Here is a 922746-nt window from a genome sequence, read left to right as displayed (position 1 = left end):
AGACAAAAACCAAATCATCACTTCTGTTGAAAAACACAAAGAAGAATTAATTAAAATTAGCGATTCTATTTGGGCATTGGCAGAAACTGCTTTTGACGAAAGTGAATCTTCACGAATTTTAGCTGATTATGCTGAAAAAAATGGGCTAAAAGTTACAAGAGGCGTTGCAGATATCCCAACCGCTTTTACAGCTACTTACGGATCAGGAAGTCCCGTAATCAGTATCTTGGGAGAGTTTGATGCCTTGCCGGGAATTTCTCAAAAGGCATCACCCGTAAAAGAACCCTATGAAGAAGGTGCGGCTGGGCATGGTTGTGGTCACAACATGTTTGGTACCGCAAGTTTGGGTTCGGCAATTGCTATCAAAGAATTAATGGAAGCCGGAAAAATAAAAGGAACGGTTAAATTTTTAGGCACACCTGCGGAAGAAAAGTATTTTGCAAAAGTTTGGATGGTAAAGGCCGGACTTTGGGATGATGTAGATGTCAATGTAAGCTGGCACCCATCTGCTCAAATAGAGGCAGACGTACAGAGCGGACTTTCGTTAATAGATTTTATCGTAGAATTTTACGGTCAAACAGCTCACGCTTCTGCCGATCCATGGAATGGAAGAAGTGCCTCTGATGCCCTGGAGCTTTATACCACCGGGATAAACTATTATAGAGAACATATTTTACCAACTTCTAGAATACATTATCATATACAAGATGGAGGTCAAGTGGTTAACGTAGTCCCAGACTATGCCAAGCTTTGGGTACGTGTTAGAGATCCTAAAAGATCAAAAATGCTACCCACTTATGAACGTGTAAAAGAAATGGCGGAAGGCGCCGCGATAATGGCCAATGTAGATTATAAGATTTCTTTGGTATCGGGTATTTACGAAACATTGGTAAACCGGTCTGGGGGAGAAATTATGCAATCCAATTTGGAATTATTAGGTCCTATTACCTACACTGAAGAAGAAACTGCCTTTGGTAAGGCAATACAAAAAGCAACAGGTAAACCAGAGGTAGGAATAGACGGATCGGTACATCCATTAAAGGAAACGGAAAAGAATCCAGGTGGTGGATCTACAGATGTTGGTGATGTAAGTTGGAACGTACCAAATATAAATTTAGGGGTATCAGTAGCTCCTACCGGCACACCGTGGCATTCCTGGGCCGTAGTGGCTTGCGGCGGCATGTCTATTGGTCATAAAGGAATGATACATGCATCTAAAGCAATGGCAATGACTATGCTAGACCTCTTTCAAAATCCTAAATTGGTGAATAAAGTAAAAGAAGAATACAAAACACGTAAAGGTGATGAAGTTTATGAACCTATGATAGATGGTCCGCCACCATTAAACGGTCAATAATTCTAAAGAAAAAGAAGCTATCTTAACAGATAGCTTCTTTCATTTTTAAGTAACTTGAACCAAACTTAAACAACAAAAAAATGAAAAAAATAACCATACTACTATTCACTATATGTAGTACAGTTGTGTCTGCCCAATCGTTTGATTTTGATTATGACCATTATTCTGTAATTGTTAAGGATTTGGACAAGGTGGGAGATTTTTACAAAAACGTTTTAAACCTCAAAGAAATACCACATCCATCAGCACCAAGCGGATTTAAGTGGTTTGTTATACAAGGTAACTCTCAGCTACATTTAATAGGAAAAGATAGTGTTGCCATGCAGCACAGCAAAAGTGTACACCTATGTTTGGCCACCCAAAAATTAGATGAATTAATAGCCTCTTTAGAAAAAAAACAAATTACGTATTATGACTGGCCAGGGGCAGAGAATTCAGTAACCTTAAGAGCGGATGGTGTTAGGCAGATTTATTTAAAAGACCCAGAGAACAATTGGGTAGAAATCAACAATGCGGTTCACTGATTGTTTAACTGACAACTAAAACAAATATGGAAATTAAAAACATTTTTAAACTAGGCTTTCCATGGCAAACACAAGATCCCTTCTTATTTTGTGTTTATCATTTAGACCATTATCCAAAAGGCAATGGAGAGTTAGGACCAGATGATTCATTAGAAGAAAGAACTTTAGGGAATGATTTTGAGATAAAGGATGGGTATAGAATGTATCATGGTTCAACGGTGCCAGGTTTTCCTGCTCATCCACATCGTGGATTTGAAACGATTACCATTGTTAATAAAGGATTTTGTGATCATTCAGATTCACTTGGTGCCGCTGGGCGTTTTGGTGAAGGTGATGTACAATGGATGACGGCCGGCAGAGGTGTTCAGCATTCAGAAATGTTTCCCTTGGTACACACTCAAAAAGAAAATCCTTTAGAGTTATTTCAAATCTGGCTGAACTTACCTGCTAAAAGTAAATTTGTAGACCCACACTTTAAAATGTTATGGCACGAAGAAATTCCTGTTGTTAAATTAGAAAACGCCAGCGTAAAAGTTATTGCCGGGCAATTTAAAGCAAACAATGCACCAGATCCAGCACCTGACTCTTGGGCAAATGATCCAGAGAATGATGTTGCCATTTGGAATATTACAGTTGAATTAAATGGGACCCTTACATTGCCAAAAGCAAAAATAGGTACACAAAGGACAATTTATTTTTATGATGGCAACACCATAAATCTTGCAGGAGAATCCATAGAGCCGAATCATGGCGTAAATGTTGATGCCACTAAAGAAATTAAGATAGAAGCCATTGGTGCAGATGCCCATTTACTTATACTACAAGGTAAACCTATTGAAGAACCTGTTGCTAAATACGGTCCGTTTGTAATGAATACCGATGAAGAATTACAAAATGCGATGAATGAATTTAGAACCACACAATTTGGAGGATGGCCATGGAGATACCCTGACCATACCCATGAAGTTAATCGTGGTAGATTCGCTCAATATCCTGATGGGACAATTATAGAAAAATAGTATAAAAACTAAAAAACTCCATAATAGACAAGCATCTACTATGGAGTTTTATTTATTTTATAATTAAAGTATTACACTCTAACAATTTTAGCACCAATAGCGCGTAGTCTTTCATCTATATTTTCATAACCACGATCTATCTGTTCAATATTATGAATGGTAGACGTTCCTTTAGCAGATAATGCTGCAATTAATAAAGAAACACCTGCTCTAATATCTGGCGAGGTCATTGTGGTCGCCTTCAATGTAGATTGAAAATCATGACCAATAACAGTAGCTCTATGTGGATCACAAAGAATAACCTTTGCTCCCATATCCAATAACTTATCTACAAAGAACAAACGGCTTTCAAACATCTTTTGATGAATCAATACCTCTCCCCTAGATTGTGTGGCAACTACCAAAATAATACTCAATAAATCTGGAGTTAATCCCGGCCAAGGCGCATCTGCAATGGTTAAAATAGATCCATCTATATAATTTTGAATTTCGTAGCCATCTTTATGCTCAGGAATGTAAATATCATCTCCTTTTCTTTCTAAGGTGATACCTAATTTACCAAATACCGTAGGAATTTGTCCTAAATCGTCCCAACTTACATCTTTAATGGTCAATTCACTTTTAGTCATTGCCGCCAAACCGATCCAACTACCAATTTCGATCATATCGGGCAACATACGGTGATCTGTACCTCCTAATTTTTCAACTCCATCAATAACCAATAGATTAGAACCAACACCTGTAATTTTAGCGCCCATTCTATTTAGCATTTTACAAAGTTGCTGTAAATAAGGCTCACATGCTGCATTGTAAATAGTTGTTTGACCTTCTGCCAAGACAGCTGCCATTACAATATTCGCAGTTCCAGTTACAGAAGCTTCATCTAACAACATATAGGTACCCTTCAGATTATCAGCTTCAACACCATAAAAGTATTCCTCCTTGTTGTAGCGAAATTTTGCACCAAGCTTAATAAAGCCTTCAAAATGGGTATCTAACCGTCTACGTCCAATTTTATCACCACCTGGTTTTGGTATGTATCCTTTTCCAAAACGTGCCAGTAATGGACCTACCAACATAATAGATCCTCTTAAACCTCTACCATCTTGCTTGAACTGATCAGATTGTAAATATTCTAAATTAACATCGTCTGCCTTAAATGTATAGGAGCCTTTGCCTTTCTTCTGAATTTTTACACCTAGATCTTCTAAAAGTGCAATGAGTTTATTTACATCTACAATATCCGGTATATTGTTGATCGTTACTTTTTCATCTGTAAGTAGTACAGCGCAAAGTATTTGAAGTGCTTCGTTCTTTGCACCTTGAGGTGTTATTTCACCAGATAACTGATGCCCTCCTTCAATTTTGAATGTCCCCATCTAGAGAAGTGGAAATTAATAGCGTTTTTTACCGCGGTTATTATTTCTTTGATTTTTTTTATTTGAACTGGACCTAGGGTTTTTGGCTACTCTATTCTTCAAAAACTGACCACTATCGGTTAAGCTTTCACCTGTTGAAGCCAAGTCTATACGACCATCACTCAACTCAAATAAATGCTTAAATATAGCTTTATCGTCAACAACGTCTTTGTTCCAATTTAAATAGCATTTTTTCATATGGTTGGCAATTGCATACTCTAAACCAGAGCGTTTATCACCTTTCTCCCACTCTACAGCTACATCTATCATTCGTTTTATGTTGTTGCCATAAAACCTGTATTTTGGAAAATTCTGTGGATACTCTAATGCATCAGGTCTTTGTTTCAACACCTCTTTTGAAGTAATTGGAAAAGGTGAGTCCACATCCAACTTAAAATCAGACATGATAAAAAGTTGATCCCAAAGTTTATGTTGAAAATCTGGCACATCACGTAAATGTGGTTGCAGATTTCCCATTACACTTATAATTGCCTGGGCTACTTTATTTCTTTCTTCGCGATCTTCAATGGACACTGCATGATCTACCATTTTTTGAAAATGACGACCGTATTCAGGTATGATCAAATGAGGACGCTCCGTATTGTATTCTAGGTTTTCTACTAATTGCAAATTGAAAATTTTAGCTTAATGTGATTGAGAAGTGTTCTAATAACGATGCCAAATTAATAAAATTATAGATGAAATGCTATTTTATAAGGAGATTACCCCTCCTATTTTACCAACTTCTTTATATTTTTCTATAACCTGATCAGGTCCGTTTAAATTAACGGTAATAGAAACACTGGTATATTTTCCATTTTTGGATTTCTTTAAGTTGATGACAGCTCCCATATTATCAAAAATTGCTTCGATCTGGTCTATTTTACCTGTAGCGGTTTCAACAATGAACTTGTAAAGATAATTAGACGGCCATTTAGAAGTTTCTGTAAGCTGCTCTCTTAATTTTTTATAAAATTCCTCTGGATTCTTTTCGTCCATAACTCATATTTTAAGCAAAGATAAGTCTAATACACCAGTTTTTTAATACTAGCGGTTTATGTACTTTTGCGTTTATAATATAAGAGTTTGAAAAGCAAAAGAATTGTTGTCACTGGAGGACCGGGGACTGGAAAAACTGTATTGATATCATCCCTGGAAAATAATGGATACCATTGTTTTCATGAAGTTATAAGGACCATGACTTTAGATGCATTGGGCGATGTTTCATTAGAAGATCAATTGGTCAACCCTATTGATTTTGTTAAAGATGCCAAGAGTTTTAACGATGAGTTGATCAATGCTCGACTAAAGCATTTTGAGAACGGTAACAACATAAATAAGGAACACGTATTCTACGATCGTGGATTACCTGACGTTATTGCATATATGAACTATTTTGGGCAATCTCCTGAGCCACGTTATGCCGATTTATGTTCAAAAAACAGGTATGACGAAGTGTTAATACTACCACCATGGAAAGAAATCTATATACAGGATAATGAAAGAATGGAAAATTTTGAGCAAGCTTGTGGTATTCATGAACAATTGGAAAACACGTATATACAATTAGGGTACAAACCTGTTGAAGTTCCTTTTGGAACCATTGAAAATAGATTGCAATTTGTAATAGACCACATAAACGGCGCTAGTGAATAATACCCCAAAAGAAATCTTATCCAAATACTGGGGTTTTGATAGTTTTAGGGGCTCTCAAGAAGAAATCATCAATGCCATAATCAATGGTCAAGATGTACTAGGTCTACTGCCCACTGGTGGTGGAAAATCTATTTGTTTTCAGGTTCCTGCGTTATCAAAAGAAGGCATTTGCATTGTAATATCGCCGCTTATCGCTTTAATTGAAAACCAAGTAAACAATCTTCAATCATTAGGCATTAAAGCCATTGGTCTAAAAGGCGGACTTAAATTCAACGAGATCGATAAGCTATTGGATAATTGCATTTATGGTAATTACAAATTCCTATATCTATCACCGGAACGCCTACAACAAGAATTAGTACAAGAGCGTATAAAAAGCATGAACGTTTCTATGTATGTTATTGATGAAGCTCACTGTATATCACAATGGGGACATGATTTTAGACCCGCCTATTTAAGTTGCTCCATTTTAAGGGAATTACACCCTACTCCTCCAATGGTAGCTTTGACCGCAACGGCTACAAAAAGAGTAAGTGAAGATATTATCAGTTCATTAGAACTTACTTACCCTTTAGTCATAAAGGATTCATTTTTTAGAAAAAATATTGGGCTAGAAGTTCAGTTTACCGAAGATAAAAGAGGGTTTTTAAAACAATACTGCCAAAAAGTACGGCATAGTGCCATAATTTACGTTAGAAGTAGAAGAATGGCAGAAGAATTGTCTAAGTTCTTGGTGAACAACAACCTTAGTGCTACTTTTTACCATGGCGGTGTAGATCAGGTAAAAAAAACAGAACGATTGAATTTTTGGCTTAAGAACAAGTACAAAATTATGGTCGCCACCAATGCCTTTGGTATGGGCATAGACAAACCAGACGTAGAATTGGTTATACATTATCAAATTCCCGATAGTTTAGAAAATTACTTTCAAGAGGCTGGTAGAGCCGGTAGAAATGGGGAATTTTCAAAAGCAATAATTCTGACCAATACAACCGATAAAGTTCTGGTAAAAAGGCAGTTTATTGAAATTCTACCTAGTGTTGCCCAGGTGAAGTTGATCTATAAAAAACTAAATACTTTCTTTCAAATTGGATTTGGCGAATTCACCGAAGCAAAATTTCATCTTAATTTCAATAAATTCTGTAGCATATATAAGCTCAATACCTTTGTTACTTATAATACCTTACAGTTATTGGACAGAAATTCGGTTATTTCACTTTCTGAAAATTTTTCAAAAAAAATTACCATTAAATTTATAACGGACAAGGACACCCTTTATCGATATATAGATAAGAACAACAAACTGGGTGATTTTATAAAAATTGTACTTCGAACCTATGGTGGGTTATTTGAGTTTGACACACATATTAACACCTATGTATTATCCAAAAAAACAGCTCTACCAGAAAAAATGATCCATCAAAATTTTGAACAATTGGCAAAAGATGAGATTATAGATTACACAAGCGCATCTAGCGATTTAGAATTGTTTTTCTTGGTACCAAGAGATGATGACAGGACTATAAATGTATTTGCAAAAAATATTGAAGAACAAAACCAACTTAAAATAGCAAAAGTTGATGCAATGCTTACTTACATTGAAAATGATACTATGTGTAGAAGCATACAGCTCTTACATTATTTTGGAGAACAACTAGAACAACCCTGCGGAATATGTGATGTTTGCGTTAGTCAGTCAACAGGAAACACACCTATTGTTCACGCCAAAATAAAAATCATCCAAATATTAAAAGAGAAAAATGCAGGTTCACGAGAATTACAAAATAAACTCAATACCTCTCAAGAGATAACCATTGCTGCAATACAGGAGCTCTTGGAGGATAATTATATTACATTAAACAACATTAACGAATACCAACTATTATAATATGGAAGCATTGAGAATTGTATTTATGGGAACACCGGACTTTGCCGTAGGCATTTTAGATAAACTGGTTAAAAATGAATATAATATTGTTGGCGTCATTACAGCACCGGACAGACCTGCGGGCAGAGGAAGAAAACTTAATCAATCTGCAGTTAAAAAATATGCTGTTGAAAATAATCTTAAAGTACTTCAACCTACTAATCTAAAAGACGAAGACTTTTTAAATACTCTAAAATCGCTAAATGCCAATTTACAAATTGTTGTTGCTTTTAGAATGTTGCCCAAAGTAGTTTGGAGTATGCCCGAATATGGCACATTTAACTTACATGCTTCACTATTGCCACAATACCGTGGTGCAGCCCCTATCAATTGGGCAATTATTAATGGAGAGACAAAAACAGGGGTTACCACATTTTTTATTGACGAAAAAATTGACACCGGTGAAATAATTATGCAAGACGAGGCAGTGATTGAAGAAACCGATAATGCCGAAGATTTACATGATAGGTTAATGCATTTAGGAGCAAACACCGTACTAAAAACCGTAGAACAAATTGAATCTGGGAATTTTACTACCCATGCGCAGCCTAATTTACCAAGTTTAAAAGATGCACATAAAATACATAGGGAAACTTGTGAAATAAACTGGAGCAATTCTGCCGTTACCATATATAATTTCATCAGAGGTTTAAGTCCATACCCAGCTGCCTGGACCACACTTACCAATGGTGACCAAAATATCATCACAAAAATATATAAAGTAGAAACCGAAACCGAAAAACATGACCTTGCAGTGGGAACGCTAGTTTTTAATAAGAAAGAGATAAAAGTAGCCGTTAAAGAGGGATATATAAATCTACTAGAAATACAGTTACAGGGTAAGAAAAGAATGCAAGTAAAAGACCTGTTGAACGGCCTTAATTTGGAAGAAAATGCAAAAATGGGCTGAAGCCCCGTTATTATTGGGCTGAAAGAAACGTAGAAAAAAACCTACTTTATCAACAAACACGCTGAGTTATCAACAAAATAAGGGATTTCCGCCCGTTTTACTTGCGTTGCCCAGAAATCCATATAAATTTGTTAGTAGGTATAAATTATTTAATCACAATTAATTATCACATTATGAACAAAACAGAATTGATCGATGCAATGGCAGCTGACGCTGGCATCACAAAAGCTGCGGCAAAAAAGTCATTGGAATCTTTCTTGGGAAATGTTGAAAATTCTCTTAAAAAAGGAGATAGAGTTTCTTTAGTAGGTTTCGGTTCTTGGTCCGTATCTAAAAGAAATGCAAGAGAAGGTAGAAATCCATCAACTGGAAAAACTATCCAAATCGCTGCTAAAAATGTAGTTAAGTTTAAAGCAGGTGCTGATTTAGGTAAAGCTGTAAACTAATTTTACACTGATAAATTTATGAAAAGCGCCTTTAAGGGCGCTTTTTTTATTTCTATGTTTTTGATTTTTAAGAGGATTTGTCTTACTTTAGAAATATAATCATATCAAATTTATGATAGCTTTAAAACCAACCAAGGGAAAATTACTAGTGGCCGAACCATCGTTAACTGGAGATGTTTCGTTTAACCGGTCTGTAGTTTTATTAGCAGAACACAGTACTGAGGGCTCTGTTGGCTTTATTTTAAATAAGCCATTAGAGTACCAAATCAATGAATTGGTTACTGAAATAGAATTACCTTTTCAAGTATATAATGGCGGTCCCGTAGAGCAAGACAACCTCTATTTTATACACAAGGTTCCGCATTTAATTGACAACAGTGTTGAGATTTCTGATGGTATATATTGGGGAGGAGATTTTGAAACCACTGTAGAATTGATCAATAAGGAAATTATATCAGAAGATGATATTCGTTTCTTTTTAGGATACTCAGGCTGGTCATCTTTACAACTAGACGAAGAGCTTACCTCAAAATCGTGGATAGTTGTAGAAAATGAACATGAAAGCAGAATCATTCAAAGGGCCGCAAAAGCCATTTGGAAAGAAAATATGATTCAATTAGGTGGTAATTATCTTTTATGGTCAAATGCTCCAGAGAACCCCAGTTTAAATTAACTCCCGGGACTCAAAGACAATCTTGCCGCAGCATTTAGTTTACCCAATAAACTTTTAGAAACGGTATTAACAAAATCCTTCTTTCTGTATTTGGTTATAGGAATAATTCCGTCAATTGCATTGACTATGAAAAGTTCATCTGCTTTTTGTAGCTCAAAAGGAGAAACACTGTCTTCCACAAACTCAAACTCTTTTAAATTAGAAATCACTTCCACCAATTTTTTTCTAAGAATACCATTGGTACAACCATCTGTAATGGGCGGAGTTTTAACCTGACTACCTTTTACAACAAAAATATTGCCATTTATAGCCTCTATAACCTGCTTTCTCTCATTAAGCAACAGACAATCCTGATAATCATTTTCGCGTGCGTAAATCGCAGCTACAACACTTAAAATTTTATTGTTGGTATCTAAGTTAGATAGCATCGTAGAATTTTTATAAAAGTCTTTAAAAAGTTCTACTTCATAAATGCTATTGTTCAATACAAAAAAAGGGTTCTCTAACGTACTGCTGTTAATAAAATAAGAAATACTATTATCAGAATCAAAATAATCTTCTTGACTATTTCTAAAAACGTTGAATTTAACCCGCTTTGCTTTTTTAAGGTCACTTTCAGAGAATATCTTAAGAATTTCAGCTTCCATGAACTCCATAGTAAAGTTCATTGGAATTTCCATTCTCAATATTCTCATGGACGACATTAGGCGTAAATAATGATCTTCTAGATAAATTATTTCACCGTTCACCACCCTTAACTCTTCAAAAACGGCATCACCCAGCTGCACTCCCCTGTTCTTTTCATTTAGAAAAGATGAATTATCCTCTAGTAGTCCGCCATTAAAATTGAACATAAAAAAGCCTTAAAAAATTAAGGCTCAAAGATACTGTAAATAAGAATATTTTTAAGCTGAACCCAATACCTGTTTTAAATCAGATACTTGATTGGTCCAAAGCATTTTAGACTCGTCTATCTCATCTTCTTCGGCAAAGTCGGTTATAAACAATGAAACATCTTTTGTTATTTCATCAACTATTATCTTCATTTCAAAAAAGCTATCATCGTCTGCTTCTTCCCAAGCAAAACGTACAAACTCATCTGTTTTTCTTTTTAACAGTTTAGCCTCTTCTTCTGCCCCGTCCCAAATGAAGGTAAATTTTTCACCTCTAGAATTAACATTATCCGCAAACCATTCAGACAGTCCTGAAGGCGTTGCTAAGTACTGATATAACATTTGTGGTGAAGACTGAATTACAAACTCTATTTCAAATTTTATTTTATCGCTCATTGTCATGCTACTTTATGCCGAGCAATATATATATTTCTAAATGATAAAAAAATAAATGATCAGTATAATTTTTTTCATGAAGTTTTGTTGAAGAACAAATAAATTACCACTATATTTGCAGCCGTTTAAAAATAATATGGCGAGGTAGCTCAGTTGGTTAGAGCGTCGGATTCATAACCCGGAGGTCGGGGGATCGTGCCCCCCTCTCGCTACAGTAGGTAAAGACCAACAAAATCAACGGTTTAGCAAATGCTAAACCGTTTTTTATTGGACAAATTCTATGTTATAATGCTATCAAACTTCTAAATTATTGCTTTCGCAAAGTTGAAGTTATTATGAAGTTGTCCTTTAAATTCAGTTATATAGCTTTGAGAAACTAGCATAAAGCTATTTACTCAACAAATAAATTAAATTACCTATTGCCACCACTCCTGTTAAACACCCCAAAATAAAGTCCATCTTAGATGCTATAAAATCTAATTTATTTTCAATTCTTTTTGCTACTATAGCATACAAGGTATACAGGGTAAAAGAGCCAATGGTTGAACCAATTGAAAAATAAAAGGCATTTAGGTAACTGTATTCAAAATAGTCAAACCCTATTAATAGCGATATAAACGTAAAATAAAAAGGAATTGCCATCATGTTCAATAAGGACATGAATATTCCGTAGAAATAAGATTTTGATTTCTGTATTACTTTATCCTTTGCTTTTTCTTTTGACGTATAATAGATTCTAAAAAAATTTATGGATAAAAGAAAAAGAATTCCTGTTCCAATTTGCTGAATTAAGTTTATATATTCAGAATTTTTCATTAAAACATTAGCTAAATAAGCACCTACATTTGCCTGAAAGAACAAGACGGTTGCGTAACCTGCAATGATATAAAATGTAGCTTTTGTACCATTTCTTAAACTATATTTTACCACTGTCAAGTTTAAAAAACTAGGAGTAATACTACCCAATGAAGCAATGCAAAAACCCATTAATACACAAATAAGAACATTCATAATTTTATATTGTTCAGCAAATAACTGTAATAACTTATATTAACGTTAATACGTTTCCGCTTATTTGTAACTCTTAATGCTGAAGACCCAACTAATTTTTAAAGTTTATGAATTACATCGACTAATTTTTATTCAAGTCCGAATACAATTAAGAATCGGTTATGAACGCCGCAACTACCCAATGAACATAAATAATACTTAAAATACAAGCTTATTTGGCTTGCACAAAGAACTACCCACAGTCATTAACTCTCCCCATTGAGTGGTATATCTAGGGCTTCGATGTTCTTTTATTAGTGCCCATTCCTTAGTTCGGTTTCCAACTGTGGCGACTTTAATTTTATTTTTCCCAAACTTACTATTAAGGTTATCTATAACCTTAGTAATACATTCACTTTCACTCTTATGAGGGTTGGCAAACAAGTTGGTCTGTACTTCATTTTGGTGTACCAATTGGGTCAAATTAACACCTACTTTCTTATACCGGTAACCATTTTTATAAATTTGACGCAAACCTTTTAACGCTTCCTTTGTCAGTTTAAGCGTACTATCAGTTGGTGTATCAAGATTCATATAGATTTTATTTCTGTACTGTTTATCTATGGAACTATGTTGATTGGTCTGTAGGGAAACTTCTATTTGAGATGCTAAACTTTTTTGTTGTCTGAGCAAGTCTGCCACTTCGGCTACATAATAGCTACAGGCTTCTTCTATGAGCGAATAGTCGGTCAATTTATAACCAAAGGATTTTGCTGTGCCAATGCCTTTTTTAGCAGAGGCCTCTGTTTCTAATTCCAAACAGGGTATATTGTTCAATTCTCTCCATAAACGCTCTCCTATAACCGTCATTTCCTTTCTTACCCAAGCCACGGGCATATTGGCAAAATCTAGAGCAGTATGAATACCATTGTTTTGAAGACGAATAGTATGTTTTTTACCAATTCCCCAAATGTCTTTTACTTGAAGATTGCGTAAAAGATGCTGCCTCTTTTTTTCACTATCCACTACATAGACATTATGGTTCAATGGTATTTTCTTGGCATATTTATTCGCCAATTTAGATAGTGACTTTGTCTTAGCAATACCTACCCCCACAGGTATTCCAGTATTTTTATGTACTGTATTTTTAATGTTGTGTGCTATTACATTATAATCATCGATTTTTAGACAGCCCAAGTCTACAAAACTTTCATCAATGCTGTATTCTTCTACTCTTGGGGAAAATGTCATTAAGGTATCCATCACCCTTCTAGACATATCACTATACAATGTGTAATTCGATGAAAAATAAGTTACATTATTTTCATCCAATAATTTTCTGATCTTGAAAATAGGTTGAAACATTGGAATATCTGTCAATGCCTTTGCCTCTTTATTAGCTGCAATAATACATCCGTCATTGTTGCTCAGCACCACTACTGGTTTATTTGTCAAATCTGGTCTAAAGACTTGTTCGCAAGATGCATAAAAGCTGTTACAGTCCACCAATGCGATCATAAAGTAGATTTAATTATATATGTTATTGTACCCCATATATTTAATTCAGATAATGAAGTTTCATCAATTTTTATAATTTTAAAACTATCTTCTACAGTAGCTAATACCAATTGATTTCTTTTTGGGGTAATGGATTTATCTACAATCAAAACATCATTTGTATTTATACCTACCTCATTATGTTCATCATCCACTACCCTGATAAAAAAAGTAGCCGAAGAATTGGTTACCAAAACTTCGTTCAGGTCTATTCTAGGCTCTGCATAATGTGTTGCCGGACTAGAGAAACCTGTTTGTGTTGGTCTTTTAACACGATGGCTATTTTCAGATTTTTTGATTAAAATATTTCCCAAGTTATTCATACCCTAATTGTTACGTCATTTATTTTTTAATTCCCTCACCCAATCATCATACGGTAAGTTCCAGAAACCCAATACCGGCATGATCTTAAATGTTACTTGCGATGGATACCGGTAGTATAAATAAATATCATTGGTATCCGTTTCATATTCCACGTAGAAACCCTGCATAGAAATAGGTTTTTGCGCTATTAGTCCAGAATCCCTTAATGCACACTCATAGCGCTCTTTTCCTATTTCCTTAAGAAGAGCTTTTATACACTTAATATTATAATTTCTGAATACGGTTATGGACATTGTCCAAATTTCAGGATATATTCCAAATAATATATTGTAACTTTGAAAAAATTATCAACAAAAAAGTTGAAAACAAAAAAAACCACCTCGAGGCGAGGTGGTCAACCAAATCCAAATTCTAAACTCTTTACACAAATAAAGAGCATCAAAAACTTAATACGTGTGTAAAATTAAAAATTGTAAATAATGGATATGAAGAAATTATTAACGCAATAAAACTTATATAGCTTCCAATCCCTTTTAGGTCAAACAAAATATAGTTAGAGTTATCATGCACTTTAGCTATTTCCTAAATTAAATTTTGGTAAATGAAAATTACCGGACAAACACCAATTAACCCTAATTAAAAATTATGAGATCAATTTGGAACGGTTCAATAAGCTTTGGTCTAGTATCTATCCCTATAAAATTATTTTCAGGCTCTGAAGATAGAAAGTTGGATCTAGATATGTTAGATAGTCATGACGGTGCAAGAATACGCTACAAACGTGTAAATGAAGAAACTGGGAAAGAAGTGGAATGGAAAGATATAGTAAAAGGCTATAAAAAAGATGACGAGTACATTGTTCTAGAAAAGGAAGATTTTGAAAACGCGAACATTAAAAAGAGCAAGACCATTGATATAGAGCAATTTATCATGGAAGATGAAGTGTCAGATGTTCTTTTTAAAAAACCCTATTTCATTAAACCCCAAAAAGGTGGTGAAAAGTCATATTCATTATTACGAGATGCATTAAAGAAAACCGAAAAATTAGGTGTAGCTACTTTTGTAATGCGCCAAAAAGAACATTTATCATTAATAGGTGTTTATAAAGATGCTTTGGTATTGCATGTAATACGATTTCAAGATGAGATTCGAAGCACTGAAGAATTAGAACTTCCAAAGACTAAAATTGCTAAGAAAGAAATGGATATGGCAATGTCTTTAATTGAGCAGTATACCGAAAAGTTCGATTTTGAAAAGTTCAAGGATATTTATAACGAGCAACTTTTAAAAATTATAAACTCCAAAGCTTCCGGTAAAATTTCAAAACCCGAAAAATTCGAATCTAAACCTACTCCCGCAAAAGACCTAATGGCACAACTGAAAGCGAGTTTGGAAAAACGAGAAAAAAAAGCATCTTAAACCGTGAGCTTAAAACAGTATTATGATAAGCGGAATTTTGAGAAAACCCCCGAGCCTAAAGGGGAATTACAGCCTGTTTCCAACAACCAAAGATTTGTAATTCAGCGCCATGCGGCAAGTAGATTACATTATGACCTTAGGTTAGAAATCAACGGAACACTCAAAAGTTGGGCAATACCTAAAGGACCTTCAATGAATCCGACAGATAAACGCTTGGCTGTGCGTACTGAAGATCATCCACTAGAATACCTGACTTTTCACGGCACAATACCAAAGGGAAATTACGGTGCAGGCCATATGATTATTTGGGATACGGGAACTTTTGAGGTGGATACCAAGGAAACGGATAAAGAACTATCCGAACAACTGGCAATAGGCAATATCAAATTGAATTTTTACGGGAGTAAAATTAGAGGACGTTTTGCATTAGTTCGTACCACTTCAAAAAACGATACCGAACAATGGTTACTGCTTAAAAAGAAAGATGAATATGCCATTACCACTTTTTATGATGCTGAAACATTGGTTCCTATTTCTACAACACGAAAAAAGAAATTTACCACACAACTTAAACCGGGATCCATATTACAGCCCATGCTGGCATCTTCCACTAAAGATATATTCAATGACCCAAATTATATTTTTGAACTTAAATGGGATGGCTATAGGGTTATAGCACACATTACAAAAGGTAGGGTACTCTTACAGTCAAGGAATGGTATCAACTATAACATCAAATTTTCCAAACTTCATGATGAATTAGCCACTATTGAACACGATGTTATTTTAGATGGTGAAGTAGTTCTGGTGGATAGCAATGGCGTATCGCAATTTGGTGAACTTCAAAATTACCCTGACAGTACGGGAGAATTACGGTATTATGTTTTTGACATGCTTTACCTGAACGGTCATAGCATGCTGGACCTAAAATTGATAGAGCGAAAAAGTCTTATCAATGATGTTATAGGTGATTTGACTATAACGCAATACTGTGACCATATTGAAGGTATGGGTACCGCACTTTTTGAAAAAGCTATTGAAGCGGGTATGGAAGGTGTAATGGCCAAAGAGCAAAATTCCAATTACGCTGTTGGATCCAGAACAGAAAAATGGTTAAAAGTCAAGGGCGTTCAAAGTACAGATGCTATCATCTGTGGTTTTACCGAATCCGCTAATAGTCCAGAATTGATCGGCTCTTTAATTCTTGGTCAATATCAACAGGACAAATTAAAATATATCGGCAATTGTGGTACAGGCTTTACCGATAAAAGCCGTAAAGAATTACAATTACTTCTTTCTAAATATGAGGTGAACGAAAATGTGTTTGAAAATAAAATAACATTAAAAGGTAGAATACCACACTGGACACAACCTATATTGGAATGTGAGATTATATTCTCTGAACTCACAAAGAACGGATTGTTAAGAAATCCTGTTTTAAAACGTATTAAAAGTGAAATTACTAAAATACCAATTGAACCAAAAAATACCGAGGTGAGCATTAAAAAATCAACATCCTCAAAAGAGTTTATTACTATTGACGGATTAAAAGTGCCCATTAGTAATCTAGATAAAATATATTGGCCAGAATCAAAAATTACCAAGTTCAACCTGATTGATTATTATTTGAATATATCTGATTACCTACTACCCCATTTGATCGATCGTCCCCAAAATTTACATCGTCATCCAAATGGTATACATCAAGAAAGTTTTTATCAGAAGGATAATGATTACTTGCCCGATTGGTTTGAGACGGTATTAGTATACTCCAAATCTTCTGAACGCGAAATAAATTACCTAATGTGCCAAAATACCGCGTCATTAATTTATATGGCCAATTTAGGGTGCATTGAAATTAATCCGTGGAGTTCTAGAAAATTGAGCTTGGACAAGCCCGATTACGGCATTATTGATTTAGATCCACCAAAGAATATGGCATTTAAAAAAGTGGTTGAAGTAGCAAAAGAGTTCCATAAAATATTAAGAAATCTAAATATTGAAAGTTTTTGCAAGCTATCTGGATCTAAAGGCATTCATATTTACCTACCCATGTCTACCAAATACAGTTATGAGGAAGTCCGAAATTTTATTAAACTTTTATGTCTATTGGTGGAAGAAAGACTACCAGAATTGACCACTTTAGAACGTAGTATAAACAAACGAAAAGGTAGGATATATTTAGACTATTTACAGAACCGTAGAGGTCACACCATTGCATCGGTCCACTCGGTAAGACCAATTGTGGAAGCACCAATTTCTGCCCCATTACATTGGCAAGAATTAAATAATAAATTAACCCCTAGACATTTTAAAATGAAAGATTATATAACAAGAATTAAAGAGCAAGGCGACTTGTTCAAAAAAATTTCAGAGGTTAATTTTGACATGAATAACGCACTTATGCAAATAGATAAATAATTTAATGTAACTTCAATAAACTTCTGTGTATATTTCAATACTTTATAGCTTTTGTAAAACTACCAGCAACCCAATATAATGATCGAAAATTTCAATCAAACAATTAAAGATGTACAGTCTATTAAAATACTACCTACTATTCTAGATGTCATAGTACAATCTACAGGATTAGGTTTTGCAGTGGTTGCCAAAGTCACTTCAAAAAAATGGGTTACGTGTGCAGTTAAAGACAATTTGGAATTTGGTCTAGTACCCGGTGATGAACTTGATATTAAAACAACATTTTGCCGAGATGTTAGACATACCAATACGTTGGTGGTCATAGACCATGTTAATGAAGATGAAAAATTCTGCAATAATCCAATACCGATCCAGTATGGATTTCAAAGTTATATTTCAGTACCTATCCTTTTGCAGAATGGAACGTTTTTCGGTACACTTTGTGCTTTAGACCCCGCACCGAACAAGCTTAACAATTCTAAGGTTATTGGTATGTTCACCGCTTACGCTGAACTTATATCATTTCATTTAGATGCTATAGAAAAATTACGTCTAAAGGATTTAGAAATTCAAAAGAAAGATTTTCTATTGGAATCTTTTGATTTTGTATCTAGCCATGACCTTCAAGAGCCGTTGAGGAAAATACAGATGTTTTCCAGTGTAATACTCGAAAAAAACTGTGAGACGTTAAATTCGGAGACTATAAAATATTTGAACAGTATAAAGAACGAATCCCAGCGCATGCGTAATATTCTGAATGACCTATTGGTGTTTTCAGAATTCAAGAAATCTTCGCAGGAATTTGTACCTGTTGATTTAAATGTAATTGTTGAAAATGTTCAAAAAAGATTATCAAAAGATTTTTCTGAGTGTAATGGGGAAATCGTAATCGGTGATTTACCTAAAGTACCCATAATGCCCGATCAAATTGAACAGCTTTTTTACAATTTGATGATCAATGCAATCACCTTTAAATCTAACGATTGTAATTTAGAATTATCCATTACCAGTAAAATTGAACATGGTAGTAATTTAGCATATAAAAAATTAGATATTGGTACCAAGTACTGTAAATTAGTATTTACCGATAATGGTATAGGTTTCGATCCTAGATACAATGAGAAAATATTTGGTATGTTTAATCGTCTCGATTCAGAAAAGCAAAGTCATTCTACAGGAATTGGATTAACAATTGCCAGAAGAATTACTGAAAACCATAAGGGATTCATCATAGCCAATGGCGAATTAAATAAGGGAGCTACATTTACCGTTTATTTACCCATGACACAATAGATAACTTTTATAACTTAGTAAATATTAATCTATTTGTATTAATTTTGTAATATAAATCAACCTCCCTTTCATTTATTTAAAATTCCACTATCCATGGTAAAAGCCAATGGTTTAGAAGCGGAATAGAAAATGTAATAAGACTCTTTCGTCCTATTCAAAAGTTTGTAGTACACTACTAAATGCATTTAAAAGAAGAATTAAACAAACAACAATTAAAGGCCGTTGAATTTACGGGCAAACATTTGCTAGTACTTGCAGGTGCAGGTACAGGAAAAACACGAACTATTATAGCCAGGGCAGCATATTTGATCGAGAATGGAGCTAATCCATCAAAAATTCAGATATTGACTTTTACAAAAAAAGCTGCCAATGAAATTGTGGAGCGTGTTAAAGCTAGTTTACCACAATCTAACGGGCGGTCTTTGAGCGGTGCCACTTTTCACAGTTGGTGCAACCAATTGATTATAAAATACCCTAATTTATTTGGTGCCGCCAATTTTACGGTCATAGACCCAGACGACCAGTTAGGGTTAATGAAAATGGTCTCTGGCAGCCACAGTGATGTTTATAGCAAGCTGCGAATTAAACCCCAGCAATTACTGGATGTCTATTCTTATGCTAGAAACACAAAAAAGAATCTAACAGAATCTATACGAACATTAATATATAAAGGCAAAGAAGATAAGGATACAGATTACGAGATAACGGCCATGAAACCTAATGTAGAAATTTTACTCAGGGCTTATCAAAAGAAAAAAATGGATCAACGTTATTTAGATTATGATGATCTGTTGCTCGTTGTCTCCACACAGCTAAAATCCAATCCCGAAGCTAGGAAGTTTTTATCCCAAGACCTTGACTATCTACTTATTGATGAAATGCAAGATACCAACCCATTGCAATGGGAGCTACTTTCTCCCTTTATCGATATCTGCAGTTTATTTTGTGTAGGTGATGATGCACAATCTATCTATTCATTTAGAGGTGCAGATTTCAGAAATGTGCATCAATTTAAAGAACGGGTAAAAGATTCTGAAGTATATAAGCTTGAAAAAAATTACCGCTCCACGCAAGAGATACTTGATATCTCAAATTGGCTGTTAGAAAAATCGCCCATTGACTATAAAAAGAAGCTGCAATCGGTTAGAGGAAACGGCGAAATACCCATACTGCTTAATGTTAATGATGAGTGGCAAGAGGCAAATTGGGTAGCCGATGAAATATTAAAAAATTATACCGATGAAGACCGTCGTTTTTCCGATCATCTTATTTTATCACGTTCCCAGTATTATACCAAAACCTTACAAGCGGTTTTTATAAGAAGAAAAATTCCATATGTAACGTACGGAGGGCGTAAATTTTTACAAGCTGCACACATTAAAGATTTGGTTTCACTATTAAGAATAGTCAATAACCCATACGATGAAATTGCATGGGTAAGATTCCTGACTTTCTGGGAAGGAATTGGTGAAGTAAGAGCTTCAAGAATAATGGCGGTCATATTGGCTGATGAAGGTAAAACTGATATCCCTACTCTATTACAAAGTGCTATTCCCGGTAAAGACGGAATCAAAATTGCCGACCTCTATAATGCAGTACAAAAAGAGAAGGGCAAGGTTGGCAAGATGGTAGATATCGCTTATGAAGCTATGTCGTTGGGCTTGGCATTTAGGTATCGTAAAGATTGGATAGAAAAGCGCAAAAGTGATTTCCCTGTGCTTAAACTTTTGGCAGATAGCTATGCCAGCTTAGGTGAATTTATAGGTGAAGGTCTGTTGGATAACGCAGAAAAAATGAACGGCTCACCGGTGCTAAGTGAATCTCAATTGGAAACCGCAGAAGAAAAAGACCATGTAATCATCTCTACAATTCACTCTGCCAAAGGGTTAGAGGCAGATGTGTGTATAGTGTTGAATGTATCGCCCAAGGCATTTCCTTCCTCATGGTCGTTAGATGATGTTGATGCCATTGAAGAAGACCGTAGAGTATTGTATGTTGCTTTGACAAGAGCTAAAAACAGGTTGATAATCACAAGAAATACCGCCTCAATTTCAGCAATTCATGGTAAAGCCATTCCCACTAATATGGGGCAACAGACCAATGCTGCCGAAACTTATTTCTTAACGGCCGTACCAGATACCTTGGTAAAGCAAGAAACTATTGGTCATGATTTTAGACCAGTTAAAGATGCCCCCGAACCTAATAATATTGACCTTTCTTCAGGAATGGATTTTAGCTAGTGATCAGAATGCAGGACAGAAAATTTGCTATTGTAACCATGACCACTTTTGGTTATAAGCCTAACCCATTAAGAATAGTTCAACTATCTATAAGCAAACTTAGAAGTGAATATTACGAGACTATTTTCACTACTAATATTAACCCCGAAGAGCGAATACCTAATTACATTCAAGAAAGAACTGGGTTGACCGATAGTATTCTTTTAAAAGCACCTACTTTTTCAGATGTTGCCAATACGATCTTACAAGAACTTGAAAATCACATTTTGGTTGGTCATAACGCATCGTTTCTTCATTATGCGTTACAATCAGAATTCAAATATTTAGAGTACTCCTTTAAAATTCCGCAACTATGTACCATTCGGTTGGCTAAGAAATTAATGCCGAATATGACCAGTTATGAATTGCCTTATTTAAGTAGTGTATTAAATATTCCATTTACACCTTTCAATGATTTGGAAGAATATAGCAATGCGGTAGATATCTTATTGCAAAGATTGATACAACTTGATGATGAGGATGTAATTTCCAAATTTTTAGCACCTAAGGTAGAAAAAGAGCATTTTGCTCCGAAGAATATTCAATATCAAAAATTGAACACGCTGCCAAATGTACCGGGCGTTTATAGATTTCAAAATCAAAGTGGAGAAACCCTATATGTTGGTAAAGCAAAAGATATAAAGAAAAGAGTCTTGAGTCATTTCTATAATTCAAGTGAGAAAGAAATTGCATTATGCGATGCTACTTTTCATATAGATTTTGAAACAACCGGAAGTGAGCTCATTGCCTTATTACGAGAAGCAGATTTAATTGATAAAATAGACCCACCGTATAATTACATACAAAAGAAAAATTATATCACTTATCACATCATACCTCAAAAAAATAAAAAAGGCATACTACAACTAAAAATTGAACGAAGACCTTTTGCGCACTCGCCTACCGAAATATTTTTAAGAAGAGGCGATGCCATTAAACGCTTGATCCAACTGACAGAAAAATTTAAGTTATGCCCGCTACAAACCGGGTTGAAAACAAAATTAGGTAGATGTACGCACGGTGAATATAATGAATGTGATGGTGTCTGTACCGGTGAAGAAGAAATTGGCAGCTACAATCATAAAGTGGAAAATGCCCTGGACTATCTAAATAATGAAAATGATAATTATATAATTTTTGAAAAAGGACGCACCAAAGCAGAGCGTAGTTTTATCTTAATTCTACATGGTGTTTACCAAGGTTACGGATTTATTGATAATTCACAATCATTTTCTAGCATAGAGGATTTTAAAGATATGCTTGATTCTAAAAAGCATTCTTACCATACTGCCAAAATTATCTCTAGCTATAGGCAACGTAATCCATGGAAAATTAAGCCTTTGTTCACAGTACAGGAATAAATAGTTAATCATATTAACATATAATATGTTAAAGTTGGTAATAGTATTTTTTGCATCAAAATCATAAGCGAATACAGCAAACTAAATAGTTCTAAGCCTATAATTTTAAGTATAATTAAAACTTAAAAATATGGAAACGAAAAATAGAACCTTAGTAAATAGATTAGAAGAAATTTTAGAAAAGAACCGTGATGCCCAAAAAGGATACGCTAAAGCAGCTGAAAATGCAAAGGATCATAATTTAAAGGCATACTTTCAGAACAAATCTGGAGAGCGAGGCACATTTAATCAAATTTTACATAAAGAGCTAGTGGCTAGTTATGATGAAATCGACAACGATGGTAGCTTTACCGGTACCTTGCATAGAGCTTGGATGGATGTAAAAGCATTTTTTTCTGGAGATAATGACGAATCTATGCTAGAAGAGGCAATCAGAGGAGACAAAGCTGCTGTAGAGGAATATGAAGAAGTATTGAATGATAGTCAATTACCTGCTAACGTTGCACTGGTAATTAGAGAACAATTGGTAAAAATTAGAACCGATTTAAACAAAGTAAAATCAATGGAAGATTTAATTAATTAGGTTTTTCTTTATGTCTAAAAGGGCAATGGTATCATCCGGTTCTATTGCCTTTTTTTTTATTTATAGCTATTTTATGAAGTCTTGTTTTCAGTGGTAATCTGACTTTTAGCTGTGTTAATTTCTTCTTCAGAAGGTTCAGGAAGTTTTTGCTCAGCTGATAATTGTGGCTCAAAACTAAATTTGGTGTAAAAAGGAAAATGATCAGAGCCAATATCCGTACCTAAACTAATGTCTTTCACTCTAAAATCTGCCGATGAAAATATATGATCTAAAGGCCAGCGCATAATATAACTCTTGGCATTAAAGGTATTGAACAACCCCCTACCCTTTCTAGAATCCAGCAAACCACTTACTTTCTGGAATAATTCCGTGGTCTCGGACCATGCCACATCATTAAAATCACCCATTACAATTACAGGATACTTGGATTTTTTACTAAGTAGGGCAATTTTCATCATTTCTGCATCTCGATCTACAGATGATGGGTTATGCTGTGGAGTTGGCGGTGCCGGGTGAATAGCAAAAATTTGTATGGTATCCTTTGATGGTAATACCAATTTTGTATGAATGGAAGGTATGGTATCTTCAACCATATATTTTACACTAGGTTCAAAAAGTTCATATTTAGAAAACAATACCATGCCATACGTATTGTCTAAAGGCACTTCTACCTGGTATTCATATTGGTTTTGAAAACTCTCTTGAATTTTATTTAACCATTTATGATCTATTTCAGTGAATAATAAAATATCCGCTTTTTTATTTTTGGCATCTTCAAGAAGTAAATTTTTCCTCTCATTCTCTTGCAACACATTTGCAGCATAGATAGAGAGGAATACCTTGGCATTTTCACTTGCCTCTTCAATTTCATATTTAGCCAATGGTGTATATATGTAAATCTTTCTAAGTTGAACCCCAATACAGATCAAAAGAATTAGAACAAAAATTTGATCAACTCTACTTTTTAATTCAAACCTAAAAAAGTAAGTCAAAAAAGCTAAAACAGTAAGCACTGTTAGTTGTAGGTGTGGAAAATCGAATATTCTAATTACCCAACTGTTTAGAGGAATATAAGGAAAAATGGTTAGGACGATGGCAAGAAGTCCGAAAGCTCGAAGAAATAGTTTAAATTTTGACATCTTTAGTTGGTAATCAATATTGTTGGTTTTTGGCTATTTATGGATAAGTTACGCCAATTAACCACGTGATATTGATACAATCAGATTAATTTTTAAAACATTATAATACTTTATAAATGAAATCAACAATAGCATTAGCTAATAGATTTAGAGAAATAATCCTCCATGGAACTTGGGTAGCAAATACTAATTATAAAGACCAATTAGAAAATTTGGATTGGAAAATTGCTGTATCGAAAATTGATTCTCTCAATACTATTGCACTATTAGCTCAACACGTACATTACTTCGTTAACGGAATCAAAAATGTATTTAACGGTGGAAATCTTGAAATAAGAGACAAACATAGTTTTGATTTTCCTGAAATAAGATCACAAAGTGAATGGAAGTACTTCTTAAGCAAATTCTGGGAAGATTCAGAACATCTAGCAAAATTAATAGCGCAATTACCTGAAGAAAAATTAAATCAAGAATTTGTGGATGTCAAATACGGAACCTATAAAAGAAATATTGATGGATTAATTGAACATAGTTACTATCATCTTGGACAAATTGTTTTGATAAAGAAAATAATAGTAGAAAAGCAAGGCATACAAATAAACTCTAAACCTAGAGAATAGAATACTTACACTACAAAGAACTACTAATTATATAGGTACGGCATAACTGTGTTTTATAACACCAATGACAAAAGTACTATGTGCACTTCCAATATTCTTTACCGACCCTAACTCGTTAATCACAAAAGATTGATAGTGTTTCATATCCTCTACCATGATTTTTAATAAAAAATCATAGTCGCCCGAGATATTGTAACACTCTACCACTTCTTTAAGGGAAACAATATCTTTTACAAACTTATTTCCTATTTCTTTAGTGTGCTCCTTTAAGGTGATGTTACAGAATACAGTTAGTTGCTTACCAACTTTTTCAGCATTTACAATAGCTGTATACTTTTCAATTAGACCTTCCTTTTCAAATCTTCTAATCCTTTCATAAACAGGTGTAGGAGATAAATTTACTCGTGCTGCAATTTCCTTAGTTGTCAATTTAGCATTGTTCTGAAGTATTCTGAGCAACTTCAAATCAATGATATCCAGATTTTCTAAAGAATAATTATCTGTTTTTTTCATTTTCACAATCTTCAAAAGATAAAATTGCTACAATAATACAACAAAAAGATAAATCATCTAACTTTTATCATTTACTAAATTAATTCATCTTTTAATTTCAATTTTGTAAGACATAAAAACTAAAAATTATCTTTAGATGAAATCGGTCGTATTAAAAAATTCTGAGGTCAACAAAAAGAAAGCAATTGAACACTCGCATAAAACCATTAATAATGATGTTGTATTCCAAATAAAGCGTACTTATTTCAACGAAAATTATATTCCGTCCAATAGTACTCGTACAACAACCAACTTTGCCAACTTGGCAAGAGGAGAAAATCGTCAAAAGAACTTACGTAGCACTATTCAAATGATCAACAATCGTTTCAATAGCTTAGCAAAATGGGATAACCCCAATTATGATAGATATTCCCTTGATTTAGAAATTATCTCGGTAGATATAGATATTGTTGCAAGTGGAAAAACATTTCCATCAATAGAAGTATTGAGAACATATATTAACGACCACAAAACAGGTAAACGCATTGAAGGTATTGTTGGGAATAATTTTTCTTCTTATGTGCGAGATTATGATTTTAGCATTTTACTCTCTGAACATAATAAGGGCAAAAACAACAATGGCATTCCAGATAATTTTGGTGAATTACACGGCAATATATTTAAGTGCTTTGTAAACTCTGAAACCTATATAAAACACTTTTCAAAACCTCCTGTAATATGCTTAAGTGTATCAAGCAACAAAACATATCATCGTACTGGAAATCATCACCCCATATTAGGTTTTGAATACGAAGGCAATAAGTCTTCCTTAACCGAAGAATATTTTGATAAAATGGGATTAAAGGTTCGTTATTTTATTCCACCTAACAGCGTTGCTCCATTGGCTTTTTACTTCTTTGGCGACCTATTATCCGATTATACGAACCTTGAATTAATTAGTACTATAAGTACAATGGAAACCTTTCAAAAGATCTATAGGCCTGAAATTTATAACGCAAATGCTGTTGCAGGACTTTACTATAATCCGAGTTTACATAATCAAGACCATTCTTTAACAAATATTGCATATGACAGAGAAGAGCGAACTAGGTTAGGAATAGCGCAAGGTAAATTTGCCGAAGAGCATTTTATAAAGCCTTATAAAAACTTTCTAGAACAATGGTCTGCTAACTTCACTATTTAATTATTTTATTATGAAAAATGTATTACCGACATCCACTGTTGGAAGTTTACCCAAACCTGCTTGGCTTGCGCCACCCGAAAAACTTTGGTCACCATGGAAACTAGAGGGTGATGAACTCATTGAAGGGAAACAAGATGCTTTACGCGTTTCTCTACATGAACAACAACTGGCAGGGATTGACATTATCAGTGATGGTGAGCAAACTCGTCAACATTTTGTAACTACTTTTATTGAGCATTTAAGTGGTGTAGATTTTAAAAATCGTAAAACCGTAAAAATTCGTAACCGTTATGATGCAAGTGTTCCTGTTGTTTTAGATGAAGTTACACGTCAAAAAGCAGTTTTTGTTGATGATGCCAAATTTCTACGTAAACAGACCCATAAACGTATAAAATGGGCTTTACCGGGACCAATGACAATGGTAGACACCTTGTACGATGACCATTACAAAAGTAGAGAAAAATTGGCTTGGGAATTTGCGAAAGCACTCAACCAAGAAGCAAAAGAACTTCAAGATACAGGGGTAGATATTATACAGTTTGATGAACCAGCATTCAATGTTTTCTTTGATGATGTAAATGATTGGGGAATGGCAACATTAGAAAGGGCTATTGAAGGTTTAAATTGCGAAACCGCAATACATATTTGCTACGGTTACGGAATAAAAGCGAACAATGATTGGAAAAAGACATTGGGTTCAGAGTGGCGACAATACGAAGAAATTTTCCCGAAAATTCAAAAGTCCAATATTGATATGGTTTCCTTGGAATGCCATAACTCACACGTACCTTTTCATCTAATGGAACTAATTCATGGTAAAAAAATAATGGTAGGTGCCATTGATGTGGCAACCAATACTATTGAAACATCAGAGGAAGTAGCTGATACACTGCGCAAAGCTCTTGAATTTGTGGCTATAGAAAACCTTTATCCTAGCACAAACTGTGGTATGGCACCGCTTTCTAGAAACGTAGCACTAGGTAAGTTAAGTGCTTTAAGTGCGGGAGCTGAAATTATACGCAATGAAGTTGGCTTTTAATTGGAAAATAGTATTCATTTATCGCTTAATTTTACCTTTTAAAAGTCAAAATAGATACCTAAAAACTAATTGACTCATTACAAATTACTTATGGATATATTCATTCTTTATTATTTAGCTGCTGGTGCTTTTGCCGGGCTTTTAGCTGGCTTGTTTGGTATTGGCGGAGGTATGATAATTGTACCCGCTTTAATATACATTTTTAAAGCACAAGGCGTTCCTAGTGCTGCACTTACGCATGTAGGTATAGGTACATCTCTTGCCACTATAATTGTTACATCAATTAGTTCACTCCGCGCACACAATAGTAAAGGTGCCGTAAATTGGAATGTATGGAAACGCATGGCGCCAGGATTGGTAATTGGCTCCTTGACCGGCGCTGCAGTTGCCTCCGTTATTCATGGCGACTCCCTTCAGGTAATTATTGGTGTAGGTGCTTTTTTAGTAGGGTTAAAAATGTTGTTCATGAAAAATAAATCATTACAAGAAAACGACTTTAGCAAATTGCCCTCACCTATTGGGCAAACCGGCTTAGGTGGTTTCATAGGTGCTATTTCTGCTATTTTTGGTATTGGCGGTGGGTCATTAACCGTTCCCATATTAAGCTATTATGGTTTAAAAATTCAGCATGCGGTTGGTACATCTGCCGCATGTGGCTTACCTATTGCTTGTGCTGGAGCAATAGGATTTCTAGTTTTTGGTCAATTTATTGACCCCAATGTAAAACAAGATTTACCAAATGGCGTATTAGGGTTTGTACACATGTATGCGTTTATATGTGTGAGTTTTGCTAGCTTTTTCACCGCACGAATAGGCGCAAAACTTGCGCACAAATTACCTGGGGCAACACTGAAAAAAGCATTCGCCGTTTTATTGTTAATTGTTGGGGTTAAACTAATTCTAAATTCTGATGTAATTTAATTCCCATGGGGAACCCCTTTTCTTAGCATATTTAGTCGTAACAGTTATCTCAAGAAAATATTTCAACATACCAATAACAGAAAATTCGATTTATTTGTAATAGAGAAATACATTATCAATGACCATACTGGACCAAACATAATTTTAAAAACAACACTCGGTAGCGATAAAATATAAACTTAAGAATTAATTGATTTTAACTGTAGCGTTCATATTGCTTAGTACACTCACCACACTTTTAATGGCTAAAAAACTTGTCTTTGGGTTATTTGGGCTTGGTTTATTCTCGGTACGCGTATAAATTTTGCCAAAACCACCTTCACAAGTAATCTCATGCATATTACTACTAGCATTGGGATCGGCAACAATCTCAATCATTAAGTTTTCACATTTAGATGCAAAATATAAACTAGCCGCGACATTAATATTTTTAGGAAATTCTTTTACCGCCTCACTTACCTTACCCTTCCAAATAGTTTGGCTAGTTTGTATTGATGCTAAATCAATATTTGAGTTTTCAAAAAATGGTGCCCCTTCTAAACTTTTAGGATGTTTTGTTGTCCTTAAAGCTATTGAAGTAATTTCATCATTTACAGCTTTAATAGCATCAAGACCAGCAATGGCACCAACAGGTAAAATAACCTCGCATTTTTTCAATTGTGACAAAGCCATTTTATTTTCATAAAGTCCGCCTGTACTAATGACAATTAACTTCTTGCCCGTCTCATCTATTTCTGGAAATTTCAATAACTGAGTAACCACATCTTTTGTAGCACATTCAATAATAATATCAACATCGTTAATTAAATCTGCTGTAATTTCCTTTTTAAATTGAACAGGATGCTCTTTAAAACCGCAGGTTTCTTTTGCAATCTCTTTACGTGCAACTATATATTTTAATTCGAAACTAGAATTTGCACAGATCCAATCTGCCAGATATTTACCTATGTTTCCAAAACCTATTAGGGCTATTTTCATATGCTTGATTTAATTGTAAAATGTATTATTCAGTTATCTAAAAACCTTTTTAAACGTCTTTATATAACGACTATAGTGATAAATCCCAAACCATTGGCAAAACAATATAGACCACTACAGTTAGTATAAGTATGGATATAATATTTAACCAAAAACCTTTTTTAACCATATCCTGCATTTCAAGATAACCAGAACCAAAAACTACAGCGTTGGGCGGTGTAGCCACAGGTAACATAAATGCACACGATGCTGCCAAGGTTGCTGCTATCATTAAGTAATAAGGATGCACCCCTAAAACCGGCGCTAAGGATACCAGAACGGGCAAAAGAATTGCGGTGGTTGCTATGTTAGAAGTTATCTCTGTCATGAAATTTACTATTGAAATCAAGATCATTAATAACAAAAAGAATGGTAAAACTTGCAATGCAGATAACTTACTCCCAATCCAAAGTGCCAATCCGCTCGTATCAAAGCCCAAAGCCAATGTTAATCCACCGCCAAATAGTAATAATATTCCCCAAGGTAGTTTAACGGCATCTTGCCAATCCATTAGTCTTTTACCTTTCTCACGAGTGGGTAAAAGAAATAGAATTACCACTGTCATCATTGCTATTATCGTATCGTCCATCTTAGGTATAAAGCGTTGCAACAAAAATGAACGAGCAATCCACGCAAAAGCGGTCACGGCAAATACCACTAATACAGATTTCTCTTCATAACCCATTTTTCCCAAAGCTTTTAATCGCGCTGAAATTTCAGAACGCCCCCCAGGGAAATCTTTTTGTTTAAAAGTAAAAGCAAATCTGGTTAAGTAATACCAGCATAAGAAAAGTAGAATAATTGCGATAGGAAAACCTAACACAAACCATTCTGAAAATGTAATTTCCTTACCAAAGGTAGTTTGCACAACTCCCGCCAATACCAAATTTGTAGGTGTACCGATCAATGTAGCAATACCACCAATAGATGCACTATAGGCAATAGCTAGCATCAGTGCTTTACCAAAGATTTTATTCTCATCTTTTTCAGTATCTGGGTTATCATTTAATTGATATACAATTGCCATGGCAATTGGTAAAATGATTACCGCTGCCGCGGTGTTAGAAATCCACATGGACAGAAATGCCGTTGCTAGCATAAAACCAAGTATGATATTGATAACGTTGGTACCAATAAGGTTGATAATGGTCAGTGCAATTCTCCTATGAAGGTTCCATTTTTCAATGGCTATGGCTAAAATAAATCCGCCCATATACAAGAAGATATATTTATGACCATAAGAAGTTGCCGTCTCGGTTAAACTTAAACCACCTGTTAACGGGAAAAGTATTAAGGGTAATAATGCAGTTACATAAATAGGGATTGCTTCAGTTACCCACCATATAGCTACCCAAGCCACAGAGGCTAAAACAGCATTTGCCTCTTTTGATAAATCCTCTGGATGAAATAAAAATAAAATTAAAAAGAAAACTAATGGTCCTAAAACACGACCGATATTCTGCTTAGAAAATTGCATATTAATTTTTTAAAATATAGTTCACACCTGCATCTGAATGAATCTTTGTAGTATTAAATACAGCGATATCCACATCTTCCGGAAAAATCATTAAAGGAAATTCAGTACACCCTAAAACCACTCCGTCGGCACCTTGCTCTTTGGCATTTTTAATGACTTCCATAACGTAATCCTTTGAAGATGGCACAATGTTGCCATACGTAAGTTCTTCAATTATTATTCTATGTAACTCGTCTATCACCTTTTGATTTTCAGGCACCAATACCTCTATACCATTATCTTCAATTCTTTTAGTAATAAAGGTTTCTTCCATACTATATTTTGTACCTAAGAACAGTACTTTTTTCACCTCCCTTTTATGAATCTCTTTAGCGGTAGCATCGGCTATATGAATAATTGGGAAATCAAGTTTCTGCTGAACCAAATCATATACCTTATGTGGTGTATTGGCACAAAAAAGTACAGATGTTGCTCCACCTCTATGTAAGCTATTAGCAGCATTAACGAGCATATGAGCAATGGAGTCCCATTTGTTTTCTATTTGAAAACGATGAACCTCAGCCTGATTAAGTGTGTAAACAAACAATGGTGGATTGGTATTATTGCCATAATGATCATTCACCGACTGATTGATCATGCTATAATACTCTATTGTAGAATGCCAAGAAGTACCACCAATTAATCCTAATGTATTCATCTTAGTAGCTACCTTTTCTTTCATATCCGTTTTTATTACAACTTCTTTGTTTGCCTCTTTACACGACGTAAATAGTAATAGCAGTAAGCAGCAATATTGATATATTCTTTTATTCATGTATTTTAATTTTATCTCCAATTGATGCTTTTATAATTAATTACCTTTTCCAAGTAATGCTATCCACTGGTCTTTATAACCCAAATTTCGCACTCCGTTAGAGTGTGCCCGCTTACCCTTAGGTACATCCAGATCAAAACCATAAATATGATCTTCTGGTATATTCATGGCTTTATAGGTTTTTTCTATAGTCTCCGCCATAGGTTCTTTTTTATGAAACGTTCCATAATAGCGGTCTACAGGAGTAACACTGGCAGTAGAATACCAATTTGCAATTTCATTTTTAGCGGAATAATCCCACCCACCAGAAAAATCGATTACTCTAGCTACCAAATGTGTTTTTGCAATAAATACAGACATACCTCCACCTTGAGATTGACCTGCCAAAGCTATTTCGCTCCATTTAGGCGAACCATTTTCTAAAAAACGGTTCCAATTACCCTGCTTATCATTTTCCGACAAATACATTAAAAGCTTGGTCAGCCTATTGACAATGGCATCGTAAGATGCATCTTCAATGAGGGGAAATTCCGTGTTACCGTACACTCTCCAATTTCTAAAATCTGCTGCGCAGTTTGCATTTGCTTCTAGATTCTCACCTTTACAAATCCTTGCAATGGCTGGGGTATTTATATATGACATATTAATTACAGCATACCCTTGTTCAATAGCAGTAGCGAATAAATTCTTAGGTCCTTTTAACGCAATACCATTGGTGCCTGGAATAAAAAGTAACAATTTACCCTGTTCATTAGAAGGATTATAAGCTATAAAATGAGGGGTATCGGCTTTTGTTATTCTACTATCAGTTTCAGAGGGTTTAATTTTCAAAACCACTTGCGGCTTTGGAAAAAGAATACTGTCTTGAGCATTAGCATACACAAAACATAATAGCGTTAAAACGGGTAATAAGATTTTTATCATAATTGTATGCTTTTATATAGTACTTATTGTGTTAACTCATTCCATTTATCAATAAAACCCCTACATGCAGCCACCATTCTCGAAATACGCTCTCCCCCTCTTTCTACCGTAGCTTGCTTAGGGTTTAATTCTCCCCAAACTCCGGTTTCGGTCATTTCTATAGTAGATGTTTTTTTACCTGTTTCTTCTGCTTTCAATGCTTCGGATAGAAATAACAACTTTGCAGTAGGTTCCTCTTTTATCACTTCTGGAAGCATTTTCTCTAAGTGTTTTGGTAGTTTCATTCCTGGATCGGTCGCTCTTTCTATTTCTACTAAACTGGGCATTAAATACAAACTATCACATGTTTCACTAACACCCGCATGCCTATCTAAAGAAGTGGTATTTTTAGTATTATCTGGTTTAAGAAAAGGAGATACAGCTACACTAAAATCAACCGCAACAGCTGCCGTTTTTTGATTAATTTGATCTACGAGAAAAGTGGTGATGGCTCTATTACCACCATGTGAGTTCATAAATATAAATCTTTTAAAGCCGTTTTGCACCAAACTTTCAACCGTTTCCATATGCACTCTGACAATGGTCTCTGCACTTAAAGAAATTGTACCCGGAAAAGCCATATGGTATGGAGACTGACCAGCCATTAATACAGGCGCAACCAATACCTCTCGCTCTTGGGCAATAAGCTTACAAAGTTCAACACCGTTTATAAAATCTGTACCAATAGGCAAATGGCTAGAATGTTGCTCTAAAGCACCAATAGGTATAATAACCATATCTGATCGCTCCAAAAAGCTTTCTACCTCTGGCACCGTCATATGTGGTAAGTAATTTTTAATCTTAGCCTCTTTCCATAACGGATTGGTTTGTGCTGCTGCCATTATATAGTTTTATTAATGCTTATCGATTATTAATTTTTAAAATATATTTCTATTGAATAGTAATGGTCTCTAAATGAACCGGCACTATAACTTTAGTTGCTGGCGAAACTGCTTTTACTTCATCAATAAATGGCATTACCTTTTTCTGAATTGGGTCTTCTTGCGAAGAACCGTATGGTACCCTAAAATTATCCCAATGTGCAGGAATTATGGTTTTTGGATATCCGGTTAGCTCTAACAGCCTTTCTGTATATTTATATATTTCCAATCGAGACAGATTAATACCAGGTATCAATACATCAGGCTTTAATCCTGCTACTTCTCTCTCTATAAAATTCATTGAACCCGAGGTAAGTATTTTGTGAGCATCTATTCGTAACAAAAACATAAGAGAACCACCTTCTATAAATTCCTCAACCGTTAAAGGTATTTTTAGTTCCTCTGGGTCCGAATATACTTTTGAATCAAAATAACGCTTATCTCCTAATGCCGAATGAATAGAAGGTATTACCCTAACTGAAAAATTATCGAATTGATAGTCTTCACCACCTTTAACCGTAATCAATTGTTTTTCTGGGATACCATATGCCTTTAAAATAGTAGCCGTAGTTTCGGTACCAATAACCACTGCACCAGTCTTTTTAGCGATATAAGGCACATCTGCTAAGTGATCCGTATGTGAATGATGCACTAAAATATAATCTGCCTTGGTAATAATTTTATTTATGGCTACAGTATCGGATTCGTAAACATCACCACCGCTATAAATTTTACGATTATCACCTTCTGCATAAAAACGAGGATTACCTTTTAGTTTAAGCCTAGATATATAAGGGTCTACCAAAATAGTGAGACTATCATTTGAAATTTCCCACCCTGCAACGCCAAGATATTTTAAATTAAGTTCTTGCCCACAAACAAAATGTACACCTGAACACAAGCAGAAAAACAATAAAACTATTACTTTTCGTGAATTAGAAGTATTCTTCATATGGTTCTATAAGTTCTTGTTATTAATCTCTGGTAGATTTAAAATCTGCCGCAATCCATAACGGTTCACTTTCATAGTAATTACCATTGGTTAGTACAGATGAAACAGTTCTAATATTATCTATATTCTCTAGAGGATTTTCATCAAGAATAGCTATATCTGCTTGTTTACCCACTTCTATGCTTCCGGTAACATCATCATATCCCATTGCTTTTGCAGGAATAATCGTTGCCATTTTTATTGCATCTAAAGGAGTTAGCTTACCATACTTCACATAAGATTCCATTTCAAGAAATAATCCGAATCCTGGAGCAAAATTGTCTGTTCCTGCAACCACAGGAATACCGGCTTTGTAGAATTTACCAATCACCTCTGCAGATTTAATGATATTCTGCTTTAGTTTTTTAGCACGCTCTTCACCAGCCCCAGCTCTAAATCTTTTACTCTCGAAAAGTTCGTAAGCCATTCTACCCGCATCTGGTTCTATAGTTTCCATTACCTGTCCTTTTGGTAAGGTACGTACCACACCTAGCCCAAGAGTAACATCTAGAACGGTCCCATGCTTTAAATAAAATGCAATAGCTTCATTAACCATTTCATCTGTCACCTCATTATCCACCATAAAAAATGGACCTAAATCAGATACTTTTTTATCTGTGAATAAAGCTGCTAAAATTCTATTGTAGTGACTAAGCATATCCATACCACTTTCAACAGCTACACGAGCATCATCAACCAAGGCAGGTACATGCCCCGTTACTGTCATCCCAACTTTATGTGCCTCTTCTGCCAATACTTTTAAAATTTCCGGCTCTATGGATGTGTAAATTTTAATTTGCTCATATCCATTATCATGGTATAACTTAACCACCTCTTTTGCCTCTTCAGCTGAGCGTGCCCTAATTATTCCGTTACCTTTAATACCAGGTCCATCTGTCATTCCGGCTAAAAGTATATCTGGACCTGTAGCCCCATCTTTTGCAATAGCATCTCTAAAAGCAGTGGCAAACTCCAACTCATTACCATTGTCGCGTATGGTAGTAACCCCACCAGCTAAATATGCCGGTGCCCATTGCACTTGATTAGAATGTGCATGCATATCCCACATACCAGGTATTAGGGTTTTACCGGACACATCTATTACCTTGGCATTTTCAGGAATAGTAATTTCGGGGGAACTACCTATTTGCTTTATTTTTCCATTTTCAATGATTATAGTCATGTTTTTCTGTACATCATCTTGCACACCATCAACTACATTACCCCCAACTAAAGCCGTAATTTCTGATTGCTCTCCTTTTAGTGCTGTAGTGTAATCTGTAAGTTGAGCCATTTGCTCTTCAACATTGCCTTTAATAAAAAGTGATTTGGCTTCTTCGTAGCCTTCTTTAATCAACTCTCTAATCTGGGTATTAGCCTTTACTACCGCTACCAAGTTTTTAGACTTATCTAACCAAATAGTTCTTCCGCCCCAGTTGATACCTTCAACAACATAGCGATCCAAGGCTACATCTTCACCTTTAATTTTCACGATATCCTCTCCTTTATGGGTAAGTGATACTTCTCCCCTAGGCAAGGTTGGCATAGAGGAAGCATTATGCTGTTTGAAATAATAATGATATAGCATCATTTCAATTCCTGCCGGTATGTTACTGTTCACTAAAAAGAATGCATCTTTTTTATCACTAACAACAACATCAAAATGTTTTTCCCAAACCGATACTTTGTCTCCCTGTATCTCCATTTTAATGATATTGGTGGTATCATTATTAGAAATACGACGACTGAAATACGATATAGGCTCTAAATCTGTAGTCAAAAATAGCTTAGACTCTACTCCACTAATTCTCCCCCTTTCATTCTCCCCTTGTATAGAGGTAACCGTAATGGTGTCTTTAGTAGATGTTATGGAGTAAGACTCTTTCCCTATTTGTGATTGTCTTCGATATACCAAAAACACACCTTCATCATTAAAATTTTGCCATTCTGAAGTTTCTGAAGAGCATGCGGACAAGAGTACTAGAAAAGTACACTTTAAAAGATTTTTCAAATTCATATCATTATGCTGGTTACTATATTTAATGTTTGTTCAAGATCGTTATTTAAGGAAATTTTGGAGTAAACCTATTGAAGTAATATCGGTTGATTTCGTCTGAGTTACTTTCAATGATGTCCAGTTTACCATCTCCATTGAGGTCAAAAACCGTAATATCATAGGTATTAAAATTCTCTTTTGCCAATTGTACGCGCTCCCAATTGTTACCGTCACCAGAGTTTATAAATACAGCATTAGGCTTTTGAACATTAGCTATGATAATATCCATATCGCCATCATTATCTAAATCACCTAAAGAAATGGCGTAGGACTTATCAAGACTGGAATCAAATTCCATTTTACGCTGATAGCTTTGTTTTTTATCCCCGAAATAAATAACATTTGGCTCACCAATATTTGCCGTAACAATATCTAAAAACCCATCTTTATCAATATCTGAAATTGCTACGGAACGTGTAATATCCTTACCTGTTCCGTAAGGAACTTTCTTGGTGAACTTTAGATTACCTTCATTTAAATACACCATATTTGGTTGGTCATCTCTATTCGCCAAAATCAAATCAAGATTACCATCACCGTTCATATCAGCAACTTCCACATCTATGGTAGAATCTTCCTTATTTCCAAAACCGATAGATTTAGAAAAAGTTCCATCACCGTTATTAAGGCAAATTTCATTTTCTTTTCCCCTATTGGTAATTAAAATGTCATTATCTCCGTCTTGATCAATATCGGCTACCACTATATTTCTAGTTGGTGCATATGCTACACCAAAACTAGATGCTCTTTCAAAGTTTCCCTTTCCATCATTAATGAAGATGTAGTTAGGTGCCATATCATTACCAACGGCAATATCTAAATCACCATCGCCATCAAAATCGGCAAGTTCAGTAGAATAGGTAGTTTCACTTTCAAAGCCAAGTTCTTTTGAAACTGTAAATACACCTCTTCCGTTATTTACAAATACCCTGTTTTGTCCTGGCCAGTGACGCCCGTTAGCCACCAAAATATCGGCATCGCCATCGTTATCTATATCACCAACACCTACAGAGGCCGTTCTTTCTTTATGTGTACCCAATATTAGTCTACCACTAGTAAAAAACTCAATTGATTGGGCATTGACCGTGGTTATTAAAAAAGAAAAGATTATTATAAGTTTAATTTTCATTGTTATCTATTTAAAGTGTTTAATACCCATTTTGTTGTAAAGCTCATCCGCATAAAAAATAGTACCTCCTTTTATGGTCCACTCTACCCTTCTAACATCACTAATATTTTCCACCGGATTACCATCAATAAGAATTAGGTCTGCATTTTTACCAACCTCTATGGAACCCAAATAATCTGACGTACCCGTAATTTTTGCCGAATTAATGGTCGCCATTTTTAATACTTCTGCTGCAGGTATACCCGCTGATTCATACAATTCTAATTCTCTATGGTATAAGAAGCCTGGTAAACCATCCGTACCCGGTACTATTGAAATACCTTTCTGGTACATATCATTTAATGCATTTAGCATATTCATGTAACTATCCTTAAACAAAGCTGCTTTATCACCTTCTTTTGGAAGTCCTCCACTATAAAAAGCCCGTTGCTCAATCAGTGGTAATCTCTTCATGATTTTACTATACGTTGGGCTAGGCACTCCCTTATTGGAAATAAACATATTTTCAAAAAGAGATATCGTAGGATCAATAACAATATCCTTGGATTTTAATAAGGACACAAAATCCAGATACTCCTTAGATTTTAAATCCACATCCGCCCCATGGTTAGCTACCATAGTAAACCTTAAAGGAGTACGAGTATCAATAGTATCTGACATGAAATTTAAGAACAACATATTCATATGCTGAATTTCATTATACCCTTGCTCTATTGCTTGAGTTGCCGTCATATACGCCGGTATATGTCCACTTACACGCATATTTAGTTCATGTGCTTTGGCTGCCAAAGGTTTAACCCATTCTGGTCTAATAGAACTATATAACTTAATTTGATCATAATCTAAATCTTTATACGATTGAATTTCTGCCAAACCTTCCTCCAAGTTATCAACTACGTTTCTTTGATTTGCAAAGGGTCCGGAACCGTCTATAATTCCACAAAAGATGACAATATTGGGACCTATAATTTCATTGTTATCAAACTGGGCACTTAACTGCTTTAATTGCTTATTATTAGCCATATCCCTAACAGAGGTTATACCACCTGCCAAGTGTAGCAGTCCCCTAAATTTGGTATTATGGGTATGCATATCAAACATACCAGGTAAAAGTGTTTTACCCGTACCATCTATTACCTGCGCAGTTCCATTCAAAACTTTTCCTTTGGATGGCTTTATGGATTTAATTTTTTTGCCTTCAATAAATACATCTTGATTGTTTACAATGGTACCTTCAGGTGTAAAGACATTTACATTTTTGATAATTACCTTATCTATATTATTGGAAAGCTCTTTTGCAATTTTGAAAAGATATTCATCTTCATATGTACTCTGCAAGCTTTGTAATTCTTTTCTAAACGCTTTAAAATCTTCCCTAACGATATGCAGATTACCAGAAATACTAGCGATCATTTCATTATCCTTCATCCAGAGATATCTAGGAATCATTTCTAGCCCTTTGATCATTAATAGGTTTAATGAAGTACTATCTGAAAGCGTTATTGAATACTGATCTACCAACTCTACTTCCCCTTCTGGATAAAGGGCAACTTTACTATTCTCAGATGTAGTTAAAAGCTGGGCAATAATTTCATACACCGCAGGTGACCCATCATGTCTAAAGTAAAGTGCCTTACCATTAAAATCGGCTTTATCTTCACTCATAGGATTTTTCCAAGAAGCAGAACCGTCAACACCACTAAAATTTTCAGAAATGGAATCTTTTAAATAGTTAACACCGGTAATAGATTCCGAAATGATGTAGTTGTCGCTATTCAGTTTTATCTCCTCAGTAACCTCTGGTCCACGTCCTCTATCCGTATAGGTATAAAAATATTTAAAGCTATTATCTGCCGTTTCCCATTTCTTATATTTACCGGCAAGTTTTTCACGAAACACAACATCGTAATTCGTTTTTTCACCACTTTCATTTTCTAATTTTGGAGCGTCTGAACAACTCACAAAACCTAAACATAATAGCGCAAAATATAATTGGTTTTTCATACTCTTGGTTAGAATTTATTATCTCTAATTTTATGGACAATTATTGATTATGGTTTTAAGGTCTCTTTGTAGAGTCTTAACCAGTTTAGCCCTAGTATTTTTTCGATATCTCCTGTGCTATACCCTCTTTTATCTAAAACTTTGGCTACTTCCAAATACCTACTTGTTTTGTCAAGTTCAGGTATCCATGGTGGCCATTGAACTTTGTAAGATGGTTTAAAACGGGTTAATCTTGGTACATACCAATTTTCTCTTGTTGCGCCATTGGCTTCTAGACCTTCTATAGGATAATCAATTGCCAAACCAACATGGTCAATACCACCAATTTTAACTGCGTGGTCAATATGGTCAACATATGTTTCTAAGGTAGTATCCGTACCAAGGTTTGGACCAATCATGTACCCCAAACAAATAATACCCATTACACCTCCCTTGTCTGCCATGGCCTTAATCTGTTCATCTCTCTTGGCTCTTGGATGGTTTTTGTGCAAAGCCTCGCACATGGAATGGTTTATGGATACCGGTGCTTTACTATGGGCTATACCTTCATTGGTAGTCTGTTCTCCACAATGGGATAAATCTACAATAATACCCAACTCGTTCATGCGGTCTACGACCTCTACCCCAAAATCCGATAGGCCACAATTGGTACGTTCAGTACTACCATCACCTAAATAATTTCGCTGATTATAGGTTAATTGCATCCAACGCATACCAGCATCATACAACGTATCTAAATTTTTAATGGATCTGCCAAGCATTGTTGCATTCTGAAAACCCAACATAACGGCAACCTTATCTTCCTTTTTGGCTTTATAATAATCCTCTACACTGGTAGCCAAAATAAGTTTATCAGAATTATTTTTTATAATATTTTGCCATTTGGTCAGGTTTTCCATTCCCCGGTTAAAATCACCGGATACTACAGAAGCATTAAAACCCGTATAACCAGTTTTTGCAAGAGCCTTAAACGACTCTTCATTCCAATTTCTGACAATGACCAATCCGTCATTTACAATAGCCTTTTTATATAATTTTTCAACTCCCTTTTCCCCTATGTTGTATAATAACTGCTTATTAAATTCTGAATTTGGATCGGTATCTATAGATTCTAAAATAGTATTTAACGAATAAGCAGCTTGACCAGGAAAGAATGCTCCTAACGAAAGTAATTTCGATAGATTTCTACGTTGTGTGTTCATATGTTTTTCGAGGTTTAAAGAAAAGAAATCCTATATTTTTAAGATAATAGAGTACACATTGAGAGAACCAATGCAGCCTCTCAATGTGTTTAATAACTAATAAATCAGTCCTAAATATTAATACCCAGGATTCTGTTCTATATTAGGGTTAACATCTGTTTCATCCTGTGGTATAGGCATAATAACCGTATCAGCACCATAAGGAATAGTACAAGTCTGAGCAGTACAGTTGGTTCTAACAATATCCATTTGATTACGCATTAGATCCCACAAACGTTGTCCTTCAAAGGCTAATTCTAATCTTCTTTCTAAAAATATTGCATCCTTAAGGGCATCACCAGTATCTGCATTATCTGGCTCATCCGCTATTGCACGTTGGCGTACCATATCTAAATCATCTTGTGCTCCTGCTATATCCGTACCAATTTCAGCTCTAGCCTCGGCACGTATTAAATACATTTCAGCAAGTCTTACAACTTTCACATTGTCAAACCCATTGATATCCGCATACTTTATCATTCTATATGGCGCAAATTCCCCGGTCAATAAAGGATCAACCTCAAACGTGCTCAAACGTGCATCATTCTCCGGATAAAGATCAACGACATCATTAGAAGGTAGATAATCTCCAAAACCCGCCTGTAGATAAAGACCTGCAATACCGTTGCCACCAACATTATCCGTTTCGGTCATTGATATTTCAAAGATTGACTCGGCACTATTATCCGTAGTCCATAAATCATAATAGTTATCGTTAGAAATTAAACTGTAATCTCCAGAATCTATAACACTACTAGCCATAGCTTCTGCATTGTTCCAGTCTTCTTTAAATAGATAAACCTTTGCCAATAAAGCTCTTGTTGCATTTGGGGATAACGTATTTGAATTGCCACTTCGGGAACTATCGCTCATTAAAGAGATTCCTGTTGTCATATCAGAAATAATTTGTTCGTACACTTCTGCTACAGTACTTCTAGCTGGTTCATTGTCCAAATCAAAATTTAATACGATGGGTACACCTAAATGGCTAGCATCTGACGTATAATTATATTGTTGGGCAAACATGCGTACCAAATCAAAATATATTAAACCTCTTAATGCATAAGCCTCTCCAACAATGTGATTTTGCTCATCTAAAACAGCATCGGCCAAAATTGTTTCAGAATTTATAATGGCATTTGCTGCATTAATACCTTCATAGGCACTACCCCATAAGGCCAATGCCTGACCATCTGATACTCTTTGAATATGCTCGGCATAATCTACAATTCTATTGGCCTGACTATTTTGCTTAACGTCATCTGCCAAAACATCCGGTATCATAATCATGTAGCGCCCGTAGTATTCCGCTCCGGAAAGTTTATTATATATACCTGTAATAGACGATTCATAACCATCAAGGTCCAAAAGGGCTTCAGTATCCGAAACAGATTGTTGCGGAGTCAATTCTAAAAATGAGTCTGAACATGAGAATACTAGTCCAGTCATTATCGTTAATATGAATATTTTATATGTTTTCATGTGTGTCATCATTTAAAGTTGAATATCTAAACCAATGGAAATAGTTTTTACTGCAGGTGTTTGACCTGTGTAACTACCATTAATACCTTGTTCTGGATCAATGTAAAGGATATCCTCTTTTACAAAAGTTAGGATATTTGTTCCCCTAGCATACAATCTCATTGAATTCAAGCCTAATAGCGAAGTAATATCTTCGTTAAAATTATAGGCAACCGTTAAATCCCTTAAACGAATATAACTACCGTCATACAACCATCTAGTTTGGTTAGCTTCATTACTACCGTTACGACCACCCCAAACAAACTGAGGTACTAAAGCATCTGTTGAACCAGGCTGCCATCTATTATCATAAATAAAATCTGCCGTACTTCTTGGTGTAAGCCTACCGTCACCTAATGTACCTCTTGCCCTGGAATCAAAAATATAGTTACCGTAAGAATAGATAAAGTTGGCACTAAGACTAAAGTCTTTATAGGAAACCATGGTATTGAATCCACCGAAAAACTCAGGAGTAGCGGATTTGTCATCCAAAAAACGCTCTGCTTCACTAATGTCATTGGTTATGGTAGTTTTTGATGCATCTGTATACCATTGCGGATCACCATTTTCTTGATTTACACCTGCCCAACTATACAAATAGAAAGATTGAAAATCCTCACCTTCTTGTCTTCTATAAGCACCATCTGTAAAATCATCTGTTAGTTCGGTAATTTCATTCTTTAAAAAGGTGGTATTAAAACCAACATTCCAATTAAAATCATCATTACTAATGATATCTGCATTCATTGAAATTTCAAAACCTGTGTTTTTCATTTCACCAAAGTTTTGGGTCAATGAAGAAAAACCAGAAGTTAAAGTGATCGGTACATTTAGAATAAGGTCTGAAGAAGTACGCTCAAAATACTCAACCGTACCACTAATTTTAGAAAATAGTCCAAAATCTACACCAACATTAAAATTCTGTTGACTTTCCCAAGTAAGATCAGGATTTGCAATTTGACTTGGACTACCACCAGGATTACCATCATAATCTTGACCATAAACATATAGTCCTTGCGATGGAAAATCTCCAATAGCAGCATTACCCGTAACACCCCAAGAACTTCTTACTTTTAATAAATTAAGAAAAGAAACATCTTCTAAAAAAGCTTCGTTACTAGCAACCCAACTACCACCAAAAGAATAAAAAGTACCCCATCTATTATCTGCACCAAATCTAGAAGAACCATCTCGTCTTAAACTCGCAGAAAGAAAATATTTACCGTCGTAGTTATAGTTTGCTCTAGAAAAAGCAGAAACAAAAGTGTATTCAGATTTTGAACCACTAATAGCAAATTCTGCCGATGCACTATTTAAAGTTCTTAAACTTTGGTTAGGAAATTGAGTTCCAGATGCACTAGAAGATTCACTAACAGTTTCCTGCGCTTCAAAACCACCTAAAACATTGAAGTTATGGTCATTGCCTAAGTTAAAATTATAATCTGCAGTCTGTGTACCCACAAAGGTTCTAAGAGAAGTATTTGCTTCATAACCAATACCACCGGAGTTTCTACCGCCGCCATATCTTGGATTTTGGTATTGAGATTCGGTCAATGTCAGTAAATCGAAATTTAACTGCGAACGCAACGTCAAATTCTTAACCGGTTTAATAGAAACCGCAAAATTATCTATTACCCTAAATTGCTTATTTTCCCATAAATCATCTCCACTTAGAGCACCAACCGGGTTGGCACCTCCTAAAGGAAAATAATCCGCATGCTCTCCATTAAATCTACCTTCCTCATCATAGATTGGAATTAATGGTGATAACTCTAACGAGTTTTTAAAAGGGTTATTAAAAGAACCACCATCAAAAAAAGTATTCGTAGTACTGTTAGATACAGAAATATTATTTGAAACCGTTAAGTAATCGGTTGCCTTAAACTCTATATTACTACGGGCACTTAATCTATTAAAGCCAGATCCAATAATATAGTTTTCTTGATCATAGTAAGCTCCAGAGAAAAAGTATTTTAAATTTTCTGTTCCCCCGCTAGCACTAAGATCATAACTTTGGGTAATTCCTGTTCTAGTTATGGCATCTAACCAATTGGTATCTGTAGGCTCACCGGTTGAAGGATCTATTAATTGTTGAAAAGTAGCATCAAATCTTGCTTGCGCTTCTTCAGGTGTGTCACCTAAATTTACATAGCCTTCAAGAAAAAGTTCCGTGTACTCTGCAGCATTCAATGGCTTTAATATATTATTGTAAGCCTGTGAGTTAAAACCTGTTAGTGTTTTTAAGGTGATTTTTGCTTTACCGGAACTACCGGATTTTGTGGTAATCAAAATAACACCATTGGCACCTCTAGAACCATATATTGCCGTGGAGGCAGCATCCTTTAAAACCGAAATGGATGCAATATCATTTGGATTGATCGATGCCATAACGTTGGTACTACTACCACCGTTATCAATAGTACCAATACTACCATTTTGCACTGGGATTCCGTCAATAACATATAACGGTTCACTTGATGCTGATATAGAACCTATACCTCTAATACGTACTTGGGTATTTCCTCCTGGAGCACCATCTACCGCACTAGCTTGCAAACCTGCTGTACTACCTCTTAATGTTTGTTCAAAAGTTGAAACAGGTACTTGCTCTAACTCTTCGCTTCTAACAACACCTACAGAACCCGTAATAGATTCTTTAGTGGACGTACCATATGCTACAACCACTACTTCATCTAAAGAAGCTACATCTTCATGGAGTACCACATTCACTACAGATCTGTTATCGATAGCTACTTCTTTGGTCAGCATACCTATATAGGAGAAAACCAGTGCAGTACCATCTGTAACATCAATGGCATAGTTACCATCAAAATCAGATTGAGTTCCAACCGTAGTACCTTTAATTAATACATTTACACCTGGTAATGGTTGGCCCGTAGCATCCGTAACATTTCCTGTTATTGTAGTTTGAACGACAGCATCAAATTCTAAAGAATTTTTTGGGGAGCTAGGGGGCATTTTTTTGACAATAACTTGATTGCCAATAATCTTATAAGTTAAATCGGTATTGGAAAAAGCTTTGTCCAAAACAATTTTCATGGGGGCATCTTTCAATTTTACCGATATTTTCTTATCAGTTTTGATTACATTATCCTTGTAAAAAAAGACATAATCACTAGTATTCTGTATTTTTTCGAAAAATGCTTCCACAGATATATTGTTAACGTCTACCTGTATTTTGTTTTGTGCAAATACTGAGTTAGCGTAAACTGATGAAAGTCCTATTCCGATAAATAGTAGAAATATTCTCATAATCGTTAGAATTCCGACTGGTATGATATTTTTCATATTTTTGTGTTGGTTATTTAATGTTGCTGCAAAACAGCAATATTGAAATTAATTGCCGGAAGATGCGGGAACATCTTCTGGCTTTTTTAATAATTGCTACTTCAAAAAAAATAATATGTTTTCAGTTCATTGGCGTTAGGTGTTACTTGATTAATATTTTATTTTCTGTTTTAACGTATTCCATATTGGTACTTTCCTTAATACTATGTATTACGGAATTGATGTCTTCATTTAAATCTAGGTAACCAGAAAAAGTCTCTTTGGCCAGGTTTTCGTTTTCTATGACAATATCAATGTTGTAATATCGAGAAATACGTTTCATAATATATTGAAGGTCATTATTCTTGAATATTAGTACACCTTCCTTCCAAGAAAAATAATTATCAACATTTACCTTCTCAGAAACAATACTTTTATTCTCTTTATCAAAACTTGCCTTTGTACCAGGAGTAATCTTCATTTTATCTGAATGTGAAGAATCATTCTTTATATTCTTAAAGCTTATTTGAACACTACCACTTTTAAGAATAGTATTGGTTTCGGTTTCATCTGGATAATTGGTGACACCAAATACAGTTCCTAAGACCTCTACTACTTGGTGGTCAGAAATTACATGAAAAGGTTTGCTTTTATCATGGGTTACCTCAAAGATTGCTTCACCCTCAATGTAAACTTCTCTTTTACCACCATTAAAAGCTATTGGATACACCAATTTAGAACCTGAATTAAGCCATACTTTAGTTCCATCGGAAAGTGTTAGATTAGAACGCTTACCGTAAGGCACCCAAAGGGTATTGAATACAGATTTTTTGTTTTTGGTCGCTTTTTGATTCACTACCTCATTTGCACCAATAGTTACATTCTCTCCAGAATCAGAATAGTTGATTGATGCTACATCCTCTTTAATTTTTAAACTATTGCCTTCACCCAACGTAAGTACCACTTCACCTTCTTTATGATTTTCATTTTCAGAAGAGGTAGAGTTTACAAAATCGGTAATGGAGCTTGATGTATTAGAAGTGTTGTAAAAATAAAATGTAAGACCTATGCAACCTGCCAAACACGCAGCTGCCAAGCCAGAAAACCAAAAATTTCTTTTTCTAGTTTTCTTTTTATGTATTGTATTGAAAATCCTATTTTTCAAAGCTGAAGTCTCTTCTTCAGTCATAGATGAAAAATTGATATTTTTAGGATTTATTTTTTCCATAGTTAGGTATTGATTTTATGATTTAGGTTTAAATAAACCTTATCAACGTACTCGTAAACAATAAGTAAGAAATTGTATTTATATAGACAGTTTTCTAAAGAAAATTATTAGAATAATTTACCTTAAGGCTTTCAAGGCCCTATAGACTATAGTTCTGGCTGTCTGTACGGAAACTTCCATAATTTCAGAAATTTCTTCGTAGCTCTTATCTTGATTGAACCTTAAGAACAAACCTTTTCGTTGTTTCTTTGTTAACGATTCTAGCGCATTTGCCAAAATCATTCGTTTTTCGGTCAACCTTTCCGTTCGTATAATATCCTCTTCACAAGAATTTGTATAGTTTCTTGTATCTTGATGTAAAGAATATTGATATTCTTCTGATATCGAAATTGTTTTAGTAGCGTATTTTCTATTTATTTTTCGCTTCAAACTTTTAAACAAATAATACTTTACATTATCTGTCATTGTTAAGTTTTCCCTGTATTTAAATAAATCTACAAATAGGTCATGAATACAATCCATAACGTATGTTCTGTCTTTGGTACAATTTATACCGTAACTAAAGAGACAGTCTACATATATATTATATAAATCGCCTAGGGCAGATTCATCTCCATCAATTAATTTTTTCCAGATTACCGTTTCGGTATTCTTAACTACAAAAACTTTTTGATTGCTCATTTTCGGTATTTTTTCTGACGCTGCGTTAACCCCAAAATCTGAGTTTACAGCCATACCATGTTCATTATGTTTTTGCATCATTAAAAGAATTTAATGGAATTATCAACGATTCCTTTCTATTCTAAGCAATCAATTTAGGTTTTATAGACATTATTGAGAAATAAATAATGATTTAAGGCATTTTGGTAATAATATAGCATTCATAATTTGGTATTCATGATCTAGATACCACCAAATTTCCATTTTGATAGATCTAATTTAACAGTTTATTTACCTACACTGAGAGAATTCTTAAGTTTTTTCGGTAATTTTAAGCATAGAGACTACCTATTTAAGACAATTTAAAGAGTCAAATGTTCCGATTACAACACAACTGACTAACATATTATATATATAGTAGTAAACTGTAATGAACATGCTAATTTTTACAGTTTAACAGGACCAACAATTATCTTACAATATCTGGTTATCTGTCAATCACTGAAAAAATCTTTACAAAAAGAATTTCAGCCCAATACTGTTACAAGTTTAATTGATATTGTTACTATAACTTGACTTGTTAGTATAACTTTAAACAAAATAGGGCTCTAAGCTTCTTAATACAATATACTATGAAAGATTACAATGTTTTTAGCCCTTTAGCCTATGCCGACGATGATGAAGATGACAGAATGTTCTTTGCTGAGGCAATGCAAGAAATTTTCCCTGATATTAATATGAAACTTTTTCATAATGGTGAAGTTTTAATTACATACATACTATCTACCATAACTGCTGGTATTGTTCCAAAGCTTATCTTTCTAGATTTAAACATGCCCATTATGAATGGCTTTGAGTGCCTTTCTATATTAAAAAACAACACTTTTTTAAGTAAGATTCCTGTAGTTATATACTCCACATCATCATCTGAGACAGACCGTAAAAAAATATTGGAAATGGGTGCGGTTCGTTTTATAACAAAAGAAATTTCCTTTAAAAAAATGCTTGTTCAACTTAAAACAACCATGGATGATCTTTATCACAAAGAACTAAATCCTAAGGTTATTTAGGAAGATCTCAATTACAATTCTACAGATGTAAATATTTCAGTTGTACCGGGCTGCTTATGATAATATTACAAATTCACCATTCTCAACTTCATTCTTATTTGAGCCTTTTACCCTTTGTAAAGATTTAAGTAACAATTTTTTCAATTCTTTAAAAGACGAAGATTTTTTTAAAAATAGATTTGCCCCATCTTCTTTTAATTGATTTACCTCACGTTCCCTATAAATTCCTGAATAGGCAATTACATAAATATCCTTGAACTTTTTAAAGTTTCTTATATCCATCAGACATTCAAATCCGTCCATGATAGGCATATACAAATCAAGAAAAATTACGTGCGGTAAGTTGTCATCAGAGAAAAGCTTATCCATAAGATCAACACCGTTATTAAACTGAGTTACCGCTGTAGTCAATGGTAAATCATCTAATGCCTCTATAAAAAAACTGCGATCCTCTAAATCGTCATCTGCTATATAAATATTCAATGCGGTCATTTTTCAACTTAATATCAATATCTCCTCCAAAATTATAAGGAAATCCTTTAAAAAAGAATACTAATACCATAGAATAGTAACTCAAAAAAAATTAAATACGTCTATCGACCCAACGGTGTCGTTCGTATAAAAAAATAAAATCTTAAAATAAATTTGTGTAGTAAAATACTTACAATTAGATTTGTTCGTTATCAATTAACTAAGTTCCCATTAAGTTGATTCAATACTGATTATGATGGCTACAAACGACCGAACCGAACTCTTAATGTTACTTCAACAATTTCAGACCGACTATTACACGAAAGGTAATGCGCTTAAGGTCCATATTCTTTTACAACAGTTTGTTTCAAAAATTAATTTTGATAATTACTTCCTATTCATGGAATTTGAAAAAAGGCATCAGCAATTAAAACAAATAGAGCTAATATCTGATCTTGACAACTACGCAGAACTGTTTGCAGAGAATTTATTGAAATTGATTTTATTACTGAAAAATTGTAAAACCGAAGAATTATAAGTTGAACCACAAAATGATGGAAAAGCTATTTGATCATATTTTGAACCATGTTCTTAGATAATGGCTTTTCATAATACCCCTCAATAAATTGGTGTTGCTTGGCTTTCTCCCGATCCTTGGAGTTCGTAAAAGCAGACATGATAAATACCTTAATCTTATTTATTTTGGCATTGTAATTTTGCAATTGATCAATGAATTCCCATCCGTCCATTTCAGGCATTACCAAATCCAACAGAATATAATCTGGTATAGGCTTGTCTTCATTTTTTAATTTGGTCAATAATTCCAGGGCTTCAATAGCACTTTCACAAACATAGATTTGAGTATCTGTGCTACACTGCTCTACAGCATACCTCGCCGTAAACTGAGAAACCAAATCATCATCAATTACCAAAAACACTGAGCTCATGCTATTGTTTTATTAAATATCCCTGTTCAACTTACCTATGTAAATATACGTCGGTAAAATTAGCCTTATTTAAAATAAACGTTTAAATACGTTATTCCAAGATTAATTCATTTGTTATCAAAAAAATCCAATAACCAAAAATGTATAGAAAAGGTCTCTAAATTATAGAGACCTTTTCTTAACTGTATGTCAATTACACTAACCATTAACACATAGAACATACAGTTGTTCTTTTGTACTAAACGTGACCAGCAAGTTACCTTAGAATCACATTAAAGCTTATTCCTTTTAAAGAAATGTTTAGCTATTTTACGTTTTTGAATTTAGCGAACATTATTAGAAATAACAATGAATCTATCGTATATTTAAAATAAGTAAAACCTAAATAAACATATTAATGCGTTTAAAATCTTCCCATTATTTCTATATAGTATTGATAACCTTTACACTATTGTTTTCATTTACTTCTTGTAAAACTGAAACAAAAAAATCAGTAGTTGCTGAAAATGAAAAAACACTATACCCAGATGATGTGATCCCTTTTATGAAAGAATGGAAAATTCTATGTGGTGACGGCAAAAGTTTCGATGATTTAACCAATGTTGAGCACAAAGATTTTTTTTATGTAGAAAACGAAAACAATACAAATTGGGTAGTATATAAGGCACCTAATTCTGGTGTAACCTCTAGAACATCAAGCAACACTAGAACAGAACTGGGTCAAAAAGAAGAATGGAAACCAGATACCGGTGGCAAACTAACCGGTACTTTAAAAGTAAAGCATGTTTCTACTTCTGGAGATGCCCGGGTAGCTGCTTCTTATTCCGTAGTTGTTGGCCAAATTCATGGTACGGAGGGTCATGAAAACGAACCTTTAAAAATTTTCTACAAAAAATTTCCGGGTCATAAAAAAGGTTCCGTTTTTTGGAATTATGAAATAAATACCGAAGGAGATAACGGTAAACGTTGGGATTATTCCACCGCAGTTTGGGGCTATGATATGTCGGTTGTCGGAGAAACCCCTACCACTTACCCCCAAGAGCCGGAAGATGGCATTGAATTAAACGAAGAATTTAGTTATGAAATCAATGTCTACAAAGGCATAATGTACCTTACGTTTAAAAGCGACGGACATGAAACCAAAACGTTTACCAAAAGCCTAATACAGACAGACTTTGCAGAATCAACTGATATTCCAGAACAAATATTGACTTTATATGCGGCAATAGGGCGTGATGGTGTAGAAAAAGTACATGCATATGCTGGCGAATTGCAAAATTTTAAGCAAGGAGCTTACAACCAGACCAACGGTAAAGATCCTGAAGAAAATATTGTTTGGCATACCGGATCAGAGACCTATAACGGAGATAATAAAAAACAATACGAAAACGGCTGTTATACAGAGGTTTGGTTTAAAGACGCTACGGTTGGTGCCGGCACTCCACCGCAACATTAAAAATTTCTCATTGTAGGTTACACAAGGTTAATGGCAGACAAACAATTCTATAAAAATCTTCGTCTTTTTAAAGGTACACTCATTGAACTTTTGGGAGATGACACCTATTTTGTAGATGTGCCAAAATCATGGCACGTTGTCGTTGTAGATATTTTAAACTCTACCAGTGCAGTGAACGCGGGCAATCACCATCAGGTAAATTTAACCGCTACCGGAGCTATTATTTCTGTACTCAATGCCATAAGAATGGTAAAACGAAGCAATGAAATCCCCTATTTTTTTGGTGGCGATGGCGCTACATTCATAGTACCTTCATCATTGCTTAACAAAATAATTCATGTTCTTGAAAATTACCGCATACATATTAAAAGAAAAATTGAACTAGTTCTACGGGTTGGTGAAATTCCTGTTAGTAATTTAATAGAATCAGAGGTTCAATTAAAAATTGCCAAACATCGGTTAACTGATAAGCTATCTATTCCTATCGTTTTAGGGGACGGATTAAAAGTAGCGGAAAGCATGATAAAATCTTCTTTTAAGGAAGAAGAAACCACAGCATTTGATGAAACACTCTTAAATTTAGAAGGAATGGAATGCCGTTGGGACCAGATACTACCGGCCCAACAACAAACTAAAGTGGTATGCTTACTATTAGATGCCTCCTTAGAAAAAGATCAACGTAATGTGTACAAAAAAGTACTTGCCCAAATGGATGAAGAATTTGGGAAATTTGAAAATAGGCAGCCTATAAAAAGTAACAATCTTAAATTAGACCCAAACCCTACCAAGGTGTGGGAAGAAATGAAAATTAGATTGACTTCCACCAGCTGGATGTATTTTTTTAAAAGTTGGTTAAAATCAAATTTTGGCAGAATTTACCTAAATCTTACAAGTAGTGGAAAACAATATTTAAGTCAAATAGAACAACTGTCTCACACCTTTATGCTAGATGGCATGATCAATACTGTTTTTACTGCAGAACAGAAAAATATAAATCGTTTCATTGCCTTTTTAGATGAAATGGAAAGGGATAAAAAATTGATTTACGGTATTCACGTTACCCATGCATCGGTTATGTCTTGTTATGTACTTGATCGTAGAACCACACACTCTCACTTTGTAGATGGCACAGAGGGCGGTTATACATCTGCGGCCAAAATGTTCAAAATAAAAAAGAAGGGCCTATCTAATTAGATGTCATGTGAGCATCACCCTTAATTTTATCTTCAAATTTTATCCCGTCAATTAAAGTAATATTAGAGCAACACATAAATGACAGGTGTCATTACCTTGTTCTTACATTAATGAACACATAAAATTATAGCGATGATAACAGAAGATAAGAGTAAAGATAAATCACGTTCTACAGGCGGATTACAGAATGACGTTCCACAACATCAAAATATTGCTGACCATAAAAATGAAAATAAAAAGGTTGGCAAACCTGTGAATAATGGCGGCGTAGCTACTGCAAAGTATGATTTACATATAGAAAAGCAATGGTTGGCGGTAAAAGATGAATATTTGGCAAATTTCCCTGAAACAGAAGATTTAGATGCTAATGGCGAGCAAGATAGTTTTGAAGCCCTAATAGCTAAAATTGCCAAACGGAGACAAAAATCCACAGAAGATATCCACGCTGAAATAATGAACTGGCCAACAAAAAAATAAAGATGAAGAATATCATATACTTTATAATTGCAGCCTTGATCATAGGTTGGGTTTTAGGCTTTGTAGTATTTAAAATTCTAGGAGCACTTATACACTTACTACTTGTTCTTGCCATTGTACTTTTAATTTATAATTGGCTAAGCAATAAAAAAAGCACTTAGAATATCTCCCTAAGTTTAAAATGATCGGCACAGATTATCTATAAGTTTTTAAAGCGGTTAGTAAATGCACCACTTCTTATTATTAGTTTTGCATTTTAAAATTGCAGCATGATTTCAGTAGATAATTTAGCAGTAGAATTCAGTGGCACTACCCTATTTAGCGATGTATCATTCGTTATTAACCCAACCGATAAAATTGCCCTTATGGGTAAAAACGGAGCCGGAAAATCAACAATGATGAAAATAGTTGCCGGTGAACAAAAGGGCACAAGAGGCAATGTACGCGTACCTAAAGATACCGTTATTGCTTATTTACCGCAACATCTGCTTACCGAGGACAACTGCACGGTATTTGAAGAAGCTGCCAAGGCGTTTAAGCATGTTTTTGATATGCGGGATGAGATGGAGAGGCTTAATAAAGAATTGGAAACAAGAACAGATTATGAAAGTGATGCCTATATGGGTATCATTGAGAAAGTCTCCGATATTGGTGAAAAATATTATGCGCTTGAAGATGTAAATTATGATGCCGAAGTAGAAAAAGCACTCAAAGGATTAGGTTTCAGACAAGAAGATTTCACAAGACAAACCAATGAGTTCAGTGGTGGATGGCGCATGCGTATAGAACTGGCAAAAATACTATTGCAAAAACCAGATTTAATTTTGCTTGATGAGCCTACGAACCACATAGATATTGAATCTGTGATTTGGTTAGAAGATTTCTTATTGAACAAGGCCAATGCCGTAATGGTCATTTCACATGACCGGGCATTTATAGATAACATTACCAATCGTACCATTGAGGTTACCATGGGGCGTATTTATGATTATAAGGCAAACTACTCCCATTACCTACAATTACGTGAAGATCGTAGGGCACATCAGATCAAGGCATACCAAGAACAACAAAAATTCATTGCGGACAATATGGCGTTCATAGAACGCTTTAAAGGAACTTTCTCAAAAACCAATCAAGTAAGTTCAAGAGAGCGCATGCTAGAAAAACTGGAGATCATTGAAATAGATGAAATAGATACATCTTCGTTAAAGCTTTGTTTCCCTCCTACCCCACGTTCGGGAGATTATCCTGTTACGGTTACAGATGTTTCAAAAGCATATGATGATCATGTCGTATTTAAAAATGCAAACATGTCTATCTCCAGAGGAGAAAAAGTTTCCTTTGTAGGTAGAAACGGTGAAGGTAAATCTACCATGATCAAAGCTATTCTTAATGAAATACCTGTAGAAGGTACTTGCCAACTTGGGCATAATGTTAAGGTAGGATATTTTGCCCAAAACCAAGCTTCATTATTAGATCCAGACCTTACTATTTTTCAAACGGTAGATGAAGTCGCTTTTGGTGATATTCGTAACCAAATCAAGAATATTTTAGGCAGATTTATGTTCAGTGGCGATGATATCGACAAAAAAGTAAGCATGCTTTCCGGTGGGGAAAAAACAAGGTTGGCAATGGTGAAGTTACTGTTAGAGCCTGTAAATCTTTTAATATTAGATGAGCCAACCAATCATTTAGATCTAAAATCAAAAGATGTTTTAAAAGAAGCTCTTTCTACTTATGATGGTACACTTATTCTGGTTTCTCATGATAGGGATTTTTTACAAGGATTATCTCAAAAAGTATTTGAGTTTAAAGAACAACGTGTAATTGAACATTTTGAAACCATTGATGCTTTCTTGGAGAGAAATAGAATAAAAAGTATTGCAGAAATTAACTTGATGAAGTAATCATCTTTTTCTCTTTTTTATTTTTCCTAAATTACCGATATGATAGATATATGTGCAATTGTGTACATATACAATTGTTAGCCACAACTTAATAAATGTCCGAAAAATTATCAAAATACAAGTTTAAAAAATTAGCAACTGAGGCATTTAAAAATGGATTGAGATTACACTTTGATTCTATATTATTATTCAATAACGAATCATTTCCGTCCGCATTTCAGCTCTCAGTACTGGCACTTGAAGAGTTTTCGAAATCTAATTGGGTGGAACATTATTTTTGGTCTTCAATTACTAATGATGGATTCCCAGATGAGGAATTTGAACAGGAATGGCTAAAGTTACTTTACTTTCATCCCCGTAAACAAAAGGCATTTTTTGGTTGGAGAATGGATTTAGATTATTCTCCAAAATTTGTAAAATTCGTTCGAGATAAAAAACTAGAATCAAAAAAACAGCAAGCAACATACGTGGGACTTGAAAAGCAAAAATCTAAAATCGATGTAAAGAGTAGAATAAGTATTCCCTCAAGAATTAAAGAATTAGATGCTAAACAAATGATAGCGTTGCTAAATGACTACTTATCAGAAATATGTAGCAAGAAAATGATTCAGGAACACTATTTTGATTTGGAAGCGAAAGATGAACTCATTACACTAGAACTTCAACAACGACTAAAGGAATGGAAATACAAATCTGGTTTACGTTCTAAAAGATGGGTTACTGAACATATAAACAGGAATAAAAAAAGCTGTGGCTAACACAACCTATAAACAATACGGGCTTAGGTTTTAAATGCTAAGATCTGTGTAAATTTATAATGTCGCGAAATCTTTGGGATTTCGCTTTGGACAAGAAAAAAATAAAGCAAAACCAAAAGATTGCGCTATGTGCGTGGCGCAAAGTAAACGCTAGTTTGCTCCCGTACTGTTCATAGCTAAACCGTTGGCAAACATTTAATGAAACGATTAGCAAAAATTATTGGAATCCTTATATTCGCATATTTTTTTCTATCATATGTGCTACCAAACTTTATTGGAATTCCTTTAGCTGCTTGGGATTCTCATAAAGCTTGGAAGGATTATGAAAAAGAGCATAAAGAGGTTTTAAAACCTATTAATTATGAGGCAATTGGTGTTTATGAATTCAAAACTGAAAACGAAGAAGAAAACCATTTCATTTTCATAGATACTGTGGAAACCAAAATAGTTGGGTTTTATTTTGGGACTGAAGATAGCGGTGTACATGGGATTTCTCATTATGGAAATCCGCTCGCAAATTTTAAACTAACGGACACCAAAATAGAGTTCGAAATCGAAAAAAGGGAATTGTTTGAGACAACAAGAAATAAAACTTATAAGGCAAACGAGAAACCAAAAAAAGAATTCGCAACGGGAGTTTCAAAGAGTGTGTTATATTACTCTGGAGAATTAACTGAGTTTGGATTTAAATTAAATTGTCAATCAGAATTTAATAATTGTTGGTCTGATGAATTGGATTTCAAAAAGATATATGACCTGTGAATAATAACGATTTGCCAACAACACCTATAAACAATACGGGCTTCGGGCTTAATCGAAAGGTTTGCGTATTTTTATGAAGACCGCAAAATCTTATGGATTTTGCTCTGGACAAGAAAAAATAAATCAAAACAATAAGATTTCGCTATGTGCGTGGCGGTAAGCAAACGCTAGTTTGCTCCCGTACTGTTCATAGCTAAACCGTTAGCAACAAGCTGAATGAACACTGATACAAACAAAATATCATCATTTTTTGAAACTGAATATCCATTAAATAAAAACGGATTAAAAGAGTTGTTGGATTTATTTAGCATTAAGAAAATAAAAAGGAATACAAAAATCCTGACAGCAGATAAAGAAGAAAAGCAATTACGCTTCCTAAATAAAGGTATTGTTAGAGAGTTTTATTCATCTAAAGACAAAGAAACAAACATAAACTTTTACACCGAACCACAGTTTATCACAGATTTATCATCATTTATTTACGATTTAAACACTAAAAAACACCAAGAAGCCTTAACTGATGTAGAATTGTTGAGTATTGATAAAAATTCTTTCAGACAAATTTTAAATAAATATGAATGCGGAAAATCATTTATTGATTTATCATTTCAAAAACTATTAAAACAAAAAGAGCTTTTTGAATACAATAGAGTAACCAAATCATCCGAAGAGTTATACAACGAGTTACTTATTTATAAACCAAATTGGTTGTTAACTATTCCACAATATCATATTGCTTCCTTTCTCAATATTACACCTGAAACATTGAGTAGAATTCGCAAACGAATTTCTTGATTCAAATCAATGTAATTGAATAATTGTCACTCTAATTTTGTCTTTTAGAAAGCTAAAATTATGAAGATATCACACATTAGAAATGCCACAATGGTTATCGAAACCAACGACAAGGTCATTTTAGTAGACCCAATGTTAGGTGCTAAAGGAACAGCAGGACCAACATTTACATTATTTAGGTATAAACCAAGACGAAATCCAATTCTCGATTTACCTACTAATGCAATGGATATTGTAAATAAAACCACGCATTGTTTAATCACGCATTTGCATCCAGACCATTTAGATAAAGACGCAGAAACGTTTTTAAAATCAAATAACATTCCGGTAACCTGTAGTGTAAAAGACGAAAAAATACTTCGCAAACGTGGTTTAAATGTTACACAGGTTATCAACTATTGGGAAACTTCCAACTTTTTGGGAGGAACAATCGAAGGTATTCCGGCAGTTCACGGTTACGGATTTATAGCCAAACCAATGGGTAATGTAATGGGATTTTATATACAATTGCCAAATGAGAAATCTATCTATTTAAGTGCTGACACGATTTACACAGACGATGTTAACAGAGTATTATCGGAATACAAACCAGATATTAGTGTGGTAGCGAGTGGACGTGCCCAATTAGACCTTTTTCAACCGTTATTGATGAGAATGGAAGACATCGTGAAATTCATAAAAAATTCGCCTAATAAAGTAATTGCAAACCATTTAGAAGCAGTGAACCATTGTCCTATTACAAGAAAAGAATTAGCCTCAGAATTAACAAGTAAAGGACTAATTGAAAAAACCTTAATTCCTGAAGACGGACAAGTTATGGAATTTGAATAAATGCCAGTTGCTAACAAAGAACTGACATAAAAAACAAACAAATTCTTCTTTAATCCGAGACAATATTATTTCAGGCTCATAGATTCAATAACTTGATTCTTTGAGCTTTTTTTATTAGATATATCTTCTATTTATCTAGGCAATGTAGAAACGTAAGTTTCATCATACGGCCTACCGGATTTTACGATAGCAAAAGACTGCTTTAATAGTTTGTTGGCAACTGCTATCAATGCCAATTTCTTGCTCTTTCCCCTGTTCACGATCCGCTCATATACTTCTTTGCATGGCTTGTTATGTTTACAGGCATTGAAAGAACATAGAAACAGTAGATTACGAAGCTTTCTATTGCCGACCTTACTTATTCTCGCACGACCTCTTACACTGCTCCCCGATTCCCGTATCGTGGGGGTTATACCTACATAGCTACAAAGCTGTGCGGCATTTTTGAACTTGTTGAAACCGTCAGTGACAACAATTAAGAACAATGCAGTCTTTTGACCTATACCGGGTATTGACATCAATAAAGTCAATTGCTCCTGTTGGTCCTCTTTTACCAATGACAGAATCTTTGATTCGATAGCGGCTACCTCTTTATTGAGCAGTTTCTTATTACGTATCAAGGAACGATAAACAAACTTTGAAGGTATGCCCAGAACTGCTTCTCCGTGTATCTTGTTCTTGGTCGCGGTACGTTGTTTTAAATAGATATCCAATAACCGGAACAACTGTAAGCATTCGCTCTGGATGTCCGTCAAGGCATTGCAAATAGGTACCTCGTTGACCTGTGCATATTCACATATAGCCTTGGCATCGCTCTTGTCCGTTTTTACTTTAGCCAGTTTCATTTGAATGAAACGTTTTACGGATAATGGGTTTACTACTGAAACTATTACTTCATTTTTGTAAAGAAACTGGGCAAGTCTATAATGATAATAACCGGTAGCTTCCATAACGACCAATGAACATTTGGGCAGTTCCTTAAGGAATTTCTTAAATCCGGTTTCATCGTTCTTATACTGGTCGTGACCTTTGTTACTACCATGTACATCAAAGACATCTTTACTGATGTCGACTCCAAAAGTTTCTTTATATTTATTCATAAGATATGTTTTATGAAAGAACCGGCTACTTCTGCTCACAACAACTTGAAAACGAGATCTAAGGTCTCACACCTGCCTGCCGGCAGGCAGGAAACTGAACGTGATCTAAGTAGTAAAAGAGAGAGGATTATCAATGTTGCCGAAGTCTAAAGCTTCACCGTGTATAGTAACCTTAATTCTCTCTTTTGTTCTTTCTAGTTATATTAACAATTTACTGAGAATCAAACTTAAGCAGTATATAAAAAATTGCTGGTTTAGGTCAAATTTAAAGGTCGTTGCTTGTTCTGTTAAGTCTGATTTTCCTTCGGAAAATCCTCGCATACAAAACCGTAACTTTCCATATAAATAAACGTTGTGCTCAATATAAAAACACCATTAAGTGATAAAAAAAGAGTTTGAAAAATTACTTAAGAAGTATGATAAAAAAATTGTAGTAGACAAAATTATTGATGGTAGGTACCAAACCTTAAATAATGATGGAACATCATTACATCGACATATTTTTTATCAGATTGTCTGGATTGAAAACGGTTCTGGAGTTCATATAATAGAGAATAGAAAGTACACTTTTACAAGCGGAACTATTTTTCTTTTAGCACCTTATTACTTACACAAAATAACATATAATAAAGATGTTCAAGGTTTTGTTGTTAGTTTTTGCGATAGTTTTTTAGACCGTTTTCAGAATAAATCTACTCTACTGTTTCACAACATTGATCAAGCCTATATCAAAATACCGAGTGAAGAAATTAAAATACTTAATAATGAATTTAATCTTTTAAATCATTATTTTAATAAGAACCAAAATAGTACTGTTACTATCTTACAGGATTATTTACATATACTACTCATTAAAATAAAGGGATTTAAAAACTTTACAGAAATAGAAGATTTAGATAGTGATGTAAAAATATTAGAACAATTTGTACAATTGGTAAGAACACAATACAAAGAACAAAAACAAATGGCTTACTATATTAGACAATTAGCTACTTCTCAAAAAAAGTTGAATCAAATACTCAAAAAAAACACAGGGCTAACATCAGCAAAATTTCTAGAAATCTACATATTAAATGAAGCCGCAAGAATGTTACGTTACAGTGACTTGAGTGTTAAAGAAATTGTCGGAGAACTCGGTTACTCTGAAAGCTCTTATTTTATAAAAGCTTTTAAAAAACATTTTGAAAAAACACCTATAACGTATAGAGAATTTTCTAGATTAAATTTAAATTCCAAATAATACCATACTAATCCTAAATAGTCCTATTAGTTTACAAAGAGAAAATAGAAGTTTGTGCATTCTAATAAATGTTAAGTAAATTTCTATGAATAAATCTATCATCTATATTATAGCCTGCGTATTTCTATGGGCATTGATTCCTGTAGTATCTAAGTTAGGACAAAATGGATTAGATAACCATCAATTTCTTTTTTGGTCAAGCCTATCTTCTTTACTGTTTTTTTTAGGTATTGGCCTTTTTAAAAAAAACCTTCAAAAACTACGTGATATTTCAAAAATCAAATGGTTCCAAGCTGTTTGTTTAGGTTTTTTAGGCACCTATTTATATTATGTATTATTATATTTTGGCTATGCTAATGCACCAGGAATGGAGGTGTTAATTGTACAATATTCTTGGCCAATTTTAATTGTTTTACTATCCCTCATTCTATTGAAAGAAAAACTAACAATATCTAAAACAACATCTATTCTCTTGGGATTTATCGGTGTTTTCTTAGTTCTTACAAAAGGAAATTTTGAACAATTAAAATTTGAAAATATAAATATCGACTTAATAGTGTTTACTGGAGCATTTGTTTTTGCATTGTTTTCTGTGTTAAGTAAAAAAATAAAAATGGATGATATGCTATTATTAACAATTTACTTTTTAACAGCAAGTTTCGCTTCTTTTATATCAATGAACTTTTACTCTGAATTCAAGATACCCAATTTAAATACAGTAATACCGATTCTAATTAATGGATTTTTAGTAAATGGTCTTTCATATATATTTTGGATTAAAGCTCTTAAAATTGGAGAAGCGTCTTTTGTTGCACCATTTGTTTTTTTAACACCTGTTTTATCATCAATTTTTTTAATAATCTTTTTTAACGAGCCATTTTACATAGCATACTTAATTGGTATGTCTTGTGTTATACTTGGTGGTTTACTGAATTTAAAAAAGAAAAATACTGTGGGTAACAACGGTAACCGTTGCTCAAGCCAATAATTAGAAATAATCACTATCGATACAAGCCTCTTTAAGGGGCTTTTTTAATGCCATGTCAGAATCTAAACCTAAATTTTGGGTGCGCCGGAGAAAGGCTTTTCAAGTAATGGACCATTATTTTTACGAATAATGGCAGGGCAAGCTTTCCCAACCCACTTTTCGGGTGTTTATTCTCGAATTTCAGCTACTCCTGCCTGCCGGCAGGCAGGTTTTGAGGTTGTAGGCGATCGCCGAGAGGTGCATCACCTTGTTTGCCTGTGCGAATCCGATAGTGCTATCTAATTTCAGTACGCAACTATTCAAAAAAATTACATCTATATAGAAAACTACAAATGAGAAAAGTCTACTTATTAGTAATACTTTTTACAATAATTTTCCAAAGTTGTAATAACGACAATTGTGGAGAATGTTTTACTCCACCTCAAAGTTTCAGTTTTGAAATTGTTGACAAAATAAGCGGAGAAAATTTATTCACAAATGGGACATTTAACTCCAATGAAATTACAATAACCGACAACTTGAATAATGATGAACCTATAGATTTTTCCTTTATTTCGGAAAATGACATCAACATTATTCATATTAGTTCAATTGGGTGGGAAACAGAAACAGTGAATTTAGAAATTCATATAGCCAATAATCACATTTTTGACTTTTATGTAGATACCGAAAGAAAAAAAGAAGACTGTTGTTCTTATACGGATTACAATGAAATCATGGTCCTCAATTCCGAATTTGAATTGAATACTGAAACAGGAACTTATGTTATTTTTATGGAATAAACACTTTTAATCAACTAAGCATTTTCAGTACCCTCATATTTCAACTCATTAAATACAAAACATTATATCTAAAGAACTAAAGCTACCTCTACATTCTTATTTAGCATCAAATTCAAAATAGTATTGCATCACATTAAGTGCCTACCGTTACCTGAAAAAGGATAATCTAATACAATAAAAGATAATTAAACCTTCTTTGTATTTTAGTACTCTTAGTAAGGTCAAATTCCACAAATACGTTTATGAATATATTTACTTATCACCTGGTTGAAATATCATTTTCATATGCAGTGAAAAGTTTGTTTGTAAACCCTCTAGACAAAGAAACACCCGGTCTTGTACATGCTGAGTATATGACAGCAATGAAATTAGGTGCCCCTATCTTTTCCCCATCAAGATTTTTAACAAGACAGATGGCAGTATTTGCACAATGGGAAAATGAAAAAGCACTTGATGACTATTTACAAAAAGAGAAATTTGGTGCCCAACTAAACAATGGTTGGCATGTACGACTGGCATTTATGCGACAATGGGGAAAAACCAGCAAATTCAAAATACCGGAACATAAGGCAACATTAGAATTAGCTTCCTCACCAGTAGTTGCCGTGACCATAGCACGAATGAAACCATGGGCAATTCCTAGGTTCTTACGTTGGGGCAGACCAGTTGAAAAATTGGTCCGTGATCACAACGGCACCCTATTATCAATGGCATCATTTAAATTTCCCAATACCATTTCAACTTTCTCTATCTGGAAAACAGAAAAAGAAATGACCAATATGGTCCACGGTCATAGTAAAATGGCTCAACCCAAAAGACATGCAAATGCCATGAAAGAAAGAGAGAGAAAAAGTTTTCATTTTGAGTTTGTAACTTTAAGGTTTAAGCCCATTTCAGAATTTGGTTCATGGCAGGAAAAAGACACCTATATTCCATACTTTGAAATGCATACAACTTGATGGAAATAGCATCATTAAAACAAAATTTTCAAGATTGGATAACGCAGCAATGGGTTATACTTTTTGGTAAAAAAATAATTCGCAAAGACTATGAATGGTTAGTTGGTCCGTTTGGAAACACAAAAGGTATTGGTCAAAAATTCATTCAGCAATTAGCTGTTAGGGAGCAATTGGAAATAGAATCAAACCAAATTAACAAGGGACTTATACAATCTATTAACCAACTAGGGCTTACATCACAAGAACAGGAGCGTTTATCTAAAAAAGTAATAGATTTTTATGAAAATACGAGTAACTACGATTTTGACCTTACCGTAAAATGGAATCCTTTTTTCAAAGCTTTTGGTTTCTTGCTAAAAATATTGTTCAGCAATAGAATTGAACAATTAAATCTTCCCATGAAAAACAATACAGATGCCAAAAATTTAAAAAGTGACATTATCCACTTAGTAGACAAAAAAAGCAAAGAATTAAAAAGAACAGTTTGGCTAAGAACATTTGCAAAAAGCAATCAAGTAGTATATTCCGGGGTATACGAAACTTGTATAATACCAAATGGAAAAAGCTGTATTAAGGCGATGTTTCCATTACCAAACGGAAATGCAACCGTTATTCTAGAGCCCAGTGTAGGCAGTAACGGTGAATTAGTTTTACAATCGCTGGGAAAAAGAATTGGAGAAAGTGGATTTTATTTTTTACTGGAAGATACCACTGGTAGTTTATGGACCAAGCATATAAAATCATTTAAAGATAAACTTGTTGTGCATGATGAAAATGATAAAATAAAAGCAGTACAAACTATGACTTTATGGAGCTTTAGAGTATTGACTTTTATCTATCACATTGAACTCAAAAGTTGTTGATCTTTTCTTATAAATTAGGTTTTTGATATTTGTAAAATAATCTTTGAGGGTATCTATTTTTTTAGTGCCTACAATTAGTCTTTATATCATTTACACAGGCTATATTGTCAGCTTACATACAAAAATGCGTTGAGTATGAACATAGAACTTTTAAACACTACTATTCAATTAGAAAATGATAGAGTGCTTTTACTCCCATTTAAAAACAAGAGGAACAAAGAATTAAAAAACATAATTTTTGATACAGATATTTGGACTTATATGGGTATGACCATGAATAACGAGCTCGAATTTGAAAATTATATAAAAAATACTCTGAACGACCAAGATATGGGCGTATGCTACCCGTTTCTTATTATAGACAAACGAACAGATCAAGTAGCCGGAAGTACCAGATATGGCTATCTTAATACAACAAGTCAAAAATGTGAAATTGGATGGACTTGGTATGGTACTCAATTTCAAGGCACAGGACTTAACCATGCTTGCAAATATGAATTACTAAAATTCGGATTTGAAAATATCGGATTTAGAAGAATACAATTCAGTGCTGATGAAGACAACCTAAGATCGCAAAGAGCCATTGAAAAGTTAGGAGCAAAAAAAGAAGGTCTATTTAGAAATAATTACATAGCACCCAATGGCAACAGTAGAAATGATGTGTATTACAGCATTATAAAAGAGGACTGGAATATAACAAAAGCTGAAAATTTTCCTGATTTTTAGAGACCCAACAAACCTTTGATCAATATTTAAAATATAACATATGGGATTATTCAATTTATTTAAGAAGAATAATAGTAAACAACAGTTTAATCAACTTGCAATGAATAAAAAGGTAGATGTACAAAAAATCAAGAAATACATAAACGTACCTAAATCTATTGAAGCTCGTATGTTAGAAATAGATTCAATTGTGCTTAACAATGAAAAAGATGCTGAAACTAAGACCAATGAACTTTTAAACATATATGAATCTCTTACCGATGATCAAAAAAAAACCAGGGCGGGTAGATATATTATTGCACATATAGCAGAAGTATATTTTGCGGCAAGTATGATAGACGAGGCTTTTGAAAATTTCAATTTTGTAATGCAATTTAAGGATACTATTGGCAACCCCTTTTTACATCTTAGATTAGGTCAATTAAACTACCTGACCAAAAATACCGACAAAATGAACGACGAACTAAGCAGGGCTTTAATAATGGGCGGAGAATCTATTTTTAAAGATGAAGACCCCAAACTCATTAAAATGGTAAAAAGTGTATTAGAAGAACCTGCAGACTGCTCTTGGGCCGAATATGAAGGGCAAGATTTCACTGCTACCCAGTAAGACCTAACATTATACTTTTTGTGCTACATAAGCACACAAAAGGTAAAGGCATTTTAAAAAACGGACACCTAATTTCTTAGAAATGAAAAAGCCTGTTGTTTTTTGAATTCATTACAACACTCCAAAAACGTTAAATACAAAAGCCCCAATTTTAAAGTTGGGGCTTTTGTACTGTAGTGTATAGCTAGTTTACTTTCCTCCGTCTAATTTATCTTGCAGAGTTTTTAATTTATCCCAGTCACCAGAAGCTGCCAATTTAGCTTGCTTTGGCCATGTACCTGGTTTGTGCATAGTGTAACGAGGTCCAGCAGCTTTTAAAATTTCCTCTAAAGATTTTACTGATGCCTTACTAAGCGCACTGAAAGTACCATAACCGTTATCGGTCAATATTGATGCAATTTTAGGGCCAATACCTTCAATTTTCTTAAGATCATCTTTTTTGGCCTTGGTCGTTGTTTTCTTTGCTACAGGCTTTTTGGCAACCGTTTTTTTAGCTACTGGCTTTTTAGCGGCAACTTTCTTTACAGTTTTCTTTTTTTCCGGTAAAGCACTTAAATCAACCACACTGTTATCTATTCCAAAATATGGAGAAGGCACATATGCATCTGCAGCATGGTCATTGAACCATCCCTTATCATCACTCAAATACCTAAATTCATATTTTTTACCATTTTCTAGTTTTACACTCTTCTCATAGCTACTACCTTTCTTCTCCATTTGAAAAGAACTATCGTTTGTCTGCCAATTATTAAAATCGCCCAATAGTATTACGTTAGACGTACTTGGTGCTTCATTTTCCGCTATGGTAAAGGTGACTAATGTATATTTTCCTTTTACTTGTTTTTTCAGTGCCATTTTTTATAGTATTTTATTCTATTATAAAAGTAACATAGAAAATACTCATTTTCAAAAGTTTAGGTTAAGAAATTGTTGATTTAATGTATTCGGTTAAAAAGACACCTTAAAATTGTCAAACTAATAAAATCTCTTACTCCAGATTTTTCTTCTGTAATTTAACATCACTTCATGTCAACAAATTTTTTTTGTAAAAAGCATGACAGAATTCTAGCTTAATAAGCGATACACTTTTTCATTAGACGTTCTTCCTGTAAGCATATAGTCTCCTATATAATCCAACCGGTCTACGCCATTGTTCAAAAGTGAAAAGAACGAATTCGAGAAAAGAATATCTTCATTGATTTCTTTGCATAATTGACACAATCTAGCCCCCGTATTTAAAACGGTGCCATGAAAAGCAATATCCCTTTTATAGTCTCCAACTTCAGCAATGGCTACCGTACCATAACATACACCAAATTTAAACTTAGACACCAACCCAAACTCATTTTCAAATTCTTGTGCCGTTGCATCTAAATTATCTTGAAAATCTTTAAATAGGTCCAAGCATTGTTGTGCAGCAATACTGTTAGATTTTTGCCAAGTAAGCACCGCCTCATCCCCAACATATTGGTACACCTCAGCATCATAATTTTCAATATGATGGGTTAACTTGCTAAAGCATTCTTGTATGAGTCTGCTATATTTAAGGTGCCCAATTTCTTCAGCTATTGTCGTAGATTGATTAAGGTCTAAAAACATAAAAATGCGCTGAGCTTCTTTCGGTTTAAAATAAGTACCCATGATAATATCATAAAGATTTGTAGAACCAAATTTTCTAGAAACCTGTGCATATAAACTGAAATGAAAACTAACTACAAAAAAATATATGATATAGAATAAATTTAGTGAAGACCCTAAATAGGCATAATGTGCATTGACCGCTTCATTTGAACTTGGTGGCATCAATTCAAAAATTATATATGTACCTACAAAATGTATAAAATACATCACCACAAATTGTAAAATGGCTTTTATGAATACCACTTTAGCAAACGGATAATCCCTAAGTATTTTACGTAACAAAAAAACATCGCTTGCGCTAATTACTAAAGAATAAACCAGCACAAATGGTAAAATTGAGGTAAACGTATATTCTAAATAAGCAAGCCAATCTTCACTTTGAAAAATTTTTATATTCAGCACTATGTCAAACACCATTATAGCAATCAGCCACATTACCGCCAGGGTCAACATTCTAAATATCTGTTTCATTTTCATACGGACCTGATATTCTTTAGTGATGCTGGCAATCTAAAAATTACTGAAATATAAAGTTTAGGCTATAGCTTGCGGTTATTGCTTTAAACTCTCTAAACTTGGAACTACCAATTGATCCGTTCTGTACAGATAAGTGATTTCTTTATTTTCATAATTTGTATAGGCGTCTATCAATGTAGATTGGGCATTCTGCGCCATGGCCTGTGCATCTAATAAATCGGTTAAATTACTTAAGCCGTTATCATAATTATCTCTGTGCACTTTCAAATTTTCTTCTGCCAGTTGCTTGTTTTCCAATGCATATTGAATTTGCTCGTGTGCATTCAACAAATCATACCAACTTTGGGTAATAGCCACTTTTAATTGGTCTATACTATCCATTCGGTTGTTCTGGGCTATTTCTTCTTGTATTCTTTCTTGCTTAAGGCTTTGTTTACCGCCACCCCACCAATCTGAAATAGGGATACTTAAAGAACCAAAGGCAAAGCCGGTAAACTGACTATCAAAATCTTCATCAAAAGCACCAAATTCAACGGCACTCACTCCTACCGCTAAAGAAGGTAACATATCTGCTTTTGCCATTTTAGTCTGCAGGCTACTTGCCGTTATAGATTTTTCAAGCAGTTCATAATTACTGTTACCAGTAAGATCCATATCTGGCTCGGTATACATAAAATCAGGAACCATCGTTTGATCAAAATCTGCAGCAGCTTTCATGTTGGGTGAATAAGCCACGCCTACATAAAGAGAAAAATCCAGCAATGCCAGTTTGCGCATATTCTCCAATCTACTTTTATTTAAAAGCAATTCGCTACGGTTGACCTTTACCTGTAACAATTGGTTTTTTGCAATAAGACCCGCTTCCAATAGATCCTGCTGTTGTTTTAAGAGTTCATCTAGATAAATTTCATTGGTCTCTATCACTTTTTGTTGCTCTTGTATTTGTACCAATTGCCAAAACTTATTTTCGGTTACCAACAAAACGCTATCTACCGCTTGTTCCGCCCTAATTTGAGAAGTCTCAAGTTGTATATCTGCCAATGCATTGGAGTTTCTAATTTTTCCGCCGGCATAAATTAATTCGGTTGCCGTTGCACTGGCATTATATAAGTTATCTATACCATTGGGAAGAAAACCGTCTATAGGACCAATGAGATCATTGGGCGCATATAGCCCAAGTGCACTAGCCTCTACATTAGGAAAATAGTTTGCCACCATTTCACGTTTAAAGGCTTCTGACTTCTCTATGGTCAGCAAACCGTTCTTAATGGCATTACTATGCTTTAAAGCAGCTTCTTTACTTTCTTCCAATGAAATTTGTTGGGCAAAAACATTCCCAAATATAGCTACGGAACAAAATATCGTTAAAAAGTTACGTGATTTACCAACCTTGAATAAATAGGTATTTATATGTTTCATTACTTAAATTCTACTATTAAACATTAGTGTTGACCACTTCTTCCGTGGTAGTCTCATTATCCTCTTTTCTAAAGAACAACCAGTACAACACAGGAAGAACAAATAAAGTAAGTACCATGGAGAACATGAGTCCGAATGCAATTACGGTACCCAACGGTCCCCATAAGCTAGAGCGACTAACGATCATAGGTATTACCCCTACAGCTGCTGCGGAAGATGTCAAGAAAATAGGGCGCATACGTCTTTCCGCTGCTAGAATAGCCGCTTTTTTAACTCTATAGCCATGTTCATGCCTTAACTCATCAGCATAATCAATTAATATAATTCCGTTTCTTACTACAATACCGCAAAGCGCTAAAAGACCAAGGAATGAGGTAAATCCAAAAGGATACTGCATCAATATCAATCCTAAAGCCGCACCAAAAATGCTCAATGGCATGGTGATAAAACTTAAAAGTGCGTGCATAAAGTTTTTAAAGTGCCATAGCAGTATCAAGAAAATCAATACCACACTAAGCATAAGGGAAAGTCCCATTGGTTTATTGTTCTCTATTTGCAGCTCATACTCACCACCATACTCTATTCTGATGTCCTCGGGAAAGGTGATCTCATCAATATGAGGTATCATTTCTGCGAGTACCTCATTGGCAACCGCATCTTTGGTAATGTCTACACTAACGGTAAGGCAACGGTTTCCATTTCTATTGGTAATTTGTTCTTGAGACCATTTCGGAGTAATCTCAGCTACTTGTCGTAAAGGAACCTTTGCTTGTTTTTGTGCAGAAATTATGGATAGCTGACGCAGATCCGATATATTTTGGCGATGCTGATTCTCACTTTTAATCTTCACATCAATAGTATACTCCTCATCCCAAACCTCTGTAGCTTTTAAACCTGTAGTGGTCACTGCAACGGCATTGGCAATATCCCTGTTGTTTAGACCTAGCCTTGCAGCTTCATTCTGCTTAACATCCATTTTAACAGCTTCTTTCATACTGCCAAAGTCAGTTCTGCTCCAAAGTGTTTTTGGTGTATTACGTGCAATATTGATTATGGTATCGCCATACTTTTTAAGCTGATCAACATCAGTACCATACAACCTTACCTCTATAGGCGCATTGGTACCTGCCATATCCAATTGCTTCATTCTTAAATATGCATTTGGATACATATCCGCATATTTTTCATCATACTCGTTCAAAACCTCAACCGTAGCATCGTCAGATATGGTGGTTACCAAAATTTGCGCATAGTTTTTTGCTGGCAGGTTTGGTGCATACAGCGTATGGAAACGAGGAGAACTTTGACCAATAAAACTGGTGTAAAATGCTACACGTTCATCGGCTTTTAATACTTTCTCCAATCCGTTTACCACCCTGGTAGTTTCATCTAGACTACTCCCTGGGTTTAAATTGATCTCTATTGAGAATTGATTACGTTCCACTTTTGGAAATAACTGCTGGCTAATGCCTCCAAAAAGCAATACACCAACCACTACTGCCGAAATACCTAAACCAATGGTCAATTTATAACGCTCCATGGCTTTATTGACCGCATTGTCAAAAAAGGATTGCAGTCTGTCCAACATAGATTTTTTATCATCTTGTCCTTTTTCTTGAGGGTTATCATGTAATCCCTTTTTTATGAAAAGTGAATTAATGAAAGGCACCAATAAAATAGATATGATTAAGGATAATGCAAGCGCAATAATTATAACGTACGGAAATGCACTAATAAAATCTGATGCCACACCTTCCATGAAGAACAACAACGGATAAAATGTTGCCGAGATAGCCAATGTTGCGGTAAATACAGATGGAAAAAGTTCTTTGGCGCTACTAACGGCAGCTTCAGGTATTGTCATACCCTCATCAAGTTTCTCTACATAGTTATCTATAATGACAATAGGATCATCTACCACAATACCCAGCACCACAATAAGCGCCGCTAACGTTACCGTATTCAGTTCTATTCCCATAAAATACATTATGGCAAGTGTTGCAGAAATGGTAATAGGTATGGTTGCTGCCGCCACCGATGCCACCCTAAACGGAAGCAATATTAGGGTAACGATGATTACACCGATCAAGGCATAACCAAACTCTTTCATAAAGTGGCTTATAGAATGATCGACCACTTCTGGCTGATTCGCAATTTTTGTAATGGTAATATCACTTGGCAATTCACTGATCACCTTTTCTAATCGCTCATCAATTTCTTCACCGAATTGAACAATGTTGCCTTTCTTCGCCATTTCTAAAGTAATGATCATACCCTTAGAGCCGCTAATGGTCAAATAAGAATCTGGGTCATCATATTCACGAACAACACGGGCAACATCTCGTACACGTATGATATTTCCGTTTTCTTCCGTTTTTATGGATTGATTGGCAATATCGGCTTCGGTCTTCAATGAAGTTTCAAGATAGATAGGTCTTTCCCTTTCCGAATTTTCCAAGGTACCCGCACTAACCACGGCACCTTGATTTTGTAAACTGTTGGAAATACTGCTAGGCGTTATACCATAACTAGCCAATTTATCTTGATCCACATACACGGCAATTTGCTCTGTAAGTCCGCCCGAATGCGAAATTTTCGCCATGTTATCTATCTGTCGTAACTCATCTTCTATATCCTCAACATGGCGTTGCAGATCTTTGTACGGTCTAGAATCTGACTGTACACCAAGAATTAAGGCAGCCGTACTACCAAAATCACTGTTTACCATAACACCCTGAACTTCTCTTGGAAGCTCAAGCTGTTGAAAAATCAATACCTCTGACTTTAATTTATTCCAAAACTGTTCAGTAGCATTATGGTCAATTTTGTCCGATATCTCTACATAGATGTACATTAGGCCATCTTTGGAATACGAATAGGTTTTAGTCTTATCAACCTCATTGTACCCAAATAAAAACTCTTCTACTTTTGAGGTCAGTTCTTGCTCTACCTTTTCAGAAGAGGCACCCGGATACGACCCAATGATAAGACCTTGTCTTATGGTAAAGTCGGGGAATTCGTTTCTAGGCATGTTAAATAGCCCATAAGCACCCATGAGCACCAAGCATAACGCAAGTACTATAGGAAATGTAGAATGTTTAAAGGCCCAATCTATGGCTCCGCTTTTTTTCTTCATCTTAAAAACTACTTAGCGTCATTAACAATTTCTACCGGTGTACTCTGTGTTAGTTTGTGATAACCAGATATAATAAGATGATCTCCTTTGGCTAGTCCCTTTTTAACCACTATACCACTATCATACAATTCGCCAGTTTCTATATATTTTCTTTCTGCAATACCATTATCTACTATATATAAATACTGTTTTCCATCTTCTGTAACCGCAATACTTTCTGAAGGAATTACGATAACCTCTTTCACATTTTTATCCTGGTCTACCCTATCCTGTAAACGCACATTACAGGTCATACCAGGTTTTATCTGCTTATCAGGATTGTTCAATTTTACATACGCCGTATACACTGGTGAACCTTGATTGGATCGTATGGAAACTTCATCAACAATTCCTATAACTGATTTGTCCAATGTTGGGAGATTTACATTTGCAGAATCACCTTTTGTTATGGAATTGATTTCTCCATCAGGTATTGGAAATACAGCTTTTACAGCGTTGATATTCACGATTTCCACTACCGGTTGACCAGGTTGCGCCAAATCACCAACATCCATCATTTTGTCACTAACATACCCGTCCATTGGAGCATATAGTTTTGCATGTCGCACATTTTCATAGGTCATTTTTGCTGCTGCCTGTGCCTGCTCATATTGTGATCTAGCTTCTAACATTCTTATCTCTGCAATACTTCCTTTTTGGAAAACATTATTGATACGCTCGTAATTTTCTTTTGCCAAACGCACCTGGGCAAGTTGTTGTTCATATTGGCTAGAGTAAATAGTAGCATCAATTTGCGCGATCAATTGGTTCTTCTTTACAAAGTCGCCAATAGATACAGGAACATGCAATACATTACCAGATACTTGAAAGCTAGATTTAATAGCTACATCTGCTTCTATTGTACCATTATAAGCTACTTTACTTTGAGAATTATTGGCATTGAGACCAACGTTCATAACCTCTACCTTAATGGTTTTATTTACCTTGGGTTTTTCTTCGTTACCACAGCTTATAGTTAATAGCACCAAAAAAACAATTGAAAGACTTTTTGGTAGATACCACAGGTATTTATTCTTCATACCAAATTCAGATTTACGCATCATATTAGAATTATCTATTTAGAGGCGCAAAGTTAACGTAGCATCTAATCGTAAAAATGGTAATTAAACACCCAATTATGGTATTATTAGAACATTACACCATAAAAAAGTACTATTTAGCTCATAAAATGGTAGTTTTAAAAAAATAAATACCATTTTTTATGGAAGATATACCACAAATTGGAATACCGGAACTGTACGCTGATTACGGAAATCAAAAGAGCAGCACGCAGCCGAAATTTATTTTATTGAAGCCTGAAAATATGCCCGAATACATAAAAAGTGGCAATCCGTTTAGAAACGTTAACTACGGCATCTCATTTTTTGTAGAAAGCAATAGTGAGCTAAATATTGATTTCAATAGTTATAAACCCAAAAAAAACACGGTCTATTTTGGTAGCCCAGGGCAAGTTTTCGCTATTAACGGTGAGTTTACAGAAGGTATTGGTGTACTCTTTCAGGCAGATTTTATATTAAGACATGGGGCACAACAATGGTTACAATCCTTACCCATTTTCAACAGATTTTTAAGTGAGCCCTTTATTGAATTATCAGAAGAAGATTTACTGATGTTTCAACGGCTTATAAATGAAATGGACACAGAATATGTGAATGATGACTTTTTAAAATACGAAATGCTTGAAGCCCAACTCACCCAAGTCCTCGTAAAACTATCAAGACTTTACAGAGCTTCAAAAGAAAACAAAGTAACTGTTGACACCCAGCATATGATGGCTTTAGAGTCTTTAATAAACAAACAGTTTAAAAATAATAGAAGTGTGGTAGATTATGCCGCTCAATTATATATGACACCGCAAAACCTTAACCGCATTACCAAAAAGGCTATGGGCAAGAGCGTAAGTGAACTAATCAATGAAAAGTTGATTATAGAAATAAAAAGATATCTAGTATATACCGATATGAGTAGCGAAGAAATTGCCCATTTCTTTAATTTTTATGACAATTCATACTTTACAAAAACATTTAAAAAAGCTGTAGGCGAAACCCCTAAAGCCTTTAGAAAGAAGCAAAAAGAATTATTTTTCCCTACGAAATAGGCTCTAATTTATATTTATAGCCTTCACATAACACAAATTTAACGATCAATTATCTTTGTTGTTCTACATTATATCGTAATATTGCAATGAAACAATTATTTAAAGAATGGGTTTAGCAAAAACTGAAATGTTTACTGATGAGCAGAACAAGATATCCTTGTTCGCTAAAGCATTTGGTCACCCTGCTCGCGTAGCCATTTTACAACATCTATTTAAAATAGATACTTGTATCTGTGGAGATTTGGTCAATGAAATAGGTTTGGCACAACCTACTATTTCACAGCATTTAAAAGAACTTAAAAATTTAGGTTTAATTAAAGGCAATGTAGAAGGCACCAGTGTTTGCTATTGTATTGACAAAGAAAATTGGGCGAGCATGAAAGATATTATGACACACTTTCTAGATCAAGATATTTCTAACAATAATTGTTGTTAAAAAAATTTCAATCCTTTTATCGCATTATTGCGATGTACTAATATAAATACAAAAATTTAAAACATAGCATTATGAAACTATCAGAAGTTAAAAAGCACTTAGCAGCACTTGACACTATTGCCTTTCAATTACCGAATGGCGAATTGGTACCAAATCACTTTCATGTTACCGAGGTAGGTAAAATAACCAAAAACTTTATTGATTGTGGCGGCACGGTCCGTAATGAAGAAGTGGTCAACTTTCAACTATGGAATGCAGATGATTATGACCACAGATTACACCCAGAGAAATTAATACACATTATTGAACTGTCTGAAAAGATACTTGGAATAGAAGATTTGGAAATAGAAGTTGAGTACCAAGGCAATACCATTGAGAAATTCGGATTAGATTTTGACGGTACCAATTTTATACTAACATCTAAGCAAACGGACTGTTTGGCAAAAGACAACTGTGGCATACCGGTAGAGAAACCAAAATTAAATCTTTCAGAAATCAATAACGAACCTTGTTGTTCACCAGACGGAAACTGCTGTTAACCATTAAAAATACACCATAACATGATCACTAAAGAAACAACTATGTTACCAGAAATAGCGCAATTGATCAGCTCTTTGAATACTGATTCAATTACAGAAGAACGCAAAGAAGTTTTACAGCCGCTAATAGATTTTATTCAACAGAAAACAACAGCTAATTCAGCTATTAGAATAAACTTTATCTGCACCCACAATTCAAGAAGAAGTCACCTTTCTCAAGTATGGGCACAGACGATGGCAACATATTTCAATATCAAAAATGTGAATTGCTATTCTGGCGGAACAGAGGCTACCGCTTTATTTCCAATGGTTGCGGAGACTTTAAAGAATCAAGGATTTCAGATTCAAAAACTTTCAGAAACCAGCAATCCGGTTTATGCCATTAAATTTTCTGAGAACGAGCATCCGGTCATAGGATTTTCAAAATCATATGAAGATCCGTTTAATCCCACATCTGAATTTGCAGCGGTGATGACATGCTCCCAAGCAGATGGCGGTTGCCCATTTATTGCTGGTGCAGAAAAAAGGGTTCCTATTACTTTTGAAGACCCAAAGGCTTTTGACAACGCACCGCAACAAGCTGAAAAATACGCCGAAAGAAGTATTCAAATTGCAACGGAATTGTTTTACATATTCTCACAAATCAATAAATAGAAATGGCATCTAAAAAATTAAGTTTTCTAGATAAAAATTTAACTTGGTGGATATTTGCCGCAATGGCTTTAGGCGTAGGGATCGGTTATTTTTTTCCAAGCTTTCCAGATATCATAAACACCTTCAACAGTGGCACAACCAATATTCCTATTGCCATAGGTCTCATATTAATGATGTATCCGCCATTGGCGAAAGTGAACTATGCGTTGTTACCAAAGGTATTTAGAAACACTAAAATTCTGTCTATTTCCTTAATCCTAAATTGGATCATTGGTCCTGTGTTAATGTTCATCTTGGCAATTACCTTTTTATCAGATTATCCAGAATATATGGTAGGTCTTATACTCATTGGTTTGGCTCGTTGTATTGCCATGGTATTGGTTTGGAACGATCTTGCCGATGGTAGCAGTGAATATGGCGCAGGTTTAGTAGCATTGAACAGTATATTCCAAGTATTTGCCTATAGCTTTTATGCTTGGATATTTATCACCGTGCTTCCTCCCTACTTCGGTTTTGAGGGTGCCATAGTAGATATATCAATTGGCACCATAGCAGAAAGTGTAGCCATTTATTTAGGGTTACCATTTTTAATGGGCATATTAAGTAGATTGATTTTGGTGAAATTAAAAGGCGAAGAATGGTACACCACCAAATTTATTCCCGCCATATCACCTATGACGTTGATAGCGCTATTATTCACCATTGTTATCATGTTCTCTTTAAAAGGTGAACTGATTGTAGAAATACCAATGGATGTGCTGATAATTGCAGTACCGTTACTTATCTATTTTACATTAATGTTTATCATAGGTTTCTTTTTCACTAAGGCAACCGGAGCGGAATATGATAAAACAGCCTCAGTGGCCTTCACGGCAGCCGGAAACAATTTTGAATTGGCCATTGCAGTTGCTATTGCCGTATTCGGTCTAAATTCCGGTCAAGCATTTGCTGGAGTTATTGGTCCTTTGGTTGAGGTACCTGCATTGATTTTTTTAGTAAAGGTTTCCTTTTGGTTGAAGAAAAAATACTTTTCAAAAACTACATCTCAAACGGTATAGAGTTATGGGTTAATATGCTATTCTGTGGCGTAAATAAATAGAATACATAATCCGTTAATTAGGGTCTAAGCATTAAGCTTAGACCCTAATTTTTTATATTCAATGCTCGTTTTTGGACTAATTGGGAAAATGTGTTCAATATTTGGTAAATAGTGTACGGATATGGTATTGTATCTGCTTAATTTTGAACCCAAAATTAAGCGAAGGTCATATTTAAAATAATAAGCATCCCTAAATCACAAAGTGCGAATACGTATATTCACTTTTTAAACGCTTTACGTGACTGAAGCGGTACACAAACCAAGTGCATCAAATAATAGTAAATGTTCAAGAAAATTTTAAAAAAAATAATGATAGCAATAGTATCTATTATAGGAGTTTTAGTGGTGATCTATTTATTATTCACCAATTATTACCCAAGCTTTGGCGGAGATGTTTCAAAAGAGCAACAAAAAACCTATCAACTATCCAGTAACTATAAAGATGGTAAATTCAGAAATAGTAATGATGTACCAAAAGAAATGAGTTTAAGTGAAACCTTAAGCCTGGTATACACATTTTTTACCACAAAAGTACCTAATGGAAGACCTACAAAAGATATTATTCCCCAACATCTAAAAAAGGTAAATGTTTCAAATTACAAAGGTGATACCAGATTGATCTGGTTTGGTCATTCTTCCTTTTTATTACAGATAAATGGGAAAAACATCCTCATAGACCCAATGTTCGGCAAAGTACCTGCACCTCACCCGCTATTGGGCAGCAGCCGTTTCAATAAAGAATTTCCCATAGAAATTGATCAGCTGCCTTTCATAGATGCCGTAATATATTCGCATGATCATTATGATCATTTAGATTATGAATCGGTTTTAAAGATCAAAGATAAAACCAAACACTTCTATACACCACTTGGAGTTGGTGTTCATTTGAGTGCTTGGAACATACCAAAAGAGAAAATTACAGAAATGGACTGGTGGCAAGAAACGGCACTGGAAGACATAAGATTAGTATGTACACCGGCACAGCATTTTTCTGGCAGAAAAATGAATAACGGTCAAAGTACATTATGGAGCTCTTGGGTGATTACTACAGCTACAGATAATATATTTTTTAGTGGTGACAGTGGGTATGCAAGCCATTTTAAAGAAATTGGAGATACATATGGTCCGTTTGATCTGGCTTTAATGGAGTGCGGCCAGTACAATGAAAAATGGTCAGATATACATATGATGCCTGAAGAAACAGCTATGGCAGGCGTAGATATTAAAGCTAAAAATGTAATGCCCATACACTGGGCCGGTTTTAAATTGGCCTTACATGAATGGACAGATCCCATTGTACGAGTGAAGGCTAAGGCAAAAGAATTGAACCTAAATATAATTTCACCGGAAATTGGACAAGAAATCATAGTAAAAGATACCGTAAACAATTATACAGATTGGTGGAAAAACTATGAATAGACCTCCCATTTTATATTATTAACAGCATTTACAGTTAACAATTAGTTAAATCAGGTTTAAAAACATTCTATACCGTACTTTTTATTCAAACTTTACAAAATGAAACAGGCATTAAAATCTGAACTTTCCAAACAACTGATTCTTAACGAAGCCTTTAAGTTGTTTTACGAAGAAGGTTTTAAAACGACAAGCATTGATAAAATAATGAAGGCAACTACGATGACCAAAGGAGCCTTCTATCACCATTATGCAAATAAAAAAGAATTAGGCATTGAAGTAATTACCCAAAAATTACAGCGTAGAGTTCAAAAAAGAATGGTATATCCTCTATACCAAAACGGTAATGCATATGCTATTTTAGAAGATACTTTTTTAAACAGCCTTAAGTCTTTCTCCATGTATGAGAAGAAACATGGTTGCCCCACAAATAATCTCATCAATGAAATTGGGGATTATGAAAATGTATATCAAAAAGCACTAAAAAATATTATAGAGGAATGGAAAAGGGCACTCGTAGAATTAATTGATAGAGGAAAGTCTGAAAATACCATCAAAAAGGATATTTCAAGTGCTGCGGCCGCTATTTATTTAATAAGCGCCTTTGAAGGTATTCGTGGAATTCGAAAACTTTATGATGATGATGAAGTAATCAACGAATATCTAAATGGGCTATCTATGTACCTAAATCAAATAAAGCAATAATTTTTTTACCTAAAAACATACCACATAGAATGTTTTTATAATTATATATATCATGAAAAACAACAGAAGAGACTTTATTAAGAAATCGACCATTTTAGGAGCGGCAGGTGCAACAATACCTGCCATAGGCTTTGCTAATAAAAAAGAACCAAAGACCCATAGACCAAAAGTACTTTTTTTTGATGTCAACGAAACTTTGTTGGATTTAACTGCCATGAAAGATAGCGTAGCCAAAGCCCTTAACGGCAGAAACGACCTGTTACCGCTATGGTTTACAACCATGTTACAGTACTCTTTGGTTTCCACGGTTGCCAATCAATACAATGATTTTGCCATTATTGGCGCCGCCGCCTTACAAATGGTTGCGGCAAACAATGGTATTAAACTTAGTCATGAAGAAGCAAAAAAATCAATTGTGGATCCTATCCGTTCGCTACCCGCACACCCTGAAGTTTCTTCTTCATTGCAGCGCTTAAAAGATGCCGGCTATACTTTAGTTTCATTCACAAATTCATCCAATAAAGGTGTTGAAACACAATTTAAAAATGCAGGACTCACCAAGTATTTTGATCAACGTTTAAGCATTGAGGGTATGGGCAAGTTTAAACCACATGTAGATGCATATAATTGGGCTGCCAGAAAAATGAACATCAAACCAGAAGAGTGTTTATTGGTAGCTGCCCATGGCTGGGATATTTCTGGAGCATTATGGGCTGGCTGGAGAGGAGCGTTCATTAGTAGACCAGGTGCGCAACTGTATCCACTTTCCCCTACCCCAGAAATAAATGAACAAAACTTGAAACTGGTTGCCGATAGACTTATCAGCCTACCATAAGCTTAAATCATTTATCTAGTTACATTTAAATAATCAAAAACAAATTATAAGAAACTATACCTATCATCATGAATTATAAAATTTCAAGCCTAATTTTTCTTAGCATACTAACTTTCTCTTGTAAAAACGATAAAAAAGTACAGCATGAGGAAACTGTTACGTCTACCTATAAAAACAAAGGACATGAACTTGTTTCTAAAATGATTGAAAAAGTAGGTAATTACAAAACTTTAAGAAATAAGAAGGATGTAGTTTACACATATACCTACCAAACGCCCGATGGCAAAACCGATATAACAACCGAAAAATACATTTTTGACGGTGAATTATCTTATGGAAAATATGAAAAACACCAGAGAACCTTAAGTAATTTTGATGGTCCCATTGAACAAGGATACAACGGACAGGAATATTGGCTAAAGCATAATGGAAATATCATAGAAGATTCTGTAGCCCTAAAAAGAGTCGCTTTCAATAGACCTACTAATTTCTATTGGTTTACCATGTTTCAAAAATTATTAGATCCCGGGGTAACTTATGAATATTTAGGGGAGAAAGCTGTGGATGATAAAAACTATGACATCGTTAAGGTATCGTTCGACTCTGGTAACTCCAAACCGACCGACATCTATCAATTGTATATCAACAAGAATACAATGCTAGCAGACCAATTCTTATTTACCGTTGCGGATTTTGGAGCTATGGAAACTCCTAACTTAATGGTATTGGAATATGAAAAAGTAGACGACATGCTTATTCCGACCAAACGTCAATATAAAAAATCTACATGGAATGCAGATGTTACGGATGCTCCTTGGATCAAGGTAAATTGGAGTAATATTAAGTTTGACAATGGTTTAAAACCTATTGATTTTCAGAAATAGCACTGTGTTTTTGGCATTTTATTAAATATTTGCACCTATTTGTTATATAACTGTATTACAAAACTGTTAAAAAATATGGGGGTTTGCATATAATTTAAATACATTGCACCCCTGTTCAAACAGATGTAAGCATACGAACTCTTGGAACAGTATGCTACATAAATTGTATTACAAACTTAACTACCAACTCAGCTAATGCCAACTACTCAAGATTATTCCGCATTAAAAAAATTAAACGAAGAGCAATTACCCGTTGCAAAACATAAATTACACGATTGGACTCATTTTGCCGGTCTATATGCCGCCGAGCACGTAGCCGCAACTGAATTTGTTATTGGAGCTACTTTCGTAGCCCTTGGGGCAAAAACAATGGATATTATCTTAGGGCTTCTGATCGGTAATATATTAGCGGTCTTAAGCTGGACGTTCATAACCTCTCCTATCGCCGTAGACACAAGATTAAGCTTATATACCTACCTGAATAAGATTGCGGGGGACTCTATGACCAAGCTTTACAATTGGGCCAATGTCATTATTTTCTCCGTTATATCCGCAGCAATGATTACCGTATCTGCCACTGCGGTACGTTTTGCTTTTGACATTCCGGCACAACTTAATTGGTACCCCACCAATATGTGGTTTGTGGTCATTGTTTTTTGTGTTGGTTTGGTGGTTGTATCCATTGCTTTATATGGTTTTAACGCGGTATCGGAATTTTCTGGAATATGTGCACCATGGTTATTTGTTATGTTTACCAGCGGTGCTATGGTTTTACTACCTGCATTGTCCCTTGATGTTTTAGGAACTACGTTACCAAGTGGATGGAATGAATTGATATCACTGGGCGATAAATCCATATGGACCGGAATCAACAGTGCAGGGGAACCTGGCATTGGATTATTGGAAGTTATTGGCTTTGCATGGGCCGCCAATACCATTACCCACTTTGGTTTAATTGATATGGCGTTATTACGATTTGCTAAAAAGAAATCATACGGGCTTGCAACCAGTACGGGTATGATGTTCGGTCATTTCGTTGCATGGATCGCAGCTGGTATTATGGGTGCCGGTGCAGCTGTGATCATAGGTAAAACTATCGTTGAATTAGATCCAGGAGATGTAGCCTTCTATGCTTTGGGATGGTCTGGATTTGTCATTGTTATCGTTGCCGGGTGGACCACGGCTATAACCAACTTATATAGAGCGGGGTTGGCTGCACAAGCCATATTCCACAGACACTCTCGTAAAAAAACAACCATTATCGTTGGTCTTATTACCATTGCCATTGCTTTTTTTCCTTTTGTGTTTTCTCAAATTCTGCCCTTACTTACATATGCTGGTCTATTGGTTGTACCTGTAGGAGCAATAGTATTTGCCGAACACCAAATTTTCCCAAGAATAGGGTACACCCGTTATTGGTCGGCCTACCGTAATTTAACCTTTAGCACACCCGCCATTGTATCTTGGGGGTTAGGTTTGGTTTTTGGTTTTGGGCTAAATGCGTTTAACGTAATGTCTTTCTTCTATTTATTTATACCTACATGGATTTTCACTATAATCATTTACACCGTTCTTGCCGGTAAATTTGGTGCAAAAAATAAATATCCGGAAGAAAAAGAAAAAGAGAGGTTAAGAAATGAAAAAATCATTTCCTACCAAGAAGAAAAAAGTTTAACCGAAACTAAACCCGTGAAGGACACCACGCTACTCACAAAAATCTTAAAGGTGGTATCGCTCATTGCTTTGATCATAACCTTAATTTTGGCGGGCATTGTATTGTTTAGCAGTACAAACGAAAATATTTACATTGAAAATAGAGAAACCTTTTACTATTATGCGTTTATATGCACGGTAGTTTACTTTGTTACTGCCTATGCGGCATTATTACGCGGAAAATCTAAAAATATTAGCTAAAAAATGACAAAAGAAACGATGTTGAACTCGAAAAATTTAGCAGAAATAAGCAGACAATTACCCACACCATCTTATAAAAGCGATACAGTTAAAGCAGGAATTGTACATGTTGGCGTAGGTGGGTTCCACAGAGCACACCAAGCATATTACAACCATCTATTACAAGAAAAAGAAAATGCTTCTGAATGGGGTATTTGTGGTATAGGCTTACGAAAAGGTGATCAAAAAATACATGATGTATTGCAACAGCAAGACGGTATGTACACCTTAATAATCAAACATCCGGATGGAAAAATTGATTCTGAAGTTATTGGTGCTATCATAGATTTTAAATTGGGATTTGATACTCCCAATGTCGTGATTGACCAAATGGCGCATCCTGACACAAAAATAGTATCATTGACCATCACGGAAGGTGGGTATAATTTTAATCCGGCTACAGGTGAATTCGATTTTGAGAATAAAGATGTGCAACATGAATTAGCGAACCCAGAAGAGCCAAAAACCATTTATGGATTTTTGACCGCTGCCATTAGAAAAAGAAAGGAGAACGGTTTACCGGCCTTTACCGTAATGTCATGTGACAATATTCAACACAACGGAGACGTTGCCAAAGAAATGTTGCTAACTTTTGCCAACAAACAAGATGAGGAGTTAGCTTCATATATTGAAAAAGAGGTAAGCTTTCCTAACAGCATGGTTGATCGCATTACCCCGGTAACCACACAGGCCGACATTGACTATTTAGAACAAACTTATAACCTAAAAGATGAGTGGCCCGTAACTTGTGAGCCTTTTATACAATGGGTCATTGAAGATAACTTTTCTAACGGAAGACCTGCGTTTGAAAAAGTAGGTGTACAATTTGTACCAGATGTAAAACCGTACGAAAAAATGAAACTGCGCCTTTTAAACGCTGGGCATTCCGTGCTAGGCATTTTAGGCGCATTGCATGGTCACCCAACCATTAACGCCTGTATGGAAGATGATCTTTTTGTCACCTATTTAAGAGCTTTTATGGATAAGGAAGCAACACCCGTATTAGATAAGCTAGAAGGTATTGATCTTACAACATATAAGGACAGTCTACAAGAACGTTTTGCCAACCCAAACATAAAGGATAGTGTTAGTAGAATTTGCTCAGAGAGTTCGGCAAAACTTCCTAAATTTTTAATCGCCACCATTCAAGATAATCTGGCTAAGGGTGGCAGTATTAAATATGCAACTTTAGTGATAGCTGCATGGTGTTATTATAGTGATAAGGGCGTAAATAAAAATGGTGAATCCATAGAAATTATAGATGCCATGCAAGACCAACTGCACCAAGCCGCCAGTAAAACCAATGAAGACCCACTTGCCTTTATAAAACAAGAATCTTTATTTGGCAATTTGGCAGAGAATACGATATTCTCCAGTTTGTACAGTGAAATGGTGCAGAAAATATACACAGACCCAGATATAAAAAAATTAATGAAATAGCATTAGTTGAGTAACAATTTGATCTTGGCCAAAAGTATAAGCTCAGATTTATTGTTACCTGAAAATGAATTTGCAATAGCCTTGGCCGTTTTTTGGGTCAAGGCTTTTATCTCATCTGAAAAAGCATGTGGATGCTCCTTGTAAAATTCCACAAATTCTCCAAAACATTCCTTACTCCCTTTTAAAGTTTCCATAAGAACATCAAATACAATTTCAATTTGGTTAGCGGCGTCCGTACCATACCGATCCGTAAAATCATCTACGTACAACCAATCTTCTTTCACCAGCCCCTTAACTTTATCCCATTCATTACTATGTACGCTACCATCGCACATAGCCACGGCATAAAAAAGCTTTCCTAAGCTCTCATAAAGACCGTTCATTGTTTTCGCAGTATTTTCCATTTTATAATTTTTCTATGAATTTACCATGAAAATACAGTTCAGAACCCACTTTATATATGATAAAAATCAGTCGTAATCTATATATTTGATACTATGCAAGATTTTCAAAAGAACAGTGATATCTTCAATTTGCTTTCAGAAGGAGTTTCAGAAGGTATTATTGTTGTTGATGCCCAACAAAATGTAGTGGCCACCAATACGTCTACAGAACAAATGTTTGGGTATCTAAAGGGGGAATTATTAGGAAAACCGTTGGATATCTTAATACCCAAAAGATATCTTGCCAACCATAGTAAACATGTAAACAAGTTTATTGCCAATAGTGATAAACGACAAATGGGACACGGTAGAAATCTCTACGGCATTACTAAAAGTGGCAAAGAATTTCCGGTAGAGGCCGGCTTAAATCCGTTTGAATTTTACGGATCTACTTATGTTATGGCATTGGTGATCGATATTACCGAAAGAAAGAACAAAGAAGAAGAACTAAGTCATTGGGCACGAATTTTTGACGAATCCCTTAACGAAATTTTTGTGTTTGACGCAGAAACCTTCAAGTTTTTGAATGTCAATAAAGAAGCACAAAGAAACATTGGTTATTCCATAACGGAAATGTATGAAATGACCCCGGTAGATATTAAACCGAAACTAAATGAAAAAAACTTTAAAAAGTTGATTTCCCCATTACTTACTAATGAAACTCCTAAAGTAAAATTTGAAACGGTACATGGTAGAAAAGATGGTTCTACCTACCCGGTAGAAGTTCATTTACAGTTGTCCGAATTAGGAAAGAAGAAAGTTTTTGTAGCATTTATATTAGACATAACCGAAAGAAAAAATTACACCGAAAATCTAGAGAAAAAAGTTGAGGAACGCACGCAGCAATTGACGGAAGCTTTAGCCGTAGAAAAAGAACTCAACGAATTAAAGACCAGATTTTTATCATTGGTATCGCACGAATTTAAAACGCCTTTAAGCAGTATACTCACCTCTATCACCTTGCTAGGAAAATATACTCAGACCGATCAGCAACCAAAGAGGGACAAACATGTGGCAACCATTAAAAGTAAAGTAAAATATTTAGACACCATACTAACAGATTTTTTATCTGTAGAGCGTTTAGAGTCCGGCAAAGTCAATTACAAAGTAGAAGAATTTCCATTAAGCAAAATTGTAAACGAAGTAGTATACAATAGTAATATGCTTTTAAAATCTGGTCAACAAATTCATTACCCAGAAAATATTGACGAGCTAAACATCAATTTTGATGAAAAAACACTGGAGTTGGCCTTATCTAATTTAATACATAACGCCATAAAGTACTCTCCTGAAGATACTACCATTACCATTAAAGTGGCTTTTAACGATACTAACATAATCATTAGTGTAATTGACCAAGGCATTGGCATTCCCCAAGAAGAACAGAAGCATATTTTCAATCGCTATTTTAGAGCAGAAAACGCATTACTAACCCAGGGTACCGGTATTGGTCTGAATATCGCAAAACAACATATCGAAAACTTGAGAGGAAGTCTAGAATTCACCAGTGAAATAGGTGTAGGATCTACGTTTACACTTAGTATACCTAATTTAAAAACCAGCTAGCATTATGAAACAAATTCTATTGATCGAAGATGACAAGGCCTTACGTGAAAACACGGAAGAACTTTTAGAATTAGCTGGTTATAGCGTAAAAACCGCACCCAACGGAAAAATAGGTGTTAATGCAGCCATTGAAGATGTGCCGGACATTATTATTTGCGACATTATGATGCCAGAATTAGATGGCTATGGAGTGCTACAACAATTATCTAAGAACGAAAAAACAAAACAAATTCCGTTTATCTTTTTATCGGCTAAAACTGAGCATAAAGAAATACGGAAAGGAATGGATCTAGGTGCAGATGATTACCTAACCAAGCCTTTTGATGAAGAAGATCTTATCAGCGCCATTGAAAGTAGACTTGCAAAAGCAGAATTGATTAAACGTATGCAAGATGAAAGCACCAAAGAACATGGTGTCACAGAAAATGAAATACATACGGTTCATGAACTCAAAAACTTCTTTGACGACAATGGTGAGGTTTCCAGTCTTAAAGCAGGGGAATCAATTTATGATGAGGGTGCCAGATCAAACAAGATTTATCTCATCTTAAAAGGTCTTGTAAAGTGCCATAGTATGGATACTGACGGTAAAGAGTTGATTACCTCATTGTCTAAGGCAGATGACTTCTTAGGTTTCACCTCTTTTTTAAATAACGTACCGTACCAGGAGACTGCCACGGCTTTAGAAACGGTAGAACTTGCAGGGATTTCTAAAGATAACCTCAAAACAATACTGAATGAGAACAAGAACATCTCTATGGAATTAATGGAGCTGTTATCTGAAAACATTTCGATGATCCAAGCCCAATTATTACAAATGGCCTATAGCTCCGTTCGAAGAAAAACGGCGCAGACCTTACTCCAATTTGCCGAGTTAATGAATACCAAACCCAATGAACCCATACGAATTTCCAGGAATGATTTGGCAAGTGTTGCCGGTATAGCTACAGAAAGTTTAATACGGACACTATCTGGTTTTAAAAAAGAAGGACTCATTGTTATTGAAGGTAGAAACATTCAAATTATAGAGTTAAAGGCCTTACAATATGTAAATTAATTCAAATCTGATAAATATCATTTACCAGCATTTAATATGGGATTACTTTTGACGAGTAAGCCTTATGAATGAAACACATATTAATTCCTACTGATTTCTCGGCAAATTCTTGGAATGCGCTAAAATATGCCGCATGCCTGTATGGCTATGACCAATGCACCTTTTATGTACTATATGTTGAAGAATTAAGTGACAAATCTGTCAATAAAAATAGTATAGGTACATCATTAGCCATAAATAAAAAACCGAATCTCTTTTTTGATCAATTAGCACAATTAAAGTCTAACTTTTTACATCAGTTTATCACTTTAAGAGATTATGGCAACTTTACCGACATCATTAAAAAAACCGTGGACGAAAAAAAAATAGACCTTATTATTATGGGTGCAAAAGGCACTTCAAATTATGAACACACTATTTTTGGCCGCAATACAGTAAATGTAATTACAAAAGTACCATGCAATGTATTAGTGGTATCAGACAAAGTTTCTATCAAAAAACCAAGCAAAATTGGGTTTCCAACAGATTATAACATTTTCTACACCTACCCCATTCTTAAATCTTTGACCGAAGTTTTACAAATATCAAATGCGACCTTAGAAGTGGTTCATGTTACCCAAACAAAAACAAACTTCTCAAACACCCAAATTGCCAACAAAGCTTACTTGCATGATTATTTAAAGGAAATGTTTACAGGTTTTCATTGCTTCAAAGAAATTCAAGGATTGAACATTAAAGAAACCATTACCACCTATCTGACTGACAATAGTGTTGAAATGCTTACCATGGCAGCAAAAAATATAAATCTGTTTCAGCAATTATTTTTCAATCCTTCCAAATCACAATTAAACCATCAATCATCAGTACCCTTGCTCGTTCTTCATGAATAAATAACATCATATACGTATTGCATTAAAAATTAAAGAGATTATAGCATTTCAAACTAAAAGGTAACGTATGTAATTCGCACTCAAAATCGTACTTTTGCAACTTTGCTGTGAATACATGATTAATTTTGAAGAAAACATAGAGGTCAAGGGCGCACGCGTTCATAACCTTAAAAATATAGATGTTACCATACCTAGAGATAAATTGGTCGTTATTACCGGTCTTTCTGGTAGTGGCAAATCATCATTGGCATTCGATACCATTTATGCAGAAGGACAAAGACGATATATTGAAACGTTTTCTGCCTATGCAAGACAATTTTTGGGAGGTTTAGAACGTCCAGATGTTGATAAGATAGATGGCTTGTCTCCCGTAATTGCCATAGAACAAAAAACCACTTCAAAATCTCCAAGATCTACCGTTGGTACTATTACCGAAATTTATGATTTCTTAAGGCTACTTTACGCCCGTGCTGCAGATGCACATAGTTACAATACTGGTGAAAAGATGGTAAGCTATAGCGATGAGCAAATTAAAAACTTGATCATTGAATCTTATCTAGACAAGAAAATCAACATTCTTGCACCGGTAATTAAATCAAGAAAAGGACATTACCGTGAACTTTTTGAGCAGATAGCCAAACAAGGTTTTTTAAAGGTAAGAGTTGACGGTGAAATAAAGGATATTGTAAAGGGCATGAAAGTGGACCGTTACAAAACCCATGATATAGAGATCGTTATAGACAGGTTAAAGGTTGCAGAAAGTGAGGACTTTCATAAACGATTATCAGAAAGTATCAATACGGCCATGTATAGTGGCGACAACGTCTTAATGGTGCTTGAAGAAGGCACTGATATACCTAGGTATTTCAGTAGGGATTTAATGTGCCCCACCACAGGTATCTCCTATCCTACTCCTGAGCCCAATACATTTTCTTTTAACTCTCCTAAGGGTATGTGCCCCAATTGTAAAGGATTAGGCCATGTGTATGAAGTGAATGAAAAGAAAATATTCCCTAATAAAAAATTATCCATTAAAGGTGGTGGTATTGCTCCTTTGGGAGATTACAAAAAGTCATGGGCCTTTAAACAAATAGAAACTATTGCCGAACGTTATAGTTTTAAAATTACGGACCCAATAGACACTATCCCTGCTGAAGCTATTGAAATTCTATTGAACGGAGGCAAAGAAAGTTTTGATATAGATTCAAAAACCTTAGGTGTTAAACGCACCTATAAGATAGATTATGAAGGTATATCAAACTTTATAAAAAATCAGTTCGAGGAAGCTGCTTCTACTTCAATTAAAAGATGGGCAAAAGAGTATATGGACAAAATTACATGTCCTACATGTACAGGTTTTCGTCTAAAAAAGGAATCACTTTATTTTAAAATTGAAGAGAAGAATATTGCGGAATTGGCAAATTTTGACATTGTTGAACTTGCATCGTTTTTTAAAGGGTTAGACAAAAAACTTAGTGGTAACCAGCTAAAAATAGCGGAGGAAATCATTAAGGAAATTACCACGAGAATACAGTTTTTATTAGATGTAGGTTTAGATTACCTTTCATTGAACAGAAGTTCAAAATCGCTCTCAGGTGGTGAAGCACAACGTATTAGATTGGCCACACAGATAGGTTCACAATTGGTAGGCGTACTCTATATTCTTGATGAGCCTAGTATTGGGCTACACCAACGAGATAACGAAAGATTGATAAAATCGCTGGAATCTTTAAGGGATATAGGAAATTCTGTCATAGTAGTGGAACATGACCGTGATATGATCGAGCGTGCAGACCATGTCATTGACATAGGTCCAAAAGCGGGTAAGAACGGTGGTGAAATTATTTCTCAAGGAACACCGGAAGAGTTAAAACACGTACATACCTTGACCGCGGATTACATGACAGGAGTTAAGGAGATTGAAGTTCCTAAAAAAAGAAGAGAAGGCAACGGTAATGAGATTGTGTTATCTGGCTGCACAGGTAACAACTTAAAGAACATTACGGTAAAATTTCCACTGGGGAAAATGATTGGGGTAACAGGTGTTTCAGGTAGTGGAAAATCTACCTTGATCAATGAGACGCTATATCCTATCATGAACGCACATTACTTTAATGGCGTTAAAAAACCTATGCCCTATAAAAAGATAACCGGTCTAGAGCATATAGATAAAGTAATTGACATTAACCAATCTCCCATTGGTAGAACACCAAGATCAAACCCTGCAACATACACTGGTGTGTTCAGTGAAATAAGATCTTTGTTCGCAAAAACCACCGAAGCATCTATAAGGGGTTATAAACCAGGCAGATTCAGTTTCAATGTAAAAGGCGGTAGATGTGAAACCTGTCAAGGTGGAGGTCTAAGGGTCATAGAAATGAATTTCTTGCCCGATGTTTATGTGGAATGTGAAACCTGCAACGGCAAAAGATTCAATAGGGAAACCTTGGAAATACGCTATAAAGGCAAATCTATATCAGACGTTCTGGAAATGACCATTAATGAAGCCGTATCATTTTTTGAACTTATTCCAAAAATACATCGTAAGTTAAAGACCATCCAAGATGTAGGATTGGGATATATATCGTTAGGGCAACAATCCACCACCCTATCCGGTGGAGAAGCACAACGTATAAAATTGGCTACCGAACTTTCTAAAAGAGATACCGGTAATACCTTCTATATTTTAGATGAACCAACAACCGGACTTCATTTTGAAGATATAAGGGTTTTGATGGAAGTTTTGAATAAATTAGCCAATAAAGGAAATACTGTGTTAGTTATTGAACATAATATGGACGTAATTAAAATGGTAGACCACATTATTGATATTGGTTACGAAGGTGGTCGCTCAGGAGGGCAATTGGTTGCCAAAGGTACTCCAGAGCAAGTAGCTAAAAACAAGAAAAGCTATACGGCTAAATTTTTAAAGAGAGAATTAAAATAATAAATAGATAAAAAATTATCTAAAAGAATATATAAACGAATGAGATCAGAAAAACATCACAAAGGCTGGAATGAAATAAAAACCAATGACTCTTGGGCCATTTTTAAGATAATGGGAGAGTTTGTAAATGGTTTTGAGCGTATGAGCAAGATTGGCCCATGTGTATCTATTTTTGGTTCTGCCAGAACCAAAGAAGAAGACCCTTACTACAAATTGGCGGTTTCTATCGCAAAAAGTATAGCACAAGCTGGCTATGGTGTAATTACCGGTGGTGGCCCAGGTATTATGGAAGCGGGTAACAGAGGTGCAAATCTTGCCGGTGGAACTTCTGTGGGTCTGAACATAGACCTTCCTTTTGAACAGCATGACAATCCGTATATTGACAATGATAAAAGCTTGGATTTTGATTACTTCTTCGTAAGGAAAGTAATGTTCGTAAAATACTCTCAAGGTTTTGTGGTAATGCCAGGTGGCTTTGGAACTTTAGATGAGCTTTTTGAAGCAATAACGTTAATTCAAACGCATAAAATTGGTAAGTTCCCGATCATATTGGTTGGCAGTGAATTCTGGACAGGTCTTATGGACTGGGTAAAAGGCACCATGTTGAAGATGGGCAATATAAGTCCGGAAGATTTAAACCTTATCAAAATAGTAGATACAGAAGAAGAAGTAGTTGAAATAATCGATTCCTTTTACAAAGGGCACAGCATGAGTCCTAATTTTTAATCTAAGCCTTGGTACGTAACTTTCAATCCTTTTTCCTTTACTGTATTATTCTCTTAGTAACCAACATTACTATTGGTTATGCTCAGTATAACACTAACCTTACAGTTAGTTTAAACGAGTATACCAAAGAATTGGATATTAAGCAAGAATTCACCTATTTCAATAAATCTAACTATAATTTAGGTGTTATCTATTTCAACGATTGGGCAAATGCCTATTCAGATAAAAACACAGCATTAGCAAAGAGGTTTGCCCAAGAATTTAAAAAATCGCTTCATTTGGCAAAAGCAGATGAACGCGGTAAAACTACAATTACAAGTGTAGTCGACGAAACCTATAATGGACTTGAATGGAGCCGTACGGAAGGTAAAGATATAGTAAAGGTTACCTTAAAAGATATTCTACCACCGGGCGAGTCTACTAAAATCCACATCACTTATAAAGTGAAGTTACCGCCAAATAAATACACTCCTTATGGTTATGATAATAAGGGAGATTACTATCTAAAAGATTGGTATCTAACACCTGCAGTTTATGATGGCAAATGGCACCTTTACTCAAATAAGAACATTGAGGATTTATATATGGACGTGACCAATACGGTCATAAATTTTAAATATCCAGACAGTCTTTTTTTAGCTTCAAACTTTGATATAACATCAGAATCCTCTTTTCCAAATGGTCAATTTGCCCAATTAAAAGGTAATTTGCAACGTGGTGGTGAAATCATTCTAAACCCACAAAAAAACTTTATAACACACAGAACGCCATACATGACGTTCCTAACAGATTTTAGAGCGCCAAGATACAGTCCAATAGGTCAAGGGCTATCCATTAACAAGGTTGCCAATTTTATACATAACAATCTTGGTGACTACCCTCATGAAAAGATATTGGTTAGCGAGCTGGATTATAACAAAAATCCGCTTTACGGTATAAACCAACTCCCCTCTTTCATTAGACCGTATGAAGAACAATTTCAATTTGAAATGAAATTCTTGAAAACGGCCATCAATAGTATTTTAAAAGAGACTATGTTCTTAAACCCACGTAAAGAACAGTGGTTGAACAGCGCCATAGCCAACTATTTAATGATTGCCTTTGTAGAGCAATATTACCCAGACCAAAAGCTCATGGGCAAACTTTCTAAAATATGGGGCTTTAGAAGTTTTGAACTGGCCAAAATGGATTTTAACGACCAATATTCTTTTCTTTATAATTTAACTGCTCGTAAAAATTTAGATCAAGCATTAGAAACCTCTAATGATTCTTTAATAAAATTCAATCAAAAAATTGCCAATAAATACAAGGCAGGTCTAGGATTAGCATATTTAGCGGATTATATAGGCAAAGAACATGTTGATGAAAGTATAAAAACCTTCTTCAAGTATTTTAAGTTAAATAACGTAAAAGTTCATGATTTTGAATCTATTTTAAAACGATCAACCGACGTTGATATCAATTGGTTTTTTAATGACTATGTTTCTACAGATCGTAAGATAGATTTCAAGATCAAGAAAGTAAAAAAGGAAGCAGACTCCCTACATATTACCCTTAAGAACAAGGAAGGAACCAACGTGCCTATTTCTGTTTTTGGTTTAAAGAAAGATTCCGTAGTATCAGAATATTGGTTTAAAGATATAGAATTAGAAGAAACCTTTAGTATACCCAATAATCAAGAAGATAGACTTGTTCTTAATTATGACCAAAAGATTCCTGAGTTTAACCAGCGAGATAATTGGAAATCACTTAAAGGCTTTTTATCAAGCAACAAAAAGCTAAAGTTTACCTTTTTTAAAGATGCCGAGAATCCATATTACAACCAGGTATTCTATGTTCCCATATTAAATTTTAACGTGTATGATGGCTGGGTACCGGGTATGCGACTTTATAACAAAACCTTGCTTGAGAGACCCTTTGTCTATGACTTTGCCCCGTCTTATTCCTTTAGGGAAAAAGCTTTTGTAGGCTATGGAAAATTCAACTACAGAAAGTACTTAAGTAAAAGTGGATTATATGTAGCAAACTACGGTATTGGTGCATCTACCTCCCATTTCAATGAAAATTCCAGATACACATCTATAACTCCGTCTTTAAGTTTTGGATTTAGACCAGCTGATCTCTTATCGAACAAAAGAGAGTTTCTTTCATTTAGGTATGTAAATATTTTAAGGGACTTTGACCCTTCTTTACAGAATTTGGCCAACGATCCAGAAAACCCAGATTATAGTGTATTTAATGCTAGATACATCAATAGGGACAATGGAATACTGGATTACAAATCATGGTTTTTAGATTTTCAGCTAGCAGGAAATTTCAGTAAACTTTCATTTGAATATGAATACCGAAAATTATTTGAGAATAACAGACAGTTAAATCTTAGATTTTTTGCCGGTAAATTTTTAAGTAATAAAACCCAAACGGACTTTTTCAGTTTTGCCTTAGATCGCCCAACAGATTATTTGTTTGATTACGGATATTTAGGAAGATCAGAGGACTCAGGTATTTATAGTCAGCAAATTATTATCGCAGAAGGCGGGTTTAAATCTTTCTTAGATCAACGATACCGTTTTTCAAATGATTGGATGGCAACCATGAACGGAAGCTTTAATCTTTGGAAATGGATTGAGCTTTATGGTGATGCCGGTTTAGTAAAAAACAGGGATTTTGACGGTAAATTCGTTTATGATTCTGGTGTCAGATTAAATTTGGTTACCGACTACTTTGAACTTTACCTACCAGTATACTCCAACAACGGATGGGAAGTGTCTCAACCAAATTATGGTGAAAAAATAAGATTCATCATTACCGTAAGTCCAAAAACCTTAACAGGGCTTTTCACAAGAAAATGGTTTTAAACTAAGAATTTCTAATACGGTCCGTAGAATTTTTACAATAAATTAAGATATTTTTAAAAAAATATCAAATTTGTTGAAAAATATGGAATAAATTAACTGGTAAGAGCGTTGCTAGAAAGTACTTGATTCGGTAATTTTGTATAAACACGTTTAATACATGGATGTTTCTTCTAAAACCAGTAATGATATTTCTTTCGAAGATTTCAAAGAACAAATTATCAATGACTATGAAATTGCTTTTCTAAGCAGAACCTGTAGTTTATTGGGAAGAAAGGAAGTGCTTACCGGTAAAGCCAAATTCGGGATTTTTGGTGACGGTAAAGAACTTCCACAACTTGCCATGGCCAGATCTTTTAAAAACGGAGATTTTAGAAGTGGTTATTATAGAGATCAAACGTTTATGATGGCGTTGGGTCTTTTACATCCCAAGGAGTTTTTTCACGCCCTTTATGCCACTACCGATATAGAAAAAGAACCTATGAGCGCGGGAAGGCAGATGGGCGGACACTTTCTTACCCACAGCTTAAATGCCGATGGTAGTTGGAAAGATTTGACCAAACAAAAAAACAGTAGTGCAGATATCTCTTGTACCGCTGGACAAATGCCACGTCTATTAGGTTTGGCACAAGCATCAAAAGTTTATAGAAATCAAAAGGGACTAGATAGTGCAAAATTCTCCGTTAATGGAAATGAAATAGCTTGGGGTACCATAGGTAATGCAAGTACCAGCGAAGGCATGTTCTTTGAAACTATAAATGCTGCAGGTGTATTACAAGTACCAATGGTCATAAGTATATGGGATGATGAATACGGTATATCCGTACCTGCAAAGTTTCATACTACTAAAGAAGATATATCTGAAATACTCTCAGGATTTCAAAGAACAGAGGACAATAGCGGTTATGAAATTTTAAAAGTTAATGGCTGGGACTATACCGCCCTTATGCATGCTTATGAAAATGCTGCTGATATTGCCAGACAAGAGCACGTACCTGTTTTAATTCACGTAAAAGAATTAACACAACCTCAGGGACACTCTACCTCTGGATCCCATGAACGTTACAAAGACAATGAGCGATTAGAATGGGAACGTGACCATGATTGCAACAAACGCTTTAAAGAATGGATTTTAGAGTCTGGTATTGCCACAACAGAAGAACTGGCAACTATTGAAAAAAGAATTAAGCGTACTGTTCGTGAAGCAAAAAAAGAAGCTTGGGACGAGTATTTAAAAACCCTGCTTTCCAATAAAACAATATTGGTCAATTTAATTGATAAAGTTGCTGCTACAAGTCCGAACAAAAACTTCTTGAATAAATTAAAGAACGATTTAATTGCCACTGAAGAACCTGTTCGTAAAGACTTAGCCATTACCGCAAGAAAATCCCTGCGTTATTTAATTGGTGAGAATACACCCGAAAAGCAGGATTTAATTAATTGGACTACCAATTTCTTGGCAGAAGCTCAAGAAAAGTATAGTTCTCACCTTTACAGTGAAAATGATAGTAAAGCAAGTAACATTACCGCAATAAACCCAAGTTACAATGATGATTCAGAGTTAGTTGACGGCAGGGTAATTTTACGTGACAATTTTGACAAATTATTTGAAAAATACCCAAATACACTAATCTTTGGTGAAGATACTGGAGCAATTGGAGATGTAAACCAGGGGCTAGAAGGAATGCAGCAAAAGTATGGCAAAATACGTGTTGCAGATACCGGTATACGTGAAACCACCATTATTGGGCAAGGAATAGGAATGGCCCTTAGAGGACTAAGACCCATTGCAGAAATACAGTATTTAGATTATATATTTTATGCACTGGCAACGCTTACAGATGATTTGGCTTCATTACTTTACAGAACTGCCGGAAAACAAAAAGCACCGCTAATTATAAGAACAAGAGGTCACCGATTAGAGGGGATATGGCATTCTGGATCAGAAATGGGCGGATTGATTCATTTGTTACGAGGCATGTATATTTTAGCGCCTAGAAACATGACACAAGCTGCCGGTTTTTACAATACCCTTTTAAAAAGTGATGAGCCTGCCTTAGTCATTGAAAGTCTTAACGGCTATAGGCTAAAAGAAAAGAAACCAAAGAACTTAGGGGAATTCTGTACCCCGATCGGTAAGGTTGAAACCTTAAAGGAAGGAAAAGACATTACACTGGTATCGTACGGCTCCACATTACGAATTGTTGAAAAAGCAGCAAAAGAATTAATAGAGGTTGGTATTGATGCAGAAGTTATAGATGCACAGACCTTATTACCTTTTGATATTGAAATGGAGGTTTTAGAAAGTGTTAAAAAGACGAATAGACTTTTGGTCATAGATGAAGATGTTCCTGGAGGATGCTCTGCTTACTTGCTAAATGAAATTATAGAAAGACAAGGTGCATTTAAATACTTGGACAGTGCACCACAAACTTTAAGTGCAAAAGCTCATAGACCTGCATATGGTTCAGATGGGGATTATTTCTCCAAACCCAATAGAGAAGATATTTTCGAAAAGGTGTATAGCATTATGCATGAAGTCCACCCAGACGATTATCCTAAATTGAGATAAAATTGATACAATCATAAAATAAAATAGTCCCATTTTAAATGGGACTATTTATATTTTATGTGTTCAACTTTAATTTTTAATCTCAGGCTTCACCTCCTTTATAGCTGGTTTTTTAGGGTTACCATCAGCATCTATTTCAATAATGGCATCAAAACCCAATTCATCTAATTTGTCCGCAATTTTTGCCCTATCGCCTACCATAAACCAATTTACAGCTTCTGGTTTAACCACTTTTTTACTCACATCTCTCACTTCTTGCAATGAAAGGTTACGTACATTGGCATCATATTTTTGATAATAATCATCTGGCAAACCATAATTGACCAAATTTGTTATAGACTGGTTTACAGAGCTATTAGTCTCCCATTGACCGGGCAGACTTAAAATTTGATTGGTCTTCACTTTTTCCAATTCTTCCTTTGTTACCGGTCGTGTAGAAATAAACTCAGCTATCTCTTTTCGCAATTCTGTAACGGATTCAGCAGATTTATCCGTTTGCACAGGTGCGTACATTATAAACGGTCTTTCAGCTTTAGCACCCATAACAAAACCACTAGCTCCATAAGCCCAATGTTTATCTTCCCTTAAATTCATATTAATTCTAGATGTGAAATCACCACCCAGAATACTGACCATCTGCTCTAATGCAATTTGAGAGACATCTCCGTATTTTTCAGTTAAATGTCCTGCCAAAATCACTGATTGCTCAGACTCTGGCCTATCCATTAAATAAAGTGTATTTTTCGAATTTACTTTTGGTGTGGTAAACGTAATATTAGGTACATCTGCCTTTTTCCATTTTCCTAAAGACTTTTCTAACTTCGATATTAAATCTTTCATTTCTATATCACCGGTAACTACCAGAGTTGCATTGTTAGGTCTTATCCAAGTAGCATAAAACTTTTGCACATCATCTTTGGAGAGCTTAGAAACAGTCTCCGTATAACCTGTTCCTGTGTATGGATTACTATAAGGATGACCTTCACCATATAAATACTTGTTCATTACCCTGAGTGCCATGGAAATGGGTTGAGATTTCTCTTGCTGTATTCTGTTTAATTGTTCATCCTTTAAACGTTCAAATTCCTTTTCTGGGAAAGCAGGATTCAAAACAACATCGGCAAATAAATCAATACTAGCATCTAAACTTGGTTTCAGAGTATTGAGATAAATATTAGAATTATCTTGACTGGAGTACGTGTAAAGACTTGCCCCTAATAATTGAAGTTTCTCGTTTATTTCTAAAGAATTTAAATCTTTAGTTCCTTCATCCAATAAATCCATAGCCAAAGCAGCAGTACCCGGACTTGAAAGATAATCGGTTTTATATCCTGCATTAAACATTAAATTCATGACAACGGTAGGTACACCGGTTCTTTTTGCAAGTACTATATTAAGACCGTTAGATAATTTATCTCTTTGTAAGGCTGGAAATTGAGAACTTTTAGCTTCTCCTACTTCTGGCAATTTGTTGCGATCTACAGTACTTTTAGTAATGGTATATTCCGGAAATGGTTTACAAAGTAGAATATGTTTACCCCTAGTAAGCCATTTTTTCGCTGTCTTCTGAATATCCAGTACGGTAGCATTTTCAACATATTGCAACACGGTTTTATAATAAGCTGCATCATCAAAATAAGTTTGGTTAGATGCTAGAATATCTGATACTCCACCAAAGCCGCCAATACGCTCCAAACCTTTTATAAAACTTGAAAAATAAGCCGCTTTTACCCTTTTAAGTTCACTTTCGGTAGGTCCTTCTTCAATTAATTTGGCCAACTCTTCTTCCATAATCTGTTGAACCCTATCAATATCCCCCTCTGGTTTTACATTTGCCCAAGTGATAAATTCACTTGCAATTTCATTTGAAGCTTGAAAAGAAACCACAGAACTAGCAACTTGCTCATCATATACTAATCTTTTGTACAATCTAGAGTTTTTACCACTTGTTAATATAGAAGAGATTAGATCAAAATGAATGTCTTCTTTATTGCCAAATTCAGGCGTATTCCAACTAAATAAAATTCTAGCTTCTGGCACTCTGTCTTCATAAACTTGAAAGGTGTCTGAACTTTTTAAAGGTATATTCACTTCTTGTCTAGCTATTGTTGGTCCAGAAGGTATATCGCCAAAATAATTCAACACTTTATTATACACCTCTTGAGGATTAATATCTCCTGCAACAGCTACTACGGCATTAGCCGCACCGTAATAGGACTTGAACCACTCTTGTACATCTTCAAGCGAAGCTGCATTTAAATCTTCCATTTCACCAATAACGGTCCATGAATACGGATGCCCTTTTGGGTACATCGCCTTGGTTAAAAGATCCCATTGCTTACCATAGGGTTGATTTTCTCCTTGTCTTTTTTCATTTTGAACAACACCACGTTGTTCATCTAACCTTTCTTGGTCAATTGCCCCTAAAAGGTGACCCATTCTATCAGACTCTAAAAACAGTACTTGATCTAAGGCCGCAACCGGTACATTTTGAAAGTAGTTGGTACGGTCAGTATTTGTTGTTCCATTTAGATCGGTACCTCCTATTCTCTCCAAAGCTTGGAAATAATCATCGTTATAATTCTCACTACCGTTAAACATTAAATGCTCAAATAAATGTGCAAAACCACTTTTACCTGGTTTCTCGTTCTTAGAACCTACATGATACCATACGTTCACTGCAGCAATTGGTGCCTTATGGTCTTCATGCACCAACAAGGTTAAACCATTAGGTAATATGAACCTTTCGTATTTTAGATCAATTTGATCAGATTTAAATTCAAAATCTTGTGCGTGCTGTTTTGTTAAACAAAACAAACACAGCATAATAAATAAGATTGTTTTTTTCATGATGAATACTTTTTTAATGATTTAAGTAAATATAATCTTTAAAAAAGTATGGAACAATTGTATTATTAGGTACGAAAAAACTTATAAAAAAATTGAATTATTCTTAGACGTAAACTTCCTAGGGATTAAGCCCATCTATTTTAACAAAAATTTATAACTATCTAATCTATTGATAATAAAGGTCAGCCTGCCTATTACTGGGCAAAACACATTCTGTAAATACATACTTACACCATGCCTATAAACAAAAAACAAAAAAAAATGATACTTTTAAAGGAAATAATTCCGACTAATGAAAAACACCTTATTAAAAGATATTGGTTTAGCTTTTTTTAGAATTGCTGTTTCTGCAATGATGCTAACTCATGGACTTCCTAAATTCCAAAAATTAATTTCAGGAGATTTTCAATTTGCAGACCCATTTGGTATAGGAGCTACGCCTTCATTATTTTTAGCCGTTATTGGTGAATTTGTTTGTCCTATTTTGATCATTATCGGTTTTAAAACACGATTAGCGGCAATTCCACCAGCCATTACTATGGCGGTAGCAGCTTTTGTTGCTCACGGTGCAGATGATTTCAGTACAAAAGAAAAGGCTGTTTTCTATCTGGTTGCGTTTATTACCATTTCTTTATTGGGACCAGGAAAATTTGGTATCGATAAAAGATAGATGCTAAACTATTTTATAAAGAAGTTCTTTTAGCAGATCAGCCTCTTTCATTGGGCTTGCCCCTACACCTTTACCCTTAAGATCCATTTCCCGTAGACTGGAAATAATAGCACTTACTTTTTTCATAGGGTAATTTCTAGCTGCCGTCTGTATTTCCTTTACAAAATATGGATTAATACGCAATGTACTGGCTACATTCTTAGGAGAGTGATCACTTAGTCCATGATATTGTAACAGTTGGGTGAAAAATGAATGCAATAAGGTTATTGTCAATATAAACGGGTTATCCTTAGGATTTTGAGCAAAGTAATTAATGATTTTAGTAGCTTTTACTATATCCCTATCACCAATAGCCCGTTTTAATTCAAAATTATTATAATCCTTACTTATGCCTATATGTTCTTCAATATGCTGAGGATTAATTTCTGTCTCCTTAGGAAGAACCAGTTTTAGTTTTTCTAATTCTTTACTGATCTTCCCTAAATCCGTACCCAGATATTCTATCAATAATAATGAAGCTTTATGGGAAATGGTATAGCCATGCCCTAAAAGATGCTTTCTAAGCCAGTCACTCACTTGATTTTCGTATAACTTTTTACTCTCAAAGATTACACCGTTCTTTTTAATGATCTTGTGTAACTTTTTACGCTTATCAAGCTTTTTATATTTATAGCAAATAACAAGGACGGTTGTTTGCTGCGGATTTTCCGCATAGGCACATAGATCCTCTATAGTTCTAGAAAGGTGTTGGGCTTCTTTTACTATTACCACTTGTCTTTCTGCCATCATTGGATAGCGCTTGGCGTTACCAACAATATCGTCTATAGAAACATCTTTTCCATAAAGTACCATTTGGTTAAAGCCTTTCTCTTCTTCCGTCAACACTTTAGCGCCAATAAAATCTGATATTTTATCAATAAAATACGCCTCTTCGCCATATAAGAAGTAAATAGGACTTATTTGTCCTTTCTTGATCGCATTGACTATTTGTACAGCTTCATCCATTCAGAAAAATTCATCAACTTTGTATAATGCAGCCACTAAATTTTCCCAGCTACACTTTCAGGGTCAAAAATAGCGAAAATAGACCCTTAATATTTGACGAAATACGTAAAAAATTTATAGTACTTACTCCAGAAGAATGGGTAAGGCAGCATGTGGTAAAATTCTTGATACAAGAAAAAAATTATCCGATCAGTCATATCAACGTTGAAAAGCAGATTACCTTGAACGGGTTAAAAAAAAGATATGATATAGTAGTATTTAAGCCAGATGGAAAATTAGATATACTAGTAGAGTGTAAAGCACCGGAAATTACCATTTCCCAAAATACATTTGATCAGATTGCACAATACAATTTTAAACTCAACGCCAACTACCTAATGGTCACTAACGGACTCGCACATTATTACTGTCAAATGGACTTTGTTGCGGAAAAATATCAATTCATGCAGGAAATTCCTGATTTTAGCCGTTAATTTGCGATCGTTTTGAAGATAGCCGTAGTCATATTAAACTGGAATGGTGAAGTGCTTTTAGAGAGGTACCTACCTTCTGTTATCTCATATTCTCAAGGAGCGGATATATATGTTGCCGATAATGCTTCTACAGATGGTTCGGTAGCATTTATCACTGAAAATTACCCAACGGTAAAAATCATTCAAAATGCCGTTAACGGAGGGTTTACAAAAGGGTATAATGATGCACTTGTTCATGTAGATGCCGATATTTTCTGCTTGTTAAACTCAGATGTAGAAGTATCGCCCAACTGGTTAATACCTATTAAGGAAACTTTCAATAATGTGCCAGACGCTGCCATTATACAACCAAAAATACTGGACCTTCTTAATAAAGACCACTTTGAATATGCAGGTGCGGCCGGTGGTTTTATAGACCAATTAGGATATCCTTTTTGTAGGGGTAGGCTTTTTCAAACTTTAGAAAAAGACAAGGGGCAGTATAATGATGTTAGAGAAATTTTTTGGGCAACCGGAGCCTGCATGTTCATTAAGAAATCTGTTTTTCATGAACTCAATGGTTTTGATGAAGATTACTTTGCCCACCAGGAAGAAGTAGATCTCTGTTGGAGAGCAAAAAACCATGGGTATAAAATATTATATGTAGGTACATCGCATATATTTCATTTAGGAGGTTCTACCTTAAGTAACATGAATCCGAAAAAGACGTATTTAAATTTCAGAAATACACTATTCTCCATTACAAAGAACTTGCCAAGACGAAAAGCCTTTATTATTATCTTCTTAAGATTACTGTTAGATGGTATTGCAGCAATACGATTTCTTTTTCAGTTAAGATTCAAACACTTTTTCGCTATTTTTAGGGCGCATTTAAGCTTTTACAGACAATTTAGAAAAATGTATAAAAAACGGGAAAAAACTCAATTCCTGAGAAAATACTATGTTACGAAGTCCATTGTATGGTCTTACTTCGTACATAGAATAAGTAATTTTAACATTTTAGTAAAAGATTAACTAACAACACATATAAGTGACTTTGTAATTATATAATTTTGGAGTCGCTTAGATGCGAAATTGAGTAAATAACTAAATTATTATAATAGAATCAAATTATGAAAAAAGTATTATTAGGATGTCTTGGAGTAACGCTTTTACTTTCTTCTTGTGTATCATCGAAGAAGTATGCCGATCTTGAAGCAAAACACAAAAATGCGCAAGATTTATTAAACTCTGCAACTGTAAAGTTAAATGACTGTTTAGAAGAGAAAGCAACAGCTTCATCTAGACTTCAAACTTTAGAAGATCAAAATGCGTTTTTAAAGGCAAACAACCAAGAGTTGATCAACAATATGGGCAACCTAACAACTTTGACTACCAAAGGTGCTGAGAACTTAGAGAAGTCTTTAGAAAGCTTACAAGAAAAAGATTTAACTATTCGTAAGTTAAATGACGCTATTACCCGTAGAGATTCTGTAAACCTTTCATTGGTACAGAGCTTAAAAGGTGTATTAGGAAACATGGATGACGAGGATATCGAAATCAGCGTAGAAAAAGGTGTTGTTTTCGTATCTATATCAGACAAGCTTTTATTTAGCAGCGGTAGCTATAATGTTACAAGTAGAGCTAAAGAAGTTTTAGGTAAAGTAGCTAAAGTTGTAAACAACAAGCCTGATTTTGAATTTATGGTAGAAGGTCATACAGACAACGTTCCTTACAGAGGTAACGGTTCTCTATTGGATAACTGGGATTTAAGTGTTAAACGTGCTACAGCTGTTGTTCGTATTTTACAGAACGATTTCAATGTAGACCCTAAGCGTATGACTGCCGCTGGTAGATCAGAATATGTACCGGTATCTACAACTGAAAAATCTAAAAACAGAAGAACCCGTATCGTAGTTCTTCCAAAAATTGATCAGTTCTACAGCATGATCGAAGAAGGTATGAAAGATCCTGCAATCAACAAATAATAATTGATTGTAACATATAAAATTAAAGCGGCTCAATTGAGCCGCTTTTTTTATATTTGAAATAGTGGAATAAGAATCTAACTTAAATAATATCTAAACTCCCCTTACCTTCTCTTATTACCTCTGGATAACCGGTAGAAACATCTATTATAGTAGAACCTACATTACCCCCATAACCACCATCAATTACGACATCAACAAGATTATCCCATTTTTCATAGATCAATTCAGGATCGGTCGTATACTCCAAAACATCATCATCATCTCTTATAGATGTAGAAACAATAGGATTGCCGAGTTCTTCTACCAAAGCTTTGACAATACTATTATCAGGAACACGAATACCAACGGTTTTCTTTTTTTTAAATTCTTTAGGTAGATTGTTATTACCAGGAAGAATAAAGGTATAAGGACCCGGCAATGCCCTTTTCAAAATTTTAAATGTTGCGGTATCTATTTGTCTAACGTAATCTGACAGGTTACTCAGATCTGTACAAATAAATGACCAATTTGCTTTTGCCAGTTTAATACCCTTTATACGTGCTATCTTCTCCAAAGCTTTGGTATTGGTAATATCACAACCTAAACCGTATACGGTATCTGTGGGGTAAATGACCAAACCACCTTTACGTAATACATCCACCACCTTTTTTATCTCCTTGGGGTTAGGATTCTCTTCGTATATTCTGATGAACTCTGCCATAGCTTTAGGTTTTAAACCATATTGATATTAAATATACCAAAACTATCCGATCACTTCTAACTTTGCGAAACGAAGCAGTAGTTTCTTAATATCACCTTTATCGAACATTATCTCTGCCTTTCTATCGTTTCCGGCACCTTCAATCTTCACCACTTTACCTCGCCCGAAACGAGTATGATTGATTAGAGAACCTTCTTGTAAATCAGGGTCTATCTTATTGGTATTACCTACCGGTTCTGATAATTGCGGTTTAATTTTACGCAGCTTTTTAAGTTGACCAGAATTTGGTTGACTTATAGATGGCGGAGTTCCCCTAACCGGTTTTTGTTGTCGTAACTTACTTTTATCTACTTCACCGAAAATATCTGCATTAATCAATGATTTATAACGATAGCCACCATCTACGGGAGTAAGGTTCTCAACATATTTTTCATCTATTTCTTCCAAAAACCTACTAGGTTCGGCATCGATCAACTTACCCCAACGATATCTATTTTGCGTATATGTAAGATATGCCTGTTTCTCTGCCCTGGTCAAAGCAACATAGAACAATCTTCTTTCTTCTTCTAATTCGCTTCTGGTATTCATACTCATTCCTGAAGGAAAAAGATCTTCTTCCATACCAACAATGTATACGTAAGGGAATTCCAATCCTTTTGCCAAGTGAATGGTCATTAAGGCAACCCTATCGTCATCACCAGTATCATTGTCCAAATCAGTAGCCAAAGCTACATCCTCTAAAAACTCACTAATACTACCGGTAGCTTCATCAATTTCCTGTTGCCCTTCAACAAAATCCTTAATACCGTTTAAAAGTTCTTCAATGTTCTCCATTTTACCAATACCCTCTGGAGTTCCATCCTTTTTAAACTCCAAAAGAATACCTGTTTTCTTGGCAACATGTTCAGACAATGCAAAAGCATCGGTAGTTTCGTTCATTGCCTGAAAACTTTTGATCATGGTTACAAAGTCCTGTAGCTTTCGTTTGGTACCAGAATTAATTTTTAAATCAATTCTATCAATATTCTCCATGACCTCAAAAATGGAACGATTGTAATGATTGGCGGCTACCACCAATTTATCCAATGTTGTACCACCAATACCCCTTGCTGGAAAATTGATTACTCTTTTTAAAGCTTCTTCATCTTTTGGGTTGATGACCAAACGTAAATATGACAAAACATCCTTGATCTCTTTACGTTGGTAGAATGACAGTCCGCCATAAATACGATATGGAATATCTCTTTTACGCAAGGCATCTTCAATTGCCCTAGATTGGGAGTTTGTTCTATATAATACACAAAATTGACCATTTGTCATTTGTTGCTGCATTCTATGTTCCCAAATAGAATTTGCTACAAATCTACCTTCTTCAGCATCGGTGGTACTTCTATGAATTTTAATTGAAGGTCCATCATCATTATCTGTCCAAACCACTTTCTCAATTTGATTTTGGTTTTTTCCGATGATGGAATTGGCCGCATTTACGATATTTCTGGTAGAACGGTAATTCTGCTCTAGGCGATACATACCTACATTATCATAATCTTTTTGAAAGTTCAGAATGTTGCTGATGTTCGCACCTCTAAAAGAATATATACTTTGTGCATCATCTCCTACCACACATATATTCTGAAAACGATCTGCCAATGCTTTTACGATCAAGTACTGTGAATGGTTGGTATCCTGATACTCATCTACCAAAATATATCTAAATCTATTCTGATATTTCATCAACACATCTGGGTAACGTGTCAAGAGTTCATTGGTTCGTAATAAGAGATCATCAAAATCCATTGCCCCGGCCTTAAAGCAACGGTCAACATAATTCTCATAAATATCTCCAGTTCTTGGCTTTTTGGCCATAGCATCTTGTTCAACAAGATCTGGGTCATTTCGGTAGGCCTTAACCGTGATCAAACTATTTTTAAATGATGAAATTCTATTTTGAATCTGCTTATACTTGTAGATATCCTTATCAAGTCCCATTTCCTTGATGATAGAGGCAATTAGCCTTTGGGAATCTTGTGTGTCATAAATTGTAAAGTTGGCTGGGTAACCCAACTTGTCTCCATCTATACGCAATAACTTTGCAAAAACCGAGTGAAAGGTACCCATCCATAAGTTTTTAGCTTCACTGGCACCAACAATATGCGCAATACGTTCTTTCATCTCACGTGCCGCTTTATTGGTAAAGGTCAACGCCAAAATGTTAAAGGAATCTACACCTTGCGCCATTAGATACGCAATTCTATACGTTAATACTCGTGTTTTTCCAGACCCTGCCCCGGCAATTACCATTAAAGGTCCGTCTTTGTGCAAAACAGGAGCTTTTTGGGCATCGTTCAATTCATCTATAAATGAGCTCAAATTTACTTTTTTTTTAGAGCCGTGAATTTAGCTATTATTGAGGGATAGTAAAAGTGAAGTCCGCTAGTTTTATAAACAAATACGGGTATTTTTTTGAAATTGATAATAAATACAAAATCACTATCATAATCTTAGTATTATGTATGTTTGATCAATATATTTGTTGAACGACTACTTTAACTAACTTTAAATATACATTATGAGAAAATTATGGTTAATGGCCATTGTACTTTTCGGGGTTTCCGTACAAGCACAAGGTCCCAATCTTGAAAAGGATTACAAAGCTATTGAAAGCAAAGTAATTGATTGGAGAAGAGAAATTCACCAAAATCCTGAATTGGGAAACCGTGAGTTTAAGACTGCCGAAAAAATAGCCAAACATTTAAAATCACTTGGCATAGAAGTACAAACAGGAGTAGCACATACCGGTGTTGTAGGTCTACTGAAAGGAGATTTACCAGGGAAAGTAGTGGCACTAAGAGCTGACATTGATGCCTTGCCTGTTACAGAAAGAAATGATTTGCCATACAAATCGAACGTTACTACAGAATTTATGGGTGAAAAAGTAGGCGTAATGCATGCTTGTGGTCATGATACACATACGGCAATTCTAATGGGTGTTGCCGAAGTTATGTCCAAAAACAAAGATAAGATCAAAGGAACCGTAAAGTTCATTTTTCAACCTGCAGAAGAAGGTCCGCCACAGGGTGAAGAAGGTGGTGCACTTTTAATGGTTAAAGAAGGCGTAATGGACAGTCCTAAAGTTGATGCCATTTTTGGACTTCACATCAATTCTCAAACACCTGTGGGTACCATACGCTACAAATCTGGTGGTACTATGGCCGCGGCACAGCAATTTGTGATCAATGTAAAAGGTAAACAATCCCACGGATCGCAGCCATGGTCAGGAATAGACCCTATTTTAATTAGTGCAAAAATTATTGATGGTCTACAGACAATAATCAGTAGAGAGACAGAACTAACCAATGAAGCCGCTGTTATTACCGTAGGTAAAATAAAGAGTGGCGTACGTTTTAATATTATACCAGAATCTGCAGAAATGATCGGTACTATTAGAACGTTGGACTATGACATGAAAGACAAGCTTAACAAGCGTATGGTAGAAATGGTGAGCGATATTGCCAAAGCCTACGGTGGTGAAGCTACTTGTGTAATTACAGATGCTACCGATATTACGTATAACAACCCAGAATTAGTAGAACAAATGCTACCGACCATGAAAAGGGTTGCAGGTGAAAACAATGTTCTTTTTCAAAAAGCGGTAACCGGAGCAGAAGATTTTTCTTATTTTCAACGTGAGGCTCCAGGCTTTTTCTTTTTCTTAGGAGGAATGACACCGGGTACGACAGAATCTTACCCACATCATACGCCAGACTTTCTAATTGATGATAGTGGCTTACTTTTAGGGGTTAGAACACTAACCGAAATGAGTTTGGATTACCTAAATAGTGATCAAACGCCTCGTTTAGATATTAAACCAAAAGGATAATTTTGATGAACGATTTTTTTAATTCAATTCCAAGTCCACCATGGTGGACTTGGATTTTTTTGTTTCTTCTAATAGTTGCTATCTATGATATTTTTATTCAAAAAAAGCACACTATTAAACATAACTTTCCTATAGTAGGGCATTTACGCTATTGGTTAGAAAGTATAGGTCCTGAAATGAGACAATATTTTGTGGCCAACAATAGAGAAGAACTTCCTTTTAATAGAATTGAAAGAGGATGGATCTATGCATCGGCAAAAAAAGAGAATAATTATGAGGGCTTTGGTTCTGACCGTGACCTTTACGCTCATCAGCACATTTTCGTAAAAAATAGAATGATGGGCTTTGTGGTTCCTGAAGGACATCCAAATGCCATTGACCCTTACTTTTTACCATGTGCAAAAGTTATGGGACAACATAATAATCGTAGAAAACCCTTTAGGCCCAGTAGTATTGTAAACGTATCGGCTATGAGTTTTGGCTCTTTATCTGCCGCAGCGGTCGAGGCCATGAATAAAGGCGTAAAAAAGGCGGGAGCATATCACAACACAGGTGAAGGTGGTTTGTCACCATACCACAAACATGGCGGGGACATTGTATTCCATTTTGGTACCGGATATTTTGGCGTAAGAACTCCAGATGGTAATTTCTCTATGGAGAAAATGAAAAATCTGGTTGAAGACAATCCGTGTATTAAAGCCATAGAGATAAAACTGTCACAAGGCGCAAAACCAGGAAAAGGTGGAGTATTACCTGGTGCAAAAATTACTCCTGAACTCGCAGAAATCAGAGGTGTTGAAGTGGGCAAAGATGTCTTATCACCCGCAACACACAAGGCATTTTCCAATGTAACAGAGCTTCTGGCCCTAATTGAAGATATTGCAAATGAAACTGGTTTACCTGTAGGTATCAAAGGAGCAATAGGAAAATTGGATCAATGGGAAGAGTTGGCAGATTTAATGCTGGAGACCGGAAAAGGTCCTGACTTTATTACCGTAGACGGTGGTGAAGGTGGTACAGGTGCCGCTCCCCCATCATTTGCAGACCATGTTTCATTACCATGGGTGTACGGCTTTTCTAGTTTATACCGTGTTTTCTTGAACAGAAACCTAACCGATAGAATCGTATTTATAGGTTCAGGAAAATTAGGATTTCCGGCAAAAGCGGCAATGGCATTTGCAATGGGTGTAGACTGTATTAATGTAGCAAGAGAGGCTATGATGAGCATTGGCTGCATACAAGCACAAGCTTGCCATAACAATACTTGCCCAACCGGTATTGCAACACAAAGTAAATGGTTACAGAAGGGAATAAACATTCCTTTAAAATCTGATCGTTTGGCACAATATTTTAGCACTTTCAGAAAAGAATTTTTAGAAATTACCCATACTGCCGGCTATGAACACCCAAGTCAGTTTACTATGGATGATGTACAGGTAAATGTAGATGATAACGACCTTAACAGAAGCTTGGCTTCTACATATGGTTACAATAAAGCCAAAGTACCTTTTACCTGTGTGCAAGATTTAAAAGACTGTTCGTATCTTGGCGGCAAAAATTAGATTAACCTATTCAATGCATATTACTATGAAACGATTTTTTATATGTTCAGCTATATTCTTATTGGGATTAAGTACAATTCAAGCTCAGAAAAAAAGTGAATTGATAGAACAAAATCAAGATTTAAAATTTAAGTTGGATTCCATTTCAAAAATGGTAAGTACCTCTCAACGCAATGAGAAATTGGCAAATCAACGCTCAGACGAATACCAGTCTCAAGTTACAGAACTGCAAGATGCCAATGCCACCTTAATGAAGAACCTCAATAGTTTTGCTGCATTATCTAGCCAAAATTCTGAGAATATCAACAAAACCTTAGCAACATTAGAACGTAAGGAAAAACAATTAAAAGGAATAACCGATGCTGTTGCAAGTAATGACTCTACCGCTGTTGTTATATTGACGAATGCAAAGCAAGTCTTAGGGGAAAACGCTAAAGTTGGTGTTACAGATGGCTCTGTGATCATTTCAGAAAAATTAGATTTTTTCTTTGCCGATGGTGTAGGCTTAAATCCATCTAGCGAATCTAAAGGCTGGCTTGAAAATGTAGCTAAGGTTGTCAATGCAAACCCAAAAAGCACCATAACGGTAGCAAGCTTAAATATTACCGGTGAAATGAACATAGCGCTACAACAAGCAGCAGCTATCGCTAGTATATTGATCAAAGATTTTGGTGTTAATGGAGAGCGAGTTATTGCCGTTGGCCAAGATGGAGGGCTAAGAGAATCTTTACAAATTAAGTTTCAACCAGATTATAAAGCTTTTTATGATATGGCCAAGGGAGACGTTAAAAATTAAAATACTTGTATTTCATCGATGAAGTACTATACTAATTGAAAAATTTGGACGTTCTTGTTTCGTAAATAATAACTGATTAAAAAATGAACTCCGACCAAATTTTTCAACTTTTCGCTTATTTAATACCATCAGTAGTAACTGGTGCAATTGCTTTCTATTTCTTTAGAATGCACACCAATAATGAAGAAGGAAGACGACGTTTTCTATTGCACAAAGACTCTCAAAAAGATACATTACCCGTACGTTTACAGGCTTATGAAAGAATGGCCTTATTTTTAGAACGTATTGCCATACCAAGTTTGGTTGTTCGTGTTTCTCCACAATCCGATGATAAAAATGCTTATGAAAACTTATTGATCAAAAGCATAGAAACCGAATTTGACCACAACCTTTCTCAGCAAATATATATGACAGATGAATGTTGGAATGTCATCAAAGCGGCTAAGAGCGCAACAATTCAAATGATCAGAAAAGCTGCGATGAGCAATACTGAGACAGCAGATAAATTACGAGAAGACATCTTAAACGAAACCATGGATAAAACTTCCCCATCTGCCACTGCCCTATCCTTTGTTAAAAAGGAGATTGGTGACTTATGGTAATCTTTTGAAAATGAGGAATGTTTTAAAATATTGTTTGATAACAACATTTCTCGCCTTATCCATAATTCACTTTTATTGGAGTGCAGGTGGGTCAATTGGCTATTACAGCTCATTACCAGCTGATGAAAACGGAAATATTTTACTTGCCCCAACTACAGTAGATTGTATTCTTGTGGGAGTATTTTTGCTCTTGTTCGCAATTGTTTATACGCAAAACCCAAGCAATTTAAACTTTAAAGTTTTCAAGTACTTCTTCAAATTTGGGCAATGGATAATTCCTATCATTTTTTTAATAAGAGCTATAGGAGAATTTAAATATGTTGGTTTTTTCAAAGAAGTAACCACAACTGAATTTGCTCAAATGGACACTTTGCTTTTTTCTCCTTTATGCTTGGGTATTGGCTGTGTTGGAATATTTCTTGCATTAAAAAACCCAAAAACTATAGATAAATAACCAATCTTTATTCGTGTTCGTTTGGCTCTATTGGGTTTGTCTCTTCATTTTTATTTTTGGCATACAAGTATCCTCTTTTCCACCAAAGTGTCATTTTTGCCTTATCAAAAATTAAAGAATTAGTCGTTAATATCGTGGGTGTATAAAACAGGTTTATAATGGCATTCTTTTGATTGGCGACCAATTTTCCAATTCTTATATTCTGATTTTCAATACGGTCAAGAATAAAACTCATCATCGTAGTAATCAACTCAAACGGATTTCGAGAAGCTACCCTGTTCATATAATTTACTTCTGTATGTAAAACAACAACATCTACTTCAGTAGCACCTCTTTTTATTGCTTCCTCAATAGGCACAATACTACCTAGACCACCATCTGCATATTCACAATAATTTTTGCGCACCAAACTCATAAAGGGAGTGTAGTTTGCAGAAATCCATACCCAGTCACAATAATCTTCATAAGTGCAATCTTTAATTGACTTATACTCCACTTGATTTAATGAGAGGTTAGAAACTGTTATAACTACATCAGAATCTCCATTTTTTAAAGTTTCAAATTCCTCAATGGTTAAACTATTTTCAATGAGCTTTCTAAGATTTTCACTCTCGCCAAAGGTCTTTTTACCGGTTAGAAAATTTCGTAAAACATTCCAATGGTTAATTGAAATTTCTTCATTACCACGAATGTTCTTCACTAGAAAAGGGCAGTTGTTAAAAATACTCTTTTGATTCACATTAGAATAGATTTCCTTAATCTTATCTAGCTTACCTAATGCCAGGTGAGAGATTAGAAGACTGCCAGTAGAAGTACCTACGAAAATATCATATTTTCTACCCTCTTCTTGAATAAGGTATTGGGCAACACCACCTGCAAAGGCACCTTTACTACCACCACCAGAAATAACCAATGCTTTCATTATTATTTTAATTTCGTTTTAAGATAACGCAAATCTGCTGAATTTAGTTGATTTGCAACCTTTTCAATTTCCTTTTTCTGTTCGTCGTTTTCCCATAACTTATCTAACAATAGCCTGGCATAATTTCTAAATTGCCAAGAATGATGATTGGTAGCTTTAATTAAATTAACCAAGGCTTCATCATTTAGAGCATTAATTTCGGACAGATATTGAAAAGCCGTTTGTCGTACTTCCGGATTGTATATAGCGCTTGTATATCCCACAAGTTCTCGGTGAAAGTATACCTTCTCCGTAGGTTTATATTCGGGTGTAAACAATGCCAATGTCAACCAAAGTTGCCGAAAGCTTTTATTGGGCAAACCAACAACATCCTTTGTTTCTTCTAAATACATAACCCTATCCTGCTCAAAACTAGACCACAAATTATATAACATTATTTCGTTGGTTACGTAACTATCATCTAATAATAGCGCTTCTGCATCCTCTTTAAGAGACTCATGTATTTTTCCCATTTTCTCAGCACCAAATTGCTTAACTTTTACATTGTCACTGGTAATCAAAACTGGTAATTCCAATGTAGAAAAGTCATTTCTTAAGCTTAGTACGGCCAGTTTTAATTGCAATGAAAACTTAGGATTTGCTAAAATTTCAGAAGGCGTAAACTCTTTTGAATTACCTGAAATTAAATCATAATATTTTTTATGGGTAGCACTATTTCTTATAAGGTACTCTTTTGCTTCTTCCATCAAAAATAAATTACCTTCTAACCAATTCCTCCGGAAACTGTCTAAATCTTGATTACATACTTCTTCCATTTCATTAATAAAATCAGTAACAGTCACATTTTTGAACTTATATTTTTCTAAGTAAGCTTTAATTCCTGTTTTAAATGCGGAGTCCCCAATTTCTTCTCTCAAAATAGCTAAAGCCCAAGCACCTTTTTCATAAAAGGTAAGACTACTAGCCTTAGGGTTCAATAAACTCTGCCCCTCTCCTTTTTCAGAAATATCACTTAACGTTTTAGCTGTATCAAATAGCTTCCAATAGAAATAATCGTCACCAAAAATTTCCTTTTCGGCCAAATAGGCATAATAGGTAGCAAAACCTTCATGTAACCAGTGGTGTTCACTATTCTTTTCCGTTACCAAATTACCAAACCATTGGTGCGCTAATTCATGCGCATTGATGTTTATATAATTTCTATCTATAAACGAAGTGGAATCAATAACATATGCATCAGAGAAAAAAGTAGCGCTCGTATTTTCCATGCCTGCATATAAAAAATCATGAACAGGAACCTGTTTATAATCTTGCCACGGATAAGGAACCCCAATTTCATTTTCTAAAAAATTAAATATCTCTTTAGTGTTCCTGTAAGTAGGTTCCACTTTTAGACTATCATTTGGGTAGTAATAGTTTTCGATAGTTATTCCACTTTCAGATGTTAATACCTGCTTTTGATATATACCTATAGCGAATGCCAACAAATAACTGCTCATAGGTTTTTTCATATCAAATAACCAAATAGCATCTTCCTCATCATTATCAGTTTTTAGAAGTAGTTTACCATTTGCAATTACTTGATATTTTTTATCGGCTTCAATGGTAAGATCAAATTCTACCTTTTCTTCCATGTCATCAAAACTAGGAAGCCAATGACTGGTATACTTTCCTTGGCCTTGCGTCCATATTTGTTCATTACCTTCTAATTCATCATCCCAACCAATAAAATAAACCGTTTGTTTAGGCTTGGCTATATACTGGATCATCAGTTTATGTGATTCACCCGCTTTGAATTTTTGTGTAATGGAAATTGTCTTTTCTGTGGCAGTGAAGTCTATCTTTTCCCCATCAAGTTCTACTTTTGAAAAATCCATATTCTTTGCGTCAAAAAATACCGAATCAACATTTTGTAACACATGAAAACGATAGATCACTCCGCCTTTAATCTTTTTCTCTTTAGGTAAAAAACCTAAGTAAACCTTGGCTTTAATAAAATCTATTTTATCTTGATGTTGCCCAAAAGCATAGAGGGATAAGAATAAAAAAAGGGTGAAAATTAATTTCTTCATACAGCATAACAAACAAATAACATTTCAAATTTAATGTTTTGGGGAGCACTTCCCTAACCTTTACCTGAATTGAATGTGATGCTAAACAACACTTATTTCGCCAGTTACCATTAGATCCATATTTACAAGAGCAGTAATGACATTTTCACCTTTGGGGATTAAGGGGCTTATCCCTATTTTAGTACCATGAACGCAAACTTCTTGCAAACTCCCGTAGTATACTTAAAAGGTGTTGGTCCCAATAGGGCCGAAACCTTAAAGTCAGAATTAGGAGTAAGCACCTACCAAGATTTGCTGAACCTTTTTCCTAACCGCTACATTGATAAAACCCAATATTATAAAATTGGTCAATTGCAACGTAGCAATGCCGATGTGCAGATTATTGGAAAAATCATCAATATTAAAACCGTTGAACAAAAAAGAGGTACACGGTTGGTAGCTCGTTTTAAAGATGACACAGGAGAAATAGAATTAGTCTGGTTTAGAGGTCAAAAATGGATTCGTGAAAATCTAAAATTAAACGTACCGTACTTGATATTCGGTAAATGCAATTGGTTTAATGGTACTTTCTCTATGCCCCACCCAGAAATGGAGCCATTAAAAGAGCACGAGCAAGGCACAAAAGTGTACATGCAACCCGTGTACCCATCTACGGAGAAATTAGGTAATAAAGGCATAACCAACAAGGTAATAAGCAAATTGATTCAGCAACTTTTCATGGAAATCAACGGAAAGTTCACCGAAAGCCTTTCAGACAAATTACTGTATGAGTTAAAGCTATTGGACAAAAGTGAGGCAATGTTCAATATACATTTTCCAAAAAACCAAGAATTGCTTGCAAAAGCCCAGTGGCGATTAAAATTTGAAGAGCTCTTTTATATACAATTGCAACTGATAGGAAAAAATGTATCTCGGAAGAAAAAGATAAAAGGATTTCCATTTCTTGAAGTCGGTGAATATTTTAAAGACTTCTACAACAACAAACTACCCTTTGAATTAACGGGAGCACAAAAAAGGGTTATAAAAGAAATACGGGCAGACCTTGGCAGTAATGCACAAATGAATAGATTGCTGCAGGGTGATGTAGGATCGGGAAAAACCATAGTTGCGGTAATGACCATGTTGTTGGCTATTGACAACGGATTTCAAGCCTGTTTAATGGCACCTACGGAAATTCTGGCCAACCAACATTTTCAAGGCATATCAGAGTTACTGGCAGGTACTGAAATTACCTGCGCGTTACTTACGGGCTCAGTAAAAAAATCAGCTAGAAAGCCTTTACATGAACAATTGGAAAATGGGGAATTGAATATACTTATAGGTACCCATGCCCTTTTAGAGGACAAGGTTAAATACAAGAATTTAGGAATGGCCATTATCGATGAGCAGCATCGGTTTGGCGTAGCGCAACGTTCTAAATTATGGCATAAAAATGAATTTCCGCCCCATATATTGGTCATGACAGCAACACCCATACCAAGAACATTGGCCATGAGCCTGTATGGTGATCTGGATATTTCTGTAATAGATGAATTACCACCTGGTAGAAAACCCATTAAAACAGTGCATCGCTATGACGGTAACAGATTAAAGGTATTTCGTTTTATACGAGATGAAATTGAAAAAGGACGCCAGGTTTATGTGGTATACCCATTAATACAGGAATCTGAAGCCATGGATTACAAAGATCTTATGGATGGCTATGAAAGTATTGTGCGCGATTTTCCACAACCAAAATATCAGATTTCCATAGTTCATGGACAAATGAAACCGGCGGACAAAGATTTTGAAATGGAGCGCTTTGTAAAGGGAGAAACACAAATAATGGTAGCAACTACAGTTATTGAAGTTGGGGTCAACGTGCCTAATGCATCGGTTATGATCATTGAAAGCGCAGAACGGTTTGGCTTATCGCAACTACACCAATTACGTGGTCGTGTTGGCCGTGGCGCCGATCAAAGTTTTTGTATTTTAATGACCGGCCATAAGCTATCTAACGACTCCAAAACCAGACTAGAAACTATGGTGGCCACAAATGACGGCTTTGAAATTGCAGAAGTAGATCTAAAACTCCGAGGACCGGGTGACATTATGGGTACCCAGCAAAGTGGTCTGTTAAATCTAAAAATTGCAGATATAGTTAAAGATAATGACATCTTAAAATCGGCTCGCTACTATGCCCTACAATTACTAAAAGAAGACCCATCTTTAAGCAAGCCAGAAAATCTAATTATTAGACATATGTATGCACAGCTGGTAAAACACAAGAATATCTGGACTTATATTAGTTAGTGTTATTTTTAACAACTTTCCCGTTGAACATCGTAATTTAGAAGGGTGTTAATTTCGAAAAAACCCTTGGTTTTAATAGATTTGTGAACTTAGATTATATAGAATATGAGCGCAACAAAAACATTATTTGACAAAGTGTGGGATTCCCACGTAGTACATAAAATACAAGATGGTCCAGATGTACTGTTCATTGACAGACACATGGTACATGAGGTAACCAGTCCTGTTGCTTTCCTTGGTATTAAGAATAGAAATATTCCTGTAATGCATCCGGAGAAAACTTTTGCAACGGCTGACCATAACACGCCTACAATAAACCAACATTTGCCGGTTGCCGATCCACTTTCTGCGAACCAATTAAAAATGTTAGAGGAAAATGCTAATGAATATGGTATTTCTTATTGGGGATTAGGTCACGCAAAAAATGGTATTGTACACGTTGTTGGTCCTGAATACGGTATTACACAACCTGGTGCTACTATAGTATGTGGAGATTCACACACCTCTACACATGGTGCATTTGGTGCTATTGCCTTTGGTATCGGAACATCTGAAGTTGAAATGGTATTGGCTACGCAATGTATTATGCAGCCTAAACCAAAGAGAATGCGTATCAATATCAACGGGAAAATGAGTAAAGGTGTTACTCCTAAAGATGTTGCCTTATTCATTATCTCTCAATTAACTACTTCTGGTGCTACTGGATACTTTGTAGAATATGCAGGTGAAATTTTCAGGGACATGAGTATGGAAGGTCGTATGACCGTGTGTAACCTGAGTATTGAAATGGGTGCCCGTGGTGGTATGATCGCGCCAGATGAAAAAACGTTTGAATATATAAAAGGTCGTGAGTTTACACCAAAAGGTGCCGACTGGGATAAGGCTATGGCTTATTGGGAAACATTGTATACCGATGAAGATGCCATTTTCGATAAAGAATTGACTTTTGACGGTTCGTTAATAGAACCAATGATTACCTACGGTACCAACCCGGGTATGGGAATGGGAATATCAAATGATATACCTATGGCAAATGCCGTTCAAGGTGGTGCATCTACATATCAGAAATCATTGAAATATATGGATTTCAATGAAGGTGAAAGTATGATGGGCAAGCCTATTGACTTTGTTTTCCTTGGAAGTTGCACCAATGGTCGTATAGAAGATTTCCGTGCTTTTGCATCAATAGTAAAAGGAAAGAAAAAAGCCGATAATGTAACCGCATGGTTGGTTCCTGGGTCTCACAAAGTAGAAACTGCCATTAAAGAAGAAGGCATATTGGATATTTTAACCGAAGCCGGTTTTGAACTGCGTGAGCCTGGTTGTTCTGCTTGTTTAGCAATGAACGATGATAAGATACCTGCTGGTAAACTGGCCGTAAGTACATCTAACAGAAACTTTGAAGGAAGACAAGGTCCTGGATCAAGAACTTTGTTGGCTAGTCCTTTAGTTGCTGCTGCGGCTGCCGTAACCGGTAAAGTAACAGACCCAAGGGAATTAATGGCAGAGTTAGTATAACAATTTTGTCCTTAACTATTAGCCTAAGGCTTTTAGTGAAAAAACAATGATAATAATACAGGCCAATGGTCAATAACCAGAGGCAAAAAGCTATAAAAAATGGCATACGATAAATTCAATATATTGACATCAACGGCAGTACCGTTGCCAATTGAAAATGTAGATACCGATCAAATAATACCGGCTAGATTCTTAAAAGCAACAGAGCGTGTAGGTTTCGGTGATAATCTTTTTAGAGACTGGAGATACAATCAGGACAATACCCTGAAAGAAGATTTTGTTTTAAACCAAGATAAATTCAGTGGAAAAATTTTAGTAGGTGGAAAAAACTTTGGTTCTGGCTCATCCCGTGAGCACGCTGCATGGGCAGTTTATGATTACGGATTTAGATGTGTAGTTTCTAGTTTCTTTGCAGATATTTTCAGAAACAACTGTTTAAACATCGGTGTTTTACCCGTACAGGTAAGTGCAGAGTTTTTACAGAAAATTTTTGATGTCGTGGAGGCAGACCCTTCTGCAGAATTGGAAATTAATCTTCCTGAACAAAAAATAACATTGTTGGCTACGGGTGAAAGTGAATCTTTTGACATCAATGATTACAAGAAAAACAATATGTTGAACGGTTTTGATGATATTGATTACTTATTGAACATCAAAAAGGATATTGAGACATTTGCGGAAAACACTCCGTTATAAACTCAATTTTCAAAGTACCAACATCATTTACGTTAACTAACCATTTGCCGTTTCCTAATATAAGATGAAACGGCAATTAGATCACATGAAAAAAAGAAAGTTAGAAATAATGGATACCACCCTTAGGGATGGTGAACAGACCTCAGGCGTATCCTTTTCTGCATCGGAAAAATTGACCTTGGCGAAACTACTTTTAGAAGAGCTAAAAGTAGACCGTATTGAAGTAGCTTCGGCACGAGTTTCCGATGGTGAGCTTGAAGCTGTTCAAAAAATTACCGAATGGGCCGCTGAAAATGGTTTTTTAGAACGTGTAGAGGTTCTAACTTTTGTGGACGGTGGGGTTTCTTTGGATTGGATGAAAACTTCTGGTGCCGTTTCACAAAATTTGTTGACCAAGGGCTCTCTTAACCATTTAAAATATCAGTTAAAGAAAACTCCGGAGCAACACTTCAATGAAATAGCAGCTATTTTTGAACAAGCCACAGAAAGAGGCATTATCAATAATATTTACTTAGAGGATTGGAGTAATGGAATGCGAAATTCAAAAGAGTATGTTTTTGAATTTTTAGAATTCCTTTCAACACAAAATGTAAAAAGGATTTTATTACCAGATACATTAGGTATTCTTACACACACAGAAACCTATGCCTATTTAACTGAAATCATTCAAAAATTTCCGAATTTACATTTTGATTTTCATGGACATAACGATTACGATTTAGGTGTTGCCAATATTATGGAAGCCGTAAAAGCCGGTTGTCATGGTCTTCACCTAACCGTAAACGGTATGGGAGAACGCGCTGGTAATGCTCCAATGGCAAGTGCCATTGCGGTAATCAATGACTTTTTACCAGAAGTGGAAATTAATGTAAATGAAACCTCTTTATATAAAGTAAGTAAACTGGTATCTGCTTTTACGGGTTTTACCATACCAGCGAACAAACCTATAGTAGGCGATAATGTATTTACCCAAACCGCTGGTATTCATGCAGATGGAGACAGTAAAAACAATCTCTACTTCAGTGACTTAATGCCAGAACGTTTTGGTAGAAAGCGCAAATATGCATTAGGAAAAATGTCTGGCAAAGCCAACATACAGAAAAACCTGCAGGAGCTTGGATTAACCCTAAATAATGAAGAATTAAAAAAGGTTACTGCCAGAATTATAGAACTAGGAGACAAGAAAGAACGCGTAACCAAAGATGACCTCCCTTTTATAATATCCGATGTTCTAGATACTGCAGATTATAAGCAAAAGGTTTTTATAAAATCTTACGTACTTACACACGCCAAGGGATTAATGCCTTCTACTACCCTATCTGTTGAAATCGATGGAAAAGTAATTGAAGCGCATGCTCAAGGAGACGGACAATATGATGCTTTTATGAATGCCCTTAAAAAGGTGTACATTGCCAAAAAAATTGCCTTACCTAAACTAACGGATTATGCGGTAAGAATTCCTCCTGGTAGTACTTCTGATGCATTATGCGAAACAGTAATTACTTGGGAATTGAACGGAAAAGAATTCACATCAAGAGGATTGGATTCAGACCAAACGGTTAGTGCCATTAAAGCTACCGAGAAAATGTTGAATATAATATAGCGCAAAGCGCTTGACGCTGATCGTTAAGCGCTAAATGCCAAAAATGAGAGATTATAAAAAATATACAGTTTGGGAATTAGGTCATGAAATTACTTTAGAAACGTATAAATTGACCAAGAACTTCCCAAACGATGAAAATTTTGGATTAACAAGTCAAATGAGAAGAGCTTCTTCATCCATACCAGCAAATATAGCTGAAGGGTGCGGAAGGGAATCTGATGCTGAATTCAAAAGATTTTTAATTATAGCACAAAGCTCGGCAAGTGAATTAGAGTATTTTATAATATTAGCAAAAAACCTTGACTATATTATGAATAAAGAGTTTTTAAGCATTCATGATAAAGTAAATAAAGTGAGAAGAAGTTTAAATAGTTTAATTAATAAGATATAATTATAAATAGCCTAAACTATATACGATTAAAGTATAACGTTTAGCGTACAGCGAAAAGCGAAAAAGCGATTAAACCATGAAATTAAATATTGCCTTATTGGCCGGTGATGGTATCGGTCCTGAAGTTATTGATCAAGCAGTAAAGGTATGTGATGCCATTGCTAAAAAATATGAGCACCATATCACTTGGCAGCCAGCGCTTACCGGTGCGGCAGCAATTGATGCCGTTGGGGAACCTTACCCAGACGAAACACATGAAATTTGTGCAAATGCAGATGCTGTTTTATTCGGTGCCATAGGTCATCCCCGTTTTGACAATGACCCGTCAGCAAAAGTTCGTCCAGAACAGGGATTGTTGAAAATGAGACAAAAATTAGGCTTATTTGCTAACGTTAGACCAACATTTACATTTCCTTCATTGATAGACAAATCTCCTTTAAAAAGAGATCGTATAGAAGGAACGGATTTAATTATTCTAAGAGAATTAACAGGAGGAGTTTATTTTGGGGAACGTGGTAGAAAAGATGATGGAAATACCGCATTTGACACCATGACCTACCAACGTTTTGAAATAGAAAGATTAGCTAAAAAAGGCTTTGAATTTGCTATGAAACGTTCTAAAAAATTATGTTGTGTAGATAAGGCCAACGTATTGGAATCATCTAGACTTTGGAGAGAGACCGTACAGGCCATGGAAAAAGATTATCCGGAAGTAGAGGTTACATATGAGTTTATAGATGCCGTAGCAATGCGTTTAATTCAGTGGCCAAAAGGATATGATGTAATCATTACAGCAAACCTATTTGGTGATATTCTAACAGACGAAGCATCCGTAATTGCAGGATCTATGGGACTAATGCCTTCTTCATCTGTTGGTAGTGATGTTTCTTTATACGAGCCTATACATGGTTCTTATCCGCAAGCGGCAGGTAAGGACATTGCAAACCCTTTAGCAACTGTACTTTCTGCAGCAATGCTTTTTGAAGATTTAGATTTAACTGAAGAAGCTGAAGAAATTAGACGAGTAGTTAATAAGTCATTGGCCGAAGGTTATGTTACAGAGGATTTAGCCGAAGGTGGCAAAAGCTATAAAACCAGTGAAGTTGGAGATTGGTTGGCTAACAATATCTAGACCAATTTTTTAACTAAAAAGTCCCTTTAATCACTGATTAAAGGGACTTTTTTTATTTAAATTCTATTTCAATTTTAAATACTAGTTGCAACAGCAATATCCTTATCATAAATACTTTTAACTATTGCCCGTAAATCCGGGATTACGGTTTTTACCAATTTTGATGGTCCGTTGATCAATACACAGATTCCTAAATCAGATTCAGGAAAAAGTGCAATTTCATTTCTATAGTTGTTCACACTCCCGCCATGATGCCAAATGGTTTCTTCTGCCCCACTTTCATTCTCTTTTAAAGTATGAATTCTCCAACCAAAACCGTACGATGATTTTAGATGACCAGGCCACTTTTGATAATATTTACGATGACCTTTTAACTCTATAAATGGTTTAAAAGCCGGTGCCATTTCATCTTTTGACATCACTTCTGGATTATGTCCCAATAAAAATCGCATCCACTTGGCCATATCCAATGAATTCGCGTTTATACCACCTGCAGCAATTGCGTTGTAATAATTGTCCCTAGGCAATACCTGTTTCCACCCATTACGCCTCTTAATATGAGGCAATGCAATATTATCTGTATTCATTAAAGACTCATGATCCATAGAAACCGAACTCATACCAAGAGGTTCAAAAAATCTATCGGTCAATAAGGTCTTTATATCTTTTCCTGTGGCTTTCAACATTACTTCCTGTGAAACAGAAAACATGGCATTCTGATAGCTGTATTGTATACCAGGTTCACTGATAGGATCCACATTATTGAATTTTTCACTTATAGAGGACATAGATAACCCAGCCTCAACCAAATCTGTATAACTATGATATGGCGTACCAGAGGTATGCGAAAGAAGATGTGAAAGTTTTATACGCTCTGTATTCTGTTGACTACCAAAATGAAAATTGGGCAAATAACTTGAAACCTTATCTTCTAAACGAAGCTTACCATCACTCTCCAAACGTGCAGCCAATATACCGGTAAATCCCTTAGATATTGATCCTAGTCTAAACAATGTTTCTGCATTTACCGACTCTTTACCATTATAACTTCTTTTTCCGTATCCATTAGAAAGAATTACAGAATCGCCATTTACAATACTTACACCTGCTCCTACAATATCGCCAGATTTTATAGCCTTATCAAAATATTCCGATAATGCTTTGTTTAAAGCTTTCTGCCGTATATTATACAGTTTGATTTCCCTTTTCTCCGCAAGCGTTTTAACAGGATTAGGATTTGCAATAATTGCCTCTGAATGTTCAGGCTTAAAAGATGAAGCCGTTAGAACAAAAAGTAAGAGAACCATAATTATGGTTCCAAAGAATAGTTTGGTACGTGACACAGCATTGTAGGTTTAGACTCTTATAACGTGTTAAAATGTATAAAATTACCGATGAACTGCACAAAACGAAAAATTTAACATCAAAAGGTATTGATTACAAGCATTCTGATAGAACCATAAACCAAACAGAAGAATAAAAAAAGCAACCTTGAACAAGGTTGCTTTTTACTTTTTTATTACAATAATTAATTAACAGCCCATAGCCATTTTTCTATATTTACTTTCCTTTCTTTTTCTTACGATTAAAATACCTACAGCTATTGCAACACCAGAAAAAGCAAGTATAGCACCCACTAAGCTAGAATATACAATACCGTACCCAAAGGCAATTGGTAAGCCAGCCAAATACGCTCCAGATGCATTACCCATATTAAAAGCACTTTGGTTCATAGAAGAACCTAGCATTTCTGAACCCTTAGAGGTATTTATGATAGCCATTTGAATAGGCGTTGCCACAGTAAATGATATTGCTCCAATAACAAAAGTAAGTACCATTAACAGATAAGGGTTGGTCGCTATCATCATATTCAATAACAAAATACCACACATTACCGATAGACTAATTATAACCGCTTTTAGAGGAGAAAACCACTCTGCCATTTTAGCCCCTAAAAAATTTCCTGCAACCATGCCCAAACCGGCCAACATCATAGCGTAACCAACAAAATGATTTGGCAGACCTGCTACTTCCGTAATTAAAGGAGCAACATAACTGTACCATGCAAAAAATCCGCCTGTACCTATCGTGGTCAGCGCAATCAATGCCCATAGTTCGCTATTTTTTAAACCTTGGGACACCGTAACCTTTTCTTCCCGCTCATCAACCTTAATTTGCGGCATCCATAAATAAATACTGCCAAGTGCCAATAAACCAACAAGACCCACTAGGTAAAAAGAAACACTCCAACTAAATTGCTGACCTAAATACGTACCAATTGGCACTCCTATTAAATTGGCTACGGTTAAGCCAGAGAACATAATAGAAATAGCCTGAGCACCTTTTCCTTTTTTAGCAAGCTTAGTGGCCACTACCGCACCAATACCAAAAAAGGCACCATGTGGTATTCCAGATAAAAATCTTAAAAATAACAAACTGGTATACCCAGTTGCCAAACCAGACAGGGTGTTAAAAACCGTAAACCAAATCATTAACAAGAACAACATTTTTTTAGGACTAAGCTTAGACCCAAAACCTGTCAACAACGGCGCGCCCACCACTACCCCTAAAGCATAAGCTGCAATAAAATGCCCTGCCTGTGGAATTGTTATTCCTAAAGAACCAGATACTTCCGTTAAAATTCCCATGATAACGAACTCGGTAAGCCCTATTCCAAAACCTCCTATAGCTAAAGCAAATAATGCTTTTTTATTTGTTTTTAATTTTTCCATAATTCAAACTTTAAATCTTTCTGCATCAATCTATATAACACAAGCAATTAAAAAGGCAAAGTTAGAACGCATATGTCGGTTTCAACTCAAATTAATTACCATATTTCTGTGAAAAATTAACCCCACGTAATTCCTCACAATTATAAATTCACCCAATTCAGTACAGAAAATCTACAATTGAGAAAACCATTTTGTTCAAACCATTACGAACAATTCATATTTGTGGCATCAATCAAAAAATGCAATCAATAATGAAGACGCTACTAATTGCTTTACTTACACTACTCTGCGTGAATACATACGCACAATCAACCATTTCCGGTAAGATAATTGACCAACAAGGCTTACCAATTATTGGGGCAAATGTATATTTAAAAGGAACGTATGATGGTACTGCAACCAATGATCAAGGGGTATTTTCCTTTGAAACCGATGCTACCGGAATACATACTTTAATTGCATCATCCATTTCATTTGAAACCTATTCAAAATCAGACGAAATCACCCATTTTCAAAATATCACCATCAAATTAAGAGACGATGTAAACACATTGGATGCCGTTACCGTTAACGCCGGTACATTTAATGCAGGCGACAATGCAAAGGTTACCGCTTTAAAACCACTTGATATTGTAACCACAGCAGGAGCCTTAGGAGACTTTGTAGGCGCATTACAGACATTACCCGGTACTTCTAATGTTGCCGAGGATGGCAGATTATTCGTTAGAGGTGGCGATGCAGAGGAAACTCGAATATTCGTTGATGGTATGCGTGTGTTTACTCCGTATTCTCCTTCGGCAAACAACATACCGTCAAGGGGCCGGTTATCTCCTTTCTTATTTAAAGGAATTACCTTCTCAACGGGAGGTTATTCTGCAGAATACGGTCAAGCACTATCAAGTGTTTTATTATTGAACAGTGTAAACGAACCACAAGAAGAAAAAACGGATATTTCCATAATGACGGTTGGCCTAGGACTTGGAAATACCCAAATATGGGATAAAAGTTCACTGAGCGTCAATGCCAATTATATAAATCTTGCACCGTATCAGGAATTATATCCAGATAACAATGAATGGCATAAACCTGTAGCATCTTTTGGAGGCGAAGCAGTATACAGATATAAATTCAATAATGACGGACTTCTAAAAGTATATGGTGCCTACAGCGCTGTTGACTTTGACTTAACACAAGAAGACATCAATGAAGTTAATGGTGTTAGATTTGGGTTAAACAATAACAACCTTTATCTAAATACTTCTTATCAAGATTTTATGGAAAAGGATTGGAGTATTTCAACAGGAATAAGCTTTGCTAGCGATCAAACGAAATTAAAGTTAGACACAGCAGATATTACGGACACCGAAAATTCTGCCCATTTTAAATTAGCACTGAAGAAATACTTTTCCAGTAGATACAAATTAAACTTTGGTGCTGAATATTTTATAACCGACTTCAAAGAAGATTACAGTGCGAATACTATTGAAAATGAAAACAAATTTAACAACAACCTTTTAGGCGGCTTTGCCGAGGCAGATATTTTCTTCTCAAAAAATCTAGCAACAAAAGTGGGTCTTAGAGGTGAATATTCACAATTATTACAAGAATTTAATCTATCTCCAAGACTCTCTCTAGCCTATAAAGCTGGGCAAAATGCACAATTTTCTCTGGCATACGGAGAGTTCTTTCAAAACCCTAGAAATGAGTACCTAAAGTTTAATACCGATTTTACGGCTGAAAAAACCACACATTATATTGCCAACTATCAATTTGTAAAAAACAAACAGATTTTTAGAGCCGAAGCATATTACAAAGACTATAATAATTTAGTCAAATACAATACAGCTTTTACACTGCCCACTTCTACCTTCAATAATACTGGCGATGGTTTTGCAAAAGGATTGGACATTTTCTGGAGAGACAACAAAACATTAAAAAATACAGAATATTGGATGTCTTATTCTTATTTAGATACAAAAAGAAATTATCAAAATTACCCAACCAAAGCTACACCAGATTTTGCTAGCAAGCATAATGCATCATTAGTGGTAAAACGATGGGTTGAAGATTGGAAAAGTCAGATCGGATTCAGCTACAACTATGCATCAGGTCGTAGTTATACAGACCCAAACACAGGCCGTTTTTTAACGGAACAAGCCAAAAGTTTCAACTCACTAAACTTCAACTACGCCTATTTGATAAGTCCGCAGAAAATAGTGTACTTATCCGTTAGTAATGTACTGGGCACAAAAAACATAAATGGTTACCAATATGCGGATCAGCCAAATACTGATGGTATATTCGACCGAAGAACAATTACACCCGCCGCAGACCGCTTCTTTTTCATTGGTTTCTTCTGGACAATCAGTAAAAATAAAAATGACAACCAGCTAGACAACCTTTAATACTTACAACTCAATACCCATAACCTACAACTGGGTCATCTATTTTATTAATAACATTTAAATAGAAAGATATTTGAAAACAATAAATAACATATAAAAAATTATACCATGAGAACCTTACTACTAGTCATCACCTTTATTTTCACAATGAACATTACCGCACAAACGTTATACGAAAAAGGTATGAACAAAGCTTTTGCTTTATGGGACCAACAAAAGAATACCGAAGCATCTCAACTTTTTGAAAGAATTTCAGCTGCAGAAACCGATAATTGGTTACCACCATATTATGTAGGTTTAATTGAAATTGTAAGCAGTTTTGGATTAAAAGATGAAACAGAATTGAATGCAAAACTTACTAGGGCTAAAGAATTTTTAGATGCAGCATCGGCAGTTTCAGAAAACAATCCAGAAATCATGATATCCTATGCGCTCTTAAATACAGCATATATAGCTTTTGACGGTGCTAAGTATGGTATGACCTTGTCTGGAGAGAATGCAGCTATTTATCAAAAAGCTTTAAGTATTGCACCAAACAATCCAAGAGTGGTCTTAAGCAAAACCGAGTGGGACATGGGCGCAGCTAGGTTCTTTGGCAAATCAACAGTTCCATTTTGTAAAGATATTGAACGTGCCATCACATTATTTGAAGCAGAAAAACAAACCATACCTTACTACCCATATTCTGGTTTAGAAAGAGCAAAAGCCATTTCCACAGAATGCAAAAAAGAAACCTCTCCTAAAAATTAGGAGAGGTTTTCCTTAAAATAAATCAATTAAGGCAACTTATAAGATATAGTCTGTACTCACAAAATTGGACAGTTTAGCCTCTAATAAATTTTCAATAATATCGGTATTTAATTCGTTATCCTTAAATGCAACGAATGTTCTTATTGAAAATGAGCGTAAGGCATCATGCACACTTAAAGTTGCCTGGGCAGAGTCTTTTCTTCCGGTAAACGGATAAACATCTGGTCCCCTTTGGCAAGAGCTGTTCAAATTAACACGACATACCAAGTTCACCAAAGTATCTATCAGCGGTGAAAGCGCATACACATCTTTACCGAACAAGCTTACTTGTTGACCATAATTACTTTCTGCCATGTCATCTAAAGGTTCTTCAATATCCGTAAAAGGTACGATAGGAATAATAGGACCAAATTGCTCTTCTTGATATACACGCATTTCTTTGGTCACAGGATATAGCACCGCTGGCCAAATGTAATTATCAAAATGTTGACCGCCTTTTTTATTAATGATCTTAGCACCTTTAGAAAGCGCATCATCAATAAGTCCTTGTATGTAAGCTGCTTTATCAGGTTCAGGCAAGGGAGTAAGTTTGACACCATCTTCCCAAGGATTTCCGAATTTTAGCTCGTCTACTTTCTTTGCAAAGTTTTTATTGAAATCGGCCCTGATATCTTCATGAACATAAACCACTTTTAAAGCGGTACAACGCTGCCCATTAAATGACAATGTTCCGGCCAAACATTCATTAATGGTTAGGTCCAAATCAGCGTCAGGTAATATAATAGCAGGATTTTTTGCTTCTAACCCAAGAACTAATCGTAATCTATTGCTTTTTGGATGCTGATCTTGTAAAGCATTGGCAGATTTACTATTACCAATTAATGCTAACACATCTACCTTACCGGTTTGCATAATGGGCGCGGCAACCGTTCTACCACGACCGAACAATACATTTACTACCCCTTTAGGAAAGCTTGTTTGAAAAGCCTCTAAAAGTGGTGTAATCAACAGAACACCGTGTTTAGCAGGTTTAAAAATGGTGGTATTGCCCATTATAATTGCAGGAATAAGTAATGCAAATGTTTCGTTCAATGGATAGTTATAAGGTCCCAAACATAAAACAACCCCTAAAGGTCCTCTCTTAATATGGGCATACACGCCATCATGCTTTGTAAACTTTGCTGCGTCTCTATCTAACTGCTTATAATCTTCAATGGTATCTTCAATATACTCTACCGTTCTATCAAACTCTTTTTGAGAGTCCGGCAATGACTTTCCAATTTCCCACATTAAAAGTTTTACTACCTCTTGTCTTTTCGTTTTCATCTTTGAAACGAAAACCTCCATACATTCAATACGATCTTTTACATGCATGGTGGGCCAAACCCCTTGACCTTTGTCATACGCCTTTAAAGCTCCGTCTAAAGCTTCGAGCGCTTCCGCCTCTTGTAGGTCTGGAATACTGCCTAATAATGTTGGCTTATATTCTTTAGTTGAAGAGATTGTAGAGTATACATTTGTGGTATCTCCTTTCCATTCTTTTAGTTCTCCGTTGACCAAATATTGTTTTTGATCTATAGTTGATGTAATTTGAAATTCTTCTGGAATTTTAATATCGCTCATCTCTTTTTATATATTGTACTATGATTGATAAATGTATTATAGAACGGCACTCCAAAACTACAGAAAACCGAATCTAACATATTAAAAGTAGTTTAAACCAAATACTCAAACAAATCCGGTTTATCATTTATATAATCGCCATAGAAATTGTTATTTTTCATACGCTCGATCAATGGTTGTAAATCATCTGGGTGCTTTAATTCTATACCTACGACTGCCGGTGCATTCTCCCTGCTGGATTTTTTAGAGTATTCAAAATGGGTAATATCATCGGTTTCCCCTAAAATATCTACCACAAATTCTTTTAAAGCTCCCGGTCTTTGAGGAAATCTAATAATAAAATAATGCTTCAATTTGGCATATAATAAAGCTCTCTCCTTAATCTCCGCAGTTCTCGTAATATCATTATTACTGCCCCCTATAATGCAAACCACATTCTTGCCTACTATTTCTTCTTTGTATTTTTCCAATGCGGCAATAGATAATGCCCCCGCAGGTTCTACTACAATAGCGTCTCTATTATACAGATCCAAAATAGTCTGACAAACTTTACCTTCATCAACCGTAATCATATCATCCAAATAATAATTACAGATAGGAAATGTGAGGTCACCAACCCTTTTAACAGCAGCCCCATCAATAAATTTATCAATATTATCTACGGTAATCACTGCACCAGAATCGATTGCCGATTTCATAGAAGGAGCACCTTTGGGTTCTACCCCAATAATTTTGGTATTAGGAGATAGTTGACTAAATACACTAATAAGACCAGATGCCAATCCACCACCACCTATACATACGAACAGGTAATCAATTGGCTTTTTTGCCTGCTCTATAAGTTCTAAACCAACAGTAGCCTGACCTTCAATAATCTTAGGGTCATCAAATGGATGGACAAATATTTTACCGGTTTGATCACCATGTATTTTAGCTGCCAAGGATGAATCGTCAAACGTATCACCTTGCAACACTACTTCTACCCAATCACCACCAAAAAGCTTGGTTTGTTCCACTTTTTGTTTGGGTGTAACCGATGGCATGTAAATGGTACCCTTGATTTTTAAATGACAACAAGCAAAAGCTACACCTTGGGCATGATTTCCAGCACTGGCACATATAACCCCTTTACCCCTTTCTTCCTCTGTTAAAGAACTAATTTTATTAAAAGCTCCTCTAATTTTATACGACCTTACCCTTTGTAGATCTTCTCTTTTTAAACGAATTTGACAATTAAACTCTTTGGACAATCTAATACTGTCTGTTAACGGCGTAATTTCTGAAATTTCTGAAATAATCTGTGCCGCTTGCAAAACATCTTCTAAAACTGGAAAATACTCCGGTTTGTTCCCTTTCATATCTTTTTCTTCGCTATTAATAATTTATCATTAATGCATAAAACCGAAATTGTCCGCTTAAGTAATGCCCATTAATTCTGCAAGAGCAAAAGTGCTTGCAGATTTGAACATACCCAACCGGACAATCAGTAAGATTACCTTAAGTTATTGATACCTAAACTATAGGCTTCATTGCTGTCATAGACTCACGCAAACGTGCTCCTACTATTTCTACCGGATGCTCACGCAATGCTTTGTTCACTGCAATCAATTGGGCGTTATCTACATCATTATCTATATCCGAAGAGAAATTTTTACCGATAACATCAGTTTCAATATTCTTCATAAAATCAGTCAACAATGGCTTACAAGCATGATCGAACAAGTAACAACCATATTCCGCAGTATCTGAAATTACACGATTCATCTCGAACAATTTCTTACGTGCAATAGTATTTGCAATTAATGGCGTTTCATGTAAAGACTCATAATAAGCAGACTCAGCAATAATACCAGACTCTGTCATTGCCTCAAAAGCCAGCTCTACACCTGCTCTTACCATGGCAACCATTAATACACCGTTATCATAAAATTCTTGTTCTGTAATCTCTTGACTACCTGCAGGAGTTTTTTCAAAAGCAGTTTCACCAGTTGCAGCTCTCCAAGTCAATAAATTCTTATCATCATTTGCCCAGTCTTCCATCATAGTTTTAGAGAAATGACCGGTCATAATATCATCCATATGTTTTTGGAACAATGGCCGCATAATATCCTTCAACTCTTCTGAAAGTTCAAAAGCCTTAATCTTAGCAGGATTTGAAAGACGGTCCATCATATGCGTAATACCGCCGTATTTCATACCTTCGGTAATAGTTTCCCAACCGTATTGTATCAATTTAGATGCATAACCGGCATCAATACCTTTCTCAACCATTTTATCAAAACAAAGTATAGAACCAGTTTGTAGCAGACCACAAAGAATAGTTTGCTCACCCATTAAATCTGATTTTACCTCAGCAACAAAAGAAGACTCCAGAACACCGGCTCTATGTCCACCAGTACCCGCAGCATATGCTTTTGCCTGTGCCAAACCTTTACCTTCCGGATCATTTTCCGGGTGAACCGCAATTAATGTTGGAACACCAAATCCTCTTTTATACTCCTCTCTAACTTCAGAACCAGGACTTTTTGGCGCTACCATGATTACGGTTAGATCTTTACGAACTTGAGTACCTTCTTCCACGATATTGAAACCATGAGAATAAGAAAGGGTAGCTCCTTTTTTCATTAATGGCATAACCGCACCTACTACAGCTGTATGCTGCTTATCTGGCGTAAGGTTTATAACGACGTCAGCAGTAGGAATCAATTCTTCATATGTACCTACCGTAAAACCGTTCTCAGTTGCATTGATAAAAGATTGTCTTTTCTCTTTTATTGCAGCATCACGTAGTGTATAAGCAATATCCAAACCAGAATCTCTCATGTTCAACCCTTGGTTAAGCCCCTGAGCACCACAACCTACGATAACAATTTTTTTGCCTTTTAAAGCATTTACACCATCAGCGAACTCAGACGATTCCATGAAGCGACATTTTCCAAGTTGCGTTAACTGATCTCTTAATGATAGCGTATTAAAATAATTGGCCATTTTATATTTACTTTATTTGATTTATGTTATAATTCTTTTATTTAAACTCTTTTAGCAAAGCGGAAATCTTCATTTCATCTTTTGTCACTGAAATACGCCCAGAGCGTACAAATTGCATAATGCCATATGGTTTTAGTTGGTCATGCATTTGATCAATTTCATTTCTTCTCCCGCTTTTTGCAATGACAAAGAAATCTCTTGAAACCGTGACAATCTGTGCATTATTATCCTTTATAATATTTTGAATTTGACGCTCGTCAAACAACAGTCCCGATGCTATTTTAAACAATGCAGACTCCTGATAAATAGTCTCGTCATCCGTATGATAATACGCCTTAATAACTTCGATTTGTTTTTCGATTTGTCCAACAATATTGTGTACCCATTTTTCTGTTGTATGTGCTACAATTGTAAATTTAGAAACATCGTCAATTTCCGATTTAGAAACATTTAAGCTCTCAATATTAATATGTCTCTTTAAGAATATACCCGATATTCTATTTAACAACCCAACGTTATTCTCTGAGTATACTGAGATTGTAAACCATTTATTTTCCATAAGCTTTCATTACCTACTCCTTAAAAAGGATTTTATGGTATTGTTATTATTAATCTTTACTAATTTTTTACAGCCATTATTACACCTGTTGACCAATTTAATTTGGTCAATGTCAAGTCTTCGCGTTTCTCCAAATACGCAACCAATGACTTTACATTCTCCTCATGCCCTTCTGGCCAGTTAGGTTGTTTGGTCATATCATCCACGATATAAAACCCGCCAACCTTGACTAAATCCAGAACCTCATCTATCTCACTATACTTTCCTGGCCAGGCATCGGCAAAAATTAAATCGAATTTTTCACCGGTGTAACCTTTTATCCACTCTGTCCCATTTTCACAAATAAGTTCAACTCTCTGGTCATCACCAAAGTAATTTTCGGCAATGGCTGTCAACTGTTGATCATTATCTATGGAAATCAAAAAAGAATCAGTATCCATACCGTCAATCATCCAAGAAAGGCTTAACCCAATACCAGTTCCAATTTCTAAAAATCTACCATTAGGTTTTGAAGCAATCAAGGTCTTAAGAAAACTTCCTATATATAGATCAGAAGGCATTGTAAATCCAATTTCTTCAGATTTACGTACAATAGAGCTATGTACTTTTGGAATATCAAGTATGATGCTATCGTTCATGAGGTTATTGATTGTTCTAATTTACTTTAAACGCACTTCAGACACAGAAGCTCCAGAAGGAATCATTGGAAAAACATTATCCTCTTGCTCTACCTTTACCTCTAAAAAGTATGGTTTATCCGAAGCCATCATTTCCTGTATCGTAGATTTTAAATCTTTACGTTCAGATATGCGCTTTGCCTCAATACTATATCCTTCGGCTATTTTAACGAAATCCGGATTTACCATTACGGTAGATGCATATCTCTTATCAAAAAATAACTCTTGCCATTGACGTACCATACCTAAATGCTCATTATTAAGCACTACAATCTTAACTGGAAGGTTATGCTGAAATATAACACCTAATTCTTGAATGGTCATTTGATAACCACCATCACCAATAATAGCTACTACTTCCCTATCCATAGCACCCATTTTAGCTCCAATTGCAGCCGGTAAAGCAAAGCCCATGGTACCTAATCCGCCAGAAGTAATATTACTTTTAGACTGTGAAAACTTAGCATATCTACACGCAATCATTTGATGCTGACCTACGTCTGATACTATCACCGCCTTATTATTTGAAGCTAAATTAATTTCCTCAATAACTTCACCCATAGTCAACCCTTCTTTGGTAGGATGAATGTCATTTTTTATAATGGTATCGAATTCAATTTTGTATTTCTCCTTAAACATATTATGCCAAGCCTTATGCTTATTTTCATTAAGCAATGGCAAAATCAAGCCTAAAGTCTCTTTTGAGTTACCCAGCACTGCAACATCTGCATGTACATTTTTATTTACCTCTGCAGGATCAATTTCAAAGTGAATAACTTTTGCTTGTTTGGCGTAATCTTCTAATCTACCCGTTACACGATCGTCAAAACGCATACCAATGGCAATTAACAAATCGCACTCATTGGTCAGTAAATTAGGTCCATAATTACCATGCATACCAACCATACCCACATTTAATGGATGTGCAGTATCTAATGCAGAGGCACCCATAATGGTCCAAGCGGCAGGAATCCCTGTTTTCTCAACCAAGGTTTTCAACTCGTTTTCCGCTTTACCAAGAATAACACCTTGCCCCCATACTATAAATGGTTTTTTAGCATTGTTTATTAATTCTGCCGCTGCCTCAATTGCACTCATTTCTGGCTTAGGCACTGGCTTATAACTTCTTACTCCAACACATTTCTCATAGGAGAAGTCCAGCTCATCTATTTGAGCATTTTTTGTAATATCTACTAAAACCGGACCGGGTCTGCCAGATTTGGCAATATAAAAAGCCTTAGCCATAACTTCTGGAATTTCAGAAGCTTCGGTCACTTGATAATTCCATTTAGTCACAGGGGTAGAAATACCTATAATATCAGTTTCTTGAAAAGCATCGGTACCCAATAAATGTCTTGTTACCTGACCAGTGATACATACCATTGGAGTAGAATCTATCTGCGCATCTGCAAGACCGGTAACCAAATTGGTTGCTCCAGGACCAGAGGTGGCAATAGCAACACCTACTTTACCGGAAACACGAGCATAACCTTGAGCGGCGTGTGTAGCACCTTGCTCATGTCTTGTTAAAATATGATCGAGCTTATCTTGAAATTTATATAACTCATCATAGACGGGCATAATAGCCCCACCAGGGTAACCATACATTGTTTCAACACCTTCTGCTAATAAACAATGGATTATTGCCTCTGCCCCAGAAACTCTAATGGTATTCTTGGAACCTGTACCTTTTTTCTTCTCTTTTACTGTTTCCATAATTAATAATCAAATTCAAGTATGCGCATTACAGCCACAATTACCCGATATTACGTACTTACTAGAACTCATTAAATTCTAGCCAATATTTTTTTAAAACTCATCGGTTACACAACCTTGTGCAGCAGAGGATACGGAACGAGCATATTTGTACAATACTCCTTTTTTAAACTTTAAAGCTGGCTCTACCCATGCTTCTTTACGCTTTGCCAATTCCTCAGCTGACACTTCTACATTAATAGAATTTGTTTCTGCGTCTATCGTAATTGTATCCCCATCCTTAACTAAGGCAATAGTACCACCTTCTTGTGCTTCTGGCGAAATATGCCCTACTACAAAACCGTGTGTACCTCCTGAGAAACGACCGTCTGTAATTAAGGCCACATCTTTACCTAAGCCTGCACCCATAATGGCTGCTGTAGGTTTTAGCATTTCAGGCATTCCTGGACCTCCTTTAGGACCTTCATATCTAATGACGACAACATTCCCTTTTTCCACTTTACCTCCGCGTATCGCATCATTGGCATCATACTCACTATTAAATACTTTTGCAGTTCCTTTAAACAACAAACCTTCTTTTCCTGTAATTTTTGCTACAGAACCATTCTCTGCCAAATTACCATATAACATTCTTAAATGCCCTGTTGCCTTAATTGGTTTATCTAAAGGCATAATAACATCCTGACCTTCTTCCAAATCTGGAACACTTTCTAAATTTTCCGCTAAAGTCTTTCCTGTTACCGTTAAACAATCTCCATGTAAAAGACCATTTTTTAATAAGTACTTTAATACAGCTGGTATACCACCTATTCTATGAACATCTTCCATTAAATATTTACCACTAGGTTTTAAATCTGCAATAAATGGTGTAGTATCACTAATATGCTGAAAATCTTTTAGCGTAAAATCTATGTCTGCAGCTCTTGCAATAGCCAAGAAATGTAATACGGCATTGGTAGAACCTCCCATAATGGTTACTAGACGTATAGCATTCTCCAAAGACTTACGGGTAACAATATCCAGAGGTTTAATATCTTTTTCAATAAGAATTCGCATTTGTTTTCCTGCCGCAATACACTCTTCTTCTTTATTGTTGCTGATTGCAGGGTTAGAAGAATTATATGGCATAGACATTCCTAGCGCTTCTATAGCGGAAGCCATTGTATTTGCCGTATACATACCACCACAAGCACCAGCTCCCGGTATGGATTTTTTAATGATGGATTTATAATTTTTCTCGTCCATGGTACCAGCTACTTTCTCTCCCCATGCCTCGAACGCAGAAACAATATCCAACTTTCTATCCTCATGACATCCAGATGCTATTGTACCCCCATACACTAAAATTGCAGGACGGTTTAAACGTAACATTGCCATTAATGCACCTGGCATGTTCTTATCACAACCTACAACCGTTACCAATGCATCATAAGACATGCCTTGTACAACGGTTTCCATAGAATCTGCAATAATATCCCTTGACGGTAATGAAAAACGCATTCCTGGTGTACCCATAGAAATACCATCACTAACACCAATAGTATTAAAAATTAAACCTACAGTTTCTTTAGAGTTAACTCCCTCTTTAACCAACTTTGCCAAATCATTTAAGTGCATATTACAAGGGTTACCTTCATAACCTGTACTTGCAATACCAACTAATGGCTTATTAAAATCCTCATCTTTAAAACCTATTGCATATAGCATTGCTTGTGCTGCTGGTTGTGTTGGATCTTGAGTAACGTTTTTACTGTATTTATTTAATTCCATAATATAAATCTCGTATGCTTATCTTGATTTTCTAATACCGTTAAACCAAAGATAAAAGTTTATAAAAATTTCAGTTTTTAACAATAATGGTCAATACAAATTCATTTTAACAAAAAACTACCTAAACAATTTATAATCAAGTATTTAAACAATGATTATATATCATATTCAATACTTTAAAACTGTTCCATATTCATAGTAAACCACAAAAAAAACCTGCATCAAATAAATCTGATACAGGTTTTCTAAAATTATGAAAAGCTATATCATCCCTGTTTAGGAATGACGATGACTACTTCAAAAATTGATTTCAATAAATTCATATTACAATAGTAATAAAAAATACTTCAATAGATACCCGCTTAACAAAAAAGGGGTGAAAAGTATTAAATTAAACTAATTTAATACTAATACGATCTCCACCTTTCTTTTGTGCCAATATACAAATAGACCTATCCGTTAACTGAATAACTCTAGGATAACCACCCGTTGTTTGACCATCTTTCATTAACACGATCAATTTACCCGCAGGAGTTAACTGAACCGTACCAGGTAATGTAGCAGAAGTTAACATGGATATAGCATGTGGAGTAATTGTTTCTGTTAACTGATAAGCCATTCTATTGTTCTCATGGGCCACTGTAAAGGTTTTAGAAAAAATTTCTTCCAATTGTCTATCGTTTAAAATATCAAACTCGGGTCCTTTAGTGACTTCTAAAACATCAACATCCAAAAAGCAATCAACTTTTATCTCTGATATTTTTGGCTCAAACAACTGTTGGGCATTAAAAGGAACGATGTCATTATCTATTAATCTAGCGAACTTTGTAAGGGGCTTATAAAACGATCTACTACCTAAAACTTCTTTAACAGAAAAACCTTCCTTTACTCCCAAATAAGACCTAAAGCCTTTTTCCAGTTTTCCAAAGGATAGAATATCCCCTACAGCTATCTGGTAAACTTTATAATTTTTTATGGGCAAATTATTAAGAGTGGCGGACATTTCTGCACCACCGATAGCCATATAGGTATCTTCTTCAAAAATAAGGGTTGGTCCTGTCATCGTAATTTCCAACACTGCTGCAGATGCTTTATTCTCCAATAAAGAATTTATCTTAAACACAGACATATCATCCATTACACCAGACACTGGCACACCCTTGTCCCTTAAGCCAAATCTACCTGAGTCTTGTATGGTAGTATAAAAACCCGCTTTTAAAACTTTAAGCATCCAATTTAATTTTTTCAGGTTTATAAATACCTACCTCTACTTCTATTTTATGAAGCTCATGTTCTGCCTTGGATATCTCAAAAAACTCAACTTTATCCCCAACACTCACAAAACATGGGTTATCTTTTGATGCATCAAAAATTGGCACTGGACAATTACCAATAATATTCCACCCACCTGGTGATTCTTGCGGATAAATGCCAGCTTGTTTACCTGCAACTCCAACTGCTCCTTTAATTACTTTTGGTCTTGGTATAGCCTTTCGCGGTAGCTCAAGCTCACTATTTATTCCTCCCAAATACATGAAGCCAGGCAAAAACCCAATACCGTATACCGTATAAGTACTACCAGTATGCAAGTCTATTATTTCACGTTTGGTTTTATTTAATTGCCCTGCAACGTCTTCCAAGTCTAAACCAAACTCAAGATCGTAGGTTACAGGCAGTCTCCATAAAAATCTATCCGGTTTAACAGATTCCTTCAAATTAGCGTACCAATTTTGTATATCCACAGACATTTTTTCAAAGTCTATTTCCTTCTTTCTATTCAATATCAAAAGTGAATTGTAAGCCGGCACCAATTCCCAGTCCATCTCCTTTAAAGCCTCACTATTAAGAAATGTTTGAAATTGTAGTATTTTTTCAAGTATGAGCTCACTAACTTCATTTGGCCATTCAATTAATAAAGAATGTGTACCAAAAGGTTTTATATCTATTTTAGGGGAATTCACGGCTTTACTTATAGATTATGTTCTGACAAATACTCTGTAATATACGTTAAAATTTGTAATGCAGAAGGTGTGTCACCATGAATACAAAAGGTATCTGCATACATAGGCAAACTTTTACCTGAAACAGTTTTCACCTTCTTATTTTTGTGCATATATAGAATATGAGCCAGTACTTCTTCCCCATTATTCAACAGGGCGTTTTTTTCTTTCCTCGTTACTAGGCTCAAATCATCATTATAATTTCTATCAGCAAAGGCTTCTACTAAAATCCTAAACCCATTTTTTTCAGCCAACCTTTGAATGACACTATAATAAGGAACATACAAAAATGTTGAGTTCCTAAAACCTGCAATAGACTCTAAAAAAATTTCAGCTAAGGTTTCATTTTTAGCTATATCATTATATAAAGCTCCGTGTGGTTTTATGTGATGTAAATCAACACCAGCCTGTTCCCGGGCGTTATTGAATACCTCCATTTGAGATCTGATACTTGCAATTAAATCTTCCTTTGAAATTTGCAATGAAACACGACCAAAATTCTTTCTATCCGGATATGAAGGATGCGCACCTACCTTAACGTTATATGATTTAGATAAATCTAGACACTTTTTAATGGTATCTATAGAACCCGCATGAGCTCCACAAGATATATTGCAAGAACTAATAAGGGGAAACAATTCACTTTCATTACCTACACCCTCACCAACATCACAATTAATATCTATGGTATTGTTCATATTACATTATACCTATTACCGTTAAAATACTTTTTGCACCCAATACAACAGAAAGAAGAATAATAAGTAAGCCAAACACATTTTGCGACCAGGTGTTTTTATATTTCCCCATTACACCAACTCTGTTCACAACCCACAGCAAAAACACTGCAATGATGGGTAATAAAAGTCCGTTCGTAATTTGTGCAAATTTTATAATCTCAATAGGTTTAATTCCAAAAGAAAGAAAGAAAACTCCAAGGAATAAAATCACCATCCAAATCATCCGAAATTTAAAATCCTTAAGACCAGCGTTCCACCTAAAGCAACTATTAGCAACATATGCGGCAGCCAAAGGTGCGGTTATTGATGAAGTAATACCTGCAGCAAACATACCAATACCTAAAAAATACAAAGCAGCAGAACCGTATAAAGGATCAAGTGCTTTAGCCATACCCATAATGTTATTAACCTCTAAAGAATTAATGGCCGCGGCAGATATTATAATACTAATTGAAACAAGACCGCCCAATATAATAGAAACCATAGTATCTCTTTTAGCTAAATTGAGATCATCTTTTGATTTCCATTTTTCACTGACCAGTGCTGCATGTAAAAAAAGATTATAAGGTACAACAGTAGTACCGACCAATGCAATGATGGTAAGAATACCGTTTTTAGGAACCGAAGGCACTAATAAGCCTTTTAACAGCTCCCACATATTGGGCTTAGTCAAAATTGCGGTCATTACAAATGATAAACTCATGATCAATACCAGCACTATAAATACTTTTTCCAGGGCTTTATAACTACCTAAGAACAATAGTACAAAAGCCAATCCACCAAGAACAAAAGGGTATAAACTACTATAGCTAGTACCAAACAAGGCTTCCATTCCTAAAGTTGCACCACCAATATTACCCGCTTCATATGAAGCATTACCTATAATAATTGCAGAAAATATTAAGGCAATGACACTATTTCTAATAATTGGATTATGGAGTTCTTGCCTAATGACATCTGCCAAACCTTTTTGGGTTACAATACCTAAGCGGGCAGACATTTCTTGCAAAATAAAGGTTGCTATTATTGATAACAGCATAGCCCACAGCAAATTAAAACCAAAATCTACCCCTGCCAAGGTACAAGCCGTAACTGTACCAGGACCAATAAAAGCAGCCGCTACCAGAACCCCTGGACCTAATTTTTTAAACATATGTCAATTTTTCATTCTTGTAAATATAATTGGTAAAATTGACTTTGCTCACCATACTTAAAATCATTTTCACCACAATTTTAACATTTTAAAATACCGTTAATCTAAAAAATTGCAGTTCGTCTAAAACTTGGGCGCCTTTCATCGAGTTTACATAATAATCCTAAAATAACAGGGTTATAGCTATCCCCAAACCTTAAACTTAACCTATTAATGATTTGCTTAGAATGTAAAAAAGAACTTGGTTACTTAGATCATAAAAATGCCATGGAGAGCGCAGGTGTAGAGCTTTGCTCAAAGCACCATGAACGTATTAAGTTACTAATCAACAAACACAATACACCTTTAGAGGCCATACAACTTTATTATGCTTTAAAAGAAGCTGGTGTAAACTCTATGTTAGAATGGTGGGACGGTAAAAAATCTATAGATATAGCCATCTCACGTGTAAAACTAAATATTGAAATTGATTCTGAATATGATAAGCTGACCGAGCATGAAGCTATAAACAATTTAGAAGAAGCAATGCACTCCTTTAAAAATGGATTTACAACCATTAGAATTCCCCATATTGTTGTAAGGTATTATCTAAGTGAGACCGTAAACAATATCATTGGAATAATGGAAGGTCTAAAAGCCAACATCAAAGTGATCAATTAAAAAAACGGAATATGGAAAATTCTAAAAAAGCATATAAAAATCCGATCAGGGCGGCAATAGCCTCCCTATTGATCGGTATGGTAATGCGCATAATTCACTGGCCCTTTTCAAAAGGAATTATATTTATTTCCTTTGCTGCCATTCTGATACTTTACGCCCTTCGCTTTTTTAAAAAGGAAGAAAAAAAGTCAGTGGATCTAATTAAAATGGCCTTAGTTCTTTTTTGGACAACAAACGGTCTTTTAACGATTTTAGATTTTACCCATACCCTATTTTTTCAAATTGGCACAGCTTTTACATTTATTGCTTGGTTCGCCATGGAGGGCACGTCGTATTTTATGTCAAAAGAAGGTGACGCAAAAAATAGCATAACAGAAATCATTTGGAATTTTGTAATGGTTATTGGCGTGTTAACCCTTATATGCGGTGGTCTTATGCACTTACTAAACTGGGAATACTCGATACCAACGCTGACCTTAGGTCTTACCATTGTAACAAGTTATATCCTTAGGGATATTTTTACTGCACCAAAAAAGAACAAGGACGACATAAATAATGAAGAGCTATACTCTTAGCTAAAAATTTTATCATTTACAATTTTACCCCAACCAACCCTCTCTGTCGAGTGAACGGTATTGAATGGCCTCTGAAATATGATTTCCGTTCAATGCCTGCTCACCGGCTAAGTCGGCTATAGTCCTTGCCACCTTTAAAATCCTATCATACGCTCTTGCCGATAAGTTTAACCTTTCCATGGCATTTTTCAATAATGCCTTAGATTTATCATCAAGTTTACAATATTCACGAATTTGTTTGGTATTCATTTGAGCATTGTAATGTACATTCTCCAGCTCATTAAAACGCTTTGTTTGAATTTCGCGAGCCACTGTAACTCGTTTTCTGATATCTACACTACTTTCCCCTTTTCGTTCTTCGGATAGTTTTTCAAATGGTACCGGAGTTACCTCAATATGAATATCTATACGATCTAATAACGGTCCCGATATTTTACTTAAATACCGCTGCATTTCTGCAGGTGAAGAAGTTACCGGAGCATCTGGATCATTAAAATACCCACCCGGACTTGGGTTCATACTTGCCACCAACATAAAACTACTTGGGTAGGTAACCGTAAAGCGTGCACGTGAAATAGTTACTTCCCTATCTTCTAAAGGTTGGCGCATTACCTCTAGCACACCTCTCTTAAATTCTGGTAATTCATCTAAGAATAAAACCCCGTTATGAGATAGTGAAATTTCTCCCGGTTGCGGGTAAGCTCCGCCTCCTACCAGTGCTACATCAGATATAGTTTATAATGTGGCATTAATTTATTTTAAGATGAAGGATTTTTTATAGCTAATTACTTAGGAATAAAAACAAACTCTTAATAAAAAAATAGCTTTATGATTCTGACAAACATTTTACCGTATTCATAAACTGTTTACTCTGATAAGATGAAAAATCTTTTTCAACGTAACTTTTTGAAGTCCAAACCCTCATAGTTTCAATTTCTTTTGAAGCAAGTTCTTTCATTTGTTTATTCTTTCCAAATATACCTCCAAAATATAAAGTCATTTTAGCTTCACAATTGAATTTTCCATTATTATAAAGTTCGAGTCTAGAGCCATCTCTAAAAAGAATATTTACTTTATTATCATCATCCATGCAATTACCTGCACCAACCGCCTGTATTACTACAATAGTGGAATTAGCACCATTCAAAGCATATATCCCCAACCCATTTTTACCTCCGTCATTGGAAATTATAAGTGTCTCAGTTGCGGCAGTCGATGACTTTCCTGTCATTTTATCTACAGTTGTTTCTATTATATCTGAGCATTCTAAACTATAGTCAGATGCATCAACATCTTCTTCAGTTTTATATTCCCAAGTACCATCATCATTTAAAATAACAACTTTCCCATTATCCGTTGTTGCATTAACCTGCGAAAAGGAAAATTCAGAAAGAAAAAAACATAGCATTATTGTAGAATAATATTTTAACATTTGTATAAAATTTAAATAATAATAAATTAAAAAACTCTTAAAGTGCTTTCTTTATACAAAAGAAAATAATTGGTTTTAAATAGTTTTACGGTAAACCGTAATGGCTGAAATTTATTTCAGATTTGTATTATAAAATATAACCTGGTATTAATTATCTACCATTTTAACTTCTACATATTTTTTTTTATTAATTAATGCTATAATCAAAATATAGTTCTATTATATTTTTAAATAATCAGTCTTCAAAATAAATATAGTCTTCAAAATACTCTCTTAAGTTATTGTCACAAACGTAGATATAAGTACCTTTTATTCCTCGATACATCAGAGTCTTATAAATATTAATAATAAAGTCTTTTAAAATTTCTATGTCCTTTACACCAACCATACCTTTTGAATCAAAGTATTGACTTTTATCTATTTCAATTTCCTGAGTTTCTTTGTTAAATTTTATTTCATTTCCAAATATTATACCTGCATAATTCAAGTCATAACCTTGAGTGGTGTGAATACAACCTATCTCGGTTAAGTCCGTAGTGCTATTAATCCAATCATGAGCTACCCGGTTCCAAGTCAAACTTATTCCATCAATAATAGCATCCGGTTTGTTTGAATTTTTAGAAACCCATTTCCAGCTATATCCTGCCATCATTCGACATAAACCAAACTTCTCCTCTCTTTGCTCCAAATGACCTATCATCATAGGAAGAGACCTGAAAATTTTTAAATCGTAATTTTTACTTTCAAATTTTTTATCGCCTTTAGAAAGTTTTGTATTCAATAAGTCGTCAATGAAGTCCATATAATCTACTCCTCCCTTAGACCTTAGTTGAGACGTTAATTTGATTTTTTCTGTTTCATTTAATTTCTTGATACTTAAGAAAACATCTTTATGAATATCGCTAGGTCTTATGGATTGTGCTTGATCATAAAATAGTAATTGATGTTTACTACTTTTAAGTATCCAATCTAATTCCGTTCCTTCATTTCCAAGCCCTAACGCTTTGTTGTTTGCATCGTGACTTCTATAATTTGTAATACCAAAACGTCTTTTAAGTCTATGAGCTTCATCTACAATTAAAACATCATAATCTTTTTTCAATACATCGGAAGGCCCTAAAACCATTGAAGATTTCAGACCCTTAACATTTTTAAAAACTTCCTTTATCGTTTTTCTTAACGAAACCATTGGTACAACTAGACCTATTGAAAGGTTTTCCTTTTGATTTTGTATTTCTTGAACTAATTGCAACTCCTGCAACGATTCTCCTTCCAAATCTTCATAATCTTCAATATCAAATTTCGTTAACAATAATTTAATTAGATAAACCGCTAATATAGTTTTGCCCGTGCCCGCTGAGCCTTCAACAAAAACTGTACTATTATCTTTATTCAAGAGAATTTTCAAATAGAGTCTGACTGCATTGTGTTGGTCTAAGGTTAAGGCCTTGTAAGGAGAGTATTTGAACAAATCAGAATTATCAATATCTAAAATATTCTTAGTAACTACTCTTTGAAGTTTTAAATTCTCCCATATATTTTCAAATACTTTGTGATACTGATTTTTTTGATAATAATTATGATCTGCAATACCTGCATTACCATTTAACAAAACAAACATTCCATCAGCAACCATATATTTAATTAGATTAGATTCAATATCTAATGCCGCTGATTTATTGAAGTTTTGACTTGATATTATATAAACATATTTAAGCCGTTTCTTTTCAGGGTGAGATAAATGGCTCAACATTCTACTTAAAGCACTTGTAGACTCTCCTACGTATGCAATAGAACGTTTTAAATCGTAAAGTATATAAACTATTGGATAAGAATTTTTAACATGATAATCATCTTCAATTCTTTCTATATAAAGTTTATCAAAAAGATAATTAGCAACTCTAAAATCAGAAGGAGAAATATTACCCATAAATTATAAGGCATTATATTTTTTAGCTGTCCCCTTTGCTTTTGAAACCGGATATTTTTCAGAATTTTTTAGCAATTTTTTATTAACGATGTCTGAAATATCTAAATCATGTTTTTCAGCTAACAAAAGTCCATAAGAGAATATATCTGCTAATTCCTCTTCTAATTTTTCTTTGTCAAATTCCTCATCACCTTTCCATAAAAACAATTCTAGTAGTTCACTGGCCTCAATTGAGATTGCCAAAGCCAAATCTTTAGAGTTATGGAATTGTTTCCACTCTCTTTCATTTCTAAATTCAATTAGCTTATTGATAGTTTCTTTTAATTTATCCATATCAGTATAATTCTTTCCTTTTTAACCCCATTTTTCTCTTAATAGATACCTCATGGGTATTAAATAAATCATAAGTATTTATAACCCCTTCCTCGTAAGCTTTATATTTCTCATAATGAAAATATTTATTATAAATTCCTGACTTAAGAGAAATCTCTATTATTTGGGTATTCTCATAAAAATCATGTCTGATTTTATCAACATAAAACCAATCAGTACCTACTTTTGCTTTTAGAAAGTTTATCGTAATATTCTCCCCTACCCTTGGAATATAACAAAGTTCATTACATTTAAAATATCCTTTGTCACCTTCAAAATAACTTAAATCGAAATATACATCCAATTTACTAAAGCTTAAACTATTTTTTATTTCTTCTCCAAAAAATTCATTGTACAAATCGATTATTAATTTACGTAAACTATGGCTTTTGTAATTTAAAATTTGTTCCATAGATTTTAATGAAGGTAAAGGTTCATTTGAGTCCAAAAACGTACTGGTCATCATATATGATATAATATCTTTATACTTTGGCTCATCACCCAGTAGTCTATTGAGTTGACTTTTGATAAACAATAAATCTAAAAAGGCTCTTTTAACTGAAACTGTTGTACTCATAAGATTAATAATTTACATATGTTATTGTTATACTTAAACTTAAATATTTAATTGCTTTTAAAATTATGGAAAGACTAAAAACATTCATTGAACAAAAAATGAGTATGTCACATATTTATCAGCCAGTAATGATAAAAGTTTTACTTAAAAATGGAGGAATAGCAAATAAAAATTTAATTGCAAAGAACATTTTAAGCTATGATTTTTCACAAGTTGAATACTACGAAGGCATAACCAATAATATGGTAGGTAGAGTACTTCGTAAGAATGAAGTAGTACTAAAGCATAAAAATGTTTTTGAACTTAAAGATTATTCATCTCTAGGAAACAAAGAAATCTCAGAATTAATAACACTTTGTGATCAGAAAATTGAAAATTACATAGCCAAAAGAGGTACTAAAATTTGGGAACACAGAAGGAGAAATAGAAAACCTGTTAAAGGTTCAATAAGATACTTAGTTCTCAAAAGAGCAGATGGAAGATGTGAATTGTGTGGTATTTCTAAGGATGAAAAAGCTTTAGAAGTTGATCATATCACACCAAAGAATAAGAATGGTAAAGACATAATTGACAATTATCAAGCTTTATGTTATACCTGCAATTCAAATAAGAGAGATACTGATGATACTGATTTTAGAAATTTGGGAGTAAAGTATGATTTGCGTGAAACAAACTGTATTTTTTGCAATTATAAAAGAGAAACAATATTGGAAAATGAATTAGCTATTGCATTTTATGATAAATACCCCGTCACTTTAAAACATATTCTCATTATTCCAAAACGACATTGTGAAAATTATTTTAGTTTGTCTCAACCGGAAATAAATGCCATAAACAGATTGACACACGAATTAAAATCCAAACTAATCACAGAAGATAAAACTATTACTGGATTTAATATAGGCTTTAATGTGGGAGAAGATGCTGGTCAAACTGTATTCCATTGCCACATGCACCTCATTCCAAGAAGAAAAAGCGATGTCACCAATCCAAAAGGTGGAATTAGAAATATTATTCCAAATAAAGGCAAATATTAAAATACCAAAAGTGGTAAAATGTCTTCCCGTTCAATAAGTAAGTCATACAATTTATTTAATACAGTTTAATTGCCCTAACTCAAGTTGTAATATATACTTTAGGTAACACATATTTTAAAAGAGATGTTTCTATTTTAAAATTTAAATAACAATTGATTGAATCTCAAAGCCATTCATTAGACTGTATTTCTACAAAGGAAATTATTAAATGTCAAAGCATTTAATTCATCTTCGTTTATAAAAATTAATAACTGTCACTACTAATTCAATACCTCCTCAATAGCTTTGTAATCATGTAAAAAAGGTACTAAACCAAATGTATCTAATACAAAAAGTTAGGAAAGACCTGACTATTACAAACAAGAAATCCAAGGCTGTAACCTCGGATCTCTAAATATTTAGATTATAAATTTCCGTGGATGGTTTTAATAATCTTTTTACAAAGGTATGTAAATATTTAAAGATCAAATTGGTTGCTTCCTAAAGATTTCATAATTGAAATTTTATGAGTAGTATTTTGCAAGAGGTTAAAAGCCTTAGAACAGAAAATGAGATTTTGTTAAAAAAGCAGAATCAAGCTATTGAATTAACGGTAGCTTTAAGGGAAAGAATCGAATCTCTTTTAAATCCTCCTATTCCGGAACACGTGAACATCAAAACAGCATGTATGCTTTTAGGGCGCTCCCATGCAGTTGTATATGGTTATATTAAAGATGCCGGAATACAACCCTCTCAAACTTTAGGGCGTTCAAAATCTTATCGTTATAGCGATATACAAGATATTGCGAATCGTCTAGGAATAAGACTTCAAAAATTATCAGCTTAATGAGCGAACTACTGAAAATTGTTGAAGACATTAAGAATGAATTCAACATAGCTCCAAAAGTTCAATTTTGGAGGGTTAAAAGAAATGCTAAAAAACCCAATCTATATGTAGTTTTACCGGATACACTTGGCTTCATAGCATACTTAAAATCTTTAGGCGTTTGCTTTGAATTTACTAGTAATGAACTAGTTATACAACACAATGGGATTGTCAATAAAATCGAAATAAGCGATTTAAAAAGAATTGTTCAAAAGGATATTCAGAATTTACCCGATGTAAACGAAGAGGGTATTACAAAAGACGAAATCCTTTCAATGGTTATGACTAATGAAGCTAGGTTATTTAAAGTTAAGGGATTATTAGAATTCTTGCCTCTAAGACAATTTGAGTGGATTAAATCGAATGAATCTACTGGATATTTCTTTTATCTAAACGGTGTCGTATGCGTTGAAGCTAGTAAAATTGAAGTAGTGCCTTACAATACTATTAAGGGTCACGTATGGGAATCTCAAATTATAAAAAGAAATTTTGAGTTAACAGAGCCTAAAGGCTCGGATTGGGCGGATTTTCTTTTTAAGGCATCTGGCGAAACGAATGAGCTTATAGCAAATCTAAATGCTTCATTAGGGTACATGTTACATTCTTTCAAGGATTCGGCAAACGCTTACTTGGTTTTATTTGGTGAAGCAGTAGCGGATAGTAATTTAGGCGGTGGGGCCGGAAAAGGTCTTACCGGGGCAGGAATTTCAAAAATTGCAAATACTGCTTTTAAGGATATGCGCCAATATTCAAGTTCAGATGCCTTTAAATGGAGCATGGTGAACCAAGAAACAGCTGTATTTATACTATCCGATCTTAAACAGAATTTCGATCATCAGATATTATATAATTTAATTACAGAGGGTTTTGAAGTCAATAAGAAAAATGAACCTGTCTCTATTTATCCCTTTACTGATTCTCCTAAATTATTAGCATCTACAAATTATTCCTTGGATAGTGATTCAGGACATGGTGGCCGTAGAGTAAGACTTGTAGAATTTTCCCAACATTGGAACCAAAATAATACTCCCGATAAATACTATGGAAAATTATTTTTCGATCAATGGGATGAAAAAGAATGGAAACAATTCGATAGTTATATGCTCCTTTGTGTAGCCCAATATTTAAAAAATGGATTCCCAAAAATAAAAGAAAGTTCCACTAGCAAAAGGAAAAGAATTATGAACAAACCGGGAATGTATGATTTGGTAGAATGGGTTAATAATTATAATTCTTCTGAATTTAAATCCTTTGCCAATATTTATTTGGATTACTCCACTAGTAAACATGTAACAGGAAAACCAATAGGTAAAAACGTGTGGTTAGCTAGATTGGAAGATGCTATTAGCATTTTAAAGGAAAAACAATATGAAGTAGCGGAAAACGGATCAGTTAAAAGTATAAAAATATGGTAAGCTTCCTACCCTACTCTCCAAATTCCAAAGTTAGATGCCCACAATGCGGGAAACCTAAAAGGTTAACTCTTTTTATCAATTTAAATACTGGCGAAATTTATCCTCCAGAATTTGGAGTTTGTGACCGAATACAAGCGTGCGGGTATAACAAGAGGCCGGATAAAAAGTCCCAATTAGAGCAAGTTAAACTGATACCCAAACCGCCAAAACCCATTGATTATTTGGATATAGTCGAAGTTGAGAAGAGGATGAGTAACAACGCAAAAAATCATTTTTTTGAATTCTTAAAGAACTTAATCGGGAAAGAAGGAATGGCAAAAGTAAGAGAGCAATATAAATTAGGCACATCATTAATTCATCCTGGTTTTGTAACATTTCCACAAATCGATACAGAAGGTCGGTTAAGGCAAATACAAGAAGTTCTTTATAATCCGAAAACAGGTGAACGAAATAAAAAAAAAGGCTCTCAAAGATGGGGATTTGAAAAATGGAAGTATCCTAATTTAAACTTAGAAATGACTTATTTTGGCTCTCACTTAATAACAGGTAATGATAAGCCGATAGCGATTGTAGAATCGGCTAAGACTGCTATAATAGCCTCTCATTTTATACCCTCTTACAATTGGGTTGCGTCTATTAGTTTAGGTATGTTAAGCAATGAAAGATGTAAATCGTTAAAAGGTCGTAATGTAGTTTTATTTCCTGATTTAGGAGCGGAGCCTATATGGAAAAAGAAAGCTAAATATATTAAAGGAATGACTTCAATTAAAGTCAGCGATTACCTTAATAAAAATTCAAAGAAATATAATCTAAATAATGGCGATGATCTCGCTGATTTGATATTAAAACAATGAAGTTAAAAAGAGAAATATTACCACATTTAATAATTGTAGAACGTAACAATTTAATCATTGAAAACAAAAATGGACTAATCCTCAAAAAAGCTAAAATTAAAAGGATAACACAAAAAAAACTAGCTCAATTAGCATTTGGATGGGATGGAATTGTAAGGAATGATAAAGGAAGAATTTCGAAGGTTTATTTATACGAATTAGACAAGGATACAGATTCTTCTACATATTTATCCCGCCTTAAGTTATTAGGGAATATTAATATAAACCAGCTATAAGAAACATCTTTGAATGGTTTTTATTAATACAATCTTAAAAACTAAGCGTATCAGTTAATTAAAAGTAAGGTCGTCACGATTTATTCGTAGACTATCTTTTAATAAACATTAATGTTATGGATAAATAATCCATAACATTAATGTTCCAATAAATTTATAAGCCTTTACCCTAAATGGATAGATTTACCGACCTATTTATTATATACTATCATTCTCGTAAACGGCTATTAGCATCTCCGCCTCGTAAATTCTACTTTTTAATTTATCATTTTCCTTTTTAAAGTTAGATTTAAGGCTATCTATTTTATTGTTAACTTCCTTTATCTCTTTTTGTGTTACTCCTATAGAATTTCTAGAAATAGCGTAGGCCGAGAAGCATAAACTTAAGGCAGATATGGTAATTGGAACCCACCAATAAAGAGTCTTTTTGTCAGATGCCTTTTTTACCTTCTGTTCTATTAATAAATCTCTTTCTTTTTGGTCGTAAATAGCTGTAAACCCACCAACTTCTATGAAAGATTTAGTTAAATTGGTTATATAATAAATTTTCCCCGAATCATTCTCATCAAATTGAAAGCCTTGTCTTATTTTGAAATATTTATGATGATGTATAAACATATCTTGAGCAACAATACGGAATTGTTCGAAATTATTAAAAGGGTTATCAAGTGCTTTATATACTTTCTCCGCCTTAGAATTGTCATTCTCTAACAAGTATTCTAATATCCTATCTTTTAATTGTACTGATTCTAATTCATTCATATTATAAAAGTAAAGAATACATTCATAATAAAACTAGCTATATTTGAAACTATGAAAACTACTCATAAATTAAAGAAGTATATAGCTAATTTGGAAACAGCATTAGCTACTATTGAAACAGTTGAAAAAGAAGTAAAGACTGCACTCAGGGCTAATTACAAAAATAAGGTTTTAGGTAAAAAAGAATTTAGAGTTAAGACCAGATATTCATTTAACCAACTTTCCATGATGCTTTATTTCAAAGTGGATGGTAAAGCTGTAATTAAAAATGCATTCGTATTTTACTCCCCTACAATTGTTGAGGACGCTATTGCGACAATTGATAAACAATTAAATCAGTAACCCTTTAACCTTTTGGACCGTCGATAAACTAACCCCGGCTAACTTAACCGTATTCCTTAAAGATTGACCTTTCTTTAAATGTTTAACTACTTCCGGATATTTACATAATACCTCATCCCTACTTTCCTTAGTGCCCCTTGCACGGCCTTTGTAATTTCCTTTTGCCTTTGCTATAGCTATGCCCTCCCTTTGGCGTTCTAACATTGTTTCCCGTTCCATTTCGGCAATATTACCCATTACACTTACTATTAAATTAAAGGCCGGGTTAACCTTTCCCTTTATCATAGATTCGATTCCTAAATTATCTACCTTAAGAGTAACTCCGGCATCCGTAAAAGCTTTAAGCGTGGTTAATATATCCAAAAGATTACGCCCCAATCTATCTATAGCGTGAACAATTACTAAATCAATTTCCGTAGCCGCTATTGCCTCAAATAATTCTTTACCCTTAGTTCTTTGGTTAAAGGGAATGGAGCCGCTACAAACATCGATATAGATTTTCTCGTTAGGATGTTCGTTTATTAATTGTCTCTCTTTGTTTTGATCTGGTGTACTGATTCTAACATATCTTGCTTTTTTGCTATCCATAAAGTAAATATAGATATTGTGTTGTTTTTAGGGTGGGTATTATCAGTATATTCGTTAAAGCGTAAATCTAACAAATCAAATACATAAAATTGTATTGCAATTAGACCATACTTTAATATCAGCATAATTTTTTTATGTAATGAATAATAAATCATCTACAGAACTGTAGCTATTGAAGTTAATTATGTATTTTAAAATTTATAAATGAAAAGATGAAATATGTTTGCGTTTAAAAAATTAGTTTTCTTAATAATTTGTTTATTTTTTCTTCTAAATAGTTTAGGGCAAACTAACAAAAACCACGTAAGGGTTAAAGCATATTATAAATCTGATGGCACGTACGTTCCCTCTCATTATAGAACGGCACCTAATTCTTCAAACAGGGATAATTTTTCGACATTAGGTAATACCAACCCTTATACTGGTAAAAAAGGTCATATCCCTCCCGATTCAAAACCACTATATAAATCAAACTATAATACAAAAAGGACTAGTTCATTTTACAATTCAAATCCAAACTATTCAGATAAAAAGAGAAAGGAAAACAACATAAGCTACACTACCAATACATCCTATAGCAACAATGTTAAAGGTACACTCGTTTTCAATTCAGATGGTAAGGTCAGGAGCACGGACAGCCCTTTTTCGCAAGTCATTGGATATATGAACAAAGGTGACAAACTGAACTTTGTTTCAAATAAAGGAGGCTATTACCAGGTCGATTACAAAGGAAGAACAGGTTATGTCAGTGAGGTCTATACGAAGGTTTACAGCTATCAATATAGCAATAACAATAGTACTTCGAAATCTTATGTACAAAAGAGAAAGGAAAACAACATGAGCTACACTACCAATACATCCTATAGCAAAAATGTTAAAGGTACACTCGTTTTCAATTCAGATGGTAAGGTCAGGAGCACGGACAGCCCTTTTTCGCAAGTCATTGGATATATGAACAAAGGTGACAAACTGAACTTTGTTTCAAATAAAGGAGGCTATTACCAGGTCGATTACAAAGGAAGAACAGGTTATGTCAGTGAGGTCTATACAAAGGTTTATAGCTATCAATATAGCAATAACAATAGTACTTCGAAATCTTATGTACAAAAGAGAAAGGAAAACAACATGAGCTACACTACCAATACATCCTATAGCAACAATGTTAAAGGTACACTTGTGTTCAATTCAGATGGTAAGGTCAGGAGCACGGACAGCCCTTTTTCGCAAGTCATTGGATATATGAACAAAGGTGACAAACTGAACTTTGTTTCAAATAAAGGAGGCTATTACCAGGTCGATTACAAAGGAAGAACAGGTTATGTCAGTGAGGTCTATACAAAGGTTTATAGCTATCAATATAGCAATAACAATAGTACTTCGAAATCTTATGTACAAAAGAGAAAGGAAAACAACATGAGCTACACTACCAATACATCCTATAGCAACAATGTTAAAGGTACACTTGTGTTCAATTCAGATGGTAAGGTCAGGAGCACGGACAGCCCTTTTTCGCAAGTCATTGGATATATGAACAAAGGTGACAAACTGAACTTTGTTTCAAATAAAGGAGGCTATTACCAGGTCGATTACAAAGGAAGAACAGGTTATGTCAGTGAGGTCTATACAAAGGTTTATAGCTATCAATATAGCAATAACAATAGTACTTCGAAATCTTATGTACAAAAGAGAAAGGAAAATAAATCTAAAGAAAGGCTAACCAATAACACATCAATTGAAGTTATACAAAACCGTCCAATGATTGGCGTTATCACTATGCGAACAAAAGCTTTAATTAGAATGAAACCAAATCTTGACTCTGATTTAATAGGTAGTTTAAGTAAAAATTCACAGATTGGTTATTCAGAAATTTTGCCCAACGGATATTACAAAGTCTATTTTAACAATAAAGTTGGCTATATACATAAAATACATATAGATTTAGAAAAATCAAAAAAATAAACTCAAATTGAGCCATTTTTTTTTAATCTGAACTTTCATCTTAATATATTAAGACAATGAGTTTTCAATAAAAAGGGTGGTATAATTTTTTGTGTAGATTATTATATTTTCTGCAGAAAATATAAATTATACTACTTGAATTTACATTTTACCACTTCAAATGAAGATTAATAGAATGCCTACCAATTAATACTTTAGGGGGAGGGGTTTGCTAACCGAGGCCATTCACCAAGGTCAACTCTCAAATTAATCCAAAATGAGTTGAATTCATTATAAGTGATTTTACCGTTAAACCCCTAGAAAGAAGAAATCCAATCAAAAGAAAATGACTTATTTAAAAAAAACCAAAAATTTATCAGATTTAATTTGTTAACCCCTATTATATTTACTTATATTTTTTTATTATTTATTTAGTATTAAATAGAAAAAGCCAGACAAGTAATTTAAAAAAGAACTAAACCATTGATTTTATTGGAATTATATCGACTTCACTTTAAAAACCAGTAAATTTAAAATTAGCCTAACTCCGCTATAATAACATAACAATTAAGCGATTACATTAATATTTACTTCTTTTCACTTTAAAACGAATTTCCGTACCAAATACCTTCTATTTCGGAAAAGCCTAAATTTTCCAACTGATTAGCGTTTTCAGCTATTCTACCTTTTCTATTTGTTATAAATTGCTCTGTATTTATTGGAATATTAAAACGAACTTCAATAATATGTTCCCCTAATTCCTCCCAATAGCTTATTATTATCCGCCTAATATATTTATGAATTAATTCCCGTTTAGCATTAAATGGAATATTATCTCTTATAGAATCTATATCTGTTCTGATATCCTCTGTTATTTTAACTCCTTTGGATAAAAATTGCAACTCATTTTTAAGTTTATTTAATTCTACCTCTTTATCCCCTTTTCGTTGTCTAATTCTTTTTAACTCAGGTTCTATATCAGCTTCTAAAATTTCATCCATTAAAGCCAGTCTAATAGCTTTTTTCCTTTGTTCTGCTAACGATTCTAATTCCTTTTGGATTTTAATACTTTTCTCTTCTAACTTATTTATATTGTTTTGGCTATCATTAATTTCTAAAGAGCTTTTTACAAGTTCTAAAAGCCTATCCCCTTTAAGAAACCGATTAAATATAAAGTCTTCCAAATAATCTATATTAATACCTCGACTTTTGCAATTCTCAGTAGGAATACGTTTACTACTGCAGATATAAGCATTATCTTTTAGGTTTATCCTTTTTCTACCGTACATGTTACGCCCACACTTGCCACATTCCAAAATCCCCTTCAATAAATAAAGATGGTTAACTTTTTTTCCGCTATGTTTTTTATTCTTTGGGAGATTATCATTTACCAGGTGCCAATAGTCTGCATCAAATATTGCCGGACAATCATAATATTCTTTACCCCATTTTCTTTTACCCTTATAAATGGGATTCTTTAGCATATCCTGAACTTGTTTATCACTCCAAATGATATCCTTTTTATCCTTAACTGTTTTTTTACCAGTATATCTATTGGTAGTGGTGAGTGTACCTCCCATAGTACTATATTTGGTAGGCACACCTGAATCGTTTAACCAATTCTTAATAGTTGAACTACCTATGCCCGCTAAAGATTTAGAATAAATCTCCTTAACTATTTTAGCTTCTTCATGGTTGATTACCAAATACCCCCCTTCATCTTTCATATATCCAAAAGGCATTACTTTAGCGTGAGCCTTACCCTCTTTAGCGTTCCTTTTTAAAACAGATTTTATTTTTCGAGCTGTTATACGGGCATAATATTGATTTATAATACTAAGAAAATCCCCCATCATCTCCCCCTCGTCTGATTCAGTATCAACTAATCCGTTATCTGTATATAATAGAACATTATTTTCCTTTAAAAGTCTTTTAAAAATAAAACGGGTTTCAGGAGAACGCTCCAATCGAGATTGATCATAGGCATATACATGTGAAATCTTTCCATCTGCTATATCATCCAACATAGAGGCAAAAGCAGGACGGTCTTTAATATCCTTTGTTCCACTTATCCCTTCATCAATATAAACTTCATATGAAAGATTTAAGGATTTGGCTAATTCGACACCTAATAACTTTTGATCATTAATAGAACGATCTTTACCCTCTATTTTCTCTTGGCTAATTCTACAATATATCGCTAACATATTGCTAAAATAGCTTTTTAAAGCACAATAAATTATAATACTAAATTAAAGGTGCTACGATTTTTTAGAAGAAAAATTTAGGTAATTTGAGCAATTTTGAAAAAAGAGTTTTTAAGTCTCACAGAACTAAACGTAATCTAATCAGTAAAAAAAGAGAGGATTATCAATTTTGTTGAAGTCTGAAGTTTCACAGTATTTAGTTAAATTAATTCTCTATTTAGTTTATTATGCTAATAGCAACAATTTACTAAGAATAAAATTTAATAAGCTTATAAACCACAACTAATAATTAGTTCGTTAAATTACCGTGTTTAATCAAAAGGCTAGTTATACTTTTTACAAATCACATTTAATAATTTCAAATAGTTTAAGTACAGCATTGGATAGTTTTCGAAGATATATTTAATAAAAAAGATAAATTGAAAATTTGTTACAAAGTTACTAACGTAAATTTTATAGATAAAGCGTGTTAATTTAGATTATGAGGATATTTGAATTTAGTAAATTAGAAAATTGCGACTTAATTATTGATGCTATCTATGAAGGTGGAAATAAAGGAAATGTTGGAGATGATCCCATTAATAAAATATTACCAGTAGGTAATCAAGGTGGATTCAGATATGCAGGAAGTCTTAATTCACTAAAATATATAATTTTATATACATCTGGTGAGAATATTGATTGGCCTGACACAATAGATACCGAAACTGGGATATTTCAATATTACGGTGACAATAAAAAACCTGGTCACGAATTACACGATACAAAGAAAAATGGAAATACTATTCTAAAAAATTTATTTGAATCACTTCACTCTAATGAATCACCGAGGGCAAAAATTCCTCCAATTTTTATATTTAAAAAACACCCAACACAAAATAGTAACAGATCTGTTCAATTTAAAGGCCTATGCGTTCCAGGTACAACTAATAAAAATCAGCTAGAAGATTTAGTTGCTATTTGGAAAACCACAAATGGCCTAAGATTTCAAAATTATTCAGCGTTCTTCACTATTCTTAATATTGCCAAAATTTCTAGAAAATGGTTAGATAATCTTGACAAAAGATTTATTGATACAGAAGTAGAGCCATTGATCTTTAATCAATGGAAAAAGAATGGCCGATATTCTCCATTGACTTCTCAAAAAACAGTAAGTATTAGAACAATAAACGAACAACTTCCCGATAACAAAATTGAATGGAAATTATTAGAGGCTATTTTCGAATATTTTTCTAGTGAGCCAATTCTATTCGAGTATTTAGCTGCAGAAATATACAGGATGACCGATTCCAAAATTATAATTGATGAAGTTACCAGAGGAACAATTGACGGAGGACGTGATGCTATCGGAAGAATAAAACTAGGACTAAATGATGACCCAATTTTCGCTGAGTTCGCTATTGAAGCTAAATGCTATAATCCAGGGGTTTTAAATAAGAAAATAAATACTGTTGGGGTTAAGGAAGTCTCAAGAATTATTTCTAGAATCCGTAATAGACAATTTGGTATTTTAGTTACTACATCCGCAATTGCTAAACAAGCTTATGATGAAGTAAGAACAGATGGCCATCCTATAATATTTATAAGTGGAAAAGATATTGTTAAAATTCTCTTAGAAAAAGGAATTAACACCATTCCTATTTTGAAAGAATACTTGAATGAAAATTTTAAAAAGCAAAGTGAGTGAGTAATAGACTTTGGAAAGCTATAGTGTTTTAAATGTTTTCTATATCAAATAAGCTTATAGAATTAATTTAAGACACATATCTAATTAATAATCAAATATATAAGATTAATTATGTTAGACTAATTTAAAATAGCCACATTATACACAATATCATCAGATATAGTATGATGTGGGCTCCTGAACGGTCTTTGGCTCATAAGCCCCATATTCTTGATCTTACCTACCACGCTATGAATTTTGGTAGTTTCCAATGCTTCGTGTAAGGTCATTGGTGGCAGAATAGAAGGTAAGCGTTTTGCTAACATGGTTTTACCTGCACCAGGTGGTCCTATCAATATAATGTTGTGCCCACCAGCAGCTGCAATTTCCATACACCTTTTAATACTTTCTTGCCCCTTAACATCAGAAAAGTCGAACTCAGGAAAATCTAAGCTTTTATAAAACTCTTCTCTAGTATCTATTATAGTCTGCTCAAGCGAAATGCCTTGATCAAAAAATTCCAAAACTTGTTTAATATTATCTACCCCATAGACTTTTAAATCTCCAACTATTGCAGCCTCTTTTGCATTTTCCGTTGGCAGAATAAAACCAGCAAATCCTTCTTCCTGTGCTTTTATTGCAATTGGCAATGCTCCTTTAATAGGCTGAAGGCTACCATCTAGGGACAGTTCCCCCATGATGATATACTTTTCTATGTCCTCAGATTTTATTTGACTAGAGGCTGCCAAAATTCCTATGGCCAAGGTAAGATCATATGCCGAACCTTCTTTTCTAAGATCGGCCGGAGCCATATTTATTGTGATTTTTTTACCTGGTATTTTATAACCATTATTTTGTAGTGCCGCTGCAATTCTATAGTTACTTTCTTTGATGGCATTATCCGGAAGCCCTACTAAATGATATCCTATACCTTTATTTATATTTACTTCTACGGTAATCGTTGTGGCCTCAACACCAAATACGGCACTCCCATAAACTTTTGTAAGCATTTTTAATCCTTTGGCTTAAATGTAAGGATTTCTTTGCTTTTTTTAATTTCCTCTTCATTCATCATCATTTTACGAAACTCACCATTAACATACATTTCTGCCTGATCCCTATAATGTTTGCTTAATGGATTACCAGATTGCCCTGTTGGTAAAATACTTATACTATTCTCCACATCTGAAAAATCTATTACCCTTCTTGTTGAGGGTCCTGATGTCGTCTTATAAAAACCAGTATCATCATAAGCAAAGGCCAAGTTATTTATTACCTCCCTAGAACCATGTATTGGAAAAGGTCCCACATTGAAAAAAGATCGTAAAGCCGCTATTTGACCAATTGGATGCCCGTGTTCAATGGAATGTACACGTTCCCACCGCCATTGATTTACGTTATTACCAAAATCTTTTTCCAAAGAAGCAATTGCCTCCATAAAAGATAGATTCACAATATCTTTCATGTTCTCAGATACGTTGGTAGTGTTTACATTATCCCACCACACAGAATTTTCATCTTTGGATAAAGGAGCAATCAGCCTTTTCATAAAATGAGTGCTTAAAAATTGATTGAACAACTCCTCATCCAATTCATCTTCAAAAGTATTCTCCAATAAGTAGTAGATCCATCTATTATAAACAGTAGCCTCTATGGATGATAAATTATAATCTCCGGACCACATCTTTAAACTATCAATAGCCTTTAATCCGTTTTCGCTTAACAATGATACATCTAAATATTTAGCCAAATTAGAAACTATATCTGGTTCTACAGATGATATCACATCAGTTATCATCTCACTGGCTGCAGATATATCCCAATCGTCTTTAGGCTCCAATAAACTTACAATTCTCTTACCTCTATTCTCTGGTAAATAATAACCAGGATACAACATACCGGCAATAGAATCTGGTTGGTTATTGGCGGAATACACAAAATTACTTGGCGGATTTATAGCCTGCGGATTCTTATTAAAGTCTAACAATTCTTTTTCTAATGATAGCCCTTTATTCACTTCATAAATAAGTTTGGTGTTTACAGAGTCGGGTATCTTATAAAGTTGGGCCGTGGCAAACCATGCTACATTACCCTCATTATCTCCGTACATAATATTTAAACCAGGCGCATGTATTTTTGGAAGCGATTTTTTAAATTCCGCTAAGTTATTTGAATGACTTAAACCATATAAGGCATCTATAACCTTATTCTCCATTTCTGTGTAGACCCATAACATTGCAATTGGTCTATCTCCTTGAACTTGATCGGCAATTCCGTTTAAGATCGGACCATGATCTGATCTTTTATAAGAAAACTGAACATCATCAGCGTCTTTAACATGAATTGTTTTGTGTACAATTTCATAATCTACATAGCCATTCTTAGAGAGATACTGATTCTCATTCGCTGGATTATTCTGCTCATAATAAAAATCAACATCATCATTTTCAAACATGGTAAGTCCGTAGGCCAATTTTCTATTATGTCCCAATAATGGAAATGGTATACCTGCAATATGATATCCATATTTGGAATAAGTAGGTGTTTCCACATGAGCTTCAAACCAAACGGATGGTTGAGAAAAACCAATGTGCGGATCATTGGCAAAAATTACCTTTCCGTTCTTTGTTTTTTCAGGTGCAATTACCCAACTATTACTTCCCTCGAACAAAGGAATATTCAATACACTTAGGGCTTTAATAACAGCGGCAGTAAGATTATTTTGGATAGTATCTTTGGGTGCAGGGTTATAGTTCTTTATCCATTCGGTATCCACGGTTGAACCTACATGCAGATCTTTTAAGTATTGAGGACCCAAATTGGCATTTATAGAAGTTAATAATGGATCTGTTTTGTGCGCCATTGCAAAACTAAAGGCCATGTAACCAATAGTATTATAGATATCCTCTAAAACAAATTCTCTCTTATCTATACCGGTTAAATAGAACTCTACCGGTGTTGGACCTTCATTTATAAATTGATTGATACCGTCCAAATAGGCTTTAGCTAAAATAACACCTTCGTCATTTACATCTATCTTGGATGCCGTTATCTTAGAAGCATCGGCAATTCCTAATGATAAAAAAAACTTATCTGTACCAATAAGGTCTTTACCAAACACCTCAGAGAGTCCGCCACTCGCAATTCTTCTTAACAGTTCCATTTGCCAAAGACGATCTTGGGCATGAACATAACCTAAAGTTCTAAATGCGTCTTTTTCGTTTTCACCGTAAATATGAGGAATTCCATAATCATCATAATAAACATTTACAACTTCTTGAAGACCAACTAATTTCTTTTCACCGGAATAGTCTGGTTTTAGAATGTATGCAAATATTCCGATAATAATTATCAGAAGGGTAACAAGTACCAACAGGAGTGCTCCTATTTTTTTTAATGTTCTCATAGTTTCTTTGGGGGATTATCTCTCCCAATTTAAAACTATTTTTTACATAAAACGTCTCAGAACTCTGCTTTTTATTGACAATTAGTCAACATCTTACAAAAACGATACACTATTTATTATTCCTTAATCCTTCTAACAACCAATTTTTATAGGTTGGAATATCAGAATTTTGAATAGAAGTGTTGAGCACTTCTAAATCAGGAGAAAGCAGCACATAAAATGGTTGGGAAATTGAACCAAAATTCACATCTTGAAAGGTACCCCATTTCTGGGCAATGTTGTTAATTTCCTTTACTCTACCACTCTCAAATTGAAAATTGAACTGTTCATTTTCAGGTAGCTCTTCCCTATCATCCGTATATAAAGAAATTAAAATATAATTATCTTTTATGATCGGAAAAACTTCGGAATCGCTCCAAACATTCTCCTCCATTTTTCGGCAATTTACACATGCCCATCCCGTAAAATCCAAAAGAATTGGTTTATCAACCTTTTTGGCATATGCCAACCCTTCATCAAAATCCTTAAAACAATCTATACCTAAAGGGCAATCGCTTTCTTGCTCAAAAATGCTATAAAATTCAGGAGGAGGAAAACCGCTCAACAACTTAAGGTTAGTAATTTTAGTTACGCCTAGTATCATATAAAGCGTAAATGCAGCACTTACAAAGGCAGTTACTTTTCTTCCTAGTGACAACTTTTTAACCGGGCTATCGTGCGGAAATTTATACATACCAAATAAGTAGAGTGTCATTGCGATACCTAATATGATCCAAATGCCCAAAAATATCTCACGCTTTAGAATACCCCAATGCCCAACTAAATCTGCATTAGACAAGAATTTAAGGGCAAGTCCTATTTCTAGAAACCCTAATACTACTTTTACGGTGGTCATCCATCCACCAGATTTAGGTAATGAATTTAACCATGCAGGGAACAAAGCAAAAAGAGCAAAAGGTAATGCCAGTGACGCACCAAAACCTGTCATACCCGCGGTAAGGTTAGAAGCTACTTCACCTTCCGCTAAAGTAGTACCGCCCAGTAAGCCACCCAAAATAGGACCTGTACAGGAGAACGAAACAATAGCCAAGGTCACTGCCATGAAAAAGATACCTAAAACACCACCGACCTTAGAAGATGCAGCGTCCATTTTATTGGCCCAAGAGCTAGGTAATGTCAATTCATAATACCCAAAAAATGAAAAGGCAAAAAATATAAAAATCAAAAAGAACAGCAAGTTCAACCATACATTGGTGGCTATGGAATTTAAAATTTGAGAATCTACAGAATCAAATAAGTGAAAAGGTAGACTCAATAGAAAATAAATAAGCACTATGAAGAATCCATAGAGCAAAGCATTAATTATCCCTTTCGATTTTTTTTGAGAGTGTTTGGTGAAAAAAGATACGGTCAACGGAATCATTGGAAATACACACGGGGTCAATAAGGCTATTAATCCCCCAAGAAAACCAAGTCCGAATATGACCCAGATATTTGTACCTGTAGCAATGGTGTCTTGACCCTGCGTTAACAGTTCTCTATTTTTAAGGTCTAACCGCAGCTTTTGGCCTAAAGCTAAACTTCTATCATCAACAGTGTTTATAATTTCAGCTGCAGAACCATCTAAAGTAAACATGAACTTTTTGTCCATAGGAATGCAAACTTCTTTACAAACCTGAAAAAAGAGATCTACATCTATCTGATTGATTTCAGGGTCCAATATTTTAATTCTTTGTGTAAAAGTGGCCTCATCTTTAAAATAGGTTTCTTCTACTTCAAAAATTTCACTGTATTCCTTTATTGTTTCGCTTTCCAAGGTACCATCTATCAATTCATAAATTGTACCGTTGCCATTATAGGTGAATTCACTTGGCAAAGAACCAAATTCTGACGTAAACTGAGAGTACATGTGCCATCCGTCAAGAATTTTAGCCTGCATTACCAGTTCATATTCCGTATCCGAAATCTTATTGATTTGCTGTTCCCAAACTACGGGTTCATCTTCGGTTTGCGCAATAACCTGTAATGGCATTACAGCTATAAAAAATAGGAATGCAAAAAATCTAATCATTTAATATCTATTTTTAAAATCTCTTGGGTGGTATCTACAACCCTAAAACGGTGGTCTGCACGCATGCCTACAACCCAAACAATTTGCTCACCTGAACATAACAGCCAAGTTTCTTCTTTAGACAAAACATCAACTTTCTCGTCTTTAAAATACTTGGACAACTTCTTTTTTCGATTTAAACCTATCGGATAAAAATAGTCGCCACTTTTCCATTTTCTTACGGTCAGCGGATACTTTAAAGCACTTTTTTGAACGTATATTTCATTCTTTGTATTATCATAACGTTCAGAAACCTTTGTAAATTTCAAGTTGATCGGAAGATTCAAAGGTACTTTATCCTCAGGAATTAAGAACTCATCAACTACGGATTTAGCATCGCTTTTTGAGGTCAATAATAATACATTTCGATTCTTAACAAGGATATGGGTGTTAGATTGGAGTTGTTTACCGGATAAACCGTTTAACAAACCTTCTAGATTGTCCATTTCTTTAAATCCATATGAACTGAACAATGCATACAAATAAGTAGGCAATGGCTGTAAGTCCCTAAGCTTATCAATTTCTATTTCTACCTTACCATCTTTACTTACAAATAAAGCTTTCTTCAACTTTAGTAGATAAGCGGAGGCTATTGTTTCCGTTTGGTATAAATATTGAAGGGTATTTTTAAAATTTTCGGAAAAAGTAGGATGAAGTTCATTCAACTTAGGAATAACCTCTAATCTTATTTTATTACGTAAATACTTAATGTCCGCATTACTGGCATCTTCACGCCAATTTAAATTTTCGGCTTTCGCAAAGTTTTCCAACTCTTCTCGAGTATAAGGCAACAATGGTCTTCTTAAGTAATTAATTTTCGCTGGTATACCCGTTAAACCATCAATACCTGTGCCTCTAGATAAATTGATCAAAAAAGTCTCAATATTATCATTTGCATGATGTGCCGTTAAAACATACTTGCCTGCATCTTGTTCCAGCAATTGATTAAACCATGCATATCGCAATTCACGCGCCGCCATTTGAACCGAAACCTTGTGTTGGTTCACATAGCCCAAAGTATCAAAATGGGTGACATGCACCGGTTTATTTAAGTTATTTGCTAAACTTCTAACAAAGGTTTCATCTTCATCACTGGCATTTCCGCGTAATTGAAAATTACAGTGTGCAATTGAAAATTGTAACTGTACCCTATAACATAATTCTACCAGTATGGTACTGTCAAGACCTCCACTACATGCAATTATGAAGTGATTTTCCAACAATTCCGGAAAAGAAATTTCTATATGTTCCTTGAACGTTTTTAGCACGCCATAAAGGTAAAGAAGTCCCACAATTTAACAGGACAGACTAAGAATAATTTAACTTGAACATGCAATTCTTTAATTAGGAAATAGCCTTTACAAAAGTGCTTACTTTTTCAGCGTGTACTTTTGCCAATTCATCATCTGTAATTCCTTTTTGCTCATCAAAATTCTCGTTAAATCTTGGCAATGAAAAAGATGTAACCACAGTACCTTGAAATCTAGTTATCATTTTTTCCGCAACCTCTAAGGCTCCAATAGCACCACGACCACCATTTGAAGTGGCCATTAACAATATCTTCTTATCCGCTAAGAACTTTACATCTAACCTAGATAACCAATCCATAACATTTTTAAAATAAGCAGAAGGGTAACTATTGTGCTCACTTACAGCAATGATCAAGCCTTTGGCATTACTTATTTCATTCTTAAACTCCACCAAAGAGTTAGAGTAACCATCTTCTTTTTCCGCATCTTGACTATACATAGGAAAAGGGTATTTAGACATTTCTCTTAACCTAACCTCTGTATCACCAATTAACGTGGAAGTATATTTTGCCAATTTATAATTAATGGAAACTGAAGAATTGCTTCCTGCAAATGTTAAAACGTAACTCATAATGCTATTTTATTGTGTATTTGCGAATTTAATTTAATAAAGCCTAACCTTAAATTATTTTATCTAATTTTACCGCTTTAAACATCCAAACTTACTGTTTTATAAGTATATAGGATATAATTGTTATAATGAGCAACTCTAAGTCAAGATTGTTTTTTTTAGACGCTATAAGAGCGTGGGCCATCTTAATGATGTTACAAGGTCATTTTATTGATGGTTTGCTTGATAATGCATTCAGAGACAACTCAAATATGCTCTTTGCCACTTGGAAATACTTTAGAGGAATTACCGCTCCGGTTTTCTTTACCGTTTCTGGTTTTATTTTTACTTTTTTACTGATAAGATCACCACAGACGGGTTGGAGAAACCCTCGCGTAAAAAAAGGAATTAAACGTGGTCTTGAACTTTTGGTCATCGCCTATCTTTTAAGAATGAATATTTTTGGTCTCTTTAAAGGCGAAATCTATGATTCTTTTTATTTAGTTGATGTACTGCACTGTATTGGGCTTTCTTTATTATTCATCATAGGTTTTTACATCTTGACATTTGCTAGGCAGAAATGGATTTTCCCAACAATATTGGCAACCACTACCCTATTATTATTTGCCTTTGAACCTTATTACAAAAACCTAAGTTTTAATTTTTTACCGCAAGCCATGGCTAATTATTTCACAAAGACCAACGGCTCTGTGTTCACTATTATTCCCTGGTTAGGCTATGCAACCATAGGTAGTTTTCTGTCAGTGCTATTTTCTAAATTTCAAAACAATAAAAATGTTTATAATTTCATAGTACCAACATATGTAGCCATTGGGTTAATCTTAATATTTTTTTCTTCCGATTTCTTTCTTTATTTGCATGAAGTTACCGGAGTACAGCTATTTCAATCCATTTTCAATAACAATTACCTATTTATTCGCTTAGGTGATGTATTATTAGTCTTTTCCATATTTATACTGCTAAGAAAGTTTTTGTTGAACTCAACTTGGCTAAAAATCGGTCAAAGCACGCTATCAATATATATTATACATTTCATTATTCTATATGGTAGTTTTACAGGCGTTGGCTTATATAGGTTTTTTCACCACTCACTGAATCCATACTTTGTCGTACCGGGAGCCATATTGTTTATGATTGCAAGTACATTTTTTGCACTACAGTATGAAAATCATAAAATAGAAATTAAATCTAGCATATCTAGCTTTTTGTCAACTACTAGAATTTACTTGGAACAAATAGCAATTTTACTGTTTGAAGCTTTGAGAACCATAACGGAAAAAGTACTACGATTACTGGGGTTGATAAAAAATTAAAACCATCCTAACAAATGGTTTAGAAGTTATAATATTGATAAAGGCAGCCCAAGGGCTGCCTTTATTATTTAAAATAGAATCTATTAATTATACATGAAGCGCACGATCATCGGTTGCGGCCAATGCTGCTTCTTTCACTGCTTCAGCATATGTTGGATGAGCATGGCTCATTCTAGAAATATCTTCTGCGGAAGCTCTAAATTCCATTGCAGTTACCGCTTCGGCAATTAAATCTGCAACACGAGCACCTACCATATGAACCCCTAAGACTTCATCGGTCTTTTTATCGGCAAGGACCTTTACAAATCCGTCAGTATCCATACTTGCCCTTGCACGGCCCAAAGCGCGCATTGGAAATTGACCAACTTTATAGTCAACACCAGCTTCCTTTAGCTCTTCTTCAGTTTTACCAACTGCAGCCACCTCTGGCCAAGTATACACAACCCCAGGAATTAAGTTATAATCAATATGAGGTTTTTGACCTGCTAATTGCTCAGCAACCAAAGTACCTTCTTCTTCCGCTTTATGAGCTAACATAGCTCCTTTGATGACATCACCAATAGCGTAGATATTATCTACGTTAGTTTTCAAGTGCTCATCAACAATGACTTTACCTCTTTCATCAAGTTGAACACCTGCAGCATCAACATTTAATCCGTCAGTATAAGGCTTTCTACCTACAGCAACCAAACAGTAGTCACCTTCAAAAACAACCTCTTGACCTTTTTTATCATCGGCCTTTACAATAACCTGATCTCCTTTTCTTTCAACCGATTTTACTTTGTGAGATAAGGCAAACTTCACTTTTTGCTTTTTAAGCACCTTGGTCAGTTCTTTTGAAAGTGCACCATCCATACCAGGAATAATACGATCCATAAACTCGACCACCGTAACATCAGCTCCTAGTCTTTTATACACCTGACCTAATTCCAAGCCTATAACACCACCACCAATAACAATCATATGTTTTGGTACTTCCTTTAGTTCTAGAGCTTCTGTAGATGTGATGATACGTTCTTTATCCAATGTAATGAACGGTAAGGCAGATGGTTTGGAACCTGTGGCTATAATAATATTCTTAGCTTCGATCTCTTCGGTTTTTCCATCGTTCTTTTTGATGTAAATATGAGTAGCATCTTTAAAACTACCTACACCTTCATAAACGGTAATTTTATTTTTGTCCATCAAAAACTCTATACCCTTTGTAGTTTGATCAACCACACCTTGCTTACGAGCGATCATTTTTTCCAAGTTCACTTTAACTTCACCAGGAATCTCAATACCATGCTCATCAAAATGCTTAATGGCATCTTCATAATGATGCGAAGAATCTAACATCGCCTTAGAAGGAATACAGCCAACATTTAAACATGTTCCGCCCAAGGTGGAATATTTTTCAATTATTGCAGTTTTCATTCCTAGTTGCGCACAACGTATTGCTGCGACATATCCTCCAGGTCCTGAGCCTATAATGGCTACATCATATTGATCCATAAAATTTTAATTTTCTAATGTCTTACAAAATTAATACTATTTTTACTTTTAAAGCGGTATAGCGGTAGAATGCTTTACCTCTTTTATAGTAAATGAGCTTTGAGTACTTCCAATATGATTCATAGTCGTTAATTTATTGACCATAAAATGTCTGTAAGCCTCCATATCTTTAACATGAATTTTCAACAGATAATCATAATCACCACTTAAATGGTGACATTCTACCACCTCTTGCAAACGCATGACCTGTGCTTCAAATTGTGCAATATTATCCTTAACATGCTGCACTAACTTCACGTGACAAAATACCGTAAAGTTCCTATTTACAATAGCTTTGTCAACTAACGCCACGTAACTTCTTATTGCCCCTTCCCGTTCCAATCTTTTTATACGTTCATAAATGGCAGTGGTGGAAAGCCCTAATTTTAAGGCATACTCTTTAGTTGTCTTCTTACTATCTTCCTGTAGTAATTCCAATAGCTTGTTATCAATTTGGTCAAGTTTCATAATGAATATAATTCTGTCTGGATGTTACAAATTAAACAATAATAGAATAAAAATCTAATTTTACATAAATAATAACATCAAATTCTAAAAAATTACATCTCTGTTGACAAATTTACACTTAAATGGTAGTTTTACAGAAAACAACAACCCATGAGTCACAAAAGCAGCAATGATTTACAAGATCTACAATACTTTGGAGAATACGGTGGCGTAAATCCGTCCATATCAGATTCATCTACATATACTTTCATATCGGCAAAGACGATGTTCGATACTTTTGAAGGAAACACAGAAGGCTGCTATCTATATAGTAGGCATTCCTCCCCTTCAAACTTATATTTGGGTGAAGCCCTTGCAGCTTTAGAAGGTACAGAAAGCGCCAATGTTACCGCCAGTGGCATGGGGGCTATTACAGCTGTAATTCTACAAATATGTAGTGCGGGCGACCACATAATAAGTAGTAGAACAATTTACGGTGGCACATATGCTTTCATGAAAAACTTTCTAGTAAAGTTTGGGATAGAAACTAGCTTTTTAGACATTACAGATTTAGATGCTGTGGAAAATGCTATTAGACCAAATACTAAATTGATCTACTGTGAGAGCGTAAGCAACCCGCTTTTAGAAGTAGCGGACATTTCGGCTTTGTCACGTATAGCAAAGAAGAACAAACTACAATTAGCTGTTGACAATACCTTCTCGCCTTTAACCATTACCCCGGCAAAATTGGGTGCAGATATCGTCATACACAGTTTAACCAAATTTATAAATGGTACTAGCGATTGTGTTGCAGGGGTCGTTTGCGGCACCACCGAATTTTGTTTAGGACTTAAAGATGTAAATAATGGTGCGGGTATGTTATTAGGTAGTACATTAGATAGTTTAAGAGCTTCTTCAATTCTAAAAAATATGCGTACACTGCATATACGCATGAAAAAACACAGTGAAAATGCCCAGTTCTTGGCTGAAAATTTTGAAAGGGACGGACTTAGAATAGTCTATCCAGGACTCTCATCTCACCCAGGTCATTTGATTATGGAAGATCAAATGAATCCGGAATATGGTTACGGTGGCTTAATTACAATGGACGTTGGCAATTTAGAATATGCCAATGCATTGATGGAATTAATGCAAGAAAGAAAATTGGGTTACTTAGCCGTAAGTTTAGGTTTCTATAAAACCTTGTTCAGTGCCCCAGGTAGCTCAACGTCTTCTGAAATTCCTATGGAAGAACAACAAGAAATGGGATTGGGCAATGGCCTAATTAGATTTTCCATTGGACTTGACGATGACATAGAACGAACCTATGAATTAATGAAAAAGTGCCTCTTGGATCTTAATATTCTGGATATCAAAAGCATAAAAGTCTAAACTCTATTTTGCATGTTGGGTTTGCACATCCGTAACAGAAATCGTAATATTACGAAATAACCAAACTTCATTTTAATGATTGACCAAAACACTAATGAACATAGGGAAAATGAGCATATTGTTGACAATAAAGAATTAAGCATTTTTGCTGCTTTAGTTCCTGTAATTGCCCTAGTTGCCATGTTGGCTTACAATGTTTATGTGTTTGGTGATGATGCGCTCAGCGGATCAAATCAGTTTATTTTATTGCTTGGTGGCGCAGTGGCCGCAATAGTTGGTTTTCTGAACAAGGTATCTTACAAGCAAATGATTGCCGAGGTTGAAGAGAACATAAAATCTACCACGGGAGCGTTACTAATACTTTTAATGGTAGGTGCTCTAGCAGGTACTTGGCTGGTTAGTGGCATAATTCCGGCCATGATCTACTACGGACTTCAAATACTTAATCCTACCATATTTTTAGCGGCTTGTGTGATTATTTGTGCCATTATATCCGTAGCAACAGGTAGTAGCTGGACCACTTCTGCAACCGTAGGTATTGCCTTAATAGGTATTGGTGAAGCACTGGGTATTTCTTTGGGAATGACCGCAGGAGCAGTTTTATCCGGAGCATATTTTGGCGATAAATTATCTCCCCTGAGCGACACCACAAATTTAGCACCAGCAATGGCAGGTGGAGAATTGTTCTCTCATATAAAGTATATGCTATGGACTACGGTACCAACTATTTCCGTTACGCTAATTGTGTTTTTAATTATTGGGTTTAGCCTTAATACAAGTGGAGAAGCTGATGTAGACGCCATTTTAGCATCTATAGATTCCTCCTTTAATATCAACGGATGGTTATTTTTAGTACCCATTGCAGTTATTGCGCTAATAGTTAAAAAAACACCTCCATTGGCGGCATTACTTATAGGTACTTTATTAGCGGCTATTTTTGCATTGATCTTTCAACCGAATATTGTTGCCGGCATCACAGGAGCATCAGAACTAAATTTTGAATCGGGTTATCAGGGAATCTTAAAAGCCATTACGGTAAGTACTGATATACCCACCGATAATAAAGCCTTAAGCGATTTATTCTCATCAAAAGGTATGACCGGTATGCTAGGCACCATTTGGCTTATCATCTGTGCTATGTTTTTTGGTGGCATTATGGATGGTATTGGAGCTTTGGCAAGAATTACAAAATCATTGTTGAGCATGGCTAAATCTACTTTTGGGCTATTCTTTAGCACTGGAATTAGCTGTATTGTTTTAAACGGTACTGCTTCCGATCAATATTTAGCAATTGTAGTACCGGGCAAGATGTTCTCAAAAGCATTCAAGGACAAAGGCTTGGCTCCTGAAAATTTGAGCAGAACTCTTGAAGATACTGGTACGGTTACATCTGTTTTAATTCCGTATAACACCTGTGGTGCTTACCATAGTGGTGTTTTGGGTGTTGGTGTGGCAGAGTACTTTGTTTATGCCATTTTTAACTGGTTAAGCCCAATTATGACCTTCATCTTTGCAGGCTTTAACATTAAAATAAAAAAATTGGCCACGGGCAAAGCCTAAAATTAAAATTCATCACTTTTTAGCATAATAAGCTAACAATTGTCAATGTGATAAATTAAGGGGCTTAATTTTACGTCTTCGACACTAAAAACACCTGTATTGCTTCGCTATTCAAAATAGTTATTCTACTATTGAAAAATCTAATTTAGAAAGACACTTTACCCTCTTACAAGTCTTAATTTTGCTTTATAATTAATTATAAAACGAAAACATATTATGGCATTTGTAGGAAAGAAATTCCCAAATATTAGTGTTAACGCAATGAACGACATGGGCGATACTTTTAAACTTAATGTTTTAGAAGAAGCTCAAAAGAATAATAAAAAAGTAGTTCTATTCTGGTATCCAAAAGATTTCACTTTTGTTTGCCCAACGGAATTACACGCATTCCAAGCTGCCATTGGTGAGTTCGAAAAAAGAAACACACTTGTAATAGGTGCATCTTGTGATACTCCAGAAGTACACTTTGCTTGGTTGAGCACAGACAAGGATAACGGTGGTATTGAAGGTGTAACATATCCAATTTTAGCGGATAGTAACCGTAACCTATCTAGCGTTTTAGGAATATTGGATATCCAAAACGAAGTTTACGACGAAGAAACTGAAACCGTTCAGGTTGAAGGTGACAATGTTACTTACAGAGCAACATATATCATTGATGAAGAAGGTGTTGTACAACACGAAAGTATCAACAATATGCCTTTAGGTAGAAATGTTGGTGAGTATTTACGTTTGGTAGATGCTTTAACCCATGTACAGGAAAAAGGTGAAGTTTGCCCTGCAAACTGGGAAGAAGGTAAAGAGGCAATGTCTGCAAATAGAGACGGTGTTGCTAGCTACCTTTCTGCTCATGCAAACTAAATAGAATGTTTAATGAACATGAAGTATTTCACTTCATGTTCATTTTATTAACCATTAAAAAGCTTTAGTTATGTTATTAGAATTAGAACAGGATAATTTACAGGAAATCATTGAGAACAACCCTAACGTTGTTGTTCAATACTCTGCCACGTGGTGCGGTAACTGTAGAATTATGAAGCCTAAATTTAAAAAAGAAGCTTCACAGAACGAAAATATTACTTTTGTATTGGCAGATGCCGAAAAGTTTCCAGAATCAAGAAAATTAGCTGACGTAAGCAACTTACCAACTTTTGCTTCATTTGAGTCAGGTAAATTAAAAAACCAGGTTCAGACCAATAAGTATGACCTATTAAAAGAACTGATCGGTGAGATTACCCATAATTAAATTATTGACGGAGTTCATTGAGGAGAAGGATAGTGACTATGTCCTAGAGACCATTGAAACTCTAGAAGCACTTACTGAGTTGCCTTCGCTAAAAGATGAAGAACTTGATGTCATTGGAGAACTTATTTCAAATATGTACGGTGCCATTGAAGTTTCCAATAGTATAGAGGCCGGCACTCCAAAAAAAGATGCTATGAATCAGTTTATGAAACGGGTCTTAGGCTCCATAGACCAATAATAGCTTTTAAATTTATAAAGTCCCTTCAAAATTGAAGGGACTTTTTTTTGTCCTATTCCCGCTTGTTTCATCTTTATATTTTATAATTTCACATTCTCAATCATAAAAAGATAAAAGTTATGGCTTCGGTTACATTAAAAGGAAATGAAATACACACTATAGGAACTTTACCAAATAATGGCAGCAAAGCTCCGGAATTTGAATTAACTAAAAACGACTTATCTACCGTAAAACTTTCTGACTATGAAGGTTCAAGGGTAGTTCTAAATATTTTCCCTAGTGTTGACACAGGTACTTGTGCACAATCCGTTCGCCAGTTCAACCAAGAAGCTGCAGAGTTGGATAACACCATAGTACTATGTATTTCTAAGGACTTACCATTTGCTCAGGCAAGATTTTGCGGTGCAGAAGGTATTGAAAATGTTGAAATGCTTTCAGATTTTAAAGATGGTAATTTTGGAAAAGGTTACAACGTAGCATTTTCAGACGGGCCTTTAGCTCCTTTATTATCAAGAGCCGTAGTGGTTGTTGACGAAAAAGGTAATGTTATTTATACTGAGCAGGTAGCTGAAACTACTGAAGAGCCAAATTACAAAGCGGCATTAGAGGCGTTGATGAACTAATAACAAAAATCTCATGCCAAAAGAATCCTTTTTGGTCAATCGTATTAAAAGTGTTGGTTTCGCCTTTAAAGGTGCCATACTTTTAATACGAACCGAAGCAAGTATTAAAATTCAGGTATTCATTGCTATAGTTATGACAGCCGCTGGTTTTTATTTCGACATTTCAAGTACGGAATGGATACTTCAAATATTTGCAATAGCCATTGTTTTAGGTATTGAAGGCATGAATACAGCCGTAGAAAAAATTGCTGACTACATTCAACCAGAATTTGATGTAAAAATCGGATTCATAAAAGATATATCTGCGGGTGCCGTAATGTTAGTTTCTATAGCATCAGCCATTATTGGTCTTATTATATACGTACCAAAGATTCTTTAGGCAAGTCTATAGTTCACCATAGCTCAACGTAAATTTGTAATTTAGCACCAGAATTAAGTTTTAATGGCAAAAAAGGCATCTAAATCAAAGCCAAAACCTACTAAAAAACGATCACCGTTTAAGTTATCCAAACAGAATAAAATCATTTTGGGTAGTTTGCTCATGCTATTTAGCATTGCGCTGTTTTTCTCTTTTATATCGTTTTACTTTAACTGGCAAGATGACCAAAGCCTATTGTCCGAGTTTAAGGACAGGAATGAACTTGCAAAAAATCTACTGAATAAATTTGGCGCTAGTATCAGTCATTTTTTCATGTATAAAGGATTTGGAGTTGCTTCACTTATATTCCCTTTTTTAATATGTATTAGTGGAATCTACCTATTCCTCGGTCTACCATCTAAGGCGCTCATTAAGAAATGGATTTGGGGTTTACTTTTTGTCATCTGGATTTCAATTGCCCTTGGATTCTTTGCAACTACAAGTCCATTATTAGGTGGTTTAGTCGGTTTTGAAATGAACGACTTCCTGCAAGATTATACAGGTAAAATTGGTGTTTTATTATTATTGGTCTTTGGTCTTATTTTTATTCTCGTTCGTTTGTTTGAAGTTACTCCTGAAGGAATTTCAGCTTTCTTTAAATCAAGAAAAGAAGCCATAACTACAGAGTTTAAAGCAAACAAAGAACGTAAGGCAAACAAAAAGAAATCTTTAGAAGAGGAAGAAGAATTGCTAACTACCTCTCTTGAAGAAGAAGCTCCAGTGGTTGTTGACACCTATACTCATAAAACTGAAATTCCCCATTTAGAAAAAGAGGAAGATAATTTAAGTGATTTTGAAATAACTGCACCAGAACCTGAGGAAACTTTGGCTATGGAAGTTGAGCAAGTTATTGAAGAGCCAGAAGAAATAGATGTACTGGCCAATAAGTTAGTAGACGATTTTGGTGAGTTTGACCCTACTCTTGAATTAGGAAATTATAAATTTCCACACATTGATCTTTTAGACCAACATGGTACAACTGGGGGTATTACCATAAATCAGGAAGAATTAGAGGAGAACAAGAATAGAATTGTTGAAACTCTCAAAAATTATAAAATTGGTATTGCCCAAATTAAGGCAACCATTGGCCCTACGGTAACCTTATATGAAATTGTACCGGAAGCTGGTGTAAGAATCAGTAAAATCAAGAATCTAGAAGATGATATAGCATTATCATTGGCTGCACTCGGTATACGTATAATTGCCCCTATTCCGGGTAAAGGCACCATTGGTATTGAGGTTCCTAATAAAAATTCTACCATAGTCTCCATGCGATCGGTAATTGCATCAAGCAAATTTCAAAAAGCCGAAATGGAACTGCCTATTGCTTTTGGTAAAACCATTAGTAACGAAACCTTTGTGGTAGATTTAGCAAAAATGCCACACTTACTAATGGCAGGTGCTACAGGTCAAGGTAAATCTGTTGGATTAAATGCGGTTTTAACCTCGTTATTGTATAAACGGCATCCTGCAGAGGTTAAATTTATTCTAGTAGACCCTAAAAAAGTAGAGCTTACCCTTTACAATAAAATTGAACGTCATTTCTTGGCCAAACTTCCAGATTCGGAAGAAGCTATTATTACTGACAATACCAAAGTAATTCATACCCTGAACTCGCTTTGTATTGAAATGGACAATAGGTATGAGTTACTGAAATTGGCCATGGTTCGTAACTTAAAAGAGTATAACACCAAGTTTAAGGCCAGAAAACTTAACCCTAATGATGGACATAAGTTCTTGCCTTATATCGTATTGGTTATTGATGAGTTTGCAGATTTAATTATGACCGCAGGTAAAGAGGTTGAAACACCGGTAGCCAGATTAGCACAATTGGCTAGGGCTATTGGTATACATTTGATCATTGCAACACAAAGACCATCGGTTAACGTTATAACAGGTATTATCAAAGCCAATTTCCCGGCCAGGTTAGCCTTTAGGGTAACTTCAAAAATAGATTCAAGAACCATTTTAGATACAGCAGGTGCCGATCAATTAATTGGTAGAGGTGACATGTTGTTTACACAAGGTAATGATGTCACACGTATTCAATGTGCTTTTGTAGACACGCCGGAAGTGGCTAAAATAGTAGAGTTTATTGGTAGTCAACGAGCCTACCCCGATGCGCATGAGCTTCCCGAATATGTGGGTGAAGATTCTGGCACGAGTCTTGATAATAACGTGTCGGAAAGGGATTCTAAGTTCCGTGAAGCTGCTGAAGTTATTGTTATTGCCCAGCAGGGATCTGCCTCTTTAATTCAAAGAAAATTAAAACTTGGCTATAATAGAGCAGGTAGAATCATTGATCAATTAGAAGCAGCTGGAATTGTAGGTCCGTTTGAAGGCAGCAAGGCAAGACAAGTTTATGTGTCTGATATGGTGGCCCTTCAACAAATATTGGATAACGAATAACATTAAAAAAAGAGATGAAAAAAATTATTATTGTATTAACGGTTATATTATCTACGGCATTTGCAAATGCGCAAAATTCCGATAAGGCAAAAGCTTTATTAGATGAAGTATATAACAAAGTACAGGGTTACGACAACATTTTTGTTGACTTTAAATTCGATTTAAAGAATGCAGAAGCAGGTATTAATCAAGAAACAAGAGGCGACGTTACACTTGCCGGCAATAAATACATGTTCAATTACCTTGGATCACAACAGATTTTTGATGGTAATAAAGTGTATACTATTGTTCCTGAAAACGAAGAAGTAACCATAGAAGATAAATCTGACGATGAAAATGCCATGACACCTTCTAAAATGTTGACATTCTACAAGGAAGGACATAACTATGCATGGGACATTTTACAGAATATACAAGGTAGAAAAATTCAATATGTTAAGTTAACACCTATTGACTCTGACACCGAGATCAAATCTAGATTGTTGGGTATTGATATGGGCACTAAGCATATCTACAAATTAATTGAGACAGGTAAAAACGGTACCAAGACTACGATCACTGTTAATTCTTTTAAAACAGATCAAGATTTGTCCAAAACCTTATTTACTTTTGACGAAGCCAAGTATAAAGATGAAGGCTATTTCATTATAAGAAATTAGAACTATTGAGAATACTAGACCGATATATCCTATCAAGGTTCGTCTTTAATTTTGTCAGTTCGTTTGTAATATTGATGTTCATCTTCATATTTCAAACGATTTGGCTTTTTATTGATGATTTAGCCGGTAAAGGTCTAGACATTGTTATTATAGGTAAGTTTCTATTTTACCTAATGCCTGATCTTACAGAAAAGGTTCTACCATTAACAGTACTGTTATCATCTATATTAACCTTTGGTTCTATTGCCGAAAATTATGAGTTCGCTGCCATGAAAGCCTCAGGTATTTCACTGCAACGGTCCATGTTAAGCTTAATTATTTTTGTCACCGTTTTAGGCGGGGTAACCTTTTTCTTTGCCAATAATGTGATTCCTCTTTCGCAACGAAAAATATACAATCTACGTAGAAACATAGCTAAGGTAAAACCAGCCGCAGTTGTAGCAGAAGGTGTTTTTAGTGATTTTGAAGGTATGAATATTAAGGTTGATGAAAAATACGGTGAAAATGACCGGTTTTTAAAGAACGTCATTATTCATACAAAATCTGCAAATAACGTCAACACCAGAGTTATTAAGTCTAAAACCGGCGAATTGATCAGTAGCGAAGACTCTGATATTATTCAGCTAGTATTAAAAGACGGGCATCTATATGAAGACGTACAGACTAAGAGCAGTGAAAATAAAATGAAATTCCCTTTTGCTCAAGCAGATTTTGATACGTACACTATGAATATTGAAATTCCTGAGATCAATAACGATGACCTTGAGGAAGAAAGAGATATTAGTACCGATAAAATGAAGAATATATCCCGACTAAAAAAGGATATCGATTCTTTACGAGGAGATAATTTTAGAATTGTACGCGCGTTTTCTAAAAATATTGAAGGAAGAACAGGAATGTTTACACCTTTAATGCCCAAAAACAAAGATTCTACCAAATCTGACATGGTTAGAAGAAAAGACTCCATTATAGAAAACAAAGCATTACAGGCAAAACAAAATACAGCCTTTCAAGATTCTATAACGGATAACTTTTTAGTCCTATTTCCAGATTGGCAACAAATACAGATTTTAAGCAGCGCTAAAAACGCTACTAGCAGTATTTTAGGTACCGTAAGTGGAAAGAAAGAAGAATTACAGAAGCGGTATAAAATTTACAACATGCATATACTTTCCTTACATAATAAATATGCATTGGCTTTTTCATGTATCATATTGTTCTTTGTAGGTGCCCCATTAGGCGCTATTATAAGAAAGGGTGGCTTAGGGTTACCAATGGTCATCGCCATTGTACTTTTCCTTATTTATTATTTCATTGGTGTATTCGCCGGAAATTACGCAAAAGAAGGAAACATTCATCCAATGTTGGGGGCGTGGTTATCAACACTTATAATGCTTCCGTTGGGAGTGTATTTGACCAAAAGAGCTACCGAAGATAAGGGAATGATGGATTTTGGTTTCATAGCCGATTTCTTCAAAAAATTATTTAAGAAAAAAGATAAAGCTGAAGCTTAAAAATGAAAGATTTGAGTGATATTAAATTGAATAGTATTGAAGAAGCGATTGCAGACATACGCGCCGGTAAAGTAATTATCGTTGTAGATGATGAAAATCGTGAAAATGAAGGAGATTTTTTAGCTGCAGCCGAATTGGCCACACCAGAAACGGTTAATTTTATGGCTACACATGGTAGAGGTCTAATCTGTGCACCACTTACCGAAGGTCGCTGCAAAGACTTAGGTCTACACATGATGGTAAGTACCAATACCGACCCTTTAGAAACGGCGTTTACCGTCTCCGTAGATTTAAGAGGTAAAGGAGTTACAACGGGCATATCTGCCGGTGACCGTTCAAAAACGGTTATAGCTTTGACTGAGAGCGATACCAAACCGCATGATTTAGCAAGACCAGGGCATATATTTCCATTGGTTGCCAAAGAAGGTGGTGTATTAAGAAGAACAGGACATACAGAAGCCGCTATAGACTTTGCAAGATTGGCCGGATTAAAACCTGCCGGAATTATCGTTGAGATAATGAATGAAGATGGTACTATGGCACGATTGCCAGAACTGGTAAATGTTGCCAAAAAATTCGACTTAAAAATTGTTTCCATAGAAGACCTTGTTGCTTACCGAATGGAACATGACAGTCTGATCAATAAAGAAACCGATTTCAATATCACAACCCGTTTTGGTGAGTTTAGATTAAGGGCATATAAGCAAACCACCAACAATCATGTTCATATTGCACTAACAAAGGGCACATGGTCATCTGACGATAAGATTTTGACGAGAATAAACTCTACGTTGATCAATAATGATATTCTGGGAACCTTAACCCATAATCCAGATGAGCAGCTAGAACAGATGTTTCAAAAAATTAATGATGAAGGCAAAGGCGCCATAGTATTCATTAATCAAGATTCAGAATCAATGAACCTACTTTCAAGGTTAAAAGAGCTAAAAGAATTACAAAAACAAGGTGTTCAAAAAGCTCCAAAAATTGAAATGGACAATAGAGACTTTGGTATTGGAGCCCAAATACTTCATGATTTAGGTATTCATAAAATGAGATTAATGACCAATAGCACCCAAGCTAAACGTGTAGGCATTGTAGGTTACGGATTGGAAATTGTAGAGTATGTATCTTATTAAGATATAATTAGGTTAATCAAACTTTGCCAATACTTGTTTCATTGTTGCCGCACGTTCAGCCACCTGTTCGCCGGTCCAGCTTAGTTTAATGAGACATGATATCGTTCTACCTACCCAAGTATCGGATTTTGAAAAATCAGAATTTGAGTAGTCAGGCAACTGGTTAACAACCTCTTGAGGTAATTTACCTAAAGATCTTTTATAAGTTAAATGCTCCCATTTTTTATAGTAATGCCAATTATTATCAAACCAATAAAAACAAGCATCTACACCAGCTTCACCTAATGCCGTGTGTGCTTTTTTTGCCAATTCCGCAGTTGGTAGAAAGAACGATATAAACGAATAATTTTCTATGCCCCCAACCGGTACTCTTCTAAACTCAATATTTGGCAGAACACTAAGTTCTTCCCTTATTCTTGCATAATGTTTTTCCTGTATGGCCAAGAAATCATCTAAGCGTTCTATTTGAGCGCACCCTACGGCCGCGTTCAATTCAGAAATTCTATAATTATAACCTAAAAAAGGATGTGCTTCAGTACCTCTATTATTTCCTACATGATCGTGACCATGATCTGAGTAATGATCTGCATTGGTTTTATATGTTACATTATTGGTGATAACGGCCCCTCCTTCACCACAGGTAATCGTTTTTACATAATCAAAAGAAAAACAACCCAAATCACCATAACTACCCAAGGGCTTTCCGTCAAAGCTACCTCCTATTGCCTGGCAAGCATCTTCTAACAACAGTAAATCATGTTTATCACCAATAGCTTTTAATGCCTTTAAATCTGCCATAGAACCACACATATGTACCGGCATCACCACCTTTGTTTTCTCGGTTATTGCATTCTCAACGGCAACCGGGTCTAAGGTCAAGGTATCATCCACATCAACTAAAATAGGTACGGCCCCAATAGCCAAAATAGACTCAAAACTAGCCACAAATGTAAAAGTTGGCATAATTACCTCATCTCCCGCTCCAACACCTGCACTAGCCAAGGCAACCGTTAATGCGGCGGTACCACTACTTACCAACTGTGCATAACCTGCATTCATTCGTTTTGTCAGTGCAGCTTCCAGTTCCAAAGCCTTCCAGTGGTTGTTACGCATACCGTCAAAACCATAACGCATTAATACCCCTGAATCCAAAACATCTTGAACTTGACTTTTTTCCTTTTCCCCAAACAACTCAAAACCTGGCATGCTATCTATTTTTTATTGTACTACAAATCTTATTTAAATTATCATCAAAAGCAAAGTTTAGCTTACATCATCTTTAAAAAAATGACCATTGAAAACTATAAAAAGGAAATATTATTTAGTTGCTCCCCTTAAATCCTTTATATCCAAAGGAAACCATTTGCTGAAACCCTTCATCGATTGTCTTTACCGGTAGTTTACAGGTGTTATTTTGACATACATATATAAACGTATCCTCATCAATAAAGCGATCCTTAAACAACGAAATTTCACTTTCTACCTTACTGCCCACCAATATAGTATTGGCAATATAGGTCTTGCTCATTTGCGATAACAATTGTTCAGCATTCTCACCAACTATTACAATTTCATAAAAAGGATATGCTTGCTGCAAAAGCAAAGAGCCCCAGGCACCATAACTAACGGCATGGTTCTCAAAATCTGAAGTTACCAATGCACCCATGGCTTCTGCCTTTTTCAAATAGTCGGTGTTATACTCCAAATGACCAATTTTTAGAAAGTTCTGAGCCATTATGGCATTGGCAGAAGGCACAACACCATCTGAAGTATTAATGATACTAGGAACCAAGTCATTAGCTATATTATAGTAATATAATACCGAATTGCTTTTGTATTTCTGTTCTGCATTTTGCATCAGCTCCTTTGAAAGATCCAAATACTTGGTTTCCATTGTCACTTCAAATAAAGAGAATGCACTCTTTGCTAGAGACGCGAAATCCTCTAAAAACACTTCTCGCTGCTTACTATCTTTCGTATAAGAATGTACCAATTGCCCATTGGTATAATTATTAGCTGTGAGATAATTAAAAACGGAAATAGCCTCGTTTAAATAATTATCATCGCCAAATGCCTTATAAGCTTCTAAATAACCATCAATTAAAAGAGCATTCCATGAGGTCAATATTTTATAATCCTTTTTTGGCTTTGTTCTTTTCTGTCTTGCTTGATTTAGAAGTTTCTTCCATTTTCCAAGTTTTTCATTCAGTTGTTCTTCATTTAATGTATTAGTCTGTAAAAATTCACTTTTTGAAATTTTATTGTTCAATACAAAATTCCCATCTTCCCAAACTTCACCATCTACAATTCCATAATATTGGGCAAAGAGCTCAAAATCATTTTGAAGCAAATCTTGCAATTCATCTTTCTTCCAGATATAATACAAGCCCTCTTCCCCATCGGTATCTGCATCCATAGCGCTAAAGTAGCCACCTTGCTCGTTTCTCATTTCGATATGTAAAAATTTAAAGGTCTCCTCTACTGCCACTTTAAATTCTTCATTACCTGTAAGTTTATACGCCTTAGATAACAGGTTGATTAATTGTGCATTATCATATAACATTTTCTCAAAATGAGGAACTTTCCATATATGATCGGTACTGTATCTAAAAAATCCACCATCCACATGGTCATAAATCCCACCATGTACTACACTGTTCAATGTCTTAAGCACATGATTTTTAGCATTTTCATCTTGTTCTAGCACGGCATAATCTAACAACATTATTAAGTTAGTAGGCAATATAAATTTTTGCTCCCCTTGGTTTCCTCCCCACTCATTATCCCATAAACTAGACCAGCTAGATATACCGTTTTCAATTTTGTTTGGCGATATAGCATTAGCTATTTGATTTGCAGGTTGATCATACACCTCCTGAACACCTTCTGAAAGCATAGTGGCATATTCTTGCATTTTCTCTGGGTTCTTTTCATATTCGGTACTGAATTTTAGAAGAATATTTTTCCAATTCTCCTTTTCATGGTATGTACCCAAAAAAACAGGGCTCCCATTGGGCATAATAATGGCATTCATTGGCCACCCACCAGTACCATTGACCAATTGAAGGGCCGTTTGGTATACCATATCCAAATCTGGCCGTTCTTCACGATCTACCTTAATACTCACAAATTTCTCATTCATTAATTTGGCGACCTCCAAGTCTTCAAAAGACTCCTCCTCCATAACATGACACCAATGACAAGTAGAGTACCCCACGCTTAAGACTACGAGTTTATTTTCATCTGCCGCTTTTTTAAAAGCTTCAGATGACCATGGTTTCCAATTTACAGGATTATGAGCATGTTGCAATAAATAAGGACTGGTCTCCTTTATTAGTTCATTGGTGAATTGGTGATTTTCACTCTCCGTAGTTAAATCCGTGTTTTTATTTTGATTTTTACAAGAACTTAAAACTAGAATACCAACAAAAACAGAAAGTAAGCTATATATCTTCATAAATTTCCAATAATAGTTTCAAAGATATATTTAATTTTTGCCAATTACAGAACAGATAATTTAGTTCATACATTAACATATTAAGGTAATACTTTAATCACAATTTATAAGTTGAAACTCAACTAGCATATAAGGTAAGTGATAGACATTATTATTTTAATCATGCCTATTTAATTATGCATTAATTTTACCTATTAAAATATAAGAAACTGAAACCTTTTAGGTTATAGTAGTAATCTTAATATGGCAAGGAAACATGTTCAATAAAAAGTACACGGTTTTAGGTGAGACAATAGCAAAAGGTAAAGGCGCCCAGTTAAATCTAGATATCGCCAAACTACACACAAGAACAAAGATCGAGGTTCCCGTAATAGTACAGCGCGGAAAAAAAGATGGTCCTACCCTATTGATTACAGGTGGTATTCACGGCAATGAGATCAATGGCGTTGAAATCGTAAGGCAAATAGTCTCCAAAAAATTTAACCGACCAGATTGTGGTATGGTCATATGTATACCGGTAGTCAACATCTTCGGGTTTTTAAACCAGACAAGGCAATTTCCAGATGGTAGGGATCTGAACAGGGTATTTCCCGGCAGCTTAAGAGGGTCTTTAGCCAGTAGGTTTGCATACCATTTGGTAAAAGATATAGCACCTGTTATAGACTATTGTATAGACTACCATACGGGTGGTGATAGCCGTTTTAATGCACCCCAGATTAGAATAGATAGAGATGATGTAGACGGCCTTGCATTGGCAAGAGTATTTGGAGCTGAATTTATAGTGAAGTCCGCCGGAAGGGAAAAATCCTTTCGTGAGACACTGCATCAATTAGACAAAAAAGTGTTGTTGTATGAAGGTGGTAAATCGCTTCAAATAGACAGTGAAATAACGGATACGGGCGTTGTAGGTGCCTTACGGATGATGCATCACTTAGGACTTCGAAATTTTGAAAAAGAATTGGCAGCATATGCACTTAAAGAATCCATACCAAAATTGGTGCATGCCTCTAAATGGATCAGGGCAAAACATTCTGGCATGTTTCACCCAAGTATAAAGGTGGGCGAATCAGTACAAAAAGGAGATGAAATAGGAAGCATATCCGGACCGTTCGGTTACTTTGAGAAAAAAATAAAAGCGAAAGAAACAGGCTATATTATTTGTATAAACGAGTCTCCAATAGTGAACCAAGGTGATGCCATTTTTCACATTGCGCATGATGTAGAATAAATTAAGAAACCCTAAACACATCACCCAAAAAGTTAAAGATCACCTGCAACTAAAAACAGTTATTAAACTGATACTAGGATCATTATGTAACCAGCAAAAAAGTGTATTATTTTATTTTTAGGCGCATCTAAAACTTAACTCAACACCACTTTTCTCTTGTTCAACATATTGCTAAAGCGCATTTCATATGAAGACAAAGCTCCAAAAAATGCAATCACTGCTCATTTAATCATTACTTCTCATATTCTCAACACTTTACGCCAAAAAATACCCCCAATATTTGGAAGTAAATAACATAATTTAAAGTTAAAGATCTCATGAAGTTGAAATACACCAATACATTGATTACATTAGTGTTACGGGTATTTCAAAATCATAATTTGCATGACCGAGATAGAAAAAACATTACAAAATAAAAGTGTCAGACCTACCGCCATGCGCATACTTATCTATAAGTATATGGCCAGCAAAAATACCGCTGTTGCTTTAACAGATATTGAGAATGCTTTTGATAAAGCGGAGCGTACTACACTCTACCGTACTTTAAAAACTTTTGAAGAAAAAGGACTGGTACATCAAATTGATGATGGCACTAATATCTCAAAATTTGCGCTTTGCGAACCCGGGTGTAATTGTGAAATTGATCAAGATCTTCACCTACATTTTCACTGTGGCAATTGTGACAAAACCGTTTGTTTGACCGAACATAAAATTCCCCATATAAATCTGCCCCAAGGATACGTAGCCGAAGATGCCAATTTGGTCATTAAGGGCGTATGCGATTCTTGCAGCCAGCACTAAATGCACTTCTGTTGCACTGATGTTTTGTCCACCTTTGCGGTGTTATGAAAAAGAACCCAATAAAAGAGACTGCAACTAAAGCCCCTCAAAGTTCATGCGGACATTGTTGCAGTAACGAACATACAACAGAAAGCACTGGCAAAGTTTCAAATTTCAACCTATACCTGCCTGCCATCATCAGTTTTTTGATGTTACTTATTGGTATTGCCATTGACTATTTCAACATATTACCATTTTTCAACAACTATATACGCCTAGCGTGGTACATTATAGCATATATACCCGTTGGTTTCCCCGTCATTAAAGAAGGCTGGAAAAGCATTAAAAACGGAAACTTTTTTACCGAATTCTTTTTAATGGGAATTGCAACTATTGGTGCGTTTGCCATAGGCGAATATCCTGAAGGTGTTGCGGTAATGGTCTTTTATGCAGTTGGTGAACTCTTTCAAGGTGCCGCCGTAAAACGTGCAAAAGGCAATATTAAAGCTTTACTTGATCTACGACCGGATCACGCCTTGGTTTTCCGTAATCATAGCTATATTTCAGTAGCACCGGAGCTAGTGGAAATTGGAGAAAAAATACAAGTTAGAGCTGGAGAAAAAGTACCATTGGACGGACAGTTAATTTCTGATAAAGGAACATTCAATACTGCGGCACTTACCGGTGAAAGCAAACCAAGGTCCCTAAAAAAGGGAGCTCCTATCTATGCAGGAAGCATCAATACATCTGGCGTTATAGAAATTACCACTACCAAAACATACAAAGACAGCTCTATTGCCCGTATTTTAGACATGGTACAAAATGCAACGGAGAGAAAATCAAAGACAGAACTGTTCATTAGAAAATTTGCAAAAGTTTACACCCCCATAGTAACATACCTTGCCATTGCACTGACCTTTCTACCCTACTTTTTTGTAGAAAACTATGTGTTTCAAGATTGGCTATACAGAGCTTTGATATTCCTTGTTATATCTTGCCCATGTGCTTTGGTAATTTCTATTCCCCTAGGATATTTTGGCGGACTGGGCGCAGCTTCCAGGAACGGAATTTTGTTTAAGGGAGCTTCATTTCTAGACACCATGACCAAAGTGAACACGGTAGCTTTGGACAAAACAGGCACATTGACCAAAGGGGTTTTCAAAATAAAGGATCTTGTTAAAGATCAGATCTTTACCGAAAGCGAATTCATGAACTACTTGATCGCCATAGAATCTCAATCTACACATCCTATTGCGAAGGCAATTTTAGAATATGAATTAAATACACAACCCTATAAAGCAACAGAAGTAACCGAAATTGCAGGCAAGGGTTTAAAAGGGTTGGTCAAATCCAAAACTGTGCTTGTGGGCAACAAGGCCCTTATGAACGACCACCACATTAGCATACCAAAAGAAACGGAAACTGTTGTTGAATCTATAGTTATGATGGCAATAGACGGAAAATTTGCCGGCTACGTAACTATAGCCGATGAAATAAAAGAGGATGCCTTACTGGCTATTGCGAATATGCGTAAGGCGGGTATTCAAAAAACTATCATGTTATCCGGTGATAAAGATTCCATAACCCAAAAAGTAGCACAAGAACTAGGGTTGGATTGGGCAAAGGGCGGACTGCTACCCGAAGATAAATTGGCGGAAGTGGAGAAATTAAAAAATGAAGCAGGGACCAAGGTGGCATTTGTGGGTGACGGAATCAATGATGCTCCTGTACTGGCCATTAGTGACGTAGGTATTGCCATGGGCGGATTAGGAAGTGATGTTGCCATTGAAACTGCTGATGTTATTATACAGAACGATCAGCCTACAAAAATTGCCACAGCAATTAAAATAGGGAAATCTACCCGCAAAATCGTATGGCAGAATATTGCCTTGGCCTTTGGAATAAAAATTATTGTTCTTGCTATGGGTGCAGGTGGCATGGCTACCATGTGGGAAGCCGTTTTTGCCGATGTTGGTGTTGCCCTACTAGCTATTTTGAATGCAGTGCGTTTGCAAAAGATGCAATGGAATTAATTTTCACTACGAAATAAAAATATATTGAGTAATCTGTATAACAGTAGCCAGTATATTTAACATCAGTAACAATCCGTTTTCAACTGATCGCTTTGCTCAAAGGCTTCAAATGTAATTTGTTGGTTTCCTTCAAGAATTTTTTCAATTACATCAAGTACATCATGCTGCATTGCCAAAGATCCGCAGAGCATTATGGTACCTTTTTCATTTATGGTCTGCAAGACCAATTCCCTTTGCTCAAGAACGGCATCTTGAATATACTGTCTTTGTCCTTCTCTAGAATATGTAGCAAACAGGTTAAAATTCTTTAAGCCTGACCGACTTTTTTGTAATATATCATCATAAAGCGATTGCGAAGCCCTTGTACGCCCTCCCCAGAACAGTGTGGTATTCTGAGCTGTATCTTCAGAGATCATTCCTAAGAACGGAGCTATTCCGGTACCATTTGAGATGAAAATTGAATTTTTAGCATTTTTAGGTAAATGAAAATGCGGATTCACGTCTATAGCAGCTTTAAAAAATTGACCCGTTACCAACCCATATAGAAAATTAGAGCCTCTGCCCAACTCATGTTTTTTTATACTTAATAAAATATAATCATCCACCCTAGCGATGGAATACTGACGAACCATCTCATCATTATTAGGGAAAATTGCCAGTAAATCCCCAGATGTAAAATCAATTTTAGATGCTGGTCGTAATCGCAATAAAAAAGTATCGTCTACATTTAAATCCGTTCGCTCCACAACCTCAAAGTCCACTTTTTTATATTTCTTCTTATGGATCAACGGTCTCTCTACGGGAATAGTAAAACCAACTTTATTGGAGAATTGAATCAACCAAAGTTCAAAAGATTCAAAATCTGCCTGATTAATTTTAAACAGCGGCAATTGTCTTTCAAAATTATCATCTGCATAGATTTGCTGATCCACATCTATGGCATATTTACAGTAATCAGGATAATCCAAAGACCCAAATCCCACTACAAAATATGCTATAGTATTTGGCTGCACTACCGTTGAAAAGATCGCAGGGAATTTACGGGCATTGGTAGGCGGCTCACCTTCTCCATAGGTAGATGTAAACACAATGATATTTTTAGCTTTCGCATAGGCGCTATATTTGTTAAGCTCCGTTAAATAGACCTTCTTCCCTACTTGTGTTAATCCGTTATAAAATCGCTGTGCAAAATCGAACGCCGTACCACTTTCAGAACCTACTAAAATCACATACTCGCATTCATCCTTATCGGGCATTTGCGAAACTCCTTTAGCTTTCTTTCTCCGTTTTAAAGTCATCACGAAACCTGAGTACATAAAAAACAAAATAGACGCACTGGCCAATAACAGGATAACGGACCATATTACATTACCCTCACCGGTATGCAATACCAAACTTAATCTTGATGCTAAGGTCACAAACGGATAATCTCCTTTACTAACAATCTCGCCTGTTAGCTGATGTACCTCAACTTCCTTATCCTGTAAAGCAATGAGATAGTATTCTTCCGGGTCATCTGAAAAAGGAAATTCTACCTGGCGTATTTCTGCCAAGGTAGTTTCTTTAAAAAAGGGAATATCTACAATGTTTTCGTATTTCTGAGCTGAATTACTTACCGATACCTCAACCTGATCAAACGTTGTTTTCGGCAATAAATTAAATTTTTCCGCAGATAAATACACCCCGGTAAAAGCAAGAATTATGATGGGTATAAAAAACCATCTGCTCAATACTACGTGGTACTTTAGCTCAAAGTAATCTTTCTGGACTTTTGTAAATAATTTTAAAAATCCGCCTTGGCGCTTAGCCAATAAAACCAATCCGGTAACAGCAATAATCAATAATAGTAATGAAATTAGACCAACAAAGAACCTACCTATACTCTTTAAAAAAAGGGAACGGTGTACATTAGTTGCAAATGTATATACATAGGGCCGCTCCTCTACTTCACCAAGCTGTTCTCCAGTAAATGGATCTATATACACATCCAAGGTTTCCATCTCCATGGTCAATACGGAAGCTTTTACAAAGCCAGATGATTCCACTTCTAAACCCAACACCTCATCATATGAATCTTTAAGAGCAGTAATGGTCGTTGCCAACGGAACTTGATCTAAATCCGCCACGGCATAACCTTTGGTTTGGTGCGAAATAGGCTCTACGGCAAGTATAATACCCGTAATAGTAGCCACCACCAAAAATAGAGATGAAATTAAGGCAAGTGTAAGATGACTATACCGCCAAATAGAAATGGTCATAAGTAGGAAGGTAGTTTTATAACAGTATCTAATTTAAAAAATTCCAGAATGGCGGTTTAGCGCCAATCTGGAAATGTGATTGTAAAAAAAGCAAACAAGTAAAAAAATAAATGAACGCAGTCAACATGTTTTTATGAGCAAATAACATTATTGTACTTGACTGCGCCCAAAATATGATTCATCTTTTATAAGGTCATTTATTGCGGCAACATACGTACATACCTAATAAAACCTTTACCTTCAACTTTTGTCTTTAAATTTTCGGTCGTTAAAGGAAATTGAATATCATCTGCATAATACCCTTGGTCTTCTACAGAAGTTTCAAAACGAAGGTTGTAACCCTGATCAATTTTATCATTAGGTATCTGTAACACGTTCAAGGCGCGCTCTCCACCGCTAATAGTTTCTCCAGAAATGGCATCTATATTTGGACGGTGTTTTCCGTAAAATTTCCACCATTCGGTAATTTCACTATACCACTCACTATCTTTGCCCTGCACATATAAAGTTTCTACATACTCATTATCGGCATCCACGATAGACACTATTAAGTACGCACCCTCACCTGTATAATTGGTCAACTGAATAAGGCACTTTACGGCAGTTTTGTCCACTACGGTAAAAGCGGATAATAATGATCCTACCAAAACTACGGCCGGTATAAATTTTAAAAATCTTTTCATTTTAATACTATTGGTTCTTTATTTCATTGATAAGCTAAGCGACACCTAACTTATTGCTTTAAAAAGTTTAACGATGTATTGCCTTTTTGCAACATTTCATTTTCACTAGCCAGGTCATAAACCGTTTCTTCAAAATCTGTTTTGCTATTGGCATCCGCACCTTTGGCGATCAAAAACTTTAACAATTTATCGTTTTCCGCTTTCATGGCCGCAACGTGCAAAGCAGTCATACCCTCATCGTTTTTGGCATTTACATCGATATTGAAATCTGCTATCTTTTTCATGAGCTGCAAATCGTTCTTTTTGGCTGCAACGTGGTATAAGGTATTACCCTCACCTTGTACGGTATTGAATTTTAACCCTTTTGCTTTCAACAAAGCCAGTTTAGCATCAAAAGCCTTCGCATTTCTTTTACTGTAAGAATCCGTAAGAAAATAAGCCGCAGTATTACCGGTAGCATCTTTAGCATTGATATCCGCACCTTTTTCAATTAAAAATGCAACTACATCAGCTTTGTTATCATGAGCGGCTAGCATTAAAGCTGTTTCACCATCGTTATTGGCCGTATTGATATCCTTAACATCTTTGGCCAATAATTGAACAACGGCCAAATCATTTCTAGCGGCAGCATTCAAGAAAGGAGTGTTTCCTTCTTCATCCGCTTGATTTACATCTGCACCAGCCTCTAAGAACAGATTAAAAATAGCAGCATCTTTATTACCAAAAGCTAAACGGTGCATTGGGGTACTACCATTTTTTTCAACAATATTAGGTTCCAATCCTAGACCTTTTAAATACGTATAGACCGGTAGACCATTGCTAAATCCGCGACCTCCTTGAGATGCGAACATAAAGGCATTACCACCATTATTGTTCAATGTTTTGTAATCTACCCCTTTGCTTATCAATAATTTCAAGAAATCTATATTCCCCTTTTTGGTAGCGTAGTTAAAAATACCGTTGCCGTCATCATCCTTACTATCAAGAGCCAAACCCTTGTTTAAAAAGAAATTCAGCTCCTCTTCAGATTTCAATGATGGTGCCGCCAATAATAGCACATTGGCACCATGCTCATTTTGCTCCTCTTTAAGGTTCACCCCTTTTGCTTCAAAAGCCTCATATATTTTAGGATTTGTTAGTCCCGCATTGGCTCCAAAGGCAAGTGGTGTATACCTGTGACTATCCAATGCAGTTACAGAAGCACCGTTATCCAATAGATATTGAACCAATTCGGCATCACCGGCATACGTTGCCCAGTGTAAATAAATACGGCTATCATGGGTTTTCTTATCCACTTCATTACCCTTTAGGGACAATAAATATTTAACCACCTCAGTATCTGCCTTGCTGGTTATGGCCAGTGTAGTAGCATCAAAAGAATTGCTGTCCTTTGCTATTGGATCGCTACCCTCTGCTATTTTTTGCTTTACAGTGGCAATACTTGGGCTACTCTTCCAAAATGTACGATCTAAAAGTTCATTCTTTTGCTGGGCAATACCCGTAAAGCTTATGAACAAAAATGCGGTCAGTGTTAATTGTTTTATGGTTTTCATGTCCTTATTGTTTAACGAATGATTCTATTACTTCTTCTATTTCATCTTTTTGATCATATTCATCATCAAAAAGGTATTTGTACAAAACTTTATTATCTACTTTTTCCTCTAAAGAAAGGTCTATGTTCCTACCATAAACATCATCCCATTTTGTACGTACCAAAGCCCATTTATCTTCATTGGATTTCCACCAGGCTGCGGCAGCGGCACATCTACTATCATCAACCTTTACATAAGTGTTATACCCTTTTTCCTGAGCTAATATGACATCTTCTTTGCCGGGTTCACGTATAACCTTTGTATTATCTTGATCGTGCAACCAACCGTAATCCGTAACCTCATGGCGATTTCCACGAACGGTTAAATTATAGTCGCTTCTTGTAGTGTACTCACGTCTTGGTAACGGGGCATCTGAAGTATTTTCCCAAAAGCTTTTACCATCCACATGCACCCATGTAGATGAGCCTTCATACCTAGGGCTATCATCTACTTGATATACTTTTTGGGTCCATTGCCCTTTTACCTTATCTGATGGCAATTTTTTGAATGTCCATGTATTATCGGTATTATAAGAATATAGGTCTGTATTTTGATACAGCCAATCTTGCCTCCAATGCTTTACAATATGCGGGTCTGCAGGGTTACCTACCTGCAACAGGTGCTGAATGGATATTTTATCATCTTCATCCGTCACCAGTTCTGCCCACTCTAAGCCCTTATCCACTTTTGTTTTAGAAGGCTTATACAAAGAATCCGTACTATGGTTAAATGTTTCGGCAAAGTTGAAGGTTACTTCAAAACAACCGCACATACTTTTTATAGCTTCACGGTCATCGTTCTTTTTCGCCTTTTGGGCAATTGTACTAGCAGATACTACTAATGCCATTATGGTAGGTAATACTGTTTTCATTTTACAAGTGTATTATTTTTTGATGTTCGTTGACAAAAATAACTATTTTAATTTATTCTAAATAAGAATTGTTTATATATTTACATCCTTATCAAGAATAAGTCTAAATAAATATAATGCGATTTCGACTAGCGACCTTACTACTACTTTTAGGTACACATATTATAGTAGCGCAAAGCCAAGTGCCCAGCGTTACAGATTCTATTTTATCACAAGAATTAGATGAAGTCATAGTGACCGCCACAAGAACTGCCCGTCAATTATCATCGCTTCCCCTACCCGTTACCTTGGTAGGTAAAAAACAGATTATAAAATCCGGTACCGTTCGCCTTAATGAAATACTGAACGAACAAACAGGCATTATAACGGTTACCGATGAAAGTGGATTTCAAGGGGTACAAATACAAGGCATTGCATCGGACTATATTCTTATCCTTATAGATGGAGTTCCATTGGTGGGGCGTAGTGCCGGAAATTTCGATTTAAGCAGACTTACCGTAGGTAATATTAAACAGATTGAAGTAGTTAAAGGTCCGTCAAGCAGCTTATATGGATCTGAGGCATTGGGCGGTGTCATCAATATCATCACCGAAAAACCAGAAAAGCAGGATTTTAGCGGAAATGCATCCTACCGCATCGGTAGCTTTTCCCAACAAGATATGAACCTTGACCTTAAGCAGGGTTTTAAAAAATTTCGGTATGGATTTTTCGCCAATCGTTTCTCATCCAACGGTTATGACCTAAATGAAGATGTGGAGGGCCAAACCGTTAACCCGTATACCAACTACACCCTAAACGGTAGGTTGTATTATGATATCAACGATAAACTTTCTCTCTTTACCTCTGGACGATTCTACGATCAGGTACAAGATGCCGGATTTACCGTGGATAGCATTCAATATGAGGGTGATACCAAAGAACGTGAATGGAACGCACATGCCAGACTGGACCACAAATGGACCCCGGCGCTCAACATGGCTTATGAACTGTACTATACCAATTACGTTGCTACCGAATTATTGGCAGACCCTATTTCTACCGATGTTTTGAGCGATAGTGATTTTGATCAAAAATTACTGAGGCCAGAGGTACGTGGTAGCTATACCTTTAATATTGAAAACGAAAACAGAACCGGGTTCCAAAACGGGACTTTAACCGCAGGAGCGGGATTACAGTTAGATGAGCTGGACAGGACTTATTTTGAAGAAAAAGTGAATTTCACTTCTCAATACCTTTATGCCCAGTATGATTTTGACCCTTTGGAAAAACTGAATGTTATTGCCGGAGCGCGCTTTGACAATCACTCTGAATACAACAACCAATTTAGTCCCAAGTTGGCATTACGCTACCAATTAAATCCAAATCTGGCTATTAAGGGATCTGTGGGTTATGGTTTTAAAGCGCCCGATTTTAGACAGTTGTATTTTGACTTCACCAATTCCGCGGTGGGCTATACCGTACTAGGTTATAATGTAGCCTTAGATAAATTACAAGAATTAGAAGAACAAGACCAAATCTTAGATGTGGTGGTCACAGAAGACGAATTGAGCCAACCGTTGGAAGCAGAAAGTTCTATTGGCTACAACTTAGGCCTAACCCTAAAACATGGTGTTGGCAATACAGAAGTAAATTTCTTTAGAAACGATTTTAAAAACCTAATAGATACCAGAATCATTGCCCGCAAGACCAATGGACAAAACGTGTTCAGTTATATGAATTTTGATGAAATATACACTACGGGTTTTGAAATCAACTCCGCCTACAAACTCACGGATAATTTAAATATAAGTGCCGGATACCAATTACTTTATGCCTTTGATAAACAGAGAAGACAAGACGTAAAAAACGATCAAGTATTTGTACGCGATGCCAATACCGGGCAATCTGTTGCCCTGACCACCTCTGATTATTTTGGCTTGGTCAACCGTTCTAGGCACAATGCCAATTTTAAATTCTACTATGATATACCCTCTGCCAAAACCCATGTAAACTTGCGAGTACTCTACCGTAGTAAGTATGCACAATATGACACCAATGGCAACGGACTCATAGATAATTTCGATACCAGTTTTATAGATGGTTTTGTTACCCTAAATGCCGCGGTAAGCAAAATATTCTATACAGATTTTACACTTCAGGTTGGCGCAAACAACCTATTGGATTATACGGATAACAATATCCCGACAATGCCGGGCATACAAGCATTCATTAAATTAAATTATCAATTCTAACCCACCTGGCAACAGGTTTTAATTACAATTACCATGACAAAGAACATTTTAGCAGTAGCATTTTTAGCAATGGCATTCACCTCTTGCAGCAGCGATGATGACAGCACACCTACGGATCCGGTACAGACGGAGACCGTTAGCAATTTATATGCACCACAAACCGGAGGCCAAGGAGCACCTGTTGGTGGTGAGTTCACCAAATTTGATTTTGAGACCGGTGTCATTACTACCAGTGATACTGCATGGGACATTGCCTTTAGGGGCACCACGATCGCCGTTAATGGCGGTACCTTGACCGGCACTGAAGATGAACCGGAAAGAAACGGTAATGTTGGCGTAGCCGAAGTAACCGGCACCTTGGCAAGTGTAACCACAGCAGAAGGACTTACTTTTGAGCAAGATGCAGATGCTTCTTTTGCCATTGCAACAGGTAGTGATAATGGTTGGTACAACTACGCAGGAGACCCAACACATTTAATTACACCTATACCAGGTAAAGTATTTGTATTTAGAACTACCGAAGGTAATTTTGCCAAAGTAGAGTTTATAAGTTATTATGAAGATGCGCCATCTGAACCAAATGCTTTTGAAGATGCTACACCGTACTATACCTTTAATTATGTTTACAACCCTAACGAAGGCGATACTTCTTTAGAATAGTCTTATTTTTAGAGCATAATAGTCAGTAACATATGGGCAACTTTGGGGTTGCCCTTTTTTGTTTTCATTAAACCAATAATTACTGGTTCATATAATCTTGCCATTGTACAATAACATACTTTGTTACACCATTTTTAGTCGCTTTTAAAAACCCAAAATCATAACAAAAAAGGTAAACATCATTTTTTTGATTCTTCCAGTAGTGGGTAAAAAATTTGGGATTAAAACCTTCCTCTAAAAGAACACTCTTTCTAATAGTTGTAAATCCAGACTTATTATAGCGTTTTAGTATTTTTCTGTTTCTCTTCAGTTGTTTATCCACCGAAAAATAAAAGGTATTCTCTTTCTGACTTTTTTCATATTGATGTATGGACTTACATTTAACTGAGCAGAAAATTTTATCCGTTCTACCTATCACTTCATTATTACATTCTGGACAAACTCTTTTCATGCTTATAACTTAATCGAATATTATACGAATAATATACGCATAAAAGTTGATTAATTGATTTATTTAGTATTACACTTGACATGATGAACACACCAAAATCCATTACGTTACATCATCTAATGATCAAAAATCAGAAGATGATCGGCATACAATTTACTCAGGACAAACTTTTACAGAATCTGATCAAGGGGCTTCCCGAACCTAGGTGGAGCACTAAGTACCACATGGTCTATATTCTAAATACAACGAAAAACCTTGGTATTATTTTCAATACTTTTAAAGGAGTCGTATGGATCAACTATAACAAATTTTTAAGTAATAGACCTGTCAACACCCATAATGAAGTAGTAGATGTATAATGGTTCAGGGAAAGGAAACTACCTGAAGGCTATAGGGTTTGTCCAGAGGAATACCTGTTAAAACTTGAGCTTAAAAGATATGCCAACAGCACCGTAAAAACGTATGTCAACTTTTTTGAAATGTTCATTAATCATTTTAAAGATAGAGATATTACAACCTTGAACGAAAGTGACGTGAGGTCATATCTACAGAGGTTAATACATAGAAACCTATCCAACTCCTATTTAAATCAGACCATAAATGCCATAAAATTCTATTATGAGACCGTTCTTGGCATGCCCAACCGTTTTTACGACATTGAAAGACCAAGGAAGGAACATAAGCTACCTACCGTAATTTCAAAAGAGGAGGTCATTGCCATGCTGAATTGTACAACAAACCTAAAGCATAAATGCATTTTAGCCTTGCTCTACAGTGCCGGTTTACGTAGAAGTGAACTTTTAAACCTTAGGGTCAAGGATATAGATAGTAAACGAATGCTGGTTTCTATAAAAGGCGCCAAAGGCAATAAAGACCGGGTAAGTCTATTGTCCGAAACAGTTCTACAAGATTTACGGCTCTATTTTAAAGAATGGCATCCTAAAGATTTTTTGTTTGAAGGCCGTAAAGGCGGTAACTACAGTGCAGCAAGTGTAATACAGATTGTAAAGCAAGCTGCCCATAAAGCAGGAATTTTACAAAATGTTACTCCACATACCCTTAGGCATAGTTTTGCAACACATTTGTTAGAATCTAACGTAGACCTTAGACAAATACAAGTATTATTAGGTCATGGTTCTAGTAAGACAACAGAAATATACACCCATGTAGCCACTAATACTTTTAAGACAATAAAAAATCCATTAGATTAGTATGCACAAAGTAGATATATGTGCAATTGTGCACATATACAATTGTTGTGCTTCATTATCAGAAACCGCTAACCAATGATAAAATTCTTTAGAAAAATTAGACAAAAACTACTTTCTGAAAACAAATTCGGAAAATACCTGACTTACGCCATTGGAGAAATAGTTCTGGTTGTTATTGGAATTTTAATTGCGCTACAGATTAACAATTGGAATGAGGAACACAAAGCAAATCTAAAAGAATTAACCATTTTAAAAAGCCTCGAAAAGGAATTTAATTCTAACAAGGCACAATTAAATAGTAAAATTGAACATAGAAATACCATTATTAAAAATTGCAGGCGATTATTAGACTTTTATAATAAGCCAGAATTAGTAGAGCGAGATAGTATTATGTACTATTTAAGTAGTATTGTGCCAACTACTTTTGACCCAGTACAAAATGACTTTGTAAACTCTGGAACTCTTGAAATTCTAAAAAACGAAGAGCTTAAGCAATTATTAATTAATTGGAGTACAGATGTTATTCAACTTCAAGAAGTTGAGCAGATGTTTCTGAGATATGCAGAGCAAGACATAATTTCCTATACCACTGAATTAGGCTTAAGACGGGATTTACAATACTATTTTTGGAATCATGCAAATAGAAGTATGTTGGAGTCAAATAAAGTATCTAATCTGGTATCAAAAAAGACCATACTAAAAACTCTTACAAAAGACGATTTGATGGCCAACTCAAGATTGGAAGGTTCTATTGCACAATCACTTGTTTACAACATGTTTAATAATCAAGAATCTGAAACTTTAATGAAAAGGATAGATACTATTATTCAAATTTTGAATTCTGAAATTGAAAAATAACGAAAGCACAACAATGGCTATAAGTAATTGCTTGTCCTCGCCTACTTCTGAAAATCCTCTCGGATTTTCAGTTTGGTGTGTACTTGCAAAAGTTAGTGCTAACCCACGCAACTACTCATAGCCGAGACCGTTGTACATCATACCCAAGCAACGTTCTGAACAAAAGAAATTTCAAAATGAATCACCAAATTTTTGAACCGCAAGAGAATTTAAAAGAATGGGTTAAATGTTATTGGACATTAGAAATTCCTAAAGAAAAAACACCAAAAAAAAATACCATCGTACCAGATGGCTGTATTAAAATGATTTTTCATTATGGAGATAAATACAAAAACTATAATGATAAAGGTGAAAGTGAATTTGTACCAAGATGCTTAGTGGTTGGGCAATTAACTAAACCTTTTTTGGTAGAGCCAACAGGTAAAACTGCAACTTTCTTTGTTTGCTTTCACCCTAATGGTTATTTACCGTTTGCAACAATTCCGATAAAAGAAATGGAAAACAAAGTAATTTCTTTCGAAAAGTTATTTGGTAAGAAAGGACTAGAAATAGGACAGAAAATACTAAAAGCAAATTCAACTTCTGAAAGAATAGACCTTATTGAAACCTTTCTATTTAAAAAATTGGCGAATGCTAAAACCATTGACGAAATAGTAAAATCGACAGTTGAAACAATTTTAACAGCCAATGGGCAATTCTCGGTAAATAAATTATCAGAGGAAAATAATATTAATCGAAGACAATTAACTCGTAAATTTTCATCAACAATAGGCTTAAGCCCTAAACAACTTTCCAAAACTATAAGAATTCAAAATACATTAAAAACATTATTAACAGAAGAAGTTAAAAGCCTAACCGATTTAGCTTACGAGAACGAATACTTTGACCAAGCCCATTTTATAAAAGACTTTAAAGAGTTTACAGGACTTACACCTAAAGAATTTTATGGAAATGATTTAAAGATGTCTTTAATTTTTGATAGCAAAGAGTAGGCTTGTCCCATTTTTACAATTTTATATTTTAAAGTCATAGCATATTTGCATTGCAATAACGCAACAAAATATAAAAGAAAATAAAATGAAAAACGTAAATCCTGTAAACTGGTTCGACATTAATGTATCTAACCTAGAAAACGCTAAAGAATTCTATGAAGCTGTGTTTAATATAAAACTTGTTGATTTCCCAATTGAATTTGGTAAACAATCTGGTTTTCCTTTTGACCCAAAAGGGTTGAATATTACTGGTGCATTGGTAGAAAAGGAAGACTTTGTTCCTAATAGTAATAATACAGTTATCTACTTTGAATCTGAAGATTGTACAACAGAAGAAAATTTAGTAGAAAAAGCAGGAGGAAAAATTATAAGACCAAAAATGTCAATTGGAGAATTTGGTTTTGTATCAATTCTTATGGATAGAGATGGAAATACGATTGGACTTCACTCAAGAAAATAATTTATTGAAACAAAGTACGAATGTACAACAATGTATCCTATGAAAAGCCCTAGTCCAGTTCTCTAAAGTTAATATTTTATTTTTTATTGGTCCATAATGTTGATTTTGGGGTGTTGGATTGTTGGCAACCCTTTCCAGCATAATGCTTGGTTGTCAATACTTCAACACCATATATAACTTGCTCCGCATCCTATATGTGGTCCGTGCTTTGGGCATGGCCACCGGCATCTGTATGATCATAAGTTATAATAAGCCCGGTCACTTGCTAACCGATGTGGTTCCCGCCAGCGGCGGGACCACCTACATTGTTCTGTGATCCGGACTTTTCTACTTCTATTGTGAGCTCGGTTATCCTGTTGTTTTACTTTCTCTATATTCTATTCCAATACCCCTATCTCATAAGGGGTCTCCGTCTTTATCACCGCCAATGTCCTGCTCAGTAGTTTCCTGGCCACCTTTACGATGACACTCTTCACATTTTTTCCGTGATGCTTGCGGTAATAGCCCTGCATCACGGGATCCGTTCGAATGGCCTGCCAAGAGGCCTCGATGAAATAACTGCGTATCAACCGGTGGGCACGCATGCTCACCCCCGTATGTCGGATGGTATCGCCACTTTGGTAAATGCCCGGTGCCACACCTACATATCCGGCCAAATGTTTGATATTACCGAAACGGCGCAGGTCGCCCAATTCGCTCAAAATACCACTGGCCACTATGGGACCTATACCGGGAATGCTCCGTAAAAGCATTTAATCTTTCTTAAAGTGGATCTTGGTATACCGGCGCAATAAGGTGGAAACTTCCCGGAACTCCCGGTCGATGAACCGAAAACTGCGCATACGGCTACGCAGGACCTCATTGCCCGTATCGTACCCGAAATCCAGTTCATCGAGCCAATCCCTGAACTTATGGCTCCAATGGTCGTTATCGAATTCTTGGGGTATCCTTATACCGTAATACAGCAACTGCATCTTGATATAGCTCTTGATCTGGCGCATATCCTTGACCAGATCGTTCCTGCGACGGAAAAGGCTCCGCAGTTGCTCCCTGCACTTGTCCGGCACACAAATACCGCTCAACCTGCCGTCCTTGAGCTCCCGTGCTATGAGTTGGGCATCGATCCTATCCGTCTTGGTATGGCGCTCCTTGCCCCGCCTGAATATATCGGCCGGATTGACCACCAAGCTGCGCCAGCCATAACCTACAAAGCACCGGTGTGCACGGTATCCGCAACAGCCCGCCTCATAAGCGGTGGACACTTCATAACCTGTGTAATGCTTGGCTACATATTCATAGAGCAGTTCGGCATCGGGCAGCATGCTAAAAGTCTTTCCGGATGACAGATCCGTCGCACAGTGTACCTTCCAACTGCGTTTGTGTATGTCGATACCAATGAATAACTTAGGTGTAGCAGTAATTTGAGTGTTCATATCTTTGATTTTTAGTTCATCTTAAAGATACTCGACTTACTGCTTTTACATAGATGCTAACCGCAATTACGGCGGATTCGACTACGTCCGAATCCACTCGGAATTGCTAAAGTCTGTGCCAAACCGAAAAACATTAACTTTAATCCCGTAACTGACGGTTATACGAGACCGTTATAAACTATATTTCAATCCGCAAGTCGGTTTTTCTTTGCTCAAGTTTGCGCTTTATCAATAATCAAAAAAGCTATCAATTTTTAAAAACTAAACTGGAATCGTTGTGTTTATCGTGGTACGCTTTTTTTGCGGTTTATTTGCTCAGGTAATATCTGAGGTGTAACACTGAAAACTGCAAAACCAGTTTTTGTTTTCAGGAATATTTCCATGCCGCACAGCCGCAGTTTGTTTGCAAAATTAGGCTTGTATTGTCTGACTTGATTTTGGCTTTTTTTGCAATGGTTTGTCGTTTGGAGCACCTCCACGACAATCAGCTCGAGCAAAAAATACAGTTTATAACAATATGTATAATTCATGCCGACGTGAGTCCGTGTCTAATCCACAAAAAATTGTCTATTTGCATGTCGCAGTTAGTGTTTTGATTTGTTGCTTTTTACTATTTTAGCAACAAACAAAAACTAACTACTTGTACCAGCCCGAAATTCAGAGAATTTCGCAGCGGTACAAATTATACACGAAACGTTACAATGCATTAAGCTCAAAACCTCGTTTCTGAATTTTTTGCTAAGAATATAATTTCTCTTTTAAATGGAAAATTGAACTAATGACATCTAATCAACCAATAGAACCTAAACAAAGAATTGAAATTCTAGACATCCTAAGAGGTTTCGCTTTACTTGGAATCATTTTCATGAACATGGGATTTTTTAGCGGATACGTTTTTATGCCCTTTGATGACCTTGAGCAAATAACTAATTTTCAGTTAGATGAAAAATTATATTCGATTCTAAATATCGTAGTAGCAGGAAAGTTTTACACCCTTTTCTCCATTCTTTTTGCTGTTGGGTTCTATATTCAATATGAAAAGAACAAAGAAGATTCTCTTAATTTTTTAAAAACATATCGAAGAAGACTATTTCTTCTGTTATTGATAGGGTTATTGCACAGTTTAATTTGGTTTGGAGACATTTTACTTGCCTATTCTATATTTGGTTTTATCCTCATTTTATTCCGGAATGTCAAGTCTAAAAACCTTATTCTGTGGTCGTTATTTTTCCTTCTATTTCCACTTTTAATCGATTTATCTCTCTTGCCATTTTCTGAGGCTTTGAGTTCTGCTAGTCCAGAAAAAACGACTGCCATTGCACATGTTCAATATCCAGATATGACCGTTGAAGCAGTTATAAGTACATTCCAGAATGGTTCAATTGCAGACATATTCTTTTTAAATATTCATAATCTTGTCTGGAAATACTTAGGTTATATTCCATCAGGGGGGTATTTTAAATTCCTTGGAATTTTTCTTCTTGGTTACTATTTCGCTTCAATTGAATTTTTTACAAAAAAATCAAAATCAACCTTATTGTTGATAACCAGTTTAATAGTAGGTCTTTTGGCTACTTTTTCAGCTAAAACAATTGGTGGAAGTGCGTTTATGTTCCCATCAACTCCATTAAATATCCTTTATAAACTCTTGGTATTAGCCGGCCAGATATTTATGTGCATTTTCTATATAACTTCGATATTTAAAATTGTTCAAACTTCAATAGGTAGAAGAGCATTTAAATATTTAATCCCTGTGGGGAGAATGGCTCTGAGCAATTACTTGTTTCAGACCATAATCATGATTATTATATTTTACAATTTTGGATTTAATTTAATTGGTAAAATCGGTTTATTACATACATCAGGTATTGCGATTCTTGTTTTAGTATCGCAAATTATTTTTAGCCATATCTGGTTAAAATATTTCAAATTTGGTCCCTTAGAATGGATTTGGCGTAGCCTGACTTATAGAAAGTGGATAAATATCCGTTATCCAAATAACTAATCAGACAAATGATGGAATTAACGCATGGTAACATTGTGTATAATGTTCATTGCGAGCAAAAGCTCGCAACGCCATATACACGAGACCGTTAGTGGTAATTTAAGAAAAAAAATAGACCGTTACTTAGAAATAGACTTTCGCAAACAAGTCCTAATACCTAATAAGACTATTCTAAAAATGACTACATTTCTTTAATTAAACAAGCACTAAGATGTAATTGTTGTTTTTTTACTGTTTTTGTTCCCATAAACATTTCATAGTTCAATTTCCCATCATCAAAATTCCATTCTCTTTTAGAAGTTTGCATCCTTTCATCATTAATAATTAATCTTGATTCGAATAAAAGCTGATAAGAATCTTTTGATATCTTAATTTCATTCAAATTCATACACTCCATTCTACCATTTTCATGTACATTGTTCATAAAAAGTTGTTCCTCATTTTCGAATGAAATAAACCCAGATTCCCAATGAGAGCTTCTTCTTTTTTGTGATGAACTTGGTTTAAGCCAAGTTCTTTGTTCATAATGAATAACAGCCCTTTCCTCATCCTTTTTAAACACTAAATGCTCTATAAACTCAAAATTTTTAATTGTTGGAAATATTCCTGAACCTTCACCTTTCCAAGTACCAACAATACTGTTAGCAAACGACTCAAAACTAAATTCGTACATATCTAACTTTTATAAATTGTTGTTGCAGCACTTTGCGCTGAAGGAAAAATAGTCATATCGGCAATTTGAACATGTTTCGGTAAATCAATACAATAAAAAATAGATTTTGCTATATCTTCGGCAACTAAGGGTTGGTAATTTTTATAAACAGCATCCGCACTTTTTTTATCTCCTTTAAAACGGGTTAATGAAAATTCTGTATTCACCGCTCCTGGAGCTATATTTGTAACCTTTATCCCAAATGGAACAAGTTCTAAACGCATGCTATTACTAATTGATTCTACAGCAGCTTTGGAAGCACAATAAACCATTCCGTTCTGATATGCTTGTTTTCCTGCAATCGAACTCATATTAATTATTTGACCTTTATTATTTGAAATCATATACGGAATTATCAATTTTGAAATATAGAGTAGTCCTTTTACATTGGAATCAATTGTTTTTTCTAAATCAGTAATTTCACTATTAATAAAGCTACACAAACCATGAGCTCCACCTGCATTATTTACTAAGATGTCTACATTCTTAAAGTATTCTGGTAAGCTATCGATGTTATCTTTTGTTTCTTCAAAATTTTGAACATCAAAACATAAGACATGTACTTTTACATGCTCGCTAAGTGTCGATGCTAATTCTTCTAATTTTTCTCTTCTTCGACCACAAATAATTAAGTCTATATTATTCTTTGCAAAAATATTGGCAGTCGCCCTACCAATACCTGATGATGCACCTGTTATAAAAGCTATTCTATTCATCTGTCTTAAAGTTTAAATTAAGTGCCAAAATTCTAACTTTTAAATAGAAAAAAACAGATTCAGATTTTTATATTTACACCATATCAGATTTCCTGTTATGAATAATTTTAAGTTTGAAAAAATAGCGCAATCCATTGAAGAAAAAATTCATCATGGAATATTTGAAGTTGGTCATAAATTACCCTCTGTAAGAGCAGCCTGTAATGAATTTGCGGTGAGTCCGTCTACTGTATTCAAAGCCTACTACGAACTTGAAGCTAAAGGTTTAATAGAAGCCAGAAATAAATCGGGTTACTATGTAAGTTTAAGTGCAACGCAATTAAAAAAAGTAAAACACTTAAATGATAAAGTCACTAGCACTAAAAATTCAGCTACAAAGGCAAAAAATGTAGATGAAATGATAGAGGAAATGGAACGCTCAAAATTAGGTGATATTGAGGTCGATTTTAGCTCCGCAACTCCCTCAGTAGAAATGCTACCCATAAAGAAATTATATAAATCGCTACAGACTTCTATTTTACACGAAAAGTATAATTTAATTCCATATGAAAATCCCATTGGTTCTATTGAATTGCGTAAGCAAATAATATTGCAAACCATTAGAGGAAGTAAAGTCAACCCAGTTGATGATGTAGTAATTACGGCTGGTTGTTTAGAAGCGATTGGAATATGTATAAATATTTTAACTGAAAACGGAGATAATATTCTAATAGCAGACTCTAGTTATTATAATATCATTTCATTATTAAAAAACAAGAATGTTAATATACATACATATGACTTTAACCAATCATTGAATTTTGACAGTAAAGCTTTTGAACAGGTATTAATTGAGAAGAAAATTTCTTTATGTTTAATCACTTCTAATTTCCACAACCCTACCGGGGCAACCTTAGATACTTCTGCCAAACAAAAAATTGTATCTATAGCATCAAAAAAGAACATTAATATTATAGAAGATGATGTATATGGCGATTTATATTTTGAAAATAATAAGCCAACTACTTTAAAACAGTTTGATACAGAAGGTATTGTCTATTATTGTTCTTCCTTTTCAAAAACTTTAGCTCCCGGATTTAGAATTGGGTATTGTATAACTGGACGTAAATCACAAGAATTTGCTAAGCAAAAACGCCTATTATCTTTAAGCACAAATAGTATTACACAAGCGGCTTTAGTAGATTTTATGAAAACAGGTCGTTTTGACTTGAATTTAAAAAATCTTAGAAAACAGCTGCATTTGAATATGTTAAAATATGGAAATGCAATTTTAAATTACTTCCCTTCTGAAATTAATATTGAAATTCCGAAGGGTGGATATGTTTTTTGGATAGAATTTTCAGCGTCTTTTGATGGTTACGAATTTTATAGAAAAGTGTTGAAAGAAAAAATTCTAATTACCCCAGGCGAAATTTTTTCAGCAAATGGATATTATAAAAATTTTATTAGAATAAGCTATTCTAAGCCATATAATGAAAAAATAGATGGTGCACTAAAACAAATTGGCAACTTAGCGCGAAAGCATATGGTAACAAAAAAAAACTACCACTAACAATGGTAACCGTTGCACAAGCCTATAATTAGAAACAATTACTATCGATATAAGTCTCTTTAAGGGGCTTTTTTTATGCTAAGCTAGAAGTTGAACGTGAATTTTCCGTGCGCCGGAGAAAGGCTTTTCACGTAACGGACCATGATTTTTACGAATAATGGCAGGGCAAGCTTTCCTGCCCCACTTTTCGGGTGTTTGTTCTCGAATTTCAGGTACTTTTTGAGGTTGTAGGCAATCGCCGAGAGGTGCATCATCTTGTTCGCCTGTGCGAGCCCGATGGTATTCATCTTCCTCAGTCCCATGAACTGGGTCAAGGTTCCAAAAACGGGCTCTACCGTGCTCTGCCGCTTGCCCTTCATATACCGCCCCAGTGGGCTCTCCACCCGGGCGATGTTACGCAAATACTCCGCACGGTAATAGGTAACGCCGAACTTCTTCTCCTGTGCGCTTTTGCCCAGACAGCTACTGCGTATCGGGCACCCGGTGCAGATATGCTTTCTTGCCCGGTATTCCTTCTTTCTTGTTCCCGTGCGATAATCCCTGAACTCCTTGGTGAACGGTATCGTTTTCCCTTGGGGACAGCGGTAGCTGTCCGTCCCCTGGTCATAAACGAAACCATCGGGACCTCCCTTGAACGTTCCGTGGGCGGGTATGAAGCTTTTCAGCCCCCTGCTTTCCAAAAAGGCATAGTTCTCGCCACTGCTATAGCCCGTATCGGCCACGCAGTTCTCAAAAACGAAGCCCTGCTGCCATAGGCGCCGCTGTAGGCGCTTTACGATATCCTGTAACTGCTGGTTGTCCTTGCCATCGGCATGGTACGCCCTGATATCGGTAATTACATGATGGGCGGTATCCACGCTCAACTGACTGAGGTAGTTCAGCTTTCTTGCCTTGCCCGGCTTTACGCTTATTCTGGCATCGGGGTCGGTAGGACTGTAATGGGTCTTGTTGCTCGTATACTTTGCCCCCTTGTTACCTGCGCCCGGTCGTTGATCCTGGTCCTTCGCCCATTTTTTGTTCCTGCCCTTTATCGCATCGAGTTCCTTCTTGTTGGCGGTCACACTTCGCTGACCCTTGTCGGACCTGTCGCACTTGCTCTTGCGGTGTGGCACTTCCTTGTCCATGGCGCTGATAGCACGTACCTTCCGTAAATGCTCGTCAAGTTCCTCTTCGGGCACCTTCAGCTCCAATGTATCCATACTCGCATTAGCCTTTACCGGGGCAGAATCTATTGCTTGAGTATGACCGGAAACCATCCCTTTTTCTACACACATACTCAAGACATTGGTGAATACTTCCTCGAATACCGATTCAGGAAAAAGTTGACGGGTACGGCTTATGGTACTGTGCCCGGGAAGTTCCTCGTCAATGTCATAGCCTACGAAAAAAAGAATATCCAGGCGCATGGAACAATGGGCGATAAGCCTTCGGTCGCTGATGATGTTCTCCAGGTAGCCCACCAAACAGAGCTTGAAGAAGACCAAGGGGTCAGTACTTTTTTGACCGCTTTCACCGTAATATCCTTTGGTCAGCTTATAGAGAAAATCCAAGTCCAGAACCTCTTTTAAACGCCTGTAGAAATTGTTCTTCGGTATGCGCTCGCTCAATTGGAAACGGGCGAACAGTTTTTCCTGGTAATCCTTTTTTCCCTGCATCCCTAAAGTTAACACAACAACGTTAAGATCACGTTGGCCCTATATGGTTTTTTCGTTAACTTGTGCAACAGGCACACCGTATAAAATTAATTGCTGGTTTTAGCCAATTTACGAAAGTCCTCGCGGACTCTCTATCTGTGTTTTATTTGGTAACTTTAGTACTTAATCAACGCAACTAATCTTATACAATCACGTTGGCGGTAATATAAAAAACAAAGCAAACAAACAATGAAGAACATACTTAATTTAGTCATAATTACACTATTAATCTTTAGCTGTAAAGAAAACAAATCGAAACCCAATGAACTAGCAAGTAGTTCGGAAACCACAGAATATAGCGGAACAGCAAGTGTTACGCAAGGTATAGCCACCACAATAGCTGAAGATATATATTCTTGTGAACGTGGAAGAAAGACTGATGTAGGAGAGATTACTTCGACCGATGGTAAAAAATGGATTGTGCCAGCTCAAACAAATTATACAAATAATGACTTCCCGTTTGCGGGAAACTTATTTAATTCCTGCGAAGGAAAGAATTATGCAACAACAAAAGAGGCTTTAGCAAGTTTTGACAATTCCAAATTAATCGAAATTGACGAAGATGGCGAGATTTTTACAGCCTATATTTTTGCTGACAACTATTTTGAAATGTATGTAAATGGCATTCCCGTTGGAAAAGATAAAGTACCCTTTACAGAGTTTAATTCTAGTATTGTAAAGTTTAAAGTTCAAAAACCATATACCATCGCTATGAAGTTGGTAGATTGGGAAGAACATTTGGGTGTTGGTTGCGAAGAAAATAGAGGCAAATCCTTTCACAATGGAGATGGTGGAATGGTTGCCGTAATTAAAGATGCACAAAACAATATTATTGCTAAAACTGATGAAAGTTGGAAAGCACAGACTTTTTACACAGCGCCAATTAAGGACTTAAGTTGTGTATCAGAAGAGGGGAATTATAGATACTCTAAAAATTGTGACACCAATGGAGGTCAAGATGGGAGTTCTTTTTATGCTTTGCATTGGGAATTGCCAAACGAGTGGATGAATGCTGATTTTGATGATTCCAATTGGCCTAATGCAACCACTTACACAAACAAAGCCATTGGTGTAGATAATAAACCTTCGTACACCAACTTCACTTCTATTTTTGATGATTCTGATAATGATGCCGAATTTATATGGTCAACTAATGTTGTATTAGATAATGAAGTTTTAGTACGATACACTATAAAATAAAGGCTATGAACAAGATACTATTTATACTATCAATTCTGTTTTTTTCCTCTCAAGCTTCAGCTCACGAAGGCGGGCACGGTGCTCCTACAAAAGTTTGGCATTTTACAAATAGTGAAATGAACCTAAAAGCTGAATTTATTGAAAAAATTGATGAAAGAGTGTATCTAATGAATGATGCACACAAAATGGTAGCCTTTAATATTTCAGATTTTACGAGTCAAGAACAACAATATATTTTAAATAAAGCAAATTGGATTATTGACAAAAACACTTCACAAAAAGAGTATCAATTATTTTCAATAAACTATTCTAAAATTTTAATTTATTTCGGTATTGCCTTGTTACTATTTTCATTCTTCAAGTTTAGGAAAAAGAATACCTCTAAAATTTTAGCTTTTAGTTTAATTGGACTTTTCTTTGTTATAGTGGGTTGTAAAACAAATGTTTCATCAGATAGAATTAAAATGGCAAAAAATAACATTTCATATTTAGAATCTATTTTTGGCGTTTTTGACAAAGTAACTACACGGTACGATAACAAATATTTCTACATAGAATCAGACGGAATACCTGAACACGAAATGATGACAGGCATAACCAATTGGCAACAACAAGTTCCTATTAATCACGATTATTCGGGTAGTAATGCTTGGGCAATTCCCTTGCAACCTGAATTGGCTGAAAATCCACTATCGACAAAAGACAATTTTATGAAAGGTGCTATTGCTATTTCTGTGAATGGAATACCTATTTTTAATCCTTTAAATAATCGAGGCGAAGATGCAAATGCCATTGGTGAATTAGACAAATGGGGAGGACATTGTGGAAGAGCAGATGATTATCATTATCACTTACCTCCTACACATTTACAATCTAAAGTAGGAAATGGTAAACCAATAGCCTATGCTTTAGATGGTTTTCCAGTTTACGGAGAAACCAAAGAGCAGTTAGATGAAAGTCTTGGACGTTTTACTTCAGACAGCACTTATCAATACCACGCAGTTAAAGAATACCCGTATTTAATTGCCTCTATGAAAGGTAAAGTTGAAATTAACCCAAGAACTCAAGCACCCGAAAATGAGATAATGCCACAAGCAAAAACAAAAGGAGTTCGACCAGATTTAAGACCTTTGCGTGGTGCTGAAATTATTGACTTTATGAACCCTGAACTCAACCAATACAGTTTAAAATACAAAGTTGAATCATCAATTTATATTATAAATTATGGTTGGGATAACAATGGAAAATATAACTACGAATTTATAAACCCGGACGGAACAACAACAAATTTGACATACAAAAGAGAATAAATACTACCGCCAACAATGGTAACCGTTGCACAAGCCTATAATTAGAAATAATTACTATCGATATAAGCCTCTTTAAGGGGCTTTTTTTTATGCCATGTCAGAAGATGAACCTAAATTTTAGATGCACTAGAAAGGCTTTTCAAGTAATGGACCATGATTTTTACGAATAATGGCAGGGCAAGCTTTCCCGCCCCACTTTTCGGGCGTTTGTTCTCGAATTTCAGGTACTCCTGCCTGCCGGCAGGCAGGTTTTGAGGTTGTAGGCGATCGCGGATAAGTGCATCACCTTGTTCGCCTGTTCAATACCAATAGTATTTATTTTTCGCCTTCCCATGAACTGGGTCAAGGTTCCGAAAACAGGTTCTACCGTGCTTTGCCGTTTGCCCTTCATATACCTGCCCTGTTTGCTAGTTACCCGTTCGATATTTCGTTCATACTCCGCTCTATAGTAGGTTACACTAAACTTCTTCTCTTGTGCACTTTTGCCTAAGCAACTACTGCGTATTGGGCAATCAACACAAACATGCTTTCTTGCGCGATACTCTTTCTTCTTGGTCTTGGTGCGGTAATCTAAAAACACTTTGGTAAATGGTATCACCTTGCCTTGTGGACAGACATAATGATCTGCTGTTTCATTGTAAATGAAGTCCGTTGGCCCGCCTTTGTAAGTGCCATGCGGAGGTATGAAACTCTTTAGCCCTCGGTTTTCTAGAAAAGCATAGTTCTCCCCACTACTATACCCTGTATCGGCTACACAGTTTTCAAACAATAAACCTTGTTGCCATAAACGTTTTCGCAACCGCTTTACAATATCTTGAAGCTGTTGATTGTCTTTTCCGTCTGCATGATAGGCTTTGATATCTGTTATCACATGATGGGCGGTATCCACGCTCAACTGACTGAGGTAGTTCAGCTTTCTTGCCTTGCCCGGCTTTACGCTTATCCTGGCATCGGGGTCGGTAGGACTGTAATGGGTCTTGTTGCTCGTATACTTTGCCCCCTTGTTTCCGGCACCGGGTCTTTGGTCCTGGTCCTTCGCCCATTTTTTGTTCCTGCCCTTTATCGCATCGAGTTCCTTCTTGTTGGCGGTCACACTTCGCTGACCCTTGTCGGACCTGTCGCCCTTGCTCTTGCGGTGTGGCACTTCTTTGTCCATTGTGCTTATAGCACGTACTTTTTTCAAATGCTCTTCCAAATCTTCTTCGGGCACCTTCAGCTCCAATGTGTCCATGCTCGCGTTCGCTTTCACGGGCGCACTGTCGATCGCCTGGGTATGACCGGCGACCATCCCCTTCTCAACACACATGGCAAGGACATTGGTGAACACTTCCTCGAATACCGACTCGGGAAAAAGTTGACGGGTACGGCTTATGGTACTGTGCCAGGGAAGTTCCTCGTCAACCTGCCTGCCGGCAGGCAGGTGTCATAGCCTACGAAAAAAAGAATATCCAGGCGCATCGAACAATGGGCGATAAGCCTTCGGTTGCTGATGATGTTCTCCAGGTAGCCCACCAAACAGAGCTTGAAGAAGACCACGGGGTCAATACTTTTTTGACCGCTTTCACCGTAATATCCTTTGGTCGGCTTATAGAGAAAATACAGGTCCAGAACCTCTTTTAAACGCCTGTAGAAATTGTTCTTCGGTATGCGCTCGCTCAATTGGAAACGGGCGAACAGTTTTTCCTGGTAATCCTTTTTTCCCTGCATAACTAAAGTTAACGACCCAACGTTAAGATCACGTTGGCCCTATATGGTTTTTTCGTTAACTTGTGCAACAGGCACAATGTATAACCACAATTACGGCGGATTCGACTACGTCCGAATCCACTCGGAATTGCTAAAGCCTGTGCTAAACTGAAAATTAACGCATATTAACCCGTAACTGACAGTTATACGATACCGTTGTAGCACATATGCGAACAGTAACTTTATTCATATTTTTAGAATATCCAAATGATAGTATTGACAAGGATTGGGTTTTTCCAGACACAGAAGATGGTATTAAAAATGCATTGAATAAAGGAGCAAAAATCTTTTGGCTGAATACGGTGCTCTATAACCATCATAACATAGAAAAATTTTATAACGAAGATCTTTATATTGTAGGGCAAACACCATCCTTAGTAGATACTTTTGATGATAAAATGTATACCAATTATATTTTAGCTACCAACAATATACCTATCCCTAAAAATCAACTCATTACCAATGAACATTACAATAACCTTTCATTGGACTTAAAATTTCCTTTGGTATTAAAACCGATAAGAGGAAGAGGAAGTCAAGGTGTAACGAAAATTAACAACCACAAAAATCTTTTAGATAGGTTACCTGCTATGTTTTCAAACAATAACTATGGCACCGCTGTTTACATTGAAGAATTTTTAATTGGAAAGGAAATAACAATTACCGCAATGCCTAAAGGGAATTACATGGTAAATGGCAAAGAATTGTTTTATGATAGACCATGGTGTTTACCTGCAGTAGAAAGATATAATCATGATAATGGTATTGCCCCTTATAATGGAACAGTAGCTGTTATGGAAAACAGTAAAGTACTAAGTGATGCAGAGTTACAGAGTAATGAAATTCTAGAAGTTTATGAACATTGCGTTAAATCTGCAAAGATAATAGATATTAAAGCTCCCATTAGAATAGATTGCAGATCTAACAGTACAGGAAAATATTATTTATTTGACCTTAATATGAAACCGAATATGACCGGACCCTCAAGGTCCCACAGAAATAATCAAGACAGTTTAACGTTACTATCTGGAAGAAAAATAGGATGGAATTATATTGATCTTTTGAGCAACATCCTGAACCAAAAATGGAACTCGGTATCCATAGACAAGTAAACAACAAGCATTTTAAAATGAAAAGTCACAAATACGAAATAAAAGTTGAGTGGACAGGTAACGAGGGAAACGGAACTTTAAACTATACCTCTTACAACCGTAATCACGAAATTAAATCCGTTGGTAAATATGATGCAATTCATGGGTCTTCTGATCCATCATTTTTGGGCGACAAATCAAAATATAACCCAGAAGATCTTTTTCTGTCTTCCATAACAGCATGTCATATGCTATGGTATTTACATTTATGTTCCGTACATAAAATAATAGTAACTGAATATGAAGATAATGCTACGGGAACAATGGCGGAAGATAATAACGGTAGCGGAAGGTTTACAGAAGTTACCCTTAACCCTACCGTTAGAATTTCGGATAAAAACAGAATTCAAGAAGCTAAAGAATTACATGAAGAAGCTAATAAAATGTGTTTTATTGCCAATTCTTGCAACTTTAAAATTAAACATAAACCTAATATTATTTCAGATTAAGACTCATAGAAAAATGTATGTACACCGTATTATACATTTATAAAAAATATGTTATAAAACTAGATATAAGGCTATTACACCAGAACACTACTACCCCATCATACCAATTTACAATACCACCTTTCCTTTTCGTATCCTATGTTTTCAACAGAAAATCAAAAATCTTAATTTTATATTAAATATTTTACCAATCGTTCGGTAATTAAAATATAATATTACATTTGTACCATGAGACCACAAAAGGTATTGGACATAGAAATATTAACAGGGTTAACAAAAGTCTTTAGATCAAGAGGCTATGAAGGTGCTAGCTTAAAGGAATTATCAGAAGCTACCGGTCTCAAAAAAGCTAGTTTATATCATAGGTTTCCTAACGGCAAGCAAGAGATGGCAGATGCTGTATTGCAACACTTAGAAGATTGGGTTACCAACAATGTCTTTAATACACTATTGGACACCAACCTTGATCCATCTACTAGATTAAAAGAAGGCTTATCCGCAATTAGAACTTTATATGATGGTGGTAAAAACATCTGCATTTTTCGTGCACTTTCTATGCAAGCCGGCATTGAACTATTTGAAGAGCAGATCAACCAAGGAATGACCGCATACCTTTCTGCCTTTAAAGAAATAGGCATTGCCTTAAAATTAACTCCAGAAGCAGCAGAAGAAAAGGCCTTACAAGTATTGATAGAAATACAAGGAAGCTTAATTGTAACCAAGGGCTTAGGAGATATCAGCATTTTTGACAAAACCCTACAGAACATTGAACACCAGTATCTAAACCCATAAAAAATTTAACACTATATTTTACCGAATGTTCGGTAATTAATTCTTGAACTATGAAAAAATACCCATTACCCCCTTTTACAGAAGAAACAGCAAAACAAAAAGTACAATTGGCAGAGGATGCCTGGAACAGCAAAGACCCTATAAAGGTTTCCATGGCTTATACCGTTGACACCGAGTGGCGCAATAGAAGCCAGTTCATTAATGGTAGAAATGAAGTGCAACAATTTTTAGAAAACAAATGGACCAATGAACAAAACTACAAGCTAAAAAAAGAGCTATGGAGCTATCATGGTAACCGAATAGCCGTAAGATTTGAATATGAATATCAAAATCAAGAAGGACAATGGTATCGTGCTTACGGTAATGAAAACTGGGAATTTGACGAAAATGGATTAATGCAAAAAAGATATGCAAGTATTAATGATTTAACAATTAAAGAAAACGAAAGAACATTATAAATGAGAACAATTAACCTTATATGCATCTTGGCATTGACCATAACAACATCATGTCAACAACAAAACACCACACAAAAAAACAAAGAATCTTTAATCATAAAAAATACAAAAACAATGAACACAATACAGTATAAAAAAGAAAATATAAAGGGCGTAAACATTGCCTATAGAGAGGCTGGTGACCCAAGTAACCCCACTATTGTATTATTACATGGTTTTCCTTCTTCATCGCACCAATATAGAAAAGTCTTATATCAACTTTCTAATGAGTTTCATTTAATAGCACCGGATTATCCTGGTTTTGGAAACAGTGATTTTCCTTCTCAGAATGATTATCAATATACATTTGACCATATAGCTGAAACAATCAATTCTTTTTTAGAATCTAAAGCTATAGATAAATATGCTATTATGATTCAAGACTATGGTGCCCCAATTGGATTTAGAATAGCAACCGCACATCCGGATAGAATAACTGCAATAGTCAATCAAAACGGAAATGCCTACGAAGAAGGTCTAGGACAAGCCTGGAAAACTACTAAGGAATTTTGGTCCAATAGAAACAAGGAAACCGAAAAGGCCTTATTACCATCTTTTTCATTGGAAGGGTTAGAATGGCAGTACACGCACGGCACTAGAAACCCAGAAAACGTGAATCCGGACACCTGGCATTTAGATTTCTTAAGACTGTCTAGACCAAATGCACATGCCGTAAACCTAGATCTATTTTATGATTATCAAAATAATGTAAAACTATACCCTAAATGGCAACAGTATTTACGCGATAACCAACCTCCACTATTGATCGTATGGGGTAAAAATGATGCTTTCTTTCCTGAAAGTGGTGCCCAAGCCTTTAAAAAAGATGTAAAAAATATAGACTACAACATTTATGATACCGGACACTTTGCACTGGAAGAAGACGGCAATGACATCATGGAGAAAATGAGGTCATTCTTAAATAAAAACGTACGATAAATAATATCGGTTTACAAAACAAAGCGGCTATGGGTTATACCCTAGCCGCTTTTGTTTTTAGTATATCTTAACGAAATGTATTTTTCTTTAAAAATTAAGCCATTAAATTAACCTACAATATTATGGGTCAAGAAAGAAAACATCCCCTTAAGTTATTAACTTAACCTTACAAAAGTCATTTGCATTTAGCTTGCATCTTTCTTAAATCAATAGTAACCTTTAAATAAAACAACATGAAAATTTTAATAATAGGAGGAAACGGAACTATTGGTAAAACCGTAGTTTCTCACTTTAAAAATGATAATGAAGTTATTATTGCTGGCCGTACAACCGGTGATGTCACAGTAGATATTGCAGACAGCAGCTCCATTTCATCAATGTTTAAAAAAACAGGAAAATTAGACGCCATCATCTGTATTGCTGGAGAGGCAAAATGGGACAATTTCAACAACCTAACGGAAGAAGATTATTATATAGGTTTAAGAAGCAAACTAATGGGGCAAGTAAATTTGGTTCGCTTAGGACAACATTATTTAAACAAAAAAGGCTCCATCACATTAACTACCGGTATTTTAGCCGATGATCCGGTAGTAAAAACCACTAGTGCAGCTATGGTAAACGGTGGTATTCATAGCTTTGTACAAGCGGTTGCCCTTGAAATGGAAAATGAGATCAGAGTAAATGTGGTATCGTCTGGTATGGTAGAAAATGCCTATGAGAAGTATAAAGACTATTTTCCGGGGCACAACCCCATTCCTATGCCTAAAGTAGTAAATGGTTATGTACGTAGTGTAAAAGGAAGAGGAAACGGAGAAGTTATACGTTTGTATGATTAATAATGACTTCTTAAAACAAATTATCAACTGTTTTTCTATTTTTAATTGTGAAGAATAAAATTGATTTTATCCAAAAGTGGGAATACCCACAAGTTGTAGAGGTTTGGGAAGCTTCCGTCAGAGCTACACATCATTTTTTAAATGAAGAGGATATCCAGTATTTTAAACCTTTGATCTTAAACACCTATTTAGATGCCGTAAACCTTCGTGCCTATAGAAACCATGAAAAGGAAATCATTGCTTTTCTAGGTGTTGACCAAAGTAATCTTGAAATGTTGTTCGTACATCCAGATTATAGTGGCCAAGGTATTGGGGCATTGTTATTACAATATGCCATTAAAGACTTGAAAATAGACAAAGTAGATGTAAATGAACAGAATGAACAAGCTGTAGGTTTTTACGAACATTATCAATTTAAAACACAAAGCAGGTCAGAGTTAGATGCTACAGGAAAACCCTACCCTATTTTACATATGCAGTTAGAAAAATTTGGCACATAATTTAAAAGCTTTTGACGTTCAGAAGGTTAATAAAATAACTAACTTTAGAAAAGAACTTTCTTTAGTATCAGAAAGAACAAAAACCTTTAAATCATGAACAAACTTCTAGCTACAGTACTACTTGGCGGTCTTGTAATATCTTGTAATACTTCAAATAAAAACAAAGGGACTTCAATTGACAATTCAACCGAGACTACCAAAGAAATTGCGGATAAAAAATCAAATTTAAAATCCATTGAAAGCGATCAAGATTTAATTGCTACGGCATTAATGGCGGCACCAAAAGATAGTAGGGAAAATACTAAAGTTATCGGTTACAATATGGCAGGTGAATTTGTAACGCTAAAGGAAGGTGACAGCGAGTATATTGTACTTGCGGACGACCCAAAGAAAGACGGTTTCAATGCCGCGTGTTATCATAAAGACCTAGAACCTTTTATGGCATGGGGAAGAACCTTACGTAACGAAGGCAGATCATCAGACGAAATTTTTGCTATACGCGAAGCAGAAGTAAAATCTGGTAAAATAAAAATAACTCCCGGTTCTACTTTGCATATTTATTACGGTCCAAATACAACCTTTGACCCTGAAACATCACAAGTTGAAGGTGCTAAACTACGTTACGTTATATACACCCCTTTTGCCACATCTGAATCGATCGGTTTACCGGAGACACCCTCAGCTCCAAATCACCCTTGGATCATGGACCCTGGCACTCACAGGGCACATATTATGATTTCTCCATTAGAAAATAAAGTAGAATAATACCATTGCACGTCTACTAACGTTTAAGTGATATGACCAAACGAATACTAAGTTACCTTGGTTGGCTTGTTGTTGCTATACTTTTAGGATTATTCCATATGCGCATAGTTTTAGGACCGGCACCAGAATCAGACCATACTAAATTCTCGTTGTCAAGTATGGTATATGAATGGGCATTGGTACAGGTTGGCACAATCATTGGTTGTGTTATTGCCGTAATATTTATTTTGCTCGATGTTGTATTTCTAAACAACAAACTTAAAGGTAATAGTAATTCGGTACTTTTTAAATTTCTGATTATTTCTATAATTGCTGTTATTGTTGGGGTTACCCATTATGTCTTAGAAGAAGTTGTCAATGTTATTTAGATAAGCAGAGGTATAGATATTACTACAAACTATATCTTAGCAATATGAATACAATTGATATTAGGACAGTAGATGTTGTTCAATATTTGCAGCCCTTACGGGAAGGAGGCTCTATGCCGGCCATCGTAAAAGCAAATGATGATTTTTTATATGTACTGAAGTTTAGAGGGTCTGGCCAAGGAAAAAAATCGCTCATTGCAGAATTTATTGGTGGAGAATTGGCACGTGCCATAGGTTTAAAAGTACCTGAACTGGTATTTATGAATTTAGAGGACTCCTTTAGACAAACAGAGCCGGATGAAGAAATTCAAGATTTATTAAAGTTTAGTGTTGGGTTAAATCTTGGATTGCATTTTTTATCCGGCGCCATTACTTTTGATCCATTAATTTCTAAGGCAGATGCATTAACAGCATCTAAGGTAGTAGTATTGGATAGCTTGATCAGCAATATAGATCGAACGGCAAAAAATGCAAATCTCTTATTTTGGCACAATGAGTTATGGGTCATAGACAATGGTGCCAGTTTCTATTTTCATCATAATTGGGAAACCTGGGAAAATCATTTATCAAGAACCTTCCCGTTCATAAAAGATCATGTACTATTACAACAGGCCACTGCCCTCTCTGAAGCAGCAGCAGAAATTAAAAAGTACATTACCTTAGAAAAAGTAGCTGAAATAGTTTTAAATATACCAGAAGATTGGCTATCAAGCGAGTCTGACGTTTTGAATGCGGATGAAAAAAGAGCTGCCTATATACAATTTATAAACACTAAACTATCAATGATAGATGTATTAGTAAAAGAAGCCGAAGATGCAAGATAGACATACATTTAAGTTTGCTATAGTTAGAATAGTGCCGAAGGTAGAAAGAGAAGAGTTCTTTAATGTTGGGGTGATTTTATTCTGTAAACGAACAAAATTTCTTGATATTAAATATCATATCGACGAAAAAAAATTAAAAGCTTTTTCTCCAGAAATAGAATACGAGATATTAAACGAATATTTAAAGGCATGGAAGCTGATATGTGAAGGTAAAGAAGCAGGCGGACCAATAGGTAAATTAGACCTACCAGATCGATTTGGATGGTTAACAGCTTGCAGAAGCACCGTTATACAAAGCTCCACCACGCGATCAGGACTAAGTATAGATCCTGAAAAAGAACTTGAAGATATTTTTAATACCTATGTTCTTTAAGCAATCTGTTTATCTTATAACATCAAAGTGCCAACCTAAATTAATGCCTGATCTATTTGAAAACAATAGCTATAGCAAACAACAAAAATAAATATCAAGTTTTAAAAGTAAGTTTATTACATTAAACGGACTTACATATCTTAAAAAAGGAAATCAAAATTATTACGCTATGGAATCATCTAAACTTAAAACTATTATTCAAGGAATTCCAAAAGCGGAACTCCATCTACATTTAGAAGGTAGTTTTGAGCCAGAGTTGATGTTCGAGATTGCAAAGAGAAACAACATCGATTTACCTTACGATTCCATTGAGTCTGTAAAAGAAGCATACAGATTCAATAACTTACAAGAGTTTTTAGATATTTATTATGCCGGTGCACAAGTATTGTTGCATGAGCAAGATTTCTTTGATCTTACATGGGCATATTTAACCAAAATTCACAGTGAAAATGTAAAACATGCAGAAGTATTTTTTGACCCCCAGACCCATACAGAACGTGGTGTAGCCTTTGATGTGGTCATCAATGGAATTCATCGAGCCTTAGAAAAGGGAAAAAACGAGCTTAATATTTCTTATAAACTTATAATGAGCTATTTGCGTCATTTAAGTGAAGATGCTGCCTTTAACACGCTAGAATCTTCTATTCCTTTTAAAGAAACTATAGATGGTGTTGGTTTAGATTCTTCGGAAATGGGAAATCCGCCAAGTAAGTTTAAAAAAGTGTTTAAAGCATCTGCAGAACATGGATACAAACTCGTGGCACATGCAGGTGAAGAAGGTCCTGCAGAATACATTTGGGAAGCTTTGGATATTTTAAAGGTTGAGCGCATTGACCATGGTAATCGTTGTCTAACGGACGAAGCTTTGATAAAAAGATTGGTGAATGATAAAATTGCGTTGACCCTATGCCCTACCAGTAACGTTGCCTTAAAAGTAATTCAGAAGATGGATGAGCATCCAGTTGCCAAAATGTTGGACAAGGGGATTCTTGCGACCATCCACTCAGATGATCCTGCGTATTTTGGTGGATATATGAACGAGAACTACTACCAGACCGCAAAAGCGCTAAATTTGAGTTTGGCACAAATAGAACAATTGGCCATTAATGCATTTGAAGCCAGTTGGCTAAATAAGACATCTAAAGAAGGACATATTACCGAGGTAAAAGAGTATTTTAAATCTCTTTAATCTGCAAGGGGAATAAATATTTCAAAAACAGCACCGTTACCAAGAGAGCTCTCTACCCTTATCTGTCCGTTATGGGTAGTTACGATTCTCTTTACAATTGCCAGACCAATACCGGTACCTTGATATTCTTCATCACTATGTAAGCGTTGAAAGATTTCAAAGACCTTATTTTCATATTTTTGATCGAACCCAATACCATTATCAGATATTAAAATACGAGAATATTGTCGGTCTTCGTTTAAATTAAGTTCCGGGTAATCCGTTCCGTTAACCACCGAGCCATGTACTTTTATAGTTGGTTTGATTTCATTTTTTGAAAACTTTATGGCATTGGTAAACAAATTAAAAAGCAATTGTTTAAACTGTACAGGTCTCACTGTAATTGGACAGTCTTTTTGAACTCTGAGTAAAGTTTTATGTTCTTTTAATTCTTCACTCAAAATATCCTTTACATCTAAAACCAGATTTTTTAATGAAACAGTGGTCAAGCTATTATCAATAGATTCCGTTGCTCCATATGCCATTAAATCTTGAATTAGATTACGCATACGACCGGCGGACAAGTCTATTCTTTCTAATTTATGCTTTCCCGCTTCCGATAAATTGTTGAATTCGGTATCACTGATCTGAGAAATGAACATTTGAATTTTGCGCAACGGTTCTTGAAGGTCATGGCTACAAATATGATTAAATGACTCTAGATCATTGATCATCAACTCAAGCTTAATCGTTTTTATTTCAAGTTGATTGGTTCGTTGAAACACCTTACGCTCTAGTTTTTTAGAGAATTTTTTCAGCTTTTTATGCGCACGTTCCAATTCTAACTTGTTCTTTCTAAGTTCCAACAAATTAATAACCTGCTCAGATAAAATGTTCAGAGATTCTTTTTGGCTTTGCGTAAGTTTTCTAGGTTTATTATCAATAACACATAAAGTACCTAGAGGTAATCCGTTAGCATTTTTTAATGGAATACCTGCATAGAAAACAATATTCGGATCACCTGTAACCAAAGGATTATTTTGAAAACGGCTATCTTCTCTTGCATCTTCCGTAGTAAATATTGGTTCATCACTAGTTATAGCATGAGCACAAAATGCATCTTCAATTGGTGTTTCAGAGGTTTCTAAACCATAGTGAGATTTAAACCATTGCCGCTTATCATCAAGCAAAGTGATCAAAGATATTGGGGTCTGACAAATTTCTGCTGCAAGTTGGGTTAGGTTATCATAATCTTTTTCAGGCAAGGTATCTAAAATTGAATATGAATCAAGAAAAGCTAATCTTTCTTTTTCCTTAGGATGGATCTTGGCTTTCGTCATTGTTTTTATAAGAGCGGTAGGTTTAAACGCAACAAATATAAGGAGCGCTTTATTCAATAACCTAAATATAATATAATCTTATGGAAATTGTCCTTTGCTAAAAACCCCGCAAAGATTAAATCATCATGGTTTAAACTTTAGACATAAAAACTCCGAATACATATCAAGAATAAGAATTCACAATGCAAAAAAACTAGCTATCTAAAATGAAAAAGCCCAACAATTGATATTGTTGGGCTTTCATTATGCGGAGAAAGAGGGATTCGAACCCCCGGAGGTGTGACCCTCAACAGTTTTCAAGACTGCCGCATTCGACCACTCTGCCATTTCTCCTGAGTGCCTCATCAGGTATTCCCTGAATGCGGGTGCAAATATATAAAGGTTTTCTTTTCTAATAAAGCCTTTTCTAATTTATTTTTCATCTAAATACTATTAGCTCTTTTTAAAAAAATGAAAAGGTTGAATTTCAGTTATTTATTACCTTGCCACAATGCATGAACCACTAGTAAGTATTTTAATTCCCTTTAAAAATGTTGCCGAATATTTTGAAGAATGTCTAGAATCTATTCAAAAACAGACGTATACCAATTATGAAGTAGTTGCCGTTAATGACAACTCTAATGACTTAAGTGTAACAATAGCCAAATCATTTGCAGCTAAAGACACTAGGTTTAAAATACTGGACAATGATGAAGCCGGAATTATAACGGCCCTAAGAAAAGCTTATCTACACAGTAAGGGTGATTATATTTCTAGGATGGATGCCGATGACTACATGGATAAAGACCGTATTAAGATTATGGCGGAATCACTGGCTACTCATGGAAAAGAAACTCTTGCTATAGGAAAAGTGAAATATTTTTCAAAAAAAGGAGTAAAAAACGGTTATGACCGTTATGAAAAGTGGTTGAACAAGCTAACCGCAACGGGCTATAATTTTAAGGAAATATACAAGGAATGTGTAATTCCCTCCCCTTGTTGGATGGTACATAGGTCTGACTTTGACGCATGCGGTGCATTTAAACCTAATAGATACCCGGAAGATTATGACTTGGCATTTCGTTTTTATGAAAAGGGCTTAAAATGTTTACCCTGCACCATTACCCTACACTATTGGCGAGATTATGACATTAGAACATCACGTACAAGCGAACATTATGCGCAAAACTACTTTTTAGATATAAAACTACATTACTTCTTAAAGCTGGAATTAAAAGCAAACGACAACCTTGTAGTTTGGGGCGCGGGAAAAAAAGGAAAAACAATTGCCAATTTACTGGTTAAAAAAAATATACCTTTTCATTGGGTTTGTGATAACGAAAAGAAAATAGGTAAGGACATTTATGGTGTACGCCTTGTTCATTTCTCTACGTTACGTAAAATATCTCACACTAAAACCATAATTACCGTAGCCAATGAAGAAGACCAACTGAACATTACCTCTTTTTTTAATGAGTTGAATAAAAAAACAGCAGTAGATTATTTCTTTTTCTGTTAAGCGACCTTCATAAAAATAATAGTGGCAAACTAACAAACTTCTAAATTCAAAATAATTATCTTTGCATTAATCAAAAACAGGAATGCAATTTAAATATCCAGAACTTCTTTGGGGTCTTTTACTACTACTCATTCCTATATTAATTCACCTTTTTCAATTACGAAGATTTAAGAAAACACCCTTTACAAATGTAAAGTTCTTAAAACAAGTTGTCTCTGAATCTAGAAAAAGCAGCACCCTAAAAAAATGGTTGTTGCTCATAACCAGAATGATGATTCTTGCTGCCTTGGTATTGGCTTTTGCTCAACCATTCTTTGCAAACGATACGGCATTACAAGAAAAGGAAATTGTGTTCTACTTGGATGATTCTTTTAGTATGAACGCCCAAATTGAAAACGGAAATCTTTTTCAAAATACCATTCAAGATTTCATTAAATACGCACCAACGGATACACGCTTTACCTTGTTTACTAACAAAGAGGTGTTCAAAGATGTAGAGATAAGTGAAATACAGAATGAGCTATTGAATATTAATGTTTCTTCAGAACAATTAAAAATCGATGAAATCATATTAAGGGGAAATACCTTTTTTAGTAAGAACACCGGAACCCAAAAAAACTTAGTTCTTATATCTGATTTTCAACAAAGATTGGGTACCATCTCTAAGACCGACCCTATTGATAATCTTCATATTAAATACATAAAACCATATAGTAGCTTCATAGCAAATACCTCTTTAGATTCTATTTTCATAAGTAACAGAACCAATGAGAACATTGAGCTAACAGCCTATTTATCAACAAATACAGAAGAAGAATCAATACCAGTGTCATTATTTGACAATGACAAACTTATTGCTAAAACAGCAGCAAAGTTCAATGGATCTAAAAAGACCGAAGTTAGTTTTACATTGAATGCGAAAGAGGCTATTCTTGGTAAGATCACCATTTCAGATAATGGATTATCCTATGATAATGAATTTTACTTTAATATCGATAAAAACCCAAAGATCAAAGTACTGGCCATTGGCAATTCTCCTTCAGGGTTCTTAGAACGTATTTTTACAGATGATGAGTTTGTATTTACCAACAGTACACTAGATCAATTAAATTACAGCAGTATTGAAAACCAAGATTTAGTAGTTCTAAATGAAATAGAGAACCTACCTAGCTCACTTGTAACAGCATTGAGAACCTTAACTAAAAACGGTGGTAGCTTTACACTTATACCCGCTGTAAAAGGCAACAACAATTCATACAACGACCTATCTTCGGCACATTATGCCACCCAATACGGCAATTCATCTGCCCAGGAATTATCCATATCGGAAATAAAAACGGGACATCCCTTATTTCAAAACGTCTTTGATAAAAAGGTGTCCAATTTTCAATATCCAAAAATTAATGAACACTTTAAAATAAGTACCAAAGGTCCTGTTGCAATAGCGCTTCAAAACAAAGCCCCTTATTTGGTAGGTGATTCTAATGCTTATTTCTTCTCTGCAGCATTAAATGCCAACAACTCAAACTTCATAAATTCCCCGTTAATAGTTCCGTCTTTTTACAATATGGGAGTAAACAGTTTAAAAATTCCACCGTTGTATGCCAATCTTGGTACTGATATTTCTGTAGAAATACCACTAAACTTGCAACAAGACGATATTATTAAAGTTAGTAGTTCCGTAAATGAGTTTATTCCTCAACAACGTATACTGCCTAATAAAGTTCGCATCAATTTTACCGAAAATCCGAAAAATGCCGGTATTTATAAAATTGTTCATAACGATAGTATTCTTAGACATATCAGTTTTAATGAAAATAGAAAAGAAAGTGAGTTGTTGTATTCACCATTACCGGAAAACAACAGCAGTACATCCATTTCCAATTTCTTTTTAGAAAGTCAAAAAAACAATGCCATAAGCGAGTTTTGGAAATGGTTTGCTATTTTAGCATTGGTATTTGTTATAATAGAAACCTTACTTCAAAGATTTTTAAAATAAGCTAATAACGAACCCTCTGTAGCCCTATGAACATACTTTTAAAATCAGTAACGATAGTAAATGGGAGTACAAATCATCTTCATTTAAAAAAACGCGATATCCTGATTAAAAATGGTATAATAGACGCCATTGAAAGCAAGATAGAGCCTAGTGGCAAAACAAAGGTTATTGATATAAAGAACCTACATGTTTCCATCGGCTGGTTTGATAGTGGTGTAAATTTTGGCGAGCCAGGTTACGAGGAAAGAGAGACCATAGAAAACGGATTATTGACAGCTGCAAAAAGTGGATTTACAGATGTAGTTTTAAATACCAGCAGCCATCCAACTCCAGATTCGGCATCGGATATCGTATACCTTAAAAATGCGTCCAAAAATCAGCTAACCAATCTATATCCGCTAGGGAATCTTACCGTAAAAGGAGAAGGAGAAGTTCTTGCCGAAATTTATGACATGAAAAACGCTGGGGCGCTTGGCTTTTATGATTACAAAGCTCCAATGGGCAATGCCAACCTTTTAAAGATAGCCCTGCAATATGCTCAAAATTTTGAAGGTATGGTATTCTCTTTTCCCTTGGATAAAAGCATCTCTGGAAAAGGAATTGTCAATGAAGGCATTACCAGCACCAAATTAGGCTTAAAAGGCATACCTACATTAGCCGAAGAATTACAAATTGCAAGAGATCTTTTTGTTCTTGAATATACTGGAGGCAAATTGTTTATTCCAACTGTATCCTCTGCAAACTCTGTAAAATTAATTGCCGACGCAAAAAAGAAAGGGCTTCAAGTGTTCTGCAGTGTTGCTGTGCATAATCTAACGATTATAGACAGTGAACTTGAAAATTTTGACACACAGTTTAAGGTCATGCCACCTCTACGCACTTCTGCTGACATTAAAGCATTACAAAAAGCAGTTAAAAACGGAACTATTGATTTGATAACAACAGACCATACACCCCTGAACATTGAACTTAAACATGTAGAATTTGACAATGCCGATTTTGGAACCATTGGTTTAGAAAGTGCATTTGGTACGCTCAATGATATATTTGGTGTAGAAGAAACCATAGCAATACTTACCAAAGGGCGTTCTATATTTGGGTTGGATGAACCTGAAATTGAAACCGGTAAAGCTGCCAATTTAACCTTATTCACAACCGAAGATACTTTTGAATTCTCTGATGAGCATATTTACAGCTCTAGTAAAAATGCTATAGCTTTAGGTAAGACCTTGAAAGGAAAAGTCATTGGAAGCATTTCTAATAATCAAATCATTTTAAATAAGTAATGGAGAAATCTACCGATGTACCTGGAAAAAATATAGCAGTAATAGCATACTTAACCATAATTGGAGCAATAATCGCTTTATTTATGAACAATGAACCAAAACATACGTTTGCCAGAGTACATACACGCCAAGCTTTTGGGCTACACTTAATGTTCCACGGATTTGCTATTTTCTCAAGCCTTTGGTTTAACCAATATGCATTATATGGTTTATACCTTTGTTACATTGTGTTATGGGTATACGGCTTTATTGGCGCCCTTAGCAACAAAGAACAAATTGTGCCTATTGTAGGTCCTTATTTTCAAAAGTGGTTCACCTTTATCCAATAATAAAATGACAACAGCTCCCCTATCCTTAGAACATATTATAAAACCTTCTTCATTGACCGACAAAAAACCTCCGGTACTATTTATGCTGCATGGCTATGGTAGTAATGAAGATGACCTTTTTTCATTTGCCTCTGAACTGCCACAGGAATTATGTATTATCTCGGTACGTGCCCCATATATTTTACAACCTTATGGATATGCATGGTATGCCATAAATTTTGATAACGAAAAAGGAAAATGGAGCGATGATGATCAAGCCATAGCATCTCGTGACAAAATAAAAAATTTCATTGACGAAGCTTGCAACACTTATGGCTTGGATGAAAAAAATGTAAACTTATTAGGCTTTAGTCAAGGTACCATTCTAAGTTATGCCGTTGCCCTATCATACCCTGAAAAAGTAAAGAATATTATTGCTCTTAGTGGGTACATTAATGAAAATATATTGGTTGAAACTTATAAAGAAAACAATTTCGACCATTTAAATTTCTATTCTTCACATGGTGATATGGATCAGGTAATCCCTATTGATTGGGCTAGAAAAGCACCGGTAATATTGGAAAAACTGAACATAAAACATGTTTTTGAAGAATTCCCTGCCGGACATGGCGTTGCTCCGCAGAACTTCTATTCTTTAAAAAAATGGATTTCAACTAAGATTTAATTACTACGGGTATAAAGCAAGTGATCAACTAGTGTAAAGTCTACACCAAGATCATCTTTTAACTCATATCTGATTAAAAGTTCTCCCCAGTATTTTCCATCTGAAAAATCGGTTAAAATCCATTTATGGTTAAGAACTTTTATTTTATTGATCTTAAAATCGTTCTGCATACCTTCATACGGAACTAATGGATTATCACCTTTTTGCGCATTGGTTTCCAGTAGTTTATCAGCAATATAACCTGCAGGGTTTTCTAAATCCAAGTGATCAAAATAAGCCAAGGCATCATCATTGTTTTCCAATGAAAAATACTGCATATCCAAAACCTTTAAAGATGATGTTTGTACTGAATCTTTTAAAACTTCAACTTGTTTTTCCAACTTAGAGATTTTCTCAGACCCTGCTTTCACTATGTTATTACTACTGACAAATAAATACAGACATATTAGTGATACAAATAAAAACAGGTAAAGAAATATTTTATTCTTCATAATTAAATGGTGATTGTTAAATTATCGTAAGCCAAATGTACGTTACTCGGTAATGATTTTTCTATTTCATCATGAAAACCAAGTAAGTGGCTTATGTGTGTTAAATATGCTTTTTCCGGTTGAATCAAATCAATAAAGGCAAGTGCTTCTTCAAGGTTAAAATGAGAAATATGCGGCTCAATACGTAGCGCGTTTACCACCACTACCTTAGAACCTTTAATCTTTTCCAATTCTTCTGGGGCTATGGTCTTAACATCTGTCAAATAGGTAAAGTCGCCCACTCGGTAGCCAAATACCTGCACCTTGTTATGCATAACATTAATAGGAGTTACTAATGTATCCCCAATTGAGAATGGCTCATTATTTTTAACCAAATTAATATCTACCGTTGGCGCACCAGGATATTTGTTTTTCTCTTCAAAAATATAATCAAAACGCTTTTTTAATGAGGCCACTACCCTGCTATGAGCAAACAAAGGAATATTACCTTGCCTAAAGAAATATGGGCGAATATCATCTAATCCAGCCGTATGATCAGAGTGCTCATGGGTATACAAAATACCATCTAGACGATTAACATGCTGCCTTAACATTTGTTGCCTAAAATCTGGACCGCAATCAATTACATAGTTAAACTCTTTCCATGAAAGTAAGACAGAAACCCTTAATCTTTTATCCTTCTCATTACTACTTAAACAAACAGGATGTGTACTACCAATAATTGGAATACCCTGAGAAGTCCCTGTTCCTAAAAAAGTAACACTTAATTTATTGGTCATGTGCTACAAATTTAATTCCTTTTTAATAAAATTAATGATGGAAATTAAAGAGATTAACATAATTGAGAGGCAATAAAAACAATTACCAAAACTTCTTCCAATTTTTTGGAGCTATTGCCCTTTGTAACAACCATTCTTTATAACTTTGTTAAAAGTTAAACAGCTAACAAAATGGCATCGGTATTAAAAAGAGATAGTGTCTTTGAAAATATTCCTTCTATAAAGGCAAAAACCTTAAGAATAAATTTAAATCCGGATATCTACGGAACTTTTGCAGAAATTGGCGCCGGGCAAGAAACCGCCCGTCATTTCTTTAGATCCGGTGGTGCATCTGGTACCATTGCAAAGGCAATGAGCGCCTATGATAAAGATTTTAGTGATGCTATTTACGGTGTAGAATCTGACGGACGCTATGTAACCCAAGCAAGGTTAAAGACCATGCTAGATTACGAAATGCAGTTAATGGAAGAGCGAATTAGTAGGGAAAACCACCCTGACCGATTATTTTTCTCCTATGCGAATACAGTAGCGACCATTGATTTTTCTAAGCGATATAAAGGTCATGGCTGGGTTGGGATCAGATACCAATTAGACCCTAAGCAAAAAGAATTTGACGAAATTATATTACATATTCGTTTTAAGCAGAACGAAGCAAGACTACAACAAGAAACCCTAGGAATTCTTGGTGTAAACTTAATATATGGTGCTTTTTACAAGTATCATAAACCAAAGAAAATGTTGAAATATTTATATGACCATATAGATAAGGATACATTGGAAATAGACATGATCAACTTCTCCGGTCCAAATTTCAAAGAAGTGGATAACCGTTTAATGAGTTTGCAACTTATTAAAAATGACATGACAGATGCTGTAATGTTCGGTCCTGACGGTAACAACCTTTTACCTGCGGCCGTGCTTTACAAAAAGAACATATTGGCTTTACGTGGTAGTTTTAGACCCGTAACCAAGGTTAATTTGGATATGTTCGAGAAGTCTTATGATATTTTTATACGAGATAAAGGTGTAGACCAAAATAACACTATTGTCATTTTTGAAATAACACTTTCCAACTTAAAAGCTTCTGGTGAAATTGATGAACAAGATTTCATGGACAGGGCAGAATTACTATGTTCACTTGGTCATTCGGTAATGATTTCCAAATTCCAGGAGTATTATAAATTGGTAGAATACTTTAACAATTATACCAAAAACAGAATTGGTCTTACAATGGGTGTAAATAACCTTGTAGACATATTCGATGAAAAGTACTATCGCCATTTAAGTGGTGGCATACTTGAAGCTTTTGGTAAACTATTCTTTAAAGATTTACAGGTATACCTATACCCAATGAAAAACCCAGATACCGGGCAGATCATGACAAGTAACAATGTTAAGGTTCACCCTCGTATGAAAGAATTGTACAAATTCTTTAAATATAATGGTAAGGTTATGGATATTATTGATTATGAACCAGACGTTATGCATATTTTCTCTAGAGATGTGCTTAAAAAGTTGATGAACAATGAAGATGGCTGGGAAGAAATGTTGCCAGAAGGTATTGCCGAAATTATAAAGCAAAAACAATTATTTACTAGAAAAACCGAAGATCAAGAAGCTGAATAAGTTTCCTATCTTCAATTCCAAAAAATAAAAAATGCCCACAATAGTGGGCATTTTTAGTATTCTAAATGTCTTAAATTAATCTAATAACTGAGCTGCGTGGTCCTTGGTCTTTACCTTATCTATCACTTTAGTGACTATCCCCTCTTCATCAATTATAAAGGTTTTTCTATGAATACCATCATATTCGCGACCCATAAATTTCTTTAAACCCCACACGCCAAAAGCATTGATTACCGTATGGTCCTCATCTGCCAATAACGGAAAAGGAAATTCATATTTGTTTCTAAAATTTGTTTGTCTTTTTTCAGAATCGGCACTTACTCCTAAAAGTTCATAACCTTGTGATTGTAATTCCGCATAATTATCGCGTAAATTGCAAGCCTCTGCGGTACAACCAGGTGTACTTGCTTTTGGATAGAAAAATACTATTAGTTTTTTTCCTTTATAATCTGATAAATTCACAGTATTGCCATCTTGATCTTTAGCAGAAAATGATGGTACTTTATCACCAACTTTTAACGTATTCATCTATGATATTTTTTAAATTTGTGTTTAAATATTCTCAATCAAAATTAAACATTTAATGACGAAAGCCGAAAAAATAGCTTTTACAATTGATACTTTACAAGAGTTATATCCAGAAATTCCTGTTCCCTTAGATCATAAAGATCCTTATACTTTATTAATTGCAGTATTAATGTCTGCCCAAAGTACAGACGTTAGGGTAAATAAAATAACCCCCTTACTTTTTGCAAAAGCGGACAACCCTTATGATATGATTAAACTGAGCATAGATGAAATTAGGGAAATTATTAAACCCGTTGGTTTATCGCCAATGAAAGCAAATGGTATTTACGGATTATCAAAAATTTTAATAGAAAAACATAATGGTGAGGTTCCCCAAAATCTTGAAGATTTAGAAGAATTACCTGCTGTTGGCCATAAAACAGCGAGTGTAGTGATCTCACAAGCATTTGGAATTCCTGCTTTCCCGGTTGACACGCATATTCACAGGCTACTTTATAGGTGGGGGTTCACCAATGGTAAAAATGTGGTACAAACCGAAAAAGATGCCAAGAGGCTATTTCCAAAAGAAATTTGGAACGATCTTCACTTACAGATAATTTGGTATGGTAGAGAATATTCACCCGCTAGAGGCTGGGATCTTGAAAAAGACATAATCACCAAGACCATTGGTAGAAAAACGGTTTTAAATGATTATTATAAAAATAAAAAAACCCGCTAACTGCGGGTTTTTTTTTATTAGTTCAAAAATGTTTCGAATTCTAAATCTTCGTATTCAAATTCAAAGAGCGCTTGTGAATAGCTCAACAAGAAATTGATTGTTTTAGGACATACTTTATTAAATCCTGTCTGTTCTTGGTAATCTGAGTAAATTTTTTCCATACTTCCTACGTTGTTACAATAAAATAACGCAGCAAATTTGGAAATATTGTTTATTTAATTTTTACCCTCTATTAATTCGTAAGAACTATATTGTTTTTTTCAATGATTTTTCTAAGGTTAATAAGAGCATAACGCATTCTACCTAAAGCTGTATTTATACTTACACCTGTATTTTCTGAGATTTCTTTAAAGCTCATATCCTTATAGATACGCATTAACAATACCTCTTTTTGATCATCTGGCAATTCTTCTACCAATTGTCTAAGATCAGTATCTATTTGATTTTTAATTAGTTGTTTTTCAGCATTTAACTTATCATCTCCAATTACAGAGAAAATATTAAAGTCATCGCTGCCTTCAAACATTGGCATTCTTTTGTTTCTTCTAAAGTGGTCAATGATCAAGTTATGTGAAATTCTCATTACCCAAGGTAAAAATTTACCTTCTTCACTATACTTACCTCTTTTTAAAGTTTTAATCACTTTAATAAAAGTATCTTGAAAAATATCTTCTGTAATATCCCTATCTAAAACCTTAGAATAGATAAAACTAGTAATACGCTGATTGTGTCTGTTAATTAAAATTTCAAGGGCACCTTCGTTTCCGTTGATATAATCCTTAACTAATTCTGAGTCTTCAATTTGTAGTTTCATACGAGTTACTTTCTTTAATTGGTTAAGATTGGGAAAATCTTTTTAGTTAATTGGTTTGTTTTTTATTTCTGATATAAAACTAGAGAAAAGGGGGGCTGTAGGAAAAAGTATGTTGTCAAACCGCGTTTTTTTGATGTGAAACATCGAAAAAGTATATTTCCATACAATAAATAGTATTTAGTATAGTTCGGCGGGCAAATTGTAAGAATTCCAAAATCTCACTGAAAGCCCTTAAGTATTGCTAATACAATAGAATACATATATATAAGAAGAGGTAATATATTATTTGTCCTACAAGAATAAATACTACAACAAACAAAACTTGATAGTAAAAAAGTAGTAGAAATGAAAAAACCCTTAAGCTTAGCTTAAGGGTTTATATATGATGTAAGATTGTTCTTAGTTCAAATTAGTTTCGAACTGCAATCCTTTTGCCTTAGTTACATTTAAAGATTTAGAATAAGACAGCAAAAACTGAATAGTTTCTGGTTTAGCTTTTACTACTTTAGTGTTATTCTGGTTCTTAGTGTATAATTTTTCCATGCTATTTGTTGTTTAGGTTCATCTAAAGAACGACACATGGATGAAGATAGTAGATCCACTCGACCTAAGACCAATTAATTCGTTAAAACTATATTATTGGTCTCAACAAGCTTTCTAAGGTTTATTAAAGCATAGCGCATTCTTCCTAACGCAGTGTTAATACTCACACCCGTATTATCGGAAATTTCTTTAAAGCTCATATCTTTATATATACGCATCTCTAAAACTTCTTGTTGATCCTCCGGTAGCTCTTTTATCATTCTCAATAGATCAATATCTATTTGCTCTTTTATCAATTGCTTTTCCGCATTCAATTTGTCGTCCCCTAATAATGAAAAGATATTATAACTTTCCTTGCTATTATACATTGGCATTCTGTTATGCTTTCTAAAATGATCTATAACAAGGTTATGAGCTATACGCATTACCCATGGTAAAAATTTACCCTCTTCGTTATAGGCACCTCTTTTTAAGGTTCGTATAACCTTCATAAAGGTATCTTGAAAAATATCTTCGGTAAGTTCACGGTCACCTACTTTAGAATAGATAAATCCTGTTAACCTAGAGTTATGACGATTGATTAAAGCTTCAATAGCTTTTTCGTCTCCTTGAATATATTGCTTTACTAATTGGGAATCTTCAACTTGTACTACCATAACGTTACTTGTAGGGTTAAAATGCAGTCCCAAATTCAAAATGAATAAGGGTCTAATGGTTAAATTCTAACTTAAAAAGTAATGTTGCGTTATAGGCGTGTTGAATTAAAATTAGATTCCAAAGATATAAAAAAATAAATACTCTTATAAAAATGTGAAAATTTCTTACTGCATTTTTAGATAAACGGCATTTTTTAGTTCAGAAAAAAGGCAAAGCGTATCTTTGTATTCTTAGAAATTTGTATGCCTACACTTACCGAAATAAATCCGAAAGAAAACATTATAATCAAGGGTGCTAAATTGCACAACCTAAAAGATATTGATGTTGTTATACCTAGAAATAAACTTGTGGTCATTACAGGACTTTCAGGTTCTGGAAAGTCTAGTTTAGCTTTTGACACCTTGTACGCAGAAGGTCAAAGACGCTATGTAGAAAGCTTATCATCCTATGCCCGACAGTTTTTGGGCAAATTGGATAAACCTAAGGTAGATTACATTAAAGGTATAGCCCCAGCTATTGCAATTGAGCAAAAAGTGAATTCTACCAACCCTAGATCAACCGTTGGTACAACCACTGAAATTTATGACTACATAAAACTTTTGTTTGCGCGTATTGGTAAGACCTACTCCCCTGTTTCTGGTAACGAAGTAAAAAAACATACTGTTACAGATGTTGTTAACCATGTAAAAGCTTACACCGAAGGTACCAAGCTCTTACTTTTAGCACCTATTACCATTCGTGAAGATAGAGATGCCATAAAATCATTGGAATTATTTTCAAAACAAGGTTACGCACGTATTAAATATAATAACAGTGTAATGCGAATAGATCAAGCTCCCAAGGATATTGGCAAAAAGTTTGATCTTGTAATTGACAGAATCATTACCAAAGACGACGAAGATTTTTACAATAGATTGGCAAATGCCGTAGATACTGCCTTTTTTGAAGGTAAGGGCGAATGTATGATCGAGGAACTGGCAGATGGCAAACAAACACTTTTCAGTAATAAGTTTGAATTAGATGGTATTACATTTCTTGAACCGAATGTTCATCTCTTTAGCTTTAATAATCCCTACGGTGCTTGTCCAAAGTGCGAAGGGTACGGAGATGTTATCGGTATAGATGAAGATCTGGTTGTACCAAATACGGCATTATCGATTTACGAAAATGCGATTTTCCCATGGAGAGGAGATAGCATGAGTTTTTATAGAGATCAGTTGGTCAACTCAGCATATAAATTTGATTTTCCAATTCATAAACCTTGGTTTGAACTTACTGAAGAGCAAAAACAATTGATTTGGGATGGTAATGCACATTTTATAGGACTACATAAGTTCTTTGGGATGTTAGAAGAGAAAAGCTATAAAATACAGAACAGGGTAATGCTCTCAAGATATAGAGGTAAAACCAAATGTAATGTTTGTAATGGCAAAAGGTTACGTCCAGAGACAGATTATGTGAAAGTTGGCGGAGCTTCCATTTCTTCATTGGTAGGGTTATCTATAGAAAAACTGATTCTTTTCTTTAACGACCTTAAATTAAATGAAAGTGACGCAACCATTGCAGCAAGACTTTTAGTTGAAATAAACACACGGTTAGGATTTTTGGATAAGGTGGGTTTAAATTACCTAACCATTAACAGAAAATCCAATACATTATCTGGTGGAGAAAGTCAGCGTATAAATCTAGCAACCTCTTTAGGTAGTAGTTTGGTAGGTTCTATGTATATTTTAGATGAGCCAAGTATTGGACTACACCCAAGAGATACTGAAAATTTGATAGAGGTTTTACTATCGTTACGTAATCTGGGCAATACCGTTATAGTGGTTGAACATGACGAAGATATCATGAAGGCCGCAGATGTGGTTATTGATATAGGTCCAGAAGCCGGTACACATGGCGGCGAAGTAGTGGCTCAAGGTACACTTAAGGAAATACTTAAGTCAAAATCGCTCACGGCCCAGTATCTAAATGGTAAAATGGAGATTAAAGTTCCCAAAGAACGTAGAACTTCAAAAAACCATATTACTATAAACGGTGTTCGTGAAAACAACCTTAAAAACATTAATGTTACTTTTCCTTTAGATATGTTAACCGTAGTAACAGGTGTATCCGGTAGTGGAAAAAGTACTTTGGTCAAAAAACTGTTATATCCTATAGTACTTAAAGAAACTGGGGGGTATGGAGAAAAAGCAGGTCAGCATACTTCTGTGGAGGGCAAGTACAAACATATTAAACATGTAGAATTTGTAGATCAAAATCCTATCGGGAGATCTTCACGCTCTAATCCTGTAACTTACATAAAGGCATATGATGATATTAGAAGTTTGTTCGCTGGCCAAAAACTGAGCAAGATCAGAAATTACCAAGCAAAGCATTTTTCATTCAATGTCGATGGCGGTAGATGTGAAAAATGTAAAGGTGAAGGTGAAATCACCGTAGAAATGCAGTTTATGGCAGATGTTCATTTAGAATGTGAAACCTGTGGTGGTAAACGATTTAAAAAAGAAGTACTTGAGGTCACTTTCAATAATGCGAATATAGACGATGTACTTAATATGACCATTGATGATGCTATCCAGTTTTTTGAAATTGGAGAGCAAACCAAAATAGTCACTAAACTAAAACCTTTACAAGATGTTGGTTTGGGGTATGTAACATTGGGGCAATCTTCATCTACCCTTTCCGGTGGAGAGGCACAACGTATTAAATTAGCTTCTTTTTTGATTAAAGGTAGTACCAAAGAAAAAGCGCTCTTCATTTTTGATGAGCCAACTACGGGATTACATTTTCATGATATTCAAAAACTATTGAAATCATTTAACGCACTTATTAAGAAAGGACATTCTATAGTAGTCATAGAACATAATATTGATTTAATTAAATGTGCAGACTACATTATAGATCTTGGTCCAGGTGGTGGTGAAAATGGTGGGCAATTATTAGCCGAAGGTACTCCAGAAGAGGTTGTAAAAAGCAAAAAATCGTACACGGCGAACTACCTAAAAGAGAAAATAAATTAAATTTACTCCAAAAATAAAGTATTCAAATATATTTTAAACCATTGATTACCAATACTATAATCAATGGTTTTGATTTTTGGCACGCTGTTTGTAATGTACTAAGGGAATGTAAATAATTACATTTAGAACAACTGCTCCAAGGGGCAGATTTAAACCTTATATTATGAAGAACTTAGTACTCCTTTTTACAGCGATGATTTTTAGCACCACAGGTGTTTTCGCTTCAGGTATTAGCGAAGATAAGGTTGCAAACAGCAATACTTATAGATATGACAACTCATTTATTTTTATAGAAAACGGAATTACATTTTCTGTTTACCCAGATGGTGAATTTGATTTTTATATTGAAAACCAGGTAACAGGAAGTAGAAACGGAGTAACGTTCAATTCAGGTTACGATTATAGTCCATTTGCTCAATATGATGATTATGGTGCTGTAATTCAAGTAGAAAATGTGCCTATTTATTATGACTATTATGGTCGTGTTAATCAAATTGGTGATGTTAATATCAATTACAGAAACAACAGAGTACGTAGTATAGGTGGTATGTATGTATACTATAACAACCGTGGTTTTTATGATTACCATACCGGTTATATCAATATTTACAACAGAAACTATGTGTACCGTCCTTTCCATAGATGGTTCGTTAGACCAGCAGTAGGATTTAGTTTGGTATTCAATAGTCCGTACAGAAGATATTACACACCAATAAGATATTCTTACTACAGACCTTATAGAAATAATTTCAGAAGGGCTTATGTAAATATTGGTAAGCAGTATAGATATAATAAAGTAAGAAATAACAGAACTAAAATTTATAGAAACGATAAGCGTGTAGCAGTAAGAAATAATACATACAGAAGTAACAGATCAGTGGCTAAAAGAGACAATGGATTGAGAACCGGTAGATCGGTTGCCGCTAGCAATACTTCAAGAAACAATAGAAACTCCACGGTCAATAGATCTACTACTGTTAGACGTAGTAATAACAATAGTGGTAGAACTACACAAAGTAGAACGGTTACTAGAAGTTCTAATAACGGAACAGTTAAAAGAAGTACTACAGTAAATCGTAGTACGCCAAATAGAACGGTTACAAAAAGAGAAGTTACACGTACACCAAAAAGTACTACGGTAAAAAGAAGTTCTACAACGTACAAGAAACCCGTTAGCAGAAGTTCAAATACTAGAACAGCTACAAATACTAGAACACAGCGTAGCACTGTTACAAGAAAAGCGACCAAGAGTCCTTCTAGAAGTACCGTAAGTAGAAATTCTAGTTCAAGATCTGTAAGTAAAGCTCCTTCTAGAAGCTCAAGCTCTAGAACAAGTTCTGCAACTAGAAGTAGTAGAAGAAATTAAAATAAGTTTTTAGGTTGGTTAGTTGTAAAGCGCCGTAATGAATTCATTCATTGCGGCGCTTTTTTAATGCAAAAATCCCTCCTCAGGAAATAGTTTTCTAAACTTTTTAGGTAAACTAGTAACTATCTTCATTTTCTCTTGGGTAAAAGGATGAATAAATTCTAAGGTGCCGGCATGTAAGTACAGACCTTTACCCTTTAATTGCAACCCTTCAAGAAAATAAGTAGCATCGCCCAAAATGGGGTTTCCAATAGAAAGTAAATGTTTTCTAAGTTGATGCCTTCGCCCCGATCTCGGATTTAGCTTTACCAGATTTAAAAATGAAAAACGTTCAGACTTCAGTGATTTTACTACCTTAAAACTAGAACTAGCAGGTTTATCATCTATAGCATCATCAATAACCCCAGCTGGTATTTGTGAACCAATGGTTACGGCATAGTACGTTTTAGTAATTTTTTTATGTTCAAATAATTTGTTGAGTGCGGTAATTGCACTACTAGTTTTCCCAACAAGAAGCAATCCAGTAGTTGCATAATCTAAACGATGAACCGGTTTTGGACCTACGGCATCAAACAATGTACTTGGAGAAAGATTTTGAGCTAGTGCATTAGCCACGGTTTTAAATCCGTTACCACTAACCAATATACCTGCAGGCTTATTAATTACCGCCAAATACTCATCCTCGTAAATAACATTTAAATTAAGAACCAATCTAGTGTTGTTGTCTTTCTCTGCGGCGTGATATATTATAGTTTCCCCACCTTTAATAAAAGTTGCCGTACTGCCCACTACCCCATCTACCGTAATCAGATTTTTTTTAAGTGCTTTCTTTAAAGCGGATTTGGTAGAAATCTGTTGAAATTTCCCTACTCCGTATTCCTGCAACCTAATTGGGTCAGTTAGTTCTTGAACAATATGCGTCTGCTTCAAAATCATCTTAAGCCCAAAGTTAACTCTGTTTGATCAGTTATCCGTTTAAATACATTAGAACTACTAAAATACTTAAGTGAGTTAACCTTCCTACTTATATAAGTTTAATTTTCACCCAGTTAACAATCCATCATCAAAAACCGAAATGAAAAAAATCAACCATAAGATTCTTAGACAACTTATCATATTGTCGCTGATCATTTTTTTAGGCGGATTGATTATCAAATATATGCTTCCGTATATTTCTGGAGTTTTAGGAGCCCTTACGCTTTATGTAGTGCTTAGAAAATGGATGCTCAAATTAATCAATAAAGGGATAAAAAGAATGTGGGCAGCTATGCTACTCATTTTAGTATCCTTTATTGGAATCTTCGTTCCGCTGACCGCAGCAGGGTTTATGTTAAGCTCTGAACTAAGTAATTTGGCAGACAAATCTGAACAAGTTACCAAGGCGTTTAAAGATCAACTTTTTCAAGTAGAGAAATATGTAGAGTATGACATTTCATCTACTATTGACCCCAAACAAGCATCTGGCTGGTTAACGGACAATATGCAAGGTTTTGCCAGTGGCACTTTCAATGTGTTTATTTCATTGGGTATATTGCTATTTCTATTGTATTACATGTTAAAGAGTCCAAAACAATTAAAAGAGTCTCTTTTAGAATATATTCCCCTCAGTAATAAAAATTTAATGACCTTGGGAAAGGAGATTGATAGTGTGGTACGCTCCAATGCTATTGCCATACCGCTGGTTGCATTAGCTCAAGGAATTATCGCTCTTATCGGGTTCTATATTTTTGGTGTAGACAACCCCTTATTTTGGTTTGTAATAGTAACTATTGGATCCATGATTCCTTTTATAGGAACATTTATAGGAATATTTCCAGTGTTTGTACTGAGCCTTGCCAGCGGCGAAGACTTTCAGGCCTGGGGAATTTTGCTTTATGGTATTTTGGTAGTAGGTATGACCGATAATATTATTCGGCTTTTCGTTTTAAAACAATTAGATAGTACTCACCCGTTAATTACCTTAATTGGTGTATTAATTGGTATACCTCTTTTTGGTTTTGTAGGACTTATTTTTGGTCCATTAATTATAAACTTATTCTTGATTATTGTAAAAATATACAAACAACAATACGGTATTCAAAAATCGAGCAAACAAAACGAAAATAAGATGTAATTAAAACTTTAAATATTTATTCAAGAATGCATACACATCCTCCGATATTTTAAATCGATATAGAGCACCTACATAAAGCGCTATCATTAAAATACCTTTCAACGCAATATTGACTAGCGGATGAAAAGAAAATGAAAATGTTGAAAAAATCACAGCTATAATAATCAGTAAAAGCAACACTTTAATTGTCTCATGTGTAAAAGGTTGCATTTGAAACTTTGCTTTTACGTAGCCCAATTTTAATGAATTATAAATAAAAAAGGCACTAAAACTAGCTATTGCAGCACCGTTAATACCGTAGTTCGGAATCAACCAGAGATTAAAAATAATAGCCAAAACCGCTAACAATACGCCAAAAAACAAAATAGACCGGTAGTAATCTGAATTAAAAAGTATGGCATTGTTGTTCCCTAAAAGCGCATCATACACCTTTGCCAAACCAACCCAAAATACGATCATAAAACCGCCAGCATATTTATTCGGCAATAATTCATAAAGCTCATTAAGATTCAATAAAATCAATAAAAAAAGTATGCCGGAGACTATAAACAGTGTTAACGAGCTTTTTTGGTATAATTGCGTAAGAGCCGGTATATCCCTACTATTTAGATAATTTGCCGTTAACGGATATGTAATTTGATGCATTGCTTTTGAGGGCACCGCAATGGTTGATGCAATAAAACCAGCTACAGCATAAAAAGCCACATTTTCAAGCTCCAAAAAATTATTCAACATAACCTTATCTACCTCCATCAATACAATAGCAGTAGAACCTCCTAAAATTATTAAAGCACTATATTTTACAATATTTCTCCAATTGTTCGGAAAATGAAAATCTAATTTAGGAGAACGTAAGCTGTAAGAATACAATTTCATTATTAATGTTCTCGCAATATAGAAGCCTACCAAAGCATTAATAAAAAATGATATATCTATCAACTTAAAATACAATAGCAGTAGTAATACGGTTTGCCCTACCCTACAAAAAATCTCTTTCATGAAATTGCCGAACATCGATTTCATTTGAATTCGCGCCCATGCATAAAAGACTTCAAAGTATGACATTGCCATACCTACCAAAAAAATATGCCACACATACTCCCTAACCACATCATTTTGTCTAGAAAGCAAATTTCCTATCATATCATTAGCGGCATAGCTAGCCACTGCCACCGGTATAATCAAGAACAAAGGCAAAATCAGCATTAAAGTCAAAAATGAATCTTGATTCTTTTGATCCTTAAAACTTGAATAAAATTTGACTAAACTATTGGGAACACCAAATGCTAAAATGGGCATTAAAACTGAAGACACGGACAAAATAACCTGTATTAAACCGTAATTACTTGGTTGCATAAAATTGGTGTACAAAAACAAGGTATTGGCAGCTCCTATCGCAAAACCTATGTAGGTAACAATTGTATTATTTAAAGATTGTTTTAGTACGATACCCATTAGATGTATTCAGCCAATTTTCTGGTGAGCTCCCTTCTGCTAAATTGCTCAATATTGTCCGCAATAATATTTAATTGCCCCTTCTGATAATTTTCAAACCATCTTAAAATTACATTTTTCAGTTCAATATCATCAGAATGTTCAAATATATAGCCCGTTTTAGTTTCTTCAACAATACTTTCTACGTCCCAATTCTTAGGTCCAATTCCTAAAATTGGTCGCTTGGCCGCCATATATTCAAACAGTTTACCCGGTATAATTCCAATGGTTTCCTGAGAATCTATTTCTACCAGTAATAATACTTGAGATTTTCGTTGATATACCAAAGCTTCTTGGTGAGAAACATATCCAATAACTTCAATAAAGTCCTGTAACCCTACTTCTTTTATAGTTGATAGTATTTCATCACTGACAACACCTATAAACTGTAGTCTTAATGCCTCTTTAAATGCAGGAAATTCATCTACCATTTGTGCCAAAACCGACCAAAATTTCACGGGATTTCTACCGCTTAATAATGACCCTATATGTGAAATGGTAAATTTTGAATCTAACCCTTCATCAGTCAGCAACTCGCCATCAAATCCATTGGTAATAACCTTTATTGGTTTACCTGTAATGTTTTTAAATTCCTTTTTTGTAGTACTGCTCGTAACTATAATTTTGTCTGCCGTATGAAGAACTTTAGCTTCTAATAGTTTATGTTTCTTTTCTGCCGATTTGGTTAATTTCAATTTCTTATGATAGCCAATAGTTGTCCACGGATCGCGAAAGTCCGCTACCCAATGTACAGGTTTCCCTTGTTTTAAATAATAGCCAATTAAATGCACACTGTGTGGAGGACCAGTAGTTATTATAGTCTCAATACCCTCTTTAGCCAACACATCTCTTAGGAAGTTTACAGATGGTTTTATCCAAAACTTTCTTGCATCGGGTATAAAAAGGTTTCCGCGAACCCACAAAAGAACCTTCTCTATAAAAGATTGGTTTTTCGTCTGTATGATTCCAGAGCTAATACGCTTCGTTTTTTTACTTGAAAAGAGTGAAGCAATGCGATAAGGCTCTTTAATTTTATGCTTATAGATTTTTATATCAGTGGGTACATCTTGAGAAAAAGTATCATCTAACATGGGGTAATGAGGATTCTCAGGAATATATAGTACCGGCTCAATACCAAAATCTCTAAGGTATTTCACAAACTTTAGCCAACGTTGCACTCCTGGTCCGCCAGCAGGTGGCCAATAGTACGTAATGACCAGCACTTTTCTCATTATGATTCCTCTTCTTTTTTAGACCTCCAAAAAGAAAAACCTAAACCACCTACAATTACCAGTCCCAATAAAATAGTACTTGCCAAAGTAATTTTACTACCCGTAGCTACAACCTCTGGTTCAAATCTGAACTCTATTTTATGCTCCCCAGAAGGTACAGAAAGTGCTCTTAATACATAATCAACTTTGAAATAATCACTTTGTTTTCCGTCTATATAAGCATTCCAACCATTTTTGTAATACATTTCAGAAAAAACAGCTACACCTTCATTGCTGTTTTTAGAATTATATATTAGGTGATTGGGTTCATAATCTATTAACTCAATAGATGCCGTAGAATCCACTTGATATTCCATTGGCTTAACATTTACAAATGAAGTAGCGTTAAATACGGCTATATTTTTAGTATCTAAACTATCAAGTGCCATTATTTCCTCATTGGCATTATTGACCGCATTCAGTTTAGAAATAAACCAAGCATTACCGTTGGCATTAGGGTTTTCAATTGGAAAGGTATTTCCTTCTTGATCTTGCCTTATAACATACTTAATGTTCATCATATTCAAGACAGACAGATTACCGTTATAGACGTGGAAATTAAACAAATCTTGCATACCGGCCGGTTTTGCGGCATGATACCCCGTTATACTTTGATGAAAATAAGCCGTTTTAGCAGAGTCAAATCCGTCGGTTTGATCAAATACGCGAAAAACATTATCATCTTTAGCAATAATTTTATCGGCAGTAGTTTCTTGAAATGGCTCAAGCATTTTACGCTTAGACACAAAATTGTCATTGTTCACATAACGTAAATCAACCCCAACCAAATCTACCACCACTAAAACACCAACAGCGATAATCAAGAAATTCATTTTCAATTTCTCTTTCAAATACAACCAGATCAATATAGCGGTTGCCAAAGCAAACCCTAAAGAACGCAATAGATCACTTGTATAAACACTTTTACGATCTAAACGAAGCATTTCCGGAAGCTCCTCTAACCCTGTCATTCTCAAATTATCATCGGCAGCACCCACAAATTGAAAAGCTCCTTTAAATAAAAATAACACAACCCCAAGCCCTAGGATTGTAGCTGTAGCTAAGGTCAAAGATTTGATCTTATCGGCATGTGGCACCTTATCCTTAAATAGCTTTTTCAATGCCAATATTGCCAAAACAGGTACGCATAGCTCTAATATAACTTGAATGGAAGACACCGCCCTAAACTTATCGTATAGCGGAAAGTAATCTATCATAAAATCTGTCAATACACTAAAATTCTTTCCCCATGAAAGTATTAATGACAACAATGAGCCAAACAGTAGCCACCATTTATGCTTGCCTTTTACCAAAAACAACCCTAAAACAAATAGAAAGAATATCACCGCACCTAAATAAGCCGGTCCTGAAGTACCTGGTTGTTCTCCCCAATACAGTGGTAGACCACTAACAAAATCCAAGGCACTGGATCTAGCCAAACCTTTATCAATTAGGTAATTGTACGATTTTGAATTCTCACCTAAGTTTTCTTGACTTGCGCCACCAAAAAGTCTAGGAACAAATAAATTCAACGATTCAGCAATACCGTAACTCCAGTTAGTAATATAAGCTTTGCTTAATCCGCCAGTGTCTTCTTTAGGTGAACCATCTGGGTTGATCGTTAATTCACTTTTACCTCGCGTACTCCAATCAGCATATTCTTTAGTAGCCATTAACCCTGTAGCATTGGCAGCAATACCTAAAGTTACGGCTATCAACAATATACCTACCGATGTAAAAAATTGCTTCAATTTTTTATCCTTAATGGCATATATCAAATAGACCACACCCAAAACCAATACAAGTAACATAAAGTAATAGGTCATTTGGTAGTGGTTGGCCGTAATTTCCAAAGCCATGGCCAAAGCGGTTAAAACAAAGCCCCACAGATATTTTTTTCTAAAAACCAATACAATACCACCTAAAAGCATAGGTAGATATGCCATGGCATGAGCCTTAGCATTATGTCCGGCACCTAAAATTATTATTAAATAGGTAGAGAAACCAAAGGCAAGTGCACCAATTACAGCTAACTTAAAATCCACTTTTAAACAACACAGTAGAATATAAAAACCTATGAAATATAGAAATAGATAATCTGCCGGTCTTGGTAAAAACCGAATTAAACGGTCTAATTTTTTAATGTAATTATGTGGGTAATTTGCTCCTAATTGGTACGTTGGCATGCCCCCAAAAGCGCTATTGGTCCAATACGGTTCTTGATCTGTAGCTTTTCTAAAATCGTTCTGCTCTTTGGCCATACCGGTATATTGAGCAATATCATGCTGGTACATAACCTTACCCTGCAGAACCGGACTAAAATAAGCCAAGGCGGCGATGATGAAAAATACGACAACAAAAAAATTGATGAAAAAGAATTTTAAGCCTTGCTTCATTTGCTAAAAGTAGTGTTTAAGCAAAGATAACTAGTCTAGCTCTTCAAAATCAATGTATTCACCTACTTTTTCTGAATCCTTCTTTTTTCTAGTGGTTTTTTTATTGATAATTACACTCTCATCTTCTTGTTCATTAAATGGACGTTGATTATCAAAAGCTTGTCTGAAATGAGATTCAGTTTTCTTTGCTGCGTAATTCAAAATTTTTGGCGCAAATAACCTTGCTAATATTTTTAGAAGGTAATAGACCAAAAGAATAATTAATATAGTTTTTAAAAAAGCCATTTATTACTGCTTATATATATCAAAAATACAATTATCACGTTGTATATGTAGAATCATATTATTAAAATATATATAAAATCGTGTTCATGAATAGTCTTTTTGCCTACTCTAAATCATATCAATACGTATTCGCTTTATTATTTCTAATACCGTTAATAGGTATTTCTCAATATACAGATGTAATAAATTCTAATAGACCTGGAGTTTCTGTGAGCGCTTACGCGGTTGGCAAAAATGTGGTACAGGCAGAAATGGGATTATTCTATGAACAAAGAGACCACACCATTCTAAATACAGAATCGAATATTTGGGGAACCGATGTTTCATTACGATATGGTTTGTTATTCGAAAGATTAGAACTTAATTACGAAGGTACTTTTCAAGATCAAAAGATAACATTTTTGAATTTTGACCTAGAGGGCAAGCGAAGAGATTTTTCTAGAAATAGATTAGGTTTAAAATACTTGATCTATGACCCATTTAAAAATCCTGAAGCCAACAAACCCAACCTTTATAGCTGGAGAGCCAATCATAAATTTCAATTTAAGAATTTACTGCCCGCAGTTTCTTTATACGGTGGAGCAAATTTTGTTTTAGGCGATAATCCTTTTTATATAGGTGAACCAACCATTTCTTATCGTGGTATGATAGCTACCCAAAGTCGCTTGACTCCAAGGTTCGTATTAATTACCAACACCGCATATGACCGTATAAGCACAGATGACCCTGAGCTCAGCTATACCATATCATTATCCCATGCATTTAGAAACCCAAAATGGAGTGTTTTTGTAGAACACCAAGGCATTGATAGCGATCGGTACTCAGATTTATTGATACGTGGAGGTATTGCCCATTTATTAAAAGAAAACCTGCAGTTCGATTTTAATATGGGAGCTAGTCTAAAAAATACACCTACACGTATATTTTTTGGAATTGGTGGTTCTTACAGAATGGATTTCCATAAAGACAGCTTAAAACCAATTGAAGATCAAGAAGCGGATCAAAATGGTGGTGCCATTGACAAAAAAGCCATGAAAAAGAAAAAGATAAAGAAGGATAAGAAAAATAAAGGTAGCGGTGCAGAAGACGTAAACCTTGGGCCTTCTAAAAAACAGCTCAAAAAACTTAAGAAAGCGGAAAAGAAGAAAAAGAAAGAAAGTAGCGAGATCGACTTTTAACACTACATTCTACTCTTCAATATTTCATTACGTACCCCTTTATAATGTAGATTAATATCACTAATATTGGCACTTCTAAAGAAGTCCAATGATTACGATACATGAAGCCAAATCAAAGCAAGATTTAAAACGTTTTGTAACCTTTCCTTTTTCGTTATACAAAAACAACAAATATTGGGTACCCCCCATTATAAATGACGAACTTGAAAGTTTTGATAAAGAAAAAAATCCTGTTTTTAAAGATGCAGAGGCATGGTTCTTCCTTGCAATGGACGGTGATAGAATAGTTGGTCGTGTAGCCGCTATTGTCAATCACCTAGAAGTTGACCAACAAAATGTAAAAAAAATGCGTTTTGGTTGGTTCGATTTTATAGATGATCAAAATGTATCTAAAGCACTTTTAGACAAGGTAGCAGAAATTGGTAATCAGCACCAATTGGAATTTATGGAAGGTCCTGTAGGTTTTTCAAACTTAGATAAAGTTGGAGTACTTATAGAAGGGTTTGATCATATTGGCACCATGATAACTTGGTATAACCATCCTTATTACAAAGACCATTATGAGAGTCTTGGCTTTATAAAGGAAAAGGAATACATGGAAAATAAATTTCCTGCAGGTAATGCAGATCCAGCACTCTTTACCAAATTGAACGACCTAGTTAAAAGAAGGTACGGTCTTAAAGAGGTTAATTTCACAAAGACTAAAGAGATTATGCCCTTAGCAGATGAAATGTTTGATCTATTTAATGAAACCTATGCCAACCTTTCTTCTTTTGTTCCCATAACAGAAATACAAAAGGCTTATTTCAAAAAGAAATATATAAGCTTTATTAACCCAGAGTACATAAAATTCATTAAAGATAAAGAGGATAAACTCATCGCCTTTGCCATTGTAATGCCATCATTTTCAGAAGCACTGCAGAAAGCTAAAGGTAAGTTGTTTCCGTTTGGATTATACCACTTGTTGAAGGCCAAGAAAAACAGTAAGGATGTTATTTTCTATTTAATAGGAATACGACCAGAATACCAAAACAAAGGAGTTACTGCAGTAATTTTCAACGAGTACTACAAAACATTCAAAGAAAAAGGCATTGACATGTGCTACCGCACTCCAGAATTAGAGGAGAACATTGCAATAAAGCAAATGTGGAAACATTTTGACCCGGTAATCTATAAACGAAGAAGAACGTATAGAAAATCACTTTCTTAAAACAAGAAAAAGGTCCGAAATCAAATTTGATTTCGGACCTTTTTATATACGACTGTTGTAGATTATTCTCCCATTGCTGCGGCAACTGCAGCAGATAATCTTTTATATGTACCATTCTGCAAGCGCTCTCTTATAGAAGAGAAAGCTTCCAATGTTTCTTCAACATCTTGTAAGGTGTGGGTAGCGGTAGGTATTAAACGTAAAAGTATAAGACCTTTAGGTATTACCGGATACACAACAATAGAACAGAAAATACCATGATTTTCACGTAAATCCTTCACTAAAGCCATTGCCTCTGGAATACTTCCATTTAGATAAACAGGAGTAACACAACTAGTAGTTGTACCTATATCAAACCCTTTTTCTTTTAACCCGTTTTGTAACGCATTCACGTTTTCCCAAAGTTTAGCTTTCAGCTCTGGCTGGGTACGCAACATTTCTAAACGTTTTAGTGCTCCTTTCACATAAACCATTGGTAATGATTTAGCGAACATTTGCGAACGTAGGTTATATTTTAAATAATCAATAATTTCTTGATCGGCAGCAACAAATGCACCAATACTTGCCATTGACTTTGCAAAAGTGGCAAGATAAACATCAATACCGTCTTGTACACCTTGTTCTTGACCTGCACCTGCACCGGTTTCACCTAAAGTACCAAAGCCATGTGCATCATCTACCAATAACCTAAACTTGAATTTTTCTTTTAAGGCTACGATTTCTTTTAAGATACCTTGCTCACCACGCATACCAAAAACGCCTTCAGATATAACCAAGATACCTCCACCGGTTTGTTCGGCCAATTTGGTTGCACGTTCTAAATTCTTTTCTAGACTCTCCGCATTATTGTGAACAAAGGTAAAACGCTTACCCATGTGTAAACGTACACCGTCAATTATACAAGCATGACAATCAACGTCATAAACTACAATATCATCTTTTGTAACAAGGGCGTCTATTACAGACATAAAACCTTGATACCCGAAATTCAGCAAGTAAGAAGCTTCCTTTTGAACGAAAGCAGCACATTCTTGCTCCAATTGCTCATGAAACTCTGTATGACCACTCATCATTCTTGCACCCATTGGGTATGCAGAACCATATTCAGCTGCAGCCTCACCATCAACCTTCTTAATCTCCGGAAGATTCGCTAAGCCTAAATAATCATTGATACTCCAGGTAATAACATCTTTACCTTGAAATTTCATTCTATTAGAAATAGGACCTTCCAATTTAGGGAAAACAAAGTATCCCTCTGCTTGTGAAGCCCATTTACCTAAAGGGCCTTTATTAGCTAAAATTCTATCAAATAAGTCTTTCATTGTTTAATTTGGATCTGTCTGCAAAAGTAAAAAATTTTGATAAAGATTCATAAATTATTTACTACGCAAAAAAGTGGGCTATAAACCCACTTTTTTATAAAATTATATCTATTTATTTTTACTTAACGTATTGTATTTCTTGCGTCTCCTCTACAGTATTCGTATTCAAGAAACCTTGATCCTCCATCCACTGATCACTATAAATTTTGCTCATGTATCTAGAACCATGATCAGGAAATATACAAACAACATTACTATTCTTGTCAAATGTATTTAATTCGTCCAATTGCTTAATGGCCTGCATTACCGCCCCACTGGTATACCCAACAAAAATCCCTTCTGTTCTTGATATCTCTCTAGCAGTGTGTGCACTTTCCGCATCCGTAACCTTTACAAACTCATCAATAGTACTAAAATCAGTAGCACCAGGAATTAAATTTTTACCTAGACCTTCTATTCTATAAGGATAGATTTCATTGGTATCCAATTCTCCTGTTTCATGATACTTTTTTAATACCGATCCATAAGCATCAACACCAATAACTTTAATATTGGGGTTTTGCTCTTTTAAAAAACGAGCCGTTCCTGATATTGTACCACCTGTACCACTACATGCGATCAAGTGCGTAATTTGCCCACCTGTTTGCTCCCAGATCTCTGGACCTGTAGATTTATAATGGGCTTCCATATTCAGTTGATTGAAATACTGGTTGATGTATATAGAACCTTTTGTTTCTTTATGCAACCTTTTAGCAACTTCATAATATGACCTTGGATCATCTGCACTTACATGTGCGGGACAAACATATACCTTGGCACCCATAGAGCGCAACATATCTATTTTGTCCGGTGATGACTTGGAACTAACCGCCAGTATACAATCATATCCTTTAATGATACTTGCCATTGCAATACTAAAGCCAGTGTTTCCCGAAGTTGTTTCTATTACAGTACTACCTTCGGTTAGAATACCTGCCTTTTCAGCCTGCTCTATAATATGAATCGCAATTCTATCTTTAGAAGAGTGACCCGGATTAAAAGCTTCTACCTTAGCGTAAAAGTTACCGGTAAGATTTTCTGCAATTCTATTTAACTTAACTAAAGGTGTATTACCTACTAGTTCTAAAATATTGTTGTAAGCCCTGATCTCATTTTTCATAAGGGGGATATCAATGTTTAGTTATTTTATAAAAAGAAATTTCTTGAAATTTCTGACGCAAAGCTACCATTTTTTTTCCACTATGTGATTTTTCCTTCCAAATCAAGAAGAAATGCATATTCTTTGGCAACTTCTCTTAACGACTCAAATCTACCAGAAGCACCACCATGACCAGCATCCATATTAGTATTTAACAGAAGTTGATTATCATCTTTCTTCAACTCTCTTAACTTGGCAACCCATTTGGCCGGCTCAAAATACTGCACTTGAGAATCATGCAGACCAGTAGTGACCAACATGTTAGGATACTTTTGAGCCACCACGTTATCATAAGGCGAATAAGATTTCATATAATGATAAAATACCTTTTCATTTGGGTTACCCCATTCATCATACTCACCTGTGGTTAGCGGAATAGAATCATCTAACATTGTTGTTACCACATCAACAAACGGTACAGCAGCAATAACACCATTATAAATGTCAGGTTGCATATTTATAATTGCCCCCATTAATAAACCACCGGCAGAACCGCCCATTGCATATAAATGCTTTGCACTGGTCATTTTTTGTTCGATTAAAAATTTTGAACAATCAATAAAATCAGTAAAAGTGTTTTTCTTCTGCAATAATTTACCGGTCTCATACCATCTTCTACCAAGGTACTCCCCACCCCTAATATGAGCTATTACAAATACAAAACCACGATCTAACAAACTTAACCTTACCGTAGAAAAGTAAGGATCAATTGTTGAACCATAAGAACCGTATGCATATTGTAAAATTGGTGTATCCTCATTTAAAACAGTATCCTTTCTATGAACAACGGACATAGGTATTTTCTCCCCATCTCTAGCCGTTGCCCATAAACGAACTTCTCTATAATTTTCTTTTTCAAAAGTTCCTCCTAAAACGGATTGCTCCTTTTTCACCTCCTTTTCCTTAGTTCGCATGTTAAAATCCATCACAGAACTAGGTGTAGACATGGAATTATAAGAATACCTGAGTATTTCGGTATCAAAATCAGGATTGTTACCTACATATGCCGTGTATGTTTCACTTTCAAATGGTAAATAATACTCATTTGTACCATCCCACCTAACAATTCTAATTTTGTTCAGTCCGTTTTCACGCTCAGAGAGTACATAGTATTCTTTAAAAATATCTACGTCTTCTAAAAGAACCTCTGCTCGATGAGGAATAAACTCTTGCCAATGTTCTGAATACGTTTGGTTTTCAGAAGTACGCATTAATTTAAAATTCTCGGCCATATCTTTATTGGTAAGTATGTAAAAGCTATCCTCATAATGAAAAATAGTATACTCCAAACCTCTTTCCCTGGGTGAAAACACTTTAAAATCACCATCAGGAGTATCTGTAGAGAGAATTTGAAATTCAGACGTTAAGGTACTAAAAGAACCTATAACCAAATATTTCTTCGACTTGGTTCGGTATATGAATGTACTGAACGTATCATCTTGCTCATGAAAAACCAAAACATCTTCGGAGGCAGGAGTGCCTAGCTTATGCTTATAAATTTTATCCGATCTAAGTGTTACCGGGTCTTTTCGGGTATAAAACAAAGTTTCATTGTCATTTGCCCATACACCACCACCTGTTGTATTTTCAATTTTATCTTCTAAAACCTCACCAGTTTCCAAGTTTTTGACCTGTAAGGTATATTGTCTTCTAGACACCGTATCTACACCAAACGCAGCCAATTTATTATTAGGACTGATAGCAATACCTCCAAGATTAAAGTAATCATGTCCCTTGGCCATTTCATTACCGTTGAACATAATTTCTTCATTGGCACTTAAATCGTTCTTAAATCTTGAGTACAATGGATATTCACCACCTATTATGTAGCGAGTACTGTACCAATAATCATTTAATTTATAGGGAACAGAAGAATCATCTTCCTTAATTCTACCTTTCATTTCTTGAAACAACTGTTCTTGAAAATCTTTGGTATGCGCAGTTACAGCATCATAATATGCATTCTCAGCTTCTAGATAAGTAATAACCTCTTTGTTTTCCTTATCATTTAACCAATAATAATTATCTACCCTTACATCATCATGAATAATTAATTCTTTAGGAACTTTTTGCGCCTGCGGCGGATGTTTAATATTCATACCTACTACATTATAAAATAAGACGGCAAAAATAAGACTAATTCGTAGACCCCCGTTTTATTATACGCAAAAACTGAAATGCACCTATTTTTAGTATTTTTGACATCTAAAATTAAAAACACAAACTATGTTCGGAGATATGATGGGTATGATGGGAAAACTCAAAGAAACCCAAAAAAAAGTTGAAGAGACCAAAAAAAGATTGAATACGGTTACCCTTGAAGAAAAGTCAAGTGATGGCTTGGTTTCGGTGACCATAACCGCAAATAGAGAAGTTAAGTCCATAGTAATAGATGACAGTCTTTTACAGGACAAAGAGCAATTAGAAGATTATTTGATACTAACATTGAACAAGGCCATACAAAACGCTACTAACGTAAATGAAACTGAATTAGCTGCTGTTGCTAAAGACGGTATGCCCAATATTCCTGGTATGGATTCGTTATTTAAGTAATATTGGCAGGTTATTTGCAATTGACATTAAAAAATATAAATTCATGAAGTATCTTTTTTTATTATTAATGATTCCGTTTTTGGCCACCGCCCAAATGGATATTAAAAAAGCAAATGATTCTAAATGGCTTACTAATTATGATACGGCTATTTCAAAAGCCAAAAAGCAGAAAAAAAATGTACTCGTTTATTTCACAGGTAGCGATTGGTGTCCTCCATGCAAAATGTTGAAAACCGATTTGTTCGACACCGTTGAGTTTCAAGAACTGTCAAGCAACTATATACTACTCTATATTGATGTTCCAAGAAATAAGGATTTGTTAACTGAAAAACAATTGGCGCACAACAAAGAGCTACTAACAAAACTCAACAAAAAGAAGGTATTTCCATTATTTAAAGTAATAGATTACAAAGGAAAAGAATTAGACGCTCTTTCTGGTTATAGCATGAACGGCGTAGTTGATTCTCATCTTAAACTTTTAGAAAAAAATAAGTAAGATAAATTTTATTTCATAAAAAATGGCTCATGTAAATACATGAGCCATTTTTGTTATACATCAATTCCAAGCAATAACATTTAAAACAATTAACCTATTTCAATATGAAAGATGTATACCCTAAATAGATATATACCATTAAACTTCATAATTACCATGCTATTGGCAAGTCTAGGGAGACAACCAAACCTCAACTACAATAATTACTTACTTCTAACTTACAAACAGCTTAGCACCTTTTGAAACAATTAGGTTACTATTATAACCTAAGTTAAAAGCATAAAAAAGGGCTTACTAGTGTAAGCCCTTTTCAATCAAAAAAAACAACCTTTTCATTAATTGTTGATCAATCTAAATTGAGTTCTTCTGTTCACTGCATGCTCTCTAGCCGTACAAGAAACGCCATCACTACATCTGTTCAACAATCTTGTTTCACCGTAACCGTTAGCTACTAAAAGACTTGAATTAACACCTTTAGTAATTAAATAATCAGCTACTGCTTTCGCTCTTCTTTCAGATAAGTCTTGGTTAGACACTGAACTACCTTGTGAATCTGTATGAGAAGCTAATTCAACCTTAACACCAGGGTTTTGAGCTAATACTGGTAATAATCTATTATCGATAATACTTTTTGCCGCAGAAGTCAATGTAGCACTACCAGAATCCCAGTTAATTGGTAAAGCTTGGTACTCAACTAAAGCACACTCCACTTCTTTCCAAGTAGTTAAACCACCTTTTTCCTTTAATACCTCTTTGGTAATCGTTGTAGTTTTAGCCGGAATAATCTCTTCTACTGTGTAAGCATCTTTATCCAATACCGTTTTAGTAATTTCTTTATAAACTGCAGGAATAATTTTTTCAACCACGGTAGCAGGTGAGATCAAAACTTCTTTTGTGTAAGATCCATTTTTAGAACCTAATGGAGAACTCGTTGTAGAGGCATCATTAGCCAATACCTGCGTAGAAACTGTTTCAAATTGTGCAGGGTATCCTTTGTAACACCAGTATCTACAATCATCTGGATTACCAGATTCACAATCAGGTGCCGCTACGCCCAACTCCCACTGTGCATATGCAGGCTTGATCTCTATAGTTTGTGTACTGGGAGAAAAAGAAGCAGGGATCACCTGTAAAGAATTTCCACCTCCTTTAGATACATAGGTTACCGTTTCTGTTCCCCACTTAGCAGGAACAACAGTAAGCACTTTTTCTTCTTCTCTCACCAATACACGTTCTGTTATTGTTTTAAATGTAGCAGGAATCGTTTTTAAAATTTTGTACGAAGGGTTGGTTGTAACCGTAGTCGTTTCATTTACATACACATCTGGTGTTGTACAACGTACATAGCATTTACCTGGTTCTGGATTTGACGGCAAGTCTTGTGCCATTGCAAACGAAGCAGAAAATGCCACTGCTAGAAATAATACTTTTTTCATTTTGATAGTGTTTAAAATTAATAATTGGTTATTTATAATTATTTATTTGAGGTTTCCTGTAAACTGGTTTTAACCTAGTGTCGAATGCTATTTTAAAACCTGTGAGTTTAACGCCTCAATAATTAAGACACACTATTATTTAAAAAGTCACTGAAAAGCAGAGAAAATATTATTTATCTTTAAGGATATGATTAAAATTGTTAAAGATAAAGACGGCCTATATCAATTTGTTTTGAAGTCTGGCAACGGGCAAGTATTATTAAAGAGCATACCCTTTAATAGTGAAAATGAAACAGATAGCACCATAAAAGACATTAAGGCACTGAAAAAATCTAACGGAAAATTCTTTGAAAGAAGAACTAATACGGATGGCAGATTTTTAGTTGAATTAAAAAATTCTACAGGTAAAATTGTTGGTAGTAGCGGACTTTACACTTCAGAAGCCGGTATGGAAAATGGTATATTGAATATTACAAACAGTTTAGAGTAACATATTAAAAAGACGCTAGCTGCTTAAGCAATTCTTCATGCATATCATTAGTATAGTCCAAATGGGTAACCATTCTCAATTTCCCCTGCCCCATACCAATTATTAAAATATTCTTTTCTTTTAATTTATGAACAAATTGATCGCTTGTCATAAATGACTCATCAATTTCAAAAATGACAATATTGGTTTCAATAGGCTCTACCTTTTTTATAAAAGATTTTGCGGCTAATGCCGCTCCTATTTCCTTTGCCTTTTTATGATCTTCTGCCAATCTCTCTATATGATTGTCCAAAGCATAAATAGCCGCTGCCGCCAAAAACCCCGATTGTCTCATGCCACCACCAAATATTTTACGAATACGGATCGCCTTGTTCATTTGTTCTTGAGTACCCAATAGCAAAGACCCTACAGGGCAACCTAGCCCTTTACTCAAACAGACGCTTATGGTATCAAAAAGCTCTCCGTACTGCAACGGAGTCTCTTCCATTTCAACCAAAGCGTTCCATAATCTTGCTCCATCTAAATGATACTTTAAACCATTATTAGCACAAACCTTTTTAATTGCCTGCAGTTCACTAAAATTCCAACAAGTACCCCCACCTTTATTTGCTGTATTTTCTATGGATACCAATGTGGTTAACGGGCTATGGTAAAAATCCGGTGGATTTATTGCCACTGCCACTTGTTCCGCTGTCATTGTACCCCTATCACCATCTACCAGTCTGCAAGACACCCCACTATTAAAACTAACACCACCACCTTCATAATTATAAATGTGGGCATACTTGTCACAGATCAATTGCTCACCAGGCTGCGTATGTAATTTTATAGCGGTCTGGTTGGTCATGGTACCACTAGGAAAAAACAGTGCTGACTCCATTCCAAAAAGTTTTGCCACCTTTTCCTCTAAGGCATTTACGGTAGGATCCTCTTTAAAAACATCATCACCCACCTCAGCGGTCATCATAGCATCTAACATTCCGGGTGTAGGCTTGGTTACCGTATCACTGATAAGATTAATAAGCATAATAAAGTTCTAACGATTTAATTAGTGAAAACAGCTCATTCCAATTGGCGAACCATCAGGAATCTTTGGCGAAGGTATCATTTTGAATTGTTCCAGGTGCTCTCTGTATGATTTTATTCTCTTAACCATTTCCGCACTAATTGCATTAGCCCCAGAATCTTTCATTAACTGCATATTCAGTTCATTTATTTTTTGGGACGCTATGGCATTTACCTGTGGATGCACATTAGTGTGCCCTGCCAAATTCATGATATGATACAATACTCTAAAATTGATTATCGTTTGCGCTTCGTTCAAATATGCATCTTTCTGCTTTTTGTTAATGGTTGAAGCTATCAATTCATCTAAAACATCAGCCAAACCAACATTATCCGTTTCTATTGCTTTTTGCTGAATAAGTCTTGATGCTTTTTCCGGATGCAATAAGAATTTCAAAGTCATATCCGAAGCTGTTTCCACTGCCGACAGGGCATCAAAAGAAACACCGGTTTTACCTTTTATAGACTCCCTTGTTCTAGGGGTTCCAAATGACCTAGGAGGAAACAAACTCAATTTCTCTTTTGGTATAGCTATTTCTGCAGCATCCAAAGTCCGCAACACACTCTTTAATGCCTCTTGTTGCATAGACTTATCCGCAACGGCAACTACCTCTTGTCCATCACCTTTTACCGCATAATTATATTCTAAACCACCAATGACTTTTGCCACACCTTCCGTTTGGTACCTATGAAAGAAATATAGCGGTACAAAAACATCTTCCAATACAGAGTAAGGTGTACCTTCTTGAATATTATCTACAGAAAAGTTATTAATGGCTACTTTACGAATACTCAGCATTTCGTCCAATTCTTTGCTGATACTGGTGCCGTTATCCCACAAATGAGCCAAGACATGGGCGCTACCTTGTGGTCTAGCATCTTGATCCGTTATATAACGTAGCCCATCTGCTTTGGCCTTATCCAAAATATTGTTCAAGCCAATTTTTTCTTCCCCTTCAGGAAAGTTCTGATAAGAGTATGCTACGGTAACTTTATCCCATGCTCCAATACCTGTTTCATAAGCACTTGAAAAATCAACTTTTCCATTGTTCAAAGTAAACTGCGGATGAGGATAGTCCATCACGGAAGCCTTGCCCGTAGTACTGGCGGCATAATTATGGGCAAAACCTAAAGTATGCCCAATTTCATGTGCAGATAATTGTCTTATTCTTGCTATGGCCATTTCTAACATTGGCTCATAATTATCATCTCTTTCGGCAAATGGTTTGTTCATTAAAGCCTGGGCGATCAAATAATCTTGTCTTATTCTTAGACTTCCTAAACTAACATGCCCTTTCATAATTTCACCTGTTCTTGGATCTGTTATACTACTACCATAGCTCCAACCTCTGGTAGAACGATGAACCCATTGAATAACGTTGTAACGAACATCTAAAGGATCCGCATCATCTGGCAACATTTTTATTTGAAAGGCTTCTTTATAGCCTATATCTTCAAAAGCTTGGTTCCACCAACGGCCACCTTCCAATAAAGCGGATCTTACAGGTTCCGGTGTTCCATTATCCAAATAATAAATAATAGGCTCTACGGCCTCACTAACCTCTGCAGTAGAATCTTTTTTCTCTAAACGATGCCTTCTTATAAACTGCTTTAGAATATTTTGCTCCACAGGTGTCGCATAATCATAATAGTTAAATGGAGAAGAACCTGATCTTGGATCAAAAGCTCGTTTTTTATACTTATCATCTGGCAATTCAATAAAAGAATGATGCTCAGCAACGGTCACTAAATTCGCATTGGGAGCTACACTTCTAATGTAACCACCTTTCGCCTCGCCCTTAAAAGTCATTAAAACATCAAACTCTATATTCTTGGGAAAAGCCTTAGTTCTTTCCAAGGCAAAGGCACTTTTAGATTTATCCAGACTATAAGAACCCTGCTCGGTTCTTTTCAGTCTTGAAGAGACGCCATGTGCATCTTGCATTAAAAAATCGGTGATATCTATTATATAGGTACCGTTTTTATCTTCAACAATAGGAAAGCCGAACAGAACAGATTTGGCAAACGCTTGTTCAACAGATTTTCGTTCCAATTCATTATCCGTTATGGCCCTATACTTTAAATTTGGCTGAACCAACAGTAATTTATTGCCCGCCTTTTTAAAATATACTACTTGCTCGTCTCCCAGTTGGCCTCTGTCCAAGCCAATGTCATTACTTCCTATTCCACTACTTAAAGAGTATACATAAAGAAATTCCTTATCCAACCGATCTACTTCCAAAAAGATTTTATCATTGGCCTCATCATAGTAGAAATTATAGAACCCCTCATATTTATCAAAATTCTTCTTTTGATCGCTAAACTGTGCGGTTATTGCAGTAATGGATAACAATAGTAATCCAACCAAAAGTACATAGTGCTTTCTCATTCTCTAATAGTTTTCACTAAAAGTAGAGAAAAACCAACGAATGAAAAACAGGAATGCCCAACTATATTATAAATATCATACTTGTTAAAAAAGCTACCTAATAATTACAGAATAAGGAAAAATACTACCAATTATTGTAAATATTACACCTAATAATCGCTTTTTATCATGTACCTTTTAACAAAACTAATTCTATGGAGAACATTGAAAATCAAATTTTTTCTTCTTATCAAAGAAACCCAGATTTATATGATGAAATTCATGATAAGAAAGGAAAGGTAAAAGAGGTTTATCAAAAGTTATTCAACCTCTATGGTGAACATTCTATTAAAGATTACGTTACGCTAAACAATAAAGCGAAGTCTTCATTTTTTAATCAAGGTATTACTTTTCAAGTATACGGGGAAAACAACGTGCAAGAGAAGATTTTTCCCTTTGATTTATTTCCACGAATTATTGATCCCGTAGACTGGGATATTATTGAACGTGGCTCCATACAAAGAAGTAAGGCTTTGAACTTATTCCTGTGGGATATTTATCATGATAAAAAAATATTAAAAGATAAGGTTGTACCCATAGAACTCATTACATCTTCAGCCAACTACTTAGATCAAATGAACGGTGTAAATCCGCCAGGAGGAATCTATAATCACATTTCTGGCACAGATGTCATTAAACATAAGGACGGTAAATATTATGTACTTGAAGATAATATTAGATGTCCGTCTGGGGTAAGTTATGTAATCTGCAACAGAACAGCACTTAAAAAGGCGTTGTTTGGTGTATTCAATCATTACCAGACACACACGGTGACCAATTATGCAGAAAACCTTTTAGAACTACTAGAATCCGTAAAACCTAAGGGCGTGGACATACCCAATGTAGTAGTCATTACACCTGGTATGTACAACTCTGCATTTTATGAGCATTCTTACCTAGCCAAGACCATGGGCGTGGAACTTGTAGAAGGTCGTGATCTATTTGTAGAAAACGATTTTGTTTACATGAAAACCATAAAGGGTCCAGAAAAGGTTGATGTTATTTACAGACGAATAGATGACCAGTTCATAGATCCTTTGGAGTTTAATCCAGATTCCGTTCTTGGCGTACCCGGTTTATTTGCCGCATATAAAAAAGGAAATGTTACGTTGGCCAATGCCCCCGGCACTGGTGTAGCTGATGATAAAGCCGTATACACCTATATGCCGGAAATTATAAAATATTACCTTGACGAAGAACCTATCTTAAACAATGTACACACCTATCATTGCAGCAGGCCCGATGAATTAAAATATGTATTGGAACATATTCATGAACTAGTTATTAAACCTGTTGATGAAGCCGGTGGCTACGGTATTTCTATAGGAAACAAGCTAAGTAAAGAAGAAATTGAAAAGGTAAAGGCAGAGGTAAAGGCCAGCCCAAGAAAATATGTAGCCCAACCTATTATGTCATTGTCCGTTCACCCTACCTATATAGACGATACCGAATCTTTTGAACAACGCCATGTTGATTTAAGAACGTTTACCGTTCTCGGAAAAGACAAAGAATTTGTTCTCAAGGGCGGGTTAACACGCGTAGCACTTAAGAGGGGAAATCTAATTGTAAACTCTTCTCAAGGAGGCGGATCAAAAGACACCTGGGTATTAAAAAAATAAAAAATCTATATGTTAGCAAGAGTTGCCAATAATCTATTTTGGATGGGACGTTATATTGAACGTTCTGAACACGTAGCAAGATATTTAAATGTAAATTATTTCTCTTCTTTAGATGCTCCAAATCTAAAATCTCAAGATCGTCAATTTGTTTTACGTTCTATGTTATTTATGGTCGGAGATCCCGAAGAGGATTCAGAAAAATTTTTAAAAGAAGAAGATGTACTCTACAAAATTGGTCTAGACCCCACTTATAGCTCATCGATCATAAACAATATTAAGTTTGCAAGGGAGAACGCAAATAGCGCACGGGATTTAATTTCAACCGAGCTTTACGAAGCGATTAATAAATTCTATCATTTTGTCGTCAACTACCCTAAAGAAGTTTTTGTTAAAAATGGTCTACATGATTTCACTACACAGGTAGCTGAAATGACAGATATACTTCGTGGAAAAATACGCGGTACACTTTTACATGATGCCACTTATGCCATAATATCAATGGGCATAAACATTGAAAGGGCTACACAAATTACTAGAATGATCAATTCTAAATACAATGATGCATTACTTTCTCAAGGCGGTGAAAATGAAAAGTTCAGTAAAAGTTTTGAATGGACCACGTTATTAAAATGTGCCGAATCTTATGATATGATGCGTAGGTTCTACAAAAAAACCCCTACAAGCATAACTACATTAGAGTTCTTAATTCTTAACCCTAATTGCCCAAGATCGGTAATGAATTCTTTGAACCAGGTAAACCAACATGTAAAAATTTTAAACCCCGAAAAACGGTATAACAAAAATTCCACGGCTTTTTTAATCGGCAGGGTAAGATCTGAATATGAATTTAAATATATTGAGGAAATAGATCAAGACATAAAATCTTTCATTGAAAATATTTTAGAAAGTCTTGTTGATATCAGTGACAAGGTAGATGAGGAATTTTTTAATTATTAGCCCATTTAAATAAGGTATCTTTGCGCTCTTATGCCAAGAGATATTGAGATTACATATAGGGCTAAAAATATTTATGACGATTGGGTACATAATGCATATTGGCAGTTTCTAATTATACCGGTAGAGAACGATAGCCAATATAATATAGACATAGAATTCAACAATTCATTATTTGCCATTACCGAAAATTCCATTAACGGTTATGGCTTTAAAACCCTAAGAATACATCCGAAGAAAAAATTCAAGAAGGTAACTTTTGAAGCAAAATTCAAACTGATCAAAGAAGATATTGACCCTTTTGATTTTAACATCAACCCTAACGTTTCAGCAGCACATGCCGAGTTACAAAAACTTGATTTTAGAATTAATTACGAACGCTTTTTAAAAGCGACTACATTTACAAACCTAAGTTTTGCACAAGAGCAACTATACACCTTTGATTCAGCTATTTCCATATTTAAAAATCTAGAAAACCTAAATCATTGGGTATATAATTTCATTGAATTTTCAACAGGAGTAACAGATGTAAGTACAATGTTAAATGACGTTGTAATTAATAAAAAAGGCGTTTGCCAAGATTTTGCACATCTTTTCTGTGCCTTGGCAAGAATTAATGGCATACCAACAAGGTACGTCTCCGGATACCTAGACCAAACCCATGGTTTTAAAGGAGATTCACAAATGCATGCCTGGGTAGAATGCTATATACCAGGAATAGGCTGGAAAGGTTTTGACCCTACCAATAATATTTTAGCGGATATGAACCACATAAAAGTCTGCCACGGTAAAGATTATAATGATTGTGCTCCATTAAAAGGTATTATTTATTCTTTGGGTACAAATAAGACCACACACTCGGTCACATTGCAAAGCCAGCAATAGTTAATCTAAAAATATCTTTAAACATTACTCAAAAGAGTATTATTTTTACTCAAAATTAGAATTGTATGAACATAAGTACAGACCACTACAAAGGTCTTATAGATCGCCTTGGTGCGTTAAGGAGGTATCTTTGACATTGATGCCAAATTAATTGAAATAGAAAACGAGCAAGAAAAAACCTTGGCTCCTGACTTTTGGGACAATCCGCAAGAGGCACAGGCACATATGAAATTCATTCAGTCTAAAAAACAATGGGTAGATGATTATGATGCCGCCCAGCTATTGGTTGCAGATTTAGAAGTATTGATTGAGTTTCAGCAAGAAGGCGAAGTCTCTGAAGCCGAAGTTGAAAAGCAATATGAGAAAGCAGTGAACACCATTGAAAAAATGGAGTTCAAGAATATGCTCTCAGAAGAGGGTGATGAATTACCAGCGGTACTGCAGATTACGGCAGGCGCAGGTGGTACCGAAAGTTGCGACTGGGCTGCTATGCTCATGCGTATGTATATGATGTGGGCCGAAAAGAACGGTTACAAAATCAAAGAACTCAATTACCAAGATGGTGATGTTGCCGGCATTAAAACCGTAACCTTAGAAATTGACGGTGAATTTGCTTTTGGTTGGTTAAAAGGAGAAAATGGAGTTCATCGTCTTGTACGTATATCACCTTTTGATAGTAATGCCAAAAGACATACCTCATTTGTTTCCGTATATGTATATCCGTTAGTAGATGACAGTATAGAAGTAGATGTCAATCCTGCAGATATTACGATAACCACTGCAAGATCCAGTGGTGCTGGCGGGCAAAATGTAAACAAGGTTGAAACTAAAGTCCAATTGACCCACCACCCTACAGGAATTCAAATATCTTGTTCAGACAGTAGAAGCCAGCATGATAATAGGGCTACGGCGATGAAAATGCTGAAATCTCAACTTTATGAAATTGAGCTACGTAAAAAAATGGAGGCTCGCCAAGAGATTGAATCCTCTAAAATGAAAATTGAATGGGGCTCTCAAATTAGAAACTACGTAATGCATCCGTACAAATTGGTTAAGGATGTAAGAACCGGAGAAGAAACGGGTAATGTAGACAATGTCATGGATGGTGACATTGACCAGTTTTTGAAAGCCTTTCTAATGATGATGGGACAAAAAGAAGAAGAATAAATTTTTAATCCCTATTTATTATATTTAATAGATAGGGTTTTAACAAAAAGTTAAAAGTAATATGATTAAAATATATCACAATTCTAGATGCAGCAAATCTAGAGAAGGTTTAAAAGTTGTAGAAGAGTCTGGCAAGAAATTTGAAGTGGTAAAATATCTAGAAGATATACCAACAAAAGATGAACTTAGAAATATTATTAGTTGTTTGGACATTAAACCAATTAACTTAATACGTAAGTCAGAAGCCGTTTGGAAAGAGAAATTCAAACATTTATCACTAAACGATGAAGAGTTGATCGATGCCATGATCACGCATCCAAAATTAATAGAAAGACCAATTGTAATTAATGGAAATAGCGCGGTTATTGGTAGACCGGCTTCAAACATTAACTCTTTGTTGAAATAGAATTTATTATAATTGTTAAGTATATTATCTTAACAAACAATTAACCATTTTCGGTTAAACCATAGTATAACTTTATAATCTAAAGACATGAAAAAAGTATTAAAGCATAGTGGACTAAATGTAATGACATTGTTGGTTGCCTTATTTGGCACTACAGCAATTTACGCACAATATGGTTATGGGTCGCAATACGGTTATGGATCTAGAGGAGGTTATGGTTATGGAAGTCAAAGAAGTTCTATTCCCCAAGCACAAACTCCGGCCGAAGAGCCCAAACCAAAAACTGCCGAAGAACTGGTAGATGGTGAAATGCCCAGAATTACAGAGGCATTGGAACTAAATGAATTTGAACAGGCCGTATTAAGCTCTGTACTTAAAAAATATGTACAAGAGCGTATAGAGGCTCAAATATTAAAACTTCCGCCAGAAAAAATGGCCGAAGTATATGAAAACATAACTAAAAGGCAAGATGAGGAATTAAAAGCCGGTCTGCCATTAGAAAAGTATGAAGCTTTTGTTGCATTACAAAAAGATGGTGTTTCAAAAACTTTGAAGAAGAATAAAAAGAAGAAAAAAGAAAAACGAAAGAAATCAAAAAACTGACTTAATGAGACAACTTTACCCTTTACTCCTACTCTTAACATTATCATTTAATTATATATACAGTCAAAGACCCGGAGGAGAACGGGAAAGAGGTCCAATTATCATTAGCGGTAAAGTCGTAGACAAAGACGATAATCTTCCTTTAGAATATGCTACACTAGTACTACAAAGTGTAAACAACCCTGATAAAATTACAGGTGGCATTACAGATATTGATGGTAACTTTCAGGTTGAAACCACACCAGGCAAGTACAATATTTCCATAGAATACATTTCATACAAAACTTACAAATTACCAAATCAAACATTGACAGAATCCACAGACTTGGGTACGGTTAAACTTGCTTTAGATGTAGCTCAACTAGAAGCCGTTGAAGTCGTTGGCGAAAAAACTACCGTAGAGGTACGTTTAGACAAAAAGATCTATAATATTGGTAAGGATTTAACCAATAGTGGCGCAACTATTACCGACGCCTTGAATAATGTACCCTCTGTTGATGTAGATGTTGAAGGTGCCATAAGTTTAAGGGGTAATGAGAATGTTAGAATTCTTATTAATGGCAAACCGTCAGCATTAGCGGGCTTTGGATCTACAGATGCTCTTACACAACTTCCTGCAGATGCCATTGAAAAGGTTGAGGTGATTACTAGTCCGTCTGCAAGATATGACGCAGAAGGTACCGCAGGTATTTTGAACATTGTTCTTAAAAAGGAAAAAACACTGGGCTTTAACGGTTCTGTAAACACTACGATCGGTTACCCAGTAAATAGTGGTATATCCGTTAATGCCAATTTACGTACGGACAAATTTAATTTGTTCAACACAACAGGGTATAACTATAGAGATGCCCCAGGAAATGCATTTTATGATAACACCTATACTTCTGGATCTTATGATAGGATTATAGAGGACAGGGACTATTTTAGACTTAGAAAAGGATTCAACACTAATTTGGGACTTGAGTATTTTATTACAGAGGAATCTTCAATTACAGGAAGTGTATTTTATAGAACCTCTAAAAGTGAAGATGAAACTGAAAATACCAACCAAAGGTTTATTAATAGCCCACTAGATAGTGAAACCTTTAGAACTGAAGATGAAGGTGAAGATGATGAGAACTATCAATTTTCTTTGAATTATATTAATAATCTTGATGATGATGGACAAAAACTAACGGTAGACGCTCAATACTCTAACGGCGTAGAAGATAAGACCAATATCATACAAGAAAACAATACGTTGCCTAATGATGATTTAATAGTCTTGGAAAATGTCTTTGAAAAAGAAACCCAAAATGAATATTTAGTACAAGCAGATTATGTATTACCTATGGGCGATGCACAATTTGAAGCTGGGTATAGAGGAACTTTTGAAAAAACAGAAACGGATTATAGATTAGACTCTTTAAACCAAACCAACGGTCTGTTCGATATCAACCAAGACCTGACCAACTTATTTGCCTATACTGAAAATGTAAATGCCGTATATACCCAATATGGTAACAAATACGGTAAATTTTCTTTTCTTTTAGGATTACGTTTAGAGAACACCCAGTTAAAAGGAGAATTGACCTCTTTATATGACTCTTCTGAGTTAGAGGAACAATTAGGAGTAGATGTTGATGCAAATTTCGATAAAAACTATTTAGGCCTTTTTCCAACTGTGAACGTCATTTACGAACTGGGTGAAAATGAAAACATTTCATTAGGTTATAATAGAAGGATTAATAGACCAAGAGGAAGGTACGTAAACCCTTTTCCTTCAAGATCTAGTAGGACAAATATTTTTCAAGGAAACCCGGATCTTGATCCTGCGTTCTCCAATGCTTTTGATGTTGGTTACTTAAAGAGATGGGATAAGCTAACCCTTACCTCATCTGTGTATTACCAACGAGAAACAGATTCATTTGAACGTATACAAGAAGAAACTGGTGAAACCACCACAGATGGAATTGAAATAATTAGATCAATTCCTATTAACCTATCTACAAATGATAGAATAGGTGTTGAAGCCGGTATGCTATATAGTCCTGCAAAATGGTTACGTTTAAATTCCAGTTTCAACTTCTTTCAATTTAAGACAGATGGCGCGTTCAACGGTATAGATTATGGTACCACAAATACCAGCTGGTTTGCCAGATTTAGCTCTAAAGTATCTTTACCTGCAAAAATTGACTGGCAGACCAATGCGTTTTATAGAGGCCCATCATCAACCGCCCAAACGGAAAATGGAGGTATATTCTCTTTAAATTTAGCATTCAGTAAAGATATTTTAAAAGACAATGGAACAATTTCCCTGAACGTTAGCGATCTATTAAATTCCAGAAAAAGAACTTCTTATACAGAAACGGAATTCTTTACGTCTGACAGTGAGTTCCAATGGAGACAACGCCAGATAACCATGGGCTTTGTATACCGCTTTAATCAACCAAAAGAAAGAAATAAAAATGGCAGAGGAAATAATAATGATGAAGGTGACGAAGAAATTGAAGGGTAAGCAGTTACCCATAAATGGTATAAAAAAAGGAAGCCAATTGGCTTCCTTTTTTATTTAATAATATCTTTTATGCTTCTCGCGCAGCTTTTTTCTTGTCGCGTCTTTCTTTCAATAACTCTATAATGTTACCACCTAACCAGTAAGGCACAACAAATAATAACAAAAACATCATTAGCCAAAAACCTATTGTCAAGATGGTCAAAAAAGCTAAAAATCCTAAATATTGGTCAAAATCAAACATATCTTCTTGCTTATATATGACAAAGATACCATAAACCAATTATTTTTTGCAAACGTTCTGCAAAATTAATTTCACATTTCCCTTTAATCTTGTCGTAAGAAAAATAAATGTAAACCTTATTTTTGATGCTGTATATAAAAGTTTATTTAAGATTCATATAAAATATAAGATTATGGAGTTCAGAATCGAAAAAGATACCATGGGCAATGTTGAAGTACCCAAAGACAAATACTGGGGTGCACAAACAGAACGCTCGCGTAATAATTTTAAAATAGGACCATCGGCATCTATGCCGTTGGACATAGTATACGGATTTGCTTATTTAAAAAAATCCGCCGCATATGCCAATTGTGAGCTTGGTGTCTTAGCTGCCGAAAAAAGAGATTTGATCGCCCAGGTATGCGATGAAATTTTAGAAGGAAAGCACGATGACCAATTTCCATTGGTTATTTGGCAAACTGGTTCTGGTACGCAAAGTAATATGAACGTTAATGAAGTAGTTGCCAATAGAGCCCATGAAATTGCCGGTAAAGTAATTGGTGAGGGAGAAAAAACCATTCAACCCAATGACGATGTCAACAAATCTCAATCTTCTAACGATACTTTCCCTACCGGTATGCATATTGCCGCTTACAAAAAGATTGTAGAAGTGACCATTCCTGGTGTAACTCAGTTAAGAGATACATTACATAAAAAATCAAAAGAATTTAAAGATGTGGTTAAAATAGGTCGCACCCATTTAATGGATGCCACTCCCCTAACCTTAGGTCAAGAATTTTCCGGTTATGTTTCTCAATTGGACCATGGTTTAAAAGCATTGAACAACACCTTAGCACATTTAAGTGAATTGGCACTTGGTGGTACTGCTGTTGGAACTGGCTTAAACACACCGGAAGGCTATGATGTGCTTGTAGCAAAATATATTGCAGACTTCACAGGATTGCCTTTTATAACCGCTGAAAATAAGTTTGAGGCGCTAGCTGCACATGATGCCATTGTTGAAAGCCACGGAGCTTTAAAACAGTTGGCAGTGTCATTGAACAAAATAGCAAATGATATTAGAATGATGGCATCTGGACCTCGTTCTGGTATTGGTGAAATTATTATTCCTGCCAATGAACCAGGTAGTTCAATAATGCCAGGTAAAGTGAACCCTACTCAATGTGAAGCAATGACAATGGTTTGCGCACAAGTTATGGGTAATGATGTTGCTGTAAGCGTTGGTGGTACTCAGGGACATTATGAATTGAATGTCTTTAAACCAATGATGGCAGCAAACATTCTACAGTCTGCACAACTAATTGGCGACGCCTGTGTAAGTTTTGAAGAGCATTGTGCTGCCGGTATTGAGCCAAATCACGGTGTAATCAAAGAATTGTTGAATAACTCTTTAATGTTGGTCACTGCCTTAAATACCAAAATTGGGTATTACAAAGCTGCAGAGATTGCAAACACCGCACATAAGAACGGCACTACATTAAAAGAAGAAGCTGTTAATTTAGGTTACGTTTCTGCTGAAGATTATGACGAATGGGTAAAACCTGAAAATATGGTGGGTAGTTTAAAAGACTAAAAACTAAACCAATAAACAAAAAAAGGCGACCAAATTGGTCGCCTTTTGTATTATATAATTATAGGAAAAATTACTTCAACATGAACTTAGAAGTTCCTAATAATTTCAACTGATCGTCATATACATTTACCATGTAATTTCCATCTTTAAAATCACCAGCTGGCTTACTAATGTAATCACATACATCTAAAGATTTGTTTTCATAGTAAAATCCTGTTTGCTTACTATAAGTAATTGATGCTCCGTTATCGTTGGTCATTGAGTTACCACCTCCAAGAACATTACCTTGTGGATCTAAAACTTCTAAGAAGAACTCTCTATCACCAGCTTGAGCAATTACGTTATCCGCTACGGTAAAACAAATTTTAAACTTGTCAGTAGCTCTGGCACGTTGAGTAGAAACTAATTTTCCACTGTTACGCTCCTTAACTGCATCAACATTAAATTTAGATAAATTCAATGCAGACCCTTTTTCAACTACTTGAGCCAAATTTGTGTTTTGCACTACTAAAGAATCGTTGAAAACTGTTTGTTTTTCCAACTCAACATAAGTACTATCACGCTGCATAGCGATCATACTATTAGAACGAGTTAAAGAATCAACTTGCTTTAACAACTGCTCTCTCTCCGCTTTAAGAACACTAACTTGTCTTCTGTATCTAGATAAAGAACTAATATCCGCTTTCATAGTTTTTACCGAGTCTATGTATTTAGCAATATTATCTCTTGCGCTAACCAATTCTTCGTTAGTAGCATTACTTTCCAAAATAGCTTTATCATATTCTGATTTTAAGCTATTTAAATCTTCAACCACCAATTCTTTCTCTTTAGAAAGAACAACCTCTGTCTTCTTTTTATCTTGATAAAGACTTACTGTATAAATGATAGTTGCTAAAAGCACAACACCTAAAAGAGCGGTCAAAACTTTTAAACCATTGTTGTTTTTTGTTTCAGTCATAATTTTAAATTTAATAAAGTGTCTGTTTGTTCAGTTTATATACGTGTTAATTCAAATTTTAGATTCTTTAGCATAAAATTAAATTATATTACGTGGTAAATACCATAAAATATAGTATAATTTAGAAGTAACCTTTAGACCAATACATAGACCATGCTTACCATTGTGCCATTTGAGACTAAATATACTCAAATCTTTAAAGACTTGAATATAGAGTGGATTACCGAATATTTTAGGGTTGAAGAAAAAAGACAGAGAACTATTAGAAAACAGCCAAGCCGCTATCATTGACAAAGGTGGCTTTATTTTTATTGGGCTCTGGCATAATGAACCTGTGGGGTGTTTTGCATTAATAAGAAAAAACAAGGAAAGATATGAATTAGGAAAAATGGCAGTTAGCAAATCTTATCACGGCTTACAAATTGGTCAAAAATTATTATTACATGCCATTGATTTCGCAAAGAATAAAAACTGGAATACACTTGAACTATATTCAAGCACCAAGCTTGACGCCGCCTTGCATATTTATATAAAATACGGATTTACAGAAACGCCGTTGGAAGATAATTTAGACTACCTTAGGTCTGACATTAAAATGGAATTAAAACTAAAACAATATAACAATGAACATCAATAAACTCTTTTTATTATTATGTATAGGAGCCATTTCTTTCTCATGTAAAGAAGTAAAGAAATCAGATTCCGAAGTCACAGAAGCGGAAGCGGAAATGTCGACTTCAATGAAAAATGAGGCTAAAAACACCGAAATCAACATAACACCCATAGAACACGCAACGGCAGTTTTAGAATGGAACAATGAAGTAATCTATATTGACCCCACAGGTGGTGCCGCAGCTTTTGAAGGACAAAAGAATGCTACATTAATTTTAATTACCGATATACATGGTGATCATTTAAATATAGAGACCTTAAAAGAATTAGAAACAACCAATGCTACCTTTGTAGTACCGCAAGCCGTTGCAGAAGAATTGCCCGAAGAATATGCAGAACAGCTTGTAATTTTGGACAACGGGAGCAGTAAAGAATTAAACGGTATTACCATTGAAGCCATACCCATGTATAATTTAAGAAGTGAAGCGCTTAAATTTCACAATAAAGGTCGTGGCAACGGCTATGTTTTAACTATTGGCGATCAACGTATTTATTTTTCCGGAGATACAGAGGATATCCCAGAAATGCGTTCTTTAAAGAATATAGACAAAGCTTTTGTTAGTATGAATTTACCTTATACCATGACCGTTGAAAGTGCTGCCGAAGCAGTGTTAGATTTTAAACCAAAACAAGTTTATCCTTATCATTACAGGGGCAATCCAGATGTTAGCGATGTTACCAAGTTCAAACAATTGGTAGATGCAGGCAACCAAGATATTGAAGTGGTACAATTAGACTGGTACCCTAATGACAAATATTAATACTTTAGTTGTTAGTATAAAATTAAAAAGCCCGCAATTGCGGGCTTTTTCTTTATAACCAAAATTTTATCTGATTAGTTTTTTATACTTAATTCGTTTCGGCATAAGATCTCCGCCTAACCTCTTCTTCTTGTTTTCTTCATAATCGGAGAACGAACCTTCAAAGAAATACACTTGAGAATCGCCTTCAAAAGCCAATATGTGTGTACAGATACGATCTAAGAACCATCTATCGTGCGAGATGACTACGGCACAACCTGCAAAATTCTCCAAACCTTCTTCTAAAGCACGTAATGTATTTACATCCAAGTCATTGGTAGGCTCATCCAATAAAAGCACGTTACCTTCCTCTTTCAAGGTCATTGCCAAATGTAAACGGTTACGCTCACCGCCGGACAACATACTCACTTTTTTATTCTGTTCACTACCCGAGAAGTTGAATCTACTTAAGTAAGCCCTAGAATTGACCTGCTTACCACCCATCATCACCAACTCTTGCTCATCACTGAAGTTTTGCCAAATGGTTTTTTCAGGATCTATATTGGAATGACTCTGATCTACATAGGCTACTTTAGCAGTTTCACCGGTTTCAAATTCACCTTTATCCGGTGTCTCCTCACCCATGATCATTCTAAAAATAGTGGTCTTACCAGCACCGTTTGGTCCAATAATACCAACAATACCCGCTTGTGGCAATTTAAAATTAAGGTCTTCGTAAAGCAACTTATCCTCGTATGCCTTACTTACACCTTTAGCTTCAATAACATTGGTACCCAAACGTGGTCCGTTAGGAATATAGATTTCCAGTTTTTCATCAAGTTGTTTTTGATCTTGACTCATCAACTTATCGTAGTTCTTTAAACGTGCTTTCTGTTTGGTCTGTCTACCCTTTGCTCCTTGACGAACCCATTCCAGCTCTCGCTCCAATGTTTTCTGTCTTTTAGAAGCTGTTTTACTTTCTTGTGCCATTCGTTTTGACTTTTGATCTAACCAAGAAGAGTAGTTCCCTTTCCAAGGTATACCTTCACCTCTATCCAATTCAAGAATCCAACCGGCAACATTATCCAAGAAATATCTATCGTGCGTTACGGCAATTACAGTTCCCTTATAAGATGCCAAATGATGCTCTAACCAATGTACAGATTCTGCATCTAAGTGGTTGGTAGGCTCATCTAATAATAAGATTTCCGGCTCTTGTAGCAACAACCTACATAAGGCAACCCTTCTTCTCTCACCACCCGAAAGCACGGAAATTTTCTTTTCAGGATCTGGGGTACGTAAAGCATCCATAGCAATTTCCAATTTGGTATCTAGTTCCCAAGCATTGGCTGCATCTATCTTATCTTGCAATACAGCCTGCTGATCCATCAACTTCTGCATTTTGTCCGCATCTTCATACACTTCCGGCAGACCGAACATATCGTTTATCTTATTGTATTCATCAAGAATGGCTACCGTTTCGGCAACGCCCTCTTTTACAATTTCCAAAACGGTTTTATTTTCATCCAATTCTGGCTCTTGTTCCAAGTAACCAACTTTATATCCTGGAGAAAAGACTACATCACCTTGAAAATTTTTATCTACACCTGCTATTATTTTTAACAAAGTAGATTTACCAGAACCGTTTAGACCTAAAATACCGATTTTGGCACCGTAGAAAAAACTTAGGTATATGTTCTTTAAAACTGGGGTGTTAGCATTCTTATAGGTTTTCGTAACTCCTGACATGGAGAAGATTACCTTCTTATCGTCTGACATAAAATTATAGTGTTTAGTGAAAAAATTATCATCCAGTAGAAGAAATCCCTACTAGTTAAAAACATTGATTATACTCTACCTTTAAGGGCATTGAACACCCAAGCAATGGCAAAAAACCCTATACCCACAGATGCAAAACCCCAACCAGCGACATCATCGTATCGAAAGGCTCCTAATGCAATTAGCGCAAGCCCTACGAAGATCATAATAAAAGTAGCCCAAGTGAGCACAGTATTCTTGTTCATTTTTGAATCAATTAAAATTTAAGCGAACATCAAATATCGTAAATTTTAAGACATTTATCCAATATTACCCCTGCTATTATTCAAACGGAAACACAATTCCTGTTTTTTCACGAACCGTATCTATAATTGTTATAAGATCCAAACTGTTTTGATGACTCCAAAGTGCACTTTCTTTCTTACCAGAATTTAAACAATCATGCACTTCTTCTATCTCATGAACATAGCCTTTACCCCTCTTACCTAGTTCATTACTTACTACTTCCCCATCTTTTTCCAACGTAAATCCAGTAGTTTCATGCCATCTTGGATGAATAAAAATTGTTCCTTTACTTCCTGCTATTTCAGATTTCTTTTCAGAGTTAGAGTTGAGTCCGCTATACAAAATGGCTTGTGCGTTGTCATAATTAAGAATCATACTACATTGCACCTCTACCCCAGTTTTATAAAAATTGGCGGTTGCCTTAATATCCTTTGGCATCCCCAACAGTAAATAAGCTAAAAATATAGGATAGATCCCTATATCTAATAGAGAACCTCCTGCAAGAGCAGGATTTAATAGCCTACCGTTTTCATCCCTATCCAGAGCATAAAACGCAAAATCCGAATGTAAATAACCTATATCTCCTATAGTCCCATTATCTAAAAGTTCCTTTACTTTTTTAATGGTCGGATTAAAACGTGACCATAATGCTTCCATAAGAAAAACATTATTCTCTTTAGCAGCAGCTACCATTGCCTGAACTTCCGAAGCATTGACGCCCAATGGTTTTTCACAAAGTACAGCGTTACCGGCTTTCATGGCGGCAATGCTCAAATCTGCATGTGAAGTGTGCGGTGTTGCCAAATAAATAATATCTACCGTATTACTATGAAACAACTCTTCATAACTACCAAAAGCATTGGGAGCTCCATACTCTTTGGCAAATGTCTGTGCCTTCTCCAAGCTTCTAGATGCTACCGAAACCAATTGACCGCCATCTACCAAAGCTAAATCTTTAGAAAAACTATGTGCTATGTTACCTGCCCCTACAATACCCCACTTTATCATACTTTTTATTTTTGTTGCATGTACACCAAAATTAACTTCTTATCTTTATGCGAAGAAAATAAATATACAGAATGGATTTAAAATTCAATCAAAACGAAGATAGGAATAAGTTGTTATTATCTGACCTTAGAAGAAAGCTGAACGAGGTTTATTTAGGCGGAGGAAAAGCAAAAATTGCAAAGCAGCACGATCAAGGTAAAATGACCGCCAGAGAACGTATTGATTATCTATTTGATCCAAAAACCGAACAGATTGAAGTTGGAGCCTTTGTTGGCGAAGGCATGTATAAAGAACATGGTGGCTGCCCTTCTGGCGGTGTTGTCATAAAAATTGGATATGTAAAAGGAAAGCAATGTATAGTAGTTGCCAATGATGCAACGGTAAAGGCTGGCGCATGGTTTCCTATTACCGCCAAAAAGAATTTAAGAGCACAGGAAATTGCTATTGAAAACAGACTACCTATTATTTACTTAGTAGACAGTGCCGGCGTGTATTTACCATTACAAGATGAAATTTTCCCGGATAAAGAGCACTTTGGGCGCATATTTAGAAACAATGCGGTTATGAGCAGTATGGGCATAACCCAAATTTCTGCCGTTATGGGCAGTTGTGTTGCCGGTGGCGCTTACTTACCTATTATGAGCGATGAAGCCTTAATAGTAGATAAGACCGCCAGTATTTTCTTGGCAGGAAGCTATTTGGTAAAAGCTGCTATAGGTGAAAGCATAGATAATGAAACATTGGGTGGAGCAACCACTCATTGCGAGATTAGCGGGGTAACCGATTATAAAGCGAAAGATGATGCAGCTGCTTTGGACACCATAAAGAATATTATGGATAAGATCGGTGATTTCCCAAAAGCGGGATACAACCGAAAGAAAAGTATAAAACCAAAAGAAAATCCTGATGACATCTATGGTATACTACCTAGCTCAAGAGCGGAACAGTATGACATGATGGAAATTATTAAGCGATTGGTGGACGACTCGGAATTTGAAGAATACAAAGCCGGATACGGACAAACCATACTTACCGGATATGCACGAATAGACGGATGGGCAGTTGGTATTGTTGCCAACCAAAGAAAAGTTGTAAAGACCAAAAAAGGAGAAATGCAGTTTGGCGGAGTCATTTATTCCGATTCTGCAGATAAAGCAACACGATTTATAGCCAACTGCAACCAAAAGAAAATTCCGTTAGTCTTCTTGCAAGATGTAACCGGATTTATGGTTGGTAGCAAAAGTGAGCATGGTGGTATTATTAAAGATGGCGCCAAAATGGTAAATGCGGTAAGCAACTCGGTGGTTCCAAAATTTACCATTGTCATAGGCAATAGCTATGGAGCCGGAAACTATGCCATGTGCGGTAAAGCTTATGATCCTAGGTTAATTGTTGCTTGGCCAAGCGCAGAATTAGCCGTAATGAGCGGAAACTCTGCTGCAAAAGTTCTTTTACAAATTGAGAAGGCTTCATTGAAAAAGAAAGGTGAAACTATTACAGAAGAAAAGGAAACTGAGCTATTCGATAAAATCAAGGAGCGTTACGACAATCAGGTTTCTCCTTACTATGCAGCTTCAAGGTTATGGACAGATGCGATCATTGACCCAAAGGACACGCGTAAATGGATTTCAATGGGTATAGAAGCCGCTGATCATGCACCTATTGAGAAACCTTTTAATATGGGAGTGTTGCAGGTGTAATTACCTGAAAAATCGTTAGTATCAACGAATAAAACTATTTACATTCAAAAAGCCCACAATACATTATAAATGTATTGTGGGCTTTTTATAATAACTATGTCTATTTTTCTTTTTTTTTTGAAAAATTAACGGACTTAATTTGCAACTATACTTACCGCATTTGATACTGTAAACAATTGCTGATTTACATTACGTAGACCTAGTTTAAAGACCTTTGTTTCTTTTCGTTGCGATGCACTACCATAGTTATAATATATAGTAGCTTTCAAATATGTAGGCGTCAAACTTTTGTTACCTAAATAGGTAGCGTTAACCAACCAATTACCACGAAGCGTATCATCTATTAAATATTCTTCACTGGAGAAACCTGAGCGCTTTTCAATTTGAATACGTTCAGCATCTGCAGCTAAAGAATGCTCACTATTATAGTATCGCTTTTCTGGGTTTACAAATTGTAACACAAATTCAGCCTCACTATCGCTCCATTCAAAAACCAAACGTGTTCCTTTAAAATCATCATCAAGTTTAATTTCTTTTACCTTATTTGTTGAAACTAAATCAGCCCCTTTTAGAGAAATCAAATTATTTAAATCACGATCCATAATAACTTTCACTGGCTCTTCTTTTTCCAATAGCTCTTCTGCTAACAAGTAATCATAACGTAAGTACATAGCGGCAGCTTTTTGATTTAAACCTAATTCTTTATAACTATTTGCCAAGTCTAAATATGATTGTGCATAATCTGCTCTAAGTGTATACAAATCTTCATAAAGTTTGTTTGCCTCTTTAAACTTTCCTTCCGCTTGATAGATATATGCCAACGATTTTAATGCGATAGGGTTACCACTTAAAATATTGTCATTCTCTTCGATTATCTTATTTGCAAATTCTTTATTTTTCCATTTGTTTGAAAAATAATCATAAGCATCAAGTACATAGTAGAATGAACTACTGTATTTTTTTATTTGATTTTCGTAAATAACCTTTGCATCTTCTTCGGTTTTCGCATTTAAAAGTTCATTAATGTACGAAGGCTTATCTTCTTTAAAATTAACTGTACTTAATGCTGAATTATCATATTTATTATTTCTAAGCTTAGCTTGATCATAAGGCTTTCCATCAATATTACCAGCATATAATAATGTTTTTGTGTTAATTACTATGACACCGCCAGCACCTATTGACCCGTATCTAGTAGTCATTGCCAAATTATTTAAAACAGCCAATCTAGCAATTGAAGCTGGTGCAATCCATGTAGGAGCATTAGTTAAAATCTGACCATCAACATCATAAACTGCTGGAGATGCCTGACTTATAGAATTGAAACCTCTAATATATATTCCCCCTCCACGCTGACAATCACCAAAAACCCTTACGCTAGCAAACTTATTACGCACAACATCTAGAATACAAATCCCTACATCATTGATTTCGTCCTCTTGCAAAAACCTGATTTTCCCAGGGGCGGTCTCACTATCCAAAATACCAAATGCTGTTTTAATTAAATTTGGTTTATACTTATACTCCTCTTCTAATTCGCTCTGTGATTTTCTATTACTATTACGCACGGTAACCTCATCTAATTGCTCAATTTTCTGAGTCATTTCAATATTTAAGATTCGTGTAACATCTTCAACCATTATCTGAACATCACTTAAACCGGGATATGTATATTTAATTACATCCCTAGGTTCCGCAGATATTTGATATAATCCATTGGCGTCTGTTGTAGTAGAAATATCAGAATCTATTATAGAAATCTGAACATTTGCCAAAGGAGCATCCGTTTGGGTAACCTTACCTTTAATTGTTTTGCTTTGTGCTTGCACATTGCAAGCAAAAGACATTAATACTAAAAGGAGTAAAACATTTTTCATAGAATAAAGTTTTATATGGTTATACCATAATTTTATATCAAAAATTAAACCATACTAAAATATGTAGGAATATAATTACTAATTATGTATGAATTTAACAATATTACTGAATTTATTAAAAATTAAAACAAATTTTAATCACTTGTCCTTCAAAACATTACATCTTTAATAAACTTTAATTTAAATTATCTGCTCCTAAAGTTGGTAAGTAAAATAGATTTTGATTCACATTTTTTAACGACAACCTATAAATCCTAATAGTACTTTCTTCATTATCTGTACCGTAGCCAGAGAAAGCAGTCACTTTTAAATAAGTGGGCAAACCGCTTTTATTCCCCTTATAATTTATATTTATAATCCATTCTCCTTGAATATCGCTTTCAAGAAAGAACTCTTTACTTGATGAATTTTCTTGCTTCCCAAAATATTCATTCTGATTGATTAGCGATGTACTAGAAACAAAATAGCGATTTTCAGGATTTACGAATTGAAGGTCAAACTCAGCCTCATCATCGTTCCATTCAAAAAGAAGACGGGTATCTGTACCCTCGCGCTTAGCCGCCATTTCTTTTAAATCTTCTGAACTTATGGTATAATCGGTTTTATGCTGTAAAAAGTGATTGAACTCAGTTGTAATAATTGGATGTAATCCTATTGTATCTGCCACTAGAAAAGAATCGTTAAATAATTTGGTGTACCTACTATAAAGATTAGCTGCCTTTTGTACCTCATTTACCTCAACATAGCTATTCGCCATATCCCGATACGATTGCGAGTAATTAGGTCTTTTTACAAAAACGCTGGTATATAGTTCGTTTGCTTTTTCAAATTTACCTTCTCGCTGATAAGCATATGCCAAAGCTTTCATTTCATTGATGTTATCAACAAATAGGGATTGATGGTTAGCGATTATATCATTATTGAATTTTTCTTGCTCCCAGTTGGCAGTAAAATAAATATAGGCGTCAAGAAAAAACGAAGCAGAACTACTATAAATTTTCTCATTTTCTTCATATACTCTTTTAGCAGTTTCAAATGTATTACAAGCTAAAAAAGCTTTAAGATAGCTTGGCAGATTTTTATTAGCTTGTTGTTTATCAATAGCATCAAATTCATAAATATTATTCCGAATTTTAGCTAGGTCACTAGCTCTATTATTCTTGGTAGCATAATTAGCATGTTTTGTACTTATTGCAATTACACCGCCCGCGGCTACCTGCCCATATCTTCCAACGCCAGCAAGACCAGGTATTACCGCTATGCGCTCAATAACATTTAAATCTAAAAAATACGGAACATCTTCATAAATTACTCCGTCAATTTCGAATATTGCAGGTCTAATATTATTAATTGACCCTTTACCTCCTCTTATAAACACAGCAACTTTGGTAAAAGAACATCCAAAACAAGTATTTCCATTGGTTACATTACCAATGCGAACTCCAGCTATTTTACCATCTAAAGCTGCTAGAATATTTGGCGCCGATAAGTTCAAACTCTTACCATCTACAATAGTTATTGCATGACCAATTGTTTTTTTATCAAGAGTTCCATAAGCACTCTTAGCAAATTCATCATTCGTTAAATATTCAGAGAACATTTCTGCCTCGGTTTTCTTTAAACGCGCTCTTTCAGTAACGGTAACACCTTCTAATTCTTCAACCATCACATTCATGGTGACGTTGATATTATGTATGGTCTCCAATACGGTACGTTCCACTTTTTCGAAACCCAAATAATCAAAACTAATGACATCTCCTATTTGTGCCATAATGGTATACCTACCATACGCGTCTGTTTGTGTATGCTTTAATGACTCCGCTATTTGAACAGTAGCATTTTCCACGGGCTTACCATTATTAAAAACAAAACCCGTAATTGATCTATGAGTTTGGACAGGGTTGATATTTATTTGAGGAGTGTTGAACGAATTTTGAAGGGTTTTATGTCTAGCGTATTCTGATATTTGAGAAATGTCATCCTCACTCAAAGTAGAAGTATTTACATAAAAAGTCATTGCATCTCCCCTGAATGTTTTCCATTGTCCTTGGCTCACATATCTTCTGTATGATGTACTTGGTCTATAATCCGCGGCCAAAACCAAACCTACACGCTTACCATATACTTCCAATAATTCTAGACCAATACTAAAATCTTCATCTACAATAAGGTTGTACGGCTTTAAATCTACGGTTACCATTCCAGGAGATTTGCCTATCATTTTGGTAACGTTCTTTTTCAATAATTTATCTTCAGGATAAATGGTGCCGCCTTTATATACATTAATGCGCACCAATACACTATCAGAATAATTTTCGTTTAGATAAAAGTGAAAATCTTTTAAGAAGTGCTTCTTTTTATCCACACTTATCCTTGTCACCAATTCAGCACCCAAGGAACCATCGCCTTTCCAATACCCAAACTTATTTTTACTAGGATAGGAAAAGCCTACAACATCATCTTTTTTACCTTTCAGATATTTAGCGGATACGATTGCCTCATTTAATTGCATTGCCTGGGGCTTCATAACAACTTTTTGAAACAACAAATTATTAAAATTTACCTCTGAAATTTTAAGCTGGATAGTTTTATAACCTACAGAAGAAAATTGTAGCACATCTGTATTAGAAAAATTAGCCTTATTAATCTCTAGATAAAATTTACCATCAAAATTACTTACGGTACCTACACCTTTATTTACAATTCCAATATTTACAAAAGGAAGCGTCTCTTTCGTATCAGCATCTACTACTGTTCCTTTAAATTGATGTTGCCCAAAAAGTCCTATACTTAGCGTACACAAAAACAATAAAAGACAATACTTTATATGAAGTTTAGTAATCCATTTCATTAAGCGAGTTATTCAATAACCGTCAGGTCACTCTTAAATATATGAATAACAAGCTTTTAAACCTAACACAATAAATAGAAAATAAGATTTTTAATACATCAACAATATTTTATCTTACAAATTAAGATTAATTGCCCTGATGATCTTTCACTCGTGGTATCAACAATAATTCCGTTTGTCTACCATTTACATATCTAAATCCATCTTCACCGTAAAAACCTGCTTCTTCAAGCATGATTCTGACATCTCTATTCCATTCCGGTATGTTGATGGTCGTGTTTAATTCAATAGCATAAACAGTATTTGGATTAAGTCCATAATTTTCTCCATCGTCACGCATAACACCACCTTGAGCATCCCACATTCCAATAGTTGTTCCGGCAGAATGACCATAAGTACCTAACGGATGCGTGTAAATAGAAGGTCTTAATCCTACAGCTTTAGCCTCGTCCAGCGATTTTTTAAGAATTTCATTTCCAGATCTTCCTTTAATCATATTACCGGTTAGAAAGTCTTGCAATTTATTCCCTTCCTTTAGTCCGTTTACTAAAAATTCTGGGGCAGCAGTTTCTTCTGGCTTTAGTACATACGCTAATTCTTGACAATCAGTATTTAAACGCAAATACGTAATACCGAAATCGCAATGGACCAAGTCCCCTGGTAATATCACTGTATCTTCTGGTCTACCAGAGAAAGAGTACAGGTGACTTACCAATTCCTCTTTACTTCGCTGTACATCTATGGTTGGGTGAAACCAGGTTTCTAAACCTAAATCTGTCACTTTTTGGCGCATCCACCATTCAACCTCAGAAGTCGTGGTAATTCCCGGAGTTATTACTTTCTCTGAGAATGCTTCGGCTATGATATCATGTGTAATATCTACCAATTGATCATAAATAACCATTTCACGCTCCGTTCTAGTTTCAATCCAGCGTACGGCTAGTTGCTCTGCAGATGTTACTTTTGAAGTATACTTTTTAGGCAGATTTGCCATGAATTCCTCATAATCTGTCTTTACCAAACCATCGGCAATATTATGGTCTGTAGAATAATTAAGTCCGATTTTTTTTGGATTTCTTTCTGATATTAACTGCATTAACCTCTTCCATTGATTAGGCTCCTTTTCCTTATCCCAAGCGGAAACAATATTCTTACCAACATTATAACGAGCAACGGCTAATTTTTCAATAGTGTTCTTTTCTTTATCTCTATAAAACAAAAGAATAGTTCTTCTACGGGCATTTAACCATGTAGCAGGCAACATGGTTTTAATAACTGGATCTTCATTGTATTCCCTTGAAATTACCACCCACATGTCTAAGTCAGCAGCATCCATAAGTTTTGGAAGTAAGTTGTTAAAACGGTCGTCTAGAATTTCATCTATAACAATGGCTCTTTCTTTTTCATTGAGGATTTGTTGGGCGTTCAATAAAAAGCCCTGAATAAAAATGAATACGGTAATTAGTTGCTTGATCATTAGATAGTGGTTTTTCTAATGATGAAAATAGCGGAATATATTAAGGCTTCAAAATTTGTTCAACAGTTTTAGAACGTTGAATTTTTCCACTATCGGTTCTTTGAAATTCTTTAGCTATCAAAATCGATTTAGGTTTCTCGAATTTTTTGAATTCCCCTATACCGTCAATAATTTTCCGAATGTCATTTACTTCTGCATCTTCAACCACTAAAACCACTTTTTGTCCCAATTCATCATCTGCAACACCGGCAACAAAAAACGAAGTATCTATATAGTTTGATATTACTTTTTCAATATGTTCTGGATGTAACTTTACTCCTCCAGAATTAATGACATTATCCAACCTACCCAACCATTTAAATTGAGTTTTTGAAAGTAACTCAACCATATCATTGGTCACCACGGTTTCGTCTGAAATTTTTGGTGCGTTAATTTTCAAACAACCTCTATCATCTGTGGAAAGTTCTACATTTGGTAAAACCGTAAAAGAAGCATCTTTAACTTCTTTATTGTTCAATGGTTTTATAGCGATATGAGTAACGGTTTCCGTCATACCATAGGTTTCATAACTGCTATTATCAACACCCTTTAATTTTTCTCTAATTGAATTAGAAATGGGTGCGCCACCAATTATTAATTTATGTACTTGATGTAGTTTAGATAAAGAGTTACCCACCTGCAAAGGTACCATGGCCCCAAAATCAAAAGAATCCGTAACACCTTCCAATGGGTATGAACTTGGAGGCAAAAAATGAATATTCAAGCCTAAAACCATAGCCCTGACAAACATCATTTTACCTGCAATGTATGAAGCGGGCAAACAGAGTAAAGCTGTGGATCTAGGCTTCAGGTTAAAATAGCTACCTGTTGCCAAGGCGCTATTTACCATATATTCTTTTTGAAGTGCAATTGTCTTTGGTTTTCCCGTAGAACCAGAGGTTTTTACCAATATTATTTCGGAGTCATCAATCCAATTCAAAAGAAATGCCCCGATTTGTTTTTCATAGTCCTCTCCTTCCTTTAATAGACTATAACTAACCTCTGTTAAATCATCAAAAGAAATTGCCCTACCATGAATTGAAAAATTAGGGTGTATAAATGGTTTATACATTTCTTAATTATCGAGCTTTAAAAATTCTTCTTCAGTTAACACCTTACCTGTTAATTTTTCTTTCCAATTAGTCCATCCGTACTTTTTTGAAAAAACCAATAAAAGAATGGGAAAAACTACAAATACAGGAACCAGCATATCCCAACCAAGCACAGGTTCTGAAATATCCCTATAGACAGAATCCACACTAAATGCGGTCCAATCTGCAGTTACTAAAAGTGCTGCAGTTAAATTGTTTGCGGCATGAAAACCAAGAGCAAGTTCCAAACCTTCATCCATAAGTGTAATTATACCTAAAAAGAGTCCGGTTCCTATATAAAAAATCAAGATACCGTAACCCAATTTATCCACTTCCGGGTTCAATATGTGCAATAATCCAAACAGCAAAGAGGTAAAGAAAAGCGGAAACCATCTATTCTTAGTAAGTACGCCCAGACCTTGCATCATGTACCCTCTCATTAAATACTCTTCCATACTTGTCTGTAACGGAATCATTGCAATAGCTATAACGGCTAAGATCAAAAAAGGTTCTAATTGAAAGTTATATTCATAATCTTCAGGCGCAAAATAAATATCTATACCGATAAAAAGCACAGATATTGAAGCCCATAAAAAGAAAGAAAAAGCCATTCTTTTCCAGTCAACATTAGTTCTTGAAGTGGTCAATGCGGTAAGCGATTGTTGATGCAAAAATTTAACCACTAGAAAAACTGCAATAAGTCCGAAAACAAAGGTTAAGAGCATGTAGAACAAAAATGTATTGGAGCCCAATACCTGGGACATCTTTCCTATACTATTACTCATCATTGCAGAAATACCACCTTCTTCCAGTGCCAAAGCAGCCAATAACGGAAAGGAGCCTAAAAACTGCCACACCACAATAATTATCAATATTCCTACTAAATATCTCCAATTATCAATTAAACCTTTATACGCCTGTTCTATATACATATTTCATCAATTAAATTCGTATTCCAGTTTTTAGATTTATTATAAAACAAACCACCATTCCTTACCTCTAAAGGACTATTAACATTATTAGTAAACAAAGCTCCGGTGCCTAAACCTTGTGGCATATTATTACCTAAAGTTGCAGTCCATTGAGCAATTGCGTTTAAACCTATATTACTTTCTAACGCACTAGTTACCCACCAACCAATATTGTTTCTTTCAGCAATTGTAATCCATTCATTACTACCTGCAAAACCTCCAACTAAACTTGGTTTCAAAATAATATATTGTGGTTGTATAGTTTGTAGCAATGTTACCTTTTTTGTTACATCAACAACCCCAATTAATTCTTCGTCAAGAGCTATAGGCAATGGTGTTTTAGCACAAAGATCTTTCATTTCATTCCATTGTCCCTGTCTAATAGGTTGCTCAATGGAATGTAAATCAAGTTTTGACAATACTTCTAATTTCGCCAACGCCTCTTCTGCAGAAAATGCACCGTTGGCATCTACTCGCAATTCAATTTCATCTTTAGAGTAACGCTCCCTAATAGATGTAAGCAATGCAATTTCCGTATCAAAATCAATGGCACCAATCTTCATTTTAATGCATGAAAAACCATCTTTTAGCTTATTCTCTATTTGCTGATGCATAAACTCTTTATCGCCCATCCAAACTAGACCATTAATGGAAATTGGTTCTTGGTCCCCTAAAAAAGTGGAACCAAAAAGATGAAAAGGATCGTTTGATCGCAGTGACAGAAATGCCTGTTCAACCCCAAATTGAATACTTGGAAAATTAGATAATCGCTTAAGCAATTCCGCTTCACCTAAATTGATATTACTTACAACCCAATTACATTTATCTTCATAACCAGGCACATCATCATAGCTAAGGCCCCTAAACAATCCGCACTCACCTACTCCCTTTTTACCATCTTGCTCCAAGAATAGAAACCATGTTTCCTTGGTTTTTAGAATTCCTCTGGAGGTCCCGCTCGGATTTTTAAAATTTAGGATATACTTTTTAAAAATTGCTTTCATATAATCCTTCAAATTTAGCTATATTTTCACTTTAATACCGACGGATTTAAAAGAATGGAAGAAAAGGTAATTTGGATAACGGGAGCATCATCAGGAATTGGTGAAGCGCTAACATATCAATTGAACGCGTTGGGCGAAAAAATAATAGCTTCGGCTAGAAGGGAAAGTGTATTGACTCAAGTTAAAAATAATTGCAAGAATCCGGACAATGTTGAAATACTCCCATTAGATCTAACCAATTTTTCATCACTTGAAGAAATTACCGATACTGCATTTTCGCTATTTGGAAAAATTGATGTTTTAATCAACAATGGAGGATTAAGTCAACGTTCTTTGATTGTTGAAACCAAATTTGAAGTTTATCAACAAATGATAGACGTCAATTATCTGGGTACTATAAAATTAACCAAACATGCCTTACCCTATTTCATAAAACAAAAAGGAGGTCATTACGTAACCATCACCAGCTTAATGGGTAAGTTTTCATCGCCTTACCGTTCTGGATATTGTGGTGCAAAACATGCATTACACGGCTTCTTTGATGCCTTGCGAATGGAGCATGAGAAAGACAATATTGATGTATCTATCATCTGCCCTGGCTTTATACAGACCAACGTTGCCAAAAATGCTTTGACCGCTAATGGTACCGCACTACAAAAAGAAGACAATGCAACTCTTAACGGCATGCCCGTAGAAAAATGTGCTAAGGAAATTATTAGCGCTATTAAAAAGAAACGCTTTGAAACCTATATTGGTGGAAAAGAAAAATTTGGCATTTACTTAAAACGCTTTTTCCCTAAACTATTACACCGTGTAGTAATGAAAAGTAAGGTGAGGTAATTTATTTAAAATTAAACCAAAACCGAACTCCTTCATTGGTTTTATCTGTATTCAATGAAGTCTGCAGCTGATTTGCCAATCTGTTCATTAAACGAATACCCATTGAGGAATTTGCTCTTTCATCCGTATCTTCCGGTAAGCCAATACCATTGTCAGTATACTCAAAGAAACCTTCTTGACCCGCAATTTTTCTTAAATGAATGTAAATTTTACCATTACTATCATCATGGGGAAATGCATATTTAAACGAGTTAGATACCAATTCGTTTAAAATAAGTCCAAAAGGTATAGCTCTATCAATATCCAGCTCAACACCTTCGGCATCTATGGTAATATTAATATTATGACCTCCTTTTTTATATACGGATTGAATACTATTGATCAAACTCTCAATATACCCTTGCATTTCGATTACCGATAAATCATCGTTCTGATATAATTTTTGATGTATAAGCGCCATAGCCTTTACCCTACTCTTACCTTCTTCCAATGCAGCAATTGCAGCTTTACTTCTAGTATTTTTGGTTTGTAAACTCAGTAAACTAGAAACCATCTGTAGATTATTCTTTACTCTATGGTGTATTTCTTTCAACAGAGAATCTTTTTCTACCAAAGAGTTTTCGATAATAAATTTTTGCTCGGCAATAAGACGTTGATTCTTAATACTCTTTAAGTAAGCATATACCAGACCGGCAAAGCCAATAAGCGTAAATATCAAGGAAACAAAAACCAAGCTAATTTTATCATCCCTAGCCTTAATATCTTTTCTAGATGCTTCTAATTGAGCTTTTTGTTGCTCCATAGTTTTTTTGGAGTTATCCAAATCTTGCTCAATTACCGATGTCAGTTGCTGATTTTTAATATTAGAAGCAAGAGCATCTATAGAGTCTCTAATTCTAATATTTTTCTTTAAATAAACCGTTGAGTTTTGATAATCACCGGTTTTAAAATAATAATCCGCATATATTCTGTTCCGCTTTAAAATATTATCCAATTTAATTGGGTTCATTTCATCGCTTAAGTAATCTGTTGCCTTAGCATAATCATCTAATTTTAAATAACACTCTGCCAACGCCAAGGTATTTTCAATAATATCAGATGAAAACTTACTCTTATTATATTTTCTAATAACTTCCCTACTCTCTTCTAAAAACGGAATTGCTTTTTCATATTCACCCAGTTGTACATGACATTTACCAATATTGCCAATAATGATTCCGTTTAAAATTCTGCCATCGGCATTTTCCTTATCAGAATGTTGATTGGTAACATCACTTAAAAAAACCTTGATCAAACCTTCTGCTTTTTTAAAGTAGCTAAGCGCCGTAGGGGTAGATTTATCTTGTCTTAAATAATTACCAATTGTATTATTGTAAATGGCAAGTCCGTAGTAGTCATCATCTTTAAGCTCTTTCTTTTCTTCGGTCATGTAATCTCGCATAGCTTTTCTATACTGACCAAGACTAGCGTAAATATCATAAAAGGCAACATTATCGGTTAAACCCAATTCACGCTTTACCCTTCTGATTTCTATTTGCTTATCATAAAGTTCTAGCTTAGCATAATTATTATCTAAGATATCTAAAATGATGTGTTTGGAATCTAGATCTAAATTACTTAAGTCATCGTATAGAGGTCTAGCAATAGCCAAACTCTTCTCATAGTTGCCCAAATCGTAATATATCTGAGACTCAATAAGTTGGTAATTCCTAATGGAAATAGAATCTTTAGTTTTCTCAGAACTGTTCAAATACACTTTTACGGTATCTAACCAATCATATGGTGAATTCTGATTGTAACGATTTGGAGTATTAAAAAAGAAGAAAGAACGTAATTCTCCGTTCTCTAAATCTTGAAACTGCTTGTAGTAATCTTCATTTTGAGTCGTTACACCATCTTGCGCCGCTAAAGTGCACATAAATACACTAAGAACTATAGTGCATACAAATCTCAAAATAAAAGGTTTTTTCATATCTCAATAAAAGTCGAATCAAACTTAATGCTAATAGCTGACCCTACTAAATTTTTGTTGTGAGCCGTTATTAAATTATCATTAAATAACAACGAGCCCAAAAAGCGTGTTCTACGTACTTTTTATTAAATCATTAAAAATTGCGCTTTATACTGGCTGCCTTAGACCAATATGGCTAAAACAATAGGCAATTATCAATAAATCAAAATTATGAATTAGCCATAGGACCGTGCATTAATTGTTGTGTAACCTCAAATATTTGTTGTGAAATGCAAACAAGTGGTTCAGCCATGTATTTTACCGATGAAAAATAACACTTAAACGATGAAAAAATACCTTTCATCTAAAATTGGAGCAAAAAAAACACCTTTAAAAAAAGGTGTTTTTTTTATATCTACTTATATCAAGAATTCATTGCCGAAATAATAAATTCTTTAAAGTCTTTAGAAATTGGAATCAATGTATTATTGATCATTATATCCTTTGAATTAATAGCATCAATATGATCTACATTTACAATGTATGATTTGTGTGCCCTATAAAATTTATTCTGGGGAAGCTTCTCTAAATAATCTTTTAATGGTGATCGTACCAAGAATTTTTTATCCACGGTATTCACTTCTAAATATACATTATCCGCCTTTATAAACTGAATATCACCAAATTGAATTCTGTAATATAAATGTTGTTTTTTAACAAATATAGAATCCTTCAAAATTGAATTTGACATGGCAACATCTTCAGTATTTCCACTGTTAGCCGTTCCATTACTGGCATTTTGTTTGCCATAAATAAAGTTAGACAAGGCAATTTCTATAGATGTATAAAGATCTTGTTGCTCAAATGGCTTTACCAAATAACCGTTAGGCTTAACCGTCTTGGCATTCTCAACCGTTGCACGATCAGAGTTAGAGGTTACAAAAATGAAAGGAATGTCATAATTCTCCCTAATATGTTTACCTAAGTCTATACCTGTTTTATCAGAGGCTAAAATAATGTCAATAAGAACTAAGTCAACCTGCTGGGTTTTTAACACCTCAACTGCTTGCTCGTAAACGATTACATTATCAACTATTTCATATCCTATTTCCTCTAACATAGATTGCATATCATCAGCGATGATTACATTATCCTCAACAATTAGAATTTTTATGGGTTGTTCCAAGACTTAAAATGGTTTGTGGGTTATACTCAAAATTACAAAAAATAATAATAACTAATAAAAAACAATACCGCTATAAAAAACGTACTTAAAGCTAATTTTTTAAGCTCAGGATCTAGTTCTGCAGCCTTTTCTGTGAGAGCTACTTTTCTTAAATGAACCAGTATTGGTAGGTAGCCTACAAGACTTACATAACGTAACTGTGAGGCATTTGTTGTAAAGAGAAAATAAAACAAACACAAAAAGGATACGACCAGAATGGTATAATGATATTTTTTTGCCTTTGACAATCCCATTTTTACAGCCAAAGTATTCTTACCAACGGCAGTATCTGATTTAATGTCTCGCATGTTGTTAAGATTAAGAACCCCAACACTTAAAAGTCCTATTGCAATTGCCGGTAATACAGCGATCAAATCAATAAATTTCAAGTACAAAAACATGGACCCCAAAACACTTACCAATCCGAAAAATATAAAGACAAAAACATCTCCCAAACCTTGATAACCATAGGCTGATTTACCTACAGTATATTTAATTGCGGCCCAAATGGCCAAAGCACCTAAAACCAAAAATAAGACAGGATAAAGAACATCTTTAGTTCCAAACGATGTGAATATCAATGAAATGATTAAAACTGCATTAATTACAATGCTGATATAGATACCTCTTTTTAATTCTGTAGCAGTAAGCAAACCACTTTGCAAGGCGCGTTTAGGTCCTATTCTATCATCACCATCAGTGCCTTTGACACCATCGCCATAGTCATTGGCAAAGTTAGAGGTCACTTGTAGGCCTATAGTTGTACATAAGGCCAATATGAAAATAGTTACATTGGTGGCACCATAATAAGCAGCCAATGCCGTACCTACAAAAATACCTGATATTGATAAGGGAAGCGTTCTAAGCCTTGCAGCGTTGAGCCAAGCTTTAACTTTAGTCACTAAAATGGATCTTCTATTTGAATTCTTTTACCGTCTTGGTAAGAGGCTACGAAAGCATCGTTGAAGCCAAGATCAACCAATTGTTTTCTGAATGACTGGGCTTCTTCTAAAGTTTCAAAGTTTCCTAAGGAATAAGAGTAAAAAGGATTTGTCTTTACAAAAAGTGTATTGGTCAATGCCTCAGAAGCCAATGTTACATTGTTATCCACAAATGATTTTACCTGAACCGAATATATCTTTTCTTTCTGTAAAAACTCTTTTGCCAAGTAAAATTCCTTTACTAAACTAAGCTCTTCATTCTGTTCTTTTAGGTTCTCCAAGCGCGTTCTATATGCATCAACACTATCAATTGATGTCAAAACCAAATCTTTATTACTGTTCCTGTTAAATCCTCCAGAACTAGAAATACCAGCGGTAAAAGATGTGAAAGCCAAACCACCTATTAAGAAAAGACCTGTAATACCAGCAAAAATGTTTCGCTGAATCTTACTCTTTTTTAATTCTTTATTCTTAAACTTTATTTGATCCAATAAACGCTCATTGATAATTTGAGCTTTATCTACATCTTTATGTAATTCTAGTAAATCACTTTCTTCTATAAAAGGCATATACAGGGTGAATTTTGCGCTTAAAACTTAAATGTAAGTTAAAATTTGTTAATAACTTTTCATTTACCACAAAAATAAAATTAATTGTAAGTTATCACAATAAACCTGACCATTATTTAAGTTATTTCGTTGAAAATCAAATACCTAAGATTTTTCTTACAATTAACACCCTAATCATCTGATAATGTAATGCCGTCAGATTCTATTTTTATTTTTCTGTCTTTATAAAGCGTACCTAGACCTTTCTTAAAAGTCTTCTTGCTCATTTGAAAGACATCCCTAATTTCTTCTGGTGCAGATTTATCATGTAATCCTAAAAATCCACCGTTTTCAACTAAGACTTCGTATATTTTTTTTGCCGCAGGTTCTAATACTTTTGCTCCAAGTGGTTGAAGTGAAATATCCAACTTATTATCTTTCCTGATCGTTTTTACACAACCAGGTATTACATCACCGATATTAATTGGCTTAAAGACTTCATTAAAATATACCAAACCTTTATGCCTTTCATTTACGATCACTTCCCACCCTAAGTCTGTTTGCCTTGTAACTACTAGGTCTACCTGCTCCCATTCTTTTAAATCTACGGTGTCATTACTAAGAAATTTATCAAGCTTATTAGACGCTACCAATCTACCTGAACGCTCATCTAAATAACAATGAACAACATACCATTGCCCTTCTTTCATTTTAACACGCTGCTCCCTAAAAGGTACCAACAGGTGTTTTTCCAGTCCCCACTCCATAAAAGCACCAAACTCATTAACTTCAGCAACTTGCAACAATCTAAATTCACCGAGCATAATATCCGGTTCTAAAGTTGTTCCAACTGGTCTTTCATCATAATCCAAATAACAGAACACTTTTATCTTCTGCCCTATTTCATACCCAGTAGGCACATACTTATTTGGCAACAAAACATCATTGCCCTCTTCATCGCCCAAAAAAAGCCCTACACTGGTGTCTCTTAAAATCTCAAGGTTGTTAATACGTCCTAATTCTATCATGCTGCAAAATTACATTTTAAATATTTAAATACCGGAGCAAAAAAAAGACCGTTATCAAAAGATAACGGTCTTTATATTATTTGCCATCTGACTATTTATCGTAAACAGATGCTTTATTGAAATGCTGACAAAGCTTATAATAGATAACCGCTCTATGTTTATTTCTGTTAGAAGAACCGTACTTCTCCATAACTGTAGCAATAGCGTCATCTAATTTAGAATCATCTGCAAGACCTAATTTTTTGATCAAATAGTTGTTCTTAACAGTATCCAATTCTTTTTGGTCACTACCAGATACTTTAGAAGCATCAATATTGTAAATAGATGGTCCTAAACCAACAGTTACTTTTTTAAGCAAGTCCATATCTGCATCCTCACCAAATTTATCTTTGATGTCCGCAGCATACTTTTCTATTAAATCGTCTCTTTTGCTCATGTTAAATGTGTTATAATTAATGGTTAATACCCTACTAAGATATGAAACGAAAATAATCAATCAAAATTTTATCGTTTATTAATGTAGGTGTAGTAATTTCCAGTAACATCGGACGAACGGTTTCTTTGTAAAAGTCCTTTAATTCATCTTCAAGTTCTATAGAAGATTTAGCCGTTCTATAATCAAAACCAAACATGTTGCACAGATGCTCAGCGGAAAGAGAATGACGTGTTTCAAAATAGGTTTCATATACACTGGAATCATCTTTACCAGGGAGAATCCTAAAAATGCCACCTCCACCATTATTAATTACTATAATTCTAAAATTGTTCTTTATATAATTGTTCCAAAGTGCATTACTATCATAGAAAAAACTTAAATCACCCGTAACCAATAAAGTGGGGCTACCATATGCCCAAGACGCACCAACGGCAGTAGATGTACTACCATCAATACCACTAGTACCTCTATTACAAAATACCTTTAATGAAGGGTTCAAATCAAACAACTGGGTATACCTAATAGTAGAGCTGTTTGCCAATTGCAACATGTAATTATCTGGCACGGAACCCAACAACTGTCCAAAAGCTGAAAAATCAGAAAAAGGAATCTTTTTAAGATACGCCTCTCTTTTTAACATGTAGCCTTGTTTCACCTTATTCCAACTCAAAAAATAATCGCTATCCGTTTTAATGGGTTGTGCATACATCTCATCAAAAAAACGGTTAACAGAAATTTTCAAATGCTCTTTCAGGCAAAAAAATGTATTATTCGCTGTTTGTCCACCAATATGCCAATGATGATCTGGTTTATGTTTTCTTAAGAAAGCCTTTACTTTTTTAGAGACAATTAATCCTCCAAATGTGATCAATACGTCAGGTCTTAATTTTTTGAACAACTCATCACTATCCAATTGCATTTCAATAGGTGCAATTAAAGAATCTATACTATTAAAAAAATGTGGATGATGAATGTTAGAAGTAGTTTCAGTCAATACCAAAACACTAGGGTCATTCGCTAAAAAATCTAAAATTTCACTTTCTACCTCATTGGGAGAGTTTACCCCTACCAAAACCATTTTTTTAGAAGATGCATTCCAAATTTCCCTATGAGGTTCTAAATTTGGTACATCTACGATTTCATTAGCATCAACATTTAATAGAGGTGAAACAGTTGGTTCTAAAACTGTATTATACAAGGGCTCTTCAAAGGGTGCGTTTATATGTACCGGACTATTAGATTTCAACGAAATATCAAAAGCAAGATTAAGTTGCTGGTCATTAAAGGTTTGAACATCGTGCTGAATATCTTCCATTTTACCATCCTCAAACCAATCTGGTCTGTACTGCAATACTGTTGAGGAAGCGTGACTTACATCTTGTTTTAAATTTGCCGAATAACCAATATGGTTTTTAAAAACATCGCGCTGATCAATAGTTTGTCCATCACCAATACCTAATTTATAAACTGGCCGATCTGCAGAAATTACAATTAACGGAATGTTACTGTAGTATGCTTCGGCAATTGCAGGGTAATAATTTAAAAGGGCACTACCAGAGGTACAAAGTACCACTACAGGTTCATTTAACTGTTGTGCCATACCTAAGGCAAAAAATGCGGCAGATCGCTCATCAACAATACTAAAGCACTTAAAAAAAGGATTCTCTGCAAAAGCAATTGTTAATGGCGCATTTCTTGAACCAGGTGAAATTACAATATTACCAATTTCCTTGGCCTGGCAATGTTGAACAATAGTTTGTGCAGTGGGTATAGCAGAGTATTTCATGTAGTTCAAAAATACGACCAATGCCGATTATATACCAAAAATTGCGTGCCTAATTACCGCTTAATACACGAAGCATTGTCATGCTTTTTAAAGTGGTTTCTTCCCACTCACTTTCTGGATTGGAATCTTTTGTGATACCACCACCTACATAAATAGCCGCTTTATCTTTCAGCAATTGCATACATCGTAAATTCACAAAAAGCTCTGATGTTTTTGCAACACTTCGGTAGGCACTGTTTTCTTGATTTTTTCTATTTCTGTTTCTTGACACTTCTTCTTGAATATTCAACTCCCCAAGAAAACCTGTATAAAACGAGCGATCGTACATCTCATTGTTCAAAATAAATTCCTTGGCGCTAGCCAAAGGTGTACCGCATACAGCCGGTGTTGGGTGCAGTGCTTTTAATACAGTACCAAAATTTTTAGGAGAAAAAGTACCTTTTATTTCCGTTCTAAGATGCCAAAGTTGACCAGCTCTAACAGATTCTCTTTCAGAGCTTTTTAATGAAACCGTTTTTTCCTTTAAAGCATTTAGGATATAATCTGTCACCAATTGTTGTTCGTCTAATTCTTTCTTAGACCACTTTGGCATTTCAGATTTATAAGAGTTCTGTGTGCCCGCAAGCGACATAGTAGAAAATTGAGAACCTTTTCTTTTTACCAGTATTTCTGGCGTTGCCCCCATCCAGGAACCAATTTTTGGATGATACCAGAAGTAACAAAATGCTTTTTTATAAGTATTCAACAAATGTTGGTATACCTCTAATACGTCTTCTTTAAATTCAACCTCAATTTTACGAGACAATACTACCTTGTTAAAATCACCTTTGTCAATAGTTTTAATTGCAGATGAAACCAAATTAAGATATCTAAGTTTTTCTATTTCATTGTACGCTACTGACACATTTTGGTTAAGATCATTTATCTCACTTTGCTCATACAAAGCTTTAATAACAACATCCATCTTTAACAATATGGCATTGTCATTTAAATTAAAGGGTGCAAAAACGAAACCTGTTTCTGTAAAATCTTTTACATAGTGAACCTCATCGTTACTTTGAAATATCCCAATGAGTTCAGCGTTATTGGGCTTTCTATACAATATAAATGGTAACTGTTCTTTTAAACAGGTTTCAACTTGATCAAAAAGTTCTTGCGGCATACTAGCTTTTGGGTAATGCTATTGTAGTTAGTTTACAAAGCGAGATTAATTGATCTGCTTCATTGGTTATTTTTATTTCCCACAGTTGTGTGGTTCTTCCCTTGTGTAAAATGGTAGCTTTTGCATAAACAAAACCATCCTTTATGCTTTTTACATGATTTGCTGCAATTTCCAAACCTCTTACAAAGTACTTGTTTCCATCCAAAAATATATAGGATGCCGCACTACCAACACTTTCTGCCAATGCTACAGACGCACCACCATGGAGAACACCGTCGGGCTGATGAACTTTTGACGTAACAGGCATTTTAGCCAATAAAAAATCTTCCCCAACATCTATGTACTCAATATCCAATGTTTCCATTAAGGTATTCTTAGAAGTTTCGTTACAGATCTTTAAAATTTTTTCTTTGTAGTCGTTCATCCTTTTTTTTGTAAAATTAAGCATTACATTACCAATTGAAAAGCTAAGAAGAATTGCAAATACATGAACAAGAAAGTTAAAAACGTCTCATATCATACCACCAATACATATGAGACTTTAAATGAATTAAATAGCCAAACAAAACGTGTCTGGTTAGTTTTCCATGGCATTGGGTATTTAAGCCGTTTTTTCCTTAAATATTTTGCAGACCTACCCAAAGAAGAAAATTATATTATTGCACCCCAAGCACCTTCTAAATACTATTTAAAAAATGAATACAAACATGTGGGGGCAAGTTGGTTGACCAAAGAAAATACATCATTGGAAACCATAAACGTTTTTAATTATATTGATGCGGTATTGGAAAACGAAAATTTCCCAGAACATTGTGAGATTATTTTTTTCGGATTTTCTCAAGGAGTTTCAATAGCTACAAGGTATCTGGCTTATTCTAAACTTCAATGTTCAAAATTGATTATCTACGCAGGTGGTTTGCCCAATGAACTCAAGAAACAAGATTTCAACTTTTTAAACAAAGACACCAAAGTCATATCTATTATTGGAGATAAAGACCAATATCTTAGTCCTGAAAGATTATCAAAAGAAAGCGAAAAAATTCAACTGTTATTTGGAGATAATATTCAACATATAAGTTTTGACGGTGTACATGAAGTAAAAAAAGAAATTATAATTCAGTTAGTATAATGAAAGGTCAAGTAACTCTAGAAAATGAAAGGCTAAGGTTAAGTCCATTAACAATGGATAACTACAAAGTATTGATACCTATAGCATCTCAAAAAAATTTAGTTCAATATTCTCCGTCCGATATTGCTACGCCCAACAGCTTAAAAAATTATATAACAATAGCTTTACAACAATTAGTGGCAGGCACTAGCATTCCATTCATAATATATGATAAAAAGCAAGGCGTTTATGCCGGATGCACCCGTTATATGAATATGAATTATAAAAACAAAGTATTACATATAGGTTCTACATGGATAGGTCGTGAATTTCAGGGTACTGGGTTAAATACGGAAATGAAAAAATTAATGCTTGATTATGCCTTTACCACTTTAGATTTTGAAAAAGTGGAATTTCGTGTAGATGAGCGTAATACCGCATCTAGAAAAGCAGTAGAAAAACTAGGATGTGTTTTAGAAGGTACTTTAAGAAAGGATGTCTACCTCTTAGATGGCTTTAAAAGAAACACGTGTTGTTATGGTTTACTGCGTACTGAATGGATAAAGAAAAATCAATAGTATTATTCTTCAACCGTTTTGGACACTTGTGGGTAATAGGTTATTTTTCTAGTAGTATAGGTATTATCAGGTGTCACTATTTGTTTTACCCAGTTGCCAAACTCTGAATTATCGTATTGGTAGATGTATTCCTTTTTTATGATTCCCGCTCCTCTCTTTGCAGTTTCGGTTACCAACATTCCCTTCTCATCGTATTCATAAGTAGTTCTAGTAGTAGGTACAAATTTTTCAGTAGCACCATCATATTCAAATTCCTGTTCAGCCATTAACTTACCATCTAAACTATAAACCTCTTCAAAAGCGAAATTCTCTTCACCATTTAAATACTCTTTGGTCAACACAACTTTTTGTACCGGTTTATTCTTAGGCTTTAAAGTAGATGTACGAATAGATTTTAAAGGTACTTCGTTCAATAGATAGGTCACCGTATTCTCACCTTTAAACTTCTTATGCTCTATTTGGGTAATATCCGTACCATCATTGTTAGTTCTTTTAATGCTAATTAAATCACCAAACTCGTCATAATAATAGATGTACTCATCTAAAAACTGTTTATCATAAGAAAATATCCGTTCTTGTATTTTAAGGTTATCCGTAGAATCTATTTCATAGAAATGAGCTATTGACGTACTGGCATCAAAAGTATTATTTCTGTATGATTCAGAGCGCTTTTCTAACAACTCCCCTTTACCGTACTTGTAATAAACCACGTCATAATCTTGATCATTATATCTGGTAACCAATTTTGTCAAAAGACCATTTTTATTAAAGTCATATTCCTCTTTACCGTAGTCGGTGCTTACCAAACACTTTTTTACGTTACCCGTCAAATCAATATCTTCAACAGTGAAAATTTGAATCTCTTGACTTTGTATTGTCCCTATAATCGAAATGAAAACAATTAAAAATGTCTGAAAGTATTTTCTTATCATACTGTAAAATTACTTTAATAATATGTGGTTTAAAATAAATTACCGTAAAAGTAAAAAGGGGCGGTAAATACCGCCCCTTTTATATATCAAGTTAAAGTTATATTACTTTACTTCTTCGAAGTCAACGTCTTCAACATTATCACCTTCAGAAGCACCACCGTCTGCAGTTGGCTCTCCTTGAGGAGCACCACCACCTTGAGCTTCAGCTTGTGCTTTATACATCTCTTCAGATGCAACTTTCCAAGCTTCGTTGATTTTATCTAAAGCAGGAGTAATTACGGCTATATCTTTTGTCTCATATGCTGCTTTCAACTCTGTTAAAGCTTCTTCTATCGGCTTTTTCTTATCATCAGATAATTTATCGCCAAATTCCTCAAGTTGCTTCTCAGTTTGGAAAATCATACCATCGGCCTCATTTAGCTTATCGGCAGTTTCCTTCGCTTTCTTATCAGACTCGGCATTAGCTTCTGCTTCTGCTTTCATCTTTTTGATTTCCTCTTCAGTTAATCCAGAAGAAGCTTCGATACGAATATCTTGAGATTTACCTGTAGCCTTATCAGTTGCAGAAACCTTAATAATACCATTAGCATCGATGTCAAAAGTTACTTCAATTTGTGGAGTACCTCTCTTTGCTGGTGGAATACCATCTAAATGGAATCTACCAATGGTCTTGTTATCATTTGCCATAGGTCTTTCCCCTTGCAATACATGAATTTCAACCGATGGTTGGTTATCCGCTGCCGTAGAGAACACCTGAGATTTTTTCGTTGGTATTGTAGTGTTAGCTTCAATCAGCTTTGTCATTACACTACCCATAGTTTCAATACCTAATGAAAGTGGTGTAACGTCTAATAACAATACATCCTTAACATCACCAGTTAAAACACCACCTTGAATAGCTGCTCCAATAGCAACAACCTCATCTGGGTTTACACCTTTAGAAGGTTTTTTACCAAAGAATTTCTCAACAGCTTCTTGTACCGCTGGTATTCTAGTAGAACCACCAACTAGGATAATCTCATCAATATCGCTCTTAGAAAGTCCCGCTGCTTTCATAGCAGTTTCACATGGCTCAATAGTTCTCTTTACCAAATCAGCAATCAATTGCTCAAATTTAGATCTAGTCAAAGTTCTTACTAAGTGCTTAGGTCCAGAAGCAGTTGCGGTAACGTAAGGCAAGTTAATTTCCGTTTGTGCAGATGAAGACAATTCTATCTTAGCTTTTTCAGCAGCCTCTCGTAAACGTTGTAACGCCATAGAGTCTTCTCTTAGGTCCAAGCTTTCTTCAGCCTTGAACTCTTCTGCCAACCAGTCAATGATTTTTTGATCTACGTCATCACCACCTAAGTGTGTATCACCATCAGTAGCCAATACTTCAAATACTCCATCGCCCAACTCCAATATAGATACATCATGTGTACCACCACCAAAGTCAAACACAACTATTTTCTGGTCGGTATCTTTTTTATCCATACCGTAAGCCAAAGATGCAGCCGTAGGTTCGTTAATGATACGTTCTACAGTTAAACCGGCAATTTCACCAGCTTCTTTGGTTGCTTGTCTCTGTGCATCGTTAAAGTATGCTGGTACGGTAATAACCGCACGAGAAACATCTTGACCTAAATAGTCTTCTGCAGTTTTCTTCATTTTCTGAAGAATCATTGCAGATAATTCTTGTGGAGAATATAAACGGCCATCAATATCTACTCTAGGCGTATCATTATCTCCTTTAACAACTTTATAAGGTACTCTTCCTGCCTCTTTACTTGATTCAGAAAATTTATTACCCATAAACCTTTTAATAGAATAAATGGTTTTATGAGGGTTGGTTACCGCTTGTCTTTTTGCTGGATCACCAACTTTAATTTCACCACCATCAACAAAAGCGATGACAGATGGTGTAGTTCTTTTTCCTTCTGCATTTGGAATTACCACTGGCTCATTACCTTCCATTACGGAAACACAGGAGTTGGTAGTACCCAAATCTATTCCTATAATCTTACTCATTTTATATGTTTTAAATTAAGTGCTTTATTTTACAATCGGTATGTAAATGACAAACAATATGCCAAGCACAAAAAACTGACATGATGTCATTATTATGTTTTAAAGGAAATTAAATATGCCAATTTAGTATGGTAAAAGGTTGCCGAAACATTGTACCTTAGCCTACAAAACTTATAAGATTTGGAGATAGAAAGCATTAGTGTTTTTGATATGTTAAAGATAGGCGTTGGTCCTTCCAGTTCACATACTCTTGGACCATGGCGTGCCGCAGAACGTTGGTTGGCACGATTAAACTCTAAAAACAATCTTGAAAACGTTGAAGAAGTAGAGGTACATTTATACGGCTCTCTATCATTAACGGGTAAAGGGCATGCCACAGACTACGCAGTAATGTTAGGGCTATTGGGTGCCGATCCGGAATTAGTGCCTATTGAAAGTATAGATCCTATGATATCTTCAATAAAAAATGACCATGTGTTGCTTTTAGACGGTAAGTACAGTATTGTATTTGATCCGGACAAGCATATTATTTTCAATAAGAAGTTTTTGCCCTTTCATGCTAATGGCCTAAAATTTCAGGCAAAATTGAAATCTGGAAGAAAAATCTCAAAAACCTACTATTCTATTGGCGGTGGATTTGTAATTGGAGAAGACCGAAAAAATGCCAAGCGCAAAGTTGACATGTTCAAAAGATTTCCTTTTCCTGTGCAAAAAGGGACTGAGTTACTTGAGTTCTGCAAAAATGAAAACCTAAAGATATCTGACCTTGTTTTGCAGAATGAACGTTCCTTAAGAGAAGATAAGGTCATAGACCACGAACTTGATAGAATTTGGTCTACCATGCTAGAGTGCATGTACACCGGATGCCATACCGAAGGTACTTTACCCGGCGGGCTAAAAGTTAAGCGCAGGGCATTTGAAATGCATAACAAATTAAAAAGTGACCTACCCTACTCTACACCGCAGGAATGGTTGCAAAGCATTAGACAAACCGAGGTAAAATTTAGGCAAATTTTGCAATGGGTAAGCTGTTTTGCCCTAAGTGTAAATGAAGTAAATGCTTCTTTGGGCCGTGTAGTCACTGCACCTACAAACGGTAGTGCAGGTGTTATACCTGCCGTATTAATGTATTACATGGTCATTGAAAACCATGCCGGTAATTTTGAGCATGTAAAACAATTTTTATTAGTGGCGGGAGAAATAGGAAGTATCTTTAAAAAAGGAGCTACAATATCAGCGGCCATGGGTGGTTGCCAAGCAGAGATAGGAGTATCGTCAGCAATGGCAGCGGGAGCTTTGACCGAACTTTTAGGCGGCACTCCAGAACAAGTTCTCATGGCTGCGGAAATAGCCATGGAGCATCATTTAGGACTTACTTGCGACCCTATAGGTGGTCTGGTACAGATACCATGTATAGAAAGAAATTCTATGGGAGCCATTAAAGCTATCAACGCCGCTGAACTTGCATTGGGTTCTGACCCTTCCGCAGCTAAAGTACCGCTAGATAAAGTTGTACAGACCATGTGGGAAACCGCCAAGGATATGAACTCTAAATACAAAGAAACCTCTGAAGGCGGACTTGCAGTAGGCGTTTTCTTAAGTGATTGCTAAGCTTAAAACAAGCTGGTTTTTGTCATGAAAGCGCAAACATTCTCTGGACCTTTTTTTATCATCTTTAATTCCACTAACTTTAATTTATGAAAAATCTTATTTCTGAAAGAGTAGCGGATTTTATTAAGAACTACCCTCCGTTCAACGCACTTGACCATAAGTCATTATTTCAATTGGCCGAACACGTAGTCATTATTTATAAAGAGAAAAACAGCATCATTTTCTCTGTTGATGAAAACCAACACGCTCATTTCTATTTGGTTCATAAGGGCGCGGTAACGTTGAACAACCCTACGACTTCCAATATTCTTGACTATTGCGATGAAGGCGATATTTTTGGCCTACGACCGCTTTTTGCCAATGAAAACTACAAATTAGAGGCCAGAGCACATGAAGAATCTATTATCTATGGTATTCCTATAGACATATTCAAACCAATTGCAAAACAGAACGAGCAAGTAACGATTTTTTTAATGGAGAGTTTTGCCTCCAATACGCGCAACCCTTACGCCAAAAGTCAAAAAGGTCAACTTTACGATACGGAAGACAGTGAAGCAACCAATAATGAAGTAGTACTACCAGATTTACAATTAGCTAGTTATTCTAAAAAGTTGATTACCTGTTCCACACGTACTACCATACAAAAGGCAGCTGAGATAATGACCAAAAAGCAAATTGGATCCATTCTTGTTGTCAGCAAAGAACTACCTGTAGGTATCATAACAGATAAAGATTTTAGAAATAAGGTAATAACGGGCAAACAGCCTATAACCGCATCGGTAAAGACCATTATGGCTTCACCGGTAATAACCTACCCAAAAAATCTAACCATTACACAAGCTCAAATGGCTATGATGAAAAGTAATATCAGTCATTTGGTGATCACCGAAGACGGTACTCCAAACACTCCAGCTTTAGGTATATTATCTAAACATGACGTAATGGTTTCCTTGGGTGACAACCCCGCAGTTTTGGTTAAAGCCATAAAACGAACAACGCGCATAAAGAAAATAAAGCAGCTCAGAAATAGTATTATGGTGCTTTTAACGGGGTATTTGGAACAAAATATTCCACTAGGGTTAATCGCAAAAATTATCTCAGAACTTAACGACACCTGTATAAAACAAGTAGTTGAAATATCCATAGCAAAAATGGACACCCCACCACCAACCAATTTTGCATGGTTGGCTTTAGGAAGTCAAGGTAGAAGTGAACAATTGTTACATACTGATCAAGATAATGCCTTAGTTTTTGAAGATGTGCATGAAGAGGATTTACCAAAGACTACCACGTATTTTTTAGAGCTTGCCAAACATATAACCAAAGGACTAAATACTATTGGATATGAATATTGCCCTGCAGATATGATGGCATCAAACCCTAAATGGTGTTTAAGTTTACAAGAATGGAAAAATAAACTATCATACTGGATCAGCAACCCTGGACCAAATGAAGTATTAATGTCATCCATATTTTTTGATTACAGTTTGGCTTATGGAGAAAGAAGTTTGTTGGACAACATGTCTGAACACATATTTAGAACTGTAGAAAAGTACCCTATTTTCTTGGTGCATTTGGCAAATGGCGCATTACAGAGTCCGTCACCCACCGGCTTCTTTAGACAGTTTTTAGTAGAGCAGGATGGACAGCATAAAGATTTTTTCGATTTAAAAAGTAGAGCATTAAGACCTTTGATAGATGCAGCCAGGGTATTAATATTATCGCATTCAGTAAAAGCTATTAGCAACACTTGGGAGCGTTATGAAAAATTGGCGGAGTTGGAACCAAACAATCAAGAATTATATTTAGCTTGTTCTTACGCTACAAAGGCTTTACTTAAATTTAGAACAAGACAAGGGCTTTTACATCATGATTCTGGTAGATTTATTGAATTGGAACAATTGACAAAGCAAGAAAAAATGAAATTGAAGCGCACCTTTAAAGCGATAAAAGAAATTCAAGAATTGATCACGCTTCGTTTTAAGGTCACCAATATTTTAGGATAATGAGGCTATTTAAAAAAACACCCAAGCATTTACCTGATTTTTGGTTGAAATACGAGAACCTCTTTAAAGAACCTCAAAGTAAAAATTTCAATGAACTTGTTTTTGTAGTACTTGATACAGAAACCACCGGATTTAGTTTTGAAGAAGACAGAATACTTTCAATAGGTGCTGTGAAGGTTAAAAAGGAAACCATCTCTGTACAGGAAGTCTTTGATATTTATTTGGAACAAGAAAAATTCAATAAAGAAACCGTTCCTGTTCACGGTTTATTGAAAAATGGACAACGAGAATGTATTAAAGAAATTTTAGCCTTAGAAAAATTCTTGGCCTATGTTGGCAATGCCATTATCGTTGCGCACCATGCAGGTTTTGATATGGGGATGCTAAATACTGCATTAGAAAGGCATGGTTTACCCAAATTAAAAAACAAGGTCTTGGATACCGGTGTAATTTATAAGAAAACCCTTTTAAAATCTTATTTGGTGCAGCCCAAAGCCCAGTATTCATTAGATGAGCTTGCAGAAAAGTTCTCTATCTCTAAAAAAGATAGGCATACTGCATTAGGCGATGCTTACATAACAGCAGTCACCTTTTTAAAAATCATTTCAAGATTAAAAGAAAAGAAAAACTTTACGTTCAAATCTTTGATCAGGTAACACTATAGACTCTCAAGATAATTTAAAACGTTTCTGTTGATTCTATCATGAATATGCGTAGTGTCTGCCTTTACAAAAGGTTCTCCGGTGATATGCTCATATAATTCAATATATCTTTCCGAAACCGATTCAATATACTCATCTGACATCTCAGGTACCGTCTGTCCTTCCAAACCTTGAAAATTATTGGCAATCAACCATTGTCTTACAAACTCTTTTGACAATTGTTTTTGAGGCTCATTGGCATCTTGTCTTTCCTTATACCCTTCAGAATAAAAGTACCTTGAAGAATCTGGGGTATGTATTTCATCTATCAGTACAATTTCACCTTCTTTGGTTTTTCCAAATTCATATTTGGTATCCACTAAAATCAAACCTCTGTCTGCAGCTATTTTTGTGCCTCTTTCAAAAAGAGCATAGGTATATTTCTCCAGTAAGGCATAATCCTCTTTAGAGACAATCCCTTTACTTAAAATATCCTCTTTAGAAATATCCTCATCATGATCACCCATTTCCGCTTTGGTCGCAGGTGTAATTATCGGATTGGGAAATTTATCGTTTTCCTTCATTCCGTCTGGCATTGCAACCCCACAAAGCATTCTTTTGCCCAATTTATATTCCCTAGCGGCATGACCAGATAAATATCCACGAATAACCATTTCAATTTTGAAAGGCTCACAAGATACGCCTACTGCTACATTTGGGTCAGGTGTTGCCGTTAGCCAATTAGGCACAATATCTTCGGTAGATGCCATCATTTGAGTTGCAATTTGATTCAAAATCTGCCCTTTATAAGGAATTCCCTTGGGCATAACCACATCAAATGCAGACAACCTATCGGTCGCTATCATTACCAACCTATCATTTTCTAATGTGTATACCGATCGTACCTTGCCCTTATAGACATCTTTTTGACCAGGAAAATTAAATTCTGTTTCGTAAATAGTATTATTTGCCATGAAATTTTTAATTGTGATGTTCTATAGTTTTATACGCGTCGATAACTTTTTTAACCAACTTATGGCGTATTACATCTTTGTCATCTAGATATATAACTTCTATACCCTCTACATTGTTTAAAATAAGTAAAGCTTCCTTTAATCCAGAAATGGTTCTACGTGGTAAATCTATTTGTCCTGGATCACCAGTTATTAAAAATCGTGCATTTCTACCCATTCTAGTCAAAAACATTTTCATTTGGGCATGGGTAGTATTCTGCGCCTCATCTAATATAACAAAGGCATTATCCAAGGTTCTACCACGCATAAAGGCCATTGGGGCAATTTGTATGGTTCCGTTTTCGATATAATGCACCAACTTCTCCGCCGGGATCATATCCCTTAACGCGTCATACAAAGGCTGCATATAAGGATCTAGCTTTTCCTTTAAATCACCTGGTAAAAAACCTAAGTTTTCACCAGCTTCAACCGCTGGTCTGGTCAATATAATTTTTTTAACCTGTTTTTCTTTTAAAGCTTTTACCGCAAGCGCAACACCGGTGTAAGTTTTACCAGTTCCGGCAGGTCCAATGGCAAAAACCATATCATTCTTTTTAGAAGCATCTACCAAGCGACGTTGGTTGGCTGTCTGTGCCTTAATCAACCTACCGCTAACACCATGCACCAAAGTTTCACCACTATTCTTTGAAGATTTCAATTCTTCGTCATCAGAGCTGGTAAGTACACGTTCAATGCTATTTTCATCTAATTTATTGTACTTGATGAAATGCTGTGTAAGCATATCAAACCGCCTCTCAAACTCTTCCAGAAGTTCTTCGTCCCCAAAAGCCTTTATCTTATTGCCACGGGCAACAATCTTCAACTTCGGAAAGTACTTTTTCAATAAATCAATATGCTCATTTTGCTGCCCAAAAAATTCTCTTGGGCTAATTTCGGTAAGTTCTAGAATTATCTCGTTCAAACAGTCGTTTTTATAATGATTTATAGTTAGCGAATATTAATTTCTAATCGCTGTTTTTTTGTTTAGTTTTGTATATCAAATTTAAGCAAATTTTAAGTTTGACTAACCAAAAACATATCAACATTGCTGTATGGCAATAATTACCCTCACAACAGATTTTGGACTTAAAGATCACTTTGTAGCTGTATTGAAAGGCTCCATATATACCGAATTGCCCGATGCTAAAATTGTTGATATTTCGCATGACATCATGCCATTCAATATTCAAGAATGTGCCTACGTGCTATCTAATTCATACAATAGTTTTCCCAAAGGTACTATACATATAGTTGGTGTAGACTCAGAAGAAACCCCGGACAATAAACATATTGTAGCATTGGTAAACGGTCATTATTTTATAAGTGCAAATACCGGTGTTATAGGGTTGATTACTTCTGAAATGACACCGGAAAAAGTGTTTGAAATAAATTTACCGGATTCCATTGCAAATTCTTTTCCCGTGCTAAATGTCTTTATACAAGTTGCCTGTCATGTAGCCCGTGGAGGTACTTTAGAATTGGTAGGCAAGCCATTTACCGAACTAAGGGACCTAAGGGAGTTTTCACCTAGAATTACCGAAGAAGGCAAGAAAATTATTGGCAGTGTCATTTATATAGACAACTATGGCAATGTGGTAACTAATATTAGAAAAAATCTATTTGACGCTTATCGCAAAGATAGACCGTATACGCTATTGGTTCGTAACCATAAAATAAACACGATCCATAAAGCATATAATGATTTTATAGATTACAGTTTAGAGAAGAGCCAGAGAAAAAGTGCAGGAGATTTATTGGCGATATTTAATTCATCTAACTATATAGAATTGGCAATATTTAAAAGTAACCTTACTACCGTAGGCGGAGCCTCTACCCTATTAGGATTAGATTACAGGGATACGATCATGGTAGATTTTGAGTAGCCTTACAAACAGAAATATTTTGTTTTAACAGGTCTACTTTTAATAAATCTCAAAACGGTAAAAGTTAATAACTAATGTACTTATGAAAATTATATGAGCATAATGCCGTAAAAACTAGTAGTATACCGTACCTTGACCAACAACAAACTGTTAATAAGTTTGTTTCCTTAAAAAGGGCAATTAAAATATCTTTGTTGATAATGAAAACTGCCAACATTAAGGATTAAAACCTATTTTTCTTGATGATTTCAGGAACAATATCAATAAAATTTAAAGAATGAAATTTATAGTTTCAAGTACCTATTTGCTAAAACAACTCCAAATATTAGGAGGTGTAATCAACAACAGTAATACATTACCAATACTGGATAATTTCCTGTTCGACTTGCAAAAGGACAAACTAACTGTATCAGCGTCTGACCTAGAAACCACTATGAGTTCCGTTATAACGGTAGATTCGGATAACGAGGGAACCATTGCAGTACCTGCCAGATTACTTTTAGAAACGTTGAAAACTTTTCCGGAACAACCTTTGACATTTGTTGTTGAAGATAACAATACCGTAGAAATTAGTTCTAATCACGGTAAATATGCCTTAGCATATGCCGATGGAGCAGAATTTCCAAAAGCTGTGGAATTAACTAGCCCTAGTTCAACAACGTTACTTGGAGATATTCTTGCCACTGCTATCAACAAAACCATTTTTGCTGCCGGTAATGATGACCTAAGACCTGTAATGAGCGGTGTTTTCTTTCAATTTTCACCAGAGAATTTAACTTTTGTAGCAACAGATGCTCACAAATTGGTAAAATATCAACGTACAGATGTTAGAGCCTCACAGGTAGCAGAATTCATTATGCCCAAAAAACCTTTAACCTTATTAAAGGGAATTTTGGCGGGCAGCGAATCTGACGTTCTTATAGAATACAATGAAAGTAATGCCAAGTTCAGTTTTGAAGACACAGAGCTTATCTGTAGATTGATCGATGGTAAGTATCCAAACTATGAAGCGGTAATACCTAAAGAGAATCCAAACAAACTTACAATAGCCAGAAATCAATTCTTAAGTTCAGTAAGAAGGGTTTCTATTTTCTCAAATAAAACAACGCACCAGATCAGATTAAAAATTGCCGGTGCTGAATTGAACATTTCCGCAGAAGATATTGATTACTCTAACAAGGCAGAAGAAAGATTAACGTGTTCTTACCAAGGCGATGATATGCAAATAGGATTTAACTCAAGATTTTTAACTGAAATGCTGAACAACTTAAGTTCTGACGAAGTTTCTTTAGAAATGAGTTTACCAAACCGTGCCGGTATACTTACTCCTTCAGACGGTTTGGATGAAGGTGAATATGTAACCATGTTGGTAATGCCTGTTATGTTGAACAGTTAATTTCCTAAGTTTAAAATAGTAAAAAGGGTCAGTTTTTAAACTGACCCTTTTTTTATTTCTTTATAAATTAGCTTATGAGATAAAACGTATGGTACCAAAATAACTTGGCGATTCTCCGTTACTAGCTCTTATGGCGTTAATAGCAGGCATTACCAAAGATAAAATTCCTGCAAAAACCAACAACAAGATTCCAAGTCCAAATAATAAAATACCAGGAATACCAATTATAAGATACAAAATCAATGATAATTGAAAATTAATTACAGACTTACCATGTTCATTCATTCCTATAACCGTGTCTTTGGTGGTTAACCAAATTACCAACGGCACAAGAAGTCCGCCAAAGCCTGTTACAAAATCCAAATATTGAGATAAATGCGTTATGACCAATAGATTTCGGTCTTCACGTACTGCGACTGCGTTTTTATTTACTAGTTCCATTTTTGATTGATTTAATGATGAATACTATAAATAAGACGCACAACCCCCGTAATTGTTACAAAAAAGAAAAAATTATAATTTTCTATTCAGTTTTTTTAATTTTTCTTGCTCTTTCATGATCTTCATTTGACCCTTAGCTATCTTATCTTCTTTTTTCTGAATATCGACCGGAGAGAGCGTACCTTTTAACTTTCCTTTCTCTAATTGAGACTGTAACTTTTCAATTTGCTTCTTTTCACTAGAAATAGATTTCTCTTTCGATTTGATCTGCTTTTGAAGTTTCTCCTGCTTTTTTTTCTCAGCAGCTTCTTTCTTTTCTTTCTTGGCTTTCGCCTCCGCTTTTTCTACTTTCTTTTTAACCTCTTCCATTTCTTTCTGTTCCTCTATAGTAATCTCGGTAGAAGAACCATCAGTATCACTTTGAGCAACACCTGTAATAGAAACAAACATAAATACAACTAAAACAAATACTTTTTTCATTTTCTGATTAAAATTTAAACCGTGTAAAATTACTGTATAAATGAATACTGAAAACAAAATACCAGTAAAATAAGAAAAGAAGAACAGTTATTAAATGATTATTTTTGCACGATGATTAAAACGGAAACTATCATAGCATTGGCCACTCCTGCAGGGGCAGGAGCAATTGCGGTCATAAGACTTTCTGGTCCAGATGCCATCACAATTGCGTCTAAGCACTTTAAGTCTGCATCAGGCAAAATTCTTAAAGAGCAAAAGAGTCATACCATTCATTTAGGTTATATCATGGATGGTGAAAATGTTATGGACCAAGCCCTTGTTTCTATTTTTAAAGATCCGCATTCATACACAGGCGAAAACGTCATAGAAATATCTTGTCACGGCTCCCCATATATTCAGCAGCAGATCATTCAATTATTTCTTAGAAATGGTTGCAGAACCGCAGACCCTGGAGAGTTTACGTTACGTGCCTTTCTTAACGGAAAAATGGATCTAAGTCAGGCAGAAGCAGTAGCTGATCTTATTTCTAGTGATAATGCAGCAAGCCATCAAATTGCCATGCAACAAATGCGTGGGGGTTTCAGCAATGAAATAAAACATTTACGTACAGAGCTTCTCAATTTTGCCTCATTAATAGAATTAGAACTCGATTTTTCAGAAGAAGATGTAGAATTTGCCGATCGTACCGCATTCAAAGAATTATTGGGTAGAATTCAAAAGGTACTTCAAGGATTGATTGACTCTTTTGCTGTTGGTAATGTGATAAAAAACGGAATACCTGTTGCAATTGTAGGAGAGCCAAATGTGGGTAAATCTACACTATTGAATGCATTTTTAAATGAAGAGCGTGCCTTGGTGTCCGATATAGCAGGAACCACCAGAGACACCATTGAAGACGAAATTTCTATTGGCGGTATAGGCTTTAGGTTTATTGATACTGCCGGAATTAGGGAAACCGAAGATGTTGTGGAAGGAATGGGGATTAAAAAAACCTTTGAAAAAATTGAACAAGCACAAGTTATTTTATTACTCGTTGATGGATCAAAACTTCTGGTAAATGACCAAAAGTTAAAAAACACTGTTATCGATTTTGAAAAAATAAAAAATAAGAATCCGTTAAAGCCCTTGGTTCTTCTAGTAAATAAAGCCGATACCCTTTCTGAAAAGGATAAAGAAAACATTACATCTCATTTAGACGAAGTAAAATACCTATCCGCAAAAACAGGTGAAGGTGTAGAAGATTTACAAAACAGCCTTTTGGAATTTGTAAATACAGGAGCGCTCAGAAATAATGAAACCATTGTCACCAATACCCGCCATTACAACTCCCTTTTAAAAGCTTTAGAAGAAATAGAAAAAGTGCAGTTTGGTATGAAAGCTGAAATTTCAAGTGATTTAATGGCTATTGACGTTCGCGAAGCACTTTATCATTTAGGTGAGATTACCGGTCAAGTAACTAATGATGAGTTGTTAGGAAATATTTTCGCTAATTTTTGTATCGGGAAGTAAAACATCACTTTTCATTATTAATACATGTAAAACGTTATTTATAACTGTTTGTATTTTAAATAAAAAAATAGGGAAAACTATATATCGTTATCCCTATTTGCAATTAAACTAACATACTCAAATAATATTTTTCACATTTGATGAAAAGCCCAAATAAAATCATTCAATTATTTGCCCTTTAGATAATAACACTTTTTTCAATTGCTTGTAATCTACATTTTGAACTGCTATTTTTTCATCAATGGCTATTACCGCAGCTGTAGCAGCTGATTGCCCTAAAATCATAAAGACCGGCTCCATTCTAATTGACCCAAAAGCAATATGACTTGATGATACACATACAGGAACAAGCAAATTTTTACATTCATTTTTCTTTGGCACCAAAGAACCATAAGAAATAGTATATGGACCATTAGTCTCTACTCCTATATCTCCCTCATTTTGCACAAATCCATCTGATTTTACATATCGTTGTGCATTGTGAGAATCCATAGTATATGAACCTAATCCTATTGGGTTAGGAGTTTTACTCTTTTTTAATAGTTCATTTTCTGTCATTACAAATTCACCTACCATTCGTCTTGCTTCCCGAACATAAATTTGATGCGGCCAATTATCATTATCCACAAATTCATCTTTAGCTAACCCCCATTTTTGCATTTCCATTTGAACACTTTTTGGCACTCTAGGGTCATTTGCTACAAACCATAAAAGTCCTTTTTGGTATTGCTCATGTTCTTTTATAATCTCCTTTCTTCTTTCATATGAAGCCTCTGGGTAATCATAATTCATACCGATATTGTCGCTACTAAAAGGTCCATGATTATTTGTATCTGTCTTATGATTGGGAATGGCATCAAACTTATTGAACCATTCATTCCAACCTGAATCAAATACACGAGCAAGCAATTCATATTGCATTGGGTCATAACCTTCAGGCTTTGGAAAAGGTACCCTATTGACTTCATGATTAGTCATACAAGTACGAAAACAATATGCTTGAATTTTACGGTCCCCATCATGTTTCTTACCTGGTGCTTTACTGGAAACCCTAGGTAACAATCCACTAGTTGAATCCCCAGGTATTATATAAGGGGATACATTAGATTGAAACCAATGTTTATGATGTAAAACACCTGTCTGCACTCCATTCCATTCTTCTCCATAAACATCTTTGCCCTCTCTACCTACATGATAACTTACACCTGCAGCTGCCATTAGATCACCTTCATAAGTTGCATCTAAAAAAACTTTAGCAGAATACGTTTTACCTGTCAATGTAGAAATTGATTTAATAGTTCCGTCTTCTACAACTACACCATTTTCTCGATCTAACCATTCATCTCTATCAACCCTTATTTCATTCTCTTTAATTAGGTCTTCAAATACATTTTCTGCTACATGAGGTTCAAAGATCCACATAGTCCTATTTTCTCTATCCATGGCAGGTGTACCTTGTCCTGTATTTCCATATTCACTTTTAGGTTGCCATTTCCAAGCCTCATCAGTATTATAATGCTTATAAATTCTTTGATAAAATTCTCTTGCAAGTCCTCCAATTACACTTTTATCACCAGTATCAGTCCATCCTAATCCTCCAGAAGTCAACCCTCCCAAATGCTTGTCTGGAGAAACGACTATAACCGATTTCCCAGAGCGTTTTGCCTCTACTGCTGCAGTTATTGCCGCTGAAGTTCCCCCATAAATAATAATGTCTGCTGTAATTGTTTCTTTTACATCTGTAGATTTATACTCACATGAATATAAGATCAAAGTTGAAATCATCAACACTACCATATGAAGTACGAAACGGCTTATATTTTTCATTTGTTTTCATTTTTAGAGTAGGTATTGGATGTTATTTCAAGTAATTCTTTTTTCATTTCTTCTACCAATTCAAAATGCTCACTAATTAAATCATTAGATTCAGATTCATCCTCTGCCAGATTATATAATTGACCCTGTAACTCATTCTCGTTTGGCTGAATATACTTCCAGTCCCCTTTCCGTAATCCCATTTGACCATTGGAAGATTGTACTACGACAGTATTTCTAATATTATTTTCCTTTCCCAAAAAGTTTAAAGATTGATCATAACTATCTATCGCAACATTCTCTGGCAAGTCATAATTGACAAGAGCTCCTAAAGTTGCCATTACATCGTTTAAAGCAAATAATTTATCAGATTTAACTCCTGAAGGAATTTTATTCGCCCACTTTACGATAAAAGGCATACGAACTCCACCCTCCCATATTGTCCATTTAGAGCCTTTGAGATTACCATTTGGATGATGTTCATCAGTACCATTATTTTTTTCATTTACATCTACCAAATCATTACTTGGGTTGGCATTGTTTATATGTAAGCCGGTTCTTTCAAACTGAGACCCATTATCACTTGCAAAGATTATTATAGTATTATCTTTTTGGTCAGAGCTTTCTAAAGTATCTAATATCTCACCAATTTTGCTGTCTAACTCAGCTACATAATCACCATAAGTACCCGCTTTTGTTTTACCTATAAACTCATCACTTACCGACAATGGAATGTGTGGTACATAAGGAGCAAAGTATAGAAAAAACGGACTTTTATCTGGTGACCTGAATCTTTGACTTAAAAATGCTATACTTTTTTTAGTAAGTAGTTTTAAATACTCATTAGATGGAATAATTTCAATATGTTCCTTACCCTTGGCTGCATTTATATTATAAAATTCATGTTGTAAGGCCGCAACTATATCATTACCTTCCATTACCCAGCATTCACTCGCACAGCTAAACCCATACCAATTTTCAAAACCCTTATCAACAGGACCATTTTTAATAGGTTTACTTAAGTCGATATTTTCACCATTGTTCTTAGATTTAAACTGTCCATAACCTGCAGGTTTTAGTCCGTCCAATGTTGGAAAAGTTGCTCCTAGATGCCATTTTCCAAAACCTGCCGTTGTATAACCTGCTTCTTGTAACATTTTAGGAAGTGTTAATTGACCCTCGCTTATCATGGAAGGTTCATAATTTGCAAGTACACCGGATTTCTTCCAACTTCTAAAGGGGTATGTACCGGTCATCAACGCATATCTAGATGGTGTGCAAACAGAGACGGGACAATAAGCATTGGTAAAACTGATACCTTCAGATGCTAATTTATCTAAGTTAGGCGTAGGCACAAGAGAATGGTCATTATATGAACGCAGGTCACCATAACCGAGATCATCGGCTAATATTAATATAATATTCGGTAAAGTTGATGCCTTCTCTTTTTCCGTTTTACAAGATGTAAAAAACATCACACACAATACTATCAGACCATAAAAGCCATGCTTATTTAGTACAGATTTATTGATATATTGGCTAACAGATTCTTTCGAAATCTTCATAATCAATTCAATTAAACTTTATTAATTATTCAAGGCGTTGACCATTTTTTAAAAGAACAGATTTTAAAGTATCATAAGGAACATCTTGAACCGATTTATCTGAATCAATAGCCAAAGAAGCGGCAGTAGCGGCAGACTGACCCAGAACCATAAAAACAGGCTCCATTCTTATAGAACCAAAAGCTATATGTGTAGAACTAAGACAAACCGGCACTATTAAATTTTCACACTCTTCCTTTTTTGGAGTCAAAGACTTGTAACTTATAGGGTAAGGATCAAAACCGTGAGCTTCTACGTTCCCTTCATTTTGAACATAACCGTTAGCATCAACATACCTTTGAACATTATGAGAATCCATTGTATACGCAGCCAATCCAATAACATCCTCTGCCACCACAAGCCCCTCACAATTATATTGTGTCATTACATAATCGCTAATCATGCGTCTGGCTTCACGAATATATAGTTGTTGCTGCCAACCATCTTCTCTCTCAAATTCATCTTTTGTTGTCCCCCATTTTGAAGCTTCTTCACGAACCTCTTTAGGAATTCTGGGGTGATTGGCCAACGTCCACATTAAACCCATTTGGTAATTGCGGTGATCTTCTACTATTCGTTCTCTTTCAGCGTATGAAGCTTCTGGATAGTTATAGTTCTTTCCGATATAATCGGTAGAAAAACCAAATCTGTTATTCGAATCGGTTTTACGATTTGGCATACTAGAATTAATTAATGGCAATATAGGTCCGCCTTTGTAGTACATATCACCTACTGACCCTTCCCTTGCTTCATAATTGCGAAATAGCAATTCATAATTCAATTCATCATAATCATCTGGTTTTTTAAAAGGAATTCTATTATCAGGATGGTCTGTTAGGCACATTCTAAAACAATAAGCCTGTACTTTATCATCTCCAGCTCCCTCTACCCCTGGTTTTTCATTTATATTCGGCAAAAGTCCACTCTTTGGATCCCCTTTTACAACATAAGGATCTACTCTTTGTATAAAATTATGATTAGCTGCATTCTTAGAAACTAATTTAGTTAAGGAAACATTATAATTATTTGCCTGTACACCATTTAAAGTTTCTCCGTATTCATCATTACTCTCTCTACCCACAGTATAACTAACACCACTTGTAGCCATTAAATCACCTTCATAAGTTGCATCAAGAAACACTTTACCAACGAATTTTTTCCCACTTTCCATTGTAATAGAAACGATTCTACCATTTTTCATTTCTACACCAGAATCCCTATTCAATCTTTCATTGTATACTAATTTTACCTTCTCCTTATTTAACATCTGATTATAAACGGTTAGTGCTGCTGAAGGTTCAAATGTCCACATGGTTGGCTCTCCTTTCTGCGTTCGTGTTTGCCCACCATCCTTATAATCAGACTTATCTTCCCATTTCCAATTACTTGATTCATCATAATACTTTTTAATATTCTCGTAAAACTCTCTAGAAATTCCTCCTATTGCCTGCTTGTTACCAATATCCGTCTGTCCTAAGCCTCCTGTAGTTAAACCTCCAATTCGACTTGTTGGTTCAATAAGTACAACTGATCTATTCATTCTACTCGATTGAATAGCTGCTGCAATACCGGCCGAAGTACCTCCATAAATAACTATATCATATTTTTTTGTTTGTGCGTTCAAGCCTTGAAACATTAATATGAGAATGAAAATTTGTATTAATTTGTTCATATTCTTTATTAATTAGTAATATACTTTATGCTATTTTCTAAAATTTTATTCGTTTATAAATTCTTGATTTTATTTAAAAAGCTCTACCTTTTTTTTTATAGTGTTCACTTTTTAAGCACAGACTATCAGTCACTCAACTTATTATTGACAGAAAAGTGGATTAACAGTTTTTAGCGTCCCTCTAGTTTTAAATATATTTAGCAAAAGAGATAAAGAATACAGGCCGAATTTGAGACCTGTATTCTTGACACTATTTAAATATTAATAACCTGGGTTTTGGTCAGATTGGCTTATTGCCGGATTGTTATTGATTTCATTTTCAGGAATTGGCCACAATAAGCGTTCATCAATAATATTTTTGCCAGCAGCTGTAAAAGCCTCTTTAACCGTACCGGTTCGTTTCAAATCAAACCAACGTCTACGTTCCAATAAAAACTCGTAACCACGTTCTTGTAAAACCGCATCTCTAAAATCTCCTGAACTCATACCAGAAGGATAATCTTCTGCAGATACCGTGTTCAAATCTAAACCATATGCTCGTCTCTTAATAATATTAAGTCGCTCTAATGCAAGTGCTGTTGGACCACCATTGGCGTTACTTGCCGCTTCCGCATAAATTAAATATGCCTCGGCAAACCTATAAATAGGCACACTGTATACATTTTGCCCAGACGAATTGGAAATAAATTTTTTAAAGAGTACCGGCAATGTTTCCGGTAAAGAAACCCATGACCCATCAAAATTTTGATACTCTGTGTACAAATTAAAATCCTTTCGTAAGTCATTATCATCCCAACTATCTCCAATAAATGAATTTGTATCAGGAAGCCATGCAAAGTAACCTGTAGATGAATAATTATACGGCAGCGCCTGCCCTCTATGAATATATGTTGGAATACCCGAAGTTTTTGTTTCAGAGTGGTGAACAGACATTATATCTTCTGAGCTAGAATCTACAGCAAAAATCTTATAAAAATCATCTGGATTTTCAACTTCTACTAAACTAAAAGGACCGTTAACAATTACATCATTGGCCTTATCTGCTGCTGCATCCCAATTTTCTAAAGTCAAATACACATGAGCCAATAACATTTTAGCAGCCCATTTTGAAGCTCTACCCGTTTGTGAACCTGTTTCACCTAGTCTACTTTCTGCAGCCAAGGCATCAGCAACTATTAATTCATACACCATACTTTCTGGCTCCCGTGCGGCTTCTACGGTACTTAAATCTACACTTTCACTAGTCTTAATAGGTACAGCACCCCAACCACGAACTAGTTCAAAATAACTTAAAGCTCTTAAAAAATAGGCTTCTCCAAGTATCATCTCTTTAGTTTCCGCATCTATATCTTCTATTTGTGATACATTATCTAAAACCGCATTGGCACGATTAATCGTAGTATAAAGTGATGACCAATTTGAGGCACACCTTCCAATACTTGTTTGATCCAATATTTGATCCCAAATGGTAATTGGTGCTTGTGACCCTCTACCAAAAATAAAATCGCCATGCAGCTCAGTCATCAAATAATGGTTCATACCATAAAAATCGCTTTGTAATCCAGCGTAAACACCGACAATGGCGGCTTGAGCATCTTCTTCGTTATTGTAGAAGTTTGCCTTTGAAACAAAATCCCTTGGAACTTCTTCCAGTGTTTTTTCACAGGCAGAAAAACACATGATTATTATTAATCCTAAAACTATATTTTTCATAATGTTATGTCTTTATAAATTAAAATCTAAATTTTAGACCAATAGCATAAATTTTGGCACTAGGATAGCTACTCTGATCGTGACCAAAACGTAATCGATCGCCAATATTACTTGAATCAGTTCCTCTAGTATTAGCTTCTGGATCAATACCTGAGTAATTTGTAAAAGTGAATAGATTGGTACCTGAAATATATAATTGAAGCATATCAAAATCACTTAGACCTATGTCAGAAACAGGAAAATTATATGCCAACCTCATCGATTTTACACGCAAATAACTGGCATCTTCAATAAATCTATCTGAAACAGTAATTTGAGTAGCACTACTGATTTTTGGATATTTTGCATTTGGATCAGGATTTTCCGCTGTCCAATAATTTCCAATAATATCTCTAAATTGATTATTACCTCGTTGAAAAGAATTTAAGTGTGTTCCATTGGTGGCATTAAATAGTTCATTTCCTTGAACCCCTTCCAACATCACATTTAGCTCGATACCTTTATAACTAAAATTAGAAGTTAATCCATATATAAAATCTGGATGATAACTACCCAAAATCACACGATCCAATGAATTTATTAAACCATCAGGAACACCATCGGGTCCACTAATATCTTGATATTTTATAAACCCATTCTCATCCAAACCATCTTCAAGAAGTCCGTAGAAAACACCTAATGGCTCTCCTTCTCTAGCAATATTCGCACTTGGCCATACCGCAGCTTGTGCCGCACCAAAAATATCACTGTCACCAGCAAGCTCGATTACTTTGTTTCTATTAGCGGAAATTTGAGCCGATACATCCCATTTAAATTCGTTTCTTAAAATGTCAGCATCAACACTAAATTCTACTCCTGAATTTTGTATTTCACCAAGATTTCTAAGAATTGAACTAAACCCAACACTTGATGGAAGAGGTACCGATGCAAGTAGGTCTTTAGTATTTTTTTTATAGTAATCAAATACAAACCTTAATTGATTATTGAATAGGTTTAAATCAAACCCAACATCCAACTGACCCGTAGTTTCCCATTTTAAAGCACTATTAGAAATACCGGCAGGATAAAACCCAATAACATCAGCTTGATTTTCAAAGATGAATTTAGTTGAGTTTAGTCTATCTAGTGACTGATATGGACTGAGCGCAGTGTTTCCTGTAATACCGTAACTTGCTCTTAATTTTAAGTTTGAGATGGTTGAACTATTTTCTAGAAAAGCTTCGTCAGAAACACGCCACGCTAAAGCTGCTGAAGGAAAATACCCCCATTTATTATTTGCGCCAAACCTTGAAGATCCATCTGCTCTAATACTAGCGGTCACCATATATTTTCCATCATAGGCATAATTTACCCTCGATAGAAACGAAGCCAACGTCCAGTCAAAATAACCGGACCAAGGATTACCAACAGTTTCTGCGGCAGCCAAATTATAGTTTTCTGTGATATTATTGGAAAAACCGCTTACGTATATACCAGAGTAACGGTTCATTTGCGTTTGGTAAGTAGCACCGCCTATTACGTTTAAGCTATGTTTTTCATTAAATGTCTTAGAATACGTCAAGACATTTTCCGTTAAAAATGAATTAAAATAATTATTACCTTCTTGAGCAGAACCTCTATCATTTTCATACACAGTTGGCGTAAACAACTCGCTACGTGAATTTCTATATTGTAAGCCTAATAAGGTCTTAAAAGAAAGGCTGGGCGTAATTTGAAAATCGAAAGTTGAGTTGGCCAATACACTATTAGCAAAACTAAGATTCTTATTAAGAGTAGACAATAAAGGGTTTCTCATATCTGCAGACCCAAAATTGTAAATCTGTCCTATTTGGGTAGGTAGTCCATCCTCATCATATAATGGTAAAGTAGGTGGTGCCGAAGCCGCTGCAGAAAGCATTGATGTACCTCGGTATCCGTTATCAACATTTACTGAATGGGTCTCACTTCTAGATAATTGAAGGTTAATGCCCATTTTTAACCAGCTTTTCAATTCTTGATCTAAGTTAACTCTAACTGAACCTCTTGTAACGCCAGAGTTTTCAATGATTCCTTCCTGATCATAATAATTACCGGATATAGAATATCTACCTTTATCTGAACTACCTGAAAAAGTAATGGTATGGTTTTGAACAGGTGAAGTTCTAAAAATTGCATCTAACCAATCGGTTCCTGGGTTTTGAACTTCATCAACATTAAAATTCGGTTCTAGACCTTCATTTTTTAACCACTCATTGGCTATAATGGCATATTCTTTAGCATTAAGTAAATCATATTGATTTATGGCCTGTTGCATACCAAAGTAATTATTTACCTCTATTTTACTTTCTTGGTTCTTTACCCCTCTTTTAGAAGTAATAATTACGACACCGTTTGCACCACGTGAGCCATAAATTGCAGTTGCCGATGCATCTTTTAAAATATCTACGGATTCAATATCAGCAGGATTTAAATAATCTATACCGCTAGTAACTGGAAATCCATCCACTACATATAACGGTTGATTGTTACCTATCAATGAATTCCCTCCTCTAATACGTACCTCAATTCTAGAACCAGGAGTACCTGAGTTTTGAGTAACCCTTACACCAGATGCACCTACTTTAAGTGCCTGTGCCATATTAAAAACTGGAACAGATTCTAGGGTTTCAGTTTTAACCTGAGAAACCGACCCCGTTAGGTCTGCCTTTTTCATAGTACCATAACCAACTACAACAACCTCTTCTAAGCCCGCTGCACTTTCTTGAAGTACAATATCAACATTACCTTTTCCTTCTAAAGCAACCTCTTTAGTTGCATATCCTAAATATGAAAATATCAGGGTTGCGTTTTGATCAGAAATCAAAATGGAAAAATTACCATCAAAATCTGCTGTTACACCATTAGTAGTTCCTTGCTCAACAATGTTAGCACCTGGTAAAGGAACACCATCAGAATCTACAATGGAACCGGTCACCGTTCTTTGATAGGCTTCGACTTTTTCGTCTTGTCCCCTAGCCCTATTTAGCTTTGAATCTTTTTTCAAAAATATTTTACGATCTTTTATTTCGTAAGTAACATTTTGATCGTTAAAGAGACTTTTAAGAATGTCATCAATTGAAACAAGTTTAAATTTTACAGTTACCTTTCTATTTAAATCAACGGTATTTGTCTTAAATAAAAATTTAAACTCACTAAGGCTTTCGATTTCATCTAATACCTCACGAACAGTTGAATTTTCTTTCGCAATAGAAATTTTTGTTTTTTGAGAGTAGGTATTGGCCTGCATCAAAAAACTTATTGTCAAGAAAAAAAGAAGCGATAACTTCATTTTTAGGTCATAATTTAAGCGCCGAGAGAGAAACCCCTTCGACATTGGTGGTTTTTTCATAATTTTGAGTGTTTATTTGTGATTACGCTTTAAGTGTGATCATTCTTATAATCGGGAAATGTTCCAGCATTTTCCGATTTTTTTTCGTCCTCTCGAAATATTAAAATGATCTAATGATGTTTGTTGATTTTAGCTCATTGCATTTAAGTTTTAATTGATTATTATTTTATTCTCTACTATTTGATATTCAATTTGATAGACTTTATTGAAATAACTAAACACTTCTTCTATTGTCTCGTGTTTAGTTTCAATTGTCGCATTAAATTTCTCGTTAGCTAGCGCTACATTATTGTTAATTATGACCACGTTATAATGTCGTTCTAGTTTTTGGATTATATTTTCGAAAGAAACATTTCGAAAAACAAGATTCCCCTTCATCCAAGAGGTATAAAGCGCTGTATTAACTTTGCGATTGATTATATTTTTATCCGTTTTATTGAATACACCCATATAACCCGGTTCCAAAAAGACTTCTTTTAAATCTTTTTTACTTTCTTTAGAAGACAAACCAACAGAACCTTCAACAAGAACAACCTCCGTCTGCTTATCTTCGTTATAATTGGTGACATTGAATTTGGTACCATATACCTTAACATCTAAATCTTGAACATTTACTACAAACTGTCTATTGTTTTCGTGTATTACATCAAAAAAAGCTTCCCCTCTCAGAACAACTCGTTTAATAACATCTTTTTTAAAAACAGTAGGATATGTTATTGAACTACCAGCATTTAAATGCACCCTAGTACCATCTGACAATACAATTCCAAATTGTTTACCATTAGGAACACTCAATGTATTATATTCTTGCATTTGGTTTTCCTGCGGTTCATAAATTAATTGATCATCTTTCTTGTTGCCGATAACCTCACCCGAAGTTCCAATAATTTTAGCTGAACCTGTCTCTGTTATAACCTGCTGTTCACCGTTGCCCAACTCTAGTACTATAGAATCTTCTCTTGGTACAACTACATCTGCTGTTTCATTGACCAATAATTTATTTTTCATTAAAAATCCAAGTCCCAAAAACAAAACCGCAATAGCAGCATACTTAAAAACAGATAACATTCTAATTTTAGAACTTTGCTTTTTATCCTTATTAATTTCCTTTAGGAGTTTTTCTTTTACTTTATCAAATTCAGAATTGTTCATAGCCAAATTTATAGAGAAATGGGTTTTAACATATGATTTAAAAATCTTATGATTCTTATCATCTAACAACCAATTATTAAGAACATCCAAATCTTCTACATCAGCTGACTGAGTAAAATATTTAATGATTCGATTTTCAATATCTTTTGATATCATTGATTACTTCTCTTTTAATTAATACAATTGAAATTCTCAATACCCTAACTTTTTTTTGATTTTTTTTTCATAATCTCATAATATTTACCGTTTATTTGTTAAATAATCATTTATTATGGATGCTGAAGAAAATAGAAGATTAATTAAAAAACTTATATCCGGAGAAGAAAAAGCCTACATTTTACTTCTAGAAAAATATCATCAACAACTAAATGCCTATGCGGTAACCTTAACCCATGATCAATCAACCGCACAAGACATTGTTCAAAATGTATTTCTAAAGACTTGGAAATCAAGAAAAAAACTTAATCCAGAATTCTCTATCCGTAATTTTCTTTATAAATGTGTTTACAATGAATTTTTAAATACATATCAGAAAAATAAGGCTGTTGTATTATTGAATAAAAAGTACATTGAGTATTCTCATGAGGTAGCGGTTGAATTTGATGACAACATGATGAGTAAAATGATGGACATTGTAAATAGAGAAATTAAAAAACTACCTCCCAAATGTCAAAAGGTTTTCGTACTAAGTAAAAAAGAAGGTCTATCGAATAGTGAAATCGCAGATTATTTAGACGTCTCTATTAAGACTGTTGAAGCACAAATTACCAAAGCATTTAGAATATTAAAAAATGAATTAGGTGATAAATACGAAACTATCTTGCTTATCATTTTCAATAAAAAATTGGTTTAAGCATAGATTATCGAATTATCATCTAACACCTACAATAAATTAACCCCTTTACTCTTGTAAGATTCCAAAATCTTGGCAGAGGGCTCTAGCTCTGTGACTAAATCAGTTAGTGTATTAATTTCACATATTTTATAACGACTTACAGTATTTAACTTTTTACTGATGGTTAAAGCCACCAATCTTTTTGATGAATCTATCATAGCCTTCTTTAACTGCGCAATTTCCAAATCGGTTTCCGTAATACCTTTTTCACTATCCAAATATCCAGTACCTAAAAAACAAACATCCACAGAAATATCCGTTAAACTATTAATAGACACTCCACCGGTAACCAATTGGGATTCCTTTGACAGCTTACCTCCTATTATGTATACTTCATGATGATGAGTTTTATTATTCAAAAGTTCAATTGCCATAGGTAAACTTGGCGTAAAAAAGGTAAGGTCCATTTTTCTAGGAATTAGTTTAGCAAGCTCCAAGTTGGTAGACCCCCCACTTATAAGAACAACATCACCATTTTTTAAAAGAGAGATGCCTTTTTTTGCAATCTTCACTTTACTATCCTGTTCAAAAATCTCCTTAGATCGATCGGAATAGGTATTGAATCCGTTAGAGATTGCTCCTCCATGAACTTTTCGCAATTTCTTTAACTCATCAAGCTCTTTTATATCTCGCCTAACGGTATCCATTGACACATTTAGAATGTTGGCTAAATCCGTCAATAACACCCTATTATGTAATTGAACCTCTTCTACTATAACTTGATGTCTATCGGTTTTTTGCAAAATATATTCTTTAAAAACTATTACAAGGATATCAAATTAATAATAAACAACTAACATTTGCAACAAAATACTGCAAAACATATACTTCATTTTAGAATACAATAAATATTTCTAGATTTAATTGCTTTGTTGCAATAAAATATTGCAAAACATAAAATATTCTGCTAGGTTTGTTAGCACAACTACTTAAAACTAATATTATGAAGAAAACCTATCATGTTCTCTCGGTGCTCATGCTGATGCTATTTTCACTCAGTACTTATGCACAAACTTCAACAGTCTCCGGTACTGTTATTGCCGAAGATGGTCTTCCACTGCCAGGCGCTACCATCTTATTAAAAGGAACCACTACGGGGGCTTCCACTGATTTTGATGGTAATTTCAGCATACAGCTTTCTAACTCTAATAGCAAAACACTAGTTATTAGTTACATTGGTTACAAAACAGAAGAAATTGCTTTAACGGGCATGAATCAAACTATCAATGTTACCTTGATGGAAGATTCAAATGCTTTAGACGAAGTAGTTCTAGTGGGTTCATCTGTTACCCAATCTAGAAAAAAATTGGGTAACGCCATTACTACCGTAAAGTCGGTAGAGCTAGTAAAAGCTTCACCTGCAAATATCACGACATCCTTACAAGGTAAAGTTCCTGGTGCACAAATAACACAAAATTCAGGTGATCCCGCCGGTGGTTTTTCTATTAGACTTAGAGGACCAAGTACGATCAAAGGATCTTCAGAACCTTTATACGTAGTTGACGGAGTAATCACCAGTAACTTAACTACCAATGTTACCAACTTAAATGTTGATGCGGGCGATGCTGCACCAGGACAAAATAGAATGGTAGACATTAATCCCAACGATATTGAAAATGTCAACATCTTAAATGGTGCTGCCGCTGCTGCCATTTACGGTTCTAGAGCATCCAACGGTGTTGTGGTAATAACAACAAAAAAAGGTGGCAATTATGAAGACGGACCAGAATTTTATTTCAAATCTACTTTCAGCGTAAATACAATTCGTAAGAAACTAGATTTAAATCTCATAGGAGAAGAATTTGAAACTGTACCTAACAGTGATCTTTCTGGTAGGTTATGGCCAATTTTTGGTTTTGACCCAAATGACGGAAATGCTCTTACCACCTATAGAAATTTATCAACCGATAAGTTTGAAACTACTAGATATGATTATCAAGATGAGATTTTCCAGACCGGTTTCGGTAGCGACAATTATTTCTCAACAAAAGGTGGTAATGAAAAAATGGGCTATATGGCTTCTATTGGCTATTTGACCAATGAAGGTATCATCAAAAACACCAAGTTCGATAGATTTTCTGCAAGAGTTAATTTTAATCATAAAGTAACCGATTGGATGTCTTACGATCTAGGATTATACTATGCAAATAGTAAATCTGATGAAAAACCAGATGGAAATGTTTTTTGGAGTCCTATCAACTCTATTAATATAACTAACAACACATTCGACATCACTCAAAGAGATGCCAATGGAAATTTAATGGCTGTTGAAAATACCAGAGTAAATCCATTGACTATTATTGAAACTTTTGATATTACTCAAGATGTAAATCACTTTATCCCTAATCTACATCTTAAAATTAAGCCCACGGAAAAGTTATCTATAGATCAAATAATTGGTGTTGACACTTACAATCAAAAAGGTAATATCTATATACCAGTTTATCCTTATGAAAATGTAAACCCTGCGTATTATGACGATGGTTATATAGGTAGTGCCGAGGCGAAGGTATTTAACTGGAACTATGACATTAACATGGCATACAACACCAATATTACGGATAAATTAAATTCGGTTACAACTGCAGGATATAGTTTTCAAAGTAGTGAACTTTCTTTTGAAGGAACTCAAGGAAGAGGGTTGGATAGCAATAATGAACCTACTATTCCATTACAAACACAACCCATTGACACCAACTTGGATATTTACGGATTCTTTTTACAAGAGACCTTATCATGGGATAACAAATTGTTTTTAACACTAGCTGGCAGAATTGATGGAGCTACAAATTTTGATGTTGACGAAAGATCTAATTTCTATCCAAAAGTTTCTGGATCTTACGTTCTTTCAAATGAGCCATTTTGGAATACGGAAAGTTTCTTGAATTCCGCAAGGTTAAGAGCATCATACGGTGAAGCCGGTAACTTAACCGCAATAAGTCCTTATGAAAGATATGGCAGCTATACCTCAAATGATTACTTAGGCTCCTCAACATTACAACAAAATACCAGATTGGGTAACGAAGGATTAAAGCCTGAGCGCACCAAAGAATTTGAAATAGGTACAGACTTAAGTTTCTTTAACAACAGGGCATCATTATTATTTACCTATTACCGTCAAAACATTGAAGACTTAATTGTAAGTCGTGTATTGGCACCTTCATTAGGTGGCTCAACAAGAACAGAAAATGTTGGTACAATGCGTAATAACGGTATTGAGCTTTATGCAAAAATAACACCTATTAAAACTGATGATTTAACATGGGATCTTAATTTCAACTATAGTAGTAATAGAAACAAGGTACTAAGCACGGTAGGTGGCGATATTACTATTGAAAGTGTAACCGGTGCTCCGCCAATTGTAAGAGAAGGTGAAGCTCTGGGCGTATTCTATGGTACTTACTATGCTACAGATGACAATGGCGAATTAATATTAACAGGTGAATCTACAGATGGTAGTCCGGTTGGGGTTCCTCAACAAGAAAGAGGTGACCTTACAACCAATACACCACAGCGTGATGCAGACGGACAACCGACTGGGGATGTTTTAAGAAAAGTTATTGGTGACCCTAATCCAGATTACATCCTTGGAATTGGTACTGACCTTACCTACAAGAATTTCAATTTCAGTATGCTTTGGGAAGCGGTACAGGGCTTTGATGTCTTTGATGCTGACAAAAGAACCAGACAAGGTGTAGGTGTTGGTCAATTAGCAGCGCAAGAATTAACAGGAGAGTTACCTAGAGGATATATCGCTGGTATTTATCCTATAGAAGAATTCAGAATTGAAGATGGTTCTTTTGTTAAGCTTAGAGAAGTTTCTTTAGGTTATGAATTTCCGTCATTGTTCAACTCTAGTTTAGAAAATGTAAGACTTTCATTGATTGGAAGAAACCTTGTTTCTTTTGACAAATTCTTTAGCTATGATCCTGAAACAAATGCTGGAGGGCAATCAAACTTACTGCGCTCAGTGAATTTTGGTAACGTGCCAATTCCAATGACAATCTCATTATCACTAAGCGCTAACTTCTAAAAAGACAGATATGAAAAATATAGTAAAAACAATAGCTATCACATTGCTCATTGCAACCACGTCTTGTAATACTGAATATTTGGATCCTAATTCCACATTAGAACCAGATGTAGTCAACAACACAGATAATCTGGTACGCCTTATCAATGGTGTTCAGCAAAGATGGAGTACAGAAAGAACCGGATTAATTTACACAGGCACACATATTTCTGGATTAAATACTGATGAATTAAGGTTATTGAATCCTGGAAACCTTGGTGAAAATGAAATCTTACTTGGAGGAGATGATGTTAGCGGAAGCAATGAATTATTAATTAACACTTGGACCAATGCATTATTAACCCGAAAGGAAGCTACTACAGTGATCGATGCCGCTGATGATGTTAGCGAAAGTACTTCTGTTTCGGGTTCTTTAAAAGCCTACGGTCTATTCTATAGAGCGCTGGCTCACGGTACACTAATTCAATATTTTGAAAGCATACCACTAGAAATTGTTGAGGATGCCGATTTTATTGAACGTTCTGCTGTTTTAGATGATGTAATAGCTGACTTGAACGAAGCTAAGGGATATATTGATGCAGGTTTAGATACATCCATTACAGCAGATATCTTTACTTCTGTTGATATTGAAAATTCTGTAAATGCCCTATTAGCAAGGTTTAATTTAATGGCAGGGAATTATGACGCGGCAATTACAGCTGCCAACAATGTTGATCTTTCAGTAAAATCTACTTGGGAGTACGATGCATCCATCCCTAATCCTTTAGCATTTTGGTTTGGCTCACAAAATGTGACCCAAGCCAAAGATGTAACATTCGGTCTACCAACAGATTTATTACCCGATGAAAATGACGAGAGAATACCATTCTATATAACCGCTGAAGATTTGGAAGCCGAAACACCAAATTACCAGGTTGTAGGTTTTTGGAGTGACAATGTAGATGAAATACCAGTATATCTTCCGGGTGAAATAATGCTGATAAAAGCTGAAGCATATGCTAGAAGTAATGATTTAACAAGTGCTGTAACAGAATTGAATGCTGTGTTAACCAAAACATCCAGTTCTGACATTTATGGTTTAGGTGCAAATCTACCCGAGTATGATGGTGCTTTGGAACAATCTGCAATTCTAGATGAAATTTATAAAAATAGAAGAGTAGAATTATACTTGACCGGACTCTCTTTAGAGGACAGCAGAAGGTTTGATAGACCAGGTGCAACGGAAACGGATGCCGAAAGAAACAGGGACTATTACCCCTACCCTAATTCTGAAAGAGACAACAACACAAATACCCCCGCAAACCCTACTTCTTAGGAAGTTCAATTCAACAACCACTATCTAAATTGGGGCAGTTATTAAACTGCCCTAATTTTTAATTAAAATTACCAATTGAAACCTACAACAATCATTCTAATTATTGCCATTTACTTTGCTGTACTTATGATTATATCATATTTCACCTCAAAGAAAAACAGTGATGATACATTTTTTACTGGCGACAAAAAATCACCATGGTATTTAGTAGCATTCGGTATGGTGGGTGCTGGTTTATCGGGTGTCACTTTTGTGTCTTTACCTGGTATGGTGGCCAACAACAACTTCTATTTTTATCAATTTATACTCGGAAACATTGTAGGCTATTTCTTTATAGCCTTTGTATTAACTCCTTTATACTACAAACTTCAACTCGTTTCCATTTACACCTTTCTCAAAGTGAGGTTTGGAAACAATACATACAAGACAGGTTCATTGTTTTTTCTGGTATCTCAATCTTTCGGTGCGGCATTACGTTTAATGTTAGCCGCCAAAATTCTACAATATGCAGTTTTTGACTATTTCAATGTTCCTTTTTATATAACCATCATCATTATTTTGATTTTGGTGTGGCTTTACACAAACAAGTCAGGCATTAAAACCATTGTATGGACAGATACTATGCAGACTATATTTTTAATACTTGGTGCCTCAATAACCATTCATACAATAATAAACACGTTAGACTTAAGTATTACCGAATCCTTTGAACGTATAACTTCCCACGAATATTTTAAAATATTCAATTGGGAATCTGATTCTGGAAATAACTTCTACAAACAATTTATTGCAGGTATTTTAGTAGCCATTGCTATGATCGGACTTGATCAAAATATGATGCAAAAAACACTCACTTGCAAAAATGTTTGGGATGCTCAAAAAAACACATTGACCTACAGTATTATTTTAGCAATGACACAATTTCTTTTTATGGGTCTAGGCGTCTTAATGTATGTCTATGCAAACGAAATGGGCATACTATTACCCCAGGACGAAAATGGATTGTTTTTAAATACCGACAACCTTTTTCCTAACCTTGCACTAAACCATCTTGGCACTTTAGCAGGCATCTTTTTTATCCTGGGCATCATAGCAGCATCTTTCTCTAGTGTTGATTCTGCGCTTACCGCTTTAACCACATCATTTACTTATGATTTTTTAGATATTTCAAACAAATCAAGTAAAAGAAAAAAACAGTTGAAAAATCTAGTCATAGTACTTTTCTCCTGTATCATATTCGTAATTATACTTTCCTTTTCCAATAGCAAAGGAGATGTAATTTCTTTAATATTTAAAGTTGCCGGTTATACCTACGGTCCATTGTTAGGATTATACCTTCTAGGTATGTTTTCAAAAATAAAATTAAAAGACAAATGGGTTCCTGTAATATGCTTATCCGCACCGATAATAACTTATCTACTAGGACAATTTTCAATAAACACATTCAACTTTGATTTCGGATTTATAAACATAGCAGTCAATGCTAGCTTAACCGTAATAGGCTTATTGCTTATAAAAAAATAATACTATGAATACACTTAAACCCACTACAGAACAGTCATCAAATTACGATGATCTAGAAAAAATGACTGTTAACGAATTGCTGGTTAACATGAATCAAGAAGACAAGGCCGTTCCGTTGGCCATAGAAAGAGCCATTCCCTCCATTCAAAACTTTGTTGAGCAAACATTAGTTAGAATAAAAAAAGGTGGTAGACTATTCTATATAGGAGCAGGCACCAGCGGCAGATTAGGCGTTCTAGACGCCTCCGAATGCCCTCCAACGTTTGGAGTTTCAGATGATTGGATTATTGGCCTTATAGCCGGTGGAGATAAGGCATTAAGAAAAGCCGTTGAAAATGCAGAAGATAATGAAGCCATGGCATGGAAAGATCTTGAGATCCATAAAATAAATGAAAACGATGTTTTGTTAGGTATAGCAGCATCTGGATCTACACCTTATGTTATTGGAGGACTTAAAGCAGCTAAAGACAATAACGTGCTTACAGGGAGTATTTCATGCAATCAAAATTCTTTAGTATCAGAAATTGCAACCTGCCCTATGGAACTAGTTGTAGGTCCAGAGTTTGTTACTGGCAGCACGAGAATGAAAGCAGGTACAGCCCAAAAGCTGGCTTTAAATATGATTTCTACTTCAATTATGATTAACCTTGGTAGAGTTAAAGGAAATAAAATGGTAGACATGCAACTATCTAACAATAAACTAGTAGATCGCGGAACTAAAATGATAATGGAAGAATTAGGAATAAATGAAAGTCTTGCAAAATCATTATTATTAGAGCATGGTAGTGTTAGAAAGTCTATTGAGTGCTATAAACAATAGGATGAGAATAAATAGAATTCAATGTAAACTAAAAAAATAATCACATTTAGCTTAGAGATTGTATTTAAAATTTAATTATACAGACAACATAAAAATCATTTAAGTTAATTTGGAAACAAAGTAAAAACTAAATTTCATATCTTTAATAGTAATAGAATCTATAAAACTTAAGCTCTATGATACCTCAAACTCTCCACAAAATTTCTTTGATTACCATTCTTAGTTTATTCTTTTTTTCTATAAATATTTCTTGCAGTAGCAGTGATGATGATACCATATCGATCACTGACCCAGATCCAGACCCAGAACCTGAGATAGTTATTGACCCTACAAATTCAAACACTACTATTGAAGCTTCGTCACCTGTTGAAAGTGAATCATATTTAACTTCTATAATAACTGTACAATTAGCAAATAACGATGGTACTCTAATTACTACTGGTGGCAATCAAGTCGTTCTCAATATTACCGGTACTGCAATTGTGTCTGAAATTACAGATAATGGCGATGGAACATATTCTGCAAGTGTATCTAGTGATATTGAAGAATCAATTACAGTTTCTGGAACAGTCAACGGTGAAACGATTACCGACACAGCTATTATTAATTTTGAAGGAGTTCAGGCTAATCCTGCACAAGAAGTAGAGCAATCGAGCGAGCCTGTAGGACCAACCATAATCCGTATCAATAGCGGAGGTCCTGAAGTTGAATATGGTGATATCATCTTTCAAGCGGACCAGTATTTTGAAGGTGTTTCAGAAGCTTATACTAATCCATCTGTAACCGAAATTTCTGGAACTGAGATGGATGAAATATTCTTAACAGAACGTGTTACAGAAAATGATAACCCTACTAGTCCTTTTTCATATGTTATACCATTGAGTAATGGTACTTATACGGTTAAACTATATTTTGCCGAAATTTATTGGGGTGCAGAAAACCCTGAGATGCTTGAAGGAGGTGTAGGGAGTAGAGTTTTTGACATCTCAATGGAAGATACCCAAATATTCACATCTTACGATATATTTAAAGATGTCGGTGTAGCAACCGCAAGTTCTCGAATGTATGATATTGAGGTAATTGACGGGGAATTAAATATTCTTTTTGAGGCAACCGTTGACAGACCAAAAGTTTCGGCTATAGAAATTTTTGGCAATGGAAGTATTACTCCTTAATATCTAAGTTTCAATCTCCATATAACAATTGGTTATTGATATTTCATGATTTAAAATTTTATTAGCGTAAATCATTTAAAGTAATTAGATAATTAAATAAGAAAGATTGAACATAGATTGCACGCCTAGGTAAATTAAGGGTGATTACTTAATTTTGCTTAATCTAAGTGCAATTATGCTAATTTCCGTATACTTTTCAATACTTATTGTACCTCATTTCACCTGAGGTACAATATTAGTTGAGTTTATAATTCCTGTATCGGCAAATAATTAAAATTTAATTTTAACCATGTTCAACTTTTTTTCTAAAAAACATTTTTTAATTGATCATCTTGAAGGTTTTATTGATATACATAATCATATTTTACCAGGCATTGATGATGGCGCAAAAACTGTTGAAGATTCCATTGAATTAATAAAAGGGTTTAATGAATTTGAGGTAAATGATTTTATTTGCACCCCACATATTATGGAGAATTATTATCCTAATAATCCATCTACAATTCAAAGTTCTTTATCGTTATTGAAAAATGCTTTGAAGATGAATAATCTTGAGCACATCAGTATAGAAGCTGCTGCAGAACACATGATCGATTCAGGATTTGAAACAATTTTAAATGAATATAAAGTTATGCCTCTTGCAAAAAGTTATCTTTTAATAGAGATGTCCTATCTACAAGCTTCCATTAATTTTGATAGCGCCGTTCAAAAAATTAAAACAAATGGCTTATTTCCAATTTTAGCACATCCTGAACGATACATGTATCTTCATAATAAAATGGATAAGTATAAACATTTTAAAACCGATGGTGTGCTTTTTCAATTAAACTTGTTATCACTTGGAGATTATTACGGAAGTGAAGTACAAAAAGTTGCAAATTGGTTATTGAAAAACAATTTAATTGATTTTGCAGCCAGTGACGTCCATAAAATAACTCAACTAAACGCATTAAAAAAAATAAGCATCAAAGAGAAAACTTTGATGCTTATAAAGCCTATAATTGAAAAAACGATTTACAATTTTAAATAAACACAGTAATTTTTTTGGACCAAACCAACTTTTCAACAACCAATATACTCCCCTGAAGTGGATTTTTCATTTAAATTTTATACACAAATTAATTACACAGCGACATTTTAAAATCACTTATTAAAGCAGTATAAGTATTTACCTCAAAAAAAAAGCGAGATATCCAATTTGGATATCTCGCTTTTTTTTGATTACTAATTATTATTCTAATTTCTTACTACCAACTTTTTTACCAGTGGGGTATCTACACCTTGTACGTATGCATAAACAGTATAGATTTCATTTCTCAAATCTCCAATATAAAGTTCATAGCTACCATTACCATTGAAAGACTCTAAGTACTCATATTTTTTAACTAACCTACCGCTAGTATCATATATATAAATACCTAACAATGGTGCCGGCACTTCCAAGTTAATAAACACTTCAGCATTTTCACTAGCTGGATTTGGCGAGATCACCATATTATCCATTGTAGCATCGTAAGTTTCATTTTGGTTAATGCTCCATTCAAAGTTTACCGTACTCGTTTCTGAAGGAGTTCCGTCATCAGTTACAGTTACAGTTACTGAATATGGACTATTATCAGAAGCCCCGGCTGCTATCGTTCCACTTATGACCCCCGTTGATATATCTATAGTTAAACCATCAGGAAGATTATCTGCTGTAAAGGTCAAATTATCATCATCAGTAGCAAGAATTTGGAATGAAACTTCTTCACCCTCAACTCCGCTTTGTGCACCGGGATTTACCACTTCAGGTGCTTCATTAATCACAACAATAACATCTGTAACGTTCCAAATAAAAGTAACCGTACTTGATTCTGAAGGACTACCATCGTCCGTAACAGTAATCTCTACTGCGAAAGGACTGTTGGTTGATGCTCCAGCTGTAATCGTTCCACTAATCAATCCTGTTGACATATCTATGGATAAACCAACCGGAAGGTTACTTGCGGTAAATGTCATACCATCACCCTCACCATCAATTGCCTCAATCTGTAATGAAACCACATCTCCTTCTACTCCGTTCTGGTCACTAGGGTTAATAACTACAGGTGCCAAATTCACGGCAACATCGGTTACTGTCCAAGTAAAGGAAATTGTACTTGCTTCTGAAGGGCTGCCATCATCCGTAACAGTAACCTCTACTGCGAAAGGACTGTTGGTTGATGCTCCAGCTGTAATTGTTCCACTTATTAGTCCTGTTGACGTATCTATCGTCAACCCATCAGGAAGGTTCAATGCAGCAAAGGTCATATCATCACCTTCACCATCAACTGCCTCAATCTGTAATGAAACTACATTTCCTTCAACTCCGTTCTGGTCACCAGGGTTAGAAACTACAGGTGCCAAATTCACGGCAACATCGGTTACAGTCCAAGTAAAGGAAATTGTACTTGCTTCTGAAGGACTGCCATCGTCCGTAACAGTAACCGCTACTGCGAAAGGACTGTTGGTTGATGCTCCAGCTGTAATTATTCCACTTATAAGTCCTGTTGACGCATCTATCGTCAACCCATCAGGAAGGATACTTGCAGTAAATGTCATATCATCACCTTCACCATCAATTGCCTCAATCTGTAATGAAACTACATCTCCTTCTACTCCGTTCTGGTCACTAGGGTTAGTAACTACAGGTGCCAAATTCACGGCAACATCGGTTACTGTCCAAGTAAAGGAAATTCCACTTGCTTCCGAAGGACTACCATCGTCCGTAACAGTAACCGCTACTGTGAAAGGACTGTTGGTTGATGCTCCAGCTATAATTGTTCCACTAATCAATCCTGTAGTCGTATCTATAGTCAACCCATCAGGAAGATTCGTTGCATCAAAGGTCATATCATCACCTTCACCATCAACTGCCTCAATCTGTAATGAAACTACATCTCCTTCTACTCCGTTCTGATCACCAGGATTTGTAACTACAGGTGCCAAATTCACGGCAACATCGGTTACTGTCCAAGTAAAGGAAATTGTACTTGCTTCCGAAGGACTACCATCGTCCGTAACAGTAATATCTACTGCGAAAGGGCTATTAGTTGATGCTCCAGCTTCTAATGTACCACTAATCAATCCTGTAGTCGTATCTATCGTCAACCCATCAGGAAGGTTAATAGCTGTATAAATCATATTATCATCCTCTAGATCAGTTGCTTCAATCTGTAATGAAACCACATTTCCTTCTATTCCATTTTGATCTCCTGGGTTGGTAACCACTGGAGCTTCATTAGCAGGTGCATTAACGGTGATAGTTACAACATCCGTATCAGTAAGAACACCGTCGCTTACCGTTAATTCCACTTCATATACACCAGGTGTTTCAAAATCATGGACAGGATTGGCAGTGGCATCTGTTGGAGAACCATCTTTAAAGTCCCATAAATATTCAACTATTCCCGTATCATCACTAGAATTATCACCTGTAAAATTAACTGTTAAAGTAGCATCGCCAGAAATTACATCCGACTCTATTAATGCTACCGGCGCAGCATTACCCGCTTCCCCAACATTCCATACAAATCCAATAGTATTTGATTGAGAAGGACTACAATCATCTGTAACCGTTACCTCAACATTATAAGGACTATTCTCTGCAGCACCCCCTGAACCTCCAGCTTGCGAAGATTCCGTTGCAGCAAATAATTGCGCCTCATCATAATTTTGACCAACTAAATGTAATGCTACACGATCAATCAAATGACCATCTGATCTAGATGAAATCTCCATTGTATAAGTTCCAGCATTATCAAATTCTACAAATACCCAATGAGCATCATTATCACTGGTTTTCGTGCTCCAACTCCAATCTAGTGTATTAGTATATACTTTTAACCAGCCGTTGGCAGAAGCTCCTTCTACTTCTGGTGATTTACCCAATCCTTTTGGATAAACAATACCTCCTGACCCATCTACGTTCTTTGCACCATAAAAATCATCCGCATCATCAAACCTTAACCATGCATCATTATGCTCGGTACTTGCATTTGTACTGGCAATAATACCTATATTATTATACCACTGAAACCTATAAATACCAGGCGTAGATATTTCTACTTCTGTGGTAATTGTACCGTTTCCAGGAGTATTAAAGCTGTCAACTGAATTGAAAAGGTATCCACTTCCTGTGTATCCAGATTCTGTAGTCTCTTCAGTCCAATTAGGACCGTAAGTTAAATTCTCCATTTCTATAACTACCAAGCCATTATTTTCTTGATAAGCTCCTGTACCTGCACCTCCATTAGAAACTGTACCGGTAATTTCACCTGTATCAGGATCTATTGATAAACCTGCAGGTAAACCAGTAGCACTATAGATTTCATTAGTACAAGCTCCCGTTGCATCAATTTGCAACAAAACGACTTCCCCTTCATTACTATTCTGGGTACCAGGATCCGTGATTTCAGGAACATTTACAGCATTGGATAAGGTTATTTCCTTTGTTGTTCCATTACCAAAAGTAATTGTTAATAATGCACTTCTATTATCTCCAGTTCCATTAAGTGTTATCTCAATAGGATGCGTACTATTAGGATTTAATAACTGATTGGTTAGTTCACCTGAATCAATACTAAAATCACTGGCGTTTGCACCGGAAATAATCATTGACGTAATCATAACCCCAACATTTCCATTCTCAATATTTAAATCAAGAGCTTCTGTTTCACCATCAGCAATTAAGATACCATCTAAAGAATTCACTTCACTTGCTACACTTGGGCTACCAACAGGAGCATCCTCTCCATAATATTCCATATTTTTCTGGTTATCCCCACCTTGTACCGGAGAACCTGCCAAAATAAATATTCCGTTTCCAGAAACAATAGCCTGAGTTCCATGTCTAGGATGGTTCAACCCTGGCAAAGTTGCCCAAGTTTGAGATAAAGGATCATACTCTTCAACTGTTGTCAATGCAGGTCCTGCCATCTCACTTTCTCCACCAATAACCATTAACTTATCATTAAAGTTAACTGCAGAAGAACCCCCTCTAGGCGTTGGTATATTTTGACCTGCAGGTAAAGTAGACCAACTTTCGTTACTAAAATCATAAACATCTACCTCTGGAATAGTAGGAGCAAATACTCCACCTGCCCCTCCGGACAGACGACCACCTGAAACATAAAGTTTGTCATCAATAACAACAGCGGCAAAGTGATCTCTTTCTCTTGGCGCATCGGTTAAAGGTGTCCATATACCGGTTGCTGGATCATATTCATCAAAATATGAAACATAGCCTCCATCATGTCCTTGCGTATTACCAGCTACTACATAAAACTTATTATTATACATTACCAATCCCGCAGAACCTCTTCTCCTATTAGCAGGTATCTCAGGTCCTTGAATCCACTCTTCATTTGCCGGATCAAACGCCCATACATATTCAGCAGGGGTCTCGGTCGGGAAGGCATTATCTTTAAACGAGCCTATAACCCATATCAACCCTTGATATTCTGTAGCTTGAAAATGATTAAACTCAAATGGAGCAGAATCTACCAATGAATTCCATGAATCAGATGTGTAATCATAAACATCAATAGTAGAAGCGTTCTCTCTACCACCCATTAAGTAAAACTTATCACCTGCTTGTACAAATGAATTTTCATGTCTTGCCGTATAATTTTCATCTTCATCTTTATCAACCCAAGTTGAAGCTATGTTCCAGTTAAAAACCGTACTTGCCGGAGCAGATCCTGGTCTTACTGCCGTAACTACAACTTCATGGGCTCCATTATTATTTGGACCACCAGTAGAAGCTGTTGTTGCAATTGTACCTGTAATTTGACCTGTAGCAGCATTTATACTAATTCCGTCAGGTTGTCCTGAGATATAATAGATAAGCTCTTCGGCCGAGTCACCACCAGAAGCTGATGCCATAATATCAACTACCGCATCTATATCACTAGTTTGATTTGCAATAGTTGCAATAGATAAGGTAGGATTTGCAGCATTTATTTCAAAAATTTCTATGGCACTAAGAATTGGATTTTCAGCAACACCATGTAGGAATTCCAAATTCAATTCCCCATCATTAAGTGTTACAGGATAAGAAAGCATACCAGCTCTCAAATGACCAAATTCGTCTATGATATCCAAATCATTTTCCACTACAGCTCCTTCTAATGAAATATCAAATATTCTATCTCCAATTTCATTAGCCGGCTCATAGCTGTTTCCTAAATAAATATTTACAACATAATCGCCATTGTCTAAAGGAAATACGAACTCCATTTCTTCTCCTCCGGCAGCATCATAACGTTCTCTTCCAAAAATCCCATCAAAAGTAGCATTGTCAATATAAGCAGGAACAGTACTATGTTTTTTATTAAATTCTAAAAGTGCATTAATAGAAAAACCAGTATTTACAGAATACATACTAGATGTATATGCTCCATTATTATTATTAAATTTCCAATCTGTAGCCGTATCTGTAGCAGTAACCAAATCACCACCTACATTTACTCTATTACTGAATGCTTCAAAAATTATCCAATCGAAGGTAATGGTAACCGCATCGCTGCTCAAACCATCTTCGTCATCAACTGTTATAGTAACGGCATAAGGACTATTTAATTCAGCACCTGCTTCAACCGTACCTCCAATTTGACCATTAGTTGGTTCTATAACCAATCCTGGAGGAAGACCAACAGCTGTATAATTTTTATTATTTCCATCACCACCGAAAGCAATTACGGTTAAACTGCCGTCAAGTTGCTCACCAACCGGGGTTCTTTGCTCTTCTATATCTGCAACATATATAGGTGTATCTGAATCTGAAGCAACTAAAATTTCAATACCATTGATTATAGGGTTTTCTATTGCGCCATGAGCAAATACTATATCGATATTGCCATCGGTTACAGGAATTATATGACTAATCATTACTCCTTCTTCATGACCATACGTACCAGATAAATCAATATTATCCAGAGCTGGATATGTAAGCCCTTCCATCTGAACATCAAATAATCTTTGCTCGGCTTCTGAAGTACCTTCCCAGCCATTTGCCAAATATAATCTTACTTCATAGTTACCACTCTGTGTGACAGGAAATGAATATGTCATATTAGGAGCACCGGGAGCACTATCTGCTCTTTCTGTTTTAAATATATCATTTGGTGTAGTATTGGGCACACTTGCACCAGCATTGGCATCAAAAGAAAAGTTTTGATTACTGCCCGCTGTGGTCAAGTAAGTTGAATTACTACTTTGCGTATCCTCATCCCAATCAATATCACCATCTATTGCCGCAATTTGTGGTCCACCGGCATTTACTCGATATAAAACAATAGGGGAATCTGTAACGTTTACTTCGAAAGACTGCTCTATAATATTAGATTCTTCATCCGTTGCTCGTATTGTGATATTTGTTATTTCAGCGGTTCCTGGGTAATTTATAGTTAACTCATTACCGTTTATTACTGCACCAACAGCAGTATTTGAATTATCCTCAAGAGAATAAATAAGATTGGAAACACCGTCATTATCATCAAAATAATTATCTAATTCAATTACGTCATCATTTGAATTGATATATCGAGTTAAATCTGGAAGTTGAGCCACAATTGAAGGAACATTAGTACTAACTTTAAGATATTCCCAGCTTCCTTCCAACTCTACACCAGTTGTATTTGATGTACCTATAAAACCAACAGCCAAATCAGTATTTGCATTTTGTATTGCCGCTAGAGTACTACCAGTTGCAGTTATAGTCCCTAATGTTTGTTTTATTCCATTCTCTATTTTATAATCAAATCGTAAATCACCAGTAACTGGGTTAACATCTATATAAAGAAACAAATTAGAACTTGGTCTGTCCACTTCTGCTAATGGTAAGAAAAGTGCATTTGCCGTATCAAGAACATCATTTACTTCTTGAATAGCCGATAATCCATCTTGTGTGATAACAAATTGAACAAAATTATCTTGAAAACCTGTACCTAGAAAAAGTCCTAATTCCCCTCCTACAGCACTAGTATTGCCATAAAGTTGCAAATTACTATCAAAATTCTTCATCCAAGTCTCAATAGTAAAATTACCCGTCGCGTTGCTAACCTGCACCCCCATCTGGTAAGCTTTTTCTTGATCATTTGAAGTTCCTTTTGCTGTACCCCAACGCATATGTGAAGTCATTATACCTGGAGCACCTCCAAGTACATCATTATCGTTAGGTTCATTGGGATCATAAGGATCCCCTTCTTCAGCACGTCTATCAATCCAATCCAACCAATTTGGTCCAGTATTACCATTATTCATAAGACCAGTCATACCCAAACCAAAAATACCTCCAATACCTTGTTGGTCATTAAGTAAATCGTTCTGTATTGGTAATGTGAAGGCATCGCTACCACCAGATTCTGGATCTCCCAACTGAAAAGGATCATCACTGTCTGCTATACCGTCATTATCATCATCAGAATCATTAAGGTTAGAAATAAAAGGAGCTCCTGCAGATTTATCAAAATCATCGGGTTGCGAACCTCCATTACATGGTTCAGTTCCATTATCCACCTCATCCTGATTTGTATATCCATCATTGTCATAATCAGCCAAAGGATCATAAAGAGGATCGGCAGGATCTATACAGTCTATAGCATCCGCAGGTTCAATAATAATTAAACTACCATTTAAAGTACCGGTCCAAATTGTACCCGGAAAAATATCCCCTTCACCTTGAGCTGTTAATCCCAATGCATTTCCTCCTATTCCTGTTATAAAGTTATTTGATAGAGTTTCAAGACTACCATCCGGCTCTAACTCAACTCTTCTTATAACTCCCGTATTTACTCCGGCCAACAAATCACCTTCCATAGCACCGTCAAAATTGCCAGAGGTGTACTCAACTATTGCATTTGTATTGGTTCCCCAACCTGTAATTATTGCATCAACAGGACCTTCTGGATTTGGCAATCCCGGCCCTCGCCAATCTCCTTCTACAGGGTTAGCTAAATTTACAGGAACCGGCGGCCAATCTGCAGGAAGTGCTTCTGCAGTATTTGCTGTGGTATTTGGATCAGAACCATCTGCATTAGGGTCGTAAGTTTTAGTTCTGAAAAAAGCATTTGTTCCGTCATCTGTATATAATCCAGCACTGACAGGATTGGCTCTAATTGGGTTAGGATGACCACCGTAATAAGATCCAAATGTATAATTTTGAACATCGCTTGTTATAAGTTCTAAGTGGTCAAGGTTATTTATGTACTCACCATCTGGAGCAGGATTACTAATACCTCCCCCACCAGTTTCATTTGGATCATAGTCATTGTTGACAAAAGCTGTACCCTCGTTAACAGGAAATCCTCCCCAGCCAACATTAGCGCCGTTATCCGTTATATAAACTGCTCCAGTTTGAGTAATCACCAAATCGTATGCATTCCTATATCCTGGAGAAAAAATTTGAACAGGTCCACCTGGGACTAATTTAGCTTGATTAAGGCCGTCATTCCCACCAAATGGATCATTTATATCTACCCCATCGTAAGTTGGGTCGTTAGGATCTTCTATTCCATTTGCATTATTTCTAGTAGGATCATCAACGGTAGGTAAATCATATATAAAATTTCTACCATCACTGTCAGTTAAAATAGGTAAGGCATCCAATGCAGTTAAATTAATTGATAATACAGCACCGGAAAGAGCATATTCAGTTATAAATGCGAAATTATTAGAAGGCCCCCCACCATTTGTATGTCCACCTTGAGCTACCAATAAATAATCGATTCCGCCAATAGTGATAAATTGTATACCATTAGTAGCATGGTTTTCTTCTGACCTTGGTAACCCACGAACAATATCTACCGCTGTCCAGACCGAGCCAGTTTTCGTTATGCGAGTAATAATTCCCGAATTGGTATCTAGATTAGTATCTCCCTTATTGGTATCTCCTCCGATACGGATATCACTAGAAGAAACATAAATAATTGGATTCTGAGCCGTGCCAACTACTCTAATTCCCGTAGTCTCTCTTGCTGTTAAACTACTAACTGTACCATCATCATTATGGTTCTGAATATCAGTTATTGAATTTAGAATTTCCATATCTGTTACGATATAACTATTCGCGGCCTGCTTGTCTACTGTTAAAATCTTTATAGCCCCTGTATATTCAGCTACATAGAGCTTTCCATCAGGACCAAATTCCAATGCAGTAATACCAGAATCGAATGAATCAAATCCATTAACATCTAATGTACTTTGATCAAAATTGATTTGTGCATTCATCTGGGAAAGCCCTATGACGAATAGCATAAAAACATTTAATAAAAAAGATTTGAAGTAATTATGTTTCATATTCTTAGAGAATAAAGTGATACTAATATGATACCGGTCCCCCCGATATTTTAATTTTAAAACAAATATAATTTAATAACACCTTTGAGTATTAATACCCTACCAATATTCGTTTAAACATGATTGTTACTCGATAAAGTACAGAAATAAAAAACATAAGGAATAGCGAGAAAAAACCCACAATCTATCTAACAAAAACAAATCCAAATTATACAAAATAGAACACAATCAACAACAAAGACGTAAAACTCTTACTAATAGATAATTGCCTCCATATTTGATTTAATAATTTTTCGATTAAATCCATAAAAAAAAGCCGTTAAACGGCTTTTTTTTATAATTCACTCTTTTTAAGAAATGCGGTACTTGAAAATAACAATTTCTATAAGTTTAAAATTTCCACCACTTTTTAGAGTTTTTGCCATATCCATAGCCGTATTTTCCGCCATAACCTAAGCTATCTAGACTTACGTCATTAACAATAAAAGACACTCCTTTAAGCTTACCTTCATCACGTAAATTCAATGGAAATTTAACCGCACTTTCATCGGTCACGCCCGCCCTAGTCACATAAATAATATGATTAGCATATGGTGCAATTAACAACGTATCACTTACTACCATCATTGGAGCAGTATCCACTATAACATAGTCATACATTTCAGAAACTTCTGATAATAATTCCTCAATTTTTGAACTCATTAACAATTCTGCAGGGTTTGGTGGTATCTTACCTGAATAGATAACATCTATAGTATTATGATGTACCAACATAGGTTTAATGATATCCTTAACACTAATAGTATCATCTAAAAGAAACTCTGTTAAACCAACATCTTTATTCCTAGAAGGTGTTTTTAGTTTATTTACCGAATCACCTGAAAAAAAAGTATATAATTTTGGATTTCTTATATCTGCTCCAACTAGTAGTACTTTTTTATCAGTACTAGCCAATATCATTGATAGATTGGAAGACAAGAACGTTTTACCTTCACCAGGAGTGCTTGAAGTTATATAAATAACATTGTTCTTATTTTTATCCGTTGCAAGTTTTGTCTTTATTAAAAAGTCTAAATTTGTACGAATAATTCGTAAGGCCTCTGCTAATACAGAACGATCATCATTAATAATAATCTTGCTGTCTTTTTTAGTGAGTCTAGGTAACTCTCCTAATACAGGAATATCTTTAGTGAACTTTTCTAAACTATGTTTGTTATGAATTTTGGTATCTAATAAATCTTTTCCATAAATTACACCAAACGGTAAAAGTAAACCCAACATCAAAGCTGCCAAATAGGTAATAGCCTTTTTAGGTTTTACTGGTGTTGGACTCGAAACATATGCTTTATCAATTATATTTGATTTAGGTAAAGCAGATGCAAAAGCTATCTGAGACTCCTCTCTTTTTTGCAATAAATACAAATACAAAGACTCTGTAGTTTCTTGTTTTCTCGTAATATTTCTTAATTCCCTTTGATTTTCTGGAGCAGAATAAATGGTACCCTGAATTCTTCCTAACTGACTTTGTAGTGTACTAACATTCATCCCAACATTCCGTTCAAGGGAACTTAAACTTGATTGTATGGTATTTTTGATGCCGTCTAATTGCTCATCAAGGTTAATGATCATCGGGTTTTGTTCATTAGAACTTTTCAATAGCCTTTTTCTCTCAGCAACTAACGTATTATATTGAACCGTAGCTTGGTTTAAGGCCGCGCTACCTACATCAACCACAGGCATTTCATCATAACCAACTTCACCAGACACATAATCTTTTAGACCGCTTACCATTTGTAACTGCACCTTGGCATTCTCTAAATTTTGGCGACTTCCAGCACTAACCTGAACTGCTGCGCCAACCTCTATGCCCGAACCGGTCATACCTTTTTCGGTCAATAATTCCTGAGCATCTTTATCAACAGTTGTTAATGTACCCGAGATTAGCTGGATTCGGTTATTAATAAAATCAGAAGTAGTATCGGCTATACGTTTTTTTTCTTCAATTGCATTTCTATTATAAACCTCAATTAACTTATCTATAACATCTTTTGCCTTTTTTGGTAAAGCACTGGTCATTGATACATCTAGGATATTTGAAAACTCAGCACTGACCGATATATTAACATTAGTTTTAAAGGATGTCGCAACCTTCTCCACAGGACTGATCGAAATTTGATATCTTTTTCCAATTAAACTCTTTGGATCTTTCAAATTAGGGGTAATAACCATATTACCAATTGGTGTAGAAATTCCATTACCAAATGAATAAATCTTAGAGGGTAGATTTTCATCCTCAGTAAAACCAAAGGTATTACCTGAAGAAAACTCTATAAAAAAACTATAATCAGCATTGTAAATTGTAGAATCAGCGGCAATAAAATTCACCTTTACAGGTGGGTTAGAATATACCTCGGAATTTATAATATTTCCTAAGGCCATAATTTTTACGTTAGCTCCTAATTCCTTAACAACCTCAATAAAATTTGATCTAGACGCCAATATTTCAATTTCATCTTCCACCTGTTTAGATGAGCCTCCCAAAACTCCAAGGTCTTGAAAAATACTCATCTCACTTCCTGCATTTTTTTCTTGAACAATCTGTATTTGGGATTTTACAGCATATTCAGGTATTGTATATCTAATATTTATATAAGCAATGGCCAAGGCTATAAAGCTACATAAAACAAACCATTTCCAATGTTTTATGTAGGTGAAAATAATATTCTTTAAATCTTCTTTTTTCTCGGAAAAAGTCATAGCAAATTATTGAAATGGGGGTTGAAATTTTTATCTAACAAGAATTAGGGCAGTCGTAATCAATAAAGAAGCTACCGAAATCGCTATACTGGCTCTATTATCCAGTGAAGATGTTTTTATTGCAGAATTGTTCGGTTCAACATAAACCACGTCATTCTGCGTCAAATAATATACTGGTGAATTCAAAGCTTCTTTAGTAGTCAAATCAATTCTGGTATACACTTTAGTCCCGTTAAAATCACGTATGACCAAAACATTTTTTCGCATACCCTTAATATTTAAGTCATTAGCTAATCCTATAGCCTCTAATACCGTGATTTGTTCTCCATTTACAGGATATGTCCCTGGGGAATTTACGTTACCTAAAACTGTAACTGTAAAATTTACCAATCTAATATTTATAATAGGATCTTTAAGGTATGGTTGTAATTTTTCTTTCAATAGATTTTTGGTTTCCTCTGGTGTTAAGCCCACTATTTTAATTTCACCTAAAACAGGAAAATCTATATTTCCATTTTTATCAATAATATAGTCTAACTGTTCTGGTCTAGAACCATTTGCCATTACACCTTTAAAAACGTTAAAAGGCAAACTTGCTTCCGAATCCAATGTAGAAACATTTATTGATATGACATCATCAATTTTAAAGGTATTCACATGAGAATTATCACTAATTATTGTTTCGTATTCTTGAGCGTCTTGAAAATACACAACATCTTGTTTTGATGCACAAGAGGTGAAAAATACACCAATAATGAACAATAATAAATAATGATTAATTTTTGGTTTCAATGATTTCATTTTATTAATAAATGTTAGTAATGGTTATTGTTATAATTGTTAAGGCTGTACTATTTTTAATGTCGTTTTACCCTGGGAATCAACATCACTTCCAGTTTTATCCAACTCACAAAAATCTGAATTTTTTGATACGTATTCCGGAACAATTTCTTTCATTAATTTTACCGTATTACCGCTAAAAAACATATTGGTAATACAAAGCTCGTCAATTTTTGACCTAACCTTAGCGTATTCCACATCACGTACCTTACTTATCTTAATTTTTTGATGATAAGTTGGCAAGGTATTTTCGCCATTAGCCAATAGCTCTTCATACAACTTTTCACCAGGTCTCAATCCGGTAATCTTAATATCGATATCTTCTGGATACCTTAAACCAGATAGCTTTATCATATTTTTAGCTAAATCGAAAATTTTAACCGACTCACCCATATCAAATATGAATATTTCACCACCATCACCCATAGCCCCAGCTTCTAAAACTAATTGTGACGCTTCGGGTATTGTCATAAAATAACGTGTAATATCTTTATGGGTCAAAGTTAACGGACCTCCTTTTTCTATTTGCTTTCTAAATAATGGTATAACCGAACCATTTGAACCCAGTACGTTACCAAACCTAGTTGTTATAAACTTTGTTTTGTTTTCTTTCTGCATACAACTAATATACATTTCTGCTATACGCTTTGTAGCCCCCATAACATTGGTTGGGTTAACTGCTTTATCAGTTGAAACGAATACGAATTTTTCAACACCATGTATTACAGAAAGGTCAGCTACATTTTTTGTTCCTCCTATATTAATCTTAATCGCTTCATAAGAATTATATTCCATTAACGGAACATGCTTATATGCTGCAGCGTGAAAAACTATGTTTGGTCTATGCTCATTAAAAAGAGCATTCATTCTATTTTTATCTCTAATATCAGTAACGATAGGAATAAAATTATGAAAGCCGTTTTGTTTTAATTCTTGCTGAAGATCATAAAGTGCCGATTCAGCAGAATCCAATACAATTAAAGATTTGTATGAATAATTACAGATTTGACGTACAATTTCACTACCAATAGATCCAGCTCCACCAGTTACCATTATTGACTTATTCATCAACTCCATGGCAATTTTACTATTTTTGATCGTTATTGGTGCGCGATCAAGTAAATCTTCTATTTGTACTTGTTTTATTTGAGATACCTTTAATTCCCCATTTATCCAATCTTCAATTGGCGGAACAATTTTTACGATAATGGGTAGGTCCACCAAACCTTCAACGGTTTTACGTAATTTCCTAGAATCTATATTCTGAATAGAAAAAATAATTTCCGAAATATTGTTTTTAACTATAAATGCTTCAGTAAGAGACTTTCTTCCAAAAACAGGCACACCATTAATATTCTTTCCAATTTTTTTGGCATCCCTATCGATGTAGCCAACAACCTTATACCTACTTTTAGAATGACTGGTCATTGCTCCATGAGTTAAAACTCCCGATTCACCAGCACCATAAATTAATACGTTTTTATTAGCTTTTAAGCTACCGTTCATTTTATGATACATTGATTTAAAAGCATATCTTGTAGCTGTTAGAACAATAAAGGTTATTAAGCTATTAATAATTATTATTGACAATGGAACGGTAAAACTATCTATAAAATTGACCTGTCTATTACCAATTACAATAAAAATAAGTATGATACTGGATAAGCAGACCGCATTAAAAATATTGTACACATCCCTTACACCGGTATGCCTAACGACGCCCTTATAAGAGCCCACAATTAAAAAGGACAACAATGCAGTTAAAATTACCAAAGGTAACTGCACCAACAAATTTTGCACATCAAAATTAAAAGTCAGGTTAAATCTTATTAAATAAGACAATACAAATGATAGCCCTACAGTAAGTAAGTCTATACATAGTACTAGCCATTTTGAGGCATAACGTTGTGATGAAGAAGTAAAATATCTCAGTATCATAACCATATTTTTTTAATACAATCTGTAACTCTTTGTAAATCATTTTGACTTAGATTACTACCACTAGGCAAACAAAGTCCTCTATTAAATAAAGATTCTGAAGTTCCATCTAAGAACTTTTTATAATGAGTAAAAACAGGTTGCATGTGCAAAGGTTTCCACAAAGGTCTTGATTCAATATTTTCATCAAGCAAAGCTAATCGTATACTTTCTCGTTTTTCATAAGACGGAGTCAACATACAACTTAGCCATCTATTAGAAAAATACCCTTCTGGCTCCTTTAAAAATTCAATTTCCTTAATATTAGACAATTCATGTTCATAATACTCATGATTTTGCCTACGAGCATCTACCCTATCTTGAAGTACTTCCATTTGACCGCGCCCAATACCAGCCAAAACATTACTCATCCTATAATTATATCCAACATTTGAATGTTGGTAATGGGGTGCTTCATCTCTGGCTTGAGTTGCCAAAAATATAGCTCTATCCGTATAATTTTTATTTTCCGACACTAAGGCCCCGCCACCAGATGTTGTAATTATTTTATTTCCATTAAAAGATAGCACACCGATATCTCCAAAAGTTCCACAAGCTTTCCCCATGTAAGAACTCCCTAACGCCTCTGCGCTATCTTCTAAAATTGGAATATCAAATTCATTGGCAATGGCTTGAATTTCTTTTACCTTATATGGCATTCCATAGAGATGTACAGCTACAATTGCCTTTGGTTTCTTTTTCTCAGTAATTCTACTTTCAATTGCTTTTCTAAGTAATGATGGCGACATATTCCAGGTATCTGGCTCACTATCCACAAAAACTGGTGTAGCCCCTAAATACATAATTGGGTTGGCAGATGCTGAAAAAGTAAAACTTTGGCACAATACTTCATCACCCCTAGTTACACCCAAAAGTTGTAATCCTAAATGAAGAGCTGCAGTTCCAGAACTCAAAGCAGCAACATTAATTTTATTCCCTAAGGAATTACTTATGGCAAATTCAAAAGCATTAACGTTAGGTCCTAATGGTGCTATCCAATTAGTTTCAAAGGCTTCATTAACATAATTCTGTTCCGACCCACCCATATGAGGAGAGGATAACCATATTTTTTCCTTTTTATCTACCACTATTATCTTTTAATATTTAAGTAAATGTACACTAACTTATAGCCAAACGTATAACTGCAATATTATAATTCGTTTAATCTTAAAAATTAATCGTTAAATTACTTTAAGAAATACTTTTAAAGTATATTCTTACGTTTTACCGAAATACCTTATTTAGCACAATATAAATCCCAATGCAGTCAACTCCATTCTGTTAGTACATTACGGCTCTATTTTCTAAATAAATCTTATCCAATTACTATCACCAAAGTAATTATACCCTATTATATGTGGTAAAATCTTTGTGATCTCTCTTGTACAAATCATCAGAAGGTAATGACTTAAAATACTCATAAGTCTTTTTCATTCCCTCCTCTCTTAATACCTTAGGCTCCCAATTTAAAATTTCCTTGGCTTTAGAAATATCAGGTTGACGTTGCATGGGATCATCCTGAGGCAATGGTTTAAATATGACTTTTTGAGATGTACCGGTTAACTTAATAATTTCCTCTGCAAAATCTTTAATTGTTATTTCATGAGGATTACCAATATTAATAGGTTGGTCATAATCACTTAACAATAACCTATAAATACCCTCAACTTCATCATCTACATAACAAAAAGACCTTGTTTGATCCCCTTTACCAAAAACTGTCAAATCCTCACCTCTTAATGCCTGACCAATAAATGCAGGTATAACACGACCATCATTTAGTCGCATTCTTGGTCCGTAGGTATTAAAGATTCTTACAATTCTTGTTTCTACTCCATGAAATCTATTGTATGCCATTGTTATAGACTCCATAAAACGTTTTGCTTCATCATACACGCCACGTGGTCCAATAGTATTTACGTTACCATAATACTCTTCAGTCTGAGGGTGCACTAAAGGATCACCATAAATTTCGGAAGTCGATGCTATCAAAATTCTTGCATTCTTTTCTTTTGCTAAACCCAATAAGTTATGGGTGCCCATTGCACCTACCTTTAATGTTTGAATAGGAATTTTCAAATAATCAATTGGGCTTGCCGGTGAAGCAAAATGTAAAATATAATCCAGATCCCCAGCTATGTGAACGAATTTAGTAACATCATGATGAAAAAATTCAAATTGTTCTAAGTGAAACAAATGCTCTAAATTCTTGATATCTCCTGTAATGAGATTATCCATAGCTATGACATGATAGCCTTCTTTTATAAAACGGTCGCAGAGATGTGATCCTAAAAATCCAGCCCCACCAGTAATTAAAACTTTTTTCAAAATATTGTTATTTAGATCTTACGAATATAGGTCAATGATAGTAAGCACAAAAAATGATTATAGAAAATACTTTCAAATTCAAAATTATCAGATGAAATCATACTAAACCATCAAAAATGTAGTTCATCATATGGATGATGATAATTTTCGTTGAACCACACACATCATTAACTAATTAAATAACGTCTTATTATTAATTTTTTAAAAAAAACGTAAAAACTATTAAATCATCCCTTTAACGACTAAATAATACTTAATCATTTATCTTTGCAAATTTTGCAGAAATTTCAATTTAAAAATATGAAAAAAATTACACATATATGCTGTATTGGCGCCGGTTACGTAGGCGGCCCTACCATGTCAGTTATTGCAAGTCAATGTCCTAATATTAAAGTTACCGTTGTAGATATCAATCAACAAAGAATTGATAGCTGGAATGATGACAACCTAGACAACCTTCCTATTTTTGAGCCTGGCTTGAAGGAAATTGTTGGTAAAGCAAGAAACATGAATCTATTTTTTTCAACAGAAGTTGACAAAGCAATTGATGAAGCACAGATTATCTTTATTTCGGTAAACACGCCTACCAAAACTTATGGTAAAGGAAAAGGACAAGCTGCGGATTTAAAGTTTGTGGAACTTTGCGCAAGAAATATAGCTAAGGTAGCTAAAGATGATAAAATTGTAGTAGAAAAATCAACCCTACCTGTACGTACGGCTAGTGCTATAAAAAGTATTTTACAACATACTGGTAATAAAGTGAATTTTGAAATATTGTCCAACCCGGAGTTTTTAGCGGAAGGAACAGCAATTGAAGATCTTTTAAACGCTGATAGAGTATTAATTGGTGGAGATGACACCCCATCTGGTCAAGAGGCCAAAGATACTTTAAGTTCCATTTATGAACATTGGCTTCCAAAAGAACGTATATTACAAACAAATGTTTGGTCTTCTGAGCTTTCAAAACTAGTTGCCAATGCTTTTCTAGCGCAAAGAGTATCATCAATAAACACCATATCTGCACTCTGTGAAAAGACTGATGCAAATATCCAGGAAATTTCCAGGGCCATAGGTTACGATAGTCGTATTGGATCTAAATTCCTGAACGCCTCTGTAGGTTTTGGAGGATCTTGTTTTCAAAAAGACATTTTAAACTTAGTATATATTGCTCGTTCTTATGGCCTAACTGAAGTTGCTGACTATTGGGAACAGGTTATCATTGCCAATGACTATCAAAAAAGTCGTTTTGCTGAACATATTATTTCTTCTCTATATAACACTATATCTGGCAAAAAAATTGTATTATATGGTTGGGCGTTTAAAAAAGACACCAATGACACTAGAGAGTCACCAGCGATTGCGGTTGCGGATGCCTTATTAGACGAAAACGCAGAAATTATAGTATATGACCCAAAGGTAACTGCAGATAGAATATATGCAGATTTAGATTATCTAGGTACGCGTTCTTCAGAAGAAAATAGAAAATTATTAACGGTATGTAACGACCCTATGGACGCTACAAAAGAAGCACACGCTATAGCTATATTAACAGAATGGGACGAGTTTAAAAACTATGATTGGAAAAGCATTCATGAACAAATGTTAAAGCCAGCATTCGTTTTTGACGGAAGACGTTTATTAGATAAAGAAAAAATGGATTCATTAGGCTTTAATTATTACAAAATAGGGCAATCATGAAAATCCTAGTTACAGGTGCTGCCGGATTCATTGGTTTTTTTGTTGCTAAAACACTTTTAGAAAGAGGACACACAGTTGTTGGTTTAGACAATATCAACGATTACTATGATGTAAATCTTAAATATGACCGATTAAAAGAGTTAGGAGTCAATAAAAATGAGGCTGAAATATATAACAGTATTTCACTAAGTAATAAAGACTCCAAATTTTCTTTTATTCGTTTAAACTTAGAAGACCGTGAAAATCTCCCTGTATTATTTAAAAAAGAAGCATTTGACAAAGTTTGTAATTTAGCGGCGCAGGCCGGTATACGTTATAGTTTAGAAAATCCCGAAGCTTATATTGACAGTAACGTGGTAGGTTTTTTAAATATTCTGGAATGTTGTCGTAATAGTGCCATTAAACATTTGGTTTACGCCAGTAGTTCTAGCGTTTATGGAAGTAATGAAAAAGTACCCTTTAAGACAACGGATCAGGTAGACCATCCTATTAGTCTATATGCGGCAACCAAAAAGAGTAATGAGCTTATGGCTTACACCTACAGCCATCTTTACGATTTTTACACGACAGGACTCCGCTTTTTTACAGTATACGGTCCCTGGGGTAGACCAGATATGGCATACTTCTCTTTTACAGAAAAAATTATTGAGAACCAACCGATCAATGTTTATAATAATGGACAACATGCTAGAGATTTCACTTACATAGATGATATTGTAAACGGTTTAATTCTTGTATTGGAAAAAGAGTATAAACCTAATTTTGCAACACCAAGCAATTCTTCCATTTATAACATTGGCAAAGGAACTCCTGTTAAATTAATGGATTTTATTAATGAAATTGCATCAAATTTAGATAAGGAAGTGCAAACATTGATGATGCCAATGCAAGCGGGGGATGTACATACTACATGGGCGGACACCACTGAGTTGAAAACAAATTATGACTATTTAGCAGAAATAAATTTAGAGCAAGGAGTTAAGCGATTTATAGATTGGTACCGCTCCTACAAAAAATAAAATCATTTCCAATAAGATTGTACCAAATAATAGTTTAATAAGTCTTAATTTTATTCTTAGAAATTTTATAATCGAATAAATGAAAATAGGAATTATTGGTTTGGGATATGTTGGTTTACCATTAGCTGCACTATGTGCACAAAAATATAATGTGGTTGGTTTTGACATAAACAAAAAAAGAGTCGATGAGATTAATTCAGGAAATGACCTTACACTTGAGCTGACTAGTTTTGATTTAAATAGTGTGCTTAAACCAAAATCTAAAATAAAAGATCAAGGTTTGTTTTGCACCACCAACATAGGTGATTTAGAAGACTGTACCTGTTACATTGTTACAGTGCCTACACCCGTAGATGAAACTAAAAGACCTGTTTTCACACCCCTAATAATGGCAAGCGTATCTGTAGGAAAAGTTCTAAAAAAAGATGACATTGTTATTTATGAATCTACCGTTTACCCTGGAGCTACAGAAGAAATTTGTGTTCCAGAGTTAGAAAAATCAAGCGGACTAGTTTTTAACAAAGATTTTTACGTTGGTTATTCCCCAGAGAGAATAAATCCTGGGGATAAGATGCATACTGTAGAAAAAATATTGAAAGTCACTTCAGGTTCAACACCTGAAACCGCAAAAATAGTAGATGACCTTTACGCTTCAGTCATTAAAGCTGGCACACATTTGGCACCAACAATTAAGGTAGCAGAAGCCTCAAAAGTAATAGAAAATACTCAGCGAGATATCAATATTGCCTTCATGAACGAACTAGCTAAAATATTTCATTTATTGGGCATTGATACTAATGATGTACTTAAAGCAGCTGGAACTAAATGGAACTTTCTACCCTTTAAACCTGGTTTAGTAGGCGGGCACTGTATAGGTGTAGACCCATACTATTTAGCACAAAAAGCGCAAGAAAATGGTTATAATCCAGATTTAATCCTAGCAGGTAGACGCATTAATGATGGTATGGGCGAATATTTAAGCTTACAAATCATTAAATTAATGTTGAAACATGATTTGGCAGTTAAGGATTCTAAAGTATTGATTATGGGAATAACTTTTAAGGAAGATTGTCCTGATATAAGGAATACTAAAGTTGTAGACATGATTAGAAGTCTTCAAGATTATAGAGTAAACACCACTATTTATGACCCTTGGGCAGAGCCCGAGGAAGTTCAGCTAGAATATGGATTAACAACAACTCAAAAAATGCCTACCGGTTTATATGATGTTGTAATACTTGCAGTTGCACATAAAGAATATATTAATATTAATGTACAAGATTTAATAAAAGATAATGGTGTCATATATGATATAAAAGGAGTTCTACCCGGAAAAACACATGGAAGATTGTAATTTACAATCATAGCATTTTTAATAATATCAAATGAGAACTTTTTTAAAAGGTTTTGATGACACAATATTTAAAAGTGTTTTTTACATCTTCTTGATTTCTTCATCAACAGATTTGTTCTTAAGTAAAGTAGGAATACCCTTTAATTAATAATAGTAAAAAGTAGTTTTCCTTATTTTATCTGTAGCACAATTACTTTTTTAAAAAAGAAAATATAAAATTTATTAAACCCTAGGTACTAACTAAATGACTTAAAAAGTTTCCTTACCAAAAAATGTTGGTAGAAAATATAATTACACTAAAGTTAAAGCTTGTATGGAATCTCATTTTCATACAAGCTTTTTTTTTAACATTGAAGAATAGTTAAAACATAATAATCTTTAGTGTCAACAAAATCATTTATCAAGTCAATAAATTTCTTCAATTTCTTATAAAGATGTTAACAAAAATGGTATTTGGTCGAATAAAATCACAAAAAAGTGTATTTCATCGAACAAAAACATCCAATAAACCGACTTTCAGCGTACCAAAAGGGTTGCAAATAAAAATCCAATTAATTTATAAGGTATTTACCTTTAATCGATTAATATGACATTTAACAAATAAAAAATCATTCATTTCGTTAAACTAACATGTACCCCAAAGCATAACATGCAGTTCATCGAAAAAAATGGTTATTTCATCGAACAGCTAAATAATTAGATTATTATTGTAACCCAAATAGTATTTATTTTAATTCAAAAGCAAAGTACCTACTTATGTCAAAGTTCCTAAGATTTTTTTCAAAATTGACCCTGTCATTTTTTGCATTATTCACACTATTTTCTTGCAGTAAAGATGCAGACCTTTTATCAGAGTATGTCATTAATAAAAATGATGATCAACAAAGTTTAACCATATTAACCAATGATAGTTTTTTTATGGCTGCTGGTCAAAATACTATTTTAATGGATGTGTTGAACAATGATAATTTAAGTGCAAATGTAAATGTTACAATTATAGAAACATCTGCACCATTAAACGGAATTGTCACAATAAATGATGATAATACTTTAACCTATAGGACTGGAGAAACAATCCCTGAGGAAACCACACCTGAGGAAACAATCCCTGAGGAAACCACACCTGAGGAAACCACACCTGAGGAAACCACACCTGAGGAAACAACTTCAGAGGATGATAATACACCAGAAGAACAATCTACGACAGAAGATACTTTCACCTATACTGCAGAAGTAGTAGATGAAGAAACTGGCACAGTGACCGTTGAAGAAGCAATTGTTACAGTAACTAACAGCGAAAATATACTTCCTACTACTGGAGATAATGTTTATTATGTTACCACTGAAGGAAAAAGTTCAAATAATGGAAAATCAGAACAGTCAGCCTGGGACATAGAACATGGCTTTAAAGCAGCGAAAGCAGGTGATATCATATATATAAAGGCCGGTGTTTATTCAGATTTTGAAATCGAACAGAGTGATAATGGAACAATTGACAATCCTATCAAATTTATTGGCTATAATTCGACACCAGGAGATATTAATGCAGATGCCCAAAAAGATTACACCTTGGGCACACAGACAATCAAAGTCATGTCAAGTTTTTCATATGGTGACTCAGTTGATTCAACAAAAATGCCTTTGATTAGAGAAAGTAGATCAGGTGATATCGGTTTAGGCACAGCTTTAACAATTAGAGGGTCTTATGTACATCTTTCAAATATTCAAACTTTATATTATGAAAATGGATTATACAATCACGGAAATTTTAATGTATTCAAAAATTTGATTCACGTTGATTTAGGTGATTTAAGCAAAGATGTAAGGGATGGTAATGGAGTCTACAACTATGGAGACAATTGTTCTTATAAGAATATTTATGTAGAGAACGCTGCAGACCAAGGCTTTTCCATTAAAGGCAATAATAGTACTTTTGATGCTATTTCAGTCGTTGCCGACAATACGATTAATTCAACTGATTATTATTTCCTATTTCAAGAAGGCCACGATAACTATGCTACAAATATTTATAATTTTAGAAAAGGAAATTTACAACATCGAGGACATGGAATTACTTACAAAACACCTTATGAATGTTATAATAATACTGTGGACAAATTCATAATAGATAATACTAGAGCTGAGGTTCAATTTCCAGGCGTACATGATAATACGTTAAAAAATGGATATATCATACAAACTGCCAGCTCCACAACAGGAGGAGGGTTAAGATTGGCAAATGGTTCCTACGATAATACATATAGTAATATTTTTATTGAAAATAGCACAATATTTTTTATGGATTGGGATGATGGTCTGGCAGGTGACAGTGATGTAGATTCATCCGATGGAAATGTTTTTAACCAGATAACAGTTATTAATGCCAAGGATTGTGTAGCATTCAACCATTACGGAAATGGTTTAACCGATAGCAGTGCAGACAATAATACTTTTTATAATTGTACTTTCTATAATAACACTTACATGTTTGAAACTAGTAGAAAAAATACAAATTCGAAATTTATAAATTGTATTTTTTCTGATATTTCAAGATTTTCACATACAGCCACAGGTTATACTGAACAGAATTTAGATGTTTCAATAGTAAACTCCAACGTTTTTGAAATTGGTTTTACATCTCCGGAGGTAAATACTTTATTAAATCTTGAACCACAATTCGTAAATCCTTCATCTAAAAATTTTGCCTTAAAAAGCACAAGTGGCTTAAAGTCGGTAGGAGTTGCTACACCTTTCCTAGATGCTGGTAATGATTTAGGGTCTTTTCAAAATTAAATCAATAGTAAAAAATACAATCAAGATCTACATCCAATAATATATAATTAAATCAAGTCATAGTAGAATTTACTGTCCTTTTATCCAGTAAATTTACTTTTCACATGTTTTACCTAGTTTCTTGTATTATAAATAAAGATATTTACGCTTTATTATAATTATACTTCATAGTATAATTATAATAAAGCAATTTTTATGAATAGAGAACGTTGATAGAAAGTGTTATCGGACAAAATGGTGCCTACTGTAGTGGATTCTAATTTAAAAAGTATAATACAGCATATGGGTTATGAAGGCATTTATGTTAGCAACTTTAAATAACCTGAAAGGACCATGAAAAAAAACCAATTTGGGAAAAATTTACAAGTTCGGTTGGCAACATAAAACAGAAATTGATAACGGTATTAAAATTTTTTATTAATGGTATCTTTTAAAAAAATCTATTTCTTTAATTCCAAATTCATAATCGATAGATGAGTTTTGGAAAAAAAATGTTTCACGGTCTAGCATGGAGCGCCTTCGACCGTGTTTCAATGCAAATTGTCCAATTTTTTATAGGTATTATATTAGCAAGAATATTGACACCTAAAGAATATGGCGTAATCGGTATTCTCTTAGTCTTTATTGCATTGGCAAATGTTTTTATCGATAGTGGATTTACCAAAGCTTTAATTCAGAAAAAGGATAGGAATGAAACTGATATTTCCACAATATTTTTCTTCAATATTGGTATAAGTATTGTTTGCTATTTGGTCCTATGGTTTGCTTCACCATTAATCTCTGAATTTTATCAAGAAACTACATTAACACCACTATTACGGGCATTAGCATTAACTTTATTAATTAATTCAGTGTATGCGGTACCCACCACTTTATTCACGATTCAATTAGATTTTAAGACCTTAACTAAAATAAATTTTATTGCAACCATCATTTCTGGTATCGTTGCGATTTATATGGCCTATAAAGGTTTTGGTGTTTGGGCGTTAATTATACAAGCCTTGACCAAATCAATATTAATGGCAATATTAGTATGGTTCTTTAGCCGATGGCGCCCACAACTAATTTTTTCTAAAAAATCATTTAAACAGCTATTTAAATTTGGATCTAACCTTCTGATTTCTTCCTTATTAAATACTTTTGTTAACAATATCTCGTCTCTCTTTATTGCTAAATTAATTAGCACTAAAGAATTGGGCTATTACACTAGAGGAACTCAATTTTCAGATTTCACATTTGGCATGGTCAACTCAATTATTGAAAGAGTTCTACTGCCTGGATTGTCTATAGTTCAAGACCAACGAGAGATACTTATTGATCATACTAGGAAAATACTAAAATCCACAGCGCTTTTAATTATTCCAATTTTTCTTTTTCTTACGGTAATGGCGAAACCAATTATTGTTATATTATTAACTGACAAGTGGCTGCCTGCCGCGCCAATCATGCAATTTTTTTGTTTAGCACGAATGATTACCATTCTTTCAGGAATCAATGTGAATTTGCTTTATGTTTTAGGAAGAACTGACTTAGCTTTAAAACAACAATATTTAAAAATCGCAATAAGAATTGTTCTTCTTTTAGTTGGGTTACAATTTGGTATCTTTTTCGTTGCACTAGGAGAGTTGATATCCACATGTATTCATTATTTCATAAATACATATTTTCCGGGGAAAATCATGAAATATGGTGCGTTTTCCCAAATCAAAGATTTAAATAAAATTATAATTGCCGGAGTTATAATGGCTGTTGCAAGCTTCACGGTTACTCAAGTATTTGAGAGTTTAATTTTGCAATTAAGTTTAGCATCTTTAATTGCCTTATTATCTTATTACGCATCCATAAAAATTCTTAAAATTCGTGAATTTAACATGATAAAAAACCAATTACTTAATTTTTTTAAATCCTAAATAAAATAATTAGGAAATGAGTAAAAATAATATTTGCTGTATATTTAACTATGCCCCACATTATAGAAGTGCTATATATAACTTAATGGATGAGGAATTAAACTGTGATTTTTATTTTGGTGATGACGTTGGAAGTCAAATTACTAAAATGAAAGTAATGGAGTTGACAGGTTTTAAAAAAACATTGAAAAGAATTCAAGTTACCAAATGGAATTACTATTGGCTAAAAGGTTCTTTAATACCAATATTTAAACCATACAAATACTATATTACTTCAGGCGGGTCAAAATATCTTAACATGTGGGTTTTATTACTAATCTCTAAATTCACAAAAAAAAAAGTAATTGCTTGGGCACATGGGATGAAAGGTAATGAAAATGGCCTAGCAAAGCGCCTTAATTATTTGTACTACTCACTATGTGATACAGTTTTATTGTATGGTGAAAGATCCAGAGATATTATGATTAAGGAAGGAATTGATTCTAAAAAATTAGTTTGCATATATAATTCCCTAGATTATGACAAGCAACTAAAGTTTCGCCAAAATCTTGGCAATACAAATATATATAAGCATCATTTTGGTAATGACCATCCTATAATTATTTATATTGGAAGGTTGCAAAAATCTAAAAAATTAGAAATTCTAATATCAATTTTGAACAAACTTTTAAATAACGGAGTTAATTGTAACCTTGTTTTCGTAGGCAAGGATTTAGGTGATAATGATTTGAAATCGAAAGTTAATGAATATGGTTTATCTAAATTTACTTGGTTTTACGGTCCCTGCTATGATGAGCAAAAAAACTCGGAGCTATTGCTAAATTCCAATTTGTGTATTTCACCTGGTCCAATTGGATTGACAGCAATACATGCGGCAAGCTATGGAGTACCGATAATCACTAATGACGATTTTTCCAATCAAATGCCTGAATTTGAAATTATCGCAAGTGGCTTAAATGGTGATTTTTTTGAAAAAGATAACGAAAACGATTTATACGAAAAAGTCAAAAAATGGCTTTTGATTAATAATGAAAAAAGAAGTGAAGCCAAAATATTTTCACATTCAATTATTGATGAAAAGTATAATCCTTATTATCAAATACAGGTATTAAAAACAGTTTTAAATTTAGAATAATGAAAATTCTTTGGGTTACAAATTCTATAATGCCTGATTTAGCAGTGGGAATGGGCGAAAAGCCAGGAGTTTTTGGAGGCTGGCAATTTGGTCTTGCTAAAGATTTAGCTACATCTGGTATATCTTTAACAGTAGTGACAGCTAGACCAAATAAAGATGATTTTAATATATCAAAAAATGATATAAATTATTTTTTGATAAAAAGTCAAAAATCAATAAGTAAATATGATTCTTCCTTAGAACAAAAATGGAAAGATATTATTAAAAAAGTTAAACCAGACCTTGTTCATATTCACGGTACGGAACACGCTCATGGACTCTCTTTGATAAAAGCATGTCCTGAATTAAAATATGTTATTTCAATACAAGGACTAATTAGCGTTTACGAAAGATATTATAAAGGAGGAATCACATTCTGGGAAATTATTAAATCTGTTACTTTTAGGGATTTAATTAAACAACAAACTATATGGCAATTACAAAATAGTTTTAAAAATAGGGGCAATAAAGTAGAAACAGAATATTTTTCTATTGTTAATAATGTAATAGGGCGAACTGAATGGGATAAACATCATTCATCTGTAATGAATCCAAATTCCAACTATCATTTCTGCAACGAATCCCTACGAGATTCTTTTTACTTAGAAAAAAAATGGAACATTAACAAGAAAGAAGATTTTTCAATATTTATCAGTCAAGCTGGGTATCCTATTAAAGGCATGCATCAAGTTTTGAAAGCTGTCTCTTTAATTAAAAAAGATTTTCCTTCTGTAAAAATTAAATTTGCGGGAGGCAACATTTTAGGAAGAGAATCCTCATTAATAGAAGCATTAAAGTTAAAAGGTTATGGAAAGTTTTTAAATAATTTGATAAAAAAATATGAATTACAAAATCATATTGAATATTTAGGAATTCTTTCAGAAATAGAAATGAGAAATCAATATTTAAATTCACATGTCTTTGTTTGTCCCTCTAGTATAGAAAACAGCCCGAACTCTTTAGGTGAATCTCAAATTTTAGGGGTACCATGTATATCTTCCTATGTTGGAGGTACTCCTGACATGATTCAGCATAATAAAACCGGATTTTTATATAGATTTGAAGAGGTGGAAATGCTCGCTCAATATTTAAAACAAATTTTTCTAAACGATGATATGGCTTCTGAAATTTCGACTAATGGTATTGAAGTTGCTACTTTGCGTCATGACAGAAAAACAAATTGCGTTAATCTTAAAAATATCTATAATAAAATTATAGAATTAAACATTTAAAATGAGTACAATAAAAAATATTTTAGATTTTATTTTAAGATTATACCCTAGAATTTACAACTGGTTTTTATTTAAGTTTAAGAATGTTACATTTTCAAATTACCCCAGAATTAAGGGAAAATTAATGATAACCGGTAAAGGAAGTCTAATATTGGGGGAAAATGTTAAAATTAATTCGTCTAGACGGTCAAATCATATAGGAGAAGCATCAAGAACTATTTTTAAGATAAAAAATAAAAATGCTACAATCAAAATAGGAAATAATACCGGTTTATCAAATACCACATTCGTTTGTCGAGATTCAATTGTTGTCGGGAATTATGTAAAAATTGGAGGAGGGGTTAAAATATATGATTCTGATGCACATTCTCTTAATCATTTACTAAGAATGGATTCAAGTTTAGATATTGCTATCATGAAGAAAGTTACATTGAAGGACCATTGTTTTATAGGCGCATATAGTATTATATTAAAAGGTGTAACTGTTGGTGAAAGATCAATTGTAGGAGCGGGTTCTGTTGTAACTAAATCTATACCAGATGACGAAATTTGGGGAGGTAATCCTGCAAAGTTTATCAAAAAAAATATTAACTCTTAATAAAGGACATGAATGTTTCAACTTATACTCGTAACATAGGTTTAATATATTTGGTGCCTCTTATTTTATATCTAGTTGATCCTTTTAATAAGGGATATTTATTTGGATATGCTTTAATATTGGTCATCTTGCTGAACGGGAAGAAAATGATATATAATTTAGATAGCGATTTTATATTTCTCAGCCTATTTTCAATTACATATGCAATATTTTACGCCGTTTATCCAATTAGTGGTGTACAATTAATATTCATCTATGCCCTTTTCCCTGGTTTCTTTTATTTATTTGGTAAATATTTAGTCTTGCCCAAAATGAATCCACTACATCTTGTTTTTGTACTTTTTGCCATTGGTTTTGTATTTTCTATATCATCTCTAATATCGGTGATAATCAACTTAAGAGAGGGTGGGTTCGTTCAACAAAATCGTGAAATACCTCTTTTTTGGAACGGAAAAAAGACTAAGGCCACGCTAATGGCTGCCTACCTTACTTTTAATATGTGTCTCCCTATTATTTATCTAATCAAAAAAACTAAAATATCGATATTATCACAGCTCGTAGCCGGTATAATTTTCATTACCTCATTACTAAGTGTATTTAGGTTGGGAAGTCGTACTCAGTTGATGATATGCCTACTTTCAATTGCACTAAGCTTAATATTCGTAATTCCAAAACAGACAATTAGAGCGAATACAAAATTATTATTATTCCTTTTGCTTATTTCTATCCTTGTGCTAAATTTTGTCCCCTTAGATTTAAACGCCGATTATTTTTCTGTTTTGGGCTCCCGTTTGCAGGAAAGCAGTAACACATCCAGTGCTGGAGGTCGCACCTTTTTATGGTTACAAGCACTTGAAAATTTATTTAATTACCCACTAGGATGGCAAGGACCCAACGTACGTTATGCCCATAACCTTTGGCTGGATGTAGCACGCTATGCTGGTCTCCTACCCTTTTTTCTGTTAGTGATATTCACATTACGTTCACTAAGAAATACCTATAGAGCAGTACGAAAAGCACCAAATGAATTGCTTTTAAACACAACGCTATTAATCTATTCTATAGCGTCCATGTTGATATTTTTTGTTGAACCGATTATGGAGGGGCTTTTCTTTTTGTTCACAGTCTATTGCCTATTCCAAGGCATCATTAATGCTTACTTAAAACAACCCAAATCTGAAATTGATTTACAATAGTAGTTTAAAATTTAACTTTATAATTTAAAATCAACTATTGAACCACTTCAATACAATGTAACATGCTATTCAATACTATAGAATTTTTCATATTTCTTCCCACTGTTTTTATACTTTATTGGTTTGTATTCCCTAAAAACCTAAAATTCCAAAACCTACTCATTTTAGTAAGTTCATATGTATTTTATGGTTGGTGGGACTACCGTTTTCTATCCTTGATTTTTCTTTCTACAGTTATAGACTATTTCATTGCTTTACAAATGGTTAAAAGTGATGTAGAGCGAAAACGCAAACGACTTCTAGTGGCAAGCATGGTTTTTAATTTAGGTATGCTAGGTTTTTTTAAATATTATAACTTTTTTGTAGACTCTTGGGTGAATGCTTTCCAAACCGCCGGATTTGAAATTGAGCATACTTGGACCTTACAGATTGTATTGCCCGTAGGTATTTCATTTTATACCTTCCAAACCATGTCCTATACCATAGATGTATACCGTAAAAACTTAAGACCAACAAAAGATTTTATCTCTTTTGCCTCCTTTGTTTCTTTTTTTCCACAATTGGTAGCAGGCCCTATTGAAAGGGCTACCAATCTATTGCCGCAAATCTTAAAAAACAGGACCTTTAGTTACGAAAAAGGTGTTCAGGGTCTACGATTAATTCTTTGGGGGCTTTTTAAAAAGGTAGTGATAGCAGATTCACTAGCACCCTTGGTAAACGATATTTTTGAAAATTATGGAGCTTACGATGGAGGAACACTCTTGCTAGGTGCCATTTATTTTGCTTTCCAAATTTATTGTGATTTTAGTGGGTACTCAGATATCGCTATAGGGGTTTCTAAATTGTTCGGATTTGAATTGATGTCCAACTTTAAATTTCCTTATTTCTCGAGGAATATTGGAGAATTTTGGAGAAGGTGGCATATCTCGCTATCTACTTGGTTCAGAGACTACCTTTATATACCATTAGGAGGGTCCAGAAATGGAAAATTGGCATCCTTAAAAAATATTTTCATCATTTTTATCGTTAGTGGTTTTTGGCATGGAGCCAACTGGACGTTTATGATATGGGGCCTTATACACGCCTTACTATACATACCATCCTTTATTTTCAATACCAATAGAAAATACCTAAGTTATGGTGTAGCAGAAAATAAAGTTTTGCCAACCTTAAAGGAAATTTTTCAAATGGGAACCACCTTCTTTTGTGTAACAATAGCTTGGGTGTTTTTTAGAAGTAATAGCCTGGGCGATGCATTATCATATATCTCAAAGTTGTTTTTAGATTTTCAGATGCCACAGTCCAAATTACAAGGAATCGGCTATGTCATCATTTTAATGACTTTAGAATGGGGCCTTCGTAACGATGAACGCTTAACTGTAATTTCTAAATATGTAATAGTGAGATTACTATTTTATATGTTTATTGCATTTCAAGTGTTACGTTTCTTTGGAGTGGTACAAACTGACTTTATATATTTTCAATTTTAGGAGTTCTTCAAATAACAACACCTAATCAAGTATTTAAATTACAACAGATATGAAAAAATTTTTGATAAAAACCGTAGGCTATTTAATTATTCTTATTCTTACTATAGAAGTATTTTATGGTAAAAGCCCTTCAATTTTCAGTCTTCGTAGTTTTGTTAGTTTCTCCAAGAATATAGTAAAAGGGTCTAAAAATGATAAAACTGTCTTAAATCCTGATGGAGAACCCATTGAAAACCGTAAAAACAATATAGGTTTCTATTCTCATTCAGATTTTATAGGCAAAGATAATTCGCAAAATTATGCAATCATAGGTGACTCCTTTGTAAACTCAACAGTAGTAGGCACCTACAATTCCATTGCCTATTTATTAGACGAAAGGTTAGACTCCACTACAGTATATAACTTTGGAAAAGCAGGAGGGAATATCCATGACTATTATAGAATTTATGATAAATACAATCTAAAATCTTTAAAAAAGGTATTTATTGTCCTTACCGGAACAAACGATTTATCTTACCAAGATAACAACAACTCCTTTGAAAAATCTTCATCCACTTTTATTAATCTCATACAAAGTAAGTTAGATGGTCCTAAATTATACGATGCACCTAACTATGCACTCATACGAAAAGATACTAAAAACATTGTTTACATTCTACATGATAACCTGTCAGAATCGGCAATGCGTACCAATGGTATTTCCCAGGACTTAATTGAAATACATATCGATGAAGCTATACGCTTCTCCGATGGCCATTATAAAAAAGAAGGGAATGAACGCATTGCCGACAAAATTGTATCGTATTTAAATTTAAAAATGTAATTATTGATCACTAGCAAAATTTACTGAAACCAGTCCACCTAAATACTTAATCGATTTTCATAATACACAGCGCTCTATGACCGGTATGAACGGAATCAAAGCAGACGATATCACCTTTACGGTTCATGCGGGGATGAAAATCACAACACCAATGCTTAAGCGTTTGAGACTGAAACTGCTTAAACGACTTTAAGGAGGCAAGATGCTCGACTTCGTTCGTAGTAGCATCTACTTTATAAAGGTTGGCCATTCTAGACCGGTCAGGGTAAGTATCGGTCACAAATGAACTAGATGTAATAAAACTTTGATGGCCGTCCGAATTTAAACGTGGATAAGCTATTATCTCATAGTCTTGAAGGGTTGGTTCTTTGAATAATACATGGCAATCTGTATCACCAATACGACAGAACGCAACAATTTGATTTTGATCGTTCCAAACATAATGTGACACCATATCATTGGTAGGGGCTACATAACATTTTTTTTCCTGACGATCATAACTAACCAGTCTTGAATGCCTGTTAAACGTATCGAACTCGTCTACCCAACGATGTAAAAAAGAAATATAGCGATCATCTGAAGAAAACAAAGAATGGGTTACATAATGGAAACACTCCTCAAAACCCTCTGCTAACTCCCCTACCTTGGTAAGTTCCATTAGACTTATTAACATTTCCTTTTGCCCGGTTTCTAGATTTCCTATAAAAAGACCTGTTTGCTCTGGCATTTTCTCGGAAATGTAGTGGTCAACTTGTGTAATACCGGCATAACCGTATCCTGGCATGTAGCGTTCCAACCTACCATAATTAAAAGTAGATGCATACACACCATCATGGGATATATGGTCTATGGGAAAGGGAATATCCGTTTCCTGCTTTGTTTCTATATTAAAAAGTTTAGCACCTAATTTATTATCTTCCAACAGGGCATTATAAATCAATCTTTCTTTACCTACCCATTGTAATCTACACCCTTTATGATAGTTCCAAGAATATGTTTGCCCTACTTTTATATAGTCTCCTACTTGCCCATCAAAATGTTCAAAATAACCTACGTTCAATACATCCTCAGCTGTATTCATGCGAAACGGAATGGTGAGTTGATTACCTAGAAGTTTAGTATCGTCATGTGAAAAGGGACTAATGTCATGAAATCCAAAAAAATATCCTTCTTTTGCTACAATTGGGTTTTTAGAATAGTTTTTTTTGTCCGGAAGTATGTCAAAAATTTTTTGGTATGTATTTCTAACAGCAGCCTTTAGGTGTTGGTTTTTCTTAACCACATCATACACCATCTTTTCAATTTTATTCATCTTTTAAATATAATTTTCTGTAAACCGATGCAATGGTGTCCCAATTAAATGGCAACACAATTTCATCAAAATCAGTATAATCTTTATAGTTTTTAACAATTTCATTGATGCCCTTTGCAATGGCATCCGCATTATTTGGATCTACTGCTTTCCCTGCACTATAATTAGTTAAGAAACCGTCTATTCCTTCACCTTTGGAATATAGAACAGGCTTTCCTTGAGATAAAGCTTCTATATACACTAGTCCAAATAATTCATATTTAGATGGCATTACAAAAATATCACATGCTCTATAAGCTTGCATAAGTGCTTCTCCTGGCTTAATTTTTCCTTGGTAATCTACCCAGTTAAGTGGTTCTATTATTTCTAGAAAATTTTTGAAGTAATCTGGTTCCGATTTACCTTCGGGCCCAACTATGGTAAGCGAATATTGAAATTCACTACCCATATTAAGACGTTTTACTGCCTCAATAAGTTGCAAAACATTTTTTCGTTCAATAATTTGACCTACATACAATAGTTTCACTTCAGTACCGGATAATTTTCCCGAAGGTTTTTTAAGCTTTTCCAGCCACATGTCATCTATTCCATTAGGTATTACCTTTACCTTGTGCGCAATTTTTGTAACCAAAGATTTTGGCATCATGGCAAATAATTTATCCCGATAAATATTCGAGATAAAAATAACACTGTCCGCAGCTTCAAGTACTCGATGAATAAATGGCCTACGGTGCCACATAAATTTATATTGCAACTCTATATCCGTAGTTCTTACAGCAACAATATAATTAATATTATATTTTTTATTCAACTTATAAGCAAGAGCACCATCGGTAAATAGATTATGCGCATGTACAAACTCAATTTCATTAATAAAGTCTTTGGAAATTATAGATTTAAAAATTTTATTAATCTTTCCAAAATAATTGAACTTGTGAATGGGCGTAATTATTTTATCAAAAATCAGTTCAGTTTGCGTTAAGTGAACCTCATTCTCTGGTTCACGATCCATTTTGATAGGAATATACACGCGTTGCTCAATACTACTATTAAGTTTGGAATATAATTGCGCATATAAATGATTGTCAATATAATAGGAATTTAAATGTAATATCTTCATTTAGAATCAGTAAATTTTCCTAGAAATTAAAACGTAAATTTACTTTAATTATTTTAATTCCCCCTTCTTTTTAAATGTATAGCACATGAAGTATACACCTATTATATGTTTTATGTATATCTAATATAAAATAGAGCTTATGAACCAAATATTATATAATCTCATTATAACAATAAGCATTTAACCCTTGACAAAAATCCCCATCAATTCATAAAACATAAAATTCTTTGGGAGCTGAAATTTTTAAAACAACCCAATTTTTAAGGATACAAATAAATCTTACTTATCACATTATCTAATCTAAATGCGTATAATTCTAAATAGCTATTTGGGGGTTAAGAATTCGCAAATCAACTCCATAAAAAAGATGTTATTTCGCTTTACCTATTACAATTAAATTTGAACTATTAACTCACAATTTACAAGATTAAAATATTAATTTTGTTCTTTATAGAGGATAGTGAGTATATGTGTTGAGACAAGCATTTATTTTAATTTTATAATAGGTGGTTAAATCCATGCTATCCACATATGCATTGAATAGAGTGAAAAGTTAATATTTTTAATAATTTCAATACTAACTTTTCATATTGCTCGTTTGTTTAGCATATATCTTAATATTATATTATTAATGACTCATATTGCAGTTTTATATACATCTCACAATAGAAAAACTAAAACTTTAAAGTCCTTAGCATCCATCAATGAAGCTTGGTCTACTTTTAATAAATCTTTACAAATTACAATCTACTTAACAGATGATGGTTCTACTGACGGCACTTCAGAAGCTATAAGAAAAGAATTTCCCGAGGTCAATATTCTTCAAGGAAATGGAAATTTATTTTGGGCCGGTGGAATGATTAATTCATGGAAAGAAGCAATTAAAAAAAAATATGACGGATATCTTTTATTGAATGACGATACGTTTATCTGTAAAAACATTTTTGATGATATCATACTTACCGATGAGTATGCATCAAAGACATTCATGACAAAAGGGGTTTACATTGGCTCTACAAAAGATCCAGAGACAGATAAGCTCACCTACGGCGGTGCAGTATTAACGAACAAATTGTTATATCAATTTACAATTTTACAGCCGAACGGAGAATTTCAGCAATGTGATTTGGGAAATGCCAACATAATGTATGTAGCTAGTGAAGTAGTGGATAAAGTAGGTCTTTTATCCCCAGGTTATGTTCATGGTATTGCTGATTACGATTATACATTGAAGTGTAAGAAGAACAATATCCCTGTGCTTGTTATGCCTAATTATTGTGGTTTTTGCGAAAGGGATACCAAAGGACTCTATCATAGTTTTCATTTGATGACTTTTAAAGAGCGATTAAAACATTTATATAGCCCCACAGGTATTGCATTTAAATCCAGATTGCTTTTTATGCGCAAGTTTTTTCCGTATCGCTACCCTATGTTCTATATTATGGGTTGGTTAAAAGTTTTATTTCCTAAAGTATATTTGAAAGCAAGACACGGAAAATAAGCGTTCTTAAATAATTATTAATAGAGTTATTTTATTTATACATTAAGATTTAAGGTCTTAATGAAAACTAAACATACCAAACAATACTCAATGAAAATCCTTTATATCCACCAATATTTCAACACACTAGAAGACGGTGGCAGCACCCGTTCTTATTGGATTAGCCAAGAATTGATAAAGAATGGTCATGAAGTAACTATGATTACTAGTACTCGAAACAAAGAAGATCATACTTCTATAAAAAGCATAGATGGTATATCCGTGATTTATTTGAAAGCTTATTATAATCAAAAAATGGGTTTTCTAGGAAGACTTAAAGCATACCTTGGTTTTATGCTAAAAAGCACAATAACGGCCCTTAAGCAGAAAAATATAGACATGGTCATTGCCACCTCTACCCCACTAACAATAGGAATTCCAGCATTATTCTTAAAAAAATTAAAAGGCATACCTTATATTTTTGAAGTACGTGACCTTTGGCCAGAGGTACCTATACAAATGGGCGCATTAAATAATTGGTTCCTTAGAAATACTGCATTATGGTTAGAAAAAAGTATCTATAATAATGCTAAACATATAGTTGCTCTTTCCCCTGGCATGGAAGAAGGAGTACTACGAACCGGAATAGAACAAAGTAAGGTGACCATGATTCCCAACATGTCCAAAATAGACCACTTCTTTCCTCGTAAACATAATTTAGAGCTAATGAATAAATATGGGCTAAAAAAAGATAATTTCAAGTTGGTTTATTTTGGCTCTATGGGTCTTTCTAATGGCATTGATTATATATTAGAAACCGCAAAATTATTAAAATCCCATACTGATATTGATTTTATTTTCATCGGATACGGCTCTATGATAGAATCTTTCTTAGAATACTGTAAAACACATAAGCTTGATAATATTAAATTTTTAGGTCGTTTTGGAGTTGAGGAAGCTTCTGAATTAGTAAATTTTTGTGATGCGTCTTTAGTAACTTTTGCTAACATACCTATTTTATATACCAATTCGCCCAATAAATTATTCGATTCGTTATCTGCCGGTAAACCTATTATCGTAAATTCTAAAGGATGGACAAAAACTATGGTGGAAACAAATAATTGTGGCGTTTATGTTGATCCTGAGTCACCAGAAGATTTTGTAAAGAAAATTCTTTATCTAAAAAATAATCCAGAGGAACTAGTATTGATGGGTGAAAACGCAAGAAAATTAGCCGAAAGCACATACGATAAATCTATCCTTTGTGCCCAATACACCAAAGTTGTAGAAGATTTTTTTTCAAAAAAATAATAACATGTATCCTTTAATTAAGCGTTTCTTAGATATTATTGTTTCATTTTCAGTATTAGTATTAGCCTTACCATTATTGATAGCCGTTGCCTTAATCCTATATGTGGTTAATCAGGGAAAACCTTTTTTTTATCAACAAAGACCTGGCAAAAATGAACGAATTTTTAAGATTGTAAAATTTAAGTCCATGAATGATAAAAAAGGCTCCGATGGCCAACTTTTACCAGACGTGGAACGTATTACCACATTTGGCAACTTTGTTCGTAAGAGTTCTTTGGATGAGTTGCCACAACTATGGAATGTTTTAAAAGGTGATATGAGTCTTGTTGGTCCAAGACCCTTATTAGTTTCTTACCTACCATTATATAACGAAGAACAAAAAAAACGACATTTGGTTAGACCGGGAATAACCGGTTGGGCCCAAGTAAATGGAAGAAATACAATTTCTTGGGAGAAGAAATTTGAATATGATGTTTGGTATGTAGAGCATATATCTTTTATGTTGGATATGAAAATTTACCTCAAGACTTTGCTTAAAGTTGTTAAAAGAGCTGACATCTCAGCATCGGAGAATACCACAATGAAAAAATTTGTCGGTAACAATTGAACTAACTATCGCATTATAGCGTTCAGTTAATAATAATAGTAATAATACCTCGTTTTACTAACGAAATTTAAACCTTGTTGATGAAAACTGTAATGATTTTAGGTGGTGCCAAAGGAGTTGGCAAAGAAATATTAAAGTCTAGTATTGAAAAAGGCTATAATGTTGCTTTTAGTGGTAGACAAGCTATCCTTGGTAATGAAATCATTAATTCTTTAAATGTTAAAAACCGGCTTTATTTTCATGAGCTTGATTTAAATAGTATTCAAGGGATTGAGGCTTTTTATTCAGAAACCATCAAAAGATTCAAAAGAATAGATTCATTGATTATTTATGCAGGGATTACACCTGTTTCATCAATTCTTGAAACCGAAGAAGATTTGTTTGATAGCGTCTTCAATATTAATTTAAAAGCTCCTTATTTCTTGATTAAACATGTTTTAAAATCCATGATTTCTCAAAAATCGGGTTCAATAGTGTTTTTTGGGTCGGCCCATATGGATTGTGGTCATATTGATAGAACAGCTTATGCCTTAACTAAAAACTCACTTTATACGTTATCAAACCATATTGCTCGTCATTATGCTAAATTTGGAGTAAGATCTAATTATTTAGTTATGGGTTGGACCAATACTGAAGGTGAATTGGAATTAAGAACAAAAGAAGGTATTAATGAAAACGAGCTACAGGAAAAAGCAGCAAGCATTGTTCCCATGGGAAGAATGTTAAACCCTAGGGACCCTGTCCCAGCGGTTATGTATTTTATTTCTGATCAATCTATTATGACAACCGGATCGCTAATAAGAATAACGGGAGGAGAGTATATATAACATTTCATCATGGTCTCATCACTTATTTTTCATGGAAATTCAGAATTATTAGAAGGTCCTATCTTTGACTCAGTCAATAATCGCCTATACTTTGTTTCAATTTTTGATTTTTTGGTTTATTCATACGATACTACCACAAAAGAATTATTTAGTATAAAATTAGATTCGCCTACTAGCTGTATTTATTTATTGGAAAACAATATTATTTTAGTTGCTTCTAAAAATGGTTTTTATGAAATCGATTTTAAAACTCTTACCAAAAAATTTATTTTTCAAATAGATATTGATGAATCCGTAAGATACAATGATGGTATCAAAGATTCTTTTGGAAGGGTAATCATTGGAACAATGGGCTACCCTGAGGTTGTAGAAAATAAAGGAGAAGTTCTTTCATATTATAAAGGGCAATATAAAACCATAATCAAAAACACTACGATATCCAATGGTTTGGCTTTTTCAATTGACCAAAACGAATTATATTTTATTGACACCCCTACAAAAAAAGTAGCAAAATATAGGTATGACAAAAACACCGGCAATGTAAATTTTGACTCCTTTATAATTGAATTTAAAGGAAATGGAAGTCCTGATGGCATGTGTATAGATAATGAAGGTATGCTTTGGATAGCTGAATGGGGAGGATCATGTGTTTCTCAATGGAACCCTAATAATGGCTTAAAGTTACAAGAGATTAAATTACCTTGTAAAAATGTTACTTCATGCTGTATTGACCATAAAGGCAACCTATATGTAACTACTGCAAAATCAGATGATGAAAATGATTTTTATGGCGGAGGACTTTATTATCTTGAATTAAACAAAAATTGAACTTATGAATACTGCAAAGGTTAGTGTAATAGTACCTATTTATAGAATTGAAAAGTACTTACCACAATGTATTGAGAGCTTATTAACCCAATCTTTTTTAGATTTTGAATTAATTCTAGTAGATGACGGAAGTCCAGACAATTGTCCTCAAATTTGTGATAAATATGCTAAAGCAGACCCTAGAGTTAAAGTGATCCATAAAGAAAATGGAGGTCTTGTTAGTGCACGAAAAGAAGGTCTAAAAAATGCAACAGGTACTTATATCACTTTTGTAGATGGTGATGATTGGGTTGATAAGTTTTATTTAGATATCATGTTTAGGCTAGCCGATGCTAACAAGGCAGACTTAGTAGTAACCGGTCACTTTAGAGAGTTCGATGGTAAAATAGAGACCATAAAGCCAAAAAATGTAGGAATCTACGATGAGAACGACCTAATAAAAGAAATACTCCCAAATGCTATATATAATGGTGAATTCTGTGAACATGGAATATCTACTTATGTATGGAACAAACTTTTTAAGAAAGAATTATTAGATCAAATACTTTTCAATGTACCTGATGACGTTGTCATGGGTGAAGATGCTGCAATAACTTTTTCTTATTTAACGATATGTAAAAAATTGGTTATTAGTAGTACTCCATTATACTATTATAGACAAAGACATGACTCGATTGTAAAATCTGTAGAAAATCCTAAAATTGAATATTATAGATTAGGGTTATTAATGAATTATTTACAATCTAAACTTAAACTGTCATTAGATGAGAAAAACATAAAAGAACAAATAACCTATTATCTATACTCTCAAATACTGGTAAGATCTGGCGGTTTAATATATGGAGAAGATGGAAATCAATTGTTCAACCCATTTCAAAAGGTTGAAGAAAATTCTAGAGTTGTAGTTTATAGTTCCGGCTCTTTTGGTCAACATATTCTATCTACCAATTTAAAGAACAATTTTTTTAATGTGGTTAATTGGATAGACATTGATTATCATGAATTAGAAATTGGCGGTAATAGTGTACAACCTATTAGTGCTGCAAATAATTTAGATTATGATTATTTAATTGTGGCCACCATTAACCCATCTTATTACAAAAACATAAAAAAAGAATTAAGCCTAGTTGGTGTAGACGAGAAGAAGATTGTAAATATCAATACGGATTTCAACCAAATTGCCGATCTACTTGTACAATTAGGGTTTGACAGTGAGTTTAGATTTCAAAATATTTAATTTCTAGAAATTAGATCATGTCTTTATTTCCATGATTAAAAAAACAAATAAGGTTTTACTTATGAAAAAACTTATAATATTAGGAGGAAATCCAGAAACAGCAATTTTAGTTGATATCGCAATTTCCATGGGCATTTATACTATTGTAATTGACCCAAACCCAGATGCCCCTGCTAAAAAGAATGCATCAGAAACTTATGATATAGATGGTTTTGAGGTAGATAAAATTGTACAATTGGCAAAAGATTTAAAGGTTGATGCTGTCTTAGTTGGTGTAGCTGATATTTTAGTTAAACCTTATGGTGAAATTTGCGCAAAATTAAATATGCCTACGTATGCTAATAAAGAAGCAATTGATGCTTTTTGTAGTAAAGATGGATTTAAGAAGTATTGCGAAAAATTCAATATACAAGACATTCCTGGCACTTATCTAGATACAAATTCAAGCATAGAGAAACCTGCAAATATTGATTACCCATTAATGATCAAACCTGTTGATAATGGAGGCGGCGTTGGTATGAAAATATGTAGAGATGACAAAGATTTTAAAGAATCTGTTAAAACTGCTTTGAATTTCTCTAAAAAAGGTGTCGTCCTAGTAGAAAAATACATGGAGTGCGATGATATGGCCGTATACTACACGTTTAGAAATGGCACGCCGTATCTTTCTGCTACTTATGATAGAATTACCACAAAAATACAGGGAGATTTTAGTCCCGTTGGTATTGGAGCAATTTATCCATCAAAAAACACAGATTTATTTGTAGAAAAAATTCACCCAAAACTTAGTGATTTTTTCAAAAAGCTAAACATTCAAAACGGAATACTAAACCTACAGTTTTTTGTAGAGAACGGTACTTTTTATGCTTATGATCCTGGTTTTAGGCTACAAGGTGAAGCACCACATATACACTTAGCACATATTAATGGTTTTGACCATAGAAAAATGCTTATCAATTTTGCCTTTACGGGCGTATTAGGAGAGGATGATTTCCCTGAAAAGAACGATTTTATGTTCAAGGGTAAAAAAGCATGCACCATTTGGGTTCTTTTAAAAGAAGGAACAATAGACACCATTGAAGGTTTATCTGAAATTAAAGAAGATAAAAACGTGATTTTTGTTCTAGATAGATTTAAAGAAGGTGATAGTGTTAAAAAAGAATGGTTGGGTACGGAAAGACAAGTTTTCTCCCGCATGTATGTCGTAGCTGATTCCATTGATGAGTTAAATTCAAAAATGTCTGAATTCAAAGATAAATTGGTAATCAAAGATACATCTGGCAGTGACATGATATTAACTTGGCCGGAAACAATAAAAGCGGAAAATTACCTTTAGTACTAACATATAGAATTAACTAGTTGATATATAAAAATATGGAAAATAAAACAGCCGTTATTACTGGTGGCTCTAGAAATATTGGTTTGGCGATTGCCGAAAAATTTTATGCTATAGGTTACAATGTAGCTATTTTAAGTGTTTCAGAAAATAGTGCGACCAAAGCTGCAATCAATATTGACAATACAGGAAAAAAAGTCATTGGCTATAGATGTGATATAACAAATGTATCATCAGTAGAAGAAATACTAGAACAAATTAATAAGCACTTTGGAGGTATAGATATTCTTGTTAACAGTGCCGGTATTTTAGATATGGCAAGCATAGAAGATACATCTATTGAAGAATGGGATAATGTTATGGCCGTTAATCTTAGAGGTACGTTTACCATGATTCAAAAATCAATTCAATACCTTGAGAAAAGCAAGCATCCAAGAATTATCAATTTGTCATCCAATTCTGGGCGTATGGGAGGATTTGAAAATGGAATGGCCTATAGCGCATCTAAAGGCGGAATTATAGCATTAACTTATGGTTTGGCTAGAAGACTTGCTAAAAAAAGAATTACAGTAAACTGTATTGCACCTGGAACCATTGAATCGGACATGTCTGCGGCACGTAGCCCAGAGGTACTAAAAAAATTAAAAGAAAGATTTCCTTTGGAGAGATTTGGAACACCAAAAGAGGTTGCAGCAGCAGCTTGCTATTTTGCAAGTGACGATGCAGGATTTACAACAGGTTCAGTTTTAGATGTCAACGGAGGATTATTCATGGGATAAAAATAAATTATGAAAAAAAATATATTAGAGTCATTTAGTTTAGCAGGAAAAAAAGCATTAGTTGTTGGCGGTGCCGGTGATTTGGGAAAAGCAATGGTAGAAGCTATTTCACAAGCAGGTGCACAAACAGTTGTTATCGATTTTGATGAAAGAGTTTTCGGAATTTGCGAAGAATTTAAAAAGGATGGTCTTGAAGTAGACGCCATTAGAGCTGATATTAGCAAAATAGCTGAAATCAAAGAATCATATCAATCTGCTTTAGATTTACTTGGAGGAAAGATTGATATTTTAATCAACTCTGCCGGGATACAGAGAAGGTACCCAAGTGAGGATTTCCCAGATGAAGAATGGAGCAAGGTAATTGCCATTAATTTAGATGCTACTTTCTACTACTGTAAATATGTAGCAAAGAACATGTTAGAAAATGGTGGTGGAAAAATTATAAACATTGCTTCTTTGATGAGTTTCTTGGGTGGTATTACTATACCTGCTTACGCAGCATCTAAAGGAGGAGTTGGACAATTGACTAAAGCACTATCAAATGATTGGGCGGCAAAAGGAATTTGTGTTAACGCTATAGCACCTGGTTATATGGATACCCAATTAAATACTGCATTAATAAACGATAAAAAAAGAACCGAAGAAGTTTTCATTAGAGTACCTATGAAAAGATGGGGTAACGGTGAAGATTTAAAAGGACTTACCGTTTTCTTATGCTCTCCTGCGAGTGACTACATTACGGGTACCGTTATACCAGTTGATGGAGGATACTTAGGTAGATAATAAATATTTTCTAGACTGTAAATTTTATTTCCTGTAAGAGTGTGACAAAAGGTCAAATAGTTTTGTAGTTGATTACCACAGCTAAAATCAAGTATTTTAACCGAATAAAATGTTATAAAACAATTTTATTAGAATCATATTTTGATTTCTATAATTTTACAAAACTATTTGATTTTTGCACGTTTTAAAAAATTGCCTATTAAATTAATTAATGGTTCTTTAAATTAAAATTCATTTATTTTATTAAATAGTCACTTAATACCAGCTTCAATATTAACAGCTAAACATAATGAAATTAAGCATAATTATTCCTTTATACAATAAGGAAAAATATATAGAACGCTGTTTAAAATGCCTTTACAAACAAGGCTTAGAAAATGATACCTTCGAAATAATCATAGTAGATGACGGCTCTACAGATGCTAGTTTTTCAATAGTAAGGAATTTTGCCATACAACATTCATTTTCAAATATTAAATTAATCAAGCAAGATAATCAAGGTCCAAGTGCTGCTAGAAACAATGGCTTAACCCAAGCTATAGGAGAATATTTATATTTTTTTGATGCAGATGATCTGCTTGCCAATAATGCACTAAATATTTTAGTTCGTTTATGTCAAAAAAATGGTTTAGATATATTAGAATTTGATTCTAAAGAGATAGAAGAAGAAAAGTTATTTAACTTTCCAGATTCTGTAGATTATAATCAAAATGATTTCAATATTTCAATTTATAACGCAAATTCTTTCATAACGAAATATAATTTCAGAAATCAAGCTTGGCGTTATTTAATTAAACGAAACTACTTGCTAGAAAGTAACATAACGTTTTTGGAAGATATGCGTGCATATGAAGATTTAATTTTTACTGCAAGTGTATTTTTACAATCTAATAAAATTTCTAAAGTTAATATAGACGCACATAGATATATCAAAGTAGCAAATTCCATAGTTACGACTAAGAATCCTAAAAAAAATTTAGAGTTCATATTAGGGATGGTAAAAGCTGTAGAAGAAATTGATTTATTGATAGAAAAATATTCTGCCTTAAGTGAAAAAAATCAATCTGTATTACAAAAATTAAAAGCAAAACAGCATGTTGTCGTTTATGCATTAGTAGTCAGAGCCTTTAAATATCGCTTAGAGGTTAATACGCTGAGTACAATATTAAATAAGCTTAAAACGTTAAACGCGTACCCGGTTGGTATCAAATCTGGAAATTCTGGCTTTAAATCAGTTTTAAATGCAGTTTTGCTTCCATTTATTAATAATAAAGCTAGCCTTCTTTTGGGTTTACAAATAATTAGGAAATTTTGATTTCCTTGCTTATATCGATGTTCAACGCAACTATTAATGAAAGTTGCTCATTATTTTTATTTAAAAAAATTATATATGATTTGTTTTCTTGTACCTGTAAAAAGTAAGAAGCTTTCGTCTGATTGGGATAAATTTAGCGAATTAGTAGAGCGAAGTTTAAAATCTATCAATGGACAAAAGGATAAAGATTTTCAAATAGTTGTTGCTTGTCATGAGCTACCAACAACCAAATTTGAGCATCCAAAAGTCCATTATGTGCAGGTAGAATTTGATGTTCCTACATTAACTAATGAAGATTGGGAAAAGGATCGACAATTAAAAGAAGGAGATAAAGCACGTAAGATACAAGTTGCACATAAATATGCAACGGATAATTTTAACGTTGATTATTTTATGGTTGTGGATTCTGACGATTGCATTCATAATGGAATTAGCAAGTATGTAAATTCAATGATTAAAAATAATGAACCTGGTTGGTATGTAAACAAAGGCTATTTTTATACAGAAGGAAGCAAATTGGCATGGATGATTAGGAGTAATTTCAATGTGAGATGTGGTACTTGTATTATTATAAGGAATGACCTATTTGAGCAAATTATCGTTAAAGATCCCTACTTATATTACTTTCATGAAAAAATTGAATTAGAAAATAATTTAAAACTAAAACCTTACCCAAAAGCTGCAGCGCTTTACAGCATGGCAAATGGTGAAAATCATTATATGTCACAATCAAAAATGATGAATTTAGTTAACCAAACTAAATTCTTCACCATGGATCATATCAAAAGTGTTTATTCAAAATTATCAAGGTACAGACCTAGACGTATAGGAAGCTCTTTTAAAAAATCTTTTAATTTTTATCATATTAATCAATAATTTAAAAATATAATTGAACTAATATCACAATAAAAAGATATAGCGACTACACTCAGATACCTAAATACAATTAACTTTTTTAAGAGTAGTCGCTATAATTTTAAATTTTTACTATACATTATGATATTATCACCAATATTTATTGAAAAATTTTTTTTCAGCGTCTTTTCTTACTGCTTTACTTTCACCGCTTTGAGAATGATTTAAATTTAATATCAAACAATAATTTTGCCATATTTTTTCTCCATGGATATTTGCTGATATTTTTGCATTTCATCAAAAATTAATTACATCCTCAAGAATTTTCTCATCCTATTTCAGTATTATAATTAACCACTTACTTATTTTATTTAATATTTACTTGGCTATATTCGTAAAAAAAATTGAAAATTATTCAACATACATTACAAGCCACTAATAATATCTATAAGTGATTTACATCAATTTTCTACATTGAAGCTGCAACTTTATTTAAGGATAAAGGTTAATTTCTTTCCATTTCGGCTATAAATAGATATTTCAGTTTTATACTAAACAATTACTTTTCAATTATTTAAAACTTTAGAATAACACTGCTCAAATTACATGTAATATTTTTCTTTCAAAATTAGATCTCAAAAGGTATACTTGTGCATTTCAACGATCTTTTTAATTAATTCTGGTATTTGATAGGCCAAAAAGATACTTTCGTCGTAAATAAGTAGCATTTTGTCGTTACTATTCTCTCCCCCAAAGACTAATTTTGACAATAACTTTAGTACATATTTATAAGATTATCTATAAAAATTAACCTTTAACTATTTAATTATCATTAACCTCACAAACATTTATTCATTATGAAATTGAAAATTACTCTTATCTTATTGTTACAAGCATTTTGCTTTCAACAAATCTATGCGCAATGTAGTGGAGCGGATTTTGAAGAACAAAATGGTATTGCTATTTTAGAATTAGATTCTAAAATTTCCGGAAGTTGGAGAAAAGAATCAACATCTGGAGCATCTGGTGGTTCCGCACTAACTTATAGAGGAAGTAATTACTTTAATTCACCAGGAAATTCAACGATTACCTATAAGGTAAAAATTAATTCTTCAGGCACATATAGATTTATTTGGCGTAATAAAATTAGTGTTATAGCTAGTCATAACGCTAGTACTGAACATAATGACTCTTGGTTAAAAATTAATGCATCCAACTTTTATGGTCAAAAAGGTAGTAGCAGAATTTATCCAGGGGGATCTGGTAAGACTCCAACACCTGAAGGAGCTAGTTCCGGTGGTTGGTTTAAAGTATACACAAATACAATTGATTGGAGCTATAGTACCAAAACCAGTGACAATGATGCCCATGCAGTATATGCTACATTTAATAATGCTGGCGTATATAACATTCAAGTTTCTGCAAGATCTAACGGCCACACTATAGATAGAATGGTTCTTTATAAAGAAAGTAGCTATTCTGCAGCACAAGCTGAAAGTTTATCTAGATCCGTTACTTCTTGTGATGGTGGTACAACGACTCCAACACCTTCTCCAACAAATGAAGCGCCAACGGTTAATATCACAAGCCCGAGTAATGGCCAAACAATTACAAGTGGTAGCTCAGTAACTGTTCAATTATCTTCTAGCGACCCCGACGGGAATATATCTTCTCACGAACTGTTTGTGAACAACAGTTTAGTTGATACTGACGGTGTAAATTACAGCCCTTATACAATTTCAAATATTCAACCTGGAAGTTATGTTATAACTGCCGAGGTAACTGATAGCAATGGTGAATCTGACACTAGCACAGTGGACATCACTGTTTCAGGTAGTGGAACTACCGATCCAGATCCGGAACCTACCCCACCTGCATCAAATACAGCACCTGTGGTGAGCATCACGAACTTAAACGATGGGCAAAATGTAACAGCCGGATCAACCGTATCCGTTGCTGTATCATCTAGTGATTCTGATGGATCTGTTGTACAACACCAGATTTTTGTTAACAATGTTTTAGTGGATACTGACGGCGCAAATTATACACCTCATATAATTGAGAATATCGCTAGTGGAAATTACACAATTACCGCTAAGGTAACGGATAATTCTGGTGAAACTACATCGGATACTGTGGTTATTACAGCCAATGGTGATGATGGACCAAATACCGACCCAACACCACCAACATCTGGTTCTGATCCAGCTGTAACTATTACCAATTTAACTAATGGTCAAAGTTTTGCATCTGGTTCAAATGTTTCTGTAAATTTAAGTGCTTCTGACTCTGATGGAACTATTGTAAAGTATCAAATATTCGTGAACGACGAACTGGTGGACACAGATGGAACAAATTATACGCCTCATGTTATTACAAATATCAGTAACGGAAACTATGAGATTAAAGCAACGGTAACCGATGATGACAACAATACAAACTCTGCCGTTGTTAATATAGTAGTAGGATCAACGACTACACCTCCTACTTCAGGAAATGCAGCTCCTACAGTACAGATTATTACTTTGAACGAAGGTGAAGTAGTATCTATTGGAGAAGAAGTATTAGTTGGCGTAACTGCCAATGATTCTGATGGCGATGTTGTAAAATACCAGGTGTACGTAAATGGAGATTTAGTTGATACTGATGGAGCAACCTATACATCACATCCATTTCAAGAATCTGTTTCTGGCAGTTATAATATAGAAGTGGTAGTAACTGATAACGATGGTGCAACCGGCTCTGACTCAGTTAATATCAGTGTTGGTTCAAGTTCAACTCCTACTCCACCAACAACTACATCATTGACACTAAACTTAATAGATGCAATTTCAAATGTAAACATTGGAACTTTGACAAATGGATCAAATTTGAGTTCATCAAGTACTCAAAATATAAATATAAGAGCTAACGTACCATCCGAAGCTAAAAGTGTTTTATTTGAATTATCAGGGGCTCAAACCGAAACCAGATATGAGAATGTAGCTCCTTATGCCTTATTTGGTGATATTGATGGGGATTACCTAGCGGCAAATCTTTCTAATGGTTCCTACATTTTAAAAGTTTCAGCATATTCAGATACTAACGGAAGTGGTGTTTTAGTAGCTACAGAAAGTATTAGCTTTTCTGTAGGGTCATTAACGAATAAAACAACAGCTTATGCATTTCCAAACCCAATTCAAACAGATGGTAAAGTTTCTATACATTTACCAAAAGGCAATGCAGGTAATTACCAATACACTGTTACAAATGCAATGGGTGTTTTACTAGAAAAAGGCACGTTTAAAGCTGGACAAAACGAAACTGATATTAACCTTGAGTTATCTAATGTTGGAAGACAAATTAATGGGGTTTATTATCTAAGTATTTCTAAAGGAGATTCAAATCAAATTATTCCTCTTCTAAGACAATAAATTGATGTCTTTAAAAATAGAAATCCGGTTCCAATAATTTGGAACCGGATTTTTTTTTGATGTACACCTAATTAATTAACTTCAATAAACCAATAGTATCTAAGAAGTTTCATTGAAATAGTTATTTTTACCTTAATTAGAATGTTTTAAAATTCTAGATAACAATTAATCAAATACTATTGAACAATTTAAGCTTAGATCCAATATTTAATTTATATTACTAGTATAATAAAGTGTTTAGAAAAATGAAAAAAAGATGGACTCTAATTTTAGCCATATTGGTTTTTCATTCTTGTGGTATTGACTATGATGTTTTAAGTTATTCTGATTCTAACCCAATAGATGATGGAATAGATATTCTTTTACTATTTCCACAAAATAATTCAGAAATTATAGATGGCACTCATGTTTCAGCTACTGAAAGCAGGCTAGTTTTTGAATGGACCACCAAAAACAATACTGATTACAGGCCGTTTAATTTAGAATTGGTAAATCTTTCTAATAATGATACTATTATATACGAGAGTATAGACACAACATCTGCCATTATCTTACAGCGAGAAGTTAGATATTCTTGGACAGTTACAGGCATTTCAGATAGTAAGAGCCAAACTTGGATATTTTACAACATCGGTCCAGATTTAGAAGCTAGTCCGCCTTTGCAAGCTAGTGCAATTTCACCAGTTACGGGTGCATCAATTTCTCAAACTAGCACCACTGTAAATTTAATATGGAGCTCAGAAGACCCTGATGATGATATAATTTCATTTGATCTATATTTTGGTGAAACTGAAGATCCTCCTTTATTGTTTGAAGATATTAACGCATCAAGATACAACGATATACCTGTAGAAGCTGATAAGACTTATTATTGGAAAATAGTTACCAAAGATAGTGTAGGAAATGAATCTACCTCTGAGGTATTTACGTTCAGTGTAGGATAAATTTTTATGTAAAAAAAATCCAAAACTCTTTAAAATAAAAAGCCGATAAATATTTCTTTATTTATCGGCTTTCTTAATATTTAACTTTATTTAAAACTCTAAAATAACAAACTCAGAACGTCTGTTCACAGCATGTTTATCTTCTGGACAATATGTATTATCATCACAATCGTTCAATAACATAGTTTCTCCATATGCTTCTGTAACCAGTTTATCTTCAGCTATACCTTTAGAAATTAAATAAGCCTTTGTTTTATCCACTCTACGTTGAGATAACCAATCATTATATTTAGAGGTTCCCCTAGAATCTGTGTGTGAAGTAATCTTTAATTTTAATGTTGGTATTTCATCTAGGACATTTGCCAAAGAATCTAAAACTTTCTTAGAACTAGTATTTACCACGGAAGAATTTAAAGCAAAATATACATTACCCAAACTTTCTATTCGTGATTTAATTTCTTCCTTTTTCTTATTTAACGCATCTATTTTAGCCTTTTCAGCAGCTGCCAATGCATCTGCCTCTTGTTGCTTCTTAAGCCTTTCTGCCAACAAGGCTTCATCTTTTAAGCGATTTACTTCATTGATTGAATCTTGCTGACGTTGCTTTTCTTTTTCAATTGCCGCTAACAATTCTAATTTTTCTTCACCTCGTTTGGAAAGACCTTTTTCAATACCGAATTGATATACAACACCCGCTGCATGTTGTATATGATTTGTAGCTCCTTCACCTTGACTCATTGCCCATTTTCCACTTGAATTAAAATCTAAACCCCAACGATCCGAAAACCAAGTTCTAAATCCAACTACTGCGTTATACGTACCCCTACCCTTATTGTTGGCATCTGTATACCCAGCCCCAATACCAACATAAGGATCGAACCAACCAGTCTGACCAATAATTTTATTGAGATCATATGTTATTCTACCATCAAAGCTATAGTAATTAATGTCTTCAGATATTACATTACCATCAATTATATTACCCTCCATATAAGTGTTATAAGCGCCAATAGCTTCTATACCCAATCCATTTTTAAAGTACCTACCTATACTTAGCCTTGAGGGAAATGGAACTACGTTCCATTCTTTACCAACATTGAAAATACCATCAAAGACATTACCAGAATCATCTACGGCATTTAAACCTACACCAACAATCCATGAACTTTGCACAATACTATCTTTAGCCGTTATCTGAAGCTCATCTTGAGCAAATGAGACAGACGATAGTATGAGTAGAAATATAAAACTAAAAATTTTAGTAGTTTTCATAATTAATAATTTGGGTTATAAAATGTAAAAATAATTGTAAATGAGGTCGTTAAAAAATAATTACTGTATATAGCAGTTAAAATCGTTTGATAGTTGAATGTAGAATTATTATCGATTAATTACTTTTTAATTTTAAGACTTTTTGTGCTTAATGGTAATTTATACATACTAAAAGGGCTTACCACCAATTTACTTTCTTCTTTAGAAGTGTTACTTTTTAGTTTATGAAGCTCTATAAACTCATCTTTTTCACTCACCTTGAAATTAGCATAGTTAGTTGCTGAACTATCCCCACACCAGACCAAAATCATTTCCGAATCGAAGTTTATTTTTGGCGGAGTCAACCCCGGCTTACGGGTTCTATTTATTTTGCCGTAAAAAGCACTTAACTCTTTTTCGTTTTTTATCAAAAAATACTCCTCTTGTTCAAATCCGCTATAATTTTCATTTAAAATAAGTTTCATACCAATATCATCAGATTCTTGCAAATTACTTTGAGCAGTACTTTTACAAGAATTTAATTGTATTGTGGCGGCTAATAGTAAACAAATAGAATATTTAAACATTTTTCAATCTTCCATTATAAGCTCGTACATAAACTTCTTCGTATAACGGCACCACTTTCTGAATATCAAATCGCTGGGCTTCTTTAAGCGCATTTAACTTAAATCTTTCCAGAACATTATCATTTTTCAAAATGGTAATTGCTTTAGAAGCCATATCATTAATATCTCCCACATCACTTAAAAACCCACTAACACCTTCTGTGTTGACCTCTGGTATACCACCCGCATTACTAGAAATAACAGGTACCTTATTGATCATAGCCTCAAGTGCCGCAAGACCAAAGCTCTCCGATTGCGATGGCAAAAGAAACAAATCTGAAAAACACAGAATTTTATCTATCTCATTACTATTACCTAGAAATATAACTTTATCGGAAATACCCAATTCTTCGCATAAACGTTCTGCACCAGCTTTCTCAGGTCCTTCACCAACCATAATCAATTTAGAAGGAATTTCTAACTGAATTTTACTGAAAATTTTAATTACGTCCGGTATACGTTTTACCTTTCTAAAATTACTAATATGAGTTACAATACGTTCCTCCTCTGTTGCCATGTTAGACCTTTGGCAGTCGGTAAAGGAGGTACTATACTTTTTAGCATCTATAAAATTAGGAATGACTTCGATGTCACTTTGTATATCAAAAGTTTCTAAAGTTCCTTGTTTTAAACTTTCGGACACTGAAGTAACTACGTCAGATTGGTTTATTGAGAACGTTACGGCAGGCTTATAAAAGGGGTGTTTACCCACCAAGGTTATATCTGTTCCATGTAATGTTGTTATCATGGGCACATAGATACCTTCTTCCTCTAACATTTTCTTGGCCATATAGCCAGCATAGGCATGTGGTATGGCATAATGCACATGTAAAAGGTCTATTTTATGAAGCTTAATGGTGTCAACCAATTTACTGGATAAGGCAAGTTCATATGGTTGGTAATGAAATAACGGATACTCTGGAACATGCACTTCATGAAAGAAAATTTTATTGCTCAGCAACTCCAAACGAACTGGTTGCTTATATGTAATAAAATGAATTTCATGACCTCTATTGGCCAATGCTATACCTAATTCCGTTGCTACTACACCACTACCTCCAAAGGTAGGGTAACATACTATTGCTATTTTCATTACAACAAAATTACCTTTTTTAATTCAGAATTGAATCGTAAATGGCTTGTTGAATTCTAGTTCTTAACCCAGATTTAACTAAAAGTGTATTAGATGCGGACGGATAAGTTCTGTTAGATAAAAATACATATACAATTTCCTCTTCAGGATCTGCCCACGTATAAGTTCCCGTAAAACCACTATGCCCAAAACTTTTTCGAGAAACACAACCACATGTTGGTCCGCTGTGCTGTAATTGAGGCTTATCAAAGCCTACTCCTCTTCTTACATTGTTTTCACAAAAATAACAAGTATTGAATTTCTTAACCGTTCTAGAATCAAAAAATTTAGTACCGCCGTAATAGCCATCTTGAAGGTACATCTGCATAATTTTTGCAATATCATTGGCATTACTGAACAAGCCTGCATGACCACCAACACCGGCTTGCATGGCCGCTCCCATATCATGAACATATCCTTGAACCGTGCCGTACCTATAATAATCATCCTCTTCTGAAGGCACTATACTATTTTTATCAAATTTCTCTAAAGGATTGTAAGTTGTATGGTTCGCTCCTATTCTTTGGTATAAAAACTTATTGGTTAAATAATCCAACCTTTGTCCATAGCTATCCTCAATTACTTTTTTCATTACATAATAAGGAACATCACTGTACCGATACCTGTTCGATTTTAAATCTTGCCTCCCTATTCTATTGTAAATGGAATCTTGGTAGGCATCTGTTAAATACAGATTATCATAAACTTTGGTAGAGAAACCTGGCAAAGGTGAATTTCTATAAAATTCACTTGAAGGCTTTTTGTTCTCATCCAATGTTCTAATATAAAAAGGAATCCATGCCGGCAAACGCCCGTAATGGGACAATGCTTTAAGAACTGTTACGTTCTTAATTTCTGTATTGGAGTAATTTGGAACCAACTCCTCAAAGGTATTATTAAGCCCAATTCTACCCTCTTCCTCCATCTTCATGACCATAGGCAATGTTGCCAATATTTTGGTAAGGGAAGCTAAATCATAAATATAATCGTTAGTAATGTTCTCTTTAGAATCATAGGTAGGTTTACCAAATCCTTTTTGATAGATTACTTTACCTTTTCTAGCCACTAGCACTTGCGCCCCCGGAAACATTAAACTATCAAGGCCGTCGTGCATTAATTCATCAATTCGTTTTAGTCCTTGAGAACTCATACCTACACGTTCTGGTATACTATAGCCCAATCTACTTAAAGACTTAACTTCTACTCCGGTATGCACCGGAAACTCTTCATGCGCCGTAACGGGCAATTTACCTGTAGCACCTACGGCACCAAATAGTATTTCTGCAGTTTTTTCTTGGGCGATATCACTATTTTGATATGCCATTACCACAGCATCTATATTATTGAATGAATCGATATCCGATAGTGCGTATGGTTTTGCAAATACACATAATATAAGATTAGAAGTACGCTCATTAGCAATTTCCTGCAGCCATTCCAATTCAGAGTTCGAGAACTTGTAAGACTTCCAAGGACTCTCATTATTCATATGATGACCAACAATTATCAAATTGAATTCTTTCAGTCTTGTTTTTAAAGTAGTAATATCACTTGCCTCAATTACGGTAACTTCTGCATAATTCTTTAACCCTTGGACAAATGCCTCGTTGTCCGAATTCCCCATTTTAACATAGGCAATTTTTTTATTGTCCAAGTTCTTAATGGATAGAAGATCCAGTTTATTTTTAACTACGGTAATAGCATTTTCTATAGCTTGCTCATAAACAATATCATCTTCAAGACCATTTAAATCGTTATATAGGTTTTCAAGCTTAATGGGTTTATAATGATGTAAACCTGCCTTGTATTTTGCCATTAGAATTTTCTTAACCGAATAGGCTAAACGATCCTCTGTCAATTTACCTTTTTCGTAAGCCCTAGTCAATTTCTCTTTGGCACTTACAATATTCTCTGGCATTAATAGCATATCATTACCTGCCATAAAAGCAGCAAGTTCTACACTACCCTCTTTACCGGTTGTGGATACTCCTTTCATATTAAGGGCATCTGTAAAAATCAAGCCATTATACCCATATTCCTCTTTTAAAATTCCTGTAATTATTTGTTCTGAGATTGAAGAAGGCAGTTCTTTCTTCATTTCAAGAGCTGGCACCTCTAAATGGGCAACCATAATACTGCTTAAACCTGAACCTATTAATTTTTTAAACGGATACAATTCTAGACTATCCAACCTTTTTCTGGAAAAAGGAATTATGGGTAAATTATGATGAGAATCTACCTCGGTATCTCCGTGACCGGGAAAATGCTTCCCATTGGCCAACACACCAGCCCTTTCCATTCCTTTTATAAAAGTAATTCCTTTTTGAACTACATTATCCCTGTTTTCACCAAAAGAACGATTTCCTATAATAGGATTCTTTGGGTTGGTATTAATGTCCAAATCTGGAGCAAAATTTATATGCACCCCTAAACGTTTGGCATGTTTACCTATTTGATAACCTACTCTTTCAACAATGGAACTATCTTGTATAGCACCTAATGTCATATTCCACGGAAAAGCATAAGTAGAATCCAATCTCATGGAAAGTCCCCACTCGGCATCCATCCCAATCAATAAAGGGATCTTAGATACAGCTTGATAATTATTGGTAAGTTTTGCTTGACGTACTGGCCCGCCCTTGGAAAAAATAACACCGCCCAAGTGTTCCTGAACAATCAGGTTTTTAATTTTATCGGTAGCCTGTTTGCTTTGGTTAGATGCTACACTGACCATAAATAATTGCCCCAGTTTTTCATCCAAGCTCATTTGAGCATATTGGCTATTCACCCACGCTTGTTGTGCTAAACTGTCACTGGTAACTAATGGATTTTGGGCTGATAGTACCGAATAGCAAAACAACCCACAAATAATAATAAAAATATGGCGCATAAAATAATATGTACTGAGATAACTAATACAGGTTGAAATTATTGCATTTCACCGATAAAACCCAATAAATTCTAATACTTAAGAAGAAATTATGTTAAAGAAAACGAGCGTGCCAACTTTCGGAAGCAGGTACTTCCCAATGCTCTAAATACTCTCCTTTATTGGCAACCAGATTGTTAAATACAATAGTATTTTTAGAAATGGCTTTTTGTTTCGCCATTGCCTTAAAATCCAATAGACTTTTATAGGCTACGAATTCTCCCTGCTTATAAGAAACATTCATTTTATCCAAGAGCATAACATTGTACTTTCTTTCCAATTCTTGAATAAAACGCACAGATGCATCTATTGAACACCCTGTAGCACCTTGTGTAGATTGATCAAGTGCAATGATAATAAAGCGTTTATACTTTATTTCATAGCCGGCATTTAAATCATTACCATGCGCAGTCCAAGAAGTTAGAAAAGCATCTAAATCTGAACTGATCTCAGTTATTTCCACATCAGAAAATGAACGGTTGCACTGATAAATCCAAACTCTGGAAGTTTCCGGTAATGTTTTAAAGTCTACTAGCAATTTCTATACTTTTATATTTATAAATCTTCTGCGGTAGCAATTAATTCGGCAATATCCATTACCGCAACAGCACCTTCTTTTTCCTTGTTCTTAACACCATCGGTCATCATGGTGTTACAAAACGGACAACCTGCAGCAATTATTTCCGGCTTGGTTTCCAAAGCTTGCTCCGTACGCTCAATGTTTACATCTTTATCACCCTTTTCAGGTTCTTTAAACATTTGCGCTCCACCTGCACCACAGCATAAACCTCTTTGCTTACAGCTTTTCATTTCTATAAGTTCAGCATCCAACTTTCTGATCAAGTCTCTTGGTGCTTCATAAACTCCGTTAGCTCTACCCAAATAGCAGGGATCATGAAAGGTAATTCGTTTACCCTTAAAAGAGCCTCCTTCCATAGCTATTCTACCATCATTCAACAGGTCTTTAAGAAATTGAGTATGATGTACAACTTCATAATTACCGCCTAGACCAGGGTATTCATTTTTTATCGTATTAAAACAATGCGGACATGCCGTAACTATTTTTTTAATCTCGTAGGCATTTAGCACCTCTATATTGGTAACTGCTTGCATTTGAAACAAAAACTCATTACCAGCTCGTTTTGCCGGATCACCGGTACAACTTTCTTCTGTACCAAGTACAGCAAATGAAACATTCGCCTTATTCAAAATCTTAACGAAAGCCTTCGTTATTTTCTTTGCCCTATCATCAAAACTACCGGCACAACCAACCCAAAATAACACTTCGGGAACTGTTCCAGCTGCAAAAAACTCTGCCATTGTAGGCACTTTTAATTCACTTGCCATATCTCTCTTTAAGATTCTTTACTCCAATTTAAACGGTCCATTTGATTAAATGGCCAAGGTGCTCCATTATTTTCAATATTACCCATCATATTATTCAAATCTGTTGGAGCGGCAGATTGTTCCATGACCAAATACTGTCTCATATCCATAATGATAGATAGTGGATCAATACTAATTGGGCAGGCCTGAACACAAGCATTGCAGGATGTACATGCCCATAACTCTTCTGGCGTAATATAATCGTTCAGTAATTGCTTACCGTCATCTTTAAATTCACCCTTATTTTGATCGATATTTTTACCTACCTCTTCAAGTCTATCACGAGTATCCATCATGATTTTACGAGGCGATAGTTTTTTTCCGGTTTGATTGGCCGGACACTCACTTGTACAACGACCACATTCTGTACAAGTGTAAGCGTTTAACAATTGTACCCAACTTAAATCTTGTACATCCGATGCTCCAAACTTATCTGGCACAGCAGCATCTTCAGCAGGTTCTGCATACGGATCTGCATCTGGGTCCATCATCATACGCACTTCATCTGTTACCGACTGTAGGTTCTTAAATTGCCCTTTAGGAGTAAGCTTACCATAATATGTATTTGGAAAGGCAAGAAGAATATGTAAATGTTTTGAATAATATAAGTAATTAAGGAAAAACAATATTCCGGCAATATGTAACCACCAAGCTATACGCTCAACAAGTACAAGTGTAGGAATGGACATATTCTCAAAAATTGGTGAAAGCATGCTACTTATTGGAAAAGAACCTGCAGCCGCATAGTGGTCTGCCCCCATTTGTTGCAATTGATAATCAGCCCCATTCATGGTCAAGAATAGCACCATCAAAACCAATTCAATATAAAGTATTAGGTTACCATCGTTTTTTGGCCATCCTTCCATTTCCGGCTTAAGAAAACGCTTTAATCTTATGATATTTCTTCTTATCCAAAATATCACCACAGACACTATTACCAATAGCGCAAGAACTTCAAAAGAGCCTATTAAAAAATCATAAACAGGCCCTAGAACGGCGAACATTCTATGGGTACCAAAAATACCGTCCAAAATAATTTCAAGAACCTCAATATTAATAATGATAAAACCAACATAAACGATGATATGCAGAATACCGGCAATTGGCCTTACGACCATCTTAGTTTGCCCAAGGGCAATTTTGGCCATGTTTTTCCAACGCTGTGGTTTATTATCATTCAAAGAAGCTTCTTTACCAAGGAATATATTTCTTTTTAGCTTGCTAATATTCTTGACAAAAAAACCAACACCTACAACAAGTAGGATTACAAAAATTACATTAGGGAGATATTGCATATAATTAAGTCTTCTTTAATTCTCTATAGAATTTGCGGCAGGATCATCTTCTGGTAATTCATAATCTTTTTGTTTCTTACCAAAAACCGAAACGTTTACATACCTTTTAGGGTTTAAACGAAAATCTTGCAGCAATAAGTCTAGCTCTCTAGAAGCATTGTTTAGATTTGAATAAAGCTCCTTATCATTCATAAGTAAGCCCATAGAACCATCGCCATTTTCAATTTTGGCTGTTAGCTGATCTAGATTTGCCATGGTAGATTCCAAACTGGCCAAGGTACGGCCAAGACCGGCAGCGTTTAAAGAATCTGATAGTTTCGCAAAATTAGCCGTAAGCTTTTCAAAATTTTCAAATGAAGTATTTAGTTTTTCTTCATTTCCGGCCAAAACGGTATTAAGTGTTGATGCACTTCCGTTTAGGCTAGTGATCAGTTCGTTTAAACCACCTATAACTTCTTTCAGCTCTTTCTTGGTGTTTTCATCCAAGACAGAATTCACATTCACCAATACAGAATCCGCTCCAGAAATTGCAGATTCAACTTTACGTACCAATGGATTTAGTTTTTGCTGTGCTAGATCGGTAATACCGGGCCTTGTTTCAGTTTTTAAAGTATCTCCAGACTGCGCGGGTGCACCATCAAAAATAGGTTTTATCTGTAACCCCTTACCACCAATAATACCTGTATCATATAATTCTACCGTACTATTTTTAGAAAATTTAAAATCATTACCAACCGTAAAAGTTACCAATAGATTTCCCCTTTCATCTAAAAACCTAATATCATTAACCTTACCAACACTAAAACCATTAATAGAAACAGTAGTACCAGATTGAAGTCCGCCAACATTAGGGTAAACTGCAAAAAAGGTTTTGCTATTATCAAAAATTGGAGTGGACTTTAAATAACTGAATCCCATGATGAACAGTAGTATGCCACCAATTACAATAATTCCCGTTTTTAATTCTCTAGATAGTTTCAAGCAACTGTATTTTTATTACACTCAAAATTATGAATAATATTTACACTTTATGGATTAAATTGAGAAACCTCTTCGATAGCCTCTTGAATAGGAATTCTTTCTCCAAGCTTATAAGCTACAATATAAGCCGATTTATATCCTTTACCCTGTGCCTGACCTTGCATCATTTTAGCTTCTCTATATGACCTTGTTTCACCATACATATACCTGTATAAATTCTTATAAGGTTCTTGTGAAAGGTTTGAAAGTCCTTTAAAATTACCAGGGTTAAGTGCTACGTTCTTACTGCTTGCCATCAACTGAATTTTAAAGACAATGGATTTAGCTACTTCATTGGCATTGATCGCTTCTTTTACCTGCACATTTGGAGCAACCTCTTCTTTCTTTACAACAACCGCCGGTGTATTAATAGGTTCCGTTTTTTCAACCTCAGAAACTTTTTCTGCAACCGTTTCTTTAGCTACATTTTTTTTCTCTTCAATCTCAGCTATTTCTTTAACAGCCAGTTCCTTTTTTTCATCAGCTTTAGCCACCACTTCTTCTTTAATTGGCGGCACATTAGGTTTAGAAACCGTAGTTTCTACATTCTTTACAGTAGGTCGTACGCCTTCTTTATAATTCAATATGGCTTTCGCAATGGCATCTCCCATTTCATTCTGCCCTTTAGTAGAATTTAAATAAGCACCTTCATCCTTATTGGTAAGAAAACCGGTCTCCACAAGAACACTTGGCATAAAAGTTTGGTGCAATACTATAAAACCGGCTTGTTTTACTTTTCTATCTGTCCTTTTAAGTTGCCTAGAAAAATTTTCCTGTATCATTGTGGCCAAAGCAACGCTTTGATCCAAAAACTCTTCTTGCATAATGGTCAAACCTATTACCGATTCCGGCGAATTAATATCATAATCCGCATATCTGTTTTCATAATTGTCCTCTAAATAAATTACAGAGTTTTCCTTTTTCGCAATTTCAAAGTTTTGCTTATTCGCATGCAACCCTAATACAAAGGTACCTGCCCCATGCGCATCTGAGGTGTGGGAATCACAATGAACCGACACAAATAAATCTGCATTGGCTTTATTGGCAACCTCGCCCCTAACGTACAAATCAATGAACGTATCATCCTTACGCGTGTAGATAACTTTAATATCCTTATTCTTTTCAAGAATTTCACCGACTTTCAAAACAATGTTCAAAGCGATTTTTTTCTCCAAATACCCATTTCCTAGGTTTCCTGGGTCATGACCACCATGACCGGCATCTAAAACAACAATAAATGGATCATCAGATTCAACTTCTTGTTTATCAACAGTAAAAGACAGTAGAAATATGGCTGTAACTAAAACCAATGAAATGCTTAAGAATTTTATTTTCATATGTATTGGGGATTATATCGCCCTTATTATGGTTAAATTTATTGTAAGACCCTACATGGGGATTAAAAAATATATGTAAGTTTGACATCTCAAATAACGGCTCATTTGACCGCCAAACCTTTACAAAAATAGGATATATAGCCTTGCAATCAAACAAACAATACTTACTTTTCCTATTCATGGTTGTTGTCTGTGGTTTTTTTGCCATCGGTCAAGAAGGAAAAATCACTCCGCTCAATATCAAAGCAGAGAGAGATTCAATTATTGCACCACTATTTCCGCCAACCGCAATAAAAGACTCTATAGCCAATGATTCTTTGGTTACAGATTCCCTTAATCAAAAGCCTCCTTTACTTTTAGATAAAATCACTTATAAGGCTAAAGATTATGTGAAATTAAGCCAAAAAGAAAATAAAATTTACCTCTATAACGAAGCTGAAATCTATTATCAAGATACGGAGTTAAAAGCTGGTATCATCATCATGGATTACATTAAAAATGAGGTGTATGCCGGTAGAATGGTTGACTCACTCGGCAATTACAGCCAGTTACCCTATTTTAAACAGGGATCGAACATTGTTATTCCAGATTCTATCCGTTTTAATTTTGATACGCAAAAGGCACTAATTTGGAACTCACGAACAGAACAACAAGCGGCAGCCGGTGCTTTAGGTAGTGATGCCATGAAGGTTTATGCCGAGATTACCAAAAAAGAAAATGATTCCGTTTACTTTCTAAGCGAAGGAAAATTGACCACCTCAACGGACACTATCAACCCAGATTATTATATAAGGGTTAGAAAAGCAAAATTTGTTCCCAAGAAAAAAGTGATTGCCGGGTTCAGCAATTTATATATTGCAGACGTACCAACCCCAATAGCAATGCCATTTGCTTATTTTCCACTGAGTGTTGGCCGATCAGCAGGTGTTTTAATGCCTTCTTTCGGTAACGATCCAGATGCGGGTTACTTCTTACAAGATATGGGGTATTATGTACCATTAGGTGATTATGCCGACATTACTTTATCCGGAGACTTTTATACGAACGGAAGTTACGCATTTAGAACAGCATCTATTTATACTAAAAGGTACAAGTATCGTGGTAATGTAAACTTAAGATTTGAAAATATCGTTAATAGCCAAAAAGGTTTTAGTGACTACAGTCTTTCAAGAAATTATAATATTCAATTTTCTCACACACAAGACACCAAAGCAAGTCCCAACTCTCGATTTTCAGCATCGGTAAATTTAGGAAGTAGTGATTATTACCAAAATTCCTTACAACAAAGAAATTTACCAAATACCCAGAACAACACCCTATCATCATCAATTTCATACTCTAAAACATTTCCAAATTACCCTTCTGTGAACATGAGTTTGACCGCTACCCACTCACAACTGACATCGGTAGCTACAGATGATGATGATGACGATGATGACAATATCAATATGACCTTGCCTACATTTCAAGCAAGTGTAGAGCGTATTTATCCGTTTGTAAAGCAAGACGGTGTAAAGAAAGGAATCATAGACAACATCAACTTTCAGTACAGCGTAAACGCACAAAATAGGCTAACAACAAATGATGAGGATTTTTTCACGGCTAGGATGTTTGACAATGCCCGTGTAGGTGCCAGCCATAGTATTCCTGTTGCAACGAACTTTAAGGTTGCTAAATTTTTCAGCGTTAGTTTGGGTGGTAACTATGAAGATGTTTGGACATTGGAAACATACAACAGAAGTTATGACGATGTTGCCGAGGAAGTTGTTATAGATACGGTTAGTGGTTTTGACCGTTACAATACCTATAATTTTAGTGCAAGTATTGGAACTACCCTGTATGGTACTTTTAATTTTGGTGAGGACAAAAAAATTCAAGCTATTAGACACACGGTTAGACCTTCTCTTAGTTATGGCTATGCACCCTCATTTGAGCAATTTTATGACGAATATTTAGGTGAAGACGGTGTAGAAGTACAATACAGTCGTTTTACAGGAACATTAAACGGAGCACCTTCTTTAGGGCAGTCTAACAGCTTAAGTTTTTCATTGGCCAACACTTTAGAGGCTAAGGTAAAGGATAAAGACTCCACAAAACTTGAACCTAAAAAAATATCCCTTTTAAGCAATTTTAATGTCTCCACCGGATATAATTTCGAATCTGATTCCCTTAGATTGAATCCACTAAGCATTAATGGTGGAACCAACATTTTAGACAACAAAATGTCCATTAACTTTTCTGCCGGTTTAGACCCTTATGCCATAGATAATAATGGTAGAAGAATAGACACATGGAATATTGACAATGGCGGTAGCCTATTTAGACTTACTAGAGCTAATGCCAATGTATCCTATTCTATTAGTAGTGATATGTTCAATAAAAAAGATGACAAAGGAAGGAAGGAAGAAGAAGATGAAGATCCTTTTGATTACGTAGCGCAAAGTGGTGGTAGAGATGACGACCTTTTTGGAAGGGCCGATGATTTCAATTCAAACCCCATTAGGAAGGACGACAAAAATGCCGATGTTGAAAACCCAGTATATGGAACCAAAATACCATGGAATTTTAGGTTGGCCTATTCCGCAAACTATAGCAACACAGCAAGGCAAAATGAATTTAGTAGTCACTCTTTAATGTTTTCTGGTGACATAGAACTTGCGCCAAGGTGGTCTATAGGAGGTTCATCTGGTTATGATTTCAAAAATCAAGGTTTCACCTTAACCCAATTGCGTTTTCAACGAGACCTTAAAAGTTTCACCATGCGTTTTAACTGGACACCTTTTGGCACCTATAAAAGATGGTATTTCTTTATTGGTATAGATTCTTCTATCTTAAAAGACCTTAAGTGGGAAAACAGAAGTCAGAATTAAAAAATTAAACATTAGCTACGATGAAAAAAATTATAAATACAGAAAATGCCCCAGCACCAATTGGCCCATATAACCAAGCAATTTTAAGTAATGGCACTTTATATATCTCTGGGCAAATTCCAATTAATCCAAAAAGTGGCGCATTAGTTTCAGGTGATATTAAATTGGAAACTAAACAGTCTATGGAAAATTTAAAGGCCATTTTAACCGAAGCTGAAATGACCTTTGAACATGTTGTTAAATCATCAATATTTCTCAGTGACATGGATCAATTCACCGAAGTAAACGAAGTTTATGCCACTTACTTTAATGCAGAAACTGCACCTGCAAGAGAAACCGTTGAAGTAGCAAATCTACCTAAGTTTGTAAATGTTGAAATTTCAATGATTGCCGTAAAATAACGTTTTACATATTTGATCTGTGAAATTCCACAAGCCCTTCAATAGGTCTTTGCCTAATAACACCAACAATCAAATCATTTCTAAGCAGTACAGATGTTAATTCATCTCTTAGGTAATGCGCAATACTACCTACAAAATTGATTGGCACCTTTGTAGCCAATTCAAATTGCATTACGTAGTTATTTATAAATTGCTGAAAACCTTTATCTATAACCCCTTTAGAGTACGGGTGGTCTTTATTTTCAATTAAAAACCTAGCAAAGGTCGCCAAATATGTATTTGGGTTAGGCTGCTTATATAAGTTTTCTTTAATTACATCGGCATCTAAATCATGCGAAGCCGCAAACTTATGCGCTAGATCAGATGGCATTTTATGAAAATAGTAATCACGTATCAACTTACGTCCAAAGAAATTCCCACTACCATCATCCATAGGTATATACCCTAATGATGTTACTTTTTGAAATAATTGGTTACCGTCATAATAGCTACAATTAGACCCCGTACCTAAAATACAAACGATACCTTGGTGACCAACTTTGGTAGTAGCAAAAATTGCCGCATATGTATCTTCCTTTACATCTGCTTTTGCATTTGGAAAAAAGTCTTTGAATATACCTTTTAAAAAGACTTTCATACGATCGGTACCACAACCGGCACCATAAAAGTACAAATGACTGACTTTCTCCCTGTTCTTAGAAAGTTCAAAATTATTCGCTAAGCGATCTTCTATGACATCTTTTGTCAACACTTCTGGGCTTAAACCCAATGTTTGCGTTAAAAAAAGCTGTTCGCCATTTTCATCTAAAGCAATCCAATCTGACTTGGTTGCACCACTATCTACTATTAAAATCATATACCGAATGTCTTTAAAAAAATAAACCTGAAAACAAGACGCAAAAGCCTCATTTTCAGGATATATTATTGTTATACTAAAATGATGCTTACAACGTGTTAACGTGCTGAATTAGGTCTACCATTTTATTGGAGAAACCAGCCTCGTTATCATACCAGCAGATCAACTTGAAGAATTTAGAATTCAACTCGATACCTGCACCAGCATCAAATACACTTGTATGAGACTCACCTATGAAATCTTGAGAAACTACAGATTCCTCTGTATATCCTAAAACACCTTTTAACTCTCCTTCAGAAGCAGATTTAAATGCTTTTTTAATTTCTTCATATGAAGTTTCCTTTTCAAGACGAACAGTTAAATCTACAACAGATACATCTGCAGTAGGAACTCTAAACGCCATTCCCGTAAGTTTACCTTTCAATGCAGGAATTACCTTGGTAACCGCTACAGCAGCACCCGTAGAAGCCGGTATAATGTTTAACATTGCACTTCTACCACCTCTCCAGTCTTTCTTAGAAGGACCATCAACAGTCATTTGAGTAGCCGTTGTTGCATGAACGGTGGTCATTAAAGCCTCTTCAATACCAAATTTATCATTTAACACCTTAGCCATTGGAGCTAAACAGTTTGTAGTACATGATGCGTTTGAAACAATTGTGTTGTCAGCAGTAACCTCTGTATGGTTAACACCCATTACAAACATTGGAGCATCTTTAGAAGGCGCAGAAATAACAACCTTTTTAGCACCACCATCAATATGATATTGAGCAGTTTCTAAAGTTGTAAAAATACCTGTACATTCAGCAACGGTATCTGCACCAACCTCATCCCACTTACAATTTTTAGGGTCTCTTTCCGCAGTAATACGAACAGTCTTACCATTTACGATCAATTGACCATCTTTTACATCAACAGTACCATCGAATTTACCATGTACCGAATCATATTTTAACAAGTAAGCCAAGTGCTCAACATCTAACAAGTCATTGATAGCTACTACATCAACATCTCCACGCTTGATTGTTGTTCTGAAGACTAATCTTCCTATTCTACCGAATCCGTTAATTCCTATTTTCAAATTTGACATTTTCTCTCTTTTTAATATTTAAATTATGTAGTCATTATTTCTGAAACTCTTATAAGCTCCTTATCAATTTTTGTATGTCCTTTTATCGCCTTGTTAATTGGCGTTAAAGTAAGTTGATTATCCTGTATACCCACCATAAGGTTCGTTTTGCCTTCTAATAATGCCTCAACCGCCTTTACGCCCATTCTACTTGCAAGCACACGATCGAAACAAGATGGCGCACCACCCCTTTGCATATGCCCTAAAACAGATACACGCACATCATATATAGGCAAATGTTCTTCAACATATTCCTTAAGTTCAAATACGTTTTTACCAGATTTGTCACCTTCGGCAACAATAACTATACTAGATGATTTACCTGACTCTTTACTTCTTTTCAAAGATTCTAACAACCTGTCTAAACCTAAGTTTTCCTCAGGAATCAAAATCTCTTCCGCACCTGCTCCAACACCGGCGTTAAGCGCAATATGCCCAACATCTCTACCCATAACCTCAACGAAGAACAATCTGTTATGGGAACTAGCAGTATCTCTAATTTTATCTATACACTCTACCACAGTATTCAAAGCTGTGTCAAAACCTAGTGTAAACGTAGTACCAAAAATATCATTATCAATAGTACCGGGAATTCCAATTACCGGAAAGTTATACTCTCTATTAAAAATCATGGCACCGGTAAAACTACCATCTCCCCCAATAACGACAAACGCATCTATACCTGCCTTTACTAACTGATCATGAGCTGTTTTTCTTCCTTCTGGAGTTCTAAAGTCATTACATCTTGCCGATTTTAAAATAGTCCCCCCTTTATTGATAATATTATTTACACTACGGGCATCCATTGGTTTAAAATCTCCCTCAATCATACCTTGGTACCCCCTGTAGACTGCAACACAATCTACCTTCATATAGGCACACGTACGAACAACCGATCTAATTGCTGCATTCATACCAGGAGAATCGCCTCCTGAAGTCAGCACTGCTATTTTTTTAATTTGTGATAACATTGAAAAATTTAAGCCAACGAAAGTAACAAATCTTCATCAAAAAAGGAACTAACTTCCATCGCATTTTAAGAAAAAATCAACGAAAAGGATTTCGTTGTAACATATTGATGCTTAAATTCTTAAAATATTTAAATACTTAACAATTATGTAGCGTTTAGTTATTGATTTAATGATTTTGGCTTATTGTAAAAACGAATAAGGCTATCATTTCCCATGACAGATGATGGTGTTTCAATCTCTTTTCCAGGTACCTCTTTTTCTTTTGGTTTGGTAGCCAGTATTTTTTGAAAAAGCTCCTTAAAATTATTGAAATCAACTTCATACGAAATTCCCGCCCCTTGGGTAGACCCCTGTTGATCCGACAAATATGCCTGTATTTCACTTTGTCTACTGAAAAAATTTGCACTTAACGTACCTTCTTCATTTAGCAAAACCTGTATTTCAAAATCACCTGCGACCAAGGTTTCACTAGATGCACCCACCGGAACCCCTACTTTACCGTTAAATAGAATTCTATCCGATATTTGTGTTGATACGGTAACACCAATTCTATCGTCTGTCTCAATATCCGCAGAACGGTCTAAAATACCTTGCTCATAGGATAGACCAAGGTTGAACTTATCATTGCCACCACTAAGAATTGAATTCAAAATACTAGATGCGCTTTGAACCAAATTACCTGTAATTGCTTGTTGGTTGATACCACTTTGAGAATTTACAAAAGTACCTTGGGCCAATAGGAATATCGCATTTTTCTCCTCTACCGTGGGATCTTGCAGTCTGTATTCCAATTCTGATTTTACAATAGAATTAGTACCCGGAAAATCAATACCAAAATCAATATCTGGCTTTTGAAGCTGCCCGGTTAAACTTATAATTACGTCAGTAGGAATTCTACGGGTAAAACCGGCATCATCTAATAATGGAGCAGGATTCGCATTTAATGAATATATCGCCTCCATATTCAAAATGGCCTCTAATGGTTTTTGATCCCAATTAATGGTTCCCCCGGGTTCAACCATAAATTTCTTATCTATAATACCTCCAAACTTATAATTGAATTCACCTGTTACCACAACATAATCACCATACATTTCAAATTTACCATTGGTATTGATCTGTATTAAAATAATACCTACCCCTGTTCCTTTTAGGGAACTACCGGTTTTTGTATCCGTTACTATTTCAACTTCGGCATCAGGCGTTACATCTAAGTTAAATTCAAGTTCAAGACCTTGATAATCCTTTAGTTGTCGCTGACTCTCTATTCTCTTTTTATCGTTCTTTTCAATAAAATTGATAAAAGAATAATCCCCTACACTAGCAACATCACTAAGCGGAATTTTTAAAGAAGTACCTTTTGCGGTAGTACCATCAACCGTAATATTCAAAGCAGTAGTAGGACCATAGATTCGTCCTGTACCATTCAAATAACCAGTACCATAATATAACTCACCCTCTTTAAATTCTGTATTTAAAATCAAGAACCTATCATTCTTGGTATCAACATTCAAGTCCAGAACCCAATCTTTAAAGAAACTATGAGTAATGGTACCATCTAAATTTGCCGTAGTACCTTTAGCTACATCTTTTAATGCTATATTTTCAAAATCAAATGTTTGATTACTTAGAACAACTCTAGACCGGGGTGCAAATTCATAATCTACATTCAGGTACGGCACTGCAATACCAGCATTGTCCAAAGTAAGAAGCCCGTCAAAGTTTGGATTATCAACATCTCCCTTTATAACCACCCTACCGTCTATATCTCCCCTAATATGATCAATAACCCCTTCACCCAAAGGGCTAAAAGGTTCTAAATTAAAATTGCTGAAATTCGCAATTAAATCTGCCCTTGGTATATCTCCCCTATTCTCTACACTACCAACTACGCTAAATTTTTCCAAGCCATTATCAGACAGTTGGGAGTTCACTTGAAATTCTGTCAAATCTCTATTGCCAATGATATTTATAGCTAAATCACCTAAAGGAATATCATTAATACCGAATTTATCAATATTTAGATTTGATGATGGTAAATAAACACCATCTTTCTGTAAAACGTTTAAGGTACCATTGACCTCTCCCTGTAATTTCAAACTATCTATTACCGGGGTTATCTTATCTAAGGAAACAATTTTAAATTGCAACTGTAGGTCTTTGTAAGTAGAATCTGCCAATTGTCCTTTTAACCTTATCTGCTCTTTCTCCTCATTGTTCATTACAATTTCTTGAATTGTAATACTATCTAAAGACCTACTTAGAATAACCTTATTCTTTGTATTTCCCTCTTTGTTTAAAACCCACTTATTCCCCTTAAAATTGACATCGGAGGTTTTAAGACCAATTACAGATTTATTTTCCTTATTGAATGTATGGTAAAAGTTTAGGTTGTAAGAATCATTGAACTCACTACCGCCTTTAAACTCTGACCTAAAGAACAAAGTATCCTTTAAGGTAGTATTGATCAGGTTAAAATCCTTAAAATTATAATACGGGGTATCCAACTCACCAACAGATACATATGTATTGAATAATGGGTTTTTATTATCTATACGCACTTCAATTTTATCGGCTGCCGTACCAAAGGCCTCTATACTTGGAGACTCAAAATTTAATTTGAAATCACCCTCATCTGCTACAATATTACCTTTAATAAACGTATTTGGATCAAAGCGAACTTCTGGAAAGAACACATCTACGATTTTATTATAAATCTTAAAATTAAAGGAGAGATTTTGACCATCTGAAATTTGAAAAGGCCTATAGTTTGTATAAATACTACCCAAGGAGTTCTGCACAAGTTTACCCAATTCTCTGACCTTAAAATTACCCTTCATAAATCCGGTAATAATATCTGGAGAATTTATATTTATGGTTCGTTCCCTCTCTTGATCAAAACTAGAGGTAACCGCAAAATCATCAAAATAGTAAGTATCATTTTTATTTTGATAGCTAGTTTGTGTAAAATTGATATCACCAACAATATTATCAAGCGTGGTGCCCGTAATATCCATACTTACATTTCCTTTAAATACAGAAACGCTATCATTTATAATATTCAGTTTCTTTAAATCGGCATAATCGACCGAAGCGATAAAATTAAAATTGTTCCTTGTTTCGGCAACATTTGCAAGCCCCTTAAAATCGAATTTAAAATTCTCGTCATTGCTTACCAAAGAACCATCAAATAATTGATCTTTTATAATACCCGACACTCTAATATCTTGATAATTGTACTTATTAAACTCCAAAGAATAAATTTGACCAATTACCTCGGTGTTCAATTTTTCTTTTACAAAACCTTTACCCTCCACATTAAAATCCAAGGTTGTTTTTCCCAAGTTTTTATTCTCGGCAAAATCACCTAAATCAAAATCTATTAAAGAAATAAAACCTTTATAAGTTGCATTGTCAATATTATTAAAATCGCTTAGTACAATATCTGCATAACTACTACCCACGGCAGTATTTAAGTTCACTTTAGCATCAATAGAAGAATTGGTAATAAAGGCATTACCACGAATTGTAAATTGCCCTAATTTGCTAAATGACGACGGCAAAGAGTTACCAATTAAATTGGGCAATAATGCATTTAATTGATAATAACTACTTGTTACATTCCTCATTTCGGCATTTAAACTAAATGCTTTCTGTTTATTAAAGAGATTTTTAAAATTAAAATTACCACGAATACCGGTATCATCTGAAAACAAGAAAAGGTCATCAGTGTTCAAATCGTTCAATACTCCATTCACATTTGCATTGAAGGTTACTTCTTTACCTTTTCCAAATTCATCATAAAGTAAGTTGACTTCATCAAAAGCCACTTTAGACTCCTTAAACTCGGCAACTACATTGACCTTGTTCAAAAAATCGGCAAAATCTTCTCGGTTATAATTAAAAACCAAATTACCTTCTAAAGCAGATAATGGTGTATTAATGCTTAGAGAATCAAAACGCATTTGCTGCTTAGTATATTTAAAATTGGTAGCCAAGCGATCTACTTTTAACCCTCTATTACTAAAGAATGACATTTCTTTAATATCCGCAGAAACCTCTGGGCCTAAAATTAAAAAGTCGCCCGCATTTATGTTTAGGCTATCAAAATTTAAAACCGTAGTATTTTGTAAATTCTCATCAATATATTTAAACTTACTATGCGCAATACCCACATTAGATGAAGATAATTTAAAAGGGGGCGTACCCTCTGCCCTTGGCTTGCCATCATCTAACTTATCTACAAACACTTCTAAGTTGGTATTTCTCTCGCCAAAATATGTTTTAAGTTTAAAGTTCAGTTGATCAATAGCGATATCACCAAATTCCAAATTACCTTGAGCAAGATTACCTAAACTTAGAATAGAGGTTTTAAGTTCATTTACATAAAAAAGTGTATCCTGCTGGTAATCTTCAATATAGACACCTTCCAAACCTGTATTCCAAGAAATCAACGAAACCTTTAACCGCTCAATATTGATGTGCGTTCCATATTTATCGTTGATTTTTTTCGTAGCAAACTGTGCCATTAAGGTCTGTACCACTGGCAGTGAAAAAATGATGGTACCTAAAACACATATCAGTAAAATCACCAATAATGTTCTAACCAATATTTTTCTCAGTTTTTTGATAGGTCTTTATGTTTTACCTTTGTTATTCAAAATTTATTCCAAATATGCTGGAGCACAAAACAATTTATATACTTGCTATTGAATCTTCTTGTGACGACACTTCTGCGGCAGTTTTAATGAACGATAAAGTGCTCAGTAATGTTGTTGCCACCCAAGCAATTCACAAAGAATATGGAGGGGTTGTACCTGAACTTGCTTCAAGAGCCCATCAACAAAATATAGTGCCAGTTGTTCACCAAGCATTAGCCAAAGCAAATATCGATAAAAAACAATTATCAGCCATAGCATTTACACGTGGACCTGGCTTAATGGGTTCATTATTGGTAGGTACTTCATTTGCCAAATCGTTATCACTTGGTTTACAGATTCCTTTGATCGAAGTTAACCACATGAAAGCCCACATATTGGCCCATTTTATAAATGAGGAAACTATGAAAGCTCCTTCATTTCCCTTTTTAGCATTGACCATAAGTGGCGGCCATACACAAATTGTTCAGGTAAATGATTTTTTTGACATGAAAATCATTGGACAAACACTTGATGACGCTGTAGGAGAGGCTTTTGACAAAAGTGCAAAAATATTAGGGTTACCCTACCCTGGCGGTCCGTTAATAGATAAATATGCAGCAACTGGCGACCCATATAAATTTGATTTCCCCATACCAAATGTAAAAGACTTGGATTTTAGTTTTAGTGGATTAAAAACAAATATTCTTTACTTTATACAAAAGCAGACCAAGGCAGACCCTGATTTTATTAAAAACAACCTTGAAGACATTTGTGCGTCTATTCAAAATACCATCATTACTATTTTAATGAAAAAATTAAAAAAAGCAGTGAAACAGACCGGTATAAAGGAAATAGCTATTGGTGGAGGGGTATCTGCAAATTCTGGAATACGCAACATTTTAACCGAAGCACAAACCAAATATGGATGGAATACCTACATCCCAAAATTTGAATTTTGCACAGATAATGCCGCAATGATCGGTATAGTAGGCTATCTGAAATATAAAAATGAAAAATTTTCGGATCAAGACGTTACGGCAAAGGCCAGATATGTTATTTCATAGATTAAAACAAAAACCACATGCAACTTTTCTTTAATCCTGAACTAGACCCTACTGCCAACACCTTTACTTTTGACAGTAATGAAAGCAAACACATCATCAAAGTACTCAGAAAAAAGAATGGGGACAAATTATGGATTACCAATGGAGCCGGATACTTATTTGAAGCTACAATAATTGATGATGCCATTAAAAAATGTGAGGTAGAGATCAACTCATCTAAAAAAACACATGCCAAATCTCATTGGTTACATATGGCCGTTGCACCCACAAAAATGAACGATCGTTTTGAATGGTTTTTAGAAAAAGCCACAGAAATTGGCGTTGATGAAATCACCCCTATTATTTGTGATCGATCAGAACGTAAGATTCTAAAATTAGAACGAATGAAAAGGGTATTGGAATCAGCAATGAAACAATCACTACAAACCTATCTACCTAAACTTAACGAACCGATTTCCTTAGTTGAGTTTTTAGAAAAACCAATAACAGGGCTACAGTTTATTGCACATTGCGAAGAAACCGAAAGACATGAGCTAAAAAGGCGTGTTGCCGCTGACAAAGACATTACTATACTTATTGGCCCTGAAGGTGATTTTTCAAATCACGAAATTAAAAGTGCATTGGAAAAAGGCTATGCCCCGGTAGCTATGGGCAAAACAAGATTAAGAACTGAGACTGCGGCTATTGTTGCTTGTACCATTGTAGCATCTATCAACAATGGCTAGTTAAATAGCAACCTTTGCAGCACCAGTAATATCCACCTTTTCATTCTCTACCAATAACATCAAAGTTATAGCTTCATTTTTACCTACAATGTTTGGAATTTCAATAGAACCAAAGCCTTTTGATTTTAGATCATTTAAATATTTTTCGGCTACTACTATATTGGCATTCTTTAAAGTTCTATGACGATTTTCTCCCCTTTTAACCTCTGTGGTTCTTTCATTAAGCACCAAGACCGCCCTAATAGTTTTATCTTCAATTTTGCCATTAACGTTATATTCAAAAGTTGCTTTATCACCATCTCTTGCAATATTAGATATACCAATAACATTTTGAGACTGTAAGTTGCTATATTTCTCAACAGCCCTAATAACATTCGCCCTATTTGACCCCACCATATGCTCTTTGCCGTTAACGACCAATTCTGGCGTATAATTACTGCGATACCTGAATTTTGTATTGTAGGCACTTTGTTTCATGGTAAATTTCTGATTACTGAAAGGATCTTTCCAACCTATATAATTCCAATAGTCCACATGATAGCTCAAAACAAAAACATTATCTGGATATGAATCCTTTATAGTTTCTAAAAGTGCATCTGCCGGTGGACAACTAGAACATCCTTGCGAAGTAAAAAGTTCAAGCACCACACTACCCTTAGATAATTTTTCCGAATGTTCAGAAAACAAAGCATCATCAACTTTATTATCTTTACGGGACTGAGACCAAATAATGGTGGTTAACAGAAGGCCAACTATAGAAAATAAGAAAACATAATTTTTTTTATCAATCATAATAATGTGATTATACTTTATTATTCGAAATAAAATGAAAAACCTTACTATATATCTTTTTCTTATAATGGCGTTTACGTGCCTTAACTTAAGAGCACAGGAGATTGCAATTCTAAAATATCAAGGTGGCGGTGATTGGTATGCCAACCCTACAGCATTACCAAATCTTATAAAATTCTGTAATGACAATATTGGAACAACAATACAAAACAAACCCGAAACTGTAGAAGTAGGTAGCAGCACAATTTTTCAATACCCGTATTTACATATGACAGGGCATGGTAATGTGGTTTTTTCAGATGAGGAAATTGAAAACTTAAAAAGCTATTTAATGTCAGGTGGTTTTTTACATATTGATGATAATTACGGCATGAAACCATACATCACAAGGGAGATAAAAAAACTATTCCCCAACAAAAATTTAGAAGAATTGGGAGCTGATCACCCCATTTTCAATAATTCATATTCTTTTGCAAAGGGACTACCTAAAATACATGAGCATGACGGGCAACGTCCACAAGCTTTTGCAATTTTACAGGATAATAGGATTCTATTATTATTTACCTCAGAGTCTGATTTAGGTGATGGCTGGGAAGACCCAACAGTTCATAACGACGCTCCAGAAGTAAGACAAAAAGCACTTGAAATGGGAGCCAATATTATTACCTACGCCTTTAAAAACTAAGCTATGACATCAAAAACAATCTCCCAGGGCATATTAAGAGCTATTGGCGTATTGGTAGGTATCGCCATTTTGCTATACTTTCTTTATACTATACAATCTGTTTTGGCCTATTTGGCCATTGCCGCTGTAGTAGCGCTTATAGGCAGCCCTCTAGTACGCTTTTTTAGAAAAATTAAGTTGCCCAATATTTTAGCAGTAATACTGACCATGCTTTTAATGGTAGGTGTTCTAGCCGGTATCATAGCCTTGTTTATACCATTACTTTCTGAACAAGGAAAGAACTTGTCCTTATTGGATATTGATGAATTACAAACCAGTTTAAACACCTTATACCATCAAATCACCAATCACCTTGGCCTATCATCGCATATCGTAGAAGACGTTATAGATGATGCCGGTTTAGAAAAAAATATTTTACAAGGTTTGGATATTGGGTTCATTCCTAATTTTCTTAATTCATTTTTAAATGTTTTAAGCTCTGCTAGCATTGGCTTATTTTCAGTGCTTTTTATTTCTTTTTTCTTTTTAAAAGACAGCAAATTATTTGAAAATGGATTGTTGATTTTCGTTCCAATTGATAAAAAGAAAGGCACAACGAATTCCATCGGAAAAATAAATGGCTTGTTATCAAGATATTTTGTGGGATTGTTACTTCAAATTTTTATTCTTTTCGTCATTTACACCATAGTACTTTTAATTGTTGGTATTGAGAATGCTGTAGTAATTGCTTTTCTATGTGCATTGTTCAATATAATACCATACATAGGTCCTATAATTGGCGGTGTAATAATGTTGACCCTTACTATGACCAGTAATTTAGGATCGGATTTTAGCGAAGTTATACTCCCAAAAACAGGTTATGTATTCTTAGGGTTACTCTTTGGCCAATTGGTAGATAACTTCTTCTCACAACCATTCATATTCTCAAATAGTGTAAAATCCCATCCATTAGAAATTTTCCTGGTCATTATTATTGCGGGGCTACTATTTGGTGTTGTAGGTATGATTGTAGCCGTACCGGGCTACACCGCAATAAAGGTTATATTAAAAGAATTTTTATCCGATAACCAAATTGTTAAATCATTGACGCATAATCTTTAGGTAGAGGTGAATTCAGAAATAGTTACAGACGAGGTACAACAATATATTACGGATAAACTGGGCACAGATGTGCATAAGATACTTTTATCAAAACCGAGGTTCACAGAAGTTTCCTCCAAAGAATTGGTAGAGCAAATTGAATCTAAAACAAAAGCCAAAGCAAAATTACCTTCTTGGTTTTCAACGAAAAATATATACTACCCAAATAAACTGAACCTATCACAAACTTCATCTGAAGTTACGGCGCAATATAAGGCTTCATTAATCAATGGCAAGAGTATTGTTGACATTACAGGTGGCTTTGGGGTAGACGCTTACGCATTTTCACAAAAATTTGAACAAGTAACCCATGTTGAAAAAAATAGTTCCTTGTCTAACATTGCGCAACATAATTTTGAGCAAATGGGCGCTACTAACATTAACTGTATCGCGTCTGAGGGATTAGAGTTTTTAAAAGCCTCAACAACCACTTTTAACTGGTTATATATAGATCCTTCCAGAAGAGATAAAAACAATAAAAAAGTATACTATTTAGCTGATTGTGAGCCAAATATAGTCAACCAAGCATCTTTTTTATTTACAAAAGCCAATAACGTATTGGTTAAAACAGGTCCGTTATTAGATTTAAAAATTGGATTAACAGAATTGAGCAATGTAAAAGAAATACATATTGTTGCCATAAATAACGATGTAAAAGAGGTGTTATGGTTAATGGATAAAAAGTACAATCAAGAACCTATTATAAAAACAATCAATTTTAAAAATAGCATAAAACAAGAGTTCAGTTTTAAACCTAGTGATGAAGAAAATGCAATCTCCAACTTTTCCAAACCACAAAATTACCTTTACGAACCAAACGCAGCTATCTTAAAATCAGGGTCTTTTCAATTTATTGGAGCATTCTTCAAACTAAATAAATTACATCCAAACTCACATCTCTTTACTTCAACAGAGTTAATCAAGTTTCCTGGTAGAGTATTCAAAATTGAAAATATTTATGAATACTCTAAAAAATCTTTTAAAAAATCCGGTATCAAAAAAGCCAATATTACCACGAGAAATTTTCCTGATTCAGTGTCTGAAATTAGAAGAAAACTAGGTCTAAAAGACGGTGGTGAAAACTATGTTTTTGCTACAACTGATTTAGAAGGAAAACTAATTTTAATTTCTTGTTTTCGTCACTAAAATGTTCTGAATTTCGGCTTAAAAACGTTCAAAAACCACATCAACTTAAACAAGAAACTTCGCAAACTACAACGTTGTATATTATCATTTAACGTAATTTTTTACTACATAAACAAAGAAAGATGTTAAAATTTTAACTTGTTAAAATTGAAATTTTGACGTGTCTAAATTATTGATACTACAATAGATACAGAGGTTTAAAAAGATTTTATCAATTGCAAGCCCCCTAGATACTAATATTGATTCCACAAAATAAGACACTTCTTACACCTTTATCTAAAGTAAAATTGCTATTATTATACCGGATTTTAATTTTTTTAACATTTAAAAAAAACAACTAACTGTTAGAGAAAATCTAAAATCTAGTCAATTAATTTAAACTAACAAACAACAACAATTATGAGTCAAAAACGTGATTACACGTTGATCGGCTCCAGTAAAAGGTCTTCCTTTATTAAATCTGGAGTTTTATCAATGCTCGTTTGCCTAGGCGCACAAATGGTGCAAGCAAATGAAAACACAAGTACTTCAAACAACGTTGAAGTAAAAACCCTTCAATCTACAATTACCGGTACAGTGCTTGATGCCACTGGTCAACCTCTACCAGGTGCCAACGTTGTAGAAAAAGGTACCACGAATGGTACACAAACCGATTTCGATGGTAACTATACTCTAAACGTAGCCGATGGCGCTACCTTAGTATTTAGTTACATTGGTTTTAAAACTATTGAAATCGCTGTAAACGGCCAAGCAAGTGTTGATGCAACATTGGCCGAAGATGCCGCCGCCCTAGACGAGGTAATCGTAACGGGTTATTCTACTCAGACCAGAGGAGACTTAACAGGTTCTGTAGGTAGTGTAGATGTATCAGAAGCTACAAAGGCACCTATAGTTAATGCCGCTGAAGCATTGCAAGGTAGGGTTTCAGGTGTAACCATTACAAATAATGGTTCTCCAGGGGCAACACCAGTAGTAAGGGTAAGAGGGTACGGAACTGGTAACAGTAATGACCCACTTTATATTATTGACGGTGTACAAACCGATGACCCAAGTATTTTAAATTCGATCAACCCTGCGGATATTGATCAAATGAACGTTCTTAAAGATGGTGCAGCTGCCATTTATGGTGCTAGAGCATCTAATGGTGTCGTTATCATAACTACTAAGAGTGGTGGTTATAATATGGATAGCGCAAGAGTTTCCGTGGACATGTATACTGGTTTTTCAAAAGCAACGAACGTACCTGAGTTATTGAATACAGAGCAACATGGCGAAATGATTTTTCAAAGTTTGAGAAATGATGGCGTTACCCCATCACACCCGCAGTACGGTGATGGACCAAACCCTGTTACACCAACAACTATACAGAGAGCTCCAGTGAGTGCTACCGTAAAACCAGGTGGCGGTACAGATTGGTTAGATGAAATTTACAGGACTGCAGTAACACAAAATGCTTCTATAACTTTAGAAAATGGTAACGAACAATCAAAATTTCTTTTTTCTGCCAGTTATTTAAATAGACAAGGTATTCAAATTGCTACTGGATTTAAAAGAGGTTCTATTCGATTAAATTCTGAATTTAAAATTGGAGACAAAATAAGAATTGGTGAACATACCAATATTTCATTTGACAGAAGAAGTGGTGGTCAATCATGGTTTAACTTCGCTACTAGAATGTCGCCTTTAGTACCTGTTTTTGATGACGAAGGCAATTATGCTGGAAACTACAGTAACGACACAGGTTTATCTAACCCAAACAACCCAGTTGCAGAAGCAAATAGGCAAGCTGATGATTTCAACAAAACACTTAGGGTATTTGGAGATATCTATGCTACTTTAGATATTATCGATGGTCTGCAATTCAAAACATCTATCGGTGGTTCTATAAGAGCTTACAATGACAGACGTTTTAGAGCACTTATTCCTGAATCTTCGGAGCCAATTGCCACAAATACTTTAAGGGAAGCGGACCAAGATTCTTATGAGTGGGTTTGGTCAAATACTTTGAGCTACAATAAAAGCTTTGGTGACCACGGTCTTAATGCCTTAGTTGGTATTGAAGCTGTAAACGTAACAGGAAAAGGAAAAGAAATTTCAAGAACAGATTACTTTTTTGAAACTCCTGAATACTACTTATTAAGTAATGGATTAGGTGCTGCTAACGTTGCTTACGCCTATGACAACGCTTCTTCATTATTCTCTCTTTTTGGTACAGCTAATTACAACTACGCAGGTAAGTATTTATTAACTGCAACGGTGAGAAAAGATGAATCTTCTAGATTTTTAGGAGACAATAAAAGTGATGTATTTCCTTCTTTCAGTGCTGGTTGGGTAGTAAGTAATGAAGACTTTTGGCCAACGGATGGTGCAGTAAGCAGATTTAAATTAAAAGGTTCATGGGGGCAATTAGGTAACCAAACCTTACCAGTTAATAACCCTACAACCAATATTTCGGTTGTAAGTGAGCAGTACGGTAACTATGTGTTCAATGGTAGTGGTGGTGCTACACCTGGCGCTTTATTAAATGCTGTTGGTAATCCGGATTTAAGATGGGAAACAAGTGAAACTACCAACTTTGGTGTTGAATTAGGATTTTTTGATAACAAACTTAATTTAGGTGCTGAATACTTTATTATAAAGACCAAAGATTTAATCAATCAAGATGGAAGCCAATATAGTTCTACATCAATTGATGCCGCCCCACCTTATGTAAACTTAGGATCTATTGAAAACAAAGGTATAGATGCTACCATTAGTTATGCTGATGTTACTGAATCTGGCTTTAGCTATGGTATTGACATGAACTTCTCTAGTTATAAAAATGAAGTAACTGAATTGATCAGTGCATTCCAAACTGGTTTTGGAGGGTTTAGAACAACAGGTACTGTTACTAGAACTCAAGAAGGACAACCAATATCATCATTTTACGGTAGAGTTGTAGAAGGAATTTTTGCTTCACCAGAAGAGGTTGCTGCGGCAGCGGACCAAGGCTTTGCTTCCCCAGAAGATGGAGTAGGTAGATTTCAATACAGAGATATTACAGGAGATGGTGTCATCAATGATGATGACAGAACGTTTATTGGAAATCCTCACCCAGATTTTACTTATGGTGTTAACTTAACAATGGGCTATAAAGGTTTTGACATGTCTGCGTTCTTCCAAGGATCACAAGGAAATGAAATTTTTAATAACGATAAGGTGTATACCGACCTTCCTACGTTCTTTGATGCAAACAGAAGTGTTCGTGTACTGGACTCTTGGACACCGGACAACTTAGACGCTACTTTACCAGCTCTTAGTTCAAGTATCACCAATAATGAAGGTACTGCAAACTCATTCTTCGTTGAAGACGGTTCTTACATGAGATTAAAAAACCTACAAATAGGATATACTTTTAACGAAAAAGTCTCTAAAATGATGGGGATGGATAGCGTTAGATTTTACCTTCAAGGAACTAATTTATTCACCATCACAGGTTATGATGGTGTTGATCCAGAATTACAGCCAAGATTCTTAGATAGTGGCGCTATTGACAACCTAACTATAGGTGTTTCTGATAACAACTATCCTTTAGCTTCAATTTACTCCTTAGGTGTTAATTTAAAATTTTAAAAAAATGAAAAAGAAATTAATTTATTCAACAATACTCACATGCATGATGCTAGGTGCGTGTAGTGATGATTTTACCGAAATAGCTCCAACTGGTGCACTTTCTGACGAGGCATTGTTAAATGTTACCGGCGTTGACTTAAAATTAACCGCAGCATATTCAGTACTTGATGGCGAACGAGTTAATCGTCAAGGAGAAGGTGTAGCTGCTGGTGGAGATAACTGGTGGACAGACGTAATCGCTGATGACGCACATAGAGGTAGTGAAGATGGTGACAACACCGCTTTATTTCAACTTGAAACTTTAGACTGGCAAACTGGTAACAACTGGTTTTTGGGTAGATGGAGTGCAATTTTCGGAGGTGTAAATAGATGTAATGCGGTTTTAGATCTTATTGATCAAATTCCAGATGAGGATCTATCATCACAAAGAGGAGAAGCATTATTCTTAAGAGGTTATTACAATTTTGAATTACAAAAATTCTTTGGTAATGTACCATTTCTTTCTGTAGAAAATTTAAGAAATGAAGAATTCAACCAACCTAATCCAGGTCCTATTTGGGCTGAAATCGAAGCTGATTTTCAAGAGGCATCAAGCTTGTTAGGTACTGATGTAATTAATGGTAGAGCCAATTTTTGGATAGCCCAAGCTTTCTTGGCCAAAGCATATATCTACCAAGAAAAATGGGACGAAGCATTACCTTTATTGGAAAATGTAATTACAGAAGGACCATATAGTTTAAATGCTGAATATGTGAGCAATTTTAATTATGCAGGTGAAAATGCTGCCGAGTCTATGTTCGCAATTCAATTTTCATCAGATGACGGTCGTTCTTTCAATGGAAACGGTGCAGGAACTTTGAATTTTCCGGGTGGAGGACCTTTAGGAACTTGTTGTGGTTTTTATCAACCTACCCAAGATTTAGTAAATGCGTTTAGAACAGAATCAGGCTTACCATTGTTTGACACATTTGCAGATACAGATGTTACTAGTGATTACGGCATACCTTCATACGAAGAAGATGGCGAAACACCAACTGCTTTTACTCCGTACGATGGACCTTTAGACCCTAGATTGGATTATACGGTTTCTAGAAGAGGTATAGACTATAATGGATTTGGTCCTAACCCTGGTAAAGAATGGATTAGAGCTGCATTTAACGATATTTCTGGACCATACCTTCCAAAGAAGAATGTTTATCAAGCCGATGAGGTTGATGCTAACCGCGGTACTGGTGGTTGGGGATCAGATTGGTCTGGTATTAACTACAACGTTATGCGTTTTGCAGATGTGCTTTTAATGGCAGCCGAGGCTGCTGTTGAGAAGTCTACTCCAGATCTAGCATTAGCATTAAACTATGTTAATCAAGTTAGAAATAGAGCTAAAAACATGACTTATGTAAAAGGCTTTGATGAAGATGGCAACCAAGATGTTAATACTGATGCCGCAAATTATCAAATCGAATTATACACCTCTTTTGCTACGCAACAATTTGCAAGAGATGCTGTACGTTTTGAGCGTCGTTTAGAATTTGGAATGGAAGGTCATCGTCTTTTTGATTTAAGACGTTGGGACATTGCTGAAGAAACGATCAATTCCTACATAGACCGTGAAGGTGAGGATATTGATCAAGCAGATTATAATTCCAAATTTGGAACTTATACTGATAAGCACAACTTATTTCCAATTCCAATTAATGCTATTGACCAAAGTGGTGGTATTTTAACACAAAACCCAGGTTGGTAATATTGAACAAATTATTTTATACTACGAAAAGAGGCTGTTTAATTAAACAGCCTCTTTTTATTATCTTTAAGCCAACCGAAATCAATTCATAAACTAAGAATTTATTTACAACAATTTCAATTCAATCCAACTACCAACTTTTTATTTTCTTATACGGTATGAAAAAATTTTCTGCAATAACTTTACTTATCATAATAGTATTTTCTTCCTGTAAAAAAACTGACAATAAACGATTTTCAAAAATAGACGCAGACCAATCTGGCATTACATTTAACAACAAAATTATTGAGACAGACAGTTTTAATATACTTACTAGTGAATATATTTTCAATGGTGGAGGTGTTGCCATTGGTGACTTCAATAATGACAGCAAACAAGATGTTTTCTTCACCGGTAACCAAGTCGACAATAAACTATATTTAAATAAAGGCAATTTTACCTTTGAAGATATCACTACAATTAGCGGTACTGCCGCATCAAAAAAATGGAAGACCGGTGTTGCCACGGTTGATATTAATAATGACGGATTTTTAGATATCTACATTTGTGCAGCTATGTACCCTTCAAAAGAAGAAAAAGCAAATATGTTATTTGTAAACCAAGGTTTGAACGAAAATGGCATTCCCATATTCAAAGAAATGGCGAAAGAATATGGTATAGCAGATTCTGGTAATAGTATGAATGCAACTTTTTTTGATTATGACAATGATGGGTTACTAGACCTATATGTTTTAAACAATGTTGATGTACATGTGTTACCATCAAACTATAGAAACAAAATTACGGATGGCACCGCATTAAGCAATGACCGTTTGTATAAAAATAATGGAGACGGCACTTTTACAGATGTCACCATTGAAGCCGGAATAACCATAGAAGGTTATGGCTTAGGCATTGCCATTTCCGATTTAAACAATGATGGTTGGTCAGATATATACATAAGTAACGATTACCTAACTAATGACATTTTGTACACCAACAACCAAGATGGCACTTTTTCCAATAACATTGATGACTTCATTAAACACCAAAGTAAATTTTCAATGGGAAATGATATTTCAGATTTCAACAATGACGGTTATTTGGATATCATAACTCTTGATATGCTGGGAGAAACCAACTATAGACTAAAAACCACAATACGTGACACTAAATATAATGATTATGTCATGAACAAAAGGTATGGCTATAGCCATCAATATATGCGTAATATGCTACAAATTGGGCAAGGCAAAGACCTACCATTCAGCGAAACCGGCTTATTGGCAGGTGTCTCCAGAACAGATTGGAGCTGGTCTCCGCTATTCTTCGACGCAAATAATGATGGGTATAAGGATTTATTTATTACCAATGGATTTCCGAGAGATATAACAGATTTGGACTTTGGGGAATTTAATTTCAATGTACGAAGATTTCTGAGTCCAAGGCAAATATTAGATTCTATTCCTGTTGTAAAAATCCCCAATTATTCTTTTGAAAATAATTTAAATGGAACTTTTAAAAATACCAGTGCAAGCTGGGGATTGGACATTCCTTCATTTTCAAATGGTGCTGCCTTTTGCGATTTTGATAATGATGGGGATTTAGATTATATCGTTAACAATATTAATGAAGAAGCCTTTTTATTTCAAAACAATACGAATACTAAAGATCAAACAAATGCTAATTATATAAAATTAAAGCTAATTGGCACTAGAAATAACACATATGGAATAGGCTCAAAAATCGTTTTACGATTTGCGGACAACAAATTTCAATTTCATGAACAATATTTAACAAGAGGCTACATGTCTAGTGTAAGCGATCAAATTCATTTTGGTATAAATAATAGTACCCAAGTAAAATCTATTGAGGTATTATGGCCAGATGGTGGCTTTCAAAAATTAGAAAATCCTTCAATAAATACTACGCTAACCTTTCATCAAAAAGAAGCAAGTGTTCCTTCTGAAAATACATTGACATTTCCATTGATAGAAGAAAAAAATAAGCAAGTTTTTCAAGAAATATCCAATTCACTTAATGTTAGCTATAAACATGAAGAATTAGATATGATTGACTTTAATGTACAACGAATTCTTCCTAAAAAACTAACTCAGAATGGTCCTTGCATTACTAAAGGAGATATCAATGGTGACGGTATTGAAGATTTTATAGTTGGAAGTTCATCTGGAACAGCTCCAGAAGTATTTATACAGGGTAAGAATGGTAAATTCTCAAATTACCCCCTTTATACTGACGTTTACAATAAGACTTTTGAAGAAGAAAGCATGGTATTGTTTGATTTAGAAAATGACGGTGATTTAGACCTATATTTAGTTTCAGGGAGTAATGAGTTCATGAAAGGACTTGAATTTTATACCGATAGACTTTTTATTAATGATGGAAAAGGAAATTTTAAGCTTAGTGAGAATAAAATTCCGAATATTCAGGCAAGTGGTTCTGTAGTAACCGCAGGTGATTTTAATAATGACGGACTTCAAGATCTTTTCATTGGTGGCAGAACTCCGTTTGCCAAATTTCCGATGGCAGAGAATAGTTTCTTACTACGCAATGAAAATGGTGTTTTAAAAGATGTTACAGAAACTTTAGCTCCAGAATTAAGAAATATAGGTATGCTTACCGATGCATTGTGGCAAGATTTTGATGAAGATGGCAAGTTAGATCTAATTGTTATCGGCGAGTACATGCCAATAACATTTTTTAAAAATAATGAATCAGGATTTGAGTTGATCGAAAATACGGGACTTGATAATATTTATGGATGGTGGCAAACTATAAAAGCTGCTGACTTTGACAATGATGGGGATGTTGATTTTATAGTGGGCAATTTGGGAGGTAACAATATCTATCAACCAACAGCTGAAAGACCTATGCATATTTTACATAAAGATTTTGACAACAATGGAACCGTTGATCCCGTGGCCTTCGCTTATTTTCGAAAAAATTATATTGACACTACTTATATTTCAGCCCCAGTTAATTTTGGAGGTGATCTATTTGGTCAAAGTCCCCTATTTAGAGCAAAATTTAACTTGTACAAAGAGTATGCTGCAGCCACACAAAGTATTTTGTTTACCACTGAAGAGCTAGATAAATCTGAAAAATTAACTGCAAATTTTGACAGGACAGTTTACATTGAAAATTTAGGAAATGGAAAATACAAAGCTGATCAGCTTCCATTAGAAGCCCAGTATTCCACAATTAATGGTATTGAAATCTTAGATTTTAATGATGACGGGTACAATGATATCCTATTAATTGGCAATGATTTTGGAAATGAGGTTTTTATAGGAAGGTATGATGCATTTAATGGTCTGCTATTGCAAAATGATGGTAATGGTAATTTTAAATCGGTATCAACTAGCAAAAGCGGCTTTTTTGTACCTGGTGATGCAAAAAGTATCACTACCGTTAAAAATAGTAAGAACGCTCTACCCTATTATATTGTTACACAAAACAGAGATTCTATAAGAATTTTTCAAAAAAACTAGTTCGCTTGAATCATAAATTTCAGCAAGCCTAATTAAATAGAGGATATTTAAATATCTCAAGAGAATATCCAACTTTTGTTAGCTATTTAAATTAAAATAAAAGGGGTAAATTAATCTGTTATATCACAGATTAGTCCACCCCTTTTTTCTGTGTATCTCACTTATCTCTTAATTATCACTCAATCAAAAACAAATACGAACGACATCTCATAGTCGACTAACGACACAACTACAACTATAAATAAAGTATTTGTAAAATTTTACACACAAAATTGGTTATTTGACAAAATATTAACTAATATTATAATAATATTACGTTAATCTTAACTAAAATTAAGATTAGTTAATAAATCAACAATTAATCAAACAACAACTAATTATGAATCAAAAACTAGATTTTAAATCATTAAAATCCAAGAAAAGACAGTCAGTCTTAAGAAGCGGATTTTTATTGATTTTAGCGTCTTTATGCTTTAATGGCCTTAGCGCTAATGAAAAGCCAAACGAAATTAAGTACAATGAACCCCTCAAGGTTCAAACAACTGTGACCGGTACGGTATTAGATGACCTAGGCACTCCGTTACCTGGTGCCAGTATCATCGAAAAAGGTACCACGAATGGTACCCAAACCGACTTTGATGGTAATTTTACCATAGACGTAGCGGCATCTGCAACCTTAGTAGTGAGTTACGTAGGTTTTAAAACTGTTGAAATAGCTGCTAGCTCCTCTCCTATTTCAGTAACCTTAACCGAAGATGCCGCTGCTTTGGATGAGGTTGTGGTAACAGGATATGGTTCTCAGTCTAAAAGGGATGTAACGGGTTCAGTTTCAACAGTAGATGTTGAAGAACTAAATGCCGTGCCTGCTACTACTTTTGCACAACAACTACAAGGTAGGGCTGCCGGTATTGGTATTGTAAATGATGCAACCCCTGGTGGTGAGGCTACGGTAAGAATTAGAGGTTTTGGTACCATTGGTAACAATGACCCTCTATACGTTATTGATGGGGTACCTTCAAGATCACAAGCAAACCTTAACCCAAATGACATAGAATCTTTACAGGTTCTTAAAGATGCATCTGCAGCATCAATTTACGGTTCAAGAGCTGCAAATGGTGTAATAATTATCACCACCAAAAAAGGTAAAATGGGTAAACCGGTCATCACTTATGATACCTATTACGGTTTACAGTCGGGATTAGGAGAAGTAGAAGCCTTAAATGCTGCGGAGTTAGGTGAATACCTTTATTTAGCCGATCTATATGCTGGCAAGGATCCTAGTCATGGTCAATATTCTTTTGGCCCAAATGGAGAAATAGGAATACCTGACTATGTTTTCCCAAGTGGTGCCATGGAAGGTGATCCCGGTACAGACCCCGATTTGTATGCATTGGAAGAAGGTAATATTTATGCCATTGTGCGCGCCGCCGATACCAATTGGTGGAATGAAGTAACTAGAACCGCACCAATTTTAAACCATCAAATATCAGCCTCTGGCGCAACCGAAAATGCAAGATATGCCTTTACACTAGGGTACTTTGCCCAAGATGCCATAACTAAATTTGTAGGCTACAATAGAACATCCATTCGTGCAAATACAGAATTTAAAGCATTAAATAAAAAGTTAACTGTTGGTGAAAACCTTTCTGTAAACTTTGATAATAGAAAAGGTGGTTTTGGAAATGATGAAGAACAAAATGCAGTTTCGGGTTCGTATAAACATCATCCACTTTTACCTATCTACGATATTGCCGGTAACTTTGCAGGTAGTAGAGGTGCTAACCTAGGTAACAACTTTAACCCATATGCAACTTTATACAGAGAGCAAGACAACAGAACATATCGCTTACGTGTATTCGGTAACGTTTTTGCCTCTTATGACATTACGGACGACTTGCAGGTGAAAACTAGTTTTGGTGTAGATGCTACAGGTGAAAGAGGTAGGTATTTAAGAAGACAAAACCCAGAGTATGTAGAAGGAAACTTCATCAGCGGATCTACTTCCACTAACAGGTATGAATATCAATGGCAATGGAATACGGTTTTGACCTATGCTAAAACTTGGAATGAAGTCCATAATTTTGATGCTTACGTAGGGGTTGAGGGTATTGAGGCTTATGGTGAAGAATTTGGGGCCAGTAGAAATGGCTATGCTTTTGAAACACTTGACATTCAACGCTATTTAGATTTAGGTGATGCTACCACGGCGAGTAACTACGGGTATGCATTTAGAGATTATACGCTGTTTTCTGAATTTGGAAAGCTGAATTATAATTACGATGGAAAATATTTAGCTCAGTTTATATTAAGAAATGATGCTTCATCTAGGTTTCAATCTGCTTCTAGGAGTGCAATATTCCCTGCTTTTAGTTTAGGTTGGAGAGTATCAGACGAGGCCTTTATGCAAAATCTAGAAAAGGTAGATGAACTTAAACTTAGATATGGTTGGGGTAAAACGGGTAACCAAGAAATTGGAGATTACAATTCTTATACTACTTACCGCTCCAATATTTTCAACGCAGGATATCCAATTGATGGAGCAACGGGTGCACCAACTTTAGGTTTTGACGTTCAAAGTTATGGTAACCCAAATGCAAAATGGGAAACTACTACATCAAACAACATTGGTGTTGACCTTTCAATGTTCGATAGAAGATTTAATATTGGTCTTGATTTATGGGACAGGATAACGACAGATATGTTGTTTAGAAGACAAATCACGTATACCGCAGGTGATGCACAAGCACCATTCTTCAATGTTGGTGAAATGACCAATAAAGGTGTAGACTTGCAAATATCTTGGGACGATAAAAAAGGTGACTGGGGTTACGGTGTTAGCTTCAACCTTTCTGCTTACAAAAACGAGGTTAACAAATTAAGTGAAACAGATGACGGTACCGTTTTGTTCGGTGATGCTTCAAGAGTTCCTTCTCTAACCATAACAGAAGTTGGCGAACCAATATCATCCTTCTATGGCTTTAAAACCGAAGGAATTTTCCAGTCTCAGGCAGAGGCAGATGCTTGGCCTACATATGGCAGCTACAATGCACCTGGTAAATTGAAGGTAACAGATGTAAATAATGATGGGCAAATAGATGATGATGATAGAACGATCATTGGAAGTCCGCACCCAGATTTCACCTATGGTGTCAATATAGATGTTAGTTACAAAAACCTGGCCTTGAACATATTCGGTAATGGTTCTGAAGGAAATGACATTTACAACTACGTAAGGTATTTTGCAGATTTTAACACCTTTCAAGGAAACAGATCAAAAAGAGCGCTTTATGATGCATGGCAACCTGCCAACCCTTCTGCTCCCGTTGGCGAATGGGTAGCGGCTAATCCAAATGCCACTGTACCGATAATGGATGCTAACGATCAAATTAGTAGTAGACCTTCATCTTATTTCATTGAAGATGGTAGTTATTTTAGACTTAAAAATGTTCAGTTGACCTATTCATTCCCTTCAGATTTAATGGAAAAAATAGGTATTTCAAGAGGACAGATATATGTACAGGGTCAAAACTTAGCTACATGGACAAAATACACAGGTTTAAACCCTGAGATACAAGCAGGTAATAGAGATGACGCTACATTAGGCTTTGATGGCGGTTACATGCCGGTATCGCGTACCTATACATTAGGTCTAAGATTAACCCTTAACTAAAAAATCTAATTGCTTAAAAAAGCTATCATTTAATGAAACATATAAAATTTTAATGATGAAAAGAAAAAATATAATATTAATGGTATTTATCTGTATGGCCATCTTTACGGTTGGTTGTAGCGATGAATTTTTAACACGAACTCCAGAGGGGCAATTTGGTACAAATAGTCTTGAAACGGAAGATGGTTTAGATGGCATTCTATTGGGTGCCTATGCCATGATTGACGGTGCAGGTTTAGATGGCACTGCAGATTGGAACGTTACGGTAGAAAACTGGGCATTTAACATAGCTTCGGATGATGCACTTAAGGGTACCGATGCGGGTGACCAACCAGAGCAGTCTTTTATTGAGGCCTATGACTATCAATCTTTCAATGGTCATATTACAAATAGATGGAGATCATTGTTCAAAGGTGTAGCTAGAGCGAACAATGCCATTAACGCCGCCAATAGTTTAGAAGATCTTTCTGATGAAAAGAGAACCCAAGTAATTGCTGAAGCGCGATTCTTAAGAGGTATTTTTCATATGGAAGCACGCAAAATGTGGAGAATGCCACCTTACATTGGCGAGGAAGATTACATTTTAGATGATGTTGAAAGCACCAAAGTGCCTAATGATCGTGAAATATGGCCGTTTATTGAAGCTGATTTTGAAGCTGCAGCGGCAAGTTTACCCACAACACAAGGTCAAGTAGGTAGACCTACTAGTTGGGCAGCTAAAGCTTTCTTGGCCAAATCAAAAATGTATCAGGGTTGGGACGAGAATGGAACGCCTAATACCGCAAAACTTGGTGAGGCCAAAACTTTGCTAGATGAAATTGTGAACTCAGGTGTATTTAGCCTTGCCACTAAATTTGAAGATAATTTTTTGGTAGCTACAAGAAATAACCCAGAGTCTATATTTGAAATTCAATATGCCGTAAGTAGTGCTGCAGATCAAGCCTCTAGTAGAGGTATGGGTCTTGCCCACCCATATACAGACCCTTGGGGCTGTTGCGGATTTTATCAGGTATCACAGAACTTAGTAAATGCCTATAGAACCGAAGCAGGTTTACCTTTGATCGATAATTTTGATGCTGAGGACATCAGTATAGATACCAATGAAGATGGTACTAGTGCTGAAACGGCTACTTTAGACCCTAGAATAGATCATACTTTAGGAAGACCTGGAATACTTTACAAAGGTTTCAAAATCTATCAAACCGATTTTGTTAGAGATTTGTCATATGCAGGTCCTTTCTTCTCTAAGAAGCATGTTGCAGAGCCAGAAGGTTTTGGTGTTGGCGGATGGGGAAATCTATCAGCAAACAATTACAGATATATGCGCTATGGCATGATTCTATTATGGTTGGCAGAAGCAGAAGTGGAAGTAGGAAGTTTAGAAAGAGCTCGTGAACTTGTAAATGAAATTAGAACAAGAGCCGCTAATCCTGATGGATTTGTACCCTTGGCCACACAAGGTACGGACAGAAATGATTTCAGCATTGTAGAGGGCGAAGCTGCAGCAAATTATGATATTGCAACGTATGATGCACCCTGGACAGACAAAGCTGCCGCAAGGGATGCCGTACGTTTTGAAACAAGATTGGAATTTGCCATGGAAGGTCACCGCTATTGGGATCTGGTCCGTTGGGGAATTGCCGCTGAAACCTTAAACAACTACATAGCCAGTGAGTCTCAACATAGAACATACTTAGTAGGAAAATCTTTTACGGAGGGAAAAAATGAATATTTCCCTATACCAAGTCAAGCAATTGATAGATCTGCAGTTGATGGTCAACCAACATTGACTCAAGATCCAGCTTACTAATTAAAATTATTGTTAATTGTTAGTTGCATAAAGAGTGGTCAAATTATTTTTTTGGCCACTCTTTATTAACTTAAAACTACTTGGTTAAACGATTAATATACACCTATTAAATGAGTTCTAATATAGACAGGTATTTCGTTGAGACCATCGTCTAATTTTAATTTCATTACTTCAGAAGGTACCAAGGGCATATGGCAGGAAATACAATTTTGAGTTTCAATATGTTTATTTACCTCGACGCTACTGTTAATAGCTGTAATAGTATGGCAAGACAAACACTTTGCATTGAAAACATCTTGTTCACCTCGTTCATTTTCATGTGGACTATGACAAGTAATGCAATCCATTTTTGAAGAATTCACAAAACACTTGCTTTCACTGAGAAGTCCCATTTGATTTCCATGAACATCTAATTTGAGATTTCTATTGTTATTCTGATAATTTTTGGAGTAGGCCGATAATGTATCGCCAGCAATAAAGGAGAACGGATTACCTTTTACCTGTTGTGCTTGTAACCCAGAGTGACATACGGCACAGGCATCTAAGCGCTGTTGTTGGGTGTACTTACCATAATTATCTACATGTACACCTACTTTTTCATTAGGGTTGGTCCTATGGTAAACTACGTGTTCTTCTAAAGGTCCATGACACCTTTGGCAATCAATACCTAGCAACAATTTATTGCGTTTATAAATATTTCCGTTACCAGTTTCATTTTTATTTTCGGCAAAGGTCACATGACATTTTAAACAATTATCATCTACAGGTCTATTGAAAGAGTACTTGGGAAAATTGGGACTATTGACCCAATTATTGGTAGGCTCAAAATAGGATACCTGTAATTGATACAGCTTATCATCTTCCCAGCTAAGATAACTTTGCCCTTTTACTCCAGAACCAATAGTAATATCCAGCTTAGATTTCACCAAGGCAGTATCGCCAAACTTTGGTTTGGTCAATTGATAAATCCCATCGTTTTCTTTTATTAATTTTAAACGCACCCCTTTTAGGTTCAGCTCATTGGAGCCTTCGGCAAGTTTACCTTTAATGTGTTCTTCATTGGCAATCGCTGACGTGTTGTAATGAGCTGTTTTTACATGGCTCTTAAAAATATCTTCATGACATTCTATGCAGGTATCCTGAGCTACAAAGTTTTTGCCATTATAATGTGTAGCTACAATTTCCGGCTCTAAATAATCCGAGATTGTAACAGTATGTTTTAGATACCATAAGATATAAACAAGCAAAACAAGTACAATTGACCATAAAATGTATTTTGTATGCTTGCTTTTCATTGTAGTTTTTAAGATCTACTTTAATTCCTGGTTCATAAACCAATCATAAAGTGCATCGGTCTCATAAGCTTTTATCCATGCACTATGACCTACGTTAGGATATCTTGTGAAAATTACCTCATATCCCATTTCCTTTAATTTAGCCACCATATTTTCAGACTCTGAGAATGGAATGGATTTATCTTTCTCACCATGAAAGACCCATATGGGCATTTCCCTATTGATCCACGAAGCATAGGGCAATGGTGCCATACCACAAACTACTGCCATTGCAGCAAATGTATTGGGATACTGCACTGCCATTTCCCATGCAGCGCCACCACCCCTACTCAATCCGGTTATATAAATCCGTTTTTTGTCTATTCTATTATTATCCACAATAGAATCTAACAACTGTTTAACAGCCCTTGTATTCCACCATTTCTTGGCGTTGGGGTTCTGTGGCGCCAAAATCAAAAATGGGAACTTTTTTCCTTGAACTATCAATTTTGGAGGACCATTTCTCTTCACCGTGACCAGGCTATCACCAGATTCACCTCCGCCGTGCAAAAACAATAAGATCGGAAACTCTTTATCAGGTTCGTCCTCATAATCCTCAGGATAGTACAAATAATAAGATAGTTTCTCTTTTACATTGGTCTCCATCTCAGCGTCTATTAGACTAGGCTTTTCTTGAGATGCACAACTTTGAAAAATAATCAATAGAACTATATACGGAACAATCCTCATCATAAAAACAATTTACGCTCAAATGTACCTAAAAACAAGTTGTATTAAAGTTAAAGTATCATTAGATCAATTTGGATTTCAAATGCTATTTACCAAAACTAAGTTATATACAATCACCCCTAAACAAAGAAGGAGATGCTCTTAGCATCTCCTTCTCTTAAAATCATATTATTTTAAAGTTATTACCTATACAATGTAAAGTGACCTACATATTTGATGGCATCACTATTTGCATTTACAACATACCAATAATCACCCGTAGGTACCTCTTTACCTTCATAGGTTCCGTCCCAGCCACTGACCTCATCCAAAACAGCTACTACCCTACCGTAACGATCGTAAATTTTAACCACTACACCATCAAATAGCTCTCTATTATTTGGAGACCAAATATCATTCAAGTTATCACCATCAGGTGTAAAGAAATTAGGAAATTCTAACATTCCGGTGAATTCAAAAGGTACACTAAGCTCCAGTTCACAACCTCTTGCATCTCTAACACGAACATTTACAATTCCGCTTTCATTGGTCGTAAATACGGTCTCATCTCCAAAAGATTGTCCGTTGAAAAAGAATTCATACTCGCCATAACCACCAGCGGCAGAAGCTTGAACTTCATTGGGACCAGTTTTATCAACTACCAAACTTAATGGCTCATAACCATCTATACTGAACTCAACACTATTGGTACAACCATTTTCATGATAAATATATACAATGTGATCACCGGCAGGTAAATCTCCCCATACATACTCATCAGTAGCATTAGCCGTAATAGCATCTGTAGGATCTATTGGATCTAGAGCAAACATTAGTTCCGGCAAAAGATTATCATTTTCCAGTTGAATAGTGGTTGTACTGGTAGGGAATATACCTTCGCAACCATACTGCACCTGAGCTGCTGCCGTTAAATCTACTCCAATATCTATAGTAAATAATTCTGAAGCCGTACATTGGTTTACATCTTGTATATAGATAACATAAGATGCTCCACCCTGTAAGTCTTCTATTATTTCACCAGTATAGGGTGCAAACGTGGCGGTACCCGATTCATCTACCGGATCGATCATTTCTATTTTATATTCAAAATATGGCGTAGGATTTACTAAAGGATCATTGAAAGGAGTACCTCCAATGACATCAAATACCACAGTACCATTATTTGCACCTATACACAACTCAGGTGTAGTATCTATATTGACCACCTCTATTTGATCAGGCTCTTCAATAGTAATAAAATCCTTTTCAAAACAGCCATTATCATCCTTGATCAAAATCTCATAAGTACCTGCCGCCAACTCATCAAAAGTATATGTACCAGGGTTATCCGAATCACTAAAGAACTCATTAAAATTAGGAGCAATCGCAAACTGTATTAACCCTTCACCACCGGCGCTAACAGATACGGTTATGGTACCATCCTCTTCACCGTTACATGAAACATTTGTAGGCACGGCGTCAAAAATTATAGGATCAGGTCTAACTATTGCGAACGGACCAGCAATATCACTACAAGTAGCTCCACTAGTTACCGCTATATAGTATTCGGTTCCTTCAGCTAAACCTTCAAATGTACCGTTATCTTGGGGACCTCTTACCACTGTTGCAGTAGCTGCAGGATTAAAAGCATCAACAGGATCACCTTCGTATAAATAGAACACATCTTCACCTACACCGCCGTTCACAAAAGATTCTATTCTACCATCCAATTCAGATGCACAAGAAATATCATCTGGTAAGTTAGGTAATAACGTTATTCCCGTAGCATCGGTCATGGTAATACCATTTGATCTAATTGCGGGGCAAGCACCTGCGGCATTTACCTTTCTCACATCAAATTGATAAGTAATACCCTGTACTCCAGATATGGTAACAGAATTCCCTGTCATTGGTTGATAGGTACCAATGGTAACACCGTTTTCTACCCTTAAATATTCATAAGTAAACAAAGGATCAGGGTTTTCAACGGTCATTCTCATTTCGCCATCCCCTCCACAACCGGGCACTCTTGTCTGTACCAATACCGGCTGAATTGGTGGTGGTGGATCTACATAATAAGCTTCGGTAACAAAAGAACATCCAAAACTAGACGAAACTTCTATTGCGTACCAGCCAGCACTAATGTACCCTCCACTATCTCCAATAAAGGTTGGTGTATTCTGCAAACCACTTTCAGATACTACAGCCGTATTATCATCACCACTTAAATACAATAATGTATAATTGTAACCTGCACCAGGAAAACCACCACTTGCTCCTGCTGTTGCAGTAATAGCATCACCAGACGTAATATCATAAGCTTCTAAAACCGCATTATTACCATTTGGACAATCTAAACTCTGTGGTTCTCTTATACCGGCAACTATTTGCGGTACTTCTTCTAATTCTATCTCCACTGTATTTGTACACCCTTCTACATCCCTAATTTCTATCTCATAGAAACCGAATGACAAGCCGGTAAATTCATTATCATTGGAAAATGCAGCAATTTCACTGGTATAAGTAGCACCATTATCCGTGCTCATTAATATTCTATACTCATAAGGAGTAGTATCCCAACCACCAGTACCTGTAGCAACAATTTCACCTGTGTCATTGGTACAGCTAACATTTCCTATAGAGTCTGCCGTAACCTGTAGCGGACCGTTAGGTGTTCTAATATTAGCAACATTACTGATACCTGCACAATATGGATTACCCACAGAAACCACATCTACAATTAAATTACCACCAGGTAAATTATCTATACGGGCTTCATCGCCATTAACATCAGGGAAATTATTGGTATCAAAAGTTCCTGAAGCCAAAGGAGTTGTTCTAGCATCATCAGTAGCCTCATAAACGATGTAATCATATACACCATTATAATCACCTACGGTGATGAACAATGCTCCATCGTTACCAGGCACCGCACAGCTAACCGGTTTAGCCTCACTTATTAACACTGTTGGTGCAATAGGCGTGTTAACCGTGTGCACAGGCATTGGATAGGTACAACCTACTGTATTATCAACGATTTCGAATAAATAATCACCAACATCCGGTAAAAACACGTCTACATAATTATTTCCGGCTGAATTTGTTACTGGAGCAACTGCTGTAACCGAAACCGTATTTACAGTAAAGTCAGCTGTACCCGCAACTTCTATACGAACACGTTCATCATCTCTACAATTTAAAATATCAATATCTATGATTGTAGGTACAACATCTGTTGGCGGATTGATGGTAGGCACATCAAATGTAGTTTGACAACCGTTACCATCTATAGCATAAACCGTAATATTCTGAGCAGAACCATTATCAATGATTTCAAATGTATTACCTGTTTGATAGTTCTCGAACCCGGTAATACTATATTGATAACCTGAGCCTATGGTACCGGCATCAACAACGTTCACGGTAATAATGGTGGAACTATATCTATTAGCACCTGGTTCACAGGAAAAATCCGCTGCGCTGGCAGTAATACTAAAATCATCGGGGTTATTTATGGTATGTACCGAAGACAACACCTCACAGTTACGTGCAGTAACTACTTGCACTTGGTAATCTCCCGCAGGCAAACCTGAAAAGGCTCCCGTATTATTCCTTGTAACTTCCGTTGTACCAGATGTAACATCATTTAGGATATAGGTTAACGGAGTATCTTGCGAAGTAAAAGGAACCATTGCATTTGCAGGACCAACTATTACTTCTATAAAACCATCGTTCTCATCTCTACAGCTAATATCATCAGCATCTTGAGCAACAATTACTGGTTGAGCAGCCTGATTAAGAATAATGTTAGATACCGTAGTTTCACAAAAACCAGTTCCATCATTTACAACACGGTCAGTGATTACAACTTGGTAATTACCAGGTTCTAAGCCAGTGAATACCGGATCATTGGTTTGTAAGACCGGTGCTACCGCATTTGAATTATAATCTATACCTGTTAGTTCATAATCGAAATCTCCACTTCCGCCATTGGTACTTATTGTAATTTCTCCATCAGCATCATTACAAGTACTATCAGTAGTAAAATCACCTGTCGCAGATAAGAAATCATAAACCGTGGCAGTACCTTGACTTGTACATCCATTGGCATCAACTACATCTACTACATAATCACCTGGACTGCTTACCGTGTAAGTGTAAGTCCAATTTGTACCATCATCCGTAGGTAATTGTTCATCACCACCCAGAGTAAATCTCGGTGTATTCAAAGAATTTGGTACGGTAACGGTAATATCAAATGCCGTTGAGGTAGGATCACATTGATTAACAACGGTAAAAGTAGGAGCCGGTAAATCTGGATCTAAAGAAATAATGGTAGCAATATCAAAAGATGTACATCCGCTAGCATCTCTAACATATACGTCATAATCACCATCAGGGGCTGTAAATGTGGTATCTGTTGTCCAATCACCAACCGTAGGCACATCACCATTGTTCATAAAGGCAAATTCATACGGTCCGCCAGAACCACCTCTTCCTTGAACGGTAACTTGACCAAAGGCATTACAATTTGCAGGAACTTCCTGTAAAATATCAATATCCGGTAAATTTTGATCAATAGTCACAGATGCAGCATCTGTACAAGTATCAGTTAAATTTTCAACCAAAATTTGATAATCTCCAGGCAATTCCGCGTAGGTACCGTTATAAGGTAAACCTGTAGTTGTCAAAGCAGCTTCTAACTCCGTTTCCGATCCATCCTCGTTATTGATCAATACTATTCTTAACTGATCACCAATAGTATAACCAGTAATTTCATAGGCTATTTCACCATTTCTGTTGATATCACAGGCACCAGGTGTGGAAGATGCCGTAACATCCAAAGAGGACGGACCCTCAACTGGTGGAATTTCTTGCTCATAGGTACAACCAGTACCCACATCCAATACTACAACAGTATACGCTACACCATATTGAATACCGTCTGTAGCGTTGCTAAAAGTATGGTCATTGACCCCTGGTGTATTATTTAGATTATAGAATGATGGCTGATCCAACAATCTTATCTGATAAGACCCTGAACCTCCACTAACATTAACAGCATAGGTGAAAGCAGTATCATCACAATCTAGAGGTACCGGTTGCGGAATTGGTGTAATCACCACTTCATTTGATGTAATGGTAACCATATCAATATCGTTACAACCATTGGCATCTATCGTAATAATAGTATAATCTCCAGTTACCAATGAAGGGTCTAAGATTTGGATCGGAAAAGTACTTTGATCCTCTACACGAGTAATTTCTACACCTGTATTATCCTCTATAATAAAATCAAAACTAGGCGTACCATCTGTAACTGCATCAATACTTATACCTCCACTAACTGGACCACTACCACTACAAACTGCCTGAACTTCTGAAACTGTAGTTGCAGGTGGTGGCGTACTATCCAAAATAATATCAAAAGTATCTGCAACGGTTTCACAACCTCTAGCATCTCTAACCAAATAAGAATACGTTCCAACGGTCAAATTTGAAAATACAGTTTCTGAACCCCAACCATTACCGTTAAAATTTACTTCATATGGTGGCACCCCACTTGTTGCATCCGGTGTTATTGTTACTGCTCCATTATTAGTTGAGCTACAGCTAACCGGTCTAGTGGTAATATGTGCTGCCGCAATATTCTGTGGTGGGTTCAACGTTATAGCAACCGATTCGGCAACACAACCACTACTTGTAGTATTGTTATCCGTAATTCTAAAGACATAATCACCTGGGGTAGCGGTATCGTATAAAAAGTTGTTGGAAGTCAATGGTATTGCCGCACCAAAAGTTACCCCGTTATCAGAACTAACTTCATATTGTTTAGCCCCAGGGCCTGCAGTATAGCCACCGTTCACCTGAACTCTTATTTGACCAGGAGCTCCTCCACAAGGTATTTCAGTTTCAATACTGGTGTTTACCCTTAATTGGGGCTCAATGGTTATAGGTAAGCTATCCGAGCAATCATTACCATCTACCACCTCAATAGTATAGTTACCAGGAGATAGGCCAGAGAAAGAAGCACTCGCCTGTAAAGTACCACCATTAATTCTATATTGGTGCGTACCTACTGCTGCAGTACCAGCAGTGGAGGTTACGGCAACCGTAGCTCCTACACCGGCTACAAAACAAAAATCTGAAGACGGACCATCTAATGCAATAGTTGGCGCATCAATTGGGTTTAAGTCAAAAGTAAAGGTATCTGTACAACCTTCAGCATCTTCTACAGATAATGTGTATGTTCCCGCTGCAGAAAGATTACTAAAGGTTCTTCCAGATCTTGGACCTATTTGTGGTCCTACCGGAGGAGTCAAGGTATATCTATATGTTCCCCAACCACCGGTTGCATTTGCTCTTACACTTCCTAAATTACCATTGGCACAGCTCATTGCCGTAACCGTACTCGTAGATAAATCTAAAACAGGAGCCTCTTCAATATCAAAAGAAGTAGTATCCGTACAACCGGTATCGGCATCGGTTACTGTAATGGTATAGGTACCTGCACCTGATAAAGGAAGTGCTACTTCATTATTATTTTGAGGTCCTCCAGTGAATAATCCACCATTAATGTCATAGGTATAATTGTTAGCAAAACCATCTACAACAAAGGACCCCGTACCATCGGTTGAACCGTTACATACCCTTAAGTCGCCACCAGATTTTACTCGTACCCTAATAGAACTAATTTCAACCGGTCTAAAACCTTCAGTATACGAACATCCGTTAACATCGGTTATTTGAAAGATATACGCTTGTGAGGTCATTAAACCCGTAAACGTATCATTAGTACCATTGTCAACATACGCCGGACTAATTATTTCATATCTATTTACTGCAGCATTACTAGTAGGTGTCAACTGAACATCTGTAGTACCTGCTGCACAACTTGTATTACTTTGTGCAAAATCTAAATCCGTAGGTGGATCAACATCTAAAATATCAATAGCAGTAAGTTCTAATCTACAACCGCCAGCATCACGAATGATCGGTGTATAAGTTCCTGCCGCCAAATCTGTGTACGAAGTAACAGTTGAGAAGTTTACACCATCAATACTAAACTCATAACCACTACCCGAGCCTCCTGAAAATGGACCAACAAAATCAATTTGACCACCTACCGTTCCAGCTCCAGAACAGGTTACATCTGCCACTTTAGTAGCGCTTCCGGTCAATGAGCCCACAGTATCTACGGTTACAGATGGCAAATCTAAAGTACACTCAAAACCTCCTTGTTGGTATCTTACCTCTATATCATTATAGGTACCTGCCGCAACAGAAATCTGTGGCGTACTTACCCAAGGATCAGCTGCACTTTCCCTATATGAAATATTATAACCTCTACCATTATTAATGGTGAACTCTAATTTTGCACCACCGTTGCTACATGTACCATCTATACCTGCAACTGTAACATCTGGTGGTAACAGATCTTCTACATCAGATGATGCATTTATAATACAGCCGTTACTATCAGTAATAACAAAATCATAAGTTCCTGCCGCAGTTACCGTATAAGTTGTAGTACCAGAATCGGTAGCAGCATTTCCAAAAGAAGGTTGTACCGGACCACCATTAACCGTAAACGTATAAGGTGCAGAACCACCTGAAGTATTTAAGGTTATATCTACACTTGAGATATTAGAACACCCAAAACTACTGTTTACCTCGGTAGATGCATCTAAAGCAGAAGCACCAGCACCAATAGTTAATGGATTACCATTGACATCAACACTTTGCCTAGGCGGATCAATTCCGTTTAACGGATCACCAGTACATTGCTGTGTTTCTACCTGTACCGTATAAGTTCCAAAACCTACAGCAGAAAAAGTGTAGGGATTTGTAGAAACAAAAGCGGTAAACTCTTGGGCAACGCCACTAGAATTAAGCAAGGTATATTTATATGGACCAGGAACGTTTGAGGCGGTTACGGTAATACTACCGGTATCACCACTACAAAGGGCATCTGTAAACGTTGCCGAAATCTCAATTTCCTTTTCTTCTATAACTATAGGCTCATATGGGTATTCACAAGTATTTGCCGTATTTCTCAATCTAGCTTTTACATTATATGTACCAGGTGCCAAATTTGAGAAAATAGCTCCTTGCCAAGCTCCAAATCCGCTACCACTATCAATAGCAAATTCATAGGCACTAGAAAGATTTGTTATTTGAATTCTACCATCAACCCCACATATATAGTCTTGTTTTACATAAGTTTGGGTAATGGTACTTTTTTTAACCTTAAAGTAATAAGGTTGTCCGTCTACTAAAACCCTATACTCAGCTCCAGAAGTAGAGGGTACAGAGCTCGCATCAAGAGTAAAGGTTTGTTGCCCAGTTACAACATTTGAATAACAAGAAGCAGTGGTATTAGGACATTCAGTATTAACATCAGGAGAACAAGAACCTCCCAATTCTTGCCATATTACACTACTATAAGGACCTCCTGATAAACTTATTATACGATCATCATAATCCCCACATAAATTAAAGCGGGCAATTGTAAATCCGTTATCATTACACGTTTCGGTAGCATCTGCACCTACAATAACCGTATTGAACATTGCAGGAGCTGCCAAGCTAGCTTTTTGCGTAAGCGCTTCTTTATTTTCTTTTATGGGTTGACTTGTGGTAGAAATCGAAACAGCCTTTTCGATTACATGGGCCACCTCTGCATACAAAGTACTTACTTTGGAGTTGGCCAGAGCCGTAGTACCAATTACTGAAATAACAATCAGAAACAGTACATACAGCGTATACCGCTGTTGTTTTGGGAGCATAGGTTAAGTTTCGTTTTTAAGAACAATTTCGATTTGGGATCTTTATAGTTCTTTGGTGTAATTTTTTACTTATATTTTGTCTTTAATTTAATCACGTGTTCTTTAATATATTTCTAACGCCTCAATATGAAAAATAGTATTATCATCCCGCTTTTATTCGTTGTAACGCTTAATTTTTCTTGCGCACAAAACCCTGAAAATAAAGCAAATACCCCAAAAGAGATGTTTTTCACCCCTGAGCTGTTCGTCGATGAGCTACAGATTCCATGGGGCTTTACATTCCTTCCCGACAATAGTTTATTAATCACTGAAAAAGAAGGGAAATTGATACATTTTAACAAGGGCAAAAAATCGATAATCGGTAATACTCCTGAAGTTTATAATAGAGGCCAGGGCGGACTTTTAGATATTGCATTGCACCCAAAGTACAAAGAAAATGGTTGGATCTATTTAACCTATGCCTCTGTAGAAGGAAAGGAAAAAGGAGGGCACACTGCCCTAATGAGAGCAAAATTAAAGAACAACTCTTTGACCGAACAGCAAGTATTGTATAAAGCAACACCTAACACTACCAAAGGACAACATTTTGGATCTAGAATTGCCTTTGACAAAAACGGTTTTCTATACTTTTCTATAGGTGAACGTGGCGACAGGGATACCAACCCGCAAGACATTAAAAGGGATGGAGGCAAAATATACCGTTTGCACGATGATGGACGTATACCTGCAGACAATCCCTTTCAGGATGTCAAAGGTGCCAAAACAGCTATTTATAGTTATGGACACCGAAATCCCCAAGGCTTGATCATGCACCCCGTAACAGGAGAAATTTGGGACCATGAACACGGACCGCGAGGTGGCGATGAAATCAATATTATTAAAAAAGGTGCAAATTATGGTTGGCCATTAGTTACTTATGGCATTAATTACGGCGGAACACCTATTACAGATAAAACCGAAATGAAAGGTATGGAACAGCCTATTCATTATTGGGTACCCTCTATTGCACCTAGCGGCATGACTTATGTTACCAGTGATACCTACAAAAACTGGAAAGGGAGTATATTGGTAGGATCTTTGGCCTTCCAATATCTAGAACGATTGATTTTGGACGGTAACAAAGTAATTGCTAGGGAAAAATTAATGGACGGTATGGGAAGAGTTCGTGCCGTACATGAAGGTCCGGACGGATTAATTTATGTAGCTGTTGAAGGAAAAGGAATCTATAAATTGATTCCGAATAGCTAAAGGATAAAAAAAAGCCTGAATATAAATTTAAATATTCAGGCTTTCTCTTTAGCTAGAAGTAATCATCGCCTTTATTGTTTACCAGCATCTATGGCCAGTTTAACAGACCCATGCTTTTTCAATAAGGCAGCAGCTTCGGTATAATCAATATCAAGACCTTCCATAATATAACGAGTACCACGATCAACAAGCTTATCATTGCTCAATTGCATGTTTACCATCTTGTTCCCCTTCACCCTACCTATTTTAATCATTAAGGCAGTAGATATCATATTCAATACTAATTTTTGAGATGTACCGCTTTTCATTCTAGTGCTACCGGTCAGAAATTCAGGTCCTACATTAATTTCAATGGGAATATCCGCAATTTTTGCAATAGGAGCGCCAGGATTGTTGGTAATTGCAGCCGTTAAAATTCCATTTTTCTTTGCATCTTCCAGTCCCCCAATTACATAAGGAGTACTACCAGATGCCGCTATACCGACTACAACATCGGTATCATTGATATCATGCATCATTAAATCTACCCATGCCTGCTGTGTGGCGTCTTCAGCATTTTCTACAGCTTTTCTTATAGCCGTATCTCCGCCTGCAATCAAACCAACTACGCGTTCATGTGGCATACCAAAAGTTGGGGGTATTTCAGAAGCGTCAAGAATACCTAAACGCCCACTGGTTCCGGCCCCAATATAAAATAGCCTACCTCCTTTTGCAAAACGTTCTGCCAAAGCATCTACAAGCTTAGTAACCTGCGGAATAGTTTTCTCTACCGCCAATGCCACTTTCTTATCCTCTTCGTTCATTTTGTGAAGAATGGTCTGGGTATCCATTAACTCCAAATTATTATGATTAGAAGGAGTTTCGGTGATTTTTTTATAATCCATTTAATTATATAATTTTTATATCGTGATTTTTAAAGGCTTTCAATAACAGATCACTGGGGTTCAATTCAGTAATCATAGTATTAATAGAACTAATATCACATGTTTTATATCGATGTTGAGAATTTAATTTTTCCGAAATAGACAATAATACAGTTTTTTTGGAGGCTTTTATAATCGCTTTTTTTATTTGAACAATATCCCAATCAAACTCTGTTAAGCCAAAGGTAGCATCTACATATCCCGTTCCTATAAAACTATAATCGAACCGAATTTCAGAAATATGGTGAATGGCATTTGCACCAATAGCGATCTGTGCTTCTTTTGAAATTTGACCGCCAATAGAAATCACATTAATATTGGCTTTATGAGAAAGTTCCATGGCAACGGGCAGACTTATGGTAAAACAGGTAAGATTTAAGTTTTCAGGTATTATTCGTGCCAATTCCATACACGTGGTTCCTCCGTCCAAAAAAATAACCGCACCATCTCGCAACATGGCAACTGCCTTGGTTGCAATTGTAACTTTATCCTCTAATTTATAAATATTAGTATTTCTTGCACTATTGGTCATATACCCCATAGAAATGGCACCACCATGTACTTTTCTGAGCTTATTTTCCGCATCAAGCTCTTTTACATCTCGCCTAATGGTATCAATAGATACATCTAACGCCTCGGCAATATCTGTGATAAGAATTCTATTGTGCAGATCCACCTCATTTAAAATGGTTTGTTGGCGTTCCTCTTTTAACATATTAACGGCAATTTTCTAATAAACATAGCAAATATAGCAAATTTTATCAGATGCCGTTTTATGACGTTAATATATTGTAAAGTACAATTAAGGATAAATTAACAGCAAAAAGTCGCAAAATTTATTGCAAAAAACTGCAGTTAATAAAAATAACGCATATATTTGCATGATTTAAAAATCCAAAAACCCATCAATATCAAATGAAAAACGCCGTAATAGATTCCAAAATTGACATTAGTCATAAACCCATTGGGCAATTCGAAGAAACCAGGTTTGAAAAAATTCATAATGTAATCTTTCAAGATTCAAATGAAGCTTCTATTCAAGTTGCTCATGAAATTGCAGCTTTAATAAAAAAGAGACAAGGGCAAAAAAGAAATTGCGTTTTGGGTTTAGCCACAGGATCGTCACCGATCAGGGTCTATGAAGAGTTGGTTCGCATGCATAAGGAAGAAGGTCTAAGCTTTAAAAATGTAATCACTTTTAACTTAGATGAATATTTACCCATGGAGCCAAATAATATTCAAAGTTATTTCTACTTCATGCACGAACATCTATTTAATCATGTAGATATACCTGAAAAGAATATTCACATTCCAGATGGCACGGTAAGCAATGAAGAAACTACGGCTTACTGCTTAAGCTATGAGCGTAAAATTAAAGAACATGGCGGACTGGATTTTCAACTTTTAGGTATTGGTAGAACAGGGCATATTGGTTTTAACGAACCTGGATCTCACTTTAATTCTGGCACACGGGTAATTACATTAGATCATATTACACGAGTAGATGCCGCACCTTCTTTTTTAGGCATAGACAATGTACCTAGAAAAGCCATTACCATGGGTATTTCAACGGTAAGAAAAGCTAAACGTATTGTTTTATTAGGTTGGGGTCAAAACAAGGCGAACATTATTAAGAAAACAATTGAAGGGGAAATATCTTCACACGTACCGGCAACATATTTGCAAGAGCATGACAATTGCACCTTTGTTCTTGATACGGGTGCCGGAAGCGAATTGACAAAAAACAAAACTCCATGGCTGGTAGATGCCTGTGAGTGGACAGAAGAATTGAAAGCTAAAGCTATCGTTTGGCTTTGCGAGACTACCGGAAAAACGATTTTAAGTTTAACCGATAAAGATTACAACGATAACGGTATGGCAGACTTACTGGCTCTAAATGATGCTTATAACCTGAACATTGAAATGTTCAACAAATTGCAACATACCATAACAGGTTGGCCTGGCGGAAAACCTAATGCAGATGACACTCACCGCCCAGAACGTGCCACTCCTGCAAAAAAGAGAGTGATAATATTTAGTCCGCACCCAGATGATGATGTCATATCAATGGGTGGTACTTTTGACAGGCTTGTAGAACAAGGCCATGAGGTGCATATTGTATATCAAACCTCTGGTAACATAGCGGTTTCTGATACAGACGCCAGGAAATATGCAGAAATAGCTTTACATATCAGTCCGTCAGACGAAGCTAATAAAATCATCAAATCTCTTTCGGAAAAGAATGAAACCCGTATAGACTCGCCAGAAGTTCGAAATTTAAAGGGCAAGATAAGAAGAGGAGAATCTTATGCAGCAACAAGATACATGGGGTTACAAGATGAAAATGTGCATTTTTTAGATCTGCCATTCTATGAAACGGGCACCATAAAAAAGAAAAATCTCTCTGATGAAGACATTACCATTGTCGCCAATATTATAAGCGATATAAAACCCCATCAAATATATGCAGCTGGTGATCTTGCCGATCCACACGGCACGCACAAAGTTTGTTTAGATGCAGTGTTTGCAGCTTGCGAAAAACTAAAGACCGAAGACTTTATGAAAGATTGTTGGTTATGGCTTTATAGAGGTGCTTGGCATGAGTGGGACATCAATGAAATTGAAATGGCAGTACCAATGAGTCCGGGTCAGGTTTTGAAAAAGCGTAATGCTATTTTCTGTCACCAATCCCAAAAAGATGGCGTAATGTTTCAAGGGGATGATTCAAGAGAATTCTGGATGCGCGCCGAAGAAAGAAATCGGGATACCGCTAATAAATACAAAGCAATGGGCTTATCATCATATGCAGCAATGGAAGCCTTTGTAAGACATAAATTCAACTAACAACTGAATTGAATTAAAAGGCCTATTTTTAAAATCAAAATGGGCCTTTTTTGTTTTAAGTCATCTAATCGGCTTCTACTTTATGATAAAACAGCTAACACTATTTGCTTTACTACTTATTCTTAATTCATGTGGCATTTTTAAGTCATATGAAAAATACCCTAAAAGAGAATTTAGAGGGGTTTGGGTCGCTACAGTGGTCAATATAGATTGGCCAAAGAATGGCAATGATTCCGCAGAAAAACAAAAAACCGATTTCTTAAAGATTTTAGATTTTTATGAAAGAGAGAATTATAACGCCGTAATAGTTCAAGTACGTGCAGCCGGCGATGCCTTTTACCAATCTGATTATGCGCCATATTCACGATTTTTAACAGGAGAAGAAGGTACAGCCCCCAAATGGAATACAGACGTCCTAGAATGGATGATCAACGAAACCCATGAAAGAGGCATGGAGTTCCATGCATGGTTAAATCCGTACAGGGCAACTTTCGATGAAAATTTCGAAGTATTATCAGAAATCCATGACTACTGTACCCACCCAGAGTGGTTAGTACATTATGGTAAGAAAAATTATTACAACCCAGGTTTGCCAGAAGTTCGTAACCACTTTTCAAATATTATAGCGGAGTTGGTGACTAATTATGATGTAGATGCCATCCATTTTGATGATTATTTTTATCCTTACAAGGTTTTAAATGAAGTTTTTGATGACTCGGTCGCTTTTAAAAAATACGCACAAGAGCATCAAAAATTAGATGATTGGAGACGTAGTAATATTGACTCTTTAGTAAGACAGTCTCACGAAACCATAAAATCAATTAAACCTTGGGTTCAGTTTGGTATAAGTCCGTTTGGGGTTTGGAAAAATAATAATACAGATCCAAAAGGTTCTGACACCAAAGCAGGGCAAACTACTTATGAAGATTTGTATGCCGACCCATTACTTTGGATGGAAAAAGGTTGGATAGATTATTTAGCACCCCAAGTATACTGGAGTATGGATTTACCTGTAGCATCGCACAGAAAAATTGTTGATTGGTGGGCAAAGAACAACTATAACACCAATCTATATGTAGGTAACGGACCTTATAAAATTAGAAATAACAGCGATAACGCTTGGCAAGAAAAAAAAGAATTGCCCATGCAATTAGAGTTGGCGCGTAACACGCAACAAATACAAGGCAATATCATGTTCAGTGCCAAATCATTAATGACTGACAAAGATGATGTGGTAGAATATATTCACAAAAAATACTATAAGAGACAAGCATTGAATCCTATTTCTGGCTTAGCCAAAAACCACACGGTAAAAACACCAAAATTGGTAAGTGCAAGTAAAAATGATACTGAACTATCACTAGAGTTCAATGACTTGAACAATATAAGATTTGCTTTAGTCTACTCATCTGGCATAAGGGTTAAAGACACTTATAACATAAAGAAATTAAGATCGAAAATTTATGTTGAGAACAATAACACAAGCCTAAACATACCACTTGACCAGTTGAAGAAAAAGTACAACGCCATTAGTTTCATAGATGTTTACGGTAAAGAGACCACTCCAATAATTATTAATTTAAAACAAGTGAATAAGTAGTATGGTACAAAAAGACAAAGGAGCTTGGGCATGGGTACCTGTGCTTTATTTCACACAAGGTTTGCCCTATGTATTGGTAGTTACGGTTTCCGTAATCATGTATAAAAAATTAGGGGTCAGCAATGAGGACATAGGCCTATACACCAGTATTCTCTATTTACCATGGGTACTTAAACCATTATGGAGTCCGTTCGTTGATTTAAAAAGCACCAAACGAAAGTGGTTTTTAAGCATGCAACTATTAATAGCTATTGCATTGTTAGGTGTGGGCTTAACATTGCCCATTAATATGTTCTTTGTTTCATCTTTGGCCTGTTTCTGGATGGCTGCATTTGCCTCTGCCACCAATGACATTGCTTCAGATGGATATTACATGCTTGGCTTAACAGAAAAAAAACAATCGTTCTTTGTTGGCATGAGAAGTACTTTCTACAGACTTGCCATGGTAACGGGCGAAGGTTTAATAGTTGTACTTGCCGGTTTCTTGGAAAACAAATATGGCGACAACACCAAAGCTTGGAGCATAACCATGTCAGCTGCCGCTTTTTTAATGTTGATCATGACTGTTGCCAACTTTTTTGTTACACCAAAATATGAATCTGAAAATAAAGAGGATAAAGAAAAACCAGCAGGCTTTTTAGAGGTATTTGCATCATTTTTTAAAAAACCAGGCATAGGCATTGCGTTAGCTTTTATTCTTACGTATCGTTTAGGTGAATCACAATTGGTAAAAATGGCGTCCCCATTTTTATTAGACTCACCTGATAAAGGCGGATTAGGATATTCTACGGAACAATTAGGAACTATTTTCGGTACCGTAGGAGTTATTTTTCTTTCCGTTGGCGGTATATTGGGTGGTATCTTAATTTCACGCGATGGTTTAAAAAAATGGATGTTACCCATGGTACTTTCATTGAACCTGCCTAATATTCTTTATGCCGTTTTGGCCATGACCAATACTACAAGTATTTATGCCGTTACGGCAACAGTGGTTTTTGAAAAATTTGGATATGGTTTCGGTTTTGCCGCCTTTTTAATGTACCTCATTTACATTGCCGAGGGCAAATCTAAAACATCTCACTACGCCATTGCCACCGGTTTTATGGCCTTAGGGATGATGCTACCCGGTATGATTAGCGGTTACATGCAGCAATGGCTGGGGTATGACGGCTTTTTTGTATGGGTAGTCATTGCGGCCCTACCAGCACTCTTACTTTTAAAATTTATTACCTACCCAGCAGATTTCGGCAAAAAAACCACGGTTACCAATGAATAGATTACTACCTACAAATAAAGCTTTAAAGCAACTTTCACTTTCAGAAAAAGTTGGTCAATTATTTATGCCCGCAGCTTTTATAAATGATACCGAAGAAGAAATACAGCAGCTAGAAAAATTAATTTCTGAACACCATGTTGGCGGGCTTTGTTTTTTTCATTCACGCGCAAGTGCGGCAACTAACTTTGAAGGCAAAAAGAAAATTATTGTCAATAAAAATAGTTTTGAAACTTTAAAAAACCTCATCAAAAGATATCAAAAAGCGGCTACTTACCCCCTATTGATTTCCATTGATGCGGAATGGGGTTTGGCCATGCGCATAGAAAACACCCCCCAATATCCGTACGCCATTACCTTAGGAGCCAATAAGGACAATAAAGACTTAGTATTTAAAGTAGGCCAGAACATTGCCAAAGATTGTAAAGCCGCAGGAATACATTGGAATCTTTCTCCTGTAGTAGATGTCAACGTAAACCCTAACAACCCTGTAATTGGGTATAGATCCTTTGGTGATGACAAAGAACAAGTAATCACATTGGCACAAGCATTTGTAAAAGGAACCCAGTCCGAAGGTGTACTTACAAGCATTAAGCATTTTCCCGGACATGGAGACACGGCTACAGATTCACATTTGGGGCTTCCTGTTATAGAGAAAACAAAAGCCGAGTTATTGGAGACAGAGCTCTACCCTTTTCAAAAATTAATAGATGAAGGTGTAGATTCCGTGATGGTAGGTCATTTATCCGTGCCTGCACTGACCACTAGCCCAGAATTACCGTCTAGCATTAATAAAGATATAATAACCGGTGTATTAAGACATGAAATGGGCTTTGAGGGAGTGGTCATTTCAGATGCCTTGAACATGCATGCAGTATCTAAAAACTACCCAACCAAAGGAGAATTGGAATGGTTGGCCTTTAATGCGGGTAATGACGTATTATGTTTTGCTGAGCATATAGAAGAAGGCATTCAATGGATTTTAAAAAATGCATCGGAAGCACAAATCAATAAGAGTATAGAACGTATTTGGAAACTGAAAGCAAAGGCAATATCAGAAGTTGATTCCTCTCTAGAATTAACAGACCCAAGTGCTCTGAACAAACAAATAGCGGAGCGATCCATCACCTTACATAACGGCACCACGCAAGATATTGAACATTTTAGAACAACCAATTTTTGTACATTGACACTTAAAAGGTTTACCACAGATCAAACGAACCAAGATATTGTTAAAAATGTTTTGGCAATGCGAAAAGAAGTTGAAAATGAAACCGAGATTCTTTTGCTGCTAACTCCCCCTCAAATAAAACCAACCAATAATTTTGGTTTTCTTCAAGAGGAAATAGATTTTGTAAATGATTTAATCACTACCAAAAAAGTGGTCCTATATCATTTTGGAAACCCATATGCCTTACAATCTTTTAAAACGGATAAAACAACGGCTACCGTAATTGCATATCAGAATTTCAAAGAATTTCAAGACGTTGCCACAGCACATTTTATGGGTACATTAGAGGCAAAAGGAAAATTACCTGTAAAACTAAATTAGAGTCTTATGAATCATAGTGGATGGGCTAGAGTAATTGCATTGATATTTCCATATTTTATAATAGTTGGTCTATTTTATGTTGCCGGTGCCTTCGTTGCCGGTATTCCACTTGGTGATAAAGATTTTCAAGAAACCTCTCTTCAGCAACTGATCATGACATTTTTCTCGTTTTTAGGAACGCTACTTTTAGTCTGGATTTTCATGAAATATATGGATAAGCAAAATTTTATGGACGTTGGGCTTCAGATTAAAAACAGAAAAAACGATATTATAATAGGTACTATACTTGGGTTGATCATAATGGGATTGGCCTATGTTGGTTTATGGGTTGCCGAAGAAATTATCTATACTGAATTTAACTTTGATGTATTAGAGTTAATCTATACCACATTACTGTTCATACTTGTAGCCATTTTAGAAGAAGTTCTTTTTAGAGGTTATATTTTAAAGAACCTTATGCTATCTTTTAACAAGTATATCGCACTTATAATTTCTTCTATAGTGTTCGCTATAGCTCATGGAGCAAATCCAAATATTAGTCTTTTCAGTTTAACAGGCCTTTTTTTAGCAGGAATTGCACTGGGGGTTTCATACATCTACACAAAAAATTTATGGTACCCTATAGCCTTCCATTTTAGTTGGAATCTATTTCAATCCTTGTTCGGCTTTAATGTAAGCGGGCAAGATATCTATAGTATCATAGAGTTCACTGTTCCAGAAAATAATATGATGAACGGAGGGCAATTCGGTTTTGAAGGCTCTATTTTTTCATTAATAACAGAACTAACACTGGCAGCACTGATCATTTATTATTATCAAGTAAAAAAACGGCAACCCATTAGAAATGAAAATATATAAAATTATCGGTCTCATGTCAGGCACATCATTAGATGGCCTTGATTTAGCCTACTGTCACATTTGGGAGAAAAAAGGAACTTGGCAATTTGAAATTAAAGAAACCAAGAGCATTAAGTATTCAACTGAAATGTTGAACACCTTAAAAAATGCAATTGATTTATCTGCAGAAAAACTTATAGAATTGCATAACACCTATGGCACTTGGCTAGGAGAACAGGTTTTGACCTTTGTTAACGACTATTCGTTGGCAGTAGATTATATTGCCAGTCATGGTCATACCACTCACCATAGACCAGAGATGGGGCTTACGTTTCAAGTTGGCTCAGGACAGCATTTGGCAAATGCTTGCAGCATAAAAGTCATCTGTGATTTTAGAACAAATGATTTGGCATTGGGTGGTCAAGGAGCCCCTTTAGTACCTATTGGAGATAGTATTTTCTTTAACCAATATGATTTCTGTTTAAATTTAGGTGGCATCAGTAATATATCTTTTGATGTAAAAGGAAAGCGAATAGCTTATGATATTGGTTTAGCAAATATGATTCTCAACTATATTACCAGAAAGGTGGATCTAGAATATGACGAGGACGGTAAACTAGCCCGCAAGGGTAAAGTAAACAAAACCATGTTAGAAAGGTTAAATGGTCTAGAGTACTATTTATTACCACACCCAAAATCTATTGGGTATGAGTGGTTTTTAGCCGAGGTAGTGCCCATTGTTGAAGATACCAAAGATACCTTAGAGAACTTGTTACACACCAGCATCCATCATATCTGCGATAAAGTGGCACAACAGATTCAATTGAATATTAAACACAACAACCAAGAATTATTGGTAACCGGTGGCGGAGCTTTAAATTCCTTTCTAACCGAAACATTACAAGCTAAATTGGGCGAAACCACAACTGTAGTGGTGCCCGAAAAAATAATTATAGAGTTTAAAGAAGCTTTGGTATTTGCTTTAATGGGCGTTTTAAGAGTTGAGCAACTAACAAATGTACTTTCCTCTGTAACTGGAGCAAAAAAAGATTCATCAAGTGGAGTATTGTTCATACCTAATTAAACTTTTATGCCTAATTTACTTGATAATCGAAATTTAAAATAATAGAGCTTTTGCTCTGTCATGGTACAAGTGTTAAACGAATACGGCTTTAGTGCACTCTAAGCGTATTCACTCATTAAAATAGCATATAACATGTCTGAAAAACAAAAGAAAGCTACCGCTTATTGGAAAGAAAATGTACGTTATTTATTCATTTTGCTGGCCATTTGGTTTGCTGTATCATTTGGAGCTGGCATTTTATTTAAGGAAGCATTGGACACTATTAAGATCGGCGGATTCAAATTAGGTTTCTGGTTTGCGCAACAAGGGTCTATTTACATCTTTGTCATCCTAATTTTTGTTTATGTAAGACTCATGAACAAATTGGATAAAAAATATGGATACAACGATTAATCACACCAACTAAAACTAACAAAATGAGTGTACAGACCTGGACTTATATTTTAGTAGGACTCACCTTTGCACTATACATAGGTATAGCTATATGGTCTCGCGCAGGTTCTACAAAAGATTTTTATGTTGCGGGTGGCGGTGTTTCCCCATTAGCCAATGGTATGGCCACCGCAGCAGATTGGATGTCGGCAGCTTCATTCATCTCTATGGCAGGCATCATCTCTTTTGCTGGCTATGATGGTTCTGTATATTTAATGGGATGGACAGGTGGATATGTGCTTTTGGCCCTATTACTTGCTCCCTATCTTAGAAAGTTCGGGAAATTCACCGTTCCGGATTTTATTGGTGACCGCTACTACTCAAAAACGGCTAGAATTGTAGCTGTGATCTGTGCACTTATCGTATCGTTTACTTATGTGGCAGGACAAATGCGCGGTGTAGGTGTAGTATTCTCAAGATTTCTTCAAGTAGATATCAATACGGGGGTGATTATAGGAATGATCATCGTATTATTTTATGCTGTGTTAGGTGGAATGAAAGGTATTACCTATACCCAAGTAGCACAATACTGTGTGCTGATTTTCGCCTTTATGGTTCCTGCAATTTTCATATCCATACAAATGACAGGAAATCCTATACCTCAATTAGGTATGGGCTCCACCTTAAATGATGGGTCTGGAACTTTTTTATTGGATAAACTAGACGGATTATCTACAGAACTAGGTTTCAACGAATATACCGATGGATCTAAATCTGTCACCGATATTTTTGCCATAACCTTGGCTCTCATGGTAGGCACTGCAGGCTTACCTCATGTCATTGTTCGCTTCTTTACGGTGAAAAAAGTAAAAGATGCTCGTAAATCTGCTGGACTCGCCTTATTACTAATCGCTATTTTATACACCACGGCCCCAGCTGTTTCCGTATTTGCAAAAACTAATCTCATCAACACGGTCAGTAATGAAGAATATTCAAACATGCCTGTATGGTTCAAAAATTGGGAAGAAACCGGACTATTATCTTTTGATGATAAAAATGAAGATGGCAAAATTCAATATGTAGCTGATATGTCAAAGAATGAATTGACTATTGACAATGATATTATGGTATTGGCAAACCCCGAAATTGCGGATCTACCGGCTTGGGTAATTGCTTTGGTTGCCGCTGGCGGTCTGGCGGCTGCCCTATCAACAGCAGCAGGGCTATTGCTTGTTATATCTGCCTCGGTATCACATGATTTGGTCAAAAAAGTCTTTAAACCTAACATCTCGGATAAGGCAGAATTATGGGTCGCAAGGGGATCGGCCACCATTGCCGTAATAATTGCAGGGTACTTTGGTATAAATCCGCCAGGTTTTGTAGCTGCAGTTGTCGCCCTGGCATTTGGTCTAGCTGCCGCATCTTTTTTTCCGGCAATCGTACTTGGTATATTTTACAAAAAAATGAACAAAGAAGGCGCCATTGGCGGCATGGTCGTCGGCATCTTACTTATGCTCTTCTATATGACCAAATTTAAATTCGGTTGGTTTGGGGGCGGAACATCAAACGATTGGTGGTTTGGAATTTCACCAGAAGGTTTTGGTAGCATTGCAATGATCGCTAATTTTATAGTAGCCATTATTATACTGCAATTTACTCCTGAACCTCCAGAAGATGTTCAAGAAATTGTAGAAAATATTAGAATACCCAGTGGTGCAGGTGAAGCTACGGGACATTAAACAACATAAATCAATTAGAAACAACAACGACCAAAGGCCTCAACAACCTTTGCATATTAATTAACGCATACCATGAGTAATTACCACATTAAACATCTTGAGGAATACTATCAAGTCTATAGAAAATCGATCAGAAATCCCGAAGCATTTTGGGAAGAGATTGCAGAGGAGCATTTTGTCTGGCGCAAGCGCTGGGACAATGTATTGAGCTGGGATTTTAAAAAGCCCGAAATAAAATGGTTTGAAGGTGCAAAACTCAACATCACTGAAAATTGTTTAGACAGGCATTTACCCACAAGAGGTGACAAAACCGCCATCATATTTGAACCTAACAATCCTAAAGAAGAAGCTCTTCATATCACCTACAGGCAATTGCACGAGAGAGTTTGCCGCATGGCAAATGTTTTATTGGACCATGGCGTAAAAAAAGGAGATCGTGTCTGTATTTATCTTCCAATGATTCCTGAGCTATCTGTCGCATTATTGGCATGTGCACGTATTGGCGCCATACATTCCGTTGTATTTGCAGGATTTTCTTCAAATGCCCTAGCAACACGGATCAATGATTCTGATTGTAAGGTTGTCATAACTGCGGATGGTTCTTTTCGAGGTAGTAAATCTATCGACCTAAAAGGAATTGTCGACAAAGCATTGGAAGGATGCCCTGGTGTAGCCAATGTTTTAGTGACCAAACGCACAGGAACCAAAATAGACATGCTAGATGGTAGGGACAAATGGCTACAACCCTTATTGGACGAAGCTTATGCAGATTGTGTTGCAGAGATCATGGATGCCGAAGACCCATTATTTATACTGTACACCTCCGGATCAACCGGTACCCCCAAAGGAATGGTACATACCACTGCAGGTTATATGGTATATACCGCCTATACATTTAAAAACGTATTTCAATACAGAGAAAATGATGTCTACTGGTGTACTGCTGATATAGGCTGGATAACCGGGCACTCGTATATAGTGTACGGTCCACTTGCAAATGGAGCCACTACTTTAATGTTTGAGGGAGTTCCTTCCTACCCAGATTACGGACGTTTTTGGGAGGTTGTAGAAAAACATAAAGTTAATCAGTTTTATACCGCGCCAACGGCCATTAGAGCTTTGGCAAAAGAAAATTTAGATTTCGTTGAAAAACATGACTTATCCAGCCTTAAAGTGTTAGGCTCAGTAGGTGAACCCATAAATGAGGAAGCATGGCATTGGTACAACAACAATGTTGGCAAAAAAAATAGCCCTATAGTGGATACTTGGTGGCAAACGGAGACAGGCGGAATAATGATTACACCAATACCGTACGTAACTCCAACTACGCCTACATACGCGACTTTACCTTTTATTGGCATTCAACCGGCACTAATGGATGAAAATGGTAAAGAAATAAAAGGCAATCAAGTTGATGGTAGGCTGTGCATTAAATTCCCATGGCCGTCTATTGCAAGAACGGTATGGGGCAATCATGACCGTTACAGGGACACCTATTTTTCTGCCTTTGAAAACATGTATTTCACAGGTGATGGCGCATTGAGAGATGCCGTTGGGTATTACAGAATTACAGGTCGTGTAGATGATGTGATTATTGTTTCTGGACACAATTTGGGTACCGCTCCTATTGAGGATTCTATTAACGAACATCCTGCTGTTGCGGAATCCGCTATTGTAGGTTTCCCACATGATGTTAAAGGAAATGCACTTTATGGCTATGTTATTCTTAAGGAAACTGGTGAAAGTAGAGATCGTGAAAATTTAAGAAAAGAGATCAACCAGCAAATTACAGAACATGTAGGTCCTATTGCCAAATTGGATAAAATTCAATTTGTATCTGGTCTGCCAAAAACTCGAAGTGGTAAAATTATGCGAAGAATTTTACGCAAAATCGCCAGCAACGACACTAGTAATTTAGGAGATACCAGTACACTTTTAAACCCAGAAGTTGTTCAAGAAATTATGGACAATGCACTATAGTTTACAATTACAACACATACTTTATTTAAACCAAGTTCGTCAAGCTCATTGAAAAAATGGGTTTGGCGAATTTTATTTTACACGAGAGGTGGTCAAAACAATATCGGCATTTTCCCAACTTTGCTTTCTTAGCAGTTCAACCTCTTTCACCTTATCCTGCTTGTTTAAGTTTTCGTAAGCCAGTTTTAAACCGTGTAGCGCCCATCCGTTTTTAGGTAGCCTCAGCAAATCTTCTTTGTACGTACTTACTGCATCATTGTACAACCCAGCTTCTATTTGAATTGCTCCAAGGTGATGTCTTACTGAAAAAAACCAATCTGGCGGTTCATTATAATTTAATCCATCTTCTATTTCAATCGCTTCGCGTAACAATGATATACTTTCAGAATATTTAAATTCCTTTGCCAAAATCTCAGCTTTTAAAACATTTCTGGCAATTTGAACCAATACCGAAACGGTATTAATATCCCAAATGGTTATTTCTTTTAAACTTTCATCTTTCGCAAAAGTTTCCAAAGAGTATAATTCTTTTTTTGCTTTTTCTATATCACCTAAACTTAAAAAAGCCATACCACGTGCATAATTAAGAATTGCGGCAGGGTATTTTAAAGAAGGCACCTCATTTTCCAATTCCAATATTTCTTCCCATTTACCAAACTTTACACTAATATAAAACGGTATCGTGTAAAAATGTTGCAGTGTTCCCCAGCCCGGCTCTTTCATTAAGGTAGTACTTGAATGTTTTGCTACATTGTACGAAGCATTTAACGCCAAACTACTATTTCCTTCCAACGCAGCGGTAGCAGCCAAAAAATGATAGTTATGGGGAAAATAGGCTATTGGGTATGCACCTTGGGCATTGCAAGCAGCCACATAATTGCTATCTACTACCACAGCCCGCAAATTTGCCAAAGTACCTTTATGATAATCACCCGTTCTTAAATAAACATGAGAAGGCATGTGAATAAGGTGTCCAGCGCCAGGCACCAGACCTTCGTCAAAAATTTTGGCACTTTCCAAGGCTCCATCTGGGTGCAACGATGCTTCAAGCATATGAATTTTAAAGTGATGGGCACCCGGGTGTTTTGGATCTATTTCCAAAGCTTTATTTACAACTTGAACAATTTCATTTGTTCTTTCTCTTGGATTTCCATTTTCATCCCACAAATCAAAAGGAAACATATCCATCATAGATTCGGCATATAAGGCAGCTACATCTGCATCATATGAATACTTATTATAAACTTCCCGTAACGCATTTGAATATTCTAGATCAAGTTCACTTCTATCCTCGACCGGGAATTGAACATATCTTTTGGATAAGGCATTAATTAAATCCTTTTCTTTTTGAGATGCATTCTTACTCGCTAATTCCTTTGCCTTTTGAACAGCATCATACGCTCTTTGGTAATTATCCGGCTCCATGCCCGCATTATAATTTGGACCCAAAACATAGGCAAAACCCCAGTATGCCATTGCGCAATCAGGATCCAATTTAGTTGCATAATAAAAAGACCTTGCCGCTTCTGCATGGTTGAATCCATAAGCCAATACCATGCCTTGATTAATATATTCTTGAGCCAGCCTATCATTAGTAGTTACAGGAAACTCCATTACATCCAAACCATCGATCAATGGAGCTATATTATCAGATTGATACCAAGATAAATCTGTTGTAATAGGCGCACAAGCTATAAAAGGTCTGTTTGAAATATCGTGCGTATTTCCCCTATTCTTACATGCTACAAAAACAAGCCATAGTATTAGCACATAGAGAAAAGGATTTTTCATAGCTGTAAACATTATTATTTATTAAAACATAACATTCACAATATAAATTCACAGTTCTGAAAATCAACCAATTAACGTACAAATAGCCATAAAAAGCGTATAGATAACAAAAACTCTAAAAATTTAAACCTCAAGCAACAATTAGACGCTTTTACAAAGATTACTTAGAGAAGGCATGATTATTTGCGAACAAGGGCCTGGTTTTAAAAGACATAAACAACACTACCGAAATTAAGCCGCATACCCCTAAACCAGCAAACAGTGCCCAAACGGAATCCTCAATAAAACTTCCCACAAATATAGAAATAGGAATGGACAGAATTGTAGAAATGAATCCTGTTATGGCAGCACCTATTCCTGCAATGTGCCCAATTGGCTCCATAGCAATAGATCGCATATTACCCCAGATAAAACCTAAACATAAAAATTGTAACGAAAGAAATATCAATAGTATCGTTATACTCGGGTTTTGAGAATTTAAGAACAATAAACTGTAAGACAAAGCAATTACCGTAAAGGCAACCAGTGCGGCAAAAGAGAGATTACGCATACCAAAACGCAAAACCAATGTACCGTTCATTAATGTTGAAAAACCTACGGACAATGCCAAACCTGCAAATACATATGGAAATGTATCTGTTAAACCATAAAGTTCTTCAAACACGTGTTGCGCAGAGCTTAAGTACACTAAGAAGGATCCTGTGATCAAACCCGAAATCATGGTACACGAAACAGTTTCTTTATATTTAAAAATCTCTTTGGTCCCTCTAACAAAAACATGAAAAGAAAATGGTACTTTATATTCGAGTTTCAACGTTTCTTCTTGTCTTTTATAAAACCAGATACCTACAACAAGGGCAAAAAACAATTGCATATAAAAAATTCCTTCCCATCCAGTATACTCCATTACCGCTTTACCTATAGCCGGAGCCACTACGGGTACCAAAATAAAAAATGCCGTAACAAATGACATGATTTTTGCCATGTAATCTCCTCTATAAGTATCACGAATTATGGATATACTGATTGTTCTTGGAGCGGATAACCCAATACCCTGCAAAATACGCCCCACCAACATAATTTCAAGATTTGGAGCCAACAAGCAAATAACACTAGCAATAAGAAACACCGTAAAACCTAAATAAACAATGGGCTTTCTACCTAAACTATCTGACAGTGGTCCGAAAAAAAGTTGACCTACCCCCAATCCCAAAAATATCATGGTTACCAATAGTTGATTCCGGGTTGGGTCTAAACTATTGATAGCTATACCTATGTCTGCCATAGCCGGTAAAATGGCATCAATTGTTAAGGCAACAATTGACATTAAAGAAGCCATTAAGGCTACAAATTCAAAATTTGGCTTTACTTGTTCATTCTGCATTGTGCAAAAATACGGCTTAACCATGCAAGCAATGTTAATTAAAAGTTGATTTTTAAGTTTAGGTAATTTTGAAATTCAAATATGTACTTTTGCATTAAATTTCAATGTATGCTCGTTATAGGAATTGCTGGTGGAACCGGTTGTGGAAAAACCACGGTAGTAAATCAAATCATCAATGAATTGCCCAATGAAGAAGTTGGTGTAATCTCACAAGATTCTTATTACAACGATCTGTCTCATTTATCATTAGAAGATAGACGAAAGACCAATTTTGACCACCCAAGCTCCATTGACTTTGCCTTATTGGAACAACACCTAATCGCCTTAAAGAACGGAGAATCAATAGAGCAACCGGTCTACTCTTTTCTTGAATGTAACAGAACCGCAAAAACTGTACTTACCCACCCTACAAAAGTTATCATAGTAGAGGGTATCTTAATCATGACCAATTCTGCTATTCGTAAAATGTTCGATATCAAAATATTTGTTCATGCAGATACAGATGAGCGATTAATCAGAAGACTAAAACGAGATGTAAACGAACGTGGTTGGAATTTAGATGAAACCCTTGAAAAATATCAATCGGTCATTAAGCCAATGCACGAACAATTTATTGAGCCTACCAAAGAATACGCAGATATTATTATACCTAATAATAAATATAATACAGTAGCCGTTGAAATTGTAAAGAGTATCATCAACGAAAAAATAATGCAGTCATAATGGCATTCAAAGATTTAAAACAAAAAAAATGGTTTAAGATCATGACCAACATGTATGTGTTGGTCTTGACCGTTTTTGTTGTTTGGATGCTTTTTTTTGACACCAATTCATTGTTAATACACCTAGAGTTAAGAAAAGAAATTAAGAAGCTTGAGAAAACACAAGAATTCTTAAAAGAAGAAATTGCCAAGGATAAAAAGATTATAGAAAAATTATCTGACGAAGATGAGTTGGAACGATTTGCCAGAGAAGAGTATTATCTTAAGAAAAAGAACGAAGAAATTTATCTTATTGAATATGAGGATAGTCTAAAACTTAAGGATAAAAAATAATTTTCATATCATTTTAATAAGTTTTTCACTTTCTAAATACTTTATGTTACACCAAGTCTTAACCTTTTCAAAACTAAAAGTTTAACGCATAATTAATGAAAAGTGAGTGCTTATTCACTTAGTGTTAACAAAAAGCTTTCATTAGCCTCATAAATAATTGTATTTTTACCACCTAACTTACTTTGAACATGGGCAAGATTATTGCTATAGCCAATCAAAAAGGAGGTGTAGGCAAAACTACTACCTCAGTAAATTTAGCTGCCTCGCTAGGTGTATTGGAAAAAAAGGTATTATTGATAGACGCTGACCCCCAGGCGAACGCTACTTCTGGGCTTGGTATAGATGTCGATGGGGTTGAATTGGGTTCTTACCAACTTTTGGAACACACCAAAAGTGCTCGTGAGACGATCATACCGACCACATCACCCAATGTAGACCTTATTCCGGCACATATTGACCTTGTTGCCATTGAAATTGAACTGGTAGATAAGGATGAGCGCGAATACATGATGAAAAAGGCCATTACGGACCTTAAGAACGATTATGATTATATTTTAATTGATTGTGCTCCTTCTTTAGGATTGTTGACCTTAAATGCATTGACTGCTGCAGATTCAGTTATAATACCTATACAGTGCGAATATTTTGCACTTGAAGGTTTGGGCAAACTGTTGAATACGATTAAGAGCGTACAAAAACTACATAACTCTGAATTGGACATTGAAGGTATGCTGTTGACGATGTACGACTCAAGGTTGCGATTATCTAACCAAGTGGTAGATGAAGTAAGAAAGCATTTTGGAGATATGGTATTTGACACCGTAATTCAACGAAATGTTAGGTTAAGTGAAGCTCCTAGTTATGGTGAAAGTATTATCAAATACGATGCTGCCAGTAAAGGGGCAACAAATTATTTGAACATGGCTAATGAAATAGTCAAAAAAAATAAGCAGACGGTTTAAGTATGGCAAAAGCGACTAAAAAACAAGCTTTAGGTAGAGGACTTTCGGCTCTTTTAAAAGATCCGGAGAATGACATAAACACAGCATCTGACAAAAATGCAGATAAAGTTGTTGGAAATATAATTGAATTGGATTTAGACCATATACAGGTAAATCCGTTTCAACCACGTTCAAATTTCAATGACGAACACATAAAGGAACTTGCTACTTCTATAAGAGAATTGGGGGTTATACAACCAATTACCGTTAGAAAACTAGGTTTTAATGAATTTCAGCTAGTATCAGGTGAAAGAAGGTTTCGTGCATCTAAACTATTAGGTTTAGAAACTATACCTGCGTACATACGTATTGCCAATGACCAAGAGTCTTTGGAAATGGCTTTGGTTGAGAATATACAAAGGCAAGACTTAGACCCTATAGAAATAGCACTTTCATACCAGCGTTTAATAGATGAAATAAATCTTACACAAGAAAAGTTGAGCGAACGTGTTGGTAAGAAAAGATCTACTATTGCCAATTATTTACGCCTTTTAAAGCTAGACCCAATTATTCAAACAGGCATGCGCGATGGTTTTCTAAGTATGGGGCATGGTAGGGCTTTGGTCAATATTGAGAAAAAAGAAGATCAAATTTCAATTTACGAGAAAATTATATTTGACAACCTTTCTGTTAGAGATACCGAAAGCGCCGTAAAAGCATATCATTCTAAGGCAGAAGCCCCTACAGAGGTCAAAAAGCAGGCGAAGAACGATCCAGCTGTATTTGTTAGAAAAGGGATAAAAGAATTAACGGATGCCTTATCTGTAAAGGTAGATATTAAATCTACCGATAATGCCAAAGGAAAAATAACCATACCATTTAAGTCTCAAGAGGAATTTGACCGTATCAAAAAATTGATAACAGGTGCGTAACTATCTTTTATTATTTAGTACACTTTTGCTATTTATAAATTTCACCTTCTCACAAGAGGAGCAAGATTCTATACCTAAAACTGAAATAGATAGCGTACAGGCAGACCTTGCCAAAAAAGGGGTAGTCATTAAAGATTCTGTTGCCTTGAAAAAGGAAGAAAGAGAATTTAAACCATTAGCCCCAAGTAAAGCTGCATTTTACTCTGCCGTACTACCCGGTATGGGACAAATCTACAACAAGAGATACTGGAAAGTTCCAATCGTTTGGGGAGCCATTGGCGGTAGTATATACGCATATACATGGAATAATAATCAGTACAAAAGTTTTAGAACCGCCTTTAAAAGAAGGCAGGCCGGGTTTACAGATGATGAATATTATGATATCAATGGAGATAACCCAGAAGATGCAGACCCAGATTTGGACTTAGATGACCTTGAATACCAACAAGAACGTTTTCAAAATGACCGTGACCTTTGGTTGGTTGCAGCTATAGGGTTATACGCCCTTAACATTGTCGACGCCAATGTTGACGCACATTTAAAACAGTTTAATATTGACGATGACCTCAGTATAGACTTTGAGCCTTACTTAGATTTTAATCAAGTAACCAATAGTCCAAATTACGGCATGGCATTAATTATAAAATTTTAAGAATGAAAATTGCACTTTTCGGATACGGAAAAATGGGTCAGATGATAGAGCAAATTGCCTTGAATCGTGGTCATGAAATAGTAGCCAAAATTGATGAAAATACAGAAAACATTGACTTTAGCGTAATGGACGTTGCCATTGATTTTAGTATGCCTAGCGCTGCTTTCAATAACATCACTACTTGTATCAATAACAATGTACCGATCATATCCGGAACAACGGGCTGGTTAAATCATTATGAAGATGCCGTTAGTTTGTGTAAGGATAAAAAAGGAGCGTTTATATATGCTTCTAATTTTAGCTTGGGCGTAAACATATTTTTTGAGCTGAATAATTATTTAGCTAAAATGATGCAGAATATACCAGAATACAAGGCTGAATTGGAGGAAATTCACCACACGCAAAAATTAGATGCACCCAGTGGCACAGCTATAACTTTGGCTGAAGGGGTTATTGCAAACTCCAATTATAAAGAATGGAAACTAGATAGTGCGTCTGCCGAAACATTGAAAATTACATCAAAAAGAATTGGCAAGGTTCCTGGAACACATACCGTTTCCTATGATAGTGTTGTTGATAGCATTCAGATAAAACATACCGCGCACAACAGAGAAGGTTTTGCTTTGGGTGCGGTAACTGCAGCAGAATGGATTATTGGAAAAACAGGTGTATTCTCAATGAGAGATGTGTTAAACCTTGGTTAAAAACGTAACAAAAATAAATCTTTAAGACTGATGGATTATTGATATCTAGCGCATGTTATCATAATTCAAACTATTTCAATAAAAAACAAAGAAGATGAACGGCACTCAATGGATTATATTTATTCTCATTGTACAAGTTATCCATTTTTTAGGAACTTGGAAATTATACGTTAAAGCCGGTAGAAAAGCTTGGGAAGCTGCAATACCTGTCTATAACGCCATTGTCTTAATGCAAATCATCAACAGACCAAAATGGTGGGTAATCTTGTTGTTCATACCAATTATAAATCTTTTAATGTTTCCTGTTATTTGGGTAGAAACCATTAGAAGTTTTGGCAGAAATAGCAAGTTAGAAACATGGATAGTGGTTCTAACGCTAGGTTTTTATATTTACTATGTAAATTATGCCTTAGAAGTAACTTATATAGAAGACAGATCTTTGCAACCTAAAACGGCTGCCGGAGAGTGGGTAAGTTCCGTTTTATTCGCTGTTGTCGCCGCCACCTTGGTACACACCTATTTTATACAACCGTATGTAATACCTACAGGTTCATTAGAACGCACGCTTAGGGTGGGTGATTTTCTATTTGTTAGCAAGTTTCATTACGGAGCAAGAACACCAATGACGACGGTTGCTGCGCCAATGGTTCACGACACACTTCCTGTTTTAGGTGTGCCATCTTACTTAAAAAAGCCACAACTCCCTTATTTTAGACTACCAGGATTTACCAAAGTAGAAAGAAATGACATTGTAGTTTTTAGTTGGCCTGCTGATACAGTTAGGGTTTTCTTCAAAAAAGAAAAAGGTGTAGACAAACCTATTGATAAAAAATCCAACTACGTAAAACGCTGTGTGGGTATACCGGGGGACTCATTAGAAGTACGTGATGGTTACGTCTTTATAAACGGCAAGCAATTAGAACTACCTAAAAGTGCTAAACCTCAATTTGACTACACTATTTACAGCTCAAAAGGAGTTTCATCAAGAGCTTTGGACAACTTAGGCATTACGGATTTTACACGAAAATACCTATCGAATCCTTTAAACCAAGAACAAGTTAACGGAATTAGAAACTACATTATTGGGTTTAACCAAAGTGAAAACGGACAAATTGAATTATTTACCAAAGCAAACGGAATTCCAGCCAACCTAATTTCCAAATACAGGTTATCGTTAAAAGAAATTACCGATCGTGAGCGTACGGTTCCGCTAACCGCGGAAATGGTCAATTCACTAAGAAAAGATTCCAACATAGATTCTGTTGTACAACAAGTAACAGAAAAAGGTAGACGAGGGATCAATTTGTTTCCTCAAAGTCCTGACTATCCTTGGAACTATAGTCAATTAGGTCCTATTTACATTCCTCAGAAAGGTGCTACTGTAGCTTTAAATTTAAAAGTTCTTCCATTATATAAGAAGATAATCGAAGAATATGAGAACAATGAAATTTCTATATCCGGAAATCAAATTAGCATCAATGGACAACCTGCGACCAGCTATACATTTCAACAAGATTATTTTTGGATGATGGGGGACAACAGAGATCATTCTGAAGACAGTAGAGCTTGGGGCTATGTGCCTGAAAATCATATTGTGGGCACCCCTATCTTTATTTGGATGAGTTTTGACAACTTTACCGAAGGCATTTCCAATTGGAGACCTAGATGGGATCGTATTTTTACCACAGTAAATGGCGACGGAGAACCACAATCTTATTTTAAGTATTTCTTGATACTATTAGTTGCCTATCTAGTTGGAAATTGGTTCTGGAAACGTAATAAGAGCACTAAATAAGGCAGATGAAAGTAATTCATCCTTCATACTTTCCAAATATACTAACGTTTAGCTATGTTCTGCATGAACCTACATGTTGGGAAGTACATGATAATTATCAAAAGCAAACATTTAGAAATAGAACCTACATTTCAAATGATCGCGGCAAGCATATTTTAAGTATACCGATTATTCATGTTGGTAAAGAACAAGGCAGGCAGAAGTATAAAGATGTTTTAATAGACAATTCCTATCCATGGCAAAGGCAACATTGGCGCACCCTACAAACTGCTTACAGAACATCTCCGTTCTTCGAATTTTACGAAGACGAGATTAAGCAATTATATGACCAACCATATGATAAGTTGTTAGATTACAATCTAAAAACAATAGAAACAATATTCGAGTGTTTACAAATGGAAATGCCCAAAGAATCTACAAAAGAATTTGAAGTTTCCCTAAGTGAACATGAAGATTTTAGATTCTTGATCAATGCCAAATTAAAACACAACCTCACTATAGAACCTTATACTCAGGTTTTTGGTGACCGTCATGGTTTCATACCTAATTTAAGCATTTTAGACCTGCTTTTTAACATGGGACCAAATTCCATTGAATATCTTCGAAAAGATTTTATCTATAAAGATAATGCTTAGGTTTATAGCCCATTATGGCATTCATTTTCTAGTACCGATTGTCATTGCCATCTACTTTTACCGTGAAAACAAATTTTGGTCTGCAGTAATTCTTTTATCCGGTATTATTATAGATGTTGATCACCTGTTGGCTACACCAATGTTTGATTCTAACCGCTGCAGTATTGATTTTCACCCATTACATACCTATTGGGCGATAGCCATTTACATTTTATTATTTACTTATAAGAAAACGAGAATCATTGGTGCGGCACTGCTCATACATATATTGGCAGATGTAGTTGATTGCCTTTTTATTGCTAAGGGATTTTAACAGTAGCCATAATTGGCTCATGATCAGATATATTGATCTTGTAATTTTTATGTGACACAACTTCGAATGAAGGGTCTGTTAGAATCATATCTATCCTAAAAGGAAACTTCCAAAACTTGATGGTTTCCCCGTAACCATGACCCGCTTCCAAAAAGGAATCTTTTAAATTTCCTTTGATATTAAAATACACTTTTGAGAATTGCGTATTGTTAAAATCTCCGCCAACAATAACCGGATATGGGCTGCTTTCTATATGCTCTTTTACCAAATTAGATTGTCTTTCTTGCTTATCAAAAGAATCACGCAAACGTACAAATAGCTTATCTGATCTTTCTTTTTTAATGTAGTTTGGTCTAATGCTCAACGATTCTAAATGTAGGTTATAAAAACGTATAGTATCTCCTTTAAATACAATATCAGCATACACTCCACCATTAAAGGTATTGGGAAAATCCAACTCTCCATTTCCAATGATTTTATATTTAGAGAAAATAGCTAAATTTTTACTGGACACTCCATCTTTATCCTCAAGTTTATCAGCCTTAAACGGATAATCCTTCAGCATTTCATCTTTGAGATAAAATGGCTCAAATTCCTGAAAATAAATAATATCGGGATTCTCACCTTGTATAAACTGCACCACGTCAGGACTAGTGATTTTTTCCCATTCATTTTGATGTTTACTATGAAAACCCAATGAATTATAACTAAGTAGAGAAATGGTATCTTCTTCAATATTCTCATTACCACTACCATTAAAAGCGATAAAGGAACCCAAGTTGATATATCCATAAATCAATACGGACAGCGACAATAAAATATTGATTTTTCTACCAAATAGCCAATACAAAAAAAACAACATATTGAACAACACCAAAACCGGCACCGCCAAACTAATAAAGGCTAAACTAGCAATTGAGGTATAAGGCACTATACACGCTAAAAACAAAGTAAGAGTTGTAATCACGTTTAAAAACCACATGATTTTATTGAAAAAAGATAATTTCTTCATTTTAATTTTCTTTTCCCGCTTTAAACAAGAAATCTTTTTCAGCCTTAGATAAGCTTTCATAGCCAGATTTACTTATTTTATCTAGAATTGCATCTATTTTCTTTTGATGAGATTTCTTATCATAATCACTGACCGTGGATTTAGATTTTGATGTATTCTCTTTCTTATATACGGTCTTCATGTTGGACTTCTTTCCTGTCCCTTTGAACATGTTAGCTATACTATCCATAAACCTAGAAAAACCAGAACCAATATCATTTCCTTTTGCCAATTGACTCGCATATAAATACCCTAAAAACGCACCACCTAAATGCGCTAAATGTCCTCCTGAGTTACTGATGGGCAACTGTATTAAATCACTAAGTACAACGACTGCGCCCACAATCCACAATTTTACATTAAAGAATATAACCCTAACCTCTTGATTGGGTAGATAGGTACATATAAAAATCAATACGGCACTAGCCCCTGCAGAAGCACCAATTAGATAGGCATTTGTATTAAAAAATGCCGGAAAAATATTGTAACCCAAAACAAAAAACAATCCCCCAAGAATAACTCCTAATACATAGACATTAAGAAATCGTTTTACATCAAAGAGATTTAAGAAAATGCGTCCAACAAAATAAATTAAAAGCATATTCCAAAATAAATGACCAAAACCTCCATGAAAAAAAGAATAGGTAATTATAGACCATGGCTGAAAAGCAATATCTACGATATCATTTGGAAGTTCAAACCACTTAACAATACTATTGCCGGATAAGCCTAAGAGAAAAGGTACCAACGCATTTATTAGAAATACAATGACATTAATAACAATTAATTTTTCGGCAATGTTTAGCCTACTATATTGATATTTTAAATTTGGTTGAGCCATACTTTAGTTCCACCTATTATTATTAAACTGATTTTTCTTCCAATACCACATCATCAGAAATCCAAAGAGTGCCCCGCCAACATGTGCAAAGTGGGCAATTCCTTGACCAAACAAACTATACCCGGTAACACCAGAAAACAAATCTAATGCTATTAAAACAGGAATAAAAAACTTAGCCTTAATAGGTACCGGTAAGAAAATTAAAAACAATTCACTATTTGGAAAAGACATACCAAAAGCTACCAAAATACCATAAATAGCCCCAGAAGCACCCACTACAGGTGTATTGAACGCCCCTAAGAAATTATCTATGGTTGAACGATCCGCTATATTGTACCAATCTGTACTATACTGACCGCTATTAATGATTTCAAGAATACTACTTTCAGCTAAGCCTGCCTCCATTAAAGCACTCATACCCGCATTATAATAATAGTAGTTTACCCCTATATGTATTAAAGCGGCACCTAAACCAGCTGATATATAAAAGAACAGGAATTTATTTCTGCCCCACATTTGCTCCAAAGGCGAACCAAAAGCCCATAGCGCATACATATTGAAAAGAATATGCATAAAACCCCCATGCATAAACATATGGGTAATTATTTGCCATAGTTGAAAATGCTCGTTCTTAGGAAAATAAAGAGAAAACAACTCATACATTTGTTCCCCATACAACTGTGTGGCAATGAAGAATAGCACGTTAATAATCAGTAAATGCTTTATAGTTTCTGTTATTCTTCCCATCTATATAAATTTTCGTTCAATATCATTCTCGGTAATGGTCACGTATACTTTTTTGTTAAAAGGGCTTAATGTAGTCTCTTTACAAGCAAATAAATCGTTGACCAACTTTACTTGAGAAAACTCGTCTAATGATTCCCCTGTTTTTACAGACAGGGTTTTTGCCAATGTTTTTGCCAACATATCACTTTGGGAAAAACTATCTCCAGGCACCTCTTGTTGAAAATCTGACATCAACTGCTCCATGATCATTTGTACTTCGCTCTCAGCGACCAAAACAGGAACTCCTTTTATCTCAACACCCTCATCGTCCAAATCACCAAATACAAAACCAACAGTGCAAAGGTTATCTTTAATTTCCTTTAAAATGTTCATTTCACCTGGTGAAAATGATAAAGTCAACGGAAAAAGTAATTGCTGACTTACGGCTTCTTTAATAGTTATGTTCTTTAAAAAGTTTTCATAAAGCACCCGTTGATGTGCCCTGCTCTGATTTATAACTACCATTCCAGATTTTATAGTGGTAATTATAAATTTTTTACGCAATTGAAACGTAGTAGTAGTCGGCTCAACAGATTCTTTTTCATCATCAAAGATACTGCTATTCACTACCTCAGATTCAAATTCCAAATGACTAACATTACTTTCTACCTTGGTTTCTAGTCCCGCATATAAATTTTCCCAACCTTCAACTTTTGGTTTTTTATAATTACCTGTACCGTTATTTCCTTTTGATGTTTTAACAGTTGTTTCAAATGGATTAAAAGAAGCATCTACAACTACCTGCGGAATACCAACCTGCTTATTTTTATAAGAGTACGGAGTATCTAAGTTTTGGTCTTGTTCAAAATCAAGCGCTGGCACAACGTTAAATTGCCCCAAACTATGCTTAACGGTAGATTTCAACATAGCGTACAACGTATGCTCATCATCAAATTTAACTTCTGTTTTTGTAGGGTGTATATTAATATCGATTGTACCAGGATCCACCTCTAAATTCAAAAAATAACCAGGATGCGTTCCTGGTCTTATCACTCCTTCAAAAGCACCTAAAATTGCATGATGTAAATACGGACTTTTTATAAATCTGTTGTTAGCAAAGAAAAACTGCTCTCCTCTACTCTTTTTAGCAAATTCAGGTTTTAGAATATAACCTGATATTTTTACTACCTGAGTTTCCTCTTCGACCGGAACCAGTTTCTCGTCGGTCTTTCTACCAAAAATATGAACTATACGCTTTCTGAATTCATTGGCCGGCAATTGAAAAACATCACTCCCGTTATTATAAAAACTAAATGCTACCTGAGGGTGTGCCAATGAAATTCTATGAAATTCATCGGTAATATGTCTATACTCGACTTGGTCAGATTTTAAAAAATTTCTTCTAGCCGGAATATTGAAAAATAAATTCTTTACCAACATAGAAGTCCCTTTTGGAGCAACTACTACTTCTTGTGAAACAATTTTACTGCCTTCAATCTTAATTTTTGTACCAATATCATCATCTTCGGTTTTGGTCAACATCTCTACATGGGCAATAGCAGCAATAGATGCAAGTGCCTCTCCCCTAAAGCCTTTGGTATGCAAATTAAATAAATCTTCAGCTTTTTGAATTTTTGACGTTGCATGGCGTTCAAAACTCAAACGGGCATCTGTACCACTCATACCCTTACCATTATCAACTACTTGAATAAGTGTTTTACCACCATCTTTTATAATTAGTTGAATATCGGTTGCACCGGCATCGATGGCATTTTCCATCAGCTCCTTAACTACTGATGATGGGCGTTGTACCACTTCACCAGCAGCAATTTGGTTTGCTACATGGTCTGGTAAAAGTCTAATAATATCGGCCATTATGAAGAAAAGAAAATTGAGAGGTCAAAATCAATTATATAAAGAAAAATCAAAACCAAAACAGCTATAATGATGACCATTCTCATCTTAAGGTTACGATCACCTTTTCTTTTAGCGTCTTCTATGGCACTGTTGATTTTTCTTTTTAAACCTCGAGATGTATTCAGTGTACTGCGAAATTGATCAAATTTAGGCTCAATTTTGTAAGGATTCCCTTTTCCTTTATCATCATAAAATCTGGGGTTATACTCAAACCGCCTATTCTTTCGCAACTTTGTTATTTTACTCAACATCCCCATAACCTCAAAGTTACTTAAAATAGAAAAACAGGGCATAATAGGAATGCCAAAATTTGTTAACAGTTGAAGCTGTCAACCGTTACCTCTAAAATAGTTTGAAACAGATTAAAAATAAAAGACCGGAAACCTTAGTTGCCTAGAACAGCCATTTTAATTGCTGCAATAGCTGCCTCCGTGCCCTTATTACCATGTTTACCTCCACTACGATCAATAGCTTGTTGCATGTTATTATCGGTCAACACACAAAAAATAACAGGGACATCCGTAATCACGTTCAGGTCTTTAATGCCTTGCGCAGTGGCATCGCAAACAAAATCAAAATGCTTGGTCTCACCTTGTATTACACTACCAATGGCAATCACAGCATCTACTTTATGGGATTGTATCATTTTTTTTGAACCAAAAGTAAGTTCAAAACTTCCAGGAACATCCCATCGAATAACATCAGAACGTTGGGCACCACAATCTAACAATGCATCAACAGCACCATTATACAGACCTTCGGTAATCTCTGAATTCCATTCTGAAACAACAATCCCAAACCGAAGTCCGTTCGCGTTTGGGATTGTTGCCTTATCGTAAGCCGATAAATTTTTATTTTCTGTTGCCATTATTCAGCACTTTTAGCCATACCAATAAACGCATCTATTGAACTAGCATTTTCTGATTTTGGAAAATCGTTCTTTATTCTTTCAAAAAACTCCAAAGCCTTATCCTTCTCTCCCATCTCCAATGCAGTAATACCTGCTTTATATAGAAATTTAGGAGCTGTATATTCATTACCGCTATGTTTTACAGCAGCTTCATAATACCCTAAAGCATCGGAAGGTTGGTCTAATTGCATAAAAGCATCACCTAGACCACCTTTGGCCAACGAACCTAAAATAGCATCGTCAGAACTAAAATCCTCTAAATAAGTGATAGCCTCTTGATATTTGTTCATATTCAAGTAAGACATACCTGCTCCGTAATTTGCCAAGTTTGCAGCTTTAGTACCACTATACTCCTCAATGATATCCAAGAAACCGTATTTACCCTCAGCTCCTTCTAGAGCCAAAGTAAACAATGAATCTTTTTGACTAGTCGCTACTAAAGCTTGGTCAAAATATTGCTGCGGGTAATACATTTCATTTGCCGCATTTGATTCCTTTGGTTTTTCAACAAACTGATTGTACGCCAAATATGCCAAAACACTAATAGCTATTACACCAATGGCACCTAAAATATAGTTCTGATTCTTAGAAACCCACTCTTCTGACCTTGAAGCTCCTTCATCTAAAGAACTAAAAACCTCAGCTGTTGTGCTTTCCTGTTCATCAAATTCTTGCTGTTCAGCCTTTGTTTCAGGTTTATATCCTCTTTTCTTATATGTTGCCATCTGTAAATTTATTGATCGCGCAAAAATAATGGTTTTATTGAAATCGCAAAGTGTATTTATTCGTTATTTTTGGATATTTTAAGCTAGTTTTCATCCTACCAAATCTAAAATCGGAAATTTTTAATGCTGCTGAGACAATTATCACTGATCAATTATAAAAATTTTGAATCTAAAGAACTTGCTTTTGATGCAAAAATAAATTGTTTTGTAGGCGCTAATGGTATAGGTAAAACAAACATCTTAGACGCTATTTATCATTTGTCTTTTGGAAAAAGTTATTTCAACCCAGTCTCTTCTCAAAACATTAGACATGGATCAGATTTTTTTGTGATTGACGGTACGTTTGAAAAAGAAGGTAGAGAAGAGAAAATCGTTTGCAGCCTTAAAAAAAACAACAAGAAAATAATTAAACGTAACGGTAAGGCTTATGAACGTTTTGCAGACCATATAGGTCTATTGCCGCTAGTTATCATATCTCCTGCAGATAGAGATTTGATCATTGAAGGAAGCGAAACACGAAGAAAATTCATTGACGGAGTCATTTCTCAATCAGATAAATCGTATTTACAAAACCTCATCAAGTATAATAAGGTTGTTTCTCAAAGAAATGCACTTTTAAAATATTTTGCGGCCAATAGAACTTTCAATAACGATACGCTGGCAGTTTATAATGAGCAATTGCATACTTATGGTTCTGAAATCTATAAAAAAAGAACTTCTTTCCTAGAAGCGTTTATTCCTATTTTTCAAGAACAATACAAAGCTATTACCGGCAATTCTGAAGATGTTTCCCTCTCTTATGAAAGTAAATTAAAAGATTATGATTTGCTTACGCTATTAAACAAAAATCTAGACAAAGACCGCGCCCTACAATATACAAGTGTTGGCATCCACAAGGACGACCTCAGCTTTGAGATCAGCCAATACCCAATCAAAAAATTCGGAAGTCAAGGCCAACAAAAATCATATTTGATTGCCCTTAAGTTTGCTCAATTTCATTTTATGAAATCTCAAAGTGGTACAACACCTATTTTAATTCTTGATGATATTTTTGACAAGCTAGATGAACATAGGGTCTCCCATATCATTACATTGGTGAACAATGAGAATTTTGGGCAAATATTCATTAGTGACACCCACGCCGACCGTACCGAGAGCATTGTTAAAAAAATTCATCAATCCTATAAAATATTTAAATTGTAATGATAAAAAAGCTTACTCTTATTCTCTCTCTATTTCTAATTTCTTGCGGTGCTAAAGTTGACAAAGACAAATTACACTTGCTAAATGGGTATTGGGAAATAAAAGAAGTTACCTTCGTAAATGGAGCAAAAAAAGAATACTCAATTAATAGTACGGTCGACTATATAAAGTTAGATTCGTTATCAGGATTTAGGAAAAAAGTAGATCCAAAATTTAACGGCACCTTTGAAACCTCAAACGACGCCGAAGCTTTTTTTATTAGAATTTCTAATGACTCTATTTTCATGAAATACACTAACAACTCCAACATATGGGAAGAAGTGTTGACCTCATTAGATGAGAAAAGTTTTTCGGTAAAAAATAGCGAAGGTGTCACCTATAGATATAATAGATTTGAACCTATAAACATAACCCCATAATGGCAAGCAGAGGAAACGAAAATACTTCAATGAAAGAGGCACTTTCTGCATTTATTCAAAAAAATAAATTAGAAAAAGGAATAGACAAAGTCGATGCAAGAGCTGCATGGGCTAAATTAATGGGTAACGGTGTAGACAACTATACTACAGAGATTGAGCTGAAATTTGGCACCTTGTATGTTTCTTTAAGTTCTTCCGTATTGCGCGAAGAGCTAAGCCTAGGCAAATCTAAAATAGTACGAATGATCAATGAAGAAATTGGAAAAGAAGTAGTGAAGAAATTGATACTTAGATAAACATCTATAATTGAATAAGACAAAAAAAGCCAGTTCTAAAGAACTGGCTTTTTAATTCATAAAAATATTGTCTTAGAAAATTTCTCTTCCTGCAAAGTGAAAAGCACCTTCAATAGCCGCGTTTTCGTCGCTATCAGAACCATGTACGGCATTTTCACCAATACTGGTAGCAAACATTTTACGTATAGTACCTTCTGCAGCATCAGCAGGGTTTGTAGCACCGATCAAAGCTCTAAAGTCTTCAACTGCATTTTCTTTTTCTAAAATTGCAGCTACAATTGGACCTCTGGTCATAAACTCTACCAATTCACCAAAGAAAGGGCGCTCTCTATGCACACCATAAAACTCTTGTGCATCCCTTAAACTTAACTGTGTATATTTCATCGCTACGATTTTAAAACCAGCAGCAGTAATTTTTTCTAAAATAGCCCCAATATGTCCGTTTTCAACGGCATCTGGTTTAATCATTGTAAACGTTCTATTCGTACTCATATCTTAATTTTTGCGCAAAAATACGTTTTTCCACATATCTCACAACTATTCATAGACTTGTTCTAATTGCCCTAACACATTTCCGTTATCACCAACTATTTTAAAATCAACCGTTTTAGCCTTAAAATCAAATTCCAATATTCCGAAACTTTCAGTATAAACTACCTCTCCAACTCTGTATTTATTAGGTTCACCAGAAAATTCCCTATACGCATGTGTGAGCCCGCTACTGGTAAAATCAATTAAAGGATAATCTATACCCTCTAGATTGATTTTTGAAAATTCAGAAATATGGCGGTCTCCAGATAACACAACAACACCTTTAGGCTTAGTATCCTCTATTAATTTTGCCAGCCTATCCACTTCATGCGGAAAATTCCCCCAAGCCTCAAAACCATGTTCCTGAGATAGATATTGAATACTACTTACAATAATGTTGAAGTCTGCAGTAGAGTTTTGCAACTCCTTTTCTAGCCAGTTCCATTGTGTATCACTTAAAATAGTACCTACACCATACTCATTTGGTTTAATTCTCTTATCCGTTTCGGTATCTGGTGTAAGTGGTGTTCTAAAATATCTTGTATCTAAAAGTATAACACGGATCTCATGACCATCAATTACATAATTTTTGGAATTATAAACCCCTTTACGCTTTCGCAACTCACTACTCTCAGGTACGTTCATAAAATTCAAAAACTCTTGCTGGCTGGCGGCTTTAGCCTTAAACTCAACACCTCCGTCATTCAACCCATAATCATGATCGTCCCATGTGCCTAAAACATCTGTTGTCTGAGCCAGTTTTCTATAACCAGGTTCATTCTTTTGTTGATCATACATAGCCCTCAAAGCTTTCATATCATCTGTATCTGCATAGATGTTATCCCCACCCCAGATCCATACATCTGGATCTGTATTAAGAATATCATCCCACAAAAGGTTAGGCAAATCAACCCTATTGCAAGATCCAAATGCAATTACAAAGTCTTTTTTTTCAGTTAAACTCTTTTTAGACGAACAAGAAACGAGCAGTATACCCCAAATTAAAAAAGCAATTTTTTTCATGTAAAATAGTTAAGTCTGGGTAAAATTAAGGTATTCCGTTTAAAGCCTATATTATTAAATTGTATCTTTGCCGCCATGAATTTAGAGCACTTGAACGCCCTTAAAAAGCTACTTTCATCACCAAAGAAAATAGCTATTATACCACATAAAAATCCTGATGGTGATGCCATTGGATCTACATTGGCACTTTGGCACTATTTATCCAACAATGGTCATTCAGCAACTATTGTAGTGCCCAACGACTTTCCAAAATTTTTAAAATGGATGCCCGGCGCACAACAGATATTAAATTTTGAAAGAGAAAATTCTCAATCCAAGACAGTAATCAACGAAGCGGATATAGTTTTCACACTAGACTTTAACCACTTAGGTCGCGTTGGTCAAATGAGCGAAATTTTAGAGTCGGCACAGGCTACTTTTGTGATGGTAGACCACCACCAAGAACCTTCTGACTATGCCAGTATCATGTATTCTGATGTAAGCATGAGCTCTACTTGTGAAATGGTATATGTACTCATAAATCAACTAGGTGATGAAAATAGCATCACTCCAGATATGGCAAACTGTATCTATACGGGAATTATGACAGATACTGGTTCGTTTAAATTTGCAGCAACCACAAGTAATACACATAGAGTTGTAGCAGACCTTATGGACAAGGGTGCTGAAGGCACGGAAATTCATCATCGAATTTATGACACCAACTCCCCAAGCCGATTACATTTATTAGGTTGTGCGTTAAAGAATATGGTCATTTTAAACGAATATGCTACGGCATATATAACTTTGAGCCAAGAAGAACTGGACAAATACAATTACCAAAAAGGAGATACAGAAGGTTTTGTAAACTACGGTTTAACCTTAGACGGTATTAAATTTGCCGTAATTTTTATTGAGAATAAAGAAGAAGGAATTTTTAAAATTTCTTTTAGGTCTGTTGGCGATTTTTCTGTCAACGACTTTGCAAGAAAACATTTTAATGGTGGCGGGCACACAAACGCCGCAGGAGGCAGAAGTGAAGACAATATAGTAGATACCATTGCCAAATTTACCGCGTTATTACCATTGTATAAGAATCAATTACAATCATGAGAATATTATCTATTCTATTTTTAGCCGTACTATTTAGCTGTTGTGATGGTCCTGAACCAAGAAAACCGGTACAGACCAAAAGCGGAAGCTTCTTTAAGGCATCTATAGAAAGAAGCCGAAAGTTGCTAGAAGCCGAAGAAAAGAAAATTCAGGCGATTATCGAGTTAGATTCATTAAAACATTACGATCATAGTAAATCTGGCTCGTGGTATCATTATTTAACAGTAAATGAAACAAGTGACTACACACCTAAAACGGACGATTTGGTTGTATTTACTTATGATATATTAACATTGGACAATGACACCATATACTCTAAGGAAGATATTGGTGTTGTTAATTACAAGGTAGATAAACAAGAATTATTCCTAGGCTTACGTGATGCCGTTAAAATGCTGAAAGAAAAGGAGCGCGCCACGTTTTTGTTTCCTTCCTCCATAGCCTTTGGTTATCATGGCGATGAAAATAAAATTGGCAGTAACGTTCCCCTTAAGTCTACCATAACAATTTTACAAATAGAAAAACAACAAGAAAATACAGTAAATTAAAATGACCATTATGATTAAAAAAATGTATTTGCTTGCAGTTATCGGTTTAATTATGACCAGCTGTAAGACTAGCAAAAGAGCAGACTTAGGTGACGGTTTATTCGCCGATATCAAAACCTCTAAGGGCGATATCATTGTTCGCCTAGAGCAAGAAAAAACACCCGTTACCGTCGCAAACTTTGTTTCTTTGGCAGAGGGTACAAATACTTTTGTGAGCGAAGAGTACAAAGACAAAAAATATTATGACGGTTTAACCTTCCATAGGGTCATGAAAGACTTTATGATTCAAGGTGGCGACCCATTAGGTCAAGGTACCGGAAACCCTGGGTATAAATTCATGGACGAGTTCAATGATTCTTTGGTACATGACAGAAAAGGTATTTTGTCCATGGCAAATTCAGGACCCGCAACAAATGGTAGTCAATTCTTCATTACACATAAAGAAACACCTTGGTTAAACAACAAGCATTCTGTTTTTGGTGAGGTCGTGGAAGGTATGGACGTCGTGGATTCAATTGCCAATGTACCTGTAGGAGCAGGCAACAAACCGGTAGAACCGGTTATTATGAACACTATAGAAATAATTCGCAATGGTAAAGAAGCTCGTAAGTTCGATGCTGTACAGATTATGACCGATTATTTTGATGGTGAAGAAGATAGACTGGCCGCCATAGAAAAGGAAAAAGCTGAGAAATTAGCTGCAGTGCAAAAAATAAAAGATGAGTTTGCAGCATCAATGGATGCTCAAAAAGCAAAAGCTAAAACGTTGCCATCCGGACTTAAGGTATTGACTTTAGAAAACGGTACCGGAGAAAAGCCAGCAATTGGTAATAAAGTCAATGTTATGTATGCCGGGTATTTAATGGATGGTACCTTATTTGACAGTAACTATCAAGAAATAGCAGAAAAATATGGTGCTTTCGATGAAAGAAGATTGCAAGGTGGTGGCTACATGCCGGTACCAATGGACTATTCTCCTGAATCTCGTTTAATTGCGGGCTTTAGAGAAGGTCTTTTAACCATGAAGGTTGGTGATAAAGTACGTTTATTTATTCCGTCTCATTTAGGCTACGGTGAACAAGGTGGCGGACCAATACCGCCAAATGCAGATTTGATCTTTGATCTTGAAATAACAGGTTTAACGGAGTAATAACTCCTCAGAATCAAAAAAGCCCTTTACTGATATCACTAAAGGGCTTTTTTATTTAAAATAGAATTTCTAATTGGTACGTTTTAAAACTTCTAGAAGTAAACTCCAGAACTTTTGAACAGAAGTTATACTTACACGCTCATCTGGTGAATGCGCCCCTAAAATAGTTGGACCAAAACTGACCATATCCATTTCTGGATAATTTTGACCTAAAATACCACACTCCAAACCTGCATGACAAGCTACCACTCTAGGCTCATCTTTAAATAAACTTACATATGTATCTTTTACTACAGTAAGAATCTCAGAATTAGGATTAGGGTTCCATCCAGGGTAATCTCCACTAAATTCAACATCAAATCCACTTAATTCAAACGCCGATCGTAAAGAATTGGCTAAATCCAATTTTGCCGAATTTACCGAAGAACGGGTTAAACAACCAATGGTTATCTTACCATCTTCTACCTTTACCTTCGCAATATTGTTTGAGGTCTCTACCAAGTCATCAATTGCCCCACTCATGGCATACACACCATTTTGTGCTGCATAAATGGCTTTGACCATTTTTTCTTGCGCACCTAGACCCATCACTCTTTTAGCTGGTTTTATATCTTCAACCTCAATAATCAAATTCGGCTCTTGTTCTTTTAGTTCCTGAATGATAACATTGGACAGTTCTTTTACTTTCTTTAAAAAACTATCTGCCTGTTTACGTACAATATTCAATTTACAAACACTTTCCCTGGGAATAGCATTTCTTAGACTACCACCATTTAAAAAGCTAACGCGTACATTATGGTCTAACCCCAAGTATAGTAAACGGTTCATTATTTTATTGGCATTACCCCTGCCCCTATGAATATCCATTCCACTATGACCACCGGTTAAACCTTTAACGGTAATTTGAAATCCCGCATCGCCATGTGTGCCCTCTTTTTCATTATATGTTCCAGTAGCGGTCACATCTATTCCTCCGGCACAACCAATATCAATTTCATCGTCCTCTTCAGTGTCTAAGTTTAAGAGTATCTCCCCTTTTAAAACTCCCTCCTTTAATGCAAATGCCCCCGTCATACCCGTTTCTTCATCTATAGTGAACAAAGCTTCTAGTGGTGGGTGAGGTATATAATTACTTTCTAAAAGCGACATAATAGCGGCAACGCCCATACCATTATCAGCACCCAACGTAGTACCTTTTGCTTTAACCCAATCTCCTTCAACGAACATTTCTATGCCTTGGGTATTAAAATCAAATTCAGTATCCGCATTCTTTTGATGCACCATATCCAAATGACTTTGAAGGGTGATCATCTTTTTACCTTCCATACCTTCGGTAGCCGGTTTTCTAATAATAACATTACCTGCTTCATCAGAAAAAGTTTCCAAGCCCAGTTTACTTCCAAATTCCAACATAAACGCAATTACCTCTTCTTCCTTTTTAGATGGTCTTGGCACTGCATTAAGCTTAGAAAAATTCCCCCAAACAGATGTGGGTTCTAGTTTATTGATTTCCATTCTACAATTTTCATGGTTAGATACCACAAAAGTACTCATAGAAAAAGGATTTCGCTATTTTTGGGTTAATGAAGATATCCTTTAAAACCTCCGTTGCCTTAACTATAATTCCTCAAATTATTGTTGTGAAATGGCTTGCTACCCGCACAGATTTAGTTGAACAATATTATAGCACAGGCATTTACCCCGTTATCTCTAATTTCTTCAGGCTTTTATTTGGGTGGATTCCTTTTTCCATTGGTGACCTTTTATATTTCACATTGACATTTCTTGCCTTGTTTTATTTAGTTAGAAAAAGAAAACACATTTGGCGACATAAGTTGAAATTCTTGGAAAACGTGGGTATGGTACTAGCCGTTGTTTATTTTACGTTTCATATTATGTGGGGCATGAACTACTACAGGGAACCCTTATCCCATAAATTACAACTTACCCCTAATAAAGAATATACCGACCTTTTAAAGCTTACAGAATTATTGATTCAAAAGACCAATGAATCTCAAGTATTCATTACCAAAGATTCTAGCTTAGCGGTAAAGATTCCCTACTCACAAAAAGAGATATTCAACAAAACCATAGATGGCTATAAACACCTTAAAACTATTCATCCGTTTCTTACCTATAACCATCCTAGTTTGAAAAAATCATTGTTCAGTACCGGACTCACGTATATGGGTTATGCGGGGTATTTAAATCCATTCACGAACGAAGCTCAGGTAAATGACCTATTGCCCAATTTTAGATTTCCTTTTGTTGCAGGTCATGAAGTAGGACATCAATTGGGGTATTCCGCTGAAAACGAAACAAACTTTATTGGCTACTTGGTCACATCTAACAACAAAGATCCATATTTTAAATATGCTGCCTACGCCTATGCCCTTGGTTATTGTTTAAACGATGTTAGGCGAATTAATAAAGAAGATTTTGACAGAATTATGTTGGCGCTAAATGATGGTGTAAAAAAGAACTTTCAAGAAATGGCCATTTTCTGGAATTCTTATGAAAACCCTATGGAACCTGTCTTTAAATCAATTTTTGATACGTTTTTAAAAGCTAACAATCAAAAAGAAGGTATAAGAAGCTATAACGCCGTGGTTCTATTTTTGGTTGCTTACCACAAAAAGCATCCGCTTTAATCTACCTTCAAAAGTTCGTGATCTTAGAGCTTTATTTCGGGTCATTTTATAAAATATTAAGAAAATAATCATTATTTCTAATTACGGATATTTCAACTGTTAAACAAAAGTGAAATACACCGTATTTAGTGTATAATCCGTGTATTTTTAGAATACTAATTCAAACCAAACGTAATGAAAAAACTATTCTTTGCACTATGCCTACTCGGGTATGGTTCATTTTTAACTGCCCAAGATTATTTTCCGGAAAATGCCGGAGTAAAGGTCAACAATAACAATTATACCGCCTTTACCAACGCTAAAATCTATGTAACTCCAACACAAGTAATCGAAAAAGGAACTTTATTGATCCAACATGGAAAAGTGGTCAATGCATCAAGCAATGTCAATATTCCTAAAAATGCCGTGGTAATTGACTTGCAAGGCAAATCAATATATCCATCATTTATAGATGTATACTCAAAATTTGGGGTAGAACAAGCCAAAAGACAACCAGGTCGTGGAAGATCCACCCAATATGAACCTTCTAGAGAAGGATATTATTGGAATGATCATATTATGCCGGAAAATAAGGCAATAGAAAAATTCACTTATGATGATAAGGAAGCCAAAACACTTAGAGCAGCTGGTTTTGGTGTAGTTAACTCTCACATTCATGATGGTATTGCCAGAGGTACAGGTGTGCTTATAGCTTTAAATGGAAAGGGCACCAATGCCAATAGAATTTTAGATCATCGTTCTGCGCAGTATTTTTCACTAAGCAGAAGTATCACTAAAGCACAATCTTACCCAAGTTCACTAATGGGAACATTAGCATTATTAAGACAAATGTATAGTGATGCAGATTGGTATGCTAAAGGGAACGCCACCACAACAGATCTTTCTTTAGAAGCATTGAACAGCAATAAAAGTTTGGTTCAGATTATTGAAGCCAAGGACAAATCGCACGACTTACGTGCCGATAAAATTGGCGATAGTTATGGTGTACAGTACACTATTTTAGGCGGTGGAAACGAGTTTGAACGTATTGAGGAAATTAAGGCCACCAATGCAAAATTCATTATACCTATAAATTTTCCAGATGCGTATGATGTATCTAACCCATATGCGGTTGACTATGTTTCTTTACAGGATATGCGTTATTGGAACCAAGCCCCATCTAACCCAAAAGTGTTAGCGGATAACGGAATAAAATTTTCGCTTACTACATATGATTTGAAATCTCCGGCTAATTTTAAGGAGAAATTGATAAAAGCTATAGATTACGGTCTTTCATCGACCAAGGCATTAGAAGCGCTAACAACCGTTCCTGCAGAAATTCTAGGAAAATCAAATGAAATAGGGGCATTAAAGACAGGCTACCTTGCCAACTTTTTAATTACATCTGGCGACATTTTTGACAAAACTACCACCTTGTACGAAAACTGGGTACAGGGAACAAAAAGCGTTATCAACGCTATGGACGTTAAAGACATTCGTGGGGATTACCAATTAATGGTTCAAGGAAAATCTTATGACGTAGTTATTTCAGGAGATATTTCAAAACCTAAAATTGAAGTTAAGCAAGACACGACCAAACTAAGTTCTAAAATTGCATATGACAACAATTGGGTAACCCTTTCATTCGCTACAGATAAGGGTGAAAAAACCTATAGAATGATTAGTGCCGTTACCAATACATCAGATAACCTATCTGGGCGATTGGTTTTACCAGACGGAACCGAATCTAAATTTACGGCAACCAAATCAAAATCTTTTACCGAAAAAGAAACTGATAAAGAGAAAGCTGACAAATCTATACAGGTGGTACCAGTAACCTTCCCTAATGTTGGGTATGGCTTTGCCGCTAAACCAAAGGCACAAAATACCTTGTTCAAAAATGCTACGGTATGGACTAGTGAAGAAGCAGGTATTTTAAAAAACACTGATGTGCTGGTCAAAAACGGTAAAATAGTAAAAATAGGTAAAGACTTAGGTGCAGGTGGCGCTACGGTATTAGATGCTACAGGCAAACATTTAACCGCTGGTATTATAGATGAGCATAGCCATATTGCGGCGTTATCGGTAAACGAATCCGGTCAGAACAGTTCAGCAGAAGTTAAAATGGAAGATGTGGTAGACCCAGAGCATATGGGTATTTATAGATCACTTGCTGGCGGAGTTACCTCATTACAGTTACTGCACGGTTCCGCTAACCCTATTGGTGGTAGATCGGCTTTATTAAAATTAAAATGGGGAGAAGAAGCTGATGGATTGATCTATGACAATTCACCTAAATTTATAAAGTTTGCTCTTGGTGAAAATGTAAAACAAAGTAACTGGGGTAGTTTTTCGCGTTTTCCTCAAACACGTATGGGTGTAGAACAGCTGTACATGAACTATTTCCAAAGAGCCAAGGAATATGACACCAAAAAGAAAAATGGTGAGCCATATCGTTATGATGAGGAAATGGAGGTTCTAGCCGAAATATTAAACGGTGAACGCTTTATAAGCTGCCACTCCTATGTACAAAGTGAAATCAATATGATGATGAAAGTTGCAGAGCACTTTGGATTCAGAATCAATACTTTCACCCACATTCTAGAAGGCTATAAAGTAGCCGATAAAATGGCGGAACATGGTGTTGGCGCAGGAACGTTCAGTGACTGGTGGGCGTATAAATTCGAAGTAAATGATGCTATACCTTACAACGCGGCAATTATGCAAAAACAAGGGGTTGTAACTGCCATAAACAGTGATGACAGAGAAATGATAAGAAGGCTGAACCAAGAAGCTGCCAAGACTATAAAGTATGGTGGCATGACGGAATTGGAAGCTTGGAAAATGGTTACCATAAACCCTGCTAAACTATTACACCTAGATGACCGTGTTGGTAGTATCAAAGAAGGTAAGGATGCTGATTTGGTATTGTGGTCCGGCAGTCCGTTATCGGTTTATTCAAAAGCGGAAAAAACAATGATCGAGGGTATTACCTATTTTGATTTAGAGACCGACAAAAAAAATCGTGAGGCCATCAAAAAAGAAAGAAATGAATTGGTCACTATGATGCTTAAAGAAAAAAGCAGCGGTAAAAAAACCCAAGGTCCTAAACAAAGTGTAAAAAGAGATTTCACTTGCGAAAGCCTTTAATAGTATAAGAAGTATTCAAAATATATAAAACTTTAAAAATGAAAAAATTAATAACCTTGATCATTGCCCTTGGCTTGGTATTACCGACCCTTGCGCAGCAGACACCGGGCAACAAACAAACCGAAGCTATTACCATTGAAGGAGCAACGGCTCATTTGGGTAATGGAGAAGTCATTGAAAGTTCACTTATAATGTTCGAAGATGGCAAGATTACCTTTGTGGGTGATTCTAAAATGAGAATTGCAAGAAAAGGCAAAGTAATAGATGCAACAGGCAAACATGTTTATCCTGGCTTTATAGCACCAGCGAAAACATTGGGACTGGTTGAGATCGATGCCGTGAGAGCTTCAAAAGATGAAGATGAAATTGGCGATTTTATTCCACATGTTAGAAGCTTAATAGCTTACAATGCAGAATCTAAAGTAGTAGAAAGCATGAGACCCAATGGAGTTTTAATTGGGCAAATAGCACCTTCTGGTGGTTTAATTTCAGGCACTTCAAGTATTGTACAGTTTGATGCATGGAATTGGGAAGATGCCGCTATAAAGGTTGATGACGGTATTCATTTAAACTGGCCAAGTACCTTTAAGCAAGGTCGTTGGTGGGCAGGTGAAGACCCAGGCTACAAACCAAACAAAGACTATCCGGAACAAATAGAGACCATTGCTACCTTTCTAAAAAATTCAATAGCATATGGTAAATCAACTCCTAAAGAGGTAAACCCGGCTTATGCTGCCATGAAAGGTATTTTCGACGGTACCCAAAAACTATATGTTCATGCAGATGACGAAAAACAAATTATAGACGCTGTAAACACTTTAAAAACAAATGGTGTAAAAGAAGTTGTATTGATCGGTGGATACCATGCCTATAAAATTCCCGAATTTTTAAAGAGTAATGATATTCCTGTTTTGGTTCAGTATACGCATAATCTTCCAGTGTTTGATGATGATGATTATGACCTTCCCTACAAACTTCCCAAATTGTTAGTAGATGCTGGTTTGTTAGTGGGAATTCAAAATTCAGAAGCGGTAAACTTTCAAACTAGGAATTTACCTTTCTATGCGGGTCAAGCCGCGCAACAGGGGTTGGACAAGGAAAAAGCCGTTCAACTACTGACCGGAAATACAGCCAAAATTTTAGGTATTGATGACCAATATGGCACTTTAGAAAACGGTAAGAGCGCTACTCTATTTATTTCTGAAGGTGATGCTCTTGATATGGCCGGAAACATTTTAACCCACGCTTTCATAGACGGTAGAACAGTTTCTTTAGAGACACACCAAACTGAACTTTGGAAACGCTACATGGGTAAATACGAAGGCAAATAATTCCCAATTACAACATTGAACAAAAGAGACTGCCTTATTCAGGGCAGCCTCTTTTATTTAGTATATTCTATACAATTATCTCTTAGCCAGCACATATCCTAAATATCCCATTGGCATATAGGCTACAATAATATCTAAAGCCGTAAACCACATTGGTCCGCCAAGCATAGCTATATTGACCGTACCTCCTATCAAAAAAAACAACCCTACCAAAAGTGCCATAAGCATTTTTTTACCAGCAGCGATTTTAGCGGCTACGAAAGCTCCTACTAATGTACCTAACGCATGTGCCAAAAAAGGAAAGATAAAATGTTTGGGTTCAAACAAATGCATTGTTGACTTTAATCCTTCCATAGTAGTAATGTCTCCTCCTTCAGGTGGTGGAATAATAGAACCACTTATCATAATTATTCCCATATTCACCATACTGCCTATAATAACTCCGGCAACGACAGCCAAAACGTTTTTTAATATTGGATTCATATCAAAAGATTTAATTGGTTACTATCTGGTCTTAACAAAGCGTACCACCTCTCCTACTTCATAAGTATTTTCCTTTGGCTCTAAACAAACAAAACCATCGGCCTTGGTCAAACTGGTTAAATCACCTGAGCCATTTTCTATGACCGGTGCCCCCCAAACAACTCCTTCTTTCAACTCCGTTTTCACATGTATAAATCTAGTTAATGGCGGTACTATTTTTAAAGGAACACCTAGCTTAATATACAAATTTTCTATCTGAATACCCCAAGAAGCATACAACCACGGTAAAAAATAAAGATGATAATTAGCAAAAGTAGAGACAGGATTACCGGGGAATGAAAAAACCACAGTCTTTAATTTAGCATGTACACCAAACCAAAAAGGTTTCCCGGGTCTTTGTGCTACCCTATGAAACACCTTTTCTACACCAAGGGATTCCATAACATCCGGAATAAAATCAAACTTACCCTTAGATACGCCTCCACTTAATAACAGAACGTCATTTTTAATCAGCGCCTTCTCCAATGCAGTTTTAATACTTTCTTTATCATCTAAAAGGTGTAACGAATTTGAAAGTATTGTACCGTTCAATAATGCCGCCTCAATGGTCAGCATATTTGATTTTCTAATTTGATGCGGTTCTGGCAACTGGTCAACCTCAACCAATTCATTACCGGTTGCTATGGTACAAATGTTCGGGTTCACTTTTACCTTTACCACAGATTTACCCACAGAAGCCAGAACACCTATTTCAGCAGGTGTAATCTTAATTCCTTTAGAAAGAACTACGGCACCCGCCTTTTCGTCACTGCCTTTGTAGTGAATATTTTGGCCTTTGGTAACTATTTCGTTAATGGTAACCTTGTTATCTTTAATAGTGATATGTTCATACATAATCACGGTATCGCAATGTTTAGGAACTACCGCACCCGTCATGACCTCTAAACAATGATTTGTATCATTTAAGGTTTGTTGGGCAACACCTGCCGCAGCTACCCCTTCTATAGTATAAGCATGCCCGTTTTCCAACAAACTTGAAAACTGAACAGCAATGCCATCTTTGGTTGCCCGATCAAAAGGTGGAAAATCACGATCTGCAAGAACATCTTCAGCTAAAACTCTATTTAAGCTGTCTATCAGTTTCACCTTTTCTGCTCCCAAGTCTAAGCGATGATCAATTACTTTTTCAAATGCTTCTTTAAATGTAATCATAGAATTAAAGGTAAAATTATAATGTAAACTTCTATTAAATGGACATCATCAAATCAAGATAAAAACAAACTTAAACCGTTGACCAACAATACCCTTACACCCACCACAAAAACAAGAAGTGCGGTTACTCTTTTAATTCCATTGGCAGAAAACTTCTTTAAACTAATGCGAATACCCAATTGCCCCCCAAGAAGAACAGCTACAACCAAACATATGGTTTCTTTTAAAGGCAATGAAAGTGCATTGCTGGTAATTAAACCAAGTAAACCCGAGATAGAGTTGACCAATATAAAGAAGCTAGCAAGGGCAGCAATTTTAATAGCCTTTTTCCATCGTAAATGATTTAAGATCGGAGCCAAAAAAATACCGCCTCCAATTCCTACCAATCCAGATAAAAAACCTATTCCAGCACCTAATAAGTAACTCATATAATTTGGATAGTCATGTACTTCGTTCTTTGTGTTGTTCAGTTCAAATGTCTGAATAGCCAAGAATAAAGCTGAAAGGATAAGGGAGCACCCAAGAATAATAAAAAACACACTTTCCTTAAGACGAAAGGTAGCTCCAATATATGCCAAAGGAATACTAGTTAACACAAACGGCAGAAAATCCTTGAATTTTGCATGTCCATTTTTAAAATAAAGATAGGTACTACCGGAAACCACCACCAAATTGCAAACCAATGCTATGGACCTAATGGCAAAAAAGCTGGTCAAAAAAAGAGTCAATAGCGCTAAATAACTAGATCCACCACCAAAACCGACCGAAGAATATAAGGTAGCTATGATAAAAAAACCAACACATAAAAGCAGTAATTGCTCAATAGGTATCAACATAATTTTTCATCTGGTTCATGCCTCCGACCACATTTACAAAATCTTTACCAGGATATAGTTCTTGCAGCTTGGCTATTGCCTTTTTACTGCGCACGCCAGACTGACAAATAACGTAAACAGTTTCTTCTAAATTCAACTCGCTACTTCTATCTGCCAACTCGCTTAGAGGTATGTGCTTAACTTGGTCAATATGCTGCTTTTGATACTCTTTTGGTGTACGAACATCTAACAATTCAATAGCCCCTTCTGAAAGCAGCTGTTGAAGGGCATTGGCTTCAATAGATTTTAATGGTAAATCACAGTTAAATTCATAACTTTTCTCCAGAATCTTAATCTCATTATGACCAGTCTGTAACTTAAATCTAATACGTTGGGTACGTTGGGTAAGTGTATCACACAAAAGTAAAATACCAGTTAAAACTTCCCCTAGATCCGTTATTATTTTTATTGCTTCCAATGCCTGTAAGTTTCCAATAATTCCCGGTAAAATTCCCAAGACTCCGTTTTCATTACAATTGGGTACAGCATCGGCAGCCGGCATGGTAGGGTACAAACAGCGATATGTTGGTCCGCCCTTATAATTAAAAACACTTACCTGACCTTCAAAAGCATGCAAGGCCCCGTAAACAAATGGCTTATTCAATATAACACAAGCATCGTTTATAAGATATCTTGTCGGAAAATTATCTGTAGCATCAACAACAAGATCATACCCTTCAATAATTTTAAGAGCATTATCAACAGTCAAAAAAGTATGATATGTTCGTATTTCGGTAGATGAATTTTGGGCAGATAATTGACTTTTAACCGCTTCAACTTTAGAAATACCCACCATAGCTTCTGTATACAGCACTTGACGGTGAAGGTTGGATAGTGAAACTACATCTGCATCTACAACACCAAGGGTACCTACCCCCATGGCATTTAAATAAGTTAATACAGGAATACCTAGACCGCCAGCACCTACCACCAGTACTTTTGCCTTCTGTAATTTCTGTTGCCCTTCAATTCCAAAACCCGCTAAAGTGATTTGCCTCTGGTAACGATCTTGGTTCATAATGAAATTTTTAGCAATGCATCTTCATATTCTGCCTTGGAATTCGCATTTAACAATACCTCTTTATGTTCTGGGAATACCAAATGAACATCTGCATTGATCAAAAATTTTCTAGGACATGAACCATTGCCCGCCTCTAAGTAGGCGACCGATTGTTTTAGAGCCTCTGGCTCCCAAATAGCACAAAGTGGTTCTGGCAACGGGTTTTGCTTGTCGGCAAAAGCACTGGCTATTTTGCCTGTATTTCTTGATGCGATTAATTCTTCCAAAGCTTTTTTATCCATTAAAGGCAAATCGCAGGCCAAAACCAACCAAGCTGCATCTGGGTGGGCTTTATGTGCAGAAAGCAAACCATTATAGGGTCCGCGAAACTCATCTTTATCAACTATAGTATCAAAAGCATTTGAAATTTCATCTTTTTGATCTTTGCGGATACTTAAAAATGTTTGGTCACAAACCTCATTCAACAATGAATATAAATGCTCACGTTGTGGAAGTTCATGATATTTGATCAAACCCTTATCTTCTCCCATCCTAGTACTTTTCCCTCCGGATAGCACTAGCCCATATAACTTATCTTTGGAAATCATTTTTTCCTCCTGTTTTTTGTTCTAGTTGAATTGTACCGATTACAATATCTTGAGAAAGTGCCTTACACATATCATAAATGGTCAAAGCAGCAACTGATACACCAGTTAATGCCTCCATTTCCACTCCCGTTTTCTCATTACATTTTACAGTACATGTTATTTGAAAAGCGTTTACAGAAGGAGTGATATCGATATTTATTTTAGACAAATTTATCTGATGACAAAGAGGTATAAGCTCAGACGTTTTCTTTACACCTTGTATACCTGCAATAACAGCAGTTTGCACAATACTTCCCTTTTTACCAACAAAATCTTGATCAGACAAAGATTTAAAAACCTCTGAAGGAAATTGTATAGTACCACTAGCAACGGCAGTACGTACCGATGCTATTTTTTGAGAAACATCTACCATGGTAGCATTCCCAGATTCATCTATATGTGATAACTTCTTCTGCATTAGCCTCCTATTGAAGTCATTGAATTACTGAATACGTCCTTATATTTTTCTTGCGCCTCAAAACCAGTTTTAGCACGACTGCCTACAGCCTTTAAAATTTCTTTTTTGATATTTTCCTCCATATCATCCGCTCTCATTATATCTCTAAGATTTGCGCTTGCTTTAGCATACAAACAAGTAATCACATCACCTGTTGCCGAAATTCTTAAACGATTACAACTACCGCAAAATGTTCTACTAAAAGATGGAATTACTCCAAAAGTTCCTTTAAAACCCGGAATTTTATAATTTATAGACGTTGATGTCTTTGGAGATTCCAATTTATAATAATCTGGGTGTGCGCTTTTAATATGCCCTAGAATAGTTTTAAAATCCCACTTTATAGTCTGAAATTCTTTAGACCCACCGTTAAAAGGCATTTCTTCCAAAAAGCGAACCGAAACATTGTAATGTTTAGTTAGTTCAAGCATGGGTAAGATATCGTCTGTATTCTGACCATCTAACGCAATAAAATTGATACGAACATTAAACCCTTCGGTAATTAAACGAATCATGTTATTATATACAACATCATACTGATTGCGACGTGTAATTCGTTCAAAAGTCTCACGATTAATGGCATCCATGCTTACGTTAATGTTCTTAATGCCCAATTGCTTTAATTCATCTATATATGGACCTATTAAAGTAGCGTTGGTTGTAACAGAGATATCTTTTAGACCGTTTAATTTAGATAAGCTTCTCAGCAAAACCATAAGATCCTTTCGTACAAAAGGTTCACCACCAGTTATTCTAATCTTATCTATTCCTTGAGAAACCACAATTTCACTTAACCTCACAAGCTCATCTATAGTAAACAACTTATCATTTTTAGCAAAGTTTATCCCCTCTTCTGGCATACAATAATTGCAACGCAGGTTGCAACGATCTGTCACTGCCAATCTCAGGTAATTAATTGCTCTATTATGGTTATCTACTAACATACTTTTAAAAATACAAGTTCAAGAATCAAATTCGAGTTCAACATCTATACTCCAATCTCTTTACTCTTTTATCTAATTTCTATTCTCTATTTTCTAACTTCTCTTTTCCAAAAATCACGGATGTGCCGAAACCCAGACAGATTTATTTTTGAATTTCTCTTTTTTCCAAATAGGAACTGTTTCTTTTAGTGTATCTATTAAAAACCTGCATGCCTCAAAACAAGCATCTCTATGCGCAGAAGATGCTCCTACAACAACAACGGGCTCTTCAACCCCTTTTTCGCCTACGGCATGTCGCATGACTACCTTGTTCAAAGTCCATTTTTCAAAAGCTCTATCCGCAATTTTATTCATCTCTTTCAATGCCATTGCCTGGTACGTTTCAAACTCCAGGGCAACCACTTCTTCATTATTGGTAAACTCACGAACAGCACCTACAAAAACACAAATTCCGCCACTTTTGGTATCGCTCAACTCTGCATATACCTTTGCCGTATCTATATCATTAACAATTTCTATTACTTTCTTCATTAGCCTCCGCTTACAGGTGGTATAATTGCAATTTCCTCATTACCGGTCAAAACCAAAGTATCATCTGCATACTCGCTATTAACGGCAACCGCTAACGAATTCAGCTTTGAAAACTCAGGGTAAGCGTCTATTAATTTCTTCTTTAACGAGCCAACGTTAGCCGGCTTTAATTCGTTATTAAAGTTAATCTCAGAACTACCCACGATGTCTTTGGTAATACCGAAAAAAAGTACATTCATATCCGTCTAAAATTAGATAAATTCCAAGTTAGGCATAAAAAATAAGGTGCCATAAAAATGGCACCTATTTTAAAAAAATTATATGATTTTGAGAAAAGAACTACTGGACCGTTACAGCATTCTCAGGTTTGGAATAAAACCCTTTTGGCTGCGCTTGAGTAGATATACTGGCGTTTTCAAAATTAACGGTTTTTGCAGGTTCTTTAACCTCTCCCTCTTCAACTTTATGCCAAGTAATAGCCTTAGGCAATAACACCTCATCAACTTTGTTCCATTCAGCATAGTTGATCCAACTAATTTTGTCCGATGGTTCACCACTAAAATAAGTCATGGTGTAGCCCAACCATTTCATTTGGTACGTATCTGCATCAAAATGAATATAATATTCATCCGTAGAAGATGACCCAACCCCTGCATTATAAGAAATTTTATAACCTGGGTAAGACACACCGTCATAAACCATAGCATCTACTTCTTCATATTTTATACCATCATCGGACAATACGAATGGCATAGCATAGAAATAGAACATTAAATTATGATAGAACTTTGGTTTACCCTCATAATCACCAGTTTTGTCCAAAAGCCAAACTTCTTTTCCATTATACCCTATAGTATTAGCAGGTGTAGATATCTTATCGAATCTCTTGTGAAGATCAATAGTTTGAACTTCATTGAAACCTTCTTTCGGCATTTCAAAAATTAAAGTTTTATAACTTTTCCATGCTTTTAAACCTCCATGAGCTTCAAAAACTTTATTCAACTCAGTTGGATATTTATCCGAATCTACCATTTTCCCAACCTCATCTACAGGGGCTGCAGCCTTTTCTTTATTAGGAGCTTGCTTACATGAAAATACTGCTAAGGCCAAGACCAAAAGGTAAAGTTTGTTCATCATTTTAATTCTGTTTTTATTGTTTTAAAATCGTTAGTCGAGAAAATATGAAGTACTTACCAAATTGAACTATTTTTGTACTACATGCAGGTAACAAAACATATAAGCAGCGCACAAAACCCTTTGATAAAAAAGGTTTTGGTACTAAAAGAAAAATCAAGGGAAAGAAAAAAAACCGGACTCTTTGTCCTAGAAGGTTTGCGAGAACTGCAGATTGCTATTGGCGCTGGTTACTTTATAGAGTCAGTATTATTTTGTGAAGACATTATAGAGAATAGTAACCTCTTACATACTTTTAATGCAGATCAATTAATATCCGTTAGTGCAGATGTATATAAAAAATTAGCATACAGAGATACTACCGAAGGTGTAATAGCTATTGCAAAAAGTAAAGACCACCAACTTTCATCTTTAGAGTTCAACACAAGGAACCCACTGATCCTAATTGCAGAAGCACCCGAAAAACCGGGCAACATAGGCGCTTTACTCAGAACTGCAGATGCTGCTAATCTTGATGCGGTTTTAATTGCCAACCCAAAGACCGATCTTTATAATCCAAATATTATACGGTCAAGTGTAGGATGTGTTTTTTCTAGAAACGTAAAAACGGGCAGTACTAGCGAAATTCTTTCCTACTTAAAAAAAGAGGGCTTTCAGGTTTTTTGTGCAGCGCTAACAGCCTCCAAAGATTACACTACCGTTAATTTTACAGAACCCTCTGCCATAGTTGTTGGCACAGAACACTCTGGACTCAGCAATGAATGGTTGCAAAATTCCACCCAAAATATCATTATACCCATGGAGGGTGAAATAGATTCTATGAATGTTTCGGTATCTGCAGCAATACTTATATTTGAAGCAAAACGGCAACGTAAATTAAACACGTAGCATTTTATACTTTTTCTATTAATGTTTTCGTTTTCAATTACGCTATATGGACCAAACTATTGTTTTTTATTGTATTCTATTTATACTGATAGGTGAATTTATACTTGCCACGGTAATGAATTATTTAAACGCAAAGCGTTTTAAAGATCCTATTCCCACAGAAGTTGCCGATGTATTCAACGCTGAAGAATACAAAAAGTCTCAAGCCTATAAGCTTACCAATTATAAATTCGGAATTATTACCTCTGTATTTTCCCTAGTATTAATATTAGCGTTCTTACTATTTGGTGGTTTTGCCTGGGTTGACCAAGTGGCTCAAAACATTAGTAACAATAGTATAGTCCAAGCATTGATTTTCTTCGGAATTATAATGATAGGTAGTGACATCCTTAACCTACCTTTTTCTTATTATCAAACTTTTGTAATTGAAGAAAAGTTTGGATTCAATAAAACAACAAAAGCGACATTTTTCATAGACAAGCTTAAACAGTGGCTAATGACCATAATCGTAGGTGGTATAATACTTTCTCTGATTCTTTTGTTTTTTCAATGGACCGGCACAAATTTCTGGCTCTACTCTTGGGCTTTGATTACCATTTTCACGTTGTTCATGAATTTATTTTATAGCAAGCTTATTGTGCCGTTATTTAACAAACAAGAACCTTTGGAAGCCGGTAGTTTAAAAAGTAAAATTGAAAACTATGCCGCAGAAGTTGGTTTTGACCTTCAGAATATTTTTGTAATCAACGGATCTAAGCGCTCAACAAAAGCCAATGCTTATTTTTCTGGTTTTGGAAAAGAAAAGCGCGTAACGCTGTATGACACTTTGATCAATGATTTAGAGGAAGAAGAAATAGTTGCCGTTTTGGCACATGAAATAGGTCATTACAAACGAAAACATATCATTTATAATTTGGCGACTTCAGTTTTACTTACGGGGGTTATGCTATTAATTCTATCACTTTTCATAAATAATTCAGAAGTATCATTGGCCATTGGTGTTGACAGACCTAGTTTTCATGCCGCCTTGATCGGCTTTGGCATACTTTATAGCCCTATTTCTGAGATTACAGGACTGCTAATGAATCATTTTTCAAGAAAATTTGAATATCAAGCAGATGATTATGCCAAACAAACTTACGCAGCTTTACCATTGGTAGCATCACTAAAGAAGTTATCAAAAAACAGTCTTAGCAACCTAACTCCACATCCGGCATATGTATTTATGCATTATTCCCACCCACCGTTAATCGATCGCATTCGTAATTTAAAGGCATAATTTTTGTTGCCCATCATTTAAGATTATCTTATTTTTAATCTAGTATGACACAGGCAGCAATAGAAGAGGAAAACAAGCTCATAGCTCAAGAGTACAAAGAGTTACTTAGAATTAGTTATCAAACCTTAACCGATGAGGATAAAAAACTAATACGTAGCGCTTTTGAAGTAGCTGTTGATGCGCACAAAACCCAGCGAAGAAAATCTGGCGAGGCATATATTTTTCACCCCATAGCGGTGGCAAAAATTGTAGCTTCGGAGATTGGTCTTGATGCGGTTTCCATTGCCTCTGCCCTATTACATGATGTTGTTGAGGATACAGAGTATACCTTAGACGACATTGATCGTATGTTTGGTGAAACCGTGGCGCGGATTGTTGATGGACTCACAAAAATATCTCATTTAAAAAAAGACATGAACATCTCCCAACAAGCGGAGAATTTCAGAAAAATGCTCTTGACCTTAAATGATGATGTTAGGGTTATCATCATAAAGATAGCCGACCGTTATCACAATATGCTCACTATGGATTCTATGCCAGAGCATAAACAAGTGAAAATTGCCTCTGAAACCTTATATATATACGCTCCTCTTGCACATAGAATTGGTCTTTACAACATTAAGACCGAGCTAGAAGATTTAAGTTTAAAGTATACGGAACCGGAGGTCTACAACTCCATCAAGGATAAAATAGAAGACACCAAAGAAGATCAGCAAGCCTATATTGATGCATTTTCTGGCACTATAGACAATTCTTTAAAAAAGGAAGGACTTAACTATATCATTAAAGGGAGGATGAAATCTATCTTCTCTATGCGCAAAAAGATGATTGCCCAAAATGTCACTTTTGAGGAAATTTATGACAAGTTTGCCATAAGGATCATCTACAAATCTGACTTACAGAACGAGAAGTTTTTAGCTTGGAAAATCTATTCTATAGTTACGGATCACTTTACCCCCAACCCCGTTAGATTGCGAGATTGGATATCATCTCCTAAATCTACCGGATATGAAGCCCTACACATTACTGTTATGGGACCAAAAGGCAAATGGGTAGAAGTACAGATCAGAAGTGAAAGAATGCACGAAATTGCCGAAAAAGGGTATGCGGCGCATTTTAAATACAAACATGGCGACCAAAAAGAACAAGGAATAGAAGTTTGGCTGAACAAACTTCAAGAAGCTTTGGAAAATGCAAATACCAACGCTGTTGATTTTGTAGAGGAGTTCAAGCTAAACCTATATTCAAAAGAAATTTTTGTTTTTACCCCAAAAGGAGAATTAAGGTCTTTACCTAAAGGCGCAACACCGTTAGATTTTTCTTTCAATATTCACACTGAAGTGGGCATGAGAACCCGTGGGGCTAAAGTAAACGGCAAACTGGTACCTTTAAATACCACCCTTTCAAGCGGAGACCAAGTAGAGATCATTACATCTGACCAGGCGAAACCAAATCAAAACTGGTTAGATTATGCTACTACTGCCAGAGCCCGTGCTAAAATTAAATCTGTACTTAGAGAAGAGAAAAAAGTTGTAGCCGAAGATGGAAAAGAGATTTTACGCCGTAAACTAAAATCTCAAAAAATTACGCTTAATGAAGATTCCATAAACAAAATGGTGACCTTCTTTAAGTTAAAAACAAGTTTAGATTTATTCTATCGTGTAGGCATTGGCTCTATAGACAATGCCATGATCAAAGACTTTGCATCATCTTACAGTAATGCATTCATTAGTTTCTTCAAGAACAGAATGCGCAAATCTCCAACACCGGAAGACATCAACAAAGATGAAATTACATCTAAGTATGATATGCTGGTTTTTGGAAAAGAAGAAGAAAAACTAGAGTACAAACTATCTCAATGTTGTAACCCAATTCCTGGTGATGATGTTTTTGGCTTTGTAAGTGTGTCAGAAGGAATTAAAGTTCATAAAAAGAACTGTCCAAATGCCATATCGTTACAATCTAATTACGCGTATAGAATTATTAGCGCAAAATGGATCGATTCTTCTCAACAAGAATACCAAGCAGATATTGTAATGACGGGAATTGACAATTTAGGTTTGGTCAGTGATATAACAGAAGTTATTTCTGATATTATGCACGTAAATATGCGAAATTTAAATTTCAGTACAGATGGTGGCACCTTTAAAGGTAAGATTACTGTGGTGGTCAAAAACAAAGCTGTCTTGAAAAAATTGACCGATAATCTTATGAACATCAACGGTATTGATAAAGTTACTCGTATTTAGAAAAAGGAAATTAAAATTTAACTGTACCTTTGTGCATTAATGCAGTAAATATGTCTTCTGATAAAAATCAAGAAATTGTAAAAAACGTCTTCACTACCTTTTTAGAGGACAAAGGACATAGAAAAACACCCGAACGCTACGCTATTCTACAAGAAATTTACGAAAGTGATGAGCATTTTGATATAGAGTCACTCTATATTAAAATGAAGAATAAAAACTATCGTGTAAGTAGGGCAACTCTCTATAACACCATTGAACTTCTATTAGATTGTAAATTGGTTCGCAAGCATCAATTTGGTAAAAACCAGGCGCAATATGAAAAATCATACTTTGACCGTCAGCACGATCATGTAATCTTAACGGATACGGGTGAAGTAATGGAATTTTGCGACCCTAGAATACAATCTATCAAAAAAACAATTGAAGAAGTTTTTGATATTAAGATAAATACACATTCCCTATATTTTTATGGGACTAAAAATACTCCTGCCAAAGATGCAGGTAAAAAAGAAATAAAATAAGACTAACCAAGTATATAATATTTAGATGGCAGTAGATTTATTGTTAGGCCTACAATGGGGTGACGAAGGAAAAGGTAAGATAGTTGATGTATTAACCGAAAATTATGACATTATTGCTCGCTTTCAAGGCGGACCAAATGCCGGTCATACTTTAGAATTTGATGGTATTAAGCATGTTTTACACACTATTCCTTCAGGTATTTTTCACAAAAATGCGGTAAACGTAGTTGGTAATGGGGTGGTTATAGACCCTGTTATCTTTAAAAAAGAATTAGATGCGTTAAAGAAGTTTAATTTAGATGTAAATTCTAAATTATTCATTTCAAGAAAAGCACATTTAATTTTACCTACTCACCGTTTACTTGATGCAGCCTCAGAAGCATCTAAAGGAAAAGCAAAAATTGGTTCTACTTTAAAAGGTATTGGTCCTACATACATGGATAAGACCGGTAGAAACGGTATGCGTATCGGTGATCTGGAATTAAACGACTGGAAAGATAAATACCGTAGTCTAGCCAATAAGCATGAAGCCATGATCAGCTTTTATGACGTAGACATTCAATACGATTTGGCTGAGCTAGAATCAGATTTCTTCAAAGCTGTAGAAGAATTGAAAAAATTGACCTTTATAGATAGCGAAGAATATCTATATCAAGCTCAAAAAGCGGGTAAAAAAATATTGGCGGAAGGTGCACAAGGATCATTGTTAGATATTGATTTTGGTACATACCCATTTGTAACCTCATCAAACACTACTGCAGCAGGAGCATGTACAGGTTTAGGTGTAGCCCCTAATCAAATCGGAGAGGTAAAAGGTATTTTTAAAGCGTATACAACAAGAGTTGGTAGCGGTCCTTTCCCTACAGAGCTTTTTGACGAGGATGGTGAAACTATGGGCCGTGTAGGTAATGAATTTGGAGCTACTACCGGTAGACCAAGACGTTGTGGATGGTTAGATTTGGTTGCCTTAAAATATGCGGTTCGTGTTAATGGCGTAACTGAGCTAATGATGATGAAAGGAGATGTTCTTAGTGGATTTGAAAAACTAAAAGTTTGTACCGCTTATAATTACAAAGGTGAACAAATAGAGCATTTTCCATATAACATTGAAGCAGAGAATGTAACTCCCGTTTATTCTGAAATGGATGGTTGGAAAGAAGATTTAACCAAAATGACCTCTGCCGATCAATTACCAAAAGCATTAAATGCATATATAGATTTTCTAGAGAAAGAATTAGAAGTGCCTATTAAAATTGTTTCTGTGGGTCCAGATAGAACGCAGACAATTCTAAGATAAGCATTAAGCGGCTAGAACAGGTTGTTCAACTTTTGAGAATGGCGATATAGGGAAATACCTTTATCGCCATTCTTTTTTTTTGTATTTTCAAGTTTATGTAAAATTTACATTTTACAATTCAACAACAACTTAACGACAACTCAAAAAAATGAAAAAAACCACCTGCTCAACTTTGCTTTTTTTTCTTGTATTGACAATAGCTTGTAAAACAGAAAAAAAAGACAAAGCTGAAGAACAAACCGTTACCCAACAACAAACCGAAAACGAATGGATCACCCTTTTTGATGGTACATCTACAAAAGGGTGGCGAGCTTATAACGGAAAAGAATTACCACCTGGCTGGATCGCAAAAGACGGAGAACTACAATTTGACACCGAATTAGGTAAGGAACAAGACTACACCGGCGGCACAGATATTATATATGGAGCTGAAGAATTTGACAATTTTGAATTCTACGTAGAATGGAAACTACCAAAAGGAGGTAACAGTGGCATTTTCTACCATTTAAAAGAAGGGTATGATAGCCCACCGGAAGTTGCTCCTGAATACCAATTGATAGATGACGAAAATTACGCAAGCATTCACGACCTTACAGATTACAATTTAAGTTTAGGGTATACCGACAACCCGGAAGAACTAAAACCATTACAACAGACCGCATCTGATTATGCCATGCACGCAGCAGACCCTGAAGGGAAAATTCTGCACCCTGTTGGCGAATGGAATACTACAAGAATAATTTTCACCCCAGACCAGGTAGAACATTGGTTGAATGGTAAAAAAGTAGTTTCTTTTGTTCCATGGGATGAAGCCTGGTACGAAAAAAAGAATTCAGATAAATGGAAAAACAGCGAAGATTACGGCAAGTTTAAAACTGGCTATATAGGTTTTCAAGATCATTCTAGCCCTATTTGGTTCAGAAATATAAAAATCAAAAAATTATAACCACCACACCAATGAACAAAAGAGACTTTTTAAAGAACGCAGCGGCATTGTCCACATTTGTATTATTACCATCTGGACTCTGGTCTTGTAAAAAAGAAGTAAAAAAACTGACCAGATTACGCACGGCGCATATTGGTGTAGGTAATATGGGGGCAGAAGACTTAAAAGCCATTTCATCTCACAATAAAGTGGATGTCACTGCTCTTTGTGATGTTGACGCCAATAATCTGGCTGCAGCAAAAGAACTTCACCCAAATGCAAAAACGTATACAGATTACAGAGTAATGCTGAAAGAAATGGGTGATGAAATAGATGCAGTAGTTGTATCTACACCTGATCACACCCATGCTCCCGCTTCTATGATGGCAATGGAAATGGACAAACCCGTATATTGTCAAAAACCCCTCACCCATTATGTATCAGAGGCCAGGGCTATGAATAAACTAGCTCAAGAAAAAGGTTTGGTCACTCAAATGGGAATTCAGGTTCATTCATTTTATGACTATAAACTTGCCACCTTATTGATTCAATCTGGTATTATAGGTAAAGTACACACGGTTCGTGCATGGTCCCCAAAAGATTGGGGTTATGACGGACCTGAACCTACAGGTTCTGACCCTGTTCCTGATTCATTAGACTGGAATCTATGGTTGGGCACCTCGGCAGAGAGACCATATAAAGAAGGATTTTACCACCCTGGAAATTGGAGAAAACTAGTTGATTATGGTTGTGGAACATTGGGCGATATGGGAGTTCATATTTTTGACACCCCTTATAACGCACTGGCTTTACAAGTACCCAAAACCATAAAAAATGAATGCAGGGAACCTAATGGGTTTGGCTTTCCTCAAAACAATGTAGTAACCTATGAGTTTCCACAAACTGAATTTACTACAGAAACATTAAAATGGGTTTGGTACGACGGTCCCGGTGCACCAAAAGATCATGAGGATTTAATTTTACCGGGTGCGGAAAATATAGTCGCCAAAGATGATAGTTCCAAGGATAGTATGGAAGATAAAATGTCCTTAGACACTAAAACTGCAGATGAAGGCACACTACCAGATCAAGGTGCTATGTTCATTGGAGAAAAAGGAAGGTTATTGCTACCTCACTTTATGCAACTACCTAAAAAAATAGTAGACGGTAAATACGTAGACATTTCCGCAGAAATAGAAGCAGTTGAAAAAGCGAACAATATGGGCAAACCAATTCGTAATTATGATACTGAAGGTCCTAAACATTATCATCAGTTTGTAGATGCTTGTCTAGGTACAGATACCACTACAGCACCATTTTCGTATGCATCAAGGTTAACGGAAACTATATTATTAGGTGTCATTGCCGGTAGATTCCCCAACCAAGTATTGCACTGGGATAGTGAAAATGCCAAGTTTGCCGAAGAAGAAGCAAATGCATTTTTACAAGGCGATTATAGAAATTTCTAATCAATATTATATCATAAAAAACCACTTTCGAGTGGTTTTTTTATACCTATCTTTAAAAGAACATACCACCACCAACCTTTTCATCAATGTCAAAAATCTTTAATATCATCTTTAGATGTATTCTACTGTTCATAGGCATTCTTATCCTTGAAAGCTGTAAAGAAAGTACTCCTCCAATAATTGACATAAAACCGCATTCTTCAATTGTCCTTATAGGAAATAACTTGGGATCTAGAATGATGGAGTATGGAAGCTTAGAAACAGAATTACATTTGCGTTATCCTACAGATTCACTTTTTATAAGAAATATGTGCGATGCCGGAGACACCCCAGGCTTTAGACCACATTCTGGTCGCGTTTCCCCATGGGCTTTTCCCGGTGCAGAGAATTTTCAAACAGAACTTGCACAAAATTCTGGAAGTGAAGGAGAGTTTGAAACGCCAGACGAATGGTTAACTCGTCTTAAAGCTGATATTGTCCTGGCCTTTTTTGGTTACAATGAATCATTTGAAGGCGCTGAAGGTTTAGATAATTACAAAAAAGAATTAGATGCATTTATAAAGCATTCATTAAAACAACGCTATAATGGTACTACTACACCGCAATTGGTATTGATTTCCCCCATTGCTTTTGAAGACTTATCAGACCATATAGATGTCCCTAATGGTCAATTAGAGAATAAGAATCTAAATTTATATACTGCTGCAATGAGCGAAGTTGCAAAAGCAAACAACATACCTTTTATTAACGTTTTTGAAGCATCTAAAAAATGGTTTAAAAATACCAATGATGATTTCACCATTGACGGCTCACAAATGAATAAAGTAGGCTATGAAACTTTTGCCAAATTCTTAGCTGATCAACTTACCGGCAATACTTCCGTAAAGCAAGAAAATACGAAAGTAGCAATTAAAGAAGCTGTTCTAGAAAAGAATTTCTATTGGCACAATGATTATAAGATACCCAATGGCGTGCATGTTTTTGGCAGAAGACACGCACCCTACGGACCAGACAATTATCCGTATGAAATAAGAAAAACAAGAGAATTAACAGCGATCAGAGATACTGCTATCTGGGCGGCAGCACAGGGAAATACATACAACCTTAAAGCTGCAGATGCATTAACAAGCAAATTGCCCCCAGTAACAAGCAATTATAATTTAAGCGAAGGAGATGCTATTCATTACAAATACGGAGAAGAAGCTCTAAAAACATTGACCGTACCAAAGGGCTATAAAGTAGAATTGTTTGCCTCGGAAAAGGAATTCACCAATTTGGCAAATCCTGCACAAATTTCCTTTGATAACAAAGGTCGTTTATGGGTTGCTACCCTACCCTCTTACCCACATTACAGACCGGGCGATGCCAAGCCAAACGACAAGATTATTATTTTAGAAGATACCGATAACGATGGCAAAGCGGATAAGGAAACTGTATTTGCCGAGAACTTACATTTACCCATTGGATTTGAGTTCTCTGCGGAAGGTGTTTATGTAAGCCAAGGCACTACCCTAAAATTATTTAAAGACACTGATGGTGACGATAAAGCTGATACGATAGAAACTATACTAAGCGGATTTGATGATCATGACACCCATCATGCCATTTCTGCTTTTTGTGCAGACCCTTCTGGCGCTTTTTATATGTCAGAGGGGCTATTTCTTCATACCAACGTAGAAACCTCATACGGTCCGGTCCGTGCTACCAACGGTGGGTTTTATAGATATAATCCACAGCGTAAACATTTGGAGCGAACCTTACAAGTGCCTGTTCCTAATCCGTGGGGTATTGCTTTTGATGATTGGGGGCAAGATTTCTTTTTGCATACCTCTGGCCCTAAAGTAAATTGGATGATGCCCAGTTCTTTAAAGCCCATCTACGGAATATCATCACCGTTAACGGAAGAGTTGATCGAAGAAGCACATCGTGTAAGACCAACTTCTGGTCTGGAATTTGTTTCAAGTAGCCACTTTCCGGAAGAAATACAGGGCGATATGTTACTAGCCAATTCCATTGGCTTCTTAGGATTAAAACAACACCGAATGTTAGAAGATGGTACGGGTTATACCACCAAACACCGACAAGATTTAATAACAAGCACTGATCCTAATTTTAGACCGGTTGAGCTAGAATTTGCTCCAGATGGGTCACTTTATCTAGTAGATTGGCACAATGTATTAATTGGACACATGCAACACAATGCCCGTGACCCATTACGTGACCATGTTCACGGCAGAATTTATAGGATTACTTACCCTTCTAGACCTTTGATAATACCTGCACAAATTGATGGCGCAACAATATCCCAACTTTTTGAGAATTTAAAATTGCCAGAATATAGAACACGCTATAGAACCCGTAGGGAATTAAGGGGAAGAAATGCGACAGAGGTATTGGACTATTTAAAAATTTGGATTACCAGCTTAGATAAGAACGACCCCAATTATGAACATCATAGGTTAGAGGGTTTGTGGGTATCTTGGGGAATGAACAAGGTAGACCAACCATTACTGGAGTCATTGTTAAAATCTAAGGACCACAGAGTACGATCTGCCGCAGTTAGGGTCACGAGGTATATGGGGCATCAATTGAACAATGCACAAGAATTACTGAAGAGTGCTGCAAATGACTCCCACGGTAGAGTTAGGTTAGAAGCTATAACAGCAGCATCATGGTTGCCAAAATCTGAAGGAATGGAAATTCTAGAAGTCGCAAAACAACATCCACTAGATGAATGGATGACCGATGCATTCAATTTTGCGGAAACCAGATTAACAGGTATCTTCCTAAAAACTAATAAAGAAGAATTATTAGCATCACATTTAAAGGGTGAAGATTTAGAAGTTTTTGCCAAAGGAAAAAAAATATATGAAACCGAGGGTTACTGTATAACTTGTCATCAAGAAAGCGGTACCGGATTACAAAAGGCTGGTTACCCAACACTAGTGGGGCAAGAATGGGTTTTGGGCAATGAAGAAAGATTGATAAAATTAGCCCTTCACGGACTTTACGGACCAATGAATATCATGGGCAACCATTACAAAGGTCAAGTACCCATGATGGCTTTCAAGGGGCTATTAAATGATGATGAAATTGCTGCCGTACTTACGTATGTTAGAAATTCATTTGGCAATAAAGCATCGGTCATCGATCCTGACAAGGTAAAAGAAATTAGGGAAGCCACTAAAGACCGTAATAAGTTCTATACCGCAGACGAGTTGTTACAAGAGCATCCTATGAACTGATACAATTAAATAGAGACCGTATGAAATTGAAATATGCTACATTACTAATTTTGACCATATTAATAGCTTGTGGTGAAAAAACAAAAAGTAAAAAAGAAATCATTTCAGAAGAAATTAAAGCTCCACACATTGTTTTTGTCACTGGCGAGGAAGAGTACAGGTCAGAGGAAACGTTTCCTATGTTGGCAAAATTGGCAAAGAGAGAATTAGGCGCAAAAGTCTCCATTGCCTATTCTATTGACAGCTCAGGATTTATTGACCCTAACAGAACTGACCATATTGAAGGATTAGAAGCTTTGGAAACTGCTGATTTAATGGTCGTATTCATACGTTTTAGAAACCTACCTAAAAAAGAACTAGATTACATAACCAATTATGTAGAATCGGGCAAACCAATTGTGGGTTTTAGAACCACTACCCATGCATTTAAATATGATAATGACGCTACTTTAACAACATATAATGAAGAATGGCCTGCAAAAGTTTTTGGGCAACAATGGATTACGCACCATGGTCACTTTGATGATGGTAAATTTCCTGTCACGGATATTTCAATTAAAGAAGGTAAAAATGATAATCCAATTTTAAACGGCTTTTCTGAATTTGAAGCATATTCATGGTTATACCATGTTGATGGCGGAGATTGGAAATTGCAGGGCGATAGTAAACCTATTTTAATGGGTCATTCCACCAAATCTCAACACGAAATGAATGGCAAACTAGATCAATTTTCTTTGGACAACCCCGTTGCTTGGACAAAAAACTATACTGGCACTTCTGGCAAACCTGCAAGAGTATTCTTCACTACCCTTGGTCACCCTTATGATTTTAAACTTCCCGTAATGCGCAAAATTGCCATGAACGGAATTTATTGGGCGTTAGGCAAAGAGGACAATATCCCGAAGGAAGGAGTAAATGTAACATTAGATGAGCCGTTTGAACCAAACAACTCGGGCTTTGGGCAGAAATTTAAAAAGAATCAAAAACCATTAACCAATTTTTAAAGTATGGCTTTATCACGAAAAAATTTCATCAAAACCAGTGGATTAGGAGCTTTGGCACTAGGTACTGCATCTTTTACAGCTAACTCAAACAGTAAAAAAACAGCAAACAATACCGATCTTCAACTTAACATTGGGTTGGCTTCCTATACACTTAGAAAATATAGCTTAGATGAACTCATAGATATCACAGAGCGCTTAGGGTTAAAAGATGTAGCGTTTAAAAGTTTTCATTTACCATACGAAGCAAACAAGAAAGAACTCACCTTTATACGTGAAAAAGTTACTGCAAGGGGACTCAATTTATATGGCGGTGGGGTCATTTATATGAAATCACCTGATGATGTGGAAACCTATTTCAATTATGCTGATAATGCAGGTTTGCCTATGATTATTGGAGCACCGGAACATGATTTATTACCATTGGTAGAGCAAAAGGTAAAAGAGACGGGTATCAAATTGGCCATACACAATCACGGTCCGGAGGATGTAGTTTTTCCCTCCCCAAAAAGTGTCTATGAAAAAATTAAGGGCTTAGATTCCAGAATAGGTCTATGCATAGATGTTGGTCATACTTTTAGGCTAGGACTTGACCCGGCAGAAGAACTTATAAAATATCAAGATAAATTATTTGATGTCCATATAAAGGATATAGATGCGCCAATAGAAAAAGGTCAAAAAACCATTTTAGGCCACGGCAAAATAGACTTACCTGCCATTTTAAGTACTTTAAAGAAGATTAATTATGCCGGTATTGTTGCTGTAGAATATGAAAAAGACGCCAACCACGCCATTTATGGACTGTCAGAATCTGTAGGATACATAAGAGGTGTTTTAAAAATGATATAATTTCTGACCTGGATTTTTTAAATAATAACACGGTATAAATTGCTTTGTATAGATGTCACTTTTGCACAAGTAAATGTCAAAAGTATCTTAACCATGGTAAGGCTCTTTTAAAATATCCTATTTTTGAAAAAATTTTTAGGTTGAAAAAGATTTATTCAGTTGTTCTTTTGTTCTTTGCCTGTTCTTTTTTTGGTGTTGCCCAGCAAGATGGCAATGAAGAAGAACCCAAGCAAATTAATATTGTTTACGGTGCCAACTTCACTAAAAACGAAGCTGAATACCCAGGCGCCTCTATATTCAGTAAAGATACACGCCAAGTACAATTTGAACACCAAGGTGCCGATCTGTGGTGCGATGTAGCAATTTACTACCAATTAGAAAACCGTTTAGAAGCTATTGGCAATGTCATTTTAAAACAGGGTGACTCCATAAAAATGACCAGTAAAAAAATCAATTATTTGGGCGATGTAAAACTGGCTAAGGCTTGGGGTAATGTAGTTCTTACTAATTCTGACATGACGTTAAGAACAGATACCCTTCGCTTAGATCGTGAAAAACAAGAAGCATTTTATCAAGATAATGGTACTGTAGTTGATTCCGCAAATACATTGTCCAGTAAAATTGGCAAGTATTTTATGGAACTCAAAAAGTATCAGTTCTTAGATAGTGTTCATGTTCAAAACCCGGAATACACTTTAGATTCTGAACAGCTAGATTACTATACAACTTCTAAAAATGCTTACATGTACGGGCCGTCGACCATAAACGGAGAAACGTATAAAATTTATTGTGAAAGAGGATTTTACGATACCAAGATAGAAACCGGCTATGGCATCAAAAACACGCGTATAGATTATAACAATCGTATTATTGAAGGTGATAGTGTATACTTCAACAAAGTACAAGAATTTGCTTCGGCCACCAATAACATTACCGTAACAGATACTATTAACAAAGGTATTATCAGAGCCCATTACGCAGAGGTGTTCAAAGCTAAAGATTCTGTTTTCGCTACCAAGAGAGCCGTTTCTATCTCCGTTCAAGAAAGAGATTCGCTGTATGTACATGGAGATACCTTAATGGTCACCGGCAAACCAGAAGATCGAGTACTAAGAGCGTTTAGAAATGCAAAATTTTACAAAACAGATTTGAGCGGTAAGTGCGACAGTATTCATTCCGAGGAAAAGACAGGCATTACTCAATTGATAAAAAACCCAATTATTTGGAACGGTGCCAACCAGATGACAGGCGATAGTATTCATTTAAAATCGAACTTGGAAACCGAAAAGCTAGATTCTTTAAAAGTACTAAAGAACGCCTTTATAATTTCTTTAGACAGTGTAAGCATGACAGGCTACAATCAAGCTAAAGGAATTAATTTGTTCGGCAAGTTCATTGATAACGAGCTAAAACTAATTGATCTGGTTCAAAATACAGAGGTGGTATATTATATGTATAACGATGATGATGAACTTATTGGAATTGACAAAACGGTCTGCAGTAAAATCAGAATCACCATGGTAGATAATGATATAGAAGATCTGACCTTTTACACCGATCCAGATGGCGATATCTTCCCCGAAAAAGATTTACCGGAAAACAGTAGAATATTAAAAGGATTTGTATGGCGTGGCGATGAGCGCATACTAACCAAAGAAGATATATTTGATGAAGACGATAATAACTTGAAACTCGTGGTCATTAATGGTATAGACAACCCCATTGATATTGATGCAGAAGAACAGCAACGTAGTCAAAACGAATCTGACCCTATCAACAACATACCTGCGCAAGACAAAGCAACAGATCCCAAAAAATCTGTAAAACCTAAAAAGGTGAAATAAATATTTCACATGAACAAGGACTTTTTAAAATACCAAGCACAAACCTCTCCGTATCCTTTAGGTATGGAGGTATCATATGCAAATGGCAGTTATATTTATGATACCGCAGGTAATGCACATTTAGACTTTGTGGCCGGTGTTTCCGCTTGTACACTTGGGCATTGTCACCCCAAAGTAGTGGAAGCCATTAAACATCAAGTTGAAAAATACATGCATGTTATGGTGTATGGTGAGTATGCACAATCACCGGCAACCGACTACACAAAGTTATTGGCCGAACAATTGCCTGCACCTTTAGAGGTAACTTATCTGGTGAACTCCGGCACGGAAGCTATTGAAGGAGCATTAAAATTGGCGCGGCGATATACAGGTCGCTCAGAAATTATTGCTGCAAAATCCGCATATCATGGCAATACAATGGGCAGCCTAAGTTTAATGGATTTTGAAGAACGCAAAAGTGTTTTCCGACCACTCTTGCCCGATGTTTACCATATAAAATTCAACAACGAAAAAGATTTAGAAAAGATCACTACCAAAACGGCCTGTGTCATATTGGAGACCATACAAGGTGGTGCCGGCTTTATTTTACCGGAAAACAATTATTTAAAAAAAGTTAAGGATCGTTGTACAGCTGTTGGTGCATTATTAATATTGGATGAAATACAACCTGGTTTTGGCAGAACGGGAAAGTTGTTTGCATTTGAACATTTCAACTGTGTGCCAGATATACTTGTAATTGGCAAAGGAATGGCATCTGGTCTTCCTGTGGGTGCCTTTACAGCAAGCAAAGAGATTATGCACAGTCTAAGTGATAATCCTAAAATGGGACATATAACTACATTTGGCGGCAATCCAGTAATTGCGGCATCTAGCTTAGCTACACTGAACGTATTGCTGAATTCTTCGCTAATAGCAGACACGTTAAAAAAAGAACAACTCTTTAAAGAACTTTTAAAACATCCAAAGATAAAAGAGGTCAGAGGAAGAGGTCTCATGCTGGCCCTAATTATGGATTCACCGGAAACGGCCAATGAACTAGTACTAAGAGCCAAGGATAAGAATTTGATTCTATTTTGGCTATTGTTTGAAAATAGGGCCGTACGTATTTCTCCACCATTGACCATATCAGAATTGGAAATTAGAGAAGGATGTGCCATTATTTTAGCGCTACTTAACGCTATGTAAATCAATGTTGTTAACTAATTTGTTAATAATATAGATTGGCACAATGGCTGAAAGCCCTTACAAACACTTACTTTTAATATATCTTGTAAAACTAAATAGTGCCTATGGCGTTAGAATCTAACGAGAGACCGGACAAGCCAATTACGAAATTTGAATCAATGTTAAAGACAGATGATGTCTACTTCTTTGATGCCGAAGATTTTGAAGATATTATACACCACTATTTAAACCATGGTAAAATTTCCTTGGCTAAAAAGGGGATAAAAATTGGGCTACAACAACATCCGGGTTCTATTGAACTTAAGTTGCTTCAAGTAGAGGTGATGGTTTTTGAAAACCAAATGGAAAAGGCTGAAGCCCTTTTAGATGAATTGCAGTTACTTGACAATCATAACGAAGAAATTTATATTCAACGTGCCAATATTTTATCCAAATTGGATAATCATGAAGGTGCAATAGAGCTTTTGCAAAAAGCGCTTAGTATTACCAATAATAGTTTTGATGTGTATAGCCTTTTGGGCATGGAGTATTTGTTTATGGACAACTTTGATAGCGCCAAAGAAAGCTTCATGAAATGTGTAGAGTTCGATGAGCAAGATTATTCATCGCTTTATAATGTAGTATACTGTTTTGAATTCTTAGAAGACTATGAAGGTGCCATTGTATATTTAAATGGGTATTTAGAAAAAAATCCATATTGTGAAGTTGCTTGGCACCAATTGGGCAAACAATATTACTATAAAGAAATGTATAGTGAAGCTTTGACCGCATATGATTTTGCCATTATTTCAGACGATACCTTTATTGGGGCTTATTTTGAAAAAGGCAAAGTTCTTGAAAAATTAGGCAGATATAAAGAAGCTATAGAAAACTACGAAACTACCATATCCATTGAAGATCCAACCTCACATGCATTTTTAAGAATAGGAAAATGCTATGAAAAATTAAAGGATACTGATATGGCCAAGTATTATTTCTACCAAACAGTTCACGAAGATCCTTTATTGGACAAAGGCTGGTTGGCCATCACCAATTTGTACTACAATAAAAGAGATTTTGAAAAAGCGGTATTCTATATTAACAAAGCATTGAATATAGATGGTGAAAACCCACAGTATTGGAAAAAATGTGCTAAAATACACATGGCGCTAGAGAATTACGACCAAGCTGACTTTGCTTTTAAACAAGCCGTAGATTTAGGCAATTACGAATTGGATACTTGGCTTAAATGGGCAGAGGTCGTAAGAATCAACGGTGAAACCGAAGCTGCTGTTCAAATACTTTCCCAAGGAAGGGAATTTTACCCTGAAAGCTTAAAATTGTTGTATAGATCTGTAGGTTATCTACTATTGGCAAATGATCCTATAAACGCACGAATTATGCTAATGGATGCTTTAAAGATTGATATAAAACAGAAAAAACTTCACCTGTTCACTGAAAATTTTCCTCAATATGGCAAATCTGAATGGACCCAGGAAATTGTAAAAAAATACAATAAAACCAAGTAGAAAAGGTTCTACACCATATGGAAAATAGAAAACTTAAAGATTATACCGTAATTTCTTTAAAAGGAATGGCAATGGGCATTGCCGAACTGGTACCTGGGGTATCTGGAGGCACAATAGCTTTTGTTACAGGTATTTACGAAGAGTTCATCACCTCTATCAACAACGTCAACCTAACTACTCTAAAGGTTTTAAAGGAAGAAGGCTTTAAAAGTTTTTGGGAGAAATTGAACGGCAACTTTCTTTTGGCCTTGGTCATAGGTATGATGATCAGTATTTTCTCTTTATCAAAAATAATTGCCTGGCTTTTAGAAGAGCACCCTATACCAACATGGTCTTTCTTCTTTGGCTTGGTTTTAGCAAGTGTTATATTCGTTGCAAAATCCATTAAAAAATGGAATATACTTGCCATTGTACTGTTTATTGTAGGAACTGCAAGTGCATTTTATATTACGACCCTACCCCCTTCTGCAAGTTCTGGTAGCTTGCCCTTTATTTTCCTATCTGGGGCTATTGCTATTTGCGCAATGGTTTTACCCGGTATTTCCGGATCCTTTATTCTAGTATTACTTGGGTCTTACAGAACTGTTTTAGAAGCTGTCAATGAAAAAGATTTTGGCGTTATTATTACATTCGCTTTTGGTGCTGCTTTTGGTATTTTAAGTTTTGCCAGAATCTTAAAATGGATGTTTACCAATTATAAAGATGCCACACTTGCGGTGTTAACTGGTTTTATTTTAGGTTCTTTAAATAAAATATGGCCTTGGAAAAACATCATAGAAATTATTCAAATTGGAAAAAAAGAAATCATAATTGATGAAAATATTTCACCTTTTGCTTTTCAAGGTGACAATCAATTAACTTTTGCCATCGTAGCTGCCATCATCGGTTTTTCCCTTATTTTTATATTGGAAAAATCCGCTTCAAAGAAGTAATGCGATAACCTACATGAACACACCCCGTACCTTTACCGATAAATTTTTCTTGGTTGTTAAAGGACTTTGTATGGGCGCCGCCAATAAGGTTCCTGGCGTATCGGGTGGTATAGTTGCTTTCGTAGGTGGTTTTTACGAAGAATTTATTTATTCTTTACAAAAAGTAAATGCAAAAGCATTTAAGCTATTTGTCAATGGCAGGTTTAAAAGTTTCTACCGCTATATTAACGGCTCATTCTTAACACTGCTTATTTTTGGTATGCTGGTAAGTTATTTTAGCATTTCAAAAGTGTTAGATTATTTTCTAGTGAAACGGGAACTCTACGTTTGGGCCACATTCTTTGGCATGATACTAGGATCCATCTATTATATAGGTAAAGATTTCGACTATTGGAAAAAGAAAACCTTTACCGCCGCGTTCATTGGCCTAACTGTAGGCATAGCTATAAGTTTTCTTAGTCCGGCAAAAGAAAATGACAATCTGCTATTTATTTTTCTATGTGGCATGATCAGTGTTTCTGGTATGACCTTACCCGGTCTATCAGGTTCTTTCATATTAATCTTACTAGGCAATTACGTATTGTTATTAGTAGATTCAGTTAACGCATTATACGATACATTTTCAGAATTATTGGTCGGTGATTTTAGTTTTACGAACAATACGGAGCGTTTACATACATTAAAAATACTTGCTGTCTTTACTTTGGGATCTGCAACCGGCCTTGTAACCTTATCACACTTGTTAACCTATGTATTAAAACATTACAAGCATGTAACCACGGCAACAATTCTTGGCTTTATTACAGGATCATTAGGCGTGGTCTGGCCATGGAAAAAGACAATTTATAAAACAGATTTTGACGGAAACCTCATTTTAGATTCTAATGGAAAGCAAATAATTATGAATTATGAGCGTTTTCTTCCGGATTTGACCATTGTAGAAAATTGGATCGCGATTTTCTTTATAATAATCGGTATTAGTATTTTGCTACTTTTAGATTGGTATGGAAAAAACAAAAGAACAGAAAGCTAATTATGGCTTAATAGGAAAAAATATTTCCTATTCATTTTCAAGAGGGTATTTTAAAAAGAAATTTGAAGAAATGGGCTTAAATGACCATGTCTATCAAAACTTTGACTTATCATCAATTTCAGATTTTCCAGCAATCTTCAAGAATACTAAAAATGTAAAAGGGCTGAACGTTACCATACCATACAAAGAAGAGGTCATGGATTTTTTAAACGACATTGATCCCGCAGCTAAAAAAATTGGTGCAGTGAACACCATAAAAGTCAGTAAAGAAGGTCTTAAAGGCTTTAATACAGATGCATATGGATTTAAAAAATCACTGGAACCACATTTAAAAAAGCACCATCAAAAAGGATTGATTTTAGGTACGGGCGGGGCTTCTAAAGCTATAGCCTACGTTCTTGAAGAATTAGATATCACCTATTCTTTTGTCTCCAGAAGTGGTAAAAATAATGGATTCACCTATGATGAATTGACGGATGATATTATAGAAGAACATACGTTGATCATTAATTGTTCTCCCGTAGGCACATTTCCCGACATTGAAAAAAAACCAAATATACCCTACAGAAAAATCAACGAAGAACATTTGTTGTTCGATCTCATTTACAATCCTGAAGAAACAGCATTCTTAACAGCCGGCAAAACAAATGGTGCAACCATTTGTAATGGTTACAACATGCTAGAATATCAAGCTGAAAAATCTTGGGAAATCTGGAATAAATAAGTACCGTATTCACTTCACCAACCATCTTAAGACCCTATTTATTGAAATTTCCTATCAAATTGGGTTTTGTAATAGATTTAAAAAGAGTAATCAATTCTTTGCCAGTACTAGGGTTGTTGCTATCTTGTAAGCATATAACATAGGATTATGTCTGAGGATAAACAACAAAAGCTACAAGAAAATTCAACGGAAGAAAAAACTACTGCCCAAGCAATTGAAAGCAAGGTAGAAGAAACTGTTGATGACAGTACAAATTCAACAGTGCAACCTGAAGAAAATGTACCTGAATCAAATGAATCTGCCGTAGAAACTGACGTCATGAACGAAATTGACGATTCTAACGCTGAAGATGCAGAAGATAGTGATACAGAAAAGAGACACGAAATTCCTATGCCAGACTACCATGAAATGAACATGGAAAACTTGGTTGGTGAACTACAGCGATTGGTAAAGAATGAAAAAGTTCAGGCCATAAGAAAGCATGTTGACAATATCAAAGATGAATTCAATCAGAAATTTGATGAATTTATTGAGGAAAAGAAAGAAGAATTTATCGCGAATGGCGGTAATGAAATTGATTTTAGATACAATTCCGTAGACAAAAGACAATTCAATGAAGTATATACAGAATATAGAGAAAAGCGTAATCAGTACTACAAAAGCCTAGAAAAAAGTCACAAAGAAAATCTAGCGTACAGGTTAGATCTCATTGAGCAATTAAAGGCATTGGTCAATGTAGAAGAAGATATAAACACAACATATAACAACTTTAAAGATATACAAGCAAAATGGCGTCATGCCGGTCCTATACCTCGTGCAGATTACAATAATGTATGGAAAACCTACCATCACCATATTGAAATATTCTACGACTTTCTTAACATAAATAGAGATTTAAGAGATTTAGATTTTAAGCATAATCTTGAAGAAAAAAGTAAGATCGTTGCTAGAGCGGAAGAACTTGCCAAAGAACCAGATTTAAATAGGGCTTTCAGAGAATTACAAGTGCTGCATAAAATTTGGAAAGAAGATTTAGGTCCGGTAGGAAAAGATCACAGAGAAGAAATTTGGGATCGATTTAGTGCTGCCACAAAAATTATACATGAAAGACGCCAAGACTATTTTAAAAATCTTGACAAAGTAAAAGAAGACAATCTAGAGCGTAAACATGCCATTATTGCTGAAATAAATACCCTTACCGAAAATGTATCGGACAATCACGGTAAGCTTCAACAACAGATTAAAAAGTTAGAAGAACTTAGAGAAGCATTTTTCACGGCCGGACAAGTACCACAAAAAGTAAACTCTAAAACATGGAACAGTTTTAAGGCCGCTGTAAGAGAGTTTAATCAGCATAAAAACGCATTTTACAAAAACCTTAAAAAGGAGCAGCAAGAAAATTTAGATAAAAAAAGAGCATTATTAGAGATAGCGATATCTTTAAAAGACAGTGAAGATTGGGATACTACTACTTCTGAAATGAAACGAATTCAAGGACAATGGAAAAAAATTGGCCATGTACCTAGAAAGTATTCTGATAAATTATGGAAAGAATTTAAAACGGCCTGTAATCACTATTTTGATAGATTAAATTCCCTTAAAAATGATGCTTTTAAAGAAGAAGAAGCAAATCTAAAGCAAAAAGAAGCTTTAATGGACCGCCTTAAATCTTTTGAATTAAGTGGCGACAAGTCTAAAGATCTTGCTGACATCAAAAAGTTTTCTGAAGAATGGAAAGGTTATGGAAGAGTTCCATTTAAAAAGAAAAACATTAACCAAAAATTCGATAAAATAATTGACGCTCTCTATCAAAAATGCGGGGTGAGCAAGCAAGAGTCGGAGTTATTGAAATACGGAAACAAAATTCAACAGCTTGCTGATAATGACAATCAAGAACGTGCTATACAAAATGAACGTACGTTTATCAGAAAGAAGATCGACGAAAGCAAAGATGAAATTAGACAGTTAGAGAATAATCTACAATTTTTCTCAAATGCTTCTGAAAGCAATCCTTTAGTTCAAGATGTCATAAAAAGAGTAAACCAACACAAAGAATCTTTAGCTGCGTGGAAAGCAAAACTTAAAAAGCTAAATATTTTAAAAAACAATCTACTTAAAGAAGATGATGAAGGGGAATCTGCTGATGAAGCCCAAACAGACGAATAAGTATTTTTAAGTTCTTGTAGATATAACATTTTAGCAATTCAATCGTTAATAAGTAAGAAAAAACTTACATTTATAATGTTAGGTAATATGTTATATCCAAAAAAATGGTAAAACCAGAAATACCAAAAAACGAACAAACTAGATTAGAGGTTTTAAATAGTTTCAATGTTTTAGACACATTGGAAGAAAAGGAATATGATGCTATAACACGCATTGCTGCTGAAATATGTGATACACCCATGGCACTTGTATCTTTAGTTGACAAAGATAGGCAATGGTTTAAATCGCATCATGGTATTGACGCCACCGAAACACCAAGGGAACTTGCTTTTTGTGCTCATGCCATTAATTCCCCAGATTCCTTATTAATCGTAAACGATGCCAATAAAGATGACAGGTTCTATGACAATCCTCTGGTAACCGGCGGACCAACGGTTCAGTTCTATGCAGGTGCTCCATTGAACACCAAAGAGGGAGCTTCTATTGGAACGCTTTGCGTTATAGATACCAAACCAAGACAAGCTTTTACAGAAAAGCAACAAGCTTGCCTAAAAGATCTAGCTGACCAGGTAATAGCACAGTTAGAGCTACGAAAGCAGAACATTCAACAAAAACTAATCAATGAAGAATTACGTATAAAGAATGACCAGTTAAAACATTTATCCTACCGACTAGCCCATGATATGAAAACACCATTACTTGGCATAAGTTCTATGGTAGCCTTTATCAATGAAGATTATGATGATTTACTTAAAGATACCGAAATACCAAGTTATCTAGGCACTATAGATAACAGGGTTGAGTATATGGAGGCATTGATCAACGGTATAATCAACTATAATTCTATAACCAATGCTGAAATAAAATTAGAAAAGTTTAACGTAACAAAAGAGTTGCAACAAGTACTTCATAAGCACTCAGATATCCATAACGTAAAATTACAACTGATCAATTGTGATCAAATTATAAACCAATCTTTAAATAGTTTTGATCAAATATTTAGGGATTTATTTTCCAACAGTCTAAAATTCGCCAACTCCCCTTCTACTGAAATCATAGTAACATTTAATGAAGACCAAGATTTTTATTACTTCACCTATGAAGACAATGGACCCGGAATAGCAGAAAAATATTGGAAAAAAGTATTTGGACTTTTTGAAAAACTAGGCACAGATGATGCTAAAGATACGGGTATTGGTCTAACGACTATTAAAACATTAATAGAGAAACTGGGTGGACAAATAAGGATAAATAACCGTGAAAATAATAAAGAAGGGGTGTTTTTTAGTTTTTCACTTGCTAAGTTTCTTACATTATAAATATATCAGGTACAAATTTAAACCATCATAAAATTTATTTTAGCACGCATTAAAAAAGCCTCTATACTAGAGGCTTTCATATGATAAGTCAATTACGATTATTTAGCAACATTAACCGCACGTGTTTCCCTTATGACCGTTACTTTCACTTGACCTGGGTAGGTCATATCCGTTTGTATTTTTTGAGAAATTTCAAAGGACAGTTGAGCAGCTCTATCATCGTTTACTTTTTCACTTTCAACAATTACACGAAGCTCTCTACCTGCCTGTATAGCATATGCTTTTTGAACACCACTAAACCCAAAGGCAATTTCTTCTAGATCCTTTAAACGTTGAATATATGAATCTAGCACTTGTCTTCTAGCTCCTGGTCTTGCTCCGCTTATGGCATCACAAACCTGTACTATAGGCGCAATCAATGTCTTCATTTCTATTTCATCATGGTGTGCTCCAATGGCATTGCAAACTTCTGGTTTCTCACCAAATTTTTCAGCCCATTGCATACCTAAGATAGCGTGTGGAGTTTCCACTTCATTTTCAGTATTAGGTACTTTTCCTATATCATGTAAAAGTCCGGCTCGTTTGGCAATTTTAGGGTTCAAGCCTAGTTCAGATGCCATTACACCACAAAGTTTTGCAACTTCTCTTGAGTGCTGTAACAAGTTCTGGCCGTAAGACGATCTATACTTCATTCTACCCACTGCACGAATAAGCTCTGGGTGAAGACCGTGAATACCTAAATCTATAACGGTACGCTTTCCTATTTCAACAATTTCCGTTTCTATCTGCTTTTCGGTCTTCTTAACGATTTCCTCAATTCTTGCCGGGTGAATTCTACCATCGGTAACCAGTTTATGAAGCGAAAGTCTTGCGACCTCTCTTCTAACCGAATCAAAACAAGAAAGTATAATTGCCTCAGGTGTATCATCCACAATGATCTCTACACCAGTAGCTGCCTCTAAAGCTCTAATATTTCTACCCTCTCTACCAATGATACGCCCCTTTACATCATCTGATTCTATATTGAATACAGACACACAGTTTTCAACAGCTTCTTCCGTACCTATTCTTTGAATAGTATTGATAATAATTTTACGAGCTTCTTGTTGTGCGGTAAGTTTAGACTCTTCAACAGTAGACTGTATAAAGGCCATTGCATCTGTTTTGGCTGTTTCCTTTAAGCTTTCTACTAGTTGATTTTTTGCTTCATCCGCAGATAGACCAGAAATAACTTCTAGTTGCTGAATTTGACTTTTATGCATTTTATCCAACTCCTCATGACGCTTTTCAAAAAGTTGTCTTTTTTGTTCAACCTCTTTCAGCTTATTGTCTAATTGAGCATTCATGCTCTTATTTTTAGCAAGCTCACTACTTACTTGAGATTCTTTGTCTCTAGTTCTCTTTTCGGCATCATTGATTTTCTTATCCTTAGTATTGATAACTTTTTCATGCTCGGCCTTTAATTCTAAAAACTTTTCCTTTGCCTGTAATATTTTTTCTTTTTTGACACTTTCACCTTCTGCATTAGCGTCCTTTAAAATGCGTTCAGCATCTTTTTTAGCATTGATTATGGTTTTAGAGGCCTTCCCTTTTTCCAAAAATTTCGCAATCGCAAAACCTACTGCCAGCCCAACTATTGCGGCTATAACTATCATTGTACTATCCATAGTGTAATTTATTAATAAAAAAAAGCCCACATTGGAGAAGTTTTGATCAAACTCCGGTAAACAGGTTTAGGGCTAACAGACTGATCAAGAATCCCTATACGAGTAGGGCCTGCTTTTACAATCTAAACTCACCCTTTTTAAAAAAAATAAATGTTGAGTTTGTCAAAAGGTATTACCAATGTGGGCAGTAACTTAATGTATTTATAAGAACGTTTTTATTTAAAAGCTAATTTAGAATTTACCAAGTCTTCAAGCGCTTTTAAACGTTCTTCAGCCTCTTTGGTACCCTCTACTTGCTCTATGCCATTCTGTTCAATTTTAGACGCAAATTGTAAGGCGCACATTGCCAAAACATCTTGTTTGTCTCTAACTGCATAGTTCTGCTCAAATTTTTTAGCCAACTGTTCTATGTTCTTGGCCGCTTTACGCAAGCCTTCTTCTTGAGAGGGATCAATTGTTAATGGATACACCCTATCAGCAATAGAAAGTTTTATTTTGAGCTTATCTGACATATTATTATAAACATTACTCCGATAATTGGGCTATACAATAATCCAACTCTCGTATTAATGTATTTATTTTAAGCTTAGCTTCTGTTTTATTGGTATTACTGCCAAGCATTGAGTTTGCAAGTTTAAGCGAATTATATTTTTCTTCCCATTCAGAAACTGTTTTACTAGCGTTCTCTTGAGAAGATTTTATTGTACGTAATTCTTTTTCCAATTCAATATTAGCATTGTTCAAAACCTCAAGTTTATGCAACAGCTTGCTAATTTTATTTTCTAAAGAATCAACGATTTTAATTAATTCGCTCATACATTACCGTCAATGCGATTTACACAAAGTTAACATACATATTATGACTTAGCAATAGTTTTGTGAAATATTCGTAGTTCATAAAATCTTAATTGATTTTTGCTTATGCAAAACGCTTTTACTTTATATTAATTTTAGCGACAGGTTCTTCATAGAATTGTCAATGATTATTTATTTTCGCAGTATTGCATTCTACCTATGAAAAAAATCTCAACAAGCCTGCTTTTTTTATTTTGTTTTGCCCTTTTTGCACAAAAAGATTATCCAAAAGGAGTTTTTGCGCCACCTATGGACATACCTATCATTTTGGCAGGTACTTTTGGCGAGCTGCGTTCTAATCACTTTCACTCTGGTGTAGACATAAAAACACAGCAAAGAGAAGGTATTCCTATAAATTCAATTGGTGATGGTACAATAACTAGAATTAAAGTTTCTCTTTGGGGCTATGGTAAGGTATTATACATTGCACACCCTAACGGCTATACTTCTGTTTACGGTCATCTTCAAAAATTTTCTCCTTCCATTGAAGAATACATCAAAAAAATACAATACGATAAAAAATCATTTGAGGTAGAAGTTTTTCCCGACTATGGCGAATTAAAGGTCTCAAATGGAGAACTAATTGCCTATAGCGGAAACACTGGTGGTTCTGCCGGTCCGCACTTGCATTTTGAGATAAGAAGTAGTATTTCTGAAAAACCTACCAACCCGCTACTCTACGGTATGGATGTTGCAGATGCTACTAACCCGATTTTAGAGAAGCTATTTGTGTACCCACTAACCGATCAATCTCATGTAAACGGTAATTATAGCAGAACCCAAGTCAATTTCAAAAGACAAAGTGATGGTTCTTTTTTAGCAGATGACGTAACTGCGCTCGGTGATATTGGCATAGGCTTTGTTGGTTTTGACCGATTGGATATGGCCGCTAATAAAAATGGCGTTTACAGTGTAGAACTCAGTGTTAACGGTAAAGTGTACTCGTTATACGATTTTGAATCGTTCTCCTTTGGTGAAACTAGGTATATCAACACCTTAATAGACTATGATTACTATGGCAGAAATAGGCAGCGCATTCAAAAAAGTTTTAAATCCCCAGGTAACAATTTAAGTATTTATAAAGAATTGTTCAATGACGGAAAAATTAAGGTTAACGAAGGTCTAAGCTACAACGCAAAACTATTGATAAAGGATTTCGCAGGCAATAAACTTGTTATGAACATACCGGTTACTGGAAAGAAAAATCTTTTGGGCAACAAAAAAGAAACGATTACCACAGATAATTATATTACAGCAAAAAGGCCTAATAATTTTGATTTGGACGGTGCTAAGGTATATTTCCCTGCCAACACGTTCTATGAAGATTTTTATATCGACTTAAAAAAAGGAAAAGACACGGTTACCATACACACCAATACGGTGCCTGCACATAGAAATTTCACAATAACTTTTGATGTTTCCAAATATTCAAAAGAAGAGCAAAAACAGTTATTCATTGCCAGGTTAGACTCTAAACTACGACCTAGCCACGCAAACACCTATAAACGAGGTAATGAATTTACCACTCGTACCCGTAATTTAGGAACCTATACTTTAGCAAAAGACACTATTGCACCAACCATTAGAACCAAAAATTTCAAAGAAAAGCAGTGGTTGAACAATTATAAATACCTAAGTGTTCAAATTGCAGATGACCTTAGTGGTATAGATACTTACAAGGCAACTTTGAACGGTGAATGGATTTTAATGGAATACGAACCAAAACGTAATACGCTAACGTATAATTTTGACGATAAGATTGCTGACCAAACGCAATGCGTACTTAAAGTTACCGTTACTGATAATGTAGGTAATGAAAATACCTTGACCACTTCGTTTTATAGAAAATAGAATAATTGAAACTTAGCAATGTACAAAACCTTATAATACTGCTGTGCAGCACCATTGGTTTTGCTCAGAACGCTACTATTTCGGGTGTTGTATTAGATGAGAACAATAAACCGCTGCCCAATGTGAACATTACGGCCAAGGATTTGGGTACAATTTCCGACTCGGACGGATTTTACCTTCTGGAAATTATAGCAGATAAAGAAAATACGATTTCCTTTTCTCACGTAGCCTTTAAAGATGTAGTTCTTGAAAATTTAATCCTAACTACGAACGAAACATTTGAATTCAATCCGGTTTTAAAAAGTGATGTCACTCAAATAGATGGTGTTACCGTTACCGCTACAGGAGAAAGAACAACCAATAATATTCTTAACATTACCCCAGAAAAAATCAGAAAAATTCCTGGCGCAAATTCTGGTGTTGAAACCATACTGAAACTATTACCGGGCGTATCTTCTAACAATGAGTTGAGTACCCAATACGCTGTGCGAGGCGGTAACTATGATGAAAATTTGGTCTACGTTAATGAAATTGAAGTGTACAGACCATTTTTAATTCGTTCTGCGCAGCAAGAAGGGTTAAGTTTTGTAAATAGTGACCTTGTTCAAAATGTAAAATTTTCCGCAGGAGGTTTTCAAGCCAAGTATGGAGATAAAATGTCCTCTGTACTTGACATTAAGTATAAAACGCCTACCCTATTTTCCCTGCGTGCAGATTTAAGTTTTTTGGGTGCTAGTGCCAGTTTAGAAACGATTTCTAAAAACAAAAAGTTAAGTTCGGTTTCAGGAATTCGCTATAGAAACAATGCATTATTAGTAAACAGTCAACAAACACAAAGCAATTTTACCCCTTCATTCACTGATGTCCAAAGCTATTTAACCTACCATGTCTCACCCAAATTTCAATTCAATTTTCTAGGAAATATTTCGGTCAACGATTACAAGAATGAACCCATTAACAGACAAACCAATTTTGGCACTATAGACAACCCACAAGCCTTGATCGTTTATTATGAGGGACAGGAAACAAACAAGTACAATACTGCTTTAGCAGCTTTAAAAGGCAGTTATTTTTTAGATGAAAACACGACAATAAAACTTATTTCATCAATCTATCATACCACAGAAGAGGAATACTCAGATGTAATTGCCGCTTATGAACTGGGCGATATAGATAGTAATTTAAATAGCGATACCGCAGGCCAAGTTTTAACGTCTCGTGGTATTGGGTCACAATTCAATAGAACAAGAAACGACCTCGATGCTCTAATTTTCAACTTAGAGCATAAAGGGAACCACACCAAAAACAACTCGCTTTTGGAATGGGGCGTAAAATATACGCACGAGGACATAAGAGATCAACTAAGAGAATCTGAGTTTATAGATTCCGCCGGATATTCCATTAGACCTCCACGAGCAGAATTCACGAACAACCAGCCTGCAGAACCGTTTGACGCCCCTTTAGTCGCTTATAATGGTCTCAATGCTTTAAACTTTGTGAAAACAAATCGTTTTTCTGGATATATTCAAATTGGCACCCACAAAACTTGGAACAATACAGATATCTACTATAATGCAGGATTACGCTCTCATCATTGGACAGTTAGTGGTGCCGGTGTTGATAAGGTATCACAAACAGTAGTTAGCCCAAGGGCACAATTTGCCATTAAACCAAATTGGGAAAAAGACATGTTGTTCAAACTTTCTACGGGCATTTACCACCAACCCCCGTTTTACAGGGAACTAAGAGATAGCACTGGCACTATACAACCTATTGTAAAGGCACAAAAGGCATTTCATTTGGTAGCAAGCAATGAATATAGTTTTCAATTATGGGACCGTCCTTTTACACTCATAAGCGAAGCGTACTACAAAAAATTGAACAATGTAAATCCGTATTCACTAGAAGATGTACGCATTAGGTATACGGCAACAAATGATACCGAAGCTTATGTCTACGGTGCAGAAGTACGACTAAATGGTGCTTTTGTTCCGGGCACCGAATCTTGGGTTAGCCTAGGCTATTTGAAAACAGAGGAAAATAGAGGTAATAGAGGTAATATAGCTAGACCAACCGACCAACGCTTTAAATTTGGCATTCTTTTTCAAGATTACATACCCACCATTCCTGATTTTAAGATGTATTTAAATTTGGTATACCAGACCGGTGTTCTAGGTGGTTCTCCTAGTTATGCGGACCCATATATATTTCAGAATAGATTAAGAGATTATAAACGTGCAGATTTGGGAATTTCCTATATTTTTGCAAACAAGGACAAACAATATTCAAGTACACATTGGCTTCATAGTTTTAAAGAATTGAGTTTAGGTTTTGAAATTTTTAATCTCTTCAACAATCAGAATTCAATTACCAATACTTGGGTAAGGGATGCGGATAGCAAAAATGAATTTGCCGTTCCAAACTACCTTACATCTAGAGTATTAAATTTAAGACTGGGAATTCGCCTATAAAAAATAAAAATGAAAAGATTACTTTTCTTAATAGCACTTACTTCTACCCTAACAGTCGTAGCCCAAAAGAACATTTACGAGAGTCCAAATTTTGACCACTTAAGTGAAGACCATCAGGTTTTGGCGATCATACCTTTTCTCACCAATTTAGATCTTAATGAGAAAGTATCTAAATCTGAACAAAAGAGATTAGAAGAAAATGAAGGGTATGCTGTACAAAATGCCCTTGAAACCTATTTTTCTAAACGAAGTAAAAAGAAAAAATTACCGGTAACCTTTCAAAACATAGAAAATACCGCTGCAATATTAGCTAAGAAAAATATTAGCTATGAGAATATTGATGTATACACCACCAAAGAGTTAAGTGAAATATTGGGTGTGGATGGCATCATAAGCGGTACGTTAGATCTAAATATACTATTGTCCAACGGAGTACCTACAGAATTCAGTTTTACGGATTATTTCTCTGGCGGTGCCAATTATGGAAGAATAGGTATAAAGATCAGTGATGGCAATACCGGCAAACTTCTATGGAAGTATGAAAAAGAAATAAATAAAAAGACAGGTAAAAACACTACCGATCTTATTGATCGTATGATGAAATTAGCTATTAGGAAATTCCCGTACGAAAGAGAGCGCAAACGCGATAGAAACAAGAGCTAATTACGCTTCAATTATTTCTTTAAGAACATTGACGGTATAATCAATATCTTCTTTTGTATTGTACGTTGAAAATGAAAAACGAACAGAAGGCTTTTTCATATCTTCATCATTTAGAATTTGTGTTAGTACATGAGAGCCCATATCACTACCAGATTGGCAAGCACTACCTTTAGAACAAGCAATACCCTTCATATCTAAATTAAATAGCAGTAGCATAGCCTTTTCTTCTTCAATTGGCAAGCAAACATTAACTAAGGTATAAGTACTTTTTTCCAAATCTCCAGAGTGTCCGTTAAATTTGGCACCTGGTATAGCAGACTTCACCTGATCTATAAAATAAGACTTTAAATCTTCTACATATTTCTTTTCTGTGTCCAAATTGTCATAGGCATGTTTAAAAGCCTCTTCCAAACCTACAATGTTATGGAATGATTCTGTTCCTGCCCGTAAGCCTCTTTCTTGAGAACCGCCCGAAATCATACACCCAAGACCAGAATTTTTTCGAATAAAAGCAAAACCAACACCTTTTGGACCATGAAATTTATGAGCTGCAGCAGCCAAAAAATCAATAGGAAAAGCTTTTACATCCCAATTATAATGTCCTAAAGATTGTACAGTATCAGAATGCACCAAAGCCCCATACTTTTTGCTTAATAGGGTAATTGCCTCTAAGTCTATCTTATTCCCAATTTCATTATTAACATGCATTAGGCTCACCAATTTTTTAGAATCATCTTTTTGCAATAAAGATTCTAAATGTGCTAAATCTGGATTTCCATAGGCATCAAGATCAACATATAATAATTTTATTAGCCCTTTCTCCTCCAATTCTTCTACGGTATGTAAAACAGCATGGTGCTCTATTCTTGTCGTAATAATAGTCGTAACCCCTAAATCACGTACGGCACATCTTAGAATCATATTATCCGCCTCGGTACCACCAGAAGTAAATATTATTTCAGAAGGTTGGGCATTCATATATTTAGCAATGGTTTTACGCGCACTTTCAATAGCTGTTTTAGCCGTTCTACCAAAACTATGCGTTGAAGAAGGGTTGCCATAAACCGCCAAAGCCTCTTGCATTTTAGCTATAACATTTGGGTGTACTTGAGTAGTTGCTGCGTTATCTAAATATACATGTTTCATATATGCGTACTCTTAAATAAATAAAGGGCAAAAATAGTTAATTAACCTATAAATGACCGTAATGCAACAGACAGATTTCCAAATTTTAAATTAAATTTGATCTATGAAAAAATATCTTTTACTTGGCAGCTTGTTTTTGTTGTTGGCTTGCGATGATGGCGATTTACAAATAGAAACCGTAGATTTTGATAGTATTGACGAAATAGAGTTTTGTGATGAAATTACGGTCAATGTAGAAAATGTTGTTTTCAAGATAAATGATGATGAAGCTTTAATTTTAACTTTGGCCAGTTCTCTAATTCAAAACTCAGCAACTACTACGGATAGGGAAAGCGCCGTGCCCGGTAGCTCACAAGTTACTTACAGAATTTTTTCAGAGACCGTTACCAGTAGTTATTTTTGTGACTCACCACCACCAATAACCCCCACTGTTTCAGAAGAGATCGAAGCCGAAGGCGGCACTATATTTGTTACGACCACAACAGAGAACGACACCTTGTTTACCCATACCATTCAACTAAGTGGTGTTACCTTCTTAAATGAGAACGGTAGTAGAATTACAGATTTACAGATCAATGAATTTGGTACGGTAACCACATCTATAGAGTAACTACTTAATAATTCTGGAAAATATATACCTCTGTAGCGCCCAAGCCATATTTTTGGTAGTCCGCATCATAGAATTTAACATTGTCATATTTTCTGAACAAATAACCTAGTTCTTCTTTTAACACCCCCTCACCCACACCATGAATAAAAACTACTTTTTGTATGCGTTTATTAATGGCAAAGTCCAACTGCCTTTTAGCGGTATCTAATTGTAGATTCAGCATATCAAACTTGCCCATAGATTTAGGATTTTTAACAAGCTGATTAATATGGAGGTCAACTTCCATTTTGGGTGCAGTACGCTCTTTTGGCTTTAGAACAGTTGTTTTTTTTCGCTTAGGTAATTCTTTTTCTTTTTTAATCTTGGCAACTTCATAATTACTGACCCTTATCTCATTAGAAACCAATACAAGTTCACTAGCTGTAAATGTTAAAGGAAAACCCTCTTCACTTATGAGTGTAACCGTATCATCAATAACAGATTCGACAACGCCCTTTATAACATCATCTATAGTTTCTACGGTATCGCCAATCTTAAATTGAGACATGTTTTTGTTTTGTAAACACAAAAATAATGGTAATTTTCCGACTATTAATTAATTTACAGATGCGCATAAAGGCATTAATTCTTTTTTTAGCATTAGAAAATTTTATGCTGCCCTGTTTTACTAAACAGTTGCTTGGCGTAGATTGCCCTGGATGTGGATTGCAACGTTCTTTATTATTTTTGAGCAAGGGCGAATTTGTTTCCGCTTTTTTAATGTATCCTGCAATTTACCCTATGCTAGCATTATTTACCTTCTTAGGAGTCAACAAATTTTTTCCCATTAAATATTCTAATCATATTACCATTACTCTTGCGGTATGTACCGTAGGTTTTATATTAACCAATTACATTTTAAAATTCATTTAATTAAACCTTTACATTATGGAACAACAAAAATTACCCAACGTAACAATAGCCTTAGTTCTTTCTATTATAGGATTTGTCTGCTGTTGTATAGGGGGGCTACCTGGTATTATTTTAGGCGGGATAGCATTTTTCTTAGCATCAAAAGACGAAAAACTATACAAGAAAAATCCGGAAAACTATTCCAACTACAGTACCTTAAAAACGACTAAAACCATTTCAATTGTCGTTTTGGTATTAGGAATTTTATATTTAGCATATTCTATCTATGGTATAATGAGCATTGGAGGTTGGGATGCATATATGGAACAAGTTAGAATTATGTCTGAACAATATTCACAATAATTAAATGAACAATTCCGAATATCAACAAATACCAGGCTCTAGCAATGCATTAACTTTTGGCATTTTATCTATTGTATTAACCCTTTTCTGCTGTGGTCCTTTTGGGGCTATATTCAGCTTTATAGGTTTGAGCAATGCAAAAAACGCAAAGCGTTATTTTGAAGCAAACCCTGGTAATTATAGAGGATACGAAAATATTAATACGGGAAGAATTCTCTCTTATATCGGTTTAGCATTATCGCTAATTTATCTGATATTTTGTATTCTTTATTTTGGATTGATCATCGCATTATTTACTACTGCAGATTTTCAATAAAAGCAATAATCAAAAAAAATCTCCGACTTACATCGGGGATTTTTTTATTATTAATTTTTAAACTCTTTCAGTGTTTTAATTATAATAGAAACACAATCCAAAAGCTGTTCTTTTGTCATCACCAATGGCGGCGCAAATCTTATTATGTTACCGTGTGTAGGTTTAGCGAGTAAACCATTTTCTTTAAGTGCCATGCAAATATCCCATGCAGTAGAACTATCTTCACTGTCGTTAATAAGTATAGCATTTAATAAACCTTTACCACGAACACTATTTACCAAATCTGTATGCGGAATAAACTTATTGAGTTCATCTCTAAAAAGTTCACCAAGTTCAAAAGCATTTTCGGCTAATTTTTCTTCCTTTACCACCTCTAAAGCAGCTATGGCAACAGCAGCCGCTATAGGGTTACCTCCAAAAGTACTACCATGGTTACCTGGTCTAATAACTCCCATAATCCTATCATCTGCTAAAACAGCAGAAACTGGGTATGCACCTCCTGACAATGCCTTACCTAAAATAAGAATATCTGGTTTTACCTCTTCATAATCTACAGCGATCATTTTACCGGTTCTAGCGATACCGGTTTGTACTTCATCTGCAATAAATAGTACATTATACTTCTCACATAATGCTTTGGCTCCGCTTAAATAACCTTCAGAAGGCACGTAAACTCCTGCTTCACCTTGTATAGGTTCCACTAAAAAACCTGCAACATTCGTGTTTGATTTTAAAACTTCTTCTAGAGCCAAAAGATTATCATACTCTATTTTAATAAATCCGTCTGTATACGGTCCAAAATTCTTTCGGGCAACAGGATCGTTAGAAAAAGAAATTATGGTAGTTGTTCGTCCATGAAAATTATTCTCACAAACAACAATTTCAGCATTGTTCTCTACAATTCCTTTTTCCTCATACGCCCATTTTCTACAAATTTTTAGTGCCGTTTCAACAGCTTCAGCACCGGTATTCATAGGCAACAACTTATCAAAATGAAAAGTTTCCGTAGCATATTTTTCATACTTGCCAAGCATATCATTATAAAATGCCCTTGAGGTCAAGGTAAGGGTCTTTGCCTGTTCTGTCATTGCATTAACAATCTTTGGATGACAATGACCTTGGTTAACTGCAGAATACGCAGAGAGAAAATCATAATACTTTTTACCTTCAACGTCCCATACATAAACACCTTCACCTTTGCTTAATACAACAGGTAATGGGTGATAATTGTGTGCTCCGTGTTTATCTTCTAATGCAATAGCATCTTTAGAAGATGTGATGTTTTCTAAAATTGACATGATAAAATTACTTTAAATAAAACTTTAGCAATTCCTTCTATACCTTTTTCCTTTCGAAGAGTCGAAAATTCAGCGTGGGAGAGAAATCATCCTTGTAGAATTTCAAAAGTACAAATTTATAATATGAATCATAAAATTTACGCTAAAACGTTTCAATATCATGTTAATACTATCACTAACTATATTCCCAATCCAAAGAAACCCATTATTTTTGCGCTATGCGAAAAAAGAAGAAACGTTTAGTTTTTGAAAATGTAACCGTTACCGATGCTGCTGCCAAAGGCAAAACCATAGGTAAAGCTCCAGATGGTAGAGTAATTTTCCTGAACAATACTGTACCAGGTGATGTGGTAGATGTACAAACCACTAAAAAGCGAAAAGCTTATTTTGAAGGCACTGCGATCAATTTCCATAGTCTTTCCGACAAAAGGGTTGATCCAGTTTGTCAGCATTTTAATGTATGTGGTGGTTGTAAGTGGCAAGATATGGGCTATGAGCATCAACTTTTTTATAAGCAAAAAGAAGTAGAAAACAATCTTAAAAGAATTGGGCATTTAGATTTACCAGAGCTTACACCAATACTTGGTTCAGAGCAACAATATTTTTACAGAAATAAAATGGAATTTTCGTTTTCCGATAGCCGTTGGCTAACTCTTGACGAAATTCAATCTGATCAACAAATTGACAACAAAAATGCCTTGGGTTTTCATATACCAGGCATGTGGGATAAAATATTGGACATTAAAAAATGTCATCTTCAAAAAGACCCATCAAACGCAATTCGTTTAGAAACAAAAAGATTTGCGATTGAAAATGGATTAACCTTTTTTAATCCAAGAAACCAATATGGAATGTTACGTACATTAATGTTACGAACATCATCTATTGGCGAAATTATGGTTTTGGTACAATTCTTTGAAAATGACAAAGAGAAAAGGGAGTTGCTGTTAAATCATCTTTCTAAAACATTCACAGAGATAACATCTTTGTTATATGTAATCAATCCAAAACAGAATGATACCATATACGATCAAGAAATTATCTGTTTTTCTGGTAGAGACCATATATTCGAAGAAATGGAAGGCTTGAAGTTTAAGATAAACGCCAAATCTTTTTATCAAACGAATTCAGAACAAGCATATGAGTTATATAAGATCACCAGAAATTTTGCAGATTTAAAAGGTGATGAATTGGTATATGACTTATATACAGGCACAGGAACCATTGCTCAATTTGTTTCAAAAAAAGCTAAAAAAGTAATTGGAATTGAATCTGTCCCAGAAGCTATTTTAGATGCCAAGGCAAATGCAGAGCGAAACAAAATTGAAAACGTAGATTTTTTTGTAGGCGATATGAAAAATGTTTTCAATGAACAGTTTATTGCTCAAAACGGTGTGCCAGATGTTATTATAACAGACCCGCCTCGTGATGGTATGCATAAAGATGTAGTACAGCAAATATTGAACATTGCGCCTAAAAAAGTAGTTTATGTGAGTTGCAATAGCGCCACACAAGCAAGAGACTTAGAACTGATGAAGGAAATTTATACCATTACAAAGGTTCAGCCTGTAGACATGTTTCCGCAAACGCATCATGTAGAAAATGTTGTACTTTTAGAAAAGAAAGCCTAAAATGAAAAAAATTCACATCGGGTTACTACTATTATTAGGAATAATCTTTATCTCATCTTGTGAAAAAGATGATATCTGCGTAGAAGGTGACACTCCTTTGTTGGTCATAGAATTTTACGACGCCGAAGATACATCCACCTTAAAAGAAGTTCCAACTTTAAGGGTTGTTGGTGTAGGACAAACAATAACCGTAAATACAGTGACAGACCGCAGTAATTTGAGCACTATTTCCATACCGCTAAAAACAGATGAAGACAGTACTAGCTTTATATTAATTAATAGCTCAGCGTCTGATGATGATGGTGCCGAAACAGGAAACCTGGACACCATTAATTTCTCTTATTCCAGAATTGAAGATTTTCTTTCACGCGGATGTGGTTTTATTGTCAATTATGATGAACTAACAGCAAATGTAACAGCAGATACCGATAATTGGATTCAAGATATAGAAATCACACAGTCTTTAGTCACCAACTCAGATTCTACACATGTCAAGATATTTCATTAGTCTTATAGTACTTTTAACCACGGTTACCGTATTAGGTCAAAATAAACCTATAGACCTTAACCCTAAAGACACGGTTGAACACAAACAATATTATGGACTTAGGTTAGGTATAGATTTAAATAGGATAATCACTAGTTCGTTAGATGATAATTATACAGGGTTTGAAATTGTAGCCGATTACCGACTAACACAAAATTTGTATTTAGCGGCAGAATTAGGTAGTGAAGAAAAAACAAGACAAGAAGATCTTTACAATTTTACAACTTCAGGTAACTACATTAAGATAGGGGTCAACAAAAACAACTATGCAAATTGGTATGGTGAACGTAACCTTATTTACATAGGAGGTAGATTGGCATTCAGTACGTTTGACAATACTTTAAATAACTACCAATATTTTGACACCAATAGATACTGGAATCCGGATGACTTCGCCAATGGTTCTGATACTCCCGAGAACTTCTCAGGGCTTTCAGCAACCTGGCTAGAAGGTGTATTTGGTACTAAAGTAGAATTATTACATAATGTGTATGTTGGCGCTAGTGTGCGCTTAGGACTCATTCTTAGCCAAAAAGAAGATGAACGTTTTCCAAACCTATGGGTTCCCGGCTTTAATAAAGTTACTTGGGATAGTAATTTTGGTGTTGGATACAACTTCAGCATCTCATACTTCTTGCCTCTTTACAAAAAGAAGAACAAAGCAAAGAAAAAAATTGAAAGTTCAACCGAACCCCAAGGTCCGCCACCAAGACAGAACGAAGGTTTATAAAACCTTAAACCCTTTGATAAAAATCCATTTCATTACAATTTTTTCAACACCTTTAATTTTGGCCACAGCAAACTTAGGAGCTAAAAATGATGCTAAAATTGCGGCAATTACAGATAAATAAATTGAACTAATTGTTAAAGTCATATACAATACTACACGGAACACAATAAAAAGTATTGCGAAAGCTAAAAAATTAAATACTAATACTTTGTGTTTTAATTTCATTTCTCAGTTCTGTTTTGATGTTTAGCTTTTTTACTACCTTCATACATCTCGTATTTCACTAACCTAGATTCTAGGTGACTATTAAAAACCTTTATTTTTCTAGAAGGCCGTAAACCCACAAATTTCAAGGCAGGTAAATTACTAGTTACAAACCAAGCATTGGTTCCTGGATATCCCTGTTTTAAAGTATCTCCAATAGCACTATAAAAATTTTCCATCTCTATATCCAAACGTTCGCCATAAGGAGGGTTAAAACACATATGTAAAGGTCCTTCGGTTTGTTTGGTAGTTCTGAAAAAATCTTTTCTTTCAACGGTAATATAATCCTCTAAATGAGCATTCTCTATATTATCCTGCGCCTTTCTTACTGCTGAAGGTGCTTTATCATATCCAATAATCTTATAATGAAACTCTCTTGTTTTCTTCAAACTAGATTCTACAATCTTCTCATATAGTTCAGCATCAAAATCTGTCCATTTTTCAAAAGCAAAACTCTTTCTATTAATATTTGCAGGTATATTGCATGCTATCATTGCCGCTTCTGTCAACATAGTACCACTACCACACATAGGATCCATAAAATCACATTGACCGTCCCAACCACTTAACAAAAGTAAACCTGAGGCAAGTACCTCGTTAATAGGAGCAATATTAGTAGCTGTACGGTACCCTCTTTTATGTAATGAATAACCAGAACTATCCAATGATACATTACATTCATTATTGTGAATATGAATATTAATACGTAAATCTGGATCTTTAACATCAACATCTGGTCTAGTACCATCAGTATCTCTAAACTTATCTACAATAGCATCTTTAGTTTTTTGAGACACGTACAAAGAATGCGTAAACTGATCTGAATTTACCGTAGCATCTATTGCAAAAGTTTCACTAACAGAAAGATATTCCGTCCAGTCCATTGCATAGATTTTCTTATAAAGATCATTTTCATCCCTAACTCTAAATGAATGTATAGGTTTAATTATTTTAATTGCGGTACGCAAGCAAAGATTAGCCTTATACATAAATCCGTTATCTCCTTCAAAAGATACATTTCTAACACCTTCTACAACATTACTTGCACCAAGATTTCTTAGCTCTTTAGATAAAAGTTCCTCAAATCCGAATAAGGTCTTAGCGACCATCTTAAAATTATTACCCATATTCATTTTTTCTCGAACCACAAAAATACGCTAATTTTGACGCCTGTTTAATTTATGACCTATTTCCTTTTATAAAAGGTTTATCAGCAACACATGATTTATATATTACCTATTCTAGGAGTGCTTATTAGTTTTCTTTTTGTGGTTGTTGCAAAACCCAAAAAAAATGAGTCCTTTAAACTTTTATTAGCTTTTAGTGGAGCATTTCTGTTAGCCCTAACAATTTTTGAAATGTTACCGGAGGTATATGCAAATACCAACCCAAAATCTATTGGTGTTTTTATTATGTTAGGCATACTATTTCAAATTTTCTTAGAGTTTTTCTCAAAAGGAGCTGAACACGGCCATGTGCACATTTCCAAGGAAAGTCAGAACTTTCCATGGTTACTATTTTTTAGTCTTTGTATACATTCATTACTAGAAGGTCTTCCAATAGGCACAAATGACACCATCATATACGGTATATTAATTCACAAAATTCCAATTGCAATAATCTTAAGCATTTTTCTTTTAGGCTCAAACATTAAGCCACTACATGCTGCTTTTTTTATGCTATTATTTTCCGTAATGACTCCTATCGGCACTTTATTAGCCCATACAATAACTATTCTATCAAGGTACGGCATGTATTTAAATGCTTTAGTAATTGGCGTATTCTTACATATATCAACAGTAATTTTATTTGAAAGTTCTGAAGGTCATAAATTCAATCTGCGAAAACTTTTGGTTATTATACTAGGTATCACCATTGCTTATTATTTATAAATGTTCAGTAAAGAAGAATCGAGAAAACTACGAGAAGAATTTTGGATTGCATTTGGAAAATCCTTTCCAAATAAATGGACTTTATATAAAACTGAAGTTAAGGGATTATCTTTTAAATTTCATTTTGATTTAAAAAGGGCTATAGTATCTATAGATGTAGATTCAGATTTTGAACAACGAATAAGAGTATGGGATAAATTAGTTGCCCTAAAATCAATTTTACTAAATGATTATTTACATGAAGCTACCTTCGAAGATTTCTATTTACTAGAAAACAAAAAAGAGATATCAAGAATTTATGTAGAGCTAAACCATGTATCTATACACAACAAGAATACTTGGAGAGAAACGATGGAATTCTTAAACCAGAACATGCTACAGATAGAAACGTTTTATGAAGAGTATAAAGACATCATAGATTCATAATTACATTCTATTGTTGAATCTATTAGACTACGTCTAGATAGATAAAAAACCAATGGCTTATTGCACCGCACAGGACAAAAAGATGCCATATGAAATGATTATAGGGAATTCTTCTAACGGCATAAAAAATTATCCCAATAGTATAGAACGCACCACCTAGCATAAGTAAATTAATTCCACTTTCTGACGTTTTATCTACTAAATTTTGAAAATCGAATACTATCAACCATCCCATAGCTAAGTATAGCAACAATGATATAATTTCAAACTTACCGGTAAAAAACAATTTTAAAATAGTCCCTACAGCTGCAATTCCCCATACGGTTCCAAATATCAACCATCCATTATCGCTAATAAGAGTTATAAGTGCCACAGGGGTATATGTTCCGGCAATTAGATAATATATATTAATATGATCAAGAATTCTGGTCTTTAGTTTCCAAATCCTATTTTCAACAGCGTGATATATAGTAGACACGGTTAACATACTAATTAAGGATATACTGTAAATAATAATAGCAAATGTAGCATATACCGATTCATGACTATTAGCGTTGATTAAAACAATCATACCTACCATTGCCAATACGGCACCAACACTATGAGAAATGGTATTAAATTTCTCTTCCTTTTCTAACGAATTTAGATATGGCATAACGATTATTTTAACTTAATCCTTATCATATGCTTTTGGCACATATAGCATTACTTATTATCTATTTGCACCAAAATTAAGTCTATTAAATTATATCTGATAATGCTACGGTAATTATTGAAAAGATATTTTGGTAATCCTTGACTTTCACTTTAGGGTATAAAAAAAGCCCCTTACATTACTGTAAGGGGCTTTCGAAAAAGGCGGCTACCTACTCTCCCACTTGGTATAGCAGTACCATCGGCGCAAACGGTCTTAACTTCCCTGTTCGGAATGGTAAGGGGTGGACCCCGTCGCCATGGCCACCTAAGTTTTGGATCGGACATTGCCGACCGCGGCCTTCGCCGCAATATCGTTGACATGAATGGAACAGGATTCCTATAAAGGAAAGAAACATGTATATCGTCAAATATGTTTCAGAATCGAAAGAAAGAAGTAAAGATCGTCGTGCGCCCCTCCACAAGGAAGGGACGTACGTATGCGCAAGCCTGACGGGCAATTAGTACTACTCGGCTACGGACATTACTGCCCTTCCACCTATAGCCTATCAACGTGGTCATCTCCCACGGCCCTTTAAAGAAATCTCATCTTGTGGCCGGTTTCGCGCTTATATGCTTTCAGCGCTTATCCGATCCCGACATAGCTACCCAGCGATGCTCCTGGCGGAACAACTGGCGCACCAGCGGTCGGTCCAACTCGGTCCTCTCGTACTAGAGTCAGATCCACTCAAATTTCTAACGCCCGCAGTAGATAGAGACCGAACTGTCTCACGACGTTCTGAACCCAGCTCGCGTGCCACTTTAATGGGCGAACAGCCCAACCCTTGGGACCTTCTCCAGCCCCAGGATGTGACGAGCCGACATCGAGGTGCCAAACCCCCCCGTCGATATGAGCTCTTGGGGGAGATCAGCCTGTTATCCCCGGCGTACCTTTTATCCTTTGAGCGATGGCCCTTCCATGCGGAACCACCGGATCACTATGCTCTTGTTTCCAACCTGATCGACCTGTATGTCTCTCAGTCAAGCGCCCTTGTGCCATTGCACTCTACACACGATTGCCAACCGTATTGAGGGCACCTTTAGAAGCCTCCGTTACTCTTTTGGAGGCGACCACCCCAGTCAAACTACCCACCACGCACTGTTCTCTCAGAAGAGAGTTAGGCCCCGGACAAGCAAAGGCTGGTATTTCAACAATGACTCCACCACACCTGGCGATGCAGCTTCAAAGTCTCCCAGCTATCCTACACATTGCTTGACCAAGGTCAATACGAAGCTATAGTAAAGGTGCACGGGGTCTTTTCGTCCCACTGCGGGTAACCGGCATCTTCACCGATACTACAATTTCACCGAGCTCATGGCCGAGACAGTGTCCAGATCGTTGCACCATTCGTGCAGGTCGGAACTTACCCGACAAGGAATTTCGCTACCTTAGGACCGTTATAGTTACGGCCGCCGTTTACTGGGGCTTCAATTCAATGCTTCTCCCCGAAGGAATGACATCTCCTCTTAACCTTCCAGCACCGGGCAGGTGTCAGGCCCTATACGTCATCTTTCGATTTTGCAGAGCCCTGTGTTTTTGATAAACAGTCGCCTGGACCTCTTCACTGCGGCCCCCCATAAGGGGGCGACCCTTCTCCCGAAGTTACGGGTCTATTTTGCCTAGTTCCTTAGCCATGAATCTCTCGAGCGCCTTAGAATACTCATCCCAACCACCTGTGTCGGTTTACGGTACGGGCTGCTTCACTCGCTTTTCTTGGAAGTCGATATGCTGGATTATCACCTTGGCCGTGGCCTCGGTGTACTATCGGGGTATTACTACTCCCTTCAACGTACAATTCCGTCTGTACGCACCAACTTCTCGCCTCCGTCACTTTTAGCGTGAGCAGGTACAGAAATATTAATCTGTTGTCCATCCACTATCCCCTTCGGGTTCGCGTTAGGTCCCGACTGACCCCCAGCTGATTAGCATAGCTGGGGAAACCTTGGTCTTTCGGCGTGCGGGTTTCTCGCCCGCATTATCGTTACTTATGCCTACATTTTCGTTTGTAACCGCTCCAGCATCCCTCGCAGGTACGCCTTCGACGCAGTTACAATGCTCCCCTACCCCTTGTATAAATACAAAGTCACGGCTTCGGTGATATGCTTATGCCCGATTATTATCCATGCGGAACCGCTCGACCAGTGAGCTGTTACGCACTCTTTAAATGAATGGCTGCTTCCAAGCCAACATCCTGGCTGTCAATGCAGTTCCACCGCGTTATATCAACTTAGCATATACTTTGGGACCTTAGCCGGTGATCTGGGTTCTTTCCCTCTCGGACATGGACCTTAGCACCCATGCCCTCACTGCGCAGAAACATTTTATAGCATTCGGAGTTTGTCAGGAATTGGTAGGCGGTGAAGCCCCCGCATCCAATCAGTAGCTCTACCTCTATAAAACTATCTACACGCTGCACCTAAATGCATTTCGGGGAGTACGAGCTATTTCCGAGCTTGATTGGCCTTTCACCCCTACCCACAGGTCATCCCAAGACTTTTCAACGTCAACGGGTTCGGTCCTCCACTATGTGTTACCACAGCTTCAACCTGCCCATGGGTAGATCGCACGGTTTCGCGTCTACTACTACTGACTATGGCGCCCTATTAAGACTCGCTTTCGCTACGGCTCCGTTCCTGAAGAACTTAACCTTGCCAGTAAAAGTAACTCGTAGGCTCATTATGCAAAAGGCACGCCGTCACCCATATGGGCTCCGACCGCTTGTAAGCGTATGGTTTCAGGATCTATTTCACTCCGTTATTCACGGTTCTTTTCACCTTTCCCTCACGGTACTGGTTCACTATCGGTCTCTCAGGAGTATTTAGTCTTGGCGGATGGTCCCGCCGGATTCATACAGGGTTTCACGTGCCCCGCACTACTCAGGATACCACTATCTAAATGCTCTTTGCCTATACGGGACTATCACCCTCTATGGCCGCTATTTCCAAAGCGTTCTAGTTCATTACATCTCGAATGTCGTGGTCCTACAACCCCGCACATGCCGGAACATGTACGGTTTGGACTAATCCGATTTCGCTCGCCGCTACTATCGGAATCACTTTTGTTTTCTCCTCCTCCGGGTACTTAGATGTTTCAGTTCCCCGGGTTTGCCTCCTTGCGGATGTTATACCTTCAATATAACGGGTTGCCCCATTCGGATACCTGCGGATCATATCGTGTGTGCCGATCCCCGCAGCTTTTCGCAGCTTATCACGTCCTTCTTCGCCTCTGAGAGCCTAGGCATTCCCCATACGCCCTTTTCCAGCTTGTCGCCAGATCTTTAATCTATTCTATTCTTGATTCGTACTCTTTACTTAATAAAGATTCGTGTTTCTTTCTTTTTTAGTCGGTAAGACAAATATCTTACCTCCTGTTCCAATATGTCAATGAACGTTGAACAGTTGACAATTATCAGTGAACAATGAACAATTAAAAATTGCTTATTGCTAATTGAACATTGTCAATCGTAATGTGGAGAATATCGGAGTCGAACCGATGACCTCCTGCGTGCAAGGCAGGCGCTCTAGCCAGCTGAGCTAATCCCCCAATTCCATAAGTCGGCTGTTGCCAGTTTACAGTTGACAGGTAGCACAACTTCTAAAATTTCCTTCAATATTTCAATATATGAACGTAATGCCCGATGGGCACCCTTTCTTGTTTGTAGTCCCAGGCAGACTCGAACTGCCGACCTCTACATTATCAGTGTAGCGCTCTAACCAGCTGAGCTATGGGACTGTCCCTACTCTTCCTCTTCAGTATAAATACCTTCCCGGAAAAGCAATTACTTATATATCATGATTATGGAGATCTTTATTCTTATCCGAACACTTTATCTTAAAAAACAATCGTATTAAACCAAAAGACCGGGACCGTTATTCCGATTCTTCGTTTCGCCAGGGACCGTCCTTAAAAGGACAATCTCTAGAAAGGAGGTGTTCCAGCCGCACCTTCCGGTACGGCTACCTTGTTACGACTTAGCCCTAGTTACCGATCTTGCCCTAGGCCGCTCCTTACGGTGACGGACTTCAGGCACTCCCGGCTTCCATGGCTTGACGGGCGGTGTGTACAAGGCCCGGGAACGTATTCACCGGATCATGGCTGATATCCGATTACTAGCGATTCCAGCTTCACGGGGTCGAGTTGCAGACCCCGATCCGAACTGTGACAGGTTTTATAGATTCGCTCCGCCTTGCGACGTGGCTGCTCTCTGTACCTGCCATTGTAGCACGTGTGTGGCCCAGGACGTAAGGGCCGTGATGATTTGACGTCATCCCCACCTTCCTCACGGTTTGCACCGGCAGTCCCGTTAGAGTCCCCATCATGACATGCTGGCAACTAACGGTAGGGGTTGCGCTCGTTATAGGACTTAACCTGACACCTCACGGCACGAGCTGACGACAACCATGCAGCACCTTGCAAATTGCCCGAAGGAAAAGTCATCTCTGACCCTGTCAATATGCATTTAAGCCCTGGTAAGGTTCCTCGCGTATCATCGAATTAAACCACATGCTCCACCGCTTGTGCGGGCCCCCGTCAATTCCTTTGAGTTTCATTCTTGCGAACGTACTCCCCAGGTGGGATACTTATCACTTTCGCTTGGCCGCCCAGTACTCAAGGTACCGGACAGCTAGTATCCATCGTTTACGGCGTGGACTACCAGGGTATCTAATCCTGTTCGCTCCCCACGCTTTCGTCCATCAGCGTCAGTCGATAGTTAGTCACCTGCCTTCGCAATCGGTGTTCTATGTAATATCTATGCATTTCACCGCTACACTACATATTCCGGCAACTTCACTATAACTCAAGACCGACAGTATCAAAGGCAGTTCTACCGTTGAGCGGCAGACTTTCACCCCTGACTTATCGGCCCGCCTACGGACCCTTTAAACCCAATAATTCCGGATAACGCTCGGACCCTCCGTATTACCGCGGCTGCTGGCACGGAGTTAGCCGGTCCTTATTCTTACGGTACCGTCAGTAAGCTACACGTAGCTCTTTTTCTTCCCGTATAAAAGCAGTTTACTACCCATAGGGCATTCTTCCTGCACGCGGCATGGCTGGATCAGAGTCTCCTCCATTGTCCAATATTCCTCACTGCTGCCTCCCGTAGGAGTCTGGTCCGTGTCTCAGTACCAGTGTGGGGGATCCCCCTCTCAGGGCCCCTACCCATCGTAGCCTTGGTAAGCCGTTACCTTACCAACAAGCTAATGGGACGCATGGCCATCTTGTACCGCCCGAAGGCTTTAACCGTATAACGATGCCGAAATACGGTACTACGGGGCATTAATCCAAGTTTCCCTGGGCTATTCCCCTGTACAAGGCAGGTTCCATACGCGGTGCGCACCCGTGCGCCGGTCGCCGGCGGAAAAGCAAGCTTTTCCCCGCTGCCCCTCGACTTGCATGTGTTAGGCCTGCCGCTAGCGTTCATCCTGAGCCAGGATCAAACTCTTCATCGTTGTTTTGTAAATATTCGTCCCAACGAAACCAAATCCATCCCGGCCCCGACTCTCGATTCAATATATCCAAATATGCACAAGGCATATTATATGGTATGTTTCCTTAATTCGTGTTCCTCTCGTCCAGGTCCTCACCTGAACTCGATTCTTAAATCTCCACAATATTTCAATGAACTTCCATCCACTCCGCCCTTGGATCATGCGACCTTCCCGGCTTCGTTTCCCTTAGGTGTTTCCCTAAGCGGCTGCAAATATACAACTGTTTTTTAACCTGGCAACTTATTTCGAAAAAAATATTCTTTCTTTTTTTTCCAGACCAACCAACATATAAATGAACCTTTTCCGACTCCCGATTCAGAACTCGTCTTCCTCGCTAGCGGGGTGCAAATCTACAACCTATTTTCTAATCAACAAGACTTTTTTGCAAAATAAATACAAGGTTTTTTCATGTGTAACGACAACCAATTTATTTACAGCACTTTACACTCAAAATAAAAAAAGCGGTATTAAATTTAATAAAAAAATCAATACATATACAGCTGATTATATTAAAATCTTACAGGCAAACTAACACCATACCAACTAAAACAATCGTATAACAACCATAAGCCCCATAGCCCTTCTTTAAGACTACAGTAAAACATAACACTATTCTATTGCGGACATGAATAGTTCATATTATCTTTGACACCCTATAATATGTACAAGAAATGATTAAAATTACACTTCCCGACGGATCGGTCAAGGAATTTGAAAAAGCAACTACACCAATAGAGGTTGCAAAAAGTATAAGCGAAGGATTAGCCCGCAATGTTATTTCGGCAAAATTCAACGAAACTATTGTTGAAACCACTACCCCGTTAGAAACAGACGGTAGCTTAGTACTATTCACTTGGAATGATAAAGAAGGAAAAACAGCTTTTTGGCATTCAACTTCACATATTGTAGCGCAAGCTATTGAGGAATTGTACCCTGGAGTTAAACTAACCATAGGACCCGCCATAGAAAACGGCTTCTATTACGACGTAGAATTACCAAATGGCTCTATTTCAGAAAAAGATTTTACTTCTATAGAAAAGAAGGCTTTAGAGATTGCCCGTGGAAAACATGACTATAAAATGAGAGCGGTATCAAAAGCCGATGCACTTGCCTTCTATAAAAAGCAAGGAAACGAATACAAGGTAGAGTTGATTGAAAACCTTGAGGATGGTACCATTACGTTTTGTGATCACGATACATTTACAGATTTATGTAGAGGTGGACACATTCCTAATACCGGTATTGTAAAAGCTATAAAAATATTAAGTGTAGCAGGTGCATACTGGAGAGGTAACGAAAACAACACACAACTTACACGTATATATGGTATCTCATTTCCAAAACAAAAAGAGCTTACCGAATATTTGGCACTTTTAGAAGAAGCAAAAAAGAGAGACCACAGAAAGCTAGGTAAAGAACTAGAACTATTTACTTTTTCACAAAAAGTAGGTCAAGGACTACCATTATGGCTACCTAAAGGTGCTGCCTTACGTGAACGCCTTGAAAACTTTTTAAAGAAAGCCCAAAAGAAAGCCGGATATGAAATGGTGGTTACACCACATATTGGTCAAAAAGAATTATATGTTACATCTGGACATTATGAAAAATATGGTGAAGACAGCTTTCAACCGATACATACACCCAAGGAAGGTGAGGAATTTCTTTTAAAACCGATGAATTGCCCTCACCACTGTGAAATCTACAATACAAAACCATATAGCTATAAGGAACTACCTAAAAGATTTGCGGAATTCGGTACGGTATATAGATATGAACAAAGCGGTGAATTACACGGATTAACAAGAGTACGCGGATTTACTCAAGATGATGCACATATTTTCTGTACACCAGACCAATTGGACGAGGAATTTAAAAATGTAATAGACCTATCCTTATATGTATTGGGATCCCTTGGATTTGAAAATTTTACCGCCCAGGTCTCTGTACGTGATTTGGACAATCCGGAAAAGTACATTGGCTCAGTGGAAAATTGGGAAAAAGCAGAACAAGCTATCATCAATGCCGCTAAAGAGAAAGGATTGAATTTTGTGATTGAAGCCGGTGAAGCAGCCTTCTATGGTCCTAAGCTAGATTTCATGGTGAAAGACGCGCTTGGAAGACAATGGCAACTAGGTACTATTCAGGTAGATTACAACTTACCTGAAAGATTCGACTTAAGCTACAAAGGCAGTGATAACGAGCTACATAGACCCGTGATGATACACCGTGCCCCATTTGGTAGCATGGAGCGTTTTATAGCTTTATTATTGGAACATACTGGAGGTAATTTCCCATTGTGGCTTACCCCAGAACAAGCTATAATTTTACCTGTAAGCGAAAAACATGAAAAATATGCCGAAAAAGTTTTAAAATCCCTAGAAAATAACGAAATTCGCGCCCTTGTAGACAGTAGAAATGAGACTGTAGGCAAGAAAATACGTGAAGCAGAAATGGCTAAGATACCTTTTATGCTGATCGTGGGAGAAAACGATGAGGCTGACAACACTATATCTGTTCGTAAACATGGAGGTGAAGATTTAGGAGCAATAAGCATTGCAACGTTCACAGACTTGGTTAACACAGAAATAAATAGTACCTTAAAGACGTTTTAAATAAAAGTTTAATTAAAAAGAATTAGTCATAGCAATACGTAAAAGATTTAGACCGCAACCTAGAAGGGAAAATAAGAATCCTCATAATATTAATGAGAAGATTACGGCCCCTAAAGTTAGGTTAGTTGGTGACAATGTTGAAGTAGGTGTATATCCTTTTCCTCAGGCTCTTGAAAAAGCAGAAGAATTAGGTTTGGATTTGGTGGAAATTTCACCAAAGGCAGACCCTCCTGTTTGTAAGATTATGGAGTATAAAAAGTTTTTATACGAACAGAAGAAAAGGGATAAAGCCATGAAAGCGAAAGCTTCAAAGGTTGTTGTTAAAGAAATAAGATTTGGTCCCAATACTGATGACCACGATTATGAATTTAAAAAGAAACATGCTGAAAAGTTCCTTAAAGAAGGAGCAAAATTAAAAGCATATGTCTTTTTTAAAGGACGATCAATTGTCTATAAAGACCAAGGTGAGATTTTATTATTGAGGTTAGCATCTGAATTAGAAGAATTAGGAAAAGTTGAACAGATGCCTAAACTAGAAGGAAAGCGTATGACAATGTTCATAGCTCCTAAGACAAAAGGAAAATAAAATTTCGGTTTTTTAAAATCGAATATTAGAATACTGAATGCTGTCCGCCATTGGTGGACAGTTTCAGCATAAACAAGTGAGATTAATATATAAACTAGGAGAAAATGCCTAAACAAAAAACAAAATCCAGTGCTAAGAAGCGTTTTAAGCTAACGGGTACCGGTAAAATTAAAAGAAAGCACGCCTTTAAGAGTCACATTCTTACGAAAAAATCTAAAAAGCGTAAGCTTGCTTTAACTCATGATACTTTGGTTCACCAACATGATGTTAACAGCATTAAAGAACAATTACGTTTAAAGTAATTTTAGTTCTTTAAAAAGGTAAAATTATTAACCATGGAGTTAGGCAATCAAAGTTCCTTAAAATAAAAAGGACGCCTACTACAAAAAATTAGAAAGAAATGCCAAGATCAGTAAATGCAGTAGCTTCAAGAGCCAGAAGAAAAAAGGTAATGAAGCAAGCCAAAGGTTACTTTGGAAGACGTAAAAACGTTTGGACAGTAGCCAAAAACGCGGTTGAAAAAGCAATGTTATATGCTTACAGAGACCGTAGAAACAAGAAAAGAACTTTTCGTTCATTATGGATTACCCGTATTAATGCAGGTGCCAGACAGCACGGAATGTCCTACTCTCAATTTATGGGGAAAGTAAAAGCTAATAACATTGAACTTAACAGAAAAGTTCTTGCAGATTTAGCAATGAACCACCCAGATGCCTTTAAGGCAGTTGTAGATCAGGTAAAATAAATTAATAACAATCTCACTTTTGAAAAATCCGATTCTTACGAATCGGATTTTTTAATTTTAGCGATAGCCGCTTTAAATTCTTGCCAATCAATTAGCTCATCACCATTCTTATCATAACCTTCAATCAATTTTGACGAAACAATACCTCTAATAAATCCACTTATTTCTGCTTGTTTCAACAATTTTACAATTTCAGATTTGGTCAACTTTTGATCATTATCCTCATCAAAAAAATTAAATGCCATTTCTGGTGTTTCAAAATGATTTGTAATCAGTATTTGAATTTTGTTCAGAATAGATTCTTCCGTAGTCATAAACTATGTTTTTCTTTTAATTTAAATAAATATCAACTTCCCCACAAGGTCAAGACAATGTTTCTGCCGGAAGCATAATTTCTATGTTCACATAAATATATTCCTTGCCATATTCCCATATTTAACTTCCCATTAGATACCGGAACTTGAACAGACGAGCCCATTAATGAAGCCTTTATGTGTGCGGGCATATCATCTGAACCTTCATAATTATGCTTATAATAAGGTTCATTTTCAGGCACAAATCTATTTATATAGGACTCAAAATCTTCTCTAACCGTGGGATCTGCGTTTTCATTAATGGTTAAACTAGCAGATGTGTGTTTAATAAATACCTGTAGCATACCAACATCAATTTTTTGAATCTCTGGTAAACGTTCTAAGATTAGGCTGGTGATAATATGAAAACCTCTTTGGTAAGGTGGTAAACTAAACTGTCTTTGAAATAACTTCATACCTAGTAATTATTAATTAAAGGTAAAACTTTGATCTTTAAAGTACATGTTAACTTCCATTCAAATATCTTTACCATAAATTAAATAATTTATGGATTTATCAAAGATTAAAATGGTTGTTTCGGACATGGATGGTACCTTACTTAACTCTAACCACCAAGTCAGTGAACAATTCTTTGAGCTCTTTAAAGAATTACAATCTAGAAACATCACATTTGTTGCTGCCAGTGGCAGACAATACAATAGTATAATTGATAAGCTTGCTCCCATAAAAGACGAAATAATTGTTATTGCCGAGAACGGTGGATTTGCCAAAAAGCAAGATACCGAAATTCTAGTTACGCCATTAGACCAACAACGAGTAGCAGAAATCTTAGCTACTTTAAATAAAATCCCCAATATACACCCTGTTCTTTGCGGTAAGCATCAAGCCTATTTAACCAATAAATCGAATGAATTTGTAAATAAATTGGCAGAATATTATACCGAGTTTGAAATCATAGATAACTTAAATACGTTTACTTCCGAAGTAATAAAAATTGCCATTTATCATTTTGAGAGTTCAGAACAATTTATATACCCATTTGTAAAACATTTTGAAAAAGATTTAAAAGTTAAAGTCTCCGGCGAGAACTGGTTAGATATATCTAACATGAACGCTCATAAAGGATATGCGTTGTCAAAAGTCATGGACAGCTATAATCTTAAATCTAATGAAATAATGGTATTTGGAGATTACAATAATGACCTAGAAATGCTTGCACTATCAGATTACGGTTTTGCAATGGCAAATGCGCATCCAAACGTAAAAAAGGTTGCCAAATACAGCACATTGAGCAATGATGATAATGGGGTTGAACATATACTTAAAATGCTGGTAAAATAAAGAGTAGCCAACTTGACGATTAAACACGATATCTATGCTATTGTACCGCAGGTTTCAACTCACTAGGCACATACCCCATGGTTCTTTTAAAAGCTGTAGTAAAATGTTGTGGATTAGCATAACCAACCTCATAGGCAGCATGCGCAATTGTAGCCCCGTCTTGAGTAATTAAACTTTTGGCAACTTCCATTCTTAACGCAGTGATATATTTAAATACGGTAACCCCGTACAACTTTTTAAAATCCCTTTTCAACTTGGTAGGATTGAACCCAGCTAAATCTGCCAAATCAATTATTTTTAATGGCTCTTTCAAATTTTTTCTGATATAATCCTCAACTCTCACTAAGGCCAAATAATCGGAATTTAAAAGTTTTACATTACTCTTAGATACTCTTGAAGTTTGTCTTCCTAAAAGAAAATCTATCAACAATACCGTAAGCTTACTTTCCAGATATTTTTTTCTTAATTCACCTGTATAAGGACATTGAATGATCTCATTTATTTTACTACGAATATTTGGTGGAATAAATTTACTCTTATCCCATAGTACAAATGAATTGGAATTTTGGATAGCATTCTTCAACTTCTGAAAAGATTTTTCAAATTCTTTGCCTAACAAATTCTTTAGCAAACTAGGTTTAAGGTATATCTCAAAAGATTTTGCATTTCCCTTAAAAAACATATCTCTACCCTCTGTAATTGGGTAATAGAACATATTACAATGATTTTCTGGAATTTGCACCAAATACTTTATGTGTCTAAGCGGCTGATAACCATAAGCACCTTCTAATGAGAAGTGTAATTTTATTAAATGTTCATCGCTAGAAACACAAATCTCCGAATCAAATTCCTGTAATACTTCATCATTAGAAAACTCCACTCCCTTAATAAAAGAACTATTGTTCTTAGTAGTCACCTCTACCTCATTAAACTGTACCGAATTGTTTAGAAAACTATTATCAAACAGTTCTTTTACCTTTATTTCTTTCCTTAACAATTCCTTCCTCATATACATTGACTACCGCAAACCAATACTTCCTTTTGCGTATGTTTAAATTCCTTTCTCGGCACTTGTCTTTTCATTCCTTATTTAGATTTGCAAAACTAATTTATTTAGACTAAATCTTAATAAAGATAGTAACCTTTTTTAAACCAAATGAAAAACCATTTTACCGTCATTTTTATATTACTCTTTGCATCTGTTCATTCTCAAGAGTTACTTAGTTCTATTTCAGGAACTGTTAAAGACGATTACAACAATCCTTTAGCTTTTGCAACTGTGATGATAGAGGGTCTTAAACTAGGCGTTTTAACAGACGACAACGGTAGCTTCCTCATTGAAAATGTACCACAAGGAAAACACAATGTTGTTGTTTCTTTTATTGGTTATAGAACACTTTTTAAAACCGTTGAAATTACCAGTAGTAAAAAGAAAATTACAATCAATTATAAGTTATCGGAAAGTGTTGAAAACCTAGACGAAGTCAATGTTAACGGCAAATCTAAAGAGACGGAGATAGAAACCAAAGGTTTTGCTGTTAATGCCATAAAAACTGAAGAAGCCAGTATTAGAAATATTCAGACCAATGAATTATTAAACACTACTGTTGGTGTAAAAATTAGACAAAACGGCGGACTTGGTTCTAATGTAGAATACTCTTTAAATGGGTTATCAGGAAATTCGATTAGTATTTTTATTGACGGCATACCCATTTCTATGTACGGTTCTTCTTTTAGTTTGAACAGTATTCCTCCTTCAATGATAGAAAACATTGAAGTTTACAAGGGAGTGATTCCCGGACATTTGGCTGATGATGCACTAGGTGGAGCCATAAACATTGTAATGAAAAAAGGCGCACGTAATAATTTAAATGCTTCCGTGTCTTATGGATCGTTTAATACATTACAAGCCAGCATTAACGGGTTGTATCGTTTTGATAAATCTGGTTTTACCGTCAAAGCCTCTGGTTTTCATAATTATTCTGACAATGATTATGAAATTAGCGGAAGAAATATTGTAGATAAAGGTCTAGGAGGTGTTGAAACACTTATTACAGCAAAAAGATTTAATGATGCTTATAGGTCTACCGGAGGAACAATACAGGCAGGTTATACTGACGTAAAGTGGGCGGATCAATTTTTTATTGGCGTTACAGGTTCCGATGATTACAAAGAAGTGCAACACGGTGCTTTTGTTACTAAAATACCGTATAAAGGCAGATTTCTAGAGTCCGATGCGTTGTTGGCTAATTTGACATATCTTAAAAAAGATATCTTTTTTAAAGGTTTAGATGTAAATGTTACCGGTTTATTTGGGGAGAGAAATCGTATTTTGAATGACACCACCGCCGAAGCATATAGCTGGACCGGAAATAGAGCTATAGACTACAAAGGCGATGAATTTGAATATTCTTGGGGATCCCAACAAGAAGGCGGACCAACACTACTTAACATCAACAGGAAAGTTGCTTCTATAAGAACAGGAATTTCTTATGAAATAAATAAAAACCATAAAGTATTTCTAAACCACGTCTACAGCGGACTTGACCGGGAAGATAGTGATGAAATGATATCACTTTTAGAAAACACTTTTCAACAAACCAGTGATATCTACAAAAATATATACTCTTTAAGTTATGAGCTAAATGCTATTGATGATAAATTAAAAGTGAATCTCTTCGGTAAGCACTATCGACAAAAGGTATTAAATACATTTCCGAGGTTCAACAGCAACGCCACAGAGGTTATTGATGAAGTTTACCAAAGCAATAAAGATTATAATGGTTACGGGTATGCAATTTCTTATCTGCTTATAAAAAAGCTTAATATTCTCACCTCTGCTGAAAAAGCTATTCGTCTACCAAATGAGAACGAAGTATTTGGTGATGCAGGAGAAAATATTGAACCCAACCTTACCATTGAACCAGAAACCAGCAATAATTATAACCTCGGTTTTAGATTCGGAAGGTTCAACATAAAAAATCACGCACTTACGGTTTCTACTAATCTATTTTCTCGAAAAATTCAAAATTTAATTGGTTTTCCCGGTGATGCTCAGGATAACCAAGAACTAGGAGAAACTATTCAATATGGAAATTTTGATAGGGAAACCACTTCTAAAGGGGTAGAAGCAGAAATCAGCTATAACTTTAAGAACAACTTTGGATTTAATTTCAACCTGTCCAAACTAACGCTTCAAAGAAAAAATCTTCAAGATAATATTGTAAACTCTCCAAATGTTCCCTTGTTTACAATGAACACTTCGCTACGGTATTCATTCAATAATTTTATTCAAAATACAGCACGTTTTAATCTTTTTTACAATGCTTACTTCACAGATGAATTCTCCTATAAAGAAGAACAAGGTACTAATGTGGCAGGTTTAGAAGAGTTTTTAATTCCAACTCAATTTATTCAAGATTTTGGATGTAGTTACGTGTTTCCAAATAAAAGGGTTTCTATAAGCCTTGATGTCAAAAACGTATTTGATGAAGTTGCCTATGACAATTTACGGGTGCAAAAACCAGGAAGAGCATTTTATCTAAAACTGAATTACATAATCAATAATTTTTAAATATCTAAATAGAATATATTATGAAACGACCATTATTAAATTTAAAATCATTTGCCATTGCTATAGCTGCAGTAGGGTTTATGGCTTCTTGTAGTAGCGATGATGACACTGTAACTCCAGAAACTGAACAAGAAGAGGAAGAGCAAGAAGAGATAGAGGAAGAAGCAGAAGTAGCTTCAAGATGGATAACTATTGCCGGGGCTAAAATGGGTGAAGAACCTGGAGATGGTAACGGTGGAACATTAATTTATGCTGTTACTAGTGAAGATGCCAAAGACCCAACGGTACAAATAGACCCATTTAATAATGGTTTTATAGCACCATCTAACAGAACGGCAAGATTACAAGCTTCAGAAGATGGCAATACCATATTCAACATTAGTTACGCTGGTGATACCGGTGGTAATTACACCAAATACATTGTAAATGGAGGACAAGATTTTGAACAAACAGGGTCAGAAATTAGTATTGCAGAATATGTAGGTACTGCTCCTAGATGGATTAAATTATTTGATGGCGATAAAACTGGCTGTGCAGTAAGGGTAGATATTGAACATATTGTTGATGATAATGGTACTCCTGATGATGTAACAGATGATTCTTATGTTCGTACAAGCCAAACCGTAGGCATAGTGACATTAGATTTGGTAGATTCCCAAATCAACAACTTCCAACAAATTGATTTGTCTATAGGTGAAGAATTAGAATCTCAAGGGTATTACATTGGCAGAATTGATATGCCAACATTAAATGCCGCCGGAGACAAATTATACATTGGAGCTCGTATGAATAAAGTTGATCCTGCAACTTTAACTAGAGATGAAGAAAATGCAGCTGATCTTGAAAGTGATAGCGATTATGAGATTTTAGGTTCTAAAACGATAGTAGTAGATTATCCTTCTTTGGAAAACCCTACAATAATCACTTCTACAGTAGGACATGGAAACACTAATGGTTACCGTAGCATTAACGCTTTTGAATACAACGGAAGTGTTTATCAAGCCAATCAAAGTGACCCAGAAGGTTCTCATATCCTAAAAATTGGAGCAGACAATTTATATGATGATTCTTATGATTTTAATCTAGATGCTGCTTTAGGTGTTACCGGTGCTTATGTTTTAGCCTGGAGACCTGCTGCCAATGGTAAAGCTGTTTTAGCTTACCGTCATGATGGGTCTGCAGAAGGTATTTCCGGTAGAGGGGAAAGCTTTTTTGCCTTAGTTGATTTGAACGCAAAGACAGCAACCTTAATCAATGATATTCCTTATGAAGTAGATTTTGAATTGTTTCAATACCAAGGGTATGCTGTTGATGGAACAGAAATCTATCTTACTCAAGCTCCAGTTGGTCAAAATGGAAACATTTACATTGTAGAAACTGAGACCGGTGAAGTAACCAAAGGTGCGGAATTAATCAATTCCACAGGTAGTCATTTCATTGGCGCTTGGTAATCTTTAAAATTAACAGTTTTAAAATACCATTATCGGCTATTACCGGTAATGGTATTTTTTTTGGATACCTCTTAAAATAAAAATTAGGTCTTTTGTTTTTTCTTTTTTGCTGCAGGAAACAAAACGTTATTCAATATTAAACGATATCCTGGCGAAGTTGGGTGCAACTCCAATTCCGTTTTTGGGTCCCCTACCCTATGTTGATAATCTTCAGGATCATGTCCGCCATAAAAAGTAAAGAATCCCTTTCCTTTAATGCCGTGAATGTATCTTGCTTCCTCGTTTATTTTATTCTCACCTAACACTAAAACAGTCGGCTTTATTTCAGAGCGTGTAAAGGCAGTTGTTTGCCCCATGAATCCTTTTACCAAAGAAGTATGGTTCTGACATAACATAGTAGGCACAGGGTCCCATTTTGCAGAAAAATCCATCAAAGAAAAATAATCTGACTCCTTAGGCACATTTCCCCTTTTACTGGTCATATCAATAGTAGAAAATTCATATTTAAGAGGGCTACGTTCCAATATAAAATCTGTGAACGCAAAGGTTTTACCATAATCTAAATTAGCCTGGTAATTTGGATCAGACGCATCGCCATCGAACATAGGTTCAACTATATCTATACCATCTGCCGCCAAAGCAATATCAAAACTATCTGTAGCGGAGCACATGGCAAACATAAAACCACCGCCGATCACATAATTTCTAATCTTTAATGCTACAGCTCTTTTTTCTTCTGAAACCTTATCGTAACCTAACTTTTTAGCCAATTTTTCGGCATTTTTCTTACCTTCTATATACCATGGGGTTGCTCTATACGCGCCATAAAATTTACCATACTGACCGGTAAAATCTTCATGGTGCAAATGCAACCAATCATATAAAGCTAGTTTATCCCCAAGTACCTCTTCGTCATAAATGGTGGTATAAGGTATTTCTGCATAGGTCAAAGCCATTGTTACGGCATCATCCCAAGGTTGTTTATCCTTAGGGGAATACACCGCAATACGTGGAGCTTTTTCCAATATAACAGCATCTTGATTTTTTGATGGGCTACTAATTTCATCCAAAATGGCATTAGCCTGTCCATCAGAAATTATTTCAAAACTAACTCCCCTTATTTGACATTCTTTTCTAATACTTTCCCCATCCGGCAATAAAAAAGAACCGCCTCTGTAATTCAGTAACCATTGTACTTTTTGCTGTTTGGACAAAACCCAATAGGTTATGCCGTATGCTTTTAAATGATTTTTTTGAGTATCGGCATCCATAGGTATTAAAATAGATGAAGCAAATACTTGTACCGATAGTAAAAGAAAGAAAATTGAACTTACAATTTTAGACATATTATTAATTTCATTCACTCAAAGATAGAGCAAATAATAAGGTAGAATAACCAAGAACTTGTTAAAGCCTTTATAGTTAAGATAACGAACAGTAATGAAAAACAATTGCAACAAAATAAAAAAAGTCCTCTAAACGAGGACTTTTTTAAAAATATTAATTGAACCAAAACTTAGAACGGTACATCATTATCCTCTTCAAAATCTGGACTATTGTTCATACTACTGCCAAAAGCGTCATCTGCACTTGGTAAATTTTTAGTTGCGAACGGATTCTCTTCGTTTGCGTTCATTTTCGATTGAAATTCAAAAGGAGAGTCAAAATCATCAAGGTTGTCGAACTTACCTTGATTACCGATAAACTTAAGTCTAATATTCTCTAGTCCACCATTACGGTGTTTAGCTACAATAAATTCTGCCTGACCTTGAGTTGGTGTATGCTCTTCATCATCCCACTCTTCAATCTTATAGTATTCTGGTCTATAAATAAATGATACAATATCTGCATCTTGCTCAATTGCACCAGATTCCCTCAAATCTGATAATACCGGTCTTTTACTGCCACCACGTGTTTCTACCGCACGAGATAATTGAGATAGTGCAATTACCGGCACGTTCAATTCCTTTGCAAGGGCTTTTAAGTTTCTAGAAATAGTAGAAATTTCTTGTTCCCTGTTTCCTCCTTTTTGACTACCACCAGCTGTCATTAATTGCAAGTAATCGATCATGATCATTTTAATGCCATGCTGAGAAGCCAATCTTCTTGCTTTGGCACGTAAATCGAAAATAGAAAGTGACGGGGTATCATCAATAAACAAAGGTGCCTTTTCCAATGATTTCACCTTTACGTTCAACTGCTCCCACTCGTGTTTTTCTAGTTTACCGGTTCTCAATTTTTCTGAAGACAACCCTGTTTCAGATGAAATTAACCTGGTAATAAGCTGTACCGATGACATTTCCAGTGAAAAGAAGGCTACCGGCATATTTGAGTTTACCGCCATATTCCTTGCCATAGACAAGGTTAATGCCGTTTTACCCATACCAGGTCTTGCCGCTACAATGATCAAATCACTTGGCTGCCATCCTGAGGTAAGTTTATCTAGTTTGTCAAAACCAGAAGGTATACCACTCATACCCTCTTTACCAGCAATCTCCTCTATTCGCTTTTTTGCTTGGATCACCAAATCCTGAGCGGTCTCTGCAGATCGTTTTAAGTTACCTTGGGTAACATCATAAAGTTTTGCTTCAGCAGTATCCAATAAGTCAAAAACATCTGTAGCTTCATCGTAGGCCTCTTCAATTATCTCACCGGATATCTTAATAAGACTACGTTGAATATATTTTTGAAGTATAATACGGGCATGAAACTCAATATGCGCCGAAGATGCTACTTTTTGGGTCAGTTTTATAAGGTAAAAATCACCTCCACAAACTTCTAATTTGCCAGATTTCTTCAATTGGGAAGAAACGGTTAATAAATCTACAGGTTGTGATTCTTCAAACAAAATAAAGATAGCTTCATAGATGAACCTATGAGCATCTTTATAGAAAACATCGGGGTGCAAAATATCGATAACTTCATCGACACCCTTTTTATCTATCATCATAGCACCAAGCACAACCTCCTCTAAATCAACGGCTTGTGGTGGTATTTTACCTTTCTCAAGGTTTATAATAGTAGATTTGTCGATCTTACGACCAACAAAAGGTTTTGTGTTCTCCATAATGCGAAAGTATACAATTAACCTTTAGTTAACGTGAAAAACATAGATTTCGATGTTCACAGTTGACTAACAATTGACTGTTAATAAGTTACAATTTTCTGTTGATAACATAAAAAAACCGAGGAATAAAATCCTCGGTATATTTTTAAGAAGCCTAAAATGCAGATTAGCCGTTGAAAACGCCCATTTGTGCATATTTTTCCATGCGTTGATTTACCAGTTCTTTTGGTGATAACTTTTGAAGATCTTCAAAATGAGAAGAAATTTTATTTTTCACCGTTTCAAAAGTTTTAGGTCTGTTGGCATGGGCACCACCTGCAGGTTCGCGAATAATTTCATCAATTAGCTTTAATTTTTTCATATCGGTAGCAGTCAATTTCAAAGCTTCTGCAGCTCTTTCCTTATACTCCCAGCTTCTCCATAAAATAGAAGAGCAAGACTCTGGTGAAATTACCGAATACCAAGTATTCTCTAACATTAACACCTTATCTCCAACACCTATTCCCAAAGCTCCACCAGATGCACCTTCACCGATAATAACAACTATAACTGGCACTTTTAAACGAGTCATTTCAAGTATATTTCTTGCAATGGCTTCACCTTGCCCTCTTTCTTCTGCTTCAATACCTGGGTATGCACCCGGAGTATCTACCAAACATACCACAGGAACCTGAAATTTTTCAGCAGATTTCATTAAACGCAATGCCTTTCTATACCCTTCTGGGTTGGCCATACCAAAATTTCTGTACTGACGAGTTTTGGTATTATACCCTTTTTGCTGACCAACGAACATATAACTCTGATCACCAATTTTACCTAAACCACCGATCATGGCCTTATCATCTTTTACGGTACGGTCACCGTGCAGCTCTAAAAAGGTATCGCCACATATAGCTTTGATATAATCTAAAGTGTAAGGTCTATTTGGGTGTCTTGACAACTGTACGCGCTGCCAAGCAGTTAAGTTCTTATAAATCTCCTTTCTGGTATCAGAAAGTTTCTTTTCTATCTGCTTACAGGTCTCAGTAACATCTACATCACTTTCTTCACCAATTACCATGCACTTGTCCAATTGCTCTTCCAATTCTTTAATAGGAAGTTCAAAATCCAAATATTCCATATTTCAATAAAGTTTCTTTAGTTGCGGCTCAAAGATAAAACTTTAATACCTAAATCTTGGGTACCCTTTTTTTAATATTTGCTCTTTGTTTCAAAATACCGTTCGCAATGACGGTACTGAGTATAATTAAGGCTCCCACATAAAACATAGGTTTCATTTTTTCTTCAGAGCCAAATATAAACCATGCTAGCAAAATACCGTACACAGGTTCTAAATTTGTGGTAAGCATAACTGTATATGGCGTTAAAATCTTCATCACCTTGACCGAAGCTATGAACGCATAGGCAGTACATATAACAGCTAAAATGGACAAATAGATCCAATCTGAAGTAGGTAAAACAACCAAGGACATATTCCAATCTCCTTTAGCAATTAAAACGATGGACAAAAATAAAACCCCTACTCCCAATTCATAGAAAGAAATAACAGAGGGTCTATGGTTCTGAACCAATTTACCATTGATCAACGAAAACACTGCGGCCAAAAAAGCAGATATCAATGCTATGGTCATACCAAATACATATTGCGCCTCAACTTTAAATATTAAATAAAGCCCTACTACCACCAAAAGCCCGAAAAAAATCTCGTACCCTATAATTTTACGTTTATACCAAAAGGGCTCCATTAATGCCGTAAAAAAAGCACCTGTAGACATCATAGCAAGAGCTACCGATACCGTAGAAACCTTTATTGCCAAAAAGAAAGTTACCCAATGTAATGCTACCACAACGCCACCACCCAGCAACCACCAAAATGTTTTTCTTGAAATTTTTATACTAAACTTCGCAAACAATAAATAAACCACAATAAAAAGTGTTGCCAACCCCATTCTGACCCAAACCAATGGTAAAGAATCAATTGTAATCAACTTACCTAAAATAGCGGTAAAGCCCCAAATAAAGACAATGAAATGTAAATGCAGTAGATTTAATATTCTATCTTTTTGCATTTTGAAGTAGATAAAAAGCCAAACATCCAAATACTACATTAGGGATTATTACGGCGAGCAATGGAGAAAAACCAGACTGCTCTGCCAAAGTCCCAAATACCTTATCAAAAAAGATAAATATAAAAGCAATTAAAATACCAAAGGCTAAGTTTGCTCCCATACCACCACGTCTTTTTACAGATGAAACCGATACGGCTATTATCGTTAAAATAAAAGCAGTTAAAGGCAATGCCCATCTTTTATATTTAACCAGTACATATGTATTTATATTAGAAGCCCCTTTTCTTCTCTGATCCTTGATAAAAGTATCCAGTTCAAAAAGATTTTTTGTCTCGGCCACATAAGAAACAGGCGTAAGATCACCTATATCAAAAGCAAATATGGTATCTAACCTACGTTTACTTTCTATAATTGCCGTATCACCTAAAACCGTTCGTTTTTTGTACGATGTTAAGCGGTAGCTAGAATCTTTGTCTACCCAACGAATATTGGCTGCAGAAATCTTAAAATCCAGTTCATTATTCTCCTTAAAGCGCTCAAAAGTAAAGTTGTGTCCCAATTGACGTGCCGGATCAAAACTACTCACATATATAAAATCCGTTTCGTTCAACTGATTAAATATGTTGTTGGTTACCCTATCTTGTTTTCCCTTCTTTAAGTATTTGTATTTAAATTCATTGAAACCTACACTGGCATTGGGTACAATGAACATGGTCATAAAGAACATGAGTACCGCAATCATAGAAGCCCCTATGATATAAGGTCTTAAAAACCGACCGTAAGACACCCCGGAACTTAATATGGCAACAATTTCTGTGTTATTAGCAAGTTTAGAAGTAAAAAATATTACCGAAAGAAACAGGAAAATAGGAAATAATAGATTGCCTATGTAAATGGTAAAGTTCACATAGTACATAACAATTTCATCCAGCGGGGCTTCATTATCGATCATTTTACCGATCTGCTCTGCCAAATTCACCATTATACCAATGGGAATGAACAACAAAAGCATCAACGAAAAAGTTGCCAGATACCGCTTTAGAATGTATTTATCTATTATTGATAGCATTATAGCCTTTTATCCATTTGTTTTACCATCATATCTTTCCAAGTTCTAAAATCACCTGCTATGATATGTTTACGAGCTTCGCGCACCAACCACATATAAAACCCTAAGTTATGAATTGTTGCTATTTGCTTACCTAAATACTCATTGGCGGCAAACAAATGTCTTAAATATGCCTTAGAATACTCATGATCCACAAATGTAGTGCCCATTTCATCAATTGGGGAGAAGTCATCTTCCCACTTTTTGTTCTTTATGTTGATTGTACCATGCGCTGTGAACAACATTCCGTTTCTAGCGTTTCTTGTAGGCATTACACAATCGAACATATCTATACCCAAGGCAATATTCTCCAATATATTAATAGGGGTACCTACTCCCATTAGATACCTTGGTTTGTCTTCTGGTAAAATTTTACAGACCACCTCTGTCATACCATACATTTCCTCCGCTGGTTCACCAACGGACAGTCCTCCAATTGCATTACCCTCAGCGCCTGCATTTGCAATATATTCAGCAGATTGTCGTCTAAGGTCTTTATAAGTTGACCCTTGCACAATAGGAAAAAAGGTTTGCGCATAATCATATTCAAATGGAGTTTTCTCCAAATGGTTTATACATCTATCTAGCCACCTATGCGTCATGTGCATAGAACGCTTGGCATAATTATACTCACAAGGATAGGGTGTACATTCATCAAAAGCCATGATAATATCTGCACCTATCACTCGCTGAATTTCCATGACATTCTCAGGTGTAAACAAATGCATAGACCCATCTATATGCGATTTAAATTTTACGCCTTCCTCCTTTATCTTTCTATTGCCTGATAGAGAATATACTTGATACCCTCCGCTATCGGTAAGAATATTTCTATCCCAGCCCATAAATTTATGTAATCCGCCCGCTTTTTTTAAAATATCTGTTTTAGGACGAAGAAATAAATGATAGGTGTTGCCCAAAATAATATCTGGGTTTATTTCTTCTTTTAATTCTTTCTGGTGCACACCTTTAACCGAGGCAACCGTACCCACAGGCATAAAAATTGGAGTTTCAATTACGCCATGATCAGTAACGACAGTTCCTGCCCTAGCTTTTGATTGTGTATCTGTAGTATGTAATGTAAATTTCAAACTTTCTAATTCTAGCTGCAAATATAATGAACTGTTGGTGGTAAAAACTTAATAAAAAGCAAAGATGTTCATCAACAAATTAAATTACATTACCCTCATTTTTGCTTTAAATGAATTGAAATTGACCCAATTGAATAGTAAAACAATAAAGATATTTTACCTCCGTTCTCATGGTATAACGAGAAATGAAACTTCTGGTATTGTATTTGATACGAGTTTCACATAAAACAACAACGATATGAAAAAAACAATTTTAGCAGCTTTTTTAGCTCTTTCTGGATTTTATGGGATTGCCCAAAGCGATTCTGGATTTGGAATTAAAGGGGGATTAAATTACAGTGCGAACGGAGATTATTTTGAATCTGTTGGAGATGCAGCAAGAAACCCGGATAGAAACATAGGATACCATCTTGGTGTTTTTGGGAAAATTGGAGCATCAAAAGTATACTTGAGACCAGAATTGGTATATACCAAAACAAAATCTGATTATGATGGAGCAGATTTTGACATGAGCAAATTAGATGTTCCGGTACTTTTAGGAATTAACGTTGTAGGACCTTTACACGTTTTTGCCGGACCAGCTTTTCAATACATTTTAGATACTGAATTTGACGGAATAACCATTGATGATGTAGAAAACGATTTTTCAGTTGGAATGAATATTGGCGCTGGGGTAAGTTTAGGAAAACTTGGAATTGATTTACGGTATGAAAGAGGGTTTAACGATAACGAAGCTTCCTTTATAAATACAAATATTACAAATGTAGGTCCAAGTAGAATAGACACCAGACCAGACCAGCTAATTTTGAGTTTGTCTTTAATGTTATAAAGAAAACAATAAATAACAAAAAACCTCTTAAGTACACTTAAGAGGTTTTTTTTATGTTTTAAATGATTTTTCTACAAATCATTATCCAGGTGATCAGGAATACCATCACCATCCGTATCTAGGAAGCCAACAAAATTACCATCGGCATCCAACTCAATTTCATCAATAGTCAATATACCATCACCGTCATCATCAACATCATTATGGTTAGCTGATCTGGCAAAAATAGACTCTAGATCAATATCTGTATTATCATCATTAAGGTTCCCATTTCCATTTAAATCCTCTAGGATCGAAGGAATACCATCACCATCTAAATCTGAATCTGGTTCATAAGAAAAGGCATCTACCTTAAAAATCAATGGTGAATATGTTGGCACGTCTGAATTTGGAGACGAATCAAAATAAGCCAATGCCGCAGGCATAAAAATAGCACCTATACCATAGCCTTCATAACTTACCGTGCCATCACCGTTTTCAATTGGACCATTTCCTGTCTGAAAATTTTTCATTCCATTACCAAAACCTTGCACGACCGAAGAAAGGTTAAAACGAATAGGTTGATTTGTAGAGGCGTCAAAAAGAGTACCATCTAGCAAAAGCCCCTCATATCTTAAAACAGAAAAATCACCAATGGTGGGTTTCCCTTCCACAACACCTTGTCTAGCTACTAACGTATAAAGTGTTTGATCAATAATTTCATTATCATCTTCTCTTCCCAAGTCTTCAGAATCAACCGTAATTGTTTGTGTAATTAAATTGGGACTATCATAAATTGATCGTTTAGTGCTATTTTCACCAGCAATAGTATCAAACCTTATTTTAAAATCGAATCCTTCTGGTGGAGTCTCAAACTCATCTTCATTGTAGAAATGCGTTTTTAAAAACTCAATTATCTCGGCATCATCCTCTTCGGTAACCTCACTTAATAACCTTGGCGGTACAATTTCACCAATAGCATCATCATCATTTTTACATGATCCCAGTATTAGTAAACCAGCTATTAACAAATAAGCATTTCTCAATTTCATCAATAATTTATTTTAAACGCGCAAGATACAATTTTCCCTTATTTTTGTTTGGAAGTTAACAAAGAAATGCCGGTCATAATGCGCATAGACAAATTCTTGTGGAGTACACGCTATTTTAAAACTAGAAACATTGCCACCAATGCCTGTAAGAAAGGTCACGTAAAAATAAATGGTATTACCGCCAAACCAGGTAGGGAAGTATATCCAATGGATGAAATTGTAGCGCGAAAAAATCAAATTGATTACAAATTTACGGTACTTGACATTCCGCCCAGTCGTGTAGGTGCTAAATTGGTGAATATTTATAGAAAAGATACCACACCAAAAGAAGCCTTTGAACATAATGAGCTTTTGCAATATTCTAAAGATTATTATCGTAAAAAAGGTATTGGAAGACCTACAAAAAAAGACCGTCGTGATATTGACGACTTTTTAGACACTCCCTCAAACGAAAATAAAGAAGAAAACCAAACGCCCGATAATTCAAGTAAAGAATCTCACGATTAGCAAATACTTTTAAAAACATAACTATCTTTATTGTTTTAAGAAAAACCCATGCAACAAAATATACTTTCACATCAACAGATTCAACATAAAATTGAACGTATAGCCTATCAAATTTATGAAGCCAACGTTTATGAAGAAGAAATTATAATAGCGGGTATAGAAGGCGGAGGACTGCAGTTTGCAAAAAAAATCGTGGCAAAACTTAAGAAGATTACTGAAGCAAAAATTGTACTTTGCAAGTTGTCAATGGATAAAAAAGACCCCCTAACAAGCGGTGTACGTACCTCAATTGCCGAAGAGGAATTCGTGAATAAATCCGTTGTATTAGTAGATGATGTCCTTAATTCTGGTACAACATTGATATATGGAGTTCATCATTTTCTTAAAACACCTTTAAAACAGCTTAAAACTGCAGTCTTGGTAAATAGAAACCATAAAAAATACCCTGTAAAAGCGGATTATAAAGGAATTTCACTATCCACCTCATTACAGGAGCATGTAAACGTTCATTTTGAAACCAAAAATGATAGGGTGTATTTAGACTAATTTATTTACGATCATCTCCGCGATTTCTGTTGGGGTATTCCTATTACTTTTAATTTTATGGTGCGCTTTGTTATAAAAGTAACTTCTTTCAAATAAGTGCATGCCAATAAACTCAGTTAACTTATCATCCGCTAAATGAGAAATCATAGGTCTATGCTCTTTTTCCTTTACCAAACGCTCTTCAAGCTCATTTATGCCTACATTTAAATAAAAGGAATTAGGTGTCTTACTATTTATGAACTCCATATTATTTCCAAAACAAGGCGTACCTCCACCTAATGACAGCACAAAACTCTCATCTTTTAAAAAAACTTTATTGAGATATTCTATTTCTTTTTTTCTGAAATAGATCTCTCCTTTTTCTTTAAAAATAGATGCTATGCTCATTTTCTCACCTTCCTCTATAAAAGCATCTAAATCTAAAAAATTAACATTCAAATGGTTAGCAACAATTCTACCCACAGTGGTTTTACCACTTCCCATGTAACCTACCAAAACTATTTTAACTTCTTTCATTTGTACAAAATTGGACTAAATAATAGGGTTTTCAAAAAAAAATAAATTTATCTCTAAAATGACTTGCAAAATAAAGTTATCGACGTATATTTGCACCCGCATTGAGGGAAACAAATTTCTAAAATGACTTATTGACCTGGTAGCTCAGTTGGTAGAGCATCTCCCTTTTAAGGAGAGGGTCCTGGGTTCGAGCCCCAGCCAGGTCACAACTAAATATTAGCCTCTTCAAAAAAAAGAGGCTTTTTTATTTAAACCTTTGAGTTGATTTAATCTCTCATTGACCTAGTACGTTCTTTTTAAATTTTGACCTGGTAGCTCAGTTGGTAGAGCATCTCCCTTTTAAGGAGAGGGTCCTGGGTTCGAGCCCCAGCCAGGTCACAAAAAACCTTTCATTTTCCAATTGAAAGGTTTTTTTGTTTTTAAGGATATTCTTAAAGAGTTTAGAATTGAATTTGTAATAACTACCTAGTAAAATATAAGATTAATTTACTGCTTATTTACTTACCAATTTTTGCCTCTAGTCTACGAAGTCTTTCTTCTAAATTTGATATTTTTTCTGATTGTTCTTCTATTATAAATTGTTGCTCTTGAATGGCGCGCAACGCTACCACACTAAAACCCGAGTAATTAACTCCGAGCATACCATCATCATTACTTTTACTGACTAGCTCAGGAAATAATTGCTGTACATCTTGAGCTACAAGTCCTAAAGTTTTTGATCTTGTTGTATCTGACTTGTAGACATACGTTGATGGCTTAAGAAGAGAAACTTTATCTAAAACGCCTGGCAAAGGCTTAATATCCGTTTTAAGTCGTCTATCGGAACTAACAGTGTAAACCCCTGTACTTGCATTTATAAAAGCTTTTAATGTGCCTCCATAATGAAACCTTAAGCCATAACCATGAGTAATATGCCAATCTTCATTAAGACTACCATCACTAAAACTCAGACCATTACCTACAGCTTGACCATCTTGATAAATAGTCAATCTTGCTGATGGATTACTAGTATTAATGCCTACCCTGCCATCCCCTGTAATTGTCATTCTATTTCCAGCTCCTTGATCGTTATTAAAATAAAAATTAACTTTACTATTTCGTTCACCACCAAATCCATTTTCTCCTACAGCTGCCATATGCCAAAATGCATCGCTTTCGGTATTTTTAAATTCCAATCTTGCGTAATCATTTCCTTCCTCTTCCAGTTTTAATAATGGCTTGTTTAGATTTGAATTCCCAATTAAATGTAAATTGGCCGTTGGATTAATCGTGCCAATACCTACATTACCATTAGGAATTAATGTTAACTTAGGAGAAGCACCAGTAACAAGATTAACCTTACCCGTAGTATTTCCACCACCTGTACCAAAGTCCATGTCATTATCGCCATTATAAATACCTGCATAGCCAATATAGCCATTGGAATTTTCAAAACTTAACCAATTATCAGAAGCTGAAGTTTCTAGAATTAAAGGATTAGTGGAGGTACTGGAAATGTGTAAATCTGCAATAGGGCTGGCTGTACCCAAACCTACATAACCCTCTTTTGTAATAATTAAACGATTTGTTCCATTAGTTCCTAATATAAGTGGGCCGTCTTCTTGATTGGAAATAGTTGCCGTAAATCCTAAACCTAAATCATTTACCAAGCCTACATACATACCATCATTTGAGGCATTTCCAGTATCATCTGTGGTATAAAGAGAGTTACTCTGATAACTATCCGCATGAACATGATGTATTGCATTAGGGTCTGTCAGGCCAACACCTACTTTACCACTATCAAAATAAATATCACTCTCGTTTTCAGACCACAAGGAACTTCCTCCCCCTCCACCAACTTCATCGGTACCGGCAACCCATTTATTTGTTGCTCCATCCCATTTAGCTACTTGACCATCTGCCGTACCTTCAAGTCCGCTTATATTCGTGCCATCACCTAAAAGTAATCCGCTTTCACTTGTAACATCAACATAATCATTTAAATCCACCGAGCCTGTACCATCTTCAATACTCAACACATCCCCAGTCATAACAAGAGCTTGATCATCCGTATCTACCAAACCACCAGCCGCCAATTCTGCTATTGCAGCTTGTGTGTCCGCTGCCGCAAGACCCGTTCCTGTATTGTCAAAGGGAACTTCGGATGCTTCTTGGTCATCTGTTCCTCCCGGGGGAATAATAGTAGAAAGATCTACACTAGCACCATCTGTAATTTGTAAGGTTGTACCTGATAGTGATAAATCCTGATCATCCGTATCTACCAAACCGCCAGCTGCCAGTTCAGCTATTGCCGCCTGTGTGTCCGCTGCCGCAAGACCCGTTCCCGTATTGTCAAAAAGAACTTCGGAAGCATTTTGGTCATCCGTACCTCCCGGGGGGATAATAGTAGAAAGATCTACACTAGCACCATCTGTAATTTGAAGGGTAGTACCCGAAAGTGATAAATCTTGATCATCCGTATCAACTAATCCGCCAGCCGCCAGTTCTGCTATTGCTGCCTGTGTATCCGCTGCCGCAAGACCCGTTCCCGTATTGTCGAAGGGCACTTCGAAAGCATTTTGATCATCCGTTCCTCCCGGGGGAATAATTGAAGATAAATTTATAGTAGATCCATCTGAAATACTTAAACTAGTTCCTGAAAGACTGATATCTTGTAACTCGTTTGTGGAATCCGTATCATCATCAGCACCTCCTATTCCAGCAATAACAAGTTCATCTAAAGCATCTTGAACATTAATTGCGGTTAGCCCTGATTCCGAATTATTAAACGGTACTTCTTGTGCATTTTGGGCTTCTCCACCACCAACAATCCTACTATCAACATAGGTCTTCACAGCTTTTTGTGTTGGTAAAATAGTACTACTGTTATCTAATAACGTTCCATCATCAGATATTTCATTCACAGCATTACCATCATTTAATGTAAACTCGCCAAAAACTCGTAAATCATCAGTAATACGGACTTCACCAATATTCTTATTCGCTATGGCATTACCGTCAACTATCCACTGATCACTACCTGAAGTTATCGCGTATGGCACCGCCATTAATTCGGTCGTGCCCAATTCTGAACCATTAAAAGAAACCGCTACAAACGAGGCTTCACCCCATGGTAAATTCTCATAATTACCACTAATGTTAATTCCACTACCAATTTGCAGACTAAAAACACCATTCATATCTGTCGAAATAAAATGACTTTCTTCATATTGAACAGGTGCGTTGATAGCGCCAAATTTTAAAGCTATACCGATTTCAACCGATTCTTCTACCAATAATTCATTATCGGCATTTCTTACCACCCCTTGATAATTGATGTAATTTTTCTGCTGTGCATTTAGTATAAAAGAGCCACACATCATGGCAACTATTACCAGTACTGAAACGTAATTTCTTTTCATAGTTCTATTTTTTAATCAGTTTATATTCTTTGATTTCCGTTCTTTCTGCTATGTATAATCTTAATACGTAGACCCCATTGGCATGTGTAGTCATGTCAATTTCATTTTCGGTAGTTCCAGTATCAAATAACTGCGATGATACTTTTTGTCCGTTTATGGCAAAGAGCTCCATACCGTCAATACTATGTTCAGGAGAAGTAACCGTAACACTTTCCATAACAGGGTTGGGGTATACCAGTATTTCTATATCATCTTCTTCAAGACTTAACGGTATAATCAAAAGACCATAACCTGTCCAAAATCCTTGATCGATAGCACCATCCCCAGCTATTAAACCAACTAAAGGTTCACCTACTGTAAACCCTAAAGAAATATCAGCATTACCTAAGGTATTTCCTTGGCTTGCAACCACACTTCGGTCTATAGATTGCGCAATGGAGCATATACTGTAGAAAGAGCATGTAAATAGAAGTAGTTGTCTTTTCATTTTAGTTCAGTTTTAATTTAATGTTTGACAATCGTATTAGGTTAACATTGTTCTGAACTATTTTTATAAATACATCACATTCATCTTAACCGATAACTAAAACAAAAAAAAGTGGATAGAAGCATTGCTTCTATCCACTTTCCATATATGAGATTTATATATTCTATTCCACCACTATAAACTCTGATCGCCTATTTAATTGGTGGCTTTCTTTGCTACAAGGCACATTGTTGCTACAGTCGTTTACCAACGCTGTCTCACCATATCCTTCATACGTAATACGGTCACTGGATATGCCTTTTTTAATTAAATAATCTGCAGTTGCCTTAGCCCTCTTTGCTGAAAGGTTTTTATTGTACACATCATTCGCACGAGAATCTGTATGTGAGCGTACCTGTACCTTAACAGATGGAAATTCATTTAAATAAACCAATACCTTATTAATACTGACACTTGCATCTTCTCGTATAAAATACTCGTCAAAGTCGAAGTAAATTGGATCTATGTTCAAGTATTTAGCAAGGTCTGTGCCCACTGGTGCAGATTTGTCAATCTGCGTTAAAATAATTTCTATATCATTGAAATCTTTACCTTTTTCCGTAACTACGATTTTTTCGCCTTCTTCGTAATCTTTTTTGAAAGCCAAAATCTTATAGTTGCCTTTTGCACAATTGCCTTCAGTGGTAAACATTCCAGTACCATTGGTATTTGAACTAGATACTAATTCATTCTTACTATTGTATACGTTAATATCCGCATCTTTTAAAGGTTCACCTGTTTTTCCATCTCTAACCACCCCTGTAAGTTCTGTACTACATTGTAGATCTGAAGGTCTTGTTTCTGTAAAACTATAGATATCATCACTACCAACACCACCCTCTCTACTAGATGCAAAATATCCTTTTTTTAACTTTTGGTCCATAATGAATGAAAAATCATCTTGCACACTATTTACAGGTTCCCCAACATTTAAAATATATAAGGCATCCATATCATCAATTTTGGTGGCAAATATATCTAGACCACCTAGTCCTGGGTGCCCGTCAGATGCAAAATATAGTACCTCATCTTCGGTAATAAAAGGAAATGTTTCTCGACTTTCTGTATTTATTTCATTGCCTAAATTTTTGGGTGTTCCAAAAGTGCCGTCCTCGTTGATATCAACAACAAAAATATCCGATTGCCCATAAGTTCCTGGCATATCACTAGCAAAGTAAAGTTTTCTCTCATCATTGCTTAAAGTAGGGTGTGCTACCGAATAATTCTCGCTGTTGAAAGGAAGTTCCATAATATCTTCCCATTCGCCATCATTTAAAGTTGCCCTATAGATCTTTAATCTACTTAGACCTTCTTTATCCCTAAGAAAATTTCCATTTTTAGAATTGTTTCTTGTAAAGTAAACAGTTGAACCATCTTTTGTAAAAGCAGTAGAACTCTCATGGGTCTTTTTATTCAATTTTTTGGACAACCTTTCAGCAACACTAAATTCACCATTCTCGGTTACTTTGGTAGTATACAAATTTGTAAATGGCTTATTATTCCATTTATGAACACTTTTTAAAATTCTACCGGTATCTCTCGCCGTAGAAAAAATTAATTGTTCTCCGAAAAAGGACGGGGCAAAATCAGCAGAAGCAGAATTCACGGGAATATTCTTTATATCATATCTTTGACTATTTTCCTTTATTTTATCTAAATAGTCTTTATTTTCCTGGAATTTAAAAGCTCTTATATCTCCTCTTTTTTGTTCTGCGAACTTTTGCATCCAAACGTTAGATAGTTCGTAGTTCCCACTTGATTTTAAGGTCTGAGCATATTTATACAAATATTCAGTATCCACATTTATCTGTGGCTCTGCAAATAATTGCTCATACCAATATGCTGAGGCATTATAATCTCCTTTTTGATAATATGCATCTCCCAAATTCTTATGAATCTCTTCTGAAGTATAACCTTCTTTTACCAATTCCTCGTAAGATTCAATGGCTTCTGCATAAGCATAACTATTAAAATCCGCTTTGGCCCTTTTTGTTTTCTTATCCTGTGCATTAAGCATACTGCCAAATGATAATGCTATGACTAGTAAACACTTTATATTATTTATTCTATACTTCATAATTAATAGGTTTAAAAGAATCTTGGTGCCAATATATTTTTATAGCGGGTTAAAAATTCAAATCTTAGAAAGATTTCAAATGACCCATCGTTAAACGATGTACTTCCCAATTCGGTAATTTCACGGTCATATGCAAGACCTAACATTAATTTTTCGTTCAACTGAAATCCTACAAGTGCACTCATGGCTGCATCCCATCTATATGCCGCACCCAAGGAGAATGTATCATTAAGTAAAACGGTTGCAGAAAGATCAGCTTGCAATGGCGCACCTTCTACAGCCTTAAAAAGTAATGCCGGTTTTAATTTTAAATCAGGATTAATATCAAAAACATAGCCTGTTATCAAATACCAATTCATTCTTTCTTGAGCTATATAAGAATTACTATTTCCACCAGAATCAAAATGCTCCGTTTCTAGAAAATTCGGTATTGAAAGTCCTGCATAAAACTGTTCCGTATGGTAATAAACTCCGGCTCCAAAGTTAGGTGAGAACTTGTTATCTATATTGGTTTGCCCAACGGCTGCATTAGATCTATCATAATTTCTTAGTCTATTAAAGTCTATGTTCAAAAAATGACCGCCCGCCTTTAACCCAAAAGATAGTTTACCTTCTTCGGATGTTGGTACGGTATAAGAAAATACCGCATCAAAATAAGTATCTTGGTTTGTACCGTTTCCTATTTCATCGTTTACGATAGACAACCCAAGTCCTACCCTATCAGAAATAGGGCTATTTATATTCAAGGTCTGCGTTGTTGGTGCACCGTCTAACCCTACCCATTGTGATCGATGTAAGGCTGCAATACTAAGAACTCCTCTTGACCCTGCATATGCCGGGTTCACAGCAACGGTATTATACATGTACTGTGTATATTGGGCATCTTGTTGCCCCCTTATCGTCCAAAAGGATGCTACAAGTAAAAATAAAGTTATAAATAGATTCTTCATAGTTAATTTATTGTTGGGGGTTCTTTCTTTTATCTGTTAATATATAAGTAACCGTTCATTGATTTAGACTGTTGGTCATTGGCGTAATCAATTATATAGTAGTATACACCAACTGGTAATTCATCATTCTTTTTCACCGTTACCCTACCATTGGAAATACCTCTAAATGCATTACCATTGTTATCATATCCGTTAGTTTCAAAAACCAGCACACCCCATCTATTATATATTCTCACTGTATTATTTGGGAATGATTCTATATTATTGATTGTAAAGACACCACCGTTAGTGTTTGGATTCACAAGGTCACTTTCAATGCTAATATCACACGCCGTACCTTGTGGTGGAGTACCGCCAATAGAGCTACACCCATCAAGTGGATCGGTACTGTCCTCTATTTCTTGGCCATCATTGATGCCATCACCATCAGTATCCTCGTTTTCAGGATCAGTACCCAAAGAATTTTCTTCATCGGTAGTCAATCCGTCATTATCACAATCAGAAGTTCCAATAGGGGTTCCATTTATAGAATCACAAGCATCTAAAGGATCTGTATTATCCAAAACTTCTTGACCATCTGTAATTCCATCACCATCGGTATCGGGATTGTTTGGATCTGTACCCAAGTCTACTTCCTCACCATCGGTTAAACCATCGTTATCCGTATCAGGGTTATTAGGATCGGTTCCTAATGTCACTTCCTCTTCTGTGGTCAATCCGTCATTATCACAATCACTTGCTCCCAAAGGCATACCATCAACATGGTCACAATCATTTAAAGGATCGGTATTATCAACCAAAACTTCTTCTCCATCAACAATACCATCACCATCAGAGTCAGGATTATTAGGATCTGTTCCCAAATCACTTTCCTCGTTATTGGTAAGTCCATCATTATCAGAATCCTCAGATATCGTAACCGTACCATTACCAGAATTACCAGAAGCATCGGTAACAATTAATTCTATAACATCCTCATCAGTAAGAACAGGGAAATTACCAGATGTAGGGGTTGCCATACCCGTATCTAAACTCCATTCGCCATTAGCATCCGCAATTACGCTATAGGTTACATCCGTTAATCCATCACCATCCGTATCTAGTTCAATAACAAGAGGTTCATTGGCACTTGCATTACCTGTCAATACCGGATCAATATCGAATGTACTAAAGCTATCAGCTACTGGTGCGGTGTTATCAAGAATTACAGTTTCGGAATCAACAGCATTATTGCCCGGTATGTCAGACACTTCTGCATTTACTAAAATAGATCCATTTGTCAATGTCGAAATATCTGCATCGCTAGCAGTCCATACTCCAGATATTACAGTTGCGGTTGATGTAACTGTATTTACACCGTCACTAAAAGTAATTGTAACAATCTGATTATCTTCAACTCCGGTGGTTGTACCTGTTATAACAACATCATTATCTTCAACTGCATTAACAATATCATCTATTTCTATAGGTGTATCAATATCGATACCAATTACTACATCATGAACGATGTCTCTAGTAACCGCCACTGCAGGATTACCAGCTAGGTCTCTCACATTGGCTGTAATAATCTCATTTACATTCAATAACTGTGCATCTGTTGCCGGAATATCCAAGCTCCAAGTTCCTCCTGTTACGACTGTGTTGTACGACTGTCCGTTCAAGGATACTGTTACGATCTGTCCGTCTTCCGCATCCGTAGTACCGCTGATCGTTACATCGTTATCATCTTCAACCGCATTTATGATGTCATCGTTAGATACTACATCTATAGTAATGGTAGGTGCCGTAACATCATGCGTTATTTCACGTGTAGCTTGCGGTGCAGGGTTACCTGCTATATTAAATACATCAGCAGTAATTGTTTCATTTACATCCAATACCTGGGCATCTGCTGCAGGTAGATCAAAACTCCAGGTACCTCCTGTTACGATTGCAGTGTACGACTGTCCGTTCAAGGTTATTGTAGCGATCTGCCCGTCCTCGGCATCCGTAGTACCATTGATCGTTACATCGGTATCATCTTCAACTGCATTGATTATATCATCGGTAGATACCACATTTATAGTAATGGTAGGTGCCGTTACATCATGTTCAATGTCCCTTGTTGCCTGTGTGGCAGGGTTACCAGCTACATCACTTACATCTGCAGTTATCGTTTCGGTTGGGTCCAAAGCCTGAGCATCGGCAGCTGGTAGATCAAAGGTCCATGTACCTCCAGTTACACTTGCTGTGTAAGTCTGTCCGTTCAACACTATTGTCACAATTTGCCCGTCCTCTGCTCCAGTGGTCGTACCATTTATAGTAACGTCGCTATCATCTTCCACTGCATTGATATTATCATCGGTAGATACCACATCTATGGTTATCGTCGGTGCAGTTATGTCATGTTCGATATCCCTAGATGCCTGAGTGGCAGGGTTACCGGCTACATCGCTTACATCTGCCGTAATGGTTTCGGTTGGGTCCAATGCCTGAGCGTCTGTTGCAGGTAGATCAAAACTCCAAGTACCGCCAGTTACACTTGCTGTGTAGGTCTGACCGTTTAAGATTACAGTCACAATTTGACCGTCCTCTGCATCGGTAGTACCACTGATCGTTACATCACTATCATCCTCTACCGCATTGATGATATCATCTGTAGATACCACATCTATGGTAATGATCGGTGCAATAACATCATGTTGAATTTCCCTAGTTGCCTGTGTGGCAGGGTTACCGGCAACATCAATTACGTCAGCAGTAATGATTTCCGTTGGGTCCAATGCCTGAACATCTACAACTGGTACATTTAGACTCCAAGTACCACCCGTTACCGTGGTCGTATATGTCTGTCCATTCAAGGTTACCGTCACGGTCTGTCCGTCTTCCGCATCTGTAGTTCCGTTAATCGTTACATCACTATTCTCTTCGAATGCATTTATGATGTCGTCCGTAGACACTACATTTATAGCTATTGTAGGTGGAGCCACGTCGTGCTCGATATCCCTTGTTGCCTGTGTGGCAGGGTTACCTGCTACATCGCTTACATCTGCCGTAATGGTTTCGGTTGGATCCAATGCCTGAGCATCCGCCGCAGGTAAATCAAAGCTCCAAGTACCGCTAGTCACAACAGCAGTGTAGGTTTGTCCGTTCAAGGTTACCGTTACGGTTTGCCCGTCCTCGGCTCCGGTGGTAGTACCACTAATAGTCACGTCACTATCATCTTCTACAGCATTGATAATATCATCGGTAGATACTACATCTATAGTAATGGTCGGCTCTGTAACATCATGTTCGATATCCCTGGTCGCCTGTGTGGCAGGGTTACCTGCTACATCACTTACATCTGCAGTGATCGTTTCGGTTGGATCTAAAGCCTGAGCGTCTGCTGCAGGTAGATCAAAACTCCAAGTACCGCCAGTTACACTTGCTGTGTATGTCTGTCCGTTCAACACTATTGTCACAATTTGTCCGTCCTCGGCATCTGTAGTTCCACTAATGGTCACATCGCTATCATCTTCAAACGCATTTATGATGTCATCTGTAGAAACCACATCAATACTAATGGTAGGTGCAGTTACGTCATGTTCTATGTCTCTAGTTGCCTGAGTGGCAGGGTTGCCCCCTACATCGTTTACATCCGCAGTGATCGTTTCGGTTGGGTCTAAAGCCTGTGCGTCTGCCGCAGGAAGATCAAAGCTCCAAGTACCGCCAGTTACACTTGCTGTGTATGTCTGACCGTTCAAGGTTACCGTCACAGTTTGCCCGTCCTCTGCATCTGTAGTACCACTGATCGTTACATCGCTATCATCTTCAACCGCATTGATGATATCATCGGTAGATACCACATCTATAGCAATGGTAGGTGCAGTTACATCATGTTCGATATCCCTAGTTGCCTGAGTGGCAGGGTTGCCCGCTACATCGCTTACATCTGCAGTGATCGTTTCATTAGCTCCCAATGCCTGTGTATTTGTAGCAGGAAGATTAAAGCTCCATGCACCGCCCGAGACAACGGCTGTGTATGTCTGACCGTTCAAAGTTACTGTTACCGTCTGGCCATCCTCGGTCCCTGTAGTTGTACCACTAATGGTTACATCGCTATCATCTTCAACCGCATTGATGATATCATCGGTAGATACCACATCTATAGCAATGGTAGGTGCAGTTACATCATGCTCGATATCCCTAGTTGCCTGTGTGGCAGGGTTACCTGCTACATCGCTTACATCTGCAGTTATCGTTTCGGTTGGATCCAATGCCTGAGCATCGGCCGCAGGTAGATCAAAGCTCCAAGTACCTCCTGTAACAGTAGACGTATAGGTTTGTCCGTTCAAAATTACGGTTACTGTCTGACCATTTTCGGCACCAGTGGTCGTACCACTTATAGTCACGTCACTATCATCTTCTACAGCATTGATAATATCATCGTTAGATACTACATCTATAGTAATGGTCGGCGCTGTAACATCATGCTCGATATCCCTAGTTGCCTGTGTGGCAGGGTTACCTGCTACATCGCTTACATCTGCAGTTATCGTTTCGGTTGGATCTAATGCCTGAGCATCCGCCGCAGGTAGATCAAAGCTCCATGTACCACTAGTTACACTTGCCGTGTATGTCTGACCGTTCAAGGTTACCGTTACGATCTGCCCATCCTCGGCACCTGTAGTAGTTCCACTGATCGTTACATCACTGTCATCCTCTACCGCATTGATAATATCATCTGCAGAAACAACATTTATAGCTATAGTTGGGGCAATAGCATCATGCTCAATATCCCTGGTCGCCTGTATGGCAGGGTTACCAGCATCGTTGCTCACATCAGCCGTTATTGTATGTGTAGTACCCAATGCTTGAATATCCGCAGCAGGCACATCTAATGTCCAAACACCGCCAGTTACCGTAGTTGTATATGTTTGCCCGTTCAGCACTACAGTTACCGTCTGCCCGTCTTCAACATCTGTTGTTGTTCCGTTTATGGTAACATCATTATCATCTTCAACTGCATTTATGATGTCATCTACAGCTACAACATTTATTGTTATAGTTGGTATCGTAACATCATGTTCAATGTCCCTTGTTGCCTGTGTGGCAGGGTTACCTGCTACATCATTTACATCTGCAGTAACGGTTTCCGTAGGATCCAATGCCTGTGCATCTGCCGCAGGCACATCTAAAGTCCATGTTCCACTAGTTACGGTTGTGGTATATGTTTCTCCGTTCAATACTAGTGTAACGGTTTGCCCGTCCTCGGCAGTTGTTGTACCGTTTATTGTTACATCGGTATCATCTTCCAAAGCATTAATAACATCATCATTAGCCACTACACCAATTGTAATGGTTGGCGGCGTAATATCATGAATAATATCACGAGTAGCCTGGGTTGCCGGATTACCAGCAAAATCACTTACATCTGCAGTAATGGTTTCTGTAGGATCCAGTGCTTGTGCATCAGTTGCAGGCACGTCTAAAGACCATACACCACCAATTACCGTAGTTGTATACGTTTCTCCGTTCAATACTACTGTTACCGTTTGGCCATCCTCAGCTCCAGTAGTCGTTCCACTTATAGTAACATCACTATCATCTTCAAGAGCATTAATGATATCATCGTTAGATACCACGTCTATGGTTATTGTAGGTGCGGTATCATCATGCTCAATATCTCTGGTTGCCTGTGTTGCCGGGTTTCCTGCCAGATCACTAACATCTGCAGTGATTGTTTCCGTAGCATCTAAAGACTGTGCATCCACTGCCGGAATATCCAGCGACCACACACCAACCGTTACCGTGGTTGTATATGTTTGTCCGTTCAAGGTTACTGTTACCGTCTGACCGTCTTCAGCCCCTGTGGTTGTTCCACTAATGGTAACGTCACTATCATCTTCAACCGCATTGATAATATCATCGGTAGAAACTACATCTATTGTAATAGTCGGTGCAGTTACATCAATAGTCAGTAAAGCAACATCAGACGTTAACGGAGAACATACAAAAGTTAAATCTGTAATTATCACCCTATACTCAAATCCGTCTTGAGCTACGTTAGCACCGGTCAAGGTTAATGTCTCCGTTGTACTACCCGTGTAAATATCCGTTCCATTCGCATCATCTATAGCTTCAAAACCTCCACCTGATTGATCATCTACCTCCCATTGATATGCCAAGGAAATTCCAGATGCCGTTACGGTAAATGTTTCTGGTGAACTGCCATTGGTTAAAACATCTTGTGGTTGTTCAGCACTTGATGCAATTGTAGGCGTCTCCCCTGGTTGTTGAAAGTCGAAATCAGTATTAGTAGCACTATCCACATTATTTGGCGTAGTATATCCGTCAACCACATTGGTTCCGGTCACAACCCCATCATTATCTACCACAAGCGCACCATCTCCTAAAACTCCGTCTGAATCATCATCTGTAAAACCTGCCTCTATAACATCATTACATAAATCTCCATCCGCATCCAACTCTAAGTAATCAGCAATACCATCTGGTGTTGCCTCAGAATCCAGCACTGTATAATTCACTGAACCACTATTTTGTTGACCACTAGCCTGAACAGAATTTGGAACACCATCCGTACCCACAGCTCCGTCTAACCTTCCACTGGTAAAGGATTGACCACTGCCAGATTCTACCACATCATAAATACCATCATTATCAACATCCAAATCAAAATGGTTTGGAACACCGTCACCGTCGGTATCAAAACTATCAATAATACCGTCTCCATTATCATCTACACCTAAATCAGGATCAAGATAATTGAGTACCCCATCTGCATCTGCATCTGCACTTGGATCTAAACCGGACGGACTTTCTTCCGTATCCAGTATACCATCATTATCATCATCTAAATCAACAGAATCCGCAATGCCATCCAAATCATTATCATCTATACCGTCTTCTCTGTAATCTACTTCTGAAGTGGTAATCACCGCGTTGTTCGGTAGATCAGATGCCCCATTGTCTTGATCATCATTAGAATCGAACGGTAAACCTGTAGTATCTACATCATCATAATCATCAAACAAACCATCATGATCATTATCCAAATTGTTGGACGCCGTTGTAAAACCAGCTTCTTCAGTATCCGAAAGTCCGTCGCCATCGGTATCCAAATCCAGATAATCCGGAATTCCGTCACCGTCTGTATCTACCGGGGAAACACCTTCATCCCCTGCTCCTTCATATTCGTCACCTAAACCATCGCCATCAGTATCATCATTGCCATTGCCATCTGTATTTGCATTTCTAGCTACGTAACCACTTGTAGTTTGTGCTTCTACATTATCTGGAATACCATCGTTATCAGAGTCAATATCCAAATGATCTTCTATACCATCATGATCACTATCTATACCTTCATTTATAGTATATACCGGTGCAGACCCAGGACCCGATTGCGTTCCGGAAGGAGAACCGGCAGAGTTAGCAGCCGAAGTACTATTCGATGAAGTGAACAAACCGTTGATATCACAAGTTTGAAACAAAATAGAACCTAAATAATCATTTGATGAAAATCCTGGTTGTAGTTCACCCGAAAATGTTACTGTGAAATTGGTAGTTTCATAATAATTGAAATATACAGCCAATCTTGGTCCAAAATCTACACCTGACCATGTTTGTGGCGGTCCTTCAAATGTTGTGGTACCCGTTGCCAAATTCTCTGAAATATTCAACAAAGTATTACCATCAACAGCATATAACCCAGGTCTTGCAAGTGTAACGCTTTCTTCAGTATTAGCTCCATCAATATCATAAATAACACCTCCGAAACGAATAAGGTTTACCTGAAAATCCGTGCCCGTAGCCACCAACCTAATATTAAAGGTCATACTACCAACATCACCGACACCACCACCTACATCAAAACTAGGTTGCCAAGCGTCATTGCTGCCAAAACCACCATTATCAATAGAAGTTAAGGTTGCATTGTCAATATCGGTTATAGCTACAATTGCATCTAACACCCCAAGAGATGAAGTTACCACTGTAGAGAAACGATACTCTGCACCAACTGTACCCGGACCACTACCGGTAGAAGATATATAAGAACCACCTACAAAGGAACCGGGGGGAATACCACAATCATCTCCTTTGGTATCCGTAGGTTCAAAACCTAAAGATTCCACATAATCTAAAATACCATCATTGTCATTATCCTTATCTACACTATTATTAACACCGTCACCATCCGTATCTATAGGAGTCAAGTGCACATTGGCATCCCTAAAATCTACTTCACTCGTAAAAGGATCTTGATCATTAGGAAAATCATTAACATTTTGGTTGTTATTTGTTGCCCCGTTAGTATCTTCAATACCATTTGACCCCGTAATAACCAAATCAAAAGCATCATCTAGACCATCATTGTCAGCATCTGTACCTGACGGTGTAGTATCCGCAATATTATCTCCATCTATATCATATGCTTCAACCGTATCACTAACACCATCATTATCTGAATCAGTATCCCTAAAATCTGGACTACCTTGACCATCGGAATTTTCAGGTTCATTAATGGATTGTCCAGAACCGGCTGGCGGAACTTCATAATTATCAGCTAAACCATTTCCGTCTGAATCTGTACCAGGTGATTGGTAACCAGAAGTGGATTGCCATTCAATATTATCTATAATACCATCATTATCACTATCCAAATCTAAATAATCCAGATGTACATCTCCATCTGTGTTTACCGGTGAATTGGTAAAACTTCCTCCTTGATCTACATCAAATGCATCATCAATACCATCATTATCCGTATCATCACCGGAAGCTTGAACCAAACCAGCATCGGGCTGTGATTCTACTAAATCTTTTATACCATCATTATCTGAATCTATATCCAAAAAGTTTGGACCGCCTTGATTATCGCTATTCAAAGGAGTGGCAGAAACACCTGCTCCATCAGTACCACCATCTTCAGCAACATCTGGAATACCATTAGAACCATGATTACTTTCACCAGGATCTATAGACCCGTTTCCGTCAAGATCTAGACTACCATTGCCTGTTTCCACAACGTCAGGTATACCATCATTGTCACTATCCAGGTCTTCATTATTAGGAATGCCATCACCATCAAAATCACCGGTACCTTCTACAGCATCAAGTATACCGTCATTATCATCATCTTCATCGTTACTGTTACATATTCCGTCTCCATCAGTATCAATACCGTCATTTGCCGGATCAAAATTAGCTCCTGCAGAAAAATCATTGCTTGCCGTTGCCCCACAATCATCACAACCGTCACCATCCAAATCTTGACAAACCGAAGGATCTAATGGATCGGTATCCGAGCCATCAAGAACCCCATCATTATCATCGTCGGTATCACCAGAATCACACAAACCGTCACCATCAGTATCCGTACCATCATTTGCAGGGTCAAAATTAGCACCCGCAGAAAAATCATTGCTTGCCGTAGCGGAACAATCATCACAACCATCACCGTCCAAATCTTGACAAATTGATGGGTTTAATGGTGCATCATCATTAACATCTAAAACACCATCATTATCATCATCGTCATCACCAGAATCACACAAACCATCACCATCAGTATCCGTACCATCATTGGCAGGGTCAAAATTAGCTCCCGGAGAAAAATCGGTACTTGAGGTGCCGGAACAATCATCACAACCATCGTTGTCTAAATCTTGACAGATTGATGGGTTTAATGGTGCAGTATCTGAACCATCTGCCACACCATCATTATCATCGTCTAAATCCGAAGAGTCACAAATACCATCGCCATCAGTATCTACACCATCATTGGCAGGGTCAAAATTATTACCTGCAGTAAAATCATTACTTGCAGTAGCTGAACAATCATCGCAACCATCGCTGTCCAAATCTTGACAAATAGAAGGATCAAGAGGTGCAGTATCTGAACCATCTTCTACACCGTCATTATCATCATCAGGGTCACTAGAATCACAAATTCCGTCACCATCAGTATCTACACCATCATTGGCAGGGTCAAAGTTTGCTCCTGCAGTAAAATCATTGTTTGCCGTTGCAGAACAATCATCACAACCATCACCGTCCAAATCTTGACAACTGCTTGGATCTAACGGTGCATTATCATCACCATCTAGAACACCATCATTGTCATCATCAGTATCACCAGAATTACAAATTCCGTCACCATCGGTATCTATACCGTCATTTGATAGATCAAAATTATTGCCCACAGAAAAATCATTACTTGCCGTTGCCGAACAATCATCACAACCGTCACCGTCCAAATCTTGACAACTACTTGGATCTAATGGTGCATTATCATTTACATCAAGTACGCCATCATTATCATCATCGTCATCACCAGAATCACAAATTCCATCTCCATCAGTATCGGTACCGTCATTGGCAGTATCAAAATTAGGTCCTGCAGAAAAATTATTGTTTGCCGTGGCAGAACAATCATCACAACCATCGTTATCCAAATCTTGACAACTACTAGGATCTAATGGTGCATTATCATTTACATCAAGAACACCATCATTATCATCATCGTCATCACCAGAATCACAAGTACCATCTCCATCAGTATCGGTACCGTCATTGGCAGGATCAAAATTAGCACCTGCAGTAAAATCAGTGCTTGCCGTAGCCGAACAATCATCACAACCATCGTTATCCAAGTCTTGACAACTACTAGGATCTAAAGGTGCATTATCAGCTCCATCCAAAACGCCATCGTTATCATCATCATCATCACCAGAGTCACAAATTCCGTCACCATCAGTATCTATACCATCATTTGATGGATCAAAATTATTACCTACGGAAAAATCGGTACTTGACGTAGCGGAACAATCATCACAACCATCGCCGTCTGCATCTTGACAAACACTTGGGTCTAAAGGTGCATTATCAGCTCCATCTAAAACACCGTCATTGTCATCATCAGGATCGCCAGCATCACATAATCCATCTCCATCTGTATCAAGTCCATCATTTGATGGGTCAAAATTATTACCTGCAGAAAAGTCTGTACTTGACGTAGCGGAACAATCATCACAACCATCGTTATCCAAATCTTGACAACTACTAGGATCTAAGGGGGCATTATCATTAACATCTAAAACTCCGTCATTATCATCATCAGTATCACCAGTATCACAAATTCCGTCACCATCTGTATCAAGTCCATCGTTTGCAGGGTCAAAATTAGCACCGGCAGAAAAATCGGTATTAGGCGTTGCCGAACAATCATCACAACCATCACCATCCGCATCTTGACAACTACTAGGATCTAAAGGTGCATTATCATTTACATCTAAAACTCCGTCATTATCATCATCTGTATCACCGCTATCACACAATCCGTCACCATCGGTATCCGTTCCGTCATTGGCCGGATCAAAATTATTGCCCACAGAAAAATCCGTACTTGCGTTAGCGGAACAATCATCGCAGCCATCGCTATCCAAATCTTGACAACTACTTGGATCTAATGGTGCATTATCATCACCATCTAAAACTCCGTCATTATCATCATCTGGATCACCAGCATCACATAATCCATCACCATCCGTATCTGTACCGTCATTTGCAGGATCAAAGTTAGCGCCTACAGAAAAATCATTATTAGCTGTAGCAGAACAATCATCACAACCATCGTTATCCAAATCTTGACAGCTACTTGGATCAAAAGGTGCATTATCATCACCATCTAGGACACCATCGTTATCATCATCGTCATCACTAGAATCTGGCGTACCATCACCATCGGTATCCGGATCATTGGTTACCGTAATATTAACCGTTGCGGTTTCACAAACATCTGGGTCCGGATCGGTATTACATACCTCGTAAATTACTGATACTGTTGACCCATTCTCTGTCAATAAAGGGGTATATGCCAATTCACCAGTAAGAGCATCTAAAATTGCCGTACCGCCTGCAGTACCACCAACTCTGGTTATTGCAGTTGTACCTTGATTATTAGCGTCATTATTTGGCAAATAATCATCATTACTTAAAATATTAATATTTGTAGCTACGCCTAAGGTAGCATTGGCACTTTCATCTTGAGCCGTTGGTGCATACGGATTTGGATCCGTGGCATCTAAATGACCATCACCATCACTATCTATATCTAAATGATTGGGCAAACCATCATTATCTACATCATAAGCGTCAGGAACTCCATTGCCATCTGCATCTGTATATATTGTAGTGGTACCATCACCGGTATTTCCTACATCTTGGCTTACATCCTTAAAGTTTAAGATTCCATCACCGTCTTCATCACCAAAAGGATCAAGACCCGCATATTCATCTACATCTAAAATGGTATCATTATCATCATCCGTATCATTGTTATCCGTTGTACCATCACCGTCACTATCTCTTGGATCTCTCCAATCTCTTTCTCCACCAGCTGGGTCATCATCTGGAAAAGTATTTGGAGTTTGGTTATTGTTCGTTGCTGCATCTGGGTCATCCAATCCGCCAGCATTCTGATCAAAAATATCATCAATACCATCTAAATCTGTATCATTACCTGACAATGTTATCTCCGGAATATCATCTCCATTGGTATCATATGCCTCTACCGTATCTGGTATTCCGTCATTATCACTATCTGGATCTAAAAAATCTGGAACATTATCCGATGTTACAAAAGCAGCATCCGTATTAACAGGTAGTAAGCCTTGGTTACCTGTTCCCTCATAATTATCATCTAATCCATCACCATCGGAATCGTTACCAGACGGTGCTACATAAGTACCTGTAGCTTGAGCTTCAATATTATCTGGAATACCATCATCGTCAGAATCCAAATCTAAATGATTAGGAAAGCTATCATTATCTTGACTAGCCTCATAAACGTCCGGTACACCATCAGAATTTGCATCTGTATAGTTGGTAACACTACCATCGGCATTTGCATTATATGTAGGAACCCCATCCCCAGAATTATCTAAAACATCTTGATAATTGGGTAGACCGTCACCATCAGCATCTCCATTGGGATCATTACCATTAGATTCAACAATATCCAAAATTCCGTCATTATCATCATCAATATCAACATTATCAAAAACACCATCACCGTCAGAATCACCAACACAAACAGAGTATAAAAATGTATTGATCTGATATTCACTTTGGTTAAGATCAAATTCTTTTACAAAACCTGGATTAGCATAGATATCGAATTCAATAAAATTTACATCATTGAACTCGAACATTAAATTACTTTCAGGACCGTTTGACTCAGATTCCGTACCTGTCGACAAAAGTGTTGGCGGCGTTGTGTCTATTGCAATATTTGTGGGAATATCAGTAGCCGTAAAACGTACGGAATTACTACAGTCTGTACCCACCGCTTCATTTTCTATAGGTACATTTGGATCAGCAGGAGCCGGGGTACCATCTATATCATTTATAATTATCCTAAAATCATTTACAGGTATCAAGGTCGTCTGATCCGCTTGTAAAAAACTAATTCTTATTCTTGAAGGTGCATTGGTATTACTGTTCGAAGGATTCAAATAAAAGAAATTATCTACAGTATTAGAATATGCAATCTGTCCATTACCTGGCGCACCGCCAATTTTTTGAACTCTTACAAAAGCCAATGCCGGTATAGTAGGTGAAGTAGCATTAAAATAGGCATCTTCAACGGTACCACTTGAAACACCCGTTATAGATACGCTTTCAAAATTCTGTCCATTGGCATCAATTGCAAAAAACAGCACAAGTGCAACCAGACAAGATTGTAAGTATGCAAGGCTTTTATATTTAGAATATGTATTTATCTTTAACAGATTAGCACATAGACTTAAAAGTCTACTAAACAAAAAATTAAATCTGTTCATTTTCGTCTTCTGTGAATTTCTCTGTCTTGTGAAGTAAGCGTGCATTAGTTTCATATTCCGCGAATTCTTTACTTAAAAGATTATTGTCTTAATTTTTACATGAACAAGTGTTCATTTAAAAATTAATGATAAATCAAAAATAACAATGGTTTTATAAGGGTATTATTATTTGTTGTCAAATAGCCCTTTCTGTATGTGAATCTAATATATAATGTATTTTCCTACAAAAGTATACAGACAATAATTATTGTTTTAGTGATCATTTCATATGAAACGGATAAAAATCAAATAATTTCTTACATATTTAAATGTTAAAATGAAATAAAATTATATTTATACTGTTAATTAAAAGAATAACGTTTGTTAATTACTTTTAAAATGTTTGTATTATGATGGCGAAGAGCGTGAAAAAGGATTTATTTTTCAAGGAAACCTTGAGATTGATTCATGAAAAAGGATTTAGAGCCACTACCATGAGAGATATTGCAGAACGCATGAACTTTGAGGTGGCTAACATTTATAATTATATAGACTCTAAAGATGCCCTTTTAGAAAATTATGTGATTGGGATTACGAAAGAATTTCAAACCTATATGGATAATATTATAGATTCAACTTTTTCACCAAAGGATAAGCTGAGAATGGTAATTTCCAAACACATACAGTTCACATTTGAAAAACCATACCAGCTGGCACTTATGGCAAATGAATGGAGAAATTTAAAGGAGCCTGCACTTAGTGAATATGTAGCCAAAAGATCAGACTATATTTCTAAAATTGCCTCTATTTTGGAAGACGGTGTAGAGAAAGGAGAATTTAGACCTATGAACATTGAAATTGCCACAAATAGTATAGTATCATCATTGAGATGGTCTTATAACAAGTATGTCGACAATAGCAATACAAGTATTAACCCTATTGAACTTGAAAAGCAGTTTATGGATTTCATTTTTAATGGTGTAAAAGCCTCTTAAACCTTCACTGATCTTCTAAAATTTTTAAATTTCCAGTTTACCCTAATTTTAATGAAAATAGCATGGTTTAACCTATTGCACATTTCATTTCTGCCAAATATTGTTGACCTTTATAAAGCAAATTGAACAACAATAGATATGACATCGGCAGAGGCAAAATTAAAGGAACGCGTAAAAGAACTAACCTGTTTATATGAGGTAACTTCTATTATCGTAAATGCAGATTATGATCAAATTGATGCATCTTTAGAAGCCATTGTTTATTGCTTAAAACGGGCATGGCAATTTGAGCAAGTAACCGAAGTTTTTCTAAAAGTTGGTGAATACACTGTACAAACAGACGACTTTAAGCCAGATATGGTCTGTTTATCTTCAAAAATAAAAGTCTTTAATAAGTTAGAGGGCGAGGTAATGGTTGGCTATCCTTCAGAAAAATATAGTATTGATGACTTTTTAATAGAGGAACAAACGTTGTTGAACAACGTTGCCTTAGATGTTGGCAATCTTATAGAACGTAAACAAATTCGTGACAGTGAAGCTCTTACAAGACGAAAAATGGAGCGAACCGATCGTTTGCACATATTAGGTGAGATTACAGCCGGTATAGCTCACGAATTAAATACCCCATTGGCCAATATACTTGGCTTTGCCGAACTTCTTACCGATAAAATGACGGATAAGCAGTCTGTAAGAGATCTTGAAAAAATCATGGACAGTGCCATTTTTAGTAGAGAAATCGTTAAAAAACTTATGTTCTTTGCTTGCGAAATGCCGCAGGAAATGAAAAGGGTTCAATTAATTCCTATTGTAACAAGCGTTATAAAATTACTAGCACCATCATTACGTGATAAAAAAATTAAACTAGTAACAACTTATGAAAATGAAGATCTGGTTTTACAGGCAGATACAGTACAATTGACCCAAGTATTGTTCAACCTAATTATGAACGCCATTTATTATTCCCCAGAAAATGGTATTATTTCAGTAAAGGTCCTAGATACAGAAAATCATATTCTTTTAAAAATTGCCGATCAAGGAGAAGGTATACCAAAAGAATTGGAAGATAAGGTTTTTGAACCCTTTTTCACTACCAAACCTATAGGTGAAGGTACTGGTTTAGGCCTTAGTGTAGTTCATGGTATTATTACGAGCCATAAAGGTACCATAGAGCATGAACAGAATACACCTAAAGGAACTATTTTTACGGTCAACTTTCCTAAATTGTAATTATGGATTTGCGCAAAGAGAACATACTCATAGTAGATGATGATATAGATATTCTAGAGCTTTTGCTAAGGCATTTACAAGCTATGGGATACCATACTTATAAGGCGGTGTCAGTTAAAGAGGCCTTGTTTATCTTAAAGGATACTTTTATAGATCTTATTATTACTGATATTCAAATGCCAGAAATTGATGGATTACAATTACTGAAGTTTGCAAATGAACATTACCCGGAGATTCCTAAATTAGTGGTAACCGGCTACCCTTCTGTAGAAGACTCCTTAGAAGTCATAAAATCTGGTGCTACAGACTATTTGACCAAACCTTTTACCAAATCCGAACTTAAAGAAGCTATAGAGAAAGCATTTGAACAAAATGCCCATAGAAAAAACAGCAACGTTTCCGCAGCCTCCCCTAACCTATATTCAGATATGGTAGGAGAATCAGTCGCTTTTAAAAAAGTGACGAATATTATAGAAAGGGTCAAAGACAACAAAGCTACCATTATAATTACCGGTGAAAGCGGAACCGGAAAAGAACTGGTTGCAAGGGCCATACATTATTCTGGTAAATTCTCCAGAGAACCTTTCATTGCAGTAAACTGTGGGGCTATTCCAGAAAACTTACAAGAAGCAGAACTGTTTGGATACATAAAAGGTGCCTTTACCGGTGCAAATGAAAATAGAAATGGTTTTTTTCAAGCTGCCAAGGGCGGTACACTCTTTTTAGACGAAATAGGCACTGCTTCACTGGCAGTACAGACCAAGTTATTGCGTGCCTTACAGGAAAAGGAAATTACACGGGTAGGATCTCAAAAAGTTGAAAAAGTAGATATAAGGATTATTGCCGCTACGAATGCCAATTTAAAAAATGAAATAAAAAACGGCTCATTTAGAGAAGACCTTTACTATAGGTTAACCGTTGTAGAAATCAACGTGCCACCACTTAGGGAAAGAAAATCCGATATTTCTATTTTAGCCGATAAGTTTATACGAAAATATGGCATAGAATTTAAGGACCGCCTTCTGCGTATTGCCCCTGAAGCGCTTCAAATTCTTGAAAGATATAATTGGCCCGGTAATATAAGGGAGCTCGAAAATATTATTCAACGCGCCGTAATAATGTCCGATGGTATTATTAAAGTAAAAGATTTGCCAGAAGCCTTAAAATATCAAATTGATTTTCCTGATAATGGGTTACGTCCACTTTATGAAATGGAAAAAGAATACATACAACGTGTATTGGTTCATACGAAAGGAAACAAAACCAAAGCCGCCCAAATTCTTCAGATCGATCGTAAAACTTTACGCGAAAAACTAAAATAAAACATCTCAGGGCATGCCCATGAGGCATTCAAAAAGAAACAAACTTTTAATTCGAGGCAAGCCTCAGAGTATTATACCCTTTGGCGGCGCCAATAAAATCGGGGAAATTCTACCCAATCGGGTAAATACTCCCCACTTCAGGTTTTATCAAAAATTATTTTTAAGATTATAAATTATTGATTATCAGTAATTTATATTACATATTTTCAAATAATCACTTTTAGGGCATACCCTTTGCATTTTCTATTGCGAACAATAAAGCTACTACCACTTGTTTGGTAATACGTAGTACAATTAAAAATGCAGTAGATGAAATACGGTAGTCTAGTTTTGGAAGAGAGCGAATTCATCGCTATTAAAAATCATCTAGAGAATAATCTTTCTATTGAAGATTATGCGCATAAAAACGCGTTAGAACTTCTAGCTCAAAATATGGGTATTGCCATGGTTTTGAATACTGCAGATATCCCTTTTGACATAGTAACTATTAATTCAACCATAAAAGTTACTGGAGCATCGGGCGTACATCAAACTTTTACCATAGTATCACCTGAGCAAAGCAATGCTAAACAGCACAAAGTTTCAGTAATCAGCAGTTTAGGTGCATCGGTAATAGGTCGCGCCGTCGGTGATAGAATTTCATTTGGGCTACCAGGTGAAATGATGTCCCTGGTCATAGAAAAAGTTATCCAACCAAACCAAGCCAACAAAATCACTCCTAAAGTTTCAACCATTTAAAAACAAATATTAATTAATTCTAAAATTATTCAGTTATGATAAAATATGCAATTGCCTTGTTATTTTCAGTAAGTATGTTAACCGCTCAAGACAACACTTCTACACAACCAGTGGTTCGTGTTGGTGATGTTTTTGAAATAGGAAAACCCGAATCGCACAAGTACAAACACATAGATTTTCCAAGAGAAAATTTTATAATCAAACGTGGTGGTATTGCCAACTATAGGCAGGCCCATGGCGAGAAAGTTGTAGTTACCTCAGTTAAGGAAAAAAAGGACGGTACTACACAAATTAAAATTAAGAGAAATGATGGTGGTCGTTTTTTTGGTAGTCATACAGTAGTAACTGCAGACTACAAAGACGCTATCAACTCAGGCGAATTACAAGTCCTTTAATTTTTTTTAGTTGGTTGATGTAATCCACTTGGCTTCTATAAATAGGTTGGCTGATTTATTAAGATAACACCAAGTGGATTCCTATTACGCAAAATGTACAATCATAATATAAACTCTATAACACTTATGTTCTCAAAATTAAAAACACAACAAAGAATGCATGCCATCTTTATTTTAGGCATCACTTTTTTGTTGGTTTTGGGTTCAAATAGATTGTACCAAAGACATTTTACTACGTTGCAAACAACGGTAAATACTGTGTACGAAGATAGGGTTAAGGTTCAAGATTTTATTTATCAGCTAAATAACATCTTCCATGAAAAAGAACTAAGACTTACAGCTCATGATTTTATTTTAAACCAAGAAGAAAATAAAAAAGTAGAAAATCTATTGAATGAAGTGGCACTTACAGAACTGACCACTACCGAATATAATACCTTAAATACCCTGACCGACAAATTTAAAAAGCTAAGAATATTGGAAAATAAAGAGCTACAATCCAATAACGATATTCAAAGCAGCATAAGGTCAACCTCATTAAAAACTCTTTCCGAAATAGATGATAATTTAAATATACTAGCAAAAATACAATTAGAAGAAAGCAAACAACTCACTCAACTTTCCAATAAAACTTTAGACAACAATATTCTAATGTCCAAACTGGCATTTGCCCTATTAATACTTATTGGCATTACCCTCTTGGCGTTAATTTTTTATCCTTTTAAAACTCAGACGGTTTTAGAATAACAAACAACAGTAAGAACACTTTAATACATCATAATATGAGCTCGATGAAAAATTATATGCGCAGCATATGCTCCACTTGTACGCACCATTCTTATTGTTCGATCACAAAAGATAAATATAACATTCATTCGTGCAGTGAATATGTTCATTTTATGGATTTCACCAACAAACCCATTACCGTGATATCCAATGAAACGTCTAGCAGTGAATTAAATAATGAATTAGTATTAAACTACATATAATGATAGCAAAAGTAGCTCCAAAAAAAGCACCTAAACAAGGTATGCTAGAAAATGTAATGCGACAGTTTGATAATGCCGCAGACATTATTGACCTTAATAAGAACATTAGAAAAATTCTTGAGGTTACCAACAATGAATTTGTTGTTCATTTTCCTGTACGAATGGACAATGGTGAAGTTGAGATCTTTACCGGTTACCGAGTGCAACATAACAACTCTCTTGGCCCATACAAAGGTGGGCTACGTTACCACCCAACAGTAGATATAGATGCTTCCAAGGCTTTAGCAATGTGGATGACCTGGAAAACTTCTTTAGCAGGTTTGCCTTATGGTGGAGCCAAAGGAGGAATACAGTTAGACCCCACGAAATATACAGATTCCGAATTGGAACGTATTACCAGAAGATTCACCTATGCCTTAGGCGACAATATTGGACCTGAGTTAGATATTCCTGCTCCAGACGTGAATACCAATTCGCAAACCATGGCATGGATACTTGATACCTACATGTCTACCAAATCACCAGCGGAACGCTCCACCAATATGCATGTAGTTACCGGTAAACCAATTGGTGCAGGCGGTTCTAAAGGAAGGGATAGAGCTACGGGCTACGGTGTTTTTCTAACTATAAAATTCTGGGCAAAAAATAACAATATTGACCTAAAGGACAAAAAATTCATTGTTCAAGGTTTTGGTAACGTAGGGTACTGGGCTGCGTATTTCTTAGAAAAAGAAGGCGCTATCTTAACTGCCGTACAAGACTCATATGGCTGTATTACCAATGAAGAAGGTATAAACGTAGACCAATTGCTGGCCTATAGCCAAGGTAACAAGGGAAGTATTTTAGGTTTCTCTAAAGCAAGAACCATTGATAGCGCAGACTTTTTCTCGTTAGATTGTGATATATGTATTCCTGCCGCATTGGGCAACCAGATAACGGCAAAGAACGCCAACAAGATTAAAGCGTATTTAATTGCTGAAGGTGCAAATGGACCGACCGATGTAGACGCCGAAAACATACTACTAAAAAAAGGGATTGAAATTATACCCGATATTCTTTGCAATTCTGGTGGTGTAATAGGTAGTTATTTTGAGTGGCTACAGAACCGTAATGGCGAAATATGGTCGATAGACGAGGTTATGGAGAAATTAGAAAAGAAAATGTCAGCCTCTTTCACCACGGTTGTCGAGACCTCTAAAAAGCGAAATGTGGATATGCGTACCGCCGCATTCATCATTGCTATTGAAAGATTGGAAGAAGCTTATGTACAACGAGGTATTTTTCCTTGATATACATAGTTGATCAACAAACAATAAAAAATTTTAATACGTAATACTGCCACAACGAGCGTGGTCGAAATTATTTGAAATAAGCTAGCCAATGTTCTCGGCTGCGCTTAGAATGGCAATGGACAAGCTATTAAAATTAAATGTACAACCATAAAACACAGCATATGAAGTACGGAAATCTGGTTATAGAAAAAAAAGAATTTGTAGTACTTAAAAGATTAATGAACCTATCTGGGTATTACAAAGATGACACCTTACGTAAATCTGTTAAAAAGCTGGCATCAGAACTAGAAACTGCTATTATTTTAGACGCTAACGATATGCACGAAGATGTAATACGGTTAAATACCCTGGTCACCATTGTTTCTGATAGCGGTTGGCACAAAAAGTTTAAACTGGTAATGCCTACGGACAGCGATATTAAGAACAATAAAATCTCAATTCTTACACCAATGGGTGCAGCAGTTATGGGATATAGTGAAGGTGATACCGTTCAATGGGAATTTCCGGTCGGGGAACAAAAACTTACTATTGAAAAAGTGGAGCAAGAAAACGAACATATTAACCTGAATATGGCATTATGACTACAACAAACCATTTTATGTGGATAAACAAAATTTAAACATTATGATTGCCTAAGACAAGTATACTAATCATGTATTGAATTTAATAAAAGAATATTAACAATAACTAAAACGTACAGTATGGAAAGCAGTATATTAATACCCACAGATTTCTCAAAAAATTCATGGAATGCCATGCTTTACGCTATAAAGCTGTTTGAAGATAGAAAGTGTAGCTTTTACATATTGCATGCCTATGCCAAAGAAACCTATGGTCTTGATAGTTTAAGCCTTCTTGATCCAGATGAAGCGTTCAATAAAACATCAGAAAACAATTCTAAAAAAGGTTTAAGAGAAACCATTGCCAGATTACATAGCTTAAACAAAAATACCAAGCATAGTTTCTATGCCGTATCTGAGTCTATGTCACTTTTAAGTGCAGTCAAAAACCTGAACAAGAAGATACAATTTGATTTACTTGTATTGGGAGCTAAAGGCTCGGCAAACAAAAACGAAGCAGCATATGGTCAACATACCTTGGAAATTTTAAAGAACGTAAAGGAAAATCCAATATTAATTGTTCCCGGCAATGTAGATTTCAATCAACCCAAAGAAATTGTATTGACCACTAATTTTAATACGAACATTAAAAAATCTGAAATTGAATATTTGGTTACTATTGCCAAACTAAGCAACGCAAGCATACAAGTACTTAGTTTAGAACAGCCGAGCAACCTAAGTTTTGGTCAAAAAAGGAACAAAGTAAAATTACGTAATCAGCTAAAAGACGTAGCCCATAGCTTTAACACCTTGCGCAATGTTAAAATGGCTATTGCATTAAATTGTTTTGTTGCTATAAGGCATTCAAATATGATCAGTTATGTAGACAAAAAACCGTCATTTTGGGAAAGATTTAGTTTTGGGAGACTATCATTGAACAACCTGGGCTATTATGCAGAAGTACCCGTACTGGCCATACATAGTAAATAATAAAATTACCTTAACAGTTTAACTTGTTGCTTTCACAAATAGTACCTTTGTAAGGTTGAAAGAACATGATAAATGAACGACGATTTTCATAAAATACTCTTTAATTATCTTACAGAAGCTGGACTAAGCACTACTGCCGCATCATATCTTAATTTAGCCATATTATTAATTGTTGCATTAGTGTTGGCTTGGTTTTTGGATCTTTTGATCTGGAAAGTTCTACGTTCAGTTTCATTAAGGCTAGCAAGAAAATCAAAAACCAATTTCGATAATTTTTTGGTAGCCAATAGGGTGCCCAGATACTTGGCTCATATTGTTCCGTTAAGCATATTAATAGAATTTGTACCCTTTGCCTTTATTGGTTTTGACTATGCCGCAGAAATTGTTTTAAAGTTTTTACATGTACTTTTTGTAGTGCTTGCATTATATGTGGTCAAAAGTGTTTTTACCAGTATTAATGATTATTTAAAGACCAAGCCAAGGTTTAGAGATAAGCCTATGGGCAGTTACATACAGGTATTTATGATTTTTGCCTGGATCGTAGGCATCTTCACTATTTTCGCCATTATCACCGAAATTCAAGTATGGAAGTTCTTTACCGCACTGGGTGCCGGCTCAGCCGTTATTCTACTTATTTTCAAAGATTCCATACTGGGGTTGGTCGCCAGTATACAAGTAAGTATCAATGATATGGTGCGTATTGGCGACTGGATCAGTTTTGATAAGTTTGGTGCAGATGGCGATGTTATAGAAATTTCATTGGCGACGGTAAAGGTTCAGAATTTTGATAAAACAATTACGACCATTCCTACCTATGCCTTGATATCAGATTCTTTCAAGAACTGGCGTGGTATGCAAGATTCTGGCGGAAGACGAATTAAGCGCGCATTGATCATAAGTCAAAAAAGTATACGTTTTCTTTCTGAAACAGATTTGGAGGAATTTGAAAAAATACAATTAATTGCGCCATACCTTAAAACCAGAAATGAGCAAATCAATTCTTACAATACCTCAAACAACATCAACAAGGACCTTGCCATTAACGGTAGAAATTTGACGAATATAGGAGTGTTCAGGAAATATGTGAACGATTATTTAGAAACCCACTCTGCCATAAATAAGGGAATGACCTTAATGGTTCGTCAATTACCACCAACGCTACAAGGCATACCCTTAGAAATATATGCATTTAGCTCAGATAAACGTTGGGAAAACTATGAGTATGTTATGGCAGATATCTTTGACCATTTACTGGCCGCACTACCCTATTTTCATTTACAGGTTTATGAAATACCCGTTTCTATTTCTGCCCTTGAAAATTAATTTTTCACTTTAATTGCCAAAATTAAATTGGTGAATTTTAATACTCTTTCCTTTCTTGAAATGGAACGTTAGAAACAATCTGTATTTTTCTTTTAAATACGCTAAATAATAACTAACAGTTCTTCTATTTTTCTAAAAATACCGATAACTTTAAACAAGCTAAAATAACCAACACATTAAAATGAATTTCAATCCTTTTAAAACTATCTTACCTTTTCTAGTTTTATTTTTAGTTTATAGTTGTGGAGAAAATAAACCAAAAAACAAAACCGATGAAAGCACAACCGTTTTAACGGCGAAAGCATATACGGGCACAGCAAGCATTACCCAAGGTATTGCCACTAACCTGCTAGAAGATATTTACGAATGTGATCGTGGTAGAAAAACAGATGTTGGTGAAATTACTTCTACAGATGGAAAAAAATGGACCGTGCCAGCAGAAACCAACTACACTAATGAAAATTTCCCGTTTGCCATAGATTTATATAACGCGTGCGAAGGAAAAAATTATAATACTGTTCAAGAAGCTATGTCTCATTACAATGATTTGGATATTATTGAAATAGATAATGATGGGGAAATTTTTACCGCATATATCTTTGCCGACAATTATTTTGAAATGTATGTCAATGGTAAACCCGTAGGCAAGGACAAAGTTCCGTTCACGCAATTCAATTCAAGCGTTATTAAATTTAAAGCACACAGACCATTTACCATTGCCATGAAATTGGTAGATTGGGAAGAGTACCTTGGTATTGGTTGTGAAGAAAATAGGGGAAAACCTTTTCATGCAGGTGATGGCGGTATGGTGGCTGTCATTAAAAATAAAAAAGAAGAAACAATAGCCATTACGAACAAGGACTGGAAAGCACAAACATTTTATACAGCTCCTATAATCGATTTAAATTGTATTTCTGAAGATGGTGCATATAGATATTCTAAAAACTGTGATACCAATGGCGGAAAAGACGGCAGCAAATTTTACGCCTTACATTGGCAAATACCAGAAGGATGGATGCATACCAATTTCGATGACTCCAATTGGCAAGATGCATCAACATACACAAATGAGACCATTGGTGTGGACAACAAACCTTCGTATACTAATTTCACCACGCTATTTGATGACCCTAATAAGGATGCCCAATTTATTTGGACTACCAATGTCATTTTAGATAATGAAGTTCTTGTTAGACATACCGTAGAATAAACATTTTATTACTCAAAATAACCAATATCTTGCAGTTCAATATCTCATTGAGCGAAAATTATACTATGCGAAAAGAACTCAATATCCATGAATGGCCTAGAAAAGAACACTTTAATTTTTTTTCAAAATTCAGTGAACCGTTCTATGGCATTACCGCTAAAATAAATTGTTCAACAGCCTACAAAAAATCAAAAGAAAACGGATACTCCTTTTTCATGTATTATTTGCATAAGTCATTAAAAGCCGCAAATAGTATTACGGCATTTAAATACCGTATTGAGGGTGATAAGGTTTATGAATACGATGTAATAAATGCATCGCCCACTATTAACAGATCAAATGGAACTTTTGGATTTTCCTACCTTGATTATCATGAAGATTTTAATACTTTTTGCGACCTGGCAGCGCCTAGAATTGAAGAAGTAAAAAACTCCAAAAGTTTAATGCCAGCTTTATCGGGTGAAAATGTCATTCATTTTTCATCATTACCTTGGATAGATTTCACATCACTTTCCCATGCCAGGCATTTTGATTTTCCGGACAGCTGCCCAAAAATTAGTTTTGGTAAAATGACTACGGTAGATGGCATGCAAAAAATGCCCGTATCGGTTCATGTTCATCATGGTTTGGCAGATGGTCTACATGTTGGTCAATTCTTTGAAAAACTACAGGAACTTATGGACTTTGATGATTAATATAAAAACCTACTTCCTAAATACACTGTTTATAAACTTGAAGTCAATTTCATCATATTGACACTTAAAGAATACAACCATCGTAACTGTTCCCAAATCAGTTGTTCTTCTTGGTGGTTTCTTTTGTATTTATGTGAATCGTCTGCACTTAAATTCACCTCTTCAGATTGAAATTTGGGCAGTTGTTTCTCAAACGATATTACCTCATCTAAATTTATAACTTGTTTATCCGCAGCATCAATAGATAACATTTTCAATACCGATTCTAAGTTCTCATCGATCTTAGTAATAATATTGTTTAAACGTTCAGAAGCCTCTGTAGTTGTATGGTGCTGTATATAAATACTCCATGAGGCCAAAGAGGATAAGAAATTATGGTTTAGCTCTACCAATTGATAAATTTCATTTAAGTTCTTCTGCTTGGAATGTGGTTCTTGCGTCATTCTTTGAAAAGCAGAACTAAGATTGGAAGTCTCTAAAAATGCATTTTTGCGCGCCAATCTATAACTTGTAGGTACATTGCCTTTATGAATATAAAAATTTGCAATCTCAGAGAGATATGTTCTATTCGCCTCCACACTTTTGACAACATCTTTACGTATCTCTTGAAAACTCCAACTAGGCCATAAAAACAAAAAACCTAGGTACGAGAGCACAGCACCCAAAAGGGTATCTAAAATACGGTATTGTATTACGGTCATTACGTCTGGTTGAAGAATACCGTAAATAAAAACAATACTGAGGGTTACGTATATTGCCGATGCCTTATAATTCTTTTGAAGCATAGATAAGGCTATTACAAAAGAGATGAGCGCCAAAATCGCATATACATAAACATCTTGTACCAAAAACACAATGACAGTGGCTATGAGTCCGCCAATGATTGTTCCTACAGTTCTATCTTTGGAGCGTGCTTTGGTTAAACCGTAATTAGGTCTCATTATTAAAATAATGGTCAATAAGATCCAATACGCATTTTGAAAAGAAAATAGGTTGCCCAAAACAAAACCAATCATTAAGGTAATAGCCATGCGCAACGAATGCCTAAAAATGGTAGATCTAAAACTTAGGTTACGCAACAAAATACGAGGACTATAATCTTGGGAAATTAAAAAGTGTTTTAAAATTTCTTTATCTATAAACTCTTCAGACGCAACATCATGATCACTTAACAACCACTTGATTCTTTTAATTTTATCGAACTGTTTTTCTTGGTACTCCAGAAAATTCTGAAACATGATAAAAGCTTCATAGGCCTGTGCATCTTTTATGCCCCCTAATTCTTGAATATTGCTATCCAAGTTATTAAACAGAGTTTTCAGTTTATTGTGCTTGGGAATTCTTGTTGGCTTATTTCCAATAACAGCAATCATCTGTAACTGTTCTGCCATTTCTGAAATAATATGTTGAAACAATTTTGCAAACTCAGGATAACCTTGAAATTGCTCATCCATTTTTAAATAATTAACAGGGTTTGCACCAGCATTTTCCAACATTTCTATCAATTGAGCCAAAACCAAAACCCGCTTTCCATTATATACCGATATACCAGAATTCTTACGTGAAAGAATAAGTATTTCACGTAAAGTGTTGTGCTGTTCAGTTAATTCGCTCTGTAGTAAAAAAAGACTTTTTTTGAGTTTTTTCCTATTGGCTTTTTTACCTATTAATTTACCTCTCTTTTTTAATAGCTTACCGGTATTCCCAATAGTTTCATATAAAACTTCCTCGGTCTGCCCTTTTGGGTTTATCTTATACCATAAAAGGGACAGGGCCAGATACCACATACCTCCAATACCAACCAATAAAGAGAATTCATAAATTTTTAACTGGTCTGGAGTATGCGCAAAACTGATGACCAATGCCAATAGACCGGAAAAACTAATAAGAGAAGCCCTAAATCCGTAGGCGGAAATCATGGAAATTGCAAAGCTGACGACACCTAAGATTATCACTGACAACCACGGAGAATAATGCAAATAACCCCCTATAAAACTAACGACCATAACCAAAGCGGCAGAAAATAATATGCCATACACCTTGTGCTTTAAACTGCCATGGACATCACTTGGGTTACACCAAAAAGCACCAAAACAAATAGCCACACCTATTTCTGAATAACCCGTAGAAATACCTATGACCAGTGGTGTAATTACGGCAATTACCGTCAATACCGACTTGGTAAAATGAGTGCTACCCAAAAATTGGAATAGCTTTTTAAATGTATCTAAAATAAAAACTTGAATCTTGCTCAACACCTATTAAATCAAGTACAAAGATAGACTATGAAAAGAAGTTTCTTTCAAAAACACCTTTAAGAAATACACATTTGGACATTGGTGATCATATTAAATATCATCACAACGATTAAGCTCATTATACAATCATGTAAGTATTATATTACTAATATTTTGAATTATCGCTTTCTAATGTAATCTTCATCTGCTATATTTAGTACTTTTAATTGACTTTGATGCTTATATAAACTTTGAAGAAAAAAACCAACACCCTCTTAATATTAGCTTTAATCGTAGGGCTAGCTTTTCATGGTTCTGCCATTTTTTTTACTCTAGAGTCTACCTACGATGCATTGATTCACCTATTTTTTGCTGACCATTATGCCAATAGCTGGTTTGATCCTTGGGAGTACAGATGGTATACCGGTTTTACAGTACAATCTTACCCACCGTTAGTACATCAATTAATTGGAATTCTCTCATACATTGGCGGACTCAAATTTGGTATGTATGCTGTGGCACTCATAGCCATCGTACTCTTTATAACCGGTGCCTATAGGTATACCCTTCTTATGACAGGCAGCAGAAGAATTGCCGGTTACGGTGCCGTAATGGCCGTATTTTCATCAACATTTGTAGAAACCTTGCACATTTTTGGGCAACTGCCAAGCGTTTCTGCATTGTCGATATTATTACATGCAATGACCGAAATTTACCTTTGGATAAAAACAGGTAAAACAAGATATTTTATAACCTCGGCCACCATGCTTGCGGTTACGGTAACCTCACATCATGTTACCCCTTTATTCGGCATGGTATTCTTTATAGCTCCATTAATGGGTATGGCTGTTATGGATGCTGCAAGAGAAAAAGTAAACTCTTATAAAGCGCTTACCTTTAAAGTTTTTTGGGGAACCACTTTACAGCATTTTTGGCGTATAGCCAAGTTTGGCGGTACCGCAATTTTTTTACTGGTTTTCTGTATTTTCCCCTATTGGTACAACTCTAAAAGAAACCCCATTACCCAAGTTGCCATACCACATGGATCTAGGGATAACTTTCTGGAGGTAACCTCATCTGGACTGGTATTTTTTATTATTCCTTGGGGTGTATTTCTATTTATACTCCCTTATTTCTTTTACAGATATTTTAGTAAAAGATATGTATTCTTCGGATTGTCATTTGCCCTTTTGACCATTCTGGGAACCGGTGGTACTACGCCCATTCCGTTAATGATGTTAGGTGAAACTGCATTTAATATTCTTACCCTAGATAGATTTACATTATGGGCTACCATTATGGCATTGCCCATATTTGCAGAATTTGCCTACCGTATGGTAGAAGGAGACCTTAAGGTACTTATACAAACCAAATTTGGTGGTGTATACCATAGGGTCTTAGGCGGTCTCATTGCAGGCGGAATGCTATTCATGGTGCTCTTTACCATGACCTTGGGGTATTTTAGACCATCGCAACCCGCTAAAATTAAAATGTTGCCCATTGTCAACTTTTTGGGTGCAGATTCGCATGACTCATGGCGATATCTACCACTGGGCTTTGGTGATCAAATGGCATGGTTATCTGCCCAGAGCGGAGCCATGACGGTAGATGGCAACTACCATTCCGCAAGGCGATTGCCCGAATTGACTACAAGGGCCATTGAAAGAATTGAGAACTCTAAATTTAGAGGTGTAGAAGGTATAGGTTCTTTACAACAGTTTTTGACCGTACCCGAGAAATACAACTTAAAGTATATATTCTCCAATGATAAGTTCTATGACCCTATTCTCTATTATTGCGGTTGGCAGCGCTTGCAACAATTAGAAAATGGAATCATGGTTTGGGAAAAACTTAATGTTGCACCCATACCCCAAATTATGCCCAAACAAGATGTACCTACCATTATGAAAATCATGTGGGGCGTAATACCGTTAACCACCGTGCTCATTGCTATATTTGTAAATATCCAAATGATATGGGTTAGACTGTTAAAATCCAGAAAGACACCGGTACATTCTTTCATGAAATTGGAATTGCCGTATAACAGATTTCCTCCTAAATTATTAACCTTTTCTCATTGGTGGGCATTGCTGATACTTATCTGCTTAGGATATGGTATGTATATATTCTACGTGAAAAATGTTGCTCAGTTGTCACCCACTAACGTAGTAGAATCCTATTATGATGCATTGGACTTTAAAGAATTCTCTACGGCACATTCATATATTGATCCAGAAGATCATATTGATATAGCCCAGTATATGCTAGAAGTTTCGGTTACCGATGGTATACTAAGTTCTTATGCAAAACTGGATTCCTTAGGCATTGAAATTTACGATGAGACTGAAAATAGTGCAAAGGCCAAAGTAGCTACAAGATGGATTACCCCTTTGGAAAATGTTTTCAATAATGATTATCATGAGTTGGTAAAACGTAAGAACAAATGGTACATTAAATCTGTTAAGGTGGATAATGATATTCCACCAGACCAATTATTTACAGCAAACGGCACAACCTATTACAACCATGGTAGACGAAAGATTACCACACAAGAAACCTACCATGAAGATGTTCTAAAACAACCTGTATTAGAAATTTTATCTGCCAAATTGGTAAAATACAAGGGGCAATACAGTGTAATTGGAGAGCTACAAAATGTAGATAATACACCCGCAGATGTAGTAATAAAAGCAACATTGTACAATGATAATGATAAAGAACTGGCCAATTATAACGCCAAACATCAAATTAAGCATAAGCTAATGCCCAAAGAAACTACTACCTTTAAAATTAACTTTGAGGGTATAGCATGGTCGTCTACAAAAGACACCTTACCCCCTACTTTTGACCCAGACCAATTTACGCCGGTCAGTTTTGAAGAACAACCTACCAAGTTTAATTTACAGTCTGCTGGTAATACCGCAAATACCGATTTATATAAACATGTAGCATTACAAGATCTTAAATATACGGATCAAGGTTTTGAGGGTGTTTTGTTCAACTCCGGTGTACAAGAAGTTACCATACCACAATTGATCATTTCTTATTATGATGAAAATAGCGAGTTACTTTGGGTAGATCATAAATTTATAACAGAAGGGGTACGTATTCAACGTAAACAATTCTTTAATTACAAACCCTTGGCATTAGATAGTTTAGAAGTTATAAGTAGCAGTTTGGAAAATTGTTTTGTCAATGGGTTGCCCAATAAAGCTATTGCAGATAAAATTTTTCCGGACAGAAAATTGATTCATGGCAAACAGCAGAGCCAACCTTTTAAAGGCAAAGGTTACGATTATGTGAAATTTGAGATTAACAGTTATATAGGTAATCCAAAATAGTATGCGCAGTACAACCTTATACATATTAGCACTTATATTACTTGGTTGTGCAGGTAAAAAAGAAGAACACCTTACTGCATTCTCGCAACCTACCGTAGAAATAGTTTCTAATGTTACTCATAGCGTTGCGGGTGATGCTATTTCATTGGTGTTCAAAGCAGAAATAGACATTGATAATTTTAAACTACACATTAAAAATGCCTTTGGCAGTGTGCTTTTATCCCCCGATTTATCCGAAAAAGAAAACATGGTGTTCCATATTCCTAAAAACTATACCAGAGTTGCCGGTCCGTGTAGATGGGAACTTCTAATGGATGGACATATGATAAACCAGGGAAAATTTGATATTGCCACGAACGCCCCAAAAGCCACTTATATAGAATCGTATTTTGGTCCTCGCAGTGTTACGGCTGGCTACAATGATTACTCTATGTTGACCATTGCCCCTACAGACGCTTTTGACAACCCATTAGACGATGGCACTAAGGTCACCGTAAAATACCAGTTTCAGGATAATATCGATGAAGTAGAAATTGAAACTGAGAGTTTTTTCGCATTTTATAATGTTAGGTCAACTTTAAAATCAGGCAGAATATTAGTTACGGCCGAGTGTAACGGTACAACTTCTAAAGAACTTGCCACAATAGTTTACTCAAATAATGCAACAAATTTTTCCATTAGCAGTGCTAGCGCGCATAATTATGCAGATGGAAACCAGATCATCACTTTTACATCAGACATTATTAAAGACGAATATGGCAACATAGTAACCAATGGTACATTGGTAACCTTTGTAATAAAAACAGATCAAGATGCCTACCTGTATACTATAGGCACAACCATAAACGGAATTGCAGAAGCAAAAACATTACACCCGGATAAAGCGGCCGAGTGGGAAATACAAGCATTTGTCACCGGAGCAGCAGAAAGTAACACCACCAGCTTTACCTTTAACGCTGCCATTAAAGACTATCCTGTTAATTTTTCAAAAGGAAATAGAAATATAGATATTGGACCATTTGAAAGTTTTATGAAGCAGTTAATACCAGATGGTTTGCTAGTGCAATTAGACATCTATGATATGGATGGTGTTTTTATTTCCTCTAAAAAAACCACTACCAAAAATGGTGTATGTAACATTTTTCTTGGTGAATATTTTTTAGCGGAAGGTAAATACAAACTTAAAATTAACGCTGCAGGTATAACCAAAGAATTTATAAAAAATATAGATGGCGATACAGTTGAATAAAACATTGTACAGAACAGTACTCATAATTACTTTTTTAGCTATCAACGGACTAGTTCTTTATGGTATTGGCGCTGCATGGGCATTTATGAATACGGGTGCAGATAAGACTTCCATGTTACATTTAGAAGTTCCCATGGAGGATGTCTACAAACCAAGTCTTGATTGGGTCAATTTAGACAATCCCGGTAGACCTATGGAAAAACAAGCTCTGGCAGAAATCACCAATGACTACATGAACGCATGGCATGTGAGAAACATAGCCTATAAGAAAAATGACCGATACGGAATAGAGGATTTTTATACCGATAGCGCAAGGGTAAGGCTTTATGATAATATAGACCTCAACAAAAAAAATAATCATTGGTACAAGCGTACCACCCTAAACCACAACTCTGCTTTAGACTTTTATACGGCAGATGGTACCATGATCGTTTTTAAAGATTATAACGTTGAAGAATACCAAGAAATCTATGAAGGAGAAACTTTGTTATTGACCGAAAGAGATACCACCAGCTATCAAGTAATGATGCTTTTGGAGGATGGTTTTTGGCGCATAAGACATTTAAAGGAAATTCCCTCACCGGTTGATACAATGCCTACTGAGCCAAGAAACATTGGTGACCAATTAAAGAAAATCAACCAGATCAAAGGTATTAACTACTACCCTAAAGATTCGCCTTGGGATACGTTTGGCAAGAAGTTCAATGATACAATTATAGAGCAAGATTTTAATATCATACAAGATATGGGGCTCAACACCATTCGTATATTCATACAGTATGAAGACTTTGGCAAAAATAAAGTTGATCATAAAAAACTGCAGCTGTTGAAGACACTTTTAGACAGGGCTGAAGCCTACAATTTAGACGTTCTAATCACTTTATTCGATTTCTATGGGGATTATGATGTTTCTAACTGGACTTTAACACACAGGCACGCCCAGCAAATAGTCAACGCAGTTAAAGACCACCCTGCAGTATTAGGTTGGGATATTAAAAACGAACCAGACCTGGATTTTGAATCCCGCGGACGTTTACGGGTTCTAAACTGGTTAGAGCAAATGATCGCAAATATCAAAAAATGGGACAAAAAACATCCGGTCACTATAGGTTGGTCTACCCCAGAAGCCAGCATAGAACTTGCCGATAAAGTAGATTTTGTATCCTTTCATTATTATAAGGATATCGAAGATTTCAAAACAGCTTATGACACCTTGAATTCAGCTGTGCCCAACAAACCTAAATTACTTCAAGAGTATGGGATATCATCATACAAAGGTGCGTGGAATTTTTATAGAGGTGCAGACCAAGAAGGACAAAAAGAATACTATAGTCAAATGCAACAGGTACTGAAAGAAAACGAAGTCCCATATATGTTTTGGACATTATATGATTTTGAAAAAGTACCAAGTGCCGTGGCAGGAAGCTTACCCTGGAAAACAAAAAAACAGCACTATTTTGGCTGTTTAGATACAATGGGCAATAAAAAACCTTCGTATTTTGAATTGGTGGAACAGATTAAAAAGAAGTGATTTTCTATTTCATTCCACACGATTATTTTCAGGTAAATGAAAACATAAAAAAAGGGCTGGTGACTAGTCAGCCCTTATAACACTAACCATATCGATTCTAATGAACCAATTTCTTCTCCATAGTCGAAATATCAATATTAAATCCGGTTTCCTTAGACTTCTGTATCGCCTTAAAGTAATCTATATACATTTGTGTAATATCGGACATCGGTAATGAGCATGCCGCTTTATAATTTTGTTTTGCCAATTGAATTCTATAACTATCATCGGTAATGATCTTTTCAATTGCATTGGCTAAAGATGATGTATCGTACGCATTAAAAAACTCGCCTACATAACCTTCTTCTTTTACCAAAACACTTAAATCTCCTAAATCTGGTAAAGCAACGGCATTACCATAACTACCAGCCTGGTGTAGAACACCTGAACTCCCTGTAGTAGATGTGTACGGAAAAACAGTAACCGCACTTTCCCCAAATATTTTAGGCACGTCTTCTTCCGCTACATAACCAGTAAACCTGATCTGCGGCACATGGCTATATTTTTGTTTCATTTCATCAAGATAACCTGGTGTATTAGGACTATCCGTTCCTGCAATTACAATTTCAATATCAGCATTGCTTCTAGAGCGGATTTCTTCAACCGCCTCTATAAGAATCTCTACTTTTTTATATGTTCCAAACTTACCAAAAGCCATAACCTGTTTTGGTCCTTCAGGAAGTTTAAAATCTGGCTCTGGCGGAGTTTCAAAAGCACCATGTGGAATTAAGGCCACATTCTTAACCTTATATTTTTGCTCTAAGGTTGTTACATATTTACTTATGGTTACCGCAAGAATATCTGAAGCCAATACAAATTTGGTCAATGTAGTGCCAATAAAGTTGTATATACTTTGTAATAATTTATTTTTAGTAAAACCTGCATTTTCCAAATCTACTTGCTCAAGAATATTGTGTAACAATGATATGGTAGGTATTCCTTTAGATTTACAAATGAAGGGTAGCATTAACCCTAGTGCAGCAGGTATTTTTTTATCCCCGAACTTTAAAAATTGTAGATTAAAAAGTACGGCATCTGGCTTTAATTGTGATATGGTCTTACTAATGCTAAATATGTTGCTGTAGTTATTAAAACTCCAACATTCTTTAACCGTAATCTTACAACCATCACCTTCAAAATTCAAGTCTTTTGGTTCATTTGTACGATCGGTAATCAGTATCAACTCGGTTACTTCTTTTTGAAGCCTAAAGTGTTTCACTAAATAATAACCATATTCTGTTAAGGTTACTTTACTGGGCGGATATGCGGTTACAATTGCTAATTTCATTGTGGTTAATTTTAATAGACTAGGTTATATAAAGTGACATGAGGTATATGAAAAGCCTGTTTTTTATTTCGTTATAATTTTTGTTTCAGTTCTGTTCTTAATGATGAAAAATAATAGTTGCGCAACCAATAATAAGACCATTGCTATTATCTGCATATGTACCACAGTTTCAAGTCCACCATGGTAAAGCATGATCAATGCTACTTGTGAAAAGCCCAATAAGCCCGATAATATTACGGGCGAGTATTGGTTAAGTGATAAAAAGTAATAAGCAAAAATATTGGAGACGGCAAACAACGAAGTTGCCAACGCATATTTCCAAAGTAGCGGAGCAATACTTAAATAGGCATCTCCGAACATTAAAGTGATGATCAAATTGGGCAGCAAATAACATACCGCCACAATGAATGCAGATAATGTTCCAATAAAAAATACATATTTAAAAAGTATGGGTGCCGTTGGTTCTCCATCTTTTTGTTTTTGAATTACCGTAGGCATTAACAGCATTACAAACATCCAGGCAACAAAGTACACCACCCTACCAATTAAGGCCAGTGATGAATATAGACCTGCTTGTTTATCATCAAAATAATGCTTCACCAATAAGATGTCGCTATTGTTAATAATGATTTGAGTAAGTTCATAACCAGCGGTCAAACCAATAAAAATCCATACTTGTTTTAAATCCACTGCAGGTAATCTATCTTTTGAGAAAACCTTAACTCCTTTAAAATCTGAAGGAAAAAGTCCAAATACAAAAGAAAGGGAAATACCCACTGCAATTAAAATTCCAGATTCCAAGGGTACCAATAATAGTAAGGCGAACGTTAGTAATAACCTACTCCACATTTCTGTTTGATATGTACCCGCCAATTTTCCAAAATCATGACCTCCTTGAAATCTACCCCTGTTTACGCTCATAACAAAGTATAAGGGTATGGCAACGGCAAAAATCATGAACATATAATGGTTCTGCGTATTGAACAATGCTTGCAGATGTTTTGAGAAAATTAGTACTAGAATACCGGTAAACACCCCAAAAACAAGTGCATATCTATACATGGTATTCTTAAAGGCAACCCATGTTTGATCGGTAAATAAAACTGCAAATTTGGTGGTAGCCAATTGGAAGGTCATACCTACAAAAGACAAAACCAAGAGTAATGTCACCAATAAAGCCGCATCGGCAAAAGCTTCTGGACCTAATAACCTACCTAATAGCAAATTATAAAGGTAATTACCGCCATTTACCAGCAAAGCACTAACCATAAACAATTGTTTAGGGGAAATTCGCTTAAGTGCTAACTTTATTGTTGACATAATTATAGGGTGGTTTAAGAGGGTTTTGTGATATAGGTATTATCTGTAAACGATAGCTATTTTTGCCAATTGGCCAACAATTTTTACGGAATCTTTCATAGAAAGTTTAGAACCATCTGCATGGATCCAACGTTTTAACGGCTGCTCACAAATAAGCTTTTTAGCCTCTACCTTACCGTAATGCTTACGCATACGTATGAACATTTCAACATCAAACAACCATTTGGTAATAAACGGTTTATTAAAAAGTAATGGCACTACAGAGCGATCCATAACTTTAGCCCCACATTGGGTATCGTTAAATGGCATTCTTAAAATAGTTCTGATAATAAGGTTGATGGTCATACTAATAACCTTACGTGCAGATTCCTTAGTAATATCTGCACCCATTCTGCTCATTCTAGAACCACTAACTATTTTAAAATTGGATTTATCAAGGGTTTCCACCAAATCATCAAAATCCCTAAAATCTGTAGACAGATCGGCATCTAAAAAGCCTATATAATCTAATTGCGGATCTTTGGCCATATGAAGCATGCCTAAACGTACCGCTTCTGCCTTACCACCATTTTTTTCACAATCGTAAATACTGATATTACTCTCGTTCCCTTTTCTGAGTTCCTCTAAAACTTTTAAAGTATTATCCGTACTGCCGTCATTAACAAAACAAAGGTGATAGCCAAGGTTACTATGAGCAAAATCTTTAAATTCTGTGCCCAATAGACGTTCTTCTTCATTATAACAAGGAATAACGACACCAACACAGTTTTTTTGCAGCATTCTACCGCCAGTAGAAATTTCGGCTTTTTGTTCAACAACTGGTGCTCCAATAAGTCTTTTAATACGTGCAGACATTTCTGATAAGCTCACTGGCTTTTTCATATAGTCATCTATGCCCAGCGTAAAGCCATCCATAATAATAGCTTCTTCCGTGTTGCCCGACATTACTAAAACAGGCGTAGCATTTCTTTCGCCCCCTTTAATATGTTTCACAACTTCTAAACCAGAAATATCTGGCATGTTTATATCAACAAGGACCAAATCTGGTTGAAAAGAGTCATACAACTCAATACCCTTCTGGCCAGAATCAGCAGTCATTACATCATAGCCAAGTTCAGTAAGTCTTTTTTCAACAGATAAGAGTATCAACTGTTGATCATCTATGGTTAGTATTTTCATGATTTAAAAAGTAAGATTTAACCTACATATAACGCAGGATTTATAAAAAATTGTAAGTATTTAAGAAAATTTTAATATTTAAAAAAAATCATATACCAGCTAAACCTCTGGTTTTAAGCTTTAGCAGTATTTTACTTAATAGTCATTTAAGTAAGAATCTAAATTATCTTGATTATTTTATTTTAGCCATTTTTTATAAAAAGGAGTAGCTAACCACACTACTCCTCTTTGCACTTAACCTAACCAAAAAGTTTAAAACACTATATTTTTTTCTACCAGCGGAACATCCAAGGTGAAACCTTTAGATTTGGCCACTTGTATTACCTTAAAGTATTCTATATACATTTTCACCACTTTTGACATGGGTATAGCGCTTGCCGCTCTGTAATTAGCTTTGGCCAAATATTCGCGGTAAGAATCATGAGCCAATATATTTTCTATGGCATCTGCCAATGATGATACACTATTTGAATTAAAAAATTCACCCTTATACCCTTCTTCTTTAATCAACGTACTTAAATCACCAAGCTCAGGTAAGACAACAGCTTTGCCATAACTACCTGCCTGATGTAGTACACCAGAGCTACCTGTGGTAGATGTATATGGAAATACAACAACTGAACTTTCTTCAAATATTGTAGGCACATTGTCTTCTTCTACATAACCGGTAAAGCATAATTGATCTACATGTGCATATTTCTTTTTAACGCTTTCTAAATACCCAGGAGTATTAGGGCTATCTGTACCAGCTATGACAATCTCCAAATTTTGATTAGTACGCCTTCTGATCAACTCTATGGCATCGATCATTATTTCCACCTTTTTATATGTACCAAATTTTCCAAAAGCCAATATCTTTTTTGGTCCGGCAGGTAAAGTAAAATCAGGTTCTTCTGGTGTTTCAAAAGAGCCGTGAGGAATTAAGGCCACGTTTCTAGATTGATATTTGTTTTCTAGAATAGTTTGATATTTACCCATAGTTACTGCAACAACATCTGAAGTCAGCACCAGTTTTGTTAATAGATTACCTATACCGCTATAAATTTTTTGAAAAAATTTATTTGAAGTAATACCTGCAGTATTTAAATCTACCTGCTCTATAATATTATGCATTAATGATATGGTAAGTATACCTTTCATCTTACACAATAATGGTAACATTAAGCCTAACGCTGCCGGTACTTTTTTATCTCCGAACTTTAAAAATTGTAAGTTAAAAAGTACAGCATCCGGTTTGGTAGAAGCAATGACTTTATTAACCTTAAATACATTGGTGTAGTCATTAAAATTCCAGCATTCTTTAACTGTGACTTTACATCCTTTTTCTTCAAAATTCAAATCTTTTTCACCTTTGGTCTTATCGGTAATAAGAATAATTTCTGTGACCTCTTTTTGTAATCTAAAGTGTTTTACCAAGTGATATCCATACTCGGTCAAGGTTACTTTACTAGGGGGGTATGCGGTTACAATAGCAAGTTTCATAAGGTTAAGTTTTAAAATCTATTGGGTTATTTCTGGTACAAATATCCTGCAAATACAAAGCTTTAAAGATGGATTTTAGGTGGATGATGCTTTACTGTAGACGAACGGGAGTTATTATAGGTTAAGCAAAAACACAGAGCACAAACAACACAAAATCAACCCGTTAAAAACAATCTGCAATCACTACAACAAACTAATTAAGCCATATAAGCAGGAACTAAAGAGCTATTTGCCCACTTCTAAAAGCTAAATTTCAACTAACCCTTTTTAGTATTAGATTATGGCTTACATAAAGAAGTTGCGCAACAAGAAGCGCTACCATGGCTATAACATAAACTTGAATTATAACTACCAAGCTGTTATGAAAAAATGTCAATAATATAATCTGTGAAAGGCCTACCACACCCGATATTATTATGGGAAGATACTTACCCAATGATAAATAGTAATAGGTAAGCACACTAGAGATAGCAAACAATAGTGTAGCCAAAACATATTGAAATAACAATGGTGAAAAGTCAACAATATTTAAAAGAGTTTCTGAAAATGAAACGCATACCATTGCAATAATGGAACTGACCATTACAGCATACAAAGAATATTTTAAGGCTTTTGAAATGGTAATCTTAAATTTTCTATCGTTTTCGGTTACATTGGAAATCAAAATTACCGCGACTACCCAAAAAACGAAATAAACAAAATGTCCGATCAAAGTCATTGATGCATACACCTTTGCTTCTATAACACCTAAGTAGTGCTTAACTAAAAATAAATGTATATAACTGATTGTAACATGTACGAGCTCATAACATGCTATCAACACTATAAAGTTTTTAAATCTATTAAATGCCATAGCGTTATTGACACCACCAATAGTAGAATCTTTTGATATTATTTGGTGATACGAAAAGCCAAACAAAACCAACATAAGTACTAAGCTTATGAGCAGGAAGGGCATAACATATGCCGTACCTGCTAAGAACCCACTTAAAAATTGATTGGCAATATAATTACCCCCAATGACAAAGACAGATACGCTCGTCATTAATAATTGTTCTGGAGATAATTCTGTAAGTACTACTTTATTTGTTCCCATTATTATCATTTTAGTGTCTGTGTAAATAATTTCATTTGACATCAAATTTCTGAACAACTGCCCTTTATTTTGTGGTGGTTTAGGTGGTTTACGCATTACTGTAGACCAATGGCAATTATCTTACTTCTAGAATAATAGGAGACCTTTTAACTTTACATTATTCTTCTAAACAAATAAATCGCAATAATTACCGTTAGGTATTTGTAGTATTAATCTGACTTTTAAATGATCCGAAAAATAATATTCCTATTTCTGGTAACCACATCTGTGTTAACCGCGCAATCTGATATGACCAAAGGCTTTGGTTTACTTGAGCAAGGTAACTTTCAAGAGGCCGAACTATTTTTTGGAGAATACCTTAAAGAAGATCCCAACAATAAAACCGCAAAGTTATGTTATGGCAGGGCCGTTGGCCTAAGCGGTGAGCCTAAAAAAGCCACAAATTTGTTCTCTGAGCTATTAAAAGAATACCCGGGCGACTTTGAAATTTTAATCAATTATAATGAGTCTTTTCTATGGGCAAAAGAATATGAACAGGCCAAGCCGTTATATGCTGACTTAGTGGAAAAATTTCCTGAAAAATTTGGTGCCGTTTTGGGTTATGCCAATACGTTAAGTAACTTAAAAGAGTACAAATCAGCATTAAGTTGGGTAGAAAAAGCTATTGCCCTTCAGCCAGAAAATGAAAGTGCCAAAATTTCCAGAAAGTTTATGAGACTGGGCTATGCCAATAGTTTTGTAAACAATCAACAATATAAACAGGGAGAGCAAACGCTTAAAAAAATCTTTGAAGATTTTCCTAATGATAAAGATGTATTACTAAATCTAGCCAATCTTTATTTAATAATAAAACAAGGAGAAAAGGCTAAGAACATGTACGCACGTTACGCAACAAATCAAAAAGATTCTATTACCGCTTTAAATGGCATTGCTTTGGCAGAACATATAAATGAGAACGATAAAAAAGCTTTAAGAATCTCAAAAACCGCAACCGTTAAGGTAAATCAAATTGATGATGTTCCCTTAATAGAAAGTACTTATGACCGATATGTACAAGCTTTGATCTGGAATAGAAAATTTATGACGGCAAAGAAGAAAATAGATAGCTTAGAAGTGCATTATCAAAACAGAAATTGGATACATGCGTTGAGGGCAACCTTAGGTTTATATACCGGAGATGCAAAATCTAGCGTTAAAAGCTACGACAGGATCTTGGCCAATGACAGTGCGTCATTTGATGGTAACTTAGGTAAGGCAAATGCGCTTTTTGCATCTGATAGAATTATTCCTGCATACAAAATGGCCAATCAAACTTTAAAGTTTTATAAGAATCAAAAAGATGCTAAAGGCTTTATAGAAAAGCTAAATTTGATGCACACCCCAACCGTAGAAGAACATGCCGCCTACACTTTTGATAATGGTAACAATACCGCTTTCTTTACCAATACCACTGTAGACGTCCCTTTTTCAACCAAGTTTAAAACAACATTATCATACCTTTATAGAACTACCGAAAATACTGTAACCGTAAATAAGGCAAACTCTCATGTGGTAGTAGCCGGGCTTCATTACAAATTGTTTCCAAAGGGGCTTTTAAAAGCTAATGTAGGTATCAACAACTCTAGATTTTTAGATGATTCTTACACCCAACCCGTAATTGATATAAAGTTAGACCTACAGCCGTTTAAAATGCAGAACCTAACTTTAGCATATCAACGTGAAGTGCAAAACTTTAATGCCGAACTAATTGAGCGTGAAATTATTCAGAACCATTATGGGTTGAATTACAACCTTGGTACCAATGTTAATTTTGGGTGGTACACACAATTAATGCATACCCAGCAAAGCGATGAAAATGTAAGAAACCTTCTATTTACCTCATTATATTACAATGTGCTTAGAAAACCTGCTTTGAAAATGGGATTGAATTATCAATATATCACCTTTAAAGATCAGGTGCCAACTATTTATTTTAGTCCAGAAAAATACCAAGCAGTAGAAATATTTGCAGATGTTAGAGGAAAGATTTCGGAGAAAACCACCTATGCTATTAGTGCCGCAACAGGGATACAAAAAGTAGAGGAAGACCCAAATACCAATATCTTTAGAGCAGAAGCCTCTGTTAAACATCAATTTTCAAAAAGATTTAGTTTAAGTGTATATGCTAAATACAGTAATATTGCATCTGCTACAGCCGCTGGTTTTGAGTTTACAGAAATTGGCTTAAAAGCGAAATGGTTGTTTCTTAAAAAACCACTATTCCATAAAAAATTAAACTTTGACTAGTTCACTTGTATACCAAATAAATTTCGCATTTGAACATTTCATTTAAACACAAAATAGACATAATTGTAGGGTTCTAAAATTTACATTTCTCTTTTCCTACAAAATACATTGCCACTCCATTATAAAATCAACAATATTTTTGAAATACAACAATAATATAGTTCTAAATGTAAGAATTTTACTTACTTTAGCGTAAGATACGCATACACTTCCCTAGCCAAGAATTACTAATTAAAATGAAACTCTAATTGATATTTTATGTGGAAGAGAGTTTTAAAAATGTTTTTAGGGTTATACCTACCGTTGTTGGCCCTTACGCTATATGTCTTTTACGCTCAAAAAGCAAAACAGATTACAGAATTATCTGAATACCAAAAGCGCGATGCTAAAATAAAAAAAGAGTACTTTCTTGAGCAATGTAATACGTTACTTCACGATACCAAGTATTGGTCCAACTTAGCATACCCCGTTAATTTTGACCCCATGAACAAGCACACCGCATTCATGGATAGATATATAGAACTAATAAAAGAAATTACCGATTATGACCAATTTCGTTTCATTGATTTAAACGGAAAAGAGTTTTTTAGAGCTGTAAGAAATGGTGCAGACTCCGTTACCATTGGTAATCTACAGAACAAAGAAAATCATTTATACGTAAAAGAAGGGCTGGCACTAAAAAAGAATCAATTATACCTTTCACATATTAGTCTTAACAGAGAAAATGGTGCAATTGAGAAACCACATAAACCCGTCATTAGAGCGGTAGCACCCATATTTGACACCACTGAAACTAAAATAGGCTTGGTAGTCATAAACTTTAAAATGAAAAGGGTTCTTGACCAACTTAAAAACAAAATAGCCGATACCGAACTATATCTCTTAGATGAAAGCCAACGTGTAATTAGTAGTAGCTTACACAAAGAAGACTTACCCTATGAATCTGGTAAAGTAGATGATCTTTTACCTAAAAATCTAATATCCATAGCTGTAGGTATTACCCGTGACAGTACTATAATAGAAAAAGAACACATTTGGCGCTTACAACCCATTATACTGAATGGAACGTCCAATTCTTTTGGATCAGCAACCAATATAGCATCTGAAATAGTTACGCCTACCAATTGGTTTATGATTGTAGAAATTCCTCCAAGGCTCATAGCTGCAAATACAAAACCTTTATACGACAGCCTAATAACGTTTAATGCAATTTCAATTTTAAGTCTATTGACATTGTGTTATGTTTTTCAAAAAAAGAAATTAGAGAAAGAACTTTTTTACAAAGAGCTAGAAAGCAAAAATATATTGTTGACCAGAAATAAAAATAAATTAGAAGAAAACAATATCAAGGTCAACAAAATGAACAGCAGGTTGGAAATGAGAAACAAACAGCTAAGCGACTTTAATTATCTAATTTCCCATAACCTACGTTCTCCTGTTACCAGTATGTCTGTCATTGTTGAAATGATACAGAAAGAAAAAAATCCAGAAATACTAAATCAATTACTACCAAAATTAGATCAAGTTGCAAAAAGTATTACCAACTTAACCAAAGACATTAATGAATATGTATCTATTCTGGATAACAAAGAAATTAAACAGTCAAATATTGACCTAGCGGAACTTATTGAGGAAGTAAAGCATGAGTTTACCGAAACGCTTTTAGATGATAGCGATTTTAATGTATTGGTGAAATTAGATGTGTGGAACCATATAACCTTTTCAAAGTTCTATTTACAAAGTGTAATACAAAATTTAGTTTCTAATGCTATTAAATATAAGAGGGACAATGTTGCTTCACATATTGAATTTGAATCGGCTATAGAAAATAAACATAAAGTGTTATATGTACGTGATAACGGTATGGGACTAAACCTAGAGAAACATGGTGAAAATGTTTTTAAATTATATAAGAGATTTCATAGAAACATCTCTGGAAAGGGGATGGGACTCTTTTTGATAAAATCTCAATTAGAGGCTTTAAATGCGACTATAACAATTGACAGTAAAGTAGGAGAAGGAACAACGTTCAAAATAAAATTTTAAGATTATGGATACAAAACCGAATATATTGCTAGTAGATGATGATGAGCTCTACTTATATTTAATGGAAAAGACAATTCAGCAATTATCAAAAGAACTGATCGTCACTACATTTACTGATGGTGAACAGGCCGTGGAATACATTGCTGAATGTACTGCGCAAAAAATGGAACTCCCTGAAGTCATCTTTTTGGATATCAATATGCCGTTTTTAGATGGTTGGGGCTTTTTGAACGAGTTTAAAAAACTTAAACCAAAAATTATAAATAACATAAATATTTATATGGTAAGTTCATCTATGCGAGATAGCGATATTAAAAGAGCATCTCACTTTGAAGAGCTAACCGGCTATGTTGTAAAACCGGTTAACAAAACACAATTAGCAGAAATATTCAAAAAGATTTACCACGAAAATTGGTAAAACACTGACATGAAATCATATCTTATAATAAGTTTAACCTGCGCATTAATTCGGGGCGGTTAGAACGACTTATAGGTACAACGTTCTTGGCTATCAATACACTATTATCTTCAATATCAATAATTTTGGTGAAATTTATAATATAGGAACGGTGAATTTGCAAAAATAGCCTTTCAGGTAATTTTTCTTTTATTTTCTTCAATGTAGTGTGAACCCTGTAATCTTCCTTCTCTGTTTTAACGTCAATATAATCACCCTTAGCTTCAATGACTAAAATCTCGTTCAATTTTAGTTTAATAAGTCTTCTATCTATATTAATATAAAGATCTTCGCCCTCTTCCTTTTCTTTACCTGGTGCTACTGTCTGCATAGGTTTATGAGCTGGTAAGCTTGAAATCTTATCAATACACTTTTCAAACCTCTCTTGGGTAATTGGTTTAACTAAATAATCAACAATACTTTCATATTCGTAGGCAGCAATAGCAAAATCGGTATCAGAGGTAGTTAATACTATTTTTGGTGGATCTTTTAAGGTCTGTACAAAGTCAACACCACTAAAGCCAGGCATGTGTATATCTAAAAATATAACATCTATAGTTTGTTGGTTTAAAAACTTAATGGCCGATATGGCATTATCAAACTCTTCAATAACATCTAAATCCGGAATCTTTGAACACAATTGTCTAACAATTGCCCTTGCCATAGCTTCGTCATCAATAATAATACAGTTCATTTATATTGTTTTAATATATTCATCAATAGTTTGGAGAACTTTTATGAATTTTGACTTACTATCTTCTTTTCCTTCTAACAATTCCATTTCATAGGCTACTGCAAGTTTGTATGAATCTTGCATTCCTAGAATATTGAACTTGTGCTTCAACTTATGTACAATTTCTGCTGTTTCCTTAAATCTAGTATTGGTTACATGACCAAAATACTCTTCTTTCTCTAATGGAAACTCTGTTTTTATAATATCTATGAACTGACCTCTAAAGGCAACATCATCACCTGCAAGCTCATCAACATAATTTAGGTTTGGTTGCTCTATCATGTATTCTTTTTTAAAGTTATAAAAAATGTGGTACCCACATTTTCTTGTGACTCTAACCAAACACTACCTTCATAAAGAACTGTAATTTTCTTTACAATTGCAAGTCCTATACCCGTAGCATTATTGGTAGTTTCTAATTTTTTAAACATTTGAAAAATTCCTTCTTGGTGCTTAGCTGGAATTCCTTTACCATTGTCCCTAACACTAAATTTCCAAAACAAATCGTCTGGCTCATAACCAACTTCAATAATCCCATTTTCCAGATGTTCCGTTGCCGTAATCGCGTTTAGAAATAGGTTCATGAACAATTGTTCTAACCGCTCTCTTTCAAACTCCATCTTAGGCAAATCATTTGCATATTTGAACGTAACATTTTCTGGAACATAGATAGTCTTCTCTATATCCCTTAAACTTTCTTCTAGGCTAAAGAGAACTCTATGCTCCTTGGTCTCACCCATTGTAGCATGGTTTAGAATACCAGTAACCAGCTTATCCATTTTTATAAGATTCTCAGATACCAATGAGCAGTTATCTTTACTGGTCTGTGAGAAATTATCTTTCTCATCTTCCATTATCCAGTTCATTAATGCACTAATATTTCTTATCGGTGATCTTAGATCATGAGAAACCATATGCGCATAATTGTTCAAAGACTCGTTCTGGTTTTCTAAATGGGCCACCAATTTATCTTTCTCCAAGGTCATATTAGACACCTTAGATGCCAAATTACTTATATATGATGCCAAGTGTTCCGCATTGAATTCGTTCTGAATATCAAAATCAAATTCTTGTTCATCGTTTAAATTCTCTCTTAAACTTGCTATGGCCTTTTCTAATGAAACAAGAATGTTCTTTTGTTGTAATGCCTCTTTCTGTAATTTTTTATTTGCCTCAAAAAGTTCATCTGAACTAATAGTAGACGCTCTATGGAGCATAGAAAATTTATCGTCAAAATTTTCATATGACTTGCCAATGGCTTCCAAAAAGCTCTCCATTTCTGGGTGCGCTTTTAATTCGTCCGGTAGATATTTTCGTATTTGTCTTTTTAAGAGAGAATGCATTATTCACTAAATAAAGTTAGGGTCATGGTCTGGTTGTGCAATTTACAACTATCTTGACCACTAAATGGCGCCATTTCCCCATAAGAGTAAAACCCACTTATAACTGTATTATCTCCAATTACCGCTTTCACCTCTTCAATTTCCTCTTCGGTACGTTGGTCCATAACCAGTTTTCTTCCAATACAACTGATCAATAAAGCCAACTCAGGAGAACTTTTTCTATTTTCCATTGCCAACTCTGCTGCGTGAAAAGCCCCATTTGCTATATCATCTACAGATGACATCATTAATTGTACCCTGGCACCTTCTGGAATATCACCTGCAAGGGTCATTGTATTTTCAACCTCATCTATATTTAAAATTGTACGTACCAAAGGTTCTGAATTTTCAGTTGTCTTTACACTCAACGGATATAATAGTGCCGACTTTGGCAATTCTTTGGCTTTTTCACCTAAATATGTTTTATAAAGATCCAAAGCAGGTTTACCATCAAGTTCATAAAGTATATTACCTTGAGATTTTGTTATGATTCTTTCAGGACCAAAGGTTGTCCACCCTCCATAGTTTGCACTTGAAATCTCTAAAGTATCACCATAAAAACCAATAGCAACTATCTCTCCTTCTTTCGGGCTTTCATTATAAGAAGCCAAAGTTTTTTCAAAACGGTCATCATCTCCACATAAGCCTCCAGAAAGACCACAACCATTATTGTTTAAATGCTCAATGCCTTCAATTAAAGCACTACCGTTTACACTACTACCTTCAGAAATAACGAACAAATGCTTTAAATGCTCTTTAGGAAATTGGGCAGCCAATTTCGTTCCCATTTTCTTGTCATCATGTTGATAGTCCTTTACGTTACATCTTTTCACCAAGATTTTACTCTTTTCAAACTCTATGGCCGTTAAAACTACCGTACCCTCTAAAACCTTATCATCTATGATTTCGCCTGAGGTGGTACCAAAAACAATATGACCTTCTGGGAAAAGAGCTCTAACCTCATTAAATATATGCTCACTTTCCAACATATACCTGTTACCGAACACCAAAACCAAAGGTTCCTTTAATTGATTTGAATTTTGAAAAACAAAAGGCTCATCGCCCTTTTTTATCGCTTGAACTATTTTCATAATTTCCTTATTCGTTATGGTCTTTCTTTATGGTAAAATGAAACTGGGTACCCTCGCCTACTACACTGTCTACCCAGACTTTTCCTTGGTAACGATCAATTATTTTTTTAACGATCGATAAACCTATACCCGTTGACCTTTCATTATTACCTATAGATTGAAAGATGTCGAATATTTTCTTGTGATACTCTTCTGGAATTCCTACCCCATTATCACTGATGGTAAATTGCCAGTAATCTCCAGTATCATTATAAAGTACTTCTACTAAACCAACTTCTCTTTCAATATGGACTACCGCATTACCAATTATATTTTGAAAAACCTGATGAACCTTAATTCGATCTGCCATTATGGTAGGCAATGATTTTGGTACTTTCAATTGAACGTGATCAGGTATATAAATAGTTTCGCCGATATCTGCGATGACACTGTTCAAATCTACTTTAGAATTATCCAAGGCAGAGCTGTTTGCCGTAGAATACTCTAGTATGCCATGGATTAACTTGTCCATAGAAGCTACTTTCTCTTGCATAAGTTCTAAATTCTGCTTACCACCTTCATCTAAAACATCTTTATAATCATCGCTTAGCCAAGTTGCAAGGGCACTAATACTCCTAAGAGGTGATTTAAGGTCATGAGAAACAATATGTGCGTATTCTTGTAAACCTTGATTACTGTTCTCTAGATCCTTTACCAATTTCTCTTTTTGAAGTTCTAATTCTTTTTGTTTGGTAACATCTAAAGAAATACCAATAGAACCAATTACTTCATGGTGTTTATTGTACCTGGGTGCCACACTCGCCAACCAATGTCTTTTTTCACCACATTTGGTAACAACCTCTAATTCATAAGAATCAGATTTACCAGATTTACGTGTTTCAATTTTATCTGAGACCTTACTTTTATCATCAAAACTTACAATATCCTTGGCATCAATACCAAGCAATTCATTTTCTTCATAACCGATCATTTCACAAAAGCTCTGGTTTACCAACTGTATTACACCCTGCTTGTTGGCCTCTATCAAACCAAGGTTCATGTTGGCGATAATACTGCTATACTTTTCCCTTTCAGATTTTAAACGCTCTTCTGCTTCTAATTGTTGGGTAATATCTTCAACCATCATAACGATATAGCTGATTTCCCTATATATATTTCTTACCGCGTTGACAGATAATTTAATTTGTAGTTTTTCCCCATCGTTCTTTATGAACTTCTGATGAATGGTATAATTATCAATTTCACCATTGTTCAGTTTAGTGGTGAATTCATTGGCTAGTTCTATACTTTCCTTATCCGTAAAATCCTTAACATTCATTTTCATGAAGCTATTAAGACTATAGCCCAATAAGGAGGTCATTGTATAATTGACCTTTAAAATTTTATTGGCATCTGCAAGAATAATACCTAGCGGTGAGCTATTTACAATTACATCTAATTGTCTTTTCTGTTCTGACAACAACTCCCTCACCTCCATTTCTTGGGTAATATCCCTCACAATACCTTGAGCTGCAACAGGTTGTTTTTCTTTATTGAATACTAAGCTAGCATTGATTTCCACCCATTTTTCAACGTTGTCCTTCACCAATATTTTAGCTCTATAATTTTTAAGCTGCCCAACTTCTTTTAAGCTACTAAAAGATTCTATGGTATACTCCATGTAATCTTTATGTACCATTTTCCAAAGGTTGATCTCCTCTTTATTATGATCGTAACCTAAAAAGTTTTTTGCAGATTGATTCATGCTTACCACATTGAAGGATAAGTCCATAACAACATAAGGATCTATGATGTTAATGAATACGCCATCTAGTTCAGACGTTTTTTCGCTCAATAAATTTTCAAGCTTGGCATTAGACTCCCTTAAATGACTTGCCACTTCGTAAAGCTCATTAGATTTTTCCTCTAAAATCCTTTCAGCTTGTTGGCGGGCTTTCTTTTGTCTTTCAAGGGCCTTCTTTAAAAGAACAACTTCTTTACTATCCATGTTGTACTACGTCAAATTTTACTTCTGTACCATCATCTTTTAAAAGTTCGTATGTGATATTGGCCTTACCATTAAAATGCTCAAATGCTTTTTCAATTAAGCCATGAGCCAGCCTATACAATCCTCTAGAAGAACTATAGATCATAGAAATGGAATTATCCGTTTTTTCAAGAATTTTGAATGTAGGTAATTCTGCTTCCGGATATAATTTTTTAACGTGTACATGTATATGGTCTTCTATGGAATATAAAAGACTAATGGGAGATAAATAACTTTGTATTACCTCTGGATGAGCATTTTTTAAACTTGAGAATAAATAAAGTCCAAATGCGTATATTAAGTCACCAGCAGGTAAATCTACCTCTTCACTCAACTGGGTAACTAAAGCTACCATCTCATTAAATTCGTAGGTAGCCACAGAGGTATAAATGCCTTGAGAAGGCAAATCTGCTTTTTCAATAATATTATCAACGGTCTCTAATCCAAATTCAGATTCGACCATTTCTAAAAACTCGGTAAATACAATTCCCTTCATTTCAATTTTTTAATAACGTTATTCAAACGTAGGAAAATTAATACGAAAATGCAGGAAAATGTTGTGAAATGAGCTTTTTTGTTAGCCTTTCACTAGTTGGTTAACACTCCAGTACTCTAAAACAGCATTAAGTTTGTACTCATAATCCTCATATTTCAGCGGTTTTATAACATAACCGGCTATACCAACTTCGTAGCATTTTAATAAATCTGCTCTATTTTCTGAAGTAGTTAAAATTATGGTAGGTAAGTATCTTAGATGCTCATCTTCCTTTAAAATGGATAAGAACTCTATACCATTCATTCTTGGCATGTTCAAATCCAATAGAATGATATCTGGAAGTTTTTCACCAGATCTTAAATACGTTAGAGCAGATTCTCCATTTTTTGCCTCAACGATTGAATGCTTTAAATTAAGTTTAGAAACAGTTCGTTTCAACTTCATTACTTCTATTAAATCGTCTTCTATTAGTAAAATATCCATTGTTGTTCATTTTGATACTACAAATGTCAGAGATAAGTCACAAATAAATTGACCAGTGTAGGTGAATGACGCTTAAGTGTCGGTGAATGGTATTTATCTAACGTTAAACTTTTTAAGCAATCATGTAAAACTACGTTGTATATCGAAGGAAGAAATGTCCATAGAAGTCTTATTACCAGACAGTAACTCTGTAATTAACTTACCAGTAGCAGGTCCCAAACTCCACCCCATCATGGCATGACCAGTACCAATTGTTAAGTTCTTAATACTTGCCGATCTACCTATATATGGTAACCCATCTGGAGAAACTGGTCGTAGACCTGTTTTAACACTTTTAATTTCGGCCTCATTGATCTTCAGGTCAGGGTAAAAAGAACTTGCCCCATTAGCTATTGCCGCAACCCTTTCTTTCCTTATAATAGTGTTATTACCTGAAAACTCCATAGTGCCCGCAAATCTTGTAAAACCCCTCATGGGTGTTACCGCCATTTTAGATTCCATTAATATGGCCGGAACAGAAATACCCGTTTCCCTAGCTACATTAATACTGTAGCCTTTACCTCCTTGTAAAGATAACTTTAAATGTAAACGCTTTGCAAGATCACCGCTCCATGAGCCTGCCGCCAATACTACCTCATCAGGTGTATAAGATTGTTTATTGGTAATAATTTCTTTTATTCTATTATTTGATGTCTTTAGATCAACGACCTCTTCTTGGGTTTTTATGATTACACCACTTTGCTTTAAATACGCCAATAGTTTAGGCATTATCTCATTTGGTGTGGTATGAGCGTCACACTCATAATGTATAGCACCTTCTGCATCGATATTTACATGAGGCTCAATATTTCTTAATTCGTCTTTGTTTAAGTCGGTAACCTCTAAACCTTCTTGTGCCACTCTATAGGCCACCTTTTTTTCATGAAAATAACTCTCTTCCGTTTTGTATAGCATTAATAGCCCTTTTCGCTCTAACTGAAAATTGCCAAGATCACCTGAATTCTTAATATCCGTAAATAATTCCCTGCTTAATAAATTAATATCCTTAATTACCCCTATGGCCTTTTCAACCTTTGCCTCAGTAGAAGATTTATGAAAATACCATGACCATTTTAAAAAATCTACATCTAACCTAGGTTTCATATAAAAAGGGCTCGCAGAATTGAACATCATTTTAATTCCCTTTGCGATCATACCTGGGGAGGCCAAAGGAATAATATGACTTGGAGTTATGTAACCTGCATTTACAAATGAAGCACCAGAGCTAATATTGCCTTTATCTATTACTGTAACCTCATAACCTTCTTTGTTCAAATAATAAGCTGTACTTAAACCAACAATGCCACCGCCAATTATTATTACATTCTTCATCTACTATTTTCTATAATTTATATGACCTGAAATCCGTGAGCATAGGGATCATCATCATCTATGGTAATGGTATTCTTTCCATAAATTTTTGCCCAACCTTTTATGCTGGGTATAATCGCAAGCTTGCCGGCTAGGGTGGTCTCCTCTTCTACTTTACCAATAAATTGTGAGCCTATATAACTTTCATGAACAAAATCTTCACCCACATTTAATTTCCCCTTTGCATGCCATTGTGCCATTCTAGCAGAAGTACCTGTACCGCAAGGCGACCTATCTATTGCTTTATCACCGTAAAATACCGCATTTCTGGCGTTAGCCTTTTCAGAGATAGTATTTCCCGTCCATAACATATGGGTTACATTCTTTATGGTAGCATCTTCTGGGTGAATAAACATTTGGGGATATTTAGCATTTATGTTTTCCCTGAGTTCTTGACTATATTGAATTAACTGGCTTGCTGAAAAATCTTGTATTCCACTAAAATTCTTTTGCGGATCCACAATGGCATAAAAATTACCCCCATAACCAACATCAAAAGTCAATTCGCCCAAGTGTGAAGATTCTATAGTCAAATCTGTAGCAGCTAAATATGATTTTACATTGGTCAGTTTTACCCAGTCTACTTTTGTACCTGTTTGCTTGTATGTTATATGTACCAATCCTGCAGGAGTCTCCATACGAACAATACCAGGTGTTTTTGGCACAATTAGCCCTTCTTCAATACCTATAGTAATTGCCCCGATGGTCCCGTGCCCGCACATGGGTAGACAACCACTGGTTTCAATAAACAAAATACCAAAATCATTATAGGGATTACTTGGAGGGTAAAATATACTACCACTCATCATATCATGACCGCGAGGTTCATACATAAGCCCTTTTCTGATCCAATCATATTCTTTTAAAAAGTGCTGTCGCTTTTCACTCATTGTAGCACCCACCAAATTTGGTCCGCCATGTTTTATCACCCTAACGGGATTACCACAGGTGTGGGCATCAATACAAACAAAAGTACTACTAGCCATAATAACTAAAATCTTAAACTACATGTAGCTGAACCTAAATTTCCGTATTTGTATAAACACCTTCTACAAGACGCGTTATACCTAGGGGATTTTCATTTTTCAGTGCATCTGGCAAAAGTCTATTAGGCCAATCTTGATATGACACCGGGCGTACCCATCTTCGTATGGCAGATGTACCAACCGATGTAAAACGAGAATCTGTAGAAGCCGGGTATGGTCCGCCATGCACCATAGAAGAATTTACCTCTACACCTGTGGGTACACCATTGAACAGTATGCGACCTACTCTGCCCTTTAATGCATCCACAACTCCAGCGTTCAATTCCAGTTCTTCTTCACTGCCCAAAATTGTTCCCGTTAATTGACCTTCCAAATGGTTGATGATATCTTCCATCTCAGCGCCATCTTTACACATGACCACTATAGAGAAAGGTCCAAATACCTCTCTATGCAATTTTGTATTCGCTAAAAAATCCGAACCACTTACTTTTAAAATTAAAGGCTGACCACTATTAACCTTGACATCATTCTTATACTCGGCAGTAATTACCACTCCATCTTGCTCCGAAAGTTCCTTTTTACCTTCCACATATTTAGCATATATATTAGGATGGAGCATGGTTGTTGGCTCCAATTTTAGAATCTCCTTAGACAAAGTATCTATGAATTCATTAAGATGTTCTCCTTGTACTCCTAAAATCAATCCCGGATTTGTACAAAACTGACCCGCACCTAAAGTAATTGACGAAGCGTATTTAGTTGCCCAAGTATCACCTTCTTGTTCTAATGCCGATGGCAGCAAAACCACTGGGTTTATACTTCCCATTTCTGCAAATACCGGTATTGGCTCATCTCTTTCGTTAGCCAATTTATAAAGTGCGGTTCCACCATGTATACTTCCGGTAAAACCTACGGCCTTTACTTTTGGGTGTTTTACCAACTGCTGGCCAACTTCAATACCACCGCTATTTAAATTAGAAAATACACCATTGGGCATACCTGTCCTCTTCGCCGCTTTAATGATTGCTGAAGAAACAAGTTCACCTGTACCAGCATGCATAGGGTGACTTTTTACGATTACGGGACATCCTGCGGCTAGAGCACTTGCCGTGTCTCCACCCGCCGTAGAAAATGCCAAAGGAAAATTACTGGCACCAAATACCACTACTGGACCCAACGGAAATAGCATTTTTCTTATGTCAGATTTTGGCAATGGCTCTCTATCTGGTTGTGCTTTTTCAATAACGGCTTCTACCCATGACCCTTGTTTAATCAAGGTTGCAAAAGCTCGTAATTGTCCCATAGTTCTGCCACGCTCGCCCACCGCTCTTCCTTGGGGCAGACCAGACTCTCTGCAATACGTGTTTATCAGCTCATCCCCTAAAGCTTCTATTTCATCTGCAATAGCTTCTAAAAACTCAGCTTTTTTTTCTCCTGAATAATCTTTATAAACTGCATAGGCATCCGTTGCCAAAGCAACTGCTTCATTGATTTCATTAATTGTAGCCTCATAGAATGTCCATTCCGTGTTCTCATTATTTTTAGGATCAAAAGTCTTGAACGTTCTCTCACCTTGTTTAGAAGCTTTATTCCCTATTGCATTTGTACCGCTGATCATTTTTTATTTTTATCGTGTTACCCAAAAGTAAAGAAAGTACCCGTAACAAATTTCTACATTCTGTTTACATTTCACTAAAGTTTCAGGCGCAACATATTTTAGTATGAGTTTTAAAATTTAAGCCAAGTTCTTATAATCTGGTAATGTAGGCCTTGTAACTATACCCTGTTTTATTATAGCGGCTACTCTTTCTCTTTCAGCTCCTACTAAAGGTAACCTAGGTGCCCTAACATTTTCTGTGCCTATACCCGTAGCAACTTCTGCCATTTTAATGTTCTGTACCAATTGCGGACTTATATCCAACTCTAACAATGGCAAAAACCATCGGTAAATTTCCAATGCCTCTTTTATGCGACCTGCCTTTGCCAATTCAAAGACGGCACAAGTCTCGGCAGGAAATGCACAAACCAATCCAGCAACCCAACCATCGGCACCCATTAATGTGCTTTCCAGCCCAAGCGTATCAACCCCGGTCAGTACATTTAACCTATCCCCAAATTTTGTCTTTATACGGGTAATATTTGATATATCTCTTGTTGATTCTTTAACAGCCTGTATGTTACTGCATACCATTAACTCGTCCAACATTTCCAATGTGACCATTATACCGTAATCTACAGGATTGTTATATATCATAATGGGCAATTTTGTGCTATTTGCCGTTTCCTTAAAATAGGTTACCGTTTCATAATCATTAGCTTTATACCGCATTGGTGGCAACATCATTAATCCAGTAGCACCGCATTCTTCCGCTACCTCTGCCGCATGTTTGGCATCTTTAGTAGTTTGCTCTGCAATATTGATAATAACCGGTACCTTACCTTCTACCAACTGCACGGTTTCTTTCATTAAAACCTTTTTTTCATCATACGTAAGTGTGCTTGCTTCTCCCAAAGTTCCTCCAAGTATTATTCCACTCACTCCTGCTTCTAATTGGGCTTTTATATTGACCGAAAACATGTCTAGATCCAATTCATCCTTATAGGTAAATTTTGTTGTTACTGCCGGCATAACGCCTGTCCATGATATACTCATTTTATATTCTTTTGATGATACCCAAAAATAAGATGGGCTTTACCAATCAAGTGTATTCATATTACCTAAACTTGTTACTATATTACCATGTAATTATTCTATATAAAATATATAGTGCTAACTTAGATGCACATGAAAGTGTATCCTTTTAAAATACCAAAACCTATAAATGAACATTTAATCGTTCAGGTCGATAAAGAGCCTATTTTCTATAATAGACTTCATCAACATGAAGAAATTCAAATAAGTCATATTATAAATGGTAGTGGTAAGTTATTGGTAGGCGATAGTGTCCATCAATTTTCAAAAGGAGATATTTTCGTAATAGGCGGTAACTTACCTCACGTATTTAAAAGTGTTCTCAATGAACAAGACGCGCATATGTTTACCGTGTTCTTTACTTCCCGGTCTTTTGGTGCAGATTTTTTTGAACTCCCCTATTTTAATGAGTTTAAAACCTTTTTTAGTAATGCCACTGCAGGATTTAAAGTAGAAACAAACCAAAGGAAAATTGCTCAGCAACTTGTAAAATTGAGCTCTCAAAATAAACTTAAGCGCTTTATTTTATTTTTAGAATTATTAGATGAACTAGGGCGAGCAAATAAGCAAACATTGAGTCGGTTTGTTTATTCCAAGTCATTAAGTAGTAATGAAGGTGAACGTTTACAGATTGTGTTCGATTTTGTGTTGAAGAACTTCCATCAGCCTATTTCGTTAGAGCAAATTGCTAAAATGGCTTATATGACACCAAATGCATTTTGCCGCTTTTTTAAACAACGTACCAACAAAACATTTTTTCAATTCCTGATCGAGTTACGTGTAGCACATGCTTGTCAACTGCTAAGTTCAAACAAAGAATTGAACATTAATGAGGTAGCAGACCTTTCTGGTTTCAATTCCATATCTAACTTTAATAAAAAATTCAAAAAAATTAAAGGTGTTACCCCAACCCATTACCAACAGTCTCTTTCATTTTAAAACTATTAGCATATTAATTATGGTTAATATATTTTAATTTGAACTATAGGTTTCTATATTTGCCATCCAACAAACTTCACATTTGCCCACGTGGTGAAATTGGTAGACACGCTACCTTGAGGGGGTAGTGTTCGTAAGGACGTGCTAGTTCGAATCTAGTCGTGGGCACAAAAGGTTAGACCAAGGTCTAACCTTTTTTTATTTTGATAATTTTAACTTTTTGGTACTGCTAGGCGTTTTAATAAATTGTAGATTTGTTTAATCCTTTTTCAAAAAACATGAACAATGTAAAAAAACAATTTAGTATTAGAGACTTGGAGAACCTCTCTGGTATTAAGGCACACACCATTAGAATTTGGGAAAAAAGATATAATCTTTTATCTCCTGAACGCACAGATACTAATATTAGAACGTATAGTCTAGCTAGCTTACAGAAATTGCTTAATGTGACGTTACTTTACAACAATGGTCACAAAATATCTAAAATTGCTAAAATTTCAGATAAAGAAATACCATATGTTGTTCGTGAAATTGTAGCAAAGCATAGTCACAAAAGCCAAGCGATAAACGCATTTAAATTAGCCATGGTCAATTTTGACCAAACCATGTTTTTCAATACTTATAATGCCCTTCTAAGTGAAAATTCCTTTAGGGAAATATTCAAGGAAACCTTTGTACCCCTGTTGAACGAACTTGGTCTTTTATGGCAGACAGATACGATCAGTCCTGCTCATGAGCATTTTATGAGCAGTCTTATCAAACAAAAGATACTACTGAATATTGAAAAATTACAACACTTGGAACCAACAAAGACAGATAAGGTTTTTGTAGCTTTCTTACCAGAAAACGAAATTCATGATATTGGATTGCTCTATATTAACTATGAAATTATATTGAAAGGTTATAAGTGTATTTACTTAGGTCCAACAATACCTTTAGAAAATTTAGAAGATGTACTAAAGTATTTTGATGACATTTATTTTGTCTCATACTTTACCATTTTCCCAGAAAAGGATCGTGTAAATAAATATTTGGAAGAATTCAGCAAGTTGGTTGCAGACTATCAAAATCCAAATTTCTGGATTTTGGGCAGACAGATCAATTTTATTGACGACGCCGTTAAGCCAAATTACTGTAGAACTTTTACCTCTATAGATAGCTTGGTCAGTAATTTATAATCTGTAGAATAATGAAGAAAAGTTGTGTAGTAATAGGTTCGGGATTTTCATCTTTATCCGCAGCTTGCTATTTAGCAAAAAATGGATGGAATGTTTCCATTTTTGAAAAAAATGAATCTGTTGGCGGTAGGGCTTCACAGTTTGTAAAAGACGGATTTACTTTTGATATGGGTCCAAGTTGGTATTGGATGCCCGATATTTTTGATAAATTTTTTGCCGATTTCAATAAACAAACCTCAGATTATTATCAACTGGACAAACTTAGTCCTGCCTATAAAATTTTCTTCAGTGACGATGTAATTACCATTGGTGATTCTATGTCCAAAATTTGTGATGAATTTGAACGAATAGAGCCGGGAAGCTCAAAAGCACTAAAAAAATTCATTGATAAAGCACAGGAAAATTATGACATTGCCATTAACAAAGTAGTTCTAAGACCAGGTCTTTCACCGTTAGAATTGGTTACTAAAGAAACTATTCTAAAAATTGATCAATTTTTTAAAACCATTAGCTCACAAGTTCGTAAGTCTTTTAAAAATCCGAAATTGGTTTCTACTTTAGAATTTCCTGTTTTGTTTCTTGGTGCAAAGCCAAGCAATACGCCTTCTTTCTACAATTTTATGAATTTTGCTGATTTTGGCTTAGGTACTTGGCATCCAAAAGGTGGTATGTACGAAGTTATAAAAGCAATGAAAAATTTGGCAGAAGAATTAGGAGTCGTTATATACACCAATGCAACGGTAGAACAAATACAAGTAACTAATGGCAAGGCCACCGGTATTATTTGTAAGGGCAAAGTTCATCACGCAGACAAAGTACTGAGCGGTGCAGATTATCAACACTCTGAAAGTTTGCTAGAAGACAAATATCAGCAGTATAGTAAGACGTACTGGGAGAAAAAGGTTTTCGCACCATCTTCTTTACTATTTTATATAGGGTTCAATACAAAATTGAAAAATGTAGAACATCACAATCTGTTTTTTGATACCGATTTTGAATTACATGCCAAGGAAATATATGACAAACCACAATGGCCTACAAATCCTTTGTTCTATGCAAATTTCCCATCGGTAACAGATGGCAGTATGGCCCCAAAGGGTTGTGAAACAGGTTTTTTTCTAGTGCCCATTGCCACTGACCTAGAAGATACCGAGGCTTTAAGAAATCAGTATTTTGATTTAATTATGGATCGTTTTGAAAAAAGAACAGGCCAAGACATTAGAAATAATATTATATTCAAGGAAACTTTCTGTGTCAATGATTTTATTGATCGGTACAATTCTTATAAAGGTAATGCCTATGGCATGGCAAATACCTTGACCCAAACGGCATTTTTAAGACCTAATCTTAGAAGTAAAAAAGTAGGTGATTTATATTTTACAGGACAACTGACTGTACCTGGACCAGGAGTACCCCCAGCCTTAATCTCCGGTAAACTAGTGTCAGAATTAATTATAAAGGATAATTAGTAATTTATGAAAGATACTTTTGATCAAGTTTCGTACCAATGTAGTAAAATCGTAACCAAACGATATAGTACCTCTTTTGCTCTCGCCACAAAGATGCTACACCCTTCTATACGTAGTCATATCTATAATATATATGGCTTTGTACGTTTTGCAGATGAAATAGTAGACACTTTTCATGACTATGATAAAGAAGTCCTGTTTAATAAATTTGAGCAAGAACTGGAGGCGTCTTTACAAGACAGAATTAGTCTTAACCCAATTTTAAACTCATTTCAACATACGTACCATACATACAATATTCCCAAACACCTTGTAGATTCTTTCATGAAAAGTATGCGTATGGATCTTTTTAAGAATGTATACCGAACAGATACCGAATACAAAGAATATATTTATGGGTCTGCAGACGTTGTAGGTCTCATGTGCTTGCAAGTTTTTGTTAAAGGTGATGTTGAAGCTTATAACAAGTTAAAAGAATCTGCCATGGCTTTAGGTTCAGCTTTTCAAAAAGTGAATTTCTTGAGAGATGTAAAAGCCGACTTCGAAGAATTGAACAGATCCTACTTTCCTAATACTAATTTAAAGGAATTGGACGAAGCCTCTAAAAAACGCATTGTTGAAGAAATAAAAGAAGACTTTAAATTAGGATACCAAGGTATTGTAGGGCTTCCAGCTGAAGCAAAATTTGGTGTTTATACCGCTTACAAATATTATTTTAAGCTACTCAAAAAACTACAGGGCACTCCCTCTCTAGAAATAAAGAATGCACGTATTAGGGTGCCTAATTACCAGAAATTTGGACTATTGGCCCGTTCATACGTTAAATTTAAAATGAACTTAGTGTAATGGATATTGTTATTTGGATATTGATTTTTTTAGGCACTTTTCTATTTATGGAATTCATGGCGTGGTTTACCCACAAATATGTAATGCACGGATTTCTTTGGAGTTTACATAAAGATCATCATAAAAAAGATCATGACTCTTGGTTCGAGAGAAATGACCTGTTCTTTATTTTCTATGCCATTGTAAGTATGTCATTGTTTTATTCAGGCACTACAGGTTTTTGGTATGGCTACCCGTTGGGGTTTGGAATTCTGGCCTATGGTATTGCTTACTTTTTAGTGCATGACATTTTTATCCATCAACGTTTTAAGTTGTTTAGAAATGCCAATAACTGGTACAGTAGAGGTGTTAGAAGAGCACATAAAATGCATCATAAACACTTAGGCAAAGGTGATGGTGAATGTTTTGGAATGCTATTTGTTCCCTTTAAGTACTTTAAAAAGTAATTGGTTATTCCGCTATTAACTTATTTAATAGCTTATCTATCTTATCATTATCCCAATCTGCAATTGCATTTTGATGTATTACAATAGCTCCATTTTTATCAATTAGATATGACCCGGGTGGCTTTAATAAGCCTATAGGACTAGGCTCACCAATTATTTGGTAGGTTACCGGAAATGTATAACCTTGTTCTTCCATAAATAAATCTACAGGGGCTCTTTCCTCATTCGTAATCACGTAGAATTTCATCTTGTCGCCATACGTACCATACAAGTATTGCACATCTTTTAATTGTGCTTGAGAAGGCATGTGCCACGATGTCCAGAATGTAATAAATACTACTTTTCCTTTTGCCTCATCAAAATTAAAAAACTTCCAATTTTCATCTTTAAGCTTCCAGTCATAGTCAGTAATCTTACCTCTTTTTTCTGGTTTAATTATGGTTGGTGAAGTGGCAAAAAACCTGTTGAGCATAATTTTGCTATAATCACCCAAGGGTGTCACAAAAAAAGAAAGCACGAATGCAATGATCAATAAGGTAAAAACCGTTTGTCTCTTCATAAAAGTAAGCTAGGGGTCAAAACTAAAAAACTCCTGAATAATATCAGGAGTTTTCCTTATAAATTTTAAAAGGTTGTATTAAGATGCGTTTTCTCTCTTAATCACATTTAAAGCTGAACCTTCTCTATACCAACCAATCTGTGCGTCATTATAAGTATGGTTTACTTTAATTACATCTTTACTACCATCAGCATGCACTATTTCTACCGTTAAAGGCTTATCTGGCGCAAAATCAGCAATATCAATAAAATTAAAAGTATCGTCTTCTTGAATTAGGTCGTAATCATTTTCATTTGCAAATGTTAAGCCTAGCATACCTTGTTTTTTAAGGTTTGTTTCATGAATACGTGCAAATGATTTCACGATTACCGCAGCTACACCTAAATGGCGAGGCTCCATAGCAGCGTGTTCACGTGAAGATCCTTCTCCATAGTTATGATCACCAACTACAATACTTCTTACACCTGCCGCTTTGTATGCACGTGCCGTATCTGGAACACCTCCATACTCACCGGTCAATTGATTTTTGACCATATTGGTTTTCTTTCCAAACGCGTTAACGGCACCAATTAAACAGTTATTAGAGATATTATCTAAATGACCACGGAAACGCAACCACGGTCCTGCCATAGATATATGGTCTGTAGTACATTTCCCAAAAGCTTTGATCAATAATTTTGCACCCATTAAGCTTTCATCCTTAATAGGAGTAAACGGTTCCAATAATTGCAATCTTTCTGAATCTGAAGCTACTTTTACGGTAACACTAGATCCATCTTCTTTTGGAGCCAAATAACCAGCGTCCTCTACCTCAAAACCTTTTGGAGGAAGTTCCCAACCAGTTGGCTCATCGAACATCACCTCTTCACCTTTTTCGTTGATCAACTTATCGGTCATTGGATTAAAATCCAACCTACCGGAAATAGCTATTGCAGCAGTTACCTCAGGCGATGCAACAAAGGCATGCGTGTTAGGGTTACCATCCGCTCTTTTGGCAAAGTTTCTATTAAATGAGTGTACAATACTGTTCTTTGGTGCATTTTTAGGATCGCTATAACGCGCCCACTGTCCAATACATGGTCCACAAGCGTTCGTGAAAATTTTAGCATCCAATTTCTCGAAAATTCCAAGAATACCATCTCTATCTGCCGTATATCTTACTTGCTCAGAACCAGGATTGATCCCTAATTCCGCTTTCATTTTTAATCCTTTATCAATAGCTTGTTGCGCAATTGAAGAAGCTCTAGACAAATCTTCATAAGAGGAGTTGGTACAAGAACCAATAAGCCCCCACTCCACAGCCAACGGCCATTCATTAGATGTAGCCTTTTCTGTCATATCACTACCCACTTTTGTAGAAAGATCGGGTGTAAATGGTCCATTCAATAACGGAGTCAATTCAGAAAGGTTAATTTCGATTACCTCGTCAAAATATTGTTCTGGATTTGCATACACCTCAGCATCTGCAGTTAAATGTTCTTTAACCTTATTAGCGGCATCTGCAATATCAGCTCTGTCCGTAGCCCTTAAATAGCGCTCCATAGACTCATCATAACCAAAAGTAGACGTCGTAGCACCTATTTCAGCACCCATATTACAAATGGTACCTTTACCGGTACAGGAAAGATTTTTGGCTCCTTCACCAAAATATTCAACTATAGCACCGGTACCACCTTTTACGGTTAGTATTTCGGCAACTTTTAAAATAACATCTTTAGGAGCGGTCCAACCAGAAATATTACCGGTCAATTTTACACCGATCAATTTTGGGAATTTAAGTTCCCAAGCCATACCCGCCATAACGTCAACAGCATCTGCTCCACCTACACCAATAGCGACCATACCTAAACCACCTGCGTTCACGGTGTGAGAATCGGTACCGATCATCATCCCACCAGGGAAAGCATAATTTTCCAATACCACTTGGTGAATAATACCTGCACCTGGTTTCCAGAAACCTATTCCATATTTATTTGAAACAGACTCAAGAAAGTCAAAAACTTCAGCACTTGTGGAATTTGCAGATTTTAAATCTGCAGTTGCCCCACTTTTAGCCTGGATCAAGTGATCACAATGAACTGTAGTAGGTACTGCAACTTTTGGCTTCCCAGCTTGCATAAATTGCAATAACGCCATTTGTGCCGTAGCATCTTGACAAGCAATACGATCAGGAGCAAAATCTACATAGTCCTTTCCTCTGGTAAATGCTTCAGTAGGGCTACCATCCCATAAATGAGAATACAAAATCTTTTCTGAAAGAGTAAGTGGTTTGCCCACTACCTCTCTTGCTTTGTCTACACGTTCCGCCATGGAAGCATAAACCTTCTTAATCATATCTATGTCAAAAGCCATAAAATTTATTTATAAAATTGTTAATCTATCTTATCCGTACAAGATACGAAATGTACGTTGAATTTAAGAGCGCATATGAAATTAAGAATGATTATAAAAAATGGAAGAAAAAAAGCCCGAGCAAACATGCCCGGGCTTTCCATTATGCTATATACAATGTATTATCTCACCAACTGTTTTGTTGATGGCTTAAACTTCGTTAAAACAATACCGTCTACTGCTGCTTCATATTCTGCCATAGTTGGCGTTCTTCCTAAAATGGTAGATAGCACCACTACAGGGGTAGAAGACAATAAAGATTCTCCTTTTTTCTCACCAGAATCTTTTACGACCCTTCCTTGGAACAAACGAGTTGATGTTGCCATAACCGTGTCTCCTGGCTCTGCTTTTTCCTGGTTACCCATACAAAGGTTACAACCTGGTCTTTCTAGATAAAGCATGTTTTCATACTTAGTACGTGCCAATCCTTTAGGCGCACTATCATCAAATTCAAATCCTGAATACTTTTGAAGTACCTCCCAATCACCTTCTTCTTTTAACTCGTCTACAATATTATATGTTGGTGGTGCTACAACTAATGGCGCCTGGAAGGTTACTTTGCCTTGTTGTGCCTCGATATTTTTCAACATTTGAGCCAAAATTTTCATATCGCCTTTATGCACCATACAAGACCCTACAAAACCTAGGTCCACCTTTTTGGTTCCACCATAGTAAGATAAAGGTCTAATTGTATCATGCGTATAACGCTTGGAAACATCTTCGTTATTTACATCTGGATCAGCGATCATTGGTTCAGCTATCTCATCTAAATCGATAATAACTTCTGCATGATACTTAGCATTGGCATCTGGTCTTAAAGATGGTCTAATACCGGTTTTAAGCTCAGTAATTCTGGTTTCCGCTTTTTCTACAAGTCCTTTTAAAACTTGCTTAGCATTATCCATGCCTTTATCGATCATAATCTGAATACGGCCTTTGGCAATTTCAAGAGATTCTATCAATGTCTCATCTTCAGAGATACAGATAGATGCCTTAGCCTTCATCTCTGCTGTCCAATCAGTAAAGGTAAATGCTTGATCAGCTGTTAAAGTACCGATATGAACCTCGATTACACGACCTTGAAATACGTTTTCACCACCAAACTGCTTTAACATTTGTTGTTGTGTCGCATGAACTACATCACGAAAATCCATGTAAGACTTCATTTGCCCTTTAAAGGTAACTTTTACCGACTCAGGAATAGGCATAGAAGCCTCACCTGTAGCTAATGCCAAAGCAACGGTACCAGAATCAGCACCAAAGGCTACACCTTTAGACATACGGGTGTGAGAATCTCCACCAATAATAATATCCCAATCACCCACAGTGATATCATTTAATACTTTATGGATTACATCCGTCATTGGAAAATACACCCCTTTTGGATCACGACCAGTAATTAAACCAAAGTCGTTCATAAACTTCATAAGCCTAGGAATATTGGCTTTTGATTTATCATCCCAAACAGATGCCGTATGGCAACCTGATTGATATGCACCATCAACAATTGGAGAAATTACCGTGGCAGCCATCATTTCCAATTCTTGTGATGTCATTAAACCAGTGGTATCTTGAGAACCTACGATATTTACTTCTGCACGAACATATGATCCTGCATGCAAAGTAGCTCCAGAAGTACCCACTGCATTCTTATTGAATATTTTCTCTACCGCGGTCAATCCTTGTCCTTCAATAGAAACCTCTTTTGAAGGTGCATATACTTGAGGTACATCTATACCCAATACCTTACAGGCAAAAGTTTGTAGTTTCTTTCCAAAAACTACAGCATAAGAACCACCTGCTTTCATGAACTCCATTTTCTGTGGTGTAAATGCTGCAGAAACATCCTTCAACTCAACTTTACCATGATACAATTTTTTCTCTTTTGTATTTATGGTCAAGACAGTACCCGTGGCAACAGAATACATCTGTTTTAAAACTGGTTCACCGTCTTCATCAACAATAGTGGTACCATTTTCATCTTTTTGCTGTACCCAGTTTTTAAGATCTAATCCTATACCTCCGGTTACACCAACGGTTGTTAAGAAAATTGGAGCAATACCATTAGTTCCCGCAATTACCGGGGCAATATTGATAAATGGCACATATGGGCTAGAGGAAATACCGGTCCACAATGCAACATTGTTTACACCGGACATTCTTGAAGAACCAACACCCATTGTTCCTTTTTCCGCAATAAGCATTACACGCTTGTCAGGGTGCTTTTCTTTTAGTTCAAGCACCTCTTTTTGCATTTCTTTGTTATGCTCAAAAATACATTGACCATGTAATTCACGATCAGATCTTGAATGTGCATCACCCCCTGGAGAAAGTAAATCGGTTGAAATATCACCAACACCGGCAATGTAGGTCACCACCTCTATTTCTTCTTCAATCTCCGGTAGTTTCGTAAAAAACTCGGCTTGTGCATAGCTTTCAATAATATCTTTAGCTATTTCACTTCCGTTTTTAAGTGCTTCTTCTAGACGATCAGTATCCGCCTCATATAAAAACACCTGTGTCTTTAAAACCTTTGCGGCTTGCAACGCCAATTCTTTGTTATCACCTAAAGCAACATCTAACAATACCTTAATAGACGGACCGCCTTTCATATGCGACAACTGCTCCAATGCAAAAGCCGGCGTAATTTCCTTCACGACAGACTCACCAACGACAATCTCTTTAAGAAATTCTGCCTTTACACCTGCAGCACTAGTAGTACCAGGTAACACATTATAAATAAAGAAATTTAGAGAATCTTCTCTATACTCATTATCTACATCTTTAATTTGTTCAATAATCTTGCTAAGTAAATCAGCGCCATCTATCGGCTTTGGATGAAGACCTTGACTTTTACGTTCTTCAATCTCCTTAAGGTAATCTTTATAAATGCTCATTAATAAGTGATTTGTATATTTAATTGGATATAATGGTGAAATAGCGACTTCATAATTTTCTCTGAAGATTTGTGGAAAATAAGAACACTATTACTACAAATGGACAGATTAATTGATTGTTGAATGTTTTATTCGATTAGAGTATTACTTGGTCTTCTAATGGTATCAAAATCAAATGTCATCTGCTAGTTCATTTAAGTTAACGCAATTTCGTAAAATTACGTAATAAAGAACGCATTTAAAACTAAATAAGTATGATTGCGGACTTTTTCTCAAATCCTTTAAAAAGTAGATAGATATCAAACATTTTTAATATCAAAAATGTTCATATCCTTGAAAAAGTGCAGAAAAAGGTGGAATTTTTTTAAAGCAGCTTATCAATAATATCCTCTTCAGTGATACCTTCTGCCTCTGCTTTATAATTTTTAATGATACGATGGCGTAAAATTCCTTTAACAACGGCATGCACATCTTCTATATCTGGTGAGAATTTACCATGAATGGCCGCATTGGCCTTAGCTCCAAGAATAAGGTTTTGGGATGCTCTTGGCCCTGCACCCCAATCTAAATATTGTATTACATATTCTGATGCTGTTTCCAGATTAGGCCTTGTACTATTTACCAACTTTACAGCATATTCCACTACATTATCCGCAACAGGAATTCTGCGCACCAATTCTTGAATAGCAATGATATCTTTAGCGTTAAAAAGCGCATTGATCACCTGCTTAGTGTTCGAAGTAGTATTTTTCACCACTTTAATTTCCTCTGCTATAGAAGGGTATTTTAATTCTATCGCGAACATAAAACGGTCTAGCTGTGCTTCCGGCAAAGGGTAGGTACCTTCTTGTTCAATTGGGTTTTGCGTAGCTAAAACAAAATATGGCAGTTCCAATTTATGCTGATGACCGGCAATGGTCACAGCTCTCTCTTGCATTGCCTCTAAAAGTGCTGCTTGGGTCTTTGGTGGAGTTCTGTTGATTTCATCCGCCAAAATAATATTGGAAAAAATAGGGCCTTTAAGAAATTTAAAACTTCTGTTCTGATCTAGAACCTCACTACCAAGAATGTCACTTGGCATTAAATCTGGCGTAAATTGTATTCTTTTAAAGTCTAGTCCTAATGCTTGGGCAATGGTATTCACCATTAAAGTTTTGGCCAGCCCTGGCACTCCTATCAGCAATGAATGCCCTCCTGTGTAAATTGAAAGCAGAATTTGTTCAATAACCTCATCTTGACCAATAATGACCTTGGCTATTTCTTTTTTAAGCTCAGCATGTTTTACTACTAGGCGTTCAATTGCTGCAACGTCTGACATATATTACTTTTTTACCCAATTATTAGCGAAATCACAATCTTTGTTCTCGTCATTAACGCTGATGTAGGTATCTTTAATATGCTCGTCCATCCATTTTTTAATGGCATTGTACTTTTTCTCTGTAAGTGCCAGCTCTTGAATCTTTGTATAATCCTTTGAGAAATCCGCTACGTGCTCATCAAACCTATTGGTAATCTTTAAGATTTTATATTTAGGTGCACCTCCTCTTGGATCTTCTTCCAATACCGGATACGTTATTTCATTATCCTTTAAATTTTGAACCTGATTGTAAAGGGTAGGATCCATTTTTGTAAGCTCAAACTTAGAATCGAAATTTACAGGATTACGTAAAAGTCCGCCATCAAATTTTGTTTCCTTTTCGTCAGAAAAATTCAATGCAGCTTCAGCAAATGTAAATTCCCCATCCATAATCTTTTTACGAATAGTGTCTAATTCAGCCTTAGCTTCATCCAACACATTTTGAGATATTTCTGGCTGGATCAATATATGTCTCAAATCCAATTCTTGACCTCTAATTTTTTCAATATAAATAATATGATAGCCAAAAACAGTTTCAAAAGGCTCAGAAACTTCACCTTCTTTCAAACTAAAAGCCACATCCTTAAACTTCTTGTCAAAACCAGTATCTTTTGTAATACTATAGAAACCACCTTTTGATTTAGATCCTGGATCTTGAGAATATAGAATAGCTTTTACACTAAAGCTAGCATCATTATCCTCCACATCTGCCTTAATCTGGTTTAGCTTATCAACCACCTTTTGCTTCTCTTCCTCAGAAGGCTCTGGCTCTTTGGTAATTTGTGCAATTTCTAACTCAGCGCCAAATACAGGACGTTCATCTTCAGGAATTTTATTAAAGAATTGACGAACTTCTTCCGGCGTAATTTCAATTTCCTTAATGATATCTTGCTGCATACGCTCAGATAACATACGCAACTTATTGATCTTATAAAGCTCTTCCCTAAAACTAGCCTCGTCTGTTTTCTTGTAGTATTTCAACACCTTGTCCATAGACCCAATCTGCTGAACCAACGATTGTAATTGGCGGTCGCCAGTAGCATTTACTTCATCATCAGAGACCAGAATACTATCTTGAACGGCTTGGTTGGCATACAACCTATCTTCCATTAACTTACCTAAAAGCCCGCAGTGTGTAATATCCTCAGTGGAAGCACCTTGACTTTTAAGATCGATCAGCGTTTTTTCAATATCAGAATCCAATATTACATAGTCACCCACAACAGCAGCAATACCATCTAATTTAATTCTCTTAAAATTGTTTGACGAATCTTTTTTTACTGTAATGGCTTCCGCAGCAGCTTCCATTGCTTGGGCCTGATCTGCCTCTGCATTTGGTATTGAATCTTGCGCGATAGCAAAACCTGAAAGCAGCAATGCCCCTATGTAAATACTATTTTTTGTTTTCGAAAACTTCAAATTCATTATCCTTGATTGCTTCATCTAATAATTCAGTTTCTAGTTTGCGTAGGTAGTCCATCTTTCTACGGCTTAATAAAACTTGTTCTATGGTAGGCTTAATAAATGACAAGGGAGCAATTTCATTAATATCCTTTGTCTCTACTATTTTTCCCAAATATACCCCGATTGAATCCTCTAATTCAAAAAATTGTGAATTTTTTAAGTACCTATTGGCATTCTCTGCGGTAATTGGAGGTATTTCTTCGAATATTCTTGTATTTCTAACCCAAATTGAATCGTTAAAATTCAGTTTATTAAACTGAACCCCAATAGAATCTAAATAACGTAGGTCATCTTCTTTAAATCTTTTTAAACGCTTACCAACTTCATCTTTATCCAAAAATCCTTTGGGCAAGGCTACAAATCTAATTCTGGCAATAGGTTCCTTTAGTTTAAAATTCTCTTTGGCGCGCTCGTAAAAAGCTTGAAGTTGTTCCGATGTTATTAGCGAATCTGTTGCTTGGGCTACCAAAGCTTCTTTATACACACTAGTATAGAGCTCGGTTCTATAATCATCTACCAGAGCATTGTATTGCGCAAGTTTTTCTTCGGATAAATTTATTTTGGCCTTGGACAGCAGTAATTGTTTAGACGCCCAATTATTAATATAATTTGTAGCGAATGATGCGCTATCTGCCTTTGACATATTTTCCGTAATCAGTGGAACAAGGTCTTCTTTATATAAAAAGGATTCGCCTACTCTAGCAATAGCCTTTCTTTCTTCCTCTTTTTTAAACATACCTTCACATGAGGTATAGACAATAGCAATAAGACCTATACCAAGTAAAAGGCAAAACCTGCTGAACAATAATTTAGATTTCTTAGAAAACATCGAGCAAAAATAGCAATTACCAAATCGTGTGCAAGTGCTTAATGATTTACTTAACACCTTTTTTTGGGAGTTACAATATAAACAAATACCTAATAATCAATAAGCACAGCTATTTTTAAAAATTGCAATCAACCTTTAAATAGTAAACGGGCTAAGGTTTTTTCGGTAAATTTGCTTACTTATTTTATAAACCAATACAAGACATTTTTGAACCGACAAATAAAACTAATTTGGGATTTCAGAGGTCCTACGGCACTTAAGACCGCAGAGCACCATGTTAAGCACCTCAATGAATTTATAGCACTAGAAAAAACCGCACTTAACATTACCGGTTTTAATGAAATCAATGACATGTACAGCACAGCCTTCATGGTCGTTGAAGAAAATGAAATGATCAAGGTAAGAGATTTATTAAAACCGCACAGAGGTGAAGTCTACACACCTTAATCTGACACCTATTACATGAAACATTGTTTACTTTTCATTTGCTGCTTCATATTAGTTTCTTGCACCGCCGAGCAACAAAATCCAAATTTTCTTGAGACGGCCTTAGCTTCAAAAGACATTAGTATTAAAAGGGTGATGGACAGTATTGAGAAATATCAGGTTCAAATTAGGTACACCCAAATTGATAGAAGAAATGACAGTGTGCTATTTACGGACTATGATTTTCAGGTAAGTGACAGTGTATACTTTTATCCGGCCAGTACGGTAAAATTTCCAACCGCAGTTTTGGCAATGGAAAAAATAAACCAATCCGACACCCTTACCATAAACACCAAATATTACATAGAAGGTGACACTATTGAAAGTACCGTTGCAGATGATGTCAATGAGATTTTTGCCGTCAGTGATAATTTAGCCAATAATAGGTTAATAGAATTTTTAGGTTTTGAAACCATCAACCAAAGTTTGAAAAACAAAGGCATAGCTCCTGTTAGGCTCTCACATAGACTTGGTTTTCATTCAGAAGATTTAAGAACAAAACCCATCATTATTTACCTTAATGATTCTACCACCGGTATAACACAACCCATTTTAAACAAAACGCCAAAACCTTTAGCATTGTTTGAAATAGAAAAGGGAAAAGGGTATTATGAAAATGATGAATATATTAACGAGCCATTTAGCTTTAAGCAAAAAAACTATTATCCCTTATCTGCTCAGCATAATCTATTAAAGCGAATTATTTTTCCAGAGAATTTTAATTTGAATGAACAATTTCATTTAAACAAAGAGCAACGCGATCATCTGTTAAATGCTATGCACACAGTGCCAAAAGAAATGGGTTATGACAAAAAAGAATATTACGATAGCTACTGTAAGTTTTTTCTTTTTGGTGATTCTAAAGATGATATACCAGAACATATCAAAATATATAACAAAGTTGGGTTTGCCTATGGAACATTAACCGATTGCGCTTACATTAAGGACACAAAAAATAATATAGATTTTCTATTGACAGCCACTATATTGGTCAATAAAGATGGTATATTCAATGATGATGTATATGAGTATGATGAAATAGGCATTCCATTTTTAGCGCAATTAGGACGCGAAATATATCAACAAGAACTACAGAGAAAAAAATAATTGAAACAAGAAGTTGACTATGCAAGATAATGCCGGTAAAACCAGAATTAACAAATACTTAAGTGAAGCGGGTTTTTGTTCACGAAGGGCTGCAGATAAACTTATAGAACAAGGTAGGGTAACCATTAACGGTCAAGTACCGGAAATGGGAACCAAAATTTCTGCTGGAGATATCGTAAAAGTAGATGGGGAACTGATCAAGGAACCCAAAGGCAAGTCAACCTATTTGGCATTCAACAAACCTGTAGGTATTGTTTGCACTACCGACACCGGTGTAGAAAAGGACAATATAATTGATTTTATAAATTACCCTAAGCGTATATTCCCAATAGGCAGATTGGACAAGCCCAGTGAAGGACTTATTTTTCTAACCGATGATGGCGACATTGTAAATAAGATTTTACGTGCCCGTAACAATCACGAAAAAGAATATTTGGTAACGGTAGACAAACCGATAACGATCGATTTTCTGAACAGAATGCGAAAAGGCATTCCTATTCTTGACCAAGTAACCAGAGAGTGTGAGGTGTATGAAGTTAGCACTTATCAATTCAGGATCATATTGACCCAAGGTCTTAATAGACAAATTAGGCGTATGTGCGAATATTTGGATTATCGGGTAAAAAAGCTGAAACGTATTAGGATCATGAATGTTCAACTAGACGTACCCGTTGGAAAGTGGAGAGATTTAACCGAAGAGGAATTAAAAGAGATCAATAGATTGGTAAGCACCTCCTCAAAAACGTTTGATGGAGAAAAATAAAGTCTGTTCCCATAACTCCAAAAATTACACATCAACAAAATGAATAATGGTTAAATAATTAGCTTAATTCACTAAAAATCATTATTTTAAGTAAAAAATTTGCACCATGTCAACTTACAACTTCAATATTAAAAAGCCCCTTAGCGCTTACTATGTTTTAATTCTTTTATGCTGCTTGGGATTAGGAATCCAATCAATGACCGCCCAAAACACTAATTTCATTGAGTATACAGGAGAAGTCTTAGACGCTGACAGCAAGAAAGCGCTGGTATTTGCCACGCTAACGGTGGACAATACCAATGTCACCACCATTACAAATTCAGAGGGACAATTTTCTTTAAAAGTACCCAATGAATTTAAAGGAAACAGCTTAACTATTGCCTTCTTAGGTTACAAGACCAAGCAATTGAATATAGCTGACCTACAACCGGAGAAGAACAAAATCTTTATGGAAGAGTTTGTTATGGCATTATCCGAAGCACAAATAGATGCCCCTAACGATGCCGAAGCTTTAGTAAAAGAGACCTTAGATAAAAAAGGAAGCAATTACTTAGATGAAAATACGGTGATGACAGCATTCTATAGGGAAACCATAAAAAAGAGAAGAACAAATGTAAGTCTTTCAGAAGCTGTTGTAAACGTTTACAAAACACCATACTCCTCAAATAGAACAGATGCCCTTGAATTATACAAGGCTCGTAAAAGCACTGATTATTCAAAACTTGATACCGTTGCCTTAAAATTACAAGGTGGACCGTTCAATACTTTGTTCGTGGACATGGTCAAATACCCTAAATATATATTTACCCCAGAAACATTAAACTATTATGATTTCTCTTTTGATACTTCTACGCGAGTAAATGACCAACTTATTTATGTAATAGACTTTAAGCAAAAGCCAGAAATTATTGATCCGTTATATGAAGGGAAATTATATATAGATGCTGAAAATAAAATTCTAACCAGTGCCATTTACTCTTTGAACATTACCGATAAGCGCCTTGCTTCTCAAATGTTTGTTCGTAAGAAACCAAAAAATGCAGAGGTCTGGCCAACAGAAGTATCTTACCGTGTAGATTACAGGGAAAAGAACGGAAAATGGTATTATGGTTACAGCAATGTTCTTCTTGAATTTAAAGTTAATTGGGATAAAAGACTATTCAATTCAGTATATAGTATGAGTTGTGAAATGGCCGTGACGGATTGGGAACAAAACTTGACCAACGCCATACCTAGGTCAAAGGATAGAATGAAATCTTCTATCATATTAAGTGACGAAGCACTAGGTTTTGCCGATCCAGACTTTTGGGGCGAATACAATATTATAGAACCAGAAAAATCTATTGAGTCTGCCATTAGAAAAATACAACGACAATTACGTAGAGGAAAAATAGACAACGGCGCGGCTGCCGCCCGTTAAAAGTTGTTTCAAGTGGGTTTGAAAAAAATTCCCTTTGGTTTTTCAATAAAGAAAATCAAAGGGAATTTTAATTTTAAAAGCGACAATTACATTAATTAGCCACCTCACTAATAAATTTCAATCTATACAAACGTAATTCTTCTTCCTCGTACTCACCATCAAACTCTGTCATGGCTTCTTCAAGATTATCACTATCTGCCTCTAAGAAATAATCATGTATTTCTTCTTGTTGATCTTCGTCTAAAATCTCATCGATCCAATAGTTTAAATTCAACTTTGTTCCGCTATAGACGATCTGCTCCATTTCCTTGATCAACTCAGGTATTTCAAGTCCTTTTGCCGATGCAATATCAGACAACGGTAATTTCCTATCTACATTCTGTATCACATACAATTTTAGAGCAGAATTTGCACCGGTACTCTTTACCACAAGATCATCCGGTCTAATTATTTCATTTTCAGAAACGTATGTATTAATAAAAGCGATAAAAGGCTTTCCATATTTTTTGGCCTTACCTTCACCTACACCATGAACATTAAGCAACTCTTCATGGGAAATAGGATATTTAAGGGCCATATCTTCTAGAGAAGGATCTTGAAAGACCACAAACGGCGGTACTCCCAATTTCTTTGCTTGACCTTTTCTAAGATCTTTTAATTGTTTTAAAAGTTTCTCATCTGCAATTCCGCCAGATTTAGCAGCTCCTACAATAGCATTATCATTTTCGGCATTGTACACATGATCTTTGGTCATCATGAAAGAAGAAGGTTTCTTTAAAAACTCCTTACCACTATCAGTTACATGAAGTACACCGTATTGCTCTATTTCTTTTCTCAAAAGTCCCGCAACCAATGTTTGGCGTATTAAGGCCATCCAATACCCCTTATCTTTATCAGAACCAATACCAAAAAATTCCTTTTCATTGGTTTTGTGAGATGATATTATTGCATTGCTCTTACCTCTTAAGGTATTTACAATTTCCTTTGATTTAAATTTTTCACTAGTTCCGGTCACCACTTTTAATAGCTTTTCTACACCATCCTTAGCCTCTTCTTTTTCTTTTGGGTTTCTGGTGTTGTCATCCATATCTGCCCCTTCACCGTTAACCTCGTCGAATTCCTCACCAAAATAATGAAGCATAAACTTACGTCTAGACATTGAGGTTTCTGCATAGGCTACAACTTCTTGCAACAGCGCATTTCCTATCTCTTGTTCTGCCACCGGTTTACCGGACATAAATTTCTCAAGCTTCTCTATATCCTTATAAGAGTAATACGCCAAACAATGACCTTCGCCACCATCACGGCCTGCCCTACCCGTTTCTTGGTAATAACTCTCTATACTTTTAGGAATATCATGATGTATAACAAAACGAACATCTGGCTTGTCTATACCCATACCAAAAGCAATAGTGGCCACAACCACATCTACATCTTCCATCAAGAACATATCTTGGTATTTAGATCTAGTTTTAGCATCAAAACCGGCGTGATACGGCACGGCACTTACACCATTTACCTGTAAAACCTGAGCCAATTCTTCTACCTTTTTTCGGCTTAGACAATATATAATACCGGATTTACCTGAATTTTGTTTTACAAAACGGATGATATCCGCCTCAATATTCTCCGTTTTGGTACGTACCTCATAAAACAAATTGGGTCTATTGAAAGATGCCTTAAACAAAGTGGCTCCACCAATTCCTAAATTTTTTATGATATCTTCCTGTACTTTAGGTGTAGCCGTAGCGGTAAGTCCTATAATAGGAATATTATCGCCCAAACGTTCAACAATAGATTTTAGGTTTCTATACTCAGGTCTAAAATCATGCCCCCATTCAGAGATACAATGCGCTTCGTCTACCGCTACAAAAGAAATAGTAACCGAGCGCAAAAACTCTACATTCTCTTCTTTTGTCAATGACTCTGGAGCAACATATAAAAGTTTTGTAACGCCGTTTGTGATATCTTGCTTTACCTGTTTTATTTCACCTTTGTTCAATGATGAATTGAGCACATGTGCTATTCCGTTCTCAGAAGATACACCACGTATGGCATCTACTTGATTCTTCATTAAAGCAATAAGTGGAGATACAATAATTGCGGTACCTTCTTGCATTAACGCAGGTAATTGGTAGCAAAGCGATTTACCACCGCCGGTAGGCATAATTACAAACGTATTATTCTGTCTTAAAACATTTTTAATTACCTCTTCTTGAAGTCCTTTAAACTGAGAAAACCCAAAATATTTTTTTAATGAGGAATGTAAATCGATATTGTCAAATTCTTTACTGTCTGTCACATTTTACATTTAAGGGGACACTACTTACTTTAAAAATCTATAAGCGAACAAAATTAATCTTTTGCCAAGCTTGGCGTTTCTAAATTATTATGCGATAATCGGCATTTAAAATTAAGTTTGTTTAATTTTGTCATCTTAAAGATAATACATTCTTTTAGGAATACAATCCATAATTTGAATAATAGATTGATTGCAACGGACACCATTATTGGCTTAGCAAAAAAAACCATTGAAACTGAGCGTGATGCTATAGCACAACTTTCATCTCTTTTGACCGACGATTTTGCCAGTATCGTAAACTGCATTATCCAGGCAAAAGGCCGTGTTATAATCTCTGGTATTGGCAAGAGTGCCATCATTGCCACTAAAATTGTAGCTACCTTGAATTCTACAGGTACTCCCGCAATTTTTATGCATGCTGGCGACGCCATTCATGGAGATTTGGGTACCGTACAGGATAATGACGTGGTCATCTGCATTTCTAACAGTGGAAATACGCCCGAAATCAAGATGTTGGTACCGCTCATAAAAAGAGGTACAAACAAATTAATTGCAATGACCGGTAATACCGATTCTTTTTTAGCAAAGCAGGCAGATTATATTTTAAATACCCATGTAGAAAAAGAGGCTTGCCCAAATGGTTTGGCTCCTACAACAAGTACTACCGCACAATTGGTTATGGGAGATGCCTTGGCCATAGTTCTATTGGAAATTAAAGGGTTTACCAGTTCTGACTTTGCAAAATATCACCCTGGCGGGTCATTGGGAAAAAGACTTTATCTAAGAGTTTCTGACCTTGTGAGCAAAAATCAAGTGCCAAGCGTACAACAAGACGAAGATGTCAAAAAGGTTATTGTTGAAATTTCTAAAAAAATGTTAGGGGTCACTGCCGTACTTGATAGAGAAAAAGTTGTTGGTATTGTTACCGATGGCGACATAAGACGAATGCTAAACAAGTATGATAATATAAAAGGATTGACCGCCAAAGATATCATGACCACCAACCCTAAAACAATATCTGCCAATACTTTAGCCATAAAAGCATTAGAGCAAATGCAGAAAAAGGGAATCTCACAACTGTTGGCCATGGATAATGATACCTACATTGGTGTTATACATTTACATAATTTAATAAACGAAGGTATTTTATAATGAGTTCCAAAGCTACTACCTCTCCTAACGAGATGTCATTTCTAGACCATTTAGAAGAATTAAGATGGCATTTAATAAGATCAGTTTTGGCAGTTGTCATTATTGGAAGTGTTGCCTTTTTAATGAAAGATTTCATTTTTGACACGGTTATTTTCGGACCTAAAAAAATGGATTTCCCTACCTACAAATTATTTTGTGATATCGCAACATATTTTGGATTTGACTCGGCTTTTTGTGCCGATAAACTTCCATTTACCATACAAAGTAGATTAATGTCCGGGCAATTTTCCGCACATATTTGGACATCCATCTGGGCCGGTTTCATTATTGGCTTTCCTTATGTCCTTTATGAAATGTGGAAATTTATTAGTCCGGGACTTTACGAAAAAGAACGAAGAAATTCTAGAGGCTTTATTTTCATAGCATCTTTCTTATTTTTTCTAGGTGTATTGTTCGGGTATTATGTGGTATCACCATTATCCATTAACTTTTTAGGCACCTACCAAGTAAGTTCAGAGGTTACCAATGAGTTTGACCTTGCGTCTTACATATCTACCGTTAGAGCATCTGTAATTGCTTGTGGTGTTTTATTTGAACTACCTATCATTATTTTCTTTTTGACCAAAATTGGCCTGGTAACCCCAGAAATAATGAGAAAATATAGAAAAATAGCATTGGTGGTCGTTTTAATCTTATCTGCCGTAATAACTCCGCCAGACGTTGCCAGCCAAATTATAGTGGCCATACCGGTATTGATCTTATATCAAGTAAGTATCTATATTTCTGCTATGGTATTGAGAAAAGAAAGAAAAAAAGGCGAAAAAGAAAAAAAAGCAAATAGAAATGTCAAATCAAATTGAAGAATTTAACGCGTATCGTTCTAAGATGAACGATAAGTTATTGGCCGATAATAATAAAATAGTAAAACGTATATTCAATTTAGACACCAATGCTTTTGCCGCTGGTGCCTTAGATGTGAAAACCAAAGAGTTGTTAGGTCTTGTGGCTTCTACGGTGTTACGATGCGATGATTGTGTAAAATATCATTTAGAAAGTTCATACAAAGAAGGTGTTTCTAAAGAAGAGGTCATGGAAACTTTAAGTATAGCTACTTTGGTAGGCGGTACTATTGTTATACCACACTTAAGAAGAGCTTATGAATACTGGGAAGAATTAGAAAACCAAGAAGGTTAAAAAATCCCTAATTACTTTTCTAGCAGACCAATAACCAATAGATTTGAAAACATGAAGTTACGTGCCGACAATATTATGAAATCCTACAGAGGCCGTAGGGTGGTTAAAGGAATTTCCCTTGAGGTAAACCAAGGAGAGATCGTAGGGCTACTTGGACCAAACGGTGCGGGTAAAACCACATCCTTTTACATGATTGTTGGCCTTATAAAACCTAACGGCGGAAGTATCTATTTGGACGACATGGAGATTACTAAATTCCCCATGTACAAAAGAGCACAAAACGGTATTGGGTACTTGGCACAAGAAGCGTCGGTATTTAGAAAACTAAGTATAGAAAAGAACATTCTCAGTGTACTACAACTAACCAAATTAAGCAAGAAAGAGCAGCACATGAAAATGGAATCGCTCATTGAGGAATTTGGTCTGGGGCATATTCGAAAAAACCGTGGCGATTTGTTATCTGGTGGCGAGCGAAGAAGAACTGAGATTGCAAGAGCTTTGGCTACCGATCCAAAGTTTATTCTTCTTGACGAGCCTTTTGCAGGAGTAGACCCCGTGGCCGTAGAAGACATACAACGTATTGTAGCGCAACTAAAGAACAAAAACATCGGTATACTTATTACCGATCACAACGTACAAGAAACACTTGCCATTACAGAACGTTCTTACCTAATGTTCGAAGGCGGAATTTTAAAATCCGGTATTCCAGAAGATCTGGCTGCAGATGAAATGGTACGTAAAGTATATCTAGGGCAGAATTTTGAGCTACGTAAAAAGAAGCTAGATTTTTAAAAACAAGAACTATTCCTTATACTTTTTAAGGTTATATAATCCCCAGCCAAAGAACAACAATTCTAATACTAATGCGGGAGTAAACAAAGGCGATACACCGTCAAACAGTGTACTCACTATTCTACCAAATGATATTCCTCCCATAAAAAGGACATTGCAGACCGTTGCCCCGTACCAAAATTTAGGATTTAAAGCTCCAAATAACCAATATAGGCCAACTCCCATATAAATTCCCATTACGGCACGTAGCATGTTCTTCAGTTCTAAATCTACCACCTGAAAACCCAAAAGTTCTGGCATAACAAAAGTAGGATAGGCGCCATACATCAAACCTGCAATAATGACGATTACAGCTGAAAGTAAAAGATTAAGATTTTTAGGAATTACCATAAAACCGTTTACCATAAAGTTGAAAATATCTAAAAGCTGCCAATCCGCCCACAAAAGAAAATACAGCCAACATCCAAAATACATGTTGATGCCCTTTTAAACCCGGTGATGCATCTAATAAGTACCCCATTGCGGGTCCGGCAAAAATATCTGGAGTATAGCCTACCAATGAAATAATACCCACAGCGGTACCTGTTAAAACTAAAGGGATTCTACCGCTTTGCATAACCGCGAAATACAAGGAACGTATGGCGTAAACACCTAGCGCCACAATCATAATCGAAAATATGAAAATAGCATAAGAAACATTTTCAACTACTCCCGAAGCAAAAATCAAAGAACCAATAAAGGCTATTACAAAACCTATGAATAAAAACAGACTAGGTCTAGACCGGTCTGCAACAATACCGATCAACACCCCTACTACCGGTCTTGCAAACAACAAAACAGTGCCAACTTCCGCTGAGGCAACTTCATTAAGCAACATTACATCTTTAGCATATAGCGAAAAAACATCCGTAATCTTGTAGCCAACATAGGCACATAAAATAATGACCATTAACAATTGAACCGATGGCAACCGCAGTACCTCTTTAACTTGTGAAGCTGTAATACGATCAATGACAATTTCTTTTTCTTGATCTGCAGGTAATTTCATGAACCACCATACCAAAACACCCACTACGGCTACAATACCTGCAGAAGTTAAAATAACATATCTAAAAGCAAAACGGCTCTCTTCCAAACTAGCGCCTTCCAAATCTGTAGTCATAAAATAAGAAAACACCACTACCCCAAGTGTACCGAACAAGGCTCCTACCAAGCCCCTACCACCATCTAAAAACCCGAACGCCCTGCCTTGAGAATTTATACCGCCCCAAACACGGGTAGCTTTTATCATAGGAGACCAAAAGAGAAATATGGTAGTAAAGCCCCAAAAACCATAAAGAACCTGCAACGTAAAATAATTGGGAAAAGTAGCGAATACCAATCCGCCCATTGCAGTTAACCAAAGTGCAATGGCTATTAACTTTCTTGGTTGATATTTATCTGCCAACGGACCACCAAGCACATATGAGACCAACGCTACAAAACCGTATACCGAAAAGCACAGACCTAAAGAAACATTATCGAGTTCAAAAACCTTTAAAACAGTAGGTCTAAAAACACGTTGTAGCACAAACGGCAAAATAAAGACACTTTCCCCAGCCAATATCAATAATAAGAGATAGTACCAGGGTGCTTTTTCAGGTTGTTTCATTTTGCTTTTATAGGAATCCAAACTTCTTCTTCTGAGTTGGGATCGTTGTTTTTATATGTAGCCCCAAGTACTTCAAAATGTGGGCGATCATCTAATTGATATTCTGAGTTAGGAATCCATTCCCCATAAATATATTGAAAGAAAGCAGGTGCATTTTGTGCACTTCCTTTATAATGAAACACAGCATATAAGCCAGTTGCCAATAGCAACATGTTCATGCCTTCGGGAATATTATCCACTTTATCAACCTCAACACAAGCCCACTTTACAAATTCGCTACCAGCGCTAAATCGTTCAAAATAATGGCTAGAATATTGTTGCAGTGATATAAAATCTTCAGACGCCCTATAATCCACTTCCTTACTACGTTGCCTAAACGTTTTCCAAAGTTGAGGGGTTTTATTATCTAACAAACTCATTTCAGCAGATAATCCTATCAACTTTTTTTCTTTAAGGGTAATAATCTTAGGAGTCATATTTCTACAGCTATTCTCCAAACTTAAGAAATTCATATAGAACAGTTATAAAACCAACTGACCTTAGGTCATTATTGTTACCGATAGTTTCAATAACACAAACATAAAGTTCAACTAACATAGATTGATCGGAATTAAAACAATTTTGAGGAAACTAATTTACCAGATGAAAAAGACGAAAAACACCAGAAGAAATTTTATTCAAAAAACCTTAATGGCTTCCGGGGGAATAATTTTAGCCCCAAACATTATAAGCTGTAGCGAAGATGACAATGTACAAGTTGAATATGACGAATCGCAATTAACTGTACAAAACTTTAGTTACGGGGTTGCCAGTTTTGACCCAAGTAATTCTGGTGTAATTATATGGTCACGTTATACCACGGCAAATGTTGAAATTATCTGGGAAGTCTCTACACAATCGGATTTTAGCAGCATATTAAGAACCGGAAAAATAACAACTGAAACCTCTAGGGACAATACTTTGGCCATTGAATTGACCGAGCTGGAAGCTGATCAAAAATTATATTATAGATTTATAAGTACTTCTGATAATTCCATTTCCGTGGTTGGTGAAACCATTACACTACCCACCGATGCTACGCAAGCCAAGTTAGCAGTTTGTTCATGTTCTAACTACCAAGCAGGTTTGTTTAATGCGTACGATGCAATGGCAAATTCCGATGCAGATATCATTGTTCATTTAGGAGACTACTTTTATGAGTATGGTGCCGGAGGATATGGTTCAACAGCAGAAAATGCATTTTTAAATCGTTCTCATGAACCAGAGGGAGAGATTATTTCATTGGATGACTACCGCACCCGATACAAACAATATAGATCGGATACATCCTTACAATTGGCGCACCAAAAAAAGCCTTTTATCTGTGTTTGGGACGATCACGAAATTGCCAATGACACCTATAAAGAAGGTGCTGAAAACCATGATGAAGCTACCGAAGGTAGTTTTGAAGTAAGAAAGCAAAATGCCTTACAAGCTTACAGCGAGTTTTTACCATTCTCAAGAATTTCTGCAGATGACAATAGTCTTATCTACAGATCTGTAAATATTGGAAACCTAGTTAATCTGGTGTTGATGGATACTCGTTTAATTGGCAGGGACAAACAATTAAGCATCACAGATTATTTTACTGCAACCGGTTTTGACGCTGTTGCATTCCAAACAGCATTATCAGACCCCAACCGCTCTATTTTAGGTACGGAACAAAGAGATTGGGTCATTTCAGAAATCAGTAACAGTAATGCAAAATGGCAAGTACTGGGGCAACAAGTGCTTATGGGTAAAATGAACGTGCCGGCAGAATTACTAACTGCTTTTGGCTCACCCAATTTTGCCACTATCCTTACAGAACTAGTCACCATAAAACTTAGGCATCTTAATAACGACCCAACATTGACACCGGAAGAAATAGTAAGGGTAACATCTGTTATTCCATATAACTTAGATGCATGGGACGGCTACCCAGTAGACCGTGAAATCATATACGGAGCGTTGAACGGCAAAAAAATTGTTACACTTGCCGGCGATACCCACAACGCTTGGCAAAATACGCTGATTGCTGCAGATGGTTCTGAAGTAGGCATTGAATTGGCAACTTCTTCCGTTAGCTCACCTGGTTTTGAAACTTACCTGGGTGCAACCGTCACCCCAGAATTAATAGCAGGTTTTCAAGAAGCAATGACAACCTTAATAGACAACCTAAATTATTTTGATGCTTCTAGAAGAGGATTTATGATGACTACTTTTACATCTACTGAAGTAACTTCTGAATGGATTTTTGTAGACACTCTTTTATCAACGTCCTATAGTACGGAGATAGGCTACACTTATAGCTATTCGTAATTTAACTTTTAAGGATAAAAAAGCCACTTTGTTATTCATTGTGGCTTTTTTATAATACCAAAAGCCCGTGATCCTGTAACCCCAGTATAGGCTTAGAATACCAGAACAATTCAAAATCCTCAAATTGCATTTCAAAATCTTTCTTTAATTGGGCAAAAGTAATTGATTTATTGGTTGGACTTATTTTCTCTAAATTATCCAATAGCCACTCACCCTGTTCTTTATCGACCGTAATTTCGTATACATCTGTGGTAGAATGGAAATATAACTGTAATTGCTCCCATGACCTACCCTTTTTCTTTTTCACCTGTTCTTGCACTAGTGGTATTTGTCCAATAAAAACAATCTTAGCGGTAGGTTTTGTTTTTAAGACTACTTCATGTTGCAGACAATCATAAATATAATCGGGTGATATGGTAGACTGCGGAATATCAAAATCGAACCATTCTTGTAAGCTCATATCAAAACCGATACCGTGCATAAAATTAAAGAGCGATTTCTTTAACCCGAAGCTGAATATACCGTGATCTATTCCGGTTTTATCCTTAAAATCTATATCGTTGTTTGCAAAGCTGATATCTTTTAAATTTGGCATTACCCCATATTTTTCAGGATCTAAACCAACCGGACTGTGCGCCGTTAATGCAAATTGGTGCCAAAAGCCAGATTGTATAATTCCCAGCTCAAACAACTGCCTTACCATTTCTAAACTATCTACCGTTTCTTGAACGGTCTGCGTTGGGTAGCCATACATTAAATACGAATGCACCATGATGTTCGCTTCGGTGAAATTTCTAGTAACCTGTGCTACTTGCGCTACCGTTACGCCTTTATCTATCAGTTTTAAAAGCCGGTCAGAAGCTACTTCCAAACCACCAGAGACCGCAATACAGCCCGATGCTTTTAATAGATAACATAAATCTTGGGTGAAATTCTTTTCAAAACGAATGTTCGTCCACCAGGTAATGGTCAAATTACGTTTTAACACCTCTAAGGCAAAAGCCTTCATTAATGAAGGTGGTGCCGCTTCATCAACAAAATGAAAACCTGACTCACCGGTTTGGGCAATTAAAGTTTCTACACGATCTACCAGCATACTTGCGGCAACCGGCTCGTAGATTTTAATATAATCTAAAGAAATATCGCAAAAGGTACATTTACCCCAATAACAACCATGAGCCATGGTAAGCTTGTTCCAACGACCATCGCTCCACAGACTATGCATTGGGTTGGCAATTTCAATGACCGAAATATAATTCTCTAATTGCAGATCAGCATAATCTGGTGTACCCACATCTTGCTGCTTATAATCTTGCCTTAAACTATCATTCTTATAAACAACTTTACTATCCTTTAAGACAAAAGCACGCTTTAACTCCCCTTCTCCATGAACTATATATTGATGTACCAATTCTAACGGAAGTTCACCATCATCCAAGGTTATAAAATCAAAGAATTCAAACACCCGAACATCGGTAAGGTTGCGCAATTCTGTATTTGGAAATCCGCCACCCATGGCAATTTTCACATCAGGATAATTAGCCTTTATAAATTGGGCACAACGAAAGGCGCTATATAAATTCCCTGGAAAGGGTACCGAAAAACAAACCAATTTGGGTGTGTGTTCCTCTAATTGCTTTTTTAATATATTGAGCGTTAATTCATCAATAAAGGTTGGCTTTTTATTCAAGTGATCATATAGCTCATCAAAAGAATTGGCGCTGCGCCCAAGCCTTTCTGCATATCTACTAAAGCCAAAATTTGGATCTATACATTCTACTATAAAATCTGAAAGATCCTCCAGATACAGAGTTGCCAAATGCTTGGCTTTATCTTGCATACCCATATTCCCAAATGCCCATTCCAAATCATCTAATTGTTGAAATCTAGAAGCTTTTGGCAAAAAACTATCCGTACATAACTGCCTTGCCAAAGTATCATTTTTACCTTGTAGAAATAGAATAACCGCATCTAAGGTTTTTAAGTACTCATGACGAAGTGCATATATTCTTTGGGTATTCTCAGTTACAATAGCATCTGCCTCAAAAGCCATTGCAAACAGCTGCTGAAAAGTATTTTTATTGAAGAGTGATAAAATAACCTCAATCCCTAAATCTGACTGGTAAGAAGAAATATCCTTTGTGTTCAAAAAACCCTTTATGTATGCCGTTGCCGGATACGGAGTATTTAATTGAGTAAAGGGCGGTGTTATTAAAATAAGGTCTTTCACTAGCGATTTTTAGAACAAGGTAGCAAAGATAATGGTTACGCTACTCATAATTCAATATCTCACGTACCGCTTGTTGGTATGCTCTGGGTTTGCTGGCTACTTTTTACAATCCTTTGTATAGTTCGGTAATTATCTGCACGATCAGGCAAAAAGGAAAAGAACTTTTTCTCAATGTTAACTATAATAGCATCTGACGTTCTTTGTACCGTTGGAATTGAATCTGAATATCTTCGTTCTAATTGAAATTTCAGCTTAACATCTGTTCTTTCTATAATTTCTGATTCTACTAAAGGATTTTCAATTAATTCATTAAGTTGACGCCAGTTTTCTTCGCTATTTTCCAAACATAAACTATGCTTAGATTCAAGAAAATCTTCATATGAAATCTCACTATATTTTTCATAATCAAATAGTTGCCAAAAAGTTATACCAAATGCCCCAACAAACCCTACAATAATTTGAAATTCCCAGTCATTAAAATCAAACTTATCAAACCATAGCATTACTCCAAAACAAATTGGAAAAAACATTACGACTTTTAATAAAAATTTGGTGGTTTTATTTTTCATAATAAGTTATTTGCAATATCTTACAATATAAGAAAAATCTCACTCGTTATTTAATATCTCACGCACCGCTTGTTGATAAGCCCTAGGATTGTTAGCTTTTTTTATTTTTTTAAAAGCTTTATGCGGATTAGAAGTAGACAGTGCAAAATACTCCCAAAAGCCCCTCATTTTCATTTTTATAGGTGTTGGTCCTGATAAAGCCTCATCATATTGCTGATAGATCGTATCGTGAAATTCCGAAAAAATCTTCCAACGGTCTTTTGGGTATTCGGTGGTATTGTTCTTGATCATACCAGGTAGAAATGGGTCGGCAATCAGCCCTCTGCCCATCATAAAATGGTCTATGCTAGGAAAGCGCTCTTTCATTTCTTTAAACTTAGCTACAGTGGTAATATCTCCATTATAGTAGAGTTTGTGTTTGGTACCGTCTATACATTTCTGAAAAGCATCTAAATCTACACCGCCTTTATACAGCTGCTTTCCTATACGCGCATGAATGGCAATATTTTTTAACGGATACTTATCTAGAATTGGAAAAACATCTAAAATTTCTTCTGCGTGCTCATAGCCCATTCTCATTTTCATGGAAACCACTACATCTGTTTCTTCATGCGCACGTTTTAAAATATGGTCAATTTTCTCAGGATTACAAATGAGTCCGCTTCCCATACCTTGCTTTGTTACCATTGGGTATGGACAACCTAAGTTCCAGTTGAGTTCCTTGTAACCTAAACTTTGAATATACTTAATCACAAATAAAAACTCATCGGCATCGCCCGTCATAACCTGCGGTATTACCTCTAGAGTAGTGTTATTATCAGGTTGTAAATCTTTCTGATACGAATTTTTGATGACCATTTTACCGTTCAGTCTAATGTATGGCGCATAAAAAGTATCTATACCTCCAAAATATTTATGAAACGCATTTCGGAATCTAAAATCGGTAAAGCCTTGTAAAGGTGAAGATAGTAAGGTAACTGACATTTAAAATTGGCTACTTGTTGTGCAGTTTCTTGAGTTTTGCAACAACAGATTCAGCTGCAAAAATAGCGCCTTCCATGTAACCTGAGTGATGTTTTGAAGTTTCTGCACCAGAAATAAACAATTTATTACCATTTAGAGGTTTAGAAAATACAGCGTGACCTCCATTTTGATGTGGAAACAAATGGTCTGCCTGCATGTCCGATTTTGTAAATTCTTCATTATACCAAGCCGTTTCATGATACGCCACATAGTGTAAAGCATCATCACCAAAAACCATTTTTAATTGCGCTTCAATTTTTTCTATACGTTGTTCTTTAGTAAAACGGGCACAACTACCCGATGCAAAACCAACCAGGGCAAATGAATTGTTTTCTACATTAGACTGATCATAAAACTCAGTCAAAGGACCAACATTACTAAATATAGTGCCCGATTTTCCCTGCGCTCTCCAAAATGGTTTTTTATAGGTCAATGCTACTTTAATGGAATCTTGCATCCATGTATGTGTGTGCTCTGCAACGGCTAGCAACTCATTTGGCAATGATGGAGAAAAATCAATTTGATCAATTAAAACTGCAGGGGGCAATGTAGTAATAACCACATCGGCCATCAATATTTGAGATTTAGTAACCACTTTGGTTATATGTTCCTCAAAAATAACCTTATCTACTTTTTCGTTCAACAAAACCGTATCTGGCGCAAGTTTAGAAAAAATTGCATTTATTAAATCTACCGTACCATTCTTAAAACGATAACTAGGGCTATCGCTAGGGACAGCAATTTCTTGAGGTGGCACATTTGAAAATGTTTGAAAATAAGATATACCGGTCATGAATTGTTCAAAATAGGGAACCTTGAACTTTTCTATAACATCCAATAAATGATAATGGCTGTCATTAAACCAGGTGGCACCCATTTCAACTTTGGTTTTGTTGGATTCCACGGTATGTATTCTTCCTCCAATACGGCTTCTAGCTTCTAATACCTTTACATTAAAACCAAGTTCTTGAAGACGGTACGCAGTTAACAAACCAGATAATCCTGCGCCGATAATTACTATCGTTTTATTCATGCTGATAAAAAATGGAATTTAAAAGTTTATGAAATATCGGCTTGTAATATACTTACAGTAACCAATAACTGACCAATATGTCTTTGGCTATGCTCCGCAGCATGAAACAATAAACCTATAACGGTTGTTGGCAATCTTTTTCTACCAACAGTTCTATCTTCGGTAAGTGAATTTTCTGGAACGGTTTTAAAATACCCTATAGCCTCTTCTACTTTAGCAGAAAATTGCTCTTGCAAATAGATTACGTCTGTATTTAGATTAAAAGTACCTTCTTGTTTCAAAAAAGTAAATTGTTCATCTGATAACGATTCACCTTTAGCGTAGGTCAACATGCGATCTAATACTCCCGTCACATGGTTCATATGAAAACCTACGGAAGCCCTACCTGCCGTTTTAGCCCATAATAATTCTTTAGGGAAATCAGCAGTGTACTTCTTTAACTCACGTTCTGATTGTAAAAGTGCATGTACGGCAGGCTGTAACAAATCTGGCACACCTTCAATTGGTCCACTTAACCAAAACTCATATTCTTCATTCTCCATAGTTATCTTTCCTAAATGTACAGTATTAAAGTCTCTCTTGTATTACTGAACTTACTACATAGAATAAAATAATCAAAGGGATGGCCATAAATTTCATGGTTACAATAAGCACCAGGCTAATAATTAAAAAGATATAACGCATGGCATTATCCTTAAAACTGGTATTCTTAAATTTTAATGCGAACAAGGGCAAATTGGCATTCAACAAATAGGCGCTTACCAATGTCAAAATTATTAAGAACCATTGATTGAGAATAATACCGTTTAACAATTCATTGTTTTGATACATTAATATAAGCGGTAACGAAAGAATTAACAAAGCATTGGCCGGAGTAGGCAAACCAATAAAGGAAGAGGTCTGGTTTTCATCAATATTGAACTTAGCCAATCTATAACCTGAAGCCATTGTAATTACAAATCCGAAAAAGGGCAATAAATGCTGAAATGTAATGGCACCACTTTCAAGAAAAAAGTGAGAACCATCTCCCCAACCACTTGTCTGCGACATTGCCAACAACTGAAACATTACAATACCCGGTACCAAACCACTTGTGATCATATCGGCCAAAGAATCTAACTGAAGGCCTAATTCACTTTTTACATCAAGAACACGAGCTGCCAATCCGTCAAAAAAATCGAAGAATATACCCAGAGCCACAAAAATTGCGGCAATTTCCAATTTATTCAAAACGGCAAAAACCGATGCCACACAACCGCAGAAAACGTTTAAAAGAGTAATAAAATTTGGAATATGTCTTTTCATAATATTTCGCCTAAGGTCAAAAAAGGGGCAAGATAGGTATGCCCCTTTAACAATATTTGCTCTAAAATAATATAATTAAATGGTGGTAAAGATTTTCAACATAAAAATACTATAGCAACAACAGTATTCTGTGTTTTCACTAAACCTAAAACCAGTTCAAATCAACACTTAAATAACTGTTTTACTTTTATTTACACCCACCCCATCAGAATAAAAACTAACTTTCACTATAACATATCACAAAATAATAGGGATATGAAAAATATTATGCACGCATAGTATTGTTTAGTTAAGATATTAAGTTTAAATTATGACCAATGTAACAATAATCAACAAAAAATAGATTTTTATAACAAGAATACATCATAACACTAACCATAAAAATATTGTCAAAAAATGAAAATTAAAAAGGTTTTAGTAGCTAACCGAAGTGAGATAGCCATACGTGTATTACGTGCCTGTACCGAGCTGAACATTAAAACGGTTGCCATTTACACTTATGAAGACCGCTATTCTCAACACCGCAACAAAGCCGATGAATCTTACCAGATCGGTGAGGACAATCAGCCATTAAAACCTTATTTGGATATTCCGCAGATTATAGCATTGGCAAAGGCTAAAAATGTAGATGCCATACACCCAGGCTACGGATTCCTTTCTGAAAACTCTGAATTTGCAAGACAATGTGCCGCAAATGACATCATCTTTATAGGTCCTGACCCAAAAGTGATGGATGCTTTGGGAGATAAGATTACCGCCAAGAAAGTTGCCGTAAAATGTAACGTTCCTATCATTGAGAGTAATAAAAAGAAATTGACTTCTTTAAAAATTGCTTTGTCAGAAGCCGCTACAATTGGCTACCCTGTTATGCTTAAGGCCGCATCTGGTGGTGGCGGTCGTGGTATGCGCATTATTAGAAAAGATGAAGATCTAGAAATGAATTTTGATTCTGCCAGAAACGAAGCACTAAATGCTTTTGGCGATGACACTATGTTTCTTGAGAAATATGTGGAAGACCCTAAACATATAGAGGTACAGATCGTAGCAGATAACCATGGTAATATTCGCCACTTACATGAACGCGATTGTTCCGTTCAACGACGTCACCAAAAAGTGGTAGAGATCGCACCATCCCATAACGTTAGCGAAGAAGTAAAACAAAACCTTTATAAATATGCCGTTGACATTGCCAAAGAAGTTAACTATAACAATATTGGAACCGTAGAGTTTTTGGTAGATCCCAATGACAATATCTATTTTATAGAGGTGAACCCAAGAATTCAGGTAGAACATACGGTTACAGAAATGGTAACCGGTATAGATTTGGTAAAAACACAAATTTTCGTTGCCGGCAATTATAAATTAGATAGTCAGCAAATCAAAATATACGGTCAAGAAACCATTGCCACTTATGGCTTTGCCTTACAGTGTAGATTGACCACCGAAGATCCGGGCAACAATTTTACCCCGGATTATGGTACGGTAACCACGTACCGTAGTGCCTCTGGTATGGGAATTCGTTTAGATGCCGGTAGTATTTATCAAGGATATCAGGTGAGTCCATTTTTTGATTCCATGCTGGTGAAAGTATCCTCGCACGGCAGAACACTTGACGGTGCCACCCGTAAAATGGTTCGTGCGTTAAAAGAATTTAGAATTAGAGGCGTAGAAACCAACATTCATTTCCTTCAGAATGTAATACAGCATACTACTTTTAAAGAAGGTAAAGTAACCGTTAATTTTATACAGAACACTCCTGCCCTATTTGATATTAAACTACCACAGGATAGAACCTCAAAGGTGGTGAACTTTTTAGCGGAGGTTATTGTAAACGGTAATTCTGATGTAAAGTATATTGATGAGAACAAGGTCTTTAGAAATGCAAAAGTTCCAAAATTCAACCCTTTAGAAGCGCATCCAAAGGGAACAAAAGATATGCTGACCGAAATGGGTCCCGAAAAATTTTGTGCTTGGTTAATGGATGAAAAGAAAATTCATTATACAGATACCACTATGCGCGATGCGCATCAATCACTATTGGCAACAAGAATGCGTACCTATGACATGTTGCGCGTTGCAGAGAGTTATGCCAAAAACCACCCAAACACCTTTAGTATGGAAGTTTGGGGCGGGGCAACTTTTGATGTTAGTATGCGATTCTTGCATGAGAGTCCGTGGACACGATTAAGAGAGCTACGCAAAGCAGTACCCAATATTTTATTTCAAATGCTTCTACGAGGATCAAACGGCGTGGGTTACAAGGCATACCCGGACAACCTTATTGAAAAGTTCGTAGAGAAATCTTGGGAAAATGGAGTTGATATTTTCCGAATATTCGATTCGCTCAATTGGGTAAAAGCCATGGAGCCAAGTATTAATTATGTTCGTAATAAAACCGGTGGTATTGCCGAGGCCGCATTAAGTTATACGGGTGATATTTTAGATATCAACGAAACCAAGTACAACCTAAAATATTACACACAGCTGGCAAAAGACCTGGAAAATGCCGGTGCGCATATGATTGCCATCAAGGATATGGCGGGTCTTTTAAAACCCTATGCAGCTACAGAATTGGTAACCGCGTTAAAAGACACTGTAAACGTGCCTATTCATTTACATACGCACGATACTTCTTCATTACAGACAACAACGTATTTAAAAGCAATTGAAGCTGGCGTAGATGTGGTCGATGTTGCCTTGGGTGGCTTATCTGGATTGACATCACAGCCCAACTTTAATTCGGTAGTTGAAATGATGAAGGGTCAACCAAGGGCTCATGAATTCGATATGCCGAAGCTGAACCAGTTTTCTAATTATTGGGAAGATACAAGAGAGTTGTATTACCCGTTTGAATCTGGACTAAAATCTGGTACGGCAGAAGTATACGGTCATGAAATTCCAGGTGGGCAATACTCAAACTTACGTCCACAGGCAACAGCATTAGGATTAGGTGACAGATTTGATGAAGTAAAGAAAATGTACGCCGATGTCAACAAACTTTTTGGAAACCTGATCAAAGTAACACCTAGCTCAAAAGTTGTGGGCGACATGGCCATTTTTATGGTAACCAATGAACTTACTACTGAAGATGTAATGACGCGGGGCGAAGAAATATCTTTCCCAGATTCTGTTATCAGTTTCTTTATGGGAGATCTAGGTCAGCCCGTTGGCGGATTCCCTAAAAAACTTCAAAAGATTATTCTGAAAAACAAAAAGCCATACACGAATAGACCAAATGCGCATTTAGCGCCAACGGATTTTGATAAGGAGTTCAAAGCCTTTAAGAAGAAGTTTCAAAAAGGTTTTACAAGAGCCATAGAAATGGAGGATTTTCTATCGTACACCTTATACCCAAAAGTGTTTGAAAAAGCACATGAGAACTACAAGCTGTATGGCAACCTAGCATTGGTACCTACAAAGCATTTCTTCTATGGTATGAAATTGCGTGAAGAAACATTGATAGAATTAGAGCCGGGCAAAACTGTAATTATTAGATTATTATCTGTAGGTATACCAAACGAGTTAGGTATGAGAACCGTATTCTTTCAAGTAAACGGTGAAAATAGGTTCGTAGATGTTTTAGACACCTCTTTAAATCTTAAAATTGAAGAAAACGAAAAGATAGATCCGGCAAACGATGACCAAATTGGTGCACCGTTACAAGGCTCTTTGTACAAAGTATTGGTTAAAAAAGGTCAAGAAGTAAAAGAGAACGATCCCTTGTTCGTTATTGAAGCCATGAAAATGGAAACTACGGTTACCGCATTTAAATCCGGCAAAGTACAATCAGTAAGCCTAAAAGAAGGCAGTATGGTAAAACAAGATGATCTGGTCGTTACCATTTCTTAATCGCCAACTGAATATAATTAAAGTAAAAGCCACCCCATTGAGGTGGCTTTTATGCATTACAATCTTAAAACCTGTTTACAGATAATTTTACAAAAAATTATAAAAAAGCAATATCTACGAAGTCTGTTATTATTCGCATCTTTGTAAACGCTATGTACCAATAGGGTTATGTTCAAAAAAATCGTTTTATTTCTCTTTTTATGTATTGTTGCTTTTTGGGGTCAAGCTCAAGATGCCCAGTTATCGCCTTTATCTAAAATTAGCCTATTAACTGTGGGAACGGGTGAAGATTTAGCTGCTAAATTTGGACATAGTGCCATTCGTTTTCAAGATCCTACTTTGGGTATAGATGAGGTGTATGGTTACGGCACCTATGATTTTGAGGACCCAAATTTCTACTTAAATTTCACTCGCGGTAAATTATCCTATACCATTTCACGAATACCGTTTAAGTATTTTAAATACAGCTATCAACAAGAAAAACGTTGGGTTAAGCAGCAAGTATTAGATGTTGACCTTGAACAACGAAACGCTATTGTATCCTTCTTGGAACATAACTTGCTACCACAAAACAAAAAATACAAATATGACTTTTTGTTTGACAACTGTGCCACCAGAATACCAATGGTGTTTGAAAAAACTTTGGGCAACACATTTAAATTCGATTACAATCACCTAAAAGAACAACTAACATTTAGGGAGCTGATACGTTTAAAATTGAACCCTAATTCGTGGTCAAATTTTGGTATTGACCTAGCTTTAGGTTCTGTAATTGACAGAGCAGCGACACCTTACGAGCATTTGTTTCTTCCCATATATGTGTATGAGCAAATGAAGCATACTACCTTAAACGGTAAACCTATAGTTAAAAAAGAATCAATACTACTTGACATACCAGAGCAAGAAGATAAATCGCTATTCATTGCAACCCCTTTATTTTGGCTTTGCGTTCTTTTGGTAATCGTAGGTTATTTTACGTACCGTGATTATAAAAACCTACGCCGAAATAGATGGTTAGACTTTACATTATTTACAATTACAGGTTTAGCGGGCGTACTTATACTGTTCCTTTGGTTTGCTACAGACCACTTGGCTACCAAAGCAAATTTTAATTCACTTTGGGCATTTGCTCCTAACCTTTTTATTTCATTTATTCTTTTAAGGAAAACAGTTCCCAAGTGGGTACTTACCTACTCCGTTTTCTTGACAATACTTTTAGGCATTACCAGTATTTTATGGTTATTTAAAATTCAGGTATTCTCTATACTATTAATAATAGTTTTGTTGACATTGGCAATTCGCTATCTATATTTGATCTATTATTTTAAGACCAAGCAATTACGCAAAAAATAAAATTCAGTTACCCTTATATGAATCTACTTACCGTTGAAAATATTTCAAAATCCTATGGCGAATTGGTGCTTTTTGACAATCTCTCATTTGGGATCAACAAAGACCAAAAAATAGCCCTAATCGCTAAAAACGGTACAGGAAAAACATCTATACTTAATATTCTTTCAGGAGCGGACACTCCAGATAGTGGTCAAGTGAACTATCGTAAATCTACCCGTGTATCTTTTCTTGCTCAGGAACCCAATATGGACCCGAACTTGACCGTTGAGGAAACCATTTTTGCTTCTGACAACGAAGTGCTTGAAGTCATTAAAAATTATGAAAAGGCGCTTCAAAACCCAGAAGATGCAGATGCATACCAAAAAGCATTTGAAGCAATGGACCGTTTTGAAGCTTGGGATTTTGAAACTCAGTATAAGCAGATTCTATCAAAACTGAAGTTAGATGACCTAAGTGCCAAGGTCGATAAATTATCGGGTGGACAAAAAAAACGATTGGCTTTGGCCAACGCCTTGATCAACAAGCCAGATCTTTTGGTTTTGGATGAACCTACCAACCACCTAGATTTAGAAATGATCGAGTGGCTAGAAGAGTTTTTTGCCAAAGAAAACATGACTTTGTTCATGGTAACACACGACCGCTATTTTTTGGAACGTGTTTGCAATGAAATCATAGAGCTCGAAAATGGAAAGTTATATCCCTACAAAGGAAACTATTCCTATTACTTAGAGAAAAAAGAGGCCCGTATAGAGCAAGAAGCGGTAGAGCATCACAAAACAGAACTCCTTTTTAAAAAGGAACTTGCATGGATGCGCAGACAACCTAAAGCACGTACAACAAAATCGAAATCCAGAATAGATGATTTTGCTGTAATTAAAGATAAAGCAAGTCAAAGAAGAAAAGATCATCAAATTCAATTAGAACTGAACATGGAGCGTATGGGAAGTAAAATTCTTGAGCTTCATAAGATTTCTAAATCTTTTCCTAACAAACCTATTTTAGATAAGTTTGAATATGTTTTTCAAAAGGGAGAGCGTATTGGTATTATAGGTAAAAATGGTACTGGAAAATCTACCTTTTTAAATATTCTAAGTGGGCGCGATCAACCAGACAGCGGTAAAGTAGTAGTAGGTGACACTATAAAGTTTGGTTACTACACCCAAAAAGGGATAAAAATAAAAGAAGGCCAAAAGGTTATAGACGTCATTCGTGAATTTGGTGACTACATACCTTTAATGAAGGGAAAACAAATTTCCGCGCAGCAGTTATTGGAACGCTTTCTGTTCGACAGGAAAAAGCAATATGATTTTGTAGATAAACTAAGTGGTGGCGAACGTAAGCGCTTGTACTTATGTACCATATTGATACAAAACCCTAATTTCCTAATTTTAGATGAGCCAACCAACGATTTGGATATTGTTACCTTGAACGTACTGGAAAGTTTCTTAATGGATTTTCAAGGCTGTTTAATGGTAGTATCGCACGATCGTTACTTTATGGATAAGATCGTAGATCATTTATTTGTATTTAGGGGCGATGCTGTCATAGAGGATTTCCCTGGCAACTATTCTGACTATCGTACATACGAAGACAGTCAAATACAAGAAAAAAGAGAGCAGAAAGAATCACAGCCTACTAATAAGACCAATTGGAAAGAAGCCGATACAGGTACAAAAATCTCATATGCTGAACAGCAAGAATTTAAAAAGCTAGAAAGAGAGATTCAGAAATTGGAAAAATCTAAAGTAGCGCTTCAAGAAAAATTCACCGATGGATCATTGAGTGGTGATGACATTAAGAACTTATCTATTGAGCTGAACGACATTACCGATGCCATAGACAGTAAGACCGAAAGATGGTTTGAGCTTTCTGCACTAATGGAAGGCTAACCTTTGTTTTAGCAATAAAACTCACATTTATTTTATTGATTAAAATAATAGACGAATGGTTTTTACCATTCGTCTATAGTTAAATGTCGCCCAACTATGAGCGGCAAAATATGTTTGTGCTTGCCTGTACTTTAGCAGTGTAAAACAAATATTATGAAATCAATTATCCTTTTAACCGCTCTTTTTTTCACATGTTTCTTCGCTCAGGCTCAAGCTAACAATGAAAATATTTCTTTGGAAATTGAAACTATACAAGTAGAGATGGTTCAAACAATTGAAATCAATGATATTACCGTACCAACTATTGAAACTGAAAACACGCTAGAAGTTGCAAGATTGTACAAGAACAAAAACAACAGAATAATCAAGGCTTTGAATTCACTACTAAATTGAACAGAGCTAAACTTTCTTAATACATCATTAATTTTCCTTTTCGCCCCAATCTTATACCTACCCCATTTCTTACCAAAACCTACTTTTTAAATACGAACTCAAGTTCAAGTCTCAAAATCAAACTCAAACTCAAATAAACATTCAACTGTATATTATACCTTCTATCAATAACTAGCTTTTTTAAAAACTAAAGCTATCAACACCTATACCTACGGTTATTGAGGATATTACTACACCTGATTTCCAATTGAATTTTCATCTTGTCCAAAAATAATAAACGAAGCCAATTTACCATTCGTCTATAGTTAAATGGTAACCGACGACGAGCGGCAAAATATGTTTGTGCTTGCCTGTACTTTAGCAGTGTAAAACAAATATTATGAAATCAATTATTCTTTTAACCGCTCTTTTTTTCACATGTTTCTTCGCTCAGGCTCAAGCTAACAATGAGAATGTTTCTTTAGAAATTGAAACTATACAAGTAGAGATGGTTCAAACAATTGAAATCAATGATATTACCGTACCAACTATTGACACTGAAAACACGATTGAAGTTGCAAGATTGTACAAGAACAAAAACAACAGAGTAATCAAGGCTTTGAAATTCACTACTAAATTGAACAGAGCTAAACTTTCTTAATACATCATTAATTTTCCTTTTCGCCCCGATCTTATACCTACCCCATTTCTTACCATAACCTACTTTCAACACATATTATTCTTACCGTATAAATAATAAGTTGAATCACTATTCTTACTTTTGGCAAAATTGAAAAAGTAATACGTGTACCGCTTAATTTCTTATTTAAAGTTTCTTTGTTCTGCTACCAATCAGCATGGTGTGCATTCTCCATTTGTATATATTTATGTCACCAAATGTCTGTACAAGAAAACAAAAATCAAACTTCCCATTACACTAAAAGTATTAGTTAAAAGTGTTCACTATTTTGATTATAGAACTATTCATTTATTGAACACCAGTAAATCATCCGAAGAAAAAATAATTACGAATTGTCCAAATATATCTATTGTTGATAGCAATGCAGCTGTTGTCTTTGGCGATATAACCGATATAAATAAGCCCGATTTTAAAGTGAATGACCTTTCTAATGATACCATGCTACTTTTAGACGGAATTCATAAAAACCCACAAAATTTAAAAAAGTGGAAACAACTCAAAGAAATGGAGCATGTTCGCGTTACACTAGATCTATTTTATTGTGGCATTGTTTTCTTTAGAAAGGAACAAGTAAAGGAACATTTTAAAATACGGATTTAAACAAGTAATTTTAAACTAAAGTAAATTTCAATGCAAAGTAATACCATATATATAGTTTTAGGAGTTGTATTTGCTATTTATATAGCCATACGTATAACTAACAAAGGCAAATCTAGCGCCCGTAAGTCAAGAAAATTTATGGGAGATTATGAGCGTAAAACCAAAAAAGAAGATTAACTAACTAATCTTAAATCCTTTGCTTCATCTTAGATTACAAATTAACTCATCTATACCCTAATTCCATAAACTACAAAATGAAAGTATATACTAAAACAGGTGATGACGGTACTACGGGTCTTTTTGGTGGCACTCGTGTACCAAAGCACCACATTAGAATTGACAGTTATGGTACGGTAGATGAACTAAACTCATGGCTTGGACTCATTAGAGATCAACAAATAGATGAAGTTCACCAGCAGCAACTAATAGTCATACAAGAACATTTATTCACCGTAGGTGCCATTTTAGCCACTGATCCAGAAAAAGAATTGCTTAAAAACGGAGAAGAAAGATTAAAAATCACCAAAGTTGGGCACACTGAAATCAATTATTTAGAACAAGCTATTGATGAAATGGATGGGCAACTTCCACAAATGACACATTTTATTCTTCCTGGCGGCCATACAACAGTGTCATACTGTCATATAGCAAGAACCGTTTGTAGAAGAGCTGAAAGAATAGCTACATTATTATTTCAAACAGAACCATTTGATATCAATGTGCTGTCATTTTTAAATAGACTTTCTGATTATCTATTTGTATTGGCACGAAAATTGTCGTATAATCTACAGGCGAATGAAATAAAATGGATCCCAAATAAAAAGGACTAATAATTCCGTAATTTATTCGTTATCAATAAACAAATGCGAAAAAAATATTGCGATTACTTGAAATTTACACGTAATTTCTTTGCTGTCTCAATTTAAAAATTACTTTTGCAAAAAATTAAAATCAAACAATTACTATGTATTGGACATTAGAATTAGCATCTTATTTAAGTGATGCACCTTGGCCGGCAAGTAAAGATGAGTTAATAGATTACTCCATCAGAACTGGAGCCCCATTAGAAGTCGTAGAAAATTTACAGTCTATGGAAGAAGAAGGTGGCGAGATATACGAATCTATAGAAGAAATTTGGCCGGACTATCCTACGGAAGAAGACTACCTCTGGAACGAGGACGAATATTAATATTCGATATCATAATTACTACTAAAAAGTCTCCTTGGAGGCTTTTTTTTTATGTAATTTTGACATGTTTTTAGGTAAATCCGTTTAAAAATCAAGACTGGAATACCTTTTGTTCTTTTATAGTGTCGAAAATATTTATCGGCTCTAAAACATTTTGAAATATATTCTTGCTTAATAACAAGAAATAGTTTCAATTCTAATAGTTTAAAATATATGAGTTTCATTAATTCCATCCTAAAGGCTTTTGTAGGTGATAAATCACAGAAAGACGTAAAAGAATTACAGCCTTTAGTAGATAAGATAAAATCATTTGAATCGCAGCTTGAAAATCTTAGTCATGATGAGCTAAGGCAAAAAACCATAGAGTTCAAAAGGGCCATTCAAGATGCCATCAAAGAAAAGACGGATCAAATCAGCACTTTAGAGGAAGAGGTTAAAAACTCTACCGATATCGATAAAAATGAAGATATCTACACTGAAATAGATAAGTTAAAAGAAGAAGCTTACACTATTTCAGAAGAAACACTCAATAAAATATTACCAGAAGCCTTTGCCGTGGTTAAAGAGACCGCAAAGCGTTTTGCCAATAACGAAACTTTAAAGGTAACCGCTTCTGAATATGACAGAACCCTGTCAGGCTCCAAAGATTACGTTACTCTTGACGGCACAGATGCTATTTGGAAAAATTCATGGGATGCCGCCGGAAAAGAGGTAACCTGGGACATGGTTCATTATGATGTTCAATTAATTGGTGGTATTGCCATGCACCAAGGAAAAATTGCAGAAATGCAAACAGGTGAAGGTAAAACCTTGGTTGCAACACTACCCTTATATTTAAATGCATTAAGTGGTAACGGTGCCCACTTGGTTACCGTAAACGATTATTTGGCAAAAAGGGATAGTGCTTGGATGGCGCCCATATTTCAGTTTCACGGGTTATCGGTAGACTGTATTGATCACCACAGACCAAATTCAGATGGTAGACGTGCAGCTTATAATGCAGATATTACCTATGGAACAAATAATGAATTTGGATTTGATTACCTAAGGGATAACATGGCGCATACCCCAAAAGATTTGGTACAGCGCCCACATAACTATGCCATTGTAGATGAGGTAGATTCAGTTTTGGTAGATGATGCACGTACACCACTTATTATATCTGGTCCAGTACCAGAAGGTGACCGTCATGAATTCAATGAGCTGAAACCAAAGGTAGATGAGATCGTAAGAAAACAACGTCAGCATTTAACCGGTGTTTTGGCAGAAGCTAAAAAGTTGATTGCCGAAGGTGATACCAAAGAAGGGGGCTTCCTTTTACTCAGAGTATACCGTGGACTTCCAAAAAACAAGGCTTTAATAAAATTTTTAAGTGAAGAAGGAGTAAAACAATTACTTCAAAAAACCGAGAATTACTACATGCAAGATAACAACAGGGAAATGCCTGTTGTTGATGAAGACCTACTTTTTGTTATAGATGAAAAGAACAACCAGATAGAATTGACCGATAAAGGAGTTAATTACATTTCTGGCGAGCAGGATAAAGATTTCTTCGTAATGCCGGACATAGGTGCAGAAATAGCGAAGATTGAAAATCAAAATCTTGAAATTGAAAAAGAAGCCGAACTAAAAGAAGAGCTTTTTAAAGATTTCACCGTAAAAAGCGAGCGTATACATACCATGAGCCAATTATTAAAGGCCTATACCCTATTTGAAAAAGATACGGAGTACGTGGTAATGGACAACAAGGTTATGATTGTTGATGAACAGACTGGTCGTATTATGGACGGTCGTAGATATTCGGACGGATTACACCAAGCAATTGAAGCCAAGGAAAATGTAAAGATTGAAGCGCTAACACAAACCTTTGCTACCGTTACGTTACAGAACTATTTTAGAATGTACAGCAAATTATCTGGTATGACAGGTACCGCTGTAACAGAAGCTGGCGAATTCTGGGAAATCTATAAGTTGGATGTTATGGAAATACCAACAAACAGACCAATTGCCAGACAAGATAAAAATGATCTTATTTATAAGACCAAAAGAGAAAAGTATAACGCTATTATAGAAGAAGTAACCAAAATAAGTAAAGCAGGTAGACCTGTCTTGATCGGTACAACTTCTGTAGAGATATCAGAATTACTTTCTAAGTTATTGAGTGTACGTAAAGTACCGCACAACGTTCTGAACGCTAAACTTCATAAAAAAGAAGCTGATGTTGTCGCCGAAGCAGGTAATGCCGGTGTGGTAACCATAGCAACGAATATGGCTGGTCGTGGTACCGATATTAAATTGTCAGATGCGGTTAAGAAAGCCGGTGGTCTAGCAATTATTGGTACGGAAAGACATGATTCTCGTCGTGTAGATAGACAGTTACGTGGTAGATCTGGTCGTCAAGGAGATCCTGGTAGTTCTCAATTCTATGTTTCTTTAGAAGACAACCTAATGCGTTTGTTCGGATCGGACAGGGTTGCTAAAATGATGGATAAAATGGGCTTGGAAGATGGTGAAGTAATTCAGCATAGTATGATGACCAAGTCTATTGAAAGAGCTCAGAAAAAAGTTGAGGAAAATAACTTTGGTGTACGTAAGCGTCTTTTGGAATATGATGATGTAATGAACGCCCAACGTGAAGTTGTTTATAAGAGACGCCGTCACGCCCTACAAGGAGAGCGATTAAAACTGGATATCGCCAATATGGTGTATGATACCTGTGAGGTAATCGTAGAAAGCAATAAGGCCGCCAACGACTATAAAAATTTAGAGTTTGAGCTGATCAAATATTTCTCTATGACAGCTCCTGTAGATGAAGCCGAATTTGGAAAATTATCGGCTCAGGAGATAACCGGAAAAATCTATAAAGCAGCATACGACCATTATAATGATAAAATGGAGCGTAATGCCGCTGCGGCTTTCCCTGTGATCAAAAAAGTTCATGAAGACAATGCCAATAATTTTGAGCGAATTGTAGTTCCATTTACAGACGGTATCAAAAGCTTAAATGTTGTCACCAATCTTCAAGATGCTTATGATAGTAACGGTAAGCAGTTGATCACAGATTTTGAAAAGAACATTTCCCTGGCTATTATAGATGATTCATGGAAAACACACCTTCGTAAGATGGATGAGTTGAAACAATCTGTACAATTAGCCGTTCATGAGCAAAAAGATCCTTTATTGATCTATAAATTTGAAGCTTTCGAGCTTTTTAAATCTATGATCGAAAAAGTGAACAAAGAAGTGGTTTCTTTCCTTTTCAAAGGTGAATTACCTTCTGAAAATGCAAATGCTATTCAAGAAGAAAGAAACATTAGAAAAAAAGAAAACCTGCAGACTACAAAAGAAGAAATACCGAATAGCGATGAGTTAGCGGCACGTAGTAGAGCTGTTAGTCAAAATCAAGGTCAACGCCCAACAATTACCGAGACCATTACAAGAGAACAACCAAAAATTGGCCGTAATGAGCGTGTTACCATTAAAAATGTAATGAGCGGAGAAAGTAAAACGGTAAAATTTAAGCAGGCAGAGCCACTTTTGCAAAATGGATCATGGGTTTTAACCCAAGATTAATTTAAATAGAAATCAATATCTAAAAAGGCATCCCATTATGGATGCCTTTTTTAATACCCCGGTTTAACTCACTTAAAATAAACTACATATACCTCAATCAACTTTATAATTCATTTTTTCGATTCTAAAATGAAATCAACCATTAACAGTTTATTTCATATTTTTAACCATTATTTAGACAAAAAAAATGCGTTATTCAGAATAATATTCGTCGTTTTAACTATACTAAACACGAAAATACTAGTATAATGATAAAAACATAATTAGATTTACATTACGTAATTCGTATGTTTTCTAGTACATAAATAATATCTATGCCCGGATTTACCATTGACAAAGAACGTCTACAGGATAAAACCAAACTATTTTTAAGGGTAAATTATACCACAAGCATTATCTCCTTTCTATTTGGGGTATTATGCTATTTCTTTTTAAATATTTTCCAAATCATTCCTTTTGTATTTATTGGCTTTTCAATATTGAATAGTATCAATCTACTATATTTTAGGTCTCATAAGGTTATTCTACCTACATTCAATTTTTCATCTATAATCGGGTTAATTGCGGCAGTCGTTATTACCTTATATAGCGGAGGAATTTTTAGTCCGTTTATATTTATGATACCTTTAATAGCTTTTGGAGGTTTTATATATAGTACAAGATATGGTAGAATCTATCTTAATATCATTATTATACTCATTCTTCTGGTTTTTACACAGACCATACCAGAAGTGAGCATTACCCAGAATATGGTACCTGAAGCATCTAGACCTATATTTAGCTTGGTATCCATCTTATTTTCTGTTTTTATTTTAGGAAACACCTTGGGCAAAACTTTGCTAAAGACCTACAATACCATGTACAGTTCTAAAAAAGCATTGTATTTACAGGTGCATGAAAAGGAAAATCTATTAAAAGAGGTACACCATAGGGTAAAGAATAATTTACAAACCGTTTCCAGTCTTTTAAGTTTGCAATCAAGAAACATAGAAAACGGACCTATGAAAGGGCTTTTAAAAGGAACGCAGAATAGGGTCATAGCCATGGCCATGGTTCATGAAATGTTGTATATGCGTAATGACATTAGCCATATTGAGTATAAATCTTATGTTCAAGAATTGGGTGAATACCTTATAAGATCTATTAAAGGCAATGACAACCATGTAGATTTAAAAATAGATATTCCAGACATTAAATTAGGAATTGATACCGCCATACCACTAGGATTATTGATCAACGAAGCTTTGACCAATGCATTAAAGTATGGTATTGAAGGGGACAAAGAAGGTATTATCAGTATAAAACTCCAACAAGATACCGACGAGAAGAATTGTTACATTCTAGAAATTGGTGACAACGGTATTGGTTTCCCGGAAACCATTAATTATAAGACTACAAAATCTTTAGGATTAAAATTAATCCATAATCTTACCCGACAATTAAAGGGTACTATTACTAGGGATATGTCTAAGAAAGGAACCAACTACATTATTAAATTTCAAGAAATAAAGCAGCAATTATCACCTGTTGCTTAATCTTATAGGATATAAATATCAATTCCATTTTTTATTTGTAAAGTTGACATACGGTCACTGTTCTTTCTGCTGCTTTCTCTATATTTAAGGAAACTAACACAAACAACCACCCTATGTTACGTAAACAACTGCTCCTAACGGCTATATTCATATCCGTTTTGCTCACCATGCATGCACAATCTCTTGAGGGAGACGGACCGCACGATCAATTGATCATTAGAGGCGTAATGCTCATTAACGGTAACGGGGCACCACCACAAGGACCGATTGATATTGTTGTAGAGAACAACAGGATTACAAATGTAAAAGTCGTGGGTTACCCTGGTATGGCAATTGATGACGCCAAAAGACCAAAATTAAAAGCAGGTGGTAAAGAATTAGATTGTACCGGCATGTATCTAATGCCTGGCTTTATTGATATGCACACCCATATTGGCGGCGATGCACAAGGTGCAGACCCAGACTATGTTTTTAAACTGTGGATGGCACATGGCGTCACTACCGTTCGTGAGGTTGCAGGTAGAGGAATAGATATTGCTTTAGATCTAAAACGTAAAAGTAAAAATAATGAGATCATTGCGCCTCGTATTATTTCCTATACCGCATTTGGACAGACCAGTAAAGCATTCAATCCTTTAAACGATGTGCCAATATCAACTCCGGCACAGGCACGTGAATGGGTACGTGCAAATGCAAAAAAAGGTGCAGACGGCATTAAGTTTTTTGGTGCAGAACCAGAAATTATGGCCGCTGCATTAGATGAAAATAAAAAACTAGGATTAGGTTCTGCCTGCCATCATGCACAAATGAGCGTAGCCCGTTGGAACGTTTTACATTCTGCAAGAGCAGGATTAACCTCAATGGAGCATTGGTATGGACTACCTGAGGCACTTTTTGATGATCGTACGGTACAAGATTTTCCGTTAGATTATAATTACCAAAATGAACAAGATCGCTTTGAAAATGCCGGTAAACTGTGGACACAAGCAGCAAAACCATATTCAGAACATTGGAACAATGTAATGAATGAACTCTTGGAGCTAGATTTTACTATAGATCCTACTTTCAATATTTATGAAGCAAGCAGAGATTTACAACGCGCAAGAAGAGCTGAATGGCATGAAGACTATACCTTACCTTCTTTATGGGAGTTTTATCAACCTAGCAAGGTCTCACATGGCTCATATTGGCATGATTGGGGCACCGAGCAAGAAGTAGCTTGGAAAAATAACTATAAACTTTGGATGACCTTTATCAATGAATACAAGAATAGAGGTGGTAGAGTTACTACCGGTTCAGATTCCGGTTTCATCTTTCAACTTTATGGATTTGCCTATATAAGAGAATTAGAATTATTGCGTGAAGCAGGTTTTCACCCCTTGGAAATTATACAATCGGCAACCCTAAACGGAGCCGAAGCATTGGGTATGGATGACAAAATAGGTTCCGTTGCCATAGGTAAGCTGGCAGATTTTGTTATTGTTGAAGAAAATCCTCTTCAAAATTTTAAAGTTTTATACGGCACAGGAGCTGTAAAACTTACCGAAGATAACGAAGTGGTTCGTGTTGGTGGTGTAAAATATACTGTAAAAGATGGAATTGTGTACGATTCCAAAGCTCTACTCACAGATGTAAAACGCCAAGTAGATGAGGCTAAAGCTAAAAGTAACTATACTATAAAGCAGCCCGGTATTAAAAATTAAGACTTACGCTTATTCACAGGTACTTTAATAGCTCGTAATTTCTTTTTGTTGTTGTTAGACAATGATATTGCTGCAACAATTATTAAAGCCGGAATTAAAAAAGTAAATAACATCATAATTAAATTCTTTAAAAGGGTGCTTCATTGCACCTTTTTATATAGGGCAAATATTATGCCAACTTACCATAAGTTTTATTGGTAATAAATGCCAATTCTTTGTTAACCCTTGCATTCTTATATCTGTACAAGCGAGCTACAGATGTTTCGTTAGTGTCAACAATCTTTTTCTCAGCGTTAATATCGTTAAGGCTATCAACCATAACAATACCCATTTCAATAGTGTGAACTTTATCATCTGCTTGGGGTGTTTGCGCCAATGCTAATGCTCCGGCGAAAATTAAAACTAGTAAGGTAAAAAATGCTTTCATATCGTATTATTGAACAATATAAAAGTACCGTCAGCAAAGCGAACAAGCCGGTTGACCTCGCTAAACTGTAATAATTTTCGGCTAGTGAAGAGTTTTAAGGTGAATAGACAAAAAGTGTCGACGAACGGTTTTTGGTCTAAAAACAGCATACCGATAGGGTATGCATTTCATCGATCAATACTTTCAGAAAATGGGTTAATTGGAATATAAAACCAATTTTGAAATCATGAAATTATTTTTTATTTCTTCCACGTTTACCGTAGTTTTTGTCGCCTCGGGTTTTGGGTTTAGAGTATTTCTTTTTAATAATACGCTTATAGGAACCGCCTTGATTTTCCTTCTTGTTCTTTTCAGACTTCTCATGAAAACTTGCACCACGTTCATCTTCGTTGATATTTAATGGATTATCGCGCTCTCTATGTTTTGGTTGTTCATCAAAAGTTAACTGTGTTGCAATTTCAACATCATCGGGCAATGGTAATTGCTCAACTTGGTGAGACATTAATTCTTCAATGGCATTTTTTGCCTCTTCCTCTTGTGGTGTAAATAATAAAATAGATGTTCCTTGTTTTTCTGCCCTACCCGTTCTACCTATACGGTGCATGTAATTTTCAGGATATGTGGGAGTATCAAAATTTATAACATGAGATATCTCTTGCAGGTCTAACCCACGTGCCATAACATCAGTAGTAACCAATATTCGATTCTTTCCTTCATCGAACTGATTTATGGAACGCAATCTATAGTTTTGGGTTTTATTGGAGTGTATAATACATATCTCTTCGCTAAAAAATTCAGATAATTCCTTAAACAGCAAATCTGCACTTCGCTTGCTGGAAACAAACACTAAAACTTTATTATACGCTTCTTCATTTTGCAATAAGCTCACCAAAAGGTTCACCTTGGTATAAAAATTTGGTGTCGCATACCCAAATTGAGTAATATTTTCTAAAGGAGTACCACTTACAGCAACAGCAATTTTTTGAACACCTGTAAAGAAATCCGTAATAAACAGTTCAATATCATCTGTCATGGTGGCAGAGAACATAATATTCTGCCTTCTTTGCGGCAATAATTCAAAAATATTGACCAATTGAAACCTAAAGCCTAAATCTAACATAACATCGACCTCATCAATAACCAGTTTCTTAACCTGTTTTAATTGAACAGCCTTGGTTAATATCAAATCATAAAGACGAGCAGGTGTGGCAACCAAAATGTCTGTCCCCAATGCCAATGCCTCTTTTTGCTTTAGCATACTTTTTCCTCCAAACACTCCTAATACTCTTGTTCCTGAATATTTTGCCAATTTTTCTACCTCTTCCACTACTTGTACTACCAACTCACGTGTAGGCACCAATACAATAATTTTTGGATGAACATCCTTTGAAAATTTTAAAGTATTTAAAATAGGAAGTAAATAGGCGAATGTTTTACCGGTACCTGTTTGTGCTATACCTACAACATCACTACCACTCATTACTATGGGAAAAGCTTTCTCTTGAATGGGAGTAGTATTTTCAAAACCTAGATCTTCAAGTGCTTTTTCTAAGTTTCTAGATATTTTTAATTCGGTAAATAACGGCATAACAATCACTTTTGTATTTCAGGTGCAAAGCTATGCTGATTAGTTGACAATTCACGTATAGTGAGTAATTTATCCGTAATTAAGTCATAAGCGGCTATGGAAAACGGAAAATAATAAAAAGGGATTTTAGATTACGCCTTCAGCATACGTCTACTTTTCCCTGTGGATAAATATAGGAGCGAACCTAAAATTGGAAGAAAAAATACAATTAGCAACCATGTAATTTTACCGTCATTCTTGAATTCATGGCGTACAATATCAACTAAGCAATATACCCAAACAAACAGCGCTACAATTACTAATGATTGCCAAATACCTAGTTTAAATGAAAAAATTGCCGGTAAATTCATAATTGTATAATTTATAAAAGTTATGTATTCAATAAAGTTATAGAAATTAATACCATATTAAGTACTAAATTTCAACTAGAACAAAATATTCTTACTTAATGAAATTACACACGTATCTATACTTATTTGTTTTCTTTTTACCTATTAATGAATCTGCCGCCCAAACAAATAATGTGACATATGATGAAGCTATTAACATGGCCGTTGAAAAAGAGTATCCTGAGTACTTCTCAGCACTTTTAAAGATATTAGATGATTTTGAACAAGAATTAATTGTAAAAAGTGTAATTACAGATGGTACCTATAAAAATTACACCAACCTTTTAAAAGAAATAAGCAAGGATAGTACTTATGCAATAGTGAGTGATTTTGCTTTGGGAGATTCTTTAAAGGTAATTGCCAAACGCCATAATTATGAACTCGCAAAAACTTTGAAAACAGTACCATTAATACATTTTAGAAATAAAGCTCAACCAAAAAGTATACTATTTAATCAACGAGCATCTGAAATTACTTCTAAAAAAGGAGGTTTTTCTCGTTCCGATCATGCATCACTTTTATTAGAGGTGTATGATGAAGAAGATTATCAACGACCAACAATACGAACACAGCTGTTTCGATTTCTTGACCCGAATACGGATTACATATTATATTTCTATGTTGGCAAACCCACATCAACAAATAATTAAGCCGAAACTATTTTAAGGCCAATATCTTTTTGCATCACCCTTCTTTTCGCAACACTTGCAATGGCGGACTATTTAACACTCCCTTACTATTAAATAAACCGATGGCTAAGACCAACAATGTTATACCCGGCAATACCACCAAAAATGGCACCCACGACGGAACAAATGGAGTATCAAAAATAAAATAAGCCAGTAAAAAACTACTTAGTAAAGAAAGTAACACTCCCACACCACTTCCTAAAACACCTAAAAATAGGTATTCCAAGGCATTAATTTTCAATATCTGTTTACTCTGAGCACCAAGGGTTCTTAACAATACGCTTTCTCTAATTCGTTGGTATTTACTATTACGAACCGATCCTATTAAAACAATGATACCAGTTAGAATACTGAAAAAAGCCATAAAGGTGATGACCCATGAAATTTTATCCAATATATTTTCAACCAATGTTACCACCTGTCGTAAATCTATGATGGATATATTCGGGAATTTCTTTACCAATTCCCTTTGTAAATTGGCAGATGAAGCTTTGTCCGGCGCATTGGTCGTAACCACATGAAACTGGGGAGCTTTTTCCAATACCCCGGTTGGGAAAACAATTGAAAAATTAAGCTGCATACGTGCCCAGTCTACCTGCCTAATATTACCTACCACGGTTGTCATCATTTTACCCTGTACATTGAACAACAGCGTATCTCCTAATTTTACAAGGGCGTCATTGGCAACATTATCCGCTAGGGAAATAGGAATAACTTCGGTATTAGGAGGAACAGTAGGCAACCACTCCCCTTCCAATAACTTTTCCGAACCGATCATAGAATCTCTATACGTAGTTCTAAATTCATGATTCAGTATCCATTTATTCACCCTAGTGGTGGTGTCTAACCTAATGTCATTCACATCCCTATCCTTAATACGCTCCATGCGCATAGTAACTATAGGAATATTATCTATAACCGGTAAACCTTTTGGTGTTATCGTATTTTCAACGTCATTACGTTGTTCTGTCTGTACATCAAAAAGTATAAGATTTGGACTTTCAGCACTTGCCTCAAAAGTTGTTTTGGCAAGTAAAAAATCTTTTGTGAAATACAAAGTGCAAATTAAGAATGTGCCAATACCTATAGCTAAAATTAAAACTACGGTCTGGTTATTTGGCCTGTACAAATTTAAAAGACTTTGGCGTGCAGCAAAGCTCCATGATTTTGGAAAGTACTTTTTAATAAGTCTCATGAAACCTATTGAGACACCTGCCAAAATAGAGAACGTTACTAATATACCAACCACAAAGCTCAAGGCAAACTCCCATCTACCCAACAACCACAAGGCAAATAAAAGCACAAACAATACTATAGCCACCACTACCCAGATTTGATATGGGCGTGATTTTTTACCTGTATCTTCTTGCACGCGCAACACTTGTAACGGAGAAACGAACCAAGTATGTACCAAAGGAGACAAAGCAAAAAGCACCGACATAGAAACGCCTAATAACAAACCAACGAATATGGCTGGGTATGAAGTTGATATCTCAACGGTAAAAGGCAAAAACTCTTGTAATATGAGTGGAAAAGTCTGTTGCAACAATAGTCCTATTGCAGTACCTATTATGCCGCCCAACAAGCCCATTCCGGCAATTTGCAGTAGAAATATTAAAAATGTTTGTTTTCGCGTTGCACCTAAACACTTTAGTACCGCCACCGCTTTTAGTTTTTCTTTGATATAAATATGAACAGAACTTGCTATACCAACGCACCCTAAAAGAAGCGCTATAAACGCAACTAAGTTTAAAAACCTACCTACATTTTCATACCTACGCCCCAAACGCTCACTGGTATCTGTATGCGTATCCATATCTGCATTTTCTGCATCTAATAAGGGATCCACCTTATCATTAAGTAATTCTAAATCGGCTTTATCATCCTCAAAATAGTAGTTATAACCTAACCTACTACCCCGTTGCAGCAACCCACTCTCTTCCATAAAACGAAAAGGTACCACAATGGGCGGTGCGGCAGTTGTACCTATACCCGTACTACCCGGTGCAGTAATCAAAGCCCCTAGAATAGGAAAGGTAGTGGTGCCCAATTTTACACTATCCCCAGGTTTTAGGTCAAACTGCAACATTACGGTGGCATCAACTAATGCACCACCCTTATCTTGATAATCAAAAGCCGAAGTTTTGGGTTCCGTTTCCAATTCGCCATAAAAAGGATAATTACCTTCAATGGCCCTTACCTGAACCAATTTTGTAGATAGACTTTTAGGGAAGGCTGCCATAGACGCGAATTTCACCTCACGTGCCTTATAGCCGCCCAAAGAATCCATTAACTCCATTACCCTTTCATTTGCAGGCTGATTACTATCAATTAAGAAATCTGCACCCATTAGGGCCTTAGACTGTAAGCCAATATTATTTTTGAGGTTATTACTAAAAGACTGTATGGAAACCACAGCGGCAATACCTAATATTATGGATGCCATAAACAAAAGCAACCTTTTACCGCTTGCCTTGCCATCTCGCCAAGCCATTTTCAACAACCAATTAAATTTTGCCTTAGATGTTCTTTGAAATTCGCTCAAGATATGGATGTAGTTTCGTTGATGACTATTTTGCCCCCTTTAAGTCGTAAGACACGTTTATTTAAATTAGCTAATTCAAGATCATGGGTTACAATGACCAGAGTTGTACCCATTTCCTTATTCAGGTCAAATAATAGTTTAATTACCTTTTCACCGGTTTCTTCATCTAAATTACCGGTAGGTTCATCTGCAAATAAAATAGATGGTTTATTTGAAAAAGCCCTGGCAAGAGCTACCCGTTGTTGCTCACCACCAGAAAGCTGTGATGGATAATGATCATGCCTACCTGCCAAACCAACTTTAGCCAAAAGATCCATAGCATCTTTACTTGCGTTTTTTTCTCCTTGTAATTCCAAAGGAACGCTCACGTTCTCCAAAGCTGTTAAAGTGGGCAGTAGTTGAAAATCTTGAAATATGAAACCAACTTTTTCATTGCGCAACAAAGCTCGCTGATCTTCATTTAAAGCACTTAGGTCTTGTCCGCAAAGTTCTATTGTACCCTCATTTATTTCATCTAAACCTGCACATAAACCTAGCAAAGTTGTTTTTTCCACTTCCCGACGGACCTACAATTGCAAAAGTATCCCCTTCATCAATTGAAAAGGAAATGTCATCAATTACCGTCAAATTTCTTGATCCGCTGTTATACGTTTTCTTTAGATTACGTACGTTTAATATCTTTGTCATAAATCATTTTGGTACAAGAGAGCAAAATAAACAAATGATTTGGAATCTAATAAGTTAAGACTATGTTGAAAGTATTAAAGTTTCGTTATTTTTTAGTGCTACTGTTGTTCGTTGGATGCGGAGAAACTACCGAAAAAAAACCATCTGAAACGCAAACAGAGGTAGAAAATACGGCTAAAAAGGAAGAGGTTTCTACTGATGACAAAGTCATTTTGTTTTATGGAAATAGCCTTACCGCAGCTTATGGTTTGGATGTAAAGGAGGGATTTCCCAATAGAATACAGCAAAAATTAGATTCATTAGGTTTAGACTACAAGGTCATTAACTCTGGCTTAAGTGGAGAAACCACATCTGGCGGTTTAAACAGGTTAGACTGGGTATTGAACCAGCCTGTAGACATTTTTGTTCTTGAACTAGGTGCTAACGACGGTTTGCGCGGAATACCCATTGCCGAGACCATGAACAATCTTCAAGAAATGATCGATATGGTAAAAGATAAAAATCCTGATACCAAGATTGTGTTGGCGGGCATGCAGATACCACCAAATATGGGAACTGACTATGCTTCTCAATTTAAAGCTATGTATCCGGCATTAGCAGAATCTAACAATATTTACTTAATTCCGTTTTTGTTAGAAGGAGTAGCTGGCGACCCAAGCTTAAATCTAGAGGACGGAATTCATCCTACCGCTGAAGGTCAAAGAATAGTTACAAATAATGTTTGGAAAATTTTAAAAACCATTGTGCTACCTGCAAGTGTATCAGAGGTAACCAAAGATGCTGCAGTCGAAGAATTAAATTAGGCAAAAGACATTGTTCTTACTCTTGGTTTAAAAAGTAAGGCTTGCTTAACTCTTGCATTCTTCACTTTAAAAAACCTTGCAGCTGTTTGAAAACCCTGAGTGTTTACATCAGACTTTACTGTTATATCCGCCATTGGCATAACAATAGTCTGCACTTTTGTGTTTGGTGACTTCTCTTGTGCTTGGGACTGGGTTCCCAAACAGATAACAAGGAATAAAAAAATAATAGTACGCATAATAAAGTAGGTAAATTTGGTCTATTGATAACCAACTAACCCTAAGTAAACGTATTTCCCATTCGACAAGAGGTATAGTTTTTACGATGAAAGGGCACTTATTCGATGTATCACCATTTTTTGTAGTCCTTTTTCCTACAAAATTTTAAACAGATAATCGCCAAATTTGTGCAGTTTATCGATTTAATAGGTTTTTTCTTACAATTTTTAATCTATTTCTATTCTTGTATTACAAAAATGCTACATATAAGACCATGTGAGCTTGTTTTAAAAGGAGTAAAGAATGTTCTTTTAAGAACTACCTTTTATTTTCAATAAATAATTGGGGTTTGGACAATTGAATTTATAGTGTTGTAAGTTTTCCAATGCGCAAACGCCAGGGTAATCACCTTCATTACCTTCTAAATCTTTTATTATTTGAAAATGAAGGTGAGGTGCATAATTCACATTAATATCAGGTGTTCCCAACTTTGCCAAGGTTTCACCTGCCTTAAATACTTTTCCTTTAAACAAACCGGTTAATGATTCTATAGATAAATGACCATATAATGTATAAAAAGTAATATGACGTAAGGTATGCTCCAATATTATGGTAGGTCCATAATCACCGACTATATTATTGTTCTTAAAACTATGCACCTTGCCATCTATGGGAGCTAAGACCTTAGTACCTGCATTGGTCCAAAAATCTATTCCCAAATGTATATTGCGCTTGGGTTTATGAGCTGCAGAGAACCCATCTTTATCCGCATATAGATTTCGTTCTTCTAAATAACCCCCATAGGCAACTATACCATCCTTACTCTTTACCACAGTATCAATATATGATTGACAGGTAACAGGATTTGTAATGTCCACATCTAGCAACGCTTCGTTAGATTTGGATAGATCCAGAGGTATATATTTATTTATTGGTATTGTGCTATCCAATATACCTATATTATGTAAAGAATAAGAATCAAGTACCTTTTGCAGTTCGTTCATTTTTCAAAAATATGCCATCTTAGTATCTCGTTAACATATTTTAACCGTTTACCTCGTAAGTACTTTGTAAATTATGCAACAAATTGCAAAAGAAAAAGAAATATGAAATTATTACAAATCGTTTTATTGGCCGGTGCAAGCTTAATTGCTACTAGTTGCCAGTCCAAGAATAAAAAAAATACAATTTCCGAAAACACACCAGCCAAAGAGACGCAGCAGGAAGAAATGTATGAAGAGGTTAAATTGAGTCCACAACAATTAAGCAAATACGAAACCGCCTATTTTGCCAGTGGTTGTTTTTGGTGTGTAGAGGCTATTTTTGAAAGTGTAAAAGGTGTAAAGGAAGTTGTATCTGGATACGCCGGCGGAGAACAGAAAAACCCAACGTATGAAGAAGTTGGCTATGGCAAAACGGACCATGCCGAAGCTGTCAAAGTATACTATGACCCAAAGGTAATTTCATTCACTCAATTGGTACAGGTGTTCTTTGGATCTCATGATCCTACTCAGTTGAACAGACAGGGACCAGATCGTGGAAGACAATATCGCTCTATTGCCTTTTATAAAAATGAAGACGAAAAGAAAATTATTGAAAGCTACATTCAGGCCCTAGTAGACAATAAAGTATATGATAATGATCCTATAACCACAGAGGTAACACCATATACCGTTTTCTACAAAGCAGAATCGTATCACCAAGATTATGAAAAGAATAATCCTAACAATTCTTACATCAGAAATGTTTCCATACCTAGATTAAATAGGTTTAAAGCTAACTTTGGAGATTATCTAAAGGAGAATACACATTAAGAACCATGTATAGCACGAATAGATTAGCGCTCCATTAGGAGCGCTTTTTTATTTGGGAACAAACAATAAAAATCTAATACTGTAAGAGTTAACATTGAAAACAATTAGGTTCGTTTAATTTTATTTTATCATGCCCCAGATATTGAAGTACTATTAATCTTACAATAATTAAGAGAATAGTGTGTTTAAATTATAGATTCCAAACCAGTATTATGAAATGGACTATTTATTTTTTACTTCTACTATGCATTACTTCGTGTTCTGATGGCAAAAGCAAAAAAAACACTCAAATAACTCCCGTCTCCTATATTAAAGAAGCTCCTACACTAGACGGTAGACCTATAGAGAATTATTGGAATTTGTTAGAATGGCAACCTATAGACCAAAATTGGATCGGCGGTCCTTTTGACCATGATGATTATAACGGTAAATATAAAATGGCCTGGAACGAAGACGGACTTTATATTTTACTGGAGATAGTGGATGATACCTTATTAGAGCAAACCGAAGACCCTTTAAAATTATGGTGGAATGATGATTGCGTAATTGTTTACGTTGATGAAGACAATTCAGGTGGTCAACATAGATTTAATCATAATGCATTTACCTATCATGTTGCCTTGGATGGTAATGTGGTAGACTTAGGTGTAAATGAAAAACCAACGCTATATAATGATCATGTAATCTCTAAGCACCAAACAGAAGGTAATACCACATATTGGGAAATGCACGTAAAGGTATACCCTAGCATATTTAATGATAAGCCTACTGTAAAACCGGTTGTTTTGAGCGAAGGAAAAAGAATAGGTTTTGCTATTGCCTATGCCGATAACGATAATAGCAAAAAACGAGAAAATTTAATAGGATCTGTCTTTGTACCTGGAGAGAATAAAAATGCAGGTTGGATTGATGCCAATGTATTTGGCACATTGGAATTATTTAAATAACTACTGTAACACTACTTCACTATAATCAGATGTTATTAGTATAGAGCGACCACTATTGTTTTTTAAGTGATATCCCTTATTTACTACTGTAGATCCATTTTTAGTTTCTACTACGTTTACCTGCGAAGGCAATTTTAGCGTTGACGAATTACCTTTTACATAAATGTTAGTGGCTACTTTAGGTAACTTAACGTTAAGTTCTCCGTTTTTCACACTGATATCAAGCTCTTCCAAATCATTGCTTAGTTCAAGGATATGTATTGCTCCAAAATTGTTTTTAATAAATGCATTGTTCATCAACTTATCTATCGTTACTTCAGATGATGTTGCTTGCAACTGCAATTTTACAACCTCTGACAATGAAATCTCTTCAGAATAGGATGTATTCAATTGGCCAACATTCCATTTTTTTACATTTACCGGTGTATAAGCAGCAGAAACAGAAGTGTCTTCACCATCAATTGTTACTGCCCAAAGGCTTGAATGCGAAAGGTTCGCATTCAAGTTTTTGGTATTCTCAGCTAATTTCACCTCACCATGACGTACATCCATTTTTATTCTGGTAGACTTTGGCAAACTGATCTTAATGGTCTTTTTAATCTTAAAATTCTTTTGTTTTCCTTCGGATGAATAATAGAATATATTTGGAGAACCTTCACCTGAATTGATCAACATTCTACGTTCTTCTCTTTCTTCTTGTATTTTTTCTCGTCTCTCTTCCATTTTTTCTCGCCTCTCTTCCATTTTCTCTTGTCTCTCTTGCAAAACTTCCTCTCTCTTCTCCATCAATTCCTCACGCCTTTGATTGTATTCCTCCATTCTTTTATCCATTGCCTCACTTTTCTCCTCCATGTGCTCAGCCCACTCTTCCAACCGTTTTTGATGTTTTTTATCAAAACTTTTCTCAAAGTTCTTTTGCCATTTTTTCATGTACTTTTCACCATCTTCTTGATATGCTTCATAATCGAATATAAAAGCTTCGGTCTGTGGTAAAGGTGGCATTTCTGGAAAAGGTGCAATTTGTGGTACACTAACTACAAACGATGCAATTTCGGGCACCTCTATGTGCATATCGTTATGGTCAAAAAAGGTCTTTGAATCAAAACTTGCAAAAAAATCGTTGTTTTTGGACTTAGAGGAAATTTTAACCTCTTTGCTGTTGCCTAAAATTTCAATAGGACTATTTTCAAAATAGTCTTTCGCTTCTTCTGTAGAAGCACCTGCCAAGGTAATGGTGGCCGTGATGGCCACCTCATCCTTGTCCCAAGTTTCAAATTCAATATCAGCATAGCTGGTATTGATATTTACCACAGCATCTTCTGCTACGATAAATCTTTCTTGAAAAGTTTTACTTTCTGCTTGCGAAAAAGAGCCGGCAGAGGTTAAAAGACCTAATGCAATGATGAGTTGCTTAGATACTAGTGTCATTGATCTGTTCATTTTTTGATAATTTTAATTCGTTCAACTTTCTTTTTAATTTCTGTAATAATTGTAAGCGTAACTGTAAATTCTCTATAAGCGCCGTAATGGTTTGATCATTAGGACCCAATTCTTTTAATTCTTTATTTAAGGTTTTATATTCTAGGTTCAAATTATTTAGCTGCTCCATAAAACTATCTATAAGACCTTTGGTATCTGGAGAAACCTCTAGCTTAGCTAATTCCAAATTTATGTTCGCCACATAATAATTCTCTACTTTTTTTAAATCTGGAGATAGATCACCAAATGTGAATTCGGTTTTCTGCTTTACCTCTTTATCATTTTGCACAACCGTTACTGTACTTTCATCATTTCCGCTTAAAAACCAAAATCCCAATGACAAACTAACCAGTACAACAACAGATGCCGCAATGTGCAACCAACCCCATTTTGTTGTTTTATTTGATGGAATAGATTCTTCCAATTTCTTTAAAAACCGTTCTTCATGACCTGGTTTTATGGCATGTTTTTGCTTCTCCCTATCTTTTTTGAACATTTCCCTAAGATCCTGTTCCATAATTCTTTTCTTTTAATAATTCCTTTAATTGATTTTTTCCCCTTGACAATCTTGTTCTGCAAGCAGAGGATGAAATATTCAATACTTCTGCAATTTCTTGATGATCATACCCTTCAACCAAGAACATGAGTACCACATATTTATATTTTTCCTGTAATTGATCAATAGCCAACCTTACCTCATCAATACTAATTACAGCAGATACGTTCCAATTATCATCTTCTGCAACTACCTGCATATCCTGTTCATCAATGGAGACCTTATCTTTTTTTGATTTTAAAAAGTCTATACTTTTATTTACCACTATTCTTTTTAACCAAGCGCCAAAAGTTACCTCACCTTTGTATTGATGAATTTTTTGAAATGCCTTAATAAAAGATTCCTGTAAGACATCTTCAGCATCATCCGCGTTCTTTACAAAGCGGTTTGCTACCACAAACATACCGTCACAATATTTTCTATATAATTGCAACTGGGCAGCCCGGTCGTTCGCTTTACATTTCTCTACGACATTGCTTTGAAACATCGGTTAATTAAATTGGTTTTTGGTTGTTGTTATATTAAGGACGGTATAAAAAATAGAATGTGGCAAAAATTTTTATTTTTACACTACACTATTAAAATTTTCCTTTGAAACAAGTTACAATTTCCAATGCCTATTTGACCCTAATGGTTTTAGATTATGGCGCAACCATTCAAAAATTACTTGTTAAAGGAGATGATGGCGAATTCACCAATGTAGTTGTAGGCTACAATCATCCAAGCAGATATAGATTAGATGATCATGTGTTAGGTGCCAGTGTTGGGCGTTACGCAGGTAGAATTTCTAATGGTGGTTTTGTAATAGACCGAGCAAGATATGACCTGTATCAAGAAGACGGTGTACACTTACATGGAGGTAAAGAAGGGTTTCATCAAAAATATTGGAACATAGATGAAGTGGACCATAGCGATAAACCATTTGTAAAACTTACCTATAACAGCAAGCATTTAGAAGAAGGCTACCCAGGTAATTTAACCGTTAGTGTTACCTATAAACTTATGAATAATGCCTTGCAAGTCATTTATGAGGGAATGACGGATAGAAGTACGGTTATAAACCTTACCAATCATTCCTATTTTAAATTAGATAAAAATCCGTACATAGATGAGTACGAACTACAGCTCAACTGTCCTTATAGATTAGAAACACAAGAGAATTTGCTGCCAACGGGAAATATTGTTCCAGTTCGTAAAACCGAGTACGATTTTCTTTTACCTAAAAAAATAGGTCTACAAAGGTTTGATACTATTTATGTGAAAGATATTGGTAATGAAAAGGTAGCAGAACTACATTCTAAAAGTTCGGGCATTACCATGAAGGTATACACCAATCAGCCAGCTTTGGTGGTCTATACTCCAGATGATTTCCCTGGTATATGTTTCGAGACACAAAACTACCCAGATGCACCAAATCAACCAGATTTTCCTAAAAGCCTCTTAAGGCCTGGTGATCTATACAACAACATTTCTATCTTTAAGTTTGATTTAGGTAAGAAAAGTTAAATTTCGTGTATAGAATTACTGGTAATAAATGAAGCTAATAAAGAGAATTTTCATTGTTATAGCCCTTATTGTGGCACTTGTTTATTTGGTAATCATACCTTACATACACCAAGAGGCTAAAAAGTTTAGCCCCGCTAAAACCGCACAACTAGAATTAAAAGGAAGTTCTTTAGAGGTTGAATATTCCAGCCCGTCCAAAAAAGGACGAATTATTTTTGGAGACCTAGTACCGTTTGGTAAAGTTTGGCGAACCGGGGCAAATGAACCTACCACCTTTTCTACTACCCAAAACATTAAAATAATTGATAAAACATTACAAGCGGGTAAATATTCATTATGGACGGTACCTAACCGGAATAGTTGGAAAGTTATATTCAATACTCAAATACCAGATTGGGGAGTAACCCGGGTAGATGGTAACCAAACCACACATGATCCACGATTTGATTATTTAACGGTTGAAGTCCCGGTAAAAACATTAGAAAATCCTGTAGAAAATTTCTCCATTGATTTTGAGCATTTGAAAGAAGGGATACAGCAGCAAGATTATTTGGACTTAGCCTGGGATACTACCAAAATCATGATTCCCATTTACAAATAGTACATTTACGTTACAATTACACAATAGAAGCCGTTGCCATGAATTTAGCCAACCTTACGACATCTGAAATTCTTGAAGGTATCTATGCAAATAATGTTGCCATAGTTAGTAAGGCTATTACTATTGTAGAAAGCACGAAGCCTCAGCATCGTTTAATTGCCAATGCGATAATTAGCGGGTGTATATCAAAAAAACAAGATTCCATAAGAATTGGTATTACCGGTGTACCTGGCGCCGGTAAAAGCACATTTATTGAGCAATTTGGAGATCTGATTACCTCCACGGGTAAAAAAGTTGCCGTATTGACCATAGACCCGTCAAGCAGAAGAACCAAAGGAAGCATTCTTGGAGATAAAACACGTATGCAAGAATTGGTTAAAAATCCCAATGCGTATATAAGACCATCTGCATCTGGTTCATCATTAGGCGGTGTCACAAGAAAGACCAGGGAAAGTATCGTAATACTTGAAGCCGCTGGATACGACTGTATTTTAATAGAAACCATTGGGGTAGGACAAAGCGAAACGGCAGTTCATGACATGGTAGATTTCTTTTTATTATTAAAAATAGCTGGTGCGGGTGATGAACTACAGGGTATAAAAAGAGGAATTATTGAAATGGCCGATGCCATAGTAATCACAAAAGCCGACGGAGACAACATTCAACGTGCAAAACTGGCAAAAATAGAATTTACAAGGGCGCTACATATGTTTCCACCCAAAGAAAATGGCTGGTCTCCAGAAGTATTGACCTGTTCTGCCATTGAACTTAAAGGCTTACATGAAATTTGGGAATTAATAGTTACCTATTGTAATACCATGAAAGCTTCTGGTCACTTTCTAAACAACCGTAGGAGACAAAATGAAAATTGGCTCATTCAGTATTTGGAACAAGAATTATTATCAGAGTTTTATCGTCACCCAAAGACTATGGAATTACTACCACAATTAAAAAATGAAGTCATTAACGGAAATTCATCACCCTTCTTAGCTGCAGAAAAGCTCTTAAAGGCTTTAAAATCCCATTAAATTCCCTAAAGCGTTACTGGTGTTACAGTAGACCTTCTTTAGTTTAAAAAACATAACTTTGCATTGATTTCAAAAACAACCCAATGCAGCCTGTTACCACTTCTCTACTTTCGGTAGTTGTTCCTTTATATAATGAGGAAGATAATGTTACTCTTTTAACCCAAAAAATTCACGAAAGTTTGGTAGGTTATGACTATCAAATCATTTACGTTGATGATTTTTCAAAAGACAAAACCAAGAAAGTAGTAAAAGATTTAAAAGATGACAAGGTGCATCTTATAGAACTAAAGAAAAATTACGGACAAAGTTTGGCGTTGGCAGCAGGTATAGATTATGCCGAAGGAGAATATATCATTACTATGGATGGGGATTTGCAAAATGACCCTTCTGATATTCCCCAAATGCTAACCTATGCCGTAAGTGGCGAGTATGATGTTGTTACCGGTATTCGTCAAAAAAGAAAAGACTCTCTAGTTAAGAAAATACCCTCTAAAATTGCCAATTTCTTGGTTCGGCGTGTTACCAAACTAGATATCAAGGACAATGGTTGTGCCTTGAAGGTTTTTACAAGAGATATTGCCAAGGATTTAAATCTTTATGGAGAAATGCACAGGTTTATAACCCTATTGGCATTTCTTGAAGGAGGACAGATAAAGCAAGTACCCGTAAAACACCATGCACGTAATGCAGGGGTTTCTAAATATGGGTTGGAACGTGTATTTAAAGTAGTTGCAGATATGATGCTGTTACTATTTATTCGCAAATACTTTCAACGTCCAATTCACCTATTCGGTATTTCTGGTTCATTAATGATTATTATTGGTGTTTTTATTAATATATATCTATTGATCGTTAAGTTCGGCTTGGGCGAAGATATTGGTACAAGACCTTTATTAACAGTAGGTATGATGTTCATTTTTGCAGGTATTCAATTGTTTACAATAGGTATTGTTATGGAATTATTGATCAGAACCTATTATGAATCTCAGAACAAAAGACCGTACCGCATTAAAAAAGTAAGCGTAGGTGGCCAAGTTAAATAAGAAAGTAACTACCGTATTAAAAGTACTGATCAGTGCCGTTTTAATCTATTTTATTTTCACTAAAATCAATGTAAGTGAAATAAAGAGTATTCTGTCCACCAGTAATTTAATTTACTTATTACTGGGCTTACTATTCTTTGTCATCTCTAAGCTTGTAGCCGCAGTAAGATTAAATCTTTACTTTCATCGCTTGCAAATTATGCTTACCTACAAGAGCAACTTTAAGCTGTATCTATTAGGTATGTTCTATAACCTATTTTTACCTGGTGGTATAGGTGGTGATGCATACAAAGGGTATATCCTAAAAAAAACATTTGAAGTTAAGACCAAAAGGATCGTAAGCATACTTGTACTAGACCGTCTAGGAGGCTTACTACTATTATTTATCTATGCATGTTTGCTGCTTGGTATTCTGGATAACAAACTATTAACAGGTTATCATTGGATATTCTTTACTGCCATACCATTTTCTGTTGTTATTTTTTGGCTTCTGAATAAAAAATTCTTCAATTATGTACTACCCATATTTTGGAAATCAACAGTATTATCAGCGCTGGTACAACTTGCACAATTAATAAGTATTTGGTGTATTCTTTTAGCTCTTCATATTGATACCGATCAAATATCATATCTCATTATTTTCTTGATTTCGTCTATCGTAGCGGTAGTACCATTAACCTTAGGTGGTATTGGCAGTAGAGAAGTGACCTTTTTTTACGGAGCTAAGTTCTTAGAGCTTGATCAAAATGTATCTGTAAGTGTTAGTGTGCTTTTCTTTTTAATTACCGCCTTGGTATCTTTAATTGGGGTATGGTATCACTTCAAAAAAATTAAATTGCGGGTAATAGAAACACCTAAACAACAAACAAAAGAGGTTTAGTAAATATGTAACAAGTGCATTTTACGTGTCACCTTTTTACGCGTATTAGGGTTTAAGAATTTACCTTGCAAACGAGTAATTCTAAACTGATCTACAGAAAGTTGCGAATCCCAATCAAAACCTTGTTCCTGTAAGTTGGCCATTTCCTCATCATTTACGTAGACCCATATGTCTTTTTTGTTCTTCAACATTTCTGGAGACGTAATTTGAACAGGATAACGATTGTAAAAATCTAATGACCACGTATGTTCCTTACCTACCTTAAAAATTCGATCTACAGGAATATTCTTTTCCGCTATAATTTTTGACATTGATGAACCGGCTTGATAGTCTAATAAATTAGGATAAAAATGCAAGTTTAAAACGGCATTCAGCAATAACGAAGCGCATACTGAAATGGTAACCAGTTTCATAAAAACACCTTCTCTTTTAAGGGCATAGTACACAATAATAATTACCGCAACCAGTAAAAAGAAATAAGCCACCATACTACGTAACTTAAACACATAGAAGCAAATTAAAGCTGAAGCAATAAAGACAATACTTAAAACAAAATATTGCCCGATCATTAAATATTTTACAGTCTTTGTATTACTAACAGTATATAGTTTATTAATATATGTCGCGGTAATTACAGCGAATAACGGGATTGTAATATTTAAATAATGAGGAAGTTTAAACTGGGCAAAACTGATGATTATGAATATTAAGGTTATACCACCTATGGTTAAAAATTCCGACCCATTTGCATACTTAAATTTTTGACCGATGAATGTTCTTATTTTACTATAAAAGGCAACAATACCCAAAATAGTCCATGGTAGAAACACCCATAAAAATGTGTGAAAAAAGAAAAAGTAATCACTGCTATTCTTTCCAATGCCTTCACCGCTTAACCTTTCAAAACTCTGTTCCCAAAAAATAAAGAATAAGCCACTTCGGTTAGCCTTACCACGAATAACTTTTTCCGGATGCAAATCGAACTGAAGATAGTAAGCATACAACATTGGAGTTATCGTCACTGCAAAAACCAATAGCGCCACTAATACCTTATAGCTTATAAAAGCCTTCCATTTTCCTGTGTAAAACAAATGACATAAGATGGGCAGACCAATAACCAATAACGCTATTTGACCTTTGGTAGAGAAGGCAATACCGGCCGCAAACGCTCCAATAATTATAGCCCTTGCGCTACCTTTCTCTATATATGTGGCTAGTTGCCATATAGCTAGAATACTAAAGCCCGTTAAAACTGCATCGGTACGCACGTCAATTGCCCCAAGTACGATCGTCTGTGCAGTCATAAATATCAAAGCAGAAAGTTTACCTACATTTTTATTATATAGTAAACTCCCTAAACCATAACAACTATAGGCTGCCAATAAGGTGGCCAATATTCCAGGAATTCTGTAAGACCACTCATGTATACCAAAGATCTTATAGGAAAGAGCTGCCAACCAGTAATGCATGTGCGGTTTATCCAAATACTCTTCCGGTCCTTTAAAAAGGCTAAAAAAATCACTTTCCTGCACCATTCTCATGGCCATTACAGAAAATTGGGCGGAATCATTTTCAAATAACGTTACAAACATACCTGCAACGTATACCAAAAAAACTAAAACAATTAAAAACCAGTACCTTAGATTAGATATCATAGGGAGAATTTGCGAAGTGCAAATATAAATAACTTTACAAACAACCAGCCGAACAAAGAGCCTATAAAAGCCCCTGTCAAAATATCCAAAGGAAAATGAACGCCAATGTATACACGGCTATACGCGACCAAAGCAGTCCACAACACCAAAAACACACCCAAATACCTTACACTTGATTTAAGAATACTACCAAAAAAAACTGCTAAAGCAAAAGAGTTAGAGGCATGAGCCGAAAAATACCCGAATTTGCCACCACAATAACTCTTTACCAGTCTCATGTAAGGAGCTATCTCCGGATCATGGCAAGGTCTTAGCCTTGCCACCCCATACTTAAAGAAGTTACCCAATTGATCAGTAACCGTAATTAAAAGGGCCACAGTAAACAAAAGCACCAAAGTCTTCTTGGTCCCATATTTCTGAAAGGAAAGAATGAGCAAAAAAAGGTAAAGTGGTATAGCACTGAATTTGTTGGAAACAAACTGAAAAAAATTGTCCCAATTCTTATTACCTAGTCCGTTGAGGTATAAAAAGAAATCTTGATCTAACTGTAAAAGCTCTTCAAGCATAGTAGTTAATCTTCGTACCTTGAAACTTCGCGATCGTAAAAAGCAGTTGCGGCCTCAATTAAATTTTCAGCTTCGTCTTCCAACTCTTTTTCATCTTCCTTGGAGAATTCTTCAAGCCATTCTACCTCATCATTTTCAAGATTGATTATAAATCGAGGAAACTCGGTATGCACAACAAAAATTGCCGTTGGATAATCAGTATTATCGCCCAATAAAAATTTTGGAAATTCCATAAAAATCTGGTCTATAAGTTGAATATAAACTGCTACAGAATAAAAATACGTTCTTAAGTAGCAATTAGTTTTTTAGTTAAATAATTAAATCGAAGATACAACATAATAGCTGATGCCGTAAGCCCTGTGAGCAATCCTACCCAAATTCCCGTACTTCTTAAATCAGTATGAAGACATAGATAATAACTCACCGGAAAGCCAATAATCCAATAAGATATAAATGTAATCAATGTAGGGACCTTTACATCTTGCAAACCACGTAAAGCACCTAAAACTACCACTTGTACCCCATCTGAAATTTGAAAGAAAGCGGCTACCAATAACAACTCTGCGGCAATGATCAATACTTCTGTATTATCCGCAAAATTGGTCATATCATCAATATCTAAATATAAAGATGGAAACCAGTGTCTACCTATCAAGAACAATGCGGCAAATACAATTTCCAGCAAAAATGTCAATAAGAAAATAGACTGGGCAATACGTCGTAATTCTTTAAAATTAGCCAAACCCTTTTGATTACCAACCCTAATCATTGCAGTTACCCCAAACCCCATTCCAAACATAAAGGTCATGCTGCTTAAATTAAGTGCAATTTGGTTTGCCGCTTGGGCATTTTTACCCAAAACCCCACTTAACCAAATAGCAGAGGTAAATATACCTACCTCAAAAAACATTTGTAAGGCAGATGGAAAACCTAACTCTACAATTTTTTGCATTACCGTCTTCTCCAAATTGGCAAAATTGAATTTAGTGACGTAATACTTGAACTTTTCTTTTGTTTTTAGGATGAACCATAAGTAGAGAACCATAAAGAATCTTGATACCAAAGTGCCTACGGCAGCACCAACAATTCCCATTTCTGGAAATCCAAAATTGCCAAAAATCAATAGGTAGTTCAAAACTATATTTATGACATTGGCAATAATAGTAGCATACATTGGGTATTTAGTTTGAGAAAGCCCCTCTGAAAACTGCTTAAATGCTTGGAAAACAATAAGGGGTACCAAAGAAAATGCTACTAAATCTAAATAGGGCAATGCCAACTCAACCACTTCCAATGGTTGTTTCATGGCATACATAATTGGTTTTGACAATAGAATTAAACCAAACAATGACAACCCCAAAACAGTACATAAAACAAGACCATGTTTTAGGGCGCTTTTGGCATTTTCTTTATTACCTGCTCCATCTGCTTCAGCTACTAAAGGTGTAATTGCGGTTGAAAAACCAATACCTAATGACATGGCAATAAAAACAAAACTATTACCCAAAGATACCGCAGCCAATTCCGCTGTGCCCAATTGACCAACCATAATATTGTCTGCCAACTGTACAAAGGTGTGACCCAACATTCCTAAAATTACCGGAACAGAAAGCTTAATGTTATATCGAAATTCCTTCGTGTAGTTCTTTAACAAAACTGAATCTAATTTTTAACAAAGGTACCGCTAATTGAACAATATTTTTTTGCTTTCAGCCAGTTAAAATCATTGAATTTTACAGCACTAGTTGCTCTAATCCATCAGCATACAAGATGGTGGGTAACAAATAAATTTTACAATAAATTAAAATTAAATTAACCATTCAAAAGTTAGAACAAATTATTATAAAACACTCAAAATCATTAATTTAAATCAAAAAATTGATTGAAAATCCTACTAGGGAAATAAGTTAAAATTTGACCTATTCGCTATTCAACTAACACAAAAGATACTATTATGCATTAGCGATTCGTTATATACACCTAACACACCAATTACCATTAATTATGTCCCAAGACCCATTAATTTGGATTATAGACGATGACGATATATCTAAATATGTAATGAAACGTTATTTAAAACAATTATCCGCAAGTAGAATTGTTGACTTTCCAGATTCTTTACAGCCCTTAAAATTCATACAGGATAACGTTAATGCCATTGAAGATTTACCCGATGTAATTTTTCTTGACCTTCACATGCCTATTTTAAACGGTTTCGATTTTATTAGGGACTTTCAACAAGTAGCGTCCAAAATAAATAAGAAAATTAAAATTGTCATGTTAACCTCATCTATAAACGCAGAAGATGTAGAAATAGCAAAGAGCTTTCCTGAAATCTCAAATTATTTCATAAAACCTATAAAACATAGAGATCTAGAGAAAATCATGGACGTTGAACTTAATAACTAAAAATTACTCATAGGTCTTAGCTTTATTCCAATAGATATCCATTTCCTCTAAGGTCATATCTTTCATATCCTTGCCTATTTCCTTTGCGCTATTTTCTAAATATTGAAAACGCTTAATAAATTTCTTATTGGTTCTTTCCAGCGCATTTTCTGGATTAACCCCCAAAAATCTAGCGTAATTGATCATTGAAAAAAGTACGTCACCAAATTCAGCTTCGATCTTTTCAAGATCACCTTTTTGCACCTCTTCTTGAAGCTCTCCTAATTCTTCCTGTACCTTTTCAAAAACTTGTTGTGGTTCTTCCCAATCAAACCCTACTCCCGCTACCTTGTCTTGTATTCTATTTGCTTTCACTAGAGCCGGCAAACTCCTTGGAACCCCTTCCAATACACTTTTCTTACCTTCTTTTAACTTGATCTGCTCCCAATTTCTTTTAACGTCATCTTCATTTAACACCTTAACGTCTCCGTAAATGTGTGGGTGTCTATTCACCAATTTATCGCAAATGGCATTAGCTACATCAGCTATATCAAAATCATTGGTTTCAGACCCAATTTTTGAATAGAATATAATATGCAACAGTACATCTCCCAATTCCATTTTCACCTCATTAAGGTCATTATCTAAAATGGCATCACCCAACTCATAGGTTTCTTCTATGGTCAAATGTCTAAGGGATTGCATGGTCTGCTTTTTATCCCAAGGGCATTGCTCCCGTAATTCGTCCATGATAGTCAATAATCGATCAAGTGCCTGTAATTGTTCCTTTCTATTGTTCATGAATGCGGTTTTCACAAAAGTAAGCAACCATAGATTCTCTCGCTAAAAATCCTGTTTTGTTTTCGTACATTTAAAATCATAAGTAGTTATCATCATTTGCACTACTCATGCAACCATTACAAATGAAATTACAATTGCTAAAACAACAACTAACAACAATAGATTATCACACCTATGAAAACACGCAGAAATTTTCTTAAACGGGCAGGTCTGTTCAGTGCTGCCACCCTTTTAACGCCTCAGCTTAATTTAGCATTTCCTAAAAATTCAATATACGGCGTACAGCTTTATTCATTTAGAGAAGCCATGTTGAAAAATCCTAAAAAAGCCTTGGAAACAATTGCAAACTTAGGTTTTAAGGAAATTGAAAGTGCAGGGTCAAATAAAGGCTATTACTATGGTTTATCACCTGTGGAAATGGGAGAAACCTGTAAAGCATTGGGCATGACACTTACCAGTGGCCATGTACATTTAGATGATAAATTTGAACGAACTATAGCAGATGCAGTAGCATCTGGACAGGAATATTTGATTTGTTCGTCGTTAACTTCTAAAGGACAAACTATAGATAATTACAAAAGGGTTGCTGAAAAGTTCAATATCGCTGGTGAAGCATGTAAAAGGCAAGGTTTAAAATTTGGCTATCATAATCATGAATATGAATTTGAATCTGAAAAAGGAGAGATTCTTTATGATGTTCTTATGGATAATACCCAAAAGGATTTAGTGCATATGGAACTTGATTTGGGTTGGGTGGTTGTTGCCGATAAAGACCCCTTACATTATTTTAAAAAATACCCGGGCAGGTTTCCGTTATGGCATTTGAAGGATATGAATATGCATGAAAAAGTAAGTACTGAATTTGGTAAAGGAGTGCTTGACATACCTTTAATGCTTGAGTTAAAAGAATTATCTGGTGTTGAACATATTTACATTGAACAAGAAGAATATAGTAGCACACCTATAGAAAGCATGCAGTATAATATGAATTATTTAAAGAATCTATAAGCTTCACACATGAAAACCAAGTATACCATAATCAGTTCTCTTGCCTTAGGCATTCTTGTATTCTCTTGTAAAGCCCAACATTCATCTATAATAGCAGACGATGCGTTGCTCGTTAAAGTAGATAGTACATACAGTTTTACAGAGGGTCCGGCCTCAGATAAAGATGGCAATGTTTATTTTACCGATCAACCAAATGATAAAATAATTAAGTGGCATGCAAATGACAATTCGGTAAGTATATTCAAAGAACCTTCGGGCAGGGCCAACGGTCTATATTTTGACCATGACGGAAATTTATTGGCTGCTGCAGACGAAAATAATGAACTATGGAGAATTGACAGTAACGGAAATGTTGATACCCTATTAACTTCTTTTGAAAATAAAAAACTTAATGGTCCTAATGATATTTGGGTAGATTTAAAAGGTGGTATCTATTTTACCGACCCCTATTACCAAAGAGAATACTGGACAAGAACTAAGGCAGAAATTTCAGAAAAGAATGTGTATTACATATCTCCAGATGGAAAAGAGGTATCTATTATAGCTTCTGGTTTTGTTCAGCCCAATGGTATCATAGGTACTCCAGATGGTAAAACACTTTACGTTGCTGATATTGGGGATAAAAAAACATATGCTTACACCATACAACCTAATGGAACCCTAACAGGTAAAAAACTTTTCACCAATATGGGTTCAGATGGCATGACCATTGACAATAAAGGCAATATATACCTTACAGGTGATGGTGTTACTGTTTTTAACAAGAAAGGCGAACAAATACATCATATTCCTATAAACGAAAACTGGACGGCCAATATCACTTTTGGAGGTAAGGACCAAAACATACTATTCATTACGGCAATGGGTGCTATTTACACTCTAAAAATGAATGTGAAAGGTGTTAGGTAATAGCTGAATACGGCTATTGAAACATATAAGCTGCAATAATTCTAAAAGGAGAGATTACATTTGATTATTTGCCCAAAACCTAATTAAATAAATCAAACACATTGATCAGCAATTAAAGGTCTCATGTAAAAAACGCATTTACAATGACCTTATATTATCATATATTCAATAAAAGGATTTAAAAATTTATAATTCCTCGATTTTAATTATCTTAAACGACTTAAAATCCAACCAAACTATGATAACATATATTTTTGAATTTATTGGAACCGCATTACTCATTTTAATAGGAAATGGTATTGTTGCCAATTTAGTTTTAAAAGGTACCAAAGGAAGCGATTCTGGCTGGACAGGAATATCCCTAGCTTGGGGTATAGCCGTTTTTATTGGTGTTTTTGTTTCCGCAGATACCAGCGGTGCCCATTTAAACCCAGCTGTCACTATTGGTTTGGCCGTAGCCGGTAAATTTTCATGGTCATTGGCACCTGGCTATATCCTAGCTCAAATTTTAGGGGCAATGATGGGAAATTTTTTGGTATGGCTCAATTATAAAAAACAATATGAAGCAACAGAAGATACAAGTGCTATTTTAGCCACCTTTTCTACATCGCCCGCCATTAGAAGTCCGTTTTGGAATATGGTTACAGAAATCATAGGTGCATTCGCCTTAGTATTCGGTGTATTTTATATTGCCGGTGGAACTGTAGGCGATAGTCCGGTTTCTTTAGGTTCATTAGATGCCCTACCAGTAGCCTTATTGGTAATGGGTATAGGTTTTGGATTAGGAGGCCCTACGGGATATGCTATAAATCCTGCCCGTGATTTTGGACCAAGATTATTACATTCCATTTTGCCCATTAAAAATAAAGGGAAAAGTGATTGGGGCTATGCATGGGTACCTATTGTAGGTCCTATAATTGGCGGAGTACTAGCCGCATTACTATTCATCCTTATTGAAACATTGCAATAAAAAATATATTATGAAGAAAATTATTTTAGTTACCTGTATTTTTATCTCCATGAATGTACTTGCACAAAAGATGGTAGATCTGCCCTTTGAAAAAAATGCCGATGTAACCTGGTCAACGGCAGAAAGAGAATACTATTCTGATATTTGGGAAAACGAAGTTATCACCAATGTTGCCGTACCACGATTAGAGGTATTTGAAGCTGACCAACCAAACGGCACCAGTGTCATTGTTGCACCAGGTGGCGGACTTTACGGCCTAAGTATTGAAAGCGAAGGTAGACAAGTTGCAAAGTGGTTGAATAAAAAAGGTATCACTGCTTTTGTTTTAAAATATAGGTTAGTACCTACCGGTATTGATGGTATAAAGGAGATTACCGATGAAGGAGCAACCAACCCGGCTAAAATAGGTGAAAGGGTAACGCCCGTTTTACCTTTATCTATTGCGGATGGGCTTTCTGCCATTACATATGTAAGAACCAATGCTAGTAATATGAAATTGGACCCCAATAAAATTGGCTTTATGGGTTTCTCCGCTGGCGGGGCCGTTACCATGGGAGTTACATTTAATGCAACGGAAAACAACAGACCAAACTTCATAGTACCAGTTTATCCTTGGATGACAGTTTTAGGGGAATATAGTGTACCGCAAGATGCGCCGCCTATGTTGGTAATTTGTGCATCTGATGATCCTTTAGGATTAGCTAAACCAAGTGCCGACTTATATTCCGCATGGTTAACAAATGGCAAAAATACCGCTATGCATATGTATTCTAAAGGTGGACATGGATTTGGGATGAAAACCCAAAATTTAGCATCGGATAATTGGATATCACAGGTTTACCAATGGGCACTAACTGAAAAATTCACAGAAACCATTAATAAATAAAAAAGTATGTCTCAACAACAACTCAACCTTAAAACCATAAAAAAAATAAGAACACTTACTGTTCTTATTTTTTTTGTTTCCTTAACCAGTTTTGGGCAAGTAGAAAATGTATTCACAAAAGAGGTAAAGGACATCACCGCCAAGTATGACAGTATTTGGGATTCCAGTAAAGAGACCATTGTATTCACAGGTAGTTCAAGCGTACGCCTATGGAGAAAATTACAAGAGGAGTTTCCCGATCATCAAATCATCAATAGTGGTTTTGGAGGATCACAAGCATCTGACCTTTTATACTTTATAGATGAACTGATATTATCTTACAACCCTAAAAAGGTATTTATATATGAAGGTGATAATGATTTGTGGGCTAAAAAAAGACCTGCTGATGTTCTTGATACTACCGCAGATATCATCCGTCGAATAAAAGCAAAAAACTCCTCAACACAAGTTATATTAATATCGGCAAAACCAAGTATTAGCCGTTGGAAAATTCGAGGAAAATATAAAAGGTTGAATAGAAAAATGGAACGTTTTACCCAAGACGACCCAAATTTGTTCTATGTAGATGTATGGAAACCTATGTTGAACAAACGAAAACTAAAAACCGATATTTTTATTGAAGACGGTTTACATATGAACCAAAAAGGTTATGATATTTGGTATGCAGCCATGAAAGATTTAGTAAACCAACCTTAATTATTCAACAAAATGAAAACCTTTTGTATTCGAAGTCTATTTTTCACAAGTTTAATGCTATTATTCTTTGCTTGTGCAGAGAAGAAGAAAGAACGAATTGCAATGCCTAGCACTGATTTATCTAAAGTTAGTCTAATACCCAAACCTTTAAAAACCATACCTACAAATTCTGCATTTGCATTAGATCAATTTACGGCAATATACACTTCTAAAAATGCAACTGGCTTTGAAGAGGTTGGTACGTTCTTAGCTACTAAATTAAAAGACAAAATTAACCTGAGTATACCCGTAAATAGTGAAGGTTCTAACACGGTAGAACGTGTAATCTACATCAACCAAAGTGACAGTACCGATTTAGAAACACCAGAAGCCTACCAATTATATATTAACCAAGATTCTATCATCATAAACTCCAATACCGCAGAAGGTGCGTTTAGAGGTATACAAACCTTAAGACAATTGGTGCCGCTTAAAAGTAATGACACTTTGGCTCCACAGAAAATATGGCCAGTACCATCGGGTAAAATAATTGATAACCCAAATTTTGCCTACCGAGGTTCTATGTTAGATGTTGCAAGACATTTTTTTAGTGTAGATGATGTAAAGAAATATATAGACCTATTATCATATTACAAGATAAACGTTCTTCACTTACACCTTAGTGATGACCAAGGTTGGCGTATAGAAATAAAATCTTGGCCCAAGCTTACAGAAATTGGCGGAAGCACTGAAGTTGGTGGCGAAGCAGGAGGATTTTATACTCAAGAAGATTATAAGGAAATTGTGCGTTATGCAGCGGAAAGGTATATGACCATTATACCAGAGATTGATATGCCGGGCCATACCAATGCCGCTTCGGTTTCATATCCTTTTTTAAACGGAAACGGAAAAACACCTAAACTGTACGAAGGTATGCGTGTTGGTTTTAGCACGTTTGACACAAGAAAAGATACCGTGTATGCATTTATAGATGATGTAGTAGAAGAAATTGCTGCCATTACGCCTGGTCCATACTTTCATGTAGGTGGAGATGAAAGCCATGTAACTAAAAAGAAGGATTACATACACTTTATAAATAAGGTAGAAAAAATAGTTCAAAAACATGGCAAACGAATGATCGGATGGGATGAAGTTGCCATTGCAGATGTAGATTCAACCTCAATTTCACAATGGTGGGCCAGTGAGGAAAATGCTAAAAAAGCAGTTGACAAAGGCATGCAAATTATAGTGTCCCCTGCAAAGAAAGCATACTTGGATATGGAGTATGATACCCTTTCTAAATTCGGGTTGCACTGGGCAGCATATATACCGGTAGATACCGCATACATTTGGACACCAGAAGAATATGGTATTCCGTTAGAAAATATTTTAGGTGTAGAAGCGCCTCTTTGGTCAGAAACCATTAGTAATATTGATGAGCTAGAGTATTTGGCTTTTCCTAGAATTATTGGCTATTCTGAACTTAGTTGGAGTATAAAGGAAAACAGAAATTGGGAAAACTATAAAGTAAGACTGGCAGACCAAGCTCCATTTTTAGATCGTATGGACGTTAAGTACTATCCTTCTGCTCTAATTGATTGGAAGAAAAGTGAATATACCTATGAAACCATAGAAAAAGACTAAAGATTAATAGTCCATTAAAAAAGCCTTGATCGTTGAGACCAAGGCTTTTTTATTTATTATAACAATAAAGGTTATTCCTCCTCAGAAGCTTCTTCGTTGGCAACCTCTTCGCTAGAAAAATCGGTGATTTTATTATCTACCAATATATTGTACCATTGGATTACCTTTTTAATGTCACTAACATAAACGCGATCCTCATCGTAGTTAGGTAATACTTCAAAGAAGTATTCTTCTAATTTGATCTTCTCTTCTTTATGCCCAATAGATGTTTTACCACCATCTTCTTTTTCTTGTATTTTTTTGAATACATCTCTTAAAGGCACTTCCTCTTCAAGTGTGTAAATGGCAATTTCAGACAAAACACTAACGCTGCTACGTAAGCTTACCGTAATTCTTTTTCCATCTAACAAGGACTCCGCCACAAATCCTGTTCTAGTTTGGGTAATTAATTTATATAAACCTGGTTTTCCTGCAACGGATAAAATCTTCTCTAACCCCATATACTCTTTTAAAATTTTAGTCGACAAATATTATACTTTTCTATTAATTATGATATGATTTTAACGTCCTTTTTTTAATGACGGAAATTTCATTCTATATTCAACACTGATTTTTCCTTTTGAAATATTGGCCAATCTGCCCTTAATCATTCTTTTCTTTAAAGAAGACAATTTATCGGTAAACAGTACTCCTTCAATATGATCATACTCATGTTGAATTACACGTGCCAAAAGACCACTATACGTTTCTACATGTTCTTTAAAATTTTCGTCTAAATAACTGATCTTAATAGTTTCCTTTCTGCGAACATCTTCACGAACATCCGGTATACTTAAACAACCTTCGTTAAAAGCCCATTCTTCACCAGTTTCTTCTTCAATAGTCGCATTTATGAATACGCGTTTGAATCCGTCCAATTGCTTTTGTTCTTCCGGTGTTAAATCCTCATCACCACTAAATGGTGTTGAATCTACCAAGAATATACGTATTGGGAGCCCAATTTGAGGAGCCGCAAGACCTACGCCACTAGCATTGTACATGGTGTCCCACATGTTGGCAATCAATTCATTCAGTTTTGGATAATCTTTATCTATATCATCCGCAACTTTTCTTAATACGGGATCACCGTAGGCAATAATGGGTAATATCATTTAAACTGTTTTTAAAAAGTCTTGTAATATAATGGTTGCACTGATCTCATCTATCAATGCTTTGTTCTTTCTTTGTTTTTTCTTTAATCCGCTATCCAACATGGTCTGAAAAGCCATTTTAGAGGTAAAGCGCTCATCATGTCTTTTAATGGCCACCTTAGGAAATTTCCCTGCCAACTTCACTAAAAAAGGAGCAATATGTACTTCAGATTCAGAAGCGGTATTATCCATTTGTTTAGGTTCGCCCACAACTATGGTATCTACGTTTTCATTAGGTATATAGTCAGCTAAATATTCAAATATTTCAGATGTAGCAATAGTAGTTAAACCAAAAGCTATCATTTTCATATCATCGGTAACTGCCAGCCCAATACGTTTTTCTCCGTAATCAATTGCAAGGATCTTTCCCAAACTAAATTTTTGGCAAAAATAAAGGATAATTTGTTATATGTGCCCTTGACCATGGGTAATTACTGTACTTCAACTTATATTTGAGAAAATTTTATGAAAATGACAGAATTAAGAGCTCAAATAGAAAAAGCATGGGAAAATAGAGACCTTTTGAAGGAGTCTGCTACCCAAGATAGAATTAGAGAGGTTGTAAATCTTTTAGATTTAGGAAAATTGAGATGTGCCGAGCCTACTGAAGATGGATGGCAGATCAATGAATGGGTCAAGAAAGCGGTAGTTATGTATTTCCCTATTCAAAAAATGGAAACTTTAGAAGCTGGTATTTTTGAGTACCATGATAAAATGCCATTAAAAAAAGGGTACAAGGAAAAAGGAATTCGTGTAGTACCAAATGCCGTTGCAAGACATGGAGCATATATTTCAGCAGGTACCATTTTAATGCCTAGCTATGTAAATATTGGTGCTTATGTTGATGAAGGAACCATGGTAGATACCTGGGCAACAGTAGGTAGCTGTGCTCAAATAGGTAAAAATGTACACCTAAGTGGCGGTGTTGGTATTGGTGGTGTTTTAGAACCTTTACAAGCTTCGCCGGTCATCATAGAAGACGGTGCCTTTATTGGCTCCCGTTGTATTGTTGTAGAAGGTGTTAGAGTTGAAAAAGAAGCCGTTTTAGGTGCAAATGTTGTTTTGACCATGAGTACTAAAATAATTGATGTTACAGGCGAAACTCCGGTAGAGACCAAAGGTGTTGTCCCTGCTCGTTCAGTAGTTATACCTGGCAGTTACACCAAAAAATTCCCGGCTGGTGAATTCCAAGTACCATGTGCATTAATAATTGGTAAGCGTAAGGAAAGCACCAATAAAAAGACATCATTGAACGATGCACTAAGAGAGTATGATGTAGCGGTTTAAATTTTAAACCAATGCCACTACCTTGTTGATAGCTTGAGAAAGGTAATAACCGGAAGACACCTTCACCTTCACCTTTTCTACGTTAGAAACCATAGTAGCATAGTCTTTAGAATCAAGGTTAGCTAAAACAGTATCAAGTTCGTCTAAAGAATTTAAGGTAATACCTATTTGTTCTTTTTCAATGAATTTAGCGATAGCTGCTTTTTTCCAGACAATTACAGGTAATCCGCACAAGAGATATAAAGATGTCTTGTGCGGATTATTATATAACAGGTATTTACCAAAATCCCCTGAACATTCGGTCAAAGCATTACCGTTCCAAATTAAACCAAACGAACCTTCTATTTTATCAATTACTTCATCTGGTGAAAAAACACCTTGGTAATCGAGAATAGAATTAGTTTGCTCAGCATCAGCGGCATTGAAACCATTACCATACAATTTCAATTTATAATTTAAAGGGTTAAGGTTGTCCATACTATATAAAAACTCACTTTTTTCCTTTCCTAACCCACCTGCGAAGACTACATCGTAGGGAGTATTGAGCGTGGCATGCTTATTACTGGAATGAATATAATCGAACAATTCTAAGCTGACCAACTGTGCAGTACAACCATTATCCTGAAACCACTTTTTCATAGATTCGTTATGAACGATGATAAAATCAGCTTTATTAAACTTCGCCATTTCACCATTTAAATCTTTTGACTTCCCCATTAAAAATTTTACATCATGAATGATAATAATTAGTGTACATTTTTTTAAAGCAACGACGTTGGTGATATACCCAAAAAACTTACTCAACGGATATTGCATGCAAAAAACCGACTTTCTTGGCAAGCGAATTAACCCTTTTGTGATTCCGAAAAAACTAATAACCGCGCCTATAGCCGAACTGGGGTAATTACTTTGTTTAAAACCTAAATTTTTAAATCCGTTTTTTTCAAGAACTATCTCGCAGTCCATTTTTGGTTTAGAAGCCGCATTCTTTGAAAATTTATAATTCCTAGAAATAAAAAAGAGATTATTTGAATTCATGAAGGTATTAATTAAGCCATTTTTTGCCATGCAATTATACCATTTTAAAATAAAGTTTTTAAGTTAAAGCTTAAACAATTGTAAATATTTTCATGTTAATAAATTTAGATTTCAAACTGTATCTTTGAGCATTAAATTTTAAAAAATGGCATCCACAAAAAAGTATGATTTCCTTATTGTAGGCGCAGGTCTGTACGGGGCAGTTTTTGCCCATGAAGCAAAAAAAAGAGGTAAAACATGTTTAGTAGTAGATAAAAGGGAACATATAGGAGGTAATACATTTTGTAAAAAAATAGAAGATATCAATGTGCATGCCTACGGAGCACACATTTTCCATACCAACAACAAAAAAATTTGGGACTATGTAAACGACTTTGTGCCTTTTAATAGATATACAAATTCACCAGTTGCCAATTATAAAGGTTCATTGTTCAATTTGCCTTTTAACATGAATACTTTCCATCAGCTTTGGGGAGTAAAAACTCCTTCAGAAGCTAAAAACATAATAGAAGAGCAAAGCAAAAAACACCAAACAAAAAAACCTCAAAACTTAGAAGAGCAAGCGCTCTCATTGGTTGGTGAAGATATTTATTACAAACTGATCAAAGGGTATACAGAAAAGCAATGGGGAAGAAAAGCCACAGAATTACCTGCATTTATAATAAAACGTCTACCGGTAAGATTTACATTCGACAACAATTATTTTAATGATAGCTACCAAGGCATTCCAATAGGTGGATATAACGAACTTACTGGAGGGTTACTTGAAGGTATAGATGTACAGCTTTGTGTCAATTACTTTAAAGATAAAATTGCCCTTGATGGGATGGCACACAAAACGGTCTTTACAGGTAAAATTGATGAGTACTACGGTTATGAATTTGGCAAACTAGAATACCGAGGTTTACGTTTTGCCCATGAAGTTTTAGATATCGAAAACTTTCAAGGCAATGCAGTTATTAATTATACAGCAGTAGAAATACCATATACTAGAATTTTAGAACACAAACATTTTGAATTTGGGCAACAAAAGAAAACGGTCATAACAAAAGAATTTCCATTAGAGGCATCAACTGAATTAGAACCCTACTACCCCATTAACGACGATAAGAATAACAGTAGGTATTTAAAATATAAAAATAAGGCTTCCAAAGACTTAGTCATTTTTGGAGGTAGGCTAGCTGAATATAAATACTATGATATGCACCAGGTTATTGGAGCTGCGTTAGCAAAAACTAAAAAACTTTTTGATAATTGAACGCAACCATTCTAAAATATACCCTCTTATAAACTGAACCAAGTTATAATACCGGATTTTAAACCTGTAAGAATTTTACTTCTTGATACAATTTTTTAATTCTTTTTTTGTTATAACTTTGTTCGCTCCGATTAGAGCAAACCTATCAAATTGGATTGTATGATTACAAAAAAAGAACAACTTACCGCATTAGTAATTACGTATAATGAAATTGGTTTCATTGAAAAATGTATAGAATCTGTTTCTTTTGCTGACGAAATTATTGTAGTTGACTCTTTTAGTACTGACGGAACCTATGAATATTTAAAGGAACACCCTAAAGTAAAAGTCATTCAAAATCCGTTCGAAAACTTTACCGCTCAAAAATCTTTTGCTTTAAAACAGGCTAAAAACGACTGGGTTTTATTTTTAGATGCTGATGAGATTGTTTCTAAAGCTTTGCAAAATGAAATAGAAGAAACAATATCAAGTGGTACCGAAATTGCTGCTTTTTGGTTTTATCGACAGTTCATGTTCAAAAATGAAAAATTAAATTTCAGTGGATGGCAAACAGATAAAAACTACCGCCTTTTTAGAAAAAGTAAAGCTGTATTTTCCGATTGCAAAATTGTCCATGAAACATTGGACGTGGATGGTGATTCTGGTATTTTAAAAGAAAAACTAACACATTACTGTTATAAGAGTCACGAAGACTACAAAGGTAAAATGCTCAAATATGGTCGTTTAAAAGCTATTGAATCTTTTTACAAGGAAAAAAAATTCAGTTATATAATGATGGTCTTAAAAACTAGCTGGAAATTTTTTAACCACTATATATTAAGACTTGGTATACTTGACGGCAAAAAAGGCTTTACCATTTGTTATTTGAATTCTTTGGGCGTACTTGAACGCTATAGAGAGCTTAAAAGGTTAGAACAGAAAAATGAGCTTGCGTATTATTTGGTAATGCCATAGTGTGTCCACACACTTTTTTCCTTTTTGGTGGCATTTCTAATTCCAACATTTTTTGCAATAGACTCTGGTGTTTTGTAACCTCTTTTGTGGTCCAAATGAACACAAACAGCACTGTAACGTAATTGCTTTGATTTTATACCAAAATTAAATAACCTTTCACCCAATTCCCTGTCTTGTCCACCGTATTGCATACGCTCATCAAAACCGTTCACATTTTCAATATCTTTCTTCCAACCAGAAGAGTTATGACCGTTCCAACTAGCGTTGGTAGGTGTTACCCAGTTAAGGATTTTTGAAATGATCCCCCGAGCCGTCAACTTATTATTCTTGAATGTCTGCGGAATTCCTTTTTCTTTTAACCACTGAATATTAAAACAACGCTGCTTTTCAACATCCTCTAAAGTAATTAATTTAGAGATATTCATTGGTAGCATGTAATATCCACCAGAAATAAAATAACCAGGTTCTTTATTTATGTAGTGAACTTGAACAAAATCTTCTCGCGGTATACAATCACCATCGGTCATGATAATATAATCTGCAGAACAAGCCGTAACCGCTTTATTAAGTATCCTAGATTTTTGAAATCCGTCATCTTCTTGCCAAACATGAACTATGGGGTAATGAACCTTTTTTGCCATTTCTTCAAGAAGAATTTTGGTAGGTTCCTTTGAGCCGTCATCGGCAATAACCACTTCAAAGTCTTTGAAAATTTGTTGCTCAAAGCCCCAAAGTACCTTCTTCAACCACTCTTCGGCATTATATGTACTAACAATGATACTTATTTTAGGAATCTCCATGCTACGTTTCAAATTACTGCAAAAATATAAAACTCTTATCTATCTTTGACCAAGAAAAGATGCTCTATTAATAATAGATCAAAATACAGCAATGTAAAATGAAGCTAAAAGAAATACCGGTATCAATTTATAACGCTGCCAAACTTTTATCAATATCTTCTAAAAGTATGGTTAACGTACAGAAAGAAGAAATTCCTGTAATTGTTTCATTAACCTCCATTCCTTCTAGGTTGCATACGCTGCACTTGACCATAAGAAGTATCCTTAATCAAGAAGTAAGGCCTACAAAAATAGTATTATGGTTACATCACTCCTTAAAGGATGAAATTCCAGAAAAATTGGTATCATTAGAGTCTGATTTGTTTTCAATTTTATATTCAGATTTAACCTGCTCCCATAGAAAATTGGTTCATAGTTTAGAGCTTTACCCCAACGATATTATAATTACATGTGATGATGATATGATGTACAGAAAAAATTGGCTTCATTTATTATATCAAGAGCATAAAGCCAATTTAGACAAGGTAATAGCTAATCAAACTAGGTATATAAGTTATAGCTCAGCTGGAGAGTTACTTTCTTACAAAAGTTGGATCAAGGATAAAAACACCAAGAATAATGAAGACGCAATTATTGCAATTGGTGCAGAAGGGGTACTTTACCCTCCTAACTGCTTATCAAAAGAGGTTACAAATGCCGATCTATTTTTAGAATTAGCACCAAAAGCCGACGATTTGTGGTTTAAGGCTATGGCATATTTGCAAGGAACGAAAACAATATTAGCAGCGCATAGAGCAAAAACACCAATACCTATCATTGGGTCTCAAAAACAATCTTTGAAAAAATCGAACATAGGCGGGGATAAAAACAAAACTCAATGGCAAGCTATAACACAACATTATAATATAACACCAGATAAATTTCTTTAATTATACCCTATCAAAGATGACTGAGGAAATCAACAAATGCATAGAAGTTTTAGAAAATGGCGGACTCATACTCTACCCTACCGATACCGTTTGGGGAATAGGTTGTGATGCTACCAATGAGGAAGCGGTTCAAAAAGTATTTCGATTAAAACAACGAGAAGACAGTAAAGCATTAATTTGTTTGGTCGCCAATGACGCAATGCTTGAGAAGCACATAGAAAAAGTTCCTGACCTGGCCTATGACCTTATGGACCTTTCTACAAAACCAACCACTATAATTTACGATAATCCACGTGGTATTGCCAAAAACCTAATTGCAGCGGACAATACCCTAGCCGTTAGAGTGGCTTCTGACAAATTTTGCAGTTACCTAATTGGTAAGTTTAAAAAACCAATTGTATCAACATCTGCCAATATATCAGGAAACAACACTCCAAATTCTTTCCAAAATATAGATCAAGCCATTTTAAAAGGTGTAGACTATGTGGTAAATTTGCACAGAGAGAAACAGAATAGCTCCGCCTCATCAATAATTAGACTTTCTAATGACAATACGGTGAAGGTTATTCGAGAATAACAACATGCAAGAGAGCCATATAGACGCTTTAAACAACCCTATTTTCAAAACTATTTCAGAAGCTGCAGAAGAACTTTCTGTAGACTGCTATGTTATTGGTGGTTTTGTCAGAGATTATTTTTTAAAGAGATCCATTCCTAAAGATATAGATGTCGTTGCTATTGGCAGTGGCATAGCACTTGCCGAGAAAGTAGCTTCAAAATTAAAGGGAAAACCTCAAGTTTCTGTTTTTAAGAATTTTGGTACCGCCATGATCAAAAGTGATGGCATTGAGCTAGAATTTGTTGGCGCACGTAAAGAAAGTTATACCAGGGATAGCCGTAAACCTATTGTTGAAAACGGCACCTTGGAAGATGATCAAAAAAGAAGGGATTTTACCATAAATGCATTAGCACTTTCTTTAAATTCATCTAACTATGGTGAGTTATTGGACCCCTTTAACGGTATAACGGATCTTGAGAACAAAATAATCAAAACTCCTTTAGAACCAGGGGTAACCTATTCAGATGACCCCTTACGCATGATGAGGGCTATACGGTTTGCAACTCAATTAGATTTTCAAATTGCACTACCCTCCTTACAAGCTATTACCGAAAATAAAGCCCGTTTAAAAATCGTATCCAACGAGCGAATATTAGACGAGCTCAATAAAATTATGTTGTGCAAAAAACCGTCCGTAGGGTTTTCACTGCTTCATAAAACAGAACTTTTAGCTTTAATTCTACCAGAGCTTACTGCGTTACAGGGCATTGAAGAAATAGAAGGGCAAAAACATAAAGACAATTTTTGGCATACGCTAGAAGTGGTCGATAATATATCTGAAGCTACAGACAGTCTTTGGTTACGTTGGGCAGCGTTATTACATGATATTGGAAAAGCACCAACCAAAAGATTCCATAAAAAAATAGGTTGGACATTTCATGGGCACGAATTTGTGGGGTCTAAAATGGTCTATAAGCTGTTCAAAAGGTTACGCATGCCATTGAACGATAAAATGAAATATGTACAAAAGCTCGTACTTATGAGTTCTAGACCTATAGTTTTATCAGAAGATTTTGTGACAGACTCTGCCGTACGAAGGTTAATATTTGATGCAGGTGACCATGTAGAAGATTTAATGACCTTATGCGAAGCGGATATCACTACAAAGAACCCTAAAAAACAGCGAAGGTATCATCAAAATTTCAAAATTGTTCGCCAAAAAATTGAGGAAGTAGAAGCTCGCGATCATGTTAGAAATTTTCAACCACCTATAAGTGGAGAAGAAATTATGGAAACATTTTCCCTAAAACCATCTAAAGAAATCGGTATTATCAAAGAAGCGATCAAAGAGGCTATATTAGAAGGAGAAATTCCAAATGAATATAAAGCGGCACAAGAATTTATGTATCTTAAAGGTGCAGAACTAGGCTTACAGACTACTAAATAGAATGGATACTTTTTATGGATATTACATTTAGAAAAATCGCCAAAATATCGTTAGTCTTAGTTTACTTGGTAATTGTTGCCGGTGCAGTAGTAAGAATGACAGGCAGTGGCATGGGATGCCCAGATTGGCCCAAATGCTTTGGTTATTATATTCCACCAACAGATGTTACGGAAATTAAGTGGCAAGCAGACAGAACGTTTGAAAAAGGACAAGTGATTATTTGGAACGAAACCTTACAAGTTTCAAAAGAAACATTTACCACTACAAATTCATTTAATGAAGAAAACTGGGAAATGTATGCCAAGCATGACTACGCCGAATTCAACCCTTGGCATACTTGGATCGAATATATCAATAGATTGTTTGGCGCCCTAGCTGGGTTGGCTACACTCTTGCTAGCCATTATATCATTAAAATTTTGGAAAAAGAAAAAGCGTATTCCTATATTATCATGGTTAGTGGTAGTAGGAATGGTTTTTCAAGCATGGTTAGGCGCTACGGTAGTATACTCAGTTTTAGAACCTGCCAAAATTACCATACATATGCTCATGGCATTGGTCATTGTTGCCATGCTCTTGTACATCATTTATTTGGCCAATAAAGAAAACAAACGTATAAGGTATGACAGAACGGTACTGCATTTTAGTCTAATAGCATTAGTGTTAACCTTAGTACAAATTGGTATGGGCACACAGGTTCGTCAATTTGTAGACGAGCAAATAGATATATTTGGTTATGACGCTAAAAGTCTATGGCTACAAAATCCTGAGGTTTTATTCTATATACATCGATCTTTTTCAATCATCGTACTTTTGATCAATGTATACTTGGTTTACCGGATCACCAAACTAAACTTAGGACATTTTAAAATTTACTGGGTCTTGTTTTTATTGGTAGTAGAGGTAATTACAGGTATAGCCATGAACTATTTAGATTTTCCTTTTGCAAGTCAGCCGTTACACTTGGTATTGGCTTCAATTCTATTTGGAGTTCAATTCTACATACTTTTAGATGCATTAAAGCCTAGGAAAAACATCAAAACTTCGTAACTTTGCCCTCCCGCAAAATTTAAGGTATGATTTATAAAATTCGTGTGATTCTAGACGCCGAAGAAGATATTTTTAGAGATTTAGAAATTGAAGCTCATAACTCTTTAGAGGACTTTCATAATACTATTACCCAGGCATTTGGCTTTTTAGGCAATGAAATGGCATCTTTTTACACCTGCGATGAAGAGTGGAAACAAGACGAAGAAATTGCACTTTTTGATATGAGTGAATCTGGTTCTGACGTTCGTTTAATGAACGAAACTTTTTTAGAGGACATCATGACCGAAAACAACCCAAAGTTGATTTACGTTTATGATTTCATGAACATGTGGACCTTCTTTGTAGAACTGGCGGATATACAACCAAAAGAAGATGGTCGTGCTTACCCTAATGTACTATTCACTTTTGGCGAATTACCTGAGACCCCACCAGAAAAAAACTTTGAGGCAGAGAACAGTGCCTTTGATTTTGATGATACCTTTGATAATTATGATGACTTGGATTTTGATGAGAACTGGAATTAATTTACCAGTTACCAAATGAACCAAAGACACGTATAACCATTTAATTTAGAACATTTTATGATCAACCTATATGCTACCCAAATAGAAAGTATCTCTATACACAGAGTTGGTAACAAAAATAAAAATGAAGGTATATTTCTTTCTGAAGAACCATTTAGACTTAATGACGAAACTACAGGTCTATTAAAAGAATACTTCTTTAAGCCTTTTAGGGAAAAGGAAGAAAATTATTATAAACTGGCCAATGAAGTTGATGTGGAATTCAACGAATTGTTCAAAATTGTCAGTGAAGTTTTTGAGGACCCTTCTAAAGCACATTTAAACTCTAAAAAGGTAGCTTCTTTATTATTTGAACAATCTAATCACCCACATATTAAAAGTGGTGAGGTATACGTAGCTTACCTATCCGGTCTATTGTTGGACAATAAAAAAGTAGATGCCATAGGTATCTTTAAAAGTGAGCTCAAGCATGATTTTATTCAGTTTGAAGAAAAAGGGAGCAATTTGGATATTGTTATTCAACAGGGTATAAACATTAACAAGCTTGACAAAGGTTGTTTAATATTCAATGTTGATAAAGAGGAAGGTTACAAAGTACTTTCAGTAGATAGCAATAAATATGACACCAAATATTGGTTAGAAAATTTCTTGGGTGTAGACCCGCTTTCAGATGATAATTTCAAGACCAAAAACTATTTAAAGTTCTGTCAGAATTTTGCAAAGGACGTGGTTTTACCAGCGGAAGATAAACAACAAGAGGTTCTTTTTATGAACCGAGCGGTTAACCATTTTGCAAAAAACGATTCTTTTGAAGAGTCTTCTTTCTTAAATGAAGTAATGGAAAACCCAGAATTGATTCCTGAGTTCAAACATTACAAAACGGAAAAAGGACCTAAGTTCAGCATTGAAGATGTATCCAATTTTGACATTGCCAATAAAGCGGTATCAGATGCTCGTAAAAAAATTAAGAACGTTATTAATCTTGACACCAACATACAGATCAAAATGGATTTCATAAATCCTGAATCTGCTGAAAAATTTGTAGAAAAAGGCTGGGACGAGGAAAGACAAATGTACTATTACCTAGTGTATTTCAACAAAGAACAGAAAAGCTAGCCTTGTCTAACTATAATATTAAAAAAGCCATTTTTCATCACACGAAAAATGGCTTTTTTAATACTATGACTACCATAATATATACTAGCTGTTTATTTTAATATTATGCTCAATAATCTGCTTTACACTGACATCTTCATAATTTCTACGAACAAAGTTCAAAGCTAGGTCTAGCACCTCTCCCATTGTCTTACAGTTCTGAAAATCCATATCCATGGTCAATACCTCAATTTGTTCCCTTAACATGGCAATATTATCCGGTGTAGATATTTCATCGGTCTTACAAATAGCACGTAACTTCTTTATTCTATTACCAGAACTTAAAATACGCTTAGCTACCATAGAACGTTCTTCCAGTTTATATTGATCAACAGAATCATGGGTAAGCTTACTTCTAACCAATTCTACCATTTGATAGTTCTCCTTAAAGAACTGAGGTCTATACACCTTTAATTTTCCTTCAAAACACTGTTGATCAAAATCAATGGCACGTATTTTATAAACTACGTGATCAAAATCATGTGTAGGCACAATGACATAATTATATGATCGCATATCTCCCAAAAGCCTAATCATACAACGCTCATTGAACTTAACAAATTCCTTCGCCAATTGCGCCTTTTCTCGTGGAGTACACTTAGGTAAATTATTCTTGATAAATTCATCTCCGGGAATACCTGCAATATGTTCTTCAATCAAGGTATCCTTATAAACCAAAAAGTTAAGGTTGTAAGGAGAAAGCATATGCTCCAATTCCAACCCATAAATACGAGATGCATCGGTCTTTTTTATATAGAAATAAGTAAAGTTATCGTTTAGAATATTTCGAATTTTTATCCTAAATGGTTTTGAATTCCCAAACGTGCAAAAATCCACCGCATCAACATTTAAATATTGATGAATATTATCACTACCATCAGATAATAAAATGGAATATACTTTCTTTAAACTATCATCTATTTCCTTTCTATCGAATTCAGAATAATATGCGCGTACCCAAAGGGTATCTTCATCATTTTTATCATAGACAACGACCGACCCTGAAAACCTTAGTAAATCGTCATAAAATATAGGAATTTCAATTTTTCTACTGTAATGTTCCAGGTAGCCATCTAAAGCTTCGCTTACGGGGTAAGCCGGCTTTTTTTTCGACATTAATTTTTCTTCTGACATAGCACGAATTTACTAACAAAATACACAATTCATTCGAATAAATTTTTTCATGCATATAGAATTTGGCCATACATTGACATAATACGCGGTTATACAACAATTTTTTAGAAAGCAGGTAAAAGGTATCGTTATTTGTTTTAAGTACTACTTGAAACCAAACTGATGATTACTTCGATTAAACACCTTACCAAATCCTATTTATTTTTTCTGCTTGCTTTCAGTTCTTTTTTGGGAACTGCCCAGTTGAGCGACTTGCATTATTTACCACCAATGAAGCAAGGTCAAAATAATGCAGGTATTCAAAACCAGGCAATTTATTTATCTACTCCAGAAACTACGCCTTTCAATGTATACGTGTACAGAGGTACATCTAATACCATTGAAAGGACTATTACCATAGACAATCTAAACCCTGGTGTTTGGACTTTGGGTAATGGAGACAATAATATCACCCTTGTAGACAACAACAATACCGGAGTAGTATTGACCAATAGCGGGTTGCGCTTTGTATCAGCCGGTGGAGAAAAGTTTTATGTGAACTACAGAGGTAAATCTGGTTCACAAGCAGCATCGTTGACCGCCAAAGGTAGACAAGCAATGGGAACCAACTTTAAATGGGGAGGTGTTCCAAACAAAGGTACCCACTCATCAAAATCGAATACATTGGGTATTATGGCCACGGAAGATAATACAACCGTTGTATTATCCGGTTATGATCCTGGTTGTGAATTTAGGGTAGGCAGCAACAGAGCTGGTATAACTGCCAACTCGCATACTATAACATTGAACGCCAATGAATCTTTCGTGTATGAAACATATATTGGCAATACACATACGCAGGCACATGAAGACGGTTGGATAGGTGCCTCTATCGTATCTACCAAAGATATTGTAATAAGTAATGGTTCTATAAACTTTGGAAGTCAAGACGGACAAAGCCATAGAGATGCCGGCATTGATCAACCTGTACCGATCAATAAACTTGGTAAGGAATATGTATTTATACGAGGAAACGGTAACACCAATGGTCTTACGGAGTTTCCTTTAGTTATTGCCACTGCAGACAACACTCATGTTTACGTTAATGGAAGCACAACACCTTTAGCAACTATTGATAATGGCGAGTACTTTAAAATTCCTAGCAGTTATTACTCCTCCAATTCAGTAGGTGCTAACATGTTCGTTCAAACTTCAAAAGACGTCTATGCCTACCAATCTATGGCGGGATCTAGTAATTTATATACTCAAGGTTTAAATTTCGTTGCTCCGGTCAACTGTCTTTTACCAGATGTAATGGACAACATTCCAGATATTAGAAACATTGCTGGTACTACGGTTACTGGCGGATTAACTATCATTGCTTCGGTTAATACACCAGATTCCAATGTTAAGGTATTTGAAGATGGTGTTGAAATTTCAAAACCTGCCTCTGATCCTGTTGCCGGTTCTGATGATTGGAAAACTTTTTACATACCTAACTTAGATGGTGATATCAGTGTAACCTCAACCGGACCAATGGCTATAGGCTTTTTTGGTTATAACGGTGCACAAGGTGTTGCCGGCTATTTTTCAGGATTTGATACCGTACCCGAAGTAGTATTAAGAATTAATGGCGGTGTTGAAGGCGAGTGTTTTTCCGGTTCAAGTATATTTGAGGCGTCAGATGACAATTTTGATGCATATCAATGGTATTTTGATGGTGAGATCATACCTGGAGCTAATTCTTTTGAATATGCCGCTACTATTGCAGGTGATTACTACGTTAGAGGTACTAAAGGTCCTTGTACCTATGATTCACAAACCATTAAAATTTTCTATTGTGAACCAGACGTACTTATAGAAAAAACAGTGGACAAACCTGAAATAGTTGAAGGGGAAACCGCAACTTTTACCATTAGGGCAGAGAATTTATACTTTAATGATATCACCAACTTACAGGTTACGGATAATATTCCCGCTGGTCTTTCATTAGTACAAGCGACAACAATAACAGGTACGTTTAATGGCAGTGTGTGGAATATTGGAACGCTGGCTCCCGGTGAAGTAGCATTTTTAACTTTAGAAGTAATTGCAGACGAAATAGACATTTTACCTTTACTGAACCTCGTCAATACAGCAACCAATACTCAAGACCAAACAGACGCAAATCTTACAAGAGATGAGCCCTCTGCACGAATTATAGTTCATAATGATTTCGATAATGACGGGGTTGTAGATAGTGTTGATTTAGATGATGACAATGATGGAATTTATGATGCTGTTGAACAAATGTGTATTATATCCAGTGAAGTTAATTTCAGTTCACCGTCCAGCACTGTTCAAGGTGGTACTGCGGTAACAGAAATTTTCTCTAACTACTCCGGTTTTTGGCGAAGTTCTACAACATCAAGAAATCCGGTTTTACCAAACTTATCACATGAATTATTGGCATTCACGTCCGGGGGAACTACTTTCTCCACAGGGGTTGCAGACGATAATCTTTTTGATACTGACGGTAATGGTTTTTTAGATGGAATAGACTCCAACAATGATGGATTTTCAGATATTTCAGCTACAGAATCTAGCTGGATGGCCTTAACCCCTTCAAATAATATTTATGGCGAAGCAACATTTGAAGCGAATTTAAATGACGGAAACAACGATAATGCCTTAGGGTTGACCATTATTAACGACCCTACCACAGACCCATTAAATCCTTTATTGACTCACGGACAAAATGGGTTAGATCTTGGTTCCGGTATTGTTAATATTGGTGACACATGGACTTATGAAATAGATCCTATAGTAGCTACCAATGTTGGTGATGGCATACCAGATATATTACTGACCCAAGTGGCAGACCCAAGTGGTGTTGGTCACGTTGTTAGTCTTTATGATGCAACAGGTGCACCCTTAGGAAATGCAGTACGTGTTCAAGCTTATAGTGGCGGCGCACTTGCAAATGTAGTTGGTTCTTACAGATTGGATATTTACCATGCTAATGGTAGCATTTTTTATAATAATACCACTAGAGATTACCGCTTGGCAACTGTAGAGTTATCAGAATTTGGTATACCTACCGCCAGTTTAGCTGACGTTGCTTATCTAAGATTACAACTTAGTTCAAATGCAGACGTTGCCTTTTTATCCTATAATACAGCGTCCTTTTCCGGATTTTGTGCAAATCTAGATACCGATTTGGATGGTTTTCCAGATCACTTAGACTTAGATAATGATGGCGATGGTTGTAGCGATGCCAACGAATATTACAAAGATGATGCTGCCGACGGTGGTGATGGTGGTGAATATGGCACAGGAGTTCCTGCAGTGGACCCAACGGATGGTACGGTAAATGCGGCATCTTACACTCAAGTATTTGCACCGGTAATTGTTTTAGGCAATACCTCAGAATTATTAGGTGGTACTGACATCAACGGTGAAAATGTAGACTTAGGTGACACATTCAATTATGTCATACGTTTTCAGAATACCGGCGATGATGATGCTACCAATTTTACGATTAAAAATGTTTTACCGGATAACGTTAGCTTAGATGATATTAACATTGATGATGCCCCGGGAGTAACCAACAGTTACAACGAAAGCACCAGAACAATAACCTTTACCATACCGGACGGTCTGGTTCAAATTGACGACCCTGAGTATAAAATAAAGATAACGTTATCTGTAGCTGGGGACTGTTCTGAGTTTGTTGCGGCCTGTGCCTCACAACTAGAAAACCATGCCTATGCCAATTACACGGGTACATTGAACACCAATACATTTTCTGATGAAGATGGTAGTAATCCGGCAGGTGCTTGTACCACTACTTTAGAAGTTGCAGCCAACAATGTTTCAGATGCCTTGGCAAATTGTAACGTAGCCCGTACCGTTCAACTTTGTGGTGCAAGCGGCACGCTTTCCGCAGGTCTAGGTTTTGATACGTATACTTGGGCAATCGACAATAACAACGATGGTGTTATAGATTCTGGAGATACTATTTTAGACGATGGTACATCTAACACTCTAACCGTAACTACTATAGGTAATTATATTGTTGAAAAAACAGCAACATCAGGATGTGCCAACCATACAGAATTAATTACGGTTGAGCGTTATGGAGAAACACAGACCAACCCAATCATCAGCTATTTAAATCAAGTAAATAGTGACAGTAATCCAGATAATGACATTCAAGGTGAGACGGTAACTTGTTCTAATGACAACAGTTCCATGCCACATATCTTTCTATGTGGTGATTTGGATAGTGCATTTATACAATTGGGCATTACCGATGCTTTGAGCATTACCTGGGAAAAACTTGACGAAACAAGTTGTGACACTGCTACTTGTGGCGATGTAAGCGACAACTGTGCCAATACAGATGGTAATTGGACATGGGAAGAGGAATCCGATGAAAACAATTTTACCGTTACCGAAAGTGGTAAATATAGAGTAGTTATTGGTTATGAAGGTGGTTGTTTCAGTAGGTTCTATTTCAATGCATATCAAAATACATTGGATATTCCTGAACCAGATTCATCTGATATCATTTGTGACACCAATGGTTCCATTAGAGTTATAGATTTAGGATCAGGTTACGGATATCAATTATACGATGTAGAGAACAACACGATATCAGTACCATTCAGCGCAGGTCAAGGTCCTAACTTTGAAATTGCGACAAGCGGAACATACAAAGTACAGATTACACAATTAAATCCTTCAACAGGTGAGCCTATTGAAAACAGTTGTGTATTTGAAACGGAAGAAATAGGTATTGCAGAAAGAATTTTTGAGACAACATTAAGTTCAACTCCATTTGATTGTACAGAAGCAGGAACAATTTCAATACAAGCATTGAACGTTTCACCAGAATATAGCTATGAGCTTTACTTAGATAACGGTAGCGGTGGAAAAGGAGATTTGGTAGCCAATAATTTACTTTCTTCTGACAACACGTATACATTTCCTGGTCTTTCAGCAGATGATTATGTTGTGGTAACTACTACGACCGATGGTTGTATTGACGAAAAAACGATAACCGTAGATGAAATTCCCGAACTGAGGCTAACAGCAACAAATCAAGATAATATTACGTGTTCTGCCGGAGTAATTAATTTAACGGCAACTGGTGGAACAACAGGTTATGAATATGCCATCTATAGTAAAGATGGTGTAGCTCCGTATGCTGATGAAACTACTATTCCAGATTCGGAGTTCACTTCTAACCCAACATTCCTATTCGGTTATGGAGGTTCGCCTTCTACTTATATTCCTAATGAAGATGGCGATTATGTTTTTGTAATTAGGGATGATAACGGATGTTATGGATTATCCAATATCGTATCAATGGAAGATTTAGGTACCATAAGCATTTCGGCATCGAACACAGATATTACCTGTGCAGATTCAGCTACATCTGTTTTGACGATTACTGCATCTGGTGGCAATGCTCCTTATCAATACAGTTTAGATGGCGGAGCAACTTATCAGACAGAAAACTTCTTTAATAATATAGCCGCAGGAGTGTATACCATTACCGTAATGGATTCTAACAGTAACCCAGGTAATGCTTGTACGGAAACCTTAAAATATGAAGTTACCCAACCGTTCATTCTTACAGCATCACCTTCTATAATAGAAGATGCTTCTTGTGATACCTCTGGGGCCGCAACACCAACCGCATTAGTAAAAATTTTAAATGCTAGTGGTGGTCAAGCACCATATACCTACAGTTTTGATGGTGGTAGCACATTCTCCAGCGTTGATGAGCAACGTTTGGCTCCCGGCAACTATCAATTAGCCATCAAAGATGCCCTAGGTTGTGAAACACCTTTAGAGATTACGGTACCAAGCTCTGCTATAGCTCCTACGTTCACCAATGCTATTACTTATGAGTGTGATGGAGACGGCATAGTGACGATCACGCCTTCTAACACGACCGACTTTACCTATACCTATAAATTAAACGGTACTGATAATGCCCCAATAGATAACAATATTTTCAACAATGTGGCTTCTGGTACCCAAACGATAACTGTTGGGTATACCAGTACTGTTGCTCCGGAGCAAAGTACCTTATTTTTAGAGAATTTTGGTGCTGGGGTTACTACACAAATTGCAGAAATAGGACCAGGATATTGCTACGAACCACAAGATGGAACTGAAACGGATTGTAACTTAGGTCCTGCAGGAATACTTGTAAATGCGGAATATGCAGTAACGAACAGAATTACCAACCCTAACACATCTTGGAGAAGTCCTAATGACCATACGGGCATAACAGATGGCAGGTTTATGGCAATTGGCGTTAGTACGTCTGCAGGAAACAACAATGTATTATGGTCTAGAACCGGATTGGAAGCTCTTACCGATCAAGATATCACCATATCATTCTACGCTTACAATATTTTAGTGGACAATGCCTCTGGCAACGACCCAGAAGTTTTGGTAGAATTGGTAGACGGTTCTGGAAATGTTATCAGCAGTCAAGCTACCGCTGCTATTCCCCAAAATAATAATGCCGATGATTGGCACTTAAGAACCGTTACATTCAATCCAGGTGCAAATACTGCAGTAGGAGTGGTTCTACGTACCAATCTTGATAGCGACAACGGTAATTTCTTGGTGCTAGATGATATCCAAGCATCTCAAACTCCGGAAATATGTGAAAAAACTGAAGACATTACAGTAATCGTAGAATCTGGCAAAACTTTTGAAGTTGCCATTTTAGGTAGCACCGATCCTACATGTAACGGTAGTGATAATGGTAGTATACGGTTTGAAGTATCTAACTTTGACCCAACTTTTGGTTACCGGTATTCTGTTGATAATGGTGTAACTTGGACAACGGAAACTACATCACCTATTACAACCCCTGCAACATTAGCAGATGGTACGTACACTGTAATGGTAGAAAAAGTAGATGACAATTCATGTACCGCAACCTCAGCCACATCTGCTACGTTGACTTCGCCAAACGTTTTAACGGCAGATCTTCAACAAACTGCTGAATTTACTTGCTTTAATACTGGGGCAACTTTGCAAGCATCTGCAAATGAAGGCACACCAGGTTATACATATCAGTTAGAATTAACAGATAATACCGTAATAAGGACCTACACTACCTCAACACAGTTCTTGAACGTTCCGGCAGGTACCTACCATGTAAGAGTAAGGGATGATAATAATTGTGAAGCAGTTTCAACGGCTACCGTAACCGTAACTCAACCGGAGACTATTGCTTTTGGTTTAACGGCAACACAATGTTATGACGGTCAAAACAATGGTACTGTTACAGCCACGGTAACCGATGGTAACGGTAGTTATTCATTTAGAATTAACGGCGGAGCATGGCAAACACCTTCTCCAATAACCGACGTTACCTATACATTCAGCAACTTATCCGAAGGTACTTATGATTTAGAGGTAAATGATGAATATGGCTGTGTTTCAGCTATACAATCCATTACCATTGCACCTACAATTTCCCTTAGTGTAGTACCGGTAAATGCAAGTGTATGTGCCAACGGTAGCTTGACTGCAACGGCAACGGGCGGAGATAGCAATTTCATGTATGCTTTTGTTCCATCTGGAACTACGGTTACGGATGCTGATTTTTCAGCAAGTAATTCTACAACAATTGCCTTGGCGGATATTGGAGATTATGATATCTATGTAAGGGATAAAGCAAATGGTACGGATGCTTGCCAAACTATGGTAACCGAAACCATATCGGCAAATCCGGTATTGGACATTACTGCTGTAGCAACTGACCCAGAATGTCATGACGGCACAGGTAATATTGAAGTTACTATTAATGACGGATTATCTCCTTTCGATTACCGATTAGTGGATAATAGCAACGGCACACCAGACCTAGTACAAACCAATGTTGTTGGTTCTACTAAAACCTATTATAATCTTGCACCAGGTGATTACGATGTAATAATTACCGATGAAGCCGGATGTTCTGAAACGGAATCTGTAACAATCACAGCACCAGCTGAACTTACAGCAGATGCAGAAGGAAGAACACCAACTGCATGTACAGGAGACCCTAACGATTTTGGATTCGACATTCTTAATTATCCTACTTCGTTAGGCACATTACAATTTAGTGATGATGGTGGTGCTACTTGGCAAACTTCCGATCAATTTAGAGGGTACACCTCTGGTCAGGAAGTGGAACCATCTATAAGAACAGTAGATGGCAGTGGTAATACTATTTGTAAGACAGATTTACCAAGGTTAATCATTCCTTTTCCTTTGGATGATCTAGACATAACTATACTACCTATAATTGTTAATTGTAATGAACTACAAGTTAGTGTTCGAGGTCAAAATGGTACCGCACCTTATGAATATACATATTCAGAGGACCCAGCCAATTTCAATATAATTACCCCTGCAAATGGATGGACAACGCCTTATGCTGCAGGTACTACACATACCTTCAATAATCTAGTGCCAGGTAGAACCTACGCGTTCTATGTACGTGATGCTGTTGGTTGTGTTAGACAAAGTAATGTTAATGTAAATGATATCATAACCAATCCTATGGATATTACATCTGTTATTACTCCTGCTTGTCAAGGATCAAGTAATGGATCAATAGAGTATACCATTACAGATACAGATGGTTCTGTAGAACCTGATATGGAATGGTTCTTATATGATATAGATGGTAATGTTATTAGAGATAGTGGCGGCATTGTTAGCTTTTCTAATACAATAAATGTGACAAGCTTACCAGAAGATGAATATTATATCGAAGTACAGCAATATAATGGCGGAGTTCCACAATGCATTAGTGCAAGTGAAAATGAAATTTTAGAAATGCTGGACGGGATTACAGGAGACACACAATCTATTCAAGATATTTCATGTGAAAGCCCAGGTTTAATTTTAATTGACAACCTACAAGGTGGTGGCGGTACGTATTCATACACCATTACTGGACCAGCTCCTTTTAGCACTATTACAGCGACAGGTGACAACCCTATTGAGATTGCTGCAGGTTCGCCAGCAGGAACTTATACCGTTACGGTAGAAGATCAATATGGTTGCTCTTACCCGCTTAATGATGTTACCATGAGCTTTACGGCTGCACCGACTATTGACAATATTGCTATTGCCAATTGTAGTACAACTGCTACTGTTACCATCACAGCAAGTGGAACAGGTACAATTCTTTATTCTATCGATGGCGGCAATACGTATCAAACTGATGATACTTTCAATTCTGTCTCTGCCGGTAATTATGATGTGTATATTAAAGATGAAACTGGTTGTTCCGACACAATTAATATAGATGTTCACCCTACTCTACAAGCTTCGGCAACTTTAGCTAAACAATTAGGTTGTGGTGCAGGTTATGAGGCCGAAATAGCTATTGAAGGTATTTCTGGTTCTGGAAATTATGAGTTTAGAATATTAAATAGTGACGGTACGGAAAAAGTTGCTCGTCAAGCACTAACAACACCAAGTACTACCTTACATAATGCACTGATAGATGTTGCAGGTACGTACACCGTAAATGTTTTTGACACCGATACAACAACACCAGAATGTTTTAGAAGTTTTACTGTTGTCGTGCCAGTTGCCATACAACCAGATTTCACTCCTACTCCTAACCCTGTTAGCTGTAATGGTGCCGATGATGGTAGTATCGAATTGGTTCAAGTAAATAATGGCAACAATCCGTTGACCTATGATTTAAACCCAGTTCCTGCAATTGTAGGTTGGAACACAGCTTCTCATTGGGATGCAAGCACACAATCTTTTATAGATTTACCAGGTGGAACGTATGATGTAACAGCAACAGGATCAAATAACTGCACAACGGTAAAAACGGTAATTGTAGATGAGAATTTAGCTGTGACATTTGCCGCTCCGATTCCAGTACAATTTGGTTGTACTAACGGTAATGACGGTAATAATGCCACAATTACTATAGATGATTCAACTTTTGGTGGTGGTAGCGGAACGTTCAACCGTTTTGAGTTCATAGATGACGCTACTTCTACCGTATTACAAAACAGTAGTAGTTTAACCTATACCCATACAGACGCGGCAGGTGGTGATATCATTGTTCGTGTTTATGACGATGAAGGTTGTTTTGCCGAACATATTGTAACTATTGACCCGTATGACACTTTCATAGATGCAACCATCATAGTGGATAGAGATTTAGACTGTGTAAACAGCGGAGAAAACATTACTATAAATGTAAATAGCACCGTTACAAATACAACTGCAAACCTAGGTAATTACGAATTTAGAATTTTACCATCTGCAACCTATCAAACAGGTGATAATACCTTTGTAAATCTTGCAATTGGCACGTACACCATAGGAATAAGGAATGTGACCACTGGTTGTGAAATTACTAGAACCCATATCGTTGAAAACCCAAATACGTTCGATATTGAAGTAAATAAACTTTCAGATGTTGTATGTTTTGGAACAGACGGGGCTATAGAAGTAACATTTACAGATACCACGTATACCGGAGATTTCAATTGGGAAGTTTTACATGCCAATGGCACATCTACCACAAGAACGGATGATACTGGAATTTTCAACGGAACAGGAACTACAGCTGCCATACCGGTTGCTGCCGGAAGTTATATATTGAGAGCATCACAAGTGGGTACTCCAGAATGTGTACAAGAAAGGTCGTTTACGATTACCTCTCCTAGCGCACCTATAACGTTAGCTACTATTGCCACTACAGATGTGGGCTGTAGCAATGATATGGGCAGTGCCAACATTACACCTAATGGTGGTAAAGGGCCGTTCAATATTGTATTAACACATATTAGCACAAGTACTAATTATACTGCCAACCAAGTAAATAGCAATTTATTTACAGGATTAAGCGACGGTCAATATACTGTAGAAGTAACCGATAGTTTAGGTTGTACAGAAACTTTCACCAATGCATTTACATTAACTCCTCCAGAACCAATTATAGCTAATATTCAAGCTGTTCAAGGTTTAGAGTGTGAAGGTGATGCAGATGGAGAAATAACAGCCGGGTTTACACCTAGGTCGGTTTCCACTAACTATAGGTATGTTCTTAACACCTATGATGGCGACGGACCGGGAGCAACCCTATTGCAAACAACAAGCACCCAGACTACTGCTACTTTCACCAATTTAAGATCAGGGTATTACAGTATTACCGTTCTAGACGATTTAAATTGTTCTGACGAAACTGCAATTGTTCAGATCATAGAGCCTATTGAGGTTAAGGGCCAACTAGTAACTGCACAAAGAGCAACATGTTTAAACGATGCCGAATTGTTACTGACAGCTTCTGGTGGTACAGGTCCATATATGTGGAATGAAGATGGCTCATCTACATTCTATGCAATGAACGAAACCAATGGACCCAACACCCATTTATTTACAGGTGTTCAACCAGGCACTTATGTTTATTACATTCAAGATAATCTTGGTTGTGTATCCGTATTAAGCAATAGTATTACGATCAACCCAATCATACCTTTAACGGTCAACCTTGAAAACGATAACCCAACAATTAGTTGTTATGGCGATAATACCGGAGTAATCGATGCAGAGGCACAAGGCGGCTTGGGTAATTACCAATATGCTTTATTTTCGGACGCCGGTCTAACTGTAGAAGTACGCGCTAATCAATCCACCGGATTGTTTACAAACTTGATTGCCGGTACCTACTACGTTAGAGTACAGAGCGATGATTGTGAAGTGTCTTCGGCAATGATCAATATTACTGAACCAGATGAACTTTTAATTGACACCAACAACACCAATATTGTAAATGTCACTTGTAACGGAGCTAATGATGGTAGCATTACTGTCAATATGCTTGGTGGTTCGGGCTCTTATCAATTTGCTATTTCACCTAACTTAGATCGCTTTAGTGATGATAATACGTTCGATGAATTGGCACCTGGTGATTATACCATTATTGCTCAAGATTCTAATGGCTGTTTTGAATTGATTGAGGCAACTATCACCGAACCGGAAATTCTTGAAGTGACCATTGCCAGTACACCCGAGATTTGCGTGGGCGAAGAAGATGGTACAATTGACTTGACTATTATTGGCGGTACCGCACCTTACAGTACACGTTTGGAAAGTGAAACAGATTTTGTACAGGATAGATTGAGCTTTACAGACTTGGCAGCGGGTGATTATATCATCTTTATTGAAGACGCGCAAGGCTGCGATGAAACGATTATAGTTACTATTGATCCGGGGGTTGACTTAAGCGCAACCGTTGAACCGGTATATGGTTGTAACGGTAACTTCCCAAGTAATTATTTAAATATTGTACTTAATGACCCAAGTATTGAAAATGATGTACTATTTGGACTTGACACAGTTGATCCTTTGGAGATGCAACTGAACCCAATGTTCAGAGAGTTGACACCAGGTAGTCACTATATCAGTATTTCCCATGCAAATGGCTGTTTAACTACTTATGAAGTGGAAATAGAAGCTTTTGAACCTCTAGAGATCAGTGTTGAAGAAAGTAATATTAACCAAATAACCGCAACTGTTACCGGAGGTAGAGAAAATTATACGTTCTATTTAGGCGATAGGGATATGGGTTCTGAAAATGTATTTTACATTACCGAAACCAATACATACGATGTAACCGTAGTAGATGAAAACGGATGCGAATCTACTGCAAGTATATTTATAGAATTCATTGATATTGAAATCCCAAATTTCTTTACACCAAATGGTGATGGAGAAAACGATATTTGGATGCCATTGAACATAGAGATATACCCTGAAATCTTTGTTTCGATCTATGATAGATACGGTAGAACCGTTTATACCTTTAAGGATAATGAAGATGGCTGGGATGGTTTTTATCAAAACAATGAATTGCCAACCGGAGACTATTGGTACATCATTAAATTAAATGGTGAAGCTGACACAAGGGAAATGGTAGGTAATTTCACCCTTTATAGATAATAAAAAAATAGAGGTAGTACGTATAACTACCTCTGTTTTTTTTTACAATTACCACGTATTTACGGTGTTTTACAACTATTAATTGTGATTTTAATTTGTAGTAGGTTACTTTGATTACTCGCACTCCAAAAATATAATGAGGCAAAAATTACTTTTATTTATAATTTTTATAATGGTTTCCTTTACCGGGTTTTCCCAGTTAAGTGATCTTCACTATTTACCCCCATTAAAACAAGGAGGAAACAACCAAGCCGTTACACAACAAAAAATCTATTTATCAACTCCTGAAACAACGGCATTTACAGTAAATATTTATCAAGGTACATCTACTGCCCTTTTTAGTACGGCGACCTTATCAAAAACCACACCTCAAGAAATAACATTAGCCAATGGTGATAATAATATAACCTTAATGGTCAATGATAGCACCGGTGTTGTACTAACCAATGCAGGTCTTAGGTTAGAAGCTCCAGGTGGAGAAAAATTTTATGCCAATTACAGAGGTCGATCGGGATCTCAAGCTACATCTCTAACCAGTAAGGGTCGGCAAGCAATGGGTACTCATTTCAAATGGGGAGGTACACCTAATAAAGGTTCTCAAAATAGCTTAACCAACACTTTGGGAATTATGGCTACAGAAGATGGCACCACCGTAACACTTTCAGGGTATGATCCAGACTGTGAATTTAGACTGGGGAACGATAGAGATGGAATAACTGCAGACTCTTACACTATAACTTTAGATGCTAATGAATCTTTTGTATTTGAGGCATATGTAGGTGAAACCCCTGCAAATGCAGATGGTTGGTTAGGAGCAGATGTAATTTCAAACAAACCTATAGTTATCAGTAACGGTGGTCTAAATACCGGTGCTAGGGTCGGTTACTCAGGTAGAGATGCTGCGATAGACCAACCCGTACCACAAAATAAAATTGGTAAAGAATATGTTTTTATAAGAGGAAACGGAACTAGCGAAACGGAAATACCCATTATCATAGGTACGCAAAATGGAACAAATATTTATGTAAATGGAAACACCACCCCAATAGCCACTATCAATAATGGTGATTATTTTGAAATTCCCGAAAGTAACTATTCGGTGTCTTCTGCTGGGGGTAACATGTATGTAACTACTTCTAAAGATGCCTATGCTTATCAATTAATGGCGGGTGCAAGTGCCATTTACACACAAGGACTAAATTTCATTGCCCCAGTAAACTGTTTGTTACCGGATGCTGTGGATAATATAACGCATATTGAAGATGCTGCCGGGGTAACTATGAGCGGTGGTGTAACCATAATAGCCTCTACCACCACCCCAGATGAAAACATAACAGTTACTGATGAAAATGGACCTGTTACATTACCTGCATCTTCTGCAGTAGCCGGTACAACTTTGTGGAAAACTTATTTTGTAGCAGGGCTAACAGGAGATGTTACTGTAGAGTCCACCGGACCGATCGCTGTAGGGTTTATTGGATTTAGTGGTGCAAGAGGTATTGCCGGTTATTTCTCCGGATTTGACACTGTGCCCGAAGTCGACCTTGAAGTGGAAGGTGGCGGATGTTTGCCAGGAGCTATCATTAGTGTGGTAGATGCCAATTTTGATGCCTATCAATGGTATCAAAATGGAACTATTGTACCCGGCGCAGTATTTTCAAGTTATAACCCGACCGAGGCTGGCGATTATTTTGTTAGAGTTACAAAGGGTGGTTGTACTTATGATTCTCAACCTATAGCAGCATATTATTGTTTACCTGATGTAGTTATCAAAAAAGTGGCGGACACCAATATTGTCAATGATGGCGACGAAGTTACTTTTACCATAACTGTAGAAAGTCTAGGGGTAAATCCAATTTCCAATCTAGTCATAACTGATTTATTACCAGATGGTATAACCCTTGTATCATCTTCCATTTCAAAAGGAAGTTTTTCATATCCTAATTGGTCTATTGGTAATATGTCCAGTGGGGATCTTGAAACTTTAACATTGGTTACACGAGTTACGCTACCGGATATAAATACTTCAACGGCTACTTACACAAATAATATTAGTAATTCTCAAGACCAAACGGATAGCAACATAACAACAGACGACCCTTCTGAAAGTGTAACGGTCAATTTTAAAACACCTACCACAGTAATCACCAACCGCAGAATTACCTTCCGAGCAACAAGAATGTAATATTTTTTGTAACAAACTGTCAAGTAAGTCGTCAAGTAAGCATAATCAATCAAAAAACACTTGACGTGAGTACTATTCTATCAGTCAATCATCTTACTAAAAAATTTGGGTATCTAACTGCGGTAAAAGATCTTTCGTTCACAATTGAAAAAGGAAATGTCTACGGTATTCTAGGTCCCAACGGCAGCGGAAAATCCACTACATTGGGCATCGTTTTAAATGTCGTCAATAAATCAAGTGGAGATTTTGCTTGGTTCGGTGGGGGCACTTCTACACATGAAGCCTTGAAAAAAGTTGGAGCTATTATTGAGCGTCCAAATTTCTACCCTTACATGACCGCTTTACAAAACTTGAAATTGGTTTGTAAAATTAAAGAAGTACCTGAAGATAAAATTGAAGAAAAGCTTGAACTTGTTGGTTTACTGGATAGAAAAAACAGCAAGTTTAAAACCTATTCCTTGGGGATGAAGCAACGTTTAGCCATTGCCTCTGCCCTACTGAACGATCCTGAAATCTTAATCCTAGATGAACCTACCAATGGACTAGACCCACAAGGAATTCATCAAATCAGGGAGATTATTAAGACTATCGCAGCAAAGGGTACAACTATACTATTGGCATCACATTTATTGGATGAAGTTGAAAAAGTTTGCTCTCATGTAGTTATTTTAAGAAAAGGAGAAAAATTGTATTCTGGCAGAGTAGACAGTTTACAAGCAAGTTTTGGCTTTTTTGAACTTAAATCTTCAGATACGGATAAGCTTTTTGCCTACTTGAACAACAATGAACATTTTGGTAACATAAAAGAAGAAAATGGTCTGGTCACAGCTTTTTTAACTACTGAGTTAGATGCCCAAACTTTAAACAAACTTCTTTTTGACAATGGCATAATTGCTTCACACCTAGTGAAAAGAAAAGAAAGTCTAGAAGAGCAATTCTTGGCACTAACCAAAAATGTTAACGCTTAATACCCCTTCCAAATGATACGATTACTTCAAATAGAATTTATAAAATTGTGGAATAACAGGGCTAGCAAAGTGCTGATCATTTCTTACTTCGCTTTATTAACATCAATCGCTTTGGTAGCGGCAATTAAATTTGATATAGGTCCCATAAAATTTCATTTGGCAGACCAAGGGATATTCAACTTTCCCTATATATGGCATTTCAACACATTTATAACCGCGTTCTTTAAATTGTTCTTGGCCATAGTGATCGTTTCAATGATGTCTAATGAATACAGCAATAAAACGATAAAACAGAACCTAATAGACGGACTTTCAAAAAAAGAGTTTATACTTTCTAAATTTTTAACCGTAATTACCTTTTCCTTAGTATCCACAATATTTGTGTTTATAGTTTCGCTCATTTTGGGATTGTTTTATTCCGATTTTAATGAATTATCTATCATTTTTACCGATTTAGAGTTTCTATTGGCATTTTTTGTTAAACTAACGGGTTTCTTTTCCTTCTGTCTTTTTTTAGGAGTATTTGTTAAACGATCCGCATTTGCTTTAGGTTTTTTGATCCTTTGGCAAGTTTTTGAAGGTATATTTAGAGGCATCTTACGTTGGAAGTTTTTTGACGGGGAAACCACAGATTCCATTATGAATTTGTTTCCGCTACAATCCATGTTCAATCTCATTAAAGAACCATTTTCCAGGTTAGGCGCAGTACAATCAGTAGCTAATCAAATGGGAGAAAAATTAGCTTTGAACTATCACGTTCATTGGTACGAAGTCATCATAGTATTATTTTGGACAGCTATTTTCATTTACGGCTCATACAAAATATTAAAAAGGCGCGACCTCTAATTTAATTCATCTACCGGACGCAACACATGGTCCTATTTAACAAGGATAACCAACCATAAATTTTCATTTTATAGTATATTGTATTGTTTACAAAAATGCTATGAAAGAAATATGGGACATACGATTACCCCAGCTATTGGCTTTGCCCATACTTTTTGTAGCTTTATTTTTCACCAGTTTAAAATCAATTGCACAAGAATGTCCCTCATTGTTAAACCCTACAGATGGAGCGATCTCAGTTCCTGTTAATTCGCCTATAACTTGGGAAGCTGTAACCGGTGTACCTGGTTATATTATTTCACTTGGAACAACCGTTGGTGGTAATGACATTGTAAACGAAAGAAATGTAGGAACATCTACCAGTTTTAGTCCACCCACCGGGCTACCGGAGAATACCGAAATATTCGTAACCATCACATTATTCTTTTTTAACCAACTAAATATTGTTTGTGATATCCAAAGATTTACCACGGCAGCTTTAACCGAAGTACCAGATTGTGTACCATCTACATTGCCTTCAAACAATGCCAACAATATAAATACAAGCACCAATATTTCATGGAGCGCAGCCTCAGGTGCTTCCGGTTATATTTTATCTATTGGAACTACTTTGAACGGTAGTGAGATTCTCAACAATTTAGATATTGGCAACAATCTTTCTTATAATCCGCCCACAGACTTACCTTCAGAAGCTAATATTTTTGTAAACATAATACCTTACAATAGCATAGGAATGGCAACGGGTTGCAATACGATCATTTTTACGACAGCTGAGGCAGCTATATTACCCCAATGCACAAGTATGATCACTCCCTTTGACGGGGAAACCAATGTACCTTTAGACAAATTTCTGGAATGGAACCCAGTACCAAATGCAACGGGTTACAGAGTATCTATAGGCACATCGCCCTTTGAAACCAATATTTTGGAGAATGCCATACTATTTAAAAATTCGACCGTAATTATTGACCTAGAGCCTAATCGCACATTTTTTATTTCTATTATTCCCTTTAATGAAGCAGGTGAAGCCATTGGGTGTAGTCAAGAAACGTTCTCCACTATATTGGGTTGCGGTCCCTATTTTGATCCAACAAGCGGAGATTTAATCGTTTTAAACCCCCAGTTAACATTTCCTGATACAATTTCTATTTGCGATGGAAATGAATTAAACAGAATTACCGCAACTGATGAAGTGGATGGTTATAGATGGTACCAATTGGATGAAAGAGGAAACGAATCTCTATTATCCTCAAGCTCAGAAGTATTCATTGATACCGAAGGAAAGTATATTTATGAAGCTTATGTAATAGTAGAAGATTCCGGCAGTACGTTTGAATGTTCCTCTTCTAAAATGTTTGAAGTCACCATATCAGAAGCTCCAAAAATAGAAGACGTATCTGTTGACATAGGCGCTAACTCACTAAACTACATCATCAATACCACTACACCAGGTAATTATGAATTTGCCTTGGACAATGAAAACGGTCCCTATCAAGATAGCAATAGATTCAACAACATATCACTTGAAAATCACACTGTCTATGTCCGTGATAAAGAAGGTTGTGGAACAGCACAATGGCAGGTAGAGCAAGATTTAACCGTTAATGGTTTTCCAAAATTCTTTACTCCTAATGGAGATGGTGTTAACGATTTTTGGAGATTTATACCACCCATAGAAACAGGAGAAAGCAATATTTCGGTAATTTTTATTTATGATAGATTCGGTTCACTTTTGGCACAATTATCACCGGACAAAAAGGGTTGGAATGGTATTTTCAACGGTAGACCTCTACCTGAATCTGATTATTGGTTTAAAGCGGTAACGATTTCAAATAAGGAGGTTAAGGGTCATTTTAGTTTGAAACGATAATCCCTAAGAATTATAAGGATATATCCCATTTTCCAAACCCTAGTTTTTACATTGTTTACTTCCAATTAAAGTTCTTTTTTATTGAATATTTTGAATAGAAATTGTTACAAACTTCACAAGTGACAATAGCAAGATAGAAAGTGATTGTTGTAAGGTTACAGCTACTTTCTTCCGTTAATCTAAAAATTCATCAATTATATCTCAATGAGATATAAAGTGTTTATATTGACCACTTAACTTAAAATAAGGCACGTCTTTTTTTTAAAATTAAGTAATGAATAAATTTTTAAGTCTTATCTGTTTTTTGGGAATATTTGGTGTTTTATCCGCTCAAGTTACCATGGTTGAAAGAGCAGCACTGCAAGCATTTTATACAGCAACAAATGGTGATACGTGGACCAGCCAAACTGATGCCGATCCTGGGAATGATTGGGATTTCACAGGACCTGTGACCAGCGATTGGTATGGCTTAACCATTGCCGGTGGAAATGTAATTTTTATGGATATGAATCCTACCAATTTAGCGAATTCTGGTAATATTCAATCAGGCTCTATTCCCGATGAATTGGCAGATTTGGAATTTTTAATAATACTGGACCTATCGGCAAGCGGACTTACCGGTCCTCTTCCAGTAAGTATAACAACCATGCCAAGCTTAATTTCCTTGAATGTTTTATATAATGATCTTACTGGGACAATTCCCATCGAAATAACGGATATGACTCAATTAACCGAGTTGTATTTAGGCAATAATAATTTCACAGGAACCATTTATCCTGAGTATGGTGATTTGGTGAACTTGCAATATCTCAACCTCTCCGAAAATAATCTCACCGGAACCATACCAGCAAGCTTAGGAAACTTAACAGCATTAAGGTCATTACGAATTGGAAACAATGCATTAACGGGTAATCTACCAGTCTCTCTGAGAAACTTAACGAACTTGACAGAACTATCAATACAAGCTACATATATTGATGGAAATTTACCGGATGAGTATTCTGAACTTACCAACCTACGAATTCTTGATTTAAGTTCTTACAGTAATACCATTGATGGCGGTCTTACAGGCTCTATTCCAGTCTCATATGGCAATCTGGTAAATTTAACCACTTTAGACCTATGGGGCAATGCACTGACCGGCACTTTACCAGGTTCACTGTCCAATTTGGTTAATATGGAATATTTCAGTGTTGCGAACAATCTAATTTCAGGTACGTTACCTGATAGTTATTCTAGTTAGACCAATATTATTCGATTTGAAGTATTCAATAACGACTTGGAAGGTACTATTCCCGCCAGTTATTCAAATTTTACTCAAATGGAGTATTTTACGGTCAACGACAATAGACTTTCTGGCACTTTGCCTTCTAGTTTTTCGCAATGGACCAGTCTAACAAATTTTAATGTTCACAATAATAATTTAAGTGGAAGTTTACCCCAATCATATGACCAATGGACTAACCTAGCGGTCTTCAATGCATTTAATAATGCCTTTTCCGGAACTATACCACCAACTTATAATCAATGGAATAATCTCAACAATTTTAATGTAAATAATAACCAACTTGAAGGTACAGTTCCTGATTTTACTATAATTTCTGGTTTTACAACAAATCTAAATATAGCAGACAATCGTTTTCAATTTGGGGATTTTGAAAGTGAATTCCCTTTTTATGATGCAAATTTTTCTGGTTTTCGTGATAACCCACAAGCCAAGGTCAATAACATTTTAACTTTAAATGAGAATTTGGGTAATACCGTTACTTTAACCACAACGGTTAGTGGATCTCAAAATCATTATCAATGGTTTAAAAATGGTGTACCAATTGTAGGTGCTCCAGATAGCCCTACACTAGTACTAAATAACATTCAAGCTGCAGATGCTGGGGTTTATCATGCAGAAATAACAAGTGATATTGTAATCGATCTAACTCTTATACGAAATGACATAACCATAGTAGTTAACTGTGTAATGCCAACCGCAGATGACCCTGCAGATGTCAACGCTTGTGCAAGCTACATCTTGCCAGCGCTTTCCGCAGGTAATTCCTATTATACGCAGTCCAACGCAGGAGGTACCCAGTTGAATGCCGGGGATATGATTACCACTTCACAGGTTATTTATGTATATGCAGGCACTAGCGGTTGTTCGGATGAGAACCAATTCGATATTCAGATAGGAACGCCGCCTACAGCAGATGACCCTGCAGATATCAATGCTTGTGCAAATTACACCCTGCCAGCGCTTTCCGCAGGTAATTCCTATTATACGCAGTCCAACGCAGGAGGTACCCAGTTGAATGCCGGGGATATGATTACCACTTCACAGGTTATTTATGTATATGCAGGCACTAGCGGTTGTTCGGATGAGAACCAATTCAATATTCAGATAGGAACGCCGCCTACAGCAGATGACCCTGCAGATGTCAACGCATGTGCAAGTTACACCCTGCCAGCGCTTTCCGCAGGTAATTCCTATTATACCCAGACCAACGCAGGCGGCACACAATTGAATGCCGGGGATATGATTACCACTTCACAGGTTATTTATGTGTATGCAGGCACTAGCGGTTGTTCGGATGAGAACCAATTCGATATTCAGATAGGAACGCCGCCTACAGCAGATGACCCTGCAGATGTCAATGCTTGTGCAAGCTACACCTTGCCCGCGCTTTCAGCAGGTAATTCCTATTATACGCAGACCAACGCAGGAGGCACCCAGTTGAATGCCGGGGATATGATTACTACTTCACAAGTTATTTATGTGTATGCAGGCACTATCGGTTGTTCGGATGAGAACCAATTCGATATTCAGATAGGAACGGCACCTACAGCAGATGACCCTGCCGATGTAAACGAATGTGCAAGCTACACCTTGCCAGCGCTTTCCGCAGGTAATTCCTATTATACGCAGGCCAACGCAGGCGGTACCCAGTTGAATGCCGGGGATATGATTACGACTTCGCAGGTTATTTATGTGTATGCAGGCACTAGCGGTTGTTCGGATGAGAACCAATTCGATATTCAGATCGGTACGCCACCTACAGCAGATGACCCTGCCGATGTCAACGCTTGTGCAAGTTATACTTTGCCCCAACTTTCTACAGGTAATTATTTTACCCAACCAAATGGAACTGGCTCCCAATTATTTCCAGGTGATAATATAAATGTGATACAAACCCTTTACGTTTATTCTGAAAACGAACAATGTTCTGTTGAAAATAGTTTCTCCATAATGATAAGTTCAGAGTTTTGCGAAGATACAGACACTGATCAAAATGCATCTTGCACTATAGATTTTCCAAACTTTTTTACACCTAACAATGACGGTATAAATGACTTTTACGTTCCTATTATTGAAAGTTGTTCCCCTAATGGGAAATTAACTATTTTTGACCGCTATGGAAAATTAATATATCAAACCAATAGATTGGACAATTATTGGAACGGCACTTTTAATGGTAAACCATTACCTTCTTCTGATTTTTGGTATCGTTTTGAAAATTCAGAAAACCAAGAAATAATAAAAGGACATTTCTCACTGTTGCGATAGGTATAACGAATCTTTTTATCCAACTCATATAAATGGTACTTCTTTCGTAATTTTATAGCATGAAATTCAAAGTTGTATCAGAGTTCAAACCCACCGGTGACCAGCCAAATGCCATAAAAGAATTAGTAAAGGGCATAAATGAAAAGGAAAAATACCAGACTTTATTAGGTGTTACAGGGTCAGGTAAAACCTTTACTGTAGCCAATGTTATAGAAAACGTTCAGAAACCAACTCTTCTATTGGCTCACAACAAAACCTTAGCCGCGCAGCTTTATTCTGAATTTAAGCAGTTTTTCCCTGATAATGCCGTGGAGTATTTTGTGTCCTATTATGATTACTACCAACCAGAAGCATATATACCCACTAGCGGTGTATATATTGAAAAGGATCTGTCTATAAACGAGGACATAGAAAAGTTACGTTTAAGCGCTACATCATCCTTATTATCTGGCAGAAGAGATGTTATCGTTATCGCATCCGTATCCTGTCTGTATGGTATTGGTAATCCCATTGAATTTCAGAAAAACGTTATTTCCATTAAAAAAGATCAAGTAATAGCTAGAACTAAGTTAATGCACCAATTGGTGCAATCTCTTTACTCAAGAACTATGGCTGACTTTAAAAATGGAAACTTTAGGGTAAAAGGAGATGTAGTAGATGTTTTCCCTAGTTATGCCGATCACGCTTTTAGAATACATTTCTTTGGGGATGAGATAGAGGAAATCGAGGCGTTTGATCCGTTTAACAATACGATTATAGAAGTTTATGAAAATTTGAACATATACCCTGCTAATATGTTCGTAACCTCTAAAGATGTGCTACAGAATGCCATTCATAACATACAGGATGACCTTGTTAAGCAAATAGATTATTTCAAGGACATTGCAAAACCCTTAGAAGCTAAAAGACTTGAAGAGCGAACCAATTTTGATTTAGAAATGATTCGTGAATTGGGTTATTGTTCAGGTATTGAGAATTATTCAAGATATTTAGATGGTAGGGAACCCGGTACAAGACCCTTCTGTTTGTTGGATTACTTTCCAGATGATTATTTAATGGTGATCGATGAGAGCCATGTGACCATACCACAAGTACATGCCATGTATGGTGGTGACCGTTCACGTAAAATCAATTTAGTGGAATATGGTTTTCGCTTACCCGCCGCAATGGATAACAGACCTTTAAAATTTGAAGAATTTGAAGCATTGCAAAATCAGGTATTGTATGTGAGTGCAACTCCGGCGGATTACGAATTGCAATTGAGTCAAGGTGTTTATGTAGAACAAGTAATTAGACCAACCGGACTTTTAGATCCTATTATAGAAGTAAGACCTAGTTTAAACCAGATCGATGATTTGGTTGAAGAGATACAGGTACGGGTAGAAAAAGACGAACGGACTTTGGTTACAACATTGACCAAAAGAATGGCAGAAGAATTGGCAAAATACCTAGATAGAATTAACATTAGATGTAGATATATTCATAGTGATGTTGACACTTTAGAACGTGTTGAAATCATGCAAGATTTACGAAAAGGTATTTTTGATGTACTGATCGGCGTGAATTTATTACGTGAAGGACTAGACTTACCAGAGGTATCTTTGGTCGTAATATTGGATGCCGATAAAGAAGGATTCCTAAGAAGTAACCGATCGTTAACACAGACTGTTGGTAGAGCTGCAAGAAACCTAAATGGCAAGGCGATCATGTACGCAGATAAGATAACGGAAAGCATGCAAAAAACTATTGACGAGACAGCTTATCGTAGAGAAAAACAGATCAAATACAACACCGATAATAACGTAACTCCAAAAGCATTAAATAAAAGCTTGGACAATGTGCTATCTAAAAATTCCGTGTCTACTTATCACTTCATAAAAGAGGAGTTAAGAGCAGCCGAACCTGATATGGATTATCTAACAAAAGAGCAAATTGAAAAGTTGATCAAGGACAAAAGAAAGGCGATGGAAAAAGCTGCAAAAGAGCTTGATTTTATGCAAGCAGCAAAGTTAAGAGATGAAATAAAGTCCCTAAAAGACCAAGAATAACTCAGAAAAACCCTGTTCTAATAAAAATTTAAAAAATTAATACCAATACTTCAATTCAAAGTACATAAATTACTGGAAAACAAATTCATACACAATATTTTTAGACAAGGCTAAAACAGTTGTTTTTAACTATAAAAGGTAAATTAGAGTCAAATTTCAACAAGTTTTCAATCTCTCTCCGGTGAGCTAACTTCAAGAATATAAATTTTGATTACGCCTTTAACAAGACGACTTTGTCTCGTAAATCAGAGTGTTAATATTACGATTTTATGTTTAGTTTTCAAACTTTAAATTCAACCATTCTTCACTTTCCAAAAACTAAAGATTCGACATTAAATATGTTCCTAATTCTGAAAACCACTTCTTAAAAATACAGTTTAACATTCAAGCTAACCGCCTACCCTATGAACATAAAATTTTAAAAAATATTAAGATGTTGGAAACAACATTTACAATTTAAAAAGAGAAGGTAAATTTGATGTTCAAAAAACCTCATATGAGATAATCTGTATGTTACAAAAAATGAAAACTCCAACACATCAATCACTGAATTTGTAGCCCAAAATTTTAAATAATTTTATGAATAGAGCGTATAAAAAAAGTGCTTTAATTTCTCAAAGCACTTAACTAAACAACTCAAACTAACCTAAAAAACTATTTTAATTCAATCATTCTTTTTGGCTTTGGTAAAGCCTCTTCTTTTTTAGGAAGATTGAATTTTAAAATTCCCCCTTCGTAATTTGCATCGATCTTATCGGTTGCAATTGTATCTGGTAATGTAAACGATTTTTTGAAAGATGAAATACTAAATTCTTTTCTAGTATAATTATCATTCACCTCTTCATTCTCTTTTTTAATTTCAGATGAAATGGTCAATACAGCTTCATCAATTTCAATGGTAAAATCTTCTTTACTTCTACCGGGTACAAAAAGCTCCAAATAATACTCCTTCTCGTTCTCCTTGATATTTACGGCAGGTACAGAATTTCTATTATTCTCTATTCCTCCAAACCAATCTGGCTTAAATATTTCATTCATAAAAGCTGGGAACAAAACGTCATTTCTTTTTACTAAACTCATAACTATATTTTTTTAAATTAATTGATTTTTAAATTCTCTTAGTAATAGACAAAATACATACCAACAGCAAAATACTGTCATTTTGTCTTATTTAACAATATTAATAATGACATTTTGACATTTTTGAAGTAAAGGAGTCTGTAATTTCTTCAAATCAGTCCAGTTTTAAATACCGTTTAAACTAGCTTTATGACATATTTTTGACCATGGACAGACTTCTGAATATTTTTAAACAAATACGCTCTAAAATTGCCTTCTACCCTTCTTTAATAGCCTTAGGCGGTCTTGCTTTGGCATTTCTGTTGATTTATTTGGAATCCATTAATATTTCTTCTTTTCTAATTGATGTTGCTCCCTTTTTGGTTATTGATGACACAGATACCGCAAAAACGATTTTAAGTACTTTAATTGGCGGTTTAATATCTCTAACCGTTTTTAGTTTTTCCATGGTAATGGTACTGCTCAATCAAGCTTCAAGCAATTTCTCGCCAAGAGTGCTACCAGGTATAATCTCTGATCAAAAACATCAAGTAGTGCTTGGACTTTATATTGGCACCATTCTGTACAACATTTTTATTTTGATTTCCATTGAACCCACCGAAAATGAATACCAAACACCAGGGTTCTCTGTACTTATCGGCATTATACTAACAGTTCTGTGTTTAGCCGCCTTCATTTATTTTATTCACCATATTTCCCAAGCCATACAAGTAGGAAACATACTAACTGCAATTCATTCTAGAACTAAAAAAGAGTTAGCGATCATTATAGAAAATCAAGAAGATAAAAATCAAGATTTTCCAAGCACCGATCATTGGGAAAAACATAAAATTACCCAGAGAGGATACTTTTACGGAATACTTAAAGATGACCTAATAGAGCTTTGCCAAGAGAATAACTTAAAAGCAATGATTTCACTACATAAAGGGCAGTTTATAATAGATGGAACTGTAGGTTTCTTAACAGAAAAACCGGTTGAAGACGAACTAAAGAAAAATATTGAAAAAACTTTACTGTTCAGCCATACAGAACTTATTGGTGAAAATTTCATTTATGGTTTTAGACAAATTTCAGAAATAGGTATTAAAGCCATGTCACCAGGTATTAATGATCCTGGCACCGCTTTGAATACCATAGACTACCTTTCCTCATTATTTATTGATTTGTTGCTAAAAAAAGACCATGAATTTCTAACGGACAAAAACGGTGTTAATTTGGTAAGTTTGAACTGTCCAGAATTTTCAGAAATACTATTTAATGTAATGGCTACTTATCGTCAGTACTGCAAACATGATATTACGGTCATGCGAAAATTAATGCATAAACTAAAAACGTTAAAACTACATGTAGTACATTCTGATCAATTGAAAATAATTGAGGCAGAAATTAATCAATTAAGACAAGACGCCATAACTAACATTATGAACAAGAGAGATCTTGAACAATTAGAAGCAGATTACTTTTCTTGGTCCTAATTGTAGTGTGATTTAAAAATAGCAATCAAAATCTCAGGTGGCACAACCTTATTAGGATACTTATGCATTATGGTCAAAACTTGTTGAATTGCCCCTGGCGGCAATCCCATTTTCAAACCAATATCATAAATCTTGTTCACCTCTTCATCATCTTGCTTATCATCAACATTCATTAATAATACCAACCTATGAAACTGCAGAAGCCTATCTGATTGAGATTTGGGTATAACATGCTCCACATTCGTAGTAAAGAGCTTGTCAAACGTTTTCTTAGTAACATTCAATTGCTGCGCTACCGAAAACAAGAAATCATATTCAGATTCCTTAATTTCATTGTTCACTTTAGCGAATGAAATCATTTCTGACAATATACTAAGCTTCTCTTTCTCAGTAGGCATACGAATACTTAATAAATTATATATTAATACTATAACTCAAATTTTAGAGTAAAAGTATAAGCCTCACTCATATACCATATAACTTTATAAATAAACCTGATAATTTAAACAAAGGCACCAACTTTGTTGGCTGTTCAATTGACACTTTTCCACCCACTATCATACGAATAACAACATAAGTATATATCAGGTCACAATTTTATGATAACTTGCAGTCCTTAAATTTGCAGTATGACAAATAATGATATTTTTAAAAAACTAAGAGTTGCCTTAAAATTCAGAGATGACGATATTGTTGAAATTTTACAACTAGTAGACTTTAAAATTTCTAAAAGCGAATTAGGTGCTTTCTTTAGAAAAGAAGATCACCCTAATTACATGGAGTGTGGTGATCAAGTATTACGTAATTTTTTAAATGGATTGGTTATTCATTTACGTGGCACTAAAGATAACCCTAAGATTCCTGGTGAGGTTTTACTAGGTATGGCGACCGCAACATCAAAACCCGCTTCAAAGAATATCGAGAAAAGGGATTTCAAATCCAAGCAAATGAAAAAGGTAGATACCGCAATTAGCAATGTAAAATATAAAAACAAAAAAAGATCTTGATACACCTCTGTATATCAAGATCTTTTTAAAGCAATACCCCTAAAGGTTATGCCTGAATACGCACAGGAATAGTGTATACTTTACCTTCCTCTACATTTGCCAAATTAACTTTTTGATAGTTTAATCTAGCTTTGACAAAACCTTCCATATTGTCAAATTCTGTTTGTACAGATAACACAACGATTTCCCCGTCTGCATTCAATGTAAATCGAACCTGGGCTGTTAAATCGTCATGCTCAACAGAAAAATCGTTTTCCGATAGCATTTCTGAAATCTGTACAGATAATTTTTTTGTAGGGTTTTCATTTACTACATCATTAGCTAATACATTACCTGTTGCAAGTAGCATTGCAGCTACGACTACTAAACTTAATTTTCTCATGACTTTTTGTTTTTTACTTCAGATTTCCTGAAGCTTGATTAATAATTGATTGATGATGAATTACTAAAAAGACGATGATAAAATGATAATGTTACAATTAAACCCACTTTTAACATCTCTTTAATACTAATTTCACAATTACACCCCAAAATTAGAAATTCAAACCAATGAAAAAACAAGTAATTAGAGTCTTAACTATTATTTCATTCCAATAACCTAAACTACAGATTTAGTCCTTTATTCATTACAATAAATTAAAACTGTAAAGACAATAAGTATAAAAGCAGTAGTTCATCTACAAAACTTGAAACAAAAAAAGACCATTCAAAATGAATGGTCTTTTAAAACTTATAAATAAGTTACTTTAAGCCAATACAGCTTTTACCTTATCTGCAGCTTCTTGGAATTGTACAGCAGATTCTACCGCCAACCCTGAATTATCAATAATTTCTTTTGCCAATTCAGCATTTGTACCTTGTAATCTTACAATAATTGGCACTTGCATGGCATCACCCATATTCTTGTATGCATCTACAACACCTTGAGCTACACGATCACAACGAACGATACCACCGAATATGTTGATAAGAATTGCTTTTACATTAGGATCTTTTAAAATAATTCTAAAAGCTTCTTCCACTCTTTTAGCATCAGCCGTACCACCAACATCTAAAAAGTTAGCCGGCTCTCCACCTGCCATTTTAATCAAATCCATTGTAGCCATCGCAAGACCTGCACCGTTTACCATACAACCAACATTACCGTCAAGGTCAACATAGTTTAGTCCTACTTCTCTTGCTTCTACTTCAATAGGATTCTCTTCTCTAAGATCGCGCATTTCCGCATATTGCTTTCTACGGTATAGAGCGTTATCATCAATAGAAACTTTAGCATCAACAGCCATGATCAAATCATCCGATGTCTTTAATACTGGATTGATCTCGAACATGCTAGAATCACTTTCAACATATGCCTTATATAAAGAAGCAACAAATTTTGTCATTTCCTTGAAAGCAGTACCGGACAAACCTAGGTTAAAAGCAATTTTTCTTGCTTGAAATCCTAAAAGACCCGTTGCTGGATCAATTTCCTCTGTAAATATTAAATGTGGAGTACTTTCTGCAACCTCTTCAATATCCATACCCCCTTCGGTAGAATACATGATCATATTCTTACCAGTAGCTCTATTTAATAAAACTGACATATAGAACTCGCTAGTTTCACTCTCGCCTGGGTAATAAACATCTTCAGCAACCAATACTTGATGTACTTTTTTACCTTCTGCAGAAGTTTGCGGAGTAATCAAGTTCATACCAATGATCTGGTTTGCTATCTCTTCTACCTCTTTAAGGTTTTTGGCTAATTTTACACCACCACCTTTACCACGACCACCTGCGTGTACTTGTGCTTTAATAACGTGCCATCCAGTTCCGGTTTCAGCAGTCAATTGCTTTGCAGCCTCAACAGCCTCTTTTGCATTATGGGCAACTATTCCTCTTTGGATGCGCACCCCAAAACTTGCTAATATCTCTTTTCCTTGATATTCGTGAAGGTTCATATATATGGTGAATTTTAATTGTTAAGCAAAAATAGGAAACAGTAGGTAATAATCTAAAAATAGTTGAGATTAATTGAAAGGTTACTTATATAAATGAGGCTTTAAGCTCATAATTTATTTAAAATGTGATTAAAACCCAGTATAAATTGACAACTACATCTCTATATCCTTAAAATCTAAAGGATCAAAATTCTTAAAATGACCATTTAGTTCTATTATTTTTCTTGTTCTTTCAACTTCTGACAATACCGTAATGGTAGATGTTAAATGCAGGCCTATGAAATTTAGCCGATCATTTTCAGTGGGTATTTGCAGTAATTGATACTCCTGATCAAATGACAATCCTATTTTATGCGCCAATGTAAAGCTATTGAATTCTTGCACATTAATAGGTGTATAAGGTACTTCCATAATTTCATATAACTGCTTTATACCATTTATAATGGTCTGCTTTTTTTCATCTGTGGCAACGTAATCGTATTCTATAAGCTTAACAATACCACCAGCGTAAAGTTTATCATCCATAATATTATCAAATGCCAATAACCTAAACACTTGCCTAGCCACACAAACCACGTCCATTTCACCACTTTCATAGGTATTTACAACTTCAACCAACTGCACTTCAACGCCATATTCCATCTTGTTATTAATAAAAACGGGGATACCAAATGTAATAGCCTCATCTCTACAATCATTGATCAATTGCTTATAGCGATCTTCAAAAATATGTAGCGGAACGGTTTCTCCCGGAAAAAAAATGGACTGTAATGGTAATAATGGTAGTTTCATATGGCTAAAAGTACAAAGGTCTTTACGTTGCTCCAAAAGATATAACGCCAATATAATGTTGTAAATATCACAATTTGTTATTTTTAATGTTTTTATGTTATTATTTTTGTACTTATACATCTAGAAAAGTAAATTCGCATAAAAACAGATAGTATGAGAAATGAGGATTTATTGCAGATTGCAAAAACCTATGGTGATCCGGTGTATGTTTATGACTCGGAAAAAATAGTTTCACAATTCAATAGATTGACCAAGGCATTTGGTTCAGTAAAGAAACTGAAGCTTAATTATGCCGCCAAAGCACTATCTAACATTACTATATTAAGATTAATGAACAGTCTTGGTAGTGGCTTAGATACTGTATCTATACAAGAAGTACAACTAGGATTATTAGCTGGTTTTAAACCAGAATCCATCATATTTACCCCAAATGGAGTTTCTCTAGAAGAGATAGAAGAGGCAGCAAAACTAGGTGTTAGAATAAACATTGACAACCTTTCAATTTTAGAACAGTTTGGTAGCAAACATCCAAATATTCCTGTTTGCATTAGAATTAACCCACATGTTATGGCAGGTGGTAATTCCAATATTTCAGTTGGGCACATAGATTCAAAGTTCGGTATCAGCATCCATCAGATTCCGCATTTACTTCGAATAGTAGAATTAACGAAAATGAACATTAACGGTATTCACATGCATACCGGTAGTGACATTTTAGATATTGACGTATTTTTATATGCTTCTGAAATTCTATTTGAAACCGCACGAAATTTCAAAAATTTAGATTTCATTGATTTCGGTAGCGGATTTAAAGTACCTTATAAAGAAGGAGATATTGAAACCAATGTTGAAGAACTTGGTAAAAAATTAAGCAAACGCTTTAATGAATTCTGTAAAGAATACGGTAAAGATTTAACCCTTGCTTTTGAACCTGGCAAGTTTTTGGTGAGTGAAGCAGGTGTTTTCCTTGCTAAAGTAAACGTGGTTAAACAAACCACCTCAACAGTATTTGCAAGCATAGATTCCGGTTTCAATCACTTGATCAGACCAATGCTTTATGGTGCAACACATACTATTAAAAACATATCTAACCCCAAGGGAAGGGAACGCTACTATTCTGTCGTAGGATATATTTGTGAGACAGATACTTTTGCCAGCAACAAAAGAATAAATGAAATTACTGAAGGTGATATTCTATGCTTTAAAAATGCAGGTGCATATTGCTTTACTATGGCAAGTAACTATAACTCTAGATTTAGACCACCAGAAGTTCTTTGGCACAAGGGCAAAGCAATTCTAATACGAGAAAGGGAGAATTTTGATGATTTAATTAGAAACCAAGTAGATGTAAAAGATTTGTTCGCTGTTAAAGAAACGGCAAAAGTGAAATAAAGCAATTATAAATACGTTAGCTTTGGTATAATAGTTGGACTAATCCAATAAAAAAATATGAAAGCGTCTTTTTTATATACTATGAAATCATTTTTGTTCTTAGCCCTTGTCTTAGTTGTAACCATTAGTAATGCACAAGATGTTAAATGGATTTCTTGGGATGTAGCAGCCCAGCTGACCGCTACGGAAGAAAACCCAAAGAAAGTATTCATTGATGTGTATACAGATTGGTGTGGGTGGTGTAAAAAAATGGACAAAGACACCTTTCAAAACCCAGAAGTTGCTGCGTACATGCAGGAAAACTACTATATGGTAAAATTCGATGGGGAAGGAAAAGAACCTATTGAGTATAAAGGTAAGACGTACAAATTTGTACCATCTGGAAGAAAAGGATATCATGAGTTTGCCGCTGCATTAATGCAGGGTCGTCTTAGTTATCCAACAACTATTTTCTTGGATGAAGAATTGAATATGCTTTCACCAGTACCAGGATACCAGAAGCCTGAGCCATTTATGGAAATAGCTCGTTATTTTGGTGATGACATTTATAAAGAAACGGATTGGAAAGCATACGCCGGCCAAGCCGGAAAGTAATATTACTTTTAGTGTAAACAGTACACGTATTTAATCTATTTTTCAATAAAATAACTCTCAATTAGCGTTATAAGTTGTTCAAAAATTGGAAAGCATTTTCCATTAAAGTATTTTCACAACAATATATAACGCTATTTCATGAGAACCCTTATTTACCTAGGTCTTGCACTATCTATATTCTGTTCATGTAAAAATGAACAACATTCCACAACCACTCTAAAAGCTGGTGTATCTGAGGAGATGGCAATGTATAGGTCCTCTCAAATCTCAGATGTTCATTACAATTTAAGTTTTAACATTCCTGCTGAGCTAAAAGAGCCCATACCTTCTCAACTTGAATTAAATTTTAACGTAGAACAACTTCAAGAGCCGGTAATTTTAGACTTCAAGGAAGAAACCTCAAAAATAATATCGATTTCTATAAACGGCAAAAATGCCACAATTCTTCACGAACAGGAGCACATTATACTACCCAAAGAGCATTTAATTACTGGTAAAAACACGGTTACCATTGCGTTTATAGCAGGTGAACTTTCATTAAATAGAAACGAAGATTATCTATACACCCTTCTAGTTCCAGATCGCGCAAGAACATTATTTCCATGTTTTGATCAACCCAATATTAAAGCTAGATATACCTTAAATATAACCGCGCCAAAAGATTGGCAGGTTCTATGTGGCACAAAAGAAATCAATAGCACCTCAAAGGGTGATTATATTGAGCATAACTTTGATACATCAGATCAAATGAGCACGTATTTATTTTCGTTCGTAGCAGGTAAATTTAAATCGGTGAGCAAGAAACCTGGCAATATGGAAATGACCATGTTGTATAGAGAAACCGATACCACTAAAATTCAATACAGTCTAGATTCCATTTTTGATTTACATCAGCAGTCATTATCCTTTTTAGAGGATTACACCTCATACCCTTTTCCTTTTCAAAAAATGGATTACGCGGCAATTCCAGGATTTCAATATGGAGGTATGGAGCATGTAGGAGCTATACAATATAGAGAAAGTTCATTATTCTTGGATGAAGGTGCTACAGCCAATAAAAAATTGAGCAGAGCCAAATTGATCGCCCATGAGACATCTCACATGTGGTTTGGAGATTTAGTCACAATGAACTGGTTTAATGATGTATGGATGAAAGAGGTGTTTGCAAATTTCATGGCAGATAAAATAATGAACCCCGCTTTTCCAAATATAGACCATCAGTTAGCTTTTATGATTACCCATTACCCAAATGCATATGGCGAGGATAGAACTTTAGGTACAAATCCTATTCGGCAAAAATTAGATAATCTTAATAACGCCGGCTCTATGTACGGAAGCATCATCTATAATAAAGCACCTATAATGATGCGCCAATTAGAAACCGTATTAGGCAAAGAAGCTTTTAAAGAAGGAATACAGGAGTATATAGAAACCTTTGCTTTTAAAAATGCCGAATGGGGCGAACTAATTGAAATTCTTGATAAAAAATCGTCAACAGATATTATAGCTTGGAGTTCTATTTGGGTAAATAATTCCAGTAGACCAATATTCAACGATGAAATTACCTACGATGATAATGACAAAATAACCTCATTCACTCTATCACAAACAGCAGAAGACAGTTCTGAACATGTATGGTCACAAGCTTTTGATATATTATTTATATATCCTGACAGCTCTAAAACCCTTAGCGTACAAATGACCGATGCCACATATCAAATAAAGGAAGCGATTGGCTTACCCAAGCCAATTTCGATTGTCTACAACTCAAATGCCGAAGGGTATGGTGTTTTTCCACTGCAAGAGAAAGATCTTGACCTTATACCTACATTAGATGATCAAGTTGCCCGTGGCTATTCCTATATTAATGTTTATGAAAATATGCTGAATGGCACAATTAATCCAAGTGCAGCTATACAACTATTTTCAAAAGGACTGAACACCGAAAAAAATGAGTTGCTCATTAATCTTATTTCCAGATATACAACTTCTGTTTTTTGGAAATATGTTACAGAAGAACAACGTGCTTTTTACCAAGATAAAATTACTGATGATATATGGTCAAAATTACATGAAGAATTACCTGCCAGTATTAAAAAAACACTGTATTCAACCTATGTATCCATGGGTTACGCCAATACATCTTTAGAAAATTTATTCAAAATATGGAGTAAAGAACTAACCATCAAAAATTTAAAGCTCAATGATGATGATTATACTGAATTAGCTATGGACCTAGCTTTATACAATCATCCAAAAAATGAGCAAATCCTTAAAACAGCAGAAGAAGCAATAACCAACACCGACAAACTTAATAGATTTAAGTTTCTACTTCCTTCTATCTCGAATAATTACGAAACGAAAAAGGAATTTTTCGAATCGCTTAAACAAGAAAAAAATAGAGCAAAAGAATCGTGGGTTACAGATGCCATGAACAACTTAAACCATCCTTTACATCAAAAGGAATCTTTACAATATTTAAGGACCAGCCTTGATCTATTGGATGAAATTCAAAAAACCGGCGATATTTTCTTTCCGAAGAGATGGCTAAGCAGTACCATTGGCAATTACACTTCTTTAGAGGCATATGAAATTTTACAAGCCTATTTAGATGCCAATCCAAAGTTAAAACCTTCCTTAAAATCAAAAGTGCTGCAAGCCTCAGATGATTTAAGAAGAGTTCAACTTCTAGAAAAGAATTAGAAATTTCAACGCTGAGAATTCAAGCAAAAAAAGAGGTCTATATGACCTCTTTTTTTTTGCTTTTATTTCTTGAAAATCCCTATCTACTATAATTAGGACTCTCTTTAGTAATGGTTACATCATGTGGGTGGCTTTCATTAATACCACTAGCCGTAATTTTTACGAATCTACCCGTGTCTTGTAATGTTGCTATGTCTTTTGCTCCACAGTACCCCATACCCGCACGTAATCCGCCAACAAATTGATGTATACTTTCATAAAGCTCTCCTTTATAAGGTACACGCCCTACAATACCTTCCGGTACCAATTTTTTGATATCATCTTCCACATCCTGAAAGTATCGATCTTTACTACCTTGTTTCATAGCTTCAACAGAACCCATACCACGGTAAGACTTGAACTTTCTACCTTCATAGATAATGGTTTCACCCGGGGATTCTTTGGTACCTGCTAAAAGCGATCCTAGCATCACCGTATCCGCACCGGCAGCAATAGCCTTTGGAATATCACCTGTATAACGAATACCACCGTCAGCAATGACCGGAACTCCAGAACCTTTAATAGCGGCAGATACTTCTAATACCGCAGAAAATTGAGGAAAACCAACACCTGCAACTACCCTAGTAGTACAAATAGAACCTGGTCCTATACCTACCTTTACGGCATCTGCACCAGCTTCAACCAAATACTTGGCAGCCTCACCTGTTGCTATATTACCTACAATGACATCTAAATTTGGAAACTTCTTCTTTACCGCTTTCAATACTTCAACCACCCCCTTGGTATGACCGTGTGCCGTATCTATAATGACCGCATCTACACCTGCATTTACCAAAGCTTCTGCCCTATCAACAGCATCGCCAGTAACTCCTAATGCCGCAGCTACACGTAAACGCCCATATTGATCTTTATTGGCGATTGGTTTTTGAGTCAACTTTGTAATATCCCTAAAAGTAATTAACCCTAACAGGGTATTATCTTTTGATACTACGGGTAACTTTTCAATTTTATGTTGTTGCAAAATATCTTCCGCTTCGGATAAAGAGGTACCCTCATCTGCGGTAACCAAATTCTTTGAAGTCATAACCTCAGAAATTGGTCTGTCGTTATTTTTTTCGAAACGTAAATCTCTATTGGTAACAATACCCAAAAGTTTTCCATCTGCATCCACAATGGGAATACCACCTATGCTGAACTCTTTCATACTTGCCTTGGCATCTTTCACCGTAGAATCTAATGGCAAGGTAACAGGATCCAAGATCATACCGCTCTCAGCTCTCTTAACCTTTCTTACCTTCATGGCTTGTTGCTCAATAGTCATATTCTTGTGCAAAACACCAATACCACCTTCTTGGGCCATGGCAATTGCCATTCTAGATTCGGTAACCGTATCCATCGCAGCAGAGATGATAGGTACATTGATCGTAATGTTTCGAGTAAATTTTGTCTGAATACTTACTTCTCTTGGAAGCACTTCAGAATAAGCAGGTACTAATAATACGTCATCGTATGTTAGACCTTCTCCTAGAATTTTGTTTTGGTGGGCTTGCATAGCAATTAAGGATTTAATTGCGTGCAAATATAGTGAATAAAGTTGGGATATCTATTTTACACAATACCTTAACAATCACTTCATATTTAGACCCTCTTTTAGTCCGATAAAAAATGGATGCCTTATGTCAATCATTAATTGAATTATAGCTTAAATTGTAAGGTTGCATAAAAGGTTCTAGGCTCTGAAGGTATGATACCCGGACCCGGATATCCAGTTGCCCTTCTGGTAAAATATCTATTGTCCAAAACATTATTTATACCGGTTTCCAACTTCCAATTTTTATAGACATATGATAGAGAAAAATCTAAAATATCATACGCCGGAATTTCCCCTTCTATACCACGTTGATTGTCGTTAACATCTTGCAAAGCATTGGTAGCATCTGTAAACTGACTTGACAAATAGGTATATTGTAAACTACCCAATATATTACCATAGCCAAAATTAAGACCGGTCTTTAAATTTACATCTGGTATAAATTCCACTTTGTTACCTTCTACATTGGTTTCTTCCGAAGACAAATACTCAGAATTGGTCAACGCCAAATTCATGAAATAATTCAGTTTTAACTTATCACTAGCCGAAAAGAAAGTTTCTTTTACGCTCCAATTGGCAAAACTTTCCAAACCATATATAAAAGCGGTACCAATATTACCCCTGAACCTAACTATGCTACCCGTTTCTACTTCTTCTCCCAAGGCATTGGTTTGTGTTTCACTTTTTAAAATCTCACCTAATCTATTATCATACAACAAGCTGAACGCACTTACGTCATAAGACAATACATTTTTATGTCTACCGCGAAAACCTATATCTGCCGTAAAGCCATCTTCATCAGAGATATTTTCATCTACTTGAAAAGAAGGGTTGACCACCCTGATATCGCTAAATGTTACCGACCTATAGTTTTGAGAAAAATTGCCGTAGAACTCAACACTTGAATTCAATTTATAAGTAGCACCCAATCCTAATAACAAGAAAGTTCTATCAAATTCCCTGTTATCTTCCACTTCCTCATTTAAGAGTGGATTACCAGCCAAATCAAGTACAATATTCTTATAACTACCAATACTTTCCGTTTTAATATGTTCTAACCTAAAACCAGGTGTTAAAGTTAATTTAGAACTTATATTAAAGATATTTTCTCCAAAAAAAGCCAAATTAGAATTGGGAAAATTAAATTGAGATTGTCTTTCATAATTGGGAAACTCATCATCTGCAAAGTTAAAATCTGCATTCGCCGCCGATGTCCCCGGACCTTGCCTTTGATCATTGTCTGTCCTATAGATTTTTGACCCGATCAATAATGCAGATTCAGTATCACCTAACTTATATCTTGTTAATAATCTTGCCTCTGCACCCCAGTTTTGAAAATTATCTATCAATAATTCCCTTGGCTCCTCAGGGTCATCTGGTTGTGATACTCTGTTAGTTCGAAAACCAAGTGCACTTCTAGAAGCATCCAATCCAAAAACATTTAAACTAAAATCCGTTTTTGAAGAGAATTTATGATCTAGACGAACTGAAAATAATTTCCAATCTACATCAAACCAGTTTCTTTCCCTATTACTAAACGTAGGATCCTCAATAAATTGAGCATCTGTAAGACCGCCAGGTTGTTTGGCTAAATAATTTAAAAAAGTGGTTTCTACAGTTACCTTGGTTTTGTCCGAAAATTGATAGCCCACATGCGCAAAATAATTTCTACTATTATAATCTGAATTTGGTCTAAAACTATTTCCCTCCTTATAATTGAAATAGGTGTAATAACTGAACTTACCAACTGTACCACTTAAGCTATTAAACGATGTTTTTAGATTGTAAGACCCCAAAGTCTGTCTACTGGTCCACTCTATTTTCTTACTGGAATTTGGCTGCTTAAATTTAAAATTTACCAAGCCTCCAAATTGCGTTCCATACTGTAAAGAAGCTGCCCCCCTAACCACTTGAATTTCTTCTAAAGCTTCTGCCGGTGGTGTATAATAACTTTCTGGGTAGCCTAAAACATCTGCACTAATATCATAGCCGTTCTGTCTTGTATTAAAATTTGCCGTTCTATTGGGATCAAGACCTCTACCACCAATATTCAGTTGTAACCCTGCATCTCCATTATCGTATATATTTAAACCTACGACTTGACTATAAATTTGTCTGGGATTATTAGCCGCCAAATTACCCGTAATACCGTCTAATAAAACAACCTCATTTTTTTTACCGGCGTATATGGCAGTACCATCTACTTTCTTCAACTGTTTTAGGGCAAAAATTTCTTGGCGTTTTTGGGTTATTACCACCTCTGATAAGTTCTGAACCTTCAAAGGATTCATGACAGGGTTGAATTCGATATTGCCATTGATAGTTACATCTTGTTCTATAATTTCAAACTCGTAAGCAAAAACTACAATAGTATAGGTTCCTGCCGTTAAGTTCTCTATTAAAAACGCACCTTCATTATTGGTGATTTCCAAGCGTTCTAATTCTTTGATATACATTTCGGCATCTGGAACAGGATTCCCTTCTACATCTGTAACTTGACCAGAAATAGTGAGTTGACCAAATATTGGAAATGATACTAATAATAAAAGTAAATAACTAAATTCCTTTAATTTCATCTTTAAATGGTGTTATCCAATGCTTATGTAAAAAAGACTCTTTTTGATTTGCCAAATCTATGGTAGGATCAATAAACTCTGTACTTAACCTCCCATTGAGACTAACTTGGCAATTTACGAATACCTGCACATTCTTATGGGCATCTTCCTCAAAATGGTTTTTTAGAAAATGCGCGTATTCCAATATAAAATCTGGCTGAAATGCCATTTGTTTTTCTTGAAACGGAGTAATAAAATCAGTGTTATCCACATAAAACCATCGACCAGATTCTTGGTCCACAATTTTAAATTGGGCGTAGCCAGATTTTTCCATAAGCATAACACGCCATGAAAAACGGTAGCCTTCTTCTGTCCAAAATAATTCTCCCGGATAAAATAGATACCTAAAAGGTATGGCCAGTTGAAGCATAAAAAATAGAACAACTACCATATGCTTCAACCTAAGCTTAAATGATGACCGTTCATTAAAAACTGTTTGATTATTGAATCTAGCACCGTTTATTTTGAATACTTTAGATAAAAGCCTCAATATCTTAAGAAGGACTTTTGCTTCAAAAAATATTAAAGCAGAAACGATCATAACATATGGGAACATACCAATAGGGAACAAGACCCTAGTTAGTACGTGAAAAATGACCACCATTACAAATGCATATGGTCTTGTTTTCTTATATAGCAGTAAAAAAGGGATAGATAGATCGTAAATTGCGCCAGACCAGCTAAATAGAAATTGCACCCATTCTTCTCCTAAAAAACTTCCTATAAAAGGGGTATCGAACTTGGCGGGCAACCAGATTTTTAAGGGCATAGCGTTTAACAACCAATCCGAATTTAATTTCGCCAGTCCGGCGTAGAAATAAACAATACCTAAAAGCAACTTAATACTATTGACTGTCCAACTGGGAACATATTGAAAGCACTTTTTGGGATTTAAATAAGCATCTAGAGAATAGTTTGCGTTAGCTGGCAAAAATATCATTAAGAAGCTCAGAATACTAATAAAGTAATAATGGTTTAAGTATGTTGTTTTATCCATTAGCTCTATATACGTAAAGCTCAAAAAGAAAATGATAATACTTAATTTATAGCGATAACCAAGAGCTACCAAAACTGCCGATAAGCCACAAATCACAAATATAAGGTAGGTATAAACACCTAATGGTTTTACCCATTCAAACCCGTAATAAGAAAAGAAGAACTGTGGTTTAATATAAAGTTTATCGATCCAGCCATAACTCCAAAACCTAACAATACTAAAAAGCATCATCAGACCAAATAAAATACGAAAGACCGCCAAAGGGGCGGTCTCTATAGGAGCTTTTATATATTTAGCTATTAATGATTCCATTAATCACCATCGGCATCAACAAAATCAATACTAATACTCATTGCTGAAACCATATCTACCTTTAACATAGGTACGGCCTTTTGTACTTCATCATAAGCCAATAACATGGAGGTTGGCGGATTGCTGTTCTCAATTTCAGCTCTAAACGCAGAAAGATCAAGCACCATATTTTTTGCCGTATTAAATTGATCATTGATCAAAGTAGACAAATCCTCTCCATTTTTTAAGGTATTCAATGCATCCAGATAAGATGCCAAACTTTCACCTTGAGTACTTGAATTAAAATGATTACCGTTAAAAAAATCTTGAACAGCAGATAAACCTTCTAAAAACAAATCGTTAGAAATAGTAGCTTCATAATATGCCTCAACATTTCTAGGTAAGGTACTTCCGGAAAAAACCCCTAAAGGAATTCCCATTTTACCAGCTCTTAAATACTTTTCATAATAAAAAATATAGTCGTTTACCATACGATCAACAGATGCCGTAGATGATGCTCCGTCATTAGCAACAAATGTATCCCTGTAACCATTTGTCCAATCAGATACCACAGTTTCTGTCAAAGACTGCATATCCATCAAAACATCTTCGGTATATTGTAGGTAAGCCTCTTTATTGTTTTCATTATAGAAAGCAAGTATATCCGCATCGGTATCACCCAAGCCGTTCAATAAGTAATCTAAAGCAGGAAATCCTTTAGCGCTTCTGTTAGAGGATAAGGACAGGTCATAACTTCCATTGACAATAAATCCATCAATCTTCTCATTATCCGTTGGATATATATTCATGTTCAGTTGAAACCCTACAGATTCGGCAGGACCAATTTCAAACATCTCTACATGTTGCCAAGATTTGTATGCGTTCAACCATGATGCACGCAAAGCAATTAAATTAACTTCATTGACATCTGCTTTAAACGTATTGAACGTATTCAATAAATCATCCATATCCGCAGTAAAAGCTTGATATGAAGGGATAATAATATTATCTGCCCAATTGACCAACATGGTACTGCGCTCAAAAGAAACCTCCTCTACCGGATCAACAATTACGCTATCATCGGTTTCACTATCATTGGAACATGCCCATATTAAGGCCAGAACACAAAGAATCCCAATAATCTTTTTCATCTATAATTTTTATTTATTCTAATTAAATGCAAAAATAAAAAAAGCAATTCATTCTAAATAAGATTGAATTGCTTTTTTTATCGACTTTAAACCAAATTATTCTGAAGCCTGCTCCAACGTAAAATTAAACCTAGCCGCAATGTCAGCAGAAATAGCATCCAATGTAGTTGCTTCCACATCCCAAAGTCCGTTTTCTCCGTCATCCATTAAATCTACAAGAAACGCATCAACTTCTTCTTTTGTAAAATAAGGTTCAGTAGAATTGGTTTTTCTTGTAAACTGAAGACTGTATACAAAACCGTAACCTTCAGATAAATCATGAAAAGCCCCACCAAAATCAGGTGTTTCTTGATCTAAACTATTTTTACCTTGTTGTAAATAGTAAACGGCTCTAATACCAATAACTTCAGAAAGTTTCTCCCTAATTATTTCGGCTTGTGCATCCCTAACATCATATTGCTTAGCAACAATTGCAGCTCTACCTAATTTAAATGCTTGAAAAATTTCATCGGCAATGCCGGCAAAATCGTCATCTCCTTCTACTCTCCCAATATATTTATTTAAAAAGCTATCTGCACCTAAATCATCATTAGGATTTGCGGCATCTGCATTTAAACCATACACGTAACCGTAAGCCTCATCCCACTTATGTTCCATATTGGTATAAGCTTCACCTTCAACTACTACATTAGCATCATTATCAGCAACGTTATCACCTTCATCCAACACGGCAGTACTTAAGTAATTATTTACTACTTGATCTATGGTAAGCGCTCCAATTAAACCTTTATTAAAAGCTTGGTTATATTCCAACCCTTGAGCATTAATGTATCTAGTAGAAGAACCGTCTGCTATTTGCCCTGCCGTACCTGCTGCTGCTGCAATTTCCCAGTTTGGGAATACCTCATCTACTTGAGCAGAGATCCAACCATCAAAATCCGCTCTGATCACAGCTTGATCGGTAGCATTAGTTGCAAAGAAATCTGCAGAGGCAGCTGTTTTACTTCTTACACTTTTATCAGATGCATTTAAATCTGCATCTTCAAAATCGTTAGCGCCTTCTTCATGGGCATACATACTTAATATTTGCTCGGAAGTTGAAGTTACATCTGTAAATGCGCTCAAAATTTCGTCACCCATTTTTAATCTCGTAGTCTGACCACCAAAGCTAACCGTACTTTCATTATCTCTTGTAAATGTATAAGAATCTGGATTATCTATTGTAGATTCAATAGGGTCACAATCAACATCAACACATTCTGACAATTCTAATCCGTCATCATCGGAACTACATGAAATAAGTAATAAACTAACAATAGACAATAACAATAATAGGTTCTTTTTCATTTCTCTTTTATTAAGACTTATTTTAAATAATGCGCAAAACTATAACATGTTTTAACATTACACAACCTTATCTATATTAAATCTAAATAAATTTAACTTTTTAATAATGTAGCCAGAAGAAATACTACAAGTAATTAGTGATATTGGGAAAAAAGCTCGGTAGCTTTGTTATATGCCGCTTCAAAAGTCATGGCATTAACGCCGGTAACAACTTTTTGAGAGGTAAAATACGATAACATTTTCTCCGTAGGCATGTTACCGGTTAAATCATCTTTGGCCATAGGACAGCCACCAAAACCTTGGATAGCACCATCAAACCGCTTACAGCCAGATTCATATGCCGCGGCAACTTTTTCATGCCATTTTGAGGGTGTGGTATGCAAGTGCGCACCAAACTCAATATTTGGGTATTTTGGGATTAAGTTGGAAAACAAATAAGAAATAGTTTCTGGATCAGATGACCCCACGGTATCTGACAACGATAATATTTTGGCTCCCATTTTCGCCAGTCTTTCGGTCCATTCACCAACTATTTCAACATTCCAAGGATCACCATAAGGGTTACCAAAACCCATGGATATGTACGTTACCACTTCCTTATTCGCCGCATCGGCAATATTAAATATCTCTTGTAACGTTTCTACAGATTGAGCAATGGTCTTATGGGTATTTCTCATTTGAAAATTCTCGGAGATAGAAAAAGGAAAGCCCAAATAATCAACTTCAGAATGGGTAACAGCGTCTTCCGCACCACGAACATTTGCCACTATGGAAAGCAACTTAGATTTGGTTTTAGACAAATCCAATTTAGACAGAACCTCTGCAGTGTCCACCATTTGCGGAATTGCCTTTGGCGAAACAAAACTCCCAAAATCCAACGTATCAAAACCACAACCTAGTAAAGAGTGTAAATACCTCACCTTTTCATCGGTAGGTATGAACTTCTTAATACCCTGCATAGCATCTCTAGGGCATTCTACTATTTTGATCTTTGAATTAAACATTATGTAAAAATACGAACTCTAAATAAGTAAATCCTATTAATATTTTAATAAAACTAACCTAAAACTAAATAAATCGCAATACCCATAAAAACAATTATCTGAATCCATTTTAAAACAAACCCTGTACGCTTATTGTTAGTTAAGAAGCTAGATATTTGACCAGCCAAAATGGCTATAGCGCCAAACACAAAAGATGAAACCAAAATAAAAAGAACACCCAGTGTATAAAACTGAATTACGTTATTTAAACTATCCGAAAAGAGAAAACCAGGAAAAAAAGCAAGAAAAAAAATGGTCACTTTTGGATTTAGAACGTTCATTATAAAACCCTGTTTGAATAATGATAGTTTACTTTTCTTTTTTTCTTCTCCGGCAATAGAAATAACATCACCGCCTCTATAGACCATAATAGCCAAGTAGACTAAGTAGGCCGCACCAAAAAATTTAATTAATGTAAAAAGAGTGGTGCTATTCTTAATAATTGCCGATACCCCAAATGCCAACAGCGTAGTATGTACCAAACAGCCTGTCATTAAACCTGCAACAACTGCCAAGCCAAATTTTTTACCATTACTAATACTCTGTATTAAAACAAATATATTATCCGGTCCTGGTGATAAAGCCAAAAAAAAAGTAGCCACAGAAAAGGCCATTAAAATTTCGTAGTTCAATAAAATAGTGCCTTGGTTGATATGAAAATACAAATTACCATTATTTACAGCTATTTTTAATAACTTGTTTTAAAATAAAATACTATGAAAATTAAAGTACTTCTATTACTAGTTTGTTTTACATTGGCATTTGATACATATGCCGTTACCGAAGAAAACAATATAACCAACACCATGATTAAAAATGACAGCCTTTTAAGACATGCCGTATTCTTCAAATTCAAAGAAGGCACTACCGCCGAACAGATAAAAAAGGTAGAAGATGCTTTTAGCGCCCTACCTTCAAAAATTGAACAGATCAAAGGTTACGAATGGGGACTTAACAACAGTCCAGAGGGATTAAACAAAGGGTTTACGCATGCATTTTTCCTAACCTTCAAAAGTGAAGAAGATCGTGCTATTTATTTGCCCCACCCAGACCATAAAGCTTTTGGAGCAATACTGACCCCATATTTAGATGATGTCTTTGTACTTGATTATTGGGCAAAATAACATACAACCAATGCTAAAAAAGAAAAGCCCTTGCACACAATGTACAAGGGCTTTTCTTTTTTCAAGAGTTTATTACACCCTTTCTAAAATTGCCTCATTTATAGATTTCACCAAAGCAGGCCCTTCATATACAAAACCAGTCCACAATTGAATTAAATCTGCACCTGCATCTAACTTTTCTATAGCGTCATCTGCGGAATGTATACCACCTACACCGATAATAGGGAATGCTTTGTTGCTTTTTTCTGCAAGAAAACGAATTACCTCTGTACTTCTATCTTTCAAAGGCGCACCACTGAGTCCGCCAGCTTCTTCCGTTATTAACGCATGAGATTTTAAATTTTCCCTAGAAATGGTAGTATTAGTTGCAATAACACCATCAATACTGGTATCACTCACAATATCAATAATATCCAGCAATTGGCTATTGGTTAAATCTGGCGCTATCTTTAATAGAATTGGTTTACGTGCAACATCTTTACGTTTACTTTGCCTAGCGTTCTCCAATTGCAATTCATTGAGCAAAGCCGTTAATGGCTCTTTATCTTGTAATTCTCGTAAACCAGGTGTATTGGGAGAGCTCACGTTAACTACGAAATAGTCTACATGGTCAAAAAGGGCATCAAAACAAATGAGATAATCCTTTATAGCCTCATTATTGGGTGTCACCTTATTTTTACCAATATTACCACCTATAAGAACTTTATGGTTTTTCTTTAAATTTTCGACCGCTTCAAAAACACCATGGTTATTAAATCCCATTCTGTTGATAATTGCTTTATCCGCTTTTAATCGAAATAATCTTTTTTTAGGATTTCCTTCTTGTGGTTTAGGAGTCAATGTACCAATTTCTACAAAGCCAAATCCAAAATCCGATAATTCATTATAAAGCACCGCATTTTTATCAAAACCTGCCGCCAACCCCACTGGGTTCTTAAATTTCAATCCAAACAGTTCACGCTCCAAACGATTGTCCTCTACCGCGAACATGGATTTTATTACGCCCGATAAGCCGATTTTAGAAAAAAACTTAATGCTTGAAAAACTAAGGTAATGAACTTTTTCTGGGTCTAACAGAAACAAAAGAGGTCTAATAAAAAGCCTGTACATGTATATATTTTAGAAGCCGCAAAAATACAAACTGTAAATGAGAAAGTTAAGTAATAGTTTATCAGTTTTTGTCAACAATGCTATCGGCATATACCGTTGGAACAACTACATAAGGTGAACGGTATGCCTGTTTACATAAAGATTGGTACAATTCATATTGTTTGGAGTTGAACAATGTCAACATCCGTTTATCTATCATAGCCTGTACCCTACCCATGCTATCCATTACACTTTTATATTTACCTGCAAGCTGTCTTAATTCTGTTTCGCTACTTTGTGGATGCCTCTCTTTAACATTTTGTAATTCATTATTCAAAACATCGTTTCTATACTTTAATTCTGCACTAAAACTTACCAGTTTTTCATGTTGCATTTCGTTTAACTGAAATATTTCAGAAATAATTGAATCATTGGTAACACCAACCCCTAAAACGCAATCTGCCTGTGAATATACCCTGGCACTTATCAAAATAATTACGGACCATATTATATACCTAAATCTTTTCATGATTACCACTATAGAATCTAACGTTTACCAATTTACAATTTATAAGCTTATTTTTGATAAAACCCTTTTACAATGCAGCATATAATTGACCGTTTTATTAGCTATGTCACTATAGATACGCAAAGCGATTCTTCATCTAATACCACACCAAGCACAAAAAAACAATGGAATCTAGCAAACAAATTAGTTGATGAGTTACGTGCAATAGGATTAACCGATGTCACAATTGATGACAATGCATATATTATGGCAACCCTGCCATCTAATGTAGACCACCAGGTACCTACCATAGGTTTTATTGCGCATTTTGACACATCACCAGACTTTTCTGGCACCAATGTAAAGCCACAGGTAATTGAAAATTATGACGGAAAGGATATTATCTTAAATAAGGAAAAAGATATTGTGCTCTCTTCATCATATTTTGATGATCTCTTACAATACATAGGGCAAACCATTATTACCACAGATGGCACTACACTTTTAGGTGCAGATGATAAAGCAGGTATTACTGAAATAGTAACTGCAATGGAGTATTTGATAAACAATCCGGATATTAAACATGGTCCAATTAGAATAGGATTTACTCCGGATGAAGAAATAGGTAGAGGCGCACACAAATTCGATGTTGAAAAATTTGGTGCAGAATGGGCCTATACGATGGATGGAAGCCAAATTGGCGAATTGGAGTATGAAAACTTTAATGCTGCTGGTGCTAAAATTACCGTTAGTGGCAAAAGTGTGCACCCTGGCTACGCAAAAGGAAAAATGGTTAATGCCCTACTCATTGCAAATTATATTATAAGTGAATTTCCAAAACATGAAATACCACAAGAAACAGACGGCAGAGATGGGTTTTTCCATATACATCATATAAACGGTGAAATTGAGCATGCAACTGTAGAGCTTATCATTAGAGACCATGATCTAAAGCGATTTAATGAGCGTAAGCAGTTAGTACACGATATTGTTAAAAGGTATAACAATGAATATGATAATTGTATTGAACTAGAATTGAAGGATCAATATTTTAATATGAAAGAAAAGGTAGAGCCTGTTTTTCATATTGTAGAAACCGCAAAAAAAGCTATGGAAGATATAGGCATAAAACCTATAATTAAACCAATTAGGGGCGGTACAGATGGTTCACAACTAAGCTACATGGGCTTACCATGCCCTAACATTTTTGCTGGCGGACATAACTTCCATGGAAAATATGAGTACGTACCCGTAGAAAGCATGCAAAAAGCTGTGGAAGTCATTGTACGTATTTGCCAATTAACAGCAAATCAATAACAGTATGGACAGGCAAGAAAAAATAGATAATTTCTACAATGAAGAACACCAATATAAAACTGGTGTAGCTATTTTAAGAAAGCTTGCTTTAGGTTGTAAATTAAAAGAAACATATAAGTGGAGCTTCCCTACGTATACAACACAAGACAAAAATGTTATTGCCATTTGTAAATTTAAGTCGCATTTTGGCATATGGTTCTTTAACGGCGTGTTTTTAAAGGACCCACACAAAGTATTGGAAAATGCGCAAGAAGGAAAAACCAAGGCCATGAGGCATTGGAAGTTTTCTTCTACGTCTGAAATTGATCATAACGTTATAACAGCGTACATTCAAGAAGCTATAGTAAATCAAAAAAAGGGACTGGCATTAAAAGTGGAAAGAAAGCCCAAAACAAAAATTATACTTCCTACCCACCTAGCTATTGCCATTGAACATAATGATGACTTAAAGACTTCCTTTAACAAATTAACCTATTCCAAACAAAAGGATTACGCCGAATATATTGCAACTGCAAAACAAGAAAAAACGAAACTATCTAGATTAGAAAAGATAGTTCCGTTGATATTACATGGCATAGGCCTTAATGATAAATACCGTAGATAGTTCCTTTTATAATTTAGGTAGGTTCCAACCATTATGATAGTTAGCCTTTAAAAACTGGTTTGCTTCTTCATTTTTAAATTTACCGGCCATTGGATCCCAGTAAATTCTATTACCGGTTTTAAACGCTACATTACCCATATGTGAAACCAAAGCGGCATCATAACCTACTTTAATTGGTGCATTTAGTATAGCGTTATCCCTACTTTTTACCGCTTCTATGAAATTCTGGGTATGCAGATCCAACCCATTGAATTCACCTTTGGTATGTGAAACCGCTTCTAGCTTAGGAATACCATCTTTACCCCAGCCCTGAAATTCAGTTTCCGGTATTACTTCCCAGCCACCTCTATCAACAACCAGTGTACCGTTATTACCAATAAACGCTATTCCATGATTTCTTCCATAGTTACCACCGTCAATGCCCGTGGCATGCTCCCAAAGAATAGAGAAGCCGTCATATTCATATACCGTTTGTAAAGTATCTGGAGTTTCAGAGGCATCCGTGGGATAAGCAAATTTACCGCCCAAGGCCATCACAGATTTTGGTGTACCGGCTTTCATACCATACAACGCATAATCCATAAGATGTACGCCCCAATCTGTCATTAAACCACCGGCATAATCCCAAAACCACCTAAAATCGAAATGAAATCTATTTTTATTAAAAGCCCTATCGGGAGCCGGACCCAACCACATTTTATAATCTACCCCCTCAGGAACTGGAGCATCGGCTACTACGGGAACAGGTTTCATCCAACCTTGGTATGCCCATGCTTTTGCCAAGCGTATTTCTCCTAACGCACCAGAATGCACATATTTAATGGCATCTACAAAATGTGGTTGACTACGCTGCCATTGGCCTATTTGCACCATTCTATCCCTAGACTCCACAAAGTCCAACATAATATTGGCTTCTTCAACAGAATTAGCAATTGGCTTCTCACAATAAACATCTTTACCTGCTTGTAATGCATCTGTTAATTGCAGGCAATGCCAATGATCTGGCGTACCAATAATAACGACATCTATATCTTTATTCTCATATAACTTTCTATAATCACTATACCATTTTGGTTTTTTGATTCCCGCCTTTTCAAGATCAGCTGTTCTTTCCCTTAATACATTTTCATCTACATCACACAATGCTATGACATTAATATCACTCATTTTCAAAAAAGAGCTTAAGTCAGAGAAACCCATACCCTTACAGCCTACCAAACCAACATTGATAGTGTCGTTGGCGCCCACCTTCTTACGCATCATTGATAACATCTCCATAGGGAACATAAATGATGCTCCTGTCATTACCAATCCTGCGGTGCCTTTTCTAATAAAATTTCTTCTGTTGTGTAGCATGTTGTTGTTGTTTTAAGTGTAATTAAATATACCACATTTAGGCAAAAAAAAACACCGATGTTTCCATCGGTGTTTTTTATATGAATTCAGAAATTATTATTTTTTTTCTGGAGCATTTAATTTATTGCTCATTTCCATGGATATGGCAGACCTATCAAATTTTAACTTCCCGGCCATTGTTTCCAAAACACAAGAGAAGTCCTTATCATTTAAATCCACTACTTTTCCGTGCAGGCCGCTTTTGGTAATAACACGATCACCACGTTTTAACTCTGCCGAAAATTTCTTTTCATCCTTTTGTCTTTTCATTTGAGGTCTGATCATAAAAAAATATGCGACCACAAAAATCAAAATCATCGGAAGAAACTGCCCTATATCACCCATCTTTGGTATATCTGTAATTTATAATTATTTAACAGGTCCTAATGGAGCTGCTCCTTTTGGATTAACAAAAGCCTTTATTCTCAAAAGCTCAGAACCTTTTTCAGTGTTAGCCGTAACGGTAATAGTCTTAGTAACCTGGTTTTGACCAGATCCGTTAAAGTTCACTTTTAACTCCCCTGTCTCACCTGGTGCAATAGGATCCTTTGGAGGATTAGGAACTGTACAACCACAGCTACTTTTAGCATCTGTAATAATTAATGGAGCGTTACCTGTATTAGTAAATTTAAAAACTGTTTCCTGTGCCGCACCTTGTTCAATTGTACCAAAATCATGCTCTGATTTCTCAAAAGACATTACCGGTACCGCTTTAGCTGCTTCATCTCTTACCGCTGCTTCCGCTACATTATCTGTTTTAATTTTACTTGAAGCATTGTCTTTGCAAGAAGTAAAAGCTACCATTGATACAAGACCAACAATTAGAACTATTTTTTTCATACTATATTAGATTTATCAATTAACTGTAAAATTATAAAATATTTTTATAATAGACCCCTACCCATTTTGTTAAGCTTTCCTTCAGATTTGTATTCTTTAGTAAGCTTATCTAGTATTCCGTTTATGAAAATGCTACTTTTTGGAGTCGAGTATTCTTTGGCAATCTCCAAATACTCATTAATGGTTACTCTTTCCGGGATTGAAGGGAAATGTAACAATTCACAAATTGCCATTTTCAGAAGTATGCTATCTATGCCTGCAATACGATCTTTATCCCAGTTTGGTGTTTTACCATCTATCTCTTTTTCCAATGCATCATTTTTCAACAACGTTCTAGACAATAACTGCATAGCGTAGGTCATGTCTTCATCATCCTTTAAAAGACTCGGTAAAAAGTATGAATCAGGATGAACTTGTTTTACCTTCTTCAAATGTTTTAACAAAAACGTATTAACAATAGGAATGTCATCTACCCAAGTTAACTTATCATCTTCGAAGTAATCATATATTTTTTCGTTGGGGGCAATGATATTTTTGAACAAGGTCAATATCAATTCTTTGTCCGCAGCATAATCGCTTTCTGGTGTAGACATGTATTCCTTATACGTTTCGCTCTCTATAATATCTTTATAAATAAGCTTAACGTACTCTTCATTAAGGTACCAATTATCTAATTTCCTATTTGAAATTTCTTCCTCAAGTGTTTTGTTCTCAAGAATTTGCACCAATAATCTGTTCTGAACAAACTTCTTAGGATTTGGAAATTCCTGCTTACCGTCACTAATATATTTTTTTGCGGAAAGAGAAATTTGTTCTGCCGCCCTTTTTTGTATTTCTACAAAAAGACTTAACCATAACAAGTAGAGCGTATAGGTATTCTCTATGCTTACTTTTAAAAACTTCTCTTGTCTCTGTAATGAATCATCTTTTGATTGAACGAGCGCATATATGCTCTGCATTACCTTAACTCTAATGTGCCTTCTTGTAAGCATTTTAAAGAACTTTTTTAATAAATTGATATTTAAAGCCGCAAAGGTAAGTATCTATTTAAAGGGTCACAACAGCAATCGTATTTATCTTAGCTTATTTATAACATATGGTTTTAGGTCAAAAAACTATCTTTGGCCAAAGAAAACGATAATCTTCTTTTTTTAGCATTGTATGAAAGAACTTAAACACCTAAATAAATACTTTAAAAAATACTGGTTTAAGCTTTTTCTCGGAATAATCATAACCATTATAGCCAGGCTTTTTCAATTGATCATGCCTTCTTACGTGAACAACTCTATTACGGTAGTTGAACAGTATATTAAAACGGAAATTGAAAAATCTACCGCACAGGAACTATTAATGGAATATATTCTAATTATCGTAGGTGCTGCAATACTATCTGGTTTCTTCACTTTTTTAATGCGCCAATTGATCATTAACATTTCTAGATATATTGAGTATGATCTTAAAAACGAAATTTTTTATCATTACCAAAAGCTAAGTCTCAATTTTTATAAGAAAAATAGAACAGGCGATTTAATGAACAGGATCAGTGAAGATGTTAATGAAGTACGTATGTATGCAGGTCCAGCAATTATGTACGGCATACAGACCTTAACATTGTTTGCTTGTCTGATTCCGTTAATGTTTATAAAAGCGCCCACTTTAGCCGCATATACACTATTGCCGTTACCTTTTCTTTCGGTCCTAATTTATCAAATAAGTAAAGTAATTCATAAGCGAAGTACCATTGTACAACAATACCTTTCTACCTTATCTACCTTTACACAAGAAATTTTTTCAGGAGTTTCCGTTATAAAAGCCTACGCATTAGAGCCGCAGACCAATAGTGATCTTACTAAACTTGCCATTGAAGGCAAAGAGAAAAGTGTAAGTCTTGCTAAAGTGAATGCATGGTTTTTTCCATTAATGATACTTTTAATAGGTATTAGTAACATTTTGGTCATTTATATAGGAGGTAAACAATACTTGGCCGGCGAAATTGAAGTAGGACTAATTGCCGAATTTATTTTATACGTAAATATGCTTACTTGGCCAGTGGCCATTGTTGGTTGGTTAACTTCAATAGTGCAAAGGGCAGCCGCAAGTCAAAAGAGGATAAATGAATTTCTAAACCAAGAGTCAGAAATAAAAAATAATCCTGCCAACACCCTTACGGTCAAAGGCAAAATTGAATTTAAAAATGTTGATTTCACATACCAAGATACCAATATTAATGCCATAAAAGACCTGTCGTTCACCATTAACGAGGGTGAAACCACAGCTATTATTGGTAAAACCGGTTCTGGAAAATCTACCATACTTGATTTGGTAGCCCGCTTATATGACACATCTTCTGGAGAGATATTAATAGACGACGAACCTATTAAAAATGTAGACCTTACCAATTTACGAGAATCTATTGGTGCCGTACCCCAAGACGCATTCCTATTTTCAGATAGCATTAAGAACAACATTAAATTTGGTAAGGAGAATGCTACAGACGAGGAAATCATTGACATAGCAAAAGATGCCGTGGTACATGAAAACATAATGGGTTTCTCTAAAAAATATGATACTATCTTAGGAGAAAGAGGTATAACATTAAGTGGCGGACAAAAACAAAGAGTTTCAATTGCCAGGGCCTTAATTAAAAAACCTCAGATTTATTTATTTGATGATTGCTTGTCTGCCGTAGATACGGAAACGGAAGAAGAAATATTGAATAACCTGAAAAAAGCATCTAAGAATAGAACTACATTAATTGTAAGTCATAGAGTTTCTTCTGCCAAAAACGCGGATAAAATTTTGGTTTTAGATGACGGAAGACTTATTCAAGAGGGCACACATCATGAATTAAATTCACAAGAAGGCTATTATAAAGACCTCTACCACAAACAGCTCTCAGAGAAAGAAAGTTAGAAAATTGTTGTCGGATAGCGTTTTTTTTTTCATTTTTGATAGTATAACGACACTAAACATTAGAAATGAGCGAAAGAGATTTATCAGATCAAGAAGAAATTCACTCCAAAGTTTTACGCGCAGGTAGAAGAACTTACTTTTTCGATGTAAGAAGTACAAAGGCTGGGGATTATTATTTAACGATTACAGAAAGTAAGAAATTTACGCATGACGATGGTTCATTCCATTACAAAAAACATAAAATATATTTATACAAAGAAGACTTTGACGCTTTTAAAGAGAACGTTGAAGAGATGATGGATTTTATAATCAACGAAAAAGGGTCTGAAGTAATTTCTGAAAGACACCAAAAAGATTTCAAAAAGGAAGAAATAGAAGAGCCCGTAGAAAAGACAGCTACCAACACTTCTAGCTTTACAGATGTAAGTTTTGAAGATATCTAGGTAAAACAACCCTTAAAAAACAAAACGGCCCTTATGTATAAGGGCCGTTTTTAGTTTATAACTATAAAATTCAGTTTAGCCCTTTTTTAACGAACCATAAATTCAATAATACCAAAACAACCAAAGCCGTTAACGCCACTTTAATAGAAAGTACCATAGACAACCCTACAAATAACAATAAAAGGTAAAGTGGGTATACTAACAAGATAAATGCAAACCTGAACGTACCCATAAATTCCTTCTCCGGAACCTTTGGCATTAACCATTTGTGCCACATTATAATCATCGGAAAATTTAATATGTTAAAAACACTTCTTAACACCGATCTCCCTTTAGCTGCATTGGTTAAATCGCTTGAATTGAAAACTTCATTCGTATAATGCCTAATTTTATTGTTGACCTCTGTAGGATTTAAAAAGTCCACATTTTTTGTATTAAGAAGATTTACCATAGTATCATAATCTTGATCTATTGGTATATGGGTTGTCAATTGTCTCAATTGTAAAGAAACTGCATTTTTAAAATTTCGGCTGGTCATATTTAAATCATTGGCAACGTACATGCTTTTGGCAGATATTGCCTTACCATAATTGATAGCCACTTGATCAGGAAACTGATCGGCATGTTTATAATTCAATCCTACAGGAATTAGCATGATATCAACATCTGGGTATAGCTCAAAAGTTCTTATAAGTATTCTTGTAAAGCCTTTACTTAAAGGTCTCACCCTTCGTCGTAAATTATGATTTGCTTCCGGAAACAAGAGCAGTGCCTCTCCTCTACTCAAAATATCGGCACAAGAGTTGAAAATAGCATCGTTGTTAGAAAGCGTATCTCTACCGTCTCGCATTCTATAAATAGGCAGCATTTGAAAATATGAGAAAATACCCTTTAACAGTTTACCCTTAAACACATCGGAACGCGTTAAAAAGTATGGTTTTCGATTACAGTCGGTAGCAATTAATAATACATCAATCAATGCACTTTGATGATTGGGCAAAAACATCACCGGCTTATCCTTAGGGATATGCTCCAACCCGGATACCACTATTTTTTTATGACATTCATAGAGTCCAGTTTTAATCACCGACTTTACCATTGAATAAATAAATCCGTTCAAGCTATAGTTTCTTTAGCAACCGATTTTCTATTCCAGAAAGCGGCTAATATTAAACCTGAGACTATATGCCAAATACCCCAAAAAGCAGCAAGAAGTGCCATACCACCTAGACCGTCAAAAAAAGTAAATATCAGTAAAAGTCCTAGACCAGAGTTTTGAATTCCCGTTTCTATAGTTATAGAACGTATACTATCCACAGGTAGTTTAAAAAGTTTACCTATACCATAACCTGTTGTAAAAGCCAATAGATTATGGGCTAGAACTATCCAAAATACATATAGAATATAATCCATAAAAATAATCCTATTGTTATAAAGCGCAATGAAAACCAAACCTATAAAAAACACCAAGGAAACAATCTTTAACTTTTTTGCGATTTTCAATGCTAATTCAGGCATTTTGTAATTGATTAACATACCCAGTGCAAGGGGCAAGCCCAACAATAAAAAGACCAATTTGAACATTTCTATAGATGAAATAGAAATTTCATTAATCAGACTTGAACTTGGCTCATATAACATGGACCAAAAATGAAAGTTAAGCGGAGTCATAATTATGGCAAACATAGTAGCCATAGCCGTTAAACTTACAGATAAAGCCGTATTGGCATTAGATAGATATGATATAAAATTAGAAATATTACCACCTGGGCATGCTGCCACCATAAACATACCTAAAGCTATACTGGACAAAGGTTCTATTGCCAGGACCAACAAGAAGGTTATTGCCGGCAATACTAAAAACTGACTGATCAACCCAGCAATTAAAGCTTTTGGCCTTAACCATAAAGGTTTAAAATCTGATACGGATATTTCTAAAGCAACACCGAACATGACCAAACCTAGAACAATGTTCATTACCCAAAGTGAGCCTGAATCAAAGTTAATATGTATGCTATCTAAAATATTCTCAGTCAAAAATTTAGGAAATTTTCAATCCGTTAGGTACTGTCATTTGAGGTTGCAGCAACACTACCGAACTGTTCTCTACAGCTCCCAATATAAGACATTCGCTCATAAAATTAGCTATTTGCTTTTTTGGAAAGTTGACAACAGCTATAACCTGAAGTCCTACGATATCTTCCTTATCATATTTTTCGGTAACTTGAGCCGATGTTTTTTTAACCCCTATTTCAGGTCCAAAATCAATGTCTAATTTGAAAGACGGGTTTCTAGCTTCCGGAAAATCATAGACCGCCGTTACAGTTCCAGTTCGCAAATCAATTTTACTAAAATCTTCCCACGAGATTGTTGTTTCCATTAAGTAAGTCTAAGTTTTTCAATTAAATCTTTGGGCACATTACCTGCATACATACCGTAAGCATCTACCAATAACCCTTTTTCACCAGTACTGGTTTCAATCACATACAATATAGTATTATCATCTGGATTACTCATACCCTCAAAACGATAAAATTTCACCACATCTAGCTCAGTAGCTTTATGAATTTTCTTTTTACTTTTATTTTCTATACCTGCATCGCACAGATTAAAATCTTCTGTATAACCTTCAGCCTGTAAAGCTTCTATTGCAACAGATAATGATACATATGACTTTTCCATGATATTAAAATTTTAAGGATTATGAATTATATAAAGTAAATACAAGCTCCATTAATTTGTTAACTTAGTACATTAAATTTTTAGTTGGTATGGCAAGAACAGAAAGTAATATGTTGGCATTGGGAACCGTAGCGCCAGAATTTAGTTTAATGGACACGGTTAGCGAAAAAACCATGAACCTTCATTCCATGAACGGTGAAGTTGGCACTCTAATCATGTTTATTTGTAATCATTGCCCATTTGTTATCCATGTAAACCCTGAAATAGTTAAAATGGCTAAAGAGTTCCAAAGCAAGGGTATTCAATTTATTGCCATTTCTAGTAATGATGTTGAAAAATATCCAGAGGATGCGCCTCACTTTATGCGAATTAAGGCTAAAGCTGAAAATTATACCTTTCCATATCTTTATGACGAAGATCAGACAGTGGCAAAAGCTTACGATGCCGCCTGTACTCCAGATTTTTTTCTTTTTGACAATGAATTAAAATTGGTCTATAGAGGTCAGTTAGACGACTCTAGACCAGGTAATGGCTCACCACTAACCGGCATTGATTTGAGAAATGCAATGGAAAATCTCATTCACGGAAAAGAAATAAGTGCTATTCAAAAGCCAAGTATAGGCTGTAATATTAAATGGAAATAGGACAAGCTTAATCTTATACATCTATACCGTTGATGAATATCGATATAACATTTCAAGAGTTGACCCCTGCATTGCATGATATTTATATAAAAACAGGTATAACCTCTTACAATCAACACTATAGACACTTATGGCCAAATGGAGATACCACCACCTACATTGAACATAGTTTTACCAAAACAATTTTAGAAGAGGAAGACAACAATAAAAATAGCGCTCTATATTTAATAAAATCAGGTATAGATTACGTAGGTCTTTTAAAGATTACTTTTCATAAAAACATTAAAGGTTTAGAAGCTAAAGATGTGCTTTACCTAGATAAAATTTATATTCTTAAAGAATTTGCCGGTAAAGGTGCAGGTAACAAAAGCCTTAAGTTTGTTGAAAGCATAGCCAAAAAACTTTCTAAAAAAGCAATCTTTTTGGAATCAATGCAGAAGGGACCTGCCTTACCATTCTATCTTAAGAATGATTTTGACATCGTTGCTGAAAGCAGGGTACCCTTCAAAAATGTCATAGAGGAAGAAAAGCCAATGTTTCTTCTAAAAAAGATGATTTAATCCGCTACCACCCCATTCTGTCGGCTAAACTTTTAATATGCGCAAAGTGATGGTTACTATGCCAAGCATATTTTCCAATATTCTCCGCTACAGATACATTTACATTACCATCTGGATGAATATAGCTATTGTCCATATCTTCAGGTGTTAACCTCTTTAACAGGTACACCAATTTAGCGTGAAGGACCGTTAAATAAGAAAGAGATAAAGAAATAGGGGCAGTTCTGGCATCGATCAAATTACTCCATTCCTTTTCCTGATATACTTTGATCAAAGGTCTGTTCTCCGTTAAGGCCCATTTAAAACGTGTGTAGCTATGATGATGACTATCTGCCATATGGTGTACTACTTGACGAACTGTCCACCCCCCTTCTCGGTAGGGAGTATCCAATTGTGTTTCAGAAAAATTATCTACTAGTGCAGACAGACGTTTTGGTAAGGTTTCCAATACCTCTATCCATTTACTTAAATCTTCATTTGTGATGTTCTCCGGACACTCAAAGCGCCCGATGGGGTATTTTAATTTATCAAGTTCTTCCATACCCTAAAAGTAAAAATTTTAATAGACTTTTAACCCGAAAACTTTAGTCACGGACATTTAATCTACTAATTTTATAGGATAAATTTAAACATCTAAAAATATACCATTATGGCAACAATACGTTTAGGCGATAAAGCTCCAAATTTCACGGCAGATAGTTCTATGGGAACAATTAATTTATATGACTACCTTGGTGACAGTTGGGGTATATTATTTTCTCACCCTGCAGATTTCACCCCAGTTTGTACTACCGAATTAGGCACTGCTGCTAAATTCAAAGATGAATTCGACAAAAGGAACGTTAAAATGATCGCGCTTAGTGTTGATGGTGCTGCATCTCATGCAGAATGGATCAAAGACATTAACGAAGTACAGAACACTGTGGTGAATTTCCCAATAATTGCAGATGAGGACAAAAAAGTTTCTGATCTATATGATATGATCCACCCAAATGCGGATAACAATCTTACCGTACGTTCTGTATTCATCATTGCACCGGACAAGACCGTAAAATTAACGTTGACCTACCCAGCATCAACTGGTCGTAACTTTTATGAACTTCTAAGGGTAATAGATTCATTGCAACTAACAGCATATCACAAGGTAGCAACACCAGCAAACTGGGAACAAGGTAAAGAGGTAGTTGTAAGTCCAGCTATAAGTACTGCCGATGCAAAAGATATATTTTCAAAGGGAGTAACAGAGATCAAACCCTATTTAAGAATGACTCCAGACCCTACTGCATAGGCATAAAAACAAGTTCATTCTCAATACATTAGACGTCAATTATTAACCTTAAGATAACCTGTAAGAATTTAAGTAGTTAAACAAAAAAAAACTATCTTCGCACTTTAATTAATATTTAATTTTTCTATTATGAGTAAAGGAACAGTAAAATTCTTCAATGACTCCAAAGGTTACGGATTTATCACTGAAGATGGTTCAAACGAAGATCATTTTGTACACATTTCTGGCTTAATCGATGAAGTTCGAGAAGGTGATGTTGTGGAATTTGAACTACAACAAGGTAAAAAAGGATTAAACGCCGTTAATGTGAAAGTAATTGACTAGGTAACGATTTAACTTTTTTATAGTATGAAACCCGAACTTATTAGTTCGGGTTTTTTTTATTCTTTTTTTTTTAGATCCTACGCAACCTTTTAGGTAAATACATATCTATTGAATAAACAAGTCTGGTTCCCCTACCTTATACATGTATTTATGACCACATTTTTGACCGTATTTTTAGTTCTGATGATTATTAACATCATTTTACTTTTAGGTAGTTTCGTTACTAGAAAAAAGTAGATTACTAGAACAAAAAAAACACCCATAATTAAAAATTATAGGTGTTTCATTATTTTTTAAGGCTTAGGTAATTAACCTACCTTCATTAACTCTACATCAAAAATCAATGTAGCATTAGGAGGTATTACCCCACCTGCACCGGCAGAACCATATGCCAAGTCTGAAGGAATAACAAATCGTGCCTTATCACCCACTTGTAATAAGGAGATACCCTCATCCCAGCCTGGTATTACTTGACCAATTCCTAATTGAAAATCAATTGGGGAATTACGCTTATAAGAAGAATCAAAAACTTGACCGTTTAATAGTGATCCTTCATAATGTACAGACACTTTTTCTCCTTTTACCGCTTTGGCGCCATCACCTTTCTGAATCATTTTATAACGAAGACCAGATGCCGTAGATTCAAAACCTGCCGCAACCTTATCTAGTTCAGCTTCTTGCTTTGCCTTTTCTGCCGCCAATCTTGCTTCACCAGATGCATTGAAATCTTCAAAGGCCTTTAATGCATTCCACTTTTCAGCTTCATCACCTACCCTAACAATTTCTAAAGATTCAATTACATCATTTTGAGCAATTGCATCCACTACTTCTTGTCCAGCTGCTACATGACCAAATACAGTATGCTTGTTATCTAACCAAGGTGTTGGCACATGTGTAATAAAAAACTGGCTTCCATTGGTTCCAGGACCTGCATTAGCCATAGAAAGAACCCCTGGAGTGTCATGTTTTAATTCGGGATGGAACTCATCATCAAATTTATATCCTGCATCACCTGTACCGGTACCTTGAGGACAACCACCCTGAATCATAAAATCCGGAATAACCCTATGAAATTTTAAACCGTTGTAGTATGGCTCACCTTTAGCTTTAGCACTATTTTCTTTATCACCTTCTGCCAAAGCAACAAAATTACCTACGGTACCAGGTGTTTTATCATAAGTTAACTTAACTAGTATTTCGCCTTTACTTGTATTGAACTTGGCGTAAATTCCTTCTTCCATTATTGTATTTTTTAGTAAACCGCAAAGGTAAAGAATTTTAACGGTTTGTACCTTTGACGATCATTTTTGAAATTTACACTTTCCTTAATTTCACAAGCCCTAACCTAAAACTAAAAGCCATAAGCGTCTACCAAATAAACTAAGCTTGCCATTGTTGCCGCACCCAACTGTAGTTCTCGTCTATTTACATGTTCAAAAGTGTCGTTTTCTGCATGATGATGATCAAAATAACGTTGAGAATCAGGTCTTAGACCTGCCATTACCAGACCATCTTTTTTTAGAGGTCCTATATCTGCACCAGCAAAACCTTTTTCAAAATAATGTACAAGATAAGGTTCAAACAAATTTTTCCATTTCAAGACCTTTTCAAAATTCTCTTGAGAGCTATCAAAAGTAAAACCTCTAGGAGTAAACCCACCCGAATCACTTTCTAAAGCAAAAATGTGTTTTTCATTATTTGAGATAGCAACCTCAGCATATTTATTACCGCCTCGCAATCCGTTTTCCTCATTCATAAAAAGAACGACCCTAACAGTACGTTTTGGTTTGTATCCTGTTTTTTTGAAAAGATTTAAAACCTCCATACTTTGTACACAGCCAGCACCATCATCATGGGAACCGTCACCTAAGTCCCACGAGTCTAAATGACCGCCTACGACAATAATTTCCTCTGGCTTTTCAGAACCTTTTATTTCTGCAATTACATTATAAGATTCTACATCCTTGAACTGTTTACAATTCTGTTTGAAGTAGAAATTAATTTCCGGATTCAATTTTAAGGAAGTACTCAACAATTCCGCTGCATTGGTACTGATAGCTGCAGCAGGAATTCTCTCTGACTCTGGCTGATCACCATAGGTCATAGACCCCGTATGCGGAAAATCATCCAACCTTAAGTTCATTGAACGTACGATAACCCCCAATGCTCCGTATTTGGATGCCTCCAATGCCCCGGCATATCTCTGATCCACACAATTGGAATACGCTGTAAACGTATTAATTTCAGTAGCGTCCATTGGTCTGTTGAAAAAAACGATTTTTCCTTCAATTTTATCCTTGCCCAAGGTCGTTAACTGCTCAACACCCTCGACTTCAATAATATTGGCTTTTATTCCCTTTGGCGGGGTTGCCACCGAGCCACCCAATGCACAAATGGCAACATTTGTAGTTATACCCGGTGTTGTTTCAAAATAAGCAAATTCTGGAGTTCCTCTAACCCATTTTGGCACCAAGACAGGTTGCAACCACACCCGATCAACACCTAAAGAATCTAACTGAGACTTTGTATAACCAACCCCTTGCTGAGCTTGCACGGACCCGGACAATCTACCTCCAATTTGGTTAGACAAATAATTTAACCACTCATAACCTTTACCTTCGGTAAGTGCTAAATCATACATTTTTTTGATCTGTACCTCATCTTTACTCTGTGATTTACCCACAGCTATAAAAGCGATCATACATATTAGAGCTAGCTTACTGCTCACTTTGTAATTGTTCTTCATAGCTGTCTAAATTAGCCATTATTTTTTCGCTCAACATAGGCTCTTTAATATCTTTGTATTTTTTTAACGATTGCAATAAAATATTTGCAACAATTACACGGGTTGCCTTTTTATTATCCGCAGGAACTGCAAACCATGGTGCGTGATCATGGGTAGTTTTACTTATAGCCTCTTCATAGCACTTTTGGTACACAGACCACAATTTACGTTCCTTTAAGTCTCCGGGAGAAAACTTCCAATGTTTTTCCTTGATAGCAAGTCTTCTTAATAAACGCTGTCTTTGCTCTTCTTTTGAAAGATTTAGAAAAAACTTAAATATCAATGTACCGTTTTCAGCTAAATGTCTTTCAAAATCATTAATTTGCTCAAACCTTTTATCCCAAAACTTTTGATCAATGTCTTCTACGGTATGTATACCGGGAATATGTTCATTTAAAATATACTCTGGGTGTACCCTAGTGACAAGAACATTTTCATAATGGGTTCTATTGAAAACGCCAAATTTGCCCTTTGCAGGCAAGACCAAGTAATGTCTCCACAAGTAATTATGACTTAATTCCAATTCAGTAGGCACCTTAAAACTATGAACCTCTACGCCACTTACGTTAAAGTCTTTGAACACCTCACGAATAAGGCTATCTTTCCCTGCTGTATCCATACCTTGTAGGCATACTAAAATACTATACTTACCATGTGCGTAAATAGTATCTTGAAACTCCCCAAGCTCTCTTCTAACTTTATATAAGTCTTTTTTTAACTCTTTATCAGATTTACCAAAATCTTCAAATGTCTCATTTTCAGATATTTTAAAATCTTTAGTTGCTTTATATTTCTCTATATTTATATTATTCATACTGAAATATAAAATATTAAACCTACGAATACTAATAATTTAGAAAACTGTTAAAACTGATTTTACAGCTTTCCGTTTAACGTGATTGAACGGTATTGTATCGAAAATAATATTTTCAATAGGGTATAGCATATAAATTTATGCCTGTAAGGTCCCAACTCTTACACCCAAAAACACCTACTTATGAAGAAAAATATCATTTTTTTCTACACTATTGTTCTATTCTCCTTTCCCACATTTGCCAACAATGTGGAATGTGAGTATGCCAATTCAAACATGGGTTATGCAAAATCCCAAATAACTGCCGCCCTACAAACACAAGACATCAGCCAAGCTAGATTTTACGCCTACAAGGCTTTGAATGCTTTGGAAAAATCTAAAGAACAGCTGAATATTTGCGGTTGTAAATTTGCTAAAACCAGTATGTACGAGAATATAGAAGTACTTACCCTAGCAACAAGGTCAACAACTCTAGAAGGCACTATTAGCTACTTAAATGAATCTATAGAACTGACCAATAACACTATTATGGTATTGGAATCTCACGATACGCATGACAGCATGTATTCCAACAATGAATTATCTGTAAATACGACTACATCTACTTCAAATACCAGCATTAAAAAAACACCAGAAAAAGGTAAAAGCCTTTTTGAAACTATAGACATCTCTTTAGAGAAATACAGACTCTCACTTAACAAGGTAGTTGAAAGTGTAAATTGTAAAGAGGCTACCGCATTTGCTACTAGAATTTATGAGGAATGCGAAGCTCAATTATTAAAACCTAATATTACAGAAGGAAGTAAATATTACAATTTACGTACCAAAGAGATAACCCAAGACGCTTTGAACAGAATTGGTAATTGCTCTGCCGCTAAATAAAAGGTTATTTACTAGCGAACAATTTTACATCATCTTCTGAAACTTGTTGACCACCAAGAATTATTAGGCGTTCAACTACATTTCTAAGTTCACGAATGTTCCCGGTCCAATCATAGGCCTTAAGTAAATCAATAGCTTTACTAGAGAAGGTTTTACCTGCCATACCTTGCTCTTCAGCTATTTTCTTAGAGAAATGTTCTATTAACAAGGGTATATCATCTCTTCTATCATTTAAACTAGGCACTTGAATCAATATCACTGCTAGTCTATGATATAGATCTTCTCTAAAATTACCCTCTTCAATCTCCTTTTTCAAGTCTTTATTCGTTGCCGCCACTACACGAACATCTACTTTTATATCCTTATCCGTACCTACACGAGAGATTTTACTTTCTTGAAGTGCCCTTAACACTTTGGCTTGAGCGGACAAACTCATATCACCAATTTCATCTAGGAAAATAGTTCCCTTATTGGCAGCCTCAAACTTACCTGCCCTATCTTTAACAGCAGATGTAAAAGCACCTTTTACATGTCCAAAAAGCTCACTTTCAATTAATTCTGATGGTATTGCAGCACAATTAACTTCAATAAAAGGTGATGAACTCCTGGCGCTTTTCTCATGTAACCAATGAGCTACAAGCTCTTTACCCGTACCATTTGAACCTGTAATAAGAACACGCGCATCAGTAGGCGCAACTTTTTCAATGATCTCTTTTATAATGTTTATCTCATTACTTTCACCGATCATCTCATAATTCTTACTCACCTTTTTCTTTAGGTTTTTATTCTCAACGACCAAAACCTTACGATCCAAGGCATTTCTTACGGTGGTAAGCAATCTATTTAAATCCGGTGGTTTTGAGATATAGTCAAAAGCACCTAACCTCATAGTATTTACGGCAGTATCTAAATCTCCATGTCCAGAAATCATAATGAACGGAATTTCCGGTTTTATCTTTCTAGCCGCTTCCAATACTTCTACACCATCCATTTTTGGCATTTTAATATCGCAAAGCACCAAATCATAGTCGTTGTTCTTTATAGTTTCCAATCCTTTTAATCCGTCTTCGGCCTCCTCTACTGAATAAGAGTCGCTTTCTTCAGATAAAATTTTAACCAACACCCTTCTAATTGCCGCTTCATCCTCTATTACTAATATTTTTGACATAACTGCTTTTTAAATTCCTATTCTAATTCCTGTTCTAAAGTAAAGTCCGGCTGCATCGTTCAACGTGAAAATATCTTCTCTTTCTTCGTTTCTTAATGCACTATTCTGATAAATAGATCTACCACCTATAAAGTAGACGGACATATCTTTAGTTATTTTATACTGATAACCTAATGTCAATAATAATGCCGTTGAAGACACATCAGTAGATAAATTGTTACCAGACAATAAAATATCGTTTTGAATATTGACATAATATCCATCTAAAAATACTTCGGTTTGAAAAAAATGACCTTTCTTGGTAAAATATTTCATCCCTGATTTTGGTGCTCCCAATACATAAGACCAATTGGGGTGGAACCTTTTTTCATAATACACAAAAGGCAACGGAACGTCTATAGGAGAAGTGCCATTATATGAAATTCCTAAAACCAACATATATGGCTTTTCTACATCCTTTACGTTTTTATATGCCCCAACCGTGTAGTTCATGTTAAAGTCATCTTCTTGTAGTTCTTCAACAAAATTAGATGACCACCTTGGTGTTACAACACCTATTAGATTCCACTTTTCACTTAATTTATATAAATAAGCAAAATTTACATCCAACACGTGGAACTTGCTTAAATCGCCAGCATCCGGAAATAAATCATCCGGAACCTCAAAATTATATCTGTTATATTCAGCCCCCAACACTACGTAATCTTTTTTATCACGGACCGCAAAGGGAACGTTGAGCACCAATTTTATACGTGAAGTCTCTACCTCACCGCTATTTTCCGGCATCAACATATACTCTAACCTTAACACATCTGGCGTTTGAGAATAAAAGGGCTCAACAACAAACATCATTAAAAACAGAATTACCAGGCAAGCATACTTATGCTTTATCATCACTATTTGTATTTGATACATTGCTGTGTTGAAAAGGTGCCTGTTGATACAAATGAATATCTCTTTGCGGAAAAGGAATAGAAATATTATGCTTTCTGAATTCAGCATCTATTTTATACCTTACTTCACTCTTTATTTTGGGATCTGTAAAGCTATCGGTAATGTAAAAATTAACAGCAAAAACTAGCGCCGAATCACCAAAATCTTCAAAAATAACAAATGGTTTTGGGCTTTTTAATATGCTTCTTTGCCCTTTGATAACATCCAATAATATTTTTTTCACTAAATCAATATCACTACCGTAAGCTACACCAACACGTACCAACTCTCGTGTAGTTTTATGGTTTTGAGTATAGTTGTACACTATATCACTAATAAATTTGTGATTGGGAATTATGATCACCTTATCATCTCTGGTAATTGCCCTTGTGGTGCGCAATTTAATTTCAAATACCTTACCGACTTTATTGTCAATTTCAATGATATCCCCAACTCTTAAAGACTTGTCTACAATGATAAAAATACCACCAATAATATCCTGAAAAATTTCTTGTAAAGCCAGTCCAAGTCCGACGAATAACGCAGCGGATGCCGTAATTAAAATGGTAATATCTATACCTGCAGCGCTCATGGTAAAAAGAATCACTACAACGTAGACCAGATATTTAATAAACTTGAAAATACTGATAAACTTCAGCTTATCATCCATTTCCATTTTTCTGGTAAAAAATCTACGAATTGCTTGTAAAACCGTACTAGTAAGTAAAAAAGCTACCGTAAGCAATAACAGAAGACCTACAGTAATATGTATGGATTTTTCACCATCACCAAATTGATAGCCTAGGTCCAAGAATTTTTTAATGGTTCCCCAAACATCATCTTCTATTATTTCCTTTATTTTCTCTGTACCCTCCTGCATTATGACGAGTATTTAAGCCATTTATACAATTCTTTATAAGTAGGTTTTTTACCGTACATTAAAATTCCCACTCGGTAAATTTTTGCAGCCACCCAAACAATACCTATAAATGTACCTATTAAAATTAAAATAGATGTAATCAATTGCCATAACGGTACACCACCCTCACCTATACCCCAAGGCAAACGCATTAACATAACAATTGGCGAGGTTAACGGAAAAAGAGAAAAAGCAACGGCTATTGGGCCGTTAGGATTACTGAAAACCGAAAAGAAGCCAACGTAAATAGCTAGCATTAACGGAAGTATTACCGGGAAAATGAATTGCTGTGTATCGGTCTCATTATCTACCGCAGCGCCAATTGCTGCATAGATAGAACTATAAATTAAATAACCCAGAACAAAATAAATTATAAAAAACACTAGCATTGCTATGATCGGAATCTCAAAAATTTCTTGGGCATATAACTGTACATTTTGTGTAAGGGCATCTACATCTACATTTGCCCCGTTCACCATACCTGGAGCAACACCACCACCTTTGGTTAAGCTCGCAGGATCAATATCAAAAATAGCCAAACCAACTATCAATAATATTCCGCCAGAGATAATCCAAATTCCAAATTGCGTAATACCCGCTAACGAGGTACCAATTATTTTACCCATCATTAAATGAAAAGGTTTCACTGATGAAATAATGACCTCAATTATTCTACTGGTTTTTTCCTCAATAACGCTGCGCATAACAAACCCACCATATATAATAATGAACATCATTATAAGGTAACCGAACGCCCCACCTATTATGGCCTTTATCTCATTGATACCTTTTACGTTCTGTGTACCATCAAAAGTTTCAATATTGATGGCATAATCGCGATCCATTTCAGCATATTCTTTGGGAGACACACCCAACTCACGCAATCTTTCTTGCCTTAATCTGCTATTAATGGAAGATTCTAATTTTTCTAGTATGGTAGAGCTAGGAGCATCTTGGCTATAAAAAAAAGCTCTTTTTGCCACCTTCTCCAAACTAGATTCGTTAGGCAAATAAATAAGACCGTAAAAACCCAAACTTAATGTAGAGTCTTTTGCCTGTGCTAGTGAGATGTTGTTAAAGTTGATGTATGATGTAGCTTCTGATGTTACAAATTCATTTGCAAAATATTCGCTCTCGTTCAATACACCTATTACCTTTTTATCATTGTCATTTAATTGCGTTAAATATGCAATCAACAATATCATACCTACCATTAGAAAAGGGCTCAAAAAGGTCATAACCACAAAAGACTTATTGCGAACTTTGGCTATGTATTCTCTTTTAATAATTAGAGGTAATTTATTCATGAGCGATATTTTTGTTTTGAATAGTTTTAATAAAAATATCGTTTGCAGAAGGTATCGTCTCCTTAAACTCATTAACATTTGCCCTTGACCCTAGAAATGATAGAATCTCCCTAGACTCATTTGAAGGTAATTGCACCTCTAAATTCAACTGATTTTCCAGAACATTATATTGATGGTCAAGAATCTGAAATTTACTTTTCATCTCGTTCATCAACAATTCTTGATTATCCGTTTGCAAACCAATTTTAAAAATATTGTTTTTATATGCTTTTTTAATATCGGATAATTTACCGTCAAGTATTTTTTCGGATTTATGAATTAAGGCAATATGCTCACATAATTCTTCTACAGATTCCATTCTATGTGTTGAAAATATAATAGAAGTACCTTTATCCTTTAAGCTTAGGATTTGCTCTTTAATGATATTGGCGTTGATAGGGTCAAAGCCACTAAAAGGCTCGTCAAAAATCAATAATTTGGGCTCATGAAGTACCGTAACAACAAATTGAATTTTTTGGGCCATACCCTTAGAAAGCTCCTGAATCTTTTTGTTCCACCAATCACCTATCTCCAGTCTTTCAAACCAATACTTAAGCCGCTTTTTTGCCTCAGCTTTTGACAGTCCCTTTAATTGAGCTAAATACAATGCCTGCTCGCCAACCTTCATACTCTTGTACAGTCCTCGCTCTTCGGGCAGATACCCAATCTGTGCAATATGCTCGATTTTTAACAGCTCGCCGTCAAAATATACCTTACCCTGGTCAGGAAAAGTAATCTGATTAATAATACGTATCAATGTAGTCTTACCAGCACCATTTGGCCCCAATAAACCGTAAATACTATTCTTAGGAATTTCTAGGGAAACGTTTTTTAATGCCGTATGGCTCCCAAACTGTTTGGTGACATCATTAGCTACCAAAATGTGACTCATGTACTCAATTTCTACAAAGATATTGAATTGTTTTGACCTGCTATACTCTTTATGATTCCTTTATACCAAACCAATTACAGTAGAGATAAGCATAAAACGAAGTGCCCTAAAAAGCAAAACCCACCCTTAATAAATCAAGGATGGGAAAAAAATTGCTATGAAAAAGAAAATTAATATTGGTCGCCCAATATTATCTCAAATATACGTTTTTTATTTAATAACCAAATATTTAGAAATTAAGAGAACATATCTTTCACTTTTTCAAAAAATGACTTATCAGATTTCTCCGGTCTAGGCTCAAAATTATCATTGCCTTGCATTTTTTCAAAGAACTCTTTTTGCTCTTTATTCAATTCTTTAGGTGTCCACACATTAACATGAACCAATATATCACCAGCTCCATATCCGTTTAAGCTAGTAATACCTTTACCTCGTAATCTCAATATTTTACCTGATTGTATTCCTGGCTCTAATTTAATACGAACCTTTCCACCAACTGAATCTATTTCTTTAGATGTACCTAAAACCGCATCAGAGATGCTTACATAAAGATCATAATGCAAATTATCACCTTCTCTTTTTAATGTACTATGCTCTTGTGTTTCTATAGCCACTAACAGGTCTCCCGGCACCCCGTTACCAGGAGCATCGTTACCTTTGTTAGGAACCTTCAACTGCATACCTTCTTCTACACCTGCCGGAATATTAATAGATACTGTTTCTTCAACTACCTTTAATCCCTGTGCATCGGCATCACCAGGTTTACCATCCAAAATCTGTCCACTACCGCCACAAGTACTACAAACTGCAGCTGTTTGCATTCTACCAAGTATGGTATTTTGAATTTTGGTCACCTGACCTCTTCCATTACACGTAGAACATGTTTTGTAAGTAACACCTTCTGCCTGTACTTTTCTCTTTACTTTAACTTTCTTCTCAACACCATTGGCAACTTCTTCCAAGGTCAAGGAAACCCTAATACGGAGGTTACTCCCTTTTACCCTTCTTTGACCGCCACCGCCGCCAAATCCACCAAAGCCGCCGCCACCAAAAGCACCACCGAAAATATCACCAAATTGGCTGAAGATATCATCCATATTCATGCCGCCACCGCCAAAACCGCCGGCACCACCTTCAAAAGCTGCATGACCAAATTGATCATAACGCGCTTTCTTATCTGCATCGCTAAGCACTTCATAAGCTTCGGCAGATTTTTTAAACTTCTCTTCGGCAGAACTGTCACCAGGATTTTTATCCGGGTGATACTGTAATGCTTTTTTACGATAAGCTTTCTTTATCTCTGCAGCAGTAGCGTTTTTACTAATGCCCAATACTTCATAATAATCTTCCTTCATTCCAATTATTTAATTTCCTACTACTACTTTTGGATGCCTAATAATACGGTCACCTAACTTAAACCCTTTTTCGATGACGTCAATAACCTTTCCTTTCATCTTTTTGTCCGGAGCAGGTATTTGAGTAATGGCCTCATGAATCTCTGCATCAAAAACATCACCTGCATTAACTTCAACCATCTCTAAACCTTTAGCTTTCAAGGTCTCTCTAAACTTGACATTTATTAACTCTACTCCTTTGAAAACCTCTTTATCGTCAGATTTAGCCAACTCTTTCATAGCTCTATCAAAATCATCCAACACAGGTAATAATGAAACTATGACTTCTTGACCTGCCGTTTTAAAAAGCTCCATACGTTCTTTAGAAGTACGTCTTTTATAATTTTCAAATTCAGCAAACAATCTTAAAAACTTATCCTTTTCTTTTGCAAGTTCTTCACTTAGCGTCTCTTCAACAGACTTTTCTTCCTCTACATTTTCCTTTTCATCTCCTGCCTTTTGTTCTTGTGTTTCGCCCTCTAAAAGCTCATCTTCCAAGAATTCTTCGTCCAAAGTGTTTTCTTTATCACTCATAATTAATTGTAATTTAAATCGCTGTTTAAAAGCAGGCAAAAGTACTGCCAATTCTTTAAAAATGTCAAAATGTCACAAAAGAATAAAAAAAAATCCGCCAAAAGCGGATTATCTATCTAGGTAAGAAACTATTTTATTTAAGAAACAAATTGCTTTGTCACATTACTTTTATCATCTACACACTTAGTACCACTATCATATATTGCACCTAGCGCTTGACATATATTCACATAATTAAACACAAAACCTTCTTCTTCAATTTTTTTACTACTAACCCGCTGACTAGCGAATAATATATACGCCATTTTACCTAACACGGTGTACATTACAAACTTGGGCACATTTGGCATAAACAAAGGTTGATCCAAAGCCTTTGCTATTTCTTTGATCATCTTGGCATTGGTCACCGGGTTGGGTGCCACTCCGTTATATACACCCTTTAACCTATACTTTATAATATGTATAAAAATACCTGCCAAATCTGCAATATGAATCCAAGACTGCCACTGCTCTCCTGTTCCAAATGCCGAACCCACATAATATTTAACCGGTTTTGCCATTTCTGGCAATGCACCGCCATCTTTAGACAACACCAAACCAATTCTAACTTTAGCAACCGTTAGTCCAAGAGATTTAAATTCGTTCGCCTTTTTCTCCCAAAGGCTAACCACTTCTCCTAAAAAACTATCATCAACATTAGTATTATCTTCCGTATAATAATGACTTAAAGAATCTTGATAAATACCTATAGCGGATGCGGACACCAAGAATTTTACCGTATGGCCTTCACGCTCCAATAATGTTTTCCTAAGAAGTTCTAAGGTATTGACCCTACTGTCAATAATTTCTTTCTTATAACTATTTGTCCACCTTTTAGAGATACTTGACCCTGCTAAATTGATAATGGCAGAAACACCATCTAAGCAGTTGGCATCTATTTCACCTGTAGTAGGATCCCAGAAATAGCCCTGATAGTTTTGTTTTGAAACAATTTTATTTTTTCGAGTAGTTAGGTAATTAACGGCATAACCTTTTTCATGGCATTGAGATACCAACTCGCTACCTACTAAACCCGTTGCACCTGTAATCAATACTTTCATGGAATAAAGATATTGCTTTTGATGCTCGCTGATATGCAATTTAATTTCGATTTAACATAAATGCAGAACCTATTGAATTTAAAGGCGTTAAAGTTTTACTAACACCATATAAATTATTGTTTTTTTGCCCTTAACATTTCTCTTTTACCGGGAGGTCCAGGTAACCTTTCTACCAAAAAACCAACTTCAAGCATGGCTCTTCTTACACTGCCTTTTGCTGCATATGTAACCAAATAGCCACCACTTTTCATTGCTTTGAACATAATTTCAAAGATTTCAACCGTCCACAATTCCGGTTGCACCCTAGCTCCAAATGCATCAAAATAAACCAAATCAAAAGCATTGCTTTTACTAATATCCTTGAAGAATTTTTGTTCCTTTATTAGCCTGAAGTCTGCGGTTACCTCAACCAACTTTTCCCATGGAGATGTGTGCATTGTAGCAAATTCATCTTTCAAGGAATTTGATTTCAACTGCTCTAAATAGTTTAGCTGACCAAGTTCATCTTTAGAAACAGGATACGCCTCTACACCAGTATAATTAATCTTTAGGTTTCTTTTTTTGAATTCAATTAAAGTAATCAGTGCATTTAAACCGGTACCAAATCCAATTTCCAAAATATCTACCGTTGTATTTTCAAATAAGTCTAATCCAGAGTGTATAAATACATGATAAGCCTCTTGAATAGCACCGTGTTTTGAATGATACTGTTCTTGCCAATCTTTTATTTGAATGGTCGTAGAACCATCAGCCGTTGTAATAATTTCCCTTTTCAATTAATTTGGAACTAATACTCCAGAAGCCTCAAAACTGTAAGTTCTTTTTGGAGATGTTATTTGTGCTATCTCTTGAGCCGTTTTTCCGCCATCTTTAGCATAATGTTTTTGATCATCAACACTCATTTCCTCAACGAATGCCAAACCATTCAATACCACTTCTTTTTCTAAAATATCGGCTGGCATAAAAAAACCGTAATCTTTAAAACGTACCATAGCTTGGTTTCCATCAGCTAGCTCAACGGTCATCCAACAGCCTTTAACTTTGCACACTTCTTTTACCTTGGTTTTAAATTGTAGCTGTATAGAATCTGAAACAGGCATGGTGGCAAATTGCCTTATAACTTCATCTTTTTCACTCAATGTAGTGACAGTAAACTCTTCACCGTAAAACTTTGATGAAGTATTTGCATCATTTTGTTGGCCAAAACATGAAAAAATGCCAAATAAAAAGACAAGTAATATGTTAAATCCTTTCATAAATCTCAAAAATGTTGATATCCCTGCAAAACTGATCAATTTTAAATAAAAAAAGAAGTGCTACTATGGATATTTGTTTAATTTTAATCAACTAAAGTTACGTATTTCATGAGTATTGAAACGAAAGATATCATAGTAGAAAAAGTTAAAACTTCAAAAATTGACCAAGTTGATTTTGACAATTTAACCTTTGGTTCTGTATTTACTGACCATATGTTGGTCTGCACATATAAGAACGGAGCATGGGAAACACCTACAATAACTCCATACCAACCTATAACACTTGACCCTTCTTCTAAAATTTTCCATTACGGACAATCTATATTCGAAGGTATGAAAGCATATAAGGACAAAAATGACGATGTCTTTTTATTTAGACCGTTAGACAACTTTAAACGCTTAAATATTTCTGCAGAGAGAATGTGCATACCGCAGATTCCCGAAGACTATTTCATGGAAGGTTTAACTACACTGTTAAACTTGGATAAAGAATTTATACCAACAAAAGAAGGAGGTTCTTTATACATTAGACCTTTTATGTTCGCTTCTGGCAACGGATTTCATGCTTCACCTGCAAATGAATATAAGTTTATTATTGCCTGTGCTCCTTCTGGGGCATATTTTTCAGGTAAAGTAAAAGTTCTTATCGAAGAAAAATATTCAAGATCAGCTAATGGAGGTGTTGGTTTCGCAAAAGCAGGTGGAAACTATGCAGGGCAATTTTACCCAACCCAATTGGCCATTGAAAAAGGATACAATCAGGTAATCTGGACAGATGACACCACTCACGAATATATAGAAGAGGCTGGTGCAATGAATATTTTCATTAGAATAAACGACACTTTATTGACCGCACCTACAAGTGATCGTATTTTAGATGGTATAACAAGAAAGAGTATTTTAGAAATTGCCAAAGACCAAGGTATAAAGACCGAGGTAAGAAAAATTACTGTAAAAGAAGTTGTTGAAGCAGCTAAAGACGGTTCATTAAAAGAAATGTTCGGTGCAGGTACTGCTGCAGTAATATCACCAATTGCTGGATTTGGTTTTAGAGATACAGATTATGATCTCCCAGAATTAGATAATAGTTATGGTCAGCAATTAAAGAAAATCATTACTGATATCCAGTACAACAAGTCTGAGGACAAGTTTGGATGGCGCTTTAAAGTGAAAGCTTAAAAAATTAATTCATAATAAAAAGGGGGCAAATTGCCCCCTTTTTTATTTACTCAATATTTCATTAATATTAGGTTTAAAATAGTTAGGGCCTTTTAAAACCTTACCATCTTCCCGGTAAATTGGCTTACCATCTTCACCCAACTTACTCATATTACTACGCTGTATTTCATTGAACACCTCTTCAATTTTGTATTGCATGCCATGTTCTAGAATTGTACCACACAATATGTACAACATATCTCCTAGAGCGTCGGCAACTTCTACCAAATCATTATTTTGGGCAGCCTCTAAATACTCCTTATTCTCTTCGTCCATTAAATTAAAGCGCAACATATTCTTGGCTGGTCCTAAATCAGCAATCATTTCCTCAGAAACACCTAGACCAAAAGAATTATGAAATTCCTTTACTGCATTGATTTTGTTTTTCATTTTTATTTTACCGTTTTAGGTTAGCTTTGCGTAAAAATATAAAATATGTTTAGCACCGGACAAATCATTTTTGCAATCGCTTTTGCCGTGGTTTTTACGATCATAATCATTATTTCTTACAAAAAAGACCTTGATTTTCATCGTAAAAATTTTAAAGGTGTTAAATGGATTGGCATATCCTTTGCACTTTTCTTGATTTTACTACTATTTATAAAGTTTTTCCTAAAGGAATAGTTAATTTTTTTCCTACACCACAAAAATTAACGTTTTCACAACAAAACGGTCAATATCCTCGTTTAATATACCAAATACCGTAATTTTGCGTTATTCATCTATAAAGGTGTAATAAATTATGATGACATTTCTTACAATTTTTTTAGTATTAGTAGGTATTAACGTTGCCTTGGTCGTAGTTAGCTTAATAAGTGTTTCTCAAAAAACGAAAACTTCTTCTCAAAAGCTATCCAAACAACCAACTTCTGTTATTTACCCATTAGATTTACTTACAACCAGCTACAAGAAAGCCGTTTAGTTTTTACCTTTATAAGGTATGAAACAATTTATACTGGTTTTTTTAGGTGGGGGGTTCGGTAGTATATTAAGATATATTATATCTAAAAACCTTAACGCCTACTATTCAAATTTCTATTTAGGTACTTTTCTTGTCAACGTAATTGGTTGTCTAATAATAGGTATACTTATAGGACTCTCCTTAAAGAACAATTACATTTCTGAAAATCAGACTTTATTATTAGCCACCGGATTTTGCGGAGGCTTTACCACTTTCTCTACATTTGCTTTAGAAAGCAATATCCTTTTAAAAGAATCTCCTCTACTTCAAACTTCATTATATATGGGGTTAAGTGTCGTTATTGGTGTCTTAGCCATCTCATTAGGTCTTTGGATTTGCAAAATGTTATAGAATTAACATTCACTAAGCACTATTTTATTTTTGTTCATTTTTTTAGGTATTTGCTCATTTTTTAAACAATCGTTAGATAATCTCTCGTTTTTCTGACGATTATTCTACACACAGGTTAATTTTATCAATTCCATTTCTAGATATCGTCAAAATATTTAACCATAAATAACATTACCCTAAAATTTATAGGGTATATATTAAGATACTCGTAAAAATTACGCATGAACCCCTAATATTTTTAGGGTAACAATGTTTTTAACATATATTTGGCAATATCAAAAACTTATTCAAATGAAAAAAATCGAGGCAATTATTAGAAAATCAAAGTTTGACGATGTCAAAGAAGCGTTGCACAGTATTGAAGTAAATTTCTTCAGTTACTGGGATGTAACAGGTGTAGGTAATGAAAAAGAAGGTCACGTTTACCGTGGTATCTCTTACAGTACTACTGATATACAACGCAGGTACCTAACCATTGTAGTATCAGATGACTTTCTAGAAAAAACAGTTAATAAAATACTAGAGGCAGCTTACTCCGGTAATGTAGGTGACGGTAAAATATTTGTATCTGAAGTCCTTCAAGCATATAGAATAAGAACCAAAGAAGACGGTTTAGCCGGTATTAACTAAATAAAATAACTAACTAAAAAACTAAACGAAATGGACGCAGGATTATTTACAGCAAATAACGTATGGATGATGTTGGCTACCGCATTGGTATTCTTCATGCATACAGGTTTTGCCTTTTTAGAAATTGGCTTAACAAGACAAAAGAACACAATCAACATATTATTTAAGAATATCTTCATTATTACAGGTGGTTTACTTCTTTATTATGCATGGGGATTCAACTTAATGTACCCAGGCTTTGAAGACGGAGATATGGGCTTATTAAAATTTGCAGGTTTTGGTATTGATGCCCCTGAAGGCGGTATGACACCTGACTATGCAGATGGCGGCTACACATGGTGGACAGATTTTCTTTTCCAAGGAATGTTCGCAGCAACAGCGGCTACTATTGTATCTGGTGCAGTAGCAGAACGTATGAAAATTGGAGCTTTCATGATATTTACAGTAATCTATGTTGGTTTGGTATACCCTATAGTAGGTGCTTGGAAATGGGGAGGCGGATTCCTGGATTCATGGGGATTCTATGATTTTGCAGGTTCTACTTTAGTACACTCAGTAGGTGGATGGGCAGCTTTAGTTGCAATATACCTTTTAGGTTCTAGAATTGGAAAATTCGGTAAAGATGGTAAGCCAAACGCTATACCGGGTCACAGCATACCAATGGCTACCGCAGGTGTATTGATATTATGGTTAGGATGGTTTGGGTTTAACGGCGGTTCAGTATTATCCGCAGATCCAGAATTGACATCTTTAGTATTGGTTACTACAAGTTTGGCTGCAGCCGCTGGTGGATTTGGAGCAATGATCACCTCTACTATTCTTTATAAGAACTTGGATTTAACTATGTTCTTAAACGGTATTCTTGGTGGATTGGTAGGTATTACCGCAGGAGCGGATTTAATGTCACCAAATGAAGCTGTAATCATTGGATTCATTGCCGGTATTATCATTGTAGGTGGTGTTGCCTTGGTAGACAAATTAAAATTAGATGACCCTGTAGGTGCTGTAGCAGTTCACTTGATCTGTGGTATCTGGGGAACATTGGTTGTAGGTATCTTCGGTAGCATGGCTAGTGGAGCTCAGTTCATGACACAATTATACGGTGTATTGATCGTAGGTGGGTTCTGTATAGTTACCTCTGGTATTATTTTAGGAGTACTTAAAGCAACTATTGGTCTTAGAGTTTCTAAAGAAGAAGAAGTTGAAGGTTTAGATCTTCATGAGCACGGAATGGATGCTTATGCTGATTTCAGAATGAACCAACACTAAAAAAATACGGAGCGTTTTGCAGAACGCTCCGTTACATAACCTTTTCAATAAATAAATTTCTCAAAATTAATTCATCCCATTTGGGATTAAATCAAAACTTATGAAAACGATTATAAATACAAAGTACGTAAAAAATATTTTCGCATCAGGTCTTATGCTTTTTGCAGCTGCAGGTGTAGTAGCTCAAGAAGAGGAAGAGAAAAAAATAAGCATTAGTGGTTCTGTAGATGCTTATTACCAAACAAATTTAAGTGCTTCTGATGCTACCCCTCAATCATTCGGTAGCTCATTTGCCAACGAATTAGGGTTTGCATTGGGTATGGCCAATATAGTTGCCGCTTACGAAGGCGAAAAAACCGGTGTAGTTGCAGATGTTGTATTTGGCCCTAGAGGCGAAGATGCTGTGGGTGGTTATAACCTAAATCAATTATATGCTTACTGGAATGTATCTGATGCTACTACATTAACAATGGGTAGATTTAATACATACTTAGGATACGAAGTAATTTCTCCGGTAGGTAACTTTAACTACAGCACATCTTACTTGTTCTCTAGCGGACCTTTTTCTCATGTAGGTTTAAAGGCTGATTTTGCTTTATCTGATGATTTCAGTTTAATGTTAGCTATTATGAACGTAACTGATACCAACAATAACTTAACTGGCGCATATTCTGCTGGAGCTCAATTGGGTTATTCAGGTCAGTACCTTAACTTCTACTACGATGGTGGTGAGGCTTTAGGTTTTGAAATTGATTATACAGGTGGTTTTGATCTTTCAGAAGATTTCTTCTTAGGGATAAATGCAGCATATGCTGATAACGATGGTGCAGGATTCTCAGGTGTAGCACTATACCCACAATACGCTACATCAGACGACTTCTCTATAGGTTTAAGAGGTGAATATTTCGCAATTGATTTAGATGACCCAGCTATAGATAACCCTAACGTATTAGGATTAACTTTAACAGGGAGCTATACAGTAGAGAACTTAACCATTAAACCAGAAATCAGATTAGATTCTTGGGGTAGTGATGTTGAGCCTTACTTTGATGCAGACGGCGCAGCTTCTAAAAGCTTATCTTCTTTCTTAGTAGCAGCCGTATACTCTTTCTAAGTTGTTGATATAATTAATGGTTGATTTTATAGTTTAAGTTTTAAAACCTCGGCAATACCTGCCGAGGTTTTTTATTTTCCCATTAATGCTCAAAGGCTTTCACCCCTACTTTAATTTCTGTATCCAAATTATTGACCTTAGGAACAATTGGACAACTAAATTTTTTATTATAAGCGCAATAAGGATTATAGGCTTTATTGAAGTTCAAAATTATCTTATTGCCCTTTGGTATTCTTAAATCTAAATACCTACCACCGCCATACGTTTCTTCTCCGTTTGTATTATCTGTAAAAGGCAAAAACAAATAATCTTCATATTCGGCTTGCGTTATTAGCTCCGGCGATTGATAAATTTCCAATTTATGATCTTTTCCATTCAAGGTAAATTTAGCAATACCGTAAACCACCTCCGTTGATTCTCTACCTGTTGTTGTTGGCATTGAAAATGGTAAAGCTTCTGGCGTTCTTACAAGCTCCGCTTCTACTATGTAGTTGGTATCTGGCTCAAAAAACTCTAAAGACTCAAAATCAATTCTAAACCTATCGGGCAACGGTGAAGATTCAGGGTTTTTGAACTCAGCGTTCAGCTCTTCTTGAAACAGCAAAATATCAGCTAGCTTATCTGACTTTGTTATTGATTCAATGTTAGGTTTGGCATCATGATACTTTTTTTCTTGTCCGCAAGAAACCATTACACACAAAATCAATACTGCAATACTTATTCTCATATCCATTCATTTACATTTCAAAAATACAATATATTCATTGTAAGTTTTTCACATATAATCGTACTTTAGAAATCGAAAACAATTCATATGAAACTTAAATACCTTCTTATTCTTTTACCATTTATACTAGTTAGCTGCAATCAAAAGAAAGCTAAAAAAGAAACCACAGTGGTTAAAGAAACAAGACAATTACCAAAGCTAGAACCCAGTAATTATAATGTTGCTTTTCTAATAATGAACGGAACGTTCAATACTGAATTTACAGCCCCATTCGATATATTTCAACATACAAAATTTAGAGAAGGCATAAAGGCCATGAACACATTTACCGTAGCAAATACTTTAGAACCCATAACCACTTTTGAAGGTGTTCGCATTTTACCCGATTTTGACTACACTAAAGATGATTTACCTAAAATAGATATATTGGTAGTACCTAGTGCGGAACATTCTATGGATAGAGACTTAAAAGATGAAGTCATGATCAACTTTATTAATCAAATAGACAAGAGCGCACTATATATGACCAGTCATTGTGACGGCGCCTTTCCCTTGGCAAAAGCTGGTATTTTAGATTCGGTAGCTTCAACAACTTTTCCCAGTGATATTGAAAATTACAAAGCCATGTTTCCTAATTTAGACATAAAGGACAATGTATTATTTGTTCATGACGGAAAATACATTACTTCTGCAGGAGGCGCAAAAAGTTTTGAAGCCGCTTTATATTTATGTGAAATACTGTACGGAAAAGATATTGCCAAATCATTGGCAAAAGGTCTGGTCATAGATTGGAAATTGGAAGATGTACCTCACATTACCGTTCAATAACATCATATCTGGCACCTTTTAAATATTTTTCAACCATTTCATTGAATTCCGGCATAATCCTGAACAATGCAGTGTGTTCCAAAGAATATAACCCGCTTTTATCCGTATAACCATTTTTAAGCAACTCTTCTAAGTAAAATAAGGCTGTACCGTAATCTTCCATTTTTGAACTAATTGAGATTACCTCTAAGTAAGCATTATAATCTTTTGGCGAAGTAATGGTCTTTAACATGTGTAATAAATTTAGTGCTTCATAATCTACCACATCTTCAGCTTCAATAAAATCAATATTATCTGATACCAGAGCATTAATATACCCTCTTAACCTACTTGACATTTGCCGCTCATATAAATTAGAACTTTTATCCAATTTATTTAATTCTTGCATTTGATAATTCCACCACCCAAGATTTGCATAATTATAGGTGATAATATCTTCTTCCAAATAGTAGTTATAATCTTCTTTGGTAAAAGATTCCTTCAAAAAATAACTGTTTTGACTTCTATTCGCCTGTCTATAATTAGAACTTGTTCTTAAAGTTTTCTGCGTAGCTTTTAGCGTATCTAAATCTACTAATGGATTGAAAATCTTTTCCATATCTAACAATTGATATGTAGCTAAAAGAGGTTTTTGTTTGGAAATGTTGGAATTTGCCAAAGTCAAGAATCGATCATACGAAGAAGCCACCAAACTGCTATCCTTTTCCAAATGGCCTTTTGCCATACTAGTAAGCGTCAACATTCTAAATGCATTTGCAATTAAGTCACCTTCTGGCAGCATACGGTCTCCATCAAAGACTATTAATTCATTAGGAAACTTTAATTTATTTAGCAATTCCCTGCTATTCAACATCTCGGTAAAATTATAATCCTCCCTATTCACAAGCCCTACGAACTGAAAAGGTTGCTTTGGATTTAAAATCTCAACATTACCAACCGACGCACCGATAGAAATTACTCCATTGATATTACGTACAAATGTTGGCAAAATTGAAGCGAACATTGCACTACTACCAAAACCTGCAGTATACATACGATTTTTAGCTAAAGGGATGGTACTGATCACTGAATTGAACATTCTATTCGCAATTAAAACATTTTCAGAAATGGAAAGCGAATCACTTATATTATCTGAACTAGCCAAAACATAGCCTTCTTGCTCAGCTGCACCCAGCAACATTGAAACGGCAGCCTTACCCTTACCCTTTAAATCCATTACAAAGGCAACTGGCCAGGCTTTATTTACCTCAAAATTTGAAGGCAAATAGAGAGAGAAGGTTTCATTGACCGAATCATTAACAACTAAATTTTCTGAAATAGCACCTCTTAAAAGCCTTAATTCTTGAGAAAATATTGCCGTAGAGGTTAAAACGAACGTAAGAAGTAGTAATTTTTTCATTATTTAATTTCTATCAAAAATCTAGCCAAAATATCTTAGAACCATTAATCACCAACCAATTTACCAATGATCACCAATTCCAAAATTAAATATCCATTAATAAATTAATAAAAGAGATTAAGATATTTATCATTTAACTTTATGCATTGGGGCATTAGAAATTACTTGAGAAAGAACAATATGAGTCCTTGTTTCACCATACTGTATTAATTGGTCGATAAACTTTTCTAGGTGAAACTGATCTTTTAAAACAACTTCCATAACAATATTTTCGTTTCCGGTAATTCTGTAGCAATTAATAACCTCTTGCAAAGTAGGTACAACAGCTAAAAAAGGCTTCAATTTCCCCATAAATGCCCTTAAGGTTATAATCGCCTTTAATTGATGTCCGGTTAACGCGTGAGACACTGTAGCCTTATATCCATGTATGATACCAAGGTCCTCCATCTTCTTTACGCGCTCCGCCACTGCCGGTGCCGTGAGCCCAACCGTACGACCAATATTTGCAAATGATTCCCTTGCATTATCCTGCAATTGTTTTAGTATTTTCCAATTAAGCTCGTCTATCTTTGGATTCAAAAGAATATAGTTTTAATTATTTATTATCAAAGGTAAATTTACAAATTACATTTAAAATCGATAGAAAATAATCAAATAACTAACGTAATTTTATATAACACTAACAATACCCCACACAATGGCATATAGAAGTTTAAAACATTTGCCTATTTATAGAAAAGCACTGGAACTCTGCACCATGAGTAGAGAGATTGCGTCATATGTATCTTTCAACAAAGATTTGGTGCGCCTTTATGAATCAAAAAGCTTAAGAGACATCATGGCTAATTCTATTTTGACAGATGCCATTCTCATACCTCAAAAAATTGCACAAGTTGAATATTCTAATTGCAATAATGAACGTAAAGAAACCATTTCTTACATAAATATCATTATAAGAAACATCAACTCTTACTGTATGGGATTAGAAAAACATGGAGTAAAGGAGACTGAGTACATCAATCTATTAAGAAAAGAGATCAAAAGTTTTAGGAAATCGTACAAGGCTTGGAAAGCTGACCACCTATAATTATCCTAAAATTTATTTCTACAACATAATAAAATTACCACTTTAAGGATTATGGGCTATTTTTGACATTTAAAATAGCATATAATTGAAAGCAACTATATTAGTCCATTGTCCTGATCAAGCAGGTATTATTAGTACCGTAACTGGTTTTATCCATAGCAATAAAGGTAACATCGTATACCTTGATCAGCATGTTGATAAGCCTGCCAACGTATTTTTTATGCGTACGGTTGTTGAATTCCAAAATGACTTTTCAGATTTGGAACATTTTAAAACGTTATTCCAAAATGAGTTAGCTACTAGTTACAACATGGAATGGAGTCTACATACCGATGACAAATTACCCAGGATGGCCATTTTCGTATCTAAATACAACCATTGCCTTTATGACCTATTAAGTAGATACCAATCTGGTGAGCTAGCCGTTGAGATTCCCTTTATACTCAGTAACCATAACGATTTAAGGTATATTGCAGAACAGTTTAACATACCGTTCTATCACGTACCCTTCACTAAAGCCAATAGAGTTACGGCAGAGCAGGAGCAAATTGCAATACTTGAAAAACACGATGTAGATTTTATCGTTTTAGCTAGATACATGCAAATAGTCAGTGGCAACTTAATAGACAAATACCCTAACAAAATAATTAATATACACCATTCTTTCTTACCTGCCTTTGCCGGTGCTAAACCCTATCATGCAGCATTTAAAAGAGGTGTGAAAATTATCGGAGCCACTAGTCACTACGTAACTGAAGAATTGGATGCCGGACCAATTATTGAGCAAGATGTTACTACGGTAACCCATTCTCACACAATAGAAGACTTTATCACAAAAGGTAGAGACCTTGAGAAGATTGTACTTTCTAGAGGAGTAAAATTGCATATTGCACGCAAAACAATGGTCTACAACAATAAAACGGTCATATTCTCGTAAGTACTAAAGTAAAACCTATACAAATAATACAATAATGATTAAAAAAATTAGTTTGGCCTTCTGCATGATGCTCGCAATTTCATGCAATGAATTACAGCAAGTAGTAAATCAATTACCTACATCTACAGACACTGCTTTGAGCAATGAAACCATAGCAAATGGTCTAAAAGAAGCTTTAGATCAAGGTATAGAAAAACAGGTAAGCAAGTTAACCGCTACTGACGGGTTTTATAAAAATGAATTGGTCAAAATTCTATTACCAGAAGACCTACAAAAGGTAGATAAAACTTTACGCGATATAGGTTTAGGCAATTTGGCAGACGAAGGCTTAAAGGTTTTGAACCGTGCTGCCGAAGATGCTGTTGCAGAAGCTACACCTATTTTCGTAAATGCTGTAAAAGACATGTCGTTCGCAGACGCAAAAAATATTCTTCTTGGCGAAAACAATGCTGCTACTACTTATTTGGAAACAAAAACGAATACAGAGCTATATGCTAAATTCAATCCTGTAATCAACGAATCTTTTCAAAAAGTAGGTGCAGATAAAATTTGGAGTTCTATAATCACCAAATACAATTCAATCCCATTGACCAACAATGTAAACCCAGATTTAACAGATTATGTTACACAGGAGGCTTTATCAGGAGTTTATAAAATGATTGCTGTAGAGGAAGAAGAAATTAGAACAAAGTTCTCTTCAAGAACTACAGATGTCCTTAAAAAAGTATTTGCACTTCAAGATAAAAAATAGATTTTCAACAACTTAAACAATAACTCAAAAATATATGCGTTAAAATTAAACAAAAGAATATTAAAGCATTCATTTTCAATTTTTTGAGTTAGTTATTTTTTGAGTTAGTTAGTTAGTTAGCAAAAACCGGTGGGAGCATCGGTTTTTTTTATTTTAACACTTAAAGACGACATCTTTGTAAATCAATGTTAAAGCACTTTAGATTGTTTTTTGACCTCCCAAATATGCAATTACCTTCTCATTAAAAAATACAGGTCGTTCCACATTTACAACATGACCACAGTCTTCTACCACCACTAATTGCGAACTTTTATGCAAAGAAACAATTTTGCGAATGCTGGGAAGAAATAAATAATCTTCTTCTCCCATGACATATAATGTAGGTATGTTGATATCTGCAGACCTAAAAAAGCGTAATAATGGATTAATTTCCGAGGATAGCTTAAACCATCTTATAAACTCTTTTTGATATAGCTTTTTTGCCTCACGAACAAAGAGCGACCTAGACTCCTTATGATTTTTATTTGGCATTATAATAAAAGCAAAGAACTTGTATAACCATAGATAAGGCACGATCGATTTAAATATGATACCAAGTTTTATCAATATTTGAGATCTAAGGTTCAATTTCATTATAGCACCGCCCATAACCATACTTTCAACCCGATAAGGATGGTTCTCCGCTAAATTCCGTATTAAAATAGTACCTAATGATATCCCTACAAAATGAGATTTTTCTATACCTTCTTGATCAATAACCTCAACAATATCGTTAGTGATAACATCAAAGGTGTACTTTTCATTAAAAACATTTTTTAAACTAGACTTAGAATTCCCATGACCTCTTAAATCTAATAGCAATACGTTAAAGTGTTTCTTAAATTCTCGTATTTGTTTGAACCATATTGAAGAACTACCTCCTGCGCCATGTACAAATGTCACCCATTCAGTAGCTGTTTTATGATGATACGTAATATAATGAAGCACAGGTTTGTATTTAAAAAAAATTGTAATGTACAATGTAAATATAGTTTTTCACAATCTGTTTAAGATTTTAAAAAATCACTTGTAAAGCGCTATCTTTTAAATTATCACAGGTGTATTTGTTAAAAAAAAGACATATTACCTATAAATTAGATGTACAGCTACACATACACACATCCAAAACCTGAATCTGAACGTATATTTGTAAGAAACTAAAACCAGGATTATGGAAAAGCAATATTGCAAGGTAGGGACAGTAACACCAATGGAAGCTAATACAGACATAATAAGTTTATTGGAGTATCAATATCAAATGTTTTTAGACAAAGCTTCTAACATGCAAACCAATACCCAGTTGGGAGAATTTTTTGAATCTAAAGCCCAGAAAATCAAAAAAACTTTAGAAGACCTAGTTTAGTCTTTGGAGCTCTATTTTCATAGCTTCTTGTAACTCTTTAGCTTTTTTTCTAGCAGCATCTGCAAAATCCTCCTGGTCAGATGCATAGATAATTCCGCGTGAAGAATTAATAAGTAGTCCAACATCTTTTGTCATACCATATTCACAAACATCTACTAAACTACCGCCTTGGGCACCAACTCCAGGCACCAATAAGAAGCTATTAGGTATTATTTGACGAATTTCCTTCAGATATTCAGCCTTTGTGGCACCCACAACGTACATTAAATTCTCTGCCCCTTTGTAGGTAGTAGAAACCGATAATACCTCTTTATATAACTCTCTATCTCCAATCTTTTTAGTTTGAAAATCAAAAGCACCACCATTTGACGTTAATGCAAGTAAGATGGTATGTTTATCCTTGAACTCCAAAAAAGGTTCAACCGAATCTTTGCCCATATAAGGAGCAATTGTGATGGAATCAAAATTTAAATCATCAAAAAATGCCTTCGCATATCTTGTAGACGTATTACCAATATCACCACGTTTAGCATCTGCAATGGTGAAAATTTCAGGATAATTCTTATTTAGATACTTTATCGTTTTTCGCAATGCAGACCACCCCTGTACGCCATACGCTTCATAAAATGCTATGTTAGGTTTATAAGCCACACATAAATCATGTGTGGCATCAATAATTGCTTTGTTAAACTCAAAAATAGAATCTTCTTCCTCCAACAAAAAAGGTGGAATTTTCTCTAAGTCGGTATCTAAACCTATACACAAAAAGGATTGTTTTTTATGAATTTGGGCAACCAATTCTTGGGTAGTCATATCTTAAAATATCTCAGAGGCTTCCCTCAATTTTTCGGTATTTTCTACAAAACTCAATTCATCTATTATTTTTTGGATATCTCCATCTATAATATTAGACAAATCATACAAGGTAAGACCAATACGATGATCGGTAACTCTACCCTGCGGGTAATTGTAAGTTCTAATTTTTGCAGAACGGTCACCACTACTTACTTGAGAGTTTCGCTTTGCTGCATCTTCTTCTTGTTTTTTTGCCAATTCTAAATCATATAACCTAGAACGCAAAACCCTAAAAGCTTTGTCCTTATTCTTGTGCTGCGATTTTTGATCCTGACATTGAGCTACTAAACCCGTTGGTATATGTGTTAAACGCACCGCTGAGTATGTAGTGTTTACAGATTGACCACCAGGACCTGACGAGCAGAAAAAATCTATACGTACATCTTTAGGATCTATTTGTACGTCAAAATCTTCAGCTTCGGGCAAAACCATAACCGTAGCGGCACTCGTGTGTACCCTACCCTGGGTTTCTGTCTGTGGCACCCTCTGTACACGGTGAACACCGGCTTCAAACTTTAAAGTTCCGTATACATCGGTACCAGATACTTCAAACTGAATTTCCTTATATCCACCACTAGTACCTTCACTAAGGTCAATTACATTTGTTTTCCAACCTCTACCCTCACAGTATTTAGTATACATTCTAAAAAGGTCACCGGCAAAGATACTAGCCTCATCACCACCAGTTCCTGCCCTGATTTCTACTACGACATCCTTAGCATCTTCAGGATCTTTTGGTATCAACATCAGTTTAATATCCTCTTCCAGCTTTGGCAGAGCCCCTTTGGCCTCTTCCATTTGCATCTTGGCCATTTCAAGCATTTCTTCATCACTACCATCGGCAATGATTTCCTCAGCTTCGGCAATATTATTGGTAAGCTCAAGATATTCTTCTCGCTTATCCATTAAGTCTTTAAGATCTTTATATTCTTTAGTAAGCTTTACATATTTATCTTGATCAGATATAATATTCGGTTGAATTATAAGGTCGGAAACCTCATCAAAACGTTGTTTTACTATGTTTAATTTTTCTATCATATGCTTACTTCACTTGTATGGCAAATTTACAATAAAATTACAGACACTTTAAAGTGATTATCGTGGGAAGAAATAATTAAAAAACGAGCACCTTGGTTTTTTGAAATACTTAGTTTAGCAGAATACCATTACTCTTGTGCATTTTATTGGCACTATCCACAATAATAACCTCTGTATCACCAAGTTGATTTATAAGAGCCAAACCTGCATCTAACCCCATTACAAAGATGGATGTTGCCAAGGCATCTGATAACTCCGCACTTTTTGCAAATACCGATACACTGTTGATACCCGTAGCGGGAAAACCTGTTTTAGGATCTAAAATATGGGTGTATTTTTTATTGCCCGACATGATAAAATTACCGTCACTGGCTGTTGTTGCCACAGACGACTCAAGAATTGGAATCCATGATGCAATACCACCTTTTAAATCTGGATTCATAACCCCGATCAACCATTTATCCCCTGTAACTTTGGTTCCCCAAGTGGTAATATCACCATTTAAATTTATAATACCGGCCTTAACATCTTTTGACACCAATAACGCCTTTGCCTTATCTGCAGCAAACCCCTTACCAATACCACCAAAAGAAATTTTCATTCCTTTTTTCTTTAAAAAAACAGTTTGATCCTTATTGTTCAAAACAATATTCTTATACCCTATTCTAGATTGCACCGCCTCTACATTTGCCTTAGAAGGCAAAGACTGCATTGAACCATCTAATTTCCATACATCTTTAAGCGCGGTAAATGTTATATCAAATGCACCGTTGGTAATTTCAGAAATTTGAATAGATCGCTCTATGAGCTTGTATAGTTCCCAACTTACGTGAACTGGTTTAATACCGGCATTTCTATTAATCATACTTGTTTCAGAATCCCGGTCCCAGGAAGAGATCAACTTCTCAATTCTTTGAACTTCGGCCAAAGCTTCCTGTATATAAATGTAACCCAACTCCTCATCTACCGAAACTACCGTAATGTCAAAATCACCGCCCATTACCTCGTAAGACTTCTTTACGGTAACGTACTTTTTATCTTGACCATACGAAATGCAGGTCAACATAACTATTAATAAGGCACTGATATACTTCACTTACTTTCTCTTGTTGGGGGTCAATTTTATCATCAAAGAATAATAAGTTAGGTTGGTGTTGTTGGTTTTAGAATTGTAGTTTAATCATTACTCAAAAACTCGTAAAATATCACCTTCAAGTGAAGTATTGTATATTTTTAACGCTCTTGAAGTACTATTAGGAATTTCATTTAAAGGAGTACCGGTCTGAGAAAACTTTGACCCATGCACATCACAGTAAAAAATACCACCTTCTTGATTTACAAATCTTACCTGATCATATTGCTCATGACTGCAGATTTGCGTAGCGGCAACAAATTCACCTTCAAGATTTCTAACTACGACAACAAGATTTTTTAAAATAAATCCGCCATTATTTGCCAATTTAGCAGCCTCGGAAGAAGTAAGATCAATAGTGAAATCTACATTGGTTGGTGGCGTAACAATATCTCCTACAACTTCATTGTCCTTGGAACAACTGCCCAAGCAAGGAAACGTTATTGCAAATGCAGCACCCGCACCCAGAGTTCGTAAAAATTCTTTTCTTTCCATAGCAAGATAGGTTTATACAAAAAGAACGATTTATTTACATTAATCGTATGTTCTAATACACAAAGGTGCCGTACTTACTGGAAATTGTTAATTTTTTAGAATCCGATGCCTCTACCTTACCTATAATTTTAGCATTTACGCCAAAACTCTTTGATATTTCAATAATATCACCTGCGATATCTTCAGGAAGATAAATCTCTAGTCTATGACCACAATTGAAAACCTTATACATCTCTTTCCAATCTGTACCAGACTGTTCTTGAATTAATTGAAAAAGAGGTGGCACATCAAATAAGTTATCCTTGATGATATGAAGGTCATCTACAAAATGAAGAATTTTGGTTTGTGCCCCTCCACTACAATGAATCATACCATGAATTTGATCAGGGCTATATGTAGAAAGTATTTTTTTTACGATCGGTGCATATGTCCTTGTTGGTGACAACACTAATTTACCGGCATTAATTGGAGAATTTTTAACATCATCTGTTAATTTTACCTTTCCTGAATACACCAAATCTTCTGGCACCTCAGCGTCAAAGCTCTCAGGGAATTTTTCAGCCAAATAATTAGAGAACACATCATGGCGTGCAGAGGTAAGTCCGTTACTTCCCATACCGCCATTATACTCTTTCTCGTATGTTGCTTGACCAAAAGATTCTAGACCTACAATAACATCGCCTGCCTTAATATTGGCATTATCAATTACCTCACTTCTTTTCAATCTAGCAGTAACCGTAGAATCTACAATAATTGTTCTTACCAAATCCCCAACATCAGCAGTTTCACCACCGGTAGAATGAATAGTGATACCAAACTCACCCAAGTCGTTTATCAACTCTTCCGTTCCATTGATAATAGCTGAAAGCACTTCACCCGGAATCTTATTTTTATTTCTACCAATAGTAGATGAAAGCATAATATTGTCAGTAGCCCCAACACAGATTAAATCATCTATGTTCATGATCAAGGCATCTTGCGCAATACCTTTCCAAACGGAAATATCTCCCGTTTCTTTCCAGTACATATATGCCAACGACGACTTTGTACCCGCCCCATCTGCATGCATGATCAAGCAATACTCTTTGTCTCCCGTCAAATAATCAGGAACTATTTTACAGAAAGCCTTGGGAAAAAGACCTTTATCAATATTCTTTATAGCATTGTGCACGTCTTCTTTAGAAGCTGACACGCCCCGTTGCTGATATCTTTCATTGCTAGGTGTTGACATAACTAAAATTTGAAACAAAAATAAGGGAATCATTAAAACTGCAACCTTAGTTCAGCTTAATAATTCCCCATTTTTTTTTAATAATTAAAGACTAGGCTTATTCAATGAACAACAATTCCCTATACTTGGTCAATGGCCATAAGGTATTGTCCATTAATTTTTCCAACTTATCACTATGTGATCTAATTTCAGAAAAATATGGTTTTACATCAAAGCAATATGACTTTGCCTTCTTTTTTGTGTCTTTTAGAGCATTTGCCTTCTTTCTTGCATCTGCCATGGCATCAACCATTTTCTTAACACTTACTACGTGCTCTGCAATTTCTTCTATCATCGTCAATTGCCCTTCAGAGAATTTTTTATGTGCCGCTCCATAAATTTCCTTAAGTCCAGACACATTTTTAATCAGCTTATTTTGATATTCCAATGCTGACGGCAAAATATACCCGTAAACCAATTCATTATACACCCTACCCTCTATCTGTAGGTGCATAATATAATTCTCCAGGTCCACTTCTTGGCGGGCACCCACTTCAACCTCACTCATTACATCCATAGATTCAAAAAGTGCAATACTGTCTTTTGATGTCAAGACCTCTAGAGCTTCTGGAGTATTTTTATTGTTACTTAATTTTCTTCGTTTAGCTTCGTTTTCCCATTCTACACTATAGCCATCACCGTCAAAACGAATTCGTTTGGATGTTTTTATATATTCACGAAGTACATTAAAAACAGCTTCGTCTTTTTTAAGATTTTTCTTGTCTACCAGTGCATCTACCTCTTTCTTAAAATCTTTTAATTGCTTTGCAACAATGGTATTTAAAATGGTCATTGGCTTGGCACAATTGGTCTTGGAACCAACGCCACGCATTTCAAATTTATTACCTGTAAAGGCAAAAGGTGAAGTTCTGTTTCGATCGGTATTATCCATCAATATTTCTGGAATTTTACCCACTACGTTCAGCTTAAGTTCTGTTTTTTCCTCTGGAGACAATTTTCCTTTGGATACCCCTTCAAGCTCATCTAAAACATTACTTAGTTGAGTACCTACAAAAATTGAAAATATTGCTGGTGGAGCTTCGTTTGCCCCCAGCCTATGGTCATTACTTGCCGAAGCTATTGAAGAACGCAAAAGTTCTTCATAAGTATCTACCGCTTTAATGGTGTTAATAAAAAAGGTCAAAAACTGTAAGTTCTTCATTGGTGTAGAACCTGGACTAAGAAGATTTACCCCGGTATTGGTCTGTAGAGACCAGTTGTTATGCTTACCCGATCCATTGATCCCAGCAAATGGCTTTTCATGGAACAGCACTTTAAAATGATGTTTATCCGCAATCTTATCCATCACATCCATCAGTAGAAGGTTATGGTCAATTGCCAAGTTTGCTTCTTCAAAAACAGGAGCCAGTTCAAACTGATTTGGGGCAACTTCATTGTGCCTGGTCTTTACAGGTATACCCAATTTTGTGCATTCTTTTTCTAAATCGCTCATAAAACTCAGCACACGACTAGGTATAACCCCAAAATAATGATCATCTAATTGTTGTCCTTTTGCAGGAGTTTCGCCCACCAAAGTACGACCGGTCATCATAATATCCGGTCTAGAATGTGCAAGAGCTTTATCGATCAAAAAATATTCTTGCTCCCAACCTAAAGTTGCGTTGACCTTGGTAACGGTTTTATCAAAATATTTAGCTACTGCGGTTGCCGCTTCGTCCACTGCACCCAATGCTCTTAACAATGGAGCTTTATTATCTAAAGCTTCACCCGTATACGAGACAAATATTGTAGGTATACATAAAGTAGTACCATATATGAATGCGGGCGAAGATGGGTCCCAAGCCGTGTAGCCCCTAGCCTCAAATGTATTTCTTATGCCCCCACTTGGAAAACTAGATGCATCTGGTTCTTGCTGCACCAATTGACCACCACCAAACTTTTCTAAAGCCGTACCATCTGGCATAAGATCAAAGAAGGCATCATGTTTCTCAGCAGTTGAACCGGTTAAAGGCTGAAACCAGTGGGTATAATGAGTAGCTCCCATTGAAATTGCCCAACCCTTTATAGCCTCTGCGACTTGATCTGCAATTTTCCTGTCGATCTTAGAACCAGAATCCATAGCACCTTTCAATCCTTCAAAAGCATCTTTGGTTAGGTATTGCAACATCTTTTTTTCATTGAACACGTTGACACCGAACAAGTCAGACCTTCTTCCATTTTCCTGAATAGCGATGGCATTTCTATTTTGACTTTCTTTTATTGCTGTAAATCTTGAGGACATCATACCTAAATTCATTGTTAATTTCACAAAATTACGTTCTATAAATATAAATATGATAAAATACCCGACAAAAATTAGGGGTGGATAGAAATAAATTTAATTTTTACAGATTTACCCCCTTAAAAATTCATACAGATTGATAAAAAACATATTTTTGTTTGTAACTTATTTTAAATTATAACGAGCACATTATGAGCAAAACAAAATTAGAATACATCTGGTTAGATGGATATTTTCCAACCCAAAACATGAGAAGCAAGACCAAAGTGGTTAATGACTTTGGTGGTAAATTAGAAGATTGCCCAATGTGGTCTTTTGATGGAAGTTCAACGCGCCAGGCCGAAGGTGGTTCTTCTGACTGTTTGCTTAAACCAGTTGCAATCTACCCTGATCCAGCAAGAAAGGACGGATACTTGGTAATGACAGAAGTACTTAATGCAGATGGTACGCCTCACGTTTCTAATGGTAGAGCTACTATTGATGATGACGATAATGATTTCTGGTTCGGATTTGAGCAAGAATATTTCATCATGGATACTGCTACTGAATTACCTTTAGGTTTCCCAAGAGGTGGTTACCCAGCTCCACAGGGAATGTACTACTGTTCAGTTGGTGGTAAAAACACACACGGTAGACATATTGTAGAAGAGCACGCAGATCTTTGTATTGCTGCCGGTCTTAACTTTGAAGGTATCAACCAAGAAGTTGCTTGTGGTCAATGGGAGTTTCAATTGTTCGCTAAAGGTGCAAAATTAGCCGGTGATGAATTATGGGTAGCACGTTACCTATTGGACAGACTTACTGAGTCTTACGGATACTATATTGAGTACCACCCAAAACCATTAGGTAAAGATATGGACTGGAACGGTTCTGGTATGCACGCAAACTTCTCTAACACTACGTTAAGAACTTGTGGAGACCAGGCAACTTATGAAAAAATATGTGAGGCATTTAGACCAGTAGTTAAAGAACATATCTCGGTATATGGTGAGTTTAACGATCAACGTTTAACAGGTTTACACGAAACTGCTGCTATTACAGATTTCAGCTTCGGTATTTCTGATAGAGGAGCTTCTATACGTATTCCTATCGCAACGGTAGAAAGCGGATGGAAAGGATGGTTAGAAGATAGAAGACCAGCATCTAATGGTGATCCATATAAAATTGCAGGTGTTATCGTTAAAACGGTAAAATCAGCTAAGGTTTAATACCAAATTAATTGTAGATTATATTAAAAATGCCCTGAACATGTTCAGGGCATTTTTTTTTGCATTCTCCGAGTCAGAAACTATCCTATGGTAAAATAGACAAAAGCAAGATATACGCTTAGCAATACCACTCCATCTCGCCAACCCAATCTCAATCCTTTAGGAATAAAAACCAAAGGTAGGACAAGAAAGGAAATACCCAACAACCAAAAAATGTCATTGGTCAACAATCCTTGATCCATAACGGAAATAGGCGTAATTATAGAAGTAATACCTAACACGGCCAAGAGGTTAAAGATATTAGAACCTATTAAATTCCCTAAGGAAATTGCTTTTTCTTTTTTGATAATAGCTATGATCGATGCCGCTAACTCAGGTATACTTGTACCTACAGAAACTATCGTAATTGCTATTACACGTTCACTAACTCCGAATGCTGTAGCCATACCTACTGCTCCACTGATTAGCAGCTCAGAACCGCCCCAAAGTGCCCCACCACCTAATCCTAAGAACAAGGCTGTCTTATAGGTTGGCAACATTACATCTGGCTCATCTTCCGCATCGATAACAGCAGGTTTTTGAAATCGTAATAAATACACCAAGAATACAAATAAGAAAATTACCATGACCACCCCTTCGTATTGCTGAAGAACTCCATCAAAATAGATAAAGAAAAAGAATAGTAAGGAAGCCAACATCATTACCGGCCAATCTGTAGTATAAAAGCTTTTGCTAACATCTATAGGTCCTAATAAAATAGTAATTGCAAGTACCAAACCTAAATTTGCAATATTAGATCCCACAACATTACCTAAGGCCAAATCAGGAAAACCATCTAAAGCTGCGTTAATACTTACAATTAGCTCAGGTGCAGAAGTTGCGAAAGACACAACCGTCATACCTATTACTATTTTCGGAATTTTTAATTTTAACGATAGATCTACCGCCGCCTTTAGCAACCAATTACCCCCAGCTATCAACAAAACTAGTCCGGCAACAATAAATAAGAAATCTTGCATGTAAAGAATTTTAACAAATATAGATAGAACATTTTTTTGGACATATGATAATTGACATCAATTGAAAACTAAAAATTTAGTTAAATAACTATTTTTATAGTTGTATAACTAAAAAAATAGCTTAATTTGGATGTATCAAAAGATAGGTAATGGAAAAACTCACCAATAAGGAAGAAGAGATCATGAAAATTCTTTGGCGCTTAAAAAAAGCTTTTGTCAAGGAAATTATGCAAGAAATAACGGAAAATAAGCCACATTACAACACCCTCTCCACTATTGTAAGAAACTTGGAAGAAAAGAAATTCGTAGGATTTACTGCCTATGGAAAAACACATCAATATCATCCTATTATAGCCAAAGAAGCCTACTACAAAGCATATGTAAATGAAGACATGGTTGAATATTTTGACAATTCTTACAAAAACATTGTTTCTTTCTTTGCCAAAGAAGAAAAAATATCGGTAGACGAATTAAAAGAAATTATCAATCTTATTGAAAACGGAAAATAGATGGAAGCTTTTTGTTACTATTTGCTAAAGTCCGGATTAGTACTTGGTCTCTTTTTTATTTGCTATCAATTTTTGTTGAGCAGGGAAACCTTTTATACATTCAATAGATCTTTTCTGCTGTTAGGTTTGTTTACCTCTGTACTCTTTCCATTAATCTATATTACAAATACCATTACCCTACCCGTACAACACATAAGTGAGGCCACAAATAACATCATCTTGCCAAATGAACAAAACAATTTTATTGGCAACTCCCCATTTAATATTGCCCTAGCAATTTATGGTATAGGAGCCAGCTTATTTTTAACGAAATTCCTACTTCAAATTTATAAGCTTAGAAAGTTAATACAAAACGGAAATAAGAAGCATATTGATAGTATTAACCATATTGTCACAACAGATAATATAACCCCTTTTTCCTTCTTTAAAGCTATTGTTTACAATCCTAGTTTGCACGATAAAAAGGAACTTAAAAGCATTATTTCGCATGAAGAGGTCCATGCTCAACAAAAACATTCATATGATGTAGTCTTCATGGAGATTTTTTTAGCACTGCAATGGTTTAATCCTTTTGCATGGTACTATAGAATTGCAATAAAACAAAACTTAGAATTTCTAGCCGATACAGACAACAAAGAAATAAAGCTCAATAAAAAAGATTACCAATACATACTGTTGAAACAGGCTGTTGGTCAGCAAAATTTATCAATCATAAATCCATTTTTTAATTCATTAATCAAAAAGCGAATAGTCATGATCAATCAACAAAAATCAAAAAAAGTAAATGCAATCAAAAGTTTATTCATTCTACCTATGCTTGCATTATTTCTCATCAGTTTTAATACTAAAGAGGTGTATACCACCAATGAAAAAAATATTTCTGACAATACAATAGAAATACTTATAGACAAGAATACTACAGATGATCAGCTGGTAAAAATCAAAAACGACTTGATCAAAGAAAGCTTTGATTTTTCTTATACTACGGTAAGAAATAAAAATTCAGAGATTCAAAATATATCTATAGAGATAAATGGTGGAAACAAAAACAAAGGTGAAGTCAGTAGCCGATTTAATTCAGCATCTGATAACGACACTATTGATAAAATTCATATCATTATAGACACCGATAAAAACAGCATATTTATTAGTCATGTAGATGTAGCCCATAAGGTTACTTCAGCTAAGAAAACTAGTAACAGTAATAATAATAATCAGCAAATTTCAATTTCCACATCTTCATCTGGCGAGTATGATTTAAAAGTTTCTGAAGAAACCGATAATGGCTTCAAGTTCATATCTGGTAATGATAACAAAGAACCTCTATTTTTTGTTGACGGAAAAAAATGGGAGTCGAAAGAGGTATCAAATTTAGACCCGAATAAAATTGCTTCAATGAATGTTATAAAAGGGCTAAGTGCTCAAGAGCAATATGGTGAAGATGGAAAAAACGGAGTTGTTGAAATTACACTGAAAAAGTAAAATCTAAGAATGCGTCTCTAATTAAAATCTAAAATCCGAAGAACTATTTACTTCGGATTTTTTTTTTGACACATAATGAAAGTATTCAAAATTTGAATTTTCATCTACTTTTTCGTCTACAAAATAATCTTTCGATTAAAACCGCCCCTTTATTTCTTACAATTATAAATCAAATAATACCATATGTTAACAATTTGAATATAACATGTAGACATATTATTTAAATTTAAAATAGCATCCATCATTTAACTTATAAATACATAGTCAATTGTATTAAAATAAGATCAATTTCTTGTTTAGGGAAATAGACTATAATATCTTGGTTGAACATTCAATAACCAACTATTAAATCAAAATTATGATAGCCTTAATTAAACTTATAATCATCTTTATTTTCAGCTTAATTATAAATATGGTATTCTTATAACCTGTAGTTTAAGATGTAAGCATTAGTGTATTTTCTACCTTGTAGCATAATTATGTATTTTAGCATAAAACAGAAACCTTGAAAAATAAGTTCTATAAATTTATTGCCAAATTGAATAAGGCACTGCTTCCATCTTATAGTAAACAACGACTAGATTTATCTAAGGCCAGTAAGTTACAGATGGCAATCATTGGTTGGCGCTATTTTATTACCACCAAAGCACTAGATTAATATTTAAGTAAAGATTTTGCCTGATATTCCTCTATTTTAGAAATACCTTCAAGAAAGGTTAACTCTATCAAAAAATTACACTGTACAATAGTACCTCCCAGTTTTTCTACTAATTTGCATGCAGCACTTGCCGTACCACCTGTTGCAAGAACATCATCATGAATCAATACCATATCACCTTTCTGTATACTATCCGTATGAATTTCCAAAGTATCCTTACCATACTCTAAATCATAAGTTTCACTCAAGGTTGTAGAAGGTAATTTCCCTGGTTTACGAATTGGTACAAATCCTGCATTTAATTTGCTTGCTAGCAATGGACCAAAAATAAACCCTCTACTCTCCATCCCTACTACCTTGTCAATCTTTTGCCCGTTTACCAGTTGTACCAATGCCTCAGTAGTTTTATTGAGCATTTCCGGGCTCTGTAACAGCGGAGTTATGTCCTTAAAAATGATTCCGTCTTTTGGAAAATTGGGTACATCTCTTATAAAGCTTTTAAAATCCATTTAATATTCTCTTCTTAATTTTGTGGTAAATGTAAAAAGAAATATATTTGCACCCCGTTAAGGGAAACAAATAACGGCCTCGTGGCGCAACTGAATAGCGCATCTGATTACGGCTCAGAAGGTTACAGGTTTGAATCCTGTCGAGGTCACTACAAAAAGCTCCATTCTCATGGAGCTTTTTTTATTTTTTGTTCTTAATGCTAAGAATCAATTCTAAAAAGTAGTAATCTGCGTAGTTGATAGACACATCCATCTCATCTTTTTTAGGCCAATTACCCGTACTATGTTTTAAGATAAAAGGAGCTTCTATTTCAGGTGGCAAAAGATATGCTTCACTTTTTAAAGTTTTCAACACCTTTTTTGAATATTCCAAATAAGCTTTTTCATTAGTGAAATTTGCAAGTTCTACCAATGCAGAAGCTACAATGGTTGCAGCGGAAACATCCTTAATAGTATTTGGTATACTTGGATCATTAAAATCCCAAAACGGAATTCCGTCCTCCGTTAAACTATTATGTTTTAAATAGAATTCCGCCGATTTCCTTGCCTGCTCTAAATAAACCAGATTGCCAGTATATCTATAGCACATTGTAAAGCCATAGATACCCCACGCCTGCCCCCTAGCCCATGAAGAATTATCATTAAAACCTTGGTGCGTAACTTTATCTTTAACCTTACCGGTAACCGTATCATAGACAACTACGTGAAAACTACTATTGTCTTCCCTAAAATGATTTTTTAAAGTGGTATTGGCATGCTGCACAGCAATTTTATGAAATGTGCTATCACCCGATATTTTAGTAGCCTCAAACAACAATTCTAGGTTCATCATATTATCAATAATAACGGGATACTCCCAAATATCCTTATTAAAATCCCATGAACGTATACTCCCTACTTTTTTATTAAACCTAGTGCTCAAAGTAGTTGCACTTTGTATTAAAACAGATTTATAATGGTCATTTTTTGTTACTTCAAAACCTTCTCCAAAACTACAATACATTTTAAACCCCATATCATGGGTACCATCATTATATTTTTCTAGTTCAATATAATCTGTTGACTCCATTGCCTTGGATTTAAAGGCTGTCTTACCGGTTAATTTATACAATTGCCAGAGATTACCTGGGTAGAACCCACTTGTCCAGTCTTTTGAAGCCACTTTGAAAACCTTTTTGATTTTAGGGTCATAACTTCTTGGGATGGAAATGGAATCTACGGCATAATCTAAAAATTTCTGATATCGAATTTGCAGAAGAGAATCTGACGATATACGTAGTATACCTTCTTTTTTGTGAGGTATTTCTTTACAAGATAACGAAGCTAAAGCAATTAAAATACAAAAGCCTTTACACCATATTTTACCCATAGCAACTTATTAATTAGTACCTAGTAACACATAAATTACTACTGTAATTATACACAATATTATTGCCATTGGTCTTGTGTATTTCCATTCTTTCATTTCCACATAATCATGATCTTCTTCTTTAAATGGTTGCCTATTAGGATAGAAATAGGAGACAATGAACATTACCAACATATTCAAGACAAATTCTATTCCCCAAATATGCACAAAATGAATATCTACTTTTAAGATAAAGGTTGTTAAAATATAGAAAGTCAAACCTATGACCAAAGCCACTTTTGCTGCTGTAGCGGAGATTTTCTTCAAAAAGAAACCTGCCAACATTATTGACGCTATTGGTATAAAGAAAATTCCATTAAGCTGCTGTAAAAGTTGGTATAATCCATCTGGAGCATTTGCTACCATTGGCGCTACTAAGATGGCAAATACCGCAAGAATGGTCGATGTCAGTTTTCCTATCCTAACCAATTTTTTATCACTGCTTTTTTTACCAAAATGTCTTTTAAAAACATCTATACTGAATATGGTTGCAGCACTATTTAACACACTATTGAAAGTACTTAATACGGCTCCCATTATTATTGCAGCAAATACACCAACAAAACCAATAGGCAGTACTTTCTTTACTAATTCAGGATATATCATATCTTGATTATTGTACATAGAATCTCCAAAATAATAGAAGGCAATTACTCCAGGTAGAATTATGATTATAGGTACTAAAATCTTTAAAACCCCTGTAAAGAGCAATCCTTTTTGAGCTTCGACCAAATTCTTGGCGCCTAATGCACGCTGAATTATCGTTTGGTTCATGCTCCAGAAGTATAACTGATTAATGATCAAACCTGTAAAAAGCACCTCAAACGGCAGAACTGAATCTTTAGCTCCAATGACATTGAATTTCTCTGGACTATGGTTAAACACCTTTGACAAACCTAAAAACGGATTACCATCACCAATACCTACCAGTGCTATTATTGGTATTGCCAGACCTCCAATTAACAATCCGTATCCATTAATTGTATCTGAAACAGCTACCGCTTTCAACCCTCCAAATATGGCATATATGGATCCTAAAACACCAATACACACAACAGTTATCCAGAGCCCCTCTTCTTTTGATACATCCAAAACTTCAGATATATTAAAAATACTCTCAATGTTAATTGCTCCCGTGTAAAGAACAATTGGTAGTAATGTAACCACAAATGATATCATTAGAAATAAAGCAACCAAAGTTCTGGTAGTACTATCAAACCTCTTCTCAAGATATTCTGGTATTGTAGTCAGTCCCATTTTTAAATACTCTGGAACAAAATAGATGGCAGCAGCAACTAAAGCCAATGCCGAAGTTACCTCCCAAGCAATAATTATAAATCCATTCTTATAAGACGATCCGTTCATACCAATTAAATGCTCGGTAGAAATATTGGTCAATAACATTGAACCGGCAATAACAACACCGGTTAAACTTCTTCCGCCAAGAAAATAACCATCTTTAGAATCTAATTTTTCTTTTCTCAGTTTATACCATGAATAAATTGCTACAAAAGCTGTAAAGGCAATAAAAGTAATAGTGGTGTACATATGAATTTGGTTAGGTTTAAAATTAAAATGGAAAGCAAAAAAAATGCTCTAGTAAAAAATGCTAGAGCATTGGCAAACTCAAATAATAATGAAATTAAAAACTCAACTTTTCAGGTAAGTACTTTGCTACCAACTCTTTGTAATAAGGCAGTAATTTTTTAGCATCCGGTGGCACAGGCGCTTTTGAATATAGATCGTAGGGATTAAATTTTTTGACCCACTCAAACATTTCAATGTCCTTTGCGGTCATTAAGTGCGTGTAATCATTTTCTCTATGTTGAGAATAAAAAGAATGGTACCTGATCATATAAAGGGCAGGTTCCGGCAAGTAATCTTTCATTATTTGATAAAGATACTCATCATGTCCCCAACTCATCTTTACATTGTCCAAGCCACAATTTGGCTCGTAGATACCGTATTTTGTATTATATCTACTATCAGTAGCATCAGGATTTGCGTTAAAAAATTCCGGATATACTATTTTATCGGAATAAGCACACCCAACAGGGAAGGTATCACCTACTACAGCCCATTGTGGTTCACCGAACAAACAAAGAATTTTTCCTAAATCATGAATAAAACCAGTAAGCACAAACCAATCTGGATGCCCATCTGCCCTTATTGCTTCAGATGTCTGTAATAAATGCTGTAGTTGGTCCAAATCTATATCTGGATCACTATCGTCTACCAATGTATTTAGAAAATCAACAGCCTCCCAAATAGACATTTCCTTCTTATTGAACTGTAAAAATTCTTTCTCCTTTTCAACTACAAAATCATAGGTTTGAAATTGATGATTTATCCTATAAAATTCTTTGACCGTATCTAATCTTTCTGAGTCTACATAATTTCTAAACTCCTCTTTTTCTTTTGTGGTTTCTTCTGGATCAGGATATCTCTCTAATAAGTTATCTTCCCAATCATCAATATTATCCATAGGATGATCCTGATTGTTGTTCAACGCTTTTTTCATAAAAGTCGATATTAAAGTTTTAGAATAAGTTGATTTGTTGTAATGATAGTACCACTATCTACATGCAATTTATCATATTAATACAATAATTAGATGGATAATACCATCATAAATATGGATTACATGCCAAACAATAAAAATATAAAAGATTCTATTTCAACAATTTACTAGGAGGGAAACCAAATTGCTTCTTAAAACACCTACTAAAATAAAGGGGATCATTGAACCCTACTAAATTGGTGACTTCAGACACATTGTATTTCTTTGATCTTAATAGCTTAGCAGATTTCTTTAATCTAATGGTTCGTATAAATTCATTAGGTGCCAAATCCGTAAGCTCTTTTATTTTTCGATATAGTTTTGAAGAGCTCATACCTAATTCTTGACATAAAACATTAGTAGTTAAGTCAACATCATCAATATGTTCTTCAATGATGTTGGTTACTTGGTCCATTAGTTCCCTATCAATTGGAGAATGGGTAAGTAAACCTACCTCACTTTCAACTTCATCAGAGAACTTTGCTTTGAGCTCTAAACGGGTTTTAATCGTATTTACAATTACAGATTTTAACAACGAAGGATCAAATGGCTTAACCAGGTATGAATCTGCACCAACATCATAGCCTTTGACTTTATCTTCATTCTCAGATAATGCCGTCAGTAAGATTACAGGTATATGACTAATAAACTCATCATTCTTTAGTTCATTACAAAATTCTAGTCCGTCCATTACTGGCATCATTACATCTGCAACACATAACATTGGTTTTATTTTTCTACAAAGCTGCAAGCCTTCTTCTCCATTCTCTGCCTCGTACACCTTATAATAGGTAGATAAGTAATCTATAAGATATTTTCTTAGCTCGGTATTATCTTCAATGACTAAAATTTTATCTTTAATATCAGTATTGGTCGTCTTTCTTTTAATAGGAACAATCGTTTCTGGTTCACTAATTTCTTTGTTAGAAATAAATTCGAACACTTCTTTTTTTGAATAACTCTCTCTATGTATAGGAATTTCAACTGTAAACGTACTACCCTCATTGGGTTTACTCTCAACAACTATGGTACCCTTATGTAATTCAACCAAAGATTTTACAAGAGAAAGACCAATACCGGAACCCGTATTATTTTCTTTACTATTTGTGGCTTGATAAAATCTTGTAAATATTTTTTCTTGACTTTTTAGTGGAATACCTATACCATCATCACTTACTTCAATTACCAATGTATTTTCATCGTTCTCTTTAAGCTTAACAAACAAATCCACATGACCATATTTGTTGGTGAATTTGATGGCATTGGACAATAAGTTATATAAAATCTTATCAAATTTATCTCGGTCTATCCAACCAAAAAGATGTTCTACTTCGCTAATTATATTAAAATCTATTTGCTTGTTAAAAGCGAACTCTTTAAAAGAATCGAATGTATTTGTGGTGAACAATAATATGTCCGTTTTAGAAACTTTAAGCTTTAGTTCACCTGTTTGCGCTTTTCTAAAATCTAATACCTGATTGACTAAATTTAAAAGTCTACTGGCATTTTGATGAATTAAATTAAATCTACTTTTTTGATAGTCACTACTGTTCTCATTACTTTCTTCCAACAATTGTTTTGCTGGCCCTAAGATTAATGTCAACGGTGTTCTTAACTCATGAGATATATTGGTGAAGAATCTAAGTTTTTCATTGTTCAGTTTAATATCACGCTCTCTATTTACCTTTTCGGTAACCAATTCTTGCTTTAAGCGTAGCCTATTTTTCATTTCTTTTCTTATCAAATAAATTACCAAGACCAAAAATGCAATAAATAGGATCAAAGCTTGATAGGTTAACCAAAAAGGAGGCTTTATGATAATGTTATACGAATTTACATTACTCCAATAACCATCACTGTTGCTTGATTTTATCTTGAAAGTATATTCACCTGGAAACAGATTGGTGTATTGTACTGTTCGTGAATTGCTAGAAGTTGATATCCAGTCTTCATCAAAGCCTTCTAACATATATTCAAAGCTGTTCAGTTTTTCTTTAACGTAAGAAGGTGTAGAGAATTGAAGTGAAAAATTTCTGTTTTTATACTCTAAGGTTACATTCTTAATATCGTTTACATCCTTAAGCAATGGAATTTGACCATTGATTTCCACACCTGGTTCTATTACTTCATTTTGTATTTTAAACTCAGTAATTATAGGGGTTTTAGCTATTTTATTTTCACTTATAGCATGTGGAGAAAAATATATTATTCCGTTTTTACCACCTAAAAATATGTTTGAATCATCAAAATTGTAAAAACCACTAGAACTAAATACATCTAATCTATTACCACTTTTTACATCATAAATATTATGACTCTTTAAATTAGATTTCAACCTGGCAACACTATTACTATTCATGTTGAACCAAATATCACCGTTTGTATAAGTGAGCATATCTGTTATCCACTTGTCGGCAAGCTCAGAAGGTTCATCTAACGGCACAAACTTTTTGGTATTGAAATCAAATAAATTAAGTCCTTTTCTTGTTGCCGCCCATAAGCGACCTTCATGATCTAACATAATATCACTTACATTATCATGAAGTAAACCAGCATCTGAGGTTGACGATGATGTATAATACTCAAAACTATTTTCACCTTTTAAATAATTAACTACACCTGTCTCTGTAGCAAACCAAATACTGGAATCATTCTGTTTTACAATTTCATTTATTTGGTATCCCTTTAAAAATATCTCTGTATCTGTACCATTCTTAAGTTCTGTTGTATTCAATATCAGAGCCCCTTCTCCAAAAGACCCTACTAACAGCTGATCTTTTGCATATGTTTCAAAAGCAAAGATTGGCGATTGCTCAAAGCCGATATTGAATTCTTTTGATCTATTTTTTTTATAATCATACACCAATAACTTTCCGTTCCAAAGGCCACAGTAAAATGTTACCCCATCTATGGAATAAATGCTTGCTATATCTTTTTGGTTGTTATACAAGGGTAAAAAGGCAACTTCATTCGAGATAAAAAGTCCATTATGTCTTGTGGCAACTACAACTTTACCATCATAAGTTTTACTAAAACCTCTAATTCTTGGAACTTGATTATCAATATGTAGTGAAATATCCTTATTGCTATTAAATTGATTTTCAAACGGATCATACTTATCTAAACCATCTTCTGTACCGATCCATAACACTCCTGATGAATCAAAAAATAAGGCTGATACCAAATTATCTACCAAGGAAGTATCATCTGTCAATACTGAATAATGCCACTTATACTCACCTTTGGCAATATCTTCCAATTGATTACAAACTATTAAACCACCTAATGTACCTACCCAATATTTGCCATCATCTGCCTGTGTAACCGAAAGAAAATATGGACCTAACCCATCTCTGATCTCTGTATTTTCTATTTCCAGATTTACAAATTCATTTGACCCTTTGTTCAACTTATACAACCCTTCTCTGGTACCAATGAAGATATCTGACTTTGCATCTTCATATATAAAATTTAAATATGGATTTTTCTCTGTTGAATTTGGAAATGTAAGAGTATAAATATGTTTTTGGGAGATTTCACCCTTAGAATCTAACATTAATTTGGCTACACCGCCAGATTCGTAGCTACCGATCCAAATATTCCCATTTCTATCTTCTACAATTGCTTTTATGTAGTTGAAATTTTCAATTTGAACCTTTCTAAAAGTATTGGTCTCAACATTTAAGATATAGAGACCACTATTTTTTGTACCTACCCAAATTCTTTTAAACTTATCAACATAAACCGATCTTATTTCTCCTTCCGGAAGACTTTTACTATCGTTCCTATCAGGTAAATAGGTGTTAAACGTATGAGTATCCGTTTTGTATAATGAGAGTCCATCTCTGGTACCTATCCATAAATTATTAGAGTCCTCATCTAGAGCTAAGGCCGTTATATCATCATTGTGCAGTTTAGACCCATCATTAGAAGAGCTTAGGTAAGATTTAAACTCATAACCATCAAATCTATTTAGACCGGCAAATGTACCCAACCATAAAAATCCATGCTTATCTTGAACAATATGCCTAACAGCATTGTGGGATAACCCACTGTCATCATTATAGTGCTCAAATTTTATATCTTGAGCAGTTACGCTTGTTGCTAATAAAATGATTAAGATAAATATGCTGAAAACATTTCGCATGTTTTGTTATAAATGTTTGAGTTTGGTTAGTTATAAATGTACTAAAGCTACAAATAACAGTTTATTCTAGACCGTTAAGGCGTTTCTTTTCAATAGTCCCAGCTTTTACATCTATTATAAAATGATCTGATGGTTTTCCGTTACTACTTTTCTTAAAAATATATGACCACAATCTGTAAGCGCTATCATCAGATTGTTTTAATTGACTACATAAAAATTCGTACTGTTTTAAACGAGCTTTTCCAATATCGGCAAAGGCCAATTCATCTGCGCTTCTTAAGCGATAAAAATCATATATCATGTCAAAACCCGTCCAGGCCTTAAAATCACCTCTAGATAAATTGGCGCTATTAAAACTATTGTCAAGATCATCGTTTTGAGCCATTAAAAGCTCTTCACCTGTTTTATGCATAAAAGATTCAACAAATTTTTGAGACCAATCATTTGGCAAAAAACGAAGCCTAACCAATTCCTTTAAATGCCATTGTGTAAAATCTCTATAATTCTCAGCTGTTAAAATGTCTTTATTCCAAATTTCAGTAGTCTGCGTATTTAGTAAATAATTATATTCTTCCTCGTATAAGGAAAATAGACTATTGAATTTTTCAGCTTTTTCAATAACAACGGTCTTCACTTCAAACTTGGTTTTAGAATGTATCGTTAATACCTTATAACCAGGTGCGTATGCAGCTAATGACGGAGTTTGAATATTGTATAAAGTGTTACCTTTTGTACTTGTTCTTACACCAGTATCATTAATATGCATATGACCACCAAAATGAATTTCAATACCTGCATCTGCAAATAATTCTGCCACTTCTTCTTTTGGCACGCGGTGTAGTTGCATTTTCGATTCACCAAAAAAATGTTTCATTTCATCTGAAGCATTGTCATTAAAATCAACCATGGGATAATGACTAAAAGCAATTAAAACCTTGTTCATTTTTTCAGCCTTCTCTGATACTTTTTTCACCCAATCTATTAAATATCTTTTTTGTAAAAGCACATTATTGTATCCTGTACTTGCACTTTCAAAATCATTGATATTTTCTGATACGCCAGATAATTTATTTTTTGGAACATAAACATTGGCATCTAATGCCAATAGCCAAAGGCCTTCGGTTGGTTCTACTAGATAACTTGCATCTGGGTGTTTATTAAACGCATCGATCGCATAGGTTCTATTTTCCAATGAAGACGCTTGCTCTGCCTTGTTAAACGTATAACCTTGATAAGAGTAATCTGAAAATGGAGTTTCCCAATACACGTAATCTTTTTGTGGATAAAAACCAAAAGCAGCCATTTCATTTAAAATATCTTGGTATCCCCACTTTTGAATTTCCGAGGTAATAATTGGGGTAAGCCGCCCAGCTAAAGTATCCTTTATATTTTCAATTGAACTGGTAATTATCTGTTCTTTTCCCCCAATACCCAAAAAATTGGTTTTACCGGCATCATGCGTAAAGGGTTTTACAGGATCATGATTTCCTGTTGTAGCAAAAAATAAAATATCATGCTCGTCGGTATAGCGTTGTAAAATTCTACGCAAACCCTTAACGTGTAAGGGTTGGCCATCATCACTAAAATCACCTGGCAATGCAACTATTTTAATTCCCCTTTTTACAATGTCATCTAGCGCTTCAATAAAGGCAAAATAATTCTCATTGAATATTCTGGTAGATTGTAATTGTGCATTCATAGTACGAATGTTTACAAAATCACCGGTTTTAGGGTTTTTAATTCCTTTGTAATCTACATCTTCAAATTGCGCATAGATATCTTGAAAATGTGCATCTGCAATAAATGCAATTTTCACTTCTTCAAATTCTTCTTCCTTTCCAGTACCACAAGAAAGCATCAAAAATAGCAGAGCAACATACAGAAATCTATATTGCTGTCTAATTCTAGTTTGAATTATTTTTTGACCGTTTCTTTCGGAAAGGCATAGCTCTTTTTCCATCCTCCTAAATCTATCAACACTTGATCAATTAATACTCCAGGATCTACCATCCATATTTTCAATGTATGATTTCCTGCCTTATTTACAATTTGTTTTACCGTTTGTATTGATGCGTTTCTAAGCACATTCTGTTTCCATTCCCCACTTCGACCTTTGGTTTCAAAATTCACAAAAACCGGTGTAGCGTCATCAATAGCAATTGCACAGCGAACTCCTATTCCAGCAAATGGGGCATGAGTGGGTACCGCTTGTATATTCACATCTACCTCACCAAAATTAAATGTATAAAAATCATATTCCAAAACCGGACTATTCGCTTTTATTTCCTCTAGATCTACCAAAGGCGTTGCAGTTCTAGGCAGTGCAGTTATTACCTTATTGGTATAGCCCATACCTTCAAATAACTTCCAATTTGCCTCTTTACCTTCTTTCTTTCTTGTAAAGTTTTCGGCATGTATAGATACATAACCCTTATCCTCAACAAAACCGTTGTAGTTTTTTAATGCCTCGAATTTAGGATTGTAAGCAGATACACCAATGGTAGTAGTTTTCCCTTCTGAAATAAATTCAATAGCACTATTCACCTTATAACTCGGAGGAATCAACTGAAAATCGTGTCCTAGCGGAGCTTCTTTTTTATTCTCGCCTTGGGGAATTTTGCTCCAATCTATACTCACCCAAATACGTTTTTCCAAATTATCAGAATTTAAGGTTCCTTTATTTTCTGACAAGCGAATCCAATCTGATTTAGGTTTTGCTTCCCAATTAACCGTACCCTTACCATTTGCAAAAACATCAATATAATAAGCACTCTTAGTATAGCTATTAAAAACAGGAAGTACATCTGCATAGCTATTAATTACCTTATCATTAACCTCCATCTGATACCCTTCTAAAGCTAAACCTAAGCTAGCATTTTCGTTGTTAGCAACGCTAAAGGTTGCAGGTTTTGCAAACACCGGAAGAAAACGAGGAGCCATCGTCATAATATGGTTCCATTTACCATTTTTAAGCACTGTATTGTAGTAATCGGTCTCTTCAATGATTCGATTATAAGCTTCTTCTGATAATACGTTAAAAGCATTTGCACTTTGCCTACCTTGTTTAGCTGTAAATTGGTTCTTAAAACTATACAACCACTTCTGATTTAATTTAGAAGCACCAATAACCGGGTAATACACCAATTGATAAAAAGCATCTTTTCTATACATTGGTATATTGTTATAAATCTCCTCTGTAGTTTTTATTAAACTTTTATAACGATCAATACGCTCCGTAACCTCATCGCCATAATGAAACTGTGTTAATTCTGTTTCCCCTTCTTTAGTAACCGGCTCTACCTGGCTCCACGCCATAAACTCCGGTCTTCTTATATACGCCAATCGGTTATTTTCAAATAATACATTTGTAATTTCAGTTGCAGATTTTTCACCAAATTCACGCGAAGCCCAATTCTTAGTATGCTGTTTTACAGACGAACTTTCATTAAACTCATCCATATTCCAAGCCATATCTAAACACAGTTCAATGTTATACTCATGTGGTTTAATATCACCGCAATTTAAAATCCAAATGTCACGAGATTTAAGCTCAAATGCTTTTGACATTTCTTCCCACATCAAAACCGGATTGGTAGAATTCAACCATAAATAATCATGCGGTCTACCCCAATATGATGTATGATAATATACCCCGGCACCACCCGCTCTTTTTTGCTCTTGCGGATTACTTAATTGACGTATGTACCCGTAGTTATCATCTGTCCAAACCAAAGTGATATCCTCAGGTAATTCAAGTCCGCTTTGATAATAGTTCAACACCTCTTTATAGGGCACAAAAGCTTGTGGAATACTTGACGGGTCTTTCTTTGTCTCCTTAGCTAAAATGGCTCGTTGGTCGGTAATTACACGCTCCAACAAATGTACTTGTGCATCGGTATCATCTTCGCCAACGATCATGGGCGAATCATGCTCACCACGCATACCTGTAGTATAAATACCTTCTAATTTGGCTGTTTCATTTACTCTTTTGGTGAATAGCCTTTTTATGGTTTCTGAATTGGTATCATACCTATACTCCCCCATTTCATCATGTTTCCATTCCGTATTTATATTGCTAAGCATGGGTTCTGCATGCGATGTACCAATAACAATGGCATAATCATCTGCAACAAATTTATTCTCTGGATACGAGTAAAATGGTTTAGTACTAGAATGCATGGCAGGCCAAATAGTATTTGCCCTTAATCGTAATAACAATTCAAATACTTTGGCATAAGTTTTTGGACCTATATCACCAGTTTCCGGTTCAAAATTTAAAGCTGCCCATCGTTGTAATCCCCAATCTTCATCATTAAGAAAAACACCTCTGTACTTTACAGAAGGAGATTTTGAAACTTCTTTTTCCATAGTAAAAGAAAGTGACTCTTTTTTAGTCGGAGTTACATCTGCCCACCATTCCCATGGTGATACGCCTATTTTTCTGGAGAGTTCTAATATACCATAGGCTGTTCCCCTCCTATCACTACCTACAACCACTAAAGCTTTCTTAATAGTGGATGTTGGGTTTTCAATAATCTGAATACTATATCGTTCCCATTGATTTTCAATTTCAGAAACATCAATTTTACCAGCAGCGATCATGCTATCAATCCATTTGTTGCTACCAATGGTACCGGCAATTATTGTAGTTTCAGACCTACTATCTTTAGTGGAGACACCAGGTTTTTTCCCTGTGATGTTATAAACGTCAGTTGCAAATATGTTTGATGCTATAGTTACAACCTTTGCATCTTTCTTATCTATTAAAATAGAGGTAATCGCATTGTCTCCTGCAAGTGTAAAATCAGAAGTAGCTTGCTCTTGTGCCGCTAATACCACCACTTGAAAGCAAATGAGCATTACAACTATCTTTTTAATTAAGTTACTTTTTCTTAATTTTCTCATACGTTCCATCTTCAAAAATCACTTTATAATCAGAATCAAATAATGTGGAAGGCTTATAATAATCAGTAGAGATTACTTGCGCTCCAGATGCCTTTGCCTTCTCAAATTTTTCATAGCTATTTGTTCTCGCTTCTTTGGTACTGGCATCTGCCCTAGTACGAACCATATACCCTTTAGAAACCAGTTCTTTTATATAAGCCAACTCTTTAATTGGATTATTGACTATTCTAAAACCAGCTTCAGGATTACCTTCTTTGCTATTCACAAAAAGGACCCTACCCCTTAGCGATTCATGACCTTGTAAATAATTCTGAATACGCTCTTCTTTTTCATCCAATACGAATAAGAATTTTCCCTGTAAACTTTTTATGCTAGGCCAACCTTTTGATAAAACAGCTTTTTCCAGAGATTCAAAATCACCCCTAACAGCATCTGGAGTTATTAATTGACTTGCAGGTAGCACACTCTTTATTTCATCATCTAGCGCATTCAATGCACTTATATCAAATGCCAAAGGTTCTCTGGTTTGTGGTACTTTTTGATCTTTGGTATTGATAAGAATGATTAAAGGAGTATGATTTGGGTTGTTATCCGACCATTTTTTCAAGGCTTTTAATCCATCAGAAAATAACAAATAATGGCTTCTAAAGTCGATATCTTGAATATGAAACATTTTAAGTCCAGGCTGTATTAACTTTTCTTCCACATCAAAAGCTAAAGGTTCTTGACCAAGTGATTTTACTACTTCTAATCCTCTAGGGTTAGAAAAATGACCTCCTTCTGGATCATAAAAAACATCTAACTCTAAATTTCGCAAACCTAAGTTCAATTGTTCTTCTAAGGTAATATGGGTGTATTGCAAACTTTCCATTTTCTTTGGTTCAACTGTATGCAAGTAATCGTACAATGGTTTTTCAATCGCAATTTTATATGAGTTATGACTACCAATTACTTGAATATCGTTAAGAGATACATTGCTACTTTTACAGCTTACAAATGCGAAAACCATTAATAAAACCAGTGAAGAAATAAAGTGTTTCATTAGTTAATCTCTTTTGTTTTTTGAAGTCGTATGTCTTTAGAAGATGATCCTATCATGAATATATACTCCGCTTTTTCGAATGACCATTGCTTAGCAATTTCATCCCAATACTGCAGGTCATTTTTAGATACTTTAAATTCAATAGTTTTTGATTCTCCAATATCTAAGCTGATTCTTTCAAACCCTATCAACTTTTTAATAGGTCTGTTTACAGCTGAATTATTAACCGTATAATACAACTGCACTACCTCATCGCCATTAAAAGTCCCAGTATTTTTAATTGTTGCAGATATTAAAACAGCATCAGATTCAGACTTTACTTTTAAAGAATCATATTTAAATTGGGTATAACTTAATCCATATCCGAAAGGATACAGTACGTCTCCCTTAAAGTACATATATGTTCTACCATTAGACACCTCGTAGTCATCCATATCAGGCAAATCTAAAACCGACTTATAAAAGGTAATTGGCAATCTGCCCGCAGGATTATAATCTCCAAACAATACATCTGCAATGGCAGTACCGCCGGCTTCACCCGGATACCATGCATCTATAATTGCAGGCACGTTTTCATCTATCCAATTAATAGCCAAAGAGCTACCGGCAACCAAAACAACAATTAGATTTTTGTTCTCGGCATATATTTCTTTTAAATAATTGACCTGGTCTTTGGGCAACGCTAACGAAGTTCTATCGCGACCTTCCTTTTCAATAGATTTATTAATACCCATGACAGCTATCACATAATCGCTTTCTTTGGCTATTTGTTTATCCTCTTTATATAAATCGTCTGTAGTTGTAGGTACTTCCCAAAGCAACTGACAAATAGCATCTCCACCGTTATCAAAATACTCAAGCTTTATAGCGTATTTTTGACCAGCCTCCATATCTAATTCTACCTGGTCTGTGGTCATACCACGGTTGTGCCATTCATCCACTACCAATTCACCATTCAACCACATACGAACCCCATCATCAGAATTCACTCCAATCTTATAGACTCCGGAAAAGTTTGGGGTTATGTAACCAGACCAACGCATAGATTTATAACGAAAACTGGTGTAAGGATCTGGAGGATTATTTACCGGATCAAAATTTACTACTTTATCTACACGCGTTTGCGGAGTACCCTCTAAAAACTTGTTATTATAATATTCTCCAAACAAGCCAGATTCACCAGTATGTTCATTGACCAAATTTTCAGATTCAATCAAATTTAAATTTCTAGCTGCTGTTTTCCATTTTACATAAGTGACCTCTGCTTTATCACCAACTTTATTTCTAATACCTTCTAGAGGTGAAATGGGTTTAATTACGGGAAGACCACTATAATCTCCAAAAACAACCTGATTTGCGTTAAAACCGACAACCGCAATTTTGTCAATATCATTTACATTTAAAGGCAATATATCATTTTGATTTTTCAACAAAACCATAGATTGTCTTGATGTTTCCAATGCCAGTTCTTGGTGTTTTGTAGATCCAATTACATTTGGAGAAATTTTGGTATATGGGTTGCCGTCAACATTATCAAATATTCCTAATTTAAAACGAGCGGTTAAAACCCTTTTTAACGCCTTATCTATATTTACCTGGGACACTAGCCCATTTTCATATGCCTTTAACAGGTGTTCAGCATAAATATCATCTCCACATTCCAAATCAAGTCCACCTTCTAAAGCTACCTTTGCCGCCTCCTCTTTAGTAGTTACATATTTGTGTGATTTTTGAATATAGGTGGGTGCACCACAATCACTTACTACGTAACCCTCAAAACCCCATTCATCTCTTAGAACAGTATTTAACAGCCAACCATTTGCAGTACTAGGTACCCCATTTAAAGCATTGTACGCACTCATTATAGCTTGGGCATTTCCTTCTTGCACAGCCACTTTATAAGCAGGGAAATAATATTCACGTAAAGATTTTTCTGAAATATTGGCGTTGTAAGCAAACCTGTTTTCCTCTTGGTTATTGGCTACAAAATGCTTCGGTGTAGAAACTACCTTTAGATATTTATCATCATCGCCTTGCAAACCTTTTACAAAAGACATCCCTATTCTACTAGTTAAATATGGATCTTCTCCATAGGTTTCTGGAGTTCTACCCCAGCGTGGGTCTCTAGCCATATTAATGGTAGGAGACCAAAATGTCAATAGATCACTATACACATTCTTTTGCTCTTTACCTTGATTGTAGAAATTCCATTTACCCCTAGCCTCATCTGAAATAGCGGTTGAAACTTGATGAATTAAATTTGGATTCCATGTTGATGCCAATGCCACCGCTTGCGGAAAAACAGTAAATCGACCACCTTTTACTACACCATGTAAAGCTTCATTACCATGATAATAATTTTCTATTTCCAATCTTGGAATAGCCTCAGCAGTAGAAATCAACATAGAAATCTTTTCTTGGATTGTAAGCCTACTCATTAAATCAGCTACCCTTGTTTCTAATGGTAAGTCTTGATTTTTAAATTCCCATTGGTTTTGTGAAAAACCAGCTAAGGGAATCAATATAAATATTGCGAATAATGGTACAATTTTCTTAATCGACATAAATCGTATTTTGATCATCCTTCTCAGACAGTTTTGCTATTTAATAAATTCCACATTTGTCACCTTAGCCACAATAGGGTTAGGCCAAACCTTATCATTGTAAAGCCGTTGTGCTCTACTTATTGAGATTTCCAGTAAATCTTTATGTTGAACAAAATGAGATGTTGGTGTGTTTTCCGGCCAATATTCAACCACTAAATCATTCTGCCCTAAAACAGAAACAGCCGTATTTTTAGTTGCCTTCATATTTTTAAGCAGAAAATTTCTTCTAAAACCTTTAAACCAATCTTTTTGACCAGTTATAAAAACATATGCCGTATTTTCATCTTTACCTTTAGTAAACCACATATCGCCATCTTTAATAATAGTTGGCACGGGCCTTACATTTTTGATCCCTTCACTATTTACATACATCCAAAGGGCAATTTCTCTTAACCGTTCTTCTTGTTCCAATGGAATTTCGCCATTAGGCTTAGGACCAACATTCATTAAAAAGTTACCTCCTTTTGCTCTTATTTCTATTAGTTTTTCAATTAATTCAGTTCCAGTTTTATAAGACTCATTAGTAGGTTTATACTGCCACTGGGTTCCCATGGTCATACAGGTTTCCCATGGTCCTTGCATTGCCGTATTGGGTATACTCTGTTCTGGAGTTTCCATTTCTCCTCTTGTAACTACAATATTTGGGTCTAAAGAATGTACATACTGTACTATAGGTGTTGTTTTAAAAGCATCGAAAAATATTACGTCAATAGGTCCGTAATTGCTCACCAACTCTTTAACCTGTTTTTTATCGTACTCCAGCAGTTTTTCGTTTTCTGTAATCTGACTCATTCTACTATTTCTTGAAATGAGTTCTCCTTGCTTGTTTAAAAAGTTAAAATCTTCAGGAGAAAAATACACACCTACTTTTAGTCCTTGCTTACGTAATGCCGTAAAAAGCTGACCAGTTATGTCTTTACCGTAAGGAGTATTCATGATGTTAAAATCAGTGGTTTCCGTATCCCACATGCAAAATCCGTTATGGTGTTTGGTAGTAAACACGACGTATTCAGCACCAGTTATTTTAAATAACCTTGCCCATTCGTCTGCATTAAACTTATCTGGATAAAATGTTTTAGGAAGTTCATTAAAATACTGATTAACATAATCATCTGATGCCCCTACCAATGAGTGACTTATTACACTACCTAATTGGGAATCAACGCTCCAATGCACAAATATCCCAAATCCCATATCCATAAAATCTTGTTCTAAATCTACCCTATTATTTATTTGCGAATAAATTGTAGAGCAAAATAGTGCCAATAGAACTGATAGTTTGAATCTCATATTTTTATTTTATTGTATTGGTCATTTCCAAGATTAGCTCGCCCCCTTTTACAATATCCTCATGTCTTAAGCTATAAGCTTTTATTGATACTCCGTTAAACGCAGCATCTGATACATAAAAATTAGCATTACTATTGTTGTTCGCCTTTATGGTAAACAGGTCGCCATTATAAAAATTATTATTCAATTTAATATTGACCTCATCGAAAATAGGGCTACCTATTTGGTATTCAGGATTAGCTTCTGTTCCACCGTTCATTTGAAAGAGACCGATCTTCATAAGTACCGCCAAACTGCCCATTAATCCTTGGTCCTCATCACCGTTATACCCGGTTGAAGGCGATAAACCACCAAAAACAGTTTTCGTCACTTTTCTCGACCAAAATTGTGTTAAATCTGGTCTATTTAATTGACTAAAAATAAAAGCTGTTTGTATTGAGGGCTGATTACCAAAATTGATTGGAATTCTACTGTACTCTGGGTGTAGTTCCACAGCATGTGAAGTGCCAGCTGTAAAACCAAGAGTTTCTGCAATTTTAAACTGTTCATTCAGTTTATCAATTGCAGCATCTTTCCCTCCCATTAAATTAGCCAGTCCAACCAAATCATGTGGCACAAACCAAGTAGATTGTGCTCCGTTAGATTCAATAAAACCATGTTCAGCTTGGTAAGGATCATATTCAGATTTCCATGTTTCTTCTACATCTTTAGGGCGCATCCATCCAATTTTCTTATCAAATACATTTTTATAATTAGAAGATCTCGCCAGGAAATAATCATAATCTTCTTTGTGACCCATCTTTTTCGCTAATTGTGCCAACGTCCAGTCTTGGTACGCATATTCCATGGTTAAACTAGCACCGTCTTGATGGCTACCAAATTTACCTTCCGGTATTGGGTAAGGCACATAACCTTTATCTAAATAATATTTTAAGCCACCACCAATATTAGTAGTGTGCTCATAGCCGGCTTTCTCCATAATTCCACCAACCAAATGATTTTTCTTTAAAGCTTGGTAAACGTCTTCCAGTTCATCCTTGAATATACCTTTTTGAATAGCTGTCACTAGAAAAGGAGTAGCACTCGCTCCTGTCATAACGTAAGTGTAATTACCACCTGATGGTCCACGTGGTATGAGTCCGCCATCTTTATAATACTGCATTAAGGAATTTGAAAAGTCATACATTATTTCAGGATACACCAAGCCCCACAAAGTATTCAAGGTCCATTGTGCTCCCCAAAAAGAATCTGAATTAAAATGATTGAATTTTGGCAAGCCATCAGCATTTAAAGGCAGTTGCCCTACTTTAAATATTTCTCCTGTATTATTAGGGTAAGCACCATTTATATCATTAATAATACGCCTACCTTGTAATGCATGCCACAAATCTGTATAAAACCTTCTTTGATCCTGTTCAGAACCGCCTTTAACACTAATTCTTCCAAGTAAACCGTTCCATTCTCCTTTTGCTTCCTCTTTAACCTTCTCAAACTGCCAGTGCGGTAATTCTTTGGACATATTAAGCGCTGCATTCGCTACAGAGGTATAAGATATACCCACTTTCATTAATACATTATTTTGGTCCTTATCCAAAACAATGAGATAATTACCTGTTTTGTCATCTTTATTGACGGATACTATTTTAGCATTTAATTTAACTTTAAAATAAACGGTTAAAGGCTTCGGTCTCCTATGCGTAGGTTCCATCGTTACTTTACCGGAAAGCTCATTAGCTGAATTCTGCTCTAAAAAACCATCTGTATTACTACTAGGGCCTAACAATGTATTAAGGTTGAAAAGTATAGCTTTATCTTCTTGGTTATCAGGATAGCTATATTGATGAAAACCTACTCTTTTAGTACTGGTCAATTGGGCGGCAATATTAAAACGATCAAGATTTACTTTATGAAAACCAGGTATAACCACCTCCTGATCATGACTGAATTTTGAATAGAAATCTTTATAAATATCCTCTTTGCTTTCCTTATTTGTAGTCACGGGCATGACCGAAATACCAGACATTTGCCATGCATGTATGTGACTGAATCCCTTTATTGTATCTGTTTTATATCTATAACCACTTCCCCAAGCGCCCCCAATTTGGGTATCTGGACTCAGGTTGACCATACCAAAAGGCCTGCTTGCAGATGAAAAGTAGAACCATCTTGAATTTTCCGTATCTAAAAGGGGATACACCTTAGCCGTGTAATCAATATGCTGTTTACCATCGGTTTTAGATTTTACGGGCCGTTCTTTACATGCACCTAACATCAATATTGATATGCTCAGTAAAACAACGTTATATTTAAAATTGTAGCCAAATCTCATTCTTATCAATTTAAAGAGTCATTTTAGTAAGATTAGTTTCAATAGCATTAAGCATATCATAAGAAGGAAAACCATTATTTTGTCTTCTGTTAGCTATAGCATACCAGTTTTTCCATTTATCATCGATATCACCGGTACTTCTGCGATCTAAAATTGTATCTAGTTGTGTCTTTACTGCTGGTAATAAAGAAATAGCTTCTTTCAAATACTGTTTATCTTTAGTATTCTCAAATTGTTTTTTGAGTTGAGCCATTTTATGTAATGATGTTTCAAAGGCAATTAAATCTGAATACAACTGCGCTGGAAGAAGCACATAGGAATGGTAAAAATTATCATTGTTACCCAATTTTTCATATCCTAATTTTGATTCAGTAATTGCTTTCTTTAAAACTACATTGATTCTTTCAACGTTTTCTACATCACCAATTACACGATCATAATCATATGGCACAGGTGATTTACCCGGTCTTTCTATTGGGGCGTTGGATAAATAAGAAACTGCCTCCCTAATTTCCCATAAATGCTCTACATACCCCTTTCTGCCCTCTTGTGCCTCACTTAAATATTTCATTGAATTCACTGCATGTTCAGCTGCTTCTGGGCTAAAGTATTGTTCTGTCCAATCTTTATAAAAAGTATCCGCATGAAAGTCATCTGGGCTATAGCATACCTGGCTATAAGCAACCAGATTTAACAGAAACGGTCTAAAATTTTGCCCATTGACCAAACAATAATTATCAGCATCATATTTATGGAACATTTCTTTCATTACAGACTCCACCTTCTCTGGGTATGGATTGTGTACCGTATGGTTTAGCCAATAACCAGCATGCATATATGTTCCAAAATCATAACCATCGGTAGTACTTGGTAAGTGCTCAAATTCGCCAAATCCATGATCAGACCAAAGCACGGTCCAATCTTTAGGAGGTCTAAAACCATTGTTCCACATTTCCATACCATCAGAATAGCAAACAAGTACCTTTTGAGACTCTGGCTTATACTCATCTACCAGTTCACCAAATGCGGCATAAACCTCATTAAATACCTCAATTTTACTTTCCCCACAGGTACTTTCATATTTCCAATCCCATACTTGGTGGCGTGGTCTTAATATAAAAACGTCTGTTTTTGCCAACGGTGTGTGCTCAAAATAATAGCGCCAAGCTTGTAACCAATCTGCTTTATATGTTTTCCAACAATCTGCTTTTTCAGCATCCATTGGATGAATTTGATACCCAAGAGCAAAATCTACCGCTATCTTCATTCCTTTCTCATGGGCATAATCTATCATTTTCTCTACATAGTCAATATCTATTTGATAGTCTGGCTTTAAGGCTTTATACTCAGGTCTAATAAAAAACTCGGGTCTACCCAACATGTCGAAAAGTTGAATAGAATTATAACGAAGACGTACCAAAGAGTTGATCATTTCAGTATAGCTCTCCCAATCGTATTTTAACAACTCGCCCCTATAGTTTGCCAATTCATCTACGTCATTCTCAAAATAAGTTAGCATTGGCACCTTTGGTGGGGCTATAGTCTTTGGTTTAAAGTTCAATAGGTCATTGATCTTTTTCTTCTGAGGTAATTTTCCCGTCCAATATTCTAAGGGATCAACACCCAAAACATCTTTTGAGAAATCATATATCGCATATTGCAAACCTTGCTCATCTGAACCTGCAATAACTATAGCTTTATTCTTATGGTAAGTATTTATAGCCCAAATGCCGCCTCCAGAACCTGGTGTTGATTTGGAAAGCTTTACTTGGCCATTAGTAACAAACTTATTTATAAAGGTATCTTGAGAAGTTCCTAAAATAAATACAAGTGTATTTTCAGGTACCGTAGAATTCGGCGTGATTATAAATACATCTTCCTCTAAAACTTTTTCTAGATCGTTTTTTAGATCACGAATCGTCGAAGTTGCAGCAGTAGTAGCATGTTCTGCCATAACTAAATATACAGCCGACGGATTTTTAAAGTTGCTGTTACAGCCTATACAACATGCTAAACAAGCAGACAGAATTAAGAAATGCTTTAATAATCTGTTTTTTTTAATCATTCGTTTACGTCTTTCTATTTTATAGAAGTTTTGAATATTTGAATGCACTACATTTTAATATGAACAAATGAAGTGATCTTGAAACTATAAATTGAAAAAGGAATTTTGAATTGGGATAAGTAAGCTAATCTCAGAAATAAGCGCTGAAATCATATTAACTCAAGTATACTATATGGTTAAAATAATCTCACCCTCAAAATAGTCTTTTCCATATCATCTAAAGCATAATACAGGCAGGTACAAAACCTGCCCATATCAACTCAAGGAATGAAAACTAACTTCTTATTATCTCTTAAAATTCCATAATTTTTAATAACCAGGATTTTGTTCTAAAGAACCATCTGACAATTGTAGTTCATTGGCAGGTATTGGTCTTAACAAGTGAATACCTGCATTGAAAGTCCCATGATCCATAACATGTGGATTGTATAGCGCAATACGCTCTTCTAACTTACCGGTACGCTTCAGTACTGCCCATCTATTTTCTTCTCCTGCAAGTTCTATAGCCCTTTCATTTAAAATATCATCAATGCTTATCGATGTGTATTCATTTGCAACACCAGTGGCTCTCTCTCTAACAATATTTAAATGATTAAGGGCCGATGCTGTATTACCTGCTCCCAAATAAGCTTCTGCTGCAATTAAGTGTGTGCCGGCTACCCTAAATACGAAGGTATCTCTAGCCCCATCGGTATCTTCATTAAAGTCTTGATCATCGAACTTTTTAAATATTGGAAAATTTGTTCTTTCAATATTTAAAGAATATAAATAATTAACTCCTGGTATATCATCGGGCAATCCAAATAGATACTGATCTGGTTGGTATACCCAATAACGATTTAAGCGATCTGCTAATTCATCCGCATCTAGTGCATTTTTAGGGTAATAAACTATGGTATCACCTGCAACAATATTATCTGGACCATCTGGTTCATCACTGTCGGCTATGATCGCACGGTGAATTGTAACATCTTCCCTTGTATCGTTATCGGCGAACAAAGAATAGAAGAATGGTGTAGGCATTGCCCCAAAACCACTTACCCCATAGGGTGTTGTAGTTCTATTCACACCAGGATAATTGAATACCTGATTCATAAAAAGCGAATGCTTGTTATTACTTTTATCATCTGCCAATCCACTATTTCCATATTGTATGGCAAATAATACTTCGTCATTTTCTTGATTACCATAATCAAAAACCTCTGCAAAAGACTGGCTACGAATATCATAATCACCTATCGCCTGCTCAGCCAATGCCGCAGCTGTATCAAAATCTGCCGAAGTACCGGCCGAAGTATATGCCCTTGTCAAATAAACCTCAGCTAAAAGGTGTTGTGCTGCGCGTTTAGAAATTCTTCCTGTACTAGGGTCATCTAACAATACGGGAATAGCCTCTTCTAAATCTGAAATAATCTGTGCATATGTTTCAGCTTCTGTAGATCTGGCATAATCTGTACGAATGGTCTGCACCTCATCTACCTCTATGACTACCCCACCGTATTGTTGTACCAAATTAAAATACGCCAAACCTCTTAGTGCCTTAGCCTGGGCTATACCGTAATCTCTTGCCCCTAAATTTGCATCGCTCCAGTTTATTTGATTCTCATATCTGTTAATTACAATATTGGCTTTACCAACTACACTATAATTATTTGACCAAACCGCAAGGCCTTCACCTGAGTTTAAATTAAAATAGTCGTTTGTTGGACTAAAAGAGAATATTTCACTTTTACTTGTAAAGACATCGGTGCCCAAATATTGAAAAGTATATTCTTTATAAACATCTCTTAAACTGCTATACACCCCAACCACCAATTGATCGGCATTATCTTGTGTAATAAAATTCTCAGAAGTAATATCTGAGTATATCTCTTCTTCTAAATAATCATCGCAGGCATAATTCAGCGAAATCATGATAAAGAAGACGGTTATAATCTTTATATATTTTAATAGTTTCATCTTTTTATAGTTTAAAAATTAGTACGATAATTTTAATCCGAATAAAACTGTTTTGACAGAATACCCCATATTATAGGAGTTCTGTAAACCTGTTTCTGAATCCGGACCAGCAAAATCGGTAAAGGTGAACGGATTTTGAACATCAAGCGACAGACGTAACGTAGACATATTCAACTTGTCTAAAAGGTCTTGAGAAAATGAATAGGCAAGACCAATATTACCAACTCTTACAAAAGACATATCTTCATAAAACCAAGGGTAAGAAGATTCTCCATATTCTGGCGAAGGATATCTAGCATCAGGATTATTAGGTGTCCAATAATCTTGCTTTAAACTATTGAATACTGCTGCATCACCATTAAATGAAGCAAAGTTTTGATGAAACTCAGAATGTCCAAATACTCCTTGCCTTGTATTTACTTGAACGTTCAATTCAAGATTCTTATAGTTAAAGGTATTTGTCATACCTGCGATCCAATCTGGAGATTGAGAACCTATAACCCTTTTATCTTCTTGGTTAATAACTCCATCACCATTTTGATCTATATATTTATACTGCCCAGGTAATAGTCCAAAGGACTCCGCTTCCGCAGCCTCGTCTATTTGCCAAATACCATCTACCTCATAATCAAATGTTGCATCAATTGGTGCACCTACTTGCAAAACTCCATTCAGTCTAGAGTCCGAACCAACTAAGATCTGTTCTATACCATCATAAAGCTCAAGTATTTCGTTATCATTATTCGTATAATTGATGTTGGTACGCCATGTAAAGTTGTCTGTACGTACGTTTACGGTATTTAAGGTAAGTTCCACACCTCTGTTTCTTACCGAACCAAAATTACCTACGGTACCAGAATCTCCAAAACCAGTTACAAAAGACAATTGACGGGCAAGAATACTGCCTTCTGTTTCTTTGTTGTAAAATTCAAAACCGAAATTAACCCTACTATTTAGAACCGAAAGATCCAATCCGAGGTTATACTCCTTAGAAACCTCCCAAGATAAATCTGCATTTGACAGCCCCTCAACAGATTTACCAACATTAAAATCATCACCGTACAAATAACTATCCTGTGCCAAAAATGCTAATGAACTATATGGGTTTACCGTTTTGTCATTACCGGATTCACCGTAACTTAAACGTAATTTCAAATTACTTAACCAATCAACATTCTGCAAAAAAGGTTCTTCACTAGCTCTCCATGCAAAAGCTGCGGATGGAAAAAATGCCCATTTATTACCTACCGCCAGTTTAGAAGAACCGTCATATCTACCAGTAAAAGTAAACAGGTATTTATCATTAATACTATAGTTTAAACGACCGGCAAACGAGGCTAAAGTCTCTTTTTCATAAAAACTACCATAATCTCTAGGTATCTCTGCACCTCCTTCAGTATTAAAGAACAAGTATGCATCGGTATCAAAATCACGTACCTGTATATCACTTCCCTCAGGGTTAGAATAGTACAATGAATTGATCAAGGTAGTTTTAAGGTTATGACCTTCGGCTATATCAAAATTAAAATCAAGAATATTATCCCATGTATAAGATGTCTTAAAGTCTGTTTGATAATGAGACTGAATTCTAGATGGGTCATTTCTTGATGATTTCGTCAACAAGCCTCTATATTCCCCAAAACGTTGAGTACTAATGTTAGGAGAAAATTGTGTTTTAAAATTGATCCATTCGTTTGGCTTATAGTTAAAAAATACATTGGCGATAACATCTAAGGTTTTAGTATTAATTCTCCAAGCACCCTCTGCATCATAAATAGGGTTTACAAATCGCAAATCTTGATCATCTGGAAATAAAATAGGCTCTCCGTTCTCGTCATAAGGATTTACCGTTGGTGCTAGGCGCAGTGTACTTCTAAACAATTCTCTACTACCTTCTTCTCTTTCTGAAAGAGCCAAATAAGATTTAATACCAACCGTTACCTTGTCAGATACTTTTTTAGATAAAGAAGCACTTAGATTATATCTTTCGAACTCCTCTATACCCATGACACCTTCATCATGTAAATAACCAATTGATCCGTTATAGACCAAACCATCACTACCACCGGACATACCAACGGTATGGCTAGTTTGTAAACCTGTTTTTCTAAAAAGGTCCATCCAATCAGTATACCTACCATTAGCAACATTAGATGCTTCTTCGTTAGATGATTGAATTTCAGTGGAGCGATCTACTACTATACTATTATAAGATGCAACCGTTCTATCTGTACCTTGCCAAGCTCTAGCCCTTAGAACATCATCCACAAACTCTAAATATTCAGGACCTGAGTAAAGTTCTGGAACATTAGTTGCCGATCGTAATCCAAAAGAAGAATCATAAGTAAAAACGGTTTTACCTTCAATACCACTCTTTGTTGTAATGATAACCACACCGTTAGCACCTCTAGAACCATAAATTGCTGTTGCGGAAGCATCTTTCAAAATATCCATCTGCTCGATATCAGAAGGATTCAAAACACTTATATCATCGAAAAATATACCATCGACCACAAAAAGAGGTTTAGAAGGATCATCATCTAGATTATCACTAACACCATCACGCTCATTACCTTGGTTTGCAGTAATTACGGTATTACCACGAATCTTTATAGATAAAGGTGCTCCAGGTTTTGAATTAAGGGTTCTTACATCTACCCCGGCAATACGCCCTTGTATTGCCTGCCCTACATCCGTCTTTCTTTGCTCTGTAAGCGTTTCACTGTCTACAGAAGCTACAGCGCCCGTTAAGTCACTCTTTTTCACAGAACCATATCCAATTACTACTACCTCATCTAGCTGAGCCGTATCTTCTTCCATAGTAATTTGAATGTTAGATTGACCGGAATAAGTCACCTCTACAGGTTTATAACCTAAATAAGATACACTTAGAACATTTCCATCATCTACCGCTATACTAAAGTTGCCATCAAAATCGGTAACCGTTCCATTTGATGTTCCTTTTACTACGATAGATGCTCCAGGAATTGGCATGCCTTGGGTATCTGCCACCGTACCCGTAACGCTACTCTGCGCCAATAGTACCGATGACATACCCAATAAAAGGAATACCATTAATAGTTTTAGTTTTTTCATTTTTGTTATTGTTAAGTTAATTGACTACTAATGTATTGTTAAGACCAAGTTAACAGATGGACAAATTCATCGAAAATATGGACAATCATAAAAAAGCCCATATTTGCTGTATTATATATTTCATAAAATACACATCAAATAATTACGAAATTCACATAGTTTGTAGAGGCAAAATTTCATATTTTCAGTATTTGAAGTAAAGTTGAAATTTGCCGTTAGATGGTAAAATCCATGCTTTGTATTAAAATGTCCATCATAAAAAAACTAAAAAACAATACTTTGTAAAGCCTTTTTAAAACCAAAATGACAACAATGAAAAATTACCTGATCAACAGTAAATTATTACTCGTGGCAACCGTTACATTATTAATTAGTTGTAGCGAAACTCCTAAAGACAATGCCCCGTGGGTGGATCTTTTTGATGGAGAAACTTTAAAAGGATGGCATAAATTAGGAGGAGATGCAACCTATGCCGTTAAAGAAGGTGCCATAGTAGGAACCACAACCCACAACACTCCTAACACATTTTTAACTACAGATGAAATGTATAGCGATTTCATATTAGAATTAGACTATAAGGTAGATTCTACCATGAATTCGGGAATTCAAATTAGAAGTAATAGTATACCAACATATAGAGATGGCAGGGTACATGGATATCAAGTTGAAATAGACCCTTCTGAAAGAGCCTGGAGCGGTGGTATTTATGATGAATCAAGGCGTGGTTGGTTAAACCCTATGACCAATAATCCAGCTGCACAAAAAGCCTTTAAGCAAAACGACTGGAACCATTATAGAATTGAAGCTATAGGTGATACGATTAAAACTTGGGTAAATGACGTACCTGCCGCATATCTTATAGATGATAAAACCGCAAAAGGCTTTATATGCCTACAAGTGCATAGCATACATAAAGATCAAAAAGCAGGAACAGATATTATTTGGAAAAATGTAAGAATCATAACCGATAGTGTTTCTAAATACTCAAGAAATTCTCCTTTAACACCAATTATTACCAAAAATCAACTGACCATAGATGAAAAGAAAGACGGCTGGAAACTTCTCTGGGACGGAAAAACTACTGATGGTTGGAGAGGTGCCAAGTTAGAAGAATTCCCTGAGAAAGGATGGAAAATTGAAGATGGCGTTCTAAGCGTACTTTCTTCTGGTGGGGAAGAATCTGCCGCAGGTGGTGATATTGTAACCAAAGAACTTTATGGAGATTTTGAATTGAAAGTTGATTTTAAATTAACCCCAGGAGCCAACAGTGGCATTAAATATTATGTTGACACTGAGATCAATAAAGGTGATGGCTCTTCTATTGGCCTGGAATATCAAATATTGGATGACAATCTTCACCCAGATGCAAAAAAAGGAAACCATGAAGGCAGCAGAACTGTTAGCTCTCTTTACGATTTAATTCAAGCAGATGTAAACAAACCCATTAAACCTATAGGTGAATGGAATACAGCCTATATCATATCTAAAGACAACCATGTTGAACATTGGCTAAACGGGACCAAAGTTCTTGAATATGAAAGAAAAAGTGATGCATATAGAAAATTGGTTTCTGAAAGTAAATATGCCAAGTGGCCCAATTTCGGGGAATTGGATAAGGGTCAAATACTACTACAGGACCATGGAGATTTAGTATCGTTCAAAAATGTTAAAATCCGAGCTATAAATAATACAAAAGAATAAATACGATGAGTTCAAACAGAAGAAATTTTATTAAGAAAACAGCTTTGGGTGCAGTTGGGGCTACGATAGCCAGTGGTACCGCAAATGCGATGACAGCAAAGAGCTATTCTAAAATAATAGGTGCAAACGATAGAATTCATGTAGCTATTCAAGGTTTAGGTAGAAGGTATGGTGCCTATATACCTGCTATAGCACACAAAAAAAATAATGTTGAGCTTACCTATTTATGTGATGTAATGAAAAGTCAGCGAGACAAAGCTGCCACAGAAGTAGCATCTAAAATTAGCAGCAAACCAAAATTGGAAAACGACATCAGAAAAATATTGGACGATAAAAATGTTGATGCCATATTTATGTCCACGCCAGATCATTGGCATGCACCAGGTGCCTGTATGGCAATGCAAGCCGGCAAACACGTTTATTTAGAAAAACCTTGTAGCCATAACCCGCGCGAAGGTGAGTTGGTGGTTGCCTATCAAAAGAAATTTGATAAAGTAGTTCAAATGGGCAACCAGCAAAGATCTGCCCTAGAATCTCAAGAAATTATAAGAGATATACATAACGGCGTAATTGGTGATGTATATAAGGCAACCGCATTCTATATTAGTGCAAGAGGTCGTGTACCCCACCAAACCAAAGCAAACCCGCCAGAAGGTTTAGATTGGGAACTTTTTCAAGGACCGGCTCCAAGAAGAGCGTACACGGACAACACTTGGGATTATAATTGGCATTGGTACGGATGGGATTATGGTACCGCAGAAATGGGCAACAATGCCACCCATGAACTTGACATTGCACGTTGGGCATTGGGTGTTACCTATCCCGAACACGTATCTGTAGATGCTGGCAAGTATCATTATAAAGATGATGGATGGGAAATGTATGACACAATGGAAGCAACTTTTAAATTCGCTGGAAACAAAACTATTAAGTGGGATGGAAATAGTAGAACCGGATATCATAAATTTGGTAATAAATATGGTAGAGGCACCATAGTTTCAGGTTCAGAAGGTACTGCATATATTGATCGCGGCGGTTATAAGTTATTTGACCAAAAAGGAAATTTCATTAAAGAAAACCTTTCTGCTGGAGAAGAAGCAGGTACTGCACTAGGTGGTGGCGGCGATATGTCAACTCTACACACTGTCAACTTCTTTGATGCCATTAGGGGAAAAGCCGAATTAACCTCTCCTATAGATGAGGGTGCTATTAGCCAAATGCTAACACATTATGCAAATATAGCTTCTAGAATAGATGATTCATTTGAAGTTGATGAAGCTACAGGTCGTATTTTTAATAGAGAAGCCATGAAATTATGGTCTAGAACATACGAACCAGGTTGGGAAATAAAAGATGTATAACCAGCATAGCAATACTTATACGCAATTGCCTTCTTATTAAAAAAACAATGACATATAGGTAATACCCCCAATAAGACTATTATACTAGATACTATGCTATTGACGGCATAGTATCTAGTTCTAAATATCATAAATATACATATCGTAAATACTATGAAAAAGCATATTCACATATGTCTTATACTACTTTCTATTGCAGTAACCCAAGCTCAAAATAGTAATACAAATATTGATTTAAAAACTACTATCATTCCACCTGCTAAGGTTGACAAACTAACAGCCGATAGTTATTTAATAGATTTTGGTAAAGCATTTTTTGGAACCATACAATTATATAGCAATAAACCTCAAACAGATTCATTGATCATTCATTTAGGTGAGAAATTAAACGATAAAAATGGAGTTGATAAAAATCCGGGAGCAACAATAAGATATCAAAAAATTGTATTACCACAATTGACCGCCAACACCTTAATCCTTCCAAAATTAACTGCAGATAAGCGCAATACCACAGGTGCTGCCATACAGTTGCAAGATAGTATTGGTGTGGTAATGCCTTTTCAATATTGTGAAATTGAAAACCTAAAAATTCCAATTACCGAACTACAGGTCCATCAAAAAGCTTTACATCACAAATTTAACGATGAGGCTAGTGCCTTCTCATCATCCAACAAAATTCTAGATTCCATATGGGAGCTTTGTAAACACACTTTAAAAGCTACAAGTTTTACAGGTTTTTATGTAGATGGTGATAGAGAACGAATACCATATGAAGCAGATGCCTACATAAATCAATTAAGTCATTATAGTGTTGATAGCCTCTATACAATGGCAAGGAGAACTAATTCTTACTTTATTGAAAACCCTACTTGGCCTACAGAATGGTTATTACATACGGTGCCTATGTTCTACACTGATTATATGTATACGGGAGATATAGAACCCTTAAAACAACATTATAAAAACCTTAAATTAAAAACCTTAATGGAGTTAGAACGTGCAGATGGCCTTATCAGTTCTTCTTCGCCAAATCTGAATGCAGCATATATTCAGAAACTAGGTTTTAAAAAGGCAGATACTAAAATAAAGGACATTATTGATTGGCCACCCGCTCAAAAAGATACAGGTTGGAAATTAGCTACCCCAGAAGGCGAAAGGGATGGTTACGAAATTGTACCGGTAAACACCGTGGTAAACGCATTCTATTATTATAATCTAACGTTAATGGCAGAAATCGCAACTGTACTTGACAAAAAAGAGGATGCAGCTTTTTTCAAAAAGAAAGCCGAAAATGTAAAAACCACTATGAATACAACGTTTTTTAATTCGGACAGAGGATATTATACAGATGGCGAAGGATCTACTCATTCTTCCTTACATGCTAATATGATGCCTTTAGCATTTGGCATTGTACCAAAGGAGCATGTTAAAACGGTTACCGAATTTATAAAAACCAGAGGCATGGCTTGCAGTGTATATGGCGCACAATATTTATTGGAAGGTTTATACTTAAGCAATGAAGCACAATATGCTTTAGACCTCATTACCGATACCAAAGGTGATAGAACATGGTGGAACATGATAGAAGTTGGCGCTACCATGACCTTAGAGGCTTGGGATGTAAAATACAAACCAAATGCTGACTGGAACCATGCATGGGGTACGGCGCCCTTGAACATAACTACACGTTATATGTGGGGCATTAAACCCAAAACAGCAGGATTTAAAATAGCCGAAATACAACCTCAACTAGCTAATTTGAAATATTCCAATATTAAAGTACCCACCATGAACGGGATCATTAAAGCAAGTTTCACAAAAGGCAAAAAAACACATCAATATATCATAGAAATACCTGAAAACATGTCCGCTGAATTTAAAGTTCCCCTCATTAAGTTAAAAGGCAGACATAACGGGAAGAAAATAAAACCAAAACAACAAATCATCATCCTTAACAGTGGAAACCATACGATTAACCTAAAACAATAATCAACACGAAAATGAACTTATTCAGTATAGAAAACAAAGTAATTTTAATAACTGGTGGCGGTGGAATACTTGGCGGAGAAATGGCAAGCTACCTACTTAACAACGGTGCTACCATTGTCATATTGGATTACAAAGAAAATATCGTCAATAGCGCCATAGAGCAGTTAAAAAAGATCAACAATAACGTTACCGGATTTGTTTGCAATGCCTTGGATGAAAAAAACTTAAAGGAAGTTTCTGATAAAATCATCGCCAAATTTGGAAAAATTGACATCTTAATCAACGCTGCAGGCGGGAATATGCCCGGAGCCACTATATCCGTTGACCAAACCATATTTGACGTAAATATTGATCATTTTAAGAAAGTGGTTGATCTAAACCTATTTGGCAGTATTTTACCATCCTTGATTTTTGGCAAAGAAATGGTTAAGAACAATAAGGGTGTAATTATAAATATTTCTTCTATGACCGCCCAAAGTGCAATTACAAGAGTTGTTGGATATTCAGCCTCTAAAGCAGCCATAGAAAATTTCACCAAATGGCTTTCTGTAGAACTAGCAACAAAATTTGGAGAAGGTATTCGCGTAAATGCAATTGCACCAGGTTTTTTCATTGGTAACCAAAATAGAAACTTATTAGTTGATCAAGAAACCGGTAAATTTACCGAACGTGGAGAAACAATTATTAAGAACACACCCATGAAAAGATTTGGAGAAACCAATGAATTAAATGGTACTATTCACTATCTATGTGCCGAAGCATCAAAATTCGTTACCGGAATTGTTGTACCAATAGATGGAGGATTTAGCGCATTCAGCGGAGTTTAATAAATTTTAAAAAAATATAATGGAACAAACATGGCGTTGGTACGGACCAAATGATCCAGTATCGTTATCAGATATAAAACAAGCAGGTGCAACAGGAATTGTTAGCGCATTGCACCATATTCCCAACGGAGTTATATGGTCCGTAGATGAAATAATGAAGCGAAAAAACACTATTGAAGCTGCCGGCTTAACGTGGTCGGTCGTAGAAAGTGTTCCAATTCATGAGCAAATAAAGACCCAAAAAGGAGATTATACAACTTATTACGACAACTACAAACAAACTATTACCAATCTTGGACAATGTGGCATAGATACGGTTTGCTACAATTTTATGCCCGTTTTAGATTGGACACGTACCAATTTAGATTACGAAGTGTCAGATGGCTCTACCGCGCTTCGGTTTGAAGCTAATGCCTTTGCTGCCTTTGAATTATATTTGTTAAAAAGACCCGGAGCGGAAAACACCTATACCGAGACACAAAAAAATGCTGCCAAAGCCTATTTCCAAAAGCTTTCAGAAGCGGACAAAAACAAGCTTATCGGTAACATAATAGCCGGTTTACCTGGTGCTGAAGAAGGGTACACATTAGAGGAATTCAATGAAATTTTAGCAACCTATGATGCCATAGGACCAAAAGAATTGAAGAAAAATCTATTTGAATTTTTATCTGAAATTATTCCGGTAGCCGAAGCATCGGGTATTCGTATGTGTATTCATCCAGATGACCCACCTTTTCCTATCTTAGGTTTACCACGAGTGGTAAGTACGGAACAAGATATTGTTGATCTTTATAAAGCCGTTGATAGCCCTAATAACGGATTAACATTTTGTACAGGATCTTTTGGTGTAAGACCGGACAATGATTTACCGGGTATGGTAGACCGTTTAGGAGATCGAATTCACTTTATACATTTACGTAGTACCCAGCGCGATGCCGATGGTAGTTTTCATGAAGCGAATCATTTAGAAGGTGATGTTGATATGTATTCGGTAATGAAAGCGTTGATCAATGAGCAAAATAAAAGAAAAGCCGCTGGTCGTAACGACACTAAAATGCCCTTACGCCCCGATCACGGCCATAAAATGTTAGACGACCTTAGAAAGAAAACCAATCCGGGGTATTCTGGCATTGGTAGACTTAGAGGTTTAGCTGAATTAAGAGGTTTGGAAATGGGAATTAGAAAAAGCTTAAAATAGTTCTATTTTTTATCTAAAGCTTGTAATTCCGGTTCGGTAAACTCCATCCCCGTAGATGATTTTACGTTTCGCAACTCACTAATTCGCTTGTTGCTTAAACTTCTGGATCGATCAGAAAAAGCATTGGTTACATATGATATAATATTGGCAATATCTTGATCGCTTATAGATTCATTTCTAATAAGTCCGGGCATTGCCAAATTTATATCATAACGTTCTCCATTTACATGAACAGGACCTTCTAGCCCGTGTAATATAATCAATGCCAAACGCTCTGTATTCTTAACATGCTCAGATCCCATAAGTGGTGGTGCCAAACCATCAATACCTTTACCATCTGCACCGTGACACGAGGCGCAAATTTGAAAAAACATTTTAGATCCACTAGTACGCGTATCTTCACGTATTACTTCACGAGTATAAATAGCATTCATCTTATCAGATTTTCTATTGGTTATCGCATTTTCAAGCTTACTAAGGAAAGAGGTGTTTTTGAGGTTGTTCTTTATGACCGGATCATCATATAAAACGGTATCTACCTTTTCCAACCCACTGATTGCAGCATCTATTACAGTGGTATTCATCTCCCTTCGCTTTAAGATTTTGGTCAATAAAGGCTGAAATCGATGGTTATCAATTTTAACCCAGTGACCTAGAACATTGGCTAGGTATACATCTAAACCTAAATCATTCCTATCTAAAGCACTCTTAAAAATATGACTTGCCTGTTCAATTGACTTTTCTGAAATAAAATCCTTTGAAATCATCAAAGCATGAGAGGCTACTTCACTATTACTTTCTTCTATAACACTTACAAGAAAATCGAAGGACAAGGCATTCCAGCCTTCTAAAACGTAAAGTGCATGTAGTTGACCTAAAGGATTTTTGTTGATCAATGCAAGGTCTTTAACATCGTCAATAACCGTTTTCAGCTCCTTAAAGATTAAAAAATGCTGGGCACGATCACGAATCCATCCATTATCATTTTGTAGCAATGAAACCAATTCACTAGCATTTAAGGTATCAAAATCCGGTAAATTATTACTAGTTGCATTATTATGGGACACCTTTAAAATCCTTCCGAAGTTAACAATCGTATCTAACTCTTTAGCCTTTGCTTTATCCCGTAGATACGGACTCATATATGCATGATGCCCGATCATACCTCTATGCATATCCACCACATACATACTACCATCGGGGCCGTTCTTTAAGCTTACCGGTCTAAACCCTTCATCTAAAGAGGTTATAAATTCCTTATTCTGCCAAACTTGTTCTGCTTTGGTAGCATCTCCCATAAAATTTAAACGCAAACGCTTTATCAAATTCCCTTCAGGAATACATACGAAAACATTCTCAGAATAAGATTGAGTAAAACTTCCTCCTCTATAAACCAATGGACTACAAGCTGCCGTAGCATTGACGAGTAGGCTATCCGCATTCAAAACACCCTTTGCATACCCTCTATTTACAGACCCCGCAAAAGCAGGATACACCCTTTGATCATTGGTCAATAGTTTATCTACGCTAGCTTTAGGTGTATAATATGGGTTATCTATCAGCGTATTTGGCAACACATAATCTCCCAATAAAATTCTAGAATTATCATTATAGTAAAGTCGGCCAAAATTATCATGGGTAATGCCCCATTGGCCTCTAAACGTCGTGGGTTCTTTTTTCCAAACACCATCAATTCTTCGATATCTAAAATTAGACTTTGCATTATATATCCAATTATCAATATTCAGTTCCAATCCGTTTGGCTGATGTTCCGGGTTACCTTCAACCGCATAAATTGAATCAACCATAACTTTGTTTACCGGCTTATCATTTTCAATATCCACGAACCATAAATATGGAGGTTCTGCATACAGTAAACCACCATAAACGTGCGCCAAGGCTCGAGGCATTACCAAACTATCCATAAATATTTTAGAATGATCTGCGACACCGTCTTTATCCAAGTCTTCAAGAATAACAATACTGCCGGAAGGTTCCTCTTCACCAGACCCTTGAAGATCGTTCATATACCCAGGCATTTGCGCTACCCAAATTCTACCTTTAGCATCAAAATCTATGGCAACAGGAGCTTTGAGAAGTGGTTCTGCCGCCAAAACCTTTAAGTTGAAACCGTCCTCTACAACATATGAATCTAAAGACACTTCTGTTTCATGATAACCTGAATTACAAGAGATTAAAAGACAGAAGAAAACAAGTAAACTATAAAAAATTAAGCGCATGAAAATTAATGGTAAATTAGGTAATCGATTACAAGAATAGCCAAACTTGAAAAATTGCATTTACACTCCAGAAAAGGAAGTAAAGCCACCATCCACATCAAAAATACTACCGGTTACAAAACTAGATGCATCACTAAGCAAGTAATGAACCATACCATTTAACTCAGACGCATCGCCAAATCTACCCATTGGAGTATTTTTAATAATACTGTTACCTCTTTCGGTAAAAGAACCGTCCTCATTGGTCAATAGACGTCTATTTTGATTGCCTATAAAAAAACCGGGCGCTACGGCATTTACCCTTATTTTATCTCCATGTTTAGAAGCCAGTTCATTGGCCATCCATTTGGTGAAAATATCTACGGCACTCTTGGCCATTGAATACCCAAGAACTCTAGAAATGGTTTGTTTTGCGGCCATTGAAGAAATATTAACAATTGAGCCATAGCCCTGCTCTACCATTAATTCACTTAAAATTACAGTTGGTATAACCGTACCGAATAAATTGATATCAACAACCTTTCTAGTATCACCCATAGAAATATCCCTAATTGTTTGGTCTGGCTTTAAGGTTGCTCCCGGAATATTACCGCCAGCTAGGTTTACTAGTCCGTCAAGGTGTTTAAATTCTTCTTTTATTTTATTTTTCAGCTTAACAAGTTCAGACTCGTCCATGACATCGACCTTAAAAACGAATGTACTATTTGGTACCAGCGCATTCAGCTCGTTCTGCTTATCCTTTAATTTATCTTCTGATCTTCCTAACAATAAAACCTTAGCACCATTTTCAACTAAATATTGGGCAATGGATCCACCTAAGGTTCCTGTTCCACCTGAGAGTGCATAATTTTTATCTTTTAAGGATAATAATTCGTTCATTTTATCTGTATTTGTATAATTGAAATTAAGTTTTTATTATTCATCAGTATTAGCTACAATGTATCTGCATTGTACCGCCAAGTTAAGGGAATTATCAAAAACTTCCCCTACCATTGTGGCTATTATAACAATTACCATAAAATAATTCTGTCAAATTTCAAGACCTTTAAAATTAAAACTTCCCTTAATTAATTTGAAGGACATTAAAATGCTAAGAAATGATCGGTTTTATTCTTAGTTTAATGAAGAAACTACTCTAATTCTATAGAACAACTTCTTTCAAGCATGTTATATTATCAAAGTGATAAAACTTTAATGAGAAATGTAATTATCAGCGTTTAACTAGAAGATTTCAAATACAGGCATTTACCTTTGTACTGATAATTTTGAACTGTGAAGAAGGCCATTTTGTTTATGATCATTAGTACGTTTTCATTTAGTTTAATGAACTCGTTCGTAAAATACCTAAGCCATTTTCCCACCTTTGAAATTGTATTCTTCAGAACCATTGGTTCTTTAATTTTAGGAACATCATACATAATAATCAAGAAAATCCCAATATTGGGTAACAATCGTAGGTTCATGATATTTAGAGCTCTTGCGGGATTAACCGCTATGAGCTTGTTTTTTATGTCTTTGCAATATTTACCTGTTGGCACAGCAGTATCGTTAAGATATCTTGCTCCTATTTATGCCGCTATTTTTGCAGTATTATTACTTAAAGAGAAACTAAAACTTATTCAGTGGTTGTTATTTCTTTTTGCTTTTGGAGGAGTGTTAGTCCTTAAAGGTTTTGACAATACTATTAATTCAACAGGCTTACTTTTGGTTTTGGCAGCGTCCGTATTTAGTGGTCTGGTTTATGTACTTATTAGAAAAATTGGAAACAATGACCACCCAATGGTCATTGTGAATTACTTTATGTTTACAGGTACCGTAATAGGCGGGTTGTTAAGTATAAACAATTGGATTACCCCAACCGGCATAGACTGGCTTTTATTATTAAGTTTAGGGATTTTTGGATTCTTTGGACAAGTTTTCATGACCAAAGCATTTCAAATTGCACAAACAAATTTAGTGGCACCATTAAAATATATTGAAGTTATCTTCACTATTATGGTTGGCATATTTTGGTTTGGAGATATTTATTCTATTTGGAGCCTTATAGGAATACTTATGATCATAGCTGCTCTGGTTGCAAATGTCATAGTTGGCAAAAAATAGGCAATAAAAAAGCTACAGATTATTTACCTGTAGCTTTGGTAATGGTCAGAAATTACAATTATTTTCTAGTTGTCTCTTGTTCAGCCAAGCTATTGCTAACATCTTTAAGAGAGGATATAATTACTGTATTTACCTCGTCTTCAATTTCCTTAGCATTACTTATATAATAGGCAGCTGATAAAAGTAATGCCAGAGCTATTAAAAGGTTAGCTATCATTTTAGAGTCAAAAAAATATTCTTGCTTTTCCATTATTATCTCCTTTTAATATGTCATGAATATAAAACGAAAACTTTAAATTAACAAATATTTAAGAAATATTAAAAGCATTTAAAATGCTGTGCACAAATCATTTAGCTATTTCAAAATAAATAAAATCTAAATTTTTAACTTACAATTAACTGATTCACAAATATTTAACATGCATTTGAATCAATATTTATGTGGATAAAACCAAACAGTACCTGCCTTTCAAATTAACTTTGTGGTATAGAAACAATTCTAATTAATTCATAAAACTAGAACAGATGAAAATTTTAAAATCTATAACATTAGCAGCTATTTTATTTGTAGCCGTTGGAGTAAATGCACAAAGCAGTAAGGACAAAAAAGTAATTAAAGATGCCGAAAATGCAAAGGAAAAATTAATGACAATGGATGTTGGTTTAGACCAGTTCTTTAACAACTCTGCAGGATATGTAGTTTTTCCTAACGTTGGAAAAGGAGGCTTCATAATTGGTGGTGCATCGGGGAACGGTGTAGTATATGAAAATGGCAAAAAGGTTGGTATGGCCGACCTAAAAAAATTAAGTGTAGGTCTACAAGCAGGCGGACAAGCAATTACGGAAGTAATCTTTTTTGAAACCGCTGAGGATTTAGCCGAGTTTAAAGAAGGAGACTTTGAGTTTTCTGCTGAAGCTTCTGCAGTTGCACTTAAATCTGGTGTTGCTGTAAATGCAAAATACAGAGATGGTGTTGCCGTTTTTGCTTTACCAAAGGCCGGTTTAATGGCAGATGCATCTGTAGGTGGTCAAAAATTTGATTACACTCCTTTGATGCAATAATTAGTTCTCATTAAAATAACTAATAGCCACCCAATTGGGTGGCTATTTTTTTTTTGTTTCCAATTACCCATTAGCAGTAAAACCTGGGTAGCAGGTCATACCCCCATCGACAAAAATGGTAGTTCCGTTTATATATTCAGATTCATCTGATGCCAACCAGCTTGCTACACTTCCTATATCATCGGGCACTCCAATTTGCTTATAAGGTATTAATTTTAACATACCATCTCTACCTTCTTGGGTACTCCATACATCCTTATTGATATCTGTTTTAATAGCACCGGGTGCAATGGAGTTACAACGTATCTTATCCGGTCCGTATTCCTGACAAATAGTTTGCATTAGCATGATCAAACCACCTTTACTTGCTGCATAATTAGCATGACCGGCCCATGGTATTACTTCATGTATAGAACTCATATGAATTAATTTCCCCAATGAATTGGAAATATCAGGTCGCATTCCCCTTCTCTTAAATTCTATTATAGCCTCTTTTGCGCAAAGAAATTGACCGGTAAGGTTTACATCTATCACTCGCTGCCAATCAGATAATGGCATTTCATGTAATGGGTGATCTAATTGTAAACCAGCATTGGCTACACATACATCAACAGTACCAAATTTTGATATCGTTTTTTTAAACATACGCTGCACTTCATCCTCCTTGCTAACATCACATTTGACCACAATGGCATCACCACATTCAGAATTTTCACTGATCCAATGTGCTACCTCTTCAGCTTCCACTTTACTACTATGATAATTAACAACAATATTGGCTCCTTCCATTCCCATTGCTTTGGCAACCGCTTCACCAATACCATCACTAGAACCGGTGATGATACAGGTTTGTCCTACGAGTCTTTTATTTGGTTTTTGCATGTGTATATTTTTTTAGTGCTTTAAAATTAATTTTCTGAAAATCAATTCTTTATCTCTATTGCAATTATTTATAATGCACATCTGTTTTAATGAAAAAAGTGCCACCCAAAATAGGTGACACTTTCTATACTAGTAAACCAAGTTGTTATTTTCCGTTGAAGAACACCATAATACCTATTACGATCAATACAATAAAAATAGAAACGGTAATATCGATCCAATTATAGCTATTCTTATTTTTATTCTTTTCTTCCTCGGTTATAGTACCAAATGTTAGGTTAACTATTTGCTCTTTATCAGGAGATTTTGTTAATAGACTAACTACTACCATAAAGATTAAACAGAATAAAAAGAACCAAGCACCAAAAGTCAAGAAATTCATATCCCCCAGATTATATAATATCCCATCGGAATCAAAATTATCTTTAAGCAACTCTAACGCAATTCTAAAAAAGGCTACTAAAATTCCCATGATAAGGGTTGCAAAAGCTCCCGTAGCATTAATTCGCTTATAAAAAATTCCCAATAAGAACACAGCAGTAATGGGTGGTGCAATATAAGATTGTACACTTTGCAAGTATTCATATAACACTCCTGAAATATTTGCCATTATCGGAATCCAAATAATACCTATAATCACCACAAAAACAGTAGCTATTTGTCCTGTTCTCACCAGTTTTTTCTCTGGTGTATCCGGACGTAATTTTTTATAGACATCAACTGTAAACAAGGTAGAACATGAATTAAATACCGAAGCCAAAGAACTCATTAAAGCGGCCAATAACCCTGCGGCCACAAGACCTCTAAGGCCTGATGGCAACAAATTACTCATTAACACCGGAAATGCTTCATCTGCACTCTCCCAATGTAATTCTCCTCGCATTTTCAACGTCAATGCAATAACTCCTGGTATCAAAAACAAAAAAACAGGTAATAATTTTAACAATGCTCCAAATATGGTACCTCTCCTTCCTTCTTTTATGTTCTTTGCCGTTAATGTGCGCTGTACAATATATTGGTCTGTACACCAATACCATATACCGACTATAGTACTTGTAATGAACAATGAAGGCCAAGGAAAATCCGGATCGGTCGCCGGTCTCCACATATTAAAATATTCTGGTCCCAAGGTTTCTACCATACTTCCCCATCCACCAACTTTATCTAACCCAATGAACGTTAATACAGCAGCGCCAACCACTAATAAAATTGCCTGTAACGTTTCTGTATATACCACTGCCCGCATACCGCCAAAAACAGTATAAAGTCCTGTTAATATGACCGTAGCTAAGGCTCCCGTCCAAAAATCTATACCCAATAATGCAGAAACTACCACACCACCTGCATAAATGGTCACCGATATTTTAGTTAGCACATATGCAACAATAGAGAAAACCGATAACACCCATCTTGACCTGGCATCAAAACGTTTCTCTAAAAATTCTGGCATAGTAAACACGCCACTCCTAGCATAAAATGGTAAAAACACCCAACCTAGCATTAATACAACCCAGGCATGTATCTCATAAATAAGCAAGGGCAATTTATTACTTGCTCCCGTGCCAGCTAAACCGACTACATGTTCTGAGCCAATGTTTGATGCGAATATTGAAGCACCTACTACAAACCAGCCAACGTTTCTGCCGGCTAAAAAGTAATCTTCCGTATTATCTTCTTTTTTCTTGATTACCCATATGGCTACACCTACAAGTAATAAAAAGTAGAGTGAAATACTGATCCAATCTAAATGGTCTAACTGTTGCATGTTAATGGTTTATTAACTGTGAATTTAAAAGTGGTTTTTGTCAGGTATTTTTCTTCCGGAGTTAGTACTACAGAAGGAAAACTTGGTTGATTTGGTGCATCTGGAAAATGTTGGGTTTCAAAACAAAAGCCACTTCTTTTTGCGTAAAAACCACAGTTTGGTCTTGGTAGCGTACTATCTAAAAAATTTCCTGTATAAAATTGCATACCTGGTTGATCCGTAATTACTTCAACACCTCTGCCCGATTCTGGGTGATATGCCTTTGCTACACGCCTATACCCTTTATCAGAATTGTTCAACACCCAGCAATGATCAAAACCACCACCTAAAGTAATTTGATCGTTGCTCATGTTTATAGCTTTACTCACCAATTTTGGTATTCTAAAATCGAACGGTGTACCATCTACAACTGCCAACTCACCTGTAGGAATCAGCGAAGCATTCACTGGCACAAATTTGTCTGCATTGATCTCCACGACATGATCAATTATAGGTTGAGAGAAATCCCCCGAAAGATTAAAATAGGAATGTTGTGTAAGGTTTACAATGGTAGTTTTATCTGTAGTTGCTTCGTATAAAACATCAAGACTGTTATCAGAATTTAGTGTGTAGGTGACCGTTGTTTTTAAATTACCGGGAAAACCCTCTTCCATATCTTTACTATAGTAACTAAGTTTTAAAGAAGCCGAGGTTTTATTTTCCTGAATATCTTCAACTTTCCAAACCACTTTATCAAAACCTACCACACCACCGTGTAGACTATTTTCACCATTATTTTTTGCTAGTTGATATTCGTAATTGTTTAAGATGAATTTCCCTTTTGCAATACGATTTCCATATCTTCCAACAAGAGCTCCAAAATATGGGTTAGGTTTTTCGTACTGCTCCAAGTTTTTGAAACCTAAAACAACATTCTTAATATTTCCATCTTTATCAGGAGTTTCAACAGCTGTTATTCTTCCTCCAAAAGTTATTATGCTTACTTGAATTCCGTCCAAATTATACAGTTTGTATAATTCTACCTTTTCCTTATTTACCGTAACACCATAATTACTTTTTTTAATCCTCATTGAAATTTTATCATTTTGCCAAATCCCCTTAACATATTCCATGTTGAAATCTAAATATATTATCAAAATAGTAATAATCAACACCAAATACTTAGATATATTAATCAATTTCATAATAAAATGTGACAAATATTCATAAATTAATGGAAACGAACTTCTTACAATAATTAGGGAGACTTTTTTTTAATTTTTTAAATCGAACTAATTTTAAATGATTCTAAATAAAAAAATACAATCATCAGAATAACATTTTCAGGGTTTATTCCAAAATTAGTTCTCCCTGCGTTTTCCACTTGCTCCCGTAATATTATCTAGATATAAAAAACCATTTGCAAGGCAAATCAAAGCCTTTAAAAAACAACTAACACATTTATTAATAGCCAACTATAGAAAAAACTATAGACCTTTTCTACCAAAAACGTGGTTCAGTTCAATTGAAACTCATTAATTTAGGTTCGCAAAAAATGAATAATGGTTTTGAATAATTATCGCAAAGAGGACAAAGTACTACTTGCTATAGATTGTATAATTTTTGGATTTTATCAAGAAGAATTAAAAATTTTGCTCGTTGAACGAGACTTTAAACCAGCTAAAGGAGAATGGTCACTTATTGGTGGTTTTCTTAAAATGCAAGAAAACCTAGAAGAAGCAGCTGCCCGTGTATTAAAGAACTTAACAGGCTTGAATAAGGTATATATGGAACAGGTTCATTGTTATTCTAAAATAGACCGTGATCCGGAAGAAAGAACCATTTCGGTAACCTATTTTGCCCTTATAAATATAGAACACCATTGTAAAGAATTACTGAGGCAAAATCCGATTAAATGGTTTGACATAAAAGATATACCTACTTTGATTTTTGACCATAATATAATGGTTAAAGAAGCATTGACTCTTTTAAGAAATAGAATAAGTTGTAAGCCTATTGGGTTTGAACTTTTACCAGAAAAATTTACGATGCGACAGCTCCAAAAGCTTTACGAAGCTATTTTGGATACCGAACTGGATAAGCGAAACTTCATTAACAAATTCAACTCATTGGATTTATTGACAAAATTGAAAGAGAAAGATATGAGCTCCTCTAAAAAAGGTGCTTTTCTATTTGAATTCGATCAAAATAAATATCATAAAAAAGTAGAGAAAGGCTTTAGTTTTAAAATTTAAACACCCTTCTATTTTAAGACATTTTTGAGCACGGTAAGTTATTCAATCTTCGTAAATTTATCATACATTTTTCTATGAGCAAAAAGGCTACCATCTACGACATTGCAAAAGAATTGAACATTACCGCTGCAACGGTATCAAGGGCTTTGAACAATAATCCTAAAATAAGCGAAAAAACACGCAATCTTGTACTAGCTACCGCTACCAAATTAAACTACAAACAGAATAGGCTTGCATTAGCACTTAAAAGTGGTAAAAGTAAAAATGTTGGGGTCGTAGTACCTTTCATCAATAAAAATTTCTTTGCCTCTGTAATTCGTGGTATAGAAGATGAACTATATCCAAAAGGTTTTCATGTAATTATATCGCAAACCTATGAGGATAGAAACCGGGAGAAGAAAATTATACAGAACCTGTTGAATGCGCAGGTAGATGGTATATTATTATCTACATCTTTTACCGAGCAGAATAAAGATGAATTCAAGGAGACCGTTAAAAAAAGTACTCCTTTTATACTATTTGATAGGGTTATAAGGTTCAATGAAATAAGCACTGTTACCATTGATGATTACCAAGGTGGTTTTGTTGCAACGGAGCATTTAATTGCACAAGGCTGTAAAAAAATTGCGCACTTTGACGTTGACCAAAGTATTGAACTTTACCAACATAGATTTAAAGGATATAAAGATGCGCTGGCAAAACATAACATACCCTTTAGAAAGGAATATGTAATTTCCTTACAAAGTAATATGGAGGCAGGTAAAGATGCAGCAAAAACGCTTATGAATTTACCAGAACCACCAGATGCCATATTTTCATCTACAGACAACGGATTGTTAGGTGCAGTCAAATACTTACAAAGTAAATCTATTAGAATACCAGAAGATTTAAGCGTTGTAGGTTTTAGTAACGAACCCTTTACGCAATTTATGGAACCATCAATTAGCTCTGTAGATCAATCACCATTGGAAATGGGAAAAATGGCGGCAAAGGTCTTTTTAGAACAAATTGAAAATGATTCAAATGAAAAAGTTCAGAACAATGTGGTGCTGCCAGCAAAATTAATTGTCAGAAAATCGTCCAGCAAAACATAAAGATTATTGAACTATTCCTCTAGAAGTATTCTTTTTAACTTCAACAATACCCACATAAACAATAAGACCTTCTTTAATCCTACAAATCAAATAAACTTGGTAACCATAAGCTCAATTGTGGAATATAAGTGACCAAGAACAGTGCAATGATCATTGCAATAAACAAAGGCAATAATGGTTTAAACACTTTTTCAATAGTAGTTTTAGCCACACCTACTCCAACGAACAGTACCGAGCCTACGGGCGGTGTACATAAACCTATACAAAGGTTCAAAACCATAATAATACCGAAGTGAACGGGATCAAGTCCTAACTTGGTTACCACAGGTAAAAATATCGGTGTAAAGATCAGAACGGCGGGAGTCATATCCATAAAAATTCCCACAAAGAGCAATAGTAAGTTTATGATCAAAAGAATCACAATTTTATTCTCACTTAAGCTTAATAGTCCAGAGCTGATATCTTGCGGAATATTTTCATAGGACAAAGCCCATGACATACACATTGATGAACCTATCAATAACATAACAATAGCCGTAGTGGCAGAAGAATCCAATAAAATCTGTGGTAGTTTAGGCACGGTAATTTCCTTATATATAAAACCTAAAATTAAACTGTATAGCACGGCTATGGCGGAGGCTTCAGTAGCGGTAAAAATCCCCGTTACAATACCGCCAATTACTACCACGAGCATAAAAAGACTTGGCAAAGCATCTATGAATGTCTTACCTACTTGTTTAAAACTACTACGTTTACCTACCTTATATTTTTTCTTTTTTGCCCAAAAAGCTGCCACAATCATTAAAAAAAGTCCGGTCATAATTCCCGGAACGTACCCAGCCAAGAACAGGGCAGCTATAGATGCTCCACCACTTGCCAATGAATATACGATCAACACATTACTAGGCGGAATTATTAAACCAGTTGTAGCAGATGTAATGTTGACCGCTGCGCCAAATTCTTTTGAATAGCCTTCTTTTTCCATTTCAGGTCCAAGTATACTACCCATTGCTGATGCAGAAGCCATAGCAGATCCTGCAATAGCACCCATTAACATTGCGGCTATGACATTTATTAAAGCTAAACCACCGGGAAAGGCACCAACTAAAGTTTTGGCAAAGGCGATTAGCCTATGGGCTATACCACCCTTATTCATAAGTTCGCCCGAAAGCACAAAAAACGGAATTGCCAAGAGGGCAAAACTATCAAGCCCCGTAGCCATCCGTTGAGATACCGTTGTAAATGCAGGCATTGCGGGTATACTTACCAGCATGGTCAACAATGAAGAAATAGCTATACTCCATGCTACCGGCGTACCAATGGATAGTAAACATATGAAGCTCAGCACTAATACTAGAATAGGTAAATGCTCCATCATGATTTCATATTTTTAAGGTCAGAAATTTTGTAATACATAATCAGTAATCCGCTAATGGGAATTATGATATAAACCAATGCCAGAGGTACTTGCAATGCAGGTGATTGTTGCCCCAGTACATATGAGATGTAAACCAAACGAGACCCTCCGATCACAAAAGCGAACAATACAAATAGTATTACCAGAATGGTTACAATTATCTTTAACTTTTTCTGTGTTTTCTCATTTTGCCTAAGTGGTAAAATATCAATAGCAACATGAAGATTACGACCCGATACATATGCCGCGCCTAGAACGCCGATCCATATCATTAAATAACGAGCAAGCTCATCTGTAAATGAACTGGGGTTACCGGTAACATATCTTGTAAAAACTTGCCATAGTACGTTAATTACCATAACCGACATAATCAGCACCAAGGTCTTGCCTAAAACGGCGTCTATTTTATTTCGCATAGCAGACTATTTTGTTTCTTGAATTTGTTTGATAAGCGGATATATATCCTGATCATCCTTATAACCTTCATAGATATCTTTTACCTTTTCCGCAAAAAGTGATTTGTCTGGTCGAATAATTTCAACACCAGCCTTTTGAACTTCACGTAAAGCTTCCTCTTCTGCCTCTGCCCATAAAACACGCTGATATTTTACAGATTCTTTTACCGATGCACTCAACCATTTTTGCTCTTGCTCATTCAATTTATTCCATACATAAGTACCAATTAACAGAACATCCGGCAGCACCGTATGCTCATCTAATGAGTAGTACTTACAAACCTCATAATGCCTTGACAGGTAAAAACTAGGAGGATTATTCTCGGCACCATCAACAACACCTTGTTGTAAAGAAGTATAAAGTTCACCCCAAGAAATAGGAGTTGGCGATCCCCCAAGAGCCTTGACCATGTTCACTGCCGTTGCACTTTCCATTACCCGTATTTTTTCCCCGACCAAATCTTCTGGTTTTTCTATTGGCTTGTTCATGGTATAGAAACTGCGACTGCCAGCATCATAATAACCCAAACCTTTTAACCAATATTGCTCCCCTTCGTTCAATAATTGCTCGCCTATAGGTCCATCAAGTACACTGAAAGAATGTTGACGATCTCTAAAGAGAAAGGGAAGACCCAATACCTTCATTTTCGGTGCAAAATTCTCCAATACCCCTACAGAAACTTTTGTCATATCTAAACTACCTATTTGCAAAAGCTCCAAACACTCTCTTTCCGTTCCTAATTGTTGACTAGGGTATATTTCAAGTTTAAGTTTACCACCGGAACGCTCCAAGAGATCTTCACCCATTTTAACCATTGCTTTATGTACCGAATGGCTTACATCTAAACCATGCCCCAGCCTTAACGTCTTTGCTTCATTCTCTATGTCACAACCTAAAAAGGTAATGACCAAACTTAGTAGCGATAGCAATTGTATACTTTTCATAGTATGGTTTTAAACGGTTTAAAGGAACCTGAATATTAGTATTTAAAATTTGAAGTACTCTTTAGCATTATAATAACTTATATCTTGAATGATTTTACCTACCAAATCAAAATCTTGAGGCAGCTCTCCCCTCTCCATTTCTTGACCAAAAAGATTACAAACAATTCTTCTGAAATACTCATGTCTGGGATACGAAAGAAAACTACGGGAGTCTGTCAACATACCAATAAAACAACTAATTAGCCCCATATTGGATAATGCATTGAGCTGCTTGGTCATACCGTCTTTTTGATCCAGAAACCACCAACCAGAACCAAACTGCATTTTTCCCTTAACGGTACCATCATTATAATTACCGATCATAGTGGCCAGTACTTCATTATCTGCTGGATTAAGGTTATATAAAATGGTTTTGGTAAGCTTATCCTTAGCGTCCAATCTATTTAAAAATTTTGAAAGTGTCTCTGCCTGTGAATAGTCGCCTATTGAATCCCAACCAGTATCAGGACCAAGAATTCTAGTCATTCTAGCATTATTATTCCGTAATGCTCCAAGATGAAATTGCTGAATCCATCCACGGGAGTGATATTGCTCACACAAAAACAACAATATAGAAGTCTGAAATTTTTCAGACTCTTTTAATGTCAACTGTATTTTAGCCCTCCTTTTCTGAAAAATACCTTCTATTTCCGTATCTGTAAAATTTCTAAAAGGCACATAGCTTAAGCCGTGATCAGATAAGGTACACCCATTAGCTTCAAAATAATCTAAACGCACGCTTAGCGCATCGCACAAAGATTTATAGGAATCGATGGACACATTACTTATTTCAGATAACTTATTAATATATTCCAGATAGTTTTCATTAGATATTACAATTGCTTTATCTGGTCTAAAAGCAGTGGACACTTTCACATTAAAACCGCTATTTTTAATTTTAACATGATGATCTAAACTATCAATTGGATCTTCTGTTGTACAAATAACCTCAACATTCATTTTGGTTATTAGATTATGACAACTGAAATCTGTTGTTTGCAGCTTTGAGGAAGCCTCTTCAAAGATTTCACTAGCTGTATTCTCATTCAATAAAATGTCAATATCAAAATAACGTTGCAGCTCAAGGTGAGTCCAATGATACAACGGATTTCTTAAAGTGTAGGGAACCGTTCTGCCCCATTGGGTAAATTTCTCTTTTGCCGAGGCATCACCAGTGATATATTTTTCTTCAACACCAAAAGTTCGCATGGCACGCCATTTATAATGATCCCCATCTAACCAAATTTTGGTCAAGTTTTCAAATTGACGGTTATTGGCAATATCAATTGGTGGTAAATGACAGTGGTAATCTATGATCGGCATTTGCGAAGCATAATCATGAAATAATCTTTGTGAAAATTTATTTTCCAATAAAAAATCTTCCTTAATAAATGACTTGCTAGCTACCACTGTTATACGTTTTACTTTTAGTTACATTGTCAAAAATAGAAGTTGATCAATACACTTAATTACCTCGTATTTCTAAATGAATACTTTCTTGGAATGCTCTAAATCTATAAACAACTCAATTTAATGCAATCGATTACACAAATATATCTTTTTTTAAAGATTTAGCAAATATTTTCGTCTAAAAATAAGATAAGGATTTTTTAAGGCGTAACTTATTAACTGATTCTTAATTTTTGAATTAATTACCCCAAATTATTCATATTTCATCAACTAAAAAGAGATTATAAACTGTTGGTATTTTTCTTCTGTCATAAAAATTGCATTTCAACCCTAAAAAAAAGACGTTAAACTGACCATTTTCGTTAAATTGTTCATAAATACTATTATCTAATAGCCTCATAACTATATACAATCGACAAAGAATTGCGTAATTTGAATATTATGTTAACTTTGAAAAAAAAGCATCACATGGAGTTACTTGAAAAAGCTCAGGAATTTGAGAGTCGAAAAATGAGCAATATGTCCACTAGTGACCGAGTAGAAGCATCAAGAGAGGCAAAAGCACTTATCTTAAGCATCAACGAAGTTTATAAAGAAACTAAGGATCCTAGTTTAATGGACGTAATGAAAAGATTAACCGAGAAAAAGAAGAAGATTGAAAAAAGATTGAATGGCGTGCCATTGGTATAATTTCGATCTAAACTTATATTTTATTTATTTTTTAGATTAATCAATAAAAAGACCCCTTATAGAAATAAGGGGTCTTTTTACGTTTATTCATTTTAAACTTTCATTTTACCAAGCTAAACTTAAGTAATTTCTGCACTAAGTCCTGCTTGTAATAATTTTGAACATTGCGGTTTAAGTTCTTCATATTCTCCAGTTTTAACCGTGCATTTTCCTTTGTAATGTACAATTAAAGAACATTGCTCAGCCTGTTCAGGAGAATGTTCGCAAACTGAAATCAATGTATTTATTACATGATCAAATGTATTCACCTCATCATTAAAAAGAACGATTTCATTTTGCTGAACCGTCTCTTCTTCAAGGAGTAGTTCTTCGTAAATTTCTTCTTTTGTGCTCATATGAATCTCAATTAATACTAACTAATTTACATATTTTGCTGCAACCCAATTATTTCGTTCAAGGTTTTTTTCAAACTTTAACTCTAATTCGGTACATTTTTGCGAAATCATTTCTAAATCTTCGGTATAAAAACCACTTAATAATAAAACACCACCTTTATTTAAACATTTCGCATAGCTAGGTAAATCGGCCAACAAAATGTTTCTATTAATGTTCGCAATGATCAAATCATACTTTTTATCCTTTAACAAAGTAACATCTCCTTCATAAACCGATATAAAATCCATATTATTTCGTGCCACGTTTTCTTTAGCGTTTAGATAGCACCAATTATCAATATCTATTGCATCAATATTCGTAGCGCCACGCATACCGGCCAAAATAGCTAGAACCCCTGTACCACTACCCATGTCCAAAACGGTTTTATTCTCTACATCTAACTGTAAAATATGCTGTAACATCATGTGCGTAGTTTCATGATGCCCGGTTCCAAAACTCATTTTTGGCTCAATTACAATATCATAATCCACCTGAATCTTCTCATGAAAAGGTGCTCTGATCATGCATACATCATCTACGATAATGGGCTGAAAGTTTTGCTCCCACGTAGCGTTCCAATTTTCTTGCGCAATCTCTTTATACTGGTAAGTTATCTCAAAATTGGAATTTCCAAGAATATAAATGTCATCTAAAATATCAGAAGACCAATCTGTTTTTTGAATATATGCCAAAACATCATCCTCTTCCTCTACAAAACTTTCAAAACCGGCTTCACCCAATTCTGCAATGAGAATGTCTGAAGCCGGTTCTTTTGGTTTTACCGTAAAACGGTATTCAATGTATACGATATCGCTCATTATAGTTTAGTGAACTTAAATAGCATTTATAATCGCTATGAAATCATCTGCTACCAAAGATGCCCCGCCTATTAAGCCACCATCAACATCTGGTTTAGAGAAAATTTCTTCCGCATTACCCGGTTTTACACTACCACCATAAAGAATGGTTACATTATTTGCAATGGTTGCATCAAATGCCTCAGAAATAGTTTTACGAATAAATGCGTGCATTTCTTGCGCTTGTTCTGGAGAAGCCGTTTCACCTGTACCAATTGCCCAAACTGGCTCATAAGCCAAAACAATATTAGACCACGCAGATGGCTCTAAATTAAAAAGTACGTTTTTCAATTGGCTTTCTACCAATTTAAAATGGTTGCCTGATTTACGATCTTCTAGCTCCTCTCCAAAACAGAACATTACGCGAATGCCTTTTTGTAAAGCTGTTATTACCTTTTTTGAAAGTATTGCATCACTTTCTGCAAAATAGGCTCTTCTTTCCGAGTGGCCAATTATGGCGGTATCAACACCAATATTCAATAACATATCTGCAGATATTTCACCTGTAAAAGCTCCACTTTCAGCAAAGTGCATATTCTGCGCTATAACCTCAATCTTAGAATTTTCTAAAGTACGCACGGCGCTTGCTAAATTCACATAGGTTGGTGCTACCATTACTTCTGCATTCGTATCTGGTAATTTTGCAGATAACTCAGCCAAAAGTGTTTCTGTTTCTGCCAAGTTTTTGTTCATTTTCCAGTTACCTGCTACTATCTTTGCTCTCATATTTTTGTTTCTAGTTGTTCAGTTTCAGTTTATATTTATTCGAAAATCAAATTTTCTAAATCATTGTAATGTAATTTTTGCACTATGGTTCCTTTCTCCAATACTAAAACTCCCGGGTTAGATCTAACAATAGTTTTAAGTGTTGTTTCATCTGTAAAGTAAAAATCAAACGCCAGGTTGTTTTCTTTTTTCAACGCATCTGTTTGATCAGGACCGGAAGCAGACATACCTATAACTTTATAACCCGCTTTTAACGCGTTATCCGTCACAGCTTTTATTTCTTTGAAAACCTCAAGATTGGACTTACGCAAATCATATGCTATGACCATTACCAATTTAGGCTCTTGCAATAATGATGCTGCAAAATCTTCTCCGTTTTGCTCTATAGTGAAATCATGAACAGGTGGTTCATATCCTGCTTGAATTTCTTCAGTTTCCACATCTATAAATTCCCCGTCTACCGTTGGGTAATCTCCGTTGGTGATATAAATTTCCTCATTGCCGTTGACATTAAACTTCCATTTATATTCAAACACCGCTTTTGGAGCATCTGGAGGAGTGTTCATACCTTCCTCTATATTCTTGCCAATCTCATAGGGTCTAAAATCAATAACCGGTAAATGGTTCAACACATAATACACATACCCTATACAAGCAATAAAAGAAACATATAGTACAGACATCAAGGTCTTAGAATTCACTAAAGGAGTTATATATTTTCTACCAACATATATAATTAAAATCAACACCAACAGTACCACGTCTTTTGTAAAAGACTCCCAAGGTGTCAATTTAATTGCGTCGCCAAAGCAACCGCAATCAGTTACTTTATTAAAATATGCAGAATAAAATGTAAGGAACGTGAAGAAAATTATCATTGCCAATAAGGTCCACACAGTAAGTTTACGTTTATAGCCCAGAATTAGCATTACCCCAACCATTACCTCTACGATTACCACAAGTATAGAAATGACCAATGCGAACGGAGTTAAAAAAGGAAGGTCCAATACACCTTGGCTGAAATACTCTTCTAGTTTAAATGAAAAACCAACGGGATCGTTCAGTTTTATAAATCCGCTAATGATAAAAAGTATTCCAACAAAAATTCTAACGACACCTACTAAATACTTCATTCTTAATTTTATTTTTCTGATTCTGAACCTAAATGTATTAATGCAAAGACCGCATAATTGATCATATCTTGATAATTGGCATCTATACCCTCACTAACCAATGTTTTACCTTTATTATCCTCTATTTGTTTTACGCGAAGTAATTTCTGTAAAATAAGATCTGTAAGTGAACTTACCCTCATATCTCTCCAAGCTTCTCCATAATCATGGTTCTTGTTCAACATAAGTTCTTTGGTAATTTTAATATGCTTGGCATACAACTCCACAGCCTCTTCAGTAGAAAGATCAGGCTGATCAGCTACACCTAATTCTAGCTGAATTAGTGCCATTACCGAGTAATTAATGATACCTATGAATTCTGAGCGTTCACCTTCATCCACCTTGCGAACTTCATTTTCTTGAAGACTACGTATACGTTGTGCTTTTATAAAAATTTGATCCGTAAGCGAAGGCAATCTTAAAATTCTCCAAGCGCTGCCGTAATCTGACATTTTTTTCTGGTATAGATTAATACAAATCTCAATTACCTCATCGTATTCCTTTGCCGTATCTAGCATGTAATTCTATCTAATTTGTGTAAATTTCGCTTAAAAAATTGTAACCATCAAGATAGATGGTTTAAACTTGGAAAATGCCACAAATTCCTTTTAATTATTGAAAATGACCATAAACTGTAACGGCAAACTTATTTCTCTTGAACGACCCAAAATAATGGGCATTTTAAATGTTACCCCAGATTCTTTTTTTGATGGCGGTAAATATAAGGGTGAAGCAAGTGTACTGAACCAAGTTGATAAAATGCTAAATGAAGGCGCAACATTTATAGATGTAGGAGCTTATAGTAGCAGACCAGGTGCCAAAGAGGTTGATGAGGACACAGAATTAAAACGAATTACACCAATTGTAAGTTTAATAATCAATAAATTTCCAGATGTTATTCTTTCAATAGACACTTTTAGAAGTAATGTCGCTAAAGCATGCATTGAAAATGGTGCCGCTATAGTAAATGACATTTCCGCGGGATTACATGATGTTAATATGTTGAGCACTGTAGCCAAACTAAATGTACCATACATTATGATGCACATGCGCGGTACACCCAAAAACATGCAGCAACAAACAGATTATAAGGATATTTTAAAGGAAGTACTTTTTTATTTTTCAGAAAGACTTTCCGCCGCAAAAGCATTAGGTGTTAAAGATATTATTATTGATCTCGGATTTGGTTTTGCAAAAAACCTGGAACAAAATTTTGAGCTTTTAAAACAAATGGAAGTAATGAGTATTATTGAACACCCTTTACTAGCAGGTATTAGCAGAAAATCAATGATTTACAAGACATTAGACGTAACTGCGGACGAAGCTTTAAACGGCACCACAGCATTGCATATGGCGTGCTTACAAAAGGGAGCGAAAATTCTAAGGGTGCATGATGTTAAAGAAGCTGTAGAGTGCACAAAACTATATGAACAATTAAATGCCTAAGTTTATACTGATTTCTTAATTTTACTAAAACGGACCTGATTGGATTTTTTAAATTTTATTGATTTTAAGATTACCGATGTTTTAGACATCATCTTTGTTGCTGTGCTCCTATACTACATTTATAAGCTGGTAAGAGGCTCTGTTGCCATTAATATTTTCATCGGAATTGTTATTGTTTGGGCATTTTGGAAATTGACCGAGTTGTTAGACATGCAAATGATCAGTAGCATGGTAGGTGCATTTATGCAAGTTGGATTAATTGCTTTGATTATTGTTTTTCAACAAGAGATCAGAAAGTTCTTGCTAATGATCGGGTCAACCAATTTTGCCAACAAAAGAAACTTTGTAAAACACTTTAAATTTTTAAAGCAAGAAGGGATTTCTACAGAAACCGATGTAGACGCTATAATTAAAGCTTGTGAAAAAATGGCCAGTACCAAAACCGGGGCCATTTTAGTAATAGAACGTAGCAACTCTTTAGATTTCATTAAAAGTTCTGGAGATCGTATGAATATTGAAATCAACCAACCCATTCTAGAAAGTATCTTCTATAAAAACAGCACATTGCATGATGGTGCCGCAGTTATTGTTGGTAATTATATTGTTGCAACAAGAGTAATTTTACCAGTGTCAAACGAGCGAAACATCCCCCTTCGTTTTGGATTACGACACAGAGCTGCAGTCGGTATTAGTGAAAAAACCGACGCCCTAAGTATAGTGGTCAGTGAAGAAACAGGACTAATCTCCTATATTAAAAACGGGGAATTTGTTTTGTATGATTCTATCACCCAATTAACTAATATGTTGAAGCAAGATTTGGTGCAATGAATTGTAAGAACTGCCAAAACAACTTAAGAACGGATTATAGTTATTGTCCCCATTGTGGCGCTAAGGTAATTAGAAACAGACTTACAGTAAAGAATTTATGGTATGATGCTACCGAGCGATTTTTCAACATTGACAATACCTTTCTTATAACATTTAAACACCTTTTTACTAAACCTGATGAAGTTATTGGAGGATACATTAGCGGTGTTAGAAAGAAGTACTTAAACCCTATTAGCTATTTTACAATAGCCATTACTTTTGGAGGATTATTTGTATATGTCTGTACCGAGTTTTTCCCTAATGCTTTAGACTTTGATTTTCTATATCAAAGTGGAGAGTCTATGACCGAAGAAGAAAAAATGGGTCAGGATTTTCAAAAACAATGGAATACTTATCTGTTTAAATATCAAAGTTTGGTATATATAGCCATGCTTCCATTTCTAGCATTGATATCCAGACTTGTATTTTTCAACAAAAAACAATTTAATCTGAGCGAACATTTTGTAATCAACATCTATGCATACTCTCAAATGTCTATTCTCATCAACATCTTATTCCTGTTGACTATTTGGAGTTCAAAAATGTTGTATTATGTCTCTTTTGGAAATATGATTTTCCAAATTTTATTTTTTACTTGGGTATTTTTCAAAATCTTTAATCTTACTATAAAACAGACCATAATAAAACTATTATTATTTCTAGTTTTATTAGGCGTTGTGTTTACACTTTTTATTATCGGAATATCAGTTTATTTGGCTTTTTTCACGGACACATTTCTGCAAATGACTCCTTGATCAAGCAACCTCCTCAGCTAAGAACTGAGCCTCATACAGATTACTATAATAACCACCTTTTTTAAGAAGTTCTTTATGTGTGCCTGTCTCAACTATGTTACCGGCATCCATTACAATAATTTTATCCGCTTTTTTAATAGTAGCTAATCTGTGTGCAATTACGATAGAAGTTCTCCCTTGGGTAATCTTATCCGTAGCCAATTGGATCAATTGTTCAGAATACGTATCTACGGACGATGTAGCTTCATCCAATATTAAGATACTAGGATTACTTACATATGCACGTAAAAAAGCAATTAGCTGGCGTTGACCACTAGAAAGCATGGTACCGCGCTCTTTCACATTATAGTGATAGCCACCTGGTAGGCTGGAAATAAATTCATCTACCCCAATAGCCTTGGCCGCTTTTTCTATATCATCAACAGATATACTTTCTTCTTTTAAAGAAATGTTATTTGCAATGGTATCGGCAAAAAGAAACACATCTTGTAATACTACGGCAATATGAGATCTTAATGAAGATAATTTATAGTCTTGAATATCAACACCATCAACCTTAATTGAACCTGAATTAATTTCGTAAAATCTGTTCAATAAATTAATGATCGTACTTTTTCCGGCTCCTGTAGCACCAACAATAGCTACTGTTTCTCCTGCTTTAACATCAAAGGAAATACCATGTAACACCTCTTCATCTTCCAAATATCCAAAATGAACGTTTTCAAAAGAAATATCACCACTTACCACTTCTTTCTCATAAGAACCTACATTTTGTATGTGACTATCGGTATCCAAAATTTTAAAAACCCTATTAGCCGCAACCATACCCATTTGCAAGGTGTTGAACTTGTCCGCAATTTGACGCAATGGTCTAAACAACAAATCTATCAACATAATAAAAGCAAATAACGTACCTGCAATATCAGTTGAAATATTCGCTACATTCTGTAAGCCACCGTACCAAACAATTAACCCTACCGTTAAAGAAGAAACAATTTCAGCAATAGGGAAAAAGATAGAATTATACCATACCGTTTTCAACCAAGCTTTTTTATGTTTTTCGTTTATTTCCCTAAACTTGGCGCTTTCAATTTTCTCTCTGGTAAAAAGTTGAACGATTTTCATTCCTGTAATTCGCTCCTGCACAAAGGAATTTAAATTTGAAACCTCTGCCCTTACCTCGGTAAACGCTACTTTCATCGCTTTTTGAAACCATCTAGTAGCATATACTATAATTGGCAATAATGCAAATACGATTAATGATAACTTCCAATTAATAAACAACATGACCATTGCCGCAACGACCATTTTCAATAAATCGGCCACAATGACAAAAAAACCTTGACTAAAAATCTCTCCAATTCGTTGCATATCTGCAACAGCCCTAGTTACCAAAACACCCAATGAGGAATTATCAAAATAGGTCATTTTAAAAGAAAGCATTTTCTTAAAAAGACTTATCCTTACATCTTTGATCACAGATTCTCCTAACCAGTTAGCGTAATAATTGAACGCCAGTTGAAAAATTACCTGACCAAGCAAAACCACCAACATAGCAACCGTTAAATATAATAGCATTTCTTTGTTGCTGCCCTTAATGGCCTCATCAATAATTTTTTTTACGATCAAAGGGGTTAGAATAGCAAAACCAGACAATAATATGGCAGACAAGGCAACGCCATAAAATGTAATTTTGTACGGTTTTGTATAGGCCAGTAAGCGTTTAAAAAGACGAGTGTCAAATGCTTTGCCAGAATCCTTATCCATTCTTTAAAATAGTATTGGGGTAAACAATAGAGGTCAAATATAGTCCTTTTGCAGGAACAGAAACGCCTGCCATTGTCCTATCCTTACTTTTTAATATGGTATTAACATAGTCAGGTGAATATTTCCCCAATCCTACATTAATTAGCGTACCAACGATAGCCCTAACCATATTTCTTAAAAACCGATCTGCCGTAATGGTAAATACAAGCTTATTATTTTCTAGCTTCCATTGTGCTTCTCTTAGGTCACAGATATTGGTAAAAACATCTGTATTGGATTTAGAAAAACATTCAAAATCTTTTTTGCCCAACAATAGTTCAGCTGCATCGTTCATTAGTTGAATATCAAGATCTTTTTTTACGAAATATGCAAGGTCCGTAGAAAAAGGATCCTTGCTTTTTGCAATATGATATTCATATGTTCTGGAAGTAGCATGAAAACGTGCATGTGCATCATCTTCTACTTCAAAAATACGGTCTACCGCAATGTCATTTGGCAAATAAGAATTAAGTCTGAACACATATTCAGGAATATCACCCAAGCTATCAACATCAAAATGGGCATACATCATTTTGGCATGAACACCAGTATCTGTACGTCCTGCACCCATTAATGCAACCGGACTGTTTAAAAGTTTGGACATCGCTTTTTCCAGCACTTCTTGCACTGTAATGGCATTTGGCTGATTTTGCCAACCGTGATACGCTTTACCGAAGTATGAAAATTGAATGAAGAATCTCAAAAGATATACTAGTTTTGTATCTGACAAAGGTATTAAAAACCATACGTTTTAACATTCTTGGTACCCACAGTAAATAGGAAAACTTAAACGTTGGTTATTTTCATTTTTCATGGAAAGTCAATAAATATAAAATTCAGCAATAATAATGACCAAAATTCTTCTTCTTTCCGATACACATTCTTACATGGACGACGCCATATTAAAACATGCAAGATGGGCAGACGAAGTATGGCATGCAGGGGATATTGGGAACTTAAAAGTAACCGATGCACTTGCAAAACTTAAACCACTAAGAGGTGTACATGGCAATATTGACGATCATATAATTCAAAAAGAATTTCCTGAAAACAATAGATTCTTCTGTGAGGGAGTTGATGTTCTTATTACCCACATTGGAGGGTATCCACCTAAATACAATAGTAGAACACGCGATATTATTAAAGAAAATCCGCCTAAACTTTTCATTTGTGGTCACTCTCACATTTTAAAAGTAATGATGGACAAAAAGTTAGGGGTAATACATATGAACCCTGGGGCCTGTGGAAAACACGGGTTTCATCAAGTACGCACCATGTTACGTTTTGTTATCGATGGAGACAATATCAAAGATCTTGAAGTAATAGAGCTTGGAAAAAGGTAAAAACAGGGCGTCACTTAACACTTACACCCTGTATTTAGCTAATTAATATTCAAATGATACGCCCAAAGAAATGGTACCACCATCGTAGACATTTTTTCTATCTACCAGAAAACCGGCATAATCGGAGTATTGCGCAACCAAATTAAAATGGTCTGTAATCTTATACATTGACGTAATTCCGTAATTTGTAAATGTAGTACCCTCACCAAATAAGAAAGAGCCACTTTGCACATTATTCTCAGAAGATAATCTTTCTTGAATTTTCAATTTTCCAATAAGATATAGCTTATTAAAGAACAAATGTCCTAACTCAACCCCGGCTTGAAATTGGTTACTGAATCCTTCAGTTCTAAAATTTACACTTGAAAAAGCCGATGCATATGTTTTACCGTTTTTAAAACCATGGGATGCGGCCAAGGTTGTCCATATATTAAATTCACCATCAGAAACAGGTAAATTTATTTCATCAAATTGACCAAAGGCATTTGGCTCGTTAGATCTTGCAAAGTTAGTACCATCATTAGTGGGTATATCCAAAGCAACCTGTAAAGACAAAGGAAAGCTTTTAAGTAGCTTATACTTAACTCCCAATTGTATATTACCTACACCAGCAACAGTTTCTGTAGTGCTAAAACTATTTAAACGAACAATTGGCAAATCTACTATTGCCGTAAACCTATCGGAGATACCGTATTCACCGTAAAGCAAGAGTCCGCTGGTTCTAAAATCGCTTCCTTGATCAGCCAATCTACCCTCTGTTGTATAATAATTATTAGAAGAGAAATATGATGCCGAAGCTTGAAGATAGAATCCCTTTGCCTCCCTTGTCCATCCGCTTTGCGCCTGCAGACCAACAGTAAGCAAGCAAAAGCAAATACCTAAGAAGATTTTTATTTTTTCCATAATTCTGTTTTTTCAAATTATAGGCCCCAACATTGAAAACCTATAAAAAAAGCCTTTGGGAGACATAGAAAAACAGAATCAGGTGTCTCTATTCCCAAAGGCAATCAATATTCAATTTTTTAGTTTAATGCTACATTTCCAAAAGGAATATTAGCAGTAGCACACCAAAGAATAATGTGTGTGTATTTAGCATCAGGCATTGCATCTAACTTTATGAACATTTCACCATTACCGGCAACGTTACCAATAAGCATTAGATCTGGGTTACCGTTAGCTGGATCGGCAGTGAAAGTGTCTGAGGTAGAAAAGAAAATACCTACGGTACCAGTACCTAATTCAGTTGTAAAATCATCTCCAAAATGCACAAAATAAGAACTTTCGGTATCTACACCCAATTCAACCAAACCTTGGGTAGGCGTGCCACTTTCTGCTACCAAATTACCGCTTAATGAAACGGTTAGGTCACCAACTGGCATTGAAGAATCTACTTCAACCGTTTCTGTTTCAACCACAGTTTCCGTAACGGTTACTGTTTCTACATCATCATCTGAGCAGCTAACAAAGAATGTTGTTACTGCACTAAGTAATAATACAAGTGTAAATTTTCTGTTTTTCATAATCGTAAATTTTTAAAATTGTTTTAGTTAAAAACAGGATATTAACGACTATCGCTAACCTTGCTGTTTCTTGAGGACAAACATAAAACCACGATATCACGAAGAATTCAAGAAAAAGTAAACAGTTTATCACATATGGTTGAAATACTGCAATATTTCTGTGATATTTAAGAAAGTGGAGACATAAAAAAACCCGGTAACTACCCCGGGTTTTAACGCACTAATACTACTAAGATTACAGGCTTAACGTAAGCGATCAACAGATTTTACAAGATCTTCATCCTTTTTTATTGCCCTATTTGCAAGGACCAAAAAAATGATAGAAAATACTGGAATCAGCATCCCAATACCCTTCTCAGAAACCGAAGTTTCTCCGGATAAGTTTAGTGATCGGTAAACGAAAAATCCTAATAAAAAAACGTTCAATATCATGTTCAGCCTGTTTATTACAAACTGAGATTTTCTATTTTTAAATTGTACCATAGACCAAATAGCCAAAACGGCACTTGCGTAAAATGCGATAGAAATGAGCAATTCATTGTTTGCAAAAACTTCTGTACCATCTACATTAATCCACAGATTAAAGAAGAACGGAAGTATACCCGTAAGTATTGCAACAATTACTAAAAAAAGGCTCTGAATTCTTTGAATCATAAATCTAATATCGCTTTCTAATTGCAAAAATACAGGTCTTTTCAAAAAATATAACCATTTTATTCAAAATAATTTGTAATATTGCTACGTTATCACGTCATAACACCTACCAGTTAAGGAATAACTTTCCTTATAGATTATCCAAATAAAATTATTTACTTCTTACAATACAAACTACTTATATAATTTATTCTATTACTTAATGTTTGAGATTTCAGATTTAAAATCGAAAAAGCTACCTGAGCTTCAGGAAATTGCTAAAGGACTTAAGGTTCCTAAATTCAAAACCTTGAAAAAACTAGATTTAGTTTATCAAATTTTGGACCTACAAGCCGCCAACCCAAAAGTTGCCGCAGCTATTGCCCCCACAACCACTGAAGAGGCACCTAAGCCTACAGAAGAAAAACCGAAGCCTAAACCTAGACCTAGAACACGTGTTGCACAAAACACCAAAAAGGATGCTAGTACAGACGCAAAACCGGCTACGGCAAAAGAGACTCCCGTAAAAAAGGAAGCTCCGCAAGAAAATGAGGTTAAAGAAGTTACTGAACAAAAGAGACCTAGACCAAGACCTAAGTCTTCAAATCAGTCAAACAATAACAATAATAAGAATTCGCAACAGAATAATAATCATAAGAAGAAACCTAACCCAAGGACTCCTCATGACAAAAGTAATTTTGACAAAGACCTTAAAAACAGGTACAAGGAGCCGGAATATGAGTTTGATTCCATAATAGCCAGTGAAGGTGTGTTGGATATTATGCAAGACGGATATGGTTTTTTACGTTCTTCCGATTATAACTACCTATCATCTCCTGATGATATCTATGTTTCTCAGTCGCAAATTCGTCTTTTTGGCCTTAAAACAGGTGATACCGTTTTAGGTAACGTAAGACCACCAAAAGAAGGTGAAAAGTATTTCCCTCTTATTAAGGTAAATAAAATTAACGGCATAGACCCTCAGATCGTACGCGATCGTGTATCATTTGAGCATTTAACTCCGTTATTCCCACAAGAAAAATTCAATTTGGCAGAACGCCAAAGTACAATATCTACCCGTATTATTGATTTGTTCTCACCTATTGGTAAAGGGCAAAGAGGTATGATCGTATCGCAACCTAAGTCTGGTAAAACTATGTTACTTAAAGATATTGCGAACGGTATTGCTGCAAACCATCCTGAAGTTTACCAAATTATTTTGCTTATCGACGAAAGACCGGAAGAGGTTACGGATATGCAACGTAATGTTCGTGGTGAAGTTGTAGCATCTACTTTTGACAAAGAACCGACTGAGCACGTAAGAGTTGCTAATATTGTTTTGGAAAAAGCAAAGAGATTAGTAGAATGTGGTCATGACGTAGTAATCCTTTTAGATTCCATTACACGTTTGGCAAGAGCCTATAATACTGTTCAACCAGCTTCTGGTAAGGTATTAAGTGGTGGTGTTGATGCTAATGCATTACATAAGCCAAAAAGATTCTTTGGTGCTGCACGTAATATTGAAGGCGGTGGTTCATTGTCTATCATTGCAACAGCCTTAACTGAAACTGGATCTAAAATGGACGAAGTTATTTTTGAGGAATTTAAAGGAACCGGCAACATGGAACTTCAATTAGATCGTAAGATTGCAAATAGAAGAATTTTCCCTGCTATTGACCTTACTTCTTCAAGCACACGTAGAGATGACATGCTACTTGATGAAAACACCCTACAACGTATGTGGATAATGCGTAAGTACCTTGCAGATATGAATCCTGTAGAAGCCATGGAGTTTATTGAGCAACGTTTTAAACAAACCAAAAACAATGAAGAGTTCTTGATGACAATGAATCAGTAATTCTTTTTAATTATAATTTTAAATCCCGATTTCTTAATGAAATCGGGATTTTTTATTTTGTAGCATACCCACTATAATAAACTACCCTAATAATAACATCAAAAATTAAAGCTGCTATTTTTTTGATATCTTTATAAAATCAGAAAGAACTATCCCCCAGTCTTTTAGCATTTTTCTTTAGTAAACACTTAAAATCTCAGAAAATGAAAAGACCATCTATCCTAATCAGTAAAATCTTATGCGCCATTATCATCTCTGCTTTTATGAGCTGTAATGATCAACCCAAAGAGCAAGACCCAGAGGAACCGGTAAAACCAGTGATATTAGCTCCTCAAGAAATAGTACCTATTTCACAGGCAAAAAATATGTATGACTCCTATGAAAAAAGGCGGGTACCATTAATACAACGTTATGAAGACTCTATAAATAAAATAACCAAAAGAGATGGAGAGTTTCATGTTGGCAGATTTGTTTACTACGATTATAAAACCATCAAGCAATATTTAGAATATATTGAACAAGAAGCTGCCGATGCCGGAGTTGAAATTTCCACATTAAGACTTTACTACTCCAACTACCCAAATGAGGAATATTTCCCTCAAAGCAAAGAACCGATTAAACAGCCAAGACAGAACAGCATTATGCTCTCCCCTACTTATAATGACGGTAAGCGTGATTATCTTTTTTATATAGCTCAAGGAGCAAAGGGCAAACAAGCCGTACCTATGAACAATAGCTTTGAACCAATAAATGAAGGTTATGGCAATAATAATGACCCCAATACAAAAGCATATGCTTCATTTGCACCAACAACAAGTACACCAAAAGCTGTACCGGCAATATTACAAGGTCAAGAAAGTCTAACTTTGAATAGAGGCACAGGTGTACCACCGCCAAAAAACCAATAAACATTTCACAGTCAAATAGCCCGTTAAACCATGTTGGAGTATATTTTAAATAATTACTACATCTGTTTCTATTTCATAGCACTGGTTTTATCCATTACCAAGTATAGGCTATACTACGATACCATCTTAAAATATTTACCCATAATATTAAGCTACGTTTTATTATCAGAAATACTAGGTGCTATCGTTAGGGATGTAGATGATATACAATTAGTTTATATACCTGAATATTATAATTACAACACTATAATTTTCAATATATTCGACATTGTATTCTATCTATATTTCTTTTATATTTTCTATCAATTAATTGAAAACAAAAGAAGTAGAATTCTCATTAAATATGGTGGTGTATTATTTTTATTGACCTGCATAGTCAATTTGTTTTTACAAGACTTTTACACCGAACCTCAGAACTATGCAATTATTGCGGGTGCAATAGTATTAATATTTGCGTGCCTAACCTATCTATACAAGATATTTACAGAAGAACAGAAATTTATACCTAGAAAAAACTTGCTATTTTGGATCAGTTTAGGATTACTTATGTTTTACATCTGCTACCCTATTTCCATGTATATATTGTCTTTTGATTATCAACTGTACACTACATACAATCTCTCTAAGTATCATTATATTTCAATAGCGACAATGTACCTCTGCTTCATCATTGGTTTTCTATCAATGAGAAGACTAAGGTTACCAATGAGGCAGACAAACTAAAATTTAGCCCATAAAAAAAGCCTCCCAGTTTTGGAAGGCTTTTTAATTTCTTAAGGCAATATCTTACAAAGCGGCAACGTGCTTTGCCAACTTACTTTTTAAGTTAGCAGCTTTGTTATCATGAATAATGTTACGCTTAGCTAAACGATCGATCATACTAACAACACTTGGAAAAAGAGCCTCTGCATCTTTCTTAGATTCTTCTGCACGCAATCTCTTTATAGCATTACGTGTAGTTTTATGCTGATATCTGTTACGTAAACGAACTGCTTCGTTTCTTCTAATTCTCTTTAATGCCGACTTGTGATTTGCCATTTTATTCTCTGTTATAATTTCTTCGGATTTTCATCCATTTAATTTTGTAGTCCGTAGGGGAATCGAACCCCTGTTACCAGGATGAAAACCTGGCGTCCTAACCCCTAGACGAACGGACCATTATGTCACTGCTTTGGAAAATTATCCAAAAATTTAATTTGTAGTCCGTAGGGGAATCGAACCCCTGTTACCAGGATGAAAACCTGGCGTCCTAACCCCTAGACGAACGGACCATACTTTGTGCAATTGCGGATGCAAAAATACAAATATTTTTCACTATCGCAACACCTGAATATAATTTTTTAAAAAAATTAATATGCTTTTGCAAATAACACCCTTTTTTGAGACGGTTTACCACTAACCATACACACACCTTCTTCACTCTTTGCATCAATAGGAATGCAACGTATAGTGGCTTTTGTCTCCTCCTTCACTAGTTCTTCCGTTTCTTTACTTCCATCCCAATGAGCAGAAATAAATCCTCCTTTTTCTTCTAAAACTTTTTTGAATTCATCATAAGAATTCACTTCGGTTATATGATTATTTCTGTAATCAAGTGCTTTCTGGTACATATTCTTTTGAATATCGTCCATTAAGAACTCGATTTTTTCAACTACATCTGCAGCATTTACCGTTTCTTTTTCCAAGGTATCTCTTCTTGCCACTTCATAAGTACCATTTTCCATATCTCTTGGTCCAATAGCCAAACGTACAGGCACCCCCCTTAATTCATATTCATTGAACTTAAACCCTGGTTTGTGCGTATCTCTATTATCAAATTTCACAGAAATACCTTTACTCCTTAGTTCTTTCACTAACGGATTAACAGTTTCCGAAATTTGATCCAATTGATCAATTCCTTTATAAATAGGTACAATAACAACTTGTATAGGTGCTAATTTTGGAGGAATAACTAAACCATTATCATCACTATGAGTCATTACCAAAGCACCCATTAACCTTGTAGACACCCCCCATGAAGTAGCCCATACATGCTCTTTACCGCCTTCCTTGGTCGCAAATTTAACATCAAAAGCCTTAGCGAAATTCTGGCCCAAAAAGTGAGATGTACCTGCCTGCAAAGCTTTACCATCTTGCATTAAAGCCTCTATACAATATGTCTCAATTGCCCCTGCAAATCTTTCACTTTCGGTCTTAGTTCCTTTAATTACAGGCACCGCCATATGATTTTCAACAAAATCAGCATACACGTTCATCATTTGCTCTGCCTCTTCTATGGCTTCTTTTTCCGTAGCATGGGCCGTATGACCTTCTTGCCATAAAAATTCTGCCGTTCTCAAGAACAATCTTGTACGCATCTCCCAACGAACCACATTTGCCCATTGGTTAATTAATAATGGTAAATCTCTGTAGGACTGTATCCATTTTCTATAAGTATCCCATATAATAGTTTCAGAAGTAGGTCTAACAATAAGCTCCTCCTCTAGTTTAGCTTCTGGATCTACGATTATACCACTTCCGTCTTCGGCGTTCTTTAACCTATAATGTGTCACAACTGCACATTCTTTTGCAAAACCTTCTACGTGACTTGCTTCTTTACTTAAATATGATTTTGGAATAAACAATGGAAAATAGGCGTTCTCATGTCCGGTCTCCTTGAACATTTTATCCAAACCAGCTTGCATCTTCTCCCAAATACCAAAACCATATGGTTTTATGACCATACAACCTCTAACACCGGAGTTTTCGGCTAGATCGGCCTTAACTACCAATTCATTATACCACTTGGAATAATCCTCGCTTCTCTTTGTCAAATTTTTACTCATTATCTAGACTTTGGCACAAATTTTGTGATTCTTTGCGTGTAATAATTGGGTAAAACTAGTTATTTTTAATATGTTCAACAATATAATTTTGATCCGATGATATATTCCTTACCCCACAACAAACTTCGCAACATTACAATGTTGGTAACCCTGGCAGTTTTTGCTGCTTCTTGCGGTACCTACCAACAATCTTCATATTATGACAATGACGGCATTTATTCAGACGACGTTGTAAGAACGGTAGAAAGAAGGCCAGAACAAAGAAACTACAATCAAAATACTTCAGAAAACGATACCTATTCATCTTATTTTGGTGAAAAGGCGGATCAATATGATCAAATTTTGGATAGCGAGATCTTTACCGATGTCGATTCTTATTCAAGTAATAATTTAGACGAAGAAATTCCTGAAGGTCAACTGACCGATTATTATGCCAATTCTAACGACTATGAAGGTTATGGTAGCTGGGGCAGCAACAATTCCGATGTAAGCATCTATATTCACAATAATGGATGGAACAATTGGGGCTACGGAGGATTCTACGGATGGAACGACCCATATTGGGGCTGGAACAACTGGGGTTGGAACAATTGGGGCTATGGAGGTTACTACGGTTATGGATGGAATAGACCATGGGGATGGAATAGATGGAACAATTGGGGTTATGGCGGATTTGGATTTGGCTACGCAGGTATTGGTTTCGGCTGGAACCGTCCTTTCTACGGTTATGGATACGGTTATGGTTATGGCAACGGGTATTACAATCGAAATCGTGGATTTTCCAATAGAAGCTATGCAGTTAACAACTCAAGAAGAGGCAATTACAATAGAAACACAACAAATAATAGCGGATTATCTTCTACAGCGGCTAGAGGTCGTTCTAATGTAAACACCAGAGGTAACTCACCTAGGTATAGAAGCACCACTTCTAGAGCGACAACTTCTAGAAGCTCTGCAAACACGCGTAGTTCAAGAACGTATTCTGGCAACTCTTCTACAAGAAGAACTGTTGGTGTAGACCAAAATAGAGCATACAGAACTAGCAGAAGCACTAGAGCATCACCAAGATATAGCAGTTCCTCTAGAAACTACAGCAGCAGATACAGTAGCAGCCCAAGAACATACAGTTCTAGCTCATCTAGATCAAGCAGTAGGGTTAGCGTTCCCAGAACGTCTACCTATAGAAACTCCGGTAGTAGCTCAAGAAGTTATTCTTCGGGCAGAAGCTCAGGAAGTTCTAGCAGATCTTACCGTAGTTCCGGTAGCAGTTCTAGAAGCAGTAGTTACAGTTCTGGAAGAAGCAGTTCTAGTGGCAGCTCTTACAGAAGCTCTGGAAGCAGCTCTAGGAGTTCAAGCAGTGGATCCTCTTCTAGATCGTCTGGTTCTTCAAGAAGCAGCAGCAGTAGAAGAAACTAAAATCTAACATTTATCAACATTTAAATATTGCTATGAAAAGATATTTGACTTTCGTAATACTAATGGCATGTGCCATTGGTAGCGCTCAAAATATAAACGAAGCCTTACGTTACGGTACAGAAAACCTACAAGGTACCGCTCGCTTTCAAGCTATGGGCGGTGCATTTGGGGCTTTAGGTGGCGACTTATCCTCCTTAAACATAAACCCTGCCGGTTCAGCGGTATTCAACAATAGCCTTTTCACCATTTCAGGGTCCAATTACAATACCAATAATGAAGCACGTTATTTTGGTGACACCAACATAACAAAAGACAATACTATTGAATTAAATCAAATTGGTGGCGCCTTTGTTTTCAAGAATACCGACTCCAATTCCGATTGGCAGAAATTTACCTTGGCTTTCAATTATGATTTGGTGAACAATTTTGATAATGAATACTATGTTTCAGGAAGTAGCACACAAGGTATAGACACGTACTTCTCCGAATATGCCCAAGGCACACCTTTTGGCTCCATTCTTGTACAAGATGGTGAATTTTTAGAGGAAGCTTATTTAGACATCGGTTCAGCACAAGGCTTTAGGGATCAACAAGCATTTTTAGGATATTATGGCGGTATTCTTGACCCAGAAACTGAAGATGACGCAAATACTAATTATGTAAGCAACACGCTTTATGATTTTGTGGAGCAAGATTTCATAAGAAGAACAACCGGGTACAATAGCAAGTTTACCATCAATGTAGCTTCACAGTACAAAGAAAACATATATCTGGGTGCTTCATTAAACTTCCACAGTGTACTCTATACGCAGTTTGATCAATTTACCGAGAGTGGTTACGAGCCTAATTCTGAAATAACCAGAACTACTTTTGACAATTATTTAGAAACGGAGGGTAATGGTTTTTCTTTTAGCCTAGGTGCTATTGCGAAATTAAACGATAATGTACGTCTGGGCGGTAGCTACCAATCACCAACCTGGTATCGTTTAGAGGATAATACTTCTCAACGCATTAATTCTGACCTTGCAGATGCCGATATTAATTTTATCAATTTTAATATTATTAATCTTTTTGAAAGCTATACAGTTAAAACACCAAGTAAACTTACCGGTAGTTTAGCCGTAATATTTGCAAAAGATGGGCTTTTGAGTTTTGATTATGGTTACCAAGATTTCTCACAATCTGAACTCCGCCCTACCAACGACCCAAGTTTTCAGACGGTAAACTCACAAATTGCTAGTGACTTAGGCGCTGTTTCAACCTTTAGACTTGGTGGTGAATATAGAATTCAACAAGTAAGTTTAAGGGCAGGTTATCGCTTTGAACAAAGTCCATATTCAAATGGCAATACCATAGGTGATTTAAATGCTATTTCTGGTGGTATAGGATATAACTTCGGCGGCAGTAAGCTAGACTTTTCACTAAGCCGTTCCCAACAAGACGTTAGCGAAAGACTTTTCAATGCAGGTATTACAACACCGGCTATGATAGATAGAGGTATTACCAATGCAACCTTAAGTTATACAATAAACTTTTAGAGGAAATGGAATTCAATAAAAAAGGGGAGCAATATGCCCCCCTTTTTTATTTTATTGGCACCGCCTAAGGGCATAATACCCCAAGGCTTGCCTAGAATTTAAAAGTTTGTTTCCTTTAAATACCTCATGAGCCTGTCCTGAGGGTTTTACCTTTTTAATGAAAAATGAGTTTTTCGGGTTTTGGCAACCAATAAGGCATCTTCTTGTTCACCATATTCAAAGCGAAACCAATAATCTGTAGATGGCATTTGCTGTCCATTGTAATTTCCATCCCAAGCATCTGTGGAACCCAATTGCTTTAGAAGCTTACCATACCTATCAAAAATAAACACAACAGGGTCACTTAACGTCTCTATTCCCTCTACATTCCAGTCATCATTAATACCGTCACCATTAGGGGTGAAAAACTTTGGATACCCGACGACCAAAAATTCTAAGGGATCAGTAATACCGCAACCATTTTTATCATTAATAATAACCGTGTTAACACCAGGTGGAACATTCATAAAAACAGGACTATCTTGAAATACGCCGTCATTGATCGCATATTCATAGTCCCCATCACCCTCAACAAAAAATTCGATATTATTTTGATCTGGATCAATGGAGAGATTAGTATCCAATGTTTCCACTCTTTCTAAAATAGGTGTACCATAGAACGTAACCAACACCCCACTATCATCGTTTACCGTTGGCGGAGAGCCCGATGCCGTTGTAATACTTGCAAAATAACGTCCTGTATTTGGGCTAACAATAACCAATTCCGCTCCAAAATCTCCTGAACCCGTTAATGTATCATCAATAATACCGTCGTCTTCATAATCTACCGTCCATTCAACGCTGGCGATATCCGCACCCGCTGGGGAATTCAACGCACTAATGGTGATAGGGTCATCACCTTCGCAAGCAACAATATCCAATCCTAAAAATTCATCCCTTAAGGTACAATCTAAGGCAGTATCTTGATCAGCACTAACAGAGCTACCTGTAAAAGTTAACATAAATGGCTCTGGGTCACCTGTAAAATTGTCTGCAAAATTATTGATCAAGATATAATAAATCTCACCTGGCAGCACATCTAAATACTCATCATATGTATTTTGATTACCTGTTAACGATGCCTGACCTTCTTGACCACTATCGGGATTTACACCAAGACCGGTAAAGTTTGTATCGTTCACTTCGTAATTACAACGAATTGGCTGTGCCGTTCCATTGCTAATAGCTGCACAATCCACATCTGGTCCATAAACTGCAAAATCCCATTCTGCCGTAGGTGTAGAACCAGTTGAAGGCAACGCCTCAATATCAAAACCAACCTGACCGCCGGTACCTGCCCTAAAAACAAACCAAGATGTATTGAATTCAATATTGGCCGAAGTTAGACTTCCTTTCTCTAGACATCCTGTTTCTCTTATAACTTCCGGATCAAAATCATCTACATCACCAGAACCACCGGCTATGCCCATAATAGGTTGATCGGCACAAACAGGTATAGCCGTTCTACAATCGGCTGAATTTTGTGCGCTTACTTTATAACAGAAAAGAAACAAACAACAAATAGAACAAATGAGTACTCTCATAAAAAGTGTAACTATTTAGTATACGTGATGTATATTATAACTACACATGACCTGCTTTAGTATCTTACAGCGAAGATTCTGGCATTTAATCGATAAAATACACTACTCACTGCCAATTATTACCTTTAACGCTTTAAAGTGAAGTGGTTATTAATATATGATGCGTTGGTATTCTCCCCTAAAGAATTGGTGTAAGAAAGTTTAAACCAGTAATCGGATTCCGGTAATAACTGCCCATTGAAAGAACCATTCCAACCACTGGAATCTTCGAATATCTGATATAACAATTTACCATAACGGTCGTAAATAGTGATCACCGGATCTTCTAATGCAGATAGACCATCTACTTTCCAAACATCGTTAACATTATCACCGTTTGGAGTAAAAAACTTAGGAAAGCCCACTACAACAATATCTCTGGTATCAGAACCACAGCTATTGGGGTCACGTACCGTTATTGTATGTTCTCCTGGAAATAAATTATTGAATACACTACTATTTTGCGGTGCTTGATCATCTACCTGATATTCAAAATCACCATTCTCTTCTAAATAAACATTTACCATGTTTGATGCATCATCCTCATATTCTATGGTAATATCGGATATAACGGGCGGACTAGAGAAAACAACGGTAACCGATCTTACGGTAATACATTGTATCAACCCTTGCGTATTGGTCACGGATAAAGTATAAACCCCAGGTTCTGCCACTGTAATTAAAGAACTTGTTTGACCTGAACTCCACTGATACGCAAAACTAGCATCAGGTATACGTTGACCAATGGTGACTACCGGCTCATCTCCGCAGATATAAACCTCAGTATCAAAATCTAAAACGGGCAATTCTATTCCTTCCACCTCAAAAGACTCAGAAGCATCAAAACACATAGAATTTTCTATAGAAGTTGTTCTAACATATATAGTTTGGGAAACTTGTGCAGGCACAAACTCTTTAGAAAGCGCATTGGCACCATCAAAAGCGTCTTCAAAACTTTCATGGTAAGATACACGAAAATCTAGGGGACTTTGCCCGCCCAATGCTTCAGCATCTTTTTCATTAAAATCAATAGTAGTTCCATCCAAACATGCCGTTTCATCTTCTAGTTCATAAGTTTCTGGAGAAGGGGCATATGCCACCTGTGTTTCACTTATTAAATTATTCCCTAAAGGTCTCACAACCAAAACTCGGTACATTCCAGAAACCGCCACTGATAATTCTGGATCACTCTCACCAGGTATACGTTGATAGCCTGTCCCTGCATCTAAATACCATTCATAGGTTATAGCATCGGTCGTTGTAGCATCTAATACTACCGTTTCATTATCACATGCTATAATAGGCGGACCTAGCAAATTGTCTATAATATCACAGTCCAGGGCTGAATTAGGAAACTCAACAAAAATAGTCCCTGAAAACTGAATGGAAAATCCGGAATTATTATTACTAAAGTTATTGATCATTAAAAGGTATTCTTCACCCGGCTCAACTAATAACCAATCATCATACTGTATATTTTCTATGCCTGTAGGGTCTTCGCCTACCCCTATATAACTGCTATCATCAGAATTATCAAAATAGTTACATCTCACCGGATCTCCCAGTGCATTACAATCGTTAGTTCTGTATAGTGCGAAATCCCAATCTTCGTTTGAATCGAACCCAATATTAAACCCCAATTGCCCTACTTCTCCAATTTTGAAGGTATACCAAGCGGAGTTCGTTTCGATCGTACCACTACCTTGAGTAATACAACCAGAAATTGACGCACCATTATAATCATCAATTCCATAACCATTTGTACCTCCATTGACCGGAGTATTATAACAAATAGGAACCGCATTGGCGCAATCTGCCGACACTTGCGCGAAGCAAGTGAATATGCCAAAAAAACAAATTAATAAAATGGATATACCATACTTGGTCATAGGGGCCTCTTGATTTGGAAAAATAAAATTAACGAGACCTTAACGTTATGGCTAATTTATGTTGTGTAATGCCCGCATTTGGTTATAAAGTGTCACATATTGTATATCTTTGCAGCTTGTAAAAGAAAGATAAAATGAAAATTGAGGATACACTGGAAAATCAATTTGACGAAATAGGAAACGATCATATTTCTACGTCAGAAGATACTCCTTTACGTTCAGACGCTTTTGATTTGGACGATGCCGAAAAAATTGAACGTATTCGCAATAACGTACGTGAAATCATGCATACTTTGGGTTTAGATTTAAACGATGACAGTTTAAAAGGTACGCCTAATAGAGTTGCAAAAATGTATGTCAATGAAATTTTTGGTGGTTTAAACCCTAGTAGAAGACCAAAGGCATCTACTTTTGACAACAAGTACAAGTACGGTGAAATGTTGGTGGAAAAGAATATTACTTTGTACTCCACTTGTGAGCATCATTTATTACCTATTGTTGGTCGTGCTCACGTAGCCTATATTTCTAACGGTACCGTAGTTGGGCTTTCAAAAATGAATCGTATCGTTGATTACTATGCCAAGAGACCTCAAGTTCAAGAACGTTTAAATATTCAAATCGTAAGAGAATTACAAAAAGCGTTAGGTACGGAAGACGTTGCATGTGTAATTGATGCCAAGCACCTTTGTGTAAACTCAAGAGGCATACGTGACATAGACAGTAGCACGGTAACGGCTGAATATGGTGGAAAATTCAAGGAAGAATTGGTACGCCGCGAGTTTTTGAACTACCTTAATTTAGACACCCATTTTTAATAGCATACAGCTTTATGCAATTGTACGAAAGTCAAGAAATCAAAGTATACAATTCCCTTACAGGAAAAAAAGAAGTTTTTAAACCCATAAACACAGGTCATATTGGCATATATGTTTGTGGACCTACGGTGTATAGCAATGTACACTTAGGAAACTGTAGAACTTTTATGTCCTTTGACATGATTTTCAGATACTTTAAACATCTTGGCTATAAAGTACGTTATGTGCGCAATATTACCGATGCAGGTCATTTGGTAGATGACGCTGAAGACGGTGAAGACAAAATTGCAAAAAAGGCACGATTAGAAAAATTGGAGCCAATGGAAGTTGTACAGCGCTATACTGTAGATTTTCATAATATATTGGAAAAATTCAATTTTTTACCACCAAGTATTGAGCCTACCGCTACAGGACATATCATAGAACAAATTGAAATCATTAAGGATATTCTTGAAAAGGGATTTGCCTATGAAACCAATGGTTCTGTATATTTTGATGTTGCAAAATTTAATCAAGAACATGAGTATGGTAAATTAAGCGGGCGCAAGCTTGAAGATATGATTGCCAATACACGTGATCTTGCTGCCCAAGATGACAAACACAACCCTCAAGATTTTGCTTTGTGGAAAAAAGCGGAGCCACAGCATATTATGAGATGGCCATCACCTTGGGGAGATGGTTTCCCAGGCTGGCATTTAGAATGTACAGCCATGAGCACCAAATACTTAGGAGAAACATTTGACATTCACGGCGGCGGTATGGATTTGAAATTCCCTCACCATGAATGCGAAATTGCCCAAGCTGAAGCATGCAATGGCCAAAGTCCGGTCAATTATTGGTTACATGCAAATATGTTGACTTTGAACGGCAGAAAAATGGCAAAATCTACAGGAAACAGCATTCTCCCTGGTGAAATTTTTTCTGGCGAAAATGATATTTTAAGCAAGCCCTTTTCCCCGTCCATGGTAAGGTTTTTTATGATGCAAGCGCATTATACCAGTATTTTAGATATGAGCAATGATGCGTTGTTAGCTTCTGAAAAAGGATTCAATAAACTTATGGAGGCTTTTAATTCGTTGAAATCTTTACAAACGGGCAAAACTACCGATTTTGATGTTAAAGGTTGGAAAGCATCTTGCTATGCCGCCATGAACGATGATTTTAACACGCCTATTTTAATAGCAAAGCTTTTTGATGCCGTTAAGCACATTAATTTAATCAAAGAAGGCACTGAATCTATAACCGAAACAGATAAACAAGAATTAGAACAAACCTTACAAAATTTTGTTTTTGATGTTTTAGGCCTGGAGAACAAAAACAGTTCTGACGCAGATACTGAAAAACTAGGAGGTGTTGTAGAATTATTGATCGAGTTACGCAAAGCGGCAAGGGAAAATAAAGATTTTGCTACTTCAGATAAAATACGAGATCAATTGGCAGAATTGGGTATTCAATTAAAAGACGGTAAAGAAGGTACAACGTATAGCCTTTAATTTAAATATTTTGATTTTTGAATTTTAGACTGGTATTCACCTGGTGCTAAATGCTGTCTTGTTTTAAAAACCCTATTGAAATAAGATCTACTTTCAAATCCGCAGTCAAGATATACGTCTTTTATGCTTCTTTTAGGATCTTGCAACAGACCTACCGCTAATTTTATACGCTCGTTATTGATAAACTTTACAGGAGATATCCCTAACTCTTGCTTAAAAGTCCTATAAAAGTGAGAGGGACTCATACAAGCCATCTTACTAAGGTCATCTACATTTAAAGATTTATGAACGTTATTTCTAATATAACGTATAACCTCGGTCAACCTACTTTGTTTTTTAATGGATAATGTGGTGTTACTATAAATTTTACGTTCATTGGTCTGTAAAATACGAATGATCAACTCTCTCAACATATTATCCACAAAAATATCTTTTGATGGGTGGTCTTCTGAAAACAAAAACAACAATCTCTGAATGATTTGGTATATACCCCTATCATTTACAAAATGAAAATTATAGTCCATTAATCCCCATGCCTCTTTGGTACTTTTTGGCATATTCTCATTCATGAACTGTAATACCTTATTTATCTTATCTTCTGAAATAGCCATTGCCAAACATCTTGTAGGATTTTTTGCCATAGCTTCAGGAAAATCAATACACATACTTTCGTTTGCAGGTAGAACCAAAGATTCTCCAGGTAAAAAATCAAATGCCTCATAATCTCGTAAATGCATAATCTTTTTCCCTTGGATCATACTGGCCAAAACTGGCTGTTCAAATTTTAAAAGAACACTAGCTGCTTGTTCATGTGTCTCAAAAACATGCATGGCGGCATTGTTCATTGTGTAAGATGTCTGATTCTCCACCATGGTCTCTAAACGCCTTCCTTCTAGGAAATTATCTGATAACTTAATCACAACTATTTTGATTTTATTTTAAGGAATTTACAAAAATATATACTTAAAAAAATCATAAAGTTAATAATTGATAGGTTTGTTCATATTATTCGTAGAATGCGTCAGACAAAAGATATAAGTGTAGGGTACATTTAGAATATCGTATTGACTAGCTCCCAATACATACATTTCTAATATTAACTTAAATCATATACTATGAGCACAACAGCAACTGTAGAAAAAGACGTACTTCAAAAACCCAAATTTAAAAATCAATATGAAAATTATATTGGTGGCAAATGGGTAGCCCCAAGTAAAGGAGAATACTTTGAAAATATTTCTCCGGTAGACGGTAAATCGTTTACAAAAATACCGAGATCAACATCTGAAGATATTGAAAAGGCAATTGATGCCGCATGGGAAGCCGCACCTTCATGGAATTCATCTTCTGCGACCGAAAGAAGCAATATGCTATTAAGGATTGCCGATAAAATAGAACAAAACCTTGAGGTGTTGGCTAGAGCCGAAACTTGGGACAACGGTAAAGCCATTAGAGAAACACGCGCTGCAGATTTACCTTTGGCCGTAGACCATTTTAGATATTTTGCAGGTGTCATTAGAGCAGAAGAAGGCTCGGTCAGTGAATTGGATGCTAACACTGTGGCATTGAACGTTACTGAACCATTAGGAGTCGTTGGTCAAATTATACCTTGGAACTTCCCACTACTAATGGCAACGTGGAAACTGGCTCCGGCTTTAGCTGCAGGTAACTGTGTAGTATTAAAACCAGCAGAGCAAACACCTGTGGGAATCTTAATATTAATGGAAATTATTGAAGGAATTTTACCTGACGGAGTACTTAATATCGTAAACGGATTTGGTGCTGAGGCAGGTAAACCTTTGGCATCTAGCCCTAGAATAGACAAAATAGCCTTTACCGGTGAAACAACTACAGGTCAGTTAATTATGCAATACGCATCAAAAAACATTACCCCTGTTACTCTTGAACTTGGTGGAAAGTCACCGAACATTTTCTTTGAGAGTATTATGGATGCCGATGATGAATTCTTTGACAAATGTTTGGAAGGCGCCAATATGTTCGCCTTAAACCAAGGCGAAGTCTGTACTTGTCCTTCTAGAATGTTGGTACAAGAAAGTATTTACGAAAAATTCATTGAGCGTGTAATTGAGCGCACTAAAGCTATTAAAATGGGGCATCCTTTAGATCCCAATACCATGATGGGCGCACAAGCATCTAATGATCAATTTGAAAAAATACTTAGCTATATCAATATAGGAAAAGAAGAAGGTTGTGAAATTCTTACAGGAGGCGCACAAGCCTATAATGAAGGCTTGGAAGGTGGATATTACGTACAACCCACAATTCTAAAAGGAAATAACAAAATGCGCGTTTTTCAAGAAGAAATTTTTGGTCCCGTACTTTGTGTAACCACTTTCAAAGATGAAGCAGAGGCTATAGAAATTGCAAATGACACCCTATATGGATTGGGCGCCGGCGTTTGGACACGTGATACCCACCAGGCATACCAGATTTCAAGAGCCATAAAAGCCGGTAGAGTTTGGGTAAATTGCTATCACCTATATCCTGCACATGCACCATTTGGTGGATACAAAAAATCAGGTATCGGTAGGGAAAACCATAAAATGATGTTGGCACACTATCGCCAAACCAAAAACATGCTTATTTCTTACGATAAGAAAAAAATGGGATTCTTTTAAAAACGAAATACGATGAAGACAAAAAGAGTTTTGGTAACTAAAAAAGCCGCAGAAGTAATTGCACAGCTAAAAGAGAAACACGGTGAACTTATGTTCCACCAAAGTGGCGGTTGCTGTGACGGTTCCTCACCCATGTGTTTTGAAAAAGGCGATTTAATGCTGGATGATAACGATGTTTGGCTTGGCACTATTGAAGGTTGCGACTTTCATATGTCAAAAGATCAGTTTGAATATTGGAAACACACCCAGCTGACTGTTGATGTTACCCCAGGTATTGGCTCTAGTTTTTCATTGGAAATCCCGTTAGGTCTTCGATTTTTGATCAAATCTAGGTTATACTCCGAAGAAGAGGCCGAACATTTAGAACCCATAAGAATAGGAGCCTAAACAAAAACCATTTTAATTTTAGAAGTCCGGATGCAAACTATCCGGGCTTCTTATTTTATATAGTTAATCCTTTTATAGTAAATTTGGGCTATTAATTTATCATCGTGAAAATTTCCTTTAAAAAAATCCTTATTGCTCCTTTCATATTTCTAGTCCGGTTTTACCAAGTGGCAATTTCCCCTTATACCCCAGCAACATGTAGATACTCCCCTACTTGTTCTCAATACACCTTAAAAGCATTAAAAAAACATGGTCTATTTAAAGGAGGTTGGATGGCAACAAAGCGTATTTTTAGCTGCAATCCTTGGGGTGGAAAAGGCTACGACCCAGTTCCTTAAATAAGGATCAAAATCAAAAATCGAGTTCAAGCTCAAAAAAACTAATAAAATTTAAAGGTTTCGTTGGTCAAAACTTTGACTTAGTCAAATCACCAAATATTTCTATATTTCCACCTGTATATTCCATTCTCTATTCTCCATTTTCTCTCATTTACATACTTAACTCTCTTTTAACTCATAACAAAATCAATTTCCCAAATCTTACGGCTAGGTAGATTCCTATTTTATTATCTTAGCCATTCAAAATTCAACACATGCATTTCTTAGGAATTACTTGGAATCCGAACGAGACACTTTTCAATATTGGTTTCATTCAAATAAAGTATTACAATCTACTTTGGATAACCGCCTTCGCCTTAGGTTGGTTTCTTATGAAAAAGATTTTTCTTAACGAGAAAAAATCGGTAGAACAATTAGATTCCCTATTCATATACACCGTTCTAAGCACCATGCTAGGGGCAAGATTAGGTCATGTGTTTTTTTATGACTGGGCATATTACTCTAATCACCTTATTGAGATTTTAATACCTGTACGCGAAAGTGATACTGGCAGTCTACTTTTTGGCTTAATAGATGGTTATGAATTTACCGGCTTTACTGGTCTAGCCAGTCATGGAGCTACACTTGGTATTATAATTGGCACCTATTTGTATACAAGAAAATATCCTGAATTTAACATGCTATGGATTTTTGACAGAATGGTAATACCTGTTGCCATTGGGGCTTTTTGCGTTCGTTTAGGTAATTTTTTCAACTCTGAGATCAACGGTAAAGTGGTAGATGAAAATTTCATTTTTGCCACAAAGTTTATTCGTGATTCAGATGACTTACACCCATCAAAAGCATTGGGTATTACCCAAGAGAAAACACTGAACGCCGCTTATGCCGCTATAGAAAACAACCCACAGTTTTCTCAATATCTAGCAGAAATCCCATACCGTCATCCAGCACAATTATATGAAGGAATAGGTTATATTTTCATTTTTATTCTGTTGTATTTTCTATATTGGAAAACAGATAAAAAAAACAAAACCGGTTATTTATTCGGGTTGTTCTTTGTATTACTTTGGACAGTTCGTTTCTTCGCTGAATTCGTTAAGAAAAGTCAAGGCGGATTTGAAGAATCGTTAGGTTTACTATCTACCGGTCAATGGTTAAGTATCCCTTTTATACTAGTAGGTTTCTATTTCATGTTCAGAAAAACAAAAACTGCGTAATGTTCAGTAAAATAAATAAGGGCTTGATAGTAGTGGCTACCATAACTACTTTAGCTTTTTCATGCAAGGAAGAATCTAAAAAAACCATAGCTACAGAAACTATTGTTTTTACACATGAAGGAGATTTAACTATTTTTCTAAAATCCAGTGACACCGTTAAAACCAAATTCAATATTGAATTTGCCGAGACAGATTATGAAACCCAAACCGGACTAATGTACCGAAAAGGTATGGCAATCAATGAAGGTATGTTATTCATTTTTCCTGATGAAAGAATGCATTCTTTTTACATGAAGAACACAGAATTCCCATTAGATATCATCTATATAAAAGAAAATTTGAAAATTGCCAGTTTTCAAGAAAATGCACAACCACTAAATGAAGATGGTTTATCTTCACAAGTACCCATAAAATACGTACTAGAGGTCAATGCAGGTCTATCCCAAGAATTGGGCTTATCTATTGGTGATAGTATTAGTTTTAGCAGAAAGTAATATCTTAATCCTGCGTTTAATTCAAAGAGAATAATGCCAGCATATGTTTTATTCAATGAAGAATCTGATCGTTTACTTTTTAAAGAAGTTAAACCATTAGATTTTGAACACTGGCTACCATTTCATGAAGAACCATTAAGCAGCCAATACTGGTCTGGACTACCAAACGACCCTAGAGTTGCCTGCGAAGAACAATTTCAAAGAATCTTTGAGAGATATAAGGCAAACCTAGGTGGTTTAAATGCTTTATTTTTAAAAGGCACCAACACCTTGGTTGGACTCTGTGGTGTTCTATTACAACAGGTAGATGGTGAACAAGAGTTTGAAATTGGTTATTCCATTCTACCAGAATATTGGCGAAAAGGTTTCGCCTTTGAGGCTGCAGAAAAGTGCAAACATATAGCATTTGAAAAAAAATGGACAAACAGTTTAATTTCAATTATACAGGTAGATAATATTCCATCGCAAAAAACGGCATTGAAAAATGGTATGTTTATAGATTTTACCACCACTTACCATAATAACACAGTTCATATTTATAGAATAAACGCAAAATGAATCATTGGGTAATATATTTAGACAACAACTCAAACAAGAAAGGTTTCATTAAAGATTTTCAACAAGGAAGAACACCTATTGAACTCCAATATTTTAAACAAAAAACAGGAAGACTTTTCTCTCATTTTACCCTAGAAAAATTAATAGACGAGGAAGATAAACATGACATTAAGATAATTAGTAGTGCCGGGCAATCGTTAAAAACCATGTCTAGTGGAGAGCAAAAAAGAGCCTTGTTACATTACTTGCTTAATGAACGGCCAGATTATATAATACTAGATAATCCTTTTGATAATTTGGACATTTCCTTTCAAGAAAATCTTAAAACCATACTTGAAAATCACTCAAAGCATATTTCCTTTATTCAACTGGCCAGTAGAAAAGAAGACACGCTTTCTTTTATCAACCATTTTGGCAGTATTATAGAGAACAACTTTCAAGTTATAGAAAGTCCGCTTTCTGCCGAAATCCAAATCCCAGAAAGCTTTACAACCATCACTGTTCCACAATCGGGTATTGACTTTATTAACTTGCCTAATATGTTGATCAATTTTAAAGATGTAAGTATTTCCTATGGTGAAAAGAAAATATTGAACAGTATTAATTGGACAGTGAACAAAGGTGACTTTTGGCAACTATCAGGCACCAATGGCAGTGGTAAATCTACTATACTTTCAATGATTTTTGGTGACAACCCAAAAGCCTATGGTCAAAACATTCACCTATTTGGCAGTAAAAAAGGTAGTGGTGAAAGTGTATGGGACATCAAGAAAAAGATAGGTTATTACGCCCCTGCGATGACCTATAAGTTCAGCGGAAGACACTCAATTGAAAATATGCTTATCTCTGGTTTAAATGATTCTGTAGGCTTATATGTAAAGCCAACAGCGTTTCAGCAAAGAATAATTAAGCAATGGCTGGCACTATTAGACCTTTACGATATTAAAAATACTTTTTTCAATACTTTATCTACGGGTAAACAAAGACTGGTCATGACGGCACGCGCCATGGTAAAGCAACCTCCATTATTAATATTAGATGAACCCACAGCAGGTATGGATGATGCTTCCGCTGCATTGTTAGTAGCTTTGGTCAACAAATTTGCAGAAGAAACGGACGCCGCGATCATCTTTGTTTCCCATAGAAAAGAAAAAGGTCTAAAACCAAAACTGACCTTTTACCTTACTCCACATGAAACTGGTTCAACAGGTAGTATAAAATAGAAAAAGCCGTTCATTTCTGAACGGCTTTTATATTTGAGTTAGTTAAACTCTTAACTACTCTTTACCAGAAGTAATTTTCTTGCTCAACGCATCGAACATTACAGGAGTTGCAATAAATACAGAAGAGTAAGTACCTACAACAACACCTACGATCATTGCGAACATAAATCCTCTTAATGATTCTCCACCAAATATAAAGATGGCCAAAAGTACAATTAAGGTAGTCAAAGAAGTATTCAACGTTCTACTTAACGTACTGTTTATTGCATAGTTAATGTTAGAACCGCCTTTCCAGCCGCGTTCTGCCAAAGTCTCACGAATACGGTCAAATACTACCACCGTATCATTCAATGAGTAACCGATTACTGTCAAAATAGCCGCAATAAATGCTTGGTCTATTTCCATGTTAAATGGCATTAGCTTTCCAAATATAGAGAACACACCTAAAACGATCAATACATCATGGAATACCGCAACAACGGCACCCAATGAGAACTGCCATCTTCTAAATCTGAATAATATGTATAAGAACACTACTGCCAATGAACCTAGAATTGCCAAAAAGGCATTATTCTTAATATCATCTGCAATGGTAGGACCAACCTTAACAGATTGTAATATTCCTACTGCCTCATCATCAACACCTCCTAAAACAAAAGCATCTTTACTTATACCATCTGGCAAGTATTTTTGCAAAGAAGTGTATAACTTATCTTGAATTTCAGTATCTACCTCAATTCCTTCAACATCAACTTTATAAGGAGTAGTTATTTTTACTTGGTTAGACTCTCCGTAAGTTTTCACGTTAGTTCCACTACCAAATACGGTATTTAATTCTGATGCAATTTCAGAAGGGTTAACAGGCTGCTCAAAACGAACAGTGTAGGAACGACCGCCCACAAAGTCAACACCTTGTTGTAATCCAGGACCAAAGAACAAAGAGAATAAGCCTACGGAAACCAATATTCCAGAAACAACATAAGCTATCTTTCTCTTGATCAAGAAATCGATATTGATTCCCTTGAATAGGTTTTTTGTAATTCCGGTTGAGAAATCCAAGCTTCTACCTTTTCCTCCAATATACCAATCAACCAAAAGACGGGTGATGAATATTGCGGTAAATAAAGAAGTTATAATACCGATCAATAACGTTGTTGCAAAACCTTTAATTGGTCCAGATCCAAAAACGAATAATATGATTGCAGTTAAACCTGTAGTAATATTCGCATCTAAGATTGATGACAATGCATTACCAAAACCATCGGCAACGGCTTGACTTTTACCTTTACCTTTTGCCAATTCTTCTTTAATACGCTCAAAGATAAGTACGTTGGCATCAACAGACATACCGATCGTTAATACGATACCTGCGATACCAGGTAGAGTCAACACAGCATTCAAACTGGTTAACACACCAAAGATCAACAAAATGTTCAATAACAAAGCAACATCTGCGAAAGCACCTGCTTTACCATAATATGCGATCATCCATAATAGAACAATTGCCATAGCGATCAAGAAAGACATAAAACCACTATCAATAGCTTCTTGACCTAAAGAAGGACCAACAATCTCTGACTGGATAATTTCTGCAGAAGCAGGAAGTTTACCGGCTCTAAGTACGTTAGAAATATCTTTTGTTTCGTTTACGGTAAAGTCTCCGGTAATTTCTGAACGACCACCAGAGATAGGACCAGAAGAAACACCAGGAGCAGTGTACACTTTGTTATCCAAAACAATAGCTATACCTGTTTGATTGCTATAAGCATCACCTGTTAATTTTTCCCATTCTTTAGCTCCTTTGGTATTCATGGTCATTGAAACTGCAGGCTTACTGAACTGATCAAAATCCGCTCTAGCATCACTTACAACATCACCACTAATTCTTGGCGTACCATCGCGGTTAGATTTTAATGCATACAAATCAATAACCTCTGTATCTTCTGAAGATGGTCTTTCCCATACAAACTTTGTAAACTGGATATCTGCAGGCAACAATCTTCTAATTTCTGGCATTCTAAAATAAGAACCAATAGTAGCGGTATCTTTTATAGCTGCACGAAACATTGCATTTGAACCTGGGTTAGCAGGAATCAATAACTCATACAAAGGATTCACCTGTGTAGCCAAATCTAAAGAATCTGCAGAAACATCGGACAACAAAGAATCTAACTCTGACTCTTCTTTAATTTGCTCTGGTTCTTTTACTTCAACTATTTCTTTTAGCTTTTCATTCGCTTGAATTAAGAATGTACTAAAGCTGGTATTGCTTTGCTTGTACGTTTCCCAAAACTCCAATTGAGCAGTACTTGATAAAAGATCTTGCGCACGAGCAATATCTCTTGCACCTGGTAACTCTACCAATATACGACCAGAATTACCTTCTCTTTGAATGTTTGGCTGTGTAACACCAAAACCATCAATACGCTCTCTTAACACTTCAAAAGCAGATACTATAGATTCATCTATTTTTCTTCTAATGATAGGTTTAACCTCATCATCAGACATTTGAAAATTAATTTCATCACTAAGACCTTTGTTAGCAAAGATATCTGGTGAAGCCAATTTAGTATCTCCCTTTATAGCGTCAAAAGCTTCAAAGAAAAGTTCAATATACGTATCATCGCTATTTTTAGAGGCTGCATCGGCATCTGCCAAAGCCTTGTTGAAAACAGGACTCTTTGTATTATTAGCCAATCCTTTTAAAATGTCCTTTACTGAAATTTGAAGGGTAACATTTATACCCCCTTTAAGGTCAAGACCTTTGTTCAATTCTTTCTTTTTAGCCTCATTATAATTGGTGTAGCCAAAAACGGTATTATTACCGATAGAATCAAGATAGCTTGCCGCTACCATTTCTCGCTTTGCCACGTAACCCTCTTCTGCCTCAGACACACGACTGGCCGCGAAGGTATTCGCTTCTTTTTCTACTTTGCTTGTAACAAAAGTATAGGATAGCTGGTAAATACTAACTAACCCGAATAATAAAGCAAATAGCTTTATAAGTCCCTTATTCTGCATTTTTATTTATTTAATTTATGTTGATTATACTTATTAAGTAGTTTAAAAATCTAGGCGTATTACTTTTTCGCAAAATAATTACGTCTTATTAGATGTTGTAGTTTAGCTATTTCTGATCCAGGTGGGTCCTGCCCTTACCTCTGGAATTTGATGTGAAGTATTATTTGCAACAATAGCAACCTTGCTATTGATTTTAAGAGCCAATTCTACAGTAGCATTGAACTCTAAAGTAAATTTATTGGTTAAAGGCGGTACTACCGGAATAACCTTGGAATCAAAATTATGATCTTGACCAACAACAAGTGTAGCTTTAATTTGATATCCATTATCGGTATGCTGATGAAGATCTAAAACAACCAGATTATATTGACCGGGTAGTCCATCAGAATCATCTTCGGTTGGAATTTCATCTTCATTCGCTAAAAACCGACCTTCTTGTGAAAGAAACTTTTTAACGCTTTCAGCATCAACATCACTGTAATAACGAATACTTAATTGTGTTTCGTCATTCTCTATTACCTCAATGGTATCGACACCTAAAACCTGTAATTTTTTAGTTATTACAGCCAATATTTCATCATGGGCAGTATTTGAAGCTAATTCCACATCAGCAAATTCCAATGAAATCTGTTGATTAGAAGCTTTCTTTTGCTCTTGACATAACCCTAATAGGGCTAGAATAATAAATAAAGTACTTACGCACCATTTTGCATTCATGCGGCAAATATAAAAAGAAAAATATGCTAGGTAGTATATTTTTTACAATATATGTACCTGAAGCCTATCTTCTTAGAAAAAGAAACCCTTTGCAACAATGTCACAAAGGGTTCAAATATGATTTAGCGGTATTAACTACAGCTCTAAAAGTCCGTTAGTTTTACTTACACCAGCAGCACTTTCCTTCATTTTAGCTTTTTCAGCATCACTTAAAGGTATATCAACTACTTTCTCTATACCGTCTTTACCTAAAATTACAGGAACACCTATACAGATATCTTTAAGACCGTATTCACCATCAAGTAATGTAGAACAAGGGAACATTTTCTTCTGATCACAAGCAATTGCCTGTACCATAGAAGAAACTGCTGCACCAGGAGCATACCAAGCGCTAGTACCTAATAACTTGGTCAATGTAGCACCACCTACTTTAGTATCATCCGCTACTTGTTGTAATCTCTCTTCTGATAAGAATTCAGACACACGTATGCTATTTCTGGTTGCGTGAGATGTTAATGGCACCATACCGGTATCACTATGACCACCAATTACCATACCGTCTATATCAGAAATAGGAGCTTCCATAGCCTCTGCTAAACGATACTTAAAACGTGCGCTGTCTAAAGCACCACCCATACCTATTATTCTGTTCTTTGGTAAACCAGTAGTTTTATGTACCAAGTACGTCATAGTATCCATAGGGTTACTTACTACGATAATGATGACATTAGGAGAATGCTCTAAAAGATTGCTAGAAACCGTTTTTACGATTCCTGCATTAATACCGATCAATTCTTCTCTGGTCATACCTGGTTTTCTTGGAATACCAGATGTAATTACCGCAACATGACTATCGGCCGTTTTAGAATAATCGTTTGTGCTACCTGTTATTTTTGTATCAAAACCGTTTAATGACGCAGTTTGCATTAAATCCATTGCTTTACCTTCCGCATAGCCTTCTTTAATGTCCAAAATAACCACTTCTGATGCAAAATCTTTAATGGCAATGTATTCTGCACAACTAGCACCTACTGCACCAGCACCAACTACTGTAACTTTCATTTATTATTATTTTATGAATTATTATATATAAAATGGAATAGCCATCTTATGTGTATTGAATTTTCACTTCAAAAATAGGTATTTATTGACGAATTATGCTACTAGCCACTTGATTTAATTAACTGAAAAAGTGATTAAAAACATCGATAAAATGCACATTTTGTTAAAAAAAATTGCGCTTTAACGAAGAAATCGTCAAATAGTGACCATACATCGAATTTTAATAATAAGCCGAAACTAGTCACGTTAAATACTATGGATCCCAAATCCACCATAAAATTAACCTACTTATGACTAAGAAGTTCCTCTCTTTGTTGGCCATATGTGCCATTGTGTTTCTTGCGAACTGTTCTCGCATTGAACAAAACACCGATCCCATCATTGGAATTTGGTCACAATCCGATTTGATCGTAACCGAAAGCTCTTCTAAACAAACTATTCGTAAAGAATGGATTTTTAATGATGTCTATCTTGGTAGATATCATGAAATTGAAGGTTCTACCATTACCTTAAAAACAGACTTTAACTGGTCTAAACAAGACGATGTTTATACGGTTGAGTATAAAGGTCTAGAAGGAAAGCCCAATAATATTATCACCATAAAATCTTCTGAAGAGAATGTTTACCTTCAAAAGAAAGATGGTGCCACCTTGGCAATAAGGGAATAAACGATTTTAACAGGGCCATGGGAAAAAGGCTGTCCGGAGGGATCTGGGCAGTCTTTTTTATTCCTATGTGTTCTCTATTTGTTGGTTGTTGGAAACAAGAGAATTCAAGTTAAAGTTTAAAAATCAAGGTATATCAAAAGCCAGATTTATCTCAAAATCAATACTATTTAGCATCTCTTAATACAACGCTAGAACAGGGATGAACCCAAAATTCTCAATACTTGATTTTTAAACCTTGATATTATTTACTTCTGATTTACCTAAAACCAAAGTTTATACCTACAGTAGCAGTATTGAATTCTCCTAGATTATACTCAGCATTCAGCCTAAAGAAACCTAATTTTAGTTTCGTTCCCAAAGTACCTGTTACCCCATTTACTTTTTTTACGATCGAAAAAGGATCTTCATAAGTTTCAGATTCAAATGGTCCACTATTAACTCTGTACGTTCCTAAAACATCTGTTACCGACTTACCAGTAATATAATTTACACCTCCATAAAAATTAATGATAGGCAACTTTGTAGATACTACAGCACCAAATGCCCAACTACTGATTTCTGCCTCTATACGTTGATTTTCACCTTCTATTAACCTGGCATTACTTAAATCATAATCACCATTGATATTCGTATACCCAATAACGGCAGAAATTGCCACTGGTAAAATTTTATCCGCAGGCAACAATTTCGTAAAATCATGTTGTATACCTAAGCCAAATAGTCCTATAGATGCATCTTCATATTCCATTTTAGGCAAAAACCTTGCTTTAACTTCAGTTCCCTTTATAACACCAACACTTGCTTGCAAATAACCCGACGGTACAAAATCGATATTTTCACCTGCCAAGCCCGATGGCAGCTCAAATGTTTCTCTAACGGTTACCCCCAATACCTCACCTTCTACATAAACCTGAGTTCCAGAAATATCCCCTAAAGCCGTTGACACTTCTCTGGCCACACCTGGGTTTTCCACAAAATCTAAATTCTCATAATCACTGGGATCCAGGATAAAAGTTTTCTTATCCTCCTTGTTCTTAAAGCCCGTGATATTACCGATGATAGAAATTTCAAATCCGCCCAAGGGTTTTGCATCCGCAGTATTATACCACCCTGTTGACATACTATATACCACACTTTCAGAGAGTGGTGCCATAAAATCGGTCGTAAATCGTTCTGCATCTTCAACTCCGGCAGCTAGTACATTATTAAAATCTGCCTGAGCAACAGTAGTTAAACATGCCCCTAGAAAAACACACGTAAATAAATTCTTCATGATTCAAATTTTACCTAAAACTAAAAAACCTGCGCCGTAGACGCAGGTTTTTGTTGTGTAATAGGTATTTTCTATGTGTCAATGTTTGCATAAACAGCATTCTTCTCAATAAATTCTCTTCTAGGCGGTACTTCATCACCCATAAGCATTGAGAAAACACGATCGGTTTCAGTTGCGTTGTCTATCGTTATTTGGCGCAATGTTCTGTATTCAGGATTCATGGTAGTGTCCCATAATTGTTCAGCGTTCATTTCACCAAGACCCTTATATCTTTGAATACTTACACCACCACTGTAGCTATCTGCAATTTCATCGCGTTCTTTATCACTCCAAGCATATCTCTTTTTCTGACCTTTTTTAACCAGATAAAGAGGTGGAGTAGCAATATAAATATGCCCATTCTCTACCAATTCTCTCATATAACGGAAGAAGAATGTTAAGATCAAGGTTTCAATATGACTACCATCAACATCGGCATCACACATGATGACTACCTTATGGTATCTTAACTTATCTAGATTCAATGCTTTACTATCCTCTTCTGTACCAATGGTTACCCCCAGGGCAGTATACATATTCTTAATTTCCTCGTTTTCAAAAACCTTATGTTGCATGGCTTTCTCAACATTCAAAATCTTACCTCGAAGCGGTAGGATCGCTTGAAAATTACGATCACGTCCCATTTTGGCAGTACCACCCGCCGAATCTCCCTCAACTAGGAATATTTCGCACTTTTCTGGGTCCTGCTCAGAGCAATCTGATAGTTTACCTGGCAAACCACCACCACTCATTACATTTTTACGCTGAACCATTTCACGAGCTTTAGAAGCTGCATGTCTAGCCTGCGCCGCAAGAATTACTTTTTGTACAATGGTCTTTGCATCATCTGGATGCTCCTCTAGGTAGTCTGTCAGCATTTCAGAAACTGCCTGACTTACTGCTGCGGAAACCTCACGGTTTCCTAATTTGGTTTTTGTCTGACCTTCGAATTGCGGCTCAGAAACCTTAACAGACACAATTGCCGTTAAACCTTCACGGAAATCATCACCTTGAATTTCGAATTTCAATTTATCCAACATACCAGAAGCATCGGCATATTTTTTCAGGGTAGAAGTAAGACCTCTTCTAAAACCAGATAAATGTGTACCACCTTCATGAGTATTAATGTTATTTACATACGAATGAAGATTCTCAGTATAACTAGTATTGTAAATCATAGCTACTTCTACAGGAATATCATTCTTTTCCCCTTCCATTGCTATAACCCCTTGTATTAATGACTCACGGTTGCCATCTAAAAACTTAACAAATTCCTTTAATCCTTCATTGGAAAAGAACGTTTCACCAACGTATTCCCCTTTCTCGTCTTTCTGACGTTTATCGGTAATACTAATAGTAACCCCTTTGTTCAAGAAAGAAAGCTCGCGCATTCTATTTGCCAAGGTTTCATAACTATATTCAATGGTTTGGGTGAATATGGTATTATCCGGATGAAAAGTAACTTCTGTACCCCTATCTTCGGTCTCCCCTATTCTCTTTACCGGATATAAAGCCTTACCACGCTCATATTCTTGTTGCCAAATTACACCGTCCCTAAAAACCGTAGCGGTCAAATGATCAGAAAGAGCGTTTACACACGAAACACCAACACCGTGAAGACCACCCGATACTTTATAAGAATCTTTATCGAATTTACCACCGGCACCGATCTTGGTCATTACAACCTCAAGTGCAGAAACACCTTCCTTTTTATGTAAATCTACAGGAATACCCCTACCGTTATCCCTTGTAGTTATGGAATTATCTTCATTTATGATAACGCTAATGTTGTCACAATGACCTCCCATAGCCTCATCAATAGAGTTATCGACTACTTCATATACTAAATGGTGCAAACCACGGACCCCAACATCACCTATATACATGGATGGACGCATACGTACGTGCTCCATACCTTCCAAGGCCTGAATACTATCTGCCGAATAATTTTTCTTATTTGCTTCTTCGCTCATAAAATTAAGGTTGTTTTACTTCAAATTTTGCAATCTTACAAATATACGCAATACCCCATGAAATATAGCCTTCCTAGTAATTGGGCAATGGCAAGTTATCAACAATTATTGTGGAAAATTAGAGATTCTATCCTAAAAAACAGAGCTACCTAAAGTATCAATGTTAGGTAAGGTTGTATTGAAAACATTAAATAATACAACCAAGACCTCATTTATAGATATCAAATAACCGGAACTACCTCTTAAATGTGCAAAATGCCTTAGAAATGATACACCCGGTCAACAAAACTTCTCAAAATTAACGGTAAAAAAATCAATGTTTGCGTTATTGATCATAATGGGGATTTATTAAGATTTCCTTTACATGTGGTCATTAACTTAGAGGTATAATCTTAAAAACAATATATCATGAATGAAGAACAATTTAAAGGAAAGTGGAATATCGCAAAAGGAAAACTTAAGCAAAAGTATGGTGACCTTACAGACGATGATCTAACATATGCTGAAGGTAAGTCTGATGAATTACTGGGAAGAATACAAGAAAAAACCGGTGAATCAAAAGAAAAGCTAAAGCAGATGATCAATGACATCTAAGCAATGATGAAACAATTCATAAAAAAAACAAACCCGTCTAAAGAATTAGACGGGTTCTTACAATAAGTATTAATGACTAATTCAAACCCTATTGCTTAACGTATGCATCATCATGAACAAATGCAACCGCTCTACCAGATGGATCGTTCATGTTCTTGAATGCTTCATCCCATTCTAGAGCAATTTGAGTACTACAAGCTACAGAAGCTTCTTGTGGTACGCATAACGCAGCAGCGTCTGAAGGAAAATGCTCTTCAAATATGGAACGGTAATAAAATTCTTCTTTTGATGTAGGTGTCTGTAATGGAAATCTAAATTTAGCGTTCGCCAATTGCTCATCGCTCACCTCTTGGTTTACCACTTCTTTCAAAGTATCTATCCAACTATATCCAACTCCATCAGAAAATTGTTCTTTCTGTCTCCATGCAACACTTTCTGGTAACATATCTTCAAAAGCCTTTCTTACGACCCACTTCTCCATACGTTCACCGTTGATCATCTTATCCTGAGGGTTGATACGCATAGCAACATCCATAAATTCTTTATCCAAGAAGGGAACTCTACCTTCTATTCCCCATGAAGCCAAAGACTTGTTCGCCCTTAAGCAATCATACATATGCAGCTTACTTAACTTACGTACGGTTTCTTCATGAAATTCTTGTGCATTAGGTGCTTTGTGGAAATATAGATATCCGCCAAACAACTCATCTGCACCCTCACCGGAAAGTACCATTTTAATACCCATAGATTTTATGACACGCGCCATTAAGTACATAGGCGTAGAAGCTCTAATGGTGGTAATATCATAAGTTTCCAGGTTATACACTACATCTTTTATAGCGTCTAAACCTTCTTGTATAGTAAATTTAATTTCATGGTGTACGGTTCCAATATGATCAGCTACCTTTTGTGCAGCAGCCAAATCTGGAGATCCCTCTAGACCCACCGAGAATGAATGTAATTGTGGATACCACGCATCTGCAGTATCTCCACTCTCAATACGCTTTTGGGCATATTTCTTAGCTATTGCGGAAGTTACCGAAGAATCCAACCCGCCAGACAATAATACACCGTAAGGCACATCAGACATTAATTGTCTATGAACAGCAGCTTCTAAGGCTTCTTTAATTTCCTTAATACTGGTTTCGTTTTCCTTAACCGCATCATACTCCATCCAATCCCTGGAATACCATTTCTTAAGTTCACCGTCTGAACTATGCAAATAATGCCCCGGAGGAAATAACTCTATTTTAGTACATGTACCTTCTAAAGCTTTTAATTCTGATGCTACATAGAAAGTACCGTTTTTATCCCATCCCATGTATAATGGAATAATCCCCATATGATCACGAGCTACAAAATATTCGTCCTTTTCCGCATCATAAATTGTGAAACCAAAAATTCCGTTCATTTCATCAATAAAATCAACACCTTTTTCTTGATAAAGCGCTAATATAACTTCACAGTCAGACTCCGTTTTAAAATCGTACTTACCTTCAAACTGCTTACGTAATTCTCTATGATTATATATTTCACCATTGGCAGCCAATATCAATTTACCATTAGGACTCAATAATGGTTGTTTTCCAGAAGCTGGATCTACAATTGCCAAACGCTCATGAGCTAAAATGGCTTTATCATCAGCATAGATACCACTCCAATCCGGACCTCTATGTCTAATCTTTTTTGACATTTCTAAAAGTTGAGGTCTAAGTACTTCAGTACTTTCCTTAACATCAAATGCACATACTATTCCACACATAATCTAATTATTATATCAATTATGATACAAATATCTAGTTATAGTTTCAATTAACAAACATATATTCTAAATATACTTACAAATTGTAATTATAAAATTCATTTTATATTATATATGATAGATTTTAGAAGCAATTAACGTTCTAAATATGGCGAAATGTAACTTTCCAAAATTTAACTTCTTTTTATAAATATCACTGTAAGGAACTGCTTAGTTTTATGACCTAGAAAAAAACTAAACAATAATTATGAAAAAAGTATTTACACTCGCAACATTAATGTTAGCTGTAGTGATGACCACTTCGGTATCTGCTCAAGATTTCTCTGGTATTGACAAAAGCCCTATGGATATGGCTGCTTACCCAACAGATTACAAAGTTTCTGAAAAAGCGGTTCGTATTATTTACGGTAGACCTCAATTAAAAGGTCGTTCTATGGACGAATTGGCTCCTACTGGTAAGGTATGGAGAACTGGTGCCAACGAAGCTCCGGAAATTACTTTCTACAAGGATGTTAATTTTGGAGGTAAAGATATCAAAGCTGGTACTTATTCATTGTTCACCATACCTGGTGAAGAAGAGTGGACCGTAATTTTAAATAAGAATTTAAACCAATGGGGTTCATATTTTTATGATGAATCTGCAGATGTTGCACGTGTAAAAGTACCTAATGGTTCTGATAGCGCTTCATTAGAAGAATTCTCAATTGCATTCAAAGATGCTAAAGGTAGTACATCTTTAGTAATGGGCTGGGATAAGACAAGAGTTGCAGTACCAATTACAATGTAATTTTAAAGTACACAGTATTAAAACAAAAACCTCGGTCCTAGACCGAGGTTTTTTTATGCTTCTTTATTATCTAACAATACCATCTATAAACGTTTGTTCTGCCTTTATAGTGGGAATTTCATTTAATGGTATGGTCATCATATCTTTATCATAGATAACAAAATCGGCAGATTTACCAGGTTCTATACTTCCTTTCTCTTCTTCTTCAAAATTTGAATAAGCTGCCCAAATAGTCATTCCTTTTAAAGTCTCTTCCCTAGTCAAGGCTTCTTCCATTTGAAAACCTCCTTTTGGAAATCCACTCGTATCTTGTCTGGCCACTGCTGCATAAAAGGTTAAAAACGGACTAACATCCTCTACCGGAAAGTCTGTTCCCAACGCTATAGTACCTGCCTTGTTCAACAAGGTCTTAAAAGCATAAGCCCCTTTTACCCTGTCTCCCAAACGATCCTCTGCCCAATACATATCACTAGTAGCGTGTGTAGGTTGTACTGATGGAATTATACCGCTTTCAAAAAAATCAAAATCGTTATCGGTCAATACTTGGGCATGCTCAATTTTCCAACGTCTATCCTCTTTACCCTGTAACACTTTTTTATATGCTCTCAAAACAGCAACGTTTGCAGAATCACCTATTGCATGGGTATTCATTTGGTATTCCGACCGTGCCAATTTTTCCGCTAGAGCTTCAATTTCATCTACAGGCGTTATCATAGCACCAAAATGATTGGGCAAATCACTATACTCTTCTTTTAGCGCCGCGCCTCTAGAACCCAATGCCCCATCACCATAAACCTTAACAGACCTAACGTTCAATCGGTCGGTTTTAATTGGTCCTTTGTTTATATAATAATCAACATCTTCTTTATTATTACTGACCATTGCATAGATTTTTATGGATAGCTCACCGGCCTGCTGCAAACTATCAATAAGCTCTATGGTATTTCTATCCAAACCTGCATCGTTGACAGTAGTTAGACCGTGGTTTAAACTAATTCTTTCAGCATCTTTCAATGCCTTAATTTTATCATTTAAACTTGGTGAAGGCATAATACTATCAATCAGTTGCATAGGGTTATCAACCAAAACTCCGGTAATACCAGAATAGCCATTCTCCCATTTCTTCACAATTTCACCACCTTCCACTTTGGTACTCCAATCAATACCCGCCATGTCCAATGCTTTTTGATTCACCAAGTAAGCGTGACCGTCTACACGTTCCAATGCAACAGGAATATCAGGAAAAATAGTATCTAATTCGGCTTTAGTAGGGAATTCTTTAACCTCCCAATCATTCTGATCCCAGCCTCTGCCCCTCAAAAATGATTTAGGATTTGCTGCATGAAACTCCTTAACACGTTCCAATACCTCATCAAAACTCTTGGTACCCACTAAATTTACAAGTTGTTGATTAAGCCCTAACCCATAAAAGTGGCAATGTGCATCAATTAATCCAGGGGTAATTGCCCTACCATCAGCATCTATTAACTGATCAGAGGTATACACATCCCTAATTTCATCTGTAGTACCCACAGCAATAAACTTACCGTCTTGAACGGCAAAAGCTTGGGCTTCTGAGAAAGAATCATCAACAGTATAGACCTTGGCATTTACAATAACCAGATCAACTTTTTCTTTCATGAGTTCGCAACCTGTTAAAATAACAAGTAGGATTGGAAGTAGTTTTTTCAAAACGATATAGTTAGTTAGCAACATTACAAAGCAAACATGAATAAGCATGCTTCAAATAATATTGAAAACTAAGTATTTTTTCCTAAAGTTCTAAATATTTATTGTCCAGGTAGTTGACGAACGCCAAAAATTTCACTGGTACCTATTGCAGAATAACTTTCTCCTACAATTTTATCATTCTCTACGACCAATACAAACGACACACGTTTTAGCCCTTCAAAATTTACATTGAAATTAATACCATTATCCTTAACCACCACATCTTGACCTGTAAGCATACCGGTTCCAAGTTTTAAGGCAACATCATAGGAATCACCTTTTTGGGTAATAAAGAACATACCTTTCTCATAAGGTGCATCCACATTTGTCATAGTATATTTCCAAACTCCCAAAACAGAATCTGTACTTATCAAAACTATCGTTTCTTTTGCAACAGAATTTTTATACGGATAATTTTCCGTAGTTGTAAAAGAGCACAAAACAACGCAAAGCGCTATCACTTGAACTATAAATTTAATGGTCTTCATTAATGGCTATGTTAAACTATAATTTCTAAACGTTGATTCTCATTGATTATTACACCTGTTAATTGGTCTTTAAGCACCTTACATTTCTTGTTGTGCGATCCAATTATCTATCTTCTCTTCTAATAATACCAAAGGCAAACTCCCAGAATTTAATATCTGACTATGAAAATCCCTTATATTAAAATTGTCTCCCAAAGCTTTTTCTGCCTTAGTTCTCAATTGTCTGATCTTTAATTGACCCATTTTATAAGATAAGGCTTGCCCCGGTGTTGCCATATACCGTTCAATTTCAGCAATTATGCTTTCTTCAGATTCTGCCTCGTTATCCAAAGAATATTGTATGGCTTTCTCCCTACTCCAGCCTTTTGCATGAATACCGGTATCTACCACTAATCTTATAGCTCTATGCATCTCCATACTCAACATGCCAAAATATTGATAAGGGTCAGTATAAATTCCCAATTCCTTGCCTAACGACTCTGCATAGAGAGCCCAACCTTCTACAAACACACCCATACTTTCAGGATGTAAAAACTCTGGAAGACTATTGTTCTCTTGCTGTAAGCTTAATTGAAAATGGTGGCCCGGTATGGCCTCATGTAAAAACAACGCCTCATCATGAACCATATTATACGCCTTTACATCTGGAATTGGCACATAAAAAATACCTGCCCTAGAACCATCTTTTGATCCAGGCACATACTCGGCACTGGCAGATGCTTCTCTAAACGCTTCAGTTCTTCGTACATTGAAACCTGCCTTAGGGGTTAAATTAAATAAAGAATCTATACGCACAGCTATGCGGTCATTAATGGCATTAAAATTTTCTATAACCTCTTCTGGTTTAGAAAAAGGCATTAATTCTTTCTTATTTCTAAGAGAATTGAAAAAAGACTTTAAATCTCCCGTAAACCCAATCTCATTTTTAACAGCTTCCATCTCTTTGGAAATACGGTCTACTTCAGACAAACCCAATTCATGAATTTCATCTGCACTCATATTCGTAGTCGTATGTAATTTAATTAAATACTTGTACGTCTCCTTACCATTTGGCAAATCTAGCAAGCCGCTAGACGCTCTACATTTAGGCAAGTACTCATTTGTTAAAAAATCATTTAATTCCACATATTTGGGTGTCAACTTCTCCTGAACGAAATCTTCATAGTTACTTTTTAGAATATCCATATCTACGTCAGATATACCATCCGGAAAATTTAAAACGGGTTTAAAGAATAAATTATCTTCTAATGGAACATCTATAAAAGAACGAACTTGCGGCAACATTTTTAATGTCAATACCTTGGGCAATACAATACCTTTGTCCATGCCCACCTTCATCTTTGCTATTGACGTATCTAAAAAAAAAAGGTAATCCTCTAATCTACTGAGCCAGTTATTATAATCTTCTATGCTTTTAAAAGGCTGAACACTGGTACCACCTGCCAATTGCGCCACGTACAAATGCAACGATTGAATTTGAAAAAGGGGCATTAACTCAAAACTGGGCAGATCATAAATTGGTGAAGCCACAGTAACCATTGGATTCATGACACCTTCTAGTTTTACATTACAATCCCATTGCATTACGCGAAGACTCATGTAGTCTTCCGCACTGATTTGAGTGGAATCATACTTACCTAACTCCTCTAAGAAGTGGGTATACCAATCTTTTAAATGTAAAATATAGTCGTCTGAAATGTAATTAGCTATGGTGTCATTATACTCATAATAACCAGCTTTGGTAGCCTCTATAGGATTAATTCCTTTTTTGAATTCATAAAATTCAGCAAACACCTCAGCAATTGGTCTTGCTAAATTTACTTGCTCTTTTCTTGAGGATTCTTTACATGACCCCAAAATAATAACAACAGCCAAAAACCACAGCTTACGATACATAGCATTTTAATTTGTACTGAAAAATACAAACTAATATGATCGTTTTAAAACAATAGTAATGAAATACAGTTTTGTTTTACTTTTTTGCCTTTGAAGAAACCTTTTCCTTAATTTTTACGTAAATCAATTTTTTACGCCCTTTGGAGTCCTCACGTCTTTCAATTTCAAAATGTGGGATGGAATTGATCAAAGGCGTCAATTTTTGAAATCCATAATTACGAGAATCAAAATTGGGTTGCTTTTTCTGAAGTAAACTACCAACATCACCTAAAAAAGCCCATCCGTCATCATCGGCTACATCGTCAATAGTGGTGGCAATAAAGCGTAATGCCTTTGGGGTAATTTTATCAACGGTATTTTTTTCAGTAGGGGTCTTATTGTTATCCGCAGCTTCTTCTTCGCTTCTACTTTTAAGAATTTCAATATAGATGAACTTATCGCAAGCCACAATAAATGGATTGGGTGTTTTGCGTTCACCAATTCCAAAAACCTGCATACCTGCTTCTCGCAATCTTGTTGCCAGTCTTGTAAAATCACTATCACTACTTACAATACAAAATCCGTTTACCTTACCAGAATATAAGATATCCATAGCATCGATAATCATAGCAGAATCGGTTGCATTCTTACCTTGGGTATACCCATATTGTTGAATAGGTGTTATGGCATTCTCCAGCAGTACGTTTTTCCATTTTCCCAAACGCGGATTGGTCCAATCGCCATAAATACGTTTAATGGTAGGGTTGCCATATTTGGCAATTTCTTCCATCATTTCTTTTACATAGGCAGAAGGTATATTATCCCCATCTATCAGTACCGCTAAATTCAAATCCATTTGTAGTGTTTTTGTAAAGATAGATTGATTTCTACTTGAACCACAATATGTTGACCGATAAAGTTAAAAATGATTTTTTTACTGCGGATTATTGGCTTTCAAGGATCCAATAACCAGAAAGAACAAGAATGCCAAACCCAAATAACTAACCATTTCATAAGACCCAAAGGTTGATAGACAAAGGCTAAATATACTAGGCGCCAAGGCACTTGCCAATATTAAAAAACTCATTATTTTACCGGTTATACTCCCCAAATGTGCCCTCCCGAAAAACCTTGGCCAAGCTACGGCATTCAAAACGGCAAAGAATCCGCCCAGGATACCAAAACCGGCAATTAACATAGGTACGCCAGCAGCTGTAGACAACAATAAAAACCCTAAAGAAGCCAGAAAACCACCCATTAACATTAGATACAAATACAATTTCAAAGGTAGATAATCACTTAAAAAATTGAATATAGTAGAGACGGTAACCGCTACTACAGATCCTGGCAAGAAAATAGAAATGGCATCTTCCTTGGCAAAACCTTCATGTGTAAAAATAGACACCACATGAAAGGTAAGTCCCGTAATAAAAAAGCTGTTAAAGGCAAGTGTAAGTCCGTACATCCAAAAAGCCCTTTCCTTTTTAGCTTCGGTAAGGGTAAACTGCTTTGTAACTACTTTTTGTTTTTCATCTTCGGTTGAAAGCGACTTTGCACCATCTGGCAATAGACCATGCTTCTCTGGAGATATTTTATAGAAAGTGTAAATAAATATGCTGAACAGTAAAAGCCCAATAGCTAAAAATTGCCAAGTACTTTCCCATCCATAACCTTCAATAAGCCCATTTACCCATAAAGGTGAAGAAGAAAACCCAAAGGAAAGTGCCACACTACTAAATGAGTTGACTTTACCCCTGTTATTATCGAACCATATCATAATTACATTTCTAGATGCCATGGTCAAAACCCCTTGACCCGCAAAACGAAGCATAAAGAACAATACGGTCATTAATACAAAGGGCACCATCCAAGTATCTACCGATAATAAATCTTTTATATAAGAACTCATTATTGCAGACCAAGAACACAAGAATAAGGTAACACCCAAAGTTATGGCAGCAAAGAAAGCTACATAACGCGCCCCATAGGTATCAAACCAAACACCTGCCCTACCAATGACCAAGGAACTGACAATGGTACCGATCATATAGGCATTACTAAATTGATTACGGCTAAGCCCCAAGGCATCTTTCACGGGATCGGTAAAGACAGAGACACCAATAGTTTGCCCAGGTATACTACAATAAATCCCAATAGTACCTATGAAAAGAATAACGTAGCCATAAAACACAGGGCTCTTGGCTGGATCAATAAGCGGTTTTTGAAAAATATTGTCCATCGAAACTATACTAGTACAAAAGTACAGCATCGTAATCGTTCATTTTATCATTAACTTGTTGTTTTAATCCAAATTCAAATTTCATGAAGTATAGGTTTACGCTATCAATCGTTTTATTGTTTTTTATCACTTGCGGCTCATTTACAAGTTTTGCACAAGAACAGGAATATTACCAACTAAAAACATATACCATAAAGAACGATACTCAAGAAAATATGGTAGACCATTACCTAAAAAATGCCTACTTACCAGCGTTAAAAAGAATGGGAATCAACAATATTGGCGTCTTTAAGATAATACCCGGCAAGTTTACAATAAGCAATAAAATCTACGTATTAATTCCGTTTCAATCCTTGGCGGAGTTCAATAAATTAGAAGCTATGCTAGCGGTAGATAAAACCCATTTATCCGCGGGTGATGAATACATTAATGCAGCGCACGACAACAAACCTTATGAACGCATCAGCTCAGTGTTGTTACGTGCATTTTCCGATATGCCAAAAATGAAGCCCAGCACGGTAGATGGTCCACGAGCAAACCGAGTATATGAACTTAGAAGTTACGAAGGACCAACAGAAGCCATGTACCGTAGAAAAGTAGATATGTTCAACGAGGGCGGCGAAGTGATACTTTTTGAAAATTTAGGTTTTAATGCGGTTTTTTATGCCGATGTCATTTCTGGAGATAAGATGCCCAATCTCATGTATATGACAACATTTAGTAACATGAAAGAAAGAGATGCTCTTTGGAAAGATTTTGGATCGTCCGATAAATGGAAGGAAATTTCTGTGTTAGACAAATACCAAAACACTGTTAGTCACGCAGATATTCACCTATTGTACCCAACAGAATATTCAGATTATTAATTAGGATTACGAAGTACAAATTCTACACGCCGGTTGAGAAATCTACCGGCTTCCGTTTTATTGGTGGCTATTGGCATTGAACTACCCAAACCTATGGAGGATATCCTATTTATGCCTATTCCGTTTTCAGTCAAATAGCCAACGATTTCGCTTGCACGTCTTACTGACAATTTTTGGTTAAAACTATCAGAGCCAATATCATCGGTATGTCCACGTATTTCAATATGAACAGTAGAATTTTTCTTCAAGTAAAACAGCAATAGTTCCATTTCCAGTTGATGGTCTCCTCTTATCTTAGCTTTGTTAGAATTGAAATACACATCTTTAAAAACATGAATACTGTCTAACTCGTATTCTTTTAATTGAACATGATCACTTAACGGTTCTGAGTTCACATTATACACAGAGACCATATCTAAATAATAGTAAGAACCTTTTGTTATTTCCCTTTTGGTCTGATATTTCTGTGTGCGCCTATTGTTTTTAAAATTACCGATGACCATAAAGTTTTCGGTTCCGTTGGCTTCATAGGTGGTGGTCAATTTCACCCACTTAATTTCATCGGAATAGTATTTGGAATAGGATATTACTAGCTCTTTGGATTTTTCTCCTTTTAATTTAGAAAATTGTAACCCAGATAACACCTTATTCGTAGCAACTTCAACAGGAAGCTCGGTAAAACGGATACCAAATTCTTTGACCGCAAAGTCTGATCGTTCCGCCAGGCTTACATAAAAAGAAATTGTGTAGCGTTCGCCTTTTACCAACGTAGAGCTTAATTGCGCTTCAATATACTCACGATAGTCATTGGGGGCGTACATATAAAATCCGACATAACCTTCACCGAAATCTGCAGGTTGTTTGCCATTAAAATTCTCGGGAGTACCCATAGCTACACTACAACCATTAAAATAATCCGTAGTCCCTTTAGTGGGCATTTTCCAATGTATCACATCTTTTTCCAAATTGCCCAATGCAACGGGACATTGCTTATAGTTTTCAAAACTAGGGTTCAATACCAAATTCTGACTCGCTAAAAAAAATGGTATGCACAGCGCAAGCAAAAGCAGAAGATTTAGATATGGTCTTATAGTTAACATGCGCATTAAATAGTTTCCCTAAAATACAGAAAAGATAAAATATGGCCGTTTTGCCAAATTTTACGCATAAAAAAAGCCCTTCTCATCTCAAAGAAGGGCCTTACTAACAATAAAAACCAAACCTTATTTTTACCTTTAATTGTTGTATAAGTAAATTGATGCAGCAGAAGCAAGATCATTACTAACCGCTGGTGTAACATTACCACTAGCATTTAAAGCATCTGAGAAGGAAAGTACCTTACCGTTACCTATCTCTGCAATGAACACTGTTTTTGTTTTGTGGTCGTAAGCTACATCTATTGGGTTACCCATTTCAGTTAAAGAACCGGCAACTCTTGTTTGCTCGGACAAGGCCAATGAACCGCCGTCATTTATTGCTGTCAATTTAGCCGAAAAATCCTGGGTTACTTGAAAACCACCATCTGTATTGGCATCTGCAGCATCTCCTATATCCGTCATCACCAACACATCATCAGCTTCGCTATAATCTATACCGTGTGTTCTTACAATACCGTCTACCGTAATTCTTTTTGTTGGTGTAATAGCACCATCAGCGGAAAAAGCGGTCAAGAAATTGTCATACACAGCTAAATCACTTGTGTTATCTACTACAGCCAATAAGCTATTGCCCATAAAAGTAATTCCCCAAGTGTTAAAACCGGCATCAAAAGTATTCAACAAACTAAAACTAGAACCGTTATATTCATATACGTAGAACTTATTTTCCGAATTACTTGACACTACCACCTTATTACCAAAAACAGCAATTTCCCTAGGGCTAGCCAACTCCGCACTACCTGAAAAATCCGCAGCAATATTTGCAAGATCGGTTACCGCAGAAAAACTACCATAAAACTCCAACGCCAAGCCAGATCTTGAAGCCTGTATTATAGCATCATTAAAAGCATCATAATAAATACCTTCTGTAGCATCAGATCCTGTGGCAACAGTTTTAGCTAGCATACCAGAACCGTCATAAATACTTACATCACCATTGGCAGTACTCGTCGCATATAATCTTGTTGCCCTAGCGTCACTAGAATCTCCTGTATTACCATCTGTTTCATCACTACTGAAATAAATAGATGAAGCCATTGCCAAATCTTTGTTGAAAGACGGAGACACATCGCCACCAGAACCTATAGAGGTAAATCCTAATACTTTTCCATTTCCTATTTCAGAAACATATACTGCATCGGTTTCAGAGTCGTAGGCAACATCAATAGGGTTACCCATTAAAGTTGATGAACCCGCTACTCTTACCTGCATTCCTATGGGTAATAATTCACCATCTGATAATGCATCGAATTTTGATGAGAATTCTGAAATTACATGAAAACCACCATCTGTGTTTGCATCTGTAGCATCACCAATATCGGTCAATACCATAACATCATCCGTACCATCATAAGTAATACCGTGTGTTCTTACAATACCTTCAATAGTAACTCTTTTAGAAGGTCTTAAAATAGCCGAGTTGGCGTTAGAAAGAAAATCATAATAAACTGCCAAGTCGCCCGTAGTATCAACAACAGCGTATAAATCATCACCTTTAAAAGTAATACCCCAAACCGGGAACGGTACTACAACGGTATTCATCAGTGTAAATCCGCTGCCTGTATTTTCATATACAAAGAATTTGTTAGACCCATTATCGGCCACTACAAAAGAACTTCCGTTTACCGCTAATTCTCTTGGGCTTTCCAAATCTGCCGCTCCTGTGAAGGAAGAAGTAATGGCATCACCATCAATTAATGTATTAATGTCCGCAAATGCTTCTAATTCTAAGTCGCTTCTAGATGCCTGATAGACCATATCGGCCGTAGCATCATAATAAATACCCTCTGCAGCCGTAGTTGTGGTCATATATGTAACCAAAGAATCTCCGGTAACGCTATATCTTGATATGTTTCCGTTTTCGTTATTGGTAACAAAAAGATCAGTTCTACGTCCTAAAACTGTCATTCCGTCTCCACAAGGTTCGCACATAGAACCACCACAATCAATACCGGTTTCATCACCGTTCATTACACCATCATCACAGGTGGCATCTGGATTCATATCTACGATGGCGTCATCATCATCACTGCAAGAAGCAATGAAAAGGGCACCTATAAGTATTGCTAAATAAAAAATAGATTTCTTCATAATTTATATTGGGTTTAATAGTTGAATTGCCCATACTTACGAAGTGAACTATTTGAGGTTTGTTTTAATGTGTTAAAAATATACTAAAACCAAAAACGCCTAAGTATCAGAAGCATCCGACACTTGGGCGTTGTCATTTATAAATGAATTGTTGTTAAAAGTCGAACTTATAGGTTGCGCCTCCTAAAATTTGAATTCCTTGTACCTGAAAGTTAGACCAACGTTGATAATCGTTATTTGAAAGGTTGGCTCCCTTTATAAAGAACGACCATTGATCTGTGTAACGATATCCAACATGGGCGTTGGCATCAAAATACCCATCTAAAGTAATAAGGGTTGCGGGAAATTCACTTGGTTGTGCATTTTGTACTACCGTGGATGAAAAATCTTCACGCTCACCAACATAGAACAAGTTAACACCTGCATACCATTTTTCACCTATTTGATAATCCATAAACAAAGAAGCCTGTAAATTTGGAAGGTTCCATGCCGGGTTGCCCGTTTCTGTATTATAATCATAGATCTCAACATTTGCACCTGCGGTAAAATTACGGTTAACATCTACATTCAACTCCCCAAAAATACCCAAGGTCTTTATATCATCATAAAACAAACCAAATGAATTACCAAAGTAATATCCTTTATCATCTGACCTAAAATCGTTTCTCGGATTTAAAGTATACAAAGGTTTATTGTTCTCGGCGGTATATGACCCTTTAACATTATAGCTTAAATTAGGTAATAACTGCCCTTTAAAACCTACATAGGCTTTGTACTGGCTATCTGTTGGCGCAATGGTCAACGTTGGCGAAACAAAAGGGTTACCTTCTACAAAATCATAATACGAGTTTTGTTTTAACTCCCCTGTTACTCCACCATAAGCGATTACGGTTTCATCTAACAGCCTATACGAAGCCGTTACAGCCGGATAGATATAGAAATTACTTTCACTATTCTCCAAG

General features: G+C 35.6%; 760 protein-coding genes, 10 tRNA genes, 3 rRNA genes, 1 other RNA gene and 5 pseudogenes (2 of these 779 only partly in view). 408 read left to right on the top strand and 371 right to left on the bottom strand.

Features of this window, described 5'->3' with window-relative positions:
- The 3 genes from YQ22_RS16485 to YQ22_RS16475 all read left to right on the top strand — a co-directional run.
- Positions 1–1357 carry the 3' portion of an amidohydrolase gene (locus YQ22_RS16485; RefSeq protein ID WP_071342064.1) on the top strand. Its footprint begins 71 nt before the window's first position, so only the last 1357 of its 1428 coding nucleotides appear in the window; the start codon falls outside the window, past its left edge; its stop codon occupies positions 1355–1357.
- Positions 1358–1437: 80 nt separating this feature from the next.
- Complete coding sequence (locus YQ22_RS16480; RefSeq protein WP_071342063.1) at positions 1438–1881, top strand: VOC family protein; 444 nt, start codon at positions 1438–1440, stop codon at positions 1879–1881.
- Positions 1882–1907: 26 nt separating this feature from the next.
- Positions 1908–2900: a pirin family protein gene (locus tag YQ22_RS16475; RefSeq protein WP_071342062.1), complete on the top strand. Its 993-nt coding sequence runs from the start codon at positions 1908–1910 to the stop codon at positions 2898–2900.
- A 71-nt stretch (positions 2901–2971) separates the two neighbouring features.
- Here YQ22_RS16475 and murA read toward each other — a convergent pair whose 3' ends face one another.
- The 3 genes from murA to YQ22_RS16460 all read right to left on the bottom strand — a co-directional run bounded on the left by murA (position 2972) and on the right by YQ22_RS16460 (position 5317).
- On the bottom strand, positions 2972–4279 hold the full coding sequence (murA, locus tag YQ22_RS16470) for a UDP-N-acetylglucosamine 1-carboxyvinyltransferase (protein WP_071342061.1): 1308 nt from the start codon (positions 4277–4279) through the stop codon (positions 2972–2974).
- A 15-nt stretch (positions 4280–4294) separates the two neighbouring features.
- On the bottom strand, positions 4295–4948 hold the full coding sequence (locus YQ22_RS16465) for a DUF4290 domain-containing protein (protein ID WP_058102547.1): 654 nt from the start codon (positions 4946–4948) through the stop codon (positions 4295–4297).
- An 81-nt stretch (positions 4949–5029) separates the two neighbouring features.
- Positions 5030–5317 (bottom strand): DUF493 family protein, encoded by a 288-nt coding sequence (locus tag YQ22_RS16460; protein WP_071342060.1) that lies wholly within the window; start codon positions 5315–5317, stop codon positions 5030–5032.
- 87 nt (positions 5318–5404) lie between these two features.
- On the opposite strand from YQ22_RS16460, the gene YQ22_RS16455 reads away from it, so the two are divergent.
- The 5 genes from YQ22_RS16455 (at position 5405) to YQ22_RS16435 (ending at position 9930) form a co-directional block, all read left to right on the top strand.
- Complete coding sequence (locus tag YQ22_RS16455; RefSeq protein ID WP_071342059.1) at positions 5405–5974, top strand: AAA family ATPase; 570 nt, start codon at positions 5405–5407, stop codon at positions 5972–5974.
- A complete protein-coding gene (locus YQ22_RS16450; protein ID WP_071342058.1) occupies positions 5967–7862 on the top strand; it encodes a RecQ family ATP-dependent DNA helicase in 1896 nt (631 codons plus the stop codon). Before YQ22_RS16455 ends, YQ22_RS16450 begins: the two co-directional genes overlap by 8 nt.
- 1 nt (position 7863) lies before the next feature.
- The gene (gene fmt / locus YQ22_RS16445; protein WP_071342057.1) at positions 7864–8811 is read left to right on the top strand and encodes a methionyl-tRNA formyltransferase; all 948 of its coding nucleotides are present in this window, start codon (positions 7864–7866) and stop codon (positions 8809–8811) included.
- Between the two features lie 170 nt (positions 8812–8981).
- On the top strand, positions 8982–9257 hold the full coding sequence (locus YQ22_RS16440) for an HU family DNA-binding protein (RefSeq protein ID WP_257786218.1): 276 nt from the start codon (positions 8982–8984) through the stop codon (positions 9255–9257).
- 112 nt (positions 9258–9369) lie between these two features.
- Positions 9370–9930 carry a YqgE/AlgH family protein gene (locus tag YQ22_RS16435; RefSeq protein ID WP_058102541.1) on the top strand — a complete coding sequence of 187 codons (561 nt, stop codon included), beginning with the start codon at positions 9370–9372 and terminating at the stop codon, positions 9928–9930.
- On the opposite strand, the gene YQ22_RS16430 is transcribed toward YQ22_RS16435, so the two are convergent.
- Both YQ22_RS16430 and YQ22_RS16425 read right to left on the bottom strand, forming a co-directional pair.
- On the bottom strand, positions 9927–10784 hold the full coding sequence (locus tag YQ22_RS16430; protein WP_071342056.1) for an aminotransferase class IV: 858 nt from the start codon (positions 10782–10784) through the stop codon (positions 9927–9929). The genes YQ22_RS16435 and YQ22_RS16430 overlap by 4 nt on opposite strands.
- A gap of 51 nt (positions 10785–10835) precedes the next feature.
- On the bottom strand, positions 10836–11219 hold the full coding sequence (locus YQ22_RS16425) for an START-like domain-containing protein (protein ID WP_058104221.1): 384 nt from the start codon (positions 11217–11219) through the stop codon (positions 10836–10838).
- Positions 11220–11357: 138 nt separating this feature from the next.
- On the opposite strand from YQ22_RS16425, the gene YQ22_RS16420 reads away from it, so the two are divergent.
- Positions 11358–11431, top strand: a tRNA-Met gene (locus YQ22_RS16420).
- A 175-nt stretch (positions 11432–11606) separates the two neighbouring features.
- Here YQ22_RS16420 and YQ22_RS16415 read toward each other — a convergent pair.
- From YQ22_RS16415 to YQ22_RS16400, 4 genes are all read right to left on the bottom strand, one after another.
- Positions 11607–12230 carry a LysE family translocator gene (locus YQ22_RS16415; protein WP_071342055.1) on the bottom strand — a complete coding sequence of 208 codons (624 nt, stop codon included), beginning with the start codon at positions 12228–12230 and terminating at the stop codon, positions 11607–11609.
- A gap of 198 nt (positions 12231–12428) precedes the next feature.
- Positions 12429–13727 carry a Y-family DNA polymerase gene (locus YQ22_RS16410; RefSeq protein ID WP_071342054.1) on the bottom strand — a complete coding sequence of 433 codons (1299 nt, stop codon included), beginning with the start codon at positions 13725–13727 and terminating at the stop codon, positions 12429–12431.
- Positions 13724–14089 (bottom strand): S24 family peptidase, encoded by a 366-nt coding sequence (locus YQ22_RS16405; protein ID WP_071342053.1) that lies wholly within the window; start codon positions 14087–14089, stop codon positions 13724–13726. Before YQ22_RS16405 ends, YQ22_RS16410 begins: the two co-directional genes overlap by 4 nt.
- 15 nt (positions 14090–14104) lie before the next feature.
- Positions 14105–14383, bottom strand: coding sequence for a hypothetical protein (locus tag YQ22_RS16400; protein WP_071342052.1), 279 nt, complete (start codon positions 14381–14383; stop codon positions 14105–14107).
- A gap of 352 nt (positions 14384–14735) precedes the next feature.
- On the opposite strand from YQ22_RS16400, the gene ku reads away from it, so the two are divergent.
- From ku to YQ22_RS16370, 6 genes are all read left to right on the top strand, one after another.
- The gene (gene ku, locus YQ22_RS16395; protein ID WP_071342051.1) at positions 14736–15509 is read left to right on the top strand and encodes a non-homologous end joining protein Ku; all 774 of its coding nucleotides are present in this window, start codon (positions 14736–14738) and stop codon (positions 15507–15509) included.
- 3 nt (positions 15510–15512) lie between these two features.
- The gene (ligD, locus tag YQ22_RS16390; protein ID WP_071342050.1) at positions 15513–17930 is read left to right on the top strand and encodes a DNA ligase D; all 2418 of its coding nucleotides are present in this window, start codon (positions 15513–15515) and stop codon (positions 17928–17930) included.
- Between the two features lie 78 nt (positions 17931–18008).
- Positions 18009–19223 carry a GAF domain-containing sensor histidine kinase gene (locus tag YQ22_RS16385; protein ID WP_071342049.1) on the top strand — a complete coding sequence of 405 codons (1215 nt, stop codon included), beginning with the start codon at positions 18009–18011 and terminating at the stop codon, positions 19221–19223.
- A gap of 179 nt (positions 19224–19402) precedes the next feature.
- On the top strand, positions 19403–21463 hold the full coding sequence (locus tag YQ22_RS16380) for an ATP-dependent helicase (protein ID WP_071342048.1): 2061 nt from the start codon (positions 19403–19405) through the stop codon (positions 21461–21463).
- An 8-nt stretch (positions 21464–21471) separates the two neighbouring features.
- Positions 21472–22863: an exonuclease domain-containing protein gene (locus YQ22_RS16375; protein WP_071342047.1), complete on the top strand. Its 1392-nt coding sequence runs from the start codon at positions 21472–21474 to the stop codon at positions 22861–22863.
- 130 nt (positions 22864–22993) lie between these two features.
- Positions 22994–23446 carry a ferritin-like domain-containing protein gene (locus tag YQ22_RS16370; RefSeq protein ID WP_071342046.1) on the top strand — a complete coding sequence of 151 codons (453 nt, stop codon included), beginning with the start codon at positions 22994–22996 and terminating at the stop codon, positions 23444–23446.
- Positions 23447–23517: 71 nt separating this feature from the next.
- Here YQ22_RS16370 and YQ22_RS16365 read toward each other — a convergent pair whose 3' ends face one another.
- Positions 23518–24585, bottom strand: coding sequence for an endonuclease/exonuclease/phosphatase family protein (locus YQ22_RS16365; protein ID WP_071342045.1), 1068 nt, complete (start codon positions 24583–24585; stop codon positions 23518–23520).
- Between the two features lie 116 nt (positions 24586–24701).
- Here YQ22_RS16365 and YQ22_RS16360 point away from each other — a divergent pair, with 116 nt between their 5' ends.
- Positions 24702–25205: a DUF1572 family protein gene (locus YQ22_RS16360; protein ID WP_071342044.1), complete on the top strand. Its 504-nt coding sequence runs from the start codon at positions 24702–24704 to the stop codon at positions 25203–25205.
- A 27-nt stretch (positions 25206–25232) separates the two neighbouring features.
- On the opposite strand, the gene YQ22_RS16355 is transcribed toward YQ22_RS16360, so the two are convergent.
- Entirely contained in the window at positions 25233–25718 is a 486-nt protein-coding gene (locus YQ22_RS16355) for an Lrp/AsnC family transcriptional regulator (protein WP_058102500.1), read from the bottom strand.
- Positions 25719–25854: 136 nt separating this feature from the next.
- Between YQ22_RS16355 and YQ22_RS16350 the strand changes: the two genes are divergently transcribed.
- From YQ22_RS16350 to YQ22_RS16340, 3 genes are all read left to right on the top strand, one after another.
- Positions 25855–26901 carry a DUF1852 domain-containing protein gene (locus YQ22_RS16350; RefSeq protein WP_156894589.1) on the top strand — a complete coding sequence of 349 codons (1047 nt, stop codon included), beginning with the start codon at positions 25855–25857 and terminating at the stop codon, positions 26899–26901.
- A gap of 10 nt (positions 26902–26911) precedes the next feature.
- Positions 26912–27940, top strand: a complete 1029-nt coding sequence (locus YQ22_RS16345) for a methionine synthase (protein WP_071342043.1) — start codon at positions 26912–26914, stop codon at positions 27938–27940.
- A 90-nt stretch (positions 27941–28030) separates the two neighbouring features.
- Positions 28031–28861: a sulfite exporter TauE/SafE family protein gene (locus YQ22_RS16340; RefSeq protein WP_071342042.1), complete on the top strand. Its 831-nt coding sequence runs from the start codon at positions 28031–28033 to the stop codon at positions 28859–28861.
- 186 nt (positions 28862–29047) lie between these two features.
- On the opposite strand, the gene YQ22_RS16335 is transcribed toward YQ22_RS16340, so the two are convergent.
- From YQ22_RS16335 to YQ22_RS16270, 14 genes are all read right to left on the bottom strand, one after another.
- A complete protein-coding gene (locus YQ22_RS16335; protein ID WP_071342041.1) occupies positions 29048–29839 on the bottom strand; it encodes an aspartate dehydrogenase domain-containing protein in 792 nt (263 codons plus the stop codon).
- A 70-nt stretch (positions 29840–29909) separates the two neighbouring features.
- Complete coding sequence (locus tag YQ22_RS16330) at positions 29910–31355, bottom strand: SLC13 family permease (RefSeq protein WP_058102496.1); 1446 nt, start codon at positions 31353–31355, stop codon at positions 29910–29912.
- Position 31356: 1 nt separating this feature from the next.
- Positions 31357–32169 carry an aspartate/glutamate racemase family protein gene (locus YQ22_RS16325; protein WP_083414284.1) on the bottom strand — a complete coding sequence of 271 codons (813 nt, stop codon included), beginning with the start codon at positions 32167–32169 and terminating at the stop codon, positions 31357–31359.
- 36 nt (positions 32170–32205) lie between these two features.
- Positions 32206–33093, bottom strand: a complete 888-nt coding sequence (locus YQ22_RS16320; RefSeq protein WP_156894588.1) for a BPSS1187 family protein — start codon at positions 33091–33093, stop codon at positions 32206–32208.
- Between the two features lie 23 nt (positions 33094–33116).
- Complete coding sequence (locus tag YQ22_RS16315; RefSeq protein WP_071342039.1) at positions 33117–33974, bottom strand: creatininase family protein; 858 nt, start codon at positions 33972–33974, stop codon at positions 33117–33119.
- 49 nt (positions 33975–34023) lie between these two features.
- The gene (locus YQ22_RS16310; protein WP_083414283.1) at positions 34024–34965 is read right to left on the bottom strand and encodes an MBL fold metallo-hydrolase; all 942 of its coding nucleotides are present in this window, start codon (positions 34963–34965) and stop codon (positions 34024–34026) included.
- A gap of 22 nt (positions 34966–34987) precedes the next feature.
- Positions 34988–37021, bottom strand: a complete 2034-nt coding sequence (locus tag YQ22_RS16305; RefSeq protein ID WP_083414282.1) for an amidohydrolase family protein — start codon at positions 37019–37021, stop codon at positions 34988–34990.
- Positions 37022–37067: 46 nt separating this feature from the next.
- Positions 37068–38189, bottom strand: coding sequence for an FG-GAP repeat domain-containing protein (locus YQ22_RS16300; protein ID WP_071342036.1), 1122 nt, complete (start codon positions 38187–38189; stop codon positions 37068–37070).
- A gap of 6 nt (positions 38190–38195) precedes the next feature.
- Complete coding sequence (locus tag YQ22_RS16295) at positions 38196–40193, bottom strand: amidohydrolase family protein (RefSeq protein WP_071342035.1); 1998 nt, start codon at positions 40191–40193, stop codon at positions 38196–38198.
- Positions 40194–40240: 47 nt separating this feature from the next.
- A complete protein-coding gene (locus YQ22_RS16290) occupies positions 40241–41395 on the bottom strand; it encodes a dipeptidase (RefSeq protein WP_071342034.1) in 1155 nt (384 codons plus the stop codon).
- Between the two features lie 117 nt (positions 41396–41512).
- The gene (locus YQ22_RS16285; RefSeq protein WP_071342625.1) at positions 41513–42916 is read right to left on the bottom strand and encodes a RagB/SusD family nutrient uptake outer membrane protein; all 1404 of its coding nucleotides are present in this window, start codon (positions 42914–42916) and stop codon (positions 41513–41515) included.
- A 12-nt stretch (positions 42917–42928) separates the two neighbouring features.
- Positions 42929–46264, bottom strand: coding sequence for a TonB-dependent receptor (locus YQ22_RS16280; RefSeq protein ID WP_071342033.1), 3336 nt, complete (start codon positions 46262–46264; stop codon positions 42929–42931).
- Positions 46265–46406: 142 nt separating this feature from the next.
- Positions 46407–47471 carry a FecR family protein gene (locus tag YQ22_RS16275; RefSeq protein ID WP_071342032.1) on the bottom strand — a complete coding sequence of 355 codons (1065 nt, stop codon included), beginning with the start codon at positions 47469–47471 and terminating at the stop codon, positions 46407–46409.
- A gap of 117 nt (positions 47472–47588) precedes the next feature.
- A complete protein-coding gene (locus YQ22_RS16270) occupies positions 47589–48233 on the bottom strand; it encodes an RNA polymerase sigma factor (protein ID WP_082642855.1) in 645 nt (214 codons plus the stop codon).
- Between the two features lie 530 nt (positions 48234–48763).
- On the opposite strand from YQ22_RS16270, the gene YQ22_RS16265 reads away from it, so the two are divergent.
- The gene (locus YQ22_RS16265; protein ID WP_058102483.1) at positions 48764–49201 is read left to right on the top strand and encodes a response regulator; all 438 of its coding nucleotides are present in this window, start codon (positions 48764–48766) and stop codon (positions 49199–49201) included.
- A gap of 54 nt (positions 49202–49255) precedes the next feature.
- On the opposite strand, the gene YQ22_RS16260 is transcribed toward YQ22_RS16265, so the two are convergent.
- Positions 49256–49693 carry a response regulator gene (locus tag YQ22_RS16260; RefSeq protein ID WP_071342031.1) on the bottom strand — a complete coding sequence of 146 codons (438 nt, stop codon included), beginning with the start codon at positions 49691–49693 and terminating at the stop codon, positions 49256–49258.
- Between the two features lie 232 nt (positions 49694–49925).
- Between YQ22_RS16260 and YQ22_RS16255 the strand changes: the two genes are divergently transcribed.
- Positions 49926–50210, top strand: a complete 285-nt coding sequence (locus YQ22_RS16255; protein ID WP_071342030.1) for a hypothetical protein — start codon at positions 49926–49928, stop codon at positions 50208–50210.
- A gap of 25 nt (positions 50211–50235) precedes the next feature.
- Here YQ22_RS16255 and YQ22_RS16250 read toward each other — a convergent pair whose 3' ends face one another.
- Positions 50236–50619: a response regulator gene (locus YQ22_RS16250; RefSeq protein WP_071342029.1), complete on the bottom strand. Its 384-nt coding sequence runs from the start codon at positions 50617–50619 to the stop codon at positions 50236–50238.
- A gap of 397 nt (positions 50620–51016) precedes the next feature.
- Between YQ22_RS16250 and YQ22_RS16245 the strand changes: the two genes are divergently transcribed.
- The 9 genes from YQ22_RS16245 to YQ22_RS16210 all read left to right on the top strand — a co-directional run bounded on the left by YQ22_RS16245 (position 51017) and on the right by YQ22_RS16210 (position 58799).
- Entirely contained in the window at positions 51017–52075 is a 1059-nt protein-coding gene (locus YQ22_RS16245) for a polysaccharide lyase family 7 protein (RefSeq protein ID WP_071342028.1), read from the top strand.
- Positions 52076–52105: 30 nt separating this feature from the next.
- Positions 52106–53269: a DUF3095 family protein gene (locus YQ22_RS16240; RefSeq protein ID WP_071342027.1), complete on the top strand. Its 1164-nt coding sequence runs from the start codon at positions 52106–52108 to the stop codon at positions 53267–53269.
- A gap of 132 nt (positions 53270–53401) precedes the next feature.
- A complete protein-coding gene (locus tag YQ22_RS16235; protein ID WP_071342026.1) occupies positions 53402–53746 on the top strand; it encodes a hypothetical protein in 345 nt (114 codons plus the stop codon).
- A 2-nt stretch (positions 53747–53748) separates the two neighbouring features.
- Positions 53749–53907, top strand: coding sequence for a lmo0937 family membrane protein (locus YQ22_RS19120; protein ID WP_143751746.1), 159 nt, complete (start codon positions 53749–53751; stop codon positions 53905–53907).
- Positions 53908–54015: 108 nt separating this feature from the next.
- Positions 54016–55653 carry an ABC-F family ATP-binding cassette domain-containing protein gene (locus tag YQ22_RS16230; protein WP_071342025.1) on the top strand — a complete coding sequence of 546 codons (1638 nt, stop codon included), beginning with the start codon at positions 54016–54018 and terminating at the stop codon, positions 55651–55653.
- Positions 55654–55748: 95 nt separating this feature from the next.
- Positions 55749–56411 (top strand): AbiV family abortive infection protein, encoded by a 663-nt coding sequence (locus YQ22_RS16225; protein ID WP_071342024.1) that lies wholly within the window; start codon positions 55749–55751, stop codon positions 56409–56411.
- A 198-nt stretch (positions 56412–56609) separates the two neighbouring features.
- A complete protein-coding gene (locus tag YQ22_RS16220; RefSeq protein ID WP_071342023.1) occupies positions 56610–57173 on the top strand; it encodes a hypothetical protein in 564 nt (187 codons plus the stop codon).
- 216 nt (positions 57174–57389) lie between these two features.
- Positions 57390–57968 carry a Crp/Fnr family transcriptional regulator gene (locus tag YQ22_RS16215; RefSeq protein WP_071342022.1) on the top strand — a complete coding sequence of 193 codons (579 nt, stop codon included), beginning with the start codon at positions 57390–57392 and terminating at the stop codon, positions 57966–57968.
- Positions 57969–58028: 60 nt separating this feature from the next.
- Positions 58029–58799 carry an MBL fold metallo-hydrolase gene (locus YQ22_RS16210; protein WP_071342021.1) on the top strand — a complete coding sequence of 257 codons (771 nt, stop codon included), beginning with the start codon at positions 58029–58031 and terminating at the stop codon, positions 58797–58799.
- A 131-nt stretch (positions 58800–58930) separates the two neighbouring features.
- Here the strand turns inward: YQ22_RS16210 and YQ22_RS16205 are convergent, their stop codons facing one another.
- Positions 58931–59899 (bottom strand): IS110 family transposase, encoded by a 969-nt coding sequence (locus YQ22_RS16205; protein ID WP_071342020.1) that lies wholly within the window; start codon positions 59897–59899, stop codon positions 58931–58933.
- A 379-nt stretch (positions 59900–60278) separates the two neighbouring features.
- Between YQ22_RS16205 and YQ22_RS16200 the strand changes: the two genes are divergently transcribed.
- From YQ22_RS16200 to YQ22_RS16170, 7 genes are all read left to right on the top strand, one after another.
- A complete protein-coding gene (locus YQ22_RS16200; RefSeq protein ID WP_071342019.1) occupies positions 60279–61139 on the top strand; it encodes a helix-turn-helix transcriptional regulator in 861 nt (286 codons plus the stop codon).
- Positions 61140–61224: 85 nt separating this feature from the next.
- On the top strand, positions 61225–62127 hold the full coding sequence (locus YQ22_RS16195) for a DMT family transporter (protein WP_071342018.1): 903 nt from the start codon (positions 61225–61227) through the stop codon (positions 62125–62127).
- Between the two features lie 332 nt (positions 62128–62459).
- The gene (locus YQ22_RS16190) at positions 62460–62909 is read left to right on the top strand and encodes a hypothetical protein (protein ID WP_071342017.1); all 450 of its coding nucleotides are present in this window, start codon (positions 62460–62462) and stop codon (positions 62907–62909) included.
- A gap of 242 nt (positions 62910–63151) precedes the next feature.
- Positions 63152–63868, top strand: a complete 717-nt coding sequence (locus YQ22_RS16185) for a hypothetical protein (protein WP_071342016.1) — start codon at positions 63152–63154, stop codon at positions 63866–63868.
- Positions 63868–64731 carry a hypothetical protein gene (locus tag YQ22_RS16180; RefSeq protein ID WP_071342015.1) on the top strand — a complete coding sequence of 288 codons (864 nt, stop codon included), beginning with the start codon at positions 63868–63870 and terminating at the stop codon, positions 64729–64731. The genes YQ22_RS16185 and YQ22_RS16180 overlap by 1 nt, the downstream gene beginning before the upstream one ends.
- A gap of 135 nt (positions 64732–64866) precedes the next feature.
- Positions 64867–65457, top strand: coding sequence for a GNAT family N-acetyltransferase (locus YQ22_RS16175; RefSeq protein ID WP_071342014.1), 591 nt, complete (start codon positions 64867–64869; stop codon positions 65455–65457).
- Positions 65458–65497: 40 nt separating this feature from the next.
- A complete protein-coding gene (locus tag YQ22_RS16170; protein ID WP_071342013.1) occupies positions 65498–66067 on the top strand; it encodes a hypothetical protein in 570 nt (189 codons plus the stop codon).
- Positions 66068–66256: 189 nt separating this feature from the next.
- Here YQ22_RS16170 and YQ22_RS16165 read toward each other — a convergent pair whose 3' ends face one another.
- The 5 genes from YQ22_RS16165 to YQ22_RS16145 all read right to left on the bottom strand — a co-directional run bounded on the left by YQ22_RS16165 (position 66257) and on the right by YQ22_RS16145 (position 73819).
- On the bottom strand, positions 66257–66922 hold the full coding sequence (locus YQ22_RS16165) for a helix-hairpin-helix domain-containing protein (protein ID WP_083414280.1): 666 nt from the start codon (positions 66920–66922) through the stop codon (positions 66257–66259).
- Positions 66923–67132: 210 nt separating this feature from the next.
- A complete protein-coding gene (locus tag YQ22_RS16160; RefSeq protein WP_198033490.1) occupies positions 67133–68179 on the bottom strand; it encodes an adenylate/guanylate cyclase domain-containing protein in 1047 nt (348 codons plus the stop codon).
- An 81-nt stretch (positions 68180–68260) separates the two neighbouring features.
- Complete coding sequence (locus tag YQ22_RS16155; RefSeq protein ID WP_083414279.1) at positions 68261–69604, bottom strand: TolC family protein; 1344 nt, start codon at positions 69602–69604, stop codon at positions 68261–68263.
- 16 nt (positions 69605–69620) lie between these two features.
- Positions 69621–72740 carry an efflux RND transporter permease subunit gene (locus tag YQ22_RS16150; protein WP_071342011.1) on the bottom strand — a complete coding sequence of 1040 codons (3120 nt, stop codon included), beginning with the start codon at positions 72738–72740 and terminating at the stop codon, positions 69621–69623.
- A gap of 8 nt (positions 72741–72748) precedes the next feature.
- On the bottom strand, positions 72749–73819 hold the full coding sequence (locus YQ22_RS16145) for an efflux RND transporter periplasmic adaptor subunit (RefSeq protein WP_071342622.1): 1071 nt from the start codon (positions 73817–73819) through the stop codon (positions 72749–72751).
- A gap of 182 nt (positions 73820–74001) precedes the next feature.
- Between YQ22_RS16145 and YQ22_RS16140 the strand changes: the two genes are divergently transcribed.
- The 11 genes from YQ22_RS16140 (at position 74002) to YQ22_RS16090 (ending at position 84859) form a co-directional block, all read left to right on the top strand.
- Positions 74002–74898, top strand: a complete 897-nt coding sequence (locus YQ22_RS16140) for an AraC family transcriptional regulator (RefSeq protein ID WP_071342010.1) — start codon at positions 74002–74004, stop codon at positions 74896–74898.
- Between the two features lie 106 nt (positions 74899–75004).
- Positions 75005–75334, top strand: coding sequence for an ArsR/SmtB family transcription factor (locus tag YQ22_RS16135; protein WP_058105899.1), 330 nt, complete (start codon positions 75005–75007; stop codon positions 75332–75334).
- Between the two features lie 71 nt (positions 75335–75405).
- Positions 75406–75873, top strand: a complete 468-nt coding sequence (locus tag YQ22_RS16130) for a DUF6428 family protein (protein WP_071342009.1) — start codon at positions 75406–75408, stop codon at positions 75871–75873.
- A gap of 21 nt (positions 75874–75894) precedes the next feature.
- Positions 75895–76527, top strand: a complete 633-nt coding sequence (locus tag YQ22_RS16125; protein ID WP_071342008.1) for an arsenate-mycothiol transferase ArsC — start codon at positions 75895–75897, stop codon at positions 76525–76527.
- Between the two features lie 2 nt (positions 76528–76529).
- Complete coding sequence (gene arsB, locus YQ22_RS16120; RefSeq protein ID WP_071342007.1) at positions 76530–77585, top strand: ACR3 family arsenite efflux transporter; 1056 nt, start codon at positions 76530–76532, stop codon at positions 77583–77585.
- Between the two features lie 350 nt (positions 77586–77935).
- Entirely contained in the window at positions 77936–79045 is a 1110-nt protein-coding gene (locus YQ22_RS16115; protein WP_071342006.1) for an MBL fold metallo-hydrolase, read from the top strand.
- Positions 79046–79144: 99 nt separating this feature from the next.
- The gene (locus YQ22_RS16110) at positions 79145–79747 is read left to right on the top strand and encodes a TetR/AcrR family transcriptional regulator (protein ID WP_071342005.1); all 603 of its coding nucleotides are present in this window, start codon (positions 79145–79147) and stop codon (positions 79745–79747) included.
- Positions 79748–79799: 52 nt separating this feature from the next.
- Positions 79800–80582: a haloacid dehalogenase type II gene (locus YQ22_RS16105; protein WP_071342004.1), complete on the top strand. Its 783-nt coding sequence runs from the start codon at positions 79800–79802 to the stop codon at positions 80580–80582.
- A gap of 68 nt (positions 80583–80650) precedes the next feature.
- A complete protein-coding gene (locus YQ22_RS16100) occupies positions 80651–81466 on the top strand; it encodes a DUF6503 family protein (RefSeq protein WP_071342003.1) in 816 nt (271 codons plus the stop codon).
- A 195-nt stretch (positions 81467–81661) separates the two neighbouring features.
- Complete coding sequence (locus tag YQ22_RS16095; protein WP_071342002.1) at positions 81662–83380, top strand: purine-cytosine permease family protein; 1719 nt, start codon at positions 81662–81664, stop codon at positions 83378–83380.
- A 3-nt stretch (positions 83381–83383) separates the two neighbouring features.
- Complete coding sequence (locus tag YQ22_RS16090; RefSeq protein WP_071342001.1) at positions 83384–84859, top strand: mannitol dehydrogenase family protein; 1476 nt, start codon at positions 83384–83386, stop codon at positions 84857–84859.
- A 2-nt stretch (positions 84860–84861) separates the two neighbouring features.
- Here the strand turns inward: YQ22_RS16090 and YQ22_RS16085 are convergent, their stop codons facing one another.
- Entirely contained in the window at positions 84862–85263 is a 402-nt protein-coding gene (locus YQ22_RS16085) for a hypothetical protein (protein WP_071342000.1), read from the bottom strand.
- A 93-nt stretch (positions 85264–85356) separates the two neighbouring features.
- Between YQ22_RS16085 and YQ22_RS16080 the strand changes: the two genes are divergently transcribed.
- From YQ22_RS16080 to YQ22_RS16050, 7 genes are all read left to right on the top strand, one after another.
- A complete protein-coding gene (locus YQ22_RS16080) occupies positions 85357–86868 on the top strand; it encodes a sensor histidine kinase (RefSeq protein WP_071341999.1) in 1512 nt (503 codons plus the stop codon).
- Positions 86869–86872: 4 nt separating this feature from the next.
- Positions 86873–87925 (top strand): response regulator, encoded by a 1053-nt coding sequence (locus YQ22_RS16075; RefSeq protein WP_071341998.1) that lies wholly within the window; start codon positions 86873–86875, stop codon positions 87923–87925.
- 68 nt (positions 87926–87993) lie between these two features.
- On the top strand, positions 87994–88815 hold the full coding sequence (locus tag YQ22_RS16070; RefSeq protein WP_071341997.1) for a universal stress protein: 822 nt from the start codon (positions 87994–87996) through the stop codon (positions 88813–88815).
- Between the two features lie 115 nt (positions 88816–88930).
- Positions 88931–91762, top strand: coding sequence for an excinuclease ABC subunit UvrA (gene uvrA / locus YQ22_RS16065; protein ID WP_071341996.1), 2832 nt, complete (start codon positions 88931–88933; stop codon positions 91760–91762).
- A 39-nt stretch (positions 91763–91801) separates the two neighbouring features.
- Complete coding sequence (locus YQ22_RS16060; RefSeq protein WP_071341995.1) at positions 91802–92488, top strand: TIGR00730 family Rossman fold protein; 687 nt, start codon at positions 91802–91804, stop codon at positions 92486–92488.
- A gap of 8 nt (positions 92489–92496) precedes the next feature.
- Positions 92497–95346 (top strand): M1 family aminopeptidase, encoded by a 2850-nt coding sequence (locus tag YQ22_RS16055; RefSeq protein ID WP_083365641.1) that lies wholly within the window; start codon positions 92497–92499, stop codon positions 95344–95346.
- A 157-nt stretch (positions 95347–95503) separates the two neighbouring features.
- Entirely contained in the window at positions 95504–97915 is a 2412-nt protein-coding gene (locus tag YQ22_RS16050) for an alpha-ketoacid dehydrogenase subunit alpha/beta (protein WP_058105884.1), read from the top strand.
- Between the two features lie 69 nt (positions 97916–97984).
- Here the strand turns inward: YQ22_RS16050 and YQ22_RS16045 are convergent, their stop codons facing one another.
- On the bottom strand, positions 97985–100765 hold the full coding sequence (locus tag YQ22_RS16045; protein ID WP_071341994.1) for a M16 family metallopeptidase: 2781 nt from the start codon (positions 100763–100765) through the stop codon (positions 97985–97987).
- A gap of 292 nt (positions 100766–101057) precedes the next feature.
- On the opposite strand from YQ22_RS16045, the gene YQ22_RS16040 reads away from it, so the two are divergent.
- Positions 101058–101435, top strand: coding sequence for a DoxX family protein (locus tag YQ22_RS16040; protein ID WP_058105882.1), 378 nt, complete (start codon positions 101058–101060; stop codon positions 101433–101435).
- 3 nt (positions 101436–101438) lie between these two features.
- On the opposite strand, the gene holA is transcribed toward YQ22_RS16040, so the two are convergent.
- Positions 101439–102440, bottom strand: coding sequence for a DNA polymerase III subunit delta (holA, locus tag YQ22_RS16035; RefSeq protein ID WP_071341993.1), 1002 nt, complete (start codon positions 102438–102440; stop codon positions 101439–101441).
- A 26-nt stretch (positions 102441–102466) separates the two neighbouring features.
- Between holA and YQ22_RS16030 the strand changes: the two genes are divergently transcribed.
- The 3 genes from YQ22_RS16030 to YQ22_RS16020 all read left to right on the top strand — a co-directional run bounded on the left by YQ22_RS16030 (position 102467) and on the right by YQ22_RS16020 (position 104880).
- Positions 102467–102913, top strand: coding sequence for a type I restriction enzyme HsdR N-terminal domain-containing protein (locus YQ22_RS16030; protein ID WP_058105880.1), 447 nt, complete (start codon positions 102467–102469; stop codon positions 102911–102913).
- Between the two features lie 12 nt (positions 102914–102925).
- Positions 102926–103927, top strand: coding sequence for a glycosyltransferase family 2 protein (locus YQ22_RS16025; protein ID WP_071341992.1), 1002 nt, complete (start codon positions 102926–102928; stop codon positions 103925–103927).
- Positions 103928–104025: 98 nt separating this feature from the next.
- Positions 104026–104880: an OmpA family protein gene (locus tag YQ22_RS16020; RefSeq protein ID WP_058105878.1), complete on the top strand. Its 855-nt coding sequence runs from the start codon at positions 104026–104028 to the stop codon at positions 104878–104880.
- Positions 104881–104962: 82 nt separating this feature from the next.
- On the opposite strand, the gene YQ22_RS16015 is transcribed toward YQ22_RS16020, so the two are convergent.
- Together YQ22_RS16015 and YQ22_RS16010 are read right to left on the bottom strand one after the other, a co-directional pair.
- Positions 104963–105583 carry an L-threonylcarbamoyladenylate synthase gene (locus YQ22_RS16015; RefSeq protein WP_058105877.1) on the bottom strand — a complete coding sequence of 207 codons (621 nt, stop codon included), beginning with the start codon at positions 105581–105583 and terminating at the stop codon, positions 104963–104965.
- A gap of 42 nt (positions 105584–105625) precedes the next feature.
- Positions 105626–107953, bottom strand: a complete 2328-nt coding sequence (locus YQ22_RS16010; protein ID WP_071341991.1) for an ATP-dependent helicase — start codon at positions 107951–107953, stop codon at positions 105626–105628.
- 199 nt (positions 107954–108152) lie between these two features.
- On the opposite strand from YQ22_RS16010, the gene YQ22_RS16005 reads away from it, so the two are divergent.
- The 5 genes from YQ22_RS16005 to YQ22_RS15985 all read left to right on the top strand — a co-directional run bounded on the left by YQ22_RS16005 (position 108153) and on the right by YQ22_RS15985 (position 112877).
- Positions 108153–109463, top strand: coding sequence for an amidohydrolase (locus YQ22_RS16005; RefSeq protein WP_058105875.1), 1311 nt, complete (start codon positions 108153–108155; stop codon positions 109461–109463).
- Positions 109464–109468: 5 nt separating this feature from the next.
- On the top strand, positions 109469–111025 hold the full coding sequence (locus YQ22_RS16000) for an FMN-binding glutamate synthase family protein (protein ID WP_071341990.1): 1557 nt from the start codon (positions 109469–109471) through the stop codon (positions 111023–111025).
- A 25-nt stretch (positions 111026–111050) separates the two neighbouring features.
- Positions 111051–111821, top strand: a complete 771-nt coding sequence (locus YQ22_RS15995) for a hypothetical protein (RefSeq protein WP_156894587.1) — start codon at positions 111051–111053, stop codon at positions 111819–111821.
- Positions 111822–111904: 83 nt separating this feature from the next.
- On the top strand, positions 111905–112423 hold the full coding sequence (locus tag YQ22_RS15990) for a DUF7935 family protein (protein WP_058105872.1): 519 nt from the start codon (positions 111905–111907) through the stop codon (positions 112421–112423).
- Between the two features lie 34 nt (positions 112424–112457).
- Positions 112458–112877 carry a DUF3995 domain-containing protein gene (locus YQ22_RS15985; protein WP_198033488.1) on the top strand — a complete coding sequence of 140 codons (420 nt, stop codon included), beginning with the start codon at positions 112458–112460 and terminating at the stop codon, positions 112875–112877.
- A gap of 7 nt (positions 112878–112884) precedes the next feature.
- Here the strand turns inward: YQ22_RS15985 and YQ22_RS15980 are convergent, their stop codons facing one another.
- Together YQ22_RS15980 and YQ22_RS15975 are read right to left on the bottom strand one after the other, a co-directional pair.
- Positions 112885–113799, bottom strand: coding sequence for a patatin-like phospholipase family protein (locus YQ22_RS15980; RefSeq protein ID WP_058105870.1), 915 nt, complete (start codon positions 113797–113799; stop codon positions 112885–112887).
- 2 nt (positions 113800–113801) lie between these two features.
- Positions 113802–115871, bottom strand: a complete 2070-nt coding sequence (locus YQ22_RS15975; protein WP_071341987.1) for a M1 family metallopeptidase — start codon at positions 115869–115871, stop codon at positions 113802–113804.
- Between the two features lie 186 nt (positions 115872–116057).
- Here YQ22_RS15975 and recG point away from each other — a divergent pair, with 186 nt between their 5' ends.
- The 6 genes from recG to leuB all read left to right on the top strand — a co-directional run bounded on the left by recG (position 116058) and on the right by leuB (position 123503).
- Complete coding sequence (recG, locus tag YQ22_RS15970; protein WP_071341986.1) at positions 116058–118163, top strand: ATP-dependent DNA helicase RecG; 2106 nt, start codon at positions 116058–116060, stop codon at positions 118161–118163.
- A 105-nt stretch (positions 118164–118268) separates the two neighbouring features.
- Positions 118269–119681: a 3-isopropylmalate dehydratase large subunit gene (leuC, locus tag YQ22_RS15965; protein WP_058105862.1), complete on the top strand. Its 1413-nt coding sequence runs from the start codon at positions 118269–118271 to the stop codon at positions 119679–119681.
- Positions 119682–119780: 99 nt separating this feature from the next.
- Complete coding sequence (gene leuD, locus YQ22_RS15960; RefSeq protein ID WP_071341985.1) at positions 119781–120377, top strand: 3-isopropylmalate dehydratase small subunit; 597 nt, start codon at positions 119781–119783, stop codon at positions 120375–120377.
- An 85-nt stretch (positions 120378–120462) separates the two neighbouring features.
- Positions 120463–121980: an alpha-isopropylmalate synthase regulatory domain-containing protein gene (locus tag YQ22_RS15955; protein ID WP_071342620.1), complete on the top strand. Its 1518-nt coding sequence runs from the start codon at positions 120463–120465 to the stop codon at positions 121978–121980.
- A 43-nt stretch (positions 121981–122023) separates the two neighbouring features.
- Positions 122024–122371 (top strand): four helix bundle protein, encoded by a 348-nt coding sequence (locus YQ22_RS15950; RefSeq protein ID WP_071342619.1) that lies wholly within the window; start codon positions 122024–122026, stop codon positions 122369–122371.
- Between the two features lie 76 nt (positions 122372–122447).
- Positions 122448–123503 (top strand): 3-isopropylmalate dehydrogenase, encoded by a 1056-nt coding sequence (gene leuB, locus YQ22_RS15945; RefSeq protein ID WP_071341984.1) that lies wholly within the window; start codon positions 122448–122450, stop codon positions 123501–123503.
- Positions 123504–123577: 74 nt separating this feature from the next.
- Here leuB and YQ22_RS15940 read toward each other — a convergent pair whose 3' ends face one another.
- Together YQ22_RS15940 and YQ22_RS15935 are read right to left on the bottom strand one after the other, a co-directional pair.
- Positions 123578–124846: a serine hydrolase domain-containing protein gene (locus tag YQ22_RS15940; RefSeq protein ID WP_232231225.1), complete on the bottom strand. Its 1269-nt coding sequence runs from the start codon at positions 124844–124846 to the stop codon at positions 123578–123580.
- Positions 124847–125035: 189 nt separating this feature from the next.
- On the bottom strand, positions 125036–126235 hold the full coding sequence (locus tag YQ22_RS15935) for an MFS transporter (RefSeq protein WP_071341982.1): 1200 nt from the start codon (positions 126233–126235) through the stop codon (positions 125036–125038).
- A gap of 251 nt (positions 126236–126486) precedes the next feature.
- On the opposite strand from YQ22_RS15935, the gene YQ22_RS15930 reads away from it, so the two are divergent.
- Together YQ22_RS15930 and YQ22_RS15925 are read left to right on the top strand one after the other, a co-directional pair.
- Entirely contained in the window at positions 126487–128640 is a 2154-nt protein-coding gene (locus YQ22_RS15930; protein ID WP_071341981.1) for a TonB-dependent receptor, read from the top strand.
- 108 nt (positions 128641–128748) lie between these two features.
- Positions 128749–129390: a hypothetical protein gene (locus tag YQ22_RS15925; protein ID WP_071341980.1), complete on the top strand. Its 642-nt coding sequence runs from the start codon at positions 128749–128751 to the stop codon at positions 129388–129390.
- A 36-nt stretch (positions 129391–129426) separates the two neighbouring features.
- On the opposite strand, the gene YQ22_RS15920 is transcribed toward YQ22_RS15925, so the two are convergent.
- The 11 genes from YQ22_RS15920 to YQ22_RS15870 form a co-directional block, all read right to left on the bottom strand.
- Complete coding sequence (locus YQ22_RS15920; protein ID WP_071341979.1) at positions 129427–131013, bottom strand: NADP-dependent glyceraldehyde-3-phosphate dehydrogenase; 1587 nt, start codon at positions 131011–131013, stop codon at positions 129427–129429.
- 92 nt (positions 131014–131105) lie between these two features.
- A complete protein-coding gene (ilvA, locus tag YQ22_RS15915; protein WP_071341978.1) occupies positions 131106–132371 on the bottom strand; it encodes a threonine ammonia-lyase in 1266 nt (421 codons plus the stop codon).
- 154 nt (positions 132372–132525) lie between these two features.
- Positions 132526–134001: a ketol-acid reductoisomerase gene (gene ilvC, locus YQ22_RS15910; protein WP_071341977.1), complete on the bottom strand. Its 1476-nt coding sequence runs from the start codon at positions 133999–134001 to the stop codon at positions 132526–132528.
- Between the two features lie 37 nt (positions 134002–134038).
- Positions 134039–134560, bottom strand: coding sequence for an acetolactate synthase small subunit (gene ilvN, locus YQ22_RS15905; protein ID WP_058105852.1), 522 nt, complete (start codon positions 134558–134560; stop codon positions 134039–134041).
- Positions 134561–134619: 59 nt separating this feature from the next.
- A complete protein-coding gene (locus YQ22_RS15900; protein ID WP_071341976.1) occupies positions 134620–135198 on the bottom strand; it encodes an O-methyltransferase in 579 nt (192 codons plus the stop codon).
- 21 nt (positions 135199–135219) lie between these two features.
- Positions 135220–136953: a biosynthetic-type acetolactate synthase large subunit gene (ilvB, locus tag YQ22_RS15895; RefSeq protein WP_071341975.1), complete on the bottom strand. Its 1734-nt coding sequence runs from the start codon at positions 136951–136953 to the stop codon at positions 135220–135222.
- 93 nt (positions 136954–137046) lie between these two features.
- Entirely contained in the window at positions 137047–138723 is a 1677-nt protein-coding gene (ilvD, locus tag YQ22_RS15890) for a dihydroxy-acid dehydratase (RefSeq protein WP_071341974.1), read from the bottom strand.
- A gap of 391 nt (positions 138724–139114) precedes the next feature.
- Entirely contained in the window at positions 139115–139954 is an 840-nt protein-coding gene (locus YQ22_RS15885) for a biotin-dependent carboxyltransferase family protein (RefSeq protein ID WP_071341973.1), read from the bottom strand.
- On the bottom strand, positions 139947–140684 hold the full coding sequence (gene pxpB, locus YQ22_RS15880; RefSeq protein ID WP_071341972.1) for a 5-oxoprolinase subunit PxpB: 738 nt from the start codon (positions 140682–140684) through the stop codon (positions 139947–139949). Before pxpB ends, YQ22_RS15885 begins: the two co-directional genes overlap by 8 nt.
- Positions 140685–140692: 8 nt before the next feature.
- Complete coding sequence (gene pxpA / locus YQ22_RS15875) at positions 140693–141421, bottom strand: 5-oxoprolinase subunit PxpA (RefSeq protein WP_071341971.1); 729 nt, start codon at positions 141419–141421, stop codon at positions 140693–140695.
- Between the two features lies 1 nt (position 141422).
- On the bottom strand, positions 141423–142616 hold the full coding sequence (locus YQ22_RS15870) for an Nramp family divalent metal transporter (RefSeq protein ID WP_071341970.1): 1194 nt from the start codon (positions 142614–142616) through the stop codon (positions 141423–141425).
- Between the two features lie 213 nt (positions 142617–142829).
- Between YQ22_RS15870 and YQ22_RS15865 the strand changes: the two genes are divergently transcribed.
- Both YQ22_RS15865 and YQ22_RS15860 read left to right on the top strand, forming a co-directional pair.
- Positions 142830–143276 (top strand): hypothetical protein, encoded by a 447-nt coding sequence (locus YQ22_RS15865; RefSeq protein WP_058105844.1) that lies wholly within the window; start codon positions 142830–142832, stop codon positions 143274–143276.
- Between the two features lie 11 nt (positions 143277–143287).
- Entirely contained in the window at positions 143288–143851 is a 564-nt protein-coding gene (locus YQ22_RS15860; RefSeq protein WP_071341969.1) for a hypothetical protein, read from the top strand.
- A 24-nt stretch (positions 143852–143875) separates the two neighbouring features.
- Here YQ22_RS15860 and YQ22_RS15855 read toward each other — a convergent pair.
- The 5 genes and pseudogenes from YQ22_RS15855 to YQ22_RS15835 all read right to left on the bottom strand — a co-directional run.
- A pseudogene (locus tag YQ22_RS15855) lies at positions 143876–144586 on the bottom strand (YifB family Mg chelatase-like AAA ATPase); the annotation flags it as partial.
- A gap of 91 nt (positions 144587–144677) precedes the next feature.
- Positions 144678–145259, bottom strand: coding sequence for a hypothetical protein (locus tag YQ22_RS15850; RefSeq protein WP_071341968.1), 582 nt, complete (start codon positions 145257–145259; stop codon positions 144678–144680).
- 259 nt (positions 145260–145518) lie between these two features.
- Positions 145519–147213: a DUF2075 domain-containing protein gene (locus tag YQ22_RS15845; RefSeq protein ID WP_071341967.1), complete on the bottom strand. Its 1695-nt coding sequence runs from the start codon at positions 147211–147213 to the stop codon at positions 145519–145521.
- A gap of 3 nt (positions 147214–147216) precedes the next feature.
- Positions 147217–147546: a nucleotide pyrophosphohydrolase gene (locus tag YQ22_RS15840; RefSeq protein WP_071341966.1), complete on the bottom strand. Its 330-nt coding sequence runs from the start codon at positions 147544–147546 to the stop codon at positions 147217–147219.
- Between the two features lies 1 nt (position 147547).
- Positions 147548–148162, bottom strand: a complete 615-nt coding sequence (locus YQ22_RS15835; protein WP_071341965.1) for a hypothetical protein — start codon at positions 148160–148162, stop codon at positions 147548–147550.
- A 65-nt stretch (positions 148163–148227) separates the two neighbouring features.
- On the opposite strand from YQ22_RS15835, the gene YQ22_RS15830 reads away from it, so the two are divergent.
- The 5 genes from YQ22_RS15830 (at position 148228) to YQ22_RS15810 (ending at position 152608) form a co-directional block, all read left to right on the top strand.
- Positions 148228–149199, top strand: a complete 972-nt coding sequence (locus YQ22_RS15830) for an HIT domain-containing protein (protein ID WP_071341964.1) — start codon at positions 148228–148230, stop codon at positions 149197–149199.
- 505 nt (positions 149200–149704) lie between these two features.
- Positions 149705–150025: a hypothetical protein gene (locus YQ22_RS15825; RefSeq protein ID WP_071341963.1), complete on the top strand. Its 321-nt coding sequence runs from the start codon at positions 149705–149707 to the stop codon at positions 150023–150025.
- Positions 150025–151479, top strand: coding sequence for a hypothetical protein (locus YQ22_RS15820; RefSeq protein WP_071341962.1), 1455 nt, complete (start codon positions 150025–150027; stop codon positions 151477–151479). The genes YQ22_RS15825 and YQ22_RS15820 overlap by 1 nt, the downstream gene beginning before the upstream one ends.
- On the top strand, positions 151473–152333 hold the full coding sequence (locus YQ22_RS15815; protein ID WP_071341961.1) for a DUF6371 domain-containing protein: 861 nt from the start codon (positions 151473–151475) through the stop codon (positions 152331–152333). Before YQ22_RS15820 ends, YQ22_RS15815 begins: the two co-directional genes overlap by 7 nt.
- Positions 152330–152608 (top strand): hypothetical protein, encoded by a 279-nt coding sequence (locus tag YQ22_RS15810; protein WP_071341960.1) that lies wholly within the window; start codon positions 152330–152332, stop codon positions 152606–152608. Before YQ22_RS15815 ends, YQ22_RS15810 begins: the two co-directional genes overlap by 4 nt.
- A gap of 198 nt (positions 152609–152806) precedes the next feature.
- Here YQ22_RS15810 and YQ22_RS15805 read toward each other — a convergent pair whose 3' ends face one another.
- Positions 152807–153370 (bottom strand): hypothetical protein, encoded by a 564-nt coding sequence (locus YQ22_RS15805; protein ID WP_071341959.1) that lies wholly within the window; start codon positions 153368–153370, stop codon positions 152807–152809.
- A 51-nt stretch (positions 153371–153421) separates the two neighbouring features.
- Here YQ22_RS15805 and YQ22_RS15800 point away from each other — a divergent pair, with 51 nt between their 5' ends.
- Complete coding sequence (locus tag YQ22_RS15800) at positions 153422–153712, top strand: hypothetical protein (protein WP_071341958.1); 291 nt, start codon at positions 153422–153424, stop codon at positions 153710–153712.
- On the opposite strand, the gene YQ22_RS15795 is transcribed toward YQ22_RS15800, so the two are convergent.
- Positions 153701–154300: a recombinase family protein gene (locus YQ22_RS15795; RefSeq protein ID WP_071341957.1), complete on the bottom strand. Its 600-nt coding sequence runs from the start codon at positions 154298–154300 to the stop codon at positions 153701–153703. The genes YQ22_RS15800 and YQ22_RS15795 overlap by 12 nt on opposite strands.
- Before the next feature lie 219 nt (positions 154301–154519).
- Here YQ22_RS15795 and YQ22_RS15790 point away from each other — a divergent pair, with 219 nt between their 5' ends.
- Positions 154520–156259, top strand: coding sequence for an SH3 domain-containing protein (locus YQ22_RS15790; protein ID WP_071341956.1), 1740 nt, complete (start codon positions 154520–154522; stop codon positions 156257–156259).
- 581 nt (positions 156260–156840) lie between these two features.
- Here YQ22_RS15790 and YQ22_RS15785 read toward each other — a convergent pair.
- Positions 156841–158445 (bottom strand): recombinase family protein, encoded by a 1605-nt coding sequence (locus tag YQ22_RS15785; RefSeq protein WP_071341955.1) that lies wholly within the window; start codon positions 158443–158445, stop codon positions 156841–156843.
- A gap of 481 nt (positions 158446–158926) precedes the next feature.
- Between YQ22_RS15785 and YQ22_RS15780 the strand changes: the two genes are divergently transcribed.
- Positions 158927–160132, top strand: a complete 1206-nt coding sequence (locus tag YQ22_RS15780; RefSeq protein WP_071341954.1) for a restriction endonuclease — start codon at positions 158927–158929, stop codon at positions 160130–160132.
- A gap of 152 nt (positions 160133–160284) precedes the next feature.
- On the opposite strand, the pseudogene YQ22_RS15775 reads toward YQ22_RS15780, so the two are convergent.
- The 5 genes and pseudogenes from YQ22_RS15775 to YQ22_RS15755 all read right to left on the bottom strand — a co-directional run.
- A pseudogene (locus YQ22_RS15775) lies at positions 160285–161121 on the bottom strand (YifB family Mg chelatase-like AAA ATPase); the annotation flags it as partial.
- A gap of 2 nt (positions 161122–161123) precedes the next feature.
- Complete coding sequence (locus YQ22_RS15770; protein WP_071341953.1) at positions 161124–163517, bottom strand: penicillin acylase family protein; 2394 nt, start codon at positions 163515–163517, stop codon at positions 161124–161126.
- Between the two features lie 109 nt (positions 163518–163626).
- Complete coding sequence (locus tag YQ22_RS15765) at positions 163627–165588, bottom strand: protein-disulfide reductase DsbD family protein (RefSeq protein WP_071341952.1); 1962 nt, start codon at positions 165586–165588, stop codon at positions 163627–163629.
- Entirely contained in the window at positions 165585–166919 is a 1335-nt protein-coding gene (gene tilS / locus YQ22_RS15760; protein WP_232231224.1) for a tRNA lysidine(34) synthetase TilS, read from the bottom strand. The genes YQ22_RS15765 and tilS overlap by 4 nt, the downstream gene beginning before the upstream one ends.
- 52 nt (positions 166920–166971) lie before the next feature.
- Positions 166972–167508, bottom strand: a complete 537-nt coding sequence (locus tag YQ22_RS15755) for an NADPH-dependent FMN reductase (protein WP_071341950.1) — start codon at positions 167506–167508, stop codon at positions 166972–166974.
- Between the two features lie 128 nt (positions 167509–167636).
- Between YQ22_RS15755 and YQ22_RS15750 the strand changes: the two genes are divergently transcribed.
- Positions 167637–168821, top strand: a complete 1185-nt coding sequence (locus YQ22_RS15750; RefSeq protein WP_071341949.1) for a heparan-alpha-glucosaminide N-acetyltransferase domain-containing protein — start codon at positions 167637–167639, stop codon at positions 168819–168821.
- A gap of 87 nt (positions 168822–168908) precedes the next feature.
- Here YQ22_RS15750 and lpdA read toward each other — a convergent pair whose 3' ends face one another.
- Entirely contained in the window at positions 168909–170315 is a 1407-nt protein-coding gene (lpdA, locus tag YQ22_RS15745; protein ID WP_071341948.1) for a dihydrolipoyl dehydrogenase, read from the bottom strand.
- Positions 170316–170363: 48 nt separating this feature from the next.
- Positions 170364–170822, bottom strand: a complete 459-nt coding sequence (locus tag YQ22_RS15740) for an Lrp/AsnC family transcriptional regulator (protein ID WP_058105835.1) — start codon at positions 170820–170822, stop codon at positions 170364–170366.
- Between the two features lie 150 nt (positions 170823–170972).
- Between YQ22_RS15740 and YQ22_RS15735 the strand changes: the two genes are divergently transcribed.
- The 11 genes from YQ22_RS15735 (at position 170973) to ribB (ending at position 181999) form a co-directional block, all read left to right on the top strand.
- A complete protein-coding gene (locus tag YQ22_RS15735) occupies positions 170973–172193 on the top strand; it encodes an aminotransferase class I/II-fold pyridoxal phosphate-dependent enzyme (protein WP_071341947.1) in 1221 nt (406 codons plus the stop codon).
- Positions 172194–172268: 75 nt separating this feature from the next.
- Complete coding sequence (gene nhaC / locus YQ22_RS15730; protein ID WP_071341946.1) at positions 172269–173753, top strand: Na+/H+ antiporter NhaC; 1485 nt, start codon at positions 172269–172271, stop codon at positions 173751–173753.
- Positions 173754–173969: 216 nt separating this feature from the next.
- The gene (locus tag YQ22_RS15725) at positions 173970–174614 is read left to right on the top strand and encodes a peroxiredoxin (protein ID WP_058105832.1); all 645 of its coding nucleotides are present in this window, start codon (positions 173970–173972) and stop codon (positions 174612–174614) included.
- Positions 174615–174684: 70 nt separating this feature from the next.
- The gene (locus tag YQ22_RS15720) at positions 174685–174999 is read left to right on the top strand and encodes a thioredoxin family protein (RefSeq protein WP_058105831.1); all 315 of its coding nucleotides are present in this window, start codon (positions 174685–174687) and stop codon (positions 174997–174999) included.
- On the top strand, positions 174980–175237 hold the full coding sequence (locus YQ22_RS15715) for a DUF6952 family protein (protein ID WP_058105830.1): 258 nt from the start codon (positions 174980–174982) through the stop codon (positions 175235–175237). Before YQ22_RS15720 ends, YQ22_RS15715 begins: the two co-directional genes overlap by 20 nt.
- A gap of 119 nt (positions 175238–175356) precedes the next feature.
- Entirely contained in the window at positions 175357–175860 is a 504-nt protein-coding gene (gene tpx, locus YQ22_RS15710) for a thiol peroxidase (RefSeq protein WP_071341945.1), read from the top strand.
- Between the two features lie 13 nt (positions 175861–175873).
- The gene (locus YQ22_RS15705; protein WP_058105828.1) at positions 175874–176239 is read left to right on the top strand and encodes a diacylglycerol kinase; all 366 of its coding nucleotides are present in this window, start codon (positions 175874–175876) and stop codon (positions 176237–176239) included.
- A gap of 63 nt (positions 176240–176302) precedes the next feature.
- Positions 176303–178687, top strand: a complete 2385-nt coding sequence (locus tag YQ22_RS15700) for an FtsK/SpoIIIE family DNA translocase (protein WP_071341944.1) — start codon at positions 176303–176305, stop codon at positions 178685–178687.
- 14 nt (positions 178688–178701) lie between these two features.
- Complete coding sequence (locus tag YQ22_RS15695; RefSeq protein ID WP_071341943.1) at positions 178702–179346, top strand: LolA family protein; 645 nt, start codon at positions 178702–178704, stop codon at positions 179344–179346.
- Positions 179347–179420: 74 nt separating this feature from the next.
- Positions 179421–180860: an LptF/LptG family permease gene (locus YQ22_RS15690; RefSeq protein ID WP_071341942.1), complete on the top strand. Its 1440-nt coding sequence runs from the start codon at positions 179421–179423 to the stop codon at positions 180858–180860.
- A gap of 2 nt (positions 180861–180862) precedes the next feature.
- Positions 180863–181999, top strand: a complete 1137-nt coding sequence (ribB, locus tag YQ22_RS15685) for a 3,4-dihydroxy-2-butanone-4-phosphate synthase (RefSeq protein WP_071341941.1) — start codon at positions 180863–180865, stop codon at positions 181997–181999.
- Between the two features lie 12 nt (positions 182000–182011).
- Here ribB and YQ22_RS15680 read toward each other — a convergent pair whose 3' ends face one another.
- Together YQ22_RS15680 and YQ22_RS15675 are read right to left on the bottom strand one after the other, a co-directional pair.
- Positions 182012–183205 (bottom strand): DegT/DnrJ/EryC1/StrS family aminotransferase, encoded by a 1194-nt coding sequence (locus YQ22_RS15680; protein WP_071341940.1) that lies wholly within the window; start codon positions 183203–183205, stop codon positions 182012–182014.
- 115 nt (positions 183206–183320) lie between these two features.
- Positions 183321–185456 (bottom strand): thioredoxin domain-containing protein, encoded by a 2136-nt coding sequence (locus YQ22_RS15675; RefSeq protein WP_071341939.1) that lies wholly within the window; start codon positions 185454–185456, stop codon positions 183321–183323.
- A gap of 256 nt (positions 185457–185712) precedes the next feature.
- Here YQ22_RS15675 and YQ22_RS15670 point away from each other — a divergent pair, with 256 nt between their 5' ends.
- The 3 genes from YQ22_RS15670 to YQ22_RS15660 all read left to right on the top strand — a co-directional run bounded on the left by YQ22_RS15670 (position 185713) and on the right by YQ22_RS15660 (position 189497).
- The gene (locus tag YQ22_RS15670) at positions 185713–186684 is read left to right on the top strand and encodes a succinylglutamate desuccinylase/aspartoacylase family protein (protein ID WP_071341938.1); all 972 of its coding nucleotides are present in this window, start codon (positions 185713–185715) and stop codon (positions 186682–186684) included.
- A 384-nt stretch (positions 186685–187068) separates the two neighbouring features.
- Positions 187069–187485 (top strand): Fur family transcriptional regulator, encoded by a 417-nt coding sequence (locus tag YQ22_RS15665; protein WP_071341937.1) that lies wholly within the window; start codon positions 187069–187071, stop codon positions 187483–187485.
- A 44-nt stretch (positions 187486–187529) separates the two neighbouring features.
- A complete protein-coding gene (locus tag YQ22_RS15660; protein ID WP_071341936.1) occupies positions 187530–189497 on the top strand; it encodes a heavy metal translocating P-type ATPase in 1968 nt (655 codons plus the stop codon).
- A 62-nt stretch (positions 189498–189559) separates the two neighbouring features.
- On the opposite strand, the gene YQ22_RS15655 is transcribed toward YQ22_RS15660, so the two are convergent.
- From YQ22_RS15655 to YQ22_RS15640, 4 genes are all read right to left on the bottom strand, one after another.
- Positions 189560–191755, bottom strand: a complete 2196-nt coding sequence (locus tag YQ22_RS15655; RefSeq protein WP_071341935.1) for a PepSY domain-containing protein — start codon at positions 191753–191755, stop codon at positions 189560–189562.
- 197 nt (positions 191756–191952) lie between these two features.
- Positions 191953–192438 (bottom strand): DUF2271 domain-containing protein, encoded by a 486-nt coding sequence (locus YQ22_RS15650; RefSeq protein ID WP_091605074.1) that lies wholly within the window; start codon positions 192436–192438, stop codon positions 191953–191955.
- Positions 192439–192488: 50 nt separating this feature from the next.
- Positions 192489–193991, bottom strand: coding sequence for an ankyrin repeat domain-containing protein (locus YQ22_RS15645; protein ID WP_071341934.1), 1503 nt, complete (start codon positions 193989–193991; stop codon positions 192489–192491).
- A 4-nt stretch (positions 193992–193995) separates the two neighbouring features.
- Entirely contained in the window at positions 193996–194901 is a 906-nt protein-coding gene (locus tag YQ22_RS15640) for a DUF6607 family protein (protein ID WP_071341933.1), read from the bottom strand.
- Positions 194902–195017: 116 nt separating this feature from the next.
- On the opposite strand from YQ22_RS15640, the gene YQ22_RS15635 reads away from it, so the two are divergent.
- On the top strand, positions 195018–197132 hold the full coding sequence (locus tag YQ22_RS15635) for a TonB-dependent receptor plug domain-containing protein (RefSeq protein WP_071341932.1): 2115 nt from the start codon (positions 195018–195020) through the stop codon (positions 197130–197132).
- A 33-nt stretch (positions 197133–197165) separates the two neighbouring features.
- On the top strand, positions 197166–197792 hold the full coding sequence (locus YQ22_RS15630) for an HmuY family protein (protein ID WP_071341931.1): 627 nt from the start codon (positions 197166–197168) through the stop codon (positions 197790–197792).
- Positions 197793–197871: 79 nt separating this feature from the next.
- Here the strand turns inward: YQ22_RS15630 and YQ22_RS15625 are convergent, their stop codons facing one another.
- Positions 197872–198243 (bottom strand): hypothetical protein, encoded by a 372-nt coding sequence (locus tag YQ22_RS15625; protein ID WP_071341930.1) that lies wholly within the window; start codon positions 198241–198243, stop codon positions 197872–197874.
- Between the two features lie 80 nt (positions 198244–198323).
- On the opposite strand from YQ22_RS15625, the gene YQ22_RS19420 reads away from it, so the two are divergent.
- The 5 genes from YQ22_RS19420 (at position 198324) to YQ22_RS15605 (ending at position 201764) form a co-directional block, all read left to right on the top strand.
- Complete coding sequence (locus YQ22_RS19420) at positions 198324–198602, top strand: hypothetical protein (RefSeq protein ID WP_335626096.1); 279 nt, start codon at positions 198324–198326, stop codon at positions 198600–198602.
- Positions 198603–198656: 54 nt separating this feature from the next.
- Complete coding sequence (gene xerA / locus YQ22_RS15620; RefSeq protein WP_335627008.1) at positions 198657–199454, top strand: site-specific tyrosine recombinase/integron integrase; 798 nt, start codon at positions 198657–198659, stop codon at positions 199452–199454.
- A gap of 75 nt (positions 199455–199529) precedes the next feature.
- Positions 199530–200312 carry a DUF6090 family protein gene (locus YQ22_RS15615; protein WP_071341929.1) on the top strand — a complete coding sequence of 261 codons (783 nt, stop codon included), beginning with the start codon at positions 199530–199532 and terminating at the stop codon, positions 200310–200312.
- A 176-nt stretch (positions 200313–200488) separates the two neighbouring features.
- Positions 200489–201304 carry a helix-turn-helix transcriptional regulator gene (locus YQ22_RS15610; protein WP_071341928.1) on the top strand — a complete coding sequence of 272 codons (816 nt, stop codon included), beginning with the start codon at positions 200489–200491 and terminating at the stop codon, positions 201302–201304.
- A gap of 85 nt (positions 201305–201389) precedes the next feature.
- Complete coding sequence (locus tag YQ22_RS15605) at positions 201390–201764, top strand: VOC family protein (protein WP_071341927.1); 375 nt, start codon at positions 201390–201392, stop codon at positions 201762–201764.
- A gap of 377 nt (positions 201765–202141) precedes the next feature.
- Here the strand turns inward: YQ22_RS15605 and YQ22_RS18985 are convergent, their stop codons facing one another.
- Together YQ22_RS18985 and YQ22_RS18980 are read right to left on the bottom strand one after the other, a co-directional pair.
- A complete protein-coding gene (locus tag YQ22_RS18985; protein WP_083414276.1) occupies positions 202142–202516 on the bottom strand; it encodes a transposase in 375 nt (124 codons plus the stop codon).
- Entirely contained in the window at positions 202517–203197 is a 681-nt protein-coding gene (locus tag YQ22_RS18980; protein WP_083414275.1) for an IS110 family transposase, read from the bottom strand.
- A 778-nt stretch (positions 203198–203975) separates the two neighbouring features.
- Between YQ22_RS18980 and YQ22_RS15590 the strand changes: the two genes are divergently transcribed.
- Positions 203976–205202 (top strand): DUF418 domain-containing protein, encoded by a 1227-nt coding sequence (locus YQ22_RS15590; protein ID WP_071341925.1) that lies wholly within the window; start codon positions 203976–203978, stop codon positions 205200–205202.
- A 181-nt stretch (positions 205203–205383) separates the two neighbouring features.
- Here YQ22_RS15590 and YQ22_RS15585 read toward each other — a convergent pair whose 3' ends face one another.
- Positions 205384–205875 (bottom strand): FABP family protein, encoded by a 492-nt coding sequence (locus tag YQ22_RS15585; RefSeq protein ID WP_071341924.1) that lies wholly within the window; start codon positions 205873–205875, stop codon positions 205384–205386.
- A gap of 2 nt (positions 205876–205877) precedes the next feature.
- Positions 205878–206630, bottom strand: a complete 753-nt coding sequence (locus YQ22_RS15580; RefSeq protein ID WP_071341923.1) for an SDR family NAD(P)-dependent oxidoreductase — start codon at positions 206628–206630, stop codon at positions 205878–205880.
- Between the two features lie 97 nt (positions 206631–206727).
- On the opposite strand from YQ22_RS15580, the gene YQ22_RS15575 reads away from it, so the two are divergent.
- Complete coding sequence (locus tag YQ22_RS15575; protein WP_071341922.1) at positions 206728–208182, top strand: aminotransferase-like domain-containing protein; 1455 nt, start codon at positions 206728–206730, stop codon at positions 208180–208182.
- A gap of 83 nt (positions 208183–208265) precedes the next feature.
- Here YQ22_RS15575 and YQ22_RS15570 read toward each other — a convergent pair whose 3' ends face one another.
- Positions 208266–209837 carry an IS1182 family transposase gene (locus tag YQ22_RS15570; protein WP_071341921.1) on the bottom strand — a complete coding sequence of 524 codons (1572 nt, stop codon included), beginning with the start codon at positions 209835–209837 and terminating at the stop codon, positions 208266–208268.
- 228 nt (positions 209838–210065) lie between these two features.
- On the opposite strand from YQ22_RS15570, the gene YQ22_RS15565 reads away from it, so the two are divergent.
- Both YQ22_RS15565 and YQ22_RS15560 read left to right on the top strand, forming a co-directional pair.
- Entirely contained in the window at positions 210066–211076 is a 1011-nt protein-coding gene (locus tag YQ22_RS15565; protein WP_071341920.1) for a hypothetical protein, read from the top strand.
- Between the two features lie 116 nt (positions 211077–211192).
- The gene (locus tag YQ22_RS15560) at positions 211193–212386 is read left to right on the top strand and encodes a YHYH protein (protein ID WP_198033487.1); all 1194 of its coding nucleotides are present in this window, start codon (positions 211193–211195) and stop codon (positions 212384–212386) included.
- A 110-nt stretch (positions 212387–212496) separates the two neighbouring features.
- Here the strand turns inward: YQ22_RS15560 and YQ22_RS19460 are convergent.
- Positions 212497–214093, bottom strand: a pseudogene (locus YQ22_RS19460) (IS1182 family transposase).
- Between the two features lie 206 nt (positions 214094–214299).
- Between YQ22_RS19460 and YQ22_RS15550 the strand changes: the two are divergent.
- The 12 genes from YQ22_RS15550 to YQ22_RS15495 all read left to right on the top strand — a co-directional run bounded on the left by YQ22_RS15550 (position 214300) and on the right by YQ22_RS15495 (position 222815).
- Positions 214300–215244, top strand: a complete 945-nt coding sequence (locus YQ22_RS15550) for a carboxylate--amine ligase (RefSeq protein ID WP_071341918.1) — start codon at positions 214300–214302, stop codon at positions 215242–215244.
- Between the two features lie 17 nt (positions 215245–215261).
- Entirely contained in the window at positions 215262–215732 is a 471-nt protein-coding gene (locus YQ22_RS15545; RefSeq protein WP_071342618.1) for an OsmC family protein, read from the top strand.
- A 228-nt stretch (positions 215733–215960) separates the two neighbouring features.
- The gene (locus tag YQ22_RS15540) at positions 215961–216524 is read left to right on the top strand and encodes a TetR/AcrR family transcriptional regulator (protein WP_071341917.1); all 564 of its coding nucleotides are present in this window, start codon (positions 215961–215963) and stop codon (positions 216522–216524) included.
- Positions 216525–216574: 50 nt separating this feature from the next.
- A complete protein-coding gene (locus YQ22_RS15535) occupies positions 216575–216982 on the top strand; it encodes a nuclear transport factor 2 family protein (protein ID WP_071341916.1) in 408 nt (135 codons plus the stop codon).
- A gap of 114 nt (positions 216983–217096) precedes the next feature.
- Complete coding sequence (locus tag YQ22_RS15530) at positions 217097–217960, top strand: alpha/beta fold hydrolase (RefSeq protein ID WP_232231221.1); 864 nt, start codon at positions 217097–217099, stop codon at positions 217958–217960.
- Positions 217961–218193: 233 nt separating this feature from the next.
- Positions 218194–218796, top strand: a complete 603-nt coding sequence (locus YQ22_RS15525; protein ID WP_071341914.1) for a short chain dehydrogenase — start codon at positions 218194–218196, stop codon at positions 218794–218796.
- A 47-nt stretch (positions 218797–218843) separates the two neighbouring features.
- On the top strand, positions 218844–219296 hold the full coding sequence (locus YQ22_RS15520) for a GNAT family N-acetyltransferase (RefSeq protein WP_071341913.1): 453 nt from the start codon (positions 218844–218846) through the stop codon (positions 219294–219296).
- A 93-nt stretch (positions 219297–219389) separates the two neighbouring features.
- Complete coding sequence (locus YQ22_RS15515; RefSeq protein WP_071341912.1) at positions 219390–220061, top strand: hypothetical protein; 672 nt, start codon at positions 219390–219392, stop codon at positions 220059–220061.
- 32 nt (positions 220062–220093) lie between these two features.
- Entirely contained in the window at positions 220094–220429 is a 336-nt protein-coding gene (locus YQ22_RS15510) for a hypothetical protein (protein ID WP_071341911.1), read from the top strand.
- A 44-nt stretch (positions 220430–220473) separates the two neighbouring features.
- Entirely contained in the window at positions 220474–221253 is a 780-nt protein-coding gene (locus YQ22_RS15505) for a HipA family kinase (RefSeq protein WP_071341910.1), read from the top strand.
- Positions 221243–221626, top strand: coding sequence for a DUF3037 domain-containing protein (locus tag YQ22_RS15500; RefSeq protein WP_071341909.1), 384 nt, complete (start codon positions 221243–221245; stop codon positions 221624–221626). The genes YQ22_RS15505 and YQ22_RS15500 overlap by 11 nt, the downstream gene beginning before the upstream one ends.
- 169 nt (positions 221627–221795) lie before the next feature.
- A complete protein-coding gene (locus YQ22_RS15495) occupies positions 221796–222815 on the top strand; it encodes an adenosine deaminase (RefSeq protein ID WP_071341908.1) in 1020 nt (339 codons plus the stop codon).
- Here YQ22_RS15495 and YQ22_RS15490 read toward each other — a convergent pair.
- Together YQ22_RS15490 and YQ22_RS15485 are read right to left on the bottom strand one after the other, a co-directional pair.
- Positions 222812–224134 (bottom strand): GAF domain-containing sensor histidine kinase, encoded by a 1323-nt coding sequence (locus YQ22_RS15490; protein ID WP_071341907.1) that lies wholly within the window; start codon positions 224132–224134, stop codon positions 222812–222814. The genes YQ22_RS15495 and YQ22_RS15490 overlap by 4 nt on opposite strands.
- Before the next feature lie 248 nt (positions 224135–224382).
- Positions 224383–224467, bottom strand: a tRNA-Ser gene (locus YQ22_RS15485).
- 157 nt (positions 224468–224624) lie between these two features.
- Between YQ22_RS15485 and YQ22_RS15480 the strand changes: the two genes are divergently transcribed.
- The 5 genes from YQ22_RS15480 (at position 224625) to YQ22_RS15460 (ending at position 229910) form a co-directional block, all read left to right on the top strand.
- Positions 224625–225632 carry a glycosyltransferase family 2 protein gene (locus YQ22_RS15480; RefSeq protein WP_071341906.1) on the top strand — a complete coding sequence of 336 codons (1008 nt, stop codon included), beginning with the start codon at positions 224625–224627 and terminating at the stop codon, positions 225630–225632.
- Between the two features lie 82 nt (positions 225633–225714).
- Positions 225715–227631, top strand: coding sequence for a BatA domain-containing protein (locus YQ22_RS15475; RefSeq protein WP_071341905.1), 1917 nt, complete (start codon positions 225715–225717; stop codon positions 227629–227631).
- 26 nt (positions 227632–227657) lie between these two features.
- Positions 227658–228917: a dihydroorotase gene (locus tag YQ22_RS15470; RefSeq protein WP_071341904.1), complete on the top strand. Its 1260-nt coding sequence runs from the start codon at positions 227658–227660 to the stop codon at positions 228915–228917.
- Positions 228917–229246 (top strand): hypothetical protein, encoded by a 330-nt coding sequence (locus YQ22_RS15465; RefSeq protein ID WP_071341903.1) that lies wholly within the window; start codon positions 228917–228919, stop codon positions 229244–229246. The genes YQ22_RS15470 and YQ22_RS15465 overlap by 1 nt, the downstream gene beginning before the upstream one ends.
- Before the next feature lie 4 nt (positions 229247–229250).
- Positions 229251–229910 carry an alpha/beta hydrolase gene (locus YQ22_RS15460; protein ID WP_071341902.1) on the top strand — a complete coding sequence of 220 codons (660 nt, stop codon included), beginning with the start codon at positions 229251–229253 and terminating at the stop codon, positions 229908–229910.
- Here the strand turns inward: YQ22_RS15460 and YQ22_RS15455 are convergent.
- Together YQ22_RS15455 and YQ22_RS15450 are read right to left on the bottom strand one after the other, a co-directional pair.
- Positions 229907–230401: a hypothetical protein gene (locus YQ22_RS15455; RefSeq protein WP_058103176.1), complete on the bottom strand. Its 495-nt coding sequence runs from the start codon at positions 230399–230401 to the stop codon at positions 229907–229909. The two genes, YQ22_RS15460 and YQ22_RS15455, sit on opposite strands and share 4 nt — an antisense overlap.
- Before the next feature lie 2 nt (positions 230402–230403).
- Complete coding sequence (locus YQ22_RS15450; RefSeq protein WP_071341901.1) at positions 230404–231180, bottom strand: MBL fold metallo-hydrolase; 777 nt, start codon at positions 231178–231180, stop codon at positions 230404–230406.
- 171 nt (positions 231181–231351) lie between these two features.
- Here YQ22_RS15450 and YQ22_RS15445 point away from each other — a divergent pair, with 171 nt between their 5' ends.
- Positions 231352–232806 (top strand): hypothetical protein, encoded by a 1455-nt coding sequence (locus YQ22_RS15445; RefSeq protein ID WP_058103178.1) that lies wholly within the window; start codon positions 231352–231354, stop codon positions 232804–232806.
- Between the two features lie 75 nt (positions 232807–232881).
- Here YQ22_RS15445 and bcp read toward each other — a convergent pair whose 3' ends face one another.
- The gene (gene bcp, locus YQ22_RS15440) at positions 232882–233334 is read right to left on the bottom strand and encodes a thioredoxin-dependent thiol peroxidase (RefSeq protein ID WP_058103179.1); all 453 of its coding nucleotides are present in this window, start codon (positions 233332–233334) and stop codon (positions 232882–232884) included.
- Positions 233335–233389: 55 nt separating this feature from the next.
- Between bcp and YQ22_RS15435 the strand changes: the two genes are divergently transcribed.
- The gene (locus YQ22_RS15435) at positions 233390–234052 is read left to right on the top strand and encodes an endonuclease III domain-containing protein (RefSeq protein ID WP_071341900.1); all 663 of its coding nucleotides are present in this window, start codon (positions 233390–233392) and stop codon (positions 234050–234052) included.
- Between the two features lie 17 nt (positions 234053–234069).
- On the opposite strand, the gene YQ22_RS19235 is transcribed toward YQ22_RS15435, so the two are convergent.
- The 4 genes from YQ22_RS19235 to YQ22_RS15425 form a co-directional block, all read right to left on the bottom strand.
- Positions 234070–234213 carry a hypothetical protein gene (locus YQ22_RS19235; RefSeq protein ID WP_167342516.1) on the bottom strand — a complete coding sequence of 48 codons (144 nt, stop codon included), beginning with the start codon at positions 234211–234213 and terminating at the stop codon, positions 234070–234072.
- Positions 234214–234284: 71 nt separating this feature from the next.
- Entirely contained in the window at positions 234285–234866 is a 582-nt protein-coding gene (locus YQ22_RS15430; protein ID WP_058103181.1) for an RNA polymerase sigma factor, read from the bottom strand.
- 399 nt (positions 234867–235265) lie between these two features.
- Positions 235266–235409: a hypothetical protein gene (locus tag YQ22_RS19230; RefSeq protein WP_198033485.1), complete on the bottom strand. Its 144-nt coding sequence runs from the start codon at positions 235407–235409 to the stop codon at positions 235266–235268.
- Positions 235410–235483: 74 nt separating this feature from the next.
- A complete protein-coding gene (locus tag YQ22_RS15425) occupies positions 235484–236065 on the bottom strand; it encodes an RNA polymerase sigma factor (RefSeq protein WP_071341899.1) in 582 nt (193 codons plus the stop codon).
- A 243-nt stretch (positions 236066–236308) separates the two neighbouring features.
- On the opposite strand from YQ22_RS15425, the gene uvrA (YQ22_RS15420) reads away from it, so the two are divergent.
- A complete protein-coding gene (gene uvrA, locus YQ22_RS15420) occupies positions 236309–239089 on the top strand; it encodes an excinuclease ABC subunit UvrA (RefSeq protein WP_071341898.1) in 2781 nt (926 codons plus the stop codon).
- A gap of 163 nt (positions 239090–239252) precedes the next feature.
- A complete protein-coding gene (locus YQ22_RS15415; RefSeq protein WP_071341897.1) occupies positions 239253–240455 on the top strand; it encodes a hypothetical protein in 1203 nt (400 codons plus the stop codon).
- Between the two features lie 63 nt (positions 240456–240518).
- Here the strand turns inward: YQ22_RS15415 and YQ22_RS15410 are convergent, their stop codons facing one another.
- Positions 240519–241391 carry an RluA family pseudouridine synthase gene (locus tag YQ22_RS15410; RefSeq protein WP_071341896.1) on the bottom strand — a complete coding sequence of 291 codons (873 nt, stop codon included), beginning with the start codon at positions 241389–241391 and terminating at the stop codon, positions 240519–240521.
- Between the two features lie 139 nt (positions 241392–241530).
- Between YQ22_RS15410 and YQ22_RS15405 the strand changes: the two genes are divergently transcribed.
- Positions 241531–242568, top strand: coding sequence for an AI-2E family transporter (locus YQ22_RS15405; protein ID WP_071341895.1), 1038 nt, complete (start codon positions 241531–241533; stop codon positions 242566–242568).
- On the opposite strand, the gene YQ22_RS15400 is transcribed toward YQ22_RS15405, so the two are convergent.
- From YQ22_RS15400 to YQ22_RS15385, 4 genes are read right to left on the bottom strand one after another with little or no spacing between them, the layout of a single operon-like run.
- Complete coding sequence (locus tag YQ22_RS15400) at positions 242569–244023, bottom strand: oligosaccharide flippase family protein (protein ID WP_071341894.1); 1455 nt, start codon at positions 244021–244023, stop codon at positions 242569–242571.
- Positions 244023–245294, bottom strand: coding sequence for a glycosyltransferase family 4 protein (locus YQ22_RS15395; RefSeq protein ID WP_071341893.1), 1272 nt, complete (start codon positions 245292–245294; stop codon positions 244023–244025). The genes YQ22_RS15400 and YQ22_RS15395 overlap by 1 nt, the downstream gene beginning before the upstream one ends.
- On the bottom strand, positions 245294–247729 hold the full coding sequence (locus YQ22_RS15390; RefSeq protein ID WP_071341892.1) for a YfhO family protein: 2436 nt from the start codon (positions 247727–247729) through the stop codon (positions 245294–245296). Before YQ22_RS15390 ends, YQ22_RS15395 begins: the two co-directional genes overlap by 1 nt.
- A 30-nt stretch (positions 247730–247759) precedes the next feature.
- Positions 247760–248014, bottom strand: a complete 255-nt coding sequence (locus tag YQ22_RS15385; RefSeq protein ID WP_058103190.1) for a DUF4834 family protein — start codon at positions 248012–248014, stop codon at positions 247760–247762.
- Positions 248015–248100: 86 nt separating this feature from the next.
- Between YQ22_RS15385 and YQ22_RS15380 the strand changes: the two genes are divergently transcribed.
- Positions 248101–249192 (top strand): transporter, encoded by a 1092-nt coding sequence (locus YQ22_RS15380; RefSeq protein WP_071341891.1) that lies wholly within the window; start codon positions 248101–248103, stop codon positions 249190–249192.
- Positions 249193–249280: 88 nt separating this feature from the next.
- The gene (locus YQ22_RS15375) at positions 249281–250402 is read left to right on the top strand and encodes a GTP cyclohydrolase (protein ID WP_071341890.1); all 1122 of its coding nucleotides are present in this window, start codon (positions 249281–249283) and stop codon (positions 250400–250402) included.
- Between the two features lie 62 nt (positions 250403–250464).
- Here YQ22_RS15375 and YQ22_RS15370 read toward each other — a convergent pair whose 3' ends face one another.
- The 3 genes from YQ22_RS15370 to YQ22_RS15360 all read right to left on the bottom strand — a co-directional run bounded on the left by YQ22_RS15370 (position 250465) and on the right by YQ22_RS15360 (position 255021).
- Positions 250465–251724 carry an aminotransferase class I/II-fold pyridoxal phosphate-dependent enzyme gene (locus tag YQ22_RS15370; protein ID WP_071341889.1) on the bottom strand — a complete coding sequence of 420 codons (1260 nt, stop codon included), beginning with the start codon at positions 251722–251724 and terminating at the stop codon, positions 250465–250467.
- Positions 251725–251842: 118 nt separating this feature from the next.
- Positions 251843–252883 (bottom strand): PLP-dependent cysteine synthase family protein, encoded by a 1041-nt coding sequence (locus YQ22_RS15365; protein ID WP_058103194.1) that lies wholly within the window; start codon positions 252881–252883, stop codon positions 251843–251845.
- An 80-nt stretch (positions 252884–252963) separates the two neighbouring features.
- Positions 252964–255021 (bottom strand): S9 family peptidase, encoded by a 2058-nt coding sequence (locus tag YQ22_RS15360; protein WP_071341888.1) that lies wholly within the window; start codon positions 255019–255021, stop codon positions 252964–252966.
- Between the two features lie 127 nt (positions 255022–255148).
- Here YQ22_RS15360 and YQ22_RS15355 point away from each other — a divergent pair, with 127 nt between their 5' ends.
- Together YQ22_RS15355 and YQ22_RS15350 are read left to right on the top strand one after the other, a co-directional pair.
- The gene (locus YQ22_RS15355) at positions 255149–255475 is read left to right on the top strand and encodes a YbaB/EbfC family nucleoid-associated protein (RefSeq protein ID WP_071341887.1); all 327 of its coding nucleotides are present in this window, start codon (positions 255149–255151) and stop codon (positions 255473–255475) included.
- 43 nt (positions 255476–255518) lie between these two features.
- The gene (locus tag YQ22_RS15350; protein WP_071341886.1) at positions 255519–255971 is read left to right on the top strand and encodes a thioredoxin family protein; all 453 of its coding nucleotides are present in this window, start codon (positions 255519–255521) and stop codon (positions 255969–255971) included.
- 335 nt (positions 255972–256306) lie between these two features.
- Here YQ22_RS15350 and YQ22_RS15345 read toward each other — a convergent pair whose 3' ends face one another.
- A complete protein-coding gene (locus YQ22_RS15345) occupies positions 256307–257407 on the bottom strand; it encodes an OmpA family protein (protein WP_071341885.1) in 1101 nt (366 codons plus the stop codon).
- Positions 257408–257594: 187 nt separating this feature from the next.
- Between YQ22_RS15345 and YQ22_RS15340 the strand changes: the two genes are divergently transcribed.
- Positions 257595–257897 carry a YegP family protein gene (locus tag YQ22_RS15340; protein ID WP_071341884.1) on the top strand — a complete coding sequence of 101 codons (303 nt, stop codon included), beginning with the start codon at positions 257595–257597 and terminating at the stop codon, positions 257895–257897.
- 4 nt (positions 257898–257901) lie between these two features.
- Here the strand turns inward: YQ22_RS15340 and YQ22_RS15335 are convergent, their stop codons facing one another.
- Together YQ22_RS15335 and YQ22_RS15330 are read right to left on the bottom strand one after the other, a co-directional pair.
- On the bottom strand, positions 257902–258924 hold the full coding sequence (locus tag YQ22_RS15335) for a threonine aldolase family protein (protein WP_071341883.1): 1023 nt from the start codon (positions 258922–258924) through the stop codon (positions 257902–257904).
- A gap of 21 nt (positions 258925–258945) precedes the next feature.
- Positions 258946–261351, bottom strand: a complete 2406-nt coding sequence (locus tag YQ22_RS15330) for a zinc-dependent metalloprotease (RefSeq protein WP_071341882.1) — start codon at positions 261349–261351, stop codon at positions 258946–258948.
- A gap of 194 nt (positions 261352–261545) precedes the next feature.
- On the opposite strand from YQ22_RS15330, the gene YQ22_RS15325 reads away from it, so the two are divergent.
- From YQ22_RS15325 to YQ22_RS15295, 7 genes are all read left to right on the top strand, one after another.
- A complete protein-coding gene (locus YQ22_RS15325) occupies positions 261546–263009 on the top strand; it encodes a circularly permuted type 2 ATP-grasp protein (RefSeq protein ID WP_058103202.1) in 1464 nt (487 codons plus the stop codon).
- Between the two features lie 9 nt (positions 263010–263018).
- Complete coding sequence (locus YQ22_RS15320; RefSeq protein ID WP_058103203.1) at positions 263019–263966, top strand: alpha-E domain-containing protein; 948 nt, start codon at positions 263019–263021, stop codon at positions 263964–263966.
- A 30-nt stretch (positions 263967–263996) separates the two neighbouring features.
- Positions 263997–264848: a transglutaminase-like domain-containing protein gene (locus YQ22_RS15315; RefSeq protein ID WP_071341881.1), complete on the top strand. Its 852-nt coding sequence runs from the start codon at positions 263997–263999 to the stop codon at positions 264846–264848.
- Positions 264849–264913: 65 nt separating this feature from the next.
- Positions 264914–266015 (top strand): peptide chain release factor 2 gene (gene prfB / locus YQ22_RS15310; RefSeq protein WP_232231219.1). Its coding sequence is split into 2 segments (ribosomal slippage): positions 264914–264979 and positions 264981–266015, totalling 1101 coding nucleotides; the frame shifts between segments, so codons are not numbered across the junction.
- A gap of 61 nt (positions 266016–266076) precedes the next feature.
- Complete coding sequence (gene arsC / locus YQ22_RS15305) at positions 266077–266421, top strand: arsenate reductase (glutaredoxin) (RefSeq protein ID WP_058103205.1); 345 nt, start codon at positions 266077–266079, stop codon at positions 266419–266421.
- 87 nt (positions 266422–266508) lie between these two features.
- Positions 266509–267024, top strand: coding sequence for a hypothetical protein (locus tag YQ22_RS15300; protein ID WP_232231217.1), 516 nt, complete (start codon positions 266509–266511; stop codon positions 267022–267024).
- Between the two features lie 4 nt (positions 267025–267028).
- Positions 267029–269521 carry a TonB-dependent receptor domain-containing protein gene (locus YQ22_RS15295; protein ID WP_071341880.1) on the top strand — a complete coding sequence of 831 codons (2493 nt, stop codon included), beginning with the start codon at positions 267029–267031 and terminating at the stop codon, positions 269519–269521.
- A 67-nt stretch (positions 269522–269588) separates the two neighbouring features.
- On the opposite strand, the gene YQ22_RS19225 is transcribed toward YQ22_RS15295, so the two are convergent.
- Positions 269589–269762: a hypothetical protein gene (locus tag YQ22_RS19225; protein WP_091609002.1), complete on the bottom strand. Its 174-nt coding sequence runs from the start codon at positions 269760–269762 to the stop codon at positions 269589–269591.
- A gap of 172 nt (positions 269763–269934) precedes the next feature.
- Between YQ22_RS19225 and fumC the strand changes: the two genes are divergently transcribed.
- On the top strand, positions 269935–271335 hold the full coding sequence (gene fumC, locus YQ22_RS15285) for a class II fumarate hydratase (RefSeq protein ID WP_058103209.1): 1401 nt from the start codon (positions 269935–269937) through the stop codon (positions 271333–271335).
- 70 nt (positions 271336–271405) lie between these two features.
- On the opposite strand, the gene YQ22_RS15280 is transcribed toward fumC, so the two are convergent.
- Positions 271406–272293: a hypothetical protein gene (locus YQ22_RS15280; protein WP_058103210.1), complete on the bottom strand. Its 888-nt coding sequence runs from the start codon at positions 272291–272293 to the stop codon at positions 271406–271408.
- A gap of 238 nt (positions 272294–272531) precedes the next feature.
- Here YQ22_RS15280 and YQ22_RS15275 point away from each other — a divergent pair, with 238 nt between their 5' ends.
- Entirely contained in the window at positions 272532–272930 is a 399-nt protein-coding gene (locus tag YQ22_RS15275; protein WP_232231216.1) for a GNAT family N-acetyltransferase, read from the top strand.
- Positions 272917–273726 carry an MBL fold metallo-hydrolase gene (locus YQ22_RS15270; protein WP_071341879.1) on the top strand — a complete coding sequence of 270 codons (810 nt, stop codon included), beginning with the start codon at positions 272917–272919 and terminating at the stop codon, positions 273724–273726. The genes YQ22_RS15275 and YQ22_RS15270 overlap by 14 nt, the downstream gene beginning before the upstream one ends.
- Before the next feature lie 66 nt (positions 273727–273792).
- Here YQ22_RS15270 and ettA read toward each other — a convergent pair whose 3' ends face one another.
- From ettA to YQ22_RS15260, 3 genes are all read right to left on the bottom strand, one after another.
- Entirely contained in the window at positions 273793–275484 is a 1692-nt protein-coding gene (ettA, locus tag YQ22_RS15265) for an energy-dependent translational throttle protein EttA (protein WP_071341878.1), read from the bottom strand.
- Positions 275485–275552: 68 nt separating this feature from the next.
- A complete protein-coding gene (locus YQ22_RS19220; protein ID WP_091605214.1) occupies positions 275553–275729 on the bottom strand; it encodes a CAL67264 family membrane protein in 177 nt (58 codons plus the stop codon).
- Between the two features lie 76 nt (positions 275730–275805).
- The gene (locus YQ22_RS15260; protein ID WP_071341877.1) at positions 275806–276777 is read right to left on the bottom strand and encodes a Gfo/Idh/MocA family protein; all 972 of its coding nucleotides are present in this window, start codon (positions 276775–276777) and stop codon (positions 275806–275808) included.
- A 71-nt stretch (positions 276778–276848) separates the two neighbouring features.
- On the opposite strand from YQ22_RS15260, the gene YQ22_RS15255 reads away from it, so the two are divergent.
- A complete protein-coding gene (locus YQ22_RS15255) occupies positions 276849–278477 on the top strand; it encodes an acyl-CoA carboxylase subunit beta (protein ID WP_071341876.1) in 1629 nt (542 codons plus the stop codon).
- Between the two features lie 134 nt (positions 278478–278611).
- On the opposite strand, the gene YQ22_RS15250 is transcribed toward YQ22_RS15255, so the two are convergent.
- From YQ22_RS15250 to YQ22_RS15225, 6 genes are all read right to left on the bottom strand, one after another.
- Positions 278612–280354 (bottom strand): tetratricopeptide repeat protein, encoded by a 1743-nt coding sequence (locus tag YQ22_RS15250; RefSeq protein ID WP_156894586.1) that lies wholly within the window; start codon positions 280352–280354, stop codon positions 278612–278614.
- A 175-nt stretch (positions 280355–280529) separates the two neighbouring features.
- Positions 280530–283205: a carboxypeptidase-like regulatory domain-containing protein gene (locus YQ22_RS15245; RefSeq protein WP_071341874.1), complete on the bottom strand. Its 2676-nt coding sequence runs from the start codon at positions 283203–283205 to the stop codon at positions 280530–280532.
- 127 nt (positions 283206–283332) lie between these two features.
- Complete coding sequence (locus tag YQ22_RS15240) at positions 283333–284682, bottom strand: M24 family metallopeptidase (protein ID WP_071341873.1); 1350 nt, start codon at positions 284680–284682, stop codon at positions 283333–283335.
- A 40-nt stretch (positions 284683–284722) separates the two neighbouring features.
- On the bottom strand, positions 284723–285793 hold the full coding sequence (locus YQ22_RS15235; RefSeq protein WP_071341872.1) for an AMP-binding protein: 1071 nt from the start codon (positions 285791–285793) through the stop codon (positions 284723–284725).
- A gap of 3 nt (positions 285794–285796) precedes the next feature.
- Positions 285797–286744, bottom strand: a complete 948-nt coding sequence (locus YQ22_RS15230; RefSeq protein WP_071341871.1) for a CPBP family intramembrane glutamic endopeptidase — start codon at positions 286742–286744, stop codon at positions 285797–285799.
- Positions 286735–287787 carry an o-succinylbenzoate synthase gene (locus YQ22_RS15225; protein WP_071341870.1) on the bottom strand — a complete coding sequence of 351 codons (1053 nt, stop codon included), beginning with the start codon at positions 287785–287787 and terminating at the stop codon, positions 286735–286737. The genes YQ22_RS15230 and YQ22_RS15225 overlap by 10 nt, the downstream gene beginning before the upstream one ends.
- A 54-nt stretch (positions 287788–287841) precedes the next feature.
- On the opposite strand from YQ22_RS15225, the gene YQ22_RS15220 reads away from it, so the two are divergent.
- Positions 287842–288627 (top strand): SDR family oxidoreductase, encoded by a 786-nt coding sequence (locus tag YQ22_RS15220; RefSeq protein WP_071341869.1) that lies wholly within the window; start codon positions 287842–287844, stop codon positions 288625–288627.
- 1 nt (position 288628) lies between these two features.
- On the opposite strand, the gene YQ22_RS15215 is transcribed toward YQ22_RS15220, so the two are convergent.
- The 9 genes from YQ22_RS15215 to YQ22_RS15175 all read right to left on the bottom strand — a co-directional run bounded on the left by YQ22_RS15215 (position 288629) and on the right by YQ22_RS15175 (position 298128).
- A complete protein-coding gene (locus tag YQ22_RS15215) occupies positions 288629–290581 on the bottom strand; it encodes a sensor histidine kinase (protein ID WP_232231215.1) in 1953 nt (650 codons plus the stop codon).
- Between the two features lie 421 nt (positions 290582–291002).
- Positions 291003–291764, bottom strand: coding sequence for a LytR/AlgR family response regulator transcription factor (locus YQ22_RS15210; RefSeq protein ID WP_058103224.1), 762 nt, complete (start codon positions 291762–291764; stop codon positions 291003–291005).
- Between the two features lie 32 nt (positions 291765–291796).
- Positions 291797–292705, bottom strand: a complete 909-nt coding sequence (menA, locus tag YQ22_RS15205; protein ID WP_071341867.1) for a 1,4-dihydroxy-2-naphthoate octaprenyltransferase — start codon at positions 292703–292705, stop codon at positions 291797–291799.
- Positions 292705–293313 (bottom strand): SPOR domain-containing protein, encoded by a 609-nt coding sequence (locus YQ22_RS15200; RefSeq protein WP_071341866.1) that lies wholly within the window; start codon positions 293311–293313, stop codon positions 292705–292707. Before YQ22_RS15200 ends, menA begins: the two co-directional genes overlap by 1 nt.
- 170 nt (positions 293314–293483) lie before the next feature.
- The gene (locus YQ22_RS15195) at positions 293484–294320 is read right to left on the bottom strand and encodes a CvfB family protein (RefSeq protein ID WP_071341865.1); all 837 of its coding nucleotides are present in this window, start codon (positions 294318–294320) and stop codon (positions 293484–293486) included.
- Positions 294321–294411: 91 nt separating this feature from the next.
- Complete coding sequence (locus YQ22_RS15190) at positions 294412–294756, bottom strand: DUF2853 family protein (RefSeq protein WP_071341864.1); 345 nt, start codon at positions 294754–294756, stop codon at positions 294412–294414.
- Positions 294757–294790: 34 nt separating this feature from the next.
- A complete protein-coding gene (menD, locus tag YQ22_RS15185) occupies positions 294791–296542 on the bottom strand; it encodes a 2-succinyl-5-enolpyruvyl-6-hydroxy-3-cyclohexene-1-carboxylic-acid synthase (RefSeq protein ID WP_071341863.1) in 1752 nt (583 codons plus the stop codon).
- A 49-nt stretch (positions 296543–296591) separates the two neighbouring features.
- On the bottom strand, positions 296592–297704 hold the full coding sequence (locus tag YQ22_RS15180; protein ID WP_071341862.1) for a chorismate-binding protein: 1113 nt from the start codon (positions 297702–297704) through the stop codon (positions 296592–296594).
- A gap of 1 nt (position 297705) precedes the next feature.
- Positions 297706–298128, bottom strand: coding sequence for a PaaI family thioesterase (locus tag YQ22_RS15175; protein ID WP_058104270.1), 423 nt, complete (start codon positions 298126–298128; stop codon positions 297706–297708).
- Between the two features lie 63 nt (positions 298129–298191).
- On the opposite strand from YQ22_RS15175, the gene YQ22_RS15170 reads away from it, so the two are divergent.
- Positions 298192–298833: an alpha/beta hydrolase gene (locus tag YQ22_RS15170; protein ID WP_071341861.1), complete on the top strand. Its 642-nt coding sequence runs from the start codon at positions 298192–298194 to the stop codon at positions 298831–298833.
- Complete coding sequence (locus YQ22_RS15165; protein ID WP_071341860.1) at positions 298833–299390, top strand: GNAT family N-acetyltransferase; 558 nt, start codon at positions 298833–298835, stop codon at positions 299388–299390. Before YQ22_RS15170 ends, YQ22_RS15165 begins: the two co-directional genes overlap by 1 nt.
- A gap of 2 nt (positions 299391–299392) precedes the next feature.
- Here the strand turns inward: YQ22_RS15165 and YQ22_RS15160 are convergent, their stop codons facing one another.
- Both YQ22_RS15160 and dnaK read right to left on the bottom strand, forming a co-directional pair.
- Positions 299393–300322: a hypothetical protein gene (locus YQ22_RS15160; RefSeq protein WP_071341859.1), complete on the bottom strand. Its 930-nt coding sequence runs from the start codon at positions 300320–300322 to the stop codon at positions 299393–299395.
- Between the two features lie 102 nt (positions 300323–300424).
- Positions 300425–302329 (bottom strand): molecular chaperone DnaK, encoded by a 1905-nt coding sequence (dnaK, locus tag YQ22_RS15155; RefSeq protein WP_071341858.1) that lies wholly within the window; start codon positions 302327–302329, stop codon positions 300425–300427.
- Positions 302330–302515: 186 nt separating this feature from the next.
- On the opposite strand from dnaK, the gene YQ22_RS15150 reads away from it, so the two are divergent.
- From YQ22_RS15150 to YQ22_RS15140, 3 genes are all read left to right on the top strand, one after another.
- Complete coding sequence (locus YQ22_RS15150; RefSeq protein WP_071342615.1) at positions 302516–303940, top strand: L-serine ammonia-lyase; 1425 nt, start codon at positions 302516–302518, stop codon at positions 303938–303940.
- A gap of 86 nt (positions 303941–304026) precedes the next feature.
- The gene (locus tag YQ22_RS15145) at positions 304027–305946 is read left to right on the top strand and encodes a DUF294 nucleotidyltransferase-like domain-containing protein (RefSeq protein WP_071341857.1); all 1920 of its coding nucleotides are present in this window, start codon (positions 304027–304029) and stop codon (positions 305944–305946) included.
- Positions 305946–306602 (top strand): 3'-5' exonuclease, encoded by a 657-nt coding sequence (locus YQ22_RS15140; protein ID WP_071341856.1) that lies wholly within the window; start codon positions 305946–305948, stop codon positions 306600–306602. The genes YQ22_RS15145 and YQ22_RS15140 overlap by 1 nt, the downstream gene beginning before the upstream one ends.
- 2 nt (positions 306603–306604) lie before the next feature.
- On the opposite strand, the gene YQ22_RS15135 is transcribed toward YQ22_RS15140, so the two are convergent.
- Together YQ22_RS15135 and YQ22_RS15130 are read right to left on the bottom strand one after the other, a co-directional pair.
- On the bottom strand, positions 306605–307561 hold the full coding sequence (locus YQ22_RS15135; RefSeq protein WP_071341855.1) for a phosphoribosylaminoimidazolesuccinocarboxamide synthase: 957 nt from the start codon (positions 307559–307561) through the stop codon (positions 306605–306607).
- 7 nt (positions 307562–307568) lie between these two features.
- Positions 307569–308522 (bottom strand): PhoH family protein, encoded by a 954-nt coding sequence (locus tag YQ22_RS15130; protein ID WP_058103238.1) that lies wholly within the window; start codon positions 308520–308522, stop codon positions 307569–307571.
- Positions 308523–308652: 130 nt separating this feature from the next.
- Here YQ22_RS15130 and YQ22_RS15125 point away from each other — a divergent pair, with 130 nt between their 5' ends.
- A complete protein-coding gene (locus YQ22_RS15125; protein WP_071341854.1) occupies positions 308653–309483 on the top strand; it encodes an SAM hydrolase/SAM-dependent halogenase family protein in 831 nt (276 codons plus the stop codon).
- A gap of 277 nt (positions 309484–309760) precedes the next feature.
- On the top strand, positions 309761–310879 hold the full coding sequence (gene dnaN / locus YQ22_RS15120) for a DNA polymerase III subunit beta (RefSeq protein ID WP_058103240.1): 1119 nt from the start codon (positions 309761–309763) through the stop codon (positions 310877–310879).
- A gap of 72 nt (positions 310880–310951) precedes the next feature.
- Here dnaN and YQ22_RS15115 read toward each other — a convergent pair whose 3' ends face one another.
- Together YQ22_RS15115 and YQ22_RS15110 are read right to left on the bottom strand one after the other, a co-directional pair.
- Positions 310952–311320 carry a DUF4870 domain-containing protein gene (locus YQ22_RS15115; protein ID WP_058103241.1) on the bottom strand — a complete coding sequence of 123 codons (369 nt, stop codon included), beginning with the start codon at positions 311318–311320 and terminating at the stop codon, positions 310952–310954.
- Between the two features lie 72 nt (positions 311321–311392).
- Complete coding sequence (locus YQ22_RS15110) at positions 311393–311800, bottom strand: hypothetical protein (protein ID WP_071341853.1); 408 nt, start codon at positions 311798–311800, stop codon at positions 311393–311395.
- A 111-nt stretch (positions 311801–311911) separates the two neighbouring features.
- Between YQ22_RS15110 and mnmE the strand changes: the two genes are divergently transcribed.
- Positions 311912–313309, top strand: coding sequence for a tRNA uridine-5-carboxymethylaminomethyl(34) synthesis GTPase MnmE (gene mnmE, locus YQ22_RS15105; RefSeq protein ID WP_071341852.1), 1398 nt, complete (start codon positions 311912–311914; stop codon positions 313307–313309).
- Between the two features lie 159 nt (positions 313310–313468).
- On the opposite strand, the gene YQ22_RS15100 is transcribed toward mnmE, so the two are convergent.
- The 6 genes from YQ22_RS15100 to YQ22_RS15075 all read right to left on the bottom strand — a co-directional run bounded on the left by YQ22_RS15100 (position 313469) and on the right by YQ22_RS15075 (position 324788).
- The gene (locus YQ22_RS15100) at positions 313469–315136 is read right to left on the bottom strand and encodes an FAD-dependent oxidoreductase (RefSeq protein WP_071341851.1); all 1668 of its coding nucleotides are present in this window, start codon (positions 315134–315136) and stop codon (positions 313469–313471) included.
- Entirely contained in the window at positions 315133–316689 is a 1557-nt protein-coding gene (locus YQ22_RS15095) for a sulfatase family protein (protein WP_083414272.1), read from the bottom strand. Before YQ22_RS15095 ends, YQ22_RS15100 begins: the two co-directional genes overlap by 4 nt.
- 25 nt (positions 316690–316714) lie before the next feature.
- Positions 316715–318400: an FAD-dependent oxidoreductase gene (locus YQ22_RS15090; RefSeq protein WP_071341850.1), complete on the bottom strand. Its 1686-nt coding sequence runs from the start codon at positions 318398–318400 to the stop codon at positions 316715–316717.
- A 261-nt stretch (positions 318401–318661) separates the two neighbouring features.
- Entirely contained in the window at positions 318662–320113 is a 1452-nt protein-coding gene (locus tag YQ22_RS15085) for a RagB/SusD family nutrient uptake outer membrane protein (RefSeq protein ID WP_071341849.1), read from the bottom strand.
- Positions 320114–320132: 19 nt separating this feature from the next.
- Complete coding sequence (locus YQ22_RS15080) at positions 320133–323420, bottom strand: TonB-dependent receptor (protein WP_198033484.1); 3288 nt, start codon at positions 323418–323420, stop codon at positions 320133–320135.
- A 210-nt stretch (positions 323421–323630) separates the two neighbouring features.
- The gene (locus YQ22_RS15075; protein WP_071341848.1) at positions 323631–324788 is read right to left on the bottom strand and encodes a FecR family protein; all 1158 of its coding nucleotides are present in this window, start codon (positions 324786–324788) and stop codon (positions 323631–323633) included.
- A 115-nt stretch (positions 324789–324903) separates the two neighbouring features.
- On the opposite strand from YQ22_RS15075, the gene YQ22_RS15070 reads away from it, so the two are divergent.
- Positions 324904–325485 (top strand): RNA polymerase sigma factor, encoded by a 582-nt coding sequence (locus YQ22_RS15070; RefSeq protein ID WP_071341847.1) that lies wholly within the window; start codon positions 324904–324906, stop codon positions 325483–325485.
- 29 nt (positions 325486–325514) lie between these two features.
- On the opposite strand, the gene YQ22_RS15065 is transcribed toward YQ22_RS15070, so the two are convergent.
- Positions 325515–326270, bottom strand: a complete 756-nt coding sequence (locus tag YQ22_RS15065) for a DeoR/GlpR family DNA-binding transcription regulator (RefSeq protein ID WP_071341846.1) — start codon at positions 326268–326270, stop codon at positions 325515–325517.
- 200 nt (positions 326271–326470) lie between these two features.
- Here YQ22_RS15065 and YQ22_RS15060 point away from each other — a divergent pair, with 200 nt between their 5' ends.
- From YQ22_RS15060 to YQ22_RS15035, 6 genes are all read left to right on the top strand, one after another.
- On the top strand, positions 326471–329560 hold the full coding sequence (locus YQ22_RS15060) for a SusC/RagA family TonB-linked outer membrane protein (protein WP_071341845.1): 3090 nt from the start codon (positions 326471–326473) through the stop codon (positions 329558–329560).
- Between the two features lie 10 nt (positions 329561–329570).
- On the top strand, positions 329571–330875 hold the full coding sequence (locus YQ22_RS15055; RefSeq protein ID WP_071341844.1) for a RagB/SusD family nutrient uptake outer membrane protein: 1305 nt from the start codon (positions 329571–329573) through the stop codon (positions 330873–330875).
- 75 nt (positions 330876–330950) lie between these two features.
- The gene (locus YQ22_RS15050; RefSeq protein WP_083414270.1) at positions 330951–332399 is read left to right on the top strand and encodes a sodium:solute symporter; all 1449 of its coding nucleotides are present in this window, start codon (positions 330951–330953) and stop codon (positions 332397–332399) included.
- Positions 332400–332403: 4 nt separating this feature from the next.
- Positions 332404–333219 (top strand): N-acetylmuramic acid 6-phosphate etherase, encoded by an 816-nt coding sequence (murQ, locus tag YQ22_RS15045; protein ID WP_071341842.1) that lies wholly within the window; start codon positions 332404–332406, stop codon positions 333217–333219.
- A gap of 176 nt (positions 333220–333395) precedes the next feature.
- The gene (locus YQ22_RS15040) at positions 333396–334394 is read left to right on the top strand and encodes a malectin domain-containing carbohydrate-binding protein (protein ID WP_071341841.1); all 999 of its coding nucleotides are present in this window, start codon (positions 333396–333398) and stop codon (positions 334392–334394) included.
- Positions 334395–334683: 289 nt separating this feature from the next.
- Entirely contained in the window at positions 334684–335424 is a 741-nt protein-coding gene (locus YQ22_RS15035) for a tyrosine-protein phosphatase (protein ID WP_071341840.1), read from the top strand.
- A gap of 206 nt (positions 335425–335630) precedes the next feature.
- On the opposite strand, the gene YQ22_RS15030 is transcribed toward YQ22_RS15035, so the two are convergent.
- The 6 genes from YQ22_RS15030 to YQ22_RS15005 all read right to left on the bottom strand — a co-directional run bounded on the left by YQ22_RS15030 (position 335631) and on the right by YQ22_RS15005 (position 352613).
- On the bottom strand, positions 335631–344669 hold the full coding sequence (locus tag YQ22_RS15030; protein ID WP_232231212.1) for a putative Ig domain-containing protein: 9039 nt from the start codon (positions 344667–344669) through the stop codon (positions 335631–335633).
- A 432-nt stretch (positions 344670–345101) separates the two neighbouring features.
- Positions 345102–347468 (bottom strand): GumC family protein, encoded by a 2367-nt coding sequence (locus YQ22_RS15025; RefSeq protein ID WP_071341838.1) that lies wholly within the window; start codon positions 347466–347468, stop codon positions 345102–345104.
- A 30-nt stretch (positions 347469–347498) separates the two neighbouring features.
- A complete protein-coding gene (locus YQ22_RS15020; RefSeq protein WP_071341837.1) occupies positions 347499–348269 on the bottom strand; it encodes a polysaccharide biosynthesis/export family protein in 771 nt (256 codons plus the stop codon).
- Between the two features lie 39 nt (positions 348270–348308).
- Positions 348309–350246 (bottom strand): polysaccharide biosynthesis protein, encoded by a 1938-nt coding sequence (locus tag YQ22_RS15015; RefSeq protein ID WP_071341836.1) that lies wholly within the window; start codon positions 350244–350246, stop codon positions 348309–348311.
- A complete protein-coding gene (locus YQ22_RS15010; protein WP_071342612.1) occupies positions 350243–351331 on the bottom strand; it encodes a DegT/DnrJ/EryC1/StrS family aminotransferase in 1089 nt (362 codons plus the stop codon). The genes YQ22_RS15015 and YQ22_RS15010 overlap by 4 nt, the downstream gene beginning before the upstream one ends.
- A gap of 295 nt (positions 351332–351626) precedes the next feature.
- Positions 351627–352613: a UDP-glucuronic acid decarboxylase family protein gene (locus tag YQ22_RS15005; protein WP_071341835.1), complete on the bottom strand. Its 987-nt coding sequence runs from the start codon at positions 352611–352613 to the stop codon at positions 351627–351629.
- Between the two features lie 300 nt (positions 352614–352913).
- On the opposite strand from YQ22_RS15005, the gene YQ22_RS15000 reads away from it, so the two are divergent.
- The 11 genes from YQ22_RS15000 (at position 352914) to YQ22_RS14950 (ending at position 367900) form a co-directional block, all read left to right on the top strand.
- The gene (locus YQ22_RS15000) at positions 352914–354311 is read left to right on the top strand and encodes a nucleotide sugar dehydrogenase (RefSeq protein ID WP_071341834.1); all 1398 of its coding nucleotides are present in this window, start codon (positions 352914–352916) and stop codon (positions 354309–354311) included.
- Positions 354308–355330 (top strand): NAD-dependent epimerase/dehydratase family protein, encoded by a 1023-nt coding sequence (locus YQ22_RS14995; RefSeq protein ID WP_071341833.1) that lies wholly within the window; start codon positions 354308–354310, stop codon positions 355328–355330. Before YQ22_RS15000 ends, YQ22_RS14995 begins: the two co-directional genes overlap by 4 nt.
- A gap of 79 nt (positions 355331–355409) precedes the next feature.
- Positions 355410–356684, top strand: a complete 1275-nt coding sequence (locus YQ22_RS14990; protein ID WP_071341832.1) for a nucleotide sugar dehydrogenase — start codon at positions 355410–355412, stop codon at positions 356682–356684.
- A gap of 756 nt (positions 356685–357440) precedes the next feature.
- The gene (locus YQ22_RS14985; protein WP_071341831.1) at positions 357441–359477 is read left to right on the top strand and encodes a hypothetical protein; all 2037 of its coding nucleotides are present in this window, start codon (positions 357441–357443) and stop codon (positions 359475–359477) included.
- Positions 359478–359950: 473 nt separating this feature from the next.
- The gene (locus YQ22_RS14980) at positions 359951–361387 is read left to right on the top strand and encodes a lipopolysaccharide biosynthesis protein (RefSeq protein WP_071341830.1); all 1437 of its coding nucleotides are present in this window, start codon (positions 359951–359953) and stop codon (positions 361385–361387) included.
- Between the two features lie 16 nt (positions 361388–361403).
- Positions 361404–362522 (top strand): glycosyltransferase, encoded by a 1119-nt coding sequence (locus YQ22_RS14975; protein WP_071341829.1) that lies wholly within the window; start codon positions 361404–361406, stop codon positions 362520–362522.
- Positions 362522–363793, top strand: coding sequence for a glycosyltransferase family 4 protein (locus YQ22_RS14970; RefSeq protein ID WP_071341828.1), 1272 nt, complete (start codon positions 362522–362524; stop codon positions 363791–363793). Before YQ22_RS14975 ends, YQ22_RS14970 begins: the two co-directional genes overlap by 1 nt.
- Position 363794: 1 nt before the next feature.
- Positions 363795–364391 (top strand): acyltransferase, encoded by a 597-nt coding sequence (locus tag YQ22_RS14965; protein WP_071341827.1) that lies wholly within the window; start codon positions 363795–363797, stop codon positions 364389–364391.
- An 8-nt stretch (positions 364392–364399) separates the two neighbouring features.
- Positions 364400–365587, top strand: coding sequence for an O-antigen ligase family protein (locus YQ22_RS14960; RefSeq protein WP_071341826.1), 1188 nt, complete (start codon positions 364400–364402; stop codon positions 365585–365587).
- A 62-nt stretch (positions 365588–365649) separates the two neighbouring features.
- The gene (locus YQ22_RS14955) at positions 365650–367077 is read left to right on the top strand and encodes an MBOAT family O-acyltransferase (RefSeq protein WP_071341825.1); all 1428 of its coding nucleotides are present in this window, start codon (positions 365650–365652) and stop codon (positions 367075–367077) included.
- Between the two features lie 49 nt (positions 367078–367126).
- Positions 367127–367900 (top strand): SGNH/GDSL hydrolase family protein, encoded by a 774-nt coding sequence (locus YQ22_RS14950; protein ID WP_071341824.1) that lies wholly within the window; start codon positions 367127–367129, stop codon positions 367898–367900.
- Between the two features lie 46 nt (positions 367901–367946).
- Here the strand turns inward: YQ22_RS14950 and YQ22_RS14945 are convergent, their stop codons facing one another.
- Both YQ22_RS14945 and YQ22_RS14940 read right to left on the bottom strand, forming a co-directional pair.
- Positions 367947–369212: a hypothetical protein gene (locus YQ22_RS14945; protein WP_071341823.1), complete on the bottom strand. Its 1266-nt coding sequence runs from the start codon at positions 369210–369212 to the stop codon at positions 367947–367949.
- Positions 369205–370332 carry a glycosyltransferase family 4 protein gene (locus YQ22_RS14940; RefSeq protein ID WP_071341822.1) on the bottom strand — a complete coding sequence of 376 codons (1128 nt, stop codon included), beginning with the start codon at positions 370330–370332 and terminating at the stop codon, positions 369205–369207. The genes YQ22_RS14945 and YQ22_RS14940 overlap by 8 nt, the downstream gene beginning before the upstream one ends.
- A 631-nt stretch (positions 370333–370963) precedes the next feature.
- Between YQ22_RS14940 and YQ22_RS14935 the strand changes: the two genes are divergently transcribed.
- From YQ22_RS14935 to YQ22_RS14875, 13 genes are all read left to right on the top strand, one after another.
- Positions 370964–371833 (top strand): glycosyltransferase family 2 protein, encoded by an 870-nt coding sequence (locus tag YQ22_RS14935; protein WP_071341821.1) that lies wholly within the window; start codon positions 370964–370966, stop codon positions 371831–371833.
- 60 nt (positions 371834–371893) lie between these two features.
- A complete protein-coding gene (locus YQ22_RS14930; RefSeq protein WP_071341820.1) occupies positions 371894–373123 on the top strand; it encodes a glycosyltransferase family 4 protein in 1230 nt (409 codons plus the stop codon).
- Between the two features lie 4 nt (positions 373124–373127).
- Positions 373128–373730, top strand: coding sequence for a sugar transferase (locus YQ22_RS14925; RefSeq protein WP_071341819.1), 603 nt, complete (start codon positions 373128–373130; stop codon positions 373728–373730).
- A gap of 80 nt (positions 373731–373810) precedes the next feature.
- Positions 373811–374557 (top strand): SDR family NAD(P)-dependent oxidoreductase, encoded by a 747-nt coding sequence (locus YQ22_RS14920; RefSeq protein ID WP_071341818.1) that lies wholly within the window; start codon positions 373811–373813, stop codon positions 374555–374557.
- A 9-nt stretch (positions 374558–374566) separates the two neighbouring features.
- Entirely contained in the window at positions 374567–375385 is an 819-nt protein-coding gene (locus tag YQ22_RS14915) for an SMP-30/gluconolactonase/LRE family protein (protein WP_071341817.1), read from the top strand.
- A gap of 4 nt (positions 375386–375389) precedes the next feature.
- Complete coding sequence (locus tag YQ22_RS14910; protein ID WP_071341816.1) at positions 375390–376622, top strand: glycosyltransferase family 2 protein; 1233 nt, start codon at positions 375390–375392, stop codon at positions 376620–376622.
- A gap of 61 nt (positions 376623–376683) precedes the next feature.
- Positions 376684–377958: an ATP-grasp domain-containing protein gene (locus YQ22_RS14905; RefSeq protein WP_232231210.1), complete on the top strand. Its 1275-nt coding sequence runs from the start codon at positions 376684–376686 to the stop codon at positions 377956–377958.
- 38 nt (positions 377959–377996) lie between these two features.
- Complete coding sequence (locus YQ22_RS14900; protein WP_071341814.1) at positions 377997–378737, top strand: SDR family NAD(P)-dependent oxidoreductase; 741 nt, start codon at positions 377997–377999, stop codon at positions 378735–378737.
- A 9-nt stretch (positions 378738–378746) separates the two neighbouring features.
- Positions 378747–379520 carry an SDR family oxidoreductase gene (locus YQ22_RS14895; RefSeq protein WP_071341813.1) on the top strand — a complete coding sequence of 258 codons (774 nt, stop codon included), beginning with the start codon at positions 378747–378749 and terminating at the stop codon, positions 379518–379520.
- A gap of 289 nt (positions 379521–379809) precedes the next feature.
- The gene (locus YQ22_RS14890) at positions 379810–380835 is read left to right on the top strand and encodes a glycosyltransferase family 2 protein (RefSeq protein WP_071341812.1); all 1026 of its coding nucleotides are present in this window, start codon (positions 379810–379812) and stop codon (positions 380833–380835) included.
- Between the two features lie 36 nt (positions 380836–380871).
- On the top strand, positions 380872–381711 hold the full coding sequence (locus YQ22_RS14885) for a hypothetical protein (protein ID WP_232231208.1): 840 nt from the start codon (positions 380872–380874) through the stop codon (positions 381709–381711).
- An 836-nt stretch (positions 381712–382547) separates the two neighbouring features.
- A complete protein-coding gene (locus YQ22_RS14880) occupies positions 382548–385103 on the top strand; it encodes an Ig-like domain-containing protein (RefSeq protein WP_071341811.1) in 2556 nt (851 codons plus the stop codon).
- Between the two features lie 245 nt (positions 385104–385348).
- On the top strand, positions 385349–386047 hold the full coding sequence (locus YQ22_RS14875; protein ID WP_071341810.1) for a hypothetical protein: 699 nt from the start codon (positions 385349–385351) through the stop codon (positions 386045–386047).
- Between the two features lie 90 nt (positions 386048–386137).
- Here the strand turns inward: YQ22_RS14875 and YQ22_RS14870 are convergent, their stop codons facing one another.
- The 9 genes from YQ22_RS14870 to YQ22_RS14830 form a co-directional block, all read right to left on the bottom strand.
- Positions 386138–387319, bottom strand: coding sequence for an OmpA family protein (locus YQ22_RS14870; protein ID WP_071341809.1), 1182 nt, complete (start codon positions 387317–387319; stop codon positions 386138–386140).
- A 119-nt stretch (positions 387320–387438) separates the two neighbouring features.
- Positions 387439–387783: a hypothetical protein gene (locus YQ22_RS14865; protein ID WP_156894584.1), complete on the bottom strand. Its 345-nt coding sequence runs from the start codon at positions 387781–387783 to the stop codon at positions 387439–387441.
- A 94-nt stretch (positions 387784–387877) separates the two neighbouring features.
- Entirely contained in the window at positions 387878–389017 is a 1140-nt protein-coding gene (gene bshA / locus YQ22_RS14860; protein WP_071341807.1) for an N-acetyl-alpha-D-glucosaminyl L-malate synthase BshA, read from the bottom strand.
- Between the two features lie 19 nt (positions 389018–389036).
- Positions 389037–391946: a glycoside hydrolase family 3 N-terminal domain-containing protein gene (locus tag YQ22_RS14855; protein ID WP_071341806.1), complete on the bottom strand. Its 2910-nt coding sequence runs from the start codon at positions 391944–391946 to the stop codon at positions 389037–389039.
- Between the two features lie 94 nt (positions 391947–392040).
- Complete coding sequence (locus YQ22_RS14850) at positions 392041–392523, bottom strand: ABC transporter ATPase (protein ID WP_071341805.1); 483 nt, start codon at positions 392521–392523, stop codon at positions 392041–392043.
- A 17-nt stretch (positions 392524–392540) separates the two neighbouring features.
- Positions 392541–393332: a (Fe-S)-binding protein gene (locus tag YQ22_RS14845; RefSeq protein WP_058103283.1), complete on the bottom strand. Its 792-nt coding sequence runs from the start codon at positions 393330–393332 to the stop codon at positions 392541–392543.
- Positions 393333–393340: 8 nt separating this feature from the next.
- Positions 393341–394666: a (Fe-S)-binding protein gene (locus YQ22_RS14840; protein ID WP_071341804.1), complete on the bottom strand. Its 1326-nt coding sequence runs from the start codon at positions 394664–394666 to the stop codon at positions 393341–393343.
- A 15-nt stretch (positions 394667–394681) separates the two neighbouring features.
- A complete protein-coding gene (locus YQ22_RS14835) occupies positions 394682–395647 on the bottom strand; it encodes an MlaD family protein (protein ID WP_058103285.1) in 966 nt (321 codons plus the stop codon).
- A 47-nt stretch (positions 395648–395694) separates the two neighbouring features.
- Positions 395695–397023 (bottom strand): N-acetylmuramoyl-L-alanine amidase family protein, encoded by a 1329-nt coding sequence (locus YQ22_RS14830; RefSeq protein ID WP_071341803.1) that lies wholly within the window; start codon positions 397021–397023, stop codon positions 395695–395697.
- 179 nt (positions 397024–397202) lie between these two features.
- Between YQ22_RS14830 and YQ22_RS14825 the strand changes: the two genes are divergently transcribed.
- On the top strand, positions 397203–399893 hold the full coding sequence (locus tag YQ22_RS14825; protein WP_083414269.1) for a putative LPS assembly protein LptD: 2691 nt from the start codon (positions 397203–397205) through the stop codon (positions 399891–399893).
- 20 nt (positions 399894–399913) lie between these two features.
- Complete coding sequence (locus YQ22_RS14820; RefSeq protein WP_071341801.1) at positions 399914–400294, top strand: RidA family protein; 381 nt, start codon at positions 399914–399916, stop codon at positions 400292–400294.
- Between the two features lie 4 nt (positions 400295–400298).
- Here YQ22_RS14820 and YQ22_RS14815 read toward each other — a convergent pair whose 3' ends face one another.
- From YQ22_RS14815 to YQ22_RS14800, 4 genes are all read right to left on the bottom strand, one after another.
- The gene (locus YQ22_RS14815; protein ID WP_058103289.1) at positions 400299–401150 is read right to left on the bottom strand and encodes an N-acetylglucosamine kinase; all 852 of its coding nucleotides are present in this window, start codon (positions 401148–401150) and stop codon (positions 400299–400301) included.
- Positions 401151–401238: 88 nt separating this feature from the next.
- Positions 401239–402240 carry a type I glyceraldehyde-3-phosphate dehydrogenase gene (gene gap / locus YQ22_RS14810; RefSeq protein WP_058103290.1) on the bottom strand — a complete coding sequence of 334 codons (1002 nt, stop codon included), beginning with the start codon at positions 402238–402240 and terminating at the stop codon, positions 401239–401241.
- Positions 402241–402263: 23 nt separating this feature from the next.
- Entirely contained in the window at positions 402264–403250 is a 987-nt protein-coding gene (pfkA, locus tag YQ22_RS14805; RefSeq protein WP_058103291.1) for a 6-phosphofructokinase, read from the bottom strand.
- A gap of 158 nt (positions 403251–403408) precedes the next feature.
- Entirely contained in the window at positions 403409–407842 is a 4434-nt protein-coding gene (locus YQ22_RS14800) for a translocation/assembly module TamB domain-containing protein (protein ID WP_335626019.1), read from the bottom strand.
- 83 nt (positions 407843–407925) lie between these two features.
- On the opposite strand from YQ22_RS14800, the gene tsaD reads away from it, so the two are divergent.
- The gene (gene tsaD, locus YQ22_RS14795) at positions 407926–408954 is read left to right on the top strand and encodes a tRNA (adenosine(37)-N6)-threonylcarbamoyltransferase complex transferase subunit TsaD (RefSeq protein ID WP_071341799.1); all 1029 of its coding nucleotides are present in this window, start codon (positions 407926–407928) and stop codon (positions 408952–408954) included.
- A 17-nt stretch (positions 408955–408971) separates the two neighbouring features.
- Complete coding sequence (locus tag YQ22_RS14790) at positions 408972–409679, top strand: 16S rRNA (uracil(1498)-N(3))-methyltransferase (RefSeq protein WP_071341798.1); 708 nt, start codon at positions 408972–408974, stop codon at positions 409677–409679.
- Here the strand turns inward: YQ22_RS14790 and YQ22_RS14785 are convergent, their stop codons facing one another.
- Positions 409680–410471 (bottom strand): DUF1223 domain-containing protein, encoded by a 792-nt coding sequence (locus YQ22_RS14785; protein ID WP_071341797.1) that lies wholly within the window; start codon positions 410469–410471, stop codon positions 409680–409682. It abuts the gene before it with no gap.
- 34 nt (positions 410472–410505) lie between these two features.
- On the opposite strand from YQ22_RS14785, the gene YQ22_RS14780 reads away from it, so the two are divergent.
- The 8 genes from YQ22_RS14780 (at position 410506) to YQ22_RS14745 (ending at position 427769) form a co-directional block, all read left to right on the top strand.
- Positions 410506–411156, top strand: a complete 651-nt coding sequence (locus YQ22_RS14780) for a DUF4159 domain-containing protein (RefSeq protein ID WP_058103295.1) — start codon at positions 410506–410508, stop codon at positions 411154–411156.
- Between the two features lie 3 nt (positions 411157–411159).
- Positions 411160–412257, top strand: a complete 1098-nt coding sequence (locus YQ22_RS14775) for an AI-2E family transporter (RefSeq protein ID WP_071341796.1) — start codon at positions 411160–411162, stop codon at positions 412255–412257.
- 6 nt (positions 412258–412263) lie between these two features.
- Complete coding sequence (locus tag YQ22_RS14770; protein WP_071341795.1) at positions 412264–413442, top strand: THUMP-like domain-containing protein; 1179 nt, start codon at positions 412264–412266, stop codon at positions 413440–413442.
- A 399-nt stretch (positions 413443–413841) separates the two neighbouring features.
- Positions 413842–417054, top strand: a complete 3213-nt coding sequence (locus YQ22_RS14765) for a SusC/RagA family TonB-linked outer membrane protein (protein WP_232231206.1) — start codon at positions 413842–413844, stop codon at positions 417052–417054.
- 4 nt (positions 417055–417058) lie between these two features.
- Positions 417059–418798: a RagB/SusD family nutrient uptake outer membrane protein gene (locus tag YQ22_RS14760; protein ID WP_071341794.1), complete on the top strand. Its 1740-nt coding sequence runs from the start codon at positions 417059–417061 to the stop codon at positions 418796–418798.
- Positions 418799–418956: 158 nt separating this feature from the next.
- Positions 418957–422289 (top strand): VCBS repeat-containing protein, encoded by a 3333-nt coding sequence (locus YQ22_RS14755; RefSeq protein WP_071341793.1) that lies wholly within the window; start codon positions 418957–418959, stop codon positions 422287–422289.
- A 379-nt stretch (positions 422290–422668) separates the two neighbouring features.
- Positions 422669–425959 (top strand): SusC/RagA family TonB-linked outer membrane protein, encoded by a 3291-nt coding sequence (locus tag YQ22_RS14750; RefSeq protein ID WP_083414267.1) that lies wholly within the window; start codon positions 422669–422671, stop codon positions 425957–425959.
- 52 nt (positions 425960–426011) lie between these two features.
- A complete protein-coding gene (locus YQ22_RS14745; protein ID WP_232231204.1) occupies positions 426012–427769 on the top strand; it encodes a RagB/SusD family nutrient uptake outer membrane protein in 1758 nt (585 codons plus the stop codon).
- A gap of 92 nt (positions 427770–427861) precedes the next feature.
- Here YQ22_RS14745 and YQ22_RS14740 read toward each other — a convergent pair whose 3' ends face one another.
- The 3 genes from YQ22_RS14740 to YQ22_RS14730 all read right to left on the bottom strand — a co-directional run bounded on the left by YQ22_RS14740 (position 427862) and on the right by YQ22_RS14730 (position 438561).
- On the bottom strand, positions 427862–429064 hold the full coding sequence (locus YQ22_RS14740) for a multiheme c-type cytochrome (protein WP_071341791.1): 1203 nt from the start codon (positions 429062–429064) through the stop codon (positions 427862–427864).
- Between the two features lie 15 nt (positions 429065–429079).
- Positions 429080–429796: a prolyl oligopeptidase family serine peptidase gene (locus tag YQ22_RS14735; RefSeq protein ID WP_058103302.1), complete on the bottom strand. Its 717-nt coding sequence runs from the start codon at positions 429794–429796 to the stop codon at positions 429080–429082.
- A 179-nt stretch (positions 429797–429975) separates the two neighbouring features.
- Complete coding sequence (locus YQ22_RS14730; RefSeq protein ID WP_071341789.1) at positions 429976–438561, bottom strand: T9SS type B sorting domain-containing protein; 8586 nt, start codon at positions 438559–438561, stop codon at positions 429976–429978.
- 126 nt (positions 438562–438687) lie between these two features.
- On the opposite strand from YQ22_RS14730, the gene YQ22_RS14725 reads away from it, so the two are divergent.
- The gene (locus YQ22_RS14725) at positions 438688–439809 is read left to right on the top strand and encodes a PQQ-dependent sugar dehydrogenase (protein WP_071341788.1); all 1122 of its coding nucleotides are present in this window, start codon (positions 438688–438690) and stop codon (positions 439807–439809) included.
- Between the two features lie 71 nt (positions 439810–439880).
- Here YQ22_RS14725 and murQ (YQ22_RS14720) read toward each other — a convergent pair whose 3' ends face one another.
- Both murQ (YQ22_RS14720) and YQ22_RS14715 read right to left on the bottom strand, forming a co-directional pair.
- The gene (gene murQ / locus YQ22_RS14720) at positions 439881–440693 is read right to left on the bottom strand and encodes an N-acetylmuramic acid 6-phosphate etherase (protein WP_071341787.1); all 813 of its coding nucleotides are present in this window, start codon (positions 440691–440693) and stop codon (positions 439881–439883) included.
- Positions 440694–440697: 4 nt separating this feature from the next.
- Positions 440698–441447 carry a DeoR/GlpR family DNA-binding transcription regulator gene (locus YQ22_RS14715; protein ID WP_058103306.1) on the bottom strand — a complete coding sequence of 250 codons (750 nt, stop codon included), beginning with the start codon at positions 441445–441447 and terminating at the stop codon, positions 440698–440700.
- A gap of 200 nt (positions 441448–441647) precedes the next feature.
- Between YQ22_RS14715 and nagB the strand changes: the two genes are divergently transcribed.
- The 9 genes from nagB (at position 441648) to acs (ending at position 454013) form a co-directional block, all read left to right on the top strand.
- Positions 441648–443576, top strand: coding sequence for a glucosamine-6-phosphate deaminase (gene nagB, locus YQ22_RS14710; RefSeq protein WP_071341786.1), 1929 nt, complete (start codon positions 441648–441650; stop codon positions 443574–443576).
- Between the two features lie 82 nt (positions 443577–443658).
- On the top strand, positions 443659–445176 hold the full coding sequence (locus tag YQ22_RS14705) for a glycoside hydrolase family 10 protein (protein ID WP_071341785.1): 1518 nt from the start codon (positions 443659–443661) through the stop codon (positions 445174–445176).
- 1 nt (position 445177) lies between these two features.
- On the top strand, positions 445178–446452 hold the full coding sequence (locus YQ22_RS14700; protein ID WP_156894583.1) for an MFS transporter: 1275 nt from the start codon (positions 445178–445180) through the stop codon (positions 446450–446452).
- The gene (locus tag YQ22_RS14695) at positions 446445–448001 is read left to right on the top strand and encodes a glycoside hydrolase family 3 protein (protein ID WP_071341783.1); all 1557 of its coding nucleotides are present in this window, start codon (positions 446445–446447) and stop codon (positions 447999–448001) included. The genes YQ22_RS14700 and YQ22_RS14695 overlap by 8 nt, the downstream gene beginning before the upstream one ends.
- 6 nt (positions 448002–448007) lie before the next feature.
- A complete protein-coding gene (locus YQ22_RS14690; protein ID WP_071341782.1) occupies positions 448008–448859 on the top strand; it encodes a CPBP family intramembrane glutamic endopeptidase in 852 nt (283 codons plus the stop codon).
- A complete protein-coding gene (locus tag YQ22_RS14685) occupies positions 448846–449922 on the top strand; it encodes an anhydro-N-acetylmuramic acid kinase (RefSeq protein WP_071341781.1) in 1077 nt (358 codons plus the stop codon). Before YQ22_RS14690 ends, YQ22_RS14685 begins: the two co-directional genes overlap by 14 nt.
- 132 nt (positions 449923–450054) lie before the next feature.
- On the top strand, positions 450055–450315 hold the full coding sequence (locus YQ22_RS14680) for a DUF4212 domain-containing protein (RefSeq protein WP_071341780.1): 261 nt from the start codon (positions 450055–450057) through the stop codon (positions 450313–450315).
- Between the two features lie 23 nt (positions 450316–450338).
- Positions 450339–452033 (top strand): sodium:solute symporter family protein, encoded by a 1695-nt coding sequence (locus tag YQ22_RS14675; RefSeq protein ID WP_071341779.1) that lies wholly within the window; start codon positions 450339–450341, stop codon positions 452031–452033.
- 72 nt (positions 452034–452105) lie between these two features.
- Positions 452106–454013 carry an acetate--CoA ligase gene (gene acs, locus YQ22_RS14670; RefSeq protein ID WP_071341778.1) on the top strand — a complete coding sequence of 636 codons (1908 nt, stop codon included), beginning with the start codon at positions 452106–452108 and terminating at the stop codon, positions 454011–454013.
- A gap of 72 nt (positions 454014–454085) precedes the next feature.
- Here the strand turns inward: acs and YQ22_RS14665 are convergent, their stop codons facing one another.
- Both YQ22_RS14665 and YQ22_RS14660 read right to left on the bottom strand, forming a co-directional pair.
- The gene (locus tag YQ22_RS14665) at positions 454086–455804 is read right to left on the bottom strand and encodes a hypothetical protein (RefSeq protein ID WP_071342608.1); all 1719 of its coding nucleotides are present in this window, start codon (positions 455802–455804) and stop codon (positions 454086–454088) included.
- A 160-nt stretch (positions 455805–455964) separates the two neighbouring features.
- Complete coding sequence (locus tag YQ22_RS14660; RefSeq protein ID WP_071341777.1) at positions 455965–457188, bottom strand: multidrug effflux MFS transporter; 1224 nt, start codon at positions 457186–457188, stop codon at positions 455965–455967.
- 108 nt (positions 457189–457296) lie between these two features.
- Here YQ22_RS14660 and udk point away from each other — a divergent pair, with 108 nt between their 5' ends.
- The 9 genes from udk to YQ22_RS14615 all read left to right on the top strand — a co-directional run bounded on the left by udk (position 457297) and on the right by YQ22_RS14615 (position 464215).
- Positions 457297–457911 (top strand): uridine kinase, encoded by a 615-nt coding sequence (gene udk / locus YQ22_RS14655; RefSeq protein WP_058103316.1) that lies wholly within the window; start codon positions 457297–457299, stop codon positions 457909–457911.
- Positions 457911–458243, top strand: coding sequence for an FtsB family cell division protein (locus tag YQ22_RS14650; protein ID WP_058103317.1), 333 nt, complete (start codon positions 457911–457913; stop codon positions 458241–458243). The genes udk and YQ22_RS14650 overlap by 1 nt, the downstream gene beginning before the upstream one ends.
- Before the next feature lie 188 nt (positions 458244–458431).
- Positions 458432–459205, top strand: coding sequence for a ParA family protein (locus YQ22_RS14645; RefSeq protein ID WP_058103318.1), 774 nt, complete (start codon positions 458432–458434; stop codon positions 459203–459205).
- Between the two features lie 2 nt (positions 459206–459207).
- Positions 459208–460116 carry a ParB/RepB/Spo0J family partition protein gene (locus YQ22_RS14640; RefSeq protein ID WP_071341776.1) on the top strand — a complete coding sequence of 303 codons (909 nt, stop codon included), beginning with the start codon at positions 459208–459210 and terminating at the stop codon, positions 460114–460116.
- Entirely contained in the window at positions 460109–460768 is a 660-nt protein-coding gene (locus YQ22_RS14635; protein ID WP_071341775.1) for a DUF5683 domain-containing protein, read from the top strand. The genes YQ22_RS14640 and YQ22_RS14635 overlap by 8 nt, the downstream gene beginning before the upstream one ends.
- 2 nt (positions 460769–460770) lie before the next feature.
- Positions 460771–461472, top strand: coding sequence for a 4-hydroxy-tetrahydrodipicolinate reductase (gene dapB / locus YQ22_RS14630; protein WP_071341774.1), 702 nt, complete (start codon positions 460771–460773; stop codon positions 461470–461472).
- A gap of 94 nt (positions 461473–461566) precedes the next feature.
- Positions 461567–463267, top strand: coding sequence for a signal peptidase I (gene lepB / locus YQ22_RS14625; RefSeq protein ID WP_071341773.1), 1701 nt, complete (start codon positions 461567–461569; stop codon positions 463265–463267).
- Between the two features lie 5 nt (positions 463268–463272).
- Positions 463273–463902 carry a WbqC family protein gene (locus YQ22_RS14620; RefSeq protein WP_071341772.1) on the top strand — a complete coding sequence of 210 codons (630 nt, stop codon included), beginning with the start codon at positions 463273–463275 and terminating at the stop codon, positions 463900–463902.
- Positions 463895–464215 (top strand): DUF6122 family protein, encoded by a 321-nt coding sequence (locus tag YQ22_RS14615; RefSeq protein ID WP_071341771.1) that lies wholly within the window; start codon positions 463895–463897, stop codon positions 464213–464215. Before YQ22_RS14620 ends, YQ22_RS14615 begins: the two co-directional genes overlap by 8 nt.
- Here the strand turns inward: YQ22_RS14615 and YQ22_RS14610 are convergent.
- The 7 genes from YQ22_RS14610 to YQ22_RS14580 form a co-directional block, all read right to left on the bottom strand.
- On the bottom strand, positions 464202–465227 hold the full coding sequence (locus tag YQ22_RS14610; RefSeq protein WP_071341770.1) for an endonuclease/exonuclease/phosphatase family protein: 1026 nt from the start codon (positions 465225–465227) through the stop codon (positions 464202–464204). The two genes, YQ22_RS14615 and YQ22_RS14610, sit on opposite strands and share 14 nt — an antisense overlap.
- A gap of 1 nt (position 465228) precedes the next feature.
- Complete coding sequence (locus YQ22_RS14605; protein WP_071341769.1) at positions 465229–466107, bottom strand: rhomboid family intramembrane serine protease; 879 nt, start codon at positions 466105–466107, stop codon at positions 465229–465231.
- Positions 466108–466110: 3 nt separating this feature from the next.
- On the bottom strand, positions 466111–466854 hold the full coding sequence (locus YQ22_RS14600; protein WP_071341768.1) for a rhomboid family intramembrane serine protease: 744 nt from the start codon (positions 466852–466854) through the stop codon (positions 466111–466113).
- Positions 466855–468708, bottom strand: a complete 1854-nt coding sequence (mutL, locus tag YQ22_RS14595) for a DNA mismatch repair endonuclease MutL (protein WP_071341767.1) — start codon at positions 468706–468708, stop codon at positions 466855–466857. It abuts the gene before it with no gap.
- Entirely contained in the window at positions 468708–468980 is a 273-nt protein-coding gene (locus tag YQ22_RS14590) for a riboflavin synthase subunit beta (RefSeq protein WP_317038720.1), read from the bottom strand. Before YQ22_RS14590 ends, mutL begins: the two co-directional genes overlap by 1 nt.
- Positions 468981–469135: 155 nt before the next feature.
- Positions 469136–469618: a 6,7-dimethyl-8-ribityllumazine synthase gene (ribH, locus tag YQ22_RS14585; protein WP_058103330.1), complete on the bottom strand. Its 483-nt coding sequence runs from the start codon at positions 469616–469618 to the stop codon at positions 469136–469138.
- Entirely contained in the window at positions 469618–470385 is a 768-nt protein-coding gene (locus YQ22_RS14580) for a tetratricopeptide repeat protein (protein ID WP_058103331.1), read from the bottom strand. Before YQ22_RS14580 ends, ribH begins: the two co-directional genes overlap by 1 nt.
- 123 nt (positions 470386–470508) lie before the next feature.
- Here YQ22_RS14580 and recF point away from each other — a divergent pair, with 123 nt between their 5' ends.
- From recF to YQ22_RS14565, 3 genes are read left to right on the top strand one after another with little or no spacing between them, the layout of a single operon-like run.
- Complete coding sequence (gene recF / locus YQ22_RS14575; RefSeq protein ID WP_071341766.1) at positions 470509–471588, top strand: DNA replication/repair protein RecF; 1080 nt, start codon at positions 470509–470511, stop codon at positions 471586–471588.
- A complete protein-coding gene (locus YQ22_RS14570) occupies positions 471588–472007 on the top strand; it encodes a lipocalin family protein (RefSeq protein WP_071341765.1) in 420 nt (139 codons plus the stop codon). The genes recF and YQ22_RS14570 overlap by 1 nt, the downstream gene beginning before the upstream one ends.
- Positions 472007–472303 carry a DUF721 domain-containing protein gene (locus tag YQ22_RS14565; protein WP_058103334.1) on the top strand — a complete coding sequence of 99 codons (297 nt, stop codon included), beginning with the start codon at positions 472007–472009 and terminating at the stop codon, positions 472301–472303. The genes YQ22_RS14570 and YQ22_RS14565 overlap by 1 nt, the downstream gene beginning before the upstream one ends.
- Positions 472304–472375: 72 nt before the next feature.
- Here the strand turns inward: YQ22_RS14565 and YQ22_RS14560 are convergent, their stop codons facing one another.
- Both YQ22_RS14560 and YQ22_RS14555 read right to left on the bottom strand, forming a co-directional pair.
- Complete coding sequence (locus YQ22_RS14560) at positions 472376–472795, bottom strand: nucleoside-diphosphate kinase (RefSeq protein ID WP_071341764.1); 420 nt, start codon at positions 472793–472795, stop codon at positions 472376–472378.
- A gap of 45 nt (positions 472796–472840) precedes the next feature.
- Positions 472841–473857: an alkaline phosphatase D family protein gene (locus tag YQ22_RS14555; protein ID WP_071341763.1), complete on the bottom strand. Its 1017-nt coding sequence runs from the start codon at positions 473855–473857 to the stop codon at positions 472841–472843.
- Between the two features lie 75 nt (positions 473858–473932).
- On the opposite strand from YQ22_RS14555, the gene YQ22_RS14550 reads away from it, so the two are divergent.
- From YQ22_RS14550 to YQ22_RS14540, 3 genes are read left to right on the top strand one after another with little or no spacing between them, the layout of a single operon-like run.
- Positions 473933–474949, top strand: coding sequence for a DHH family phosphoesterase (locus YQ22_RS14550; protein WP_071341762.1), 1017 nt, complete (start codon positions 473933–473935; stop codon positions 474947–474949).
- The gene (gldI, locus tag YQ22_RS14545; protein ID WP_071341761.1) at positions 474946–475497 is read left to right on the top strand and encodes a gliding motility-associated peptidyl-prolyl isomerase GldI; all 552 of its coding nucleotides are present in this window, start codon (positions 474946–474948) and stop codon (positions 475495–475497) included. Before YQ22_RS14550 ends, gldI begins: the two co-directional genes overlap by 4 nt.
- A gap of 13 nt (positions 475498–475510) precedes the next feature.
- Positions 475511–476647 carry a peptidylprolyl isomerase gene (locus YQ22_RS14540; protein ID WP_083414340.1) on the top strand — a complete coding sequence of 379 codons (1137 nt, stop codon included), beginning with the start codon at positions 475511–475513 and terminating at the stop codon, positions 476645–476647.
- 69 nt (positions 476648–476716) lie between these two features.
- Here the strand turns inward: YQ22_RS14540 and YQ22_RS14535 are convergent, their stop codons facing one another.
- Positions 476717–478201, bottom strand: coding sequence for an aminoacyl-histidine dipeptidase (locus tag YQ22_RS14535; RefSeq protein ID WP_232231202.1), 1485 nt, complete (start codon positions 478199–478201; stop codon positions 476717–476719).
- Positions 478202–478230: 29 nt separating this feature from the next.
- Here YQ22_RS14535 and YQ22_RS14530 point away from each other — a divergent pair, with 29 nt between their 5' ends.
- From YQ22_RS14530 to YQ22_RS14520, 3 genes are all read left to right on the top strand, one after another.
- The gene (locus YQ22_RS14530; RefSeq protein WP_071341760.1) at positions 478231–479298 is read left to right on the top strand and encodes a DUF3810 domain-containing protein; all 1068 of its coding nucleotides are present in this window, start codon (positions 478231–478233) and stop codon (positions 479296–479298) included.
- 174 nt (positions 479299–479472) lie between these two features.
- Positions 479473–482427: an amidohydrolase family protein gene (locus YQ22_RS14525; RefSeq protein ID WP_071341759.1), complete on the top strand. Its 2955-nt coding sequence runs from the start codon at positions 479473–479475 to the stop codon at positions 482425–482427.
- A 38-nt stretch (positions 482428–482465) separates the two neighbouring features.
- A complete protein-coding gene (locus tag YQ22_RS14520; RefSeq protein WP_071341758.1) occupies positions 482466–483758 on the top strand; it encodes an amidohydrolase family protein in 1293 nt (430 codons plus the stop codon).
- Positions 483759–483833: 75 nt separating this feature from the next.
- Here YQ22_RS14520 and YQ22_RS14515 read toward each other — a convergent pair whose 3' ends face one another.
- The 10 genes from YQ22_RS14515 to YQ22_RS14470 form a co-directional block, all read right to left on the bottom strand.
- On the bottom strand, positions 483834–484241 hold the full coding sequence (locus YQ22_RS14515) for a hypothetical protein (protein ID WP_058103342.1): 408 nt from the start codon (positions 484239–484241) through the stop codon (positions 483834–483836).
- 21 nt (positions 484242–484262) lie between these two features.
- Positions 484263–485453 carry a molybdopterin molybdotransferase MoeA gene (locus YQ22_RS14510; RefSeq protein ID WP_071341757.1) on the bottom strand — a complete coding sequence of 397 codons (1191 nt, stop codon included), beginning with the start codon at positions 485451–485453 and terminating at the stop codon, positions 484263–484265.
- A gap of 53 nt (positions 485454–485506) precedes the next feature.
- Positions 485507–486289, bottom strand: coding sequence for a sulfite exporter TauE/SafE family protein (locus tag YQ22_RS14505; protein WP_071341756.1), 783 nt, complete (start codon positions 486287–486289; stop codon positions 485507–485509).
- Positions 486273–487346: a HesA/MoeB/ThiF family protein gene (locus YQ22_RS14500; RefSeq protein ID WP_071341755.1), complete on the bottom strand. Its 1074-nt coding sequence runs from the start codon at positions 487344–487346 to the stop codon at positions 486273–486275. Before YQ22_RS14500 ends, YQ22_RS14505 begins: the two co-directional genes overlap by 17 nt.
- Complete coding sequence (locus YQ22_RS14495) at positions 487343–487936, bottom strand: NTP transferase domain-containing protein (RefSeq protein WP_071341754.1); 594 nt, start codon at positions 487934–487936, stop codon at positions 487343–487345. Before YQ22_RS14495 ends, YQ22_RS14500 begins: the two co-directional genes overlap by 4 nt.
- The gene (moaC, locus tag YQ22_RS14490; protein WP_071341753.1) at positions 487920–488393 is read right to left on the bottom strand and encodes a cyclic pyranopterin monophosphate synthase MoaC; all 474 of its coding nucleotides are present in this window, start codon (positions 488391–488393) and stop codon (positions 487920–487922) included. The genes YQ22_RS14495 and moaC overlap by 17 nt, the downstream gene beginning before the upstream one ends.
- On the bottom strand, positions 488393–489376 hold the full coding sequence (gene moaA / locus YQ22_RS14485) for a GTP 3',8-cyclase MoaA (protein ID WP_083414265.1): 984 nt from the start codon (positions 489374–489376) through the stop codon (positions 488393–488395). The genes moaC and moaA overlap by 1 nt, the downstream gene beginning before the upstream one ends.
- A gap of 114 nt (positions 489377–489490) precedes the next feature.
- On the bottom strand, positions 489491–489907 hold the full coding sequence (locus YQ22_RS14480) for a molybdenum cofactor biosynthesis protein MoaE (protein ID WP_071341751.1): 417 nt from the start codon (positions 489905–489907) through the stop codon (positions 489491–489493).
- Positions 489907–490146 carry a MoaD/ThiS family protein gene (locus YQ22_RS14475; RefSeq protein ID WP_071341750.1) on the bottom strand — a complete coding sequence of 80 codons (240 nt, stop codon included), beginning with the start codon at positions 490144–490146 and terminating at the stop codon, positions 489907–489909. The genes YQ22_RS14480 and YQ22_RS14475 overlap by 1 nt, the downstream gene beginning before the upstream one ends.
- Positions 490147–490246: 100 nt before the next feature.
- Complete coding sequence (locus YQ22_RS14470; protein WP_232231199.1) at positions 490247–491044, bottom strand: DUF6503 family protein; 798 nt, start codon at positions 491042–491044, stop codon at positions 490247–490249.
- Between the two features lie 81 nt (positions 491045–491125).
- Between YQ22_RS14470 and YQ22_RS14465 the strand changes: the two genes are divergently transcribed.
- From YQ22_RS14465 to YQ22_RS14380, 18 genes are all read left to right on the top strand, one after another.
- Complete coding sequence (locus YQ22_RS14465; protein ID WP_071341749.1) at positions 491126–491929, top strand: TrmH family RNA methyltransferase; 804 nt, start codon at positions 491126–491128, stop codon at positions 491927–491929.
- A 46-nt stretch (positions 491930–491975) separates the two neighbouring features.
- Positions 491976–493208: a M48 family metallopeptidase gene (locus YQ22_RS14460; protein ID WP_071341748.1), complete on the top strand. Its 1233-nt coding sequence runs from the start codon at positions 491976–491978 to the stop codon at positions 493206–493208.
- A gap of 44 nt (positions 493209–493252) precedes the next feature.
- Positions 493253–495457, top strand: a complete 2205-nt coding sequence (locus YQ22_RS14455; RefSeq protein ID WP_071341747.1) for a RelA/SpoT family protein — start codon at positions 493253–493255, stop codon at positions 495455–495457.
- Positions 495458–495507: 50 nt separating this feature from the next.
- Positions 495508–495978 carry a Fur family transcriptional regulator gene (locus YQ22_RS14450; RefSeq protein ID WP_058103355.1) on the top strand — a complete coding sequence of 157 codons (471 nt, stop codon included), beginning with the start codon at positions 495508–495510 and terminating at the stop codon, positions 495976–495978.
- 25 nt (positions 495979–496003) lie between these two features.
- Complete coding sequence (locus tag YQ22_RS14445; protein WP_058103356.1) at positions 496004–497275, top strand: adenylosuccinate synthase; 1272 nt, start codon at positions 496004–496006, stop codon at positions 497273–497275.
- Positions 497276–497423: 148 nt separating this feature from the next.
- Positions 497424–498221, top strand: a complete 798-nt coding sequence (locus YQ22_RS14440) for a 3-keto-disaccharide hydrolase (RefSeq protein WP_058103357.1) — start codon at positions 497424–497426, stop codon at positions 498219–498221.
- A gap of 11 nt (positions 498222–498232) precedes the next feature.
- A complete protein-coding gene (locus YQ22_RS14435; RefSeq protein WP_071342604.1) occupies positions 498233–499669 on the top strand; it encodes a Gfo/Idh/MocA family protein in 1437 nt (478 codons plus the stop codon).
- Between the two features lie 86 nt (positions 499670–499755).
- On the top strand, positions 499756–502914 hold the full coding sequence (locus tag YQ22_RS14430) for a PVC-type heme-binding CxxCH protein (RefSeq protein ID WP_071341746.1): 3159 nt from the start codon (positions 499756–499758) through the stop codon (positions 502912–502914).
- 20 nt (positions 502915–502934) lie between these two features.
- Positions 502935–503918, top strand: coding sequence for a ThuA domain-containing protein (locus YQ22_RS14425; RefSeq protein WP_071341745.1), 984 nt, complete (start codon positions 502935–502937; stop codon positions 503916–503918).
- Between the two features lie 3 nt (positions 503919–503921).
- Positions 503922–504764 (top strand): sugar phosphate isomerase/epimerase family protein, encoded by an 843-nt coding sequence (locus YQ22_RS14420; protein ID WP_071341744.1) that lies wholly within the window; start codon positions 503922–503924, stop codon positions 504762–504764.
- Between the two features lie 131 nt (positions 504765–504895).
- Positions 504896–506608: an OstA-like protein gene (locus tag YQ22_RS14415; protein WP_442914841.1), complete on the top strand. Its 1713-nt coding sequence runs from the start codon at positions 504896–504898 to the stop codon at positions 506606–506608.
- 9 nt (positions 506609–506617) lie between these two features.
- Positions 506618–507793 carry an aspartate aminotransferase family protein gene (locus YQ22_RS14410; protein ID WP_071341742.1) on the top strand — a complete coding sequence of 392 codons (1176 nt, stop codon included), beginning with the start codon at positions 506618–506620 and terminating at the stop codon, positions 507791–507793.
- A 104-nt stretch (positions 507794–507897) separates the two neighbouring features.
- Complete coding sequence (locus tag YQ22_RS14405) at positions 507898–509301, top strand: tetratricopeptide repeat protein (RefSeq protein ID WP_058103363.1); 1404 nt, start codon at positions 507898–507900, stop codon at positions 509299–509301.
- A gap of 17 nt (positions 509302–509318) precedes the next feature.
- Positions 509319–510233 carry a DUF368 domain-containing protein gene (locus YQ22_RS14400; protein WP_071341741.1) on the top strand — a complete coding sequence of 305 codons (915 nt, stop codon included), beginning with the start codon at positions 509319–509321 and terminating at the stop codon, positions 510231–510233.
- A gap of 13 nt (positions 510234–510246) precedes the next feature.
- On the top strand, positions 510247–511266 hold the full coding sequence (locus tag YQ22_RS14395; protein WP_071341740.1) for a DUF368 domain-containing protein: 1020 nt from the start codon (positions 510247–510249) through the stop codon (positions 511264–511266).
- On the top strand, positions 511238–511990 hold the full coding sequence (locus YQ22_RS14390) for a shikimate dehydrogenase family protein (RefSeq protein ID WP_071341739.1): 753 nt from the start codon (positions 511238–511240) through the stop codon (positions 511988–511990). Before YQ22_RS14395 ends, YQ22_RS14390 begins: the two co-directional genes overlap by 29 nt.
- Before the next feature lie 147 nt (positions 511991–512137).
- Positions 512138–514156, top strand: a complete 2019-nt coding sequence (locus YQ22_RS14385; RefSeq protein ID WP_071341738.1) for a DUF349 domain-containing protein — start codon at positions 512138–512140, stop codon at positions 514154–514156.
- Positions 514157–514260: 104 nt separating this feature from the next.
- Entirely contained in the window at positions 514261–515475 is a 1215-nt protein-coding gene (locus YQ22_RS14380; protein WP_071341737.1) for a sensor histidine kinase, read from the top strand.
- A 98-nt stretch (positions 515476–515573) separates the two neighbouring features.
- Here YQ22_RS14380 and rny read toward each other — a convergent pair whose 3' ends face one another.
- From rny to YQ22_RS14360, 4 genes are all read right to left on the bottom strand, one after another.
- Positions 515574–517142 (bottom strand): ribonuclease Y, encoded by a 1569-nt coding sequence (gene rny, locus YQ22_RS14375; protein ID WP_058104281.1) that lies wholly within the window; start codon positions 517140–517142, stop codon positions 515574–515576.
- A gap of 48 nt (positions 517143–517190) precedes the next feature.
- A non-coding RNA gene (gene ssrS / locus YQ22_RS14370) (6S RNA) lies at positions 517191–517301 on the bottom strand.
- 56 nt (positions 517302–517357) lie between these two features.
- The gene (locus YQ22_RS14365) at positions 517358–517654 is read right to left on the bottom strand and encodes a cell division protein ZapA (RefSeq protein ID WP_058103369.1); all 297 of its coding nucleotides are present in this window, start codon (positions 517652–517654) and stop codon (positions 517358–517360) included.
- 13 nt (positions 517655–517667) lie between these two features.
- Entirely contained in the window at positions 517668–517958 is a 291-nt protein-coding gene (locus YQ22_RS14360) for a hypothetical protein (RefSeq protein WP_071341736.1), read from the bottom strand.
- Between the two features lie 198 nt (positions 517959–518156).
- Between YQ22_RS14360 and YQ22_RS14355 the strand changes: the two genes are divergently transcribed.
- From YQ22_RS14355 to YQ22_RS14345, 3 genes are read left to right on the top strand one after another with little or no spacing between them, the layout of a single operon-like run.
- The gene (locus tag YQ22_RS14355) at positions 518157–519848 is read left to right on the top strand and encodes a M23 family metallopeptidase (RefSeq protein ID WP_071341735.1); all 1692 of its coding nucleotides are present in this window, start codon (positions 518157–518159) and stop codon (positions 519846–519848) included.
- Positions 519849–519853: 5 nt separating this feature from the next.
- The gene (locus YQ22_RS14350) at positions 519854–522319 is read left to right on the top strand and encodes a TonB-dependent receptor (protein ID WP_071341734.1); all 2466 of its coding nucleotides are present in this window, start codon (positions 519854–519856) and stop codon (positions 522317–522319) included.
- Positions 522320–522328: 9 nt separating this feature from the next.
- Complete coding sequence (locus YQ22_RS14345) at positions 522329–522982, top strand: hypothetical protein (RefSeq protein ID WP_058103373.1); 654 nt, start codon at positions 522329–522331, stop codon at positions 522980–522982.
- Here YQ22_RS14345 and YQ22_RS14340 read toward each other — a convergent pair whose 3' ends face one another.
- Positions 522983–524128 (bottom strand): cysteine desulfurase family protein, encoded by a 1146-nt coding sequence (locus YQ22_RS14340; RefSeq protein ID WP_058103374.1) that lies wholly within the window; start codon positions 524126–524128, stop codon positions 522983–522985.
- A 103-nt stretch (positions 524129–524231) separates the two neighbouring features.
- Between YQ22_RS14340 and YQ22_RS14335 the strand changes: the two genes are divergently transcribed.
- Complete coding sequence (locus tag YQ22_RS14335) at positions 524232–524738, top strand: hypothetical protein (RefSeq protein WP_058103375.1); 507 nt, start codon at positions 524232–524234, stop codon at positions 524736–524738.
- A 4-nt stretch (positions 524739–524742) separates the two neighbouring features.
- Here YQ22_RS14335 and YQ22_RS14330 read toward each other — a convergent pair whose 3' ends face one another.
- Complete coding sequence (locus YQ22_RS14330) at positions 524743–525285, bottom strand: Smr/MutS family protein (RefSeq protein WP_071341733.1); 543 nt, start codon at positions 525283–525285, stop codon at positions 524743–524745.
- 26 nt (positions 525286–525311) lie between these two features.
- Between YQ22_RS14330 and YQ22_RS14325 the strand changes: the two genes are divergently transcribed.
- From YQ22_RS14325 to YQ22_RS14315, 3 genes are read left to right on the top strand one after another with little or no spacing between them, the layout of a single operon-like run.
- The gene (locus YQ22_RS14325) at positions 525312–525650 is read left to right on the top strand and encodes a DUF2752 domain-containing protein (protein WP_335625982.1); all 339 of its coding nucleotides are present in this window, start codon (positions 525312–525314) and stop codon (positions 525648–525650) included.
- A gap of 15 nt (positions 525651–525665) precedes the next feature.
- Positions 525666–525992: a CCC motif membrane protein gene (locus YQ22_RS14320; RefSeq protein ID WP_071341731.1), complete on the top strand. Its 327-nt coding sequence runs from the start codon at positions 525666–525668 to the stop codon at positions 525990–525992.
- 4 nt (positions 525993–525996) lie between these two features.
- Complete coding sequence (locus YQ22_RS14315) at positions 525997–526308, top strand: CCC motif membrane protein (protein ID WP_058103379.1); 312 nt, start codon at positions 525997–525999, stop codon at positions 526306–526308.
- A 50-nt stretch (positions 526309–526358) separates the two neighbouring features.
- Here the strand turns inward: YQ22_RS14315 and rocD are convergent, their stop codons facing one another.
- Positions 526359–527606 (bottom strand): ornithine--oxo-acid transaminase, encoded by a 1248-nt coding sequence (rocD, locus tag YQ22_RS14310; RefSeq protein ID WP_071341730.1) that lies wholly within the window; start codon positions 527604–527606, stop codon positions 526359–526361.
- Positions 527607–527824: 218 nt separating this feature from the next.
- Here rocD and rlmD point away from each other — a divergent pair, with 218 nt between their 5' ends.
- Genes rlmD through YQ22_RS14295 form a run of 3 tightly spaced genes read left to right on the top strand, consistent with a single transcriptional unit; the run spans position 527825 to position 530514 of the window.
- Positions 527825–529237 carry a 23S rRNA (uracil(1939)-C(5))-methyltransferase RlmD gene (gene rlmD, locus YQ22_RS14305; RefSeq protein WP_071341729.1) on the top strand — a complete coding sequence of 471 codons (1413 nt, stop codon included), beginning with the start codon at positions 527825–527827 and terminating at the stop codon, positions 529235–529237.
- Between the two features lies 1 nt (position 529238).
- Positions 529239–529745 carry a DUF6452 family protein gene (locus tag YQ22_RS14300; RefSeq protein ID WP_071341728.1) on the top strand — a complete coding sequence of 169 codons (507 nt, stop codon included), beginning with the start codon at positions 529239–529241 and terminating at the stop codon, positions 529743–529745.
- Positions 529726–530514: a DUF6048 family protein gene (locus YQ22_RS14295; protein WP_071341727.1), complete on the top strand. Its 789-nt coding sequence runs from the start codon at positions 529726–529728 to the stop codon at positions 530512–530514. Before YQ22_RS14300 ends, YQ22_RS14295 begins: the two co-directional genes overlap by 20 nt.
- Here YQ22_RS14295 and YQ22_RS14290 read toward each other — a convergent pair.
- Together YQ22_RS14290 and YQ22_RS14285 are read right to left on the bottom strand one after the other, a co-directional pair.
- Positions 530509–530739 carry a hypothetical protein gene (locus YQ22_RS14290; protein ID WP_071341726.1) on the bottom strand — a complete coding sequence of 77 codons (231 nt, stop codon included), beginning with the start codon at positions 530737–530739 and terminating at the stop codon, positions 530509–530511. The two genes, YQ22_RS14295 and YQ22_RS14290, sit on opposite strands and share 6 nt — an antisense overlap.
- Complete coding sequence (locus YQ22_RS14285) at positions 530736–531905, bottom strand: THUMP domain-containing class I SAM-dependent RNA methyltransferase (protein ID WP_071341725.1); 1170 nt, start codon at positions 531903–531905, stop codon at positions 530736–530738. The genes YQ22_RS14290 and YQ22_RS14285 overlap by 4 nt, the downstream gene beginning before the upstream one ends.
- A gap of 93 nt (positions 531906–531998) precedes the next feature.
- Here YQ22_RS14285 and YQ22_RS14280 point away from each other — a divergent pair, with 93 nt between their 5' ends.
- Together YQ22_RS14280 and YQ22_RS14275 are read left to right on the top strand one after the other, a co-directional pair.
- Positions 531999–532670 (top strand): ZIP family metal transporter, encoded by a 672-nt coding sequence (locus YQ22_RS14280; protein WP_071341724.1) that lies wholly within the window; start codon positions 531999–532001, stop codon positions 532668–532670.
- Positions 532671–533096, top strand: a complete 426-nt coding sequence (locus YQ22_RS14275) for a DUF4268 domain-containing protein (protein ID WP_071341723.1) — start codon at positions 532671–532673, stop codon at positions 533094–533096.
- A 22-nt stretch (positions 533097–533118) separates the two neighbouring features.
- Here the strand turns inward: YQ22_RS14275 and trhA are convergent, their stop codons facing one another.
- From trhA to YQ22_RS14245, 6 genes are all read right to left on the bottom strand, one after another.
- Positions 533119–533751 (bottom strand): PAQR family membrane homeostasis protein TrhA, encoded by a 633-nt coding sequence (gene trhA, locus YQ22_RS14270; protein ID WP_071341722.1) that lies wholly within the window; start codon positions 533749–533751, stop codon positions 533119–533121.
- Between the two features lie 198 nt (positions 533752–533949).
- Positions 533950–534061 (bottom strand): 5S ribosomal RNA (rrf, locus tag YQ22_RS14265).
- Positions 534062–534229: 168 nt separating this feature from the next.
- Positions 534230–537060 (bottom strand): 23S ribosomal RNA (locus tag YQ22_RS14260).
- Positions 537061–537259: 199 nt separating this feature from the next.
- Positions 537260–537333: transfer RNA gene (locus YQ22_RS14255), tRNA-Ala, on the bottom strand.
- A gap of 115 nt (positions 537334–537448) precedes the next feature.
- Positions 537449–537522: transfer RNA gene (locus tag YQ22_RS14250), tRNA-Ile, on the bottom strand.
- Between the two features lie 190 nt (positions 537523–537712).
- Positions 537713–539243, bottom strand: a 16S ribosomal RNA gene (locus YQ22_RS14245).
- Together the 16S, 23S and 5S rRNA genes with 2 tRNA genes alongside form the textbook arrangement of a ribosomal RNA operon.
- A 710-nt stretch (positions 539244–539953) precedes the next feature.
- Here YQ22_RS14245 and thrS point away from each other — a divergent pair.
- The 4 genes from thrS to rplT all read left to right on the top strand — a co-directional run bounded on the left by thrS (position 539954) and on the right by rplT (position 543225).
- Positions 539954–541894, top strand: coding sequence for a threonine--tRNA ligase (gene thrS / locus YQ22_RS14240; RefSeq protein ID WP_071341721.1), 1941 nt, complete (start codon positions 539954–539956; stop codon positions 541892–541894).
- A gap of 28 nt (positions 541895–541922) precedes the next feature.
- Complete coding sequence (gene infC, locus YQ22_RS14235; protein ID WP_082642892.1) at positions 541923–542480, top strand: translation initiation factor IF-3; 558 nt, start codon at positions 541923–541925, stop codon at positions 542478–542480.
- Between the two features lie 104 nt (positions 542481–542584).
- Positions 542585–542782: a 50S ribosomal protein L35 gene (rpmI, locus tag YQ22_RS14230; protein ID WP_047245905.1), complete on the top strand. Its 198-nt coding sequence runs from the start codon at positions 542585–542587 to the stop codon at positions 542780–542782.
- 98 nt (positions 542783–542880) lie between these two features.
- The gene (gene rplT / locus YQ22_RS14225) at positions 542881–543225 is read left to right on the top strand and encodes a 50S ribosomal protein L20 (RefSeq protein WP_027064529.1); all 345 of its coding nucleotides are present in this window, start codon (positions 542881–542883) and stop codon (positions 543223–543225) included.
- Between the two features lie 35 nt (positions 543226–543260).
- Here rplT and YQ22_RS14220 read toward each other — a convergent pair whose 3' ends face one another.
- Together YQ22_RS14220 and YQ22_RS14215 are read right to left on the bottom strand one after the other, a co-directional pair.
- On the bottom strand, positions 543261–543539 hold the full coding sequence (locus YQ22_RS14220) for an EF-hand domain-containing protein (RefSeq protein ID WP_071341720.1): 279 nt from the start codon (positions 543537–543539) through the stop codon (positions 543261–543263).
- 32 nt (positions 543540–543571) lie between these two features.
- A complete protein-coding gene (locus YQ22_RS14215; protein WP_071341719.1) occupies positions 543572–543994 on the bottom strand; it encodes a secondary thiamine-phosphate synthase enzyme YjbQ in 423 nt (140 codons plus the stop codon).
- A gap of 91 nt (positions 543995–544085) precedes the next feature.
- Between YQ22_RS14215 and YQ22_RS14210 the strand changes: the two genes are divergently transcribed.
- The gene (locus YQ22_RS14210; RefSeq protein WP_071341718.1) at positions 544086–544880 is read left to right on the top strand and encodes an HAD family hydrolase; all 795 of its coding nucleotides are present in this window, start codon (positions 544086–544088) and stop codon (positions 544878–544880) included.
- Between the two features lie 37 nt (positions 544881–544917).
- On the opposite strand, the gene YQ22_RS14205 is transcribed toward YQ22_RS14210, so the two are convergent.
- Positions 544918–545889: a helix-turn-helix domain-containing protein gene (locus YQ22_RS14205; protein ID WP_071341717.1), complete on the bottom strand. Its 972-nt coding sequence runs from the start codon at positions 545887–545889 to the stop codon at positions 544918–544920.
- A gap of 147 nt (positions 545890–546036) precedes the next feature.
- On the opposite strand from YQ22_RS14205, the gene YQ22_RS14200 reads away from it, so the two are divergent.
- Entirely contained in the window at positions 546037–548454 is a 2418-nt protein-coding gene (locus tag YQ22_RS14200) for a TonB-dependent receptor (protein WP_071341716.1), read from the top strand.
- Between the two features lie 20 nt (positions 548455–548474).
- A complete protein-coding gene (locus YQ22_RS14195; RefSeq protein ID WP_058103394.1) occupies positions 548475–549905 on the top strand; it encodes a hypothetical protein in 1431 nt (476 codons plus the stop codon).
- Between the two features lie 83 nt (positions 549906–549988).
- Here the strand turns inward: YQ22_RS14195 and YQ22_RS14190 are convergent, their stop codons facing one another.
- The 6 genes from YQ22_RS14190 to tgt form a co-directional block, all read right to left on the bottom strand.
- Positions 549989–551251: an asparagine synthetase B gene (locus tag YQ22_RS14190; RefSeq protein WP_071341715.1), complete on the bottom strand. Its 1263-nt coding sequence runs from the start codon at positions 551249–551251 to the stop codon at positions 549989–549991.
- A 170-nt stretch (positions 551252–551421) separates the two neighbouring features.
- Complete coding sequence (gene dnaB, locus YQ22_RS14185) at positions 551422–552972, bottom strand: replicative DNA helicase (RefSeq protein WP_058103396.1); 1551 nt, start codon at positions 552970–552972, stop codon at positions 551422–551424.
- A gap of 166 nt (positions 552973–553138) precedes the next feature.
- Positions 553139–554092, bottom strand: coding sequence for an acetyl-CoA carboxylase carboxyltransferase subunit alpha (locus YQ22_RS14180; protein WP_071341714.1), 954 nt, complete (start codon positions 554090–554092; stop codon positions 553139–553141).
- A 49-nt stretch (positions 554093–554141) separates the two neighbouring features.
- On the bottom strand, positions 554142–555041 hold the full coding sequence (locus YQ22_RS14175) for a DMT family transporter (RefSeq protein WP_071341713.1): 900 nt from the start codon (positions 555039–555041) through the stop codon (positions 554142–554144).
- Complete coding sequence (locus tag YQ22_RS14170) at positions 555028–556110, bottom strand: LptF/LptG family permease (RefSeq protein WP_058103399.1); 1083 nt, start codon at positions 556108–556110, stop codon at positions 555028–555030. Before YQ22_RS14170 ends, YQ22_RS14175 begins: the two co-directional genes overlap by 14 nt.
- Complete coding sequence (gene tgt / locus YQ22_RS14165) at positions 556110–557240, bottom strand: tRNA guanosine(34) transglycosylase Tgt (protein ID WP_071342603.1); 1131 nt, start codon at positions 557238–557240, stop codon at positions 556110–556112. The genes YQ22_RS14170 and tgt overlap by 1 nt, the downstream gene beginning before the upstream one ends.
- Positions 557241–557478: 238 nt before the next feature.
- On the opposite strand from tgt, the gene YQ22_RS14160 reads away from it, so the two are divergent.
- Positions 557479–558069, top strand: a complete 591-nt coding sequence (locus YQ22_RS14160) for a porin family protein (protein ID WP_058103400.1) — start codon at positions 557479–557481, stop codon at positions 558067–558069.
- A 71-nt stretch (positions 558070–558140) separates the two neighbouring features.
- On the opposite strand, the gene YQ22_RS14155 is transcribed toward YQ22_RS14160, so the two are convergent.
- Entirely contained in the window at positions 558141–559100 is a 960-nt protein-coding gene (locus YQ22_RS14155) for an FKBP-type peptidyl-prolyl cis-trans isomerase (protein ID WP_058103401.1), read from the bottom strand.
- A gap of 78 nt (positions 559101–559178) precedes the next feature.
- Between YQ22_RS14155 and YQ22_RS14150 the strand changes: the two genes are divergently transcribed.
- Both YQ22_RS14150 and YQ22_RS14145 read left to right on the top strand, forming a co-directional pair.
- Entirely contained in the window at positions 559179–559607 is a 429-nt protein-coding gene (locus YQ22_RS14150) for an RNA-binding S4 domain-containing protein (RefSeq protein ID WP_071341712.1), read from the top strand.
- A gap of 48 nt (positions 559608–559655) precedes the next feature.
- The gene (locus YQ22_RS14145; protein ID WP_058103403.1) at positions 559656–560153 is read left to right on the top strand and encodes a phosphoribosyltransferase family protein; all 498 of its coding nucleotides are present in this window, start codon (positions 559656–559658) and stop codon (positions 560151–560153) included.
- Here the strand turns inward: YQ22_RS14145 and YQ22_RS14140 are convergent.
- Positions 560145–560669, bottom strand: coding sequence for a shikimate kinase (locus tag YQ22_RS14140; protein WP_071341711.1), 525 nt, complete (start codon positions 560667–560669; stop codon positions 560145–560147). The two genes, YQ22_RS14145 and YQ22_RS14140, sit on opposite strands and share 9 nt — an antisense overlap.
- A gap of 133 nt (positions 560670–560802) precedes the next feature.
- Between YQ22_RS14140 and YQ22_RS14135 the strand changes: the two genes are divergently transcribed.
- Both YQ22_RS14135 and YQ22_RS14130 read left to right on the top strand, forming a co-directional pair.
- Positions 560803–560875 (top strand) — tRNA-Lys (locus YQ22_RS14135).
- Positions 560876–560974: 99 nt separating this feature from the next.
- Positions 560975–561047, top strand: a tRNA-Lys gene (locus tag YQ22_RS14130).
- Between the two features lie 119 nt (positions 561048–561166).
- On the opposite strand, the gene YQ22_RS14125 is transcribed toward YQ22_RS14130, so the two are convergent.
- The 5 genes from YQ22_RS14125 to YQ22_RS14105 all read right to left on the bottom strand — a co-directional run bounded on the left by YQ22_RS14125 (position 561167) and on the right by YQ22_RS14105 (position 581452).
- Positions 561167–564073 (bottom strand): tail fiber domain-containing protein, encoded by a 2907-nt coding sequence (locus tag YQ22_RS14125; RefSeq protein WP_071341710.1) that lies wholly within the window; start codon positions 564071–564073, stop codon positions 561167–561169.
- Between the two features lie 4 nt (positions 564074–564077).
- A complete protein-coding gene (locus tag YQ22_RS14120) occupies positions 564078–564560 on the bottom strand; it encodes a T9SS type A sorting domain-containing protein (RefSeq protein ID WP_083414263.1) in 483 nt (160 codons plus the stop codon).
- A 163-nt stretch (positions 564561–564723) separates the two neighbouring features.
- Entirely contained in the window at positions 564724–566676 is a 1953-nt protein-coding gene (locus tag YQ22_RS14115; protein ID WP_071341708.1) for an OmpA family protein, read from the bottom strand.
- 11 nt (positions 566677–566687) lie between these two features.
- On the bottom strand, positions 566688–567626 hold the full coding sequence (locus YQ22_RS14110) for a PorP/SprF family type IX secretion system membrane protein (protein ID WP_071341707.1): 939 nt from the start codon (positions 567624–567626) through the stop codon (positions 566688–566690).
- A 29-nt stretch (positions 567627–567655) separates the two neighbouring features.
- Entirely contained in the window at positions 567656–581452 is a 13797-nt protein-coding gene (locus YQ22_RS14105) for an Ig-like domain-containing protein (RefSeq protein WP_071341706.1), read from the bottom strand.
- A gap of 389 nt (positions 581453–581841) precedes the next feature.
- Here YQ22_RS14105 and YQ22_RS14100 point away from each other — a divergent pair, with 389 nt between their 5' ends.
- From YQ22_RS14100 to YQ22_RS14045, 12 genes are all read left to right on the top strand, one after another.
- Positions 581842–582426 carry a TetR/AcrR family transcriptional regulator gene (locus YQ22_RS14100; protein ID WP_071341705.1) on the top strand — a complete coding sequence of 195 codons (585 nt, stop codon included), beginning with the start codon at positions 581842–581844 and terminating at the stop codon, positions 582424–582426.
- 138 nt (positions 582427–582564) lie between these two features.
- A complete protein-coding gene (locus tag YQ22_RS14095; protein WP_071341704.1) occupies positions 582565–583653 on the top strand; it encodes a sensor histidine kinase in 1089 nt (362 codons plus the stop codon).
- Positions 583654–583655: 2 nt separating this feature from the next.
- Positions 583656–584975 (top strand): sigma-54-dependent transcriptional regulator, encoded by a 1320-nt coding sequence (locus YQ22_RS14090; RefSeq protein WP_071341703.1) that lies wholly within the window; start codon positions 583656–583658, stop codon positions 584973–584975.
- Positions 584976–585284: 309 nt separating this feature from the next.
- A complete protein-coding gene (locus YQ22_RS14085; RefSeq protein WP_071341702.1) occupies positions 585285–585713 on the top strand; it encodes a GreA/GreB family elongation factor in 429 nt (142 codons plus the stop codon).
- 35 nt (positions 585714–585748) lie between these two features.
- The gene (locus YQ22_RS14080) at positions 585749–586108 is read left to right on the top strand and encodes a hypothetical protein (RefSeq protein WP_071341701.1); all 360 of its coding nucleotides are present in this window, start codon (positions 585749–585751) and stop codon (positions 586106–586108) included.
- Between the two features lie 126 nt (positions 586109–586234).
- Entirely contained in the window at positions 586235–586855 is a 621-nt protein-coding gene (locus tag YQ22_RS14075) for a hypothetical protein (protein WP_156894582.1), read from the top strand.
- 241 nt (positions 586856–587096) lie between these two features.
- Entirely contained in the window at positions 587097–588386 is a 1290-nt protein-coding gene (locus YQ22_RS14070; RefSeq protein ID WP_071341699.1) for a Glu/Leu/Phe/Val family dehydrogenase, read from the top strand.
- 164 nt (positions 588387–588550) lie between these two features.
- Complete coding sequence (locus YQ22_RS14065) at positions 588551–588970, top strand: GreA/GreB family elongation factor (RefSeq protein WP_058104285.1); 420 nt, start codon at positions 588551–588553, stop codon at positions 588968–588970.
- Between the two features lie 120 nt (positions 588971–589090).
- A complete protein-coding gene (locus YQ22_RS14060) occupies positions 589091–589939 on the top strand; it encodes a universal stress protein (RefSeq protein WP_071341698.1) in 849 nt (282 codons plus the stop codon).
- 72 nt (positions 589940–590011) lie between these two features.
- Positions 590012–591262, top strand: coding sequence for a mechanosensitive ion channel family protein (locus YQ22_RS14055; RefSeq protein ID WP_071341697.1), 1251 nt, complete (start codon positions 590012–590014; stop codon positions 591260–591262).
- 181 nt (positions 591263–591443) lie between these two features.
- Entirely contained in the window at positions 591444–592472 is a 1029-nt protein-coding gene (locus YQ22_RS14050; protein ID WP_071341696.1) for a hypothetical protein, read from the top strand.
- Positions 592473–592537: 65 nt separating this feature from the next.
- Positions 592538–593167, top strand: coding sequence for a chloramphenicol acetyltransferase (locus YQ22_RS14045; RefSeq protein WP_071341695.1), 630 nt, complete (start codon positions 592538–592540; stop codon positions 593165–593167).
- A 29-nt stretch (positions 593168–593196) separates the two neighbouring features.
- Here the strand turns inward: YQ22_RS14045 and YQ22_RS14040 are convergent, their stop codons facing one another.
- Positions 593197–595368 carry an FUSC family protein gene (locus YQ22_RS14040; protein ID WP_071342602.1) on the bottom strand — a complete coding sequence of 724 codons (2172 nt, stop codon included), beginning with the start codon at positions 595366–595368 and terminating at the stop codon, positions 593197–593199.
- 287 nt (positions 595369–595655) lie between these two features.
- On the opposite strand from YQ22_RS14040, the gene YQ22_RS14035 reads away from it, so the two are divergent.
- Genes YQ22_RS14035 through YQ22_RS14025 form a run of 3 tightly spaced genes read left to right on the top strand, consistent with a single transcriptional unit; the run spans position 595656 to position 601525 of the window.
- A complete protein-coding gene (locus YQ22_RS14035; RefSeq protein WP_071341694.1) occupies positions 595656–598745 on the top strand; it encodes a hypothetical protein in 3090 nt (1029 codons plus the stop codon).
- 1 nt (position 598746) lies between these two features.
- Complete coding sequence (locus YQ22_RS14030) at positions 598747–599994, top strand: hypothetical protein (protein ID WP_071341693.1); 1248 nt, start codon at positions 598747–598749, stop codon at positions 599992–599994.
- On the top strand, positions 599975–601525 hold the full coding sequence (locus YQ22_RS14025) for a glycoside hydrolase family 2 TIM barrel-domain containing protein (protein WP_071341692.1): 1551 nt from the start codon (positions 599975–599977) through the stop codon (positions 601523–601525). The genes YQ22_RS14030 and YQ22_RS14025 overlap by 20 nt, the downstream gene beginning before the upstream one ends.
- 97 nt (positions 601526–601622) lie before the next feature.
- On the opposite strand, the gene YQ22_RS14020 is transcribed toward YQ22_RS14025, so the two are convergent.
- The 5 genes from YQ22_RS14020 to YQ22_RS14000 all read right to left on the bottom strand — a co-directional run bounded on the left by YQ22_RS14020 (position 601623) and on the right by YQ22_RS14000 (position 607929).
- Complete coding sequence (locus YQ22_RS14020; RefSeq protein WP_071341691.1) at positions 601623–602852, bottom strand: glycosyltransferase; 1230 nt, start codon at positions 602850–602852, stop codon at positions 601623–601625.
- Positions 602853–602915: 63 nt separating this feature from the next.
- Positions 602916–604172: an oligosaccharide flippase family protein gene (locus YQ22_RS14015; RefSeq protein ID WP_071341690.1), complete on the bottom strand. Its 1257-nt coding sequence runs from the start codon at positions 604170–604172 to the stop codon at positions 602916–602918.
- Positions 604173–604211: 39 nt separating this feature from the next.
- On the bottom strand, positions 604212–605351 hold the full coding sequence (locus tag YQ22_RS14010) for a response regulator (protein WP_071341689.1): 1140 nt from the start codon (positions 605349–605351) through the stop codon (positions 604212–604214).
- A gap of 252 nt (positions 605352–605603) precedes the next feature.
- Positions 605604–606833, bottom strand: a complete 1230-nt coding sequence (locus tag YQ22_RS14005) for a glycosyltransferase (protein ID WP_071341688.1) — start codon at positions 606831–606833, stop codon at positions 605604–605606.
- Between the two features lie 253 nt (positions 606834–607086).
- Positions 607087–607929: a hypothetical protein gene (locus YQ22_RS14000; protein ID WP_156894581.1), complete on the bottom strand. Its 843-nt coding sequence runs from the start codon at positions 607927–607929 to the stop codon at positions 607087–607089.
- A gap of 225 nt (positions 607930–608154) precedes the next feature.
- On the opposite strand from YQ22_RS14000, the gene YQ22_RS13995 reads away from it, so the two are divergent.
- The 3 genes from YQ22_RS13995 to YQ22_RS13985 all read left to right on the top strand — a co-directional run bounded on the left by YQ22_RS13995 (position 608155) and on the right by YQ22_RS13985 (position 612679).
- Positions 608155–610215, top strand: a complete 2061-nt coding sequence (locus YQ22_RS13995; protein ID WP_071341686.1) for a tetratricopeptide repeat protein — start codon at positions 608155–608157, stop codon at positions 610213–610215.
- Between the two features lie 258 nt (positions 610216–610473).
- A complete protein-coding gene (locus tag YQ22_RS13990; RefSeq protein WP_083414261.1) occupies positions 610474–612261 on the top strand; it encodes a sensor histidine kinase in 1788 nt (595 codons plus the stop codon).
- A gap of 4 nt (positions 612262–612265) precedes the next feature.
- Complete coding sequence (locus YQ22_RS13985) at positions 612266–612679, top strand: response regulator (RefSeq protein ID WP_071341684.1); 414 nt, start codon at positions 612266–612268, stop codon at positions 612677–612679.
- A 22-nt stretch (positions 612680–612701) separates the two neighbouring features.
- On the opposite strand, the gene YQ22_RS13980 is transcribed toward YQ22_RS13985, so the two are convergent.
- From YQ22_RS13980 to YQ22_RS13930, 11 genes are all read right to left on the bottom strand, one after another.
- Positions 612702–613412, bottom strand: coding sequence for a LytR/AlgR family response regulator transcription factor (locus YQ22_RS13980; protein WP_058103436.1), 711 nt, complete (start codon positions 613410–613412; stop codon positions 612702–612704).
- Positions 613413–613733: a hypothetical protein gene (locus YQ22_RS13975; RefSeq protein ID WP_058103437.1), complete on the bottom strand. Its 321-nt coding sequence runs from the start codon at positions 613731–613733 to the stop codon at positions 613413–613415.
- Positions 613730–614794 (bottom strand): sensor histidine kinase, encoded by a 1065-nt coding sequence (locus tag YQ22_RS13970; protein ID WP_071341683.1) that lies wholly within the window; start codon positions 614792–614794, stop codon positions 613730–613732. The genes YQ22_RS13975 and YQ22_RS13970 overlap by 4 nt, the downstream gene beginning before the upstream one ends.
- Entirely contained in the window at positions 614794–615924 is a 1131-nt protein-coding gene (locus YQ22_RS13965) for an FIST signal transduction protein (protein WP_058103439.1), read from the bottom strand. The genes YQ22_RS13970 and YQ22_RS13965 overlap by 1 nt, the downstream gene beginning before the upstream one ends.
- A gap of 7 nt (positions 615925–615931) precedes the next feature.
- Positions 615932–617911, bottom strand: coding sequence for a PAS domain-containing sensor histidine kinase (locus YQ22_RS13960; protein ID WP_071341682.1), 1980 nt, complete (start codon positions 617909–617911; stop codon positions 615932–615934).
- The gene (locus tag YQ22_RS13955; protein ID WP_071341681.1) at positions 617904–618446 is read right to left on the bottom strand and encodes a heme NO-binding domain-containing protein; all 543 of its coding nucleotides are present in this window, start codon (positions 618444–618446) and stop codon (positions 617904–617906) included. The genes YQ22_RS13960 and YQ22_RS13955 overlap by 8 nt, the downstream gene beginning before the upstream one ends.
- Positions 618447–618527: 81 nt before the next feature.
- Positions 618528–618929, bottom strand: a complete 402-nt coding sequence (locus tag YQ22_RS13950) for a response regulator (RefSeq protein WP_058103442.1) — start codon at positions 618927–618929, stop codon at positions 618528–618530.
- Positions 618930–619049: 120 nt separating this feature from the next.
- On the bottom strand, positions 619050–620300 hold the full coding sequence (locus YQ22_RS13945; RefSeq protein ID WP_071341680.1) for an NAD(P)/FAD-dependent oxidoreductase: 1251 nt from the start codon (positions 620298–620300) through the stop codon (positions 619050–619052).
- A 17-nt stretch (positions 620301–620317) separates the two neighbouring features.
- Positions 620318–621325 carry a 4-hydroxyproline epimerase gene (locus YQ22_RS13940; RefSeq protein ID WP_071341679.1) on the bottom strand — a complete coding sequence of 336 codons (1008 nt, stop codon included), beginning with the start codon at positions 621323–621325 and terminating at the stop codon, positions 620318–620320.
- Positions 621326–621359: 34 nt separating this feature from the next.
- A complete protein-coding gene (locus YQ22_RS13935; RefSeq protein ID WP_071341678.1) occupies positions 621360–622943 on the bottom strand; it encodes an aldehyde dehydrogenase (NADP(+)) in 1584 nt (527 codons plus the stop codon).
- Between the two features lie 117 nt (positions 622944–623060).
- The gene (locus YQ22_RS13930; RefSeq protein WP_071341677.1) at positions 623061–623978 is read right to left on the bottom strand and encodes a dihydrodipicolinate synthase family protein; all 918 of its coding nucleotides are present in this window, start codon (positions 623976–623978) and stop codon (positions 623061–623063) included.
- 132 nt (positions 623979–624110) lie between these two features.
- Between YQ22_RS13930 and YQ22_RS13925 the strand changes: the two genes are divergently transcribed.
- From YQ22_RS13925 to YQ22_RS13900, 6 genes are all read left to right on the top strand, one after another.
- Positions 624111–624956 carry an AraC family transcriptional regulator gene (locus YQ22_RS13925; protein ID WP_071341676.1) on the top strand — a complete coding sequence of 282 codons (846 nt, stop codon included), beginning with the start codon at positions 624111–624113 and terminating at the stop codon, positions 624954–624956.
- Positions 624957–625040: 84 nt separating this feature from the next.
- Positions 625041–625124, top strand: a tRNA-Leu gene (locus YQ22_RS13920).
- A gap of 110 nt (positions 625125–625234) precedes the next feature.
- Complete coding sequence (locus tag YQ22_RS13915) at positions 625235–626134, top strand: MerR family transcriptional regulator (RefSeq protein ID WP_071341675.1); 900 nt, start codon at positions 625235–625237, stop codon at positions 626132–626134.
- A gap of 11 nt (positions 626135–626145) precedes the next feature.
- The gene (locus tag YQ22_RS13910; protein ID WP_071341674.1) at positions 626146–627603 is read left to right on the top strand and encodes a phytoene desaturase family protein; all 1458 of its coding nucleotides are present in this window, start codon (positions 626146–626148) and stop codon (positions 627601–627603) included.
- Positions 627604–627609: 6 nt separating this feature from the next.
- Complete coding sequence (locus YQ22_RS13905) at positions 627610–628449, top strand: phytoene/squalene synthase family protein (RefSeq protein ID WP_071341673.1); 840 nt, start codon at positions 627610–627612, stop codon at positions 628447–628449.
- Positions 628449–628895: a sterol desaturase family protein gene (locus tag YQ22_RS13900; protein WP_058103451.1), complete on the top strand. Its 447-nt coding sequence runs from the start codon at positions 628449–628451 to the stop codon at positions 628893–628895. Before YQ22_RS13905 ends, YQ22_RS13900 begins: the two co-directional genes overlap by 1 nt.
- Before the next feature lie 4 nt (positions 628896–628899).
- On the opposite strand, the gene YQ22_RS13895 is transcribed toward YQ22_RS13900, so the two are convergent.
- The 6 genes from YQ22_RS13895 to YQ22_RS13870 all read right to left on the bottom strand — a co-directional run bounded on the left by YQ22_RS13895 (position 628900) and on the right by YQ22_RS13870 (position 638392).
- Entirely contained in the window at positions 628900–629454 is a 555-nt protein-coding gene (locus YQ22_RS13895) for a TlpA family protein disulfide reductase (protein WP_071341672.1), read from the bottom strand.
- A 78-nt stretch (positions 629455–629532) separates the two neighbouring features.
- A complete protein-coding gene (locus YQ22_RS13890) occupies positions 629533–631806 on the bottom strand; it encodes an aconitate hydratase (protein WP_071341671.1) in 2274 nt (757 codons plus the stop codon).
- Positions 631807–631967: 161 nt separating this feature from the next.
- A complete protein-coding gene (locus YQ22_RS13885; RefSeq protein WP_071341670.1) occupies positions 631968–634742 on the bottom strand; it encodes a bifunctional aconitate hydratase 2/2-methylisocitrate dehydratase in 2775 nt (924 codons plus the stop codon).
- 364 nt (positions 634743–635106) lie between these two features.
- Positions 635107–636060, bottom strand: a complete 954-nt coding sequence (locus YQ22_RS13880; RefSeq protein ID WP_071341669.1) for an AAA family ATPase — start codon at positions 636058–636060, stop codon at positions 635107–635109.
- A gap of 3 nt (positions 636061–636063) precedes the next feature.
- Positions 636064–637524, bottom strand: a complete 1461-nt coding sequence (locus tag YQ22_RS13875) for a peptidylprolyl isomerase (protein WP_071341668.1) — start codon at positions 637522–637524, stop codon at positions 636064–636066.
- Positions 637493–638392, bottom strand: a complete 900-nt coding sequence (locus YQ22_RS13870; protein ID WP_071341667.1) for a peptidylprolyl isomerase — start codon at positions 638390–638392, stop codon at positions 637493–637495. The genes YQ22_RS13875 and YQ22_RS13870 overlap by 32 nt, the downstream gene beginning before the upstream one ends.
- 207 nt (positions 638393–638599) lie before the next feature.
- Here YQ22_RS13870 and YQ22_RS13865 point away from each other — a divergent pair, with 207 nt between their 5' ends.
- The 4 genes from YQ22_RS13865 (at position 638600) to YQ22_RS13850 (ending at position 642168) form a co-directional block, all read left to right on the top strand.
- On the top strand, positions 638600–638839 hold the full coding sequence (locus tag YQ22_RS13865) for a hypothetical protein (protein ID WP_058104287.1): 240 nt from the start codon (positions 638600–638602) through the stop codon (positions 638837–638839).
- 135 nt (positions 638840–638974) lie between these two features.
- Positions 638975–639985, top strand: coding sequence for a serine hydrolase (locus YQ22_RS13860; protein ID WP_335625955.1), 1011 nt, complete (start codon positions 638975–638977; stop codon positions 639983–639985).
- A gap of 19 nt (positions 639986–640004) precedes the next feature.
- Entirely contained in the window at positions 640005–640748 is a 744-nt protein-coding gene (rluF, locus tag YQ22_RS13855; protein WP_071341665.1) for a 23S rRNA pseudouridine(2604) synthase RluF, read from the top strand.
- A 106-nt stretch (positions 640749–640854) separates the two neighbouring features.
- Entirely contained in the window at positions 640855–642168 is a 1314-nt protein-coding gene (locus YQ22_RS13850) for a carboxypeptidase-like regulatory domain-containing protein (RefSeq protein WP_071341664.1), read from the top strand.
- Positions 642169–642259: 91 nt separating this feature from the next.
- Here the strand turns inward: YQ22_RS13850 and recQ are convergent, their stop codons facing one another.
- On the bottom strand, positions 642260–644470 hold the full coding sequence (gene recQ, locus YQ22_RS13845) for a DNA helicase RecQ (protein WP_232231197.1): 2211 nt from the start codon (positions 644468–644470) through the stop codon (positions 642260–642262).
- A 174-nt stretch (positions 644471–644644) separates the two neighbouring features.
- On the opposite strand from recQ, the gene YQ22_RS13840 reads away from it, so the two are divergent.
- The 4 genes from YQ22_RS13840 to lptB are packed head-to-tail and all read left to right on the top strand — an operon-like array spanning position 644645 to position 647608.
- Positions 644645–645622 (top strand): KpsF/GutQ family sugar-phosphate isomerase, encoded by a 978-nt coding sequence (locus tag YQ22_RS13840; RefSeq protein ID WP_071341663.1) that lies wholly within the window; start codon positions 644645–644647, stop codon positions 645620–645622.
- Positions 645622–646482 (top strand): twin-arginine translocase subunit TatC, encoded by an 861-nt coding sequence (gene tatC, locus YQ22_RS13835; RefSeq protein ID WP_071341662.1) that lies wholly within the window; start codon positions 645622–645624, stop codon positions 646480–646482. Before YQ22_RS13840 ends, tatC begins: the two co-directional genes overlap by 1 nt.
- Positions 646466–646816: a carboxymuconolactone decarboxylase family protein gene (locus tag YQ22_RS13830; RefSeq protein WP_071341661.1), complete on the top strand. Its 351-nt coding sequence runs from the start codon at positions 646466–646468 to the stop codon at positions 646814–646816. The genes tatC and YQ22_RS13830 overlap by 17 nt, the downstream gene beginning before the upstream one ends.
- A 51-nt stretch (positions 646817–646867) precedes the next feature.
- Positions 646868–647608: an LPS export ABC transporter ATP-binding protein gene (gene lptB, locus YQ22_RS13825; protein WP_058103464.1), complete on the top strand. Its 741-nt coding sequence runs from the start codon at positions 646868–646870 to the stop codon at positions 647606–647608.
- Positions 647609–647617: 9 nt separating this feature from the next.
- On the opposite strand, the gene YQ22_RS13820 is transcribed toward lptB, so the two are convergent.
- Genes YQ22_RS13820 through YQ22_RS13810 form a run of 3 tightly spaced genes read right to left on the bottom strand, consistent with a single transcriptional unit; the run spans position 647618 to position 649771 of the window.
- Positions 647618–647998 carry a DUF4345 domain-containing protein gene (locus tag YQ22_RS13820; protein WP_071342599.1) on the bottom strand — a complete coding sequence of 127 codons (381 nt, stop codon included), beginning with the start codon at positions 647996–647998 and terminating at the stop codon, positions 647618–647620.
- Positions 647985–649259 carry an MFS transporter gene (locus YQ22_RS13815; RefSeq protein ID WP_071341660.1) on the bottom strand — a complete coding sequence of 425 codons (1275 nt, stop codon included), beginning with the start codon at positions 649257–649259 and terminating at the stop codon, positions 647985–647987. The genes YQ22_RS13820 and YQ22_RS13815 overlap by 14 nt, the downstream gene beginning before the upstream one ends.
- Positions 649256–649771 (bottom strand): GyrI-like domain-containing protein, encoded by a 516-nt coding sequence (locus tag YQ22_RS13810; RefSeq protein WP_232231194.1) that lies wholly within the window; start codon positions 649769–649771, stop codon positions 649256–649258. The genes YQ22_RS13815 and YQ22_RS13810 overlap by 4 nt, the downstream gene beginning before the upstream one ends.
- Positions 649772–649901: 130 nt before the next feature.
- Here YQ22_RS13810 and YQ22_RS13805 point away from each other — a divergent pair, with 130 nt between their 5' ends.
- Positions 649902–651599: an alkaline phosphatase D family protein gene (locus YQ22_RS13805; RefSeq protein WP_071341658.1), complete on the top strand. Its 1698-nt coding sequence runs from the start codon at positions 649902–649904 to the stop codon at positions 651597–651599.
- Positions 651600–651648: 49 nt separating this feature from the next.
- Here the strand turns inward: YQ22_RS13805 and YQ22_RS13800 are convergent, their stop codons facing one another.
- Genes YQ22_RS13800 through YQ22_RS13775 form a run of 6 tightly spaced genes read right to left on the bottom strand, consistent with a single transcriptional unit; the run spans position 651649 to position 657759 of the window.
- Positions 651649–653829, bottom strand: coding sequence for a B12-binding domain-containing radical SAM protein (locus tag YQ22_RS13800; protein ID WP_071341657.1), 2181 nt, complete (start codon positions 653827–653829; stop codon positions 651649–651651).
- A gap of 59 nt (positions 653830–653888) precedes the next feature.
- The gene (locus YQ22_RS13795; RefSeq protein WP_071341656.1) at positions 653889–654398 is read right to left on the bottom strand and encodes a hypothetical protein; all 510 of its coding nucleotides are present in this window, start codon (positions 654396–654398) and stop codon (positions 653889–653891) included.
- A gap of 39 nt (positions 654399–654437) precedes the next feature.
- Positions 654438–655382 (bottom strand): tRNA dihydrouridine synthase, encoded by a 945-nt coding sequence (locus YQ22_RS13790; protein WP_071341655.1) that lies wholly within the window; start codon positions 655380–655382, stop codon positions 654438–654440.
- Positions 655383–655392: 10 nt separating this feature from the next.
- Positions 655393–656454 carry a flavin monoamine oxidase family protein gene (locus YQ22_RS13785; protein ID WP_071341654.1) on the bottom strand — a complete coding sequence of 354 codons (1062 nt, stop codon included), beginning with the start codon at positions 656452–656454 and terminating at the stop codon, positions 655393–655395.
- 26 nt (positions 656455–656480) lie between these two features.
- Positions 656481–656996, bottom strand: coding sequence for a DinB family protein (locus YQ22_RS13780; protein WP_071341653.1), 516 nt, complete (start codon positions 656994–656996; stop codon positions 656481–656483).
- A 25-nt stretch (positions 656997–657021) separates the two neighbouring features.
- Positions 657022–657759 (bottom strand): CDP-alcohol phosphatidyltransferase family protein, encoded by a 738-nt coding sequence (locus YQ22_RS13775; protein WP_071341652.1) that lies wholly within the window; start codon positions 657757–657759, stop codon positions 657022–657024.
- A gap of 396 nt (positions 657760–658155) precedes the next feature.
- Here YQ22_RS13775 and YQ22_RS13770 point away from each other — a divergent pair, with 396 nt between their 5' ends.
- The 12 genes from YQ22_RS13770 (at position 658156) to YQ22_RS13715 (ending at position 674522) form a co-directional block, all read left to right on the top strand.
- Entirely contained in the window at positions 658156–661608 is a 3453-nt protein-coding gene (locus YQ22_RS13770; RefSeq protein ID WP_071341651.1) for a pyruvate carboxylase, read from the top strand.
- A 168-nt stretch (positions 661609–661776) separates the two neighbouring features.
- Positions 661777–662961 (top strand): lipoprotein N-acyltransferase Lnb domain-containing protein, encoded by a 1185-nt coding sequence (locus YQ22_RS13765; RefSeq protein ID WP_071341650.1) that lies wholly within the window; start codon positions 661777–661779, stop codon positions 662959–662961.
- Positions 662962–662978: 17 nt separating this feature from the next.
- Positions 662979–664850 carry an ABC-F family ATP-binding cassette domain-containing protein gene (locus YQ22_RS13760; RefSeq protein WP_071341649.1) on the top strand — a complete coding sequence of 624 codons (1872 nt, stop codon included), beginning with the start codon at positions 662979–662981 and terminating at the stop codon, positions 664848–664850.
- Positions 664851–665003: 153 nt separating this feature from the next.
- Entirely contained in the window at positions 665004–665243 is a 240-nt protein-coding gene (locus tag YQ22_RS13755) for a hypothetical protein (protein ID WP_071341648.1), read from the top strand.
- A gap of 379 nt (positions 665244–665622) precedes the next feature.
- Positions 665623–665883: a hypothetical protein gene (locus YQ22_RS13750; protein WP_071341647.1), complete on the top strand. Its 261-nt coding sequence runs from the start codon at positions 665623–665625 to the stop codon at positions 665881–665883.
- 330 nt (positions 665884–666213) lie between these two features.
- A complete protein-coding gene (locus tag YQ22_RS19215) occupies positions 666214–666522 on the top strand; it encodes a hypothetical protein (protein ID WP_198033483.1) in 309 nt (102 codons plus the stop codon).
- 30 nt (positions 666523–666552) lie between these two features.
- A complete protein-coding gene (locus YQ22_RS19210) occupies positions 666553–666699 on the top strand; it encodes a hypothetical protein (RefSeq protein ID WP_172822530.1) in 147 nt (48 codons plus the stop codon).
- A 77-nt stretch (positions 666700–666776) separates the two neighbouring features.
- Positions 666777–667352 carry a cob(I)yrinic acid a,c-diamide adenosyltransferase gene (locus YQ22_RS13740; protein WP_071341645.1) on the top strand — a complete coding sequence of 192 codons (576 nt, stop codon included), beginning with the start codon at positions 666777–666779 and terminating at the stop codon, positions 667350–667352.
- Positions 667353–667486: 134 nt separating this feature from the next.
- On the top strand, positions 667487–667711 hold the full coding sequence (locus YQ22_RS13735; RefSeq protein WP_027064442.1) for a DUF2795 domain-containing protein: 225 nt from the start codon (positions 667487–667489) through the stop codon (positions 667709–667711).
- 213 nt (positions 667712–667924) lie between these two features.
- A complete protein-coding gene (gene secA / locus YQ22_RS13725; protein WP_071341643.1) occupies positions 667925–671284 on the top strand; it encodes a preprotein translocase subunit SecA in 3360 nt (1119 codons plus the stop codon).
- Between the two features lie 314 nt (positions 671285–671598).
- Complete coding sequence (locus YQ22_RS13720; RefSeq protein WP_071341642.1) at positions 671599–672819, top strand: sensor histidine kinase; 1221 nt, start codon at positions 671599–671601, stop codon at positions 672817–672819.
- Positions 672820–672986: 167 nt separating this feature from the next.
- Positions 672987–674522: an amidohydrolase family protein gene (locus YQ22_RS13715; RefSeq protein ID WP_232231403.1), complete on the top strand. Its 1536-nt coding sequence runs from the start codon at positions 672987–672989 to the stop codon at positions 674520–674522.
- Between the two features lie 169 nt (positions 674523–674691).
- Here YQ22_RS13715 and YQ22_RS13710 read toward each other — a convergent pair whose 3' ends face one another.
- The 3 genes from YQ22_RS13710 to YQ22_RS19455 all read right to left on the bottom strand — a co-directional run bounded on the left by YQ22_RS13710 (position 674692) and on the right by YQ22_RS19455 (position 676887).
- Positions 674692–674949, bottom strand: a complete 258-nt coding sequence (locus YQ22_RS13710; RefSeq protein ID WP_071341640.1) for a hypothetical protein — start codon at positions 674947–674949, stop codon at positions 674692–674694.
- Positions 674950–675181: 232 nt separating this feature from the next.
- A complete protein-coding gene (locus tag YQ22_RS13705) occupies positions 675182–676537 on the bottom strand; it encodes a DEAD/DEAH box helicase (RefSeq protein WP_071341639.1) in 1356 nt (451 codons plus the stop codon).
- A gap of 131 nt (positions 676538–676668) precedes the next feature.
- Positions 676669–676887 carry a PLDc N-terminal domain-containing protein gene (locus tag YQ22_RS19455; RefSeq protein ID WP_071341638.1) on the bottom strand — a complete coding sequence of 73 codons (219 nt, stop codon included), beginning with the start codon at positions 676885–676887 and terminating at the stop codon, positions 676669–676671.
- A gap of 98 nt (positions 676888–676985) precedes the next feature.
- Here YQ22_RS19455 and YQ22_RS13695 point away from each other — a divergent pair, with 98 nt between their 5' ends.
- Positions 676986–677576, top strand: coding sequence for a hypothetical protein (locus tag YQ22_RS13695; RefSeq protein WP_071341637.1), 591 nt, complete (start codon positions 676986–676988; stop codon positions 677574–677576).
- Positions 677577–677610: 34 nt separating this feature from the next.
- On the opposite strand, the gene YQ22_RS13690 is transcribed toward YQ22_RS13695, so the two are convergent.
- Positions 677611–680109, bottom strand: a complete 2499-nt coding sequence (locus YQ22_RS13690) for an ABC transporter permease (protein ID WP_071341636.1) — start codon at positions 680107–680109, stop codon at positions 677611–677613.
- A gap of 47 nt (positions 680110–680156) precedes the next feature.
- Positions 680157–680847, bottom strand: a pseudogene (locus YQ22_RS13685) (ABC transporter ATP-binding protein).
- Positions 680848–680909: 62 nt separating this feature from the next.
- Between YQ22_RS13685 and YQ22_RS13680 the strand changes: the two are divergent.
- Complete coding sequence (locus YQ22_RS13680) at positions 680910–681650, top strand: arylesterase (RefSeq protein ID WP_071341635.1); 741 nt, start codon at positions 680910–680912, stop codon at positions 681648–681650.
- Here YQ22_RS13680 and YQ22_RS13675 read toward each other — a convergent pair.
- Together YQ22_RS13675 and YQ22_RS13670 are read right to left on the bottom strand one after the other, a co-directional pair.
- Positions 681647–681886, bottom strand: a complete 240-nt coding sequence (locus YQ22_RS13675; RefSeq protein ID WP_058103490.1) for a hypothetical protein — start codon at positions 681884–681886, stop codon at positions 681647–681649. The genes YQ22_RS13680 and YQ22_RS13675 overlap by 4 nt on opposite strands.
- 291 nt (positions 681887–682177) lie before the next feature.
- The gene (locus YQ22_RS13670) at positions 682178–682870 is read right to left on the bottom strand and encodes a peptidoglycan DD-metalloendopeptidase family protein (protein ID WP_071341634.1); all 693 of its coding nucleotides are present in this window, start codon (positions 682868–682870) and stop codon (positions 682178–682180) included.
- A 102-nt stretch (positions 682871–682972) separates the two neighbouring features.
- Between YQ22_RS13670 and msrA the strand changes: the two genes are divergently transcribed.
- Complete coding sequence (gene msrA / locus YQ22_RS13665; RefSeq protein ID WP_071341633.1) at positions 682973–683680, top strand: peptide-methionine (S)-S-oxide reductase MsrA; 708 nt, start codon at positions 682973–682975, stop codon at positions 683678–683680.
- A 212-nt stretch (positions 683681–683892) separates the two neighbouring features.
- Positions 683893–684627, top strand: coding sequence for a sugar-binding protein (locus tag YQ22_RS13660; RefSeq protein WP_071341632.1), 735 nt, complete (start codon positions 683893–683895; stop codon positions 684625–684627).
- Here the strand turns inward: YQ22_RS13660 and YQ22_RS13655 are convergent, their stop codons facing one another.
- The 3 genes from YQ22_RS13655 to YQ22_RS13645 are packed head-to-tail and all read right to left on the bottom strand — an operon-like array spanning position 684628 to position 687149.
- Positions 684628–686067, bottom strand: coding sequence for a hypothetical protein (locus YQ22_RS13655; RefSeq protein ID WP_156894578.1), 1440 nt, complete (start codon positions 686065–686067; stop codon positions 684628–684630). It lies immediately after the preceding gene.
- A complete protein-coding gene (locus YQ22_RS13650) occupies positions 686039–686623 on the bottom strand; it encodes a hypothetical protein (protein ID WP_071341630.1) in 585 nt (194 codons plus the stop codon). Before YQ22_RS13650 ends, YQ22_RS13655 begins: the two co-directional genes overlap by 29 nt.
- Positions 686607–687149, bottom strand: coding sequence for an RNA polymerase sigma factor (locus YQ22_RS13645; protein ID WP_071341629.1), 543 nt, complete (start codon positions 687147–687149; stop codon positions 686607–686609). The genes YQ22_RS13650 and YQ22_RS13645 overlap by 17 nt, the downstream gene beginning before the upstream one ends.
- Positions 687150–687253: 104 nt before the next feature.
- On the opposite strand from YQ22_RS13645, the gene YQ22_RS13640 reads away from it, so the two are divergent.
- The 5 genes from YQ22_RS13640 (at position 687254) to YQ22_RS13620 (ending at position 691720) form a co-directional block, all read left to right on the top strand.
- Positions 687254–688168, top strand: coding sequence for an aldose epimerase family protein (locus tag YQ22_RS13640; RefSeq protein ID WP_071341628.1), 915 nt, complete (start codon positions 687254–687256; stop codon positions 688166–688168).
- A 28-nt stretch (positions 688169–688196) separates the two neighbouring features.
- Positions 688197–688769, top strand: a complete 573-nt coding sequence (locus YQ22_RS13635; protein WP_071341627.1) for a DUF2911 domain-containing protein — start codon at positions 688197–688199, stop codon at positions 688767–688769.
- Positions 688770–688807: 38 nt separating this feature from the next.
- A complete protein-coding gene (gene meaB, locus YQ22_RS13630; protein ID WP_071341626.1) occupies positions 688808–689797 on the top strand; it encodes a methylmalonyl Co-A mutase-associated GTPase MeaB in 990 nt (329 codons plus the stop codon).
- An 83-nt stretch (positions 689798–689880) separates the two neighbouring features.
- A complete protein-coding gene (locus tag YQ22_RS13625) occupies positions 689881–690840 on the top strand; it encodes a glycosyltransferase family 2 protein (protein ID WP_071341625.1) in 960 nt (319 codons plus the stop codon).
- Positions 690824–691720, top strand: coding sequence for a lysylphosphatidylglycerol synthase transmembrane domain-containing protein (locus YQ22_RS13620; RefSeq protein WP_071341624.1), 897 nt, complete (start codon positions 690824–690826; stop codon positions 691718–691720). The genes YQ22_RS13625 and YQ22_RS13620 overlap by 17 nt, the downstream gene beginning before the upstream one ends.
- Here the strand turns inward: YQ22_RS13620 and YQ22_RS13615 are convergent.
- The 4 genes from YQ22_RS13615 to YQ22_RS13600 are packed head-to-tail and all read right to left on the bottom strand — an operon-like array spanning position 691717 to position 695595.
- Positions 691717–693375, bottom strand: a complete 1659-nt coding sequence (locus YQ22_RS13615; protein ID WP_071341623.1) for an ArnT family glycosyltransferase — start codon at positions 693373–693375, stop codon at positions 691717–691719. The two genes, YQ22_RS13620 and YQ22_RS13615, sit on opposite strands and share 4 nt — an antisense overlap.
- The gene (locus YQ22_RS13610; protein WP_071341622.1) at positions 693372–693941 is read right to left on the bottom strand and encodes a phosphatase PAP2 family protein; all 570 of its coding nucleotides are present in this window, start codon (positions 693939–693941) and stop codon (positions 693372–693374) included. The genes YQ22_RS13615 and YQ22_RS13610 overlap by 4 nt, the downstream gene beginning before the upstream one ends.
- A gap of 5 nt (positions 693942–693946) precedes the next feature.
- On the bottom strand, positions 693947–694174 hold the full coding sequence (locus YQ22_RS13605; RefSeq protein ID WP_071341621.1) for a hypothetical protein: 228 nt from the start codon (positions 694172–694174) through the stop codon (positions 693947–693949).
- Between the two features lie 53 nt (positions 694175–694227).
- Complete coding sequence (locus YQ22_RS13600; protein WP_071341620.1) at positions 694228–695595, bottom strand: MATE family efflux transporter; 1368 nt, start codon at positions 695593–695595, stop codon at positions 694228–694230.
- Between the two features lie 350 nt (positions 695596–695945).
- Between YQ22_RS13600 and YQ22_RS13595 the strand changes: the two genes are divergently transcribed.
- A complete protein-coding gene (locus tag YQ22_RS13595) occupies positions 695946–696350 on the top strand; it encodes a response regulator (protein WP_083414260.1) in 405 nt (134 codons plus the stop codon).
- Positions 696351–696353: 3 nt separating this feature from the next.
- On the opposite strand, the gene mazG is transcribed toward YQ22_RS13595, so the two are convergent.
- Complete coding sequence (mazG, locus tag YQ22_RS13590; RefSeq protein ID WP_071341618.1) at positions 696354–697130, bottom strand: nucleoside triphosphate pyrophosphohydrolase; 777 nt, start codon at positions 697128–697130, stop codon at positions 696354–696356.
- Between the two features lie 174 nt (positions 697131–697304).
- Between mazG and YQ22_RS13585 the strand changes: the two genes are divergently transcribed.
- The 6 genes from YQ22_RS13585 to YQ22_RS13560 all read left to right on the top strand — a co-directional run bounded on the left by YQ22_RS13585 (position 697305) and on the right by YQ22_RS13560 (position 703222).
- A complete protein-coding gene (locus YQ22_RS13585) occupies positions 697305–698138 on the top strand; it encodes a sugar phosphate isomerase/epimerase family protein (RefSeq protein WP_071341617.1) in 834 nt (277 codons plus the stop codon).
- A 9-nt stretch (positions 698139–698147) separates the two neighbouring features.
- Complete coding sequence (locus YQ22_RS13580) at positions 698148–699047, top strand: SMP-30/gluconolactonase/LRE family protein (protein WP_071341616.1); 900 nt, start codon at positions 698148–698150, stop codon at positions 699045–699047.
- A gap of 208 nt (positions 699048–699255) precedes the next feature.
- Positions 699256–700017, top strand: coding sequence for an MIP/aquaporin family protein (locus tag YQ22_RS13575; protein WP_257786216.1), 762 nt, complete (start codon positions 699256–699258; stop codon positions 700015–700017).
- Between the two features lie 10 nt (positions 700018–700027).
- Complete coding sequence (locus YQ22_RS13570; protein ID WP_071341614.1) at positions 700028–700903, top strand: alpha/beta hydrolase; 876 nt, start codon at positions 700028–700030, stop codon at positions 700901–700903.
- 6 nt (positions 700904–700909) lie between these two features.
- Positions 700910–701599: an SGNH/GDSL hydrolase family protein gene (locus tag YQ22_RS13565; protein WP_071341613.1), complete on the top strand. Its 690-nt coding sequence runs from the start codon at positions 700910–700912 to the stop codon at positions 701597–701599.
- Between the two features lie 12 nt (positions 701600–701611).
- Positions 701612–703222: a family 20 glycosylhydrolase gene (locus YQ22_RS13560; RefSeq protein WP_071341612.1), complete on the top strand. Its 1611-nt coding sequence runs from the start codon at positions 701612–701614 to the stop codon at positions 703220–703222.
- 71 nt (positions 703223–703293) lie between these two features.
- Here the strand turns inward: YQ22_RS13560 and YQ22_RS13555 are convergent, their stop codons facing one another.
- The 3 genes from YQ22_RS13555 to ruvX are packed head-to-tail and all read right to left on the bottom strand — an operon-like array spanning position 703294 to position 704784.
- Positions 703294–703722: a DUF5606 family protein gene (locus tag YQ22_RS13555; protein WP_071341611.1), complete on the bottom strand. Its 429-nt coding sequence runs from the start codon at positions 703720–703722 to the stop codon at positions 703294–703296.
- Between the two features lie 60 nt (positions 703723–703782).
- Positions 703783–704373, bottom strand: coding sequence for a peptide deformylase (def, locus tag YQ22_RS13550; RefSeq protein ID WP_058103515.1), 591 nt, complete (start codon positions 704371–704373; stop codon positions 703783–703785).
- The gene (gene ruvX / locus YQ22_RS13545) at positions 704374–704784 is read right to left on the bottom strand and encodes a Holliday junction resolvase RuvX (RefSeq protein ID WP_071341610.1); all 411 of its coding nucleotides are present in this window, start codon (positions 704782–704784) and stop codon (positions 704374–704376) included.
- Positions 704785–704883: 99 nt separating this feature from the next.
- Here ruvX and YQ22_RS13540 point away from each other — a divergent pair, with 99 nt between their 5' ends.
- Positions 704884–705699 carry a 2,3,4,5-tetrahydropyridine-2,6-dicarboxylate N-succinyltransferase gene (locus tag YQ22_RS13540; protein ID WP_071341609.1) on the top strand — a complete coding sequence of 272 codons (816 nt, stop codon included), beginning with the start codon at positions 704884–704886 and terminating at the stop codon, positions 705697–705699.
- Between the two features lie 3 nt (positions 705700–705702).
- Here YQ22_RS13540 and YQ22_RS13535 read toward each other — a convergent pair whose 3' ends face one another.
- Positions 705703–706665, bottom strand: a complete 963-nt coding sequence (locus YQ22_RS13535; RefSeq protein ID WP_232231192.1) for a beta-1,6-galactofuranosyltransferase — start codon at positions 706663–706665, stop codon at positions 705703–705705.
- A 217-nt stretch (positions 706666–706882) separates the two neighbouring features.
- Between YQ22_RS13535 and glf the strand changes: the two genes are divergently transcribed.
- The 3 genes from glf to YQ22_RS19450 all read left to right on the top strand — a co-directional run bounded on the left by glf (position 706883) and on the right by YQ22_RS19450 (position 709071).
- Positions 706883–707995, top strand: coding sequence for a UDP-galactopyranose mutase (gene glf, locus YQ22_RS13530; protein ID WP_071341608.1), 1113 nt, complete (start codon positions 706883–706885; stop codon positions 707993–707995).
- A gap of 159 nt (positions 707996–708154) precedes the next feature.
- The gene (locus tag YQ22_RS13525) at positions 708155–708949 is read left to right on the top strand and encodes a glycosyltransferase family 2 protein (RefSeq protein ID WP_071341607.1); all 795 of its coding nucleotides are present in this window, start codon (positions 708155–708157) and stop codon (positions 708947–708949) included.
- Positions 708949–709071, top strand: coding sequence for a hypothetical protein (locus YQ22_RS19450; protein ID WP_394332426.1), 123 nt, complete (start codon positions 708949–708951; stop codon positions 709069–709071). Before YQ22_RS13525 ends, YQ22_RS19450 begins: the two co-directional genes overlap by 1 nt.
- Positions 709072–709413: 342 nt before the next feature.
- On the opposite strand, the pseudogene YQ22_RS19445 reads toward YQ22_RS19450, so the two are convergent.
- Positions 709414–709749: pseudogene (locus YQ22_RS19445) on the bottom strand (glycosyltransferase); the annotation flags it as partial.
- Between the two features lie 98 nt (positions 709750–709847).
- Here YQ22_RS19445 and YQ22_RS13515 point away from each other — a divergent pair.
- The 6 genes from YQ22_RS13515 to YQ22_RS13490 are packed head-to-tail and all read left to right on the top strand — an operon-like array spanning position 709848 to position 715373.
- The gene (locus tag YQ22_RS13515) at positions 709848–710678 is read left to right on the top strand and encodes a hypothetical protein (protein WP_058103522.1); all 831 of its coding nucleotides are present in this window, start codon (positions 709848–709850) and stop codon (positions 710676–710678) included.
- Positions 710679–710694: 16 nt separating this feature from the next.
- Positions 710695–711255, top strand: a complete 561-nt coding sequence (locus YQ22_RS13510) for an L-threonylcarbamoyladenylate synthase (protein ID WP_071341606.1) — start codon at positions 710695–710697, stop codon at positions 711253–711255.
- Positions 711256–711259: 4 nt separating this feature from the next.
- The gene (locus YQ22_RS13505) at positions 711260–712684 is read left to right on the top strand and encodes a CCA tRNA nucleotidyltransferase (protein ID WP_071341605.1); all 1425 of its coding nucleotides are present in this window, start codon (positions 711260–711262) and stop codon (positions 712682–712684) included.
- 14 nt (positions 712685–712698) lie between these two features.
- On the top strand, positions 712699–713733 hold the full coding sequence (locus tag YQ22_RS13500; RefSeq protein ID WP_071341604.1) for a COX15/CtaA family protein: 1035 nt from the start codon (positions 712699–712701) through the stop codon (positions 713731–713733).
- 26 nt (positions 713734–713759) lie between these two features.
- Positions 713760–714257, top strand: a complete 498-nt coding sequence (locus YQ22_RS13495) for an IS1096 element passenger TnpR family protein (protein ID WP_058103526.1) — start codon at positions 713760–713762, stop codon at positions 714255–714257.
- 57 nt (positions 714258–714314) lie between these two features.
- Complete coding sequence (locus YQ22_RS13490) at positions 714315–715373, top strand: nucleoid-associated protein (RefSeq protein WP_058103527.1); 1059 nt, start codon at positions 714315–714317, stop codon at positions 715371–715373.
- An 84-nt stretch (positions 715374–715457) separates the two neighbouring features.
- Here the strand turns inward: YQ22_RS13490 and YQ22_RS13485 are convergent, their stop codons facing one another.
- Positions 715458–716546: a hypothetical protein gene (locus YQ22_RS13485; protein ID WP_058103528.1), complete on the bottom strand. Its 1089-nt coding sequence runs from the start codon at positions 716544–716546 to the stop codon at positions 715458–715460.
- 162 nt (positions 716547–716708) lie between these two features.
- On the opposite strand from YQ22_RS13485, the gene YQ22_RS13480 reads away from it, so the two are divergent.
- The 8 genes from YQ22_RS13480 to uvrB all read left to right on the top strand — a co-directional run bounded on the left by YQ22_RS13480 (position 716709) and on the right by uvrB (position 740979).
- Positions 716709–729506, top strand: a complete 12798-nt coding sequence (locus YQ22_RS13480; RefSeq protein WP_071341603.1) for a T9SS type B sorting domain-containing protein — start codon at positions 716709–716711, stop codon at positions 729504–729506.
- A gap of 172 nt (positions 729507–729678) precedes the next feature.
- Positions 729679–731691, top strand: a complete 2013-nt coding sequence (locus YQ22_RS13475) for a DUF11 domain-containing protein (protein ID WP_232231190.1) — start codon at positions 729679–729681, stop codon at positions 731689–731691.
- Between the two features lie 65 nt (positions 731692–731756).
- Positions 731757–732659 (top strand): ABC transporter ATP-binding protein, encoded by a 903-nt coding sequence (locus tag YQ22_RS13470; RefSeq protein WP_071341601.1) that lies wholly within the window; start codon positions 731757–731759, stop codon positions 732657–732659.
- Positions 732660–732671: 12 nt separating this feature from the next.
- Positions 732672–733505 carry an ABC transporter permease gene (locus tag YQ22_RS13465; protein ID WP_071341600.1) on the top strand — a complete coding sequence of 278 codons (834 nt, stop codon included), beginning with the start codon at positions 732672–732674 and terminating at the stop codon, positions 733503–733505.
- A 100-nt stretch (positions 733506–733605) separates the two neighbouring features.
- Positions 733606–735375, top strand: a complete 1770-nt coding sequence (locus YQ22_RS13460) for a T9SS type B sorting domain-containing protein (protein ID WP_071341599.1) — start codon at positions 733606–733608, stop codon at positions 735373–735375.
- Between the two features lie 274 nt (positions 735376–735649).
- Positions 735650–736618 carry a leucine-rich repeat domain-containing protein gene (locus tag YQ22_RS13455; RefSeq protein ID WP_071341598.1) on the top strand — a complete coding sequence of 323 codons (969 nt, stop codon included), beginning with the start codon at positions 735650–735652 and terminating at the stop codon, positions 736616–736618.
- A 78-nt stretch (positions 736619–736696) separates the two neighbouring features.
- Positions 736697–738931 carry a T9SS type B sorting domain-containing protein gene (locus YQ22_RS13450; RefSeq protein WP_156894577.1) on the top strand — a complete coding sequence of 745 codons (2235 nt, stop codon included), beginning with the start codon at positions 736697–736699 and terminating at the stop codon, positions 738929–738931.
- A gap of 59 nt (positions 738932–738990) precedes the next feature.
- Positions 738991–740979, top strand: a complete 1989-nt coding sequence (uvrB, locus tag YQ22_RS13445) for an excinuclease ABC subunit UvrB (RefSeq protein WP_071341596.1) — start codon at positions 738991–738993, stop codon at positions 740977–740979.
- Positions 740980–741633: 654 nt separating this feature from the next.
- Here uvrB and YQ22_RS13440 read toward each other — a convergent pair.
- On the bottom strand, positions 741634–742059 hold the full coding sequence (locus YQ22_RS13440; protein ID WP_071341595.1) for an Hsp20/alpha crystallin family protein: 426 nt from the start codon (positions 742057–742059) through the stop codon (positions 741634–741636).
- Between the two features lie 206 nt (positions 742060–742265).
- Here YQ22_RS13440 and YQ22_RS13435 point away from each other — a divergent pair, with 206 nt between their 5' ends.
- Positions 742266–743534 carry a DUF2254 domain-containing protein gene (locus tag YQ22_RS13435; RefSeq protein WP_071341594.1) on the top strand — a complete coding sequence of 423 codons (1269 nt, stop codon included), beginning with the start codon at positions 742266–742268 and terminating at the stop codon, positions 743532–743534.
- Here the strand turns inward: YQ22_RS13435 and YQ22_RS13430 are convergent.
- Positions 743531–743932 carry a hypothetical protein gene (locus tag YQ22_RS13430; protein WP_071341593.1) on the bottom strand — a complete coding sequence of 134 codons (402 nt, stop codon included), beginning with the start codon at positions 743930–743932 and terminating at the stop codon, positions 743531–743533. The two genes, YQ22_RS13435 and YQ22_RS13430, sit on opposite strands and share 4 nt — an antisense overlap.
- Before the next feature lie 231 nt (positions 743933–744163).
- On the opposite strand from YQ22_RS13430, the gene YQ22_RS13425 reads away from it, so the two are divergent.
- A complete protein-coding gene (locus YQ22_RS13425; protein WP_071341592.1) occupies positions 744164–744541 on the top strand; it encodes a DUF1456 family protein in 378 nt (125 codons plus the stop codon).
- 46 nt (positions 744542–744587) lie between these two features.
- On the opposite strand, the gene YQ22_RS13420 is transcribed toward YQ22_RS13425, so the two are convergent.
- From YQ22_RS13420 to YQ22_RS13410, 3 genes are all read right to left on the bottom strand, one after another.
- Entirely contained in the window at positions 744588–744923 is a 336-nt protein-coding gene (locus tag YQ22_RS13420; RefSeq protein WP_058103538.1) for a hypothetical protein, read from the bottom strand.
- A gap of 364 nt (positions 744924–745287) precedes the next feature.
- A complete protein-coding gene (gene sucC / locus YQ22_RS13415) occupies positions 745288–746481 on the bottom strand; it encodes an ADP-forming succinate--CoA ligase subunit beta (RefSeq protein WP_071341591.1) in 1194 nt (397 codons plus the stop codon).
- A 153-nt stretch (positions 746482–746634) separates the two neighbouring features.
- Positions 746635–747273, bottom strand: a complete 639-nt coding sequence (locus YQ22_RS13410) for an LON peptidase substrate-binding domain-containing protein (protein ID WP_058104291.1) — start codon at positions 747271–747273, stop codon at positions 746635–746637.
- Positions 747274–747426: 153 nt separating this feature from the next.
- Here YQ22_RS13410 and lysA point away from each other — a divergent pair, with 153 nt between their 5' ends.
- The 3 genes from lysA (at position 747427) to YQ22_RS13395 (ending at position 751962) form a co-directional block, all read left to right on the top strand.
- Positions 747427–748665, top strand: a complete 1239-nt coding sequence (gene lysA / locus YQ22_RS13405; protein ID WP_058103540.1) for a diaminopimelate decarboxylase — start codon at positions 747427–747429, stop codon at positions 748663–748665.
- Positions 748666–748746: 81 nt separating this feature from the next.
- Positions 748747–749259 carry a thioredoxin family protein gene (locus YQ22_RS13400; RefSeq protein ID WP_071342597.1) on the top strand — a complete coding sequence of 171 codons (513 nt, stop codon included), beginning with the start codon at positions 748747–748749 and terminating at the stop codon, positions 749257–749259.
- A gap of 138 nt (positions 749260–749397) precedes the next feature.
- A complete protein-coding gene (locus tag YQ22_RS13395) occupies positions 749398–751962 on the top strand; it encodes a M1 family metallopeptidase (RefSeq protein ID WP_071341590.1) in 2565 nt (854 codons plus the stop codon).
- A gap of 79 nt (positions 751963–752041) precedes the next feature.
- Here YQ22_RS13395 and guaB read toward each other — a convergent pair whose 3' ends face one another.
- From guaB to YQ22_RS13360, 7 genes are all read right to left on the bottom strand, one after another.
- Positions 752042–753514, bottom strand: a complete 1473-nt coding sequence (gene guaB, locus YQ22_RS13390; RefSeq protein WP_071341589.1) for an IMP dehydrogenase — start codon at positions 753512–753514, stop codon at positions 752042–752044.
- 143 nt (positions 753515–753657) lie between these two features.
- Positions 753658–756129: a TonB-dependent receptor domain-containing protein gene (locus tag YQ22_RS13385; RefSeq protein WP_071341588.1), complete on the bottom strand. Its 2472-nt coding sequence runs from the start codon at positions 756127–756129 to the stop codon at positions 753658–753660.
- Positions 756110–757477 (bottom strand): HTTM domain-containing protein, encoded by a 1368-nt coding sequence (locus tag YQ22_RS13380; RefSeq protein ID WP_071341587.1) that lies wholly within the window; start codon positions 757475–757477, stop codon positions 756110–756112. Before YQ22_RS13380 ends, YQ22_RS13385 begins: the two co-directional genes overlap by 20 nt.
- Entirely contained in the window at positions 757477–758607 is a 1131-nt protein-coding gene (locus YQ22_RS13375) for an imelysin family protein (protein ID WP_071341586.1), read from the bottom strand. Before YQ22_RS13375 ends, YQ22_RS13380 begins: the two co-directional genes overlap by 1 nt.
- Before the next feature lie 96 nt (positions 758608–758703).
- Positions 758704–759954 carry a DUF4856 domain-containing protein gene (locus YQ22_RS13370; RefSeq protein ID WP_071341585.1) on the bottom strand — a complete coding sequence of 417 codons (1251 nt, stop codon included), beginning with the start codon at positions 759952–759954 and terminating at the stop codon, positions 758704–758706.
- A gap of 134 nt (positions 759955–760088) precedes the next feature.
- Positions 760089–760958 carry a hydroxymethylglutaryl-CoA lyase gene (locus YQ22_RS13365; RefSeq protein WP_071341584.1) on the bottom strand — a complete coding sequence of 290 codons (870 nt, stop codon included), beginning with the start codon at positions 760956–760958 and terminating at the stop codon, positions 760089–760091.
- A gap of 53 nt (positions 760959–761011) precedes the next feature.
- Positions 761012–761629 (bottom strand): LysE family translocator, encoded by a 618-nt coding sequence (locus YQ22_RS13360; RefSeq protein ID WP_071341583.1) that lies wholly within the window; start codon positions 761627–761629, stop codon positions 761012–761014.
- Positions 761630–761803: 174 nt separating this feature from the next.
- Here YQ22_RS13360 and YQ22_RS13355 point away from each other — a divergent pair, with 174 nt between their 5' ends.
- A complete protein-coding gene (locus YQ22_RS13355) occupies positions 761804–762121 on the top strand; it encodes a Dabb family protein (protein WP_416576254.1) in 318 nt (105 codons plus the stop codon).
- A 72-nt stretch (positions 762122–762193) separates the two neighbouring features.
- Here YQ22_RS13355 and YQ22_RS13350 read toward each other — a convergent pair whose 3' ends face one another.
- Both YQ22_RS13350 and YQ22_RS13345 read right to left on the bottom strand, forming a co-directional pair.
- Complete coding sequence (locus tag YQ22_RS13350; protein WP_071341581.1) at positions 762194–763231, bottom strand: quinone-dependent dihydroorotate dehydrogenase; 1038 nt, start codon at positions 763229–763231, stop codon at positions 762194–762196.
- Between the two features lie 61 nt (positions 763232–763292).
- A complete protein-coding gene (locus tag YQ22_RS13345) occupies positions 763293–763739 on the bottom strand; it encodes a hypothetical protein (protein ID WP_071341580.1) in 447 nt (148 codons plus the stop codon).
- Between the two features lie 72 nt (positions 763740–763811).
- Between YQ22_RS13345 and pepT the strand changes: the two genes are divergently transcribed.
- Complete coding sequence (gene pepT / locus YQ22_RS13340) at positions 763812–765035, top strand: peptidase T (RefSeq protein WP_071341579.1); 1224 nt, start codon at positions 763812–763814, stop codon at positions 765033–765035.
- 4 nt (positions 765036–765039) lie between these two features.
- Positions 765040–765639 carry a YdeI/OmpD-associated family protein gene (locus tag YQ22_RS13335; protein ID WP_071341578.1) on the top strand — a complete coding sequence of 200 codons (600 nt, stop codon included), beginning with the start codon at positions 765040–765042 and terminating at the stop codon, positions 765637–765639.
- Between the two features lie 6 nt (positions 765640–765645).
- Here YQ22_RS13335 and YQ22_RS13330 read toward each other — a convergent pair whose 3' ends face one another.
- The 4 genes from YQ22_RS13330 to nusB all read right to left on the bottom strand — a co-directional run bounded on the left by YQ22_RS13330 (position 765646) and on the right by nusB (position 768866).
- Positions 765646–766995, bottom strand: coding sequence for a Gfo/Idh/MocA family protein (locus tag YQ22_RS13330; RefSeq protein WP_071341577.1), 1350 nt, complete (start codon positions 766993–766995; stop codon positions 765646–765648).
- 96 nt (positions 766996–767091) lie between these two features.
- A complete protein-coding gene (yajC, locus tag YQ22_RS13325) occupies positions 767092–767379 on the bottom strand; it encodes a preprotein translocase subunit YajC (RefSeq protein WP_058103555.1) in 288 nt (95 codons plus the stop codon).
- A gap of 24 nt (positions 767380–767403) precedes the next feature.
- A complete protein-coding gene (locus YQ22_RS13320) occupies positions 767404–767874 on the bottom strand; it encodes a DUF1573 domain-containing protein (RefSeq protein ID WP_071341576.1) in 471 nt (156 codons plus the stop codon).
- 44 nt (positions 767875–767918) lie between these two features.
- Positions 767919–768866 carry a transcription antitermination factor NusB gene (gene nusB, locus YQ22_RS13315; RefSeq protein ID WP_071341575.1) on the bottom strand — a complete coding sequence of 316 codons (948 nt, stop codon included), beginning with the start codon at positions 768864–768866 and terminating at the stop codon, positions 767919–767921.
- A 169-nt stretch (positions 768867–769035) separates the two neighbouring features.
- Here nusB and YQ22_RS13310 point away from each other — a divergent pair, with 169 nt between their 5' ends.
- Both YQ22_RS13310 and YQ22_RS13305 read left to right on the top strand, forming a co-directional pair.
- Positions 769036–770787 carry an ABC transporter ATP-binding protein gene (locus YQ22_RS13310; protein WP_071341574.1) on the top strand — a complete coding sequence of 584 codons (1752 nt, stop codon included), beginning with the start codon at positions 769036–769038 and terminating at the stop codon, positions 770785–770787.
- Between the two features lie 65 nt (positions 770788–770852).
- Positions 770853–771230: a PUR family DNA/RNA-binding protein gene (locus YQ22_RS13305; protein ID WP_071341573.1), complete on the top strand. Its 378-nt coding sequence runs from the start codon at positions 770853–770855 to the stop codon at positions 771228–771230.
- 70 nt (positions 771231–771300) lie between these two features.
- Here the strand turns inward: YQ22_RS13305 and YQ22_RS13300 are convergent, their stop codons facing one another.
- Genes YQ22_RS13300 through YQ22_RS13285 form a run of 4 tightly spaced genes read right to left on the bottom strand, consistent with a single transcriptional unit; the run spans position 771301 to position 773912 of the window.
- A complete protein-coding gene (locus tag YQ22_RS13300; protein ID WP_156894575.1) occupies positions 771301–772350 on the bottom strand; it encodes a lysophospholipid acyltransferase family protein in 1050 nt (349 codons plus the stop codon).
- Positions 772347–773267, bottom strand: coding sequence for a bile acid:sodium symporter family protein (locus YQ22_RS13295; protein WP_071341571.1), 921 nt, complete (start codon positions 773265–773267; stop codon positions 772347–772349). Before YQ22_RS13295 ends, YQ22_RS13300 begins: the two co-directional genes overlap by 4 nt.
- A gap of 4 nt (positions 773268–773271) precedes the next feature.
- Complete coding sequence (locus tag YQ22_RS13290) at positions 773272–773610, bottom strand: tRNA-binding protein (RefSeq protein ID WP_071341570.1); 339 nt, start codon at positions 773608–773610, stop codon at positions 773272–773274.
- A complete protein-coding gene (locus tag YQ22_RS13285) occupies positions 773610–773912 on the bottom strand; it encodes a hypothetical protein (RefSeq protein ID WP_058103563.1) in 303 nt (100 codons plus the stop codon). The genes YQ22_RS13290 and YQ22_RS13285 overlap by 1 nt, the downstream gene beginning before the upstream one ends.
- An 89-nt stretch (positions 773913–774001) precedes the next feature.
- On the opposite strand from YQ22_RS13285, the gene YQ22_RS13280 reads away from it, so the two are divergent.
- Both YQ22_RS13280 and YQ22_RS13275 read left to right on the top strand, forming a co-directional pair.
- Entirely contained in the window at positions 774002–774556 is a 555-nt protein-coding gene (locus YQ22_RS13280) for a thioredoxin family protein (RefSeq protein WP_071341569.1), read from the top strand.
- A gap of 32 nt (positions 774557–774588) precedes the next feature.
- On the top strand, positions 774589–775116 hold the full coding sequence (locus YQ22_RS13275) for a GNAT family N-acetyltransferase (RefSeq protein ID WP_071341568.1): 528 nt from the start codon (positions 774589–774591) through the stop codon (positions 775114–775116).
- 4 nt (positions 775117–775120) lie between these two features.
- Here YQ22_RS13275 and YQ22_RS13270 read toward each other — a convergent pair whose 3' ends face one another.
- Positions 775121–775657, bottom strand: coding sequence for a YfiT family bacillithiol transferase (locus YQ22_RS13270; RefSeq protein WP_071341567.1), 537 nt, complete (start codon positions 775655–775657; stop codon positions 775121–775123).
- 108 nt (positions 775658–775765) lie between these two features.
- On the opposite strand from YQ22_RS13270, the gene YQ22_RS13265 reads away from it, so the two are divergent.
- Entirely contained in the window at positions 775766–776404 is a 639-nt protein-coding gene (locus tag YQ22_RS13265) for a peroxiredoxin (protein WP_071341566.1), read from the top strand.
- Between the two features lie 129 nt (positions 776405–776533).
- Positions 776534–776728 (top strand): cold-shock protein, encoded by a 195-nt coding sequence (locus tag YQ22_RS13260; RefSeq protein WP_027064347.1) that lies wholly within the window; start codon positions 776534–776536, stop codon positions 776726–776728.
- Positions 776729–777036: 308 nt separating this feature from the next.
- On the opposite strand, the gene YQ22_RS13255 is transcribed toward YQ22_RS13260, so the two are convergent.
- From YQ22_RS13255 to YQ22_RS13245, 3 genes are all read right to left on the bottom strand, one after another.
- Entirely contained in the window at positions 777037–777969 is a 933-nt protein-coding gene (locus YQ22_RS13255; protein ID WP_071341565.1) for a peptidylprolyl isomerase, read from the bottom strand.
- Positions 777970–778079: 110 nt separating this feature from the next.
- On the bottom strand, positions 778080–779474 hold the full coding sequence (locus YQ22_RS13250) for a M28 family peptidase (RefSeq protein WP_071341564.1): 1395 nt from the start codon (positions 779472–779474) through the stop codon (positions 778080–778082).
- Complete coding sequence (locus YQ22_RS13245) at positions 779446–780327, bottom strand: PPK2 family polyphosphate kinase (RefSeq protein WP_071341563.1); 882 nt, start codon at positions 780325–780327, stop codon at positions 779446–779448. Before YQ22_RS13245 ends, YQ22_RS13250 begins: the two co-directional genes overlap by 29 nt.
- Before the next feature lie 183 nt (positions 780328–780510).
- Here YQ22_RS13245 and YQ22_RS13240 point away from each other — a divergent pair, with 183 nt between their 5' ends.
- Entirely contained in the window at positions 780511–781209 is a 699-nt protein-coding gene (locus YQ22_RS13240) for a hypothetical protein (protein WP_071341562.1), read from the top strand.
- Positions 781210–781213: 4 nt separating this feature from the next.
- Here the strand turns inward: YQ22_RS13240 and YQ22_RS13235 are convergent, their stop codons facing one another.
- From YQ22_RS13235 to YQ22_RS13190, 10 genes are all read right to left on the bottom strand, one after another.
- On the bottom strand, positions 781214–782377 hold the full coding sequence (locus tag YQ22_RS13235; protein WP_071341561.1) for a sigma-54-dependent transcriptional regulator: 1164 nt from the start codon (positions 782375–782377) through the stop codon (positions 781214–781216).
- Between the two features lie 9 nt (positions 782378–782386).
- Entirely contained in the window at positions 782387–783271 is an 885-nt protein-coding gene (locus tag YQ22_RS13230; protein ID WP_071342596.1) for a DUF6268 family outer membrane beta-barrel protein, read from the bottom strand.
- A complete protein-coding gene (locus YQ22_RS13225) occupies positions 783258–784190 on the bottom strand; it encodes a mechanosensitive ion channel family protein (RefSeq protein WP_071341560.1) in 933 nt (310 codons plus the stop codon). The genes YQ22_RS13230 and YQ22_RS13225 overlap by 14 nt, the downstream gene beginning before the upstream one ends.
- On the bottom strand, positions 784190–785536 hold the full coding sequence (locus tag YQ22_RS13220) for an ABC transporter permease (RefSeq protein ID WP_071341559.1): 1347 nt from the start codon (positions 785534–785536) through the stop codon (positions 784190–784192). The genes YQ22_RS13225 and YQ22_RS13220 overlap by 1 nt, the downstream gene beginning before the upstream one ends.
- Positions 785529–786467 (bottom strand): ABC transporter ATP-binding protein, encoded by a 939-nt coding sequence (locus tag YQ22_RS13215; RefSeq protein WP_071341558.1) that lies wholly within the window; start codon positions 786465–786467, stop codon positions 785529–785531. Before YQ22_RS13215 ends, YQ22_RS13220 begins: the two co-directional genes overlap by 8 nt.
- Before the next feature lie 236 nt (positions 786468–786703).
- Positions 786704–787822 (bottom strand): molecular chaperone DnaJ, encoded by a 1119-nt coding sequence (dnaJ, locus tag YQ22_RS13210; protein WP_058103577.1) that lies wholly within the window; start codon positions 787820–787822, stop codon positions 786704–786706.
- A 9-nt stretch (positions 787823–787831) separates the two neighbouring features.
- On the bottom strand, positions 787832–788395 hold the full coding sequence (locus tag YQ22_RS13205) for a nucleotide exchange factor GrpE (RefSeq protein ID WP_058103578.1): 564 nt from the start codon (positions 788393–788395) through the stop codon (positions 787832–787834).
- 137 nt (positions 788396–788532) lie between these two features.
- Positions 788533–789495, bottom strand: coding sequence for a TIGR01777 family oxidoreductase (locus YQ22_RS13200; protein WP_071341557.1), 963 nt, complete (start codon positions 789493–789495; stop codon positions 788533–788535).
- A 113-nt stretch (positions 789496–789608) separates the two neighbouring features.
- Positions 789609–790271: a tRNA (5-methylaminomethyl-2-thiouridine)(34)-methyltransferase MnmD gene (gene mnmD, locus YQ22_RS13195; RefSeq protein WP_071341556.1), complete on the bottom strand. Its 663-nt coding sequence runs from the start codon at positions 790269–790271 to the stop codon at positions 789609–789611.
- The gene (locus YQ22_RS13190; protein ID WP_071341555.1) at positions 790272–790751 is read right to left on the bottom strand and encodes a DUF4920 domain-containing protein; all 480 of its coding nucleotides are present in this window, start codon (positions 790749–790751) and stop codon (positions 790272–790274) included.
- 108 nt (positions 790752–790859) lie between these two features.
- On the opposite strand from YQ22_RS13190, the gene YQ22_RS13185 reads away from it, so the two are divergent.
- Positions 790860–791930: a branched-chain amino acid aminotransferase gene (locus YQ22_RS13185; protein ID WP_071341554.1), complete on the top strand. Its 1071-nt coding sequence runs from the start codon at positions 790860–790862 to the stop codon at positions 791928–791930.
- Between the two features lie 42 nt (positions 791931–791972).
- Here YQ22_RS13185 and YQ22_RS13180 read toward each other — a convergent pair whose 3' ends face one another.
- The gene (locus tag YQ22_RS13180; RefSeq protein ID WP_058103583.1) at positions 791973–792359 is read right to left on the bottom strand and encodes a nucleoside triphosphate pyrophosphohydrolase family protein; all 387 of its coding nucleotides are present in this window, start codon (positions 792357–792359) and stop codon (positions 791973–791975) included.
- A 550-nt stretch (positions 792360–792909) separates the two neighbouring features.
- On the opposite strand from YQ22_RS13180, the gene crcB reads away from it, so the two are divergent.
- From crcB to YQ22_RS13150, 4 genes are all read left to right on the top strand, one after another.
- On the top strand, positions 792910–793281 hold the full coding sequence (gene crcB / locus YQ22_RS13165; RefSeq protein WP_071341552.1) for a fluoride efflux transporter CrcB: 372 nt from the start codon (positions 792910–792912) through the stop codon (positions 793279–793281).
- Positions 793282–793572: 291 nt separating this feature from the next.
- Complete coding sequence (locus YQ22_RS13160; RefSeq protein ID WP_058104293.1) at positions 793573–793911, top strand: P-II family nitrogen regulator; 339 nt, start codon at positions 793573–793575, stop codon at positions 793909–793911.
- Positions 793912–793941: 30 nt separating this feature from the next.
- Positions 793942–795180 carry an ammonium transporter gene (locus tag YQ22_RS13155; RefSeq protein ID WP_058103586.1) on the top strand — a complete coding sequence of 413 codons (1239 nt, stop codon included), beginning with the start codon at positions 793942–793944 and terminating at the stop codon, positions 795178–795180.
- A gap of 100 nt (positions 795181–795280) precedes the next feature.
- Positions 795281–796294 carry an outer membrane beta-barrel protein gene (locus YQ22_RS13150; RefSeq protein ID WP_071341551.1) on the top strand — a complete coding sequence of 338 codons (1014 nt, stop codon included), beginning with the start codon at positions 795281–795283 and terminating at the stop codon, positions 796292–796294.
- An 82-nt stretch (positions 796295–796376) separates the two neighbouring features.
- On the opposite strand, the gene YQ22_RS13145 is transcribed toward YQ22_RS13150, so the two are convergent.
- Positions 796377–797021 (bottom strand): DUF1684 domain-containing protein, encoded by a 645-nt coding sequence (locus tag YQ22_RS13145; protein WP_071342595.1) that lies wholly within the window; start codon positions 797019–797021, stop codon positions 796377–796379.
- Between the two features lie 87 nt (positions 797022–797108).
- On the opposite strand from YQ22_RS13145, the gene YQ22_RS13140 reads away from it, so the two are divergent.
- Positions 797109–797849: a DJ-1/PfpI family protein gene (locus tag YQ22_RS13140; protein WP_071341550.1), complete on the top strand. Its 741-nt coding sequence runs from the start codon at positions 797109–797111 to the stop codon at positions 797847–797849.
- Here the strand turns inward: YQ22_RS13140 and YQ22_RS13135 are convergent.
- On the bottom strand, positions 797836–799248 hold the full coding sequence (locus tag YQ22_RS13135; RefSeq protein WP_071341549.1) for an alpha/beta hydrolase: 1413 nt from the start codon (positions 799246–799248) through the stop codon (positions 797836–797838). The genes YQ22_RS13140 and YQ22_RS13135 overlap by 14 nt on opposite strands.
- Positions 799249–799377: 129 nt before the next feature.
- On the bottom strand, positions 799378–799827 hold the full coding sequence (locus tag YQ22_RS13130; protein WP_058103590.1) for an Lrp/AsnC family transcriptional regulator: 450 nt from the start codon (positions 799825–799827) through the stop codon (positions 799378–799380).
- Between the two features lie 118 nt (positions 799828–799945).
- On the opposite strand from YQ22_RS13130, the gene YQ22_RS13125 reads away from it, so the two are divergent.
- From YQ22_RS13125 to YQ22_RS13115, 3 genes are all read left to right on the top strand, one after another.
- Positions 799946–800335 carry a hypothetical protein gene (locus YQ22_RS13125; protein WP_058103591.1) on the top strand — a complete coding sequence of 130 codons (390 nt, stop codon included), beginning with the start codon at positions 799946–799948 and terminating at the stop codon, positions 800333–800335.
- Positions 800336–800420: 85 nt separating this feature from the next.
- Positions 800421–801272 (top strand): formyltetrahydrofolate deformylase, encoded by an 852-nt coding sequence (purU, locus tag YQ22_RS13120; protein WP_071341548.1) that lies wholly within the window; start codon positions 800421–800423, stop codon positions 801270–801272.
- 34 nt (positions 801273–801306) lie between these two features.
- Positions 801307–802023, top strand: a complete 717-nt coding sequence (locus tag YQ22_RS13115; RefSeq protein ID WP_058103593.1) for a DUF4197 domain-containing protein — start codon at positions 801307–801309, stop codon at positions 802021–802023.
- 198 nt (positions 802024–802221) lie between these two features.
- Here YQ22_RS13115 and YQ22_RS13110 read toward each other — a convergent pair whose 3' ends face one another.
- A complete protein-coding gene (locus YQ22_RS13110) occupies positions 802222–803010 on the bottom strand; it encodes an alpha/beta fold hydrolase (protein WP_071342594.1) in 789 nt (262 codons plus the stop codon).
- 223 nt (positions 803011–803233) lie between these two features.
- Between YQ22_RS13110 and YQ22_RS13105 the strand changes: the two genes are divergently transcribed.
- Entirely contained in the window at positions 803234–803425 is a 192-nt protein-coding gene (locus tag YQ22_RS13105) for a hypothetical protein (protein WP_058103594.1), read from the top strand.
- On the opposite strand, the gene pyrF is transcribed toward YQ22_RS13105, so the two are convergent.
- The 6 genes from pyrF to YQ22_RS13075 all read right to left on the bottom strand — a co-directional run bounded on the left by pyrF (position 803417) and on the right by YQ22_RS13075 (position 810460).
- Positions 803417–804238, bottom strand: a complete 822-nt coding sequence (pyrF, locus tag YQ22_RS13100; protein WP_071341547.1) for an orotidine-5'-phosphate decarboxylase — start codon at positions 804236–804238, stop codon at positions 803417–803419. The two genes, YQ22_RS13105 and pyrF, sit on opposite strands and share 9 nt — an antisense overlap.
- Before the next feature lie 3 nt (positions 804239–804241).
- Positions 804242–805318 carry a peptide chain release factor 1 gene (prfA, locus tag YQ22_RS13095; RefSeq protein WP_058103596.1) on the bottom strand — a complete coding sequence of 359 codons (1077 nt, stop codon included), beginning with the start codon at positions 805316–805318 and terminating at the stop codon, positions 804242–804244.
- A gap of 109 nt (positions 805319–805427) precedes the next feature.
- Positions 805428–806384 (bottom strand): FAD:protein FMN transferase, encoded by a 957-nt coding sequence (locus YQ22_RS13090; protein ID WP_071342593.1) that lies wholly within the window; start codon positions 806382–806384, stop codon positions 805428–805430.
- A gap of 117 nt (positions 806385–806501) precedes the next feature.
- Entirely contained in the window at positions 806502–806945 is a 444-nt protein-coding gene (locus YQ22_RS13085) for a QcrA and Rieske domain-containing protein (protein WP_071341546.1), read from the bottom strand.
- 52 nt (positions 806946–806997) lie between these two features.
- Positions 806998–808176: an AIR synthase related protein gene (locus tag YQ22_RS13080; protein ID WP_071341545.1), complete on the bottom strand. Its 1179-nt coding sequence runs from the start codon at positions 808174–808176 to the stop codon at positions 806998–807000.
- A gap of 97 nt (positions 808177–808273) precedes the next feature.
- Positions 808274–810460, bottom strand: a complete 2187-nt coding sequence (locus YQ22_RS13075) for a glutamine synthetase III family protein (protein ID WP_071342592.1) — start codon at positions 810458–810460, stop codon at positions 808274–808276.
- A gap of 188 nt (positions 810461–810648) precedes the next feature.
- On the opposite strand from YQ22_RS13075, the gene YQ22_RS13070 reads away from it, so the two are divergent.
- The gene (locus YQ22_RS13070) at positions 810649–811665 is read left to right on the top strand and encodes a glutamine synthetase beta-grasp domain-containing protein (protein ID WP_058103600.1); all 1017 of its coding nucleotides are present in this window, start codon (positions 810649–810651) and stop codon (positions 811663–811665) included.
- 80 nt (positions 811666–811745) lie between these two features.
- On the opposite strand, the gene YQ22_RS13065 is transcribed toward YQ22_RS13070, so the two are convergent.
- Entirely contained in the window at positions 811746–812684 is a 939-nt protein-coding gene (locus YQ22_RS13065; RefSeq protein WP_071341544.1) for a calcium/sodium antiporter, read from the bottom strand.
- Between the two features lie 149 nt (positions 812685–812833).
- Between YQ22_RS13065 and YQ22_RS13060 the strand changes: the two genes are divergently transcribed.
- The 3 genes from YQ22_RS13060 to YQ22_RS13050 all read left to right on the top strand — a co-directional run bounded on the left by YQ22_RS13060 (position 812834) and on the right by YQ22_RS13050 (position 815333).
- Complete coding sequence (locus YQ22_RS13060) at positions 812834–813193, top strand: BlaI/MecI/CopY family transcriptional regulator (RefSeq protein WP_071341543.1); 360 nt, start codon at positions 812834–812836, stop codon at positions 813191–813193.
- Positions 813194–814675, top strand: a complete 1482-nt coding sequence (locus YQ22_RS13055) for a M56 family metallopeptidase (protein WP_071341542.1) — start codon at positions 813194–813196, stop codon at positions 814673–814675. It abuts the gene before it with no gap.
- Between the two features lie 505 nt (positions 814676–815180).
- Positions 815181–815333 (top strand): hypothetical protein, encoded by a 153-nt coding sequence (locus YQ22_RS13050; RefSeq protein ID WP_058103604.1) that lies wholly within the window; start codon positions 815181–815183, stop codon positions 815331–815333.
- Here YQ22_RS13050 and YQ22_RS13045 read toward each other — a convergent pair.
- Positions 815330–815842 carry an adenine phosphoribosyltransferase gene (locus YQ22_RS13045; protein ID WP_071341541.1) on the bottom strand — a complete coding sequence of 171 codons (513 nt, stop codon included), beginning with the start codon at positions 815840–815842 and terminating at the stop codon, positions 815330–815332. The two genes, YQ22_RS13050 and YQ22_RS13045, sit on opposite strands and share 4 nt — an antisense overlap.
- A gap of 75 nt (positions 815843–815917) precedes the next feature.
- Between YQ22_RS13045 and YQ22_RS13040 the strand changes: the two genes are divergently transcribed.
- A tRNA-Arg gene (locus tag YQ22_RS13040) sits at positions 815918–815991 on the top strand.
- A 32-nt stretch (positions 815992–816023) separates the two neighbouring features.
- Here the strand turns inward: YQ22_RS13040 and YQ22_RS13035 are convergent.
- The 13 genes from YQ22_RS13035 to YQ22_RS12975 form a co-directional block, all read right to left on the bottom strand.
- Complete coding sequence (locus tag YQ22_RS13035) at positions 816024–817211, bottom strand: glycoside hydrolase family 88 protein (RefSeq protein ID WP_071341540.1); 1188 nt, start codon at positions 817209–817211, stop codon at positions 816024–816026.
- A 9-nt stretch (positions 817212–817220) separates the two neighbouring features.
- Positions 817221–818798, bottom strand: coding sequence for a solute:sodium symporter family transporter (locus tag YQ22_RS13030; protein WP_071341539.1), 1578 nt, complete (start codon positions 818796–818798; stop codon positions 817221–817223).
- A gap of 94 nt (positions 818799–818892) precedes the next feature.
- Complete coding sequence (locus tag YQ22_RS13025) at positions 818893–819771, bottom strand: inositol oxygenase family protein (RefSeq protein ID WP_071341538.1); 879 nt, start codon at positions 819769–819771, stop codon at positions 818893–818895.
- Positions 819772–819922: 151 nt separating this feature from the next.
- Entirely contained in the window at positions 819923–823957 is a 4035-nt protein-coding gene (locus YQ22_RS13020; protein ID WP_071341537.1) for a hybrid sensor histidine kinase/response regulator transcription factor, read from the bottom strand.
- Between the two features lie 61 nt (positions 823958–824018).
- Positions 824019–825917, bottom strand: coding sequence for a metallophosphoesterase family protein (locus YQ22_RS13015; RefSeq protein WP_083414258.1), 1899 nt, complete (start codon positions 825915–825917; stop codon positions 824019–824021).
- A complete protein-coding gene (locus tag YQ22_RS13010; RefSeq protein ID WP_198033482.1) occupies positions 825872–828862 on the bottom strand; it encodes a glycosyl hydrolase 115 family protein in 2991 nt (996 codons plus the stop codon). Before YQ22_RS13010 ends, YQ22_RS13015 begins: the two co-directional genes overlap by 46 nt.
- Entirely contained in the window at positions 828840–829904 is a 1065-nt protein-coding gene (locus tag YQ22_RS13005; RefSeq protein WP_071341535.1) for a phosphatidylinositol-specific phospholipase C1-like protein, read from the bottom strand. Before YQ22_RS13005 ends, YQ22_RS13010 begins: the two co-directional genes overlap by 23 nt.
- The gene (locus YQ22_RS13000; RefSeq protein ID WP_071342590.1) at positions 829904–832468 is read right to left on the bottom strand and encodes a glycoside hydrolase family 3 protein; all 2565 of its coding nucleotides are present in this window, start codon (positions 832466–832468) and stop codon (positions 829904–829906) included. The genes YQ22_RS13005 and YQ22_RS13000 overlap by 1 nt, the downstream gene beginning before the upstream one ends.
- A 36-nt stretch (positions 832469–832504) precedes the next feature.
- Positions 832505–833800, bottom strand: coding sequence for an alpha-L-fucosidase (locus YQ22_RS12995; protein ID WP_071341534.1), 1296 nt, complete (start codon positions 833798–833800; stop codon positions 832505–832507).
- Positions 833801–833804: 4 nt separating this feature from the next.
- Positions 833805–836129 (bottom strand): GH92 family glycosyl hydrolase, encoded by a 2325-nt coding sequence (locus YQ22_RS12990; protein WP_071341533.1) that lies wholly within the window; start codon positions 836127–836129, stop codon positions 833805–833807.
- Positions 836130–836139: 10 nt separating this feature from the next.
- Complete coding sequence (locus tag YQ22_RS12985; protein ID WP_156894574.1) at positions 836140–838194, bottom strand: glycosyl hydrolase 115 family protein; 2055 nt, start codon at positions 838192–838194, stop codon at positions 836140–836142.
- Positions 838195–838503: 309 nt separating this feature from the next.
- Positions 838504–840153 (bottom strand): RagB/SusD family nutrient uptake outer membrane protein, encoded by a 1650-nt coding sequence (locus YQ22_RS12980; protein ID WP_083414256.1) that lies wholly within the window; start codon positions 840151–840153, stop codon positions 838504–838506.
- A gap of 18 nt (positions 840154–840171) precedes the next feature.
- Positions 840172–843249, bottom strand: a complete 3078-nt coding sequence (locus YQ22_RS12975) for a SusC/RagA family TonB-linked outer membrane protein (RefSeq protein ID WP_071341531.1) — start codon at positions 843247–843249, stop codon at positions 840172–840174.
- Between the two features lie 312 nt (positions 843250–843561).
- On the opposite strand from YQ22_RS12975, the gene YQ22_RS12970 reads away from it, so the two are divergent.
- From YQ22_RS12970 to uxuA, 5 genes are all read left to right on the top strand, one after another.
- Complete coding sequence (locus YQ22_RS12970; RefSeq protein ID WP_232231189.1) at positions 843562–844950, top strand: 3-keto-disaccharide hydrolase; 1389 nt, start codon at positions 843562–843564, stop codon at positions 844948–844950.
- A 5-nt stretch (positions 844951–844955) separates the two neighbouring features.
- On the top strand, positions 844956–846311 hold the full coding sequence (locus YQ22_RS12965; RefSeq protein ID WP_071341529.1) for a Gfo/Idh/MocA family protein: 1356 nt from the start codon (positions 844956–844958) through the stop codon (positions 846309–846311).
- A 153-nt stretch (positions 846312–846464) separates the two neighbouring features.
- Positions 846465–848300: an alpha-L-rhamnosidase-related protein gene (locus YQ22_RS12960; RefSeq protein WP_071341528.1), complete on the top strand. Its 1836-nt coding sequence runs from the start codon at positions 846465–846467 to the stop codon at positions 848298–848300.
- An 11-nt stretch (positions 848301–848311) separates the two neighbouring features.
- Positions 848312–849127 carry an SDR family oxidoreductase gene (locus tag YQ22_RS12955; protein ID WP_071341527.1) on the top strand — a complete coding sequence of 272 codons (816 nt, stop codon included), beginning with the start codon at positions 848312–848314 and terminating at the stop codon, positions 849125–849127.
- 19 nt (positions 849128–849146) lie between these two features.
- A complete protein-coding gene (gene uxuA, locus YQ22_RS12950) occupies positions 849147–850325 on the top strand; it encodes a mannonate dehydratase (RefSeq protein ID WP_071341526.1) in 1179 nt (392 codons plus the stop codon).
- 2 nt (positions 850326–850327) lie between these two features.
- Here uxuA and YQ22_RS12945 read toward each other — a convergent pair whose 3' ends face one another.
- Together YQ22_RS12945 and YQ22_RS12940 are read right to left on the bottom strand one after the other, a co-directional pair.
- Positions 850328–852565, bottom strand: coding sequence for a DUF7133 domain-containing protein (locus YQ22_RS12945; protein WP_071342588.1), 2238 nt, complete (start codon positions 852563–852565; stop codon positions 850328–850330).
- A 60-nt stretch (positions 852566–852625) separates the two neighbouring features.
- On the bottom strand, positions 852626–853444 hold the full coding sequence (locus tag YQ22_RS12940) for an SDR family oxidoreductase (RefSeq protein WP_071341525.1): 819 nt from the start codon (positions 853442–853444) through the stop codon (positions 852626–852628).
- Positions 853445–853837: 393 nt separating this feature from the next.
- On the opposite strand from YQ22_RS12940, the gene YQ22_RS12935 reads away from it, so the two are divergent.
- Positions 853838–854668 (top strand): DMT family transporter, encoded by an 831-nt coding sequence (locus tag YQ22_RS12935; protein ID WP_257786205.1) that lies wholly within the window; start codon positions 853838–853840, stop codon positions 854666–854668.
- Between the two features lie 58 nt (positions 854669–854726).
- Here the strand turns inward: YQ22_RS12935 and YQ22_RS12930 are convergent, their stop codons facing one another.
- Positions 854727–854918: a hypothetical protein gene (locus YQ22_RS12930; protein ID WP_071341523.1), complete on the bottom strand. Its 192-nt coding sequence runs from the start codon at positions 854916–854918 to the stop codon at positions 854727–854729.
- Between the two features lie 275 nt (positions 854919–855193).
- Between YQ22_RS12930 and YQ22_RS12925 the strand changes: the two genes are divergently transcribed.
- Positions 855194–855730 (top strand): YSC84-related protein, encoded by a 537-nt coding sequence (locus tag YQ22_RS12925; RefSeq protein WP_071341522.1) that lies wholly within the window; start codon positions 855194–855196, stop codon positions 855728–855730.
- Between the two features lie 63 nt (positions 855731–855793).
- Here the strand turns inward: YQ22_RS12925 and YQ22_RS12920 are convergent, their stop codons facing one another.
- The 3 genes from YQ22_RS12920 to YQ22_RS12910 form a co-directional block, all read right to left on the bottom strand.
- A complete protein-coding gene (locus tag YQ22_RS12920) occupies positions 855794–856612 on the bottom strand; it encodes a glucose 1-dehydrogenase (protein WP_071341521.1) in 819 nt (272 codons plus the stop codon).
- Positions 856613–856757: 145 nt separating this feature from the next.
- Positions 856758–858377 carry a sodium:solute symporter gene (locus tag YQ22_RS12915; RefSeq protein WP_071341520.1) on the bottom strand — a complete coding sequence of 540 codons (1620 nt, stop codon included), beginning with the start codon at positions 858375–858377 and terminating at the stop codon, positions 856758–856760.
- Positions 858365–859447, bottom strand: a complete 1083-nt coding sequence (locus tag YQ22_RS12910) for an aldose epimerase family protein (protein WP_335625866.1) — start codon at positions 859445–859447, stop codon at positions 858365–858367. The genes YQ22_RS12915 and YQ22_RS12910 overlap by 13 nt, the downstream gene beginning before the upstream one ends.
- Before the next feature lie 471 nt (positions 859448–859918).
- On the opposite strand from YQ22_RS12910, the gene YQ22_RS12905 reads away from it, so the two are divergent.
- Positions 859919–860611: an NUDIX hydrolase gene (locus YQ22_RS12905; protein WP_071341518.1), complete on the top strand. Its 693-nt coding sequence runs from the start codon at positions 859919–859921 to the stop codon at positions 860609–860611.
- 74 nt (positions 860612–860685) lie between these two features.
- Entirely contained in the window at positions 860686–861705 is a 1020-nt protein-coding gene (locus tag YQ22_RS12900) for a LacI family DNA-binding transcriptional regulator (RefSeq protein ID WP_071341517.1), read from the top strand.
- Between the two features lie 79 nt (positions 861706–861784).
- Here YQ22_RS12900 and YQ22_RS12895 read toward each other — a convergent pair whose 3' ends face one another.
- The 4 genes from YQ22_RS12895 to uxaC are packed head-to-tail and all read right to left on the bottom strand — an operon-like array spanning position 861785 to position 865971.
- On the bottom strand, positions 861785–863080 hold the full coding sequence (locus YQ22_RS12895) for a TRAP transporter large permease (RefSeq protein ID WP_071342587.1): 1296 nt from the start codon (positions 863078–863080) through the stop codon (positions 861785–861787).
- On the bottom strand, positions 863080–863538 hold the full coding sequence (locus YQ22_RS12890; RefSeq protein ID WP_058103630.1) for a TRAP transporter small permease: 459 nt from the start codon (positions 863536–863538) through the stop codon (positions 863080–863082). Before YQ22_RS12890 ends, YQ22_RS12895 begins: the two co-directional genes overlap by 1 nt.
- A 6-nt stretch (positions 863539–863544) precedes the next feature.
- Entirely contained in the window at positions 863545–864522 is a 978-nt protein-coding gene (locus tag YQ22_RS12885; protein ID WP_071341516.1) for a TRAP transporter substrate-binding protein, read from the bottom strand.
- 42 nt (positions 864523–864564) lie between these two features.
- Positions 864565–865971, bottom strand: a complete 1407-nt coding sequence (gene uxaC / locus YQ22_RS12880) for a glucuronate isomerase (RefSeq protein ID WP_071341515.1) — start codon at positions 865969–865971, stop codon at positions 864565–864567.
- A 468-nt stretch (positions 865972–866439) separates the two neighbouring features.
- Between uxaC and YQ22_RS12875 the strand changes: the two genes are divergently transcribed.
- Entirely contained in the window at positions 866440–866661 is a 222-nt protein-coding gene (locus YQ22_RS12875) for a hypothetical protein (RefSeq protein WP_058104301.1), read from the top strand.
- Between the two features lie 119 nt (positions 866662–866780).
- On the opposite strand, the gene YQ22_RS12870 is transcribed toward YQ22_RS12875, so the two are convergent.
- From YQ22_RS12870 to YQ22_RS12850, 5 genes are read right to left on the bottom strand one after another with little or no spacing between them, the layout of a single operon-like run.
- The gene (locus YQ22_RS12870; RefSeq protein ID WP_027064640.1) at positions 866781–867056 is read right to left on the bottom strand and encodes an ATP-dependent Clp protease adaptor ClpS; all 276 of its coding nucleotides are present in this window, start codon (positions 867054–867056) and stop codon (positions 866781–866783) included.
- A 21-nt stretch (positions 867057–867077) separates the two neighbouring features.
- On the bottom strand, positions 867078–867914 hold the full coding sequence (gene prmA, locus YQ22_RS12865; RefSeq protein WP_071341514.1) for a 50S ribosomal protein L11 methyltransferase: 837 nt from the start codon (positions 867912–867914) through the stop codon (positions 867078–867080).
- Positions 867915–867929: 15 nt separating this feature from the next.
- Positions 867930–868679: a triose-phosphate isomerase gene (gene tpiA / locus YQ22_RS12860; RefSeq protein ID WP_058103634.1), complete on the bottom strand. Its 750-nt coding sequence runs from the start codon at positions 868677–868679 to the stop codon at positions 867930–867932.
- A 35-nt stretch (positions 868680–868714) separates the two neighbouring features.
- Complete coding sequence (locus YQ22_RS12855; RefSeq protein WP_071341513.1) at positions 868715–869812, bottom strand: BT_3928 family protein; 1098 nt, start codon at positions 869810–869812, stop codon at positions 868715–868717.
- Positions 869813–869820: 8 nt separating this feature from the next.
- Positions 869821–870369, bottom strand: coding sequence for a DUF1599 domain-containing protein (locus YQ22_RS12850; protein ID WP_058103636.1), 549 nt, complete (start codon positions 870367–870369; stop codon positions 869821–869823).
- A gap of 103 nt (positions 870370–870472) precedes the next feature.
- Here YQ22_RS12850 and folP point away from each other — a divergent pair, with 103 nt between their 5' ends.
- The 3 genes from folP to YQ22_RS12835 are packed head-to-tail and all read left to right on the top strand — an operon-like array spanning position 870473 to position 872919.
- Positions 870473–871297, top strand: coding sequence for a dihydropteroate synthase (gene folP, locus YQ22_RS12845; protein WP_071341512.1), 825 nt, complete (start codon positions 870473–870475; stop codon positions 871295–871297).
- Positions 871298–871336: 39 nt separating this feature from the next.
- Entirely contained in the window at positions 871337–872125 is a 789-nt protein-coding gene (locus YQ22_RS12840; protein WP_058103638.1) for a diadenylate cyclase, read from the top strand.
- Positions 872122–872919 (top strand): DUF3667 domain-containing protein, encoded by a 798-nt coding sequence (locus YQ22_RS12835; RefSeq protein ID WP_071341511.1) that lies wholly within the window; start codon positions 872122–872124, stop codon positions 872917–872919. Before YQ22_RS12840 ends, YQ22_RS12835 begins: the two co-directional genes overlap by 4 nt.
- On the opposite strand, the gene YQ22_RS12830 is transcribed toward YQ22_RS12835, so the two are convergent.
- The gene (locus tag YQ22_RS12830; RefSeq protein WP_071341510.1) at positions 872920–874686 is read right to left on the bottom strand and encodes an ABC transporter ATP-binding protein; all 1767 of its coding nucleotides are present in this window, start codon (positions 874684–874686) and stop codon (positions 872920–872922) included.
- On the bottom strand, positions 874679–875428 hold the full coding sequence (truA, locus tag YQ22_RS12825) for a tRNA pseudouridine(38-40) synthase TruA (protein WP_071341509.1): 750 nt from the start codon (positions 875426–875428) through the stop codon (positions 874679–874681). The genes YQ22_RS12830 and truA overlap by 8 nt, the downstream gene beginning before the upstream one ends.
- A gap of 145 nt (positions 875429–875573) precedes the next feature.
- Here truA and YQ22_RS12820 point away from each other — a divergent pair, with 145 nt between their 5' ends.
- Positions 875574–876068: a metallophosphoesterase family protein gene (locus YQ22_RS12820; RefSeq protein ID WP_071341508.1), complete on the top strand. Its 495-nt coding sequence runs from the start codon at positions 875574–875576 to the stop codon at positions 876066–876068.
- Between the two features lie 42 nt (positions 876069–876110).
- On the opposite strand, the gene YQ22_RS12815 is transcribed toward YQ22_RS12820, so the two are convergent.
- The 3 genes from YQ22_RS12815 to YQ22_RS12805 all read right to left on the bottom strand — a co-directional run bounded on the left by YQ22_RS12815 (position 876111) and on the right by YQ22_RS12805 (position 878242).
- Positions 876111–876971: a hypothetical protein gene (locus tag YQ22_RS12815; protein WP_071341507.1), complete on the bottom strand. Its 861-nt coding sequence runs from the start codon at positions 876969–876971 to the stop codon at positions 876111–876113.
- Positions 876972–877090: 119 nt separating this feature from the next.
- Positions 877091–877588: a hypothetical protein gene (locus YQ22_RS12810; protein WP_058103644.1), complete on the bottom strand. Its 498-nt coding sequence runs from the start codon at positions 877586–877588 to the stop codon at positions 877091–877093.
- Positions 877589–877831: 243 nt separating this feature from the next.
- Positions 877832–878242 (bottom strand): DUF4293 domain-containing protein, encoded by a 411-nt coding sequence (locus tag YQ22_RS12805; protein ID WP_058104302.1) that lies wholly within the window; start codon positions 878240–878242, stop codon positions 877832–877834.
- A 202-nt stretch (positions 878243–878444) separates the two neighbouring features.
- On the opposite strand from YQ22_RS12805, the gene rho reads away from it, so the two are divergent.
- Positions 878445–880079, top strand: coding sequence for a transcription termination factor Rho (gene rho, locus YQ22_RS12800; RefSeq protein WP_071341506.1), 1635 nt, complete (start codon positions 878445–878447; stop codon positions 880077–880079).
- Positions 880080–880282: 203 nt separating this feature from the next.
- A complete protein-coding gene (locus tag YQ22_RS12795; protein WP_156894573.1) occupies positions 880283–880987 on the top strand; it encodes a hypothetical protein in 705 nt (234 codons plus the stop codon).
- 786 nt (positions 880988–881773) lie between these two features.
- On the opposite strand, the gene rpsT is transcribed toward YQ22_RS12795, so the two are convergent.
- From rpsT to proS, 4 genes are all read right to left on the bottom strand, one after another.
- A complete protein-coding gene (gene rpsT / locus YQ22_RS12790) occupies positions 881774–882025 on the bottom strand; it encodes a 30S ribosomal protein S20 (RefSeq protein ID WP_036152561.1) in 252 nt (83 codons plus the stop codon).
- 47 nt (positions 882026–882072) lie between these two features.
- Positions 882073–882144 (bottom strand) — tRNA-Glu (locus YQ22_RS12785).
- A gap of 42 nt (positions 882145–882186) precedes the next feature.
- Positions 882187–882258: transfer RNA gene (locus tag YQ22_RS12780), tRNA-Glu, on the bottom strand.
- A 78-nt stretch (positions 882259–882336) separates the two neighbouring features.
- Positions 882337–883812, bottom strand: coding sequence for a proline--tRNA ligase (proS, locus tag YQ22_RS12775; RefSeq protein ID WP_058103647.1), 1476 nt, complete (start codon positions 883810–883812; stop codon positions 882337–882339).
- A 138-nt stretch (positions 883813–883950) separates the two neighbouring features.
- On the opposite strand from proS, the gene YQ22_RS12770 reads away from it, so the two are divergent.
- Both YQ22_RS12770 and YQ22_RS12765 read left to right on the top strand, forming a co-directional pair.
- Positions 883951–885228, top strand: a complete 1278-nt coding sequence (locus YQ22_RS12770; protein WP_071341504.1) for a hypothetical protein — start codon at positions 883951–883953, stop codon at positions 885226–885228.
- A gap of 32 nt (positions 885229–885260) precedes the next feature.
- A complete protein-coding gene (locus YQ22_RS12765) occupies positions 885261–886766 on the top strand; it encodes an OmpP1/FadL family transporter (protein WP_071341503.1) in 1506 nt (501 codons plus the stop codon).
- A 146-nt stretch (positions 886767–886912) separates the two neighbouring features.
- Here the strand turns inward: YQ22_RS12765 and YQ22_RS12760 are convergent, their stop codons facing one another.
- Together YQ22_RS12760 and YQ22_RS12755 are read right to left on the bottom strand one after the other, a co-directional pair.
- Complete coding sequence (locus tag YQ22_RS12760; protein WP_071341502.1) at positions 886913–888349, bottom strand: T9SS type B sorting domain-containing protein; 1437 nt, start codon at positions 888347–888349, stop codon at positions 886913–886915.
- A gap of 125 nt (positions 888350–888474) precedes the next feature.
- Complete coding sequence (locus YQ22_RS12755) at positions 888475–890277, bottom strand: T9SS type B sorting domain-containing protein (RefSeq protein ID WP_071341501.1); 1803 nt, start codon at positions 890275–890277, stop codon at positions 888475–888477.
- Between the two features lie 134 nt (positions 890278–890411).
- On the opposite strand from YQ22_RS12755, the gene folE reads away from it, so the two are divergent.
- Positions 890412–891092, top strand: a complete 681-nt coding sequence (folE, locus tag YQ22_RS12750; RefSeq protein ID WP_058103653.1) for a GTP cyclohydrolase I FolE — start codon at positions 890412–890414, stop codon at positions 891090–891092.
- Positions 891093–891106: 14 nt separating this feature from the next.
- The gene (gene cysS / locus YQ22_RS12745) at positions 891107–892585 is read left to right on the top strand and encodes a cysteine--tRNA ligase (RefSeq protein WP_071341500.1); all 1479 of its coding nucleotides are present in this window, start codon (positions 891107–891109) and stop codon (positions 892583–892585) included.
- Here cysS and YQ22_RS12740 read toward each other — a convergent pair.
- Positions 892582–893505: an AraC family transcriptional regulator gene (locus tag YQ22_RS12740; protein WP_232231187.1), complete on the bottom strand. Its 924-nt coding sequence runs from the start codon at positions 893503–893505 to the stop codon at positions 892582–892584. The two genes, cysS and YQ22_RS12740, sit on opposite strands and share 4 nt — an antisense overlap.
- A 195-nt stretch (positions 893506–893700) precedes the next feature.
- On the opposite strand from YQ22_RS12740, the gene exaC reads away from it, so the two are divergent.
- From exaC to YQ22_RS12710, 7 genes are all read left to right on the top strand, one after another.
- Positions 893701–895224: an acetaldehyde dehydrogenase ExaC gene (exaC, locus tag YQ22_RS12735; RefSeq protein ID WP_071341499.1), complete on the top strand. Its 1524-nt coding sequence runs from the start codon at positions 893701–893703 to the stop codon at positions 895222–895224.
- Between the two features lie 12 nt (positions 895225–895236).
- On the top strand, positions 895237–895611 hold the full coding sequence (locus tag YQ22_RS12730) for a DUF779 domain-containing protein (RefSeq protein ID WP_058103656.1): 375 nt from the start codon (positions 895237–895239) through the stop codon (positions 895609–895611).
- A gap of 110 nt (positions 895612–895721) precedes the next feature.
- Positions 895722–895949, top strand: coding sequence for a membrane protein insertion efficiency factor YidD (gene yidD, locus YQ22_RS18970; protein WP_083414336.1), 228 nt, complete (start codon positions 895722–895724; stop codon positions 895947–895949).
- Positions 895950–896203: 254 nt separating this feature from the next.
- Positions 896204–897166, top strand: coding sequence for a prolipoprotein diacylglyceryl transferase (gene lgt, locus YQ22_RS12725; protein WP_071341498.1), 963 nt, complete (start codon positions 896204–896206; stop codon positions 897164–897166).
- The gene (locus YQ22_RS12720) at positions 897166–897660 is read left to right on the top strand and encodes a DUF192 domain-containing protein (RefSeq protein WP_071341497.1); all 495 of its coding nucleotides are present in this window, start codon (positions 897166–897168) and stop codon (positions 897658–897660) included. Before lgt ends, YQ22_RS12720 begins: the two co-directional genes overlap by 1 nt.
- Before the next feature lie 33 nt (positions 897661–897693).
- Positions 897694–898218, top strand: a complete 525-nt coding sequence (locus tag YQ22_RS12715) for a GNAT family N-acetyltransferase (RefSeq protein WP_071341496.1) — start codon at positions 897694–897696, stop codon at positions 898216–898218.
- On the top strand, positions 898215–899441 hold the full coding sequence (locus YQ22_RS12710; RefSeq protein WP_071341495.1) for an ATP-binding cassette domain-containing protein: 1227 nt from the start codon (positions 898215–898217) through the stop codon (positions 899439–899441). Before YQ22_RS12715 ends, YQ22_RS12710 begins: the two co-directional genes overlap by 4 nt.
- A gap of 54 nt (positions 899442–899495) precedes the next feature.
- On the opposite strand, the gene secDF is transcribed toward YQ22_RS12710, so the two are convergent.
- The 3 genes from secDF to YQ22_RS12695 all read right to left on the bottom strand — a co-directional run bounded on the left by secDF (position 899496) and on the right by YQ22_RS12695 (position 904241).
- Positions 899496–902462, bottom strand: coding sequence for a protein translocase subunit SecDF (gene secDF / locus YQ22_RS12705; protein WP_071341494.1), 2967 nt, complete (start codon positions 902460–902462; stop codon positions 899496–899498).
- A 102-nt stretch (positions 902463–902564) separates the two neighbouring features.
- Entirely contained in the window at positions 902565–903179 is a 615-nt protein-coding gene (locus tag YQ22_RS12700) for a hypothetical protein (RefSeq protein WP_071341493.1), read from the bottom strand.
- A 135-nt stretch (positions 903180–903314) separates the two neighbouring features.
- Positions 903315–904241 (bottom strand): malate dehydrogenase, encoded by a 927-nt coding sequence (locus YQ22_RS12695; protein WP_071341492.1) that lies wholly within the window; start codon positions 904239–904241, stop codon positions 903315–903317.
- A 290-nt stretch (positions 904242–904531) separates the two neighbouring features.
- On the opposite strand from YQ22_RS12695, the gene YQ22_RS12690 reads away from it, so the two are divergent.
- Positions 904532–904909, top strand: coding sequence for a hypothetical protein (locus tag YQ22_RS12690; protein ID WP_156894572.1), 378 nt, complete (start codon positions 904532–904534; stop codon positions 904907–904909).
- 256 nt (positions 904910–905165) lie between these two features.
- On the opposite strand, the gene YQ22_RS12685 is transcribed toward YQ22_RS12690, so the two are convergent.
- Both YQ22_RS12685 and gyrB read right to left on the bottom strand, forming a co-directional pair.
- Positions 905166–906182 carry a DUF6588 family protein gene (locus tag YQ22_RS12685; RefSeq protein ID WP_071341491.1) on the bottom strand — a complete coding sequence of 339 codons (1017 nt, stop codon included), beginning with the start codon at positions 906180–906182 and terminating at the stop codon, positions 905166–905168.
- 71 nt (positions 906183–906253) lie between these two features.
- A complete protein-coding gene (gene gyrB, locus YQ22_RS12680) occupies positions 906254–908194 on the bottom strand; it encodes a DNA topoisomerase (ATP-hydrolyzing) subunit B (RefSeq protein WP_071341490.1) in 1941 nt (646 codons plus the stop codon).
- Between the two features lie 408 nt (positions 908195–908602).
- Between gyrB and YQ22_RS12675 the strand changes: the two genes are divergently transcribed.
- Positions 908603–908788 (top strand): CsbD family protein, encoded by a 186-nt coding sequence (locus YQ22_RS12675; protein ID WP_058103667.1) that lies wholly within the window; start codon positions 908603–908605, stop codon positions 908786–908788.
- Between the two features lie 88 nt (positions 908789–908876).
- On the opposite strand, the gene asnB is transcribed toward YQ22_RS12675, so the two are convergent.
- On the bottom strand, positions 908877–910550 hold the full coding sequence (asnB, locus tag YQ22_RS12670) for an asparagine synthase B (protein WP_058103668.1): 1674 nt from the start codon (positions 910548–910550) through the stop codon (positions 908877–908879).
- A gap of 247 nt (positions 910551–910797) precedes the next feature.
- Between asnB and YQ22_RS12665 the strand changes: the two genes are divergently transcribed.
- Entirely contained in the window at positions 910798–911337 is a 540-nt protein-coding gene (locus YQ22_RS12665; RefSeq protein WP_071341489.1) for a DUF2911 domain-containing protein, read from the top strand.
- 66 nt (positions 911338–911403) lie between these two features.
- On the opposite strand, the gene YQ22_RS12660 is transcribed toward YQ22_RS12665, so the two are convergent.
- The 5 genes from YQ22_RS12660 to YQ22_RS12640 all read right to left on the bottom strand — a co-directional run bounded on the left by YQ22_RS12660 (position 911404) and on the right by YQ22_RS12640 (position 917670).
- Positions 911404–912978, bottom strand: coding sequence for an amidohydrolase (locus tag YQ22_RS12660; protein WP_232231184.1), 1575 nt, complete (start codon positions 912976–912978; stop codon positions 911404–911406).
- 149 nt (positions 912979–913127) lie between these two features.
- On the bottom strand, positions 913128–913556 hold the full coding sequence (locus YQ22_RS12655; protein ID WP_071341488.1) for a hypothetical protein: 429 nt from the start codon (positions 913554–913556) through the stop codon (positions 913128–913130).
- A 78-nt stretch (positions 913557–913634) separates the two neighbouring features.
- On the bottom strand, positions 913635–915452 hold the full coding sequence (locus YQ22_RS12650; protein ID WP_071341487.1) for a DUF885 domain-containing protein: 1818 nt from the start codon (positions 915450–915452) through the stop codon (positions 913635–913637).
- A 76-nt stretch (positions 915453–915528) separates the two neighbouring features.
- The gene (locus YQ22_RS12645) at positions 915529–916287 is read right to left on the bottom strand and encodes an NYN domain-containing protein (RefSeq protein WP_058103672.1); all 759 of its coding nucleotides are present in this window, start codon (positions 916285–916287) and stop codon (positions 915529–915531) included.
- 78 nt (positions 916288–916365) lie between these two features.
- Positions 916366–917670 carry an MFS transporter gene (locus tag YQ22_RS12640; protein WP_071341486.1) on the bottom strand — a complete coding sequence of 435 codons (1305 nt, stop codon included), beginning with the start codon at positions 917668–917670 and terminating at the stop codon, positions 916366–916368.
- 83 nt (positions 917671–917753) lie between these two features.
- Here YQ22_RS12640 and YQ22_RS12635 point away from each other — a divergent pair, with 83 nt between their 5' ends.
- Complete coding sequence (locus YQ22_RS12635) at positions 917754–918536, top strand: NIPSNAP family protein (protein WP_071341485.1); 783 nt, start codon at positions 917754–917756, stop codon at positions 918534–918536.
- Here the strand turns inward: YQ22_RS12635 and YQ22_RS12630 are convergent.
- The 3 genes from YQ22_RS12630 to YQ22_RS12620 all read right to left on the bottom strand — a co-directional run.
- The gene (locus YQ22_RS12630; RefSeq protein ID WP_198033481.1) at positions 918533–919636 is read right to left on the bottom strand and encodes an OmpA family protein; all 1104 of its coding nucleotides are present in this window, start codon (positions 919634–919636) and stop codon (positions 918533–918535) included. The two genes, YQ22_RS12635 and YQ22_RS12630, sit on opposite strands and share 4 nt — an antisense overlap.
- A gap of 135 nt (positions 919637–919771) precedes the next feature.
- Positions 919772–921784 (bottom strand): hypothetical protein, encoded by a 2013-nt coding sequence (locus YQ22_RS12625; protein WP_071341484.1) that lies wholly within the window; start codon positions 921782–921784, stop codon positions 919772–919774.
- A gap of 154 nt (positions 921785–921938) precedes the next feature.
- Positions 921939–922746, bottom strand: the final stretch of a protein-coding gene (locus YQ22_RS12620; protein ID WP_071341483.1) for a TonB-dependent receptor. The gene runs 947 nt beyond the window's last position; 808 of the gene's 1755 nt are visible here — the last part of the coding sequence; its start codon lies beyond the right edge, outside the window; the stop codon is at positions 921939–921941.

It is taken from the genome of Maribacter sp. 1_2014MBL_MicDiv (assembly GCF_001865655.1).
GTDB classification, from domain to species: Bacteria; Bacteroidota; Bacteroidia; order Flavobacteriales; family Flavobacteriaceae; genus Maribacter; species Maribacter dokdonensis.
Note: the sequence above shows the minus strand (reverse complement) of the source record. Positions and strands in the feature narration are given on the sequence as shown.

Coding starts and splice junctions, on each gene's coding strand:
- YQ22_RS16480 (WP_071342063.1), top strand. CDS start 1,438: ATGAAAAAAATAACCATACTACTATTCACTATATGTAGTACAGTTGTG.
- YQ22_RS16475 (WP_071342062.1), top strand. CDS start 1,908: ATGGAAATTAAAAACATTTTTAAACTAGGCTTTCCATGGCAAACACAA.
- murA (WP_071342061.1), bottom strand. CDS start 4,279: ATGGGGACATTCAAAATTGAAGGAGGGCATCAGTTATCTGGTGAAATA.
- YQ22_RS16460 (WP_071342060.1), bottom strand. CDS start 5,317: ATGGACGAAAAGAATCCAGAGGAATTTTATAAAAAATTAAGAGAGCAG.
- fmt (WP_071342057.1), top strand. CDS start 7,864: ATGGAAGCATTGAGAATTGTATTTATGGGAACACCGGACTTTGCCGTA.
- YQ22_RS16435 (WP_058102541.1), top strand. CDS start 9,370: ATGATAGCTTTAAAACCAACCAAGGGAAAATTACTAGTGGCCGAACCA.
- YQ22_RS16430 (WP_071342056.1), bottom strand. CDS start 10,784: ATGTTCAATTTTAATGGCGGACTACTAGAGGATAATTCATCTTTTCTA.
- YQ22_RS16425 (WP_058104221.1), bottom strand. CDS start 11,219: ATGAGCGATAAAATAAAATTTGAAATAGAGTTTGTAATTCAGTCTTCA.
- YQ22_RS16415 (WP_071342055.1), bottom strand. CDS start 12,230: ATGAATGTTCTTATTTGTGTATTAATGGGTTTTTGCATTGCTTCATTG.
- YQ22_RS16410 (WP_071342054.1), bottom strand. CDS start 13,727: ATGATCGCATTGGTGGACTGTAACAGCTTTTATGCATCTTGCGAACAA.
- YQ22_RS16405 (WP_071342053.1), bottom strand. CDS start 14,089: ATGAATAACTTGGGAAATATTTTAATCAAAAAATCTGAAAATAGCCAT.
- YQ22_RS16400 (WP_071342052.1), bottom strand. CDS start 14,383: ATGTCCATAACCGTATTCAGAAATTATAATATTAAGTGTATAAAAGCT.
- ku (WP_071342051.1), top strand. CDS start 14,736: ATGAGATCAATTTGGAACGGTTCAATAAGCTTTGGTCTAGTATCTATC.
- YQ22_RS16385 (WP_071342049.1), top strand. CDS start 18,009: ATGATCGAAAATTTCAATCAAACAATTAAAGATGTACAGTCTATTAAA.
- YQ22_RS16380 (WP_071342048.1), top strand. CDS start 19,403: ATGCATTTAAAAGAAGAATTAAACAAACAACAATTAAAGGCCGTTGAA.
- YQ22_RS16375 (WP_071342047.1), top strand. CDS start 21,472: ATGCAGGACAGAAAATTTGCTATTGTAACCATGACCACTTTTGGTTAT.
- YQ22_RS16370 (WP_071342046.1), top strand. CDS start 22,994: ATGGAAACGAAAAATAGAACCTTAGTAAATAGATTAGAAGAAATTTTA.
- YQ22_RS16365 (WP_071342045.1), bottom strand. CDS start 24,585: ATGTCAAAATTTAAACTATTTCTTCGAGCTTTCGGACTTCTTGCCATC.
- YQ22_RS16360 (WP_071342044.1), top strand. CDS start 24,702: ATGAAATCAACAATAGCATTAGCTAATAGATTTAGAGAAATAATCCTC.
- YQ22_RS16355 (WP_058102500.1), bottom strand. CDS start 25,718: ATGAAAAAAACAGATAATTATTCTTTAGAAAATCTGGATATCATTGAT.
- YQ22_RS16350 (WP_156894589.1), top strand. CDS start 25,855: ATGAAATCGGTCGTATTAAAAAATTCTGAGGTCAACAAAAAGAAAGCA.
- YQ22_RS16345 (WP_071342043.1), top strand. CDS start 26,912: ATGAAAAATGTATTACCGACATCCACTGTTGGAAGTTTACCCAAACCT.
- YQ22_RS16340 (WP_071342042.1), top strand. CDS start 28,031: ATGGATATATTCATTCTTTATTATTTAGCTGCTGGTGCTTTTGCCGGG.
- YQ22_RS16335 (WP_071342041.1), bottom strand. CDS start 29,839: ATGAAAATAGCCCTAATAGGTTTTGGAAACATAGGTAAATATCTGGCA.
- YQ22_RS16330 (WP_058102496.1), bottom strand. CDS start 31,355: ATGCAATTTTCTAAGCAGAATATCGGTCGTGTTTTAGGACCATTAGTT.
- YQ22_RS16325 (WP_083414284.1), bottom strand. CDS start 32,169: ATGAATAAAAGAATATATCAATATTGCTGCTTACTGCTATTACTATTT.
- YQ22_RS16320 (WP_156894588.1), bottom strand. CDS start 33,093: ATGATAAAAATCTTATTACCCGTTTTAACGCTATTATGTTTTGTGTAT.
- YQ22_RS16315 (WP_071342039.1), bottom strand. CDS start 33,974: ATGGCAGCAGCACAAACCAATCCGTTATGGAAAGAGGCTAAGATTAAA.
- YQ22_RS16310 (WP_083414283.1), bottom strand. CDS start 34,965: ATGAAGAATACTTCTAATTCACGAAAAGTAATAGTTTTATTGTTTTTC.
- YQ22_RS16305 (WP_083414282.1), bottom strand. CDS start 37,021: ATGAATTTGAAAAATCTTTTAAAGTGTACTTTTCTAGTACTCTTGTCC.
- YQ22_RS16300 (WP_071342036.1), bottom strand. CDS start 38,189: ATGAAAATTAAACTTATAATAATCTTTTCTTTTTTAATAACCACGGTC.
- YQ22_RS16295 (WP_071342035.1), bottom strand. CDS start 40,193: ATGAAAAACCAATTATATTTTGCGCTATTATGTTTAGGTTTTGTGAGT.
- YQ22_RS16290 (WP_071342034.1), bottom strand. CDS start 41,395: ATGAACACACAACGTAGAAATCTATCGAAATTACTTTCGTTAGGAGCA.
- YQ22_RS16285 (WP_071342625.1), bottom strand. CDS start 42,916: ATGAAAACATATAAAATATTCATATTAACGATAATGACTGGACTAGTA.
- YQ22_RS16280 (WP_071342033.1), bottom strand. CDS start 46,264: ATGAAAAATATCATACCAGTCGGAATTCTAACGATTATGAGAATATTT.
- YQ22_RS16275 (WP_071342032.1), bottom strand. CDS start 47,471: ATGGAAAAAATAAATCCTAAAAATATCAATTTTTCATCTATGACTGAA.
- YQ22_RS16270 (WP_082642855.1), bottom strand. CDS start 48,233: ATGATGCAAAAACATAATGAACATGGTATGGCTGTAAACTCAGATTTT.
- YQ22_RS16265 (WP_058102483.1), top strand. CDS start 48,764: ATGAAAGATTACAATGTTTTTAGCCCTTTAGCCTATGCCGACGATGAT.
- YQ22_RS16260 (WP_071342031.1), bottom strand. CDS start 49,693: ATGACCGCATTGAATATTTATATAGCAGATGACGATTTAGAGGATCGC.
- YQ22_RS16255 (WP_071342030.1), top strand. CDS start 49,926: ATGATGGCTACAAACGACCGAACCGAACTCTTAATGTTACTTCAACAA.
- YQ22_RS16250 (WP_071342029.1), bottom strand. CDS start 50,619: ATGAGCTCAGTGTTTTTGGTAATTGATGATGATTTGGTTTCTCAGTTT.
- YQ22_RS16245 (WP_071342028.1), top strand. CDS start 51,017: ATGCGTTTAAAATCTTCCCATTATTTCTATATAGTATTGATAACCTTT.
- YQ22_RS16240 (WP_071342027.1), top strand. CDS start 52,106: ATGGCAGACAAACAATTCTATAAAAATCTTCGTCTTTTTAAAGGTACA.
- YQ22_RS16235 (WP_071342026.1), top strand. CDS start 53,402: ATGATAACAGAAGATAAGAGTAAAGATAAATCACGTTCTACAGGCGGA.
- YQ22_RS19120 (WP_143751746.1), top strand. CDS start 53,749: ATGAAGAATATCATATACTTTATAATTGCAGCCTTGATCATAGGTTGG.
- YQ22_RS16230 (WP_071342025.1), top strand. CDS start 54,016: ATGATTTCAGTAGATAATTTAGCAGTAGAATTCAGTGGCACTACCCTA.
- YQ22_RS16225 (WP_071342024.1), top strand. CDS start 55,749: ATGTCCGAAAAATTATCAAAATACAAGTTTAAAAAATTAGCAACTGAG.
- YQ22_RS16220 (WP_071342023.1), top strand. CDS start 56,610: ATGAAACGATTAGCAAAAATTATTGGAATCCTTATATTCGCATATTTT.
- YQ22_RS16215 (WP_071342022.1), top strand. CDS start 57,390: ATGAACACTGATACAAACAAAATATCATCATTTTTTGAAACTGAATAT.
- YQ22_RS16210 (WP_071342021.1), top strand. CDS start 58,029: ATGAAGATATCACACATTAGAAATGCCACAATGGTTATCGAAACCAAC.
- YQ22_RS16205 (WP_071342020.1), bottom strand. CDS start 59,899: ATGAATAAATATAAAGAAACTTTTGGAGTCGACATCAGTAAAGATGTC.
- YQ22_RS16195 (WP_071342018.1), top strand. CDS start 61,225: ATGAATAAATCTATCATCTATATTATAGCCTGCGTATTTCTATGGGCA.
- YQ22_RS16190 (WP_071342017.1), top strand. CDS start 62,460: ATGAGAAAAGTCTACTTATTAGTAATACTTTTTACAATAATTTTCCAA.
- YQ22_RS16185 (WP_071342016.1), top strand. CDS start 63,152: ATGAATATATTTACTTATCACCTGGTTGAAATATCATTTTCATATGCA.
- YQ22_RS16180 (WP_071342015.1), top strand. CDS start 63,868: ATGGAAATAGCATCATTAAAACAAAATTTTCAAGATTGGATAACGCAG.
- YQ22_RS16175 (WP_071342014.1), top strand. CDS start 64,867: ATGAACATAGAACTTTTAAACACTACTATTCAATTAGAAAATGATAGA.
- YQ22_RS16170 (WP_071342013.1), top strand. CDS start 65,498: ATGGGATTATTCAATTTATTTAAGAAGAATAATAGTAAACAACAGTTT.
- YQ22_RS16165 (WP_083414280.1), bottom strand. CDS start 66,922: ATGGCACTGAAAAAACAAGTAAAAGGAAAATATACATTAGTCACCTTT.
- YQ22_RS16160 (WP_198033490.1), bottom strand. CDS start 68,179: ATGAAACAGATATTTAGAATGTTGACCCTGGCGGTAATGTGGCTGATT.
- YQ22_RS16155 (WP_083414279.1), bottom strand. CDS start 69,604: ATGAAACATATAAATACCTATTTATTCAAGGTTGGTAAATCACGTAAC.
- YQ22_RS16150 (WP_071342011.1), bottom strand. CDS start 72,740: ATGAAGAAAAAAAGCGGAGCCATAGATTGGGCCTTTAAACATTCTACA.
- YQ22_RS16145 (WP_071342622.1), bottom strand. CDS start 73,819: ATGAAGAATAAATACCTGTGGTATCTACCAAAAAGTCTTTCAATTGTT.
- YQ22_RS16140 (WP_071342010.1), top strand. CDS start 74,002: ATGGAAGATATACCACAAATTGGAATACCGGAACTGTACGCTGATTAC.
- YQ22_RS16135 (WP_058105899.1), top strand. CDS start 75,005: ATGGGTTTAGCAAAAACTGAAATGTTTACTGATGAGCAGAACAAGATA.
- YQ22_RS16130 (WP_071342009.1), top strand. CDS start 75,406: ATGAAACTATCAGAAGTTAAAAAGCACTTAGCAGCACTTGACACTATT.
- YQ22_RS16125 (WP_071342008.1), top strand. CDS start 75,895: ATGATCACTAAAGAAACAACTATGTTACCAGAAATAGCGCAATTGATC.
- arsB (WP_071342007.1), top strand. CDS start 76,530: ATGGCATCTAAAAAATTAAGTTTTCTAGATAAAAATTTAACTTGGTGG.
- YQ22_RS16115 (WP_071342006.1), top strand. CDS start 77,936: ATGATAGCAATAGTATCTATTATAGGAGTTTTAGTGGTGATCTATTTA.
- YQ22_RS16110 (WP_071342005.1), top strand. CDS start 79,145: ATGAAACAGGCATTAAAATCTGAACTTTCCAAACAACTGATTCTTAAC.
- YQ22_RS16105 (WP_071342004.1), top strand. CDS start 79,800: ATGAAAAACAACAGAAGAGACTTTATTAAGAAATCGACCATTTTAGGA.
- YQ22_RS16100 (WP_071342003.1), top strand. CDS start 80,651: ATGAATTATAAAATTTCAAGCCTAATTTTTCTTAGCATACTAACTTTC.
- YQ22_RS16095 (WP_071342002.1), top strand. CDS start 81,662: ATGCCAACTACTCAAGATTATTCCGCATTAAAAAAATTAAACGAAGAG.
- YQ22_RS16090 (WP_071342001.1), top strand. CDS start 83,384: ATGACAAAAGAAACGATGTTGAACTCGAAAAATTTAGCAGAAATAAGC.
- YQ22_RS16085 (WP_071342000.1), bottom strand. CDS start 85,263: ATGGAAAATACTGCGAAAACAATGAACGGTCTTTATGAGAGCTTAGGA.
- YQ22_RS16080 (WP_071341999.1), top strand. CDS start 85,357: ATGCAAGATTTTCAAAAGAACAGTGATATCTTCAATTTGCTTTCAGAA.
- YQ22_RS16075 (WP_071341998.1), top strand. CDS start 86,873: ATGAAACAAATTCTATTGATCGAAGATGACAAGGCCTTACGTGAAAAC.
- YQ22_RS16070 (WP_071341997.1), top strand. CDS start 87,994: ATGAAACACATATTAATTCCTACTGATTTCTCGGCAAATTCTTGGAAT.
- uvrA (WP_071341996.1), top strand. CDS start 88,931: ATGATTAATTTTGAAGAAAACATAGAGGTCAAGGGCGCACGCGTTCAT.
- YQ22_RS16060 (WP_071341995.1), top strand. CDS start 91,802: ATGAGATCAGAAAAACATCACAAAGGCTGGAATGAAATAAAAACCAAT.
- YQ22_RS16050 (WP_058105884.1), top strand. CDS start 95,504: ATGGATGTTTCTTCTAAAACCAGTAATGATATTTCTTTCGAAGATTTC.
- YQ22_RS16045 (WP_071341994.1), bottom strand. CDS start 100,765: ATGAAAAAAACAATCTTATTTATTATGCTGTGTTTGTTTTGTTTAACA.
- YQ22_RS16040 (WP_058105882.1), top strand. CDS start 101,058: ATGAAAAACACCTTATTAAAAGATATTGGTTTAGCTTTTTTTAGAATT.
- holA (WP_071341993.1), bottom strand. CDS start 102,440: ATGGATGAAGCTGTACAAATAGTCAATGCGATCAAGAAAGGACAAATA.
- YQ22_RS16030 (WP_058105880.1), top strand. CDS start 102,467: ATGCAGCCACTAAATTTTCCCAGCTACACTTTCAGGGTCAAAAATAGC.
- YQ22_RS16020 (WP_058105878.1), top strand. CDS start 104,026: ATGAAAAAAGTATTATTAGGATGTCTTGGAGTAACGCTTTTACTTTCT.
- YQ22_RS16015 (WP_058105877.1), bottom strand. CDS start 105,583: ATGGCAGAGTTCATCAGAATATACGAAGAGAATCCTAACCCCAAGGAG.
- YQ22_RS16005 (WP_058105875.1), top strand. CDS start 108,153: ATGAGAAAATTATGGTTAATGGCCATTGTACTTTTCGGGGTTTCCGTA.
- YQ22_RS16000 (WP_071341990.1), top strand. CDS start 109,469: ATGAACGATTTTTTTAATTCAATTCCAAGTCCACCATGGTGGACTTGG.
- YQ22_RS15995 (WP_156894587.1), top strand. CDS start 111,051: ATGAAACGATTTTTTATATGTTCAGCTATATTCTTATTGGGATTAAGT.
- YQ22_RS15990 (WP_058105872.1), top strand. CDS start 111,905: ATGAACTCCGACCAAATTTTTCAACTTTTCGCTTATTTAATACCATCA.
- YQ22_RS15980 (WP_058105870.1), bottom strand. CDS start 113,799: ATGAAAGCATTGGTTATTTCTGGTGGTGGTAGTAAAGGTGCCTTTGCA.
- YQ22_RS15975 (WP_071341987.1), bottom strand. CDS start 115,871: ATGAAGAAATTAATTTTCACCCTTTTTTTATTCTTATCCCTCTATGCT.
- recG (WP_071341986.1), top strand. CDS start 116,058: ATGAACGCAAACTTCTTGCAAACTCCCGTAGTATACTTAAAAGGTGTT.
- leuC (WP_058105862.1), top strand. CDS start 118,269: ATGAGCGCAACAAAAACATTATTTGACAAAGTGTGGGATTCCCACGTA.
- leuD (WP_071341985.1), top strand. CDS start 119,781: ATGGCATACGATAAATTCAATATATTGACATCAACGGCAGTACCGTTG.
- YQ22_RS15955 (WP_071342620.1), top strand. CDS start 120,463: ATGAAAAAAAGAAAGTTAGAAATAATGGATACCACCCTTAGGGATGGT.
- YQ22_RS15950 (WP_071342619.1), top strand. CDS start 122,024: ATGAGAGATTATAAAAAATATACAGTTTGGGAATTAGGTCATGAAATT.
- leuB (WP_071341984.1), top strand. CDS start 122,448: ATGAAATTAAATATTGCCTTATTGGCCGGTGATGGTATCGGTCCTGAA.
- YQ22_RS15935 (WP_071341982.1), bottom strand. CDS start 126,235: ATGGAAAAATTAAAAACAAATAAAAAAGCATTATTTGCTTTAGCTATA.
- YQ22_RS15930 (WP_071341981.1), top strand. CDS start 126,487: ATGAAGACGCTACTAATTGCTTTACTTACACTACTCTGCGTGAATACA.
- YQ22_RS15925 (WP_071341980.1), top strand. CDS start 128,749: ATGAGAACCTTACTACTAGTCATCACCTTTATTTTCACAATGAACATT.
- YQ22_RS15920 (WP_071341979.1), bottom strand. CDS start 131,013: ATGAGCGATATTAAAATTCCAGAAGAATTTCAAATTACATCAACTATA.
- ilvA (WP_071341978.1), bottom strand. CDS start 132,371: ATGAAAGGGAACAAACCGGAGTATTTTCCAGTTTTAGAAGATGTTTTG.
- ilvC (WP_071341977.1), bottom strand. CDS start 134,001: ATGGCCAATTATTTTAATACGCTATCATTAAGAGATCAGTTAACGCAA.
- ilvN (WP_058105852.1), bottom strand. CDS start 134,560: ATGGAAAATAAATGGTTTACAATCTCAGTATACTCAGAGAATAACGTT.
- YQ22_RS15900 (WP_071341976.1), bottom strand. CDS start 135,198: ATGAACGATAGCATCATACTTGATATTCCAAAAGTACATAGCTCTATT.
- ilvB (WP_071341975.1), bottom strand. CDS start 136,953: ATGGAAACAGTAAAAGAGAAGAAAAAAGGTACAGGTTCCAAGAATACC.
- ilvD (WP_071341974.1), bottom strand. CDS start 138,723: ATGGAATTAAATAAATACAGTAAAAACGTTACTCAAGATCCAACACAA.
- YQ22_RS15885 (WP_071341973.1), bottom strand. CDS start 139,954: ATGCTTAAAGTTTTAAAAGCGGGTTTTTATACTACCATACAAGACTCA.
- pxpA (WP_071341971.1), bottom strand. CDS start 141,421: ATGAACAATACCATAGATATTAATTGTGATGTTGGTGAGGGTGTAGGT.
- YQ22_RS15870 (WP_071341970.1), bottom strand. CDS start 142,616: ATGTTTAAAAAATTAGGTCCAGGGGTTCTGGTAGCGGCTGCTTTTATT.
- YQ22_RS15865 (WP_058105844.1), top strand. CDS start 142,830: ATGATTTGCTTAGAATGTAAAAAAGAACTTGGTTACTTAGATCATAAA.
- YQ22_RS15860 (WP_071341969.1), top strand. CDS start 143,288: ATGGAAAATTCTAAAAAAGCATATAAAAATCCGATCAGGGCGGCAATA.
- YQ22_RS15850 (WP_071341968.1), bottom strand. CDS start 145,259: ATGCTATGTTTTTTTCTTTCTGAATTTTCCTTTTCGCAGGTTAATGCA.
- YQ22_RS15845 (WP_071341967.1), bottom strand. CDS start 147,213: ATGGGTAATATTTCTCCTTCTGATTTTAGAGTTGCTAATTATCTTTTT.
- YQ22_RS15840 (WP_071341966.1), bottom strand. CDS start 147,546: ATGGATAAATTAAAAGAAACTATCAATAAGCTAATTGAATTTAGAAAT.
- YQ22_RS15835 (WP_071341965.1), bottom strand. CDS start 148,162: ATGAGTACAACAGTTTCAGTTAAAAGAGCCTTTTTAGATTTATTGTTT.
- YQ22_RS15830 (WP_071341964.1), top strand. CDS start 148,228: ATGGAAAGACTAAAAACATTCATTGAACAAAAAATGAGTATGTCACAT.
- YQ22_RS15825 (WP_071341963.1), top strand. CDS start 149,705: ATGAGTAGTATTTTGCAAGAGGTTAAAAGCCTTAGAACAGAAAATGAG.
- YQ22_RS15820 (WP_071341962.1), top strand. CDS start 150,025: ATGAGCGAACTACTGAAAATTGTTGAAGACATTAAGAATGAATTCAAC.
- YQ22_RS15815 (WP_071341961.1), top strand. CDS start 151,473: ATGGTAAGCTTCCTACCCTACTCTCCAAATTCCAAAGTTAGATGCCCA.
- YQ22_RS15810 (WP_071341960.1), top strand. CDS start 152,330: ATGAAGTTAAAAAGAGAAATATTACCACATTTAATAATTGTAGAACGT.
- YQ22_RS15805 (WP_071341959.1), bottom strand. CDS start 153,370: ATGAATGAATTAGAATCAGTACAATTAAAAGATAGGATATTAGAATAC.
- YQ22_RS15800 (WP_071341958.1), top strand. CDS start 153,422: ATGAAAACTACTCATAAATTAAAGAAGTATATAGCTAATTTGGAAACA.
- YQ22_RS15795 (WP_071341957.1), bottom strand. CDS start 154,300: ATGGATAGCAAAAAAGCAAGATATGTTAGAATCAGTACACCAGATCAA.
- YQ22_RS15790 (WP_071341956.1), top strand. CDS start 154,520: ATGTTTGCGTTTAAAAAATTAGTTTTCTTAATAATTTGTTTATTTTTT.
- YQ22_RS15785 (WP_071341955.1), bottom strand. CDS start 158,445: ATGTTAGCGATATATTGTAGAATTAGCCAAGAGAAAATAGAGGGTAAA.
- YQ22_RS15780 (WP_071341954.1), top strand. CDS start 158,927: ATGAGGATATTTGAATTTAGTAAATTAGAAAATTGCGACTTAATTATT.
- YQ22_RS15770 (WP_071341953.1), bottom strand. CDS start 163,517: ATGAGAACATTAAAAAAAATAGGAGCACTCCTGTTGGTACTTGTTACC.
- YQ22_RS15765 (WP_071341952.1), bottom strand. CDS start 165,588: ATGATTAGATTTTTTGCATTCCTATTTTTTATAGCTGTAATGCCATTA.
- YQ22_RS15755 (WP_071341950.1), bottom strand. CDS start 167,508: ATGAGTTACGTTTTAACATTTGCAGGAAGCAATTCTTCAGTTTCCATT.
- YQ22_RS15750 (WP_071341949.1), top strand. CDS start 167,637: ATGAGCAACTCTAAGTCAAGATTGTTTTTTTTAGACGCTATAAGAGCG.
- lpdA (WP_071341948.1), bottom strand. CDS start 170,315: ATGGATCAATATGATGTAGCCATTATAGGCTCAGGACCTGGAGGATAT.
- YQ22_RS15740 (WP_058105835.1), bottom strand. CDS start 170,822: ATGAAACTTGACCAAATTGATAACAAGCTATTGGAATTACTACAGGAA.
- YQ22_RS15735 (WP_071341947.1), top strand. CDS start 170,973: ATGAGTCACAAAAGCAGCAATGATTTACAAGATCTACAATACTTTGGA.
- nhaC (WP_071341946.1), top strand. CDS start 172,269: ATGATTGACCAAAACACTAATGAACATAGGGAAAATGAGCATATTGTT.
- YQ22_RS15725 (WP_058105832.1), top strand. CDS start 173,970: ATGGCATTTGTAGGAAAGAAATTCCCAAATATTAGTGTTAACGCAATG.
- YQ22_RS15720 (WP_058105831.1), top strand. CDS start 174,685: ATGTTATTAGAATTAGAACAGGATAATTTACAGGAAATCATTGAGAAC.
- tpx (WP_071341945.1), top strand. CDS start 175,357: ATGGCTTCGGTTACATTAAAAGGAAATGAAATACACACTATAGGAACT.
- YQ22_RS15705 (WP_058105828.1), top strand. CDS start 175,874: ATGCCAAAAGAATCCTTTTTGGTCAATCGTATTAAAAGTGTTGGTTTC.
- YQ22_RS15700 (WP_071341944.1), top strand. CDS start 176,303: ATGGCAAAAAAGGCATCTAAATCAAAGCCAAAACCTACTAAAAAACGA.
- YQ22_RS15695 (WP_071341943.1), top strand. CDS start 178,702: ATGAAAAAAATTATTATTGTATTAACGGTTATATTATCTACGGCATTT.
- YQ22_RS15690 (WP_071341942.1), top strand. CDS start 179,421: ATGTTCATCTTCATATTTCAAACGATTTGGCTTTTTATTGATGATTTA.
- ribB (WP_071341941.1), top strand. CDS start 180,863: ATGAAAGATTTGAGTGATATTAAATTGAATAGTATTGAAGAAGCGATT.
- YQ22_RS15680 (WP_071341940.1), bottom strand. CDS start 183,205: ATGCCAGGTTTTGAGTTGTTTGGGGAAAAGGAAAAAAGTCAAGTTCAA.
- YQ22_RS15675 (WP_071341939.1), bottom strand. CDS start 185,456: ATGAAGATATATAGCTTACTTTCTGTTTTTGTTGGTATTCTAGTTTTA.
- YQ22_RS15670 (WP_071341938.1), top strand. CDS start 185,713: ATGTTCAATAAAAAGTACACGGTTTTAGGTGAGACAATAGCAAAAGGT.
- YQ22_RS15665 (WP_071341937.1), top strand. CDS start 187,069: ATGACCGAGATAGAAAAAACATTACAAAATAAAAGTGTCAGACCTACC.
- YQ22_RS15660 (WP_071341936.1), top strand. CDS start 187,530: ATGAAAAAGAACCCAATAAAAGAGACTGCAACTAAAGCCCCTCAAAGT.
- YQ22_RS15655 (WP_071341935.1), bottom strand. CDS start 191,755: ATGACCATTTCTATTTGGCGGTATAGTCATCTTACACTTGCCTTAATT.
- YQ22_RS15650 (WP_091605074.1), bottom strand. CDS start 192,438: ATGAAAAGATTTTTAAAATTTATACCGGCCGTAGTTTTGGTAGGATCA.
- YQ22_RS15645 (WP_071341934.1), bottom strand. CDS start 193,991: ATGAAAACCATAAAACAATTAACACTGACCGCATTTTTGTTCATAAGC.
- YQ22_RS15640 (WP_071341933.1), bottom strand. CDS start 194,901: ATGAAAACAGTATTACCTACCATAATGGCATTAGTAGTATCTGCTAGT.
- YQ22_RS15635 (WP_071341932.1), top strand. CDS start 195,018: ATGCGATTTCGACTAGCGACCTTACTACTACTTTTAGGTACACATATT.
- YQ22_RS15630 (WP_071341931.1), top strand. CDS start 197,166: ATGACAAAGAACATTTTAGCAGTAGCATTTTTAGCAATGGCATTCACC.
- YQ22_RS15625 (WP_071341930.1), bottom strand. CDS start 198,243: ATGAAAAGAGTTTGTCCAGAATGTAATAATGAAGTGATAGGTAGAACG.
- YQ22_RS19420 (WP_335626096.1), top strand. CDS start 198,324: ATGATGAACACACCAAAATCCATTACGTTACATCATCTAATGATCAAA.
- YQ22_RS15615 (WP_071341929.1), top strand. CDS start 199,530: ATGATAAAATTCTTTAGAAAAATTAGACAAAAACTACTTTCTGAAAAC.
- YQ22_RS15610 (WP_071341928.1), top strand. CDS start 200,489: ATGAATCACCAAATTTTTGAACCGCAAGAGAATTTAAAAGAATGGGTT.
- YQ22_RS15605 (WP_071341927.1), top strand. CDS start 201,390: ATGAAAAACGTAAATCCTGTAAACTGGTTCGACATTAATGTATCTAAC.
- YQ22_RS18985 (WP_083414276.1), bottom strand. CDS start 202,516: ATGCTTTTACGGAGCATTCCCGGTATAGGTCCCATAGTGGCCAGTGGT.
- YQ22_RS18980 (WP_083414275.1), bottom strand. CDS start 203,197: ATGAACACTCAAATTACTGCTACACCTAAGTTATTCATTGGTATCGAC.
- YQ22_RS15590 (WP_071341925.1), top strand. CDS start 203,976: ATGACATCTAATCAACCAATAGAACCTAAACAAAGAATTGAAATTCTA.
- YQ22_RS15585 (WP_071341924.1), bottom strand. CDS start 205,875: ATGTACGAATTTAGTTTTGAGTCGTTTGCTAACAGTATTGTTGGTACT.
- YQ22_RS15580 (WP_071341923.1), bottom strand. CDS start 206,630: ATGAATAGAATAGCTTTTATAACAGGTGCATCATCAGGTATTGGTAGG.
- YQ22_RS15575 (WP_071341922.1), top strand. CDS start 206,728: ATGAATAATTTTAAGTTTGAAAAAATAGCGCAATCCATTGAAGAAAAA.
- YQ22_RS15570 (WP_071341921.1), bottom strand. CDS start 209,837: ATGCAGGGAAAAAAGGATTACCAGGAAAAACTGTTCGCCCGTTTCCAA.
- YQ22_RS15565 (WP_071341920.1), top strand. CDS start 210,066: ATGAAGAACATACTTAATTTAGTCATAATTACACTATTAATCTTTAGC.
- YQ22_RS15560 (WP_198033487.1), top strand. CDS start 211,193: ATGAACCTAAAAGCTGAATTTATTGAAAAAATTGATGAAAGAGTGTAT.
- YQ22_RS15550 (WP_071341918.1), top strand. CDS start 214,300: ATGCGAACAGTAACTTTATTCATATTTTTAGAATATCCAAATGATAGT.
- YQ22_RS15545 (WP_071342618.1), top strand. CDS start 215,262: ATGAAAAGTCACAAATACGAAATAAAAGTTGAGTGGACAGGTAACGAG.
- YQ22_RS15540 (WP_071341917.1), top strand. CDS start 215,961: ATGAGACCACAAAAGGTATTGGACATAGAAATATTAACAGGGTTAACA.
- YQ22_RS15535 (WP_071341916.1), top strand. CDS start 216,575: ATGAAAAAATACCCATTACCCCCTTTTACAGAAGAAACAGCAAAACAA.
- YQ22_RS15530 (WP_232231221.1), top strand. CDS start 217,097: ATGAACACAATACAGTATAAAAAAGAAAATATAAAGGGCGTAAACATT.
- YQ22_RS15525 (WP_071341914.1), top strand. CDS start 218,194: ATGAAAATTTTAATAATAGGAGGAAACGGAACTATTGGTAAAACCGTA.
- YQ22_RS15515 (WP_071341912.1), top strand. CDS start 219,390: ATGAACAAACTTCTAGCTACAGTACTACTTGGCGGTCTTGTAATATCT.
- YQ22_RS15510 (WP_071341911.1), top strand. CDS start 220,094: ATGACCAAACGAATACTAAGTTACCTTGGTTGGCTTGTTGTTGCTATA.
- YQ22_RS15505 (WP_071341910.1), top strand. CDS start 220,474: ATGAATACAATTGATATTAGGACAGTAGATGTTGTTCAATATTTGCAG.
- YQ22_RS15500 (WP_071341909.1), top strand. CDS start 221,243: ATGCAAGATAGACATACATTTAAGTTTGCTATAGTTAGAATAGTGCCG.
- YQ22_RS15495 (WP_071341908.1), top strand. CDS start 221,796: ATGGAATCATCTAAACTTAAAACTATTATTCAAGGAATTCCAAAAGCG.
- YQ22_RS15490 (WP_071341907.1), bottom strand. CDS start 224,134: ATGACGAAAGCCAAGATCCATCCTAAGGAAAAAGAAAGATTAGCTTTT.
- YQ22_RS15480 (WP_071341906.1), top strand. CDS start 224,625: ATGCATGAACCACTAGTAAGTATTTTAATTCCCTTTAAAAATGTTGCC.
- YQ22_RS15475 (WP_071341905.1), top strand. CDS start 225,715: ATGCAATTTAAATATCCAGAACTTCTTTGGGGTCTTTTACTACTACTC.
- YQ22_RS15470 (WP_071341904.1), top strand. CDS start 227,658: ATGAACATACTTTTAAAATCAGTAACGATAGTAAATGGGAGTACAAAT.
- YQ22_RS15465 (WP_071341903.1), top strand. CDS start 228,917: ATGGAGAAATCTACCGATGTACCTGGAAAAAATATAGCAGTAATAGCA.
- YQ22_RS15460 (WP_071341902.1), top strand. CDS start 229,251: ATGACAACAGCTCCCCTATCCTTAGAACATATTATAAAACCTTCTTCA.
- YQ22_RS15455 (WP_058103176.1), bottom strand. CDS start 230,401: ATGAAGAATAAAATATTTCTTTACCTGTTTTTATTTGTATCACTAATA.
- YQ22_RS15450 (WP_071341901.1), bottom strand. CDS start 231,180: ATGACCAATAAATTAAGTGTTACTTTTTTAGGAACAGGGACTTCTCAG.
- YQ22_RS15445 (WP_058103178.1), top strand. CDS start 231,352: ATGGCATCGGTATTAAAAAGAGATAGTGTCTTTGAAAATATTCCTTCT.
- bcp (WP_058103179.1), bottom strand. CDS start 233,334: ATGAATACGTTAAAAGTTGGTGATAAAGTACCATCATTTTCTGCTAAA.
- YQ22_RS15435 (WP_071341900.1), top strand. CDS start 233,390: ATGACGAAAGCCGAAAAAATAGCTTTTACAATTGATACTTTACAAGAG.
- YQ22_RS19235 (WP_167342516.1), bottom strand. CDS start 234,213: ATGGAAAAAATTTACTCAGATTACCAAGAACAGACAGGATTTAATAAA.
- YQ22_RS15430 (WP_058103181.1), bottom strand. CDS start 234,866: ATGAAACTACAAATTGAAGACTCAGAATTAGTTAAGGATTATATCAAC.
- YQ22_RS19230 (WP_198033485.1), bottom strand. CDS start 235,409: ATGGAAAAATTATACACTAAGAACCAGAATAACACTAAAGTAGTAAAA.
- YQ22_RS15425 (WP_071341899.1), bottom strand. CDS start 236,065: ATGGTAGTACAAGTTGAAGATTCCCAATTAGTAAAGCAATATATTCAA.
- uvrA (WP_071341898.1), top strand. CDS start 236,309: ATGCCTACACTTACCGAAATAAATCCGAAAGAAAACATTATAATCAAG.
- YQ22_RS15415 (WP_071341897.1), top strand. CDS start 239,253: ATGAAGAACTTAGTACTCCTTTTTACAGCGATGATTTTTAGCACCACA.
- YQ22_RS15410 (WP_071341896.1), bottom strand. CDS start 241,391: ATGATTTTGAAGCAGACGCATATTGTTCAAGAACTAACTGACCCAATT.
- YQ22_RS15405 (WP_071341895.1), top strand. CDS start 241,531: ATGAAAAAAATCAACCATAAGATTCTTAGACAACTTATCATATTGTCG.
- YQ22_RS15400 (WP_071341894.1), bottom strand. CDS start 244,023: ATGGGTATCGTACTAAAACAATCTTTAAATAATACAATTGTTACCTAC.
- YQ22_RS15395 (WP_071341893.1), bottom strand. CDS start 245,294: ATGAGAAAAGTGCTGGTCATTACGTACTATTGGCCACCTGCTGGCGGA.
- YQ22_RS15390 (WP_071341892.1), bottom strand. CDS start 247,729: ATGAAGCAAGGCTTAAAATTCTTTTTCATCAATTTTTTTGTTGTCGTA.
- YQ22_RS15385 (WP_058103190.1), bottom strand. CDS start 248,014: ATGGCTTTTTTAAAAACTATATTAATTATTCTTTTGGTCTATTACCTT.
- YQ22_RS15380 (WP_071341891.1), top strand. CDS start 248,101: ATGAATAGTCTTTTTGCCTACTCTAAATCATATCAATACGTATTCGCT.
- YQ22_RS15375 (WP_071341890.1), top strand. CDS start 249,281: ATGATTACGATACATGAAGCCAAATCAAAGCAAGATTTAAAACGTTTT.
- YQ22_RS15370 (WP_071341889.1), bottom strand. CDS start 251,724: ATGAAAGACTTATTTGATAGAATTTTAGCTAATAAAGGCCCTTTAGGT.
- YQ22_RS15365 (WP_058103194.1), bottom strand. CDS start 252,883: ATGAAAAATGAGATCAGGGCTTACAACAATATTTTAGAACTAGTAGGT.
- YQ22_RS15360 (WP_071341888.1), bottom strand. CDS start 255,021: ATGAATATTAAACATCCGCCGCAGGCGCAAAAAGTTCCTAAAGAATTA.
- YQ22_RS15355 (WP_071341887.1), top strand. CDS start 255,149: ATGTTCGGAGATATGATGGGTATGATGGGAAAACTCAAAGAAACCCAA.
- YQ22_RS15350 (WP_071341886.1), top strand. CDS start 255,519: ATGAAGTATCTTTTTTTATTATTAATGATTCCGTTTTTGGCCACCGCC.
- YQ22_RS15345 (WP_071341885.1), bottom strand. CDS start 257,407: ATGAAAAAAGTATTATTTCTAGCAGTGGCATTTTCTGCTTCGTTTGCA.
- YQ22_RS15340 (WP_071341884.1), top strand. CDS start 257,595: ATGATTAAAATTGTTAAAGATAAAGACGGCCTATATCAATTTGTTTTG.
- YQ22_RS15335 (WP_071341883.1), bottom strand. CDS start 258,924: ATGCTTATTAATCTTATCAGTGATACGGTAACCAAGCCTACACCCGGA.
- YQ22_RS15330 (WP_071341882.1), bottom strand. CDS start 261,351: ATGAGAAAGCACTATGTACTTTTGGTTGGATTACTATTGTTATCCATT.
- YQ22_RS15325 (WP_058103202.1), top strand. CDS start 261,546: ATGGAGAACATTGAAAATCAAATTTTTTCTTCTTATCAAAGAAACCCA.
- YQ22_RS15320 (WP_058103203.1), top strand. CDS start 263,019: ATGTTAGCAAGAGTTGCCAATAATCTATTTTGGATGGGACGTTATATT.
- YQ22_RS15315 (WP_071341881.1), top strand. CDS start 263,997: ATGCCAAGAGATATTGAGATTACATATAGGGCTAAAAATATTTATGAC.
- arsC (WP_058103205.1), top strand. CDS start 266,077: ATGATTAAAATATATCACAATTCTAGATGCAGCAAATCTAGAGAAGGT.
- YQ22_RS15300 (WP_232231217.1), top strand. CDS start 266,509: ATGAAAAAAGTATTAAAGCATAGTGGACTAAATGTAATGACATTGTTG.
- YQ22_RS15295 (WP_071341880.1), top strand. CDS start 267,029: ATGAGACAACTTTACCCTTTACTCCTACTCTTAACATTATCATTTAAT.
- YQ22_RS19225 (WP_091609002.1), bottom strand. CDS start 269,762: ATGTTTGATTTTGACCAATATTTAGGATTTTTAGCTTTTTTGACCATC.
- fumC (WP_058103209.1), top strand. CDS start 269,935: ATGGAGTTCAGAATCGAAAAAGATACCATGGGCAATGTTGAAGTACCC.
- YQ22_RS15280 (WP_058103210.1), bottom strand. CDS start 272,293: ATGACTGAAACAAAAAACAACAATGGTTTAAAAGTTTTGACCGCTCTT.
- YQ22_RS15270 (WP_071341879.1), top strand. CDS start 272,917: ATGAACATCAATAAACTCTTTTTATTATTATGTATAGGAGCCATTTCT.
- ettA (WP_071341878.1), bottom strand. CDS start 275,484: ATGTCAGACGATAAGAAGGTAATCTTCTCCATGTCAGGAGTTACGAAA.
- YQ22_RS19220 (WP_091605214.1), bottom strand. CDS start 275,729: ATGAACAAGAATACTGTGCTCACTTGGGCTACTTTTATTATGATCTTC.
- YQ22_RS15260 (WP_071341877.1), bottom strand. CDS start 276,777: ATGATAAAGTGGGGTATTGTAGGGGCAGGTAACATAGCACATAGTTTT.
- YQ22_RS15255 (WP_071341876.1), top strand. CDS start 276,849: ATGGATTTAAAATTCAATCAAAACGAAGATAGGAATAAGTTGTTATTA.
- YQ22_RS15250 (WP_156894586.1), bottom strand. CDS start 280,354: ATGAAAAATGTTTTACTCCTTTTAGTATTAATGTCTTTTGCTTGCAAT.
- YQ22_RS15245 (WP_071341874.1), bottom strand. CDS start 283,205: ATGAAATGGATTACTAAACTTCATATAAAGTATTGTCTTTTATTGTTT.
- YQ22_RS15240 (WP_071341873.1), bottom strand. CDS start 284,682: ATGATCAAGCAACTAATTACCGTATTCATTTTTATTCAGGGCTTTTTA.
- YQ22_RS15235 (WP_071341872.1), bottom strand. CDS start 285,793: ATGTATAAACCATTTATACACCCTAATTTTTCAATTCATGGTAGGGCA.
- YQ22_RS15230 (WP_071341871.1), bottom strand. CDS start 286,744: ATGTATATAGAACAGGCGTATAAAGGTTTAATTGATAATTGGAGATAT.
- YQ22_RS15225 (WP_071341870.1), bottom strand. CDS start 287,787: ATGAAAGCAATTTTTAAAAAGTATATCCTAAATTTTAAAAATCCGAGC.
- YQ22_RS15220 (WP_071341869.1), top strand. CDS start 287,842: ATGGAAGAAAAGGTAATTTGGATAACGGGAGCATCATCAGGAATTGGT.
- YQ22_RS15200 (WP_071341866.1), bottom strand. CDS start 293,313: ATGCCTTTTATAGAAGAAAGTGATTTACTAGAATTACATAAAGATGTA.
- YQ22_RS15195 (WP_071341865.1), bottom strand. CDS start 294,320: ATGATAGAATTAGGACGTATTAACAACCTTGAGATTTTAAGAGACACC.
- YQ22_RS15190 (WP_071341864.1), bottom strand. CDS start 294,756: ATGAGCAAAAGAGACGATTTAATAGAAAAGTATGCTGCGGACATCAAA.
- menD (WP_071341863.1), bottom strand. CDS start 296,542: ATGAAATACTCTGCTATACCCACTGCACAAACTATTGTTCAACATTGC.
- YQ22_RS15180 (WP_071341862.1), bottom strand. CDS start 297,704: ATGCCGCAAGAACTTTTTGATCAAGTTGAAACCTGTTTAAAAGAACAG.
- YQ22_RS15175 (WP_058104270.1), bottom strand. CDS start 298,128: ATGAACGACTACAAAGAAAAAATTTTAAAGATCTGTAACGAAACTTCT.
- YQ22_RS15170 (WP_071341861.1), top strand. CDS start 298,192: ATGAACAAGAAAGTTAAAAACGTCTCATATCATACCACCAATACATAT.
- YQ22_RS15165 (WP_071341860.1), top strand. CDS start 298,833: ATGAAAGGTCAAGTAACTCTAGAAAATGAAAGGCTAAGGTTAAGTCCA.
- YQ22_RS15160 (WP_071341859.1), bottom strand. CDS start 300,322: ATGATAAGAAAATACTTTCAGACATTTTTAATTGTTTTCATTTCGATT.
- dnaK (WP_071341858.1), bottom strand. CDS start 302,329: ATGAGTAAGATTATAGGAATAGATTTGGGTACTACCAACTCCTGTGTT.
- YQ22_RS15145 (WP_071341857.1), top strand. CDS start 304,027: ATGAAAAATCTTATTTCTGAAAGAGTAGCGGATTTTATTAAGAACTAC.
- YQ22_RS15140 (WP_071341856.1), top strand. CDS start 305,946: ATGAGGCTATTTAAAAAAACACCCAAGCATTTACCTGATTTTTGGTTG.
- YQ22_RS15135 (WP_071341855.1), bottom strand. CDS start 307,561: ATGGCAAATAATACTATTTACGAAACAGAATTTAATTTTCCTGGTCAA.
- YQ22_RS15125 (WP_071341854.1), top strand. CDS start 308,653: ATGGCAATAATTACCCTCACAACAGATTTTGGACTTAAAGATCACTTT.
- dnaN (WP_058103240.1), top strand. CDS start 309,761: ATGAAATTTATAGTTTCAAGTACCTATTTGCTAAAACAACTCCAAATA.
- YQ22_RS15115 (WP_058103241.1), bottom strand. CDS start 311,320: ATGGAACTAGTAAATAAAAACGCAGTCGCAGTACGTGAAGACCGAAAT.
- YQ22_RS15110 (WP_071341853.1), bottom strand. CDS start 311,800: ATGAAAAAAGTATTTGTTTTAGTTGTATTTATGTTTGTTTCTATTACA.
- mnmE (WP_071341852.1), top strand. CDS start 311,912: ATGATTAAAACGGAAACTATCATAGCATTGGCCACTCCTGCAGGGGCA.
- YQ22_RS15100 (WP_071341851.1), bottom strand. CDS start 315,136: ATGAAAAATATAAGCCGTTTCGTACTTCATATGGTAGTGTTGATGATT.
- YQ22_RS15095 (WP_083414272.1), bottom strand. CDS start 316,689: ATGAAGATTTCGAAAGAATCTGTTAGCCAATATATCAATAAATCTGTA.
- YQ22_RS15090 (WP_071341850.1), bottom strand. CDS start 318,400: ATGAACAAATTAATACAAATTTTCATTCTCATATTAATGTTTCAAGGC.
- YQ22_RS15085 (WP_071341849.1), bottom strand. CDS start 320,113: ATGAAAAATATAGTTTTAGGATTAATAATAATCATGTGTTTTTCTGCC.
- YQ22_RS15080 (WP_198033484.1), bottom strand. CDS start 323,420: ATGAAGTTATCGCTTCTTTTTTTCTTGACAATAAGTTTTTTGATGCAG.
- YQ22_RS15075 (WP_071341848.1), bottom strand. CDS start 324,788: ATGATATCAAAAGATATTGAAAATCGAATCATTAAATATTTTACTCAG.
- YQ22_RS15070 (WP_071341847.1), top strand. CDS start 324,904: ATGGATGCTGAAGAAAATAGAAGATTAATTAAAAAACTTATATCCGGA.
- YQ22_RS15060 (WP_071341845.1), top strand. CDS start 326,471: ATGAAGAAAACCTATCATGTTCTCTCGGTGCTCATGCTGATGCTATTT.
- YQ22_RS15055 (WP_071341844.1), top strand. CDS start 329,571: ATGAAAAATATAGTAAAAACAATAGCTATCACATTGCTCATTGCAACC.
- murQ (WP_071341842.1), top strand. CDS start 332,404: ATGAATACACTTAAACCCACTACAGAACAGTCATCAAATTACGATGAT.
- YQ22_RS15040 (WP_071341841.1), top strand. CDS start 333,396: ATGATACCTCAAACTCTCCACAAAATTTCTTTGATTACCATTCTTAGT.
- YQ22_RS15035 (WP_071341840.1), top strand. CDS start 334,684: ATGTTCAACTTTTTTTCTAAAAAACATTTTTTAATTGATCATCTTGAA.
- YQ22_RS15030 (WP_232231212.1), bottom strand. CDS start 344,669: ATGCTATTCGTCATAGGGCTTTCCCAGATGAATGCACAAATCAATTTT.
- YQ22_RS15025 (WP_071341838.1), bottom strand. CDS start 347,468: ATGACTTTTTCCGAGAAAAAAGAAGATTTAAAGAATATTATTTTCACC.
- YQ22_RS15020 (WP_071341837.1), bottom strand. CDS start 348,269: ATGAAATCATTGAAACCAAAAATTAATCATTATTTATTATTGTTCATT.
- YQ22_RS15015 (WP_071341836.1), bottom strand. CDS start 350,246: ATGATACTGAGATATTTTACTTCTTCATCACAACGTTATGCCTCAAAA.
- YQ22_RS15010 (WP_071342612.1), bottom strand. CDS start 351,331: ATGGGTGGGTCGGAACAGAATTATGTTAATGAAGCCTTTGAAACTAAT.
- YQ22_RS15000 (WP_071341834.1), top strand. CDS start 352,914: ATGAAAAAAATTACACATATATGCTGTATTGGCGCCGGTTACGTAGGC.
- YQ22_RS14995 (WP_071341833.1), top strand. CDS start 354,308: ATGAAAATCCTAGTTACAGGTGCTGCCGGATTCATTGGTTTTTTTGTT.
- YQ22_RS14990 (WP_071341832.1), top strand. CDS start 355,410: ATGAAAATAGGAATTATTGGTTTGGGATATGTTGGTTTACCATTAGCT.
- YQ22_RS14985 (WP_071341831.1), top strand. CDS start 357,441: ATGTCAAAGTTCCTAAGATTTTTTTCAAAATTGACCCTGTCATTTTTT.
- YQ22_RS14980 (WP_071341830.1), top strand. CDS start 359,951: ATGAGTTTTGGAAAAAAAATGTTTCACGGTCTAGCATGGAGCGCCTTC.
- YQ22_RS14975 (WP_071341829.1), top strand. CDS start 361,404: ATGAGTAAAAATAATATTTGCTGTATATTTAACTATGCCCCACATTAT.
- YQ22_RS14970 (WP_071341828.1), top strand. CDS start 362,522: ATGAAAATTCTTTGGGTTACAAATTCTATAATGCCTGATTTAGCAGTG.
- YQ22_RS14965 (WP_071341827.1), top strand. CDS start 363,795: ATGAGTACAATAAAAAATATTTTAGATTTTATTTTAAGATTATACCCT.
- YQ22_RS14960 (WP_071341826.1), top strand. CDS start 364,400: ATGAATGTTTCAACTTATACTCGTAACATAGGTTTAATATATTTGGTG.
- YQ22_RS14955 (WP_071341825.1), top strand. CDS start 365,650: ATGCTATTCAATACTATAGAATTTTTCATATTTCTTCCCACTGTTTTT.
- YQ22_RS14950 (WP_071341824.1), top strand. CDS start 367,127: ATGAAAAAATTTTTGATAAAAACCGTAGGCTATTTAATTATTCTTATT.
- YQ22_RS14945 (WP_071341823.1), bottom strand. CDS start 369,212: ATGAATAAAATTGAAAAGATGGTGTATGATGTGGTTAAGAAAAACCAA.
- YQ22_RS14940 (WP_071341822.1), bottom strand. CDS start 370,332: ATGAAGATATTACATTTAAATTCCTATTATATTGACAATCATTTATAT.
- YQ22_RS14935 (WP_071341821.1), top strand. CDS start 370,964: ATGACTCATATTGCAGTTTTATATACATCTCACAATAGAAAAACTAAA.
- YQ22_RS14930 (WP_071341820.1), top strand. CDS start 371,894: ATGAAAACTAAACATACCAAACAATACTCAATGAAAATCCTTTATATC.
- YQ22_RS14925 (WP_071341819.1), top strand. CDS start 373,128: ATGTATCCTTTAATTAAGCGTTTCTTAGATATTATTGTTTCATTTTCA.
- YQ22_RS14920 (WP_071341818.1), top strand. CDS start 373,811: ATGAAAACTGTAATGATTTTAGGTGGTGCCAAAGGAGTTGGCAAAGAA.
- YQ22_RS14915 (WP_071341817.1), top strand. CDS start 374,567: ATGGTCTCATCACTTATTTTTCATGGAAATTCAGAATTATTAGAAGGT.
- YQ22_RS14910 (WP_071341816.1), top strand. CDS start 375,390: ATGAATACTGCAAAGGTTAGTGTAATAGTACCTATTTATAGAATTGAA.
- YQ22_RS14905 (WP_232231210.1), top strand. CDS start 376,684: ATGAAAAAACTTATAATATTAGGAGGAAATCCAGAAACAGCAATTTTA.
- YQ22_RS14900 (WP_071341814.1), top strand. CDS start 377,997: ATGGAAAATAAAACAGCCGTTATTACTGGTGGCTCTAGAAATATTGGT.
- YQ22_RS14895 (WP_071341813.1), top strand. CDS start 378,747: ATGAAAAAAAATATATTAGAGTCATTTAGTTTAGCAGGAAAAAAAGCA.
- YQ22_RS14890 (WP_071341812.1), top strand. CDS start 379,810: ATGAAATTAAGCATAATTATTCCTTTATACAATAAGGAAAAATATATA.
- YQ22_RS14885 (WP_232231208.1), top strand. CDS start 380,872: ATGAAAGTTGCTCATTATTTTTATTTAAAAAAATTATATATGATTTGT.
- YQ22_RS14880 (WP_071341811.1), top strand. CDS start 382,548: ATGAAATTGAAAATTACTCTTATCTTATTGTTACAAGCATTTTGCTTT.
- YQ22_RS14875 (WP_071341810.1), top strand. CDS start 385,349: ATGAAAAAAAGATGGACTCTAATTTTAGCCATATTGGTTTTTCATTCT.
- YQ22_RS14870 (WP_071341809.1), bottom strand. CDS start 387,319: ATGAAAACTACTAAAATTTTTAGTTTTATATTTCTACTCATACTATCG.
- YQ22_RS14865 (WP_156894584.1), bottom strand. CDS start 387,783: ATGAAACTTATTTTAAATGAAAATTATAGCGGATTTGAACAAGAGGAG.
- bshA (WP_071341807.1), bottom strand. CDS start 389,017: ATGAAAATAGCAATAGTATGTTACCCTACCTTTGGAGGTAGTGGTGTA.
- YQ22_RS14855 (WP_071341806.1), bottom strand. CDS start 391,946: ATGCGCCATATTTTTATTATTATTTGTGGGTTGTTTTGCTATTCGGTA.
- YQ22_RS14845 (WP_058103283.1), bottom strand. CDS start 393,332: ATGGCAAGTGAATTAAAAGTGCCTACAATGGCAGAGTTTTTTGCAGCT.
- YQ22_RS14840 (WP_071341804.1), bottom strand. CDS start 394,666: ATGCAATATCTCCCTAATGTAATTTTTGTAATCCTACTTGTTGTAGGT.
- YQ22_RS14830 (WP_071341803.1), bottom strand. CDS start 397,023: ATGAAAATAAAATTCTTAAGCATTTCATTGGTTTTAGTTACAGCCATA.
- YQ22_RS14825 (WP_083414269.1), top strand. CDS start 397,203: ATGGTTGTTGTCTGTGGTTTTTTTGCCATCGGTCAAGAAGGAAAAATC.
- YQ22_RS14820 (WP_071341801.1), top strand. CDS start 399,914: ATGAAAAAAATTATAAATACAGAAAATGCCCCAGCACCAATTGGCCCA.
- YQ22_RS14815 (WP_058103289.1), bottom strand. CDS start 401,150: ATGATTTTAATAGTAGATAGTGGTGCAACCAAGTCAGATTGGATTGCT.
- gap (WP_058103290.1), bottom strand. CDS start 402,240: ATGTCAAATTTGAAAATAGGAATTAACGGATTCGGTAGAATAGGAAGA.
- pfkA (WP_058103291.1), bottom strand. CDS start 403,250: ATGTTATCACAAATTAAAAAAATAGCAGTGCTGACTTCAGGAGGCGAT.
- tsaD (WP_071341799.1), top strand. CDS start 407,926: ATGCTGGAGCACAAAACAATTTATATACTTGCTATTGAATCTTCTTGT.
- YQ22_RS14790 (WP_071341798.1), top strand. CDS start 408,972: ATGCAACTTTTCTTTAATCCTGAACTAGACCCTACTGCCAACACCTTT.
- YQ22_RS14785 (WP_071341797.1), bottom strand. CDS start 410,471: ATGATTGATAAAAAAAATTATGTTTTCTTATTTTCTATAGTTGGCCTT.
- YQ22_RS14780 (WP_058103295.1), top strand. CDS start 410,506: ATGAAAAACCTTACTATATATCTTTTTCTTATAATGGCGTTTACGTGC.
- YQ22_RS14775 (WP_071341796.1), top strand. CDS start 411,160: ATGACATCAAAAACAATCTCCCAGGGCATATTAAGAGCTATTGGCGTA.
- YQ22_RS14765 (WP_232231206.1), top strand. CDS start 413,842: ATGAGTCAAAAACGTGATTACACGTTGATCGGCTCCAGTAAAAGGTCT.
- YQ22_RS14760 (WP_071341794.1), top strand. CDS start 417,059: ATGAAAAAGAAATTAATTTATTCAACAATACTCACATGCATGATGCTA.
- YQ22_RS14755 (WP_071341793.1), top strand. CDS start 418,957: ATGAAAAAATTTTCTGCAATAACTTTACTTATCATAATAGTATTTTCT.
- YQ22_RS14750 (WP_083414267.1), top strand. CDS start 422,669: ATGAATCAAAAACTAGATTTTAAATCATTAAAATCCAAGAAAAGACAG.
- YQ22_RS14745 (WP_232231204.1), top strand. CDS start 426,012: ATGATGAAAAGAAAAAATATAATATTAATGGTATTTATCTGTATGGCC.
- YQ22_RS14740 (WP_071341791.1), bottom strand. CDS start 429,064: ATGAAAAGCAAGCATACAAAATACATTTTATGGTCAATTGTACTTGTT.
- YQ22_RS14735 (WP_058103302.1), bottom strand. CDS start 429,796: ATGATGAGGATTGTTCCGTATATAGTTCTATTGATTATTTTTCAAAGT.
- YQ22_RS14730 (WP_071341789.1), bottom strand. CDS start 438,561: ATGCTCCCAAAACAACAGCGGTATACGCTGTATGTACTGTTTCTGATT.
- YQ22_RS14725 (WP_071341788.1), top strand. CDS start 438,688: ATGAAAAATAGTATTATCATCCCGCTTTTATTCGTTGTAACGCTTAAT.
- murQ (WP_071341787.1), bottom strand. CDS start 440,693: ATGGATTATAAAAAAATCACCGAAACTCCTTCTAATCATAATAATTTG.
- YQ22_RS14715 (WP_058103306.1), bottom strand. CDS start 441,447: ATGTTAAAAGAGGAACGCCAACAAACCATTTTAAATGAGGTGGATCTG.
- nagB (WP_071341786.1), top strand. CDS start 441,648: ATGAAAAACGCCGTAATAGATTCCAAAATTGACATTAGTCATAAACCC.
- YQ22_RS14705 (WP_071341785.1), top strand. CDS start 443,659: ATGATAAAACAGCTAACACTATTTGCTTTACTACTTATTCTTAATTCA.
- YQ22_RS14700 (WP_156894583.1), top strand. CDS start 445,178: ATGGTACAAAAAGACAAAGGAGCTTGGGCATGGGTACCTGTGCTTTAT.
- YQ22_RS14695 (WP_071341783.1), top strand. CDS start 446,445: ATGAATAGATTACTACCTACAAATAAAGCTTTAAAGCAACTTTCACTT.
- YQ22_RS14690 (WP_071341782.1), top strand. CDS start 448,008: ATGAATCATAGTGGATGGGCTAGAGTAATTGCATTGATATTTCCATAT.
- YQ22_RS14685 (WP_071341781.1), top strand. CDS start 448,846: ATGAAAATATATAAAATTATCGGTCTCATGTCAGGCACATCATTAGAT.
- YQ22_RS14680 (WP_071341780.1), top strand. CDS start 450,055: ATGTCTGAAAAACAAAAGAAAGCTACCGCTTATTGGAAAGAAAATGTA.
- YQ22_RS14675 (WP_071341779.1), top strand. CDS start 450,339: ATGAGTGTACAGACCTGGACTTATATTTTAGTAGGACTCACCTTTGCA.
- acs (WP_071341778.1), top strand. CDS start 452,106: ATGAGTAATTACCACATTAAACATCTTGAGGAATACTATCAAGTCTAT.
- YQ22_RS14665 (WP_071342608.1), bottom strand. CDS start 455,804: ATGAAAAATCCTTTTCTCTATGTGCTAATACTATGGCTTGTTTTTGTA.
- YQ22_RS14660 (WP_071341777.1), bottom strand. CDS start 457,188: ATGCAGAATGAACAAGTAAAGCCAAATTTTGAATTTGTAGCCTTAATG.
- udk (WP_058103316.1), top strand. CDS start 457,297: ATGCTCGTTATAGGAATTGCTGGTGGAACCGGTTGTGGAAAAACCACG.
- YQ22_RS14650 (WP_058103317.1), top strand. CDS start 457,911: ATGGCATTCAAAGATTTAAAACAAAAAAAATGGTTTAAGATCATGACC.
- YQ22_RS14645 (WP_058103318.1), top strand. CDS start 458,432: ATGGGCAAGATTATTGCTATAGCCAATCAAAAAGGAGGTGTAGGCAAA.
- YQ22_RS14640 (WP_071341776.1), top strand. CDS start 459,208: ATGGCAAAAGCGACTAAAAAACAAGCTTTAGGTAGAGGACTTTCGGCT.
- dapB (WP_071341774.1), top strand. CDS start 460,771: ATGAAAATTGCACTTTTCGGATACGGAAAAATGGGTCAGATGATAGAG.
- lepB (WP_071341773.1), top strand. CDS start 461,567: ATGAACGGCACTCAATGGATTATATTTATTCTCATTGTACAAGTTATC.
- YQ22_RS14620 (WP_071341772.1), top strand. CDS start 463,273: ATGAAAGTAATTCATCCTTCATACTTTCCAAATATACTAACGTTTAGC.
- YQ22_RS14615 (WP_071341771.1), top strand. CDS start 463,895: ATGCTTAGGTTTATAGCCCATTATGGCATTCATTTTCTAGTACCGATT.
- YQ22_RS14610 (WP_071341770.1), bottom strand. CDS start 465,227: ATGAAGAAATTATCTTTTTTCAATAAAATCATGTGGTTTTTAAACGTG.
- YQ22_RS14605 (WP_071341769.1), bottom strand. CDS start 466,107: ATGGCTCAACCAAATTTAAAATATCAATATAGTAGGCTAAACATTGCC.
- YQ22_RS14600 (WP_071341768.1), bottom strand. CDS start 466,854: ATGGGAAGAATAACAGAAACTATAAAGCATTTACTGATTATTAACGTG.
- mutL (WP_071341767.1), bottom strand. CDS start 468,708: ATGGCCGATATTATTAGACTTTTACCAGACCATGTAGCAAACCAAATT.
- ribH (WP_058103330.1), bottom strand. CDS start 469,618: ATGGCAACAGAAAATAAAAATTTATCGGCTTACGATAAGGCAACAATC.
- YQ22_RS14580 (WP_058103331.1), bottom strand. CDS start 470,385: ATGGCAACATATAAGAAAAGAGGATATAAACCTGAAACAAAGGCTGAA.
- recF (WP_071341766.1), top strand. CDS start 470,509: ATGCTGCTGAGACAATTATCACTGATCAATTATAAAAATTTTGAATCT.
- YQ22_RS14570 (WP_071341765.1), top strand. CDS start 471,588: ATGATAAAAAAGCTTACTCTTATTCTCTCTCTATTTCTAATTTCTTGC.
- YQ22_RS14565 (WP_058103334.1), top strand. CDS start 472,007: ATGGCAAGCAGAGGAAACGAAAATACTTCAATGAAAGAGGCACTTTCT.
- YQ22_RS14560 (WP_071341764.1), bottom strand. CDS start 472,795: ATGAGTACGAATAGAACGTTTACAATGATTAAACCAGATGCCGTTGAA.
- YQ22_RS14555 (WP_071341763.1), bottom strand. CDS start 473,857: ATGAAAAAAATTGCTTTTTTAATTTGGGGTATACTGCTCGTTTCTTGT.
- YQ22_RS14550 (WP_071341762.1), top strand. CDS start 473,933: ATGAATTTAGAGCACTTGAACGCCCTTAAAAAGCTACTTTCATCACCA.
- gldI (WP_071341761.1), top strand. CDS start 474,946: ATGAGAATATTATCTATTCTATTTTTAGCCGTACTATTTAGCTGTTGT.
- YQ22_RS14535 (WP_232231202.1), bottom strand. CDS start 478,201: ATGAGTACTTTTGTGGTATCTAACCATGAAAATTGTAGAATGGAAATC.
- YQ22_RS14530 (WP_071341760.1), top strand. CDS start 478,231: ATGAAGATATCCTTTAAAACCTCCGTTGCCTTAACTATAATTCCTCAA.
- YQ22_RS14525 (WP_071341759.1), top strand. CDS start 479,473: ATGAAAAAACTATTCTTTGCACTATGCCTACTCGGGTATGGTTCATTT.
- YQ22_RS14520 (WP_071341758.1), top strand. CDS start 482,466: ATGAAAAAATTAATAACCTTGATCATTGCCCTTGGCTTGGTATTACCG.
- YQ22_RS14515 (WP_058103342.1), bottom strand. CDS start 484,241: ATGAATCCAATATTAAAAAACGTTTTGGCTGTCGTTGCCGGAGTTATT.
- YQ22_RS14510 (WP_071341757.1), bottom strand. CDS start 485,453: ATGATTACATTTAAAGAAGCATTTGAAAAAGTAATTGATCATCGCTTA.
- YQ22_RS14505 (WP_071341756.1), bottom strand. CDS start 486,289: ATGTTGATACCTATTGAGCAATTACTGCTTTTATGTGTTGGTTTTTTT.
- YQ22_RS14500 (WP_071341755.1), bottom strand. CDS start 487,346: ATGAACCAAGATCGTTACCAGAGGCAAATCACTTTAGCGGGTTTTGGA.
- YQ22_RS14495 (WP_071341754.1), bottom strand. CDS start 487,936: ATGATTTCCAAAGATAAGTTATATGGGCTAGTGCTATCCGGAGGGAAA.
- moaC (WP_071341753.1), bottom strand. CDS start 488,393: ATGCAGAAGAAGTTATCACATATAGATGAATCTGGGAATGCTACCATG.
- moaA (WP_083414265.1), bottom strand. CDS start 489,376: ATGTTAGTAGATAACCATAATAGAGCAATTAATTACCTGAGATTGGCA.
- YQ22_RS14480 (WP_071341751.1), bottom strand. CDS start 489,907: ATGAAGAAAGTAATAGAAATTGTTAATGATATAGATACGGCAAAGGTA.
- YQ22_RS14475 (WP_071341750.1), bottom strand. CDS start 490,146: ATGAATGTACTTTTTTTCGGTATTACCAAAGACATCGTGGGTAGTTCT.
- YQ22_RS14470 (WP_232231199.1), bottom strand. CDS start 491,044: ATGATGAACAAACTTTACCTTTTGGTCTTGGCCTTAGCAGTATTTTCA.
- YQ22_RS14465 (WP_071341749.1), top strand. CDS start 491,126: ATGCAGGTAACAAAACATATAAGCAGCGCACAAAACCCTTTGATAAAA.
- YQ22_RS14460 (WP_071341748.1), top strand. CDS start 491,976: ATGGACCAAACTATTGTTTTTTATTGTATTCTATTTATACTGATAGGT.
- YQ22_RS14455 (WP_071341747.1), top strand. CDS start 493,253: ATGACACAGGCAGCAATAGAAGAGGAAAACAAGCTCATAGCTCAAGAG.
- YQ22_RS14450 (WP_058103355.1), top strand. CDS start 495,508: ATGTCTTCTGATAAAAATCAAGAAATTGTAAAAAACGTCTTCACTACC.
- YQ22_RS14445 (WP_058103356.1), top strand. CDS start 496,004: ATGGCAGTAGATTTATTGTTAGGCCTACAATGGGGTGACGAAGGAAAA.
- YQ22_RS14440 (WP_058103357.1), top strand. CDS start 497,424: ATGAAAAAAACCACCTGCTCAACTTTGCTTTTTTTTCTTGTATTGACA.
- YQ22_RS14435 (WP_071342604.1), top strand. CDS start 498,233: ATGAACAAAAGAGACTTTTTAAAGAACGCAGCGGCATTGTCCACATTT.
- YQ22_RS14430 (WP_071341746.1), top strand. CDS start 499,756: ATGTCAAAAATCTTTAATATCATCTTTAGATGTATTCTACTGTTCATA.
- YQ22_RS14425 (WP_071341745.1), top strand. CDS start 502,935: ATGAAATTGAAATATGCTACATTACTAATTTTGACCATATTAATAGCT.
- YQ22_RS14420 (WP_071341744.1), top strand. CDS start 503,922: ATGGCTTTATCACGAAAAAATTTCATCAAAACCAGTGGATTAGGAGCT.
- YQ22_RS14410 (WP_071341742.1), top strand. CDS start 506,618: ATGAACAAGGACTTTTTAAAATACCAAGCACAAACCTCTCCGTATCCT.
- YQ22_RS14405 (WP_058103363.1), top strand. CDS start 507,898: ATGGCGTTAGAATCTAACGAGAGACCGGACAAGCCAATTACGAAATTT.
- YQ22_RS14400 (WP_071341741.1), top strand. CDS start 509,319: ATGGAAAATAGAAAACTTAAAGATTATACCGTAATTTCTTTAAAAGGA.
- YQ22_RS14395 (WP_071341740.1), top strand. CDS start 510,247: ATGAACACACCCCGTACCTTTACCGATAAATTTTTCTTGGTTGTTAAA.
- YQ22_RS14390 (WP_071341739.1), top strand. CDS start 511,238: ATGGAAAAAACAAAAGAACAGAAAGCTAATTATGGCTTAATAGGAAAA.
- YQ22_RS14385 (WP_071341738.1), top strand. CDS start 512,138: ATGTCTGAGGATAAACAACAAAAGCTACAAGAAAATTCAACGGAAGAA.
- YQ22_RS14380 (WP_071341737.1), top strand. CDS start 514,261: ATGGTAAAACCAGAAATACCAAAAAACGAACAAACTAGATTAGAGGTT.
- rny (WP_058104281.1), bottom strand. CDS start 517,142: ATGGATAGTACAATGATAGTTATAGCCGCAATAGTTGGGCTGGCAGTA.
- YQ22_RS14365 (WP_058103369.1), bottom strand. CDS start 517,654: ATGTCAGATAAGCTCAAAATAAAACTTTCTATTGCTGATAGGGTGTAT.
- YQ22_RS14360 (WP_071341736.1), bottom strand. CDS start 517,958: ATGAGCGAATTAATTAAAATCGTTGATTCTTTAGAAAATAAAATTAGC.
- YQ22_RS14355 (WP_071341735.1), top strand. CDS start 518,157: ATGAAAAAAATCTCAACAAGCCTGCTTTTTTTATTTTGTTTTGCCCTT.
- YQ22_RS14345 (WP_058103373.1), top strand. CDS start 522,329: ATGAAAAGATTACTTTTCTTAATAGCACTTACTTCTACCCTAACAGTC.
- YQ22_RS14340 (WP_058103374.1), bottom strand. CDS start 524,128: ATGAAACATGTATATTTAGATAACGCAGCAACTACTCAAGTACACCCA.
- YQ22_RS14335 (WP_058103375.1), top strand. CDS start 524,232: ATGAAAAAATATCTTTTACTTGGCAGCTTGTTTTTGTTGTTGGCTTGC.
- YQ22_RS14330 (WP_071341733.1), bottom strand. CDS start 525,285: ATGTCTCAATTTAAGATTGGCGATACCGTAGAAACTATAGATGATGTT.
- YQ22_RS14325 (WP_335625982.1), top strand. CDS start 525,312: ATGGTAATTTTCCGACTATTAATTAATTTACAGATGCGCATAAAGGCA.
- YQ22_RS14320 (WP_071341731.1), top strand. CDS start 525,666: ATGGAACAACAAAAATTACCCAACGTAACAATAGCCTTAGTTCTTTCT.
- YQ22_RS14315 (WP_058103379.1), top strand. CDS start 525,997: ATGAACAATTCCGAATATCAACAAATACCAGGCTCTAGCAATGCATTA.
- rocD (WP_071341730.1), bottom strand. CDS start 527,606: ATGTCAATTTTAGAAAACATCACATCTTCTAAAGATGCTATTGCATTA.
- rlmD (WP_071341729.1), top strand. CDS start 527,825: ATGCGAAAAAAGAAGAAACGTTTAGTTTTTGAAAATGTAACCGTTACC.
- YQ22_RS14300 (WP_071341728.1), top strand. CDS start 529,239: ATGAAAAAAATTCACATCGGGTTACTACTATTATTAGGAATAATCTTT.
- YQ22_RS14295 (WP_071341727.1), top strand. CDS start 529,726: ATGTCAAGATATTTCATTAGTCTTATAGTACTTTTAACCACGGTTACC.
- YQ22_RS14290 (WP_071341726.1), bottom strand. CDS start 530,739: ATGAAATTAAAACACAAAGTATTAGTATTTAATTTTTTAGCTTTCGCA.
- YQ22_RS14285 (WP_071341725.1), bottom strand. CDS start 531,905: ATGGGTAATAATTTTAAGATGGTCGCTAAGACCTTATTCGGATTTGAG.
- YQ22_RS14280 (WP_071341724.1), top strand. CDS start 531,999: ATGATTTATATATTACCTATTCTAGGAGTGCTTATTAGTTTTCTTTTT.
- YQ22_RS14275 (WP_071341723.1), top strand. CDS start 532,671: ATGTTCAGTAAAGAAGAATCGAGAAAACTACGAGAAGAATTTTGGATT.
- trhA (WP_071341722.1), bottom strand. CDS start 533,751: ATGCCATATCTAAATTCGTTAGAAAAGGAAGAGAAATTTAATACCATT.
- thrS (WP_071341721.1), top strand. CDS start 539,954: ATGATTAAAATTACACTTCCCGACGGATCGGTCAAGGAATTTGAAAAA.
- rpmI (WP_047245905.1), top strand. CDS start 542,585: ATGCCTAAACAAAAAACAAAATCCAGTGCTAAGAAGCGTTTTAAGCTA.
- rplT (WP_027064529.1), top strand. CDS start 542,881: ATGCCAAGATCAGTAAATGCAGTAGCTTCAAGAGCCAGAAGAAAAAAG.
- YQ22_RS14220 (WP_071341720.1), bottom strand. CDS start 543,539: ATGACTACGGAAGAATCTATTCTGAACAAAATTCAAATACTGATTACA.
- YQ22_RS14215 (WP_071341719.1), bottom strand. CDS start 543,994: ATGAAGTTATTTCAAAGACAGTTTAGTTTACCACCTTACCAAAGAGGT.
- YQ22_RS14210 (WP_071341718.1), top strand. CDS start 544,086: ATGGATTTATCAAAGATTAAAATGGTTGTTTCGGACATGGATGGTACC.
- YQ22_RS14205 (WP_071341717.1), bottom strand. CDS start 545,889: ATGAGGAAGGAATTGTTAAGGAAAGAAATAAAGGTAAAAGAACTGTTT.
- YQ22_RS14200 (WP_071341716.1), top strand. CDS start 546,037: ATGAAAAACCATTTTACCGTCATTTTTATATTACTCTTTGCATCTGTT.
- YQ22_RS14195 (WP_058103394.1), top strand. CDS start 548,475: ATGAAACGACCATTATTAAATTTAAAATCATTTGCCATTGCTATAGCT.
- YQ22_RS14190 (WP_071341715.1), bottom strand. CDS start 551,251: ATGTCTAAAATTGTAAGTTCAATTTTCTTTCTTTTACTATCGGTACAA.
- dnaB (WP_058103396.1), bottom strand. CDS start 552,972: ATGGAGAACACAAAACCTTTTGTTGGTCGTAAGATCGACAAATCTACT.
- YQ22_RS14180 (WP_071341714.1), bottom strand. CDS start 554,092: ATGGAATATTTGGATTTTGAACTTCCTATTAAAGAATTGGAAGAGCAA.
- YQ22_RS14175 (WP_071341713.1), bottom strand. CDS start 555,041: ATGCAAAAAGATAGAATATTAAATCTACTGCATTTACATTTCATTGTC.
- YQ22_RS14170 (WP_058103399.1), bottom strand. CDS start 556,110: ATGCTATCAATAATAGATAAATACATTCTAAAGCGGTATCTGGCAACT.
- YQ22_RS14160 (WP_058103400.1), top strand. CDS start 557,479: ATGAAAAAAACAATTTTAGCAGCTTTTTTAGCTCTTTCTGGATTTTAT.
- YQ22_RS14155 (WP_058103401.1), bottom strand. CDS start 559,100: ATGAAATTGAGAAATGCTTATTTGTTAATAGCTGGTTTACTAATACTG.
- YQ22_RS14150 (WP_071341712.1), top strand. CDS start 559,179: ATGCGCATAGACAAATTCTTGTGGAGTACACGCTATTTTAAAACTAGA.
- YQ22_RS14145 (WP_058103403.1), top strand. CDS start 559,656: ATGCAACAAAATATACTTTCACATCAACAGATTCAACATAAAATTGAA.
- YQ22_RS14140 (WP_071341711.1), bottom strand. CDS start 560,669: ATGAAAGAAGTTAAAATAGTTTTGGTAGGTTACATGGGAAGTGGTAAA.
- YQ22_RS14125 (WP_071341710.1), bottom strand. CDS start 564,073: ATGAAAAGAAATTACGTTTCAGTACTGGTAATAGTTGCCATGATGTGT.
- YQ22_RS14120 (WP_083414263.1), bottom strand. CDS start 564,560: ATGAAAAGACAACTACTTCTATTTACATGCTCTTTCTACAGTATATGC.
- YQ22_RS14115 (WP_071341708.1), bottom strand. CDS start 566,676: ATGAAGTATAGAATAAATAATATAAAGTGTTTACTAGTCATAGCATTA.
- YQ22_RS14110 (WP_071341707.1), bottom strand. CDS start 567,626: ATGAAGAATCTATTTATAACTTTATTTTTACTTGTAGCATCCTTTTGG.
- YQ22_RS14105 (WP_071341706.1), bottom strand. CDS start 581,452: ATGAACAGATTTAATTTTTTGTTTAGTAGACTTTTAAGTCTATGTGCT.
- YQ22_RS14100 (WP_071341705.1), top strand. CDS start 581,842: ATGATGGCGAAGAGCGTGAAAAAGGATTTATTTTTCAAGGAAACCTTG.
- YQ22_RS14095 (WP_071341704.1), top strand. CDS start 582,565: ATGACATCGGCAGAGGCAAAATTAAAGGAACGCGTAAAAGAACTAACC.
- YQ22_RS14090 (WP_071341703.1), top strand. CDS start 583,656: ATGGATTTGCGCAAAGAGAACATACTCATAGTAGATGATGATATAGAT.
- YQ22_RS14085 (WP_071341702.1), top strand. CDS start 585,285: ATGAAATACGGTAGTCTAGTTTTGGAAGAGAGCGAATTCATCGCTATT.
- YQ22_RS14080 (WP_071341701.1), top strand. CDS start 585,749: ATGATAAAATATGCAATTGCCTTGTTATTTTCAGTAAGTATGTTAACC.
- YQ22_RS14075 (WP_156894582.1), top strand. CDS start 586,235: ATGTTCTCAAAATTAAAAACACAACAAAGAATGCATGCCATCTTTATT.
- YQ22_RS14070 (WP_071341699.1), top strand. CDS start 587,097: ATGATAGCAAAAGTAGCTCCAAAAAAAGCACCTAAACAAGGTATGCTA.
- YQ22_RS14065 (WP_058104285.1), top strand. CDS start 588,551: ATGAAGTACGGAAATCTGGTTATAGAAAAAAAAGAATTTGTAGTACTT.
- YQ22_RS14060 (WP_071341698.1), top strand. CDS start 589,091: ATGGAAAGCAGTATATTAATACCCACAGATTTCTCAAAAAATTCATGG.
- YQ22_RS14055 (WP_071341697.1), top strand. CDS start 590,012: ATGAACGACGATTTTCATAAAATACTCTTTAATTATCTTACAGAAGCT.
- YQ22_RS14050 (WP_071341696.1), top strand. CDS start 591,444: ATGAATTTCAATCCTTTTAAAACTATCTTACCTTTTCTAGTTTTATTT.
- YQ22_RS14045 (WP_071341695.1), top strand. CDS start 592,538: ATGCGAAAAGAACTCAATATCCATGAATGGCCTAGAAAAGAACACTTT.
- YQ22_RS14030 (WP_071341693.1), top strand. CDS start 598,747: ATGCGCAGTACAACCTTATACATATTAGCACTTATATTACTTGGTTGT.
- YQ22_RS14025 (WP_071341692.1), top strand. CDS start 599,975: ATGGCGATACAGTTGAATAAAACATTGTACAGAACAGTACTCATAATT.
- YQ22_RS14020 (WP_071341691.1), bottom strand. CDS start 602,852: ATGAAATTAGCAATTGTAACCGCATATCCGCCCAGTAAAGTAACCTTA.
- YQ22_RS14015 (WP_071341690.1), bottom strand. CDS start 604,172: ATGTCAACAATAAAGTTAGCACTTAAGCGAATTTCCCCTAAACAATTG.
- YQ22_RS14010 (WP_071341689.1), bottom strand. CDS start 605,351: ATGAAAATACTAACCATAGATGATCAACAGTTGATACTCTTATCTGTT.
- YQ22_RS14005 (WP_071341688.1), bottom strand. CDS start 606,833: ATGAAACTTGCTATTGTAACCGCATACCCCCCTAGTAAAGTAACCTTG.
- YQ22_RS14000 (WP_156894581.1), bottom strand. CDS start 607,929: ATGGGAACAAATAAAGTAGTACTTACAGAATTATCTCCAGAACAATTA.
- YQ22_RS13995 (WP_071341686.1), top strand. CDS start 608,155: ATGATCCGAAAAATAATATTCCTATTTCTGGTAACCACATCTGTGTTA.
- YQ22_RS13990 (WP_083414261.1), top strand. CDS start 610,474: ATGTGGAAGAGAGTTTTAAAAATGTTTTTAGGGTTATACCTACCGTTG.
- YQ22_RS13985 (WP_071341684.1), top strand. CDS start 612,266: ATGGATACAAAACCGAATATATTGCTAGTAGATGATGATGAGCTCTAC.
- YQ22_RS13980 (WP_058103436.1), bottom strand. CDS start 613,412: ATGAACTGTATTATTATTGATGACGAAGCTATGGCAAGGGCAATTGTT.
- YQ22_RS13975 (WP_058103437.1), bottom strand. CDS start 613,733: ATGATAGAGCAACCAAACCTAAATTATGTTGATGAGCTTGCAGGTGAT.
- YQ22_RS13970 (WP_071341683.1), bottom strand. CDS start 614,794: ATGCATTCTCTCTTAAAAAGACAAATACGAAAATATCTACCGGACGAA.
- YQ22_RS13965 (WP_058103439.1), bottom strand. CDS start 615,924: ATGAAAATAGTTCAAGCGATAAAAAAGGGCGATGAGCCTTTTGTTTTT.
- YQ22_RS13960 (WP_071341682.1), bottom strand. CDS start 617,911: ATGGATAGTAAAGAAGTTGTTCTTTTAAAGAAGGCCCTTGAAAGACAA.
- YQ22_RS13955 (WP_071341681.1), bottom strand. CDS start 618,446: ATGAAGGGAATTGTATTTACCGAGTTTTTAGAAATGGTCGAATCTGAA.
- YQ22_RS13950 (WP_058103442.1), bottom strand. CDS start 618,929: ATGGATATTTTACTAATAGAAGACGATTTAATAGAAGTAATGAAGTTG.
- YQ22_RS13945 (WP_071341680.1), bottom strand. CDS start 620,300: ATGAAGAATGTAATAATAATTGGCGGTGGCATTGTTGGTTTAAGTACA.
- YQ22_RS13940 (WP_071341679.1), bottom strand. CDS start 621,325: ATGGCTAGTAGTACTTTTGTTTGTATTGATGCCCACACCTGTGGTAAT.
- YQ22_RS13935 (WP_071341678.1), bottom strand. CDS start 622,943: ATGATCAGCGGTACAAATGCAATAGGGAATAAAGCTTCTAAACAAGGT.
- YQ22_RS13930 (WP_071341677.1), bottom strand. CDS start 623,978: ATGAGTATATCATGGACAGGCGTTATGCCGGCAGTAACAACAAAATTT.
- YQ22_RS13925 (WP_071341676.1), top strand. CDS start 624,111: ATGAAAGTGTATCCTTTTAAAATACCAAAACCTATAAATGAACATTTA.
- YQ22_RS13915 (WP_071341675.1), top strand. CDS start 625,235: ATGAACAATGTAAAAAAACAATTTAGTATTAGAGACTTGGAGAACCTC.
- YQ22_RS13910 (WP_071341674.1), top strand. CDS start 626,146: ATGAAGAAAAGTTGTGTAGTAATAGGTTCGGGATTTTCATCTTTATCC.
- YQ22_RS13905 (WP_071341673.1), top strand. CDS start 627,610: ATGAAAGATACTTTTGATCAAGTTTCGTACCAATGTAGTAAAATCGTA.
- YQ22_RS13900 (WP_058103451.1), top strand. CDS start 628,449: ATGGATATTGTTATTTGGATATTGATTTTTTTAGGCACTTTTCTATTT.
- YQ22_RS13895 (WP_071341672.1), bottom strand. CDS start 629,454: ATGAAGAGACAAACGGTTTTTACCTTATTGATCATTGCATTCGTGCTT.
- YQ22_RS13890 (WP_071341671.1), bottom strand. CDS start 631,806: ATGGCTTTTGACATAGATATGATTAAGAAGGTTTATGCTTCCATGGCG.
- YQ22_RS13885 (WP_071341670.1), bottom strand. CDS start 634,742: ATGAGCATTTATAAAGATTACCTTAAGGAGATTGAAGAACGTAAAAGT.
- YQ22_RS13880 (WP_071341669.1), bottom strand. CDS start 636,060: ATGTCAGACGTTGCAGCAATTGAACGCCTAGTAGTAAAACATGCTGAG.
- YQ22_RS13875 (WP_071341668.1), bottom strand. CDS start 637,524: ATGAATTTGAAGTTTTCGAAAACAAAAAATAGTATTTACATAGGGGCA.
- YQ22_RS13870 (WP_071341667.1), bottom strand. CDS start 638,392: ATGTTTTCTAAGAAATCTAAATTATTGTTCAGCAGGTTTTGCCTTTTA.
- YQ22_RS13860 (WP_335625955.1), top strand. CDS start 638,975: ATGGACAGTATTGAGAAATATCAGGTTCAAATTAGGTACACCCAAATT.
- rluF (WP_071341665.1), top strand. CDS start 640,005: ATGCAAGATAATGCCGGTAAAACCAGAATTAACAAATACTTAAGTGAA.
- YQ22_RS13850 (WP_071341664.1), top strand. CDS start 640,855: ATGTCAACTTACAACTTCAATATTAAAAAGCCCCTTAGCGCTTACTAT.
- tatC (WP_071341662.1), top strand. CDS start 645,622: ATGAGTTCCAAAGCTACTACCTCTCCTAACGAGATGTCATTTCTAGAC.
- YQ22_RS13830 (WP_071341661.1), top strand. CDS start 646,466: ATGTCAAATCAAATTGAAGAATTTAACGCGTATCGTTCTAAGATGAAC.
- lptB (WP_058103464.1), top strand. CDS start 646,868: ATGAAGTTACGTGCCGACAATATTATGAAATCCTACAGAGGCCGTAGG.
- YQ22_RS13820 (WP_071342599.1), bottom strand. CDS start 647,998: ATGGTAATTCCTAAAAATCTTAATCTTTTACTTTCAGCTGTAATCGTC.
- YQ22_RS13815 (WP_071341660.1), bottom strand. CDS start 649,259: ATGAAACAACCTGAAAAAGCACCCTGGTACTATCTCTTATTATTGATA.
- YQ22_RS13810 (WP_232231194.1), bottom strand. CDS start 649,771: ATGAATTTCTTAAGTTTGGAGAATAGCTGTAGAAATATGACTCCTAAG.
- YQ22_RS13805 (WP_071341658.1), top strand. CDS start 649,902: ATGAAAAAGACGAAAAACACCAGAAGAAATTTTATTCAAAAAACCTTA.
- YQ22_RS13795 (WP_071341656.1), bottom strand. CDS start 654,398: ATGAAAAATAAAACCACCAAATTTTTATTAAAAGTCGTAATGTTTTTT.
- YQ22_RS13790 (WP_071341655.1), bottom strand. CDS start 655,382: ATGTCAGTTACCTTACTATCTTCACCTTTACAAGGCTTTACCGATTTT.
- YQ22_RS13785 (WP_071341654.1), bottom strand. CDS start 656,454: ATGAATAAAACGATAGTAATTATCGGCGCAGGATTATCTGGTTTGTTA.
- YQ22_RS13780 (WP_071341653.1), bottom strand. CDS start 656,996: ATGGAGAATGAAGAATATGAGTTTTGGTTAAGTGGACCAATTGAAGGT.
- YQ22_RS13775 (WP_071341652.1), bottom strand. CDS start 657,759: ATGAAAAGACATATTCCAAATTTTATTACTCTTTTAAACGTTTTCTGC.
- YQ22_RS13770 (WP_071341651.1), top strand. CDS start 658,156: ATGAAAATTAAAAAGGTTTTAGTAGCTAACCGAAGTGAGATAGCCATA.
- YQ22_RS13765 (WP_071341650.1), top strand. CDS start 661,777: ATGTTCAAAAAAATCGTTTTATTTCTCTTTTTATGTATTGTTGCTTTT.
- YQ22_RS13760 (WP_071341649.1), top strand. CDS start 662,979: ATGAATCTACTTACCGTTGAAAATATTTCAAAATCCTATGGCGAATTG.
- YQ22_RS13755 (WP_071341648.1), top strand. CDS start 665,004: ATGAAATCAATTATCCTTTTAACCGCTCTTTTTTTCACATGTTTCTTC.
- YQ22_RS13750 (WP_071341647.1), top strand. CDS start 665,623: ATGAAATCAATTATTCTTTTAACCGCTCTTTTTTTCACATGTTTCTTC.
- YQ22_RS19210 (WP_172822530.1), top strand. CDS start 666,553: ATGCAAAGTAATACCATATATATAGTTTTAGGAGTTGTATTTGCTATT.
- YQ22_RS13740 (WP_071341645.1), top strand. CDS start 666,777: ATGAAAGTATATACTAAAACAGGTGATGACGGTACTACGGGTCTTTTT.
- YQ22_RS13735 (WP_027064442.1), top strand. CDS start 667,487: ATGTATTGGACATTAGAATTAGCATCTTATTTAAGTGATGCACCTTGG.
- secA (WP_071341643.1), top strand. CDS start 667,925: ATGAGTTTCATTAATTCCATCCTAAAGGCTTTTGTAGGTGATAAATCA.
- YQ22_RS13720 (WP_071341642.1), top strand. CDS start 671,599: ATGCCCGGATTTACCATTGACAAAGAACGTCTACAGGATAAAACCAAA.
- YQ22_RS13715 (WP_232231403.1), top strand. CDS start 672,987: ATGCATGCACAATCTCTTGAGGGAGACGGACCGCACGATCAATTGATC.
- YQ22_RS13710 (WP_071341640.1), bottom strand. CDS start 674,949: ATGAAAGCATTTTTTACCTTACTAGTTTTAATTTTCGCCGGAGCATTA.
- YQ22_RS13705 (WP_071341639.1), bottom strand. CDS start 676,537: ATGCCGTTATTTACCGAATTAAAAATATCTAGAAACTTAGAAAAAGCA.
- YQ22_RS19455 (WP_071341638.1), bottom strand. CDS start 676,887: ATGAATTTACCGGCAATTTTTTCATTTAAACTAGGTATTTGGCAATCA.
- YQ22_RS13695 (WP_071341637.1), top strand. CDS start 676,986: ATGAAATTACACACGTATCTATACTTATTTGTTTTCTTTTTACCTATT.
- YQ22_RS13690 (WP_071341636.1), bottom strand. CDS start 680,109: ATGGCTTGGCGAGATGGCAAGGCAAGCGGTAAAAGGTTGCTTTTGTTT.
- YQ22_RS13680 (WP_071341635.1), top strand. CDS start 680,910: ATGTTGAAAGTATTAAAGTTTCGTTATTTTTTAGTGCTACTGTTGTTC.
- YQ22_RS13675 (WP_058103490.1), bottom strand. CDS start 681,886: ATGCGTACTATTATTTTTTTATTCCTTGTTATCTGTTTGGGAACCCAG.
- YQ22_RS13670 (WP_071341634.1), bottom strand. CDS start 682,870: ATGAACGAACTGCAAAAGGTACTTGATTCTTATTCTTTACATAATATA.
- msrA (WP_071341633.1), top strand. CDS start 682,973: ATGAAATTATTACAAATCGTTTTATTGGCCGGTGCAAGCTTAATTGCT.
- YQ22_RS13660 (WP_071341632.1), top strand. CDS start 683,893: ATGAAATGGACTATTTATTTTTTACTTCTACTATGCATTACTTCGTGT.
- YQ22_RS13655 (WP_156894578.1), bottom strand. CDS start 686,067: ATGAACAGATCAATGACACTAGTATCTAAGCAACTCATCATTGCATTA.
- YQ22_RS13650 (WP_071341630.1), bottom strand. CDS start 686,623: ATGGAACAGGATCTTAGGGAAATGTTCAAAAAAGATAGGGAGAAGCAA.
- YQ22_RS13645 (WP_071341629.1), bottom strand. CDS start 687,149: ATGTTTCAAAGCAATGTCGTAGAGAAATGTAAAGCGAACGACCGGGCT.
- YQ22_RS13635 (WP_071341627.1), top strand. CDS start 688,197: ATGAAGCTAATAAAGAGAATTTTCATTGTTATAGCCCTTATTGTGGCA.
- meaB (WP_071341626.1), top strand. CDS start 688,808: ATGAATTTAGCCAACCTTACGACATCTGAAATTCTTGAAGGTATCTAT.
- YQ22_RS13625 (WP_071341625.1), top strand. CDS start 689,881: ATGCAGCCTGTTACCACTTCTCTACTTTCGGTAGTTGTTCCTTTATAT.
- YQ22_RS13615 (WP_071341623.1), bottom strand. CDS start 693,375: ATGATATCTAATCTAAGGTACTGGTTTTTAATTGTTTTAGTTTTTTTG.
- YQ22_RS13610 (WP_071341622.1), bottom strand. CDS start 693,941: ATGCTTGAAGAGCTTTTACAGTTAGATCAAGATTTCTTTTTATACCTC.
- YQ22_RS13605 (WP_071341621.1), bottom strand. CDS start 694,174: ATGGAATTTCCAAAATTTTTATTGGGCGATAATACTGATTATCCAACG.
- YQ22_RS13595 (WP_083414260.1), top strand. CDS start 695,946: ATGTCCCAAGACCCATTAATTTGGATTATAGACGATGACGATATATCT.
- mazG (WP_071341618.1), bottom strand. CDS start 697,130: ATGAACAATAGAAAGGAACAATTACAGGCACTTGATCGATTATTGACT.
- YQ22_RS13585 (WP_071341617.1), top strand. CDS start 697,305: ATGAAAACACGCAGAAATTTTCTTAAACGGGCAGGTCTGTTCAGTGCT.
- YQ22_RS13580 (WP_071341616.1), top strand. CDS start 698,148: ATGAAAACCAAGTATACCATAATCAGTTCTCTTGCCTTAGGCATTCTT.
- YQ22_RS13570 (WP_071341614.1), top strand. CDS start 700,028: ATGAAGAAAATTATTTTAGTTACCTGTATTTTTATCTCCATGAATGTA.
- YQ22_RS13565 (WP_071341613.1), top strand. CDS start 700,910: ATGTCTCAACAACAACTCAACCTTAAAACCATAAAAAAAATAAGAACA.
- YQ22_RS13560 (WP_071341612.1), top strand. CDS start 701,612: ATGAAAACCTTTTGTATTCGAAGTCTATTTTTCACAAGTTTAATGCTA.
- YQ22_RS13555 (WP_071341611.1), bottom strand. CDS start 703,722: ATGGGGTTAGAGAAGATTTTATCCGTTGCAGGAAAACCAGGTTTATAT.
- def (WP_058103515.1), bottom strand. CDS start 704,373: ATGATATTACCCATTATTGCCTACGGTGATCCCGTATTAAGAAAAGTT.
- YQ22_RS13540 (WP_071341609.1), top strand. CDS start 704,884: ATGACAGAATTAAGAGCTCAAATAGAAAAAGCATGGGAAAATAGAGAC.
- YQ22_RS13535 (WP_232231192.1), bottom strand. CDS start 706,665: ATGGACTGCGAGATAGTTCTTGAAAAAAACGGATTTAAAAATTTAGGT.
- glf (WP_071341608.1), top strand. CDS start 706,883: ATGGCATCCACAAAAAAGTATGATTTCCTTATTGTAGGCGCAGGTCTG.
- YQ22_RS13525 (WP_071341607.1), top strand. CDS start 708,155: ATGATTACAAAAAAAGAACAACTTACCGCATTAGTAATTACGTATAAT.
- YQ22_RS13515 (WP_058103522.1), top strand. CDS start 709,848: ATGAAGCTAAAAGAAATACCGGTATCAATTTATAACGCTGCCAAACTT.
- YQ22_RS13510 (WP_071341606.1), top strand. CDS start 710,695: ATGACTGAGGAAATCAACAAATGCATAGAAGTTTTAGAAAATGGCGGA.
- YQ22_RS13505 (WP_071341605.1), top strand. CDS start 711,260: ATGCAAGAGAGCCATATAGACGCTTTAAACAACCCTATTTTCAAAACT.
- YQ22_RS13500 (WP_071341604.1), top strand. CDS start 712,699: ATGGATATTACATTTAGAAAAATCGCCAAAATATCGTTAGTCTTAGTT.
- YQ22_RS13495 (WP_058103526.1), top strand. CDS start 713,760: ATGATTTATAAAATTCGTGTGATTCTAGACGCCGAAGAAGATATTTTT.
- YQ22_RS13490 (WP_058103527.1), top strand. CDS start 714,315: ATGATCAACCTATATGCTACCCAAATAGAAAGTATCTCTATACACAGA.
- YQ22_RS13485 (WP_058103528.1), bottom strand. CDS start 716,546: ATGTCAGAAGAAAAATTAATGTCGAAAAAAAAGCCGGCTTACCCCGTA.
- YQ22_RS13480 (WP_071341603.1), top strand. CDS start 716,709: ATGATTACTTCGATTAAACACCTTACCAAATCCTATTTATTTTTTCTG.
- YQ22_RS13475 (WP_232231190.1), top strand. CDS start 729,679: ATGGTTTCCTTTACCGGGTTTTCCCAGTTAAGTGATCTTCACTATTTA.
- YQ22_RS13465 (WP_071341600.1), top strand. CDS start 732,672: ATGATACGATTACTTCAAATAGAATTTATAAAATTGTGGAATAACAGG.
- YQ22_RS13460 (WP_071341599.1), top strand. CDS start 733,606: ATGAAAGAAATATGGGACATACGATTACCCCAGCTATTGGCTTTGCCC.
- YQ22_RS13455 (WP_071341598.1), top strand. CDS start 735,650: ATGAATAAATTTTTAAGTCTTATCTGTTTTTTGGGAATATTTGGTGTT.
- YQ22_RS13450 (WP_156894577.1), top strand. CDS start 736,697: ATGGAGTATTTTACGGTCAACGACAATAGACTTTCTGGCACTTTGCCT.
- uvrB (WP_071341596.1), top strand. CDS start 738,991: ATGAAATTCAAAGTTGTATCAGAGTTCAAACCCACCGGTGACCAGCCA.
- YQ22_RS13440 (WP_071341595.1), bottom strand. CDS start 742,059: ATGAGTTTAGTAAAAAGAAATGACGTTTTGTTCCCAGCTTTTATGAAT.
- YQ22_RS13435 (WP_071341594.1), top strand. CDS start 742,266: ATGGACAGACTTCTGAATATTTTTAAACAAATACGCTCTAAAATTGCC.
- YQ22_RS13430 (WP_071341593.1), bottom strand. CDS start 743,932: ATGCCTACTGAGAAAGAGAAGCTTAGTATATTGTCAGAAATGATTTCA.
- YQ22_RS13425 (WP_071341592.1), top strand. CDS start 744,164: ATGACAAATAATGATATTTTTAAAAAACTAAGAGTTGCCTTAAAATTC.
- YQ22_RS13420 (WP_058103538.1), bottom strand. CDS start 744,923: ATGAGAAAATTAAGTTTAGTAGTCGTAGCTGCAATGCTACTTGCAACA.
- sucC (WP_071341591.1), bottom strand. CDS start 746,481: ATGAACCTTCACGAATATCAAGGAAAAGAGATATTAGCAAGTTTTGGG.
- YQ22_RS13410 (WP_058104291.1), bottom strand. CDS start 747,273: ATGAAACTACCATTATTACCATTACAGTCCATTTTTTTTCCGGGAGAA.
- lysA (WP_058103540.1), top strand. CDS start 747,427: ATGAGAAATGAGGATTTATTGCAGATTGCAAAAACCTATGGTGATCCG.
- YQ22_RS13400 (WP_071342597.1), top strand. CDS start 748,747: ATGAAATCATTTTTGTTCTTAGCCCTTGTCTTAGTTGTAACCATTAGT.
- YQ22_RS13395 (WP_071341590.1), top strand. CDS start 749,398: ATGAGAACCCTTATTTACCTAGGTCTTGCACTATCTATATTCTGTTCA.
- guaB (WP_071341589.1), bottom strand. CDS start 753,514: ATGCAAGCCCACCAAAACAAAATTCTAGGAGAAGGTCTAACATACGAT.
- YQ22_RS13385 (WP_071341588.1), bottom strand. CDS start 756,129: ATGAAATTAAAGGAATTTAGTTATTTACTTTTATTATTAGTATCATTT.
- YQ22_RS13380 (WP_071341587.1), bottom strand. CDS start 757,477: ATGGAATCATTAATAGCTAAATATATAAAAGCTCCTATAGAGACCGCC.
- YQ22_RS13375 (WP_071341586.1), bottom strand. CDS start 758,607: ATGAAAAAGATTATTGGGATTCTTTGTGTTCTGGCCTTAATATGGGCA.
- YQ22_RS13370 (WP_071341585.1), bottom strand. CDS start 759,954: ATGAAAAAGAACCTATTATTGTTATTGTCTATTGTTAGTTTATTACTT.
- YQ22_RS13365 (WP_071341584.1), bottom strand. CDS start 760,958: ATGTTTAATTCAAAGATCAAAATAGTAGAATGCCCTAGAGATGCTATG.
- YQ22_RS13355 (WP_416576254.1), top strand. CDS start 761,804: ATGATTAAAAATGACAGCCTTTTAAGACATGCCGTATTCTTCAAATTC.
- YQ22_RS13350 (WP_071341581.1), bottom strand. CDS start 763,231: ATGTACAGGCTTTTTATTAGACCTCTTTTGTTTCTGTTAGACCCAGAA.
- YQ22_RS13345 (WP_071341580.1), bottom strand. CDS start 763,739: ATGAAAAGATTTAGGTATATAATATGGTCCGTAATTATTTTGATAAGT.
- pepT (WP_071341579.1), top strand. CDS start 763,812: ATGCAGCATATAATTGACCGTTTTATTAGCTATGTCACTATAGATACG.
- YQ22_RS13335 (WP_071341578.1), top strand. CDS start 765,040: ATGGACAGGCAAGAAAAAATAGATAATTTCTACAATGAAGAACACCAA.
- YQ22_RS13330 (WP_071341577.1), bottom strand. CDS start 766,995: ATGCTACACAACAGAAGAAATTTTATTAGAAAAGGCACCGCAGGATTG.
- yajC (WP_058103555.1), bottom strand. CDS start 767,379: ATGGGTGATATAGGGCAGTTTCTTCCGATGATTTTGATTTTTGTGGTC.
- YQ22_RS13320 (WP_071341576.1), bottom strand. CDS start 767,874: ATGAAAAAAATAGTTCTAATTGTTGGTCTTGTATCAATGGTAGCTTTT.
- nusB (WP_071341575.1), bottom strand. CDS start 768,866: ATGCTTACAAGAAGGCACATTAGAGTTAAGGTAATGCAGAGCATATAT.
- YQ22_RS13310 (WP_071341574.1), top strand. CDS start 769,036: ATGAAAGAACTTAAACACCTAAATAAATACTTTAAAAAATACTGGTTT.
- YQ22_RS13305 (WP_071341573.1), top strand. CDS start 770,853: ATGAGCGAAAGAGATTTATCAGATCAAGAAGAAATTCACTCCAAAGTT.
- YQ22_RS13290 (WP_071341570.1), bottom strand. CDS start 773,610: ATGGAAACAACAATCTCGTGGGAAGATTTTAGTAAAATTGATTTGCGA.
- YQ22_RS13285 (WP_058103563.1), bottom strand. CDS start 773,912: ATGGAAAAGTCATATGTATCATTATCTGTTGCAATAGAAGCTTTACAG.
- YQ22_RS13280 (WP_071341569.1), top strand. CDS start 774,002: ATGGCAAGAACAGAAAGTAATATGTTGGCATTGGGAACCGTAGCGCCA.
- YQ22_RS13275 (WP_071341568.1), top strand. CDS start 774,589: ATGAATATCGATATAACATTTCAAGAGTTGACCCCTGCATTGCATGAT.
- YQ22_RS13270 (WP_071341567.1), bottom strand. CDS start 775,657: ATGGAAGAACTTGATAAATTAAAATACCCCATCGGGCGCTTTGAGTGT.
- YQ22_RS13265 (WP_071341566.1), top strand. CDS start 775,766: ATGGCAACAATACGTTTAGGCGATAAAGCTCCAAATTTCACGGCAGAT.
- YQ22_RS13260 (WP_027064347.1), top strand. CDS start 776,534: ATGAGTAAAGGAACAGTAAAATTCTTCAATGACTCCAAAGGTTACGGA.
- YQ22_RS13255 (WP_071341565.1), bottom strand. CDS start 777,969: ATGGAAGAAGGAATTTACGCCAAGTTCAATACAAGTAAAGGCGAAATA.
- YQ22_RS13250 (WP_071341564.1), bottom strand. CDS start 779,474: ATGAAGAACAATTACAAAGTGAGCAGTAAGCTAGCTCTAATATGTATG.
- YQ22_RS13245 (WP_071341563.1), bottom strand. CDS start 780,327: ATGAATAATATAAATATAGAGAAATATAAAGCAACTAAAGATTTTAAA.
- YQ22_RS13240 (WP_071341562.1), top strand. CDS start 780,511: ATGAAGAAAAATATCATTTTTTTCTACACTATTGTTCTATTCTCCTTT.
- YQ22_RS13235 (WP_071341561.1), bottom strand. CDS start 782,377: ATGTCAAAAATATTAGTAATAGAGGATGAAGCGGCAATTAGAAGGGTG.
- YQ22_RS13230 (WP_071342596.1), bottom strand. CDS start 783,271: ATGATAAAGCATAAGTATGCTTGCCTGGTAATTCTGTTTTTAATGATG.
- YQ22_RS13225 (WP_071341560.1), bottom strand. CDS start 784,190: ATGCAGGAGGGTACAGAGAAAATAAAGGAAATAATAGAAGATGATGTT.
- YQ22_RS13220 (WP_071341559.1), bottom strand. CDS start 785,536: ATGAATAAATTACCTCTAATTATTAAAAGAGAATACATAGCCAAAGTT.
- YQ22_RS13215 (WP_071341558.1), bottom strand. CDS start 786,467: ATGAGTCACATTTTGGTAGCTAATGATGTCACCAAACAGTTTGGGAGC.
- dnaJ (WP_058103577.1), bottom strand. CDS start 787,822: ATGAAGGAAGATTATTATGAAGTATTGGGCATTAGTAAAAACGCTACT.
- YQ22_RS13205 (WP_058103578.1), bottom strand. CDS start 788,395: ATGAGTGATAAAGAAAACACTTTGGACGAAGAATTCTTGGAAGATGAG.
- YQ22_RS13200 (WP_071341557.1), bottom strand. CDS start 789,495: ATGAAAGTATTGATTACAGGTGCAACGGGTTTAGTAGGTAGCGAGTTG.
- YQ22_RS13190 (WP_071341555.1), bottom strand. CDS start 790,751: ATGAAAGGATTTAACATATTACTTGTCTTTTTATTTGGCATTTTTTCA.
- YQ22_RS13185 (WP_071341554.1), top strand. CDS start 790,860: ATGAGTATTGAAACGAAAGATATCATAGTAGAAAAAGTTAAAACTTCA.
- YQ22_RS13180 (WP_058103583.1), bottom strand. CDS start 792,359: ATGAAAAACAAAATCAATGCAGTAAAGGAATTTCATAATTCTTTTGGT.
- crcB (WP_071341552.1), top strand. CDS start 792,910: ATGAAACAATTTATACTGGTTTTTTTAGGTGGGGGGTTCGGTAGTATA.
- YQ22_RS13160 (WP_058104293.1), top strand. CDS start 793,573: ATGAAAAAAATCGAGGCAATTATTAGAAAATCAAAGTTTGACGATGTC.
- YQ22_RS13155 (WP_058103586.1), top strand. CDS start 793,942: ATGGACGCAGGATTATTTACAGCAAATAACGTATGGATGATGTTGGCT.
- YQ22_RS13150 (WP_071341551.1), top strand. CDS start 795,281: ATGAAAACGATTATAAATACAAAGTACGTAAAAAATATTTTCGCATCA.
- YQ22_RS13145 (WP_071342595.1), bottom strand. CDS start 797,021: ATGAGAATAAGTATTGCAGTATTGATTTTGTGTGTAATGGTTTCTTGC.
- YQ22_RS13140 (WP_071341550.1), top strand. CDS start 797,109: ATGAAACTTAAATACCTTCTTATTCTTTTACCATTTATACTAGTTAGC.
- YQ22_RS13135 (WP_071341549.1), bottom strand. CDS start 799,248: ATGAAAAAATTACTACTTCTTACGTTCGTTTTAACCTCTACGGCAATA.
- YQ22_RS13125 (WP_058103591.1), top strand. CDS start 799,946: ATGGCATATAGAAGTTTAAAACATTTGCCTATTTATAGAAAAGCACTG.
- YQ22_RS13115 (WP_058103593.1), top strand. CDS start 801,307: ATGATTAAAAAAATTAGTTTGGCCTTCTGCATGATGCTCGCAATTTCA.
- YQ22_RS13105 (WP_058103594.1), top strand. CDS start 803,234: ATGGAAAAGCAATATTGCAAGGTAGGGACAGTAACACCAATGGAAGCT.
- pyrF (WP_071341547.1), bottom strand. CDS start 804,238: ATGACTACCCAAGAATTGGTTGCCCAAATTCATAAAAAACAATCCTTT.
- prfA (WP_058103596.1), bottom strand. CDS start 805,318: ATGATAGAAAAATTAAACATAGTAAAACAACGTTTTGATGAGGTTTCC.
- YQ22_RS13090 (WP_071342593.1), bottom strand. CDS start 806,384: ATGTTGACCTGCATTTCGTATGGTCAAGATAAAAAGTACGTTACCGTA.
- YQ22_RS13085 (WP_071341546.1), bottom strand. CDS start 806,945: ATGGAAAGAAAAGAATTTTTACGAACTCTGGGTGCGGGTGCTGCATTT.
- YQ22_RS13080 (WP_071341545.1), bottom strand. CDS start 808,176: ATGTCAACACCTAGCAATGAAAGATATCAGCAACGGGGCGTGTCAGCT.
- YQ22_RS13075 (WP_071342592.1), bottom strand. CDS start 810,460: ATGATGTCCTCAAGATTTACAGCAATAAAAGAAAGTCAAAATAGAAAT.
- YQ22_RS13070 (WP_058103600.1), top strand. CDS start 810,649: ATGAGCAAAACAAAATTAGAATACATCTGGTTAGATGGATATTTTCCA.
- YQ22_RS13065 (WP_071341544.1), bottom strand. CDS start 812,684: ATGCAAGATTTCTTATTTATTGTTGCCGGACTAGTTTTGTTGATAGCT.
- YQ22_RS13060 (WP_071341543.1), top strand. CDS start 812,834: ATGGAAAAACTCACCAATAAGGAAGAAGAGATCATGAAAATTCTTTGG.
- YQ22_RS13055 (WP_071341542.1), top strand. CDS start 813,194: ATGGAAGCTTTTTGTTACTATTTGCTAAAGTCCGGATTAGTACTTGGT.
- YQ22_RS13045 (WP_071341541.1), bottom strand. CDS start 815,842: ATGGATTTTAAAAGCTTTATAAGAGATGTACCCAATTTTCCAAAAGAC.
- YQ22_RS13035 (WP_071341540.1), bottom strand. CDS start 817,211: ATGGGTAAAATATGGTGTAAAGGCTTTTGTATTTTAATTGCTTTAGCT.
- YQ22_RS13030 (WP_071341539.1), bottom strand. CDS start 818,798: ATGTACACCACTATTACTTTTATTGCCTTTACAGCTTTTGTAGCAATT.
- YQ22_RS13025 (WP_071341538.1), bottom strand. CDS start 819,771: ATGAAAAAAGCGTTGAACAACAATCAGGATCATCCTATGGATAATATT.
- YQ22_RS13020 (WP_071341537.1), bottom strand. CDS start 823,957: ATGCGAAATGTTTTCAGCATATTTATCTTAATCATTTTATTAGCAACA.
- YQ22_RS13015 (WP_083414258.1), bottom strand. CDS start 825,917: ATGGAAAAAGAGCTATGCCTTTCCGAAAGAAACGGTCAAAAAATAATT.
- YQ22_RS13010 (WP_198033482.1), bottom strand. CDS start 828,862: ATGAGAAAATTAAGAAAAAGTAACTTAATTAAAAAGATAGTTGTAATG.
- YQ22_RS13005 (WP_071341535.1), bottom strand. CDS start 829,904: ATGAAACACTTTATTTCTTCACTGGTTTTATTAATGGTTTTCGCATTT.
- YQ22_RS13000 (WP_071342590.1), bottom strand. CDS start 832,468: ATGTCGATTAAGAAAATTGTACCATTATTCGCAATATTTATATTGATT.
- YQ22_RS12995 (WP_071341534.1), bottom strand. CDS start 833,800: ATGAGATTCAAACTATCAGTTCTATTGGCACTATTTTGCTCTACAATT.
- YQ22_RS12990 (WP_071341533.1), bottom strand. CDS start 836,129: ATGAGATTTGGCTACAATTTTAAATATAACGTTGTTTTACTGAGCATA.
- YQ22_RS12985 (WP_156894574.1), bottom strand. CDS start 838,194: ATGATTAAAAAAAACAGATTATTAAAGCATTTCTTAATTCTGTCTGCT.
- YQ22_RS12980 (WP_083414256.1), bottom strand. CDS start 840,153: ATGAAACTATTAAAATATATAAAGATTATAACCGTCTTCTTTATCATG.
- YQ22_RS12975 (WP_071341531.1), bottom strand. CDS start 843,249: ATGAAAAAACTAAAACTATTAATGGTATTCCTTTTATTGGGTATGTCA.
- YQ22_RS12970 (WP_232231189.1), top strand. CDS start 843,562: ATGAAAAATTACCTGATCAACAGTAAATTATTACTCGTGGCAACCGTT.
- YQ22_RS12965 (WP_071341529.1), top strand. CDS start 844,956: ATGAGTTCAAACAGAAGAAATTTTATTAAGAAAACAGCTTTGGGTGCA.
- YQ22_RS12960 (WP_071341528.1), top strand. CDS start 846,465: ATGAAAAAGCATATTCACATATGTCTTATACTACTTTCTATTGCAGTA.
- YQ22_RS12955 (WP_071341527.1), top strand. CDS start 848,312: ATGAACTTATTCAGTATAGAAAACAAAGTAATTTTAATAACTGGTGGC.
- uxuA (WP_071341526.1), top strand. CDS start 849,147: ATGGAACAAACATGGCGTTGGTACGGACCAAATGATCCAGTATCGTTA.
- YQ22_RS12945 (WP_071342588.1), bottom strand. CDS start 852,565: ATGCGCTTAATTTTTTATAGTTTACTTGTTTTCTTCTGTCTTTTAATC.
- YQ22_RS12940 (WP_071341525.1), bottom strand. CDS start 853,444: ATGAACGAATTATTATCCTTAAAAGATAAAAATTATGCACTCTCAGGT.
- YQ22_RS12930 (WP_071341523.1), bottom strand. CDS start 854,918: ATGGAAAAGCAAGAATATTTTTTTGACTCTAAAATGATAGCTAACCTT.
- YQ22_RS12925 (WP_071341522.1), top strand. CDS start 855,194: ATGAAAATTTTAAAATCTATAACATTAGCAGCTATTTTATTTGTAGCC.
- YQ22_RS12920 (WP_071341521.1), bottom strand. CDS start 856,612: ATGCAAAAACCAAATAAAAGACTCGTAGGACAAACCTGTATCATCACC.
- YQ22_RS12915 (WP_071341520.1), bottom strand. CDS start 858,377: ATGCAACAGTTAGACCATTTAGATTGGATCAGTATTTCACTCTACTTT.
- YQ22_RS12910 (WP_335625866.1), bottom strand. CDS start 859,447: ATGAGGATTAAAAAAAGTAATTATGGTGTTACGGTAAATAAGGAAAAG.
- YQ22_RS12905 (WP_071341518.1), top strand. CDS start 859,919: ATGGTTTTGAATAATTATCGCAAAGAGGACAAAGTACTACTTGCTATA.
- YQ22_RS12900 (WP_071341517.1), top strand. CDS start 860,686: ATGAGCAAAAAGGCTACCATCTACGACATTGCAAAAGAATTGAACATT.
- YQ22_RS12895 (WP_071342587.1), bottom strand. CDS start 863,080: ATGGAGCATTTACCTATTCTAGTATTAGTGCTGAGCTTCATATGTTTA.
- YQ22_RS12890 (WP_058103630.1), bottom strand. CDS start 863,538: ATGCGAAATAAAATAGACGCCGTTTTAGGCAAGACCTTGGTGCTGATT.
- YQ22_RS12885 (WP_071341516.1), bottom strand. CDS start 864,522: ATGAAAAGTATACAATTGCTATCGCTACTAAGTTTGGTCATTACCTTT.
- YQ22_RS12875 (WP_058104301.1), top strand. CDS start 866,440: ATGGAGTTACTTGAAAAAGCTCAGGAATTTGAGAGTCGAAAAATGAGC.
- YQ22_RS12870 (WP_027064640.1), bottom strand. CDS start 867,056: ATGAGCACAAAAGAAGAAATTTACGAAGAACTACTCCTTGAAGAAGAG.
- prmA (WP_071341514.1), bottom strand. CDS start 867,914: ATGAGCGATATCGTATACATTGAATACCGTTTTACGGTAAAACCAAAA.
- tpiA (WP_058103634.1), bottom strand. CDS start 868,679: ATGAGAGCAAAGATAGTAGCAGGTAACTGGAAAATGAACAAAAACTTG.
- YQ22_RS12855 (WP_071341513.1), bottom strand. CDS start 869,812: ATGAAGTATTTAGTAGGTGTCGTTAGAATTTTTGTTGGAATACTTTTT.
- YQ22_RS12850 (WP_058103636.1), bottom strand. CDS start 870,369: ATGCTAGATACGGCAAAGGAATACGATGAGGTAATTGAGATTTGTATT.
- folP (WP_071341512.1), top strand. CDS start 870,473: ATGACCATAAACTGTAACGGCAAACTTATTTCTCTTGAACGACCCAAA.
- YQ22_RS12835 (WP_071341511.1), top strand. CDS start 872,122: ATGAATTGTAAGAACTGCCAAAACAACTTAAGAACGGATTATAGTTAT.
- YQ22_RS12830 (WP_071341510.1), bottom strand. CDS start 874,686: ATGGATAAGGATTCTGGCAAAGCATTTGACACTCGTCTTTTTAAACGC.
- YQ22_RS12820 (WP_071341508.1), top strand. CDS start 875,574: ATGACCAAAATTCTTCTTCTTTCCGATACACATTCTTACATGGACGAC.
- YQ22_RS12815 (WP_071341507.1), bottom strand. CDS start 876,971: ATGGAAAAAATAAAAATCTTCTTAGGTATTTGCTTTTGCTTGCTTACT.
- YQ22_RS12810 (WP_058103644.1), bottom strand. CDS start 877,588: ATGAAAAACAGAAAATTTACACTTGTATTATTACTTAGTGCAGTAACA.
- YQ22_RS12805 (WP_058104302.1), bottom strand. CDS start 878,242: ATGATTCAAAGAATTCAGAGCCTTTTTTTAGTAATTGTTGCAATACTT.
- rho (WP_071341506.1), top strand. CDS start 878,445: ATGTTTGAGATTTCAGATTTAAAATCGAAAAAGCTACCTGAGCTTCAG.
- YQ22_RS12795 (WP_156894573.1), top strand. CDS start 880,283: ATGAAAAGACCATCTATCCTAATCAGTAAAATCTTATGCGCCATTATC.
- rpsT (WP_036152561.1), bottom strand. CDS start 882,025: ATGGCAAATCACAAGTCGGCATTAAAGAGAATTAGAAGAAACGAAGCA.
- proS (WP_058103647.1), bottom strand. CDS start 883,812: ATGAGTAAAAATTTGACAAAGAGAAGCGAGGATTATTCCAAGTGGTAT.
- YQ22_RS12770 (WP_071341504.1), top strand. CDS start 883,951: ATGTTGGTAACCCTGGCAGTTTTTGCTGCTTCTTGCGGTACCTACCAA.
- YQ22_RS12765 (WP_071341503.1), top strand. CDS start 885,261: ATGAAAAGATATTTGACTTTCGTAATACTAATGGCATGTGCCATTGGT.
- YQ22_RS12760 (WP_071341502.1), bottom strand. CDS start 888,349: ATGAGAGTACTCATTTGTTCTATTTGTTGTTTGTTTCTTTTCTGTTAT.
- YQ22_RS12755 (WP_071341501.1), bottom strand. CDS start 890,277: ATGACCAAGTATGGTATATCCATTTTATTAATTTGTTTTTTTGGCATA.
- folE (WP_058103653.1), top strand. CDS start 890,412: ATGAAAATTGAGGATACACTGGAAAATCAATTTGACGAAATAGGAAAC.
- cysS (WP_071341500.1), top strand. CDS start 891,107: ATGCAATTGTACGAAAGTCAAGAAATCAAAGTATACAATTCCCTTACA.
- exaC (WP_071341499.1), top strand. CDS start 893,701: ATGAGCACAACAGCAACTGTAGAAAAAGACGTACTTCAAAAACCCAAA.
- YQ22_RS12730 (WP_058103656.1), top strand. CDS start 895,237: ATGAAGACAAAAAGAGTTTTGGTAACTAAAAAAGCCGCAGAAGTAATT.
- lgt (WP_071341498.1), top strand. CDS start 896,204: ATGCATTTCTTAGGAATTACTTGGAATCCGAACGAGACACTTTTCAAT.
- YQ22_RS12720 (WP_071341497.1), top strand. CDS start 897,166: ATGTTCAGTAAAATAAATAAGGGCTTGATAGTAGTGGCTACCATAACT.
- YQ22_RS12715 (WP_071341496.1), top strand. CDS start 897,694: ATGCCAGCATATGTTTTATTCAATGAAGAATCTGATCGTTTACTTTTT.
- YQ22_RS12710 (WP_071341495.1), top strand. CDS start 898,215: ATGAATCATTGGGTAATATATTTAGACAACAACTCAAACAAGAAAGGT.
- secDF (WP_071341494.1), bottom strand. CDS start 902,462: ATGCAGAATAAGGGACTTATAAAGCTATTTGCTTTATTATTCGGGTTA.
- YQ22_RS12700 (WP_071341493.1), bottom strand. CDS start 903,179: ATGAATGCAAAATGGTGCGTAAGTACTTTATTTATTATTCTAGCCCTA.
- YQ22_RS12695 (WP_071341492.1), bottom strand. CDS start 904,241: ATGAAAGTTACAGTAGTTGGTGCTGGTGCAGTAGGTGCTAGTTGTGCA.
- YQ22_RS12690 (WP_156894572.1), top strand. CDS start 904,532: ATGACTAAGAAGTTCCTCTCTTTGTTGGCCATATGTGCCATTGTGTTT.
- YQ22_RS12685 (WP_071341491.1), bottom strand. CDS start 906,182: ATGAAGAATTTATTTACGTGTGTTTTTCTAGGGGCATGTTTAACTACT.
- gyrB (WP_071341490.1), bottom strand. CDS start 908,194: ATGAGCGAAGAAGCAAATAAGAAAAATTATTCGGCAGATAGTATTCAG.
- YQ22_RS12675 (WP_058103667.1), top strand. CDS start 908,603: ATGAATGAAGAACAATTTAAAGGAAAGTGGAATATCGCAAAAGGAAAA.
- asnB (WP_058103668.1), bottom strand. CDS start 910,550: ATGTGTGGAATAGTATGTGCATTTGATGTTAAGGAAAGTACTGAAGTA.
- YQ22_RS12665 (WP_071341489.1), top strand. CDS start 910,798: ATGAAAAAAGTATTTACACTCGCAACATTAATGTTAGCTGTAGTGATG.
- YQ22_RS12660 (WP_232231184.1), bottom strand. CDS start 912,978: ATGAAAGAAAAAGTTGATCTGGTTATTGTAAATGCCAAGGTCTATACT.
- YQ22_RS12655 (WP_071341488.1), bottom strand. CDS start 913,556: ATGAAGACCATTAAATTTATAGTTCAAGTGATAGCGCTTTGCGTTGTT.
- YQ22_RS12650 (WP_071341487.1), bottom strand. CDS start 915,452: ATGTATCGTAAGCTGTGGTTTTTGGCTGTTGTTATTATTTTGGGGTCA.
- YQ22_RS12645 (WP_058103672.1), bottom strand. CDS start 916,287: ATGGATTTGAATTTAGCGGTACTGATAGATGGGGATAATATACCTTCT.
- YQ22_RS12640 (WP_071341486.1), bottom strand. CDS start 917,670: ATGGACAATATTTTTCAAAAACCGCTTATTGATCCAGCCAAGAGCCCT.
- YQ22_RS12635 (WP_071341485.1), top strand. CDS start 917,754: ATGAAGTATAGGTTTACGCTATCAATCGTTTTATTGTTTTTTATCACT.
- YQ22_RS12630 (WP_198033481.1), bottom strand. CDS start 919,636: ATGTTAACTATAAGACCATATCTAAATCTTCTGCTTTTGCTTGCGCTG.
- YQ22_RS12625 (WP_071341484.1), bottom strand. CDS start 921,784: ATGAAGAAATCTATTTTTTATTTAGCAATACTTATAGGTGCCCTTTTC.